Raw genomic sequence first — 907840 nt, forward strand, 5'->3', positions numbered from 1 at the left:
CGAGCCCAGGCACGAGTTCCTTCATCAGCGAATGGTGCTTGGTGCCCTTTGCCTCTGCGATACGGATCAGCCATGAGGTGATCGATTCCCGGGGCAAAGGGCGGGGACGGATATGCCAGCGGCTCACGCGGCCTCCCATTCTTTGTCCGTCTTCAGTTCAAGACGTTTTATCACGTCTTCGCTACGCTCGGACAGCGGCACCCACGCCATGCCCTCGATCGTTTTTGCATCGATCACTTCGCGGCCAGTCTGAATAGCCGTGCGCGCTGCAAGCAGCATGACGCGCCGGATATGGCCGATGACATGGTCGCCCATCTCAAGTATCGTTTCCACCAGCTTGGGATCAGCCACGATGTGCGAGACCTTGCGCAACGGCAACCGAACCTCGAGATTGTGAATGAGCACATTCGCCTCATCGCCGCGTTTCCAGGGCGGCAGGACGAGCTGCTCGAACCGCCGCTGCAATTGCGGTTCTTTGTTGAGAATATCGACGCCTGCCGGCGTACCGAACAACGCGACGCCGCACCCGGTATCCTCACCGATCGACTTGATCATGTTCTTGAGCGCCTCGCGATTGCGCGAAGTCCCGTTAGAAAGATCCTGGAACTCATCGATAATGAGAAGCTTTGTCTGCATCGCCCTCAGAACCGCATAGGCCATCGAGGTTAGATGCGACGTCGACCACGTCAGGTTGAAGGGCTCTCCAACATAGCGCAGGATCCGGATCGCGAACTCGCGCACCGAAGCCTCACCCGGCATCGAGATGCGAACCACGTCCGCACGATCAGCATCACCCAGTACGTTTGTCCGGATCGGATGCAGCGAAGCGAAATGTTTGGAGATCGTGCTCTTGCCATTGAAGCTTCGCCCAAAAATGGCGATGCTGTGTTCATGCGGCTCGGGCATCTTGAGGATCGCCGCAAGGCGATCCTCAATCTCCATCATGCGCGGATGGTGGATGGTCAGAGGCTGGCTGAGAAAGGCGAGGCGGGTCGCGGCATCCGCAAGACGCAGTTCTTCGATCGGTGTGGTGATGGTGGTCTGGGTCATTGTACGGCTCCGGAGCTGGGAAGAATGGTGATGGTGGCTGGGTCGATTTTCACGACCGGCGGCGGGGGAAGCGGCGATGTTTCAGGAGCGGGCAACCGGTACTGGCCACGCTCGCGCTTCTCGGCCTTCTGCGCGATCTTGCGCTGCTTGGCCCGCTCGAGTTTGGACGTCGGGTTGACGACCTTGCTGCGGCGCCTGGCCTCGGCACGCTCCTTCTCGATCAGACCGAGAATGCCACTCGCCGTCACCTGGTCACGCTTCTTGAGTTTCGCCTTGAGTGCGGCGCGCGCCTTTTCCCACTCGGCAACGGTAATCTCCTTGCCCTCGGTCAAAGCATCGCGCAGCTCGATGTAGCGCCCGTTACGCGGGTCCTCGACGAAGGCCCGGCTCACATCTGAAGGATCGCGCTTGACGTTGAAGGCTGTGCCCTTGGCGACGTTCAAGAGAGGCTGAAGCTCGCGCGCCGTGTAGCTGCAATAGCTCACGCGCAGACCGTACTTCTCCAGCTTGCGCCGCTCGGTCTTCAGAAAATCGAGGTAGAAGCCCTGCGGATCGTCGATTCGCCGAGGATCGCCATACTGGGCAACGCCGAGATTCCACTTCTCCGCCGGCGTCATCCCCAAAGCAGGATGGACGCGGTGGGGATACTCGCACACGAAGAACCGGACCATCGCTTCCAGATATTGCTTGAGCGTCAGCTCCGCCGTCTTGGTCGGATCGATCCGGTCCTTCTCCCGCCGCGTCTTGCTGAACAGCGTGTTCCCCGGCAGCTTGCGGGTCTCCTTCATCGCCGTCCCAATGAGCCGCTCGATAACGCCGCCATGATGTGGCTGAGAACGATGTGACAGGTCGATGCGCCACTTCTCGCACCCGCGATGAAACGATTTCGAGGTGAAATCACAGCCGCGATCGACGAAAACGGACGATGGGATACCGTACCACGGCCAGTCCAAGCCAAGGATTCCCATGGCCTGAAGCCAACCATCCTTCGGGAGGCAGGCGATCGCCATCGCCTCGGCGAGCTCCTCGACGCTCGGGTAGCCGAAGGTCACATGAATGCCTAGCGGAACCCTCGAAAACTCATCGACGACCATCGTGAAGGTTGGCCTGCCCAGCGAGATCCAGAGTTCCTCCGAAATGACGTGCAGATCGGCATAGGTATGGTCGATCTGCACCCTCTCGAGAGGGTACGTGCAGGGCGGGGTCGAACCCTTGTTGCGATCGTACTTGTCGGCCGCGGCCTGCGCGCCGTGCTTGTGAGCATAGCGCACCCGCTCGTCGAGCGCCTCCCACCGCCGCCGGATCGTCCGCTCGGAGGGAGCCTCGAGCCCAGCCTTGGCGCACGCCTTCTGGACGTTCTCGATGTAGACCGTAACCGGCTGACCCTTATAGCGTTTCTGCCTCAGGAACTTCTTCAGCTCGGTCTCGCCAACCTCTTCGACAGCCGGATCGAGTTTGGAATGCCAGATCCGCTTGGCCGGAGGCTTGAACAGCGCCATAGCATGCCCCGCCTCCTCGTAGTCAGTGAGCTTGCGGTAGAATTTGGCCGGTGACCAACCAAGCATGCGGGCAGCCTTCTCTGCGTTGTCGCGGGTGCGGTCGCCATTGCGGAAGCCATCGATAACGCAGGCCTCGAAGCGGATCTGCTTCCAGTCGGCCTCGCTGATATCGTCGAGCGAGAGCTTCTGGCCGGCACCTTGGCGCGCAACCGTGCTGATACTAGCCGCCGTCGGAACGACGTTCTTCTTCGTGTTAGACATTTTAACGTACTCCATCTTTGAGAAAGTGGAGCACGAACCGGAAAGATGCGCGCGATCCTCGCCAGACGCGAGCGTTCGCGCTTGACTTGGGGCGGCTTTTCGGAGACAACGAGAGTGTTGAGGGATCTCGTATCCCGAAAAGGCCTGGTTCTTCGGAGCCAGGCTTTTTCCGTTTCGTGCTTATCGAGTTTTGATTGCAGGCATTCTTTTTCTTACATTGGCATCTCCTCATCGATCGCGTGCAGCCAGTCGGCTACATCTTTGGTGAAAGCAAAGGTGCCGTTCCGACCAGGCAGCTTGAAGACCCGCACTCCTACACTTCCGCGCGCCTTGGCCTTGCGAAAAGCGGCGGAGCTCGGAAAGCCCAAGGATTTCCAAAGCGCTGAGCCCGTTAGAAACGGACCCGAACCAGCGAGCAATTGCTCTGCCAGTTCAGTGCCAGACGTCTTCGAAGCCATTGTATCGCAATTCCTTTGTGAAACGACTTTCGCCGATTGGCGTGCATGTCACGGACGCCACGCTTGTCCAAGCGACGATTATCAGGCCAAAATCGTCGCTTGACTTGGCCGCGAATCGAAAAGCGATGGGGAACACGAAGAAGCCACGAACCGAATGGATCCTGACCAGATGGATCATGGCCTGTGTCGACTTCCGCGCGACTCCGGAGGATGCCGAGTGGATCAGGACCGACCTCAACTGCAGCAAGGATTCTTTGAGGCAGTATCGCATAGGCGAACGCCGCATCCGGTCAGATGTCGAAAACTCTGTTCTTGATCGCCTGGAGACACGCTTTTCAGGAACGGCTGCGATGCTTCGCGGACCAATGGCGCAGATCCTTATGCGGCGAGACCTTCCGAATGGAGCGCTCCGACACACGATCAGGCAGCTGCCGGACCCGTATCGCACCTTGCTTCTAGCGCTCGGCTACGGAGCAGATCGAAGCGAAATTGACCCAGGTGTACAGCTAGGTGCGGTGCTGGATTACTTGCTTCAGGCGACGTCTTTCGAAACTCTCCAGACGGTCGTGTTCATGCTCGCTTGGTGCGATGACATCGGCGACACAGTCTCCTGGACCACCATCTGCGAAAGGCATCGCGCAGCGCTTCCCAACATGATCTTCGAAGGGATACCCGTGCATCACTTTGCGCTGCTCGACGCGATCGACGAATACGCGCGAACCATCGAATTCAAACACGGACGGCGCATCCGTACGAAGCGCAGTTGGCGGACGGCAGTCGCGAAAGCAAAGAAGATCCGCAAGGAGGGCGGTGTTGCGGTGCAGGAGCATTGGGAGGATGTGCCGAAGGTGTTCGCGATCCGGACAAAGTCGCGCGCGGACGAAAACCCAGACTGAGCGGTCGCATGAGCCAGAAGCTGCTTCTACTTTAGCGCATGAAGACTCTTTTACGCGGTCCCCGGTCCAAGACGGTGTCGTCGCTCCACTCGTTGGTGATGTCGAACCAGAGCTCATCCCGAGCACAAAGATGCAACACCGTCGATATGACCTCACCTCTCGCGAAACCGAACCTTTCACCGTGGAAGATCGTGGATCCCAGTGTCGCAGGAAATTCGCCGAGCCTGCCCGATAGGATCAGATCGATCAGATCGCCATCGGGCTTATAGAAGGCACGGTCGGTGATCGCCTTTGCGTTCGCCAAGCCTTTGGCGGCGATCGTCTCGTCGGTCGCCACAAGAAACGAGCAATCGGTCTGTTCGCGGCACCACTGCATCATGGCGATATGAGCTCGTCCGGGAACTGAGGCGCCTCCAGCCTCCACGATGCGGTCAGCCTCTCGACGTTCTTTGACCTCGACTATGTAGCGATAGCGCCGCCCTTCCCGATCATTGATCTCGACGAGGTAATCGGGCGTGTACGTCCGCGTTTGTTCGTCTACGAGATCTATGAACTCTATCGAGAAGGGCTCCCATGCGATGTGTTGCACCTCATTTGCGAAATCGCAAAGTTGGACGAATCCATGCTCGATCGACGACTGGAAGGCGACGGTTTTCCCGGTTTTTCGCAGGCGATAGAGGCCAGTTTCCGCACTCACCCGGGCGGGAATTTCGCTTTTGCGCGAGGGAGTTAAGCGGACGTGGTCAACTAGTCTCATCGACTATGTCCACGCCAATTCGGGCGAGCAAGAATTGCCACCCAGTCTCAAAACTGAGCCGATCTCTGGGCGAAAAACACCCGATTGAGTCGCACATGTTGAGGAAATTATCAGGGGGCCTGAAGGTGCGCCCCGGCGAAGTGAGCCTTGCGCATCTGGGCGTGCTCTTCCTTGACGAGCTTCCCGAATTCCAGCGCCCCGTGCTCGATTCGCTGCGCCAGCCGCTTGAGACGGGTCAAGTCGATGTGGCGCGCGCCAACGCGCATGTCACTTTCCCCGCGCAGGTGCAGCTTATTGCCGCAATGAACCCTTGCCGCTGCGGTTATGCGGGCGATCCGGTCCAGGGCTGCAATCGCTATCCGCGATGCGCAGGCGACTATCAGGGTCGGCTATCGGGACCCTTGCTCGACCGGATCGACCTGCATGTCGAGGTGGCGGCTGTCAGCGCGATGGACATGGCACTTCCGCCTCCTGCCGAAGGCAGCGAGGAAGTTGCAAGAAGAGTGGCAGCAGCGCGCGCGCTCGCCACCAAGCGCGGCGTTCGCTCCAACGCAGAGCTTGAGGGCGATGCGCTGGAAACGCATGCCTCACCCGATGACAAAGGGCGCGCGCTGCTGATGCGGGCGGCAGAAAAGCTCAGGCTCTCAGCGCGAAGCTATACCCGCATGCTTCGGGTCGCGCGCACTGTCGCCGACCTTGCGGGATCGGGGCAGGTCGGACGGGTCCATATCGCGGAGGCGCTTTCCTATCGTCAAACGATAGGCCGCTGATCGTTCCTCGCACGTGACTTTTGCGCGGCATATAGCCAATGGCGAAGGCATGGACTTTTTCGACCCCCAGTGGCTGATTTATCTCGGCGCAGCGCTGCTGCTCCTCGCCTATGGCATCCGCGACGAGTTGCGATTGCGCATGCTGATCGTCGTCTCGACCTTCGTATACATCGCCTATTACTGGCTGTTGCCCACAGGCCCGCTGTGGGACCCGATCATCACGAGCTTCCTGTTCGTGGCGGTCAACTTCTGGGTGCTCGGACAGATTGCCCTTGAACGCACGACCTTTCGACTGAGCGACGATGAAAAGCTCCTGTTCGACGCCTTCGACACGCTGACGCCCGGCCAGTTTCGCCGTGTGCTCGGGCTCGCGCAATGGCACCGTGCCGACGATCCGGAAGGCACATTGCTGACCCGCGAGGACGAACCTTCGAATGCGCTTTTCTACATCTTTGAAGGTATCATCTCGGTCGAGAAGCATGGCCGCCGCTTTCGCCTGCCCGAGGACAATTTCGTGGGCGAGGTCGGCTATGTGCTCAATCGCAAGACCACGACCACCGCAGTTGCCCCCGAGGGTGTGCGATATGTCGAGTGGGATGCGGATGCATTGCGCAGGCTCTCTCGCAAGTACCCAACTCTTGGCAATGCGCTGAACGCGCTGCTCACCCGCGATCTCGCCAAGAAGCTCAACACTTCCTACCGCCCCGACGATGCCATGCCCGCGACCGAGGCGTCGGTCGAACTTCTCGAAGCTGTTGACTAAATCCTTAGTTCCGCGACATATCATGCTAAATGATAGTGGGGACTGTTAAATGGAACTTGAAGCTAGACTTGAGGCGTTGGGCGAGAAAATCCGTAAGCACGCTGAAATCCTCGAAACCGAAGAAGCTGCGAAGTTTGCTTTAGTAAATCCGTTTATAGAGGCTTTGGGTTTTGATTTGTCCGATCCTAGCCAGGTCGTACCCGAATTCACATGCGATGTTGGTGGAAAGAAGGGCGAGAAGGTTGACTATGCGCTGAAGATCGCTGGGGAGGTTGCCATTCTTGTCGAATGCAAGGCGACCCGGTCTGACCTGAACCTGCGTCACGCGTCACAGTTGTATCGCTATTACGGTGCTTCAGATGCGAAGTTTGCGGTGCTCACAAACGGTGTGATCTACAAGTTCTTCAGTGACCTGAACGCCGCCAACAGAATGGACGATGAGCCTTTCCTGATGGTCGATCTTTGCAACCTGTCGAAAAGCGATGTGAGAGAGATCGCAAAATTCCAGCGCGAGGGGTTCGATGCAGAAGCGGCCGCAGAAGCAGCCGCCAACATGCAGATGCAGAGCGGCGTGCTGGAAGTTCTGACGCGCGAGTTAAACGAGCCATCGGACAAGATGATCCAGCTCGTCGCATCGCAGGTTGTCGAAGGCCGCCTTTCGCCTGGCATAAAGAGCGCAATCGCGCGCCACATCCCGAACGCCTTCAACGCAATGATCCGGGCAAAGTTGGACGCTAAATGGACCTCCGCGATGCGCGAAGAACCAGACGCCGAGCCGGCAAGCGCATCTGAAATCGAAACGACCCCCGAGGAAATAGAAGGGTTCAACATTGTACGCTCTATCGGATCCGAACTGGTTTCGCCCGACCGGATCGTGATGCGCGATTCAAAATCCTATTGCGCAATTCTGCTGGATGACAACAACCGTAAACCGATCGTCCGGCTTCGGTTCAATTCACCGACAACCAAGCACCTTGGAATCTTCGATGCAGACAAAAATGAAGAGTTTCTTCCGGTCGAAAGCCCGGTCGACATCTTCAGCGCTAAAGCTGCGATCCTCGACCGCATTAGGTTGATGATGAATTAGCTCGCTTCAAACTCGCGCACGACCTCAAGAAACGACCCGCCCCAGGTGTCGAGCTTCTTCGCTCCGACACCCTGTATCTCGCCCAATTGCGCAAGGGTGCCGGGCCTGCCCGCAGCCATGGCGCGCAGCACGCTGTCATGGAAGATGATGTAAGCGGGAACCCCATTCTCCTTCGCGAGCGAGGCGCGTTTTGCCCTCAGCGCATCGAACAGCGGATCGCCAACCGGGTTGGGTATGGCGCTGCCACGTCCACCGCGCGACTTTTTCGCAGGTGGCTCAGTCATGAGCACGGCCTGCTCCCCTTTAAGAACGTCGCGCGCAGCAGGGCCCAGCGCCAGCCCGCCATGCTCGGTGGTTGTCAGCATGTCATGGGCCGTCAGGTTGCGCAGCACTGCGCGCAGCAGGGGAGCCTCGGCCTGATCGAGAATGCCGAACACCGAAAGCTTGTCGTGCCCGCGTTGCTGGACCCGCTCATCATCCCGGCCAAGAAGCACGCGCTCGACATGTCCGATGCCAAAGCTCTGCCCGGTGCGATAGACCGCGCTCAGCAATTTTTGCGCGGTGGTCGTCACGTCGAGGACTTTGGGAGGGTTAAGGCAGGTGTCGCAATTGCCGCAAGGCTCACGCAGCTCATCGCCAAAATGCTTGAGGAGGATCTGGCGGCGGCACTGCGCTGTCTCGACCAGCCCGGCCAGCGCATCAAGCCGCGCGCGCTCCGACTGCAAGCGCGCTTCGCCAACGTCGCCGAGCCATTGGCGCGCCTTGGCAAAATCGCTCGCAGACCAAAGCATGAGGGTTTGCGCCGGATCGCCGTCGCGGCCCGCGCGGCCGGTCTCTTGGTAATATGCCTCGATCGACTTGGGCAGCCCGGAATGGATGACGAAGCGCACGTCCGGCTTGTCGATCCCCATGCCAAACGCGATGGTCGCGACCATCACCATGTCTTCCGATTCGACGAACCGCGCCTGTGTCGCCGCGCGCTCTTCGGGCGGGAGACCGGCGTGATAGACACCCACCGGGCGGCCTGTCTGCTCAAGCTTGGCGGCAAGGTCCTCGCACCCTTTCCGGCTGGTCGCATAGATGATGCCCGCACCCGGCGTGCGTTGGATGAAGTCGGAGATCTGTTTCGTGCCGCCCTGTCGCGGCTGGATCGCGTACCGGATGTTGGGCCTGTCGAAACCCGCCTTGATAAGGCCCGCATTGGGGATGCCGAGCTGTTTGAGAATATCGGCGCGGGTCACCTCATCCGCTGTCGCGGTAAGGGCGAGGCGCGGGACATGCTCGAAATGGTCGAGCATCCCGCGAAGCTCGCGATAATCGGGGCGGAAATCGTGCCCCCACTCGGACACGCAATGCGCCTCGTCGATTGCGAAAAGCGAGATGTTCGCTGCACTCACGAGCGACTGGAAAGCAGGCGTGTTGACCCGTTCGGGCGCGACATAAAGGAGGTCGAGCGCCCCATCGCGCAGGGCCTGTGCGGTTTCAACCTTGTCCCCATCCGCCGATGTCATCGACGCTGCGCGAATACCGACAGAGCGCGCGGAACGGATCTGATCGTGCATCAGGGCGATGAGCGGGGAAATGACAATCGTGGTGCCATCGCGAATGAGCGCCGGTATCTGGTAGCACAGGGACTTTCCCGCCCCTGTCGGCATCAGCGCCAACGTGTGCTCCCCATTGAGGATGCGCGTGATCACCGCCTCCTGCTTCCCGCGGAAACCGGTGAAGCCGAACACGTCTTTCAGGATTTGGGCAGGATCGGTCCGTGCGGAGGGGGTCACTGGCTTTCTCGGGAGTGAGGGACTCGGGGGTGAGGGGCTCGGGATGCGGGGCTCTTACTCCTCGCTAGAGGTACATGTCCTTGCCCACCAGTCGGCGTAGCTCGAATTCCTCACCATTTTTCGGTTTTCATCAGGAGCGCCATCGCTCCACCATACCGGCCCGCGTTCTCCCAAGGCGAGTTTTGCCTCGTGAACCTTGGCCCGCGCGGCTTTTTCCGCATCGCTATCGCCGGCACGTTTGGCAGCGCCGACCGCGCGCCGCGCGTCCATCAGCGATGCGACCAGCCGCTCTCGCTCGCCTTCGGGGAGTTGGGGATTGGCCGCGCGCCACAGGCGACCGCGTACGATGATGTAGCGGCCATCGGGTGTGCGCGGCGGTCCTTCGGGATCAGCCAGCGGCGGCCTTGCGCGCTGCCTCGATGTCGACGATATCGCCGCGCACCGTACCCTTGCCCGGAGTTGCGGTCGAACCGTCGGCGCGCTTGCCAAGGTCTTCTCGGCGGGTCAGCCACAGGTCTTCATGCGTGAGCACGCGGCCATCATGCGCGAGAATTGAGACCGGCCCGATCGGCAGGCGGTCCTTTTCATCGACCAGCACGGGGTCTTCGGTCACCATCTCAGCGCCGTATTTCTGGCCCCACTGACGCAGCGCGATCATCGCTGGCAGCAGATCGAAGCCCTTTTCAGTAAGGCGATATTCGATCTTGCGACGGTCATCGGCACACGGTTCGCGCTTGAGGATGCCGTGATCGACCAGCTTCGCCAGACGGTTGGAGAGAATGTTGCGCGCAATGCCGAGTTCGCTGAGAAATTCTTCGAAATGCTTGAGCCCGTTAAAGCTCGCTCGCAGAATCATGAACGACCAGCGTTCCCCCATCACTTCAAGCGCTTGCGGCAGACCACATTCGATCAGCTCGCGCAGCGGTTCTCTAATATCGCCCATATCAGTCCTTTCCCTGCAACCTATTTAGCGCGATTTGCGCCAATGGCAAAATCGGGAGCGATTTGCCGCCCAGGGAGCGTGGAAAACCGGTGCCGAGAATAATTTGAGTTTCTAGTTGCAACCTGAAACCTAATCGCATAGGTATTGATTCGCAACTGGTTTCGAATCGAAACTGTGCACCGCAACAAAACACTATTTCAGGTCCCCACAACTGAAAAGGATTATCGTGATGAACCTCTCCCTCCCCCGCGCAAGCCGCATCGCAGTTCTCGCTTCGGCCATCGCCTACACCTCGATGACCTTTGGCATGGCAATCGCCACCCCCGTGGCTGCACAGGGCGGCGCTTACTACACCGCTACCCTCGCCCAGCCGGCTGGCGACGACCGCGCTGTCGCTGGCGGCGTTGCATGGATTTGCGAAGGCAATACCTGCGTCGCGAACAAGGGCAGCTCGCGCCCGTCGCGTATCTGCCGTGGGCTTGTCCGTGAATTCGGTGAAGTCACCAGCTTCAAGGTCGAAGGCGAAGATCTCGACGAAGCGAAGCTCGCACGCTGCAACGGCAACTAAGCCGACCGCACACACATCCCCGATCGCCGGGCCGCTCCTCTCCTCTTCGTGAGGTATCCTCCCCTCGCGGCCCGTCGATCTCAATCCGACATGGCTCCAAACCTCCGGTCGGAAAACTCAAGAACCCCGGCGATGCCTCCCCAACGGCTTCGTCGGGGCTTTTTGTTTGCTGTCAGAGAAAACCGGCGCTGACCAGTTGCTGCTCCAGCGCGTTCGCATCGGTGAATACGTAAGCATCCCAGCCACGCTTCCGGGCGGCTTCGACATTGGCGGGGTTGTCGTCGGTGAAGAAAAGCGCATCGCCCGACCGGCCCGCGCGCTGCTCGGTTATCTGGTAGATACGCGGGTCGGGCTTGGCGATCTGTTCGGCACCGGAGACGACGATATCTTCAAACAGGTCGAAGATGGCATGTTCGCGGCGGAACTGGTCGAACAGCTCAACTCCAAAATTGGTAAGGCTGTATAGCGGTACGCCAGCCGAATGCAGGCGCCTGACAATCGCGTGCACGCCCTCGACCGCATCAGGAGCGCTTTCATTGAAACGCGCAGCATAGGCAGCGATGCGCAGCGCCTGATCGGGATATTCGGCCATGCGCGCCGGCAGCATCTCACCAAGGGGCACGCCGCGATCGTGCTGGAAGTGCCATTCTTCCGTTACGACATTGGCCAGGAACCAATTAAGTTCAGCCTCATCCTCGATGAGCTTTTCGAACAGGTTGCGAAGCTGCCAGTGGAACAGCACGCGGCCGATGTCGAAGACGACCGCCTTGCCTTGAATGTCTGCGCTCAAGTGTGATGCCTCGTGTTACAGGAACCCACAAACGGCTGCGGCCCGCTCTCCTGTCGGAAGGCGGGCCGCTGCGTTTCTTCGACCATCCGTTATCGGACAGTCGGCCAATCCTATGGCTTAGCCCTGGCGGGCTTTAAAGCGGCGATTGGTCTTGTTGATGACATAGGTGCGCCCACGACGACGAATGACGCGGCAATCGCGGTGGCGGTTCTTCAGCGACTTGAGGCTGTTGCGGATCTTCATTTTCGGCTTCCCGGTAATAAAACAGGCACCGGAGATGGTCTCCGATACCGGAAATTCAAGGCGCGCCACTACCTGTGGCCCTGTGATTCGTCAACCTTCACCGCGCAATTGAGACAATTTCCTCTCCCAGGCGAGCGCGTGGGCGATAATCGTGTCGAGATCGTCGTGCCGGGGCTGCCACGGCAGGGTCGCACGAATTCGCGATGGATCAGAAATAAGCGAGCCGGGGTCGCCTGCACGGCGGCCTTGCATCCGGCGGTCGATCGTCTTGTTGGTGACCCGGTCCACCGCATCCAGCACTTCGAGCACCGAAAAGCCTCGGCCATAGCCGCAATTCATCTTCAGCGAGCGCTCAGGCTCCGCCATCAGAGCCTCAAGCGCCAGCACATGCGCCGCCGCAAGATCGCTGACATGAATGTAATCGCGCACCCCCGTTCCATCAGGTGTGTCGAAATCAGTGCCGAAAACTGCAACGCTGTCACGTTTGCCAAGCGCAGCCTCAACCGCGACCTTGATGAGGTGCGTCGCGCCCGCGGTCGATTGGCCGGTGCGCGCCTCTGGATCGGCGCCTGCCACGTTGAAATAGCGAAGCGCACAGAAATTGATCGGATGCGCAGATGCAGTGTCGGTCAGCATCTGCTCGGTCATCAATTTCGACCAGCCGTACGGATTGATCGGAACCTGCGGGGTGTCCTCGCGCACCGATGACACATCAGGCACGCCATATGTCGCAGCGGTTGATGAGAAGATGAAATGCGCAACACCCGCTTTCACCGCAGCTTCGATCAGCGTGCGGCTTTTCGCCGTGTTGTTGTGGTAATATTTGAGCGGGTTCTCGACGCTTTCGGGCACGACAACCGAGCCTGCAAAATGCATGATCGCGCGCGTACCCTGCTCCGCGAATATCCGGGCGAGAAGCTCGGTGTCCTCGATATCGCCTTCGTAGAACGAAACCGTGTCGGGCACTGCGAAACGGAACCCGGTCGTGAGATTGTCGATCACTGCCACAGGCCAGCCGGCATCAATCAGTGCCAGAACAGCGTGGCTGCCGATATATCCTGCCCCGCCGGTTACCAAGACGGGAACACGACCCGCCACGTTTTCGTTTGTATTCATGTGCGCGCGCTTAACATGCGCTCTTTAACAGAGGAAGCTACTCATGATCGCCCTGCGCCATATGGCCCGACCCGCTCTAATTCTCGCACTCGCTGGTGCGCTTTCGGCCTGCGCGGGGGCGTATACCGGCCCCGTCGAGGTGACCCGTTTCGTGTCCGAGCAGCCCGCGATGCTGGGGCAAGGCACGATCACGCTTGAGTTTCCCGACGAGCTGCGAAACGCAGGCGCGCGCGATGCCTTTGCGTCCGCCGTGGCGAGCGAGCTGACCGCGCTCGGATATACGGTCGTGATGGACGCACAGTCCGCCCGCCAGACCGCGACGATCCGAACATCGCGCAATTCGATCGAAACGGCGGATAGGGGCGGCCCGGTCAGTGTGGGCGTCGGCGGCGGAACGGGAACTTTTGGCAGCGGGGTCGGCGTTGGCCTTGGCATCAACCTTGGCGGAGGTGAGCGTGGCCCGCGCGTCGTGACGGAGCTTGCGGTCCGCATCTCCGGACCGGACGGCGCAAGCCTTTGGGAAGGCCGCGCCGAGCAGCCGACTTCCATGAAATCCCCCTATGCCGATGTGGATGCAAGCGCACGCACACTCGCTGCAGCCTTGTTCAAGGACTTTCCCGGTGGCAATGGCGAAACTGTAACCATCGATGTCGACGAACTTCGCTAGGACTCGCTCGACCACAATCAGGGGCATTCATGACCAATATCGCAATCGATGCTGCCTTCGACAGCGGCAATATCGAAGTTTTGTCAATTGAAGGGGCAAGCGCAAAGCTGGCCATCAAAAAAGACCACATGTCGGATTTTGCCCAGTGGTTCCATTTTCGCGTCACCGGCGCGGCTGGCGAGGAAGTGACGCTCAAGATCACGGGCCTTAACACCAGCGCATATCCCGGTGGGTGGCCGAATTACGACGCCTGCGTCTCCGAGGATCGGGAGTACTGGACCCGCGCGGCCAGCACTTTCGACAAGGATGAGGAGGACGGCACGCTCACCATTCGTTACGTGCCGGCTTCGAACCTCAGCTGGTTTGCATATTTCGCGCCCTATTCGATGGAGCGCCATCACGACCTCGTGGCCGAAGCTGCCGCATGCGAAGGCGTCGATCTGGTGCGGCTTACCACCACGCTCGATGGCCAGCCGCTGGACATGCTGGAGATGGGAGAAGGTGATACGCAGGTCTGGCTTTATGCGCGCCAGCATCCCGGCGAAACGCAGGCCGAATGGTGGATGGAAGGCGCTCTTGAATGCCTGACCGATCCGACCGACCCGGTTGCGCGCGGGCTTCGCAGGCATGCGCGCATTCACGTCGTGCCCAACTGCAATCCCGATGGATCGCGTCGCGGCCATCTGCGCACGAACGCGGTTGGCACGAACCTTAACCGCGAATGGGCTGAACCCAGCGCCGACAAATCGCCCGAAGTGCTCGCGATCCGGGCGAAGATGGACGAAACCGGCGTAGACTACGCGATGGACGTCCATGGCGACGAAGCTATCCCCGCTGTCTTCCTCGCAGGCTATGAAGGCATCCCGAGCTGGACCGACGAGCTGGGCGAGAAATTCTACCGCTATCAGCGCATCCTCGACCGTCGCACTCCCGATTTCCAGACCGAACTTGGCTATCCCAAAACGCCAGAGGGCAAGGCGAACCTTGGCATCTCAACCAATCAGGTCGCAGAGCGATACGGTGCCTGCGCGATGACGCTGGAGATGCCTTACAAGGATCTTGCCGACTTTCCCGAGCCTGAGCAGGGGTGGTCACCAGAACGCTGCAAGATGCTCGCGCGCGATTGTCTGGCTGCGCTTCTGGAATGGCTGGAGACGAGCGAGGGTTAAGTGCCTCGCACGTCCTGAAGCAGAACCTCATCCAGCTCGACGTTTCCATGAAGCACCGAAACGTCACCGGTCGTCTCTAGGATCGCAGCGCGAACCTCTGACAGTTGAAGCACGTTCGCCTCGCGCAGCTTGGCGATCATGTCCTCGCGCCTGATGCTGTTCGCCTTCAGCGCTTCATTGTCGAATTCGCCGTCCCGCATGATGAGGCATGGCTGATTGCCGATCATCGTTGCCGCAGTTTCGGAGCGTCGTCGCAGAAACGAAGTCGCCGCCTGAGCGAGCACGAGGCCAAGCATTGCGGCAAGTGTCTGCAGAAAGGCCGTCCATTCGCTCACCTGCGCCGCCCCTGCGAGAAGCGAGCCGAACGCGACTGTGGTGACGAAGTCGAAATTGGTCATCTTCGACAATGTGCGAAGCCCGTTGAGCCGGATGAGAAGGTTCATCCAGCCCAGCGCGATCACTGCAAGGATCGCACCGCGGATGAGGGCATCGACAAGGGGTGGCTCTACAAAAATGGTCGGTCTCCGATAACTACACCTGTTCAACGCAGAGCCTTCCTGATGGTGCCTACCCGATCAAGATAATCAGGCATTTTTCCACCTGATGTGCTATTCTTCGTGTGGATCGAGAGGGAGAAAGATCTTGGATGTCAGCTACAAGCGCCGTCAGTTGCTCGCCGGGATGGGAGCGTTCGGGACATTGGCGATGTTGCCGTCACCGCTACATGCACAGGGGCTCGGCCTTTCTTCGATATTGGGGCGCGCGACCGACAACGCGCTCCACAAGCTGGCTCAGCCCGGTGCTTTTTACGATGACGAGGACATCCGCATCGGCCTCCCGATTGTCGGAAATCTCGGAGGGCGAGCCGGTGGCCTGATGGGCTCGCTGCTCAACGCCGGCAATCGCCTGGGCGTTCTGGGTGGCATTACCCGCTCAATCAACGATGCAGCCGGAGTTGCGGCGGGCGAGGCCAAGCCGATTTTCCGCGAGGCGATCGACAACCTTTCCTTCAGCGACGCGCCGGGTATCGTTCGCCAAAACGATGGCGGGACACAGTATCTGCGCCGATCTTCCAATGATCGCCTCCATTCGCGCCTCGAACCACTGGTGGACAGCGCACTGGCAAAGGCGGGTGTGTATGGCCAGTTCGACAAGCTCGCCGAAGATCACAGCTTCATTCGTGATGCCGGGCTCAGCCGTGAGCGGATTAATCGCTCGGTGACCGATCAGGGGCTTGATGGGATTTTCGCCTATATCGGCACTGAAGAACGCGAGTTCCGCTCCAACCCGCTTGGCGGTCTGGGCAATCTGCTCGGCAATTAGGTCAGATTTGCCGGACCAAAAGCGTGAGGGAGCAGTTCTGACAGCTTCACCCGGCGCACCTCATCGTTGCCAACGCATAGAATCTCCGGATCGGTGCCGCCCAGCTGCGCGATTTCGTTAAGCACCTGGCGACAGCGACCGCATGGTGTGATCGGAGCGCCATCACCCTTATCGAGCGGCCCGACCACAGCGACCGCCACCAGCCCTGCGCGCCGCCCATCGTTCATGGCCTTCGATACCGCGTTGGTCTCAGCACAAAGCGCAAGGCCATAGCTTGCATTCTCGACGTTGGAGCCGGTCACAACTGCGCCATCGTCGAACAGCAAGGCCGCTCCGACTTCATATTCCGAATAAGGTGCGTACGCGTTTGCCGCTGCCTCACGAGCGGCTGCGATCAGTTTTTCGTCGTTCATCTCTGCACCACCACCCACTCGATTGCGTCCTGCGAGGCTTCGCTTACCATCTGGCTGTTGGCACTCCATAGCAGCCAAGGCCGCCCGGCATAATCTGGCCGCGCCCGGTCACGCATCAGCCACAGGTCGCGCTCGGTCGAGCGAGCCGTGCCGTGGCGCGCTTCGAACTGGGGGCCGAGCTTGAGGATCACGGGCTTTCCGGCGTGCATCTCGATCTGGTTGACCAGCGTCATCAGCTCGCTTTCGACCGCCGCGTCGCTGACTGCGGGTTCGCAACCACTTGCCGTGCGGGTCAGTGCGATTGCGGGGGGAAGCAATTCCGCGTCACGCGGCACCATGCGGGTATAACGCGAGGATTGCTCGTCAGCGCGCAGGCAGGGATCGAAAGGCTGGACGATCCCAACCTTGAGCCCCGCACTGCGTGCACGCGACAGCCGCGAGGCGAAACCGGGGTCTGGCACGCCGCCCGCTTCGGCCAGCTCAAGATAAGCGAATTGCGCGCCGATGGCTTTGAGCGTCTGGAACTTCGTGCCGGACGCTCCGCTCGCGACCACGGCGCCTTGCTCGGGGTATAGCGCCAGATCGGGTCGCCAGCTGCGCATGTCCCACCACAGCCAGGCCGCGAAGCCGACACCGACCAGCACGCCCAGCGCCAACAACCGAAACATCCAGCGGCCAAGCGAACCGCCCTTTTTTGCCCCTCGCGCCACTGGTCAGCCCTTGATGTGAAGGACGCAGATCAGCGTGAACAGACGCCGGGCAGTTGCAAAATCGGTCTCAACCTTGCCTTCAAGCCGCTCGACCAGGAGTTCGGCAGCGCTGTTGTGAATGCCGCGCCGGGCCATGTCGATCGTCTCGATCTCCGCCGGGGTCGCCTTGCGGATCGCCTGGTAATAGCTATCGCAAATGGCGAAATATTCGCGGATCGGGCGGCGGAACCTTGCAAGACCGATCAGCAAGGTTTCGAGAGGGTTTTCGTCCTCGTCGGCGATGTCCATCGCCAGCCGCCCGTCGCGAACGGCGAGGCTGAGGCGATAAGGCCCTTTGATCCCGCGTTCTGCGCTGCGGACGGGTTTGAAGGTGTTTTCCTCGATCAGGTCATAGATCGCGACGCGCCGTTCCTGTTCGACATCGGCATTGCGCCACAGGATCGTCTCTTCGTCGAGAGCGATGTGGGCGATGCGATGCAAGTTCGCGGAATCGGATGGGAGAGCGGACATCCGGCCTGCTTTCGCAGATGCATGGGTCACACTTCAAGACCTCCTTTTGCGAATCCCCGCTATCCACAAGGCAATAGGTGTGTGCGAAAATAATTCGCCGCTCATGGCTCTTGCAGTTGCGGGCCACTTCGCGGATTCTAGCGCCATGGCAAATCCCGAACCGATCCGACCCGTGAACGACCAGAACGATGGCGTCGATGGCGCGCGCAAACTCCCCTCCAACCTCGAAGCGGAGGCGGCGTTTCTGGGCGCGGTCCTGATCGACAATCGGGTCCTTGAAGAATTGCAGACCCCGATCCGCCCCCATCACTTTTTCGAGCCGCTTCACGAACGGATTTTCGACCGAATCCTGAAGATGATCGAGCGCAATGCCACCGCTTCGCCGGTGACCTTGCGTCCGCATTTCGAAGCGGACGAGGCGCTGAAGGAGCTTGGCGGGCCAAAGTATCTCGCGCAGCTGACAGCGAACGGTTCGGGTCTTCTCGCCCCGCGCGAACTGGCACAGCAAATCTACGATCTGGCGCTGCTTCGAGAGCTGGTCAGTGTAGGGCGCGGGCTGGTCGAAGGCGCGCTCGACACATCGGAAGAGACAGATCCGATGGACCGGATCAGCCAAGCCGAAGCCGATCTGTTCAAGGTCGCCGAAGGGGCAGCGACCGGCAACGAAGCGTCAAGTTTCCGCGATGCCTCGCTCACCGCGATCAAGATGGTCGAGGCTGCAATGAATTCGGGCGGAGGCCTGTCGGGCAAGACCACCGGCCTTGAGACCATCGACCAGAAAACCGCAGGTCTGCACGATTCCGACCTCATCATCCTTGCCGGACGACCGGGTATGGGCAAGACCTCGCTTGCGACCAACATTGCCTTCAATTGCGCGGAGGAGCACCTCAACTGGCAGCGCGATGGCGGTGAGCACAATTACGGCGCGCCGACCGCGTTTTTTAGCTTGGAGATGAGCGCGGATCAGCTGGCGACGCGTATTCTTGCAGAACAGTCCGAGGTATCGTCCGAGGCGCTTCGGTCTGGCTCACTTACCCGCGACGATTTTCAGAAGCTGTCGTTCGCCAGCCAGCGCCTTGCCGAGCTGCCGCTTTACATCGACGATACGCCCGCGCTCACCATCGGGGGGCTGCGAACGCGTGCACGGCGATTGAAGCGGCGGCACGATATCGGGTTGATCGTCGTCGACTACCTCCAGCTGCTCCAGGGCTCGGGCCGGGCGAACGACAACCGCGTCAACGAGATTTCGGAGATCAGCCGAGGCCTGAAAACGCTCGCCAAGGAATTAAGTGTGCCGGTGATCGCACTCTCGCAGCTGAGCCGTGCGGTCGAGCAGCGCGATGACAAGAAGCCGATGCTCTCGGATCTGCGCGAATCCGGCTCAATCGAGCAGGACGCAGACATGGTCTGGTTCATCTACCGCGCCGATTACTACAAGGAAGCCGTGCGCCCCGACATGCCCAATCCCGACGGCTCATCCTCGCCTGAAGTGCAGGACAAATATGCGCAGTGGGAGGCAGAGTATCTCGAGGTCAAGAACAAGGCGACGTTGATCGTGGCGAAACAGCGCCACGGTTCGACCGGCAATGTCCCGCTTCACTTCCAGAGCGAGATCACCAAGTTCACCTCGCCCAATATGCGCGATTATTCGAGCTATGGGATCGACGGTTAGGCCGATGCTGCCGCGCGGGCGGCGCGGTAATCGGCGAGGCTAATCCAGTGGAACAGACGCCAGCGCAGCCGCTTGAGAAAGCTTGAATGCTGCTTGTACCACTGGCGATCGGCAGCGACGCTTTGCTCCTGTAACCCATCCATGAATTCTCGAAGCCGGGCGGCGAGCGCTTCATCCTCGACGCGAACCATGAGTTCAATATTGATCCGCACGGAACGGCGGTCGAGATTGGCGCTGCCAAAGTAACTCGCATCGTCGACAACAAGCAGCTTCATATGCAGTTTGCAGGGCTGAAATTCAAAAATCGCAGCACCCGCCTTGATCAGCCGCTTGTAAAACATTCGAGCGACTGCGATCGTACCGTCGAGGTCCGATTTGCCTGCCGCGATCAGCCGCACCTTCCCGCGCCTGGCAACCTTTGCGATTGCTCGCCGGAAGCTGCGGGGAGGACCGAAATAGGCGGTCACGACGTCGAGGCGGCGTGCCTTGCTTAGGTCCTTCTTGAACGCGTAGGACCAGTGTGAGCGCCGGATCAACGGCCCTCCCATTAACAGCTGCACGCCATCCTCTCCCGAGTCCCAGTCGCGGATCATTTGGCGTACACGGCGGAACTGCGAACCGTCGCTTTCGGTCCAGTCCTTGATAAGTTTGAACCATTCGGTGAATCGCTGCGCGACCGGACCTTCGATCAAGACTCCCAGGTCGCACCAGCCATTATCGGCAGGCACGGCGAAATAATGGTCGGAGACATTCGAGCCTCCGGTCATCACCCGCGTGTTATCGGCAATCGCAAACTTCTGATGATTGCGCACAAGATAGCGCACGTTCCAGTCAGCCGAGAAGATCGAAAAACGGCCGCCGGCCTCAACGATCGGCTCGAAGAATGTCGGCGCTGCATCCGTGCCGAAATCATCCACGACGAGCGACACGTCGACGCCCCGGGACGCCGCCTCGGCCAACGCATCGCGCACCTTGGTTCCGGACACATCGTCCTGAAACATGTAGTAGAACACATCGAGCGTCTCACGTGCATCCTGGATATGCTTCAGCAATGCCTCGAGGCGGTCCTTGCCGCGCGGGAAGAATTTGAAATGGTGCCGCTGGGCTGACACCTCAAACGGATCGGGATCGCAATAATCGACGCATTCTTTGTCCAGCGGGTCAGTGGGGTTCTCTCGTGCCATATCCAACCAACGCCCGAAGGTCCCGTAGGTTGCAAAATCTTGACTCTTGCGCCCGCGATGCCTAGGTGCGAGCCTCTTTCAGACAACCTGATTCTAGATAAGGGCCCGCTCAGATGGCACGCGTTACCGTTGAAGATTGTGTCGACAAGGTTCCCAACCGCTTCGACCTCGTCCTGCTCGCCGCACAGCGTGCGCGCGAAATTTCGGGCGGTAGCGAGCTTACGCTTGATCGCGACCGGGACAAGAATCCGGTCGTTGCCCTTCGCGAGATTGCCGAACAGACGATCAAGCCCAAGGAACTGCACGAATCGCTCGTCACCGGCCTGCAGAAGATCCTGCCGGACGATGAAGACGATGCCGATGAGATCGGTTCGCTGAGCCAGTCGGCTGAAGCGCTGCGTATCACTGCAAGCGCTCCCACCCGTTCGACCTCGATCGGTGCCGATTACGACGGATAAGAGCTTCGCTCATATCAGGGGCGAAGCTGTCCCGAAATGAACAGGCCGCCGCAATTGGCGGCCTTTTTCGTATCCGCAATGTAGACCAGCAGCACAAAGGGGCGATGACACGATTGCGACAGTCCCGACGCAGCCTTGCCATTGCGTTAGTCCGGGGTAACAGCATATCATGTAATTGAAACGTCACATTCGAGCTGGTCAAAGCGTTGTTCAGGCCATCTCGTGAGGGAGAGCAAAGCGCGGTCATGGCTTCGATAGCAGTCTATAGTGTCAAAGGAGGAGTTGGAAAAACGACCTTTGCGGTCAACCTCGCATGGTGTGCGGCCACTATCTCGCGTCGCGAAACTCTCCTCTGGGACCTCGACGCGTCCAACGGCTCTGGCTTTCTGTTGGGTATCGACCCCAAGAAAAAGCGCACGGCCGAAAGCGTTTTTGAGCAAGAGCGCAAGGCTGACAAGCTGATCCGCAAGACGGATTACGACAAGCTGCATCTCCTGCCTGCCGATGAAAGCATCCGGACTCTTGATCGCCAGCTGGATCGCATCGGCAAGAAAAAGCGGCTCGCCAAACTGGCAGAGGGCCTGCGCAAGGAGTATGACCGCATCATCTTCGACTGTCCGCCCGTCATGAGCGAGATCAGCGCACAGGTGATGCGCGCAGCCGACATCGTGATCGTGCCCCTGCCTCCCTCCCCGCTTTCTGCGAGGGCGCTCGACCAGGTGGTCGAGGAGGTGCGCGGGTCGGGCAAGGGACACCCGCCGATCCTTCCCGTGATGTCGATGGTCGACATGCGCAGGACACTTCACAGGGAAGCACGCGAAGCCAATCCAAAATGGCCGGTCGTGCCGCTTGCCAGCGCGATTGAGCAGTGTGCGGTCGAAAGAAAGCCTGTCGGTGCGTTTGCCCCGCGCTCTCCCGCAGCGCGCGCATTTGCGCAGCTGTGGACCGCCATTGAGCGCAAACTCGCCAAGGGCTGAGCCACCTAAGATTTGGCAATGGCGTTTCCTCGCCTATAGTGCAGCGCAGCACAGTCAGGGGTGGGTGCGCAATGAGCGATGTTGCAGAAGGAATAGGCGGCGCAATCGAAGGGGCGCTTGCTGGCAAGGCGGTCGAGCCTGCGCGCGGTCAGGCCGATTATGCTGTTGCGACCGGTCAGGATGGAGCGTGCCCGAATTGCGGCACCGTCGCGCCGGACAATTTCTGTCCGGAATGCGGGCAGAAAACCCACATTCACCGCACCCTTTCCGCCATTGCTCACGACCTTGTGCATGGCGTCCTTCACCTTGACGGGAAGCTTTGGCGCACTCTGCCGCTTCTGACCTTGAGGCCGGGCGAGTTGACCCGGCGCTATATCGAGGGAGAGCGCGCTTACTTCGTCAGTCCGATGTCGATGTTCCTGTTCAGCGTGTTTTCGATGTTTGCGATCTTCCAGATCGTCGGCATCTCGACACCGAGCACGTTCGATGATCAGGTCGGCATGGAGCAGGTGGAAACCTCGTTATCGAATGCGATCGAGAACAATGAGCGCACGCTGCGCGATATCGAAGCCGACCTTGCATCGGACACCTTGGACGAAAACGACCGGCAAGCTCTCGAGGCTCGAAAAGCGGAGGTGTTGGAGGAACTCGACGGTCTGGGCCGTGTGGCCGAACTCCCTTTCATCGACACGTCGAAGCCCGAAATCGAAGTCCAGCCCGACGGCACTCGGGTCATTCCGATGGACAGGGACGGCAATGCCCGGATGAGCATGAGCGAGACAGGGATCACTTGGCTCGACGAAGGGTTGGCAAAGAAGTGGCAGGAAAACCCAGGCCTGATGCTCTACAAGCTTCAGGCGAATGCCTACAAGTTCAGCTGGTTGCTGATCCCGCTATCGATACCTTTCGTGTGGCTGATCTTTGCGTGGAAGCGCCGTTTCGGGGCCTATGACCATGCGATCTTCATCACCTATTCGCTCAGCTTCATGTCGCTGATGTTCATCGCCCTGTCGGTCCTCGGCGCGGCAGGCGTGGCACTGCCCCCGCTCGTTCTGGCCGGAATGATCATCCCGCCGATCCATCTCTACAAGCACCTTCGTTACGCTTACGGGATTGGCCGCTTCTCGGCATTCTGGCGGCTGATGGTGCTCAGCATTTTTATCTGGGTGGTGATCGGACTTTTCCTCCAGACGCTGATCATGATCGGGGCATTTTGAGATAGATATGAAAAAGGCGCTGGCGGTTTACCCGGCAGCGCCCTTTTCAATTCATTTCTTGAAAGGTGTCAGGCGCCCTGAGGAGCCTCGTCACCTCCGGAGCTCTTGGTCGATCCGCCAAAGCGCTTGCCAGCCTTCGGGATGGCAGAACCCTGCGCAGGCTTGATCGCAGTGGGACCACGCGGCTCATCGGGACGGTCGATCTTGCCATCCTTCATCAGCGCGTCGATTTCCTCACCGGTGAGCGTCTCGTATTCGAGCAGCGCCTGCGCGAGCAGGTGGAGCTTGTCCTCCTGATCGGTCAGAATGTCGGTCGCGCGCTTGAGGCCGCCTTCCACCAGTTCCTTGATCTCGGCATCGATCAGCTTGTTGGTTTCAGCGCCTGCCATGGTGCGAGCCGACTGGCCCATGCCGAGATAGCCTTCCTGTTGCTGTTCGTATTGCAGGGGGCCAAGCTTGTCCGACATGCCCCACTTGGTGACCATGTTCTTAGCAAGATCGGTGGCATACTGGATGTCTCCGCTCGCGCCGGACGAAACCTTGTCGTGTCCGAAGATGATTTCCTCGGCAACGCGGCCACCCATGGCAACGGCGAGGTTCGCGTGCATCTTGTCGCGGTGGTAGGAATAGCTGTCACGCTCAGGCAGGCGCATGACCATGCCCAATGCGCGACCACGCGGGATGATCGTCGCCTTGTGGATTGGATCAGATGCCGGCTCATTGATCGAAACCAGCGCGTGGCCGGCCTCGTGATAGGCGGTCATCTTCTTCTCGTCCTCGGTCATGACCATCGAGCGGCGTTCGGCGCCCATCATGACCTTGTCCTTGGCGTCCTCGAACTCCTGCATCGCGACAAGCCGCTTGTTGCGACGAGCCGCCAGCAGCGCAGCCTCGTTGACGAGGTTGGCGAGGTCTGCGCCCGAGAAGCCCGGAGTGCCGCGTGCGATCGTGCGCGGGTTCACGTCGGGTGCGAGCGGCACCTTCTTCATGTGTACGCCGAGGATCTTTTCGCGCCCGTCGATATCGGGGATCGGCACCACGACCTGACGGTCGAAGCGGCCCGGACGCAGCAGCGCAGGGTCGAGCACGTCGGGGCGATTGGTCGCCGCGACGATGATGATGCCCTCGTTCGCTTCGAAACCGTCCATCTCGACAAGCAGCTGGTTCAGTGTCTGCTCGCGCTCGTCGTTCGAATTGCCAAGGCCATGGCCACGCGAACGACCGACCGCGTCGATTTCATCGATGAAAACGATGCACGGGGCGTTCTTCTTGGCCTGTTCGAACATGTCGCGCACACGGCTTGCGCCGACGCCGACGAACATTTCAACAAAGTCCGAGCCGGAAATGGTGAAGAACGGCACGCCTGCCTCACCCGCAATTGCGCGAGCGAGAAGCGTCTTACCCGTACCCGGCGAGCCGACCAGCAGAGCGCCCTTGGGAATCTGACCGCCAAGCTTGGAAAAGCGCTGGGGGTCTTTCAGGAATTCGACCACCTCTTCGAGCTCTTCGCGCGCCTCGTCGATGCCCGCCACATCTTCAAACGTCACGCGGCCCGAACGCTCGGTGAGCATCTTGGCCTTCGACTTGCCAAAGCCCATCGCGCCGCCACCGCCGCCTTTCTGCACCTGGCGAAGCGCGAAGAACGCGATGCCGAGAATCAGAATGAACGGAAGCGACTGGATCAGGATGTAGAGAAGAACGTTAGGCTCTTCACGCTGCTTGCCGGTGAACTCGACATCATTCGCCTCGAGCAACTGAGTAATCTCAGAGTCGTTCGGAACCGGCAGTGTCGAGAACGTTTCCCCGTTCTTTAGCGTGCCGGTAATGAGCTCATCACCAAGCTGGACTTCCTGCACGGCGCCTGCGGCGACCTGGTCGCGGAATTCCGAATACCGGATCGCGGTTCCCTGCGTCTGTCCAGCGCCGCTGAACATCGACACGACGAGCAGCAGCGCCATAAAAATGCCGCCCCAGATCATCAATTGCTTGACCCAGGGGTTTTGGCCCTCGGGAGGCTGCTGGTTGGGGTCGTTCTGTTCGCTCATGGCAAGAGGAGTCCTTTCTCAGACCAAATATGTAGGTCAGGTCCCATGAATGGCAAGATAATGCTGACCTTCGAAGCTACGCCATTTATCGCGGCGCGTATGCAGCCAGGAACACATCGACCGCACCAGCGATGCGAGCTGCGTTCTCTTCCTTGCTTGGAATGATGCCGAACCGGCGTTCAAGATCGCCCATTCCCTTGGACATCGAGACGAATTGCTCAGCCGCAAGCGTCGGGTCCGGGATAACCAGTTCCCCGTTGCTCGCCGCATGTGCAAGCCATGCGCTGAAGGCTACTTTCATGCGCCACGGCCCTGCCTTGAGAAAGGCTTCGCCAATTGCGGGTTCATGCTCGGTCTCGGCTGCGATGCGGCGTTCGAACTGGATCATTTCAGGGCGCGAGAGAAATTCGAACATCCCCTGGGCGATAATTGACAAGCGCTCGCGAATCGGTCCGGTGGGCATCGCCTCGATGCTGAAATAGTCGCGCATCTTTTCGCACTCGCATTCGACAGCGGCAGCAAACAGGGCGCGCTTGTCGCCGAAGTGGTTGTAGATCGTGACCTTCGACACACCTGCATCGGCAGCGACCTGCTCAATCGAGGTGGCAGCAAAGCCTTCGTCGAAGAAGCGTCGGGATGCCGCCTCGATGATCGCCCGTCGCTTGGCGATATCGGACGGTCGGCCGAGCTTCTTCTTCTCTGTGAGCTGGTTGTTCAAAGTGAGAAATTCTCTGATCTGAAAATGCGTATTGACAAACTGAACGGTCGCGTTCATTTGAACGACACCGTTCAATATCGTTCTTTCCTCTCGTTTATTCAAGTCCCCCACTCGGCCACCCTCTCCCTTCCCCCGAAAAGGCCCCGTTTGATCGATGCTCTGGATCGCGATCCGAATGCTGACTGGCGATGCTCAGAAGTTCTACGGGCTTTTGTTCGGCATCGCCTTTTCGACACTGCTCATCACGCAGCAGCTGACCATTTTCATCAACCTGATCGAACGAGGTGCCAGCGGCGTCTACAATTCGCCCGAAGCGCAGGTCTGGGTCATGGACCCGGTTAGCCGGACGACCGACGTCAATTACGCGATGCCCTCCACCGCCCTCGACGAAGTGCGATCCGTGCCCGGCGTCGAATGGGCAGTACCGCATCTCAGGTCGGTCGCTTCTGTCCGCACACGCGAAGGCGACCTTGAGCAGGTGGCAATAATCGGGGTCGATGATGCGACCTTGATCGGCCTGCCGAAAGACCTGCTGGAAGGTTCGAAAGAAGTCCTCTCGCGACCCGACTCGGTCATTATCGACGACGGCGGCGTGGTGAACATGTTCGGGGCGGGCGTAAATCCGCTTGGAGAACGGCTTGAGCTTAACGATCAACGCGCGGTCATTCGCGGCGTCGCGGACACGATCCCCGCTTTCACCAGCACCGCGGTACTCTACACAAAATACAGTCAGGCGCTGAACTACGTCCCCGGCACCCGCAATCGGCTAAGCTTCGTTCTCGCCGGCGTGAGCGAGGGCCTGACCGCGCAGGAAGTGGCTACCCGTATCGAGGAGCAGACCGGCCTCAAGGCCGTAACGCGTGACGATTTCGCGCAGGCCGGCGTCGATTTCATCATCCAGAACACGGGCATCCCGACCAATTTCGGCATCACGGTCATTCTGGGCTTCGTTGTCGGCGTCGCGATTGTGGGGCTGACCTTCAGCCTTTTCATCCGGGACAACATCAAACAGTTCGGGGCATTGAAGGCAATCGGAGTGACCAATTCCAAGATCATCCGCATGGTCGGCGCCCAAGCGGGCCTTGTCGGAGCGGTCGGCTATGCGCTCGGCGTTGTCGGCACGGCGGTGTTCATCTGGAGCTTCAGCGGCAACCCGTTCTTCAAGGGCTTCTACATCCCGTGGCAGATCCCGCTCATCAGCCTTGGTGCGGTGATCGTCATCCTCGCGATCACTGGCTGGCTTGCGCTGCGCAGCGTCCTCAACACCGAACCCGCTTCGGTCTTCCGGTGAAGCGAGGCTGACGCAAATGAACGACATCGACGGCAAGCCCATGGACACGTCTGAAATTGGCGGTTGCTCTCCCGAAGCGGCGATCTGCGCGCGTGGCATCGTGCGCGACTTTCAGGCGGGCCAATCGACGATCCGCGTGCTTCACGGGATCGACACCGACATCAGGCCGGGCGAGATGACTTATGTCGTTGGCGAGAGCGGGTCGGGAAAGACAACGCTGATCTCGATCATGTGCGGAATTTTGTGGCCGACCGAAGGCGAGGTGAAGGTTTTCGGGACCGACATTTACAAGCTGTCAGACACGGAACTGGTCAACTTTCGCCTTCAAAACATCGGTTTCATCTTCCAGCAGTACAATCTCATCCCCTCGATCGATGCCGCCGCAAACGCTGCCGTTCCGTTGATTGCCAAGGGCATGGGAATCGAAGAAGCGCGCGAGAAGGCGACCGTGCTTCTCGAAAAGCTCAATATTGGCGACCAGGCTAACAAGCTTCCGAGCCAGCTCTCCGGTGGCCAGCAGCAGCGCGTCGCCATCGCCCGCGCACTGGTGCACGAGCCGCGCCTTGTCGTGTGTGACGAGCCGACGGCTGCGCTTGATGCATCTTCGGGACGACGGGTCATGGACCTGCTGCACGAGGTCGCGGTCGCCCCTGACCGCGCCTGCATCATCGTGACTCACGACAACCGTATTTTCGACCTCGCGGACCGCATCCTCGTGCTTGAGGACGGCCGGGTAACCCATGACGGCACTGAAATGCCGGAAGATCACTGAGGACATTATGGCCCTGCTCCCCTCCAACATCAGCTTCTCACGCCAGATCCTGCCGGTGATCGCGGTCGTCGGGATCATATTCGCCGCGCTGTATATCTGGACCAGTCTGCCGGATCGCGAGCTTGCAGACCCCGCAAACGAACCGCCCAAGGCGACCGGCGAACTTGCCAACAGTCCACGCGTGGCGGGCGCTGGCATCGTCGAGCCCGCGAGCGAGGTGATCAATATCGGCTCCGCGCTATCTGGCCTCGTGACCGATCTGCGCGTCAGCCCCGGAGAGCGGGTGGAAAAGGGCCAGCCGCTTTTCATCGTCGATGACCGTGCCATCCGCGCCAACCTGCGCGAGGCTGAGGCCGCCATTCGCGAAGCGCGCGCGGCGATCGGCGAGGCGGAAACCGCGCGCCGCATCGCCAATGAGCAACTCGCGCTCTATGAAAGCCTCGATGACCCTGCGGCGGTCAGCCGAAGCGAAGTCATCCGCGTCGAAGGCGAAGCTGCTGCTGCCGGAAACCGACTTCAACTCGCCCGTGCGCGTCTCGATCAGGCTCAGGCGCGTGCGTCGACCGCCAGAACCGAGCTTGGCCGCCTTACCGTGCGCGCGCCGATCGCAGGCGAGATTCTTGCGGTGAACATCCGCCCCGGCGAATTCGTCGCCACGCAAGGCGGCGGAAATGCCGAACCCTTCATCCAGATGGGCGAGACCAACCCTCTGCATGTGCGTGTCGACATCGACGAGAACGAGGCCGCGCGCGTGAAGCTTGGCGCTCCCGCCATCGTTTCCCCGCGCGGTGCCGCCCAGATCAGGGTCAAGGCCGAGTTCGTTCGCGCCGAGCCGCAAGTGGTGCCCAAACGCTCGTTGACGAACAGCGCTGCCGAGCGTGTCGATGTTCGCGTGCTGCAACTGATCTATGCTCTCCCCCAAAGCGCCGAGTCCGAAGCGTTCCGAGTCGGCCAGCAGATCGACGCTTTTATTCCCGCAAATGACAGCCAGCCGGCAGAGGAAGGGTAAGGCCATGCGTCCGCTCTCTCCCCGCCTCCTATCGCTCGCGCTGGCCGCGCCATTGGCAGCATGCGTTGCAGGCCCTGCGCCCGAAATCGCGACACCGACGCCCGAATTACCTTCAGACTTCTTCTATTCGCCCGACGCTGCGTCACAAACGACCCTCGCATCGCTGCTTCCCAGCGAGGACCCTGCCTTCGCCGCGCTTTCGCAGGCGGCTGTCGAGAGAGCGCCCAGCCTTGGCGAGGCGCTGGCCCGCGTCGACGCTGCGCGTGCCGGAGCGCGCCGTGCGGGAGCAGAACGCCTTCCCAATGTCGGCGTCGATGGCAACGTCACCGGCAACCGGATCAATCCCGCCCAGTTCGGTGCCGACAACCCGTTTGCGCAGGCGATCGACACAGAGCAACTATCCTACGCCGCCAATCTGACAGCCAGCTGGGATGCCGACCTGTTCGGACGGCTTCGCGCACAGGAACGCGCCGCGATTGCACGGATCGATTCTGCCAGCGCTTCCGCTTCTGCCGTGCGCCTTGCCTTGCTGGCCGAAATCGCAGGCAGCGTGACCGACTGGCGCGTTCTCGAAGCGCGCCGTCAAGCGATCGAGAGCGACGTCGAAGCGGCCACCCAGCTCGCCTCTCTTGCACGCACCCGCGAGGACGCAGGGATTGCACCGGGCTTCGACCGCGTTCGCGCCGAAGCGGCGGCAAGCGCGTCAAGATCGCGGCTTGCAGCGCTCGAAAGCGAGCGCGTGCGGATCGTCGGGCGCCTCATCACGCTGACGGGATTGTCGGGATCTGATGTGAGCGCAGCGCTGGCGCTCGGCGGACCCGAATTGTCCCCACAGACCGCCCCGGCTGCCCTGCCTTCCGAACTTCTCGCGAACCGTCCCGATGTCGTTGCTGCTGCGGCCGAGCTTGCAGCGAGCGATGCGGACCTTGCCGCTGCTGCAAGAGCACGTTTCCCGCGCCTATCCCTGTCGGCGGTGATCGGCCTGCTTGCCTTTAACGCAGGCGATTTCTTCAGCGAGGATTCGGTTGTCGGCACCCTGACTGCGGGCATCGCAGCGCCGCTTCTGGATTTCGGGCGGATCGAGGCTGAGATCGACGGTGCAGCGGCAAACAAGCGTGTCGCATTCCAGGCCTATCGCGGCGCAGTTTTTCAGGCGCTGGGCGATGCTGAGGCTGCCTATGGCCTCATCGCGGCGAGCGACGAGGAAGCGGCGCTTGCGGTGCAGGAACGCGACGAATTGCAACGAGCGGCGAATCTTGCAAACGATCGGTACCGCGCAGGGCTTGCAAGTTTCCTCGAAGTTCTTGAGGCGCGCCGCGCAGCCGATGCGAGCGGTGAGCGGGCAGCAGCAGCGTTGGGCCGGGCAGAGCGCGCGCGCATTCTGCTTTGGCAGGCGCTGGGCGGCGAGCGCGCAGGTGAGCGCGCCGCCGAAAGCTAACCTATCACACGCTCGATCAGCCAGAAGCTTCCTGTTGCGCCGATCAGATAGGTTGCGACTTTCATCGTTGGCATTTCGAAGCGCGGTGCAGCCCGGATCAGCGCGGCCAAACCTACAAGCAGGAAGGCGATGACAAGCAACTGGCCTGCCTCCACTCCCAGATTGAATGCGAGCAAAGCGGTCGCGATTTCACCCTGTGGCAAGCCGATGTCCGCAAGCGCTCCTGCAAATCCGAAGCCATGCAACAGCCCGAAAGCGAAGGCCACCGCCCAAGGATAGCGCCGGGTGATCGTCATCCGGTCGGGATCTCGCAAGACCAGCGCGACCTCGACCGCGAGGAACACGATCGATAATGCGATGAGTGCCTCTACCGGGCGACTGGGCAGGCCGGTATAGCCGAACGTCGTTGCGACCAGCGTGATCGAATGCGCCACGGTGAACGCAGTTGCAGCCTTGACCACCGGCCAGGGTGCGCGGACCAACAGGACGAGCGCGATGACGAACAGCAGGTGGTCCCAGCCGAGCAGGATATGCTCGGCCCCGATCACGAAGTAATCGCGAAGAACCTGCCAGGCATCCGGCTCGGCAAGGATGATCGCCGCTGGCTCCTGCGAAGTCAGGCGGAAGGTTTGAACAGGACGATCAAGCGGCTCGACCCGTGCGATCGCATCTGCATTTCCGATAAGCTGCGTCAGACCGAAACTTTCTCCGGCAAGCGTCCCCTGACACTTGAGGTTCGCTCGGCCAAGAAGAGCAAGAGGAGCGGCGCGCCGCGCAGGCTCGCCTAGCAATTCGCAGCTCTCAGGGATCACCGGCTGAGCGACAGGCGCTGCGTTCGCTGCGCGTGTCGCTGCGACCGGAAGCCGCCATTCAAGCGCCCATTGACCCTGCTCGCGCTCGGTCAGTTCGATAACGGCCGGGCGAAGCTCATCGGCCGAAGCCGGCGCTGCGACAAGCGCCATCAGGATCAGCAGCAGGACACGGATCACCGGTCGATCTCTATCCGGTAGGCGCCTTGAAGCACTTCGAAGGCGCGCTCTTTTCGCGCGGCGGTTTCGGCGCTTCGCCAGTCATTGACGACTTGCTCGCGAACCGCCTCGAACTTTGGGTCCTGAGCGGTTCGCTGCGTAAACCGGACGAGATGCCAGCCAAAGCCGGACGGGATCGGCCCCTGCCACGCATCGTCGGTTTCCAACTCGGCGAGATTGCGCCCGAACTGTTCGCCAAAGCGAGCCTGCACTTCCGATGCGCTCATGGCGGTGACAGTTTTGGGCAGGCTCGTCGCACTGCCTTCGACAGATCCAGCGGCGAGCGCCCGTCGCGCGTCGCGCTCGGTGGCGAACAGCGCTTGCTCGAATGTCAGGCGAGGCTCGCCCGCATATTGGGCAGCATTCTCTTCGAAATAGGACCGCAGCAGGGCCTCGCTCGGATCGGCCAGTTCTGCGGCGAGGCTGGCCGACATGTCCATCTTCGACACCATGCGCTGACGCACCACTGCGTCGCCCTGATCCAGACCCAGCCGCAAGGCCTCGCGGTACAAAACCTCGTCGCGAACATACCGATCTATCGCTGCGTCAAGTTCGGCATCGGTGGGAGCGCGTCCCATCATGCGCTCAAAACCGAATGCCAGTTGCGCTTGCCTCTCCGGACCAACCGTAATTATGCGCGAGGCGGGATCGACAGGCGTGCCGCCCCATGTGAGTGCCACATAGATGATAGCACCAAGCGCCAGGAAATGGATCAGCGGCTCGCGCGCCCAACCCGGAAGCGTCATGGCGCCTCCGACGAGGCAGGCTTCAGCCAGATCGGCGAAGTGTAGGCGCGCTCCTGTGCGACCGCATCTTCCATCGCTTCTTCTGAAAGCGTGATCCCGAAGCGCAACGCATCGAACAAGGTCCAGCGCGGTGTCGGAATCTCGAGCACGCGCACGTAGTAGAAAGCTCGCTGCCCCGGGCTGTAATCAGGGTCGACCCAGGTGGTGCGAAGTTCGCCTGCGCCGATGTCGTTGGTGTAGGTTGCCCTGGCCCTGTCGACCGTATCGCCCACCGCCGGAACCCTGCCCCCGCGCCGGATGCGGCTCGCCATGTCACTCCAGACGACATCGTAGACCCGCTCCTGCGCATTGCCCGATGCATCCAGCCAGCCTTTGACCACCTGAACCCGGTCGAGGTTTGCCCCGTCAGGGTCTTTCATCGCGCTGATCAGGAAGCTTGGCGATGATCCACGATCTTCAAGCTCACCGCCCATCGGAACGCCGCGCGTATAGCCAGCGCGCACCCAGTCGCCGTCCCAATCCTGCGCAGTGAAGTCGAAGCCGCCAAAGACGCGCACCGTCATTCGCGGCCCTGTCGTCGCGTAAACCTCGCGCCGGGCAAAGGCATCGAAGATTTCAGCGCGCGTGTTTCCGCGCGCCCAGGCGGCTGCATATCCGCCCGCCAGATATTGCCAACCGTAACGACCCTCGCGCGTGCCGAGGTTCTGCGGCTCGGCAGCGCGGTTTTCGTTGGCCGGTTCGTTACCGGTGTGTTTCCCGTAGAAATTGTCTTCATCGCCGGTTGCGAACGCGGTGTGGCTGTCGGTCGCCCCGATCATGCCAAATGCGTAAGGGTTCACGCCAAGCTGCGCTTCGAGTGAAAGTCCGCGCAAAAGCGCTGACCGGACGTAGGACCCTTCATACATGTCAGGCGTCGCACGCTGCGTGAGCGGCAAGTTGCCAAGCTCCCACCCCTTCACCCCGAAACCCGCCATCTCATCATTGGGCGACAGGAAGGGGTGCGTTTCGCTGTCACCCTTGATCTGTGTTGCCTCGACGACCGGCTCCATCCGGGCGCGCATCGCAGCATATTGCGCTGTCATTGGCGAACCGTCGGTTGTCGTCGTTTCGAACATCATGCCGTTCGAAAGGTTCGAATTGTGCGGGATCGCCAGCACGCGTCCCCCGGTCTGCTCCTCATAAGCAGTCATGTAGTCCCACAATTCCTCCGCCGTGGTGTTGAGGCCGGGGAACGGAAGCGTCTGGCGGGTCCGGTCGCTGCCATCGCGAAACATCACGACGCGGTGCAGATTGTTGCCGTCTGGCATGAGCGTCCACTCAAACCCTGCCAGAGCGGTGAAGACGCCCGGCTCGTTATAGCGATCGAGCAGGCCGAGCTGGGTGTTCCAGATGTCCATCGCTCCCTCGCGCGCTCTTTCGGGATCGGCGAAGGCTTCGGGGATGTCATCGTTGGCGGCGGCAGTGATGAGTTCAGCGATGGCAAGCTGCGATTGCTCCGGGCCTTCGTGCATCATGTCGTACCAACGCAGTACGGTCTCGTCGCGGATCACCCATTTCACGTACCAGCGCGGAGCATCGTAGAGCCTGCGTGTCGCACCCAGTGCGTCGGAGTGATCGGAGATGACAAGAAAATCGAGTGGGCGCGCCAAGCGGGCCTCAGATCCCGTCGTTGCCGTGACGGTCTCGCCTCTCGCAAAGCGCAGCGCCGCCTCCGGTCCAAGACGTACCCCGAACCCGAAAGCATCGACCGAATTGTCGGTGTGAAGGTGCGTATCGCCCCAATAGGGACGATCAGGATATTCAGCGAGCTCGATAGTGTCTTCGCCCGTTCCCGTCTGGGAGGGGTCAAGTTCCGCCTCACCGCTACATCCGGCCATCGCCATGGCAACCAGACTGGTCGCACAAAGCCTTGTCACGAATCCTCGCATGGCTCTCTCCCCGCATGCGCCTACCGAACGGTAATGTGCACACTGCACCGGACGCTCGTCAAGTTTGTGAGAATGCTGTTTAGAAGGGCAGGAAACCGCTGCCGGCGGCATCGGAACCGAGATACCACGTGGCCAAACCGCCAACAGCGCCAAATGCCAGCATCCAGGCGATGAGCATTGCCAGACCGTCTCGCACCATGAGTGCAAGACAGATTATGCTGATCGCCAGCATCGGGCCGGCGCTCGCCCACGGGAGTACTTCGAGCGGGGGAACAAGGAAACAAAGCAGGATGATGATCGCAGCGGCAACCCTGATTGCAGGCCCCTGCGCAAGAACCTCGAGCCGCTCCTTGGCAACCCCGTCGAGTGTTTCGGCAGGCCCTTCGAGTTTCGTGGTTGCCTTGTCCATCTTGGAAGAAGCTACCGATCGCTGCGCAACCCATTTGGGAACCCAGATGTGCTCGCGACCTGCCAGCAGCTGCGCCGCGATCAGCGCGATACAAAGTGCAAGGAAGCTTGGCACGCCGGGAATGATCCCGACGGGGCTGATCTCCAGAAGCGCGAGCACCAGCATGACAGGCGCAAAACTGCGTGACCCGAACTTGTCGAGTACATCGGCGACCTTGACCTCTTCCTCGCTGCTGGCGAGTTCATCGAGACCGTCGATAACGTCGGCGATCGAGTTCGGGGCTTTGGTGTCTTGCGTGGCCATGGTGTCCATTCAACACACAGGCGACGCAAGAGGTTTCCAAATTTATTGCTTTTTCTGCAACAGCGCGGTGCGTTCGCAGCGACAGACAACCTCGTCGCGCTGGTTGAGCAGCTCATGCGTGAACGTCACAATACCCGCATTCGGGCGCGATTTGCTCTCGCGCAGTTCCTTGATCGAGCTGCGCGCACGAAGCGTGTCACCGATGAAGACCGGGTTGGGTGTGACCACCTTGTCAAAGCCCAAGTTGGCGACGAGCGTTCCGAGCGTCGTATCGCCAACGGACAATCCGACCAGCAACGAAAAAGTGAAGGTCGAATTGACCAGTATCTGCCCGAACCCACTCGCTTTCGCGGCCTCTACATCAAGGTGAAGCGGCTGCGGATTGTGGGTCATGGTCGAGAACAACAGGTTGTCGGTCTCGGTCACCGTTCGGCGGATGTCGTGCTCCAGTTCGTCGCCGACCTGCCACTCATCGAAGAATTTGCCTGCCATTGCGCGATTTATCCCTTGGTCCAGCGAGCGACCACATCAGCGCCGTCATCGGCGCTTGATCGCACCGCTCCCGGTGTGCGGTCGAAGCGAGGCGCAGGCGCGGGATGCCAGTCACCGTCATGCTTGATATAGGCCTTGCGTGCTTTCATGTGCGGATGTTCGCGCACGTCATCGAGCCCGACGACGGGGCCATAACATGCGTCAGTCCCCTCAAGCAGCTCGTTCCATTCAGCCTGCGTCTTCGTCTTGAAAAGCGCGGCTAGTTTTTCGGAGTATTCGCCCCAATTGGCCGGGTTCATCTGGCCCTGCGCAAGCTCTTGCGGCGCGCCTGCGCGGGCCAGCATTTCGGCATAGAATTGCGGTTCGATAGAGCCGAGCGAGATTTCCTTGCCGTCCGCGCATTCGTAGCACCGGTAGAAATGCGCTGCGCCGCTGAGCAGGCCCTTGCCGCGTTCGGTCGTGCGCACAGCGCCCTTGGCCTGCCCGAAGAAGAAACTCATCAGGCTGGTGACACCATCGACAATTGCCGCATCGACCACCTGTCCCTTGCCCGAGCGTTCGCGCTCATACAGCGCGGCCATGATCCCGAAAGCGCAATACATCGAACCGCCCCCGAAATCGCCGACGAGGTTCTGCGGCGGCACCGGCGGCTTGCCATTCTCGCCCATCGCATCGAGCGCGCCTGTGATCGCGATATAATTGATGTCGTGTCCTGCGGCGCTCGCCAGAGGTCCGTCCTGACCCCAGCCGGTCATCCGCGCATAAACCAGCCGCGGGTTTTCGGCGATAAGCTCATCGGGCCCAAGTCCCAGCCGCTCCATCACGCCAGGTCGCAGGCCTTCAATGAGGACATCGGCCTTGCTCGCCGCGTCGCGGCAAAACGCCTTGCCCTCATCGGTCTTGAGATCGACGGTCACGCGGTTGCGCGCGCGCTCGACAACAGGGTTGAGGCTCATCGCGCCGGGACGGTCGATCCGCACCACTTCTGCGCCAAGGTCGGCCAGCAGCATCGCAACATGCGGCCCCGGCCCGATCCCGGCAAACTCGATCACTTTCAGTCCGACCAGAGGTCCGGCGGCGTTGCTCATTCGAAAAGTCTCCCAATGTCTCTCGGCGGCTTCCTTGCCGCGTCACCTTGCCAAGAGCAAGACCGCGCCATAGGAGCGCCGAAGGGATCAGCGCTCGAAAGGGACACTCAGACACAGTGACACAGTCCAGCGTGAAAGTGTTGGCGGCAGCTTCGGGTGGCGGCCACTGGGAGCAATTGATGCTTCTGCGCGATTGCCTGGAAGCATACGATCTGCGCTTTGCGACAACCGATCCCGCGGTCGCAAAACAGCATGGCATCGAAACCGTCGACACACTGCCCGATTGCAACCAGAACAAGCCGCTTCAGTCGCTTTTGTGTGCCTTTAGGGCGCTCTTGATCGTTCTCAAACACCGCCCGCAAGTTGTCCTGTCGACGGGGGCTGCGCCGGGGTATTTCTGCCTTCTTGCCGGACGCCTATTGGGCGCTCGCACACTCTGGATCGACAGCGTTGCCAATGCTGAACAATTGTCCATGTGCGGGAAGCTGTCGCGGCGCACAGCGCATGAATGTATCACGCAGTGGGAGCACCTCGCTGACGGCAGCGCAGTCAAGTATCGCGGAGCGGTACTGTGATCCTGGTCACGGTCGGAATGCAGCTGGGCTTCGATCGACTGATCAAGGCGATGGACGCGCTCACGCCGAGCCTTGGCATGCCCGTCATCGCGCAAACCGGGCGCAGTTCCTATCAGCCCGCCAATATGGAAGCGCGCGAGAAAATCGCCCCCTCCGAATTCGAACGGCTGGTGGACGAGAGCCGCGTCATCGTCAGCCATGCCGGGATCGGCACCGTGCTTACCGCGCAGCGGCTTTCAACTCCGATAGTTCTGTTCCCCAGACGATTTGATTTCGCAGAGCATCGCAACGATCATCAGGTCGCAACCGTCCGCAATCTTGAGGGTCGACCGGGTGTCCTGATCGCTCTGGAGGAAAAGCACCTCGCCAGTCGCATTGCCCAGGGCCTGGAAATGGCGAATACCGGCACGGCGCTTTCTCCGACCAAGGCCAGGCTTCAGTCGGCAATCGTAAGCTTCATAGAAACCGGTAATATCTAACGCCCGCTTGCGGCGTTCGGCTTGCGCTCGGCCAATCAAGCCTAACGCGATATTTACCCCTTTGCGTCCATGGTCACCGCGCGAATTCGCCGCGAGGAAACCGACACTCATGAACGCCCCTTTCGATACCGCCAGTGCCATAGGCCCTAATGCGGCAACCCAGCCTGCACCCGACCATCAGGTCGTGGTCGTCGGACTGGGCTATATTGGTCTGCCGACTGCCGCTGTTCTTGCAAGCCATGGCTGGAATGTGTGCGGGGTCGATGTATCTGAAAAGGTTGTCGAAACTGTCAATGCCGGAGGCGTCCATATCGAGGAACGCGATCTCGACCGGCTGGTGCGTGAAGCCATCGAATCCCAGCGCCTCACCGCCTCAACCGAAGTGCCTACCGCGCATTTCTACATGATTGCGGTGCCGACCCCTCTCAGTGACGAAAACACGCCCGACATCAGCTATGTCGAAGCCGCAGCCCGCGCGATTGCGCCCAAAATACTGCCCGGGGCCTGCGTGATCGTTGAAAGCACATCGCCGGTCGGTACGACGGAAAGAGTCGGGCAGATCATTGCCGAGGCGCGTCCCGATCTGCAGGTCCCGGTCTACGGATCTCAGCAGGGCGGCGATATTGCGCTCGCTTACTGTCCCGAACGCGTTCTGCCGGGCAAGATCGTGCGCGAACTCGTTCACAATGACCGCGTAATCGGTGGCATCACACCTGATTGCGCCAAACGTGCAGCCGCCCTTTATTCGAGCTTTGTCGAAGGCGATTGCCTTATCACCAATGCCCGCGTTGCCGAGACGGTCAAACTCACCGAAAACAGCTACCGCGACGTAAATATCGCATTTGCCAATGAACTCAGCGTGATTGCCGATGATCTGGGGGTCGATGTCTGGGATGTCATTGCGCTCGCAAACCGGCACCCGCGAGTCAACATTCTACAGCCCGGCCCAGGGGTCGGGGGGCATTGCATCGCGGTCGATCCGTGGTTTCTTGTTTCTAGCTCTCCGAAGGCTGCGCGGCTCATCCGCACAGCGCGCGAAGTGAACGACTTCAAGGCAACCTATACCGAGCGGCGGATCCGCGGTCTGCTGGATGCTGTTCCCGGCGGAAAGGTTGCCCTGCTTGGCTTGGCATTCAAGCCGGATATCGACGACTTCCGCGAAAGCCCTGCCCTCGAAATCGCCCTGAGCCTTGCCAAGACACGCGGTCAGCGCATTCTGGTGGTTGAGCCATTTGCAGATGATCTGCCAAAGGGCTTTGCCGGGACCGGGGCGCAACTGGTGCAACTTGACGAAGCGCTCGCCACCGCTGAAGTCATCGTTGTGCTTGTCGATCATACAGCCTTCAAACACCTGCTCCCGGCGGACCTCGCGGGCAAGTTGGTCTTCGACACGCGCGGAATGCTCAAGGAATGAGCCCGCCGGGCGGGAAACCGCGTATTCTTGTGACCTTCGGGACCAGACCTGAAGCGATCAAGATGTCCCCGGTCGTCGCGGCCCTTCGCGCCTCGAACGCATTCGATGTGAAAGTCGCCGTTACGGCCCAACACAGGGAAATGCTCGATCAGGTGCTTGAACTTGCGGATATCACGCCGGATATCGACCTCGACCTGATGGAGCCGGGACAGAGCCTGGATGCCCTTTCCTCAAGGATCATCACGCGATTTGGGCAAGCGCTCGATACAGCGCAGCCCGACCGAGTTCTGGTACATGGCGACACTCTGACCACCATGATGGCGACGCTCGCCTGTTACTTCCGCCGCATCCCCGTCGGCCATGTCGAGGCAGGGCTTCGCAGCGGCAACATCTACTCGCCATGGCCAGAGGAAGTGAACCGCAAGGTAACGGGCGCGGTGGCCGATCTGCACTTTGCTCCGACCAGTTCGGCAGCCGACGCGCTTCGTGCAGAAAATGTCGCTGAGAGCACAATTCACGTTACCGGAAACACTGTTATCGACGCGCTGTTGGAAACCAGAGCCAAGATCAGGGTCAACCCCGCACTCGCCCCGATCGTCGGGCATCTCGCAGCAAGGTTCGAGGGCCGCCGGATCATCTGCGTCACGGCCCACCGGCGGGAGAACTTTGGCGATGGCATGAAGCAGATCGCAGCAGCGCTAACCAAGTTGGCATCACGCGGCGACGTAGCGATCATTTATCCGGTCCACCCTAACCCCAACGTGGCTGACGTGATGAAATCGAGCCTCGGTGATATTCCTAACATCGCTCTGATCGATCCGCTCGACTATCCGAATTTCGTCGCGATGATGGAGCTAAGCGAGATTGTGCTCACCGATTCCGGGGGCATTCAGGAAGAAGCCCCAAGCCTCGGGAAACCTGTGCTGGTTATGCGGGACACGACAGAGCGCCCGGAAGGTGTAGAGGCAGGGACTGCAAAGCTTGTCGGCGCAAACACGCAGCGCATCGTCGCGGAAGCTTCAGCCCTGCTTGACGATGGCGCGCAATACAACGCCATGGCGCAGGCCCATAACCCCTATGGTGACGGCCTCGCCAGCAAGAAGATTGCCGACATCGTCGCGGACCGCCACGCACACGGCTAGCGCGCCTTTGGCATTAACCGGCCGCGCAAGAGCAATACGTAGAAGGTGGCGGCAGCAATGATCGCTGCACTCGCGCCCAAATCTCCGACCCAGTTCAACTTGAGCGGGCCATAGAGCAATGCATCCATCGCATGCAGCGAGATTATCCGCATCGCGACAATCACCAACATCACCGCACAACTGGTGGCTGCGATCGCCACCGCGCGGTCGCGTCGTCCGACGATTTTGCGCATCGTGAGATAGGCTCCGCCAAAAGCTACAAGGAGGCAAATGACCAAAGCGGCTGCAATGAACGGGCCCTGCATCTCGCGTCTCGCGGCGAAGATTTGGCTGGCCTTGAGCAATTCGCGCAGATCCGCTCTGATCGCGTCTTCAAGCAGCAGCAGACGTGAGAGGATCAGCAATGCAAAGATCACCGCGATCGCGATCCAGATGCGACCGTGCAGCGGATTTTGACGCGCCTTGCGTGCTTCGATGTACGAAAGAACACAAGCGCTGATCACCACGGCATACAGGCAAGCGGCGAGCATGCTCAGGATCGACGGCGTTTCAGCCACGCTTACCACCCACATTCGAGGCATCGGCGATCACAGGTATCGTGGGCTTCATATTCCGGTCTCGCGAAACTTCTACGATTGGCGTCACGCGATAGAGGGTCTGCCTCAATGCGCAAGCGCACCATGGATTTCGATCGCCAATCTTGCCGACGCGCTGATGCCGGTCCGGTGGTCATTTCTTCGCATTATTTATGGTTTTTGCCGTCTCGATTCGAGACATTCGGCTTACGGATCACCGCCTTCGCCCCGCGGCAAAGCGGTTGCACATCCCAAGGCCGCGGTCTAAGGGGAAGACCTTAGTTAGGGGGAATTTGTGACTTTGCAAAAATCATTCAGCAAACGCCTCGGAGCAGTCACCGTCGTGGCTTCTGTCGCTCTTGCGGGCTGTGCATCCACGCCTGAGCCGATCATTGGACCGGCTTCGACACAGGCGCGCACCGATCTTGGTCAGGCTGGTTACTCTTACACTCGCGCAACCACGTATATGCTGCGCCCCTCGGACAAGATTTCGGTGAACGTTTTCCGCGAACCGGACCTGTCGATTGAGAATGTGCGCCTTGGCGTCGATGGGGCGGTTTCACTGCCCATGCTCGGCACGATCCCGGCTTCCGGCATGACCGCAAAACAGTTCGAGGAAGACGTCTCTCGCCGTCTTCTCGCTGCGGGCCTCCGTTCACCGATGGTCAGTGTGAATATCGCTGAATACGCATCGCACCTCGTGACGGTCGAAGGCGCGGTCGAAGAACCCGGCGTTTTCGCGTTCCAGCCCGGCTCGCGTCTCTCCGCCGCGATTGCGATGGCCAAGGGACCGACCAACGTCGCGAAGAAAGAACAAGTGGCTGTTTTCCGTGAAAGCCCGGAAGGCATCATGATCGCCAAGTTCGATTACGAACAGGTGAGCCAGGGCACCATGCTTGACCCCGTGCTCCAGCCGGGCGACCGCGTGGTTATGGGCACGAACGGCCTGTCCGTATTCTACCAAAACCTGCTGCAGGCACTGCCCGCATTTGGCGTCTTCGGTGTCGCTGCAGTCCGGTAATTGATGTAAGAAATGAACGACCGCTCTATTATCGACCCGTCCGAACCGGATGGCCGTGGCACTTGGCTTGAGACCTATCTGCCTGAACACCAGATGGTCCCGGCTGAGCCGCGTCAGCAGCTTATCAGCCTGGCGACGGTGCGTGGCATCCTTTTCCGGCAACGGTGGCTTCTGGTCGGTGTGATCCTGTCGGCGTTGACCGTCGGCCTGATCATGACACTGCTGTCAACGCCGATGTATCAAGCCACCGCCAAGGTCAGCGTCGAGCCATATGGCGCCTTCATTCTTGAAGGTCAGGATGTCGAGCAGGGGATCGCCAGCAACCAGGTCGGCGAATTCCTCGCAACGCAAGTCGAGCTGATCAAGAGCCGCAGCATCGCAGAGGTGGTCGTTAAGGAGCGGAACCTCGGCGAGCGCTACGACCTGCTTGGACAGGATATCGACCAGCGCCGCTCACCTGACATGACCGATGAGCAATGGCTCGAGGCCAAGGAAGCGATAGCGACGTCCATTCTTGTCCGGGGCGTTACATCGGAAATTCCTGCGACGAGCTGGGTCATCCCGATCGGATTTCGCTCGGACAATCCAACTCTCGCGGCAGAGATGGCCAACGCCTATGCAGATGCGTTCATTTCGTCCGAAACCCGCGAAACTATCGAGGGTAATGAATACGCGATCGAATATCTGCGCGACCAGATCGAAATCGTTCGTGGCCGACTGGAAGAAGCAGAGCGTAGCGCTAACACCTACGCAAGAAACACCGGCATCGTGGTGCAGCCGGTCACTTCTGCTGACGGTTTGACTCAGTCGAATTCCACACTCACCAACGTCAATCTCGCAAGCATCAACCAGCGTTTCGCCGATGCGCGCGCAGCCCGTATCGCTGCTGAGCAGAAATGGCGTTCGATGGAAGGCCTGCCCGCAGCGCAGCTTCCCGAGGTTCAAAACAACCCTGTCCTGCAGGGCCTCATCACGAACCGTACCGGCAAGCTCGCGGAATTGGCCGAATTGCGTCAGCGTTACAGTGACGAATTCCCTCAGATCCAGAACCTGATCGCGCAGATCGAAATCCTCGACGCGCAGATTGAGCGCAGCAGTGCGGATATTAAATCGACCGTACGCAACGCCTACATAGTCGCGCGCAATCAGGAGCAAGCGCTTCAAGCTGAACTGGGATCGCTTTCGAGCAGTTCGATGGCTGAGCAGGACGAGATGGTTCAGCTGGGCGCGCTTGAACGTGAAGCGAACGCGCTGCGTGAACAGCTTCAATCGCTGCTTGCACGTTTTAACCAGATCAGCAGTGCGGCAACTGCCAATAGCGGCACGATGACCAAGATCGAAAGTGCGCTCGTACCCGGCAGACCGTATGCGCCCAGCCTGATCCAGAACCTCGGGCTTTCGCTCGTTCTGGGTATTGGCCTTGCTGCCGGTCTCGCGGTACTTCGCGAGATGTTCGACGACCGCGTCCGGTCGCTTGATGAGGTAGAGCAGAAAATCGACCTGCCGCTTATCGGGCATACCCCGCACGTGGATGAGCGAGACATCGATTCCGAAAGTTCGAACAACTTCACTTCGCTGATGGAGGCCTATGCGTCGATCAAGGCAGCGATCGAGTTCTCCCTTCCTCGCAGTCGTAACGTCCTCCAGCTGACATCGACACACGAGTCCGAGGGTAAGTCGACCACCGCGGTTGTGCTTGCCGAACTGTTTGCCCGCTCAGGGCGCCGGACGCTTCTCATTGATGCCGATCTTCGCCGCCCATCGGTTGCGACCCTGCTTGAGCTTGAACGGCCCAAGGTAGGCCTCGTCGAAGTGCTCATGGGCCACGCCACTCTCGAGGAGACAGTCGTCAAAGGCGTACATGACAATCTCGAAGTTCTGCCCATCGGGGCGATCCCGCCCAATCCGGCCGAGATCCTTTCCTCGGACGAAATGGTCCAGTTCATCGAGAAGGTCCGCCACGAATATTCGCTGGTCCTGTTCGATTCATGCCCGGTTCTGGGGCTCGCTGACGCTCCAACGCTGGCGCGCAACGTCGACGGCACGATCTTCGTTCTCGAAGCGAACAAGGTACCGTTCGCGCAGGCTCGCAACGCGGTGAAGCGCTTGCGCTCAGCGGGAGCAAATGTGCTCGGTCTGATCCTGACCAAGTACCGCGCGCTCGAGGCTGGCCAAGGCTACGGTTACCAGTACAACTATTACGAGTACGGTTCGGACAAGTAGAGCTTGCCTCGTGATGGTTGCGGCTGGCCAAGCCCCCTCCGTTCGCCATCCAAGCAAAGCATTTGCGCCAGAGGTCTTGGAAGATTGATCCCGTGACCCAAGTCAGGCCCTTCACGCTGATAATTCCGGCGCATAACGAAGAAGCTGTCATCGCCCGTTGCCTTGCAACAGCGACTGACAGCATGGCGCCCGGCGACCCAATGGAGGTTATCGTCGCGGCCAATGGCTGCACCGACGGCACAGTTGCAATTGCCAAGGCGAGCGCTCCCTCTGCGCAGGTTCTGGCTCTTCCGGAGGGCTCCAAGACAGGCGCGATCAACGCCGCTCTTCGCATCGCCAGCCATGCGCCGGTTATCATTCTCGATGCTGACGTTGAATGCAATCACACGTCTCTGGCTGCGCTTGCCGACGCGCTGCATGCCCCAGGGGTGATGACTGCGGCTCCCGCCATCAGGCTCAACCTCGATCGATGCAACTGGTTCGTGAAAGCCTATTATCGGGCGTGGGCGCAGCAGCCCTACGCCAAGGCCGGCAAGGGCGGCGCAGGTTGTTATGGCCTTTCCCGGGCTGCGATTGATCAGATTGGCGAGTTTCCGCCGATAATCGGTGACGATATCTGGATCCACACCCGATTTGCCGATGACACCAAGCGCATGATTACCCAAACGCCTCTAGGCGATCCGGTGTTTTCAATCGTCCGCCCTCCGCGCACCGCCTCTCAACAAATCAAGGTCGAGGCGCGCAGGCAGATCGGCAACAGCGAGGTCCGGCAAAACCATCCAAGTTCATTCATGACCAGTCTCGCAGGTCAGCAGGGATTGAGCGTGGCGCTTCGTTCGGGAGCATCGCCGATTGACCTAGCTGTCTTCTACTCGATGAAAGTGCTCGCGCGGCTTCAGGCCCGCCTTGATGCGTGGCGGGGCCGGGGCGCCTCATGGACCCGCGACCTCACTTCCAGGCAAGCATGAGTGACGCAGCATATGGCCCCCTCATCTCACTCAAAATCTGCCAGCGAAGAACCGTCGATCAGCGTTCTGGTTGTCGCCTACAATTCTACCGACGTGATCGACGCTTGCCTCCGATCAATTGAACCTGCCAGCATCAACCAAAGTTTCGAAGTCCTGTTCGTAGACAATGGCGACGGGTCGACCGAAGCTCAGGTGAAAGACACATTTCCCTGGGTTCGCATCGTGCCCAGTCAGGGCAATGTCGGCTTTGCTGCGGGAAACAACCTGCTCGCATCGCAGGCAAGGGGCGAATATCTGCTCCTACTCAATCCGGATGCCGAACTTGAGGCAGGCGCGCTCGACGCGCTCATGGAGGGCGCCCGCAAGCACAATGAGGCAGCTGCATGGGGTGGGGTTACTCTCAACCGGGATGCGCAGCCCGATCTCAGCAACACCGTTTGCCTGCCCTCCCTTGGCGAGATGGCAAGCCGCGTCATCGGTCGATCAAGTGCTGCTGGCGCGATCCATCAGGACTTTACGCGCGACACCCGTGTCGAGGTCCTAAGCGGCAGCTTTGTCATGTTCTCGCGCAGCGCTTGGGACGAGGTCGCTGGCCTCGATGCGAGCTACTTCCTCTACAGCGAGGAAGTCGACCTGTTCTATCGGCTTGGCCAGAGAGGCTACAGCTTCTGGCGAATTGGCAAAGCGCGAGGCTATCATGACCTTGGTCATGGCGAACCGCTTTCCGAGATGCGGTTGCTCTATCGCGCTGCGGGAACCATGCAGTTTGCGCGTTTGCACTGGAGAAAGCTGGACCAGGTGCTTGCATTTCTTCTGCTGTGGGCTGGAGCCTGGCAGCGTTACCTCGTTGGGCTGCTGATTGGCCGATGGAAACCACACTATCGTCTTGTTGGGACGAGCCATCGCTCTATCGCATTGCGACCTTGGCTTTGGCGGCATGGCTATCACCCTGAAAAAGGCCTTCTCGCCCGAACTCGTATCCATAGAGACTGAGCGCCGAACTACCGACGATCTCAAGCTAGGCTCTCGCGGGGGGTCTTCGTGCAGGAGGCGCGCCTTCTGCCGGATGCGGCTTCCAAATCATTACACGGCGTCCCGCTGGCCGCGCCTGTCGCTGAGTGTACGTGCCAAGCGAGACTGCTATCCCGACCAGCATGAAGTACCATGCAAGAGTGGTGAGCCAGAGCGAAACCGAGTTCAAGCCAAGTGAAAATACGCCGAGAGATATTGCGACGCCCCGGAGCAGGCGCGCATCTGCGGCCGCCATCTGCCGTGACTTCCAGGCGACCGTCCCGATCGCCAGCATGGCTGCCCCAAGGATAAAAACGGTTGCAGGAATGCCGAAGCGCAGCGCCACGATAAGCCAGAACCAGTCGAATGAATCAGAGTGCATCCAGTCGGGTCGGTCCCAATCCGCATAACCGATGCCGAACCACGGATTTTCGGCAACGTTCTGAGAACCGTACTTCCAGATCAGGACACGGTTGTACGCCGACACCGAATTCAGCGAGGCGTAACGAACAAGGAGACCATAAAAGCCCGTGTTGCTTGAAAGCTCGATGACCACATAAGCGAGTCCAGTAAAGGACAGAAACAATCGCCAAGTAAGATTGAAAAACCGTTCCGTCAGCCAGTCATATCCATACATAGCCAGGCCGACGACAAGCCCCAAAAGCGCAGCAGAGCTCATCGTAAATGCTGCGAACATCGATCCAACCCAGCCGAGAAACTTTGGCAGGCCTCGAAGGCCGGAAAGCATGTAAATCGGGACAAAGCTTGCAAGGAAAATACCTGCAAGGATCGGGTGCGGGAATGACGCCATTCCTCGCATGAAGCCTAACCGCACGTCGGCACGCACCGGGCCCGGATTGCCCGTCACAGCAGAAGCAATAGACTGAACAATATGCTGGTGGGTGACCGCCTCTGCAAAAACCATCACGCCCGTAAATGCCACACCCGGCGCGGCAAGGATCAGGAAACGGCGAAGATCGGTCGGGGATTGAATTGTCGCCCTGGCAAGGAAATAGGCTAGACCGATATCGACAAGGTGAGAGCCCCCCTGAACCATCGCGGTCGTTAGCAGTCCACTGGTCATATAGGAGGCGAGTGTGATCCAAATGATGGAAAGGATCAAAAACACGTCGGGCCACACAAAGCGCAGATTCTTGCTGAGGGCGCTCGTCATCAGGTAGATCGTCGCACCGAGCAGAAAAATGCGGTATGGCGAGAGGTAGAAGCTGCCTAGTGTGATGTTGAATTGCTGAGGCACGAGAATGAGATAGAGGAGCACCGTCGCCAGGCCGACTCTGACCACGCTGCTGCGATCCGGCTTTTGCGCAAAGGCAACTTGCCGGCGAACCGGCAACGGCTGGCGAATTCTTTGAGTGTTGTTCATACGTCTTTGCGGATGAGCCCGCCCCGGTTTCCCTCAAACCTCAACAACATGCTAGACGACCAAGACATTGCCGTAAGCCGTTAGTCCGACTGGCTAGCACCGTTAGCGAAGCCATTCCACTCCAAGATGTGCGAGCGTTTCTTCAGGGGACATGCAATCCCTGTGAATTTAACTGCAAGTCAAGAAACAACTTTCCTACATGTAACCTATTTGGTTATCAATCAGACTTCTGATCAATGGAAAGGTTCGCAATGTCCGACGAATTTGAGTCCGCCGCCCAAACCGCCCTTACTCCAAGCGAGAATGCTTTCCCCGTTATTCCAAACGACACGACACCGCTCGCCAGCGTACCGAAGTACCTCTATGTAGGCAGCGCAGGAAACGTAACCCTCCGGGCAATGGATGCGGCGACCGATGTGGTGTTCGAGAACGTTCCGGCAGGGGGATACATTTACGTAAGAGCCAGCCATGTCCGGGCCTCCGGTACGACTGCCACGTCTATCGTGGCCTGCGCCTAATGCTCGCGCGAATGATTGCGGCTGGCCAAGTCCAGCTCGGTGGCGGCTCAAATCCGACACCCCCGCCGCCGCCTCCGCCACCTCCTCCACCGCCAACAAACGCCGATTTCGTGGTGGCTTCAGATGCGGAGTGGGACGCCGTTTTCGCAAATGACGCGCTGACCCTCTCGGGAAAAACAGTGGAGGTGAGCGGAAGCAATTTTACCCAGCGCATCATATCTGATCTCGACATGGAGGCTGCTGGTGCCCCGCTCGTGATACGAGGCGCCGATGGGTCCGCCAGCATTCCCTCAATCCTTTTGAACGGGACCGTACGCGGGATCGATTTTTCCTCGCTGAACTTTCAGATGACGGGATGGCCGAGCGACCACAGTGCCTGCTTGATGCTTGGGACCGGCAGGTTCGGGAAGCTTCGATTTCTCAACGGCACCACTTTCCGCCACGGCTACGGTCCGGATCAGAACGATTTTGAGACGGCCGCTGAGCTCCCTGAATATGAGCGGATCGATAACGTCACCACTGCTACGTCCGAGAGCACAACCCATCCACTCATCTGGCAGGATCCAAGTGCTCCGACAGGGTGGATCGAGTTTTTCAACCGAGGCAACGGGGCCGTGCATGTGAAAGTGGGCGCATCCAACGTCACCGCGAGTACCTTCGACATCGAATGTGCGCCTGGCGCCCGTATACGCCTCAACTCACTTGACCCCGACGTAGACACTCACTTCGCGATTATTGCGCCATCAGGTGCGAGCGAGGTGAATGCCCGAACCGAAATCGGACTGTCGGAATATCTGGCCAATGCACTGCGCCAAACGGGCGGGGCAGTGCTAGAAGACATCGAATTTCGCAACTGCCTGTTTAGGGATCTCAGCAATGCAGCAAAGGGCCTTCGGCCAACGGTAGGCTGCATCATGATGGATTGTGATTTCGATCGCATTTATCAGGACATCATCGCGCTCGCTCCAGAGCCTGATGTGCCAATCCATATCCTGAGGAACATCGAAAGCCTGCCCTTCGCCCGGACTGGCATTGCAGAAGAATTGAACGGCGATGCCCGCGACCCGCATGGCGACCAGTTCCAGATGTTCGAGAACAGCGCATCTGGCACCGTGGGACCCGTCTACTACGCTGGCAATCGCATCCGCCTTACGCCGCGCCGCCAAGGCATCCGGAGCCAGGGCATCTTCGTATCCGATAATGACTTTGACCCAAGCTTCACCGACCTATTCTTCATCTCGACGATGCAGATCGGCGGTTCCGGTCGCGCACTCTCGCTTGGCGAAGAGGGAACAAGCTTCAAGGTTCGCGATGCCTTCATCTATGGGGTAACGGCATTCGACGGATCGAATCCCAGCTCCGACCTTCCCTTCATCTCGGTCGATCATGACGGCGACGGCACGGTCTACGTTGCCAATTGCATTGCGACCGAGCTGCGCGTCACCGATGCCGACTGGCAGAGACAGGATAACCTCATTTTGTCCGATGCTCAGCTGCGTGACGCCGTGTTCCCGAACCTTGATAGCTTGCCCCTCGCCTATGAACGAGCAGAGATCGAGGCTGCAATGGTCTCCGCCGCAGAAGGAGAAGGGTTAGGCGCAATCGCCACTTCTGATGCCATCGACTGGACCACGAGCGACCATGTCTCCGTAATCAGGTGGGAAAATTTGCCGAGCGGAGCGCACTGGAGTGCCGTTGAAAACCAGCAGGCCGATAGCCTCATCGCGCTTCCTCTACGCAAGATCCTCAATCGCCGCGCGTCGCAAAGCGTGGTCATTGCCAGCGGAACAGAGTGGCGTTCCGTTTCAAGCGACGGCACGACCGAGATTCAGGCTTGGACCAACAGTAATGGCACAATCGAGCCGGATCAGTACATTCAAGTGCGCGGTCGAAGCGCAACTATGGACGGAGGCAAGGTCACCGTCTCGGTCGCCATCAATGGCTTTACACAGGAGGCGAGCATAACGTCCGCCTCCGTCCCCTCCGAATTTCTGACACAAGGAGATCCTATCGGATACTTTCAAGATCCAGCGGGCGTGCCGGCTGGTACCTCAAGAATCACTGCTCGCGGTCAGTTCAATGTTCCGTTTGATTTCGTACAAGGGGTCAAGCTGTTCGCTCAGGTCAGCACCGGATGCGACCTCACACTTCAGCCTGATGGCTCGCTCAAAGCCACAATCGAGGATGGGGCAGGAGCCAAGACGCTAACCAACTTCGAAGTTGTGCCAGCAGGTTTCTTCACTCCCGACACGTGGCACACGGTCGAGTTTGATGTCGACCAGGCCGCGCGCGAAGTGAGGGTCGTCCTCAATGGCTCTGTCTTCACCACCGCGTTTGCTTTCTCTGGCAACAGCGTTTTCCAGTCCACTCGTGCGTTCTTGTTTGCGGCAAGCGCGAATGGCAACACGCCGCTCCCGACCGGCACCCGAATGGCAAACCTGTCCGTCGACATGGACGGAGCTCGACACAAGACGATTGGTAACACTGCGAATGAAGCAAATGCCGACCCGTGGAAACGGGCCGGAAATTTCGCGTGATCGGCGAACCGTAGCTGCGATCGGAGGGCCTCAGGAAAAGAAGACTGGACAATCGAATCGCCAAGCGACACTCCGCAATTTTTGGCCAAACATGTTCCAGGCCGATGACTGCCGAAGGACAATTTCACCGAACATGAACGCACTCATGCGACACGAATGGGGCGGTTGATGCAGGCGGTGCTTCGCAAACTGGAGCAACACTCGGCTGCCCTTTCCTCGCTTGCAATCCGCGGCGCGTCAGTCTTGGCTGGTTTTGCGGTGACAATTATGATCGGCAGCTCAATGGGAGCCGCCGCAACCGGGCAGTTCGCTCTTACCGCTCAGACTGCGATCTTCCTTGCCGTAATCGGACTATTGGGCCTCGACGTAGGCGTGGTGCGTCATTTCGCGAAAACGCTCGCGTCTGGCGCACCACTGGCACTCGCTACAGTTTTGAGAGTTTGTACGCTCGGGTTCACGTTCATGGCTGCGATTGGCCTTATCCTGTTGCTGGCGGGCGATCTTGTCTGGCTGCCTCTATTCGGTGACGTCGTCCCACGTGAATTCCTGATCGTCCTTTGCGCCCTGCTCGTCGCGCGAGGTGGCGTCCAGCTTCTAGGGGCCTTGCTGCGCTCACAACATCGCTTCACTAGTGGGCAATTCGTCGCCGCCTTAGCAATCCCCGCGTCCACAGCGTTTGCGCTGGTCACTGGAATTGCAGATTCAGTCGAGGACGCGTTGTGGGCGGCGTCTGCGGGTGGGTTTGTCGCGATGGTATTTGCCGCAATCACCTTTCGTCGCCACGTCAGGCGCAGCGTAGAAGCGCTGGACATATCGCTAAAAACTGTACTGACGTCTTCGATCCCGCTCTGGGGCGTCGCAATGGCGACCAATATTGGCGACTGGTATGGACTGGCTGTCGCAGCAAGCATGCTGGGGGCAGCGGAAGCGGGGTACTATCGTGTCGCGGCTCAGATCGCAGCTGTGCTCCAGATCATCTCAGTTGCGCTTTTCGCGGTCTATTCGGCCAAAATCAGCACCGCCTATCACGCAGACGATACCGAGCTTGTTGCGCGCCTCGCGCGTTCTGCGGTTCGGCTTAGCACAGCCGCCGCCTTACCTGCCTCGATCATCTTGCTGATAGCCAGCGAACCCTTGCTACAACTGATTGGCGATGAGTTCATTGCAGCAAGGTCGCTCGTTTACATTCTGGTCGTAGGGCAACTTGCTTTCACCTTGACCGGTCCGTGCGGTCTCGTGCTTGCAATGTCCGGCCACGAGAAGATAAATCTCATCATCACGGTCGCCGGCACCTTGCTCCTGCTCGCCTGCGTTCCAGCCGCTGCAGCCTATGCCGGATTAGAAGGTATCGCGGTGTGTATTTCCGCGATCATGCTGTTACGCAACATCCTGGCTTACATGATCGTGCGCTACAAACTCGGTATCGGCATTTGGACAGGCACCGTGCGCGCTAGCTCAATGGACTGAATTCGATGACGCTACTGCTCCACCCAGGGTTTCACAAAACCGCGACGAGTTGGCTCCAGAGTACTGTCTTCGCCGAGAAGCGGCTGTTCCGCTCACTAATGACACATGAGGAAATTGATGATCTCCTAGTGCGGCCGCACGATTTTTGGTTCGACGCCAAGCAAGCAAGCGCCAAGATCTCCGCATTGAGAAGCGATCCTAAGCCTGGCGTCGTGGATGTGATCTCGTCTGAGATCCTTTCGGGAAATATCCTCCTAGGCTCCAGAGATAGCGCGCAATTGGCAGCAAGGCTTGCGGCGACATGCGGTGAGGCAAAGGTTGTTCTGACCGTACGCGCTCAGAAACCGATGGCCCGTTCGGTTTATCAGCAATACGTCAAGCGCGGCGGACGCTTGAAAATTGAGGAATTCCTGAGGTTTGCGCCGGAGCCTGGCTATTTCTGGTTCGACCCGGCTACGCTCGAATTCCACAAGGTTGCCGAGGCGTATGCGGCGTATTTCGGGCGAGAGAACGTGATGGTCCTCCCGCAGGAATTATTGATCAGTAATCGTCCTCAGTATCTCAGACTGATGTTTGATTATGTCGGACTTGAAGAATCAGTGGCTGAGCACGAGCTGGCGAAAGCTCCGGCAAGCAGCATCAGTCCTCCGCTCAGCGGCGCCCCTCTGCTGCGCATTGCCAATTCGATCGGTCAGAGCCCTTTCAACCCGCGATCGCGAAGCCGCATAGCACCTCTCGGAAAGTTGATCGAAAGGGTGGGCTATCGCTGGACCTTGGGCGAAGCCAAAGCAAAGCAAAGAGCCGACGCCGCATTGGACGCGGAACTCTCTAACCGGTTCGGAAAATCAAATGCGATCCTCCAGCGATTTTGCCCTGTCGATCTGAAAAAATTGCGGTACGAAATGGACGACTGACCCCCGGGTCAGCACAGCATCTGCAGCGCCAAATAGAGGTTGATGTTGCACCGCAGAAATGCAAGACGATCCGCAGCCATTCAGGGGCTGGCTAGGGATTTGGGATGACCTTTTTGACTGCAATGGACCCGCAGACGGGCTTCGTCGATCGGTCAGCAGCGCACAAGATCGGTCTCGAGCATAGAGAGGCCTATAATGCTGGTGAGCCCTTCCCGCACATCATGATCGATGATTTTCTCCCGCCGGAGATCATCGCGAAATGCCTCGAACACTTTCATCACGGCGGCGGCGAAGCTGCGAGCTACAGTCGCCCGCAGGAAAAACAGAAGCACGAGTATCGCCCGGACGAAATGCATCCGGAGCTTCGTCAGCTATTCTATTCATTCAATTCTCTGCCCTTCATCAAAGTGCTTGAGAACATCACCGGTATCGAAGGTCTGATCCCCGATCCCTATTTCAGGGGTGCCGGTTTTCATGAGATCCGCAATGGCGGGCATTTATCGGTTCATGCCGACTTCAACCACCATGTAAGTATGAATTTGGAGCGGCGGATAAATCTCTTGATTTACCTCAACGCCGACTGGAAGCCGGAATATGGCGGCCAGCTGGAGTTGTGGGCAAACGACATGTCCAGGTGCCACCATTCGATCGTCCCGATGATCAACCGCGCGGTCATTTTCAACACGACCTCGTTCAGCAATCACGGCAATCCGAACCCGGTCAATCACCCGGACGGCATCTCGCGCAAATCGATAGCGCTCTATTACTATACGTCCACTTGGGACGAGACTAAGCGCTCCCACACAACTCAGTTTCGCGCGCGCCCCAAAACTGAAGACAAGATCGACTGGGCGGTCAAAGGCCGCGAGCTTGCCGCCGACCTAATACCGCCCATCATTCAGCGTGGACTGCGCTCGCTAAAGGCGAAAAAATCAAACTGATCGGGCTCGCACCCTCAACGAAAACGGAAACTAGACATCATGTTGGGAAGAATCGGCACCTCGCGCGATATCCAGGCCTCTGTGCTTGGCCCGATCGTCCGCAAGGCGATCAAGATCACAGACAAATTCTCCAAGCATTCGGCCGATTACCTCGTTCGCAGCGAGGCGACCGAGCGACCGAACTATGCCTATTGCATGCTGGTCGCCGCGCGGCTTGCCAAGAGCCTCGGTATGGACCGCATCTCCGCAATCGAGATTGGCGTTGCTGGCGGAAATGGCCTGGCCTTCATGGTCGAGTTTGCCGAGCGCGTTAAGGCTGACACCGGCGTTACGATCGAATGTATCGGCTTCGACACCGGCGAGGGCATGCCGCCTCCGGAATCCGAAAAGGACCTTCCTTACTGGTTTCAAGCAAGCCAATATCGGATGGATGTCGACGCGCTCAAAAAGCGCTTGCCCGAAGCGCGATTGGTGCTGGGTAATGTGAAAGAGACGATCCCGGCCTTCTTCGAAGATTTCGACGCCGCTCCGATTGGTGCAATCTTCAATGACACCGACTATTTCTCATCGACCCGCGATTCACTCTCGATGTTCGATCACGCTGTGTCGCACCCGGAACGGTTTCTCCCGCGCATTCCGATGTACTTTGACGACATCCTTGGTTCGACCATCGAAATGTACGGCCCGTTCAACGGACAGCTGGCTGCCATCACCGAGTACAATGAGCGCTCCGAGAATGTGAAGGTTCACCTCAACCAGAACCTCCTCTCGCTCAATCACGTCAAGTATCGCTACCAGATCTATTACGCTCACCTGTTCGCTCACCCGCGCTACAATGAGTATATCGGGAATGACGAGCAGCTAGTCCTCGAGGACAAGCTGAAGCTGCGCTAATTCAGTTGTCCGCCACGAGCGAGGCGGACAACCATCCCGGCCATGCTCTTGAAGCTGCGCGCCAGACCGAACCGGCGTGAATTGCGTGCGAGCTCTAGATTGCGAAAACGCGGCGTTCGCTTGCCCAACGCCATCATCGCAAAGAGCCGGGACCAGACGAAACCTTTGCGCTGGGCCTGATAGGGCTGCATCACTTTCATCGCTTCGGTGGTAGTGGGCTCGGTTTCGATGGCTCCGGCATCGACCAGCGTATTGATCAGCCTTTCGCCTTTTGCCGTTCGAGTAAGGATAAGGCTGCGTCCTGGGCGCTCCTCGAAATGCGCCTTTCCGCTTTCGTCGGAGTGCCAACCGTCGGCGCACACTATGTCTGCAAACTCGCCGATCCCGTCAGGACAGATCTTGCAGCGGAACTGCAGATGCTTGTTCAGGATCCCGCCCCAGCTGCTGTCATAATCCATCTTCAGCTTGCGCCCATCGGAGAGCTCGGCGGTCGCATAGCCTGGCCAGCCATCACCGCGGTATCGGAAGGCGACCACATCCGTCTCATCTTCAACACCCAGCGCACCCAACAGCGCCGAAGTTCCGCGATAGCTCGGCACGCCGGCGCACATGAAGGCGATCATGTAAGGCACCCTCTCATTTACGCGAGGATCGTGTCGCGCGAGCTGGCGAAGCCCTGCGACATCGCATGGCTTGCCAACGAAGGCGAAACGCTCACTGCCGTCCAGTCGCTTGCCAATATCCTCAAGTGGTGAAGAGGGCGCGTAGCGTGAACCGGCCGACTGAAACACGTCTTCTCGCCCCGTACTGATTTTCAGGGCGTTGCGAATTGGCGAACTTTCCGAAACCGAGGTTTGCACCACGTAGTCGATCTGCCGGGTTTCCAGCAGGTATTTCAGAACTGCCGAAAGTCCGCCCCCTGAAGAAGCGTTTTGTCGAAGCGCAACATCAGTGCTCCAACCGAGGCGCACCTTGATAAGCGGCCCCCAAATCTCGTGATACTCTGCCTCATGCGCGGTCTTATCGTGCCTGATGTTGGCACCAGGACAAGCCTGATCGATCCGGCGTTTCTGGTCTTCGCTCGGTTCATGTTGAAGAACGGGGCGTCGAAAGCCCTCCAGCGAGTTTTCCATCACAATTGCGGGATCGTTGGGATCGCTGATGCCAGCGCAAAGGCCGCAACCCGCGCAAAGCCCGTTCGCCTTAATCGTATCGATATCAAACACGGTTCGCGACCAGCTCCGAAATGCGAGTGTCGAGATAGTCACGATACACGCCGAGCCGCTTCTGCGCCTCTGCGTTGGCTGCAACGGCCTCTGCGCGGACGCGCGGTAGATCTGCCAACGCCGCCTCGAGCTTGCCGAGCACTTCTTCGTTGCTCTGCTTGGTGAGGTCGGCATTCCACCTGTAATTCAATGATCCATAAAGCCCATTGAACTTACGGCTAAAAGCGAGCGGAATGACGGCCGTATTCGAAGAGATCGCTGCAATCGTCGCATGCATTCGGCTGCCCAACAGCAGGTCCAGCGCAGCAATGTACGACTTCGCATCCGAAGGTCCGTTGAAACGGGGTGGGACGATCGCTTCTGGGAAACGACGCTGAAGTTCCAGCGCCATATCGTAGTCGTCGTCATATGCCCGCGATTGGATCAAAACATGCGGGACGAGATGGACCTCGTAGCGCTCGTCGCTCGAGAGTCTTTGCAGGATACTGTCGACCAATTCCTTGTAGTTTGCGGCCAGCCTGATGTTGTCGGTCGGCACATCGCCATGACGGTAAAGATAGGCCGAGACATTGAGGCCAACCTTGATGTTGCCGCCGGATAGGTCGCGGGATTCCTTGTCAGCCGGCGTTTCGAACGGAAGCGCGAATGCGACATCGGTTGTGAGCGAAGATTTGCCAGCGACGTCCATTTCCTCAAGCAATGCATAAGACATCTCGTCACGCGCCCAAACATGGTTGGAAATTTGCATGACCGCTTTCGCCCCCACGCGAGCGCGTTTGGAAAAAAAGGGTCCGATGGTTTGGGGGCTAAGAACAAGTGGAACGCCCGCCATCTTGGTAGCAACCTTGATTCCAAGGATCAGGTTGTAGCGAGCCCACGGATAGATATCCGAAAAGCTGTCGCCTGCACCAATATCGAATGCAATGTCACAGCTTCGGATGGCGCGGTGCAGATCAGAAAATGGATTAGCGAGGGCTTTATAGCCGATATTGGTGAAGTCGTGCTCATGCGCGCATTCAGAGCCGTAATCGAGCTCTCCGCGCGGGCCAATGACACGGAAGACAGGGCGATAGCCAGCCTTCTCCACGGCCTGGGCAATGAGACTTGAATTGGCAATCGTGAGCGCACCGACCCCGAGATTTTCGGAGAAGAAGGTGTGCCACAGCAGGCCGATAGTCAGGGTGGGCCTGTCATCTGAACCCTCAGCCGGGTCGCCGCCCGTTAGTGTCTGTCGGTTGTTCACTATGCAGATTGGCCTTTGAAAGATTAGGCTGATGCTATCCGATGCTCAGCGCGCCAAGCGGCTTGGCAAATCGGCAGCGGAAGGGTCGGTATCGCGGATCTGGCGCTCGGTTTCGTCAGCGTCGAGGAAGCGGCCATAGGGGCCAACTTCGATACCTTCGCGGATAATCTGTGCCGGATTTCCAGCCACGATTGAACGTGCGGGCACATCCCTTGTCACCACGCTGCCTGCACCGATCACGCAATTGTCGCCGATGGTCACGCCCGGCATGATCAAGCTCTCGCCACCAAGAAAACAATTCTTGCCGACGTGAGTATGCACGTAGAGCCCTCGAGTTCTGTCATGCGTCAGAATTCGCGCGTTGAAGGCGACGTATGTGCACTCACCGATATGCACGCCCTTGGGGAAGGTCATGTCCATTTTCGCACTGAGAGACATCTCCACCGTGGGGTGGATGTCCATCTTCATCACGCCGCGGAAGAAACGAAGCCGGGCCTTGGTGAGGACGTTTCTTAGCGCTGAAAGCCTGAGGATGCTCACCCAAGGGTCTCCCTTTTGCCTGCTGATGCCTTGAAGTTGCGGCTTGTCCCATAACCCTCTTAGGTGCAATCCCGCCACCATCAATTTTCGGGCGTTTTCATTGAACAGCACACGCACAATAGCGCTGGCTTGCACCATCCTCGCTTTAGCAGCGGTGGCGCTCCTTTGGGCAGAGATACCTGCGTGGAGATTTGGCGGGACCGAGCCACTTGCTACAGGGTCTGTTGCGTATTCACAGGATGCACTGACATGCCCCGGCGGGGGCGAACACATCGCGATCTACGGTGACAGCCATGTTGTCGGTGGGCGCATGGCGCAATTTGGCGGAGAGAGTGGCCCAGCATATGGACGGGTACTTGAAGCAGAACTAAGAGGTGGAGCCACGGTTTCTCTTCACGGGGTCGGGGGGCACACCGCGCCAATGGGCGAGAGCCGGTGGAACATCGGCGATAGCAAGGCGGACCTCGTACTGATCGCCTACGGCACAAACGACGCTGCTCCACGCGGCTGGCTTCGGTCGAAAAAGCCTGTCGCTCTGTCCGATTTCACGGCTGCGATGGAACGGCTGGCATCGACCGCGAGTGAGACTGAACGCCAGGTCGTATTTCTCGCGCCTCCCCCAGCGGGGAGCTCCGCGATTATGCAGCGACTACAACCCTATCGCGAAGCACTGCGCGATCTTGGCCGGCAGCTTGATTCTCCTGTCCTCGATCCCGCCGATGCGTTTGCCGCTTGCGAAAGTTCACAGCCGCTCCTGATATATGATGCCCTGCACATGACCGCTTCGGGACATCGCTGCCTGGGTGAATGGCTCGCAGCCCGGCTTTGCAATGCCCCAAATTGAAACTGTGCTGACGGGGTAGAGAGTGAGAGCTGCACTGGTCAAAGTGACGCAATTCGCGCATGAACGGGCAAGGAAGCGGCAATCACACTCAGCCGGTCAGTTAGCATGAGAGACGCACGGCAATCGCGACACACATGACCGATACCGCATCAGTCGACCTTTTTCTGACCCGTACAGTGCGCGCTGTCCGACAGTGCGAGCAAGCAGCATGGGTCTTCACGGACCAGATCGATTGGCACGATGTTTGGCTGCGGATCGAGTATCACGGGATCGCGTTCTTGCTCCACGACACCTTGGCGCAACTGGTCGATTGGCCGAGCGCGCTGATCGAGCGGATCGCCGAAGAAGCACGCTTGATCACGCTCTGGGAGGCGACCCATCACAAGCTCGTTTCGAGAGCGGTTCGCGAATTGGCAGAGCAAGACGTGGTCTCCGTCATGCTGAAAGGCACCGCGCTCGCCTATTCCCTGCATGCTGAACCAGCAATCCGCAGGCGCGGAGACACCGATTTGCTGGTCCGCCCCGAAGATCTCGGCCAAACGCGCGAGGTGCTTGCAAGGCTCGGCTGGGAACGCAGGGTAGAACCGCATGGACTTTATTTTCAAGAGGGTTGGACGCACGAAGCAGCGGGCTTTTTCGTCCATTCGATCGACCTTCACTGGAAACCCGTTGACCGCCCGGTCCTTCACGATGTGCTGCCGCTGGAGATGGTCTTCCAGGGCAAAATACCTCTGCCGCGATTTGATGAGACAGCCTTCCGGCCAGACACCGTCACCATGCTCTTGAACGCAGTCATCAATCAGAAATGGCACGCTGAAAATGGCTACTTTTCCGAGGACGGCAGGGTTTCGAGCCAGCGGCGCTTGATCTGGTCGATCGACTTCGACCTGATGGCGCGGTCGATGCAGGACGCCGACTGGGCCACCCTGACCGATCATTGCGTGGCTGAAGGAATTGCCCCGCTGGTGGCAGAGGCACTGATCGGAGTGAGCCGGGATTTGGGGACACCTCTCCCGCGATTGGTGGAGACGAGACTGAAAGCTGCGAAGCTCGCGCCCGATCTGGAGGCTTACTTCAATGACCATGACACGTTGGCGCAATTCAGACTCGATCTCAGTCATACCAGAGGCGCAGGTTCGAAGGCGAAGCTGCTGCTGTCTCGCGCCTTCCCGCCACGCAGGCATCTTATGGAAAGATACCCTGAGGCGCGAGGCTGGCCGACCATCGCCTTGCAAGGGCGCATGCTAATTGAGACCGCGGCGCGCCTTGTTCGCCAGAGACCGTCGCGATGAGTTTCGGATTCTGGCTCCAGTGGGCACGAAGATTTCGAGGGCAGCTGACGCTGATCAGCGTTCTCACGTTGCTCAGTTCCGGGGCAACCCTCGCCGTTCCGTGGCTTGCCGCGCGAGTCCTTGGCGGGGTGATCTCGGCCGAACAAGTCTCCGACATCGATGTGGGGCAAGTCCTCACCTTGCTGGTAGCCGCCCTGGTTGCCCTCACCGCGCTCAACGTTGCGGCAGCTATTCTGTCAGAGCGCGCATCGACGCGGATCCTTACCGAGCTTCGCATCAAGATTTACAACCACGTCCAGATGCTGCGGCTTGGCTTTCATGATGATGCACGCCGGGGCGATGTGCTCGCACTTACATCCTACGAGGTTGGCAACCTTAGCGACTTTCTGGCGGGCACCATCGCAAATGCGCCTGCCATGATCCTCACGGCTGCGGGTGCGATCATCATCCTGTTCGCAATCGACCCGGTGATGGCCGCGATTGTTCCCCTACTCATTCCGGCATTCTACATCCTTGTCAGGCTGTCAGGCAGGCGTCTGCGCCGATTGTCGAGCGAGGTGCGTGCAGCAGAGGTCGAACTCATTACGCTTGCGGAGCGCGACCTTGAGATGCTTCCCGCAATCAAAGCATTCGCGACGGAAGAACAGCACCAAACCGAATTCGCTGCTGCAGCTGACAGGTCTCGGCGTCTCGCAGTCCGGCAGGCGCAATGGAGCGTCGCAATTGGGCCCGTCATGGCACTGGTCGCGGCGCTCGCGGCGATTGCTGTTCTCGTGTTCGGCAGTGAACAACTCCTCGAAGCAGATCGCTCTCCCAGCGATCTGTTCGCCTTTCTGTTTTATGCGGCGCTTCTCACGCAACCCGCTGGCGCGCTCGCCAAGATGTATGGCTCCTATCAAATGGCCCGCGGAACGTTGGCTCGGCTGGAGGCGGTGCTCGATCATGAGCCTGAGCCGGGTTATCAGGGCGGGAAAGGGTTAGAGCGGGCCAGGGGCGCCATTCAGTTCCATCAAGTCGGCTTCGGCTATTCGGGTCGTCCGAGACTTTTCAGCGAATTCAATTTCGAAGTGAAGCCGGGCGAAATCGTGGCTCTTACGGGCGAGAACGGCGTTGGGAAGTCTACCTTGATCCGCCTGCTGCTGCGTTTCTACGAACCGCTATCAGGGTCAATTACGCTCGATGGGATTCCCATCAGCGACTATCAGGTTCAAGACTTGCGACGCCAGTTCGGTTACGTGCCACAGCGCGCCTTTCTCTTTAACGGCACGATTGCCGAGAACATCGTCTTCGGCCAGCCCGACCCAAACCCGAAAGAGGCCATCGATCGCGCAGCCAAACTCGCACAGGCGAGCGATTTCATCGCGTCGCTTCCTGATGGGGTTGAAACCGTTATCGGCGACAACGGCGTGCGCCTGTCGGGAGGGCAGCGCCAAAGGATCGCCCTTGCCCGCGCCCTCTACAGCCAACCGCCAATCCACATCCTCGATGAGGCGACGAGCATGTATGACATTGATGGCGAAGCGGCTTTCGTCGAGGAGTGCATAGGCTCACTGAAGGGGCGTACCGTCATCATCATTACTCATCGCCCGGCCAGCCTTGCGCTTGCCGACAGAGTTTTGAAGTTGGGAACGGACGGCCGCTTCGAGGTGGATCACTGAGCGACTTCAGGCGCCGCGCCTAAGCGGCGACAATCAGATCCTGATCTTTCAACTGCTTTGCGAGAGACAAGAGATCGGCTTCGATGCGGTCGCGGGGTGCATCGAATTCGGCCTCTACGCTATCGCACAATTGCGCAAGCTCGCGCGGACCTTCGGCAAGCAGTTCCCAGATGCGACCTCCAACTGGATCAAGCCCGAAATACTGTCCGCTCGATAGGTCGAGAAGAACCAATTCCCCGCCGACTTCGCGTGCAACCACGTCGGCAGAAACAGCAAAACGGTCGCTGAGTTGCATAAGCAATTCCAGTATCCCCCAAAGCATGAGCGCGAAGGCTCCAGCTACCTCTTCGTCAGGTTGTCCAGCACCGCTTTCCTGACACGCGGCAATTCCGAGTAGTCGCGCGTAAAGTCAAGCGTGTAGCAGGGGATGTCCTGAGACAGGTCAGCAAGCCGGCTGAAATGCGCGCGCAGGTTCGGTTTGTCTTCAACATCGAGGATGAAGGCGTTGGGCAAAAGCGCCGCGAGTGCTTCCTGCAAGCTGAACTGTCGAATGGAGAGATCAGCGCGCAAATCGGTACCAAGCACATAAATCTGTCGCAGCGGATGGGCGGCATCGGCAAAGGGCAAGCCTGCACCGGCGTCGACGTCCTGCTTGGTGTCGTCATTGTCGAACTGCGTATCGCTGCCCAAAAGGTGCCGCGCGCTATCGGCAAACAGCCGCAGCTTTGATCGCTTGGGCTGCAGCCAGTAACGGCCGTTTTCGTTCACCAGATCGATGACGTCTTCGGTCAGGAAAGGGTGTCCGGCCTGAGCGAACGAGCCTGCCAGCGTCGTTTTCCCGCTGCGAGAAAGGCCGAGAAAGGCGATCGCGCCGTCCTGAGCGCCCGATTGGTCTTCTGCGCGGGCAAAAACAGCGCTGCCGTGAAGGAACAGCCCGCCTGAATGATTGCCGAGAATTGGCTGAATCGCATTGTGGTACAGGTTGATCGTCGTCTTCGCTTCACATTGCGGTGCGGGCCACCCGGTCACGCGAAATCCGCTATCGACGCTTGGGCCTTGCTCAATCAGAAAATCGGCCTGCGAGGGGAAACGGATCAAATAGCCGCGCTCATCGCGATAGAACTCAGCCTGACAATGTCCGGTAGGAGACACCCAACGATCATATGGGTCTACAGGCAGTTCAACCTGCTCACGCGGACTTGCTGGCTCCCATTCCATTGCAATTAGCCTTTAGACACAAGTTCCACCCGTCGCCAACATCTGTGAGATTGTGTCGGTGTGGTGATTCGATTCGCAAATGACCGGAATCGCAGACGCCTGCTCGTTCGTACCCGTGTTTGGCGGCTTGCCATGATTGGCGCGCGCAACGTGCCGTTAGAAGAACCAACTTACGCTGGTAAAGCCTGCATGTGCCCGATTACGAACCGTGAAACGGGGCAGTCTAGATGCGATGGAGATGACCTTCCCTGAAGCAATCTCAAAGCCTCGCGATCGCTCGACAGTCATCGGACAAAAGGAACCCGATCCACTTGAGAAATCACAGTTTTCCGGGCTTCAGGCAAAACAAAAGGCACCCCGGATCGGAGCGCCTGATGTTACGCAATAAGCATCTCCGCCGATCGGCGGAACGCCCGAATTGCTTAGAAGCGGGTGTTGGTTACCGCACCGTCGCGGAAGCTCGTACCGCTGCCGCCGGTGAGGTTACGTACCGAGCCGAAAACAGTCAGCTTCGGAGCCTCATACTTCACTTTTTCAGTCACTTTGGTCATTGCAAAATCCTGTCCTGTTGCACCGCAGAGGCAGGGTTAATCCCCCTTACGTAAAATTACTGATACAAAAATGCTGCGGATGCGTAAAGGCCCCAAATCTCCCAAGCCCAATAATCTCCCTCCGGCGCACTGAAATCGACGTTCAGAATCGTCTCGAGCCCTCCGAGATCACACATTTCAGAGAGTTGCTCAGCGGCGTTGGCGCGCACGTATTGCGCGAACTGCTGGTCAATTCCGGTGTTAGTGAAGTTAGCCTTATTAGTCCGCCACACCACCTCGTCGGGAAGGATCCCAGCCATGGCCTTGCGGTGAATGACCTTGGTTAGCGCCCCTCTCAATTTGATGTCGATCGGAGTGCGCAGCGAAAACTCGATGAAGGCTCGGCTCATCATGGGGTGACGCGATTCGACGCCGATCAAAGACCGCTGGCGACGCATCAGCTGGTGCGACAGATCGCTAAATGGCGAAGTCGCGGTATTATGCTTCGTCCAATCGACAGCGTTGTGGGGCAACTCGGCCTCATATCGCTCCTCGGCATCGGCCAAGGCCTCGCGCAGCTCAGGCGAAAGCCAGTTCATCGCGGAGTCTTTTGCTCTACGCGATGCGCGCAAGCGGCGCCTTATTCGGTCCCTCAACCATCGAGGCGCCAATTCCGCACTTGTGAAACGCATTGATCGCTTTAGGGCGCGCTCCCAACCAAACGCGTCGGCGTCGCGGCGCAAAGCTTGCCAGTACTTTACCCAATCACCTCTGGCGGCATATTCGGAATAATAGAGCTCGTTGCCCTGCAACCACTCATCCCCGCCGCCGCCATTGATGAGAACGCGCGCGCCATCTGCGACAGCACGTTCTTCAAGCCCCCACATCATCGCGCCGTTGGATGGCGTCGGTATGTCCATGTGCCGAGCACCATCGGCGGTGTACCACTCGATATCGGGATCGAACAAAGGCACTTCGACGAGTTCGCGCCCCACATGTGCGGCGACGGCCCTCGCATAAGGCAGTTCAAATGCATTGCCGCCTTCTTCAGCAGCAAGCGAATAGGCAGCGATGCCGGGCGCGAGGGTTTGGCCCGAAGTTTCAAGTCGATGAGCGATCGCGAACAGAGCAGATGAATCGAGCCCTCCGCTAACGGCAACGCCCACCTCGCGATTCGACCGCAAGACGCGACGAACGCAATCGAACAGCATCTCGCGATAATGTTCCACGTAATCTTCGTCGCGCTTGTAACGGATCGTCACCTCGGTTGGCGGCGTCCAGTACCTCTGCGCCGTGATATTTGATCCATCGAAACGCAATGTATGAGCCCGTACGATCCGCTTGATCTCAGCCCACGGTGTCGCATCGCGCAGATACCAGCGATTGGCCATGATCTGCGCGAGATAAAGGCGGTCCGGTGTCATTGCCGGCAACCCGAGCAATTCGCCAAGCGCGGCGAGCGTTGCAAAATCGGAAGCCACGATAAGTCGCCCTGCTTCGCAACGGTAGTAAAGCGGAACTGTCCCCATATGGTCGCGGGCCGCAAACAGATGCCCTCGACCCAAGTCTGCGACGATCATCGCAAACTCGCCGTGCATCCTGTTCGCGCACTCATCACCCCATGCCTCGTATGCGCGCAGGGCGATCTCGACCTCCGATCGACCCGAGAATTTTACTCCTCTCGCTTCGAGGTCCAAGATCAATTCGTCCGGGTTAAGCAGATAGCCATCGAAAACAGCAGAGAGCTTGCCGCTGTCGCAAACAAATGGCTGGGCCTGCGTCGCTGATTCACCGGTCGTGTGCCTGGTCGCGGACGCTAATGCTATGCGTCCGCCTCGCCACGCACCGCTCTCGTCATGCGGAATGCGCGACAGCGAGCGGCCGAGCACAGCAAGCTGATCGGCCTGCACGTCCTCGTCTGAAAAGATCCCACCGATCGCCGACACAGCCTTGCGCTCTCACCTCTTATCGCCCTGGATACCGCAGCGCTTTTGCCGCAGTGCTTGGCAGGGCCAGCAAGCCTGTGCCAAGAGGAGCGCGGACATAGGCACTTCATGGAAACCGCGCAATCATCACCGGTCCCGGCCAAGGGGCAAAAGCCATCTTTGACCGATATCGTCTGGCTCGCGAGCTATTCGGCACGCGGACTGAGCGAATTGGTGCGAGCGCGGCTCATTTTCCAGAAGCTCAAGGCGAGTGACATTCCGGTGAGAAACCACGTGGTGGGCAAGGTCGGAAGCCAAATCGCCGATCAAAGCCGCGAGGAGCATTCCGCAACGCTCGCTCGAATCCGGTACGTGATCCCGCGCCTGTCCGACCGCCTGCCTTGGCGCAGCGACTGCCTGATCCAGGCAATTGCAGCTCAGAACTGGTTGGCAGCGTTAGGCGCTCAAAGCGAAATCCAGATAGGCGTCGAGAAACCAGAGGACGGTCAATTCGGCGCTCACGCATGGCTTGTTTCAGGCGGCGAAATCGTGACCGGGGGGGATATCGCGCAATACGATGTTATCCTGTCCGAGTCGCGCCTCAGCAGCGACTCGGGAACCAAAAGCTGATTATTAGTGTTGACCGATTAACCATGCCACTTGACCCGCAAGCCGGTTTCCTACCTTTGAGAAGGGCACATTTACCCTTTTTTCCTAGAAGGTGTTGTCAATCGTGCTGCACTGCACTAGTGGTAAATACGTAATGGATTCCCAAGGGGGGTTAACTTCGATGAAAAAGACGATTTCTCGCGTGATGGTATCGGCTGCTGCTGCTGGCTTGGTGTTCGCACCGATCGCTGCTCAGGCTAACACCCGCGCTGCTGACAACGCTCCGGTCTATTCGGCTGAGCCTGCTTCCCAGCCGGGCCTCGCTCGCGAAGCTGAAGGCGAAAACGCACGCGGCGGAACCAGCGTTGTTCTCCTGCTTCTCGCTGCTGCTGCTGCGGTTGCGGGCATTGTTGCGGTTGTCGACAATGACGACGACGGTCAGTCGCCCGGCACCTGAGCCTTCAGGAGCCTGACCAACTCTTGTTGGTTTTGACTAAGAATGAGCGCGCGGAGTTTTCCGGGCGCTTTTTCTTTGTCTGGATTGCGTGCAAGCATTCGTGCGGCATTTGCCAGTGATCGGGCGGGACCCATTGACGATGACGAATCAAACAATCGCTGAGCGAAAGCTCTTCTGGGCGGGCCTCGCGATCCTTGTCGCGGCATTTGCGTTCGGCGGCGGCGGATCGAAATACGGCTCGGCGAACTTGATTGTTCAGCTGGTCGCGCTGGTGGCGCTGTCGTTTCATCGCGCTGCGTTCTTCGAATTCTGGAGGTCGGCGCCGCTCGCGCTCAAAGCGCTTATCGGACTGACATTCCTCCTGCCGATCCTTCACATCGTGCCGCTGCCACCGTCAGTGTGGAATGCCTTCCCGGGTCGCCTGCTGATGGTGCAGGCGCTCGAACTGGTGGATGCGAACGATTGGGCAACGCTAAGCGTTGATCCGATCCGCACTCTTCTGGCCCTGAGCGCAGTTATCGCGCCGCTTGCTCTCCTCACGATTGGATGGAGTGCCCCCCGAGACAGGCTCATCACCCTTGGCTGGTGCGCAGTCGCAATTGGGCTCGTCAACTTTGGGCTCGGCATTCCTCAGGTTCTTTCGAACAGCGACGTCGGTGTCTTGTATCCGGAAAATCCGATGCCGGGCGTGCTGTTCGGCACCTTTGCGAACCGAAACTCTACCGGCGTTTTTCTCGTCGGTGCGCTTGCTCTGGCCGCGTTGCTGCCTATGCCAGCGCGGTTCCAGCAGCTCGGCGTGTGGGCGCGTCCGGCGATTTGCCTTCTTCTCCTGCTCGCCATTCTTCTGACACGTTCGCGCACCGCCATCGTTCTGGCAGCGATCCCGATGGGCCTTGTGGCGATGAGATTCCTGTTCGCGAGGCTCGGATCGACCGCCTCGGTCAGGGCAGGCTGGTTGGCAATCGTGCCGGTGGTGCTCGTTATTGGTGCTCTCGGCACGCTTGCGATCACGTCTCCCGGACGCGTTGCAGAAGTGGTCGACAGATTCGAAGGGTCGGGAACCGATGCGCGCGCTTTTATCTGGGAAGACGCCGCATACTCCGCAGAAAGGTACTTTCCGGTCGGCTCTGGCATGGGCACCTTCGACGACGTTTTCCAGATCGACGAATCGCTCGAAAACATGACCCTGCGACGGGCGGGCCGGGCGCATAACGACTATCTCGAAATCGCAATCGAGGCCGGCTTGCCTGGCCTGATCCTCACCGCCGCCTGGCTTGGCCTCCTTGCGTGGCTGGCATGGCGGGCACGCAAGGCGCACGATCGATGGATCGCCTGGAGTGGAGGCGCATTTCTGCTTGCAGCAGCGCTTCAGTCGATAACCGACTATCCATTGCGCAACCAATCGCTCCTCGTATTCGGCGCGTTTGCGCTGGTGCTTTTGGTCCGGTTCGGGACCGATGAAGCGGAACGATCAGGCAGGACGGAGAAGCGGCCATGATCGCAGGGACCATCTGGCGCATCGCACTGCTCGCTGTCGCAATGCTTGCAATTGGCCTTCAGCTCGACCGGCAAACCCGGCGTACTCCCGAACTGTCGCCAAGTGTGCCCGAACTGATGAGATCTTCGGCACAAACAGGCGTAGCTGCTTTCGCGGTTGCGGGTGACGATCCAGAATATGGGCTTCAGGAAGCGGAGAGGCTGATCAGACGTCGCCCCCTGCCAGCCGAGCACCTGCGGATCCTGGCTCAGGCCCAGTTTGATGCAGGACTGCTAAGCGAAAGCACTCTCACCATCCAATATGCCGCGCAACGTGGTTGGCGCGAACCGTTGGCTCAGGAAACCATGCTTCGACTTGCCCTTCAGGCTGGAGACGAAGCTGAGGCAGCGCGACGATTTGTTGCCCTGTTCGTGCGCCGCGACACCGCGGACGGCTTGCTGCAAGAGCTCGGCTCTCAGGTGCTCGCAGAACCCGGCGGCGTAGGCCGCCAGACTTTCGTCAGCATTCTGAGCGGTGCAGAACGCTGGCACAGCCAGTTTTTCACGCGGGGTGTAAGAGTGCTTTCATCCGAAGCCTTCTCCGAGATTTTGATCGATGCGATGGAAGGCGGCACGGAGTTCGAGTGTTCGGACCTGCGCTCGGCGGTTGAACGCCTCGCACCGCGAGACGTCGCCGCAGCTGAGCGGGTCGAGGGCGCGATTGATCGTCGGTGCTAGCGACAGAGTTTATGGTCAGGCGAGACTTGGACGGAAGGCTCCGACAATGAGAATGGTTGCACTATCGATTTCGGCAATTGCTGCGATGAGTTTGTCAGCCTGTGGCTCGGCAGAACCCGAAGGCCCGGAAGAACAGATCATTGTGCGCGATCGCGGAGCGCCCGACGTACTCGCCGCCGACACAGGCTCGCCCATGCAAACAGGCATGATCGCTGCCGGAAAGACAGTATTCGAAGCCAATTGCGCGATTTGCCACACGGTCGACGCAGGCACGACTTCAGGCATCGGGCCAGGTCTGAACGGCGTGGTCGGGCGATCCGCCGCATCGCTTGACGATTTTGCCTATTCGAGCGCCATGCAGGCTTCCGGCATCACTTGGACGACGAGCGAGATCGATGCCTATATCGCCAATCCGACTGCCAAACTCCCCGGAACCAGCATGGCCGGCGTCATGGTGACCGATGCGCAGGATCGCAGCGCAATCACAGCTTATCTTGAGAGCCTCGGCTCCGACTGATCAGACCGCCTGAACAAGATCAAACGATCGAGAAGCCTGCATCGCTGATTGGCAGCGTGCGGATCCGCTCGCCGGTCAGGTCGAAAACAGCGTTGCAAACCGCAGCGGCAAGTGGCGGCAGAGCGGGTTCACCGATGCCTGTCGGCGCAAAATCGCTCGCGAGAAACTCGACATCGACTTCAGGAGCCATCGGCATGCGAGCAAGCGGGAAACGGTCATAGTTCGCCTGCTGCGCAGCGCCTCCCTTAAAGGTGACCTTCTGCGCTGCCATGGTTCCGATCGCCTCGATTATCGAGCCCTGAACCTGAGCCTCGGCCCCGCTTAGGTTGATGACCGGACCGATATCGGCCACCGCCCAGACCTTGTCGATTTTCACTGCCTTGCGATCATCCACGCTGACCTCGGCTATCTCGGCTACATGCCCGGCGTGGCTGAAGAAGAAGGACAATCCGAGCGCGCGCCCGTCTTCGCGATCGCTTCCCCATCCTGCGTTTTGCGCCACACGCCCTATGACATTTCGCGCTCTTCCGGTGTGAAGGGCATAGGGGTTGTCCTCTTCGGTCCAGCGAGGTTCTCCCATCATGTCGAGCAGGAATGCGAGATGATCCCGTCCCGCAGCCAGCGCGACTTCGTGCAGGAAACTCTGCTCTGCAAAGCCATATGTATTGGAGATTGGAGCACGCTGGTAACCGGTTGGCGTGCTGGCACGGACCATCGGGTTCCTGATCGCGTAATTGGCCGTGTTTGCGGTGATGAAATGCGCATCGGGCGCGCCTGCGCCCGTGCTTGGCTCGCGTCCGTCTTGCGACATTGAGGCGTGCGTGATCTCAAACGCATCGAGCGCGCCGTCCTCGCTCAGTCCTGCCTTAAAATTCACCCACATGGCGGGGCGGAAGTAATCGAACGCCATGTCGTCCTCGCGCGTCCAGACAAGCTTGACCGGCCGACCGGCCTTGCGCGCAATGGCAACTGCCTCGCGGACGTAATCGTTCTCGAGCCGCCGTCCAAAGCCGCCTCCACCGCGGACCTGATGGAGCTTGATTTTCCCTGCCTTAAGCGCGGCTGCCACCGCTTCGCTCGCATCTCCCTCGGCAGACGCCATGCCCATCAGGCGCGCGATCCCTGTCAGTGCAGCCGTCGGTGTCTGTGTCGGCGCCCAGACTTCCACCTTGTCGCCGTCAACCTTGGCGACGCAATTCTCGGGCTCCAGTTGGCCATGAGCGCAAATCTGTGCCGAGTAATAACCCTCGATCCGCTGGTCTGCATTTGTCAGAGCCAACTCGACATTGCCCGCGCTGGCGGTCGTCAATCCCTTGCCCGCCTTTGCGGCCCGTTCGCCATCGGCTGCCAAGTCATCGCTGTCATCACGAGAGGCACGGCTTACGTCCCACTCGACATTGAGCGCACGACGCGCCTTGATGGCGGCCCATGTGTTCTCAGCGATGATTGCAACGCCTGAGGAAAATGCGTTGGAGCCTGCATCGTAACTCGGCAGATCGCGTGTCCCCTCCAGCAAGAAGGCGTCGCTTATGCCAGGCATCGCCTTGATCTCATCGAGGTTGGCTGAAACCGGCCGCCCACCAATCCTCGGCGACTTTACGTAGACGGCGTAAGCCATATCCGGGATGACCGTGTCGATCCCAAAGGTCGGCTTTCCTGTCACGATAGCGCGATTGTCGACGCTGGTGACGCGCTTGCCGAAAAGCGGACTGGCGCTCGCCTCGGAAAGCTCGAGCGCGTCTTCTGCTGGCGGATCGAGCTTGCCAGCCGCGTCGGCGAGATCAGCGAACGCGATGCGCTCGCCAGATGGCCCGTGAACGACCTGTGAGTTCTCGACCGTGAACTCGTTTGCGGGAGCGTCCATCCTCTCTGCCGCGGCCGAGACCAGCATCTGGCGCGCCATCGCGCCCATCTTTCGCAGTTCTTCATAGCGCATGCTCACTGAAAGCGAGCCGCCGGCAAACTGGCTGCCAAAGATGGCGGGGTCGACCGCTGCGCTCTTGACCTTGACCTCGTCCCAGTTCGCGCCGAGCTCTGAGGCAACGATCATCGGCAGGGCTGTGCGCGCGCCCTGCCCTACGTCCGGGTTCGGGGCAGAGATGACGACTTTTCCGTTCGATTGAATGTGAACGTAATCGGTGACCTTGCTTGTGGTGAATTCGCCTTCGTTCTCGACAAATCCATCCCCCGTATCGCCGCCCATCATACCGCAGGCGGCAAGCCCAACGGCAAGGCCCGTCACGCCAGACAGCATAACAAAGCGCCGTCTGGTTACCGCGAGCGAACCACCCTCACCTTCATTGGCCACCATCGCTGCCGACCCCATAAGGCCAGCCGCATCGATAGAAGTTCCAAACAAAGCCATAGCTCAAGCTCCTCTCGCGAGGCTGCCGCCCGCTTTCGGAAGCATCGCCTCGCCCGAAGCCACGCTCTTGATCGCGCCTTTGATCCGCACATAAGTTCCGCAGCGGCAATAGTTGCCCGCCATTGCGGCGTCGATTTCCTCGTCGGTGGGGTTGGCGTTTTCATCAAGGAGCGCAGCTGCACTCATGAGCTGGCCAGCCTGACAATAGCCGCACTGGGGGACGTCGTAATCGATCCAGGCTTGTTGAAGCGCGCTCAGCGTACCGTCCTGCTCTGCCAATCCTTCAATGGTAGTGATCGACTGCCCTTCGAGCGACCCGATCGGCAATTGGCAGGATCGCTGCGGATACCCATCGACATGAACAGTGCAAGCTCCGCATTGAGCAATCCCGCACCCGAACTTCGTCCCAACGAGACCCGCAACGTCCCTCAGCGCCCACAGAAGCGGCATGTCGGGATCAACCTCTCCAAGCTCGGTTTGCTGACCATTGATCTCGAGCTTCATCACACCCACTCCTCGTCTCTCATCCCGCACAATGCTCGCAGGTTGCCGCTTGAATAGCCACAAGGTCTCGACAAACCACTCAGCCACTTGGCCGGACCGTTCTCGATTCGCTCACGGATAGCGTGTGATTTGGGGAAGAGTGGTGCCAGAAGAGGCATCACATTCGGCCTCTTTTTCCGTTTATTTTCCAATGCTTATGCAGTTCGGAAAATCACGAAGCCCGCACAAAGGCCCGATTTGGCTTTTAAGCTATTGGTTCGATGCCTTTCTGAGGACTCGAAGCTCAAATTCGCGCTTTCTGCTAGGGCCTTCGATTTGCCACCATAACGAAGATATCGGGCGGTTTCCATGAATGCCCTTGGCCGCATCGAGATCTGAGCCGACCTGGCCTGATTTATCCCGCAAATCCGGAAAATCGGAAAATGTGGGATAAATCGCCTCGCTTCAGAGCGATGGAGGACGGAAGCCGCGCATTAAGCGACGAAACCAACTGAAGGAAACTGATGAGCCTGAGCTTCACCCGCCGCGAGTTCTACGACCTCGTCTGGTCGAAACCCATGACCCATGTCGCCAAGGAACTCGGTGTCTCCGATGTTGCGCTCCACAAGGTTTGCCGCAAGCACGCCATACCCAACCCTCCGCTTGGCTGGTGGGCCAAGAAGGCTGCGGGAAAGGCCGTTGAGCAGATTCCTTTGCACGAGATTGAGACCAATCGGCCCGACGCGATCTTCATCCGCAATGCGCCCGCAGCAGACTGGAAGACCCAGGCGATCGAGGTTGCCGAGGGGAAGGCGAAATCTGCGCTGCAAGCATCCATAGCAATGCCCAAACGCGGCAGCGTCATCGTGCGGAATACGCTGGCTGCCTTGCGACGCGGCAAGGCGGGTGAGCATGGGCTTATCTGCATTCGAGAGGCCGGGCTGATCCCATGCAGCATAGCGAAGCATTCGATAGGCCGCGTCGCCGAATTCCTGCCCAGACTAGAGGTGGCGGCAGAGGTCCAAGGGTTCACACTCACAGCGGACGATCAGCCCAGTCGCTTCTCAGACGGGTCGCAGACGGTCCAATTCGAGATCTCGGAGGGGTACAACAGGGAGAAGCACGAACTCACCCGCAAAGAGAAGGCTGAGCGGGCCGCCTGGGAGAAGCGGAGTGAGAGGCGTGGTTGGCGCTATGCGCATGGCGACCCTCACCCCATCTTCGCCGACTGGGACTACAACCCGACTGGCCGACTTTCGATCTCCTTCGAGCCCGTCTGGTCCTATCGCCAGCCCACACCGCGCCGCTCGTTCAACGATGGAAAGCGCCAGCGTGTTGAAGGCCTGGTGGACAAGATTGCGATCGGGATCGCGGTCGTTGCCGCTGCGAAAGCCGAGCGGAAACGCAAGGATGATGAGCAGGCGAGGCTATACGAAGAGCAACGCCAGCGCCGGGAGATGAAAGCAAGATTCGAGTACATCGAGGAGCGCCGGTCCGATGAACTTGCCATTATTCTCGAAACCCAGTCACGCCTCGAGAAACTGGAAACGCTGCTGGCGTTGACGAACAACGATCCGGGAGAGGGCATCGATAGCCGTGTCCAAGAGTTCGGACATTGGTTGCGGTGTCAGATCAACGAAACCCGGGCGCTGCTGACCCCATCAGGCCTCGAAGAACGCTTCTCGGAACTGAACCTGTTTGGTCCCGAAGATGATCGGGATTTCAGGCCGACAAGCCTGTAGGTCCCACTCTCCTATCTGCAGCGTTCCGTTAGCCAGCGGTCGATCTCCTGCTCTACCCAGGCAACGGAATGTCCACCGAGCTTAATCGCCTTTGGGAACTTACCCTCGCCCATCCAGCGGTAAATTGTGGACCTTCCCAAACCGGTGCGATGGATGACTTCCTTCAGCCGAATAACGCGCCCGATTCTCTGGTTGGAGGTCAGATCATCGTCGCCCTCGGCGAAGAATGGCATGGCCAATTGCCTCGCGTCATTCGCCATGTTCACCTCCCTCTGGACGGGGAGCGACAAGGCCAAGACGGATTAGTCGACGATGATATGCTGCGATCGTTCGCTCACGCAGATCAGCCTCAGGATGGTATGTGAGTAGCGCATCCAGAGCGACCCCAATGAAGATGTTCTGGCGCACCGGATCGGTGGCAGGTGTGCGGCTGTCAGCTCCCGTTTTGCGCAACCATTCGTCATGGATGCGGTCGCCAACCACAACGCTAATGCTGACCTCGCGCTCACGCGCGTAGGCCATTTTCCAGTTATCGACCTGTCCGGTAACGCAGGTCTGTAGGCAGTGACTTCTCTTCATAATTCCAAGTTCCATGTTTGCAGGAACCTGGCCCACCCTTCGAAAGGCAAGTGCCACTCTAGGCCGGGGGTGGGGTTGTAGGAAAACGAAAAGATTTTGTTCTTTGTCAGTCCCTTGAGGCGAACTGGACCAGTTCGGCACACGCATAGAAACGCCGTGCCGCAACTAGTCCAGAAGTTGCCAACGCTGATTTCTCGCATAAATCCATATGGTTATAAGGCGGCACCGCTGCGTACGGTGTGCCTGTCAAGTTCCAATGTGCGCGGATAGTACCAGTCTCATTGGCTGATCGATCTAGGGATGCATTTGCCTTTGGAAAATTTGGAGCGTGAGCAGCCAGTCCGGCTGCGCAAGCTCTCCCATCGGGGGGAAAATAGCTGTCTCAACCAGACAAGAACTGCACCCCCGATGAGGCAGTGGCCAAGGAGCGCGTGCGAAGGAAGGAACCGGCTCTTGTCGGTTCCGCAGCTTCGCGCCGCTCCGACCCGCTGCCGGTTGGGAGTGCATGCGGGGCCCAGAACTAAAACGTCGCACCCTCAGGAGCGCAACCGCAGGTTGCGCGGGACAGAGGGCGTCCCCAGCCCCGCTCCATTTTTCCCCTGGTTTGATAGCGAGAAGGGGCGCTGTCCGGTCTGGACAGCGCCCCTTTGATGGGGATCGATGAAGTCGGAGGTCAGTCGATCTCGGGAGCGTCGGTGTTGTCGTTCTCGTCGCTCGACCCGTTACCGCGGGAGAGGAAGTCGATCTTATCGGCGAGGATCTCGGTGCCGTAGCGCATGACCCCGTCCTTGTCCTCCCACTGGGTGTAGTGGATGCGGCCCTGGACGCTGACCAGCTGGCCTTTGGAGCAGTATTGGCCGACGGTCTTGGCGAGGCCGTTGAAGCAGGTCACCCGGTGGAACTCGCTTTCCTTGGCGGTGTAGCCGTTCTCATCCTTGTAGGTCTTGCCGTCCTTGTCGCGTGCGGGGCGATCGGTGACGACGGTGATGCCGGTGACATTGGTGCCGCCCTTGGTCTCGCGGGTTTCGGGATCGCGGGCGATGCGGCCGTTGAGGATTGCGATATTGGTCATGATAGTAGTCCTTCAGTTCCTCAAACCGGAGACCATCTCCGGCTTGCGAACATCCAGAAGAAGCAGGGCATGGGAGGACTGCACCGAAGGCCTGAAGGGCCGAAGGGAAACCTGTTCATGACGGGTGGTGCGGGCAGGCAGCGCAGCTGCCAACACGGCCGGGAAGGAACGGGTTGCCGTCCTCAGCTGACCTGATTCAGGACTGTTCGCGAAGAAAGCCGGATGGGTATCGGGTGCGGGTCTGAAGGTGCCAAGACCCAGCCACAATCAGCCTTCGTCATCGCCTTCCGAGGTTGTCAGTCCACCAGTGAAACGCGGTGTGCTGGCTCCCTCAATTGGAACACGACACGGCGTGCAATGAAAAGTGAAGGTATGGCTTCCGTTCAGAGACCTTTCACAGCGAAATAGCTCTCTCCCACACCTGAAACCGCAGCCGATGAGCGCAAAAGCTCGCTAACCTGCGCAGCGGGTGCCAAACGAAAATCATGCCGCGGCGGACTACCGGTGATGCGCCAATATCCAAAACCTTGGTCGAGCAGCACGAGAACCTTCTGACCATCGGCGTATTCAAGCTCGAGCTTGCGGCCATGGTCGGAATTTTCCGTGACCTGAAGATCGACATCGAGGCCAAACTTTTCGCCCAAAAGCTCGGCAACTTCCGCACGGTCATCTTCATATTCCCAGTCATGGAAGATCCTATGGGGTGGCCGATCCTTCTTCAGTGGCTGGACCAAGATATCGACTTCGACTGGGCTATCCGCCTTCAGCTGAGCGGACAGAGCTTCGCACGTCCGCAGAAAGAGAAGCATGGGAAGAGGCGCATTGAGATAGCGGTCGGTGTAGGTGATCCGCGCAAGACTGCCAGGTTTCCAAACACCAGCCGCTTCCATCTGCTGCTTCAGTTTGGACCCAAAGCGTGTGCCAAATTGGCCAACCGGACATTGCCCGAAACCTTGCATCAGCTCGACCTGATCACCAGCCGCAACCTGTCGCTCCAGATCATCCGGGTTGATTGGGTTGTAGGCGGTGGGGCCGCTGAGAGTGCCGGCAACGACTGCATACGTCTCACCGAGGCCCCATCGCTCCCCCGGCTGCGCCGCGTTCGCATCGCGTGAGAAGAACCCTGTGGTACGATCAGTCGAGATCAATTCGGCAAGGCGTTTGCTCACGAAGGGTGCGTCTTCTCCTTTGCCCAGGGCCAAAGAGAATTCGAAACGCACCGAGGCATCGCGCAAAAAGCGCCGTTCGACCTCTTCGAGCTTATCAAAGGAAGTCGGATCAAGCACGAGCGTCACCGGAACGCCGCGCGCTGAGGCGGCAGAAAAAAACGTGCGTATTTTGGTCGAAGTCAGCTCTGCCAGATCGAACACGGGAGGCAACAATACGGAAATGCGGTCTCCGGTTCGCGCTCTCAAAAGAAGTGTGTTTGCCGCGTCATTGATTGCCCTGGCATCGGGGACCGCACGATCTTCCTGCGGCAGTTCAGCATTTGTCTCGAGAAATGCCTGAACCGCGAGGAGAGCAGACCGCCGGTCGAGACGCCCCTGCTGCTTGTAGAGATCGGCAGCAAGGACGCAGGCCGAACACCCCATCTCGCACTCCTTGGGGCAATCGAGGACACGGGCCGCCCGTTCGAAGACATGATAGATGTCATCGAGAAGTCTCGGAGCGTATCCGGCACCTCCAGATGCCTCATCGAAGATGTAGACCGACGGCACTCTACGACCGAGCTTGCCGTCTCGAGCTGCCACGGAAAGTCCAAGCTCGCGCGGCTCGATGCCAAGCCAGCGCGCAAGACTCTCGCGCACGGCTGCGCCAAGCGCCCAGGCCGCGCCGTCACTTTCCAGCCCAGGCAATTGCAGCTCCACCACGTCGGTTAGAACTTCATGGCCCAGCGCTAGAGCGCTCGTGATCGCATAACCTTCGTCATTGCCCGGGCAGCGATCTATTGCCTTTCGGTCCCTCGGCATGAGCGGCCGATGGTCTTTAAGAGCATCGGTCCCGGCATCCCCGGCCCGTCCACACTCCAGGCAAATCTCGTAGCCCTTGTCATTGGGTCCGCGAGAGTGATGGTAGATGTAACCTTCATGCGAAGCCCGGATCCGACCGGTTTCAGGCTGCAGCATAGGTTGCCACAGGGCATCACCGACACTGACCTTCGGGAACTTGGGTTCGATGTAGACAGCCTGATCGGTGTCGGCATGCGGCTGAGCGCTCCAGTCGACCCGGAACCCAGCCGGTTCAAGAAACTGCTCAATGGTAATGCTTCGTTCGCCGCAATGGGCACAATGGTCTGGCATCTGGTGATCGCTCCCCGCCCCACCACAATGGTCGCACCACCAGGCCCAACGAAGGTTCTGCGGCTCACGTTGGCCACTGTCGATCGGGCTAAGCCAGTTGAGGGTGACCCCGGTCGATTTCCAAACCAGTCCGTCAACCACGACCTCTGCCCCCGGGGCATATTCCCGAATGGCGATATCGGCGTTGCGCGTCGGGCATTCATAGCGCCGATCACGCGCGCCTTCCTCTTCCGAACGATTGCGCTCCTGCGCCTTCTGCGTCTCGGCACAGAGGGTATCAAACGGTACAACTGATGTCGGAAAACCGCTTCCAGGGATAAGCGAGCGATTGGCGAGCTCCTTCAAGAGGAACTCCTTGCACAATCGCCGTGCCTGAAACTCGATCGCCTTCCTTGCCGACCCATCGAGCGCGTCCGAGTCTTCTTTCAAGCGCTGCCATGTACGACGGAAATTCGCAGCTTCCTGCCCAAACATCTCCGCCGTATGCCCCCGGATCTCGGTGTCGTATTCGAGACCAGTTCCCCTGAGGAGCCGCAGCAGACCTTCTTCGGTTGCGGATGCCGTTGTTGGTAGATCGAGCCATTCGCAAAAGGCGTCCACGGGAGCGAGACCCTCGAAAGGACGAAGGTCAGCGCGACAGCCGAAGAAATCCCCGGTCTTGGTCCGGGCAAATTCTCCCTCAACCTCGCGAAACCATTGGGCGAGAAGATAGGCGTTCGCGTGACGTTGCGCGATCCGATCTGAATCAAGCGATACGCGCGGCGATGCGAGTTTGCGGCGCAAATAGCCCGCAGGATCGGCAAACGTTTCAAGATCGAGAGGTGTATTGCGGGCAATTGTGAGACTTGTCGAAAAGCCCTGTCCGCGGCGCCCAGCGCGACCGGCCCGCTGATTGTAGTTGGCGATCGAGGGTGGAACGTTGGTCATCAGCACTGCTTCGATCGAACCGATGTCGACACCCATTTCCATGGTGGTCGAGCAGGCAAGTAGGTTGATATCGCCTTCCTTGAACTGTTCCTCGAACTCCCGGAGTCGGTGCGGGGGCTGCTGGGCACTGTGTTCCTCGGCCCGCAGATAAGGCGTGGCGAGCGCGGCCTGATCGTGTAGATCGGTCCAAAGGTGCAACTGTCGAAGGGCTTGGACTTGCTTGTCCTCAACCAGCCAACCTCTGATCTCCTTATTATCGGCTAACGAGAGTGGTCGCGTGCGTGGGACATTAGAAAACTCAACCGGCAAGACCGCTTTGCCGTCGATCTTGCTTCCAGACCCAACAAGATTGGGTGACCTGCCAAATACAAGTCGCGGTAGAACGCGACGCGTTAGGGGGCACTGCCAAGCTAGGTCGACCGCCTCGATCTCGGCCTTCTGCTCGAGCCGCAGGGTGAATGTACCGCCGACGCCAGCAAGCACGGGCGTTAGCTGTTCCCAAGCAGTTCGAAGTAGCTGATTGATCTCGTGTCTATGACGCGGCTCACCGATATCCAGCTTCAACGCTGTCGCGAGGAGCAGGACTGCTGCGGGCTGCGTGCCCTTGGTATTGACCGAAGGCCAGCTGATATCCCGCTTCGATCCAGGAGGTTGATCGGGCCCTATTACGTTGCGAGCGCGTGCCCTACCTGGCATCCAGCGGGCGTCGCCATCATCGACGTCGATTGCGAAATAGCTCCGCAGATAGTCGACCATGAAATACAGAAAATCGCGCCAATCTTCGATCAAATAGCCGTTCTGGTCGACAAGCTCGGGTAGCTTTTCCGGACCGATCCGCTCGATATCCGGGAACCGGAGCCGTGCAAGACCAAGCGTCTCCATCGCGTTGGCATTGCGCGGACGACGGGCGAGTTCGCGCAAGAGCATGAAGCGGCCCAGCGCTTCCCGGTTATCGTGAAAACGTTCGCTGCGATCGAGGTCCCAGACCTTGGCCATCATGCCAATGGCCGGCTCAGACGCGAGCGATGACACGAGGCCCTTCCAGAGTATTCCGGTTGCCGCGCCACCCGCGAGCTCCGCGTCAATCTTGGCGATATCATCCTTGAACGCAGGCATGTCTGCCACGAGGTTCGCTAGAGCAGCCTTCTTTTTGAGCAGCACTTCCCTGCGCTCATCGGTCAGGTCGCTACCCTGGGCAGCCTTCTGGACAGCATGATAGATGAAGCCGCGGACAAAGCCCCGCTCTCCGTTGGTTTCAATATTGGCGGCAAAGCGAGCTGTTCCTTGCCTGCTGTCCGAAAAGCTGATCAGCTGACGGCCATCGAACGGCAGGGCGTGCTCCGCTTGATGTGGCGACACACCCTCAAGGAGGATCGGTGCCGCATTCTGTGTGAGGAATGGTGTGCCAAAGCGAAAGGGAAAGACGACCGGTCGCCCGCGCCGCTTGTTCCCGAGACAGGCCGGGCAACGCCCCTCATCCAGCTGGGTCAGATGAAAATGCCCCGCCTCGCCAGTAAATTCGCCGCTGGATACATCGAAAGCGGTCGCGGTCGCTTCGGATTTCGGGTTGATGGCAATCAGCCGTGGATGGCCGATCCCCTCATGCTCATCTTCTTGATCGTCATCATCATGATCGCGATCACGATAGCTATCTTCGCGAAACTCATCTGCATCATGATCACTTCGCCGCGGTACGATCCTGTCGCCCATGTCATCGGCCGGGAGGAAGGGCTCGCCACAATCGAGGCAGTTCTGAATTTCGAACACCATCGACTGGCAATGCGGGCATTGGTCCCGATGGTCGAAGAGCACAGCGCCAAATGGCCAATCCTTGGGCCGCATCTCACCCGGGCAATCGACATTGATGCAGGTCCAGAGCCCGGCAACTGCCCGCGTGAAGCTGTGCGCTCGCATCGGCAGGACAGGCTTCGCTTCGCTTGCATTATGGGCCGACAGATCGAGCAAAATCCTTTCGGCGTCCGGCGAGAGTGCTTTAAGCGAGGCCAGGGTCTGAGGCTCGCCTTCCAGCCTCTCGGCAACCGACGAAGCTGCCGGATCATCGGACGCTGTCAGGACCTTCGAGAGGTCGACCGGCTGAGGCTTTCCCACAACGACATGCGCCCGCTCAAGCGGAACGCCAGCAATGTCGGCAAGGAATCTCTGAAGGTCTTCGCGGGCCTTCTCGTCGTCAGCAGAGCCGATGGTGGCCGACGTCGCAACGAACCGGACTTGATCGGGCGTCACATCGAACGCGTTCATTACCCGGCGAAGCAGGAGCGAGAGCTCCGCCGCTGCCGAACCTATGTAACTGTGCGCTTCGTCGATAACTATCCAGCGCAGCTTGCCTTTTGATGCGTCGAGGATCGGACGATCCTCGCGCCGGATCGTCATGTATTCGAGCATCGTCTGGTTGGTAACGAGGATCGGTGGTGGGTTGGCTCGGAGGGTTTCCCGGTAAAGAACCTGATGCGGTATCTCGTGCTCGGCCTTGTCGCGATTGGACTTCCGCGCCGTTCCCATCAATCCGTTGTAGAGGGCAAAGCGGACATCGCCGCGAAGCGGCTTGGTCCAGGCTGTAAGGCGCTTCTCCTGGCTCGCGATAAGAGCGTTCAGAGGGTAGAGCATTAGGGTCGGGACTCAATTAGCCCACCAGATGATGGCGGCGACGATGAGTATTGCAGAGAGGAAGATGTCTGCGCGCTTGTCGTAGCGGGTGTGGATGCGTCGGAAGTCTTTCAGGCGGCAGAAGAAGCGTTCGATCCCGTTGCGCTGCTTGTAGGCGAGAGCGTCGTATGTGTGCGGGTGTTTGCGGGTCGGGTTGGGCGGGATGACTGGTTCGCAGCCGTGCTCGGCAAGCCAGTCGCGCAGGGACCGCGCGTCATAGGCGCGATCGGCCAGCAGGCGGCGGGGCGCACCGGTGATGGCCAGCAGATCGCGCGCGCCTGTCAGATCATGCGTGTTGCCGGGGGTCAGGACCAGAGCGAGGGGCCGTCCCCGCTCATCGGTCAGGGCGTGAACCTTGGTGGTACGACCGCCGCGCGAGCGCCCGATACAGTGATGGAAGGCCCCCCTTTTGCGCCCGCTGCCGAGCGATGCGCCTTGATGTGCATCGAGTCCACCGAGGCGGTGACCCCGCCGATCACCCCGCTCGATCCGGTCAGAGCATAGAAGATGTCTTGCCACACGCCCTGTCGGCTCCACCGGTTGAAGCGGTTGTAGACCGTCGTGTAGGGACCATACTCAGAAGGGCAATCGCGCCACCGGGCACCCGTCTTGAGCATGTGCATGATCCCCGAGATCACGCGCCGATCATCAACCCGCCGTGCACCGCGCCGACCACGGGGCAGCAAAGGCTCAATCGCCGCCCACGACTGATCGTCCAACCAGTAAAGATGCTTGCTCATCCAAGGCTCCTTCCAACAGCCTTGAATCACCAATCACTCAACAGCACCAGTCCTTATTGAGTACGGACCCTAGAGCCCGAACCCCTGTCAGAGGACCTTGCTCTTCGGACTCCCGGACCAGATCATCTAGCATCGGGACCAGGAAACATTCGGTCTTGCCCGACCCCGTGCCGCTCGAAACCAGAACCGATTGCGGCTCTTGCGTGCTGAGCAGTTCCCACGTCGCCAGCTGGTGCGCGTAGGCGGGGTAATCGAAGCGTAGATCAGTATCCGACGTTTGGGTGATCGCGTCGATTGTGCGCTGATGCAGCAGCGCTTGAAGGTGGTCGGGACTTTTCCCCGACGATACATAGCCGGGAGCAGCCTGAAAAAGCTGTTCGGAAAGGAGGCTACCGTTTGCTGGATCCGTACCGGCAAGAGTCCTCCGGAGAAAAGCATTGAGCCCTTCGTGCCGGATGCCTGCGCGCGAGACGACCGCTTCGGCGAGGCCAGTCTTCAGCCGCTGGTGCACCTCCATCGGCGACAATCGGGATGTAGGGAGGGGTTCACTGGCGGCCATTCTTGAGCTCCGAAAGGGCATAGCCAAAGGCTTTGGCAAAGTAGTCGGGGTGACGTCGTTCGACGTCCTTGACGGTCAGGACTTGCTCCTTCTCGAGAGAAGCACGTCCGGTAGCGGAAAGTGCAGCGGCGAAAGGAGCATCGAAGACCCGCATCAGCGCTTCGACGAAGTTCTCTCTTGGCAGTAGCTCGCTGTAAGCAGGCCGAAAAGGGTTGAAGCCGCCGGCATCCATATTGATGCCCTCGCTTGTATGGCTCGTGAAGTGGTTGCGAAGCTCTTCCCAGCTCAACGGCGAGAAGTCCCGGCAAATGAGTGGCGCAAGCTGCGGCGCACGCGCCGCGATTTCGTTCTGACGTTCCGTGATGTTTGCCAACGCCCACTGAGGGTCATCAAGCCGGCTGACCAGATAATTGCCTTGAGCCTGAAAGGCAGCGTCCCAGGCCTTGATCGGCAGAAGAGACCAGCTTGAGCATAGGCCATCAAACAGCTCGAGGATCGTCGAGAGGTGCTGCTCCTCGCAGCGATAAAGAAGGAGCGGCGCAAGCGGACCGGCAATCTCAAACTTGCTGAAGATTTCGAAGGTCTGCGGTGGCAAGCCATTGAGCGACAGCGCCAAGTCCATGACTGCGCGAATGGTCTGGGTCGCTTCGGGAGACATGGGCTCGGCAGCGAGTTCCTCCGCCAGCCTTACGAGGTCCTCGCGCGCTTGCAAAAGAGGCTGTGCCATTGCTCGGCCGAGCCTGTGTTGCGGAACATCGTGAACCGGATCGCCGTCGATAAACTTTGGCCGCGTGAGAACGCGAGAACCTTCGCGCAGATAGACGAGCCATGGACCGCGCAATCGTGGCAGCTGAATCAATTGCCCTCCGAGGCCGCCAAGCAATCCGTCAAACGGACCGAAATCCACCTCTTTCTCGGGAGCTCCAAGAAAGCGGCCGCCAACGCGGACATCCTCGCCGACAATGGCCGTTTTCGGACGCAGCCCTCGCGAAGGTTCCCACTCAAGAGAATTGCCGAATTCCGTGACGTACCAGTTGTCATTGCTTCCGTTGTGGAAGTCTAGCCGGACCTGGGCATCGATGCCGAGCGGCCGCATCAAGGCGGCAATATCGTTCCGCAGAGCCGACAGGCCCAGTTCGACATCGACCTTCCAACTCGCCTCAAGCGACGCTCCAGCGTGATGGGCAACTTCGCCCATCAGCATCGCATGGCCTGGCGCGCGGGCAACGGTGTCACGAAGATCGGCGAGGCCTAGGACAGAATCGCGCCTGAGAAGTTCGCCATCCCAGGTGGTCAGCCATTCTTTCGATCGCAAAGGTACATTGAGGTCGAAGGTGGAGCCATGTTCGGGGGTAAGGCGCAAGCCGAGCAGCGCGCGACGGGGCGGATCGATCCGCACCCGCCAGCGATGGTCCGCAATAGGCGTTTCATCGCTGAGCACCGCTTCTCCGGTCCAACCTTCCAAATGGATTTCCGCATGAGCCGCATTGATCCGCTGGCTGAGTGCGAATTCAACCGGCAGAACCAGTGCGCTCGTCCGGTCCCGAACATGCTCGGTCGTTCCATCGAGCCAGGCGAACTCGCAGTGTCCAGGGCCCGAGTTGACAAGATCATCGCGCCAAGCGCTCTCCCCTGCGAACCGCCAGCCGACCCGTGAAACCCCGTCTTCGACTTCTGCATGCAGCGGATGTTTGATCAACCGTTCGCCACCGGGTGCCTGCACACCGATCGCCTCTTGGGCCACTATGGTCAGGCGATCCTTACGATCTGCACTCTGCCCCGTCCGCACCAGAAATGCGTCGCCATTGGACTTCTCGGCGATGATCTGGCCAGCACAGCGGTAGAGCGAACGACCAGGTGCAAAGGCAAAGTCCTCGGCTTCGATCTCTGAATTGCCGTCCTTGCCGCGAAGCATCCAATCCTGCGGGACATCGACAAAGACTGGTTCGGCGCGATAACCACCCGACCCCTGACCAATAAGGGAAAACGTGCCTAGCTCCGTGCCTCCGGTCCGCCGCTCGAATATCCGCAGTCCATCCCCAACCGCTTTGCCGCCCGGCAGGACAAAGCTGTGAGCGAGTCTTTCGCCGCGCGCATGGAATTCTGCGGTGACGGAGAGGCCCAAGGGATAATCGATCGCAGCTTCGCTGCGCATAGCGCGCGCGATCCAGCAATTGCCCGATTCAGCCTCAAGGTAAGCCAGCCGACCGGAGACACGGTCCGCCAAGGCACCCGAGGGCTGAAGAAACACCCGGACATATTCACCTGCGGACAGCACACGATCCTTGTCGTCCCAGCGACCGTCAAGATGGAAATCCAGACTTTCGCGCCATTCACCGTCCTGCGAACGCATCAATCGTCCGACCCGGATGCTCCCTGTTCCAGTAAGCTTTCTGGCTTCAAGGAGCGTATCGATGAGGCCCGCAGCAGCCCCGTCGAGCGTCATCGGCAGTTCATCGCGCCAGTCTTCGTAAGCGTGGTCCAACCGGCCCGAATAAGGGCGGCCGTCAACTGGCACTTCCTTGTCGATGAATGCACGAAGCTCGACGATCTCGAGGGCAAGTTCCCCGCAGATTGCGTGCATTTCCGGGCTGCGCCAGATTGAGGGAAGCAAATACTCGTTGCGTTCGCAGATCGAAACAGCGGTAGCGATGTCCTGAATGTCTGCCCCGAGCAGCTCACCGACTGCCCGCTCTAGGAAGCGACGCGGCCAGCTCGCACCGCCAGCGATTGCCGCTGCAGGAAAGCCCCCATGCCGCGCGAGATTGGAGAGACGCTGGTTTCCGTGCGCCGTGATAAGAGGTTCAACGCCCCAGGCATCGAAGCCGCGGTCTGCAAGTGCCCGCCATTCCGATTGTGGGAGCTGGAGCCCCAAAACCGCTTCGATATCGGCCCAGCGCTGCATGCCGCCCTGGTAGGACCGCCGAAACCAGTCTGCCGCCCACATGACGAAAGCTGGAGCTAGAGACTGTCGCAGCAAATCCGACGCGAGATTGGCAGAAAGCTTCGCTTCGATCCGCTGAAAAACTCCCGGTGCGAGCTTGTAGCGGTAAAGCGGGAGGCCAGTCGGGCGAGGTAAACCAAGATCCCCGCAAGTCTTACCCAAAGGATGTGGTCCGCTATCTGCTGCCCTGGCGAGCTGGATCGCTCGGATCATCAAGATACGCGAGCCGCCTCTAGCGTGAATCTCATCGGCAATCTTGCGCAGCCGAACTGGGTCGTTTTGCGCCGCGTCGATTTCAGATTTGAAATCGCGTCCTTCCATCCCCGCACTCACCCCGGCACCTCTCGCAATCATGGATGCCAGACAACACCCTCACTTACCTCAACATCTCTGAACGTTACTTCATAATCAATGATGAAGGTCAGGTTTTTCAGTGCATTGCCCGAGAGGTCGAAATCGAGCCCTCGTAAACAGCATTCACGACACAACAACAGCGCGCGTTCATGACACCGTCGATACCCCGTCCAAGACCCCAGATGACGGTATCGCCATTCTCCAATTTGGCCCTCACGAAACGATCGTGCAGGTCGCCGCCCGAGCGCCGTGACTTCTGTGCTAGGTGGAGCGCCAAGGAGGCTAACAGAAGTGGTCAGAGCCTGAATTCGCCACCATCTACAAGCAGAGCTCTAGGCCTAAGAAAATCTAGGCGTGCACTTTGATCTTTGACTGGAACCACATCAAAGCAGCTTCGCCGTCCTTTTGCGCAAGCTGCGAGACCGAGCGCGTATGGCGGATCGCGTTTCGCAGTTCAGCGAGCTGGGCAAACCTCGCAATGAGTTGCTCCTTGCTATCAAACCGGCACGCGAAGATTGGCCAAGTCGGTTTTGAAACGATCAAATCTTCCAGCTCTCGAAGGTCACAATATTGGAGTTCTTCGATCGTTGAGATGTTCTCGTCCGAGACGGTCAGAAGCCCCTTCCTTCGCTCTTTCTGAATCCGATCCCGAACCTTGGCAGCAATGTGCTCAGGCATAATCAAGTCGTTTGTGTCGATGGCTGCCGCTACAATCTCACGGAGGCGCAACTCGGTCGCTTCGATCTCTTGGTCGAGTTCCCTCAAGCTGGGCGACAAATCCAAACGTTCTTTCACCAGGAGGTTCTCTATCGCCCCAAGGATTGTCCGTTTGCGTTCCGCAATGAACGCCTCGAAATCCTCTTTGGTGAAGGGATCCCGCAAAAGGATGTCGAACGCTTGAGTGGATATAAAATGGGTTTCCAGATTAGCTCGAACCGCTTGCTCGCCGCTGCTTTCCATGAGCTTCGGGAGATAAGAATTCGGAAGCTTATCGTTAATCCAGTGCCGGTTCGTCTCTGAGCTAAGCGGCGCACGGTTGAGAACGGTGTCGATCAATTTTCCGAGTCCATTAGCTTTGCCCCAAGCTGCCGGAACAATGTGATGGTCATCGATCTCATTCGCGCCGGGGAAGGTGCCAGAAAGCCAGTCGCGTGCTCCGCCAATGACAAACAGATTGAAGATAGCGCGATAGATCGAGCTGGAACTGCGCGTTTCCTTCTCTAGGTCGAGGTGGCGAAACTGATTGTTGAAGTCGGCAATGACGACCGGGGCAGCCGCGTCATCATCAAACCAGGTGTTGAGGTCGATAAAATCGCGAGTGCTGCGGGTTTCCACGGAACTTGAATAGCGGTTGGTAAAAATTGATGCCCAGTACCAGTGGTTTAGCTTTCGGCGGGCCTGAAGCTGGCGTTCTCCAGGCAACGCCGAGATCCGCGAATTGATTGCCGCGAACGCTGGCAGGATGGATGGGTAGGGAAGGAAACGCGGGGAGGTAACACCAAATTCTTGGGGGTGCCGCAAGAGACTCTGCGCCTTCTCCAAGGCTGTCACTGCAGCGTTCCAGCGTGTCTCGAAATCCTTCTCATCCACCACCAGCACCTCATCGCGGCGCTTGCCATCGGCATCGCGAAAAGTCCGCGCAACTCCAGGAACTAAGTAATAGAGGTACTTCGGCGAACAATACTCTTGGACGAGGATCGACATCACCTGCAGAACGTAGATGTTCATCCGCTCGGCCTCGGCGAACGAAAGCCTGTCAGCCACTTCGCGATAAAGGTGCTTGAGCTGTATATCCTTGGGTTTAAGCAATGCATTGAGCAGGTCAAACGCGTCCAGCCTCACGCCCTTGCTGTTGATCTGTGTGAAGATGTCGCAGACCTTGTCGATCGGGAGATCGCGATCCAGTTCGACGTACGAAATCTGGTACTGCTCGATCAGTTCGCGCACCTGCTCGATAAACTTGATGCCGTTCTCAGCATGCGCTGAGGCAAGTTCGTCTTCTCCCTCGCGCTTCGACCAATACTCTTCGTAACCCTCCGCCCACTTGAAGATCTCAAAGCCTCCCTTGCCGATAATAGCGAGCGGGAACCAATGGTTGCCATATTGAAGGACGCTGTCCGTCAGGATGCGCTCGCACCAATTCTCGCCCCAATCTTGGCGAAAAGCATTCTCGAAGTCTCCCGCCATGAAACGTTCGACATCGATGGAGAAAACGAAGCGGTTTGATCGGCTTGGGGGCGGCATTTGTGGGGCATGGAACGCGTAATTCATCGCCGTCAGACGCTGTTGACCGTCAAGGACGATCTGCACCGGAGTGCCCTCACCCGATTGCCCGTAAATCGGTTCACAGGACAGGTTCGAAAAATTCTCTTTCGTTCCTCTCCAGAGCAACAGACTGCCGATGAAATAGTCCTGAAAGATCGAGGCCATCAGCTCGCGAATGTCTGATGGCTTCCATTCAAATTCGCGCTGGAAGTCGGGGATGACATACTGCCCCTCGCGGATACGCTGGAGTAGTGTTCCCAAGCTGACATGGTCCGGCTTTTGCGCGTGCTTCATTTCCAATTCCTGCCGTTAGATCCTGCCCAATGGACACTCACAAAGCCATAGCTTCCTCGTCCGGCTCGGCGTCAACTTCCGAGATGCGGTACTTCTTCAGCTCCTCCGAGTAAGAGTTTCTGTCGAAGATGAAGAGCAGCTCCGATGGCCGCACCTCCTTGCCATTGATATAGATGCGCCCTTCCTCAGGATCGTGTGTGATCGAGGTGGAAGCATCCAGAACCTCATTGAAGGCTGCCAGCTCCAGACGCTGCTCGATCAGGTCGAAGCGCAGCTTCGTTAGTGTCAGGTCGATGTTGAACTTGTTGAATGCGTGCCAGAGCAGGCTGATCACACTTTCGAAAATCGAGACAAAGATCCTGATGTCCGTTTGCGAGGGAATGTCCTGACTGTCGTGCTGACCGTGCCCTGCGATACTTGTCCGGTTCCGTATTTCGGCCAGAGCACCCACAATGCCAGACAGGTTTCCTGCAATCATGTCGTTGTCGAAACCACAAGAGGCTAGCGCGTCTTTGACCAGCTTCGGCAGCCTCAGGTCTTCGTAGGGGAGACCACGTTCTGACAGGATGTGCTTGCAGACGATTTCGATAATGCATTTGCAGTAGTCGATCGTCTCCGGCTCGAGCGATTTGAGTGCCTCTTCTGCCTTCTCGATTGTCGTCGACAGCCTCGTGAGCGCGAAGCCCTTCTGGAAATCGTGCGCGTGCTCAAGCGGCGAGATGATCACTGCGTGCGCTCCTCGGAACCGGTGCCGAACAAAGCTTTCACTTCGACCATTGCAGCCTCGATCGACGTCTCGGTCAGGCGCAGCTTCTCGATTTTAGGCCGCCATTCGTCGTCGGCCTCGATAAACTGAAGGATTTGCGTAGCATCTGGTTCGATGCCGAGAGATTGCAGGTGTTCGATCGCGTAATCGACTGTTGCCAGCACCTCCCAGTCCTCGTTCTTCTTGAAACGAAAACGATCCGCCACCCACTGCGCAGCCTCGCCAAACCCAAACTGCGCGATCCAATCAGCCATCTCGTTGGCGCTCGGGCCTGGCATATGGCCAAAGCCGAAACGCCCTTTCGCCTCACGCAGCCAATTCTTCTGTTTGGCGATTGCGATGCCGCCAGAATACTTCATCGACGGATTGTAGGGGCCAGCCGCTTTTCGAAGATACTTCATTTCCTCTACGCGCTCGCCGTTGTGACGACGTGCGAAATAGACTGCTTTCTGGAGTCGAAAATTGCCGATGGGTTCGCCGCCAACCTTGAAAAATTCGGTGACGATAGCTCCGACAAGAACAGCTTCCGTAAACTTTACGCCTAGGTCCAAATCGAGGCGCCCACTTGGGCTTCTCTCAGCAGGTTTTTCTTCATGGGAACTCTCAATAGCTGCGAGCGCTTTACTCTGATCACTGCTAGAGGGCTTGCGCGCCAAAACATCGGATGCTTGCGCGAGAATTTCCGTAGTCTCATTGGCCGCGCCGCCCCCATGAGGCCCTTGTCCTACGAAAGCGTGCACTAGAGCGTTCATCAACTCCGCCTGAAGGCGCTCGCTTTCCCAGACCTGACTACGCAGCAGCTCACACAAGGCAGACAATTCCCTCACGGTCTCAATAGTTAGGCTTTGGGCTGGACGACTGATCAACGGGATCGGGGCACCCTTCACAACCCCTTGGTTGATTTTCGGCATACTGCCCGAAGTCCCCGTTGCATGGTCTCGGAAGTACCTCCGAATGGAAGGCGACTGCAGACAGTAAAGCACATACTCAGGCTCTACATCATCGAGAACCCTGACTTTCATGATCAGATCTGGATAAATAAACTCGAATTCTGCCCCACGATAAATCGTTGAAGCTCCAACATGATCAATAGAGTTCGCTCTCTGTATTAAGATATCATCAAGCCGCAGCCACAAATGGCTCTCACTCTCTATTACATCATCGATATACTTGAACTTTTTCTCATCAAACTCACCTTTTGTGACTGCAGAGAGAGTTATTGACTTAGTGTCGGTCCTTAACGCGGAAGGTTTCGGAGAAAAACCATTCCTAGGCCCAAATGCAAGAAGATCTTCGAGCCGCACGATTTTAGGATTGTCGCCACCCAAGGCACCCAAATACGCAAGTTCAAGAATCGAATTCTGGAGTTCATCAATGGTAGACGTGTGATCAAACAACTCGTTGAAGCGCGACGCGATCCCAGCGAACGCTTGACCAGTATCCTCTTCAGTCTGGGCCACCAGCAAACGGTCTATCAGAGATCCAACAGTTGCGCGCTTGAGTGCAAGTTCCTCCTGATGCAAGACCTCCATATCTTCGCACAATGCGAAGATATGGTCGACGGTGTCAGCAATCGCCTTCTGCGTGGCCAAGTTTGGAAGAGGAATACTTAGATTCTTGAATTTCTTTAAAGAGATTCCACCGATTATCCCGGTCATATGTTGCCGAAATGATTTATGAAATATTTCAGATTGGAAAACACGAAACAAATATGAATGAAGAATTTTGGTTTCGTCAGGGTTGCAGCAAATAAGCTTGTTTCCAAAATTGATATCTCTCTCGACAAGCCCGATTTTCCGACCAGCACTTCCACCCTCAGCACATATTACAACCGATCCTTTTGGAGCCACTCGAAATCGATCATCACTCAACGGAATTCTTACTCCGGTGTCATACGTGATGGATCCATGCCAGCCGTCTACGTCTTTGGTGCCGACGTAATCTCGTCCCTCGTCTCGCCCCTCATATTTATCTGACTTTTCAGACGCAGAGATGCTGTTGCCGATGAAGCACTCGGCAATCTGGTCAATTGGAACAGATCGCCAATGCTCACCTTTCGTGAGCTTTGCAGTCAGTTGACCGTCTACAGCTAACTGCAGAACGAGCTCTCTGAGTGCTTGAATGCTGCCTTGGTTATTGGTGAGTGCGGCGAACTCTTCAATCAATATCTCCGAGTGCATCACGCTGCCGTTCTATCGCTCAAGGCGGCAGCCAGCGCAGACCTTAGCTTATCCTGCGTATCAACAAATTGCTCTCGCTTCTCCTTCCAAGCGGCAAGCAATTTGGCGGGATCTTGATGCCCTTCCTCCTTCGTATGTGGATTAGAAATGTCGAGGTTGTAGCCCTTGGCCTTGATCTCATCGGCACTGACTTTCCAGGCGCGATCGTTCGCTACGCGCCCGGCCCGTGACTTCAGATCACCCCACCAGGCCTTTTCGCTTTCATCGCCCTCGAATTCCTCAATCCGCATGGGCTTGGTTTTCGAGTAGTTCTTGTATCCTTCCGGGTAGGGGTGCTCGTAGAACCAGACCTCCTCTGTCGGCTTGCCCTTCTCGAAGAACAGCAAATTAGTCTTGATGCCGGTGTAGGGATTGAAGACGCCGTTCGGCAGGCGAACGATGGTGTGCAAGTTGCACTCCGCCATCAGCTTTTCCTTGATTCGCGTCTTGATACCCTCGCCGAACAGCGTGCCGTCCGGCAGGACAACAGCGGCCCGACCACCATCCTTCAGTAGCTCAATAATCAGTACGAGGAAGAGGTCGGCAGTCTCGCGGGTCTGGAATGCCTGGGGCACATTCTTCTCGATGCCGTCTTCTTCCATGCCGCCAAACGGCGGGTTGGTGACGATTACGTCGATCTTCCCCCGCCACTTGTGGTCCTTCAATGGCGTGGCGAGAGTATTGTCGTGCAGTATGTTGGTTGGCGCCTCGATGCCATGCAGCATCATGTTCGTGACGCAGAGCAAGTGCGGAAGCGCCTTCTTCTCGACACCGATAACGCTCTTTTGCAGCGCCTCTGCGTCATCAGTCGTTTGCACATAGCGATCAGATTTGTGGTCGATCACATGAGCGAGAAATCCGCCCGTACCGCAGGCCGGGTCTAACACGAGTTCTTCGAGCTGTGGGTCAAGCATATCGACCATGAACTGCGTGACGGCTCGCGGCGTGTAAAACTCACCGGAATTACCGGCGCTCTGCAGATCTTTGAGGATCTGTTCATACACGTCACCGAATGCATGCTTGTCACCGGTGTTGTTAAAGTTGATCTCGTTGATCTTATTGACCACCTGCCGGATAAGGGTGCCGTTCTTCATGTAATTGTACGCGTCTTCGAACGCCGTGCGGACGACACGCGCGCGATCCCGCTCGGGCCCGTCGAGCGAAAGGCTCTTCAGCTTGGGGAAGAGCTGGTTGTTCACGAAGTCGAGCAGAGCTTCGCCGGTGATGCCCTCTGGGTCGGTCGCCCAGGCTGACCAGCGTAGATGATCCGGGATCGGCGATTTGTAATCGTCACTGAGGAGCATCAGGGACTCTTCCTGATCGTCGAGGATCTTCAGAAAAAACATCCAGACAAGCTGCCCGATGCGCTGCGCATCGCCGTCGACCCCAGCGTCTTTACGCATGATGTCCTGGATGGACTTTATCGCACCCGAAACGTTTGCCACTCTTTATGCTCCCTCACGGTATAATTCGGCCTGCAGGTCCCTGACCGCAGCCTCGAAGGCGGGCTTGCCACCGAACACCCCCCTTACGATCTCAACTGGCGTGCCAATTTCGTCAAAAGGCTTGAGTTGCAAGACCTTGGCGTTTTCTAAAGGCGCGAAATCCTCATCGGCGTATTTATCGAGCAACGCCTCAAGCACCTCGCGCGCGCGGCCTTCGTATTTCGCGAAATAGTTGCGCTTTTTGACGTTGTCTGCGCGCTCACGTCTGGTCAGCGGCGGCTGCCCGTACGCCACATGACACAGCAGATCGAAGGTGCTGAAGGCGTCGCCGTTCTTCACCTCATCGCGCAGTCCGTCGAGAGATACACCCAGCGTTTCAAGTTCCTCAACAATCGCCTGCTTCTTTTCGGCATCGGTCCAGCGACGGAGGAATTCGTCGAGTGTCTTATAGTCCTTTTGGAGCGTCTTCTTCGCGTAAGATCGCAAGGATTCCGTGATCAGCTTGCCGTCTGGACCGAGATACTGAACCCGCTTTGAGAGGACTTGCACCTCGATCCCATCGACGTAAAATTTTCGCGGTGCTTGGCCATCGTCGAACGGATCGCCGAGGACGCCTCCGTCCGTTTCGATTTGGCCATCTCCGCCGAGTTCATCCCCCGGCTCCGACGTGTCACCATCCTCATCGGGAGGCACTGGCGGATCTTCCGGTCTAGGCTCGTAGATTTGGACGGGATCGCCATCGAAATCAGGATCTGCGAACAGCTCGGTCGCCCTTTTGAAATCCATGATTGTGAAATATTTTTTGCCGTGCTCCTCATCGATGCGCGTTCCGCGTCCGATAATCTGCTTGAATTCCGTCATCGACTGGATGCGCTGATCAAGGACAATGAGCTTGCAGGTTTTGGCGTCCACGCCGGTCGTCAAGAGCTTCGACGTTGTAGCTATGACCGGGTATTTTGCCTTTGGGTCGATAAAATTGTCCAGCTCAGCCTTACCCTGCGGATCATCGCCGGTGATCCGCATGACGTAGCGATAGTTTTCTGCGACCAAGTCGGCATTCGCGTTGGCAAGAGCCTGCCGCATGCGTTCGGCGTGCTCGGTGTCTTCGCAGAATACGATCGTCTTATCGAACCGATTTGTGGCTTTGAGGAACTCCGTGATTTTCGCAGCGACCAGTTTGGTTCGTTCGTCCAGAACTATCTTTCGGTCGAAATCCCGCTGATTGTAGATGCGGTCTTCAACCTCATTGCCATACCGATCGACAGTTCCAGCTTCAGGTCGATAGCCAGTCAGATCCTTATCAAGGTCGAAGCGGATGACTTTGTATGGTGCGAGAAAGCCATCCTCGATGCCCTGCCGCAGTGAGTAGGTGTAAACTGGCTCCCCAAAATAATCGATGTTGGAGACATCTTTCGTCTCCTTCGGCGTTGCTGTCATGCCGATCTGAGTGGCGCTTGAAAAATACTCGAGAATCTCGCGCCAAGCAGAGTCAGCAGCCGCACTGCCGCGATGACATTCGTCGATAATGACCAGGTCGAAAAAATCGGGTGAGAATTGCTTGTAGATATTTGCCGCTTCTTCGGTGCCAGTCACAGCTTGGTAAAGCGACAGATATATCTCGTACGACTTGTTGGCTTGCCGGTTGGCGATCTTGGTCATCGCGCTACCAAATGGCTTGAAGTCGTTCGTTTTCGTCTGATCCACTAGGATGTTGCGGTCAGCCAAGAATAGAATGCGCTTTTTCGCCTTTGCCCTCCAAAGCCGCCAGATTATCTGGAAGGCGGTGTATGTCTTACCCGTTCCGGTCGCCATCACCAGCAGAAGGCGATCACGGCCTTTGGCGACCTCTTCGATCACGCGGTTAACAGCGAGCGTCTGATAATATCGAGGAACTTTTCCCGAGCCGTCGTCAAAGAAGTCCTGATTTACGATGGGATTGTCTGCTGATGTGAGCCCTTTCCATACCGCATACCGCTTCCAAAGCTCGTTCGGGGATGGCATTTCATTGAGCGCCAATTCCGTTTCGATCACTCCAGCAGAAGCTGAACGGTCATGCATAAGTAGGCCCTTGCCGTTCGTAGAAAATGCGAACGGCACATCGATCATCTCCGCGTACTCAAGGGCTTGTTGCATCCCCGCGCCGATTGAATGGGTTGCATCCTTTGCTTCGATCACAGCGATCGGAATGTTCGGCTTATGGTAGAGCAAGTAGTCTGCCCGTTTCTGCGCGCCGCGAGCTGTCAACTTGCCTCTGACAATGATCCTACCTGCAGTAAGGCTGACCTCTTCCCGGATTTGGGTATGGAGGTTCCATCCAGCTGCCACCAATGCTGGAGTGACATGCTTGGTACAAATGTCTCGCTCGCTCAATCCCTGCATCACCGATGCCCCGCGCCTAAATTGGCCTTCTCTGGCACTGTCGTGACTGAGGCAGCGGGAGCAGGCCGGGAGAAGTATTTAACTACGGCGCACATTCGATTGATCCTATTCCCGTCATAGCTTGTACTCTGCCAATTTCGCTCGCTCGACTGTACATTCAGCGATCTTTGCTATGCTGTCTTTGTGAATATATCCCGGAACTGCCACCCCTTTTTCATTCTCGTGAACGATGGACTGTGCCAGCTCTCCAATCCTTCGACGGATGTATGGCGCACCCAGCCCCGCCTCCTCCGCGAAGCGCACCACATTCTCTCCGTCGAACTCCTCCAAGGTTGCCGCACGGCCAAATCGCATTGCGAGCTTTGGGGAGAGTTCCTTCCACATGTGCGTAGCGACAAGATCATAAAGCGGTGCAAGGACCACCTCGCCGGCCTCAAGTCTTAGCAGGCTGTAGTTCTTAGCGTGTGCATCGGCATTGCCGATGATGAGATTGAAGATCGCAGCGTCAGCTAGCTTTAGCACTTCACGCGCGGGGCGAGTGGCCGCGCTGCGTAGAAGCGCGAAGCTATCGCGGAAAGTCGGGCCACCCTCTGCAGCGTATTTCCGGTTCGAGGGTACGCCGAGTGCCTGGGCGAAGTCTTCCTGGTGCAGTCTGTGTGCTGTTCCTTCAACAGAGATCCGATCATAGCGTTCGACCAGCAGAAATGGCTTCCCCGCAGCGGTGCGCCACTCTGCATGGGCCGCATCAATGCCTAGGGCGCGTGCCAAAGCGAGGCAGAAGGCTTCATTGGCGGCCAGACCGGGAAAGCGATCCGGCTCGGGTTTGATCAGATGTGTGGAGGGCTCGCCCGGACGTGGGATCGCGATGCCTCCGTCGGTGGTGAGCACCACGGGCAGTTTGCTCTGAGCCCCTGCAAGGCTGAGCCTCGCGCCGCCCTCGCCTGCCAGCATGGGCACGGAAGGCAACCGATCGAGCAGTTCCGCTAGTCCGCCCTCATGGAGTGGTTCTGGAGCAGTCTTGGAGTAGTCTTGGAGCGGTTCTTCTCCCTGAGGCAAAAATGCGAGAGCACCGGCAACATCTCCACCCAAGGCCTCTAGCAGACGAAATGGGTTGTCGGGCGAAACCCCAAGTGCCCGAGCGATAGCCGTGCGCTGGCTTTCTTCGGGCAGCAGACCTCCAAAGACAGCCTTGCAGGCATGATCGCCAAATGGCTCTTCCTGCTTTGGCATTGCTTGGGAAAGTGCCGGGACCTTTTCGTCAGCCAGCCAGTCTGGCGAATAGGCGAAATGCAGCGCGCCGCCTTTGTCGATGGAGAGTTCGCCTGCCTGACGCTCGCCCCACCATACAGCCAGCGTGTCCAGGATCGGCAGCGTCACTCTGCTTTGTCCTTCTTGAACTCATCCATCTGACCGGCGATGACGATTCCGTCGGGGCGCTTGATCCGCAGTTCGCATCCAAGGGCGGCGAGCACATCGAGCGCCTTGCCCATCTGGACGGTGGGCTTTCCTCGCTCCAGCTCGACAAGGAAGCGCAAGCCCACTCCGCTTGCTGCAGCCAGTTCGTCTTGGCGTAGTCCAAGCTCCTTGCGTTCATCGCGAATGATCTGGCCGATAGTGGCAACATCGAGCATTTGCATCACCTTTCCCGAGCGGGAAATCTATGCTGATTGTCGATCAATTGCAAGAGAATTTACCCGAACGGGATATTTTTAGCCAATAACAAGATCAAAGCATCGCTATTTTCCCGAACGGGAAATACGAACATCCCGTCAATACCTTCTATGGGCGCTTCAAATCGTTCAATTTCAGGTCAGCACATCACAGTTCGGGAGAGCAGAGGAAGAATTGTGGTGGTGATCCCTCAAAGCGCTTTGCACTTCCGTTAAACCACAAGTGGTTGCATTAGCCCACTTGCCACCATTGCCTTAACCTACGCAAACTTGGCCTTGATGACCTTGCCTCCCGCTCTGAGCTCATCGAGATGGTCGCTCCACCACTGAGCCATGCGCACCCGCTCGTCCCAGTGCTTGCCGCGGTGGTAGATGCCGCGCACCGCATTGCTGTCGCCATGCGCCAGGGCACGTTCAATCGCATCCGGATTCCACAGGCCAGACTCATTCAGGAGCGTTGACGCAGTCGCCCTCAGGCCGTGAGCGGTGACCTCTTCCTTTGAAAAGCCCATGCGTCGAAAAGCAGCATTAAGCGTGTTCTCGCTCATCGGGCGCTTAGAGCTTCTGGCGGATGGGAAGACGTATCCCTCGTAGCCGAGCAACTCAGCCAGGTCGGTGAGATGGCTGACAACCTGCTTCGAGAGCGGGACCGCGTGTGGACGGCGCGCTTTCATCTTCCCCGCTGGAATCTTCCAGACACCATCGATCAGGTCGAACTCGTGCCATTCGGCGTGCCTGAGTTCACCGGGCCGTACGAAAACATGCGGAGCGATCTGTAAGGCGAACTTCGTGACGATGTAGCCGGTATAGTCGTCGATTGCGCGCAGCAGCCCACCCAGCTCTCTGGGTTCAAGGATCGCCGCGTAGTGTGTCGCTCTCGGCGTGACGAGTGCGCCTTTCAACATACTGGTCGGATCGGCCTTGCAGCGCGTGGTTGCGACACCGTAGCGAAACACCCGGCCTGCAAATGATCGGCACTTCTTCGCGGTCTCATGCTTGCCGGTGGCTTCCAGCCGCTTGAGCGGCGCGAGCACTTCGAATGGCTCGATATCGTTGATGGGTCGGTTGCCGATGGCAGGTGCCAGCTGATCAAGAAAGTAGTTGGCCTTGATGATCGTGGCTTCGGCACGACCGTTCTGGACCATGAACTGCTCGATGTACTCGCGTGCGACCGTTTCAAAGGTCTGCGCGGTGAGAAACTCCTCGCGAATCTTCCGCTTGCGCTTCTCCAGCGCCGGATCGCCACCAGATGCGACAGCCTGGCGCGCCTCGTAGGTTGCGTCTCGCGCTTGCTTGAGGCTGATCTCGGGATAGCTGCCGATCGAGAGCTTCTTCTCGATCTTGCCGATCCGGTATCGGAATCGCCACAGCTTGCTGCCAGCGGGCGTGACCTCGACATAGAGGCCGCGCTGGTCAGCGACCTTGTAAGGCTTGTCTTTGATCTTGAGGGCGCGAAGCTTTGTTTCGGTCAGAGGCATGTGCGGGCCTTTTCCCAATGTGGTTTTCGCAAAGGCACGCAAAAGGCCCGCAAAAATGCCGAGAACCCCCGAGATTTCGCGGGACGTTCCGGAACGATCCAAGGGCCAAATCCCTAGGATTTCTGCGGGTTTTATAGATTATTTGGGAGAACGTGAGAAGAACAAATGGTGCCCAGAAGAGGACTCGAACCTCCACGGGATTGCTCCCGCCGCCACCTGAAGACGGTGCGTCTACCAATTCCGCCATCTGGGCACTCTGTAGCGAGCAAACATCGGAGTGGCTCGCTGGGTAGGCGCGGGCCAATAGCGTTCCGTCCGTGTGCCTGTCAACGCAAACCTGCGCGCTGGCGCGAACAGGTCTTGCCCCGCGCCCCGGCTTGGCGCATGGGACGCGGGTTTCGAGCGCATCTCGCCAACCCAGTAACTGCAATGCTCCAAGGGATACGGGCAATGTCCAAGACCTCTCCGCTTTCTGACGCTCTTGTCACTGTTTTCGGTGGCGGCGGCTATATCGGCAATTACGTGACGCAGGCGCTGTTGGCGCGGGGCGCGCGGGTTCGGATTGCGAGCCGTAATCCGCAAAAGGCATTCCCGTTGAAGCCGCTCGCCAATCTGGGTCAGCTGCAATTTGCGTATTGCGATATCACCAAGGAAGAGAGCCTCAAGGCCTCGCTCCACGGGGCGACGCATGTGGTCAATCTGGTGGGCGATTTCAGCGGCGATCTTGAGGAGCTGATGGGCGAAGCGCCCGGCAAGATGGCCTCCATCGCGAAGGCAAACGGCGCGAAGGCGTTTGTGCATCTCAGCGCCATCGGGGCCGACGCCTCGTCCTCTACCGCTTATGCGCGGGGCAAGGCGCTGGGCGAGGAGCGCGTGCTCGCCGCTTTTCCCGACGCAACCATTCTTCGCCCCTCGATCGTGTTCGGCAAGGACGACAACTTCCTCAACATGTTCGGCGGGATGATCGAGATGCTGCCGGTCCTCCCCGTCTTCGGACCCGATGCCAGGATGCAGCTGGTCTATGTCGATGACGTGGCCGAAGCGGTCGCTGTCGCGCTCGAAGACCCGGCAGCCCACGGCGGCAAGACATTCGAGCTTGGCGGGCCTGAGCAGCTGACCATGATGGAGATCAACGAGCGGATCGCCGCCGCACAGGGTCGCAATCGCCGGTTCATCGCCATGTCCGATGGCATGAGCGGGCTGTTCGCCGCCCTCCCCGGTACGCCGATGAGCCGCGATCAGTGGACGCTCCTCAAGGCCGGAAGCGTTGTTGCCGACGATGCGCTGACCTTTGCCGACCTTGGGATTGATCCAAAGCCGCTTGGCCTGTTCCTCGACAAGTGGATGGTGCGCTATCGCAAGTTCGGGCGCTTTGGCCTGTCGAACGAGCGCAACAAGGAGCGCGAGGCGCGCGGTTTGCCGCCTGTGCCGACCGGAGTCGGCTCCAAGGTCTGAACCTTTGGGATCGGCGACCCGGCTGGACCACGCAAGGGGGTAGTTTGGAAAACTGCCCCCGCCCTGCAAATGCCTGATCCAAATCGCAAATGTGCCTGTTTGCGTTGTAGGATGTGTGACTTTCCAGTTTCGCACACCCGAAGCGCCTGCGCATAGCGTTCGAATCCGCCCGCCTGCCTACGATATGAAAGAGCCGCCACGACCCTATCGCGGCGGCTCGATGTAGGAAAATGCGGCCAGCCTGACGCGCGGGGCCCTTACAGGTTTTCCGAATACAGCTTCAGCAGATCGGCATAGGCCTGTTCTGCCGCTGCCTCGGCATAGGCGGGGCTGTCGGGCACGGTCCAGCCGTGGTCGCCCTCGTACACGTCGACATTGGCCGGGCGCGCGGCGCGGCCTGCGGCCTTTGCGAAGAGCAGTTTGTGATCGGGCGCTTCCTCATGATCGTCGCGGGCGATGGCGATGAGATAGGTCGCATCGGCCTCATCCAGCATGTTGTGCGGGCTTTTCGGGTCGTCCTCTTCGCGCACCAGTCCTCCGCCGTGAAAGCTCGCCGCGGCCTTGATCCGCGACGGCACCGCAGCCGAGCTCCAGATCGTGAACGGTCCGCCCATGCAGTACCCTTGCGTGCCGATGCCGCGCTCTGAATCGACCGCGTCCTGCCCGTCGAGCCAGACCACCGCTGCCCCCGCATCGCGCTGAATCGCATCGGCATCGAGCTTGTCGCGCCACGGGCTCACCTTCTGAAAACCGTCGGCTTCGATGAAAGCGGCGAAGTCGGCAAACTGCTCGCCCGCGACGTCGCGGTAATAGGGGTTGAGGACGAGCACCGAATAACCCTGCCCGGCAAGCCGCCTTGCCATGTTGCGCTTCGCTTCGCGCAGGGAGGCGATGTCGGGCCAGAAGATCACGCCGGGATGCGCGCCGCTCGCCGGGTGGACGAAAAAGGCGTCCATCGTGCCATCGACGGTGTCGAAGGTGACGACACGCTCGGTGATGTCGAGCGCGGGCGCTTCGATCAACGCGCCCTCATTTTCGCTTTCGCCCGGTGCGCAGGCTGCAACTGCCGCAGCGCCGGCCAGCACGCCAAACTGGCGGCGGTTGATGGCGTCGCGCGCCCAGACTTTCAGTTTCGCCTCGTCGCACATGACCCGTCTCCATTGTGGTGTTCTTGTCGGTTGCGCCGGTCCTACGATGCGCAAGTCGCAATGGACAAGCGCGCAGTTCCCCGGCAACAATGTTAAACGGAGAGAGTTGAGAGGGGTTCCGCATGATTTTTGCGACGGGCAAGGCTGCTTGGGCGGCCAAGTTGCTGGTTCTCGGTACGCTGGGCGTTGGGGCCTGCAACGAGATGTATGGCGACGTCATGGGCGATGGCGGCGTCACCGCTGAAATGCTGGTGGGCGCGGGCGGCGATCACGCCAACTGGATCAGCCATGGCCGCACCTATGACGAACAGCGCTTTTCGCCGCTCGATCAAGTGAACGCGGAAAATGTCGGCGAGCTTGACCTTGCCTGGTATGCCGACATGGACACCGCTCGCGGTCAGGAAGCGACGCCGCTGGTCATGGACGGCAAGCTCTACCTCACGACCGCGTGGAGCAAGGTTAAGGCGTTCGACGCCGCGACCGGCAAACCGCTGTGGGATTACGACCCTGAAGTTCCCGGCGAAACCGGGGTCAAGGTATGCTGCGACGTTGTCAATCGCGGGCTCGCTGCATGGGGCAATTCGCTGTTCCTCGGAACGCTCGACGGGCGGCTCGTCAGCCTCGACCGCGACACGGGCGAAGTGCAGTGGGAAGTCGTCACGGTCGATCAGTCGATGGCCTATTCGATCACCGGCGCACCGCGCGTGATCGACGGCAAGGTCATCATCGGCAATGGCGGCGCAGAGTTTGGCGTGCGCGGCTATGTCGCGGCTTACGACGCCGCGGACGGCAGCGAGCTTTGGCGCTTCTACACCGTGCCCGATGGCAATGAAGGCGGGGAGAGCCCGCAATATCTTCAGGACGCTGCCGAAACGTGGAACACCGAGGTTCTGCGCTCATCCGATTCGATCGGCGGCGGCGGCACGGTCTGGGATTCGATGGCTTACGATCCCGAACTCGACCTTCTGTACTTCGGCGTCGGCAACGGAAGCCCGTGGAACCAGGCCTATCGCTCTCCGGGAGAAGACGGGACGGGCGAAGGCGACAACCTCTACTTGTCCAGCATCGTCGCGATCCGGCCCGATACGGGCGAATATGTCTGGCACTATCAGACGACGCCGGGCGAGACGTGGGATTACACCGCGACCCAGCACATCATCCTTGCCGACATGGAAGTCGACGGCGAGAAGCGCAAAGTGTTGATGCAGGCGCCCAAGAACGGGTTCTTCTACGTGCTCGACCGCGAGACGGGCGAGTTCATCAGCGCCGAGGAATACATCCCGCAGAACTGGGCCGAGAGGATCGATGAAAGCGGTCGCCCGATCTTCAACCCGGAAGCGCGGATCGACAAGACAGGTCAGCCCGCGCTGGTGATGCCGGGGCCGCTTGGCGGGCATAACTGGCACCCGATGGCGTATCATCCGGGCGAGGGGCTGGTTTACATTCCGGCGTTCGAGGCGGCTTCGGTTTACGCGCCCGAAGAGAACTGGAAGCCTGACGTCGCGCGCGGCTTCAACGTGGGCTTCAACCTTGGCGCAGGCGATCTGCCGCCTGATCTGGGCATCCGCAAGGAAGTCTACGGCACGGTCAAGGGCAAGCTGATGGCGTGGGATCCGGTGGCGCAAGAAGCCCGCTGGGTGGTTGAACACGCCGGCCCTTGGAATGGCGGTCTGCTTGCAACCGGCGGTGGGCTTGTTTTTCAGGGCAATTCGTCGAGCGAATTTGCCGCCTATAATGCCGGGTCTGGCGAGAAGCTGTGGAGCTTTGGCGCGCAGACCGGCGTGGTTGCGCCCCCGATGACCTACACCGTCAATGGCGAGCAATATGTCGCCGTGCTGGCAGGATGGGGTGGCGCTTATGCGATCACCGCCGACGGGCACCTGGTCAACGATCAGGGTCCGGTGCGCAACATCTCGCGCCTCCTGGTCTTCAAGCTGGGCGGAGAGGCCGAGCTTCCGGAAATGCGCGAGCTTGTGAACCTGCCGCTCGACCCGCCGCCAAGCCGCGCTTCGGCTGAGGAGATCGCTCTCGGCAAGGAAAAGTACGCTCGGTACTGTGCGGTGTGCCATGCGCCTGCCGCCGTCGGATCGACCGTGCTGCCAGACCTTCGCCGCTCAGGGACGCTGGGCAATGCGCGAAGCTGGGAAGCGGTGGTCCATGAGGGCATCCTCAAGGACAACGGCATGGTGAGCTTTGCAGACTCGCTCTCGAAGGAAGAGGTGCAGGCCATCCGCGCTTACGTCATCGCCCGCGCGAACGAGGACAAGGCGCTGGAGGAGGCAACCGCTGCCGAAGCCGAGCAGGTGGCGCGGCGCTAGCGCTCTAGCCTTTGAAGACCACCGTGCGCGCGCCGTTGATCAGCACGCGGTCGCCTGCGAACAGCCGCACCGCCTCTGCGAGCACGCGGCGTTCGATATCGCGGCCCTTGCGCACGAGGTCTGACGGGCTGTCGGCATGGGTGATGCGCTCTACGTCCTGATGAATGATCGGTCCCTCGTCGAGGTCGGCGGTGACGAAATGGGCGGTGGCCCCGATGATCTTCACCCCTCGGCGGTGGGCCTGATGATACGGCCGCGCGCCCTTGAAACCGGGCAGGAAGCTGTGATGGATATTGATGCAGCGCCCGGCGAAATGGGCTGATTGCTCATCGGAGAATATCTGCATGTAGCGCGCCAGCACGACCAGTTCGGCCTGCACATCCTCGGCGGTTTGGCGCAAGGCGGCCTCGGCTTCTGCCTTGGTGTCGGGCGTGACGGGGACGTGATGAAACGGCACGTCGCCGATATCCGTGCGCCCCGATGACAGCGCAACCTCGCGCGGATGGTTGGAGACGATCGCCACCGGCTCGATATTGAGCTCTCCGGTGCGCCAGCGATATATGAGATCCGCGAGGCAATGGTCCGCCTTGCTCACCATGATCAGCACGCGGCGCGGGCGGTCCTGCGCCGCGATTGTCCAGCGCATCGCGAAATCTTGCGCGAACGGCGCGAAGTCCCGGCGCAGGTCCTCGCCATCATGCCCGCTCGCCTCAAACACGACGCGCATGAAGAAGCGGCTCTCTTCGCCGAATTGCTGCGCATCGAGAATGTTGCAGCCGCGCTCGAACAGGAAGGCGGTGACCTTCGCTGTGATACCGGGGCGGTCGGGGCAATCCAGCGTGAGGATCAGCGGCCCGGCTTGAGGGCCGGTCATTCCGACGCGACCGTCAGGCTGGCGAAGATCGTGAAATACTCCGCGCGCGCATCGTTTGGCGCGGGCACGCCCCAAACCACGGAATACAGCGTCGGGTTCTCGCCCGGCGCGGCCACACGCACGACCCCGTCGGCGCTGGTGAGAAACGTCTGGTATTTCGCCGTCACACCAAGCGGCACAGCGCTCAACATCGCGCCTTCAAGCGGCTCACCGCGGAAGAACACCTGAAGGTCGAGTGGCTCGCCCGGCTCAAGCGAGAAGGGGTTCTGCAAAGGCACGATCTCAAGCACATGTCCGATGGCGCGCGTCGCGTTGCGCGTGTGCCGCTCACCCACCTGCAACAGGGTCTTTGCACGGCGGGCATAAAGTTCGGTCCCATTCTCGTCGGTCGTGCCGCGCAATATCCGGTCGGCCGCAATACCTCTCAGCCCCTCATGGTCGACATAGCGGTTGAAACGTTCCGCTTCGAGATCGGAGAAGCTGGGATTGCTTTCGAAGGCGAGAATGTGCGTCCCCTCGCCGCGAATGCTCACGACCGCGCTTCCGACCTCATCGGCGGCGGTGGTGCGCACGGCGCGCTGTTGATCGACGACGCCATCGGGGCTGTAGAGACGCAGCGAGGCGATCCGCTCCCAGTAAAGGCCCCAATCCTTCACATCGCCGGCATCGCCGACCTTGAATTCGATCAGCACCTCTTCACCCGCTGCGGGCGTATGATCTTCGGGTTGCAACCAGAAGGAATGCGCCGCCGCGCCGGTGGATGCGACCAGCGCAAGCGCGGTCAAAACTGTGCGGATCATTACAATAAACTCCCGAGAATTCGCTGCCGCACCATGGCAACCGATCGGCGCGGCTTCAACAATCCTGTTGCCCCGGATCCTGTCGGACAAGATCAGTTTGCGATGCCTTCAAGACGAAGAAGGCCGCAATGTGTCCATAGCACGACGCTTAAATGATTGTTCTGTCACGAAATAAAAATGCGCATGTCTGCAATTTGTAACTGTCTGCTGCGATGAGGCGGCTCGTCGGTCGCGCCTCTCTTCGACACCCTCCGCGATGCGGCCGACACCCCTACGATCTGGAAACCGACAGAAAGGCCCCCGCCATGTTCAAGCCTCTTCTCTTCCCCGTAATCGCCCTAGGCTGTGCTCTCGCCGCTTCTCCCGCTGCCGCTGAAGAAGTGACGACCTGGGTCGAATATGCCGATCTCAACCTCACCACCCCTGAAGGCCGTGCCGCGCTCGACAAGCGCCTCGAGATGGCTGCGCGCCGCCTGTGCAATGGCAACGCGGATTTCCGCAATGTGCGCGCCATGCAAAGTTACCGGCTCTGCGTTGCCGAAGCGCGGGCCAGCTATTCCGAACAGGTCCGGGTTGCCGTGGCGAAAGCCAATGGTCGCCGCGTCGCTGTCCTGTCGAGCGGGATCAACAATCCCGCCTGACATCGCGGACTGCATATCGAAGCTTCAAAGGAGGCCGGTTGCCAGGCGCGACCGGCCTCTTTCTATTTGTACGCGATCCGCACCATTGCAGCGGCTTTCGCTGCAAGTTCGCGGGCTTGGTCGGTATCGTCCCCCCGCGCAAGCGCGACGCCCATGCGGCGATAGGGGCGCGTGGTCGGCTTTCCGAAAATGCGCACGTCAATCGCAGGATCTATGCCGAGCGCTGCATCCACCCCTTCGAATACGAAGTTCTCGCTGTCCCGGTCGGCGAGGATGACAGCCGATGCGCTCGGATATGCCGTGATCGCATCGGGCACCGGCAGCCCCAGGATCGCGCGGGCGTGCAGATCGAATTCCGACAGGTCCTGCCCTGCGCTGGTGACCATGCCGGTATCGTGCGGGCGAGGCGAGAGTTCGGAGAAGATCACCTCATCTGCGCGAACGAAGAACTCGACGCCGAACAGACCCCATCCCTTGCCCGAACCTTTGAGCGCCTCGACCACCTTGGCTGCCATCTCCTGAGCGGCACTCAGCGCGTCAGCCGACATCGCAGCGGGCTGCCAGCTTTCCTGATAATCGCCGCGCTCCTGCCGGTGGCCGATCGGTGGGCAAAAGGTGATGCCGTTCCTGTGACGAACAGTCAGCAGCGTGATCTCGTAATCGAAGTCGATGAACTGTTCGACGATCACCCGCGCGCGGTCGCCGCGCATATTGGCGCAGGCATAGTCCCACGCCTCTTCAAGCCCGGCTTCGCTTTCGACCTTGCTCTGCCCCTTGCCTGACGAGGACATGACCGGCTTGATCACGCAAGGAAAACCGGTGTGCCGGACAGCGGCGCAGACCTGTTCGAAATTCTCCGCATAGCGATAAAGCGAGGTGGCAAGGCCAAGCTCGCCCGCGGCAAGATCACGAATGGCATCGCGGTTCATGGTCAGCTGCGCGGCCCTCGCCGATGGGATTACGTTGAACCCCTCGCTCTCAAGATCGGCCAGCACTTCGGTCCGGATCGCCTCGATCTCGGGGACGATATGGTCGGGCCGGTGCCTCTCTACCGCTGCGCGCAGGGCGGCGCGATCGAGCATCGAGAACACCTCGCGCGCATCCGCGACCTGCATGGCGGGCGCATCGTCATAGGCGTCGCAGGCGATGACCCGCGCACCCAGGCGCTTTGCGGAGATGGTGAATTCGCGGCCAAGTTCGCCCGAGCCGAGAAGCAGGATCGTTGCAGTGTGAGACATGACCTCACGCCTAGCGCCGCTGCGCGCGCGAGGGAAGCGGTCAGGTCATGCGCGTTTCTGGATGGCTGTTGCTGACGGACGCATGCGGGTGGTCTGGCCGCTTTGTTCGACAGCGCGCTGCACCGCCTCTTCCATCGCCCGCTCCATCGCATCACCGCTGATCACGGGGCTGGAGGTGCGGCAGATACCCGTCTGCATTCCCCCGCCTGCGCGGGCCATGACGAGGCCCAGTTCCGCCTGTCGCATGGTCCAGTCGACGCTTATCTCCGCGCGCGCTATCCCGGCACTGGCGGTGAGTTCGGATGCGCGCCCCGGCGATGCCATGGTCAGGCCCGCAAAGGTCTTGAGCACATCACTGGCCCAATCGCGCGCCTCACGCTGGCTCATCCCTCTCAAGAGCACGCCAAAGCGTTCATCGTCGAGCTGCGCGAGTTCGTGCGGCGGCGACGTCATGGTGCCGAGATAACGCGCAAAGCCCCAGCGGATTTCGTCTGCGGTGCTCTGACCATATTGCATGAAGATCGCGCGCATCCGGTCGATCGCAAAGATCGCGACCGAGGCAGGGCTATTCTCGTGATTGCGCGCCCCTGCGATCGTGGAGGAGAGCGAGGAACACAGAGCATGGCGATTGGCGAGGCCGGTGACGGGATCGCGGCTTGCCGGACTTGCTGCCCCGCCCGCAATCTCTCGTCCGATGGCCCTTACGGCCTCATGCTTTTCTTGGACCGAGCGCAAGATGCCGATGGCCCCGCCGATGCCACTGCTGTCCCGGCCAACCGGGCGAAGATTGAGCGCGTACCAGTGCAGCTCGGCTTCGCTCTCGTCGTCAGCGTCGGTGTCCTCTTCTTGCGGTGCGGGCCGCGCAAATTCGATCCATTCGCGTCGTTCCTCAAACGCGAGGACGGATGAGCAATATCGCGACACATCGGCAGCGAATTGAGGCGCTGCCAGATCGGCGACATGCGGCATCAATAGCAGCGAATTGAAGTCTATTCCCAATCGGCACGCGTTGGACGAGGTGTGGATTATAAATCCATCGGCATCAATTCTGATGACGATATCCTCAGACGCGTTCTTGCCTTGGCCGTGCAATGCACAGCCCACAGATTCCTGAAATCCCATATCCACGTGACAGCCCCCGGTGGTTTGCGACCGTTTGAGTCAATCCGTTTCCCGTCACACGCAATGGTTAGCAAACGCGCGCGATATAAATAGTCGAGATTTCCCCTTACTCGCTATGTACTCGCACTTATAGAGTTAACCTTGTTATATTACGCAACTAAAAAACGAATCAACGTCAATAATCATTTACCATAAGATTGACCGATTGGTAGATTTAGTATTCGCAATATAAGTATCTCGCTCAAAGATCGATGGATATGCGAACATTCGATGGATCTGCGCCGAATTGAGCCGCGATCCTTTGGCGGCATTCTTCGACCAGTGCGCCTGCCGGCGTGCCGCCTGCGACCTCCATCAGGTCTTCGCTCGTCACGCCCAGAACATCCGCGATCGCGCCGATCCGTTCGGGCAGCGGACGCGCCTTGTCCTTCTCCCATGCCCAGACGGTCGGCTTGCTCACGCAAAGCGCATCGGCAACCTGGGCGAGGGTCAAACCGCGCTCGCGCCTCAGGGTGTTGAGCCGTTTGCCCAGCCCCGACTGCCCGAAACCCGAACGCGCGCCCGGATCAACTGGCATGGTCCGTGCCGGCGCGCCCTGCGGCGGAGAAGCGGCATCAGCCCCGAACCCACCGCGCAATTGCGCCGCCGCCAGCGCCGCTTCGCCAAGCGCCTGTTCGAAGGCGCAGCCGTAAAGCTCACCGCTCTGCCATACGATCTCTGCGCCGACCGGGCCAAGTTCAGGCAGGTCGATCGAAAGCACTTCGCCCACATTGAGCGGCAGGCCGGTCTGAAGCAGAAGCCCGGCAGCCGAGATATTGTGCACGGTGACATTGGCGCTCGCCCCGCCGGGCAAGGAGCCGCTCGTTTCCAGATAGAGCGAACGGCGCGAGTGACGCCGACCTTCCGCCGCTTCGGGCGATGGCGGGAGGTGAGCCTGGATGGGGCCTTGTTGCGACATGTAAGTAAAGCTCCTGTAACGGAGCCTTACGATCCGGCCACAAGAGTAAACGTGGTCTTATCAAATATGCTTAACAGCGATGAAAAGCCTTACTCGCGGTGTGAAGCGTTAGGCGCGCTGTTAAAGCGACAGCCTATTCCTCTGCATCGAGACCATAAGCCGTGTGCAGCACGCGCACGGCAAGCTCGGTTTCGTCCTCGTCGATCATCACGCTGACCTTGATTTCAGAGGTCGAGATCGCCTGAATGTTGATCCCGCGATCGCTGAGCGCACGGAACATGGTCGAGGCGACGCCCGCATGGCTTTTCATCCCGACACCCACGACGCTGATCTTGGCGATCTTGCTGTCGGTGATGATACGGTTGAACCCGATCTCCTCGCGCCTGTCCTCCAGCAGCGCCTGCGCGCGCGCAAGGTCGGCCTGCGGGACGGTGAAGGTCACGTCGGTCTCGCCCTTGTCGCGTCCGACGTTCTGGATGATCATGTCGACATTGATCGAGGCATCGGCAAGCGGCTCGAAAATATGTGCCACCGCGCCCGGTTTGTCAGGCACGCGGGTGAGGATGACCTTCGCCTCATTCTTGTCGTGGGCAATACCGGTCACAAGCTGGCGTTCCATTTCGCCTCTCTCCACCATTTGGTCCATTTCTTCATCCGAGACGATCAGCGTTCCCGGAAGGTCGTCTGCTAGCGCTGCACCGTCATCGACGAAGCTCGACAGCACCTGGATGCGCACGCCCGCTTTCATTGCGAGCCCGACCGAGCGGGTCTGAAGCACCTTGGCCCCGACGCTCGCCAGTTCGAGCATTTCCTCATAGGTCACCGCCTTCAGCTTGCGCGCCTTGGCAACGATGCGCGGGTCGGTGGTGTAGACACCGTCGACATCGGTGTAGATGTCGCAGCGATCCGCCTTCACCGCCGCCGCAACCGCGACTGCAGAAGTGTCCGAACCCCCGCGCCCCAGCGTCGAGATACGGCCTTCATCGGTGATGCCCTGAAAGCCGGGCACGACCGCGATTTCTCCCGCTTCCAGCCGCGCGACCATATCGGGCGCGTCGATACTGGCAATGCGCGCCTTGGCGTGGGCTCCCTCGGTCTTGACCGGAAGCTGCCAGCCAAGCCAGCTGCGCGCCTTGTGCCCAAGCGATTGCAGCGTAAGCGCGAGAAGCCCGGAAGTCACCTGTTCGCCGCTCGAGACAACGACGTCATATTCCGCCGGATCGTAAAGCGCGTTTGCCTCGCGGCAGAAGTTCACCAGCCGGTCCGTCTCGCCCGCCATCGCGCTGACGACAACCGCAACTTCGTTAGCCTCGCCGTTCCTGCCCACGGCCTGCGCGCGCACGATATTGGCGACGCGCCGAATGCGTTCGGTCCCGGCCATCGACGTGCCGCCGAATTTCATCACTACTCGCGCCAAGCTCGTCTCGCTCCTTTTCGTGAGTGAGGTGACAGTGGTGTGTTCGAATTGGCGCTGCTAACGGGGGTGAATGGGAAACGCAAACGCAGATACCAATGATCGCTCCAAAGCGAGCGGTGTTACCATCCGCCCCGAAGAGGCCGCTTTCTTCGCCGATCTTGCCAAGGATTGGTGGAACCCAAAGGGCAAGATGGCGAGCCTGCACGAGGTGAACCCGGTGCGGCTGGGCTTCATCCGATCGGCCATCGACGCGCATTGGCAGGGCGATGAACGCGATATTCGCCCGCTCAAGGGCAAGAGCGCGCTCGATATCGGATGCGGCGCAGGCCTCGTGTGCGAGCCGCTCGCACGGCTGGGCGCGGAGGTCACTGGCGTCGATGCAGCCGCCGACAATGTCGCAGCCGCCAGTGCCCATGCCGAGGCAAGCGGGCTCGACATCCGCTACATGGCGGGAGAGGTCGCGGGGTTGAATATCGGAACCTTCGATCTTGTCACCGCACTCGAAGTAATCGAGCATGTCGCCGACAAGCAAGCGTTCCTCAAAGACGTGACCGAGCGTGTTGCTCCCGGCGGCTTGCTGGTGATCTCGACCCCCAATCGCACCGCGGCATCGCGCCTGCTGCTGGTCGGCGCGGCCGAAGCGGTGGGCTATGTCCCCAAGGGCACGCACCATTGGGACGATTTCATCATGCCCGAAGAGCTCGACGTGATGCTGTCGGAATTCGGCTTCGAAGTAACCGAGCGGCGCGGCATCGCCTGGCGACCGGGCAAAGGCCTGCACCTGTCAGACGATGAGAGCCTGAATTACATCGTGAGCGCGCGGCGCGTTTGACGCTCGATCACTCGGCATCCTCGCCGAGCATCGCGACAAATTCCGCCACATTATCGACGAAGAACCCGTCGGCACCGGTCGCGATGGCTGCGCGCCAGAGCATTTTGTATTGACCATCCGCTGAAGGACCGCCCTCGCCCTGCAGGCTTGCGGGAAGGAACCCGTTCTCCTTGCGCAGCGTCCATGGGTGGACCCTCAGGCCCTGCGCATGAGCATCGGCGACCAGCGCGGTCGGCTGCATGGTCTGAGGGTCGAGCACGTGGCCAAGCCAGGGGCCGATCCCGTCGGCATATTGCGCCACTTCCTCAAGCCCCGACGGCGTGAGGATATCGCTCCAGCGCATTTCGGGCTCGTCATAGGGGCCGCCTTCGGAGCTGATCAGCAAGACCAGCGGCGTATCGACGCGCGCGTTGAGGCGTTGCAGCGGTCCGACTTCGAAGATCTGGACGAACACCCGCGCATCGGCCCCGTCGAGATCGGCAGAACGAAGCTCGCGCACCATCAGGTCGATCATGTCGATCCCCTCCTGCTCAAGCATGAGCGTGGGATGCTTGAGTTCGGGATAGATGCCGATTTCGCGCCCGGTCTCGGCCTCCTTGGCGCGGACGAGCTGGACGATCTCGGCAAAGGTCGGGACCTGATACAGACCGTTATAGGTCGCGCTTGCCGGGCGGATATTGCCGACCCGTTCGCGGGCGCGCAGCGTGCGCAGTTCGGCCAGCGTGAAATCTTCGGAGAACCAGCCGGCGACCTGCCTTCCCTCGACATTCTTGGTCCGGCGGCGGTCTTCGAATTCCTCGCGGCTCGCAACATCGGTCGTGCCGGAAAGTTCGTTTTCGTGCCGCGCGACCAGCGCGAGGTCCTTGGTAACGACAAGGTCTGGCTCGATGTAATCCGCACCCTGATCGATCGCGAGCTCATAAGCGGCTAGCGTGTGTTCGGGCCGCTCACCGCTCGACCCGCGATGCGCGATGATGAGCGGGTCAGCCTGCGCAAAGGCTGGCGAGGTAACAACGAGAGCGGCTGCAAGCGCGCTCAGGATAATGCTGCGGACCATTCGTCTTCCTTGAAACCGACCAGAATAGTGTTCGAGTGCTCGACCACTGGCCGCTTGATCATGGAGGGGTGCTGAACCAGCAAAGCGACAGCCTCGTGACTGTCAGCCGCAGCCGCTTTTTCGGCGTCGGTCAGCTTGCGATAGGTCGTGCCGCGCTTGTTGAGCACGGTGTCTACGCCTTTCGCCTCGATCCAGCTGGCGAGCTTGTCTGCGTCCGCGCCTTCCTTCTTGTAGTCGTGGAAGGTGTATTCGTGGCCGTTGGCCTCAAGCCATTTGCGCGCCTTCTTGACCGTGTCGCAATTAGGGATGCCGTAGAGGTGGATCGTCATGGATTTCTCGTCATTGCGAGCGACCGCAAGGTCGCGCGGCAATCCATGGCCGGACCTCACGTCCATCGCGGTCGGTCCATGAATTGCTTCGTCGCTGGCGCTCCTCGCAATGACGACTGGTGGGGTCAAGAGCGCGGGCTCAGATGCGCATCGGCTATCGCCACCGCGAGCGCATCGGCAGCATCGCTGCCGGCAAGCTGGACGCCGGGAAGCAGGACCTTGATCATGGCAGCAACCTGGGCCTTGTCGGCAGCGCCTGTTCCCACGGTCGCCTTCTTCACCAGCCGCGCTGCGTGTTCGTTGACGGTAAGCCCAGCCGCGCCACATGCGGACAGCACCGCGCCGCGGGCCTGCGCGAGCTTGAGCGTCGACTTTGCGTTCTCGTTGACAAAGACCTCCTCACACGCCGCGCGGTCTGGCCCGTGAGCGGCTATTACTTCGGCTATTCCGTTCAAAAGCACCGCTAGCCGCTCAGCCATCGGTGTCTTCGCATTGGTCTTTATCTGTCCGTTGGCGATGTGCGACAGGCGCGAACCTTCGACGCGGATCACCCCCCAGCCCGTGCATGTGAGCGATGGGTCGAGGCCCAGGATAATCACGCGGTCAAAGCCCCACCATCCAGCCGAGTCGCCACGCAATCGCGAGCAGAAAAGCCGCGCCCAGCATCAGCGCATAGAACCATTCGCGCCAGGTCATGAGCCGACTTACGCGTCGAGCTTCTCCATCACTTCATCGCTGATTTCGTAATTGCCCCAGACAGTCTGCACGTCGTCATCGTCTTCGAGCGCATCGATGAGTTTCAGGAGCGTGCCCGCGCCCTTTTCGTCCATCTCGACGGTGAGGTTGGGCTTCCACGCAAGCTTGACCTCCTTCGCCTCGCCAAGCGCTTTTTCAAGGTTCGACGACACTTCGTGCAAGTCTTCGGCAGCGGTCCAGATCTCGTGACCGTCATCCGACGATGCGATGTCTTCCGCGCCCGCTTCCAGAGCGGCTTCGAGAACCTTCTCCTCATCGCCTGCTTCGGGTCCGTATTCGATATAGCCAAGGCGTTCGAAGCCATGAGCGACAGAACCTTCGGTGCCGAGATTGCCGCCATTCTTGCTGAAGGCGGTGCGAACGGCGGTGGCGGTGCGGTTGCGATTGTCGGTCAGCGCCTCGACGATGATCGCGCTGCCGCCGGGGCCATAGCCTTCGTAGCGCACCTCTTCATAGTTCTCGCCATCTGCCGCGCTCGCCTTGTCGATTGCGCGCTGGATGTTGTCCTTGGGCATGGACTGCCCCTTCGCGGTGTTGATCGCGAGGCGCAGGCGGGGGTTCATATCAGGATCGGGCGTACCCATCTTGGCAGCGACCGTGATTTCGCGGCTCAGCTTGCTGAAAAGGTTGGAACGCTTCTTATCTTGTGCACCTTTGCGGTGCATGATGTTCTTGAATTTGGAATGGCCTGCCATGGAAAATCTTTTGCTTCGCTTGTGCTGGAATTAAGAGCCGTCCCATTAGCCTTATGACCGACATGCCGACAAGCCCTCGCAGCACCGCTGAAATCGACGCCGTCTTCGGCGACGGCCCGCTTTCTGCTGCGCCCGCTGCATCGCTGGTGGGCGAATGGCGTCGGGCGGGCGCGTTTCTGAAACGCCCCTCGCTTGGTGTGGGGGCGCAGGATGGTGCGCCTCTCAAGGTGCTTGCGCGCATCTACGCGCTCGACATGGCGGCAATGGCCGTGCTCATCACGATGGCAAGCATCGCGGTTGCCGCGGGTGTTTACATCCCCGAAACCGCGCTTGCCGGGATAGAGTTCACGCCGCTCGTCATCGCGTCGGTCGTGATCGGCGCTCCGGTGCTTGAAGAGATTTTCTTTCGCGGATGGCTATCGGGAAAGCCGGCGCACATCTTCGCGCTGCTCGCGATTATCCTTGGTGCGGTGGCCTTCGGCTTTGCGCATCAGAGCGCACCGATGCTGGGCCTTGCCGCGCCGGTAATCGGGATCGCTGCGGCGATTGGCCTTGCTTACTGGCTTCGCGACCGGCCTCCATTTGGCTGGTTCGCTTTTGCATTCCCCGCATTCTTCTGGCTGAGCACGATTGCCTTCGCGCTGGTTCACCTCTGGAATTTTGAGGAAGGGTCGCTCGCAATCCTGCTGCCGCTGGTCCTGCCGCAATTCATTCTCGGTGCGCTGCTCGGCTATATGCGGGTGAGGATCGGACTGTGGGCAGCCATCGCGCTTCACGCCGCGCACAATGCGACCGCGCTTTCGGTGGCCGCGCTGGCAATGGGCGCGGGGGGATAAGGGGCGATGATCCGGGTATGGGCCAACGCGATTCTGGCTGAGGCCCATGCCTTCTGGCGTTTTTTGAAGGCCCCCGATCTCAACGACGCCTGCAAGAGCGACCGCCCCATCCACCGAACGGTCATCGTCTTTGCGATGCTCGCCTTGATGGTGATCGCATTATCGGTGCTGCTCGCCCCGGCAGCCCTGTTGATGGGAGCCGGCCAGTCTGCGCAGCTTGATCAGACCATGTCCGCCGATCCGCTGCGTCTGGTGCTTGGTGTCGCGGTGCTGGGGCCGATCGTCGAGGAGATTCTGTTCCGATCCTGGCTTACCGGAACTTGGCGGTTTCTGGCCGGGGCGGGCGTGTTCGCGCTTGTCCTGTATGGTGTGCCTTTCGCCCTTACTCCGGGTTGGCAGGATGGAGATAACATCCAGAGTTATCTGCTGCTCACCCTCGCGCTCGCCGCATTCGCCATGGCCGCGATTGCGGTGCGAAGCACGGCGGGACCTGCGTTCTTCGAGCGCAGTTTTCGCTGGATCTTCTGGGTCAGCACGATCCTGTTCGGGACCCTGCACCTTGCCAATTACTCGGGTACAGGGGGCCTGGCATTGCTGGTTTTCACACTGCCGCAAGTGCTCGCAGGCGCAGTCTTCGGCTATGCGCGAGTGAAGATCGGGCTGCTGTCCGCGATTGCGCTCCACATGGCTTTCAACGCCGTTCCCGTTGGCGCGGCGCTGTTCATGCGGTTGCTCTAAACCTTCACCGCCGTCCCGCTGGCGCTGACCATCAGCATCGAGCCGGTGTCGCCGATCACTTCGTAGTCGAGGTCAATCCCGACAACCGCATTGCCGCCGCGCGCGGCGCATTCGGCCTGCAATTCCTCGATCGCCTGATTGCGCGCGTCCGACAGAATGCGCTCATAACTGCCTGATCGCCCGCCCACGATATCGCGGATATTGGCAAACAGATCGCGAAAGAGGTTTGCGCCCACGATCACTTCGCCCACGACGATGCCGCAATATTCCTGGATCGGTTTGCCTTCGATCGAAGGTGTCGTCGTCACGATCACGCCGCGCGCATCTGCCCATTGTCCGGCCATCAAATCTCTCCTCGTCCAAGTGTGTTATTTTAATACTACACTTGGCGCCAAATTCAAGGCTGCGACAATCCTTCGCGCACGATGGCAAGGCCAGCCTCGAGGATTTCGTCGCGTCCTGCTGCAAGGCCTGCAATCGTGGGCTCGACGATCACGTCCGGGACAACGCCGATATTGTGATGCACGCTGCCGTCCTGATTGACGACCCGCATGCCGGTGAACATGATGCGATAGCCGCCGGGCAGCCCGGCGAGCGTGACGTTGCCGTTCGCCCCGGCGCTCGCTTGACCGACGATCGTGCCCAGCGCGTTGCCCTTGACCACGCCGAGGACCGATTCCGGATAGCTCACCGCCGTCGCATTGCTCAGGAATACGGTGTTGCTGGTAAGGCGCGGCAGAAGCGGCTGCATCCGCCAGCCACCCTCGCTGAAGCTCACACCCTGCTGATCTGGCCGCTCGATCACCGGGCGCTCCATTCGCGCTGACAGCGCCAGCTCATCGGTGAGATGGGACAGGAAGAACGACGATCCCCTGGGCCTTCCCCGCAGATCGAAGACGAGGCCTTGCGCGCCGGACAGCAGGTCGACCTGTGCGATCAGTTCCTCGTCGGTGACGCGGCTCGGGTCGACATAGACGATGCCCGGCTCGATCTGCGAGACGGGTTCGGGGCGCGGCGCCTCGGGCCAGTTCTCGCGGGTGTAGGCGACACGCTCGACCTCGACCTCGCGCTCGGTCCCGTCGGGTTCGACAAGGGAGAACTGCGCGCGCGTGCCCGGTTCGCCTTCGATCATCACGGCGAGCGCGCGCATGGTGCGGAAATGCTCGCTCCCCGATGCACGCTCCGACTTGAAACGATGCATCAGTTCGCCTGCATCCACCCCGTCAATGGAGGAGACGACACTGCCAGCGCGAATACCGGTTTCTGGCCGCGCCCAGGCCACCACTATCTTGTCTTCGATATGTTCAAGCGCCACCGGAGCAATCTCGATATCGCGCCAGCGCAGTTGTGCGCCGCCGTGGCCATCCTCGATCTCGTGCATCATCAGCCGCAGAGCGTCGTGGAAGGCCACGTCGTCTTCGGCCATGGCGGCGCGCTGCAATTGCGGGCCAAGCTTTGTGTCCCAGTCGACATCGACAACATCCCAGTAGGGATAGAACTGGTCGAGCACGCCCCAACCTATAATCGTCGCGGCGATCCGGGTGGTGCGGTCGAACCCGGCCGGCGTCCAGCCTTCGGGTCGCCCGCTGAAAGTCGTGCGCGGCTCGGCACTCGGGTGCTCGTCGCCGAGCTTCTCGCCGGTCAGCGGGAAGCGGACGTGAACTCCCCCCAATTGCTCTTCGAAAATCGGGCCTTGTCCAAGCGTGCCGATTTCGCGCCGAAACTTGGAATAGCCCGACTGGCGGATCCCCTGAAAGCCGTTGTGAATCCACTGCCAGCGACCATTCGCATTGGCGGGCCCGGCGTAGGGTCCAAGCGGCTCGGCCGAGGCTTCGAAATGTTCGACGATGGGCGCAAAGACGCTTTCGAGCACGGCGGCAAGTGCGCGCTCGTCACCTGCTGCGATAACTTGCGGGATTGCCTCGATCGCGAGCGCATCCCAGTCGGCTGCAAGCGCAGCATCGCTCGGGTGGAACCAGCGCGCAACGGTGTAGACGCGCGCGAAGGTACGCAGGTTCGCGATTTCCGCCTCGCTCAGCGCGGCGGCGGGCACGTCTCCCGCGACTGCCGCATCGCGAGGCTGCCCTGTCGACTGAGCCAGTGCCACGCCTTGCGGCAGCGTAAGAGCGAGCGCTGCCGCGACGAGCGTCAGGCGGAAAAAAGCGAGTGTTTTCATGGATGCGTCCCCCGAAATGGAAGGGGACGTCATGCAATCGCCAAAATGAACGGCGGATAAACCGGCCATAACTGACCGGTCGCCATTCAGGCGTCCATTGGCCGCTAATTAGCCCATGCCGAGCGCCGCCTTGTAGACTTCGAGTATCGTTTCCTGCTCGCTGCGATCATCGGGCTTCATTTTGCGAAGGCGCACGATCTGGCGCATGATCTTGACGTCGTATCCCACGGCCTTTGCTTCGGCATAGACGTCGCGGATGTCGTCGGCGATGCCCTTCTTTTCTTCTTCAAGGCGTTCGATGCGCTCAATCAGAAGGCGCAGGCGGTCATCGGTGGCTTCGGCCATTGGGGGATATCCTGTAAGAATCAGTGAAACGGTCTGGCCGTCGGACTTACCAGCCCTGCGGCATGTGCAAAGCACGGATGCGTGGCTTCTCCACCGGTCAGAGCCGCTCTGGCTGCGCAACCTTGCACACTGCCCTTCTTGCTGTAGTGTCTGCGCCCAGCAACACGGCGCGGCGGAGGGGGAACTCGCACGTGGAACAAAGGCTTGGGCTTTCAGGTTTCCGGAATTGCGCAGACCGCTTAACGGTCGCGCTGCGATGCACCGTTCACGAAGGAGCTCGCGGGTCGTGACTGGCGAAAAGCTTTCCGCACCGCTTCCCGAAACCGGCAAGGACGGCAACGTCGCCGTGTTTTGCGGTCACATGTTCAACACTGGCAGCAAGGCCGAAGACGAACTGAAAGAGCGCGTTCGCGAACAGCTCGACACGCTCGATATCTCGGTCGGTTATGGCCCGCTCGCCTGCGGTGCCGATATCGTGATCGCAGAGGGTCTGCTCGCGCGCGGGGCCGAGCTCAATGTCGTGCTTCCTTTCAGCGAGGAGGATTTCATCGCCGAAAGCGTGCTGTGCGGCGGGCAGGACTGGCTGGAGCGCTATTACGCGTGTCGCAACGCGGCAACTTCGATCAATTTCGCAACGCCGGGCGATTATGTCGGGGACGACAACCAGTTCGCCTACAACACGCTCTACGCGATGGGCCTTGCGATCCTGCGCTCGCAGAAGCGCCAGTGCGAGGCGTTCCAGATTGCAGTCGTCTCCGACAGTTTCGCAAGCTTCTCGACCACGGGCATTGCCGGGACCAAGGCGGACATGAAGCTGTGGCAATCGCTGGGCCGGGAAACGGTAGCCATTACCGCCGGACCTGTTCCGCGCAACCTGCGATTTCCCGACCGCCCCAAGGTGGGCAATGGAACCAAGCGCGAAATCCGCTCGATCATCTTTGCCGATTACAAGGGCTTCTCGCGCATTGGAGAGCGCGAAATGCCCGATTTCATGGACATCGTCATGGGCCGCATCGCGGGCGTGCTCCATTCCTTTGGCGACCATGTCGAGTTTCGCAACACATGGGGCGATGCGATCTATGCCATCGTGGACGAGCCCAAGACCGCCGCTGCCATTGCGCTCAAATTGCAGGAAGTGCTCGCTGACCTGCCGAGGGGGCTTATCCCGTCTGGCGCGGTGGCTGGCATGCGGCTGGGCCTGCATTACGGCCCGATCTGGGTCGGCACCGACCGCATCACCGGCAACCGGCTGTGGTATGGCGGCGAGGTCAATCGCACCGCCCGGATCGAGCCGGTGACGCCCGTGGGCGGGGTTTATTGCACCGAGAGTTTTGCCGCTGCCCTGCTGATGGCCGACTGCCAGGACTGCAAGTTCACCTCTGTCGGGCGCGTGCTGCTGCCCAAGAAATATGGCGAGGTCGAACTCTTCCGTCTTGAAGGCTCCGATTATGTCGAACCGCCTCAGCCCGGCGCCAAGGCAAAAGCCAAGACCTAGCGCAGATCCGCGCGGTTCTTCGTCAGGCTCTTTTCCATCGCCTCGATCTGTTCCTGCGTCGCCGGCTGCTGCCTGGTTGCCTTCCATTCGTCCATCGGCATGCCGTGAACAAGCTCGCGCGCCTGCGCCTTGTCGCCTTCGTATCCGGCGTCGCGGATCCAGTCGGCAAGGCAATTGCGGCAGAACCCGGCAAGCCCCATCAGCTCGATATTCTGAGCATCGTGACGATGGCGAAGGTGGCGCACCAGCCGCCGGAACGTGGCAGCGGCAACAGCGTCTTCGAGAGTGTCCAGCGGGTCATTCGTATCGGTCATCGGGCTTTTCCTTGAGTTGCAATTTTACTGTGCCATAGCAGCGCAAACGGGATCAGGGATACCATGTCAAAACGCGATAACACTCGGATCGACCCGCGCGGCCGCAAGGTCAAGATTCTGGCGACGATCGGCCCGGCCAGCCGCTCACCCGAAATGCTGCGCAAACTGTTCAAGGCGGGGGCCGATGCATTCCGCGTGAATATGAGCCACGGCGAACATGCCGACCATGCTAAGGCGATCGCCGCCATTCGCGCGCTGGAAAAGGAATTCGCGCGCCCGATCGCGATCCTCGCCGACCTTCAGGGGCCAAAGCTGCGCGTCGGGCCGTTCAAGGACGGCCAGGCGGTGCTTCGCCATTCGGGGCATTTCACGCTCGACCGGGATGACACGCCGGGCGACGAAACGCGCGTGTGCCTGCCTCATCCTGAACTGTTCGGCATCATGGAGCGCGGCCAGCGCCTCCTCATCAATGACGGCAAGATTCGCCTCGTGGTCAAGGAAGCCGACGAGGACAGAATCTTCTGCAGCGCAGAGGTCGGCGGCGTCATTTCGGACCGCAAGGGCGTCAACGTGCCCGATGCCGAAGTCCCGATCCCCGCGCTCACCGACAAGGACAAGAAAGACCTCGCCTTCGCGGTAGAACACAGCGTCGACTGGATCGCGCTGAGCTTTGTCCAGCGGCCCGCCGACCTTGCCGAAGCGCGCAAGCTGATCGCGTCGCACGCTGCCGGGGGCCACCGCCCTGCCCTGTGCGCCAAGATCGAAAAGCCGCAGGCAATCGGGTGGCTCGAGGAGATTATCGAGCTATCCGATGCGATCATGGTCGCGCGCGGCGACCTGGGCGTGGAGCTTGAACCGCACGAAGTCCCGCCGCTGCAAAAGCGCATCGTTGCTGCCAGCCGCAGTGCGGGCAAGCCGGTGATCGTTGCGACCCAGATGCTCGAAAGCATGATTGAAAGCCCGATGCCGACCCGCGCGGAAGTCTCAGACGTCGCCAATGCGGTCTATGACGGCGCGGATGCGGTGATGCTGAGCGCGGAAAGCGCAGCCGGAGACTGGCCCGAGGAATCGGTCACGATGATGCACAAGATCGCGGCACAGGTGGAACGCGACGATGGCTATCGTGAACGTATTCGCATGCTCGACACTCCGCCCGATGCGACCACGTCAGACGCGCTTGCACATTCATGCATGACCATCGCGGACACCGTCCCGATCAGCGCGATAACGGTCTTCACCTCGTCCGGCTCGACCGCCCGCCGCGTTGCGCGTGAGCGGCCCGGTACGCCGATGCTGGTGCTCACCCCCAGCATGCGCACCGCGCGCCGGGTTGCGCTGCTGTGGGGCGCGCATGCGGTCGTTACACGCGATATCGGCAGCTTTGAAGAGATGATCGCCAAGGGAAAGCGCATGGCCTTGCGTCACGGTTTCGGCACGGCGGGGTCGAAGCAGGTCGTGCTTGCCGGTGTGCCGTTCGGAACGCCGGGGGCGACCAACTTGCTGCACGTCGTGACGCTTGCTGGCGACGAGCTCGAAAAGCACCAGAAGTAACCGTCAGCTCGGCGCGATCAGCCCGACCTGAGGCGCGCCGCAGCTTTCCATGGCATCGGCCACGGTGAGGTGGAACTGGCACTTGCGGCTATCGAGCCGAGAGAGCCGGTCCTGCACGGGCCGATGCACTGCCGCGAAATGGATCGCGACACCGCGTTCATACAGGCGCTGTGTCAGACGCTGCATCATCGCCGCTCCGCTTGCATCGACCGCATTGACAGCGCGCATATCGAGCACGAGGCAGGTCACCTCCTCATGATCGTCCAGCATCGCAAATATCGCGTCTTCGACAAATGCGGCGTTGGCGAAAAAGAGCGAACGGTCGATCCGCAGGATCAGAATCGGGAGCGTCTTGAGTTCAACCTCATCGCGCTCGGTCGAACGGAAACTGCGACCGCCATCGTTGCTGTCGACGCGCGTGATGCGAGGGAGCGACGAGATCCACAGATGGTGCGCGAGGCCAGCCAGAGCGCCCACCGCAAGGCCGATCATGACGCCAAGCAAAAGCGTAGCGGCGAAACTGACCCCGATGACCACCCCTTCAAGACGGTCATGAGCCCAGACCTTTTTCATCTCGCGCGGTTTGATCAGGCCGAACACGGCGCTGATCACCAATGCCGCCAGCGCGGTTTCGGGCAGGTATGCAAGGATCGGCGCGAAAAACAGGATCACTGCGAGCACCAGCGCTGCCCCGATCACATGTGCGACCGGTGTCTTGCCGCCGCTATCCTCGACAAGTGCCGAACGGCTGAGGCTGGCGCTGACCGCATAACCCCCGGTCAGCGATGCGCCAATATTGCCAAGACCCAGCGCCACGGCCTCCCGGCTTGTATCGAGCCGTGAGCGGTCGGCACCTGCGAGCGACTTGGCAACGGCTGTGGCGGTCGCAAAGATGACCACCGCCACGGCAAGCGCGCTCGGCGCGAATTGCAGCCATAGTTGCGGGTCCAGCGGGGGCATGGTGATGCTTGGCAATTTTCCTGAAGGCGGCGATACGCGCGCGACACCGCCGCCGACAAGGCTCGCAGCGACCGCGCATCCGATCACCACCAGAAGCGGCAGCGACTTGGCAATGGCCTGTCGCCACGGCGGACGCACGCCGATCTTCCAGAGCGCAGGCGCTGCAAGCCAGTTGAACAGGAGCAGGAAGGCGAGCGCCGTTGTCCCGATGGCGGCGGTGGTCGCGTTCCATTCGGGAAGCACCGCCCAGATGGCGGAGAGCGCATCGGGGAGGTTGCCGGCGCGGTCCGGGTCGGTCCCGATGAGGGTGGGAAGCTGGCTCGTGAAGATCAGGATGGCCACGGCTGCGGTGAAACCGAGGAGCACCGGCTCACTAATGAAATTGACCATCCTTCCAAGCCGCAATGCGCCGATCGCCGCCAGGATTATCCCGGCCTCAATCCCGACAATTGCTGCGGCCTCGACGACTTCGACATCCGACCCGCTCGCCGCCTCTGCGATCACGAGCGATATCAGCGCGACAGGGCCGACCGATACGAACGGGCTGGTCCCGAACAGGAGATAGAGCACCGGCGGCACCAATGCTGCATAGAGCCCTGCCTGCGGCGGCAGTCCTGCCAGCTGAGCATAGGCCATTGCCTGCGGGACCAGCAGGATCGCGAGGATCGTGCCTGCAATGCCATCGGAAAGCGCGGTTCTACCCCCATAGCCCTTCAGGCTCGACAGGTTCGGGATCAGCGGATTGGCCATTATAGGGCAGGACGGAAGAGTTCGATCATCACCCCTTCAACGCATGGCCCGCAGCGCCTGTTCCGAAATGTCCGGTTCCTCGCCAGCGCGAGCTTACGCAGATGCGCGTTCCAGACGCGCGCGCGCTTCGGCCTCGCCGATCAGGGGCAGCAATTCGCCCATGTCGGGGCCGTGGTTCATGCCGGTGAGCGCCTGACGCAGCGGGAGGAACAGGGTCTTGCCTTTGCGCCCTGTCTTCTCCTTGAGCATCGCAGTCAGCGCGCCCCAGGGATCTTCGCCCCATTCCAGCGCTTGCGCCGCATCGGCAAGATACTCGCGATCGTCGTCCGTGAATTCGGGCTGGTCGATCGGGCCGGTGACCAGCCGCCACCATTCGCCCACTTCGCCAATGGTCGATACATTGGGCTGGACGGCGTGCCACCCGGCCTCGTCCATACCATCGGGCAGGCGGTCTTTCACCGCATCATAGGGCATTGCGTGGACGATGGCGGTGTTGACGCGCTCAAGCTCGGCATCGTCGAACTTCGCTGGCGCGCGGCCAAAGGTGGAAAGGTCGAAAGTCTCGAGCAGCTTTGCGCGGTTCGCAATCGGCTCCACCGGGAGCGAAGTGCCAAGGCGCGCCAGCAGCGCGATGATCGCCTCGGGTTCGATCCCGCGCTCCCGAAACGCATCACAGCCCAGCGAGCCGAGCCGCTTCGAAAGCTTGCCCTCCTTGCCGACCAGCAAAGCCTCGTGCGCGAAGGCGGGCGGTTCAGCCCCCATCGCGGTGAACATCTGGATCTGGACCGCAGTGTTGGAAACATGGTCCTCGCCGCGCAGAACCTGTGTGATCCCCATGTCGATATCGTCGACCGTGCTCGGCAGCATGTAGAGCCACGACCCGTCGGCGCGCCGGATCACCGGATCGGAAAGCTGCGCGGGGTCGAACTTCTGCCTGCCGCGTACGCCGTCCTCCCACTCGATCGGCTGATCATGGTCAAGCTTGAAGCGCCAGTGAGGCGAGATGCCTTCGGTTTCCTTGGCCGCGCGCTCATCATCCGTGAGATTGAGCGCCCCGCGGTCATAGATCGGCGGCTTGCCACGACCAAGCTGAACCTTGCGCTTGAGCTCAAGCTCCTGCTGGGTTTCGTAAGCAGGGTAGATACGGCCCGCCTCGCGCAATGTGTCGAACGCCGCCTGATAAGCGACGAGGCGCGCGGACTGGCGCTCTTCACGATCCGCCTCGATGCCGAGCCACGCGAGATCTGCGCGGATCGCCTCGACATATTCCTCTTTCGAACGCTCGGCATCGGTGTCGTCGATGCGCAGCACGAAAGTGCCGCCCGACTTCTCGGCGATCATCCAGTTATGGAGCGCGGTGCGGATATTGCCGACATGCAGCCGACCGGTCGGCGAAGGGGCGAAGCGAGTGGTGGAGACGCTGGCATTCATGGCGCTAGCCGTTAGAGCGCGCGGCTGCGGCTCGCAAGACATTCAGTGGGAGCGAGCCTCCGCTGCGATCAGGCCGAGCACGCCGTCCCATAGGCGATAGGTACGCTCGTGACGTATGAATCCGTGAACCGCTCGCTCGAAACCGGCCCGGTCGCATGCGCTCGCGCAATCGATCATCGCGGCAATCGTGGCTTCGTCGTGGCTCAGGAAGTCGCAGCAGAAACAGCCGATGCGAATGTCTTCCGGCCAGGTCGCCTGAATGTCTCCTGCAAGGGCAAGCGACTTTGCCGCGATCTCCACCCCGCCCAGCCGCCGGGCCAGTTCGGGCACTGGGTCGCGGTTCACCCTCTCATGCATCGCGATAAGCCGCAGCGAATAGACGAAGCGCGCGGCTATGGGCCCGTGTTCGCTCATGCGGGCAGGCCTTGCGAGCGCGGTGATTGTGGCGCGTGCGGCGGCGGACGAAGACTGGCTGTTGGGCATCCGATTCCTTTCCAATGGGCATGCCCACTCTACTTAATTGCGAGCGCTTCGCAATAGCAATATATCGGGTCGTGCACACGCTTCGTGCCGTTCCAATGCGATCCAGCTGATGGGGCGCACAAAAAACCCCGCCGAAAGCATGCGCTCCCGGCGGGGTCTTTGTGTCAGGTTCGAAGCTGCGGCCTTATTCGGCTGCGTCTCCAGAGCCGCCCATGGCTGCCTTCATCGCTTCTTCCGAAGGAACCGCGTCGGCTGCTGGCTCAGGCTCGGACGCATTTTCTGCGGCGAGCGCATCCTGCTGCTTCTTCCACTGAGCCTTGAGCGCAGCGTCGCGACTGGTCGCGGTGACGCGCATCCGGTTCATGCCCGCGCCGGTACCGGCGGGGATGAGACGGCCCACGATCACGTTTTCCTTCAGACCGATCAGCGTGTCCTTCTTGCCCTCGACCGAGGCCTGGGTGAGAACGCGCGTCGTTTCCTGGAACGAGGCTGCCGAGATGAAGCTGCGGGTCTGCAGCGACGCCTTGGTGATGCCCAGCAGGATCGGCGTGCCTTCAGCGGGCTGCTTGCCCTTGCCGAGCTTGGCATTGGCTTCGTCCATTTCTTCGCGATCAACCTGTTCGCCCGGAAGCAGTACGGTGTCGCCGCCATTGGTGATCTCAACCTTCTGCAGCATCTGGCGAACGATCACCTCGATGTGCTTGTCGTTGATCTTCACGCCCTGCAGTCGGTAGACTTCCTGAATCTCGTTGACGAGATATTCGGCCAGTGCCTCGACGCCCATGACTTCGAGGATGTCGTGCGGGTTGGGCGAACCGGAAATCAGGGTGTCACCCTTCTTCACGAAGTCGCCTTCCTGCACGTCGATCACCTTGGTCTTGGGGATCAGGTACTCGACTGCATCACCTTCCTCGGGCACGATCGCAATCTTGCGCTTCGCCTTGTATTCGCGAACGAATTCGATCTTGCCCGAAATCTTGGCGATGACCGACATGTCCTTCGGCAGACGCGCCTCGAACAGTTCAGCAACACGCGGCAGACCACCGGTGATGTCGCGGGTCTTGGCGGCTTCACGCGAAGCACGTGCAAGAATGTCACCGGCCTCGACCTGCTGACCATCCTCGACCGAAAGCGTCGTGCCCGGAGCGAGCATGTAGCGCTGCGCTTCGGTTTCGTCGGCATCGGTCTGACCTTCGCCGAGAAGAGTCATGCGCGGACGCAGCTCTTCCTTCTTCTTGCGGCCGGTTGCGCGGTTTTCGGTCACCACACGCTGAGCGATACCGGTTGCATCGTCAGTCTGCTCTTCGAGCGTCATGCCTTCGACCAGGTCCTGATACTTCACGACGCCCGATTGCTCGGTGATGATCGGAAGGGTGAACGGGTCCCACTCAGCGAGACGGTCGCCTTCCTTCACCTTCGCACCATGCTTGAACATGAGCACGGTACCGTAAGGCACCTTGTGCATTTCACGCTCACGGCCCTCGGCGTCGATCACGGCGATCTCACCGTTACGGGCGAGCGAGAGGATGCGGCCCTTCTTGTCGGTGATCGTCGGCATGTCACGAAGTTCGATCTTGCCGTCCGAGATGGCTTCAAGATGCGAGGTTTCGTTGAGCTGCGCCGCACCACCGATGTGGAAGGTACGCATGGTCAGCTGCGTGCCCGGCTCACCGATCGACTGTGCAGCGATAACGCCGACAGCTTCGCCGATATTCACCGGAGTACCGCGCGCAAGGTCACGGCCGTAGCAGGTCGCGCAGACACCCTGATCGCTCTCGCAAACGAGCGGCGAACGGATCTTTGCGGACTGAACTTCGGCTTCCTCGATCAGCTTGACCATCGGTTCATCGATCAGCGTCCCGGCTTTGACGATCACTTCGTCGGTGGCTGCGTTGAGGATGTCTTCGGCAACCGTACGACCAAGGATACGCTCACCCAGCGAAGCGATGACACTACCGCCCTGAACGATCGCACGCATTTCAAGCGCGTTCTCGGTCTTGCAGTCATCTTCGACGATGACGCAGTCCTGCGACACGTCGACCAGACGGCGGGTCAGATAACCCGAGTTTGCCGTTTTGAGTGCGGTATCCGCGAGGCCTTTACGAGCGCCGTGGGTCGAGTTGAAGTATTCAAGAACGGTCAGGCCTTCCTTGAAGTTCGAGATGATCGGGGTCTCGATGATCTCACCCGACGGCTTGGCCATCAGGCCGCGCATACCGGCGAGCTGCTTCATCTGCGCTGGCGAACCACGCGCACCCGAGTGGCTCATCATGTAGATCGAGTTGATCTGCGCCTGCTTGCCGTCGTCGTCGATCGGCTGCGCCTTGATCTCCTCCATCATGGCGTCGGCCACCTGGTCGCCGCAACGGCTCCAGGCGTCGATGACCTTGTTGTACTTTTCCTGCTGGGTGATGAGACCGTCCTGATACTGCTGCTCATAGTCAGCAACGAGGCTCTTGGTTTCTTCGACCAACGGAATCTTCGCGTCAGGAATGATCATGTCATCCTTACCGAAGGAGATGCCGGCCTTGAACGCGTTGCGGAAGCCAAGCACCATGATGGCGTCGGCGAACAGCACGGTGTCCTTTTGCCCCGTGTGACGATACACCTCGTCGATTACGTCACCGATATCCTTCTTGGTGAGAAGGCGGTTGATGATGTCGTAGGGCACCTTGTGGTTCTTGGGCAGACACTCGCCGATCAGCATACGGCCCGGCGTCGTCTCGAAGCGCTTCATCACGATGTTGCCATCCTCATCGGCCTGCGGAACGCGGGCGAGGATCTTCGTGTGCAGCGTGACAGCCTTGGTTTCGAGCGCATGGTGCACTTCGGCCATGTCGGCAAAGCGCGGCAGCTTCTCGACCTTCGAGCCATCTTCGTTCTCGAGGTACTCAGGCGTCTTTTCCTGACGTTCCATCGAGAGGTAATAGAGACCCAGAACCATGTCCTGCGAAGGCACGATGATCGGCTTGCCGTTGGCGGGCGAGAGGATGTTGTTGGTCGACATCATCAGCACGCGCGCTTCGAGCTGGGCTTCCAGCGAAAGCGGCACGTGAACCGCCATCTGGTCACCGTCAAAGTCGGCGTTGAAGGCCGAGCAGACGAGCGGGTGAAGCTGGATGGCCTTTCCTTCGATCAGCACAGGCTCGAACGCCTGAATGCCGAGACGGTGAAGCGTCGGAGCGCGGTTCAGCAGAACCGGGTGCTCGCGGATGACTTCATCCAGGATATCCCAGACTTCCTTGCGCTCCTTCTCGACCCACTTCTTCGCCTGCTTGAGGGTCATCGAGAGACCCTTGGCATCGAGGCGGGCGTAGATGAACGGCTTGAACAGTTCGAGCGCCATCTTCTTCGGCAGGCCGCACTGGTGCAGCTTGAGTTCCGGACCGGTCACGATGACCGAACGGCCCGAATAGTCGACGCGCTTACCCAGAAGGTTCTGGCGGAAGCGGCCCTGCTTGCCCTTGAGCATGTCGGACAGCGACTTGAGCGGACGCTTGTTGGCACCCGTGATGACGCGGCCACGGCGACCATTGTCGAACAGCGCATCAACGGCTTCCTGAAGCATACGCTTTTCGTTACGGACAATGATGTCCGGCGCGCGCAGCTCAATGAGCCGCTTCAAACGGTTGTTACGGTTGATCACGCGGCGATAGAGATCGTTGAGATCGGACGTCGCGAAACGGCCACCGTCCAGCGGCACCAACGGGCGCAGTTCGGGTGGGATGACCGGGATCACTTCGAGGATCATCCATTCGGGACGGTTGCCCGAATCGATGAAGCTTTCGACGACCTTCAGGCGCTTGATGATCTTCTTGGGCTTGAGTGCGGACTTGGTGGTCGCGAGCTCTTCCAGAAGGTCTTCACGCTCCTGCTCAAGGTCGAGATCCATCAGCATGACCTTGACTGCTTCGGCACCGATATCGGCAGAGAAGGCGTCTTCGCCATATTCGTCCTGCGCTTCGAGCAGTTCGTCCTCGGTCAGCAGCTGGAATTTCTCAAGCGGGGTCAGACCCGGCTCGATCACGACATAGCTTTCGAAGTAGAGGATGCGCTCAAGCTGCTTCAACTGGATGTCGAGCAAGAGGCCAATGCGCGAAGGCAGCGACTTCAGATACCAGATGTGAGCGACAGGAGCAGCGAGCTCGATGTGGCCCATACGCTCACGGCGCACCTTGGTGACGGTGACTTCAACGCCGCACTTTTCGCACACGACGCCCTTGTACTTCATGCGCTTGTATTTGCCGCACAGGCATTCGTAGTCCTTCACCGGACCGAAGATGCGCGCACAGAACAGGCCGTCACGCTCAGGCTTGAACGTGCGGTAGTTGATGGTCTCCGGCTTCTTGATCTCGCCGAAAGACCACGAACGGATGCGCTCTGGCGAGGCGATGCCGATCTGGATCTGGTCGAAGGTTTCCGGCTTAGCCAGCTGGTTGGTGAATTTGGTCAGTTCGTTCATGACTTAGTTCCCTCGGGGGGTGAATTCTCTTGGGTGGCGGAAAGTGGGAGGGGCCCAATAACTAGCCTGGGCCCCGTTCCCCTTATTCCGCTGCCTCCGGCCACTCATCGTCGCTCTCGTCGCCGTCAGACAGCGACTTGAGTTCGACGTTCATACCCAGCGAGCGCATTTCCTTGACGAGAACGTTGAAGCTCTCCGGAATGCCGGCCTCAAAGGTGTCGTCGCCCTTGACGATCGCTTCGTAGACCTTGGTCCGGCCAACGACGTCGTCTGACTTGACGGTGAGCATTTCCTGCAAGGTGTAGGCTGCGCCGTATGCCTGAAGGGCCCAGACCTCCATCTCGCCGAAGCGCTGTCCACCGAACTGCGCCTTACCGCCCAGCGGCTGCTGGGTGACGAGCGAGTATGGGCCGATCGAGCGAGCGTGGATCTTATCGTCGACAAGGTGGTGGAGCTTGAGCATGTAGATGATGCCCACGGTTACCTTGCGGTCGAACGCTTCGCCGGTGCGGCCATCGAACAGCACCGACTGACCGGAGCTGTGGATGTTTGCCTTGACCAGCATGTCGGTCACGTCCTGCTCACGCGCGCCATCGAACACTGGCGTACCCATCGGGACACCGGCACTCAGGTTCTGCGCAAGCTCAACGATGCCAGCGGTCGAGCGGCTTTCGAGGTCTTCGAAATACTGCTCGCCATAGACGTCCTTGAGACGCTCCACGACCGCTTCAGGAGGCTTCGCACTGGCGTAGTCCTGTTTGGCGTTCGGGTTGGCGGCGTGCCATTCCTCAAGCTTGTCAGCGATATCCATGCCAAGGCCACGCGCTGCGAAACCAAGGTGGGTTTCGAAGATCTGCCCGACATTCATACGCGAAGGCACACCCAGCGGGTTCAGCACGAGATCGACCGGCGTACCGTCTTCGAGGAACGGCATGTCCTCGATCGGCAGGATGCGTGAAATCACACCCTTGTTCCCGTGACGTCCGGCCATCTTGTCGCCCGGCTGCAGCTTGCGCTTCACCGCGACGAAGACCTTGACCATCTTGAGGACGCCAGGAGCCAGCTCGTCACCACGCTCAAGCTTTTCCTTACGATCTTCGAACTTGTCGTCGATCATCTTGGCGCTCTCGTCATATTGCGACTTGATCGCTTCGATCTGGGCCTGGCGACCATCGTCGGCAACTGCGAACTTGAACCATTCGTGACGTTCGACTTCCTCAAGCACCTCTTCGGTGATCTCGGAACCCTTCTTCACGCCCTTGGGCGCAGCCGAAGCGGTCTGGCCGAGCAGCATGTCGCGCAAACGGTTGTAGGTCGCACGGTTGAGGATGTTGCGTTCGTCAGCCGCGTCTTTGCGAAGGCGCTCGATCTCTTCGTTCTGGATCGCACGCGTACGGTCGTCGATCTCGATACCGTGGCGGTTGAACACGCGAACTTCGACGATCGTGCCGGCAACACCCGGCGGCAGACGCAGCGAGGTATCGCGAACATCCGAAGCCTTTTCACCGAAGATGGCGCGCAGAAGCTTTTCTTCCGGCGTCATCGGGCTTTCGCCCTTCGGCGTGATCTTGCCGACCAGAATATCGCCCGGATGCACTTCTGCACCGATATAGACGATGCCCGCCTCGTCGAGGTTGCGCAGGGCTTCCTCGCCGACATTGGGGATGTCGCGGGTGATGTCTTCCGGCCCAAGCTTCGTGTCGCGAGCCATGACTTCGAATTCCTCGATATGGATCGAGGTGAAGACATCGTCCTTCACGATACGCTCGGAAATGAGGATGGAGTCTTCGTAGTTGTATCCGTTCCAGGGCATGAAGGCGACGAGGCTGTTCTTGCCCAGCGCCAGCTCGCCCAGATCCGTCGAAGGACCGTCAGCGATGATATCGCCCGGTTCGATCGTCTCACCCACCTTCACCAGCGGACGCTGATTGATGCAGGTGTTCTGGTTCGAACGCTGGAACTTCTGCAGCGTGTAGATGTCGACGCCCGACTGGCCGGGTTCGACATCTCCGATGGCGCGGATCACGATACGGGTTGCATCGACCTGGTCGACGATCCCGCCGCGCTTGGCAGCGATAGCAGCGCCCGAATCGCGCGCCACGGTCTCTTCCATGCCGGTGCCGACCCACGGTGCCTCAGCCTTCACAAGCGGCACCGCCTGGCGCTGCATGTTCGAGCCCATCAGCGCGCGGTTGGCGTCATCGTTTTCGAGGAACGGAATGAGCGAGGCTGCGACCGAAACAAGCTGCTTGGGGCTAACGTCCATCAGCGTGATCTGGTCGTTCGGCGCCATCAGGTTGTCGCCCGACTGGCGAGCCGAGATCAGGTCTTCGACAAAGGAGCCGTCATCGTTGAGCTCAGCCGAAGCCTGCGCAACGGTGTGCTTCTGCTCTTCCATGGCGGACAGGTAAATCACGTCGCCCGTGACCTTGTTGCCCTCGACCTTGCGGTATGGCGTTTCGATGAAGCCGTACTTGTTGACCCGGCTGAACGAGGCCAGCGAGTTGATGAGGCCGATATTCGGGCCTTCCGGCGTTTCAATCGGGCAGATACGACCATAGTGCGTCGGGTGAACGTCGCGGACTTCGAAGCCTGCGCGCTCACGCGTCAGACCACCCGGGCCAAGCGCCGAAACGCGGCGCTTGTGAGTGACTTCCGAAAGCGGGTTGGTCTGGTCCATGAACTGCGACAGCTGTGAAGAGCCGAAGAATTCGCGAACAGCAGCCACAGCCGGCTTTGCGTTGATGAGGTCGTTGGGCATGACGGTCGATACATCGACACTGCTCATGCGCTCCTTGACTGCGCGTTCCATACGCAGGAGGCCGACGCGGTACTGGTTTTCCAGCAGCTCACCGACCGAACGCACGCGGCGGTTGCCGAGGTTGTCGATATCGTCAACTTCGCCCTTGCCGTCCTTCAGGCCGACCAGCTCCTTGACCACGGCAAGGATGTCTTCCTTGCGCAAAGTGGTCACGGTGTCTTCGGCATCGAGTTCGAGGCGCATGTTGAGCTTCACGCGGCCAACGGCGGAAAGGTCGTAGCGCTCGCCATCGAAGAACAGGCCTTCGAAGAGCGCTTCTGCGGTTTCCTTGGTCGGCGGTTCGCCCGGACGCATCACCTTGTAGATGGCCTCAAGGCCCTCATCGCGGTTTTCGGCCTTGTCGACCTTGAGCGTGTTGCGGATCCACGGGCCGGTGTTGACCTCGTCGATGTCGAGCAGTTCGAGACTGTCGATGCCGGCGTTGTCGAAGGTTTCGACGTGCTCAAGCGTGATCTCGTCACCCGCTTCGATATAGATGCGGCCCGTGCTCTCATCGATCATGTCGTTGGCGGCGTAGCGGCTGACGACTTCTTCGGTCGGAAGGAGCAGGGTCTCAAGACCGTCCTTGGCCGCCTTGTTGGCAGCGCGCGGGCTGATCTTGGTTCCAGCCGGGAAGACTTCCTCACCGGTCTTGGCATCGACTAGGCCGAAGGTCGGCTTTTGACCGCGCCATTGTTCGGCGAGGAAGGGAATCTTCCACCCGTCCTTGGCGCGCTCCCAAACGACGGTGTCGTAGAAGTGGTGCAGGATCGCTTCGCTGTCGAGGCCCAGAGCATAAAGCAGCGCGGTGACCGGCAGCTTGCGCTTGCGGTCGATACGGACGTTGACGATGTCCTTGGCGTCGAACTCGAAGTCGAGCCACGAACCGCGATAAGGGATGACGCGCGCGGCGAACAGCAGTTTACCCGACGAGTGGGTCTTGCCGCGATCGTGGTCGAACAGCACACCGGGCGAACGGTGCATCTGCGAGACGATCACACGCTCGGTGCCGTTGATGATGAAAGTGCCGTTCTCGGTCATGAGCGGCATGTCGCCCATGTACACGTCCTGCTCCTTGATATCGAGGACGGAACGGGTTTCGGTTTCCTGGTCAACCTCGAACACGATCAGGCGCAGCGTCACCTTCATCGGGGCTGCGTAGGTGATGCCGCGCTGGCGACATTCGGTCGTGTCGTATTTCGGCTCTTCGAGTTCGTAATGCACGAAGTCGAGTTCAGCGGTGCCGGCAAAGTCGCGGATCGGGAAGACGCTGCGCAGGGTCTTTTCAAGACCCGAAACATAGCCAGTGTCCTTGTCCGAACGCAGGAACTGTTCGTAGCTCTCGCGCTGGACTTCGATCAGGTTGGGCATCTGGACGACTTCGTGAATGTCGCCGAAAATCTTGCGGATACGCTTCTTAGCGGTACCTTGCGCCTTGCGGCTGCGGACCTTCCCCTTGTTCGGGGTCTTCGCCTTGGTTGCCATGGAAGAGATTTGCCTCTTTTGCCTGCGCGCACGAGAAAGCTTCCCGCACGCAAAAAATAAATACGTTTCGTGACGCGAGAGCGTTCCGGCCCTATCCGACGCAAAGAAGCCGCACGCCGGAACGCACCCTACCGGGCCGCTTCGGTTGCAGCTTGTATCGTCGCGAATATGGCTAGCGCCGCTTCCATTCTTGGCCCGATCCCCGCGCATGAATCGGTCCGGCTCGAAGCTGGCGTGTGAGGGCTATCTAAGAGCCATGTTGGATTTGTCAACGCCGCGCGCAGCAGCGCCGTGACGTGGTTCGACTCAGCAGCGATCAAATCCATCTCGCACCCTCAAACGCCGCCACAGTCGCTTATCGAATACCGATATGGTTGGAATTATTGTTTTTCATAGAGGGACTTATCGTTTTTCAATATTTATTGATTGACGATAAATCGCAGGTCTCCTAGATAGAGATTATTGAAATTCAATATGCACCTTAAAGGAGAACGATATGACCCGCTTCATTAATCAATCGCTCGCCGTCTTCGCCGCTGTGATCCTCACGATCACCTCGGTCGGCGCCATCGTTACCGTACCGCCCGCATCGGCAAGCACCGCACACGGGTCGCTGGTTTCGGCCGAGCTTGCCTGAGCGCGAACAGAAAGGGGCAGACACCATGACAAAATACGAACGACCCAATGACCTCCTGCTGCTGGCAGGCAAGGTTCTCACCGTGATCGGTCAGATTGGTCTCGCTATCGGGGGATTGGCACTGACGATAGCGATTCCTCTCTTCCTCTTCTTCGGCGACGAGATCAGCGCAGAAATCGCGGAGCAGGGAACGACCGCGATCGGACCATTTCCCACCTTCGCAATGTTGGCCTTCATCGTGACCGTCCTCTTTGCGATGTTCCTCGCATTTCTTTTCTTTGGGAAACTGCGCGCGATCATCTCGAGCGTGGGTGAAGGCGACCCGTTCGTGCCGGAGAATGCCGAGCGATTGAACATCATGGCGTGGCTGATGCTTGGCATTCAGGTTCTTCTCATCCCCGCCGCAGGATTTGGCCTGATGCTCGCGAAATGGGCTGACGAGATGGAGCACGCAGAATTCACCATCGATGTCGGCCTGGACCTGACAGGCATCCTGATGGTGATCGTGCTCTTCATCCTCGCCCGCGTGTTCAAACATGGCGCAGCGATGCGTGAAGATCTCGAAGGGACCGTGTGATGCCTGCTGACGACGAAGGAGCAACGATCATGGTCAAGCTCGACGACCTGCTGCACGAACGCCGTATGACGCTGACCGAATTGGCAGAAAGGGTGGGCCTCACCCTCGCCAACCTGTCAATCCTCAAAACCGGCAAGGCCAAGGCGATCCGCTTCACCACCCTCGCCGCGATCTGCCGGGAGCTGGAATGCCAGCCGGGCGACCTCTTGAGCTTTCAGGCCGGGAAGGAAGGCTGATGGGGTCTCTCCAAAAATGGGGCGGTGTATCGGCGCTCGCCATCGCCGCGTCATACGTCTTCGGGTTCGCCCTGTTCATCGGGGTACTCGATCGGACGGGCTACGAAGGCGCAGGTGGTGAACTCGCTTTCGTGGCGGACAATGTCCATCTGCTTTCGACCGCAATCATCGCGCTTTATCCGCTGGCGGCCTGCGCCTTGTGCGTTCTTACAATTGCGCTGCGCGTGCGGCTCGATGAGCAGCCGATCGAGAGAGGCTGGAACGATGTTGCGGCAGTGTTCGGCGCGATCTGGGCGGCGCTACTGTTTGCCAGCGGATTTGTCGGCATCGTCGGAATGCACACCGTAACTGAACTCGCACAGACAACGCCCGAAGTGGCGCAGAGCACCTGGAGCGCGGTCTCGATCATCCAGAACGCACTTGGCGGCGGGATCGAGCTGGTCGGCGGTGTCTGGATGGCATTGGTCAGCGCCATTGCGATGCGTGTTGGATTTACCGGAAAGGCGCTTGGTTTTTTCGGCATTGCCATCGGGGCAATCGGCATCGCAACCGTGGTGCCGGCACTGTCGGATCTCGTCGATATCTTTGGACTGGGACAGATCGTCTGGTTCGCAGCCCTCGGCGTCGCGCTCATGCGCAGCGGTCCTGTAGTCCGCATCGATCGCGATGCATATGGAGCGAGATCGCCAGCCGACTGATTGCATCGCTTGTGAGACGAACGGCCCGCCCTTGCAATTGCGATGGCGGGTCGTTTGGTGTATCGTGAAGCTATGACACCTTGGCGTTCGATAGTTTCGCTGGCGTGCTCGGCGCTCTTGCTCACGGCGTGTGGTGTCGATGAGGTTCGCATCAACGAACCTTTTCCCACGCCAACACCCACGCCGTCTCCAAATTCCGCAGCATCCCTTCCGCGGCTTCCCGCCGGGCCGCATCTCGGCATGATCACCGGCTTCGATCCACTCGGCGCTGCACGCTCGCAGATTGCGCAAGATAGCTATGCGCAGGCGCGTGCGGCGGGTGCCAGCATAGGGAGAGTGCAGATCGACTGGGCCGACCTCGAACCCGCTCAGGGTCAGTACGACGCCGATGCGTTAGCCGAAGCTTTCGCGGATCCCAACCTTGACGGGATGAATGTCGTTGTCCTCGTTTCGACGCTGGACAGCGACGGGCTGACTCTGCCTTCATACCTGCAGGATGGCAATGATCTGCGCAGCGGCCTGACGCTGGCTTCGCCCGAAGTGACAGATGCATTTGCCGCGTTTCTCGGCTGGCTCGGCCCGCAACTACAGCAGCGCGACGTCTGGCTTCTCTCAATCGCGAACGAGCCGCTAGGGCCGATTGAGGACGGGCGCGCGACCGAAGCAGATGCGGTGACTTTTTACTCCAACGCGATGGATCAGTGGAATACCGAGATGCCGGAAATCGGCGTGACTGCCACCTTTACAATCGGTGGCCCCGCACAAATCCCCAATCTGTTCGAAGCCGTACGATCACGCGCGGATATCGTGAGTTTCAATTATTATTGCCTGACCGCCGATCTATTCGTCACCGGCCAGGCGGACTGGGAAGCGCGGCTCGCTCAGATGAAGGCTGACGCGGGCGACCGGGAGATATTCCTTCAGGAACTGGGATGCCCGGTCGGCTACGGCCCCTCCGGCGGACCCTCGGTTATCGGCGGCTCGCTCGACAATCAGGCGGCGTTCTTCGAATTTTTTGGTGAAACCTTCGCCACCGATCCCCAGATGCGCGCCGCGACCGCGTTTCAGTTGTTTGACTGGTCGCCCGAACTTGCGGCGATGTCAGCCGAGCCGCTGCGCGACGCCGGCCTGCCCGCCTTTGCCGACCGGTTCGAGGAATGGCTCGCCACGGTAGGCCTTCGCCGCTGGTCCGATGGCAGCGAGCGTCCGGCGTGGTCGGTATGGCTCGACCAACTTGAAAAGACGCGCCAGGCTCGCGGACAGTAGGAGGCACCGCCCATGCCCCCTTGACTGCGCGCGCCGATCCGCTATTTGCCCGCCTCGATTGCTTAGGCAGTCATCCGTCCAAGACAGTTGCTGAGCGGAACTATGTCCGTTCTTAATTTGCAGCCTAGGCGGGGAAAAGAGATTTCGCGGCCCTACGTGGTCGCAACCGGGCATATCAGCTCACCCTCCTTCCCCATCGCTGGACTTTTCGGTGTCGATGAACGGCACCGTTAGACATGAGCCGGTCGTTCGAAAGCCATTTCGTTCGGCCATTAGTGAAGGAGTATGGCATGGATCGTTCGCAAAAAGCCGACGCGGTTGCCCAGCTCAATGCGGTCTTCAACGAGGTCGGCGTGGTGGTTGTCACCCGCAATCTCGGCCTGACGGTGGATCAGTCCACCGATCTGCGTACGAAGATGCGCGATGCTGGCGCTTCCTACAAGGTTGCGAAGAACCGTCTCGCCAAGCTCGCCCTGAAGGACACCGATTACGTCGGGATCGATGAGTTTCTCACCGGCCCGACCGCGCTGGCGTGGTCTGAAGACCCCGTCGCAGCCGCAAAGGCTGCTGTCGATTTCGCAAAGTCGAACGACAAGCTGGAAATCGTCGGTGGTTCGATGGGCACGCAGGTTCTCGACGAAGCTGGGGTCAAGGCACTTGCCTCGATGCCGTCGCTCGACGAACTGCGCGGCAAGCTCGTTGGTCTCGTCAACGCCCCGGCAACGAAGATTGCCCAGGTCGTCAACGCGCCCGCATCGAAGCTCGCCCGTGTTTTCGGTGCCTATGGCGCCAAGGACGCAGCTTAAGACGCCTCCCCAGTCGGAGGCCGACAGAGACGCTTCTCGCAAGAGACGAAACATCATGGGGCATGTGAACCGCCCCGCCACATATTGGAGTGAACATCATGGCTGATATTGCCAAGCTTGTTGAAGAACTTTCGAAGCTGACCGTCCTTGAGGCGGCTGAACTTGCAACCGCTCTTGAAGAAGAGTGGGGCGTTAGCGCTGCTGCTGCAGTTGCTGTTGCTGGCCCGGCCGGCGGTGGCGATGCACCGGTTGCTGAAGAGAAGGACGAATTCGACGTCATTCTCACCGGCGACGGCGGCAAGAAGATCCAGGTCATCAAGGAAGTCCGTGCCATCACCGGTCTCGGCCTCACCGAAGCCAAGGGTCTCGTCGAAGGCGCGCCCAAGCCGCTCAAGGAAGGCGTCAACAAGGCGGAAGCCGAAGAGATCAAGGGCAAGATCGAAGCAGCCGGCGGTACCGTCGAGCTCAAGTAAGCTTCTTTCGAGCTACTGCTCAAAAAAGAGGGCGGTGCCAGCGATGGCGCCGCCCTTTCTTTTTGGTTCGAACTCGCGTTGCCTTAGCGCGGGATGATCTGGTCGATCCCGGTCCGTTCCGTGCCGACAGTCGGCGCGCCGATCTGGTCGACCTGCACTTTGCCAGCATAGGGCGCGTCCTGATAGTCGATGCCGAACTCGACCTCGTCATAGACGGGGTTGTAGTTGATCGGGATGCCTGCGGCCTGCAATTCGGCAATGGTGATGAAGGTGTCGATCGTATCGCCAGCGCGAAGATGCTCGATCTCGCCTGGCGTGAAGCGCTCGTGCAGCACGTCCACCACCGAACCCAGCCGGATCGCGATGGTACCATCAAGCTGACGAAAATCGACCGAGCCAGTCAGCACACCGTTTACACGCGCATCAAGCCTGGTCTTGGTAATCAGCTCGGCCTGCGCTGCGGCGCTCGCGCTGACAGAGGCGCCGGGTTCGGGTATCGGAACCAGCTGCGCATCGCGTGCGGCGGCAGGTTCGGGCAGTTGTGGCCCGCGGCCTGAAACGGTTGGGATGGAACGGCGGGCCTCGTTCGAGACATCGATCGCTCCGGCAAATGCGGCTTCGATGGATTCGTTTGCCGCAGAAATGCTTTGCTGCACCACAGGCTCAACCGACGCGGAAGCAGAAGCAAGCGCTTGCGTGCGGCGTGCGAAGCCCGGCGCAGGACTGGGGCGAAAACCGCGTGATACAGTAAGCTGCTGAACCTCGACAAGGTCAGCCCTGGGGGCACGCGAAGCTTGTGTGCCTTCAAAACCGGGGATCGGCGCGGCGACGAAACCGCGCGAAACGGTGCGCTGCTCAACCGGCGCAAAAGCCGGGCTCAGAACCACCGACGGCGGTAGGTTGGATGTATCGAGTGCAGCAACCTCAGATGGCGGCGGCGCAGTAAAGCCGCGAGAAACGGTGCGCTGGGACACCTCGCCATAGGCAGCCGTCGGTGCGTCCAATGCGCTTGCCCCTTCGAATGCGGGGGCAAGCGCCGGACGAAAGCCGCTGGACACGGTGAGCTGCTCGACTTCGACCAGTCCCGCCATCGGGGCCCGAACCGCTTCGGCAAGTCGCGGCGCGACAAGCTGGTGGCGGCGTATGCGAGCGGAGAGCGATACCGATTCGACCGTAGGCATCTCGATATCGGCAAAAGCGAGTTCGAAGCGGTCCGCGCCCGTGGCGAGAAATTCGAGCGGAATTGCACGGCCAAGTTCGCGATAGGTGACAAGGCTTCCCACCGTCACCGCTTCGGGTGCGATCTGCTCCGCCGCGATCACAGGGGCATAGACGGGCGCCGTTGCCCCAGCCGTAGGGGACCACAAGGTAGCGGGCAGTTCTGTCACCGAGCGGTCCATGCTGATCCGCATCAATGGCGTGCCCATCGCACCCAGTGACATGTCAGGAATGGTCACGGCCACGGCCACCGCCGCTGCCCCGGCCATCATGCGAGCGTTCATAGACCGGCGACGCTGGGTGGTCAGAAGGCTCGCTTCACGAGCGGCCAGTTCCGCCGCCGTCAAAGGCGCTGGCAGAAGATGCGCGCCGTCGCCGCGCATTTCATCGCAGCCCGGTTCGGGCGATGCGCCCTCATATAGAAAACGTGCAGACACGGATTCCCCCCTTAGAATCTTGCGGTGCGTTATGAAGATATTCACCATGCATTTAAAGCGGTTTCTTGAAAGTGCGCCCTCAGCGCCCCGCGCTGATACAACTTTCCGCTTTCCCGGACCGCCACAAATCCCTATCCGGTTCGGCTCGCTTGTCACGGTCTGGCTCGGCGAGCAGACATGACATGACGCACACTGCCAAACCTTCCGGTCCGCCCAGCGTGACCAGACTGACCTGGGGTCAGGAGCTTCGAGCAACGATTGGGCTCGCGGCGCCGTTGGCGCTCGCCAATCTGCTCCAGATGCTGACCTATGCCGTCGACGTGATCTTCATCGCGCGGCTCGGTGAAGATCCCCTTGCTGCCTCGACCCTCTCGGTTTCGCTGTTCGGAATGGTCCTATGGGCGCTGGCCGCGCTGACCGGCGCGGTCGCACCGCTCATCGCCGAAGCTATTGGCGCGCGCGCGCGTACACCGCGTCCCGTGCGCCGGGCAACGCGCATGGCGCTATGGCTGGCTGTCATGTCGGGGGCCGCGGGCATGGGAGTGTGCCTGCTTCTCGTTCCGCTCATGTATCTGAGCGGACAGGACGAGGCCCTGATCCCGCTCGCCAACGAATACAATTCTATCATCGTGTTCTCGATGATCCCCATGCTGCTCGCAGGCGTCTTGCGTAACTTCGTGTCGGCACTTGGCCGCCCGTTCTTCGCAACGATGATCACGGCACTCGGCATCGTGGTGAACAGCACTGCGAACTACGCCTTGATCTTCGGCAATTTCGGAGCGCCCGAGCTCGGCCTCGCCGGAGCTGCAATCGCGACGAATATCACCGCGCTGGTGGTGCTGGGCGCTTACGTGCTCGCCATCCTCACCAACCCGGTGTTCGCCAGCTATCGCATCTTCTACAGGCTCCACCGCGCCGACTGGACGCGCATGCGCCAGATCATCACCATCGGCACGCCGATCGCTTTCACCGTGATGGCAGAGGCCGGTATTTTCGGAGCCGCGCCTTTCCTGATGGGCATGTTCGGCCCGGCGCAGGTTGCTGGCCACGCGCTCGCGATCCAGCTTGCCGCGCTCGCATTTCAGGTGCCGTTCGGAGTGGGGCAGGCGGTGACGATACGCGTGGGCTATTTCTATGGCGCGCGCGATCCAGTCGGCATCACCCGCGCTGGCTGGTCGGCTATCGGCATAAGCATCGCCTTCATGTCAATGACCGCTGCCGCGATGGTGCTGTTCCCCGAGGCGCTCTTGTCGATCTATGTCGATCCGCAGGCGGCGAAGAACGCAGCCGTAGTCGGCTTTGCACTGCAATTCCTCGTCTTTGCCGCCGCGTTCCAGTTGGTCGACGGTGTGCAGGCCGTCGCGGCAGGCGCGCTGCGCGGACTGCAGGACACGCGCATCCCGATGTGGATCGCGATTTTCAGCTACTGGGTGCCGGGCATAGGTGTTGCGGTCGGTCTCGGCTTTGGAGCCGGGCTCGAAGGGGTCGGCGTATGGATCGGCCTTGCGACTGGCCTTGCCTTTGCCGCCGTGCTGCTGCTCTGGCGCTGGATGTTGCGCGAGCGGCTAGGCCTGACAATGCGCACAAAAGGCGAGGCGGTTATGCCGCTGCCCGCGTAGTCACCTCGCGCTGCGGGAACGGGATGGTAAGGCCGACTTCATCGAATTTGGTCTTGGCGGCTTCGGTGAGGTCCCACGAAAGCCCGACATAATCTGCCGTGCTGCACCAGACGCGAAGGCCGATGCCGACCGAGCTGTCATCAAGCGAATTAACGAAAGCCTGCGGAGCAGGATCGTCGAGCACGCGCTCATCGGCGTCGGCCAGGTCGAGCAGGGTCTGGCGCGCCTGCTCCATGCTGTCGCCATAGCCGATCCCAACGACCAGTTCGAACCGGCGGACAGGGTGGCGGCTGAAATTGACTATGGCTTTGTTCCACAACTCGTTGTTGGGCATCATCACGAAAAGCCCGTCAAACTGCTTGAGCTCGGTGGTGAACAGGCCGATCTGCTGAACCACTCCGGTGATAGGGCCGACCGTGATCGCCTCGCCCACGCGGAACGGTTTCTGGACAAGGATCATGACGCCAGAGGCGACATTGCTGAGCGTCCCTTGAAGCGCGAGCCCCACCGCGAGCGCCATACCGCCGAGCGCGGCAATGATACTGGTGGTCTCGACCCCGAACTGGGTGAGGACAGTCACACCAAGGACCACCCAAAGCGCGTACTTGATAAGGCTTGCGAGCAGGCTTGCGACACTGGGGTCGAGCTTGTCCGACCTGGTCAGCGCGTTTGAGACAAACCGCGAAATCAGGCCTGCAATCACAAGCCCGATCACCAGCACGGCAATCGCGCCAATGATCTCCATCAGATTGAGCCGCAGCCAGACAAATATCTGTTCGGGGATGGTCAGTGCGGAAATCTCTGCATCGAATGTCATTGCGAAGGAAGCCTCGGTCAATTTGTAACGCGCGCGGATGAGCCAGCGCTGGATAGGAACGCCGCTGAATTCAGGCGGTTTCGGGAAAAGTTTGTGCGCTCCCTAACCACTTGGAGCGTGCATGGCCAACCGGGGCGAAAAATAGCGCCCATGGCGGCGCAATTTTTTCATGAACAATCCTTGACTCATGAACCTCGCACAACCATCTGCGCTGCCGTTGGCACTCTCACGCCGAGAGTGCCAAAACCGTAATTTTCAACCTAGCAAGAAAGGTCATTGAAATGGCATTTCGTCCCCTGCACGACCGCGTGGTCGTCCGTCGCATCGAAGCCGACACCAAGACCGCCGGTGGCATCATTATCCCCGACTCAGCACAGGAAAAGCCGAGCGAAGGCGAAATCGTCTCCGTTGGCGAAGGCGCACGTGACGATGACGGCGACCGCATTCCGCTGGACGTCAAGGCCGGCGACCGCGTGCTTTTCGGCAAGTGGTCCGGAACCGAAGTCAAGATCGACGGCGAAGACCTGCTGATCATGAAGGAAAGCGACATCATGGGGATCATCGGCTGAGCCGAGACCCGCACGCTTTCTAGTCAAACACCCAATTCTCAGGAGAAACAACAATGGCTGCAAAGAACGTAAAGTTCGGCCGTGAAGCCCGCGAAGGCATTCTTCGCGGCGTCGACACCCTCGCCAACGCTGTAAAGGTCACGCTCGGCCCCAAGGGCCGCAATGTCGTGATCGACAAGAGCTTCGGCGCACCGCGCATCACCAAGGACGGCGTTACCGTCGCCAAGGAAATCGAACTTAAGGACAAGTTCGAGAACATGGGCGCGCAGATGCTCAAGGAAGTGGCATCGAAGACCAACGACCTCGCCGGTGACGGCACCACCACCGCAACCGTTCTGGGCCAGGCCATCGCTCGCGAAGGCATGACCGCGGTTGCTGCCGGCATGAACCCGATGGACCTGAAGCGCGGCATCGATCTTGCCACCACCAAGGTTGTCGAAAACCTCAAGGCGCGTTCGAAGGACGTCTCGGGCTCGCAGGAAATCGCCCAGGTCGGCATCATCTCGGCCAATGGCGACAAGGAAGTCGGCGAAAAGATCGCCGAAGCCATGGAAAAGGTCGGCAAGGAAGGCGTGATCACCGTGGAAGAGGCCAAGGGTCTCGAATTCGAGCTCGACGTTGTCGAAGGCATGCAGTTCGACCGCGGCTACCTCTCGCCCTACTTCATCACCAACCCGGACAAGATGCAGGTCGAACTCGACAACCCCTACATCCTGATCCACGAGAAGAAGCTTTCGAACCTGCAGGCTATGCTGCCGGTCCTCGAAGCAGCCGTTCAGAGCGGCCGTCCGCTCCTGATCATCGCTGAAGACATCGAAGGCGAAGCGCTCGCGACCCTCGTCGTGAACAAGCTGCGCGGCGGCCTGAAGGTTGCAGCGGTCAAGGCACCGGGCTTCGGCGATCGTCGCAAGGCCATGCTGCAGGACATCGCGATCCTCACCAAGGGTGAGATGATCAGCGAAGACCTCGGCATCAAGCTTGAGAACGTCACGCTCGGCATGCTCGGCGAAGCCAAGCGCGTCACCATCGACAAGGACAACACCACCATCGTCGACGGTGCAGGCAGCGAAGACGACATCAAGGCCCGCGTCGGCGAAATCCGCACGCAGATCGATAACACCACCAGCGACTACGACCGCGAGAAGCTGCAAGAGCGTCTCGCCAAGCTTGCTGGCGGCGTTGCCGTGATCAAGGTCGGCGGTGCATCGGAAGTCGAAGTGAAGGAGCGCAAGGACCGCGTCGACGACGCGCTTCACGCAACCCGTGCTGCCGTCGAAGAAGGCATCGTACCGGGCGGTGGTACCGCGCTGCTCTACGCGACGAAGGTTCTCGAAGGCCTCAAGGGCGACAATGACGACCAGACCCGCGGCATCGACATCGTTCGCCGCGCGATCATGGCGCCGGTTCGCCAGATTGCTCAGAACGCTGGCCACGACGGCGCAGTCGTTTCGGGCAACCTGCTTCGCGAAGACAACGAAAGCCAGGGCTTCAACGCTGCAACCGACACCTATGAAGACCTGGTGAAAGCCGGCGTCATCGACCCGACCAAGGTCGTTCGCACCGCGCTTCAGGACGCAGCTTCGGTTGCAGGCCTGCTCATCACCACCGAAGCGGCGATCACCGACGCTCCGGAAGACGACAAGGGCGGCCCGGCTATGCCCGATATGGGCGGAATGGGCGGAATGGGAGGCATGGGCGGCTTCTAAGTCACTCACGCACCGACGCTTAGAAGAGGCCTCGGCGACACGTTCGCCGGGGCCTTTTTCATGCATGCAATGCAACCACGTGCGAGCTCGCGCGTTAGGTAGCAAAGGAGACAGATACCATGAAACTGCCACAGAACGCTCACGTCGCCGTCGTCGATGGAGAGACCTTCTTGTTGTTCCGCAACGAGGGAAAGTTGTTTGAGCCCAAGCTTCGCAAGGAAGACAGCCCCGATCTCGACATCACCAATTTCAGCGCAGGCGTGCGCCACCAGGATGATATCGGACAGGAACTCGGTCGCACCCAGCTCGATGAACTTGCGCATGGAGCAGCGGTCGCAGAATGGCTGAGCGCGAAGGCGGTATCGGGCGAACTGGACGACGTTCTGATTATCGCCGACCCCAAGTCACTGGGCGAAATGCGCAACCACTACCACAGCGAGTTGAAGAAGCGCGTCGTGGGCGAGATTGACAAGACCCTGACAAACCAGCCCGTCGAAAAGATCGAGCAAGCAATCACCGCCGCCTGACTGCGGCTCCGCTCCGATCAGCACGCCCCGCGCGGATTCCCATCCGGCGGGGCGCCTTTCATTAACCATCTAATTTCTTGACGGTTTTCCGACCTGCCCGTAACGCACGCCGCCATGTGCAAGACTGTCCACTTCGTCGCCATCAATGGCGGTAACGCCTCGGAAGATCGTTCTTCCGGGGAAGTGGTCGGCGTGCGCATGTAATACAAGCAGCATAGATCACTTCGCCAGCGGATTGGCGGATTGATCTTTTGCAAAGCTCTCCCCGTCATCGCTCTGGTCACGTGATCTTCTCAATCAAGGGAAGTAAAGATGACTATCATACACAAACCGCCAAGCCTGCCGCACCTTGCGCGCCAGCTGGACTTTGACACTCTGCTCTCGCAGCTCGAAGACGCGCGTGCGCAAAAGGCGATCTACGCCAGGGGCCACGATGAAATGCCGGGCCTGCTGATCTGGAACTACACGAACAAGTGCGTCTACGACAAAATGTGGACGCCGATCAGCATGCATGCGCGAGGCCTGATCATGGACATGGAAAAGCGGGAAGTCGTGGCGACGCCTTTCCCAAAGTTCTTCAACGTGTCCGAGGCCGGCGAAGGGATGACCTTGCCTGACAGGCCTTTCGAAGTTTTCGAGAAGCTAGATGGAAGCCTGATCATCTTGTTCCATTGGCATGGCCGCTGGCATGCAGCGACCCGCGGGGCGCTGCGGACCGAGCAGGCGCAATGGGCAGAACAATGGCTAGCCGACAAGGACCTGTCCGCACTCACGCCGGGCGTCACATATCTGTGCGAGGCCATCTATCCGGGAAACCGGATCGTGATCGAGTATGCCGAAAGCGGTCTTGTTCTTCTGTCAGCTTACGATGCTGAAGGTTTCGAACTGAGCGCGAAGGCCACGTATGCGACGGCCCAAGTGCTCGGCTGGAAAGCGGCCAAGCGCTATGCTTTCGACAATGTCGATGAACTGTTCGCTTCAGCTCAAGCTTTGCCCGAAAGCGAGGAAGGATACATCCTGCGCTTCGATGACGGGCATCGCCTCAAGCTGAAGGGCAGCGCGTATTGCCGCGTCCACGCGTTGATCTCTCGCATCACACCGCTGGCGATCTGGGAATTGATGCAAGCGGGCGATGATCTGGAAAACGTTCGCAAACAGATACCGGAGGAGTTCTGGACAGATTTCGACCGGATTGCAGAGCTGATCCAGAGCCGGATCAACGATCGGATCGCGCGGGTAATGGAACACGCGGAGCTTCTGAAGGGTGCGTCCGACAAGGAAGTCGGCCTTGCGCTCCCGAGCCTGCCCGAAGACGTGCGGGGGCTTATTTTCATCGCCCGCAAGATCGACGGACCTCTCATCGAGGACCGCAAGGCACGGCAATCGCTGTTCCGCGAGGTGCGGCCGACCTTGAACGTTCTGGAAGGCTATGAGCCATCCTATGCCCTCTCCCGCTCGATCCAGAGCGGCGAATGAGCCCACTCTGAGAACCCCGGAGGACATTCGTCTTCCGGGGTTTTTCGTTGGTCGATTGGTCCCCTTCCCAACCATCGCGACCTGCCGCATAACGCCGCGCAGTTTCACGTAGAGGGGAAATCCATTGAGAACGAAGTTTGCCGCACTGCTGCTCGCATCGGTTGCGCTTGCAGGTTGCGACGGCATGATGTCGCCAGCCGCGACCATCGAATGCGCCACCACCCAGACCGAATGCCTTAACGAGTGGTTCGACGCCAAGTTCGAGGAAGAGCTAGCGTTCAGCCCGCTGCGCATGACCTCACTCGGCATCAAGACCGACTATGACAAGATCGATGACCTCTCGGTCGAGGCTCAGATGGAACAGGTGGAATGGTGGCAGAATGCCGCTGCCGAGATGGAAGCGAATTTCGACTATGACGAGCTCTCGCGCGATGCGCAGCTGTCATACGACATGTTCAAGTACCGCGCCGAGCGTGCCGCAGCCTCAGCCGAGTTCGTGGAACAGAATTACATCCTCGACCAGATGAACGGCGCTCACACCTTCCTGCCAAGCTTCATGCTCAGCCAGCACACGGTCGAAAGTGAAAGCGACATGGCGGCGTTCATTTCGCGCCTCAGCGGGATCGGCACCGCGATGGACCAACTGCTCGCGAACGCCCAGACCAACGCTGAGGCAGGCACGCGCCCGCCCCGCTTCGCTTACAATGCCGTTATCGCGGAGAGCGAAAAGATCATCACCGGCGCGCCGTTCGATGAGGGCGAGCCCTCGGCGTTGTGGACCGGTGTAGAGGGCCATCTGGCGAAGCTGGTCGAAGACGAAACCATAACTCAGGAACGCGCCGATGAACTCCGCGAAGAGGCCCGCGCCGCGCTGACGGACGATCTTGCTCCGGCCTATCAGCGAGTGATTGACTGGTTCGAGGAAGACCTTCCCAATTCCGACGAGGAAGCGCGCGGCGTCGATGCACTCACCAATGGCGCGGCCTATTACGCCGACAGCCTCAAAGCGATGACCACCACCGATCTTACGGCAGATGAAATCCACGAGCTGGGCCTTGCCGAAGTCGCGCGCATTCGCGGCGAGATGGAAGCCATCATGCAAAAGACCGGTTTTGAAGGGACCCTGCAGGAGTTCTTCCTATTCACCCGCGACGATCCGCAATTCTTCTTCTCCAACGACGAAGCAGGCGCGCAGGACTATATCGACCGGGCAAAGATGCACATCGATGAGCTGACCGAGCGGCTTCCCGAATTCTTTGGCCGGCTTCCGAAGGCCGCGCTTGAGGTGCGCCGGGTCGAACCGTTCCGCGAACAGGATGGCGCTGCGCAGCATTATCGCCCGGGCACGCCCGATGGTTCGCGACCTGGTGTGTACTACGCTCACCTGTCGGACATGACGGCAATGCCGATCCCGCCGCTGGAGGCGATCGCCTATCACGAAGGCAATCCCGGGCATCACATGCAGGTCTCGATCGCACAGGAGCTTGAAGGCGTGCCCAAGTTCCGCGCACAGGGCGGGTTTATCTCGGCCTATGGCGAAGGCTGGGCGCTTTATTCAGAAGCACTCGCCAAAGAGATGGGCGGTTATGAGGATCCCTACTCCGATTTCGGCCGCCTGCAGAGCGAGATGTGGCGTGCCATCCGCCTTGTGGTTGACACTGGTATCCATTCGAAGGGCTGGACCGAGGATCAGGCGGTTCAGTACTGTCTCGAAAACTCGCCCAATCCCGAAACCGTGGCGCGCAGCGAAGTGCAGCGCTACTTCGTGCTTCCGGGACAGGCGACCAGCTACAAGATCGGGATGATCCGTATCCAGGAACTTCGCAAGAAAGCGGAAGAAGAACTGGGCGAGGACTTTGATATTCGCGGTTTCCACGACACCGTTCTCGGTGGTGGCTCGGTACCGCTGCCGCTGCTTGAGAAGCAGGTCGACAACTGGATCGCATCGGTCAAGGAAAGCTGACCCGACACAACGGCGCAAACACAAAAAGGGCGGGGTAGCCAGTAGCTACCCCGCCCCTTTTTGTTGCGGCTCAGTTGAGGGCTATCAGCCGCCCGAACGGCTCGCCTCGGCGGCTTCGATATCGGCTTCCGACCAGATCACCTGCGTCTGGGTCTGCGGGTTGAAGCGCGTGTTGGCATAGGATGCCGCTTCGGCTGCCGCGATCTCGGCTGCGGTCAGGTACTCGCTCGGCTCAAGCGCGAACACGTCGAGGCCGCGCGTAATCTCGGTGCCGTAGATCCGGCCATTATACCAGTATGACGACCAGAAACCGCCGACGACCAGCTGCTCATCGTCAATCGCACCGCGATCGAAATATGCGATTTCCATCGGGTTCGCGCTGTCGGTGAAGTCCATCACGCTGATGCCGCCCTGATACCAGCTCTGCACAAAGATATCGCGACCCGGAACCGGAACAATTGATCCGTTGTGAGCGACGCAGTTTTCATACTCACCCTGCGGACCGGGCATCTTGTAGTGGCTGCGGAATTCGAGCTTGCCATCGACAATATCGTAGATCGCATTCGCGCCCCACGTCATCGGGTCAGACGCCTTGCAGCGCGGACGGCCACCGCCGCCCCATTCGTCGGTGAAGATCACCTTGGTGCCATCATTGTTGAACGTGGCCGAGTGCCAGTAGGCGAAACCCTTGTCGAACACGGCATCGGTGCGGACCGGGTTGTAGGGGTCCGAGATGTCCATCAGGATGCCGTTACCCGAACAAGCGCCAGCCGCGATGTTCAGCGACGGGAACACGGTGATGTCGTGGCACTGGTTGGTCTGACGCGTGTTCTGCGCGCCATCCTCGCTTTCGCCGCCTTCCCAAAGGCCTGCGATCTCGCCTGTCGCTGCATCGGCGAACACACGCGGGCTGCTGACAATGCGGGCGGCTGCCGGGTTGGCCACCGGAATTTCGATCACGTCGATGCTGAACAGTGCTGTCCGACTGTCCGACGGGTTGTCGATGCAGCGGGCAAGCTCTTCCTGATCGCGGACGCGCGAGGTGCCCGAATTGTAGACGACGATCTTCTCGGCATCCGCGCTCACCACCGAGTGCGTGTGGCTGCCGCGGCAGGTCTGGACCTGGCCAACCTGGCGAACGGCAGTGAGATCGGAGATATCAAAGATGCGAAGACCGCGGAAGCGCTCTTCACTGACGTCGCCTTCGACGCCCTGCAGGCCGCAATCGACGCGGCCACGGGTCTGCTCAACGCTCATCACCAGAAGGTTGTCGACGACCGAAACGTCGCCCTGCCCACCCGGACACACGACCGAGGAAAGCAGGTTGGGGACACCATCGTCGCCGAGGCGATAGATGTTGAAGCCGTGATAATTGCCGGTGACCAGAATGTCGTCGAAGAACGCCATGTCGGTGTTGGCAAAGTCGAGCAGCGGCGAACGTTCCGCAAACTGGGTGAGGCTTTCGCCGTCTTCGTCGGGTTCTGCAACCTCTTGGCTGTCAGCGCCGTCCGGGTCGACCTCGACCGCGACCACGTCAGATTGGCCCGCTTCGATCAAATTCGCTTCCGCTTCAGCTTCGAGCGCATCGTCCTCATCTTCCTCGCGCGGCGGAACTACAGCGCGCAGATCAGCGGGGTTTTCCGGATTGAAGAAGCCGGCGGGCTTGGGAAGCGAGACGACCTTGCGCAGGTTCCAGATGGCCTCGCCTGCATCGGCGAAACCGGGCTTCAGGCCAGCTCGAGGATCGTCCGAAAGGCTCGCCAGAATCTTGTCCATGCGCTCGATCTCGGAGCTTTGATCATTGTCGATATCGCCGACGAAGCGGAACAGGATCGGGTCAGCCGCGCTGCCGGGCTGGCGCAGCAATTCCTCGGTCATGTCGATCGCGCCTTCGTGGTGCGCGATCATCAAGGTGAGGAACATGCGGTCGAAATCGCTGCCTTCGAGCGTTGCGAGCTCGGCCAACTGCGCTGGCCTTGCCATACCTGCCATCATGGAATGGCCCATCATGGCGTGGTTCGAGTGATCCATACCCGCGTGGTCCATACCGGAATGGTCCATACCGACCATGACGGTCTTTTCACCGCGAGCCGCCAGCCATTCGTTCATGAACTCGATCTCGTCAGCCTGGCTGGCGAGGATCTTTTCGGCGATCGTCACGACTTCTTCGTTGTTGGTACGATCAGCGACCAGCTGCGACATCTCCACCGCCTGCTGGTGGTGTAAGATCATGCCCTGCATGAATGCGACGTCGGCGTTGATGTAGCTCGACTTGGCAATCTCGCTGGCCTCATCTGCGCTCAGGGTCTTGCTTGCCTGTCCGGGGGCACCCGGTTGAAGGATCGGAGCGGTCTGAGCCATTGCAAGGCTCGACCCCGTCAAAAGCATGGCGGTAACAAGAGAGCGCGTACCGATAATGGCCGCACGCTCTGCGGCATTGCGTGTGATTGTCATGTCAGTCCCTGTTCGCGAAAATAGGTCGGCCTTGCTTGCCGCTTGTCGGTTGACAGTCAAGTGGTCGCCGTGAGCAGCCGGTCAAGGATCGACGAAGGCATAACTGGAACCTTTAAAGGGTCGAGATGTTCCGGTTACAGGGTCTATAGTGGGTGAAAGCCGGAACCCGGCGCGTGCGCCGCACAATTCATCGCACACGGCGAATCGAGTGCTTGCCGCGACGAATCCGCCCTATCAGACTGCGCGATTAAGGCGTCGCTAACCCTGTTCGGAGTAATAATCGCTGATGGCTCTCAAACATCGCTCCCGGTTCTTTGGTCTCGTTGCCGCTGTCGCTGCGACCTTTTCTGTCACTGCAAATGCGCAGACCAATGACCTTCATGCGAATTTTGATGATGCATTCGGCACTGAGATTCGCGCGCCCGAAACATTCGAGGCGATCTACGCCAACAGTTTCGAACAGCGCATTGCCGAACTGGCTGACGGCGGCCGCGGTCGCATCGGCGTGGCTGCGCTGGACCTGGCTACCGGCGAAAGCGTGTCGGTGCTTGGAGATCAGCTATTCCCGATGGCTTCGACTAGCAAGATCGCGGTCGCTGCCGCATATCTCGAAATGGTCGAGCAGAACAAATACTCGCTGACGTCCGAATTCCCGCTGCTGATCCCGATCCGATCGGCAAAGTTTTCCTCGCCAGCTGCTCCGGTGCGCAAGGGCAATTACATGCCCGCCATCGACCTGATCGAAATCATGATCACGCGTTCCAGCAATCCGGCGACCGACGCGTTGCTCGCCGCTGTGGGCGGACCTGAAAAGGTCAATGACTGGATGCGCCGCCAAGGCATCACCGACTTCTCGATAGACCGCGATATCGCTACGCTAGTGCGGGACGATGGCGAGTATGATCCGGCGAACTGGATCGACCCGCGTGACGCTGCGACGCCGAGCGCGATGGTGCGCTTGCTCCAAGGCCTTTATCGCGGCGACTTCCTCTCGGATCAGAGCCGCCAGGTGCTGCTTGGCGCGATGAGCCGCACGGTAACAGGCCGTCGCCGGATCCCAGCCAACATGCCTGACGAAGCTGTGGTGAGCCACAAGACCGGTTCGCTCAACAACACGTCCAGCGATATCGGCATCATCGAATCACCGGATGGTCGCGCGATTGCGGTTGCAATCTATGTCACAGGGCAGGGCACACGCCTCAATCGCGAAGCGCGTATCGCGTCGATTGCTCGCGCTCTGTATGACGGGTTCGCTGCGCGCGCGCGCCAGAACCGCAACTGGACGTCTGCACCGCGCACTGGCGGCTGATGGACCCAACTAAATTTGCCAAAGAAAAAGGCGGCACCCGATGGGCACCGCCTTTTCTTTTGCATTGCCGTGAGGGCGATGATGCAAGCTTAAGCGATTACTCGCCTTCGCCTTCCATCATTTCTTCAGCGTCGGCAGCAGCTTCTTCAGCAGCAGCTTCGACGTCGTCAGCAGCGCCTTCGGCAGCAGCTTCGGCGTCAGCAGCAGCTTCGTCGACTTCTGCAGCGGTTTCGTTGGCCATTGCGTCGGCTTCAGCAGCCATTGCGTCTACTTCAGCGTCGGCTTCAGCAGTTTCTTCAGCACATGCAGCGAGGCCGAGAGCCGAGGTTGCGATTGCAGCAGCAAGAACGATCTTACGCATAATTCAAATTCCTTGTTCAGCGAATGGAACTGGCGGGCTTCGAAATGAAGGCCCTGCCAAAGCCGGATGATCCCCCGGCTCCGATGCCTAAATAATGGCCGAAATGTGGCGATACAAGCGAAATGTGGCGAAATCGGTCATAATTGCCCTTTTTCCGCCTCAATTCGGCCGTTCTTTGCAACCGGTTCATCGCGGCCCGTCGCACACAATTATCGGTGCATGACCCCAGTCAAACCGGCTTACGCGCAAACCGAAGCGGTGCTAGCACACCGGCCATGTCATCTGACCAGCAGCACCTCTATCTCGTCGACGGTTCGTCATACATCTTTCGCGCCTATCACCGCCTGCCCCCGCTCACCGATCCGGAGGGCACTCCGGTGGGCGCCGTCTATGGCTACACGACGATGCTCTGGAAGCTGGCCGACGACCTGGATGCAGCGGACGGGCCGACGCACCTTGCGGTGATTCTTGATAAGGATTCCAAGAGCTTCCGCAATGATATCTACCCTGAATACAAGGCAAACCGTCCCGAACCGCCCGAGGATCTGCGCCCGCAATTCCCACTGATCCGCGATGCGACCCGCGCCTTCAGTCTGCCGTGTATCGAAGAATCGGGGCTAGAGGCGGATGACCTCATCGCTTCCTACGCAAGGGCTGCCCAGCGCGAGGGCTGGAACGTTACCATCGTCTCCTCCGACAAGGACCTGATGCAGCTGGTCGGCGAAGAGAACGGTGCGCGCATCGACATGCTCGACACGATGAAAAGCGCGCGAATCTATATCGAGGAAGTCCAGGAAAAATTCGGTGTGACGCCCGACAAGGTTGGCGATGTACTCGCGCTCATGGGCGACAGCGTCGACAACATTCCCGGCATTTTCGGGGTCGGGCCAAAGACAGCCTCCAAGCTCATTTCCGAGCACGGATCGCTGGAAGCCGCGCTGGATCAGGCGCCCGGCATGAAGAAGTCGAAGCTGAAGGAGCGCCTCATCGAAGGTCGCGACGATGCTGAGATGAGCCGCGTTCTTGTCACGCTGAAGGAGGATTGCGACCTCCCGATGCCTATCGACGAGATGAAGCTGGAAGGCATACCGACCGAACCGCTCGCAGCATTTCTTGAAAAGCACGGGTTCACGTCGCTTCTGAAGCGACTCGGTGCAGGAGCAGGAAGCCCTGACCGGCCCAATGATCTGAACCCCGCCAAGGCTCAAAAAGCGGGAGACAAGGGCGAGGCTGACGGAAATCGCCAGCCGCTCCCTGAGACGCCCAAGATAGACCGTAGCGCCTATGAAACCGTGCAAACGCTGGACCGGCTGAACGAGTGGATCGCACGCGCCACGGCAGCGCGGCTTGTCGCGGTCGATACCGAGACTTCGTCGCTTGATTCGATGGTCGCCGATCTCGTCGGCGTCAGCCTCGCTCTTGCGCCGAACGATGCCTGTTACATCCCGCTCGCGCATGGCGGGACCGACATGTTCTCTGACAAGCCTGAACAGATCGCGATGGAGGACGCACTTGCCGCGCTGAAGCCGATGCTAGAGGACGACAGCGTTCTCAAGGTCTTCCAGAACGGCAAATACGATCTCAATGTCCTTGCGCGGGTCGGCATCGACGTTTCGCCAATTGAAGACACGATGGTGATGAGTTTCGACCTCGACGCTGGCCGCGGCGAAGGCATGGGAGGCGGTCACGGGATGGACGAACTGTCCGAACGCCACCTCCTGCACAAACCGCTCGCTTTCAAAGACGTGTGCGGGACCGGAAAGAAAGCGATCCCGTTCGGCGAAGTCCCGCTCGACCGCGCGACCGAATATGCTGCCGAGGACGCCGACGTAACATTGCGGCTTTATCGCGTGCTCAAGCCGCGCCTTTCGGAAGAAGGCGGCACGAAGATCTACGAACGCGTCGATCGGCCGTTGATCCCGGTCGTTGCGGGAATGGAGCGTGAGGGGATCAGGGTCGATCGCGCGCGCCTGGCCAAACTGTCGGAGGAATTCGCTGCCACCACGGCTTCGCTCGAAAAGGAAATCCACGAAATCGCCGGACAGCAATTCGCTGTCGGGAGCCCCAAGCAACTGGGCGAAATCCTGTTTGACAAAATGGGCTTCAAGGGCGGCAAGAAGGGCAAGAGCGGCGCATATTCGACCGATCAGTCCGTGCTCGAAAATCTCGCGAAGGACGACGCTGCCAAACCGATCGCCGACAAGGTGCTGGAATGGCGGCACCTGTCGAAACTCAAGTCGACCTACACCGACGCTTTGCAGGCACAGATCAATCCCAAGACGGGCCGCGTGCACACCAGCTACAGCCTGGTTGGCGCACAGACAGGGCGGCTATCTTCGACAGACCCAAACCTTCAGAACATCCCGATCCGCACCGAAATCGGGCGGACCATTCGCGAAGCTTTCGTCCCCGATGACGGCAACGTCTTACTCGCCGCCGACTATTCGCAGATCGAATTGCGCCTTGCCGCGCACATGGCCGATGTCGACACGCTCAAGGAGGCCTTCTCCAACGGTGAGGACATTCACGCGCGCACCGCGACCGAGATGTTCGGTGAGGTCACGCGCGACACCCGCGCGCGCGCCAAGACGATCAACTTCGCCATACTCTACGGCATTTCACGCTGGGGGCTTGCCGGGCGGCTCGAAGTCGATCCCGACGAAGCGCAGGACATGATCGATACCTATTTCAAGCGCTTTCCCGGCATCCAGCGCTACATCATGGAAACGCTCGAAAGCGTGCGGACACGCGGCTATTCCGAAACCCTTTTCGGTCGCAAGACATGGTTTCCGCGGATAAATTCGAAGAACCAGGCCGAGCGTCAGGGCTCCGAGCGCGCAGCTATCAACGCGCCGATTCAGGGGACCAGTGCCGACATCATCAAACGCGCAATGGTACGAATGCTGCCGGCTCTGCGCGATGAAGGTCTCGGCGACGTGCGGATGCTGTTGCAAGTGCACGATGAACTGGTTTTCGAACTGCCCGAAAGCGATGTCGAGAAAGCATCGCCGATCATAGAGCGCGTCATGGCCGACGCCGCGCTGCCGGCTGTCTCTCTCGACGTGCCGCTCGCCGTTGATATCGGCACGGGCCCATCCTGGGATGCGGCGCATTGATCCAGACATACGCAAACGGCAACTGGTCGATCAACTGGGACGAAGTCGCGGTTTCGGGGATCGCCTTTCTGGTGGCGATCGCACTGGGCTATATTGCCTACCTGGTCGTGTTCAAGATCGTCAGTCGTATCGCGCGCCTGTCGGACGTGGCGGTGGACGAGATCGTCGTCCGGCGGATCCGCCAACCGATCAAGTGGTCTTTTCTCGCCATTGGCGTCACCCTGGCGGCGCAAACCGATCCAGTTTTGCGCGAATTGTGGGAGCCGCTGGCACGCTTCCTGCGCCCCGCCCTCCTCGGTTGGATTGCCTACAACGTCGTTCGCGGACTGACCGCCGCGATGGAATTGCGGATGGCCGATGCCGATCCGGTTGCTTCGCGCAGCCGCCGTACCCGCGTTGCGGTGCTATCGCGGATCGTAGTTTTCGCCATCGTGGTCATCACCGTGGGCCTGATGCTGTTTTCGATCCCATCGGTTCGGGCAATCGGCACGACTATGCTCGCATCTGCCGGTCTTGCAGCTCTCGCCATCGGCGCTGCGGCTCAGCCTGCTCTCAAGTCGCTAATCGCCGGAGTGCAGGTTGCGCTTACCGAACCCATGCGCATCGGTGACATGGTCAGGGTCGACGGCGACACAGGCCGGGTCGAGGAAATCCACATGAGCTTCGTCACCGTGCGTACATGGGACGACCGGGTGCTGGTCGTACCAACCAGCCGGTTCCTCGACGAGACGTTCGAGAACTGGTCACGGCTCGATGAGACGCTCACCGGCACGGTGTTCCTGCATCTCGACCCGATCACCGACGTCTCCCCCATCCGCGCCGAGTTCGAGCGCTATATCGAAACGCACGAATTGTTCGATGGCCGCAGCCATGGCCTCGCCGTTACAGAGGCCTATCCTGAAAGCCTGGAGCTGCGGATCGTCGTGAGTGCAGAGAACCCCGGCGATCTTTGGACCCTGCGCTGCGATGTGCGCGAGCATATGATGGCATGGCTGCGCGAAAACATGGAAGAAGTCCTGATCCGTCACCGCCTCGAAGTGCCACACGGACACCCCAAGGCAGGCGAGCCCTAGGCCTCTTCGTCAGTGCCGTGCTTGCTGGCGCGTGACGGCGCAAGCGTGTCGGGTGCGAAGAACCCGATCGGATTGGCCTCCGCCGCGCGCTTTTTGAGCTCTCCGCGCATCTTGCGATATTCGGCTTCCATACGCGGGGTAACGGTCGCCCGGCTATCCTCAAGCGCATCTTCGAAATCCTGCATGTCGACAGCTTTGACGTCGCCGCCCATCCGCCTCAGCGCGCCAAGCCCGGCGCGGCGCACCACATCTTCGAGATCGGCGCCGGTAAAGCGGGCTGTCTTCTTCGCAATCTTGGCAAGATCGACATCGTCCGAAAGCGGCATGGCCTTGGTATGGATACCAAGAATATGCTCGCGGCCTTCTTCGTCCGGCGTTCCGACATAGACCAGCTCATCGAACCGTCCGGGACGCAGCAGCGCTGGATCGACCAGTGCGGGACGGTTCGTTGCTCCGATGACGATCACCGATTGCAGCTCCTCTAGCCCGTCCATCTCGGCAAGGATCGTGTTGACGACGCGCCCTGTCACTTGCGGCTCGCTCTGTCCACTTCCACGAGCGGGCACGAGGCTGTCGATCTCGTCAATGAAGACCACGCATGGCGCGACCGCACGCGCACGGGCGAACAGCTTGGCAATCTGTTGCTCGCTCTCTCCGAACCACTTGGACAAAAGGTCTGAGCTCTTCATCGAAATGAAGTTCGCCTCGGCTTCCTTGGCGACCGCTTTTGCGAGCAAGGTCTTGCCGGTGCCGGGAGGGCCGTAGAGAAGAAAACCTTTCGCTGGCCGGATACCCAGGCGCCGGAAGGCTTCTGCGTTCTTGAGCGGTAGTTCGATGCCTTCCTTGAGCTTGTCGATCGCGTCGCCGACACCGCCGATATCGTCCCAGCCGACATTCGGCACCTGCACCATGACTTCGCGCATTGCCGATGGCTGGATGCGCTTCAAGGCGCTGAAGAAGTCCGAGCGCGTGACACACAGGTCCTCAAGCACGTCCTGCGGGATGGTGCGTTCTTCGAGATTGAGGCGCGGCATGATCCGGCGCACGGCGTCGATGGCCGCTTCTCGGGCGAGTGCTGCAATATCGGCCCCTACGAAGCCGTGGGTGACACGGGCGAGTTCGGACAGGTCCACCGCCTCTTCCAGCGGCATCCCGCGCGTATGAATTGCGAGGATTTCGCGGCGGCCGCGCTGGTCGGGGACACCGATTACGATTTCCCGGTCGAACCGGCCCGGACGGCGCAAAGCCTCGTCGATCGCATCCGGGCGATTGGTTGCTGCGATCACCACGAGGTTCGCGCGCGATTCGATGCCGTCCATCAGGGTCAGCATTTGGGCGACAAGGCGCTTTTCCGCCTCGCCGGGTACACCGCTGCGCTTGGGTGCGATTGAGTCTATCTCATCAATAAACACGATCGCGGGCGCAGCGCGGGTCGCTTCTTCAAAGACTTCGCGCAGGCGCTTTTCGCTCTCGCCATAGCCCGACCCCATGATTTCCGGGCCATTGATCGTAAAGAATTCGGCGTCGCTCTCGTTGGCGACCGCCTGCGCGAGGCGAGTCTTGCCTGTGCCGGGTGGGCCGTGAAGCAACACGCCCTTGGGCGGGTCGACGCCAAGACGGGTGAAGAGTTCCGGATAGCGCAGCGGCAGCTCGACCATTTCGCGCAATTGCTGGATGGTGTCTTCCATGCCGCCGACATCGTCGTAATTGACCATGCCGCGCGCATCGCGCGGTTCTTCGAACTCGGCTCGCAGTTCGACCTCGGTGTTTTCGTCGATGTGGACGATGCCCTTGGGGCTGGTCGCGTGAACCGACAATCTGATCTGCGTTAGCGCATAGGCAGGGGCGCGCAGCATCTGGCGGACGTCGGGCGGCATGTTCTGCACCGGTTGCTGTCCGGTCGTTGCCACAAGATCGCCGGCTGTAATCGGCTTCTTGAAGAAGTTTCGCTTGAGCGCTTGCGCCGGACCTTGCAGCCGCATTTCGCGCTGTGCCGGCGCGAAGACCACGCGGGTGGCCGGGCGCGATTCGGCAACGACGATTTCTACATGTTCGCCCGATGCGGCCTCGGCATTGCCGCGCTGCAGGCCATCAAGCCTCACCACATCAAGCGAATCGTCCTCAGGATAAGCCGCCATCGCGATAGCAGCCGTGGCGCGCTTCCCGCTGATCTGGACAACATCGCCCTCTGTAATCCCAAGCTGTTTGAAGGCTGTTCGAGGCATACGGGCTATTCCCTGCCCCGATTCCTCTTGTCTGGCGGGCGCGACCTGCAAGCGCACCGTGCGATCTGAAGTTGCTGCGTCAGTTTCACTCGGCGCGTCGGCCATGGGCAAGTCCTCTGGTCGTTTGGGATCGGCAAATAGAATGGCTGTCCGCTAGCTAGGAAACGGCGGAACTTTATGCAAACCGACAAGATGCCTGATTGATCCGGTGCGAATGGGCAGAACCACTGGCCAAAAAAAAGCCCGGCGCGAAGCCGGGCTGTGAAAGTTTGGGAGAGGATGCCTAAAAGGCACAATCAGATATGCTCGCAGGCTCGTTTTTGTGCAAATGCGAAAGCCGCACTGCGAATTGCAAGTATTGCAACTTAATCCGCGATTAATGCGAGATTTATGACATTTTTTGCACCGAGAGCTGACTAATTATTGATCATCAGCCCAAAATTAGTGCAAGTTGAAATTCGGTTCATGTTGCAGTGCGGTGCGAAGGGGTCCGATAATCTGGGGTGCGATCCTCGCCCGTGACATGACCGGCACAACATACTAATCAATCAGCGAGTTAAGTCCCTGACATCGCTTTCAGGGCTCGATTGAACTGCAAGGGACCGGCACAATTCATGTCAAAGATTTTTCCTGACGCCGCAGCTGCGCTCGACGGGGTCATCGCCGACGATTTTCTTATCGCATCGGGCGGCTTCGGATTGTGCGGGATACCGGAACGGTTGCTCGACGCGATCCGCGACAGCGGCGTCACGGGCCTTACCTTCGCCAGCAACAACGCTGGTATCGATAATGAAGGGATCGGCAAGCTCCTGCGTACCAAGCAGGTTAAGAAGATGATCTCATCCTATGTCGGGGAGAACAAGGAGTTCGAACGGCAATATCTCGCTGGCGAGCTCGAAGTCGAATTCTGTCCGCAGGGAACCTTGGCTGAGCGTATGCGCGCAGGCGGCGCAGGCATCCCCGGCTTCTACACCAAAACAGGTGTCGGCACACAGGTGGCAGAAGGCAAGGAACACAAGGAATTTCCCGACCAGGACGGCGTGATCTCGACCTACATCCTTGAGCGCGGAATTTTCGCCGATCTTGCCATCGTGAAAGCCTGGAAGGCCGATGAAACCGGCAACCTCATCTTCCGCAAGACCGCGCGCAACTTCAACCAGCCGGCCGCGACTTGCGGCAAGGTCTGCATTGCAGAGGTCGAAGAGATTGTACCAGCAGGCGCGCTTGATCCTGACTCGATCCATCTGCCGGGCGTATTTGTGAACCGCATCGTACTCGGGGCACCCTACGACAAGAAAATCGAATTCCGCACCGTAAGAGAGCGCGAGGAGGCATAGCGGGTCATGGAGGGGAGAAAGATTTACAAACTGGCGCTACTCGCCGGAGCGGCGACGATGCTGCAAGGCTGCGTCGCTGCCGTCGTGCCGCTGGCAGCGAGCGGCTTGATGGGTGTCAGCGTCGCAGACGGCGATGACGAACCGACACCTGCAGTCGCCGGACCGGCCATCGACCCCAGCGTTATTGTCGAGACCAGGCCGACCAATACTGCATTGGCAGACAGTGGCTCCGCCCCTGCGCCTGAGACCAGCTCGACCGCCCGCATAGCCATGGACACCGAAGAGGCTGTTGTTGAGGCGCCTGCGCCTGCCGCGACCGTGACAAATTCGGTCGCGGCGGAAGCGAGCGTTGAGACCGCCCCATCGGCGTCGGAAGAGTTTGCCTCTGCATTTGCCGCAACCGGAGCGCAGGAAGCAACAAGCCCCGTCGCTGTCGAGGCCGCAGATCCGGTGACGGATGCAAGTGAAGAGGCCGCGCTGGCTGGTCCGATCGATCAAGCTGAAGCTGCTCAGGTGTCGGCACAGCCTTCCGCGTTTGACAATGCCCAGGTCCGCCGAATTGCGGTCGATTCCGAGGTAGCGCTTGCTGATACCTCGGCTGACACGCGATCGGTTTCCGCTTCCGAGGCAGCCGCAGCGCTTGCAACGGGAACGGCGGCGGGCACAGTTGCCGCAGCGACCGCTGCCCCAAGCGCGAGCCAGCGCCGAGCGCCTGCCCCTAGCGCGATCGCGACCGCGCCTTCATCCGACGAGTCGCCCGTGATCCCGATTTCGGCGTCGGCCTCTTCGGCCGCTGACCCGACCGCTATCACCGCGCTGATTTCCTACGCCAATCAGAGCAAGTTCGAGTTCAGACCCGGCCAGTCGCGCACTTCTGCGATTTTGATCGACCGGGTCAATCTCGAACCTGACCGCGCCAGTTGTGTTGGTATTCAGCCCACCGTCCTGATCGATCTCGACCCGAATGAAGGCACGTTTTCACCGCTCGATGCAGGGAATCCGCCTGCGGGTCTTGCTGCAGGTCTCGACCGGTTGCGCGCTGCGGGCGTCGCAATCGCATGGATATCGGGTGGAGCGTCTTCGTCCTCGGAGCTGTATCGCGATGCGCTTGCGCGCACGGGTCTCGACGAATCGGGAGCCGACCAGCTGCTGCTCATGCGCGGCCCCGACGATCGCAAACAGATCCGCCGCGAACAGCTCGCTCAGCAGACCTGCCTCATCGCCATCGCCGGCGATGACCGATCCGACTTCGATGAGCTTTACGACTACCTCCTCAATCCCGGTGATGCGGCGGTGCTTGAGCCGCTGATTGGTGAGGGCTGGTTCCTCATACCCACCCCGCTTCTGTCCGAAAGGCCCAATTGATGACCGACCAACCGAAAGGCTGGACCCGCGACCAGATGGCAGCGCGCGCTGCGAAAGAGCTGGAAGATGGCTATTACGTCAATCTCGGCATCGGCATCCCGACACTGGTCGCAAACCACATTCCCGAAGGAATGCTGGTAACGCTGCAGAGCGAGAACGGGATGCTGGGCATCGGCCCCTTCCCCTACGATGACGAGGTCGACCCCGACCTCATCAATGCTGGTAAGCAAACCATCAGCGAGTTGCCGCACAGCGCCTATTTCGACAGCGCAACGAGCTTCTCGATGATCCGCGGCGGGCATATCGACCTGACCGTGCTCGGCGCGATGGAAGTCGCTGAGAATGGCGACATCGCCAACTGGATGATCCCGGGCAAGATGATCAAGGGCATGGGCGGCGCGATGGATCTCGTCGCGGGCGTGAAGAAGATCATTGTCGTCATGGATCACACGAGCAAGGCGGGCGATCCCAAATTCATCCCCGAATGCACGCTGCCGCTGACCGGTACAGGCGTGGTGGACATGGTCATCACCAATCTCGGCGTGTTCCTGCGACCCGCGAAAGATGCAGGCTTCCAGCTGATCGAGCTTGCCCCCGGAGTGAGCGAGGAAGACATCGCGGCCAGCACGAGCGCAAGCTACGAGGTTGCCCTGTGATCGGGGCGGCGCGCCGGACGCTTCTCGCGCTGGCCGTCGCTGCTGCATTCCTAACAGCACCTGCCCACCTCGCCGCTCAGATGCCTGAAGAGCGCGACTGGAGCGAAGCGCTGCGAAGCGATGCGCAGGCTCTGCACGACATGCTGGCAGAGCACCATCCCGGGCAGGTCGACGAACAGAACCCGGACTTTGCCAGGAACAACGCGGAGCAACTGGCGCTCGCGCTCGAACGGGCGGAGAATGCCGATAGTTTTGGCGACTATTATTACGCGCTGCGCATTTACGTGTCCTCCTTTAACGACGGGCACCTCTCGCTCGGCGCGCGCGGAAATACTCCGAACAATTTCCAGTGGCCCGGCTTCGCTGCGAATTACGACAATGCGGGCGATATCCGGGTCACCTTTGCCGGCGAGCGATCACCTGCCCCGGTAAACGCAAAACTCGTCTCGTGCGATGGTATGACCGCTTCTGAATACGCCGAAGCGACCAAGGGAGCCATGTGGGGGCAGTGGTCGCTTGAATCGCAGCGGCGTCAGATCGGCAAATATCTCTTTTTTGACGAGAGCAGCGGTTACGTGCCGACAGCCGAGCGTTGTGTGTTCGAACATTCTGGCGGCCGATGGGATGTTGCGCTCGACTGGCAACCTATCACAACGGAGCGATTGCTCGAAATAGTACGTTTCGGGCAGTCGTCACGCCCTGGATTTGCCAGCAAGAGCACAGAAAGCGGCCTGCGATGGTTCTCAATGCCGAGCTTCAACGGCGACCCAAGCTCTGATGCGGCAGCAGAGTTGAACACGATGCTGGCCGAGATGCGCACCGACCGCGGCGAGCTTTCTGATGCAAAAGCAGTGGTGCTGGATCTTCGCGGCAACGGTGGTGGATCGTCCGACTGGTCTTATCAGATGGCGAAGGTTCTTTGGGGAGAGGCTGCAATCGCAGCCCTCCCGAAGAAGGACCACTATGCCCAATGGCGCGTGTCGCAGGCGAACCTCGATCATCTTGTGACCACCTATGAAAGGCTGAAGGAAGGCGGCGAGGTTACGCCAGAAATCAAGCGCTATCTGGAATCAGCGATCGCCGGCATTACCGCCGGGCTTGAGAGCGGCGCCGAGCTTTGGGGCGAGCCGAACTTTGACGACGCAAATGCGGACCTCCTCGACACAAACAGTTCCGAGCCACCGATCGAGGCACCGATTTATGTCATCACCGATGGTCGCTGCATGTCGGCCTGCCTCGATGCAATGGACCTCTGGCTGGCATTGGGCGCGACCCATGTGGGCCTGCCGACCTCGGCAGACACGGTCTATATGGAAGTGCGCCGATACACGTTGCCAACCGGTGTCGTAGGCGGTGTCTTGCCGCTCAAGGTTCATCGCGGGCGGGCGCGCGGGTTCAACGAGGCGCTCATCCCGGCCCACCGCTTCAACGGCGATATGACTGACAATCAGGCGGTCGAAGATTGGGTTTCGCAGCTCGTTCTTGCGCAATGACTTGACCGGGCGCACCGCCTGACGCAGCAGCCAGAAACATGTGGCTCGATAATCCTCGCAATCCAAAAGCCCCGCTCGCAGGCTTCAAAGTGCTTGAGCTTGCACGCGTCCTCGCTGGCCCATGGGCTGGACAGATCCTGTCCGATCTCGGTGCGGACGTCATCAAGGTCGAAAGCCCGGAAGGCGACGGGACGCGCCTGTGGGGACCGCCCTGGGTGGAGCGCACGGGCGCAGACGGGGAAACACGGCGCGAGGCCGCCTACTATCACGCTGCCAATCGCGGCAAGCGTTCGATCATCGCGGACTTTTCAATCGAGAACGACCGTGAGCGAATTGTAGAGCTGGCACGAGGGGCCGACGTTCTGATCGAGAATTTCAAGACCGGTGGTCTTGCGAAATTCGGCCTCGATTACGCATCTCTTTCGTCGATCAATCCCGCGCTCGTCTATTGTTCGATCACAGGCTTTGGCCAGACCGGTCCGCGCGCTCATGAGGCGGGGTATGACTTTGTCATTCAGGGCATGAGCGGCTTCATGTCCGTTACCGGTGAGCCGGGCGGTGTGCCGGTCAAGATGGGCATCTCGATCAGCGATCTGTCGACGGGCGTATATGCGGCGAACGGCATTCAGGCCGCGCTTATTCAGCGCATGAGGACCGGCAAGGGGCAGCATGTCGACATGAGCTTGCTCGATTGTTCGGTCGCTTTGCTGGCGAACCAGGCAAGCTATCACTTTACCACCGGCGAGAATCCACCGCGCATGGGCAATGCGCATGCGCAGGTCGCGCCCTACGGCGTATTCCCGGTCTGCGATGGGCACATTATCCTCGCCCCTGCCAATGATCGGCTGTTCGCGCGGCTTGCCGAAGTGCTCGGCCTGCAGGAACTTGCCAGCGATCCTCGGTTCGCGGGCAACGGTGAACGCGTAACAAATGCTCACGAACTTGACGCGATCATCGCCGATGCGACAGCCTCTTGGTCGAAGGCCGATTTGATGGCCGCATGCAAGGCGAAGGGCGTACCAGCAGGGCCAATCAACCATCTGGACGAAGTGTTTGCAGATCCGCAAGTGATCGCACACGGGATGCGGGTCGATCTGGGCGGGATGCCGGGAGTGCGCAGCCCGTTCACATTTTCCGAGGCCGAACTCGCCCTCGACCGGCCATCACCGATGCTAGGCGAAGACGACTAGCTCAATCGCGCGGATATCCCGCGCCAGATGCGCTCAAATGGGCCCTGACCAAACCACTGTATCAAGATCGGCGACCATGCGAGCATGGCTGCGATGGGTATGATGCTGAGCGCGAAACCCTGCGCCCTGCTCACTTCACCGAACAACCCGAGCCCCCAGCTCGCGAATAGCGACGCGAAGCTCAGCGAAGTCATCAGGTAGTTGGTAAGCGAGAGCCTGCCCACCGATGCAAGCCGACCAGTGATGCTTCCTTCCTGATCGAAGAAAGCCATGGCGAGCGCTGCAAAGCCAAGGCCCAGCAGCGTATCGAAGGGGGCTGACAGAACGATGGCCGCTGCCCCTGCAAAGGCAGGCGCGAAATTGCTATCGGAAACCCACCATGCAAGGGCAAGAAGCGGCGGGAGCGCCAGCAATGCGCATATCGCGGCAAGGCGCTGAAGCCGGAAGGTGCGCCATTGGGCACTCAACATGCGATCCTTCCAAAGCGCCATGCCCAGCGCCATCGCCGCCAGATTCAGCGGTATCGAAGCTGCCAGCACTGCCAATTGAGAGCCGAACCCGTCAAGCCTGCGGGCTATCCTTTCACCCAAACCCTCTCGCCCGATTTCGAGCGCATGGTTGAGAGCCCCGGGATCGCTTCCGAATTGTCGCTCTGCAAAAAGCGCCGCATCGCTGCCGACCCTGCCGACATAAACATCGACCACAGCGCTGCCGAATGCGACCATTCCGCCCCCCACATGCAGCGCGACGAGCCCGATAGCGGTCGCATAAAGTGCGCGGTGGCCAAGCGGTGCGAGCAGAGGGATGGCGAGCCCGGCGAGCGCATAAGCGCGCAGCACATCATTACTCGCAATCAGCAAGGCATGGACAAAGCCAATCATGAAAAGCACAGCCATGCGCGCTAGATGGGGGCGCCAGATAGCATCGCCCGAACGCTCAAGCAGGATCAAGCAACCTGCTCCGAACAGCATCGCAAAAAGTGTGCGAAACTTGTCCTCGATAAAGACGAAACTGGCTGCCCAGACCAAGCGGTCGAGAGCGCCTTCCCCGCCCCAGACCAGCGGGTTGGCATAGGCCTGCACCGGCAGCGCGAAGGCGTAGACATTCATCAACGCGATGCCCAGCACCGCCAAACCGCGCAGGGCGTCCAGCTCGATGATGCGGCCGGTGTCGTTAGTAATGTCGGGCGCTGCCATGACTTGCGCCCTAGCAGGTCAGCCCAGAGCTGCCTTCAACTCATCGACCAAATCCGTGCGCTCCCAGGGGAACAGGTCACCGTCTGCCTTCCGGCCAAAGTGACCATAGGCTGCGCTGACGCGATAGATCGGCTTGTTCAGGCCAAGGTGCTCGCGAATGCCACGAGGGGTGAGACCTCCGAGCTTGCCGACGTTTTTGATCGCGTCTTCAATGGCAGCATCGTCGATGTTTTCTGCACAGGTCCCGTGCGTGTCCACATACAGTGAAAGCGGCTCCGACACCCCGATCGCGTAGGCGATCTGGATCGTGCAACGCTTGGCAAGACCGGCGGCAACTACGTTCTTCGCGAGGTAGCGCGTGATGTAAGCGGCGCTGCGATCGACCTTGGTGGGGTCTTTGCCGCTGAAGGCTCCGCCCCCATGCGGACTGGCCCCGCCGTAGGTGTCGACGATGATCTTGCGTCCAGTCAGACCTGCGTCTCCGTCGGGTCCGCCAATGACGAAGCTTCCGGTAGGATTGATGTGCCAGATTGTCTCGTCCGAGATGAAGCCATCGGGCAGGATTTCCGAAACCACACCCTTCACATAAGAGTGCAGCTCGGCTTCCTTCTCGCCCTCGTCATAGCCCGGCGCGTGCTGAGTGCTGACCACGATCGCGGTGCAGGCAACGGGCTTGCCGTCCTTATAACGCAGCGTGATCTGGCTCTTTGCATCGGGTTCGAGGAATGGCGCGGCTCCCGAGTGGCGGTCCGTTGCCAGTCGCTCCAGGATCTTGTGGCTGTAATCGAGCGTTGCAGGCATCAGGTCTGGCGTTTCATCGCAGGCAAACCCGAACATGATGCCCTGGTCACCGGCCCCCTCATCCTTGTTGGAGCCCTCAGCGCCCGCATCGACACCCTGTGCGATGTGGGCCGATTGTCCGTGGAGGTGGTTTTCGAAGTTGAGGGTCTTCCAGTGAAAGCCATCCTGCTCATAGCCGATGTCACGGACGGTGGAGCGCACGGCACGCTCGATTTCGTCCTTCGCGCCCGGCGCCCAGCCGCCGTTGAAAGCCCACTCCTCGTTCTTGTCGTCATACATCGGCTTGCAACGAATTTCGCCCGACAAGATCACGCGCTGCGTTGTCGTCATGGTCTCGCAAGCGACACGCGCTTCGGGGTCTTTTGACAGCATCAGATCGACGATGGCGTCGGAAATCTGGTCGGAAACCTTGTCAGGATGCCCCTCGGAAACGCTTTCGGAAGTGAAGAGATAATCGCTGCGCATAGTTGTACCTAGGAAGGCCTCCCGTGACTCTCGTTCGTCGTCTCAGGTCACCTTATGCAGACATAAGGAAACCTTTATATGGATGGCCATGGGCACTAGCTGCGCTCAGACCGCAGCGCAAGCAATCTCGGCAGTCCAAGCCCCAGAATTGCAATGAGGGCAGCCCAGGTGAGCGCAAGCGCGTTGCCGAACCGCGCAAAGAGTGTCGGCGGCTTGGCAGCGGGAACGAAGCCCTCCACCTTGCCGGCGACCCCGGTCGGTATGCTCTGGCGAACGATGCCGTTTGCGTCGATCACCGCGCTGATCCCGGTCGTGGTTGCGCGCAGGACGGGCAAACCTTCCTCAATCGCTCGCATTCGGGCCTGAGCCAGATGCTGCGGTGGCCCCCAGCTTCCGAACCATCCGTCATTGGAAGGGTTGAAGAGGTAGTCGGGCCGGTTTTCCCGATCGACGACCTGCCCCGAGAACACGATTTCATAGCAGATCTGCACACCGGCGAGCCCATGCTCCCCAAGGTCCAGCGTCCCCGGACCCGGCCCAGGCTGATAGGGCACTGTGCCCGCTGTCAGGCGCGCGAGGCCAATAGCACCCAGCCAGTTTTCCAGCGGGAGATACTCACCATATGGGACGAGATGCGCCTTGGCGTAATGGTGCGTGATGTCCCCTTCACCGTTCAGCGCCACGACCGAATTGCGCGCAGTTATCGCGCCCAGAACGCCGTCCGGGCGCATACCGATGTCGAGGTTTACAACGCCGGTCAGCAGCGTCGTGTCATCGCCAAGCACCCGCCCGATCCGCTCCCGCGCAAGCGTCGGGTTCGCAGCATAGGTTGTCGCGCGATAATACCGGTCGGGGTAGCCTTCTTCGAGATAATCGGGGATCGCGCTCTCCGGCCACAGGACGAGGCGCGAAGTGTCGTTGCCGGGCCGGGTCAGATCCGCGGTGCGCTGGAACTGCTCTTCGAACTTGGTCCCGTCATTGATCTCGTCCTGCGGGATCAGGGGCTGGACAAGAGTGTAGGCAATGTCGGAGTTGTCCATGGTTCGATGCGGCACAATCATGGGCCCAACGATCACCGCTATGCTGAAACCGACAAGCGCGATTGCCCGGTGCCACTTTGACGGCATGGGACGCGTGGCGAGCCACAAGAAGATCGCCGCAACCAAGATCGCCAGCCCCGACAAGGCATAGGTGCCAAGCCAGGGAAGAAGCCGTGCGACGCCTTGCGCATCCCAATTGCCAAGCAGCATCAGCCCGAGGGGCGGCCATGGATAGCCTGTGAAAACCCAGCTTCTCAGCCATTCGGTGACGATCCAGCCAGCCGCAAACACCGCTCCGAATGCAAGCGGCCCTGAACGCTTTGCCGCCAGATGCGCCGCCAGCGCAGCCAGCGCCGGATAGACCGCCAGATAGACGCACAGCAGCGGAACGGCCGCCCAGCCGAGCACTTCGGGCATCTTCGCCTGATAAGTGAAAGCGGTGGCAATCCAGTTGTTGGCAAGCGTTAGATGCGCCCACCCGAACATCCAGCCGCGCCATGCTGCGCCTTTCCAGGTCGGCGCGGCATGAACGTGCGCCGCGAACAGCGTCAGCGCTGGAAGCGCGATCCACCATGCATGAAGCGGAGGAAATCCGCAGGCCGCGACCAGCCCAAGCAAGGCCGCGCTCAACCCCGGCCAGCGTGAGGCGAAGGACGCCGCCCGCGCGCTCAGACCCGCCAGAGTGCCATTATCGGTATCCAGCGCCGGACCGGCCATCCCTCGTCGATCCTCGATCGGTCGGCTTGGAATTAGCCTACCGCTTCGAGGCTATCGTCGTCGTCCGACGCACTCGATGCGCTGATTGACGGCGGCAGAACGGACGAATCGATCTCACCTTCGCCTGCGCCCTCATCGCTCTTGCGACGCGGCTTGCGGCGCGGCTTGTCGCCCGTGTCTTCCGACTTGGGCTTGCGGGCACGGCGCTTGGGCTTGGGCTGCTCTTCTTCGGAGTCGACCTCTTCGCCTTCCACGCCCTGTTCGCCTTCTTCGTACGATTCGTCATCGCGCGATTCATGCTCGTCCCGACGGTTGCGCGAGCGACGGCTGTTCTTGCGGCTGTTGTTGCCGTCATCCTCGTCGCTGTCGTCGTTCGCCTGCCCACGATCGTCGCCTCTGCCGTCGTTACGCTTGGCGCGCGCTTCGTCCTGGCGAGCCTTGTTGTCGGCGATCACGCGGAAATAGTGGTCGGCGAACTGCAGGTAGTATTCGGCCTGAACCCGGTCGCCATTGTGCTGTGCGTCCTGAGCAAGCTTCTTGTACTTGTCGAGAAGCTGCGGCGCGTTGCCACGTGCACGGCTGTCGATCCGGTTCTGATTGTTCGCGCCGCCCTGATTGTTGCGATTTCCGCGACCGCGGCGACGATTGTTGCGATTGTTATTCAAGGATATTCATCCCGTTACCGACCTGACGCAGCGGGTAATTGCATACGCCCTTGGCCATTAGACCTCTCGTCTGTGCGCCCGACAGAGCGCAGCGCCCCGCGCTGCCTGTGGCCGAGGGCGAGCCCTGACGGCCGTGTGACATCGAATTTGGAGCTTGGCCTGCCCGATTTGCGCCCTTCGCAGATCGGAGACCTGATTCGGAGGTAGCGAGCCGAACCCGGTTTGCCAAGCCCCTGTGGCGTTTTCGTCACCAAAGGACCACGCAGCGTGGCCTATTTGCAAGATCATGTCGCATTTGGACCGCGAAACCGTGACCCTGAGCCATTTCGTTCACCGCATCACCTTGCGCGGCGCCGATCTCCAGCAGCGCGACGCCTTTGGGCGATAAGAGCTTGCGCAGTTGCGGGATGATGACGCGATAGTCGTCAAGCCCCTCCGGTCCGGCAAACAGGGCCGAGGCCGGCTCGTAATCACGCACATCAGGATCAAGCGGTGCATCCTCCTCGACATAGGGAGGGTTGCACAAGATGAGGTCGAAGGTGCCAAGACTGTCGTCCCAGCCATCCTCGCGCCAATCGCGAAGCAGGAACCGCGCCTGTGCTCCGATGAGGCCAAGCGCCTGAGCATTGTCCCTCGCCACTTTCAACGCCGCATCAGACGCATCGATACCGATGCCGGTTGCATCCTCAAGCTCCATCAGCACGGTGATAAGCAGCGCACCCGATCCCGTTCCCAGATCAAGCACGCGCCCGGCGTGCGGGGCGGTCTCAAGCGCCGCGTCGATCAAGGTCTCGCTATCGCCGCGCGGGATCAGGACTTGCGCGGAGACCGCGAAGTCGCGTCCGTAGAACTCCTGAGTGCCGGTGATGTGAGCCACCGGCTCGCGCGCGGCGCGGCGCTCGACAAGGGCGGCAAAGTCTTCTGGCCGGGGGTCTGCCATGTGGCGCAGCAGCATATCCGACCGGTTCACCCCCAATGCGTGAGCCATCAGCAACTCGGCATCGAGCCTGGCGGTGTCGCTCGTGCTCGCCAAGCGCTGGGCGGCCTCGCGCAGGGCCTGTGAAACGGTCACTGCGCCAGCGCCGCCAGCCGTTTGCCCTCGTCCTCTGCGATCAGCGCTTCCACCAACTCATCAAGCCCCGTCCCGGCGAGCACCTCTTCCAGCTTGTGAAGCGTGAGGCCGATCCGGTGGTCGGTCACGCGGCCCTGCGGGAAGTTGTAGGTGCGGATGCGTTCTGAGCGGTCGCCGCTTCCCACCATGGCCTTGCGCGCTTCGGCCTCTGCTCCTTGCGCTTCGTCGCGGGTCTTCTCGTAGAGGCGCGCGCGCAACACCTGCATCGCCTTCTCGCGGTTCTTGTGCTGGCTGCGCCCGTCCTGGCAGGTGACGACCAGCCCGGTTGGCTCATGCGTGATGCGGATTGCGCTGTCGGTGGTGTTGACGTGCTGACCGCCTGCGCCGGATGCACGATAGGTGTCGATCTTGAGATCGCCCGGATCGATCTGCACATCGACCTCATCGGGTTCGGGCAGCACAGCGACGGTGGCTGCCGAGGTGTGAATGCGCCCGCCGCTTTCGGTAACGGGCACACGCTGCACGCGATGGACGCCGCTTTCGAACTTGAGTTTCGCGAAGACGCCGCTGCCGCTGACATTCGCGACGATCTCCTTGAAGCCGCCCACTTCGGACGCGCTCATGCTGACCGGTTCGACCCGCCAGCCCTGCTCGGCGGCGTATTTCTCGTACATGCGGAACAGGTCGCCCGCGAAGAGCGCCGCTTCGTCACCGCCAGTGCCGGCGCGGATTTCCAGCATGGCGGGCTTCGCATCGGCCCGGTCACGCGGCAACAGCGCGATGGCGAGCGCGCGCTCCTTCTCGGGCAGCGCCTCGCGGATCGCGCCAAGCTCTTCCTCTGCCATCGCTTTCATCTCGGGATCGGCGAGCATCTCTTCGAGCCCCTCGATCTCTTCGCGCATCGCCTTCACCTCGCCCGCGATCTTCGCCACCGGCTCAAGCTCGGCATAGTCGCGGCTCGCCTGCACGAAGGCATCGCCTTCCAGTGTACCCGACGCCATACGCGCTTCGAGTTCAGCGAAGCGGTTGGCGATCTGGTCAAGGCGTTCGGGTGGGATTTGCAAGGTTAGAGCTCATTAGTCTGAACGATGGACCGCATGTTACACGGTCCTGGGGGAGAAAAGTGCTGCGGCTTGCGTGCCATATGCGGTCGCTTAGGATAAAGGCACTCGAGGTGGTCATGGGGGCTAAATAGCGTCGTTCGTGGTAAGTAGGAAAGTCAAGCCTCACCTCTCGTCATCCCGGCCCCCGAGCCGGGATCCCACTTCTTTCGAGCGCTTGGCCAGAAGTCAGCTGGACCCCGGATCAAGTCCGGGGTGACGGGCAATTATCCCTCCCTCAATTCCTGTTTGACGAATTTAGGGAGGACACGCGACTTGACTGCATCGTAGATTTCACTGCTTCGAGTTGTTTGATCAAAATACTTCAGTGTAGCTTCCAACTGCTCTCCTCTCGAACCCAACACCAAGATTGTCCGAGGCTCCATCTTTCGGGCCTTATCGAACCGTTTCTTCAGTGAACCGGTAGAGACTATCTCTGAGAAAAGGTCGTTCCTTCGTAGTTCCGCCAGAATGCCGTCTGAAATTTCGTTCCAGCGCTCATCCTCGACCACCATAATTACATCCGCAGGCTCTTCGGCCTTTTCCCCCACCAACATCGCCAGCCGCTCGATCCCGGCGGCCCAGCCCACGGCAGGCGTTGCAGGGCCGCCGAGCGATTCCATCAGCCCGTCATAACGCCCGCCACCCAGCACCGTGCTCTGCGCGCCGAGTGCGGTCGCCGCTGCCGAACCCTCGTCCGGGATGAACTCGAACGCGGTGTGGCGATAATAGTCGAGCCCGCGCACGAGGCTTGTCGCACGCGTCCACTTTACACCCGCCGCATCCAGCCCGCTCGTGACCGCATCGAAGAACGCCAGCGCATCGTCCGACAGGAAAGCGTCGATCTTGGGAGCATCGGCCACAAAGGCCCGGTCGCGCGGGTCCTTGCTGTCGAGAATACGCAGCGGGTTTTTCTCAAGCCGCTCCTGCGAATCTTCGGAAAGCTCGCCCTTCACTGCGCCGAAATACTCGATCAGCCCGGCCCGCCACGCATCGCGGCTTTCCGCATCGCCCAGCGTGTTGAGGTGCAATGCCACGCCCTCAATGCCCAGTTCCTTCAGCAGCTGATCCGCCATTGCGAGCAGCTCGACATCCGCCTGCGGCTCGGCGGCGCCGATGATCTCGGCATCAATCTGGTGGAACTGGCGATAGCGGCCCTTCTGCGGGCGCTCATAGCGGAACAGCGGTCCGTGGGTTGCAACCTTTAAGGGCGCGTGCTGCTGCCAGCCGTTTGTGAGAAAGGCGCGCGAGATGCCCGCGGTGAACTCAGGCCGCAGCGTCAGCGAATCGCCGCCGCGATCCTCGAAGGAATACATCTCTTTCGAGACAACATCGGTCGTCTCGCCGATGGCGCGGCTGAAAACCTCTGTTTTCTCGAAAACCGGCATTTCAACCCGGCGAAAGCGATACAGCTTGCGCACGCGTTCGAATGTCTCGACCACGAAAGCGAAGGCCTCCGCGTCCGCACCGAAAATGTCCTGTGTGCCGCGAATGGCTTTAGGGGTATTCTTGCTCATGAGCGCGCAACTAGGCGAAGGTCGAACTTGCCGCAATATCGCAACGGCGCTAACGGCGCGGGCTATCAGTTCCTCTCCTACGCAAAATCGAGAAAATCATGCGCATCGACAACATCCCGACAGGCGACAATCCCCCCGAAAGCCTCAATGTCATCATCGAAGTGCCCACCGGCGGCGAACCGGTGAAGTATGAATTCGACAAGGCCTCGGGCGCGCTGTTCGTTGACCGCATTTTGCACACCCCGATGCGCTACCCCGCCAATTATGGCTTCGTGCCGCACACGCTTTCGCCCGATGGCGACCCGCTCGATGCGCTGGTCATCGCGCGCTCGCCCTTTATTCCGGGATGCGTGGTGAAGGCCCGCCCGATTGGCGTGCTGAACCTCGAAGACGAGCATGGCGGGGATGAAAAGCTGGTCTGCGTGCCGGTCGACACGACCTTCCCCTACTATTCGGATGTCGGCGAAACGAAGGACCTGCCCTCGATCATCATGCAGCAGATCGAGCACTTCTTCACCCACTACAAGGATCTGGAAGCCGAGAAGTGGGTGCGCGTCGGCAAATGGGGCGACCGCGCCGAAGCACGCCAGATCGTGATCGAAGCGATCGAACGCGCGAAGAAATAAGCTTCAAGCCTGTTCACTCCACAGGGCGCGATGTGTCGAGCAGGTCTTTTGCCTGCTCGTCGTCGCTGCGGCGTTCTGCCTCGACCAGCTCGCTGATTTCGCTTTCGGGCCGGACGTCCTCTTGCGTGTCCGCCTTGGCTCGCGGCTTGTCGGCAGGCTTGGCCTCTGTGACGCTGGCCGAGCGACCGATAGGCAGCGGGTCCGTGCGCCCGTCGAAGCGCAGGCGGTAAATCGGTTCGGGCAAGGCAAAACCGGCGTCCTCAAGCGCGTCCTTCACTGCGGCGATGGCGAGGCTGCGCGATTTGAACCAGTCGGCCTCGCGCTGATCGATCCAGCCCAGGAACAGGATCGCAATGTTCGAATCGCCGACATTGCTGATCCGGGCGGCAGGCGCGGGGTCGCTCAGCACGAAGCCGAGCGAGCGCAGCACCTCGCCTCCCAGCTTCATCGCGGCGCGCGGATCGTCATCGGCATCGATCCCGAGCTCGAAATCGAAGCGGCGCTGAGGGTTGCGGGTGTAGTTGAGGATGACCGCCTTGAAGACCTGCGCATTGGGGATGCGCAGGTGGTTGCCCTCAAGCGTCATCAGCACAGTGGCGCGGCTGGTGAGGCGGATGACGCGGCCTTCGAGGTCGTCGATCAGGACGTGGTCGTTGGGCCGAAAGGGCTGGCGCAGGCTGAGCATGAGGCTCGCGACGTAATTCTCGATCGTGTCGCGCATCGCAAAGCCGAGTGCGATGCCGACCACACCTGCCCCGCCCAGCACCGCTCCCAGAAGCGCGCCCGCACCCAGCATGTCGAGCGCTATGACAACCCCGCCAACCGCGAAGACGAACCGGATTGCGCTGCGGATAAGCTCGCCGAGAAAGGCGTTGGGCGCGATCCTGTCCCAGATGAAACCCAGGCCGGCGATCAAATAGCCGAGCGTCCCGATCGCAAGCGCCACCGCCAGCGCCACCAGGAACAATGGCAGTCCTGCGAAAGCTCCCTCGATCAGTTCGGACGCTTTGCCAAGGATCGAGAGATTCTGTTCGACCGACAAATCGCGCTCGATACCGTTCTCGACCGTCACCACGCCTGATACGCGTCCAGCGATCGCTTCCGCGCGCGCGATGGTGTCCGCGTCTGGCAGCGTACCCGAAAGCGAAACGACGCCTTCGCTGACTTCGACCTCGACCGTCTCGAATGCGGGGAGTTCGCCGAAAATCCCCTCGATCCGCTCGGCGATGCGCTCATCATCGCCCTCTTCGGGCGCCTGTTCGATAAGCGGGGTCGGCGCCGCGGCCTCGGCCGGTTCGGTCCCTCCCGCATCGCCCGAAGGCAAGAGCGCATAGGCCGGAGAGGCGAGCGCGATCAGCGCCACCGCCATCAAAATGCGGATGAAATTCACAGAGCTCGTCTCCTTGCAGTCCAAGGAGAAACCGACCGAAGGGCAACCCTGTTCCCGCGAAGGTGCGGGAAGATGGCTCACATGAGCGTGAAGATCGCCTTGAACAAAGCTGTCAGCGCAACGGGGAGAAGGATTGCAAGCGCCCAAAGGCCGATCACGTCGCGCCTGAACGCGGCGGCGTAGCTTTCGTCGGCTGCCTGCTCATCGCTGAGATCGGTCCAGCGGCGTTCAAACCAGCGGCATGCCGGAATGATGGCAGCGACCAGAATGACGAGGGCGAGATAGGGCACGATCGAGGGGAGCCCGTCGCTCATCGCCTTGACCGTCATGAAGATCTGGAGACCGGTATACACCAGCAAAGCCCAGGCGACGTGGTCGCTCATGGATTTGCGCCAATCGCGTAGTCGCTGATCCGCGCGTGCTTCGGCTCCGTGTAGAATATCGTTCATAGGTCCGCTCCCCAACGGTGTGTTTATGCGCGGAGTATTCCAAAGAGTCGCGCAAGGATCAAGCTTTGTAACCATACTGCAACGTCGCAGGGCGGCGTTTGCGTGCCGTTGAAAGCAAAAATCTTGCCAAAACGGGCGCAAAAGCGCCGCCTCTCCCTTTTCTCGCGGCGCGAGGGTGCTATCACCCCAACCATATGAGCATATCTCCCACTTTCGACGAGGCCGCGCAGGCCGCTGGAACTGATAAGGTAGACGCCAGTGCCCCGCTTCCCAATGGCGGGCTGGAAGTCATTTCGATCGCCAAAAGCTATGACAAGCGCGCCGTTCTGACCGACATTTCGCTGACCGTCGGAAAAGGAGAGGTGCTTGGCCTCCTTGGCCCCAATGGTGCGGGCAAGACGACCTGTTTCTATTCGATCATGGGTCTGGTGAAGCCCGATTCGGGCCGGATCCTGATGGACGGCGAGGATGTAACCAACCTGCCGATGTACAGGCGTGCGATCCTCGGGCTCGGCTATCTGCCGCAGGAAACCAGCATCTTTCGCGGCATGACGGTTGAGCAGAATATCAATTGCGTGCTCGAAATGGTCGAACCCGATGCGTCGACCCGCAGGGATGAGCTTGAGCGACTGCTCAGCGAATTTGGCCTCACGCGGCTGCGCGAGAGTCCCGCAATGGCGCTGTCCGGCGGTGAGCGGCGTCGCTGCGAGATTGCCCGCGCGCTGGCGGCCAAGCCCTCGATCATGCTGCTCGATGAACCTTTTGCCGGGATCGACCCGCTTTCGATCAGCGACATCCGCGATCTTGTGAAAGACCTCAAGAGCCGCGGCATCGGCGTGCTGATCACCGACCACAATGTGCGCGAGACGCTCGATATCGTCGACCGAGCCTGCATCATCTATGGCGGACAGGTCCTGTTCGCAGGCACTCCGCAAGAACTCGTAGCGGACGAAAACGTGAAGCGCCTTTACCTCGGCGAGAACTTCACGCTTTAGGGATGCGTTCGATGGCCCTGGGTCCGCGCCTCGATCTTCGACAGTCACAACAGCTGGTCATGACGCCGCAGCTGCAGCAGGCGATCAAGCTGCTGGCGGCCTCGAACCTCGAAATCGAGAGCTTCATCGGCGAGGCGCTCGAAAGCAATCCGCTGCTCGAAGCCGGCGCGACATCGCGCGAGGATACCGGAGCCTCAAGCGATGCTGACGACATCCCGAGAGAGGAATTCACTTCCGATCAGCTGATGGCGCAGGGCCAAGGCGAAAGCGAAGCCCCACTCGACATCGATGTAAGCGCCATCGACCGGGACCGCGACACGGGCGACGGCGCGCGCATGTCGGATGCCGAATGGGGAGCGAGCGGCGGCTCCGGCATGGGTGCAGACGACCTTCCCGGAATTGAGGCCAGCAAAGCCGCCAAATTGTCGCTCACCGAACACCTATATGCGCAGATCGGAGCGCTCGCCTGCAACGATCAGGAGGCATTCGTCGCCCGGCACATTGCGGGCTTGCTCGATGATGCAGGGTACCTTCCGGTCAGCCTGCGCGAAATCGCGCAGGACCTCAGTGTGGACATGGACTGCGCGGAAGACGCGCTTGAAGTGATCCAGATGTGCGATCCCACAGGCGTGGGTGCGCGCGACCTTGCGGAATGCCTTCGCCTTCAGGCCAAGGAGGCAGACCGGCTCGATCCGTGCATGGAAGCGCTGCTCGATAATCTCGACCTTGTCGCCAAGGGCGAAGTCGCCCGGCTCAAGCGGCTTTGCCAGGTCGATGATGAAGATTTCTCCGATATGCTGCGTGAACTGCGCGAATATGATCCCAAGCCGGGCCTCGCCTTTGCGCCGGCAAGCGATGAAGCCGTCGTGCCCGACGTGCTGGTCACCCGCGCCGAAGGGGGCGGTTGGGACATCAAGCTCAACGAGGCGACGCTGCCGCGACTGGTGGTCAATCGCAGCTATTACGTCGAGATTGAAAGCGGGTCGCCCGGGGCCGAAACGCAAAGCTGGCTCAAGGAAAAGCTTGCCGATGCGCACTGGCTCATCCGCGCACTCGACCAGAGGCAGAAGACGATCCTGAAAACCGCAGCGCAGATCGTGAAGCAGCAGGAAGGCTTTTTCCTGCACGGCGTGTCCGAACTGCGCCCGCTGACCTTGCGCGAGGTCGCCGAGGAAATCGATATGCACGAAAGCACCGTCAGCCGCGTGACGAGCAACAAGTACCTGCATTGCGAGCGCGGCAGCTTCGAACTCAAATACTTCTTCTCCAGCGGGGTGGCGAGCGCGGACGGCGAAGGTGCGAGCGCCGAGGCGATCAAGGCGCGCATCAAGGCGCTGACCGATGCAGAGGACCCAAAGAAAGTGCTGTCCGATCAGAAGCTCGCAGACATGCTGAACGAAGAAGGCTTCGAGCTCGCCCGGCGCACGGTCGCCAAATATCGCGAGGCGATCGGTATCGGTTCGAGCGCGCAAAGACGCCGCGCAAAGAAGCTTGCCGGCATCTAGATATTGCTCCGATCCGGGCCGGTTTGCCCTTAATCCTCGCGCCTAAGCCCCTGTTACCAAAAAGACTCAGCAAGTTTTCGGTAACCCATTTACGACGCGTTAACCTTTTCCGTTCAGATGTTGTGTGGTTAATAGAGGGCAACACCTCTTAGCGAGGCGTTACCGCGCGACACGATGTCCGCCATTAGGGGCAATTAGGGGACGTATAATGCGAGTGCTGCTGATCGAAGACGAGCCGACAACCGCAAAGGCTATCGAGCTCATGCTGACGACCGAAGGCTTCAATGTCTATTCGACCGACCTGGGCGAAGAGGGCCTCGATCTGGGCAAGCTGTATGACTACGACATCATCCTGCTCGACCTGAACCTGCCGGACATGCACGGTTACGACGTGCTCAAGAAGCTGCGTGTCGCCAAGGTGCAGACGCCGGTTCTGATTCTCTCGGGCATTGCCGAAATGGATAGCAAGATCCGCTCGTTCGGCTTCGGTGCCGACGATTACGTGACCAAGCCCTTCCACCGCGAAGAGCTGGTCGCGCGCATTCACGCCGTTGTCCGTCGTTCGAAGGGCCACAGCCAGTCGGTCATTCGCACCGGCAAGCTCGCCGTGAACCTCGATGCGAAAACGGTCGAAGTCGACAGCGCCCGCGTCCACCTCACCGGCAAGGAGTATGCGATGCTTGAGCTGCTCAGCTTGCGCAAGGGCACGACGCTGACCAAGGAAATGTTCCTAAACCACCTTTATGGCGGCATGGACGAACCCGAACTCAAGATCATCGACGTCTTCATCTGCAAGCTGCGCAAGAAACTCAGCCACGCATGCGGCGGTGAAAATTACATCGAAACCGTCTGGGGCCGCGGTTATGTGCTGCGTGATCCGCAGGACGAGGCCGAAGCCGCTTAATCTTCTGGTACACCGTAAACGAAACGCCCGGGGCTTCGTGCCTCGGGCGTTTTGTTTTGTGCGATCAGCGCGTCAGAGCCTCGTCAAAATCGCGGCCCGTCGGCTCCTGAAACAGTCTCAGGTCGAACTCGGGCAGGATCGCGACGAGGTGGTCGAAAATGTCTGCCTGAATGCCTTCGTAGACGCCCCATGAGGTTGTGTCGGTGAAGCAGTAGATTTCCAGTGGAAGACCTTGCGGACCGGGAGGCAGCTGGCGCACCATCAGCGTGAACTTGTCGCTGATGCGCGGGTGCCATTCGAGATAGGCGACGATGTAGGCTCGCAGCGTACCGATATTGGTCAGGCGGCGTGCATTGACCGGCGCATCCTCCCCGGCAAGCTCTTTCGCGTTCCACTCCGCGATCTCCTGGTGCTTGGCGGTAAGGTGATCCTTGAGCATCTTGAATTTCTTGAGATCGATCACTTCCTCATCGCTCAGGAATCGAACCGAATTCTGATCGATTGCGATGGAGCGCTTGATCCGCCGTCCACCGCTCTCGCTCATCCCTCGCCAGTTCTGGTAGCTGTCAGAGACCAGCCGGTGGGTCGGGATCGTGACGATGGTCTTGTCGAAATTCTGGACCTTCACCGTGTGAAGCGAGATGTCGATCACGTCGCCATCCGCGCCCATGCTGGGCATCGTGATCCAGTCTCCCACGCGCAGCATATCGTTGGTAGTCAGCTGAACGCTCGCGACGAGGCTGAGGATCGTGTCCTTGAATACCAGGAGCAGCACCGCCGTCACCGCGCCGAGACCGGAGAGGAGCAGCAGCGGAGATTCGTCGATCAGGACGGAAATGAGGATAATCGCCGCACCACACAGCACGAGAATCTTCACGACCTGAACAAACCCCTTGATCGGGCGGTTCCTCGAGCGGGGTAGGCGCTCATACAGCTCGTTGGCGTAGGTCAGGCCCTTCACGATCGCCATCGCGACCGAAATCACGATCAGCGCCTGCGCGGAATTGCGGACCAGAGTGTAGACCTCGTCAGGCAGGTTCGGGACCAGCGCAATCCCGCGCGAGATAATCAGCAGCGGCGCCGCGGTGGCGATCCAGGCTGCCGCCTTGTCGATCGTCCTGGTATTTCGGTCGAGATAAGGCGCGGCGATGCGCAGGATGACGTGCTTGAGGAGATAGTTCACCAGCAGCGCCGCCGTGAACAGAAGCGTTAGGCCCAGTAAAGACTGAAGCCACAGCGGCTGAGCGTAGAATGTATCGAGAAGCTGTTCCATTAGCCCGCGCGATATAGGCATGTTGCAGAACCCCTCAAGGCCCAGTCTTCGAGCGGTGCGGTCTCGGAAGGCTGGAAATTGGGCTGGACAAGCGGCCACCCGCCCGATTAGCGAGCGCGCCATGACCGCATTCAAGGAAGGCGACCCCACCACTCTCAGCCGTCTCTACGGCCGCAGCGTCGGCAAGCCGCTGCGTGCAAAGCAGCAGGCGCTCGTAGACAAGCTGCTGCCCCAGATCAGCGTGCCGGACGAAGGCCCGGTGACCGCGCAGTCGCTGTTTGGTGAGGATTGCCCGCTTCATTTCGAGATCGGCTTTGGCGGGGGCGAGCATATGGCTTACCGCGCGGATCTCCTGCCCAATCACGGCTTCATCGGCGCCGAGCCTTTTCTGAATGGCGTGGCGCAGGCGCTGAGCCATGTTGACGAAGCCCGGCTTGCCAATGTGCGCATCCATCACGGCGATGCAATCGAGGTTCTGAAGCGCATTCCCGATGGCGCGCTGACGATGGCCTATCTTCTGCATCCCGATCCATGGCCCAAGAACAAACATGCCAAGCGTCGCATGATGAACGATGGCCCCGTTCGCCTGATCGCCGACAAGATCAAGCCGGGCGGTGAATTCCGTTTCGGTACCGATCATCCGGTCTATGTCCGTCATGCGCTGATGGTCATGCAGCGCTTCACCGACGAATTCGAATGGGTCGCGACCAGCCCGAACAGCTGGCAGGAGCGCCCGTCGGGCTGGTGCGAAACGCGCTATGAACAAAAGGCCCGCGAGGTGTTCGGACACGAGGTCTGGTATTTTCGGTTCCGGCGACGTTAAGCTGGTCCGGCAGCGGCACAGGGGTCACAGATCATGGGTTCGATCGGATGGTGGATAGGGGGCATATTCACGCCAATCGGCCTACTTTTTGCAGCCATTGGCTTCAGCTTTCTCGCGAGTGACCGGGAGCTAGCCACTGCGGGAGTGAGAACAACAGGCGTCGTTATCGAGAACATCAAGAGCCGCGACAGCGATGGTGATCTATTGTATTCACCGGTTGTCGCCTTTCACGATGTCTCGGGTGTCAGGCACATCTATCAAAGTTCCACGAAAACCAACTGGTCTGACTACTCTCGCGGTGAGACCGTCGAACTCATCTACAATCCAGATGATCCGACGGACGCCGTGATCAATAGTGTGATGGATCGGTTTTTCCTCCCGTCGATGTTTGCAGGTCTCGGCAGCATTTTCGCGCTCATTGGTGCTGGCTTTCTCTCGGTGAACCTAAAACGGAAGTTGGAAGTAGCGAAGCTCAAACGCTCAAACCTGAGGCTCGAAGCGGAATTTGTGAAATGCGTGAGAGATACGAAAATTGATATCAATGGCCGACACCCGTTTCGCGTTCATGCACGCGGAAAGCATCCGCGAACGGGACGATTGGCTCGCTTCGAAAGCGCGCCCATCTGGCTCGACCTGACCGATCAACTGAGTGGAAGGACCGTCCCCGTTCTGGTGGACGCACGCACCTCGAAAAAGCATTATGTGCAACTGGATGAGTGGGTGTCTGGCAAGGAATGGGCGTAGAAATGGCATGCACAACTTTGGCGACGAAATTGGCCAGCGTGTCGCCGTACTTGGTTTCCGGTGCGATCCCCTTTGGCGAACCGGTGCCGGGCTTGAGGTCTTCAACCCGCGCTACTTCGGATACGACCTCGACTTCGTTCCGATAGAAACGCTGACCGAGCGACTGGCTTAACGGTTTGGCTCAAGCGAATCCCGGCTAAACTTATGTGACGGAATTCTAACAGGTTTTCTTGGAACGATTGGCGGGCTGATTGATAGGTAAGATGAAACCCCCGTCAACCAAGGAGTACCCCGCTCATGACTATCAGGACTCTCAAAGACCTTTACATCGACCAGCTGCAAGACCTCTACAGCGCCGACAAGCAATCGCTCGACGCGACGAAGAAGCTGCACGAAAAGGCAAGTTCCGAAGAACTGCGCGCCGCCCTCGAAGATGGCACGTGCGGCATTTCGACCGGCATGGAAAAGGTCAAGGGCCTGATCCAGAACCACGATGCCAACCCCAATGGCGAACACTGCAAGGGCATGGAAGGCCTGGTGAAAGAAGCCAAGGCCCACGCCATCAACGCCGACATTGATGACAAGGACGTGCTCGATGCATCGATCATCACGCAGTATCAGCGCATGACCCATTATGGTCTTGCAGGCTACGGAACCGCCGTCGCGTTTGCGAAGCGTCTCGGCCTCGAAGAAGACGCCAAGGTTCTGCAGGAGTGCCTCGACAACACCTATGATGGTGATCGTCGCATGACCTCGATCGCAACGGGCGGCGTAAACGCCGAAGCAAAGGCCGCGTGAAAACCGCGACTGGTCGTATCTAACTGACCTGACGAAAAAGGGCCCGAGGATTATTCCTCGGGCCTTTTTTCGTGCGCATCGGGTACGCTGGATTACCCGACGATCCCCGCACTCGACAGCACCGCGAGCGTGAGCAGGTCGGGCGCTGCGGCGGTCATCGGCACGATCTGCACCGGCTTTTCCATCCCGATCAGCATCGGCCCCACGGTGGTGTTCGCGCCAAGCTCGCGCAGCAGCTTTGCCGACAGATTCGCAGATTGAAGCCCCGGCATGATCAGCACGTTGGCCGGGCCTGACAGGCGGCTGAAGGGATAAAGGCCCATTACCTTGTCGTTAAGCGCGGCATCTGGCGCCATCTCGCCTTCATATTCGAAATCACATCCATCGCGGTCAAGGATCGCAACCGCATCGCGGATATTGCCGAGCCACTGGCCCGACGGATTGCCGAAAGTCGAATAGGAGAGAAAGGCAACGCGCGGCTCGTGCCCCATGCGCCGGGCCACAGCTGCGGTTTCCTTGGCGATATAGGCCAGCTCCTCGCTCGAGGGGCGCTCGTTGATGGTCGTATCGGCGAGGAACGTCGTGTGGTTCTTGCCGATCATCATGTGGATTCCGAATGCAAGCGCATCGGCTTTCTTGTCGAGCACCAGCCCAACTTCGCGCATCGTTTGCGCATAGGTGCGCGTGACGCCTGAAATCATGCCATCGCCATGGCCAAGCGCGACAAGCAGCGCAGCGAATACGTTACGCTCCTGATTGACCATCCGGCGCACGTCGCGCTGCGTGTAGCCGCGACGCTGGAGGCGTTGATACAGGAAGTCGACCATCGCCGGAACGTGCTCGCTGTCGGCTGAGTTCTGGATCTCGAACCCGCCGGGATCGGACACGGAAAGCTGGTGCAACTTGTCGAGCACGGCCTTCGTCCGGCCCACGAGGATCGGCGTACCGTAGCCGAAATCGCGGTACTGGATCGCGGCGCGCAGGACGACTTCTTCCTCGGCCTCTGCAAAGACCATCCGCTTGGGATTGGACTTGGCCTCGTTGTAGACGCCGGTAAGGACAGATGTCGTGGGATTGAGGCGCGAGCGCAGCGAGAGGCCATAGGCCTCGAAGTCGTCGATGCTTGACTGGGCGACGCCCGAATCCATCGCAGCCTTGGCAACCGCAGATGAAACCACCTCGATCAGACGCGGATCGAACGGAGCCGGAATGATGTAGTCGGTTCCGAATTTCTGGTTCTTGCCATAGGCGCTCGCCACTTCCTCAGGCACACGTTCGCGCGCAAGTTCGGCAATCGCCGTGGCGGCGGCGACCTTCATTTCCTCGTTGATCGTCGTCGCCTGAACGTCGAGCGCGCCGCGGAAGATGAACGGGAAACCAAGGACATTGTTGACCTGGTTCGGGAAGTCGCTGCGCCCGGTTGCGATGATGGCGTCTGGACGCACGGCCTTGGCCTCGTCCGGCATGATTTCCGGTACCGGGTTTGCCATTGCGAAGATAATGGGCTTGTCAGCCATCTTCGCAACCCATTCTGGCTTGAGTGCGCCAGCCGCCGACAGACCGAGGAAGATATCTGCGCCTATCAGCGCTTCTTCCAGCGTCGTCGCGTCGGTTTCGACAGCATGTGCGCTCTTCCACTGGTCGACCCCGTCACGGCCCGGCGTGATCGGACCGGAGCGATCGCACATGATCACGTTTTCGTGACGAACGCCCATCGCCTTGATGAGAGCGGTACAGGCAATGGCCGCAGCACCTGCGCCGTTCACCACGACCTTCACGTCTTCAATCTTGCGGTCGGTCAGGTAACAGGCGTTGAGCAGCCCAGCCGCCGTGATGATCGCTGTGCCGTGCTGGTCATCGTGCATGACCGGAATGTTCATCCGCTCGCGCAGCGCCTGCTCGATGATGAAGCATTCGGGGGCCTTGATGTCTTCGAGGTTGATGCCGCCAAAGCTCGGCTCCATCAGCGCAACCGCGTTGATAAAGGCTTCGGGGTCTTCGGTGTCGAGTTCGATATCGATCGAATCGACGTCGGCGAAGCGTTTGAACAACACCGCCTTGCCTTCCATCACCGGCTTTGAGGCAAGCGCCCCGAGGTTTCCGAGACCCAGGATCGCAGAGCCGTTCGAGATAACCGCAACCAGGTTGGCCTTGGCGGTATAGCGCGCTGCAAGCTTGGGATCTTCGGCAATGGCTTCCACCGGGACCGCGACACCGGGCGAATAAGCGAGGCTCAGATCGCGCTGCGAGGTCATCGGCTTGGTCGCGACGATCTCGATCTTACCGGGCCGGCCGGTCTCGTGATAAAATAGCGCCTCGCGACTGGTAAAGCCGCCCTTGGGTGCATCAGCCATTATCGAAGTCCCCCCTCCAAATTCCACCAAATTTCATGTTGCGCATGACTTAGCTTCCTTGCGTGACAGATGATAGGCCCAATGCGTCACCTGCAACTGCGCGATCTGCAAGTGCGCAATGGATAAGTGCGCGGGGACGACTCCCGAATCGGCAGCGCTCTCGCTAACCCGTAACAATGGCCCGATCCGATGCGTCCAAACCCACTCCGATGATGGAGCAATACCTCGCGCTCAAGCGCGAGGCGGGCGGGTCGCTGCTGTTCTACAGAATGGGCGATTTTTTCGAGCTGTTCTTCGACGATGCAAAGATTGCCGCAAACATCCTCGACATCGCGCTGACGTCGCGCGGCGAGCATGATGGCGCGCCGGTCGCCATGTGCGGTGTCCCCGTACATTCGGCGGAAGGGTATCTTGCGCGCCTGATCAGGGCAGGACAGCGGGTCGCGATTGCTGAGCAGGTAGAAACGCCGGACGAGGCCAAGGCGCGCGCCAAGCGTGAGGGCAAACCTTCATCCAAGGCGCTCGTCGCCCGCGATATCGTGCGTTTCGTGACCGCAGGGACGTTGACCGAAGAGGCTTTGCTCAATCCTCGCGCGGCCAACCTGCTTGTCGCATTGGCCGAGGTGCGCGGCACTATCGGATTGGCAGCCTGCGACATATCGACCGGCTCGATGACGCTCGAGGAATGCGCACCGGACATGCTTGGAGCAGAGCTGGCGCGGTTGGGGGCGACCGAAGTGGTCGTGCCGGAGGGCTGGGAGTATGGGCCCGAGGATGCAAGCTTCCATGCCCGCAGCGCGTTCTCCAGCGATGGCGGTGCTGAAGCGCTGACGAAGGTCCACGGTGTTTCGACCCTAGATGGCTTCGGTGATTTCTCGCGCGCGATGTTGGCGGCGGCGGGTGGATTGATTGGCTACCTTGACCATGTGGGTCGCGGCACCCTGCCGCTCCTGCTGCCGCCGGTCCTGCGTGACAATCGTGCCGGCATGATCATGGACGAGGCCACTCGCGGCAGCCTCGAAATACTCGAAAGCCAGAACGGCGCGCGTGCGGGCAGCCTGGTCGCTGCGCTTGATCGCTGCTCGACCGGAGCCGGATCGAGGCTGCTTGCACAGGACCTGTCCGCACCGCTGCTCGACAAGACTGCCATCGAGGATCGCCTTGCGCTCGTGCAATTCTGGCGCGATCGACCGATCGAGCGTGCAAACCTGCGCGATGCGCTGCGTGCGCTGCCTGATATCGGGCGTGCTCTGGGGCGCTTGGTTGCCGGTCGCGGGAGCCCTCGCGATCTTGGCCAGATCCGTGACGGGCTCAGCGAAGCATGGCGGCTTTACGACTGGCTGTCGCGTGAGAATGACCGCCCCGCCCTGCTCGAAACGCTTGTGCCCCAGCTTGCAGGCCACGGCGCGCTAACCGATTCGTTGTCGCGGGCGCTGGTCCCATCGCCCCCGACAGGACGCTCGAACGGTGGCTTTATCGCCGAGGACTACGACGCTGGCCTCGATGAATTGCGCGAAGTGTCAGGCAACGCCCGGCGCGCCATCGCGGCGATGGAAGCGCGCTACCGCGACGAAACCGGCATCGCCTCGCTCAAGATCAAGCATAACGGCGTGCTCGGCTATTTCATCGAAGTGCCCAGCCGCCATGGCGATGCATTGATGGCGCCGGACAGCGGCTTCACCCATCGCCAGACGATGAAAGGTGCCGTGCGGTTCAATTCGCTGTCCCTGCACGAAGAAGCTTCGCGTATTTCCGAGGCGGGCGGGCGAGCGCTTGCTGCCGAAGAGGCGCATTTCGAGGAGCTGGTGAGTTCCGTAGTCGAAGCTCGCGAAGCCATTGCTGCTACCGCAGCGGCGCTAGCCAGGATCGACGTCAGCGCGTCCAATGCCGAGCGAGCGAGCGAGGGCGATTGGTGCCGTCCCGAGATTACGAAGGATGACGCTCTCACGATCGAGGCAGGCCGTCACCCGGTCGTCGAAGCCGCGCTTGCAAAGGCGGGCGACCGCTTCGTCGCGAATGATTGCAGCCTCAGCGCAGATGATCGCCTGTGGTTGATCGGCGGCCCGAACATGGGCGGCAAGTCGACTTTCCTGCGCCAGAATGCACTGATCGTCCTGATGGCGCAGGCGGGCTGTTTCGTTCCTGCATCTTCAGCGCGGATCGGATTGGTTGATCGCTTGTTCAGCCGCGTGGGGGCATCCGATAATCTTGCGCGCGGGCGCTCGACATTCATGGTCGAAATGGTCGAAACCGCAGCGATCCTCAGCCAGGCGACACAGCGCAGTTTCGTGATCCTCGATGAAGTGGGACGCGGCACATCGACCTATGACGGGCTGGCCCTTGCATGGGCCGTGGTCGAAGCGGTGCATTCGCGTATCGCCTGCCGCTGCCTGTTTGCCACGCATTATCACGAACTCTCTCGTCTAGCAGAAAGTTGTGAGAGCCTGTCGCTGCACCATGTGCGCGCGCGCGAATGGAAGGGTGATCTGGTTCTTCTCCATGAGCTTGCCGAAGGGCCGGCAGACAGATCCTATGGCCTCGCGGTCGCGAAACTTGCCGGCGTGCCCAAGGACGTGGTCGCGCGGGCGAAAGCGGTGCTGGAAAAACTGGAACGTTCTCGCGAGGAGACCGGCGGGCTTGCCGCCGGGCTGGGAGAGCTACCGCTGTTCGCCGCAGCAATGCCCGAACCGCAATCGACACCCGAAGACGTGCTTGCGACCAAGCTGCGTGAGACGGATCTCGATGCGCTCTCACCGCGCGATGCGCTGGATTTGCTCTACGATCTCAAGCGCTCGCTCGACTGATCGGGTTTCTACCAAACCTTAACCCTGATGCGATAAGCAGAACGGGCTATGTCGAATAACATTCTTGCAAACCCAAAGCGCGCGCTCGCTTTTGTTGGTGTTGTCGCCGCAATCGGCGTGGTGCTCTCGCTCGGAGCGGGATCCTTCGTTGCCCCTTCCGGACCGAACCAATACGAACGCGCCGCTGCCGAACGCGAGGCGCAGACAGAGACAGAAAAACCCGCACAGGACGTGGCTGTCAGCGGGTGGTCGGATGAGGAATTGTCTGACGACTGGAGCGCAGGCCCGAACGCAGATGCGCAGGGCTCAAACGGTTTTGCCCAAGCACCAAGCGAACTCGGCTTCGATTTCGGCGAATACGAACCAGACGCCAGCGGCAGCTCTTCATCGGGCGGCGAGTTTGCCAGGGGCAGGGGCGGCAGCGAAAGCGGCCCCAATGCCAATGCGAGAGAGTTTCGCGCACCCAAGACTGCCATCGGGGACCAGGTTCCCCAGCCCATCGACGGCTTTTAAGTAAATACCAGCGCGCTGCACATGCAACCACGCCGGTTTTTCATGATCAAAGTTCAGTCGTAGTACTTGTCGACGTTGTCGTCATGGTTCGGCTCACCGGCAAAAGCACCATTGTCGATGCGGCCGGTATCTTCCATCTCGCGCATCTGGTCGATCATGTCGGTTTCGCTGCCTGCGACATTATCAACGCCGGGAGATGCCACTTTCAGGCTTTCGGTTGCACCGGCATTTTGAGCGTGCTCTTTCGCCTGCATGGCGATTTCCTGCGCCTGGCTGCGATGATCGTCCTGCTCGTCATTGTGCATTTCGGGGGCGAGCGAAGACATGCGTTCTTCCTGGCTAAGCGGCTTGGTCGTGTCAGTCATGGGACTACTCCTTCCCCAATCTAACAGACAGGAGCCGCCAATAGTTCCGGCTTGGCGACATTTGATCGCCAACCGGGCCTCAGCGCGTGGGGACCGGAGCTTCGCCTGTATAGTCGTAGAAACCGCGCCCCGTCTTGCGACCCAGCCAACCGGCTTCGACATATTTCACCAGCAACGGCGCCGGGCGATACTTGCTGTCGCGGGTCGTCTTGTAGAGCACCTTGATGATGTCGAGGCAGGTGTCGAGCCCGACGAAATCGGCCAGTTGAAGAGGCCCCATCGGATGATTGAGGCCAAGGCGGCAGCCCTTGTCGATATCCTCGATACCCGCAGTCGACTGGCCCAGCACGAAGACCGCCTCGTTGATCATGGGAAGCAGGATACGGTTGACCACAAAGCCCGGCTCATCCTGGCTCAGCACCACCTGCTTGCCAAGCTCTTCGGCAAAGGCGGTGACAGTGTCGGTGGTCGCCTTGGCGGTGGCGAGGCCCGGAATGACCTCGATCAGGCCCATGACCGGAACCGGATTGAAAAAGTGCAGCCCGATGAAGCGCGCGGGGTCGGGCGAGTGGTTCGCCATGCGGGTGATCGGGATCGAGCTTGTGTTCGACGCCATGATCGCATCGTCGCGCAAGACCTTGCCAGCCGCTTCGAAGATCGCGTTCTTGATCTCCTCGCGCTCGGTCGCGGCTTCGATGATGAGATCGGCCTCGGCCATGGGTGAATAGTCGGCGACAGGCGTAATGCGCGACAGCAGCTTTTCTGCCTCGTCAGCTTCGATCTTGCCGCGCCCGGCAAGCTTTACCAATGCCTTTTCGACCTTGCCCTTGCCTCCCTCTGCGGTCGCGAGATCGACATCGGACAACATCACCTGCATTCCGTGCGCTGCCACGGTCTGAGCAATTCCGGTGCCCATTTGACCGGCTCCGATAACGGCGATATTCCGCATGGCATCAATTCCCTTCGCAAGTGCAGCAAAATGCGCTCACTAGCGAGGTTGCGACCCGCTGGCTAGCGATTAGCGCCCGGCACCCATTTGACGTCGTCCGCCCCGTTATCGTTGCAGCAACGGGCAAGCACGAACAGCAGATCCGACAGACGATTGACGTAGGATGCGGCGGCCGGATTGACCGGCTCGACTTCGGCAAGCGCCGTCACAGCGCGCTCTGCCGCACGGGTCGAGGCGCGCGCGACATGCATGCGGGCGGCACCCTCACTTCCGCCGGGAAGGATGAAGCTGGAAAGCGGCTCAAGCTTTTCGTTGAAGTGATCGATCTGTGTCTCGATCCAATCGACCTGGCTCTGCACCACACGCAACACCATTTCGCCCGGCTCGAACCCTTCACCGTCAAGCGCGCCCTTTGGCGTGGCAAGGTCGGCTCCAAGATCGAAGAGGTCGTTTTGAACGCGCAGCAAGGCCTCGCCAATGGGCGTATCGTGTTCGATTGCGGCTAATGCCAGACCTATCGCGCTGTTGGCCTCATCCACCGCGCCAATCGCCGCGATGCGCGCCGAATGCTTGGCGGAGCGCGATCCGTCGATAAGGCCCGTGGTCCCGTCATCGCCGGTGCGCGTGTAAATCTTGTTGAGCTTGACCATAGGCCAGCGGGTTAGCCGCCGCTGGCAAGCAGGGCAATCACCGCGACAACCGCAATGGCCATGGCCTGATACTTGATGCGCGAGAACATCGCCTTGTTCTGCAGCATCTGCATTTCAGTGACGGTTTCAGCTTCGCCGCTTTCGAGATCGATCTTGGTCGTCTTGAGGAAGGCAATGATCCCGCGCACCAGTGACACAACCACCAGGATGCAAAGGACGATGAGAATGGGCACGAGGATATAGTTCATGGCAACTAAATGGGCCGTGTGCCCTCAACTTCCAAGCTCGAAATTGCGCAACCGCACTTGCTCTGCAAGCACGAGACCATCTTCTCCGGCCTTGCGGCGCTCGGCGATTGGGGGCGAACCGCGCCGCTTGGCAAGCTTCGTCCCGTCCTCGGCGAGCACAAGTTCGTGATGGTGCCACGTGGGAACGGGGAGCTTCAGAAGCTCCTGCAAGATGCGGTGTATATGCGTGGTCTCAAGCAAGTCCTCGCCCCGCGTGACCAGCGACACGCCATCGGCGGCATCATCGAGCGTTACCGCCAGATTGTAGCTTGCTGGCAAGTCCTTGCGCACGATGACCACGTCGCCCAGCGCCCTGGGATCGGCAACAACCGAGCCGATTGTTTCGTCCACCCACACAACCTCGCCCACCTCGGCAAGAGCACGTACAACATCGATCCTCAGCGCGGCACCTTCACCGGCTTTCCCTTCGCATGTGTCGCGGCATGAGCCGGGATATTCGACGCCGTCCGAACCAACCCGCTTCGGCAAAGCTGCGATTTCCTTGCGAGTGCAGGTGCAAGGATAGAGGAACCCCCTCTCGACAAGGTCTCTCGCCGCCTCGGCATAGCTGTCAAGCCGGGTCGATTGGGCCGGCACCTCGTCCCATTCCAGCCCAAGCCATTCAAGGTCGCGGCGATATTCATCGGCAAGTTCGGGGCGCGAGCGCGGACCGTCAATGTCCTCTATACGCAAAAGAAATCGACCTTTTGCAGCCTTTGCGATATCGTGCGCGATGATTGCTGAAAAGGCGTGCCCCAGGTGCAAGTGCCCGTTCGGGCTTGGCGCAAAGCGCGTGACAAGAGGCAGTTCGCTCATGTGTCAGCCATGACACAAGCGGGGCGGAACGTCATTTTCTTTCGCTTTTCACAGGTCTTCCACAGGCTGTCCCTGTGGATAGCCACAGTGTCACGACTTTGACTCTTAAAGTTGCCACGGCATGTTCCATTCAATCAGGGAGGAACGCTAACCCGTGTTCAAGAGCGAACTGATCGAAACGGCGGCAAAGTTCCGCAGCGCTGAGGAGGACCCGACACGCAACCTGTCGGCATGCCCGGCGCTGGTCCTCAATGCGGACTACACGCCGCTGTCCTACTATCCCTTGAGCCTGTGGCCCTGGCAAACGGCGATCAAGGCGGTTTTCCTCGACCGGGTCGACATCGTCGAGAGCTACGATCGCGAGGTGCACTCGCCCTCGCTCGACATGAAAATCCCGAGCGTTATCGCGCTGCGCCAATACGTAAAGCAGAGCGAGTTTCCCGCCTTCACGCGCTTCAACGTGTTTTTGCGCGACAAGTTCAGCTGTCAGTATTGCGGTTCAACCGAGAACCTGACCTTCGACCACGTCATTCCGCGCCGGCTTGGCGGAAGGACGACGTGGGAAAACATCATCACCGCCTGCGCACCATGCAATATGAAGAAGGGCGGTCGCACGCCCAAGCAGGCGCATATGCCGGTGAGACGTGTACCGATCCGCCCGACCAGCTGGCAGCTCCAACAGCACGGCAAGCAATTCCCGCCAAACTACCTGCACGAGACATGGCGGGACTGGCTCTATTGGGATATCGAGCTGGAGGCTTAGGCCCAGTCGCAAGTAGCGGACATTCTGCTAGCGACCGCAGTTGAGGACATACGAGAACGTCACTCAGTCATCGGAATTCTACACGAAGACGCGTAGCCCAGCCCGCGCTTGATTGCAGGATAAAGCCTGCCGCTGGCGGCCGCGAGAGTGAGCTCGGTGCGCACAGGGCGCGAGTATTGCGCCTCGACGACCTTGCCTAGCTCCGATGCGCGCAGAACATCGCCGCTCGCAATCGCATCACCAAAGTCGAACGCCAGCGCGTCAGTATCGCTATCCGGCTTGCCCATCAGCGCATTCTGGATCCGCTCGTCAGCCATCCCATCAGCCAGCGCGAAACCGCGCACGATCTCGACGCAGGGTCCGCAGTCCTCCGCCCGGGTCGAACCCAATCGCGCCATGTGGATCATGTCCTTGGGCGCATGAAAGTAGTGGCGTGAGAGGATCATGGCGTGCTGAAACTTCTCGACCGCGAAACCGCCGGCATCCGACAGGTCATCGTAATAGGGTTCCTTGTCGCCCGCGATCTTTTTCATCAGCCTGATAAAGCTCCGCTTGGGCAGCGGTACGGGCGAGACGCGCTGGCGCCCGAGCTGGATCGCGATGGCGATAAGCACAAGCAAGGGCGGGCCGAGCACCCCTGGCGCGTCGCGCCAGAAGATGTCGGGACTGCACATCCCGGTCATCACTTCGTAGATGTGCAGCACACCATGCGCGCCTAGCCACAGCGTACCAGCGAGCGCACTACCCCAGCGCAACGCCGGATTGGCGGCTGCGAACGCAATCATCGCCCCCGACGTGAGATAGGCGATCCCGATATCGCGGATGAAGTGCTGGTTGGCAGGCCCGGTTGCCTTCACGGTGCCGACGAAATCGTACCAGCCGAAGGGGTCGATCAGCATGAATAACCCATTTGACAAGGTGAAGAGCGCGACAAGCATGAGGAGCACTTGCACAAGCCGATCGAGCGCGTCAGGTTTGCCATACATTATCGGATCTCCTATATCCGGATATTTCGTATCCGTTTATAAGAGTGCGGGCAAGAGGATTGTCAATCATGCGGATCAATAAGGGTGTAGAATGGGCGGCCCATGCCTGCGCGCTGCTGGTGCCGCTATGGCCGGACAAGGGGCTGTCGCTCTCAGCCCTCGCCGAATTTCATGACCTGCCGGAGCCCTATATGGCGAAGCAGATGCAGGCGCTGGCCCGTGCGGGGATCGTCAGCGGCGGACGCGGGAGGAGCGGTTTCTACACGCTCGCCCGGCCGCCGAACGACATTACATTGCTCGATATCCTCTTGGCGGTCGATGGCGACGAGCCGATGTTCCGTTGCAGCGAAATCCGCCAGAACGGCCCGTGCGCGAGCAATCCGTCTGAGTGCAAGGTGCCGTGCAATATTGCCGCCGGTTTCTGGCAAGCAGAGGAAGCCTACCGTGCAAGCCTTGCCCGCATCGATCTCGCGTCACTGTCGGGAGCGGTCGCCGCCCAGCTTGGTCCGACGAAGGTCGCTAAGGCAGGCGAATGGATAAGCGCGAACGTGCGGACGCGCGGCTGATCAGATCGCGACCGGCTCGCTGCCGTCGAGCCCTTGGGTGCAGCCACGCGTTTCCGCATCCTTCCCATCGCCGATTTGCGAGACTTGCGCTCGCCCCCAAGACGCGAGGACCGATGAGGGCATCCGATCGTCCTCTCTCCACCCATTTGCAGACATCCCAGTTCGTCCGCTTTTCTTCATTTTTTAGGTCACTGCCGCCCGCTCACTGAACTCATCGCGCCGCCATTCCTCGCTCCCCAGAACCTCGGCCACGTGCCGCGCGGCTTCGGCCATGTCCTCAAACCGCAGGTAGGCAGGCGCAAAGCCGAGGCGCAGGATGTCGGGATCGCGAAAGTCACCGATCACACCGCGCGCGATCAGGGCCTGACAGATGGCGTAGGCTTGTGTGTGACGGAAGGAGAGCTGGCTGCCCCGATCGCTTGAAACCGGTGGGCTCACGAGGTCGAGCGCAATCCCGCGCTCCTTGAGGCATTCGAGGAGGAATTCCGACAGCGCCTGCGACTTTGCGTAAAGCCGCTCGACGCCGATCTCCGCGATCAGGTCCACCCCGACTTCGAGCGCGGTGAGGCCGAGGACGGGCGAGGTGCCGCATTGCAGTTGCTCGATGCCGGGAGCGGCCTCGTAATCGTCGGAGAAAGCAAAGGGACGGGCATGGCCGAACCATCCCGTGAGCGGCTGCCTGAGGTCGGCCAAATGGCGCTCGGCAACAAAAGCGAAGGCAGGCGCACCGGGACCGCCGCACAGATACTTGTACCCGCAGCCGGTGGCGAAATCGGCATTCACGCCGTTGAGGTCGACCGGTATCGCGCCGGTTGAATGCGACAGATCCCACAACACCAGCGCGCCTGCATCATGAGCCGCCTTGGTAAGCGCCGCCATGTCGAAGAGCTCCCCCGACTTGTAATGGGCATGGGTGAGCATGAGCAGCGCAACGTCATCATCAAGGGCGTCGGCAATTTGTTCGCGCGGAGCGAGGCGCCGGGTTGCAAGACCCTGACGCTCAATGCCCTGGATCATGTAAATGTCGGTCGGGAAATTGCCCGGTTCCGATAGTATCACCTTGCGCCCCGGCCTCATGTCGAGCGCGGCTGCGATCAGCTTGAAGAGGTTCGCGCTAACCGTGTCGCAGGCGATGACTTCGTGAGGCTGCGCGCCGATCAGCGGAGCGATCTTTGCCCCCACGCGTGCGCCCAGCTCAAACCAGCCGGCCTCGTTCCAGCTGCGGATCAGTCCCTCACCCCATTCCTGCTCCACTGCGCGCGCCATCGCAGCTGGCGTTGCTTTGGGCAGGCAACCGAGTGAATTGCCGTCGAGATATATCACGCCGTCGGGCACCACGAACCGGTCGCGATAAGCACCCAAGGGGTCAGCGGCGTCGAGTTCGCGCGCGCGGTCAAGCATCGGAGATTTCTCTCAAGATCGCGCGCACAGGCGATGCGTCTCCTGAAACGATGGGGAGCGGGAGCGCGATTAGTTCGTATCGCCCCTCCTCCACATCATCGAGGACCAGACCCTCAAGCACGCGGATATCGTGTTTGAGTACGGCCTTGTGCGCGTCCATCGTCTTGGAGGATTGCGGATCGATCGATGGTCCGTCGATCCCGATCAGCTTCACACCCTGAACGCCAAGCCATTCGATCGTCTCCGCGGCGATTGCGGTGGTGTCATCGACCCACTCATCATGCGGGAAGGTGTCGAACGTGCGGAACAGCACGCGGTCGGCAGAGCCCAAATGCGGCAGATCGCCCACTTCCACCAGCGAACCGACCCCGCGCGCATCGACGACGAAGCATTCTCCCAGATAGGGCTCAAGCCCGACCGACGCGATGTCCGGCCCTTTTGGCGAATAATGCAGCGGCGCATCGGCATGCGCGCCCGAATGGGTGGACAAGGTGAGCGCCGATACATTCACCGGCGAGCCCTCTTCCATCTGCCAGGTTCGCGCCTGTGTGAACGCCGTGTCGCCCGGCCATACCGGAAGCGAAGGGCGCAGCGGCTGCGATATGTCCCAGATCCTGGATGTCATTAGATCGCGGTCCTCACGCTCAAAAGCTCGGGAAAGAATGCCTGTTTCAGCACCCCTTCAAGATAGGGAACACCCGGCGTCCCCCCGGTACCGCGCTTGAAACCGATGATCCGCTCAACCGTTTTCAGATGGCCAAACCGCCATCGCTGAAAGTGGTATTCGAGGTCGACCAGCTTTTCCGCCAGCTCGTAAAGGTCCCAGTGCTCACCCGGATTGCGGTAGATTTCGGCCCACGCCGCCTCGACGGAATGATTGAGCACGTAAGCCTTCGTCGGGTCGCGCTCCAGCACGCCGGCATCAATCGCAAAGCCACGCTTCGCAAGCAGACGGATCGCTGCATCGTAGATGCTCGCTCGGGTCGTCTCGCGCTCCAAACGCTGCGACCAATCCCCGGTCTTTTCATGCAGGCGGATGTGCTTTGCATCACGCGCGCCGAGCATGAATTCCATCATCCGGTATTGGGGCGACTGGAATCCGCTTGATGAGCCCAAATGCGGGCGGATCGTCGAATAATCGTGCGGGGTCATGGTCGAAAGCACGTCCCAGCTTTGAATCAACTGCTCCTGAGCACGCGCCACGCGTGAGAGCATCTTGAAGGCAGGGCGCAGATCATCCGCTTCGATATGTTCACGCGCCAGGGTCAGCTCGTGCAGGCACAGCTTGAGCCACAACTCACCCGATTGGTGAACGATGATGAACAGCATCTCGTCATGCGCGCCCGAAGCCGGGTGCTGACTGTCGAGGATTTTCCCGAGGTCGAGATAGCTCGTATAGTTGACGGTGTCGGACATGACGTACCGCTAGACCATGGCGGTATCGAATGAAACCAGCTGTGAGCGGCTCAGCCCTCGAGAATGCGTGTTTCGGGGTGATGCTTGTCGAGGTGTTTCTTGATGATGCGCAGGTTGCGGGTGTTCGAACGGAAAACAAAATCCGCCGCATCGCCCACCAGCGGAACCAGACCCAGCAAAGTGTCGAATGCGACATTCGTGCCCATGCGCGTCAGTTGCCACTTCGACATGCCAAGATTGCGCGCCTCCCAGACCATATAGGCACCCAGCGCGGTGGTGATGAAATCGCCGATCACCGGGACCAACCCGATCAGCGCATCCAGACCGATGGGGACGTTAACGCCGGGAACGCGAAAACTGCGCTCCAGCAGCAATTCCATAGCTTCCACGCGGGCACGAACCGATGCCGGATCGGTGCCGGTCGGCAACGATGCGCCCATGACCTGCGGGCGCTCTGCGAAAGGGTTGTCCACTACGGGGCGGCGGGGTCCTTCAGGACCGTTCATCGAACTCTCCTTTGCCCCCTATGTGGTGGGTTCAGATAGCGGGAACAAGGGGTGCAGCCCCCATGGGTTCGCCTGATACCCGCTCACCGCGCCGCGCACGAGCGACCAGCGCACCGGCACCCCGAAGGGTATGAATATCTCGGCCGCTACCAATTCGGCATGCGCTTCAGCCAGCAGGGCCTGTTTAGCCGCAGGATCGCGCAATTCCAGCGAATCGCGCACCAGATCGTCGGCAGTCGGAGAGCACAATCCCAATTCAATCGTGCAGTTGAGCTGGTTGAGGAACCAGCGCGGCGAGGAATAGCGCGCCAGCCTGTCGCGCAGTTCCAGATCGCCACCATCGCCCATGCCCACGCGCGTTGCGGTAACGCCAATCGACTGCCAGGCAGCGGCGATCTGGCGAAACAGCAAGTCGCTGCCCGGCCCTCTCGGCAGCCCGACACTGACGCTTGCCTCTTCGCCTGTTGCGGCCTCCCAGGCAGCGATGCGCGCACGTGCGGTCGCCTGTCGCTGCTCAAAGGTCTGATCGTCCCAGCGCGAGGCAGCATAGCGTTGCGGTACGAACAGTTCGGACGGCACGATCCACGTCGTCGACCGCCAGCCGCCAAGGCCAAAGGGTTGAATAAGCGCCGCACGATCAATCGCCATGGAAAGCGCCTCGCGCCGGTCCGGATCGGACAGAACCCCTGCATCGCTGCGGAAAATGAGCCCGAACAGGCCGAGCGCGGGATCAACCTGTACCGTTCCGCGCGAAAGCGGTCCCAGCTGCGCGAGCGGGAAGGTCGCAATCGTCCCGTTGAGAAGCAGATCGACCTCTCCGCTGGTAAAGGCATCAACGGCCTGCTGCCCGCTAAGGGCACGGATCGTCAGGCCGCGCGACAGTTCCTCCCAATCCTCGCGAGCGGGCAGTCCGCGTGCCTCAGGCGGGAGAACGCTGAGGCGCGCCAGCGACGAATCCTCATCGCGGGAGACCACCATGGGTCCGACACCGCTGCCCCGCTTGGTCAAACCCATTTCGGGCTGAGCGAGAAGGCGCAGGAATTCAGGCATCGGGCCTGACAAACGCAGTTCGACGACCCGCCCTGTCATTGCGCGAATTTCCGTGACCTTCGCCAGGTCCAGGCCCAGCGAGGTTCCCTCCAGCTGGTCTATTCTTTCGCGCAGAGCCGTTCGCACGTCCTGCGCTGTCAGTTCCTCTCCATCGGGCCAGTTCGCATCGCGCAGGCGGAAGATATAGCTCAGCCCGTCATCCGTGACGATCCAGCGCTCTGCGATTGCCGGCACCACCTGACCCGCCGGATCGAGCGCGACGAGGCCTTCATTGGTCGCAGCGCGCAAATGCTGGGCGGCGCTCGACAACCGCACGCCCTGCTGGAACAGCGCATTCTCATTTCCGAAGATCGCAACATCGATGGGACCGCGCTCGCCAGCGGGGCCGCAGGATGCAGCGAGAAGCGCTAAAAGAGAAGTGGGGAGGAATCGGTTCACGCCAGCCGGGTTAGCAGCTTGCGCGGTTTGGGTCAGTGTCAAAAGACGGGATAAACCACCCGGCTCTCAGCCAAGGATCAGACCTTGCGAAGGCTTCCGGACCGAGGCGGCGGAGGCGCACGGTGAGCGCGCGACAGAGAGTCCACATCGTGTGTCACCGCGGTCGCCTCTCCGCTCGGTTTGCGCGCGGCTTGCGAATCGATTTCGTTGTCGAAGGCGATGCCAAATCGCTTGTCCTGAACCCAGGCGACCGTTCCGTTGACAGTTCCGACATTGCGCAATTCGACCACGACGCGGTTCCCGCGTGCGACGGCCATCGACCCTTCGCCCATCATGCCACCGTCGGAAAGGTTCCGGACGCGGACGCGGTGCTGCACGTGTTCATTCTCGACGCTCACATTGGCGAGGAGGAAGAGGCTGTCGCGCGAAACGCTCCTTGTCTCGACTCCTGTCATCTGCAGCTTCTCCTAGAGCAAATTCTTTGTATTCGTTGCGTAACCCTACGCGGCAAGCGTGCTTAATCAGCTTCGCCAAGCGTGATCACCCAGCTAGGCCAGTGCGGTAAACGAGCCGTAAAGAATGTTTGGTCAGCCCGATCCAAAATCGGAAGCGTCTCATTCTGACACGAGATTTGTCAGGCCCGGCTACTCGGCGACCGTTGCAATCGGAGTATGCAAGGAGCGGCAAAGCCCCGGCAGGTCAGTCGTCGCGCGAAATTTTTTCGCGGCGCTCGTGCGCTTCCTGCGCTTCGACGGTCATGGTGGCCACCGGGCGTGCGATCAGCCGCTTGAGCCCGATGGGATCGCCGGTCACTTCGCAATATCCATATTCGCCCTGATCGATCCGGCGCAGTGCTGCATCAATCTTGGAGACCAGTTTGCGTTGACGATCGCGGGTGCGCAATTCGATGCCCCAGTCGGTTTCGCTTGATGCGCGGTCGTTGAGGTCGGCTTCGCGGATCGGGCCATCAGCCAGAGATTGCAGCGTTAGTCCCGCAGCAGTGTGGATCGAGCGCTTCCATTCGATCAGCAGCATTTGAAAATAGGCCTGCTGCCGCTCGTTCATGTACTCTTCGTCGTCGCTGGGGACGTAATCCTCTGGAAAAAGACTCTTGGCCTTGTCGAGGATCTTGCTGTCGTCAGAAGCCGCCGCTGCCATCTGGTTCTCTAATCCCAAACCTCTCGCAAAACCTTTCAGGTTTTCTGCGTGAATGTTCCATTGGCCCGCTTGCCTCAAGGCAAGCCTCGTCTCTCGCGGGGCCTATAGGCAAGCTGCCAATTCCCCGCAAGCGGCTTTGCCATACGCCGGTCGATTGCGTGTCGAAAACTGCACAATTGCGGCGCACGGGCTTCATTTCGCGCGAAAAAAAGGGCGGCGGCGTTAACCAATTGTTGACCATGATCCGTGAGGTCTGGGGCTGCACGGTCCGATTGGGGATTGCCTCAAGGGGGAATGGACCGGGGGTTAACGGGGAAATGAGATGAAACTTGAAACGTTCAATGCAGGAGAGTCCCGGTCGCTGGACAGCGGAGCCATCGATCTGACCATCGCCGGATTTCTTGCCGATGCCGCCGCTGGCGATATCGCAGCGCTGTTCAATCTCGGCGTGTCTTATTCGACGGGCAGCAACGGGGTAGAATGCGACCTTGTCGAAGCGCACAAATGGTTCAATCTGGCCGCATCGCGCGGTCATGAGGAAGCCGCCTGGTGCCGCGCTGATGTCTCCGACGAAATGACCGCTCGCGAGATCGCCGAAGCGCAGCGCCGCGCACGCCGCTGGCTATCCGAAGAACGACGCGCCGCCTGATAACTCGCAAAGAAGGGGTCAGTCCCCTTTCTTGAAAGGCGTGCGTCGATCCAGAAACACCTGATCGGTAGAGACGCCTTCGCGCTCTCTTTCGAGGAAATCGGCGACCGCCGCGCGAAATCCGTCATCGACCAGCCAATGCGCTGACCATGTCTTGACCGGCTCGTATCCACGCGCAAGCTTGTGACCGCCCTGAGCGCCCGCTTCCACTCTTGGCAGCCCCCGCTCAATCGCGATGTCGATCGCCTGATAATAACACAGCTCGAAATGCAGGAAGCGCACATCGCGCGCGCACCCCCAATAGCGACCGTAGATCGCATCCGATCCAACAAAATTCAGAGCACCCGCGATCGGCTCGTCGTCATCGTAGGCGAGGATGAGAACCAGTTTCTCGCCCATCCGCTCACCTATCAGAGTGAAGGCCTCGCGCGTGAGGTACGGTGTGCCCCATTTGCGTGCCCCTGTGTCCTGATAGAACACCCAGAACGCGTCCCAGTGATGCTCCTTGATGTCATCGCCCGTCAGCCGATCGATCCGGAGCCCTTCTTGCGCAGCCGCGCGTTCCTTTCGCAGGTTCTTCCGTTTGCGCGAGGCAAGCGCGTTCAGAAAATCGTCGAAGCTGTCATAATCGCGATTAAGCCAATGAAACTGGATATCGCTCCGCATCAGCCATCCGCCGGCCTCAAACAATGGCACCTGTTCGGGTTCGATAAAGGTCGCATGCGCACCTGACAGGCCGTTCTGTTCACACACGACCTGCGCGCCTTTGAGCAAATGCGACGCGAATGCATCGTCGGACAAGAGCAGCCGCGGTCCGTTCGCTGGCGTAAAGGGTGCGGCGATCTGCAGCTTGGGGTAATAGTGCCGCCCCGCCCGGTGCAGCGCATCCGCCCAGGCATGATCAAACACATATTCCCCCTGGCTGTGCCCCTTGGCATAGCTCGGCATGGCCGCCTTCAAGCGGCCTTGCGCATCGGTCGCCACGATAGGAACCGGGTCCCAGCCGGTCCCCTCGCCAACGCTACCGGAATCTTCCAACGCAGTCAGAAATTGATGGCTGACGAAGGGGTTTCTCCGACCGCCCAGCGCGTTCCATTCGTCCGCCTCGAACTCGCCCACACCGGGCGCGAGACGCACAGTCAGTTCACCGGAATCAGCCGCTCCTGCCGTCACGCAAGCCCCTCACCCTCGCTGATAAGGGCATCGACATGAGAAAGCGCATGTTCGCGCAGCTCGGTGCTTCGGACAGTCCAGCTGAGCAAAGGGCGCCCGCTTTCACGCCACAGGGAAGGAATTGCCGAGGGTAGGTCGCGGATATCCATGGCAAGGAAATCGGGGGCCGCGGCCTCTAACGCTCCGGCAGTGCGCCAAGCGCCCAAGAAGCCATGGTCCAACGTATCGGTGCAGACCAAACCGCGCACGGTTTCGGGGGAGTGCCGCGCGAACCATTCGCCTACCCTGAAATCGAAGCTCATCACTGCATGTTCCCCGGCATAATCCTGCAACATCTCGGCGGTGCACACACAGCTACGTTCGACATCGTATTCCGGCCGCGATTTGATTTCGATCAGCAGGGGTACCTTGCCCGCAACCTCTTCGAGCAATGCTGAAAGGCGCAAGGGCCGTTCATCACTGTCCTGAAGACGCAGAGCCTCCAGTTCTTCAGCGTTGAACACTTCAGTCAGGCCGGAGCCATCGGTGAGCCGGCCCAGTTCCCAGTCGTGAAAGACCATCGGCTGCTTATCGAGACTGCGCTGAATGTCGCATTCGATACCCATACCAGCCGCGATCGCCGCCCTTGCAGCGGCAAGCGAATTTTCCGGAACGCCCGGAGAATGCAGTCCGCGATGGGCGTACTCCCACCGGGTCAGCCAGCCGGGAGCTTGGCGGTCGCTCATTGGGTGATGGCGATAACAGCGTCCACTTCGACGGCAGCCCCTAGCGGCAGGACAGGTACGCCGACAGCCGCGCGAGCGTGCCGGCCTTTTTCGCCAAACACTTCGAACATCAGGTCCGATGCGCCATTGGCGACCTTAGGCTGGTCCGTGAAATCGCCCGTCGAATTGACGAATGCGCCCAGCTTCACGACCCGCTCGACCTTTTCGAGCAGGCCCGCTGCCTTGAGCTGCGCAAGGATCATCAATCCGCAGGCGCGCGCTGCGTCCATTCCGCCTTCGAGATCGACATCCTCGCCCAGCCGGCCGGTCACGACCTTGCCATCGACAAATGGGAGCTGGCCGGAAATGTGCACTAAGCCGCCCTGCTCAACCAGTGGAACGTAGCTGGCGACAGGCGCAGCGGCGGCGGGAAGTTCGATGCCGAGTTCGGCAAGACGTGTTTCGATAGACATGTTTTTCAGTTCTCCAATTGTGCCTTGAGCCAGGGAAGCGCATCGGACCAGACATCGATCCGGGCATCGGCGTGTCCGGCCTTGTGAGCGCAATCAATGCCATCGGCGATCATCGGCTCACCGCAGAAATGCAAGCGCCTTACATCCGGCGCCGTTTCTTTGACGGACAGATGATGCTGCGCCAGATCGTCGATGAACAGCGCTCGACCGGGCGCATATTCTTCGATGATTTTTTGCAGCGCCGGACCCTTTGGCCCCTGGTTGGTGTAGACCTTTGCGTGCAGCCCGTGAGCGGCCAGTTGCTCAGCGCGCATGTCGCGGCGGAAATCGACAAGGTTGGTGAGCACGACGACATCGGCGTGCTCGGTCAATTCGTTGAGCGCATCAATGGCGCCAGCGATTGGCAATTGCCGATCCATTTCGGTGTCGAAAAACCCGCCAAGCTTGCGCCAGACTTCGGATGGCTCAAGCAGCTTGCCGTTTTCCTGCCAGCGCAGGGCTTCGCCGAAATTGCCTCCGGAAAGGTCGAAGTCGACGCCCTGTGTCTCCTCAAGCCAATCCTTGAAGTGGGCGACCATGTGAAGAATGACTTCATCGCAATCGCTGATGACGAGCGGGCGGCTCATGCGGCAAGCTCCCTTCTGGCAGCGATCAGTTCTTCGGGCGTTACCGCCAACGCTTCGGCAGCGCGCACGAGATCGGGTTCATGATTGGCAAGAAAATCGAGCGCCGAGGACAGCACCTGATTATCGCCGAGACCTGCTCTCAACGAATCAGGATCGAGCCCGGTCAAGGCGAGGTACCGTTCGGCGCGGTCGGTGTCCTGCATCAGCCAGCCTATTGCCGCCAGCGCGAGCGTTGCGGAACGCTGCGCGCCTTGCGCTGGGCCGCGATCCATTTGCGTTTCGGAGGATAGAGGGATTGTGATGACCTTTGTGCAGGGTTACGCTGATCTTATGGATCAACCTATTGGGGCGCGGGTGTGACAAAGCGAGTTATGGTTGTCGAGGACAACGATCTCAACCGAAGATTGTTCTGCGACGTGCTGAAAGCGAACGGTTTCGAGGTCGAACCGGTAGCCGAGGGCGAAAAGGTGCTCGAAACGGCACGTAGTGTTCGGCCTGATCTGATCATCATGGACATCCAGCTTCCCGGTATTTCTGGCATCGACCTTATCGCACAAGCCAAACAGGACAGCGGCCTTTCGCAAATCCCGGTTCTCGCGGTCACCGCCTTTGCGGCCAAGGGTGATGAAGAACGCATCCGTGCCGCCGGCGCCGCCAGCTATCTTGCGAAACCGGTTTCGATAATGCCTTTCATGAATGCGGTGAAAGCGTTGCTCACAGCCGAAACTCACGAAGCGGTGAGTGATTCTCCAAAGTAGATCAGCATGGTCACCGCCAATCCGAACAGGAATATGCGGTATGCCCACGTCAGAAAACGGTACTTGCGGCGATATAGGATCTGCCCGTTCTGATGAATGTCCTTGAGCATCGTTCGAAACAGATCCTCGTCGCTTTCCAGCCGATCGAGAATTTCGTCCGACCATTCATCGGTCCCCATTGCAGCGAAATGGCCGAAAAAGAGCGGATTGAGCAGATTTGTATCCTTGGGTGGTTTGCTCAGCGAAGGGATAACCGCGAACACCGCGCTCAACGATGACAGAAAGGCGGTCACCGCGAGCGAAACCGTGGACCAGCTGATCTCGGTCCCGATCAACCGAGTCACGGCAAGCGAAAACACCACGAAGGTCGCACCGATGAGGATCGAAGCCTTCTGATCGGCCATTTGCGACAGCGTCAGCGTATTGATCTGCGAGGTGCGCAACAGGTGAATCGCGTGCGCTGAGAAATCGCGCTTTTCGCGCGCTGCATCTGAAGGCGCGGCCTTTACCGTACCTTTGTCAGTCCCTATGTCCGGCCCCACTTGTGCCATGCCCCACGCTTTCCCCCTTGCAGGGACAAGGTGTGCCACCGGCGCGAAAGCTTGACAAGCTTGGCCTCACCACGCTTTGCAAGGCCATCATTTACCTGCAATGCCTTGCGACAATTGCGAAAGAGCGAAATCCGATATGACCGAAGCCGAAGTTGATGAACGCATCCGCGCGCTGATCGAACCCTTCAACAAGAAGGGCGTGACGATCACCAGCGATACGACTTTTGCGAACGATCTGGAGTTCGACAGCCTCACCGTGATGGACTTCGTCGCCGAGATCGAGGACGAGTTCGACATCATCATCAGCATGAACCAGCAGGCCGAGATCGAGACTTACGGCCAGCTCGTCGCAGCCGTGCACAAGCTGCAAGACAGCTAAAAGAGATACCGCCATGACCGACAGCGCAACCCAGACCAGGACGCCGGGCGCAGACCTGTTCGCCAAGTTCGACCCGATCATCCAGACGCGCGAGACACTTCTCGCAAGCGGGGTTGAAGATCCATTCAACCTCGTGATGGAGAAGGTGCTCTCGCCCACTCGCGCAATCTGCAACGGGCGCGATACGATCCTGCTCGGTACCTACAATTACATGGGCATGACCTTCGACCCCGACGTGCTTGACGCCGGGCGCGATGCGCTGACCGAGTTTGGAGCCGGTACCACCGGCAGCCGCGTCCTCAATGGCACATATCAGGGCCACAAGGAGTGCGAGGACGCGCTCAAGGAATTTTACGCGATGGACCACGCGATGGTCTTTTCAACCGGCTATCAGGCCAATCTCGGGATCATCTCGACCCTGGCTGGCAAGGGTGATTACATCGTCCTCGACATCGACAGCCATGCCTCGATTTACGATGGCTGTGCGATGGGCAACGCGGAAGTCGTGCCGTTCCGTCACAATGACATCGAAGCGATGGAAAAGCGCCTGAAGCGCATTCCTGAGGGCGCCGGCATTCTCGTCGTGCTCGAAGGCGTTTATTCCATGCTCGGAGACGTCGCTCCGCTTAAGGAAATGGTCGCGATCGCCAAGAAGCACGGCGCGATGGTGCTGGTCGATGAGGCGCATTCGATGGGCTTCATCGGTGAGAACGGTCGCGGCGTCTGCGAGGAGCAGGGCGTCATCGACGATGTCGATTTCATCATCGGGACCTTCTCGAAAAGCGTCGGAACAGTCGGCGGGTTCTGCGTCTCCAATCATCCCAAGTTCGACATTCTACGGCTTGTCTGCCGCCCCTATGTCTTCACGGCCAGCCTCCCGCCGAGCGTGGTGGCGACCGCTGCGACATCGATCCGCAAGCTGATGCATGGCGCCAACAAGCGCGCTCATTTGTGGGAGAACTCAAAGCGCCTGCACGGGGGACTGACCGCGCTCGGTTTCGAGATCGGGACCAAAGAGCCACAAAGCGCGATTGTCGCGGTCATCATGCCCGACCTCGAGCGTGGCGCGGCCATGTGGGAGGCGCTCCTCAAGGAAGGCCTCTACGTCAATCTCGCCCGCCCGCCAGCAACGCCGGCCAACATGACGCTTCTGCGCTGTTCGCTGTGCGCAGAACATTCGTCTGAGGAGGTCGAAACGATCCTCTCAATGTTCGAGCGCGCGGGGAAGGCCGTGGGGATTATCTGACGATCCGCTGAAGGCTTGTCTGTTCTTACGCTTCCGTCTGGGCAGCCGAGGAGGAAACTGCGCACGGATCCTCCTCCTCGCCATTTCCACCAAGCTGCGTGATCGCGATAAAGCCGCCGACCACGAGCAGCACGAACACTGTGGTTACGGTGCCCAGATATTCGTCGATGATCCGTTTGATGGGTCGTCCGAAGATCTGGAAGAGCACCCCTACTGTTACGAAAATGAGCGCTCGCCCTGCAAGGCTCGCCAACAGAAACGGCAACAGGTCCATGCTCAGGAACCCGGCGGTGATCGTGAGCAGCTTGAACGGAACCGGCGTTGCCGCCGCGATCGTCACTGCATAGGCGCCGTATTCGTCGAAGGTGCACTTGGCTGCCGGCAGGCTGTCGATGAGGCCGATCATCGTCAGCAGCGGGACACCGACCGAGTCATACAAAAGATAGCCAATCGCGTAGCCGAACAGACCGCCCGCAACCGATGCCAGTGTCGCGATGATCGAGAAGCGCAGAGCCTTTTTGGGCTCGGCAAGACACATCAAGCCGAGCAAGGGATGCGGTGGGATCGGGAAAAAGCTTGCTTCGATGAAGCAGAAGAAGGCCAGCCACCAAACCGCATGCGGATGCGCTGCCTTGTCCATCGTCCAGTTATAAAGAGCGCGCAGCCAAGCCACTAAAGCAAGTCCCCATCTGATTGATGGCGCGGGCGTTAAGGCACAGATCACCACCGTGCAACTCAAATTGATCTAACCTATTTGGTTATTTCTCTTGACATCGTCACGCTCTTTGGTTAGATAGGTGCAGGATCAAAAATCTGTGATTCGCTTCCGGGCCAACCGGGACGCGCAGCTGGCGGCTCTTTCACTGGAAAGGGTCGCTTTTTCTTTTCCGGTAATTCGAAAGGCTGATCATGGCTTCGATCCGCAAACGCACCAAGATCAAATCTTCACTCAAACAGGGAGAGAAGTCTGGCCTCAACCGCCATTGGAGAGGGCTGTTTCTCGACTATCTTGCAGAAAGCTCGAATGTCAGCCTCTCGGCCAGAAATGCCGGGATCAGCACGAGCCGGGCCTACAAGGTTCGCCGTGCGGAACCTGAATTCGCCCGCCTGTGGCTCGATGCTCTTTACGAAGGCTATCTGCACCTTGAGATGGAGGTTCTGCGGCGCCTGCGCGAAGGCGATCAGCAAACCAGAGACAGCGACAAATACGACTTCGCCAATGCGATCCGCCTGCTCGCCGCTCACCGCGACAATGCGGTCAGGGCGCAGGCCTCTCATCGCAATGTCAGCGCGGCACAGGTGCGCGCCTCCATCGACCGTAAGGTGCAGGCTATTCGCGAGCAGGTCATGAAGGAGAAGGACCGAAAAGGTGATGTCGCGTGACCAGCGAGCTCGACTGGATCGCGATGCACGACGACACGGTCGCGCGGCAATTGGCAGCGGCGCTCGATCAAGAGGAGCGCAACGAGTTCGACTACCACTGGGCCATGATCGCAAGGGCGGCTCAACTGCCACCGGACGGCGACTGGCGCGTCTGGCTGATCATGGCCGGGCGCGGTTTCGGAAAGACCAGAGCAGGCGCTGAATGGGTCAGGACCATTGCCGAAAGCCACAGCGAGGCGCGCATCGCACTTGTTTCGTCATCGCTTGCGGAAGCGCGAGCGGTCATGGTCGAAGGGGAAAGCGGTCTCCTCGCCTGTTCGCCGCCAGACCGACGCCCCCAGTTCGAACCATCCCTGCGCCGCGTACGATTTCCCAATGGGGCCGAGGCGCATCTTTATTCTGCTGCCGAACCGGAAAGCCTGCGCGGTCCGCAATTCAGCCACGCGTTCCGGGCAGGCCCAAAAGGAGTTTTTCTTGAATCAGGCCTTGTGCGTGCTTGATGCGCTGGTGCCACGCGCGGTCCAGCAGCAGACGAACGCGCCTCCCCAAACCCCGGAAGAAGGTTCATGTTTCCTGATCGGATCGGACCCCACTGGAGACTGGGCAGGAAGAACGAATGAGATTGCAATCTGGATCGGAGGATCATGGCAGTACCTCTCGCCACAAGCGGGCATGCAAGTCTTTGATCGTGGATCAATGAGCCTATTGCACTACAATTCAGGTTGGAACGCGGCGCCGGAGCCAGCCATCCCAACAGGGGGGGCGACAGTCGATACAGAGGCTCGCGCAGCCATTAGCGATCTGGTTGAAGCGCTTCGAATGATTGGAGTTTTCGCGACCAGTCCAGCCTAGTGCGTCTGTGAGTGTTTATCGGTTGCTGATGCACTCATTTGAGAATTGCACATTTTGCAGCAAAGCCCCCCAATAGCGGCATTCTTGCAACACTTATGCGGCATTGATCGCTTGCTACTCAACTGTGGAGAAGATAGAGATAATGGGCGCCTCAGACTTATAAGAAGGGGAATTCTAGAATGCGTAAATTAGTCATCGGCTTGGCGATGGCTTCGACCGCACTCACCGCGCCCGCCATGGCCCGCGAAGGCCAATGGTACGTACAGGGCGATGCCGGTGTGATGCTCGTCGAAGACACCACATTTGATGTAGACGGCAGCCGCGGCGACGCCGTCGCTGACCACGACCTCGGAGGAGACTTCGGTGCGCTGGTCGGTTACGACTTCGGTGCATTCCGTCTCGAAGCAGAGGTTAGCTACAAAGAAGCTGAACTCGACGAAATCGCTGCTGGCACGGAAGGCCTCGCGCTGAACCCGTCGGCTCAGGGTGGGTTCAACCGCTTCTTCGACGTTCGTGACGCACTTGGCGAAACGAATGCCCTTAGCTTCATGATCAATGGCCTGTTCGATTTCGGTTCGGACGACGGCATTCAGGGCTTTGCCGGTGCTGGTGTCGGTGTTGCTCGTGTTGATCTTGATGGTCGCGTGAACACCAACGGTCCTGGTATCTATGACGATTCGGACACTGGCCTTGCGTGGCAGCTGCTCGCAGGTGTGCGTGCGCCGCTAAGCGATAACTGGGATGTCGGCCTGAAGTATCGTTACTTCAACGCTGAAAGCGTGAGCATCATTGATCCGCTTGGTCGTCCGCTCGAAGGCGATGTGAACTCGCACTCAATCTTGGGTACGTTCACTTACAACTTCGGTGGTGAAGCACCGCCTCCGCCACCACCGCCGCCGCCTCCGCCTCCGCCGCCGCCTCCACCTCCGCCGCCACCACCGCCGCCACCACCGCCACCGCCGCCACCGTGTAATACTGGTCCGTACATCGTCTTCTTTGACTTTGATGAATCGGTCATCACAGCTGACGCTGCGACCATTCTGGACAACGCGGTTACAGCATACGCGAACTGCGGCACTGCTGCGGTCATGCTCGCCGGTCACACCGACCGTTCGGGTAGCGTGACCTACAACATGGGTCTGGCTGAGCGTCGCAACGCATCTGTCCGGTCTTACCTGACGGGTCGCGGTATTCCGGACGGTCGTATCAGCAGCGAAGCATTCGGCGAATCGCAGCCGCGTGTTCCGACCGCTGACGGTGTTCGCGAACTTCAGAACCGTCGCGTTGAAGTTACCTACGGTCCGGGTTCGGGCATGTAAGGTTTGGCTTCAGCCGCAATGTAAAGTAGGGGCCGGAGAAATCCGGCCCCTTTCTTTTTGGCTAGGTGATCGCCGCCTGGGCCGCAGATGAGGCGCGCGAGAAACTGCGATCAGCTGGCGTAAGGAGTCGTGTCAGTAAGGCCGGCTTCTTCAAAGCCCTTCCTTCGAAGCCGACAAGAATCGCAAAGGCCGCAGGCCACTCCCTCCGAAGTTGGATCATAGCAGGACCAGCTCCACGAAGGATCAAGACCAAGCCTTGAACACTGGCGCGCAATATCCGCCTTTGTCATGTGCTGAAGCGGTGCATGGATCGAGAAGGGTTTCCCTTCGACTCCAGCCTTTGTGCCCAATCGCGCTGTTTCCGCGAAACTGGCGATGAACTCCGTTCTGCAATCCGGATATCCCGAGTAATCAAGCGCGTTCACGCCAATAAAGATATCGCTGGCACCCGCTGCTTCTGCACAAGCTGTCGTCAGCGCCAAGAACACAAGATTTCGCGCAGGTACATAGGTGACAGGGATATCATCGCCGACCCCGTCCTTTGGCACATCGATCTCATCAGTCAGTGCAGATCCGCCAAATGCGGTCAGATCGAGAGCAAGTTCTGTCTGGCTGCTAAGCTCAAGCTTTTCGGCGATCGCCCTCGCTGCTGCCAGTTCACGCCGATGACGCTGCCCGTAGTCAATCGTCAAAGCGTGTACAGCGAATCCTTCTTCAAGAGCGATCGCGGCACTGACCATCGAGTCGAGACCGCCCGACAGCAGAACCACGGCCTTAGCTCGACCGCCTTGGGTTTCTTGATTTGTCATTTGAGCGAACTAGCGGACATTGTCGATTTATCAATCCACTCCGCCGCCCTTGCGCATTAGCAATTGCCGGTACGTCGGGCTTCCGCGACAAATTGGAACGGGAGGCCAGATGCGATCCCCTGACTCTCAATCTGGACAAGCGCGCCAGATTCCTTGCGGATGTTGGTGCGGCCGTATCCGTCGCCAGGACAGGTATATTGTACCGTCACCTTGTTCGCACCATCCTCTACGACAAACCGACTGCATCCGCTTGTCATATGACGCAATTGGATGAGCTCCTCACCGGTCCTAACGCACACCTTGCGATCTGCCGATCCGTCACGGTGCTTGATGGTCCATTCGCCTTTTGCGAGGCCGGTGAGCATAGAAAGGCTGTCCGATTGCGCAGCAGCCGGAACGGTGAGGCCCAAGACCATGATGCCCAGGGCCGCGAAAATGCCGATTGGCGAAAGTGGAACACGCTCAGTCATGTGGGCGTCCTTGCGAGATAGCATGAATTTCACTTGTCTAAATTAGTCGAAGCACGATGAGCCGTTTCTGAACAGCGGCAGGTCGTTATACAGACAGCTCGAATTTCTTCGCACAGAAGGCGCAGTCAACCACGATGAGCCCTTGCTCATCACGCATTTCCTCACGTTCCGCCTCAGGGAAACGCGCGATCACGGAGTTGTAATATTCAGCGTTGCAGCGACAACCTCGTGAAATATGGGGGCCTGGCTGGATTCTGATCTCTGGCTCTTCGTGAAACAAGCGCCATGCGATGCCTTCCAGCGACAAGTCCGGGTCCAGCAGTTCTTCGTGACTGATCGTGCCGGCCAGGGCGACAATGTGCTCCCAGTCGGGGTGATCCATCCGAACGTGGAGACGTTCCCGGCCCTCTTCCCCGTCTGCCAAATGCTGGAGAAGGATCCCCGCAGCAACTCGCCCGGTGGAGGCAGACTTGCTGGCAATCCTGATAAGCGTGGGAATCTGCTCAGACTGAGTGAAGTAATTCTCACATGCCTGTGCCAAATTGTCTCCCTCAAGCGGGACGATCCCTTGGTACCTTTGCCCCTGACCCGTCTCGAATGTGATGGCCAGATAGCCTTCCCCGAAGAGAGCGCTGAGAGATGGATTGGCCCCAAGCTGAGACAAGCGTGGGCTGTCAAAATCCGCATATCCGCGAAGCTCTCCTCCACGGTAGTCGCAAACCAATAGCGAGACGGCACCATCCTTCGTCTGCGCCTGCATCGTCAGCTGCGCGTCGGAACCATCTGCCTTGAGCAAACCTCCCATCAAAGCGCCAAGCACCAGAGCCTCTCCCAAGAGGTGGGTGATAGGGGGCGGATAATCGTGCGCAGCGAGCACTTTATCAATAACGCTATCAAGCCGCACCACCCTCGCGCGCGCATTTCGCGATGGCAAGGTAAAGCCGAGCAACTTGTCGGCAAAGGTTTCAGGTTGGTTCTGCATTGCGAGCATATGGTGGTTGATGTGTCTGCCTTGAAGGCCCCATGCCGGGATCTTCGGCCCGTTAGCTTCAGGGCAGCAGGCCAAAACTCCAGAGCAACACCGACTTTTGCGCATGGATACGGTTTTCAGCTTCATCGAAGACGATGGACTGAGAGCTTTCGAAGACGTCTTCGCTAACCTCGTCGCCCACATGAGCCGGCAGACAATGCAGGAAAACCGCGTCTGGCTTTGCATGTGCCATCAGGTCGGCGTTGACCTGAAACGAGATCATCGCCTGACGCTTTTCCTCTGCGTCTGCCTGCCCCATGGAAATCCAGGTGTCGGTGACGATCACATCGGCACCATTGGCAGCTTGCTCGGCGTCATGTATCAAGGTGACAGTCGCACCACCCCTGCGCGCGGCTTCGACGAATTCCTGCTTCGGCTCGTAGCCCTGCGGTGTTGCCGCTCTTACGTTGAATTTAAGCAATCCAGCTGCCTCGAGGATAGAGTGCAACACGTTGTTGCCGTCCCCGAACCAGGCGACTTCCAGGCCCGGAAGTGGCTTCTTATGCTCGATTATGGTCAAGAGGTCGGCCACAATCTGGCAAGGGTGTGACCGGTCAGTCAGGCCGTTGATAACCGGTACGCTCGCATGGCGGGCCATCTCCTCGATCTTTGCATGATCGTCGGTGCGCAGCATGATCGCATCAACCATCCGGCTGAGCACCCTCGCCGTGTCTGCTATGGTTTCGCCTCTGCCCAGTTGGCTCGATCCCGCCTCGAGGATCAGCACGCTTCCCCCAAGCTGACGCATGGCCATGTCAAAACTGACACGGGTTCGAGTTGAGTTTTTCTCGAACACAAGCGCCAATACCCGGCCTTCGAGCGGGCGGTCGGTATCCGCCCTGCCCTTCGGCCACTCACGTCGCGCTTCCTTGCGGTCGAGCGCGTCAGCGATCATCGCAGCAATTGCATCAGCTCCGGCATCGCCAAGGTCGAGAAAATGCCGGGGCTGAGCCATCATGCAGCCTCAGGCACCTTGAAGCTTGCCGCACCGGAAGAAAGCTTATCAAAGAACTCGTCGATCTCAGCGTCACCGATCACCAGCGGCGGCAGGACGCGCAGTGTCTGATCGCCTGCGGCTACGGTGAGCAATTGATGGTTGTCGCGCAGATGCACGAAGAATGGCCGGCTTTCGACCTTCATTTTGATCCCCAGCATCAGCCCCTTGCCGCGCACCAGTTCGAAGAGCTCGGGATAGTTTCCGATGAACTGCTCGAGACGTGTCCGGATACGCTCGCCCTTTTCGGCGACTTGCGCCAAGAATTCCTCGTTCGCGACCGCATCCATGACAGCCCCGCCAGCAGCCATCGCCAAGGGATTGCCGCCATAGGTTGAGCCATGCGTGCCAAACGTCATGCCGCGTGCGGCCTTTTCTGTCGCAAGGACTGCGCCGATCGGAAAACCGCCACCCAGGCCCTTTGCCGTGGCGAGGATGTCAGGCTCGATGCCGTAATGCTCGTATGCATACATCTTGCCCGTGCGAGCGACACCGCACTGCACTTCATCGAGAACAAGCATCAGATCATGTTGATCAGCCAGTTCACGCAGCCCCTTCATGAAATTGTCGGATGCAGGGCGAATGCCGCCTTCTCCCTGAATGGGCTCAACCAGAAATCCAGCAGTCCGGGGACCGATAAATTCCTTGGCGGATTCCAGATTGTCGAATTCGGCGTATTTGAAACCCTCGAGCATTGGCGAGAAGCCGTGATGCATCTTGGTCTGGTTGGACGCGCTGATGGTCGCCATCGTGCGGCCGTGAAACGCGTTGCTGAAGGTGATCAGCTCGAAGCGATCCTTATCGCCATCCTCGCCAGCGTTCTGGTGGTAGGCGCGTGCCGCCTTGATGGCACCCTCAACTGCCTCGGCTCCTGAATTGGTGAAGAAGACCGTGTCGGCGAAGGTGTTGTCGACCAGCTGTTGCGCGAGTTTTTCCCCCTGCGGGCTGCCGTAGAGGTTTGAAACATGCATCAGGGTCGCCGCCTGATCCTGTATCGCTTTGATCAGACCGGGATGTGAATGACCGAGCAGGTTCACCGCAATGCCGCTGGCAAAGTCGAGGTAGCGCGTGCCGTCTTCGTCAATGAGGTGACAATGCTCGCCTCGGACAGGCCGTACTCCGCAACGCGGATAGACAGGCATAAGCGGCGAAATCGACATGAGTTTAATCCCTGTTTGTATCTGCAGCTCAAAAGCAAATGGCGGCTCGTGCATGAGCCGCCAATCGCTTTGAGATAGGGCCGCTCACCTGATTGGTCAAACGGCCGGATGTTGAGAGTTTCTAGCCCTGCACCGGCACGAGGTTGACCGCCGAATACTTGCCGCGTCGATCAACTTCCAGGTCGAACTCGAACCGTTCACCTTCGTTGATTTCCGAGAGACCCGAGCGCTCAACCGCGCTGATGTGGACGAATGCATCGGGCTGACCGTCATCACGCACGAGGAAACCGAAGCCCTTCATGCTGTTGAAGAACTTCACGGTCCCGGTGGCTTTTTCGCCGGTAAGCTCACGCTTAGGGGCACCGCCAGCTTGCTGCACAGCGATGACATCGCCGACGACCTGAAGATCCTGAGCGGAAACCTTGCCGCCGCGGTCGACGAGATTGAATTCTAGCTCCTGACCTTCGGCCAGACCTTCAAGGCCTGCGCGTTCAACAGCGCTGATGTGCACGAACACATCTTCACCGCCGCTTTCCTGCTGGATGAAGCCAAAGCCTTTCTGGCCATTGAAGAATTTCACGGTTCCCTTGCCGGTTCCAACGACCTGGGCTGGCATACGGTTGAAACCGCCACCACCAGCACCGCCGCCACCAGCGCCACGGCCTCCGCCGCCTCCGCCGCCACGTGGGCCTCCGCCGAAGCCGCCGCCACCGCTGCGATCGCCGCCGCCGAAACGGTCGCCACCGCCACCGCCACCGCCATAGCGATCACCGCCACCAAAGCGGTCTCCACCACGATCATTTCCGTAATCGGAAGGAGGCGAGAACCCGTCACCGCCACCAAATGGATCAAAGCTGTCTTCGCCGAATCCGTCCCGCTTGTCCCGTCCGCGCCGACGTCCCCTGTCGTAACCCATAACTTAGTACGTACCTTACCACGCTGCCCGACCTCCAAATCGCTGGTAACGTGGGCAACAAGCCGTTCCAGACGAAGAATCACGCTCCCACATCCGGAGAGAGCACTTCTTTGATTTAGTCATAGCGCACAAAGCGACGCTATGCGAATGATTTAACTCGAAGCAGCGTTCTGACGTAAAATTGTGACAATTTCGAGCGATTCTTTCGGCCAGGCCGGTATTGCAAGCGGCTGGAAGCGAGGGCATTGCTTCGAGCGTCGCGAATTTTCAGACGAAAGCAAAAGAAACCATGCCCGACTTTCGCAAGCTCTCCAGTTCAATGTTTGCCAGTCCGCAAATCGGCCCGGAAGATATCGACGCCGCCAAGGATCAGGGCATCGCCATGATCGTTAACAATCGGCCCGATGGCGAGGAGCCCAGCGCCCCGCAGAGCGATGAGATCGCGGCCCTGACACGCGAAGCTGGCCTTGACTACGTCGCAATCCCGATCGGACATTCCGGTTTCAGCGAGCCTCAGGTCGACGAGATGGTTGCCGCGCTCGAAGCCGCTGACGGGCCCGTACTCGCTTATTGCCGCTCTGGAACACGCTCGACGTTTCTCTGGGCGCTTGCCCAGGCGAAGAGCGGCGCCTCTCCGGACGAGATCGTCAGCGCGGCGATGGCCGCTGGCTATGATGTAAGCCCAATCCGGCCAATGCTGGACATGTTTGCCGCGCGCTAAAGTCCGCGTTGCAGCAAGTGATTCGATCCAGCCATGGATATACCCGCTCTCCTGGTGCAGTTTGTCGGATCGCTAATCGCGATTTTTGCGCTTTTCGCTCTGGCGAGGTGGCTCAAGCTCGGAGGCAAGCCGACCCTCGAAACCGAAGCTGACGCGCGAAGAGCAGCCGGGGAGGTCATGGACGGTTATGAAGCGCAGCGTGTATCTATCGCACGCGGCGGGGCGGCCGTGCTTACCCGTGACGCAGCGGGCCAGATCCTCGTTATCAAGCGCCATGGCAACCAGTTTGCCGGTCGACTGCTCGATGGAAAGGCATCGGTCCGCGAGGAAGTCGATGCGCTCGTGGTCGATCCGGGTGAAGCGCGATTCGGAACGGTACGGCTCGCTCTCGATGATCCCGGATATTGGGCCGACGCGATCAACCGGCTATAGAGGATTCGATGCCGGATTTCTCACCTACCCAATATGCAGTGCCACTGTTCGTTCTGGCAGTGCTGGCCGAAATGGTCTGGTCACGCTTGCGCCGTCCGGAGGCATACGAGCCGATGGACACGCTTGTCAGTCTCGCTTTCGGACTTGGTTCGACAGTGGCTGGCGCGCTTTTCGGCGGGTTTGCCGCCTATGTGTTCATAGAGGCCTACGAATACCGTCTGTTCGATTTTGGGCCTGAATGGTGGGCGGTCTGGTGGGCCTGGCCGCTGTGTTTCGTACTGGATGATCTCAAATATTACTGGGTCCATCGCGCAGGCCATCGCATCCGCTGGATGTGGGCAAGCCATGTGAACCACCACTCATCACAGCACTACAACCTTTCGACTGCGCTAAGGCAGAGCTGGACCGGCGCTTTCACGTTCGGCCTGCTGTTCGCGATCCCTCTCGTGCTGCTCGGCTTTCATCCGCTGATGATCGCGATCTGTGGCGGCTTCAATCTCATCTACCAGTTTTGGATCCACACCGAGTCAATCGACCGCATGCCTCGCTGGTTTGAGGCGGTCATGAACACGCCGAGCCACCACCGCGTCCACCACGCAACCAATCCGCGCTATCTCGACCGCAACTATGCGGGCGTTTTCATCGTCTGGGACAAGATGTTCGGCACCTTCGAGCCAGAGCGCGACGAAGAACAGATCCGCTACGGCATTATCAAACAGCTAGGCTCGTTCAACCTGCTGTGGGCTGTGTTTCACGAATGGATCGGCATGGTGCGCGATATCTGGAGCGCGCCGTGGAAGCACAAACTTTCCTACCTCCTTCGCGAGCCCGGCTGGACGCATGACGGCAGCCGCGACACATCCGACACGATCCGCGCGCGCTGGCTGGAGCGGCAAGACGCACAGACAACGCATGCCGATGCCGCCACAAATTCGGTTGCGACAAGAAACCCGATTGAAAGCCCTGGCCAAGCTGCCTAACCTCCCTCGCCAAGAGGAGAGAATATGGAAAGCTTTGACTACATCGTCATTGGCGGTGGCAGCGGCGGCAGCGCAGTGGCGGGCCGCCTCGCGGTCGATGGAACACGGCGGGTCTGCCTGCTCGAAGCGGGCGGCCGCAACGACAACATTCTGATCAAGACGCCCGGCTTCATGCCCTTCATTCGCAATTCGTCGAATTACAAGTTCGATACCGTCCCGCAAAAGGGCCTGAACGGCCGCATCGGATACCAACCGCGCGGCAAGGGCCTCGGCGGCTCGTCGGCTATCAACGCGATGGTCTATATCCGCGGCAACAAGTGGGATTACGACAATTGGGCCGAGATGGGTTGTACCGGCTGGGCCTATGACGACGTTTTGCCGTATTTCCGCAAGGCTGAGTCGAACGAGAACGGCGGGGACGAGTATCACGGCAGCGGCGGCCCGCTTTTCGTCTCGAACCAGCGCGCACCTAACCCGACGAGCCATGCTTTCGTTGAAGGCGCAGCGTCCCTTCAGCTGCGAACCAATGACGATTTCAACGGCGAGCAACAGTCCGGCTTCGGCATCTACCAGGTCACACAGCGCGACGGTGAGCGGTGGTCTGCCGCGCGCGGTTATGTCGAGCCGATCCGCGAACAGGGCAATTTTGCGGTAAGAACGAACACTCTGGTCGAGAAGCTGGTAATCGAGGATGGACGTGTCACCGGCGTGCAGATTCGCGAAGGCAAGAAGTCGAAGACCTTGTACGCAAAGCATGGCGTGATCCTTTCAGCCGGTGCCTTTGGCTCGCCTCAGATCTTGATGCTTTCCGGGATCGGGCCTGCCAATCACCTCAAGGAACATGGCATCGACGTCGTGCTCGACAAGCCAGCTGTGGGTTCCGAGCTTCAGGACCACATCGACTATGTATCAGGCTGGGAAACGACCAGCGATGTGCCGATTGGCGGAACTTTGAAAGGCACGCTCAAGATGGCGGCGGCTGTATTGGAACATCGCCGCAAGCGCACCGGAACCATGACCACGTGCTTCGCCGAAGCGGGCGGGTTCTGGCAGGTCATGGATGAAGCGCCGGCACCGGACGTGCAATGGCATTTTGTGCCAGCGGTGCTCGAAGATCATGGGCGTCAAAACGTGAAGGGTTACGGCTTTTCGCTTCACGCATGCGTGCTGCGACCGGAAAGCCGAGGGACAGTGCGCCTTGGATCGCGTGATGCGGCGGCGGCTCCGGTTATCGACCCCAATTTCCTCGATGATGATCGAGACATTGCGGTTCTGCGTGAGGGCGTTCGCCTGTCGCACCGGATCGTCGATACGCCCGCCATGCAAGTCTATGGTCCGACAGACCGCCATCCCGTTGACCTCCACGATAACGAGGCTCTCGATCACCTGATCCGTGAGCGTGCTGATACGGTTTACCATCCGGTTGGCACATGCCGCATGGGCGCGGATGACGATGCGGTCGTCGACCCAACGCTCAAGGCGCGCGGGATCGAAGGCCTCTGGATCGCGGATGCGAGCATCATGCCCAAGATCGTGAGTGGCAACACCAACGCTCCCAGCATCATGATCGGCGAACGCTGCGCTGACTTCATCAAGGCGGCTGAGAAGGCAGGCGCCTGACAAAGTCCGCCCGCAGCGTAAAGCCGCTGTGCAGCGCTTCTGGCGAGAATGCGGGCCCTGATTGGCGTGCGAAAACGAAAAAGAGGCCGGAGCGAACATGCCGCTCCGGCCTTTATCAGTCTGTTCGTTCGCAGGAGGAACGTCTTTTGGCGGGAAGAGGGGGAGAAGAGAGAGAGAGCCTCCCCCCGCCAAACTGTTTGCGCTCAGGTTCGAGCGAATTCGGGATAGGCCTCCACACCGATCTCGGCATGATCCAGGCCCGCAATCTCTTCTTCTTCCGTCGGACGCACGCCGATGGTGTATTTGAGAGCGAGCCAGACGATGGCTGATGCAAGGCTGACCCAGACAGCGGTGAGCAACACACCGACCAGCTGGCCGAGGAAGGTCGCATCGCCTGTCCAGGCAACGATCAGCGTGCCCCAGATACCCGCAAACAAGTGGACCGGGATCGCGCCGACCACGTCGTCGATCTTGAACTTGTCGAGCATGGGAACGGTGAGCACCACGATCACGCCGCCGATGCCGCCGATCAGGATCGACTGGCCCACGGTCGGGGCGAGCGGCTCTGCAGTGATCGAGACGAGGCCGGCCAGCGCGCCGTTGAGCGCCATGGTGACGTCAGCCTTCTTGTACATCACCTGGGTCAGGATGATCGCGACGACCACGCCGGCACAGGCCGCCATATTGGTGTTCACAAAGATCTTTGAGACATCGGAAGCATCGCCAACCGTGCCCATCGCCAGCTGCGATGCGCCGTTGAAGCCGAACCAGCCGAGCCAAAGGATGAAGGTACCAAGCGTTGCGAGCGGGATGTTCGCGCCGGGAAAGACGTTGACCCTGCCATCCGCGCCATAGCGACCGACGCGCGCTCCGATGATGAGAGCGCCGACGAGAGCCGCCCAGCCCCCGGTCGAGTGGACCAGCGTCGAACCGGCAAAGTCGCTAAAGCCGTGAACGCTGTCGAGATAGCCTCCGCCCCACTCCCAACTGACCACGACCGGGTAGATCACGCCGGTAAGCACGGTCACGAAAATGAAGAACGGTACGATCTTCACACGCTCGGCCACCGTGCCCGAGACGATCGAAGCGGTGGTGGCGCAGAACACCATCTGGAAGAACCAGTCGGACGCGACCGAATATCCGGTCCCTGTGTCGGCTTCACCTACGCCCTGCATCGAATACGGCGCGGAGCCGATACCGAACAGGCCGAGCGAACCCTCGGCGAAACCGGGATAGGCAATCGAATAGCCGATCACCCAGAACATCAGGCCCGCAATCGAATAGAGGCCGATATTCTTGATACATTGAGTGGACGTGTTCTTGGCACGCACAAGGCCCGCTTCGAGCATGGCAAAACCAGCGGCCATCCACATGACGAGGAAACCGCCGATCAGAAACAGCAGCGTGTTGAAGATGTAGGCGGTGCCAGCCGACACAACTTCGGCGTCAGGCACGGCAGCAAGAGCGGGCTGCGCGGCAAAGGCCGAACCTGCAATCAGGGCAACGCCGGTGAGGAGAGGTTTTTTCATGGAATGGGTCCCCCGGATTAGAGCGCGGTTTCGCCCGCTTCGCCGGTGCGAATGCGGGTGGCCGATGCAAGGTCGAGCACGAAGATCTTGCCATCGCCGATTGCCTCGGTGTTGGCAGTTTGCTGGATCGTCTCGACCACCTGAGCGGCGATATCGTCGCTGGCAGCGATCTCGAGCTTCACCTTGGGCAGCATGTTGGTGGAGTATTCGGCCCCGCGGTAGATCTCGGTCTGGCCTTTCTGGCGACCGAAGCCCTTGACTTCGGAAACGGTCATCCCGGCGACCCCGATGGAGCCCAGCGCTTCGCGGACTTCATCAAGTTTGAATGGTTTTATGATGGCGATGATGAACTTCATGCCTATCCCCCTTGCGGTTTTGGCCGGCTCGTCCGGCTGACCGAATGGTCTGCAAGGGGCGTGCCACAATAGTGTCATGCCATTGACGCAGGGGAATCAGGCGCTTCCTTCGCACCTGCACAAAAGTCCGTGCCTACACTTTAAGCATTTGTTTATTTTTTGAGCAGCACGCGTTGATTTGCCGCAAATATCGAGGCTGAGGTGGCACTTTGTAACCCGCTGCTCTCAATCTCCCGCAATATATTGCGTCGTCGCGCGGGTGGGTAGGCCGTCAATGCTGCTGGTGCGAGACGCGACTTTCGCCTTCCATTGCTCCGGGTCAGACTGGCGATGCGCTTTCTTCAGTGTTTCGCGCTCACCTTCCAGGGTCATGAAAGGAACGCCCCAGCCACAGCTGGTCTGCACGCTGTCGATATCGATCACGAAAATCTGGCGCGTGCCGGGCAGCAGCGTGAAATTGGCCGCAAGCGCCTCCCACTCGGCGTCCTGAGGCAGCACGGGCCTTCCGCGACCATAAATGCGCAGGATCAGCGCTGGCCGTTCGAAGTTGCAAAACATGATAGTGATGCGGCCATCGGCAGCAAGGTGCGCGTGGGTTTCATTGCCCGATCCGCCCAGGTCGAGATAGGCTACCTTTCCCGGCTCCAGAACACGGAAGGCGTCATAACCCTTGGGGCTGAGATTGATGCGACCTTCGGGCGCGGCGGTCGCGACGAAGAACATCGGCTGCTTCTCGATCATCGCCGCGTGCTTGGGCTCTAGCGCATCGAAGAAATCAGACATGTCCTTCGTCTCCTAATCCTTGAGGAAGTCTCGCACGACCCCGATGAAGCGGTCAAACTGATCGTGGTGAAGCCAGTGGCCGGCCTTTTCGAACTCGATGACCTTCGCCGTATTGAAGTGCTCGATCCGGCCATCTTTCTCCGGGTTTGAAGCCCAGCTGTCGGCGCCGTACATCAATAGCGTGGGACAGGTGATCGCGCCCCAGGTGGCTTCCATGAATTCGTCAGCAATGTCCTCGACGCCCCAGACGTTGAGATGCGGATCGAATTTCCAGCTATACGTGCCGTCTTCATTGCGGTTGACGCCGTGGATGGTGAGGTGGCGCGCCTGGGTCTCGGTGAGATAGGAGTTCTCCTCGATCATCCGGGCAAAGGCGGCCTCGATGCTCTCATATTTGCGTGGGCTTCGCCCGGCGGCCTTGCGCTTCTTCTCGATCCATTCGCGCATGCGCTCTGGATAGGGCGTCTCGCGCTGCTTTTCCTTCCATTCGGGCGAAGGGCCCAAACCTTCAATCGCCACAAGCTTGGCCACCATTTCAGGGAACATGCCGGAATAGCGCAGCGCGACATTGCCGCCCATCGAGTGCGACACGATCCGCACCGGGCCGACGCCGAGCTGGTGGATCAGTTGGGCGAGGTCATAGACCATGTCACCCGCGCCGTAATTGCCGTCGGACACCCAGTCGCTGTCGCCGTGGCCCCGGTGGTCCATCGCGATGACATGGTATTCGTCACGCAGTGCCTCGGCGGTCCAGTCCCAGCTGCGGGCGTGGTCGCGTCCACCATGGACGAGCACTAATGGCGGCTTTCCCCTGCCTCCCCAATCCTCGTAATTGAGCTTGAGGCGCTGAGAGATGAAGCTCTGTGAAGTGGGACCTGATCCGTTCATGCGGTTCCAATGGCGCGAAGTTGCGCGGCTCGCAACCTCACCTTTCCTTGGTCGCGCTAAACGTGAGCTCGGGGTTCTTCTCGACCTGATAGTTCACGTCCCACGGACTCTTGGCCATGAAAACGAGATCGCCGTCACGATCACGCGCGAGATTGGCGCGATTGAAGCTCTCGAACTCGGCAAGTGCCTTCGCATCGCCCTTGATCCAGCGCGCGGTGGCGAAGGGCGATGCTTCGAGCGCGGCCTCAACCTTGTATTCAGCCGAGAGGCGCGAAATCAGCACGTCCAATTGCAGTTGGCCCACAACGCCGACAATATGCTGAGCGCCGATCTCGGGATAGAACACCTGAATGACGCCTTCTTCGGAAAGGTCGTCGAGCGCCTTGCGAAGCTGCTTGGTCTTGGTCGGATCCTTCAGCTGTACACGGCGCAGGATTTCGGGCGCGAAATTGGGCAGGCCAGTAAAGCGCAGCTCATTCTTCTCCGACAAGGTATCGCCCACGCGAAGCGTGCCGTGGTTCGGAATACCGATGATGTCGCCCGCCTCTGCCGTGTCGGCGATCTCACGGTCTTGCGCGAAGAACAGGATCGGCAAGTGGATCGCAATCGGCTTGCCAAGACCGCTTGGCGTCAACTTCATGCCGCGCTTAAACGTGCCCGAGACCTGCCGCATGAATGCGATGCGGTCGCGGTGGTTGGGGTCCATGTTGGCCTGAACCTTGAAGATGAAGCCGGTTACCTCGGCGTGGTCAGGCGCAACCTGCGCTTCGCCAGCAGGTTGCGGGCGCGGCGGGGGAGCGTATTTGGCGATGGCTTCGATCAGTTCGGTCACACCGAAATTCTTGAGTGCCGATCCGAAATAGACGGGCGTCAAATCGCCGCTACGATAGGCTTCGAGGTCGAATTCGGGATAGCCGACCTGTGCAAGCTCGGCCTCCTCTGCGAATTCCTCGGGTATCTCGGGATCGGCGTCACGCCTGCCCAGGAATTCCTTGGAGGGGCCTTCGGGGCGGCTGACTTCGCCGGTTTCGAAGTCGAGAATGCCTTTGAACCGCCCGCCCATTCCGATGGGCCAACCTTGCGGCGAGACATCAAGCGCGAGCATGTCGGCGACTTCGTCGAGCGTCTCGAACGGATCGCGGCCCTCGCGGTCGACCTTGTTGACGAAGGTAATGATCGGGACGTTCCGCAGGCGGCAGACCTCGAACAGCTTGCGGGTCTGCGGCTCGATACCCTTGGCCGCGTCGATCACCATGACCGCCGAGTCCACCGCAGTCAGCGTGCGGTAGGTGTCTTCGGAAAAGTCCTCGTGCCCCGGCGTGTCGAGCAGGTTGAAGGTCACGCCGTCCCGCTCAAAGGTCATCACGCTGGACGTGACCGAGATACCGCGCTGTTGCTCGATCTTCATCCAGTCCGAGCGCGCACGCCGTGCAGCCCCGCGCGCCTTGACCTCGCCCGCGAGGTGGATTGCTCCGCCTTGCAGCAGCAGCTTTTCGGTCAGCGTCGTCTTACCCGCGTCAGGGTGCGAGATGATCGCGAAGGTTCTTCTGTTCGACATGGCGATACGTTGCGCGCAGGCTTAGCCGCGCAGTTCCGCTCCCAGCTTGGTCGCTGCGGCCACCACATTGTCGGCAATCGCTTTAAGGTCTGCGTCCTTGTAGCTCTTTTCCTGCGGCTGCAGCGTCACTTCGATGGCGAGCGATTTCTTGCCTTCGGGCACACCTTCACCGGTGAAGAGGTCGAACACGCGCGCGGCGGTGATGTTCGCCTTGTCGCTGCCGCGAACTGCCTTGAGCAGGTCTTCTGCCGGAAGGTCGGCGGGCACGAGGAAGGCGAAGTCGCGGGTCACGGCTTGCAGTGCGGGCGGCGTGAAGCCGGGCCGTGCGAAGCTGACCGGCCCCTTGGGTGCCTTTTTCGCCGGGATTGCGTCGAGGAACAGCTCGACCGCTGCAACAGGTCCATCCATGTCGAACGCCTTGAGCGTCGCGGGATGGAGCATGCCGAAGCGCGCAAGCACTTGTTTGGGACCGAGGCGCAAGGTTGCAGACTGGCCCGGATGAAACTGTTCGCCAGCTTCCCCCATCACCATCAGCTTGTCCGCCGGCGCACCTGCTGCTTCGAGCAATGAGAGCGCGGCGGCCTTCGCGTCATAGGCGTCGTACATCACGGACTTGCCCGAGGCCCAGCCACGCTGCACCTTCTCCCCCGTCAGCACGATGCCAAGTGTCGCGCGCTCATCGCTCATGCCATTCTTGCCGCGGAAGTAGCGACGGCCAAGCTCGAACAGGCGCGAGGCGCCCGCGCCGCGATCGGCGTTGCGCTTAGCGGCGATCAGCAGACCCGGAATGAGTGAGGGGCGCATGACCTTCATGTCCTCGCTGATCGGGTTGTCGAGCCTCCACAGATCATCGGTGGCCGTGAAGTGCGCGGCGGCATGTTCGGGCAGGAAGGACCACGTCACGGCTTCGTCCAGTCCGCTTCCGGCAGCGGCGCGGCGAAGCTTGCGCTCCATCTGCTGCTGCGGCGTAGCAGTCGGACGAGCCACGCCGTCCATGCGAGGGAGGGCAACGCTTTCGACCTTGTCGAGACCATGGATGCGCACGACTTCCTCGACGAGGTCGGCCGGACCTTCGATATCGTGACGGCGCAGCGGACAGGTGACGTTCCAGTTCGCATCGACCGTGAAGTCGAGGCTTTCGAGGATACGGCGTTGCTCGTCGGCTGGTACATCGACGCCGCCGAGCTTGGCGGTTAGGTCGGTGTCGAACAGCACGACTTTCGGAGCCATCGGTGGGACGCCGGCCCGCACGGCTTCGCTCGCGCTTCCGCCTGCAAGTTCGACGATCAGGCCGGTCAAAATATCGAGACCATCTTCGAGGAATGCCGGATCGACCCCGCGCTCGAACCGGGTGCGCGCGTCGGAGGCAAGGCCCAGCTTGCGACCCGTTACGCCGATGCGCGGCGGGTCGAAGTAAGCGATCTCGAGCAGCACGTCGGTCGTGTCGTCCTGAACGCCCGAATTCTCGCCGCCCATGATGCCTGCGATGTCGTGGACTTGGCTTTCATCCGCGATCACCACCATGCTCTCATCGAGCGTGTAGGTCTTCTCGTTGAGCGCCAGCACCTGCTCACCGTCCTTCGCGCGGCGCGCGACGACTGCGCCCGAAAGCTTGGCAAGGTCGTAAACGTGCGCGGGTCGCCCGAATGCGAGCATCAGGTAGTTGGTGAGGTCGACCAGCAGCGAGATCGGACGCTGGCCCGCGCTCTTGAGCCGCTGTTGCAGCCAGTCCGGTGACGGGCCGTTCTTCACGCCCGTAATGACGCGGCCATAGAAGGCCGGGCAGCCTTCGGGGTCGTCGGTGCGGATTTCGACCGGGCAATCGCCCGACGCCTCAAACTCGGGCATCGCAATTGGCTTCAACGTGCCAAGACCAGCCGCCGCAAGGTCGCGGGCGATGCCATAGACGCCCATGCAATCCGGGCGGTTGGGCGTGATCGCGACGTCGATGATCGGCGAGGAGCCCTGATAGTCGGCAAAGCTGTGCCCGACGCTCGCATCCTCGGGCAGTTCAATGATGCCATCATGCTCATCGCCCAGCTCAAGTTCGCGCACCGAGCACATCATGCCGTTAGATTCGACACCTCGGATGGCGCTCTTCTTGAGCTCCATGCCATTAGCGGGGACGACCGCGCCGGGCAGGCCCAGCACGCCCTTCATGCCAGCACGCGCATTCGGAGCGCCGCAGACCACCTGCAGCGGATCGCCTTCGCCGGTGTCGACGGTGAGCACCTGAAGCTTGTCGGCATCGGGATGCTTTTTCGCCGTCAGTACCTTTGCGACCTTGAACCCGGCAAGCGTTTCGGACGGGTCTTCGACGCCTTCGACCTCAAGCCCGATCGCGTTCAGCGTATCGGTGATTTCTTGCAACGATGCCTCGGTTTCGAGATGGTCCTTCAGCCACGTGATCGAGAACTTCATGGCCGCGCTCCCACGCCTGCAGAAAGCGTCGGCTGGTCGTAGGGCGAGAAGCCGTAATGCTGCAGCCAGCGCGGATCGCCATCGAAGAAGGCGCGCAGATCGTTCATTCCGTATTTGAGCATGGCGATGCGGTCGATGCCGAGGCCGAAGGCAAAACCCTGATATTCATCCGGGTCGACACCCGCCATTTCGAGTACGCGGCGATTGACCATCCCGCTGCCGCCCAGCTCCATCCAGTCATGGCCCTCGTCATCGCCATGGCCGCCGACTACGCGGCGATTGCCCTCGTTCGAGTAACCGACATCGACTTCGACCGAAGGTTCGGTGAAGGGGAAGTAGGAGGGGCGCAGGCGAAGCGTGATATCCTCGCGCTCGAAGAAGGCCTTGAAGAAGGTCTCCAGCGTCCATTTCAGGTGGCCAAGATGGATGCCTTTGTCGACGACGAGGCCTTCGACCTGATGGAACATCGGGGTGTGCGTTGCATCGCTGTCGGAGCGGTAGACGCGGCCCGGCGCGATGATGCGGATCGGGGCACCTTGCTTCTTCATCGAGCGGATCTGGACCGGAGAGGTGTGCGTCCTCAAGAGCATCTGCCCGCCATCAGCCGACTTGTCCGGGAAGTAGAACGTGTCGTGCATCGCGCGCGCCGGGTGGCTCTCATCCATGTTGAGCGCGGTGAAGTTGTGCCAGTCGTCCTCGATCTCGGGACCGGTCGCGACCTGGAAGCCGAGGTCGGCGAAGATCTCCGCCAGCTCATCCATCACCTGGCTCACCGGGTGGATCGAGCCCTTGTGCCTGTCCGGTGCGGGCAGCGTCAGGTCGATCGTCTCGCTTGCCAGCTGCGCTTCGAGAGCTTCGGCTTCGAGCGCGGTCTTGCGCGCGTCGATAGCTTCGGCGACTTCGGCGCGCACAGCCTGGATCGCGGGAGCTGCGTCCTTGCGCTCCTCCGGGCTCATCTGCCCGAGCGTCTTGAGAGCAAGGCTGACCCAGCCCTTCTTGCCGAGCGCAGCAACGCGCTGTTCCTCGAGCGCGTCGAGCGACGTCGAGGCCGCGATCGCTGCAAGAGCGGTGGTCTTTTGTTGTGTCAGTTCAGTCATTGTCTGGCCTGCTTGGGTGAGCGGGTCCGCTAGCGCCTATTTGCTCCAGTTGCAAAGCGCTTGTTGCAGGCGCGAACGCGTCATGCGCGGGTGTTGCTCAAGCGCCCTTGGATGTCGGGTCGTGCAGACCCTGCACGGCTTCGCCCGCAATGGACATTCGCGCGCGGGCAGCAGCGACGAGGAACGGCTTGTCCAGCCGCGCATATGCGGTCGGGCTCATCCCCATGAAGCGCTTGAAATCACGTACGAAATGCGCCTGATCGTGGTACTGATAATCCATCGTGGACAGCCATTTGAGCGACGGGTCGAGCATGAACTGAGCAAGACTGCGCAGGAAACGCTGACGCCGCAGCAGCAGCTTGGGAGTGAAGCCGAAGGCGCGCCGGGACATCCGCTCAAGCGACCGCACGTTCATCGCCACCCGGTCCGCGAGGTCGGAGACCTTGGAAAGCTCCGGATCGACCAACTGCGCGTGGATGCGCTGGATGGCCTGCGCCGAGGCGTGCTCAGCCGGTTTCAGCTGCGCCATGTGCGCCTCGATCAAGCGAAGCTCCGAGACGAAATCGCCCTTGCTGTTAGCCAGCGCGCGGGCCAGCGGCTGAAACGCGGCAAATGCAGCGTCTGCGGCTCCGTCGGCAACCCGATCGGCATAGTCGCTGGCATGTGCATCCACCAGACAAGCCCAGCCAAGCGGCATCAGACCGATGCCCCAGCTCCTGCCGGTGCCGATGCGGAAACGGGTCGCCCTGCTCGTCGGGCCGGTCGCGGAGAAGGCGGGCGTGGTCGCAAGCGGCGCATCGCCGATCGCGCTTTGGGCCCACCCTTCTTTCATGAAGCGAAGATTGGCCCATTCGGGGTGCAGATAGTCTTCCAGCACCGGTTCGCTCGGCGAAGCGGCAACTTCGGTGCAGTAATAGGTCGTCACGTAAGGCCGCAGCTCTTCAGCAGGCAGCGCAAAGCGGATCGTTATCGCATTGCCCAATTCGTTTCGCATTTACCTTGTGCGAACCCCCAACTGCCCCTTTGTGGTCCCTTTGGCCCCGCTTAAGGCCGCCCTGGACTTCACCCCATTACCTGTGAAGAACCTGATACATAGGGACCGGTTAGCCGGTAGGAAACAGCAATTTGCGCAGACCGTCTCGCGAATTAGCTCTCTTCGCCCTGTTTGGGCTTGTCGAGCGTCTGCGCCGCGCTGCCCCACACCCTTGCACGCGCTTCCATGAATGACGTGAGCACCGGCTTGTCGAGCGCGGCATATTGGGTCGGGGTCATGGTCATGAACTCGGTGAACTCGCGGGTGAATTGCGCCTGGTCGTGATAATCGCCGTCCATGGCTTCGGTCCAGCGCAGGCCGCCCCCTTGCGCACGGTCAACCATGAAGCTGGTGAGGCTGCGCATGAAGCGTTGGCGACGCATCAGCAGTTTGGGCGCGAAGCCGAAATAGCGGTGGCAAACCCGCTCCAGCGTGCGGATGCTCATGCCGCACGCATCCGCGAGCTCGCCGACCGCGAAATGCTCCCCGCTGACGAGCGCGGCATGGACGCGGACAATCTTGGGCTCGTCGCGAGATTGCCTCATGAGCCCGTCCATGACCTCGACGATGTGGCCATATTGCTCTTCGAGAGTTGCGTCCGGGTCGCAGAGCACGCCCGACAGCGCATCGAATTTGCGGAAGGCCCGGTGCCGGGCGCCGCCGAAGACAGTGTTGGCAAGATCGTATGCGTCCGCATCGACGAACCGCGCCCATCCCATCGGCAGGAAGCCGATCCCCCACATGCGGGTCGTGCCCACCGTGAAGTGGCAGGGAAGCGAGCTTGGCCCCGTAGCATTGTAGCGCGCGCCTTCGAGCGATGTTTCGCCGATCTGCGACTTTGGCAGCGCGCCGCTGAAGAACCGGATATTGCCCCATTCAGGCTGGAGATAGTCCTCGACAATCCCGCCGTCGGCCACGTCGAGCTCAAGATGGTAGAACGTCGTGAAGCACCCGTCGAACTGGGACGGTGGAGCGAAGAACTGGCTTCGGACAGAGTGCCGAGGCCCTGTAAGCCCGGTTGCCGGAGCGATCGCTCCGGTGCGCATGTCCTCTTCTATCCCCATGAGTCATGGTTTGACCCATATGGCGCGCTTCTACAAGCGTTCTGGCGCATTGTTACAAGGGCGCGGTGGCGCGGCCCCGGTCGCCAGACGCCTGCTCGCGACGCAAAAGGGCCCCGATGCATCGCCTGCACCGGAGCCCTTTTGATGTGTCAGCGATTGTCGCTGCTTCAGGCGGGAAGCGCGTCTTTCGCCTGAGCGATGATCGTCTTGAACGCCGCTTCTTCGTTCATGGCAAGGTCGGCCATGACCTTGCGGTCAAGCTCGATCCCGGCAAGCTTCACGCCGTGCATGAACTGCGAATAGGTCAGGCCTTCAGCGCGGACCGCCGCATTGATGCGCTGGATCCACAGAGCGCGGAAGTTGCGCTTCTTGATGCGGCGATCGCGGTAGGCGTACTGGCCGGCCTTTTCGACGGCCTGACGAGCGATACGGATGGTGTTCTTGCGACGACCGCGATAGCCCTTGGCTTGATCGAGCAGACGCTTGTGCTTGGCGCGCGTGGTAACGCCGCGTTTGATGCGAGGCATATCAGTTTCTCCTTAGATCGCGATCAGTCGAGCCCGTAAGGGGCCCATTTCTTCACCGTCTTCGTGTCGTGTTCGGACAGGACGGTGGTGCCGCGGTTCTGGCGGATGTACTTCGCATTGTGGCTGATCAGGCGGTGGCGCTTGCCAGCGACACCGTGCTTGACCTTGCCGGTTGCGGTGATCTTGAAGCGTTTCTTCACACCACTCTTGGTCTTAAGCTTGGGCATTTTCATCTCCTTGGTCAGAGACACGTCAAACCAGCCCTGGCAGCCCTTTCAGCCAGGCCGGTCGCTTGATTCGTGTCGTTGAAGTCGCGCCATTTAGCGCTTTGGCGCAGGATTGCAAGCTTCGTGCGGGGTGCTTTCAGGCGAGAAGTGGACCGCATGTTACACGCTCCAGGGCCAAAAACGCCATTGTGTCACTGTAGCGCCCAAAACTGTCACCCTGGGGCGAAAAGCGTCACCTTGCATGCCGAAAGTGTCACCCTGCCGCTCGAAAAGTGTCACCTTTACAGCGGGGTTCATTGGCTGGCCGACGATGGGAAAGAGCGCAGCCGGTATAGCGGATCGCCAGACTGTAGGAAAATGCCGGACCGCCTCACCCGCTGAAAGGTTTGCGCCCTGTTACCTCCAGCCACAGTTTGAAATCCCCGCTCACGATCACTTCCGCGCCCTCGGGTAGCTCTGCGGTCCAGACATACGTGTCGGCATGGGTCTCGCCGTATCCGTCCCAGCCATCGACCGGCATCGGCTGGCGAGTGTAGTTTGCGCCTTCGAATGCGTCGATTGCGGCGATGTCGACGCCGCTCGCATCGTGGATCGTGCCCTGCACGACCGACGAAAGCCGCGCCTGAGTGGGGATGAGCGCGGGATACCAGCCATTCTCGTCAGGGATCGCGAACAATGAACCATGCACGCTCGCCTTCGCACCAAGGCCCAAGCCTTTCAGGAACGGCCAGTCCTGCCCGCCGGGACCAAACCCATCCTGAAGGACGCCGTAGAAGAAGAGGTGTGCGGGTTGCTCGCTGCTCATACTGACAGCGTCTCCCCCACCAATTCCTCGCTCACCTCCCAGAGACGCTTCGCCACGCCCTCGTCGAGCGCGCGCGCCTCGACGTCGCTGTCACCCACGGGGCCGCGTGCGTCGAAAAAGCCTGTGGGGCCGTAATAGCCTCCGCTCACCACACGGTCATCGGCGGCGGCGAGCGCGGTCGGCCATGAGCCGCGCTCCGGCGACTGCGCAAACACCGCCGAGCTGACGCCGTTGACAAGGCGCGAGAGCGGGTTCTGGGTCTTGCTGAGGAGCGGGGTCGAGGAATAGCCGGGATGGCAGGCAACCGACTTCACCTTCGAGCCCGCCGCATCTAGCCTTCGGTGAAGCTCCATCGCAAACAGCAGGTTTGCAAGTTTTGAGCGCAAATAAGCACGGCTGCGATCATATCCGCGCTCCATCATCAGATTGTCGAAATCGATCCGCCCGAATTTGTGCGCGATGCTGGCGACCGTGACCACACGCCCACCTCGTCCGTCGACCTGGCCCATCATCAGCGCGGTCCAGAGGAAATGGCCAAGGTGATTGGTGCCAAGCTGCAGTTCGAACCCGTCCTTGGTCTTGGATTTGGGCGTCTGCATCACGCCTGCATTGTTGACGAGGCCCCAGATCGCCCCGAACCGGTCCTTCGCCTCGTCCGCCGCTGCGCGGATCGAGGACATGTCGGCAAGGTCCATTCGCAGCAGCTCGCAGCGCCCCTCCCCCTCGTTCACCAGCTTGGCGAGCGCCTGCTTGCCCTTCTCCTCATCGCGGCAGGCGATCACGACATCGCCGTTCTTGCGCGCGAGGATCTTGGCCGCTTCGAAACCGATCCCGGAATTGCCTCCGGTGATAAGAAAGCGCTTGCCCGAAAGATCGGAAAGTTCGTCGGGGGTCCAGTCGGTGATGCCGCCATAATCGGACGGTGCTGTCATGTGTGGCATTTGAGTCCCCTGTTGCAGCGGGGCGGATCACCCCATCGCTTCAAGAACGTCCTCAAGCCGTGCTGGGTCCCCAAGGGCGATGACGCGCCCGTCGCTGTCGGCATCCAATGGGTTGCCCTGCCAGTCGCTCATCGTGCCGCCGGCGCCTTCGACCACGGGGACGAGCGCGGCGAAGTCGTGGATTTTGAGGCCTGCCTCCACCACGATATCGACATGGCCGGATGCGACGAGGCCGTAATTGTAGCAGTCGCCGCCATAGATGATCTTGCGCTCGGCAACCGCCTTGGCAACGCCCATAAAGGCATCGACATCGTCGCCTGAAAACTGGTGCGGGGTGGTGGTGCCGAGAACGGCGTCGGAAAAGTCCTTGCACGGGCGCACCCTCGCAGGCTTGCCGTTGAAGGTCGTGCCCTCCCCGATCCGCCCGACCCAGCGCTCCTTCGCTATCGGCTGGTCGATGACGCCAAGGACAGGCCAGCCGTCCTGAAGCAGCGCGATGAGCGTGCCGAAGATCGGACGCCCGGCGATGAAACTGGTCGTGCCATCGATCGGGTCGAGCACCCATTGGCGCCCTGCGCCTTCGTTACGGGTGCCGTATTCCTCGCCGATAATGCCGTCTTCGGGGTGTTCGGCCTCAATGAGTGCACGCATCGCGGCCTCGGCTGCACGGTCGGCTTCGGTGACGAAAGAGCGGTCTTCCTTGCGCTCTTCGGCCCATTCGCCGCGAAACAGGGGTCGGATGGCAGCGCCCGCCGCATCGGCGAGGCGGTTGGCGAGTTGGAGGTCGGCTGGGGTCATGGGGTTCTCTTTGAAGGTCCGGGGCCACCCGCTCCCTCCACCCTTCCACCCGGATCGTGACCCGGAGTGATAATCCGGGTGGAAGGGTGGAGGGAGCGGGTGGCTTGGCACGCGCGTACTAACGCGCCTGCCAGAAATCGAAAGCCTGTTCTTGGTGCAATGTGACATAGGCCTTCGCTTCCGCGCCTTCCCAGTCGAGCGGCCATGTGCCTTTCATCGTCTCGGCAAGATGCGAGCGGGCGACGAACCAGCCTTGGCCCGGAAGCCCGTCGGACTGGCGCACCACGAGGACTGCAAGGTCGGGCTCGCCCGCAACGCGTCCGTCCTGATCGATCGAGTCGAGCACCTTGCACAGCGCACGCATCTTGGGCCGGGTGAAGCGGTAACCGAGCAGGCCGAGCATTTGCGAATAGGTAAGCGCGTTTCCTGCACGGGCAGCGCCGATGAGGATTTCGCGGACTTCGGCCTTGTCGAACACTATTGTTTTTGCGCACGCCCATCCGGGCGCGCGACTTCCTCGCTCATGCGATCAAAGATCGCGTCGCTGCGGACGGCCGGTCGGCCTTGCGGTCGCGTTGCGACCGATTCCATCAGTCAAACAAGCTGCTGACCGAACTCTCATCGGCAATCCTGCGGATCGCTTCGCCCACCAGCGGGGCCATCGTCAGGATGCGGATCTTGTCGGATTTCTCCGCCGCTTCGGTCGGGCGGATCGAATCGGAGATCACCAGCTCCTTCAATTGCGAGCCGTCGATGCGCGCCACCGCGCCGCCTGAAAGGACGCCGTGGGTGATGTAAGCGGCGACGGATTTCGCCCCGCCCTCTAACAGCGCGTCGGCTGCGTTGCACAGCGTGCCGCCTGAATCGACGATGTCGTCGATGAGGATGCAGTGCCGCCCTTCGACTTCGCCGATGATGTTCATCACCTCGCTCTCACCGGGACGGTCGCGGCGTTTGTCGACGATGGCGAGCGGCGCATTGTCGAGCCGCTTGGCCAGCGCGCGCGCGCGCACCACGCCGCCCACGTCCGGGCTGACGACCATCAAATCCTGATCGCCATAGCGCGCCTGAATGTCGGCAGCCATGACGGGCGCTGCGTAGAGGTTGTCGGTCGGGATATCGAAAAAGCCCTGGATCTGGCCGGCGTGAAGGTCGACCGCCAGCACCCGGTCGGCGCCTGCCTCGGTGATGAGGTTCGCGACCAGCTTGGCAGAGATCGGCGTGCGCGGGCCGGGTTTGCGATCCTGACGGGCATAGCCGAAATAAGGCACCACCGCCGTGATCCGCTTGGCCGATGCGCGCCGCAGCGCGTCGATGCAGATCAGCAGCTCCATCAGGTTGTCGTTTGCCGGGAACGCGGTCGGCTGGACGATAAACACGTCTTCGCCGCGCACGTTTTCGTGGATTTCGACGAAAATCTCTTCATCGGCGAACCGGCGAACGCTCGCATCGGTAAGCGGGATTTCGAGATAGGCCGCAATCGCGCGCGCGAGCGGCAGGTTCGAGTTGCCCGACATGATTTTCATGGATGCGAATCCCCGAAGAGGTGTGCTGCTGTCCCGCCACGCCTAGCCAAGCGTCATGCAATTGCAACACATCCGCGTGCGTTGTCGTCAGATTGACCCAATGCAGGTTTGCCGCGCTGCCAATTGCGTCAGCGCTTTTTTGGTGTCAGTCCAGACATGTACGAAAACGGGGGGCCGTTCATGAAGTCGCTATGGGTTGCAATTCTCGCGCTGCTTTTCCTCGGCGCATGTTCGCACACGCCGAAGTTCACGCCGGAGGGCGAGAGGTGCGATCTGGTGCGCTATTCGCTTGAAACATCGCTGCCGGGCGAGCGGCCTCTCAAAAGCGTCATCGAGGAAAATCCGGGCAACATGCTGCTGCTGTCGGGCGGAAGCCAGAACGGTGCGTTCGGCGTCGGCTTTCTCGATGGCTGGCATAAAAGCGGCCGGATGCCCGATTTCAGGCTCGTCACCGGGATCAGCACCGGAGCGCTGCAATCGACCGGCGCCTTTATCGGCAGGCCCGAAATATCGGTCAATGGCTACACGATCGACGATGAGGGCCAGCTGCTGGTGACCGACATAAACGGTTCGGACATAGAGGACGGGTTCAGCCTCAAGGCGATCTACAAATTGCTGACCAAGGGTTCGATTTCCGATCTCATCCCGCTGCGCGACCGGCTGGACGAGATCATGACCGACGAGGTCTTGAGAGCCGTGGCGGCGCGCTATCCCGAGGATGTATCAAAGCGCGACTACCTGCTTGCCGGGGCTACCGACGTCGATCTGGGCGTTGCGGTCGCATTCGACCTGACCGAGGTTGCCGCGCGCTATGCCAAGGCGGGCGACGAGACGCAGCGCAAGCTGCTCAAGGACTGCTATATCGAGGCTCTGGTGGCCTCATCCATCGTTCCACCGGGCGCGCGTCCGTCCTTCATCGACAATCGCATGTATATCGATGGAGGCGTGCGATATGCGGTGTTCGACGACCGGTTCAGCGAAGTGCTCGAGGACCGCTCTACCGACAGGCTGATCCGCGAGGAGGACCGCCACGCGCTCTATCTCATCCTCAACGCTTCGGGAGATTCGCGCGAGGATTGCCAGAAGGTTGATCCTGCAAATTGCGCTCCCGAGCGGGCGACGATCGGCCAGCGCAAGGACTGGGAAGTGCTCGACCTTGCGGTGCGCACGCTCGAATTGTTCGAGAACCAGATCAGGCGGCTGTCGGTCGACCGGGCGCGCGAGCGGGCGCGCAACCAGAACCTGCCGTTCTATTTCGCGCGCATCCGCAACAAGGATCTGAGCGATCCGCATCGCATCTACTCGATCCCGGATTTCGAGGATCAGGGCCCCAAGACCTGCGAACAATGGCGCAGCATCGACGATGCCGAGGACGACCCGGTCGAATTTCACCGCCGCTTCATGCGCTGCCTGATCGAATATGGCCGCGACCGGGCCAGCGAAGCCGAATGGGACTTGCAGCCGCGCGACGACTACTGAGCCGCTTGGGAGTGCCCGGCGATCATCTCTTCAATGATCGCGGTGGACACCCAGCGAATATCCTCGTTGCTCGTGAAAAGCAGCGCCGACCCGTCGAGCGTGACAAGCGGGCACAGCTCATGGCCCGGCGTGTTCACCCGCTCATCGAACGCGATGGGATAGGACCATCCGCCTTCGCCATCGGGCAGTGACAGGTAAAGGTCGCCCCGCCCCAGCCCCCGTCGGCGGCTTGAGGCAAAGATCAGGTATCGGCCTTCGGGGTCGATATAGGGATCGCCCTCATATGCGCGGGTGTTGACGGGTGATGGGAGGCGGGTGGCCTCGCTATCGCTCGCACCCTCAAGACTGGCCGAATAGATATCGTATCCGCCCTCGTCATTGGCGCGATCGGATGACCAGTAGACCTCGCCTGAACGGGTGATCGAGACGAAATAGTCGTTGCCCGGCCCGTTGATCGGGGCATCGAGCAGGACCGGGTCCGCCCAATCGCCAGCCTCGTTGCGGGTCAGGTAGCCGATATCCGCATCGCCGCGCGCCCGCGTGATGAAATAGAGCCGCGCTTCGTCTTCGGAAAGATAAGGGTCCTGCGCGGTGTATTCAGGGGTTCCAAGGACGTGCTGAGGCCCGGTCCACTCACCGTCCTCCCAATGCCACGCCTCCATCGACTGCCACTCGCCATGCTCGATCCCGATGGTGATCGTGCGCCGGTCGCGCGACATGGTCGAACAGAACTCGTAGCGGCCCTCTTGCGAGACCGTTCCTGCGCCCAGCACTTGAGGCTCGCTCGGCGGGACAGGCGCATTGCCGGGGCCTTCGCCCTGAGCGCTTGTTGCAGCCGCGAGGACAATCGGTGCGAAAAACCAGAGCATGCTTACCCCCTTGTTCGAAGGTCAGCCTGCGCGAACTGGCTGGATCGGCAAGGGTTTAGCGGCGACCCGCCCCTCAACTCCGGTGCGGCGTAATCCGGTGCTCGCCCTTGATCCACCTTACCGTGCCTGAGGATGCGCGCATCACGACGCTTTCGGTGGTCATGATGATCGCGCCGGTGGACTTCCTGCGCTTCTTCACCCCGTCGAGCAGCGATCCGTCCGTGACGCCGGTTGCTGCAAAGATGCAGTCGCCCTTGGCAAGGTCATCGAGCTTGTAGATGCGGTCGAGATCCTCGATCCCCCACTTCTTCGCGCGCGCCTTTTCATCGTCGTTGCGGAAGACGAGGCGGCCATTGAACTGTCCGCCGACACAGCGCAGCGCAGCGGCGGCCAGCACGCCTTCGGGTGCGCCGCCCTGGCCCATATACATGTCGATGCCCGTATCCTGATCGGTCACCGCGATCACGCCTGCAACATCGCCATCGCCGATCAGGAACACACCGCAACCGATTGAGCGCAGCTCTGCGATAAGGTCGGCATGGCGCGGACGGTCGAGGACGCAGACATTGATGTCGGACGCTTCCTTGCCCTTTGCAGCGGCCACCGCCTTCACGTTTTCGGTCGGTGATTTGGCAAGGTCGATCACATCGGCAGGCAGGCCCGGCCCAACCGCAAGCTTGTCCATATAGACGTCCGGTGCGTTGAGCAGGTCGCCCTTCTCCGCTGCTGCGAGAACCGCGAGCGCGTTGGGTCCGGCCTTTGCGGTGATGGTGGTCCCTTCGAGCGGGTCGAGTGCGATGTCGATCTGCGGCCCCTTACCCATGCCGACCTTCTCGCCGATATAAAGCATTGGCGCTTCGTCGCGTTCGCCTTCGCCGATGACGACCGTGCCATCCATGTAAAGCGTGTCGAAAGCGCGGCGCATGGCCTCGACGGCTGCGGCGTCAGCGGCTTTTTCGTCCCCGCGTCCGATCAGCTGCGCTGCGGCGACCGCAGCGGCCTCGGTCACGCGAACCATTTCCAGGACCAGAACCCGGTCGATCGCGTTTGAATCTTCAGGCTCTTTTGCCGCCAGCACATCTGTGTCAGTAGGGGTGTTCATGCGAAATTCAGTCCTCTTGCGCCTTGTCATCGGCTCAGCTTCGAAACGCAATGCGCTTAGACAGGAGGAGCCGCATTTGTCGAGCAATGCCGCCCGCCTTTACCGAAAATCGATCCTTTTCGCAGGCGCTCTGGGGCTGGGCGTTTCGCTCGCTGCCCCTGTGGCCGCGCAGGATGACCAGCCGGTGACACAGGACGCGGAACCCGTCGCACAGGCCGATGGCGAAGACGCCGCGCCCACACCCACCACGCCCACACCCACCACTCCGGCGAGGCGGCCGCTTCGGCTCGACCTTTCGGTGACTGTCCCGCGCGAGGAATCGGACCGCCTGCTCGAGGAGGATTGCGAGGAAGAGGCCGATGCAGGCCGCATCGCGGGCGAGATCGTCGTATGCCGCCAGCTTGGCGAGGCGAGCGACGGATCGTGGAACAAGGAAGAATGGGAAAAGCGATATGCCTCGCGCACGCAGGGTGATCAGCCGGTCAATGTCGCGGGCGGCGGCATTTTCTCCGGACCTGCGACCGTCGGCGGGCTGTGCGTGATACCGCCCTGTCCGCCCGAAGCGGCGCTGATGATCGATGTCGAAGCGCTGCCCGAAGCGCCCGAGGGGTCGGACGCCGACCGGATTGCGCGCGGGCTTCCCCCGCTTGGCCGCGATCCCAATCCCACGCCCGAGGAAATCGCCGCGCGCCGCCGCGCGCTGGGCCTTGAAGCGCCGCCGGTGCCTGAGTGACATTTCGATGGGGCATGACGCTGGCACTGGTTGCCGCGACCATGCCCCTCGCCGCGCAGGAACGGGTGCCGATCCCGCTGGATGACGACAACCTGAGCGAGCCGCGTGTCCCGCCGCAGCGGATCGACCTCGCGCCTCAGCCTGCCGCCGCCCCTGCTCCTTCACAGGCCGACATCCGGGAATGCGAGGAAGAGGTGGATGCGAGCGAAATCTCTGGCGAGATCATCGTGTGTCGCCAGCGCGGCGATGATCCTGAAAACTGGTTCTCCGGCTCCGCGCAGGCCTGGGCCGACCGCTATGCGCGTGAGAGCGCCTATATCAACGATCCCCAGGCACCCGATGTCGACAACACCCATCATCCCTTCGTCGGCTCGGGGCTGACGATCCTCCTCACCGGTTGCTTCATCCCGCCCTGTCCCGGCCCCCACCCGCTGATGATAGATGTCGAGGCGCTGCCACCACCGCCCGAAGGCAGCGATGCCGACCGGATCGCGCGCGGGCTCGATCCGATTGGCGAGGATGGCGAGCCATCGCAAGAGGCGCGCGAATTGCTTGAGCGCGAGCTGGGCCTTCCGCCCTCCCGCTACGATCAGGAGCCCGAAGAAGCGCCAGCTAGTCGGGAATGATAGGCAGCACCAGCGGCGCGCCGGTCAGGCTTTCCGATCCTTCGAGAAGCGCGAGCGCTCTGGTGACGTTCGCCTCTGGCCCTTCATGCGTGACCATCGCGACCAGCACTTCGCCGCCGCCCTGTTCGCGGCCCTGCTGGATCAGGCTTTCGATAGAGACATCGGCATCCCGCATCGCCGCGGTGATTTCGGCGAGAACGCCGGGGCGGTCCTTGACCGTGAAGCGTAGATAGGTGCGCTCTGTCCGGTGACCCGCCTGCGCCGGGCCTAGCGCCTGAAGCTGGTCGACCGGCATCGAGAACGGCGCGCCGACTTCGGCTCCCTTCCCGAACACGCGTGCAATGTCGATGAGGTCGGCGACCACGGCGCTCGCGGTCGGGCCATCGCCCGCGCCCGCACCCTGAAACAGCAGGCGGCCCGAAAAGTTGCCTTCAGCAACGACCGCGTTGGTGGGTCCGTCGACGGCGCTCAACGGGTGATCCTTGGCGACAAGGCACGGACGCACGCGCTGGAGGAGTGTGGGCGTGCCGTCCTCGTCCTGCACGTCGGCCTCTGCAATCAGGCGGATCACGAAGCCGAGCGCATCGGCCTGCGCGATATCGGCAGCGCGCACCTGAACGATGCCGGTGGTCGAGACGTTCGCAAAATCGACCTTCGCGCCGAACCCGATGGCAGCAAGGATCGCGAGCTTATGCGCAGCGTCCACCCCTTCGATATCGAAGGTCGGATCGGCCTCCGCATATCCTAGCGCCTGCGCTTCAGCCAGCGTCTCGGCGAAGTCGGCACCGGTCTCTTCCATCTCGGACAAGATGTAATTGCAGGTGCCGTTGAGGATGCCGTAAACCTTGGTGAGCGCGTTGGCGCTGGTGCCTTCGCGAAGGCCTTTCACCACGGGGATACCGCCAGCGACCGCCGCTTCAAACTTGAGCGGCGCGGTGGCCGCTTCCGCCGCCTCGGCAAGCTCCAACCCGTGATGCGCGATCATCGCCTTGTTCGCCGTCACCAGCCCCTTGCCGCCCTTGAGAGCCGCGCGCGACAGGGCGAGCGCTGGCCCGTCCGATCCGCCGACCAGCTCAACGACCACGTCCACATCCTCGCGCGCGCTCAGCGCGGTCATGTCGTCTTCCCACGCGAAGGAAGCGATATCCACGCCGCGATCCTTGCGGCGCTCACGCGCGCTGACCGCGACCACCTCGATCCGGCGACCGGCGCGCGCGGCGATCAGGTCACGGTTGGTGGCGAGCAGGCGAATGACGCCGACGCCAACCGTGCCTAGCCCGGCAATGGCGATCCGCAGAGGGGATGAAGTGGATGCGTTGGTGGCCAAGCGGGTGCTCCTGTGAGCCGAAGTTTCGTTGTGCAATGCAATATGAGCGGGATGCAGCGCTGGCAATCAGCGCCCCACGCGTCAAGCGGCAAATCGAAATCGGGTGTTGCGAGCGAGGGTCAGGTGGCTTCGGTAATCGCCCGCGCACACGGACCCAGCTGCTCGATCACATAAGCGTAATCCGTCTCGGCGAGCCTGCGCGCATCAGGTTCGCGCGCAAGGTTGGCAGCCGAAGGCAGGCGCTGTGGCAGCGCGCAGGCCATGCGATACCAGCGCAGCGTCTGCGGCTCTGGCGCGCGCGCACTGGAATCGATGATCTCGCCCCACGAAACACCCCACGCCGGAGGCTGGCCCGGACGGCGCAGGACCGTGATCGACACAGGAGAACGGCTGTCTGTCGTGAGGAAGATCTGCGTCTCCGATTCTCCGGTCAGAGTGCCGCGCACGGCAAGCGCATCGCGGATGCCGGTGATCAACGGCGGGCGGTCGTTAGCTACCAGTGCGGTAAGGATCGGACGCAGCCGCGCTTCCAGCTCAGGCGAATAATCGAGCTGGGCATTCTTGCCGGTCAGCTGGATCGAACCCGGACGGCCCGCAACCGCATCTGCAAACAGCAGCACGACCTTGTCCTTGAGCTTTTCGACCTTGCCGCGCTCATTCAGGGGGACATCGACCAGATAAACCAGCGATTCGCCCAGCGCGCTTTTCCCGGAAAGCAGCGCCTGCGTGCGCGCCTCTATATAAAGACGTGCGAATCCGGGGGCGAGACCGGGGGCGCGTTCGGGCTCGACTTCGATCTGACGGCGAATCTCGGCGCGGATGACCAGATCGCTCCGCTCGGCCAGGTCGACGAGGTCGGCATAGGTTGCCGCTTCGGCGGCGGTGACCGGCGATGGGACAGTTTGCTGTGCGGATGCCGGTGCCCAGCTCAACGAAATCGCCGTTGCAGCGAGCGGCATCAAAAGCAACCTGCGGAATTCATTGGTTAAAATCGCGTTAACGCGCCGTCTCATGATCGAATCCTGTTTCCCGGCTCCAAGTTTTTTCGAGCTAGACCACATTGAAGGCAGCCGCCAGTGAATCGCCCCTGAACCGTAAATTCGTTTGATTGCATAGGTGTTGACCGTTAAAGCCCGGGGAGCTTGTATCGAGGTTGGGGACAAGATCGATACAAACTCGGCTGCGTTGTGACGCCTTTTGGAACGGGCATCGCACGCGGGTGGTTGGAGCAGGATTCCTTGCGAGCGCTCACTGGGTTGACGAGCGTCGCGAGCAGATTCCGGGAACCGACCGAGACTTGAGATTCTGGGATTCGCATCCCGGGTCGATCTCATCGCTCACGCTTCGCTTTGTTGCGAATCGGGTGCGACGACGATTAGGCCCGGTGTGCGAGAATTATGTCGGGCCCCCGCCCGGCGAAATAACGGAGAGAAAGCGACTGGATGGCCTACGCTGACCAACAAATGGGTGGAAGTAAGGTAACTTCCATCATCATTGTGGCGTTGATCCATGTGCTGATCGGGTACCTGCTCATTTCCGGCCTTGCCATTTCGGCAGTGCAGGAAGTGGTTGAGCGCGTTACCACGGTCGACATTGAGGAGCCCGAGCCCCCCGAGGAGCCCGAGGAACCACCGCCCGAGCAGCCACCGCAGGAAACGGCTCCGCCGCCTCCGGTTGCTCCGCCGCCGCCGATTAACATCGCGCCGGCACCGCCACCGATCCAGACGCAGCCGACGATTCCGCCGCCTGCGCCTCCGGCTCTTACGATTCCTCCGCCTGCACCTGTTGCACCGCCGGCTCCGCCTCCGCCTTCGCAGGCGCGTGGAGCGACGACCCGCAACGAACGCAGCTGGGCGACGCGTATCCAGGAAAACTATCCCTCGCGTGCACTGCGCGAAGAGGTCGAAGGCACCGTGGGCGTGCGCGTCACCGTGACGCCGGATGGTCGGGCAACAAATTGTCAGGTCACCGGTTCGAGCGGGTCGAGCATCCTCGACGAGGCAGCCTGCCGGGGAATGGAGCGTTATGCGCGCTTCAATCCGGCACTCGACGCTGCCGGAAACGAGACCACGGGATCCTATTCCACTCGGATTACCTATCGTTTGAACTGATGAATTTTGAGGCTCCCGGCCCGCTGGAAGGTGCCGGGACCTTCGGGACACTTTTTTAAGAGGACTACTCGCAATGAACCTTTATTACCTCGCAGCTGCGGCCGCCGATACGGAAGCGCCCGTCAATGAATTCGGCTTCTGGAAAGCCATGGAAGAAGGCGGCCCGGTCGCCTGGTCGATCCTTGCCGTCATGATCATCATGTCGGTCGGTTCGTTCTACATCCTGTTCACCAAGCTGTTCGAACAGAACAAGGTGATGCGTCAGTACCAGGGCGTGCGTCAGTCGTTCTGGCGTGCTTCGACCCTCAAGGAAGGCGCGACCAAGCTTGAGAAGAACAGCGCATGGCGCCAGCTAGCCGACGATGCCGTGACCGCTCAGGAGCACCACTCCAAGATGGAAGGTGCAGGCCAGGAAGTTCACTTCGTCGAGGAAGAGCTCGCTCACTCGCAGAACACCATCAACCAGTCGCTTTCGGGCGGTCTGTCCTTCCTCGCATCGGTGGGTGCAACCGCACCGTTCATCGGTCTGCTCGGCACCGTGATCGGGATTTACCGCGCTCTGATCAACATCGGCATCGAAGGCTCGGCCTCGATCGACAAGGTTGCAGGTCCGGTTGGTGAAGCGCTCATCATGACCGCGATCGGCCTGCTCGTTGCTGTGCCTGCTGTGCTTGCCTTTAACTGGCTGCAGTCGCGCAACCGTCGCATCGATGCTCTCATGACCGACTTCTCGAACAACATCGTCGCCTATATCGGCTCGAACGGTTCGATTAAGCCGGCCGTGACCGCTGCGGCTGCAAAGCCGGCTGCCAAGCCTGCTGCGAAGCCGGCCACGACGGCTGGCGGCGCATCGGCCTCGATCAAGAAGTAAGGACCGATGCCGGGGTGGGCAGCGTTGCCCGCCCCGGCTCGTCTCTTGCCCCGATCAAGGTTCGTAATGGCCCCCATTCAACGGGAGCCAGTGCAGTAGAAACGCTCTCTTGAGCAGATAAGGAATTCACAATGGCGATTTCGATGGGAGGCGGGGAAACCCCGATGTCCGACATCAACACCACGCCGCTGGTGGACGTGATGTTGGTTCTCCTGATCATCTTCCTCATCGCGGTTCCGGTGGCCATCCAGACGGTTGAGCAGTTGGAAATCCCGGTCTTCGAATCGGTCGAATCGAAAGACAAGGTGGAAAACCTCCAGCTGACCGTCTCCACGACCGACGCCGAGGGCCGCACCGCTGGTACGATCCGTTCGGGCTTTACCGGCGCCACGCGGACCGGCGAATGCCGCGTCTACTTCAACAACATCACCCCGATGTCGTCTGAAGAACTTTACGACGCAGCCTTCACCAAGCTCGACAACATCGTGCAGGCCTATCCGGGCGGTGCAGAGGCGATCATCGACGATCCCGACGCCATCCCGCAGGTCCACATCCGTGCCGACTCGAATGCACCGTGGCGCTGTGTTGCGGGCACGATCTATCAGGTCCAGGCCGCTGGCTATCCGACCGTCGGTTTCATTTCGAACCCGGTCGACCCGAACGGCTAAGCCGGTCGGGACACACGATTAAGGAGTAACTGACATGGGTATGTCCGGAGGCAAGCTCGACGGCGAACCGATGATCGACATGAACATGACGCCGCTGATCGACGTTTTGCTCGTTCTGCTGATCATGTTCATCATCACCATCCCGGTGGCCACGCACTCGGTCGATATCGACCTTCCGCAGGGCGATCCGCCGCCGACCGATGTGATCATCGACCCGATCAAGAACAAGCTCGTCCTGACGCAGGACGACCAGATCCTGTGGAACGGCGAAGCCGTGAATCAGGGCCAGCTGGTCACCCTGCTGGCAGAGACGACGCAGATGTCGATCGAGCCAGAGCTGCAGTTCGAGCCGGAAGCACTCGCCAGCTACGACCTCTCAGCCAAGGTGCTGCAGGTCATCAAGGGCTCGGGCGTGACGAAGTTCGGCTTTGTCGGCAACGAAAAGTATCGCCAGTTCGGCTCGGGTTCGTAAGCACCCGCCCGATAGGCTACAAGACAAGGCGCTGCGGGAAACCGCGGCGCCTTTTTTGTTGCAGGGGCGCTCGGCCTAGAGCGCAGCGATTGCAATCTCCACGAAGTTTCGGGCCGATCGTATAGCAGGAGCGGCGCTTCTATCCCGATGCCTGTACTCTAATGCCTCGGCGACGACTTCCTCATTAGGATGATCGGCGAGCCACCACTTTGCGCCCTCGGACTTCGAGACAATTTCTCCGGTCTCGGCCGCATGGAGTGACCGCGCTGCATTCAGCACTGCATTGACGATTGCCTGCTGGCTCGGCTCTCCGCGCAACTCATTGCGGTGCCAGGCCAGCTCTCCCATCAGGGCGGCCCGCAAAGCCGACATCTTTACCGGAGCGAGGATTTCGCGCGGCGGCTGACCCACCAGAGCCAGACCTGCCTGCCGGCACAGCTGCATATGGACGAGAATATCGCTGGTGGTGCCGTCCACTTCGACCGAAGTCCCCCATTCGACCCCGGTCGACAGCGCGAAATCATAAGGCATCGCCTCGACCGGTGCGCGCACCGCGTCGGCATTGCAGAGGATCAGCTCCAACCCAAAGGCTGGTACCGGCAAGGCTTCGTAACTGAGGTTCATCGAAAGGCGCTCGCGCTGCGCGGGACACAAGGGCCCTGACACGACACCCAGGATATCGAGATCGCTCGACCCGGCTTGGAAGTCATCCTGAACCACCGATCCGTGAAGGTAGAGGGCGATCAGGTCATCGCCGAGAATCTCGCGGTGAACGCTGACCACGTTCTTCAGGTAAGCGCGGATTGCTGAACCTGCGGGGAAAAGCCTGGCGAGATCGTCCAACCGCTAATCCCCTTCCAGCATCTCGGCCTCGCGCGGGTCGATCCGCATCGCCTCGCCCGCGAGGCTTTCGGCTTCGAGCAGCAGCTCATCATCGACCGCGCCCTGTGGCACGGCTTCGCGGCCGATCATGGTCATCACCGGCACCGCAAGTGGCGACACGCGCTCAAGCTCGACATGCACCAGCTCGTGCTGCGAACGCTCAAGCAAGTCGGCAAGCCTGCCCACATCCGTCATTCGCGCGCGCGCATCGGCCCATGCGGCTTCGAGCAGGACGTGGTCGGGCTCGTATTTCTTGAGCACATCGTAAATGAGGTCGGTCGAGAAGGTGACCTGCTTTCCGGTCTTGCGCTTGCCGGGATGCTGGCGCTCGACCAGCCCGCTGATCACCGCGACCTCTCGGAATGCGCGGCGCAGCAGGTGGCTTTCGGTGACCCATTCGGTGAACTCGCCCGCTAGAATATCGGGCGAAAGCAGCGGCTTGGGGTCGGTGACCGGCTTCAGGCCCCAAACCGCAAGGCAGTAATCGTTCGCGACGAAGCCGCCGGGCATCAGCCCACGATCCTCCATCCGCCGCGTCACCAGCATGCCGAGCGACTGGTTCGCGTTCCAACCCTCGAACGTATAGTACGTCGTGTAGTGCTTCTTCGCGTGCGGGAAACTTTCGACCAACAGCTCTCCGGGGCGCGGCAGGCGGCTGCGATAATCCTGCACTTCGAGCCATTCGCGCACGTCGTCGGGAAAGCGCCCCCAGCCCGCGCGATCGTCGAGCATCGCCTGCACCCGCGTCGCCAGATGCGTGGTGAGCGGCAGGCGAAGGCCGCCATAGCTCGGGATCGTCGCGCTGGTCTTGGCCGCGCGCACGATCAGGTCCATGTCCTGCAGCTTCTCGACCTCAAGGCTCATCCCGGAAAAGAAGAACCTATCGCCGGGCGACAATTGCGCGGCGAAGCGTTCCTCCACCTTGCCCAGCTGGCGCCCGTTCCTGAAGCGCACGACCAGCATTTCAGAGTCGACGATGATCCCGGCATTCATGCGGTGGCGCTGCGCCTGCTCGGGATGGGTGAGCCGCCACGTGCCGTCCTGCGCCCCCCCTTTTTGGCGCACGATCCGCTTGAACTTGTCATAGGCCCGCAGCGCATAGCCGCCATTCTCGACGAAGCGAAGCACGCGCCCCAGCCCCTCTTCATCAAGCCAGGCATAGCTCAGGGCGCTGCGCAATTCGGCGAGCATGTCGTCCTCGTGGAACGGCCCGGCGCAGGCGCAGGCCATCAGGTGCTGCGCGAGCACATCGAGACCGCCCTCGCGGAATTCCTCGCCGTCGCGCATGCCTTCATCGACCGCGTCCTTGGCCGCCATCGCTTCGAGAAATTCGAAACGGTTGCCGGGCACGAGCATCGCGCGGCTGGGCGTGTCGAGCCGGTGGCCCGCGCGCCCGATCCGCTGGAGCAAGCGCGATGAGCCTTTGGGCGCGCCCATCTGGACCACGAGGTCGATATCGCCCCAATCGACGCCGAGATCGAGGCTGGCGGTGCAGACCAGAGCGCGCAGCTCGCCCGCCGCCATCGCATCCTCGACCTTGCGCCGCGCCTCTTTGGAAAGGCTGCCGTGGTGAACGCCGATGGGGAGGTTGTCCTCGTTCTCCTCCCACAGGCACTGGAAAATGAATTCTGCGAGGAAGCGCGTGTTGGTAAAGACCAGCGTCGTGCGATTGGCCTTGATCGCCTCCATCAGCTGCCCCACCGCCCAGCGCCCCGCATGACCGCCCCATGGAACGCGGCTCTCGACAGGCAGCAGGATCTCGACCTCGGGCTCCGCGCCCTCTTCGCCCAGCACCAGATCGGCGGCGTGAATCTCGCCAGTGCCATCGGCAGGTTGCGGGGCGAGCCATTCCTGAAAGCTGAGCGGATTGGCGAGCGTCGCGGAAAGCGCTGCGCGCTGCATGCCCGGCGCAATGGTCCGCAGCCGCGCGAGGGCGAGCGCCAACAGGTCGCCGCGCTTGCCTGTGGCGAAGGCATGAATCTCGTCGATCACCACTCGTTTGAGATTGGCGAACAGCTCGAAGCTTTCGGGGTAGGACAGCAGGAGCGACAGGCTCTCCGGCGTCGTCAGAAGCACATTGGGAGGCTTGGTGCGCTGGCGTTTCTTGCGGTCCGAGGACGTGTCGCCGCTGCGTGTCTCGACCGTGATCGGCAGGCCGATTTCCTCGATCGGGGTGAGCAGGTTGCGCTTCACGTCATGCGCGAGCGCCTTCAGGGGCGAGACGTAGAGCGTGTGCAGACCTTCGGGCGGCGCGCAACCGTTGGATGGCGCGAAATCGCACAGGGTAGGCAAAAACCCCGCCAGCGTCTTGCCCGCGCCGGTGTCCGCGACAAGCAGCGCATCGCGCCCAGCGCGCGCCTTTGCGAGCATGTCGGTCTGGTGACGCCGGATGCGCCACCCGCGCGCGTCGAACCAGCCCTGAATCTCAGGGGGAACCGCGATGCCGGATGCGCGGGATGGGAGAGTGGTTTCGGTCACTGTGCCGCCAAAGATGGCCACCGACCGCCCCGGCGACAAGGGCGCAGAATGTCAGAGCTTTTCGGCCCGGCTACTTCGCCTTGGGCTGAGCCTCTGCTTCAGCTTCGGGTTCGCTCGCCGCGAGCTCTTCAAGCGTCACGCCCAAGAGCGATGCAAGCTTGTCCTGCTCTGCCGAGGAGAGATCGGAGAAGGTGCGGCCTTTGGGATACCGCGCCCCGATATCGCCAATGTCGCCCATCATGGCGGGCATCGCTTCCATCACTGCGGGCATCATCTCGTTCATCGCCGACATGACCTGCGGATCGGCGAATATCAGAAAGCTTTCCGCTGCATATTTGCTGCCGACCGGGGTTGCGAAATAGGCGTCGAGCTCTGTCAGCTCGGCCTCGGTGAAACGCACAGCATATGCGCGCGCGAGCCCCGCACGGTAGCTTGGCTCGATCTGGACCACGATATCGCTCATCAGGCTCATGCTCATATCCGCGATCTCGGCGTTGCGCGCCTTTGCGCCCGGATCGAGCAGCTCGACCGCCGCTTCAAGGCGTGCATTGTCGATGTCGCTCAGTTCGCTCGGCGACAGGCCGGTCATTTCCATGAGGAGGATTGCTGGCGAACCTGCAATGTTGCCGAGCATGGAGTCCATCATGGGGCCCATGGCCTCGTCCATCATCTTGGCATAAGTGCCTTCGGGGAAGAGCTTGATGACCACCGATTGAGCCATCGGCACGCGGGCCTCCTGTTCGGGCGTCAGCGGTTCGGCGGTCCCGAACATGTCTCCGAAGAGGTCACCCATGGCGCTGAGTTCGCGCTCGATCGCCTCGTTGGATGTGTCAGTGTGAGCATCGGCAAGCGCCGGTGTCGCGGTCAGCGCGGTGACGCTGGCCAGAGTGGCGAATACGAGACCTTTCAACATGCTTCTTCCTCCCCTTAATGCCCCACGCTTGTCCCGCGTTCGAGGCCGGATAGTGCCAGTTGTTCGTCGATCTGCGCGATCAGGCGTTCAAGACCGTCTTCGCTGTCGCTTTCGGCGCGGGCGACCAGAACGTCCTGCGTGTTCGATGCGCGCAGCAGCCACCAGCCATCGGCGGTGTTCACGCGCACGCCATCAGTGGTGTTCACTTCTTCGACGCCCGGGCCGGGATTGGTGGTCAGGCGCTCGGAAATCTCGGCCATGGCAGGGAATTTGCGCGCCTCATCGACCTGGAAACGCATTTCCGGCGTGTTGAGCATGTCGGGGATCGACCCGCGCAATTCGGTCACCGATTTGCCCAGCCGCGCGGATGCCGCAATCAGGCGAACACCGGCATAAAGCGCGTCGTCGAAACCGTAATAAGTGTCGGCAAAGAAGACGTGACCGCTCATTTCCCCTGCGAGCGGTGAGCCCGTTTCCTTCATTTTGGACTTAATCAGCGAGTGGCCCGTCTTCCACATCAGCGGCTCACCGCCATGCGCCGCGACATGGTCGAACAGCGCGCGCGATGCCTTGACGTCGGCGATAATGGTCGCGCCCTTGCGGGTCTTGAGCACATCCTCGGCGTAGATCATCAGCAGCTGATCGCCCCAGATCACGCGGCCTTCGCCGTCGATCGCGCCGATCCGGTCGCCGTCGCCATCAAATGCCACTCCGAAATCGAGTCGCTTCTCAGCGACGAGAGTGCGCAGATCCTCCAGGTTTTCCTCAACGGTTGGATCAGGATGGTGATTGGGAAAATGTCCGTCGACTTCGGTGAAAAGGAGGTGATGCTCCCCCGGAAGCCGCGCGGCCAGCGCCTCGAGCGCAGGGCCGGCAGCGCCGTTGCCGGCGTCCCATCCAACCTTGAGCGAGGAGAGAACGGACGTGTCGATCCCGTCGAGCCCGGCAAGCATGCGTTCAACATAGTCGCCCAGAATGTCGATCGTCGCGACGCTGCCCGCACCGTCCGCCCAGTCGCCCGCACCAGCCAGTTCCCCGAGCCTGCGAATATCCGCCCCAAAAAACGGTCGCCCCTGAAAGACCATCTTGAAGCCATTGTAATTGGGGGGATTGTGGCTGCCAGTTATCTGAATGCCGCCATGTACATCTTCGGATGATGCCTCGGCGAAGTACAGCATCGGGGTCGCGCTCATGCCGATCCGCACCACGTCGCAGCCACTTGCGGTAAGCCCTTCGACCAGCGCATGTTCGAGCATCGGCGAACTGACGCGCCCGTCATATCCGACCGCTACCCTCGATCCGCCTGCGCGCGAGAGCAACGTTCCGAAACTGCGCCCGATGGCACGGGCATCATCCGGACCCAGCGTCTCTCCGATGATGCCGCGAATGTCGTATTCGCGCAGAACGGTGGGGTCGAATTGGTGGTTCATTTGTCAAAAGCCCTGGATTTGAAAAACTTGTCGTAAGCAAAGCGCTTGCCGCGCAAATGTGTCAATCCTGCGATGCATCGTCGCGGATCGTTTCGACCTCGCCCGGTGGCAATTCGCCAATCAGGACATCGCGAGCATCGTTGGCCGCGTGCACTTCCGCGCTTGAACCGCCGCGATCAGGGTGGACCATGGCAATCCTGCGCTTATGCGCGGCCATGATTTCATCGCGACTGGCGCCTTTCTCTACATTGAGCAGCTTGCGGGCATTGAGGATCACCTGCGAGCGCGGTGGCTGCGCGCTCATATACTGCCATGGCCAGCGCCCCAGCGCCCAGCGGCACAGGATGCAGATCAAGATAAGGATGATCGCGATGCGCAAAAGCATGGCTCAGGCCGGCTCCAGCGGGTTGTCGGCGCGGGCAAATTCGGGAAGCTTGAGCGCCTGAACCAGGGTGCGCAGCTCCTGGCGCGCAACGATGTGGCTGGTGCCGAGATCGCCCAGATGCCCCTTGTCGAGCAGGGTCAGGCCCGACGGAAACAGCTCACGAAAGATCACGCGCTCGGACAGGCCGTGAGCCACGCGGAACCCGACGCGCTTCGACATTTCCTTCAGCGCACGCTCGATACGCGCCATGTTGCGCGCTTCGGTAAAGCCGGTGCGGTTGCGCACGACGATCCAGTCCATCTCAGGGCGCTTTTCGGTGATCGCGGTCTTGGTGCGCTTCATGCGCTGTTCCCAGATCAGCTCTGCGAAGAAGGAGAGTTTCTTGACCTTGAAATTCTCCGCATCGACCTGCCCGATAAGGTCGAAATCGACGAAACTGTCATTCATCGGCGTCACCAGAGTGTCGGCATGTTCAACCGCAGTGCGCGCAAGCGGATCGTCGCGGCCCGGATTGTCGATCACCAGAAAATCGCAATCGGCCTCAAGCGCGTGGATCGTCTCGATCAGCTGGTCGCTGTCGCCCTTCAGGAACACCTCGCACGCAGGCGTCGGCAGATTGATCTTGCGCCGCCGCATCGTGTGGAAGCGGTTCTCCATATACCGGTGAGACGTGCGCTGGCGCGGATCGAGATCCAGCATCGTCACATGGGCGCCCAGATAGGACAGCGCGACCGCGACATGCACCGCCGTGGTCGATTTGCCGGTGCCGCCTTTTTCATTGGCAAAGACAATCCGGTGAGCGGTGTTGCGAGACATTGCGAGATTTTTCCTAGTGCGGGGTTTGGCTAAAGGCGGCCAAGGGGTAAAGCGACGCTGCTGACAATATCGGAGGGACATGAGGGGTGCAAACTGCACATACGCTCGATGTGTTGAGAACGCAGGTCGCAAAGCTGCGCGGGTCGGACGGCGCGACCATTGGCCTCGTGCCGACAATGGGCGCACTGCATGAAGGGCATCTGACCCTGGTGCGCCGCGCGCGCGAGGCCTGCGACCATGTCGTCGCGAGCATTTTCGTCAATCCGACGCAGTTCGGGCCGAATGAGGATCTCGACGCCTATCCGCGCCAGTTGAAGGAAGATGCCGCCATGCTCGAAGGCGAAGGCTGCGCGCTTTTGTGGGCTCCCGATGTGGCGGCGATGTATCCCGACGGCTTCGTCACCAGCATATCGGTCAGCGGAGTGAGCGAGGGGCTGTGCGGTGCCGACCGGCCCGGCCATTTCGACGGTGTCGCGACGGTCGTGAACAAGCTCTTCAACCAGGTTCAGCCCGATCTTGCCTTTTTTGGCGAGAAGGATTTTCAGCAGCTCGCCGTCATCCGCGCGATGGCGCGCGATCTCGATCTCACGCACCCGCATGTCCTTTCGATCATCGGAGTGCCGACCGTGCGCGAGGCGGACGGCCTCGCCATGTCGAGCCGCAACCGCTACCTCTCGCCCCAGCACCGCGAAGCCGCCGCCACATTGCCGCGCGCGATGAAAGAGGCAATCGCCCGGATCGAGGACGGGCAGGAGGTGCAGCCGACGCTGAATGCACTGGAGGACGAGTTGCTGGGCGCAGGCTTTGCCAGCGTCGATTATGCGGTGCTCGCAGATGCCGCTTCCCTTGCGCCTCTCACAAGCTTATCTGGCGCGACAGCGCGGCTCCTCGTCGCGGCAAGGATTGGCGGCACGCGGCTCATCGACAATATGGCGGTGGGCTAGATGGTCCGCTCTAGGGATACGATTTAGCGATGTTGAAGCACTTCTGGGGGTCGCTCCTCTTCACCGCTGTCTGCCTGGCGCTTGGCGGATGGTATGGCTGGACGCTGCACGGCACGATTGGCGGGATGCTTTCGATCCTGTGGATCTGCGCGGTTCTGGCCGTGCTCGAAGTGTCGCTTTCCTTCGATAATGCCGCCGTCAACGCCTCGATCCTGAAGGACATGGACCCGGTCTGGCAACAGCGTTTCCTCACCTGGGGTATCGCAATTGCCGTGTTCGGCATGCGCATCGTCTTCCCGATCGTCATCGTGATGGTCGCCGCAAGCCTTGGCCCGATCGACGCCGTGCGCCTCGCGCTGAGCGATCCGGCCGAGTATCAGCGCATCGTCAGCGACGCTCACATCGGACTGATGGGCTTCGGCGGCGCGTTTCTAGGCATGGTGGGGCTCAAGTTCTTTTTCGATGCCGACAAGGAGCTGAACTGGATTGCCGCAATCGAGCGCCCGCTTGCCAAGGTCGCCGATATTGAGGCGATCTCCATCGGGCTGGTGCTGGCAGCGACATGGGCGACTTCGACGATGCTCGCAGAGGCCGATGCGCTGACCTTCATCATCGCAGCAATCGGCGGCCTTCTGACCTATCTCGCGGTCGAAATCGTCAATCACGTCCTTGAACCGCCCACGCCTTCTTCCGGCGATGTCGCCAAGGCAGGATTTGGCGCGTTTCTCTATCTCGAAGTGCTCGATGCGAGCTTCTCATTCGACGGCGTGATCGGCGCGTTTGCGCTCACCAACAATCTCATCATCATCGCCATCGGCCTTGGCATCGGGGCGATGTTCGTGCGCTCGATGACGATCTTCCTCGTGCGAAAGGGCACGATGAGCGAGTACCGCTATCTCGAACATGGCGCATTCTACGCGATCCTCGCGCTCGCCACGATCATGTACATCAACACCTTTGCGCATATTCCCGAAGTCATCACCGGCCTGATCGGTGCGGTCCTGATCGGCCTTGCCTTCTGGTCGTCGGTGCGCGCGAACCGCGCGGAGCTCAGGGGACCGACCGGAGAAGCCATAAGGCAGGAAAGCTGATCCTTTGGGAGCGGGTGGCCCTGGCAGCAAGGCTTGAAGCATTTTCTTGACGAGGGCCGCCGAAAAATGCCAATGGCGCTTCCTCGAAAGCGGGCGGGTATAGCATAGTGGTAATGCTCCAGCCTTCCAAGCTGGCTAGAGGGGTTCGATTCCCCTTACCCGCTCCAGAGCTTGCCCTTGCACAAACTTTTCTTGCCTTGTGTTGCCACGCACACCCGCTAGCTGGGTTTCATGCGTAATCTCACCCATCTCGAGCGGCTCGAAGCCGAGAGCATTCATATATTTCGCGAAGTCGTGGCCGAGGCTGAAAACCCGGTGATGCTGTATTCGGTCGGCAAGGATTCGAGCGTCATGCTGCACCTTGCGCGCAAGGCGTTCTACCCCTCGCCCCCTCCCTTCCCGATGCTGCACATTGCGAGCGGCTGGGACTTTCAGGCGCTGCTCGACCACCGCGACAAGACGGTGAAGGAATACGGCCTCGAACTGATCGTCGCGCAGAACGAGGACGCCGAGGAACAGGGCATCAACCCGTTCGACACCGGCAGCGCGCTCTATTCGCAGGCGCAGCTGACCGATCCGCTGAAAAAGGCGCTGACGCAGCACGGTTTCGATGCGGCTTTCGGCGGTGGCAGGCGCGATGAGGAAAAGGCGCGGGCGAAAGAGCGCGTGTTCAGCTTCCGCACGGCAAGCCATCGCTGGGACCCAAAGAACCAGCGCCCCGAGCTCTGGAACCTCTACAACGCGAAGAAGAACAAGGGCGAGAGCATCCGCGTCTTCCCGATCTCGAACTGGACCGAGCTCGACATCTGGCAGTACATCGCGCTCGAAAAGATCGACATCGTGCCGCTCTACCTTTCCTCCAAACGTCCGACGGTGGAGCGTGACGGATTGCTGCTGGTCGTCGATGACGACCGCTTCCGCCTCGAAGAGGGCGAGGAGCCGGTCGAGCGTTCGGTCCGTTTCCGCACGCTTGGGTGCTACCCGCTCACCGGCGCTACCGAGAGCGAGGCGACCGACATGAACGCGATCATCCAGGAAATGCTGCTCGCGACCGGGTCGGAACGTCAGGGTCGCGCGATCGACAAGGGGCAATCCGCTTCGATGGAAGACAAGAAGCAGGAGGGCTACTTCTGATGAACAAGGCTGACTCCAGCTTCCAGACCGATGCTCTCATCGCCGAGGATATCGACGCCTATCTTCAGCAGCATCAGCACAAGAGCCTGCTGCGCTTCATCACCTGCGGCAGCGTGGATGATGGCAAATCGACCCTGATCGGGCGGCTGCTCTACGATTCCAAGATGATCTTCGAGGACCAGCTTGCGAGCCTCGAAGCCGACAGCGTCAAGCACGGTACGCAAGGGGACGAGATCGACTTCGCCCTGCTGGTCGACGGCCTTGCGGCAGAGCGCGAACAGGGCATCACGATCGACGTCGCCTATCGCTTTTTCACCACCGAAAAGCGCAAATTCATCGTCGCCGACACGCCCGGCCACGAACAATACACGCGCAACATGGTGACCGGCGCATCGACCGCCGACCTTGCGGTGATCCTTGTCGACGCGAGAAAGGGCGTACTGCAACAGACACGGCGGCACAGTTACATCACCCATTTGCTCGGCATCAGGCACCTCGTGCTGGCGGTGAACAAGATGGACCTTGTTGGCTATGATAAGGCCACATTCGACCAGATCGTCGCTGACTATTCCGCATTCGCGCAAGACGTCGGCATCGAGAAATTTACCGCGATCCCGATCTCGGGCTTCAAGGGTGACAACATCACCGCATCGCCTTCCGCGAACACGCCGTGGTACAATGGCCTTGCGCTGATCGAGCATCTTGAGACGGTCGAGGTCGCCAACACCGCGGCGCAGGAACGTTCGTTTCGCATGCCGGTTCAGTGGGTCAATCGCCCCAATCTCGACTTCCGCGGATTTGCCGGCCAGATCACCGGCGGCACGATCAAGCCGGGCGACAATGTCCGCATCGTGCCCGCTGGCAAGACCACCACGGTGAAAACCGTCACGACCTACGATGGCGACCTTGACGAAGGCGTTGCGGGCCAGTCGGTTACGCTGACGCTCCATGACGAGGTCGATTGCTCGCGCGGGGACGTCATCGCGGCAGCCGGCGACCCGCCCGAAGCCTCCGACCAGTTCCGCGCCACCATCGTCTGGATGGACGAAACCGCGATGAAGCCGGGGCGCGGCTATTGGCTGAAGCTTGGTAGCCAGATGGTCACTGCCACCGTCCAGCAGCCCGAATACGAGATCGACATGGGCAGCCTCGACCATCTCGCGGCCAAGACGCTGGAATTGAATTCAATCGGTGTCGCCGAACTTGCAACCGATCGTCCGATCACTTTCGAACCTTACTCGAAGAGTCGCCAGCTTGGCGGGTTCATCCTGATCGACAAATTCACCAACGCGACCGTCGGTGCAGGGATGATCGAGTTTTCGCTCAGGCGCGCGCAGAACGTGCACTGGCAGCCGACGACCATTACCCGCGAAGAGCACGCCGCGCTCAAGAACCAGGTGCCGCGCGTGTTGTGGTTCACCGGCCTTTCCGGCTCGGGCAAGAGCACCATTGCGAACGAGGTCGAAAAGCAGCTCGCCCTGATGAACCGCCACACCTTCCTGCTCGATGGCGACAATGTCCGCCATGGTCTGAACAAGGATCTGGGCTTTACCGAGACCGACCGGATCGAGAATATCCGCCGCATTGGCGAGGTAGCCAAGCTGATGGCCGATGCGGGCCTGATCGTGCTCACCGCCTTCATCTCGCCCTTCCGGGCAGAGCGGCAGATGGTGCGCAAGATGCTGGCGCAAGGTGAGTTCATCGAGGTGTTCGTCGACACCCCTCTCGAAGTCGCCGAGCAGCGCGATGTGAAAGGGCTCTACAAGAAAGCCCGTGCCGGCGAGCTCAAGAACTTCACCGGCATCGACAGCCCCTATGAAGCGCCCGAAAATGCGGAGATTCGCGTCAACACCGTGGACATGACCCCGGCCGAGGCTGCCGAATACATCATCAGCCAGATAATGCCGCTCAAATGAGCGCTGACACCATGACCGACGCCGCGCTCGCCGCGCATCTTGCCGAGGTGGCCGGACGCATTTTGCTGGATGTACGCGCAAGCGGCATGTTTGAGGGCAAGAAGCTGGGCAAAGCGGGCGATGCGACCGCGAACGAGTTCTTGTGCCACGCCCTTCGTGCTGCGCGGCCCGATGACGGCCTGCTCTCCGAGGAAGAAAAGGACGACACCGCGCGCTGTTCGATGAGCCGCGTATGGATCGTCGATCCGGTCGATGGCACGCGCGAATATGGCGAACAGCGCAGCGACTGGGCTGTCCATGTCGGCCTTTCGATCGATGGTGTGGCGACGGTCGGTGCAGTGGCGCTTCCGGGCCTGGACGGCGGCAAAGTCCTTCGAACAGACGCAGTCACGCCGCTCAAAAGCGCACCCGATAAGCCGCGCTTCCTCGTCAGCCGGACCCGGCCTGCAAAGGAAGCGACCGCCGTTTGCGAAACGATGGGCGGAGAGCTTGTCGCCATGGGCAGCGCAGGGGCAAAAGCGATGGCAGTGGTTCGCGGCGAGGCGGAAATCTACCTCCATTCGGGAGGCCAGTATGAGTGGGACAGCTGCGCACCGGTCGCGGTCGCCGCCGCGCATGGGTTGCATTGTTCGCGCATCGACGGATCGTCGATCCGCTACAACATGGCCGACCCCTACCTGCCCGATCTCCTGATCTGCCGCCCCGAATATGCCGAGCGCGTGCTTGAGCTAGTCGCCGCTCTGGACTGATTCGGTCGCCGCTTCGACGGTCGGTGCCGGCACCAGCACAAGAACCTCGACCCGCCGATTGAGCGCGCGGCCCTCTTCGTTGGGGGAGCCATCGGGTAGCGCGTTGGGCTCTATCGGGTTCTGCTCTCCGAAGACGATCAGGTCGATCCGGTCATCGTCGATGCCCTGATCGACCAGCCATCCGGCCACCGCGAGCCCACGCGCTTCGGCTGCACGCGCATTCGCATTGTCGCTGCCCGCGCTGTCGCTGTGGGCGCGAAGGACGATCGGCCCGCCCATCGCGATCTGTTCGGAGTCCGCAATTTCAGCCAGCGCTTCAAGGGCCTGTTCGTCGAGATCGTCCCCGCCTTCGGGAAAGCCGACGGTCAGCTCGAAAGAAGAGACCGGCTGATCGGGAAGCGGCGGCTGCTCGATGTCAGAGCGCAGGATGGAGACAGTCTCGGTCGGTTCGCCTGCGGGTGGCGCGCTTTCCTGCACCACCTCGGGCTCGTTTGCACTCTGGTCCTCTGTATTTGCCTGACACGCGCTCAGGCTCAAAATGCTCGCCAGCGCAATTATCGCGGCTCGGTACTGCATTGATATCCTCTCATTTGGTTCAAGTCGCTTGTGGTCTCGGCCTGACCTCGGTGGTTTTCGGCTCGCCCTCCTCTTTTGAAGGCATCTTCATTTGCGGGGGTGTGAAACTGACGATGGTGTCGCCAGCGCGCGGTTCTGGTCGCGCCGCGTGGCTAAAGAACCGCAGCGTTCCGGTCTTGCGCAGGATAAGCAGCATCGTCCCGGTGTCGGGAAGACGTTCGCGCGCATCCTGGTAATCGAATTCTTCAGAAAGCTTGGTCTTCTTGAAAACCCAGCCCTGCTTTTGTTTGTCATTCACCTCGTCAACGCCAAAGCCGCTTTCGAACAGAGCGCGGCCCCGCAGCGACAGCGGCAGCGCGTGCTTGTCGTCGCCATCTGCACTCTCGCCAAGCTGGTAGACCGAATCGCGCCCCATCTCGTGCGCGAATTCATTGCAGACGAGAGTGTTGTAAGCCTCATTGTCGGTCGCTGCGACGAGCACTTGGAATGTTGAGAGGTCGAGATTGTGCTCGGTCGCCTCGTTCAGGATTTCGCCATGATAATAGGGAAGCCCTTCGCGCCGTGCCGCGCCGAGCCTTTGCCAGCTCTGGTCGACGATCATGACCGGCGTGTCGAGCGCAACCATTTGCCGCGCGAGCGCAATCGTCCACGGCGTCGAGCCGACGATCAGCAAACCCGGCCGCGACGATCCCTTCACCTTGAGCAATCGTGCAACCGGTTCAATCGTGAAGCCGTGCGCAATGACGGTGATCACGACGACAGCAAAGCTGAGGCCGATAAGGATCTGGCCGCCTGCAACTCCAAGCTCGCCAAGCCGAAGCGCGAACAGGCCCGAAATCGCGACAAGCACGATACCGCGCGGGGCGATCCAGGCGACGAACAATCGCTCGTTCCAGGGAACGTCGGTTCCCAGCAGGCTGATAAGGACCGTGATGGGCCGCACGACGAACAGCAGCGCCAGCAGGAACAGCCATGGACGCACACTGGCGGTAAGATAGGTGAGTTCATCCCATTTGAGCGACGATGCAAGCAGGATGAAGATGCCCGACACCAGCAGAACTGCGACGTTCTCCTTGAAGGGATGGATCGAACGGATGCTGGAAACGTCGCGATTGGCGAGCGTGACGCCCATGACGGTTACCGCCACCAGACCCGCTTCGTGTTCGATCGCGTTGGTCAGCACGAACACGCCGATCACCACCGTGAACAGCACAGGGACCTTGAGATATTCCGGGATCGCGCCGCGCGGGAAAAGATACGCGATAAGGCGGGCGGCTGCATATCCGATCAGGCCGGCAATCACCGCCGAGATCAGAAGCGGCGGCACCACATCCACCACCGAGGCATCGGGAAATTCGTTGAGGCGGCGGAAATATTCGTAAGCGATAACCGCGCAAAGCGCCCCGGTAGGATCGTTGACGATGCCTTCCCATTTCAGGATCGAATTGGGGCGCGTCTGGATGTTGGACTGGCGCAATAGCGGGATCACCACGGTCGGACCGGTGACGATCAGAATGCCGCCGAACAGAACCGCGACGGGCCAGACGAGGCCCGCAATGTAAAACCCTGCCAGCGCACCGAGAGCCCATCCGACCAGCACGCCTATTGTGGCAAGACGCCAGACGGCCTTGCCCGAGTGTCTGAGTTCGCGAAGGTCGAGGCTCAGCCCCCCTTCGAACAATATGAGCGCGACCCCGACGCTTATCATCGGGTCGAGCAATTCTCCGAAAGCGGCTTCCGGGTCGATCAGGCCGGTAATGGGTCCGGCGATAAAGCCCGCAGCCAGCATCAGGACGATCGCAGGCCAGCCTGTGCGCCACGCAACCCACTGGGCGCCCACGCCCAATGCGCCGACTGCGGCGATCACCACGGCTTGCGATTCCATCGAGATAGTTAAAGCCCCTTCTGCTTGCCTGCAGACGCAACGCCCGCAGTTCGGGTCATTCGCCCTCGAAGTGCATCAACGCTTCAACCGCCACTTTTGCTCCACGCAATTTCTCAGCGCCTCCAAGATCAGGCAAATCGATGACGAACAAGGCGCGATCCACCACCGCTCCGGTCATGCGCAGCAATTCGGCTGCGGCGAGCGCGGTGCCGCCGGTGGCGATGAGATCGTCGATAATGACGACCTTCTCTCCCGCTGCGACCGCCTGCGGGTCCATTTCGAGACGATCGGTCCCGTATTCGAGCGCGTAATCGATGCCTATCGTTTCAATGGGAAGCTTGCCCGGCTTGCGAATGGGCACGAAGCCAAGCCCCAGATTGGCCGCAACAGCGGCGCCGAAGATGAAGCCGCGCGCTTCCATTCCGGCGATCTTCTGAGCCCCGGCCTCGCGCGCCTTTGCGGCGAGGTGGTCGATGCTGGCCGACAGGCCCTGCGAGTGCCCTATCAGCGTCGTGATGTCGCGGAACTGGATACCGGGTTCGGGGAAATCGGGAACGGTCCGAATGAGCGCCTTGAGTGCATCGGGTGTCATCATGGAAGCGCTCACTCTCGTCCCTTCAATACATTGCGTTGGAGTGCCCCAAAGCACGAGCGCCCCACCATCCGCAAGGGATGATGAGGCGCGTCGTTCAATTCGGTGCCTGTAAGCTGTGAAGCTCAATCAGGCTTTCTTCTTTTTGGTCGCCCAGATCGTCTTGTACGACAGGAAGCCGAGGATCGTAGCGAACAGCAGGAAGCCGATCACGAACCAGCCGGTCTGCTTGCGCTTGATCAGCGAAGGTTCGCCCGCCCAGGTCAGGAACGCGGTCACGTCCTGCGACATCTGCTCTTCCGTGGCTTCGGTGCCGTCGGAATAGGTGACGATGCCATCAAGAAGCTGCGGCGGCATAGCGATGTTGATGTTGTAGAAGTACTCGTTGAAGTACAGGCCCGGAGGCGTTTCGAAGTCGGGCGACTTGGCCACGTCATCGGGATCGGGCTCGTTGTAACCCTGCATAAGCGAATAGACGTAGTGAACCCCGTCCTTGCGCGCCTTCGTGATCAGCGAAAGGTCGGGCGGGATCGCGTTGTTGTTGAACGCGCGCGCCTCGATATCGTTGGCGTAGGGGCTCGGGAACTGGTCGGTCGGGAGACCCGGACGCTCGATTACCGAACCGTCCTTCTCGTCGATGCCCGGAACCATCCAGGTCGCGGCTTCCGCACGCACTTCGTCTTCGGTGTAACCGAGGTCCTCAAGGTTGCGGAACGCGACAAATTTCAGGCTGTGGCAGGCCGAACAGACTTCCTTGTAAACCTGATAGCCGCGCTGCAGCTGTGCATAGTCCCAGGTGCCCATCGGTCCGTCGAAGGAGAACCCGCCCTCAGGGGCGATGTTGGCTTCCTGGAAAGCATAATAGTCGGGCTTTTCCGGGAAGCCTTCGCTCGCCAGCGTAAAGAGGCCGGGCGCGAGCGACCACAGCAGCAGGACCGCGGTGAGGCCGAGGCCGAGGATGATGCCTCCAAGTCGAATGGTCATGACCTAACTCTTTCTCGTTATCGGGTCAGTGAATGGATCAGGCTCGATTATTCGGCCGGCTGCAGCGAACCGTCGGTGTCGCCACCGGGAAGCGGCTTGACCACCTTGCCCGGATTGTCGCCACCGCCCGACGTACCGCCGGGAGTGTCATCGCTGCCAAGGACAGCCTGCGTGATGGAGAACGGCAACGGCTTGGGCACTTCGATCTGGCTGATGATCGGCAGGATCACCAGGAAGTGAAGGAAGTAGTAAGCCGTGAAGATCTGGCTAAGCACGATGTAAGGCTCTTCCGCCTTGGCGCCGCCAAGGTAGAACAGAGCCGCCATGCAGGGTACGAGACCGAACCAGAAGAACTTCTTGAACAGCGGACGATACGAGCCGGAGCGAACCGGGCTCTTGTCCAGCCAGGGCAGGAAGAACCACACGAGGATCGAACCGAACATCGCGATCACGCCGAGCAGCTTGGCCTCGATCAGCACGATCCCGGTGAACGGAATGGTGAGATCGCCGGTGAAGGCACGAAGGATCGCGTAGAACGGGTAGAAGTACCATTCCGGAACGATCAGCGCCGGGGTCGAAAGCGGGTTGGCTTCGATCCAGTTTTCAGCGTGGCCCAGTGCGTTCGGCGCAAAGAACACGATTGCCGAGAAGAAGATCAGCACGAGACCGAGGAACCAGCCGTCCTTCACCGTGTAATACGGGTGGAACGGAACGGTGTCGCTTTCCTGCTTCACTTCGACGCCGGTGGGGTTGGAGGAACCCGGAATGTGAAGCGCCCAGATGTGCAGGATCACGGTGCCGGCAATGATGAACGGCAGCAGGAAGTGCAGCGAGAAGAAGCGGTTCAGGGTCGAATCGTTAGGCGCATAGCCGCCGACCAGCCAGATTTGCAGCGGCTCACCGATGAACGGAATGGCGCCGAACAGACCGGTGATAACTTTCGCACCCCAGAAGCTCATCTGGCCCCAAGGAAGGACGTAACCCATGAACGCGGTTGCCATCATGAGCAGAAAGATGACCACACCGAGCAGCCAGATCATCTCGCGCGGAGCCTTGTAGGATGAGTAATACAGGCCGCGGAAAATGTGCATGTAAATGACGACGAAGAAGAAGCTTGCGCCGTTGGCGTGGGCGTATTTCAGCAGCCAGCCATAATTCACGTTGCGCATGATGTGTTCGATCTGGCCGAACGCAACTTCGGTGTTCGCGGCATAATGCATCGCGAGGACAACGCCGGTGATGATCTGGAACACGAGGAAGAAGCCGGCGAGCACGCCGAAGTTCCACATGTAGTTGAGGTTGCGCGGAACCGGATATCCGGCACCCACAGCGTTGTAGACCAGCCGCGGAACCGGAAGCTTTTCATCAAGCCACTTGGTGAAGTCGTTCTTCGGTTCGTACTGATTTGCCCAGGCGAAGCTCATAATGATCTCTTGCTTGTTCTCAGCGATAAATTCTTAAGGTGCACGTTCAGTTACGAACGATCACCCTACGCGGATGGTGGTTTCAGTCGTGAAGGTGAATTCAGGAACTTCGAGGTTGGTCGGTGCCGGGCCCTTGCGGATACGGCCGAGCGCATCGTAATGCGAACCGTGACACGGGCAGAAGTACCCGTCGAACTCACCCTTGTTCTCGCCATCGGCAGCGCCAAGCGGCACGCACCCAAGGTGAGTACAAACACCAAGATTGACCAGAATGTCTTCGTTGCCAGCGCCCAGACGATCTTCGAGCGTCTGCGGATCGCGCAGGCCACCAGCGTCGATCGCGGTTACTTCAGCGATTTCTTCAGGCGTCAGGCGCTTCACGAAGAGCGGCTGTTCGCGGAAGACGGCCTTGATCGACTGACCCGGTTCGAGCGAGGAGACGTCGACGTCGGTCGTGCTCGCGGCGAGCACGTCTGCGGTCGGTGCCATCTGGCTGATCAACGGATAGAGAACGGACGCACCGCCGACACCGGCCGTGCTGACAGCTGCAATGTGGATCCAATCGCGGCGACGAACGCCCTCTTCGGTACCCTCTGCAGTGGAAGCCATAACGTATTACCCTGCTCGTTTTGCCACGAAGCGCATCCGCTCTTCGTGGCATCGGTTGAAACTCTTCGCCCCGTCCGGCGCTAGAGCCATGGTGAGTGTCCCAGCCGGATGATCAACGCGCCTGCAGGCACACTGTTCCGACTTGCAGCGCCGTATACGGCAATCTCGCGAGATTCCAACCGTGTTTTAAACACCGCTTGTTCGTTCCTGTGCAAGCCACCCGGAAGCGCCGCTGAAGAGAGGATGAGCCACCCTCACCCGCGCGGCAGGGCGATGGCGCTCAACTGCCTTCCGTAAGTGGGCGCCCCAGCCTGGCTTGCTCGCCGATAGGAATAGTACCGTTCGTCAGACGAATGCGTGTCGCTTCCCACCCAGCCGACTTGCGAAAGCCCCGCCGCGCGCAGCCTGGCCAGGATGTAGGCCGGAAGGTCGAAATGCCACCGCACTTTGTCCTCGCGCGTCGGCGCAGAGGCGAAGAACTGATCATGGGATGCATCGAAATGATCGCGAAACGCGCTGTCCACTTCATAGCTCTGCTGAGCGATCGTTGGCCCCAGCGCAGCGGCGATACGCTCACGCTTTGCCCCCAGCGCTTCCATCGCGGCGAGCGTGTTTTCAAGCACGCCATTATGAGCGCCGCGCCATCCGGCATGGGCTGCGCCGATCACACCGCCTTCGGCATCGGCGAACAGAATCGGGCCGCAATCGGCAGTGACGATGCCGATCACCACGTCATGCCGCCTGGTCACCACTGCATCGGCAACGGGGCGGCCGAGCTCCTCGTCTGGCCATTTGCGCGTCCCGGGCGTGCCGATTGTCACGACTTCGGGCGAGTGCACCTGATGCGGAGCCATGAGCGGCGCGCCAGTACGGATAGCATTGGCCGCAGCGGCTCTCACTTCGCGGACCTCGCGCGCGGTGCCCGGACCGCCATAGCCAAACTGGTGGACGCCGCCCGCATGTCCGAAAAAGCCGTGAGGCACGCCTTCGAGCATGTCGCTTCGTGCTATATCGAAAGGAGTGCCCTTGGCGCTCGCAGGTCCGCCGCCATCAGCCATCGAGCGAACGGCTAACCTGCTCGTAGGTGTCGCGAGAGAGGTCTTTCGCCTCGGCAATGCGCTCCAGCTCGCCCTTCATCAGCGCGGCCCGCTTTGGCTCAATCCGCCGCCAGCGCCCGAGCGCGGACACGAAACGCGCTGCGGTCTGCGGGTTGATCGGGTCGAGTTCGAGGATGACGTCGGCGATCATGCGATATCCCGAGCCATCCGCCGCGTGGAAGCCCTGCGGATTGCCTGCAAAGGCCATGTAGAGCGAACGAACGCGGTTGGGGTTCTTCATCGTGAATTCGGGGTGCCCGGCAAGTTTCCTCACCTGCGCAATTACATCGGGGTGAAGCGAGAGCGCCTGAAGCGTGAACCACTTGTCGACCACCAGCGCATTGTCGCGATAGCGCTCGTAATAGTCGGCCAAACGCGTCTCGCGCTCGGGGCAATCGAGACCTGCGAGCGTCATCAGCGCGCCCTGACGGTCAGTCATGTTGTCGGCGCGGTCATATTGGTGCGCGGCAAGTTCGGCTGCCTTGTCGGGATCGCTCGCAGCGATAAAGCCCAGCACGACCGTCTTGACCTTTCGCGCCCCGCGACCTGCCGGGTCGTCGAATGCGACCTGTTCAGCGCGCTCATAAAGGGCGTGAAGCTCGCTTGCACACCCATTGCCAATCGCCGCTTTCAGCGCCTCGCGCGCTTCGTGGATTGCGCCCGGATCGGCCTTGTTGTCTCCGCTCGCCATCGCTTCGAACAGGTAGGTCTCGCTCGGCAGCATCATCAGCTCGCCGCGCATCGCATCGTCGAGCGCTTCGTCGCTGACGATTGCCTTCATGGCCTCGATAATCGCCGCCTCGCCGTCGCCGGAGGGATTGCCGCGCGCTGTTGCCACAAGGTGACCGACGGCGAGTTCCTGCATCGCTTCGTAGCGGGCAAAAGGATCGTCGTCCTTCGCAGCAAGGAAGACGAGATCGTCGCGCGCCATCTCGCGCTCTATAACGACGGGCGCGGTAAAACCCCGGTTGATCGAGACGACCGGATTCCCGCCTGCGAGCGGCAAAGAAAAGCTGTCCTCTTCCTTGTCGAAAACGATCAGCTGCTCTTCACCCAGCGCGCCGGTTGCGCGGCTGTGTACGGCGACCCGCAGCGGAATAGGCATGGGCTGCTTGTCGAGTTGCCCCGGTGTTGCGGGAAGAACCTGCTTCAACTTCAGGACAAGCGCGTCGCCTGTTTCCTCCTGCACGACGTGAATGCGAGGCGTCCCTGCCTGCGAGTACCAGAGGCGGAACTGCTCAAGGTCGAGCCCGGCGCCATCTTCGATCGCCTTGACGAAATCCTCGCAGGTTGCCGCTTCGCCGTCGTGGCGGTCGAAATAGAGATCGGTGCCCTGACGGAAGCGCCCGACACCGGCCATCGTGCGCATCATGCGGATCACTTCGGCGCCCTTGTTGTAGACGGTCGCGGTGTAGAAATTCGAGATTTCGCGATAGCTGTCCGGGCGGATCGGATGCGCGAGCGGGCCCGCGTCTTCTGGGAATTGCGCGGCGCGAAGGATGCGCACATCCTCGATCCGCTTGACCGCTTCGCCCTGCATATCCTGCGAAAACAGCTGATCGCGCAAGACCGTGAACCCTTCCTTGAGGCTAAGCTGGAACCAGTCGCGGCAGGTGATGCGGTTGCCCGACCAGTTGTGGAAGTATTCGTGCGCGATGACGCCTTCCACGCCGTCGAAATCGCCATCGGTCGCTGTATCGACATCGGCAAGCACGTATTTGGTGTTGAAGACGTTGAGGCCCTTGTTCTCCATCGCCCCCATGTTGAAATCGCTGACCGCAACGATGTTATAAAGGTCGAGATCGTATTCGCGCCCGAAGACTTCCTCATCCCACTTCATCGAGCGGTGGAGCGATTGCAGAGCGTGGTCGGTGCGCGCGAGATCCTCCTTGCGGACCCAGATATTGCATTCGACTTCGCGGCCCGATGCGGTGGTGAAAGGTCCGCTGTTAGCGACCAGATCGCCTGCGACCAGTGCAAAGAGGTAGGAAGGCTTGGGCCACGGATCGAACCACTCGGCAAAGTGGCGACCATTACCCATGTCGCCCTCGGCCTCCTCATTGCCGTTACAAAGAAGGATCGGGAATTGCTCTTTCGAACCCTCCATCCGCACCCGGTAGGTCGAAAGGACATCGGGGCGGTCCGGGAAGAAAGTGATGCGGCGGAAGCCTTCAGCCTCGCACTGGGTGCACAGCATGCCGTTCGAGGCATAAAGTCCCATCAGCTGGGTGTTGGCGCTCGGATCGATCTCTGTGACGATCTCGACTGTGTGAGTATCGCCGGAAAGCGTTAGGACGAGATCGGCCCCATCCATCTGCCAGTCGTCGACCGCTTCGCCATCGACCGTGACGCCGAGCGCGGTGAGGCCGTCGCCATTCAGCCGCAGCTCGCTCGATGCCTCTGCTGCCGGATTGCGTTCAACTGACAGTTTTGAGGTGATCCGCGCCTTCTCGATCCCGAGGTCGAAGTGCAAATGGGTCTCGGGAAGTAGCCAGGGATAGGGCTTGTAATCCTCTCGCCGGATCACCGGCGGCTCATGCGGCGTGGGTGCCGCATCGGCGAGTTCGGGGTTGCCTTCGGGGTTCGTCGGGTTCGTGGCGATATCCATAAGTCTCGATTTAAGTTGATTTGAGGGCGGGTCCAGCGATTAGAACGTTTGGCATGGCGCATTTGTTCATATTCGGCCTCGGCTACACCGCAAAACGGATCAAATCGGAGCTCAAGGAGCAAGGCTGGAGCGTCAGCGCGACGGGCAGCGACGGCGATATCGATTTCGGCGATAGCGACGCGGTGACAAATGCGCTCGCGCAGTCCAGCCACGTCCTGTCATCCGTCCCGCCCGACCGCAAGGCAGGGACCGATCCGGTGCTGGAGGCTTATCGTCACGCGCTGGAAGGGCGCGATCTCTATTACCTCTCCTCGACCGGAGTTTACGGCGACCAGCAAGGAGCCTGGGTGGACGAGGCCTCGCCAACCGGCGCAGGTCGTCGCAATGCACGCTCTGACGCGGACGCTGCGTGGATGGAAATGGGCGCGCGCGTTTTTCGCCTGCCGGGCATATACGGTCCGGGGCGCAGCGCGCTCGACCGGGTGCGCGAAGGTAAGGCGCGGCGGATCGACGTGCCGGGCCAAGTCTTCAGCCGGGTCCATGTCGACGATATTACCAGCGGTGTGGTCGCGGCACTGATGCAGGATGCACCGCCGGGTGCGTACAACCTTGGCGATGACTTGCCGGCGAGCGGGAACGCAGTGACAGAATATGCCTGCAAGCTGCTGCGTGTGGAGCCCCCGCCGATGCAGACGCTTGAAGAAGCCAACCTTTCCGAAATGGCGCTGGGCTTTTATTCCGAGAACCGGCGGGTGGCGAATGGCAAGGCGAAGCGCGTGCTCGGCTGGGAGCCGAGATATCCGACCTATGTCGAAGGATTATCGGCGCTGCTTTGATCGCAGCGCCAGAACCATTCCGATGACCGCGAGCACCATCCCCGTGATCGTCAGCCCGGTCCAGCGATAGCCCTCGAACAGGGTCGATAGCAGCATCGCAACCGAGATTGTCAGGATCGCGTTATACGCCGTGCGCCCCGCCCCGATTTCTCGCACGAGATTGTAGTGCAGCGGGAAAGTGATGACCGATCCGATCAGCGCAAGATAGACGATGCCCGCCCAGTAATTCGGGTTCGTCGGCAGCGGAGGTGGCCCGGCGGTCAGGAGAGCGAAGCCAAGATCGAACACCGTCCCGTAGAGCATCGCCCACGCAAGCAGGCTCACCATCGGCACCGCACGCCCGGTCGGGTTTGCCTGAATCACATTGGCAACCGATGCTGCAAGGATGCCCAGAAGCGCGAGGATGATGCCAAGCCCGACATTGCCTCCGATCACCCCGGCATTGGGATTGGACGTCCATTCGTGAACCAGCAGGAACGACACACCGACAATCGCAATCGCGCTGCCTAGCATGAATCCGCCCTGCACTCTCTCGCCAAGAAAAGCCCGTGCCAGAAGCGCATTGGGGACCATCATCAGGCCAAACATCAAGGCGACGATACCCGATGTGACGTATAGTTCCGCATGATAGACGAACAGGAAATTGCCGCTGAACTGGAAGATGCCGACCAGCACGGCAAGCCGGTGCTCAGGCCCCGTCAGCTTCAGGCGGCGCTTCATCAGGAAAGCGACCAGAAACAAGGCGGGCGTCGCCAGAAGAAAGCGATAGAACACCGACCATGCCGCTGGAACGCCATCGATCTGGCCGGTGATGACAAGCCAGGTCGAACCCCAGATCGTGCCGGTCAGCACAAAGGGCACGATCACCCGCCAATCGAGCATTGTTTGGCTTTGCGCGTTCACAGGTTGGCGATGGCCTTGCCAAGCGCGCTCGCATCGTCTGCGCGCGTGTCCCATGCCGTCACGAAACGCGCAGCGTCTTCGCCCCAGTCGTAAAATGCAAAGTGCTGCGCGCGCAGCGCCTCGCGTTCGGCCTGCGAAAGTCGCACAAACAACTCGTTCGCCTCTACCGGGTGCATCAGACGATCACGGCAGCCGCTCGCAATATCCTGCGCCGCCGCGTTGGCATGGCGGGCGTTGGCGAGCCACAGATCGCCTTCGAGCATGGCGAGGATCTGCGCGGCAAGATAGCGCCCCTTGCACTGAAGGTGCCCTCCACGCTTGCGGCGATACTTGACGAGGTTAGCCTGCTCGGGATCGAACAGCACCACGGCTTCTGCACTCATTCCGCCGTTTTTGATGAAGCCAAAAGCGAGGCTGTCGACCGGGCCTGCTGCATCCTTTGCCGATCCGCCAAGAAATGCAGCGGCGTTCGCAAATCGTGCCCCGTCCATATGCAGGCCAAGCCCGCGCGACCTGGCGAACGCACTCAGCGCCTCGATCTGGTCGGGCGAATAGCTACGCCCATACTCACTTGCCTGCGTGATCGCGATGGCGTGCGGCTGGACCTGATGCACGTCGTCGCGGATCGGGTCGATCAGCGCAGCAATGCCTTCAGGCGTCAGCTTGGCCCCCTCGCTACCATGGCCGTCGGCGCACAGCATCAGCTTTGCACCGTGGAGGTAGAAACCCGGAGCCCCGCCTTCGTCGACCTCGATATGCGCCTCTTCGTGGCACACCACACCGCCATGCGGCTGGCACATCGTGGCGAGCGCCAGACAATTTGCAGCCGTCCCAGTAGCCACCCAGAGCCCTGCACATTCGCGTCCGAACAGGTCGGTGAAGCGCTCGTCAAGTTCAGCGCTCAGCGCGTCGCCATCGTAAGGGCTGTCAGCGCTGTCGGCTGCGCGCATCGCTTCCCACACTTTGGGATGGACGGGGGCTGCATTGTCCGAAAGGAAGGGCTTCATCTGTGTCATCTTGGAACGCCTCTAACCGGCCACGCGTTTAAGGCAAGAAGGAGAAGCTCACATGACCGACATCGCCGAGAAAGTTTCGATAACCCACCACGCACAGGGACAGGGCGGCAAATATGTCGCTGTCGTCGAAGGCGAAAAGGCGCAGGGTCACCTTGAATGGGAACCGCAAGCCGGCCTTCCGCAGGAACAGGTCGCTGCCGGTGTGCGCGTCGCCACGCATACTATCGTGCCGCAAGCCATTGGCGGGCGCGGAATTGCGGGATTGCTGGTCGAGAGGCTGGTCTCGGACGCGAGGGCGAAGGGCTTCAAGATCGTGCCGCAATGCTCTTACGTGGCGAAAAAGTTTGAAGAAAACCCGGACTGGGCTGACCTCAAAGCCTAAGCCGTCTGGCTCTCCAGCTGAGAAAAATCGGTGGCGGCGATCGTTTCCATGATCTTGCCACGTAGCTCGCGTGCGCGTTTGAGAGGCACGCCGGGGATCGAGAAGGTGCCGCCCGCCTGGCCCAGATGGATAGTCGCATAGCCGCGCAAACGCGCGATCGGTCCTTGCGAAATTTCGACCGAGTGGAGCTTGAGACGGGTCGCAATCTGGCTCTTGGGCGCAAGCACGCCGCGCGTTGACATGATCTGCGTGTCGCCAAGCGCGTGACGCTTGAACCGCCATGCCAGAGCATTCGCAATTACCGTCAGACCGGCCAGCACAAGTGGGATCCCGACCGCGACCGCGACCCATTCGGGCGAATAGATTGCCGTCGCAACGCCAGCGACAGCTGCCCCGAACACGAACCAGATCGATTCAACGATTGTATTGTCGACGAGGTACTTCGCGCTCGCGCGTCGCCAGTCGGCGTCCTCGCCCGGCAGCCTGAAACCAGCAGCTTCGACGATTGGCGCGATCTCATCCATCTTTGCAAACGGGGCGACGACGTGGCTCGACGCGCCCATATCCTGAGCGAGGCTGACGAAGCTGAGGCCATGCCAACCAAAGCGGTAGCGCACGAAACCGGTCGACAGCGATACTCCCTGCACACGGTGGATCGGCATCACCACGTCGGTCTTGGTGAAAAGCCCGCGCCTACGGCGAAAGCCGCGCGCGGTGCGCTCAAGCAGAAATCCCCACTCGCGCGCGAAGACACGGATCATGCCCGTGAGCGAACCGATGATCAGCAGAACGACGATCCCGGCAATCGCTCCAAGCACTTGCATCGTTGCATCAAGCGCACTGAGGTTGATGCCCGTCTGGTCGATCCAGTCGCGCCAGATATCGGGATCCCAGAATTTAAAGTCGAGCAATGTATCGGCATATTGCAACAGCCCGCCCAGCACTGCGAAGACGGCCAGCGAAAACTCGAACAGGCCGAAAGTGAACAGCCTTCGCGGCCCCATCGTGAAGAGCGGTTCGGCCTGCTCTTCTGCGGGTTTGGCAAGGGCGCCCTGATCGGACGCGGCGCCCGGCTCGGCGCTTTGTTCGTCCCGCCGTTCGCGAACCAGCTGCCGCAATTCCTCACCGCGCTCTTCGGTGAGATAGGACAGGCTCAGATCTTCGCCGCCGCCCGCGCCGGTCTCGAACTTGACCGCGACGAGGCCAAACAGGCGCGGGATCAGCTTCTGCTCAAGGCTGACGTCCTGAATGCGCTCATAGGGGACCGAGCGGGCAGCGCGGCTCAAGACGCCGCTTTCCACCCGTATGTCCTGTTGCCCGATCGTGTAGGTGAGCCGCTTCCAGGCGAGATAGCTGAACGCCGTGCCAATCGCGATGATCGCAAGCGCTGCGGGCACCGCGACCAGCAGACCGAACCCACCGGTGCTGAACATGATCGCAGCGACCGGCAGGGTGGAATTCTGCACACTCGCCAGTGCGCCGACCATCACGGTCTTGAAATCCGTGTTGCGCGGCTGGTTCATGGGCGTTTCTGCGGGGGCCTGCTCGACCATCTGCTTTTACAGCGTCTCGCGCTTGATGTGAGCGCGGATGGTTTCGCGCATTTCGACAGCGAGTGCGTGCCCCAGGCCGGGCAGCTGAACCGAGGCGTTGTGGCTTCCCGCTGTGTGAAGCGTCAGGGTCGCGATATCGAGCGCACGCTCAATCGGCCCCTGATCGACATCGATATGCTGAACCCTCCCGAACGGCACGACCGTATCGCCGCGAAAGAGTATCCCGCGCACAACGCGCAGCCGATCTCGGCTGATCTGGTAGCCGCGCGCATTGTAGCGAGCGAGCGGAATCCGGATCGCGATGAACAGCGCAACCAGGACCACAGGCCCCAGGATGATACCGGTCGGAAAGTCGAGTTCCTGGCTGAGCACAAGCTCAAGCGCGGCAGCGCCCGCGACGATCACGAGCGAAACGATGATCGCTCCCACTCGCATCAATAACTTGTAGTTGGGGTGCAGCTTTGTGAGCTCGCCCTCATCATCAAGCGGACCGAGTTGCGATTCGAGTTCGGCTTTTGCTTCGGATTGAGCGGGAGGCTGCTCCTCGACCGACGGTCGCGGAGTGTATGTCGCATCGCGGGGATAGGGCGCGGAAGACGTTGCCTTGTTTGGCGAAGGCGGTGTTGGCGGGGCCGCCCTTGGCGCGTCCCAAGGCTTTGCGCCGCCCTTATGGCCGAACAATTGCCTTGCGCTGCCCGCCTGCTTGCCGTTGTCTCCGGCGTCATCCCCACCTGTTTCGCTCATGCAGCATAGATGATGAACCCGGCGCAGACACGCAAGACCCAAAGCGTCATGCTTTCGTTGAAGCAGTCAACATGTTCGATGAAGAGTGGACCACTCGAACTCGCACAGTTCGCAAGCGCGACCGCGCGCCGGTCGGTCAGGCCGCCCTTCGCAGGCATGAGCGAAGCGAGTTGCCGTGAGAGAAAAAGGATGGTGCTGCTGGAGAGAATTGAACTCTCGGCCTCACCCTTACCAAGGGTGCGCTCTACCACTGAGCTACAGCAGCCAATCGAGGCGCGCCCTATTGTCGGGTGCGCGGCGAATGTCAAGCGCGGGCTTGATGAGAGAATGCGTCCGGGGCAAGGCATGTCGCATGAATGACGAAACCGGCAAGAAAATGTCGCGAGAAGAGCGCATGGCCGCAAAACTGCGTGAAAACCTTCGTCGCAGAAAGGCTCAAAGCCGCGAACTCAAAGCCGAATCAGGCGAGAACGGGGTTTCCAAGGGCGATCCTGAGGGCTAACGCGCTGTCTCTTGAGGCGGGCGCGGATAGCCTGCCGCGCGGGAGCCGACATGCCTAAGTTGATTTTGGTCCGCCACGGTCAGAGCCAGTGGAACCTCGAAAACCGCTTCACGGGGTGGTGGGATGTCGATCTCACCGAAAAGGGCGTTGCCGAAGCGAAGGATGCGGGCGCGCTGATGAAGGAAAAGGGTGTCTTGCCCACGACCTGTTTCACCAGTGTCCAGACCCGCGCGATCAAGACGCTCAACCTCGCATTGGAAGACATGGGCCGCCTGTGGCTCCCTGTCGCGAAGGACTGGCGTCTCAATGAACGCCATTACGGCGGTCTCACGGGACTCAACAAACAGGAAACCCGCGACAAGCACGGCGATGAGCAAGTGCATATCTGGCGCCGCAGCTTCGACACACCGCCCCCGCCGATGGAACCCGGCAGTCAGTACGATCCCGGAGCAGATCCGCGCTACGAAGGGATCGACGTGCCCTATACCGAGAGCCTCAAGCTCACGATTGAGCGCGTGCTCCCCTATTGGGAAAGCGACATCCTGCCGGTGCTCGCCAGCGGAGAGACCGTCATCATCTCGGCGCACGGCAATTCGCTGCGCGCGCTGGTGAAGCATCTCTCGAACATCTCCGATGAGGACATTACCGGTCTGGAGATCCCAACCGGTCAACCGATTGTCTACGAATTCGATGATACCATGACGCCGGGCGAACGGTATTACCTGAAAGACAGCTGAGGGGCTTTGTTTACGTGGCCAAAGAAGTGTCAGGCAAGGTAGCGATCGTAATGGGGAGCCAGTCCGACTGGCCCACCATGGCTCACGCGAGCGAGATACTGGACGAGCTTGAGGTCGAGTATGAAGCGCGGATCGTCTCCGCACATCGTACGCCCGACCGCATGAGCGCCTTTGCCAAGGGTGCCGAGGGTGAAGGTTTCGACGTCATCATCGCGGGCGCGGGCGGCGCGGCGCATCTGCCCGGCATGATCGCGGCCATGACCCACCTCCCCGTGCTCGGTGTTCCGGTCCAGTCCAAGGCGCTGTCAGGCATGGATAGCCTCCTTTCCATCGTCCAGATGCCCGCCGGGGTCCCGGTAGGCACCCTTGCCATCGGCGAGGCAGGTGCAACCAATGCGGCCCTGATGGCGGCCGCAATCCTCGCCATCAGCGACGAGGATCTGTCGGAGCGGCTTCAGGATTGGCGCGCCGCGCGCAGCAACGCCGTTGCCGAGGCCCCGGAATGAGCCCCGCCCAGCCCGGATCGACCATCGGTATTCTTGGCGGAGGCCAGCTTGGCCGAATGCTGGCGATGGCGGCGAGCCAGCTCGGCTATCGCTGCATCGGATATGCGCCAGCCGGGGACAATGTTTCTGCCGATCTGTGCGCAGACTTTTTCGAGAATGGCTGGGGCGACACGGCGGCTCTCGCAGCGTTTGCCTCGCAGTGCGATGTGGTGACATGGGAATTCGAGAATGTCCCGCTCACCGCCGTCAATGCAATGCCCGCAGACCGCCTCTCTCCCGGCGCCCGGTCGCTTGAAGTCGCGCAGGATCGCTTGGCCGAGAAGCGCTTCGTCGAAGAATTGGGCGCGCAATGTGCGCCCTATATGCGGGTCGAAAGCGACGACGATTTTCGCAGCGCGCTGGAACGGATCGGAACGCCCGGCATCCTCAAGACAGCGCGCGAAGGCTATGATGGCAAGGGGCAGTGGCGCATCGCATCCGTTCACGAGGCCGAAGGCGTCCGCTTTCCGGGTCGTCCATGCGTGTATGAAGGCATGGTCGATTTCGACGCCGAGTTTTCGGTCATTCTCGTGCGCGGACATGACGGCGAAGTACATATCTGGGATTCAACCGCAAACACGCACGAAGGCGGCATGCTGGTGCGATCCACCTTGCCAGCCGGTCCGTCGGTCGAGGCACAGGTTGAGATCGCCCGCGACATCGCGCGCCGGACCGCCGATGCGCTGCAATATGTCGGGGTGCTCACGCTCGAATTCTTTGCGACCCGGCAGGGTCCCGTTTTCAACGAAATGGCGCCGCGCGTGCACAATTCGGGTCACTGGACCATCGAAGGCGCAGCGACGAGCCAGTTCGAAAACCACATCCGCGCCATTTGCGGCCTGCCGCTGGGCGCGACCGAAACGCGCTTTGCCAGCATCGACATGCGCAACATCGTTGGCGAAGAGGCGCAATCTGCCCATCGCATTCTGGCCGAAGATGGCGAGCCGCACCTTCATCTTTATGGCAAGCGCGAGGCGCGCGAGGGGCGCAAGATGGGCCATGTCACGCGGGTCAGCCACAAGGCACCGTGAAAGCAATGGAAAGCCATGAAATTGTCCTGATCTACGCGCGTGCGTCCAACGGCGCGATCGGCTTTGAAGGTCGGCTGCCGTGGTATATCCCCGCGGATCTCAAGCGCTTCAAGGCGCTTACGATCGGCAAGCCAATGATCATGGGCCGCAAGACCTTCGAGAGCCTTCCAGGCCTTCTCCCCGGTCGCCGCCATATCGTGCTAACCCGCCGCGACAGCTGGGATAGCCAGGGCGCCGAGCATGTCTGCGATGTGGATGAGGCCCTGGATGCAGCGAAAAAGGGCAACGACACCGGCGAAATCGCCGTGGTCGGCGGCTCTGCCATCTACGATCTCTTTCGTCCGATGGCGGATCGCATCGAAGTCACCGAGATCCATGCCGAGTTCAAAGGCGATGTCTTCATGAAACCGCTTGGCGCGGAATGGGACGTCGTATCGCGCGAGGATCACGGCGCGCAGGGCGATACACCTGCCTACTCCTTCGTCACTTATGTACGCCGCGATGACGAGAGCGCCGAGGGCGAGGGCTGATGCGCTGGCTCGATCACCGTGAACAGGTCACGCAGGCGTTGCGCGGCGCGGTTATCGCATTGGGCAATTTTGACGGGTTTCACCAGGGCCATCAGGCCGTGGCGGGCGAAGCGATACGCTGGGCGCATGAAGAGGGTCGCCCCTCGATCATTGCCACATTCGACCCGCATCCGGTTCGGTTTTTCCGACCCGACGTCCCGCCCTTTCGCCTGACCACACTCGAACAGCGACAGGAATTGTACCTTGCCGCCGGAGCGACGGCGATGCTGGTGTTTCACTTTGACGGCGACCTGGCCGGAACACCTGCCGAGGACTTCATCAGCGACATCCTGATCGAGCGGTTCGGTGCTTACGGCGTGGTGACGGGCGGCGATTTCACCTTCGGCAAGGGTGCCAAAGGCGATGTAGACCTATTGCGCGAATTCGGCGGCAAACATGGACTCAAATCACGCATAGTCGATGCGGTTGAGGGCCATGGCGACGTAGTCTCTTCCAGCCGCGTTCGCGAAGCCCTGCGCGAGGGCAAGCCGGAACTCGCAGCAGAATTGCTCACCCGCCCGTTCGCGATCCGCGGGATCGTCGAACATGGCGACAAGAATGGCCGCAAACTGGGCTATCCGACCGCAAATCTCGCGATCGACACTTATCTGCGCCCGAAATACGGCGTCTATGCGGTCACCGGAAAGATCCTCGCCACCGGCGAAGAGCTGAAAGGCGCGGCCAATATCGGCGTTCGCCCGCAATTCGAACCGCCCAAGGAACTGCTCGAACCCTATTTCTTCGACTTTTCGGGCGACTTGTATGGTCAGGAAATCGAAGTCGCCTTTCACCACTTCCTGCGCGGCGAGGCGAAGTTTGACAGCCTTGAGGAATTGACCGTGCAGATGGAGAAGGATTGCGAGGAAGCGCGAAGGCTTCTAAGCGCCCTTCCCGATGACTGAAGAAACCAAACGCGACTACAAGGACACCGTTTTCCTGCCGAAAACGGACTTCCCGATGAAAGCCGGCCTTCCCCAGAAGGAACCGGGCATTGAGGCACGCTGGCGCGAGATTGGGCTTTACGAGAAACTGCGCGAAGCACGTCGCGGGCGCGAGAAGTTCATCCTCCACGATGGCCCGCCCTACGCCAATGGCGACATGCATATCGGCCACGCGCTGAACCACATCCTCAAGGATATGGTCTGCCGCACGCAGAACCTGATGGGCAAAGACGCGCCCTATGTGCCGGGCTGGGATTGCCACGGCCTGCCGATCGAATGGAAGGTCGAGGAACAGTACCGCAAGAAGAAGCTCGACAAGAATGCGGTCGACCCCAAGGAATTCCGCGCTGAATGCCGTGCTTACGCGCAGAAATGGGTCGATGTTCAGCGCGAGCAGCTCAAGCGCCTCGGCATCATGGGCGACTGGGACAATCCCTACCTCACGATGGATTTTGAGGCCGAAGGCACGATTGTTGCCGAGCTGATGAAGTTTGCCGAAGCGGGCAACCTCTATCGCGGCTCGAAGCCGGTTATGTGGTCCCCGGTCGAGGAGACCGCTCTGGCCGAGGCGGAGGTTGAATACGAGGACCTGACGGATAGCCCGCAGATCGATGTGGCGTTTGAGATCATCGAGAGCCCGATCGAGGAATTGGTCGGCGCGCACGCGGTGATCTGGACGACGACGCCGTGGACGATCCCGGTCAACCAGGCTTTGGCCTATGGGGCCGATGTTGAGTATGTGGCTATTGCTGGCCGCCAATACATGCTCAAGGACAAGTATGCGCCTGAAAAGCCTGATGATCTGGAAACCCTATGGAAGGGCGTAATCCTAGTTGCGGCAAACCTGCTCGACGACTTTAGAGCTCGGTCCGCTTTCCAGATCGATAGCATCAAGACCGTGTGGCAAGGCAAGGGCTCCGACCTCGCCGGAACCAAGGTCCGCCATCCGATGCATCATCTCGGCGGGTTCTACGAGACCCCGCGTCCGATGCTCCCCGGCGATTTCGTCACGACAGATAGCGGCACCGGCATCGTTCACATGTCTCCCGACCACGGCGAGGACGATTTCGACCTGTGCAAGGCGAACGGCATCAATCCCGTCTTTGCGGTGATGGACGATGGCCGTTATCGCGACGACTGGCTCTGGCTTGGCGGCGATGATGACCGCCGTCGCAGCGTCATCAACAAGCCCTTCAACGCGCCTGACGGGCCGATCTGCTCGGACTTGCGCGAAGCGGGCGCTTTGCTCAGCGCCTCTGCCGATTATCACCACTCCTACCCGCACTCATGGCGCTCGAAAGCCAAGGTTATCTATCGCTGCACGCCGCAGTGGTTCGTGCCGATGGACGACCAGCTCGACGGCGGCGGTACCTTGCGCAGCCGCGCCATGGCCGAGATCGAGCGCGTCGAATTCGTGCCTCCCAAGGGCGAGCGCCGTATCGGTGCGATGGTCGAAGGGCGTCCCGACTGGGTGCTCAGCCGCCAGCGCGCATGGGGCGTGCCGATCACGCTCTTCGTAAAGCCAGACGGCACCTATCTTCAAGACCCGGATGTAAACGCCCGCGTCGTCGCTGCGATCCGCGAGGAAGGCGTTGATGCATGGGAAGAGGCGCGCAAAGCCAAATTCCTTGGCGATGCGCACAATCCTGACGACTACGAGATGGTCACCGACATTCTCGACGTTTGGTTCGATTCGGGCTGCACGCATGCTTTCGTCCTCGAAAGCGGGCGCTGGCCGGACCTTACTTGGCCCGCCAACCTCTATCTCGAAGGCTCCGACCAGCATCGCGGCTGGTTCCAGTCCTCGCTGCTCCAATCGTGCGCAACACGCGGGCGTGCGCCTTACGATCAGGTGCTGACCCACGGCTTCACGATGGATGCCAAGGGTCACAAGCAGTCAAAATCGCTCGGCAACACCACCGACCCGGTCAAGATGATGGAGACGACCGGCGCCGACATCATCCGCATGTGGGCACTCTCGGTCGACTTCACCGAAGATCACCGCATCGGCGACGAGATCATCAAGGGCGTCTCCGATCAGTATCGCCGCCTGCGCAACACCTTCCGCTACCTGCTCGGCGCGCTTGACGGGTTTGTCGGCGATATGTCCGACACCGGCGAAATTCCCGAGCTCGAGCTCTACGTCCTGTCGCTCCTCAGCGAACTCGACGCGAAGCTCAGAAAAGCGGCGGAAGAATACGACTTCAATACCTACACACGGCTGCTGGTCGATTTCTGTAATGAGGATCTCTCTGCGTTCTTCTTCGATATCCGCAAGGACGTGCTTTATTGCGATGGGCCGGGATCGACCACGCGCAACGCTTATCGCACGGTGCTGGACCTGCTGTTCCACGCGCTCGTTCGCTACGCAGCACCGGTGCTGGTCTTCACCGCCGAAGAAGTGTGGAAGACCCGCTATCCCGAGGACGATGTTCCCGACGAGGATGGACAAGTCGGCAGCGTCCACCTGCTCGAATGGCCCAGCGTGCCCGCAGTCCCGGCAGACCGGGCGAAGTGGGATGCGCTGCGCGCCCTTCGCGAGCGGGTGACCGAAGCCATCGAACCGCTGCGCCGGGACAAGACCATCCGGTCGAGCAATGAGGCCAACGTCACCGTACCTGCAAGCGCGGTACCAGCGGGCGTGACCGACGAACAGCTTGCCGAATTGTTCATCACCGGGACAGTGACGCGTGGCCAAAGCGACGAGGTGACAGTCACCAAGTCCACCGATGCGAAATGCGGCCGCTGTTGGCGCTTGCTTCCTGACGTGCCTGAAGATGGCGCGCTGTGCGGGCGCTGCGATAGCGCGGTCAGCGAAATGGACGCAGCGCAATGAGCGGCCTGTTCACTCGCAACCGGCTGATCGGGCTTGCGCTCGCAGCATTTGTTGCTGCCATCGACCAGATCATCAAGTGGTACGTAATCGGTCCGCTCAACCTTCGCGGCGTGCGCCATATCGAACTGATCCCTTTCTTCGACCTCACCTACACCGAAAATCGCGGCATCTCGCTCGGCATGCTGCAAGCGACGAACATGGAAATGCGCTGGCTGCTTGTGGCGATGACCGCGTTGATTGCGCTGGTGGTGCTCGTGTGGATGATGCGCGAGCGGCTGCTTGGCGATATTCTCGGTCTCGGCCTTATCCTGGGCGGGGCAATCGGGAATATCTATGACCGTTATTCGCTGGGCTATGTGATCGACTATGCCGACCTGCATATCGGCACTTTCAGGCCCTTCATGATCTTCAACATCGCCGACGCCGCTATCACCATCGGCGTTGTCATCATCCTTGCGCGCAGCCTTTTCATGCGCGAAAAGGACGGCAATACGGACACGGATGGCACACCCATCCTGCGTGGAGAATAAGTAATGCGTAACCTCAGAACCGCCATCCTGCTCGCTTCGGGCTGTGCAATGCTTGCTGCATGCGGCGGCGGCGGCGTGTTCAACCGCGACCGCCCGGACGAGTTCGCCGTGCAGCGCCAGGCTCCGCTTGTGGTGCCGCCTGACTTCTCGCTCACCCCGCCGGCTCCAGGCGCACCGCGTCCTGCAGAGGGCACGGCATCCGAACAGGCTCTCGAAGCGCTCTTTGGCGGTCCGGCACCCCGCAGCGAGATCGAAACCAGCGCTCTCGACCGTGCCGGTCAGGCCGCGCCGAGCATTCGCTCGCAAATCGGCGATCCGGACACCAACACCGTCGCCAAGGGCCGCGTAACGCGCGACATCATCGCTGCACCCGAAGGTGACGGCGCAACCGCGCAGACGCTGATTCCCGGCTGATTGGGTCCGCCCATCCCGGCAAAGTTCCGGTAGCTATCGCCTTAGATACCCGCCGACGGGCAGTCGCGCTTGCTCACGACACGCCAGCGAAACGCTCTTGCAGTCAGTCGGCGTCGGCTTCGTCATCGACCTTGCGGACGAGGATCTTGTCGATCCGGCGGTTGTCCATATCGACGATCTCGAACCACCAGCCCTGATCTGTGAAGCTCTCGCCTTCGAGCGGCAGCTTCTTCATGACCGAGAGAGCATATCCAGCAGCCGTGCCGAATTCGCGGTCTTCTGGGTATTCGAGCCCCAGCCTGTCTGCAAGCCCATCAGCCGACAGCGAACCGGAAACCAGCAGCGACCCGTCCGAACACTCGACGATCTGCGGCGTCTCGCCCTGATCCTGATCGCTGACGAAAGTGCCTGCGATGGCGGTCAAGAGATCAACCGGCGTCACGACGCCTTCGAAATGGCCGTATTCGTCATGCACGACCGCCATCGCGATCTCGGCCGATTGCAGGACGCGCAGCGCATCCATCGCGTCTAGCTGATCGGGGACCACTTCGGCCTTTTTCATCATTGAGCGGATCGACACCGGCTCATTCGCGACGAGCGCCGCCAGCACTTCGCGCACCTTGACGATCCCGAGGATTGCATCGGGCGAGCCTTCGGCGACCGGCAAAAGCGAATGCGGGCTTTCGCCGATCACTTCGAGGATGCGTTGCGGCTGAGCGTCGGCATCGACCCAGTCGAGTTCGGTGCGCGGGGTCATCAATTCGCGCACGGGCCTCTCGGCAAGGCGCACGACGCCGGTGAGGATCTGATGCTGGTCCTGTTCGATCACGCCAGAGCGCGTCGCATCGGCGAAAATCATTTGCAGTTCCTTCGCCGTAAGCGAAGGGCGGCCCTTGGTGCGAATGCCGAACAGCGCGATAATCCCCGCTGATGAGGTATCGAGCAACCAGACCAGCGGCGCGGCAAGCCGGGCGAGCAAATCCATGGGCCGCGCCATCACAATCGCAATCGGGACGGCGGCGCGCAGGGCAAGCTGCTTTGGCACAAGCTCACCCACGACAACGCTGAAATAGGTCGTGAGCGCAATCACGCCGATGAAAGCCACCTGGCGCGCCGTATCCTCCGGCACACCAAGCAGTGCGATGCGCTCTCCGATGGGCGCTTCGAGACTGGCGCCGGACAGGGCGCCGGTGACGATTGCGATGAGCGTGATACCGATCTGAACGGTCGACAGGAATTTACCCGGCTCTTCCGCCAGCCGGATCGCAATCTGCGCCGCTTTCGAGCCGTCTTCGCTGCGCGCTCGCAATGCGCTCGTCTTGGCCGAGACGATCGCGAGCTCGGACATGGCGAAAACGCCGTTGAGCAAGATAAGCCCGGCGATGAAGATCAGGTCTGACCAGGGAAACGGTGTCACGCTGTGAGCGCTAGCACAATTGCCGCATTGTTCCAGTCCCTTGCTTCAAGCGCTGCCATTCAGCTTGAATATTGCACCATTTGCATTCAGCTTGCCGCAAACGCGGGGCGGGCATGGGCGAATGGATGGAACCTCACCGATGATCGCCTGTTGTTAGGTCATGGAATATCCATCGCTTGGAGGACTATAATGAAAAAATCACGCATTCTTCTTTCCGCCATCGCAGCTGTCGCACTTCTCGGAACGAGCGCCTGTGTCACCGACCCGAACACTGGTGAGCAAAAGATCTCGCGCACCGCAATCGGCGCTGGTGTCGGCGGCACGCTCGGCTATCTGCTTGGCGGAGTTATCGGCGGCAACACCGCCCGCATCATCGGCGCTGGCATCGGCGGTTCGGCTGGCGCGGTTGTCGGCAAGCAATTCGACGACCAGATCCGCGAACTTGACGAAGAGCTCCAGGGCACCGGGGTGGATGTCGAGGAAATCGGCGACCAGGACGCAATTCTCGTCCGCCTGCCCGATGGCGTCACCTTCGCGAGCGGCTCTGCATCGATCAATCCGGGCTTTTACGATTCGCTCGATTCGGTCGCAAACAGCCTGATCCAGTATCCCAACAGCCTGATCGACGTGTACGGCTTTACCGACACGACCGGTTCGGATGCGCTGAACCAGCGATTGTCAGAACAGCGCGCACAGGCGGTGGCAGATTATCTCGCGAGCCGAGGCGTTGCCCGCAGCCGCATGGAAACGCGCGGCTATGGCGAAAGCTATGACTATCTGCGCATCAAGACCGCCGACGGCGTGAACGAGCCGCTGAACCGCAGGGTCGAGATCAAGATCACTCCGATCAGTCAGGATGACGTGAACGCTGCCCGCGGGCAGTAATTCGCTTCAAATCGAAGTAGCGAGAGGGCGGTCCTTGCGGGCCGCCCTTTCTATTTGAGCGCCCTTGCGCGGTCGGCCAATCTTTCGACAGCGGCGGAATGAATTCCGCGCGCGCTGACCAGAACGCCGAAATCGCGCGGGTCATGCTTGTTATAGGCAAGCGGATTTCCGAACGCGTCCGAAACCTGCGCGCCTGCTTCACGAGCGATCAGCGTGGCAGCCGCAATATCCCATTCGAACCCCCAGCGAAGCGTCGCCAGAAGGTCCGCGCGATCGTCAGCCACCATCGCGATCCGAAGCGCAATCGAATTGGGCTTCTCGACCGCGACGAGGTCTGAATCGGCGCTCGGCAATTGGTCTGTCGGCACGCGCGCCCCGGAAAACTGCGTGCGGGTGCTGGCCTTAAGTGGCGCGCCATTGAGGGTCGAGCCGCGTCCGGCAAAGGAGAACCATTCTTCCTCGCGCGCTGGCGCTGAAAGCATTCCGATCAGCGGCTTGCCCGAACTGATCAGCGCGACCGAGACGGTCCATCCGGTCCTGCCCCGAACATAATCGCGCGTTCCGTCGATCGGATCGACCAGCCAGATGAGATCGCTCCTCGTGCGAATCTTGTCGTCTGCGGTCTCCTCGGACAGCCACGCGGCGGCGGGCAACAGCTTGCCCAGTTCGCGGCGCAGGAAGGCATCGACGGCAAGGTCGGCTTCACTGACCGGATTGCCCGGCGATTTCTCCCATGTTTCGCACTCATTCCCGGCGCCAGGCCAGCGATCAAATGCGATGCGGCCCGCCTCGCGGACGATGTCTTGAAATGCTGCCTGATCAATCATTGTGCGACTTTCGTAGGATGCGCCCTCGTGACGGCACTGAGGGCACTTTTCAAGTGCTCCAATCCATGCTTATGCGCTGCGCAAGAACCTCCTCCCCCACACCGATACGAGTCAAAAGGGATCACGCGCTCATGAACGTCCACGAATATCAGGCCAAGGAACTGCTCAAGGAACATGGAATCGCCGTTCCTGACGGGCACGCGGCGCTCAGCGTCGAAGAAGCCGTTGCCGCAGCCAAGCAGCTGCCCGGACCGCTTTACGTGGTCAAGGCGCAGATCCACGCCGGCGGACGCGGCAAGGGCAAGTTCAAGGAGCTGCCCGAGGACGCGAAAGGCGGCGTTCGCCTCGCCAAGAGCATCGAGGAAGTCGAAGCCAACGCGAAGGAAATGCTCGGCAACACCCTCGTGACCGTGCAGACCGGTGTCGAGGGCAAGCAGGTCAATCGCCTGTACGTCACCGACGGCGTCGATATTGCGAAGGAATTCTACTTCTCGCTGCTGGTCGACCGCGCGAGTGGCCGCGTCGCCATGGTCGTCTCGACCGAAGGCGGCATGGACATCGAAGCGGTCGCGCACGACACGCCTGAAAAGATCACCACCATCACCATCGACCCGGCTCAGGGCTTCATGCCTCACCACGGCCGCGCGGTTGCATTCGGCCTCAAACTGACCGGCGACCTCAACAAGCAGGCGCAGAAGCTCGCAAAACAGCTTTACGAAGCTTTCGTCGCGACCGATTCGTCGATGCTCGAGATCAATCCGCTGGTTCAGACTGAAGACGACAAGCTGCTGGTGCTCGATGCAAAGATGAGTTTCGATTCCAACGCGCTTTATCGCCACCCCGCCATCGAAGAGATGCGCGACGAGACCGAGGAAGATCCCGCAGAAGTCGAAGCGAGCGAATACGACCTCGCCTACATCAAGCTGGATGGAAACATCGGCTGCATGGTCAACGGCGCGGGCCTTGCCATGGCGACGATGGACATCATCAAGCTGAACGGCGCGTTCCCGGCAAACTTCCTCGACGTGGGCGGCGGCGCGACCACCGAGAAGGTAACGGCGGCGTTCAAGATCATCCTCAAGGATCCGGCGGTCGAAGGCATCCTCGTCAACATCTTCGGCGGCATCATGAAGTGCGACGTGATCGCCGATGGCATCGTGCAGGCAGCCAAGGACGTGAACCTTTCCGTTCCGCTGGTCGTGCGCCTCGAAGGCACCAACGTCGAAAAGGGCAAGGAAATCCTCGCCAATTCCGGCCTGCCGATTGTACCGGCGGACGATCTGGGCGACGCGGCGAAGAAAATCGTCGCAGAGGTCAAGCAGGCGGCGTAATCGATGGGTGCTGCGGAGACCTCGACCGGGCGGTGCCTTTGCGGCGCAGTTCAGTTCGAGCTCTCCGCGCCGCCCGTTATGACACTCGCATGCCATTGCACCGGCTGTCGCAGGCTAACCGGCAGCGCCTATTCGGTGACAGGGGTCTACGCAAAATCGGCCTTCGCCGTGACCGAGGGGGAAACCGTCATCGGTGCGCTTCACGGCGAGGTGCGGCACCACTACTGTGATCGCTGCAAGAGCTGGCTTTTCACCCAGCCACCAGGGGCCGAAGTGGTGAATGTGCGCACCACGATGCTGGACGACCCGCCCGCAGCGCCGCCCTTTGTCGAAATCTACACCTCGCGGGCTTTCGCCTGGGCGCTCATCGGTGCGCCTCACAGCTACGAGGAGTTTCCGTCGCCGGAAGCATTCCCACAGCTCGCCGCAGAGTTTGGTGCTCGCGGCGATTAGTCCATCGGCTCTAAAATAAAGAGCAACTCGTTCCCGCTCTGCATCCTGACCGCCGCTACGAGACCTTCGCCGGGCTTCGTCGGATCGGTGCAGCGCAGTGTGAGCCCATGAAAATACGCCGCGCAATCCTCAATCGCGACGAGGCGAAAAGTCAGCATGCCATCCTTCTCCTCCCACCCGGTGAGGTCGGCATTGAAATGCTTGAGGCGCAAAACGAGCGTGCCTTCTTCCTCCATAAGATAGAGATGTTCGGTAAATTGGATCGCGCCATCCTCGTTCTGCTGAACGAATGTGCCGACCATCGTGCCGCCGGTCGGGGGCAGCCAGCTTTCGAGCGCAGGCGCGCCGCCGATTCCATCGCCAACCCACTGGCCGATCAGCCAGTCCATCCGGTCAAGCGTCGCGGGCGGAGACTGGAACCCCTCCTCCCCCACACGCGTTTCCTGAGCGGCGAGCGGCAGGGCGCCGCCAAATGCCAGAATCGCGAGCAGTCCGGTCCACAAAGGTTTCATGTTTTGCCTCCCTTACTTGCACGAAAGATGATGGACGAGGGCGGCAGGGATTGGCAAGGCAGACGGCGCACAAACATGCCTTGCATGGCCCCTATGGACCGGCCCGCCCAACTTGACGTTTACGTAAACGCAAGCTAGGGCGTGCCCAAGATTATACGACAGGAAGGAACTGCCATGAAAATCCTCGTCCCCGTCAAGCGGGTGATCGACTACAACGTGAAGCCACGCGTGAAGCCTGATGGTTCGGGCGTGGACCTCGCCAACGTGAAGATGAGCATGAACCCGTTTGACGAGATCGCTGTCGAAGAAGCGATCCGCATCAAGGAAGCGGGCAAGGCTGAGGAAATCGTGGCAGTTTCGGTTGGCCCGGCAAAGGCGCAGGAAACGCTGCGCACCGCGCTCGCCATGGGTGCTGACCGCGCGATCCTCGTTGAGACCGATGAAGAGGTCGAGCCGCTCGCCGTTGCCAAGATCCTCAAGGCCATCGCTGACGAAGAACAGCCAGGCCTCGTGCTCCTCGGCAAGCAGTCGATCAGCGACGACAGCAACCAGACCGGCCAGATGCTCGCAGCTCTCATGGGTCGCCCGCAGGGTACCTTTGCGAACACCGTCGAAGTCGACGGCGACAGCGTCATCGTGAAGCGTGAGGTCGACGGCGGCCTTGAAACGGTCAAGCTGACCACGCCAGCGATCGTCACCACCGATCTTCGCCTGAACGAGCCGCGTTACGCTTCGCTGCCGAACATCATGAAAGCGAAGAAGAAGCCGCTCGATACCAAGTCGCCTGCCGACTACGGCGTCGACATCGCACCGCGCCTTACCACCACCAATGTCAGCGAGCCGCCGGTTCGCCAGGCCGGTGAAAAAGTCGAAGACGTCGCCGCGCTCGTCGCCAAGATCAAGGAGCTGGGGATCGCTTAAGCGGCCCGGCTAAGGAGAAGGATAGACACAATGAACACTCTGGTTCTGGTCGAACACGACAACACTTCTGTGGGCGACGCGACGCTTGCAGTGGTTACCGCTGCGGGCAAGCTCGGCGACGTGACCGCTCTGGTCGCTGGCAGCAATTGTGCTGGCGCTGCCGAAGCTGCTGCCAAGATTGCCGGCGTTTCGAAGGTCCTCAAGGCCGACAATGCCGCCTATGGCGAAGGCCTCGCTGAAAACGTCGCTCCGCTGGTGGCTGGCATCATGGAAGGCTACGATGCATTCCTCGCGCCTGCGACCACATCGGGCAAGAACATCGCCCCGCGCGTGGCTGCCATGCTCGACGTGATGCAGATTTCGGACATCCTCTCGGTCGAAGGCCCCAAGACCTTCACCCGTCCGATCTACGCAGGCAACGCAATCGCCACCGTCGAATCAAGCGACCCGAAGCTCGTCATTACCGTGCGCGGTACGGCCTTTGAAAAGGCCGCCGCTGAAGGTGGATCGGCGTCGGTCGAAGATGTCGCAGGTCCGGGCGATGCTGGCATCTCCAGCTTCGTCAGCCGCGAAGTCGCCGATGGCGGCGACCGCCCCGAACTGACCAGCGCAAAGGTCATCGTTTCGGGTGGCCGCGCGCTCAAGGACGGCGAAACCTTCGAGCAGATCATCAATCCGCTCGCCGACAAGCTCGGCGCGGCCATCGGCGCTTCGCGCGCGGCGGTCGATGCGGGTTATGTCCCGAATGACTATCAGGTCGGCCAGACCGGCAAGATCGTGGCACCGGAAGTCTACATCGCGATCGGCATTTCGGGCGCAATCCAGCACCTCGCCGGCATGAAGGATTCCAAGGTCATCATCGCCATCAACAAGGACGAGGACGCGCCGATCTTCCAGGTCGCGGACATTGGCCTGGTTGCGGACCTCTTCAACGCCGTTCCGGAAGTGACGGACGCGTTGTAAGCAATCTAAGGAATGAAGGTGAAGACCCGCGAGCTACTGGGGGTCTTCACCTAAGTCCCCGCTTGAAGCGCGCTAGGGCGTCCGGACTCCCTTCAACTTCGATCCCTCTCGAAGTGCTCTTGATGTTAAGTCCAGATCGCCTAGCCAAGGACTTTATCTCGCGTTCTGCTGCCGACTTCATGTCGCGCTCCATTGCTCTCGCGAGGTCCTTTTGTGACCGGTATGTCCGGCCACCATACTTCATTTCGAACTTGATCATTGGTCATCCCTTCGGCGGGTGGGGGTCGTTGCCGTAGCTCCATGCTTCGCGAAAACGAGCGTCTCGGCCCTGAATTCGAAGTTCGGCGCCCTCGCTCATTGCTCTGTCGCGGCCATAACTGATAGCTTCGGCTTGAGTGTCAAATGCCCGACTAAGCCGGCCATTGCCTTCGCCTCGGACACCCCAGCCTTCGCCACTTCTTACTACGTATTGATTCTTGCCTGCCATACTTACCTCGTTGCAAAGTTGCGACTCGATTGCTATCTCGCAATAACAGATAAATTGCATAGGTGAAATTGCATTGCAAGAGGGGAATCCAACAAGTGGGTTCGACAACGTTCAGTTTTTTGAACAGCTCGACCTACATCGAACTGAGAAGGGCTTGACCTGGAAGAAGGCGGCCGATGCCGCCGGGGTAAGCGCTTCTACTTTTACTCGCATCGCGCAAGGACGAAAACCGGACGTCGACACGTTATCGGCCCTATGTCGATGGGCTCGTTTAGATGCTAATCGCTTTGTTTTGGATGAAGCGTCACGTCCGGCGCGAAAACCGATGAACGAAGCACTTGCACTTTTCAGAGCTGACCCAAATCTATCAGAAAGTGGGAAAGTGGCGTTGGAAGCATTGGTGCGAGAAGCCTACAAGCATTTCCGCGAAGGGGCGTAGTGGCAAAGACGGCGCTCAGATGGGGCTTCAAAACAGAGGCTAATGCGTGGGCGCGTGATTTGCGCTTGGAGATGGGCTTGAATCCTGCTGCGCCCTTATGTCCTTGGAAGCTCGCGAAATATCTAGAAGTGCCAGTTTACTTGGCGAAAGACCTGTTGTCCGGCGAGCAGTTAGCGCCTCTGGAGCCTAACGATAGTGGGATTCCCTTTTCTGCCGTCACGTTCTTCGAGGGCCCCACGGCATTCGTCGTACAAAGCACATTCGTCTCGAAGAAACGTCAAGCCGCTGATCTTGCGCATGAATTGGCGCACGTCTTGTTGCGTCACGATCCCTCCGCATTTGCGTGGATTGATGGACAGCGACATTACGACGACCTTGCAGAAGCAGAGGCAAAATGGCTCGGTCCGGCTTTGCTGATTTCAGAAGAGGCCGCACTTAGAATAGTAACAAACGGATTAAGTATTGCTGACGCCTCAGATGAATACGCGGCTTCGAAAGATGTCGTGAGAATGAGACTCAACGTGACTGGTGCACAACGGAGGCGTGGCGCGAGAGCAGCATAGTCATCTAGCACCCACCTTCTGGCCGCCTACAAAAATCCCACAATAAAGTGCAGCGTCATCCCGACGAGCCCGCCGACAAGCGTGCCGTTGATGCGGATGAACTGGAGGTCGCGGCCGACCGCGCTTTCGATGCGGCCGGTGATGGTCGTCGCATCCCAGCGCTTCACCGTTTCCGAAACGAGCGTGACGATCTCCCCGCCATAACGCGTTGCGATGCCGACCAGCGTGCGGCGAGCGAAGCGGTTGATCTGGACCTGCAGGCGATGATCCTGTTTGAGCGCTGCACCAAGGTCGGCAAGGCCATTGCGCATCTCCGCGCCCAGCTCGCTGTCAGGATCACGCGCACGGCGGATAAGCGACTGGCGAATACGCTCCCAGACGCCCAGCCACCATTCGGCCACAGCCGGATTTTCGAGCAGGTCGCGCTTCATGTCCTCAACGCGCGCGCGGGTCTCCAGATCATGCTGGAGGTCCTGAGCCAGCTTTTCGAGGCCTTCTTCCATCTTGCCGCGCAAGGGGTGGTCGGGATCGACCAGCACCTCGGCCAGAAGCTTGTAGAGGCCATCGAGCACATTGCCCGAAATCGTCTTGTCTAGCCCGGCCCAGCGCAGCACACCGGCCACGCGGTTGTGAATGATCTCGCGAACCGTGTCCTCGTTATCCTCAAGCGTCAGGCCAGCCCAGCGGATCAGCCCGTTGATGAGCGGCAGGTGCCGATTGTCGGTCATCGCGTTTTCGAGCATCCGTCCGGCGAGCGGGGATACCTCGAGCTTTGCCAATTGCGCGCCAAGCCCCGAACGCACCTGATTGCCGAGCCTGTCCGGGTCGAGCGATTCGAGCACTTCAGCGAGCAATTCTGCCGCGCCGCCGGTGATGCGCGATCGCGTGTCTTCGCCATTGCGATCCGGACTTTCCACGAGGAAGTCCCCGACCGCTTTCGCCACGTTCATCCCGGCCATTCGCCTTGCGACCACGGCGGGCGTCAGGAAGTTCTCCTGAAGGAACTGCGCCATCGTGTCCGCGATGCGATCCTTGTTGGATGGGATGATCGCGGTGTGCGCGATTGGCAGGCCGAGCGGGTGACGGAAGAGGGCGGTTACTGCGAACCAGTCGGCAAGTCCGCCCACCATCGCTGCTTCGGCAAAGGCGTTGACGTAGCCCCAGGCCGGATGGCCCGTCACCGCAAGGGCGTGGGTCGAAAAGAACAGCACCGCCATTGCCAGCAGCAGCCCGGTCGCCGTCCAGCGCATCCGGCGCGCGCGGTCGGCGCTCAGCGGTTCTCCGCCAAACATCAAGGGTATAGGACGCGGTGTGCTTGCCATCGTGCGCGGCTCTTAACCCGAAAGAGCGCGGGATGCCACGCCCTCAAGAGCTATCTGGCGATTACTCGGCAGGCTCTGCTCCCGGGCGGTGCTGGCCGGGGAAAGGCAGATCAGGCCGGGGCGCCCCATGCTCCTGAGGCACGCCCTTGCCGTCGTCGCCGGGCTTGTAGGTCAGCAGGCGTTCGCGCAGCCACGGACCGGCGCGGCGCTCGAAACCGTCGGCAAGGCTGAAGCCTGCCGGGACAATCACCAGCGTCAACAGGGTCGACATGATGAGCCCGCCGATGACGACAACGCCCATCGGCTGACGCCAGGCACCATCGCCGCTCAGTGAAAGCGCAACCGGGACCATCCCGGCGGTCATCGCAACCGTCGTCATCACGATTGGCTGTGCACGCTTGTGCCCTGCTTCCATGATGGCTTCGAGCTTCTCGGTTCCGCGCTCCATCTCCTCGATCGCGAAGTCGATCAGCAGGATGGAGTTCTTCGAAACAATGCCGAGCAACAGCAGGATGCCGATATAGACCGGCATCGACTGCGCAAAGCCCGACAGCCAGACCAGAAGGATCCCGCCAAGCGGTGCGAGCGCGAGCGAAGTCATGTTGACGAGAGGGCTCATCAGACGCTTGTAGAGCAGCACAAGGCAGGCAAAGACCAGAAGAACGCCGGCTATGATGGCAATCACGAGGTTCTGCTGAAGCTCCTGCTGCCAGACATCCTCACCCACGACATCGCGGATCACACCGGTCGGCAGGCTTTGCAGGATAGGCAGCTCATCGACTTCGACCTGCGCCTCGCCCTTGATAACGCCGGAGGCAAGATCGGCTCCCACCAGAACGCGGCGGTTCTGGTTGTAGCGCTGGATCGCGGTCGGGCCTGAGCCGAAGGAGATTTCAGCCACGCGTGAGAGCGGAACGGTGCCGCCATTCGCAGTTGGAACGGGCAGGTTTTCGATCGTCGCAAACTCGCCCCGCGCGTCTTCGGAAAGCTTTACGCGGATCGGAATCTGGCGATCCGATAGCGAGAAGCGGGCAGCGTTCTGCTCGATCTCGCCCAAGGTCGCGATGCGGATCGTCTGCGATAGCGCAACCGTGCTTACGCCGAGTTCGGCAGCGATCTGTTCGCGCGGGGTGATGATGATTTCAGGCCGGTTGAGGTCGGCGCTGATCCGCGGTGCGACCAGCGTGTCGAGGCCGCGCATCTGTTCAACCAGCGTTGCTGCCGTCTGTTCGAGCAATTCGGGATCGGACCCGGCGAGCATGACGGTAAGGTCTCGGCCAGATCCAAAGCCACCGCTTTGCGAACGGAACCGGACGCGGGCATCGGCAATCTGCGCCAGTTGCGGCGCAAGGTTGCGCTCGAACTCGATCGAGCTCAATTCGCGGTCTTCCCGAAGCTTGATGAAGATGGTCGAATTGCCAACGCGAATGCGCTGCAGGGTACGCTCCACATCGGGCTGTTCGCGCAGCAACGCATCGACGCGGTCGGACACACCCTTGGTGGTTGCCAGCGTGGTGCCGGGGACCATTTCGATTTCGACGGTCGAGTTTTCATCGTCGATGGTTGGCTGAAACGCTGCCGGGATCTGGCCGAAAAGCAGGATCGTCACGAGGAAAGAGAACCAGCCGACGCCCAGCATCCATACGCGGTGATCGTAGAAGCGCGCCGTCATCCACTTGACCCCGCGACCGAACGCGCCGCCCAAAGTGCCCAGGACTTCGATAAGCTTGAACCAGAAAAGCCCTGCGGCCACCGCAAGAACCGATGCGAATAGTACGAGCACGACCTCGAAAATCTTGGCTACGAACTTGTACAGCGTCGAGTTCGTGTCGTCCGAAAACGCCTCAGCCGCGCGAGTGGGAATTTCAAGACCGCTGAGAAGCCCTGAGCTGAAGAAAAGCATCGCTCCGCTCACACCGAGTAACATCAGCACGGTTGCGACCAACCCGATCGAATAGAGCCAGCGGTTGCGCGGGCTTTCGAGCCCTTCGCGGCGGCTGCGCATCTTGCCCCGGTCAAGCGTCCAGCCCAGCACCGCCATATAGCGGTCCATCATCGGGCCTTCGCCGTGAGCGCCGTGGCCTTTCGCCTTGAGGAAATATGCCGCCATCAACGGCGTCACCATGCGAGCGACCGCCAGCGACATGAGCACCGCGACCACCACGGTCAGACCGAAGTTCTGGAAGAACTGGCCCGAAATACCCGGCATCAGGCCAACGGGCAGGAAGACGGCAACGATACAGAAGCTGGTCGCGACCACCGGCAGGCCGATTTCGTCGGCGGCATCGATACTCGCCTGGTAAGCCGTTTTGCCCATGCGCATGTGGCGCACGATGTTCTCGATCTCCACAATCGCGTCATCGACCAGAACGCCAGCTACCAGCGCAAGCGCGAGCAGCGAGAGGAAGTTCAGGTTGAAGCCCATCAGGTCCATGAAGAAGAAGGTCGGGATCGCTGAGAGCGGGATCGCAACCGCACTGATGAAGGTGGCGCGCCAATCGCGCAAAAACAGGAAGACGACCACGATGGCGAGAACAGCGCCTTCGATCAGCGCAGAGATCGAGCTCTTGTACTGGTCTTCGGTGTACTTGGTGCTGGTGAACATGCGAATGAAGCGGACGCCGTCTGTTTCCGCCTCGATCTTGTCCATTTCCTCGACCGCAGCTTCATAGACGGCAAGGTCAGAGAAACCGCGCCCGCGGTTCATGTAGAAGTTCACGACTTCGCGGTCCGCGACTTCGCTGATCGAGCTGCGCTCACCAAATCCGTCACGCACGGTTGCTACGTCGGACAAGCGGATCGTGCGTCCGCCGCCCAGCTGAATCTGACGCTGGGAGAGCTCGAATGCGCTGTCATTGTTGCCAAGGACGCGCAGCGACTGGCGCGTGCCGCCAACCTCCGCAAGGCCGCCCGCCGCATCGAGGTTTTCGCTGCGCAGCACGCCGTTGATCTGCGATGCCGTTACGCCAAGCGCCTGCATCTTTGCAGGGTCGAGAATGACCTCGATTTCGCGATCGACCCCGCCGAAACGGCCGACCTCGGCCATGCCTTCGATCTGGAGCAGCCGCTTTGCGACTGTGTCGTCGATGAACCAGCTGAGTTCCTCAATCGTCATGTCGTCGGCTTCGACCGCGACATAACCGATCGCATCGCCGGTCACGTCGACCTTGCCGATGCGCGGCTCGAGGATGCCATCGGGCAAGCTTGCGCGGACGCCGTTGACGGCGGTTTCGACCTCATTGACCGCTTCGATAATGTCGGTGCCGACTTCGAACTCGACGAAAGTGCTCGAATTGCCCTCGCTCGCGGTCGACTGGATCGAGTTCACGCCATTGATCGACCGCAGCGCGCTTTCAACGCGCTGGGTGATCTGGTTCTCGATCTCGGTCGGCGCGGCGCCGGGCTGGGCGATGTTCACATTGACGGCGGGAAATTCGACGTCGGGATTGTTGGTGACATCCATGCGGCTGAAGCTGACGATACCGGCGAGCAGAAGCGCGGTGAACATCACAAGCGGGATCACCGGGTTGCGGATCGACCAGGCCGAGAGATTGCGAAAGTTCATATCGTTTCTGCCAATTCAGCTTCATGCAGGGCCGCGCGATTGCCCTTCGGACGAGGTACGAGAGGACGGGCGGCGCGGCTTATCATTCTTCGTCGCCACCCTTGCGAGGTTTGACGACTTCGCCCGGATTAAGGAATCCGCCAGCGCTCAGGACGACCCGTTCGGTGCCCGACAGGCCCTCGGTGATCGCGATGCCCTGCGGCGTGGTCATGCCGGTCTTTACCGCAGTGCGAACGGCCTTGTTCTCTTCGTCGATGACATAGACGAAGCTGCCCTCGTCATCGGCGAGAACCGCGCTCTGCGGAAGGATGGTCGCTTCAAGCGAGCCGCTGCGAATGCTGGCTGTCGCAAAGCCACCGGGCCGCAGCTCGGGCGCATAGGGCAGCGCGATACGGGCGGTGCCCTGGCGGCTCTGTTGGTCGATAGTGGGCGAAAGCTGCCAGATCTGCCCCTCGAAGGTCTTGTCGGACCCGGTCGGTACGACGCTCGCCGACACGCCTTGCGAAAGCCCTGCAAGCTGGCTTTCGCTCAGCTGCGCAAGAAGCTCGAACTCTCCCCCGCGCGCGATCACGAACAGGGCAGGTGCGCCGCCGGTGACAGTCTGCCCAGGCTCGACATTACGTTCAAGCACGTAGCCGGTTGCCGGTGCGATCACATTCAGGCGGGCGTTGCGGGCACGCAGTTCGGCAAGCTGAGCTTCGGCGACCTTGATCCTAGCCACTGCAGAATCGCGCGTGGCGGTGAGCCGGTCGATTTCGGCCTGAGAAATGAAGCCGCGTTCAACCAGTTGCAGAGCGCGGTCGAGGTTCGACTGGGCAAGCTTCGCGTCTGCACGCGCAACATCGATCTGAGCTGCCTGCGCGGCGGCCTGCTGCGTCTGAACGGAGCGATCAATGACGGCGAGCACCTGACCTTGCTGGACCCAGTCGCCGGCATCGACACGGACCGACAGGACCTGTCCGCCCTCACCAACGACGCCAACCGGCATCGGGCGACGTGCGGCGAGTGTGCCGGGCGCTTCGATTGTGCCGTCGACACTGGTGCGTCCGGGAGTGACCACCGTGACCACCGGCGCTTGGTCGTTATCGTCCGCCATCGCGGCGGGCTCGCCGCCCTGAAGCGCGAAATAGGCCGCAATAGCGAGCAGCAATGCAAACAGTCCGCCCCCTGCGATCAGCAGCGTGCGGGTCAGCGAATTGGACCGCCTGAGACCATGCCGGGTCGCGACATCGGCGGGGATATCGTCCTGCGCCTCGGCTGTGATCGTGGTCGCGTAATTCATTATACTTCCCTTATGCGGGTGGCTCTTTTTTGACCGGATTGCTCGGCCCGAGTGTGTTATACATATAAGTCACCCTTCGCAATCCCTCTTAATCATGGGGGTGCGAAGGGCAATGCGCGCATCGACTGATGACTTTAAGCCTAGACGAAAGACCTATCGCGATTCCCAACACGAGAAAGGCGGCGCGACATCGCTGTCGCACCGCCTTATCGCTACTTTTTCGTGTTGTCAGGCGTTTAGCGCACCCGGCCACGCTGGATAAGGTTCATGACGCCCAGTAGGACAATCGCTCCGATGACCGCGACGACCAGACCGATGATCGAAAACTCCTGCACGCTGCCGCTGATGCCGAGCAGCGGGCCTGCGATCAGGTTGCCAATCACCGAGCCGATGCAGCCCACGACGATGTTCCAGAAGATACCCATCGAGGCATCGCGATTCATGACTAGGCTCGCCAGCCAACCGGCAACACCGCCTACGATAAGTGCAATAATCCAACCCATTCTTTCCTCCATTTTGGTGCAGTGCGCATTGCTATAGCTGCAATGGCCCTTGGCACTCAAACAAGGGGCTGTCGGGTTGGTTCCGGATTAAAGCTGGCGGGAGGCGATAGTTCGCCTGGCGTCAGTACTTGAGCTGGCGCTCGTAGAGGTCTCGATAGTGCTGGATACGGGTCACGCGCAGACCCTGCATGCCCGAACGGTCCACCGCGCGCTGCCACGAGGCGAATTCTTCCAGCGTGAGGCCGTAGCGCTCAAGCACTTCGTCGATGGTCAGCAAGCCGCCATTGACCGCTGCGACCACTTCCGCCTTGCGGCGAACGACCCAGCGTTTGGTGGTGGGCGAAGGGAGGTCGTCGATCGTCAACGGCTCGCCAAGAGGGCCAATCACCTGTGCCGGGCGGATGTCCTGGTTCTCAATCATCAATCTTCTCTCGCATCGCCAGTTGCAGCTTGCCCCGGATTTACTTGGTCTTGGTTTTCAAGCCCTTGATATGCCGGAACCCCCTGACTTTCGGGGACAATGCCGGGCGAGCCTTTGCTTTGCTCTAAAGCAACATGGTTAACGTCTCGTTCCCCCTCTTCCTTAGTCCGAAAATAGCGAGCAGCCGCATCGGCAAAACAGTTTGCGGACGCCTCGATACTGCGTGACGCATCGCGCCTCAGGACATGGCGAACGTCGCGCGCAGCGTTGAGCCGGGCGGTCAGCTCGTTCCAGTCCAGCACGCGAAGCGCGTCGGTGCCAAGGGCGGATTCTCCCGCCTGGCCCCGCGCGAATCGCTCTTCGCCTGGATGTTGAATTGGCTGTGCATTCTCGAACATGCAGATGGCTATAGGCACCGGTCGTCAAGATCAGGTAAAACCCGCCTTTACCAATGCTTAGGAAGAACGCCGACGCTCTGAGCAACCAGTCAATCTCATCTGCGACCAGCGAGACTGGCGATCCGGGGCGCTTATCCCTATATGGCGCGCCAATCATGACGACTGACACCGCTCTTGAAACCGCCAGCCCGTTCGGGCTGGACACGGCCGCCCTATTCGATCTGCCGCGCCCTGCGTCCCAGTGCCGGATCGTGGTCGCGATGAGCGGCGGGGTCGATTCGTCCGTGGTCGCAGCGCTTGCTGCCGACACCGGAGCGGAAGTGATCGGCATCACGCTACAGCTCTATGATTATGGCGCTGCAACGGGTCGCAAGGGCGCATGCTGCGCGGGCGACGACATCGCCGATGCGCGCGCTGTTTCTGACCGGCTGGGCATCGCGCATTATGTCTTCGACCATGAAAGTGCCTTTCGTGAAGACGTGGTCGAGCAGTTCGCCGACGAGTATCTCGCAGGCCGCACGCCGGTCCCCTGCATCCGCTGCAACATGGGGCCCAAGTTCACCGACCTGTTCCGCATGGCGCGCGAGCTGGGCGCGGATTGCCTTGCGACCGGGCACTATGTCCGCCGGGTCGAAGCCGCCAAGGAAGATGGCCGCGGACCGCACCTCTACCGCGCCAATGATCCGGGCCGCGACCAGTCCTACTTCCTGTATGCGACCACGCAGGAGCAGCTCGACTATATCCGCTTTCCGCTAGGCGGTCTGCCCAAGTCCCAGGTGCGCGAGCTGGCCGAGGCCGCTGGCCTGCGCAACGCCGCAAAGCCTGACAGTCAGGACATCTGCTTCGTGCCCGACGGCAATTATGCCGGTATCGTGAAGAAGCTGCGCCCCGAAGGCGGCGTGCCCGGTGCCATCGTCCATGCCGCGACCGGCGAGACGCTGGGCGAGCACAAGGGCATCATCCATTATACGGTCGGCCAGCGCAAAGGGCTGGAGATCGGCGGTCAGCCAGAGCCGCTTTATGTCATCTCGCTGGACGCCGCATCGCGCGAGGTGCGTGTCGGGCCAAAGCGCATGCTCGGGATCGAGAGCGCGGAAGTGATCGAGACCAACCGCATCGGCGCAATCCCGGAAGGCGCGCAGCTGACTGCCAAGGTCCGCAGCCTTGCCAAGCCGGTGCCCGTGACGATCGAAGGCGATCTGGGCGAAGGCGCGACGGTGACGATGCGCTTCGACCAGCCCGAATTCGGCGTTGCTCCGGGTCAGGCGGCGGTGATCTATGCCGGTGAGCGCGTCATCGGCGGCGGCTGGATCGACGCGACCACTTCAGTCGCGTCTTAACTGTCCCACTCTTCAAGCACGCAGCCATAGCCTTCGCGGTAAGTGGCGGTGTTGGCTGTCACCAAGGGGAAGCTCGCCGTGACGCTGCGCGCATCGGCATCATCGCTGAGTGAGACCAGCTCCATGCCTCCCAGCTTGTCCTTCTCGCAATCCTCAAGGCTGCGTCCGGCGACGAAGCGGCACGAACACGCGACCCGCGCGGCATAGGACGTGCCGACCTTGGCATAGCCTTCGATCGGCGCACGGTTGGCCCAGACAGCCGCAGCAACGCCGATCGCGGCCAGCACGAGCAGCCAAAGCACAACTCGCGCTGCGAGCGATCGTTTCGCTCCTGAATTTGCCCCGCGATTTGCCATTGCTTTGTCCCGACCCTTGTTCGATTGAGCGTGACCATGATCACGCGTTTCGCTTCCTCTATCGCCGCCCTCGTCTGCATTCCAGTGCTCGTTTCATGTGGCGAGGCACCGCCTGCCGAATTGCCCCCGCTGACCGACGAAGCGCTCGCCGCCGTCACCGACGATGCGGGCGCTCCCAAGGATCAGTTGGCCCGCGCGGTGGACGAGCTCTTCACCAAGGAGGGGCTTGGCGAGACTCGCGCGGTGCTGGTCTATGCCGACGGCAAGCTGGCGGCCGAGCGATATGCTGAAGGCTACGACGAGGAGACCCGTCACATCAGCTGGTCGATGGCGAAGACAGTGACTGCCGTGCTGATCGGGATGCTGGTTGCCGATGGGCTGCTCAGCGTCGATGAGCCTGCGCCCGTTCCCATGTGGCAGCGCAGCGGCGATCCGCGCTCTGACATCACGCTTCGCCACCTCCTCCAGATGCGCGCCGGATTGCGCCACACCGAGGCAGGCGATCCGCCCTATGAGAGCTCGGAAGTGCGGATGCTGTTCCTCGACGGGCGCGATGATATGGCGCGCTGGGCGAAGGAGCAGCCGCTCGAAGCGGAGCCCGGTGAGCGGTTCGAGTATTCGTCCAACACCACCGTCATCCTCGCTGACATTGCGGCGCGCGCTCTGACGACCAGCGATGAGCCTGCCGCCCGGCGCGAGGCGGTTGCGTCCTACCTGCAGCAGCGTCTGTTCGCCCCGCTCGGCATGTCCTCCATCGTGCCCGAGTTCGATGCGTCGGGCACGCTCATCGGCGGCAGCCTGATGCACGCATCGGCGCGCGATTACGCTGCCTTTGGCGAGTTCCTGCGCGCTGGCGGTCAGGCGCCGAGCGGTGAGCAGCTCGTCCCGCGCCGCTGGGTCGAGGCGATGCTGACGCCGAGCCCGGTTTCCGAGCATTACGGCTACCAGATCTGGCTCAACCGGCCCGAGCCCGACCTTGAATGGCCGCATCCTTTGTTCCCCGACCGCGCACCGGCGAGCATGTTCTCGCTGATCGGACATATGGGCCAGTACGTGCTCGTCTCACCCGAACAGCGGTTGACCGTCGTTCGCCTTGGCCACTCGACCAGCGAAGAGCGCCCGCGAATGCTGCAAGAGGCCGCAGACGTCATGGCGCTGTATCCAGTGAGGTAACGCTTCACAGCAGGAAGCGGCCTTCCACCACTGTCACACACGGCCCGCCAAGCCATGCGCGCTCGCCTTCCAGCCTGAGTGTCAGATCGCCTCCGCGCTCGCTTGCCTGATGCGCGGTGAAGGCATTGCGGCCCAGTTTCGCCGCCCAGTAGGGCGTGAGCGCTGCGTGGGCAGAGCCGGTCACACTGTCCTCATCGACCCCTCCACCCGGCACGAAGACGCGGCTTGCAATGTCACTCTTCTCGCCCGGTGCAGTAGCGATGAACTGATCCGCGCCCAACTTCTCCAACCCGCGATTGTCGGGGGTAAGCGCGCGCACTTCCGCCTCGTTGCGGTAGAGCATGATGTTGTAGCCAAGCTCGGATCGGTGAATGCTCTGCGGCTCAGTCCCCATCAGCGCGGCAGCGTCCGGATGCTCGGCAGGTTCGGTCGCGATGGCCGGGAGGGCGAGCGCATAGCCCCCGCCATCGGCCACGCCATCGCGCCTTACTTCGAGGACGCCGGATTTGCGCGTGCGGAAGGTCACGCGATCCCTGCCCTTCCCCCATTCATGATGGGAGAGCAGCACATGTCCGCTCGCCAGCGTCGCATGGCCGCACAGCGCGATCTCGTAAGTCGGCGTGCACCAGCGCAGCTCCCAGTCGGCCTCTCCGCTGGCATCGGGAATGACGAATGCTGTCTCGGCGAACAGGTTCTCGCCCCCAATCGCCACAAGCATCTCGTCAGGCAGCCATTCGTCCATCACCATCACTGCGGCCTGGTTGCCGCCAAACGGCTTCGCGCTGAAGGCATCGACGTGCCAGTAGGGGATCGATTGAGTCATAGAGGTCTCACGGATAGAGGAGCGTGTCAGCCCATTTGAGCGCGTCGCCTGCGCCTTCAAGCGTGAACCGGCGGCGGTCGTGAAGGCGGTTGTCGCGGTCGATCCAGAACTCGATGGCCTCAGGCCGCAGCGTGAAGCCAGTCCAGTGATCGGGGCGCGGAACCTTGCCTTCCTGTTCGTGCTTTCCCCACAATTCCTGAACCCGGTCGAGGTAGTCCTGCCGCTCGGGCAGCGGGCGCGACTGGTCGCTCGCCGCGCTGCCGACCTGGCTTTTGTAAGGGCGCGAGTGGAAGTAGGCGTCGGCGCGCTCCGGTGTCACCTCGACCAGTGGCCCTTCGATGCGGATCTGGCGGCGCAGGCTCTTCCAGTGGAACAGCAGGCTTGCATGCATGTTGGCGCGAATCTCCCCGCCCTTGCGGCTCTGGGCATTGGTGAAGAAGGTGAAGCCGCCACCGGGCGCCTCGTCCGCGCCGTGCCCTTTCAACAGCACCATGCGCACCGACGGCCTGCCATCAGGCGTCGCGGTCGCAAGCGCCATCGCATTGGGATCGTTGGGCTCGCTGGCCTTTGCCTCGGCAAACCACTCATCGAACAGCGCATAGGGGTCCGCGCCTGCGGGGATCACGCTATCGGCCAGTTGCGCCTGATTGAGCGTTTCGGAAGTTCCCATTGATTTCAGCACCTTACTTGAGAAGTGGACCGCATGTTACACGGTCCAGGGGGAAAAGCCGCAAAGTGTTACTTTGCCAGCGAAAAGTGTCACCTTCGCCCGGATTGCAATATGTCGCGCGCATCCACATTTAACTTCAGCTATCTACGTTCCTGCGAGTAGGAAAGACGAACATCTTCTCCAATTCCAACCTCTCGCTTGCACCTGCAAACCGTATCACCTAGCTAACACACGATGTCCGATCCATATTCCACCCTTGGCGTGGCGCGCACTGCGTCTGAAAAAGAGATCAAGAGCGCGTATCGCAAGCTCGCCAAGGAATTCCATCCCGACCGCAATACGGACAACCCGAAAGCCGCCGAGAAGTTTTCTCAGGCGACCAAGGCGTATGATCTGCTTTCGGACAAGGACAAGCGCGCCCAGTTCGATCGCGGCGAAATCGACGCCGAAGGCAACCCGATGAACCCGTTTGCAGGCATGGGCGGCGGGCGCGCTGGCGGCTTTTCGCGCGGCGGTGCCTATGGCGGCTCATATGGAGCGGGGGCCGCGCGCGGCGGATATCGCGATCAGGAGTTTGGCGGCTTCGGCAACGAGGACATGGACCTTGGCGACCTGTTCGAAGGGCTTTTTGGAACCCGCGCTCGCCAGAATGAACCGCCCCCTCGGCGCAGTGGCTTCGGTGGCCGCCCGACCCCGCCGCCAAAGCGCGGCGCGGATATCCAGTATCGCCTCGCGGTTCCCTTCGTCGATGCAGCGACAGGGCGCGACCAGCGCATTACGCTCGCCGATGGCAAGGCGATCAATCTCAAGCTGCCCGCCGGTGTCGAGGACGGCACGCAGATGCGATTGAAGGGCAAGGGACACGATGGGCCGGGCGGCAAGGGCGACGGGATCGTCATGGTCGAGATTGGCCCGCATCCCTTCTTCCGCCGCGATGGCGACAATATCCGAATGGACCTGCCGATCACCCTCGACGAAGCGGTCAAGGGCGGCAAGGTCAAATGCCCGACCGTCGATGGCCCGGTCATGCTCACCTTGAAGCCGGGCGCAAATGGCGGCACGGTGATGCGGCTTTCCGGCAAGGGCTGGACCAGGAAAAGCGGCAGCGGCAAGGATGGCAAGCCTGCACGCGGCGACCAGCTGGTCACGCTCGAGATTCAGATGCCGGAGGATCTGGACGGCCTTAGCGAACGACTTGGCGATTGGGTCGACCCGGCGAAACCGCGCGATAAATTCGGGCTTTAAGGCCCAAGGGCGAAAGGCGAAGCATTCGTGACGATGCGCCCCGAGCAATTGCAGGTCTATGACGATCCGTGGAGCGGGCCGGAAGTCCGCTCGCTCTCGCCCGAAGCCCGCCGCGCGCGCGCACTCGAACGCCAGGCATTCTTCTCCGATCCCGGCGAACCTGCGGCCCGCCAGCCGGGCATCTTCTGGTTCATCCTGCACCATGTCGGGCCGGGCACCCGCATCTACGAAACCGTTCGCCGCACGCTGGCCGGTACGTGGCAGGACGGCTTTATTCACGCAGGCAACCTTGCCTATCTTTCGATGCTGGCGATCTTCCCCTTCTTCATTCTCGGCTCGGCGCTGTTCGAACTGTTCGGCGGGCGCGATCTTGCCGTTTCCATGGTGCAGACCGTGGTCGCGGGCCTGCCGCCAAGCGCTGCGCAGGTGATCGCGCCGGTGGCAGAGGACGTGGTCTATGCGCGGACGGGCTGGCTCTTGTGGTTCGGTGCCGCGGTTGCCTTGTGGACCGTCTCCAGCCTGATCGAATCGATCCGCGATATCCTTCGCCGCGCATACGGCACCCGCGCGCGCCATTCCTTTGTGCGATATCGCCTGCTGTCTGCCGGACTCATCCTTGGCGCGGTGGTGGTGCTGATGGCCTCGCTGTTCGCGCAGGTGATGATCGGAACCGCACAGGTCGTCATCATGGAGCGCTTTCCCCAGCTGCTCGAAGCGCTTGGAACCTTGCGCCTGTCGCGCATCGTGCCCGCCGCCGGCCTGATGCTGTCGCTGTACCTGTTGTTCTATACGCTGACGCCGACCGAATACCGCGGGCGGGTCTATCCCAAATGGCCCGGCGCGCTGTTCACCGCCGTCTGGTGGTTCGGCGTCACCATCGCCCTGCCGCCGATCCTGCGCGGCTTTTTTACCTACGACCTGACTTATGGCAGCATGGCGGGGATCATCATCGCGCTGTTCTTTTTCTGGCTCGTTGGCCTTGGCCTCGTTATCGGGGCAGAACTGAACGCGGCGCTGGCTGAACCGGAAAAGGACAGCTCAATCGTGCCGGCCGATGCGGCAAGGCCCGATGCGGGCTCGCAGATCGGCGCAGGCCTTGCGAAGACAGGCGCGCATGGAAGGCCCGAATAAGGGCGACGAAAGGGAGTACGAAGATGTCGGGTCAAGGGCTGATGCAGGGCAAACGCGGGCTGATCATGGGGCTTGCGAATGACAAGTCGCTTGCCTGGGGCATTGCAAAGCAGCTTGCCGAACAGGGCGCGCAGCTGGCTTTCTCCTATCAGGGAGAGGCGCTGCTGAAGCGCGTGAAGCCGCTGGCGCAGCAGCTTGGCAGCGACATCACGATCCCTTGCGATGTATCGGACATGGCCTCGCTCGATACAGCGTTCGACGAGCTCAAGAAGCACTGGGACACGCTCGACTTCGTCGTCCACGCCATCGGCTTTTCCGACAAGAATGAACTGCGCGGCAAGTATGTCGATACCAGCCTCGATAATTTCCTGATGACGATGAACATCTCGGCCTATTCGCTGGTCGCCGTGACCAAGCGCGCGGCCGAGATGATGCCAGAAAGCGGCGGCTCAATCGTGACGCTGACCTATTACGGCGCGGAAAAGGTCATGCCGCATTACAACGTCATGGGCGTTGCCAAGGCTGCGCTGGAGACGAGCGTGCGCTATCTCGCCAACGATCTTGGCTCCTCGGGCATTCGCGTCAACGCGATCAGTGCAGGGCCAGTAAAGACGCTGGCGGCGAGCGGGATTGGCGATTTCCGCTACATCCTCAAGTGGAATGAGCTCAACGCCCCGCTTCGCCGCAACATCACGCTCGATGACGTGGGCGGCGCTGGCCTCTATTTCCTTTCCGACCTGTCCTCAGGCGTCACGGGAGAGGTTCATCACGTCGATGCGGGCTACCACCTTGTCGGCATGAAGCAGGTCGACGCGCCCGACATCGCGGTATCCTAAGCGACAAGCGGCCGACACCCGGCATGCGGCTGTTGGTGACGGGGGCAAGCGGCTTTCTCGGCCGCGCTGTCGTGGCGAGCGGGGCAGAGGCTGGACATCACATGATCGCTGCCAGCCGTGCGGGGTCGTCTGTGCCGGGGGGTGGCGAGGTGCAGGCTTGCGGCGATCTGCTGTCAGGGCCGCAGCTCGATTTCTCGCGCGTCGATGTGGTGATCCATTGCGCGGCGAGGGTCCACATCCTCAAACGCGAGGATCCTGCCAGGGCGCAGGCCGCTTTTCACGCGATGAATGCTCAGCTTCCGGTCAGGCTGGCCAAAGCCGCGCGCGAGGCCGGGGTGCGCCGGTTCATGCAGGTAAGCTCGGTCGCAGCCATCGCCAGTGCTACCGCGCCGGGAGAAGTGCTCGACGATAACAGCAAGCCCTCCCCCACCACGCGTTACGGCGCCGCCAAACTCGCGGCGGATACAGCGCTTGGCGAGCTGGTAAGCGGCAATTTTTCAGTCGTTTCGCTGCGTCCACCAGCGATTTATGGCCCCGGGGTCGGCGCGTGGTTTGCAATGATTGCGCGCGCGGCACGGTTTGGCGTCCCTTTGCCCATTGGCCGATTCGACAATGCGCGCAGCATCGCATTCGTCGGCAATATCGCCGATGCCATCATCGCAGGTGCCGGGTCCCACCAGAACGGATCATTTATCCTGACCGACAGCCCCCCGATCAGCGTAAGCGCGCTCTATCGCTCCCTCACCGCACTCAGCGGCTGGTCCGGGCGCGTGTGGCATTGGCCGCGTCCGCTGGTCGAACCGCTGGCGCGCGGCGCGCTGGGCGACAGGGCAAGCAGCCTGCTCGGCAATGCCGCTTTCGACGGTTCGCGGTTTGCTCGCACTTTCGAGTGGGAACCGCGAATAAACATGGATGAGGCGCTTTCGCTGAGCTTCGCCTGATTGCCGGGCGCCGCGGGCGTCAGAGGCAAAAAGGTAAAGAAATGAAGCGCTTGCTGGATTTTACCATCGCTGCGACCGGCCTGATCCTGCTCGCGCCGCTGATGGGCCTGATCGCAATTGCAATCCGGATCGATTCGCCCGGACCCGCGCTTTTCTGGTCGCAGCGTTTCGGGCGCGGCGCTCAGCTGTTCGCCATGCCCAAGTTTCGAACCATGCGAACCGATGCGCCGCAGCTACCAACCCATTTGGTTAAGGACAGCGCCAGCCTTCTGACCGGGATCGGAGGGTTTCTGCGGACCACCAGCCTTGATGAATTGCCTCAGCTTTGGAGCGTTCTTGTCGGGGACATGAGCCTTGTCGGCCCGCGCCCGGCCCTGTTCAATCAGGCCGATCTCATTGAAATGCGTAGAGAAAATGGCTCACACACCCTTACTCCGGGCATCACCGGATGGGCGCAGGTCAACGGGCGCGACGTTTTGACACTCCAGAGCAAGGTCGCTCTAGATGGCGAATATCACAGGCGTCAGAGCCTGCTGTTCGATTGTCGCATACTGGCTCTGACATTCGTCAAGGTGGTTCGCGCCGACAGCATCCAGCATTAGGCACGGGCGAATCCACCCTGACTTGAAAGGGGGGCATATCATGCACAGCGTTGCAAGGACGGGAGAGATAGGCACGGCGCTTGAAAGGCGCCTGTCGGGATGTGTCGATTTCGCCGTCGGCCTTGCCGCTGGTTCCATCGCCTGGCCCCGGCGGATCAAGCGGCTGGCGGTCATGACCCTCGATTTATGCCTCATCGCGCTCGCGGTGTGGGTCGCGTTTTCTCTGAGGCTCGGAGAATTTCACACTCCCGGCACTGGCTTTGCAATCCTGACGGTCGCGATGACCGGCCTGTGGTTCCCGATCGCCCTGCGGCGCGGCACCTATCGCTCGATCTTCCGCTTTGCAGGGCGCGGGGCCATCGTCTCGCTGCTGGTGTCCACGATACTCGTCACCCTGCCGCTGATCGCAGGCTTCATGCTTGTGGCGCACGATGGCATCCCGCGCACTCTCGCAATCCTTGCACCGCTCGTATTCTTCATGGCCGTCACGCTCTCGCGGATTGTCGGGCGCTACGTGATGGTCGACCTGTTGAGCGCGCGATCAGGCGATGTGAACATCAAACGCGTCGTGATTTACGGCGCGGGCGCGACCGGGCAGCGCCTTGCCGCATCGCTCGCTGCCGAGGCTGGCATGCGGGTGGTGGGATTTGTCGACGACGATCCTGCCAAGGACGGACATTTCCTCGACGGTGCGCGCGTGCATCACTCTTCGCAGACCAGTGCACTGGTCGAACGACTGGGCGTCACGGACATCGTTATCGCGATCACCGCCATCAGTTCTGCGCGCCGCAAACACATCATCGCGGCGCTCGAACCGATGAGCGTGAACGTGCAGACGCTGCCGCCCATGCGCGAAGTGATCGACGGGCGGATCTCCGCCGCCACTTTGCGCCCTGTCGCGATCGAGGATTTGCTGGGCCGCGCGGTCGTTCCCGAGCATGGCGACCTGTTATCGCGCGAGATTACCGGGAAGCTTGTGATGGTCACGGGCGCAGGCGGGTCGATCGGTTCGGAAATCTGCCGCCAGATCCTCGCTCAGCGCCCGGCGGCGCTGGTGTTGGTCGAAGCGAACGAATTCGCGCTCTTTTCCATCGGGTGCGAGCTTGAGGCAGGGCTTGCAACCCTTGATCCGGGAAGCCGCCCGACCCTGTACCAAAGGCTGGCCGATGTCTCGTTGCCGGGCGCGGTAGAACGTTTGTTTGCCGAGTTTACGCCCTACGCGATCTTTCACGCGGCGGCTTACAAGCATGTCCCGCTGGTCGAGGAAAACGTCCTTGAGGCGGTGCGAAACAATGTCCTTGCAACGCGCCTCATGGCCGATGCGGCACAGCGACACGGCGTGCGCCGTTTCGTCCTCATCAGCACCGACAAGGCCGTGCGCCCGCCCAACGTCATGGGCGCAAGCAAGCGATTGTGCGAAGTGGTCCTTCAGGACCTCTCCCGTCGCTGCGGCGCGGCGACTTTCGCAATCGTTCGCTTCGGCAATGTCCTGGGGTCGAGCGGATCGGTCGTCCCGACATTTCAGCGCCAGATCGAAGCTGGCGGCCCGGTAACGGTCACCGACCGCGAAGTGACCCGCTATTTCATGACCATTTTCGAAGCTGCCCAGCTCGTGATCCAGGCTGGTGCGATGGCGCGGGGTGGGGAGATCTTTCTGCTCGACATGGGTGAGCCGGTCAGGATCTGGGATCTTGCGCATTCGATGGTGCGGCTTTCGGGTCTGTCGGTCCGCGATGCCTCGAACCCTGCCGGAGACATCGCGATCATCGAAAGCGGTTTGCGACCCGGCGAAAAACTGTTCGAGGAATTGCTGATCGACGCAGCCGCCGCAGAGACCGAACACCCTCGCATCATGCAGGGCGCAGACAGCGCCCCTCCCGCTGCGATGGTCGCGCAGGTGCTTTCCCAGATCGAAACCGCTATCGCCAGAGACGATGTGGGCGCCTGCAAGCGTGCGCTGCGAAGTGTGGCGCCAAGCTTGCGGCTTTCTGCGCAAGAGAAAGTGGTGCGCTCGCGGCCCTATTCGCGTCCGATGGTGAAAAGGCTCGAAAGCGGCTCTGTGCGCAAGGCTGAACAGCGCATCTTTCCCGCGCCCAGCCAACAGCCAACGCAGGCCTAGGAGCTGGGCATGACGCGCAGGTTCGCGCCCTTATGGTCGACGCCGATAACGACGCCGCTTGCCGTTATGCTGGCGTATCTCGTCTTTGTATTCGCGCTGGGCGGGGGCGCGCGCGCGGACATCGCATCGCTCGCACTGCTGAGGGTTGGGTCGATCGGGGTGCTTGGCTACGCGATAGCCATCCTCGATCCCGATCAGCTGCGCGCCAACAAGGGAATGGTCGCGCTCGCAGCGGGTTGGGCGGCGCTCACCGCGCTTCACCTTGTCCCACTGCCGCCTTCCGTGTGGCACCAGCTCCCCGGCCGCGAGCTGGCGATAGCGATCGACGCGGCGACCGGGCTTGAGGACAAGTGGCGACCGATCAGCCTGGTCCCTCATCGCACGATGAACAGCCTGTTTTCCCTGACGGTGCCGATTGCAGCCCTGATGCTCGCACTCTGCCTGTCGCGCGAGCAATTGCGCCTGACGGCATTCGCGCTGGCGCTTCTGGTGTTTGCGAGCGCTCTGGTAAGCTTGCTCCAGATCATCGGCGGACCCGGCAACGCCTTCTATCTCTACCGCATCACCAATGGCGATTCCGCGGTAGGCCTGTTCGCCAATCGCAATCACAATGCGGTGTTCATCGCGATTGGCATCGCATCGCTGGGTGCGCTGTGCGGCTTGATCAAGGCCGATCCGCGTGCCGCGCAGCGATTGCGCATGTTCGCGGCGCTTGCCGCCCTGTCGCTTGTTCCCTTCGTGATCATTACGCAATCGCGCGCTGGTCTGGCCCTGGGTGTCCTCTCGCTTGGCGCAGCATGGTGGCTGCAATCGAGTGCGTCCCATTCCAAGGGGACGGCGAAGGGCGCGCTCAAGCCAGCCTTGTTACTGGGCATGGCAGCCGTGGGTGCCACAGCCCTCGCAGCCCTGACGAGCCTGATGACCGGCGACAATGCCATTGCGCGATTGATGGCGGGCGGCCACGCCGATGATGAACTCAGAATGCGAATCTGGCCGCGCGTGATTGAGCTGGCCGCAGAGCATTTTCCCGTGGGATCGGGCATGGGCACCTTTGTCGAAGTGTTCGAAGCGGGTGAGACTTCCTCCACTTTGGGCCCTTCCTACATCAACCACGCGCACAACGATTTTCTGGAGCTCGCCCTTACCGGAGGGTTGCCCGCCGCAGTGCTGGTCGTGGTCGCGCTTTCCTGGCTCATACTTAGGGGATTGCGCGCATTTTCCGATAGCAACGGGGCTGATCGCACGCTGCGCCGCCTTGGCGTTATCACGGTCGCACTGATCCTTCTGGCATGCCTCTACGACTACCCCTTGCGCACCCCGTCGCTCGCGACTGTCTCCATTCTGGCTCTGGTCTGGATTGCAGGCAGAGCGCCAGACAGTAGCCCTGATGCATCGGCAGCCCGCCCGCTCAACAGGCCGGCACGCAAAACCGATCCGGCCGCAAGAATGGCGGCGTGATCCATGGCCTCCAACAGGGCCGGGATCGACCAGAGGGGAGTGCATCATGGGTACGACACACGCAGCGTACAGGGTTTTCGCCAAAAGGCTTGGCATCCTTCTATGCGCATCGTCTTTGCTGACAGCCTGCGCGTCCGCCCCGCCCCTTGGCGGCGCTCCCGGCCTTGATGTGGTTTCGGCCTCGCAGCTGCCCACACCCATCCCCGGTGCCGGCATTCACGCCGCGCGTCCGTATCATGTCGGCCCTTTTGACAAACTGCGCATCGACGTCTTCGGCATCGAAGAACTCAGCGACCGCGAGGTGCAGGTTGACGCCGCCGGGCGGGTTTCGTTCCCGCTCGTGGGCAGTATCGAGGCCGCAGGAAAAACGCCCTCCGCCATAGAGGCGGAGCTGGAAAACGCGCTTTCGGCGCAATTCATCCGCAACCCGCAGGTGACGGTGAACCTCGAAGAAACCGTCAGCCAGGTGGTCACGGTCGATGGCCAGGTTCGCGAGCCCGGCCTCTATCCCGTGATCGGGCGAATGACGCTGATGCAGGGGGTCGCAACGGCCAGCGGGCTGACGGAATTTGCGAAGGTCGATGACGTCGTCGTGTTCAGGGAAGCGGACGGGCAGCGCTACGCCGCGCTCTACAACCTTGGGGCGATCCGGCGCGGCATCTACTCCGATCCCGAAATCTACGCCGGTGATGTGGTGGTGGTGGGCGAATCCAATTCGCGCCGCCTCTTCCGCGACATCCTCGCAGCCACACCGCTGCTGACCGCCCCGATCATCGCACTGCTGCAAAACTAACAAGCGCGCCCGAACGGGCCGGTGAGGCATTCATGACCGACAGCACAAATCTCGTCCCCATGCGCCCCCTTGCAGCGCAAGCCATACCGCTTCCACCCGATCTGACCGGCGGGCGCGAGAGAGGCGGCATGAGGCCGGTTCTTGTGCAATATCTAGACGTCCTGCGCCGGCGCAAATGGGTCATTGCCGCTGCAATTCTGGCCGCGGTGATGGCCGCGCTTGTCATCACATTGCTCACCCGCCCGACTTATACCGCAACGACACAGGTGCAGGTCAGCCGCGAACAGGCCAATGTGACCAACGTTCAAGGCGTGGAGTCCGAAAACGTTGGGCGCGACCTTGAGTTTTACCAGACCCAGTATGAGCTGCTCGAAGCGCGTTCGCTCGCAGAGCGGGTCGTGCGCGGGCTGCGGCTCGATAGCAACGCGGATTTCTGGAACGCGCACGGCGTCGATCCCGCTGCCATCGACGAAAGCGCTCTGGCGCAGGCTGGCGACACAGGCGCGCGCGCCAAAGCGGCAGCCAGCACCTATCCCGATCCGCGCCGCAGCGTAAATGCGCGCGAGCGGGTTGCTATCGAAACGCTCCTTGAAAACGTTGCGGTCAACCCGATCCGCGGATCGTCTCTCATCGACGTCGACTATTCCTCTTTCGACCCCGAAATGTCCGCGCGCATCGCCAATGTCTGGGTCGATGAATTCATCGCGCAGTCGATCGCGCGCAAATTCGATTCCACCGCCGAAGCGCGCAATTTCCTCGAAGGGCGTCTTGATGAGTTGCGCTCCAAGGTCGAACAATCTGAGAGAGCAGTGGTCGATTTTGCGACCCAGCAGGGGATCATCACCCTGACAACGGAAAGCGGCGGTCAGGGCACGGCCCAGATCCGCGAACGCACGCTCGCATCGGAAAATCTGCAGGGGCTGAACGCCGAACTGATCGCTGCGACCGGCGAACGCGTTGCAGCGCAGGCGCTTGCGCGCGGCAGCGGGTCCGCTCAGACCAACGCCACGCTCGCAAGGCTTCGCGAACAGCGCGCCGTGAGCGCAGCCGAACTTGCCGAACTGATGGTACAGTTCGAACCCGGCTATCCGCGCGCCATGGCACTTGAGCAACAGATCGCTGAACTCGATAGCGCGATCTTTACCGAAGAATCGCGGATCAGCCGCGCCGCCAGCGAGGCATTCCTTGCCGCTCAAAGGCGCGAGGCAGAGCTGCGATCACGGGTTAGCGGATTGTCCGGCGAAGTGCTGTCGCAGCGGCGCGATGCCATCCAGTACAACATATTCCAGCGCGAAGCGGATACGAACCGGCAACTCTATGACAGCCTCCTTCAACGCTACAAGGAGATCGGTGTCGCTGCGGTTTCGGCAAGCAATATCGCGGTCATCGACACAGCGGAACCGCCACAGCGTCCCTCATCGCCCAACCTGTTGCTGAACCTTGCGCTCGCGCTGGTCGCAGGCACGATCGGGGCTGGTGGCCTGGTATTCCTCCTCGAACAGAGCACCGAAGGCCTGACCGATCCAAGCAAGGTGCAGGAGGCGCTTGGCATTCCCCTTCTTGGCAGTGTCCCGCAGGTGCCCGACCATGACGACCCGGTCGAGCTTGTCGCCGATCCCAAGACTGAGATCGCCGAAAGCTATATCGCGATCCGGTCAAGCCTTGCCTTCACGACCACGCAAGGCGTTCCCAAGAGCTTTATGTTGGTGAGCTCGCAACCCGCCGAAGGCAAAAGCCTGAGCGCGCTTGCACTCGCGCTCGTGCTCGCGCGGATGGGCAAGCGGGTGTTGCTGATCGATGCCGACCTGCGCAATCCATCGGCGCACGCCTATCTTGGCACGCATCGCAAGGTTGGCTTGTCGAACTATCTTGCAGGCGACGATCAGGTCAGCGCGCTGATCCAGAGCGTGCGACCCAATCTCGACCTCATGGCGTCCGGTCCCTGCGTGCCAAGCGCTGCGGAGCTGTTTTCGAGCGATCGCCTGCGCGATCTCACGTCGCGCATGACCAGAGAATACGACCACGTCATCGTGGATTCGGCCCCGGTCATCGGGCTGGCCGATGCGCCGCTCGTCAGTCAGGCCGTCGAAGCGGTCATATTCGTGGCAGAGGCGGGCCGTGTTTCCGTGCGCGGGCTCAATTCGGCGCTTGAGCGTATGGCCGCGGCGGGATCGCCGATCGTCGGCGCGATCCTCACAAAGCTCGATCGGCGATCATCGCAATACGGATACGGATACAGCTACTCCTATTCCTATTCCGACCGGATTGAGGCGACACGCGGTGCAGCCTGAACTGGCTTCCGGCGGCTTTGCTACAAGGCGCGCCGATGCGCCGAAGCTGCGCCGAAAGCGGGGCGCGGTCACGGCCTTGATCCTTGCGCCGCTGGCTTTTGCGAGCGGAGCGCTATCGCTTTCCAATGCCCTTGTCTCCAGCGACCCGGTAGCCGCCAAGCAGCTCTATCCAACGCACCCGCAAGCGAAGGTCAGAGCGACTGACCATGAACTGGTGCAATTGCCGGGCATCGCGGCGTCCGCAGCCGAGCAAAAGGGCGCCGAGAATACCGCCTCGCCGTTCCCATCACGGCTTGAGATCGTCTCGCGCTATACTCAGTCACGCATCGAAGCGCAGGCCCTATCAAGCCTTGCTGACACGCCCTATTCGTCCGGCGCACTTCGCCAGCTCGCTCTCGTCAGCCCATCTCGCACTCGGCAGCGCGCCCTGCTCGATCTGTCGCGCAGTGTTTCGCGGCGCGACATCGGTGCTGCTGCGTTGATCGCCGGTCTGGATTTTCGCGATGGCCGTTTGCGCGATGGCCTCGAAACGCTCGACGACGCGCTCGTCATCTCCCGGTCCCTCGATGAACGCATCTTCCCGCTGCTGCTGAGCGCCACGCGCTTTGAAGATTTCGAGCCTGCATTCCGCCCGATATTGGAGCGCGATCCAGCCTGGGGCGAGAGGCTGGCAGCGCACGCCATCCAACATGACGCCTCCGCATCGCCTTTCGCGCGCATCGCCCGCCACTTTCCGCAAGGCTCCCATGCGCTTTCGATCGACTATGGCGCGCCGCTGGTTGACCGCCTCGCTGGCGAACTCGATTTCGAGGGGGCGTTCGACGCCTACGATGCCTATTCGCCTGAGCAGCAGGACCCCGGACGCCTTGCCGATGCGCGTCTTCCCCCGCTTGATTGGCACCTGATCGACAGGATCGACACGGGCGCAAGGCTGGTCGGCTCGCTCGATCCTGCGATCGAATTCTTCGCCAAGGCGCACCGATCGGGTGAAGCCGCGCGCATCATCTTGCGGCTTGATCCGGGCGTTCACGTGCTGAGGTTTTCGTTCGTCGACCTTCGCGGGGGGGGCGGACAGCTTTCGCTTGAGACGGTCTGCATCGACAAGGGGGGCGAGTGGACGTCTGGCACTGCGCTGGCCCCGATCGCTTCTTCCGCCGCCGCGCTCGCAATCACTGTCCCATCCGGTTGCCAATACCAATCGCTGCGCCTCGCGATTGCCGCGCGCGGCGAAGCAATCAGCGTCCTGATCGACAAGGTCACTTTCGAACGGGCAGCCAATTCTCATTCCAGTAACGGAGAGACACTTTGAAGGTTCTCGCTATCATTCCGGCGCGCGGCGGGTCGAAAGGCCTGCCGGGCAAAAATCTTCGGATACTGGCAGGCAAGCCGCTGATCGTCTGGTCGATCCAGCATGCGGTCAACAGCGAGGCAATCACTGACGTGGTCGTCAGCACCGACTCGCCCGAAATTGCCGCGGTCGCGCGCGGGTGCGGGGCCGAAGTGCCGTTTTTGCGGCCTGCGCACCTTGCCACGGACACCGCACCGACCGAGCCTGTGATGCTTCACGCGCTTTGCGCGATGGAGAATATGGGCCGCAGCTATGATTGCGTTGCGCTGCTTCAGCCGACCTCGCCACTGCGCGCTAACGAGATGAGCGCACGCGCCCTCGCCCAGCTCAAGGCCGAGGAAGCCGACAGCTTGCTGACCGTCACCGAAAGCCATGCATTCTTCTGGCGACAATCGCCGGTGCGTGCGCTCTACGATGTCGCCAACCGGCCGCGCCGACAGGACATTCCTTCTGAAAAGCGCCATTACCGGGAAACCGGCTCACTCTATCTGACCCGCCGTGACGTGCTGGTCCGTGAAGGCAACCGGCTTGGCGGGAAAATCGCGCTGCTCGAAACGCGCGAGGAGGAAGGCTTCGAGATCGATAGTCTTGCCGATTTCCGTCTGCTCGAAACCCTGATGTCGGAGGCGATCCCGGCATGATCATCGACACCAACCTCAAACCCTATGTGGTCTTCGCTGAGGAAGACCTGTTGGTGGCTCTTCGCAAGATCAGCGATAATCGGCGCGGCAGCGTTCTGTGCATTTCGCAGTCCGGGCGCCTGGAAGGGGTGCTTACCGACGGCGACGTTCGGCGCTGGCTGGTGGAGGCGGACCGTTTCGATTTCGACGTCACTGCGCTCAGCGTCGCCAACACGCAATTCACCGCCGCGCGTGACGGCATGGATGACGGCGCAATCCAGGCGATGTTTTCGGACCGGGTAAGCTTCGTACCCGTCCTCGATGCGCAGGACCGCGTGGTTGCGGTTGCATGGGAAGACGCCCGGCGAATTTCGATCGGGAAGCATTCGATAGGCGAGGATGAGCCCTGCTACATCATTGCCGAGATCGGCAATAACCATAATGGCAGCCTCGATCTCGCCAAGGATCTGATCGAACTCGCTGCCGAAGCCGGTGCCGATTGTGCAAAGTTCCAGATGCGCGACATGGCCTCGCTTTACCGGGGCGGAGGCGATGCGGGCGATCGCAGCGCGGATCTGGGTGCGCAATACACGCTCGACCTTCTGGCCCGTATGCAGCTGTCCAATGACGAGATGCTGGAAGCTTTCGATCATTGCAAATCGGTCGGGATTCAGCCGCTTTGCACGCCGTGGGACAAGGCCAGCCTCTCCATTCTCGAAGATTATGGCATGCCGGCATACAAGCTGGCATCGGCGGATTTGACCAATCACGAATTGGTCGGCGCGCTTGCCCGAACCGGCAAGGTGCTGATCTGCTCAACAGGCATGTCCAGCCAAGCCGAGATTGAGGATGCGGCAAACCTGCTGCGACGCCACGGATCGCCTTTCGTCCTGTTGCATTGCAATTCGACCTATCCCGCCCCGTTCAAGGACATCAATCTCTCCTTCATGGAGCGGCTGGGCAAGCTGTCGAACGGCCTCGTTGGCTATTCAGGGCATGAGCGCGGCTACCACGTCCCCGTCGCAGCGGTGGCGCGCGGGGCAAAGGTGGTGGAGAAGCACTTCACACTCGATCGCGCCATGGAAGGCAACGACCACCGCGTGAGCCTGCTTCCGGCCGAGTTCAGGGCGATGGTCGAACAGATACGCGAGGTGGAGGCCGCGATGGGGTCAAGCGGCCCGCGCGTGGTTACGCAAGGCGAGATGATGAACCGCGAAGTGCTGGGCAAAAGCCTCGTCGCGGCACGTCCGATCACCGAGGGCGCAATACTTTGCGATGACGATTTCGCCGTGCGCAGTCCGGGCCAGGGGCTTGAGCCTTACCGACGCAAGGACCTCATCGGGCGCGCCGCCAAGCATGACATGCGAGCGGGCGATTTCTTCTTTCCCAGCGACCTTGACGAAGAAGTCGCAAAGGCGCGGGATTACAGTTTCCGCAGACCCTTTGGCGTGCCGGTACGCTATCATGATCTGGCGCATATGGTGGACGCCTCCAGCCTTGACCTCGTCGAGTTTCATTTCTCGTTCAAGGATCTCGAAGTCGACATCGAAGAGGCGTTGGGCGAAAGGCGCTTCGACATCGACCTGGTCGTCCATGCACCCGAACTGTTCGCAGGAGACCACGTGATGGACCTGTGCGCGCCCGACCCCGAATATCGCTCGCGTTCTATTCGCGAATTGCAGCGGGTCGTCGATGTGACCCGCAACCTGGCCGGGCGATTCAAAGGCGGGTCACCGATACCGATCATCGTCAATGCCGGCGGCTTCACCGCTGACCGTCCGATGCCGGACGCGGCCCGGCCGGGCTGCTATGCGAAGATTGCCGATGCTATTGAGAGCCTTGATACCGAGGGCGTCGAGATAATTCCGCAGACTATGCCGCCCTACCCATGGCATTTTGGCGGCCAGCGTTTTCACAATCTGTTTATGCGCGCAGATGAGATCGCCAGATATTGCGAAGATCATGGCGCGCGCATCTGCCTCGACATTTCACACTCGGCGCTTGCGGCAACACATCTCAAGACCAGCTTCGAAACTTTCCTGAACCGGGTCGCCCCTTACACCCGTCACCTGCATATGGTCGATGCAGCCGGCATTGACGGAGAGGGGCTTCAGATCGGCGATGGCACGATCGACTTCGAAATGGTCGCGAAGGTCCTCGATCAGGCAGCGCCCCAGGCAAGCTTCATCCCCGAAATATGGCAGGGCCACAAGGACAGTGGGGCAGGCTTCTGGACCGCGCTCGACCGGTTGGAGGCATGGTTTTGACCGACATGGCCGCCCTTCGCCTGGACGCGCCGAAGCGAAATGTCGCTGTTGCGGGTGAAACCCGGCCGGGCAGTGTGCGAAATAGCGCCGATATAGCCGCAGCCGATAAACGCAGACCTCACCGGATCGGTCTGGTGATCGATCATCCGCTGCGCGACCTCGACGGGATGTGCTTGCTCGCGCAATTGCTGTGCGGTCGGGGGCACGAAGTTGTTCTGATGCCGTTCTACACGCAACATCTCGATCTGCCCAACCTCGATATCGACCTGATCGTGCTCAACTATGTGCGGCCGGCCAATCGGGCTCTGGTCGAAGCAGCCTCGGCGCGCGGCATTGCGCTTGCAGTTCTGGATACAGAAGGGGGGCTGTTGCCGGAGACCGGGCCCACTTCTGCGCACGGGATTGCCGCCTATCTGCGAGAGAGCGGCCTCGACATCGCGCTATCGCTCTATCTCTTCTGGGGGGAGGCACTGCGCGATGCGGTGGTCGAGAACACCGATCTTTCCCTTCCCCGCGCCGTGGTAACAGGGTCGCCGCGGTTTGACCTTGCCGCAAGCCGATACAGGCGCGCCGACGAGCGCCGCGACCGCGTCCTGGTCAACACCAACTTCCCGATTGTCAATCCGGCGCAGACCGGTCGCAGGTCTATCGATGACAAGGCGCTGCGCAGCGCCGGCTTTACCGATCAGGAAATCGCCGACCTGGCAGAATCGGTGCGCGGGGTGATGGATCGCATGGTCGCGACTGTCGGCAGGCTTGCGGACGCCCGGCCATCACGCTCTTTCGTCATCCGGCCTCACCCGTTCGAGAGATGCGAGCCTTACGAAGCCGCATTCGCAGCGCATCCCAATATCGTTGTGGAGCGAGAAGGCAGCGCGATGAACGCGCTGTTGCAATCCGACTGCATGCTGCACGTCAACTGCACCACCGCTGTAGAGGCGAGCCTTTGCGGCGTCCCTTCCATTTCGCTCGATTTCATCAACGATGCGCGGCTGCAGGCGATGGCAAGCCTGCCCACAAAGGTCAGCCACAACGCGAACGATGTTGCGCATACTCTGGCGCTCATCGATCGCTCACACACGCTTGACGCTGCCTCACAGGCGAAAGACATTTCGCCTTTCTTCGGGCCGCTCGACGCAAGGGCTGCTGAGCGCGCTGCAGATGCCTTGAGTTCAGCCACGCTGATTGATCCGCGCCTACCCAGCGCGAAAGGCCTGCCGGCAAAGAGATGGCTGAACGCCTTGGCCGGTCGGACTGTAGGTTCCGCGGGTATCGAGCAGGTCAGGCAATCGCTCAAACCGTCGCGCGCGATCAAATCGTTCAGCGCTGCCGATGTTGAGCCCCGCCTGGACCATTTCGCCTCAGTTCACGGATCTGTTGCCGCAGCGATTGAGCCGGTTCGTACCGCATTGGGTGCCGACACGATGGCACTGCGCCTCAGCCCGGTTACGGCGCGACCCGCGGACTAAGCTCGCCATATGGCGGTGGCGACGACGCGGACGGCAAGACTGCTGCTGGCTATCGGCGGCGGTGGCTTATCCGGATGCGCTTTCGTGGGGAAAGGGAAAAACCGGTCCTAGAACCATCCAAATCGAACCTGTTTCCAAGGTTCGCCGCGCGTGCCGTCACATGGCGATAGCCTCAGGCATTCGGATGATCTCTCTTTCGCCGCGTTCGATCAGCGTGCCAGCAGCGGGCGGTTCGTAATTGCCGCTCGCCAACCAGAGGCGATTGACGATCGACCAGACGCAATCCTGAAAACCCAGTCGATGGCGGAAACCCACGGTGCTCGAAAAGCGAGGATTGATCTCGAAGATAGTCGGGTTGCCTCCATCCATGCGAAGCTGGACATTGATGGCTCCATCGAGATCGAGCGTTTCGGCCACCTCTTTGCAAACCGCATCGATGCGCGGATCGTGTACGACCTCTCCGCTGCCGGTCAGTCCCCCTTTCAAGGCCCTTCGAAAACTCAGGCTACGGGTGGGCATCCCGACGAAACGAACCAGCCCGCAGGTAAATTCATTCTCCCGGCTCTTCAGCCAACGTTGCCAGATGTCACCGGAACGCGCCTTGGTCTGGGTGTCAAAATCCTGGCGGCGAAGCTGCAGCAGGCCCTTGCTACCCTGCCCACATCGTGGCTTGACGATCACGTCATAGTCGCCGGGCTGATCCACGCCGACAATGCCGCTTTCCGGTGATGGGATGCCCGCCGCCTGCAATGCCTGAGCGGTGGCGAGCTTATCGAGACCGACCGAAAGCGATCGCTCGTTTGCCGTGACCATAACGGCGCTTTCGAAATACAGGCCGATCGCCTGCGCTTCGAGTAATCGGGCAAGCTCCGCTTCGGCGAGCGGAATCAGGACCTGCGCGGCGCTTTCACGGACCAGATTTCGCAGCGCAGACAAATAGTCCGGCGAATCAGCGCGCGGCAAGGCAACGAAACGGTCGAAGAAGGTCGCCCCCTCCGCATTTGGGTTGCAGTCCGCACCAACCAGTGTGGCATCGGGGAACGCCTCGCGAAGGATGCGGGCGAGCGAGACGCCGATGTCGCCTCCAGCACCGGTCAGAAGGATTGGCCCGGCAATCACGCGCTTTGCCTTATCCGCCGGCGCGTGAGCGAGTGGGCGAGATTAGTTCGGGCGGCATCGCGAATTGCGCATTGTGCGAGCAGTGCCTCTACGGGAAATTCGGTGCGGCGCGGCGCGATCGCACCGGTTTCCGGATGGAAGATGGTCCAGCTTGCGAGCCCTCCGACATCGCGCGGCTGGCCGACCGAACCGGGATTCAGGATCGTCGGCGTGCCGGACCGAATGAATGGCCAATGCGTGTGCCCAAGCCAAATCTGGTCGACTGGGAGCTCTTCGCCAAGCTTGGCCAAAAGTTGTGGCGGTGCATCGGGATAAATGTACGCGTCTGCATCGAAAGGAGTGCCATGGGCGAGGAGGATCCGATACTCGCCAAGCTCGATTTCGCGCGTTGGAGGCTTCCCCGCCAACCAGTCCCAGTGTCTCTCTTCGAACTGCTCGAACACCGCATCCAGACCGGAGCCATAGCGGTTCCGGTAGTTCTCAAGCACGCTCACATCGAGGCGCGCATCAAGAGCCATGCGATCGTGATTGCCTTGGATTGCGGTGCATTCAAATTCGGCAAGAGCATCGATTACCGCGCGAGGATCGTGATAATATCCGACAATGTCGCCCAGCACGATGAGCCGCTCGATCCCTTCGGCGCGAACCTCTTCGAGCACGCATTCAAGCGCGGCGAGATTGGCGTGAATGTCGGCGAGGACAGCGACCTTCATATGGGAAAACCCGCTGCCGCGAGCAGATCCTGCGCCACATCTTCTGGCTGTCTCAGCATCGACTCTGGCGCGGCCGCCGGATCGGCTGCATGGCGCAAGTGCGCCTGCATTGCCGTTGCGATAACGCCGGGCTGGAAGACGTGGACGCAAATGTCCGCGTTCTCTTCCGCCAGGCTCTGCCAGCCAAGCCGGGCTGCGGCCTTGCTTGCGCAATATGCGCCCCAGCCCGGGATCGCCCGATCTGCAGCCCCGCTAGAGACGTGGACGACATCTAAAGACGCAGCGCGGGACCGCGCGATTGATCCAAGAGCGCTGGCAATGGCGAGGGGGTTTGCAACATTGACCATCATCGCCTCCTCCAATCGCCCTGCGGCCCCGTCATCAATCATGCCGCCGAGGGGAAGGACTGCAGCGATATCGAAGAACCAGAGGCGCTCAAAGGCGAGGTGGCTCAGGAATGGACCTAGTTTGGCGCTCCAGTCGTGCGGGCTGGCGAGATTGACGATGCATTGCGTTTCGCCCGGCGCATCAATCGGCGCGCGCACGATGGGGACACAGTGGACCCGGCTTGCAAGCAGCGAGCGATAGACGGCTGCTCCCAGACCGCTTCTCGCACCTGAAATGACCGCGACCACACTCATTTCAGGCAGCGCTGGCAGCCGGGTCACAGGCGCGCCGATGCAACGCAATGCGCGGCTGTACTCCACGCTCGACGATGTGTCGCTCGATCGCCCAACACAGGAGGAACAGCGCGATCTTGACCCAATAGGTTGGCGCCAGGAGAAAAGTCAGCATTCCGCCCGTATAATGAAGCGTTATGCCGAAATAGACATAGAGACCCAGCACCGAGGTCAGGATCAGGTTTCGGTACAGCAGCTTCAGGAAAAGACAGAGGAACCACGCCGTAACGATCCCGGCAAGCGGGAGCGTGACAAAGGGCAACCAGGCTCCCAGCAGCTCGAAATGCACCTCGGGATAGCCACCATTATACGCTTGCCCGAGGCGCGTCAGCTCTTCGGCGCGGAAGTATCCCAGTTCCAGCGTCATCAGATATTGAATCGTGCTGTTGCGGCTCGGGTCGATCGGATCGAAAATCTCGCGAGCGGCATGTTCGTTGATCGGATCGGCGACATTCTCGAAATCGACCCTTTCCCAGGCATTTGCCCATAGGTGGACCGGTTGCACCAACACGCGCTCTTCGATTTCGTGCAGCGGTTCGCGATAGTCGCGCACGTTGTAGTATGAATTGTAGAGCAGCCCCGACACCAACAGCACCAGCCCCAGGATTGCCCCCGCCCTGCTGACCCCGGACGTTAGGATGCGTTGGCCCACTAGGTGCGGGTCGAGATCGCCGATCCGCCCGGCCGCGCGTGCGATAATCACAAGCGCGGCTGGCATCAGGTAAAACGAGATGAGCACGAAAAACACGCTGAAGCGGTTGCCCGTGATCACCCAGTACGCGGTCAGTATCGCAGCGAGCAGCGCAAATCGCAGATCGAATCCCCGCCCGTTGAGCCGGGGCAGGATCGTGAAGGCACCGAATACGAAATTGAGCAGGAAATTGAGCTCATAGGCAATCGAATGCACTGGCCCGGCGCTCATCGCGTAAGCAATGCGGTCGATGCCTTGCATGATGGGAATTGTGCCCGTCAGCACGAAGTTCACCGCGAGCGCTCCGATGACCGCGAGACCGCCCGCAAATGCGAAATTGGCCAACGTCCAGTGATACGCGGAGTAGACAGGCCGCAGCCGGGCGATGGCCGCAAACCTGCGCCCCTTGTCGGGGAAGAGCCACATCAGCGGGACGACCAATGCGAGCGCTGAATAAATGAACACCGGCGCTGCAAAATTGCCGCCAACGAAGGCGCCAAGTTCGCGCGTGTACATGGGGCCGAACAGATCGAGCACCGTGATGTCGATCGAACGATAGACCAACGGGAAGATGGTGAAGAACCCGGCCAGCATCAGGGCTTTACGCCTCACTGCGAGATGAGCGATGATTGCCAGAAACACCGCGAGAAAGAGAAGGCTGAGCGCGCTCATCGCTGCGCCTGTGCGGGCGTTGCGGTGCGTAGCGCGCCGCTCGGGCAACACGGTGGTTTAAGGCTTTTTTGCATGGCCTCTTTTCCTAGAAATCCCGGGATATGACCTGCGAACTCTTGAGAGAAACGCGCGCGCACGCCAGCGCCATTGGGTTCAGATTGGGGGCATTAGCCGCGCGCCCTGCGCACGAGACCGGCAAGAAAGGCCCGCTCGGGTGCGTTCAGGACCTTTTGATAGATCAGCAGGGCGTAGATACAGCCTGCCGACCCTGCCAATGCAGCGCCCACGCTCCACTGCGCATTCGCCAGCAGAACGGCGCCGGGTGCCAGCAATATCGCCCCTGATACACCGGACAAAAGGACCGGGCCTGAGATCGCTTCGCGAAATATGCGGCGAGGGGGAAGGCCGTGAACCCGGTGAAACACGAAGAACGCAGCGCCTGCCATCCCGGCCCCGCACACTATCAGGGTGCCCGCAAGAAAGCCGATGCCCCCCGCCTCCAGACCCAGCGCCAACGCACAGACCAGCAGCGCGAGCAGCATCAGATTGATGCGTACGAAGACCTTGAAATGTTGCGAACGGGTGAGTGTCGCGCTTACATAGTTGGACACGAGGAACAGAGCCTGAAACAAAGCAAAACCGACCAGATAGCCCGTCAGGCTGACATATTGCGCGCCGACCCACAGTTTGAGCAGAAGCGGCGCGAGCGAGGAGATCGCGACAAGAACGGGCACCGCCAGCAGCATATTGAGGCGCAGGCCGAGGAGGACAAACTCGGCCCCGGTGTGGACCGGACCTTTCGCAGCATCGCGCGCGCTTGGCTCTTTTGCAAGATCCAGCTGCGCCACATGTGGGAGAACGGCTGCGTTAAGGCTGCCCTGTAGCACTTTGACCGCGCGCGGGATGCGCGTCGCAATCTGGAAAGCGGTCAACGAAACAGGCCCCAACAATACCGCGACGAAAAGATCGGGCAAACGGTTGAACCCCTGGCTTGCCAGATTGGCCGCAAAGACGGGACGCGACAGCTGCGCGATATCGCGCAAATGCTCTCCCAAAGCCTTGCCGGAGCGCCAGCCGCGCCAGCCAGCGGAGCGGCTCCAAGCCAGAAATCCGAACACCGCCGCCAAGAATAGTGCGATCAGCTGCTCGACCAGAACAAGTGCCGCCAGATTGGTGGTAAATTGCAGGAGCACAAGCGTAGCGAGAGCGAATGCCAGCCGGTCGCAGAATTCCCAGGTCTTGGTTGTCGCAAGTTCCTGTCGGCCGGCAAAGAAAGCCTTGATCGCAAGCGCCGGAAAGCTTGCGAACAAACCTGCGCCCATGATCGAAAGCGCCAGCCGCATTTCAGCCGCGCTCTCGTCCGCGATGGGCAACAGTACCGTCAGCCCCGTGTTCGCGAACACGATCACCGCCGCAGCCACGACAATCCCGAGTGCAGTGAAGAGGGCAAGGCCGGCGATCATGACTCCCGCGCAGGCCGCGCGGTCCCCCTGCGCGTAGTAGCGGGCGAGAAACCGCACGATCGCCCCCTGAAAGCCAAGTTCGGCAAGCCCTGCAAAGCCGAGAATGTTGAACAATTGCAGGCTCAACCACATGCCGTATCGCTCCGGCCCGAGCATCCACAGCATATAGGGAACCAGCAGCAGCGCGAGCGCCATCGCGGACACCTGCTGGGCAAGGCTGAACCCGGTGTTGCGCACCAGCCGCCTTTCGGACCGGGCCGCCTGTCGGGCGTCGCGATGCCCGATTTCATCAGCATTGGTGGCAGCACCAGACGGCATGCGCGCAGCGATCCTTTCGCGTCAGACAACTCGGCAATGGACCTAGATGAGAGCGCCCTTTGCCAAGCATTGCGATACCAGAGACGCGAGCCAGCGCCGTGCGAAGAAAGGTTCGTTCACGACCTATCGACCACGCGCATCGGCCCGCGCTGACCGGACAAGGACCATTCTGCAGGAGCCTTCACATGCACTCGATCATCATTTCGACCCTTGCCGAATATCAAACCGAATTCTGGGTTCCGGTTGGCGAGGCACTGGAGGCAAGCGGCCATGCGGTGACCTTCGTGTCGTGCGACACGCGCAGCACGCGCATGCTGGAAGCGGCCGAGCTCGATGTGATCGAGGGCACGGTGAGCGCGCGAGCATCTGCCCTGGGCGCGGCGGATCCGGTCTCGGTCTGCAACGCACACGGCATCACCGATCCAGCGTCCCTGATCGCCCATGAACGCATTGCCTTCGCGCAGCGCAGCACCGCCACCTGTCTGCGAAAACTGGCGGGTGCGCTGGTAATCGGCGATGCGGCTATCGAAAGAGCGCGCGACAAGGGTCAGCCTGTGCTTGTTCAGGAACTGGGCGGATTTGCCTCGGTCCTCGGCCTGCATCACGCGGCGCTTCACGCAGGGATCGATAGCATCATGATTGAGCCAAGCTTCTTCAAGGGGCGCATGCTGTTCGTCGCGAATTCTCTCAGAGCGCCGAAAATCGCCGCGCAGGGCCGCGTCGATATGCCTGCGGAGCTCACCGCCTATATCGAAAATGCGCTGGCCAGCGGCACGGTGGTTATCCCGGACAAGGATCGGCACCATTATCTGGGCCCCGTCAGCAAGCTTTTGAAACCGCACAATATCAGGCGTTTCGTCGAGAAGTCGCGCGACAAGCATCTTTACGGCGCGGAGCAGGAATTTGGCGCGATCGGGCTGCAACTGCGCAACCATCTGACGATGCTGGCAGGTTCGATCAGGATGCGCGGGCACTATACGGATTTTCGCGACCTCGGCAGGTTCCTCTATTTCCCGCTTCACGTTCCGGGCGATATCGCGCTGACCCTGCGCTCGCCCGAATATTGCGACCAGCTTGCGCTCTTGGACTACCTTTGCCGCGTGGCGCCGGTCGATCTGACTATCGCGATCAAGGAGCATCCCGCGATGATTGGCGCGGTGCCTAGCGAGGCTCTGATCGCCCTCAAGAAAGAGCACGATCGCTTCGCCATCATTCGCCCGGACGCCAACAATTACGACGTTTTGCGTGCTGCGGAATGCGTGGTCACGATCAATTCGAAAAGCGGAGCAGAGGCGGGGTTGCTTGGGAAACAACCCATCGTGCTGGGCGATGCGTTCTATCGCGGTGCACCGTTTGCGAAGGCGATCGATCATGTCACGCAGCTCGGGCCTGCAATCGCGCAACAGGTCTCCGCACCCCGCCCCGCCCTTTGCGCCGACGAAACGGATGGATTCTTCGCGGCCTTGTGGGAGCGCAGCTTTCCCGGCGAATTATACGCGCCGAGCAAGTCGAACATTGCCGCTTTCACCGCCTCGGTTGAGGCGGCGCTTGATCGGCAAGAGTGCGACAATGAGAAGGTCAGGCTCTCGGCCTGAAGCTGCCAGCCGCCAGACAAGACGCTCCATTGTGGCGCTTTCAGTTGGTGCTGCGAGCGGCTGCGTGAGCTAGCCATTTCCCATGTCCAGCGACACCGACACGCTCGTCTCTATCGTGACGCCCGCCTACAAGGCTGAGCGGGTGATTGGCGCGGCCATCGGTTCGGTGCAGTCCCAAACGCACGAACACTGGGAGATGTTGATCGCGGAAGATTGCGGTCCCGACAACACCCGCCAGTGCGTGCGCGCCTTTGCCAGCATGGACAAGCGCGTCAAACTGATCGAACCCGATCGAAATGGCGGCCCTGCCTCAGCGCGCAATCACGCTCTCGCGCATGCAAAAGGTCGCTGGATCGCGTTTCTGGACAGCGATGACATGTGGCTGCCGCATAAGCTTGAGCGGCAATTGGACTTTCACCGTTCTCAACCTGGCGCAGTGCTGAGCTATACCGGATTTCGTCGCATTTCGGACGATGCTTCGCGAACCGGTTCCTATATCTCGGTCCCTCCCCGGATGACCTATCGCAGACTTCTGGGGAACACCGCGATTGCGACCTCCAGCGTCCTGATCGACCGGGCCTTGTCAGGTCGGTTTGCGATGCAGCAGACATATTATGACGATTTTGCCTGCTGGCTTGCGCTTCTCAAGAAGGGCGGGATAGCGGTCGGCCTTGACGAAGACCTGATGCGATACCGGGTCATGGATGCCTCTGTCAGCCGCGACAAACGCAGAAGCGCTCTAAAGGTCTGGCGCGCCTATCGTGAGATTGAGAAACTGGGACCGCTGATCAGCGCCTGGTACTTTTCCCAATATGCCGCGCGCGCAATTCACAAATATCGGCAGTTTTGAACCGGGCGGCTTGCACCTCAAACTGCCTCTGATCTGGTGGCAATTCGCGTGGACCGGATGCCCCACCCTCAGCACAGTGTGATCTCAACAGATGTGATCTCTACACCACCAAGCGATCAGGGAGGCCCCCATGTCACAAAGGTCTTATGGCCGTCGCCGCGTCCTCGTTACAGGAGGGGCGGGCTTTCTCGGGTCGCACCTTATCGACCGGCTCCTTGCGCGCGGGGACGAAGTGCTTTGCGTCGACAATCTCTTTACCGGCGACAAGAGCAATCTCGACCACCTTGCCGGCAATCCGCGCTTCGAATTCATGCGCCACGACGTTTGTTTCCCGCTGTTCGTCGAAGTGGACGCGATCTTCAATCTCGCCTGCCCAGCCTCACCCATCCACTATCAGCATGATCCGGTGCAGACGACGAAGACGAGTGTCCACGGCGCGATCAATATGCTGGGTCTGGCGAAGCGCCTGAAAGTCCCGATCTTTCAGGCCTCGACGAGCGAGGTCTATGGCGATCCCTCGATCCACCCCCAGCCCGAAGCCTATTGGGGCAACGTCAATCCGATCGGTCCGCGCTCCTGCTATGACGAGGGCAAGAGATGCGCGGAGACCTTGTTCTTCGACTATCGCCGTCAGCACGGGATCAACACCAAGGTCGCGCGGATCTTCAACACATATGGCCCGCGAATGCATGCAAGCGATGGCCGGGTCGTGTCCAACTTCATCGTGCAGGCTCTGCGCGGCGAGGATATCACGATATTTGGCGACGGCTCCCAGACGCGGAGCTTTTGTTATTGCGACGACCTCATCGAGGCGATCATCCGCCTGATGGATACAGGACCCGACGTTTGCGGCCCGGTAAATATCGGCAATCCCTGCGAGTTCACGATCCTGGAGTTGGCGCAAAAGGTGCTCGAAAAGATCGGCGGGCGATCGCGTCTGGTGACACAACCCCTTCCCCAGGACGATCCGCTGCAGAGAAAACCTGACATCACTCAGGCTCGCCAACTTCTCGATTGGGAGCCGAAGGTGGAGCTTGATGAAGGTCTGGATCGGACCATTGCTTATTTTCGCGAAGTCGTGGGCAATGACGCATCAGCCATGGCACAGGAGATTTGCGTGGTCTAAAGGCCTCCCCCTCAAGGAGGCTTTCTTGCCATGCGCACCGTACTCATCACGGGTTCTGCCGGCTTCATCGGCTACCATCTCGCCCAGCTCCTGCTCGACGAAGGATTTCGCGTGGTCGGCTATGACGGGATGACCGACTATTACGAGGTGGCGCTGAAAGAGCGGCGGCACCAGATGCTGCTCCAGAACGCCAATTTCTCGTGCAGGGTCGGAATGCTCGAAGACTTCGAGGCACTGCACTCCCTTGCGATGGAAGTGAAGCCCGACGCGATCATCCATCTCGCGGCGCAGGCTGGCGTGCGGTACAGTCTTGAGAACCCTCGCGCTTATGTCGATGCGAACCTGGTGGGCGCTTTCAACGTGATGGAATGCGCGCGAGAGCTGGGTGTCCACCATCTGATGATGGCCTCGACCAGCTCGGTATACGGCGCGAATGAGGATATGCCCTTCGACGAGCGCGAGAAAACGGATCATCCGCTCACGCTTTATGCCGCGACCAAAAAGGCAAACGAGGCGATGGCGCATTCCTATGCGCATTTGTGGAACCTGCCGACCACGATGTTCCGGTTTTTCACGGTCTACGGCCCTTGGGGGCGCCCCGACATGGCGCTGTTCAAGTTCACACGCGGCATCCTCGAAGGCACGCCGATCGATATCTACAATCAGGGTGAGATGTATCGTGACTTCACATATGTGAGCGATCTGGTGCGCGGTATTCGTCTCCTGCTCGATCAACCGCCCGTGCGCCCCGAAAGCCGCGACGACATTCCTGAGTGGGATTCGCTTTCACCGGCTGCTCCCTGGCGCGTTGCGAATATCGGCAATTCCGACAAGGTGCGGCTGATGGATTTTGTCGAGGCGATTGAGGCTGAATGCGGGCGCGAGGCGGTCAAGAATTTCATGCCCATGCAAAAAGGCGACGTTCCCGCCACGTGGGCGGACGCGACATTGCTCAAGGAATTGACCGGATACGCGCCGCAGACGGATATCCGCACCGGCGTGAAGCAATTCGTCGCTTGGTACCGCGACTATTATCAGATCTGAAGCGCGAAGCTTACTCGCCCGGACCTTCGGTTTCGGGTTCTGACGTGGTGATCGTTGCCGGAAGCTCGTTTTCGCCCGGCAACGGCGCGCTGCGTTCACGCTCCAGCCGCTCAAGATATTCGCGTTCGATCTGCTCGACGCGTTCCTGCATCTCTGCAGCATCTTCGTCAATGGTCGACAGGCGTTCCTGACGCGCTTCCTCGATCAGCTGGCTGAAGCGCACGGCATCGCTCTGATCACGCTCCGCATAGGCGACATCGATCATCGCCTGCGTGCAGCCGGTGATCCCGCCTGCACCCGCAGGGCTGCACGACATGGTGCCAAACTCGCCTATATAACGGATGCTCTCGACCCTTTCGGTCCAGGCCGTACCTTCGGGCGAGTTGCTCTGGCGCAAGTTCGACGGAATACGATACCGGTCCGCTTCGACCAGGATTTCGCAGACCACGATTTCATTCGCATCGGTCGGCTCAGGGCATTCGTCTTCGCTGTAGGCGATGACCATGTTGACCCGCTCCTGACCCGGAGGCGGAGCCATGTCGTCCTGCGCTGCGGCGGGCGTGGCGATGGCGAAAGCCGCAAGCGAAGCTGCAAGCGCGAGACGGTCAAGCGAAGCCATTGTGTTTCCTTATCTGCCGCGTCCTCATCCGGCGCGAACCTTCATACGTTCACCGCTAGATAGCACTCGGTGAACCGGTACTGAAGCGGTAACGACACGCAAAAATATCAGACGCGCTCACTCACCTTGATCGCAATGCGGCAGCCGAGCCTGATCGCGCCCGATAGTAACGGATAGGCGGGTGCCTTTTCCGCGCCGTTGGCAAGCGCGGCATCGCGGTGCTCGCGCTCATCCTCGCGGAATTCCTCTATCATTTCGGCAAGTTCGGGGTCTGAGTTGGTCTCTGCCAGCCGGTCGAGCTGTTCCGAATAATGCTTGTCGATCTCTTCCTCGACCGCGGCTGTGCAGGCCATGGCCGCCTCGGGACCGAGCAGCGCAGTGCCAGCGCCCAGCGCATAGCCTGCAACCGACCAGAAGGGCTGCAACGCGGTCGGGCGAACGCCGCGCTTTGCGAGCATTTCGTCAAAACGAGCGCGGTGGCCTTCTTCCTGTTCGGCCATGTGGCGAATCTCGGCAGAATGAGGCCCGCGGTCGCCCATGACGGCAAGCTGCCCTTCATAGATGCGCGTGGCGCCAAATTCGCCGGCCTGGTCGACGCGGATCATTCGGTGAAGTTCGGCCTTGTCCATCAATCGCTCCAGAAAAATCCCGTTGTCTCTACTTCTTATACGCTGCGAGGGCGAGAATTGTTGCGCCGCCGATCCCGGAAATCAGGAAATTCCAGCCCGCAAGCGAAATGCCGAACAGGTCCCAGGGCGCCACATCGCAGCGTACAATCGGCGCGGCGTTCACGTCCATGACGTCAATAGAGCTCGGCAGCGACGAACAGCCGGTGATGCCTTGCCACCAGCCATATTCGACGCCCGCATGAAATCCGCCGATGAGGCCAGAGGTGATAACCGCCAGACCAGCGAGCGCCGCCCAGACGCGGTGCGGGACCATGACATAGGACAGAAGTGCAAGACCCACGGCAACAAAGTGCGGATAACGCTGCCACCAGCACATCTCGCATGGATACAGGCCGAAGCCATATTGCGCGATATACGCACCGCCCAGCAAGGCTGCCGGTATCGCCAGCGCCAGTGCGCGCGCTTGATCAAGTCCACTCATGCCGAAGCCTTTAAGCGGCAGGCGCTTTGATGACTAGGGGCGCTTGGCCGCAGGCGTCGGCCGCAGTGCAACCGAACTGGCCGTCGTGCGACGCAGGGTTTCAAGCGCATAGTGCAGCTGGAAATCCTCAACGCCCTGCTCCTCAAGCTGCTCCGAGGTCAGCTGGAAACGCGGGTCGTCGATCCGGTCGTCTTCCATTTCCTCATCAGCAATGCCCAGTTCGTTGATCAGGTGGCCGCGAAGGTCTGATTCGCGCGTCTGATAGCGTTCGCGCAAGGCATAGTCCGGATCGGACAGCTGCGGGACGCGGATATCGGGCGCGATACCGCCTTCCTGAACCGACTTGCCATTCGGCGTGAAATAGCGCGCGGTGGTCAGCTTGAGCGCCGAATCAGGACCAAGCGGCAGAAGCGACTGGACCGATCCCTTGCCAAAGCTGCGTTGCCCCATGATGAGAGCGCGCCCGTGATCTTGCAATGCGCCCGCGACGATCTCGCTCGCCGAGGCCGAGCCTGCGTCGATCAGCACGATCATCGGCACGTCCTTGGCGATCTGGCCCATGAAAATCTGTGCCTGATCGCGGCTCATCCGGCGGCGCAGGTAGTAATTGATGTCGTCAGCTTCGAACTGGAACGTTTCGCCCCACGAACGGCCGCGCTGCGAGACGATCTGGCCTTCATCGACGAAAAGGTCGGTGAGGGCCACGGCTTCATCGAGGCTGCCGCCCGGATTTGAACGCAGGTCGAGCACGAGACCGGTCATCCGGCCCGTCGCCTCAGTCTGGAGCGCCTGCCACGCATCGAATACGTCGCGGCCCACGTCGGCGGAAAACTCGTTGACGGAAATCAGGCCGACATTGCCCGCCTGGAGCTCATAGGTCACCGGCTCAAGCTCGATCACGCCGCGAGTTACGTCGACTTCGAAAGGTTCGTCGCGGCCGGGGCGGAAAATGGTGAGCTGGATCGAAGTGCCAGCCTTGCCGCGCATACGCGCAACCGCATCGTCAAGATCGCCGCCATAGATAAGGTCGCCGTCGAGATGGGTGATATAATCGCCCGCCTTTATGCCCATCTGGTCAGCCGGACTACCCTTGAACGGCGAAATGACCTTCACCGCGCCATCTTCGAGGATGACCGACAGGCCTAGCCCCGAATAGTTGCCGTCGATCAGCGTGTTGAGACGCTCAAGATCGCTTCCATCGAGATAGGCGCTGTGCGGGTCGAGCGCGGCCAGCATCCCATCGATTGCACCGCGAACGAGCACCTCGTCCTCGACCGGCTCCACGTAGTTGGCCTGCACGCGCTGCATGATCGTGAAGATCTTGGCAATTTCGGTCCCTGCGCGGGCATCGACCTGCGCCATGGTGGCCGTGGTGGCGGGAACGAGCGCGACGGCTGTGACAAGCGCGGCGCTACGAAGCAGAGCGGCAATTTTCATGTGAGTGGAGGGCTCCTTTCGAATATTAACGTATAGGCAAGCGCGCATTAACGCCAGATAACATCGACGAGCGTTGTGCCGCGTCCCGCGACGGGGCAGTCAGCCTTGGTGAAGTTACGCGCAGCGACCCGAATGCGATGCGCATGGGGATCCATGGCTTGCGCAATTAACCAAGATAATTGAGCGGGTTGACCGGCTCGCCCTCGCGGCGAAGCTCGATCGTCAGCGGCTCGCCGCCATTGCCTGCATTGCCAAGCGGCGCACCACCAATAACCTCGTCTCCGACCTCGGCAACCACGCTCGCGAGGCCTGTCACAAGGCTGGTCCAACCGCCGGGATGCTCGATGATTACGATTCGTCCAAAGCCGCGATAAGGGCCGGCAAATGCAACCCGGCCCGACGCGGGGGCCACGGCAAGAGCACCAGCCGCAGGCGCGAGCGTGAGCCCGGTTGAACGAAGTCCGCTTTCACGAAGTTCGCCGAAACCGGCGAGTGTGCGGCCCTGGACGGGAAGCTGGAATGAGCCGAGCCGCGCATTCGCATCCTCGGCCATCGGCGAAGGCTCGGCGCTGGCCGGTCCTTCGAGCGCTCTTGAAATATCACGCGGACGCAGGATCGGTCCGGGGAGCGCCGCAAGCTCTCGGCGAAGCTGCGCTGCGTCGTCCAACCGGTCGATCAGCCCATCGAGATCGCGCGCTTCCTCGGCCAGCGCGAGCGCACGCTCCCCCTCGCGCGCTGCATTGCCGCGGGCTTCGCGCGAGGCAATGCGCTGGCGCGTTTCAAGCGCGGCCAGTTCGGTTCGGCGCTTCTGCAATTCCTGTTCACTCATGCGGAGGCTATCAATCGCCCTCGCCGCGCGCTCTTCGAGCCTGCGGCCCTGTTCGAGCTCTCCGCGCAGCGCGGTTGTACGCTGGCGGATTTCAGGGACCGCCGATGCGAGCACCGCGCGGACATAAACGAGATCCTTGAGCGATCCCGGCTGAAGCGCCGAAAGCGCAAGCGGGCGGCGCGAACTTGTCTGCAATGCGCCGGTCAGGCGAACGAGCGGCTGTTGACGTTGCGCAAGACGTGCCGAAAGCCGTGCCCGGTCCGATTGGGCGAGCGAATATCGAGCGCGCGCGATCGCGATGCCCGCTTCGGCGGCCTGGATTTGGGCGGCCAGTGATGCGGCCTCGCGGGCGGTCTTTTCGGCTGCCTCGGTCGCGGCTTCAGCCTCTCGTGCAAAGCGCTCGGCGCGTGCATCTGCCTGCTGACCTTCGCGCGTTGCCCGTTCCAGCTGGGCCTGCGCTTCGTCGGGTTCGAGCAGCACCGGGTCGCGCTGCGCCCAGCCCTGCGGAGCGGAGGCCAGCAAGGCAGCGCAAATCGCGCCGGCTGAAACCACAAGGAAAGAACGAGCCCGGCTCATTTGCTCAACCTGCCCGATGATAGGGGTGACCTGCAAGAATGCTGGTGGCGCGATAGAGTTGCTCCATCAGCATCGCGCGGGCAAGCAGGTGAGGCCAGGTGGCAGGGCCAAACGCCAGAAGGAGGTCGGCTTCGCGCCGCTCCTCGTCAGAATGTCCATCCGCTGCGCCGAGCACGAACCGCGTCTCGCGCGTGCCGGTGTCGCGCCAGTGTTCGAGCGTGGCGGCGAGTTTTTCGGACGAGAGCGCTTTTCCGCGCTCATCAAGCAGAACGGTTTTGTATGGGGTTTGCGGCTCTGGAATCTTGCCGCCGCTTTCGGGCAATTCGGTCAATTTGACCGGCCAGGTGAGTCGCTTCTCATACCTTGCGACCAGCTCCGCCTCTGGAGAGCGGGCAATCTTGCCGCGAGCGATGACATGAAGAAGCACAGGCACTTACCCTGAAACGAAGGGTTGGACGGGCAGCTGCCCGCCTTCAGGTGCTCAAGCCGGGATGGCTTGACGCAGCACTGAGGATGCTCACCCGGTTGGATGAGCAAGGAACAGTTACGCGCTTCCGGCTGCCTTTTCGCCGCCCTCGAACGACCACATGCGCTCAAGATTGTAAAAGCTGCGCACTTCGGGCCGGAACAGGTGAACGACGACGTCGCCTGCATCGATCAGAACCCAGTCCGCTGCCGGGAGGCCCTCGATCCGTGCGGGACCGAAGCCTGCCTGCTTGACCTTTTCCGCCAGTTTCTGCGCCATGGAGGCGACCTGACGGGTCGAGCGGCCGCTGGCGATCACCATGTGATCGGCAACAGAGCTTTTGCCTTCGAGAGGGATCGAGACGATTTCCTGTGCCTGGTCTTCGTCGAGTTGGTGCATGATGAGGTCATGCAGGTCATCATGGTTCATGTCAGCGGGCATTGATGCAACCGGTTTGAGTGTGTCGGCCAAAGCCGTATGCGCCTGTGTCATAGGCAAGTTCAGATCTCCAGATTTTGAGGTTTAGATGGGCGCCGGCGCGCTGGTTCGCAAGGGTCAAGCTCAAGCAGGAGGGAATTGCCCTCATGCCGTACCTTCACCCGATATGTTACGAAAAGTCAGCCGGTCACGCACCGCCTTGTCGCGATATCGCTGGGACCAATCGGGATTGTCACGGCGAATGGCCGTGGCCGATCGTGGGTCCGGATCGAAACGCATTAACACCAGGGCCGGTGCGCTCCATTGCCCCCGTTTCCGAAATCTGGCGGCAGGCACCTTATGTTGCCTGAGCCAGGCCATGGCGGGGCTCGTCATAGCGTCGCGACTATAGCCGGGCCGCTCGATGACTGCAATCGGCATGGTTCTCGCGATATCGCGCCAGTTTTTCCACCGGTGAAACTGGGCAAGATTGTCCGACCCCATGAGCCACACAAACTCCCGTTTCGGATAGCGGCGCACAATGCGATCCAGCGTTTCGTGCGTGTAGCGCGTCCCGAAATGCGCTTCGATCGCGGTCGGAACGATGGGCGCGCCGCGCGCCTGCTCGCGCGCGGAAAGCAGCCGTGCGGATAGCGGCGCCATACCCGCCTTGGGTTTGAGCGGATTGCCAGGGGAAACCAGCCACCACACCTCGTCGAGCCCCAGCGCGTGTTTGGCGAACAGGGAGATGCGCCGATGTCCGCCATGGGCAGGGTTGAAGCTGCCTCCGAGAAGCCCAGTGCGCATCTATCGACCGATTGCCCCTTACGGGCGAGCCTGACCGCTACCGCGAACGAGCCACTTATATGTGGTGAGACCTTCGAGTGCGACGGGCCCGCGTGCATGCAGGCGTCCGGTTGCAATGCCGATCTCTGCGCCAAGCCCGAATTCGCCGCCATCGGCAAACTGTGACGAGGCGTTGTGCATCACGATAGCGCTGTCGACGCGGGCAAAGAACTGCTCTGCCACCGCCTCGTCGGATGTGACGATGACGTCGGTGTGAGCAGAGGAGTGACGCGCGATATGCGCGGTTGCATCGTCGAAGCCATCAACCATCGCGACCGAGAGGATGGCGTCGAGATATTCGGTATCCCAGTCATTGGCGCTTGCCGCAATGACCCTCTCGTCGAGCGCCTGAATACGGTCATTGCCCCGCACCTCGACACCGGCCTCGATCAAGGATGCTACCAGTGACGCTGCTTCTGAAAAGCCGCTGTCGATGAGCAGGGTCTCCATCGCACCGCAAATGCCGGTGCGGCGCATCTTGGCGTTGAGGGCAATGTCGCGCGCCATCTCGGGATCGGCAGCGGAATGAATATAGGTGTGATTGATGCCATCGAGATGTGCGAGCACGGGAACACGCGCATCTGACTGAACGCGCGCGACAAGGCTTTTTCCGCCGCGCGGCACGATCATGTCGATCAGACCCGATGCCGTCAGCATGGCTCCGACCGCGGCGCGGTCCTGCGTGGGGACCAGTTGTACCGCTTCGACCGGAACACCGCCTTCGCGAAGGCCAGCAGCAAGGCTGGCAAGGATCGCGCGATTCGAATGAACCGCCTCGCTGCCGCCGCGCAGCAGCGCAGCGTTGCCCGCGCGCACGCACAAGGCGGCTGCGTCCGCGGTGACATTCGGCCGGCTTTCGTAAATGATCCCGATCGTACCGATGGGCACGCGCACGCGCGAAAGCTTGAGCCCATTGGGCCGCTGTGCCTCGTCGATCACCTCGCCAACCGGATCGGGTAACCTTGCGACAGCCTCGACCGCAGATGCGATACCTTCAAGACGTTCATCGTCGAGCGTCAGCCGGTCGAGCATCGCCTTGGTAAGACCATCCGCTTCGCCGGCCTCGATATCTTTCGCGTTTGCGGCAAGGATTTCTGCGGCGTCGGCGCGCATCTGTCTGGCGGCCAGCTTGAGAGCGCCCGCTCGATCCTCGCTCGACATGGCGGCAAGCACGCGCTGCGCCTTGCGGGCAGAACGGGCGAGCTCCGCGATCAGCATTGAGGGATCTTGAGTTTCGATGGGGGCGATTGGGGTAGACAGCGTGTTCATGCGAGCTCCGATAGCAGGCATTGAGGGTTCTGTCAGGGATCGGACGGGGAATCGCCTGCACTGTTTGTGCGCGCAAAAACTTACCGTTCGGACAGCTGCTGGGAGGCAAAAACACCGAATTCGCCCATTGGTTCCAGCTCAATGAACGCTTCGCCGCAATTCCCTTTCAACTCAGCCCTTACGTTAACGCTTCGATTCGACCCCATAGGTCCAAATTGTTAGCCCTCCCCTCGCAATAAAAACACAAAAGTTGCCGGGGTCGTTTTGTCAGAATCAAAAATTTCACGCTCTTGGGGAGAGAAGCTGCGCGAGTGGTTTCCCGACCGCGAATTCTTCATGCGGTCACAAGGGCAGGTTCGCTTCATCAAGATCTCATCGCGCATGCAGAAGGGCGCCGCTCTTGGAGTAGTGCTGCTGGCCACCGGTTGGGCCGGTTCGATGGGCGTAATGGGGTGGAACAAATACGTCGCCGAATCGGATCTCGCGTCATTTCAGCACGAGAAAGCCAAAGTCGCTGACCACCGGCAGCGTCTGGAAGCCTACGGCGGCAATCTTGAGCGGGTTGTCGATGATCTCAAGGCGCGTCAGGACATGCTCGATGCGATGAGCGAGATGCTCCCGTCGGATATCCAGACCGTCGATACGAACGTCACCGATTCGTCGGATGAAACCGCCAAGACCGTAGAGCAGGTCGGCGCAATGTTTCCGCAAGCCGTTGGCCTTGCACAGCTCGAAGCGCGTCAGCTTGCCTATGTCGAGAACATGACGCGCTATGCCGACTGGCGTGCAGAGCGCGCGGAGGAGGCGCTTCGCAAGCTCAACCTCGATCCGCGCGAGATGACCCGCGCGACCCGCCACGCCGCGCAGAGCGCGATGGGTGGTCCGCTGGAATTGCTCGCCACTTCGGCAGACGGATCGCTCGATCCGCGTTTTGAACGCCTCGGCTTCAGCCTTTCGCGCATGGCCGAGCTTGAGCTGGCGCTCGAGGGTGTTCCTCAAGTGGTTCCCGCAGCCGATCAGCGCATTTCCTCGCGCTTCGGTTATCGCCGCGACCCCTTCACCCGCCGCAGCGCGATGCATAACGGCATCGACTTCAAGGGTCCGCACGGATCGCCCATCTACGCCGCAGCCAAGGGCCGGGTGACGTTTGCCGGCCGCAAGGGCGGTTACGGCAAGGTCGTCGAGATCACGCACACCAATGGCATCATGACCCGCTATGCACACCTGTCTCGGATTGACGCGAAGGTCGGGCAGTCCATCGAAGCGGGTGAGACTCTTGGCGGTCTAGGCAGCACAGGTAGGTCCACAGGTCCTCACCTGCATTTCGAAGTACGAGTCAACGGACGCCCGATGAATCCGCGTCCTTTCCTGGAGACAGCTCCCGATGTTCTCAAAGAAGCCCGCGGCAACTGATGGTTCGGCTCCGCCCGCTCCGCGGGCACCCGCCCCCAAACCGCAAGGACGCAGCATGGCAAACGGTAACTCCACCTTTTCGGTGATTGGTGCAGACGTGACTATCAAGGGCGATGTCAGCGCCACGGTAGACCTCCACATTGATGGCACAATCGAAGGCGACATCAAATGCGCTTCGATCGTCCAGGGTGAAGGCAGCGCGATCCATGGCGCCGTCATGGCTGACACCGCCCGCATGTCGGGCAAGGTTGTCGGCTCGATCGCAGCAAAAGAGCTCGTGATCCTCAAGAGCGCCGAAATCGAAGGCGACGTCCATTATGATGCGCTGACCATCGAGCAGGGCGCGCAGGTTGACGGGCGGTTTGCACCGAATTCCCATCGTCAGTCCGCACCGGCTCCTGCTCCTGCGAAAAAGCCCGCCGCAAGTTCCGACGATGCACAGGCGAAGCTTCAGATCGCCAACTGACGACGAGATCAATCGCAAGCAAAGACGCCGCCGATCCACAGGGTCAGCGGCGTTTTTTTTGGCTGCCAGAGAAGTCTGCTAGAGCACTTCGGCGCGAAGCGCCTTGCGGTCGAGTTTGCCGATGATCGTCCTGGGCAATTCCTTGCGGATCACGACCTGATCGACGCGCTCGTGCTTGCCAATACGGTCGTTGAGCCAGCCCTTCAGGGCATCTGCGCCGATATCCGTCTCTGGGTCTTCCAATGTGACGTAGGCGCGCGGAACTTCGCCCTTGTAGTCATCGGGCACCCCGATCACGAGCGCTTCCTTGACCGCTTCATGCTTCAGGATGGCGTCTTCGACGACGCTCGGAAACACCTTGAAGCCGCCAACCGCGATCATGTCCTTGATCCGGTCGACAATCTCCAGAAAGCCGTCCTCGTCCATCACGGCGACATCACCGGTGCGAAGGTAGCGCTTGCCGTCGCGTTCGACGAAAATTTCGGCGTCGGTTTCAGGGCGCTGCCAGTATCCTCGCATCACCTGAGGGCCATGGATGGCAAGCTCACCCGGCTCGCCATCGGGCGCAAGTTTGCTCGGGTCTTCCTTGTCGAGCAGGATGATTTCGGTGCCTGCGACAAGCTGGCCGATCGTGCCTTTCTTGCGCGTCCCCTCGTAAGGGTTGGTCGAAACCACGCCCGCACTTTCGGTGAGGCCGTATCCTTCCACCACCCGGACCCCGGTGACCTCTTCGAAGCGAGTATGAACCTGCGCGGGCATCGGCGCGCCGCCCGAGATGCACACCTTGAGCGATGACAAGTCGGTCTTCTTTAGGTCCGGGTGATCGAGCAACGCCTGAAACATGGTGGGAACGCCGGGGAAGCCCGTCGCCTTGTATTTCTCGATTGTCTTTAGAACCTGCTTGGCCTCAAACCGCGGCACCATGGCGATTGACGCGCCAGCGGCGACCGCATGATTGAGCAGCGCGGTGTTCGCAAAGACATGGAAAAACGGCAAGGCGCCCATGAAGACCTCTTTGCGTGGGTCCTCGTCCGGATTGATCGCGGCGACCTGCTGCGCGTTCAGCGTGAGTTGACTGTGCCCAAGCATCGCTCCTTTGGGCCGTCCGGTCGTCCCCCCGGTATATTGCAAAAGCGCGAGATCTTCGCGCGTGTCGAGCGTCGCCTCGCCTTGAGGCCAGGGTTTGAGCGTATCACTCCATTTGAGGGTATCGGGCCCCCAGGCAACATCGGCAATCTGGCTGCGCTTGAAGAGTTTGAGGGCCAGCCCTTTCAGCGGCGGGAGCATTTCCGAGAGCGAGCCAACGATCAGCGTTTCAAGCTCGGATTCGGCCAGCACTTTGGCAGCCGTTCCGTAAAGCTCCGGCACGTCCAGCGTCACCAGGACTTTCGTGCCGCTATCGCCGACCTGCCACGCAAGCTCTTCAACCGAATAGAGCGGCGAGAAATTCACCACCACCGCGCCAGCCATCATCGCACCATAATAGGCCGAGGCGTAGATTGGCACGTTAGGCAGGAACAGACCGATGCGATCGCCCTGCTCCACGCCCAACGCGATTAGCCCGGCGGCGAAGCTTTTCGCTTCGCGTTCTACCTCGCCATAGGAGTAGGTCCGCCCCAGAAAGTGCAGGAACGGCGCGTCCGGATTGAAGGCGACCGTACGCGCCAGCATTTCGGGCAAGGACATCGGTTCGAATGTCGTGTCCCACGCGGTGGGATGGTGATAACTGGCCGTATTTACATTCATGTCAGTAACATGACCGATCTGCGAGCGATTCTCAAGCAATTGTAGCGGCGTCGCGCATAAAAAAGGGCGGCGCCGCGTTGTGCGGGGCCGCCCTTTCTAACTGATTGAGCAATCAGGCGTTGTTGTCGTCTTCTTCCGGGTCCGGTGCAGTCACCGCTTCTTCTTCGCTCGGCTCTGACGGAGCGAAGGCAGGAGGGGTCACACTATCGGGAGGCGTCACGCCATCTTCGCCCGCAGCTTCAGCAGCCCGCTTTTGCGCGAGCCATGCTTCGGCTTCCGCTTCCTGAGCGGCTTCGGCAGCAGCTTTGACGTTTGCTTCACGCTCAGCACGAAGCTCTTCGATCAGCTTGTCCTTGTCGCTGCGCGTGTCTTCGCCGACCACAACTTCGGTTTCCTCGGTCACTCCGGCACGCTTGGCGGCCTTGGCTACCACGGCGTCGAGTTCACGCTGCGAACACAGGCCAAGGGTCACGGGATCCTTGGGCTGGATGTTCTGGATGTTCCAGTGCGAACGCTCGCGAATCGCGCCGATCGTGTTGCGGGTCGTACCAATCAGCTTTGAAATCTGCGCATCCGACACTTCGGGATGGTTGCGGAGAATCCATGCGATGCCATCGGGCTTGTCCTGACGCTTCGAAACCGGGGTGTAGCGCGGGCCCTTGGTCCGGGTCACTTCAACCGGCGCCTTGTGCATCTTGAGCGCGTATTCGGGGTCGGCCTGACCCTTCTCGATCTCCTCAAGCGTCAGTTCGCCGGCGTGAACCGGGTCACGGCCCGTATACTTGCTGCCCGCAAGGTCATCGGCCATCGCCTGGACTTCGAGAATGTGCAGGCCACAAAATGCAGCGATCTGCTCAAACGAAAGGCCGGTGTGGTCGACCAGCCAGGTAGCCGTGGCGTGCGGCATCAGCGGCTTGGGCTGATCCTTTTGTGCCATGGGAAATCTCCGTTTAAAATATAAGGGCCGCCCCTTGCGGAGCGGCCACTGTGCGAGTGTCAGATAGGCTAAAGCGGTGCGCGCGGCAAGGTATTGCGTGAGTTTTGCTTAAGAGGGGTGCGGGCGAACAATCATTTGCGGCCAAATTGCGGATCGTGCCTCACTCGGCGGTTGCGGCTTCGGACAAGGCGCGCTGCTCTTCGGTTAGCGGGGCCAACCCTTCCAGAAACTGGCGCGTGGCCGCTTCCCACGAAAACTCTGCACCATAGGCTGCGCATTCGTTTCGGTCGCAAAGGCGCGCAGCGTCAATCGCGCGCGCAAGGTCCTCAGACATCGCGCCGACCCTGGTGTTGAGGATATCGACCGGCCCAGCGACCGGAAAAGCCGCCACCGGAGTTCCGCAGGCGAGCGCTTCTATCATTACGAGGCCGAAGGTGTCGGTCCTGCTTGGAAAGACGAACACATCGGCGGCAGCATAGCAGCCCGCCAGTTCGGTTCCTGTCCGCTTGCCGAGGAAGATTGCGTCGGGAAACTGCGCCTCAAGCGAAGCGCGCGCCGGGCCATCGCCGACCACAACCTTGGTCCCCGGATACTCGCTCGACAAAAAGGCCTCGACATTCTTTTCGACGGCGACCCTTCCGACATAAAGCAGGATCGGGCCGGTAAGCCCCGCGAATTCCTGAGGCGCTGGCGCATCAGGAGAGAAGCATTCCAGATCGACACCGCGGCTCCAATGCGCGAGCCTCGTCAGCCCTTCTTTGCGCAATTCCTGGCGGATACTTTCGGTCGCGACCATCACGCGTTCGGCAGGGCCGTGAAACCAGCGGATATACGGCCAGAATGCGCTCGCCGGGAGACCTGTACGCCGCGAGATATAGTCGGGAAACTGCGTGTGGTACGCTGTCGTGAACGGAACCTTGCGGCCAGTGCAATAGCGGCGCGCCGCAAATCCCAGCGGACCCTCGGTCGCGATGTGCACCGCATCAGGGTCAATGCTGGCGAGTTGCCGCCCGACCGCACCGGGTAGCGTCAGGGCAAGCCGGATTTCGGGATATGTCGGCGCCGGGATGCTGGGATATTGCTCGGGCGAGATGACCGTCACCTCATATCCCCATGCGCGCAGCATCTCGCACGTCGTAGACAAGGTGCGGACCACCCCGTTCACCTGCGGAAACCAGGCATCGGTCACAATTGCAATCGAATGCGGTTCGTTAGGGGCACCCCAAGTTACAGGGGAGACTGGCGAAAGTGCGTTCATGCCGCCTCCTGTTCGCGCCTTTCGCTCGGCTCCTCGTCAACCGAAGGGACTTGCAGCCCTTGATGAGCGTCTATCAGATCGGGGGCAGTCTGGCGCTCGATCACCGCGTTGCGGTCTGCGATTACATCAGCCCAGTTGAGGATTTCCATCGTGCCGTCGTGATGCTCGACCAAGGCATTGCACCCCTCGACCCAGTCGCCATCGTTCCAGTATTCGACCGTCCTTCCGCCGAACTCGAACTTGCGAAATTCAGCGGTGTGGATGTGGCCGCAGACAACACCGTCAACCCCGCGCTCACCGGCAGCCTTGGCGACGACTTCCTCGTACTTGCCGATAAACTCGACCGCGTTCTTCACCTTGTGCTTGGCCGCCTTCGACAGCGACCAATACGGCTTGCCCATCGCCTTTCGCACCGTATTGACGAGGACATTGAGCTTCATGGCCGTAACATAAGCCCAGTCGCCAACGAAGGCGAGCCAGCGCTGTGACAGCATGACCGCATCGAATTCGTCCCCGTGAAGCACCATGAGGCGGCGTCCATCGATCGTATCATGAAAGGCCGCGCGGCGAATTTCGATGCCGCCAAAGTTCAAGCCAGTGAACTGCCGGAACATCTCGTCGTGATTGCCCGGAATGTAGACGATCCGCGTCCCACGCTTTGCACGCTTGAGCACACGCCAGAAGATGTCGTTGTGCGTTGAGGGCCAGTAAAATTTCTTTTTCAAGCGCCAGCCATCGATAATGTCGCCCACCAGATACATCGTTTCGCTGTCGGTGTGGTCGAGGAAATCAATCAGCATCTCCGCGTTGCAGCCCTTGGTGCCCAGATGCACATCGCTGATCCAGATCGTGCGGAACCTGGTGCGCTTGATGCCTACGGGTTCGGGCGAGGTCAGCCGGGCACTGATCTGCGAAACGGGCAGATTGGCGACCTTTCCCATGTCGGAACCCATGTCGGAGAAGTCCCCGGTCTGATCTTGCAGCATGAAATCAGTCATGGGCTCGCCTCTTCGCATTGCCGTGCTTTCCAACGGTTGCATGGCAGAGCAATGTTACAGGCGATTCACAGCACAGTGACGTTTCCGCGTCATTTTGCGGCTAAATGACGGTCACGTTGCAGGAGAGCATGAAGGTCGGTGCGACCGTCTCTATGTCATGGGGACGAAGCGCGGGAGCGAACAGATGCGATCGATCCACGGGCCAAGCTCGGGATAATCGGCAAGCTTGAAGCCGCCTTCTCCCGCAACATGGGTGTACGCGAACAGCGCGATATCGGCGAGGGTAACCTTGTCGCCGCACAGGAAGTCGCTCTTCGCAAGCTCGGTATTCATCACCGACAAGGCGTCGCATCCCGCGATCCGCTTTGCCATGACCTGCGCTCGCTGCTGATCGGACAGGTTCGCCTCGCCCACGAATGTCAGCCAGAACCGCAAGGTCGCGACATTGGGTTCGTGATTATACTGCTCGAAGAACATCCAGCGCAGCATATCGGCCTGCGCATATCGTTCTTGCGGGATCAGATCGGAGTCGCTCGCAAGATACCAGCACGCAGCGTTGCTTTCCGGCAGGAAGCGGACGTTTTTTCCGTCACGGATTTCGAGAACGGGGATGCGACCGTTCGAATTGATCTTTCCGAGGAATTCGGGCGTGCGCGTATCGCCTGCCATGATGTCGTATTGCCGCGTCGCGAGCGGAAGATCGAGCAGGGCTGCAGTCAGCTTGATCTTGTAGCAATTGCCACTGCGCGGGTCCTCGTGAAGCGTCAGCTGCTCAGCCACCGCAAACCTCCAGCACGATCTTTCCGATATGCTCGCCCGCTTCCATCCGGGCATGCGCAGCGGCCGCTTCGCTTAGCAGAAAGGTCTGGTCCATTACCGGGGAAAGCTCGCCCGATGTGAAAAGCGGCCATGCGTTGGCCGCAATCTCATCAGCAAGCGCCGCCTTGAAAGCGTCCGAGCGGGGGCGAAGCGTTGATCCGGTAAGCGTGAGGCGCTTCATCATCACTATCGGCATGAACAGCTCAGCCTTGGCCCCGCCGAGCATCGCAATAGTGACATGGCGTCCATCTTCGGCGAGGCATTGAAGATTGCGCGGCACATAGTCCCCCGAAACCATGTCGAGGACCACGTTCACGCCGGCACCGCCGGTGTGATCTTTGATCACCTCGACGAAGTCTTGCTCACGGTAATTGATCGCAAGATCAGCGCCGAGATCACGCGCGGCCTGACACTTGGCTTCATCGCCGCAGGTCACGATCACCTCGATGTCGAACGCCTTGGCAAGCATGATCGCCATCGTGCCGATGCCGCTGGTGCCGCCATGTACGAGCAGGCGCTCACCATCGCGGACCATGCCTCGCTCAAACACATTGTGCCAGACCGTGAAGAGCGTTTCGGGCAATGCGGCGGCAGTTTTGAGGTCCATCCCATCGGGCAGGGCGAGGCAATGTTGCCACGGCGCAGTGCAGAATTCCGCATATCCGCCGCCGGGAGTGAGCGCCGCGACGCGTTGGCCGAGCATTTCAGCCGGAACGTTGCTGCCAATCGCGACAACTTCGCCTGCCACTTCGAGGCCGGGAAGCGGCGATGCGCCCGGAGGCGGCGGATACATCCCGGCCCGTTGCGCGCAATCCGGGCGGTTCACCCCCGCAAAAGCAACCTTGATCAGAACATCGTCTTTTTTGGGTGCGGGCGTGGCGGTCTGCTCGATGCGCAAAACCTCGGGCCCGCCCGGAGAATCAAATCCTACGGCCCGCATAGTGTCAGGAATGACTGGCGCCTTCGCCTCAAGCATGAATTCTGCCCCCGGAAGTGACGATCGGCGCCCGATGCGACGATCGAAGATGCGGACAGCGGAAATACAGACCAAGCGCATTGACAGCAAGCCGCGTGTCGAGCGATGTTACCGGTAATGGACGACCTTGATCTCCCGCGCCCCAAAGGGGACGCCGCCAGCAAGCTGGCCGGGGAAGACCTTGCACCTTACTCGCAAGACGAACTGACAGAGCGGATCGCTCTGCTCGAAGCCGAGATAGAGAGGGTGAGGACACATCGCGACAAGGCAAGTGCTCATCGCGCTGCGGCAGATGCGCTTTTTAACAGGCCTGGATCATGATCGCTTTTGCGAAGCCCTTTTCGGATTCGCAATTACGAAGACTCGCCCCATATATTTCGAACAACCATCCCTTTGCTTCGACTGTCGGAGCATTTTTCGCCCCCCAACAGAGACCCTAATCCATGCCAAGTTTCGCCCAGAATCTCGAACGGACACTGCACAACGCGCTCGCTCACGCATCGGAGCGTCGTCACGAATATGCGACGCTGGAGCATCTGCTGCTCGCGCTGATCGATGACGAAGACGGCGCGCAGGTGATGGCCGCATGCGGGGTCGACCTTGCCGAGCTTGGCGAGGTTGTGAAGCAATATCTCGACCAGGAATATCAGAGCCTCAAGACCGAGGAAGACGCTGACCCGCAGCCCACCGCAGGCTTTCAGCGGGTGATCCAGCGCGCGATCCTGCATGTTCAGTCGTCAGGCAAGGACACGGTGACAGGCGCCAATGTGCTGGTCGCACTGTTCTCTGAACGCGATTCCTACGCTGTCTATTTCCTGCAACAGCAGGATATGAGCCGCCTCGATGCGGTGAGCTATATCAGCCACGGCATCGGCAAGGGTGGCCGCCAGCTGGAATCGAAAGCTCCGCAAGGTTCCGAAGAAGCCGCAGCCGAGGCCGAACAGTCCAAGGATGCCGGCTCGAAGAAGGAAACGGCGCTCGACCAGTTTACGGTCAACCTCAACAAGAAGGCCGAAGATGGGCGCATTGATCCTCTGATCGGTCGCGGGCCGGAAGTGGACAGGACAGTCCAGATTCTCTGCCGCCGCAGCAAGAACAACCCGCTTTATGTCGGCGATCCCGGCGTCGGCAAGACCGCGATCGCCGAAGGTCTTGCGCGCAAGATCGTGGAGGGCGACGTGCCAGAGGTGCTGCAGGAAGCGGTGATCTACTCGCTCGACATGGGCGCGCTGCTGGCCGGAACACGCTATCGCGGCGATTTCGAAGAGCGCCTGAAACAGGTCGTTTCAGAGCTCGAGGGCATGCCGCATGCGATCCTGTTCATCGACGAGATCCACACTGTGATCGGCGCGGGCGCGACCAGCGGCGGGGCGATGGACGCCTCGAACCTGTTGAAGCCGGCGCTGTCTTCGGGTGCGATCCGCTGCATCGGGTCGACCACCTACAAGGAATTCCGCAACCACTTCGAGAAGGATCGCGCGCTGCTGCGTCGCTTCCAGAAGATCGACGTGAACGAGCCCACCATCGAAGACACGGTGGAGATCCTGAAAGGTCTGCGCAGCGCCTTTGAAGAGCATCACAACGTCAAGTACACGCCCGATGCGCTGAAGACCGCGGTCGAGCTTTCGGCGCGCTATATCAATGACCGCAAGCTGCCCGACAAGGCAATCGACGTCATCGACGAGGTCGGCGCGATGCAGATGCTGGTGCCGCCCAGCCGCCGCAAGAAGAAGATCACAGCCAAGGAAATCGAGGCCGTGATCGCGACAATGGCGCGCATTCCGCCCAAGTCGGTGTCGAGCGACGACAAAAAGGCGCTCGAAAACCTTTCTCGCGACTTGAAGCATGTCGTGTTCGGCCAGGATGAGGCGATCCAACGCCTGTCGACCGCGATGAAGCTGTCGCGCGCCGGCCTGCGCGATCCGGACAAACCGATTGGTTCGTTCTTGTTCTCCGGCCCCACCGGCGTCGGCAAGACAGAAGTCGCGCGGCAGCTCGCCAGCATCATGGGCATCGAACTCAAGCGCTTCGACATGTCCGAATATATGGAGCGCCACTCGGTCAGTCGCCTGATCGGTGCACCTCCGGGCTATGTCGGTTACGACCAGGGCGGTCTGCTCACCGATGCAGTCGATCAGAACCCACATTGCGTCCTCTTGCTCGACGAGATCGAAAAGGCGCACCCGGACCTGTTCAACATCCTGCTGCAGGTAATGGATAATGGCCGCCTGACCGACCATCACGGCAAGACTGTCGATTTCCGCAACGTGGTCCTCATCATGACGACCAATGCCGGCGCTGCCGACATGGCGAAGAGCGGCATCGGCTTTGGCGATGTGTCCAAGGAAGACGCCGGGACCGAGGCCGTGAACAAGATGTTCACGCCCGAGTTCCGCAACCGCCTCGATGCGATCGTGCCCTTTGCCTATCTCGGCAAAAACACCGTTGCCCGCGTGGTCGACAAGTTCATCCTCGAGCTTGAACTCCAGCTCGCAGAACAGAACGTCCATATCCAGTTCGACAGCGATGCGCGCGCGTGGCTGGCGGACAAGGGTTATGACAAGCTTTACGGCGCACGCCCGATGGGCCGCCTGATCCAGGACAAGATCAAGCAGCCGCTGGCTGAAGAATTGCTGTTCGGCAAGCTTGCCGATGGCGGAGAGGTGTCGGTGACAATGAAGGACGGCAAGCCCTCCTTCGAACTCACCCCGTCACCGCCGAAAGCCAAGCCAAAGCGCAAGGCTCCGGTGCGCAAGAAAGCGGCCGCGAAGAAGTCGCCGCCAGCGACCAAGGACGGCCCGACGAGCGATACAAAGCCGGAACAATCGGGCAGCGACAAGGAAAGCTGATCAAGCTTTAATCGAAAACGGGGCGCGGGAGGGGAAACCTTCTCGCGCCCTTTTCGTAGTTAGATCATGCAGAAACCTCCCGCATCCCATTGGATCCGGCCCGAGCCGTGGGGCATTCACGTGGCCCCCGCCGATGTGTGGATTGATCCGGGCCGGGCGGTTTCGCGCGCGCTCGTCACGCATGGGCACGCAGACCATGCGCGCGGCGGACATGGCGAAACCCTCGCCACGCCTGAAACGCTCGCGATCATGGAATTGCGCTACCGCACGGGCTCGCAGGACGAGGCCGGAGAGATCCCGCACAAGGCGATCCCCGTGGAATATGGCGAGACAGTCAGCCTTGGTGGCGGCGTCGATGCGACCTTCATCCCCGCAGGGCACGTCCTCGGCTCCGCACAAGTCCTGCTGGAACATGCCGGCGAGCGGGTGATCGTCACTGGGGACTACAAGAGACGCCCTGACCCCACCTGCGCACCTTTCAAAGTTGCGCCATGCGACATCTTCATCACCGAGGCGACCTTCGGCCTGCCTGTGTTCACCCATCCGCCGATTGCCGAAGAGATGGCGAAGCTGCTTTCAGCGCTTGAAGCGCATCCCGACCAGTGCGTGCTCGTCGGCGCCTATGCGCTTGGCAAAGCGCAGCGCGTGATCGCCGAATTGCGCGCAGCAGGGCATGGCGAGCCGATCTACCTTCACGGGGCACTCGAAAAGATGTGCCGTCTCTACGAACGGCACGGCGTCAGCCTCGGCGAACTGCGCCTTGTGAGCGATCATTCCAAGGAAGAGATGCAGGGCAGCATCGTCATGGCCCCGCCCAGTGCACTGAACGATCGCTGGAGCAGGCGGCTGCCCAATCCGATCACCGCGATGGCTTCGGGCTGGATGCGAGTGCGCCAGCGCGCTCGCCAGCGCGGCGTCGAATTGCCACTGGTGATATCGGACCATGCCGACTGGAATGAGCTGACGGACACGATCGTGGAGGTAAACCCGCAGGAAACCTGGATCACACATGGTCGCGAGGAGGCCCTTCTGCGCTGGTGCGAACTCCATCAACGCCGCGCGAGAGCCTTGGCTCTGGTTGGACGCGAGGACGAGGATGACTAGGCGGCTAGATCAACTGGAGCGCGTAGAGGTTACGAGCCGCGACGAGCTGAGGGCCTGGCTTGATGCGAACCATGCGACCGCGCACTCTTGCTGGCTCGTCACATTCAAAAGGACGGGAGGCGATAAGTATCTCTCATACAACAGTGTTGTCGAGGAGCTGCTTTGCTTTGGCTGGATCGACAGCCTACCGCGCGCGCTCGATGAGCGGCGCACTATGCTTCTCATTTCTCCTAGGAAGCCAGGGAGCAACTGGTCCAAGGACAATCGTGATCGGGTCAAAAAGCTCGAAGCAGAAGGTCGTATGCACCTCGCCGGCCATGAATGCCTCGCTTTGGCTAAACGCGATGGCTCCTGGGAGAGGCTCAAGCAAACTGAGACCGGAGAAGCGCCGCTGGATCTGGCAAGGGCGTTGGAAGAAGCAGGGGCGAGCGACCAGTGGGACGCCTTCTCGCTTTCGGTCCGCCGTCGGTCGCTCGAATTGTTGCTGGCCGCCAAACTCCCCCAAACGCGTGCAAACCGCATAGAGAGAATCGTAAAGGCAAGTGTCGCCGGCGAGGACCCAACCCTGTGGAGGCCCAAAGCGCAATGAAGGCCTTCTCGACCCTCCTCGACACTCTGGTCTACACCACCAGCCGCAATCGCAAGCTTGCGCTGATCGCCGAATATCTTCGCGAAACCCCTGATCCTGATCGCGGATGGGCACTCGCCGCGCTTACGGGAGAGCTCGACTTTCCCGCGGTCAAGAGTTCGACCATCCGCAACCTGATGAAGGATCGGGTCGATCCGGTTCTCTGGACATTGAGCCGCGATTTTGTCGGAGATACTGCAGAAACAGCAAGCCTGCTCTGGCCCGAGCCCGGCGTTGTCGACGACGACCCGCCGAGTGTGTCGCAGGTGGTCGAGCTGCTTTCCTCACTCAACCGCAACACCGCTCCCAAGGAACTGCCGGGCCTGCTCGACAGGCTCGATCCCAATGGCCGTTTTGCGCTTATCAAGCTGGCCACGGGAGGTATGCGCATCGGCGTTTCCGCTCGCCTTGCCAAGACCGCTTTTGCGCTGGCCTTCGACGTCTCAGTGGAGGAGGTCGAGGAATACTGGCACGCGTTGGAGGCGCCCTATCCCACCCTGTTCGCCTGGGGTGCGGATGGCGCAGATCCGCCCGATGTCTCGAATACCCCGCGCTTCCGACCGTTTATGCTGGCGCACCCCCTGGAAGACACGAAAGTCGACCTCCAGGACTACGCCGCCGAGTGGAAATGGGACGGCATCCGCGTCCAGCTTGTTCGCGTCGGTGGAGAGACGCGGCTCTATTCGCGCTCCGGTGACGACATTTCTGCGACTTTTCCCGAATTGCTCGATGTGCTGCCGTTGGATGCAGTGCTAGATGGCGAGTTGCTGGTGCGCGGCGATGTGCAGGGCGGCGAACAAGGCGGGGCGGCCAGCTTCAATGCCTTGCAGCAACGGCTTGGGCGCAAGACTGTGTCGAAGAAGATGCTTGCCGAATCCCCAGCATTCGTGAGGCTTTACGATGCACTGATCCTCGAAGGGAATGACCTGCGCGAGCAACTCTGGACCGACCGGCGCACTGCTCTCGAAGCGCTGATGAGCCAGATGCCCGCCTCTCACTTTGACCTGTCGGAAATCGTCGAAGCGCGCGATTTCGATCACCTTGCCCAAATCCGCGAAGGCACCCGCGATGACGCAATCGAGGGCCTTATGCTGAAGGCAAAGGACAGCCCATACATCGCCGGACGCAAGGTCGGTTACTGGTACAAGTGGAAGCGCGATCCGCTGCTGATCGATTGCGTCCTCATGTATGCGCAGCGCGGCTCCGGCAAACGGTCGAGCTTTTATTCGGACTACACATTCGGTTGCTGGGATGGCGATCCGGACGAGGGGGCGGAACTGCTGCCCGTCGGCAAAGCCTATTCCGGTTTCACGGATGCAGAGCTCAAGAAGCTCGACAAGCTTGTACGCCAGACAACGCTCAACCGGTTCGGTCCGGTGCGCGAGGTCGAGCGTACGCTCGTATTCGAGGTCGCATTCGACAGCGTGCATTCATCGAAGCGCCACAAGTCAGGCCTCGCCATGCGCTTCCCGCGCATTCACCGCATCCGCTGGGACAAGCCGGTCCATGAGGCCGACCGGATCGAAACAATTCGTGCACTCATTCGGGATTGAGTTGCACTTCGCAACTGGATCGCTAATCTTCTCGCAGAGGAGAACATTTTCATGACCCTGCACGAACAATCCATCGCCGTTTATCGCTCGCGGCTCGATACGCTCAGCGCGATGCTGACGAAGGCCGAAACGCATCCCGAAGGCGATGCGCTGCTTGAGACCAAGCTTGCCGAAGACATGCATCCGCTGGCCACGCAGGTGCGATTCGTGGCGAACCTGCCCGGTGAGGCCCTGCCGCGCCTTACCGAACGCGCCTTCTCGTCACGCGAAGAGAATGCAACCACGCTAGCCGAAGCGAAGGCTCACATCGCGCAGACGGCTGAGCTTCTCGATTCGATTGATCCAGACGAATTGGTCGGCGTTGAAGATACGATTGTTTTCGATCTTCCCAACGGGATGCAATTCACGATGACCGCCGAGCAATATATCCGCGAATGGTCGCTGCCGAATTTCTATTTCCACCTCACCACGGCCTATGCGCTTCTGCGCATGGCTGGCCTTGAGCTGGGCAAAGCGGACTTCATGCCGTTTATGATGAAATACATGACGAAAGGTCCAAGCTGAGCTTCAACCCAGCGCATCGCGCACCGCGACGGAGTGGTGTTTGGCGTTCTCGGCGTAGTGCGCCGTTCCGATCTTCATCCCCATGATGGCAGCATCGGAAAGATCCTTGAGCTTCTTCGCCGGACGCCCTGCCCACAATTCGCGCGGTTCCATCACCTTGCGCTCAGTCAGCATCGCACCGGCCGCGAGCATGGCGTCAGAACCGATGACCGCCTTGTTCATGACAATTGCGCCAAGCCCCACAAAGCCGCGATCGTGGATGGTGCAGCCGTGCACCATCGCCATATGTCCGATCAGCACGTCGTCTCCGATGATGAGCGGACAACCGTCGGGATCATCGGGCCTTGGCGGGTCACAATGCAGCACGCTGCCGTCCTGAACATTGGTCCGCTCACCTATGCGGATTGTGAAGACGTCAGCGCGAACGACGCAATTGTACCAGATCGACGATCCTGCTCCGATCTCAACATCACCGATGATCGTAGAACCGGGCGCTATGAACGCGCTTTCATGGATTTTCGGCGCTTTGCCGTGGATCGGGATAATGTTGGCTCCGGGGTGAGCGATCATGTGCGTTGCTCCCACTGCTGTTTCGTCAGCGAATATTGGATGACCGGATTATCTTTCTCCGGGAAGTCCGGATCGACAAAATCGAGGTCCTTGCGGCGCTCCATACCCAGCTTTTCCATCAGCTTCCAACTGCCGACATTCGCTTCGCTGGTCAGGGCGACAACATGCGGAGCATCGACGCGGCCGAAAGCCCAGTCGATGACTGAAAGCATGGCCTCGCCTGCATAGCCCCGCCGCCAACGATCCTCGCGCACAAGCCAACCGATCTCGTGATCGCCCTGATTGGGTGCATGCGCGTTATCGACCCGCTTGATCCCGCACGTCCCAACCATCTCGCCGGTCGCTTTCTCGATCATGAAAAGGAAGCTGAAACCCTCGCGCGAATGGAGTTGCATCGATTTGGAGTGCTTTGCCTCGATCTCGTGCAATTCCTTCACGCCCCCAAGATGCTCCATCACCGTCGGTGTGTTGAGGAGGCGATCCTGCTCCGCCGCATCGCCCTCGCCAATTGTGCGCAAGACAAGGCGCTCGGTTTCGAACACGATCTCAGGCACCTTGTCTGTCCCATTGCTCGCGAGTGATTGCGTGGACGATTACCGGGCCATAGCCATGGGACCATAAGGCGTCCTCGAAATCGAGATCCCGTCGGCGTTCCATGCCGAGCCGCACCATCAGGCCCCAGCTTGCGGCGTTCCCCTCGACCGTGAGCGCAATGATCGGATCGGCGCCAAACTTCGTAAAGCCGATATCTATCGCGGCTCGCGCGGCCTCTTTCGCATAGCCCTTGCCCCAGGCGTCCTCACGCAGGCGCCACCCGGCTTCCATTTCGCCGAAGGGTCCATTCTCGTCCGTGCAGCGCTTCAGACCGCAGAAACCGAGAATTGCGCCATCTTCCTTGCGCTCGACCACCCAGAAGGTGTGGCCGAAGTCGCTCTGATACCGCTCCAGCCGTGCGCGCACATCGCTTTTTCGCTCATCGTCCAGCAAGCCCCCCAGCCATTGCATGACGGCTGGTGTGTTCGTGCCCTCGAAGAACGGCTCCCAGTCCTCCTCGCGCCAGTCGCGCAGGACCAGGCGGTCGGTTTCGTGCCGGAATTCAGCCATTCAAAAGACGCGCAGCCACAGGCGCATGATAGGTCAAAACCCCGCTGCAACCGGCGCGTTTGAAAGCGAGAAGCTTTTCCATCAGCAAGGCATCGCGGTCCCCCGCCCCAACCGATTGCGCAGCCTCGATCATCGCGTATTCGCCGCTCACCTGATAGGCGAAGACCGGTACGCCAAATGCCTGTTTCACGCGGTAAATGATGTCGAGATAGGCAAGGCCCGGCTTGACCATCACGCTGTCTGCGCCCTCGGCAATGTCGAGTTCGACTTCGCGCAGCGCCTCATCGGCGTTGGCAGGGTCCATCTGGTAACTCTTCTTGTCGCCTTTCAACAACCCACCGGAGCCGACAGCATCACGGAATGGGCCATAGAACGCGCTCGCATATTTCGCGGCATAGCTCATGATCTGGACATTGTGATGATTGCCCATTTCGAGCGCCATGCGGATGGCATGGACGCGGCCATCCATCATATCGGATGGCGCGATGATGTCCGCGCCCGCTTCTGCCTGGTTGAGCGCCTGGTCGACCAGCACCGCAACGGTGTCATCGTTTGTGACATAACCTTTATCGTCGAGCAGCCCGTCCTGCCCGTGGCTCGTATACGGATCGAGCGCCACGTCGGTCAGCACGCCGAGATCTTCTCCGCAGGCATCCTTGATCGCGCGGATCGCGCGGCACATGAGGTTGTCAGGATTGTGCGCCTCTGCCCCATCGTCCGAGCGGCGATCAGGCTGGGTATTCGGAAACAGCGCCACCACCGGAATGCCAAGATCAACGGCTTCTTTCGCGCGCGCCACAATGCCATCGACCGACCAGCGCGAGACCCCGGGAAGCGAGCCAACCGGCTCCTCGACACCGTCACCATCGGTCACGAAGAGTGGCCAGATCAGATCGGACGGCGTTATGATGGCCTCACGATGGAGCGAACGGCTCCATGCGGACGCGCGCGTGCGGCGCATGCGGGTGTTGGGATAGCTTGCTCTCATGAGCGGCAGGATTGCAGCAATTCGATTGGCTAATCAATCGCGCTTGTCGCTCGCCCGCGTCAGTTTCGCGATCAGGAAACGCGCTGGGCAAGATCGATCTTCTCGATCTCACGCTCGGGTTCTTCGACTTCGCTGGGCAATGGGACGAGGTCCTCGAGCGCCGCGCCCGGCTCGATCTGACGCAGGGTCAAAAGCCGCTCCTGAAATTCGACCAGCTCATTACCAGAAAGCACCGCCCGTGTGACGAAGTTCACACTAGCGGGATTGATATGCCGGCCATTGCGATACATTTCATAGTGCAGGTGCGGTCCGGTCGAGAGGCCCGTCGAACCGACATAGCCGATTACCTGCCCGCGCCGCACGCTCTGTCCGCGGCTGACCGACATGCGGCTCATATGGCAATACCGCGTGGAAAGCCCGCTCCCATGGTCGAGCCTCACCGCGATGCCGCAACCCCCGGCACGTCCCGCAGAGGAGACGCGGCCATCGGTCACTGCAACGATCGGGGTTCCGTGACGTGCGCGGAAATCCAGCCCTGCGTGCATGCGGCGATAACCCAGGATCGGGTGGCGACGCATGCCATAACGCGACGATATGGCCCCCGGCACAGGAGCAACGAGCCCTCGGCGCTGTTCACCCACGCCAGACGCTTCGTAAAAGCGCCCGTCCTTGCCCCAGCGCATCAACTGTGTCTTTGGCTCACCGCCGCGCTCTATACCGGCATAAAGGAGCTGGCCTGCCTGGCGCTCACCCGTTGCGGCGCGGCGATAGGCTATGATGATGTCGAATTCGTCGTTTGACCGCACTTCGCGGTCCATGTCGATTTGTTCATCTACCGTACGAAGATAGTCCTGAACCGCGCTTGCAGGGACACCGGCGGCGCGCATCGAGCGGTAGAGGCTTGATCCAACCCTGCCGCGTATGCGCAAGGGCGTGTCGTCCACCCGGATGAAATTGCGAGCCAGGGACAGCGATCCGCCTTGCCCGGTCTCGGCATCCATACCCTGCCGCGCAATTTCGAGCTCAAGGTCAAAGCGGGCCCGGAACTTGAGGATATCAAGCGGGCGCGCTGCATCGGCAGCTGCCCTGCGGCCCAGGGTAATGTCGATTTTGGTTCCCGGCTCGATTTCCGAAAGCGGCATGGCGTCGCCCACCAGGCTGCTGACATTGCCAATATCGCTCGCCGAAACGCCTGCCCTACGAAGCATGCTCGCAAAGCTGTCTCCCGGTGCAAGCGTTGCCACCAGCTGTATTTGCGGACGTTCGGGAGCACTGGCGAGCGGGATGACGTCGGCCGTCGGACCCATCCGCCGACCGCTATCCGCGCCAAACGCCAGAGGCATGATCATCTGGCTGCGAAATTCGTCGCGAATTTCCTCGTCCTGCGGCATTGCTGCCCGCGCTTCGAGCGGGGTCAGGCTCGGCCAGAAGGCCAGCGCCACCGCGCCCAGCGCAACCATCGTTCCAAGGCCGCGGAACCAACGTCGGCTGCCGATATTTTCGGCAAGGTCCGGCGCAAGGTCGAGGCCCTCGAGCCTTTCGCCCGCGCGAAGCTTCCATTCGTCATAGCGCGCGCCCCATCCGCCGACGCGTTCAAGCACCTGGCGTTTGACCTTGGCCTTTGACGAAGGCCCCGCCGATTGCTTCGAGCGGTTGAAGTACGGAGCGAACTCCCGCGCGGTCTGAGCATCGATGCCGACAGGTCGCACGTGGTGTTGCGGCACGGGAACCAGAGCGCCTTGCGACGATGTTTCGTCCGGCCCTTCTGCCTCGTTGCCTTCCGCGAGATCGCCTGAATGTTCCACTTGTCCGATTCCAAATGTGCAGCGAATGAGCCCAGCCCGTCTCTCGCGCGGTTAATGCATGGCCAATTAAGGTAAATGTCCACTTAACTAGCGCTCAGTCGAGTCATCCGTGCGATAAGGTGTTGTACCTATAAGCCAAGAGCCAACAAGCGGCCGTGCACACGTGATCCCAACTTGGGATTGCCCCGAGGCTACGCGGCTGACACAAGCGACGGCGTGACCCGCAACAATTCCAACCTCTCAGGCGGCCATGTGCGAGCGGTGCTTGGCCCCACGAATACCGGCAAGACCCATCTCGCGATTGAGCGGATGTGCGCGCATTCTTCTGGAATGATGGGCTTTCCGCTGCGGTTGCTTGCGCGCGAGGTTTATGACCGCGTCCGTGCGATCAAGGGCGATGCGCAAGTGGCGCTGATAACCGGCGAAGAACGGATCGAACCGCCCGACGCGCGCTATTTCTGTTGTACGGCCGAAGCGATGGATCGTCTTGGAGGCGGTCACGCCTTCGTCGCGATCGATGAGGCGCAGATCGGCGCAGACCCGGAGCGCGGGCACATCTTCACCGATCGTCTGCTGAATGCGCGTGGCCGCGAAGAGACGATGATTCTTGGGTCCGCTACCTTGCAACCGCTCGTTCGTCAGCTGATCCCGGGCGCCGAGATGGTCGAGCGACCGCGCTTCTCCACTCTCACGCATACTGGCAGTGCGAAGCTCTCACGCCTTCCGCGCCGCAGTGCGGTTGTCGCCTTCTCGACGGAGCAAGTTTACGCCATGGCGGAAGCATTGCGCCGTTTTCGCGGCGGAGCGGCCGTGGTCATGGGGGCGCTATCGCCGGAAACCCGCAACAAGCAGGTGGAGCTCTTTCAGTCGGGTGAAGTCGACTATATCGTCGCGACGGACGCGATCGGCATGGGGCTCAACCTTGACCTTCACCATGTAGCATTCGCGGCCCTGACCAAGTTCGATGGGCGTCGCAAGCGCAGGCTTACTCCAGCAGAAATGGCACAGATTGCGGGACGTGCGGGCCGACACCAGACCGATGGCAGCTTCGGTGTTCTTGCAGGTGGCGGCAGTCGGTCAGGCGCACCGATCGAATTTTCCGAGGAAGAGATCTACGCAATCGAGGAGCACCGGTTCGCTCCGCTGACGAAGCTGCATTGGCGCGAAGCAGAGCCCCGTTTCGATTCGCTCGCTACTCTTATCGGGGACCTCGAATCGCGACCCGAACACGAGGTTCTGCGCGCCGCGCCCGAGGCTATTGACCTTGCAGTTCTCAAGCGGCTTGCGAGCGAACCGATTGCGCAATCGGTCAAGGGCAAGGGAAGCGTCCGGCGTTTCTGGGAAGCCTGCTCGCTACCGGATTTCCGGCAATTGGGAGCCGATCCTCACGCGCGGTTCGTCGCGAGGCTCTGGCAAGACCTGCAACAAGGCTATATTGGCGCCGACTTCGTGGCCGCTCGCATCGCTGAACTCGACCGAATGCAGGGCGATATCGATACACTCCAGGGCAGGATAGCCGCGATTCGATCCTGGGCTTATATTTGTCAGCGACCCGACTGGGTTCTGGCACGCGATGAAATGGCTGCGCGGGCGCGCGCGGTCGAAGCTAAACTTTCAGATGCGCTTCATGCGCGTCTTACAGAACGGTTCGTCAACCGGAGGACTGCAATCTTGATGAAATCGCTGGGCCAGGACGGAGGCTCCCTTCCCGTAACTCTCGAACCCGATAACAGCCTGACCGTTGAGGGTGAGACGATCGGCAAGCTCGACGGATTCCGCTTCAGCGTCGACCCCGATGCGGGCGTCGCGGATCGCAGGATGCTGCTCGCCGCCGGTGAGAAGGCACTTCCCGGCATCCTTGCCCAGCGCGCAGACCAGCTGCTCGCAGCGGGTATGGAGGACCTGGCAATCGAGGGCGGCGCAATCATGTGGCAGGGGCGCGAGCTTGCGAAGATTGTCGTCCCGGATGACTTTGCTGCCCCCCGGCTCGAATTCACGCGCGAGATCGCGGCCATCCCCGATGATGCCAAAGCAAGGCTTGAAACTGGGCTTGGCAGCTGGCTGGCGACACAGCTTGAACCGCTCGCACCGCTTCGAAAGCTTGCCGAAGCTGCGAACGATCCCGAGGCTGGCAGTCAGGCGCGCGCGCTTCTCGTCACGCTGATCGATGCACGCGGCGTGGTCGGACGCGAAAAGGCGGGTCTGGAGCATTTGCCCAAGGAAATGCGTCCGTTTCTGCGAAAGCTGGGCGTGACCTTCGGAGCGCTGGATATATTCGCGCGCGATCTGCTCAAGCCCGCGCCGCGCCAGCTTCTCCACAAATTGGCGCTTGATAAAAGGCCACTTCAGGAAGCCATGCTCCCTGTATTGCCCGAAAGCAGTGCCATCCCTGCTGGATATCGGCTCGCAGGCAAGCAGCTGATCAGGGTGGACCTCGCGGAGAAGATCCTTCGTGCAGCGTTCGAGGCAAGAGCGAAAGCAACCGCTAAAGCCGGGAAGGAGCGCAGTCCGCGATTCGCCCTCGATCTGTCGCTGCCGGTCTCGATCGGTCTTGAAGAGGATAACGCGCGGCGCCTGCTTGGGAGCGCTGGCTTTCGGGTTCAGCGTGCGACCGCCCTGCCAGAAGGTGCATACGGACCTGCTGCTCCCGACAGCTGGACCTGGCGACCGCGCCGCGCGAGTGATGAGCGTCGGCCCAAGCGAGGCGAGGCGCGCAAAGGCAAGGGCCGCGGTGCCAAGCCTTCGCCCAAGAATACGGAAGCCAAGCGCAAGCCAAACAGAGGCAATCCGAAAGGCGGGAATGGCAAACGTGGTCCCCGGCATGACACAGGGCCGGCACGCGCGCGCGGCGCGTTCGATGGCCTTGCGGACCTTCTGAAGGGATGACATCGGCAAACGGTGAGGAGGGCACAATGCGCCTCGACCGTTTGCTCGTCTATCTACGCTTTGCCCGCACCCGCTCGATGGCGAAATCCATGATCCTTAGCGGGCAGATGCGCATCAACTCCGCGAGGGTCACGAAGATCAGTTGCGAGGTGGCTGTTGGTGACGTGCTGACATTCGCGCTTCGCGGCGAGATCTGCGTTGCGCGGATAGAGAAACTGCCAGACCGACGTCTATCGCCGGCCCAAGCGGCGAAGGCGTGGAGCCGCGCGGCCTAGGCCACAAGCATACTGTCCAACAGGCTGGACACGTTTCAAATACCATACCGGCCTTGACCCGCCTTGGAAAATAGCCATAGCAGGCGCGCTCAATAACGGATCACCAATCGGAATAGCTCTCACATGACTTACGTCGTCACCGAAGACTGCATCAAATGCAAATACACCGACTGTGTCGAAGTATGCCCGGTCGACTGCTTCTATGAAGGCGACAACATGCTGGTTATCAATCCCAGCGAGTGCATCGACTGTGGCGTGTGCGAACCGGAATGTCCGGCCGAGGCGATCCTTCCGGATACTGAAGACGGGCTTGAGAAGTGGCTTGAGCTGAATACCAAATTCTCTGCCGAATGGCCCAACATCACGAGCCAGAAGGAACCACCTGCGGACGCCGACGACCACAAGGGTGAAGAGAACAAGTTTGAGAAGTATTTCAGCGCCGAGCCAGGCGAAGGCGATTAAGGCCGACCGATCGCTCCAGGCGCCGGAACAGTCGGGCGATCCGAAGCGTTCGGTTGCCATGCACAGATACTTATCCGCCGCCAAATCCGGATGGCTGCAGGCGCAGGCCAACAATACAGGCCTGCTCGCTGCCGGCGTTACCTATTACGCGTTTCTGTCTTTCGTGCCTCTTCTGGCCGCTATCTTCCTGACATACGGTTTGCTGGCCGATCCTTCCCTGGTGGCCGAAAACACACGGGACCTCGCGGCTACGCTGCCTCCATCAGCGGCAGAGCTTGTGGGGGACCAGCTTGAAGAGATCACCAGCGACCGGAGCGGCGCTTCGGGACTGGGCCTGCTTGTCGCCATCGCTCTGTCGATTTTCGGTGCGCGAGTCGCGGCGGGGTCGATTATCACGGCGCTGAATGTCGCTTTTGATGCGTCGGAGAGCCGGGGCCTGATCAAAGCCAACCTGCTTGCCTTGTGCATCACCATTGGCGCGATGGTCGCGTTCGGCCTGATCGCTGTTCTTACCACGCTGGCCGGTACTGTGATCTCAGATGCGGGCGGTGCGGGCGCGAGCCTTGCGATTGCCCTGCTGGCTGGGCTGGGCGGGTCAATCCTTGCTTACCGCATCGTGCCCAATGTGGACGATGTCTCAACGAGCGAAGCGCTGCGCGGGGCGATACCTTTTGCCATAGGGTGGGTAACGGCAAGCGCTGGCTTTGCCTGGTACGCTTCGAATTTCGGTAACTACAATGCGACTTACGGATCGCTTGGTGCCGTTGTCGTATTCCTGACATGGTTGTATCTGTCGGCATATCTGTTGCTTCTGGGTGCCCACATCGCTGCCGCTTCCCGGTCAGATGCTCACTAAATACGTCAGACTCGCAATATTGTTGCGATTATGCTATATAATGAGGCAACCGCGCCGGTCGGACCCGATCGCGGAGGTGAAACCAGAAAGGCCCTCTACCAGCTAAAACAGCTTCAGACAGCATCTTACCGGTCCAGCTCTCGGTGTCGAGCCGCTGAACCGCAAAGGAAAGATGTTGCGTTTTCTGACAGTTGTTGGGCCGCATGAAAGGAACTCGCATGGCAAGCAATGCGCCCGCCTTTACCGTTGGCGACTATGTTGTTTACCCCAAGCACGGCGTTGGCCGTGTGATTGAACTGCAAAGCGAAGAAATCGCCGGCATGCACCTTGAGCTGTATGTTCTGCGATTCGAAAAAGAACGCATGACACTCCGTGTTCCGGTCAACAAGGTCGAGTCCATCGGCATGCGCAAGCTTTCCTCGGACAAGACTCTGAAAGAAGCGATGGACACGCTGAAGGGTAAGCCGAAGGTAAAGCGGACCATGTGGTCGCGCCGCGCTCAGGAATATGAGGCGAAGATCAATTCGGGCGAGATCGTCCTGATCGCGGAGGTCACCCGTGATCTCTTCCGCCCTGACGATCAGCCCGAGCAGAGCTATTCCGAGCGTCAGATCTTCGAAGCGGCGTCGAGCCGCTTGGCACGTGAGCTTGCTGCGATGGAAGAGACCGACGAGCCGACGGCACTCGAGAAAATTCTCGAGGTCCTGCGCGAGCACGCTCCGCAATATTACGACAATGACGACGAGAGCAAATAAGCCGCGCTCTCCGACCTTTTGAAAAGGGCCGCCCGATCGGGTGGCCCTTTTTCGTTCGTGATCACAACTTGTCTTGCAACCACTCTCTCAGTGTATTATGTCGGCAATACACATAGTCTTGATCGTGGAGGGTTCGATGTTCCGTAAACTTGGCCAATATATGAAGAAGGGCGCAGGCGCGTTGGCAGCGCTTGCACTCGGGGCATCGCTCTCGGGATGCGCCTATATGAACAACTGGGGCGAGGTCGACGGCGTGCCGCTTGCCGATCTCGATATGTCCGGTGACGCGCCGACGCAAATCACGCTTGCAGGGCCAGATAAGGTCATGATCGCCGAAGGCGATGTGCTCACCATCACGCTCGAAGGGAATGAGGCAGCAGGCGAAGCGTTGCGTTTTGATCGGGACGGGAGCCGCCTGACTATCGCACGCGATAGCAAGATCTATGACGGCTCGAGCCCCGCAATCGTGCGCATGACTTTACCCGCTCCAAGCGGTCTGGCGATTGCGGGAAGCGGCAGGATCGAATCCGCCAGCATGGCGAGCACAGCCGAAATCGAAATTGCCGGATCAGGTGCAATTTCAGTGGAGAGGATCGAAGCCGAGCGGCTCGATATCGAGATTGCCGGATCGGGCGATGTCATGGCAGCGGGTACGGCAACCGTGTTGTCCATCGAGATTGCGGGTTCGGGGGACGTTCAGCTCGCACAGCTCACCGCAGATGATGTGAGCGTAGAAATCGCCGGGTCAGGTGACGTCACTCTCGCTTCCAATGGCAAAGTCAATGCAGAGATCGCCGGTTCGGGCGACGTTGTTGTTGTCGGTTCGGCCACATGCACCGTTTCGACCGCGGGTTCGGGATCGCTGACATGCCGCCCCGGCCCAGAAGCTGCCAGCGCTGGTGACAGTGAAGTAGTGGCCGCAGATTAAACACTTCCGGGCAATTCCCGGCTTGCTTTATCAACGGGAGCGCGCATGGTGATCGCCATGCGCGCTCCTGCTGTATTAGGCCTCGTGGCCATGTCGCTGATGTTGTCCGGCTGTCTGGTAAAGACGGCAGCAAATGTCGTAACCGCGCCAGTGCGGGCGGCAGGCAAAGCTGTCGATCTTGCAACGACAAGCCAATCGGAAGCGGACGAAGCGCGAGGGCGCGAAATTCGCCGCCGCGAAGAGCGTTTAGGCAAGCTGGAGCGCGAATATCGCGAGTTGAGCGAAGACTGCGAGAACGGCGATCGCCGCGCCTGCGAAGAGGCACGCGAAGTCTATGCCGAAATTCAGGAATTGCTCCCGACCGTTCCGGTCGAGCCACGCTGACACTATTGCGTCGCGGCGCGACGAAGCCGGTCATTGATAGCCCGGCCCACTTCTCCATACGGGATCGGCGCAACCGCAATGGACGGTTTGTGAGAAGCGGCCGCCTGATGAAGACAATCATACAGTCGCGCCGCTGCCTGGTTGAGATCACCAGCCTGCGACAGATTGCAGTCGCCTTCAAGCGACCCGAAGCCAATGAAGAACTCGTCTTGCGCAACTTCCGATGCGCTTAGCCTCATCGGCTTGCCCGGCGAATAGTGCCTTTCCATCTGGCCCGGCGCTTCGATGCCGGAACCCTCGACTTCGCTTTCAGCGCCGAGAATACGCTCAAGCGTTTCTTTCGTAACAGGGCCTGGGCGCAATAATGTCCAGCCGCCTGTCGGCCTCAGCGCTACGATCGACGACTCCAGCCCGCTCTCGCTCGAACCCCCATCGAGGATCAGCGGTGCATTGTCGCCCAAAGAGTCGATCACGTGATCGGCACGTGTTGGACTGATATGTTCGCTGCGATTGGCTGATGGTGCTGCCAGAGGCACGCCCACTGACTTCAACACAGCCTGCATCACCTTATGCGACGGTTGACGAAGTCCGATCGTCGGCAATCCTGCAGTCACTGCCATGGTAACTGGCGCATCTGCGCGAAGGGGCAGGACAAGGGTCAGTGGTCCGGGCCAGAACCTCTCGGCCAGTTCGAGGGCCCGGTCATCAAATTCGGCCAGTTCCTGCGCCTGTTCGATATCCCGAACATGCACGATCAGCGGATTGAAATCCGGCCGCCCCTTTGCCGCATATATCCTGGCGACAGCTTCAGCGCTGTCGGCGCGCGCTGCGAGGCCGTAAACGGTCTCGGTCGGCACGGCGACAAGTTCTCCGGAAATCAGATAATCGGCGGCCTTCGCGATTCCTGCCGCGTCTGGCGATATGATTTCCGTAGCGTCCTTGTCGGTCATGCTTGCGCGCTATATCTGATGCCTCGACTTGCCAAGCAGACTTTAATTGCAAGGCCGCATGAAAAAGAGGACCAACGCAACGTGACCCCTTACACGCCGCCCACTCAGGACCAGTTGCTCGCCATCCGGGTCAACGCCGGAATCGATCAGCTCGCTCAGACGGAGACCTTCGCGCACGCTGAAGCCGATCTGGTGGAGGCTATCGTCGAAGGGGTGGGTCAGTTCGCTGCGGGTGAATTCGCCCCGCTCAATCGTGTCGGTGATCTGGAAGGTGCTAAGCTGGAGAACGGCGTGGTCCGCCTGCCGGATGGGTTTGCGCAAGCCTATCAGGAGTATGTCGAGCAGGGATGGAATGCCATCGCAAGCCCGCAGGACCATGGCGGACAAGGCTTACCGTTCACGCTCGCCTGCAACGTTTTGGAAAATCTCGGTTCAGCCAACATGGCATTCAGCCTTCTCCCGATGCTTTCGGTGGGGGCGATTGAAGCGCTCGAACATCATGGCAGCGATCAGCAAAAGGCCATGTACCTGCCTGATCTCGTGAGCGGCAAATGGTCGGGAACGATGAACCTGACCGAACCTGCGGCCGGCAGCGACGTCGGCGCGCTGCGCTCCACCGCTGAGCCGATCACCGAAGGCGAACATGCCGGCAAGTATCGAATTGCTGGTCAGAAGATCTACATCACGTGGGGCGATCATCAGCTCGCTGAGAACATCATCCACCTCGTGCTGGCACGCCTCCCCGGTGCTCCTGAAGGATCGCGCGGCATTTCGCTGTTCGTGGTGCCAAAGTACCACGTTAATGCTGACGGCTCGCTTGGCCCTCATAATGATCTTCGCCCGGTCAGCCTCGAACACAAGCTGGGCATCCATGCTTCACCGACCTGTGTCATGAGCTATGGCGACAACGGCGAGTGTATCGGAGAGCTGGTGGGACAAGAGAACCGCGGGCTGATGGCGATGTTCACCATGATGAACAATGCGCGCATCAATGTCGGCAATCAGGGCGTCCAGATCGGGGAGCGCGCAACCCAACAGGCGATCGCTTATGCGACCGACCGTGTGCAGTCCGCCCGCGCCGGTTCGCCCGACAAGACGCCGGTTGCCATTATCGAGCATCCCGACGTGCGCCGCATGATCCTGCGAATGAAGGCGCTGACCGAGGCAGCCCGTGCCTTGCTCTATTACTGCGCCGGACAGGTTGATCGAAGCACCATCGGTGATCAGGACGCGAAGAACCGCTCGGAAATTCTCGTCCCATTGCTGAAGGCCTGGGGCACCGATATTGGTGTCGAAGTCGCAGGGCTCGGTGTCCAGATTCACGGCGGCATGGGCTTCATCGAAGAAACCGGCGCAGCACAGCATTGGCGTGATGCAAGGATTGCACCGATCTATGAGGGCACGAACGGCATTCAGGCTGCCGACCTGGTCACCCGAAAACTGGGGCTTGAGGGCGGTGAAGCCATGATTTCATTGTTTGAGGAGATCGCGCGCGATGCTGGCGAGGAAGCGGGGCTTGTTGCACTGGCAAGCGATTGCATCGATATTGCCCGCTGGATGCAGGGTGAGGCGAGCCTCGATGATCGTCTCGCCGGAAGCGTGCCTTTCTGCACCATGGCGGCGGTCGCGGTCGCCGGTTGGCAGCTGATGAAACAGGCAAAAGCTGTTGCCGACGGCGCGGCGCCCGCGTTGGCGGAAACAAAGCCGGTCACCGCTCGCTTCTTCCTCGACAGGATTGTGCCAGAGGCCGCGGGGCTGAAGGCCGGGGCAGTTGCCGGTGCCGACCTGCTCTACACCCTTCCCTCCGATATGCTGGCAGGCTGAGGCTGAGTGACCGAGCGCCGCGAACCACTTGAGCGTATTGCCGATGCGCTGGAGCGGTTGGCACCGCCGGTACAATCGCCCGTCGATTGGCTCGGATCGCCGGCCTATGTCTGGACCGGCAACGTCGCAAAGCCGGTAGCCCGTATCGAAACAATAGAATTTGAGACTTTGCGGGGTATCGATGAGCAGAAGATAGCTGTCTCGACTAACCTGGAGCGGCTCGCGAAGGGTGCTGCTGCGCATGACATGCTTCTTTGGGGTGCTCGCGGTATGGGGAAGTCGGGGCTGATCCGGGCTGCAAGCGCACGGCTTATCGAAAAGCATCCGGGGCGGTTCGCACTCGTTCAGGTCGTGTCAGATGGGCTCAGCTCGATTGCGGATCTAATCGACATCCTTTCTAAACAGGACCGGGCGTATTTGTTGTTCCTTGACGACCTTGGGTTTGCGCACGGCCAGCCGCACGAAAATCTGGCGCTGCGCAGCTTGCTGGACGGGACTATCGTTGCCCGACCCTCCAATATCCGCCTTGCCGTCACATCGAACCGACGAGCCATTGTTCAGCGAGGTCACGAAGAAGCCGCCGCACTGCACGAACGCGATGAGCGCGATGATGCCTTGGCACTCGCGGACCGCTTTGGTCTTACGCTCGGCTTTCATCCCTGCGATCAGGGCACATATCTCGAGATCGTCCACGCCTATACCGATCCGCTCGATCTCTCTTTCGACGAAGAAGAAGCGCTTGCATGGGCGATCGCTCGCGGCAACAGATCAGGCCGGATTGCTTATCAATTTGCGAACGAGGTTGCAGGCAGATCCGGCAAGGCGCTTTAGCGAACCTCCTGCCCGGCCTGCTGGCGCAGATAGTCTTCCTCGAAAGTCGCCCGCGGATCGACCAGCTCTCCTTGCGGCCTTAACGGAGCTCCGGTGCGACGCGCGATCCCTGCGCCCGGCTGCGCGCCCGGTGCATATGTGCGCCAGATTATTCCGGCCGTATCGTCAGAAACCAGAAGCGAACCGTCGCCCGCCCATTCGACCCATGTCGGGCGACCTTTTGTCGTGCCGTCCTCGTTCAGAAAGCCGGTGAGCACGGGAACTGGCTTGCCTTGCGGCTTGCCGAACTCGTCGAACGCCACATAGACAACGTCATAACCCGAGGGCGGTTTGCGGTTCCACGACCCATGGCGGGCAACGAAAGCGCCGCTCGCCATCGCCTCACCCATCCTGTGACCTTCAGCGGTGAAAACAAGGCCGAGCGCTGCCACATGAGGGCCCAGTGCGAATTCGGGATTGCGAGAATACTCCAGCAGGAAACGCGGCATCGGCGCTTCGACACGGCGGTCGATATTCTCGCGATAATAAACCCAGGGCCAGCCATACTGTGCCCCGAGCGGGACGTTTGTGAGATAATCCGGCACGAGATCCGAGCCGAGCATGTCGCGCTCATTCACAGTGGTCCAGAGCTCGCCCGACCAAGGACTGAAATCCAGCCCGTTGGGATTGCGAAGCCCGGCTGCGAAGGGGCGAGCCGTCTCATTCTCAAGGTTGTATTCCCAGATCGCGGCGCGCCCTTCCTCGACCTCCATGCCGGACTCGCCGATATTGCTGACCGAACCGACCGCGATGTAAAGCCGGTCGCCGTCGGGATGGATCTCCATATTGCGCATCCAATGACCGCCACCTGCGGGCAAATCCATGAGCTTGCGCGGGGTGCCCGTCACCGCTTCACTTCCAAGCTCGTAGTCCCAGGCCAGCACCGCGTCGTGATTGGCGACGAACAGCGTGCCGTCATGCCAGCTCATGCCTGAGGGGGAATCCAGCCCTTCGCTCAAGATCGTGACCTGGGTTTCAGCTACTCCATCACCGTCCGCGTCGCGCAGCAATACGATCTGGTTGGGCGACTCGCCTGCCGCGCCCGCTTCTGAAAACAAATAGCTCGCAACCCACCCGCGGATGGTGGCCATGATACCGCCCTCGCCCTCTTGATCGCTCTTTGGCGACCGGGTGAGCGTGACGAGAACATCCCCATTGGGAAGCGCGTAAAGCACGCGCGGATGTTCGAGGCCCTCGGCAAATCGGCCCACGGTCAACCCATCGGCAGCCACGGGCAACTGCCCGTCTTCCCAGCCCACGGGTTTCGCGATCTGTACTGTAGGAAAGCTTTCAGCCTCAGGCGCCTGTAGCGTAGGATCGGTACCTGCGACGGCATCGACCGACAGATCAGCCGTATCTCCCCGCGACAGGAAGTAAAAACCGACGCCCAGTATCGCGACAAAGACGACGACAGCGATTGCGAGTTTGCGTAGAATTCCCATGTAGGCGAAATAGGTCGGAGCCTCGCTGCCGACAACCCGATAGTTCTGCGCCTCCATTTCCCCGGGCTTGGCGCACTTCAGGAAGAACCATGTTCGATTTCAAACCCGATCCATCGCTCGATATCGCTGAACGCTATCGCCAACTCGTTGACGCGGCCGATGCCCTGACCTCGGACGAGCCCGATGCTGTTGCTAATATGGCGAATGCGGCGGCGCTGATCTGGGAGTTTGTGGGCGACCTCAACTGGGCAGGCTTCTATCGCGTGGGCGAGAGCAAGTCTGGGGGTGAAGAGCTGATCCTCGGTCCATTTGTCGGACGTCCTGCCTGTATTCGCATACCTATCGGGCGCGGCGTTTGCGGCGCTGCTGCTGAAATGGCTGCAACCCAGCTCGTCGAAGATGTCCATGCCTTTCCCGGCCACATTGCCTGCGATGCCGCCAGCCGCTCTGAGGTGGTGGTCCCGGTGGTGCGTGACGGCAAGGTCATCGCAGTGATCGATCTCGACAGCCCTTCCCCCGCGCGATTCAGCGAGGAAGATGCGACTGGGTTGGAAAAGCTCGCCGAATTGCTCGCCGATCGGATTTAGGCGTTATTCTCGCTCACGAGATCGCCCCGAATCGAGACAATGCTGCCGGTTCACTTGGTTAGCCAATGGTAAACCCTCTACTAATCACGCGTCGTGCGCCGCGCCACCGCGAGTCGCACGCCCAGTTTTCGGGGGTTTAGTTATGACAATCAAAGCGTTCTCAGGTCTGGCACTAGCTGGCGTTGCGATGGCAGGGTTCGCGCTGCCTGTGACTGCGCAGGCTCAGATTGCAGAGCCGGCACCGATGAGCGTTGCCGAGGTCGACGCACTGCCTGCCGAATATCGAACCGCGCCTACCATCACCGATCTTACCGAAACGACCGTTGATGCGGATGGCATTGAGACGATCACCCGAACGAGACGGATCGAGAGTACAGCGCCTTATTCAACAGAATACGAGCAGTACCGTGCGGATGATCGGTATGCCTATCGCGCGATCCCTGCTTCTGGTAACTCCTACGGATACGCCCCTCCAGCGAGCGTTTTTGAGCGTGATCAGTGGATCGCCGAATGTGAGCGGCGCACGAACGGACGCGATGATCGGGAAAAGGGCGGAATCATCGGCGGACTTCTGGGTGCGATTGCTGGCGGGATCATAGGGAACCGCGTCGCTGACGCAGACAGGCTCGCCGGCACCCTCATAGGCGCGGGCGCAGGCGGCATTGGAGGCGTTTTGTTGGGAAGCCTGATTGGTGGCGGACGCAACGATCGGGGTGACTACGATTGTGAAGCCGCTCTCGACAGCTACCTTTCCCAGCACGGCAACATCGGACCTCGCTACGCCTATCGGACGATTCCCGCTCCTGCGCCAGCCTATCCCGCTTATGCGCCGCCAGCGCCATATGGATACGGATATGGGTATGCGCCAGCGTATCAATACAGCTACGCGCCACCACAGCAGATCGTCTATGTTCCGGTCCGGTACGAGCAGCAGCAACGCGTGATCGTGCGTGAGACGGTGCGCGAAGAAGTCATTCCTGGCGCAGCGCGAACAATCCCGGCTCCCGCCCCGCAACCTCGTCCGGTCCCACGGCCCAACCCTCCGCGCTACATCAAGGGCAACTGAAGACGCTGACTATTCCGGCTTTACTGCCGCGATAACGGGGCCGGTATCGGGCGCCTTGTCGTTTCTGTCCTGGGGAATGAGGTTCACTGTTCCGTAGCGAACTACATCTTCGTCGCGGTTCAGCGTAAATTGCGAGCGACCGTCATTCAGGTTCACTTCGCGCCTCACGCCGAGAGTCCTCGCAGTGTCTTCGCCCACCCGCAGGCGGTACTGGCCGTAAGGCACTCGCTGAAACAGGAAGAATCCGTCGAACTCGCTGATCGCCTGTCCGATGACCGCGCCGCGATTGTCGACAAGCTCCAGTCGGACGCCCGGCTGCTCGACCCCAGACGAACTGCGAATGGTCCCTTCGACCTCACCCGTGGGTGAGACTGCGAGCTCGATCTGGGCGACCACTCCGGGGCGCGGCGTCAGGACTATGCCCTTCTCGGACGGTGCCAGGAACGGGTCTTCCAGCGACGAGGTGTCGATGCCCACCAGAACCGGACGGAAAGGTCGCAAGTCGTCGACGATCGCTCGGCCGTTTTCGCCAGTGATCGCATCCGTACTGCGCAGACCCGCTTCAACCATCACATCGGGCAGAACGTCCTCTCCCGGATCCCGGCGCGCATTGCCGTTATCGTCTCTGAACACCGTTACAGCCGCCTGACCGCTACGGGCCAATTTGCTGCCTGTGACACGCACACCGCCCGTCACAGGATCGGGTCCCAAACTGAATGCGAGTTGGACGGACGCTCCCATTCCGCCGCGCGACGTGACGAAGGCGTCGCCTCTGAGCGAAAACTCGTCGAAACTGTGGGTGTAGCCGCCCGTAAGGCGGAACTCGTCGACCCGCGTGGTATAATCGATCTGGCCCTGCAGGTCGGCATCTTCCCCGATGTCCATGTCCGCGCGCACGGTCACGCTCTCAAGCCCCTGTTCGCGCCCGCCGGTGAGGAACGTCGCGTTACCGCGCAGGCGGAAGTCCTTGAACCGCGCGTTGGCAAGCAACCTTACCCGTGTCTCGTTCTGAGCGGGCGTAAGGTCGCCCTGAGTGCGCTGCTGGTGGCTTAGTTGCGCCGATACGGCGAAGCGCCCCGCAGTGACCGAAGTCGTCATTAGGAATTCGTTAACCTCTGACCCGTCTTTTAGCGCCGAGTGACTGACCTCCGCCTGTACGGGGAAGACGATCTTGCCCAGTGCCAGTGAGGTCGAGAAATTGAAGCCGCCCCGATAATCGAGTTCGCCCTCGGTAAATTCGCTGGTGAAGTCCCCAAACGCCACCAACGCGTTCGCTCCGAAATTGAAATTGCTCCCAATTCGCCCAAGCGCATTGGTTTCGAGGGCGGAACCCGCCCCGAATTCGTGCGCAGCAGCAAGCTCAAGCTGCATAGCGCCAAAAGTGCGCGCGACAGCGCCCTCCGCAAATCTGCGGCGTGCGCCATCGACGAACAGGCTCTGAATGCCGAGGGCGGCGCTGGTTCTCTCGTCAAGGCCTCTTTCGACCCCCATTCCCCAGCGCCAGGCTTGAGGGCCGTCACGAATGCCCGTTCCCAGATCGATGAGATCCCGGTTGGTCTGCAAGATTCCGGCCCAGTAATAGGTTTCGCCGGGCTCGATCTGGTTGAAACCTACCGGAACCGAAGTCCGATCGCGCCTAATCTGCCCCTGAGGGCCGTACAGCACGACCTCAAGGTCGTTTCGGCCAAAGAACAGCTCAACCTCGATGAACTCGTAGCGGCCATCACCGCGATCGTCCTGAAATGCGATCAGCTGTCCATTGCGGTATAGCTCCGCGTCCCATCCCGCTGGCAAAGTTCCGCGCAAGGTGGTGGCAGAGAAGCGGGAAACCTGACCCAAAGGACGGTTGCTGATGAATGCACCCCGCCCGACAGCGGTTTGACCGGTCAGTCGACCTGGAATCGTCTCAACATCGCCCGCAGCGACCTGCGTAGCGCCAAGCGGGCCCAGGAGCCCACCTTCAGGATCGTTTCGATATGCGCGGACGCGAACAGCCTGTGGATTTAGCTGATCGTCGGTTGCCACGCGGGCAAAGTAGCTCGCTCCCAGCGCTTCGCCGGCGGCGTAGAATTCAACCCGGCCCTCGACCCCATTGCGGCCGCCCTCGCCTGCTCGGAGTCCAGCCTGTGCGACCACATCGACCGAGGGTGTTCTCCAGGGCCGATATTCCATTTTAGCGTTGGGATATTGCGACAGATCGAAAGTCGCAGGTCGCGCACGAAGTCGCGCGGCGCGACTTCTTCGCTTGATAGCCTGCATGAATGGCAGTTCTTCGTCTGTCTCAAGTCTGACAATCGCATTGAAAAGGTCTGGACGAAATTCGATCCCAAACCATCGGGACAACGCGCCTGTATCGACGCACCAGCCCTCAGGTGTGTCATAGATGTCGGAAGAGACCGGAGCGGATCCCGTGTTCACGTTTTGTACCGTGCCGGATTCTCTGTCGAGGGTGAATGTCTGGTTCTCCGCGAACAGCCAGCCAGTTGCGCGGCGCGACTCCTTGTCGATCCGGATAGGGAGATCGAGCGACTGAATGACATCTGCGAGATCCAGGCACACGCCGCGGTCGGTTTGATAGCCGCGAACGTCGTAATTCAGCCTGTAGTTTTTGACGACGAGCTGGAGGAAGAGGAAGTCGTCATCGGTCGCCTGCCAACCTGCGGCTGCAGCGGCGGATGGGGAAGAACCAGCCTGTTCTTGGGCCGATATGGGCGCTGCATGCGAAAACGCACCAAGCGCCACCGCGAATGTCGCGGCGGCGCTCAGGGTTCTTTGGCGCAGCGAAAACATGACTAGCTCTTCAGGCTCGTTCGCGGAGCCCTAGCCTATGAAGCTGTCAATGGCGGCAATCAGTCCGCCGCCAGCATTCGGCATTTCGCGGTATTCGATGCGCAACTGACCGCGAAAGTTTGCTGCCTGTTCGGGTGTCAAGCGCACACGGACTTCGCGCTCGTTCACCTCGGGATAAACGGCAAGTCCGCGCAAGTCGAGGAGCGGCTCCTCCATCCCCGGCTTGACTATCTGCAGGACGCCATAGGTCGAGCTTTTTCCAGCACGGTTGATCATGAGCGTCAATTCGGGTCCGTCTGGGCCGTCAGTGATCGTCGGCTGAGACAGTGCAACCTGTGCCTCGACCCGGCCATGCCGCACGATGATGGGAATGGTCACGCCGTAGATGGGAATGAGTTGGATCGAGACACCATCGCTCGGCTGCGCTTCGTCAGTCACCGCCTGAGTGCGCGGGATTGCTTTGAAGGACATGTGCACGCGGTATTCGCCATCGGGCAGATCGGCCCCTGGACGAGCCGCGAGGCGCACGGCCTGCGGCTGACCCGGCGGAAGCGTGATTCTACGAGGGGCATATCGGATCATGCCCAGCGCAGCCTCTTCGGCCGAATTCGCGTCAGTTTTCTCCACTGGCTCAAGACGGCCATTGTCGAGCATCCGCCGCAGTTCGAGGCCGATGCGGTATGTCGCCTCTTCGGTTCCGATGTTGCTCAGAATGACTTCGGTGCCGCGCGAACCATCAAGAATGACGCGCGTCGGTGCGACAAGAAGGTCGCCCTGCGCCTGGCTTGGCGAAGCGACTGCAATCGTCGATAGCGCAATGGCCGCCGCGCCGCATTTTGCCAATTTCCGAAGTGTTTTGAATGACATCTATGATTGACTCCCTGATGCGGGGACCAGCGCACTAAGCTCGAGGACCCGCGTACTTTCACGCATTGTGGTAACTGATTAGGGTTAAGAAGGCTTAAACCGGACCTAACTCGGCCCCCCGCAAAAGCAGCAGAGCCGCGCTCTCCGAGGGGAGAACGCGGCTCGAACTGTTTTCACTCTCTGCGCTCAAAAGCGCAGCGTGTGAGGCTTACGAGTATTCGACCGAGACGGTGAACGTACCCGAGAATACGCCGGCTGCTTCGCTGCCGTCGAGGTTGATGGTGCCACCAACATCAAAGGTCGCATCACCGGTGCCGTTGAGGGCGACTTCGGGGCCATTTGCACCATTCTCACTCGACGTAAATCCGTTGAGCTCAATGGTGTGCTCTGCAGCGGTTGCGAGCGTGTGATCAGGGTGACGCAGCTCAACACCTGCGGTCGGCAGGTTGATGGTGACGGACTTGTTCGCCGTACCTTCAACCGAGAAGCCCGCAACGCTGGTGGTGCCCGAACAGACGATGTCGGCTGCGGTGCAATCCACCGAACCGTCACTTTCGATCGTGACTGTGCCGGCGCCGGTCACAACCATGGTTCCAAAGTCGAGCGCGGCGTCGTTGTTGAGAATGAGTGCATCAAGCACTTCTGCGGTGGCGTCTGCGGTCGCGGTGTCTGCGTGGGCCGCGGTCCCCATGCCCAGAGCAGCGAACATGGCAATGCCAGCTGCGCCGAAACGAATGGTCTTGGTCATTTTTGGTCCTTCCAAGCGTGGTCTATTCCCGATGCACGCATGTCAGATGAGCAACGCGAATCGCCTCACCCGAATCATGCCTGCCGAACGGGTTGGTCGTCCCGCTCGCACCACCTAAGTAGGATTACCCAGTTCCCCTTTCCTTTTCGGAAAAGGTTAATGGGTGGGCAAGAATTGACGAAGAGCAGCCAGAAACCCTCGGTTTTCCGGGATTTCTGGCAGACTTACCAGTTGGAAAAAGGGATTAAATATCGCCGCCCGTAAGGCGCTGACAAAGCATGTCCAGCTGATCAAGCGAACCATACCGAATCGAAATCGCGCCGGATTTCGGGTCAGAATCCGCCTTGATCCGCACACTTAGCCCGAGAAACTCCTCGAGATGACGCTGGACGGCAACGATGTCGGCATTCTCATGGACGGTGGGCGGACTCGCACTGGCTGCACCAAGCTTAACACCCTTGGCGACATTGCGAACAAGCTTCTCAATCTCGCGCACCGACAGATTGTCATTGACCGCCTTGTTGGCGAGGCCGGCCGCGTCGTCCTGGCCGATAAGGGCACGCGCATGACCCATGGAGAGGCGGCCATTCTCGACCAGGTCCAGCACGACCTCTGGCAAACTCAGGAGCCGTTGGAGGTTCGCAACATGGCTGCGCGATTTCTCGACCATTTTGGCGATTTCCGCCTGAGTCATGCCCTCATCTTCGCTAAGCCGCTGATAAGCGCGCGCTTCTTCAACCGGATTGAGGTCTTCGCGCTGCAGGTTTTCGATCAGAGCAAGCGCCATTACCTCACGCTCGGACAAATCCCTTACAAGCGCCGGTATCTCGTGCAGTCGAGCCTTCTGCGCAGCACGCCAGCGTCTCTCGCCGGCAACAAGCTGGTATCGTCCTGCACCTTTGGGACGCACGATGATCGGCTGAATGACGCCCCGGGTGGAGATAGATGCGGCCAGCTCGTCGAGTGCTGCCTCATCGAAATGTTTGCGCGGATTGCCCGGCAGAGGCTCAATTCTTGCGATCGGCAGCATCTTCAACGGCGAGTCTGCGGTTCCTTCATCCGCTCCGCCCCGCGTTGCTGCTATCTCCGCATCGCTTCGGACCAGCGGTTCTTCCCGCTTGGTTTCACCCATTAGCGCCCCCAAGCCCTTGCCGAGTTTCTTCTTGCGGTCGGCGGGGCTGCGTTGCGGCACCGAAAAACGGATTGGATCTGTTGACTTGCTCATGCAGCCTTCCTTTCAGGAGGGAAACGCCCGATCAATTCGCGTGCGAGCGCAATATATGCGCGGCTGCCGGCACAGGAATGGTCGTAGACGAGCGCGGGAAGACCGTGGCTTGGTGCCTCGGATAGTCGCACGTTTCGCGGAATTACCGTTTCGAACACCAATCGACCAAGGCAATCGCGCACATCTTCTGAAACCTGGTCGGTCAGGCGGTTACGTCGGTCGTACATGGTGAGAACCACGCCGATGATATCGAGCGACGGATTGAAGCGTTGTTGAACTTGCTCCACGGTCTTGAGAAGCTGACTCAGCCCCTCAAGCGCAAAGAATTCGCACTGTAGCGGGACCATCAACGTGTCGGCAGCGCACAGGGCATTTAGGGTCAAAAGACCGAGCGAAGGCGGGCAATCGATGAAGCAAACATCGTGACCGCCATGATTGTGAAGCGCGGCACGCAGCTTCGCAGTGCGCTCTTCGACTGAGACCAACTCGACTTCCGCGCCGCTCAGGTCGACCGTCGCGGGAACGAGATCGAGACCCGGTATGCTGGTGGGCACTATGGCTTCCACGAGTGGCACCTCGTCCACCAAGAGATCATAGCTCGAAACATCCCGAGCATCCGCGCCCACGCCCAGTCCGGTTGATGCATTGCCTTGGGGATCGAGATCGATCAGCAAGGTGCGCCACCCCGTCGCTGCCATTGCCGTTGCCATGTTAATGGCGGTCGTGGTTTTACCCACCCCGCCCTTCTGGTTTGCAATCGCGATAGTTAGCATAGAGCGCTTCCCAATCTGCCCGTCTTGTCGGGCGGTTTCGTCACAATCAGCCGTTTCGGAGCTCATTTGCTCACGATGATGCCAGCCTCATCGTCGGTCAATGAGTGTTTCACGTGAAACATCTTCCGAATCGCGGGTTTGGCTTGAGACAATTCGTGCTCCGCAGACCGCCCCTTGGGCAAGAGGTAGCGGGTCTGCTTTGTGGAGAAGGGTGCGGATAACGCGATGAGTTTCTCCAGCGGCGCAAAAGCGCGTGCCGAAATGACCCAACTTCTGAATGGACTGACACGCTCCAGACGTTGTCCCTCGATCTTGCAGTTTTTGAGACCCAGGTTCGTGACGCAAGCGTTGAGAAATTCAACTCGCCGGGCTCGCGACTCTACAAGAACCACTTCGATTCCCGGACACAGGATCGCGATAACCATTCCGGGCAGGCCAGGACCTGTTCCGAGATCAAGCCATGGTCCGGGCGCTCCTTGAGCGTATGTTTCACGTGGAACATGCTCCAGCAGTTGAGCACTGTCCGCAATGTGTCGTTCCCAGAGTTGTGACTCACTCGGCTTGCTGACAAGATTTTGTCTTTGATTTTCAGCGACTAACAGTTCCGCATATTGCCGAAGTTGTTGGACAGCTTGCTCGCTGGCCCAGCTTTCAGCATAGGCGCGCGCATCTGCCTCACCCGCAATCCGCCGACGCTCGCTCACGCCGCGCGTTGCCAGCGACGAGCGTGAACCAGAAGTGCTGACAGCGCTGCGGGGGTTATTCCAGGCACCCTACCCGCGGCGGCCAGAGTGGTCGGTGCGGCAGAAGACAGGCGTTCGACCATCTCGTTCGAGAGTCCGGGGACCTCGCCATAGGGAAAATCGCATGCCAGCGGCAGTTCTTCGCTTGCACGCAGATCACGCAATTCAGCCTCCTGCCGTGCAAGATATGGGGCGTAGGCCGCGTCTTCTGCCATTTCCTCGAGGATTTGCCGATCCACATCGGAGATCTCGGATAGCCATGGACGAAGCGTATCGATCGTTACCCCATCATGGCGCAACCATTCCTCGATAGACTTCTCACCTCCATCGCGCCGCACATTTACCCCAGCATCCGCAAGTTCGCGGGCATGAAGTCGCCGGGAGAATGCAACGCTCACGGCTTGTCTCGACGAGAAACGCTGCGAAAACCAGTCTGCACGCTCATCGCCGATGCAGCCTGATTCGATGCCGAGCGGCGTCAAACGCGTGGTCGCATTGTTTGCACGCAAACGCAGCCGATATTCTGCCCGCGATGTAAGCATGCGATAAGGCTCGCTCACACCTTGCAGTGTGAGGTCATCGATCATCACCGCGATATATGAGTTTGCACGATCTAGCGCTGGCGCCTTGGTGCCAAGAACAGCAGCCGCTGCCGCAAGCCCCGCCACCAATCCCTGAGCCGCTGCCTCCTCGTAGCCGGTCGTCCCGTTGATCTGCCCTGCACAGTAAAGGCCGGGAATTGCCCTCACTTGCAGATCAGGCGTCAATGCGCGCGGATCGATATGATCATACTCAACCGCGTAGCCGGGTACTGCCATTTCCACTGTTTCCAAGCCGGGCATCGCGCGAAGCATTGCCTTTTGCACGTCCACAGGAAGCGACGTGCTGATCCCATTCGGATAAACGAGATGCGTCGTCAGCCCTTCCGGCTCGAGAAAGACCTGATGACCGTCGCGGTCGCCAAATCGGTGAATCTTGTCCTCGATCGATGGGCAGTATCGCGGCCCGGCTGCATCGATGGCGCCGGAGAACAGCGGCGATCGGTCCAGGTTTTTGCGGATTACATCATGCGCCGCCTGCGTTGTGCGGGTGATAGCGCAGAAAACCTGAGGGTTATCACGCGCTTTTGTGAGCGGCGACATTGTCCAGCCTTCACTATCTGAAGGCTGCTCTTCAAGTCGCGACCAATCAATGGTTCGCCCATCCAACCGCGGCGGCGTGCCGGTCTTGAGCCTCGCAATCGGCAACGCGGCGGAGCGAAGCTGCTCAGCCAGTCGAGTTGCGGCATTCTCCCCTATTCGCCCACCCTCAAAACGTTCCTCACCGCGAAACAAAATTCCGCCGAGAAAGGTGCCCGTACAAAGAATGACACGCGGCGCCTCAAGCACGGTGCCATCGGCCAGTTCGAGACCGGCTACGACACCACCTTTCAAGGACAGAGCGGCCACCTCGCCTTCGATCAGAGTCAAATTCAGTTGCTTGCGGACGACTTGCTGGACCGCCGCCTTGAACAGCACCCTGTCTGCCTGAACACGCGGTCCCCAGACCGCGCTTCCCTTCGAACGATTGAGCATCCGGTAATGGATGGCTCCCGCATCGGCTGCCACGCCGATAACGCCGTCCAGAGCGTCCACTTCACGAACGAGGTGACCCTTGCCAAGGCCACCAATTGCCGGATTGCAGCTCATCGCGCCAACCGCTTCGAGATCAAAGCTGACGAGCCCGGTGCGTGCACCCATACGCGAAGAAGCACAGGCTGCTTCGACACCGGCATGTCCGCCGCCGATCACAAGGACATCGAATTCTCGCATGAGGGCCAGATAGGACCTCTCCATCCGATCGTCAAAGATGTTTCACGTGAAACATCGCGGCTTACTTACCGATGCAGAACCGGCCGAACAGGGCATCGAGCATGTCCTCAGTCGTTACCCGTCCGATCAGTCTGTCAAAGGCGACACGAACACGGCGCAGCTCCTCTCCGATAAGCAGCAAGTCAGATTGCGATTTAGCGGACTCGAGCGCATCGAAAGCTTCAGAAAGTCGAGAGTGCTGGCGAGAATTGAGCGCCGCCTCACCAGGGCGCGGCATGGCAGAGCGAGCCGTCCTGACTAAATCGTGCTTGAGTTCCTTGATACCCTGTCCGGACACAGCCGAACAACGATGGCGCGCGGAGCCTTTACGCACACGATCCTCAACATCGCTGCGAGCATCAATTTCCCAGGCACTGTCTGGCCCCTGCCCCTCAGGGCCTAGCCACAAGACGAGGTCAGCCTTGGCAAGCTCAGCACGCGCGCGCTCGATGCCGAGAACCTCGATTTCTTCGCCGCTGTCGTCGCGAAGTCCCGCAGTATCGACGAAAGTAAACGGAACGCCTCCTATGGCGACACTGCGCTCGATCACATCACGTGTAGTGCCGGCAATGGGAGATGTGATTGCCGCCTCGCTTTCAATTAACGTATTGAATAACGTTGATTTCCCCGCGTTCGGCGGCCCTGCCAAGACGACGCGAAATCCATCCTTCAGCTTGTCCGAGCGAGGCCTCTCCAGCCAGTCACTAATCGACTGGGACAATTCTCCAATGTTCCACGTGAAACCTTCCGGCAGCTCCGACACATCATCTTCATCCGAGAAGTCGAGCACAGCTTCAACCTGTGCAGACAAGCGCAGGACATGCTCACGCCAGTCATCGACTTTGGAGGACAGAGCCCCGCTCACATTTGCCACCGCCGATGATCGTTGAAGTTCGGTCTCGGCTTCAAGCAGGTCAGCGAGACCCTCAGCCTCCGCGAGGTCGATGCGGCCGTTGGCGAAGGCGCGCCTTGTGAACTCGCCCTCTTCAGCAGGGCGAAGCCCATCAACCGCCTCCAGAGCCGCACAAACAGCGCGAAGAACCGCTCGTCCGCCATGGCAATGCAACTCGGCGAGATCTTCACCCGTCGCTGTCGCTGGACCTTTGAACCACAGTACAAGTGCCTGATCGAGGACAGCACCGCTTGCATTGCGCAGGATGGCAAGGCTCGCCTTACGAGGCGTAAAGCTGCGCCCAGCGAGCGCTCGCAGCGCATCGCCAGCCAATGGGCCGCTGATCCGGATCACGCCGATAGCAGCGGGTGGCAATCCGCTGGATACCGCGAATATTGTCGAATTATCGCTGCTCATCACATTACAGCGCCTGACTTATCGGCAAATCAGTCTCCGGCGCTGTCTCGTGACTTCTTCCCTCCGCCGCCGGCAGCACGCATTCCACCTTCGACGAAGCTCTGAAACATCTTGAGCCCCACCTGCCCCATCGGAGCCAGCGCCTGGGCGTATTCCTGCATCTGGGCAGGGTTGCTCACCCCTTGCATCGCTTTCTTGATGTTGTCGACGTAGATCGAGTTGGCCTCACTCACGTCGGGGAGACCCATGAAGCTGCGAGCTTCGTCGGGTGTGCAATCGATCTCGATATTGACCTTCATGGGCTTGTCCTCTCATCCAGCGACACGCTTTCGACCCTGAGGCTTATTCAGCAGATATTTGGGTTTGGCCAGTCCCTGCACAAAAGCTAGGCCTTGATCGGGGCGGAAAACATCATGATTCGAGAGGACAATCCAGCAATGTCAGACACAGCCTCGGTTTTAACGCTAGACGGCGACCACAACTTTAACGCCTACATCGCAAGGCCTCAAACCGCTCCGAAGGCAGCCATTGTCGTCATCCAAGAGATTTTCGGCGTCAACGCCGGCATCCGGCAGAAATGCGACAAGCTGGCCGAAGACGGCTATCTCGCAATCGCTCCGGACCTCTTTTGGCGCCTCAAGCCCGGCATCGAGCTGGATCCCGATGTCGAGGCCGAGTTTCAGGAAGCCCTCGATCATATGAACAATTTCGATCAGGATCAGGGGGTTAAGGACATTCAGGCGACCATAAATCACGTGCGGCGAACAGATGACGTGTCCAAGGTAGGCTGCGTCGGATACTGCCTGGGCGGTCGGCTTGCATTCATGACCTCAGCGAGAACCGACGTGGACGCCTCCGTTGGATATTACGGTGTGGGGATCGATGGCTTGCTTGGCGAGAAGAATGCCATCGCAGCGCCCCTTATGCTTCATATCCCGACCGAAGACGGCTTCGTTGATAAGGATACGCAAGCTGCAATGCACGAAGGGCTGGACGACCACCCCAAGGCCATTCTGCATGACTATGAGGGCCTCGATCACGGTTTTGCAACCGAGATCGGCAAGCGGCGCAATGAAGCGGCAGCAAATCTCGCTGACAGTCGAACAGCCGCGTTCTTCGCGAAGCATCTCACATGAGGAGCGCCGTGAAGGGCCTGGCGAACTGGCACTCTGTCATTGCCAAGGGGAGCTCACCCGAAGATCTCGCCGCCATCATTCATGAGGACGCCGTTTTCCACTCTCCCGTGGTGCACACACCGCAGAAAGGGCGAACGATCGTTGTCGCTTATCTTGCCGCGGCCGGACAGACGCTTGGCAATGAAAGCTTTCGATACCTGCGCGAGGTCACCGATGGCGATACCGCCGTGCTCGAATTCGCATGCGAAATGGAGGGTATTGAGGTCAATGGCATCGACATAATCACCTTCGATCATGAAGGAATGATAGTCGATTTCAAGGTGATGGTGAGGCCCCTCAAGGCTGTAAACAAGGTCTGGGAGATGATGGGACGTCAGCTGGAAAAAGCAAAGGCGGGCTGATCCGCCCGGATCGCCCGCCCTCGCCCAGTTCCAGAGTGACCGCCGATTACTGATTCATAGTATCGAAGAAATCTTCGTTGGTCTTGGAATCCTTCATCTTGTCGAGAAGGAATTCCATCGCATCGACAGTGCCCATCTGCATGAGGATGCGGCGCAGCACCCACATCTTCGACAGTTTATCCTTCTCCACCAGCAGCTCTTCCTTGCGAGTGCCGGACTTGCCTACGTCGAGAGCAGGGAAGATGCGCTTGTCGGATACCTTGCGGTCGAGAACGATTTCCGAGTTACCGGTGCCCTTGAATTCTTCGAAGATAACTTCGTCCATGCGGCTGCCGGTATCGATCAGTGCGGTCGCAATAATCGAGAGCGACCCGCCTTCTTCGATGTTACGCGCAGCGCCGAAGAAACGCTTGGGTCGCTGGAGAGCGTTGGCGTCAACACCGCCGGTCAACACCTTCCCGGAGCTGGGAACGACGGTGTTGTAAGCCCGGCCCAAGCGAGTGATCGAATCGAGCAGGATCACCACGTCATGCTTGTGCTCGACCAGACGCTTTGCCTTTTCGATAACCATTTCAGCGACTTGCACGTGTCGATTAGCGGGCTCGTCAAAGGTTGAGGAGATAACCTCGCCCTTCACGCTGCGTTGCATGTCCGTGACTTCTTCCGGACGCTCGTCAACCAACAGGACCAGGAGAAACACCTCGGGATGGTTATCAGTGATTGCCTTGGCGATGTTCTGGAGCAGAACCGTTTTACCCGTACGCGGCGGCGCTACGATCAGCGCACGCTGGCCCTTGCCCTGAGGCGAGATGATGTCGATCACACGGGCGCTCTTGTCCTTCACAGTCGGATCAACAGTGTCGAGATTGAGCTTCTGGTCAGGATAAAGCGGGGTCAGGTTGTCGAAATTCGTGCGCATGCGAACAGCGGCAGGGTCTTCGAAGTTGACCTTTGCGAGGCTCGTCAACGCGAAATAGCGCTCGCCCTCCCTTGGGGCACGGATCTCGCCTTCAACTGTGTCGCCGGTGCGCAGGCCCCATTTGCGGATCTGGTTGGGCGAAACGTAGATATCGTCAGGACCAGCCAGATAATTGGCCTCGGGCGAACGAAGGAAACCAAAGCCATCCTGAAGCACCTCAATGGTGCCGATGCCCATGATCTTGTCTTCGTATTCTTCGTCCTCAGCAAGCTCGCGCAAGATGCTGAACAACAGGTCCTGCCGGCGCATGGTCGAAGCGCCTTCGACGCCGAGTTCCTCCGCCATCGCCACCAGATCGGCCGGTGTGCGTGCTTTCAAGTCTTTGAGATGCATTGATTTTTTATTCCGTCATATAGGGGTGGCCGGCGGGTCGAAGCCTCTTTGGACGAGGCCCCCTCAAACCTGAATTGAGCAAGTTGTTTCATCTCTCGCGTCCAACGGTGAGGGTAAGGGCTTGGTGAAAGCAGACCTGGCAGCGCTTTGGATGCGCAGCCGATACCGGTGGTAGGCGGATTTAAAATAAGATTCGCGCGAGCTCAGGTCAATCTTTCAATTGACCCATCGCCCCGTTCTCAGCGTGGCCACCTCAGTCAGAACGGTCGAACGTATACGAGAACAACGATCAGAACGAGCAACAGACCTGGAATCTCTCCGACCATGCGGAGGCGTTTCTCGCTCAAGGGACGCTCTCCCCGAGCCATCTTCTTCGTCTGGGAAACAAGCCAACCGTGATAGCCCGATAACACCAGAACGAGGGTTATCTTGGCATGCAGCCACCCGTTCTGGCCCAGCGTTCCGGACGCGATGAAGAGGCCATACATGAGATAGAGGCCCAGCAGCCAGACAACGATGAGACTTGGGGTCAGGATCACCTTTCGCAGCAATCCCATCCGGTGCGCCCACTTGGCCTCGCCTTCGGAACCGGGCTTGGTGTCGAGGATGTAAATGCACTGGCGCGGCAACATGAAGAGCCCGGCAAGCCAGAAAACCATGAAAATGACGTGGCCAGCCTTCACCCAGGGATAAATCGTCGGGAAGATATCCATGCCTTGACCCCCTAGCCGCCGCGAACGGCAGCGAGGAGCTGCTCGACATGTTCGATTGGCGTGAACTGGCCGATGCCATGCCCAAGATTGAAGACATGCGGGCGGTCCTCGAAAGCTTCAAGGATCATGCGCGCACGAACTGCCATTGCCGGACCACCCGCCTCGATCAGTAGTGGGTCGAAATTCCCCTGAACCGGCATGCCTTCGGGCAAAACTTTGTGCGCCCAGACCGGATCAAGCGTCTCGTCGAGACCCACCGCGTCAATACCCGTTTCGTGCGCATATGCGGGCAGTTTGGCACCCGCACCCTTCGGAAAGCCGATGACCGGCGTGTCCGGGTGGGATGATTTGAGCGCTGCGGTGATCTTCGCGTTAGGAGCAACGACCCAGCGCTCGAACTCATCGGGCGCAAGGCTTCCCGCCCAACTGTCGAACAATTGCACTGCTTCGGCGCCAGCGTCGATCTGCCCACGCAGATATTCGATTGTGACCTCGGAGATCCGGTCGCAGATTTCCTGCATCAGAGCAGGATCGCGATAGGCAAGAAGACGGGCAGGCCCCTGATCCTTCGATCCTTCGCCCGCAATCATGTAGGTCGCCACCGTCCACGGCGATCCTGCAAAGCCAAGCATCGTGACGGTGTCGGCGATCAGAGCGCGCGTCTTGCGAACCGTTTCATAAACCGGATCGAACCGTTCGAATTGCGGCTCGAACGAAACCATCGTGGTTTCCAGAAGCGTGGGGCTGAGCTTGGGGCCTTCACCGGCGAGGAACTCAAGTCCCTGGCCCATCGCATGAGGAACAATCAGAATATCCGAAAACAGGATTGCACCATCGAAGCCGAAGCGCCTGATCGGTTGTACCGTGATCTCTGCCGCCGCCTCGCTGTCATAGACGAGCTCAAGAAATCCGCCCTTCTCGGCACGAAGTTCGCGATATTCCGGCAGATAGCGACCCGCCTGACGCATGAGCCAGACAGGGGCGATCTTCTGGCGGTTACCCTTCAGGGTGTCGAGCAAAGGTCCAGGCATGCGTTCCTCTAAACAAATAAATAGTAATTATAAAAGGGTTGAAGGAGTCTGTTGGCCCTGTGGAAACCGGGAATTACCGGGCCCTGCCTGATTTCTCCCGCGCTGAGAAGCACCTTGTGTGTTTGGCGACTCCGCAGGCACCGTGAGTCAAGCTGGAACTATCCCCGCTGTCCGCAGCCTGTCGACATAACCTTTCCCGTGTCGAGAAGTCGTACGGCGAAATAGCGGATTGCGGGTATGTTTTCCTCTCCCATGCTTGTCGACACCTCTCTCCCTTAGTTTATGCCCCCCACTTTCCACAGGTCGCAATCGAGGCTAGCGAATCATTCGATGAACCGCCTGAACCTGCACCTTGTATCGGATTCGACCGGCGAAACGCTGGAGATGATTGCCAAGGCGGCGCTCGCGCAATTCGACGATCCGGAGGTGAGCAGACATTTCTGGCCGATGGTGCGTTCGCGCCAGCATCTCGACAGAATAGTGCCGGATCTCGCAGCCAATCCGGGCCTTGTGCTCTTTACGCTCGTCAATCCTGAAACCCGTTCGCGTCTTGAAGAGCATTGTCGGCACCTTGGTCTTCCCGCGGTTCCCGTACTCGATCAGGTTACCGCTGCCCTCGAAGCGCAACTGGGTCAGGAAGCGCATGGCAGACCAGGCCGCCAGCATATGATGGACGCCGACTACTTCAAACGCGTCGACGCCATTCAGTACACGATCGCCCATGACGATGGCGTGGGGTATGAAGACTGGGAAGATGCTGACATCGTGCTTGCCGGGGTGTCGCGCAGTTCGAAGACGCCAACCAGCATTTACCTCGCCAATCGCGGCTACAAGGTCGCAAACATTCCGCTGGTGGTGGAAAGCCCCCCGCCCAAGACCCTGTTCGGCCTGCGCCATCCCTTGGTCGTTGGCCTGACAACCGCGCCCGAGCGCCTTGTCCAGATCCGCCGCAATCGGCTCTTGTCGCTGAACGAGGGGACCGAGACATCCTATGTCGACAGCGAGAAGGTGAAATCCGAACTTCAGTTTGCGCGCCGGATGTTTGCCGATAATGGCTGGCCTGTGATCGATGTAACGCGCCGCTCGATTGAAGAAAGTGCAGCTGCGATCATCCGTCTCGTTCAAGAGCGCGAACGCAAGGATCGACAGGTTGACGGGGTCTCAAAGCCGATATGAAGCCGCCTGAGCTTGTTCTCGCATCGAAATCAGCTTCACGCCGCGCCATGCTTGATGCGGCGGGCGTGCCATATCGCGCCGTGCCTGCCGAACTGGACGAGCGCGCTATCGAAGCCGGTCTTCTGGATGCCTCAGCGCCAGAAATTGCCGAAGCGTTGAGCGTTGCCAAGGCGGCAGCACTCGCACCGGACTTCCCCGATGCGATCGTTCTTGGCAGCGATTCCCTCGTCGTGGTCGATGGCGAACGTTTCGACAAACCAACCTCGCGTGAAAACGCTGCGGAGCATCTGCGCTTTTTCTCCGGCAAGGTGCTGGAGTTGCACAGCGCCGCAGCGCTAGTGCGGAAAGCTACCTGCGAATGGAGCTACGCCGATTGTGCGCGCCTTGCCGTGCGCGACCTTTCCGATGATTTTATCGAGCATTATCTAAGGCAGGAATGGCCCGAAGTGGGCTACACGGTGGGCTGCTTCAGGATCGAGGCAATGGGCGTGCAGTTATTTGAATCGATCGAGGGCGATCAATTCACCGTCCTTGGAATGCCATTGCTCGCCGTTCTCGAGGCGCTGCGCGAACACGGCGTGTTGATGTCGTGACTGCACCGCCTCCCTTGGCGCAGGTGATTGGAGATCCGATCGCGCAGTCAAAATCGCCGCTCATTCACCGTTTTTGGCTGGAGAAACTCGGGCTTCCCGGCGATTATACCGCAGAACATGTCACAGCCGATGGCGTTGCCGAGTATCTTGAAGCCTCTCGTACGCAACCAGGCTGGGCTGGCTGCAACGTCACTATGCCGCACAAACAGTCGATCATCCCTTTGCTGGACGCGCTCGATCCGGTTGCCGAGAAACTGGGGGCGGTGAACACGGTCGTGCGGAGCGAGAACGGCTCTCTTACGGGCTACAACACCGATGCGGGCGGGTTTCTCGAACCTCTCAGCGAGGAGCTTGCGAACAATCACCTGTTTCGCATGGCAAGGATCATCGGGACCGGCGGCGCGGCACGGGCAATCATCGCAAACCTGGCAGATCAGGGCTTCACGCTTGTCGTAGCTGGTCGGGATCCGGCCAAAGCGCGGCGATTGCTCGATGAGCTGGCACCGCACGGCGAGCATCACGCGATAGATATATCGCACTTTTCAGACCCGACCGACTTTGCGTTCGATGACCGCGAAGGCTGCATGGATCTGATCGTCAACGCTTCGCCACTCGGCATGACGGGCAATGCGCCTCTACCGTTCGACCTTACACACGCGCCGCCGCGGTCGATTGTCTACGACATTGTGACCAGTCCGGTGGAAACCCCGCTGTTGAAGAATGCGAGGCGGGCAGGATTTCGTACGATCGGCGGTCTTTCGATGCTGATCGGTCAGGCCGATATCGCATTTGAAAAATTCTACGGCGAAAGACCTCCACGAGATTGTGATCCAGCCCTGATGGAATTGTTGTCGCAATGACACGGCCGGTTATCATCGGGCTCACCGGTTCAATCGGTATGGGCAAAACGACGGTTGCCGCCATGTTCGAGAAAGCGGGCGTTCCGGTTTTCGATGCAGATGCGGCGGTGCGCGCGATGCAGGGTCCTGATGGCGAACTCCTACCTGCGATTGAGTCGGCTTTCCCGGGTTCGACCGGCCCTGATGGCGTAGACCGGGACGCGCTCGGCAAGATTGTGTTTGGCGACAAGGAAAAGCTCGCAAAGCTGGAAGCGATCGTTCATCCAGCGGTCGGGCGTAAACGCGCGGCCTTTCTTGACGAAAACGCACAGGCGCCGATTATCCTGTTCGACATACCGCTCCTGTTCGAAGGCGGAGGCAACAAGGCGGTTGATGTGGTCGTCGTAGTGTCCGCTCCCGCCCAGGTGCAGCGCGAGCGTGTCCTCGCGCGGCCTGGCATGACGGAAGAAAAGTTTGAACATATTCTGGGACTTCAGACGCCAGATGCAGAAAAGCGAGCCGGGGCCGACCATATCATCGACACAGGCACCTCGCTTGAGGAAACAAAAGCGCAGGTACAGGCAATCGTCGAACAGCTGCGTTCCGCTATGGCCGATAACGGTTGAAGCGCACCCTCCCCTATTGCCTTGCCGCTCGCATGGGTGAATAACGCTGCAAATGCGTGAAGTGATTTTCGACACCGAAACAACTGGCCTCGATCCAAAAACCGGGGACCGAATGGTGGAAATCGGATGCGTCGAAATGGTGGGGCGAGTTGAAACCGGGCGCTCTTACCACGCTTATTACAATCCTGAACGCGATATGCCTGCCGCTGCCGAAGCGGTTCACGGCCTTTCGATCTCGTTCCTGGAAACAAAGCCCAAGTTTTCCGAAACCGCTGGCGAGTTGCTCGACTTCCTTGGTGATGCGCCGCTCGTGGCGCACAATGCCGGCTTCGATTTCGGTTTTCTCAATTCGGAACTCGAACGGATCGGGCGCGAACCGATCGCGATGGATCGGATGGTCGATACCATCGCGATCGCGCGCAAGAAGCATCCCGGTGCCAAGCTTTCGCTGGACGCGCTGTGCACGCGCTATGGCATCGATCGCAGCCATCGCGTGAAACACGGCGCACTGCTCGACGCAGAACTGCTGGCGCAGGTCTATGTCGAATTGACAGGCGGGCGGCAAATCGGTCTCGAACTGGCAGCACAGACAGCTGACGATGCGCGCGCTGCATCGGAAAAACTCGTCGAAACGGTAATCGGGAGACGGCCTGACAAACCAGTGCGCGAGCCGCGACCGCATGCGGCAAGCGAAAGTGAATTGGCGAAGCATCGCGAATTTGTCGGAGGGATCAAGGACGCGATCTGGGCTCGATAGGACTATCCAACAATAAGGAGTGGTGACGATGGATATCCGGATTTCAGGACATCAGGTTGAAACCGGCGCAGCGCTCCAGGAGCATGCGTCGGACAGGCTGGGCGGTATTGTCGACAAGTACTTTGATCGCGCGCTTTCTTCGCATGTCACGTTTGGCAAAGCGCCAGCCGGGGCCTTTTCCTGCGATATCATCACTCATGTGACGCAGGGCATGATCCTCAAGTCGCAAGCGAGCGCGCAAGACGCCCATCATGCGCTCGACGAAGCCGCAGCCAAGATCGAGAAGCAATTGCGGCGCTACAAACGGCGTCTGAAGGATCGGCACGAACGCGCCTTGCAAGTGCGCGCTCAGGAAGAGGCCGCCTATACCATCTTCGCGGCGGAAGAGAGCGAAGAAGAGGCGCCCACAGATGCGCCACCCGTAATCGCTGAGACCAGCGTTGATATCCCTGAATCGAGCGTCGCTGACGCGGTCATGATGCTGGATTTGCGCGATACTCCGGCGTTGTTCTTCAAAAATGCTGGAACTGGCAGGCATAATATGGTTTATCGCCGCGCAGACGGCTCGATCGGATGGGTTGAGCCGCGTTAGGACCTCGATAACGTGAAACCGGAACGGTAATCACGAAGAACCGAGGGGGAGGTCCAACCCATTGAACTTGGCAGAACGGGCCGCATGTGTGCGACCTCGCGCCTTGTTTGGAGATTGATGAACTTTGATCCAAGCGATCGAGGTTACCGGGATTTCGTGAATACAATGGACGTAAACATCAAACTCGAGCCTGAGGCCATCGGCTTCGCTCGCCTTGCGAGCAGTCAGCAGGTGCTGGACCACCTGTCGCAGCTCTACGCGAAAGCCTACGGCCTGGAACCGGCAGAAGTCCTCGATGGGCTGGAGCAACGCGAAGCGCTTGGCAGCACTGGTTTTGGCCGAGGCGTTGCCATTCCGCACTGCCGCAGTTCGTCGGTCAACCGGCCGACCATGGCGATCCTGAAGCTTGAGCAACCCGTTGATTTCAAGTCGGTGGACACCGTTCCAGTCAGCCTCGCTTTTGGTCTTGTGTCGCCCGAAAGTGCCGGTGCTACCCACCTTCACGCTCTTGCGGCAATTTCGCGGATGGTGCGCGATGAGGCGATGCTGGTTGCCCTGACCGAAGCGCCCGACCCCGATGCCCTGTTTGGCCTCCTGACCAACCAACTCCTGCGCGATGCTGCCTGACGCAGAGCGAGTGGAAGACGGCGCCAGCCAGCATTACCGCGCGCTTGAGCGTCTCTACGAGTCTGCTCCGATCAACGACAAGTTTGCATCACGCCTCGAAATCAGGGGCGAGGGGCTGTCGCGTCTCACCTTTTCGATCACACAGGATGTATATCATGCCGCGGGCGCAGCGCATGGGACGATCTACTTCAAGATGCTGGACGATGCGGCCTTCTACGCCGCGAACACGCTCGCCACCGACCGCTTTCTGCTCACCACCAGCTTCAACCTCCACTTCACCAAGCCCGTGCGAGTGGGCGAAGTGGTGGCCGAAGGCCGCTGGGTAAGCGGCAGGCGCCGTGTCTTTGTCGCCGAAAGCCGTCTGATCGATACAGAAGGCGATGAGATCGGTCGCGGAACGGGCACTTTCATGCGCTCACGCATCGCCCTGTCGAGCCTTGATGGCTATTCAAGCTAGAATGCGCCCTCTTCCATGAGCGAAAGACTGCCCACGCATCTCGAAGTGGCTGCATTGATCCGTCTGGTTGAATCGCAGGGCGGCAGCGCAATGGTGCTTGCAAAGGGTGAGCGCGATGCAGGGACGGTTCTCATAGTAACCATGCATCGCGGGCGGGATGCAAAACTATTCGAAAGGATGCCGCAACTCGATGGTTCACGATCATTCGTTGCGACAAAATCGCAAGATACTGAAAAACCTCTTGAATTTGCCGAGTATCTCGACCGCAGAAAACGCCAGGATCCCGATGTCTGGATTATTGAGGTGGATATCGACGGTGGAGAACGGTTCGTCGAACTTTTGCCGCGTTAACTTGACCTAGTTTCATTTGTGACTATTTGGCCGCGAGCTTCAAGACGCGCAGGCCATTTCGAGCGATAATTCGATCGCTTGATCTGGCACGCAGACGGGGGGCAGCCGGCAGGCACAACCAGGACCCACTTCTCAAGACGAAAAATCGTCATGGTCCTCACCTGCGTCGGAGCTTGCTCACCGCATAAAAAGCACAATTGATGGGTCATAAGACGTACTCGTTGAGTGCGGTCGCAGTAGCAGCGGCTGCAAGTTTGAGTTTTTCCAGCGCAGATAGCGCTGTCGCATCCGCCCAGGATGTTCAGGCAATGCCGCAAACCGACATTGCACAGCCGGCCCAGGAGGCCGTTGAGATCGTGCCGCAGCAGCCGGTATTTGTCTCAGAAGAAGTCGTTCAGCCGCTCGAAGAAACGAGCGCCTACGATAATGCCACCGATAATCAGGCCACGTCGCTTCGCGAACTGGTTGGAAAGGTCGAAACGGCAGACAAGCTTTCCGAACAGATGCACTGCCTTGCAGGTGCTGTTTACTTCGAATCGCGCGGTGAGCCGCTTGATGGCCAGCTGGCTGTCGCGCAGGTCGTGATCAATCGCTCAGAAGATCGTCGCTGGCCAGCCAGCTATTGCGGTGTGGTTTACCAGCGCGCGCAGTTTTCCTTCGTGCGCGGCGGTCGCATGCCGCAGATCAACAAGTCTTCGGATGCGTGGAAGCGCGCCAAAGCTGTTGCCAAGATTGCGCATGAAGGCATGTGGCAATCAGAAGCGTCGGACGCTGTCTATTTCCACGCAAACTACGTTCGTCCGGGGTGGAGCCGTCGCAAGACGCGTCTCGCGCAGATCGACACGCACATTTTCTACCGTTGAGGCAAAGCTCGCCATCGGAACAGGAGACCCCGCCTTTATCGGCGGGGTTTTTTGTTGGGCGTTCTAGAAATCGAGCCTTGCCCAGGTCGGCGCGTGATCGCTCGCTTTCTCGCGTCCACGGTGCTCGCGGTCGACGCCGACGCTTATCAGCTTGTCCGCCATTTCGGGTGACAGCAGGATGTGGTCGATCCGAAACCCGTGATCGCGCTGCCATGCACCGGCCTGATAATCCCAATATGTCCAGACACTGCCGCGCGGATTGTGGGTTCGCACAGCGTCGGTCCAACCGTCGGCTAGCAAACGAGCATAGGCGGCGCGCGATTCAGGTTGCATGAGCGCGTCCGACGCCATCGCCTTGACCGAGAAAACGTCATCATCCTCGGGAATGACGTTGAAATCGCCGAGCACCGCGGCTGGCACCTCACTTTTCCAGATCTGCGCCATCCGTGCGCGCAGCTTCTTCATCCAGGCCAGCTTGTAATCGAATTTGGGCCCCGGCTGCGGGTTGCCATTGGGAAGATAGATGCAGACGATCCGGCAAGTCTTGCCTTCGCGCTCAATATCGACCTCAAGATATCGGGCCTGCTCGCCCTCGCCGTCCTTTGGGCCGTCGATCCCAAGTCCGCGCTGGACTTCAGTGGCTGAATATCCCGCATTGGAATCGGCAAGGATCGCGACGCCGTTAAACGCTTTTTGACCATGCCAGATCGCCCGGTATCCGAGCTCCTCGAACTCGGATGAAGGAAAGTCCGCATCCTGGCTTTTGACTTCCTGGAGACATGCGACCGAAGGCCGCGTTTCTTCGAGCCATTCCTTGAGGCGCGGGAGCCGGGCTTTGATCCCGTTTATGTTGTAGGTCGCGATCTTCATGGGATTATCCATGAAGGATAGTGTCGGGCGCGTCTATCGTCAGATGCGCCTAGATCCCGAAGCTTGATCCACAGCCGCAGCCCGCTGCCGCGTTCGGGTTTTCGACCCGGAAGGCCGCGCCGCCCAGTGATTCGACGAAGTCGACGACGCTGCCGTCTACAAGATCAAGACTGACCGGATCGACGACGAGCTTTACACCGTCGGTTTCGCTCACCGCATCATCGCTGTCAGCGCCATCGGCCAGATCGAACTTGTACTGAAACCCTGAACAGCCCCCTCCCTCGACCGAGAGACGAAGAATAGCGGGCTTCGTCTGCTTCTGGGCAATCCATGCCACACGTTTTGCAGCGGCTGGGGTGAGGGTGAGTGTCTGGCTCATATTTGCGATTTAGGTGTGCAGATCCATTTCACAAGGCTGTGCGATGTTATCAGGCGTGCTGGATATAGTCGCGCAGTGCCGCAGCCTCGTGCTCGACTTCGTCGATCTTGTGTTTAACGAGATCCCCGATTGAGATGAATGCCACCAGCTTTTCGCCGTCGATCACCGGAAAATGTCGAAAGCGCCGCTTCGTCATCAAGGCCAGAGCGTCGTCGATCAAGGTGGTTGGCTCAACCGTGACTGCGGGAGAGGTCATGATCTCACCGACGGTCATATCCAGAGCACCGTGGCCCTTCTCTGCAAGGCAATAGACGACATCGCGCTCAGAAATAATGCCCGCGATCTTGCCGTCCTTTATGACCGGAAGCGCGCCGATACGCTTTCCTGCGAGCAAATTCACCGCTTCCGCTACGGGCGTGTTGACATCGCAGGAGATAATGTCGGTTGCGTCACGATCCCCGATTATTTTGGAGATAGTCATGGGGGTGCTCCTCTCTACCTTCACGAAAATGCCATCAATGCGGCCAAAAGGCGAGTCTGGCGTGCATTTGCCGATAGATGCCTCCACTTCACCGCCAAGAGCGTACCTTTCGCATTGCAATAGAGCGCCGCCAGCCGCATGTGAGACGAATGGTCAGAAAATCCCCCCTCGACGACCCTGAAAACGCCGCCCATGCATGGGCCCGCTATCGCAGCATCATGAAGGTTCTGCTCGGCGTGACCATCGCGACGGTCTTGCTGGCAGTGGGTCTGCTTTATGCCTTCAATGGTATGGTGTCGGTGCACTTCTACATCGCGGTCGCTTTGGGGATCAGCTTTACAATGCTGCTCGGCGGAGGACTAATGGGCCTTGTTTTCCTTTCCAACGGAACCGGTCACGACGAGTCGGTTGATAATCGCTTGCCCGGCAAGGACGAGTTCTGGTCCCCGAAGGATAACGATTAGGCCCCGCCCGGAGTTTTCAGCCGGAACTCTTCGACAGGCTCTCCGCCAATGAGATGCTCATCGACGATCCGATCGAGCACTTCGGGTCGGCAAGAGTGATACCAGATGCCATCGGGCCAAACGACAGCGATCGGTCCATGTGAGCAGACTTGCAGGCAATCGGCTTTCGTCCTCTGGATGCCGCCAGGCCCCTTTGGGTGCCCTTGTGTCCTTTTAGGACCCACAAGACCGCGTTGTTTGAGCGTGTCCTTGAGATGCTGCCAAGCAAGCTCACCCTCAGCGCGCGAGCAGCATTTCTGCTTGTCTGAAAGCGCGCACAGGAAGATATGCCGCTCCACCCTGTCCCCGGCGGTCGAACCGTATTTCTTCGCGAGCGCCGTTTCGGCTGCCAGCCGGTCGAGCTTACTCATTCGGGATCATCTTCTTTCTGGAGCCAGCGATCGAGCCAGGCGAACACAGTCTCATGCCATTGCAGCGAGTTCTTTGCGCCGAGCACCCAGTGGTTCTCATCTGGGAAGACGAGCAATTGCGAGGGAATTGAGCGCTCTTGCAGAGCGGTAAAGCTCTGAATTCCCTGGGTGTAGGGGACGCGAAAATCCAGTTCGCCCGTTATGACCAGCATCGGCGTCTGCCAATTGTCCACGTGGTTGACGGGGTTCCAGCGCTCGTAGGTTTCGCGCGCTTCGCTATAGGAACCGCCGAAATCCCAGCGCGGGAACCACAATTCCTCAGTCGAATAATAGAAGCTCCGCATGTCGAAAAGGCCGTCATGCTGGACAAGACAATCGAATCGTTCGGGCCAGCGCCCTGCGATCCAGTTGACCATATATCCGCCGTAACTGGCTCCCATGGCGCAGGCGCGTGAGCCGTCGATCTGCGGATCGGTTTCAAGTGCTGCCGCCAGGCCCTTTTGCAAATCGACCAGCGGTTTTCCGCCCCAATCGCGGTTGATCGAGTCCATGAAATCCTGTCCGTAACCGGCCGACCCGTGGAAATCGACCGAGATGACGGCATAGCCCTGGCTCGCGACGACTCGGGGATTCCAGCGCGATGACCAGCCATCGTTGAAGGATCCCTGCGGCCCACCGTGAATGTAAAGGATCGCAGGAATTGGCCCCTCCTGCTCCTCTAGCCGGGTGATCTGCCCCCAGACCGTGTCGCCGCCTGCGCCTTCGAAGCTGAACCGGGTGGTGACGGTCGAGGCGAATTGGCCCATCCGTGTCGTCACCGCATCGGTCAGCGGGCGCGCTTCATTGCCGCCCTCGGCGAGGTAGAGTTCATTCGGAACGCCGATCGAATCGCGGGTGAAAAGCATTCGATCACCCGGCAGAGCCTGGAGGTTGCCAATATGCGCTTCGTTCCCGGCGATAAGGTTGAGCTCGGTCACTTCGCCAGTGCTCGGATCGATCCGAAAAACCGGCGTGTCGAGAGTGTCCGCTGCGGTTGCGAGCAGATAGGATCCATCCGCGCTCCAGCTGAGGCTCCCGAAGGAGAGGTCTGTATTCTGGGTGAGCGCGCTGGTCTGCCCGGTCCGGACATCGCGAAGGTGTACAACCATGCGGTCCGATTCGTAACCGGGGCGCGCCATGGCGAGATAGGCGAGCCTCGTTCCGTCAGGTGACGGCGCAGGCGAAGAATCGTGCGCATGGTTTGCACTGGTCAGCTCTATCGGCGCCCCTCCTGAGAGATCGGACCAGTAGATGTCGAGATCGGTCGAAGTCGGTTCTTCCGCGCCCGCTCTGCGAGCGACGAAATAGACGCCAGAACCATCGGGCGCCCAAGCAATGTCTCCACCGCCGCCAAACGGCTTTGTCGGAGTGTTACCGATCAGGGCTCCGCTCGCATTACCGCCATCCAGCGGGATGCCTTCACCGGCAATCTGGCCGTTCTCCATCTCGAAAACGAAGACACGGTTGAAGTGGCCGGGCCGGGTCCAGCTGTCCCAGTGGCGGTAGAAGCCGTCTTCTCCATCATAGAGCCGGCCGCTGCCCGTCGCTTGCACGTCGCTCTCGCAGCTGAGCTGTTCGCAATCGCGGTCTATCTCGGCCCAAAGCGCAATCGCATCGCCAGTGGGGGCCAATTTGAACCCGGCAATACCGGTGCCCTCGATATCGGCAACAGGCATGGGTTCGCTGAGCGTCCCGTTCGCCCCCACGGCAACCCGCCAGACACGCACTCGCTCATCAGCCTCATCGTGTGTGCTGCTTGCGCTCAGAAAGTAGAGAAAGTCGTCCGGGCCGAATGCAAGGCCGTAACCCGCAATCGCAAGATCGAGTGAAGCCGGCTCGCTTCCCGGCTGGGTAAGATCGATGATGAAATGGCGCGGCGAACGTTTGAGAGTTTCAGGGTCGGTGAACGTCACCGAATAGACCGCAAGCCGACCATCGCTTGTCGCAACAGGACTGCCAAGCCGAGGCATGGTGATCAGATCGCGCGCAGACATGGGCGTCTTGGTGACGCCGTCGATCGTTATGTGTGGATCAGACTCATCATGATCCTCTGCAAGCAGAGGTGCTGAGCCAAACGATGCGAGAGCCGTCATTGCGGCCCCTGTCAGAAGCTTCCATCCCATTGGGGTGAGTTAACGCGCCTCGCTGCGATATTCCAGCGAAAGTGCCGGGTGAAAGATCAGCTTCGCTTGCCTGCGATCCTGGCGATTTCGGCCTGCACCATCTTTTCGACCATGCCGGGCAGATTGTGGTCCAGCCATTCGGCAAGCATCGGGCGAAGCAATTCACGCGTCAGCCCTTCAAGCGAGGTCTCGCCAGACCTGACGATCTGTGGCTTTGCGGGGGGTTCGGAAAGCATGGCGAGCGCCGCCAGATTTTCTTGCATGGCACCGCGAACGGCCTCGGTAATCAGCGGTTCGTCGGCATTTTCGCCTTCGACTTCGACAAACTCGTCCAGTTCCATCTCTGCCAGATCGAGCACTTCTTCTGCGGGCTCATCGGCTTCGCCCTCATCCTTGGTCTTTGGCATCTGGCGCGACCGCGTCTTGATCGCGGCCTCGCGGTTGTCGCGATTCATGACCTTCTTTATCGATTCGAGAATTTCTTCGACCGATGCCCCGTTATCGGAAGCGCCACCATCATTCGCCACGACAAATCCTTCGCAAACGCGCGTTAACCATTCGAATCACTGCGTTAGTGTTATTCGTCCGGATTGAGAACAGGGCCAATGAATGCGTCTGGTGCCTCGATGTCAACGGTTCTCGTCGAATTCGGGGCGGGTTCAGGATCGCGATCCCAATCCCAGAAGCGTCCGCGAACGCGTTCATAGTTCACCTCGGGATCGTAGAGCGGACCGCCCGTGTCGAGGTTAAGATCGCGTGCTTCGGCCTTGCCCATTGCCGCGAGCAGAGTGAAGCCCGCAACATACGCGTTGCGCCGCGCCGTCACGAGCTGGGCCCGTGCCGAAAGCAATTCCTGTTCAGCGTTCAGAACATCGATGATGGTCCGGTTGCCGATCGAGTTTTCGGCCCGCACGCCTTCGAGGCTGACTTCGGCCGCTTCGACGGCAGCGCGCGAACTTTCGATGACTGCATTGGAAGCTTGCCAACTCGCATAGGCCGCGCGGGTCTGCTGGATGATGCTGCGCTCGGTCGCGATCACTTGCTCGAGAGCGGCAGATTCGCGCGCACCTGCCTGGCGCTGACGTGCGGCTGGCAAGCCTCCCTGAAAGATCGGAATGGTAAGTCTTACGCCCGCGTTGGCGGTGACTTCCTCCTGAACGAGATCGGCGGAGAAAGGCCCACCGAGCGTGCCGAAAAAATTGGAGTAGTCGGTGTTGGCGAAAAGCCCCAAGGTCGGGAGACGTCCTGCACCGGCGACTTCGGTGTCAAACCCGGCAGCCTCGGCGCGTTCTTTCGCTGCGACTAGGTCCGGATTGTTTTCAAGTGCAATTACCACAGCATCGGTCACGGTAGAGGGCAGGCCGGGCAAGGGAGGCGGCGCCTCAAGATTCTGCGGTGCCTGACCTACCAGCTGAATATAGGTTTCCCGTGCGCTGATCAGGTTCGCATAGGCGGTACGCAGATCGCCTTGTGCTACGGCGAGTCGCGACTGCGCCTGCGCTACATCAGTGCGGGTGAGATCGCCGATTTCGAACCTGTCGCTGGTCGACTGGAAAGTGACTTCCAGGACTTCGACCTGGTTCGTTGCGAGCTGTGCCAGAGCCTCGGTGCGAAGGACGTCCATGTAAGCCGCGACAGTCTGGCTAAAAACTGAGCTTTCCGTGCCGCGCAGGTCGGCTTGCCCCGCCGCCACGCGCTCCTGTGCCGCATTTACACCGTTGCGTACCGCACCACCCGAATAGATCGGCACCTGCAATTGCGTGTTGATGCCCAGATTGCGGACGGGCGCGGTGAAGGCGTTGGCCGACTGACGGAGAAACTCGATATGAGTAGCGGTCGCCGTCACCCCGGGAAGTCCGGGCGCGCGCTGGATCGGTACGTCCTCGTCAGTGGCGCGTTGATTTGCGCGGGCCGCTTCAAGTGTCGGGTTGGAATTGTAAACCGCGGCGAGCGCATCTCGCAAAGTCTCGGCCTGAGCCGGGAGGGCCGTTCCCGCCAGTGTCAGAGCGCCGATCCCGGCAGCAGTGTTCAACAGGCGGGAAATATGCGTCACGAAAAGGTCCAACTCTTGGGTCTGTCAAATGCGGAAATCACAGGAATGCCGAGGTCTTCGACCACGGAAAGCGACACCTGTCCGGCAACCTTGCGTCCCGATGCGAGGCGCGTCACTTTACGCAGGAGAAGCCCAGATACAATCAGGCCGTTTTCTTCGACGAGGTCGGTGATAGCCTCAGGCACAGCCTCGACCGCACCGTCGATGAGAATCAGGCCGTAGCTGCCTTCGGGAAGCTTGCCTTGCGCGGCATCCTTGGCGCCGACGGTCTCAAGATCCGTCACCAAAGGGCGGATAAGATCGGTCAGATACTCGGTGCCGCCTTCGATAACCAGAACCCGGTCGGTTGGCTTTGGAGCGGCCTCAAGCAACAGTTTGCCGTAAAACAGGGGGGATGCGAGGTGGCCGTCATCAAGCGCGATAGAGCGGTCGATATAGGCAATCGCCGCCTTGTCCTCGGGAAGATAATCCTCGCGCGGCACTGCCTGCATCCGGGCCAGAACGAATTCCTCGTTCACGCCGCTTGTGCGAAGCTGGCTATCGATCATCGCTTTGCGGGCGGCAAAGGTGTCACGCGAGATGGTCTGGTTGCTCATAACTACTCCGTTGAGCTGTATTAGTACCGCAATACAGTTCGTCAACCCTTCCTAGCCATCAGCGCTTCGACTTCCAAGAGACTTGAGCCATATTTGTATCCTCAAACTAAGGCTCGCGATTGGTCAGCTTCTCTTTGACCTCATGCACCGCGGCAGCATATGAACGCCGCAATCAAGCTGGCCAAGAGACACAGCTGGCCGGATCGACCGAAACAAGGAGGGCTTCGATGAGTGACATGACCAACAAGGATGGGGCGAAAGTGGTCCACAATGACGGATCCATTTTTGGTGCAACGGGCGAAGTCCGCATCGAGGCCGACTCGCTTGGCGACGTTGCTTGCCCGGTTGATGCCCACTGGGGTGCCCAGAGTCAGCGCAGTCTTGCAAACTTTGCGATCGGCACTGAAACGATGCCCGCCCCGCTTATCAAGGCCCTTGGTATTCAGAAGCAGTCGGCAGCCAAGGCAAACATGGATCTGGGCGTGCTCGACTCAAAGCTGGGCGATGCGATCGTGCAGGCAGCGGGCGAAGTGATTGACGGGACGCTCGCCGACCAGTTTCCGCTTAGTGTTTGGCAGACGGGTTCGGGCACGCAGTCGAACATGAATGCGAACGAAGTCATCGCCAGTCGCGCAAATCAGATCCTTACCGGCCAGCATGGCGGCAAGGAGCCGGTCCATCCCAACGATCACTGCAACATTGGCCAAAGTTCCAACGATACCTTCCCCACCGCGATGCATATCGCAGCGGCGAGCGAGACGATCGACGCCCTGATCCCGGCGCTGACACACCTCCACGGCGCGCTTGACGACAAGGCGAAGGCCTTTGCTGACATCGTCAAGATTGGCCGCACACACCTGCAGGACGCGACGCCTTTGACGCTGGGTCAGGAATTCTCAGGCTATGCCAAGCAGGTTGAGTACGGCATCGCCCGGTTGAAGAGCGCCTTGCCACGCGTTCTCGAGCTGGCCCAAGGCGGCACCGCAGTTGGCACCGGCATCAATTCCAAGGCCGGATTCGCTGAAAAGTTTGCGGAGCACGTCGCCAGTGCGACCGGGCATGCTTTCGTCACCGCGCCCAATAAATTCGAGGCGCTTGCCGCTCACGATGCGCTGGTCGAACTTTCAGGCGCGCTTAATACGATCGCGGTGAGCCTGATGAAGATCGCCAACGACATTCGCCTGCTCGGCTCCGGTCCGCGTTCGGGTCTTGGTGAAATCGCGCTACCGGCGAACGAACCGGGCTCCTCCATCATGCCCGGCAAGGTCAATCCAACGCAGTGCGAAGCGCTGACCATGGTTTGTGCGCAGGTCATGGGCAACAACACCACGGTAAGCGTCGCAGGGTCGCACGGCCATCTTGAGCTCAACGTCTTCAAACCGGTCATGATCTACAACGTGCTGCAATCGATCCGCTTGATCAGCGATGCGTCGATCAGCTTCACCAATAATTGCGTTGTCGGGATCGAGGCGAACCGCGGCCGGATCGACCAGCTGATGAATGAGAGCCTGATGCTGGTCACGGCGCTTAACCCGCATATCGGCTATGACAACGCCGCAAAGATCGCGAAGAAAGCCCATGCGGACGGGACGACCCTGAAGGAGGCCGCACTTGAGCTTGAGCTGCTCACTGAGGAACAGTTTGCACAATGGGTGGTCCCGGCTGACATGATCAAGCCACGAGCATGACGCTCAGTTTTCCGGAGTAAGTCGGTCCGAGATGGTCGTTCGGCGTCGATCTGCATCGACAAAGCGAGCATCCGGACCGACGACCGGTTGGCGCTGCGGAGCAATTGGCGCTATTTGGCAGCCAAGACTATGGAAATGAGTTCACCTCCCAAAGCGTCGGCAAAGAAGGCGTCTGTCAGCGTACCATTCCGTACGGTGCTGTTATCGATGGTGCTACTGTGGGGGACCTATTTCGTCCTGATCAGCGCGCGCAGCTACATTCTGGACATGGATTTCCAGGCCGAAATGCTCATGCGCCGTGCGGCGGTGACGATCGCCGGGATCGGCCTCACGATAGTCCTGTGGGGCATGCTGCGCCTCGTCGATCGGCAGGCCCTTTGGGTCAAGATCGGTGCAGCAAGCCTGTTCGCGATCCCAGTCGCGACCGCGACCGGACACATCAACCAGTTTGTTTTTTCTGACATCCAGAAGGAGTTGGAGCAGCGCTATGCAGAAGAGCGCGGCTTCCGCTTCGATGATGAAGGCAATCTACTCTATGATTTGCCCGCTGGCGTTGCGATCAAGGCACCTGCGCCGGATGGATCGGGCGGTTACAAGGTTTCAGAATCGCTCATAATCGCACCTGCCGAGGCGCGCGATGAAACCTGGCAAGCCGTATTCCAGATAGCGATCGGGCGATATTTCCTGCTGCTGGCCTGGGCATCGACCTACTTTGCCCTGCTAGCAGGCTATCAGGCTCGCGCGGCAGAGCGGCGTGAACAGGAGTTCCGGTCCGCTGCAAAGGCTGCAGAGCTTCGCTCGCTTCGCTATCAGGTGAACCCGCATTTCCTGTTCAACACGCTGAATTCACTCTCTGCGCTCGTGATGACTGGCAAGGCCGATCGTGCCGAACGGATGATCCAGACGATCAGCCGCTTCTATCGCCATTCTCTTGCAGATGAACCAACCAGCGATGTTGCGCTCAAAGACGAGTTCGACCTGCAAAAGCTGTACCTCGATATCGAAACCGTGCGCTTTCCAGAGCGGTTGATTCCGAAGTTCGACCTTCCCGAAGATCTCGAAGAAGCGCGAGTGCCGGGGATGATCCTGCAGCCCTTGGTCGAGAACTCGGTCAAATATGCGGTTTCTGCCGTCACGCGTCCGGTTACGATCACAGTTTCGGCGCGCGAGGAGTTCGACAGGCTCGTCATCACCGTGACGGATGACGGCCCCGGTATACCCGAGGGTTCGCCGCACGGATTTGGCATTGGTCTTGCCAATGTGGGTGAGCGTTTGGAAGCGCGCTTTGGTTCTGACATCGCATTGACCTCTGCACCCATCCCCGGCGGCTACAAGACCGAAATGCGCATTCCCCTGTCGCGTCCGGCGAACACCCGTCGCCGCGCTGATTGATCGAAACAGGAAGGGGCTGAGATGAGCGAAACCGAAACGAAATCACAGGCTCTTCGGACGATGATCGTCGATGATGAGCCGCTTGCGGTCGAGCGGATTCAGGTGATCTGTGCTGAGTTGCCGTCGATCAACGTCGTTGGCACTGCAAGCGATGGCGCAGCCGCCTTGCGCCTTGCTGACAAGCTCGATCCAGACCTGGTCCTGCTTGATATGACGATGCCCGAGCTCGACGGCCTTGGGGTTGCGCGCAAGTTTGCCGAGAGCGAAGGCGAACCTCCTGCTGTCATATTCGTCACGGCTCATGACCATTTCGCAGTCGAAGCGTTCGACCTCGAAGCGATCGACTATGTTCTGAAGCCTGTCTCGGCAGATCGGCTTGAGCGCGCGATTGAGCGCGCAGTTGCGCGCCGCGGCGAACGCAAGGAGCCTCAGAGCAAATGGCTCGACGAGCTTTGGGTGCCTCACCGCAGCGAGCTTTTGCGCATTGCGGTGAGCGAAGTGCATCAGATTGATGCCGAGCGTGACTATGTGCGCCTCCACGTGGGTGAGCCTTCCGAGAACGGCGAGCCTGGACGCTCCTATCTGCTGCTGCAGACGATTGCGGGCCTGGAAGCGCGGCTGGACCCTGAGCAATTCATCCGCATCCACCGCTCCACCATTCTGCGGCGCGACAATATTCGCGGTCTGCGCCACGATGGCCTGGGCGTTTGGTCAGCAGAGCTCCAAAACGGCGAAGCGCTTCGGATCGGTCGAACCTACCTCTCCAAGGTCAAGGCTATGGCCGGGCGCTAACTCGCCTTCTTCCTGTCTGGGGCTGCTCAATCATTTTCAAGTGCATAAAGAAGCGGCCCGAACCCCGGGACTGAGTAGGGTTCGAGCCGCAAAGTCTGCACCAGCGAGGTGGTGCAGGATGTGAACGCGGTTCAACCGCCGCGTTGACGATCCTCGATGATGGCTGCCACGTCCTGACGGGCGCTGGCGCGTGCTTTGTCGACGCAATCGCGCACTTCTTTCGAGCGGATGAGCGTGCCGACCTGACGATCGTCAAAGCCACACACCTTGCGTGCAGCGATCTCAACGCGCCGTTCAAGCAAGCGCTGGCCTTCGACGGTCGAGAGATCGAGACCGGCGTAGCTCACATCCATGGATTGATATTCGCCGTTTCCGGCAAGAGCGGGTGAAGCGGTGAAAGCGAGGCCCAGGGCTGCCGTCGCGATTGCAAGAGTCTTCATTTAATTTCTCCTCCTGACAAAGGGATGGAGTTCGATCAGGGGGCGATCGAACCGGGGATGCCATCCGTTTGCCGTGATTAAGGAGATACCGAGTCGGGCTCCGCAGGTCATTGAACAGTCGACCAACCCGCCCGTCATTGTCGATTGGCAGCAGGCGAACTTACGAACGTCGCAAAATTGCCGATCAACAGCATCTTCAATCCGACGGAGGTTTACGCCATATTGTAACGCGTGATTGCTGCGCTGATCGTGATATTCCTGCTGGGCATTGCCAACTTCGCATTGCACAGCGCTGTGCTTGAAAGCGGGCACCAGCTGCTTGGGCAAATGCCTTCATTCGTACAAGCGCTTGGAGGTCGGCTGACCTTGCTCGCTGAATTTCTTGTGCTTCTTGCTGCGATGTTGCTCGTCGCAAACGGATGGCAAGGTCTTGCTTGGGGATATGGTGCGTATAGCGCGCTCAATGCGGTATCCGCCTGGCTGATCCTCAGCGGGCGCATTTGAATTAGCGGTTGCATGCCTTCGGCAATCGCGCTTGAGACTTGATCCCTATGACAACCCGTCTGTTCCATGTTAGCGACGTTCATTTCGGGGTCGAAAACCGCCGAGCCCTCGATCACGTCGCGCAGGCAATCCGCGAAGAGCGACCCGATGCACTGGTTTGCACTGGAGACGTCACTCAACGCGCAAAGCATTCCGAATATGCCGCAGCTGCAGAATGGTTCGCAGGATTGGGGGTGCCTGTCGTTCTTGAGCCGGGCAACCACGACATGCCCTATTACAATCTGTTCGAGCGGTTCTCGGACCCCTACCGCCGGTTTCGCAGGCTCGACGGCAAGGTCGGCACTCAGTTCCAGAACGATGATGTCGTCCTCGTATCGTTGAAATCGACCGTGCGCGCTCAGCCGCGCTTTCCATGGTCTGACGGTATCGTGACGAAGCGATCGCTAGACCAGACGGTGCAAAGACTGCTCGAATTGAGCGACGATCCGCGTCATGTCATCGTGACTGCGCACCATCCCTTGCTCGGTCCGAAGGAGGACGCGGGTAATCCGACGATTGGCGGCAACAAGGCATTTGTGGCTCTGGCCTCTGCCGGGGCAGATGCAATCATGACAGGCCATGTCCATCGTCCGTTTGATGAAACCCGCGATATGGATGGCGCCAGCATGCGGATGATTGGAGCGGGCACTCTTTCGACCCGGCTTCGGCATGGAGCGCCGCCATCCTACCGCGTACTTCATTGCCGCCGCGGTGAAGAGATGCAGGTTGAACTGCGCGAACTCGCAGCGATCTGATCGTAAGATGGCAGGCCGGCGATTTAACCTTTTTTAGCGGTTCGGCATTAAGACTTTGTTGGTGATAGTCGCATCAGCATCAAAGCCATGCCGTCCGATCTCATTTTCGGGGCGTTGCTTGGATGCAAGGCATGAGGGAAGATGGGGAGGTCGTGAAATGGACCTGCTGAAAGCTATGGGTTTGGGTGCGCTGATAACCTGCTGCATAGCGGTTGTCGTCGGCACGCAGGGATCGAGCGGGGGCGCGCTCGCAATTCATCAGCTCGCTGTGGCTGATTACAAGGTCTATTGGTCCTGGCCGATGTTCTTCGGTGGTACCGGGTTGTTCTGGGCGCTGATGCTTATCCAGCGGTGACCAAGACCGTGTGGGCAAAGAAAAAGGGCGGCTCTCGATGAGAGGCCGCCCTTCTTCGTATTCGGATATGATCGCGAGCGATTAACGCTTCGAGAACTGGAAGCTGCGACGTGCCTTCGCACGGCCGTACTTCTTACGCTCTACCACACGGCTATCGCGGGTGAGGAAGCCAGCTGCCTTGACGGTGCTGCGCAGTTCCGGCTCGTACTTGGTGAGAGCCTGGCTGATGCCGTGCTTTACCGCGCCGGCCTGGCCCGAAAGGCCGCCGCCTTTGACGGTGGCGACGACGTCGTACTGACCTGTGCGTTCCGTAATGCCGAACGGCTGGTTGATGATCAGACGCAGGGTCGGACGTGCGAAGTATACTTCCTGATCCTTGCCATTGACGGTGATCTTGCCGGTGCCAGGCTTGAGCCACACGCGAGCGGTGGCGTCCTTGCGGCGACCGGTCGCATAAGCGCGGCCCTGAGCGTCGAGCTCCTGCTCGCGCAGCGGCGCGGCCGGGTTCTGGGCGATCTCGGCAGCGTCCGCAGCGGGTGCGTCGCCGGCGATGTCCTTGAGATCCGACAGGTCGGACACGGTGTTGCTCTCGTCAGCCATTATGCGGTGACCTTGTTCTTGCGGTTCATCGAAGCGACGTCGAGCACAGCGGGGTTCTGCCCGTCATGCGGATGCTCGGTGCCATTGTAGAGGTGCAGCGCCTTCATCTGCGCACGGCCAAGGGGCCCGCGCGGAATCATTCGCTCGACTGCCTTTTCGAGCACACGCTCGGGGAAGCGGCCTTCCAGCACCTTGGCTGGGGTCGTTTCCTTGATGCCGCCGGGGTGGCCGGTATGCTTGTAATAGACCTTGTCGGTAGCCTTCTTGCCGGTGAACTTCACCTTGTCGGCATTGATGACGACCACGTGGTCGCCGCAATCGACATGCGGGGTGTAGGTTGGCTTGTGCTTGCCGCGCAGGTGGTTGGCGATGATCGCGGCGAGCCGGCCGACAACGAGGCCGTCGGCATCGATCAGGTGCCATTTCTTTTCGACCTCTGCCGGCTTCACCGACTGGGTCTGTTTGCTAAGCGCCTTCATGGCTCGTTTGTCCTTCAATCAAAGGGATTGCGGTAATCTGTTCATCGCCGACTGTCGGTCGATCAATTCGACCAGGGTCCAGCGAATCGCTGACCGGGAGCTAGCCCCTGTCAGCCAGGAGGCGCGCATTTGTCGCCAAACAGGGCTTAAGTCAACCAAAACCGGGGGTTTCGAGGGAGGTAAAATAATACCGTAACGCGATTTATCGGCAGTTTCCGCCGTCTGCTGTCGCCTTACAGGCTCTCCATGCGCCACACTTCGCGCGTAATCTGCTCGCTACTGCCGATCCGGGTGGTGATGCTCCGCTCCGCGTGTGACAGCCAGCCTCCTCGTTCGTCGGCGACGCCCTCATAGCGGACCTCGAACTCTCCGGTCATGCCGTCAGGCAATTCCATCTGCCGACTTGCCTTGACCGGACCCATTTTCGGGAAGAACAGATCTTCTGGCAACCGATCGAGAAGCGCAGATCCGGCACTCTGCAGATCTGTCAGGTATCGCAGCTCCGCTTCGCTTGGCTGAGCGCGAGCCCTTCGTTTCGCAAGGATTTCTTTGGCGATCGCGATCGCTGAGGCGAGGTCCTCTTCGCTTACCCGTCCGTCTGACGCGACAAGCATCCCGTCCTGCGACACCAGCATTGGCCACATATCGTCCGTAGAACGCGCTTCCTCCAACCGGGCAAGCTGTGCGAGCGAGGGAGGGGCATCGACGCGCACATCAACCTGTGCCCCATTTATAGCGATGCCTTGACCCTGCCGGCCAAAACGGACCGCCCAGGTGCGATCCACACAGACCATCTGTCCATCGCGCAAGGACCGCTGGATCCGGCGCGACAGCGTCATGGTCGATGGAGGAATCGCAAGCTTCGTACTGCTGAATGCAAAGGCAGGGCTAACCGCGAATAGCGCGCCCCCGCCACCCAATGCCGCCAACGCCCTCCGGCGTGAGACTTGCTCGATCTTTGTTGTATCCGCCACTTTAAGTCTGGACCCGTGTCGCGGCGCCCCCACCTTATGGCACCATTGCTAGCCTAAAGTTTTTTCCCTGAGAACCTTCTCAAGCCAATGCTTTGTAGCAGGATGTGACGCGTTGCAAAGCCATCCGACAATCGCAGGTGTGTCATATGGGTGACACTCTCCCAGTCGAGCAATGAGCCGCTCAAGGCGTTGTTCCGATGTCTTGAAAAGCACCGCGACCTCCGCCTGCGTCGCGCACTGGCCCTCCCATTCGAATACGGAGGTTACGCCCGGCATGATGTTGGCGCAGGCAATCAGCTTTTCTTCCAGAAGCGTGCTTGCGACTTCTTTTGCGCTCTCAGCGTTGGGAAACGGGCACCAGGCCAAGGCGGCCTCAAACTCGCTCATGCGAGCTGTGCGCTGACGCGCTTTTCCTGAACCCGGACGCCGTCGCTATGCATGGCCCACGCGGTCGAAGCTACAAGAAGCGCTCCGGTCAATTGGTGAGCGGCCGCCACCCAAAGCGACACCTCGGTCATGACTGTTGCGATCCCTAGTAGGATCATGACGCCGAAAGCGGTGTGGACTGCGATCGAGGCGCGGCGATCACTCTTTCGGACCCTCCGTGCCAGATAGACCAGGGCAGCAACGGCAATCCAGGCCCACCAGCGGTGAAGGAAATGCAACAGAAACGGATCGTGCGTGAGGGTCCACAAAAAGCCCGAAGAAAAATCGAGTTCGGGAACCAGTCGCCCGTTCATCAGCGGCCAGTCATAGGCGGCGTGGCCAGCGTTCAGACCTGCAACCCATGCGCCCAGAAGAAGCTGCACGAAAAGCACGCCTGCAACCAGAGCCGCCGGCAGCGTAAGCGGAGCCGCCCCAGCACCGGGCTCACGAACGAGGCGGCGCATGTCGCGCGCTGTCCAGACCAGCAGGCCCAACAGCAAAAGCGCGGTCAGAAGATGCAGTGACAGGCGAAAATGGCTGACATCGGTCATGTCGCCGACGAGGCCCGACTGGACCATCAGCCATCCGAACAATCCCTGCAGTCCCCCCAAAGCGAGGAGCCCCACCATCCGCGGTTTGAAGCCGGCGGGTATCGCCCCCTTGACCCAGAACCAGACAAGTGGCGCAGCGTAAAGCAGGCCGACCATGCGTGCCAGCAGGCGGTGGAACCACTCCCAGAAATATATGAATTTGAAGTCGGCCAAAGTCATGCCGGTAAGGCTGGCTTCAAGCCGGTATTCCGGCGTTGCCTTGTATTTTGCGAACTCAGCCTGCCACGCCGCGTCGTTCATCGGGGGCAGGATCCCGGTTGCAACTTGCCATTCGGTGATCGACAACCCGCTTTCAGTGAGGCGCGTGATCCCACCGACCAGCACGATCAGCACGACGACGAACGCGACCGCCTCCAGCCAACGTGCAATCGCCATAGGGCGTGCGGCTGATCCGATCTGTCTCTTTTGCATGTGGGAGCTGTCTGCAAGGCTGGCCATGACGCCTGCGTAAATGTGAGGGAAGAGCCACTGTGGCAAGTGCGTTCCTGAAAAAGGATGCTGCAGATCGCGCAAGCCCTTGCGCAATGTAACAACATTACATACATGGCCATCACGATGATCCGGGAACCCGCCTCTGATTCTGTGGCCAACGCGAACCGTCGGCTCGACCAGCTTGGCATCGGGCTGGCCGGCCTGTGTGCCTTGCATTGTCTCGCAACGATCGTGGTCGTGTCTGTCCTGGGAATTGGCGGGCACTTTTTGTTGGCGCCTGAAATTCACCGCGTCGGCCTTGCTATTGCGCTCGTCGTGGCGGCCGTCGCTATCGGTTGGGGCGCTCTCAGGCATCGCCGTGCGGCACCCTTCGTGATCGCGATGATGGGCCTCACTTTCATGGGTGGAGCGCTCGCCATGCCTCACGGCGACGGCGAGATCGTCTTGACCATGATCGGAGTTGCGCTTGTCGCTTTGGGACACCTGCTCAACATCCGCTCTGCATCACGCTAAGCTTGCGCCTGCGGGTTTGGCGACTATTCCATGATCGCCATGACCGATACCAAATCCATAATTCTCAACGGTGACCACCGCCGGACCACCGCCGTCACCATTGCGGAGCTTGTTTGCGAGCTCGATCTTTCGCCGGAGAAGGTGGCGGTCGAGCGCAATGGCGTAATCGTGCCGCGCTCGACCCTGGGTAACGCCCAGCTCGCAGAAGGGGATACGCTTGAGATCGTGCACTTCGTTGGCGGCGGCGAAAACTCTGCTGCAAAGAAAGACACATGGAGTGTGGCCGGTCGCACCTTCACCTCCCGCCTGATCGTGGGCACCGGCAAGTACAAGGATTTTGCGCAAAACGCCGCCGCACTTGAGGCGAGCGGGGCAGAGATCGTCACCGTCGCTGTGCGCCGGGTCAATGTCAGCGATCCCAAGGCGCCGATGCTCACCGACTACATCGACCCCTCGAAGACGACCTATCTGCCCAACACTGCCGGTTGCTTCAACGCCGAGGAGGCCATTCGCACCCTGCGCCTTGCGCGTGAGGCAGGCGGGTGGGATCTAGTGAAGCTCGAAGTTCTGGGTGAGGCGCGCACGCTGTATCCCGACATGCGCGAAACGCTGACCGCGACCGAAACGCTGGCGAAGGAAGGGTTTCTTCCGATGGTCTACTGCGTGGACGATCCGATTGCTGCCAAACAGCTCGAAGATGCAGGTGCGGTCGCGATCATGCCACTTGGTGCTCCGATCGGTTCTGGGTTGGGGATACAGAATCAGGTCACGATCCGCCTGATTGTCGAGGGCGCAAATGTGCCCGTTCTTGTCGATGCTGGCGTCGGTACGGCGTCCGATGCGGCTGTCGGAATGGAATTGGGCTGCGACGGAATCCTGATGAACACCGCCATTGCAGAGGCAAAGGACCCCATTCGCATGGCGCGGGCGATGAAGCTTGCCGTCGAAGCGGGCCGCGAGGCCTATCTCGCCGGGCGGATGGGACGGCGCAAATATGCCGACCCCTCTAGCCCGCTTGCAGGTCTCATCTGACCTAAGCGCGACTTTCTGCGCCATGGTTACCGGGTATTAACCAAACTATCGGACAAACGTCTCCAGCACTTGAGGAGACGAGCCAGTGACCCTTGCCAAGACTTCGACCATGGCTATCGGCGAGATGCGCGAATTCGCGGCCTTTGCTGCGTGTGAGCAGCGTTACATCAAGCGCAGCCTCGATATCGGACTGGGGCGCTGCGATGCTTTCAAGTTGTGGGGCCGCACCGGGGCCGAGAACACCGCAATCCGTCGCCAGTACGTTGCTTATCAGGACCTCAAAGTGCTGCGCGACCTTGTGCCGCAGGAAGGTGCGATGAGCGAAGTGGAACGCTTTATCGGCAAGCTCGTGCGGATGACCGCCTTCGATCTATCGCAGGAGCGCCTCAACAGCTTTTCCGCTTTTCGCTTTCTTTATGAGCGCCTGCTCGGACCCGACGCGCGCCCTTACCTTCCAGCCGCCTTCTGTGCGGCAGCCGCGCTGCCGACCATCCGGCCCCAGCAGCGCAAGGTGCTTCTGCAATCGCTCAGCGAAGCTGCCGCGACAGCTCCTGGCTGGTCAGACCGCCGCCCGAGTTTCTATCCGGAATATGTCGAGGACATCGAGGCGGCCTGAGCCACCCTGCGTCTCGATCAACTGCGATAAAGCCCGTTGATCTTGTCCTCGTAGCGATCACGAATCTTGTGACGGCGAATCTTCATGCTCGGCGTCATTTCCTCGTTTTCGATTGAGAACGCCTCGTCCGCAAAAGCGAACTGGCGCACCTTTTCGATCACCGACAGGTCCTTATTGGTCCGGTCGACCGCTGCACGCACGGCGTTCTTGAAGGCGGGCAATTCCTGCAACGCCTTCATGTCGAATTTCTCGTCATTAGCGCGAGCCCATTCGAGCGCCCATTCCGCATCCGGCACGATCAGGCCAACCACATAAGGGCGTTTGTCACCGCTCACCATAGCCTGAGCGATTTCGGGTTGAAGCGTGAGCATGCCCTCGATCTTCTGAGGAGCTACATTGTCGCCCTTGTCGTTGACGATCATGTCCTTTTTGCGATCGGTGATGACGATTCGACCTTTGTCGTCGAGATGGCCGATATCGCCGGTATGCAGCCAGCCATCGACAATGGTGCGCGCGGTTTCGGCCTCGTTCTGCCAATAACCGTGCATCACCAGCTCGCCGCGGCACAGAATTTCGCCATCATCGGCTATCCGGATTTCGACGCCGCGCATGGGCGGGCCGACCGTGTCCATCTTGAGCCCGACCTTGGGGCGATTGCAGCTCATCACGGGTCCCGCTTCGGTCTGGCCATAGCCCTGAAGCATGGTCAGACCCATCGCTTCGAAGAAATTGCCGACCTCGGGATTGAGCGGGGCACCGCCCGAAACCATCGCCTTGATCCGACCGCCAAACTTTGCGCGGATTTTGGGGCGCAGGGTTTTCTCGACCAGAAGGTTGAGCGGCTTGTCGCGATTGCGGATCTTGCCGTCTCGCGAATTCTCGCTGATTTTCAGCGCGCTATCCATCATGAAGTTGGCGACCGCGCCCTGCTTTTCGACCTGTTTCATGATCCGGGTGCGAAGGACTTCAAAAAGGCGCGGCACCACAACCATGATGGTGGGGCGCGTCTCCTCGATATTGGAAGCGAGCTTCTCTAGGCCCTCAGAATAGAAGATCTCTGCCCCGACGCCGATCGGCAGATATTGGCCGCCTGTATGTTCGTAAGCATGGCTTAGCGGCAGGAAGGAGAGGAAGCGTTCGTCCTTGATGCCGAAATCGTTAATGAGGATTTCGGCGGCTCCGGCCACATTGCACAGGATCGAGCCGTGGTGTTGGCGCACACCGCGCGGCGCGCCGCCAGTGCCGCTGGTGTAGATCAGACATGCAAGATCATCGCGCGTAATGCCTGCGATCCGTTCCTCAACCGCCTGGCGCGCTGCGGCTGCATCGCCTGCGATAAGGTCATCCCAGCTGTGATATTCGAAACTTCCCGCCTGCTGGCGATGGAGGTCGTCGATGCCGATGACGTGGTCGACAATGCCGGTTCGACCGATGGCTCCGACGACAGGGCCAAGCAGCTTCTCGGTCGAGACGATGACCGCGCGCGCGCCCGAATTGTCGAGGATGTGCGCATGATCGCGCTCGGTGTTGGTGATGTAAGTCGGGACCGAAACGCAGCCTGCGGCCATGATCGCGATATCTGCGATGCACCATTCAGGCCGATTTTCCGAAACGAGCGCGACCCGGTCACCGTCGCTCAGGCCGAGGTGGCGCAGACTTTCGGCGAGCAGGCAAATCTGGTCGGCGACTTCGCGCCAGCTCTGCGTTTTCCATTCGCCGTCCTGCTTGCGGCCCAGAAAGGGAGCATCGGTTTTTTCATCGGCGCGCTTCAGAAAAAGCTCGACCAGATTGTTGGCGCTGTCGACGTCCTGCAGGATCGGATCGTCATTGGGATCCGCCGCTGGGGGGGTGTTGGGGGCGTGCACGGATTGAAGCTCCTCTAACCGCCTCGATGCGCCAGGCCATAGCCGCGCCGGGGGCGTTGAATTATTCGTATTGCTGACAGGATAAACCGCCAAGGACGCAGCGACAAGCGTTGCCGTCAGCTCGTCTGGATAGGCTCAGGGCTGTTCAGCGCCCCGACTGCCCTCTGACGCAGGCACCGGATCGTAGAGCAAGAGGTCGGCAATCCTTGGATCGCCAGCCGCTTCCCAGCCATCCGCGGTCCGCAACAAGGCGTTGGTCTTGCCTCGCGGTGACATGATACGGATTTCGCCGTGGCCCATGGCAGCGAGCTCGTCCACCACCGCTGCGGCAACGCTGCCTTCCTCCATGATCGCGACCGAACCGAACGACATCAAAAGGGGAAGGGCGAGCGCTTCCTCGGCGCTCATGCCGAAGTCGATCACGCCGATGATCGAGCGGGCAACCTGCACCGGGATCGTCGGTCCGCCAGCGGCTCCCACCACCAGCACGATTTCACCGTCAGCGTCGAACACGATTGTCGGTGCCATCGAAGAGCGCGGACGTTTTCCGCCCTCGACCCGGTTCGCGACCGGCACGCCATTAACATCGGGCGATGAACTGAAATCGGTCAGCTCATTGTTGAGATAAAATCCGCCCCAATGCAGCCCGGAACCGAATGCGCCTTCGATTGTCGAGGTGTAGCTGACCGCATTGCCTTGCCCATCGACGACCGAGAAGTGCGTGGTGCCGTTCTCCGGCGGCTCGTCACCATCTGCGCGTGCCAGAGGTGCGCCTGGAGGTGTGCCGGGTTGGACGTCTGCAAGCGCGTTGCCGCGATCGATCAAGGCGCCGCGACTTGCCATGTAGCCGGGGTTGACGAGGCCTTCGACCGGCACCTCGACGAAGTCTGAATCAGCGAGATAAAGCTCACGGTCGGCATAGGCGATCCGCTGCGATTCCAGAAACAGATGCCAGAATTCGGCGCTTTGCGGACCGAGCGCGGAGAGGTCAAACCGCTTGAGCTGTCCAAGCATTTGTGCGACCGCGACCCCGCCTGACGAAGGCGGGCCCATGCCGCAGACACGGTAGCTGCGATAAGGCGCGCAAACTGGCGCGCGCATCTTTGCTTCGTAACCCCGCACGTCGCTGCTGCTCATCTTGCCGTCTTGCGGTGTCTCGGAGGCGACATATCGTGCAAGATCGTCAGCGCTCTCGCTGTAGAAAACCTCTGGACCGCCTGCCGCAATTCGCTCCAGCGTATCGGCAAGCTGCGGCACTTTAACCAGCGCGCCAACGGGCAGCGGCTCACCATCTGCTCCGAAAAAGATGGCGCGCGCCGCCTCGGTCTTGCCTGCGCGCGTTTTTTGACCGCTGAGCGACTGGTGAAGCCGGCGGTTCATCACGAAACCTTCGCGGGCAAGCGCGATCGCAGGTTCGAACAATTCGGCCCATTGAAGCTTGCCATGCTCTTTGTGAGCGAGCGCCGCGAGAGCGATATTTCCCGGCACGCCGACGCTCAAACCGGATGTGACCCGCGCTTCGCGAGGCAGGCGTTCGCCGTCTGAATCAAGGAATCGCGTGCCCGTGGCGGTCGCTGGAGCAATTTCGCGGCCATCGAAGCTTATGATGCCATCGGGGCCCGCATGGATCATGAAGCCGCCGCCGCCAATCCCGGAGCTTTGCGGTTCGACCACCGTGAGGGCAAGCATGATGGCGATAGCGGCATCGGCCGCTGAACCGCCTTTTGCGAGGATCGCTTCACCGGCTGCTTCTGCGCGCGGATCTGCGGCGCTGACTGCGCCCGGCGCTGTGGCCTCGGCAGTCGCCGCCGGATTTGCGACCGGCGTTTCCATGTCCGCGCAGGCCGAAGCCATGAGCGCGAGAGGGGCGAGAATTGAGAAGTGTTTGAGCATCGACAGCGACAGCTATTCGGTTCCCACCGCCTCTGCAATGCTCGAAAACCCGTCACGTTTCATCAGGCGCTCCAGCCCGCTGACGATTTGGCTGCCGAGGCCTGGGCCATGATAGACCATCGCCGAGTAGAGCTGGACAAGGCTCGCACCGGCCCTGATGCGATCCCACGCATGGTCTGCGGTCGCAATGCCGCCAACCCCGACGAGCGGCAGTTCGCCACCAGTTGCTTTCCTGAAATCGCGAACTCGCTCAAGCGCCATTGCACGAAGGGGTTCCCCCGACAGCCCGCCGGTTTCTTTCGCATGACGAGATTTGAGATCGGGTCGCGAAACCGTTGTGTTCGAAACTATGAGCGCGCCAAGCTTCTTGTCGATTGCAATGCGCGAGATCGCGTCGATATCGACTTGCTCGAGATCCGGCGCGACCTTGAGGAAGATGGGAGGGAGCGATGCAACCCCGGCCTGGCCGCGGGCCTCGATCACTTCATCGATCAGCCCTGCCAACGCAGCCTCGTCCTGGAGCGCTCGCAGTCCCGGGGTATTCGGGCTCGACACGTTGACGGCGAGATAGCTTGCATAAGGCGTCATGAGCCGTGCCATCTCGGCATAATCGGCGGTGCGATCTTCGGAATCCTTGTTGGCGCCGATATTGATACCGACCACTCCGGGGCGACCCTGCCGGGCCGCGAATCGCTCAAGCGCGCTTTGCGCACCGGAATTGTTGAAGCCCATCCGATTGATGACTGCGCGATCTTCGGTCAGGCGGAACAGGCGAGGCTTGGGATTGCCGGCCTGGGGGCGCGGCGTGATCGACCCTGCCTCTGTGAAACCAAAGCCGAGTTTCAGAAGCGCATCCGGAACTTCAGCGTCCTTGTCGAAACCTGCGGCGACCCCCACAGGGTTAGGGAAGTCCAGTCCGGCCACCCGTATCGCCAGCGCTCCTGACTGCGACTTTGCAGAAGCGCTCGAAGAAAAGGGCATATTTTTCAGCGAATTGATGGCAAGACGGTGACCGGTTTCGGGGTCGAGCGCGAAGATGGCGGCGCGGGCAAGCGCGAAGAGGCGTGAGGCGATCGTCATGGTTTCGCGCGTAAGCCGATTTCACCCGATCTGTCGAGAGCAGGGCGACCACCTTCTCTACCGAACGGTAAGCTCAAGAGCCTGTGATTGAAGCGAAAATCGGGCCAGTTCTAGCTTGTCGTTTGCATACAATTCTTCTCCTGCGTTCGGGTCTAGGGTCCGTACTCAATAAGGACTGGTGCTGTTGAGTGATTGGTGATTCAAGGCTGTTGGAAGGAGCCTTGGATGAGCAAGCATCTTTACTGGTTGGACGATCAGTCGTGGGCGGCGATTGAGCCTTTGCTGCCCCGTGGTCGGCGCGGTGCACGGCGGGTTGATGATCGGCGCGTGATCTCGGGGATCATGCACATGCTCAAGACGGGTGCCCGGTGGCGCGATTGCCCTTCTGAGTATGGTCCCTACACGACGGTCTACAACCGCTTCAACCGGTGGAGCCGACAGGGCGTGTGGCAAGACATCTTCTATGCTCTGACCGGATCGAGCGGGGTGATCGGCGGGGTCACCGCCTCGGTGGACTCGATGCACATCAAGGCGCATCGCTCGGCAGCGGGCGCAAAAGGGGGGCCTTCCATCACTGTATCGGGCGCTCGCGCGGCGGTCGTACCACCAAGGTTCACGCCCTGACCGATGAGCGGGGACGGCCCCTCGCTCTGGTCCTGACCCCCGGCAACACGCATGATCTGACAGGCGCGCGCGATCTGCTGGCCATCACCGGTGCGCCCCGCCGCCTGCTGGCCGATCGCGCCTATGACGCGCGGTCCCTGCGCGACTGGCTTGCCGAGCACGGCTGCGAACCAGTCATCCCGCCCAACCCGACCCGCAAACACCCGCACACATACGACGCTCTCGCCTACAAGCAGCGCAACGGGATCGAACGCTTCTTCTGCCGCCTGAAAGACTTCCGACGCATCCACACCCGCTACGACAAGCGCGCAGACATCTTCCTCTCTGCAATACTCATCGTCGCCGCCATCATCTGGTGGGCTAATTGAGTCCCGACCCTAGACACTGTCCTGCGACCCGAAGGGCTCGGAGCAGCAATGCAAAGAGTTCCTCAACTCAAATGGGCGGCCCATCCGTGGGCCGCCCTTTTTTTGTGTTGTATCAGCCAGAAAGACGCTACACGCTTCAATATCGGGGCGCTGCTAATGGAAAAATACACAAACTCCATGGCTGGAGACACAAAGTTTGAAGCCGACGATGTGAGCTATGAGCTCACATCTCAGTCGCTCATCCATGTCGATTACATCGCTCCGCCAGCGGCGATCAGCGATTATGTAACGACGCTTTATCATTTCCGCTGCGATGAGCCCAAGATCACCGATATCCAACCTGCTTCGGTTGGCCATCTGTCGCTCTTTCCATACGGCAAGGGCGAGATGCATTTTCGCGCGGGCCACAGCGACCCCAATCCCGAAGTCGCCGTGATGACGCCCCTGTCGACTGCCAATCCGATCGTGGTCGACGGCCCGTTCCATGCCATCGGTGCAGCTTTGACGCCATTGGGGTGGGCAGCGCTGACCGGGCTGCACGCCGGCGACAATCGCGACAGGCTTCGCGATGCAGGTGACATTCTGGGCGAAAGTGCAACTCAGGTCGGTGAAGCCCTTATCGCCGAGTACCGCGCCGGTACGAAAACGGGCGAGGAATGCGCGCTTGCCATCGGTGAATTTATCGGTGGCTCGGTCAAGCGGGTGAATTCGCGACATGCTGAACTCATCAGGGTCGTGAACAACTGGCTTGGATCGTCGCTTAGCCCCGATCTTGGCGATCTGCTCGAAAGGGCGGCCTATTCCGAACGCCAGGTTCAGCGCCTGACTGAGCGTTATTTCGGCCTATCGCCGCAAGCGCTCGCGCGGAAATATCGCGCATTGAGGGCGGCAGCCTTGCTCTCGTTCCCCAGTCTCACCCCGGAATTCGAAGCCGAGCTGGGCGAAGCCTTCTTCGACCAGTCACACATGATCCGAGAGATCAATCGCTTTGTCGGCCGCACCCCTGCCAGATTGAAGAACCCGGACAACCCCTACCTGTCCGAAATGATCGCGCCGAAAAACCTGCGCGAACTAGGGTCATAAGGGGCGCAGCAGCGCTGCTTACGGCTAGGCATGCTCTTCAAGACCAAACATCCCGTCGAATTCGAGCTGATCGCCCCGCCTCCTGACCTTCGCGAACAGGTCAATATCTTTTACTCATTGCGCTCCGGCGCTGAACGCATCGAAGATGTCATGCCTGCCTATTCAGGGCAGGTCTACGCGATCTTCGATGGTTCTTTCGAACTTCATTTCGCGAGCGGCACGCAGCGCGCGCCCGCGCCGGTGTTTCTCAATGCGCCTTTGTTGCAGGCAACTCGCCTGTCGGTGCTGGGACCGTTCCGGTGCGTTGGCGCATCGCTCACCCATCGCGGGTGGGCTGAGCTGGTCGGTCAGCCTGTTGACGAGTTGCATCACCGCATGATGCTCCCTCAGGATGCCCTCGGAGAAGCGTTTGCCGATCGCCTTGCACAAGTTGCGCAGACAGACCCTGATGAACCCGCGCAGGCAACCGAGCTGCTGTCCCAGTTTTTTCGCGAAGCGATCACGCCGATGAAAGCCGGTCATGCGACCTTTATCGACGAGACGATGGCTTGGCTCTCGAAAGAGTTCAATCCACCGGTTGAGGACCTTTTCGACCGACTGGCGATCTCGCGGAGGCAGGCTCAGCGGCTGAGCAATCGGTTCTTCGGGGTCCCGCCACGGCAATTGCTCAAAAGGGTAAGGGCCATGCGGGCAGCGACCCTGCTATCGCAATCTGATCTGCCCAGTACGGTCCGCGACGAGATCTCGCTCGCTTACTTCGATCAATCGCATCTGATCAACGATCTGCGTCGCTACACCGGGAGAACGCCGACGATCCTGGAGGAGGGCGACCTGGTCGTTAAGACCTTCAACCCTGCCGCTCACGGACCGCCCGGAAAGTTCGCGCGTGATGCACTTGAGAAGGAATAACAATCACTTAGATTTTGAGAATGCCATGTCGCTGTACTACAAGGCGATATGATCGAGCCAGCATATGTCCCTGTCGAAGAGCCAAGCTACCGTGGCTCTCCAGCGCCTGGCGCAGAGGCACTGGGGGCGGTGCGACCGAAGGGTCGCACTTGGTCGATCGTACCGCCCCGCTTACGAGACATCAGATGAATGCGCATTCGGGAGCCGAGGCAAGCAATCGGCACTTCCATCTCAAATATTTCGATCCGCCCAAAGGATTGGAGCAGCACGTGCTCGCCCTTTTCCACTTCAGATGGGAAGAGCCAGAGATAGCCGACCGCCACCCCGGCGCTTTGGGGCAACTGTTCTTCACGCCATACGGGTCAGGCGAGGTCCGCTTTGGCGACAGGGTGCAGAAAATTGACGGGCAGCCCTACATGTTCAGCGGTTTCAGGACTGCCGCGCCTTTCCGGATGTCGGGGCCATGGCATGCAATCGGGGCATCGCTGTCTCCGCTTGGCTGGGCTGCATTGTCGGGGGCGGACGCCCAGACCCACCTTGACCGGTTCACCCCGGCAGATGAATTGCTCGGCACCGAAGTCGTCACTTTTCAGGATGATCTGGTCGCGCGGTATCGTTCCGGCGAAACGAGTGGCCCAGAATGCTGCGCTGAACTGGCCGGCTGGATCGCAAGGCGATTGAAGGCGGTGTCCAGGCCCCATGAGGTCGTCATCACGACTGTCCTTGCCTGGCTGGGGACTTCGCTTAATCCGGACATCGAAGCACTTTACGAAAAGCTCGCTTACTCAAGGCGTCAATCCGAACGATTGGTCGCAAAATATTTCGGGTTTGCGCCTGCCGCTCTCGCTCGCAAAATGAGAGCAGTGCGCGCCGCACATCTGCTGGCCCAGCCGGACCTGTCTGACGAAGCCGAAGCGGAGATCGCGTCGGCATTTTACGATCAACCCCACATGATCAACGAGATCCGGCGCTATTGTGGCTATACGCCGTCGCGCCTAGGCGGTGCGGCGGAGCCTTTGTTCCAGACGATGCTCAGAATGAAGAACCTCAATCGCCTTAGCCCTTTCGTCGAACTGGGACTTGAAGATCACGCCGCTTGAAATCGGACGAAAATGTGCGTATTTGAAATCCGACTGATTCAGTCTGATTTAAGAATGACTCGCAACAAGCGGATTTTCGCAACGCCATGCGCCTCTCTAACCTAGCCGATTATGCCGTCATTACGATGTGCCAGGCCGCCACGCATTGTGGCGATGGACGGGTGAGTGCGGCTGAGCTGGCCCATGAAACCGGGCTTCCCGTTCCAACGGTCCAGCGCTTGGTTTCCAAGCTGACATCCGCTGGGTTGCTGCGTTCGGTTCGCGGTGCTGGCGGAGGTCTGCAGCTCGGCAGACCGGCAGCGGCCATTACGGTTGCCGATATTGTCGAGGCGGTGGAAGGCCCGATCGCCTTGACCGCCTGCGTTGAGCACAAGGACTGCGATCACGAAGCGCGCTGCTCAATGAAGCCGCATTGGCCGATCATCAACGCAAAACTCCGCAGCGCACTCGCCGAAGTTACGCTCGACCATCTGCGCCACGCTCCGGCGCCAACTCAATCCTACGAAAAGCACATGGCATGACCGAACAGATCGACACACAAGAGATGGACGCAGACGCCAAGGCCGCTGCCGCCAATGCTGCCGAATACGAGCATGGCTGGTCCTCCGATATCGAGACCGAATATGCGGAAAAAGGCCTGTCCGAGGACACCGTTCGCTTTATCTCGGGAAAGAAGGGCGAGCCGCAATGGATGCTGGACTGGCGCCTCAAGGCTTTCCGTCTTTGGCAGGAAATGCAGGAGCCTGACTGGGCGAAGGTCGGCTATCCGGCGATCGACTATCAGGACGCCTATTATTACGCCGCGCCCAAGAAGAAGGTAGAACTCGAATCGCTCGACGAGCTCGATCCCGAGATCAAACGCGTCTATGACAAGCTCGGCATTCCCATCGGCGAGCAGGAAGTGCTTGCCGGTGTGAAGGGCGCGAAGAAGGTTGCCGTGGATGCCGTGTTCGACAGCGTGAGCGTTGCGACAACATTCCGCGAAGAGCTGAAGAAGGCGGGCGTTATCTTCCTGTCGATTTCCGAAGCGATCAAGGAATACCCGGAGCTCGTCAAAAAATGGCTTGGCCGCGTCGTGCCTCAGCGCGACAATTACTTCGCCTGCCTCAACAGCGCGGTCTTTTCCGACGGCACGTTCGTTTACGTGCCCGAGGGTGTGCGTTGCCCGATGGAGCTTTCGACCTATTTTCGCATCAACGCGGAAAACACCGGCCAGTTCGAACGCACGCTGATCATTGCCGAGAAGGGCAGCTATGTCAGCTATCTCGAAGGCTGCACAGCGCCGATGCGCGACGAGAACCAGCTGCACGCCGCCGTGGTCGAACTTGTCGCGATGGAAGATGCCGAGATTAAGTATTCGACTGTGCAGAACTGGTATCCGGGAAATTCGGAAGGCGTGGGCGGGATCTACAATTTCGTCACAAAGCGCGGCCTGTGCCAAGGTGACCGCTCCAAAATCAGCTGGACGCAGGTCGAAACCGGCAGCGCGGTGACGTGGAAATATCCCTCCTGCGTTCTCAACGGCAAAGACAGCGTGGGCGAATTTTACTCGGTCGCGGTCACGAACAATTTCCAGCAAGCCGACACGGGCACCAAGATGATCCACAACGGCGCAGGTTCGCGCTCGACTATCATCTCAAAGGGCATTTCGGCGGGCAAATCGAACAACACCTATCGCGGGTTAGTCCGCGTCGGCCCCAAGGCCGACGGCGTGCGCAACTTCACCCAGTGCGACAGCCTGCTGCTCGGAGACGAATGCGGCGCGCACACCGTGCCGTATATCGAGGTCAAGAACCCCGGCGCCCAGATCGAGCACGAGGCGACCACCTCGAAGATCAGCGACGAACAGCTGTTCTACGCGATGCAGCGCGGGCTGGACGAGGAAGAGGCCGTGGCGCTGATCGTCAATGGCTTTGCCAAGGACGTGCTGAAAGAGCTGCCGATGGAGTTTGCCGTCGAAGCGCAGAAGCTGCTGGCGATTTCGCTTGAGGGGAGTGTTGGATAATGATTGGTGTTTATGTGAGTGCTGACGATGCCGCAAAAAAGCCGCTAGTGGCCGATCACTTTGAGTTCCACGCTGTTCCAAGGGTTGGTGAAGAAGTGGTCGTCGACCAAGACGGCTCTCAGTTTCTCTTGTTAGTTGAGAGTGTGACTAACTTTGCCCAAACAAAGGGAGACATTATGAACCAAGTCAGCCCGATTCACATTAAGTGTGCTCTAATTCATAGACTCGAGCGGTGAAGTGACTGACCGCAAAACCCTCGGCCTCAAGGACACATCGGACACCGAACCGACCCTCAACAAGAAGGGCCGGGGCTGGAAAATCTCGGACAAGCGGCTCGACGAGCTGCATGATCGTGCGCGCGAGATGAAGCGCTTTGCTTCGCCTGCGAACAAGGCGCTCGCCGAACGGTTCGCCAAGGCTGACCTTGGCCGCTACACCTTCAAGCGCTTTGCCGTGGTCGGCAGTGCGATCGTCGATTTCAACTGCCACAATCTCGGCATGGCGATCATGATCGATGAAGAGGGCCAGGACGACACGCTCGCCAAGCGCCGCGACAAGAGCCTTGAGTCGGTCGGCATCCGCGTGATGCGGATCAAGGCCGCAGATATCCTCGAGAACATGGATGGCGTGCTCCAGCGGATTACCGCCGGAATGCGCATCCGGATCGAAGACAAGCGCGAGGCGCGCCGAGAGCATCGCGCGTCCTCCACACCCAGCAGGCATCAATCACGGGACTCAGCCGAACAATGACCAGCCTATCACTTCTCGTCGCTCCCCTCATCGCGCTTCAGGGCGTGGGTCAGGCTCCTGTTGCCATCGAAAACGATGCGCCCGAGACGTGGACCCTCGAATATCCTCGATTGATCCAGCCTTTTGTCGAAGATTACCGCAGGTGCCTATCGCTCCAGTTGCGCACGGTCAGGGGAGAGGCCGATTTCGAATCGCAGCACCGCGCCAACCTGCCGCGCTGTGCTGATGTGTTCGACGCATCGGTCGAAGGGGCAGCGTCGCTCCTCGCCCGTCGCGGTGAGGGCGCAGAATTTACCGCAGCCGACGTGCGCGAAATCTTCGAACATATCGGGCGTATCCACATCGCGCGCGGCGCCGACCTCGATAATCAGTTCACTTTTCTCCAGCGCTCGCAGGCAGCAGCACAGGAACAATATGAAGCCGAACGCCCCAAGGGTCTTGTGCTTGAATTGCGCGATGCCTCGGTCGTGAAGGCCCGCACCGACGCGACTGCCGAAGCCGCACAGGCTGCTTACGAAAAACGGGAGGCACCCAATGCTGACAATCAATAATCTCCACGCCGAAGTAGACGGCAAGGCGATCCTCAAGGGGCTGAGCCTCGAGATCCCCGCAGGTGAAGTCCACGCCATCATGGGGCCCAACGGAGCGGGCAAGTCAACGCTCGCCCATGTGCTCGGCGGAAAGCCGGGCTACGATGTGACGGCCGGATCGGTGACGTTCCGCGGCACCGATCTGTTTGACCTCGACCCGCATGAGCGCGCCGCGACCGGCCTGTTCCTCGGCTTTCAGTACCCGGTGGAAATTCCCGGCGTCTCCAATGTGCAGTTTCTGCGCGAGGCGTTGAACGCACAGCGCAAATATCGCGGCGAAGAACCGCTCTCCGGCGGCGAGTTTCTGAAGCTCGCCAAGGAAAAGGCGGGCTTGCTGAAAATGGACATGGAAATGCTCAAGCGGCAGGTCAATGTCGGCTTCTCGGGCGGCGAAAAGAAGCGCGCCGAGATGGTCCAGATGGGCATTCTCGACCCCGCATTTGCCGTTCTCGACGAAACCGATAGCGGCCTCGACATCGATGCGCTGCGCGTGGTGGGTGAAGGGATCAATTCGATCATGCGCGCACCCGAAAAGGGCGTTCTGCTGATCACGCATTATCAGCGCCTGCTCGACGTTGTGAAGCCCGATCGCGTATCGGTGCTGGCCGATGGCCGCATCGTCGAAACCGGCGGTCCCGAGCTCGCGCTTCGCCTTGAGAGTGAGGGCTACGACGCCATCATGGCAGAGATGAGCGCATGATACTGGCCTCGCTCCTTCTTGCCATCCAGGCCGCCCCGGCTGAGCCGGTGCCCGAGATTGTCGTTCTGGGTAACCTGCGTAGCGCTCAAGTGAGCGTGGGTCAGGATAGCGGGGGCGACTGGCACTGCTCGCTCAGCAAATCGACGGGGCGACCGAGCCTCGATGATCGCTTTTGCCGCGCAGTGACCAAATGCGTGCGCGAGGGGGCCAGCGACGAGCAGGCTGTGAGCAGCTGTATTCGAGAAACCCGCGCACGATTGATGCGCCGCGTCCAGCGCGCGATGGAGCGCAATCCTTCATGAACGAGACCGCAACCCTCCCCACTCGCCGCGATGAAGCATGGCGCTACGCCGATGCGGACTTCCTTGCGAGCGCCGCGCCCGAGGCTGTCAATCATTGGCGCACGCTCGATGTGCCCGCCGGAGAGACCCGCCGCGAATGCACGGTGCACGGTTTTGGCCCGGAAGCACGGGGCATGGTCGACCGGCTGCGCGTAAGGGTCGGCAAGGGAGGCCGGTTCGAAGCGTTCAAGGTCATCACAGGCGGCAGGTATGCCCGCGTCGAACTGGACGTGACGCTTGAAGAAGGCGCGCATTTCGAGTTTGGCGGCGTCACGATCGGCGGCGGCGACAAGGTGCAGGAATTCGTGACGCTCACCCGCCATGATCATCCAAACGCGACCTCGAACCAGACCGTGCGCGCTGTGCAATGGGGCCAGAGCACGGGCAGCTTCCTTGGCGAAATCAAGGTTGCCCGCCACGCGCAGAAGACCGACGCCGCGCAGGATTTCAAGGGCCTGCTGCTCGAAGCGGGCGCGAGCGCGAATGCCGTGCCGCAGCTGGAGATTTTCGCTGACGACGTGAAGTGCGCGCATGGCGCGACTGTCGGCCAGCTGGATGAGGCTGCCCGCTACTACATGGCGGCACGCGGCCTCTCGCCCGACGCGGCAAAGCGTTTGCTCGTGCAGGCCTTCATCGGCGATGCCTTTGTCTCGCTCGAAGACGAGGCAGTGCGCGAACACCTGCTTGACGATGCGCTCGAAGCGCTGGAGGAGGCCGCGCTGTGAACGCTCCTGCGTCCCTGACCCGCGATCTGCGCGCTGACTTTCCGGGCCTTGTGACCCGCGAAGGTGAGCCGTGGCACTATCTCGACACCGCAGCGACCTCGCAAAAACCGCGCAGCGTCATCGACGCCATGGCGCGCGCCATGGGCGAGGATTACGCGACCGTGCATCGCGGCGTCTATTCGCGCTCGGCCGATATGACGCTCGCTTATGAAGCCGCGCGTCGACGGATCGCTGAGTTGGTCGGCGGCTCGGAGAACGAGATCGTCTTCACCCGCGGCGCGACCGAGGCGATCAACCTCGCGGCGAACAGCTGGGGCAGGGCGAACCTCAAGGCAGGCGATCGCATCCTTCTTTCGCAGCTGGAGCATCACTCGAACATCGTGCCCTGGCAGATGGTGGCCGAGGCTACCGGCGCGCAGATCGACGTTATCCCCCTGACCGACGATCACCGGATCGACCTTGACGCGGCGGAGGCAATGATTTCGTCCGAGCACAAGCTCGTGGCGCTGGCGCATGTCTCGAATGTGCTTGGCAGCGTGCTCGACGCGAAGCGCGCGGCGGACATGGCGCACGGCGTTGGCGCGAATATCCTGCTCGATGGCTGTCAGGCGGTGCCGCATATGCCGGTCAACGTCGCGGCGCTCGATTGCGACTTCTATGTCTTCTCGGCCCACAAGCTGTACGGTCCCACTGGGATCGGAGCGCTCTGGGCGCGAGCCGAACTGCTCGAAGCCATGCCCCCATGGGAAGGTGGCGGGTCTATGATCGACCGCGTGACCTTCGAAAAGACCACTTATGACGCAGCGCCGCAGCGCTTCGAAGCGGGGACGCCTGCTATTACCGAAGCGATCGCATTCGCGGCAGCGGTCGACTATGTCAGCGAAGTCGGACTTGAGCAGATGCACGAGGACGAAGCCAAGTTGGTGGCTAAACTGCGCCGCGAACTCACCGCGATGAACGATGTGACGGTGTTCGGACCTGATGACAGTGCCGGAATCGTCAGCTTCGCCATCGATGGCATTCACCCGCATGACCTTGGCACGATCCTCGACGAGGCGAACGTCGCCATTCGCGCAGGCCACCATTGCGCGCAGCCATTGATGGACTATCTCGGCGTTCCCGCGACCGCGCGCGCCAGCTTCGGGCTTTATTCGACACAGGCCGATGTCGATGCGCTGCTCGAGGGGATCGCCCGCACGCGCCGGATTTTTGGAAAGGACTAGGCTGATGGACAAGCCTCAGGACGAGAAAGACTACGTTGCCGCACCCGCGCCCAACGACACGGTGATCGACAAGCCTCCGCGTGCGCGCGTCGAGGATGCGATTGACGAGGACGATGCGCCCGCCCCCAAGCGCGAACGCGATTATCTCGAAGGCTTCCTTCACGCAAAGCCGGCAGAAGGCCCGGTCGGCGGCGCTGGCAGCGATTTGCAACAGGCCGTGATCGACGCGCTCAAGGAAATTTACGACCCGGAAATCCCGGTCAACATCTATGACCTTGGCCTCATTTACGGTGTCGAGGTCGATGACGAATCCGATGCAACGATCACGATGACGCTCACCACTCCGCATTGCCCAGTTGCCGAGACCATGCCGGGCGAGGTCGAACTGCGCGCTGCTTCGGTGCCGGGTATCCGCGATGCCGAGGTAGAGCTTGTCTGGGACCCGCCATGGTCGCCCGAGAAGATGAGCGACGAAGCGCGGCTTGAACTGGGGATGCTGTGATGGCTGATACCAAGACAAGAGCCAAAGAACGCCAGCGCCCCGCCGCGGTCATCCTGACCAAGGGTGCCGAGGCTCGCATCGCCGAACTCATGAGCAAGGCCCCCGACGACGCGATCGGCGTGAAGCTATCGACGCCGCGCCGGGGTTGCTCAGGGCTCGCCTATTCGGTCGACTATGTCGCGCAAGAGGCCAAGTTCGACGAGAAGATCGAAACCCCCGGCGGCACGTTCTACATCGACGGGGCGAGTGTGCTCTACCTTGTCGGCTCGACCATGGACTGGGTCGAGGATGACTTCACTGCCGGCTTCGTGTTCGAGAACCCCAATGCCAAGGGTGCCTGCGGATGCGGTGAGAGCTTCATGGTCTGATGGCCAAGACGGTCGAGCTGACTACCCGCATCGCGGCTCCGCCCGAAGTCGTGCTCCGGCATGTCATGACGCCGCGTTTGCTCGATCACGTTGCTGCGCCGATGATCCGGTTCAGCTATCCGCCGAGTTTTGATCGTGCGGGCGAATGGCCGCTTGGAAAACACTGTGTAACCATGCGCTTCATGGGCATCATCCCGATCGGTTGGCAGGTGATCGGGATTGAGGTGCCAGATAGTCCCGACAAGGACACGCACCTGCTTCGCGACAACGGGTACGGCCCTTTGATCAGGCGCTGGGACCACTGGATCGCTGTCCGCCCCGATCCGTCAGGTTCGGGCACGCTCTACACCGATCGGGTGCACATTGACGCAGGCCTGCTTACGCCGGTGATCGCTGCCTATGCGAAGGTGTTCTACGCCCATCGCCAGAAGCGCTGGCGCGAGCTCGCAGCGGACGGTTTCGCGGCGCTGAGAGGCTAGCGCTTACTCGCCTTCGTCGATGATCCGCGCGATCAGGCGGCGTTCGAGTTCGTCGATCTCACCGTCGGCTTCGATCATCTTGTCGAGCCACTCCTGCTCGTGATCGGTGATCTCTTCGCCCGCAATTGCCTGCTCTGTGAAGCTCGGCCCTGCATCGCGTTTGCCGAAGACCTTTCCGAAGTGATTGGCGACCTGCGGCGCCTCGCGCGCCATGCGGCCCATGAAGCGCCCGACATTGGCCTTGTTGTCCGCGACGAACTCCTGAAGTTCCTTCGCCCGGCCATGTTCAAGCTGCGCGTTCTGAAACGCGAAACCTTTGAGGTAGTTGCTTACCCCATCGAGGAAGAGTTCGTCCCATTCCGGAGCGTTGGCTTCGGCAAGCGTCTTGTCCTTCAGGCGGAAGAGCATTTCGGCTTCGAACCGGCTAACGGCCGCGGGACCGTGACCGCCGCTTGCAAAGACTACGCGCCGCAGGATCTGTGCTTCAGCCGACGTGATGTGCACGTCCGAAAGCTCACCACCGCAGCGCGTCGGGCCTGTGCCGCTCAACACCTCGCGCTCAATCTGTTCGATCACGTAATCCTTGAGGCGGTCGGGCGTGTTCTCGGCGCGTTCGATGATGCGAACGATCGTTTCAAGCTCGACCAAGCTTTCGACCACGCCATCGTGATCGACCTGACCGATGAGCCACTCAGCTTCTTCGAGGTTGCATTGCAGACGGGGCTGCGTGCCATTGAGGACAAACTCGCCAATCGCTTCGACGAAGAAGTCGCACCATTGTTCGTCGCGGGTGCGAAGCGTGTTGTTGATCGCAAACAGCGCCTCGGCTTCCTCGCGGGTGATGATCCCGTCGCCCCAGCCTTCACGGCGCAGCGCCAGAACTTCGTCAGCCGCTACCTGTCCATCGGCGGCAACACGCCGTGCAAGATCGGTGAATTGGGTCGTCATTGGCCGTGTGGTCCCTGTTATTGAGCCACCGGCATCGCAGAATGTGCTTAAGACCGGGTTACCAAGCGCTGCACCCGCTTTGCGTCACCCCGGTGATGCGACGGTCTCTACGTCGGCAATGCATCGGGCGTGGTCGATCTCTCCGCCGCCTTGCCTTTGCCGCGTTGCCACGTGGGTTGCGACAGGCGCACCATTGGCCTGTGCGGGGTAAAGGTAGATGTCGAGCACGCAGCTTTCCGAGGCGAATTGCAGCTTTCGCGCACTGCCTTCTGCCATGTCGATCCGTGCGGTTCCGAAACGCCTCACGATCGAGGCGGCGGATTGCCCGATAATGCCGTCAACGCCCGGGCCCCGCATCATGGTAGGTGCGCGCGGAGCAGGCGCCGGGTTTGCCTGCGCATTTGTCGAAGGGGCGCCGGTGCGCACGTAATTGCCGCTTGCCGATCCTCCGGCGCATGCGCTTGTGACCAGCGCAAGCGCGACCAGCAGACTTGTTCTACGCATCTCTTGGTCCATCCGGGGATCGAGCTTTCTCATTTCGCTGTGCCAATGCGGATTGGGTCAGGTGGGTTCCCGCTGCCGCCCCGATCATGGGGGCGAGCAGGTTTGCAAACGGAACCAGCATTATCGCCGCTACCGCCGCCCCCAGCAAGGCGCGCCTGTGCCATGATACCGGGTTCTCCGCAGGTTCGCTTGCGCAGTGGCGAAGCCAGGCCATGTCGGTAAGTTCCCGGCCAAGCAGCCATGCGTTGACGGCAAGGAACACCAGCGCCGACCCGATGCCGGTCACGACCAGCGCGGCGGCAATCGGCAGGGCGAGCAGATTGAGCCCGATCGTCCTGCCCATGCCACGCACAGAATTGGCAAGATCGCGCCGGAAGGGCAGCTTTTGCGCCGTACGCGCCGCTTCGGGATAGTGCTTTGCCTCGACCGCCGCGACGACTTCGTCAGCGAAGAACTGCAACACGGCAAGGGCGACGAGGCGGAACAGGAACCAGAACGACACCCCTGCGATCAGCACCGCGACCGCAGCCCCGGCCACACCTCCGCCCGAGATGTCGTAAGCCGCGAAGGCCTGCACCAGCCCCCAGTAAAGCAGTGCGCCAAAGCCGATGAACACCCCCACGGTAAGGGCGACCGATTTGAACAGCACCTTGAGCACCGGCCCATCGGTCAACTGGCCTATCGCCAGACCTAGCGCTTTGAAGACTGACATCATCGCCTGAAGCGATGCGACGGGATTGGGCCCCTGTCAAACGACGTTGCTGAACACCAGCGCCAACTACCGGCGTCAAACTGCTTGGCCTTGCGAGCGCTTGCCGCTAGGCGCTCTGCGCATCCTTCCATCAAAGCAGACACCACAAGGACACCATTCGTGACCGACACCCGCTACGACGTCATCGCCATCGGCAACGCTGTTGTCGACGTCATCGCCTCTTGCGAAGAGGCCCTGATCGAAGAGCTTGCGCTCAACCGAGGCGGCATGACGCTGATCGACGAAGCGCGGGCGGACGAGCTGTACGATGCCATGCCCCCAGCGCGCGAGCTTTCCGGCGGGTCGGCGGCCAATACGCTGGCTGGCCTGTCGACGATGGGCCTGCAATGCGCCTTTATCGGACAGGTCGCCGACGATCAGCTTGGCAAGGTCTTCCGCCACGACATGCGCGCAACCGGCATCGACTTCGACACGCCGGCCCGAGACGGCGAACCGGCAACGGGCCGCGTGCTGATCTTCGTCACTCCCGATGGCGAGCGCACGATGAACACCTTCCTTGGCGCAGGCCAGTTCCTGCCCGCCGAAGCGCTCGACGAAGACCTGATCGCCAGCGCCGGGATCCTCTACCTCGAAGGCTATCTGTGGGACCCCGAAGAGCCACGGCGCGCCATGCGCCGCGCGATCGAGGTTGCGCGCGAAGCGGGGCGCAAGGTCGCCTTCACCGCGTCCGAGAGCTTCGTCATCGAACGTCACGGCGACGACTTCCGCTCGATGATCGACGATGGCGTGATCGACATCCTGTTCGTCAACGAGAGCGAGCTTGCAACGCTGACGGGCGAGGACAACTTCGAGGCGGGTTTCGACGCGCTCGCGCCCAAGGTCCCCGTCCTCGTCGCCACGCGCAGCGCCAAGGGCGCGGTCGCCAGCGCGCATGGAGAGCGCGCGGTGACTGCCGCGGTGCCGGTTCCCAAGGTCGTCGACACGACCGGCGCGGGCGATCAGTTCGCGGCTGGCTTCCTCTCGGGCTATGCCAAGGGCGAGCGACTTGAAGTGTGCCTCAAGCGCGGCGCAATCGCGGCGGCTGAGGTGATCGCTCACTATGGCCCGCGTCCCGAAGCCGACATGAAGGCGCTGATGGAAGAGCGCTTGTAGGCTGTGCGCTCATCCATCCGGGCGAGCGTCCTCGGTGCTGCCCCCTTCCGCTCCGCTGCGGCGCGCTTGCGGCGCCGAGGCCCGCTCGTTTAACGTCAAGTGTTTCAATCACTTACTCGAGAAGTGGACCGCATGTTACACGGTCCAGGGGCAAAACCGCCTTTGTGTCACTTTAGCCAGCGAAAGTGTCACCCTGCGCCCGAAAAGTGTCACCTTGAGCGCAAAAGTGTGACCCGGCGCACTGTCTGACCGAACCCGACGATGTGAAAGAGCCGCCGACATATTGGCAGCGCGTGGGCGAGTAGGAAATTGCTATCTGCGCGCCCTTCAAGGCATGCGCAGCCTCAAGGCATTGGGCAGCCTCACGGCATCGGCACGTAATCGTCCCGCCTCAGCGTGATCATGTAGTCGGCAACCTGGTCGACCCGCTCCCGCGTCAGGTCGAAATCCATATCTTCGGGGTAGTTGTGCGCATCCCTGAGCCACGCCCTGATCGTTGCCTTGGTCACGCCGGGGCGATTGGCGACCGCTTCGAAGCTCGGCGCGCGCATATTGGGCGACAGGAATGGCGGTTCGACCGCATGGCATCCTGCGCAGGCGGCTTCGACGAAAGCGGGCGGAGGCGGCGCTTCGGTCGCGACTCTGGGGGCGTTGGCCGATTGGCAGGCGGCAAGCGCCATCAATGCGGCGACGGCGGTGAGTGGGGGGATGATTTTGAGCATGCCCGAACTATGTAATATTCAGCGACGTCTGTCGTTGATCCAGATCAATTTTGCGAAATTTCGCCCGTTTCGCGCGCCACTTCTTTCCAGCCAATGTCCCGGCGGTAGAAGCCGCTGGCGAAGTCGACTTTGGCGACTGCGTCATATGCGCGCGATTGAGCCTCGGTTACGTTCTTTCCAGTCGCCGTCACGTTAAGCACGCGGCCTCCATTGGCGACCAGCGAACCGTCTTTCATCGCCGTGCCTGCATGGAATACCTTTGCGCCGTTCGCCTCGGCCCCGTTCGCAAAAGGGCCCAACGCAATTGCGCCGCCTTTTTCCGGTGTGCCGGGATAGCCCTTGGCTGCCATGACCACGGTGAGCGCGGTTTCATACGAGAAACTCGCATCGACCCCATCTAGCTCGCCCTTGGCGCAGGCGAGCATCATCGCGGCAAGGTCGCCTTCATACCGCATCATCAGAACCTGACATTCCGGGTCGCCGAAGCGGCAATTGTACTCGATCAGCTGCGGCCCGGTCGCGGTCAGCATCAACCCGGCATAAAGGACGCCGGAATAGGCCATCCCTTCGGCGCGCATGGTGTCGACTGTGGGCCGGATGATCTCTTCCATGACGCGCCGTTGCAGCGCTTCGGTCAGCACTGGCGCGGGCGAATATGCGCCCATGCCGCCGGTGTTCGCGCCCTTGTCGCCCTCGCCCACCTGCTTGTGATCCTGCGCGGTGCCGAAGGGGATGACATGCGTGCCATCGGTGATCGCGAAGAAGCTCGCTTCCTCGCCTTCGAGAAATTCCTCGATCACCACCTGCGCGCCCGCTTCACCGAATTGCCCGCCGAACATGTCGGCAAGCGTCGCCTCGGCATGTTCGCGCGTCGGGGAAATCACCACGCCCTTGCCCGCAGCAAGACCGTCCGCCTTCAGGACATAGGGCGCGCTGAAATCGTCGAGCGCCGCAACCGCCTCATCGCGCGAATGGGTGCGGACATAGCCTCCGGTGGGGATCTCGGCGCGGGCGCAAAGATCCTTGGTGAAGCCCTTAGAGCCTTCCAACTGGGCAGCGGCCTTGGACGGGCCGAAGGCGGGGATATCGGCGGCGGCCAGGCTGTCGCCGAGGCCGTCGACCAGCGGCGCCTCAGGCCCGATCACGACCAGCGCGATTTCGTGCGAGCGGCAGAAAGCCACAATCGCGCCATGGTCGCTCGCATCGAGCGAAACGCACTCGGCTTCCTCGGCGATGCCGGGATTTCCGGGGGCGGCGTAGAGCTTCGTTAGAGACGGGGATTGCGCCAGCTTCCACGCTAACGCATGTTCGCGTCCTCCCGATCCCAACAGCAGGACATTCATGGCGCGCACTCCTTCATCCTCATCGCAAGACACCGGGCTGGTAGCGCGCAGCCGGGCGGGCGACAACGCCGAGCCGCTCTCGATCACCGAGATTTCGCAAGCTTTGAAGCGCACGGTCGAGGAGCGTTTCGGCTATGTGCGGCTGCGCGGGGAATTGTCGGGGGTGAAGCGCGCCGCGTCGGGGCACATGTACTGCGCGCTGAAGGACGACAAGGCGGTGCTCGACGGGGTGATGTGGCGCGGCAATGCCGAGCGGCTGGCTTTCGTCCCCGAAGACGGCATCGAAGTGATCGCGACCGGCAAGCTGACGACTTATCCGGGCCGCTCGAAATACCAGATCGTGATCGACAGCCTTGAAATCGCGGGCGAGGGGGCGCTGCTCGCGCTGCTGGAGAAGACGAGAGCGAGGCTTGAGGCTGAGGGCCTGTTCGCGCGCGAGCGACAGCGCCGATTGCCGTTCCTGCCGCGCACGATCGGGGTTGTAACCTCGCCAACCGGATCGGTTATCCGGGACATCCTCCACCGGCTCGCGGATCGCTTCCCCAGCCATGTGATCGTGTGGCCGGTTCTGGTTCAGGGGCAGGGCGCGGCAGAGCAGGTTGCCGGCGCAATCCGGGGATTTTCGGAGCTTGGCGAAGGCGGTGCGGTGCGCAGGCCCGACGTGGTCATCGTCGCACGCGGCGGCGGGTCGATCGAGGACCTGTGGAGCTTCAATGAGGAAATCGTCGTCCGCGCTATAGCTGAATGTACCATTCCGGTTATCTCGGCGGTCGGGCATGAAACCGATACAACGCTTTCAGACTATGCCGCAGATCGCCGTGCGCCCACCCCTACGGCGGCTGCTGAAATGGCGGTTCCGGTGCGCGCCGATTTGCAGGCAACGCTTGCCGATTTTTCCGCCCGTCAGCGCCGCGCGGTGCATCGCCCGGTTGAGTTGGGGCGAGAGCGGCTCGAGGCGCGCACCCGGCGGATGCCTCGGATCGAGGTGCTGCTGCAGCCTCAGGCGCAAAGGCTGGACGACCTTGCCGACCGCTTGCGGCGCGGTCTGATCGACCGGGCGGCGCATGGGCGTCAGGAACTGGCCGGGGTCAAATCACGCCTTGCGCCGCGCCTGCTCACAAACGCATTGAGCGTGCGCAAGGAGGCTTTGGCTGGGGCCCGCCTGACGCCGCGACTGATCGAACGCCCGATTGCCAGTGCGCAAGACCGCCTCAACGCGCTCGCCCGGCTCGCCAGCCAGCTGCATCCCAAGAAGCCGCTGGAACGCGGCTATGCCATCGTGCGCAGCAATTCAGGCGACGTGGTGACCGCCAGCATTGACGCCGCGAGGCACTCCGCGCTCAACCTTGAATTCGCCGACGGCAGGATCGATGTTGGCGTCGGTGAAGCGCCGCCCCCGCCTGTCGCAAGGCCCCCAGTCACCAAACCGACGCCGGTGAAAAAGCGCCGCACCGCCGCGCCAAACCCCCGACAGGATGACCTGTTCGGGCGAGAATGACCGGCTGACAGCCCCCCGCCCCTCATGCTAAGGCAATTTTCATGTTGATGTCGTCCAGCGAAAAAGCCGCCAAGCTCTATTACGGTGCCTCCAGCTTCCGCGTGTTGCGCCCCGGCCAGCACGTGATCTGCGCCGTTACTGCCGAAGTCATCCCGCTTGAGGAGCTTCTTTACTGGAGCGCGGAGCATCAGGAGGCCTACGCCTCGCCTGAAATCGCCACCCGCCGCCTGCTTGGCGAGGGGTGAGCGGCTTTTCCATGATTCGATCGACATTGGTGCCCGGTGTGCTGGTGGTATCGGCGCTTGTCAGCTGCGCCGGGACCGAGCCGGGCCCTGAAGAAACTGCGCCCGTCCCGCAATCCACTCCGCAATCCGCCCCGGCTCCGATGCAGGCGGATGTCACGATCACGGGTGAGCCTGTCGCCCCCTCGGTTGCGAGCGCTGCGAATGTGCAGGCGACTTTCAGCTATTCGGGCGAGCTCACCCAGGGCGGCTTTGTGCGCGGGACAGTCCCGACCGGCACGGCCAGCGCCTCTTTGGGCGAGCAGGTGCTCGACATCGCTCCCGATGGCAGCTTTTTCGCCGCTTTCGACCGCGACAGCGCGGACAGCCTGCCGCTCACGGCGACGCTCGAAAGTGGGCGCATCATAAGCGAAGGGATATCGGTCTCACCGCGCGAATGGCAGATCCAGCGGGTCAATGTCGCCAAACGCCCCGGCGGGTCGAGCGAGGCCTGGTGGAAGCGGCGCGAGCCGGAATGGAACGCGATCCAGGAGGCGCGCGCAAAGGAAACCGGCGCAACCGGCTGGACGCAGGACTTCATCTGGCCGGTCAAGGGCCGCATTTCCGGGCTTTTCGGCCGCCAGCGCATCTATCGCGGCGAGCCGGGCAGCTACCATTCGGGCATCGACATCGCTCCGGGCGCAGGCGTCCCATTCGTTGCGCCCGCCGATGGCGTGGTTGTGCTGGCGCGCACGGGTTTCAGCCTCGAAGGTTCGCTCATCATCATCGACCACGGAGCGGGGCTTAACAGCGCGTTCCTGCATGCCTCGCGCATTGTCGTTGAGGAAGGGCAGGCGGTGAAGCAGGGCGATCATATCGGCAATGTCGGAGCGACGGGCCGCGCCACCGGGCCGCATTTGCACTGGGGCCTCAAGTGGAACGCGGCGCGGCTCGATCCGCTGCTCTTTACAGGCCCGATGAACTGACAATGCCACGCAGGCGGCGCTTGTTCGCGGGGCTTTTCGTTGCGGCGCTGTGCGCACCGACCATGTGGCTGCGCAGCGAGATCCCGCGCGAAAACCCCGAAAGGATCGAGCTTCAACAGATCGCCGGTCCAAGCGAGGTGGATGCGCCGGGGTGGCGGGTTGAGGGCGTGTGGGAATACACCACCGAACCCAACCTGCGATTTGGCGGCTATTCGGCGCTCCTTGCGCTGAGCAGCGGGCGGCTTCGGGCCTATTCGGATCGCGGCTACCTTCTGACGATGACCGAACCCGACCAGCCGCTCGAACGGGCTGAAGACCGGCGCGTTTCGCGCCAGCATTTTGCCGAGCCTGAACATTACTGGATGCTGTGGGACATCGAATCTGCCACGCGCGATCCGGCGACGGGCACGTTCTGGCTGGGGATCGAGAACACCCATGCAATCCATCGCTATTCGCCCCGCAGCGAGCCCGAGGAATTGCGCATGCTGGGCGGCGAGTTCGACTGGTATGACAATGGCGGGCTTGAAGCGATGGAGCGGCTTTCAGACGGGCGCTTCCTCGCCATCCCAGAAGGCCGCAGCGAAGCGCTGATCTTTGACGCCGATCCTGTCACAGGCGGCGCGCCCCGGCAGATCGCGTTTGAAAACCCCGCAAGCGACCATGCCGTGACCGACATGGCGCAATTGCCCGATGGGCGCCTGCTCCTCGTCCTGCGCCGGGTCGCGCTGGGTATCCCGCCCTTCACCGGCAAGCTCGCAATCGCAGATCCCCCGGACCGCGCCGCGACTGGCGCATGGTCGGCCAGCATCCTGTTCGACCTCGACAGCGTGATACCGGCGGAGAATTATGAAGGCATTGCCGTGCGCCCTTTAGAAGACGGAACGATCGCGGTCTGGATCATATCGGACGACAATTTCTCCGTCCTTCAGCGCACCTTGCTGGCAAAGCTGGTGTTCGATCCGTCGGCCGATCAGCAATAGAGCGCGCAAACGCAAAAAAGGCGTGACGGTCAACCCGCACGCCTCTCCCGCATCATTTTACGCCAAAAGGGCGATCAGGCTGCGGCGACAGCCTTTTTCAGCTCACGCTTCACCTTGAGGGCGCGCGTGGAAAGCTTGTCGTCCTTGGTCTTGAGCAGCCAGTTGTCGAGACCGCCATTATGCTCAACCGAGCGAAGACCGTGAGTCGACACGCGGAACTTGAAGCTGCGGTCGAGCTTTTCGCTCATCAGCGTGACGTTCTGCAGGTTGGGCAGGAAGACGCGCTTGGTCTTGTTGTTGGCGTGGCTGACATTGTGGCCAACCTGGCGGCCCTTGCCGGTCAGTTCGCAAATACGCGACATGGTATCTCTCGTCTCGTTCAATATGCGTGAGGCTCACCGGTCGAATCGGCGCGCCGTGGAAAAATTCGGGTTATCCCGGAAAGCGGCGCACATACGTTTGAGGGCACCAAAGGTCAAGTTGGAACCTTCTGACGGCACCAAACGTTTATGTCGAGAATGTGGCCGAGTTCGTCTAAGGACCGGTCCTTCGCTCGTTTTTGGAGGAATACATGAAAAAGATTATCGCTGCTGCCGCTCTTACCGCTGCAACCTTTGGCCTCGCCGCGTGCGACGTCGAACAGACCGAAGAAGCCGAACTGCCGGAAGTTGAAGGCGGCAACATGCCCGAATTCGACGTCGACGCTGCAGAAGTTTCGGTCGAAGGCGGCACCGAGACCGTCGAAGTCCCCACGCTTGACGTCGATGTCGAGGAAGCTGACGCGGGCGAACCCGGCCCCGACGGCGAATAAGCCTCAACACTTGACTTGAACGGATGAGGCCGGGACAGCGCGGAAATGCGTTTCCCGGCCTCTTTCATGTCCAGCGCGCTTTCCCGCGCGCGCGCCGCCGGCGAACTTGGCGAAGTGCCGATTGGCGCCGTGGTCGTGAAGGACGGCGAAATCATCGCCCAGGGACATAACGAGACACGAACCGGCTGCGATCCCACCGCTCATGCAGAGATCGTGGCGATTCGCCGCGCTGCTGCGGCGCTGGGCAATGATCGCCTGACCGGGTGCGATCTGTGGGTGACGCTGGAACCTTGCGCGATGTGCGCAGGCGCGATCGCTCATGCTCGCATAGCTCGGCTCTATTACGCCGCCAGCGATCCCAAGGGCGGCGCGGTAGAACATGGCGCGCGCGTATTCGAGCAGGAACAATGCCTCCACCGGCCCGAAGTCTATTCAGGCATCGGCGAGGAAGAGGCGGGGGAGCTGCTGCGAAGGTTTTTTAGGGAGCGGCGGTGAGAGTTTAGCCGGGTTCATCCGGCAGCGGAGCTTTCTCGATCATATATTCGCCACTCAATTCCGGCGGCAAGCTACCCAACTCCCCCGTGTTGAAGATGCGGTATTGAGACGAATGACGAGCCGTATTCTTGTTCCGTAGATTGCCGGCTGGCCACAGCCCATAGATAAGCAGTTCCTCTATGCGAGAAATGTGTTCCTCGTCATCCCGACCCAGGAAATACTTAGGGTCCCAGCCATCTTCGTCTGCAATCGCGTTGGATTTAGCCCACCCGTCGAATCGCATTACATTGGCGACGTATATCGGTTCTCGCTCAAGGTTGTGCTCAGATAATCGAGTAATTAGGTCTCGGCGTACCGCCTTGCCGATATAGGTTAGGACCTGCCGACCGTATAAAGGGTGGTCCCCATATACGGCGTAAAGCTTGAGCGTTCGTGCAAAAGCGCTCTTCTTTTTTTTCTTCAGCTCCTCGAACGTGTAAGGTCCGTGCCACCACACCTCGAATGTCGTTTCCTGACAGTCACTCATTTTCGTTCCCCCTACAGCCCCCGCCAGATCCTTGCCGCCACGTCATCGCGCGCGCCGAAACGCGCATCGTCGCAGCGTGTAGGGCGAAAGCGGCGAGAGTAGCACAGGCGAATCTCCTGCAGCCAGCCGCGTTCGTTCAATTTCACGCCGATATGGCCTGGCTGCCAGCTCGACCCGTTGGCATCTGCGAAGGCTGAGCGGATGCGGCCTGCGGTGAGGCCGTCTTCACGGCTGATCCGGTCGTAATCGGGGATGCGCAGGCTGTTCCACAATATGCGGGTGACGCCGAGATAGGTTTGCGGGCGCTTTGTCATGCAGCTGCCGTGCTTCGCCCATTGCCGCGCGATGAGGCGCGCAGAGGGCATCATGCACATATGCTTGCGGATTTGCGCTGGGGTCAGGCGGGTCTGCGCAGCGCACCATTGCGGCCAACTCCCGCGCGCAGATTGCGGCCACAGGCCATGGACGACCAACCCGAACCGTCCGTTGTCGCCTGAACACTGGACACGGTGAGCTCGGCTTTCCTCGCGCGGTTTGCAGAACTCCGGCGACCAGCTGAGCGCCAGCGTATAGCCGGTGACGGGCGTGTCCCGGCGCGGGCCGTCGGGGGCGATTTGCGGGACCGAGGCGACCGAAGGTGAGCGGCATTGATAGGCCTGGGCGTGGGCAACTGCCGCTCCGCCCTCTGTCATCGCGAGAAACGACAACGAGGCGGCAATGCGGCGAGTGATCATCCTGCGGGACGCTTTTGTGTGGGGCTCCGCCGCTTGCCTGTGCCACTTGCGATGACGAAGAGGGCGATCATGCGAAGGCTGCAACATCGTGGTCCCTCCTCATTCCCAGCCACCGGGACGTTGCGGGCAGAAACAGCATGACGAGCGCAAGCGCCACCAATCCCGCCTCGAGCACAACCACTTCCGGCGCTTTCGAGATAACCTGCGAACCGGCGGAGAGAAGCGTTCCCGCCAGCTTCAAAACGCCGAATGCCAGCACGATCCAGCGCGCCCTGCTCGATGCGAAAAGGGTGATCCAGACGAGCGGGATGAGCGCAATCGTGAATTGGCTAAAGCTCGCGATTATGGCCCTCTCGGGTGTCCAGTTGACGATCGGCACGCGTTCGTACCATCGCCCTGCGAGGAGCGCCTCGTGCGCCCCCAGTGCTTCGACGAGATTGATGAGAGCGGCGACGAAAAGCGCCCAGCCGAACACATGGATCGGCCATGGCCTCGGACCCTGCGCGATCCTCACAGCGGTTTGAAATCTAGCCCGACATCAGCTGCAGGCGCGCTCTGTGTCAGGCGGCCTACCGAGCAATAGTCGACCCCGCTTGCCGCCTTGGCCGCGATTGTGTCGAGGTTGATGCCGCCCGAAGCCTCGGTCTTCGCTCGCCCGCTGACCAGCGCCACCGCTTCCTTGAGCATGACCGGCGACATGTTGTCGAGCAGCAGGTGATGCGCGCCTGCTTCGAGTGCGGGTTCGATCTGGTCAATCCGGTCGACCTCGCAGATGATCGGGCTGACGCCTGCATCGCGCGCACGGGCGACCGCTTCGCCGACGCTGCCTGCGACCGCGACATGGTTGTCCTTGATCATGGCCGCATCCCACAGGCCCATGCGGTGGTTCTGAGCGCCGCCCTGGCGTGTCGCGTATTTCTCCAGCGCGCGCAGGCCGGGAAGCGTCTTGCGTGTGTCGAGCAGCGTGCAGGTCGCGCTGCCGACGCGCATCGCGGTCACATAGTCGCGCGTCATCGAGGCGATGCCCGACAAGTGCTGGACGATGTTGAGAGCGCTTCGCTCAGCAGTCAGGAGCGCGCGGGCATTGCCTTCGAGGTGCATGAGATCCGCGCCCGGCTCCACCGCATCGCCATCGCTGACAAGGCTGCGGACGGTGCAGTGCGGGTCGAGATGGCGGAAGAACGCCTCAGCCAGCGGAAGGCCTGCGACCACGATGGCATCGCGGCTGTCCATGACGCCTGCAAAGCGCGCGTCTTCGGGGATCACGCTTTCTGAAGTGACATCGCGCCCGCCACCCTCAAGCCCCTCGCCAAGATCCTCGGCCAGCGTTTCGCGGATGAATTTGTCGAGGTCGAAACCGGGGAGCGTGAAGTCAGGCATGACCTCTCAATAAACGGACCCACCGGGTCCGCAAGCCCGACCGGGCGCCCGCAGGTGCCCGTAGCGAAGCGGAGGGACAGCGCCGAGGACGAGTGCGCGGATGCGCACTCGCAAAATCAATGCACAAAGCGCGCGACAACGTCTCGATACGAGCGGCTTACCTTCACCTCTGCGCCCGAATCGAGCACCAGAAAGCATTCGCCGTTCGTGTGCGGCTTCACCTGCCGCACCTGGTCGAGATTGACGATCCAGCTCCTGTGCACGCGCTGAAACACGCGCGGGTCGAGACGGCGTTCGAGATCTTTCATCGTCTCGCGCAGGATCAGCGAATTTTCGGCGGTGTAGATGCACATATAGTCGCCCGCGGCTTCGATACGTTCGATCTGGTCGACCTCGACGCGGAAGATCTGGCCGCGATCCTTGACGTTGATGAGCTTTTCGAAGCGGTCCGCGCTTTCGGCGCTATCGCCGCCAAAGTCGGCCGCGCGATCGGGCGCAACTTCGGCGAGAACGTCCATCAATTGTTCGGCATCCTCAGCCGATTTCTTCTCGGCAAGGCGCTGGCGCACGCGTTCGACCGTGTCGGCAAGCTTGTCCTCGTCGACCGGCTTCATCAGGTAATTGACCGCATTGGCCTCAAACGCGCGGATCGCGTGTTCTTCGAATGCTGTGACGAAAACAAAAAGCGGCGGTTCGATCTCCATCACGCCCTTGACCACCGAAAAGCCGTCGAAACCGGGCATCTGGATGTCGAGAAAGACGAGGTCGGGCTTCTCTGTCTTGATCTTGCGAATGGCCTCGCGCCCGTTGGAACAGGTGTCGATCACTTCGACATCCTCGAACGCCTTGAGCCTTAATTCGAGGCCCTGAATGGCCAGCTTCTCGTCATCGACGATGATGGTGCGAATTGTCATTATGTCTTCCCGATTGCGCGTTGGGGGTTGAGGGCGACCACGTTGTCCGGCGTTTGGTTTTCGGGGGACGCGGACTTTGCAAGTCTGCCTTTCGATGCCGCCGAAGCAGCGGATTGCGATTGCTCTACAGGTTCATAGGGGATCTCGATCAGCACGGTGAACCCGCCGCCGGGCTGTGAGGTTGTCTCGAAGACGTGATCCTCGCCATATCCCTGCATCAGTCGATTGCGGATATTGGCAAGGCCAACGCCGGTCGAAACCGGCTTTCCGGCGCCTTCGGGTAGGTGTTCTAGCATAGAAAGCTGAACGGGACCTTCGATGCCCGGTCCGGTATCCTCGACCGCGATGCGAAGCCGCTCGCCAATCACGCGGGCGGTCAGCGAGATGCGCGCGCCTTCTTCCTGCGGGCTGACGGCGTATTTGATGGCGTTTTCGATGAGCGGCTGGAGCAGCATGGCCGGCAGGCACGCATCCATCGCCGCATCGTCGATCTCGAAATGGGTGCGAAGGCGCTCTTCGAAACGCATGCGCTCGATATCGAGATAAAGTTGCAGCGTCTCGACCTCCTGCGCGAGCGTCACCTGGCTGCCCGGTTCGGTGATGAGCGTGTGGCGCAAAAAGCCCGAAAGGCGCGTCAGCATCGCATTGGCAGGCCCGGTCTGCTTCAAAAGGACCAGAGTGCTGATCGAATTCAGCGTGTTGAACAGGAAATGCGGATTGAGCTGATAACGCAGCATGGCAAGCTGCGCGGCGGTTGTCTGCGCCTCCAGTCGTTCGAGCCGATCTGCCTGCCTCTCAACCGTCAGGAAGAAATTGATCGCGTAATAAAGCGCGCTCCACGCGCCGAGCAGCGTGAGCGGAATGAAGGACAGGCCGATAAAACGCTGGGCAAAAGTCGTCTCTCGCGTGCCGCCATAATAAAGGCCCTGCAACCACGCATCGATGCTGGCATAAACTATCACCGCACCCATCAGAACGACGGCAGAGCCACCCCAGGTCACAATCGGCTGACGGTCGATCAGCTGGCGGTAGATGACCGAAAGGATGAGGCTGATCGAAAAACCCGTGACGGTCGTTACCACCAGAACCGCAAGCAAATTGAGCGGCTGGTCATTGGCAACCGCGACGACGGTGCGAAGCAGGAAATAGCCGCCCCAGCCTGCCAGTTGCAGGTTCCAGAACGCACGGTTCTTGCTTGCGAAAAAGGGCGCAGGCTGGATGCGCATCATCGACATGACCCCTCATGTAGCCGATTTTTCGGTTCGTCGCATGATCTAATGCTGCACATGGCGGCGGTGGGCGCATATCCGCAACCGCCTGTCGCAGAACGAAAGCGGGTTCGCTGCGGCTTAAAGACCTGCATCCGGGTCGATTTCGCGCCGAAAAAGCGTGCGCCAGTCGGCCGTGCCGGTGTGCTCCATCTGCGCGCGGATCGTGGGGATTTCGACGGCGATGAATTCGGCCCTCTCGTCCCAGCCATCATGCGTGCGCCCGCGCAACAAGCCGCCATCATGCCGCTTGCCCCATGTTTCCATGAAGGTTTGCGCTGCCACCGGGTCATATCCCGCATTGGCGAGCAGCCACGGCATCAGGCGATCGGCCTCGCGTTCGGTCCGTCGTACATTGCGGCGTGTGCGCCCGTTGCGATCGAGCCAGGCGGTGTGGCCCAGTAGGTTATGCGCAAGCTCATGCGCGACAACGCCTGCGAACACCTCTTCTTCGTAGGAGAAGGCCTCGAACCTGATCCCGATGACCACCCGCTCACCATCGGCAACCGCCTTTCGGCCATCGCCCATAAGCTCGAACCTGGTGGCGCAGACGGGGACGGGCGTCGCGTGCTGGCGGGTCCCGTCGGCAAAGGCTATTTCGATTGCTCCGCTCTCGGACAAGACCGCGTCGACATGATCGTGCGCCCGCTTGAGCCGCGCCCAGTCGAGGCGATCTTCGGCTTCCCAGAGGTTCGGATCGATCGAGCCGAGCGCGGCAATCTCGCGGTTGCGATCAAAGGCTCCGCTCGTCGCAGAAGGCGACCCGCGAGCCGCAGTCTGCACTGCGAAGTCGCCCGACATGCCCAATGCGCGGCGTGCAATCTCGGGGCCGCCATAGCTGGCGAGGTCCTGCAATTGCAGTCCGATTGACGGGATTACGCGGTCACAGAATTCGGCGTTGCCGCGCACAAGCTTCCAGCCGACATCCTGAAGGCGCTGATCAAACGACTGGTAGTTTTCAATCGCGGCGCGTTCGGCGGCAAGGTCAATGCGTTTCCAGTCGACCTTGGCCCCAAGCGTGCCGGGCATCGCAAGCAGGGCCAGCGCCGGGACAAGCCGCGCGAGCATCAGCTGTCCGCTTCGTCGAGCGCTTCCTTGAGAGCTTCGTAGCCCACCGCGCCGCCAAACGGGGTTTCGCCCGCAATAAAGGCAGGCGTTCCGGAAAAGCCGAGGCTTTGCGCGAAAGTCAGGTTGCGCACGAGTTCGAGGCTGACCGCTTCACTAGCGGCATCGGCCCGCGCCTGTTCCATGTCGAGGCCGATCTGGCGCGCTGCGGTTTCAACGCCGAGCGGCGATGTGTCGCCAAGCTCGAACATGGTTTCATGAAATTCGCGATACTTGCCCTGCATCCCTGCGGCGAGAGCCATGCGCGCGGCATCCTCGCTGCCCTGAAAGATCGGCCATTCGCGCATGATGACCTTGAGGTCAGGGTCTTCGGCCACAAGCTTCTGCACGTCGGCAAGGCTCGCCTCGCAATAGGGGCAATTGTAGTCGGTAAACTCGACCAGCACCTTCGATCCTTGCGGATTGCCGATGATCGCGCCGGGGAAGGGGGTGAAAAGCTCATCCCCCACCGAAGCGAGGCGTTCACGCGCCTGTTCGTCCGAAAGCGCCTGCGCCACGTCCTGAAGGATCGAGGGGTTCTCCATCAGGTAAGCGCGCGTGCGATTGTCGGCGAGCCCGATATAGGACCATGCGGCCGCGCCGAGAAATCCGAAGATGAGCGCGGTGACCGCGGTCAGGAGCGAGTTTTTCAAGCTGTTTTCCATTGCGAACGGTTTCTAGCGGCTGTCGCGTATCCGTTCCAGCGCCGCGCGCGCCTGAAGCGAGATATCCTGTGCGCGGATCCAGTCCGGCGAGCCGACGGGCAGTCCGGCCTCCGCGGCCTGCGCGCTGCGAAGCGCTTCGGGATAGCGGCGGCTCATCACCTGCTGTTCGGCGCTGGCAAGCCTTGCGCGCGGAATGTCGCCGCGCGCGGCATAGACGACGCCAAGCTGATACCAGGCAAACGGGTTGAACCGGTCGCGCGAAACGGCGGAGCGCAGGACGCGCTCGGCCTCGTCGAAATTGGCCTCATCCTCGGTCGCGATCAGCGCGTGGCCGAACATCCCTGCGATAAGAGGCTGTCCAAGCGTCAGATCGACCGCGCGGCGAAGCGGCTGGAGCGCCTCTTCGGGGCGACCCGATTCGAGCAGGATCTGCCCCTTCAGCTCAAGGAAATAGGGGTTGTCGGGTTCGGTCATCAGCAGCGAATCCGCCTCGGCCACGGCTTTCTCGACCTGCGCGTCCTTGTGATAGGCGTAAGCGCGGGCATAGCGCGCGGGCACGCTCTGGTCGCTTTCGGGGTAGCGCTGCATGACGCGCTGCGGCTCTGCGAGATAGCCGTAAAGCTTGGCCTGCGCGGCGAGGAAGCGTTCCTGCAATTCGGGATCGGGAGGCGTGTCCCACGCGGCATCGGCTTCAAGCAATCCGCGAAGGATCTGGATACGGTCGCCTGCCAGCGGGTGAGTGCGCCCGTAGGACGCCGCTTCGGACTGGCTGAAACCGCGGCGGATTTCCATATCGCGCAGCCGATCGAAGAAATCGAGCATGCCCTTGCCCGTAATTCCGGCGCCTGAAAGATAGCGCGCGCCGGCAAGGTCGGTTGCGGCTTCCTGATCGCGGTTGAAGGCGAGGAAGCTGCCCATGGCGGCCTGCTGTCCGGCCATGATCGCGCCCAAAGCCGCATCGCCTGCGCCTGCAAGCGCCGCGCCCACGCCGAGCAGCAGCGAGAGGATCGTGATCCCCTGTGCCTGGCTGGTGCGTTCGTTGAAGCGAACGACGTGGCCTGCGGTGATATGGCCAAGCTCGTGCGCGATAACGCCCTGCACTTCGTTGGCGGTTTCCGCCGCGTTCAACAGCCCGGCGTGGACATAGACGACCTGACCACCTGCGACGAAAGCGTTGATCGAGTTGTCGTTGATCAGCACGATCTCGACATTTTCCGGCTCAAGCTCGGACGCCTCGATCAGCGGATAGGCCATGTCGCGCAGCAGTTCTTCCGTCTCCGCGTCGCGCAGAATCGATTGCGCGGAAACCGGCTGGATCGCCATCGCACAGGCGGCAAAGAATGCCAGCGCGTAAGCGACAAGCGAGCGGGTGGGCCGAAGGAGGCTTTGTTGGGCGGGGCGCATCAGGACAGGTGCTAACCCGTTTCGTCCTGAACGGGAACTGAAACGTCATCGCGGGTCGTCGCAACGTCACCTGCCTCGCTGGTGACCGCTATGGCGAAGCCTGAGACGAGGTCGAAGAACTCGCTGTTGCCGCGCCACGGTGCGGCGAGGTTAACGATGGGGCCGTTGTGATCCATCTCCTCGGGGATGATGGTCAGGGCGTGCCCGCCTGCGGCCTTGATCTTCCGGGCCAGAAGGCGCGCATTGCGGGCACCGACAAGCTCGTCTTTCTCGCCGTTGATCAGCAGCATTTGCGGCGCATCGGCGCTGACATGGTTGACCGGCTGCGTTGCGGCGGCGTCATCGACGTGGCCGAACGCGGCAATGGTCGAATCCCGCTTGAACGGCGCGAAGTCATAGGGTCCGGCCATTCCGATCACGCCGGAAATGTCGGCTGGGGACGCCCCGTGCGCGGCAAGCCAGCGGTCTTCGAGCGCGACCTGAACGACGTTATACGCTCCGGCAGAATGCCCTGCGAGCACGATGCGCTCCGGATCGCCGCCATGACGCGCGATGTTGGCCTTGGTCCAGGCAATCGCGCTTGCCGTGTCTTCGAGCATGCCGGGATAGATGCCGTCTTCGCCCAGGCGATAGCCTGCAAGCACGACGACAAACCCTTTCGGCACAAATGCGTGGCCAAAGTAACCGTAAGTGCCCGGATCGCCGCTGCGCCAGCCTCCGCCATGAACGAAGACCAGCACCGGACGCTTTTCGCCAGATGCCTCTTCGCTGCCCCAGACATGCAGCTTTTGCGCCGGGTGAGAACCGGTCGAGGCGACCTCAAGCTCGCTCGCGCCGCCGTTCCCCCCGGCGACGCGGTCGATCGCGGTAAGCAGCGCCGGGCCGTTGCGCGACAGGGTCATCGCCAGATAGATACCCGAAGCGACGCCGAGCACCGCGATCACGCCGAAAATGGTCAGAAATGTCTTCACTGGTGGTCTCTCCATTCGCGCTGGCGATCAGCCCGGTGTTCCCTCGCTCGCCGTGCGCACGAGCCGTTCGACCCCGCCGTCGAAATCGAGCTGTGTCTGTTCAAGAAAATCGGCAGCCGAGCTGTAGTCGCCGCCCGTCCAAAGCGGGACGTCGGCCTTCTCGATCACCTCTTTTGCGCGGCGCTCCTCATCGCTGAGCGGTTCGTCTGCGACGGAGCGGATGAACACCGCCGCGATCCGGCCCGGATGAGCTTTCACGATGCTTCCAAAGGCCGAGAGGTCTTTTTGCGAATCGTCGCCAATCAGCGCAAACTTCAGCTCGGGAAACATCGAGAGGATGCGCTCTATCGCGTCGCGCTTGTGCGAGCCATGTCCTTCCTTGCCCAGCGTCTTGCGATTGAAGCCCCAATCGCGAAGCATCACCGGACCGAGCGGCAAACCCCGCTCCCGCTTGAAAGTGACGAGGTAGGAAAACAGGTTCCACGGGCTCGACGAGACGTAGAATACCGGGCGCACGCGCGCTTCCGGCGCAAGTGCGTCGATCGCCCTGCCCGGTTCCCGCGCACCGGCTGTGTTGCCGCCGATTGCGGCGTAAAACGCGCTCGCTCCCGGCACGATCACACGCTGTGAAGGCATCTGCGCCATCACTCGCTTCCAGTTGCGTGCGATCTTGCGAAAATTGCCGGTGATCCCGGTTTCAAGGATCGTATCGTCGATATCCGAGATGATGCCGAGCTGCGTCTCGCTTCCCGGCGTAAGAATATAGGCCGTCGCCTGCTCCCCCTCGCCCCAGCGCAGGGTCGCTTTCTCCCACCGGGTGCGTTTGGGCGGGATGCAGGGAGCGGGCAGGTCGATGTCGAAGCGCGCGAACCCTTCCGGCCCGGTCACGGCGGTGTGGGTCACGCCGGGCGCATCGCCATAACTGTATTCAAGCTCGACCGGGAGGCCCGGCACTTCGTGGCTCAGATACTGGCTCACCATGGTCGAGAAATCGCGCCAGAAGCTGCGGTTCTCGAATTCCGGTTCGCGCGAGCGGATCGCGCGTGCATTGAGAGTGAGGCGCGAAGCGTTTCGATAGCCGAAAAAGGGCTGTACGCGCACGGGCGCGCGGCGGGAGAGGGGGCCGATGGGCATGTCGCAACCGGTTACCCGGCTGGGCTCACAAGTCCAAGAGGTTTAAGCGCCTTGCTGGCCTTGTACCGGCGGTATCAGCCTACGAGGCGTTTGCCCGCCCGCTCGATGAGCTTCACGTCATCGTCGATCTCGCCGATCAGGGCGACATTGCCCTTGCCATCGCGGCGGACCATGACGAGCGAAAACTCGGGGCCTTCGCCCGACAGCGCTTCGAGCGTAAGCTCTTCAAGCTCGCGCAATTTCTGCGCCAGTTGTGCGCGGACATCGCCTTCGGCTTCGACTTCCTTGCCAGCTTCTTCGCGGCGGAGGCGGCGTTCGGCCGCGACCACGCCCTTGAGGCCCCCATCGGCTTCGCCAAGGAACCCTGCAAGCCTGCCGCGTTCAAGGCCGATACGATGCGCATGGCTGAGCACGGCGGCATATTCGGTTAGGCGCGTCTTGTCGTAATCGTGACCGAAGACGAGCTTGACGATCGGGGTCATAGGCGCGCGATCCTGGACCGTGAGGCCGCTCTCCTCGATCAGCTCTTCATAGGCTTGAGGTTCGTCCTTCGCGGCGAGCGAGAAGTCATAGGCGCGCCCGACTGCGGCATAGAGCGCGCTGCGGGTGCGGTCTTCGGAAACGCTGGCGGTCTGAGCCAGTTCGCGTGCTGCGGCAAGGCAATCGTAAAGGTCCGCATCCTCGGCAAGCTCGCACGCGGCGATGTCTTCTGCCGGCTGTGGTGCAGCGACAGGTGCCGCGACCGCTTCGGGTGCAGGTTGTACCGATGGCTGGGCATCATCCAGAGCTACCGGCGCTTTGATGGCCTGAGGCTCAGGTTCGAACGCCGCGACCTCGTCGAGGTCCAGCGGCTCTTCGCTCGGTTCTTCCGCCGAGATTCCGCCCGCTTCCCCAATCGCGCCTTCAATCGTGTCCGCGCCGTCATTCTCGTCAGTGTTCTCGGCCACTTCAAGACCCGCAAGGTCGAGTGGATCAATTATGCCGTCGCTTTCGACGATGTCCTTTGCGATCGTGTCTTCGCTCTCGTCGCCACCTTGCGATACGGGTTCGCTGACTGGCTGGTCGGCGTGATCGACCTTGTAGTCTTCGGGGTCGAACAATTCTGCATCGAGGTCGACCGCCTTCTTGGCAGGCGCGTCGATGTAATCCGAAAGCGATGCAAAGCTGTAGCTTGCGCCCTCGTCTTCATCCTCGATCGGCTCGCCATATTCGTCGAGCTCGTCTTCGTCGTCGAGCGAGAAATGGCCAAAATCGGGGAAGGGCATGTCGTCGCCCTGATCATCGTCATGCAGATTGTCGCCGATCATGTCCGAACCAAGTCTCGCCACATTGGCCAGTGCAGCCGGGTCTTCATCGATATCGGCGATATCGTGCAGTTCTGGCTGTTCGGCCTCCTCAAGGCTTTCATGCGAAGGCGCATCGGCCCATTCGGTGAGGGGGTCCGAATGATGTTTTTGCGGCGTGTCCTCGTCGATGGCCGGTTCTTGCGCATCGCCATGCTCGATCGCCTGATCGATCTCGAGCAGCAATTCGTCTGCGGTTGCGGCGTCTGCCATCTCTTTCCAGTTGATGACGCCGTAGATGAAATCAATCGTTTCATCGTCGCTGGAAAAGGGCAGCAGGATGCCGCGATACAGGATTGAGGAGCCGCGCTGGTTCACGAATTCAGCCTCGAAACCGATCGGTGCCTGATTGGCGAGGATCTGCATGTAATGGTCGGTGATACGGCTTAGCAGCGAGCGCGGCGGCACATCGGAAAGCCGCTTTATCCCCGCGATATCGTCTGTTCCGCATTCTTCGGCAAGGCGGTCGCCAAGATACTGGACCACCGGGTCCTCGATCCCTGCCGAGAAATCGAGCAGGACCGAGTTCGGACCGAAATCGGTGAGATTCTGCGGTTCGAGGTCTTCGATTGACGGAAAGGTCGCTTCGCCCAGGAGGCTTGCCCAATGGTTGTAGGCGCGCACCTGCATGCGGCGTTCGTCCTGGCCGATGGCCTCGGGCGGCAGTTCGCGCACGGCCTCTTCGTCGGGTACAGAAGTGTCTGCACCCCAATCGTCGCTGTCGTCAGCAGGAAGCTCGCTGTCGAAAGTACCCCGAAGATTGTCCATGGCTCGGCTCTTGCCCCTTGAAAAACGCCTGTTCATCGCGGTTTTGAAGGGACGTGGTAAACATAGTGTTAAGTCACGCCGGAAAGTTGCGTTAATTGTCCATGTGGGCGAGCAGGACCGATGCCGCAGCGCGGCGCTGAAGTTTCAAGGCCTTAATCTGGCAGGGGCGCTTAAAGGAAATAGCGCATCTTGATCGAGACGCGCTGGTTGCCTTCGCCAACGTCGAAGACCGCATCGTCCCATTCGGGCGGCGCCATGCGAACCGGCGCATCGCGCGAGAAACCATACCCTTCCTTGGGTGCCATGCCGAGCACGCGGTTCGCCTTGCCGTCCTCGTTTTCGTCATGCAGCAAGGCAATCGCATATTTCCCCGGTTCGACATTGTCGAAACGAATGGTGACGTTGTTGCCTGCTGGCACGACCGTACGGTGCGACTTGGGATCACGAATGCAGCGCGGGAAGACGTCTTCGACCGTTGTCATGCAAGCGCGGATGACGCCGTCGGTGTTGCGCAGATCGGTGACCGTGATCGTGACCGTCCCAGCCATCGCCGGGGATGCAAAACCTGTGAGCGCGACTGCGCCTGCAAAAGCGGCCAAGCGCCTCACCCGCGCGCCCCGGCAAGCACCGCCTCGCGCTTGTCGAGCCGCGTTGAAAGCCCGCGATCGGTCCCGCAGACCCTGTCCCAGAAGCGGAAATACAGCCCGAAATTGCATCGATAATCCTCGTGGTGTTTTTCGTGATGGCTGGCCATTATCACCCAGCCTCCCAACGCAGAATGAACAAGGCTCCTCGGGAAGATCTCCCAGCCCATGTGATTGACCACCCCCATGATCGTTGCGACCGCGAGCACGACGCCGAGCATGGCGAGATGGATCGGGACGAGGAAGACGAGGACCGGAATGACGATCGCCCCGCTCAGTGCTTCCCAGGGATGAAAGCTCATCGCGGTCCACGCGGTCGGCGGGCGGCTTTCGTGATGAACGCGGTGCGCCGCTTTGAAGAGCGCGGGCCAGTGATGCATCGCGCGGTGGGTCCAGTAAAACCAGCTGTCCTGCACAAACAGATAGATCGCGACCGAAACCGGCAACCACCACAAGGGGTGGGCGTTCCAGTCGGTGTAAAGCTGCGCCACGCCGTGATGGCGCCAGAGCCAGAAGACTACTCCTGTGGGCGCGCCATAGATGAAAGCGGAAATCAGCGACCAGCGGATCTCGGCCATGATCTGCTTGCGCTGCTTCGCGTAAAGGCCGGGCCGGGCGCGGGCCGTGATCCACGCGAACATCCCGCTGGCGAGGAAATAGCGCAGCATCACCATGACGCTCATCGCGGTGCCGGCAATCAGAAAGGCCAGCCAGAACGGGGTATCGCCGGGGATCATCGCTGCGGACTATGACTTACAAACCGGTCCGGCGCGAGGGTGATTATGCGCTTATTCCTCAACCCCGAACTGGCTGCATTCAGGGTCGAGCAGCGCGGTGTGCCGCCGCATCGCGGTGCGGGCGAGACGTTCGACCTGCACCTTGCGCCGGGCCGCGGCCAGCGGTTCGAGCGGCGCGGGGCGCACGATCTCTGCGTCATAGCCGTCGGCAACGATCACGCCGCAGCGCTCCGGCTGGTAGACCTCGCCATCGAGCGGCGAGCGGTCGAGACCCGGCGGCACTCCCCAGAAGAACCGGTCGCAAAAATCGAGATAGTCGGGCCATTTGGTGTCGCCCAGCAGGTCACTGCGCGCGACCTTGATCTCGACGATCACCACCTGCCCACGCGCATCGACCCCCATCAGGTCCGCACGGCGCCATTCGTTTCTGGCATTCTTCAGAGCCATCTCTTCCACGCACCAGATATTGTTGCGGGCGAACAACCGCTTGATCCCGCGCGCAACATCAGCGGCAGTCTCTGGCGAAATCGAATCGAGTACACGGCGTACTTGCTGGCTCATGCCCCATGATTGGAACATAGCGCGAACGCGGTCAAGCTTTGAGGTGTACCTTCAGGCAGCCGCCGGGCGGGGCGTGAGAAGCGAAAGCACGGCTTCGCGCCCGTGATAGAATTCGCGCCACAGGGCAAGCGCCGGGGCGGTCGTATCGGTGCCGCGTTCAACCAGCGTTTCAAGCGCCGTGAGGCCCGCTTTCATCAGCGCATCGAGATCCTCGATCCCGCGCTGGGCAAGGTCGACCTGCCAATGCTCGATCTCGGTAAAGCGATCGGTCAACTCCTTACCGCTGCGCACCCCTTTTTCAGGCGCGAGCTGCGCAAGCGCTGCAACCTCGTCAGCGCGGATGTGGAGGGCATCCCACCGGGTCTCGGTCGAGATGTGTTGGTGCATCTCAGGCTGCACGGCAAAGCGCATCGCGCGCATCTGGCTGGGGGGAAGAGCCGACATGAACACATGCATAATCTCAGGCCGCTTACCGATTTGTTAAACCGCCCCCCGGAGCACACAGCCGAGCGCTTCGCGCATGACCGGGCACAATTCATCTGGCGCTCGGCCAACAGGCTTGCTAAGCGGCGCGCCCAGCACGATCATGCGCAATCGCCTGATCACTGTGATGGCAAAGGCACCCGTAGCTCAGCTGGATAGAGCGCTGCCCTCCGAAGGCAGAGGTCACAGGTTCGAATCCTGTCGGGTGCGCCATTTTCCTCGCTCTGGCTTGAGCAGCTTGGCTGCGCTCGGGTCATGTTCCGGATTGATCGCTTGGCTGGGCCAGTTGGGCGAGGGTTTCGACGTAGCCGACCATGATCGTGCGCTGTCCCTCCCACTCCTGCATTGACAGCACCACGTCGCTTCGCCGCTGGTCGGCGCGTTGGCTTAGGCCTTCGAGGGCGCTTTCGTAGAATGTGCGCGCTTCGGCCATGTCGCCGGTTTCCAGCGCGCTGCGCGCAAGATCGCCTTGCCAGCGTATCTTTCGAAGCTCGGTAGCAGGCACCAGCTGCGCGAATTCCTGATAGCGGCGGCGCAGGAGGGCCAGCCCTTCCTCGCTATCGCCCGTGTCGATCATCACCAGCGCGCGCAGGCGGTCGGTGAAGATGTGCACGACGTGGCTGTCGGGAAGGCGCGCATCCATGATCGCCGCCATCGCATCGACCTGCTCGCGCGCTTCGGCGAAACGGCCTGTCTTCTGGTAGCTGAAAGCGAGGTTATGCCGCGCAATCGCTTCGGAAATGTACAGTTGCGCGTTGTCGCCGGTGACGTCCTGCTGGAGCGATTGCAGCATGGCGATCGAGCGCAGTTCCTGCTGTGTGCCGCGATCCTCTTCGCCCAGTCGGCTGAGCGCAAGGCCATAGGCCCGCAAGAGATCGGCGAGCGCCTCTGAGGGGCCGATGCGCTCCTCAAGCGATCCGATCACCTCTTCGACCACCGCGACGCCTTCCTTCGCTCGCCCGTCCTGAAAGACCAGTCCGCGCACATAGGTGGCTGCGATTGTGGCCAGGTCATAGGGATTGCCGTCGGGCCGCTGCTGCGCGATCGTCAGCGCCCGGCGCAGGTACCGCTGCCATTCGAGCGGCTGGCCGGTGGCGCTCGCGGCGGCTGCGTGCATATCGTAGGCGAATTGCCGCGCATGGGAGATGGGTGGGGCGTTGCGCTCGGCATAGCGGACCGCTTCGAGGCTGTCGGCATAGGCCTGATCGTTGCGCATCAATCCGCGATTTGCCGAAGAGCGGTTGCCCAGAGCATCGACGACATAGTCCACGGGCGGTGCGGGATGTGCCCTGTACAGGCTCAGCGCCCGGTCCAACTGGACAATCGCCGCCTCGTCCTCGTCGCGCAAGAGCTTGAGCTTGCCGATTTCGTAAGCGATCCGCCCCCGTTCGATCAGCGCGCCCTCATCGCTGCGGGCGTAAGACTGATCGAGCGCTTCGAGCATTGCGAGCGCGGCGTCGGTGCCTTCGCTCTTGTAGACTGCGTCCACCTCGCCAATCTGCGCTTCGAATTCGGACCGGTCGAAACCGTTGGCGAGCGCTGGCGCAGGTGCCGAGAGGAGGCAGGCGAGCGCCGCAGCGCAGATGGCGTGAAAGCGGTGCCTGGTCATCGAATGGCTACCTCCTGAGTGCGCGAAGTCGTCATCCCGATCACGGGCACGAACGGGGCCCAATGGCGCGGGTGGTCCCAGCGGCCCGACGGATCGCGCAGGAGAGCGATCTGGCTGGCGCGGATTGCCTCGGTACTGGTGAGGCTGCTCTTGCTGAGCTGCGCGACGAGATATTCCGACCACACGGCTGCCGACTGGTCGGCGATCGGCCAGTGCGTGACGATCATGTTGGTCGCCCCCGCTTCGAAAAAGGCGAGCGCAAGCCCGGTCAACGCCTCACCGGCATGATGGCCCGGCCCGGCCCAGGTGTCGCACGCCGAAAGCACCACCAGATCGCTTGCAATCTCGAGCCGTGAGATGTCGAGCGGCGTCAGTAACTGCGGCCCCGCATTATCTCCATCGAGATTGCCTTCACCGCCGTCTTCCGCGCTCAGCAAAAGGCCGGTCACTGCGCTTTCACCCAGACCGGTGCTGAGCGCATGAGTGGCGAACAACAGCAACCCGCCTTTGGCATGGTCGAGATTGTGACTGAGCGCGGTTTTGGTCGCTTGGGGCCCGTCCAATATGATTGTGCGCGATGGATAGCGACGCCCGAGCGATTCCAGCTCTGCGCGTGCCCCATCGAGCGGCCCGAGCCATTCGAGTTCGGGCGAATTGCCATCGCCGGGCGCACCGATCGCCAGGATCGGAAAGTCCCTTCCGGTCGCGGGCCGCACCGCTCCTGCATCCAGCGCCCTGAGCGAAGGGAGCAAGGCATAGACGCGGTTCTCGATCTCGAATTGCCCCGTTGCCGGATCGATCAGGGCAGAAAAGGGGATCGACAGGATTTCGCCGCTGGCATGGAGCATAATCTCGCGCTTGTCCGCCAACCTCTCGGCGAACGGGCCGAGCAGTTTGCGATGAAGGCTCTCGGCAATCTCGCGCGGATAGGCGGGCGCGTTTTCGCGGGCGTCTTGCGCGGGGGCCGGACGCTCTCCCCTGATTGCGACGCTTGGCGTGATGGCGCGCCGCAGATCGTCGATCACCGGTGTCGCGGCGGCAGAGCCGAAATCGGTCAGTTTGGTCCACGCAAGGCAGTCGCTGTCGAGATACCAGGCATAGGAATGCTCAGGCGCGCTCACATAAAGGAGCAGGCCCTGATCGCTCGCAAGCGCGGCTTGCAGCGCCCTGGCCGAGCGCGGTTCATTGACCAGATCTGCAAGCAGGCCCGGCGCCAGTTGCTCGATACTTTCCTCGATATTCGCAAGTGAGGCATCGACTTCGAGCGGATTGGCCTCGGAGCGACCGGCATCGGCGCGCAGGCGGTCGCGTCTGCGCAACAGATCGCGCAGCTCGTTCGAACGGTCTCCCGCAGCGGCGATATTCTGCTCGACAACGCGGCCCGGTCGCGATGCGATCAGCAGCTGCGCCGCAGCCAGCGATTTCTCGGCAAGCTCATAGGCGGGCGTATCCTCGCTGAGGCAGACATTCTGCGCCGCAGATGCAGCAGGCGGCAGGGCAAGCGACATTGTCAGGGCCAGCAAGCTATGGACCGCATTCGATATCGATTTCATGTTCCCTCCCATACACTTGGCAGTCATGCCTTGGCCGGCGCGCTTTTCAACCCCCTCTTGCTTTGATGAGCCCCATCGCGAGCGCTCAATTGGTCAGCAGCGTGTAGGAGACCCGCTCAGCGTGATGGTTGCGCACGACGATGTTGAGGACGAGGTCGGTCTGTGGGATCAGGCGGCACAGGGCCACCCCGCGTGCGGCCCTGTCCCGGCAAGAAGTTTGCGCCTCGCCAGCGCCCGCCGCTTCGCGCGCTTCATCGGCAGCGCTCACTTTGAGCACGAGGTCGTGGCCCGGCGAGGAAATCATCACGAGTGCGCTTTGCCCGCCTCGAAACGGCATCTGAAAGCGCGCTTCGCCGCCCGCTGCCAGAGCATGAAGCGATTCGCGCGGTCCCTCGCGGCTGCCGCGCTCCCGGAACTCGTCGTGATTGTCACGAGGAGCGAGATTGAGAGGGCTGACGGCGCCGCGCACATCCTGCGACGTGATCGGGACGCCGCCGCTCGCCTCGCTGCGCAGCACACGCTCGATACCAAGCGCATGTTCACGGCGCGCCGCAGCGAGGCGACGATCCGCGCTTTCGCTTTCAAGGGCCGCGATGCTGGCGCGCCGCAATTCTGCGATGTCGACCCCCGGCATGGGTGCCGAGACGCAGGCCGCAAGCGCGGCGCAAAAGATCAGCGCCGGGTTTCGCATGGGAACATCAGGCTTGCAGAAAGACCGGGATTGCATTCGTCGAGGCGCACGCCAGCATTGTGGCGCATTGCGATCGCGCGCACCAGCTTGAGGCCGAGGCCATGCCCTGTCGCGGGTTCTTGCGCGTCGGGCGGAGCAGCCGCGCTTTTGGAAAGGCTGCGCGAAAGGCCGGGCCCGGAATCGACGATGCTGACGCGCGACATCCCCTGATCGAGGCATGTGCCGACAAATACCTGCCCTCCTGATGCACCATAGCGGATCGCGTTCGACACCAGGTTTCCAATGGCCGAGCGAACCAGCCAGGGGTCTCCGAATACCGGAGCGCTTTGCAGGCTCTTGACCAGTTCGACATTCGCTTCCCTCGCATGTTCGTCGAACAGCTCGCAGGCGTCCTTTGCCGCATCTTTGAGGTCGAAGATCGAAAATTCGTCGCAGCCGCCCCGACCTGTCTCGATCCGGGCAAGAGCGAGAAGGCCGTCAAACGTTTCCTCCATCGCGTCCAGCTGCGCAGCGAGCGCATCGAGACGTTGATCATCGGGACGCGCGGCGGCAAGTTCCTCTGCAAGATCTGCCGCCTTGCCGAGCGGGGTTGCCAGTTCATGCGCGATATTCGCGCCGATCTGCCTCAGGGATTCCTGACCCAGTTCGACGTTCGACAACAGCAGATTGATACGCCGCACGATCCGCGCGAACACGGGGTCGTCGGGCTCGGGCAGGCGTTGCCAGACCGCACCTCCCGCCGCCGCATCAAGCGACGTCGCAAGCGACCCGACAATCGCTTCGTTGCGCCTGAGCGTCCGCCTGACGACCAGCGTCCAGACCAGCAGATTGACCAGCAACCCTGCGAGCAGAAGCATGAGCAACGCCGAACGGATGGTGTCATGCGTGACGAGCGGCTGGGCGACGAGCACCTCGAATTCCTCGCCGAAGCGCCGGACCACCGCGATGGAACCGGAGCCGCTGCCCCCAGCGCGCAGCTCAAAGGGTGTGTCATAGGCGGGGATGGCGGGCCATTGCGCGAGGTTGCCGGTGATCACGCGGCCATCGCGCCGCCTGACGGAAAGGACGGGTGCCTGCGCGCTGCCACCTTGTTCGAGCAATCTTCTGTCAATCTCGTCAATCGGCGCGAGTGGGCCCATGCTCGGCTGGCGACTGGCGAGTTCGGTCATGATCCGATCAACCTGCGCGGTGGCCTGCGCCTGCTCGGTTCGCGAGACCAGCCTGTCGATGGCGAAGACACCCGCAATCAGCGTGATGGCAAGCGCAGCCGCCATGACCGCGATCAAGACCCTGTAATGTCGCGCGAGAGAGGTCATGAATGCAGTTCGAGCAGGTATCCGCGACGCCTGCGTGTCCTGATCTCGACCTGGTCGGTGGTGGCGGCCAGTTCGCGCCGCAGCCTGAAAATCGCTTGATCGATGAGAGTGTTCTGCGGTCCCCCGACCCATTCGGGCCAGACCCGCCGCCACAATTCGGACCGGCGCACGCACTGGCCGCGCGCAGCCGCGATAATGTCCAGCAATTCGAAGCTCTGCGGGCTGAGCGTCAGCGCTGCTCCGTCCCAGCTGGCTGAGCCGCTGTTACGCCGCAATTCAAGCTTGCCGAACGTGAAGAGCGCAGCCTCGCGCTTGCCGAAGCCGTGTCGTCGCAGCTGCGCACCGATAGCGGCGGCAAGCTCATGCTCCTCGCACGGTTTGGTGAGGTAAAGGTCGGCCCCCTCGTCCAGGCCGCGGGCGCGCTCGAAACTTTGCCCGATCGAGCTCAGCACGATGGCCGGGATCGAACATTCGGCCTCGCGCAGCCTGCCCACCATTTCCAGCGCATCGACGCCGGGTGCAAGGATGCGGTCGAGGACCAGTATGTCGTGCGACCCGGACTGCGCTGCCGCAAGGCAGCTATCCGCGTCGATATGACGGGCAAAGGTCCAGCCGCGCTTGTCACACAGCGCCTCGACCGCGTCGGCAGCGTCGTCGTCGTCTTCCAGCAACAGGATTGATGGCGCCAGAGCGGCATTCCCCGTGCCGCTCCGCTCCCCCGGATCGCTCGTCATGGAAGCTTGTATAATCGACCATTGCCAAGATGCGAAGCCGCGAGACGAACCTTAGCGCGATGGTAAGTTTTTGGCGGGCGGTGCGCAGGGTAAGACATCGGGGCCCGCATGTTTCTGGTGCGGGCCTAATCAGGAGATGCCAAATGACCCAACTCATGCAAGCCCGCATTCTGGCCGCATCCGACGCTCTCAAGAGCGATGACCGCGCCCATCTCAGCGCCGCAACGCAGGGCGGAAAAACATCCTGGGGCCCCAACAACAAGCGTTGAGGCAAACGTGGTCGCCGTCGATGCATGCGCCGTGACTGTGGGGGGCACGATTGCACGCAATCGACGGCGGCTGGGCCCGGTCGACCTGCTGATCCTGCAGGGCACGACGCGCTGCAATCTTGATTGCAGCTATTGCTATCTCACGCCCGAGGCGCGCTCCACCGGGAAGGTGATGAGCCACGAGATCGTTGAGCGCCTCATCGACCGGCTCGTCGAGGAGGGCATGCTGGGCGACCGGCTCGAATGTATGTGGCATTCGGGTGAGCCGCTGATCCTTGATCCGGACTATTACCGGCGCGCGGTCGCGATCATCGACGCGGCGATTGCGCGATCGGGCAGCGATTGCGCGGTACGTTACGGCTTTCAGACCAACGCTGTGGCGGTGTCCGACAAATGGATCGACTTCTTCCGCGAGCTTTCCGGCGAAGGCCGTCTGCATCTGGGCGTAAGCTTGGATGGCCCGGCGGATATGCATGATCGCAACCGGCGCAATTGGGGCGGCAGGGGATCGCACGGGCACACGATGCGCGGCCTTCATGCGCTCGCGCAGGCCGGGATCGGGGTCGATCTGATCATGGTGCTGAGCGAAGAGGCGCTCCTCGAACCGGACCGGATCTACGATTTTCTTATCGCCGAGCGCGCGCATTACCGAGATGTGCGACTGAACCTGCCCGATGAATTCGATACGGCAGGAGGCGTGCCGGGTGACGGGGCTGCGGCGCTTTACGATCATTTCCTGCGGCGCTTCAATGTGCGCATCAGGGACGATGGAGCTGACGCCCCAATCCCGTCGAACTTTCGCGAATTCTACCGCCGCGTTGCCGATATCGCAGGAGGGAAGCTGGCCACGACGCGGTCCGGGGCCTTCTCGGTCATCAATGTCGATAGTGATGGCTCGGTCTCGACCTTTCTTGCCGGATTGACGGCGGATCAGAAATTCGGATCGCGCGGGCAGATCGACGCCGTTGTCGGCAACATCGCGCACGATAGCTTCGCGGCCATGTCGAACTCTGCAAACTTTCTTCACCTCCAGCGCGCTTTCGATCAGAGCGAGCGCGCCTGCGCGGCGAGTTGCGAATTCCATGCGCTTTGTCCGGGCGGCTATGCTCTCGTTCAGGCCAATCGCCACGATGCCTTCGACCTTGGGGAAACGCCCGAATGCAATGTTCAGGTCAAGCTGTTCAGCGAACGGATGCTTGAAGCGCTTGAGGAACCGGTCGGGGCGGCCTGATCTTCCAGAAATCGGTCGGCCTGCCTGAAAGCCAGCGCGACGATAAGCAATGTCGGATTGGCCCACCCCGCACTCGGGAATGTGCCGCTGCCCGCAAGGTGAAGGTTGGAGAGGCCGTGCAGACGGCCGTCGCGATCGACGACGCTGCTGCGCGCATCGTGTCCCATCGGTGTCGTTGACGTGGGATGACCGCACCAGACCGGCGCGCCGGGATGCGGCGCAACGTCCACTTCGCCCTCGCTTTCAAGAGCGCCAGAACCCGACGAGACAACACGCATCGCCATTTCGCGGGCCGACCGACGCATCCTTTCGCGATCTTCGGCGCTGAGGCCCCAGTCTACCCTGGCCCGGTGGACCCCGTCATCGCCTTGCGCCCCGGAAAGATACACGCGGTTCGCCGGATTGCGCGCCTGCTCGCTCATGACGCCAAGCCGCATCGTGCCGTCGGGGCCGCGATAGGGATGGAGCACGTCGTGCATCAGGCCGAGCCGTTCACGCTCGCTTTTCGCAAGAGCCATGGCAAGCGCGTTCTCCCCGGTGCCGAAATCGTTCGCCCGGCGGTGCAGCCTCTCGATCCAGGAGCCTTGCGGGACGCGTAGCCCGGTCACCTGAAACGCGCCATGTTCGACAAGCCCGCGCCCGGTCGCCTCGGGGATCCGGGCACCGGCAGCGCGGATCGGTCCGAGGAGTATCCGCACATTCTCGATCGCACCCGTAGCAAGAAACACGGCGTCGGTTTCAATCCTGTGCGTGCCGTCTTTTCCCTCGATCACCGCGTGGGTGATCCGTCTGCCATCGGCTGAAAGCTCCACGGAAACCAGCCGCGTATCCTTGAGGACTCTTGTGCCGTCTTGCACCGACGGCAGATCGCCGATTTCGCCGACCGGGCTGAACTGCCACAGGCGCGGCTCCAGCCCGCTGAGCGCCAGCGGCTGCGCAAGGCCGCGCGCCTGCGCCACGGCGGGTGCGGCAAGGTGTCGCTTGCATCCAAGCCAGCGCAGGGCATCGGTCAGACAGGGTCGCAATTCGGGGCCGAGGCCCAGCCATTCCGGGCGGTCGAGATCATCGCCCGGATCAGCGCAATATCCGCCCCAAAGGGCAAGTCCCCCTCCCGCCCCCGCCGCCCGGTATGGTTCGTCGCAAATGGCGGGGAGCGTGCCGTCGCAGGCGAGATCGACCCGCGTTCCCGCGTCGATATGGGTGACGTCGACGCGGCGTGCCAGACGATGCGCGATGGCGCAGCCCGCAGGACCAGCGCCTGCGATCAGCACGCGCGCGCTCATCTCGCCGGCCCGGAAACCTACTGGAATAGCATCGCCGTCCACCAGCGATTACCCGCCCAGGATTGCAGCGGCTTGCGATCGGTCGGGTCGATGGCGCTTACGCAATTGCCCGCTTCCTTGCGGAACTGCCAGACGAGATCGGTTTGCGATCTTTGCCCGGTGCGCCCGCGCAGCCAGTCGCCCACGATCCTTGCCGCATCGCCATGGCGCGAAAGCCCGCTTTGCTGTTCGGAGAGATTCCAGAAGGAAATCTCCAGATATTCATGGCCGTTATCCGAATATTTCACCGAGTTTTCGATGATGTAATTGCGCGCCGATCCCGACCGGTCGAAGGCACCCTGAACGCACCGGCACGCCGACAGGCGCGCTGCCTGCGGGGCGTTAGCCGCATATCCCCGGCGCGTGCCCGGCCCGCCTAGCATCCTTTTCTGATCTTCGGTCAAATGCGGATATTGCGAGAACGGCGTGTCGCTGCCCGGCCCGTCGTAGAACAGGTCAAGCGTCGCCTTGCATATCTGCCCGTACTCGCCCAGCTGGGCCTGAGCCGCAGCCGGAGGCGTCACGGTCGAAAGAGCGGCAATACCGGCGAGCAGCGCCGCCGGGGTCGCCATAGAAAGCAATCTGTTCATGCATACACCTCCTGATTTGCTCAATTGCGGAACCGCACCGCGTTGATCTCGGCCCGGTCGCGGCAGATCAGGTAGCGCTGGAATGCGGGTTTGGACGCGGCCATCGCCTGCCCATGGCGCGCCGAGAAATTGGCAAACACTTCGCTGTCCGAGCGCGCCGGCGTGCCGTTGTCGCGAACGGTTTCATAGGTCGCGACCCACGCTTCGAACTTGGTCACGCAGGTCTGTCCGGCTCGCCCACCGATTTCGCCGGTGAAGCCTTCGAAAAACTCGCTGTAGCTGCGCCGCATGACAGGGTCGCCGAAGGTCGGCATGGTCTGCATCATGAAGCGGGCCACGTCGCGCTTGTTCAACAGCGCGCTCAATTGCTCGCGGGTGGCGCGCGGGCAATCGGGATAGCAGGCCGCAAAAGATTGCCGCGCCCGTTCGAGCGCCCGCCGGTCCGCTGCGCCCTGAGCGACGACAGAAACCGCGCCCGATGCCGCGTTGCCGATGGATTCGCCGATCCCTGCAAAGACCTTGTCGACCGGTGACAAAAGGACAAGGCCCTGAGCCGACAGGCTATGGATTGGCAGGATCGCGCAAAAGGCGAAGGCCATGGCTGCAATGTGCCGCATGATGTGCTCCCTGAGGCTGGCCGGGTTTCCCCTCGAACCCTCAGTTTGCGTTGTTGCCGCGCATCAGCGATGCCGCAACACTCAAGTGCTCAAATGCGCGTAACTCACTGCAATGGTTAGGTTCGCGGTCAGGCGAAGCCCTCTTCGATGAATTCCAGCGCGCAGCCAGCGAGCATGGCCACGCCGCGCGGCAGGGCTGTTTCATCGACATGCATGCGGGGCGAGTGGATGGCGCAGCAGGCGCTCCAGTTGTCGCCTTCCGGTGCCACGCCAAGGAAGAACATCGCGCCCGGTACTTTTTCGAGCACATATGAGAAATCCTCGGCGCCCATGATCGGGGCGGGCAGATCGTGCCAGCCTTCATCGATATCGCCAAGGCCGCGCGCGACTTTCTGGCCGAGGCGCACGGCGCGCTCGTCGCAAATCGTGACCGGAAAGCCGCGCTCTATCGCGACCTCGGCGACGACGCCGTGTGCCTCGGCGGTGGCGCGGGCGGTCTGGCTCAACAGGTCGTGCACTTTTTCGCGGTGGTCGTGGCTGAGCGTGCGGATCGTGCCTTGCAGGACCGCTTCATCAGGGATGACGTTGAAGGTAGTCCCCGCTTCCATGCGCGCGACCGTGACGATCACCGCGTCCGAGGCTTTGAACCGGCGTGTCACCATTGCCTGCAGCGCGCTGACGATCGCGGCGGCGGCAGGGATCGGGTCGGCGCAGTCATGCGGCATCGAGGCATGGCCGCCCTTGCCCTTAACCGTAATCGTAAACTGGTCGGCCGCCGCCATCAGCGGCCCCGCCCGTCCGGCAACCACGCCGAACTTCGCATTGGGCATGATGTGGAGCGCGAAGGCGGCATCGGGCAGCGGGTCGATCAGGCCGTCATCCAGCATGAAGCGCGCGCCGTGGTGCCCTTCTTCGCCGGGCTGAAACATGAAATCGACCGTTCCGGCAAGCTCACCCTGCATCGAACACAAAAGCTTCGCCGCGCTCACCAGCATCGCGGTGTGCGTGTCGTGGCCGCAGGCTTGCATGCGCCCCGAAATGGTGGAGGCAAATTCTAGCCCCGTCTTCTCGTCCATCGGCAGCGCGTCCATATCTCCGCGCAGCAGCACCCGACGAGAGCCCCTGCCTGACTTGCCTGCCGCGCCTGCCTTGCCCCCCACCATTGTCGCGACCTCGCCGGTGGTCGAGGGTCCGCGCTTCCAGTCGAGCGGCAGGCCGGCAAGCGCCTCGCGCACCTTGGCCATTGTCATGGGGCAATGCAGGCCAAGCTCGGGCTCGGCATGGATGGCGCGACGCAGCTTCACCGTTTCCGGGTTAAGCGAGCGGGCGGTTTCGAGCAGGGTTTGCGTCAACATGGGCGCAAGATTAGCGCACATTGTGTCCAAGACCAGAGGTTTCACGATTGGGCCGACCCGCCGGGCCATTGATCGGCGCAGACCTTGCGAAAGAAAGTTAGCCACCCATGTAACCGCGCTGCGACACATGACCGAATATTACAATACCGGGACATGAACCCGGTGGTAAAAATGCCGTCCAAAGACTAAGGATCTCGCATGGCGACGCCGATTTATCAGTTCACGCAGCTCCCGCAGGGCTCTTCGAAGAGCGCGGCGAATGCGCGTGCGCATCGTGCGCGCGCTGAAGGGGAACCGCCAAGCGTCGGCGTGATCTACAACCCGCGCAGCCATGGCAACAAGGGTGTCGACTTCGACTGCGACATCAACCCTCAGGTCCACATTTCCAAGCCCGGCGATCGCTCCGATCTGCCCGAGGCACTCGCTGAATTTGCCGCCACCGGCATCGACTTGCTCGTCATCAATGGCGGCGATGGCACCGTGCGCGATGTCCTGACCCACGGTATCGACATTTTCGGCGATGACTGGCCTGCTATTGCTGTGCTTCCCAAGGGCAAGACGAACGCGCTGACCGTCGATCTCGGCGTGCCGGGCGACTGGTCGCTCCAGAAGGCGATTGACGCATTCGAACACGGTTCACGCGTGGTGCGCCGCCCGCTTCAGGTGACGTCGCTGAACGATGGCCCGGTCAGCCGCGTACTGGGCTTCATATTCGGCGCGGGCGCTTTCACGACCGCTATCAATGCAGGTCAGGGCGCGCATCGCCTCGGCGCTTTTAACTCGACCGTGGTCGGCGTGACGGCAGCCTGGGGCGTGTTGCAATGGGCGCTGGGGTCGCGGGCGAACCCGTGGCGACGCGGCGCGAAGATGACGATCAAGCTGGGCAGCAGCGAAGTGCCGATGGAACATAGCGGCGTTGGCGACCCTCAATGGCGCCAGATCCTGCTTGCCTCGACGCTTGAGACGATGCCTGCGGGGATCAAGCCGTTCGGCGACTTGAAGAAGGGCCTGAAACTGGCCGTCACCGACCAGATTTCGCGCAAGTCGGCGATCGACCTGTTCCGCATGATCCGCGGCCACACGCCTGCTGGCGCGCGCGAGCGCGGCTTTCACCAGCTCAGCACGCCGCAATTCAAGCTTGAGATCGAAGACAGCTTCATCCTCGATGGCGAGGCATTTCCGGCTGGCGAATATCGCATCGGTCAGGGGCCGGAGCTTGAATTCATCCGCCCCTAAGGCATAGAGCACCGCGCTATGGCGCGCTCACCTCAATCCCTGTCTTCCCGCATATCGCAGCAGCTCGATGCCGAAGTTCGCGCCGAGGTGCGCGAATTTGCGCGCGCGCTGGCGGAGCAGGCGTCCGAAGGCGGCGCGCTTGCAGTGCTGTTTTACGGGTCGAACCTGCGGACCGGGTCGCTTGACGGGGTGCTCGATTTCTATGTCCTGCATCCGGGCGAGACCACGGCGCGCATCTGGCCGCGCATCAGCTATCACGAACGCGATGCAGGCGGCATCACGCTGCGGGCCAAGGTTGCGACGATGGGGATCGAAACCTTTGCCAAAGCGGCATCGGGCGAGTTAACGGATACGACGATCTGGGCGCGTTTCGTTCAGCCCTCAGCGCTCGCCTGGGTGCGCAGTGACGCGGCGCGGGCGCAGGTGACCGAAGCGATCGCCGCCGCCGCGATCACGGCAGCGCGGCTTGCCGCAGCGCTCGGCCCTCAAAACGGGACGGCGGATGATTACTGGCGCGCGCTGTTTCGCGCGACCTACAAGGCGGAGTTCCGGGTTGAGAAGCCGGGGCGCGAAAACGACATTCTGAGCGTCAACGAAGCGCATTTCGAGGGCCTTCTGCCGCTCGCATTCGAGGCGGCAGGCGTGCAGTTCTCCCGCTCAGGCGACCGCCTGACGCCCAGCCTTGCCGCGAGCGAGCGCTCGCGCATCCTGTCGTGGTGGCAGCGTCGACAGAGGCTCGGCAAACCGCTCAATTTCGCCCGGCTCGCCAAGGCCTCGACCACGTTTGAGGGCGCGGCGCGCTATGCCGCGTGGAAGATTGAGCGGCATACGGGGCTGGCAATCGAGGTCACCCCTTTTCGCGAGCGCTATCCGCTGCTCGCGGCGCCGGGGGTGTTGTGGGCCTTGAGAAAGCACCGCAAACGGCGCGAATGATACTGCGCCTTCTTACGTCATGTACTTCATCGTGATGGCGATTGAGCTGACGCCGTCGCCCACCCGGAAGCGGGTCTTGTCGATCCCCGGCTTGCCAAGATTGAAGATGTTGATCGAGGGATTGTTCGACATCGCGCCGCCATCTTCGCTGATATCGGTTTCGCCATTGCCGTTCGCATCGTGTCGCACGGCGATGGCGTAGGTGCCGCTTGCGGGCACCGGCATACAGACAACCATGCGGCCACGGCGCGCGGGCAGTTCGATACGGTTGAGCCAGCGGCCCCGTTCAAGCCAATCGCCGCGCGTTGCGTTATAGACCTGTGCGCGGACCTTGCCGGTCGAGCTTTTGATCCCGCTGATCGTGACGCGCACCGCCGGCCCGCCACCGGGCGCGCACGAGCGCATGTCGTTGGAAATCTGGTTGCGATAGTCGCTGGTATTCGATGCCTGGGCGAGCGCGGGCGCCCCGGTCGCCGCAGCGCCAAGACCGAGCAGCGTCGCCGCGCCTGCGGCAAAGGCCATCTGTTTGATCTTCGAATTCGAAGCCATCGGGTTGTTCTCGCAAATAGGTTGATAGAGGCTCACGCGGCTAAGGTTCTGCCGCAAGAATATGAGCCTGAAATGACATTTGCGTGCTGAATTGGGGCTGAACTGGCGCAATTGCGCCGGTCATCTGTATTCGTGCCTGTGCAAAAGGGCGGGGAAAAGCGGTTAATAGACATTGCTGCGCGAATCGCGTGTGCCCTATGCGTCTCCAATCCAGCGAAGGCGCAAGTAAGCATGCACCAGCGTTAACCATGGCAGCACCTTTAATCTCTCCCAGCATTCTGTCGGCCGACTTCGCGCGGCTGGGCGAAGAAGTGCGCAGCGTCGATGCGGCAGGCGCGGACTGGATCCATATCGACGTGATGGACGGGCATTTCGTGCCCAACCTGACGATCGGCCCGGACGTCGTGAAAGCGCTTCGCCCGCATTCGGACAAGCCCTTCGATGTTCACCTGATGATCTCGCCAGTCGATCCCTATCTCGAAGCATTTGCGCAAGCCGGGGCCGATATTATCACCGTCCACCCGGAGGCAGGCCCGCACATCCACCGCACGCTTCAGGCGATCCGCTCGCTTGGCAAAAAAGCGGGCGCGGTGATCAATCCGGGCACGCCGGTCGAAGTGCTCGACAACATCATGGACATGGTCGACCTTATCCTTGTGATGAGCGTCAATCCCGGATTTGGCGGGCAGAGCTTCATCCATTCGCAGCTGGACAAAGTGCGCCGCATCCGCGCGATGATCGAGAAAACTGGCCGCGAGATCCATCTCGAGGTCGATGGCGGCGTCAACCCCGACACCGCGAAACTGTGTGTGGAGGCGGGCGCCGATGTGCTGGTAGCAGGCAGCGCGACCTTCAAGGGCGGCCCCGATCATTACGCTGCCAATATTGCGGCGCTCAAGGGAGAGGGGTGATGGCGACGCTCTTCAACAAGGAGCCGGTCGAAGCCGAATTCGAAGAGATCGCCGATGAGGGCGGCTCCGCTTTCGCTCTCGGTCCCGAAGGCGAGCCGCTGCGCGAAGACGAAGAGCCGCAGACCGCCGCCAGCGTTGATGCGGCCAGCATCGAAGCGGGGCGCGCACTCGCCCTTACCGACGTCATCGCGCCGCGCACAAGGCCGGGCGAGGCGCTGATCCGCTTTGCCTATCGCCTGGGCGTTCCGGGGCATGCGCTTGCCGCACCTTTCCGCCGGCCTGCGCCCGTGCGCGTGCTGGCAACGGTGCAAAGCCCGATTACGGGCGACCGCGCGGCTGGCATCGCGCTTCGTGCCGGGCATTTCCTCGCGCATGGCGTCAAGCAGCCGATCCACTCGGTCGAATTCGACGCCGTCGCACGGCTCAGCCCCGGGCTTGAGCGGATGGTCCATTCTTTTTCATGGCTCGACGATCTCGCCGTCAGCGCGCCGCGCGAGGATTGCATCGCCGTGGCCGAACGCATCACGTCGCTCTGGCTTGACGCCAATCCATCGCCCGCCAAGGGCCCGCCCTGGGATGTCGAGCACACCGGATTGCGCCTGCTCGCATGGCTCGTCCACGCGCCTTTGGTGCTTGCAGGACAGGATGGCGCGCTGAAGCCGCGCCTGCTCGCCGCGATCGAGGAAACCGCCAACTGGCTCGACCGCAAGACCGTGCGTCACGGCGCAGGACTTGGTCAGGTTGCCGGGTGGGCGGCGGTCACGGCGGCAGGGTTGCTCCTCCCCGAAGGTCGCCCGCGCCGCCTTTATGGCGAAGCGGCCCTCATCAAGTCGCTGGGCGAACTGGTTGCCGAGGATGGCGGCGTGCTGGCGCGCTGCCCGCAGGCGCAGATGGAAGCGATCCGCATCCTCACCCACTTGCTCGCCTGTTATGAAGCGGTCGAGACGCAAGCGCCCGATGCGCTGTGGGTCATGCGCGAATTGCTCGTTCCCCCGCTTCTTGCGCTGAGGCATGAGGACGGCGCGCTTGGCAGCTGGCAGGGCCAGATGGCGATCAGCGCCGATCGCGTCGCCAGCCTCATCGCCTCGACCGGCATCCGCACCCGCCCGCTGAACGAACCGCAGCACTGGGGCTATCAGCGCCTTCGCGGCGGCAGCACGGTGGTGCAATTCGACGCCGGACCACCGCCGCGCGCGCGCCATACGCGGGTCGGCTGCGCCTCGACGCTGGCGTTCGAATTGTCGGATGGCCCATCGCGGCTCATCGTCAATTGCGGCGGCGCGGCGATTGCGGGCGGTCATGTGCCTGCGCGCATCGGACAGGGCCTGCGCGCCACGGCCGCGCATTCGACGCTGGTGCTCGACGACGCGAATTCAACCGCGGTCCTGCTCCACGGCAAGCTTGGTCGCGGAGCCGAAACGGTCGAGGTAGAGCGCCGCGTGGTCAAGCGCGCATCGGGCAATGGCAATGCGGAAGCGATCCGGGTCGAGGCGAGCCATGATGGATACGCCGCGCGCTTTGGCCTGACGCATAGCCGCATCCTCACCCTGCGCAGCGACGGCACCGAACTGGGCGGCGAGGACATCCTTCTTCCCGTGTCGCGTAAGGGCAAGACCGGTAAGGTCGGCTTCGCGATCCGCTTCCACCTCGGGCGCGGCGTCGAGGCGCGCATCACGCAGGACAAGCGCGGCGCAAGCCTTCTCACCCCCGACGGCAAGCTGTGGCAGTTCCGCCTGCGCGGCAACATGGGGGGAGAAGCCGCGCGTGAAAGCGAGATCAAGCTCTCTCTCGAAGACAGCCTGTGGGTAGACGGGGAGGGACGCCCTCACGCTACCGAACAATTGGTGATAGAGGGCCTGACTTCGCGCGGCGGGGGGCAGTTCAGCTGGCTCCTCAAGAAAATGGGATAGCTTCGAAGATGGTTGAGACGACGATCAAGCGGGCGCTGCTTTCAGTGTCCGACAAAACCGGTTTGGCGGATCTGGGCAAGGCGCTGGCCGCACGCGGCGTGGAGCTGGTCAGCACCGGCGGGACGGCGCGCGCGCTGCGCGAGGCGGGGCTTGAAGTGCGCGATGTGTCCGACCTCACCGGCTTTCCTGAAATGATGGATGGGCGGGTGAAGACGCTCCACCCAAAGGTGCATGGCGGGCTTCTGGCGCTGCGCGACAATGACGAACATGTCGCCGCGATGGAGACCCATGAAATCGGCGCAATCGACCTCGTTGTCGTCAATCTTTACCCGTTCGAGGCGACCGTCGCGAAAGGTGCGGAGCGCGCAGAGATCATCGAGAATATCGACATTGGCGGGCCTTCGATGGTGCGTTCGGCGGCGAAGAACCACGGCTTCGTTACGATCATGACCGACGCAGCCGATTATCCCGAACTGCTCGAGGAACTGGACGCCAATCACGGCGCGACCAGCCACGCTTTCCGCATCCGCATGGCGGGCAAGGCCTATGCGCGCACCGCAGCCTATGACGCGGCCATCGCCAACTGGTTCGCATTTGGCGATGCCTTCACCAATCCGCTTGGGGCAGAAGCGCTCAAGGCAACGCCTTTCGTGGAGACCATGCCGCTCGCGTTCAAGCGCGAGGACGTGCTGCGCTATGGCGAGAACCCGCACCAGTCGGCGGCGATCTATGTGCCGCAGGTGACAGGTGCGCAGGGAGTGCCTCAGGCCGAGCAGCTACAGGGCAAGGCGCTGAGCTACAACAATCTGAACGATGCCGATGCGGCGCTCGAACTGGCGGCTGAATTTGCAGGCGGTGATCCTGCGGTCGTGATCGTCAAGCACGCCAACCCTTGCGGCGTGGCGCAAGCGTCGAGCTTGCACGATGCCTGGCAAGGCGCGCTGCAATGCGATAGCGTCTCGGCCTTTGGCGGCATCGTTGCAGTCAACACCGAGCTCGATGGCGCGACCGCAGAGGCGATTGCGAGCATCTTCACCGAGGTTATCATCGCGCCCAAGATAAGCGCCGAAGCGCGCGCAATCTTTGCGAAGAAAAAGAACCTGCGCGTGCTTGAATGCGGCGACTTACCCGACCCGCGCCGGGGCGGCTTCTTCATGAAGACCATTGCGGGCGGGATGCTGATCCAGGGCCGCGACAATGGCGCGGTCGCCGAAGCCGACCTCAAGGTCGTGACCAAGCGCGAGCCCACGGCGCAAGAACTCAAGGACTGCTTCTTCGCCTGGACCGTCGCGCGCCACGTCAAGTCGAACGCCATCGTTTACGCCAAGGACGGCGCGACCTCCGGAATTGGCGCAGGCCAGATGAACCGCCGCGATTCGGCGCGCATCGCTGCGATCAAGGCGAAGGAAGCGGCTGAAACCTACGAGTGGGCGGAGCCGAAAACCGTTGGAAGCGCGGTGGCTTCGGATGCGTTCTTCCCCTTCGCCGATGGCCTGATCGCCGCCGCCGAAGCAGGGGCGAGCGCGGTGATCCAGCCCGGCGGCTCGATCCGCGATGAAGAAGTGATCGCGGCTGCTGACGAGGCGGGCCTTGCGATGGTCTTTACGGGCATGCGGCATTTCAGGCACTGATACTGTGCGAGGGCGCGTCCGCGCCCTCGTCCTCGCTAAACGTGTTCCGCTTCGCTACACACCCGCTGCGGGCGGGCGGTCGCCCTTGCGGTCGCTGGGGCGACCGATTGTTGCTGTGCGTGGCTTCCTATGATTTTCCTACTCAGTTTTGGGGCGCTATTCCGTTTTTGAGACCCGCTAGGTCGGTGGGTCGGATGGCGAAAATCGGAAAGTCACACCATGCACGCGCTGAACTGCCATTTTGTTCTTTGAAAACAGACAACTGCGGGCGATTCGCTTTTTCCTAAAGGCGGGCTTCAATGGTCCACTTTGCGGCAAAGCTCGGCTGTCTGGCGGCGAAGAAAGGCTTGGGTTCATGCATCTTTCACTGATTGGCAGGCGTAACCAAATCAGGGCCAGCAACGAACTGACGATCGAGCAATGTAACGAAATGTCGCATGATCCGCCCGTTAAGCTCAGCGCAAGCGCGCCGTCATTAATGGAACGAGCGTCGAACCTGAACAGACCACGCGAGACGACCTATGACCCTCTTCGCCCCTGACCTTTATCGCAACTTCGCCCTTGGCTTTGCCGCCGGAGGCCTGCTTGTCGCCGCCGCCACAGTCGACCAGTGGGGCTCGCGCCTCGAATCGCCCGCAATCGCTGCGCAGCCGCTCGAAGCGCCGCAGCCTGCTGACGAGTTCGTGATCGTGCCTTTGGAAGCTGAAGCTGCGGAGAATGCCGGATGAGCAAGGCCCGCCGCGCCCTTCGCAATGCCGTGTTCGCTCTGGCGCTTTCGGGCGCTGCAACACCCGCGCTCGCGCTCGACAAGCCGGTCAACGCCCCCGCTCCCGAACGCATCGCGCGCGAAGGTGCCGGGCTCAAGACCGCCATATTCGCCGGCGGGTGCTTCTGGGGCGTCGAAGGCGTCTTCAGCCACATCAAGGGCGTGAAGTCGGCGCAGAGCGGCTATCACGGCGGCGCGGCTGCCACGGCAAAATACAACCGCATCACCGCAGGCGGCACCAACCATGCCGAAGCGGTGCAGATCACCTACGACCCCTACGTCATCCGTTATGACGAGCTTCTGCGCATCTTCTTCTCGGTCGTCGCCGATCCGACGCTGCTCAACCGCCAGGGGCCCGATGTCGGCGCGCATTACCGCAGCGCCCTTGTGCCCACCAATGCCGAACAGCGCGCGGTTGCCGATGCATATCTCGCGCAGATGGAAGCCTCAGGCATCTGGGGCCGCCCGATCGTTACCAAGGTTGAGCGCCTGCGCACCTTCTATCCGGCGGAAGACTACCATCAGGACTACATGGTGAAGAACCCGCGCAGCCCCTACATCGTGCGGTGGGACGCGCCCAAGGTCGATGCGCTCAGGGTGATGTTCCCGAGTGACTTCAGAGACAGCTTTCTGCGCGATGGTTGATCGCGTGGCCCGCGCATCTGGCAAACGGCCGCCTGCGAGCCTATAGTGGACGCCATGGCTACACAGCATCACCATGCCCATGAGGAACACGCAGGCGAGGCGCTGATCGAGGCGGCTCGCGAGGCGCTTGTCGCATCGGGCGAACAGTGGACGAGCATGCGCGAGGCGGTTTTTGGCGAACTTGCCGGACAAGAGCGCCCCGCGTCCGCCTACGACATCGCCGACAACCTCTCGAAAGCGCGCGGCAAACGCGTTGCGCCGAACTCGGTCTATCGCATCCTCGACCTGTTCGTGACGAACAACCTCGCGCTCCGCGTCGAGAGCGCGAACGCCTATCTCGCCAACACGCATCCGGGTTGCCAGCACGATTGCATCTTCCTCGTGTGTGACGAATGCGGAGAGGCCAGCCATGTCGATGACGAAGACGTAAGCCGCGCCGTGCGTGAGCTTGCCTCTGCGCGCGATTTTCAGGCCAAGCGGCCCGTTCTCGAGATACGCGGCCTGTGCCGGCTATGCGCTTGACGCTACGGCACGCTGGCCAAACCTGTTCAACGCCCCGGAGTGGTGATAGCCTGACAGGCTATGTGTAAGGGTCCATTGTCACTCGCCGGTGAGTCGCGCTTCACGTGCGGTGAAGCGTTCATCGACAGGTTAGAAACAAAGGTGTAGGGCATTCCGCTATGAGTCTTTCGCCAAACACGCCACTGCTCGATATGGTCCCGACACCTGACGAGCTTCGCAAACTCAAGCCTGAACAGCTGCGCCAACTGGCCGACGAATTGCGCGCCGAGATGATCGACGCCGTCAGCGTTTCGGGCGGGCATCTTGGCTCCGGCCTTGGTGTGGTCGAGCTGACCGTTGCGATCCACTATGTCTTCAATACGCCCGACGACAAGCTGATCTGGGACGTGGGGCACCAATGCTATCCGCACAAGATCATCACCGGCAGGCGCGACCGGATTCGCACGATCCGTCAGGGTGGCGGGCTTTCGGGTTTCACCAAGCGTGCAGAGAGTGAATACGATCCGTTTGGCGCGGCGCACTCGTCAACGTCGATTTCGGCCGCGCTCGGTTTTGCGATTGCCAACAAGCTCAACGACAAGCCCGGTCGCGGCATCGCGGTAATCGGCGACGGCGCGATGAGTGCCGGCATGGCCTATGAGGCGATGAACAATGCCGCGCAGGCGGGCAACCGTCTGGTCGTGATCCTGAACGACAACGACATGTCGATCGCGCCGCCGGTTGGCGGGCTGTCGGCCTATCTTGCGCGGATGGTCTCCTCCAGCGAGTATCTCGGCCTGCGCAGTCTTGCCTCCAAGGCGGTGAAGAAAATGAGCCGCCGCCTGCACGACGCACTTGGCAAGGCGGAGGAATACTCACGCGGCATGGTGACGGGCGGCACTCTGTTTGAAGAGCTCGGCTTCTACTATGTCGGCCCGATTGACGGACACAATCTCGACCACCTTATCCCCGTGCTCGAAAATGTGCGCGACACGTCGGAAGGTCCGGTGCTGATCCACGTCGTCACCGAAAAGGGCAAGGGCTACAAACCCGCCGAAGAAAGCGCCGACAAATATCACGGCGTGCCCAAGTTCAACGTCGTCACCGGCGAAAAGCAGAAAGGTTCTGCCGGCGCGCCCGCCTATCAGAACGTCTTCGGCGACACGCTGGCCGACCTCGCCGATACCGACAAACGCATTTGCGCTATCACCGCCGCCATGCCTTCGGGCACCGGGGTCGATCGCTTTGCACAGCGTCACCCGGATCGCAGCTTCGACGTCGGCATCGCCGAACAGCACGGCGTCACCTTCGCCGCCGGCCTCGCCGCGCAGGGCATGCGTCCATTCGCCGCGATCTACTCGACCTTCCTGCAGCGCGCCTACGATCAGGTCGTCCACGATGTCGCGATCCAGAACCTGCCGGTTCGTTTCGCCATCGACCGCGCTGGCCTCGTGGGTGCGGATGGCTGCACGCATGCCGGATCGTTCGACATTACATATCTCGCCACCTTGCCCAACATGGTGGTCATGGCCGCAGCCGATGAGGCTGAACTGGTCCACATGACCTACACCGCTGTAGAGTATGACGACGGGCCCATCGCCTTTCGCTATCCTCGCGGAAACGGCGTCGGCGTTCCGTTGCCCGAAACTCCGCAGAAGCTCGAAATCGGCAAGGGCCGCCTCGTTCGCGAAGGATCGAAAGTTGCCATTCTGTCACTCGGCGCGAGGCTGGAAGAAGCCAAGAAAGCTGCCGACCAGCTGGAAGCCAAGGGGCTGTCGACCACGGTGGCCGACATGCGCTTTGCCAAGCCTCTCGATGAAGACCTGATCGCCCGCCTGATGCGCACGCATGAGATCGTGGTGACGATTGAGGAAGGCGCAATCGGTGGCCTCGGCGCACATGTGCTGACCTATGCCACCGATGAGGGCCTGACGGATAACGATCTGAAGGTGCGCACCATGCGCCTGCCCGACACGTTCCAGGACCACGATTCGCCGGACAAACAGTACGAAGAGGCCGGTCTCACTGCGCCGCACATCGTCGACACGGTGCTCAAAGCGCTCAAGCACAATTCGGCCAATATCGAGGCCGAAGCGCGGGCCTGAGCCTGACAGCCGCGCGCATTTGAATTCGCGGTCGCGGCTGGAACTGCCCGAACCGAGTTAGCGCGTCGCCGGCTCGGCCCCGGCATATGCGATCGTGTATTCGGTTGGGCGCGTGATCGTGATCGCCTGGGCGAGCTGGATCGGCTCAAGCGTCGGCTCGTAGGAGATGCCTGGACCATCCGGTCCGTTATCCTCGTCCGGATCGCGCTCGGTCTCGCCCGGTTGCAGTCCGGGAAGCGCTTCATCGATCTCCTCGACAATCGCGGGGCGCTCGGGCGGCTCTTCGCCTCTCAGCAGAGCAATCTCACGCTCACGCCGGTAGAGATAGGTGTCCCGGCGCGCCGCATAGGGATCGACCGTCTGGCGGATCTCCTCGAGCTCCGCATCCACTTCGAGGCGGGAATCGAGGTTGCTCACCACGAAATACGGGATCGCATATTCGGGCGTGTTGAACGGGCGCCCGAATGCAAATGGCAGCACCGCCTGATCGAGCGTATCGCCGATCACGTCGCGCAGGGATGTTGCCCCGGCAACCGGCAGATAGAGGTAAGGGCCTGAACCCACGCCATAAAACCCCAGCGTGTTGGCAAAGCCGTTGCGCCTGTAGGGAAGGCCAATGCCATCCTTCTCGGCGACATCGAACAGGCCGCCCACGCCAATGGTCGAGTTGATGGCGAAACGCCCCAGCGTCTCAAGCGCGTCCCCGATCTTGAACTGCAACAGGAAGTTGAGGAAGTTCGCCGGCTCACGCAGGTTGCGCACGACATTGCTCAGACCGTCGCGGATCGGGTCGGGCAGAGTATCGCGATAGAAATAGGCGACGGGCTGGACGAGCGCTTCGTCCACTTCTTGCGTAATCCGATAGCTTGCTGCGTTGATCTCTTCGATCGGATCGTTTTCGGCGGGGCCATATTCCCCCTCGACGATGATGACGTTCTCTTCGCCTTCCTCGCCCTGTTCGCCTTCATCTGGCGGGGTTGTGCCAGGCTGCGGCTCCTGATTGTCTTGTCCCTGTGCAAGCGACCAGCTGAGCGGCAGGATATCCTGTGGCGGCTGAGCGGGCGCCTCGATCACCGGGATCGGCACGCCTGCCAGGCTGGCATCGACGATCCCCGCTGCCGGAAGAGGCCCGACGAGCACGGGTGAAGTCAATACGGCCAGTGCGGCATGTGCCATCCAAAAATCTCCTGTGTTACCGTGCCTGACCAACTTCAGGTTTACGCAAAGGTTCCCTCCGGGCGGGTGGTCCTGCTATGCGATGCGCAATCGGCTTCATCTGAAGAAAGACCCGCAAGGAACCATGGCATTGCTCTTTATCGACCGCAACGGTCCTGTGACCACGCTGACAATAGATCGCGCCGAAAGCATGAACCCGCTCGGCGCGCCGGGCGACGGGGATGAGTTCACGCGGGTCTGTACAGCGATCAACCGGGATATGGAGGTGCGCTGTGTCATCCTGACCGGGGCGGGGAGGGCCTTTTCGGCAGGCGGCGACATCAAGGCGATGCGCGACAAGACGGGCACCTTTGGCGGCACGACCCCTGCGATTTCGGACGGATATCGCAACAATATTCACATGATGCTGCGCGCGCTGCACACCTTGCGCGTGCCGGTGATCGCGGCGGTCAACGGTCCGGCGATCGGGCTGGGATGCGACGTGGCCTGCCTCGCCGATATCCGCATTGCGAGCGACAAGGCCAAGTTCGGCGTCACCTTTCTCAAGCTGGGTATCATTCCCGGCGATGGCGGCACCTGGATCTTGCCACGCGTCATCGGCATGAGCCGGGCGTCGCAATTGTTCTATACCGGCGATGTAATCGGCGCAGAGCAAGCGCTGGATTGGGGCCTTGTCAGCGAGGTTGTCCCGCATGACACGCTGATGGATGAAACACGCGCGATGGCTGACAGAATTGCGAAGATGCCGCCGCATTCCCTGCGTCAATCCAAGATGCTTCTGCGCCAGGGTCAGCAGGTCAGCTATGACACCGCGCTCGAAATGGCGGCGAATACGCAGGCGATGATGCACACGACCGACGACCATGCCGAAGGTGTCGCAGCCCTCATCGAAAAGCGCGAGGCGCAGTTCAAGGGGCAGTAGCGCGTGATCGGTGCGCTTCGGTTCCTGGGATTTGCGGCCCTGGCTTATGGTCTGATCGTCGCGGCGCTGTTCGTCTTGCAATCGCGCTTCATCTATCCAGCGCCGCAGACAATGGCCGCGCTGACGCCGGGATACGAAGAGGTGACGCTGACGACGCAGGATGGATTGCAACTGCGCGCCTTCTACCGCGCGCCTTCTCAAGGAGCGCCGAGCGTGCTCTACTTCCACGGCAATGGCGGCACACTTGAAGGGGCGAGCGTGTCGAACGGCGCGCTAACAGCGGCGGGGCTGGGCGTTCTGCTGGTCGAATATCGCGGATATGGCGGCAATCCGGGTACGCCATCGGAGCAGGGGTTTTACCGCGACGCCGATGCAGCGCTGCGCTGGCTGCGCGATGAGGGCCACGCCGCTTCCGACCTGTTCGTCATCGGAAATTCGATCGGAGGCGGTGTGGCGACTTATGCGCCGCTGCAACTTGCGGAGGCCGGATCACCGCCAGCGGGCCTCGTCCTCGTGGCTCCGTTCACTTCGCTCGTCGATGCGGCTTCTGACAGCTTGTGGTGGGTGCCGGTCAGAGCGCTGCTGCGCGAGCGATACGATAACGCGGCAAGGCTGGAGCGTCTTTCGCAGATCCCCATATTGATTCAGCACGGAACAGCCGACACGGTGATCGACGACAGCCATGGGCGCGCTCTGGCCGATATCTCAGAAGGCATACGCTTCCAGTCGTTCGAATCATCGGGGCACTCTCTGTCTTTCGAACGCAGATCGCAAGCGGCCCGGCTTGATTGGGTGCTTGAACAAAGCGCGACGCGCTAGAACCAGGCCCAGATACCGGCCCTGATGCCGCCAAGCGGCCAGTGCAGCCAGCTGAAGAACACAAATGCGATCAGGCCCAGCGTCCATGGCAGCGCTCCCGCTTTGGCAAAACCGCCAAGACGCGGCCAATAGCTCGTATTGGCCTTCCATTGGTGCCAGGCATCACCCATCAGCGCCTCTTTCTTGCGGTCCTGCAGCTTCGCTCCGACGAGGGCGAGGATCCCCATTGCCAATGCGGTGATGGTCGTGCGCAAGCTCCAGAACAGGACGATGTGCGACAGCGCCCAGAGTGCAAAGCCCCACATCATCGGGTGACGGGTAATGGTGAACACGCCTCTGGGTGCCGCGCGGGCCTGAGCTTCTGCCTGAGGCGTCGGCAGCGCCGGATTTCCCATGAGAGACCCCGCTAACAGCACCATCGCAGGCAGCGTCAGTAGCGTGGCGATGATCCATCCAATCTGTCCCGAACCCGGCAAATCGGATGGCGGTGCCGCTTTGAAGGCGAAATAGACCCAGGCGAGCGTGGCAATGCTGACCAATGAATAGGCGATCTGGAAGCCAAGCTTGCCTAACATCTTCAACATTGGCGCGCGCAGCGGATGCGACATTATGAAGTGCGTGCCGACAAACGCCGCATTGGCAGCGATGAGCGTGATGATTGTCCCGTCCATGGCGGCCAAGATACCACCGCTTTCGCCAAAACGCTAAACCTGCTGGGTGCGTCCTGTGGGAATGATCGTCGCCTGTGCGCTCGCCACGTGGACGGGGTCAGCGCCATCGCTTTCGGCCCACACGTCAGCGCGCACGATCACCTGACGCTTGCCCTGCTTTATGACCTCGCCCTTGGCTCTCAATCGCTCTCCCAATGCAGGGCGCAGGAAATTGATCGTGTAGCCGCCCGTCACCACGTCACCTGCGAGTGATGCACCCGCCCATGCACAGGCATTATCGGCCATGAGGCCGACGATACCGCCATGCGCAAAGCCATGATGCTGGGTCATTTCAGGTCGCAGGTCGAGCACCAGTTCGCTCTTGCCCTGCCAGACGACCAAGGGTTCGACCTGTAGCCAGTTGGAGAAGCCAGATCGCGCAACCGCGACCTTCTTCATGTAATCGATTGACGCTTCGGGGCTGTCGAACCGGGACTGTGTCATCGAATATCTCTCCATAAAGTCTGATTCGCAGACGTTATGCCTCTTGCCAGCATCCCTGCCAAGTCTGATATGCAGACTGCATGAAGACGTATCAGCCTTCCCGCTCGCCTTGCCCTATTGGCCGCGCCGCTCGCGTGCTCGGCGATCGCTGGGTGCTGCTCATCCTGCGCGAGGCGTTTTTCGGCGCGGAAAGGTTTGAGGATTTTATCGAGCCGCTGGCGATCAATCGCGCTGCGCTTACTTCCCGGCTGGCGATCTTGCAGGAGGCTGGGTTGATGAGGCGTGAGCCACCCGACGGAAAGCGCGCGCGCTATATCCTGACCGAGCGAGCGAAGGCGCTCGGGCCGATGTACCGCGAACTGGCTGAATGGGGCGCGCAGCACCTGTTCGACGAAGGCGAAGCGCCCAAGGTCTGGGCTGCCAAAGTCGACTAGCGCCCTTCGATCCCGATCAGCTCGACCTTGAACAACAGCGTCGCACCGCCGGGTATCGGGCCGCGTCCGTCAGGCCCATAGGCAAGTGTCGCAGGAGCGGCGAGTTCGATCGTCTCACCGACATGCATCTGGGGGATTGCCATCTCCCATGCATCGATCAGCCCGCTCAATCCGAACGTCGCCGGCGTTCCGCGTTCAAAAGAGCTGTCGAAGACCTCGCCATCGATGAAGGTGCCTTCGTAATTGACTGTTACGCGGTCAGCGGGCGTGGGCTTTGGGCCGGTGCCTCGATATTCGACATATCTCCACCGCAATCCGCCCGGCATGGTGTACCAGCCATCGCTCGCCATGAGGCCCGACAGGTAGGCCTGCTGGGCGTTGAGATAGGCGCGTTTGGCCACTTCCTGCGCTGCCAGCTGTGCGGCCGTTTCCTCCTCGCCTGGCGCGTCCATATGCGCTTGTGCCAAGCCTGCCGGGCTCGCAAAGGCCGCCAGCGCTGCGATCATCAATGCGCGCTTCACCAGTCATACGCCTTTGGAAGCGCGCTCTCGTCGAGATCGCGATAGCGGTCGCGAAGACGGCTTTGATGGCTGTCGAGCGATTGCTTCACCCCGCCGATATAGACCTGCGTGGGCACGCTGGTCACTTCGAGCGGATCTCCGTCCCAGACCACCACGTCCCCCAAAGCGCCCGGCTTGAGCACGCCGGCACGCCCTTCATACCCGCTTATCGCTGCCGGGACCGAACTGATCGAGGCGAAGGCTTCGCCCCAGGTCAGCCCCGATGCACCGGGGACCTTGTTCAACGCGACAAGGTTGCCCGCATATTGCGAGAGGCGGTGGCTGTGATTGAGGCCGGCGGAGTTGATTGCGACCTTGACGCCTGCATCGACCATTCGGCCAATGTTACTTTGTGTGGCGGCGAGCTGTTCGAAACTGGAGGGCAGGTCATCGAGGCTGTCGGCAATCACCGGCACACCGGCAGCAGCGATCTCGTTTGCCACCATCCACCCTTCGCTTGCCCCGACAAGGACAAGGTCGAGATTTGCGAACTCATCCCTTAGCGAAAGGACCGAGCGGATGTCCGATGCGCGCTCGACCCAGACATAGAGCTTCTGCTCGCCGCTCACCACGCTGCGCAGCGCCTCTGCATCGAACCGGCTGAGCATGACCTCGCCATCCTGCGCGATTTCGGGGGTGCGGGGCATCCCTGTGCCAAGCGCCGCTGCTTCGCGCAATGCCGCATGGAACAGGGCGAAGGCCGCAGCTCTGCTCCCGCCCGCGATCCTGCCGCCTGCCTCGCCGAGCACGACCATCTGGAAGGCCTTCTCACGCATCACTGGCGTTGTATCGCCATCAAGGTCGATGATCGCGCCCTGACCGCTGAAGATCGATGCCGAGGGCAGCGTTGCGGTAGCTGCACGCGTCACCCCTGCCGAGCGGCCGATCAGGATGTGCTGCGAGTTTGGATTGACGATCGCCGCGGTGTCGAGAGCCGCGCTGAATGGAGAGCCGCTGGCGCGTTGGTCGTTCGATTCGCTGACCGCGCTCACGTCCCATATGCCAAGCGTGCTGACTGTCGCGAACAGCCCGGGCGTAACCCATGCTCCGCCCGCGTCCATCGTCGGCACATCGGCAGGGGCCGCGACGCCTGCACCGGCGGCGACAACCGTGCCTGCGCGAATGACAACGGTGCCGTTCTCAACCGGCTCCGTCCCATCGCCGATCGCTATGGTTGCGTTGGTGATGGCCACGTCCTGCGCTGCGAGCGGGCTCGATGCGATGACGAGAGCGCTTGCCGCGCCTAGCAGTCCTGCTGTGAGAACACTCCTCATTTCACGTCTCCTTCACCCGGTTGGCCAAGTTCGAAATCGCTCACCGGACGCCGCGAACGGTCCATCATGTCGAACAACAACGCGCCGTCGACCCAGACCTTCTCGGGCCGCGAGTAAACGCTCAAAGGATCGCCGTTCCAAAGAACCACGTCCGCCATCTTGCCTGGTTCCAGGCTTCCGGTCATTTCGTCGATGCCCATCGCCTTTGCGGCGTTGAGCGTGATCCACTGAATAGTGGTCGCATCGGAAATCTCGATCCCCGCGCGCCTGCCGGCTGCCTGTGCTTTCGCTGCCTCCTGATTGAGACGCTGAATATCGTTCTGGTCGTCCGAGTGGATCACCACGCACGCGCCTTCGCGCTGGAGGAATGCGGCATTTTCGAGAATGCCGTCATAGGCTTCCATCTTGAAGCCATACCAATCGGCCCAGATCGCGCTGCAAACCTCGTTCTCGCGCAGGAGGTCGCCGATCTTGTACGCCTCAACCGCGTGGTGAAACGCGGTGACGCGGTACCCGATCTCTTTCGCCATATCCATGACGAACGCCATCTCATCGGCTCGGTAACAGTGATTGTGGACGAGGATGTCGCCCTCGAGAACGCCAACGAGTGTTTCCTTGGCAAGATCGCGATCGGGGTCCTCGGAATTGGCGTAGTCGATCGCGTCATACCAGGTCTGTCGATTGACCGCGAAGTTGCCCATGCGGGTCGACGGCATCCGCCCGCGATTGCCATAGACACGCTTGGGGTTCTCCCCGCAGGCCATCTTGAACCCGTAAGGCGCGCCGGGGAACTTCATCCCCTGCACGGTGCGCGCGGGCACATTTTTGAGTGTGACCGAACGTCCACCCATGAGGTTGGCCGAGCCGGGCAGGATCTGGAGCGCGGTTATGCCTCCATTCGCCAATGCGCGGCTGAAACCGGGGTCCTGCGGCCAGACCGAGTGCTCGGCCCAAACCTCGGGAGTGGTGGGGCTGGTCGCTTCGTTCCCGTCGGAATGCGCATCAACGCCAGGGCTGGCGTAGTCGCCAAGGTGCGAGTGGATGTCGATGATGCCGGGCGTTACGTATTTGCCGCTCGCATCGATCACGTCATAGCCGTCAGTCGACAGGTCGGTGCCTACGCCCACCACTTCGCCATCGCGGAACAGGACCGTTCCGCCCTCGATCATGCCGCCGGCACCATCGAACACGGTGGCATTTACCAGAGCGGTCGGGCGGCCGGGATACCGGCGATAGGTTGACGCATAAGGGCCATCGCTTTCGGTCATTGCCGTAAAACGCGGTTCCTTGTCATCGTTATTGTCGTCGGAAGCGGCGCTGGCCGTGCCGGTCGTCGCGCATGCGCCGAGCGCCAGAGCGCTGGCCAGGGCAGCCAGTGCAGCTCCCCCCATCTTTCCCGGAAGAGTGCTCGACCTCGTACTTGCCATGCTGGCCCCCTGATTTCTCGCAAAGCATTTACTTGGCGAGAAATCAGGGTGCTGTCCAGCTTTCTGGACAGCTTGGCCGGCAGGCTGGCTTGTCAGACCTTGCTTAGGCCAGCCTCATGCGGCTCCAGCCCTGCTTCGGCTTCACCATCGATGTGTGACGCGTCGTCTTTCAGCGTGTCGAGATGCATCAATTTCTTGATGAGCGGGCTGATGACCATTACGCCGACACCGATCGCAACCGCATACCAACCGACGGTTGAATAGACCTCGAGCACGACCTGCTTTCCAGCTTCTTCGGTCATACCGTCACCGCCGGTTGCCGCGGCGATCAGGCCTGCTGCAAAGTTGCCCAGAGCCGATGCAAAGAACCATGTGCCCATTATGAGCGAGGCCATGTGAGCCGGGCTCAGGCGGTTCATCGCCGACAGACCCACAGGCGAGAGGCAAAGCTCACCAGTGGTGTGCAGCAGGTAGATGAGGAAGATGAAGATCACCGGCGTCGGCACGTTCACGCCGACGCTGGATGCGCCCCAAACGAGAACGAGGAAGCCGAGGCCAACCTGGACGACACCAAGGCCGAACTTCATCGGGGTGGAAGGCTCCATCCCCTTCGATGCCAGCCCCTGCCACGTCATTGCGAACAAGGGCGCGAGCAGGACGATGTAGATCGCGTTGATCGACTGGAACATCGATGCGTTGACGCCTTGGGTATCGACGTGGCGATCGGTGAACAGGTTGAGCGAGGAGCCCGCTTGTTCAAACAGCGCCCAGAAGACGATCGAGACAAAGATCAGGAACATCGCCGCAAAGATGCGGTCGCGCTCTTCCGAAGGCAGCTTCACGATGGCGGTGAAGATCACATAGGCCACCAACGCGCCGCCGAAGATGAGCAGAACCCAGCCGACCATGTCCTGATACTGGATGGCGAGCCAGCACAGTGCGACCATGCCGAGGCCTGCGCCATAAATGCCCCATTCCTTGCCACCGGCAATGCGCGCCGGGTCTTTCGGCTCGCCCTTGCCCATAAGCAGCGGCTTGCCGATGACGAAGAAGATGAGGCCGATCAGCATGCCGACGCCAGCAAGACCAAAGCCGTATTCCCAGCCATAGGTCTGGCCAAGGAAGCCGCAGATGATCGATGCGGTCGCCGCGCCGACGTTAATTCCCATGTAGAAGATCGTGTAGGCTGGGTCGCGGCGGATATCGGTGCGCGAATAAAGCTGTCCGACGATCACCGAGATGTTGGCCTTGAGGAAGCCCGAACCAACGATGATCAACGCAAGCGCCAGCCAGAAGACGTTGATGGTCGGATCGTCCTGACCGCCTGTGCCTTCGAACGCCATGAAGAAGTGGCCAACCGTCAGCAGGACCGCCCCGAACAGCACAGCCTTGCGCTGCCCGATGAACTGGTCAGCAAGGTAGCCGCCGACGACCGGCGTGATGTAGACCAGCGCGGTATAGGCGCCATAGATAATGGATGCCTCGCTGTCCGAGAACATCCAGTGCTGGACGAGGTAGAAGATAAGAAGGGCGCGCATCCCGTAATAGGAAAAGCGCTCCCACATCTCTGCAAGGAAGAGCACGAAGAGGCCCTTCGGATGCCCGACCACCTCTGGCTCGGGCCGCGTAATCAGAAAAAGCCCCCCGAGCAGGAAGGCGGCAAGCGCGACGGAGGCACCGCGAAATGCCCACATTTCGAACGCGCTATCGAATGTGAAGAAGAATCCCTCGACCATTTTGTATGAATATCCCCGAAAGTGCTCGTGTGTGCCGAGCTCCAATGCGGCGCACCCTAGCGTGCGTTTTGCCTGTGTGAAGCTTTTGTTTCGCTGAACGCCGACGATTGCCGCTCTTGTCATGCCGGAAGGCATCCGGCCCTTTACCGTGGGCGTAACTTGACGCGCATGGCTGTATTATGGCACTGAAGCACCTAGCGAAGAGACAATTATGACCCAATCACGACCCGTTTACCTCAAATTGCGCGACCAGATCGCTGCCGCGATCATCGAAGGGCTGTATCCCGAAGGCGCGATGCTTCCGTCTGTTCGGGCACTCGCCGCAGAACAGGGCGCAAATCCGCTGACGGTGGCGAAAGCGTATCAGCAGTTTCAGAATGACGGGCTTGTCGAGGTTCAGCGCGGTGTGGGCATGTATGTCGTAGAAGGTGCCGCGGAATTGCTGCGCAAGCGCGAACGCGATCTCTTCCTGCGCGAAGAATGGCCTGAAATTCGCGCCCGGATGCAGCGGCTCGGTCTGAAGCCGGCAGATCTGGTCGAGCAAAGCTGATTGCTGCAGCCAGGAACTGCGTCCGATCCGGTCGCCGCGCTTCTATTTGTGCCTCTTTTCAATATATTTTGTTGCTATCCTTGCGGAATTCGCAAGATTCTGGCATCCCGATTTCTTCGAAGAGTGCTCGTCGGGTCCGGGCAACTTGAATGGTGGCGAACAGAGAATCGCGACGGCGTGATTGCAGGCCAGAGACTGCAGCGCGGGCCGGGAGGGCGAAAATGATAAGATCCGAGCTTCTAACCGAACTCCATAAAGACAATCCGGAACTGCGATCTGAAGAGGTCGAGCAGGTGGTCGACATCTTTTTTGATGAGATCACTCAAAGGCTGGCCGAAGGTGGCCGTGTCGAATTGCGCGGGTTCGGGGCGTTTTCCACCCGTGAACGCGAAGCTCGCACGGGCCGCAATCCGCGCACCGGTGAGGCGGTTGAAGTTCCCGCCAAGCGGGTCCCCTATTTCAAGGCAGGCAAGGAAATTCGCAACCGCCTCAACGAAGGCTGATCGCGACCGGTTCTTGCTTTGCTGCCAGATGGTGTTGAGCTGACTTGTCAGTGAGAACCATTCTGCCCCCAATTCCTCGCTCATATTGCTAGCCGCTATTGCTTTCGGCTAACGGGCAATCGCTGGCTGTTGCTCAGCGCTTGCGGGTGTGGCGGAATGGTAGACGCCGGGGACTTAAAATCCCCTGATCTTTGATCGTGCGGGTTCGAGTCCCGCCACCCGCACCATTATCTCGCCTTTAACGGATTGGCACTACGGCAAAGTCTCCAGAAACTGGGAAACCTTTTTTTCGTGCTCCTCGCAGTAGTCTGAAGAGCACGGCAGGCGATTTTGTAATGAGTGAAGCAGCGAGCACACCACACGCCGAGGGCGAATGGTATCGCGACGGTAGTGTCGAGCCTGACAGCCAGGCCCAGTCCGCATCGGAAAGCGCGAGCGGCGAAGGCAACGTGCGCGCCGCGCCGCGCATCACGTTGCTTATCCGGGCCGCCAAGATAGTTTCCGCTCACGGTGAATTCGTAGGCGTCCTTCGCGACGTATCGGACACCGGGGTGTGCGTTCGCCTTTTCCACAAGGCTCCCCAGGGAGATCCGATCGAACTGCATATGCCGGGCGGCCGCGTGTACGAGATCAAGCCTGTTTGGGAGCAGGAAAACGAGGCAGGCTTCGAATTCACTCAGCCGGTTGATGTCACGCAGCTCATCGACGAGGTTGGAGAATTCCCCAAGCGCGGCCTGAGGCTCGGCGTGTGCTTCCCGATCAAGGTCAAGACACTCACCCAGACGAGCGAGGCCGTCGTCCTGAACCTTTCGCAGCAGGGGGCGCGCTTTGAATGTGATCAGGCATTCGCAATCGACCAGGCCCTGCGCATCGAGAGTCTGAATGGCGAGCGGGAGCTGAAAGATGTCCGGGCAAAGGTTCGCTGGCGGCGCGATAATGAGTGCGGTGTTGTCTTTGACGACACGCTTTCCTTGCGCGAGTTTGCTCGCCTCACAGCGCGGCTTCAATGTCCGGACTTGCTGACCTGAACGCGGCGGGCGTAGCGCAAAGCGGCAAATTTTCGCGCTTTCTGGACGATTTTAGGTAATTCACCGTCCGCGTTTACTCCTCGCTAACCAATTTCCTTCACTCCCGACAACGAGCCGGAAAATGGCACATCAAACGGGGGCCTGAATGAGCGTGGTTGGCGAAAAGCAGCCTGGGATTATCGATTGCGACGTGGCGATCATCGGCGCGGGCCCCGCTGGCCTGACCGCCGGGTACCTTCTGACCAAACAGGGCAAGACGGTCGCGATCATCGAGAAAGACGAGACCTATGTCGGCGGGATCAGCCGGACGGTCGAACACGAAGGCTACCGCTTCGATATTGGCGGTCACCGCTTCTTCTCGAAGTCCCAGCAGGTCGTCGATCTCTGGAATGAAATTCTGGGTGAAGACGATTTCATCCAACGCCCTCGCATGAGCCGCATCTATTACGAAGGCAAATTCTACAGCTACCCGCTGCGCGCCTTCGAAGCGCTGTCGAACCTCGGCGTGCTTCGTTCGACCGCCTGCATGGTGAGCTATCTTCGCTACAAGCTGTTCCCGATCAAGGATGTACGAAGCTTCGAGGACTGGACCACCAACCAGTTCGGCAAGAAGCTCTATTCGATCTTCTTCAAGACCTACACCGAGAAGGTGTGGGGCATGCCATGCGATGAAATGAGCGCCGACTGGGCGGCGCAGCGCATCAAGGGCCTGTCGCTCTGGAACGCGGTGACCGACGGGCTCAAGCGCTCGCTCGGGCTCAACAAGAAACCCAATGACGGGCAGGCGGTGAAAACCCTGCTCGAAACGTTCCGCTACCCGCGCCTTGGGCCGGGCATGATGTGGGATGCTGCGAAAGATCACATTGAGGCCAGTGGCAAAGGGCAGGTGCTCATGGGCCATGGGCTTGATCGCCTCGCAAAGATCGGGCCGAACGACGAGGGCTACGATTGGTCGATGACCGCAAGCGGACCGGGAGGCAGCGCTCAGATCCGGGCAGGGCACGTCATCAGTTCAGCGCCCATGCGCGAACTGTCGAAGCGCATTCACCCGCTACCGCAATCGACATTGCAAGCCGATAATCTGCGCTATCGCGACTTCCTCACCGTCGCTCTGATGGTGAAGAGCGAGGATCTGTTCCCCGATAACTGGATCTACATCCACGACGAACGCGTTCAGGTCGGCCGCGTTCAGAATTTCCGCAGCTGGTCGCCCGAAATGGTGCCTGATGAGGACATGGCCTGTGTGGGCCTTGAGTATTTCTGCTTCGAGGGCGACGGCCTGTGGTCCTCCAGCGACGAGGACCTCGTCAAGCAGGCCACGCGCGAGATGGAGGTGCTTGGCCTTTGCGACCCGGCAAAGGTCGCCTCCGGCGCGGTGGTCCGTCAGGAGAAAGCCTATCCGGTCTATGACGACCATTACGAAGTCAACGTAGAGGCGATGCGCACGGAACTCGAAGAGAAGCACCCGACGCTTCACCTCGTAGGCCGCAACGGCATGCACCGTTACAACAATCAGGATCACGCGATGATGACCGCTATGCTGACGGTCGAGAACATTATCGCAGGAAAGCGAATCTACGACACGTGGTGCGTCAACGAGGACGCCGAGTATCACGAAGCGGGCGACGAGGGTGCCGAAACGGCACTGCCCGCCCGCGAAGCAGAGACCACGCCCTTGAACGAGGATCAGGTCGCCGCGCTTACGTCGATCAGGGACGTACCGGAACGCATCGCCTCCAGCGATGATTTCGACGACGAGATCCGCAAGTCGGCTTGATGAGATGGAACTGTCACCTGCCTCCATCCTGACCAGGCTGCGTGATGTGCGGTTCGTGCGCTACGTGCTGGCCAGCGTCGGTGCGCTTGCAGTGGACGTCGGCAGTTTCCTGGCGCTTCTTTCGATCGGGACGGCGGCCGCGCCCGCATCTGCCGCCGGTTATTCCCTCGGCATCGTGGCCCATTGGCTCATGTCGAGCCGTGCTGTCTTCCAGGACAAGGTTGCCGGCCGAGGAGCCGCGCGCACCCAGCAAAAAGCGCTGTTCGTTATCTCGGCCCTGATCGGCCTTGCGCTCACGACAGCCATAGTCGGTGCCGGTGATTGGGGCGGGATGGACCCGCGCCTGGCGAAGGCCGGCGCTATCATGGTAAGTTTCTTTGTCACCTGGCTCATCCGCAGCCGGATCGTGTTCCGCGGCGAGGAGGGCTAAGGAGTTATGCTGGTCGAGCGGCGCCGTTCTGCTTTTCCGCGCAGCTTTCTGGTCCGTGCTGGGGTCGCTTGGGCCCTCGTCAGTGCCCTGCTGATCGCTGTGAACTGGAACGCCATTGCAACACATCGGTTCCCCGATCCCGATGACATCATGCGCCTGCTCCAGGTGCGCGATCTGATTGCGGGCCAGAGCTGGTTCGATCTTGCGCAGTACCGCGTCGATGCGCCGGGCGGCGGTGTCGGTATGCACTGGTCGCGGCTGGTCGACCTGCCGATTGTCCTGATCATCTTGATCCTGACACCGATCGTGGGAGCAGGCGCGGCGGAGGCCACGGCCCTGATCGCCGTGCCGCTGATCACGCTTCTGGCCGTCATCCTGCTCGCCTCGCGCATTGCCTGGCGTTTGATGGGAGAGGAGGAGGCGACATTGACGGCCCTGGTGGTCGCGCTTTCGGTGCCGGTTCTCTTCCAGCTCGGTCCCTTGCGTGTCGATCATCATGGCTGGCAGATTGTTTGCGCTCTGGCCGCGGTGAACGGCCTGATGGCGCGTTCTCCCAAGGCTGGTGGATGGGTCATCGGCAGCGCGCTTGCCATCTGGCTTTCGATCTCGATCGAGGGCCTCCCCCTTGCGGCAGCGTTCTTCGCAATTCTCGCTTTTCGCTGGCTGCGTCATCGCGGTTCACGTGCTTGGCTGGTGAGCGCGATCCAGGCTCTCGCCATTGTCAGCGTGGCGCTGTTCGGATTGACACGCGGGTTCGGCGATCTGCTTGCCTATTGCGATGCAGTCAGCCCGATCCACCTTGCCATGTTCGCGTGGGGGGCGCTGGTGCTCTCGCTTTTCGCGCGTTTTGAGCCCGTACCGCGCGGGGTTCTCGTAATCGGATTCGCACTGGCCGGTGGCGGCGCGGTTGCAATGCTGCTTCACAACGCGCCCCAATGCGCGACCGGAGGCGGATTTTCAGCGCTCGATCCGGTCGTGGCGCGTTACTGGCATGCAAACGTCTTGGAGGGCATGCCGATCTGGCGTCAGTCGCTCATCACCGCGCTGCAATTCGCAGTGACGCCTCTGATTGCGCTGGGGGCGGCGATCAATCTTGCTTCACGTTCGCACGACTGGCTGCGCCAATTCTGGATCGACTACGCCATCATACTCGCCGCAGCCTTTTTGGTGTCGATCTTCGTTTCACGCGCCGGAGCCGTTGCCTGTGCGTTGGCTGCCGCGCCGCTTGCCTGGCAGCTTCGCCACTGGCTGCGCGCTATCCGTTCAATGGAGCGGCCAGCGCCGAGGATGGCTGCGATGGTGGGTGTCTGCTGCGCGCTGCTGCCCGCATTGCCTGCAATGTTGCTGGCAAGCGCCTTGCCCGCCAAGGCTATGCCGAGCGGCGCTACGGTAACCCCTGGAGGGAAAGCTGCTCTCAAGGCAATCGATTGCCGAGTGCAGGATGCTGGCAAAGCGCTATCCGCATTGCCGACCGGCGAATTCTATGCGCCGCTCGACATTGCGCCCGAACTGCTTCTGGTAAGTGAACACTCGGTCATCGCAACTGGACACCATCGCGGTGACAAGGCCATGAAAGTGCTGATCGAGACCGCTTTGGCGGACGAACAGGCCGCTTATGAAGCGCTCCGTGAGCGCGGTACATCCTATGTCGCGATCTGCCCTAATCTTGGCGAAGCGCGCATGTACTCGAGGATCAACCCGAATGGCTTTGTTGCAGATCTCGTCAAGGGTGACGTGCCCGATTGGATGGAGCCAATCGCGCTCGATGGATTGTCAGGCCTTCAGGTTTGGCGAATTGCGCGGTGACGAGATAGCCAATCGGCTAGGCCGGCACGAAATCCATGGCGACACCGTTGATGCAGTGCCGCTTGCCTGTCGGGCGCGGGCCATCGCCAAAAATGTGTCCAAGGTGTCCGCCGCAATCGGCGCAGTGCACCTCTGTGCGCGGAAAACCGATCTTATGGTCGATCGAAGTGCCCACGGCGCTGTTGTCGATCGGCTGCCAGAAGCTTGGCCAGCCTGTTCCGCTGTCATATTTGTGCGCGGAGGAATAGAGCCGATTGCCACAGCCTGCGCATTTGTAGACGCCGCGCCGTTTTTCATCGTTGAGCGGTGAAGTGTAAGCCCGCTCCGTTCCTGCCTCGCGGAGAATGCGGAACTCTTCGCGGGTCAGCTGACGTCGCCACTGGCCCTCGCTCTTCGAGACGCGGAACGAGCGTTCCTTGCGATACTCGGTGCCGCTCCCGCCGCAGCTGGCTAGCAGCGGCATGGCAGCGGCAACGCCGGTTGCAGCGATGAAGGTGCGGCGACTGGTCAGGTTGAACGGCATGGGCGATCCCTCGCGAATTGAGTGTGTTTCTACACTCTAGTACGTCGCAAAAGCCCGAAAAGTTTCACCTCGTCTCTGCTCAAGCAAGTCCGATCAGAACTCGGTGATTTCCACTTCGAGCTTGCGGAAGCCATGCACGAAGTTGGCTCGCACGCGCTCGACATCGCCCGCGACATGCACGCGCATGCGGCGTTTGTGCATTTCTTCGAGCAATACGCGCAGCTGGAGTTCAGCGAGGCGAGCACCCACGCAGCGGTGAATGCCATAGCCAAAGGCGATATGCCGCTTGGCGTTTTCGCGTTCAAGGTCAAGCTTGTGCGGCTCCGGGAAGATCTCGGCCTCGTGGTTGGCGGCAAGATACCACAGTACCACCTTGTCGCCCTTCTTGATGGTCTTGCCGAAAACCTCGGTATCTTCGGTGCAGGTGCGGCGCATGTGGGCGAGCGGGGTCTGCATGCGGAGCATTTCCTGCACTGCGTTCGGAATGATGTCGGGGTTTTCCTCGAACAGCTTGCGCTGGTCGGGGAACTTGTCGAGCGCATGGACAAAGCCGCTCATCGAGTTGCGCGTGGTGTCGTTACCGCCAACGATCAGGAGGATAAGATTGCCCATGAATTCCTCAGGGCGCATCTGGTTCATCGCTTCCGAGTGGATCATCATCGAGATGAGGTCGTTGCCGGGCTCCTTCTCCATCGTGCGCTCGATCCAGAGCGACTGAAAATATGCCGCCATTTCGTGCAGGAATTCCCAGCGCATCTCGTCCAGTTCGCGCACGGTCGCGAGCTCGGTATCGCCTGACCAATCCGACCAGAAGGTGAGCATCCGGCGGTCTTCCCACGGAAAGCCGAACAGGATGGCGAGCATGCCGGTGGTGAGCTCGATCGACACCTTGTCAACCCAGTCGAACACCTCGCCGCGCGGTAGCGTGTCGAGAAGTTCGCCGGTGCGCTGGCGAATCTCCGGCTCCATTTCCTTCATGCCTGATGGCGTGAACTTGGGAGCGACGGTGCGACGCTGCCCGGTGTGCTGCGGGCGATCCATCGCGATGAACATCGGAAGCTCGCGGCGGTCGACACCGCTTTCGGCAATTTCTTCCTCGGACAGGCGTTCGAGGATCGTGATGCCGCCATACTCCCAGCTGGAGGAGAAGGTTTCGGGCAGAGCCTCGATATGCTGGATCGCCTTGTGGCCGACGACCGACCAGTACGGGCCGTAGGGGCTGTCAGGGATCCAATGGAGCGGTCCGGCCGCCTGCATTTCCGCAACGATCGGCTGCCACTTGTCTTCGTAATAGATGTCGGAGCGGCTGAGGTCCCATTTGTGCGTGTGCTGCGGGCGCTCTTCCGGATTCTTCGCGAAATGCTCGGTAAGCGCCTCGTACGCCGTTGGCGATGTGCGAACCTTGGGACGTTCGGGTGCGATGCTGGCCATATCTCTCTCCTTGGGAGGAGCCTTTGCCGCTACGGCAGCCGTTCCTCTCTCTCGATTCACATCCTGCCGTAACTGACAGCAATGTCAATAGTCGGTTTCGATTGGCTACCTATTCTGCCGGTTCAAGCGCTGCGGGTGCTTTTTCTCTGCTACCCAACCAGCCGCGCTTTTTCTTTTCGCGTCCAGCTCCGCCCGATTTCATCACGCGCTTGCGGAACCAAAGGGAGCCCCCTTTGACGAGCAGAACAACCGCGAGCGCCTGCCACGCCAGCGCGGCAGCGTGGGGCCAGAGCGCCGGGTCGAGTGCGGCACGTGCCAGCATTGCAAATGGTGAGGAGAGCGGGAAGATAATCGCAAACATCTCCAGCGCGGTCCCCGGCTGAGTTATCGTGTAGGCCGCGAGGAAGAACACCATCAGCTGCATCATCGTGACCGGCATCGACATGGTCTGCACTTCGCGCACCGTGTTCGCCATGGCTCCGATCGTCAGGAACATCGCGCCGAGCAAAAGGTAAGCCATCGAAAAATAGATGATGCCCAACGCAAGGAAGAGCGGCCAGCCAACCGCAGGGCCCGGCAGGTTGCTGAAGTCGGTCTGTGTCACGGTCTGGATCGCGTCTTCGGCGAGAGCCCAGAAACCCCAACCGACCATGCCCCACACGGCGATCCCGACGAAGGACACGCCCAACATCGCGAACAGCTTGCCCATGAACACCGCATCCATCGGAATGGCTGCGGCGAGGATTTCGATGATCTTGTTGCCCTTCTCCTCTGCAAGGTTTGACAGAACCATTCCTGCAAGCAGCATGGTCAGAAGGAACATCACCATCTGCGCTGCCTGCGCTGTTCGGATGCGGTTGGAGCGCTCGCTAGCGGCGCTGGATGCAACGGCCTGACTGCTCGATCGCGGAATTGTGAGCGGGGTTGCCGATGTGACCTGCGCGGCGATCAGTTCAACCGGCCCCTGCCAGCGGCGCAGCTGGCGTTCGGTTCCGACCACTTCGGGCGAGGCCGGCGTTCCGGTCACGATAGCGGCGTAATTGCCCCTGCGGGCTTCCATGAATTCGCGCGCGTCGAAGGCCGGATCGGCAACCGCCTCGGGCACTTCGCGAAGGATCGGGACCGCACCGCCCAGTTGCGGTGCAAGGCTGTCGCGAGCCTCGATCATGGCGGCATTGTCGCTTTCCGACATCGCCAGTCCCACTTCGATCACCACTGCATCGCGGGCCACCTGACCGCCGACCGCGCCTGCGAGACCGCCCACGATCACCGGAAACAGCGGACCGATGAGGAAGAACAAGAAAGCGCGGCTGAACAGCACGGCGACAAAGTCGCGGCGCGCAATCACCCACGCGGCTTCGAGCCGTGAGAGACGCGGGCGCGCGTCGATGGATGCCTGGTCGTGAACGCTCATGAGCGGGCTCCTTGTGCATCGGCTTCGAGCTGGCGCGCTGCCGCTTCGCCGGCGATGGCGACAAAGGCATCATGAAGGCCCGCGCGCTCGATCGAGAGTGACAGGATACCCGCGTCACCTTCGATGAGCTGGCGCAGGAGTGGCTCGACGCCGGTCTCGGGCAGCGAGAAATAGAAGAAATCGCCTTCTCGGCGCGCGTCATCGGGCAGCGCGGCGGTCCATGCGCCATCGCGTGCGCGGGTCTCAAGCCTGACCTGAGCCGGAATGCGGTCGCGTGCCGTCTCGACGCTGCCCGCATAAGGCACCTTGCCGCCCGCGATGATGGCAACGCCTTCGCACAAACGTTCTGCATGGTGGATTACGTGGGTCGAAAAGATCACCGTTACGCCATCTTCGGCGAGGTTGCGGATCATGCCTTCAAGCTTGCCCTGATTGATCGCATCGAGCCCCGAGAACGGTTCGTCCAGCACCACAAGACGTGGGCGATGGACCAGCGTACCAAGCAATTGTACGGTTTGCGCCATGCCTTTCGAGAGCTGTTTGATCGTTCGCTCTGCCGCGTGGAGCAGCTGGTGGCGTTCCAGCAACTCCATTCCTCGTTTGCGCCCTTCGGCAAGTGAAAGTCCGCGCAGCGCGCCCATGAAGGCAATCGCCTCGATGGCTTTCATCGCGGGGTAGAGGCCGCGCTCTTCCGGCAAGTAACCGATAAGGCGACCGATATCGTGCGGCCTGTCGTGTCCGAAGACACGGCGAATGCCTTCGTCCGGGTCGATAATGCCAAGGAGCATGCGAAGCGTGGTCGTCTTGCCTGCTCCGTTGGGGCCAAGTACGCCATAAATGGCGCCTTCGGGCACGGAGAGATCGACACCGTCGACTGCGCGCGTGCCGTCAAAACTCTTGACGAGACCGCGGGCTTCGATTGCGAGAGGACGAGACATTGCTTTGGCGTCATGGTGGAGCGCTGCTGCATTGTCTGGCGTCATGTGTTGGCCTACCTGCATATGCATGAGCGCGGGAGTTAACGTGCGAAACTGAACGGGAGCAACCCGAAACGTGGTTAACAGCGCGGCAACCTTTAACTTAACAGAGCGCATCCAGGAGAAGGCGGCAAGCCTCGGCTTCGCAGCTTGTGGGTTTGCCAGTGCGCGCGAAGATCCTGTGCGGGCACAGCGGCTTGAGCAATGGCTGGGCGAAGGCAATCACGGATCGATGGAGTGGATGGAAACCCGCCTCCATCACCGCCGTTCCCCGCAGGGGCTGTGGCCAGAAGCACGCAGCGTGATTGCGCTCGGCATGAGCTATGCGCCCGCACATGACCCGATGGCGCTGACAGCGCACCCGGACCGAGCGCGGATCTCGATCTATGCGCAAGGCAAGGATTATCACGACGTCGTGAAGAAGCGCCTGAAAGCTCTGGCGCGCTGGCTCGTTGCGGAAGAGAGGGGGGCCGAGGTCAAGGTTTTTGTCGACACTGCCCCGGTGATGGAAAAGCCGCTGGGCGAGGCGGCAGGGATCGGTTGGCAAGGCAAACACACCAATCTTGTCAGCCCCGATCACGGCAGCTGGCTGTTTCTCGGTGCGATCTACACGACGCTTGAGCTGGACGCAGCGCAGCCTCATCGCGACCAATGCGGATCGTGCCGCGCTTGTCTCGATGCCTGCCCGACCGATGCATTCCCGCAACCCTACAAGCTCGATGCTCGCCGTTGCATTTCCTACCTCACCATCGAGCACAGAGGCCCCGTTGAAGAGGAATTTCGCGAAGCGCTGGGCAACCGGATCTATGGCTGCGACGATTGCCTGGCTGTGTGCCCCTGGAACAAGTTCGCAAGCCAGGCGAATGCAGCGCGAGAATTTCTTCCAAGAGCGGAGTTGACCGCGCCAAGGTTGGCGGATTTTCTCTGTCTTGATGATGCCGGTTTCCGCTCGCTGTTCTCCGGCTCTCCGATCAAGCGGATCGGTCGGGACCGTTTCGTGCGAAACTGTCTTTATGCGGCGGGCAACAGCGGCGATGCCCGCTTGCTGGCGCAGGTGAATGCGCTCGCATCAGACCCGGACCCCGCGATTGCCGATGCTGCAAGCTGGGCGGCTCGGCGGCTGGGAACCGTGCGCTAGACCTCTTCGTCATGCTCGCCCAGCAACGGCGCGTGAGGGAGCGGGCCTGCTGACCAGTCGCCGTACCGGATGGGATCGCGCATCTGGAACAACGCACCCTCAGTGGGGTGTTCGCTGCGTTCGAAAAAGCCGCTGTCGTGCAAGTGCGGGTCGTCGATCACGTCATCGAGGTCGGTCACCGGCATACAGGGAATGTTGGCCTCCCGCAGGATCGAGAGGCACTCGTTCGTGGTCTTGGCTTTCGTCAGCTCACCGATGCGCTGGTACAGTTCTGGCCCCGCTGACATGATGGCTCTCACATCTTTAAAGCGCTCCTCGCTCGCCATCTCGGGATCGCCCAGGAGGCCGATCACGTAAGGGAAGTGTTGCGGCACGTAAGGCACGATGCTGATCCAGCCATCACTGGTCTGGAACGGTTGACGATCGGGATCGACCTGGCGCGAATATCCAGCATCGCCATTGGGCGGATCGAATGTCTTCGCATCAAGGTGCTCTTTCAACATGAAGCTCGCGAAAGCTTCGAACATCGGCACCTCGACATGCTGACCCTTGCCGGTTCGCAGGCGGTGGATGATGGCTGCTTGCGTCGCATAGGCTGCGTGCAGCCCCGCAACTTTGTCAGCGATCAGCGAGGGCAGGTAACGAGGGCGATTGTCACCATCGACGCGTGGCAGCAGAGATGTCGCACCGGTGGCTGCCTGAATGACGTCGTCATAAGCCTGCAATCCATCATAGGGACCACCCGAGGCAAAGCCGACGCAGTGAACGTAGATGATCTCGGGATTCAAGGCCTTGACCGCTTCGTAGCCGAAGCCCAGTCGCTCAATTGCAGCCTTGCGTATGTTGTGAATGAAGACATCCGCTTCGCTCAGCATCTTGCGCAGGCGATCAACGTGGGCCGCGTCCTTCAGGTCGAGCACCACGGACTTTTTGCCGCGATTCAAAGCGATGAAGCCGGGGGCCAACCCCGGAGTTTGGGCCGCTCTGGCGCTGTATCGGTAGACATCGCCGCCCGGCGCTTCGATCTTGGTCACCTCCGCCCCGTGATCGGCAAGAATCTGCGTGGCATACGGGCCGAAAACGACGCTGGTCAGGTCAATGACCTTGATGCCTTCGAGCATCGGCCTGTTGTCACCGGCGCGAATCATAAGCGCGCTATATCAGTTCCTTGAGCTGGATATCCGTGTCGGCCAGCAGCGCCGGGTCGACCTTGTCGATGCCTCGTTCCAGCAGCTTGCGGCCCTGTACGTAGTCCTTCATCGCGTTGACGCAGTCGAAAGCGATCGGGCGGCCTTCCTTGAGGTAGACCACGCTGAACTTGCGATCCGCCGGGTCGCCGCGCACCACTGTGGCATCGTAACCGAGACTGAGACCCGCGGTCTGGAGCTTGAGGTCGTACTGATTCGACCAGAACCAGGGCAGCGCGTGATAGGGCTGTTTGTCGCCCATGATCGCGCGCGCGACGGTGTTTGCCATGTCATTTGCGTTCTGCACGGATTCAAGCCGGATGACCGCGCTCTCGGCAAACGGATTGGCGTGAGCCGCGCAATCGCCGATCGCATAGATATCATCGAGCGTCGTGCGACAGTACATGTCGACATCCACACCGTTTGCGCCCGCCGCGCCTGCTGCGATGAGCGGTGCCACGGCTGGCACGATCCCGATGCCGACCACCACCATATCACAGGCGAGCTGTTCGCCGTTTTCCAGTTGAACGCCGGTCACTTTGCCTTCTTCGCCAAGGATTTCCGAGATTCGCTGGGACAGCCGGATATCGACACCCTGACGGCGATGCTCATCTTCGTAGAACCGCGAAAGCTCTTCGCCGGCGACCCGGGCGAGTACCCGGTCCTGCATTTCGAGCAAGGTGACCTCGCAACCGAGTTTTCTGAGAACGGCAGCGGCTTCAAGGCCGATATAGCCTCCCCCGATCACCACCGCACGCTTTGCACCGGTTTCGAGGGCTGTCATCATGGCGTCGGCATCGCGCTTGTCGCGCACGCAGAAGATATTCTTGAGGCTGGCGCCCGGAACGTCGATCCGGCGCGGGTCGCCGCCCCCGGCCCAGATAAGCTTCCTGTAAGCGATCTTCGCGCCGTCGGAGAGCGTCACTTCGTGGCGCATCCAGTCGATCTCGCTGACCCCGCAGCCAAGGCGAAGCTCTATGTCTTTGTCAGCCCAGAACTTTTCCGGGCGGATCATCATGCGCTCGAAGCTCTTGTCTCCGGCCAGATACTCTTTCGACAACGGCGGTCGCTCGTAAGGCGGCTCGGCATCGCGCCCGATCATCAGGATCGAGCTTTCGTGCCCTTGCTGGCGCAGCGCAATGGCAGCTTGCGCGCCGCCATGTCCGGTGCCGACGATAACGACATCGGCCGAAGTGGTACCAGTTGCGTTCATGGGCAGGGGCGTTCGCCCGAAACCATGGTCCGCGTCAAGTGCGGCCCGGTCCGCCAGATGGGTTCACCGTTCAAGGAGGTTGCGAGCCTGACTTGCGATCTGCGCAAGCACCGCAGGGGCGACAGGCGGGCGCGACTGGGCGCGCGCTACCATAGCGCGGAATTGCGTCACGGCATCCTTGTTGCGTTCGGCCCAGTCGGCGATGGCACCTTGCGGGTCGTCTTTACCGCCCTTGCGCCGCATGAGCTTTGCGAGGAACTCCAGACGCATATGCTGGAAATCGCGCGCGAGACCATCAACCAGCAAGCGCTCCCAGATATCGGAAGGCGTCATGTGCGCAGCAGTCGCCTGTGCCCAGTCGAGGCCGATGCGCGTGCCAATATCGGTGAAGGCTCGGGTCAGGACAGTCGGGTCAATGCCGGTTTTCAGCGCCAGGCTCGCAAGGCCGATCGAGCCGTCGTAATCAAACAGGTCAGCCACCCGGTTGGCGAGAGCTTCAGGGGCGCCTTCTTCCACGAAATGAGAGCGCAACGCTTCCGAGCGCTCTCGTGTTTCGCCAGCGAGAAGGTCTGCGCGGCGGTCGGCAAGCTTGCGCACGCCTGCCTTGAGCGCATCGATCATAGCGCTCGCTTCCACTCGCCCAGCGCCGGTGCGCAGCACGTCGGACATGAGGTTGCCGACCGCAGCAGCGAGACGGTCCAAAAGGATAATGCGAGCGGTTTCGCTCATTGCTTGGGCGTCGATGTCTCGCCAAAGCAACTTGAGATCAAACAGGCGCTCAACAACCACGAAGGCTGCCGCCACATCGGCGAGGCCGACACCCTCTTCCTCGGGTAGTTCAAACGCGTGGATCAGACCCAGCCGGTTCACGATGCGGTTCGACAGGTCTGTCGCGATAAGCTCGCGCCGCAGGCGGTGATCCTTGATATGTCCGGCAAACTTCTTCTGCATCGGGCCGGGGAACATCGCGATCAGGTTGCTTTCCAGAATGGGATCATCGGGAAGACCGCTTGCTTCGATGGCGTCCTGCAATGCGAGCTTTGCAGAAGACAGCAGCACCGCGAGTTCTGGCCGTGTCAGACCCCGCCCGTCAGCAGCGCGGCGAGCATAGCTCTCGGCATCGGCGAGCCCTTCATTGCGCCGGTCGAGCGCTCCCATCTCGCTCAATTGCTCGATCAGTCTAATGTATGACGACGTCGCCCCAGGCCCGCCGCTTTCGGCGATCGAAAGGGCCAGCGCCTGAAGCCGATTGTCTTCGAGCACGATGTCGGCAACCTCGTCGGTCATCTTGGCGAGCAGGTTGTTGCGCTTTGCCTCGGTCAGGTCGCCGTCGCGCCGTGCGGCGGCGAGTGCGATCTTGATGTTCACCTCATTATCCGAGCAATCGACCCCTGCCGAATTGTCGATAAAGTCGGTGTTGATCCGCCCTCCGGCAAGCGAATAGGCGATGCGCCCGGCCTGCGTGATACCGAGATTCGCGCCCTCACCGATCACTCTCGCGCCAACTTCGCGCGCATCAACGCGCAAGGCGTCATTCGAAGGGTCGCCGACCTGAATGTGGTTCTCGCTCTCAGCCTTGATATAAGTGCCGATGCCGCCGAACCATAGCAGGTCGATCTTCGCTTTGAGGATCGCGCTGATCAGGGCGTCGGGCTCGATGTCCTTTTCCTCGATGCCGAGCAGGTCACGCGCTTTCTTGGACAATTTGATCCGTTTGAGATCGCGCGAATAGACGCCGCCTCCCTTCGAGATGAGATCGGGATTGTAATCCTCCCAGCTCGAGCGTGGCAGTTCGAACATGCGCTTACGCTCTTTCCAGCTGGTTGCCGGATCCGGATCGGGGTCGATGAAAATGTGACGGTGGTCGAAGGCTGCAACCAGCTTGATCGCCTTGGACAGGAGCATGCCGTTGCCGAACACGTCGCCCGACATGTCGCCGCAGCCCGCAACCGTGACGCTGTCTTTCTGGACGTCGATGCCCATCTCAAGGAAGTGCCGCTGCACGCTGACCCACGCGCCGCGCGCGGTGATGCCCATCGCCTTGTGATCGTAACCGTTGGAACCACCGCTCGCGAAGGCGTCGTCCAGCCAGAAACCGGCGTTCTCTGCAATGCCGTTGGCAATGTCGGAGAAACGCGCGGTGCCTTTGTCGGCGGCGACCACGAAATAGGGGTCTTCGCCATCGAGAACATGGACGCCTTCGGGGTGCACCACCTTCCCATCCACGATGTTGTCAGTGACAGACAGCAGCGTGCGGATGAACACTTCGTAGCTCGCCTGACCTTCAGCGGCCCAGGCATCGCGGTCGATCGCCGGTGATGGCAGTTGCTTGGGGTAAAAGCCGCCCTTCGCGCCGCTCGGCACGATGACGGCGTTCTTCACCTTCTGCGCTTTCATCAGGCCGAGGATTTCGGTGCGGAAATCATCACGCCTGTCGGACCAGCGAAGTCCGCCGCGAGCCACGGAGCCCGAGCGAAGGTGAATGCCTTCGACACGCCGTGAATAGACGAATATTTCGCGCCACGGCACCGGCTTGGGCAGGTTGGGAACGAGCGAGGAATCAATTTTGAAAGCGAGCGCTTCGTCCGACGCTTGAGCAAAGGCGTTGGTACGCAAAACCGCGTCGATGACAGCGCGATAGAGGCGCAGCAGACGATCGTCGTTGATCGCGCTGACCTTGTAGAGGCCGCGCTGGAAATTGCTGACCGCCGCTGCAATCGCAGCTTCACGATCGCCTTCGAAATCAGGGTCATGGCGGGCGGCGAACAGGTCGATCATTGCCTGCGTAACACCCGGCGCACGCTGAAGAGCGTCGACTACGGTGTAAATCGTGAAGCCCATCCCCGTCTGGCGGAGATAGCGATAGATCGCCCGAAGCCAGATCGCGTGCTGCGCGCTCAGCCCGGTGGCGACCACGAGACGGTTGAAAGGATCGTCTTCTGACTGTCCGTTGAGCACTTCTGCGATTGCGGTCTCGATGGTGTCGCGCCGGTCCAGCAGGTCGCCAACCTCGGTTCCGGGCGGAAGATCGAGCGTGAATTCGTGAATTGTGCCGAGCTTGCCGTCATCAAGCCGTGTGGGCATCTCAGCGAGAACGCGGAAGCCGAAGTTTTCAAGCGCCGGGACCGCATCGGACAACGCCATTTCGCCGGTCGTGTGATAGATCTTGAGCCGCAGATCGCCGACCGGATCGTGATCAAGGGTATACAAGCGGCAGGACCGTGCATCGGGATTGTCGCCAGTTGCGATTGCGCGCAATTCGATGATGTCGAGTGCAGCTTCGCCGGCTCCGTAGCGGGCGCGATACGTGCCCGGAAAGGCTCCGGCATAACGCTGGGCGATTGCTGCGACTCTCGAGCTCTCATCGGCATCGGCCAGATGAGCCTCAACCGCCTCGTTCCAGCCTTTGAGGAGGTCGATAAGTTCGCTCTCGATCTTCTCGGCGTCTGGCATCCGGCCGGTTGAACGCGAATCGAGCAGGAATTGAAGCATCGCCAGCGTCGAGCCTTCAACCTCGAGGCTCCAGCTGAGCATGTCGACACCGGTGGACTTGGTGAGCAGGTCCTGGATCTGGAGACGCACACCGGTCGAGAGAAAATCACGCGGAAGCCATACGAAAGCAAAGACGTGCCGCTCAAGCGCGGCCTGCACGAGAACAACGCGCGGGCGCGGTCGATCGACGAGGCTCATCATCGCGGTTGCCAGGCGCTTGATATCGCTTGGCCTGAAACCGGTCAGAAGGTCATGCGGCAATGTCGTGAAGGCGTGCACGAGCGCTTTGCCAGCGTGGCCCTGCGGGTCGAAGCCGAGCGCCTGGATTATGTCACTCAGCGACTTGCGCAGGATCGGAACTCCGCTTGGCTGCGTTGCGAGCCCGGCGCTTGTCCAGACGCCGGCATGGATCGAGAGAGCCGTTACCTCGCCGCCTTCGCGTTGTGGCACGATGAAAAGATCAAGCGGAGTGCGGCGGTGCACGTTGGAAAGACGGTTCGCCTTGATGACGAGCAATTGGCGCGGCGTGCCATCCGAACCTCGCGCATCGAACCATTCGAACGCCCGGTCGAACGAAGTATCGGCAAGGATTTCGCTCGCGCTCTTGCGACAGATCCCGAGCGCATTGGTCTGTTCGCCAGAGCGTGTGCGGACGACATGGCCAAGCTGGGTAAGCATGCCGGAATTGAGCCATTTGAGAAAGGCCGCGCTTTCAGAATCCTTATCCGAAATCGCTTCCGCATCAGCTTGCATCGCGGCCTGTATCTTCGGCCAGTCGCTTACCGCCGCGCGCACATCACCCAGCGTCAGCTTGATGTCGGCAAGAAGCTCGCGGCGTTGACGTGCATCGACACGAGGCGTTTCGATGTAGATCAGGCTTTCAGGCGATCCCTTTCCACCTGCCGAGGTCAATCCCGTAAGCTCGCCAGCCTCGTTGCGCTCTACTGCCACGACCGGGTGAATCAGTTGATCGATGCTGAGCCCGTGCGCGGTGATCGTCGCCGCAATCGAATCCACCAGGAACGGCATGTCGTCATTGACGATGGCGATGCGAAGGCGCCGCTCGGACGTGTCGGATTGCAGCTTTAGCGCGGACCGCGCCGGTTGGCGGATATGAGCGGTTGTAAGCAGGAACTCCGCAGCTTCCTCCATCGCTTCACCGTCAAGCGGTGTGTCGCCGGGCAGGATCGCGGAGGCAAGATGCTTCTGCACCTGCTTGACCAGCGCTTTGGGAGGGGCTTTCCGCTTGGTTGCGGGTGCGGGTTTGGTTGCGCCTGAGGGTTTTGCGCTCATCGCCTGACTGCTCCTGCTCCCGGTCTCAGCTGTATAATATTATTGTGCCGGGTTATTTGTATCGTGCTTGCCGCATTACAGGAAGTTGGAGAGTTGGTGCAAGCGAGAACAGCCCGGGCAAGTGCTTATGCCGCTACGGCTGCGCAAGCCTCGATCGTAATCTCAAGCGAAGTCTCGCGCTCCGCCGGATCGTAGGTCGATCCGCACAAGATGATCTCGTCCGCCGCAGTGCGCTTGATGAAGCGCTCGATCTCATCCCTCACTGTCGTGCGGCTTCCGACTGCCGAGGCCTGACCCACATGGTCTAGCATAGCGCGGTGAGGTGCGGGCAACGTCGAGGGATAGTCCGCGATAGGAGGCTGAAGTTTGCCGGGATTGCCGCTGCGCAGCGCAACGAAGGCCTGCTGCTGGCTGGATGCAATGGTCCGGGCTTCCTCATCCGTATCGGCGGCAAAAACATTCATCGCGACCATGACACGCGGCTCGCTCAGGGCATCGGAAGGCTGAAAATTGCGTCGATACAAATCGAGCGCTTCGTCGAGATGATCAGGTGCGAAGTGCGCGGCGAATGCATACGGCATGCCCAGTCTGGCGGCCAGTTGCGCACCAAACAGGCTCGAACCCAGCATCCAGAATTCGACCGATGCGCCAAGGCCTGGCGTGGCCTTTACCGGTAATTCAACATCGCCTGTCAGCAACGCGCGCAGCTCCACCACATCCTGAGGGAAATATTCGGAAGCCTGTTGAAGATTCTTGCGCAGCGCGCGCTGGAGCTCGGGGCCTGCGCCGGGCGCTCTGCCAAGGCCAAGGTCGATGCGACCGGGGAACAATGCGTCGAGTGTCCCAAACTGTTCGGCGATCTGGAAAGGCGTGTGATTGGGAAGCATGATCCCGCCCGAGCCTATGCGGATGTGGCGGGTGGCGTTGCCGATATGCGCGAGCACGACAGAGGTTGCCCCGCCCGCGATCCCTTCCATCGCATGATGCTCCGCAACCCAGAACCTTTTGCAGCCCAATTCTTCCGCCTTGCGACCGAGCGAGGTGCTCGCTTGCAACGCCTCCCCTACGCTTCCGCCCTCGCGGACTGGCACAAGGTCAAGCACGGAAAATTCGGTCATGATGGCTCCTGCGGCGAAGTGGCTGTCGGCGGCGGGCCCAGCTGCGACAGGTAGTCCTGCGCGGACAAAGCCGCCGGATCACCGGGCGCGATATCGATGACCGATTGCCAGCTTGCCCGTGCCGCTTCGTCTCTGCCTGCAAGGACCGCGATGACTCCCGCTTCCAGACCGATCTGCGGATCGGTGGGGGCAATCTGTCCCGCGCGCTCAATCGCGAGCTGCGCCTCGTCAAGCCGCTCCAGACGACGCAGCAGGGTTGCCTTGAGCAGCCAGCCCTCGGCCCTGTCGGGTGATAACGTGATCGCGGTTTCAAGCTCGGCGAGCGCTGCATCGCTTTCGCCAAGCTCAACGAGTGTCCTCGCAAGGTCGGTCGCGGCGATAGACTGCAATTCAGCAGAAGCAGAGATTTGCGCGTCGCGTTTGGCTGCTTCCAGGATCGCTCTTGCGCCGCCGATATCGCCGCTCGCCAGCGCTGCATTGCCTGCCATCGTCCCGAAACGTGCGCGCGCGCTCATCTCCTCGTCAGGCGTTTCGTCACGGGCGGCTTTGAATGCGGTGATCGCATCGTTCCATAAAGACAATTCGGTTGCGGCCAGACCAAGGCAATGATTGGCGAGGATGCGATTGGTTGACGTGGTTTCATTGCGCCGCAATTGAGCAAGCGTGTGCGCGCGTGCGGGATCTACGGTGACTTGCTCAAGGCACGCTGCGAGCCAAGCGCTTTCGGGCGATTGCGCTGCACTCTCTTCGCCAGGACGAGGGGGCCGGTTGAGCAATTCATCAGGTACACCGGGCAATGCCCCGGCATTGGGATTCGGCCCGACTTGAAGCGCGAGAACGAGGAGTGAGGGAAGTAATGCCACTTTATGCCTGTCCGTTAATAGAAACCGTCAACCTGTGCCTTCAGCAGCGCGATATCGGTTTCGCGCGAAAGCCGGTGGTCACCGTCCTTGATCAGGCAAAGCTGTACCTCGTCCGAACGTAGCGCTGCGGCGAGTTTGACGCTCGTCTCCCACGGCACGTCTTGGTCACGTTGGCCATGGAGCAGGCGGACAGGGCAGTCGATGGCGATCTCGCTGTCGAGCCTCAGCAATTGCTCGGCATCGGCGAAGAAGCCGGGATGGGTCGGTGTTGGTTCGGGGCCATAGGGATTATCTTCGTAGACGATCCCGCCGCGGGAGAGCGTTTCGCGCTGATCGGGTGAATAGCCCCAACGGGTGAAATCCGGCGCGGCTGCTATGCCGATCATGCCGACAAGGCGCCTCCCCAGCGCCTCGCCAACCAGAAGCATGAGCCACCCGCCCATGGATGAGCCGACGAGAAGCACATCCCCACCAACATATGCTTCAATCAGCGCCAACACTTCGTCCCGCCACCTGGACAACGTGCCATCGGCGAACGCACCGTCACTTTGGCCGCAACCGGAATAGTCGAGAAGAAGAGCCGCGCGACCGGCGTCTTGCGCCTCTTCAAAAAGCGCGCTCGCCTTGCCGCCCGACATGTCCGACATATAGCCGGGCAGAAAGACGAGCGTTGGCCCTTCGCCGGGACAGAATCGATAAGCGATGCGTCTGCCATCGGGCATTTCGTGAAACTGGGTGTCGGTCATTGCGGGAGCTTCATGCCCTTTTAGACGGGTTTGGCGCAATAGGTGTCACAGTGACGAAAGAACTGCGCTATAACGCAAAGCGCATGATCAAGACCGAACCCGCTGGACAGCCCGCTCGCCCGACCGATCAATCCGCCATGGCAGTCTCGCGCCGCGGCATTTTCGCGCTTGCTGGCGCAACGGCGGCGATTGCGGCCACACCGGCGACAGCGCGAACATTCGGGACAGGGTTCACGCATTCTGTGGCGAGCGGCGAACCGCAATCCGACAGCGTCCTTTTGTGGACGCGCTACGTCGGAGACGCTGAAACCAGGCTCGAGTGGCAGGTTAGCGAGGCTGCCGACTTTTCAAACGTAGCAGCCGAAGGGCAGGTCACGGCCAGCCCCGATCGCGACTTCTGTGCCAAGGCAATGGCGAGCGGCCTTGCCCAAGACCGGTGGTATTTCTACCGCTTTGTTGCGCCCGACGGCTCGATGTCGCCGGTCGGTCGCACGCGCACTTTGCCGCAAGGGCCGACGCCCTCCTTCAAGCTTGCAGTTTTCTCTTGCTCGAATTTCGGGTTCGGCTGGTTCAATGCCTATGCGCATGCCGCCGAAGCGAATGATTGCGACCTCGCAGTGCATCTCGGCGACTATATCTACGAATATGGCGGCGGGACTTACCCCGATGCGAGTAATCGCCACCCCGAGCGCAGCCTGATGCCCGAGACCGAGATTGTCGCGCTGGCCGATTACCGGCTGCGCTACGCGACTTATCGCAAGGATCCCGACTTGCAGCGGCTGCACCAGGTCCTTCCGATGATCGCTGTCTGGGACGATCACGAGAGCACTAACGACAGTTGGAAAGATGGCGCTCAAAACCATCAGCCGGAAACTGAAGGCGAGTGGTCGGTTCGCAAGGCCGTGGCGAAGCGCGTCTATCGCGAATGGATGCCTGTCTCGGATGAGCCGTATGGCGCATACGATATCGGCGACCTTGCGACCCTGTTCCGACTCGATACCCGGCTCGAAGGGCGCGAGGAACAGTTCAGCATCGGCAAGGTAATCGAAGGGCAGGAAGATCCGCAGGCGATGATCGCTGCGCTCGCCGCCTTCCGCGAGGCCGAGTACGCCAATCCCGAACGCCAACTGCTCGGCGCCGCTCAGGAAGAATGGCTGGCCGGAGCCCTCCAGTCTTCAAAGGCGCGCGGGGCGACGTGGCAGGTCCTTGTGCAGCAGGTTTTGATGGGCAAGCTATCCTCGCCTCGCGGAATGCTGGATCTGATCGGTGACAGCCTGCCGGAATATGCGCGCCGTCGCCTGATCGCATCGTCCCTCGCAGCCGAGGCGGGACTGCCGCTCAACATGGATGCATGGGACGGATATCCCGCCGCGCGAGACCGCGTGTTCGAAAGCGCTCTGGCGGCTGATGCAAACCTGCTCGTGCTTGCCGGTGACACGCATAATGGCTGGGCATTCAACCTCGGTCATGCGAATGAGAATGTGGGCGTGGAGATCGGTGTCTGTTCCGTCAGTTCACCAGGATTCGAAAGTTACCTGTCGGCCATACCGCCTGAAACTCTGGCTGCTGCGGTGGTTGCGACGAACAAGGAACTCCATTGGGCTGACACGTCGCAACGCGGCTATATGACCGTCGAACTGACGCCCGGCGCAGCAACGACCGAGTACCGCTTTGTCTCGGGCATCCGTCAACGCTCAACCCAGCTGGCTGGAACCAAACGCATCACCACGCAGGCTGGCAGCAATACGATAACTGGCTGATTTGGAACCAACTGCGCGCCTCCCTGTAAGCTAATGCAGAAGGAGACATGCAATGCTTGGCAAGATTATCGGAGCCGTCGCAGGCGGCAAGATCGCGAAACAAACCAGCGGGATCGGCGGAACCACGGGGGCGATGCTGGGCGCAGCGGCACCTTTCGTGCTCAGCCGACTGACCATTCCCGGCATGGTCGCGCTGGGCGTAGGCGGCTACGTCGTCAACAAGATGCTCAAAAAGACCAAGGGCGATGAGGAACTGCCTCAGCCCGAAAACGACACCGCGCCCGTCGCGAGCGTTCCGCAACCTGCGGCTGCTTGAACGACACGGTTCAAACAAAGATAAAAATGGGGGCGGCAATCGATTTGCCGCCCCCTTTTTTGCGTTCAATCCCGGCTGAATATCTGCTCGATCGGAAGACCGAACACCTCCGAGATGTTGAATGCCAGCGGGAGCGACGGGTCATATCTTCCCTTTTCAATGGCATTCACGCTCTGCCGACTTACACCGAGCCGGTCGGCAAGATCTTGTTGGCTCCAGTCCCGCTCGGCACGAAGGACCTTGAGGCGATTGTTCATCGAATCTCACCGAATGTGCCGTATTTGAGCTTGTTCGCGACCGCGCCGATGGCGATGCCAACACACCAGAGCGTGGGCCACCAGAACGCAGCCACAGGTTCGACGATCTTGTAGGTTTCAAGGAAACCCCACACTGCGGCGAGCGTGAACGCGACGCCCGTCGCGATCAAGCCCTGCCGGACGTAGAGCATGCGATAGAACTCGTCTTGCTCCTCGACGATGAGGGCTCCGAAAATCCAGATCACGCCAGCGAAGGACAGGCCCGGGAGCAGCGCGAGGAGCACTGCGAGCGGTCCTGTGACCCCCATATCCTCGATGAAATGCTCGGCCATGAAAAGCGTGATGAGATAGAACGCCATCGTGATCGCAAGCCGCGTGAGGTAGCGTTTTGCAGCGGGACCATTGCGCGATGCACCGCGCAGGGATCGCACAAAGGCGAAGACCATCAGGCTAACCGGTACGATCGCGAGAATGTAAGCGGTCGTGGTGTTGATAGCGTCGGACTTCCAGAGGAATAGCAAGCCGAGCGCGCTGATCACAGACGAGACCGCTGCGACAAGGCACCGGTTTACTGACTTGCTTTCTATCTGGGTCATTCGTCGCCCCCTTGCCACCGTTCGCTCTTCGCAATCACGACCTGACCGATGCCTAGGCCGATGGCAAAGATGGGGACGACCCACCATGCCCACACGTGTGGTGCGACACCGAACGTTTCCATGAAGCCCCATACGGTTCCTGCAACCAGCACGAAGCCGAGGCCAATCATGGCCGACAGGCTGGCGCGGTGGCGTAGATACTCGTCCGTTTCATCGGTCAGATAACGCGCCATCGCCCACACCATGCCGAGCGCTGGGACCGTCGGCAGGAGCGCAGCCAGAAACGCGAGCGGCTTGCTAAGCTCAACGTTGTTGTAGAGCCATACCCCGGACAACATCCCCACGACGTAAGCCATGCTCGCGGCCAGCATCCGGTTATTGTAGTTCCGCAAGGCTTCGCTGCCATATACGTTTACGTCGACAGGGTTTCTGATGGTTCGAATCATCTGGATGCCGAAGACGAGCGGTACGATCATGAGCGCGGCGGCAAGTCCGGTCCCTATCGCGCCAGCGGAGGCCAGCGCGAAGATCGGAGCAGCGGCGCCGATGGTCAGGCCCATCCATGGCCCGGGCGTACGCCAGGCATTTCCCTGTAGCTGCGTCACAGCAGACAGCTCCGTCCACATCCCAGATCGCCGCTTAGTGAGCCCCAAGCTGCTCCCGTCAATCCGCTGACGACGCCGAATGACGCGGCGGTGTTCAGGTCAATTCCAACGCAGATAAGCGCCGCAGAGATGATGATCGCTGCCCATAGGAGAGATTTTGATTGCTGGGTCATTGGTAAAGCTCCCTTTCAACTATGGAAAGGACACTTGTCATTGATTCGCGTAAATGTCAAGCTCCCTTTCCAAAGTGGAGCGGAGGCTTTCCGTTCTGCCTCAAGCGGAAACTGGCGTAATGACATTGCAACCATGGATCGCTATCTAGTCCGACATGGCCAAGCAGCTGACCACCACTACCACCACGACAACCTCGGTTTTCCGGGGGCGGTCGCGGCTGGGCTAGGTCCAGCGCTTTCGCCACCCGGTTTCGGGTGGCGCGGTGTCCTCCCGAAATCGCGAAAGAACTGGCACACCGCCCTTCCGGTGCGCGCCTGCTTGTGGCAGGGCGCGGCGAAACGAGACGGATTTGAAGAATGACCGAATTGCTCAAGATCAGCCTGCCCGATGGATCGGTGCGCGAAATGGAAGCTGGCTCGACGCCTGCCGACGTGGCCGCCGCGATTGGGCCAGGCCTCGCTAAGGCTGCGATTGCCGCGCGCGTAAACGGCGAGGTGCGCGACATCAATCGACCGTTCGACTGCGACAGCGAACTTGCGCTCATCACCTCGAAGGATGAGGCGGACGCGCTTGAACTTGCGCGCCACGATTTCGCGCACATCCTGGCCGAAGCGGTCCAGGCGCTTTATCCGGGCACGCAGATCACCTTCGGTCCTGCGACCGACGATGGCTTCTATTACGATGTCATGGCCCCGCCTTCGCGCGAGCCGTTCAGCATGGATGATCTCCCCGCGATCGAGGAAAAGATGCGCGAGATCATCAGGGCCGACAAGCCATTGAGGCGAGAGGTCTGGTCGCGCCAGCAGCTGATCGACAAATGGGAAACGGAGGGCGAGGCGTTCAAGGCCGAGTGGGCCAGGGAACTGCCCGAAAACGAGGAACTGACGGTCTACTGGTCGGGCGATGACTGGCTCGACATGTGCCGCGGTCCCCACCTTGCCTCCACCGGCAAGCTCGACCCCCAGGCGTTCAAGCTGATGCGGGTTGCAGGCGCTTACTGGCGCGGCGATCAGCGCAATGCGCAATTGACGCGCATTTACGGCACCGGCTGGCTTAACAAAAAACAGCTCAACCAGCACCTCATGCGGCTTGAGGAAGCGGCCAAGCGCGACCACCGCAAGCTCGGCCGCGAAATGGACCTGTTCCACCTCCAGGAAGAGGCGCATGGCAGCGTCTTCTGGCACCCCAAGGGCTATCGCATCTGGCGCGAGCTTGAGGCCTATATGCGCCGCAAGATGGACGGCGCAGGCTATCGCGAGATCAAGACGCCGCAGCTGATGGATGTACGCCAGTGGACCGCCTCGGGCCACTGGGGCAAGTATGCCGAGAACATGTTCGCAGTCCCCGACATCGTGCCTGAGGTCGACGATACGGGCGCGGCGGCGGAGGCTCCCAAGGTCGCCGACGATGCGGAGTGGATGGCGATCAAGCCGATGAACTGCCCGGCGCACGTTCTCGTCTTCAAGCAGGGCATCACGTCTTATCGCGACCTGCCGATCCGCCTTGGCGAAATGGGCTGCTGCCACCGCAACGAGCCGCATGGTGCGCTCCACGGGCTGATGCGCGTGCGCCAGTTCACGCAGGACGATGCGCACATCTTCTGCACCGAGGATCAGGTGGTTGAAGAGGTCCGCTCCTTCTGCAAGCTGGCCGCCGACGTTTACAAGGACTTCGGCTTCACCTTCGCGATCAAGCTCGCACTGCGCCCGGAGAAGCGGCTCGGTTCCGACGAGGACTGGGACAAGGCCGAGCAGGAACTCCGCGATGCCGTGCGTGAAGCCGGTATGATGAACGAGGAATATGGCTGGGAGGAACTCCCTGGCGAAGGCGCGTTTTATGCGCCCAAGCTCGAATGGCACCTCACCGACGCAATCGGGCGGACCTGGCAGGTCGGCACGATCCAGGGCGACCGCGTGCTGCCCGACCGGCTCGATGCGACTTACGTGGGCGAGGACGGCGAAAAGCACCGCCCGGTGATGCTCCACCGCGCGATCTTCGGTTCCTATGAGCGCTTCATCGGCATTCTGATCGAACACTATGCCGGCCGCCTGCCGAGCTGGCTTTCGCCGATACAGGCGGTGGTCGCAACCATCGTCTCGGACGCGGACGACTACGCGAACGAGGCGGTAGCCAAGCTGCAGGCGGCGGGCATCCGGGTCGAGGCCGATACGCGCAACGAGAAGATCAACTACAAGGTTCGCGAGCATTCGCTTGCCAAGGTTCCGCACCTGCTGGTCGTCGGCAAGCGTGAGGCCGAGGAAGGCACCGTTGCTATCCGCACTCTCGGCGAGAAAGAACAGCGCGTCATGAGCCTCGATGAAGCCATCGCGATGTTGACCGAGGCTGCGACCCCACCCGATCTGCGCGACTAGGTCTTGGAGCTGATCGCGGAATTTCTGGCCGGCTTTACCTCGGTCCAGATCGCGATCGCCGTCGCGGCGACGCTTGGAGCGGCATTCATTCGCGGGCTGACGGGGTTTGGCTTTGGCATATTGCTTGTGCCGATCCTCGCTCTCGCTTTGACGCCGGTGCAGGCGGTGCTGGCGATCAACATCATGGCAGGGCTGCTTGCGCTGACCGAGATCCGGCTGATCCTGCGAGAGGCCGAGCGCTCGGCGCTCACCATCGGGGTGCTGGTGGTGCTGTTCACCGCGCCCGGCCTGCTGGCGCTTGATGCAACGCCTCAGGACATCGCGCGGCTGCTGATTGCACTGATCGCGCTTTCCGCATTCTTCGCAATCCTGCTGCCCAAACGCGGGGCGCAGGCGCCGGGTCCGGTGACAACCGGGGCGGTGGGCATATCGGCAGGACTGCTCACAGGTTTTGCGGCCATGCCCGGCCCACCGGTCGTTCCCTATTTTGTCGGAAGAGACATCCCGCGCATGACGGCCAAAGCCTCAATGATCGGCATCTTCGGCCTCGCGGCGCTGGCCGGCATCGGATCGGGGGCAGCGATAGGGGTGCTTGAATGGCGCACCATTGCTCTTGGCCTCGTGCTGTTCCCGCTCGTGCTGTTGGGCAACTGGGTAGGCAGCCTCGCTTTCGGCAAGGTCAGCGATCCGGTCTGGCGTGCCTGTGTGGGCGTGGTGCTGGGGGCCGCAGCCCTCGCTGCGCTGATCAAGCTGATCTAGACGCAAGCATGTTCGGTTTTTCTCCCGAAGCGATCATCGTAGCTCTCGTCGCAGCCACAGCGGCGGGATTTGTGCGCGGACTTGCAGGATTTGGCCTCTCGGTCATCCTCGTTCCGGTGCTGCAACTGGCGATCGCTCCATCCTCCGCAGTCCTGGTCGGGATCGTCTCCTTGTTTCTGATCGGGCTCACCGACATTGGCCGTATCCGCAGAGATGCCGATCCCTCGGCTGTGCCCATCACGCTGATCGCCCTTGCATCCATGCCGCTGGGCCTTTGGGCTCTGGTCGCCTTGCCGCCTGACTGGGCGCGAGTGATGATCGCGGCGGTGTCGCTCGGTGCATTTGTCCTTGTGATCGTTCCGCTCGGCACCGTCGTTTTGCCGCGCAGGCCAGCGATGGCTATCTCCGGTCTGGCGACAGGGTTCTTCGGAGGGTTCGCAGGCATGCCCGGTCCGGGGATGGCACCGTTCTACTTGAGAGGTCGGCTCGAGCCAGCGAGCGCGCGTGCCTCCATGATGGCGATATTCGTCGTGCTGACCCCGCTATCTGCGGTCTTCTTCATTGTGCTTGGTATCGGTTCGTGGCGCGAAGCGGCCTTTGCACTCGCACTCTTTCCTGCTGTCCTCATCGGCGACTGGCTGGGTCACAAGGCCTATGGACGCGTGACCGCGCGCCAATGGCAGGTATCAACAGCGCTGGTGCTGGGAGCAGCCGCGTTCGGTGCGGGCTGGAAGCTTCTTTAGAAGGGAAGCGCCCGTCCGGCGAAAATAAGCGCCGCACCGCAGCTGAGCACGATCGCGCTGCTCAGCGCATCAGCCTTACGGCGGCGCGCTTCTGCGAAAGCATTACGGGTGATGGCAACGGCTTTACTCATAAGGCGCAAGGATCGCGCAAAAATCCTAACGCCGCGTTAAGTGCTCTTTTCAGGCCGGCATTTGCTGGCTGGCGCAGTGAAAGCCGCCGCCGCCCGCGAGCACGGCACCCCCTGGCAGGCCGATGGTTTCGCGATCGGGAAACAGCGCGGCAATCGCGGCAACGCCATCCTCGTCATGGGGCGAGCCAAAAGTCGGGACCACGACGAGATGTGATGTGATTGCAAAGTTCACGTAGCTGGCAGGTTCAATCATGCTATCGCGCTCAATCCGGCCCGGGGAGGGGATTGTCACGACTTCAACGCCGAATTCCTCCGCACGCGCTTTGGCATCGGCATAGATTGCCGCGTTCGGATCATCCTCGCCAGTCGCTCGCGGGACGACCAGGCGATTGGGTGCGACAAACCGCGCAAGATTGTCGACATGTCCATCGGTGTGGTCGCACCGCAAGCCATCTCCAAGCCAAAGCACCCTATCGAAACCGAGCATCACGTTCAGCTCTGCTTCGATTTCCGCGCGCGTCATTTTGCGGTTGCGGTTGGGGTTGAGCAGGCATTGTTCAGTCGTGGCGACCAGTCCGGTGCCGTCGCCATCCAACGCCCCGCCTTCAAGAACCATGGTCGAATTTCTGACCGCAAGCCCAGCATCCCGCGCCAATTCCTCGCCTATGGTTCGGTCACCTGGCATCAGGTATTTGCCGCCCCAGCCGTTAAAGCCGAACCTTACCGCCGACCGGGCACCCTCGTCCGCAACGATCAGCGGACCCGTATCGCGCAGCCAGATATCGCCATAGGTCCGCCGTTCAAGCGTGACCTTGTCGGTCACGAGCCACCTTGCGCGTGCTTCGTTGTCGGCATCGCGAACCAGCAGGCGAACCTCCTGCCCGCTCTCGGCAACCGCATTCGCAAAGGCAGCGATCTGCTCCTGCGCAGGGACAAGCCAGCCCGGCCATTCCTCTGCGAGGTGCGGAAAGCCGATCCACAGCCATTCCTGCGGCGCCCATTCAGGAGGCATCAGAAAAGCCATGAACCGACCTTGATCTTCAGCAACCGCTATCCGCGCTGGCGCAGCTTTCATCGCGGATTGCCCGGAATTCGTCGCCATCGTTCCAGTTCGGCCAGCTGGTGCTCATCGCCATCATCCGGCCAATTCGATAGAACAGTTGAAGGTCCTGCATCACGCCCGACCAGTCCCAGTTTTCGTCGAACTCGTCCTTTGGCCCGTGATAGCGGTTGGCGCGGTATTCTTCCGCCAACGCAGCGCCGGCTTCGCGGCCACCTTCGACCAGGTCCTCGCCGCCATCGACATAGAGCATGGGAACGCCCTCCTTGGCGAAGGCAAAGTGGTCTGAGCGATAGTAATAGCCTGCCTCAGGGTTCGGGTTGGGCGTGGGCGTGCGGCCGTCGGCTTCGAGTGCGGCGTTGAGGAACTCGTCAAGCTGCGATTTGCCGGGACCGACCACGGTCACATCTTGCGATGGCCCTGCGACGAGAAACGCGTCCATGTTGATGCCGCCAACGGTCTGGTCGAGCGGGAAGACGGGGTTTGCGGCATAGTAATATGCGCCGAGCAGACCCGATTCTTCCGCAGTTACCGCGAGGAAGACCAGACTGCGACGAGGCGCGCCCGCTTTAACATGCGCTTCCGCCAGCGCGACGAGAGCCGCGGTTCCGGTCGCATTATCGACCGCTCCGTTGCAGATGTCGTCGCCATCAGGCGCTGGTGTGCAGCGACCAAGATGGTCCCAGTGCGCGGTGTGGATGATGTATTCATCGGGAGCCTCGAGACCGGGCAGCACGCCGATCACGTTCTGCGAGCTAAAGGTGCGGAAATCGTTCTCGAAGCTGGTCGAGGCAGTCATGCCAAGTTCGACCGCCTGGAAATCCTCGGTCTTGGCGGCTGCCGACAGCTCGTCGAGATCCTGTCCCGCTGCCGCAAGGATTTCGCGCGCAACATCTTTCTGGACCCAGCCATTCATCTTGGTGAGCGGCGGCGGGTTGTCGCCGCGCGCGGCATAGGCCTGCGGGCCAGACCACGAGCTTTCGACCACGTTCCAGCCATAGCTTGCCGGTTCGGTATCGTGGACGATGATCGCAGCGGCAGCGCCCTGCCTAGCGGCCTCTTCATACTTGTAGGTCCAGCGCCCGTAAAACGTCATCGCGCGGCCGTTGAAAGTGCCTTCGAGCCCCTCGGTCTCGTAGTCCGGGTCGTTGACGAGGATCACCACGGTCTTGCCGGTGACGTCGACGCCTTCATAATCGTTCCAGCCACGCTCTGGCGCGTTGATGCCGTATCCCACGAACACCATCTCGCTGTTGGCCAGCTGCGTGCGCGCTTCCTCCTGATAGGTCACGCCGACCCATTCCGAGCCAAAATCATAGACCAGATCCGTCTCGCCATTGGTGATGGTGAGCGGGGCGAAGTTCTTGCCCGTAATCTCAATCAGCGGGACTTCCTGCACCCAGCTGTCTCCGTTGCCCGGCTGAAGGCCTGCGGCTTCGAAACGCTCGGTCAGCAGTGCGACGGTCAGTTCCTCGCCCTTGGTGCCCGGCATGCGGCCTTCGAATTCATCGCTTGAAAGTTCGCGGGTGATGTCGACCATGGTGGCCTGTGAAAGCTCGCCGGCTTCCACCTCGGGAATGTCGAGCGAAGGTGCTTCCTCGCCGGTGCCCATCATCGCATCGCATCCCGCGAGCGCGAGCGCGGCGGCGCCAAGCGCCATTGCGCGTCTAATCATCGAATCTTCCTCTCTCGCATCCGATTATGTGTCTGTGAGGGCGGCTTGTCGCAGAGCAGGCGCTGGCTCGCAAGCGGCTTGCGCGCAGGTCCATGCATCGCCAAAGACTTGGCGCATGGCAGAGCCCGACTGGTACGGAGCGCTTGAGCGCGCGCGCGAATTTGCGCCGTTTCTGGCGCGCTCGCTCGTCCGCCAGATAGAGCTAGCGGATCTGCTGGCCGAAGGGCGGGGCGACGCGGCGCTGGACTGGTCTCGCGGGCGCGGCGATCACGAAGACATTGATATCGCCCTTCGTCGCCACAGGCTTGGTCTCGCGACAACGTTAGCGATCGGCGACCTTGCAGGCGCATTCTCGCTCGCGCAGGTTGTAACCGAGCTCAGCGGGTTTGCCGATTACGCGCTCGACGCAGCGATCCATGCAGCCATCGCCGAGCGCACTGGGGCAAAACGCGCTGACGGAATGATAGGCCTGGCGCTGGGCAAACAGGGCGCGCGCGAGCTCAACTATTCCTCAGACATCGACCCGATCCTGCTTTACGATCCGCAAACGCTTCCGCGCCGCGAGAGCGACGATCCCGGCGAGGTCGCGCAAAGATACGCTCGCCGGATCATCAAGATCTTGTCGCAAAACACCGCCGAAGGGTACGTCTTGCGGGTCGACCTCAGGCTCCGGCCCGCAGCCGAGATCAGCCCCCTCGTGGTGCCGCGCTCATCGGCGCTTACGCACTACCACGGGCAGGCGCTGGCGTGGGAGCGGGCTGCTTTCGTAAGGGCCCGCGCGGCTGCTGGCGATGTGGAGGCTGGTCGCGCGTTTCTCACGGAGATCGCACCCTTTGTCTGGCGACAGGGCCTAGACTTCGGGGCCATTCAGGAAATCCGCGACCTGACACTGCGTATCCGGCAAAGCCACGATGGACCAAGACGCCCCGGCCCCGGCTTCGATCTGAAACGCGGTCGCGGGGGCATTCGCGAGATCGAGTTCTTCGCTCAGACACATCAGCTCATCCATGGTGGCCGCGACACCTCGTTGAGGGTCAGGGGAACGCGAGAGGCGCTCGATGCGCTTGCTCAGGCGGGCCGTATCGACAACGACCATGCGCAGGTTCTGGGGGAAGGCTATGACCGACTTCGCGTGATCGAGCACCGATTGCAGATGTTGAACGATCGCCAGACCCACTCTCTTCCCGACGGTGCGGCGCTCGACAACGTCGCCCGGCTCGATGGAATGCGAAGCGCCGCCGATCTGGTCGAAGAGCTAACCGAGCTCACGCAGCGAACCGGGGCTGTCTATGATGAGCTTATCGGCGAGGAGAAGCGTTCGGTCCCCGTCCCCCCTGCGCCAAGCGAGCGCGCCGACGAATTGGCCCGGCTCGGCTTCGACAACCCGGAAAGCCTCGCTGCGCGGATCGAGGAATGGCGCGATGGCCGATATGCCGCGATCCGAAGCCCACAGGCGCTTGAGGCGTTCGATCGGATGCTGCCCGGCCTGCTGGAGGAAATCGCGAAGAGCGATGACCCCGAACGCGCGCTCGCTCGGTGGCAGGGTATTCTTGAGCGCACGACCTCCGCGATAAGGTTGTTTCACTTGCTGGCGGCGGAACCCGACATGCTCGGTCGTCTGGTTGCAGCCCTGACACTCTCGCCAACGCTCGCAGATGAATTGGCAAGGCGGCCCGAAACGCTAGATGTCCTGATCGATCGCGAGGCGATCCGGTTCGACAATGTCTTTGCAGAAACGCTCGAAGAAATGCGCAAGGGGCCAGAGCGCGATGACTACGAATCGCAGCTCGACTGCATCAGGCACAAAACCAGCGAGGCGCGCTTTACGCTTGGAGTGGGGCTGGTCACTGCGCAATACAAGCCGTCGCAGATCGGTGCGGCGCTTTCGCAAACCGCAGAAGCCGCGATCCATGTCGCCCGCGAAGCAGCGATGCGCGAATTTGCCCGGAAGCACGGCACCATCGAAAACAGCGAGCTGGTGATCGTCGGGCTTGGAAGGCTAGGGGGCGGGGCGCTGACCCATGCCTCGGATCTCGACATGATCTACCTGTTCACCGGAGAGTTTTCCGATCAGTCGGACGGGCCGAAACCACTTGGAGCAACGCTGTATTACAATCGCCTCGCCAGCCGGGTAAGCGCTGCGCTTTCTGTACCGACAGCGCAGGGCGTTCTGTACGAAGTCGACACGCGCCTGCGTCCGCAGGGCAAACAGGGCCCGCTTGCGGTCTCGGTCGAGGCTTTCGCCAAGTACCAACGCGAAAATGCCTGGACATGGGAGCATATGGCAATCAACCGCGCCCGGGTTCTTGCAGGGTCGGACGGTGCGCGTGCGCAGGTCGAAGCGGTTATTGCCGAGGTGCAATGCAAGGAGCGCGATCCCTCGGATCTTCGAAATGACGTACTCGGGATGCGTGCGGATATTGCCAAGCACAAACCGGCTCGCGGAGAACTTGACGTCAAGCTGCTGCGGGGCGGCCTGGTGGATGTCGAATTTCTCGTCCATTTCCTGCAACTGCGCCACGCAGCCAAGCTAGCAGGCGGCAATCCGCAGATGCTCGCGCCTGACTTTGCCAAGGCGATCCCTGCCCTGACGCAAGCCGGCCTAGTCGATGAGGCGCTGTGGCCCTCCTATGACCTTATGACCGACCTGCTGGTGGCAGGGCGTCTGCTGGCGCCCGAAGGATCGAAACCGCCACCTGCCGCGGCAAAAGCGCTTGCACGAGCGTGTCAGTGCGATAGCTACGCGGATCTCGTAGCCCGGCTCAATCAGGCGCGCGCAACCGTCGCGAAATGCTGGGCGCAAAGTTTCGAACAGATATTGGAGCTGGATTGATGAGCGATTTACCCCAGGCAGGCGATGCAATGCCCGATATCGAAATGGGCACTCCCGATGGTGGCACGGTCAAACCGTCCGATTTCAAGGGCAAGAAACTGGTCGTGTTCTTCTACCCGAAGGACAACACGCCGGGCTGCACCACCGAAGCAAAGGACTTCACGGCGCTAAAGAGCGAGTTTGACGCGGCTGGTGTCGAACTGCTCGGCGTCAGCAAGGATTCGGCCAAGAAGCACCAGAACTTCATCGCGAAACATGACCTTAAGACGCCGCTGGCGACCGATGCCGAAGAGGATGGTCTGTCCGACGCGCTTGGTATCTGGACCGAGAAGCAGATGTACGGGAAGACCTATATGGGCATGGTGCGCACCACCTATCTCGTCGGCACTGACGGCACGATTGCGCAGGTCTGGAACAAGGTGAAGGTCAAAGGTCACGCCGAGGAAGTGCTGGCCGCTGCCAAGGCGCTCTAGGTTCTCGTGCAAACTGTTGCATCAGCTGTTCGGGCCGCGCTGCTGACGGGGCAGCCGCGTGCCAAATGCTTTGCCGCGCGTGATGTCGCGCGCCGCTGGCGACGAGGCGAACTGGCGTTTGAATTTGACGTCTCGATGCCTGCCGAGCCGGCGCGACCTGACCATCCCGAGCTGCTGCCTCCCAACCGCATGCCGAAACGCGGCAAGTTCGGATCGGAGCGCGGACGCATCGCCTTGTGGCACAGCCTTGCCCATATCGAATTCGTCGCGATCGACCTCGCGCTCGATATGGCGGGCCGGTTCGGAGCGCAGATGGGACGAGAGTTTGTCTCGGACTTTCTATGGGTTGCCGCTGACGAGGCGATGCATTTCGCGCTGCTGGCGCGCAAGCTGGAGAGCTTGGGCAGCCGCTATGGCGAACTGCCAGCCCATGGCGGCCTGTGGCAGGCAGCGCATGACACGCGTCACGACGTCGCGGCCCGTCTTGCCGTGGTACCGATGGTTCTCGAAGCGCGCGGTCTGGACGTCACTCCTGCCACGCTTGAGCGCGTGCGCGGTGCAGGAGACGAGCATGGCGCGAAGATTCTCGCTCGTATCCTTGACGACGAGATTCGCCATGTCGGCTTTGGCACCAAGCACTTTTTACGAGTGGTCGATTCTGCGGGTCAGGAGCCATCCGAAGCGTGGAAAACGCTGGTGAGCACCTACTTTCGCGGGCCTATTAAGCCGCCGTTTAACGACTCAGCCCGTCTTGCAGCCGGTTTGTCGCGGGACTTTTATGAAGGAGTTGCGCATTAACGAATCGCACCGATAACTGACCCCACACGAAGGCGCAGGGACAGCCTTTACAAATTTGCATACGCTTCTGGGACCACGAAGGTTCCATGAAAAACAGAAAAAATTTAGCGTGTGCTTCAGACTAATGGCGATAACGCCAGTCAGGACCGGGTCATTATGATTTCGCGCTTTTCGCGACCAGTTTCCAAGATCGCCGCTGCATTTTGCGCCGCCGCGGGCTTGATGGCAGCAAGCCCTGCGCTTGCGAACACTTCGACCAACGCCGCCGCCGCCGACATGGCAGAGCCAGCGCTTGAAGCTCAGGACGAAGGTTTCGCCAACAACGATGAACGCTTCACCGAGCTTTTCGCAAGCTGGTCCGCGCTCGATAACAAGGGCCCGCAGGCATCAGGCATCGCCCCAACCGTGCTCGAACGCTCGGTCGTCTCGATCCCGTCACGCATGCCGCTCGAAGGCGCTCGTCTGAGCAGTGGGTACGGAATGCGCAACCATCCGGTTCTGCGCCGCCGCCGCGCTCACAATGGCGTCGATCTCGCCGCGCCCACCGGCACGCCGATTTACGCGACCGCAGACGGTATCGTTGGCCGCGCCGACTGGTTCTCGAGCTACGGCCTCTACATCAGCATCGACCACGGCGCCGATCTCGAAACGCGCTATGCACACATGTCCCGCCTCGCGGTTGCCGCTGGTGACCGTGTCAGGAAAGGCGATGTGATCGGCTATGTCGGTTCGACGGGCCGTTCGACCGGGCCGCACCTGCACTATGAAGTGCGCGTAGATGGGGTTGCGGTTAATCCGATTCCCTATATGGTGGAGACCGAAGAGCAGATCCAGATGGCCGAGGAACGCAGCGACATGCTGCCGGGACGCCGCCGGATCGGCGCTGGCGGACCCTAAGCCGCACTGAACAGATTGCCCGCCTGGAAGCGGGTCGGACATTGGAGAGGGTGTCCGAGTATAGGCGGCGGGTTTTCCCGCCGCCTTTTTTTGCGCGCGCAGTCTGCCCGCTGTGCAGCGGCATTCAGTCTCCTTCTTGCAACCGATTTCGCTTGAGTGGCTCTCCCGCCTCGCTAATCTTGTGTCCGAGAGAGAAGCGCAGTCCCTCGTCGAGCGGGCGAGGCGCTGCAGATGGGAGAGAACATGAGCATGCATCCGATCGCGCACGCCGCGAACCGTCCTGACCACCCGGCTGTCATCATGGCCGGAAGCGGCGAGCAGATGACGTTCAAGCAGATGGACGAGGCCGCCAACCAGTTCGCCCAGTTGCTCCGCGCGAAGGGATTGCATGAGGGAGATGCGTTTGCCGTCCTGCTTGAGAACCGGATCGAGTTCTTCACTCTCATCTGGGGGTCGCAGCGCGCGGGCACGATGCTTGTGCCGATCTCCACGCGCCTTACCGCTCCCGAGGTCGCTTACATCATCAAGGATGCAGAGGCGAAGATCCTCATCACCTCGACCCACTATGCCGATGTGCTTGCGGGCGTCCGCGGCGAGCTTCCCGATCTCGAAGTCCTGATCGCCGATGGTGGCGGAGACGAGGACTTCGCGAGCGCGCTTGCCGCGCAGCCCACCGATCCCATCGCCGACCAGAGCGCGGGCGTGGTGATGCTCTATTCCTCCGGCACGACCGGGCGGCCCAAGGGCATCCGGCCCGCCCCTCCCGAAGATCCCGACGTGCAGGCGGCGATCCCGCTCATGGGCCTTGCGATCATGGGAGCAGGCATGCCGACCGACGGATCGATGGTCTATCTCTCGCCCGCCCCGCTCTATCACGCAGCGCCCATCGGCTGGGCTTCGACCGTGCACCGGCTCGGCGGGACCGTGGTGGTGATGGAGAAGTTCGAACCCGAGGCTGCACTGAAGGCGATCGAGACCTACAGGATCACCGACAGCCAGTGGGTGCCGACGCATTTCGTGCGCTTCCTCAAGCTCGATCCCGAAATCCGCACCCGCTACGACCTCTCCAGCCATCTGCGCGCGCTTCACGCTGCCGCGCCGTGCCCCGTTCCGATCAAGCGCGAGATGATCGAGTGGTGGGGGCCGATCATCAACGAGTACTATGCCGGTTCCGAAGGCATCGGCATGACGCTGGTCAAGAGCCCCGAATGGCTCACCCACCCCGGCAGCGTCGGTCCCGCGATCTACGGCACGCTCCACATCTGCGGCCCCGATGGCGAGGAGGTCGCGGCGGGCACTGACGGGCTGATCTACTTCGAGAACGCGCTGCTGCCGACCTATCACAACGACCCCGACAAGACGAAGGACGCCATGCATCCCAAGGGCTGGATGACGCTGGGCGACATCGGGCATGTCGATGATGATGGCTTCCTCTATCTCACCGATCGCAAGAGCCACATGATCATCTCGGGCGGGGTCAACATCTACCCGCAAGAGATCGAGAACCTGCTGGTGACGCATGACAAGGTCATGGATGCCGCCGTGATCGGCGCACCCGATCCTGACCTTGGCGAGAAGGTGGTCGCGGTGGTGCAACCGATGACGATGGACGAGGCGGGCGAAGCGCTCGAAGAGGAGCTGCGCGACTTCCTTGCGCCGAACCTCAGCCGCGTGAAGATGCCGAGGCTCTTCGACTTCCGCCCTGAGCTTCCGCGCGAAGCGAACGGCAAGCTGTACAAGCGCGAGCTGCGCGATGAGTTCGCCGCTAAGGCGTCAGAGAGCGCGCAAGGGTGAGCGAGCCTGCCGCCCTTGCGCCCGACGTGGCGCGCGCCATCATCGCGCCGGAAAGCTATGCGAGGTGGGACCCGCTGCTCGACTTGTTCGACCGGCTTCGCGAGGACAGCCCGGTCGCCAAGATCGTCGCCGAGGATGACAGCTTTGAGCCGTTCTGGCTCATCACTCGATACGAAGACATGATGCGCATCTCGAAGGACAACGCCACCTTCCTCAACAACCCGCGCCCCGTCGTCTTCTCCACCCGTCAGGCGACCGAGTTCAGCCGCGCGGCGACGGGGTCGGACATGCTGGTCGATTCGCTGGTGGTCTTCGATGCGCCGATCCACCCCAAATACCGCAAGCTCACGCAAGACTGGTTCATGCCGCGCAACCTGAGGCAGATCGAAGATGAGATCCGCGCGCTTGCCCACCAGACGGTCGACCGCATGGTCGAGGCGGGGCCCGAACTCGACTTCGTGAAGGAGGTCGCCGGGCCATACCCCTTGCGCGTCGTCATGCAGATCCTCGGCGTCCCGCCCGAGGATGAGCCGCGCATGCAGATGCTCACCCAGCAGCTGTTCGGCGGGCAGGATGCCGATCTCTCGGGTACTGGCATCGAGAACATGTCGCCCGAGCAGGTCGTGCAGCTCGTCGCCGGGGCCGTGACCACGTTCGAGGACTACTTCGCCAAGCTTGCGGAAGAGCGCCGAGCCAACCCGACCGACGATGTCGCAAGCGTGATCGCCAACGCCACCGTCGATGGCAAGCCTCTGCCGCCGCGCGACATGGCTGGCTACTACATCATCGTTGCGACTGCCGGGCACGATACGACCAGCGCATCGACTGCGGGTGCGATGATGGCGCTGGCGAACGATCCTGCGCAGTTCGCAAAGGTGAAGGCCGACCGCTCGTTCCTTCCCGGTATCGTCGAGGAGGCGATCCGCTGGACCAGCCCGGTGCAGCACTTCATGCGCACCGCTGCCGAGGATGTCGAAGTGGGCGGGCAGCTGATCCGCAAGGGCGACTGGATGATGATCAACTATGTCGCCGCCAATCACGACCCCGCCCAATTCGACAATCCGCGCCGCTTCGACGCCGCGCGTTCGCCCAATCGGCACCTCGCTTTCGGGGCGGGTGCGCATCAGTGCCTTGGCCTGCATCTGGCGCGGCTTGAGATGCGGCTGCTCTTCGAAGCTTTGCTCGACCGGGTCGAGGCGATCGAGCCAGCGGGCGAAGCGCGGCGCGCGAACAGCACCTTTGTCGGCGGGCTCAAGACGCTGCCCGTGCGCATAACGGCAAGCTGATTCGCATACCTTGGTGTCTTGCCACGCCACCCGCGCCCTCCACCCTTCCACCCGGATTGTGTCCCGGTAGGCTCCGGGTGGAAGGGTGGAGGGCGCGGGTGGCCCGGTCCGATCCGGGGCAAGAAGTGGACCGCATGTTACACGGTCCAGGGGCAAAACCGCGATTGTGTCACTCTGGCTGCAAAAAGTGTCGCTGTAGCGGCCAAAAGTGTCACCATAGCCTCCGAAACCGTAACTCTGCGCGCGCGTAATCCCACGCGCGGCGTTCAGGTCGGGGCGAGCCGCCTTTACCAATCCAGAAGCAAGCGCGTGCCAGGGTCTCATGCACCCGGCCTATCAAGCGGCTTCGATGTAGGAAAATCAGGGCCAGCTGCGAAGTGAAGCGCAATGCCTAAGCCCCCGATATGGGGAGCGCTGCGCAACATTACAAGGTATATGCACAAGAAAAAGGTTCAATCACGAATTATTGCGCTGCAATATACGATTTATCTGTCTTTTTCACACAACATGTGTTAATCGACAATTCATGGGAAAAGTTTGGAAACGCTTCGCATTTAACTGCTGCGGAGCCGCGAATTCGACTATGCTGGTCGAGGGAATCGGCTGCGTTTGTAGCGCTGACGCGAGGGCTTCTTGGGAGGGAGTGCTCACATGACTTTGCTGGAACCGCACAACCTGCCTTTTGCAGGCGCTGCGATCCTCTTGATCTTCATCGCGCTCGCACAGGTGATCGGGATGGGCGACATGTTCGAGGGCGCGGATGCCGATCTCGACCTCGATGTCGATGCCGACGGGCTTGAGCCCAGCGGGTTCTTCGCCTCGCTGGTCAGCCTGCTCGGGATTGGACGTGTGCCGTTCCTGATCTGGCTCGCCATGCTGCTGTTCGTCTTCGCCGCAATCGGTGTCGCGGGGCAGCAGGGCCTGATCGAGACGATGGGCGCGCCTGCTCCTATGTGGCTCGCCGCGCCGGTGGCCGCAGCGGTCGCGCTGCCGGTGACAGGGGCGCTCACCCGTCCGCTCGCCCGCCTGCTCCCGCAGGATGAAACCAGTGCGGTCGGGTTAGACAGCCTCGTGCGCCGCGATGCCGAGATACAGATCGGCAGCGCACGCGCAGGCAGCCCGGCGCGCTCAAAGGTGATCGACCGCCACGGCCACCCGCATTTCGTCATGGTCGAACCGCATGACCCCAGCGCCGTCCTGACCGAAGGTGAGACCGTCATGCTGGTGCGCCGCGAGGGCGAGACATTCTACGCCGTTCAATACGAAAACCCGATGCTGGCCCTGAACTAGACGCCGCCGGGATCAATCACACGCCGCGCGCTCCCCGACAGCACGCGCGGTTCACCAAACAGGAGGGAAAATGGAAAACTTAATCGATCTTGCAATCTGGATTGGCCTCGGCTTTCTGGTATTGCTCATCATCTTCGTCGTGCTCACCAGCCTTTATCGCCGCGCGTCCAAGGAAATCGCTTTCGTGCGAACCGGCGTCGGCGGTGAAAAAGTCGTGATGAATGGCGGCGCGCTGGTGCTGCCGGTGTTCCACGAAACCATGCCGGTGAATATGAACACGCTGGTTCTCGCGGTCGTTCGCCGCGATGGCGAGGCGCTGATCACGCTCGACCGCCTGCGCATCGACGTGAAGGCGGAATTCTACGTCCGCGTTCGGCCCGATGCGGGCGCCATCGCGATGGCCGCGCAAACGCTGGGCCAGCGCACGATGCAGCCCGATGCCCTGAAGGATCTCGTCGAAGGAAAGTTCGTCGACGCGCTGCGCTCGGTCGCGGCGGGGATGACCATGAACGAGCTGCACGAACAGCGCGCCGACTTCGTCCAGAAGGTGCAGCAGGTTTCGTCCAACGACCTCGCGATGAACGGTCTGGAGCTGGAATCGGTCTCGCTCACCGGGCTCGACCAGACCAGCATCGAGCATTTCAACGCCAACAACGCCTTCGATGCCGAGGGTCTGACCAAGCTCACCGAACAGATCGAAGCGCGCAAAAAACTGCGCAACGATATCGAGCAGGACACCCGCGTCCAGATGGAGAGCAAGAACCTCGAAGCCGACCAGAAATCGTTCGAGATCGGGCGTGACACCGAATATGCCCGCCTTCAGCAAGAGCGTGAGGTCGAGGTGCGCCGTGCATCGCAAATGTCCGAAATCGCCCGCGAACAGGCCGAGCGTCAGCGCGAGGCAGATGCTGCCCGGATCGAAGCGAAGAAGCAGGTCGATGCCCAGCAGATCGAGGCAGACCGTCTCGTTGAAGAGGCACGCATTGACCAGCAGCGCGCGCTCGAAATCGCCCGGCAGGAACAGCAGATCGCTGTCCAGAACAAGTCGCGCGAGGAAAGCCAGGCCAAGGCCGAAGCCGACGAAGCGCGCGCCAAGGCGGTCGAAGCCGAGGAGCGGGTCGTCACTTCGCGTGAAAGCGAAATCGCCGAGCGTCAGAAGAAAATCGAACTGATCGAGGCTGCAAAGCAGGCAGAGCGCGAAGCCATCGGCATCAAGGTCGAGGCCGAGGCCGAGAAAGACGCCGCGACCAACCGCGCCGAGGCAGCAAGGCTCGAAGCCAAGGGTCAGGCCGACGCCGAAGTGCTGCGCGCCGAAGCCGACCGCATCCGCTTCGAGGTTGAGGCAGCCGGTCAACAGGCGATCAACGAGGCGGCCAACATCCTCTCGATGGACCAGATCAGCCTCCAGACCAAACTCGCTCTGCTCAAGGTCCTGCCAGAGGTCATCCGCGAAAGCGCGAAACCGATGGAAGCGATCGACAGCATCAAGATCGTGCAGGTCGATGGGCTCACCAATGGCGGCGGCGGATCGAACGGATCGGGCGCTGGCGGTGCAAGGAGTGGCGGTTCGGGTAACCTTGCCACCGACGCGGTATCAGCCGCTCTCGCCTACCGTGCGCAGGCGCCGGTTCTCGACGGGTTGATGAAGGAACTGGGCCTTGACGGCTCGTCCATCGGCGGCCTTGCCAAGGGTGCGGCCGACACGGTGCAGGAACCAGCCAACGACAAGTCGCTGACGCAGATCATGGCCGACGTCGCCGAGCAGGTGCAGGAAGCCGAAAAGCAAATCGGCGGGGACGACGAGCGCACGGAAGACGCCGCCGAATAAACCGCGCCATTCGCGCTTGAAGGACGGGGCTCGTCATGGCGGGCCCCGTTTCGTTTTGAACTAGCCGAGCAGCCTCTGGGCCATTTCGCGCACTTCTGCACCCATGTCCTCACGTTCCAGCGCGAGCGCCAGTGTCGCCTCGACAAACCCGAGCTTGCTTCCGCAATCGTACCGGTTGCCATCGAAGGTCACGGCGTGGAAGGGCTGGGTGCCGATCATCTTCGCCATTGCGTCGGTCAGCTGGATCTCGCCGCCTGCGCCTTTTTCCTGGTCTTCGAGTACCCGCATGACTTCGGGCTGGAGGATGTAGCGGCCCGAGACGATCTTGTTCGACGGGGCTTCGGCCACCGGGGGCTTTTCGACAAGGCCCGTCACTTCGGTGAGCGCTCCGTTCTGCGCGCCCGGCGCGATGACGCCGTAGCTGGAGACCTCCTCCATCGGCACTTCGAGGACGCTGATGAGGTTGCCGCCGGTTTCCTCATAGGCATCGACCATCTGCTTCATGCAGCCTGTCCCGCCCTTCTTGCCGATCATCAATTCGTCGGGAAGGAAGATCGCGAAGGGTTCATCGCCCACGATGCCGCGCGCGCACCAGATCGCGTGGCCAAGGCCCAGAGGCACCTGCTGGCGCACGGTGATGATGTCGCCCGGCGTCGCGCGCGTCGGGTCGAGCACCGACATGTCCTTACCGCGCTCGCTCATTGTGTCTTCAAGCTCGTAGGCGACATCGAAATGCTCGACGATGGCGGTCTTGCCGCGCCCGGTCACGAAGATCATCTGTTCGATCCCCGCCTCGCGCGCTTCGTCCACAGCGTACTGGATCAGCGGACGGTCGACGATCGGGAGCAATTCCTTCGGTATCGCCTTGGTGGCTGGCAGGAACCGTGTGCCGAGCCCTGCGACGGGGAAGACGGCTTTCTTGATCGGCTTAAGTGACATGAAAGTGAACTCTCTTCGAACTGGTGCGTTTCAAGCGTCGTCGGTCACGTGCCCTGCTGAAACTGCAAGGTCAATGAAAGGCCTCCCAAACGCGCTCTTTGTTGCTGGCAATTGTTGCAGGTCAGTTGCGCAGACCGCCCGTTACGCTAAGGAACTGCGCCATGGACAAACTCATCATCAAGGGCGGGAAACGCCTGTCGGGCACCATTCCCATCTCCGGTGCCAAGAATGCCGCTCTCACGCTCATCCCTTGCGCGCTGTTGACCGAAGAGCCGCTGACGCTTCGCAACCTGCCGCGCCTCGCTGATATCGATGGCTTTCAGCACCTGATGACCCAGTTCGGCGTTTCGACCGGTATTCGCGGCAAACGCCCCGAAGAGTTCGGCCGCGTCGTCACTTTCGAAGCGTCGCGGATCACCTCGAACGTTGCGCCCTATGACCTCGTTCGCAAGATGCGCGCCTCGATCCTTGTGCTGGGGCCGATGCTGGCGCGCACGGGTGAGGCGACCGTGTCGATGCCCGGCGGCTGCGCCATCGGCAATCGCCCGATCGACCTGCACCTCAAGGCTCTCGAAGCGTTCGGCGCGGATATCGAACTCACCCAAGGTTACGTCAAAGCCTCCGCCCCCGACGGCGGATTGCCGGGAGGCGATTTCGACTTTCCCGTGGTCAGTGTCGGCGCGACGGAAAACGCGCTCATGGCGGCGGTCCTTGCCAACGGCACGAGCCGCCTGACCGGTGCTGCGCGCGAGCCGGAGATTGTCGACCTGTGCAATCTGCTGACCGCGATGGGCGCGGAGATCGAAGGGATCGGCACGTCCGATCTGACCATTTATGGCGTAAAGCGCCTCAACGGCGCGACCTACAAGGTCATGCCGGACCGGATCGAGGCGGGCTCCTATGCCTGCGCTGCGGCAATCACAGGCGGCGAAGTGCGCCTTGATGGTGCGCGCGCCGGTGACATGATTTCCTCGCTCGCCGCCCTGCGCAAGATCGGTATCGAGGTTGAGGACGACGCCAAGGGCGTGACGATTAAGGCCAACGGAGCCTTGAAGCCGGTCGATCTGACGACCGCCCCGTTCCCCGGCCTTGCCACCGACATGCAGGCGCAGCTGATGAGCCTGCTTTGCAAGGCCCATGGCACCAGCGTTCTGACCGAAACGATCTTTGAAAACCGTTTCATGCATGTGCCGGAGCTGACCCGGATGGGAGCGGACATTTCGACCGAGGGGCGCATCGCCATCGTCAAGGGCCCTGCCGAGCTGACCGGTGCCGAAGTCATGGCGACCGACCTTCGCGCCTCGATGAGCCTCATCATCGCAGGCCTTGCAGCCAAGGGCGAAACACAGGTGCGCCGGATCTATCACCTCGATCGCGGATATGAACGGCTGGAAGAAAAACTCCAGCTCGTCGGCGCCGATATCGAGCGTGTCAGCGACGATTGATCGAGCACCCTAAATTTGGAACTTTTCGGGGCGGATGCGACTTCATTTGGGTAAGAACTCAATTGGAGAACCCCCATGCTCGCTAAACTCGCACTCCTCGGCGCGGTCGGCTTTGCCGGCTACAAGCTCTACCAGAACTCGCAGGTCGACCAGAACGGCGTCGCCTTCGCTGATGGAGAGCCCAAGGGCGCATTTCGCAATGCGGGTGCCGAGGCAACCGGCACGAAAGGCGACACCATGACCGATCAGGACGAAGCGCTCGACGCGACCTTTCCTGCCAGCGACGCCACCGCCAAATACTAAGCCCCGGCTTTTCCAAGAGCGCGTTCAGGGCACGTTGGTGACCAGCCAGACCCGGATCGCACTGGCGAGACCGGGCGGCGTCACTGACCTGATCCGCTCGGCATCGATCTTTGCGACAAGTGCGCTGAGCGCCATATCCTCACGGATAGCGGCTTCCTTGAGCATGTCCCAGAACAAGGGCTCAAGGCTGATCGACGTCTTGTGCCCGTCAATCGCGACCGAGCGTTTGACCGGCGGGTGATACGCCGCACCCGAAGTTTCGCCGCCGCTCACTTATAGTGCTCGCGCCGGTCGGAAAATGTGCGCACGCGCTTGCGCCATGCGCGATAGCTGCCCGGCTTGAGCCGCGAACGCATGAGCGCCTTTACGTCCTTCTCTGCGAGGCCAAACTGATCTTCGATCTGCGAAAAGCGCACGTGATCGCTCAGCGCCATTTCGACGACGGCGCTTTGCTGGGCTTCGGAAAGGGCGCGGGATTGGCTGGGCAAGGCGTGTTCCTGAAAATGCGGGCGGCTGGCAGGTGGCATCAATACATACGAAGCGGGGGCGCGGTAATCTGCATAAATTGTCTCGCGAGTTCACGCAGGTTCTTACACGCTCTCAGGCAAACCCCAGAAAATTTGGGGTGGTTTGCGGCCTGTTACTGACCCTACAAGACGGCATGTCGGACTGCCTCAAATCACTCACCGAAAAGGAAAAAGAAACACTGCGTCTGATGGCACGCGGCCATGATGCGAAGTCGGCCGCGAGCGAGCTTGCCCTGTCGGTGCATACGATTAACGAAAGGCTGCGCAACGCACGGCGCAAGCTGGATGTCACATCGAGCCGCGAGGCCGCGCGCATCCTGCTCGAAAGCGAGACAGCTGCCTTGGCGGGCACCCCCAAAAATTCTGCATACGAACAAATCGGGGATGCGCCGGACACCGACACCAGAGATCATTCCTCCAATACGAAACACAGGCCCAACCGGGCCGCTTGGATAGGAGGAGCTATTGTGATTATTTTAGCCATCGGCTTAGCGTTCGCAGCCATGTCCGCAGATCATTTGACCGAGGACACTCCTCGTACTGGGTTTTCGCAAGACGGTGCGGCCAACCAAGCCTGCGATGATGAATTGTCGGCATGGCTTTCGATGCTGATAGGAGCTGCCGAAGTCGGACCAGATGGAACGGTTGCGCTCCGATATCCCGTCGGTGATCCGAGGTTCCTGAATGCGAACAGCGGAAGATACTGGCAAATTTCGACTCGTGAACAGGCTGACTTTGCCTCACGCTCGCTTTGGGACAAGCGCCTGGATGCCGATTGGGAGAACGCTTCTAAGGAGACAAGGTTCTTTGACACGGACGAATTGGGAGAAGAGCAATTGAGAAAGGTGGACCGCATTCTTCGCCTTGCTGGAAGCGAGACCGATTGGCTTTTCATGATCGCGGTAAAATGCTCCAGCAGTGTCACCTCGGAACATTAGGAGTGAGGCGTGAGCCTCGAGCTCTATTCGATCAAGCCGCGCGCGCCTTGCGCAAAAGCTTGGCGAAGCCGCTTGAGCGTGTTTGGTCGAACGGCTGGAGGTGAAGCGCGCAGCGCGCCAGTTCTTCGGTGTCGATCGGATGCTGAAACTGGATGCCGTATCGGCCATTCTCGTTCCAGCGAACCTGAGCAAGCTGTGCAGGCAGCCCGTCGAGCTCAAAAGTGATCAGCCGCCCGAGCTTGAGTTCGGCTTGACTCGCCACTTTCGCTCCTTCGCAGCTGAGGTCCACCAACCGCGCATCGATGCGCTGGCGCGCGTCCTGAATGCGGACATTGCCGGTCATGTTGAGGCGAAGCGGGCGAGAGGGGTGCGGCGATTGTTCGCGCAGGAATTCCTCGACCGTGATCTCGCCGCCGAATTGATATCCCGCCTGTCGCTGGCTGGTCCAGACACGCTCAACCGGGTAGGTCAGATCATTGGACAGCTGCAGCAACGTGCGCTTTTCGGGCGGGACGGGGTGAGCAAAGCCAAGCCCCACGCCCAGTGAAGACACATCGCGAATAAGGCATAGATACTCGCCCGACTGGCAAACCAGCTTGGCACGGCGAAGCAGCAAGGAGGCGCGCTTTGCGGCCCTCACTTCTTCTCCCGACCATGCCTGCTTACCGTGTTCCACGCTTGCACCCCCTGGTTCTTGGTAAAGATCCCGGCCCGGTTCGTAATAATTTCTAAGTGAAAATAACGAGGGTTGGTTAAGAATTCGCTAAGAGCGGCCTCGCTCGCCGCCATGATGATTTGGGAACCGTGTCCGTCAACAGCCGTAAGTCTGGTATGGACATTCAACGCGACATTGAAAATTACCGCCTCAGCAAACCTTCGCGCCTTGGGCGGGGGATTGAACGCTTTACCCACCCCTTTGGCAAAACGCTGGCCGGGCTCGTGCCGGACACTGTGATCCGCGCGGTCATCAAGGGCATCGACCAGGCGGTGGCGATCCCGCAATTGATGACTTTCGACCATGACGTGCACGACATCGAAGCCGCGCATCACGCTGCACGCAAGGTGAGCCGCGCGGCGCAAGGGGTCAGCGCTTCGACCGGCGCGGCAGCGGGATTGGGCGGCGCCGTTTCGATGACTGCCGATATTCCGGCGACGATGGCCATCGCCTTGCGGACGATCCGCGATACGGGGCGCGCGTTCGGTTTCGACGGCGAAGGTCCGGAAGAAAAGATTTTCCGGCTTCAGATACTGGAGCTTGCGACACTCGACGACCCTGATGTGCGGCGCGATCGTATCGCGGATCTCGAAGCGCAGATCGACCCCAACGGGCATCTCAAATCTGCAAAGGGCGACGACATTTTCGGCGTGGTGGATCAGGCGGTCGAACGCATTTCGCGTGCGCTCGCCTTCGCCGCGTTCCGAAGCCGTGCAGGCATGCTCGTTCCGGTGGCGGGCTCTATCGTCGGCGGTCTCGTCAACTCATCGTTTCAGGCCGATATCGGCAAGGCGGCGCGCTTCGCATTTCAGGTGCGCGCTTTGAAACGCGCTGAGATGATCGAAGGCTGACCGCCGCCTTCCCCCGCCTCAATACATGTGCTGACCACCGTTGATGCTCATGGTCGAGCCGGTCATGAAGGCGCCGTTGTTTGACGTGAAAAAGGCCACGCCGCGGGCAATTTCCTCGGCCTGACCGAGACGGCCGACCGGGATCTTGGCGACGATCTTCTCAAGCACCGGCTCCGGCACGGCGGCGACCATGTCGGTGTCGATATATCCCGGCGCGATGGCGTTGACTGTCACGCCGAATTTTGCGCCTTCCTGTGCGAGCGCCTTGGTAAAGCCGTGAATGCCCGATTTGGCGGCGGCGTAGTTCACCTGACCATACTGGCCCGCCTGCCCGTTGATCGAGCCGATATTGACGATCCGGCCCCATTTCCTCTCGCGCATGCCGGGGAAGGTGGCCTTTGCCATGTTGAAGCACCCGCCAAGGTTCACGCGCATGACGTCGTTCCAGTCGTCAAAGCTCATCTTGTGAAGCGTGCCGTCACGCGTGATGCCGGCATTGTTGATGACGATATCAACCTCGCCATATTCGTCGGCAACTCTGGCGCATCCATCGAGGCACGCTTCGTGATCGCCCACATCCCACTTCATGGAGGGGATGCCCGTCTCCTCGGTGAAGGCAGCGGCGGCGTCATCGTTGCCGCCATAATTGGCGATGACCGTGTGGCCTTGCCGCTTGAGGCGCTGGCAAATGGCCTCCCCGATCCCGCGCGTGCCGCCCGTGACGATTGCTACCCGGCCCATAATTCCTCTCCCTGATTTTGTCTGCGCGCGAGCGTAGCGGTGCCGTAGCGTCAGGCAACAAAAAACCCCGCCGAAGCAGGGTCTTTCATACCAATGTCGTAGGCGCGCACGGCGCGCGGCGCGATCAGAACTTGATCTGAGTGCCTACGTAAACAGCCTGGCTGTCCTGAACCGAATTCGTGAGCGGGGCGAGGCGGTCGCGTTCCTGCGACAGGCGGACACCTGCGGTCACGTCGAGATTGCGCGAAAGGCGGAACGAGCCGCCGACATCCACGGTCTGCGAACGGATGGCATCAAGCGTGTTGGGCGAACGGCCAGCGATGGCCTCATCCTCAAGCTCGATCCGGGGTTGCAAACGGCTGGGCTTGTCTTCGCGGGTCGGCTGCGACGGCGCGAAATCGGCCAGGTCTGGCATTTGCAGATCGCTGAGCGTTTCGCGCAGCGCCGGCTGGCGACCCGAAACTGTGGCCGCAGGGGCGGGCGTACGGGCAAAGCTCTGATAACCGCGCGCGGTGCCCAGGTTGAAACGGCTTGCCTGAAGACCGGCGATACCGGGGCCATTGCCCGGAATGCCGTCTGTCGTCGGACGTATCGAAATGGCGCGCGCTGTCTCATTGTCGACGCGAACCGCCACGGTCACGGTGCGTTCGCTGTCCCTTGCGTTCACGCCCACCGGGGTGAAGCGAATTCCACGTTCGCGCGCTTTTTGTGCGACGCGCGCGGCAAGTTCGGGATCGACAGATGCGGGCGTGAAGACGTCGAACGCGCTTGTGCGCGGGCCGCGATCCTCACTGGCGAGGCTGACCACGGCAAGGCCAGTGCTCGGCAAGGCGAGCAAGAGCGCGCCGGCCACGCCAAGCAGCGGCAGCCGGGGCTGCTTTGTCGCTGTCTGTGTGTCCTTACGTGCCATCTTCAGCCCTGTTTATGTTCGAGTATTCTACGCTTGCCTTGCAGGTTAGATCCGGGGTTTCCCGAAAACTTTTCAGACCAGATCGAGCCTTAACTTGCGCTGAGCGGGCCCCGACTCGCTATCGATAGATTAGAATTATGACAGTTGTTGATAGGTGTGTGACAATCAAAAGCGCAATCATTTCGGTGATTTCTCCTCCGCTTAGCGCAAGACCTGTTGCGCCCAGCACACAGACTCGTTCTCACTTCTGCGAAGAATCGCCCCCGAGTCGCTTCCGATTCGGTTCAGCGCAGATACAGCGCGAGAGGCCAATTCTGCGGCTCACCCGTGAGGCCTTGCCGCAGGCGAGTGCCGGGTCTAGAGCAGGCTCCACGCCAAATGAGGGACATGTTTTTCCAGTGACACGCCGTATTTCTGCACTTGCCACACCGATCCGTCTCACCGCTGCGCTTGGCGCGCTCGGCCTGCTCGCCGCATGCGGTGGCAACGAACGTCCCCGCACCGAACTTGCCGCAGCGCAATTGAACACGATCGGGGTCAACGCCTATCTGTGGCGCGGCGCGCTCGAAACGCTCAGCTTTGCTCCATTGGCTTCGGCTGACAGCGCTGGCGGCGTGATCGTAACCGACTGGTATGCGAACCCTTCGAACCCCAACGAGCGGGTGAAGGTGACCGTGACCATCCTCGACCAAGACCTGCGCGCTGATGCCTTGCGCGTTTCGGCCAGCCGTCAGGTTGTCGAAGGCGCTGGCTGGGTCGATGCACCCGTGCAGGCGGCAACCGTCCAGAAACTTGAGGATATCATCCTCACCCGTGCCCGCGACCTGCGCCGCAAAGCGCTTGCCGGCTAAACAAACCTTGCGCCCTACCGAGGGCGCGCTAGCGGTTTTTCATGACTGACACTCGATTCGATCCGTCCATCGCCGACGGGCGCTGGCAAGTTGCGTGGGAGAAGGCCGGGACCTTCACGGCCAACTCCGACAGCGACAAGCCCAAGAGCTACATCCTCGAGATGTTTCCTTATCCTTCGGGGCGCATCCACATGGGCCACGTGCGCAACTACACGATGGGCGACGTACTAGCGCGCTACAAGGCGATGCGCGGTTTCGAAGTGCTTCACCCGATGGGCTGGGACGCGTTCGGCATGCCGGCCGAAAACGCCGCGATGGAAAAGAAGGTCCATCCGGGGACATGGACCTATGCCAATATCGAGGCGATGAAAGCGCAGTTGAAGCGCATAGGTTTCGCGCTCGACTGGACCCGCGAATTCGCCACCTGCGACGCCGAATATTACGGCCACGAACAGGCACTGTTCCTCGACATGTACGAAGCTGGGCTCGTCTATCGCCGCTCATCCGAGGTCAACTGGGACCCGGTCGACATGACCGTTCTGGCAAACGAGCAGGTCATCGACGGCAAGGGCTGGCGATCGGGCGCGGAAGTCGAAAAGCGCAAGCTCGATCAATGGTTTCTGAAAATTACCGACTTTGCGCAAGGATTGCTTGACGGCCTTGATGAGCTTGAAGATTGGCCTGACAAGGTAAAACTGATGCAGGAAAACTGGATCGGTAAGTCCTCGGGCCTCGAATTCTCGTTCCAATTGTCGAATGGCGAGACCCTGCCGGTCTACACGACGCGCCCCGATACGATCTTCGGCGCAAGCTTCGTCGCGGTCGCTGCCGATCACCCGATTGCGCACGCTGTAGCGCAAGAGGACCCGCTTGCCGCTGCGTTCATCGAGGAATGCAAAAAGGGCGGCACCACCGCTGCCGAACTCGACACTGCCGAAAAGCTCGGCTTCGCAACGCAGCTTTGGGCCAAGCACCCCTTTACCGGCGATCCGATGCCGCTCTTCATCGCGAACTTCGTGCTGATGGATTACGGCACCGGCGCGGTCATGGGTGTGCCCGGCCACGACCAGCGCGACTTCGAATTCGCGACCAAATACAGCCTGCCGATCCAGCGCGTCGTCGCGCGCGATGCGAGCGAGGCCGACGCGCCGATGGGCGATGAGGCCGAGCCCGGTGACGGCGTGATCGTCAATTCCGACTTCCTCGATGGCCGATCCGTCGAGGACGCCAAGGCCGAAGTCATCGCCCGCGCCGAGAACGGCGGCTGGGGCAAGGGCACGACCGTGTGGCGCCTGCGCGACTGGGGCATTTCGCGCCAGCGTTACTGGGGCACGCCGATCCCGTTCATCCATTGTGCCAAAGAAGATAGTGGCTGCGGGATTGTGCCCGTCCCCAAGGACCAGCTGCCGGTCAAGCTGCCCGAGGATGTCGATTTCGAGACGCCGGGCAACCCGCTCGAACGCCACGCGACGTGGAAGCATGTCGATTGCCCCAAATGCGGCGGCAAGGCGACCCGCGAGACCGACACGCTCGACACTTTCACCAATTCCAGCTGGTATTTCCTGCGCTTTGCCTCGCAACCCGCCGACGCGCCCTTCGACCCGGCGGAAGTCGCCAAGTGGATGCCGGTGCAGCATTATATCGGCGGGATCGAACACGCCATCCTGCACCTGCTCTACGCTCGCTTCTGGACCCGCGCGCTCGCTCATATCGGCAAGCTCGATGTGAAGGAGCCGTTCGGCTCGCTGTTCACGCAAGGGATGGTGACGCATGAGACTTACGCGCTCGGCGATGGCAGTTGGCTCAGCCCGAACGAAGTGCGCAAGGACGGCGAGGATTACGTCCACATCGAAAGCGGCGCTCCTGTTACCGCTGGCCGCGTGGTCAAGATGTCGAAGTCGAAGAAGAACGTCGTCGATCCCGACAACATCATCGCGCAGTACGGCGCAGACGCGGTGCGCTGGTTCATGCTGTCCGACAGCCCTCCCGAACGCGACCTGCCCTGGTCGGAGAGCGGGATCGAAGGCTGCTGGCGTTTCGTCCAGCGCCTGTGGCGACTGTTCGACCAGATCGACGAGAGCGCGACCGGCGTAGACAAATCACTCGCGCGCAAAGCCCATCAGGCAATCGTCGCGGTGGCCGAGGATATCGAGGCGTTGAGCTTCAACAAGGCGGTCGCGCGCATCTACGAACTCACCGGAGCAGCCGAGAAAGCCGAGCCGAGCGAGAGCCGCAATTTCGCGATCCGCACCATTCTGCACCTGATTGCGCCAATGATGCCGCACCTCGCCGAGGAAGCCTACGCCAAGCTTGGCGCAGATACCCTGCTCGCCGACGCCGCGTGGCCCGAGCATGATCCGGCGATGCTGGTCGAGGACGAGGTCACCATCGCGATCCAGCACAAGGGCAAGCTGCGCGACACGCTGACCGCACCCAAGGGAGCGTCGAAAGAGGACCTCGAGGCGCTTGCTTTGGCCAGCGAGAAGGTCCAGCGTTCGCTTGATGGAGCGGAAGTGCGAAAAGTGATCGTGGTGCCCGACAGGCTGGTGAACATCGTAACGTGATGCGCGGCTCGCTCGCCTTGGCAGCGCTGCTGGCGCTTTCGGCCTGCGGTTTGCAGCCGATGTATGGCGGCGGCACGTCGAGCGGCATCGCGCAAGGATTGGCCGCTGTCGATGTGCCCGCCATTCCGGGCCGCGACGGGTGGCTGGTTCGCAATGCGCTTCAGGAACGGCTCGGCGCGGCGGGCGATGCCTCGCCCCGCTATCGCCTCGACGTGCGGCTCGACGATGCGCTTGAGGCGCTGGGCGTGCTCAACGATGACACGATCAGCCGCGAACGCCGCATCCTTCGCGCGCGATACCAGCTGGTCGATCTCGTCACTGGCGAAATCCTCCTCGATGCGACGGCTGGGTCTGACGCGGGTATCGACGTGGTCTCCTCGGAATATGCGACCATCGCCGCAGAACAGCGCGCGCTCGAATTGCTCGCCCGCGACGTTGCCGACCGCATGACGCGCCGCATCGCGCTTGCGCTTCGAGAGCAAGAGCAAACATTGGGTACGCAGTAGCGCGAGGGGTGCATCGCGCATGAAAGCCAAACATTCCGAATTCGCGCGCGGACTTCCAAGGACCGCGCAGCAGGCCTCAATCTTCTTCTTCTGCGGACCCGACGAGGCCGGGGCCTCCGCAGCGGCGAACCGGGTTGTCGAAGGGCTCCGCGATCCGGGCGAGCGGATAGAATTGTCGGGCGGCGATCTCAAGCGCGATCCCGCAAAGCTGGGCGACGAGGCGCGCTCGGATTCGCTGTTCGGCGACAAACGCCACATCTTCGTGCGCGCTACCGGCGACGAAGCGCATGATGCGCTCAAAGCGCTGATCGAGACGGCTGACGTTGGCGGCGGAGATGCCGCGCCGATCCTAGTCGTCGCGACCGGCGCCACCGACAAGTCGCGCACCGCCAAGCTGCTCGAAAAGCGCCCCGATGCGCTGGTGGCGATGTTTTACCCGCCCGACCTTTCGAGCGTGGCGGCGTCGGTCCGCTCGATGGCTGATGGTGCCGGGCTCAGGCTTGGCGGCGATCTTGCAGAACGGATCGCGCGCGCGGCGGGTCTCGATGTGCGGCTGGCGCAGTCCGAAGTCGACAAGCTCGCGCTTTACCTCGACGCTTCCTCGCAAAGCCCCAAGACCGCATCGGTCGAGGATTATGGCGAGATCGGAGCTTCGACCGAGGAGGACGGATTCGCGCCAATCGTTAACGCTGTTCTGGGCGGGGAGCTCGGAAAACTGGCGGTAGAGTTAAAGCGCATGAAGGAATTGGGCCTCAATCCCGTGGGGCTTCTGCTGGCGATAGAACGGCGCGCGGCACAGCTTTCGCAGATCGCCGCACGGCTTGGTCCACGCGGCAGTTTCGAAAACCTCGATCGCGGGGAGAAGGCGCGCCTCGGCATCTTCTGGAAGGAAGAACGCGATATTCGTCAACAGGTTACGCGCTGGCGGCCCGCCAAGCTTGAACGTCTGGTCCCGCGCCTGATCGCGCTTCACCAAAGCCTGCTTGCAAACAGCCAGGCTGCCGAGCTGCTCCTTGCTCAGGACCTAGCCGAGATCGCGCGGTTTGCGGCGAAAGGGTAGCAAATCCGGACACTCCGGCATTTCGCACTCGCAAAAAATAAGCATTTCTGCGTAAATAGCCTTTAAGGGTCGGGGTAAAAGTTGGGGGTGCTTCCTCGCGGAAGCGCATGAGGGACGATGAATAAGCTTTCCGGACCGCTAGTCGATAGCGGTTCATCCGATACGAATCTGCGGGGCATAGCGCCGTCGCTCGAGAAGCGACGTCTGCGTGCCTACGTTCTTCTGATGCTGTTCGATGCGGCGCTCATCAATCTTGCTTTTGCAAGCGCGGGGCTGCTCTACGAAGGCTATTGGTGGAGGGCGCAGAACATGCTGGCAGCGCAGACATTGCTGCCGGTCTATTTCACCATCGCCTTGTACAACCAGACCTATGGCGGGCGCGCGCTCGACGACTGGATGTTCGCCAGCCGGCAGGCGCTCACCGCTCTGGTGATTTCGGCCGCCTTGCTCAACTTCGTGGCATTCTACACCAAGTCGAATGCAGAGTTTTCGCGCGTATCGGTAACGCTGGGCTTTATCTTCTCGGCGATAATGGTGGTCGCGATGAGACGCCTCGTCCCGCTGGTGATCGCGCGTTACTGGGGCGGGCGCACGTCCAACCGGCTGATCATTGACGACGGAGGGCCGAGCTTTGCACTCGACAACTCGCTTCGGATCGACGCGGCCGAATATGAACTCGACCCAACCAGCCACGATCCCTTTATGCTCGACCGGCTCGGCAAGCTGCTTCAGAACCAGGACAAGGTCGTCGTATCGACCCCGCAGGAGCGGCGCGAAGCATGGGCCTTCCTGCTCAAATCCACCGGGGTTTATGGCGAGGTAGTAAGCGGGCCCGCTCACTCGCTCGGCGCGATCGGTGTGCACCGGTATGAAGTGCAGGACCGGACAACACTAGTGGTTTCGACCGGTCCGCTCGGCTTTCGTTCGCGCATTTCAAAGCGGTTGTTCGACATCGTGCTGGCCGGAGGGGCGCTGGTTATTCTCTCGCCGCTGCTGTTGTTCATTGCTGCCCGGATCAAGCTTGAGGACGGCGGCCCTGTCCTGTTCGTCCAGCGGCGGCTGGGGCGCGGGAACCAGTTCTTCAACATGTTGAAATACCGCTCGATGAAGGTCGAGCAGAACGATGCCAATGGCGATCGCTCCACCGCGCGCGACGATGACAGGGTGACTAAGATCGGCGCCTTCATCCGGCGCACGAGCATCGATGAATTGCCGCAGATCATCAATGTGCTGCGCGGCGACATGGCGATTGTCGGCCCTCGTCCCCATGCGTTGGGAAGCCAGGCGGGGAACAAGTATTTCTGGGAAGTTGATGCGCAGTACTGGCGTCGCCACTGCCTCAAGCCGGGTCTGACGGGCCTGGCGCAGGTTCGCGGCCATCGCGGCGCGACGGCGCAGGAAAAGGACCTGACGGACCGGTTGCAGTCGGATCTTGAATACATCTCCGGCTGGTCATTGAGACGCGATATCGAGATCGTCTGGCGCACGATCTTCGTACTGAGGCATGATAATGCGTTTTAGGTTCTGATCGCCCATCCGGGCGATCTCCTCGGTGCAATCGCTTCGCTGCGCTGCGGCGGGCACCCGCGGACGCGCAGTCGCGCTTGCGGCTGATTTTCAGCCGTGTCAGCGCACTCTCGGTTGACGATGACCGAATTCGGTCGCGCTAGCGACCGCAAGGCCGACTGGCCGCCCGGAGGAGCGAAGCGACGAAGGAAGCCAAGCGGGCCGGATGGCCCGCGCCCGGCGTTTGAGGCTCTAAATCAAACCTAATCCTGCGGCACCGTGAACGTGCCGGTCACGCGGCCATCGCTGTTTGTGGTGGTCTGCGATCCGCTGGCGCGTCCGTCCATGGTTGACAGCCCGGTATCAAGATTGATCACCAGGCGCCCGCCATTGAGTGTGTCGCTGCCACGGCGCAGGCTGACATTGCCGGCCATGGTGATGATCCGGCGGCTGAAATCGTACACCGCCACATCGCCGCTCGCGCGTTCGTTGCCGCGTGTGACCACGACGTCGCCATTGGCGGTGATGCGCTGGACGTCGAGCGAGCCGTCATCGGTGTAGTTTGCCAGCATCCGCTGCGACCGCACGCGAAGGCCCGCCTGATCGACTGTCACACCGCCGGTCAGAACCACCCTGTTCGCGCGATCGTCAAACGCGATATTGCCCGCGTCGAACGACACCGGCGCGCGGGTGTTGTGCGAGGCTATGCCCTGCGCCGACAAGGTCATGCCGCCAGCCGCCACAAGCCCGAGCGCGACGCCGCCCGCTGCCCAGCTGAGCGCAATCCTACCGAGGTTCCCTGTCATCGCATTCATCCTATCAAAGCATCCTCAATTCAGGGCATCCGCAGCTCGCCGGGGACCATCCTGAGCCTGGCGTTGCCATCGAGGACGATGGTGCGCGCCTCAAGATCGCCGCGCATGGTGTCAGCCGAAAAAGTGCCCGCCGGTACCGCGCCTTCGACCCCGTCATCACCGCTCATCGTGCGGGTGTCCAGATTGAACGCGACGCCGCTCGCAGTCATCGAATAACCATCGGCAGTGCGCACGCGCAGCTCTCCATCGACCGAGACGACTTCCTCATCGATATCATAGACACCGCCCGGAGCCATCAGGCGCGCAGGCCCGTCCTGAAGCAGCAATTGCGCCATCAGGTCGTCCATACGCACTTTCCCTTCGGCGCTGGAACGCTGAACCGCTTCGCCCGCCGTGATCGAGAAAGGGCGACCCTGATTGTCGCGCCCGCGATACATGGCGTTGTCGACGCTGAGCCGTTCGTCGATGACGGAGACGGCGTTGCGGTCGAGCAGAAAGCTCACTTCGCCGCGCGGTGAAAGGGGCGTGATGATCATCAGCGCGGCGAGCACCCCGACACCCAGCGGCAATGCGCGCGCCAGGAAAGCGACCAACCGGTCATGGTTGCCACCGGGCGCCGCGAAGTGTTGACGCCGCGAACGCAGCGCCTTGGCTTCACTGGTTTCGATGCGGCGCTTGATAACCATGGCGGCTGTTTACGCGTAGAACCCTTCATTGTGGCTGAATATGTCCCGCCCGTCCCATCCGGCGATGTCGAGCGAGGCTCTTGTCGGGAGAAAATCGAAACAGGCCTGCGCGATCTCCATGCGCCCCTCGCGCTCAAGGCGCACGATCAGTTCGTCACGCAGGCGGTGGAGATAGCGCACATCGCTTGCCGCGTAATCGCGCTGTGCATCGTTGAGCTCAGCTCCGCCCCAGTCGGAGCTCTGCTGTTGTTTGGAAATGCTTTCGCCAAGCAGTTCGTCGGTCAGGTTCTTGAGGCCATGACGGTCGGTGTAGGTGCGTACCAGCTTCGATGCGATCTTGGTGCAGAAAACGGGCGCTGCAACGACGCCAAGATAATACTGAAGCGCGGCGATGTCGAAACGCGCAAAGTGGTAAAGCTTCAGGCGGCTTTCATCGCCAAGAATCGCCGTGAGATTGGGTGCATCGTAATCGCTGCCCGGAGAAAATCGCACGAGGTGTTCATCGCCCGAACCATCGCTGATCTGCACAAGGCAAAGCCGGTCGCGGTGGGTGATGAGACCCATGGTCTCGGTGTCGACTGCGAGCGGGCCAGTGCCTTCAAGCACGCCTGCGGGCAGGTCTTCTTCATGGAAATGGACTGTCATCGCCACCGCCATTACGCGTAATGGGGATAGAGGGAAAGGGGACTCTCGCCTGCGCGGGGCCGGGCGGTGTAGTCATGGCGCTCTATGGCTTCCGAAGAGATACCCGACAGCTGGCGCGAGGCGCTTGAGCCGGTGCTTCAGACACCCGAAGCGCGCCGTTTGGGCGGGTGGCTGCGGGCCGAGGAAGACGCGGGCAAGGTGATCTATCCCCCGCGCGGGTCACGCCTCGCGGCGCTCGCTGCCACGCCCCTTCCGCAAGTGCGCGTGGTGATCCTCGGGCAGGATCCCTATCACGGGCCGGGACAGGCGCATGGGCTAAGTTTTTCGGTCCAAGACGGTGTTAAACAGCCGCCTTCGCTGGTCAATATTTTCAAGGAGCTGGAAAGCGATCTGGGCATCGCTCGGCCAGCGACCGGCAACCTGATGCCCTGGGCAAAGCAGGGCGTGCTGCTGCTCAACAACACGCTGACGGTCGAGGCGGGGCAGGCGGGCAGCCATGCGGGGCGCGGCTGGGATGCGATTACGGACGCCGCGGTCGAAGCCGTTGCGACAAGCGGCGAGCCGACCGTATTTGTGCTCTGGGGTAGCCATGCGCGCAAGAAAGCGGGACGGGTAAAGGGGCTTGGCGCGGGCGATCATCACCTTGTGCTGACCTCGCCTCACCCAAGCCCGCTATCGGCGCATTCGGGGTTCTTCGGCTCCAAGCCTTTCAGCCAGGCCAATGCGTTTTTGGAAGCCAACGGGCGCGGCAGCATAGACTGGGCGCTATGACCGAGGACGAAGCCCGCGCCGCATTGCTCGAACGCCGCGAACAGCTCGCGCGCGAGGATGCTGCGAACGCGGATTCGCGCGATACGGTCGAACTTCAGCAAGACAGCGTTGGGCGCCTGTCACGTATGGACGCGATGCAGCAACAGGCGATGGCACAAGCGCAGGGACGCCGCCGCGCAGCCGAACGCACGCGGATTACCGCTGCGCTTCAGCGACTGGATGAAGATGAATGGGGCTATTGCATGCGCTGCGGCGAGGAAATCGCCCAGGCGCGTTTGAGGCACGATCCGAGCGTCGCAGTGTGCGTTGGCTGTGCGGGCGGATCGAATTAGGGTCGGGACTCAATTAGCCCACCAGATGATGGCGGCGACGATGAGTATTGCAGAGAGGAAGATGTCTGCGCGCTTGTCGTAGCGGGTGTGGATGCGTCGGAAGTCTTTCAGGCGGCAGAAGAAGCGTTCGATCCCGTTGCGCTGCTTGTAGGCGAGAGCGTCGTATGTGTGCGGGTGTTTGCGGGTCGGGTTGGGCGGGATGACTGGTTCGCAGCCGTGCTCGGCAAGCCAGTCGCGCAGGGACCGCGCGTCATAGGCGCGATCGGCCAGCAGGCGGCGGGGCGCACCGGTGATGGCCAGCAGATCGCGCGCGCCTGTCAGATCATGCGTGTTGCCGGGGGTCAGGACCAGAGCGAGGGGCCGTCCCCGCTCATCGGTCAGGGCGTGAACCTTGGTGGTACGACCGCCGCGCGAGCGCCCGATACAGTGATGGAAGGCCCCCCTTTTGCGCCCGCTGCCGAGCGATGCGCCTTGATGTGCATCGAGTCCACCGAGGCGGTGACCCCGCCGATCACCCCGCTCGATCCGGTCAGAGCATAGAAGATGTCTTGCCACACGCCCTGTCGGCTCCACCGGTTGAAGCGGTTGTAGACCGTCGTGTAGGGACCATACTCAGAAGGGCAATCGCGCCACCGGGCACCCGTCTTGAGCATGTGCATGATCCCCGAGATCACGCGCCGATCATCAACCCGCCGTGCACCGCGCCGACCACGGGGCAGCAAAGGCTCAATCGCCGCCCACGACTGATCGTCCAACCAGTAAAGATGCTTGCTCATCCAAGGCTCCTTCCAACAGCCTTGAATCACCAATCACTCAACAGCACCAGTCCTTATTGAGTACGGACCCTAGTCCAGCCGCACAGTATTGCCCTTGAAGATACCAGAACAAACCGCGCCTTCGACCGCCTGACCCGAGGGGCTGGTGGCTTCGAATGCAGTGGCGAACACATCTCCGTTCCCGCATGCGAGGTAGGCGTAGCCCGAGATTTGAACGTCGGAGTAGCCCTGCGTTTCCAGCACTTCTCGCGCGCGATCGGGCTGGGTACAGGCAACGGGGGCGACAAATGGGAATGCAGCCAGAGCCGCCACGATCAGGCCAAACTGGACCAGTCTTCTACGGGTCATGCGAAACTCCTTCTGGTGCGTCGCCGCAGCATTAAGCGCTGATCGCTCGCGCTGAGGCCGACGCTAGAACCCCGCAGTCAGCCTCGCACCAACAATCACGCCGGTGTCGCGGAACGCCACCGCGCTGTCGATCACCTGCACATTGGCTGTGAGGCCAAGCCCTTCGGCGAACTGGTAGGTGTAGAACGCCTCGACCCCGTTCTCGTCCTCGATCGGCAGGCGGAAGGCGATGTCGTCGACCAGCTCGTCGGTGAGCGAATAGTGGAAATAGGCAAGGCCGAAACGGTCCTGCGGGCGATAGCCGGGATTGCCCGAGATGCCGAAATAGCCCGAATAATCGAGGAAGGTCGGATCGCCATTCGAGGCCTGAAAGCGGGCGAGGATGCCCCAGCCCTTGCCGCGCGCCTGCGGGTGCATCTTGAGGAACTGGTAGAACGACAGCTGCATCGCCACTTCGCCGCTTTCGTTGCCGAAAGTCCCGATAGGCTGAGGCGGCGGGGTAAGCGCGCGCGGGAGGATGTCCTGCGCAAATGTATCACGCGTCGAACCGACAATGGCGAGGTTCACGACGCCGGGCAGGCGATTGATCGTGGTGCGGCGTGCCGCTGCCGCCATGAAGGCAACGCCGCTTTCGAAAGCGGTTTCGAACCCGGTGCGCTGGTACTGGCTGTCCGGGTCAAACACCCATGCGCGGTAGATCATCTTGCCCTTGGGCACGGTCAGCATCGCGCCGGTCAAGGTATTGGGCACAACTGCGGTCGGCGGGAGCGCAATGCCGAGGTTTTGAAATCCGTAATGTCCGTCACTCGCCACGATCGGCAAAGCGCCCGAGATATCGAGCAAGTTTATCTTGCCAATCTCGAAGGTTGCACCCGATGCCCACTGATATTCGAGGCTGGCCGAAAGGTCGAAGTCGCCCTTCCCCTCTGGCCGGAACAGAGCGGTGTTGTTCGGGATCAGCCCGATCTCGCCATTGGAGGTCTTGCCCCAAGTGTATTCGGGGCGGAGCTTCAGCTTGAGGTTGGACGGGCCGCCGTAATAGCTGCCGCGAACCTCAAGATAGCCATCGACCCTGCCCGCATACCGCGCAAGGCTGCGCGCATCGCCAGCGACGGGCACATCGACGAATTGCGATGAGACAATGCGCAAGTCGACAGGCTTGGGAGCGGGCTGCGATGGCGGAGCGGCGGCGGGCGCAGCCGGACCGGTCTGCGGTGCGAGCGCGACCGTATCGTCCATGGGAAGCTGGTCGATGGAGGCATCGCCGCTCGCTGCAAGCTCGAACGTTTCGGGGGCGAGTTCGACCTCGCTCGTATTGGCGAGGACAGGCGATGCCATCGCAAGAGCGATCGCACTTGATGCGAATCCTAGCGCGCCAGCGCAGCGGCTGCGTGTGTTCATGACGACCCTTGCCCTCTCCAACAGGCGGCATTTTCGCGCGCCTTCGATCCCTATTCTGGTCGAGAGGAAAACCACCGCAGAAACAGCCGGTCAAGTCGGGTTTGCGCGGGGCTGCCGATTAATCTTCGCTTGTGGCTTTCGTGTTTGCTGAAGAAGTTCCTGAATTAGCGGGGTAATTCACTCACGCCCATCAGCGCCTCGTCAACGGCGCGTGCCGCCTGACGCCCTTCGCGGATTGCCCACACGACGAGGCTTTGACCCCGGCGCATGTCTCCGCAGGCGAAGACATTCTCGACATTGGTGCGGTAGTTTTCGGTATCCGCGCTCACATTGCCGCGATCCGTCAGATCGACGCCCGCCTGTTCGAGCAGGCCAGCTTTCTTCGGTCCGACAAAGCCCATTGCGAGCAGGATCAGATCGGCTTTCAGGGTGAATTCACTGCCGACGATCTCGCGCATCTGGCCATCGACCCACTCAACCCTCGCGCATTCGAGGCCTGTCACCGCCACGCCGTCGCCAACGACACGCTTGGTCAAAACCGCCCAGTCGCGCTCGACGCCTTCCTCGTGGCTGGAAGACGTGCGCAGTTTGAGCGGCCAGTCGGGCCAGGTCAGCGCCTTGTCTTCCTTCTCAGGGGGTTTGGGCATGATCTCAAGCTGAGTAACGGATGCCGCGCCTTGTCGGTTGGACGTGCCGACGCAATCAGAGCCGGTGTCGCCGCCGCCGATCACGACGACATGCTTGCCGGTCGCCTTGAGCGTCCCGCGAGGGGCTGCGCGCTGTTCGTCGTCGCCTGCATTGCGCTTGTTCTGCTGCGTCAGAAACTCCATCGCGAGCCGCACGCCGGGCATCTCTGCGCCCGGAATGGCGAGCTGGCGCGCATCTTCCGAACCGCCTGCGAGCACCACCGCATCGAAGTTTTCCTGCAGGCTCTTGAAAGAGATATCGACACCGACTTCCTTCGATGTTTTGAAAGTCACCCCTTCCGCTTCCATCTGCACGCAGCGGCGGTTGATGAGGTGCTTTTCCATCTTGAAATCGGGGATGCCGTAACGAAGCAGCCCGCCGATCCGGTCGCTCTTTTCGAAGAGGGTCACCGAATGCCCGGCGCGCGCCAATTGCTGCGCGCAGGCCATGCCGGCAGGGCCGGAGCCTACGACCGCGACCGATTTGCCGGTTTTCCTCTCGGGCAGTTGCGGAGTGACCCAGCCTTCTTGCCATCCGCGATCGACAATCGCGCATTCGATGCTTTTGATCGTGACAGGCTGGTCGACGATGTTGAGCGTGCAGCTCGCCTCGCACGGCGCAGGGCAGATCCGGCCAGTGAACTCGGGAAAATTGTTGGTCGAATGCAGCAGGTCGAGCGCGTTTCGCCAGTCCTGCTCGTAAACGAGGTGATTCCAGTCCGGGATCATGTTGTTCACCGGACAGCCGTTATGACAATAAGGAATGCCGCAATCCATGCAGCGCGAAGCCTGGCTTGCAAGCACGTCATCGCTCGGCTGGACGACGAATTCGCGGTAATTGTTCAGCCGTTCCTCAGGCGCGAGATAGTCGCGTTCGCGCCGATCCAGTTCGAGAAACCCGGTGTCCTTGCCCATCTTTTCCTGACCTTATTCCGCTGCCACGCTGGCGGCTTCTTCGCGCTCAGCTTCCATCGCTTCGAGCGCGCGCTTATAGTCGCGCGGCATGACCTTCACGAATGAACCCAGCGCCTTGTCCCAGTCGACCAGAAGCTCGCTCGCAACCGTGCTTCCGGTGTGAAGCTGGTGGCGTTCGACGAGGATACGCAGGCGCTCTGCATCGTGGCGCAGCATGTCGCCCATGCCGAAATCGTGGACCGAGCTGCCGCGCTGCTGCGGGCGTCCGGTTCCGTCTTCGGCATCACGCTCTGCCGGGACCGGCAGCAGGTCGACCTGTGCATGATTGACCATCTGGCTGAACGCGCCTTCGGGATCGTAGACATAGGCGACCCCGCCGCTCATCCCGGCTGCAAAGTTACGGCCCGTCTTGCCGAGCACCACGACCACGCCGCCGGTCATGTATTCGCAGGCGTGATCGCCCGCGCCCTCGACCACGGCAATCGCGCCCGAATTGCGTACGGCGAAGCGTTCGCCAGCGACGCCGTTGAAATAGGCCTCGCCCGCGATGGCTCCATACAGAACCGTATTGCCGACGATGATGTTGGCGCTGCTTTCGCGTGGGACCCCATCCGGTTGACGCACGATGATACGCCCGCCGCTAAGCCCCTTGCCGACGTAGTCGTTCGCATCGCCGACAAGGTCGAGCGTCACGCCGTGAGCCAGCCACGCGCCGAAGCTTTGGCCGGCAACACCGTTGAGGTTCACGCGGATCGTGTCTGCGGGCAGGCCTTCGTGACCATGCGCCTTGGCGATCGTGCCCGACAGCATCGCACCCACCGTGCGGTGGACGTTGGTGATGGCGTAGTCGAGCTGCACCGGGGTTTTGGCTTTGATCGCATCGGTCGCATCGGCAATCAGCGCATTATCCATCGCTGCGCCAAGACCGTGATCCTGCACCTCGGTGTTGCGCAGCGGCGCGCCTTCCCTGAGGTCGGGCTTGTGGAGCAGGCGTGACAGGTCGATCCCGCGCGCTTTCCAGTGGCGGTGCATGCGGGTCATGTCGAGCCGGTCGACCCGGCCGACCATTTCCTCAACCGTGCGGAAGCCCAGTTCCGCCATGATTGCGCGCAGTTCCTCGGCAACGAAGAACATGTAGTTCACGACATGCTCGGGCTGGCCGGTGAAGCGCGCGCGCAGCACCGGGTCCTGCGTCGCGACACCGACCGGGCAGGTGTTGAGGTGGCACTTCCTCATCATGATGCAGCCTGCCGCGATCAGCGGAGCGGTGGCAAAGCCGAACTCGTCCGCGCCCAACAGTGCGCCGATCGCAACGTCACGCCCGGTACGAAGGCCCCCATCCACCTGAACCGCGATACGGCTGCGAAGGTCGTTGAGGAGCAGCGTCTGTTGCGTCTCGGCAAGGCCGATTTCCCAAGGGGATCCGGCATGGGTGAGGCTGGTGAGCGGCGATGCGCCCGTGCCGCCGTCATAGCCGGAGATCGTGACGTGATCCGCGCGCGCCTTCGACACGCCCGCGGCCACCGTGCCGACGCCGACTTCGGAGACGAGCTTCACCGAAATGCGGGCATCGGTGTTGACGTTCTTGAGGTCGTGGATCAGCTGCGCGAGGTCTTCGATCGAATAGATGTCGTGATGCGGCGGCGGGGAAATGAGGCCCACGCCCGGCGTCGAGTGACGCACCGCGCCGATGCGCTTGTCGACCTTGTGCCCGGGCAGCTGACCGCCTTCGCCGGGTTTGGCCCCTTGCGCCATCTTGATCTGGATGTCGTCGGAATTGGCAAGGTATTCGGTGGTGACGCCAAAGCGCCCCGATGCCACCTGCTTGATCCGGCTGCGCATGGAATCGCCGTTTTCGAGCGGGGTGAAGCGGAACGGTTCCTCGCCGCCTTCGCCGGTATTCGATCGTCCGCCGATGCGGTTCATCGCAATCGCGAGCGTCGAATGCGCTTCGTGGCTGATCGAGCCGAAGCTCATCGCGCCGGTGCTGAAGCGCTTGACGATCTCGGAAGCCGGTTCGACCTCATCGATGTCGAGCGGCTCTTCCGCCAGCTTGAACTCCATCAACCCGCGGATCGTAAGCAGGCGTTCGCTCTGCTCGTTCACGGACTTGGCGAATTCCTGATAATGTTCGGACACATTGCCGCGCACCGCGTGCTGCAATTGCGCGACGTTCTGCGGGGTCCAGGCGTGCTCTTCGCCGCGCAGGCGATACTGGTAGATGCCGCCCACATCCAGCATCCCCTTGTAAAGCGGGTTGTTGCCATAGGCCTGCGCATGACGGCGGATCGCTTCCTCGGCGACCTCTTCAAGCCCGACGCCTTCGATCGTGGTTGCGGTGCCGGTGAAGTATTTGTCTACGAAAGCGCTCGCCAGGCCGACGGCGTCGAAGATCTGCGCGCCGCAATAGGACTGGTAGGTCGAGATGCCCATCTTCGACATGACCTTGCGAATGCCCTTTCCGATCGCCTTGATGTAATTCTGCTGCACTGCATCGGTTGTCGCGCCCGGATGCTTGCGGCGGCGAATGTCCTCCAGCGTTTCGAAAGCGACGTAGGGGTTGATCGCTTCCGCGCCGTATCCTGCAAGCACACAGAAATGATGCACTTCGCGCGCTTCGCCGGTCTCGACCACGAGCCCGGTCTGCATCCGCAAACCCTGCCGAACGAGGTGATGGTGCACCGCGGCGGTGGCGAGCAGCGCTGGCATCGGAACGCGGCCTTCGTCCTGCGCGCGGTCGGACAGCACCAGGATGTTGTGATCCTGCAGCACCGCCTCGGTCGCGGCCCAGCACATTTCTCTCAGTGCCAGTTCGATCCCCTCGACGCCTGCTTCGGCGTCCCAGGTAATGTCGATTGTCTCGCAGCGGAAAGCGCCATCCATCACGGCTTCGACCGAGCGGATTTTGGCAAGGTCATCATTCGTAAGGATCGGTTGATCGACCTCAAGCCGCTTGTGCGTGCCTGCATCGTGACCGAGCAGGTTCGGGCGCGGACCGATCATGGAAAGCAGGCTCATCACCAGCTCTTCGCGGATCGGGTCGATCGGCGGGTTGGTGACCTGCGCGAAGTTCTGCTTGAAGTAATCGTAGAGCAACCGCGCCTTGTTCGACAGAACCGCAATTGGTGTGTCGGTCCCCATCGAACCGACCGGATCGTCGCCCTTCACCGCCATCGGTTCGAGGAACCGCGCAATGTCCTCCTGCGTGTAGCCGAACGCTTGCTGGCGCTGGAGCAGAGTTGTCGTCTCTTCCGGCAGCTCGGAAAGCTCAGGCTCGATCTCGCTCACATCGCCAAGGCGCACCTGCGCCTGGTCGAGCCATTCGGTGTAGGGTTCTGCCCCTGCAAGTTCAGCCTTGAGTTCATCATCCTCGATGATGCGACCCTGTTCGAGGTCGATCAGCAGCATCTTGCCCGGCTGGAGCCGCCATTTGCGAACGATGTCCTCCTCGGCAAAGGGCAGCACCCCGCTTTCCGAAGCGAGGCAGACGATGTCGTCCTTGGTCACGCAGAAACGCGCCGGGCGAAGGCCGTTGCGATCAAGGGTCGCGCCGATCTGGCGGCCATCGGTGAAGCAGACCGCTGCAGGGCCGTCCCATGGCTCCATTAGGGCTGCGTGATATTCGTAGAACGCGCGCAGCTCAGGCGCCATCAGCTCATGCTTGTTCCACGCTTCGGGGATCAGCATCATCATCGCGTGAGCAAGCGAATATCCGCCCGCGATCAGCAATTCGAGCGCGTTGTCGAGACAGGCCGTATCCGATTGGCCATGCGGGATGAGCGGCCACATCTTGTCGAGGTCGGGGCCGAGCAGGTCGCTTTCCATCGTCCGCCTGCGCGCATTCATCCAGTTCACATTGCCGCGAACCGTGTTGATCTCACCATTGTGAGCGATGAAGCGGAACGGGTGGGCAAGCCGCCAGCTCGGGAAGGTGTTGGTGCTGAACCGTTGGTGCACGAGGCCGAAAGCGCTGACGCATTCGGGGTCGCGCAGATCGTCGTAGAAGCTCTGCACCTGCGTTGCGAGCAACAGGCCCTTATAAACAATCGTGCGGGTCGAGACCGACGGCATATACGTCTCGGTAAGGCCGGGAAGGTCATGCTTTTCAGCCAGTTTCGCGAGCGGATTGAGCGTCTGCTTGCGGATCGCGAGGAGCTTGCGCTCGAACGCGTCCTGATCGGGCGTGCCCTCGCCCTTGGCGATGATCGCCTGCTGGATGACAGGCATCGACGCGATCACTGCATCTCCCAGGCCCTCAAGCGTTGTCGGCACATCGCGCCAGCCGATCAGTCGCTGGCCTTCCTTGGCGAGCAGCTTTTCAAAACGATCCGCGACAAAGCCGCGCGCGACCTCGTCCTGCGGCATGAAGCTCATCGCGACGGCATAGTCGCCCGGTTCGGGAAGCTCGTGCCCATGCTCGTGGGCCCAGCGCTGGATCAGCGCGTGCGGGATCTGCATCAGGAGGCCAGCGCCATCGCCCAAAAGCGGGTCCGCCCCGACAGCGCCGCGATGGTCGAGCTTTGCGAGAATTTCGAGCGATTGTTCAACGATGGAGTGGCTGCGTTCGCCCTTGATATGAGCGACCATGCCCACACCGCAGGCGTCGTGTTCGTTTCGCGGGTCGTAGAGACCCTGAGGAGCGGGATGACCCACCATGGCAAGCTTTCCGTTCTGTCAGATGTCGACACCGCTGCGATCCCGATGGGGTTCGCATGTTCGATTTCGACCAGAAATACGCGCGCACACGGTTTTTGGCCGCAGCCGCGCATCGTTGGCCAACTCTAATGCAGGCGGATATGCCGTTTTGCAACCGCGAAAAGCGAAGGAATATTACAAGGACGCAAAGCCTGGCTTTAATGACGTTGCGTCAATGTGGCTCTTGCGAGTCGTTTTCAGCGATTTCTGCTGATTTCCAGCGGCTTTGATCGCAGCGCCGGGGCCGGTTCTATGCTGCGCCGCGAAGCGTCTGCAACTTGGCGAGCGCATCGCGCAGGTCGCGTTCAGTCTGGCCCAGCCTGTCGCCAGGTCTTGTCGCAGTTGCTGCCGAAGCCGGAGTGTCGAAACCGTCCTGCGTGAAGAGTGTCAGCGCCTTGAGCGCTTCTGCTAGCGCGGCATCGCGGCCCGGCGTGTGTCCCGAATGGCGCCCGCGCTCGCTTTCCTGATGCTGATGCAAAGCCCCTGCAAACCGTTCGACCATCTCGACGAGGCTCAATTCCTCGGTCGGACGTTCGCGAAGTTTTTCCAAGGCCGAAGCGGGCACTGACTTGGGTTTGAGCTGGGGCTTCGGAGCCTGTGGCTGATCGCCAACCTCTTCTACCCACACCGCATTTCGTCCGGGGAGCTCGGCAAATTCGGCAAGGTCGAGTTCGCGCGGCCTGCTGGCCAGTGCTGCATTATCCGGTGCTGCATTATCCGGCAGTGCGGCAGGCGGCGTCTGGGCCGTGTCATCCGAAGGTGACGCCTCGCACGAAGCGCCCTCGCAGCATTCGATCAAGGCCTGTTTGTATTGCCCGTGAGTAAAGAGCGCACTCGCTTTGGGAGCGTCCTCTTCGCTGGCCTCCATCTCGTAACCGCGCCGCGATAGTTCGCCCAGCGGCTCGCTCGATGCCAGTTCACTGCCATCTTCTGTTTCGTCTTCAAGTGGAGCATCAAGGCTCACGCTGCCAAGATCGGTTACAGGGTCGATGACCGGCAGCCTGCTGGCGTGATAGGCTGAGTAAACGCCGCGAGCTGAGGCGGTTCTGCGGAACTTGCGATGGAGAGCCGAGGATATGCCATAGCCAAGCACACCGCCGATCGACGCTGCAGCGGCAGCAAGAACAATGCGCGCGACGAGGCCCGCTACCAATCCGCCTGACAAGGCCCCAAGCTTGTCGATCATGGGTTGAGGCAGCACCACCATGATGAGGCCAAGCAGAGCCGCTGCCCAGATCGTTACGATCGGCACGAAAGCTCGGTGAGCCGCGATGCCCGTAAAGGGCCGCTTGGAAGGTGAAGCCTTGCGCCGTTTTTTCGGCTCGCTCTCGGTGATCTGGCTCAATCGCATGGCGCCCTTTTCGTGCCTCTTCTCGATTGGGCGCATCACCTGTCTCGCGCTACGCCCGTAATCCCTGGTCTGGCGAAAGCGGACCCGAACCGAAATCGCCGTGGGTTCGAGCTAACAAGTGATGGTAAACGTCAAGATAACGCCGCGCATTTATGTGCCAGTCATGCCGGGAGCGGACATGCTCCAGAGCGTTGGCGCGCAGGACGTCCCATTCGCCGCGTGACTCAAGCAATTCGCCAAGGGCCTGTGCGCAGGCGCCTGGGTCATCGGGCGCGAACAGGATGCCCGTTTCGCCGTGGGTTATAAGCTCACGGTGGCCACCGACATTCGACGCCGCGACAAGGCGACGCTGTGCCATCGCCTCAAGCGGTTTGAGCGGCGTCACAAGGTCGGTAAGGCGTGAGGCTTTGCGCGGATAAGCCAGCACGTCGATGAGTGAATAGTAACGCTCGACCTCGCTATGAGGGACGCGGCCTGCGAAGATGATGGCCTCTGGATCGGGCAGTCTTTCAGCCGCCGCCCGCCATTCGCCGTCCATCTCGCCTGCGCCCACCAGAAGCAGCCTTGCATCGGGATGCGAGCGCCGCAGGATCGGCATGGCAGCGATCAGATCATCGATGCCCTCATAATCGTAGAAGCTGCCGATATAACCGATCACCGGCGCACCTTCTGCGATGCCAAGCTCGCTCGCCAGCGTATCGTCGCGGGGGATCGGCTCACCGAAAAGGGTGAGGTCGACACCGTTGGGCATCACACCGATCTTGCCGCCCGGAATCCCGCGAGCCACAAGATCGTCGCGCAGGCCGTTGCAAATCGTGAAGACTGCATCGGCGCGCGCTGCGACCTGCGTTTCGAGACTGCGCGTCAGGCGGTACTTCGCAGAGCCCTGTGTCCCCGTGCGATTGCCGACAGCTGCATCTTCCCAAAAGGCGCGGATTTCATAGACCAGCGAAATACCGAGATTGCGCGCGGCTCTCAGCGCAGCCCCTCCATTGAGCGCCGGGGAATGAGCGTGAATGATGTCAGGTCGCCAATCTTGCGCCAGTTCGCGAATAGCGTCGCTCGTCGCAGCCATTTCTCGAAACTCGCGCACCAGCATGGGGCCTGATGAAACGCCAGCCGTCCGGTGGAAGGTCAGGCCGTCGAATTGTTCGCGCGCGCTCTCCCATTCGGCTTCGATGTTGTGGCGCTGCGATGTCAGGCCGCGCACTTCGAGCCCCAACGCCTCTTGCGCTTTGAGGATTGCGCGGGTGCGAAAGGTGTAGCCGGAATGCAGTGGCAAGGAGTGATCAAGGACGTGAAGAACGCGCATCATGGCAGCGTCAAATAGCGCAGCCATGCTTAACGGGCCGTCAACCGCGCTGCTGTAAGGCGATCCTCGCCATGATTGACTATTTCGCACTCGCGCTGGGCCACGGCCTGTTGGCGCTCGCCTTATTTCGGCTGGTGCTGCGCGAGGAAACCGATGTCGATCCTCGGCTCAAAGAACTGGACGAAAAGGCGCAGGCCGCTCGCGAGGCGGGAAGTGCAGCGAGCCGCAACGCGCGGCGGCGCGAGCGCATGACTGACGGGGGCGAGACGCGATGATCGACCTCTTTCTGATCGCCTTCATCGGTTATGTGCTGGTGCTGGGGATCAAGCGCCCATTTCTCTGGGTGCTCCTTTATATTTACATCGATATTCTGGCCCCGCAGCGCATCGGCTATTCACTGATCACTTCGCTCTCGGTGTCGCTCATTGCCTTTGCGGCGGCGTTTGGCGGCTGGCTTGCACTCGACAGCAAGAAGGGCTCCCGGTTCACCGGCAGGCAGGGGCTTATCCTGCTCTTTCTTCTCTATTGCTGGTGGACGACCGGCTTTGCCGACTTCCCCGAAAACGCCGCGACCAAGTGGGACTGGGTGTGGAAAGCAATGCTGTTCGCGATCTTCCTGCCGCTGACGCTTACCACCCGCCTCAGGATCGAAGGGGCGCTTCTCACCATGCTCTTGTCGATGGCGGTGATAATCATCGGAGGCGGGATCAAGGTTGTTTTCGGCGGCGGCGGATACGAAACCCGCATGCTGATCGTGAACGACAATTCCGGGATATACGAGACAAGCGTGCTCGCCTGCATGGCGATTGCGATCATTCCTGCGATCCATTGGTTCACGCGGCATGGTTCGATCTTCCCGCCAGACTGGCGCGTCAGGTTGTTCGGATATGGCTTTATCTTCGCCTGCATCCTGATCCCGGTCGGGACAGAGGCGCGCACGGGCCTTGTCTGCTTTGCAGTGCTGTTGCTGCTCACGTTCCGCCATGTGAAGAACAAGGTGCTGTTCGCAGGGCTTGGCGCGATTGCGATGGTTGCAGCGATCCCGTTCCTGCCGGCCAGCTTTACCGAACGCATGAGCACGATAACGGAATTTCAGCAGGATCAGAGCGCCTCCACCCGCGTTGCGGTCTGGAACTGGACGCTCGATTATGCCGCTGAAAATCCGTGGGGCGGCGGGTTCGACGCCTATCGCGGCAATTCCTTCGAATATCGGATGCGGGTGGAGGAAACGGTCAATGGCACCACATCGGTCACCTACCAGAACGTGGTCGATGAAGCGCGCGCCTACCACTCCGCCATTTTCGAGGTGCTGGGCGAACAGGGCTATCCCGGCCTTATCCTGTGGAGCCTTATCCAGATCACCGGGCTTATCTCCATGGCTCAGATCCGCAAGCGCTGGAAAGGGCGCGAGGGGCCGGATGAACAATGGCAGGCTCCGCTGGCCTCAGCCTTGGCGCAGGCGCAGATCATCTATCTCGTCGGCGCGCTGTTCACAGGCATTGCCTACACGCCGCCGATGCTTCTCATTCTGGCTTTCCAGATCGGTCTGTCGAGCTATCTCAAGCAATGCGAAGAACCTGCCCGAGCCGTGCCAGCGCGGCCGGTCTCGCGGCGCTCCACCCCGCCACTTGGCAAGCCGAACGAGGCCGTATGAGCGTCGCTGGCTCACCGGTCGCCGATGCCCGCCCGCAGCTCGATCAGCTGACGGGGCTGCGCGGTCTCGCCGCATGGTTCGTTGTGCTGTACCACATCCGCTTTAGCCTGACCGCGATCCTGCCGGGCGAAGTCATCGCGATATTCGCCAAGGGCTATCTCGCGGTCGATCTCTTTTTCATGTTGTCGGGCTTCGTCATGTGGCTGAGCTATGGCGAGAAATTCCGCTCGCAAGGTTGGGCGCAATCCCGCCCGTTCCTGTGGAAGCGGTTCGCGCGGGTGTGGCCGCTCCACGCGCTGATCCTTGCGGGGTTCGTGATGCTGGCTCTCGTACTGGCAGCGACAGGACGCACCAGCGACACTTATCCAATCGCGGAATTGCCGCTTCACATTCTGTTGATCCAGAACTGGGGGTTTACGAGTGAGCTTGCATGGAACCCGCCCGCCTGGTCGATCAGCGCAGAGTTTGCAGCATATCTCGCTTTCCCCGCACTTATCATCGCGATCCGTTGGGAGCGGCTCGGGCTTGCCTCGCTGGTCGCGGTGATCGGCGCGCTGGCACTTTGCCTGCATGCTTGGTTTGCGGGGCTCGGATATTCGATCCTCGACGACGACATCCCGCGCACCGGCCTTGTGCGCTGCCTTGCGGAATTCACCATCGGCATTGCGCTCGCGCAGCTGTGGCGACTGATGCGTGAGAGCGGGCGAGGCGGGGCGATACCATTCGTGGTAAGCGCATCCACTGGCATTACCGGCATTGCGCTTGGTCTTCCTGAAACACTCTGGGTTCTTGCCTGCTTTGCAAGCCTGTTGCTGGCGCTTGCTCTCGATGGCGGTCCAGCAACCCGCGTGCTTTCGTCAACGCCGCTCGTGAAACTTGGCGACTGGAGCTATGCGACGTACCTTTCGCACTATCTCCTGTTCGTGGTCTTCAAGCTGGCCTTTGTCGGGAGCGATCTCCAGATCGGCTGGCTCGGCCTTGCCGCCTATGGCGCCGTTGTACTCGCCGTCTCCGCAGCGCTCTTTGCCGGATTCGAAAAACCGGCGCAGAAATGGCTTAATCAGCGCACTCCCCTGCTTCTCAAGTCCGCCTGACGTTAGGGCACGCTACGTCCGAGTGCCGGGGGCTTGCCCTTGCGGCGTTTGTCGCCCAAACCGCGCGCGGATTTAGGGACTCAACACTCAAAAGGGAGAGCCAAATGACCCCGCAGGATCTCGCAGCCAAAGTTGGCGAAACCATCGGCACCAGTGACTGGGTGGAGATGAGCCAGGAACGCATCAACCAGTTTGCCGATGCGACCGGCGACCACCAGTTCATTCATATCGACGAGGAAAAGGCCAAGATGACCCCGTTCGGCGGGACCATCGCGCACGGTTTCCTTACGCTTTCGATGATGCCTTACCTTGGCGCCAACAGCGACACGCCCAAGCTCGACGGCGTGAAGATGGGCGTGAATTATGGCGGCAACAAATGCCGGTTCCTCTCGCCCGTGCGCGCTGGCAAGCGCATCCGTGGCCACTGGAAGCTCACCGAAATGGTCGAGAAGCGCCCCGGCCAGTGGCAGCAGACCTGCGAAGTCACGATGGAGATCGAGGGCGAGGAAACGCCTGCTTTGATCTGCGAATGGATCACGCTCTACTTCGTCTGAAGCCCGCTTTCAGCGCGTGAAGAAAATCTGACGCGCTTTTGACCCGTTCCGTCTCCATCTTTTGAAGACGGGGACGGCCCCACACGTTTGAAAGGAAACCTCTCATGTCACGCGATGCAGTCATCGTCTCCACCGCCCGCACGCCGATTGGCCGTGCTTACAAGGGCGGCTTCAACGCCACGCCCGGCGCAACGCTCGGCTCCTATTCGTTCAAGCCCGCCGTCGAGCGTGCCGGCATCGACGCTGGCGAGATCGACGATGTGGTTTGGGGCGCCGTCCTCACGCAAGGCACGCAGGCCGGTAACATCGGTCGTCAGGTCGCGCTGCGCGGCGGAGCTCCTGTCACTGTCGCTGCACAGACCATCGACCGTCAGTGTTCTTCGGGCCTGATGGCGATTGCAACCGCTGCCAAGCAGATCATCGTCGACAACATGGACGTTGTCGTCGGCGGCGGTCAGGATTCGATCTCGATGGTCCAGACGCCAGAAATGCGCGTTGCTCCCGATCGCTCGCTGATTGAGATGCACAAGGACGTCTACATGCCGATGCTCGGCACGGCTGAGACGGTTGCGGCGCGTTACAACATCAGCCGCGAGGCACAGGACGAATACGCCTACCAGTCGCAGATGCGCACCGCCGCTGCACAGGAAGCGGGCAAGTTCGACGACGAAATCGTGCCCGTCACCACCACCATGATGGTCAAGGACAAGGAAACCGGCGAAGTTTCGCAGGTGGAAACCACGATCACCAAGGATGAAGGCAACCGCCCCTCGACCACGCTCGAAGGTTTGCAGAGCCTCAACCCGGTCATGGGCCCGGACAAGGTCATCACCGCAGGCAACGCCTCACAGCTTTCCGACGGTTCGTCGGCGAGCGTGTTGATGGAAGCCCAGCTTGCCGAGCAGAAAGGCCTCCAGCCGCTTGGCCGCTATGTCGGCATGGCTGTTGCGGGCACCGAGCCTGACGAGATGGGCATTGGCCCGGTCTTCGCCATTCCGAAGCTGCTCAAGCAGACCGGTCTCAAGATGGACGATATCGGCCTGTGGGAACTGAACGAAGCCTTCGCCGTGCAGGTGCTCTACTGCCGCGACAAGCTCGGCATCGATAACGACATCCTCAACGTCAATGGCGGCTCGATCTCGATCGGCCACCCATACGGCATGACCGGCGCACGCTGCACCGGCCACGCGCTGATCGAAGGCAAGCGTCGCGGTGCCAAGTACGTCGTCGTTACCATGTGCGTTGGCGGCGGCATGGGCGCAGCGGGCCTGTTCGAGGTCTTCTGAGCAATCGACAAACAACCGTGCGGTTCGATGAAACCGCTCGATAAGATGGCCCCGTTCGCTAAGCTCTTGGCGAACGGGGCAATTTTTTTGAGGTTACGATGATCCGGATTCTTGCGATTGCACTTGCGGCGTTTTTCATGAGCGCCTCTTCCCACGCTTACGCCAATCCTCAGCTTGCGCTCGTTCCCGGCGCACGGGCGAATATGGAAGTGCTTGAGACGCGGCGCGTGCAGTCCGAGGCCTTTGACTATGAGCATGCCGTCACTATCGCATTGCCTGCGACCTACCGGGTCCAGCCGGAGCGGCGCTATCCGGTGTTGTGGGTGCTCGATGATCCGCTGATGACCCGCTCTGCCATCGCTACAGTCGATCTGCTGGTCAGCGGTAACATGATCCCCGAAATCATCGTCATCGGCGTCGGCAGTCCATCCGAAGAAGGTCTGCGCGGCGTCGGGCGCAGGATCGTCGAATTCTCGCCTCCGGGCGAGGGCTTCGCGGCACCGGGCCTCAATCGCGAGGCGGTGCAATCGGTCGCGCCGTTTCCGCCCTATCCGCACCGCGCGCACGATTTTCTCGCTTTTCTCGTCGACGAATTGCGCCCGCAATTGGGCGCCGAGCTGCGCTTTGCCGATGACCACATCCTCCACGGCCACTCGCTCGGTGGGTTGTTCGCAGGCTACACACTGTTCGAACGGCCCGGCGCCTTCGACCGAATGATCATTGGATCGCCCGCGATGGCCAATGTCGACGATGCGGTCTTCAAGCGTGAAAGCGAATTTGCACAGGCCAACGACGCTCTCCCGGTTGAACTTTTTGTCGGCGCAGGCGGAGACGAGGGCAATGAGTGGTTCCTCAATGCAGGCGGCATCCTGTCGGGCACGGCGCGTTTCATCGAATTGCTGAACCTGCGCGGTTATGAGGGACTTGAGATCAAGAGCAGGTTCTATTCAAGCGAGAACCACTACACCGTCGCGCCGCGGATCATGAGCGATGCATTGCGCCATTTCTATCGCGAGGAAGCTGCGCAGATCGGGTCGAGCTGGCCGCAGAAACCGTAGGGACGCGCAGCCGCTGTGTGATAGGAGTGCCAGTCATGCCGCCTTCGGAACAAGATCGCGCCTCCACTGGCCGCTGGCCCTTCCTCGATTACGCTGCCGACAAGGCGGTGATCGAGACGTGCCACGCTTATCTGCAGATTGTCGGCAAGCTTCCCACCCGCGGGCGGGTCTGGACCAACCACGGGTGGCAGCTTGCCCTTCGCGTTACGCCGCGCGGTTTTCGCACCTATACGGTGGGCCTTGGCGATCATGATGCGGAAATGCACTTCGATTGCCTGGCGAATGAAATCGTTCTCGAAACTTCTGCCGGGTTCAGGGCCTCGGTTGCGCTTCATGGGCAGTCTGTCGCCGAGCTCTTTCAGAGCCTGACCGCGCTGCTGGAGCGCGCAGGCATTTCGACAGATATTGGCGGCGCACCCAACGAAGTCGAACCCGCGATACCGTTCAAATCGGACGACCGCCAGCGTCATTGGGATGAAAGCGCGGTGCGCCGCTTCCACGCGGCCTTTCGCAGCGCCGACCGCGTTTTCACCCTCTTCCGCAGCCACTTTGTCGGCAAATCGAGCCCAAGCCACCTTTTCTGGGGCAGTTTCGACCTTGCCGTCACCCGCTTTTCCGGAAAAGAGGCACCGCTTCATCCCGGCGGAGTTCCCAACCTGCCCGACCGCATAACGCGCGAAGCGTACAGTCACGAGGTGGCAAGCGCAGGCTTCTGGCTCGGTGGCTCAGGGATCGAGGAGGCGGCCTTCTACGCTTACGGCTACCCCGCGCCCGACGGCCTCTCGGACACGATACTATCGACACCGGGAGCCTACTGGCATGCTGAGCTTGGCGAGTTCATCCTGCCTTACGCGAAGGTCGCGCAGGCATCCGATCCGGACGCAGCGCTCCTATCCTTCCTTCTTGAAACCTATGAGGCCATTGCGACGCGGGCAGGTTGGGACCGCGCTGCACTGGAGATACCGGGCGGACAGTTCGGACAACCTTACGATATGGCATCACTACGGGAGGGGCGCGTATGAATGGTTTCAGATTGCGCGAACGGTTCGTTTCGTCACACTGGTTCTGGTTCTTCGCAATCCTGACCGTGATGAGCGCTCTTGATTACTGGGATCACATCGCACGTCCGGGATCCTCCTTTGCGCAGGCACCGTGGGCATGGCTCGGGTTCACCGCGGCCTCGCACGTGACCTTGCTTGGCCTCGCCTACGGAGCGGCGAGGCTTCTCGCGAAGCTGCCCATTCCAGGCTTTGCTGCAGACACTATCGGCGTCGGGCTGGCGATTGCCGCACACCTGTTGGTGACGGGGCCAATGTGGGACAGTCTGTTTTGGGGTGGCAACCTTATCTTCGACAACGTGACGGCGCCGACTGTGGTCGCCTCCCTTGTCTACATCGCTTACCGTCTTGCCTTCCTGCTGGCCCAGCGGCTGGCGACGCCGCCCAAGAGCCGCGCCTGATAGCGAGGCGTTATGAAAGCAAGCGCCTTGCTTGCTCGTCGATACCCGCGATCACGTCTGCCGCACTCGCATTCTCGCGTATCAGGCCGGTGCTTTCGCCGACGGTCACGTGAGCGCGCGAATAGTCGCCCGCCGCGACGCCTTCCTTGTAATTGGCGACGCCAGCGGCAGGGTCAGCAGCAAGCTCTTCGATGCGCCCCTCCCATTCGCGATGGATCGCGTTTCTCAATGCGCGGAAGTCGAAATGGGCAGGCCAGTTCTTTTCGCGCAGGATGTCGAACACTTTCGAGCGGGCAGAACCATCACCGGATGCGCTGACCGCTTCGGCAATCGCGGCTTGCGGGGCGAGCGATTCCCGTGTCGCCCAAAGGCGCGAACCCACCAGGGCGCCATCGGCCCCGAGCATCAACGCTGCCGCCAGCCCGCGCCCGTCCGCCACTCCGCCTGACGCAAGCAGTTGGACATCCGGCGCATGCCCTGCCAGCCAGTCTGCGATTTCGGGAACCAGCGTAAAAGTGCCGCGCCCGTCGAGCGCGTTCATGCCATGCCCGCCTGCCTCCCCGCCTTGCGCGACGATCACGCTGGCGCCTGCATCGACCGCTTCGGGTAATTGGGCAATCGTCTGAATCTGGCAGATCAGCGGGACGGCCGCATCGGTGATCCGCTTCGCTATCGCAGTCGGGTCGCCGAAAGAGAGCATGATGGCGGCAGGCTTTGCCGGCCGGTCGAGCACCCAGTCGAGCGCCGATGCGTCCTCATCCAGCCTCCACGTGATGAATCCGCAACCAAGCTTTGCCAGCGCTGCGGGCTCACCACCAAGCGCGTCTTCGGCGGCGGTGTATTCGCGGCTCGTCCATTCCAGATCGCCATAGGCACCGCCAATAAGCGCGAGCGTGCCCGCCCTGGCGCAGGCAGCCGCAAGCTCACCCCCCGTGGCAAATGCCATCGGCGCAAGCGCAATCGGAGTGGCAAGACCGAAGCTTTTCGCAAAACGGCTCTGACGCAACCGATCGCTCATTGTGCATCCTCACTGGCTCGCATGGCCATGATATAGTCGGTCAGCGCGTCGATCTCATCCTCGATCAGTACGCCTTCCCATGGCGGCATGGCATAGCTCATCGCGACCGCTTCGCCGCCGCCCGAAATGGCAAGGCGCACGTGATCGCGGCTGCGGGTTGCGAATTCGTCTGAATGGAAACTGATCGGCGCTGCGCCAGCATTTTCCAGTAGCGCTGCCGCGTCCGGGCCGTCTCCATACCCGTTCTCGCCGTGGCAACGCGCGCAATTGGTGACGTAGCTCTGGCGAATTTCAAGTTCGGTCAATGGCACAGCCTCGGCCGCTGCGGCCAGCCCTCCGCCGCCAATGCTGGCCTGGGCCCCTGCATCCTTGCGGACCAGTTCGACGATGGCGCCATTGGGCGAAGAGGACGATCCCATCACCGTGATGAGGATGCGATCATCCGGCGTCTGGATCATCGAGGTGAAGCCGCGCTGCGCATACTTGTCAGCCTGGCCAAGCACCTCGACCTCTTCGATTATCTCGTCGACGGCAGGCATTGCCCAGAACTTGCCGGAGTAATTGTCGCCGAACAGGTATTTGCCATCGAGCTCGGGCCAGCGCGACCCGCGATAGACGATCCCGCCGATGACCGAACGATCATAAGCGGTGTGGCGATAGGTGTAGGCGGGTCCCTTTTGCTCGCCATGGATCGACGGGGGCGGAGGGAAGGTCGTTTCCTCGCGGCCTTCGACGAAGGGAAACTGGTAGTTCATGCCCTTCTCGATGACGTTGACTTCCTCCCAGACGGTCGAGCCGACCTCACCTGCCCAGATCGAACCATTGGCCGGATCGAAGGCAAAACGGAAAGGATTGCGAAGGCCGATGGCGTAGAATTCGCCAAGCGCGTCCTCTCGTCCTGCGAACGGATTGTCGAGCGGGATCGAATAGCCGCGCGATGCCCCGTTTTCCGGCTGACGCAGGATTGGGCCTGAAATGTCGCCGCCCTGATTGAGCACGTCGATCCGCAAGATCCCTCCGGCAAGCGTCGTGTCGATCGTCTGGTGGCTGTCGGCCATGTCGAGCTCGCCAATGGCGATGTAGAGCATGTCGTCCGGCCCGACCTCGACATGCCCGCCATTGTGATACTGCGTGGGGGGACGGCCAATTTCGATGAGGTTCAGCTGGCTTGCGCGCACAGCCTCTGGATCGCCAGCCCCGAGATCGAAGCGTGCAAGATAGTTAGTCTGCGCATCGGTTTCGAAACTGGTGAAATAGGCATAGATGAAATTGCGCCCTTCCTCGCCGAAGCGCGGGTCGAAATCGAAACCCATCGCTCCGTTTTCGAGGTTCACCTCGCCCACCTGATCGGCAAAGTCGACCAGCAACTCCTTGGTGCCATCGTCGGGATAGCCAATGCGGTAAAGGCGGCCAGCGCGCTCTAGAACGACCATCTGGTTCGGTTCTCCCGGAACCATGCGGATCATGATCGGCTGGAGCAGCTGGGTTTCAGTATTGACCGGCACCGTGATCCAGTCGCCATCGACCGAGACGTTCTGCTGCACGCGGAACTCAGCGACCGCATCGCGAAACTCCTGGCTCACCACGTAAGCAACTGCGGCGGCAAGCGGCGCGATGGTGACGAGGATCGCCAGCCATGCGAGCGGGTTCTTGAGCGAGGCGAAGAGCGCTGCGACCACTTCGCCGAGGCGCCCGACGATGCTTTTGTCCCGGTTTCCTCCGAAGATCGCATAGCCCAGCACGAACATCGCCACGCCCACAACAAATGCGCCGACGAGCAAGCGATGGGGGAAGACGCTGGCGCTCATCAGAAACAAGGTGAGCGACCCGGCACCCCAGGCCGTGCCCCAGGCATAGACCTGTGCGGCGGTGCGCCGGGCTGTTGCGAACACGCCCTGTTTTGCGAAGATCGCGACCAGCGCAAAAACGACAAGGCTCGCCACCATCAGGTAGGTCACGGTGTTCGCAAGGTCGTCTGCGGACAGTTCGACTTCGGGAAGCGGGAGCGCGAGCCGTATGAGGGCATGCGTGACATCTACCAGCGCATAGCCAGCACCGAGCGCCAGCCCTGCGATAACCACGCTGATCGCCACTCCCAGAAATCTTTGCATAAAAACCCTTTTTAGCGCCAAGCGAAGGTGCGCCGGTGAGGCCGCGCTGTTAACCGTGTTTTCGTAACAATTCGCCTAACTGTGAATCGACAAACGCACCATCTGCCAACCCCTTTTCTGCAAGATTCCTCCAAAACCATGATTTCGACCCTTCTCTCGTCTGCGCGGCGACGCGGCGTCTTTGCCGTCTTCTCGCTTGCACTGCCGGTCTCTGCGCAAGCGCAAGAGAACGAAGCCTCCATCCTCGTCGAAGCCAGCCTGGCCGACCCAGCGAGCGATGCGCGGGCAAATGCAAAGGTGCTCGATGAGGATCGTCCGGGCGTGCGCGGCGCGGTTTCGGTCACTGAAGACCTGTCGCTGTTGCCCGGTGTCGTCGCTTTCGAGAAGGGTGGTCCCGGCGCGGGCTCATACGTCTCTATCCGAGGTGGCGAACCCAATTTTGCGCCCGTGACAATCAACGGCGTGCGGGTCGACGACCCTTTGAATTCAAGCGGCGGCGGCTTTGACCTTTCACTGATCGACCCTGAGATTGTGCGGCGCATCGCGGTCGTATCCGGCCCGCAATCGACCGCTTATGGCGCAGACGCCTTGTCTGGCGTCATCGCGCTCGATGTCGGGCCGCGCGGCACAGGGGCTTCGGCTCACGCAGGGGTCGGGAGCGAGGGGCGCTATCGCTTCGGAGGATCGCTTGGCGTCGATGGCGATGCTGGGACATTCGGGATCGCTGGCGGATTTCTCGACAGCGACGATTTTGTCCCCGGCACATCGAGTGAGCGCTACTCGATTGCCGCCACGGCCTCGCCCAACCTTGGCGCGTCGATCAGCCTCGACCTGTTCGCACTCATCGCGGGAAGCGATAGCGAGGGATTTCCCGAAGACAGCGGAGGCCCGGAACTTGCGATCATCCGCGATCTTGAAACGCGGGACCGGCAGCAGATTGCTTTGGGCGGCACGCTTGCCGCGTCGCTCGCGCCTGAACTCACCGCGCAGTTGCGGCTCGGCTTCTCGCAAAGTGAGCTTGAGACCGATGCTCCCGGAATCGCCCCCGGTACACTAAGCGCTGTTCCACCGATCATCTCGGACAGCCGTCTGGAGCGCTACGAGGCCGTCGCGAGCCTCACGCATCGCCCGGCTGACTGGCTCTCACTCGAGGTAGGCACCAGTTTCACGCGCGAGGACGGTGAGAGCACCGGCTCGCTCGATTTCGGTGTGCTGATCCCCACCGCATTCACTATCGAGCGCGATATGCCCGGCGTGTTCTCAACGGTCACGATCGCGCCCGGATCGGGCGTGGAACTAAGCGGGGGCCTTCGCGTCGATTGGCCTGAAGATGCCTCGGCCCGCTGGACCCCGCGGGTCGGGGCGAGTGTTCCGGTCGCGGAGAGCGGCGCGCGGCTGTTTGCGAACTACGCGCGCGGCTTCAAGCGACCGAGCCTGTTTGCGCTCGGCTTTCCGCTGATCGCCAATCCCGATCTCGAAGACGAGCGCAGCGAGACTTTCGATGCAGGGGTTGAACTGGCCCCCGATGGCGAGCGGTGGACAATCACCGCAGCCTACTTCCACGCGGAGTATCGCAACCTCGTCGATTTCGATCCCGAGCTGTTCACCAACGTCAATCGCAGCCGGGTCGAGGTGGACGGCGTGGAGGCGTCCGGCACCTTGCGAATGGGGCAAGTGAGTGCGCGCGCAGCTTTGACCTATCAGACCACCAGCAGCGCTGACGGCGCGCAATTGCGGTTCCGGCCCGACTGGACGGGACGTCTTGCACTTCGCTGGCAGGCGCTCAGCACCCTAGCGATCACGCTCAACGGTGAGTTTTCAAGCAGCTTCAACGATTCGTCAGTGCCGACCGGCTTGCTGCGCAATCCCGGCTACGAAACGCTGGCGCTCGACGCCGAATGGCAGGCGAGCAAGCACGTCGCCATCTTCGGCGCGCTTCGCAATCTCACGGACACCGACTTCGAGCGGACGGTCGGCTTTCCCGAGCCGGGGCGAAATGTCTTCGTCGGAGTGCGAACGCGGTTCTGATTACCCGTGCGCTTCGATGAACTCTTCGACCACCGGAGCGACCTTGGTGCGCCAGCGGCTGCCATTGAAGATGCCATAATGCCCGGCGCCTTCGGCCATGTAATAGCGCTTCTTATCTGCGCTTAGGCCGGTTGCCAGTTTCAGAGCGGCCTTGGTCTGTCCGAGGCCCGAAATATCGTCGCGTTCGCCCTCGATAGCGAGCAAAGCGGTGTCGGTGATCTGTGTCAGATCGACGATCTCGCCCTTGTGCTCGAAAGTGCCGTTGGGGATCGAATGCTTCTGGAAAACCTCCTCAACCGTCTGGAGGTAGAATTCGGCAGTCATGTCGCACACGGCGCGGTATTCGTCGTAGAAATCCTTGGTCGCCTGCGCGCCCTCATCATTGCCTGCGGTGAGGTGTTTAAACATCTCATAATGGCTCATCATGTGGCTCTGCAGGTTCATGCTCATGAATGCGTTCAACTGCATGAAGCCGGGATAGACCATCCGGCCAGCGCCGCGATATTGCATCGGCACGCGTGCGATGACCGAGGTCCGGAACCACTCGATCGGACGGTTCATAGCGTGATCGTTGACGCTCGTAGGACTTTCGCGCGTGTCGATCGGTCCGCCCATCATGGTGAGCGTCTTGGGTGTTGCAGGCGACTTGTGCTGGTTGAGCAGGGCGGTCGTCGCATAAGCGGGCACGCTCGGCTGGCAAACGGCGAGCATATGCGGGCGCTGACCGGGCTCGACCTGCTCGATATATTCGAGGAACTCGGTGAGGTAGTCGATATACGTGTCGAGATCGAAATGCCCTTCATGCAAGGGCACCGTCTTCGCGTCGGCCCAGTCGGTGATGTAGACCTCGTACTTCTGAAGCATTCGCTTGACGGTACCGCGCAGCAGGGTCGCGTAATGTCCGCTCATCGGAGCAACGATCAGCAGCTTGGGCCGCTTGTCGTCGACACCGTCGAGGCGGAAGCGTTTGAGGTCGCCAAACGGGCGGTTCAGGACCGTTGCCTCGATAACCGACATCGTCTTGCCATCGACATCGACCTCTGTGATGCCGAAAGCGGGCTTGCCGTAATGCGCCGTTGCATGGGCCAGCACGTCGAGCGCGTTGGCCGCGATGCCGCCGATGCCCCAATAGCTCATCGGATTGGCCGGGCTCGCCAGCATTTCAGAGCTCATCGAGGCGAGCGAGCTCACCGAATTCATCCAGCTGCGTTGCAGTTCGTAGGCTTGGTAAAGCATGTGCGTATCCTGTTGCGGTCTTTGATAAGACCTGCCGCGCGTTTGGCGCCCGCAGCTGTGCGAATTGAGTGTGAGATGGCCCTTACCCGCTTATGGTGCAATGCACAATTGGCCTGAGATATACTCACTGGCTCATTGCCGTGTGCTTTTTGCACGTGAAATTTGGCGCATGGGTGGCTAGATGGGGCCAGCTATGAGCGGGGAAGCATCCGAAATCTCGACCGATGACGTCTCAGACGACGTCGAAAACGCGCCCGCGACGAAGAAGTCGCGTTCGCTCGCACCATTGCGCATGGTTTACCGTGAGGCAGGCAAATATCCCGCCCAGATCGGCTATGCGCTGGCGGCCTTGACTGTCACGGCGCTTGCGACGCTCGCTATTCCCTGGCGGTTCAAGGTCATCATCGACGATGCCTTTGGCGGCACGGCAGGTCCTGAAGAGATCGCGCACGCCTTTCAGTATTTGCTGATGATCGTGCTTATCCTTGGCATCGGTACGGCGGCGCGGTTCTATTTCGTGAGCTGGATCGGGGAACGGGTTGTCGCCGACATCCGCCTGAAAGTTCAACAGAACCTCCTCAGGATGTCGCCCGGATTCTACGAAGAGAACAGCCCAAAGGAAATCTCGAGCCGAATGACGTCGGACACCGCAATCATCGAAACGGTGGTTGGCACGACTGTCTCGGTGGCTCTGCGCAACACGCTGACGGGGATCGGGGGGATCGCCCTCCTGCTCTATCTCGCGCCGACGCTGACGCTGGGTTTGCTGATCGGCATTCCGCTCGTGATCGCGCCGATTGTTTTCTTCGGGCGCAAGATCCGCAGCGTTTCGCGGTCGAGCCAGGACCGTGTTGCCGATGTTGGCGCCTATGTCACCGAAGTGCTCTCCGCCATGAAGGTCGTGCAGAGCTTCGGGCAGGAGCAGCGCGAAGGCGACCGCTTCGGCGGCGTGGTCGAGCGGACTTTCGACACCGCGAGAAAGCGCATCGCCCTTCGTGCGGGCATGACTTCGATTGTGATCCTGTTGATCTTTGGCGGCATCACGCTCGTCATGTGGCGCGGCGCGCTCGCCGTTTCGGAGGGCGCAATCAGTGGCGGCACGATTGCCGCTTTCGTGCTGACGGGCGGGCTGGTCGCGGGTGCGTTCGGTTCCTTGACCGAAGTGTACGGCGATCTGCTTCGAGGGGCAGGCGCAGCGAGCCGGCTTGCCGAATTGCTCGAAGCCAGACCTGCTATCGCAGCGCCCGCGCGGCCTGAAAAATTGCCAGTGCCCGCGCGAGGATCGCTCTCGTTCCGCAATGTGACATTTCGCTACCCGGCACGGCCCGAAACCCCTGCGCTCAAGAATTTCAGCCTGGAAATCGAACCGGGCGAAACCGTCGCCATCGTGGGGCCTTCGGGCGCGGGAAAGTCGACCCTGTTTCAGCTGGTTGAGCGATTTTACGATCCGCAAGTGGGCACAATACGTCTCGACGGCGTGCCGCTCACAAAAGCGGACCCTGCCGAAATCCGCGATCGCATCGCCTTCGTCCCACAGGACGGTGTGCTCTTCAGCGCCGATGCGCGCGACAACCTTCGCTATGGCCGATGGGATGCGAGCGAAGAGGAAATCTGGGAAGCTGCGCGCGCGGCAAACGCGCATGAATTTCTCAAGGCGCTTCCCGATGGGCTGGACACCTATCTGGGCGAAGGCGGTACGCAACTTTCCGGCGGTCAGCGGCAGCGTGTCGCGATTGCCCGTGCGCTCTTGCGCGATGCACCGATCCTGTTGCTGGACGAGGCGACCAGTGCACTGGATGCCGAGAGTGAGCAGCTGGTGCAGCAGGCGCTCGACGGGCTGATGAAAGATCGGACCACACTGGTTATCGCTCACCGCCTGGCCACCGTGCGTGCGGCGGATCGCATCATCGTTCTCGACAATGGCGAGATCGCAGAACAGGGCACGCATTCGGAGCTGACGGCGGCGGGCGGGCTTTATGCACGCCTCGCCTCGCTCCAGTTCGCAGCCGAAGCTGCGTAGCGCTAAACTTTCGACAAAGCGCGGCCTTGCGGCGACAAGCGGCAACCTTGGCCTGCGCGATGCGCTAGACGAGCATCCGGGGAACAACTGAACATTTTTGACCAACGGGGACCGCTATGATCCGCACAGCCAAGCTCTTGCTTGCATCCACCGCCACATTCGCGCTTTCGAGCGCGGCGCTCGCACATGATGAGGGCCACACCGATCACGTCCTGATCGAGGCGCATGAAGACGCCTCCGCCAGCGAGAGCAGCGCTCCGACCATGGATTTCGGAAGCTGGGGCGTGGGCCTCCAGACCATCGATCAGAATGTCGATCCGGGTGACGACTTCAACGCATACGTCAACGGCAAATGGATCGCGGCCAACGAGATTCCCGCCGACCGCCAGCGTTATGGCGCGTTTGACATGCTGCGCGAAGGCTCGATCAACGACGTTCGCGAGTTGGTGAACACGCTTGTCGCCTCGAGCCCTGAAGAGGGCACGCAGGCGCGCCGGATCGTTGATGCTTACAAGGCGTTCATGGATGTCGAAGCCATCGATGCGAGCGGCCTGGCTCCTGCTCAACCATACCTTCAGGAAATCTTTGGCGCTGAAGATCTCGAGGCGCTTACCGTGCTGTTTGGCAAACCCGGCTATCCTTCACTGGTAAGCGCGGGGGTGACCATCGATGCGCGCAATCCCACGCAATATGTCGTCGGCATCGGCTTTGACGGCATGGGCCTTCCCGACCGCGACTATTATCTCGTCGACAGCGAGAGCAACCTCGAAATTCGCGAGAAGTACAAGGCCCTGCTGGCGACGGTGCTTGGTCAGGCTGGCTATGCCGATCCGGTCGCTGCTGCCGAGGCGGTTTACGCCTTTGAAGCGAAAGTGGCCGAGATCGAGTGGGCGCGTCAGATCTTCCGCAAGCCGACGCTGACTTATAACGAGCTCTCTCCCGAAGACCTCGCCGGTTACGCAGGCGATTTCCCAATCGACACCTTGCTTGCATCCGCACAGCTCGAAGGCCAGCCGCGCTTTCTTGCGGCGCAGATCCCTCCGACCGAGGAAGAGCTTGCGGAAGCGGAGCTGACCGAAGAGCAGCGCGCCCTGATCGGTGGCGGCTTGCCGGCGATGATGAAGCTTCTGACAGAAACGCCGCTCGCAACGCTCAAGGCTTTCATGACCGCGCAGTTCCTCGGCAGCAACGCGGCAGTCCTGTCGAGCGAGCTGGATGAGGCGGTGTTCGACTTTTACGGACGCACCATCAACGGCCAGGAAGAGCAGCAGGAACGCTGGAAGCGCGCGATTTCGGTGGTCGAAAGCTCGCTCGGCGAACAGCTTGGCGCTCTTTACGTTGAGAAGCACTTCCCTGAGACCAGCAAGGCCCGGATGGACGAGCTTGTCGCCAATCTCGGCAAGGCGATGAACGCAGCGCTCGACGAGAATGAGTGGATGACCGCTGCAACCATCGAGCAGGCACGTGAGAAGCTCAACGGCTTCGTTCCGATGATCGGCTACCCCGACGAGTTCGAGACCTATGACGGCCTCACCATCGTCGCCGACGATCCGCTTGCAAACCGCATGGCGACCGCCAAGTGGAACGACGAAGACTCGCGCTCGCGCCTGGGTACAGAAGTCGATCCGACCGAATGGGGCATGACGCCGCAAACGGTGAATGCATATTATTCGCCGCTGACCAATCGCATCGTCTTCCCTGCTGCGATCCTGCAGCCGCCCTTCTTCAATGCCGAGGCAGACCCTGCGGTGAATTATGGCGGCATCGGCGCTGTGATCGGTCACGAAATCGGCCATGGCTATGACGACCAGGGCTCGCAATTCGATGCGAGCGGCACATTGCGCAACTGGTGGCAGGACGAAGACCGCGAAGGCTTCGTCAAGTTCACTCGCGCGATGGGTGAATTCATCGAAGCCTACTGCCCGGTAGAGGGCTCCAACGGTCCTGAGTGCCTGCGCGCAGGGCAGTCGATGGGTGAAACGCTTGGCGACGTGGTCGGCCTGCAGATGGCCTACCGCGCCTACAAGATGAGCCTTAACGGTGAAGAAGCTCCGGTGATCGACGGCCTGACCGGCGACCAGCGTTTCTTCCTTGGTTACGCGCAGATCTGGCGCGGGATGGAGCGCGAGGAGAGCCTGCGCAATCGCGTCATGACCGCGAACCACCCGCCGGGAGAATTCCGCCTCAACAATGCGGTGCGTCACACCGATGCGTGGTACGAGGCGTTCGGCGTCACCGAAGACGACGAGCTTTACCTGCCGCCCGAAAAGCGCGTGAAGATCTGGTAAAACTGGGCGAACAGCCCTTTCGCAAATTGACATGGCCCGCGCTTCATTCATGGAGTGCGGGTCATGACGTTTTTGCAGCTTCTCATCATCGCGGTCGTTCAGGGGATCACCGAGTTCCTGCCGATTTCATCGTCGGGTCACCTGATCCTGATCCCCTATCTCACCGACTTTTCCGATCAGGGTCCGCTGATCGATGTCGCGGTGCATGTCGGCTCATTGCTCGCGATCATGGTCTACTTCTTCAAGGACGTGGTCGTCCTTGCCCGCGGCGGCTTTGCGACCATAGGAATTGGCGCAGACCGGCCTGAAGCGCCTGCGGAAAAGCGCCTTTTGTGGTGGATCGTGCTTGGCACAATTCCGGCGGTGGCATTCGGCCTTTCGATCAAGCTTGGCCTGTTCAACAACTTTGCGACCTCGATGTTCGGGATCGAGCTTGTCGACGACGACCTGATGAGCTCGATCCGCTTCACCGACCTCATCGCCTTCAACCTGATCTTCTACGGAGTGCTTCTGGGTCTTGCCGACTGGCTCGGCAAAGAGGTCAAGGTCTTCGAGGACATGACCTGGCGCGATGGCTTGATCGTCGGCATTGCGCAGGCGCTGGCGATCATTCCGGGGACTTCTCGATCCGGGGTCACGATGACAGCGGCGCGGTTCCTCGGCTTCAAGCGGGTGGAAGCGGCGCGTTTTTCGTTCCTTCTCTCGATCCCGGCAGTCGCGGGGGCGGGTGTGCTGATCGTGCCCGAGATTTTTGAGGCGGGGACCGAACTGGCGCTCGATGCCCTCATCGCTGGCGTGCTGACCTTTATCTCGGCCTTCCTGACGATGGCGTTCCTGATGAACTTTCTGAAGCGCGCATCGATGCTGGTTTTCGTGCTCTACCGGGTGGCGATGGGCTGCGCGCTGCTGTACTTCTTCTAGCCGGAGGTTCTCGACGCCATGGCGCTCTTACTTTTGTTCATCATCGGCACTCTGGCCGGTTGGTTCGCGTCCATCATAGCGCGCACGGAGGAAAGAGGTGCAATCCTGCGGCAGATCGGCATCGGTCTGGTGGTGAGCCTGGTCGCAGGTTTGCTTGCGAACAGCGGCACCTTTCTGGGCAGCCTCGGCTGGATCGGGGCAGGCGCTGCGATCATCGCCAGCGCAGCAGCCCTGGGCGGATATCACCTTTACCAGAGGCGAAACGCCGAGGTTTAAACCGGTTTTGCGCCTGAACCCCTGCCACCGCGCAGCCAGTATTCCTGTGTCCCGCGCTTCACCACATTGTCGACGTCGATAATCGCCGAGTTCGCATAGGTGAAGTTGGGCGCGAGGCTGCGATAAAGCCGGTCGAAATCGCGCTCGACCGTCTGTCGGTAGAGATCCTCGAAGCTTTCGATGACGAAGTAGGTCGGCTGCAAATCGCTGATGACGTAATCGGTGCGCATGACCCGATCGACGTTGAGCATGATCCGGTTGGGGCTTTCCGCCTCGACAGCAAACCTCGCTTCGCTTGGCCCCGACAGGATGCCTGCGCCGTAAGCCTTGATGCCGTCATCTTCCTCGATCAGGCCAAATTCGACCGTGTACCAGTAGAGCGCGCCCAGCGCCTTCAGCCGGTTGTAGCGCATCGCCTTCCATCCGGCGCGGCCATATTCCTGCATGTAGTCAGCGTAGACCGGATCGGTGAGCATCGGGACGTGGCCAAACACGTCATGGAAGACGTCGGGTTCCTGAATGTAATCGAACGTCTCTCGCGTGCGGATGAAATTGCCTGCGGGGAACCGGCGGTTGGCAAGGTGCCAGAAGAAGACGTGATCGGGGATCAGCATCGGAACGGGGACGACGCTCCAGCCGGACAGCTTGCCCAGTTCCTGTGACAATTGGCCGAATTCCGGAATCCCGCCCCGCGCGAGGTCGAGCTTGTCGAGACCTGCCATGAACACGCTTGCCGCTCGGCCGGGCAGGACTTCCATCTGGCGCGCAAACAATTCATCCCAGATCGCGTGATCGTCGCTTGAATAGTGGGCCTGCTCAGGCTCCAGCCAATCTTCGCCTAGGTGAGCGGGGCGGCGCAGCGGTGCGGTGAAAACCTCGTCCGCCAGCTCTGGCAGCCGGGTAAAGTCGGTGTCATCTTTTGCGAGAGTAGCCATGATGTATCAAATGATACTAGCATCGCGCACGTTCAACAACCGAAGGAAGTGCGAATGGGCCTGAAGAGCAAGGAATATCGCAAGCTGTTGGAGCCCATGACCGAAGAACTGGTCGCGATGGCGCGCTGGGCAAGGATGACCGGAAAGCGCATCGTGGTGATCTTCGAGGGGCGCGATACGGCCGGAAAAGGCGGCGCGATCAGGGCGGTTCGCGATAAGCTCAACCCGCGCCAGTGTCGCATCGTCGCTCTTGGCAAGCCCACCGACGATGAACGCGGCCAGTGGTATTTTCAGCGTTATGTCGATCACTTGCCGACGACAGGCGAAATCGTGCTGTTCGACCGCTCCTGGTACAATCGCGCTGGGGTTGAGCGCGTCATGGGATATTGCACAGAAGAGGAAGCGGAGACGTTTCTGAAGGCCGCGCCCACATTCGAAAAGATGCTCACCGATGATGGTATCCTGCTCTTCAAGTACTGGCTCACGACAGATCAGGACAAGCAGGAAGAGCGGCTTCGAGAACGGCTGGAAGACCCGCTGAAACGCTGGAAACTCTCCCCTGTCGACCTTGCTGCGCGCGGGAAGTACGATGCCTACACGATGGCTCGCGAGGAAATGCTGCGCGCAACGCACACCGAAAACGCACCTTGGAAACTGGTGGATTTCAACGATCAGAAGCGCGGGCGGCTGACGCTCATTCGTGATTTGCTGGACCGCTTGCCTGACACCTATTGCGAGCCGCCCCCGATTGATTTTCCCGAGCTTGGCCGAGAGCCGGCGCAAGAGACCTATGCGGTGCTGGAGCCGATTGAGGACTTTCCGGAGGATTGACAGAATGCCTCCTGCGATATAATGATGATATCATAATTATATCGCCAACTACAGGAGGCTCTTGCATGTCGAACACACCATCCCCGAACTCGGTTCCGGCCCCTTCGCCTCGCGTTCCCAGTGTCGAAAGCAAAGCGAGCAGCTTTAACGGCTACATGATGCTGATCGTGCTTTTCGCGACGCTTCTTGTTCCGGCGCTGCTTATCGCCGCAATGCCGGTGGCCGACATGGTCGTAACCAGCCTGGTCATCGGCGGGATTGCCCTGGGCTTTGTGGCGCTCGGCTTTTTCATGATCCAGCCCAACCAATCAGCCGTCATCACGATGTTCGGCGAGTATCGGGGCACGGTGCGCAAGGAAGGCCTGCATTGGGTCTGGCCATGGATGATGCGCAAGAAAGTCAGCGTCCGTGCCATCAACATCCATTCCGACAAGGTCAAGATCAACGACCTTCGCGGCAACCCGATCGAGATTGCCTGCAACGTCGTGTGGCGCGTCAAGGACACCGCGCAGGCCGTATTCGACGTCGATGATTACAAGCAGTTCGTGAACATCCAGATCGAAGCAGGGCTCCGTACCGTGGGCGCGCGTCACCCCTATGATGACATGTCCGACGAGGATGAAACGACGCTGCGGGGAAGCGCGGATGTCGTGAACTCCGAGCTGCGCACCGAACTTAACGAGCGCCTCATGGTGGCAGGCATCGAAGTCGACGAGGCCGGACTCACCCACCTCGCCTATGCCTCCGAAATCGCCGGGGCGATGCTGCGCCGCCAGCAGGCCGACGCGGTGATCGCTGCCCGTCAGAAGGTCGTGATCGGAGCCGTCTCGATGGTCGAGGACGCGCTCGAAAAGCTGTCGAAAGACGGAGTGGTCGAGCTTAATGAAGAGCGCAAGGCGGCGATGGTTTCCAACCTGATGGTCGTGCTGTGCGGCGACCGCGAGGCGCATCCGGTGGTCAACACCGGGACGCTCTACCAGTAACGCGGCAACACGCGAGGAGGCAGCCATGGCTGCGCCCAAGAAGAAAGCCTTTGCCCTGCGGCTCGATCCAGAGGTCCACGCTGCGATCGAGCGCCTGGCCGGAGCTGAACTGCGCTCTGCAAACGCGCAGATCGAGATGCTGCTGCGCGAGGCGCTTGAGGCGCGTGGAATCGATGTGCGACAGTCCGAACAGCCACGGCGGGGGCGACCGCCCAAGGAGGAATGAGATGAACAAGACGATCTGCGCGCTGGCAGCCGCCACCCTTGCAACAGGCGCTGCGGCCTCCGAACCGATCGCCGTCACTGCGCCCGGTCCCCAAGGAGACCTTGCAGGCACGCTGATCGAACCTGCTGAGGGCAAACCGGTCGTTCTGATCGTCCCCGGGTCAGGGCCCACAGACCGCGACGGAAACAATCCGATGGGCGTGAATGCGTCGAGTTACCGTCTTCTTGCTGAAGCCCTCTCACAGCGCGGCATTGGCTCCTTGCGGATCGACAAGCGAGGCATGTTCGAAAGCCGCGCTGCAATCCCAGACCCAAACGACGTGACGATCAGCGCGTATGCCGAAGACGTATCCGCGTGGATCAGTGTCGTGAGAGCGAGAACCGAAGTGGATTGTGTCTTCGTGCTAGGGCACAGCGAAGGCGGTCTTGTTGCGCTTGAGGCGGGGCAGAAGTCCGACGATCTGTGCGGCATACTGCTTGTGGCATCGGTAGGAAGGCCGCTTGGCGACACCTTGCGCGAACAGCTTCAATCCAATCCGGCCAACGCGGTCGTGCTGGACGAAGCCTTTGCCGCGATTGCGAAGCTGGAAGCTGGCGAAGGGGTCGACACGCAAGACATGCATCGCGGCCTGATGCCGCTTTTCAATCCGGCGGTTCAAGGCTTCCTGATCGACATGTTTGCGCGCATCCCGGCAGAGCTGGCAGCAGGTGTGGAGGTGCCCATGCTCATTGTCGCAGGTGGAAAGGATATCCAGACGCCCGTCACCGACGCTGAGGCGCTGGCAGAAGGACAACCGGCAGCCAAGCTCATTGTCATTGACGACATGAACCACGTGCTCAAGCCGGTCGAAGGCGATAGCCGCCTTGCCAATATCGCGACATATTCCGACGCATCGCTTCCGGTTCATCCCGAACTGGTCGATGCGATTGCAAGTTTCCTTGAGGATTCGAAGAGCTAGAGCGACGCTTGCGCTTTCATCACCTGGCGCCCGTCAGCTGCGAATGCGCCAAGTTCGAAGCCGTCGTCACTGTCCCGCATGGCGAGGAACAGCAGGTCGCCCGCAATTGCCGGCGAGACCCCGCGGAAGGTGAATTCGCGCAGCCTGTTCTCGCTAAGCTTGCCCGCTGCCAGTTGGAGGAGCAGGCTTGCGGTGAGCGGTCCATGCACGACCAGTCCGCGATAACGCTCGACCCCGCGCGCATAGGGTGCATCGTAATGGATGCGGTGGGTGTTGAAGGTAAGCGCCGAATAGCGGAACAGCAGCCGCGGGTCCGGGGTGAGCGCCCGAACGGTGTGCCAGGCTGACTTATCAAAAGTGCCTTCCTTCGGTTCCGGCGGCGTCAGGGCGGCGTCGGGCTCTGCTGCATCGCGATAGACCAGCGTTTGGGTCTCGCGCACCGAGAGCGTACCGTTGGCATGGGTCTCGTGCTCCACATCGACAAAGGCGAGTTTGCCTGATCCGCCCGTCTTTTCTTTGATGGAGGCTACGCGGCTCGTGCGTTCAATCACCGCTCCGATTGCGATGGGCGCGATGAACTCGATCGCGCTCGATGCCCACATGCGGCGCGGCATGGGAAAGGGGGGAAGAAAGCTGTCCTCGCTCTCATCGCGCGCCGGGTGCCCGTCCGTGCCAAGCGCCGAGGTCGGCGCGTCGGGTGTGCAAAGGACGAAGTGAACTCCTTGCGGCATGATCGCGGGGCGAGGCGTGGGCAGATCGAACGTGGCAAGCCACCGCGCAGCCAGCGCTTCGTCCAGCCTGTCCGCCGCGCGGATCTCTCTGCCGACCCACTTGCCGTAGGTCATGTGGCTCGCTCGAACACTGCGGCAATGCCTTGTCCGCCCCCAATGCACATGGTTTCAAGACCATAGCGCGCATCGCGCCGCTGCATTTCGGCAGCCATGTCCGCGAGAATGCGGCCGCCCGTAGCACCAATGGGGTGGCCCAGCGAAATGCCTGAGCCATTCACGTTGAGGATGTCGCGCCGGCTGTCATCACCGCTCCAGCCCCAGCCTTTGAGCACCGCCAGAACCTGAGGAGCGAAAGCCTCGTTCAGTTCGACGAGGTCGATGTCGTCCCAATTGTATCCTCGCCGTTCGAACAGGCGCTCCACTGCCGGAACCGGGCCGATGCCCATGCGCGAGGGATCGCAGCCCGCTGCCGCCCATCCGCCAAACCAGAGCGACGGCGTGAGTCCCAGCTCCTCGAGTTTGTCCTCGGCAACCACAAGGCAAGCCGCTGCCGCATCGTTCTGCTGGCTTGCATTCCCGGCGGTGACGATTGCGTCGGGGTCGCGCTTGATATCGATGGCGCGGAGTTCGCCAAGCGATTCCATCGAAGCATCGGCGCGATAACCTTCATCCCGCGCAAAGGTGATCGGGTCACCGCGGCGCTGTGGCACTTCGACCGGCACGAGGTGACCGTCAAACTTGCCTTCATCCCATGCGGCGGCCGCTTGTCTGTGCGAACGCACCGCGTAGGCGTCGGCTTCCTCGCGAGTAATCTCGTAATCCTTGGCGAGGTTTTCCGCCGTCTCGATCATGCCTGTGATGATGCCGAAGCGCTCGATCGGCTGGCTCATCAAACGCCCGCGAGAAAGCCGGTCATGCAGGGTGATGTCGCCCATCCGTGCGCCGCCGCGTCCCTGGAGCGTGTAATGCTCGACATTGGACATGCTCTCGCATCCGCCTGCAACAACGACGTCCGCCATGCCGGTCTCGACCATCATCGCAGCATTCGCGACAGCCTGAAGCCCTGATCCACAGCGCCGGTCGAGCTGGTAGCCGGGGACTTCGACCGGCAGTCCGGCTGCAAGCCACGACCAGTGCCCGATGGCAGGGGCCTCCGCGTTTCCGTAGCCTTGCGAGAAGACGACATCGTCAACACGTTCCGGGTCGATCCCTGATCGCTCGATCAGCGCTTTCAGGATGACCGCACCTAGCTCGCCCGCGTTCAGGCTCGACAGCCCGCCGAGGAATTTGCCCACGGGTGTGCGCAGCGGGGATACGATGGCGGTTCTTCTGGTCATGCCTTGGTCCTTAGCGATTGTATGTCTTGCCCTCGTCGCTCAACGCGACCGTGCCCGCATCGACGAGCTTGCCGATTGCGCCGGATGAGAGACCAAGCCGTTCTGCCAGCACCTCTTCGGAATGCTGGCCGAGATAGGGCGCTGGAGCCGGGTCTCCTGCGTCTTTCTGAGGGAGGTTCGCAAAGCTGCGGGTCGCGGGATATTCGAGGCCCGACGGGTTTGCGGGCGATGGCCCGAACAGCGGATTGTCTGCGACAAGCACCGGATCATTCGCCGCTTCGTGCGCTGTCCGATACCGCTCGAAAGTGCAGCCCTGCGCGGCCATGCGCGCTTCGAGTGAAGCGTATTCGTGACTCCCCGCCACACCCTGAAACAGGTCGAACAGGCGGTGGCGGTGCTCGAAACGCGGGCGGTCACCATCCGCGAAATTGACGCCGATCTCGGCTTCCAGCTGGCCAATCGGAACCGCGAGACCGAACGCCTCGACAAGGCCGTCCCACTGCTTGGGCGTGAGCGCTGCAACCATGAACCGGACGCCATCCTTGCTGCGAAAGTCTCGTCCGAACGCGCCCCAGATCGCATTGCCGAGCCGTTCGCGGTCGCCGCCGCGCAGCAGCATCTCTGCCATCGTGCCCGAATTGGCGAGCGTGCCGATGGCAACATTGCCCAGCGGCACGCGCACTTCGCTCCCCTCGCCTGTGGCATCGCGATGTCGCAAGGCGGCAAGCATGGCGAATGCGCAATAGGCCCCGGTGATGAAATCCCATGCCGGCATGACCTGATTGATCGGCGGCGCGGTTTCCATCTCCCATTCTTCGGGCCCTGTCATCAGCGGGTATCCGGCGGCGGCATTGACCGTGAAGTCCATCGCCTGCCTGCCGTCATGCCAGCCCATAATGCGCACCGATGTCATGTCGGGCGCGCCCTCAGGCTGCGCAGCCTTCATCGCGGCGTGGCTGAGAAAACTCTTCTCAGGCAGGTTTGTTATGCAGTTGCCCGTGCGCGCTGCCAGCTCCACGCACAGTTCTCGTCCCTCGCCGCTGCGCAGATCGAGCGCGACCGACTTTTTTGCGCGGTTGAGGTTTTCCCAGCTGAGTGAACGCCCCTCCTTCGTCAGCATGTAGCGGTCGTAATCGAGCCCGCCCGCCTTGTGATCGACGCGGATCACCTCCGCGCCCATCTGCGCGCAATAGAGACCAGCCGTGGGCGAGGCGACGAAACTGGAGACCTCGATGATCGAGAGGTCGCTGAGAAGGTTGTACATGTGTTCCCCTGTTGGAGAGCGAAGCGGCTAGCCGTTGGCCGCTTCCCATTCGCGCAGCATGTGCTTGGCGATCTGGAGCTGAAGGATCTGCGTCGTTCCTTCGTAAATGCGGTAGATGCGGGCATCGCGATAGAAGCGCTCGGCATCGTATTCGGCGAGATAGCCCGCGCCGCCATAGATTTGCACCACCCGGTCGACTACGCGCCCGCACATTTCACTGGCGAACACCTTGAAGGCGGCGGCCTTGATAAGGATGTTCTCGCCCCGGTCGGCGCGCGCCGTGACGTCCGCCATCATGCTTTCCGCAGCATAGATTTCGATCTCGCTGTCGGCGAGCATCGCCTGGATCAACTGGAAGCGTGCAATCGGTTCGCCGAACGCCTTGCGCTCATTGGCATAGCGGATGGCGGAATCGAGCGCACGGCGCGCGTAGCCGGTCGCCGCTGCGCCCACCGAGATCCGCCCATTGTCGAGGCTCTGCATCGCAAAGCGAAAACCCTTGCCGGTTTCTCCCCCAAGCAACGCATCGCCCGGCACCTTCACATCGTCGAGCATGATGTCCGAGATGTGGCTCGCCGATTGACCCATCTTTTTGTCGGGAGAGCCGGTGGAGATACCCGGAGTGTCCATTGGCACAAGGAACGCGCTGACATGCGCATTCTTGGGAAGGGCATCCTTCTCGGTCCGGGCCATAATCAGCGCAACGTCGGCATGCGGAGCGTTGGTGATGTAGCGCTTGGTCCCGTTGAGCACCCAGCCATTGCCATCAGGGTCCGGCGTTGCGGTGGTAGCCATCGCCGCTGAGTCGCTTCCCGAGCCCGGCTCGGTAAGACCGAAACATGCGATTTTGCCGGCGACCAGCTTGGGATACCATTCGGCGCGTTGCGCTTCGGTGGCACCGTTTTTCAGCGCGCTCGCGAACATTCCCACGTTGATCGAGAATATCGAGCGATAGGCTGGCGCGGCATAGGCCATGATGTTCACGATGCGCGCATATTGCGTCATATTCAGGCCTGCGCCGCCATATTCTTCAGGGACAGAAAGCCCGAAAAGGCCCATCTCGCGCATTTCATCGACGATCTCGTCGGGGATGCGGTCATTCTCAATGACCTCGGCCTCTGCGGGGATCAGGCGCTCCCTGACATAGCGGGTGAGCTGTTCCGCAAACTGTTCGAGAACATCCTCGTCCATGCCCGGATTTGCCCCCAGGGGGTGCTTGAGCTCGCTATTCATTCGGCGCTTTCCTCTTGCACGGGTGCCTCAGGTGCTTCGGCTGGCGGCAACATGTCCGCGCCTGTCGGAGGAAGGACACCATCGGGCAATTCGCGTTCCTCGAGCATCGAGGCCGCGTCGTCGAGCGCGCGTGCCTCGCCCTCGCTGATCCCTCCCGGGCCGCTGCCTCCGGTGCCCGAGCTATCGCAGGCGGCAAGCGGAAGCAGGATGGCGACCGTTCCCGCCAATAGAGGCAATCGACCCGTGATCATGCAGCGTTACTCTTCTGGCGGAATGTCGGCAGCAGCTTCCGCAGCTGCGGCGGCAGCAGCGGCCTCGGCAGCGACATCAGCCGCCGCATCGGCCGCTTCTTCGGTCGTCTGGAGGTCCGGTGCAGTGTCGGCCGGGTCGGCGGGCGCGAGCATTTCGGGGTCTTCCACGGGTTCTTCCGTGACCGGTTCCAGCGCTTCATCGGCTGGCATTTCGACAGTGTCCGGCTCAGCTTCGGTCGATGCATCGTCCGTGCCGCCGCACGCCGCAAGAGCAAGACCAAGCGCGCCCGCGCCTGCCAACTGGATGAATTTTTTCATGGGAAGCCTCCTCAATTGATCCCAAAATATCTTCGGCGAGGGGTGTAGCGATGTAAGCCGGGTTAAGCCAAGCGCCTTTTGCTGCGCCGAAACGGTACAACGCTCAGACGAGGGCGCGCACCGCCGCCTGATCTGCGGTATGTCTCTGGCCCATGGCACACGCACAATCCCTCGATCGCCGTCGCCGCGAGTCGCTCTTTGCAAGGCTGGCTGGCTGGCTCGACACAGGCTTTGCCTTCGCGCTGGTCTTGCTTGCAACTGGCGTCGTCTTCACCGCATCGGCTTCCGCTCAATCAAGCAGTCGTCCCTTTACCATCGCCGAGACGGGCCGGGGCTATGCCACCTTGCAGGCAGCGGTCGACGCGATCGGCGCCCAGCGCGGAACGATCGAGATCGCGCCTGGCATTTACGAGCAATGCGCGGTGCAGGACGAAGGCGTCATCATTTACACCGCGAGCGAATACGGCACAGTCACCTTCGCAAGGAAGACCTGCCAAGGCAAAGCGGCCCTTGTTCTGCGCGGCTTGGGTGCTGAGATCCGAGGGATTACCTTTACAGGGATGGCCGTGGCCGATGGAAATGGCGCTGGCATCCGGCTCGAAAAAGGCGCGCTCAACATTGCCTATTCGCGGTTCGAGGACAGCCAGCAGGGCATCCTTGCAAACAACGACACCGCGAGCCGCATTTACATCATGCGATCAACCTTCAGCGGGCTTGGAACCTGCGAGAATTCGGGCGGTTGCGCTCATTCGATCTATGTCGGGAATTACGGCGAGCTCACCGTGCGCGACAGTCGCTTTGAGCGCGGAACGGGCGGGCATTACGTCAAGTCGCGCAGCGCGAAGGTCATCATCGAGAACAACTCCTTCGACGACAGCGCAGGGCGCGGAACGAACTACATGATTGACCTTCCCGCGGGCAGTCAGGGCGCGATTACCGGTAACTGGTTTGTGCAAGGCCGCGACAAGGAGAATTACTCCGCCTTCATCGCTCTTGGCGCGGAGACGGTCATGCATTCCGCCGATGGGCTGGTGATCAAGGGGAACGAGGCGCGCTTTGTGCCGGGCCTTACCCGGTCGAGCGTCTTTCTGGCCGACTGGATGGGTGCGCGCGTTGCGATGTCGGGCAACAATCTGGCGCGCGGCCTCACTGGCTACGAGCGGCGTTGAGGCGTTCAGCTGCTTGACAGCACAAGGCGTGCAGAGCGCCGGCAAATGAAATCTCTTTGGATCGCTTTCTTGGCCTTTGCGGCATTCGGCGGCGGAGCGTTCGTGGCGCTCGCGCCTGAGAGTGCCTGCGCGGACACCTGGATACCGCCCGAAACCCGAGTGATCCTATCACCAAACGGGCAATATCGCCTCACGGTCGAGCCCGCGCCGCCAGACAACAGGTTTCAGAACTCGGTCGAAAATGAGCTGGCGAAGAAGCTTTCGCCCACCGGCCTGCTGGAGCGCAAGCTGGCAGACGGTGGATGGGAAGAAGTCTGGACCGCCGCGCTCGTCAACCCAATCGCCCCCGTCACTGCCGCCATCTCCGATGATGGCCGCTATGTCGTCACTTTCGACAATTGGGGAGGTGTCGGGCGCGGGGACCACGTTGTCGTCATCTACGGTGCGAGAGGCGAAACTGTGAGGTCGCTGAGGCTCAATGAAATCCTGCCCGACGAATACATTGCAGCGCTCTCGCATTCGGTGAGTTCAACCGGTTGGCTGGACAATTACTCGATGGCGAGCGGTGAGAACCGGATCGAGCTGGATGTGCTTGTGCCCAATGGCGAACGTCCGATCCAAGCTGCCGAGACAGTGCGTTTCGGCATTGATCTCAAGGATGGCTCAGTTGTGCCTCCTCCCGCCAAGGAATGGGGCGACGCACAATACGCGGCCGAGCGGGTGATGGAAGAGCGCGGCGGCGTAATCTATGTCGGGCAACCGGGCACCTAGCGACCTACGGGTAGAACCCCGGCGCATAAGTGACGGTGCCGCTCGGCATGTCTCCATCCAGCAGTAGCGCCTGAAAGTACTCAGCTGACGAGCCTGAGAAGGTGATCTGCGACACGTGCTTGAACCCGAAGCGCGAATAGTATTTCGGGCTCCCCAACAGCACTATCCCTTTGGCTCCCGCTGCTCGCATGTCGGCAATGGCCCGCTTGACCAGCGCCCCGCCAATTCCAGCACGCTGCACGCCGGGCCAGACCGATACCGGACCAAGACCGAACCAGCCTTTTGAGCCATCGCTGATCGTCACTGGCGAGATAGCGATATGGCCGACGATGCGCGTGCCATCCTCCGCCACCAGCGAAAGTGTCAAATCGCCCGCCTCGCGCAGGCGCCCTACGAGATGCTGCTCGTCGCCGTCAGAATCTTTCATGTCCGCAAATGCGGCTTCGGTAATCGCGAAGATTATCTCTTCGTCACCAGGCGCTTCCGGCCTGATCGTTATGGGAATATCTGGTCCAATCATGTGAGCAAATGTCCCGAACGGTCGCGCTTGGTCGCAAGATAGCGCGCATTATGCGGATTGTCGGGAAGCTGGTGCTGAACACGCTCGCTCACCTCGATTCCGGCCTGGCTTAGCGCTTCGACCTTCTTTGGGTTGTTGGTCATAAGGCGAATCTTGCGCGCGCCAAGCAGGTGCAGCATCCGCGCCGCCACCGGAAAATCGCGCGCTTCGTCGGGCAGGCCGAGCCGCTGGTTCGCATCGACCGTGTCGAAGCCTTGATCCTGCAGGCGGTATGCGCGCAGCTTGTTGACGAGCCCGATCCCGCGCCCCTCCTGCCGCATGTAAAGGAGCACGCCCCAGCCTCCATCCTCGCGCGAGTGGCGCGCCATCGCCGCAAGTCCCGCATCAAGCTGCGGTCCGCAATCGCATTTGAGACTGCCGAGCACATCGCCGGTCAGACACTCCGAGTGCAGTCTCACAAGCGGCTCGCGGTCGCCCGATTGCTGCCCGATGATGAGCGCTGCATGTTCGCGCGTGTCTGCGGTGGAGCGAAAAGCCACGATCTCGGCCGTGTCACAAGCGCTCACAGGCAGGCGTGCGCGGGTCACAATATCGAGCCGCCCGATATTCGTGTAGGCAGCCAGATCGCAGGCGAGGAGGCCGTGCGGTTCGCCGCCTTCGACAGGATCGACCATGAAAGCCGGCAAGATCCCTGCAATGCGCGCATACTCCATCGCCGCGACCGCTTCGTCGGCCCATTCGATCGGCTGCGCTTGAAACGGCCCTTTCAAAGGATTGGCAAGATCAAGCGAAGGATCGGCAATGGGCCGCGCAACGTCCAGCGTCATCGCCTCGCCGCCGCGTATCAGGATCGGCGTATGGGGCACGTCGCTGCGCGCCGCCTCAAGCTGATTGGTGAGCTTGAGGGTCGCTGCCCTGGCGGTCGAGATCAGCAGATGACCCGCCTTGGCCGAACTGGCAATTGCCGTCTCAATTGGAAGCAGGACCGGTCCACCCTCGAAACCAAGCGGCCAGCCATGGCGCAACGCGTCCACCGCCTGCGCTGCGCGGCGCTCCGCCGAAGCGATGGGTAGGATCGCGCCGTCGCTCAAATATCGAACTCGGTGATGAGCGGGATATGGTCAGAGGGCTTTTCCCAGCTGCGCGCTTCTTCCAGCAAGCGGTGTGCTTTCACCTGAGCCGCGAGCCCGGGCGACGCCCACATGTGGTCGAGCCGGCGTCCGCGATCGTTCTTGCGCCAGTCTGGCGAACGATAGGACCACCAGCTGTAATAGCGTTCAGGATCGCGAATATGTTCGCGTCCGATATCGACCCAGCCATGCGCATCCTTGAATTTCTGGAGCGTATCGACTTCGACCGGGGTGTGGCTGACGACCTTAAGGAGCTGCTTGTGGCTCCACACATCACATTCGAGCGGCGCAATATTGAAGTCGCCAACGATCAGGGTTGGCTTTTCGACCTTGTCAGCCCACGTCGTCATGCGGCCAAGAAAATCGAGCTTCTGACCGAATTTCACATTCAATTCGCGGTCAGGAATGTCGCCTCCTGCGGGGACGTATACATTCTCGATTACCATATCCTTGCCCACGACCTCGATACCGACATGGCGCGCTTCGCCGTTATCCTGCCAGTCATGGCGCGAAACTTCGCGGATGGGCACGCGGCTGACGGTGGCGACCCCGTGATACCCCTTCTGCCCGCTGATCGCTTGATGCTCGTACCCCATGTCGGCGAGCGCTTGCGCGGGAAACAGGTGGCTCTCGCACTTTATCTCTTGCAGGCAAAGAACGTCAGGCGCTTCGGCCTTAAGGTATTTTTCGATGATCGGCAGGCGCAAGCGGGCCGAATTGATATTCCAGGTGGCAACGGAAAGCATGAAGGCGATTTAGGCAGCGCCTTCGAAAAACGCCACCTTTCACTTTCCCGACATACGCATAAGCGATAGCGAGACGCGCAAACCCGATGGAGACGTTTCGATGACCCGCTCGCTCGCAGCCCTGCTCGCCACCACCACGCTCGCTTTGGGCGCATGCACCACCGATCAAGGAACAGCGCCGCTCGCGAGCGCTTCGACGGTTGCCGAACCTGCCGATGAGGCAGCCGAGCCGCGCGCAAAGAACGTGATCCTGTTCATTGGCGACGGGATGGGCATTTCCACGATCACAGCAGCGCGAATCTATGCAGGTCAAAAGCGCGGCCAAAGCGGCGAGGAATATGTGCTGCCGTTCGAAGCGTTCGACAATGTTGCGCTGGTCAAGACCTACAACACCAACGCGCAGGTTCCCGACAGCGCAGGGACCGCGACCGCGATGCATTCGGGTCGCAAAACCAATATCGGATTTCTGGGGGTAGGCCCCGAGGCGCAGCGCAGTTCCTGCGCAGGGACGCTCGCCCATCCGCTTCCGCTGTTGGGTGAGGAGGTCAACGAGCGTGGGCTTGCGCTGGGCATCGTGTCGACCGCTCGCATCACCCATGCGACTCCGGCGAGCGTCTACGCCCGGGCCGCCGACCGCGACTGGGAAGCCTATCTTGAGCGCGTGATCGACCCTGAAACTCCCGGCTGCCGCGATATCGCGACCCAGCTGGTCGAAAGTGATTTCGACGTGGCGCTTGGCGGAGGCGCGCGTGCGTTCTTCGGTAGTGAAAATGGTGGTGGTCGCAGGGATGAGAATGCCGATCTGCCAGCAGGGTGGGTCGCCCGCACTGGCGGGACTTTCGTCACGACCGCTGACGAACTCGAAGCAGCACCCGCCGGAGCGCCGGTCTTCGGCCTCTTCTCCAGCAGCCACATGACCTACATGGCGGAAAAAGACGATGGATCGACAGAGCCGACGCTTACCGACATGACCGCCCAAGCGATCAAACGGCTTTCGGCCGATCCAGACGGGTACTACCTGATGGTCGAATCGGGCAGGATCGATCACGGCCACCACGCGGGGCGTGCAGGTTTGGCGCTCGAAGAGACGGTCGAATTTGCCAATGCGATTGCTTACGCGATCCAGAATACCGACCCCGACGATACGCTCATCATGGTGACCGCGGACCACAGCCATGTCTTCACGATCTCTGGTTATCCGCGGCGGGGTAACGATATCCTTGGTCTGGTGGTGCCGCCGAACGAGGGCGGCGAAAGCGCTGCTGGAGAGCCGACGCTCGCACAGGACGAGAAGCCCTACACCACGCTCGGCTATGGCAATGGTCCCGGCTCAATAGCAGGGCAGGCCGAGCGCCGGGTCCCTGAAACTGGTATCACCGCCCGCCAGCAATCGACCGTTCCGCTCTATAGCGAAACCCATGCCGGTGAGGATGTGGCGCTGTATGCTCAGGGCCCCGGTGCCGACAAGGCACGCGGCGTGATCGAACAAAACGTCATCTACGACATCATTCGCAGCGCTTACGGGTGGGAGTGATCCGTCCTGATCTGCAGCAGCGCACCGACGCGCTAAGCAAAAAAAGCCCCTGTGCCGGGGGCGATGGCACAGGGGCTCCGTCTTAGCGTTCGTCACGCTTTTGCAAGGCGGCCATTCTCGGTCAAAGGGCAACAGGGGGGAAACCCTTCATCAACCGCCTTGATTGAAGAAATACGATGAATTCGCTTTCGCCTATATGAACGCGCACCTAGGTTTGTCGCATTCCTACAACTTTTGGCAGGCGAACCGTTCAGCCCGGACGACGGGATGAGCGGCGCGGATCGCGGAAATTGAACGTGCTGTCAGGAACCGAAACGCCATAGCGGTGATTCGTGAGTCGCACAGTCGTCCGGTGGTTCTGTGAATCGAGCGCGACCCAATGTGTCAGCTGCAAACCGCCCGGCGCATTGGAATTGCGTACAAAGATAAGATTGATGCGCCCGAATTCCGGTTTGCTAGGGTCGCGAACATCAACACTGACCACGTCCGGATTGCCGGTGGGGACCAGTGTCCCGTAATCCTTCATGTCGCGCTGGGGATCGAGCAGCGCGCCGAGCGGCGAGTTGCGGATCGGCCAACGCTCGACCTGATTGACCTCATAGTCGACCATGTAAAGCGAGCGGCCGTTTGAGACGACCAGCAAATCAGAATCACGACCGTAATCGAAACGAATCTTGCCCGGGCTCTTGAGCGTCATGGTCCCGCGCGCGGTCCGACCCTGTCTGTCGGTCTGCGAAAAATCGGCCTTCATGGTCGAAATACCGCGCAAAGCCGCTACCGCACGATCAAGGTCGGCGGAGGATTGCGCGAGCGCATGCGGTGCCGGCTCGCCATGAGGCAGCGACACGCCAAGTGCGATCGTCCCGGCAGCGGCGAGTGCCATACCGATGCGGCGGAGATGTTTGAGCATGGTCATGCCTCGTGATTTAGGTTCGAGGCTTTGAACCGCAGCTTAATCGAAAGGTTCCAAGAATGGGAAGGCATTTCGGCACAAGTGCCGGAGAACCTTACTTGATCTTGGCTTCCTTGAATTCGACGTGCTTCTTTGCGACCGGGTCGTACTTGCGGAACACCATCTTTTCGGTGGTGTTGCGCGGGTTCTTCTTGGTCACGTAGTAAAAGCCCGTTCCCTCGGTCGAGACGAGCTTGATCTTGACGGTTGCGGGCTTCGCCATGGCGGTTTCCTACAGATCGGGTGAGGCCTGTTCGGCCTGAAAAACAAAGGGCGACGCGTCGTGCGCCGCCTCACAGAAGCGCGCCAATGAGCGATTCACCCTCGAAAGTCAAGCGGAGTTACCAATCCGAGCGACTGACCTTGCCGCGCTTGGCTTTGACTTCTCCGCGCGCCTTCTTTGCCTTGAGGCGCTGGGTCTTGCCTACCCTGTTGACGCGGGTCTTGGCGCGCTTCTTCGGAGCGCGATGCGCGTCCTTGAGCAACTCATCGAGCTTGTCGCGTGCGGCCTGCCGATTCGCATCTTGGGTTCGGTGTGCCCTCGCGGTGATTAGCAGATCGCCGGAAGCGGTCAGCTTCGATCCTGCGATATCGCGCAGCCTTGCAAAAACCGGAGGTGACAGGCGCAGCGCGTAGATGTTGACCCGCAGCTGGACTTCGGTCGCTACCTTGTTCGCGTTCTGCCCGCCTGGCCCCGATCCAGCGAGGAATGTCTCCTCGGCAATGGCGTGAGCCCGGTCGAGGAGAGCAGGATCCACCCTCAGGCCTCTTCCGGAAAGACCGGGGCAGCGGGCGCGCTGAGACCGGCGCGTTCGAAATCGGCAGGGAAAGGTGCATGGGCGAAAATCGTGTCCTTGCCCTCGCGTCTGACGCGGATTGTCTCCGCGTGGAGCATTGTTCGCGGTGCGCCCTTGTTCTGTCCGCGCACAGGGCCATAGACCGGATCACCCAGCAAGGGCGCCCCCAGCCCTTGCAGCGCGTGCACGCGCAATTGGTGTGTGCGCCCGGTTTCAGGGCGGAAACGGATAAGCGAACGCCTTTTGTCCCCTTCGCCAATCGTGTCGATCAGCTCCCAATGCGAAACCGCAGGCTTGCCCTTTTTCGCGGCGATCATGCGCCACCCCTTCTCAGCGGAACTGATCTTGGAAAGGGAAAGTTCGATCGTGCCGGAACTTTCGGCCGGTTCGAAGTCAATCACAGCAAGATAGGTTTTTCCGACGAGGCGATCTTCAAACGCCTTGTTGAACCGCTTCAGAGCTTTGGGATTGCGTGCAAGCAACAGACAGCCGCTGGTGTCCGTATCAAGCCGGTGCACGGGGACGGGCGGGCGCTGGAAGCCCAGCTTTAGTTGCTCAATTTGGTCGAACAGAGCGGGACCGCCGCGCTTGGGGCGATCGACGGGAAGCCCCGAAGGCTTGTCTATAACGAGTGCCTCGCCGTCTTCGTAAATGATAGGAATGTTCATATAAGTTCTGCTGAAAACAGGCCGCGCACCGCGTTGCCCAATTGGAAGCCGTCAGCGAGGTCGCAGAGCGTCAAATTCGCCTCGCGGGCCTGGCCTTTTTCGATGAGATATTCGCGCAGCACACCGGGAATCAGGCCGAGCGAGGTGGGCGGGGTTAGAAGAACGCCGTCGCGCTCGACGAAGATATTGGTGTAGCTGCCTTCGGTCACAAGTCCGTCGTCGCGCACCAACACCGCTTCATGCGCACCATGGTGGCGAGCCGCGTCCGCCGCGTCCTCATAGAAACCCCGGTCGGTTGTCTTGTGCGACAATCTCCAGTCTGAAGGGTCGAGCGGGTTGGGCAGCGCGGCCACTTTTACCGGACCTTGAAATGGTGATGGCATGGGCTGGGTCTCAAGCGCGCTCGCCCCGCTGCGAGAGGCCAGCAGCCGCAGCTTGACCGGACTTTCGAGCTCAAAACACAGAGCCTGGATCTGATTGCGCAGCGCGTGGCGGTCGAACTGGAAACCAAGCGCCTCTGCGCTTTTCTTCATGCGTGCAAGGTGGAGTTCAAGCAGCGCGATCCCGGTTTCCGGATCGAACGACATGGTTTCGACAAGATCGAAGCCCGGCGCCCGATGATCGGGCGAGGAGCGCCGGACGAAGCCTGCCTTAACCTCGCATTCGCGCCTTTCGCCCAGAGAATCGCTGTCCGCAACGATAGCGGAGCCAACGCCGAGCACGGCATGTCCCTGACCGTTTTCGACCGGTGTCAGGCGCAAGGTGCGGATCGCGACGTTGAATGCAGCTGAACCATCAGAACTGACGCGCCCGATGGCCCCGCAATAGGGCCCGCGTGCATCGCGTTCTACTTCGCCTATCAGCTCCATGGCGCGAATCTTGGGCGCGCCGGTGATCGAACCGCAGGGGAACAGCGCACGCACCAGGTCCGTGGCGCTCATGCCTTCGGAAAGCTGAGCACGAACGCTCGACACCATCTGGTGCACGGTCGGATAGCTTTCGACGGCGAATGGCGAATCGACCCGGACCGTACCCGGTACTGCGACGCGTGAAAGGTCGTTGCGCATCAGGTCGACGATCATCAGGTTCTCGGCCTTGTCCTTGACCGAATGCGCCAGCTCTTGGGCGAGCTGCGCATCGCGCTCGGCATCGTCAGAGCGTGGCCGGGTGCCCTTCATCGGTTTTGCCTTGGCGCTGCCGCTTTCATCGAGAGCAACAAACAATTCCGGCGAGAAGCTCAAAAGCCAGTGCGAGCCATCGAAGATGATCCCGCCATATCCAGCGCTCGCAGCACTTCTCAGCGATGCGTAAAGCGCCTGCGGATCGCCGCGATAGGACCCGGCGAGCGGATAGGTGAGGTTCGCCTGATAGATGTCGCCCGCGTGGATGGCATCGCGCAAGGTATCGAACGCAGTTCCGTATCCGCCGGGAGAAAGCTGCGGGTCGAGCGGCCCGAGGCTTACAGGGCCTTGTCCCCTCGCAGCGAGCCACGCCGGCACATCAGCTGCCGGGATCCTCGTCGGCTTGTCGAAAAGGCAGAGCCAGACGAGCGGTCCGCCCGCACCAGAGCGCGCTGCGGCCCTGGGTGCAAGTCGTTTCTCCAGCGCGAGTCCGGCTTCATATGCGATATATCCTGCGAGCTCGCCGCCCTTTTGTCGGGCGGATTCCGCGTTTGCGAGCGTCTTCTCGACTTCGTCCGGACGATAGGCAACAAAGGTTTCAATCGGATTTTCGAAATACAGCGCATCGGCCGCGCCGCCATCGGTTGGGCGCGCGTCATCCAGCAATACGAAACAATCCGGCTCTGCGTCCTGACCCATGGCACCGCCTTAGACTATCCGACCGCCAAGTCGATAGGTTGACCCGCTTCCTTTCGATCTTCAAACCTCGCACAAACATTTTTCAAGCAGGGACGGGTGCATTCAATGAGCGAGATTTTCCTTGGGCTGGGCGGCAATGGCGAGAACCAGAGTCTCGCGTTGGGCCGCGCGAACCGGCACGGCCTGATCGCTGGCGCGACCGGGACGGGCAAGACGGTGACGCTTCAGGGGCTGGCGGAGAGCTTTTCTGCCAAAGGCGTGCCGGTGTTCGTCGCCGATGTGAAGGGCGACCTGTCCGGCATCGCAATGCCCGGTTCGCCCACATTCAAACACGCCGACAAATTGGAGGGCCGGGCCAGGGAACTGGGCATGGATGACTATGCCTATTCGGACAATCCGGTCATTTTCTGGGATCTCTATGGCAAGCAGGGCCACCCGATCCGCACCACGGTCACCGAGATGGGGCCACTGCTGCTGTCTCGCCTGCTCGACCTCAATGACACACAAGAGGGCGTGCTTCAGATCGTTTTCCGCCATGCCGACGATAACGGGCTGCTGCTGCTCGATTTCGGTGATTTGCAATCGTTGCTGCAATGGGCGAATGAGAACTCGAAAGAATTGTCGGGCGTCTACGGCAATGTTTCCAGGCAATCGGTTGGCGCAATCCAGCGGCAGCTGTTGAGCTTCGAAGCGCAAGGGGCGGACCATTTCTTTGGTGAACCGGCGCTCGAAATCGACGACTTTCTCCAGACCGATGAAAATGGTCGCGGCTATGTCAACGTCCTCGCCGCCGACCAGTTGATGCGCAGCCCGAAACTGTACGCGACCTTTCTGCTCTGGCTGCTCGCGGAACTCTTCGAAAGCCTTCCCGAAGTGGGTGATCCGGAAAAGCCCAAGCTCGTTTTCTTCTTCGATGAAGCACACCTGCTTTTCGACGATGCGCCCAAGGCTCTGCAGGACAAGATCGAACAGGTCGTGCGCCTTATTCGATCCAAGGGTGTCGGCGTATTCTTTGTGACGCAAAACCCGATAGATATACCCGAAGACGTCGCAGGCCAGCTTGGCAACCGGGTACAGCATGCGCTTCGTGCCTTTACCAAGCGGGATCAGCGGGCGATCAAGGCGGCTGCCGAGACGTTTCGGATCAACGAGGAACTCGACGTTGAAGAGGCGATCACCGAGCTCAAGGTTGGCGAGGCGCTGGTGTCTACTCTCGACGAAGATGGTGCGCCGACTGTGGTCCAGCGCACGCTTATCAAGCCGCCACGCTCACGGCTCGGCCCGGTGACGGCGAAGGAGCGTGCGATCATTCAATCGGTCAGTCCCTTCGATGGCAAGTACGACGAACGCATCGATCGAGAGAGCGCAGAAGAAGTGCTCGCACAAAAAGCCGTCGATGCGGTCGAAACCGCCAAAGAGGTGGAGGAAATCGGGCGCGAGGAGGTCGCAAAGCGTTCGCGCAAGACTAAGTCGATCTGGGAGAAAGCGATAAGTCGCGGTACCAAAGTGGCCGCCGGGGGGATGGCCGGTGCCGCCGCTGCCGCCGTGCTTGGCAAGAAATCGCGAGCAAATCCGATGAGGAGCGGGATTACTTCGGCAGCTGGCTCCATCGCGACTGACTTTGCCGGACCCATCGCGGGCCGTTTCGTGAGGAACCTGATCGGTGGACTGATGCGTTGACCGCGTCAGTTTTGCGCGAGGTACAGCCTGTCATTTTCGAAGGTTCGCCTTGCCGTGCGCGCCAAAGATGTTGGCGGTTATCGTCGAATCTCCAGTAGAATTCTAGAGCGGCAGTCGCAGTTCGGCGCGCAGGCCGCCAGAGTTACGGTTCGCCAAAACAAGCTCGCCGCCATGCTGTTGCGCAATGGCGCGCGCGAGGGTCAGGCCGAGCCCGGCACCGCCGGTGGCGCGATTGCGTGATGCCTCGCCTCGTGTGAACGGCTCCATCATCTCGGCGATCCGCGCCTCTTCGATCCCCGGCCCGCGATCCTCGACCGCGAGAACCGCAGTGTTGCCGTCGATCTCCACCGAAAGCTCCGCATCGCCGCCATATCGCAGGGCATTCGAGACAAGATTTCGCAGCGCGCGCTTGATCCACGTGACCTGCACGCGAGCCACCACGCGGGGTGGATTAAGCATGGTGACCGGCTCGCCCAGATCCTCGAATTCTTCGGCGACGCCAATCGCCAGCATTCCCAGATCGACGGCCTCGACCTCTAGCGCGCCCGAGCGGCCCATTCGTGCGAGGCTCAGAATATCGTCGAGTGTTGCGGTTATGTCCTCGATGCTCGCTGCCATCTTCTCGCGCTGGGCATCGTCAGGAACATTCTCGATCCGCACCCTCAAGGCGGCCAGAGGGGTCTTCAGGTCATGGCCAATTGCCCCGAGCATCACGTCTTTCTCATCGAGCAACGCCGCAATCCTTGCCTCCATCTGATTGTGCGCGGCGATCAGGCGGCGCGTATCGGCGGGGCCGGTTTCTTCCAGCCTGACCGGTTGATCGGGCTTCTTGGAAAACGTGCTCACCCGGTCAGTCAGCAGAGCGAGCGGACGGGTTATCCGCCTTAGCACGAGAAACAGGACGACAAGCAGGAACGCGAAGGTGACGAGCGTCTGGAAAACCAGCACGCCAAGCGCGTTTGCGGGACGCGGCGGTTCAATGACCCGCGCCGCTTCCCATATCCCGCCAGCCTCGCGCTGGATGGCGACGGTCAAAACACGGCGTTCACGCCAGCCCTGCGTAGTTGAGAGGCGGGGCCGGCTGCGTACAAAGCGCACGAGTTGTGGATCATCGCCCGCTTTCACCACTGCGATCGCCACCGCGTGAGGTTCGATGCCTTCATTACCGAGCACTGCGCGCAATCGCTCCTCCCGCGCGCCTTCCTCGGATGAAAGAGGTATGGGAGGCTCGGCGCTGACGAAGAAACGAAGCGGGCGCGGCAAGAATCCGATATCGCCGCCGACGGATTCCGGCGACCGCAAGCGGCGAGGGCCCCTGTCACCTGTGATGCTCGCAAATTCTTCCTGCGCTGCCCGGCGCGCTTCGCGCCGTGCTTCGCGTTCCGCGCCATTGACGAGACGGAAGGCCGCCGAGGTAATCGCCGCAGTCTCGCGCCTTTCCTCACCTGCGCGATAAAGCAGCACCACCGAGACGGCCTGCGCGGTCAATAGGGCGAGGGCCACGCTCACCATGACTTGTGCAAACAGGCTCGATGGAAAGAACCGCGTCACGCGTCGCCAGGCCCCGGAGGCTGGCGCTTTACGCTTGCAGCGAAGCGATATCCTCCGCCTCGCACTGTCAGGATGAGTTGCGGGTCGCTGGTGTCGGCTTCGATCTTGCGGCGAAGACGACTGACCTGATTGTCGACGGCGCGATCGAACAGATGCGCGGTCCGTCCCTGTACAAGATCCAGCAAGAGGTCACGGTCCATGACCTGTCGCGGATTGTCGAGAAAGGCCCGCAGCAGCCGAAATTCAGCTGTCGAAATTGGGACGGTAACCCCTTCCGCATCGGTCAGCTTGCGCTTGAGCGGGTCGAGCACCCAGCCCTCGAATTGATAGTGCCAGTCCTCGGCCTCTGGCGCATTCGATGCGCCTCGCCCTACCCGGCGCAGGACAGAGCGAATGCGCGCAACAAGCTCGCGCGGCTCGAAGGGCTTCACGATGTAGTCGTCTGCTCCCAATTCCAGCCCGACGATCCGGTCGGTCGCCTCTCCGCGCGCGGTCAGGAAGATCACTGGCAGGCCGCGCGTTTCAACGAGGTGCCGGCAAAGCGAGAGGCCGTCCTCACCCGGCATCATGATGTCGAGCAGCACGATATCAGGGCTCACCTCGGTCAAGGCTGATCGCGCCGCCGCGCCGCTTTGCGCCTCGGTGACGGTGAAGCCCTGACCTGCGAGATATTCAGCCAGCGGCTCACGAAGGGTCGCTTCGTCGTCGACGAGGAGGATGGAGGTGGCAGAGGCTTCGTTCATCAAGGCCACTTTCATGAAAGGTGCCGACCCGGCGCGCAAGTCCCGGGTGAGAGGACGGCGTGCCGGGTCGGTGAAGAGGTCATCGGGTACGCAGGGTGGGGAGGGTGCCCACAAGTGCCCGCTAAGCCCCGCCTCCTAATTTGAGCGGTTCTGACGCATCTGGCGACGCTCCTGGCGCTGCGTCTGGCGAGCCTCGCGTGCCGCCTCGCGTTCTGCCTGTGTGATGGTGCCTGAGCCATCGGCGTCAACGCGCGCAAATCGCGCTTCGACGGCAGCATCGAATTCGGCGGCTGAGACGATTTCATCGCCATTGGTGTCGGCACGCCGCAGCATGGCCATCCCGCCGCCGCGGCGGCCGCCACGGCGCATTTCGCCGCCCGGTCCGCGTCGCCCTTCGCGTGCCTCGCCACGGGCCTCGCGCGCCGCCATCATCTCTTCACGCGAAATGCCTCCACTGCCGTCGGTATCGAGGCGGGCGAACATGCGTTCCTGTCGCTCGGCAGCGCGCGCTTCGCGAGCAGCTGTCATTTCAGCCGGAGTGATTTCGGCATCGCCGTTGGCGTCGGTTTCAGCAAAACGCTCAGCGGCGCGGGCTGCGCGATCTTCGCGGCTGATCTGCCCGTCGCCATCGACATCCATTTTGGCGAAGCGTTCGCTTGCGTGGGCTTTTGCCTCGGCAAGTGTGATCTCGCCGTCGCCATTTGCATCGGCGGCCTGCATCCCGCGATCATGGCCGCTGTGATGCTGTGCAACAGCGATACCGGCGCCGCCCAAGGCGAGCGCTGCTGCCGAGAGAGTGAGTGTCAGTTTGCGCATTGCGTGCTCCTTGTTCTTGTCTGTTCGTCACGTTCGAAGGAGCTGCGACGAGGCGGCATTGTCTTAGCCGGGCATCAGGGGAGGGGCTAAAGCGGCCCGGCTTCACGATGCTTCGTATTGGGGCTGTGAAGCGATCCTGCAAAGACCGCTCCCGCCGCAACTCTCGAATACCGTTCTAGCCGGACAGTGTCGCAGGATTATCCCAATCCGCTACGACATTGTCGCGGTTTGTATCGCATTTCGCCGCCTGTTCACTCACCTGCAAGAAAAGCAGCCATTTGGCGATCGATGAAAGGTCAGCTCGCTGGCGCGGTCATGCAGAATACGTTGAGCTTGTTCCCGTCGAGGTCGCGGAAATAGCCTGCATAAAAGCCATCGTCGCCGCGCGGGCCGGGCGCTCCTTCGTCCTTGCCGCCCTTTGCAATCGCGGTGTCGTAGACGGCCTGCACCTTTTCGGGACTGTCCACCTGAAGCGCGACCATGGTGCCGTTGCCGACGGTCGCGGGCTGCTCGTCAAATGGTTGCGTGGCAGCGATGCCGGGCGCTCCGCCCATTGCGCCCCAGGCGATGAATGTGTCGAATTCCATCATCCGTCCGACGCCGAAATGTTCGGCGAGCGCGTCATAGAATTCCGCTGCACGCGGCAGATTGTTAGTGCCCAGTGTTACGTAGCCGATCATGACTGTTCTCCCTGTGACCGAGCCACAACGTACGACTCGGGATATGTGAGAACATTAGTAGAACATTCAGATCGGTGCAATCACCTTCAAAGCGGTGCTGTCTCGCGCTCGAGCCATGCAAGGTCGTCGCCTTCAAGCTGCGGCGCAACGATTTCGCGCACGCGGGCGTGGTAGGCGTCGAGCCATGCGATCTCGCCATCGGTGAGGAGGCTCTTGTCGATCAGGCGGCGGTCGATCGGCACGAAGGTGAGCGGTTCGAAACCAAGGAAACGGCCCTCTGCGCCGTCGATATCCTGTTCAACGGTTAGCACGAGATTTTCGATCCGAATGCCGAATTCGCCTGCCTTGTAGTAGCCCGGCTCGTTTGAGAGGATCATGCCGGCGTGCAGTTCCTGAGAGGTGCCAGCCTGCCCGCCGCCCGGCTTCGCGATACGCTGCGGGCCTTCGTGCACGCCGAGGAAGCTGCCGACGCCGTGGCCGGTACCGTGGGCATAGTCGACACCCGCTTCCCAGAGATACTGGCGGGCGAGCGCGTCGATCTGGCCGCCATTGGTGCCCTGCGGGAAGATGGCGCGGTCGATCTGGATGTGGCCCTTCAGAACGCGCGTGAAGCGGTCGCGCATTTCTCCGGTTGGCTGTGATCCTTCGGGTGTGTCGATCCAGACCGTTCGGGTGATATCGGTCGTGCCCGCCGGATACTGACCACCAGAATCCACGAGATAGATCGAACCCGGCGGGATCAGAATGTTACTGTCCTCGTCCACCTTGTAGTGCGGCAGGGCGGCATGGCCGGAAGCGGCCGAAATGGTGTCGAACGAGGTGTCGCGCAGATCGCCATGCGCGCGGCGAAAGCCTTCGAGCTTTGCCGCTGCTGCGAGCTCGTCGATCTCGCCAGCCGGCGCGGTCACTTCGAGCCAGCGCAGGAAGCGGCTGACTGCTGCCCCGTCGCGGGCCTGTGCATCACGGTGGCCCTGCACTTCGGCAGCGTTCTTGATCGCCTTTGCGAGGATTGTCGGGTCCTGCTTGAAAGTGAATTTCGCCCCGCCCGCGCGAAGAGCCTGCGCGATGCCGACAACGCCGAAATCGGGATCGACGCTGACCTTCTTGCCTTCCATCGATCCAAGCGCGCCGACGAATTCGTCGCGCGCACGCACCGTCACCGCATTGCCGAGATGCTGGGTCAATTCGGGCGTTACTTTCTCAGGCGCGATGAAAAGCTCTGCAGTGCCGTCCTTGTGCGCGATCACATAGGAAAGCGCGACCGGAGTGTGCGACACGTCGCTGCCGCGAATGTTGAGCAGCCATGCAATGGAATCGAGCGCCGGGACCACCACCGCGTCGAGCCCCTCGTCGCACAGCCAATCGGCCACTTCCGCGCGCTTCTCCGCAGATGTACGCCCGGCAAGTTCCTCGGTGTGTACGATTGCCTGTGCACCCGATGGCTCTGGCTGATCCTGCCACACCGAATCAATCGGGTTGCTGTCGGCTGGAACCATGGTGATGCCAGCTGGCTCGGCTTGCTTTTCAAGCGCTTCGACCCAGTTCCAGGTGTGAAGCCAGGGATCGTAGGCGATCTTCGCGCCCGCCTCGCTCACATCCTTGAGCCATTCGCCCAGACTGTCGCCCGGGATGCTGCGATATTCGAACAGGTTTTCATCGACCTGGTCGCGCACCTGCACAGTGTAGCGCCCGTCGACAAAGATCGCGGCATGGGTCAGCGTCACGGCGGCAAAGCCAGCCGAACCGCCAAAGCCGGTGAGCCAGCCGAGCCGTTGTGCATAATCGCCGACATATTCGCTCATATGTTCATCGGAGATCGGCACGACAAAACCGTGAAGTTCGCGGCGCTTCAATTCTTCGCGTAGGGCTTTGAGGCGGGCTTCGTGGGTCTGCATCAGCATTGTGTCGGTTTCCTGCGTTTCGCATGCGCTCTTGTCGCGCATGAGTGAATCTCTAGAACACATCACATAGGCCGCTTGCGTGCGGCTTTCCACCCGAGCGTCTCACTTGAAGGAACCGGTTACCGTGCCGACATCCCGCACCACCTTTTTCGCCATGGCAAGCGCCGCCCTGCTTCTGACAGGCGCCAGCGTTTCTGCCGATACCCATGAGGACAATGCCAACGTGCCCACTTCTCCGCCTGTCGCCGAAAAGCGCGAACATACATACACCTATCACGGCATTACGATTTCCGACCCGTATGACTGGCTCTACGACAAGTCGTACCCCGAGATCGATGATGAGGATGTGCTGGATTATGTGAAGGCGGAAAACGCGTGGTTCGAAGCGGCGATGAAGCCGCATGAGGCGCTTACCGAGAGCTTGTTCACAGAAATGCGCGCACGGATTAAGGAAGACGATTCCACCGTGCCTCAGCGTCGCGGTGATTTTCTCTACTGGTCCGAATTCGAAGAAGGCGCGCAGTATAGCAAACACTACCGCAAGCCTGTCGGCGCGCCCGACAGCGCCGAGCCGCAACTGATCCTCGATCAGAATGCGCTTGCTGAAGGTCACGAATATTTCCGCCTCGGTGTGCTCTCGATCAGCAAGAGCGGGCGTTACATGGCCTATGCGACCGACACGAATGGATCGGAGCGATACACCGCGCGGATCATGGACCTTGAGACCGGCGAATTGCTGGACGATGTGCTCGAAGGTCTGCGCGGCGGGATCACCTGGGTCGCGAACGACACGGCGCTTGCATACACGCCTGCAACCAAGGAGTGGCGCACGCTGGAGGTCAAGCTGCACACGATCGGGCAGCCAAACGAAACCGATGTGACGCTGTTCACCGAAGAAGACCAGAGCTTCAGCGTCGGAGCCGGACTATCGGCGCAGGAAGATTATCTCATCATCTCAACCGGCGACAATGAGACGAGCGAGGTGCGCTTCGTCTCCGCAGCCGATCCCACGGGTGCACTCACACTCATAAAGCCGCGCGAGAAGGGCGTCGAATACGGCGTCGACATCCGCGAGGGTGAGCTGTGGGTTTGGACCAATGATGACCATATCAATTTCCGCCTCGCAAAGGCCGACCTTGCAAGCCCCGGCGATTGGGAAACCGTGATCGCTGGATCGGACGATTTCTATCTCACCGATTTTGATCTTTTCCAGGGCTTCCTGGTGACAGAAGGGCGCCTTAACGGCCTCGACCAGGTGCAGATCCGGTCCTACGAAAATCCGACGGTGACCAATCCCATCGCCTTTCCCGAAGCGAGCTACGATGCCGGGCTTTCGAACAATCCGGAATACGACCAGACGGTGCTGCGGCTTTCGTATGAGAGCATGATCACGCCTGACACGGTGCTCGACTATGATGTTGCGACCAAGACGCTTACAACGCTCAAGACACAGGAAATCCCGAGCGGCTATAATCCCACGCAATATGTGACCGAACGGGTCGAGATTCAGGCGCGCGACGGGACGATGGTCCCGGTCAGCATCGTGATGCGCAAGGATCGCGAACAGATCCTCGCTGAAGCCGGGATCGAGGGGCCGGGGCCGCTGCATCTCTACGCCTATGGCGCCTATGGCTATGCCATCCCGCCGGGCTTTTCGACCACGCGGCTTAGCCTCGTTGATCGCGGCTTTGCCTATGCCATTGCTCATATTCGCGGCGGCGATGACCTTGGCCGGCGCTGGTATCTGCAGGGCAAGATGTTCGAGCGCACCAACACCTTTAACGACTTCGTCGATGCCGGGCGCGGGCTCATCAAGATGGGCTACACCGCCGAAGGCATGGTCACCGCATCAGGCGGGTCGGCTGGCGGAGAACTGATGGGCGCAATCGTCAATCAGGATCCCGCGCAATATGGCGCAATCGTTGCGCATGTCCCCTTTGTCGACGTGCTCAACACCATGCTCAACGAAAGCCTGCCGCTGACACCGGGCGAATGGCAGGAATGGGGCAACCCGATCGAGAGCAAGGAGAGCTTCGCCTATATCCTGTCCTACTCGCCCTATGATCAGGTCAAGGCGCAGGATTATCCGCCGATGCTGGTCACCGCCGGTCTCAACGACCCGCGCGTCACTTATTGGGAACCGGCCAAGTGGGTCGCCAAGCTGCGCGACACCAAGACCGATGACAATGTGCTGCTTATGAAGACCAATATGGGCGCAGGCCATGGCGGTCAGTCGGGCCGCTGGAATTCCCTGCGAGAGACGGCGGAAGAGTTCGCCTTCATCCTTTGGCAGATGGGAATGACACAAGAGCCATGAGGTCAGGGGGAAGCGAGACGTCATAGCGGATCGCTTCCTCAACCAGCTGGGTCACGATCTCTTCCATTTCCGGCCCGAACATCGCCAGCTTGATGTAAAGTTCGGGAACTGCCCGGATCAGCCCGAAGCCTGCTTCCTTGCCGAAAACCGGGATTGGACCGCTGGGCAGGGGGCGTTTGTCGAGATCGGGCGTAACCTGCCAAACCATGCCGACCTTGCGGCTGTTGAAGATCGCCAACAACCGTCCGTAATCGCCTGCCAGCAGCGGCGATGGCATGGCGGCAAGGTACCGGCAGGCAGCCACGGCGGCGACGCGATCCCTGAGGCTGAGTGCCGCTTCGAGCCAGCCGAGCGTGCGTCGCACATCTTCGCGGTCTGCGTCTTCGGCGTTTTTGACAAGCCAGTCATAGCCCTTGATCGCGCTGTTCCACATGCGCGGGTCGCGCTCTACCTCGCGCCAGAACAGGTCAACCGGATCGGCAAGCGTTTCGAGCGCGCCATCCTTGTGAACGAACACGCCTTCAGGGCTCATGATGAAACTTTTTGCGCCAGCCTTCTTTTCGCCAAACTGGACCTTGGGGCGAAAGCCGCGATCTTTTCTGTTCGTGGGTTCGTCCGACATTGCCTGCCTCACCTTTGTCCAGCCTGATAAACGGCTTGATACAGGTGCCTAACTAACAAAGGGTTGGCTTTCTTGCGCTTTGAGACGGTGCGCACTACTCAGCGGGCCAGGATGACGAACCGCTTCACCAAGACCTTCACCGCCAGCCCCGAGCACATCGACGAGCTTGGGCACGTCAACAACACGGTGTGGGTGCAGTGGATTCAGGACATGGCGACCTTGCACTGGGATGCGGTGGCCGAAGCTGAACACCGCGCGAGATACTTCTGGGTCGTGATCCGGCACGAGATCGACTATCGCGGCAACATCGCTTCCGGGCAGACGGCGACAGGCACAACCTACATTGCGGGCGAGGCGCGCGGAGCGAAATCGGTGCGCGTGGTCGAATTCACTGACGCGAACGGCAAACAACTGGTCTCGGCTGAGACGACCTGGGCAATGCTCGATCGTGAGAGCGGGCGTCTGGCGCGGATCAGGCCCGAAGTGCTCGCACCCTTCGCAATCGACGACTAGGCGGCCGCTTTACCCGGCTTGCGTGTCGAGCCCGCAGCTTTGCGCGTCGCAGGCGGCGACTTGAACACTGTCAGACGTTCAAAGCAGGTGCGATTGCGGCCCGCTGCCTTGGCATTGTAGAGCAACTGGTCCGCGCGGCTGTACAAGTCGTCAAATCCCATGAGCTGATCCGAAGCGCGCGGCAATTCGATCACACCCATGCTGGCCGTAACCGGACGTTCAAGCCCTTCAACATCGCGTGCGATCCGAAGCGTGATCGACTGGCGCATCGCTTCTGCGCGCTCAAGGGCGCCCTTGCCGCGCAGGAGCACAACGAATTCCTCCCCGCCAAGCCGCACTGCGATCGTGTCCCGATCGTCGCCGCCCTGCAAAGCGCGCCCGCAGGCAACCAGCGCCTTGTCGCCCACCTGATGGCCGAAACGGTCGTTGATCGTCTTGAAGTGGTCGAGATCGACCAGCGCGAATGTATCGAAACCCTGCGACTGAAGATCGACAAACCGCTCTTCCACTGCGCGCCGGTTCATAAGCCCGGTAAGCGGATCGTGGGTCGAGAGTTGCTCAAGCAATTTGGATTCGGTCACCGCCGCATCGCGCTCGCGGCGAATGGCGAGGAAGCGCGATGCGATCGCAAGGCTGATCACGATAACTTCCATCGCGACTGCAAGATACAGCGTCTGATCCAGCTGCGAAGGACCTGCATAAATTCCAAGTCCGCGCAGCATACGCTCTAGCGATGAAAGGATGATCGGCGACCAGGCAACGGCCAGGAAACGCGCTCCCTTGCTCCCGCGCCAAAGCGCCTCGGCTATGGCAGCGGTGATGATCACCATCGCGGGTATGAAGGTGTAGAAATACCACAGGTCGTCGACAGGCTGGGTCGCGTGCAATTGCAGCGCAAAGAAGCCCGGCACCAAGATTGTCCATAGACCGGTCGCAAGGGTCAGGCGCCGCATAAATGGTGACTGGGCGTATTCCTCAAGAAAACCGACGAGGAACAGCGCCGAAAGCCCGCAACCGATTGCCCAGCACAGCGGCCCTGCCACCGCCATGACCCATAAGGGTACGTCGGCGAAAACCGTGATCAGGCCGCCGGCGAACAGCACGTAGACGATCATCGAGGCAACCATCATCGCATGGATGACGACGAAACGCTCCCTTAGAACGATGAAGAAGCTCACATCGAAGAAGAGCGGCAGCACCAGCATTCCCACGACGAGCGCAAGCAACATCATATCGAGCTGCGTCCACGAGGCATCTTCCGGATGGAAGCTCAGTCGCGCTTCGGTCAGCAGTGGGACCGAGTGCGGTTTGTCGATCTTGACGATAACGGCGCTGGTGTCGCCCATTACCTCGGGAAGCTCTAGCCTGAAGACAGGGCCGGCGGCGAATGGCTTTGCCATCTCCTCGGAATAGCGCAGGCTGCGCAGCGTGCCGTCTTCATCGAGAACACCGATCGTGATCGTCTCGAATCGGGCATTGCGTGTGAAAAAATAGCGCGGCTTTTCCTTGTCTGCCCAGCTTTGCGCGTCAAAACGAAGCCATGCGACCGGCTGGTTCGCGCGCCAACCTGCGTCTGAGCAATTCCACGATGAAAGCGCCACCATGTCGATCAGTTCGACCTCGGCGCCGCTCGACGAATGGCATGCCGCCTCGACAAGCGGGTGATCGTGAGTGGACTTGGCGTATGTGTGTCCGGGCATCAGCAAGAATGCCAGAATGGCTGCCGCCACGGCAGCGAGGTTTCTGAGTGCCCGACGATCCATGGATATCCGCTACCACGATGCTGGTTACGAGCCTGTTAAGTCGCGCATCGCCGCGCGAGGCGCAAAATCGGGCGAGAACAGAACCTTGGCCGATGAGCCTTCGCAATCAGGAGCCGTGCTTCGGATAGCTGCGCTCAACTTTGTACGCTGGCTCGTGTATGCGGGGGGAACCCGCGCTCTGTCGGCAATCGTCCATGCGTCATGGCGGTGTCACAGTATCGCAATAGCGCGGTGCGCAATCGCAGAAAGGTATCAGATGACGAAACGCAACCTCGCCGTTGGACTTATGGGAATTGCCGCCATGGCGCTGTCAGCGTGTGACGCTGGTGGCGGCGGGGCGCGCGACTCCATTCGTGCGGTCGGATCGTCAACGGTTTACCCGTTTGCCAAGCAGGTTGCTGAAAACTTTGCCCGCTCCAATCCTGAGCTCAAATCGCCGCTGATCGAGTCCACCGGATCGGGCAACGGCATCCAGCTGTTCTGTTCCGGCCTCGGCGCAGATACGCCCGACATGGTCAACGCTTCGCGCCGCATGAAATCGTCTGAGTTCGATCGCTGTCAGTCGAACAATGTTCAGGACATCATCGAATTGCAGGTCGGTCTGGACGGGATTGCCTTTGCATCGAAAAATGGCGGGATCGAGCTCAATCTGTCGCCCAGGATCGTTTACGAAGCGCTCGCAGCGCGCCCTTATGGCGGTGAGCAGACCACGCGGCTGTGGTCCGATGTCGACCCGTCGCTTCCGGACGACCCGATCCTCGTCTACGGCCCGCCCAGCACGTCTGGCACCCGCGATGCACTCAAGGAACTGGTGCTCGAAGCCGGATGCGACACCAGTGACGAGATGAAAGCGCTCAAGGAAGAGGATGAAGACCTCCACCAGCAGCTTTGCACCGAAGTGCGCTCGGATGGGGCTTATGTGGATCAGGGCGAACAGGACAACCTGATCGTCCAGAAGATCGAAAGCAATCCACGCGCCGTCGGCATCTTCGGCTTTTCCTACCTCGACGAGAACACCGACAAGGTGACGGGCCTCCCGATGAACGGCGTTGATCCGACTTACGAGAATATCTCGAACTTCTCCTATCCCGGCGCCCGTCCGCTTTACGTCTACGTCAAGAAAGCGCATATGCGCGCCATTCCGGGACTGGACCTGTTTCTACAGGAATGGGTGAAGAACTGGAAAGCTGACGGACCGCTTGCAGCGATTGGCCTCGTGGCCTCGCCGCCTGCCGAAATGGCGATGAACGAGCGGCGCGTGAACGAGCTTTTGACCATGACGCGCGCAGATCTGACCGGTGAAACACCGGCAGAGGAAACCGCGGCGGCAACACAATAACAACCCCCGATTTGGCCAGCCCCGAAGGTCAATCATTTTGGAGTAAACCATGACGCAGCCCACCTTCTTCGCCCGCAATCTGCTTGTCGGTGCCTCGCTCGCGATGCTTGTCGCGTGTGGCGGCAGCGAAGGCGAAGCCGGTCCCGAACCTATTTCGATCGTCGGTTCTTCGACTGTCTTTCCGTTCTCGCAAAAGGTCGCTGAAGACTATGTTGCGGGCAATGAAGGTGCGGCCACTCCGGTGATCGTATCGACAGGCACCGGCGAAGGGATCGAGGAGTTTTGCGCTGGGCAAGGCCCCCAGACGGCCGACATCGTCAACGCGTCGCGCCAGATGACAAAGGCCGAGTTCGAGCGGTGCCGGACGAATGGCGTCTCCGACATCATCGAGCTCAAGGTCGGTCTCGACGGTATCGTCTTCGTGTCCGAGCTTGAAGAAGGCATCGATCTCGCCCTGACGCCCGGCATCATCTTCAATGCGCTCGCGGCGGCTCCTTTTGGCGAAGAACAGACGGCCATGAGCTGGTCCGACGTTGACAGCAGCCTGCCAGACGAACCGATCATTGTTTACGGCCCGCCGGTGACTTCGGGCACGCGCGATGCGCTTCTCGATGTCATCATGGCGCCTGCCTGCCGCCGCAACGGCGAAATGGCGGCGCTTGAAGAAAGCGATCCGGCTGCATTCGAGCGCGGCTGTCACGAACTTCGCAGCGACGAGGCCTATCTTGACCAGGGTGAGCAGGACGACCTCCTCGTCCGCAAGGTCGCCAACAATCCGCGCGCGATCGGCGTGCTGGGCTATTCGTACCTCGAAGAGAACACGGACAGCGTCAAAGGCCTGCCGATCGGCGGCGTCGAAGCCAGCGCCGAGACAATTGCCGATGGCAGCTATGCCGGATCGCGTGCGCTCTACATCTATGTCAAAAAAGCGCATATCGGCGTGACGCCAGGCCTTGAGGACTATCTTGCTCAATGGTCGCAGAGCTGGGGCGCAGAAGGCCCGCTTGCAGCAATCGGCCTTGTACCGATGACCGCCGCTGACCAAACGGCGAGCGCTGCGGCCATTGAAAGCCAAACGGTCATGACCGCCCCGGTCGCGCAGAGCGAGGCGGACACCGAAGAGGGCTGACCTTAACTGGGCAGACTTGTGTTGGCCTTGGCTGGCGCTAGTCTGCCCGGATGAGCAATCGCAAGATCGCGGCCTGGCGCAATGCCGGGCTTATCGATAGCGCAACCGCGCAAGCCCTCATCGACTACGAGGCCGAGCACACGCGGCCGCTTGCCTTGTGGGCGGTTTTTGGCCTCGGCGCGCTTGCAATCGGGCTTGGCATAATCTCCGTCGTGGCTGCCAACTGGGAACAGATTCCCGGCCAGTTGCGGCTCGCCGTGCATCTCGCCTTGCTCATTGGATTAAATGCTACGCTCGCCTTACGCGGAGACGATTTGGCGCGGATCTCGCCTTGGGTGAACGAGGCCCTGCTGTTTGTTATCGCCGTGCTCGGTCTCACATTCTTCGGGCATCTGGGGCAGGTCTATCAGACCAGCTCCCCGCTCTGGAAACCGCTTGCCGCTTGGTTGATCCTGTTCGGTCCGGCGCTGCTGATCTATGGACGCAGCTGGCCTGCTGCTGCCTTGCTGATCGGTGGCAGCATCTTTTGCGCCTGGGATTTTGCCGCCGCCGATAGCGGTGCGATGTTCGAGCCTGAGAGAAGAACCCACTGGCTGATCGCTGCAGCTGTCACCGCGCTTCCGGGTCTTTTTGCGCCCTTCGCCGCATGGAAGCGAGAGCGGTCGGCGCGGACGGACTTCTGGCGACAGCTTGAACTGACCGCTCTTGCTTATGCGGTTGGTGGAGCCACCCTGTCCTGCATCGTGGCAAGCTTCGGCGCTTTTGAGGGCGATGACGACCTGATTGGGAGTGCTGGCCAGTTGGTTCGCGCCGCTGCTGCGCTGGGATTTGGATTGCTGCTCTTGATTGCAAAGCCGGGATTGTCGGGGCGCGTCTCGGGACTGGTGATGGCCGGATCAGGCATCACCATCGCGCTTGCGCTCGGCGTCAACAATGTCGATCTGCTCGCGGCGGCTTTGTTCATGGCGCTCTGGATCGGGATTGCGGCGGCCGCTCTCGCGATTGATGCTCGCGGGGCTTTTCAACTGGCGGTGGCGCTTGTCGCGTTGCGGCTGATCATCCTGAGCTTCGAACTTGCCAGCGACCTGCTGCTTTCCGGCTTCGGCTTGATCCTCTCGGGCCTCATGATCCTCGCGGTTGCATGGGGCGCGGTGCGAGTTTCGCAGGCTTACGCGCCGGGTCGAGAGAAACAGGAGCAGACGCCATGAACAGCGCGCTTCGCCTTGCGGCACTTGCCCTGCCATTGGTCGGATTTGCAGGCCTTTGGGGCTGGACGGACTATCAGAGCCGGCAGGGGACCGAATGGGACGTCGAAATTCGCGGCTATGATCCGCGCGATCTTCTGCGTGGTCACTATGTCGAGTTTACCTATGACTGGAACGGGCTGGACGACCGGCTTGGGACGGGCGGCCCACCGGCGCGCCTGTGCCTTGAAGGCGATCCGCCCGGTCCCCCGCTCGTGCGACGCATCGACGGCGAATTCGGCGACTGCGCTTATCCGGTCGAGGCTGATTACAGCGGCGTCTATGGTTCCGACAGCTTGCTGAGCGGGCGGCTTTATGTGGGACAGGAGCGCGCTGGCGAGCTTGACCGGGCACTGCGCGATCCCGCCTTGCGCGGGGTGGTGCGGGTGAGGCTGGGGAGCAATCGCAGGCTTGTGCCCATCGACATCACCATGCGCCCCCTCACCCAAGCCGAGCGAGCTGCCGAAGACCGCGAGTAGCGCCTAGATCGGGTTGCCGTCCTGATCGCGGAAAATCTCGCGGCGTCCGACATGGTTGGCAGGCCCGACCAGCCCTTCGCTCTCCATACGCTCGATCCATTTGGCCGCCGTGTTGTAACCCACGCCCATCTGGCGCTGGAGCCATGATCCGCTCGCCTTCTGGTTCTCGATCACGATCTGGCAGGCCTGGCGATATTTACGCTCATCCGGGTTGTCGGAAGCGGTGAATTCGTCCTCAAACGCAAAGCCGCCGCCATCTTCAGGCTCTTCGGTGACTGCATCGACATATTCAGGCGATCCTTGCGCGCGCCAGAAGTCTGCGACCGCCTCTACTTCCTCATCCGACACGAACGGGCAGTGGACGCGAAGCGTTGCGCCGGTGTTGGGCTTGTAAAGCATGTCGCCCTTGCCAAGCAGCTGTTCAGCGCCCTGTTCGCCAAGGATGGTGCGGCTGTCGATCCGGCTCGTCACCTTGAAGCTGATACGGGTCGGAAGGTTCGCCTTGATCACGCCGGTGATGACGTCGACCGACGGGCGCTGCGTCGCCATTATCAGGTGGATACCGGCGGCGCGCGATTTCTGGCTCAGGCGCTGGATCAGGACCTCGATCTCCTTGCCGACCGTGACCATGAGGTCGGCAAGCTCGTCGACGATCAGCACGATCTGCGGCAGCGGTTCGTAATCGAGCTGCTCTTCTTCATAGAGCTGCTCGCCCGTATCGGGATCGAACCCGGTCTGGACGCGCCGGCCAAGCGGTTTGCCCTTGGCGATAGCGGCGCGCACTTTCTCGTTGAACGAGTTGATGTTGCGCGAATTGACGCTCGACATCATTCGGTAGCGCTTTTCCATCTCCTCGACCGCCCATTTGAGCGCGCGCACGGATTTGTGCGGCTCGGTCACCACGGGCGAGAGGAGATGCGGAATGTCATCATAGCTCTTGAGCTCGAGCACCTTAGGATCAATCAGGATCAACCGGCATTCGGCAGGCGTGAAGTGGTAAAGCAGCGAGAGCAGGATACAGTTGAGGCCAACAGACTTACCCGAGCCGGTGGTGCCGGCAACCAGCAGGTGAGGCATGGCGGCAAGGTCGGCGATGATCGGTTCGCCGGCGATGTCCTTGCCAAGGATGATCGGAAGATTGCCCTTGTGCTCGGCAAAGCTGGCTGAGGCTGCAAGCTCCTTGAGCATCACCATCTGGCGGTCCGTGTTGGGCAACTCGATGCCCATAACCGTCTTGCCGGGGATTGGCGACACGCGTGCCGATATCGCACTCATGTTGCGGGCGATGTCTTCGGCAAGGCCTACGACGCGGCTTGCCTTTATGCCGGGCGCGGGTTCGAGCTCGTACATCGTCACCACAGGGCCGGTTCGCACTGCGGTGATTTCGCCCTTCACGTTGAAATCGTCGAGCACGTTTTCAAGCAGCCGCGCGTTACGTTCCAGCGCCATCTTGTCGAGCTTGGGCGCGCTGTCCTGAGGCGGGTCTTCCAGCAATTCGAGGCTTGGCAATTCGTAGTCGGCGAACATGTCGCGCTGATTCTGCTTCGCTGCGGGATTGGCGCGCTTTGGCGGCGCGGAAGGGTCGCTGATTTCCGGTGACCGGCGGGGCGCGGGATCGGGTTTGGCTTCCAGCTCGGGCTTCGCCTTGCGCCGCGCCTTGGCCGCAGGCGAGGCGACCTCGTCGTCTTCGTCGACGAAGGGGAGCGCGCTTTCGCGGCGGCCAAACGGCAGGCGAGACACTATCGAATTTGCACCCGAGGCCAAGAAATTGGGAAGCGTCAGCAGTGAACGCCAGTCGATTGCGAATATCCGGGTGAGGAGCGCCGTCGCCCCAGCAAGACTCGCGAGCGCAGCGCCGAGGATCACCCAGCCCGAAGCGGCTTCACCCGTGCGATCGGCGACGGCCTCAATACCCGCTGCGCCAAGCAGGCCCGATACGCCGCCAAGCTGCGCAGGCAAGGTGCCGCCAGCATTTTCGAAGGTCAGCGAAAGGACGGTGCCAAGCAGCATGATCGCCAGCAGCAGCATCGCTGTCGGCAGCCACCAACGGGTCCGCTCGCCTTCCGGATCATCCAGCTCGACATGGCGCCACAACCGACGTGCAGAGATATAAAGGAGCGGAAGAAGCAAGAGACTGGGGACGCCGAACAGGAACAGCACCCGGTCTGCCACCCATGCGCCCCAGCTTCCCATCCAGTTTGCAACCGACGCCGGATCGGCCGCGGTCGACGCGCTTGGGTCGGTCTGGGTATAGCTCGCCAGTGAGAGCGCAAGAAACACCATCGTCGCGAAAAGCACGCCTGCACCGGTCATCTGGCCGATCCGGCGGATCGAGCGTTGCAGGCCAATGCGCCAGTCAGCGCTCGGTGCTTTGCGGGTGTTCACAGCGCGCGTCGCCATGGTGGAGCTCCTTTGATGAGAACACACCATGAATCCTTGCAAGACTCGGGTCAAGGACGCTGCGATGGTTCGAGCCTCAGCTTAATCCATCAATCGCTGCCCAGCGGGGCCAGTCCAGCTCCTTGGCGCGCGCCTGATTCATACCGCCCAGAGCAATAACGGGAATCTTCGAGAGCGCAGCCAGCTTGTGAAACCGCTCCACTCCCAGTGTCGCAGCGCCGGGATGAGAGCGCGTCGGGAAAACCGGCGAGATCATCACGGCATCGGCGCCATGTTCGTTCGCGATCGCGATCTCGTCTTCATCGTGCGCGGTCGCGATCCAGCGTTGATCTGCCCGGTGGACGCTGCCCAGAGCGCCGTAAACGCCATGCGCGCCCCACTCCTGCGCACGGACGAAGCTGTCGGACAGGATCACCCAATGCTCCGCACGCAGCAGGAGAGGCAGAAGCTGCAAAAACCGTTCTCGCCGCGCTTCGGGTTCGAGATGATAATGGCGAAACACGAAGCCCGAACCTTGCGGCAAGTGTGCAATCGATTCCTCGAGAGCTGCGTCATTACGCTCATCAGAAAGCAGCCAGAGAGCGGGGAGGGGCTTTATCTGCGCCATGGGGGCTTTATACCGCCGCCAATGGAAAACGACACGCAAAGTGCAGCAAGCCGTCTGGCCGAGGTTGAAAGCAACATCGCGCGCATGTGCAAGCCCGCCCGCCGCGAGCCTGCGGATGTTACGCTCATCGCGGTGAGCAAGACGCATCCGTCCGAGAGGATCAAACCGGTACTTGAGGCCGGACACCGGGTGTTTGGCGAAAACCGCGTACAGGAAGCGCAGGAGAAATGGTCTGCCTTGCGCGAATCCTATCCGGAGGTGGAGCTTCACCTCATCGGGCAGCTTCAATCGAACAAGGCCGAAGACGCGGTCGAGCTGTTCGATGTGATCCATTCGCTTGATCGCCCAAGCCTCTTGAAGGCGCTTGCCAAGGCGATGGACAAGGCGGGGAGGCGCATACCCTGCTTCGTGCAGGTCAATATCGGGGACGAGGATCAGAAGGGCGGTTGCCCGATCGCTGAGCTTCCCGGATTTCTCGACAAGACACGCGCGGCAGGTGTGCCGATCGCGGGCCTGATGTGCCTTCCGCCTGCCGACACCGAAGCGGCACCCTTCTTCGCGTTCCTTGCAAAGCTGGCGAAGGATAACGGGCTCACCGGCGACGAAGGCGGTCTTTCGATGGGTATGAGCGGCGATTATGAAACGGCTGTGCAGCTGGGCGCGACCCATGTGCGTGTGGGCACGGCCCTCTTCGGAGCGCGCGGGTGACGGGCGATGCAAACGGGGCAGTTGCACAATTCCGCACGAGCTGGCTGCCTGTTCTGAACGACGGGGCCGCCACGCTTCTCATCCATGTCGAAGGCGAGGGAGAGATCGCTCCGCACACTCTTATCGCCGACAATTTCGTCGGAGAGTACGGGTACAGGCGCATCGGGTTCAACTGGGAATTGCTGGACGCGTCTCCCGATGCGCAAGGCTCGCGGGCGGCGGAGCATCAACTGGTAGAGGCGCTCTCGAAGAACATCGCCAATCCCAGCAAGCAATGGCTTTCCAAGAAAAGCGCAAGCGCCTGTGCGAAAGAATTCCTCGCGCTGTTCAGACCAGAGGACAGGACGGTTGTTTCAAACCGATATGACGGGTTGTGGAATCCCATTTCCCAAGCTTCAAACGAATGGGCATTTGTCGGGTTCGACCGCCAGCTGAGCGTGCTTCTGCTAATCACCGAAGACTAAGAACGCCCACGAAAAAGGGCGCCCCGTTTCCGGAGCGCCCCCTTTTGGTTTCATAACCGATGCTGTTCGATCAGAACTCGAACAGCGCCTCGATACCGATGTTCCGGCCGCGCTGCAGCGGCGAAAGCGTGCCGCCTGCCGGGAAGGCGCCGAAGGGCTGCGGGTTGCCGGTCGACAGCGGACCGCCGAACGGCAACTGGGTGTCGCCGCCCGCCTGCACCTCGTCGAACAGGTTGCGCCCGTAAAGCGAAAGCGAGAAGCCTTCGATGGGCGTTACCCAGGTTACGTTCGCCTCGAGGTTCGAGATATCCTGAATCCAGCCGAGATTGTCGTCGGTGTAGGCGAATTCGTCACGATACTGATAGTTCACGCGGGTGAGGATTTCGCTCTCTCCCAGGAACAGTTCGTGGATGAGGCCCACACCCCAGGTGACTTCCGGCACACGGGGCTGACGCAGCGACAGATCGGTATCGTCGATGACGCCATCGCCCGAAATGTCGAACAGGATGGTGTCGTAATCGTCGTCGATCAGGCCGATATTGGCTGTGAAGATCAACGAATCCGAAACGCGCATGCGCCCTTCGGCTTCGAAACCGGTGATCGTCGCATCGGCGGTGTTCAGGATGTTCTGCACCACGCCTGCACCCGGATCAGCGAGGTTGACCTCGCGCTGCATGTTGTCGACCTTGGTGATGTAACCTGCCAGGTTGAGCGTGAAGGTACCATCATCGGTCTGGAACTTGCCGCCCAGCTCATAAGTGTCCACGCGCTCTTCGTCGAAGAACAGGTCGCCGGTCGCCGCGAAGGCGCGGTTGAACACCGGAATGTTCGTGATGCGGAAGTTGTAGCCGCCCGAACGGAAGCCGCGGCTCCAGTGGCCATAGACCTGATTGTTGCCGAATTCGTATTGCAGACCCAGCTTCGGCGAGAGGTTGCGAAAACGCACATCGTCGATGAAGCCGTCGGTTTCGGTCGCCGGGTCGAAGGGCTGGGTACCGGTCGGGCAAGTGCCCGCAACCACCGAACACGGCGCACGCGGCGTGATATAGGTGACGGCTGCGTCCTTGGTTTCCTGGTTCCAGCGAATACCCGCGATCAGCGAAAGGTCGTCGATGAACTCCCACTCGGCATTGGCGAAAACGCCGATCACTTCGTGATCCTGGCGCCCACCGCCGAAGAAGACGGGAGGCTGGAGCGCAACCGGCAGGTCGCGGCGCAGCTCGCGGCTTTCGTCATAGGCCAGCGACTGGTCGAACCAGAAACCGCCAACCGTCAGGTCAAGCCGGTCGAACGACATTGCGTAGCGCAACTCGTTCGAGAACTGCTCCTGCTCGGTCAGAGTGTTCGAGTGGAACAGGAACACCGGGGTCGAATCGATATCGCCGCGCGTGCTCGCCGTGTAGTCGCGATAGCCGAAGATGTTGGTCAGCGTACCGGGACCGACATCCCATTCCGCAGTGAACGAGCCGGTCCAGATCTCGTTGGCGTAAAAGCCCGGCTCGTCGATCGCGAAGTCAAACGTGTCGCGGCGGAAGAAACCGCGGTTCTGGCCTGAGGGCCCGTCGCCATCACTCTCGAAATAGTCGAGCTTGGCGCGCAGCATCAGGTCGCCGAAGCGTCCTTCCAGTGCACCGCGAATGATCGTCGTTTCCGCTGCGCCGTGGTTCGAACCGTCGAACAGGTTTGTGAAATAGCCTTCATCGTTGTTGTAATAGGCGCCAACCTTGAACAGCAACACGTCCTCGACCAGGGGTCCGGACACGACGCCGCTGACAGTGTAGTTCGCGCCGCCGCGACCACCATCGACCAGAGGACCGTCGACCGCTGCGCGGATCTTTCCGGTGAATTCCTCGGTCGGGTTGCCGGTGTTGATGACCACCGCGCCGCCGGTCACGTTACGGCCGAACAGGACGCCCTGCGGCCCGCGAAGAATCTCGACGCTGTCGAGATCGAACAGGTCGAACACCACGCCGCCATTGATGCCGAGATAGACGCCGTCGACGAAAACGCCGACAGTCGGGTCGATGGACGGGATCGACGAGTTGATGCCCAGGCCGCGCACAGAGAAGTTTGCAGTGCCGCGGCTGGTCCCGATCTGGTCAAGGCTGACGTTGGGAGCCTGGAATTGCAGACCCTGAATATCGCGGATCTTGTAAGCTTCGAGGGTGTCCGCGTTGAACGCCGTTACCGCGAGCGCGACGTCCTGCACGTCTTCGGGGTCGCGCGTCTTTGTGCCGGTGACGATGATGTTGCCGATCGTATCGAGCGCGCTTTCACGCTGCTGCGGTTCCTCGGCCTGGTCGGTCTCGGTCTGCGTGTCGTTGGTTTGTGCTAGGGCTGCAAAGGGGGTTGCCGCGCACGAGCAAAGCAGAAGCGCGGCGAAGGGCCGCGCCGGGGTACGATAAGCCATCAATTTCCTCTCCTGACGTAGGGGAAGATGGCTCTAGAAAATCAGTAGCGCATGTGCAACTTATTTAGTTATGCGCTTGTCGAAAGCCATCGGCACTTGGTCCGATCAGCCACAGTCTCAGGCGTTTTCGTGCAGCCTTTGTCGCTGATCGCTGGCAGCATCGAGCAGGCTTGCCTCTATCTCGGCAAGGCGTTCGGGCGCGGTCACTTTCGAGCCGGTAAGGTCGGTCACGTAAAACGTGTCAGCTGCGCTTTCGCCATAAGCGGTGATGTGCGCAGACTGAACGATCAGGTTCGCCTTGTAGAGCGCGTGAGCGAGCCGGTTGAGCAGCGCCGGGCGATCGCGTGCGGTGACCTCTATCACAGTGAAATGGTTCGATGCCGAATTGTCGAAATTGACTTGCGGAGCGACCGCAAACGCCTTTGCCCGCGAATGAGCGAGAGGTCGCGCTGCAAGCTTGGGTACCAGCTCGACCTGCGCCAGCAAAGCGTCGCGAATTCCCTGCTTCAGCCGGGCAATCTGCGCATCCTCGCGAAAGGGTTGCGCGTGGAGGTCCTGCACAAGGAAGTTGTCGATTGCATAGCCGTTGAGCGCCGTGTGGATGCGGGCATCGATTATGTTCGCGCCGGCAAGGTGAATGCCGCCTGCGATGCGATAGAACAGACCGGGATGGTCGGCGGCGATGACGCTGACCAATGTCGCGCCGCGCTCCTCATCGACCTCGCAATGGATCGAGAGCTGCTCTTCAATGCGGCGGGCTTCCTCGTACTGGATAAGGTTCTTGGCGATGATATCGACCGGCTCAGCGATCCAGAATGCATCGGCCAGAATCTCGCCGACCTGTTCGACCAGATATGCCTTGTCGCCAAGCATATCGGCCACGGCCTCGCGCTTGGCGTTGACCTGTGCCTTTCGCCCCTTGCGCTTGTGGCCGAGGCGCAGGCGTTCTTGCGCTGCGTCGTAGAGCTCGCCCAGCAGCTGACCTTTCCAGCTGTTCCACGTACCCGGACCCACGGCGCGGATATCGACGCAGGTCAGGATCGCCAGATTACGCAGCCGTTCGAGCGAGCGGACCTCGCTGACGAAATCCTCGATTGTCTTGGGGTCTGTAAGGTCGCGCTTCTGCGCGGTCGAACTCATCAGCAGGTGTTGCAGCACGAGCCATTCGACGAGCTCGGTTTCTTTTTCATCGAGCCCGAAGCGCGGGCACAGCCGTGTTGCGACCTGAGCGCCAAGGACCGAATGGTCGCCGCCGCGACCCTTGGCGATATCGTGCAACAGCACCGCAACATAGATCGCACGGCGAGAGGCAACCTTGTGGATCTCGCGGGTCGCGCGCGGATGGTCTTTTTCAAGCAGGCCGCGTTCAATCTGTGAGAGCAGACCGATCGCGCGGATCGTGTGTTCGTCGACAGTATAGTGGTGATACATGTCGAACTGCATCTGCGCGTTGACCTTGCCAAAGTCGGGCACAAAGCGACCGAATACACCCGCCTCATTCATCCAGCGCAGCGCGGTTTCAGGATCCTTGCGACCTCCCAGCAGGTCGAGGAACAATGCATTGGCGCGCTTGTCCCGGCGCACCTCGGCATCGATCAGCTTCGCATCGCGGTCCGTCTGTCGCATCGTTTCAGGGTGTATTTCGAGCCCTTCGGCTTCCGCGATCTGAAAGATTTCGATCAGGCGGACCGGGTCGTCCTCAAACCATTTGTCTCCGGGTGCCTTGATCCGCCCGCCCTGCACGACATAGCCCTTGAGGAAGCGCGGTCTCGCGCTCCAGCCGGCGAAAAACCCTGTGCGGGTGCGTTTCTTCGCGTGCTCGTCATCAAGGTGAGCGAGAAACACGCCGGTCAGGCTACCGACCCGCTTTGCCTGCATGAAGTAATATTGCATGAACCGTTCGACCGCGCTTTTGCCGGGGCGGTCGGCGTAGTTCATGCGTTCGGCGATCTGGCGTTGCAGGTCGAAAGTCAGGCGATCTTCCGCCCGGCCCGTCAGCACATGCATGTGGCAGCGCACGGCGAGCAGGAACCCCTCCGCGCGGCGGAAGCTGCGATATTCAGCGGCAGTCAGCAGGCCGACATCGACCAGATCAGCGGCGCTGTCGACGCGGTGCATGAACTTGCCGATCCAATACAGTGTCTGCAGGTCGCGCAGACCGCCTTTGCCCTCTTTCACATTGGGTTCGACGACATAACGGCTGTCGCCCATGCGCTTGTGCCGCTGGTTTCGTTCTTCCAGCTTCTGGCTGAGGAATTGCCGTTCGTTCCCGCGAGCGACCTCTGCCCAGAAACGTTGACGCAGCTCCTCGTAGACTTCCTGGTCACCCCAGACGAAGCGCCCTTCCAGAAGGGCGGTCCTGATGGTGAGGTCTTCCTTTGCCATCCGCATCGTATCGGCGACGGTGCGGCTGGAATGACCGACCTTGAGCCCCAGATCCCACAACAGGTAGAGCATCGCCTCGATCACCTGCTCGCACCAGGGCGAGCGTTTCATCGGGGTAATGAAGGCGATATCGACGTCAGACTGGGGCGCCATCTCAGCGCGGCCGTAGCCTCCGACGGCGAGGATCGCGAGACGTTCGGCGGTGGTGCGATTGCCAGCCGGAAACATATGGCCTGTCACATAATCATGGATCACGCGGATCAATTGATCGGTCAGGAAAGCATAGCCGAGCGTGATCTCGTGCCCGGCTGAAGGTTTCTCGATCAGCCGATCTTCAAGCTCGCTGCGCCCGTCTGCCAACGCCTTTTGCAGCAGCTTGAGGATATGAGGGCGCGCTTTATCGCGGTGCTCGTCGCTGAGCGCTGCGATGTCTCCTGTCAGAGCGCGCCGGTCGATGATGGCGCGCTGACGAGGGACGCGGCGACTGGGAAGGCTCCAGTCAGTCACAGCGCCCCTCGCTCAGGCAATAAGGTTTGGCAGGTCCCCAGATCAGGCAGCTGCAAGATGCCTGGTGTAAGTTTCGCGCAAGCTCTTCTTGTCGATCTTTTGCGTGCCAAGGCGTGGGAGCTGTTCATCGGTAACCCAGATATGCTCTTCGAGCGGCACCTTGAAGGGGGCAATGCGCGACAGCAGGAATTCGCGCAGCTGCGACGCCGAGATCGGATCGCGGCCATCTTTCACCCGGAAGATCGCGGCGGGCACTTCGCCCATGCGTTCGTCCGGCAGGCCAAATACCGAGCATTCGGCGATATCGTCATGCGCGTAGATCGCGTCTTCGACCTCGATGCAGGTGATGTTTTCGCCGCCGCGGATGATGATGTCCTTCTTGCGGTCGACGATATAGAGATAGCCGTCTTCATCGACATAGCCGAGGTCGCCGGTGCGGAAGAACTGGTCTTGTGTGAAAGCAGCTTGCGTCGCTTCCTCATTGTTCCAGTAGCCGCGGAAATTGGCGACCGAGCGGATGCAGACCTCCGCAACGCTGCCCTGTGCAACCGGGTTGCCGTCATCGTCGAGAATGGCAAGCTCAACCAGCGGTTGCGAAGGACGCCCGGTAGAGCCCGGCTTCGCAAGGTAGTTTTCGTTGAAATTGCCGCAACCGACCGCGTTGGTTTCGGTAAGCCCGTATCCCAGCAGCGGGAACCCGCCCGGGAAGGCTTCCTTGATCTTGGTCACGTGCTCGATCGGGCGCGGGGCGCCGCCGGCGGCAAAGCTGCGGCAGGCGGAAAGGTCATATTGATCGCGGTTCGGGTGCGTGGCCATCTCGTAGCTCATCAGCGGGACGCCGACGAAATAGGTGACCTTTTCCGCATCCATCAGGCGCAGCGCCTCCTCTGCGTCCCACTTGGGCATCAAGACGAGCTTGCGCGCAATGGCATAGGATTGCAGGAACAGCGGCACTTCGCCAGTCACGTGGAACAGCGGGACCGCAACCAGCGCACAAGGCTGGGCGCTGACGTCCTCGCCCTGGCTTTCGAGCAGGATCTTGGCCATCGCGCTCTGGCTGACATAGCTCATCACGCCTGCGATCACGCCGCGGTGATCTGACCATGCGCCCTTTGAATTGCCGGTCGATCCCGAAGTGTAGAGGATCGTCGCAAGATCGTCAGGACCGAGCTGTCCCAGCATCTGCATCGCAACCGAGCTCGCTTGGTCAGCCGGAGCTTTCCAGACATTGGCAAGGCCTTCGGCCGGCGAATTGTGATCCATCATCACCAGCTTCGCGCCGTGTTCAGTTCCTTCGAGGCGCTTGGCGCGCCCGGCATCGGCGAGCACGATCTTGCACTCGGCAAGGCGGATGCCATAGGCGAGCTCTTCCCCGCCCCAGAAACCGTTCAGAAGCGTCACGCAGCCTCCGGCCATGGCGATGCCCATATAGGCGATCATCCAGTTGGCCGAGTTGCGCGCCGCGATCCCGATCCGGTCGCCTTTTTCGATGCCGTGTTCGGCCACGAGACTTTCTGCGACACACATCGCCGCGCCATAGGCTTCGCCGAAGGTCAGCCGCACATCGCCATCGACGATGAAGGGCACATCCTTATGTTCGTTGCAGAAGTGGGCGAAGTAATGCGCGAGCGTCGGAGGGGCGACCGTAAAGGCGGGCATCGGCGTTCCGTCGCGCTCATATGGCGTTGTGTGGAACGGCTGGCCCTCTTTGGTCAGCTCGGTCATGATTGCGTCCAGTGCATTGTCCAGCTGTGTGGGCATGCGTGTCTCTCTCCTTCAGGTCGCCTCTTTGAGGGGCGAATTTTGCCTCTGCGATGCCGCAATCGGGGTTAGCGGCTTCCCATGTCTGTGTTCAGGCACGCCTGTCGGGTTTTGTCCGAGACACTTTCCCCCGGCCCCTTGCTGTGCCACAAGCCGCTTCAACACGTTAGCTGCGTCGATACGGCGTATCATTACCATTAAGAGGTTCCACCCGTGCTGTCACTACTTGCTGCAAGCGGCGGCGCTGCTGACCCGATCTACTGGTCCGATCTGGGCCTGAGCCCCTATTTGTTCGAGATTGGCGGCTTTCAGCTGCGCTATTATTCGCTCGCTTATCTCCTGGGTGTGGTGTTCGCTTATTGGCACCTGTCCAAGATGATCAAGGCGCCCGGCGCACCCATGGCTCAGCGTCATGCGGACGATCTGTTCTTCTATTGCACGCTTGGCGTCATCATCGGCGGCAGGCTTGGCTATTCGATCTTCTATCAGCCCGACCTGTGGTCGAACCCGCTCGACGTTCTGAAGCTGTGGGAAGGCGGGATGAGCTTCCATGGCGGGCTGATCGGCGTGCTGATCGCGATTGCGTGGGTGTCGCGCGGCGGTAATCTCTCTTTCCTGCGCGTATGCGATTACATCGCGGTCAATGTGCCGATGGGGATGCTGCTCGGGCGTCTGGCCAACTTCAACAACGGCGAATTGTGGGGCCGCGTGAGCGACGTGCCCTGGGCGATGGTGTTCCCGCGCGCTGGCGAAGTGGCGCGCCATCCCAGCCAGCTTTACCAGGCGGGTCTTGAAGGCCTCGCCTTGCTCATCATCCTGATGCTTTTGTTCTGGAAGACCAGGGCGCGCTACCGTCCGGGACTATTGGTGGGTGTCTTTACGCTTGGTATGGGACTTGCGCGCTTCATTAACGAATTTTTCCGTGAGCCCGATGCACAACTGGCTGACTTTGCCGCGCGAACCGGGCTATCGATGGGTCAATGGCTAACAATACCGCTGATACTGATTGGATTGATTGTCACGATCTACGCCGTGACGAGGAAGCCCGTGGGAACGGGAGCGGCGAGCGCGGCGGCCAATCCGGCCTAGGCACGATAACGCTCGTCGTTGAACGCTGCACCACGCTGCGGCTGATCGAGCCCGACGGCACTGAAACCGAAGTTCCAATCGAAACGCAGGCCGCACCTGCACAGGATCCCGCGCGCCAGAAAGCTGCCGAAGCGGTCGCGGCGGCAAAGGCGCTCGAAGAAGAAGAGTCGCGCGCCGCAGAAGACGCCGCCAAGGCCGCTCGCGCAAAAGCGAAAGCCGAGGCCGAAGCCAAGGCCAAGCGCGAGGCTGAAGAAAAAGCGAAGGCTGAAGCCGAGGCCGAGGCAAAGGCGGAGGCAGAGAAGAAGGCTAGGGTAGAAGCCGAACGTAAGGCGCGCGAAGAGGCGGAAGCCAAAGCAAAGGCCGAAGCCGAGGAGAAAGCGCGCAAGGCGGCCGAAGAAAAAGCTCGCAAGGAAGCTGAGGCCAAAGCCAGGAAAGAGGCCGAAGAAAAAGCCAAGGCCGAGGCGGAGCGTAAGGCGAAAGAGGAAGCAGCGCGCAAGGCACGCGAGGAAGCGGAAAAGAAGGCGAAAGAAGAAGCCGAGCGAAAAGCGCGCGAAGAAGCTGAAGCCAAGGCCAAAAAGGAAGCAGAAGAAAAAGCGCGCCGCGAGGCTGCGGCCAAAGCTAAGAAAGAGGCCGAGGAGAAGGCCAGACGCGAAGCCGAGGCAAAGGCGAAGAAAGAGGCCGAAGAGAAAGCCAAGCGCGAAGCCGAAGCGAAAGCGAAGAAGGAAGCGGAAGAAAAGGCCAAACGCGAGGCAGCGGAAAAGGCGAAGGCCGAAGCTGAAGCCAGGGCAGAAGCCGAGGCGGAAAGGAAAGCCAGAGAACAGGCCGAGCGCAAAGCAAAGGCCGAAGCCGAGGCCAGGGCCAAAGCGCAAGCCGAAGAAAAAGCGCGCAAAGCGGCCGAAGAAAAGGCCAAGCGCGAGGCGGAAAAGAAGGCCGCTGCCGATGCTGCCAAAGCGGAGAAGGAGGCAAAGGCCAAGGCGCGCGACCTTGGAAAAACCTTCCGCCGCCTGATCAGGGAGACCGGGCCGATCAGCCTTGCTCACTACATGGCCGAGAGCAACATGCGGTATTACACCAGCCGCGATCCGCTGGGCGAGGATGCGGACTTCATCACTGCGCCAGAGGTCAGCCAGATGTTCGGCGAGCTTATAGGGCTATGGCTGGCCGATCTCTGGGTGCGGATGGGGTCACGCAAGCGCATTCACTATGTCGAACTCGGCCCCGGACGCGGCACCTTGGCGAGCGATGCATTGCGAACGGCGGCGCGCTATGAATTCGCGCCCCAGATCCATTTCGTCGAAACCTCGCCGGCCCTGCGCAAGATCCAGCTCGAAGCGTTCCCCGACGTGCAGCATCATGACGACCTCTCGACGCTTCCGGATGATGCTCCGCTGCTCATCGTTGCCAACGAGTTTTTCGATGCGCTCCCGATCCACCAGCTGATCCGCAGCGCCGATGGCTGGCATGAACGCATGGTGGGCCTTGAGGGCGATGACTTCGTTTTTCTGGCCGGGGACAAGCCGATGGATTCGATCGTCCCACGCAGCTGGAAAAGCGCAAGCCAGGGCACGATGATCGAGACCAGCGCTGCGGCAAGCACGGTCATGCAGGAGATCGCCGGTCGCCTTAAAGAGCAGGGCGGTGCGGCTCTGATCATCGATTATGGCGCTTTCGAATTGCGCGCAGGATCGACGCTTCAGGCGATCCGCAATCACGAGAAGGTCGACGTTTTCGCTCACCCCGGACAGGCCGATCTCACCGCGCATGTCGATTTCGAGATGCTGAAAGACGTCGCCTCGAAGAACGGTGCGGATGTGATGGGCCTGCAGATGCAGGGCGAATGGCTGAGACAGATGGGGATCGAAACAAGGCTTGAAGCGCTCCAGCGCAAGAACCCGGCAGAGAAGGACAAGCTCAGACGCCAGTTCGACCGGCTGGTGGATGACGGCCAGATGGGCGCATTGTTCAAAGTGCTGGGTATCTGCGGACGCCGCTGGCCGATTGGCGTTGGATTTGATTGAGTGTAACCCATAGCGCTCTTTCGGCGTATATATCTGCTGAGCAGCTGGAGACCGAATATGATCGCGCGCGCATTGATGGGCCTTGTTACTATTATTGCGGCTCTGATGCTGAGCGCGACGTCGGCGCTTGCAGCTGAGCCTATTTCGGGCCGCTGGGTCACCGAAGAGCGCGACGCGGTGGTCGAGATCAAGCCTTGCGGCTCCGCGACCTGCGGCACGATCGCACGCTTTCTTGTTCCGCCGCCCGATGGTCTCGACCAGCGAGACATAAACAACCCCGAGCCCGAACTACGCCGTCGCCGCCTGCTCGGCCTGCCGATCCTGACGCAGTTCCGCCGCGACGACGATCTGTGGCGCGGGCGCATCTATGACCCCAAGAGCGGCAAGAGCTACCGCTCGGTTATCCGCCGGACGGGACCCAATACGATCGAAGTGCGCGGCTGCATCGGCCCTTTTTGTCAGGCACAGGTCTGGCGCAAGGCGCGTTAGTTTTCGCGAAAGCGCATCCGCGCCTTCGTCCTTGGCGCTGTTCCCTCCGCTTCGCATCGAGGCACCTGCGCAGCGGGCGGTCGCCCTTGCGCTCGCAAGGCGACCGAAACCGCTAGAGACCGATCCGCTCGGCCAGCTCTTCTGCCGCTTGCTTGGGGCTGAGCTTGCCTTCGCCTTCGCGGTCGACGGAGAAATTGGCCTCGCGCATGGCCTCGACCGAAATCGCGCCTACAAGCGGCTCGAGCGCCGCCACGATCTCTTCATTGGCGGCAATACGCGGGCTCATCATGATCATAGCGTCATAGCTTGGCAGCGCTTCGCGCGGGTCTTCGAGCACGACCAGCCGATCCGCCGCGATCCGCCCGTCCGATGTGTAGGCGCTGATCACGTCCGCCTCGCCTGAGCGCAGCGCGTTGTACATGAAGGTGGGCGAGAAATTGCGGGTCTCGCCAAAGCGCAGGCCATAGGCATCGCGCACAGCGATCCATTCCGGGCGTTCGAAAAACTCCGGATCACCGCCGACGGTCAGCTGTGGCCCATAGGGGACCAATTCCTCAAGCGAGGTGACGCCCAGTTCGCTCGCCCGGTCCTCGCGCATGGCAAAGGCATAAGCGTTTTCGAAACCAAGCCGCCCCAGCACCCGCACGCCGGTGTTTTCTCGCTCCCATTCCACGATGGTTTCGTACATCTTCTCGCGGCCGGGATTGTCGGTGCGGTCAAGCTCATTGGTCCAGATCGTGCCGGTGTAGTCGACCGAGATGTCGATGCTCGAATTGGCGACCGCACTGTGCACGACCGCGCTGCCGAGGCCGTCGCGATATTCGACATCGAAACCCGCCTCTTCAAGCTGCGAGCCGATCAGCTGGGCAAGGATATATTGCTCTGAAAACTGCTTGGACGCGATGACGATGGTGTCCTCGTCTTCGCCGCCGCTCTGGTAGATCAAGGCGCCCGAGAGGCCCAGTGCGACAGCCGCGACGCCCGCGCCCCACTGAATGCGGCTGCGCCTCGCAAAACCGTTCTCGATCTGGCCAAGAAGCGCGTCGACCACCAGGGCGAGCCCGGCGCTCGCAATGCATCCGGCGAGCACAAGCGCCCAGTTCTGCGTCTGGAGCCCTGCAAAGATTGGATCGCCAAGGCTCGGCTGTCCGATTGTTGTCGAAAGGGTCGCCGCACCGATGGTCCACACGCTCGCGGTGCGGATGCCGGCCATTATGAAAGGCGCGGCAAGCGGCGCTTCGACCAGCGTGAGTTTCTGCCACGATGTCATGCCCACGCCGTCAGCCGCTTCGAGCACGCCGGGGTCCAGATTGGCCTGCGCCGTAACGGCGTTCCTGAGGATCGGGAGCAGCGCGTAAAGCGCGAGGGCGAGGAGGGCAGGCAGGAAGCCGAGCGTCGGCAAATCTTCACCGAACACCGCGCGCAAGCTCAGCAATATCGGAAAGAACAACGCCAGAAGCGCGAGCGCGGGGATGGTCTGCACAAGGCTCGCAAAGCCGAGCGCGATGCGCGACACGGTTGCAGACCGGCTCGCCCACACCGCGAGCGGCAGCGCGACGATGATGCCGAGGCCGATCGCGCTCGCGGCAAGGACGATATGGGCGGCAAACTTGTCGCCAAGGCCGAGCAGGATTTCGAAAATCTCGCTCATGGCGTTTTCTCTTCGCGGGTGAGGCGGCCTTCCATGTCGGCGAGCTTTTCGGCCTGCTGGCGCGGAACGGCGACAAGGCTTTGCGCGATTTCCCCGCCCGCCCCGCCCAATAGCGCGCGCGGCGTTTCATCGGCGACCAGCTCGCCATGGCTCATGACCAGCACGCGGTCAGCCAGAAGCAGCGCCTCGGCCATGTCATGCGTTACCATGATCGTTGTCAGGCCAAGCTTTTCGTGCAGCTCGCGGACCTTTTCGCCCAGAGCATCGCGGGTGATCGGGTCCAGCGCGCCGAAGGGTTCGTCCATGATGAGAAGTTCGGGATCGCCAGCAAGCGCCCGCGCCACGCCAACGCGCTGACGCTGCCCGCCGGATAGCTCGTCGGGCATGCGGCTCGCCATCTCCGGCTCAAGCTCGACAAGAGTGAGCAGTTCGGTGATGCGCTCCTTCGGCAAGGTCTCGCCTGCCAGCTTCGGCCCTATCGCGATGTTTTCGCCGACCGAGAAATGCGGGAAAAGCCCGATCCCCTGAAAGACATAGCCGACGCGGCGGCGCAGTTGGGAGGGGCGCAGGCTCGTCACGTCCTCGCCTGCGAACAGCACGCGCCCACCGGTGGGTTCTACCAGCGTGTTGACCATCTTGAGCAAGGTCGATTTGCCCGAACCCGACGATCCCACGAGCGCGACGAAGCTCCTCGCGGCGATGTCACAGCTGACGCCGCCTACGGCAATTACGTCGCCGTAATGCCGCTCGGCCTGCTCGAAGCGCAGCACCGTGCCCTGAGTTTTGCTTGCAGTGGCGATGGGTTCAGCCTCCGGCCCCGGTTGGATCGGCGCCTTCTTCTTCGCCTTCCTCCTGAACGGGCGGTGCGATATAGGTGACGCGCTTGATCTCGATCGCCTTGCCGTCCGAATTTGTCGCGATCACGGTGCCGTTCTCATCCTCGGCTTCGGTTTGCCAGCACGCCCCGAATCCGGTGTCCGGCTCGAAACAGATCGTTCCGTCAGGGCGCTGTTCCCACGCTCCTTGCGCAAAGAGTTGGCCATTGCGAAGGTCGCGGTATCGCCCGCCCTCGTCGAAGAAGGTCGTCTGAACCGCTCCATCCGTTCCCACGGTCAGCCATGCGCTATCGGCAACGGCTAGCGTTATCGACCTGGTGTTGCTGGCGCTTCCGCCATCTGCGCCCGGCGTTGCGGTTGGTGGCTCGCTCTGGGCTTCGGTGCTGCCTGCCTCTTCGGTGCAAGCGCCCAGCATGAGCAAGGCCGGGGCGGTGATCGACGCAATGAACACTGTTCGAATTTTCATGATGCCTGCAAGCCTAGAAGCGAAATGCACATCCGCCAAGCGCAGCGTTGTCGGCGAGACGTTGGCCTTGGGCAAACCTCTTGCTAAGGGCCTCTCACAAGAACAGGAGAGGGCGGGCGAGGATCGCCTGCCGATAGAAATACAGCGAAAGACAGAAGAATGCGCGCGACCCCCGATTTCGATTTCCAGCTTGGCGAAAGCGCCGAGATGATCCGCGATTCCGTCGGCCGCTTTGCCGATGAACAGATCGCGCCGCTGGCCGAGAAGATCGACCGCGAGGATTATTTCCCGCAGGCCGAATTGTGGCAGGCGATGGGCGAGCTTGGTCTGCATGGCATCACCGTGGGCGAGGAAGATGGCGGACTTGGCCTCGGCTATCTTGAGCACGTCATCGCGGTTGAGGAAGTCAGCCGCGCGAGCGCTTCGCTCGGCCTTTCCTATGGCGCGCATTCGAACCTGTGCATCAATCAGATCCGCCGCTGGGGCAACGAGGAGCAGAAGGCGAAATACCTGCCCGGCCTGATTTCGGGAGAGCATGTCGGCAGCCTCGCGATGAGCGAAGCCGGCGCTGGCTCTGATGTGGTCTCGATGAAACTGAAGGCGGAGGAAGTTCAGGGCGGCTACGTGCTCAATGGCACCAAGTTCTGGATCACCAACGCGACCTATGCCGACACGCTAGTGGTCTATGCCAAGACCGACGGCAGCGCCGGATCGCGCGGGATCACGGCCTTCCTGATCGAGAAGGGCGACGAGGGCTTCTCCATCGGACAGAAGATCGAAAAGGTCGGCATGCGCGGCTCGCCCACGGCAGAGCTGGTGTTTGACGATTGCCACATTCCAGAGGACCGCGTGATGGGGCCGCTCAATGGCGGCGTAGGTGTGCTGATGAGCGGGCTGGATTACGAGCGCGTGGTGCTCGCCGGGCTGCAACTCGGCATCATGCAGGCGTGTCTCGACACGGTCATTCCCTATCTGCGAGAGCGCAAGCAGTTCGGCAAACCCATCGGCAGCTTCCAGCTGATGCAGGCCAAGGTCGCCGACATGTATGTCGCGCTCCAGACCGCGAGGGCCTACACCTACGCGGTGGCGAAGGCCTGCGATGCTGACCAGACGACGCGCTTCGATGCGGCGGGCGTAATCCTTTATGCAAGCGAAAGCGCGTTCAAGGTTGCCGCTGAAAGCGTGCAGGCGCTTGGCGGCGCGGGCTACACGCTCGACTGGCCGGTGGAGCGGTATATGCGCGATGCGAAGTTGCTCGATATCGGCGCGGGGACGAATGAAATCCGCCGGATGCTGATCGGGCGCGAATTGATCGGGGCGGCTGGATAAGCGAATCCGATCTGTGCCCACGATCGCCAAGATAGTCTGGACGATCGGTTTCCTCATCGGGACCACGACGCATACGCTCGACCTGATCAATCATGGCTGGCTCCCTTATGATTTCCGGCCACTGCCTTGGAGCATCTACTGGACGAGCCTCACTTTCCTTGATCCCATCGCAGCAGTGCTGATCTGGCTGCGCGAGCGGTGGGGTGTGGTGCTTGGTATTTTGATCATGGCATCGAACGTGCTGGTGAACGGCTATACCGCCTTCGGGCTTGGCTATGAGCAGTTCTATTTCGGCTTCGCCTTCCAGGCGCCGTTCGCGGTGTTTGTGTTTTTCGTCGCTTGGAGGCATTGGCAAGCAATGCACAGTCAAACTGAGGGATCATGACCGCACCCGTTCTCACCACCAAGCTCGACCGTGAAGCGCCGGACGCGAAGACCCGCCTTGCGCATAACAGGGGGCTCGCCGCAGACCTGCGCGAGGCCGTGGCCGAAGCCGCGCTTGGCGGACCGGAGCGTTCGCGTGAACGTCATGTCTCGCGCGGCAAACTGCTACCGCGCGAGCGGGTCGAGCGGCTGCTCGATCCGGGCAGCCCCTTTCTCGAAATCGGCCAGCTTGCCGCGAACGGCATGTATGAAGGCGACATAAACGGCGCTTCGCTGATCTGCGGGATCGGGCGCGTTTCGGGTCGGCAGGTGATGATCGTGTGCAACGATGCGACGGTCAAAGGTGGCACTTACTATCCGATGACGGTGAAGAAGCACCTTCGCGCGCAGGAGATTGCGCAGGAGAACCGCCTGCCGTGCATCTACCTCGTCGATTCAGGCGGCGCGAACTTGCCGCATCAGGCCGAGGTCTTCCCCGATCGCGATCACTTCGGTCGCATCTTCTTCAATCAGGCGAATATGAGCGCGCTCGGCATTCCGCAGATCGCCTGCGTGATGGGCTCTTGCACCGCAGGCGGAGCCTACGTCCCCGCCATGTCCGACGAGACGGTGATCGTGCGCAATCAGGGTACGATCTTCCTTGCGGGACCACCCTTGGTGAAAGCCGCGACCGGCGAGGAAATCAGCGCCGAGGATCTTGGCGGCGGCGACCTGCACGCGAAGAAATCGGGCGTGGTCGATCATTTGGCCGAGAATGACGAGCACGCGCTCACCATCGTGCGCGATATTGTCAGCCAGCTGGGCGCGAACACCGATGCGGCCCAGAACATCGCGATCAAGGAGCCGCGCGCTCCGAAGTTCGATGCCGACGATCTCTACTCGATCATCCCCGACGATGTGCGCGCGCCCTACGACGTGAAGGAAGTGATCGCGCGACTGGTCGATGGCAGCGAGTTTCACGAGTTCAAGCAGCATTACGGCTCGACGCTGGTCTGCGGTTTCGCTCACATCTGGGGCATGCCGGTCGCGATTCTGGCGAATAATGGCGTGCTGTTTTCCGAGAGCGCTCAGAAAGGCGCGCATTTCATCGAGCTCGCCTGCCAGCGCCGCATTCCGCTGCTGTTCCTGCAGAACATCTCGGGCTTCATGGTCGGCGGGAAATATGAAGCCGAAGGCATCGCCAAACACGGCGCGAAACTCGTCACCGCCGTCGCCACCGCGACCGTGCCCAAGATCACCGTCGTCATCGGCGGCAGCTTTGGCGCGGGCAATTACGGCATGGCGGGCCGCGCCTACAGCCCACGCTTTCTCTTCACATGGCCCAATGCACGCATTTCCGTGATGGGCGGCGAGCAGGCGGCAAGTGTGCTCGCCACCGTCCACCGCGATGCCGACACCTGGACCGAGGAAGAGGCCGGGGCTTTCAAGGCCCCTATCCGCCAGAAATACGAGGACGAGGGCAACCCCTACTACGCCACTGCGCGGCTATGGGATGACGGCGTGATCGACCCGGTGCAAACGCGCGATGTGCTCGGCCTCGCCTTTGCCGCGACGCTGGAGGCCCCGATTGCGGATCGTCCTGCGTTTGGTGTGTTCCGGATGTGACGCGATGACTGATCAGCTGCTCGATATCGTTCCAATGCCGGCGCTCGTCGCTGTTCTTCACGCGAAAGAGCGCGAGAAGGGCGAGCCCCTTACCGAGGCTGAAGTACTACACATACGGGATACGGCCCCTTGCATAGCGCTTCCTCGAGATAAGCATCTGCAGATGATCGAGAAACGTGGATATTACGATATCGACCCGGAAAATGTCTGGCTGGCTTGGCAAGAGGTAAGAGGTGAGCTGAGCGACCTCGACTAAATCCCCCTCGCATTCCGCAACGTAACTGCTAGCAAGGTTGCCAAGAGAGGGGTCACGACGCTTTGAAACACAACGAAACCCGCGATGTCGGCCTGCCTTCGCGCATCGTGAACCGGATCATCCTGTTCCTATACTGGCTGCGCGGCTGGCGCATCGTGGAGCGTTTTCCCGAAGGCGTGAAAAAGTGCGTCATTGCGGGCGCGCCGCATACGTCCAACTGGGACTTTGTTTTTTTCGCGGGCGCGACCAAGCATTCGAACGTGCAGCCCAACTTCATGGGCAAACACACGCTGTTTCAAGGCATGATGCGCAACTTCATGCTCGATATGGGAGGCATTTCCGTCGATCGGACCAAGCGTGCCAACACTGTCGAGCAGATGAAGGCCGAATTTGACCGTCGCAGCGAACTCAATATCGTTATCGCCGCCGAGGGCACGCGAAGCTCGGATGGCAAGTGGAAATCGGGTTTCTACAACATCGCCAAGGCAGCAGGCGTGCCGATCGTCCTTGCCTATGCCGACAACGAAAAGCGCACGATCGGTTTCAGCCAGCCGATGATGCCGACCGGCAATTACGGCGAGGATCTTCTGAAAATCGCGGAATGGTTCCGCTCCAAGATCCCCGACCTCGAACGCTACAAAGTGCTCGAACAGCAGGCGAGAGACATCATCGCGGGCCGCAACGAATTCTAGGTGTTGCAGTCGCGACGCGGTGACTTGAAGTGCGCGCGGTCCGGCGATATTGCACCGCACAAACCAATGTGAAGAGATGTCTTTAAGGTGAGCATCCCGCTCCCTATCTAGGCGTGAGCTTCAGGAGGGCGGTCCCCAAATGCCACTCAGCGATAAGACACGGCAGGCAGAACGAGCGCGCATCGGCCGGATGGTGCTCGACATGGTCAAGGAACGCGGGGCGGAGATTTCCTACCCCACCGCGCTCGCTGAAAGCGGCCTTGCCCGCAGCCGGTTCGAGCAGATTTTTCCCGACTACGATGACCTGTTCGATGCGGTCGCTCAGATCTGGCTCGCCCCACACATGGAGGCAATGGAAGAGGTGCGCGCCGCCGATCTTCCCTCCAATCGCATGATGTACGAGTTTTTCCGCAGCCGCTTCGTGATATCGCGCGATCGGTTCCGCAAGGATCCCGAAACCTTCACGCTGCTGTGCGAAATGGGCGCTGCTAATTTCGAGCGTGTTCGCTCCTATGTCGATCTCGCCGACCATTATCTGTGCGAGATTATCGTTCAGGCGCAGGCCGATGGCTTCATGGCGGGCCTTGAGATCGACGAAGCGCTCAGCCTCGTGAACCAGATGGTGTCAAACTACACCCTGCCCGACGCGCTGATCTATCTCGGCGACAAGCTGACCGAGGATAAGCTGGCGCGCATTGTCGACACGATCTTCATCGGGTTGTCGGCAGAAACCGGAGACGGCGCGCGCGGGGTCAATACGATCCGTATTGCATCCAGCGCAAACTGATCTGCGCTAGCGCTTGTCGCGCGGCGAACGCTTGAATTGCAGGACATTGGCCGGGCGCTTGGGCACTATGCGGATACGGCGCTTGTCACTCAGCGCGTATCGGAGGCTTGCCCCGACTGACACTGCCGAAATCACCAGTATCGCCGCTGCCCACACCCAGTGAGGAAGGACCAGCGCGGCCTCGATCGCGCCGGTGTCGGACAGGATACGCTCGCCCCCGATCACGGCCTCTTCGGTGAAGAGGTAGTTGAAATCGCGCAGCATGCTCATCGCACCGAGGATGCCGAGGAATTGCAGCGTGAACCGGGCCACGCCGTCCGACGCCTTCCATGCGATCAGTGAAACGGCTGCGGCGACAAGCGGCAGGACGGCATAGCCTACGGGCGAGCGGACATAGATGATCACCGATGCGAAGATGACGCCCGCCGTGCCCCAAAGCACGGGGCGCCACAGACGCTGGTGGGCGCTCGCTACGATCAGGCCGGAGCCTGCGAGCACCGGGCCAAGCGGACCGCCGGCGGCAATCATGGCGCGGGTGAAGCGCGACACGTCCATATCAAGCCTGCTCTCGGCCACACCGGAGCCATCGGCATAGATCATCAGGCGGTCGAATTCCTGACCCATCGCAATCGCCATGAGGCCATGACCCATCTCGTGAAACCACGTTGTGAGGATCGCGAAGGGGTAGATCAGGTAGGTGCCAAAGGGCAGCGATGGCAAGAAGATCACCACCGCCACGGCAAGAACCAGCCTTCCGACCTGTTCCGCCTGACTGCCGGGTTGGACCATAGACTGCATCGCGTCAGGCAGCCTCTTTCGATGCGGCTTCTGCCGCCAGTTCCTCGTCGGAGCGGGTCTTGCCATCCGGGCCGACCCTCAGCCGGTACTTGGCGAGCGCCTCTTCGTCTTCGGCGCGTTGCTCTTGCAGGATGGACCAGCTTGCAAGGAAAAGGCCTGCGACCAGCGGCCCCAGCACAATGCCTGAGAACCCGGCGAGCGAAATGCCGCCAAGCGTGGTCACGAGGATGATCCAGTCGGGAATACCGGTGTCGCGTCCGACCAGGATCGGCCGGAGCACATTGTCTACGCTGGAGATAACGATGAAGCCCGCCGCCAGTACGAATGCGCCCGTCCATACCTCGCCTGCGATGATCAGCCAGATACCAGCGGGCACCCAGACCAAGGCGGTTCCCACGGCAGGGATCAGCGCAAGGATCGCCATCAGGACGCCCAGCAAAAGCGCCGAGGGGACGCCTGCAAGCGCGAGCATTATCCCGCCAAGCGTTCCCTGTACGAGGCCCACGACGCCCGATCCCTTGATCACGGCACGCACGATGCCGAGGAAGCGGGCTGCGAGCCGATCGGCAATCTCACGCTCGACCGGTACAGAATGGAGGATCGTCTCGCCTATGCGCGAACCGTCGCGCAGCAGGAAGAAAAGGATGTAGAGCCCGATCGTGAAGCTCAGGAAAAAGCTGAGCGCACCGCTGCCGATTGAGACCGCTGATTGCGCGATCAGCCCGGCGCTTTCGCCGAGCACGCTTTCCAGCCGATCCTGCAGGATCGAGACATTGGTCCACCCGTTTTCTAGAGCCATGCGCTGCAGCGAGTCCGGCAAAACGGCGAAGACCGAATCGACCGTCTGGGCGATGTTGATGGGGTTTGCCTGAAGGGTGTTGATGACGCCCACCGCCTCATCGATGACCAGCGAACCGATCCACAAGGCGGGAAGCAGGACCGCGACAAAGATGATCAGCAGCGACAGGCTTGCCGCCCAGTTGCGCCGCCCGCGCGTTTTCCTGAGCGCCCACTTGTAAAGCGGCTGGAACATGATCGCGGCGAGCGCCGCCCACATGACAGGGCCGACGAACGGCCACGTGACCCACACGAACAGGATCGAAACCACTGCCAGGATCAGCAGAAAGCTCCAATGTTCGAGCGCGCTGGTGTCGTTGGGTTCCTGCACTGACATGAATCGAGATGTCGGCGCTGGCGCGCCAAACATCAAGTCTTACACGTCGAGATTGGCAACGTTGAGTGCATTATCCTGAATAAACTCGCGGCGCGGTTCGACCACGTCACCCATCAGTCGGGTGAAGATTTCGTCCGTCACGTCAGCGTCTTCGACCTTCACCTGCAGCAGGATGCGGTTTTCCGGATCGAGCGTGGTTTCCCAAAGCTGTTCCGGGTTCATCTCGCCCAGACCCTTGTAGCGGCTGATCGAGAGGCCCTTGCGACCGGCGGCGAGCACCGCGTCGAGAAGCTGGGTCGGACGGGTGATCGCATCTTCGGCGAATGCCGCGGGCTCCTCGCCGTCATCGTCGTCCGAAGCCGTCTCGGGCTCTTCGTCGGTCAATTCGCCTGCCTTTACCAAGCGGACCGAACCTTCATAGGCGTCGGACTGCGGAGCGGCGAGGCCGTGCAGCTTGATCGCTTCGGTGCTGGAGAGGAAGCGTCCGTCTATTTCATGCACGTCGGTGACGCCGCGCCACAAACGCGAGAACAGCACCGCGCCGCTTTCGCGAACCGACACCGTCCACTTTGCATCCATATCGCTCGCTTCAAGGCGCGCTGCTGCGGCCTCGAGAGCTGCGAGCCGGTCGGCATCGGAAAGCTTGGGGTCGAGCGAGCCGGAAAGCGCCATCTGTTCGATCACCGCGCGATCATACCGGCGCGGAACGAAGGCGATAAGGTTCTTGAGGCGCAGCGCATTGTCGACAAGCGCGCGCAGATCTTCGCCCGAGCGCGCACCGCTTGAAGATTCGAGTATGCGGCCCTGAAGACCCGCATCGACAAGATAGCGGTCAAGCGCGCCCTGATCCTTGAGGTAAACCTCGCTCTTGCCCTTCGCGACCTTGAAGAGCGGAGGCTGCGCGATGAACAGGTGCCCTGCTTTCACGATTTCCGGCATCTGGCGATGGAAGAAGGTGAGCAAAAGCGTGCGGATATGAGCGCCGTCGACGTCGGCGTCGGTCATGATCACGATCTTGTGATAGCGCAGCTTTTCAAGGTCGAATTCGTCGCGAATGCCGGTGCCCATTGCCTGAATCAGCGTGCCGACTTCCTTGGAGGAAATGATCCGGTCAAAGCGCGCGCGCTCGACATTGAGGATCTTGCCTTTCAGCGGAAGTATCGCCTGATACTGGCTGTCGCGGCCGCCCTTGGCAGAGCCGCCTGCGGAATCGCCCTCGACCAGGAAAATCTCGGCCTTGGTCGCATCACGCTCGCGGCAGTCTGACAGCTTGCCCGGCAGCGAGGCGACGCTCATCGCGCCCTTGCGGCTCATTTCGCGGGCGCGCTTGGCCGCTTCGCGTGCGGCGGCGGCATCGACGATCTTCTGGATGATCGCCTTGGCATCTCCGGGGTTTTCTTCGAGCCACTCGTTCATTTTCTCGCCCATCAGCGATTGAAGCGGCTGGCGCACTTCGGAGGAGACGAGCTTGTCCTTGGTCTGCGAGGAGAACTTGGGATCGGGCAGCTTCACGCTGACGATGGCGGTGAGCCCTTCGCGCATGTCCTCACCCGAAAGCGAAACCTTGGCTTTCGACAAGAGCCCCGAACGTTCGGCATAATTGTTGAGCGTGCTGGTCAACGCCGCGCGGAAGGCCGCAAGGTGCGTACCCCCGTCGCGTTGCGGGATGTTGTTGGTGAAGCACAAGACGTTCTCGTAATAGCTGTCGTTCCATTCCAGAGCGACGTCGATGCCGATGCCGTCCTTCTCCGCCGACACCGAGATCGGCTCTGCGATCAGCGCCTCCTTGTTGCGGTCGAGCCATTTGACGAAAGCTGCGATCCCGCCTTCGTAGAACAGGTCATGTTCGATCGGCTCTTCGTGGCGAAGGTCGCGGATCAGAATGCGCACGCCCGAATTGAGGAAGGCAAGCTCGCGGTAGCGATGTTCAAGCTTGTCGAAGTCGAATTCGATTACGTTCTTGAACGTGTCGGTCGAGGCCTTGAAGGTGACGCGCGTACCCTTCTTGAAGCCATCTTCATCAGGGTTCTGGTCAACCTTGGGCGCATCGCCCTTCACTTCGAGGCTGTTCACCGCATCGCCATGCTCAAAGCGCATCCAGTGCTCTTTGCCATTGCGCCAGATGACAAGCTCCAGCCATTCGGACAGCGCGTTCACCACCGAAACGCCCACGCCGTGCAGACCGCCTGAAACCTTGTAGGCGTTGTCGTCCGAGGTGTTTTCGAACTTACCGCCGGCGTGCAGCTGGGTCATGATGACCTCTGCCGCCGACACGCCTTCTTCCTTGTGCATGTCGACCGGAATGCCGCGGCCATTATCTTCGACCGAGACGCTGCCGTCTGGGTTCAGTTCGATCAAAACGAGGTCGCAGTGCCCGGCAAGCGCTTCGTCGATGGCGTTGTCGGAAACCTCGAACACCATGTGGTGCAGGCCCGATCCGTCATCGGTGTCGCCGATATACATGCCCGGGCGTTTGCGCACAGCATCCAGGCCCTTGAGAACCTTGATGGAATCAGCGCCGTAATCGGCACCGTTTTTTTCCGGCATCTTTGAAGTTTTGGGCGCGCCTGCGCCATCGTCGGGAGTGTTGTCTTCCATAAAGGACATATAGGCGCGCGAGGGGCGATTCCCAAGCCTTTGGCCCCAATCAGAGCCGCTTTTCCACGGCCTCAGACCAGCCCTGCGCGATGGCCCCGGATCTCGCTAGTTGCTGCGCGAAAAAGCCAGACGGAAAAAGACGTTACCGCGCCACACGGCCCCGTGCAGCAGTTCGGGCAGAGCGGCGCGTGCGGAAGCATCGAACTGGCTTTCATAACAATTGGCCGCAGCGCGCATCGCATCGAGGTCTTCGCGCTCATAAGTCAGCCTGTCGGTGATCAGCGTCGGATGCGTTTTCGCCCATCCGTCAAGCTCGCTCGGGGTATCCTCGCTTGCCGGGAGCGCCGGGTAGAGCAGGTCCGGTCGCCCGTCATCCATCGCCTGAACCACTTCGGTCACAGCCGCGTTTACGGCGCGGTGGTCGGAGTGGCCGTACCCGCCATCGGGGCCCCAGCTGATGACGACATTGGGTTCGATCTCTTCGATAAGTTCAGCGATCCGCAGCTTCAGGCTGCGCATCGGGCTGTCGGGCTTTCGAGCATCGAGAGCCAGCGTGCCATCGCCCATCTGCCAGAAGAGCGCCTGCGATGCGCCGAGCGTATAGGCGGAGCAGCGCGCCTCATCCTCGCGCAGCGCGGCCAGTTCAGGGCCGGGCTCCAATTCGCTCACCCCCGGGCCCGCATCCCCGCTGGTCGCAAAGGCAAGTGTGACCTTGCCGCCAGAGCGGGCGGCCCGTGCCAGCACCGGTGCAAAGAACAACTCGTCATCCGGGTGAGCGACGATCACCAGAATGTTGGGGCCGCTCACCTGCCGTGTCGCCTGGGCCATGTTTGCGGTCGCTGAATGTGTCACTTCGCCGGATTCGGGACGCTCGGCGCTTTCAAGGGGATTGTCCGGGTCGTCCGGCACCGGCTGGGCCTGTATCTGCGCGCTCGCCGGCGCTGCAATAAGCGCCAGGGCGACCGGCACACTTGCTGACGCTCGCAGCCAATTGCGCAAAATCTTCAAGGCTTGTTCTCCCTCTGCCGGTCCACCTGAACCGATCTGATCGCACCTTGGCGCAGGAGCGTAAAGAAATTGAACGCCCGCTTGCCGTGTGTGAACGGGCAGCTAATCATGTGGGCATGACGAGAGAGAGCATCACAAGCACCATGCGCGACCGGCTGGCACAGCCGTTCGGTTCATTCACCGCAATCATCAAGGAGTGGGCGGCAGCGCGAGGCGACCTGCCCGCAATCGAGGATGAAGAGCGCTCGTGCAGCTGGGCGCAGCTCGATAACCGGATCGAGCGACTGGCAGCGCGGATGGTGGAAACCGGACTTGAGCGCGGACAATCGGTCGCGATCCTCGGCACCTCTTCGGTTAATTATGCGCTGGTTTTCCTCGCCGCCGTTCGCGCCGGGGGTGTGGCAGCGCCGCTCACCACCAGTGCATCGCCTGAGCAGCTTGCCGGCATGGCCACGGATTCAGGCGCGCGGCACCTTTTCATCGACGCTGCGAAGGCAGCAGAGCTTGGCGATGGGTTCATGCCCGATCTTGAGCATGTTCGACTTGAGGACATCGGCAACTGGATGGCCCCCGATGGTGCGAAAGCGCCTTCATTTCAGCCGGACCCTAAAGACCCGTTCAACATCATCTATTCGAGCGGCACGACCGGCATACCCAAGGGCATCGTCCATTCGCATGCAATGCGCTGGCGCCAGTTCGCCGCGACCGCGCTTTCTTATCTGGAAGCGGGCCTGCCGATCCGCTCGCTCGCCTCGACGCCGCTTTATTCGAACACCACGATGGTCGCCTTTCTCGCGCCCTTGCTCGCCGGAGGGACGGTGCGGGTCATGGGCAAGTTCGATTGCGCGCGCTGGCTTGACCATGCGGCCCGCGATCGCACGACGATCACGATGCTCGTGCCGGTGCAATATCAGCGCTTGATGGATCATGCAGGGTTCGACGACCACGACCTGTCGAGCCTCGCGATGAAGTATTGCACCTCCGCACCCTTCTCCGCCGAACTCAAGCGTGAAGTGCTGGACCGGATGCCCGGCGGGCTGATCGAGATCTACTCGATGACCGAGGGCGGCGTGGTGTGCCTGCTTGCTTGCCACGAATTCCCGGAAAAGCTGCACACGGTCGGGCGTCCGGCTCCGGGCAGCGAGATGAAGGTGCTCGATGACGAGGATAACGAGGTTCCGCCCGGAACTGCGGGCAATCTGATCGGGCGCTCGCACACCATGATGTCGGGCTACAAGAACCGTCCGGACAAGACGTCGGAGGCGCAATATGTCGACGCAAATGGCGGGGTGTGGATGCGCATGGGCGATATTGGCCGGGTCGATGAAGATGGCTTCGTCGAGCTGGTTGGCCGGGCGAAGGACATGATCATTTCCGGCGGCTTCAACATCTACCCCAGCGACCTCGAAGCCGAACTTGAGCGGGAAGAGGACGTCGTCGAAGCGGCCGTCGTCGGGATCGCTTCAAAGCAATGGGGCGAGACCCCTGTGGGCTTCGTGGTGCTGAAGGAGAGCGCGCGCAAGTGCGAAGAGGTGCTCGCAAGCGTCAATGCAAGGCTGGGCAAGACCCAGCGGCTTTCCGCACTCCATCCGATCGACGAAATGCCGCGCAGCCATATCGGCAAGCTGCTCAAGAGCGACTTGCGTGAAAAAGCCGGGCAACTCGCCTGAGACAGGCGCGCTGCCCGGCCTTGGTCGACGGGATTACACGATCAGGGCGTTGAACGCCCCGCTGCTGATCAGGGCAGCGAGGAACAGCGCGATCGTGCGTTCGGTAAAGCTACGCATGATTTGCTCCTGCGGCGGGGGCTAGAGGGGAGAGGGGCCCGCCTTGTGCTTATAAATACGAAGCGAGGCGCAAGATTGTTACTCCTGTAGAGAACGTCATTTCCGCTCACCGCAAACTGATTTCTCGATCAGTGAGAGAGGTTCTGCGCATCTGTCGAAAAGGAGGTGGAGACGCGGCCACCCTTCGGGGGGAGGGGGGGGGAGAGTGGTGGCCGCGTCTCGCTCGCTGTCTTGTCGCAACAATGAAAAGCGCAGAGCCGGTTACGAAAGCATCGATCCCGGTGCCAAAGAGGGGGAAAGAGGACACCAGAGACTTTCGTGCCGGACGGCGCAACAGGAAGCCTCAGCAAGGGGTCGCTGCATGAACATTTGTCACATCGTGCGACGCGGGTGCTGGAAGTCACCGGGTCACGTGCAATCGTTCGGTCGGCTACCTGTCTCATCGACAAGCTACTGGCAGGTCGCCGTTTTCCCGGCTTTTTCCTACCAATTGCGGCGCGCCAGGCTGGAGAGAGAGGACCTGACGGCGCGTCGCTGAAGCCGAGATACTGTTCGATTGCGTGAAACCCAAATGCGAAAATAAGCAACTTATTTGCAAGTTTTGCAACATAGTGGGGCGGCGAAAGCGTAAGCTGCTGATAGAGCGAAGAAACTTAGCAATTGCCCTCTTTTTCGAAAGTTGCAAACTTTACCGCCAGGTAAGCGCATTTTCGCGAGATTCGCTGCGCTCCGAGGGCAGCGCTCTGCTTCTCGACGCAAAAGCGAGCGCACCATGCTGGACTTTGACGGGTGCGCTGGCGTAACCGCCGCGCATGGATGACCAGCACCTCCCAGATTCGATCCTTATCGTCGATTTCGGCAGCCAGGTAACCCAGCTGATCGCGCGCCGCGTGCGCGAGGCCGGGGTCTATTCCGAAATCGCACCGTTCAGCTCGGCCAAAGAGGCTTTTGCTCGGCTGAACCCTAAGGGCATTATCCTGTCCGGTGGCCCGGCAAGCGTCAATGACGACGACCCGCCGCTCGTGCCAGAGGAATTCTATGAGGCGGGCCTCCCGATCCTCGGCATATGCTATGGTCAGCAGGCAATGGCCAAGCAATTGGGCGGCGACGTGCTCAGCCATGACATGGGCGAATTTGGCCGTGCTTTCGTCGATATCAACGAAGACTGCGCCCTGTTCGATGGCATGTGGAAAGTCGGAGAGCGCCACCAGGTCTGGATGAGCCACGGCGACAAGGTCACCGAACTCGCCCCCGGCTTCGTCTCTGTCGGGACCAGCGATGGCGCGCCCTATGCCATCACCGCAGATGAAACGCGCAAGTTTTACGGCATCCAGTTCCACCCCGAAGTGGTCCACACCCCTGACGGTGCGCGCCTGATCGCCAACTTCGTGCGCCATGTCTGCGGTCTTGCGGGTGACTGGACCATGGCCGAGTTTCGCGAAACCAAGATCGAGGAAATCCGCGCTCAGGTCGGGGATGGTCGTGTCATTTGCGGCCTGTCAGGCGGGGTCGACAGCGCGGTTGCGGCGGTCCTCATTCACGAAGCAATCGGCGACCAGCTGACCTGCGTCTATGTCGACCACGGCCTTATGCGCCTCAATGAAACCGAGCAGGTCGTCTCGCTCTTCCGTGACCATTACAACATCCCGCTGATCGCGGTGGACGCCGAGGAGACCTTCCTCGCGGGGCTCGCCGGCGTCACCGACCCTGAAAAGAAGCGCAAGTTCATCGGCGGCGCTTTCATCGACCTGTTCGAGGCCGAGGCAAAGAAAATCGGCGGCGCGGATTTCCTCGCCCAGGGCACGCTCTATCCCGACGTCATCGAAAGCGTCAGCTTCACCGGAGGGCCGAGCGTCACGATCAAGAGCCACCACAATGTCGGCGGCCTGCCCGAACGCATGAATATGAAACTGGTCGAGCCGCTTCGCGAACTGTTCAAGGACGAAGTGCGCGAGCTTGGCCGCGAGCTTGGCCTTCCCGAAGCGTTTGTCGGTCGCCACCCCTTCCCCGGCCCGGGCCTTGCAATCCGCATTCCGGGCGAAGTCACAAAGGAACGCTGCGACATCCTGCGCAAGGCCGATGCGATCTACCTCGAAGAGATCCGCAATGCCGGCCTCTACGATGCGATCTGGCAGGCTTTCGCCGTGCTGCTGCCGGTCAAGACCGTCGGAGTGATGGGCGACGGGCGCACTTACGATTCGGTTTGCGGCCTTCGCGCCGTGACAAGCACAGATGGAATGACTGCGGATGTATTCCCCTTTGACGCTGCCTTTCTCTCGCAGGTAGCCACTCGGATTATCAACGAGGTCAAGGGGATAAACCGTGTCGTCTATGATTACACCAGCAAGCCGCCGGGCACGATCGAATGGGAGTAGGCTGACCCCTGCGCCCTTTTGGGTGGGAGCGCTCGGATGACCGAGCTGACCTTGCGCGGGTTAAGCGCCGATCAGTCGTGGGACTATGAGAACGGGTTCTACTGGCACTCGCACAAGACGCGGCTGAACAAGGCGCTGGCTCATTACGAGCTGTACAAGTCGATAACGGGCCTGCCCGGACACGTGTTCGAATTCGGCGTGTACAAGGCGGCCTCGCTCATTCGCTTTGCGACCTTCCGCGATGCGCTCGAAAATGACTTTGCGCGCCGGATCGTGGGTTTCGATGCCTTCGGCGCCTTCCCGGTAGACCAGCTTGAGAGCGAGGCGGACCTTGAATTCATCGAAGGGTTTGAGGCTAAGGGCGGCGAGGGATTGAGCCTCGATGAAGCGAAGGCCGTGCTGGCGAACAAGGGCTTCGACAATATCGAGCTCGTGGAAGGCAATGTCTTTGATACGCTGCCGGATTACGTGGCGAGAAGGCCAGAAACCCGCATCGCGCTGCTCCACCTCGACTTGGACGTGATGGAGCCGACGCAGTTCGTGATCGAACAGCTCTATGAACGCGTGGTCCCCGGAGGGTTGATCGTCTTCGACGATTACAATGCGGTGGAAGGCGCAACGCGCGTGCTCGACGCGCTAGCGGCCAAGCACAGCCTCAGCATCGAGAAGCTGCCTTTCTACAACGTGCCCGCCTTCGTTCGCAAACCGGGCTGAGCGGATCAGCCCACGCGCTGAATTGCTGCCAATTCGGATCATTTGCGAGGGCGCGGTCTTCTGGTATTCGCTTTCCCGCGAACATTTATCACGCGGGGACATTCCTGATATGAAAACGATGCTTTCTTGTGCCGCCACCGGCGCCCTGCTCCTTGGTGTTGCTGCGTGCGGTACACCCGCCGAAAGCGAACCCACATCGCTCACCGATACCGCGTGGAACGTCGATCCGGCCGCGTCCGAGCTGTCCTACGTCTCGATCAAGGCGGGCGAGATTGCCGAGGCAAACACGTTCGAGAATGTGACCGGCGGCATCACCGCAGAAGGTGCGGCGACGATCGAGATCGACCTGTCGAGCGTTTCCACAGGGGTCGATATCCGCGACGAACGCATGCGCGATATCTTCTTCGTGGTGGCCGACAACCCGACCGCGACCGTCACCGCCCAGATCGACCCCGCGCAGTTCGAAGCGCTCGGCCTCGGCGAAAGCGCGATGACCACGCTGGACGGCACGCTCAGCCTCAAGGGCGTCGAAGCGCCGTTCCAGGCCGACGTCACCGTAACCCGCGCCGCGCAGGACCGTGTGCTCGCCGTGTCGAGCAAGCCGGTGATCGTCGATGCAGGCCGTCTCGAACTCACCGAAGGCCTTGCCCAATTGCAGGAGCTTGCGGGGCTTCCGTCGATCACGCCTGCCGTGCCGGTGACGTTCAGCCTCGCCTTTGAGCGGTAAGCCGTGGGTTTCTCTCGGTCGCCTTTACGCATTCGAATCCTGTCGTGAGCATGCGGATTTTAAGGATCCTGCGGCGACCGAGGCTTTTCTGGCGCTGGTTGAAATGGATGGTTCCGCATGTAGGTGACGATCATGCACGTGCGCTAGTGAGGTTTGACGATTTCCTCGCCTACGCGGTTGGAAGAGGTCATCTACCAGCCGAGAAGACAAGTACAGCTTGGAACCGCGCTTACCGCGCCCGATTGCTCATGAGGAATGAGAGGTTTATTGAGGCACGTGAAGAGTTTGTCGCCCTCACCAAGGATCTCAAGCGAAGCGAAACGCCAAAAGATCGGCGAATAGAGCTCTACGCGAATTACTGGGTCGCGATGCTCAGCACCAATCCAAGCCAGGCAGAGTATTGGGCAGGGCTTGCCGAGACGGAAGGCTTGTCGGGAGAAGGAACGATTTCGCTCCCACTGCCCAGTGCGGGTCGGGATGAGTTTGACGCGGAATTTGAGAAAATCGAGAGGGAATTCGAACGCGAACTGTCTGAGAGAAACAAGGTTTAGGCGCGCATGCAGCTCGACCTTGGCTCTGACCCCCACACCGACATCCTGCGCCGCTTGCAGGCGGCTTTGATCGAGCGGTTCGGGCGAATTGTCCGACCGCCCGAGAAACGCCGCGATCCGGTTTGGGTGCTGGTTCACGGCGTGATCGGAGCGCAGACCAAGACGGCCGCCTCCAACGCTTCGACCGATAGCTTGATCGCGGCATATGGAACGTGGGAGGCGGTGGCTGCGGCTCCGGTCAGCGACTTAGAGGCGCGGCTCCAGCGCCAGACCTTTCCCACCGTGGCTGCTAAGCGGCTCAAGCAATGTCTGACGACAATCATCGAACAACGCGGCTCGGTCGATCTGCGTCACCTGTCCAACCTCGAAACCGCCGAGGCAATGGCATGGCTCGAAATGCTGCCCGGCGTAGCGCGCAAGAACTCCGCCGGGGTCATGAATGCGAGCACCTTCAACCGCCGCGCGATGGTGATCGACGGGCATCACCGCCGGATCATGCAGCGCATGGGAATAGTCTCACCCAAGGCTGATACCGCGAAGACCTATGACGCGCTGATGCCGATCGTGCCGGAGGACTGGTCGGCGGCGGATATGGATGAGCATCACTTGCTCCTGAAAAAACTCGGCCAGACCTTTTGCCGCCCGCGCGCGGCGCTTTGCGAGGAATGTCCTGCCGCGCCCGATTGCGAAACCGCGCGCAAGTCGCCATGACTGCGGACCGGATGAACAGACGGGATCGAACATGAGCTGGGAAGACCAATTTGCTGAAGACGCCGACGCGCGCGAGGCAGAGGCCAGGGGCAAATCGCGCAGCGTAACCGTGGGCTGGACCGTGCGCTTTCCGCAGGGCGGCGATGCGATCTGGTCTCCGCCCAAGCCCTTTACCCGCAACGATCCCAAGCCATCCTCTGCCAAATCGGTGCAGGTCTGCCCCGCAGCAATCGATTTCGACCGTCGGCATTTCGTCATCCCCTGCCCTATCGACCTCAAGCTGTCCTTCGGTCGGCAGGCGAACGGCCAGTTGCAATTGCTGGACGCCGATGGCGAGAAGTCCGCGATGCGCCCACAGGGCCGCGCGAACATGCTGGTGATGCACCCCCAAAACGAATGGCGGCATCCAGAGCGTCCGATCATCCAGATCACCGCGCCCTATGTCTTTGTCGCGGATGAGCCGTGCTATGTCGTGCAGACCGCGCCTTATCTCGACTATTTCCCGACCCCGCGCCCGGGTGTGCAGATGGGCGGGCGCTTCCCTGTCCATATCTGGCCGCGCCCCTTGAGCTGGGGTTTCGAATGGCATGACACGTCGAAACCACTTGTGCTGAAGCGCGGGGAGCCGTGGTTCTACGTGCGCTTCGAGACCGAGAATCCGGGCGCGCATGTGCGGCTGGTCGAGCAGGAGATGACGCCCGAGCTCGACAAGTATCTGGGCAGCATCGTCGATGTCTCGAACTACGTGAACAAGACCTACTCGATGTTCGGCGAAGCGCGGCGGATCAGGCCGGATAAGCTGCTCAAGCCCAAGGGTTAGGCGGGAACCACTGCTGCTGCGAAGCGCGGGAAGCCGTGGATTGATCTGCGTTTCAAGGCAAAGCATCGGGGAACGCAGGTCCGACTGGTCGGGCAGGAGCAGACGCCCGGGCTCGGCACGTATCTCGGCAGCATCGTCGAAGTCTCGAGCAGCGTGAACATGATCTGTTCGCTGTTCGGCAAAGCGCGGCGGATCAGAGAAGGTCCGCTGCTTAGACCCACGGCCACGGTCAAGGCTCGCTCGAACCACGCGGGGTTGCATCCCTTCTAATTCTGCTGTCCTGTGCTAACAACCCGGTGCGGGAGAAGGACATGATTTTGCGAATGAAATTCCCGGCTGCAGCTCTTGCCGCATCAGTGGTTTTAGGTACCCCCTTGTGGGCACAGCCTCTGGATGAAGGCGAAGCTGCACGCGTCGATGCGGTCCTTGCCGATCTCGGTTCTCCCGATGAACCCGGCGTTGCAGTGGGCATGGTGCGGGGCGGTGAGATCGTGCTTGAGCGGTATGTTGGGCTTGCCGACATGTCGAACCGGATCCCGCTGGACGCTGACAGTCGCATCAACATCGCCTCGAACGCCAAGCAATATGTCGGCCTGATGGTCCTCGAGATGGCACGGGCGGGCACCATCGACCTTGACGCCGATTTCCGAACCTATCTGCCCGATGCGATGCCGCTCATCGAAGAGCGCCTGACGGTCGCCGAGTTGCTCACTCACACCAGCGGCGTTCGCGACGTCTATGATCTGTGGGCATTGACCGGGATCACCTGGTATCGCGAACGATTGCGCAATCGCGAGGCTATGGATCTTCTAAACCGCCAGCGAGAGCTGAATTTCGCCCCCGGCAGCGAGTATCTTTACAGCAATTCCAATTATATCCTCCTCGCCGAAATGATCGAAGCGGTCAGCGGCGAGGAGTTTGAAGACTACGCCGCCGGGTTCTTCGATCGGCTGAGGATGGAATCGACCGGCTGGAAGGCATCTCCCGGTTCGATCGTACCCGACATCGCGCGAGCATACGGCAAGTATGACGGATGGCTGGAGGACCCGGCCACAGCGAATATGCACGGCGACGGGTTCCTGTTCACGACGCTTGGGGATCAGCTGAATTGGGAGCGGCAGTTGCAAGGGGCCGGATCGGCATTGTCCGACGCCATCCTCGCACAAAGTCAGCAGCGCCCCAGTGACGCCTTGCCGGGCAATTACGGTTTCGGATTGGAGATCAGCGATTATCGCGGCCTCGCCGAGATTTCCCATGTCGGCAGCACTGGCGGCTACAACGCCTATGTGCGCCGCTTTCCCGAACAGGACCTTGCGATTGTCGTCATGGGTAACACGACCGAGATCGGCGTGGTCGCGCTGGGACGGGCGCTTTCCGATGCCATTCTTGCAGACAGCTATGGAGAGGGCCCCGCCTACCCGACCGGGCCTGCGGTGATCCTTGCGCGGCCTGCCAATGCTGATGTCATCGGGCGATACCGAACCGCTGGCGGAACAATCATCACCATCGTGGAGCGCGACGGAGATCTGTTTCGCGACATCGAGGGGCGCGATCCAGCCCGGCTCATCCATGAGCGCGGCAATCTGTTTGAATATGAAACGGTCGAGGATCTGAAGATCGCATTCGACCGCAGCGAGACAGACGAACGCCGTTTTCGTATATTCTATCCCGGACAGGCTGTGGCAACAGCCCTGACGTTCCCTGCCCCCGGTGATGACGATGCAGCCAAGCGCGCGCTCGAAGGGCGCTACGTCAACGCCGAAAGCGACACCGAAATCGTAATCGCTTTCAAAGGCGCGAACGCATTCACCATGACCAAGAACGGCAGGTCGGGGGATGCGACTTTGGTGTCGCCCGACCTTATTCAATGGAACAATTACCAGTTGCGTTTCGAACGCGGCGAGGATGGCTCGGTCGAAAGACTGCTGGTCGACAGCAATCGCATCCGTTCCGTTTCGTTTGAGCCAGCGCCCGCCGATGCTCGATAAAGGCGCAGTCGAAGAGGTCTACCGCAAACTTGCCGAGGCCATGCCGGGCCGGACCAAGGGCGCCAAAGGCCCCAAGGGCCAGCCCGACGCGTTCCGCTCGTGCATATCGTGTATGCTCTCCGCGCAGTCGCTCGACCGGAACACCGCAGCGGCGACCAAGGCGCTGTTCAAGCTGGCGACGACGCCCGAGGCCATGCTTGCGCTTGACGACGAGGTGATCGCGAAGGCGATCAAGCCGTGCGGCCTCTACAACAACAAGACCAAGAACATCCGCAAGTTCTGCACCGCGCTGATCGAGGAGCATGACGGCGTCGTCCCCGACACGCGCGCGGGGTTGATGAGCCTGCCCGGCATTGGCCGCAAATGCGCCGATATCGTGATGAGCTTCACCTTCGGGAAGGATGTGATCGCGGTCGACACGCATGTTCATCGCGTGTGCAACCGGATCGGGCTGACCGAGGCTAAGACGGCGGAAAAGACCGCTCAGCAGCTTGAAGAGCGCAGTCCGGAATGGGCGATGCGCGATGGGCATTTCTGGCTGATCCAGTTCGGCAAGCGCGTGTGCCGCGCGCGCATTCCGAAATGCGACATCTGCGTCGTCAGCGAATTGTGCGAAACCGGCCCGATCGAGCGCGGGGATTAGGCAATGGCTGCGCTGCGCTGAGCCGAACCGGGCCAATGCAGGATGTGCTTCTGCACGAGGCCACCCGCTATGGGAGCCAGAACGAGCGGGACGATGGCCATGGCATAAACCCCCCAGTCCAGCGGCTGTCCACCGAGCTTGAATGCCAGCAAGGTCACGCTGACGAGCGTTGCAGCGACCAGACCGCCCGTCAGGGGGCCTTGCCACCATGCCGCAGGGGTGAGGCGCAGAACCGCAAGGCCGATCGCCGTGCCAAGAGGAGCGACAATCAGGAAGGCGGCGAATACCGCAGCGCCCGCTCCCACCGTCGCGAACATGGCAAGGAAGGTGAGCATATTGCCAACCGCGCCGTGCGAACTGGTCGCGCCGACCAAGGCAGCGATGATCGCAATGCCCAAGAAATAGACGAGCGCCGTTGCAACGAGGCCGGCGAAGAACAATTCCGGCGTTCCCGGTGCGGGTTTTTCGTGCATCATGCGCTCTCCCCCAACAGCTTTGTCTTGCCCTGACGTTACGGCGCGCAGCGTCATGGCAAGGCCCTTCCAAGACCGCGCTTGCACCGCAGCCTATATTCGGCTTCTCTCCGATGCAAATTTTGCCATCAAGACAAGAGAGGAGCCTCCCGACCATGAAGACCGCAATCACCGAGCTTTTCGGCATCCAGCATCCGATTATCCAGGGCGGCATGCACTATGTCGGGTTCGCCGAGATGGCAGCGGCGGTGTCGAATGCGGGGGGTCTGGGCATCATCACCGGGCTGACGCTCGGCACGCCCGAGAAACTCGCCAATGAAATCGCGCGCTGCAAGGACATGACCGACAAGCCGTTCGGGGTGAACCTCACCTTCCTTCCCACCGTCAACGCGCCTGATTATCCGGGGCTTGTGAAAGCGATCATCGACGGCGGGGTCAAAGCGGTCGAGACAGCGGGCAACAACCCTGCGCAGGTGCTCCCCTTCTTTAAGGATGCAGGCGTCAAGGTGATCCACAAATGCACCAGTGTTCGCCATGCGCTCAAGGCCCAGTCGATCGGCTGCGATGCGGTGAGCGTCGACGGTTTTGAGTGCGGCGGCCATCCGGGCGAGGACGACGTGCCCAATTTCATCCTGCTGCCGCGCGCGGCGGACGAGCTTGAAATACCCTTCGTCTCCAGCGGCGGCATGGCCGACGGGCGCAGCCTTGTCGCAAGCCTTGCGATGGGCGCAGAGGGCATGAACATGGGCACCCGCTTCATCGCCACCAAGGAAGCGCCGGTGCACGAAAACGTCAAGGCTGCGATTGTTGCGGCGTCAGAGCTCGACACGCGCCTCGTCATGCGCCCGCTGCGCAACACCGAACGGGTGATGACCAACGATGCGGTCGAGGAATTGCTGAAGATCGAAAAGGAGAAAGGCGCGGACCTCAAGTTCGAGGACATCATCGAACAGGTTGCAGGCGTTTATCCGCGCATCATGGCCGAAGGCGACATGGATGCAGGCGCGTGGAGCTGCGGTATGGTCGCAGGTCTCATCAACGACATCCCGACCTGCAAGGAACTGATCGACCGGATCATGGCCGAGGCCGAAGAGATCATCTCCAAGCGCATGAGCGGTATGCTGGCCTGATGGCCCGGGTTCCTGCCAGTCGCGCTGGCGCGGGCGCAGCAATGCTCGCCATGCTGCTCGCCGGGTGCTCCGGGAGCGAACCGGCGGGCGGCGATGCGGGTAGTGAGGCTGGCGGCGAGAGCGAAACTGCGAGCATTGCCACCTGCACCACGCCCCCGCAAAACGGGGCGATCCTGGAACGCGATGTCGAGAAAGGCACCGGCCCGCACACGGTCGCGATCGTCAACACGTCGGCTGGCAGCACAATCGTCAACGTGCGCGATGCCGCGTCTGACGATCTCGTCCTTTCGTTCTTCGTGGCCGAGGGGAGCGAGGCGCAGGTCAGCGACGTGCCGGACGGCAATTACCGCATCCAATATGCCACAGGCGCGGCGCTGGCGTCCGATTGCGCCAGCTTTGCCGCATTGCAGGGCGCGTCACAGGACCCCGAGACGGTCGAATTCCCATCAGGCTCGGCCATGACGCTCACTTATGAGCTGACGCCGATGGTGGGCGGAAACTTCGACGGCGAGGTCATCGATCCAGCCGCTTTCGCAGCCGACTGAACCCGAGCAATAGGCCAATTCCCCTAGGGCGCGCGAAGCGTTTTGTTTGCAGAAATCCGCGATTTTCGGAGCTGGGATCAATCGGGAATTGAGTTCGGCAGGTCGCCCAATGACCAGACGAACGGGGCGGGAGCGCAGATGCTTGAATGGATTGGGCTTGGCGGCTGGATCGTGTCCAGCTTTACGACCGGAGCGGCGGGCTGGCTGCTCGCAAAAAAGCTGGGGCCGCTGCGGCCTTCGCACAGCGTGCGGCAATCGGTGGCACGCATCGGTCCCTTTTTTACACTGACCCTCGACGATGAGAGCAGCCGGTTCGCTCGAAACGAAAACCGCCGGTCGGGTGATCAACCGGTCGCGCTTCCATCGCGCTCTCGTATGGCAACAGCGTATGAGTACACGTCACCGCGGGCCAAGGCGCGGCAAACCATGTTCGCACAGATGCCTCCGCTTAATGAATTGCGCGAGGAAGTGGAAGCGATCCGCCAGGCCGAGCGTAGCGGTGCGCCTTTGGTGATCGAGAGCGCAGGGGATTCGCTGCCTGTCGCAACGGAGCTGGCTTCAATGGATGTGCTCGTTAATTACAGGCGCGCGATCGCGCGGCTCCGGTCGCGGAGGGGCGACCCCTTAAAGGAAGAAGTGCAGCATGAGGAAATCCGGCTTACACCTTCAGCTGAGCATCACCCGATCGCTACCGACCAAGCGGCTGAGACCAAGCGCTGTCTGCAAGCTTAGCCGTCGCTATTCTCTGCACGGGTGTAGGGAATGAAGTCTTCAAAGAAGACAGCGCCCGTGAAAAAGCCGTTCAGCGGGTCAATCGTGTTGACGATGTCGAGCCTGCAAACCTGGCTGGCGTTGAAGCGCCGCGAGACAAGGGCGTCGCGATCGTCGATCCGTTCAGGGTGCTTGGTGCGCTGAACATAGATGGTGTTCCCGCGCCCATAGACGATCGCGGTTTCATCGATGATGGTCACCGGCTGGTTGAGCGTGTTGCGAATGCAGCGTTGCGGTTCGCCTGCGACGCGCCCTTCGAGCAGTTTCGCAAGGCGCTCTTCGCCCTTGGTCATCTCGGCTGCTGGTTCCTCGCCGTGTTCTTCGGCCCCGTTTTTCTCAGCGATGGCAGGCTGCGATGCGGCCAATGCCAGCGCAGCAATTGCCGCTGCGGGGACGCCTTTGCGAAAGAGGGGCGAGCGAGAGAGGGGTGTTACCGGCTTGGTCATGTCGCACTTCTCCGATGTTGTCGTGAGAAAGCTATGACAGGCTAGCTGAATAGGGGATGAGCGCGGCGATGAACGCAATTACTGGTATTCGAGCGTCACCGTGAATTCGCCCGAATAGACGCCGGGCGCCTGATCGGCAGCCACTTGCAATCTGCCCGCCATGGTGAATGAGAAATACCCGTCCGGGTTAATGATGCGAAATCTGCGTGGATTGGTGTTGATGATGATGGGCGGGCGGCTTCCGATCAGGATCTGGTCCATGATCATCGTCTCCGTGCCCCCTTCACGCGTCAGGGTGTAGGAATTGGCATCGACATTGATCAGCACGCGCTGGTTGAAACTGCCATATCCCCAGAAGCGGGCCGGCTGCTGCGTCCCGCTTATCTGAACAACGCCCCCGGTTGTCGTGACTGCGCCGGTGGAATCCATGACCACCGTGCCATCGGTGTTGCCGGGAATGATCTGGCCGAAATCGAGGTCGAGCTCCTTTACGAAGCTCAGCGGCGTCACGAGAAAGGCTTCCGCGTTCGACGGCTGTGTCGCTTGCGCGGACGCGGCGGCAGGAATCGCGAAAAGCGACATAGCTACCAACGCAAAGGCGAGAACCATCTTCCCAAGCTGCATCGAAAATCCCGTAAACCCGTTTTGTTCAGCGCTACAGCAAACAGGTTAACCCGCACTTGAGATGCGTCAGAAAATGCGTTCGATGTTCAGCGATGGCCGGGGTCGGCGCCTTCGGAGATATCGGGCAGGCTCGCCTGGTCCACTCCGTCCGCCGGGCCGCCCTTGAGAACGAAGCGCCGGTCGCAATAGCCGCAATCGACATAGCCGTGCTCGTCAATCTCGAGATAGATCCGCGGATGGCCGAGCGCAGCCGGGCGATAATTGTCCCCGCCGCGAATGGCGCTTGCGCCGTCACAACTGACGCGGCGCGTGTCTACCATAATAGTTTCAGGTGGAGGCGTGTTCATGGGCGCGTGGATTAGTCGGGCTGGAGGCCGATTTCAACTGGGCAAATGCGACCTGCTGGCAAGTCAGTTGTAGTCGATGATGACCGTGAAGAACCCCAGATAGCTTCCCGGTTCCTGATCGGCTGCAACATCCAGCGTGCCCGCGACGCGAAAATCGAAGCTGGTTCGGAAGAAATATGCGGGCAGGCCGAAGAAGCCGGGGCGGTCGAAATCGGTGCTGAAATCGCGCAATCTCATCGTTTCGCCCGGCAGGCTGATATGTGTCAGCTCAATCGTGTCGCCCGCCTGCGGCCCGTCATAGCTGGGAAAATCCGCAAGGATCTGGCGGGTGATCAGAAATTCCGCCGCCGCCGGATCGCCGCCAAGCGACTGGACCGTGCCGGTGGTCGAGACATTCCCGGCAGGATTGATCGTGATCGTTCCACCGTCGGTGCCCGGCAGGATGTCTCCGAAGTTCAGATCGCCGAGCTTTTCGATGCGCGTTTCGCCCGGAATACGAACCACAGCGGTCGTGCTTGACGCATCCTGCGCCTGTGCGGCCTGAGGGGCGGCAAGCCCCAAAAGAGCGAACAGCATGGCGCAGATCAGAAGAAGCCTCGTCTGCGATAAGCGGGCGTTTCGCAAGGATAGCACAGGCATTGCAGACCTATTGGTAATCGAGGCGGATATCGAAGGTGCCGGTATAGATACCGGGCAACTGGCCCGCATTGACGTTCAGCGTGCCGCCGACACGGAAAACGAAAGTGCCGTCCGCAGACCCGATCGTATACCGCTCCCAGTTGGGGTTGGAGCGGACCGGAACGAGGTCGGGATCACCGTCGATCGTTATGTTGGTGACGGTCATGTCGGTGCCGGGCCCTGTCAGCGCGATCGTGTTGCCGATCGGCCTACGTACGCGCACGCGCTGACCCGACTGACCAAGGCCGACAAAGGTGGCGGGCACGCATTCGGCACTGTGAATGACGCCGCCGGTCGTGGCGCAGGTTGCGGTTGCGGTCGGGGTAAGAACCACCGTGCCGCCGGTGGTGACCACCATGTCTCCGAAATCGAGATCGCTGAGCTTCGTGATCGAAAGCGGCGTGATCACCGCCGCGCGCGCATCGTAGCTGTCGCTCGACCGCGCATGAGCCGCGGTCGGCAGCGCCATGGCGGCGGCGAGCAGCGCACAGGTTGCGGCCACGCGGCGCGCCAATCCGACGCCGGGAATCGAAGCGAATCTCTTCATCACGCTCCCGGCAATAGGGCGAGAGCGTCATCCGATGCTGACCACACCTGGTTAACGCGCCGGTTACACATTGCGCCCTTTGCGCGCGCAAACTTCATGCGTAAGGGCTTTACGCCATGAACCCTCCTGCCATCCGCATCGACAATCTGGTCAAACGCTACGCCGCGCCGAAGGGCGCAAAAGGTGCAGAGGCGCAAGGCAAGCTGGCGCTCAAGGGCGTGAGCTTCGACGTGCCCGAAGGCTCGATCTTCGGCCTTCTTGGCCCCAATGGCGCGGGCAAGTCGACGCTGATCAATATTCTGGCCGGTCTCGTTAACAAGACCAGCGGATCTGCCGAGATCTGGGGCTTCGATATCGACACCCAGCGCCGCAATGCCAGCCGAGCGATCGGGATCGTTCCTCAGGAAATTGTGTTCGACCCGTTCTTCACGCCGTTCGAGGTGCTTGAGAACCAGGGCGGCTTTTATGGCATTCCGGCCAGTGAGCGCCGCAGCGAGGCTCTGCTGGAGGCCGTGCGCCTGTCGGACAAGCGCAATGCTTATGCCCGCACCTTGTCCGGCGGGATGAAGCGGCGGCTGCTGGTGGCAAAGGCGATGGTCCACTCGCCGCCGATCCTCGTGCTCGATGAACCGACCGCCGGGGTCGATGTCGAACTGCGCCGCCAGCTGTGGGAGCTGGTGACCGAATTGAACCGCGAAGGCGTAACGGTGGTTCTCACCACGCACTATCTCGAAGAAGCCGAAGAGCTTTGCGACGAAATCGCGATCATCAATCACGGCGAACTTATCGCGAAGAAACCGACCCGCGAACTGATCGACATGGCGCGCGAGAAGATCGTCGCGGTGACACTCGCCTCCGACCTCGCCGCCGCGCCTTCGCACGAGGCGTTTCACAAGGTCGAGCTGACCGGGGTTCGCGGGGTCGAGGTCACTTATGATAAGGACCGCCTGAGCGCGGGTCAGGTTCTTGCCATCCTGCAGGAACAGGGCCTCACCATCGAAGACGTGACTACGCGCGAGGCCGACCTTGAAGACGTATTCGTCCAGCTGACGGGAACGGGCGCCTGAACCGTGCCCCTTGCCCCGTGACCCGTGCCCCGTGCCCCGTGACCCGTGACCGACGTTGCCCTGCAGGTCCCGGGTAGCGGTGGTCCCATTGCAGGGGCCGCCAATTACGACGGACAGGTCAGCGTGGCCGATGATCTCGATTGTTTCGCGCTCGGCGAATAGGCCCTAGCCGGTTGCCGATTTATCAGGCCGTCTCAACCGAGGCTTCGCGCCACTTGCGGTGAGATTTGCGCTCTATCGGTTTGCCGCAATGGCGGCATGCACCGACATAGCATTTGCCATTCCATTCGACATCGCGGCGCAGGGGTTCATGGCTACCGCGCAGGCAATTGATCGAGGCTATAACGGACATGGAGCTTGCGACTTCACGTAAGGGGTTGGGTGCTCTCTTGCTTACCGGCTCTATCTGCACGCGATCATGCTCTGGGGTGTAGCATGGGCATCGTGCTGGCTCGCCGTTAAAACATCTTACCACCGCTGAAATGACACTCCCATGTCGCCTGCCTCGCTTGATCGCAGGCGGCAGGCGGTTCACGCGATTTGAGTCACGACTCACCGTGCGATCGGACATGAACGGCTCACCCTTGCCAGTCGAAGCGACACGAGCCATGGCAGGAGGAATGGAAAAACAAGCACCATCCGAAGCTTTTGCGAACGGCGAGTTCGATGTCATCGTTATAGGCTCCGGGGCTGCCGGACTAACCGCTGCGCTCGAACTTGCGACCCGGCTTAAAGTGCTTGTGCTGGCAAAAGGCTCGCTGACCGGCGGTTCTACCGCATGGGCGCAAGGGGGGATCGCCGCGGTTCTCGATGCGGGCGACACGTTTGAGAACCACGTGCGCGACACGATGGTGGCGGGTGCGGGGCTCAACGATATCGAAGCGGTCGAATTCGTGATCGAACGCGCGCCTGAAAGCATCGAACGGCTGGTCGAGCTGGGCGTGCCTTTCAACAAGGATACCGATTCCCTACACCTCACCCGCGAAGGCGGGCACTCGCATCGCCGGATCGTGCATGTCGACGATGCGACCGGGTGGGCGGTGCAGGAAGCCTTGCTGAAAGCGGCAGATGCCAGCCCCAACATCACCATGCTGGGCGGGCGCACCTGCATCGACTTCATCACCGACCGCCACCGTGAACATTATTCGGGCGCGGGCCATGTCTGGGGCGTCTATGCCTTGAACGAGGAGACCGGCGCGGTCGAACGCCACGTTGCGCGCGCGACCATCCTTGCTGCGGGAGGCGCAGGCCGCGTCTACCAGTTCTCGACCGCCCCGCGCGGCGCGACCGGAGACGGGATCGCGATGGCATGGCGGGCAGGCGCGCGCGTTTCCAACATGGAGATGATGCAGTTCCACCCCACCTGCCTCTACAATCTGGAGGTCAAGAACTTCCTCATCACCGAGGCCGTTCGCGGCGAGGGCGGGCGGCTCTTTCATCCTGAGACCGGCTACCGTTTCATGACCGATTACGATGCCGAGCGAATGGAGCTTGCCCCGCGCGATATCGTGGCGCGCGCAATCGACGACCAGATCAAGCGCTTCGGCCTCGATTACGTCCACCTCGACATCAGCCACCAGCCAGCCGACTTCGTGAAGGGGCATTTCCCGACGATCTACGAAAAGCTGATGGGCCTTGGCATCGACATGACGAAGGCGCCGATCCCTGTCGTGCCCGCACAGCATTACACCTGCGGCGGCGTGGTGGTGGACTTGTATGCCCGAACCGATCTGCCGGGGCTTTGGGCGGCGGGCGAATGCACCGAAAGCGGCCTTCACGGCGCGAACCGGCTTGCGTCCAACTCGCTGCTCGAATGCTTCGTTTTCGGAGAGGCTGCGGCATCCGACATCCTCACCATGTGGGAGGAGCTGCCGGAACCGCCCGCGATCCTGCCGTGGGACGAAAGCCGCGTTTCGGATTCAGACGAGCAGGTCGTCATCAAGCAGAACTGGACCGAGATTCGCCGCTTCATGTGGAACTATGTCGGCATCGTTCGCACCACAAAACGGCTCGAACGCGCGCAGCACCGGATCGAGATGCTCAAGCGCGAGGTCGAGGAATATTACGGCAGCTTCGTCGTCACCACCGACCTCATCGAACTGCGCAACCTGTTGCAGGCAGCAGAGCTGATCGTGCGCTCAGCATTGGCGCGCAAGGAGAGCCGCGGGCTGCACTTCACGATGGACTACCCCGAGACGAGCGACGTGGTGAAGGACACGGTGTTGGTGCCGTGAGCCCCCCTGTCATCCTCGCGAAAGCGGGGACCCAGGGGCTGATCAGAACCACGTGATCCTAGGTTCCCGCTTTCGCGGGAATGACAAAGTGGGGTTATTATGCAGCCGAACTCCCTCCCGACGGTTTACCTCCTCGCTTCCAAACGCAACGGCACCCTCTACTGCGGCGTAACCTCCGATCTCGCGGTCCGGATCGCGCAGCACAGGGATGGGACATTCAGCGGATTCACCAAGGAATACGGCGTCAACCGTCTCGTCTGGTTCGAGCATCATGGCGACATGGGAGCCGCTATCATTCGAGAGAAGCGCATTAAGAAATGGCGCAGGGCATGGAAGCTGGAGCTTATCGAAGCCGAAAATCCGCAATGGAAGGATATGGCCGAGAAATTGGGTTTCGATCCTTTGCCATCCTAGCGTCCCGCGAACGCGGGGACCCAGCGCGTTCAAGCGGTATGCAGCTTTGAAGGGATATCGAAGCCGCCATGCGTACCATCCCCCTCCTGTTCGCCCTGACCGCGCTTGGTGCTGCTCCCGTGGCGGCCCAAGACCCTGCCCCGACCTCGCAAAGCCAGATCGTCGTCACCGCTCAGCGCTCCGGCGCGCCGATGTGGTTTATCGAGACGCCGACCGGGACCGTTATCCTTGTCGGCGAGATTCGCGCTGTGCCCAAGTCGACGCCGTGGTTTCCCGACCGGCTCGAGGAAGCAACCGAGGAAGCTGACCGCGTCATCATCCGCGCGCGGCCCAAGTTTTCGCCCGGCGATGTGCTGCGGCTGATCTTTCGCGGGGGGAGCTTTACCAAGCTGCCCGATGGCTCGGTCGCTGCCGATTACCTTGACGCAGCTCAGCGCGCCCGGCTCGCCGCGCTCGAAGCGGAGTACGACAAGGACTATGATCGCGGCTCCTTCCTGATGACGAGCTTTGACCTCCTCGCGCGGCGGCTCGACTTCGATGACGAGACGACCGACGATGCGACCGAGGTGGTGAAGGATGCCGCCGATGATGCCGATATTCCGATCATCCGGCCAGAGCGCTTTCGCGGCGAAGACCTGCTCGATAACCTCGCCGAAGCCGATCCGCGCAGCCACATTCCCTGCCTCGAAGCCGCGATGAGCGCGACCGAAGCGGGGCCGGACATCATCGAGAAACGCGGCGCGGACTGGCGCCGGTATGATGTGCCGGCGGTGATGGAAAACCCGCTCGAAATCGCGCTTGGCCAGTGCTGGCCATGGGCGGATGATGAGCTGGGCGAAGAGATACGCGGGCAGTGGGTCAGCATGATCGCCGATGCCTCCGAGCAGTCCGGCGTCACCGTCGCGGTGGTCCCGTTGCGGGTGCTGGCCGAAACGGACGGCGTGCTCGACCAGTTGGAGGCGCAAGGCTTCCCCATTGGCGGTCCGAACTGGCGCTAGGGCGCGTTCGAATTCAGCGAATTACCGACCGATCAGGCGACTACACTTGTCGACGCCACTATGTCGTTCGTCGCGTTTTATGTCCGCCAAACGATAGATTTGCCCGTTGGCAGAGCCGTGATTGATAGAATCGTGCTCAAAGTGCACTTTTCACATGGCTGCTGAGGGAGACCCCGATCTACCCCGTTTCTCTCCCAAAGCACCTGATCGACCCTAATGCTGAAAGCTAAAGCGGGCGTGGGCTGATGCCCTGCTGCTCCAGGCGTTTTCCGGCCGATCATCCGACAAGACCCAACCCGTTTGGAAAAGAGGATGATCCAATGAAGACCCCCGTTAAGTTTGCAATCGCTCCTGCCGCCGTTCTGGCTGCTGCTCTCGCTTTCGCCGCGCCTGCCGCTGCCGAGCATTCCGACGCAATCGTCGTCACCTCGCCCGAAAAGTATGCCGAGTGGCGCGAAAACGCCAACGCGACGCTCAACCGGGCGCTTCAGCGTGAGCCTGCCCGCCGCAATCTGCGTCCGGCCTCGGGCATCGTCCAGCTGACCTTTGAAATGGGCGACGATGGCAAGCCTGCCAATGTCGAGCTGGTCACCAATACCGGCGACCGCGCGTCTGCCCGCACGGCTCAGCATGCGCTGCGCTGGCTTGGTGATATGAGCGACGTGCCCGTTGCCGATGCCGAGAACGCGCAGTTCCTCGCCAACATCATCTTTGCCGAAAGCCCGCGCGAATATCGCGAGCTCAATGCGCAGCTCCAGCGCACCGAAAGCGCCCGCCTTGCAGCAGGTGACGACTTTATCACGCTTGGCGGCTAGCAGCCCCTGGCCTGCCAAGTCGCTGTCCCGTCCGGTCTTTCTCGTGCGTATTGCATCCGCGCGAAAAGGCCGGGCGGGGCCTTTGCTTTGTGCCGCATAGCTGCGCCTCGACGCTTGATCTGACCGGGCAAAGGCGCTTTGTTCATTATCGTATTGAACAAGGCCCCACACGAAGGGCGCAGCAGGAGCAGATTATGCCGCACATCACGGCCAACGGAATTGAGCTGTGTTACGAAACCCACGGCAATCCAAGGGACGAAACGATCCTGCTTGTCATGGGGCTAGGCGCGCAATTGGCGCACTGGCCGATCGAATTTGTCGAGGCGCTCGCTTCGAAGGGCTATCACGTCGTGCGCTACGACAATCGCGACATCGGCTTGTCGCAAAAGATGGGCGATGCAAAGCCGCCCAAGCTGGTCTGGCAATTGCTGCGCAAGCGGATCGGCTTTCCGATGGCGGTGCCTTACACCCTGCGCGACATGGCCGATGACGGGATCGCGCTGCTCGAAGCGCTCGAGATCGAACGCGCGCATGTGGTCGGCGCGTCGATGGGCGGGATGATCGCGCAGCTGATGGCGATCCACCATGCCGAACGCCTGCTCTCGCTCACCTCGGTCATGTCGACCACCGGCAATCCGCGCCTGCCCCAGGCGGAAAAGCGCGCGATCGAAGCGCTCACCGCGCCGCTGCCCTCGATGGAGGAGGAGGCCGTGATCGAGCACGGCATCAACATCGCGCGCAACATCACCGGCCCCGGCTTTCCCGCCGATCCCGAAGCGCGGCGCAAGCGGGTGCAGGCGCTGGTTCAGCGCAGCGTCTATCCGCCCGGCCTGCCGCGTCAGCTCGCCGCGATCATCGACGATGGCGACCGGCGCTCAAGGCTGGCTCAGGTGACGACGCCCACGCTGGTGCTTCATGGCGAGGACGATCCGCTGGTGAAGCTCGAAGCAGGCAAGGATACAGCGAAGCACATTCCCGGCGCAAAGCTCGTCACCATTCCGGGCTGGGGGCACGATCTGCCGCTCGATCTGGTGGACCGCATGGTTGATGAGATCACCGGGCACACCCGCTCGGTCAGCACAGCGCAAAGCGTGAGCGCCTGACCGCGCCGCCCCAGCCGCGCGCCCGGTCCATCAGCGCAGCGCCCTGGTTAATCGTGCACTGGATCGCTTCGATCACCAGCGCCACCCCAAGGGAGCGCTTTAGGGTCGGGACTCAATTAGCCCACCAGATGATGGCGGCGACGATGAGTATTGCAGAGAGGAAGATGTCTGCGCGCTTGTCGTAGCGGGTGTGGATGCGTCGGAAGTCTTTCAGGCGGCAGAAGAAGCGTTCGATCCCGTTGCGCTGCTTGTAGGCGAGAGCGTCGTATGTGTGCGGGTGTTTGCGGGTCGGGTTGGGCGGGATGACTGGTTCGCAGCCGTGCTCGGCAAGCCAGTCGCGCAGGGACCGCGCGTCATAGGCGCGATCGGCCAGCAGGCGGCGGGGCGCACCGGTGATGGCCAGCAGATCGCGCGCGCCTGTCAGATCATGCGTGTTGCCGGGGGTCAGGACCAGAGCGAGGGGCCGTCCCCGCTCATCGGTCAGGGCGTGAACCTTGGTGGTACGACCGCCGCGCGAGCGCCCGATACAGTGATGGAAGGCCCCCCTTTTGCGCCCGCTGCCGAGCGATGCGCCTTGATGTGCATCGAGTCCACCGAGGCGGTGACCCCGCCGATCACCCCGCTCGATCCGGTCAGAGCATAGAAGATGTCTTGCCACACGCCCTGTCGGCTCCACCGGTTGAAGCGGTTGTAGACCGTCGTGTAGGGACCATACTCAGAAGGGCAATCGCGCCACCGGGCACCCGTCTTGAGCATGTGCATGATCCCCGAGATCACGCGCCGATCATCAACCCGCCGTGCACCGCGCCGACCACGGGGCAGCAAAGGCTCAATCGCCGCCCACGACTGATCGTCCAACCAGTAAAGATGCTTGCTCATCCAAGGCTCCTTCCAACAGCCTTGAATCACCAATCACTCAACAGCACCAGTCCTTATTGAGTACGGACCCTAGTGCCGGTCGATCAACTCATTGGCGAAGGTTTCCGTGGTTCGACATGACGCTAGGGATAGCGCCCGTTGGGGCCGTGCGCGCAATATAATTTCCACGCCGCCTGCTAATGATTCACGGCTTGATTCAAATGATTCAATCACCAAATTTTTCTTCACAGATTCATTTTGGGTCTTGCGCGTCTCGCGACTCAAGCTTTGACCACGCGTCGCGGCGTTGCAGCATGACAATACACCGGCCTGCCTGAACGAATTAGGGTTAATCACCCGTTGACCCGATACCCGCGCTGATTCAGTATCTAGTGGTTCGGTTCGCGTTGGACCCCCAAATTATAGCGCTCACTCTCGAGCCCCAAGCACAACAGCAAAGGGCGCGATCAGGGAAGGAGTCGCTGCGACAAAGGGGCAAAACGGGGCCGAATGTTGATGTGTTGGCGGATAAGCCTGTGAGCCCGGAGGGGCAAAGCAGTGCAGAAGCTGTCGATGGATTGGTGCAGAACAGAATCGGAACATGCGCGCTTTTCGGATAAGACGAGCGAAACGCAAGCAACCGATTCGACGAGAACGCGACTGAGTTGACGCGAAACGGGGCAGTGATGGAATTCAAGGCAGGTGACGAAGTGCTTAGTGATGCTGACACCGGGGAAACCCTCGGCGCCGAAATCAAGAACGAAAAGGCCGTTACGATGGACAAGTCGGATTCAGGTAGCGAGGAACTGATCGCAACCAAAAGCGCAGAAGCGCTGGGCAATGCCGTGGCGCAGGCCGCCAAGGCCGCAGCCACTCCCGACAGCAAGAAGGTCAACGACCGCCGCTTCGACGTGCAGATCGACGAAGCGCGCGATGCGAACCTCACCGAATTCGGCAAGGAAACGCTGACCGACCGCTACCTGCTGCCCGGTGAGAAGTATCAGGACCTGTTCGCCCGCGTCGCCGATGCATATGCCGACGATCAGGATCACGCACAGCGGCTCTACGATTACATCTCGAACCTGTGGTTCATGCCCGCGACCCCCGTTCTTTCAAACGGCGGTACGGCGCGCGGCCTGCCGATCTCGTGCTATCTCAACTCGGTGTCCGACAGCCTCGACGGCATCGTGGGCACCTGGAACGAGAATGTCTGGCTTGCCTCCAAGGGCGGCGGCATCGGCACCTATTGGGGCAATGTGCGCGGCATTGGTGAGCCGGTCGGCCTCAACGGCAAGACCAGCGGCATCATCCCGTTCGTGCGCGTCATGGATTCGCTCACGCTGGCGATTTCGCAAGGCTCGCTGCGGCGTGGGTCTGCGGCCTGCTATCTCGACGTCAGCCACCCGGAGATCGAGGAATTCCTCGAAATCCGCAAACCTTCGGGCGACTTCAATCGCAAGGCGCTGAACCTGCACCACGGCGTACTGCTGACCGACGAGTTCATGGAAGCCGTGCGCGACGGGTCGGAATTCGACCTCAAGTCGCCCAAGACCGGCGAGGTGCGCGGCACCGTCAATGCGCGTTCGCTGTTCCAGAAGCTGGTCGAATGCCGCCTTGCAACGGGCGAGCCTTATATCGTCTTCTCCGACACCGTGAACCGAATGATGCCCAAGCATCACCGCGATCTGGGCCTCAAGGTCTCAACCTCGAACCTGTGTTCGGAAATCACGCTGCCGACCGGTATCGACCACCTCGGTAACGATCGCACCGCGGTCTGCTGCCTCAGCTCGCTCAACCTTGAGAAGTGGGACGAATGGTCGACCGACAAGCAATTCATCGAAGACGTCATGCGCTTCCTCGACAACGTTCTTCAGGACTATATCGACCGCGCACCCGACGAAATGGCCCGCGCGCGCTATTCGGCTGAGCGGGAGCGTTCGGTCGGCCTTGGCGTGATGGGCTTCCACTCCTTCCTCCAACAGAAGGGGCTGGGCTTTGAAAGCGCAATGGCCAAGGCGCTGAACCTGAAAATGTTCAAGCACATTCAGGCCAAGGCGTCCGAGGCTTCGATGCTGCTCGCGCAGGAGCGTGGACCTTGCCCCGATGCGGCCGAAATGGGCGCGATGGAGCGTTTTTCCTGCAAGATGGCAATCGCGCCGACCGCGTCGATTTCGATCATCTGCGGCGGCACGAGCGCCTGCATCGAGCCGATCCCGGCCAACATCTACACGCACAAGACGCTTTCGGGCAGCTTCGTCGTGAAGAACCCGTATCTTGAAAAGCTGCTCGACAAGAAGAGCAAGAACTCGAACAATGTCTGGAACTCGATCCTCGAGAAGGGCGGCTCGGTTCAGCATCTCGACTTCCTTACCGAAGAGGAAAAAGCGAGCTTCAAGACCAGCTTCGAGATCGATCAGCGCTGGCTGCTGGAATTTGCAGCCGACCGCGCGCCCTATATCGACCAGGCTCAGTCGCTGAACCTGTTCATCCCGGCTGACGTCGACAAGTGGGACCTGATGATGCTGCACTTCCAGGCATGGGAGAAAGGCATCAAGTCGCTCTATTACCTGCGCTCGAAGTCGGTTCAGCGCGCCGGTTTTGCAGGCGGGGTCGAAGCGGACAACACCGCCGACGCGGCCAAGTTCGAACTCGCCGCTGGGTCGGCAGAAGGCGGGCAGACCGATTACGAGGAATGTTTGAGCTGCCAGTGATCCGAGCCGGCAGTTTCATGACAAGACGCGGTCCAACCCCCGGTTGGGCCGCGTTTTGCGTTGCGCCATGCCTTTTTGCCTCGGCACTGGGCCTCGCGGCTTGCGCCCCCGCACCCGCGAACGAATTCGGTCGCACCGCCGCCGGCAATGTCGTGATTGCGGATGAGGAATTCTGCTCGCTTCGCATCGCAGGCTCGCCCAGCGACATGACCGTCATCGCCGGGCGAGAGGGCGAATTCGTGCGCGTCAGTTTTGATGCGGGCCCCATTACCCCGCCGGATAACAGCGAAGATGCGGGCTATTTCGGATTTCTCCTGCGGCTTTCAGATGGCCGGAGCGAGGAGCTTGGCGAGGGCACGATCCGGTTTCTCGACGATGGCACCGGGCCTGCTTTCATGTCCGCCGCACCCGGCTGGGTCGCGCGCGATCTGGCGATTGTCGAGGAGGTGCGGTTCGTGTGGGATGACGAAACGGTAAGCACGGTCGCCGCGCCGGCGGGGCTGGGGGAGGAGGCTGCGCTGCTGTCCGAGTGTATCGGCAGACCCCTGAGCGATTTTGCGGACACAGCCCCATAACGCCCCCGCGCCAGTATATTTTACCAGGCTTTAAGCCCGATCATGTATCGCTCTGAAGCATGAAAACGAGGCAGACCAAGCGCAAGCTCAGCAATGTTCCGGGACGGTATCTCGCTGATCTTGGCGACCCGCACGATGTGATCTTGCGCGATGTCTCGGTTGGCGGTTGCCGTTTCGAGAAGGGCGAGCGCAGCTTCACCCTCGGCTCTCCGATCCAGATCATGGTGGCCGGAACCGGCCCCCACCGCGCGATCGTCAAGTGGATTGCGAAAGGCGAGGTGGGCATCGGCTTCGCGCAGCCGCTTTCGCAGGCGCAGGTCGATGGATTTCAGGCGAGCCACGTGCCCGGCCCGTCGCAAGCCAATATCTCTGCGACCTTCAGCCAGATAAACGACACCCGCCCACAGCGTTTCTGCTGACGCACCCCTCGCGCGCTTCTCGAAAGTGTGGCAATCTTGCTCCCGCTTGAAGGGAGAAGAGCATGCCGCTGCAAATATGGGTCGGGATCGGGGGCACACTGGTGGCGCTCGCATTCGTTGCCAATGGAATACGACACATCCGCCGGGGCGAAGGACACCTCGCCAATGCCGGACGCCTGCATATCGCGATGGCGACGCTGTTCATTCCGGTGCTGTGGCTGATCGTGCTGTTTCAGGTGATGAGCGCATGATGCGGGTAATCGCCGCCTTTGCTCTTGCGCTGCTGCTGTCCGCCTGCGCGAGCCAGATCGACGCCGGGGTCAGCACCGATCCAGACGCGCCCGGCGTGTTCTGGGGTATCTAACACGGTTTCATCTTCCCGTGGGCGTGGATCGGCTCGCTCTTTTCGCCTGACATTGCGGTCTATGCCGTGCCCAATTCGGGCGCGTGGTACGATTTCGGCTTCTTCCTGGGCATCACGGTGCTGGGAGGCGGAAGCTTTTTCGGATCGAAGAAAGCCAGAGGCTAGGCACGAAAAAGCCGCCCTCGCGCCGTTTGGCGGTAGGGGCGGCTCTTCGTATTCGGGTCGCGAGAGGTCTTTAGCGCAGACTTTCCTTCGCGCTCCTCTGCGCGACCGTATCGTTGTCATTCTCACCATAGGGGAGGTTCCCCATAACCGATCGCGGCGCGCCGTCTTCGCGGTAGCGCGGTTCTGCCGGGCCGGAGCGTTCGGGTTCGAACGGATGGTCGGACTTGGTGAGGGTGATGTTGCGGCTGTCTCCTTCGGGGAAGGGGCCGGTAAGCGGGCTGTTGTTGGCCATGGGCGGGTCCTTTCGTCTTTCTCGTCTTCCCCTGATTTACAAAGACCGGCGCGCGAGCGTTCCGAAAAACCGTGCAGGCCCAAAAAATCGCGCAGGCGGCCCGGCGCTTGTATGCTATGCACGTTAAGTTGATGCACTGCGCACAAGAGGCTTTGCGAAGCTTTTCGCCTGCCTCCGCCCGACTCGGATTTTGCACGGTTTATCCCCGGCGATGAGTCACTGCTTGCCTTCGAATCCGTAGCCTGATTCCCTATATGAGTCGTTCACGCCAGACAAAGGGACCACAAGATGTCGTTGCTCGAAGCCCGGAACACCTACAAGCCGTTCGAATACCCCTGGGCGTATGAGTTCTGGAAACGTCAGCAGCAGATCCACTGGATGCCCGAGGAAGTGCCTCTGGGCGAAGATTGCCGCGACTGGGCGCAGAACCTGACCGAGCATGAGCGCAACCTGCTCACCCAGATCTTCCGCTTCTTCACGCAGGCCGATGTCGAGGTGCAGGATTGCTATCACGACAAATATGGCCGCGTGTTCAAGCCGACCGAGATCAAGATGATGCTCGCCGCCTTCTCCAACATGGAGACGGTCCACATCGCGGCATACAGCCACCTGCTCGACACGATCGGCATGCCCGAGAGCGAATATTCCGCCTTCCTCGATTATGAGGAAATGGCCGACAAGCACAATTACATGCACCAGTTCAGCGTCGACACCGACGAGGACATCGCCCGCACGCTCGCCATGTTCGGCGGCTTTACCGAAGGGCTGCAGCTGTTTGCATCCTTCGCGATGCTGATGAACTTCCCGCGCTTCAACAAGATGAAGGGCATGGGCCAGATCGTCAGCTGGTCGGTGCGCGATGAAACCTTGCACTGCGAAGGCATCATCAAGATGTTCCACACCTTCTGCGAAGAGCGCGACTGCCTGACCAAGGCGGTGAAGGAAGACATCATCGACATCTGCCAAAAGACCGTCCGCCTCGAAGACGCGTTCATCGACCTCGCCTTTGAAATGGGCCCGGTCGAAGGGATGACGGCCAAGGACATCAAGAAATATATCCGCTACATCGCTGACTGGCGACTGGGCCAGTTGAACCTTCAGCCGATCTACATGATCGATGAACACCCGCTGCCATGGCTCAGCCCGCTGCTGAACGGTGTCGAGCACGCCAACTTCTTCGAAGCCCGCGCAACTGAATATTCAAAAGGCGCGACCAAGGGCAACTGGAACGACGTGTGGTCAAGCTTCGACAACCGCCAGAAAGCCAAGGCCGTCAACGAAGACGCCGAAGGCGAGGACGGCCCGGATATGTTCGAAGCGGCGGAGTAGTTGCTGCAACTTTGGTGGCAATCCCTTGACTGGGTGGTCTGAATGATTCAGATCTCGTTTTGTTCTCATCAAGAGCGCGGAGGCTCGAATGTTAGATCCAGACGGCAGTCAAGAACCAAGCGCAAATCTTTTGCGGACCGCTAATGGGCGTCAATTTGGAACCATTCTGGCAGATCCGCCTTGGCAGTTTCAAAATCGCACCGGCAAAGTCGCACCAGAACATAAGCGCTTAAATCGTTATGCGACGATGAAGCTCGACGAAATTTGTGAACTTCCTGTGGCTGACATAGCGGCTGATCGTGCGCACCTTTATCTTTGGGTTCCGAACGCACTTTTACCCGATGGAATGCGAGTGATGGAAGAGTGGGGCTTTCGCTACGTCTCGAACATCGTTTGGGAGAAAGTGCGTAAGGATGGCGGACCTGATGGACGCGGTGTCGGCTTCTACTTCCGCAACGTGACGGAAATCCTTTTATTTGGTGTTCGCGGGAAAAATGTTCGGACGCTTGATATGGGTAGACGACAAGTGAATATCATCCGTAGCCAAAAGCGAGAGCATAGCCGGAAGCCTGATGAGCAGTACCCAATCATCGAGGGTTGTAGTTGGGGGCCGAGGATTGAGCTTTTCAGTCGTGGTGTCCGAAAGGGTTGGACGGTTTGGGGCAATCAGGCCGATGATACCTACGAACCTGACTGGGCAACTTATGCCAACCACAGCGCGTCTGGCTCATAGCATGGCACTGTCATCCACATAGAGTTCGGGCGAGATAGCAAAAGTCAAAATCGGGCAGCCTCCGCCTCCGCCACCCTCCAGTCTAGGGACAAGTTTGCTATGATGGGTCGTGGATGCTCCGTAGCTCGATCCTTTGCCTAAACGCTTGAAGATCGTTTGCAGATCGCTTGCCCGAGTGATTATCACGCCAACATCGATAACTCGAAGATCGAATAGCAGTCGAAAGTTGTTTAGGTCGCGATCGTAGAATGGGTCCTTGTTGTTCCATTCTACTTCCACACCGACGCGACCTTTAAAACAATCGACACTATGGGTGGGAGTTTCGTACTCATGCCCATCGACTTCGATTTTTGTGTCGAAGCTCTTTTCTACCCAGCCTAGTTCGTAGAATTTGCCATCAAGCTTCTCGGCGATGGGCGACTTTCGTCCTCCTGCTGTCAAAATGTCCGTCTTAGTTAGTTCGAATGCTCGGAGAACTTCTAGAATGTCGGCCCACTCGTTCGGGCAAGCTGTAGTTAGCACTCCCGCTGCATTTCGCCATTCATGGACGATGTAGCCTTTGCGAATGTCATCGGGGACTAAATGTAAAGTGGACATTGTCAGCAACCATCAATCTGGAACCTATCAGCAATTCGCTCACTGATAGCGCGCGCAGGTCGGTAATCAAACCCCACCCAACAACACCCGCGAATACCAAACATGCGCCGACAGCACCGCACGCCAGCCGGATTGGTCGATCCCTCCGACCCACGATCCAAAGTAAAGCCGCGACCCGCCCCCCATCGGTTCCACGCAGAACCAGCTGGCGGTGCTCGTGTCCTTGCTCTCCAGCAACACCTGCGCGTTTGTTTGCGCTACCGATCCGCTGCTTGAGCGCGCTTCCCGTCGCTCCACCAGCTTCCATGCGCCGAACCTATCCGTCTCGCCGCTGGCCAGCGCGCGGATGTCGGCGCGCCCGGCGGGGGTGCGCAGGGCTTTGAGGATCAGGCGTTCGGGCAGGAAGGCCATGCTGGAGTAGAACCGCTCGATTAACTGCGCGAGCGTCACTTCGCCCGGTACATCGCGCCAGAAACAGTCGCGATAATCGCTCGCGTCGCCGAACTGGGCGAGCAGGCTGCCTTCGGGCACGTCGCAGGCGGTCACTTTGCTCATGCGTTTCTTTTAGCCTCAGACGCCGGCCTTCGCATCCGCTCATCTGGCCTTCGCGCCAGCACTACGCCAGCCGGGAACAGCGCAAAACCGATCTGGCCCAGCAATCCCCACACTCCCGGCGGCTCAAACAAACCGGCAAGCCAGCCGCGCGGGGTCTCGCCAAAGACGCCCACCGCAAGGGCAAGTTCGGCCATCATCAACAGCGCAAAGGCAAGCGCGCCCATCGCCAGCGCCGCTCGCACGGTGCCAATCGCGAAGCGCGCCGTCAGCCGCCACGCGGCGATCATACAGGAGGCGATGATGATCGGCATCTCGATCAGGACCGCCATCTCCTCTCCCACGCGCGGCACCAGCCACAAGGTGCGCACGGTGCCGAGCATGAAGCCGATGGCAAAGACCACCGCCCAATAGGCCGTGCCCGCCGCAATCGCGCGCTTCGTCGCGGTGCGCGGAGCGGGCTGGGATCGCAGGTCGGGCATGGGGCAAACCTACACCGCGATGGCAGGGACACGAATTGATGCAGGTCAATTACCGCGCTGCGGCGCGCGCCTAGAGCTTGCTCACACACCAGATGGGAGAGCCACCAATATGTCGCAGCACACGCCCAACGCGCTGACCGAAATCTTCAAGCGCCACCGCGAAATCCTGACCCGGCTGAAGGGCGAGGATGCGCATTACGCGCGGCTCGCGGATGAATATCACGAGGTAAACCGCGAGGTGCACCGGATCGAGGCGGAGACCGAGGCGGCCAGCGACGAGCGCACCGAAAGCCTCAAGAAACAGCGGCTCAAACTGCTCGACGAGATCACCGCCATCATCTCGCGCGAGAGGACGGCGGCTTCGTAAAAGAGGCGCTCGCGGCGTTTTCCTACAGGCGGGGCGTGGTGGTATTGCGGGCGCATGATCTGTGCCTGCCTGCCGCCCTGCCAACCCTGCGCTGCGCCACAAGAGAGCGCGGCGTCGAAGGTGACGCTGTGCCCCTCGCAAAGTGACGTTTTCAGCGCGCAGGGTGACACTTTGGCGGGCAGGGTGACACTTTTGGCCTGCGACGGTGACACTTTGCGGTTTTTGGCCCTGGACCGTGTAACATGCGGTCCACTTCTCGCACCGGGAGGGCTTTGCGAAGCCTCTTCGCCTTGCACCGAATCGGGCCGTGTGTATGACTGAGGTAATACACCTTGGGAGACACTATCCATGATCACCGCCCTTGCCCTGCTTATCGCGCAAAGCGCCGCGCCGGCCCCGGCTGCGATCCCGCCCATCGAAACCGCGCGCGAAACCATCGCGGCGCAGGACAGCGCGCTGTTCTGGGCGGCGTTCGAGGGGTGCGACGGGGACAAGGTGCGCCGCTACCTCACCGATGACTTTCGCATGATCCACGATGTCGGCGGGCTGGTGGTCGAGAGCGGCGACGAGTTTGCGCAGCAGATTGCGCAAAGCTGCACCGACCGCGAGGAAGGCGGGCCGCAGGAGGGCTATCTCAACCGGCGTCTGCTGGTGCCCGGTACGCGGCAAGTCACGCCGCTGGGCGACTGGGGCGTGCTCGAGCGGGGCGGGCACACCTTCCACGAACGCCGGATGCGGCCAGCGGGAACCTACGATGCGAACGATCCGGGCGGGCCAACCTGGGTGCAGGTGGGCGGGGCGCGCTACATCCATGTGTGGCGCTGGATGAGCGAGGAAGGCCGCTTCCGCCTCGCCGAAAGCATCAGTGTCGATCACGGCGCCGCGCCGCCATACCCACCCTCCTTGCCGGAAGAGGGAGGCTAGCGGCGGAAGCGCCTCTTGGAACCTAGCGCCGCATTGCCGCGTTGCTAGGGACAGATACACAGGAGAAACCCCCAGGAGACCCCACCATGCGTACCCTCATGACCAAGACCCCCTTCGCCCTTGCCGCTGTCGCTGCATTGACGCTGTCGGCCTGCACGGCCGAGAGCGAGAGCGCCAATGCGGGCGCGGACGACCTTCCCGAAACTCCGATTGCCGATGACCCCGAAGCGATCAGCGACGACGAGATCGTCGAAGCAGTCCCCGGCGTCGAAGGCGCTGATGCCGAAGGTGACACCGGCAACACGGCCGACCTCGGCGAAGAGGAAAACGCCGAATTCGGCGAGCCGGGAACCAAGCCGCCGAGCGAGTAAGCCGCGCGCGTGGCCCGCTTGTGTCAGCGAAAATGGAACGCTTGCGGGCCTCTGCGCATTGGTCAGGCAAATTCGAACACCAAATTCAAGGACCTGATCCATGCGTACGACATTCAAGCCCATCATGACCTTAATGACCGCAGTTTGCGCAACCAGCTTCACGCTGGCCGCCTGCACCACCGAACCGGACGAAGTTGCGGAGGCTCCCATCGAACAGAGCACCGTCGTTGATGCAACCGCGCCGGGTGTCGGTGTCGCGAACGAGGACGGCGGCGCGGAGCCGGTGACGGCAATCCCGGGTGAAGACGTCTATGGCGAACCCGACCTCGCCGAACCCGAGGCCCCTTCGGGCGCGGAACCGACGAACGACATCGAGCCGGGCTGAACCGCGCCTCCTCGATAAAGAGCGCAAGCTCACGCAAAAACCGCGCCTTCGTCCCCCTCGAAGGTGCGGCTTTGCTGTCGGGTCGAACTGCACGGGCGCTTGGGCAAGGCCCTTTGACGCACGTCAAAGACGCTTGTTGGAGAAGGGCTTAAGCCTCCTCATGCAAAACGCATCAGGAGAAACGCATGTCCGCACACACGCCTCACGAGCTTCACGACGAGTTCCCGCATGACGCGGCGACGCTGACCCGTCTCAAGCTGACCGACAATCACTTCTGCAACCTTGCCGGGCGCTATCACGCTCTCAATCGCTCGATCCACCGGATAGAGGTCGAGATAGACAGCACCTCCGATGCATATCTCACGCGGCTAAAGAAGCAGCGGCTGATGCTGCTCGACGAGATCGCAGCCATGATCGAGGATGCCGAGCTGCGCGTTGCGGCGGACCATTCCACACCTGATTCGGCAGCAGCGGGTCTGTTCGGTCGCTCCGACAGCCCGGTCGCTGCCTGACTACGGACGCGCTGGGATCCGGCGCTGCGAGAGAGGGCAGCGCCGCGCGATACGATGTATGAGAGTGGCGTCAAAGGCGAGGCGTCACTCTCTCCCCTCTTCTAAAGACGCTTCATGGCCCCAGGCCGCGGGCGGAGCTTCCACCTCGTTGGTGAGGTCGAACTCCACCCGGAAGAAACGCGGCTCTGGCGCGCCGCCCTCGACGGTGCGCTCAAGCTGATAAGCGAACCGGGCGTCTGGTGTGCCCGCAGGATCGACCTCGACGGTCCAGACATTGGTGACCGAGGCGCCCAGGCCCTCGCGCTCGAACAGGGCGATGCTCTCCTGATCCACGGGAAAGTCCTGCGAACGGGCCGTGCCATCCTCTGCGGTGTCGCCGCCATACATGGTGACCGCATCAGGTTCGCCGTCTTCGTGGCGGTGATCGTGCTTGAGCCGCAATCCCGCCGCGCCTTCAGCCTCGGTGCGGGTGACAAGCCATGTGCGCGAGCGGTCCCACTCGTCCCCGAGCTTCACATGGAAGGGAACCGCGATGCGGTCGTCGCTGCACTCGCTGACATGCATGACCATGGGAGCATCGACGAAGTCTGCATCGGCAGCGTCATTGCTGACCAGTCGCCCTTCGAAAGCCTTGCCGCAATGGCTGGCGAGCGCATCGAAGAATGCATCTTGCGGTGCTGGCGGCGTTGGCTGTTCGGGTTCGGCGCAGGCGCTTAGCAGCGCGAGTGCAGCGAGGGGGGCGGCGTGTCCATATGCAAATGTCATGGTTCGGGCCTAGCGCGGCGGAGCGCGGAAGTCTTGGCCTACTTGAGGTTGCACCCTCCCATTGATGCGCTACGCAAGCAGGCAAGGGCGCTGGTAAAGGGGGAACGGGCAATGACAGGCAGCACAGGTCAGGCAGAGCAGGACGCTTTGCCGGGGCGCGCAACCAATATCGAGGAATACGGCGCGATGATGGGCCGCGCGATGTTGGGTGAGCGAACAAACCACAGACCTTACGAGCCTCAGCAAGGCGACGTCTTCATCACCAGCTGGGCCAAAAGCGGCACCACCATGTCGCAGCAGATGTTCCACCAGCTTCGCACCGGAGCAGCAGGCGGAGACATGGACTTCGACGACATCAGCCGCGTCGTGCCTTGGGACGATACCGCCTACCTGATCGACTTCGACATGACCGCGCCGCAGGTCGCCTCGCCAAGAGGCTTCAAATCGCACCGCGAATATGAGCGCCTACCCGCCGCTATGCGCTACGTGGTCACCCTGCGCGATCCCAAGGAAACCTTCGTATCGTTTTACCGCTTCCTCAATGGCTGGCATCTCGAACCCGGCGCGGTGCAAATGGAGGACTTCATGCCGTTCTGGGAAGGCGGCGGGCCGGGCGGCTGCGATTATGCGACCCACCTCATCAGCTGGTATGCGCGCCTCAATGAGCCTGACAGCCTCGTGACCACCTATCGCTGGACGGTGAAGAACCGGGCGCAGGCGATCCGCCAGATGGCTAAGCTTTGCGACATCGAACTGACGCCTCAGATCGAGGCGCTGGTGCTTGAGCGGACCACGCGCGAATTCATGAGCGAGCACGAGCACAGGTTCGACGATGCGATGATCTGCGCTGTGCTGGAGGAACGCTGCGGCGTTGCAGCGGCGAGCGATTCGACCAAGGTGCAGAAAAGCGGCAGCACGCTGGATGCGCTGCCCGCCAGCATATCCGACGCGATCGACGCGATGTGGGCTGAGCGTATTGCGCCAGTCACGGGCCACGCCGATTTCGCCTCGCTCGCGAAGGAAGTCGATGCAGCGCAGGGCGGGCGCTGACGCCTTACTCGCACCAATCCTGCGGCGAGCTGCCCCAGCCGCTTTCGCTGGCAAGGCCGCCTGCGATCATGGTCTGGGCAAGGTATTCGCGCGAACCATCGGGCAAGATCCGGCGCGCGCTGCGAAGCTCGCGGCCATACTGATCGCGCGGAGGGCTGGCATCTCCGTTCCATTCGAACGGCCCTTGCGCCAGCCATTCGAACAGCCGGTCGCGCGCGGTCAGGGCAAACTGGCTTTCGCTGGCGCATTGCCCGTCGAGCTCAGGTGCATCGAAGCCGATGAGGCGGATCCGGCGGCGCTCAGCGCCAAAGCCGATCACCACCGTGTCGCCATCGACCACGCAGCCCGGCGCACTCTCGCCGCTGCCGCAGATAACGAAGTGTTCATCCACCTCGACCCAGCCGCGCTCGTGGAGCATGGGTCTGAATGCGAACCACCAGATCGCCATGACGATCAATGCAAGAACGGGCACGCGCCATAGCAGCCACCAGTCGAGCAATCGTCCGCGCGATGAGGAGCGCCTTTTCGGGCGGCGGAAGCGTGTGCGAGCCATGAATGGATAGCTAGCAGGGAGCAGCACCGCGCTCCACCGTCAGCACATAGTGGCCACAAATGACAAAGGGCCACCCGGATCTCTCCGGGCGGCCCTTCGAAAGTGTCGCGGCTCATCTACCTTGTCGGCATGCCGCTTTGACCGCTTATGCGTCGGCGAGATTCTCGGTCTCTTCGAGTGAGCCGAACGATCCGTCGGGCCGTTCGATCGTCACGCAGGTGCCCTCGTCGACATAGGTCCAGGCGTTGCCCTGATAGTCGATCACGCTGGTGCCGGCACAGCTGGTGCCGGGCCCTGCGGCGCAGTCATTCTGGCCTGCGGGCGAGATGCCGAAACACTTCTCTTTCGCGCCGTCATCTGCGGCTGCGACTTCGGTGACTTCGCCTTCAGCGGCAGCTTCGGTCGGCGCTTCTGCTCCGCCCGAACACGCAGCGGCAAGGCCTGCTGCGGCAGCTATGGCGATTGATCCGGTAAAACGAGTGTTCATGGTTGTTCCTCCAGTCCTGTTAATCCCAAGCGGCACCAAGGATCGGCACCGTTTCCAACCGATTCGAAGAGAAACAGGGTTTGGTTACAGTGCCAAGTGTTAAATGCGCAAAACAGCGGTGAGCGGTGCCCCTGCTTCCCTCAGCCGCACGAAGCCGCTAAGCGCGCAGGCGAGTGATTTCCCGCGTGATAAAGGCCCCTTTGCCCCATGAATGCTGAGAACCCGACCCACGACCGGGCTGTCGATTTGTCGAAGACAGAAATCCTGATCGAGGCGCTGCCTTACTTCCAGCGATACGCCGGGCGAACCTTCGTCGTGAAATATGGCGGCCACGCCATGGGCGAACCCAAAGCCGCGCGCGACTTTGCCGAGGATATCGTGCTGTTGAGAGCGGTCGGCATCAATCCGGTGGTTGTCCATGGCGGTGGACCTCAGATCGGGGAGATGCTCTCGCGGCTGGGCGTTGAGAGCACATTCGTCGACGGCCTGCGCGTCACCGACGAAGCCACCGCCAAAATCGCCGAAATGGTCCTGTCGGGCGCGATCAACAAGGAGCTGGTCGGCTGGCTCAGCAATGCAGGCGGCAAGGCTCTGGGGCTGTCGGGCAAGGATGGCGGGCTGGTCACCGCGCGCAAGGTGTCGCGCACCACGCGCGATCCCGAAAGCCTGATCGAAAAGGCGGTGGATCTTGGTTTCGTGGGAGAGCCTGCCCATGTCGACACATCGGTCATCGATACCGCTGTTGCCGCAGGAATGATCCCGGTCATCGCCCCGATCGCAGGCGGCGAAGACGGCGCGACCTACAACATCAACGCCGACACGATGGCGGGCGCGATTGCGGCGGCGCTGGGTGCGGCACGCCTTTTCCTGCTGACAGACGTGGCAGGCGTGCTCGATGGCGATGGTGAACTGATCACGGACCTGACGCCTGCCGATATCGCAAAGCTAAAGGACACCGGCGTCATCCAGGGGGGCATGGTCCCCAAGCTCGAAACCTGCGTTTCAGCGGTGGAATCGGGGTGCGAGGCGGCGGTCGTGCTCGACGGGCGCGTTCCGCATGCGATGCTGCTGGAGTTCTTCACCGCTCGCGGCGCGGGGACGCTGGTCAAGGCGGACGAATAGGCCCAATCGACAAGCGACACTGGAAATGGGCGTGTTAGTCAGCTAATACGCCATACAAGGCACTCAAAGCAAAGGTACGGCACGAAAAGCATGCAAGGACTATTCGCACTCTACGAGATCATCGAGCTGCTGGTGCAGGTCTTCGTGATGCTCATCATCGTCCAGTTCGTGATCGGACTGTTGTTCGCCTTCAACGTGGTGAACCAGGGCAACGACTTCCTGCGGCAGGTTTACGAATCGATCAATCGCCTGCTCGATCCCGTGCTGCGGCCCATTCGCAACATTATGCCTCAGACCGGCGCGCTCGACCTGTCGCCGCTGGTCGTGATCGTCGGCGCGCAGATCGTGCTCATTGTCCTTCGTTCGATTATCTCCAGCGTCGCATGACCGCTACACGTATTGATGGAAAAGCCTTCGCCGCGCGCCTGCGTGAACGGGTTGGCGAGCATGCCTTGGCATTTGCCGAGGCTGCCGGGCGCAAGCCGGGACTGGCGGTCGTACTGGTCGGCGATGACCCTGCGAGCGAAGTCTATGTCGGCTCGAAGGGCAAGGCGACCGTGGCTGCCAACATGCTGAGCTTCAAGTACCGGCTACCCGCCGATGCGAGCGAAGAACAGTTGATAAAACTGGTCGACGACCTCAACCAGGATGACCGGGTAGACGGCATTCTGGTCCAGCTTCCGTTGCCTGGTCACCTCGACGAACAATCGATCATTGCCGCGATCAGTCCCGACAAGGATGTCGACGGCTTTCACGTGATCAACGCCGGTCGTCTGAGCGTGGGACAGTCGGGCTTTGTGCCGTGCACGCCGCTTGGCTGCATGATGCTGCTCACAGACCGGCTCGGCGATTTGTCCGGTCTTGAAGCGGTCGTGATTGGCCGCTCCAACATCGTCGGCAAGCCGATGGCGCAGCTTCTGCTCGACGCAAATGCCACCGTTACCGTTGCTCACAGCCGGACGAAGGACCTCGCCAGCGTCGTCAAGCGCGCGGACATCGTCGTTGCGGCAGTCGGTCGTCCGCAGATGATAACGAAGGACTGGCTGAAAGACGGCGCGACCGTGATCGACGTGGGGATCAACCGCCTGCCGCCCGAACCTGGCAAGGAAAAGGGCAAGCTGGTCGGCGATGTCGCTTACGACGAAGCGTCCGAGGTCGCCTCGGCGATTACGCCGGTGCCGGGCGGTGTCGGGCCGATGACCATCGCGGTGCTGCTCAGGAACACGGCGGTCGCCGCCTATCGCAATGCAGGGCTGAAAGTGCCGGAGGGACTATGAGAAAGACCACTGCCGCCATCACGCTGATCACGCTTGCCGCCATGCTGGCGGCTTGCGGAAGCCCTCGTCCGCGCGGACCGTCCAACGCGGTCATTGCACGGGCATTGACCGGCGCTCCGGGTGAAGCGCAGCCGAGCACGCTGGTCTCGACCGAAATCGCCTATGCGCGGGCAGCCAAGGAGCAGGGGCAGTTTACCGCGGGGTCGCAATTTGCCGCTGCGGGCGCCATTTTCCATACCCGCAATGGCGGCGTGCCATACGCGACGCTGGCTCCCACGCTGGAGAACCCCGAGACTGCGACCGAATGGGGGCCGCGCACCGTCCTCATGAGCTGCGACGGTTCGGTCGCGCTCACACAAGGGCGCTTCAAGGACCCTGAGGGCTTCGTTGGCAACTATGTTACCGCATGGACGCGGCAGACTGATCTCAGTTACAAATGGACCTACGACGTGGCAGGACGCGATAACCCGCAGCCCCCGCCGCGCCAGCAGTTCGAGGATGGCGATATCGTCGTCACCGCAATCGATTCGGTTCAGGGCCTTGTCGCCACCTGTCCGAACGAGCGCATCGTGCTGACGCCCGCGCCTGCCGATTCGCCCGTGGCCATGGGCGGCGCAAACGTCAAAACCTCGCGCGATGGCACCTTACGCTGGCGATGGGAACATCGCAGCGAGAACGACAAATACGTGGTCGCAGAATATTTCTACAACGGTGCATGGGTGACCGCGATCGAGGAATCCTTCGGGTCGGCCTCTTGATCTTCGTGGCGAAGGGTGTTCAGGGCGGCTTTTGACGCGAACATCGTGAGCCGCCATGCTGCCTGAACTTTTCATCTCTGCCTTCATCACCCTGTTTGTGGTGATCGACCCTCCCGGCTGCGCTCCGATTTATGCCGGGCTGACCAAGAGCGCGAGCCCGGCTCAGGCGCGCAACATGGCTTTGCGCGCAACCGGCATTGCGGCGATCATCCTCCTCATCTTTGCCTTTTTCGGCGAGGATCTGCTTGGCGCGCTTCATATTGAGCTGGACAGTTTCCGCATTGCCGGCGGGTTGATGCTGTTCTTCATCGCGTTCGAAATGGTGTTCGAAAAGCGAACCCAGCGCCGCGAGGAACGCGCTGACAAGGTCAGCGCAAGCGAGGTTGAGGACGTCTCGGTCTTCCCCATGGCCATGCCGATGCTGGCAGGACCGGGGGCAATCGCTGCAATCATGCTGCTGATGAACGAAGCCGAGACACCGACCGAAACGGTAGAGGTGTTCATCGCCTTGGGCCTCGTGCTCATCATCACGGCTGCCGCACTGGTCGCGGCAGGCCCGCTGATCCGGTTGCTTGGAGACAAGGTCGAGGCGGTCATTACGCGGCTTCTGGGCGTGCTGCTATCCGCACTTGCCGCACAATATGTGATCGATGGGTTAAGGGGTAGCTTCGCTAGCTGACGCGCCGTTTCGAGTGCGTCAGTAATTCACCCAAGGCGGCAGCGGCATGGCGCCGCCCGATGTGCTGAACTGCACAAACTCGTCCTCGATCTGCGCGCCGTGATTGTACCGCCGGGGCAGGCGACCCTGAACGTGAAACCTGAACGCATCCAAACGCGTGCCTGGCTCTTCGAAATGGAGCGTCAGATCCTGACCCTTCAGCTCACCGGCCTGCCAGCATGAACGAAACAGTCGACCGGACTGCGATGCCCCGTCATTGATCTCCAGGGTCAGCGATTTGAGCTTGAGAGCACCACTATCTGGCCGGTCGCAGTCGATCCGCAGGTGAGCCCGGTCGAGCCTGTTGTACATTTCCGCCGTGTCGACGAGCGATGTCGAGGTCTTGTAAGGCGCGATCCCGAAACCACCACTGAAGAGAAGCGCTTTCGGGGCTTGCTTCTCCCACTCGTCGGTACGTGCCTCGGGCACGGGATCGCGCCAGGCGGCATGGTATATATGCGCGGGCGATTTGATTTCAGACAGCAGAGAACCGAACGCACGCTGCGCCATCATTTCGCCCTGATGAAGGTCCTCGGCGGGTATCGGAGGGTAGGAGCGCAGCGTCGTCTGGCCGCCGTAATCGTGTTCGAAAACAGCAATCGGATCGAGTTGCAGTGCTTCAGGCATGGCGCCAACCTGCCCAACGAAGAAATCGTTTGCAATCTTTATGGTACGCCGAACGACGGTGATCCATTTTGGGGCTGGCCACCCCCGTACAAGCCAAACCTATTGCAGCGTCGTGATCTCTTCGGAACCGTCGCTGCGGCCGTAGAACTGCATCAGCTGCATCAGCAGTTCGCAGCGATCGGTCAGGCTGTTTGCTTCCAGCAATGCTTGTTTCGATGCCGGGTCGAAGGGCGCGATTTGCGAAACGCCATTGATGAGCGACTGGTCGTCGAGCTTCTCCACCGAGTCCCAGTCGACGCTATACCCCTGCGCATCGGCAAATTCGCGCGCTTCCCGCTCGAACCCACCGCGCTGGGCATGGCTGAGAACTTCGTCCTCGTCATCATCGATAAGCTCACCTTCAACCTGCCGAAACGCGGTGGTGACGTCGAGCTCGCGCACGAGATGGAAGCGCGACATGCCCTCAAGGATCAGGTTGTAGCGACCGTCATCCATAGCCTCGATCTCGCCGATCCGGCCAACGCAGCCCACGGTGTATAGCGGCGAGCCTTCGACAGGGCGCTGAGGCTGGATCATCGCTATTCGGCGATCGCGAACCAGCGCATCGCCGACGAGCGCGCGATAGCGCGGTTCGAAGATGTGAAGCGGAAGCTGAAGACCCGGAAACAGGATCGCACCGGGAAGAGGAAAGATGGAAAGGCGCAAAGGTTTAGCCAACACGCTTATCCGAACAAGATCTTCGACAGGCGACGACGGGTGGCAACGACCCACTCATCCTCAAGCCCGGTCGCTTCGAAGATCTGGAGCAGCTTTGCACGCGCGGCGCCATCGTTCCACTCGCGGTCCGCCTCGATCATGGCGAGCAGCGTGTCGGCAGCTTCATCGCGCTGGCCGCCTGCGAAGGCAGCTTCAGCGTAGGCCATTTGCGCTTCCATGTTGTCGGGCGCGGACTTGGCTGCATCGCGCAGGCTTGCAAGCTCGCTGTCGTCAACCTGTGTGCCCGCGAGTTCGATCGCGCTCTTTGCAGCAGCGACCGATGGGTCGCTGGCAAGCTTGGGATCAGCCTCGATGGCGGCCATGACCTGGCGGGCCTCTTCAACCTGTCCAAGCGCAACGAGCGAGCGGACGAGGCCTGCATGAGCGGGCGCGTTGTCGCTTGCGAATTCGGTGACCTGCGCAAAGATGCTGGCGGCGCGCTGTGCATCGCCTTCGCCAAGCGCGTCCTCGCCCATCTTGACGAATTGTTCGAGTTCCTCAGCCGAAGGGCCTTGCGGCGCGCCATCGGCACCGCCAGCGCCAGCTTCGACCGGAAGCTGCGCGAGCAGCTGGTCGAGCGCCTGCTTGAGCTGCGATTCGGTCCGCGCGCTGGTAAGATCGGCAACCGGCTGGCCCTGGAACAGGGCATACACGGTCGGGATTGACTGAACCTGGAACTGGCTGGCGATGAACTTGTCTTCATCGACATTGATCTTGGCCAGCACCACGCCCTTCTCGGCATAGTCGGCGGCGACTTTTTCGATTACCGGGGCAAGCGCCTTGCAGGGGCCGCACCATTCGGCCCAGAAATCGACGATCACCAGCTTCGTCTTGGACGGTTCGACCACCTCGTTGCGAAAGCGTTCAACTGCCTTTTGTTCTTCGATGTTAAGACCCATGCTCGCCAAGGGAATGCTCCTGAATTGAAGATCGATATCTACCTGGCCCCTAATGTGGGACGTTTTGCGGCCTTGTGAACCTTGCATTGTGCGCTGGCTAGGTGGCGTTCGTGCAATATTGCAGATTCGATGCAATTTTACGCTTGCAGGCTCTCAAGCGCGCTGCTAATCGCGCCGCCTCCCCGACAGAGAAATGGCAACATCGCCTCTCTGTGAAGGCGTCAGTGAGCGGGCGTAGCTCAGGGGTAGAGCACAACCTTGCCAAGGTTGGGGTCGGGCGTTCGAATCGCCTCGCCCGCTCCATTTTCTTTCATCCAATTTCGGTTCTCCGCGATCGGCGCAGTTCATGCGCCTGACAGATTGCGTGTCATCTTTGCCGCACACTTTGTCGAAAATCGGGGAATTTCGGCTGTTTGTCGGGTTGAGCCGGATTCATTGTTGCACTTCGGGTCCAGATGACTAGTGCGTGATACATTGTCACATTGTGACGTTATCACATCCACTCAAGGCGAGAAGACTCAATCCCCATGAAACCGATCACCTCCCGTATTGCCATGGCCACCGCGCTCTCCTTTACCCTCGTCGCAGCACCGGCGTGGGCGAACGAAGCGGATAAGGCGCCTCAGGCCAACGAAAGCGCGCAACAGGGTTCTGCCGACCGCAATTCTTCCAGCCGCGCGGATGTGCCTGACGATGTACACTATCGCGGCAACATCATCGTGGCGGCCGAAGGCTTGCAGGAGCTCGACTTCATTGCCGGGCAGGATGTGCTCGAGGTTGAGGAGATCCAGCGCAACCTCAACGGGCAGATCGGTGAAGTGCTCGCCAAAGTCCCCGGCGTTTCGGCAACAAGCTTTGCTCCGGGAGCATCGCGCCCGATCCTGCGCGGTCTCGATGGTGAGCGTGTGCGCGTGCTTATCGACGGGCTCGGCACGGCAGATGTGGGCAACACCTCTGCCGACCACGCAACCACGATCGACCCGCTGACGGTCGAGCGCATCGAGGTCCTGCGCGGTCCGGCGGCGCTCCTTTACGGTAGCCAGGCCATCGGCGGCGTCGTCAATGTGATCGACCGCCGCATCCCGACCGTCGTTCCCGACCACACCATTCACATCGATGCGCTCACCGCCTTCGACACCGCCAGCAACCTGCGCAGCGGCGGCGCGTCGATCGACATTGGCTTGAACGACATGTTCGTCCTCCACCTCGACGGTTCGTTCCGCGAGACCGACAACCTCGAGATCCCCGGCTTCCAGCTGACCGACGATCTGCGCGCCGACCTGCTCGCCGATGCAGCCGAGGAGGAAGCGGAAGGCGAGTTCGAGGAAGCCGACGAGCTTCGCGAAGCCGCCAACCAGCAGGACTTCCTCCCCAACAGCCAGACCGAAGCCTACACCTTCAATGGCGGCTTTGGCGTCATCCTTGGCGAATCCACCTTGGGCGCGTCGGTCGGGTATTACGACACGACCTACGGCCTGATCGGCAACCCTGAGGGTGGCCATCACCACGGCGAGGAAGGCGAAGGCGAAGAGGGAGAAGAGGAAGGCGAAGAGACCGTCTCGATCGGCCTTGAACAGTGGCGCTTCGACTTCAGCGGCGACATTGCGCTTGGCGAAGGGTTCATCGAACGCCTCAAGCTTCGCGCTGGCTACTCCGACTATACCCACACCGAGTTCGAAGGCACCGAAGTCGGCACCGTGTTCGACACCGAGACCTTCGAAGCGCGCGCCGAGCTGATCCAGTCGACCGGCGGCGTGATCGGCGTTCAGTTCCTCAACCGCGACTTTCAAGCCGTGGGTGAAGAAGCCTTTGTCGCTCCCAACGAGACCGACCAGTTTGCGGTCTTCACCGCGCAGGAATTCGACCTTGGCGGCGTCCAGCTTGAAGCGGCGGGCCGCTACGAGATGGTGGACGTCAGTTCCGCACCGCTCGGACTTGAGCGCGACTTCGACCTGTTCTCCGGCGCCCTGTCGGCCATCGTGGAGAGCGACGGCGGCACCCGCGCCGGTGTCACCCTCTCGCGTTCCGAGCGCGCCCCTGCCGGCGAAGAGCTGTTCGCCGACGGCCCGCACATCGCCACCCAGGCCTTCGAGATCGGCGACCCCAACCTCGACGTTGAAAGCGCTTGGGGCATCGAGACTTTCGTGCGCGGCGACGTTGGCGACATCTCCTTTGGCGGCTCGATCTACTACCAGCAGTTCGACGACTTCATCTACCTGTCACCCACCGGTGAGGAAGAGGACGAGCTTCCCGTCTTCGTCTATCTCCAGGAAGACGCGCGCTTCTTTGGCTTCGAAGCCGACATTGCGATGCCGATTATCGAGCGTGACGACTTCACACTCTCGACCGACCTTCGCGCATCCTACGTCGATGCTGAACTGACCGATGGTCTCGGCAACGTGCCCCGCATCCCGCCGCTCAGCCTGCTCGCAGCCGTGACCGGCGAGACCGGCCCGTTCGAAGCGCGCGCCGAAGTGCAGCACTTCGGTGAGCAGAACGACACCGCCGAGTTTGAGACAGAGACCGACGATTTCACCTTCGTCAATTTCTACCTCTCATGGCGCCCGATCGAGACGAACCAGAACGTCGTCGTCCAGCTGGCGGGTGAGAACCTGTTCGACGTCACCGGTCGCCGCCATGCGAGCTTCACCAAGGATTTCGTGCCGCTTGCCGGGCGTAACATCCGCGCAAGCCTCCGCCTTAGCTTCTAGGGGACGCATAACGGCGAAGGGCCGTGTAGGAAAACGCTAAAGCGAGCGGGCCGCCGGGATGACCGGTCGGCCCGCTTGTTCGTTGAGGTCCGTTCAGTTCTCCAGCGTGAAGCTGATCTCGGCGTGCTCCTGAAGCCGGTCTACCAGCGCCTCACCCAGGAACGCCCCCGGAGTGCCGACCCCGCCCTCTGCGTCTGAGGACAGCAGCGCAATGCCCGTTTCGGCAAGCATACGGCTGGTCGAGCCGTAGCCCGGATCGTACTTTCCCTTCACGCCGAAGTTGAGCGTTTCGTCGCCCGGACCGTGGGCGACGAAGACGACATCGTAGAAGCCGTTCTCGCGCTCTTCGGCGGTGGGGCCTTCGCCGGGCTTGGGCGGCTTGGCACCGAACGGGTTCTTCATCATCGCAACCGCAGCTTCGGCCATCTGCTTGCCCGCATCTCCGGGGCTGGTGAGCATCATCTCGTCATACTTGAAGTCCTCGCCATAAGGATGACCGAGGAGGTAGTTGGTGCGGTGCACGTTCTTGGTGTTGATCGGCGCCATCACGAAGGGCGCGGCCCATTTGCCAAGCCCGCTTTCATAGGTCGGCACCATGCCCGACGGCTGGCTTGGCCCTTCGAAGTCGCCGGTAAGCGCGAAGGGATTGGCGAGCGTCTTGAAGATCGAGGGGTTCTTCGCCGCCGCCTTCATCGTCGCGGTCAGGCTGGCTGCCGTGCCGCCGGAGAAGGTGCCCGCCATCGCGCGAACGCGGCCCTTGATGCGATTGGAAGGCTTGCCCCAACGCTCCTTCGCGGCCTTTTGCGTCATCATCACGCCGAGGTCGAAGGGGATCGAATCGAACCCGCTGGAGAAGGTAATGCGCGCGCCGCTTTCCTTGGCGATATCGTGCAGTTCCTCGATCTTGTCGGCCATCCATGCCGGCTCTCCGCACAAGTCGGCATAATCGGTCCCGACGCGGGCGCAGGCGGCGACCAGTTCATCGCCATAGAGTTGGTACGGGCCTACGGTGGTGAGCACGACCTTGGTGCGCTTCGCCATCGCTTCCATCGCCTCGCGGCTGTCGGCATCGGCCACGACCAGCGGCGTATCGTCGGGCGCGCCGATCAGCGTGCGCACGTCTTCGAGCTTCGCCTGATTGCGACCCGCCATCGCCCATTTGGGTGCGTTATCGCGGTTGCCGTAATGCGTGGTCAGATACTCCGCGACCAGGCGGCCGGTGTAACCGGTTGCGCCATAGACGATGATGTCGAATTCGCGGGTCTCTTTGCTGTCAGCCATATTCACTCTCCTTTGGTCCCCCAATTGCCCCCCATGTGGGGGTGCGGGAAGGCTGAGTCAAAGACCATTTCGAGCAGGATGCCGAGCGCGTCCGGCGGGTGAGAAGTGGACCGGATGTTACACGGTCCAGAGGCAAAAACGGCCAATGTGTCACCGTGGGTGCAAAAAGTGTCACTCTAGGCCTCAAAGTGTCACCCTTTGCGCCGAAAGCGTCACTGTAGCGCCGGGCAAAGTGTGACCCTTCAGGGCGGCAAGTGTCACCTTTATAATGCGGCGCTCGATGGCAAGGGCACGCTGCAAAGGCAGCGATAGGCGACGAGGCGGGGGCGTGTTGCATCGCCGAACTTGAAGCAGAAAAGCGCTGAGTAGGAAAATCCTGCGCCCGCTCGCTCGGGCATCGTGGAACGCGCGAGGCTGGAAGAGAGTTGGAAGAGGTGAAACCACCAGCGTCCGCAGGCGTTGATCACATTCCACCCCAGCCCATGAGGAGCCTACCCCGCCCATGTCCCACACCCTCTCCCTGCAAGCCATCCGCCCGCTCACCCACAATGTGCAGGAACTGACCTTTGATCGGCCCGATGGCTATGAATTCACGCCGGGACAGGCGACCGATTTCGCATTAGACCGCGATGGCTGGCGCGAGGAAAAGCGCCCCTTCACCTTCACCTCGCTCCCCGATGCCGAGCATCTGCAATTCACGATCAAGTCCTACCCCTCGCATGACGGCGTGACCGAGCAGATCGGGATGATGAAGGCAGGCGACGGCGTCATCATCGAAGACCCGTGGGGCGCGATCGAGGACAAGGGGCCGGGCACGATCATTGCGGGCGGAGCGGGGCTGACCCCGATGCTCTCGATCCTGCGCGCGCGTCAGGCGAGCCATGGCGATCTCGATGGCTATCGCCTGATCTTCTCCAACTCACGCGAGAAGGACATCATCCTTCGCGAGGAACTGGAGCGCATGCCCGGCCTCGCGCTCGACCTGCTGCTGAGCGAAGAGGACACGCAAGGCACCCATCATGGCCAGATCGATGCCGACTATCTCGACGGTGCAGGGCTCGATTTCAGCGAAACCTTCTACCTGTGCGGCCCGCCGCCGATGGAAGAAGACGTATCGACGCTTTTGGCGGCGCGAGGCGTGAGCGAAGATCGACTGGTGCGCGAGCACTAGGGGTGTCTGGAATGAGTGGGAAGGGGGCGGTCGGCTCTTGGCGGACGAGGCCTACATGCTGCCTTTCGAACACACCGATGGCGTCACTCGACGGGTCGTTTACCATCAACCCGGGGAGCTGTGCGTGGTAGCTGCGCTCGGGCAATTAGTGGCAGGACCTGAAGCATACCGCCCCGGATTTGCTGCCACATAGCCGCCAAGATGATGGCCACGATGCCTGTGATCGTCAGCGAAATCGCAAACAGATCAAGACCAAGTAAAGAGAATAAAGTGAATTTCAGGAACAGAGTTCCGATAAGTGCCATACTCACGCGATCAAACAGAACTGCGTATATGAAGTAGGATAGAAATGCCATCATGGCTACACAGCTCGCCGCAGGCGAAGTCATCGTGATTTGCTTGAGCGAAGTCGCAATTGGCGGCCCTGGATGCGCAAAAGACTCGTAAAGGAGAAAGAACTGCCCGGCGATTGTTATGCCGCCTATGACGTGAAGCCAGAATGCGACATCAGACCTCGAGGTTTCGCGGTAGACATCGCTCATGTCGTGCCAGCACGCCAGCGCCAGAGAGATGACAGCGAAACCTGTAGGCCACATAACGAAGTTCCACGTCGAAGGCGTCCCGACGATGATAATGGCTATCTCGCCGCCCAGAACAAGGATCGCTGCCATCATTACGGCGAATGCCAGCGGGAGGCGATAAGCTAACCAGAAGGCGGCTGCAGTGATGGCGGCAGCGCCGAACATGATAGCCGAATGCTCCGCTTCGAATGGCGCGCCCTCAGCTACTCCGGTGTCGATCGAGGTAATCAATCCGAGCGACATGTCTGCTATACCGAAAACAGAGCCCGCCAGAAGCACCATGAGCGGAATGCCTTCGCCGCGAGCATGGAAGTGCGCGGACACCGCGAAAGCGAGCGCTGCAACGATCAGACCCGCGAACGAGCCCACGAACATTCTGGCAATGATCATGAGGCCTGCCAGGACGACGAGAATGGCGAAAGCGGCAAACATCGACTTTGCTGAATATGAAATTGGCCTGTCGGTCGCGCGATCCCGGCTCGGCGAATGATCGGACAGATCGTTCAGGCTCGCTCGAATGCGCGTTGCGGCGGCATCGGATATCCCGCTGGCCCCTAAAGCTGCTTCCAGATTTCGCCTGTCATATAATCGCGACACCGGCTGCTCCTAGTGCGGAAAGGGTGCCTTATGTCATTCGAGCCTATACATTTCCCTAATTCGTAAAGTCGTGCCGCGAGCGTTGCTAGGCACTCACGGGAGGTAGGCCGTGTACGCCACACGAGGTGTCAGCTTTTCATCCCCTTTATCTCGCGAAGCGGCGCAGATTATCGGAACTAAAATCTCTGCTCGCTGCGTCGGACATTTGGGCGCCAAGCCGACAACACACGGTTTCTCGTGAACGACCGCTTTTGGCGACAGCTTGAAGTCGCCGCTACAACCGATACTAGGGTCGTAAGCAGTCATGGAGGCTGCTTCTATAACCGAGGCAGCGTCACGCCCTTCTGGCCCATATATTTGCCTGCCCGGTCGGCATAGGTGACTTCGGGGCGTTCGTTGCCCTTGAGGAACAGGAACTGGCACGCGCCTTCATTGGCGTAGATCTTGGCCGGTAGCGGTGTGGTGTTCGAAAATTCGAGCGTCACGTGACCCTCCCAACCCGGCTCCAGCGGGGTGACGTTCACGATGATCCCGCAGCGCGCATAGGTGCTCTTGCCGAGGCAGATGACGAGCACGTCTTCGGGGATGCGGAAATATTCGACCGTGCGGGCGAGCGCGAAGGAGTTGGGCGGAATGACGCACACGTCCTGATTACGGTCGACGAAGGAGTTCGAGGCGAAGTCCTTGGGGTCGACCACCGCGCTGTCGACATTGGTGAAGATCTTGAATTCGGGCGCGACGCGCGCGTCGTAGCCGAAGCTCGACAGCCCGTAGGAAATGCACCCTTCGCGCCGCTGCGCCTCGACGAACGGCTCGATCATGCCGTGCTGCTGCGCCTGCTCGCGAATCCACTTGTCGGAAAGAATTGCCATGGCCTCAAGTGATTCCCGATTGCTCGGCGCGCGGCAAGCGCGGGCGCGGTTTTATCCGGCGGAGTCTTGCGCTCGCATCGCCGGGCCGACCCTGCGCGCAGGTCCGGCAGAGGCCACGACGCTCCTTTGATCAGGGCGGCGGGGCAACGCCCTGCACGACGGTGGCGACGTTCGACGTGCCGATCTGACCGACGCTTGAGAAACTGCCAAGCGTGTCAAACTGGCTGACATCGGCGCTGTTCAGCGTGCCGCCCTGGAAGATCTGGCTCGAATTGCCCGCGCCAAGCTGGGTGAGCAGCGCTTCGTTATCCGAGCCGCCGCCATTGGTGCTGTTCTGGTCGATCAGGCTTTCGTTCGAAGTGCCTTCCTGCAAAACGAACGCCTCGTTGAGCGACTGTTCCTGAACGATTGTGCTGCGATTGCTCGTCCCGTCCTGCCTCACGTCGGCGAAGTTGTCTTCAGCAACGCTCACACGGTTCTGGTCGATGTCGCTGAAATTGGCTGTGCCGATCTGCACCACGGTGGCGTCGTTCAGGTCTTCGTCCTGAAGGATAAAGCTCTCGTTGTCGGTGCCGTCCTGCGTCACGTCAGCGATCTGGAAGTCGCCGCTGCCCAAGATATTCTGCTGAATGGTGCTTTCGTTGCCGGTGCCGTCCTGGTCGACGAATGCCTGATTATCGTCGCTGGTGCCAGAATTGCCCTGGACGACATTGCTGACATTCGACGTGCCGAACTGGTCGACTTCGATCAGGTTGCGGAAACCGAACGAACTGCCGTTTTCGGCCTGTGACACGGTGCTGCGGTTGGTGGCGCCTTCCTGAATGACGTCGACCACATTTGGGCCGTCCCCACCTTGACCGACATCGGAATCGTTGCCGGTGCCGATTTGTTCGACAAATATTTCTGCACGTCCCGCAATGATGCTTTTGTCACCATTCTGGTCGACATTCGAGATGTTGCCGCTGCCGTCCTGATCGACTTCGGTATCGTTCTGGGTCGAGCCAGCGGCCTGCGTCACCGTAGATTCGTTCCCGTCGCTGCCGAGTTGATTGACAAGGACCGTGCTGTCCGATCCGTTTTGCGTCACCAAACTGGTGTCGCCGGTCGCTTGCGCAAATCCGGGCGTTGCGGCAGCCAAAGCGATAATGGCCGCACTTGTCGTGAAGGTTGTCTTGATCATTGTAAGCCCCCCCAGGCTTGGATCGACGCGCTGAAACCGCGCCGCGTGCACCGATCGGGGAATGCGACTCCCCAATACCTGACGAAGGAGCCTACCTGCTCGGCAGCTAAGTGACAACACTTGGTAGGTTTTTGTTAAGCATGTCCCGGATCAGGGCGCTTTGCGGGCACTCACCCAGGCGGCGGATCAGATCGGCTCCGCACCCAGTTGCGGGTTGAGCGCGGTGATGTGGTTCAGCCACCTTTTCGGACGGCGCAGCATGTCTTCAGGATACTCGACCCTCAATCCCAGCACCCGCGCCATCTCTCCGACGAAATGGATGCAGTTGCGTTCACTCAAGCTGTAGCGCTTGCCCGGCTCCATAGACCAGCGGCGCACTTCGCGGATGATGGCGTAATATTGCTCATCCGTCAGCGTGATCGAAAAATGGCGGTTGGTGCGGCTGATGTACTTTTCCGGCTCGGCCTCGACCAGATGCTCTACCCAGTCGCGCGTCGCCGCTGCCGTGACCGATCTCGCGGTAAAGCCGTAATTCTCGTTCACGGCCTCGCCCGTTGCATCCACCGTTCCGTCAAGCACGATGAAGGTGTGCGGGTAGCGGCCAAACAGGACCGATCCGTTGAACGAATGGAAGTGGATCTGGACCTCGGCCAGCGCCGCACCGCTCCACGCGAAGGCGAGAAGCGCGAACAGATGGGTGAAGGCGCGGGCAAGGCGTCTGGTCATCGGTGTGACTATGCCGCCTTGGCCCGCGATCTCAAGTCCAAATCAGAGGCTTGCAAGCAGGCTTGCATTGCCGCCTGCCGCTGTCGTGTCGATGCAGGTCACGCGCTCTGTCGCGAAACGTGCGAGATAGTGCGGCCCGCCCGCCTTGGGACCGGTGCCCGACAGCCCCTCGCCGCCGAACGGCTGGCTTTCGACGATCGCGCCGATCTGGTTGCGGTTGATGTACATGTTGCCGACCCGCGCCCGCTGCTGAACGAAGCGGTGCGTTGCCGCGATGCGCGAGTGCAGGCCGAGGGTGAGGCCATAGCCGGTGGCGTTGATATCCTCGATCACCTGCCCGAGCTCCTCTGCCTTGTAGCGCGCAATGTGAAGGACGGGCCCGAAATTCTCGCGCCTGAGGTCGAGGATCGAATCGAGCTCGATGATCGTGGGCGCAACGAAACACCCCTTTGCCGTGCTGGCGTCCAAGTCCAACCGCCAGACGATGCGATCGTTCTGCTGGCGACGCGCGACGTGGCGTTCGAGCGCTGCCTGCGCATCGGGGTCGATCACGGGGCCTACGTCCGTAGCGAGCAGCGCGGGGTCGCCGACATGCAGCGCTTCGAACCCGCCGCGTATCATGGCGATCATCTCGTCCGCGACATCTTCCTGCACATAGAGCATGCGCAGCGCCGAGCAGCGCTGGCCTGCGCTCTGGAAGGCGCTTGCAAGCACATCGCGCACCACCTGTTCGGGCAGCGCGCTGGAATCGACGATCATCGCGTTCTGGCCGCCGGTCTCGGCGATCAGCGTGGCGATTGGCCCGTCACGCCCGGCGAGCGTGCGGTTGATCGTCTGCGCGGTTTCGGTCGATCCGGTGAAGGCAACCCCCGCAACGCGCGGATCGCTGGTGATCATCTGGCCAACATCGCCTGCGCCCGGAAGCATCTGCAGCGCCTCAGGCGGAATGCCCGCCTCGTGACACAACTTGACCGCGAGCGCGGCGATGAGCGGGGTTTGTTCAGCAGGCTTGGTGATCACCGAGTTGCCTGCCGCGAGCGCCGCCGAAGCCATGCCGGTGAAGATCGCGAGCGGGAAGTTCCACGGGGAAATCGTCACGAACACGCCGCGCCCGTGCATGCGAAGCGTGTTCTCCTCGCCCGTGGGTCCGGGAAGCTGAATGGGGTCGCCAAACTGGCGGCGCGCTTCGCTGGCGTAATAGCGCAGGAAGTCGACCGCCTCGCGCACTTCGGCAATCCCGTCGAGCAGGGTCTTGCCCGCTTCGCGCTGGCACAGTGAGAGAAATTCGTCGGTGTGCGCTTCGAACAGGTCGGCGGCTTCTTCGAGCAGAAGCGCGCGTTTGTGTCCGCCCAGCGCGTCCCAGCCCGGCTGGATCGCGGCGGCTCTGGTGAAGGCGGCCTCCACCTCCTCAGCCGTCGCATCGCGGCGCGTGCCGACTTCGGCGGTGAGATCGTGCGGCATGGTGATCGGCGCGATTTCGCCCGATTCCTGCGCCGGGAAGGTTGGCTCTGCATGCCACTGAAGCTCGGCAAGCTTGGCGAGCCGCTCCTGCAATGGCCCCAGCACCAGCGGATCGCTGAGGTCGAGCCCGGCGCTGTTCACGCGCTCTCCCAAAATGTCGCGTGGCAGCGGGATCGCAGGGTTGCGGCGCGGTTCCATCGCGGCAAGTTCCGCCACCGGATCGCCGACAAGATCCTCTGCGGCAAATTCTGCATCGCCCATGCGGTTGACGAAACTGGTATTCGCCCCGTTTTCGAGCAGGCGGCGAACGAGATAGGCGAGCAGTTCCTTGTGCCCACCGACCGGCGCGTAGATGCGCACAGGCGTGGGCGTGTTGCCCTCAAGCTTGCGCAGCGTTTCGTACACTTCCTCGCCCATGCCGTGGAGGCGCTGAAACTCGAAAGGGCGGCCTTGTGAGAGCTCCTTCACTACCGCCACCGAATAGGCGTTGTGGGTCGCAAAGGCCGGATAGATCACATCGTCATGCTCGAACATGCGCGCGGCGCAAGCGAGGTAGGAGACGTCGGTTGCGATCTTGCGGGTGAAGACGGGATAATCGTCGAACCCGCCCACTTGGCTAAGCTTAACCTCGGTGTCCCAATATGCGCCCTTGACCAGCCGCACGAACAGGCGGCGGCGATGGCGGCGGGCGAGCTTTGCTACCCAGTCGCACAGCGGAACGCCGCGCTTCTGATAGGCCTGGATTGCAAGGCCGAAGCCTTCCCATCGCGATCCGTCTTCGCGGGTGAAGATTTCATCGTCCGCCATCAGCGTCTCGATAATGTCGAGGCTGAGTTCGAGCCGCTCGGCTTCTTCAGCATCGATGGTGAAATGCATGTTCGCATCGCGCGCCTTGAGGGCCAGCGCCTTGACCATCGGGACGATATCCGCGCGCGCCTGATCGGCGTGAAGATAGGTGTATTTGGGATGGAGCGCCGACAGCTTGACCGAGATACCCGGCGACGTGCCGACACTGCCCGACATCTCGCCCGACAGCCGATCGATCGCGCTTTCATAGGAGGCACGGTACCGCTCGGCATCGGCAAAGGTCATTGCCGCTTCGCCCAGCATGTCGAAGGAGTGCGTGAGGCCTTTTGCACGTTCCGGCTTGGCCCGTTTCAGAGCCTCGCCAATATCGCGGCCATAGACGAACTGCCCGCCAAGGATGCGCATCGCCTGCAAGGTCGCCTTGCGGATCACAGGCTCACCCAGCCGATTCATCGTCTTTTTCAGCGTGCGCCCCATGCCTTTCTGATGCGCCTCAGGCCGTTCGAGCACTTCGCCCGTCAGCATCAGCGAAAAGGTCGCCGCATTGACGAAGGTTGATGAGCTTTCGCCCAGATGCTCGCCCCAGTCGATCTCGCCGATCTTGTCCTTGATCAGCGCATCGGCGGTCTCATCGTCCGGCACGCGCAGCAGCGCCTCGGCAAGGCACATCAGCGCGATGCCTTCTTCGGTGTCGAGCCCGTATTGCTGCAGGAACGCGTCGATGCCGCTCGCCTTGTGCGAACGCGCCCCTTCGATGAGGTCGATCGCGAGGTCCGCTGCCTTGTCGCTCACCTTCCTCGCAGGCGCAGCTTGCTCAAGCCGCTGGGCAACGCACGCTTCCTCTTCGGCGCGATAGGCGCGGCGCAATTCGCTGCGGTCGAGGAAGTGCTGGCTGGCGTCAGGCAATCTCGGCGTGGTCACGGGTCGTTTCATTCCTTTACGTAGGGGATTCGGTGGGGATTCGGTGTCGAAGCGCGATGTGGACCCGCAGGCCTTCGCAATCAAGCGAAGTGAGTATCGCGCGCCACAATGTGCGGTCAGCGGTCCGTTTGGGAAGGGTGCGCTTGATCGCTTGGGGCGCTGTGTTATCCGTGGCCCTATCCGCAATTTGAGAGGAGGTTTTCGCCATGGCGCTGTACTGTTTTTACTGCCGCGACGGCGAAGACAACGCCAAGCTGCGCGAGATGCACAAGGCCGCCCAGCGCGAATGGATGGCCGAGCATGACGAGAACTACCTCACCGCCGGCCCCTTGCTGAACGCAAACGGCGATTTCGTCGGCTCGCTGCTGATCATCGAAGCCGAGGACGAGGCAGAAGCACGCGCAACGATCAACGACGACCCCTACGTGACCGGAGGCGTATGGCAGTCGATCCGCGTGGACCGGTTCGAGCCGGTGAAGGGGCGTTGGAAGAAGGGGTGAGGGGAGCGAGCGCGCTTATCCTGCCTCGCCCAATTCGAGGAAATGGTAGGTACGTTCAGACACGGATTTTTTGTCCAGCGCACTTTCCAGACGCTCTATCGCAGCAATCGCATTTCCTGCCTCGGCATTGAGATCCGCAGCCGCCAGGTCGAGAGCGGCAAACAGTGGCGCAAGCTCTTGCGCGAGAGCCTTGCCCTTCTCGGTCAGAGTCAGGTTGGACCGTCTGCCGTCCTCCTTGTCAGCGGTTGAAGTGACGAGCTGAGCAGCTTCGAGCGACTTGCGCGTTACGCTCACAGAGACGTGCGAGATGCCGAGATGGTCCGCAATCTGTGTAACGCTCAAGCTGTCCCCGCCGCGCAGGCAGTTGAACACCGGGAACCAGCGCTGTTCGAATTCTACGCCCATCTTTTCGTAGATCGACTTCGCATCGCGATCGATCCTGTCACTGAGCCGCCGCAGACGGCCACCAAGGGCAAACGCGCCGTAAGTCTCAAGGCCATTTGCGCCCACGGCCTTCGCTCCGAGCCTCTGTTCCCTTGACATATCCGTAACCAACTACCTATTTATCCGTAACCAGCTACAGAGTCGTTCGATTGGCGAGAAATATCAAGAGGGAGCCTGCGGTCATGCCGCTTTTGAGAACAAGTCGACGCGGGGCGCTCGCTTTCGGAGCAGGATCGGCTGCGACCTTCGCGCTGGCGGGCTGCACCGGCATGCGCACTCCCGGTATGCGCAGCCAGGGCGAACGACTGGCTCATCATTCTCGACGGCTTGTTCAGACGCATGACCTTAGCGGCAGTGTGCTGCTTGCCCGCGGCGAGGACGTCGAGTTTTCGGAAAGCTTCGGATTGGCGAACAGGAGCAGCGGCCAGCGCAACACGATCGAGACGAAGTTCAACCTCGCCTCCATACCGAAAATGTTCACAGCCACTTGCATCCTGCAACTGGTCGAGGCTGGAGCGATCTCGCTTGATGATACTGTAGGCATGCACCTGCCCCACTATCCCGGTCGCGATGCGGCTGAACGGGCAACGATCGCCCATTTGCTGATGCACAGGTCTGGCATCGGCAATTACTGGCAGGCACTGGCAGAGCTTGACGGTCCGCATCCTGAAAGTCATCGCGACTATCTGCCGCTGTTCGCAAACATTCCTCTCGAGCATGAACCTGGCAGTGCATTCTCCTACTCGAACGGCGGCTATGTCGTACTCGGGCTGATCATCGAAGCTGTTACAGGCAAGAGCTATTACGAGCATGTCCAGCGTGCGGTCTTCGACACCGCAGCAATGACGCGAACGGGCAACTGGCGGCAGAGCGAGCCTATCCCTGACCGCGCCAGACCGTATATGCGATCCGAGGAAAAGCCGGGCCAGTGGGAGGATTGCAGCGCCCGGCTGGAGCCGCGGGGCAGCGCTGGGGGCGGGGCCTATTCAACCGTCGGCGATTTGCACCGCTTTGCCCTTGCTCTTACGCGCAATCGCTTGCTGAGCCCCGAAATGACCAAGGCGTTCCTGCAAGGCCGCTTGGACACGCCTGTTGGCAAATACGGTTACGGGATAATCGAGCAGGATCTCAATGGGACCCGTCTTCTGGGGCACTCGGGTGGCCATTATGGGGTCGCGTGTGAGCTGATGATTTTTCCCGACCTCGACACCACATGCGTGGTGCTTACGAATGGCGACGTAGACGGTTACTGGGATACCGAAGCATTCGTCCATGAACTGATCGCGGGTCCTACCAAGGAGACCCGCAATTACCGTTTCACGCAGGATCTGATCGATCTCGCCGCTAACAAAGGTCCCGAAGCCGGGGCTGCCTTTGCACAGGCGCAGAACGATGGCCGCACGGCGCGCGAGGGTGTGATCGACCTTGCCGGGTTCAAACACATTCATCGCTCTCAGGGTTCGGTCGGGATCAACCTGCTGCAACTCAATCGGATGGTCCATCCCGGCTCGGACTACGCGGTCTACCGGCTTGCGGAGGGCTTGCGCGTTACCGGACAAAGCGCGTCTGCGCTGGAGATGTATCGCGATTATCTGGAGCGGGTGCCCGGTGATACTGACGCCCTTGCCCGGATTGAGGAGCTTTCCTGAGGCGAGCGGACGGATGGCTTATGGCAGAAGGCGCGCTATCGCTGGCCCTAAAGAGTTATCCCAACACCCGCCCCGCAACCGCATCGAGTTTCGCGACGACCGCCGGGTCGTGTTCTTCCGGCGCCGTAATCACCGCATCATCCAGCGCGGTGTCGATCGGCGAGGCTTTGCGGGTCTTGGGCAGGTTCTCGATGAACTTGGCGACCATTTCGCGGGCCAGCTGGCTGTTTTCCTGCATCTGCGCGATGACCTGCGCGACGTTCACCTCTTCCTCGCCATCGCGCCAGCAATCGTAGTCGGTTGCCATGCCGACGAGCGTGTAGGGCAGCTCCGCCTCGCGCGCGAGTTTCGCCTCGGGCATGCCGGTCATGCCGATCACGTCGGCGCCCCATGCGCGGTACATGTGGCTTTCGGCGCGGGTGGAGAATTGCGGGCCTTCCATCGCAAGATAGGTCGCGCCTGTTGCGACCTTGCCCTTGCAATCGGTGATCGCCTTTGCCGCCATCTTCGATAGGCGCGGGCAGACCGGGTCGGCCATCGAGACATGGGTGACGAAGCCGCTGGTGAAGAAGGTCGAGGCGCGCTGCTTGGTGTTGTCGATGAACTGTTCGACCACGGCAAAGCGGCCCGGCTCGATCTCTTCGCGCAAGCTACCGACCGCAGAAATCGCGAGAATATCGGTGCAGCCCGCACGCTTCAAAGCGTCGATATTGGCGCGCGCGTTCAGTTCGCTCGGCGAGATCGGGTGGCCCCTGCCATGGCGCGGCAGGAAGCGGACTTTCACACCGCCAATCGTCCCGCACAGGATCTCATCGGACGGATCGCCCCATGGCGTGTCGATCAGCAGCCACTGCTTATCCTCGACGTCAGCGATATCGTAGAGGCCTGAGCCCCCGATAATCCCGATGCACCATTCCTTGGCCATAAAAGTAAGCGTGTTCCCTTGCGCGACCGTTCTCTTGAGGTCGTCCTATCGCGCGATGCCTTAGGTCAGGTTTACGCGCTCGGGCAAGGCCTTGCGGATAAAGCCGTCGGCCATCGTGAACGGCCCGGCGATGGAGGGACGCGCGGCCATGCGTTCAAGATAGGCGGCCAGATCGGGCCATGTATCGAGTGGCGTTTGCGCGACGAGGCTGATTTGCATGAAAGTGCAGGCAACGGAAATGTCGGCGATGGAAAAGGTGTCGCCGACGATGAACTCGTTCTCGCCCAGCTGGCCGCTGAGATAGTCGAGGATCGACGGCAGCTTGTTGGCCCATGCGTCTTTCGCTGTGTCCATGTCCGGCTCGCTCCCGCCCATCAGCGTAAAGAAGATCGGGCGGAAAATGCCAAGCCCTCCCGCAGGGGCGAGCACGGTGTCGGCATATTCCTCCATCGCAAGCGCGCGGCCATAGGCGAAGTCGTCTGCCGGATAGATGGACGGTTCGGGATGCTTGCGCTCGATATAAGCGCAGATCGCGGACGAATCGGCAATCGTTCCGCCGGGCCCCTCTGCCGCGATGGAGCGGTCTCGCAGCACCGGAATGCGGCGCATCGGCGAAATGTCGAGAAACCAGTCGGGCATCTTCATGATGTTGACCTGCTCGACATCGAAACCGGCGCTCTTTTCAATCGCGGTCGCCATCGCCTTTCTGACAAAGGGCGACACCGGACTGCCGTAGAACAGGAAATCGGGGGGCGTATCGGTCATGGCGTGTCTCTCTCGTTCGATTACTCCTGTCTCGTGCAATAGGCCTCGGCGTGCAGCTTGCAAGGTGATGCGGTTTGCCCGGTTGCATTTCGAGATTGATTTTTGCGGCAATGCGTCCACCTTCAGGGGCAAGAGAGAATCCCCGCTATCGCGCATTGGAGAGAGATTATGGTCACCCAGTACAGAAACCTTATCAACGGCAAGATGATCGAGACCGGCGAATGGCTCGACGTGATCAATCCGGCGAACGAGGAAGTGATCGGGCAGGTCCCGGCTTGCGGCTCGGAGCAGCTCGACAGCGCGGTTATCGGAGCGCGTGAGGCGTTCAAGAGCTGGAAGAAGGCAAGCTTTGAAGAGCGTCAGGCCGCGTGTCAGGCGATTGCCGCGACGATCAAGGAAAACGCCGACGAACTGTTCCGCCTGCTGACCAGCGAACAGGGCAAGCCGCATGCGCAGGCAACGCAGGAAATCTATGGCGCGGCGGGTCTGGCGAATGCTCAGTCCACGTTGCAGCTTGAAGAGGAGATCATTCAGGACGACGACACGCGCCTCCACCGCCATCGCCGCGTGCCGGTGGGCGTGGTCGGCGGGATCGTGCCGTGGAACTTCCCGATCATGATGGCGATCCAGAAGATCGTGCCCGCGCTGATGGCGGGCTGCACGATCATCCTGAAACCATCGCCCTTCACCCCGCTCACCACGCTTCGCATCGCAGAGCTGATCGCGGACAAGGTGCCTGCCGGGACGGTCAACATCATCACCGGGCCGGACGAGCTCGGCCCGATGATCACGCAGCATCCCGGCATCGACAAGATCACCTTCACCGGCTCGACCGCGACGGGCAAGAAGATCATGGAAGGCGCTTCTGCCGACTTGAAGCGCATCACGCTGGAGCTTGGCGGAAACGATGCCTCGATCGTGCTGCCCGATGCCGATCCCAAGAAGGTCGCCGAGCAGCTGTTCTGGTCGAGCTTTTCCAATGCTGGCCAAGTCTGCGTCGCGGCGAAACGCATCTATATCCACGAGGATATCTATGACGAGCTTAGCCAGGCCATTGCCGACTATGCGAAGAACGTCGTGGTTGGCGACGGAGCGGAGCAGGGCACGGGCGTCGGCCCGATCCAGAACAAGAAACAGTATGAGCGCGTGCTGGAGCTGATCCAGGACGCCAAGGACAATGGCTACAAGTTCCTGACCGGAGGCGACAAGGATCCCAGCGGCAGCGGCTATTACGTGCCGATCACGATCCTCGACAATCCGCCCGAGGATGCGCGCATCGTCGCCGAGGAACAGTTCGGCCCGGTCATGCCGTTGATGAAATTCTCCGACACCGACGAGGTCATCGCGCGCGCCAATGCGTCCGACTATGGCCTTGCGGGCGCAGTGTGGACCGGCGATCCGGAAAAGGGCGTCGAAATTGCCGAGCAGCTTGAGACCGGCACGGTGTGGATCAACGAATTCATGCACCTGTCGCCCTTTGCCCCGTTTGGCGGGCACAAGCAGTCGGGTTTCGGCGCGGAATACGGCAAGGAAGGTTTGAAGGAATTCACCTATCCGCAGGTGATCAGCGTGAAGAAGGACAACGTTGTCGCGTAATTCCCGATGGGTGATGCGACACCTGACCAACTGATCGAAGGGCTGGCGCGCATTTGTGAGCGCGTCGGCCTTTCGCCGCCTACAGGGCTCACCCGATTGACCGGCGGGGCGACCATGGAAAGCTGGCGGTTTTCGTGCGGTGAGGATGATTTCGTCCTGCGCCGCGCGCCTTCGCTTGCGTTCATGGAGGACCGCCCGTTCGGCCACGATGTCGAAGCGGCGGTGATCGAAGCGGCGCGAGCCGCAGGCGTAACCGCTCCGCAAGTGGTGGCGGTGCTTGAGCCGCAGGACGGGATCGGTTCGGGCTTCGTGATGCGCGCGCTGCCGGGCACCCCGAACCCCAAGGAGATCCTGCTTTTCGACGAGGCGGACGCGCTGCTCAAACAGGCGGCGCGCGATCTTGCCCGCATTCATTCGCTGGGACGCGGCGACGTGCCCGATGCTGTTCCGGTGATGGACTATCGCCAAGCCATCGCGGACCTGCGCGCCCAGTTCGAGGAAGCGGGCGGCGACCGCCCGATCATCGCGCTGGGCCTCAAGTGGATGGCAGACAATTGCCCCGATGAATGCGAGCCTGTCCTCAATCACGGCGATTATCGCATGGGCAATCTGCTCGCCCAGCCCGGCAGGCTCACAGGCGTGCTCGACTGGGAGCTTGCGCATTTCGGCGACCGGCACGAGGATCTGGCGTTCGGCTGTATGGCGGTGTGGCGCTTTGCCCGGTACGACCGGCCCGCACTGGGGCTCGGAAGCCTTGAAGACTATTTCGCGGCCTACGAGGCCGAAGCGGGTGTAAGCGTCGACCGCGACCGCTTCCGCTACTGGCTGATCCACCGCACCGTGTGGTGGGCGCTGGGATGCCTGCGCATGGCGAAGTTCTGGCGCGATGGGTCCGACCGGATGCTCGAACGCGTGGTAATCTCACGCCGGACGAGCGAGCAGGAACTCGACCTCTTGATGCTGCTGGAGGAGGATGCGCCGGAAGAAGAGCGGCCGCGCACAGTCGCGCTGCCCGAACCTCCGGAACAGGTTGGCGAGGCGACCGATGGCGAATTGGCCATCGCCATCTACGACTGGCTCGGGACGGTGAAAGACCGCTTCACCGGCCACGACAAATTTCAATATGCCGTCGCCCGCAATGCGCTGGGCATGATCTCGCGCTACAACGCCGCAGCAATCCCGGCTTTCGAGAACGCGCCGCTCGCCCGCCGGATCATCGAGGGTGAGGCGAGCTTGCAGGACCAAGGCCTGCTTGGCGAATTGCGCGAAGCAATCCTCGCGACGATCATGCAGGACGTGCCGAAATATCCCGCGCTCGCGGTTGCGCGAAAGATGTGGACCGGAGAGAAATAGATGGACTTCGCAATTCCCGCCGACCTGCAGGACTACTTGCAAGAACTCGACGCTTTCATCGAGGCCGAGATCAAGCCGCTCGAGCAGGCCGAAGACAACATCCGCTTCTTCGACCACCGCCGCGAATGGGCGCGCACCGATTGGGACAAAGGCGGCCTCCCGCGCGAGGAGTGGGAGGAATTGCTGAAAGAGGCCACTCGCCGCGCCGATGCCGCCGGGCACTGGCGCTTCTCGGCACCCAAGAAATATGGCGGCAAGGATGGCTCGAATCTCTGGATGGCGGTGATCCGCGAGCATTTCGCGCGGCAAGGCCTCGGCCTCCACAACGACCTCCAAAACGAGCACTCGATCGTCGGCAACTTCCCCTTCGTCGCCATGTTCGATCAATGGGGAACCGAGGAGCAGAAGGCAGAGTTCATCGCCGGCGGCTTCGAGCGGGCCAATGGAAAGGGGCGCCGCGTCGCCTTCGGCCTCACCGAACCCGATCACGGCTCTGATGCCACTCACATGGAAACGCGTGCTGTTCGCGAGACCCGCGACGGCGTCGACGGATGGCTCATCAATGGCGAGAAGATGTGGATCACCGGCATGCATGTCGCGACGCATTGCGCGATGTTCTGCCGCACTAGCGGGGACGCGGGCGATGCGAGCGGGATCACTTGCCTGCTGGTCCCCAACCCTACCGAGGGACTGGAAATCGAGGAGTGGATGTGGACATTCAACATGCCCACCGACCACCCGCGCCTTTCGGTCAAGGACGTCTGGGTTCCGGAGTCAGCGATGCTCGGCGTCGAGGGACGCGGGCTCGCGCTGGCGCAGAGCTTTGTTCACCAGAACCGCATCCGGCAGGCGGCTTCCTCCTGCGGCGCGGCCATGTTCTGCATCGACGAAAGCGTGAAATATGCTCGCCAGCGCAAACCCTTCGGCGAAGCATTATCCAAGAACCAGGCGATCCAGTTCCCGCTGGTCGAACTCGCGACACAGGCCGAAATGCTGCGCCTCCTCATCTTCAAGACCGCATGGGAGATGGACAATATGCCGCACGAGGAGATCGAGCGGACAATCTCCGACAAGGTCTCGATGTGCAATTACTGGGCAAACCGGCTGGTCTGCGAAGCCGCCGACCGGGCGATGCAGGTGCACGGCGGCATCGGCTATTCGCGGCACAAGCCCTTCGAACACATCTACCGCCACCACCGCCGCTATCGCATCACCGAAGGCAGCGAGGAGATACAGATGCGAAAAGTGGCGGCGTATCTGTTCGGCTATCTGGGGCCGAAGAAGGGCCAATTCGACTAACGACTTGGGTCTGGGGCCAAGCCCCTAGCAATATTCTTTCGCGCCGCTAGTCTCCCGTTCCAAGACAGGGAGACCATTCATGCACCGCTTCACCGCCACTTTGCTTGCAGGCTCGATGCTTGCTTTTCCGTCCATTGCGCTGGCTGACGATCACGAGGAGGAAGGCTGGGACGTGACCGCGCCGCGCGGGGCGACGATTGAGCAGGTGCGTATCCAGACCGACGAGGGCACGTGGATGGATGTCGACGTCTCGCCCGATGGCGGCACGATCGCGTTCAACCTTCTGGGCGACATCTACACCATGCCGATCACCGGCGGCACGCCGCGCCGGATCGCCGAGGGGCTCGCGTGGGAAGTGCAGCCGCGTTTCTCGCCCGATGGGACCAAGATCGCCTTCACCTCGGACCGGGGCGGGGGTGACAATATCTGGGTCATGAATGTCGATGGCTCGGACAAGCGGCAGGTGACGAAGGAAAGCTTTCGCCTCCTGAACCAGCCATACTGGTCGCCCGATGGCCGCTTCATCATTGCCAAGAAGCACTTCACCACTTCGCGCAGCGCGGGCACGGGCGAAATCTGGATGTACCACGTCTCGGGCGGCGGCGGCGTCGCGATTGTCGAGCGCGCCAATGAGGACCTGCAAAAGGAACTGGGCGAACCCGTCTTCTCTCCCGATGGCGAGGCGATCTACTACACCCGCAACACCACGCCGGGGAACCAGTTCATCTACGCGCAGGATTCGCAGACCGGCATCTTCGCGATTGAGCGCCATGATCTTGAAACGGGCGAAGTGACCACTGCGGTCGATGGCTATGGCGGCGCGGTTCGCCCGACCCCTTCGCCCGACGGGACAGAGATGGCCTTCGTTCGCCGCGACAAGGATACAAGCCAGCTGTGGGTCAAGGATCTCGCCACCGGGGCAGAGCGGATGGTCTACGACGCGCTCGATCTCGACCTTCAGGAAACCTGGGCGGTTTACGGGGTCTATCCGAACATGGACTGGACCCCTGACGGGCGCAGCATTGTCTTTTGGGCGGGCGGCAAGCTCAACCGGATCGACAGCGACGGGTCGAATTTTGCCGAGATACCCTTCTCCATCGACGACACACGCGGCATCGCCGATGCCCCGCACCCGGCAATCGAAGTGTCGCCCGACCGCTTCACCACCACCATGCCGCGCTTTGGGCAATTGTCGCCCGATGGCACGCAGGTCGTGTTCGAAAGCCTCGGACGGCTCTACACCAAGTCCGCGCGGGGCCGCGACGCGCCGCGTCCGCTGACAGGCGCGGCTGAGGGCACAATCGAAGCCTTCCCCGCATTCAGCCGCGATGGATCGCGCATCGCCTATGTCGAGTGGACCGACGAGGGGCTGGGCCGCATCATCACCGCAGATGCGAACGGACAGAACCCACGCGTCATCACCAGCGAGCCGGGCCATTACGGCGACCTCACCTGGTCCCCCGACGGTCGCCACATCGCTTTCGAAAAGCGCGGCGGCGGCTTCCTGACCTCGCCCGCCTTTTCCGAGACGACCGGCATCTACATGATCGCGTCAAACGGAGGCGAGCCGATGCGGGTGAGCCGTTCGGGTTCGAACCCGCAATTCGGCAGTGACCCTGAGCGCATCTACATGACCACGGGCAGCGGCGATGGGCTCCAGCTTATTTCCGCCGACCTCGATGGCGAAGATCAGCGCACGATCATCAAGGGCGCGCTGCCGAGCGATTTTCGTGTCTCTCCCGATGGTCGCACAGTCGCCTTCCGCCAGAATTACGAGGTTTTCGCGATGCCGCTGATCCCCGGCGGCCGGGCGATCAGCGTCGATGAAACGAGCGGCCCGCTGCCGATCACCAAGGTTTCGGAGGGCGGGGCCGATTATATCGGCTTTGCCAATGGCGGAGAGACCCTGTTCTGGTCCATCGGGCCTGAGCTTATGCGCGCAAGCGTTTCCGACTTCTTCGCCAACGCTCCCAAGGGAGAGGGTGACGAGGACGAGGGGTACTCACCGCCCGAAACCGGCATCTCGATGGCGCTCACCGTCGCCGCCGACAAGCCGACCGGCACCGTCGCTATCACCGGCGCGCGTATCCTCACCATGGCCGACGGGCTCGATGCGATCGATGCGGGCGCAATCGAGAACGGCACGATTGTCATCACCGGCGACCGGATCACCGCCATCGGCACGGCTGACGAGGTCACGGTTCCGGCTGGCGCGACCATGGTCGATGCAAGCGGGCAGGTCATCATGCCCGGCCTCGTCGATGCGCACGCGCACGGGCCATACGGGACGGGCGATTTCATTCCGCAGCAGAACTGGACTTTGGTGCAGGACCTCGCGCTTGGCGTGACCACGATCCACAACCCGTCCAGCGATGCCTCGACCGTCTTCGCCGCTGCCGAACGCCAGCGCGCGGGCACTATGCTGGGGCCGCGCATCTATTCGACCGGCGAGATCATCTACGGCGCGAAGGCTCCCGGCTTCTTCGCCCGCATTGACGACTATGACGATGCGCTGGCGCATGTCCGGCGGATCAAGGCGCAGGGCGGGATTTCGGTCAAGAACTACAACCAGCCGCGCCGCGAACAGCGCCAGATGGTTGCGCGCGCCGCTGCCGAGGAAAACGTGCTGGTCGTGGCCGAGGGCGGTTCGCTGTTCGGGATGGACATGAACCTCATCGCCGATGGCAATTCGACCATCGAGCACAACATTCCCGGCGATGTCCTGTACGAAGACGTGCTGCAATTCTTCGGGGCGTCGAACTCGAACTACACGCCGACGCTCAACGTGACTTATGGCGGGCTGGCTGGCGATCCGTACTGGCGGCAGGCGACCAATGTGTGGGAGAACCCGTTGATGGCTCACACCCCGCCCAAGGTGCTGCTGGCGCAGACCGGGCGGCGCACGACGGCTCCGGAATGGGCCTTCGTCGACGACAACGCCGCGAGAGAGGCACGCAAGATCGCTCAACGCGGGGTCGAGGTGTCGATTGGCGCTCATGGCCAACAGGCCGGGATCGGCGCGCATTGGGAAATCTGGAGCTTTGCGCGCGGCGGCATGACCCCGGTCGAGGCGCTGCGCGCCGCCACCATCGCGCCTGCCCGTTCACTCGGCATGGCGGGTGACATCGGCAGCCTTGAGGAAGGCAAGCTCGCCGACCTCGTGATCCTGAGCGAAGACCCGAGCCAGAATATCCGCAATTCGGACAAGATCGTGCGCGTGATGCTCGGCGGGCGGCTCTACGATGCAGCGACCATGCGCGAAGTCGAGACAGGCGATGGCGGACGGCGCGACTATTGGTGGGAAGCGGGCGGGGCGGGCGGCTCCGATGGCGCAACCCACGCCGCCACCGCGCATGAGGATGCGGGTTAGGCATCCGCCTCCATCAGCGCGCGCAAATCCTTCAGGGCCTTTGCGCGCAGCTGGTGGACGCGCGGCACGCTGACTTCGAGCACGGCAGCAATCTCGGTGAGGTTCAGCTCCTCGACAAAGAACAGCTGGAGCACCAGCTTCAGCCGGTCGGGCAACTGCACCATCGCCGCGATCAGGCGCTCGCGATCCTCCTGACCGGCGAGCACCTGAAACGGGTCCGGATCATCGCTGGCAAAGGCGGTGCTGGTCTCGTCGTACTCGTCGCTGATCGAGGTGACCGTCACGTTCGACGCCTCGATCTCGAACAGTTCGGCATCGCCAATGCCCAGCGCCTCGCAAATCTGAGCGCGGCTGGGTTCCTCGCCGGTTTGAGCGCGCAAATTGGAAACCACTTCGCCCAGCCGCGCGCGTTTCTTTCGCGCGGTGCGGGTGTCGTTCATCAGCTTGCGGATCTGGTCGAACATCGCGCCGCGCACGCGGATCTTGGCATAGGCGGCAAAGCCATCCTCGCCCGGCCCCTCGTGTCGCTGCGCGCATTCGGTGAGGGCGACGACGCCTGCCTGCATGAGGTCTTCGATCTCAAGCCCTTCGCGGCCCGATCCGTAGATATGCCAGGCCGCGCGGCGCACCAGCGGCAGGAACCGGCGCACGCGATCCTCGACCTGCGCGCGCGAGCTGACGCTGTATGCGTGCGCGCCTCCAAAAGCGGTGTGATCGTGCTTCACGCTGCCATCTCCTGCGGCGGCGGGCCTTGCTCAGAATCCGGGGCGGGCAGGCCTTCAGGGGCGGCTTGCGCACCGACGGTGGCGATCACCTCGACCGGCTGCGTCGCGGGCAGTTCGTTGATCGAGAGCACCTGACATTGGCGCGCGCGCTGGCGCAGCAGGCTGGCAAGCGAGCGGCGGGCCGGGGGCTGAACGATCAGGGCGACAGGGCCGCCCACATCCTTGATGGCGGCGCTCACGCGTTCGACGATCATCGCCCCGCAATCGGGTTCGATCAGCGGCTGTCCGCTGGCCGGATCGACCATGCCTCCAAGGATCGCGCTTTCGAGCGCCGCGTCGAGTGTGAGCACTTTGAGCCGCGCTCCGGGCTCGCATATCCGCGCGACGAGGCGAGCGCCCAGATCCACGCGAACCGCATCGATCAGCGCATCGAAATCCTGCGTCGTCTGCAATGCAAGCGCGAGGCTCGTGAAGAGCGGTTGCGGATGAGCGAGCCCGATCCCGTCAGCGATCAGCGCGCGCAAGATGCGGGTGAGTGCAGCGAGCGAAAGCGGGTCGGGGTGTACGGCTTCGATAAGGGCGGGTGCGCGGGCCTTGAGGTCGTCGATCATGGCGCGCACCTCTTCAGGGCCGAGCAACTGGTTCGCGCGCGATGACAATTCCTGATTGGTGTGCGTGGCGATGACCGTGCCCGGATCGACGGTCAGGAACCCTTCCGCGATGGCATGGTCGCGCGCGCCGGGATCGATCCAGAGCGCGGGGCAATCGAAGCTGGGATCGCGGGTCGCCTCGCCTGTGACCGCGTGGCCTTCGCGCACGTCGCCGGTGTCGATGGCGAGCAGTTTCTGGGGCCTGACAGCGCCGCTCGCCACCACCAGCCCGCCAAGCGTCACGCGATATTCGTTCGCTCCCGCTTCCAGCGAATCCCTGATGCGAAATTGCGGCAGGACAAAACCGAGATCGCGGCTCATCTGTTTGCGGATGCCGGTAATGCGGGTGAGGAGCGGCGCGCCCCCTCCAGGCCCACTGGCGCTTTCATCGACAAGGTGGACGAGGCCATAGCCAAGCTCGATCGTGACGAGCGTCTGGTCGGAGACCTCGGTTATGTCGATCCGGTCGGCGGGTGCGCTCTCCTCGGGCGCTGTTTCAACGACCGGCTGCCGGGCGCGCTTGCGCAAGGTCCACCAGATCGCGCCCGCGATGGCGGCGGCGGGGATGAAGATCATCTGCGGCATCGCCGGGACCATGCCAATCGCTGCAAGGATCGCAGCGACGGGCAGCCATCCGCGCGGATCGGCGAACTGGCCGCCAATCTGGCCTGCAAGGTCGCGCGTGTCGGCAACGCGGGTAACGATGGCGGCGGCGGCGATGGAAAGGAGCAATGCGGGCACCTGCGCGACCAGCGCATCGCCGACCGCCAGCGTGATGTAGAGCTCGCCCGCTTCGGCTGCTGAAAGGCCGTGGCTGATCATGCCCAGCGCGAAGCCTGCGATGATGTTCACCCCCAGGATCAGCAAGGCGGCAATCGCATCGCCCTTCACGAATTTCGATGCGCCATCCATTGAGCCATAGAAATCCGCCTCGACCGTGACTTCGCGCCGCCTTGCGCGTGCTTCGTCGGCGGAGATGAGCCCGGCGGCGATGTCAGCGTCGATGGCCATCTGCTTGCCCGGCAGCGCGTCGAGCACGAAGCGTGCCGAGACTTCCGATACGCGCCCGGCTCCCTTGGTAATGACGATCATGTTGATGATGAGGAGGATGCAGAAAACGAACAGGCCGACCGCGAAATTGCCCGCGACCAGAAACTGACCGAAACTCTCGATGATCTCTCCCGCCGCGTTTCCGCCTTCGTGGCCATTGACCAGCACGATCCGGGTCGATGCGACGTTCAATGCGAGGCGCAGCAGGGTCGCAAACAGAAGCACACTGGGAAAGGACGAGAAATCGAGCGGCGCGCGTGCATTGAGCGCGACCATCAACACCGCGACCGCAATCGCGATGTTGAGCACGAAAAACATGTCGAGCAGCAGCGGCGGGATCGGCAGCACCATCAGCACGAACAGCGCGAATATGCCAACCGGCAATGCCATGGCGGCTGGTGCAGACTGAAGCCGCTCGATCAGCGATGCCTGCCGCGAAGTCGCCGCGCTCACAGGCCGAGCGCTTTCAGCTGGTCATAGGCCCGGCGAACCTGTTTGGCATGAGCCTCGCTCCCCAGGTTCGGCGCGCTGTCCAGGCTTGAGAGCATGTCGGAGATCGGAGCGCGCGAGCTGGGCGCAGCGAGCGACAGGGTTGCCGATGCGCTGATCGTCGGGCGGTTTCGCCCCGTCAGCACCGGCGGAGTGCGAGGTTCGAAAACGGCCTCGTCTGCAATCATGTAGGGCGGGCGGACGGCATCGGCCGCAGCAAGCGAGGCTGGGGTGTAGCTCGGCGGCATGCCCGGCGGCACATCAGCGCGGGCGCGCTCAAGCTTGGCGCTGAGGTAGTCCATCACGCCTGCAAGGCTGCGCGGTGCGCCGTTTCTCTCATAGAAAACCGGCTGATTTGCAGCAGCGGGACGCCGGAACAGGGCAGCAGCGCTCTGGCCGGGATCCTGCGCCATTGCAGACAGGAACCGCCCGGCCCCACCCGCTCCGAGAAAATGGGCCAGATAAAGCTCGCCGTGATCGGGTTGCCGGCCAAGGATCGGGGCAAGATGCGCGCGATTATCTTCGGCCAGCCCGGCCGCCATGAGCGAGGCCACCTGCGGATCGTTGCGCATGTCGAGGATCGCCTCGCGCGCCTGCGGGTCTGCGACATAGGCCGTGCCGCCGGGCGCCGTGTCGATTTGTGCGGCGATATTGCCGAGGCCGAAGCGCGCGCCATGGCGCTGCATGGTGCCAAGCCAAGTGCTCTCGATAAACTGGTAAAGGCCGGTGGCGCTCGACGTTCGCGCGCGCGCCGTCGGGTTCATCGCCGATTCAACCTGCGCCTGCGCCACGAGAAAGTCGAAATCGACGCTGGTCGCCTGTGCCGCGTTCGCGATGGCTTCTTCGACGCTGGGCCGAACGGGCACGCTGGCATCGAATGTGACCTGTGCGGCGATCTGCCGCGTCGCCCCTTGCCGGGGTTGCGCTGCATGGTGCACGCGCGCAGCCTGTTCGAAAGAGCTTCGGATCGCGGAACTGGGAATGGATTGCGGGTTCACAGGTGGCCTCGCTTGCTGCTTCTCTCAGGCTCCGGACTGTTCGCGGAGCTCTTGAGGAAGGTTCAGCAAGCCTCGTGCCAAACACGGTTAACGCGCGGGCGAAGCTCTCAGGCGATCGTGGCGCCGCGCACCCGGTAAGCGGGACGCGCCGCGCCGAGCGCCTCAAGCCGGGTGGTGATGTTGGCAGCCAGCAGGTTGCGCACCCGGCGGTTTACCTCGTTCAGCGACCTTGCGGCTTCTGCCAGATCGCGCACTTGCGGGTCGAGCGCCTCGGGCCCGAAGGGTGCAATCGCATCGCACAGCTTTTCCTTGTCGCGAGCGACCTCGGTCAGCGCATCGGCATCAAGTCCGGCAAGCGCTTGCCGCTCGGCTTCGAGGACGGCAATCATCTGCCGCAGATTGCCGGTGAGGCTGCTTGCCGGCTCGCTCAACGTTCGATCCCGAAACTGAGCTGTGCTGCGATTATCGCATCGGCAATTTCCGTTGGCACGAGCGGGTAGCGCCCGTCCTTGAGCGCTTCGCGAATTTGCGAGACGCGATCATCGTCGACCGGTGCGCTTGCGGTGTCGAGCGATCCGCTGACCTCGATGGAGACGCCTTGCGCAGCGGGCTTTGCGCCCGTCTGATCGCTCTCGCTGGTCGGTGGTCGGCGTGCGGCCATGTCGGTGTCGGACAGAGCGCGCGGCGCTGTCACGGACTGCAATTTGCTCAGTTCGAAAGAGGGCATGGTGCTTCTCCGGGTGGTATTCTCGTGGTTCAGAACGGCTGGACAGCGTCGCCTTTAAGTCCCCGCATCGCGATTATTCACGGGGCAGGGATAATCGCGAGGCCGGGCCGCTCGATCCGGGCGCGGACTGGCTGCGCATCGCGCGCAGTGCGCACGGCAATCCATTCGCCCGGCCTCCCGCTCTCCAGCGCCTCGCCGGCCTGCTGTACGGTGAAACCTCGTCCACGCACCGCAATCGTAAGCGGGTCGCCGCGTGCGACCACGGGTGCGATTTCTTCGGCCATCGCGGGGGTGTGGGCGGCGATGAAAATGCGCCATGGCTGTGGCCCCGCGCAGCTTACCGCAAGGCTCGTTCTGGCCCTGCCGTGCCAGCTTACGCCGAGGGGAGCGGCGCATGCTGCCAGTTTCAGCCGCCGGTCAGCGGGCATCCGCGCGCTGCCCTCCTGACCGATGGAAATGCCGGTAAATTCGACCACGGCGCGGTCTATCGCCGCCGGATCGGTGTGGACTGCACCAGCGCCGGATTGCGCGCTGGCTGGCGCGGTGGCGGCCAGGACACCGGCAAATGCGCCAGCGATCATGATGTGTGTCCCGCGATGCCTGCATGTTGAGGGAATGAGCTTCATTGTTCGCCTTTCGACTGGCCATAAGAGGTGAGCTTCGTGTGCGGTGATACGAAGCAAACGCCATGCCAATCTGTGCGCTAAGGGACATTGCGATGCGCACCAGAAGCCGGATTTAACTTCGCAGCCATAGTCAGTTCGCCATTGCCTGCCATGCCGAGGACACGACGCCGCGATGCCCACAAAACCGCTTCTCAAGCCGCTCGACAATCCACCGATGAGCCGAGCGCGCGAGGCGCGCCGCGAGCTGCTCGAACGCATTTCCGATTTCATCATGAAGCATGATCTGAACGTGACCGGCGCCAATCTGGCCGCAATCGGGACCGCGCTTTCGGGCACGAATGTCGCTCTTGGCGAGGCGCTTGCCCAGCGAGAGATCGCGCGCGAACCGATAGACCAGCGCTGGCTCGATACGGTGATGCGCCTTGATCCGGAGACGGGCAAGCGCATGAATGAACTCGAACAGCTGATGGACAAGATGGAATATGCGCTGATGCGGTTCGCGCAAACGGCCAAGTCTGCGCAGGACGAAACCTGCGAACATCGCGGCGCATTGGGAGCGCAGATCGAACGGATGAAAACGACCGGCGATCCAAATGCGGGCAATCGCGACGTGAGCCGGGTGATCGATCTGTCGCGCGCGGTGCTCGACCGGCTGAGCGAGGCGGAGAGCGCCATGGAACGCAGCCAGGCCGAAACCGACAAACTGCGCTCCAGTCTGGCCGAAGCCCGGATCGAAGCCGATGTCGATCACCTCACCCGGCTTCCCAATCGCCGCTCGTTCGAGCGCCAGCTTATCGCAGCCTCGCAAAAGGTGGATCAGGATGGCGCGAAGCTTTGCGTGGCGTTTTGCGATGTCGACAATTTCAAGATGGTCAATGATCGCCATGGCCACGATGCGGGCGACCGCGTGCTTGTCGCTATTGCCGGGACGTTGAACGATCATGCCTGCAACGACTGCTTTGTCGCGCGTCATGGAGGCGAGGAATTCGTGCTGCTGCTTCACGATGTCGATCTTGAAGGGGCTTGGCGCAAGCTCGACGCGGTCCGGCGGGCTCAGGGGCTCAAGCGCATGGTCAATCGCGAGACCGGCAAATCCTTCGGCAAGATCACGTTTTCCGGCGGTATCGCGCAGGTGCAAGGGGCACACGATGCCCGCGATGCGCTCGCTCGCGCCGATGCGGCGCTGTATCAGGCCAAACGCGAAGGTCGCGATCGTATCTGCACGGGCTAGGGCTTGTTCGACAGGATCGGCGCATCGTAGGCAAGGCTTGCGTGAAGGTCGCTCTCCTGACCGCGGGCGATCACGACGCGCACGGCATAACCCGCCTCTTCCGCCTGATTGGCCAGCCTGCGCGCAGCCTCCCACGCCGCTTCCCTGCCCTCGCGTCCATATTGAGCATAGACCGTGACGGTGGAACGCGTGTCGAAGGGTTGGTCAGACAACCATTCGCGCAAGGTCGGCCCGGCAGCCGACGGCCTGAAAAGCGCTTGCGATGGGGCGAATTGCGGCTCTTGAGATGACGAGAGTTCCCCGTCGACTGCCGGCTTGGCGTCCTCGTCGTTAGCCAATCCCGACAAGGTCACGAGAAACAGAATCAGCGCGAGATCCGCCAGCACAAGCTGCCAGCTCTGAGGCGCGGCGGGGCTCATGCGGCGTCTCTCAATCGCGATGCCTTGCGCGTTCGATGCGGGCCGGTCTCCTTCAGGAACCACGCCATCATGGCTGCGCGCGCGCGCTCTTCAGCTTCGCCGCGCCGTTCGATTGCCCGCGCCAGGGGGAAGTACAAAAGGTGCGCGCTAAGCACGCCATAGAGCGTGGAAAGCACCGCGCTGGCGAGCGAGCTCATGATCGTTTCGGCTGCCTGGGTCGCTGTGCCGGGCATGAGCTGCGTGATGGCAAACAAGGTGCCGACAAGGCCGAAAACCGGTGCCAGCTCGCCTGCAACCTCGAACAGCTTGGCCCCGCGTGCCCTGTCGGCCACGCGCTTTTCACGCGCCTCCTGCTCCGCCTCGTGAAGTTTTTCGACATTGCCCGTTGCAAGAAAGCGCTCGACCCACCCGGCCGTGTCAGGGTCGCAAGGCAGATCGGTTTCGCTGCAAAGAGCCCCGTTTTGCCTGATGCTCAGGGCACATCGTGCGAGCGCTGCGCGGTTGGCCCCTGCATCGAAACCGCGATGCCATAGCCGCAAGAGGGCGCGCGCGCCGCTTGCAATCCCGCTTCGACCGCTGCGTGCGGCTGCGGCGGCCCATGTTCCCGCGATGACGATGGTGATCGCTGACACGTCGATCAGGGGCGCAAGGGCGCTCATCATTCCTATTGTCTCCCGCGTGATCGACCGGTTTGGGCTCGACGCGAAGAACGGCTTCGAACGCGCGGGATTAAGGTGATGAGCGTGCTGACCAATGAAGGGCACCGCCTTGCCGTCGCCCCGGCAAGCGCTTGCCGCCGTTTGCCGGTCCGCCTGACCCATGCGCCCCGTCCTGCGGTTTTTCAGGCACTTGGCATGCATCGTGCAGAGTGAGCGACCAGACAGGCGACAAGCCGGGCGAAAACCCGGTTCTCACCGTTCAGCAGGATGCGAAGGCGCGATCATGTCAGAGACGATTTTCGGAATTCACGGTGCCGCGCTCGAACTGCGCTCGCAGCGCATGGGTGTGATCGCATCGAACATCGCCAATGCGGGAACACCCGGTTTCAAGGCGCGCGACATGGATTTCAACGCGGCGCTCGATGCGCGGTTGGAGACGCGGCGCGGCGAGCCTGCAGCCTTTGGCGAACCCGATCTGCTTTATCGCCGATCTGCCATGCCAACGCTGGACGGGAACACCGTCGAACTTTCTCGCGAGCAGGTCGCCTTTGCTGAGAATGCGCTGGCTTACTCAGCCACGCTCAGTTTCGTGCAGGGCAAGGTCAACACGATCACCCGCGCGCTGAAGGGAGAATGATCCGTGTCTGACCGCACCACCCTGTTTGCGATGACCGAACGAGCGATGTCCGCACAGCTGGTGCGCATGAATGTCGCAACCTCGAACCTCGCCAATGCCGGTTCCGTCGCTTCGTCCGAAGCGCAAGCCTACCGCCCGATGCGCGCTGTCTTTCGCGCCGAACTCGACCGCGCGAGCGGGCTTTCGAGCGTCAGGGCAGACGGCATCACCCAGTCGAACGAAGCGCCGCGCAAGCGCTACGACCCCTCGCATCCGCTGGCCGATGACACCGGTCATATCTTCGAAGCGCCTGTCGATGAGAGCGCCGAGATGGTCGAGATCATGGAAAGCGCGCGCCAGTACCAGAACATGGTGCAGGCGCTGCAGACCGCGAAACAGCTGATGCTGGAAACGCTCAGGAGCAATTGAAATGAACGCCATTACGTCTTCGTCGAACCCTGACCTCAGGGCCAATCTCGAACGGATCAACGCGCCCTCGACCATTCGGCGCGAAAGCGCGGCTGCTGCGCTCGATTCAGAAGATTTCCTGCGCCTGATGACCGCGCAGCTTGCCAATCAGGACCCTTTGGAGCCGCAATCGAACGAGCAGATGCTCGCCCAGCTTGCGCAATTCTCCAACCTTGAGAATGGCACGGCCTCGCGCTCTGTGCTCGACGAGATTTCAGCCAAGCTCGACGCGCTGATCGAAGCGCAGGAACGCGCCGCCGCCGCTTCTGCTGCTCAGGCCGCCGCCTTCGCCAGCCAGACCGCCACCTGATCCCCCGGACCATCCAAGGAACTCACTCATGTCATTTTTCACCTCGCTAAGCGGCATGCGAAACGCAGAGACCGACCTGCGCGTCATCTCGAACAATATCGCCAACGCCGAAACCGCAGGCTTCAAAAAGTCGAGCGCGCAATTCTCCGATCTGGTCGCAAGGGGAGGCAGCACCGATCCGCGCACCACTCCGGGCATCGGGGCGACCGTGTCGCGCATCTCGCAGGATTTCGGTCTTGGCCAGTTGGAGCAGACGGGGCGCGCGCTGGATATCGCGATCAATGGCGGGGGCTTCATCACGTCCGCCAATGCCATTTCGGGAGACATCAACTTCACCCGCAACGGCAATCTCGAAATCGTCGCGACTGGCACATTGCAGGACGCCTTTGGCGACCGCATCCAGGGCTTCCCGGTCGATGGCAACGGTGCGCCGACATCCACCGTGCCGGGCGACATCACCATTCCGACCTCGCGAACGGACACCGATCCGGTCACGGGCGCCACGCAGAGTTTTCAGCTCACCAGCGTGGGTTTCGATGCGCGCGGGGTTCTGACCGCCACTTATTCCGATGGCTTCAGCGAACCTGTCGCCATGCTTTCGCTCGCAACTTTCCCTGCAAATGGCGGTCTTCGATCCATCGGCCAGACCAAGTGGGAGGCGACCGCACAATCGGGCGATCCCGAGTTCGGCCAGCCCGGCGTAGGGAATTTCGGCGCCATCGCAACCGGCACGCTCGAACGCTCTAACGTCGATCTGGCTGAGGAAATGGTCTCGCTCTTGACGGCACAGCGCAATTTCCAGGCGAACGCGCGCGCGATCGACACCGCGACCGCGATCACCCAGACCGTGCTCAACCTTCAGCGGTAAGGCGTAGACGATGGACCGCCTGATCTACACCGCGCTCACCGGCATGGATGCGAGCATGAACCGCCAGCGCATGGTGGCCAACAATCTTGCCAACGCATCGACGCCGGGTTTTCGCAAGGAAGTGTTCACCGTGACGCCCTCGACGCTGCGAGACGGCTCGGTCGAGGCGCGTTCGCTGGCAAGGGGCGCAGTGCGATCGGCGGACATGGCGCCTGCCAAGGTCAATCCGACCGGCCAGCCGCTCGACATCGCGGTCGAAGGCGAGGCGCTGATCGCGTTTCAGGCACCGGGCGGCGGCGAGCTGTATTCGCGGCGCGGCGATTTGCGCGTGACGCCGACTGGCCTGCTCGAAAATGGAGAGGGCTTGCCGGTCCTTGGCGAAGGCGGCGCGCCGATCACCGTGCCCGCAGGCTTTCGCGTGTCCGTGTCGCCCGATGGCACCGTCCTCGCATCCGACCCCGCTGCGCCCGGTGAAGACGCCGCCGTGCTCGACCGGATCAAGCTCGTCTCACCGCAAGGCAGCGCTTTGGCCAAGGGCATCGACAGCTTCCTGAGAGTGCCGGGCGGGGGCGTCCTTCCTGCAGACCCGACCGCGCGCGTGATCCCCGGCGCGCTCGAAGGGTCGAATGTCCAGACCGCCGCGACCCTGATCGAGATGATCGACGCCCAGCGCGCCTTCGAACAGCGCGCGAAGATCATTCAGACCGCCGGCGAACTCGACGAAGCGAGCAGTCGCTTGCTCGGCATGGGCTGACCGGTCGCCACGACCTGACCTCGTTTAAAGGAGCACTCCGATTATGCCCACTTCCGCCCTTCACGTCGCCCGCACCGGGCTTGAAGCTCAGGATGCGCGCATGCGCGTCATCGCCAACAACCTCGCCAATATCGGCACGACGGGTTTCAAGCGCGACCGGGCCGAATTTGCCACGCTCGCTTATCAGGAAATGCGGGTTGCCGGGCAGCAGTCCACGCAGCAGACCGCTTTTGCGACCGGGCTGAACCTTGGCACCGGGGTGCAGGTTACGGGCACAAGCCGGATCGAGGCGCAAGGGACGCTCAACCAGACGGGCAATTCGCTCGACCTCGCGCTTGATGGTCCCGGCTTCTTTCAGGTCGAGCTGCCCGGTGGCGGCGAGATCGCCTACACCCGCGCGGGCAATTTCACGCTGTCGCCAGAGGGCCAGCTGGTTACCAGCCAAGGCTATTCGCTGACCCCGCCGATTCAGGTGCCGCAAGGCGCGCAGAACGTCACCATTGCACCCGATGGAACGGTAAGCGCTGTGCAACCCGGGCAGGCCGCGCCGATCCAGATCGGGCAGCTTCAGGTCGCAAGCTTCGTCAACCCCGCAGGCCTTCGCGCCATCGGCGACAACTTCCTCGTCGAAACCGCGGCCAGCGGTCCGGTCGATGCGGGGCTTGCCGGTCAATTCGGGCGCGGAAATATCCGCCAAGGGATGCTGGAAACCTCAAACGTCAATGTGGTCGAGGAACTGGTCGAGATGATCGAGGCGCAGCGCGCTTACGAGATCAATTCGAAGATGGTGAGCTCGGTCGACGAGATGCTGCGCAACGCGAACCAGACGCTGTGAGGCAGGCGATGAAACAGATCATTCGCCTCGCCACGCTCACGCTTGCCGCCTTTTCGCTTTCAGCCTGCCTTGCCAATGGCGCCAAGCGCGAGTTCGGTTTTGCCGCCCCTCCGCCGCCCCCGGTCATGGTGCCGGTCGCCGGGGCAGAGCTTGCGAACAAGGGTTCGATCTATCAGGCGAGCCAGGGTTATTCGCCGCTCGTCACCGGAACCCGCGCGCGCGGCCTTGGCGATATGGTCACGATCCTGCTGGTCGAGAGCACAGCCACCTCGAAAAGCATTACGGGCCAAACCGACCGCTCCGGCGAGCTCGCTCTCATCCCGCCAGGCGCAGGACCGCTCGGCTTTCTCAACCCCGATGCCCTTAATGCTTCGGGATCGGGGTCGTTCAATGGTTCTGGGAACGCCGCGCAGCAGAGCCAGCTGACCGGCACCGTCGCGGTTACGATCGCCGCGATCTACCCCAACGGAACGGCTGAAGTGGTTGGAGAAAAGCAGATGGCGCTGAGCCAGGGCGATGAGTGGGTCCAGTTCGCAGGCCGGATCCGGCTGGTGGATATCGACGTCGACAACACACTGCCGTCCTCGCGCGTGGCCAATGCGCGGATCATCTACACCGGACAAGGCGCGGTCCAACGGGCGAGCCGTCCGGGCTGGCTGTCACGCTTTTTCGGCGCGATTTCACCGTTTTAAAGGGCCAGCGTTATGACGAAACACCTCACCAAACTGATGCTGGCGGTCCTTGCTGTCTTTGCCACCGCCGTGCCGCAGACCGCTCATGCAGAGCGTATTCGCGACCTCGGCCAGTTCGAAGGCCTGCGCGCCAACCAGCTTACCGGATACGGCGTCGTCGTCGGGCTTCAGGGCACGGGCGATGACAACCTTGCTTATGTCACGGAGGCCATGCGCGGCGTATCGGGCAGGTTGGGGCTGCAATTGCCGCCGGGCGTTAGCCCGAACCTGCGCAACGCCGCCGCAGTGATCGTGACTGCGGAACTCCCCGCCTTTGCAAAGCCAGGTCAAAGGATCGACATAACCGTCTCGACATTGGGACAGGCGCGATCCTTGCGCGGAGGGGCTTTGGTGCTCGCGCCGTTATATGGAGCCGACGGGCAGATTTACGCGATGGCGCAGGGCAATGTCGCCGTGGGAGGGCTGGGCGTTTCCGGGCGCGATGGCTCTCAGGTTTCGGTCAATGTCACGACCGTCGGGCGGATAGCCGATGGCGCCACGGTTGAGCGCACGGTAGCCACCGGTTTCGAGCGCGAAGGCACCTTGCGTTTCAACCTTCACCAGGCCGATTTCCTGACGGCAGCGCGCGTGCGCGATGCCATCAATGTCGCTTATCCGGGCATGGCGCGCATCGCCGACGGAGTGAGCATCGAACTCGCTCTGCCCTTCGGCAACGATGAACGCGCGGCTGCACTTGCCACAATCGAGATGCTGCCTGTCACACCCGCTCCGGTCGCCGCGCGGGTTATTGTCAACTCGCGCACCGGGACGGTGGTCATCAACCAGTCCGTCCGCCTCGCGCCCGCTGCGATCAGTCACGGCAAGCTCGTCATCCGCATCGACGAGGCACCGCGCGTCGTCCAGCCCGAACCGTTTGGCCTTGGCGACACCGAAATCGAGGAATCCTCCGAAATCACGGTCGAACAGCAATCCGACCGTATCGCACTGATGCCGGGCGCGGCCTCGCTCAGCGAGATCGTCGATGCGCTCAATCTGCTCGGCGTCGGGGCGGCGGATCTTGTGGTGATCCTTGAGAGCCTCAAACAGGCGGGCGCACTTCAGGCAGAGATGGTGGTGCTGTGATCGGCGCTGCGCACATCTCGCCGATCCCCGGCCCCGAGAAACTCGATCCCGAGCGCCTTGCCCTGCGCGAAGCAGCCGAAGGGTTCGAGGCGATCATGGTGCGCAAGATGCTCGAGGCCGCGCGTGCCTCCAGCTTCACCGAGGACACCCCCCTGACCGGGGGCGGGCGCAAACAGTTCGAGACGATGCGCGACGAACACTTCGCCGATATCGCCGCCCGGACCGGCACCCTCGGATTTGCCCGGAGCATCGAAGAGCAGCTTGCTCAATACCTTGATGTGAAGGGTGAAGTCTGATGCCTACGAACCTCATCTCTATCGGTCGCAGCGGCGCCGCTGCTGCAAAAGCCAGCATCGAAGTGACCGCGCAGAACATCGCGAACGCATCGAACCCCGATTATGTGCGCCGCAGCTTGCAATTGAGCGAGTTCGTCGGAGCGGCCAGGATAGACTTTCAGTCGTCAAGCTCGCTTGCAGGCGTTCGCATTGGCGGGATTGATCGGCCCAACAGCGAGCTTATCCAGCGGCGGGCGCGCGACAGCGCATCCGACCTTCAACGGGCCGAAGCCGAGCTTTCGGGGCTTCGCGATGCGGAAACAGCGCTTGAACAATCGGGCCTGTTTCGCGGACTGGTTGATTACGAGGCAGCGCTGCGAGTGCTCGAAGGTGACCCGACCGATCTGGCATTGCGCACAGGAGCGCTCGAAAGCGCGCGTCAGCTTGCGCAGACCTTTCAACTGGCGGATTTCTCGCTCGGCAATGCGCGTCAATTGGTCGAAGATGACGTCAATGTCGGCGTTGACGCGATCAACGGCGCGGCGCGCGAGCTGGCACGGATCAATGTCGAACTGGCCAATGTTCGCAGCGGTACGGCTGCACAGGCTTCTCTGTTGGATGCCCGCGATGCAGCCTTGCGCGATATCTCTTCCGAGTTTGGTACAATCACCCGGTTCGACGAGTTCGGAGCAGCCGAGGTCCGGCTTGTCGGGACGCCATTGCCTGCGGGTGAAAGCGGCCTCCTTCTCGTCGAGGGCGACAAGTTCAGCGAGCTTACTGCCCAGATCGACCCGCAGGGCTCGGCAAGCTTCAGTTTCGGCGGCGCTGCGTTTGCTCCGCTCAGTGGCGCGATGGCCGGGCGCGCATCGGCTCTGACCGACCTTGCGGGCCGTCAATCCGTTCTCGACGCGATTGCAAGCCAGACCATTACGCAGGCCAACAATGCGCAAGCGTCCGGAGCCGCGCTCGACGGGTCGGACGGACAACCGCTCTTCACCGGGTCTGACGCTGGCACGATTGCGCTTGCGCTGATGCGAGGCGAGGATCTTGCGCTCGCACCGGCTGGCTCACCTCCGGGAAGCCGGAACACCGCCAACCTGTCGAACATGCTCGCAGTATTCGGTGCCGATGATGGTCCGATTGCCTCGACCGACCGGCTGCTTCTGGCGCTTTCAAGCAAGATTTCCGGCATCGAAACCACGCGCGAAGGGCTGGCCATCATCAACTCTTCCGCTCAGGCAGACCTGTTGACCGAAACCGGCGTGGACCTCGACGCAGAGGCGGCAAGCCTCATCCGCCTCCAGCAGGCGTTCGAAGCCAACAGCCGCATCATCCAGGTCGCTGGCGAGCTTTTCGACACGATCCTGGGGCTCAGCCGATGAGCTTTGTAAGCAATTCAACCGGCGCGTTCTTCGAACGCTCGCTAACCCAGATGGGGACGCTGCGCGAGCGTGTGGAGCGCCTCCAGACCCAGATTGCGACAGGCGTGCGGATCGAGCGCGGTTCCGACGATCCGGTTGCCGCATCACGGCTGCGCGCTTTGGCCCGGCTTGAAACACGCGGCGCGACCGAGGCAGAGAATGCTGCGCGTCTGGAGCAAGACCTTGCCGAGGCGGGCAACCAGATCGAAGGCGTGCTCTCCGTCCTCCAGCGTGCCCGCGAACTGGCCGTCCTGGCCGCGAACGATCCGACCGGCGAGACCGGGCGTGAAGCCATTGCCGAAGAGCTCGATCAGATGACACAAGAGCTGTTCGCTCGTTCCAACGCGCTTTCGCTTACCGGTGCACCGCTGTTTGCCGGGACCGCCGGTGCGTCAGCATTCGTGCGCGATGCAAACGGCGATGTCACATACAATGGCAACAGCGAGGTGGGCACGATCCCCGTCGCGCCGCGGACCGAAATCGAGCGTGGCGTCACGGGCGCTCAAGTCTTCGAGTTTGAAGTGAATGGCGCGCCCAGCAACAGCTTCGCCGTCCTCACCAATCTCGCCATCGCTCTTCGCGCGAGTGGCGGCGATCCCGCACAGGCAGCCCGAGATGCCCTTGCCGGTATCGATGCCGCAATCGACACGGCCAATCGAAGCCAGACCGTCATCGGCACGCGCGCAGGCTGGGTCGAGGCGGTCCAGCAGGATCAGCAGACCCGCGCCATCGACGTTGCCGAAAAACGCTCGCAGATCGCCGACACCGATGTGGCCGATACGATTGTGCGCCTGCAACAGGCTCTGACCGCGCTCGAAGCCAGCCAGGCGAGCTTTACGCGCGTCTCTTCGCTTACCCTGTTCAACGCGCTCTGACGTTAGCCAGGACGAGGAAGGCCCGCCATGTTCGCCGCAATCGGTATCATCGTTCTGATCGTCATGGTCTTTGGCGGCTTCACGCTGGCTGGCGGTGCGTTGGGCCCTATCCTGGTCGCGCTGCCGCTTGAGATGATGATGATCGGCGGGGCGGCAACAGGGGCTGTGCTGATCGGCAATTCATTGCACGAGATCAAGCTGCTTGGCGCGGGAGTCGTGCGGGTCTTCAAGGGTCCCAAATTCACGAACGAGGACCACATCGACGCGATCGCGCTTGCCAGCAAGCTGATGAAAGTGCTGCGCGCCGATGGGGCGGTCGCGCTTGAAAGCCATGTGACCGATCCTGCCAATTCGGCGATTTTCAGCGAATATCCGCGCCTCCAAAACGATCCGGTCGTGGTCGACATGATCTGCGACCCGCTTACGCTGATGGTCGTGTCGTCCGGGGCGCTCGATACGCATGCGATCGAAGAGGTGATCGACAATGCGATCAAGACCCAGCTCCACGAAATGGAAGAGCCGGTACACACCATTCAATCGCTCGCAGATGCGTTTCCCGCCCTCGGGATCGTGGCTGCCGTGCTTGGCGTCATCAAGACCATGGGCTCGATCGATCAGCCGCCCGAAATCCTTGGCAAGATGATCGGATCGGCGCTGGTGGGCACGTTTCTGGGCGTGCTTCTGGCTTACGGATTTGCCGGTCCCATGGCGAGCCGCCTCAAGCAGGTGAACACGCACGATCAGCAGATCTTTCACTCGATCAAGCAGGTGATCGTCTCAAGCCTGCACGGATACCCGCAACCACTCGTGCTGGAAGCCGCGCGTTCCGGCCTGCCGCCTGCACACCGGCCCAAGCTGACCGAACTGCTTGACACGATGAGAGGGCGATAGGGTGGCGGACGCTCAAACGACTGTCGCGCCTCCACCGATCATCGTCAGGAAGGTGACGATAGAAGCGGGCGATGGCCATCATGGCGGCGCATGGAAGGTCGCTTATGCGGATTTTGTGACCGCGATGATGGCGTTCTTCCTGCTGCTCTGGTTGCTTGGCGCGACCGAGGAAAACCAGCGCAGGGGGATCGCGGATTATTTCGCACCCACCCTTGTCAAAACCAAGCAGCAAAGCGCCGGGGCAGACGGGATGCTGGGCGGAAGCTCGCTCACCGACGTGGACAATTACCCCAACGCACAAGGCCAGACCGGTACGCTCTCGATCACGGTGCCGCGCGGCGCGCGAGGGGGCCCGATGGAAGGCGGCGGCGATGGCGATATAGACACCGAACGCCTCGACAAATTGCGCGATCAGATCGACGAGGCCCTCGCAAAACGCCGGCCAATTTCTCATCTGGCGCGCCAGGTGACCGTGATGCGCGCACCGGACGGCATACGCATCGACCTGGTCGATGATGCCGACTTTTCGATGTTCGCCCTTGGCACCACGATCCTGACCCAAGATGCGCGCGGATTGCTCGAAGTGATCGGCGATGTGCTGGTATCGCAGCGCGCTCCCCTGATCCTGCGCGGCCATACGGATTCGCTACCATGGCGAGACGGTATCGAAGCCAACAACTGGTCGCTTTCCGCTGGCCGCGCCGAAGCCACGCGGCAGGCTCTGATCGCAAGCGGGCTTGAGGCAACGCGGTTCGCACGGATCGAAGGGGTCGCCGATACCGAGCCGCTGATAGCCGACGACCCCGCTGACCCACGCAACCGGCGTATCTCGCTGCTTTTGCTGGAAGAACGGCGAGGCATGGGGAGGCGGCGTGCGCCCCCGGTGAAAGCGGCGCAACCCGCCTCTCCTGCGCAATCCTCCGTAAGGGTTAGCGCCGAGCGGACCACTCCGCGCTCGTAAACCATGTTTGCCTAGCGTGCCTTCCCGACACTCAAAGGGAGCGCGCGATACCATGAACCAAACCATCCTGCCGCACGAATTGCCGGGCGCACTCGACCGCGCAGCTGAGGGTATCAAAGTGCTCTCGCTCGATTGTTTCGACACTTTGTTGTGGCGCGATTGTCATGCTCCGAGCGACGTGTTCGCCGGTCTGGAAGCGGTGAGCGTAGGTCAGCGGGTTCGCGCCGAGACACAGGCGCGCAAACTGAAGGCTGCCCAGCGCAAGGGCAACGAAGTCACGCTTGCAGAAATCTACGCGCAGGCGATGCCGGGTGCGCCTGCGGAAAAGCGCGATGCGGCAATAACGCAAGAGCTTACTGTCGAAGCGCAAACCTGCTTCGCCTTTGCGCCCACGGTCGAACTTATGCGCGAGGCCAGGGCGCGAGGCATTACCATCATCATCGTCTCTGACACCTATCTTGATGCCAGACAGCTCCTGAAACTGATCGAGGATGCGGCGGGCAAGGAGGTTGCAGGTCTGATCGATCGCGTGTTTGCATCCAGCGAGGCAGGCCTTTCCAAATCGCAGGGTCTTCTCGCAAAAGCGATCAAGGCGATGAAAGTGCGTGCAGGCGACGTGCTTCATATCGGGGACAATTTTCGAGCCGATTTCGAAAGTGCCCGGGCGCTCGGCATTCCGGCCCTGCACCTTGCACAATTCAGCGAGCCGGCAAGAAGCCGGATGCGGCTCGAACGGGCAAGCGGTCAGATGATCGGTGACACACAGAATGCGGTGTCCGGATTGATGCCGCATCGCGCCTTGCTCGCCGCTGAGGAACCGCAGGTGAGCGACAAGGCCGAAGCGCTGGGGCTGAGCGTTCTCGGGCCTGTTTTTCACGCTTTCGACCAATGGCTGAGACAAGAGGCGGATGCTCTCGCTGCAAAGAGCGGGGGGCGCGTGCACTGGCTTTTCATGCTGAGGGACGGACATTTGCCGCAACTCGTCCACGCGGCGGGCGGTGAAGCTGCCAGCACGGCGCGCGTCGAGATCAGCCGTTTCACAGCCATTGCCGCCGATCTGACCACGCGCGAGGCTTATGACCGGCAATGGATGCTTGAGGCAACGCTTAATCCGCCAACCCTTGCGCGCCAGATGCTGCTCGATGAAAGCGAGATTGCCAGTATTGTCGGCGACCCCAAGAGCGACAGGGCGAAGAAGCAGGCCAGCCAGCGTCTGCATGAAGAGCTGCGCAAGGGGCAGCGTCACAAGCTCACCCGAAAACGCTCGCGTGAACGGGCCGAGCGACTGATTGCTCATATACGCCAGTCCGTCGATCCCGGGCCGGGCGATGTGCTGATGCTGGTCGATCTCGGATATAACGGATCCGCTCAGGACCGGATCGACGCCTTGTTAGCGAACGAGTTCGATTGCCAGGTCGCAGGGCGGTACCTGCTGCTTCGCGAAATGGCTGCGAGCGGGCTCGACAAGAAGGGGCTGATCGATGCGCGCCACTTCGATCCGCAATTGCTCGAGGCACTTTGCGCCAACGTCGCGGTGCTTGAACAGCTGGCGACCTGCGCGATCGGATCGGCGATTGACTACACGGCGCAAGGCGAACCGATCCGGACGCAGAATTCGCTCAAGGGTGCGCAAAGCGCGGTGCGTGAGCGCGTGCAGAACGGCGCGGTGCGATATGCCCGCGCGGCTGCCCGCCCGCCCGTCATCCGTAGCCAGAGCCCCAATTGCGAACGCTCCCTGCGCGAAGCGGCGTCAGCAACGCTCATGCGCTTCATGTTCCTGCCGGAAGCGCAGGAACTCGAAGTCATCAAAAGCTTCGAACATGACGTTAATCTCGGCAGTGAACGCATGGTCGCCCTGTTCGATCAGGCGCATGCGAAACGGGGCATGAGGCGCCGCGGTCTGTTCTACATGAAGGGGTCTGAGCGGATGTTCCTGCCAGCCGAGCTTGAAGCCGACGACATCCATACGCGCCTCTCGCTTCTCGTGCATAAACGCTTTGGACTTGGCCTTTCATACACCGATGGCGGCGCGCATTCGATCGGGCTTCCGGCTATTGTGATGAGCGATCACGACGGGGTGCGCACCCATGTCGATGCGCAAAGGACGCATGAAGGGTTTTTGGCAGCGAGAGTTCCGGTGCCGAAAGGGTCAAAAGCCGTTGCGCTTGTCGTGGGGTCCGTTTTCGAGTGGTTCGAGCTCGCGGAGATTTCGATCAGCCCCATTGCCAGCCTCAAGGGCGAAACGCACGGGAACAAGGGCGGCAGGCGCGTCACGGCGCATTACGACGGATCGCACGAACACGCGCCGGGTCTGATCGAATGCACCGATCCGGGTGCAACGCTGGTGGCTTTTGTGCCCCCGCAGATCGATGAAAGCACTGCGCACATGATCGAGTTTGTCCTGCGCCCCCTTCGCATGCGTTCGTTACCGGCCGAGGCGTCGCAACCGAACGAGACCCCGACCGCTATCAAGGATGCCGCAGCATGAGTGAATTGCTCATCCATTCCATGTCCGAATTTTCGAGTGTGATCCTCCCATGCCTTGATCACGCGAAGGTGCGCGAGGTTGTCGAAATTGGCAGCGAATTTGGCGGCATGTCCAAGGTGCTCGCCGGCTGGACCGGCGAACGCGGTGGATCGCTGACTTGTATCGACCCGGAACCAGCCGATGGTTTTGCCGAATGGGCCGACGAACACCAGCATGTTCACCATGTCGCAAAGCCCAGTCTCGACGCGCTTGGCAGTTGCGATGCAGCCGATGCGTGGTTCGTCGACGGCGATCACAATTATTACACGGTCATCCATGAATTGCAGGCCATCGACCGCATTCAACGCGAGGCAGACAGACCGCTGCTCGCTTTCATGCATGACGTATCATGGCCATGCGCAAGGCGTGACTTCTACTATGCTCCTGACCGCGTGCCCCCTGGCTGGCGCCATCCGCACAGCTATGATCACGGCGTACGCCTCGATGCGGATGAAGTGCTCGCCGGACGCGGGATGCGGGGGATGGGATCGTTTGCGGTCGCTCTTGAAATCGGGGGTCCGCGCAATGGTGTTCTCACCGCTGTCGAGGATTTCCTGCGCGAGGCCGACACCGAAGATCGTCCGCTTTTTTACGTCCATGTCCCGGCCGTCTTCGGGCTGGGTATAATATTCGATGCATCGGCTCACTGGTCGAACGAGATTGCCGAATTTCTGCTACCCTATCATGCGAACCCGCTGATTGCCCGGCTTGAAGAAAACCGGCTGCGCAATTGGCTCGAAGTGATCGACTGGCAGGACAGGTGCAGCTGATCGACAGGGTCAGGCGCTGCGCTCTCTGATTTGTTCACGAAGAAACCCGGAGCCTTTCGACCCCGGGTCCCTTGGCACTCCTCCTTGAGGAGCGTCTTGGCTCGTTAGACCTATCGCAGAAGCGAGAGGACATTCTGCTGCGACTGGTTCGCCTGAGCGAGCATGGCGGTCGACGCCTGTCCCAGGATCTGCGCCTTGGCGAGCGCGGTCGTTTCTGACGAGTAATCCGCATCCTGAATTCGCGAGCGCGCATCGGTCAGGTTGGTCGCTGTGGTGGTCAGATTGTTGATCGCCGATTCCAGCCGGTTCTGGCCTGCACCCAGTGAAGAACGCGACGTGTTCACGGCGGACAAGAGTCCGTCGACGTTGGTGATCGTGGTGGCAGCATTGGTCGTGTCGCTGACATTGAGCCCGGCCGCTGAGATATTGGTGCCATCGATTGCGGTGCTGGTGAGCGTTACGTTGCGCCCTGCGTCGATCTGGATGTCGACCGTCACATCGGTGCCGCTGGTCGTGCTGAACAAGGTCACGCCGTTGAATTCGGTGTTCGAGAGAATGTCGGTTATCTGGCTGCGCAGTTCATTCACTTCCTGGTTCATGAAGCCGCGGGCGTCTGCATCGTATGTTCCGCTCGACGACTGGACCGCCAGTTCACGAACGCGCTGGAGCATGTTCGTCACTTCGTCGAGTGCGCCTTCGGCCGTTTGTGCCAGCGCGATACCGTCATTGGCATTACGAACGCCCTGATTAAGCGCGCGAATGTCGCTGGTGAAACCGGTGGCGATCGAAAGGCCCGCCGCATCGTCAGCAGCGCCATTGATGCGGCGACCGGTCGAGAGGCGCTCCATCGAACTGCTCAGCATGTCATTGGCACGCGTGCTCGCATTTTGTGCCTTTAGCGCAGAGATATTGGTGTTGATTACGGACATTGGTCAAACTCCCATAGGGTCAGAGAAAATAGTCACCGCTCGAGCGACACTGCGCCGCCGTTGCTGAGAGGTAGAGCGACCATCGGGGCGGGAGTTTAAGGGGGCCGTTCACAGATCGGGGTTCCCGCCCGTCCGAAAGGGAGCCCAGCCGCGCGCGTTCATAGGACAAGCCCTAAGGGCGGCTACGCAGGCTTAAATTTTCTCTATCTTGGACGTGAGGGCGGCAAATCGTTTCCACCAGAACTTGCCGAAGGTGGAATACATGACAGGCCTGAATACGACCGTGGTATCCCCGTTCCCGGTTGAATCGAACGTTTCGCGGCCCGCAAGCTTCGCTCGGACGCAGGCATCGCATGCGGCTTTGCTCGATTCAACAATGCCGCTTCTGTCCCAAGCATGGCAAAAAGATCGTGTGTCGATTGGCCCAAGCGACCAGTTTGCCGCGTCGAAGGCGCCGAGGCCGGCGGGCGCGGTGGCGGTCGATCTGGTCCACGCGCCCGTGGCGGCGCTCTGCCGAAATCAGGCAGGGCGCGTCACGCTTGCCTACAACCCTGCCCATAGTGCAGCGGCTCAGCCAGCGCTTCTCGCAAGTGCAGCGCCTCCCGGCCTGCCGATTGCCGGCGACACCGAAAGCCTTGCCCTCCTGACACTGGCCGAGCGCATCGCGAAAAGCGCCATTCCCGTCCTGCTGGAAGGGCCGACCGGAACCGGCAAGGAAGTGATGGCGCGCTTCGTCCACACGCTTAGCGATCGTTGCTCAGGCCCTTTTGTTGCGGTCAATTGCGCAGCCATGCCCGAAGCGATGCTGGAAGGATTATTGTTCGGTCATCGCAAGGGCGCATTCACCGGGGCGGGTGAGGCCCGCGAAGGGCTATTCCGGGCGGCGGATGGAGGTTCGCTTCTGCTCGACGAAATCGGCGAATTGCCGCTTGCTCTGCAGGCAAAATTGCTGCGCACTTTGCAGGAAGGCGAGGTGCTGCCGCTTGGCGCGACAAAGCCTGTGAAGGTCGACGTGCGGATTATCGCAGCAACCAATCGCACGCTTGTTGACGAAGTGGCGAGGGGCCGGTTTCGCGAAGACTTGCTTTACCGGCTCAATGTCTTCCCCCTCACCATTCCCGCCTTGCGCGACAGGCGCGGCGATATCGCTCCGCTGGCGTTCGGAATGTTGCTTCGCCATGCCTGTAAGCCGGGCGGCCCGACCTGGATATCAGGTCAGGCGATGGCATTGCTTGAGGCGCATCCCTGGGCCGGCAATGTGCGAGAACTGGAAAACGTCATTCGCCGCGCGATCCTGCTTGCGGGCAAGGAGCCGCGCATTGGCAGCGAGCATATCGTCTTCGACCAGGCCGCCCGCGGAGTTGAGAAACCGGTGCACGCCTGGCCCATGCCCGACATCTCGGGCGCGCCAAGTTCGCTGTCCGACGTCGCGTTTAAATCCGAAGCGCAGGCGATCCTGAATGCGCTGCAAACCCATGGTGGGCACCGGGGCAAGACGGCGCGAAGCCTTGGAATATCGGAGCGCACCTTGCGCTACCGGCTGGCGTCGATGCGCGAATCCGGGCTGATCGTCGCTGGAGGTGAGGCATGAGCAGCGTCGGGGGCGCAGGCGGTCCGATGACGTCGATCAGCCAGATCATGGCGCTGCGCCAGGAGGTGCTGGCACGCAGCGAGGCGCTTCAGCAGGTCCGGGCGGTGAACGGACCTCAGCCCGCACAGGGCACCCAGCCAGCAAACAGCTTTGCCAGCGCGCTCAATGGCGCGCTGCAGGATGTGAGCGCGGTTCAGGCGAAATCGGGCGCGATGCAGGCTGCATACGAACGCGGCGAAGTGACCGACATCGCCAAGGTGATGCTCGCGCGACAGGAAGCTGGCGTTGCATTCGAAGCGACGCTTCAGGTGCGCAACAAGCTCTTGTCCGCTTATCAAGACATCATGCGGATGGGGAGCTAGGGTAAGTGGCCGAGGCAAACCTTCCCGCTACTGGCGCAGGCGCGATCGCGCTGGATCGACCATCATTTGCTGCGACCGGCGACTGGCGCGAGCGAACACGCGCGTTCATGGCACAGCCCGCATTCCAGCGCGCTCTGCCAGCGCTGGTCGGACTGGTCGCATTGGCCGGTGTTGCCGCGCTCTACCTTGCAATCGCGCAAGGCCCACAGCGCATCCTCTATTCCGACCTTTCCGATGCGGAGCGTGCCAAGGTTACGCAGGCGCTTGAAACCGGCGGCATCACCTATGCAATTGACAATTCGACCGGTGCGATCACCGTGTCGGAAAGCGACGTCTACCGCGCGCGGATGCTGGTCGCGAGCGACACCGGCCTGGCTGCGCCCGAAGGTGCGAGCGCCATGCTCGATGCGATCCCGCTGGGTTCGAGCCGCACGCTGGAGGGCGAAAGGCTGAGACTTGCCCGCGAGCGCGAACTGATGCTCACCATTCGCGAGATCGACGGGATCGAGAGCGTGCGGGTCCATCTCGCAACGCCAGAGCGATCGGCTTTCGTTCGCGAGAACAACCCGCCCAGCGCCAGCGTGATGCTGCGCCTTGTGAGCGGCCGGTCGCTTGCCCAGTCGCAGGTAGAGGCCATCGTCAATCTCGTTTCCGGTTCGGTGCCGGGGCTGTCACCCGACGATGTGCGCGTGATCGATCAGAACGGCCGCCTGCTATCCGCTGCGCGCGAAGATGCGTTGAGCGGCCTCGTGCTGCAACGTGAATTCGAGGCCAAGCTGCGTGAACAACTCGGCACCCTGCTTGCGCCGCTTCTTGGAGAGGGCAACTTTTCTAGTCAGGTCCAGGTCGAACTGGTGCAGGAAGAATCCACCTCTGCGCGCGAAAGCTATGATCGCGAAGGCGTCGTCCGCAGCGAAAGCGAACGCAGCGCGACCCGGATGGCTGCGGGCGCAGTGGGCGGCATTCCGGGCGTTCCGGCAAACACCCCGCCTCCCGACGCGCAGCTTGTCGATGGCCCTCCCGAAGCAACCGAAGCTGATGGCGAACAGGCCGCTGACCGGGACCGGGAGATATCGACGCAGCGCAATTACGAACTGGGACGAGAGGTCGCGGTCACGTCGATCCGGCCAGGGGGTCTGGTGAAGCTTTCCGTAGCGGTTGCAGTCAGCGATGCCGCGCTTGCTGCCGCTGCTCCGATGACGGCTCAGCAGCTCCAATCGCTTATCAGCGCCGCTGTGGGCGCGGACGAACAGCGCGGCGACAAGGTCGAGGTCGTCGTCAGCGCGTTCGAGAATACGGATATCGAGCCGCTCGCATTCTACGAGCAGAAATGGTTCGCCGACGTGCTGCGATATGTCACCGCGCTGATTGCGGTGCTCTTGGTTCTGCTGCTTGGTGTGCGACCGTTTATCAAGCGCATGCGCGAGCCGTCGCAAGTCACTCCCGCATCCAAAGGCGAGGGGCGCGAAGGCGGCGAGAGCGATGGTGTGCACCGGGAAATCGCAGGTGAGCCTTTAGCCAGTGCATTCCCTGAAAAGGTCGAACTCGCCCGCCAGCTCGCGGCCAGCCAGCCTGATCGGGCAGTCGAAGCCTTGCAGCGCATGCTCGACGTATCGACTGACGCCAAAGGCAAGGCGAGCGCATCATGAGCGAGGCAGGCGACATGCTCGTAAAGGCTGCTGATCCTGCGTCGGCAGAGCCACTGAGCAGGATCGACCGGGTTGCCGTGTTTCTGATGCTGCTTAGCGATGACCTTGCTGTCGATTTGCTGGCAAGGCTTGGACCCGATGAACTTGAACGGATCGGCACATCCATGTGCGCGCTTGGCGAAGTGGATGAGGGTGCGATGACCGAAGCGCTTGACGATTTCGTCCTTGAAAGCTCGCGCGAGGTGATCACCGGACAGGATCGCTCGGTACAGGTGCGCTCGCTGTTCGAACGCTCGCTCGGCCCTACCAAGGCGGAGAGCATGATGCTGCGGATTGAGCCTGATGCCCGCCCGCGCACGATCGAAATGGCGCGCTGGCTTGCACCTTCGGTCCTGCTCAAACTTGTCGAGGACGAGCACCCACAGGTCATCGCTGCCTTGCTGCTCTTGCTCGATCCCGATCCGGCAGCGCAGGTCCTGTCCGAGCTGCCCGGATACATCCAACCGACCGTGGTTGAGAGGGTGGCGTCGATGGGCAACGTGTCAGCCAAGGCGGTTGCCATGATCGACGCTCTCCTGTCGCAGCGTATCGGTGCAAGCTTTGGTGCGAGCGCGCTTAGCGTGGGCGGTCCGCGTGAAGCCGCTCAACTGATCAATCTTGCAGCCGGGGAAGTCCGGGGCACGGTGCTGCCCGCCATCGCACAGCGCAATGCGACCCTGGCCGAGAAGATCGAAGAGGAGCTGTTCACCTTCGAAATGCTGTTCGACCTCGAACCCAAGGATATGGGCGTGGTGCTTCGCGACGTGGACAGCGAAGTCCTGATCGATGCGCTCAAGGGCATCAGCGAGGAAGAGCGCGAATTCTTCTACCGAGCCATGTCTTCGCGTGCCGCGAACGGCATCAAAGACGAAATCGAGCTTCGCGGCCGCCTGACCCGCAGCGAAGTCGATGCGGCCCAGCGCAAGGTCGTCGAGCTCGCCCGCAAACTTGCGGACACCGGCGAAATCATCCTGGGAGGTGATGATGGCGAATTCGTCTGACTGGATCGACGCGCTCGAATGCGATGATACGCGGCCACAGGTCGGGGCGCAGGACTGGATCAGCGCTCTGACGGATTGTAGCGATTTCATCGAAGGACTGCCCTTCGCTAGTGTTTCCCCTCCTGCCACGCCGACCGTGCCGCCTCGCGAGGAGGAAGCGCTTCAGGCGACGGCGACACCTGATCCCATCGCCGAAGCCTTCGATGCGGGCAGGGCCGAAGGGCTCGCCGAGGCCGAGCGCCGATACAGCGAACGCGAGGATGCGAGGCGCGAATTGCGGCTTTCCTTTCGATCTTTCGACAGCGCAGCCACGGATGCTTTCGCAGCCCATCTTGCCCAGGCTGTCATGACGCTTTGCGAAGCGGCCATCTCCGATTTTCGCGCAGATCCCGAACGCCTGCTCGAACGCTGCAAGACAGCCGCGGCGCATTTCGGCGAAGCCGCGACCGAAGGCCGACTGCATCTCAATCCAGAGGACATGGACCTGCTTGGCAACGAGGCGCTTTGCGACTGGACGGTGATCGCAGACGAAAGCGTCGAGCGTTCCGGCCTGCGGTTCGAAGCTCACGATGGATCGATCAGCGACACGCCAGCCGATTGGCGGCGATCCATCGCAGCTGCGTTGAAAGGTTAGGCTTGCGATGCTCGACCTCATGTCTCTGGAGCTGGAAAGATTTGGTCGTGCATCGGTAGAGCGCGGCCCATTCCGGTCGGGGAAAGTTGTCGCCTGTGACGGCGGTCTCATCGAAGTCTCAGGGCTCAGCGAGCCAATCGGCTCTCTTGGTGCAATAGCGAGCGATAGCGGCGAGGAGGCGTTGGCCGAGGTGATCGGATTTCGCCGCGGGCATTCGCTGATGATGCTTCTGGGCGATGCGCAATTGTTGCAACCGCGCGCAAGCGTTCGTGCGATCGGTTCTCCGGGCTGCGTTCGGGTCGGCGATGCGCTTCTGGGTCGGGCGGTGGATGGGCTTGGCCAGCCGATTGACGGAGGGCCTCCGGTCCAGGTCAGCGAAACCTGGCCGCTGCTGGGCAAACGCGAAGGCGCGCTTGCACGAAGCGGGGTGACTGAAAGCTTCGATTGCGGAGTGCGCGCCGTGAATGCGCTGGCGACGATGGGCGTGGGTCAACGCATGGGGATCATTGCCGGTTCCGGTGTCGGCAAATCAGTCCTGATCGACACGGTTGCTGCAAATGCCGAGGCCGATGTAGCGGTCATCGCGCTTATCGGCGAAAGGGCGCGCGAGGTCTCCGACTTCGTTGCGCGGCATATGTCGGGCACGGCGCGTGGCCGCATTGTGGTGGTCGCCGTTCCCGCCGATCACGCGCCGAACCTGCGCCTGCGCGCGGCTCAATATGCCAGCGCCATCGCAGAATACTTTCGTGAGAAGGGCCGCAAGGTCATGCTCGTTCTCGACAGCCTTACGCGCGTTGCACATGCCGCGCGTGAGCTGGCGCTGGTGCTGGGCGAGCCGGGAGCGGCGCGCGGCTATCCGCCCAGCGCCCTTTCGACGATCACGCGGCTTGTTGAGCGGGCGGGGAACTGCGCGACTTCGGGCGGAGCTGTGACGGGCATTTATTCGGTCCTGGCCGATGGCGATGACACCTCTGATCCGGTCGTCGACACGGCGCGCGCGATCCTCGACGGGCACCTTGTCCTGTCGCGCGAACTGGCGCAGCGCGGTCATTATCCTGCGATCGATATTCCGGCGTCGTTGAGCCGGGTCATGCACGATGTGGCGCCAGCCAGCCAGGTTGAGGCGGCTCGCCGCTTGCGTGCCCTGATTGCTGCGCGCGAACAAAACCGCGATCTGGTGATGATGGGTGCCTACCGCGCCGGCTCGGACCCTGAGCTTGATGCAGCGCTTGCTCATTCAAACGCAATCGATGCCTTTCTGCAGCAACCGCGCGACGCGTCTGTCCCCCTGGCACAAAGCCGGGCTCAACTGAGCGACCTGCTGGCCCAGATCGATGCACCCCTGATCGCCAATGCGTGAGCGCTCGCGCCTTAAGCTTGCAGGTCGGCAAGCAATGCTTGCCAACATTGCCCGCAGAGAGGCGATGACCGGCTATGCCGAGGCCGTGCGGGAGGAAGGGCGCAGCCACGCACTGGCAACGCGCAGCCGCCGGTTGCTTGACGATTATTCGGAAAGGCCGGGCGGCGCTTGTGCAGACGACTTGCGTGACCTTTTTGCGTTCAAGCACTCGCTCGGGATGGTTGCATCTCAGGCCGAGGAAGCGCGGCGCGATGCGGCTGAACAGTTGAACTGGCACTCGCAGGTTCTCGCCGCAGCCGCAGCGCGGGCAGACGCGTCCGACGACCGGCTCAGTGCCGCGAGGCTCGCCTTTTCTTCAGCGCTGGAGAGACGCGAAGAGGAAACGCCTCGGCGTGTGGCACGCAAGTTGCAGTCTGAGGAAAACGAAGCCGTGCACCAGGCTGCGGCACCAGACACCGGGAATTGCGCGTGATCGACCTCACCCTTCGTCAGCTTGCCGGAAGCGCAAGCTATTCAATCCAGCCGGAACCGTCCTTTTCTAGCGGTCTTCAAGCGGACCTGTCGGTGACACAGGGCTTTGGAGGATTGCTTGAGGGCGCACTTGCGCGTGAGCCGATCGTGGATGGATCCGACAATCCGGTTGATTTGGCCATCTCCATCATTCCCACGCAGGAGCCGAAACCCGGCAATATGCTTCCGCCTGCCGGAAAAACGCTGCCTGATGAAAGTGATGAGGCCGCTGGCGCGGGAGTGCCGCGCGTTGAGACGGTGATGCAGCTGGCAAATACGGTCGAGCGATCGGACCTGGAGGTCGTCCCGCCCATCTCACGCGATCCTGTGCGCGAAGTGACCAGCCGGGAGCAGATGCCGGACCGCATGCCTCCGGGCAGAGAGCTTGAGCCGCCGCATCATCGGGTCAATGGGCCGGTTGTATCGACCCGACCTCCGCAACTGGATGCAGGGCCGACAGCGATTCCGGAAACAAGGCAGGGCAGGATCGATCCAGATAGCCCTGCAATTGAATCTCACGCTGGGCCGCACGTTCGAGACCATAGGCATGTCGAGCAGACGCCGCTCAGGAAGGAACAATTGCTTGAGCCAGCCAGGAAGGCCGAAACCAGCTCCCCGCAAGCTGACACTACGCAGATGGCCAAACCGAACCACGCGCCAATCCTGAGCCAACAGGGCGCACCTCTTGCCGAGCCGGTGTCCCTTCGACCCATCGCCCAAACGCAAGAACTCGCAGAGCAGGCACCTTCGAAGTCCGGCATCGCCGAGCAGGTGGCAACGACTAGCATACAGCAAGAACCAGCCCGTTCCGGCAAAGCAGCTCCCCCAATGCCTCTCAAATCAAGGATAACCGAGGCTGCGAGAACCGAACACCGGGACCGAAGCGCTCCGCCAACGGCAATTGTCAGCGCTGTTGCTGCAACACTCGATAACGCCAAAAGCCCGGATGATACCACCGCGAGCAGGCAGAACTTCGCGGCTTCTCTCGACGCGTCGGGGTCGCAGTCCCCTGCCTCGATCTCGCAAGGCACATCCACGCTCTCACAAGCGGTGACGCAGCCTCAGCTGCACACCCAGATACCATCCCCGACCCATGCGAACGCGCCGCAACCGCTCACCGACATTCGTCATGAAAGCCGTCCGGCAAATGCGCTCGAAAGCGTGATCGATCACCTCACCGAGGCCCGCGAAACCGGGCGCGTCGCGAAGTCCGAGGTCACTCTTCGCCATCAGGAGTTCGGAGCGATCAATATGCGCTTCGAGGTCAGCGGGTTCGATCTTCGCGCGACCCTTTCCGCGCGCGATCCCGCCTTCGTCGCCGCCGCACAAATCGCTCTGGTCGATCGTGCCATCGCCGCCACTGGCGAAAGCGCCGGCGCTCAGTCTCAGCGCGGGCAAGAGCAATCGCAGGGGCAGCATGGTCAGCAATCGCAAACTGGACAGCACGGATCTCAGGGAGAGCCCCGATACGGGTCATCCCTTGGGTCAGGGCAAGGGTCGCCTCAACCATATTCGTCGCAAACCAAGGGCGGCGATGAAGAGGGTGACCTGATACCTGCACCTGCCACGCACGAAAGTGCCGGCGGTGCAGCGCAGGCAAGTGATCTGTTCGCTTGAGTGAGGCGCAATGCGCAAAAGGAGCTGATCGAGCATGGCAGGCGACAAGGATGAAGGCACCGGCAAGAAATCGCGCGGCGGGCTGGTGAAGGTCGCCCTTGGCGCGGTGTTCCTGCTCGTTGCAGGTGCTGGCGGTGCCTACGCTGCGGTGGCGTCGGGCGCTTTCGGTGACAGCGGGCCAAGCGGTCCCGATCTTCCCGAATTTGTTCTCAAAGGTGAAAGCGATCCCTACGCCCTGCCGACCAGCGGCAAGGATGACGAGGTAAGCATCGTCTACGGGGATGGCGGAAGCGAATATCGCACCGCGTATTACAGTTTCGACGACAGCTTCACCGCCAACCTCGCCGATTCCCCGGCGCTTATCCAGGTTGAGCTGGCCGTATCCACCCGCCGGGACGGGCGCGTTTTGCAATGGGTGCAGGCGCATGAACTGGCGATACGTTCCGCCATCCTCGGACAGCTGGCGGCGACTTCAGAAAGCGATATCTACTCTGTCGAAGGCAAGGAGGCGCTGGCCGTGCGTCTGGCACAAGCGGTCAATGCGGTGCTCGAAGAGACGGAAGGGTTTGGCGGCGTCGATGCGGTCCACTTCAAAGGGATCCTAGTCCAGTGAATATGCAAGGCATCTCCGCTCAAGAGCTCGCGCAGGCGCGGCCCGTTGCATCGCATTGCGCTGAGCTGACGTGGCGTGGGCCGCGGCCCGAGGAGCGGACTCAGGCCATTTCCACATGGTGCCGCGACCTTGCGCAGGAACTGGCGCAGGAGCTTGCACCGCTCTTGTCAGGCGGGAAACTGCGCGTCAGCATCGCCGAGCCCGAGCAAGTCAGCGCGCAAGCCGTGTTCGATCAGATCGGACCTATCGCAGCCAATTGCCTGCTGCGCTGCGGCGAGGGCGATCAGACGGTGCTGTTCTCGCTGGATTACGCAACTGCGATCGGGCTCACGGATTTTTCATTCGGCGGCGAGGGTTCCCTCCCCGACGAGATGCCGACGCAGCTGCCTCGATCAGCTGCGATGCTGGTCGAACAATTCGCCTCGACAGTTGCTCAGACAATCGTGATGACCAACGGATCCGCCGAACGCGCGCGGGGCGACGTGCTTGTCAGGAGCGAGAGCGTCACGCGGCTCAAGCCCTTCGGCGCGGACGCTGAAGTGGCTTTGTTCAAACTCTCCATTTCGCGAGGCGACGCATCGGATTGGACAGCACTGTTTGCTGTCGCGAGCGATCGTGTCGACGGCCTGCTTCCGGGACTGGAAGCGGTTCGGATCCGCTCTCGCAAAGGCAGGGAGCCGAGAGACTTCTCCCGCAGCGGATTTGCCGCGATGCCACTGACGCTTGAAGCCGTGGTGGGAGAGATCGACCTCAGTTTGGGGCGTCTCGACCAGCTCAAGCCCGGCGATGAAATTCCGCTTACCGTCTGCCGCGATCTGCCGCTGCGGATTGGTGAGACGGTCTTTGCGCGCGGGAAAGTGGGGCGGATCGACAGCAACCTTGCGCTTCGCGTTACCTCGCTCGGCGAGGCTTCGGCGCCGCGAGACAGGTGGGCCAGTCGCGGCTCCGTCGAATCATCACCGCCAGTTCAAGCGCAAGCGCAAGAGGCGCAATCATGAATGCTCTCAATCCTGCTCTCAGGCGCTTTGGCGATGTCACGGTGCGTCTGTCGGTCGAACTCGGCCGCACCGAAATGCCGCTCAAGGACGTGCTCGCAATCAGTGAAGGCAGCGTCGTGCCATTGAACCGGCTCACAGACGAATTGCTCGATGTTACCGCAAACGGCCGTGTGGTCGCGCGCGGCGAGGTGATTGCGCAGGATGGCCGTTTCGCTTTGCGGATTGTCGAATTGGCAGGCGAGCAGGCAGTTGACGAAGCGGTCCCGACGGGTCTCAGCGATATGCCGGTAGCACCTCCGGCATGATGACCGAATACATCCTTCGGCTTGCACTGCTCCTGCCGCTGCTCGCGCTCTTGATCTGGGGAAGCCTCAGGCTTGGCAAATGCCTCCAATCGCGGCTGGTAAACAGCGTCGGCGCGCAAGGCAGGGCGGTGGAACTGGTTGAAACGAGCCTTCTGGCACCGGGGCTCAAACTCGCGGTCGTGCGCTTTCATGACCGCGAAATATTGCTGGGCTGCTCGCGCAACGGATTGGTTCAACTGGGCGAAACCGCCGCGCGCAGCCAGCCTGCGTCAGAAACCGGACAGGAATAATGGTCCGCGGCTTTCATCTTGGCGTCGTCGCTGGCCTTGCGGCGTTAACCATGTTGGCTCTCCCAGAAGCCGCGCTTGCCGCCCCTGGCGAACCGACAGGCATCGGCGGCGCGATCGAGCGTGCCCTTGGTACGCAAGGCACCGGGGAGGGCACGCCGCTTAGCTTCTCGATCCAGCTTCTGCTGGTGATGAGCCTGCTCACCATTCTTCCCGCCATCGTGTTGATGATGACAAGCTTCCTGCGCATCCTCATCGTGCTTTCGATCCTGAGGCAGGCGCTGGGATTGCAAGGTTCCCCGCCGACGCAGGTGCTGGTGGGCCTGTCACTATTCCTCTCGCTTTTCGTCATGGCCCCGACGCTCGACACGGTGAGCGCGGTAGCGATCGAGCCGTATTCGGCGGGCACCATCGGAGCTGACGCCGCTATCGCCAGCGCAGGCGAGGCGTTTCACGCCTTCATGATGCGCCAGACGCGCGAGGCGAACCTTGTCATGTTTGCCGATATTGCCGGTGTAGGCGCATTTGCCGATGCCGAGGGAGTGCCATTCTCGATCCTCTTGCCGGCATTTGTCACGAGCGAACTCGAAACAGCGTTCCAGATCGGCTTCATGCTGTTCCTGCCTTTTCTCGTGATCGACCTTGTTGTTGCGAGCGTGCTGATGAGCCTTGGCATGATGATGCTTTCGCCCACGATTATCTCGCTTCCCTTCAAGCTCCTGCTGTTCGTTCTGGTCGATGGCTGGTCCCTGCTGATGGGCAGTCTCGCGATGAGTTTCGGGTAGGCCGCGCGATGCAGGACGATGCGCAGCTGCTGGCTCTCGCCGACCAGACATTGTGGGTGACCGCGCTGATTGTCGGCCCGGTGCTGCTCTCTGCGCTCGCGGTGGGGCTGATCGTCGGCATTATCCAGGCTGCGACATCGGTCAACGAGCAGACGCTCACCTTCGTGCCAAAGCTCGCGATCACCGCTTTGGTCTTCGTTATTCTGGGGGGCACCATGATGGCGCTGCTTGGCGATTTCCTGCGCGAGATATTCGCCCAGATCGCCGCGATAGCATCGTGAGCGGGCGCGATGGACGTTCTTGATCTTGGTCTTGCTGGGCTCGAAGAGCAATTGTGGCAGGTGCTGTTCCTATCGATCCGCTGCGGTGCGGCGCTGCTGGCAGCTCCTATGGTCGGCGGAATGGTGGTCGCGCCGCAATTTCGCGCGCTGATAGCGATAGTGCTCGCGGTGTTTGTTGCGACGTGGATACCCCTGCCTTCGCTCCCCGCCATGATGAGCTTCGCCGCGATACTTGCCGTGTTGCAGGAGGTCGCAATAGGTGCAGCGCTCGGCTTCGTCTTGCAGGTCGCTTTCGCGGTGCCGCTGATTGCCGCCGAGCAGATCTCGGGCACGATGGGCCTTGCCATTGCCACATCAATCGATCCGGCCAGCGGGGCGCAGTCAGGCGCCCTGGGTACATATTTCGGGCTTATACTGACGCTGCTGTTCTATGCGATTGGCGGGCATCTTTTGTGGTTTGAGCTGCTGATCGAAAGCTATCGCGTTCTTCCCGCAGGGTCCTTCTCTTTCTCAGAGACGGCCGCGCGCGATATCGTGATGTTTGCCGGATATGGCTTTGCGACCGCCGCCGCGATCGGGCTTCCCGTGGTGCTGGTCCTGCTCTGTGTGCAGGTGGTGACCGGCACGATTTCGCGCTCGGCCCCGGCGCTCAACCTGTTTGCGCTCGGCCTGCCAGCGGGCGTTCTTGCCGGCATCGCCGCGCTCATTATCGTCATGCCGATTATCGTCGAGCAATTCACGGCGCTGCTTTCTGCAACGCTTGAGCAGGCAGAAGCGTTCACTGCCGTCGGGATCGCGCTGTGAGCGAGGAAACGAGCGGCGAGAAGCGATTTGACCCGACGCCCAAGCGCCGCAGCGACGCGGCGAAAAAGGGCGACGTGCTGCGCTCAAAGGAGGTCGCGACCTCCGCAGTGATGGCCGCAGGTACGTTCATGATCCTTGTCATCGGTCCATGGCTGCTTGATGCGATGAAACAGGTGGCGCGCACGGCTTTCGGCTTCGATCCCGCGGGACTTGGGGATTTCGCCCCCGGGACCATGATCTCGCAAATTGCGCAGGATATCCTGCCACCCATTTTCGCGATCGGACTGATAGTGATCGCGGTCACAGTCGGCTCGCAAATGTTGCTGGGCGAAGGGCGATGGGTGCCTCAGAACATCAAGCCCAAGGGATCGCGCATCAATCCGCTATCGGGCCTGAAACGAATTTTCGGCATCCAGGGCCTGATCGAACTGGGCAAGTCGATCCTCAAGCTCTTCCTGTTGGGCGCCATCGCGGCGTGGTGGGTCGCGGGAAGTCTCGACGGCCTTCTTGGCCTTGGGCGCGGAACGCTGGATGCGCAATTGGCCTATGCCTGGGACGCGATGACAACGCTTGTGGCGATGCTGGTTGCCGGGCTGCTTGTGATCGCTGTCATCGATTATCCGCTTCAGAAGTTGCAGCGCGACAAGAGGCTGAAAATGAGCTTTCAGGACCTGAAGGAAGAGAACAAGCAGTCCGAAGGCTCGCCCGAGATGAAAATGGCGCGCCGCCAACGCCAGCGCGATCTGTCACGCGGAAGCGTTGGAAAAGCGATGAAGGAAGCGCAATTCGTCGTCGTGAACCCGGCGCATTTCGCGGTTGCGCTTACCTATGATCCGGACCTCGCACCCGCTCCAGTGGTGCTTGCCAAGGGGCGAGGCGAAACCGCCATGGCAATGCGCGAGCTTGCCAGCGAGCTGGAGCTTCCTGTGCTGCATTACCCGCAGCTTGCCCGCGCCCTCTATTTCACCACGCGCGCAGACCAGATGGTGCGCGAGGAGCTTTATGTGGCGATTGCAGCGCTCGTGGCTTTCGTCATGTCGCTCAAGCGCGGAGAGCGACCGCGCAAGCCCACGCTCGACGTGCCCGCAGCCCTTCGCTTCGATGCAGACGGAAAGCCTGAAGCGACCGCTTAAGCCGGGCGCGGCGCGACCGTCCTTTGAGCTATGGAAAATCCCGGCTCATCGATCATCTCAGCTTTTGGAGCAGGCAGCGGTGTAAATTTCATCCAGCTCGCTGACCAGCTGTCCGACGCAACTTTTGCCTTTCAGCGCAGCAGTCTGGAGACCCGCAATCAGGGGCTCGAGGCGCGCATTTCCTCAGCCTCGCTGCTGCGAAACGCGCTGACCCAATTGTCGAGCGCGCTGGGCGACCGGGTTCGTAACGGAGAGCTTTCGCCGCGAGCCAATGTCGCAAACCCTGCGGTTGTTGACGTAACAACGACATCCGGCGTCGTACCGCGCGGCAGCTATTCGCTTGAGGTCAGCCAATTGGCCGACAGTCAGCTGCTCATTTCGCAGCCCTACGCATCCGGCGACGATCTCGTCGGAGAGGGGTCGCTGCGCATTCGGTTTGGAGAGATGGCAGGGGCGAGTTTTACCGAGGACACAGGGCAGGATGCGCTCGATATCGCGGTCGATGCGACCGACACGGTCGAAACGCTTGCGGCCAAGATTTCGGCGGCAAGCGAGGGCTCGCTCCAGGCCTATGTCGCGCAGGGAACCGGCGGCGCCCAGCTGGTCATCAAGGGCAGTGACGGTGCCACAAACGGTTTCGTGATCGAGGCGACGAGCACCGCTCCCACACCCAGTGCCACGCCGGGCGATCTCACCTACCTCGCATGGCAGCCGACAACCGATGCGGGCCAATTGCGACAGAGCGCGGCTGATGCGCTCTACACTCTTGATACGGTCCAGTATGCCAGCAACAGCAACACGGTGACAGGTTTGCCCGAAGGGCTGAGCTTCGATCTGAAGGGCACGAATGTGGGCGCGCCTACCACGATCAGTTTCAGCAACGACACCAGCGCCATCACCGATGTGATGAACGATTTTCTTGTCGCCTTGAACGACCTTGCGGCGCTTCTGGCAGAGGAGGCTACCCCGCTGGGAGGGGCGCTTGGCAATGATCCGGCGGCGCGCGAATTGAGGCGCGATCTTGCGCGTCTCACCAGCGAGATTGTGATGCCCAGCGCAGGTCCGGGCGAGCCATCGACGCTCGCGGATCTTGGCCTCAAGACCACGCGCGAGGGGCGCTTCGAACTTGATACGGAGCGGCTTAATGAAACGCTCGCTGCCAGTCCGCAAGCGGCTGCTGCGATGTTCACCACGGGCCCGTTCGGGCTTTTTGCCACGATCGACCGATTGACGCGCGATAACACGACACGAAGCGATCCCGGCTCGCTGTCGGGCTCTGTGCTGCGCTACGAGGCCCAGGTTGAGCGCAACTCCGAGAAGCTCGACCGCATCGCCGAACAGCAGGAAAACCTGCGTGAGCGCCTGACCCGCGATCTGGTCGCTGCGGAGCGTCGTATTTCCGCATCGCAATCGACCTTGAGCTTTCTTGAGCAACAGATCGAGGCCTGGAACGGGTCGAACTAAGGCGGATTGACGGGCTATGCTGGCATTTTCGAAAAACGTGGCGAATGTCTATCGCCGGATCGACCTCGATGCCCGGATCGAGGCGTCTTCGGGCGGTGAACTGACTCTCATTTGCCTTGAAGAAGCGGTCGCAGCGCTGGGACAGGCGCTGCTCGCGCTCGAACGGGCTCCTGATGAAGTGCCGAACGATGCGCTTGCACGCGCGCATGGCATAGCGATCTGGCTTGTGCGCGGGGTTGCCCCTGACAATCCGATGCGGGGAGCCTTGGTGCAGTTTTATGGAGCTCTCGCCTCGACCCTGACGCGCAACCGGATCAGACCCTCTTTCGATGAACTCTCGCAGGTGAGAGCTGATTTTGCAGACCTTCTCGAAGCAGCGAGGGCAGGTTAGGCGCTCTGCGCTTCGACGATGATCCTGACGGCGTCTTCCGGGTCTTCGAAGGGGTGAAAGTGGGTCATGTCGGGCCGGTAGAGGTCCGTTCCGTTCCGAATTGTCCCGGCAAGGCCCGGCCATGTCGGTGAGCCCTTGAAGTCGGCCAGACCTGTCTGCTTTGCGCGCACTATCGTCACCGGGATTTCAAGCGACTTCGCGGCCTCGAAAATGCCCGCGTTGCTTCTGCTTGAGCCGTAAACGCTCGCTTCCATCTCGGGCGTACAGGCAAGGACGAAGCCGCCGTCGGCGCGCTCGATCAGGCCGAAATTGCAATAATCCTCGAAGACCCGCGGTGCGAACAGGCTGTAGGGTTCGCGGGTGCGAAAGCGCTCCATCATCGCCTGCGGAGAGGCAAAGTCGCGCTTGCGGCGGATGGCGGGATGGGGCGCATCGCCAAGACTGCCTGCTGAACCCTGCGAGTAATACTCCGCTGGCAGGATGACCGGATCGAAAAGGACGAGGAGACTGAATGCCTCCGGACGATCGGCAGCCGCCTGCAACAGCACATGCGCGCCCATCGAATGCCCGACGCCAATCGCGCGGCGGATGCGCAACTGGTCGAGGAACGCGGTCACATCGTCTACGAATGTGCGCCAATGGCTGACCGGGCCACCTTCGCTGCGGCCATGCCCGCGAAGATCGAGCGCGATTACTCGTCTGTCGGCAAAGCGTTCCGCAATCGCGCCGTAGCAGCGGCCGTGAAAGCCGGTAGCGTGCGCGATGAGCACAGGCGGCTCCTGGTTGCCGGGCGCGCCGCGCCATTCATAATAGGTCAGCGCAATGTCATTGACCCGGACGCTGCGGGTCACCGGCTTGGCAGCTTCGGGCATGGTCGGGCTACTGTACCTCTTCGTCCTCGGGCGCAGGTTCATCAGGTAGCGCAGCCTTGAGCATAAAGTACCCGGCAAGCGCTGCGATAAGCGAACCCGAGAGGACGCCCAGCTTCACCGCGTCAACCTGTGCCTGATCCTCGAATGCGAGATTGCCGATGAAAAGGCTCATGGTGAAGCCAATCGCGGCGAGGAGCGAAAGCCCATGGATCTTGCGCCAGCTCACGCCTTCGGGAAGTTTGGCGAAACCGGCCTTCACCGCGACCCAGGCAAATCCGACGATGCCGATCTGCTTGCCGATCAAAAGGCCCAGCGCAATGCCGAGGGGCAGCGGTTGCAAAAGGTCGGCGGGCGACAATCCGATCAGGGTTACGCCCGCATTGGCGAAACCGAAGATCGGGATGATGACGAATGCCACCCATTTGTGCAGCGCATGCTCCATGTTTTCGAGCAGTTGCGAGCCATCGCGCGCCACCATTGGTACCATCATCGCGGCGGTCACCCCGGCAAGCGTCGCGTGGACCCCCGATTTGAGGACAAACACCCACATGACAACGGTAAGCAGGACGTAGGGAATGACCGATGCAATCCGCGCGCGGCCTAACGCGAACAACAGAGCCAGCATCACGCCGCCCCCGATCAGCATATCGGTCCTGATCTCGCCGGTATAGAACAGCGCAATAACCGTGATCGCACCGATATCGTCGATCACCGCAATAGCGAGAAGCAGCGCTTTCATCGCAACAGGCACACGCGGGCCGAGCAGCGACAGGATACCGAGCGCAAAAGCGATATCGGTTGCCGCAGGTATTGCCCAGCCGCCAATGCTTTCGGGCGAATTCCAGTTGAACGCGACGAAAATGGCGGCGGGGATTGCCATTCCGCCGATCGCGGCAGCCAGCGGTAGCGACGCCTTGTCCCATGAGGAAAGCTGACCGTTGATGATCTCCCGCTTCACTTCCAGACCGATCAGGAAGAAGAAGATCGCCATCAACCCATCATTGATCCACAGGATCAGACCCTTGTTGATGGCAAAGTCGCCGAACGAGACATTGAGCTTGGTTTCGAGCGTGCCGAAATAGAGCGGAGCAAGCGGGCTGTTCGCGATCAGCAACGCCAAAGCCGCCGCCACGATCAGGACAATTCCACCGGCGCTTTCCTGCTTGAGAAAATCCTTGAGCGCTGTGCCAACTCTGCTGATCATGAATAGACTTCCCGTTCTTCCTGCGGTGATCCCTTGAATGCCAACGCGGGATGCGGCCTAGCGTTCCTGAGTGACCGTGCTGTGACTGCGCGAAGGCCGGGTTTCATTGACAATTGTGCCGGCTTGGTTGAACCCGGCGAGGGTTGACCCCATCCTTGAACCCTCCCACCCAGTTTTTTGGAGTTCTTCTTGCGCGATCCCGCCGCACATCGCGAACCTCAGGCTCAGGACATGACTGAGGCGTCACCGCCTAGCACGTCCGAATTCCGAAAGCTGATGGGCCAGTTCGCAACCGGCGTGTGCATTGTCGCCGTTGAAACCGAGGGCGGAGGCGTCGCAGCGATGACGATCAACTCGCTGGTCTCGGTTTCGCTTGAACCCATGCTGGTTTGCTGGAGCCTTCATAACTCATCAAGCCAGTTCGAACTGTTCTCGCGCGCTGAACGCTTCACCATCAGCATCCTCGCCGAAGACCAGGCGGAACTGGCGCTGCGCTATGCCGCACGCGGCGACACGCAACTTGATGCGGACGATTTTGAGCTAACCCGAGGCGGTCTTTCGTCGATCGTGGGATCGGTCGGTCATTTCGAGTGCCGACAATACTCCAGCCACCCTGCCGGGGACCACACGATGCTGCTCGGCGAAGTCACGGGCATGAGCCCGCTGCGCGGTCAGGACAGTGATGGAGAACGAGGCGCGTCACCGCTCGGCTTTTTCAAAGGTCGGTTTTTTAGTATCGGCAGCCAATGAGTGATGGAATTCCCGCCGAATCGCAGGATGATACGCGAGAACAGCTGCTGGATGCGGCTCACGTTCAATTTGCCGAACGCGGCTTTTACGGAGCGAGCATCGCCCAGATCGCCGGGGAAGTTGGCCTGACAAAGCAGGCTCTGCTCTATCATTTCAAGCGCAAGGAGGAGCTTTATCGCGAGGTTCTCAAGCGCATCGCGGACAGCCTTTTCGAAGCGACAAGGGCTGAACAAAGACCAGACGCATCGCCCGCCCAGCGGTTCGAGGACGTCATCCTCGCCATTTATGAGCGAGCCGCCGCAAACCCGCTCGACACAAAATTGCTGATGCGCGAATTGCTCGAAGACCAGCGCAGCGAAGCGCCGGAAGGCGATTGGTTCTTCAAGAACTGGCTGGGCGAAATAATCACCCTTCTAGAAGCGGTCGAGGGGCAGGCCGACCTGCCGATGGCCGACAAGATCGCGCGCGTGTACCTTCTGATTTCGGCGATCCAGTTCTATGCCGGCTCTGACGCCGTTCTAACCCGCTTTTATGGGAAGGAAGAATTTGACCGGATCGGCGAATTCTACCCTCTAGAGCTTCGCCGGCTAGTGAGACGCCTGCTCACCAACGGGCACACGGCGAACTAGGCCAATTTCATTTGCTTGCCGCGCACGAGCGCAAGAGGTGCAGCGCGATCAGCTTCATTGGCCCAGGTGCTTCGCGTGCCAGTCGATGTGCTCGGCCATGAATGTCGAGACGAAGAAATAGGAATGGTCGTAGCCATCCTGCATCCGGATATTTGCCGGGACGCCGTGCGCGGTGCAGGCATCAACAAGGCGCTGCGTCTGAAGCTGGTCTTCGAGGAAATTGTCGGCCGTACCTTGATCGACGAGGATGCGGTCGTGGCGCGCGCCGCTTTCGATCAAGGCAACCGCGTCATATTCGCGCCAGCTGTCGCGGTCCTCTCCCAGATAGCGGCCCAGCGCCTTCTCTCCCCATGGCACCTGCGATGGTGCGACAATCGGCGAGAACGCGCTGATTGAGCGGAAACGATCGGGGTTGCGCAGACCAATTGTAAGCGCGCCATGTCCGCCCATCGAATGTCCGGTGATAGACTGGCGACCCATATCGACCGGGAAATGCTTCGAAATCAGCGCTGGAAGTTCGTCTTCGATATAGCTGCGCATCCGGTAATGCTTTGCCCACGGTTCCTGTGTCGCATCGACATAGAAGCCTGCGCCTGTCCCGAAATCGTATTCGTCCCCGGCGTCCGGCACCTCTTCGCCGCGCGGGCTGGTGTCAGGAGCGACGAAGATAATGCCGTGCCTTGCGCACGCTTCGCGATATTCGCCCTTCTCCATGACGTTCGCATGAGTGCAGGTTAGGCCGGAAAGATAGGTCAGGACCGGAAGCCTTGCGCCCTCTTCGTGATCGGGCACGAAGACAGCGAAAGTCATGTCGGTTGACGTCGCCTCGCTTGCGTGGCGATAGACGCCTTGCGTGCCGCCATGGCTGAGCGTCTCGGACACCGTCTCCATCAATAGACCACCACCGAACGGATGCTTTCGCCCGAATGCATCAGGTCGAAGCCTTTGTTGATGTCTTCGAGCGTGAGCGTGTGAGTGATCATCGGGTCGATGGCGATCTTGCCGTTCATGTACCAGTCGACGATCTTTGGAACGTCGGTGCGCCCCTTTGCTCCGCCAAATGCTGTCCCGCGCCAGTTGCGCCCGGTGACGAGCTGGAAGGGCCGCGTCGCGATTTCCTTGCCCGCTTCGGCAACACCGATAATGATCGAGGTGCCCCAGCCCTTGTGGCAGCATTCGAGCGCGTCGCGCATCACGTCGGTGTTGCCGGTGCAGTCGAACGAATAGTCCGCCCCGCCATCGAGAATCTCGACCAGATGCGCGACAACGTCGGAGGTATCCTTGGGGTTTACAAAGTCGGTCATGCCGAATTTCTCGCCCCATTCGCGCTTGGCCGGGTTGACATCGACGCCGACGATCCGGTCCGCGCCCGCCATCTTCGCGCCTTGAATGACGTTGAGCCCGATCCCGCCAAGCCCGAACACGACCACATTGTCGCCCGGCTCGACCTTGGCCGTGTTGACCACCGCGCCAACGCCCGTGGTCACTCCGCAGCCGACATAGCAGGAGGTTTCGAACGGGGCGTCGGTGCGGATCTTGGCGACTGCGATCTCTGGAAGCACGATGAAGTTCGAGAAGGTTGAACAGCCCATGTAGTGGTAGATCGTCTCGCCCTTGTAGCTCATCCGGCTCGTTCCATCGGGCATCAGGCCCTGACCCTGCGTCGCGCGGATCGCGCTGCACAGGTTGGTCTTGCCCGACAGGCACATTTTGCACTGGCGGCATTCGGGCGTGTAAAGCGGGATGACGTGATCGTCGGGTGCAACGCTGGTTACGCCTGCGCCCACTTCGCGCACGATGCCTGCGCCCTCATGGCCAAGCACGCTGGGGAAGATCCCCTCGCTGTCGAGCCCGTCCAGCGTATAAGCGTCGGTGTGGCAGATGCCGGTTGCCATGATCTCGACCAGCACTTCGCCGGCTTTGGGGCCTTCGAGGTCGAGCTCGACAATTTCGAGCGGTTTCTTCGCTTCGAAAGCAACAGCGGCGCGTGTCTTCATCGGGCTCTCTCCATCAAGTGAGAGAGCGGCCTAGCACAGCAGCAAGGGCCCGCAAGAGCGGGTTTGACCATGCTGCATGTCTGTTTTGAAAATTGGTGCGGTCGAGAAGACTCGAACTTCCACGGGCGTTAGCCCACAACGACCTCAACGTTGCGCGTCTACCAGTTCCGCCACGACCGCACTCGGGTGATCAGGACGCGCGCAGATCGCTGTCGTCCTCGGTAGGAGCGCGCCACTAGCAACAGGTTTGAGGGTGCGCAAGGCCTTTGATGCATTGCGGCAGATATGGCTGGGTCAGGTAACCCTTCGCCGGCCTTTGTCCCGCATCGGGACCGGCTTAATGGCTTGCTTGCGAAAATGGTAAATCGGCAGGTAACCATTGGGCATGAGCTTCACCGCTGCCCTTCTTCTGATCGCCCAAAGCGCCGCGCCTTTGGTGTCCGATGCGCCGATGGCCCAATCCTCGGCGGCACCGTCAGGCGGGGTCAGCATCCAGGCGTCGGCCAGCGCACGTATCATCCGCGCAACAAGGATCGCATTTGATCGGGACAGCGGGATTGCGGTCGAGGGTGAAACGCAGGCTTCCACGCTTCAGCGCAGCCGCGACGCAGCCGGAACCTATTGGGTCGAATTCAGCTGAGGACATGCGCCCTTAGCTGGGCGACCATCCAATCTCGGCAGCCTGAGCGGCGGGCGGGATGTCAGTCACCGCCTCGGTCACATTGAGGCTTTCCCCCGGTGCAAGCTCGCGCTTCGATGGCACGACCACCCAGGAATAAACGTTCTTTTCGCGCGCATCGCGGAAGACGACGAGGACGCTCGGCACTCTCTGGCTTTCCTGCGATACGTTGGAGATACTTCCGCTAACCCGAAATATCTCTTCCCCGCTTTCGAGCGTTTCCTTGCGCTGCCTCGCCTGCGGGAAGTCGAGGACGAGTTCTTCCTTCCCGATACCAAAGGTCGGCTTGCTGATCGGGAGCCAGTCGGGAAGCCCGTAATAATTGACTGCAACCGCTGTGCCTGACGCGAGGAGGGCGAAGACCCCTGCCGCTATCGTCCACATCTTGAGCGAGTTGCGGCGGCGCGAGAAAGGCGGGCTGTAATCGAACTGCGACCCTTCCTCATGACCGTCGTAATCATCGTCGAAGGCGGCATCGACATCAGCGTCACCAGCCTCGTCTTCAAATTCGCGCGCGAGAGGATCGGCACCAGCCCCATACTCGCTGTCGGCCTCGGGCTCAGGCTCAGGCGCGGGTTCCGGCTCCGGCTCGGTCGCAGGAGGCTCCGCATATGCCTCTTGCGGATCTGCAGATTGAGGTCGATCCGAAGTGCGCCAGTGGCTGATCGAAGGGTTCGCTGCCTCATCGACATCGGACCACGGCTCCGCGCTTTCTTCCGTTTCCACTTCCGTCTCGGGCTCGGGAGCAGGCGCAGGTGGCGGGGGAGGAGGTGCGGGCTCTGGCTCAGGCTCGGCGGCGGGAGCAGCGACAGCTTCTTCTTCGTGGTCGTCGAAGTCGAGCGGCTTTGGTTCCTGGAACCAGCTGTGCTTGCATTTTGCGCAGCGCACGGTTCTGCCCTCGGCGCCGATCGCGCTTTCCGGGACGACATAACGTGTCGAGCACTCTGGGCACGAGATGATCATTTCAGTGAGACGCATGAATCAGGTTAACGAGCGCTGCAAGGGCGGGGCGCCTCACGACGGGCGAATTGCGGGCTTTTTCCACATGAGAGGCGCAAAATTGCGGGATCGTGCAACAATGCTGCGACATATTGTGGGAGTTGCGGCTGCCGTGGGCTTCCCTGTGTGCGGGCAGCTTGGTAAACGCGCCCTTGATGAACGAGCGGCCATCAGAAATCGTCAAGTTCGACAATGTGGGTCTACGCTATGGCACCGATCCCGAAGTGCTGAGCGATCTGTCGTTCACGCTTTTCCCCGGCAGCTTCTATTTTCTCACCGGAGCGAGTGGTGCTGGCAAGACCAGCCTTCTGAAACTTCTCTATCTCGCGCAGCGTCCTTCGCGCGGCAGTATTCGCATGTTCGGCAAGGACATGATCACGCTCCCGCGTCAGAAATTGCCTGACTTTCGCAGGCGTCTTGGCGTCGTGTTTCAAAACTTCCGCCTCGTGTCGCACTTGTCAGCCTTCGATAATGTAGCGCTGCCCTTAAGGCTTGCGGGCACGGACGAGGCTAAAGTGGTCAAGGCGGTGTCCGACATGCTTGAATGGGTCGGCCTTTCGCACCGCGCACAGGCAGTCCCTGCAACCATGTCGGGCGGCGAACAACAGCGCGTCGCCATCGCGCGTGCCGTGATCGCGCGCCCGCAAATGCTCATCGCGGACGAGCCAACCGGCAATGTCGATCCTGAAATGGCGCTGAAACTGCTGCGCCTGTTCGAAGCGCTCAACAACCGGGTGGGTACGACAGTCATTGTCGCGACCCACGATGTGCACCTGCTCAAGAAAGTGCCGGAATCGCTCATCATGCGGCTTCACAAGGGACGGCTATCCGATCCGACCGGAGCGCTGCGTTACCCGCCGCAGCCAAAGCCGCGGCCCGCCCCGCGCAAAGGTGCGGCATGAGGACGCCGCCCGTTCCTGACGAAGGCATCGAAAAGGTCGCGCCGATGAAAGGCTCGGTCACTGCCAAGCTGCTGCCACAAACGCGCTTTGGCGGACCGATCCCGTGGGTGATCGCCATCCTCATCGCGCTCGTCGTGATTGCTGCCGCTGGCGGGCTTTCGCTGCGTAACCTTGCCGAGAATGCGCGCGCGGACCTGTCCGATGCGGTGACCGTTCAGATCGTGGAAGCCGACGAGGATGCCCGCGCCGCTCAGACAGATGCCGCCGCCGCCGCGCTTGGCAATTCGAGGCTGGTCACTTCGGTCCGCGTGGTGCCCGAAGCCGAGCTTGAAGAACTGCTCGCACCCTGGCTTGGCGAAAGCGCGGTATCGCAAGACGTGCCGATCCCGGCCTTGATCGACGTGGAGCTTACGAGGCAGGCCAACGCGCAGGAAATTGCCCAGTTGCAGAGCGCGCTGGACGAGGCGCTGGAACCGCTTGGAGGTTCCGCCCGGATCGATGCGCAATCGGAATGGCTCCGTCCCGTCTACGATGCGCTGGCAGCGCTTCAATATCTCGCGCTCGGTCTGATCGCGCTTGTGAGTTTTGCGACCGCTGCGGCGGTCTGGCTCGCAGCGCGCAGTGCCTTTGCCAATCACCGCGATACGGTCGAGATCATTCACTTGCTTGGCGGGACCGACAGACAGGTGACGCGGGTGTTCCAGCGATCGGTCGTACGCGATGCAGCCTTCGGAGCCTTCGTGGGGCTGGTGATCGGTCTCGCAGCGGTTTGGCTGCTGGGCCAGCAATTTGCCGCACTCGACAGCGGCATGGTGAGCGGAGGCAACCTTGACGTGGCCGATTGGGCGGTTATCGGCGCGGTTCCAGTCGCGGGCGTTCTGCTTGCGCTCATTACGGGTCGGATAACGATCGGACTTGCGCTAAAGTCGATGCTGTAAAAAACATGGTTGTCATTCGTTATCTCCTCGCCGCGAGCGTGCTCGTCTGGGCTTTGGGCTTCTTCTGGTTCGCTGCCGCGCTGCCGCAGCCAGCTGACGAGCTTTCCACCGATGCGGTGATCGTGCCGACAGGCGGACCGGGCCGGATTGCGCAAGGTTTGCAGGTTCTCGAAAAGGGTCAGGCGCGCCAGATGCTTGTCACGGGGGTCGATCCCGAGGTGACGCGTGACGAGTTTGCCGCTGAATTCGAGGTGGACGAGGCGCAGATGGATTGCTGCATCACGCTTGGCTCCGAAGCGGTCGACACTCGCTCCAATGCGACCGAAACCGCCGAATGGGTTGAAGCGAACGGCATCACCTCGCTCCGTCTTGTCACCACAGACTGGCACATGCGCCGCGCTGCCGGAGAGCTCGACCGCGAGCTGCCGTCAACAGTCAAGGTGGTGCGCGACGCAGTACCGTCGCAGCCGAGCCTTGCGAGCCTCTTCCTTGAATATCACAAGTTGATCGCCAGCTTTGTTGCAGGCCTTTTCGGTTATTGAGGCACCCCTTCGAGTGGCGTTTTTTCGCAGCCTTGTTTTCTATCCCCTGTTCTACGGGTTCAGCGCGATCCTCGTCGTGGTTTCGCTGTTCGCGCTGCTGCTGGGGCTTGAGGCGCTGAAGAAGGTCGTCGCGCTTTGGGGCGCCTGGCACAAATGGTGCGTTGAGAATGTGCTTGGCATCACGATCGTGCAAGAAGGCATGATCCCGGATGAGCCGGTCCTGATCGCGGTGAAGCATGAAAGCTTTTTCGAAGCGATCGACATGCCACGTCTGTTCCGCTTCCCGACCGTGTTTGCAAAGCGCGAACTGTTTCTTATTCCGGGCTGGGGGTATTCTGCGAAGGTTTACGGCCTGGTCCCCGTGGCGCGTGATCGCGGTGCGCAGGCGCTGCGCCAGATGATCGCCTTTGCCAAGGAACGCGTTGGCGAAGGGCGTCCGCTGGTCATCTTTCCCGAGGGGACACGAGTGCCGCACGGGAAAGAGCCGCCGCTGCAATCGGGCTTTGCGGGTATTTACAAGCTGCTCGGACTGCCGGTGGTGCCGGTCGCGGTAAACAGCGGGCCGCTCTACCACCGCATCGTCAAGCAGCCCGGCACGATTACCTATCGTGTGGGCGAGACAATTCCGGCAGGCCTGCCGCGCGCCGAGATGGAGCGCCGCGTGCACCGCGCGATCAATGTGCTTAATTCAGATGAGAGCATCGCGTCTTTGTCTGCGAACCCGCATCCGCGGGTTCGTCCTCGCTAGGCGCGCGGCAAGGCCGCACCCGCTGCGGGCGGGCAGTCGCCCTTGCGGCCCCTCGGGGCCGATCTCACGCCCGTCGAGCTACCTTAACCATGATCCTCGCGCCCGAAGTCCGGGCGGTCATCATCCTGGCCTTCCTTGATCACTTCACGGCGGATTGCGCGGGTGCGGCTGAAAAGCTCGTGCAGCGCATCGCCGTCGCCTGACCGGATTGCACGCTGGAGGGCGGTGAGGTCTTCGGTGAAGCGCCCCAGCATCTCGAGCACGGCGCTTTTGTTGTTGAGGAACACGTCGCGCCACATCACCGGGTCGGAAGCGGCAATGCGGGTGAAGTCGCGAAAGCCGCCAGCCGAATACTTGATCACTTCTGAGCGTGTCACCTCCTCCAGATCGCTGGCCGTGCCAACGATGGTGAAGGCGATGAGGTGCGGGATATGGCTGGTCACGGCGAGGACAAGATCGTGGTGCTCTGCGTCCATGATCTCGACAGTCGCGCCAAGCTTCGTCCAGAATTCCGACAGCGCAGCGAGCGCGTTCTCATGGGTGCCATCGACAGGTGTGAGAATGCACCAGCGGTTCGTGAAGAGCGAGGCAAAGCCTGCCTCCGGCCCGCTTTGCTCGGTCCCTGCCACAGGGTGCGCCGGAATGATCGTGCGGCCCGGAAGCGCGCGGCTCAGCGCTTCGGAAACGCTCTGCTTCGAGGAGCCGACATCGGAAATGATCGCGGTTTTGGGAATGTGATCGGCAAGCTGCGCGGCTGCTTCTTCCATCGCGCCAACCGGAACGCAAAGCACCACCAGATCAGCCTCGCGCACAGCCTCGGCAGCACTGTCACACACAGTCCCGACCAGCCCGCGCTCGCCCGCGACCTTGCGCACGCCTTCGTCGCGGTCGTAGCCTGTGGTCACGATGCCCGGCGCGTATTCCCGCACCGCAAGCCCGATCGATCCGCCCAGCAGGCCAAGCCCGATGATGGCGACGCGCTGGATCGTCACGCGGTTTCTCCGCAAAGCTTGCGCAAGGTGGCGATCACGCGGTCCATGTCCTGCGACTTGCCAATCGTGATACGCAGCGCGTCGGCCAGCCCTTGCGATGGCAGGTGGCGCACGGCGTAGCCTGCCTCGGCGATTGCTGTGAGGGCGGTCTCGGCTTTCAGATCGCCATCGAAGCGTGCCAGCACGAAGTTCGCCTCACTTGGGACGGCGCTGAGACCATGATTGCCAAGCGCGGCGATCGCCTCGACGAAGCGCGCGCGTTCGGCGGCATTGTGCGTGCGGCTCGCCTCCACGAATTCAGTGTCGCCCAGCGCGGCCAGAGCAGCTTTCTGGCCGCTCACTGTCACGTTGAACGGTCCGCGAATACGGTTGAGCACTTCGATGAGGCCCGGCGCGCCCGTTGCCCAGCCGACCCGTTCAGCGGCAAGACCATGGATCTTGGAGAAGGTGCGCGTCACCAGCACGTTGTCGTGACGGGCTGCAAGGTCGAAGCCGACGCGCTGATGCGCCGGGTCGAGATATTCGGCGTAAGCCTCGTCGACCACCAGCAGCACGTCAGCAGGCAGCCCTGCGTGCAGGCGCTTGACCTCTTCAGGCGCGATCCATGTGCCGGTTGGGTTGTTGGGGTTCGCAAGGAACACGACGCGCGTGTTCGGCGTCACAGCGCCAAGCATGGCGTCAACGTCGGCAGTGTAGTCAAGGTCATCGACTTCGACCGGCTCCGCCCCGCAGCGCCTTGCGGCGATATCATAGACCGCGAAGGAGTGACGCGAGAACAGCACTTCATCGCCGACGCCCGCAAAGCCCTGTGCTGCAAGGTTGAGCAATTCGTCAGAGCCCGTGCCGCACACGATCCGCTCTGCATCGAGGCCGTGCAATTCTGCAATTGCTGTCCGAAGCGCTCTGGAATCGGGATCGGGATAGCTCGCCGCTTCCCCTCGCGCCTGCTCAAGCGCTTCGAGCGCTGCCGGACTGGTGCCCAGCGGGTTCTCGTTCGCGGAAAGCTTCACCAGCTTGCGGCCATCGCTCGCAGTCGCCTTGCCGGGGACATAGGCGTGGATGCCGAGGATGTAGGGCTTGGGTTCGGGGCGTGTTGTCATGGCCGCGGGGCGATAACCTCTTGGCGCGTCCAAGAACAGCCCAATTGACTTGCACGGCTCGCTACCCCACTTCGCGCTGGCTTATGAACGCTGCCCCCGCCTCGAAGACCTTCGCGCTGCCCGACCCTCTGCCGCTTGATAGCGGGCAGGCGCTTGAAGGCGCGCAGATTGCGTATGAGACTTATGGCGAGCTGGCCGAAGACCGTTCGAACGCCATCCTCATCTGCCATGCGCTGACCGGCGACCAATATGTTGCGAGCAATCACCCGATCACCGGCAAGCCGGGCTGGTGGGAGCGGATGGTCGGCCCCGGCAAGCCGATCGACACGGATCGCTTCCACGTCATCTGCGCCAATGTGATCGGCAGCTGCATGGGGTCGAGCGGCCCTGCGTCCGAAGCCTCCGACGGCAACCCTTATGCGATGCGCTTTCCCGTCATCACCATCCGCGACATGGTGCGCGGGACCGTCGCTCTGCTCGACGGCCTTGGCATTGAGCAGCTTCACACGGTGGTCGGCGGATCGATGGGCGGAATGCAGGCGCTGAGCCTTGCCGCCAATTGGCCAAGCCGCGCAGCACGGGTGCTGGTGATCGCTTCGACCGCGCGGCATTCGGCGCAGAATATCGCCTTTCACGAGGTTGGCAGGCAGGCAATCATGGCGGACCCTGCCTGGGCGGGCGGCGACTACTACGCGACCGGCTCCTCGCCCGATAATGGCCTCGCCGTGGCGCGTATGGCTGCGCATATCACCTACCTGTCCGAGGAAGGGCTGACCGCCAAGTTCGGGCGACGTTTGCAGGACCGCGACGCCAAGAGCTTCGGCTTCGATGCCGACTTCCAGGTCGAGAGTTATCTGCGCTATCAGGGCAGCGGCTTCACCCAGCGCTTCGACGCCAATTCCTACCTCTACATCACGCGGGCGATGGACTATTTCGATATCGCCGAAGAGTTTGCTGACGACAAGGGGGGCGGCAAGCTTGCCGATGCCTTCGCGGGGACGAGCGCCCGGTTCTGTATCGTCAGCTTCGACACCGACTGGCTCTACCCTACCGCAGAGAGCCGCCATGTCGTCCACGCATTGAACGCCGCCGGGGCCAAGGTCAGCTTCGTCGAACTGAGCGCCCCTAACGGCCACGACAGCTTCCTGCTTGCGCATGAGGAGCTGGACCGCGTCGTGAAGGCCTTCGTCGAGTGAGCGGGTCTCTAAACACACTGCGCCCGGACCTTGCCGCGATCGCTCATCATGTCGCGCCGGGCACGCGCGTGCTCGACATCGGATGCGGCGAGGGCGAGTTGATGGCTGTGCTCGAGGCTGAGAAGCAATGCGATGCGCGCGGGCTTGAGCTGGACCCGGCGTTTGTCGCGCGCTGTGTCGGGCGCGGGCTTTCGGTGGTTCAGGGCGATGCCAACACCGACCTTGCCGACTATCCCGACAAGGCGTTCGATTACACCGTGCTCAGCCAGACGCTGCAAACTGCGACCCGGCCCGACCTGATGCTCGACGAGCTGCTCCGGGTGGGCACGCGCGCTTTCGTGTCGTTCCCCAACTTTGCGCATTGGCGCACGCGCACCGCGCTGATGCTTGGCGGGCGGATGCCTGTGACGCGCGCGCTGCCGGTGACGTGGTATGAGACCCAGAACATCCACCACGTGACGGTGGACGATTTCCGCGAGCTTGCGAGGGCCAAGGGCGCCAAGATTGAGCGCACCTGGTTCTTCGCGAATGAGCGCGCCATCGGCCCCGTCGGAGCCAACTGGCGCGCTGAGTTCGCTGTGTTCCAGCTAAGCCGTTAGGCCGATCAAGAAGGCCGGTGGATGCCGCACATCTTGTGGCCGTCGGGATCGGTGAAGTAGCATAAGTTCATCGGGCCCATCGATCCATTGCGCGTACCCGGCGGGTCTTCGATGCTCTTGCCGCCATTTGCGACCGCCACATCGTGCAGTTCGGTCACCTGCTCGAGGCTGTCGCACTTGAAACCGATCGTCATGCCATTGGCGCATTCGGCTGGCTGGCCGTTGATCGGCTCGCTGATCGAGAAGGTTGAGCCATTGTGCATGTAGAACAGGCGCGTCTGCCCGGTGTCATTGACATGCACCATCGGTTCGCCCGCACCCAGCACGCCTAAGACGGCGTTGTAGAAGGTCTTCGACTTCTCGATATCGTTCGACCCGATCATCACGTGATTGAGCATTTTGCGCTGTCCTCTCTCTTAGTGGTCATTTGCAACCGACATAGGCCGAGGTAGGGGCCGCACGCTGCCACGACAAGCGCTTTGTCCGCTGCGCTTCGATCTGCCGTAGCCAAGGGTTCATCCGCATCGCTATAGACGTGCGCCATGACCCTGCCTCTCCTCGCCGCCGCATCGCTCGCCCTGTCTGTCCAGTCTGCCGCGCCCGCTCCGGTAACGACACCGCAAGCCGCACCGAGCCCCGCGCCCGCGCTTTCGCTCAACAGCCAGACCTTGCTGCGCTGTTCGGCGGCCTTTGCGATGGTTTCTCACGGTCAGTCCGTCGGCAACGAGGATGCGCTCAAATGGCCTGTACTCGACACGCGCGGGAGGGAGTTCTTCGTTCGCGCCCTGGCACAGCTGATGGACGAGACCGGGCTCGACCGCGGCGGCATCAGCGCGCTCGTGAGCAAGGAGGCGCAACGCCTGTGGGACAGCGGCGAAACGCAGGACATCATGCCCGCCTGCCTCGTCATGCTGGATAGTTCGGGCATCTGAACCGCCGCAGCGGGTTTCGGCGTTCGGCCATGCGTATTGTGATGGATTTCCGCGTCCATCTGCTGCAATGCTCGCCGCACGATGTGGCAGCTCTACCAATTCCCTCTTTGTCCGTTTTCGCGCAAGATCAGGCTGCTGATGGGGGAGAAGGGCATCGCCTACGATCTGGTGCGAGAGCATCCCTGGGCGCCGTCGGACACCTTTCACAACCTCAACGCCGCTGGCCGCACGCCTGTGCTCGTCAATCAGGAGAAGGGCATCACGCTTGCCGATAGCCGGGCGATTGCCGAATACCTTGAAGAGACCGTCGACACATCGCCAATGATCAACGGCACGGCGGCAGGCCGGGCGGAGATCCGCCGGCTGGTGGCGCTGTTCGACGAGAACTTCTACGCCGATGTTACCGCGCCCTTGCTGCATGAGCGCATGAAGAAGCGCATCATCACCCGCCAGCCTCCCGACAGCCGCCAGCTGCGCGATGCGATGCGCATGGCACATGGCCACCTCGATTACATGGACTGGTTGATCGACAATCGCCCGTGGCTCGCCGGGTCTACCATGAGCATGGCGGACCTTGCCGCTGCCGCTCAGATCAGCGTTGCGGATTACCTTGGAGGGATCGACTGGAAGGGGCACGAACAGACGCGCGGCTGGTACGCGGTTTTCAAGAGCCGCCCCAGTTTCCGCCCGCTGCTTTCCGAACGAATGGACGTGATCAAACCGCCTGCCCATTACAGCCAGGTCGATGCCTGATTGATCGGCTCTGGACCACGCAAGTGGGTGGTTTGGAAAAACGGCTTCCTTCCGCAAGCCCCTGATGTCACATCCGAAACGTGAGAATGCGCGTGTAGGATATGTGACCTTTCGCAAATCGGCATACCGGCCAGTATTCAGGGCGCAATCGCATCGCATGGCGCATGAGTTAGCTCGCAACGCGCGAGTAGGAAAACGCTCAGCGCTTGCAGTCGAGCCCGCCCGCACCGATATTGGCCTCAAGCGAGAGAGACCAAGCACCCATGACCGACGATCCCAAGACCCTGACCGAAGCCGAATGGCGCGAGCGCCTGACTGCCGAGCAGTTTCATATTCTGCGCGAAGCGGGGACCGAGCGGGCCTTCACCGGCAAATACGACAAGTTCTACGAGAAGGGCGAATATATGTGCGCGGCATGCGGCACGCGCCTCTTCATCAGCGCGGCCAAGTACAACAGCGGCTGCGGCTGGCCCGCCTTCACCAAGCCAGCGGATGGAGATGTGATCGACGAGCACCGCGACACCTCCTTTGGCATGATCCGCACCGAGGTCACTTGCGGCAATTGCGGCAGCCATCTGGGTCATGTCTTCCCCGATGGGCCGCCCGAGGAAGGCGGCCTTCGTTACTGCATCAATTCCGCATCGCTTGAATTCGCGCCCGAAGACTAGGGCCGAGCCTCGTTGCCCCCCGATTCCAGTCGGCGGATAAAAAGACGCCCCTGCGCGTTTTCCCCTCATTGGGCGTCAATTCGGCGTGCCAGCCCGTTCACGCAGGGTTACAAGTGACCTATGCAGGGCCGGAATTTGAGGTATTGGGCGCCATTGGCTTTTATGGAAATTCATGTCGAAACGCGGTGACCGTCTGCAAAACAAGGGTAAGCGCGGGTCGCGCCGTGCCGCAGCCGAACGGGCAAAGCCCTCTTCGGGCAATACCACTCGCGCCAAAAAGGCCGGAAACGGTTCCGCGTCGAGCGACGAGATGAAGCGGCCCTCGCCATTTTGGAAATGGGTCAAGCGCTTTGCACTGGGCGGCGTTGCTGCGGGGCTCCTCGCGGTCATCTTTCTCGGCTTCGCGGTCGGTTTTGCCGCACGTTCGATCCCGACTTTCTCGCAATTGCAGGCGACGCAGGCTGGCCAGACGATCCTCGTGCGCGCGCGTGACGGGACCGAGATCGTGGAGATCGGCCCGAGCTTTGGCGAATGGCTCGCCCATGACGAGATCCCCTCCAACATGCGCAACGCGATGATCGCGGTCGAGGACCGGCGCTTCCATCAGCATTTCGGCATAGACTTCTGGCGCACCGGCGGCGCGATCATCGAAGGTGTTACCGGCACGCGCAGCCGCGTCGGGGGCACTTCGACCATATCGCAGCAGCTGGCGCGCAACCTCTTCCTGTCATCCAACCGCACCGTCGACCGCAAGGCGCGCGAGGCGGTGCTGGCGATGGCGCTCGAATGGAAGTTCACCAAGGAAGAGATCCTCGAGCTGTACCTCAACAAGGTCTATTTCGGCGGCGGCGCGTATGGCGTCGACAGCGCGAGCCGCAAATTCTTCAGCCATCCCGGCACAGAGCTCTCGGTCGCCGAAAGCGCGATTATCGCAGGGCTCGTCAAAGCGCCGAGCCGCTATTCCCCGACCGCCGATGTCGATGCCGCCGTTGCGCGCGCGCAGGTCGTGCTGCGCCTCATGCGAGAGCAGGGCTACATCACCTCGCAGCAGGCTAGCGTCGATACGAGCACGGTCGAACTGAAGGAGCAGGCGGGGCAGAACTCGGTGCGCTATTTCACCGACTGGGCGCTGCCGCAGCTCGACATCCTGCTGCCTGAAACCAACGCGCCCCTGGAGGTCTGGACGACGCTCGATGTCGGGATGCAGCGCGCCGCCACTGCTGCCATCGATGCCAACACGCCGGACGGTTCGCAAGGCGCGCTGGTCAGCCTTGACCGCGACGGGGCAATCCTCGCGCTGGTGGGCGGGACCGATTATGTCGAGACCAACTTCAACCGCGCGACCAACGCAATGCGCCAGCCCGGCTCTTCATGGAAGCTGTTCGTCTATCTCGCCGCGCTCGAAGCCGGGTACACGCCCGATGACCGGGTGGTCGATACGCCGGTGACGATCGACGGGTGGAGCCCGCGCAATTCGAACGGGCGCAATGTCGGTGAGACAAACCTGCGCACCGCATTCGCCTATTCGATCAACACCGTCGCGGCCCAGCTTGGCAACGAAGTGGGTTTTGGAACTGTCGCCTCGATGGCGCGGCGCTTTGGCGTGTCGAGCCCGATTTCGACCTTCCCTTCGATGGTGCTTGGTTCGTCCGAGGTGCGTCTTCTGGAAATGACCCGCGCGTTCGGCGGCATTTCATCAGGCGGCGTCGGGATCGAGCCGTATGGCATCCTCAAGGTCGCAACCGCCGGGGGCGAGGTGATTTACGAGCGCGAGGAGACGCGCGAACGCCAGCTGATCCCTGATTACGTCGCAGCGGGCATCACCGATCTGCTGCAGGCCGCCGTCCAGACGGGAACGGGGCGCGCGGCGCAGATCGGACGCCCGGTCGCTGGCAAGACCGGCACGACCAGTTCGAACAAGGATGGCTGGTTCGTCGGCTTCTCCAGCGGCATCACCACAGGCGTGTGGATGGGACGCGACGATGCGCGTGCGGTTCCGGGCCTTCAGGGCGGACGAGCGCCCGCGCGCGCCTTTGCCGCCTACATGCGCTATGCGGTAAAGGATCGTCCGGTGGAGCAGTTCGACACCGAACTGAACCTGCCCGACTGGCAGCTTGAACCCGATGAGGAAGCGCTATTCGGTGATCCGGACGATTATTACTTCATCGACGAGCAAGGCAATCTGATCGAACCTGGCCGCCGCGATCCCATTGGTACGCCGTTCGATATTGATGGCGAGAGCGAAGGCGGTCTGGAACCGATTGCTGAGCCGCCGTCTGCGGTTGACGACGATTTCCTCGACCGCGCGATCCGGGGCCCGGTCGAAGCGCCGCCGCCCCCGCGCTCAAGGCCTTCGCCATCGCCCATTCCTACCCAGCCGCTTGAAGTCGCGCCGCCAAGACCGCCGCGACCCTCGGGTTAGGATCGGGTGCAATCACCAAAGAGAAAGGGCCCCGGAGCGCGTTGCTCCGGGGCCCTTTTCGTATCGGTATGGCTGCGGCGCTTAGCGCAGGCGCACCGGAAGGAAGCGCGCCGGCATTCCGCGGCGCTGGATCCGCAACAGAACCGCATCGCGGCCTTCGCTCTCGGCGGCGGCAATCTGCTCGCGCAGCGCTTCGGTCGAGGTAACTTCCTGATAGTTGGCCGACAGGATGATGTCGCCCCGGCGCAGACCCTTGCGGCCCGCATCCGAGTTGGGATCGACCGCGCCGATCACGAGACCGGTCGTATCGGTCGGCACGCCAAGGCTGCGCGCGATCTGCGGGGTGAGGTCGAGAACCTGCAGGCCGAGTTTCTCCGCGATCATCTCATCGGAAGCCTCGGGATCCATCGGCTCTTCGCTTTCCGGGTCGAAGGTCTGAGTCTGCTGGGCGATTTCCTCTTCGCTCGGACGGCGGGCGAGCGTCGCGTTGACCGTGATGGTTTGGCCTTCGCGCAGCACCTCGACCGGAACGCTTTCACCCGGCTCGATATTGGCGACGATGAAGGAGACGCTTTGCTCCGACGTCACTTCGCGGCCATTGACACCCACGATCACGTCACCGGCGCGAAGCCCGGCGCGGCTTGCAGGGCTGTCATCGGTGACGATCTGGACGATTTCGCCGCGATTGCGCTCAAGCCCGAGCGAATCGGCAAGATCGTCGTTGATCGGCTCGAGGCTGACGCCGAGATAGCCGCGCTCGATTTCCTGTCCCTGCTTGAGCTGTTCGACGATCGGCGCTGCGATTTCGGCGGGGATGGCAAAGCCGATGCCCACACTGCCGCCCGAAGGCGAGAAGATCGCGTTGTTGATGCCGATCACGTTGCCGCGCATGTCGAACAGCGGGCCGCCCGAATTGCCGCGGTTGATGCTGGCGTCGGTCTGGATGTAACGGTCATAGGCGCCGCCCTGACCGGTGTTGCGATAGACAGCGGAAACGATGCCGCTGGTGACCGTGCCGCCAAGGCCGAACGGGTTGCCGATGGCGACCACCCATTCACCCACGCGCGTCTGCGAGCTGTCGCCGAAACGCACGAACGGAAAGGTTTCGCCCGACTGGATCTTGAGCACGGCAAGGTCCGACTGTGCGTCCGCACCGACGAGTTCGGCCTGATACTCGGTCCCGTCGGGCATGGTGACGGTGATCTCTTCGAGCCGCGCGCGGTTGTCGGGCGAGACCACGTGATTGTTGGTCACGACGAAACCGTCCGCGCTGATGATGAAGCCCGAGCCGAGCGAGTTCGCCTCGCGCCGCTGGGGCTGGCCATTGTCACCACCGCGGCGGTTGAAAAGCTCTGCGAACGGAGTGCCGGCAAACGGGTTGCGGTTCACTTCGATCGATTGGCGGGTCGAGATGTTGACCACCGCCGGCTGAAGCTGCTGGGTGAGGTCGGCGAAGCTCGACGGAGCTCCTGCGACAGGAACGACGCGGTCCATGACCGCTTCGTCATTCTGGGCGACCTGAGCGCCGGCCGGGTAGCCGGTCATCAGCGATACAGCTGCGCCGCCAACCAGGAGCGCACTTGTCAGTCCATAAACATACCGCACGTTGTTCACGTCCTCTCGTTCCTTTTCTTCGATGGGGCCGCACCCGTTTTCGGTGCGCCCGCTAGTCTTCAAGTTACGCCTTCACAAAGAGGGCAGATGCGCTGAACGCTGAATGAAGACGCTTGTAGTCGGTAGCGTCAGGTCAGCGCTTCGTCGTTCCGAAACTCACGCCAGCTTTGGCACCGCCCTATCAGCGGCGGCCATTGAACTGGTTGAAGTATTCATTGTCGCTGTCGAGCACCATCGAGGAATTGGCTTCCCCGTTGATGAAGGTCTGGCGGTAGCTCTCCATCGCCCGGTAGAAATCGTAGAAATCCGGGTCCTTGCCATACGCGTCGGCATAGGTGCTGGCCGCGTCCGCATCGGCTTCGGCGCGGATGATCTGCGCGTTCTTGCGACCCTGGGCGCGGATCGTTTCGGCCTGCTCCTGCCGGTCCGAGATCATCCGGGTGAACGCAGCTTCAAGCGGAGTGCCTTCGGGAAGGTCGGCCGCCTTGATACGCACGTCGATGATCTGCACGCCATATTCGCGCGCCTGCGCATCGAGCGTGTCGCGGATATTGGTCATTGCCGTGCCGCGCTCTGCTGTCAGCAGGCTCGCAAAGGTCCGGCGACCCAGCTCCTGTCGCAGCACAGAAGTCAGGATCGGCGAAAGCTGCGTGATCAGGCGCGCTTCGTCGCCTGCACGCTCCACCATCGTCACCGGCTGAATGATCCGGAAGCGCGCATAGGCGTTCACCTGAAGGCGCTGCTGGTCGCTGGTCAGGACCTGCTGGTTGTCCATGTCGAGGTCGAGCACGCGGCGTTCGACCATCTGCACCCGGTCGATGAACGGGATGCGATAGTGGAAGCCTGCGCCGGTCTGACCGTACGGGTCTTCGGGCGTGTACATGTTGACGATCTCGCGCGGTTCACCCGTGCGGATAATCACGGCCTGCTTTGTCTCGGGCGTCACGAACAGGGTCGAGGCCGCGCCGATCAGGACGAGAGCCACGGCAATGATCGCGATCTTGTACTGGTTCCAGATGTTCTGCATCTTACTGGCCTCCCGTTGGCGTTGCAGGCTGGGCGGCGTTTGAACGACCCCGCTCGACCTCACGCAAGGGGATGTAAGGCGTCACGCCATCGGCATCGATCACGGTCTTGTCGGTGCGCGAAAGCACGGCTTCCATTGTCTCATAATAGAGGCGGCGACGCGTCACTTCGGGCGCAAGCGCATATTCCGAATAGATCTGGTTGAACGCTTCGGCGTCACCTTCGGCGCGGGCGAGAACCTGCTGCGCATAACGGCGCGCACGGTTCAGCTCACGCTCGGCATCCTGCTGTGCGGCAAGGACGTCGTTGAAGGCCTCGACCACGCTTTCGGGCGGGTCGGTCTTGTCGATTTCGATACCCTGCACCGCGATGCCAGCGCCATATCCGTCGAGGATCGACTGCATGCGCATGCGGACATTTTCCTGAATGTCTGCGCGCCCTTCACCCGAAATCACCGAATCGAGCGTCTTTTCCGCCACCGATGAACGCATTGCAGTTTCCGCAGATTCGCGCACGGTTTCGATCGGATCGGCAAGCTGGAACTGGAACAGCGTCAGGTCCTTGATGTTCCAGCGAATCGAATAGCTGAGGTCGACGAGGTTCTGGTCGCCCGTCAGGATGAGCTTGGTCGGCACTTCCTCGGTACGGATTTCGATCACGTTTTCGGTTTCGACGATGCTGATCGGATAGGGATAGGACCAGTTGGTACCCGGACCGTAGCTGCCGACATACTTGCCGCCAAAGCGGGTTACGGTTGCCGCTTCGCCCGGCTGGATGAAGTGAACGCTCGACATGATGACCCACAGGCCAAGCGCCGCTGCGATCAGGATCGGAATCCAGCTTCCGCCACCGGGGCGTTCGGGCAGCTTGATGCCGCCACCGCCGCCTGCGCGGCGCGGACCTTCGGGGCCGCGGTTCTTGAAGATGTCCTCGATCGAGGCTGAGCGGCGGCCGCCGCTCTTGTTGCCGCCCTTGCCGCCGGGAAGCCACGGATTGCGCGGACCATCGGAGCCGCCGCCAGCTGGCGTATCGCTGCCATCCGAGCCATCATCTCCACCCGATCCACCGCCCGAGCCGCCCCAGGGATTTTTCTTGCCTGCCATGGCGAGGCCGAATTGCTTTCTAAAGCCGTCAAACATTCGCATGCACTCCTTATAGGAACGCCTTTTGGGGAAAAACAGGGGTTGGCGCTTCGATTTTGGTGTTAGGGGCGATTTTGGTGATAGAGGCCTCATTCATTATGTCTGACGATCGCAAACCCACTTCGAACCCCGCCGATGACGAAGCGCGTCTGCGCGCGGCTCTTCCGATCGAGATCCACGGAAGGCTGCGCTCGCTGCGCCTGAAGGATGGCCGCGCCATCGTGGTTGCAGAGGCAGGCGACCTCGGTGCGAAAGCGCGCGAGGAGCTTGAGGCGCTGATCGAGAAGGAAATCGGCAAACTCGCCGATGTCGAGACGGTTCACGTCGCCCTGATCGCAGACCGCCGCCGCCGGATGATTATCGCGGTTGGTTCGGGCAAGGGCGGCGTGGGCAAATCGACGCTGACCACCAATCTTGCCGTCGCGCTTGCACGAAAAGGGCGCAAGGTCGGGGTGATCGACGGCGATGTCTACGGCCCCTCGCAACAGCGCCTGCTTGCAACCGACCGCGCCAAGCCGGTCACCGAAGGCGACAAGCTTGTCCCGGTCGATAGCCCGCACGGGGTCAAGGTGCTCTCGATGGGGCATCTCGTCCCGCCCGGAAAGGCGCTTGCCTGGCGCGGGCCGATGGCGGGCAAGGCGCTGGGCCAGCTGGTCGATGCAGCGTGGGGCGATACCGAGCTTCTCCTGATCGACCTGCCGCCGGGAACGGGTGATGTGCAGATTTCGATGATGGCCGACAGCAAGCCCGATGGCGCGGTGCTGGTCTCAACCCCGCAGGACCTCGCGCTGCTCGATGCGGCGCGCGCCGGGCAATTGTTCGAGGATGGCGAGGTGCCGATTATCGGACTGGTCGAGAACATGGCGGGTTACGAATGCCCCCATTGCGGCGAGGTCTCCGATCCCTTTGGCCAGGGCGGGGTCGAAAAGTTTGCCGATGCGCTCAAGATCCCGTTTCTTGGCCGCATTCCGCTGACCATCGACACCCGGATTGCAGGCGATGCGGGCAAACCTCCCGCTGCCGGAGACGATGAGGGCGCTGCGCCCTTCCTCGCGGTTGCCGACAAGCTTGATCGCTGGTTGACCAACGGAGCGATCTGACGCGATGCAGATGACCCGCCGCGGCCTTGTGACCGGCGCTGCCGTTGGCGGCGGGCTGCTGGTCGCCTGGTGGTTCCTGCCGCGCAACTACGCCAATCCGCTTGAGCCGGCGGGTGGAGAGCACCTGTTCGGCGCGTGGATCAAGATCGCCGAGGATGGCGTCGTCTCGGTCGCGGTGCCGCAGCTTGAGATGGGGCAGGGGATCACAACGCTGGTCCCGCAGATCGTCGCGCAGGAACTGGGCGCGGACTGGCGGCAGGTCGCGGTGGAGCCTGCGCCGGTTGCCTCGGCCTATCCCAATATCCCGCTGGCAGAGCGCTGGGCGCATATGTGGGACCCGGTGTCCGTTGGCCTGACGGACACGACCGACGCCATGCTTGCGCGCCGCTTTGCGCGGGCCGAACGTTTTACCGCGACCGCCGATGGCACCGCGCTCGCCGCTTACGAAGCGCCCGCGCGCGAAGCGGCAGCGGCAGCGCGCGCGATGCTGGCCCTCGAAGCGGCGGACCGCTGGAGCGTTGCGTGGGAAGAATGTCAGGTCGTCAATGGCATCGTGTCGCATGGTGACAAGGCCGCGACCTTTGGCGAACTGGCCGCAGGAGCCGCCGACCAGTCCGCGCCTGACCCCCCGCCGCTGCGCCCCGAAGCGCCCAGCGACAATCCACCGCCCGCCAGCCTGCCCGATGATGTCACCGCGATCCCGCAATTTGCGCGCATCGACCTGCCATCCAAGATCGACGGCTCGTTCCGCTTTGCCGGGGATGTGCGCCTGCCCGGCATGGTTTACGCCGCGATCCGCCACGGGCCCAACACCGGCAGCGAGCTCACCGGTTTCAACGAAGCGGCTGCCCAAGGCATCAGCGGCATTGTGGGCGCGGTGCGGCACAAGCGCTGGCTCGCCGTGGCCGCGACAACATGGTGGAGCGCGAACGAGGCGCTCGATGCGATGGCTCCGCAGTTCACCGTCAGCTTCCCCGTCGACAGCGCCGACATAGAAGCGCGGATCGACACGCTGCTGCGATCGGGCGACAGCTATCTCGTCGCGCAAACCGGCTTTGGCGAAGAAGGCATGAGCCGTGTCGACACCGCGCGCCGCTATGATATCGAGCCTGCGCATGCCGCCCCGGTCGAAACCGCAAGCGCGGCGGCGCGCTGGTCGGGTGGGCGGCTGGAGCTCTGGATCGCGAGCCAGGCACCCGAGCAGGCGCTCAAGGCTGCGGCGAAAGCGGTCGGCATTTCGTCAGAGGATGTGGCGCTTTACCCCATGCCTGCAGGCGGTAGCTTCGATGCCCGGCTCGAACACGAACACGCCATAGAAATCGCGCATATCGCCAAGGAGCTTGGCCGACCGGTGCAACTGACATGGCCACGCCGCGACGAACTGATCCGTTCGCGCCCGCGCGCGCCGGCAGGCGTCCTGATCGGGGCGCAGCTTGCCGAGGGAGGGCAGGGTTCAATCGACGCAATGCAGGTCCGGGTGGCATGCCAGCCCGCCAGCCACGAATTTGGCCGCCGCCTGTTCGGCAATCTCATCCCTTCCGCCGCCATCCGCGAAACGACGGGTATGAAGGATGAACTCGCGCTTGAAGGGGCAGTGCCACCTTACGATGTGCCGAGCGTGAGCGTCCATCACGTGCCCGTTGAGACAGGCTATCCCGCAGGACGCGTTCGCGGCAATTCGCACCAGGTGAGCGCTTTTGCGATCGAGAGCTTCATCGACGAGATCGCGGCGCAGAACAATCGCGAGCCGCTGTCTTATCGCATGGCGATGCTTGGCGGCGATATCCGGCTTGCCGCCTGCCTGCAGCGCGCCGCCTCGATGGCCGAATGGGATGGCGGTGTGGACCAGAGCGGTCAGGGCCTCGCCTGCTACCGTATCGGCAACGCCGAGACAGGCGGACGCATCGCCTGTGTCGCGACCGCCCGGCGCCAAGAAGGCGGGGTGCGGGTCACGCGGCTGTCGGCTGCGGTCGACATCGGGCGGATCGTCAATCTCGACATTGCCCGCCAGCAGATCGAGGGAGGCCTCATGTTCGGGCTCGGCATTGCGCTTGGCAATGCGCTGCGCATGCGCGGCGGTCTGCCAGCCAGCTTCGACTATGCCGATCTGGGCCTGCCCCGCCTTGCCGATACGCCCGAGATCGAGGTCGATTTCCTTCCCAGCGAGGCGGCGCCTGCCGATCCGGGCGAACTGGGCACGGTGGTGGCCCCGCCGGCGATTGCCAATGCACTGTTTTCCGCTACAGGGTTGCGCCTGAGGCGACTGCCCCTACTTTCAAGCGGACTGTAAAATACTGACACCATGGCGTGCGGGATCGCGTCTGCCTTTCACAGGCTGGACGAGAACGTATATGGGCTCGGCACGAGAATTAAGGCGATACCCGCAACACATGACCTGGCAAAAACAGCACCTTCCCAACGACCACCCGCCTGTTTCGAGCGGCTCGATCGGCGTGCTGCTGGTCAATCTGGGCACGCCAGACGGGCCTGATCCGGGATCGGTTAAGCGCTATCTGAAGCAATTCCTGTCCGACCGCCGCGTGATCGAAATCCCCGCAATCGCGTGGCAACCGATCCTGCGCGGCATCATTCTGAATACGCGGCCCCAGAAAAGCTCCGAGGCCTATTCCAAGATCTGGACCGATCGCGGCTCGCCATTGGCCGATATCACCGCCCGTCAGGCGGAAGCGATTGCCGATGATCTGGGCGAAAAGGTAATCGTCGATTACGCGATGCGTTACGGCCAGCCTTCCATTGAAAAGCGCATCGGGGAGCTGACGCAGAAGGGCTGCGACCGCATCCTGATCGCGCCGATGTACCCCCAATATTGCGCGGCCACGACCGCGACCGTGTTCGACGAAGTGGCCCGCGTGCTGCGCGAAATGCGCTGGCAGCCCGCCTTGCGCTTCCTGCCGCCTTATCACGACGATGACCTTTACCTCACCGCGCTGGCCGACGATCTGACGCGGCAGGTGGGTGCCTTGTCGTTCAAGCCGCAAACCATGCTCTTGAGCTTCCACGGCATGCCTCAGCGCACCCTTGAACGCGGCGATCCCTATCACTGCCACTGCCACAAGAGCGCACGCCTGCTGCGCGAACGCCTGGAAATTCGCCCCGAATTTGAAGGGGTGGAGTTCAAGACCACGTTTCAGTCGCGCTTCGGCCCTGCACAATGGCTTGAGCCTGCAACCGACGACACGCTGATCGAAGAGGGCGAGAGGGGCACCAAGCGCCTTGTCGTTGCCGCACCGGGCTTCGCTGCCGATTGTGTCGAAACGTTGGAAGAACTCGCTCTTGAAGGGCGCGACGAATTTCTGGAGGCAGGCGGCGAGGAATATGCCGTGCTCGATTGCCTGAATGTCTCGCAATCTGGCGTTGCGATGCTCGATGCGATGATAAGGCGCGAATTGTCGGGCTGGATCTAGCAAGCGGCCCCAATTCAGTCGAATGGGCGGATTGGTCCTATCTGGTTAAGTGTGTGGCTATTTACACTGTGGTAAGTAGCACATAGCATACCGACCAACCCAGCCAGCCCAATTCCGGAGCCGCCACTCATGGCATCGCTTGCAAAGACACCTGACGACAACACCAATACCGACGCCCCGAGCGGCGAAACAATGCCGGCACACTGGTCCGAAGGTGTGCCCGAAGATTCTGCCCTCGACCACATTCCGGGCGAAAAAGGCTGGCCGCTGGTCGGCAACACTTTCCGCACGCTTGCCGATCCGCACGCTTTCACCAGCTACATGATCGAAAACTACGGCAAGGTGTACAAGACCCACGCCTTTGGCGGCTGGAACGTCGCGCTGATCGGGGCCGAGGCGAACGAACTTGTCCTGTTCAACAAGGACAAGATCTTTTCATCGGAACAAGGTTGGGGCCCGGTCCTTGACCAGCTGTTTCCGCGCGGGCTGATGCTGCTCGATTTCGATCACCACAGGATCGACCGGCGCGCGCTTTCCATCGCGTTCAAGCCGGGTCCGATGCGCCATTATGCGGGCTCTTTGAATTCGGGCATTTCGCGCGAAGTCGCCAAGTGGGAAGGGGAGATGAAGTTCTACCCCGCAATCAAGTCGCTCACCCTCGACCTTGCAGCCGACAGCTTCCTCGGCATTCCGTGGGGGCCAGAGGCTGACGCGATCAACACTGCCTTTGTCGACATGGTGCAGGCAAGCGTCGCGCCTGTGCGCAGCCCACTGCCCTTCACCAAGATGAAAAAGGGCGTCGATGGCCGCAAATTCATGGTCGAATTCCTCACTGCCGAAACGATCAGGCGGCGCAAGGAAGGCGGCGGGCAGGACATGTTCAGCCAGTTCGCAACCGCGACCCGCGAAGATGGCGAGTTGCTGCCCGTGGACGAAGTGGTCGATCACATGAGCTTCCTGCTGATGGCCGCACATGACACGATCACGTCGTCGGCGACCTCGCTGATCTATTATCTCGCGATCAATCCCGAATGGCAGGAAAAGCTGCGTGAAGAGATTATCGCGGTAACCAGCGGCCCCGACGGCGAAGGCAATCCGCGTCCGCTCGACTACGACGATCTGGGCAAGCTTGAGCTTACCGACATGGCCTTCAAGGAAGCCTTGCGTATGATGCCGCCCGTTCCCTCGATGCCGCGCCGTGCGCTCAAGAGCTTCGAGTTCGGCGGCTATCGCATCCCGGCGGGCGCGCATGTCGGGATCAACATTTACTGGACGCATTATTCGGACGAATACTGGGACGATCCGCAGACCTTCGACCCCATGCGCTTCACGCCTGACAAGGTGAAGGCGCGGCACAAATATGCGTGGGTGCCCTTTGGCGGCGGCGCGCATATGTGTCTTGGCCTGCACTTTGCCTATATGCAGGTGAAAGTGCTGATGGCGCAGCTGCTGCAACGCTACCGCATCGAAGCGCCCGAAGGTTACGCGCCCGACTGGCAGGCCTGGCCAATCCCGCAGCCCAAGGACGGGCTGAAGGTGACGTTCAAGCCGCTGTGACGGTTCAGCTTTCGTGCAGCGAATGCGGCGCAAATCTGCTCGCATGACAGCGCGAAACCGATTCTTCGCCATGGGCGCCGCCTGTGTCGCAGCCGCGGCTGCGGCGGCAACATCCGTCAGCGCGCAGAATCTGCCTGAGATCGGCGAAGGGCAATGCTTTTACGCCGACCGCTACGCCCCGCTCCTTGCTGAAGGCGTGTTCTTCGTAGATTGCGATTCCGTTCGCATTGAGCGCGCGGGCGATAATGTCGTATTTCGCTTCATCGACACCGGCCGCAGGTTTGCTGTGGAGTTTCGAACACAACCGGAAGGTGAGAGGTGGAAAATCCTCGAAACCCGTCAGCAGGATCGCCGTTGGCGTCCAGCGATCGGGATGTGCGAGTTGTTTCGCCGCGACGGCGAAATCAGCGTGGTAACCTGTGTAACTATGAGAGGCGTCGTTCGATACGCAGCGAATTTCGAGGTGGGAAGAGGTGTCAGCTCCCGCTCTCAGCCGGAACTTCGACCGTAAGTCGCGCAGATCGATAAATCAGAAGTCCCAGGCGATGCCGTTTTTCTCCCAATCGCCATAGCGGGTCGGAGAAATCTCGCGCGGTTCGTCCTTCATCGGGTCGACCGCCTTGGGCTCTGGCACAGGATCGTTGGTCCAGTGCGCGGGCTTCTGGAAGTCTTTTGCGGGTTGGGATTTCTCTTTGGTCATACGCCTATAGATACGCACAAGCTGGCGCATGGTTTCAAGTCCCGTTAGGGCGGCGTCCATGGCAACACCCACCGGAATTCACGCGCGCCGCGCTGCGCTCAAGATGCTCGACGCTGTTCTGCGCCGGGGAGAGACGCTGGAACAGGCCGCGCCCGGCGCGCTTCGCGATGTGCGCGACGCCAACGATCAGGCGCTTGCCCGTGCGATTGCGGGGGAGGCGTTGCGATGGCTGACCGATCTTGACGCGCTGATCGACAGCGCGACGCGGCAGAGGCTCCCGGACGATGCCAAACCGCGCAGCGTGCTGCGCCTGATGCTCGCTCAGGCGCTGAGGCTCGAGACGCCGCCACATGCGGTGATCGCGACCGGCCTGCCGCTTTTGTCGGGCGGTCCGAGGAGGCTCGCGCATGGGGTGTTCTCGACCCTGATGAAGCGCGAGGCGGCGCTGCCTGACGTGCCCACGCTGCCAGCCGATGTGCGCGAACGGTGGGGCGACATGGCAGACGAGATCGCGCGTGGTCTGGCCCACCCGCCCGAGGTGGACCTGCACATAAAGGACGCCTCGCAAACGGCGCAGTGGCAGGCGAAGCTGGGCGGCGAGAGCCTTGCACCCGGCCATGTCCGCATCCCGCGCGGCAGCCGGATCGAGAGCCTCGAAGGGTTCAAGGACGGTGCGTGGTGGGTGCAGGATCTGGCCGCAATGATCCCTTCGATGGTGATCGGTAAGGGGAAGGGCCACGCGCTCGACCTGTGCGCTGCGCCCGGCGGCAAGACCATGGCGCTCGCAAGCGCGGGCTGGGACGTAACCGCGCTCGACATATCGAAGCGGCGGCTGGGCACTCTCAAGGAAAACCTCAAGCGCACCGGCCTTGCAGCCTCGCCCGTGCGGGCCGATGCGCTTCAATGGGAGCCGAAGCACCATTTCGATGCGATCCTGCTCGATGCGCCCTGCACCGCTACGGGTACCTGTCGCCGCCACCCCGATGTGCTCCACCGCATCGGCAAGCGCCAGATTGCCGAGATGGTCGAGATCCAGCACAACCTTTTGAGCCGCGCGGCTCAGTGGCTCAAACCGGGCGGCACGCTTGTCTATGCGGTCTGCTCGCTCGAACCCGAAGAGGGCGAGGAGCAGGCGGCATGGATCAATGCGCAGCTGGGCCTTGAGCCTGTGCCGGTCACTGAAGGCGAACTTCCAGCAGGCCTCATGCCCACGCCGCAAGGCCATGTTCGAACGCATCCCGGAATGCTCGGTGAGAAAGGCGGGCTGGACGGGTTTTTCGTGGCGCGCTGGCGCAGGCCGATATCAGAGCACGCATAACGAAAGGAACACCGTGTCCCAGCGAAATGTCCTTATTTACAAAGACCCATTCACGCCGCCCGTCAGAAGCGTCACCTTGTCGCTGGATGAGAACGATCGCTTGCGCCTCTACACGCTCGACGTAGGAGCATCGGTCGAGGCGGCCTGGGGCAGCAGCGATTACGAATTCTGGCTCGATATCGAAGCCCCGCAATTGCCGGCCCTTCACGCCGCGCTCCTTGCCGATAGCGGCGGGGAGGCGAAGTCCCATGACGAGGGGACGGACGACACCATCGCAGAGCGCTGTTTCGATATCCTCGTCAAACGCTACACCGGCGAAGCGCGCGCAACAGATGGGCTCCACGAATTCTGCAAGGCCAACGCGATCAAGTGTCGCTGGTCGCGCTGGGTCTGACTGGCGCGAAAGAGCTTTCATCGCGCCGCGCGCTGTGCGAACCCATCGGTTGAGGGGGAGGCCGTCTTCATGTGGCGCATCATCGGTCCCGCGCTGCTCTTTTCCGGGGCCGCCATCGGGACATCGCACCTGATTCAATCGACGCGTGCGGGCGCGGTTTACGGGCTGGGCCTGATGGGCGTGATCGCGCTCGCCTGTATCCTCAAATATCCCGCCTTCCGCTTCGGGGTTGATTACGGCCACGCGGCGCGCCGGTCGCTTGTCCACGGCTATCGCGAACTCGGCCTGTGGGCGCCGATTGTCTTTGCGTGTTTCGCGATCCTCGTGGTGCCGGTGATCTATGCAGCGCTCGCGTCGGCAACGGCAGGCATCGCAATTGCCGTTTTCGGCTTCGACATCGCCGTGCCGCTGCTCGCGCTTATCGTGCTTTCAGCAGCGGGGGCGGTGTTGCTGATCGGCGGGTATGACTGGCTAGACCTCATCAACCGCGTGCTTGTCGCGTTTCTGGTGGTCTCGACGCTGCTCGTTACCGCTTTCGTGCTGCCACGGGTGGATTGGAGCACGATCGGCGCGCTGGGCTGGGTCAGCGATCCGGGCGCTATCCTGTTCGTGGTCGCGCTTGCCGGGTTCATGCCCAATCCGCTCGACGTGTCGGTGACGACCTCGATGTGGATCGCCGAGGCTGAAAGCCGCGAGGACAAGGACCACCAGTCAGGCCTGGCCGATGCGCGGCGCGCTTTCGCGTCGGGTTACATCATGACGGCATTTCTGGCGCTGTGCTTTTGCGTGATCGGAGCGGGCGTGATGCATGCAGATGGCATCGCGCCCGAAACCAGCGCACCCGGCTTCGCGCAGCAGATCATCGCGCTTTATTCAAGCACGCTCGGCGAAAGCGCCGCTCTGCTTGCTTCGGTTGCTGCATTGTCGGTGATGACGACGACGGTTCTGGCCGCGCTCGACATTGGAGGGCGTCACGTGGCGTCGGTGTGGCAGCAGACCGTGGGCACGCAGACCGAGGCGCAGTTCACGCATGTTTACCGGATCGCGATCCCGCTGCTGATCGCCTTTACGGCGGCGGTTCTTTACGCTTTCACCAGCAGCTTTACCGCCATGCTCGACCTTGCGACCAGCGCGGCTTTCGTCGGCGCGCCGGTGATCGCGAGCCTGAACCACCTCGTTGTCACGCGCTGTTCGATGCCGGAGGAGGCGCGCCCTTCGAACGCGTTTCGCGCGCTCAACCTGTTCGCGATTGCCGTGATGACCAGCCTTGCGATCGCCTACTTCGTGCTGTGAGCGCTGTTACCAGCGCAAGGTGATCTCGGCGCAGGTCCGGTCCATCTGCTCAAGCTCAAACGTGATCGCGCGTTCTGCATCTTCGTGAATGTTGAGCCTTAGCGGCGTTCCCAGCTCGACATAGCGCCGGAGCGTCATCTCGCCGCTCGTGTCGATATCTGTGCGACCCTTGATCAGGAAAAGCGCCTGGCGTGCGATCTCGTGGAAATGGGTTGAATTCACATGGTCGCCCGAGCCGCCGATCACCGGATTGCCGGGAGGAAAACCGTTCTGCGGCGTGACCAGCGCCTCGACATAGTCTGAACCCGTCGCGAAAGGTGCGACGAGCACGCGTTCGTGCCGTGTTAGGCCCAACGCCTGACGCTCCGCATAGACGAAATCATTCTGTGGCGCGGCCTTGCGCGCCTCTTCCTTGGAGCCTTCTCGCCATTTCTCGAAATTGCGGTTGCGAAACACGACACCGCGCCCGCGAATGGTAACGATGACCGCACCGGCTGCGTTGAACAGCACGACGTCGTAAGAGGGATTGTCCGAGCTTTCATCGCGGGTGTAGACGCCGCGCACCGCGTGTCCGCCCGATTGATCGCCCAGATCCCAATCGATCCAGGTCAGCGCGCTCCACTGCGTCGCCTCAAGCCCTGAAAGCGCGACCGAAGCGCCCACGGCCGTCCAGAATGCCTGTGTCTGTATCACCACGGGGTGATGCGGAGGCAGGGTCAGCCAGGGCAGCCTTTGCGTGTCCAGCGAACAGTCGAAAGCGACCGAGCCGTCATCCGTGATGACTTGCCCGGTCGCATACGGATTGTTTGTGTAGTCGGGCATCGCGCTCCCCTCTTTCCGGGCGATCCCGATGGCTGGCTGTTTACGCCTTGACCTTGTTCTGGAAACTCTTGCGCAGTTTCATCAGCTTGGAAGGGATCACGGCAAGACAGTAAGGATTGCGCTGGCCTTCGCCTTCCCAATATTCCTGGTGGTAATCCTCTGCCGGATACCAGGTCGCGGTCTGGGTATCGCCCTCAAGCCCCTCGATCGTGGTCACGGCCATCTTGCCGTTCGAAGCATTCCAGCGCCCGATTGCTGCCTTGGCTTCTTCGCCCTGCTTTGCCGAAAGCGGGAAGATCGCGCTGCGGTATTGCGTGCCGACATCGCCGCCCTGCCGGTTAAGCTGGGTCGGGTCATGCGTGCCGAGAAACATGTCGTAAATCTCGGGCAGACTGGTCACGGTCGGATCGAACGTCACCCGGATGCCTTCGGCGTGGCCGGTATTGCCGGTGCAGACCTGCTTGTAGGTAGGGTTCTCGACGCTGCCGCCGATATAGCCGCTTTCGACCTCGCTTACCCCTACGACATCGCGGAACACCGCTTCGGTGCACCAGAAACATCCGCCTGCAATGATCGCTTGTTCCATGTCTATTCAGTCTCCTTTTCGACAAACGACATAGGAAGGCCGACCGGTATTGCCAGTGGCGAGCGCTCATTCAACCAGATGTCTTGTCATCGCGGGCTTCCCGCGTCAGGAGTCGTGCCACGACACTGGAGAAAGAGGACTCGCCGCCATGAATATCAAATTGCTTGCTCCGCTCGCAGCTCTCGCTGCTGGAACTGCCCTTGTCAGCTTTACCGCGCCGGTTGCTGCTGAAGCCCATATGGATGCCGCCGCACCCTCGCTTGAAGAGGTGCTGGCGCATGAACGCCGCGACGATGATCGCGCGCGCGATCAATATCGTAACCCGGCCGAAACGCTCGCCTTTTTCGGCGTGGAGCCGACCATGACGGTCGCGGAATATGGTCCGGGCGGCGGCTGGTACACCCGTGTGCTCGCGCCCTACTTGATGCCCGCTGGCCAATATATCGCTTTCAATCAGGACAGCGATGGCCGCACCTACCAAACCCGCGCACAGGAAGCCCGCTCCAAGGGCTGGACCGAGGACTTCAAGTCGAACCTTGCCGAAAGCATGGGCGTTGAAGCGAGCGAAGTGATGGCTTTCGAAACCGACGAAATGCCTGAAGAAGCTGCCGGCACCGTTGACCGCGTGCTGATCTTCCGTTCGATGCACGGGCTCAATATCGGCAATTCGGCTGACGATGTGCTTAAGGCTGCGCGCATGATGCTCAAGGACGATGGCATGGTCGGCGTGGTTCAGCACCGCGCGCCCGAAGGCGCAAGCTATGACGATTACGGCGCACGCCAGCGCGGCTACATGCGCAAGCAGGACGTCGTCGCGATTTTCGAAGCCAACGGGTTCGAACTTGCCGGCGAAAGCGAAATCAACGCCAATCCCAACGATCCCGCCAACTGGGAAGGCGGCGTTTGGACGCTTCCTCCGATCCTTCGTTACGGCGATCAGGACCGCGAACGTTACATGGCGATCGGCGAAAGCGACCGCATGACGCTGTTGTTCCGCAAGGCGGACTGAGCAATCCGCTCGGGGGCGAGCGGACACATCACAGAACAGGGAGAGGAAAGATGATGACCTCGACGAAGGGCGCTGTGCGCCATTGGACCATCGCGGCTGCCAGCGTGCTTGCACTGGCGGCTTGCGCGCCCGGTGAACAGGCGCCGAGCGATGACGAACCGGCAGCCAACGTGATCGATGATGAGGTGTTGGCTGAAGTCCTCGCGCATGAACGCCGCGCCGATGACGCAAAGCGCGATGAATTTCGCAATCCGGGCGAAACGCTCGCCTTCTTCGGGCTGGCACCGGATCAGACCGTGATCGAATACGCGCCGGGCGGCGGCTGGTACACGCGCATCCTTGCGCCGTACCTTGCCGAGGAAGGCCAATATATCGCGGTTGGCTTTGCACCCGAAGGTATCGATTCTCTGGGAGCCGACTTTCAAGCGCGGGTTCGCGAAGGGGGCGAGAACTTCTCCGCCGAACAGTCCGAGGCGCTCGGCATCGAGGCTGAGAAGCTGCCGTTCCATTTCGGGGATTCGATCCCTGACGAACTTGATGGCACGGTCGATACGGTCCTTATCATCCGCATGATGCACAACCTGCTGCGCTGGGGGATCGCGGAAAGCGAGATCGCTGCGCTTCGCGATACGCTGAAGCCCGGCGGCGTGATCGGCGTCGTGCAACACCGCGCCAAGCCCGATGCGGCAGACGAATTCGCGGACGGCAATGCTGGCTACCTGAAAGAAGCAGACCTGGTCGATTTCTTCTCCGAAAACGGTTTTGAACTGGTCGACAGCTCGGAAATCAACGCGAACCCCGCCGACACCGCCGATCACGAGGCAGGCGTGTGGACGCTGCCGCCGACCTATGCGCTCGGCGATCAGGACCGCGACAAGTACACCGCCATCGGCGAAAGCGACAGGATGACGCTGCTTTTCAGGAAAGCTGAATAGGCAGTCGCAGAAGGATGCAAGAGTTGGCAAGCTCGGGCGATCGCACATATGCGAATTTCTACCGGATCGCGGCAATCGCATCCGCGCTGTCAGCCGTCACCACTCTCATCCTGATCTTTGCGCCGCGCTTTTATCCGCCGATGGACGGTCTGGCGGATGTGATGGCGCTCGTTGAGAACCCGGCTTACAGATTGCGCGCCTGGGTCTACCTGCTGCACCCGTTTCTCGTGATGACGGCAGCAGTCGGACTGGTCGCGGCAATCTGGACTTCGCAGCGCGTGCTTGCTTGTCTGGGGCTGGCCGGTTTTGGCCTCTGGGCAGCAACCGAGGCGGCTCAGCAGTGTCTCACACTTTTCGCCTATGACCGCTGGAGGCTGGCATGGCTGGCGGGCGATGAGGCGATCCGGGCGACGATGGAGGTGCGCAAGGCGATCTATGACGGCCTTTGGGATGCCGCCTACGTGCTTTTGATCATCGGGTTTTTCATCGGCAATCTTGCGCTTGCCGCGGCGTATGCAAAAGGCAAGCGAGCGGAGAAAGTCGTCGCGCTTTTTCTGCTGCTCGCCAGTCTCCTGACCTTGACCATAATCATCACCGAATTCGGCGGTCCCGCTCTTCTCCCTCCATCGCTGGCCCCGTGGATCTATCCTGCCGTTCAGCCGCTCGGACGCCTGATCATCGGGGTTTGGCTGTGGCATTTTGCATCACGGGCGGTTTCCGGCCGCGCTTTTTCGAACGCGAGGATTTGAAGACAGGGGCGGCGGCTGATGCCTCCTGATCGCGCGTTCAATCCCGGTTCACGTTGAAAAACCACCATATCCTTCCATCGGCGAGTGTCTCGCCAATGGAAGGATACAATCATGAATTCGATCAAGCTTGCCGGCGCATCGGCGCTCGCCTTTGCGCTTGCTGCCTGCGGTTCATCTACGGGCGACCCGCGCGGGGTGGACCGCGCTGAAACGCTTCTATCGGTGAGCGCCACGGGCGAAGCCGACATGCGCCCCGACGAAGCGCGCTTTCAGGCGGGCGTCCAGAACTGGGCGAGCAACGCCGAGCGAGCGAGCGAGGAAACGCAGGATGACATCGACCAGATCGTCGCCGCGCTGCTCGAACTCGGGATCGAGGAAAAGGACATCCAGACCAGCGCGGTCAATGTCGAGCGGATCAATTATGGCGACCGGCGCGGGCAGTTCCAAGCTTACAACACGCTGAGCGTGCGGGTGCGCGACGTTGACCTTGCAGGGCAGGCGGTCACCGCTGTCACGGGCGTTGGCGCGAATATCGTCTCCGGCCCCGAACTGCGTATCTCCGATGTCGAGGCGGCGGCGAACACGGCCTACGCCAATGCCTATGCCAACGCCCGCAAACGCGCCGAAGCCTATGCCGAGGCTGCCGACATGGAAATCTCGCGCGTGCTCTACATCCGCGATGCGGGAGGATCGCAGGGCGGGCGTTATCTTGGCGGCGCAATGGCGACCGCGATGGACGCTGCCGCTTATGCGCCGCCTCCGCCGGTCGCTCCGCCTCCGCCCATGTCGATCCGCCCCGAATCTGCCGTGCAGACGAGCAATCGCTCCACGATCATGCCGGGCCAGACGACCAGCAGCGTGAGCGTGCAAGTGGACTTCGCCTTGCGGGAGAAGTAAGCGCTACGCCCCATGAACACACTCACCGTCGCAGCCCTCCAGCTCGAGCTTCAACGCGAGGAAGAGAGCGAAAACATCGCCGCCGTCGCCGCGCTGGTCGAAGAGGCCGCGCAGCGCGGTGCAAAGCTGGTCCTGCCGCCCGAACTGTTTTCCGGCCCCTATTTCTGCCGCGAGGAAGACGAGGCGCTGTTCGCGCTGGCAAAACCCACTGCCGAGCACCCGAGCGTCATCGCGATGCGCGAGCTTGCGGCGCGTTTGAAGGTGGCAATCCCGACCAGTTTCTTTGAGCGTGACGGGCATCACCATTATAACACGCTCGCCATGATCGGCCCCGACGGCGAGGTGATGGGGACTTATCGCAAGAGCCACATTCCCGACGGTCCCGGTTACGAGGAAAAGTACTATTTCCGTCCCGGCAATGACGGCTTCAAGGTCTGGAACGTGCCGGGCGATCAGGGGCAGACTGTGAGCATCGGCGTCGGCATCTGCTGGGATCAATGGTATCCTGAATGCGCGCGGGTCATGGCGCTCAAAGGAGCAGAAATGCTGCTCTATCCCACCGCCATCGGATCAGAGCCATACGACGCCGACCTCGACACAAGCCGCATGTGGCGTCGCGCGATGATCGGGCACGCGGTTTCGAACTGCATGCCGGTCATCGCCTCGAACCGTATCGGCGCAGAAGGGCCTACGGGAGAGCAGAGATTCTACGGCCATTCCTTCATCAGCGACGAGTGGGGCGATCTGGTCGAGGAGTTCGGTGCGGCTGAAAGTGGGGTTCTGGTCGCAACGCTCGACCTGGCACGCTCGGCCACGCACCGGGCCGGCATGGGCTTTTTCCGCGACCGCCGCCCGCAACTGTACGGCCGCATCGCGGAAGACATTTGAGCCGAACACTCACGTGAGCAGCACCTTTCTCGTCGCGCTGGGATCCAATCGGCGGCACCATCTCTACGGACTGCCTCGCGACGTCGTGCATGCGGCGATGGAGGAGCTTTCGGCTCTGGGCACAGTGACGGCGCGCTCGCCGGTCATCTCGTCCGCTCCCATGGGTGCTGCTCGTCGGCGTTTCGCAAACGCAGCAGCGCTTATTGAGAGCGAGTACGATCCCGAATCGATGCTGGCAGGGCTAAAATGGCTCGAAAGCGAGTTTGGGCGGCGCGGATCGCGGCGTTGGGGCGACCGCGTGCTGGACCTCGATATCGTGCTTTGGAGCGGCGGCGTGTGGCGCAGCCGCGCTCTCACTATCCCGCATCAAAGCTTTCGCGAGCGCGGCTTTGTCCTGACCCCTGCAAGCGCGATCGCACCCGATTGGCGCGATCCGGTTTCGGGCCAAAATGTGCGACAGTTGAAAGCCCGCTTGACCCGCAAGGCTACCCTGCCTAGGTGAGCGCTCCGACGCGCGCCGAGCGATCCAATAGGCACAGCCCGCGCGCGACCCCGTGGGGGCCCTTAGCTCAGTCGGTAGAGCAACTGACTTTTAATCAGTAGGTCGCTGGTTCGAACCCAGCAGGGCTCACCATATTATCCTATTTTGCGCAGCCGCATCCGCGACTGCATCCTCGCTAGATGTCCTTCGCTTCGCTGCGGACCCGCTGCGGGCGCCCGGTCGGGCTTGCGGTCGCCGTGCGACCGATTTGCGCGACGAATTAGGCAGTCGCCGCCTGCCTCGCATCCAGCCACTTGGCGAGCTTCACGCCGAAGGTGATCAGGAACGGCACCAGCACGATGCTCAGCGTGACTTTCGCGAGGACCTGACCGATCAGCAGATCGGTAATGTCGAACTCGCCATAAAAGGCCAGTGTGATGAAGATCACCGAATCGATCGCCTGGCTGAGCGCCGATGCGATGGCTCCGCGAATCATCAGCCCGATCGTCGTCGCCTCACCATCGCCGCGCAGTTTCGAGAAGATCCAGACATTGAGCAGCAGCGAGGTGATGTAAGCCGCCGGTCCAGCCATCAGGATGCGCGGCGTCTGGCCAAGAACCCGCTCGAACGCGGCAAGGTCGTCGGCGCGAAACTCCAGCATCTCGACCGAGGCGGGCAGCGACAGCACGAGGAAGATCAGCGCAGCCGACAAGGCGAGCGGCAAAAAGCCGACCCAGACCAGCCTGTTGGCGAGCTTCTTTCCGTAAAGCTGGGCAATCGTGCTGGTAATCACGACCAGCAGAAGGAAAGGAAAAATCCCCGCTTCGACAGCAAGCGGCGTGGGCCACAATTGCACCTGCTTGTACGCGACCACGCCAGCAAGAACGGTCATTCCTCCATAGAGGATGATGTAGACGAACAGGCCCATCGGGAACTTGCCGATCAGATCGGTCGGGTCAGTTTCGGGCGTTGCAGGCGCGGGTCTGGTCTCGGTCATCGTACCACGGCGTTAAGCCAGCGCTTGCCAAAAGAAAAGCGTGAGCGCCGACGCTGTCAACCGCGCAGGTGCCAGAGTCCTCTTGCGCGCCCGCGCACAAGCTGCCACGCCTTTGCGCCGTGCAACGGTCGCCCTTGATGGGAGGGTCCGTGCGACGGGTTGCTAACTCGACAGAACAAGAACGAGGGTCGGCGTCGCTTCGGGTGAGCACCGTGAGGGGCGCAAGGGTATGAGTGCGGGTACATGAGTGAAAGCGTAACTTCGATAGTTTTCAGCGTGATCGGGATCGCTGCGATCCTGGGCATCGCCTATGCGCTGTCTTCTGGCAGGAAGCATATCAATCTGCGGGTGGTGGGTGCCGCTTTCGCGCTTCAGGCCTTCATGGCGCTATTGGTACTGCGCACGGACTTTGGCGTCGCTCTTATCCAGTTCCTGTCGAACGGCGTGATCGCGCTCCTTGATTTCTCGAAAGTCGGGATCGCTTCGGTTTTCGGACCTTTCGAGAACAACCCGTTTGCGAACACATTCGTCATCGCCGCACTGCCGGTGATCGTGTTCTTCGCGGCCATCGTTTCGATCCTTTATCACCTTGGCATCATGCAGAAGCTGGTGCGCTGGGTCGGCGGGGCGATCGGCTGGATCACCGGGATCAGCAAGGTTGAGGCGCTGGGCAGCGCTGCCAATATCTTCGTGGGACAGTCGGAAAGCCCGCTGGTCGTGCGCCCGTATCTCGCCGCGCTTCCGCCCGCGCGCCTGTTCACGCTGATGAGCGTTGGCATGGCGGGCGTCGCGGGGACGATCCTTGCTGCCTATGCAAGCTTTATCGGGGCGGAGGCCGTGCCGTTTCTGCTGGCCGCCGCCTTCATGTCGGCGCCGGGCGGTATCCTGATGGCAAAGATCATCATGCCCGATATGCCTGAAGAGCCGATGAAGCCGGGCGCAACCGTGGGGCAGCAGGCAAGCAGCAGCCTCAGGGCGAAAAGCGGCGCGCCCACCGATCAGGTCAGCCGTGTGACGATGGTGGGCAAGAACGGCGAAGAGGTCGAACTGCCGCAGTCGCGCATCAGCGCAACCGGACCTGCCGCTATCGGCGAAACCGGCAGGCCGGAAGAAGTCGAGATGGCCGAAACCTTCGAGGAGGGTCATACCCCCGCCAACATCATCGAAGCTGCCGCGCAAGGGACGCAGACCGGCGTGAAGCTCGCGGTTGCGGTTGGGGCGATGGTCATGGTGTTCGTCGCCCTGGTCGCACTTGCAAACGGATTGCTTGCGGGCGCGGGCGCCTGGATCGTTTCCGGAGCTGCCGGGATTGGGATGCCGTTAGGTGCAGAAACGGCAGAGTGGCTTTCGACGCTGAGTTTCCAGAAGTTGCTCGGCTATGTGTTTGCGCCGGTCATGTTCCTGATCGGGATCGCCGATTGGGAGCAGGCGCGCATTGCTGGCGGGCTGTTCGGGACCAAGATCGTGCTCAACGAATTCGTCGCCTTCATCGACCTTGGCGCGATGGCGGCTGCCGATGCGGGCGGTGTCCTGACCGATCGCAGCCGCGCAATCATCACCTTTGCGCTCTGCGGCTTTGCCAATTTCTCCTCCATCGCGATCCAGATGGCGGTAACGGGCGGGCTTGCCCCGAACCAGCGTGCGGTGATTGCTAAGCTTGGCCTCAAAGCGCTTGCTGCGGGCAGCCTTGCCAACCTGATGAGCGCCGCGCTCGCGAGTATCTTCCTGCCGCTTTAGGAGAGGCCGTCCATGTCTGCCCTGTCGCTTGCTCTCACCGCCGTGCTGGCATCGGGGTCACCGGGGGCAGCTTGCGATCCGCTGCCGGGCTGGGAGGCGGTCGCAAGCGAGGCGCGGGGCAAGTATCTTGTGCTGGGCGAAAGCCATGGGACCCTCGAAGCGCCCGCAGCGACAGCGGAGTATGTCTGCGCGGTGGCAGAGGATGGGCCAGTCCTCCTCGCCATCGAGTTTTCCTCGCCGGACAATGACGGTTTCCAGCGCGCTTGGGCAAAGCCGCATGATGAGTTCCGCACAGCGTTGTTTGCCGAAGTGCCCGACTGGGGCGCGCGGCAGGATGGCGTTGCGAGCCTCGCGATGCTGGAAATGCTCGAGCGGTTGCACGCCCTGAAGGAAGCGGGGCGCGATATCGATATCGTCGCGTTCAACGGCGCGAACGGCGATGCGCAGCGCGCTGCCTTTGCCGGATTGCCCGGACAGGAGCCGCACGAGGCAGCGCAGGCCGCCAATATCCGCGAGGCTGCTCAGTCGCGAGATTATGCGCATGTCGTGGTGCTCGTTGGCGGGTTCCACGCCGAGAAGCTTCCGGCGGTCCTCGGCCAGACACCGACCCGCCCCATGGCCAACCTGCTCGCTCCGGCAAATCGCGTCGTGTCGCTCGTGATGCACAGCGATGGCGGTGAGAGTTGGAGCTGCCAACTTGCCATAGGCGCTGACTTCGACCCGACCGAGCCGGTTACCTCCGACATGGTTTCATGCAAAGCGCACCCAGCCGGCCCGAGCCGCCCGCCGATGGAGCGTGGCTTTCACCTGAGCAAGGTCACAGAGCCACAGAGTTACGACGGGGTCTTTGCTCTGGGAAAGATTTCCGCTTCCCCTCCGCCGACAAACGACTAAAGCGCCGGACACTCGATCAGCGCCCAATGTCGCGACCCATGCGACAGCTTGATCTGGCGCAAATACTCCTCCGAAATCCCGGCCTTATGGAGCGGCTCAGGCAATCAAGGCCTTGGCACACCGAAGGGCGACCATATAAATGAACCTCATGACTGACATTCAACCCGCCAATGACATCGCTTCTGTCTCACTTGCAAAGCCGCTCGAGGAAATCGCTGACGAGCTTGGCCGCAGCTTTGGCGAGTTCGGCTTTGCCGTCGTGCGCGATCATGGCATCCCGCAGGACCTGATCGACCGCGCCGAGGCGACTTCGAAGGCGTTCTTCGCCCTGCCGGAAGATGTGAAGCGCGCCTACAAGATCGAAGGCGGCGGCGGCGCGCGTGGATACACGCCGTTCGGCACGGAGAAAGCGAAAGACGCGGAGATCTTCGACCTCAAGGAATTCTGGCATGTCGGGCGCTCGCTTCCCGAAGGGCACGAGCTTGCCGAATATATGGCGCCCAATGTCTGGCCCGATGAGGTCGAGGAGTTCGAGGACACATTCACCGAACTTTACGCCGCGTTCGACACAACCGGCCTTCGCGTGCTTGAGGCGATTGCGCTTCACCTTGGGCTCGATCGAAACTTCTTCGCGTCCACGGTCGAGGACGGCAATTCGGTGATGCGCCTGCTTCATTATCCGCCGCTTCCCGACGATGCACCAGAAGGCGCGATCCGCGCTGCTGCGCATGGCGATATCAACACGATCACGCTGCTGCTGGGCGCCGAGGAGGCGGGCCTCCAGCTGCTTACCAAGTCGGGCGAATGGCATCCAGTCTATGCCGAGGAAGGTTCGCTCGTCATCAATGTCGGCGATATGCTTGAACGCCTGACTGCCGGCGTGCTGCGTTCGACGACCCACAGGGTCGTCAATCCGAGCGGCGAGGGAGCGCGGCGTTCGCGCTATTCGATGCCGTTCTTCCTGCATTTCCGGCCCGACTACATGATCACGCCGCTCGAAAGCTGCGTGAGCGAAAAGGGTGCCCAGCCGCAGGAGCCGATCAGCTCGCACGACTTCCTGATGCAGCGTCTTCGCGAAATCAATCTCGCCTGATTCTCAAGGCCATCGCGCGCCACAAACACATCATCGAACCGGCCCGAAGCAATTGGCAAAAAAGCCTGTTTCGTTGCTCTGATGCAACACGGGCCGGTTTAATGGCTGATTTCCGGGGGTTCGGACCGCATCTGGACCGCGGATGCGCGCATGGCGGCCTGCTGGGCCTGCCCCTGTAACACGTTTGTCACAAAACCGTCGCTTTTGTGCAGCGCAGCGCGACTAGGGACGCGTCCGTCCGCAACATTTCGATTGCACTTTAACCGTGACCAGGGGCTTCCTCTCATGAAACTCAAGTATCTTCTTGCAGCGAGTGTCGTTTCACTCTCTGCTGCAGCTACCATCGCCACCCCTGCTGCCGCGCAGCAGATTACTTCGGGTGTCGAAGGTTCGGTATCCGACGCCAATGGCGGCCCGCTCGCCGGTGCCATGGTGACCATCACCGACGAACGTACCTCGCAGACCCGTACTTCGACCACCGGTTCTGATGGCAACTTCCGCGTGCAGTCGCTCCCCCCGGGCGGCCCGTACACCGTGACCGTGACCGCTGACGGCTTCGAAGGGCAGTCGGTTGAGAACGTCTTCGTCAACATCTCGGGTAACACCAGCTTCGGCTTCACACTCGACCAGAGCGCGACCGGCAACACCATCGTCGTGACCGGCGCCCGCGCCCAGGTCACTCAGGTCGCCGTTGGTCCGGGTACCGCATTCGACACGCAGACGCTCGAAGCGTTCCCGTCGATCACCCGCGACATTCGCGACATCATCCGTATCGACCCGCGCGTCAGCCTCGACCGCGCTAACGAAGTCGACCGCGTATCGTGCCTTGGCGGTAACGACCGTTCGAACACCTTCACCGTTGACGGTATCGTTCAGGCTGACGTCTTCGGCCTCAACGGAACGCCGTTCGCAGCGCGTAACGCCCTGCCGCTTCCGTTCGACGTGATCGAGCAGACCTCGGTCGAGTTCGCACCGTTCGACGTCGAGTACTCGGAATTCACCGGCTGTCTCGTCAACGTCGTGACCAAGGCCGGTTCGAACCGTTTCCACGGCTCGGCCTTCATCACCTATTTCGACGATGGCCTGTTCGCAAACTCGATCGACGGGCGTCCGCTCAACGCGGGTTCGGAAAAGCGCTGGGGTGCTACCCTCAACGGTCCGATCATCCCTGATCGTCTGTTCTTCTCGTTCGGTTATGAAGAAACCGACCTTGGCGACGGCAACAACTTCGGTCCCGCCGGCGGCGGCTTCACCAACGAAGCCGACTTTGTCAGCCAAGCCCAATTCGACCGTTTCGCTCAGATCGCTCGCGACGTGTACGGCCAGGACATCGGCGGCTACCCGACTTCGCTTGCTGAATCATCGGTCCGCTACTTCGGCCGTCTCGACGCTGTCCTCAGCGACCAGCACCGTCTCGAAGCGACCTATCAGCGCCTCGAAGAAACCAACATCGAAAGCGATTTCGGTGGCCAGAACATCACCGGCTTCAACAGCTTCGAAGACGAAGGCACCGAGAGCGACTACTACTCGGTCCGTCTGTATTCGGACTGGAACGACACGATCTCGACCGAGCTTCGTGTGAGCCGCGCCGAAGTTGGCGACATTCAGGGTCCGGTCGGTTTCGGCGAAGCTCAGTCGGACAACCCGACCGTGCGTCTCGCAGTCGGCGTCGCACCTGATGGTACCTCGACCGAAAACGGCCTCCTGTCGACCGGTCCGGGCATCTTCCGTTCGGCCAACCAGCTCGACACTCGCATCGACCAGGCTCGCTTCCAGATGAATGTGGACGCTGGCAGCGGCCACTTCCTGAAGTTCGGCGTCGAAGTGAACGACCTTGAAGTCTTCAACCTGTTCGCCATCAACGCGACCGGTACGCTGTTCTTCGACGGTCTCGACAACTTCGAAGCCGGTATCGTTGCACCGGGCTCATTCTCGAGCGTCTTCTCCGATGCTGACGATCTCGTTGGCGGCGGCCCGCTCGGTGGCGGTACCATCGCATCGAGCCTCGACGGCGACATCAATAACGCAGCTGCCCGTTTCGGCCGCACCATCTGGTCGTTCTACGCCCAGGACGAATGGCAGGCGACCGACCAGCTCTCGATCACCGCTGGTGTCCGTGCACAGCTGTATGACGGCGACGCACCGCGTGCGAACCCGAACTTCCTGAACCGTTATGGCTTCACCAACGCGCAGTCGTTCGGTGGTCTCTCGCCGGTCATCCTGCCGCGCATCTCGGCCACTTACGAGCTGTATAACGAAGGGTTCTTCTCGAACAGCAGCATCACCGGTGGTGTGGGCATCTTCTCGGGCGGTGACCCGGTTGTGTACTACTCGAACGCCTTCTCGAACGATGGCTTCGCAAGTGCCAACGGCGACACCTTCAGCGCAAACTGCGCTGGCGTGGTCAATGCTGACGGTTCGTTCAACGTTCTGAACAACGGCACCTTCACCGGCTTCCCGCAGTGCGCCATCGACGATGCCGCTGCTTCGGCTGGTGCTGGCCTTGCTGACGTCCAGTCGACCGATCCGGACTTCGACGTCCCGACCGTCATTCGTGCAAACCTTGGCTTCCAGACCACGTTCGGTCCGGAAACCGGGTTCTTCTCGAACTGGAACATGAACCTCGACTACATCTACTCGCGGTTCCAGGACACGCTGAACTTCGTCGACCTGTCGCAGGCTCCGGACATTCGCACCAACGGTGGCTTCACCGTCGACGGTCGTCCGATCTACCAGGCTGTCGATGTCACTGCTGCTGGCTGTAACGCTTCGCTGGTCGGCACGGGTGGAACCCCGCCGGTCTACACCGGTCTCACGCCCGAGTGCTTCAACACTCGCCGTGATGACAACATCCAGCTGACCAACGGCCCAGGTTACGAGAGCCACGTTGCTTCGTTCATCCTGAACAAGACCTTCAGCGAAGGCCTGTTCACCGAAGGCGGCGCGGTTACCCTGAACTTCGGTTACGCTTTCACCGACTCGGAGAACTTCCGTAACGTCGGTTCGTCGACCGCTACCTCGTCCTTCGACGTGAGCGCGGCCTTCGACCGTCAGGCACCGGCGATCTCGACCTCGAACTTCGAAACCCGTCACAACTTCACCGCTTCGGCGTTCTTGCGTGAAGAGTTCTTCGAAGGCTACGACACGGGTCTCGCGATCCTGTTCCGTGCGCAGGCTGGCACTCCGTTCAGCCTCACCTTCGACGGTGGCGGCGTGTTCGCGGACAGCGCTTCGGGTAACGACAACGCACTGCTTTACATCCCGACGGGTGTGGGCGACGCGAACGTCTCGCCGCTTTCGGATCCGGCTGCGATCACTTCGCTGCTCGACTACCTCGCAAACAGCGACGTGGGCGAAGCGTGTGACTTCGAACTGGGTCAATCGATTGCGCGCAACACCTGCCGCAACGACTGGCACTACGACCTCGACCTGCGCTTCAGCCAGGAACTGCCCTTCATCGGCAGCCTGACCGGCATCGTCGAAGACCGTGTCGAACTGTTCGTCGACTTTGAGAACTTCCTCAACCTGCTCGACAGCAGCGCGAACATTCGCCGCACCCGCACCGAGTTCCTCGACCTCGTCGATGGCGGTGTGGACGACCAGGGCCGTTACATCATCTCGGGCTTCCGTCCGGACGATGACAACGACATCGGCATCTCGGCGTCGGCATGGCGTATCCAGATCGGCGCTCGCTACGAATTCTAATTCGTCGGCAACCGACTTGAAAACACGAGCGGCGGGGCCTTCGGGTCCCGCCGTTTGCGTTTGGGGGTTGAATGTTGCGATGCGTCAGGTTGCAGGGGCGGTTGGCGCGTCCGCCGGATCGTCCGCCACGCTCAGCAATTCGAAAGCCAGCGACGCCTGCGTTTCGGCATCGAGACCCATCCTGAGCGCACGTTCAAGCGCGGCGGCCTGATCGCCCAGCTGCGCCTCGCCGAACATGGCCGCTGTCCCTGCAAGCTTGTGAACCAGCCGTGCAAGCTCGTCGCGGATCTCCTCAGCTATGTTCTCACCGCCCAGCGACCCTTGTTCCAGCGCGCCGCGAACCGCTTCGATTGCCTCGCTGCGCCGCTCGGTCCAGCGCTGAATAAGGGTTGGCGAATGGCCCTGTGCGGCCTGTGATTGTGGGGGCGGTGCCGGTTGGGCCTGATCACTCGGAGCGCTTTTGCTCGGCGCAGGCGACGGGCGGGTTTCGCCCTGATCCTCAACGATGCGCGTGGGAAGCCAGCGTTGCAGTGTGCGGGCGAGATCAGCGAAGACGAGCGGCTTTGCGAGGTGCCCCTGCATCCCGGCATCGCGGGCAGCGGAAATGTCCTCCGGGAAGGCGTTTGCCGTGAGCGCGATGATCGGCAGGTCGCCCGCGCCGATACCCTCGGCCCGGATGGCGCGGGTCGCGGCATAGCCGTCGCATCCCGGCATCTGAATATCCATCAGGACGAGATCGTAATGCGCGCCTCGCATGACCGAATCGATCACCATCGCGATCGCTTCGTTTCCGTCATGTGCCAACGCCACGTTCTGCCCGCAGCGCTCAAGCATCTCCGTCACCAGCATCCGGTTCACGTCGTGATCCTCGACCAGCAGGATGCGCGAGGCTTGAGGAAGCTCAGCAGTCCTTGCCTGCGCTGGCTCGCTCAGAACCGGGATTTCCGGTTCGACATAGTGTGCGGGAAGGATCAGGCTGAACGTCGATCCGATGCCCGTCTCGCTACAGACTTCGATTCTGCCGCCCAGCAATTCGGCAAGCTGGCGGCTTATCGTGAGGCCAAGCCCCGTGCCGCCAAAGCGCCTTGCCGTGTCGCTCTCACCCTGTGTGAAGGGCGCAAAGATGGTCTGGACCCGCTTGGCCCCGATGCCGATGCCCGTGTCCTTCACATCGACCCGAAATTCATCCCCCTCCATGCACAGCTGCACATCGACGCTGCCCTTTTCGGTGAACTTTACCGCATTGCCGATAAGGTTGAGGACAATCTGCCGCAGGCGAAGCGCGTCGATCGCGACCCATGGGGACTGGTCAGCGTCTGTGTGATCGTCGTGAGAATTATCCAGGGCCGTGAAGTGCAATCGCAGGCCCTTGCCCTCGGCATTGGGTCGATGGAGCTGGGCACATTCGGCCAGAGTGGCGACAAGGTCGACAGGCTGGTTGTCGATCGCGATCTGGCCGGCCTCGATCTTCGACAGGTCGAGAATGTCGTTGAGAAGCAGCATCATCGACCTGCCCGATTGTACGATCATCTCGACATGGCGGCGATTGTCAGGCTCCAGATCGCCCTGGAGCATCAGCTCCGCAAAACCGAGCACCCCGTTCATCGGGGTCCGTATCTCGTGGCTCATATTGGCGAGAAACTCGCTCTTGGCGCGCGCGGCATTTTCAGCGTGGCGGCGCGAACGGGTGAGCAGGAGCTCAAGCTCCACCCGCTCGGTCACATCGCGGGCTGAAACCACAACGCCGTCGCGCTCTCCAGTGACCGGGTCGAGCACAATCGCGCAGTCGGCCTCGATAAAGACCGGAGTGCCTTCTGCGTCGTCGAGCAACCGCCGGTAAGTGATGCGCTCCTTGTCCGATCGACCGCTCAGCAAATTGTCGAGCGCGTTCTCGATACGGTCATGCGCGTCCTCAGGTCCGCGCGCTGCAATGGGATGCCCGACCAGATCTTCAGCCGGACGGCCCATTACCTCTTCAACCGAAGGAGAGGCGTAAATGCACACGCGGTCCCGATCGAGCCGCAGAACCGCATCGGTGATGGTTTCCGCCAGCAGGCCGAGCTCGCCTCGCCCGCGTTCCAGTTCTTCCACCATCCGCTCACGGCCAGCGAGGATCGCCGCGATGGGCAGGCCGGTGAGGAAATTGGCTGCCACGAAAGATTGCAGCACGAAAACCGCATCAAGGGCCGAGTTCGAATTGTTCACGATCGGGCCGTAGCCGACGACGGTCATCCAGCTCGCCACGACAGCGATCATCGGGACGAACAATGCCGTGCCAATGCCGCCGCCCCTGAAAGCGACAAACAAAGTGATCGGCGGCACCATGAACAGCAGCGGATAGACGTCTTGCCGAAACACCAACCATACGGCGACCAGCGCGGCAGCGGTCAGGACAGCGCGCTTTAGCAGTGTGGCGATATTGGGGGCCGTTGCAGAGCGAACGGCATCCGCGACGAGCAGCGCCGCCGGAACGACCAGGATCATCCCGAGAGAATCAGCGAGAAACCATGTGAGCGGCCCTACCCATATCGGCTGGCCTGCCGCAGGGATGGCAAACGCCGCAATCGCGCTCGCAGTCAACGGGCCCACGGCCCCGCCATATTGCAGAAACCGGCCGAGATGGGCGAGATTAGTCATGTCAGGCCGGGCGCCGCATTTCGCGCGTGTCAGCCCGGTCACCAGCATGATCCCGATAAGGTTGGCAACGGTGAAGACGAGCGCGCTTGAAAGCGTGAAGCCCGCGACGAAATTCGCTGTCGCGCTGGCTGCGGCGATCCCGGCATATAGCGGAAGTTCGTTGCGCGCGCGGACCAGCAGCAGCATGGCCACCGCGCAGGCATTGGGAAGCCAGACACTCGCCAGAGCGGCATCGAAGCGTGACAGGCTTAGACAGGCAAGGCCGAGCAGCAAGAACCCGATACCCGCCAACAGGCCCGCCATGATGCTCTTGAGGTCGACGGTGCCCACCGCCAGCAGGCTGCCAAAGGTGGTTGCCGCCGCCATATCGCCGTCGACCGGCCTCTTCGCCGCGGGGAACGAGGGGGCGCCGACAGCCATTGTCCGGGGAGCGGTGCGATCATTCATGGGAAGACTGCCCGCGCGCAATGGATTGCCCTTGCCGGGTTTATCGCGGCCTTTCGCGTTCGCCTGACCGCCAGGTGATCTCGCAAGCGAAGTTGGCGAGCCCGTTCACAGGAACATGGAACCATGCGCATTTGGTATGCGTTGGCTGATGAGCTACAGGGGCGCTGTAAGCACCTGCTTTGGTTGAAAGTGTTTTGCGTATGCATCTTCACGTTTGCGTAGCCCTGAATTACTCAACTCAAGTCGTTCCAACCTCCCCAAGACGTCCGAACCCGAAGCGTTTCGTAACCCCGAAGTGTTCTTCAACCGCTTGGTCCCGGCTCACTTTGCAACCTGTCACAGGATAGATGACAAAAAGACCCGCTCGCTATCAGGGAAAACCGAAGGGCCCGCGCTGGCCGCTGCTGGTGGGCATTGTGCTGTTCCACATCGCAGCGCTCTATGCCCTTTCGCGCTTCCTAGCCCCTGAGTTCACCGCTTCGGTCGAACGCGAGGTGGTCAATGCCTTCACCGTGGTCGTCACCGTTCCCCAGGACGAGCCCGAGCTTGAACCGGAACCCGATGAAGGGGCTGCGGGCGCTCCGGGAGAGGATGCAGTTCCAGAACCGGTGACCGCCCCCACCACGCCGATCCGCCGCAATCCTGAGGATCGGCCCGAGGCCTCTTCAACCGGCGATGCGAGCCGTTCGGGCGCGCGTGAGGCCGGTGACGGGACCGGGGCTGAGGGCGATGGGCTTGGAACCGGCAGCGGCAATGATGGCAGCGGGCAAGGGAACGCAGCGCAAGGGCCGAGCGTCGCGTCAGGCAGGCTCGATCCGAGGCGCGATTTTCCCGTGCCCGAAGGTGGACGAGCAGCGCGCTTCGGCACTTCGGTGACAGTTGTCTTTACCGTCACCACCGATGGCCGCGCGCGCAATTGTTCGGTCGCACGCACCAGCGCCGATGCCGAAACCACGGCGCTTGTCTGCGGCCTCGTGATCGAGAAGATCCGCTTCAATCCGGCCCACGACCGCGCGGGCAATCCGGTCGAGGCACGTTATGGCTACCGCGTCGATTTCCGGGAACGGTAAAGCGCCACGCCCCGACTTTGCTGACTATCAATCAATAAGGGTGGTCAGCGCCAGCTCAATTTCCTCAAGGCCATAAGGTTTCTGGATCACACCTTGCGCGCCCAGATTGCCGATCTTGTCGTCGATCTCGGAATAGCCGGTGGCGATCACGAACGGGATGTTTCGCGCCCGCAATTCTTCCGAGATGGCGAGGCTCGATTCGGTTCCGAGATTGAAATCGAGAATGGCAAACTGGGGCGGCTCGCTGCGGATCGACTCCAGCGTGCCTGCTACAGTGCTTTGTACATCGATATCCTCAACCCCCAGGAGCCGCAGGTTGTCCTCGGTGCCCAGCGCGATGATCATGTTGTCTTCGACCAACAGCACGCGATCGGGCAGCGATCTCTTCGGTGGGTCGCCTGCATTCGAGTTCGAAGCGCCACCTGCACCGGCGGCTTGCCTGACCGATTTGCCGGCCTTCGCTGCGTCTTGAGGCAGCGGTAGTACTTCGCCGATGAAGCGAGCGGGAATGACGAAATCTGCCTCAACCCCGCCAAGGGTAAAGCGTAGATCGGCCTCGCCGCTCAACTCAAACGGGATCGAGCGTTCGATGATGATGGACCCGAAGCTTCGCCGTTTAGGCGGCTTGACCGGTGGACCACCGTCCTCGCGCCAGCCCAGTTTGAGAGCGCCCGAACTCGACAGGGTAATCGACACGTCGATACGGCCCGTCTCATTCGACAAGGCGCCATATTTGACCGAGTTCGTCACCAGTTCGTGCAGGACAAGCGCGAGCACGGTGTAGGCTTCGGGCGTTACGAGAACGTCGGCCCCGATCAGGCGATAGCGATTTTCGCTGCCCGCTGCGTAAGCGGCAAACTCGCTTTCGACCAGTGTGGAGAGCGGAGCGGGAGCCCAGTTCTCGCGCGTTATGTTGTCGTGCGCGCTTGCGAGCGCAGCGATGCGACCGCCGATAATGCCAGCGAAATCGGTCACATCGCGCGCCGCGCCTTTCGATTGCTGGACGAGGCTGGAGATGAGGTTCAGGATGTTGCGGACGCGGTGGTTGAGCTCCGCGATCAGCAGCTCCTGCTGCTCCTGCGATTTCTTGCGTTCGCGCGCGATCTCGTCGGTCATGCGCAGCACGACTTCGAGCAATGTTACCCTCAGGCCTTCTGCAATCTGCAGCTCATCCTCTGACCATTCCTCGCTCTGCCCCTCGACCGTCTGTTCCCACGCATCGAAGCTGCCGCGCGGTTGCAGGCGTTCGCCAGGGGAAGCCACGGCTTTCTCTGGGTCGCCAGCCCATGTGACCTGTTGGATCAAGGGTCGGCGCCAAAGCACCAGATAATCGCGCGGGCTGCGCGAAATGGGCAGGGCGAGCGCCCCTGCCGCGACATCCTTGAAAGCGATGGCTTGCGGAATTTGCGCCTGGATCGCCGAAGTCGAGAAGGTTTCGCTGATCGGCATGCTGCCCAGTATCGGCGAGATCGCGAGGAAATGCTCTTTTGTCGGCGCAACTCCGCTGGTGGTATAGTTTTCGTCCATCAGGATCGAAATTCCGTCGTGCCTGATCAGATCCTTGAGCAGTTTCTCCAGCATCGGAAGGTGTTCGGACAGTTTCGCTCCGCCAGCCAGTCGCACCATCAGCTGATCGTGCAGGGCGCGGCCACGACTGCGCAATTCTTCCGAGCGGTCGATCAGCAACCGGTCGAGCATCAGCGAGAACATCTGGCTGAACATCTCGGCCACTGTGCGCAGCGAGTAGGCGGGCAGGCGCGGCTCGTAATGGTGGCACGAAATCAGGCCCCAAAGCTCACCGTGACGCACGATCGCGATGGTCAGCGATGCCTTTACGCCCATGTTGCGCATATACTGGACGTGCACTTCGGCCGGTGCGCGAAGCACGCTCATCGACATGTCGAGCGCTTCGCCTTTCACCGAGAGGTGCGGCTCGATAAGGACCGGCGGCACGTCCATATCCTCGATCACGCGGAACCGGTTGCGGCGGAACAGGGCGCGCGCCTGCTGCGGAATGTCGGCGCGCGGGTAACGCATGCCGAGATAGGGCTGAAGGTCCTCGCGCCGCTCTTCGGCCACGACTTCGCCGCTTTCGTCAGGGTGGAACTTGTAGATCATCACCCGGTCATAACCGAGCATCTGCCTCACAATCTGAGCGGTTTTACGGCACAATGTGTCGAGGTCGCGGATCGGCTCCAGCTGGGCGAGCGCCGGGCCTGTCAGCATCAGGTGATCGGCATATCCGCTTGCATCGTGCGGCTCGAATTCGAGCACATATTTACCGTCGCTGCAGTGCAGGGCGCAATCGAACAGGTCCGCGCCCTCAGTGAGCTTTAAGCCGAACAAACGTTCAACCGCATCGGCTCCTTCGAGGCGCGATGCGGCCTCGCGCAGGGCCTTGAGCGCGGCGGGTTTGATCAGGTCGTCAAGCTTCGTTCCCGGTTCAGGCAGGGCATCGATCGCCAACAGCTTCGCGCAATTGACCGAACGCTGCGAGATAACCCATTCCGAATTGGTCACCAGCATCGCGCCGAACGACTGGACCGCGGCGATATGATGAATCGGTTCGCGGTCGCATTCGGTCAGCGTCTTGGGGTCGTATGATATGTTCATGAAGCTTTCGCCGCCAGCACTTGCGCTGGCTTTGTGTGGTCCCGATGCGGGGTCACCACACAGAGGAAATGGTCGAAGACCGACTGCGCGGCGGCGCTAGCTGCCTGCACTTCGGCAGGGTCGGCGGGACGTTCGATCCGGCGACGCAGCGACTTCCAGAAAGTCAGCATCGCATCATCGCCAAGAAAGGCATGCGGCCAGGTCGCCGCGTCGCCTGAACCTTTGCGCATTTCAGCAAGGATCGCGCGGTTGCCGAGCGAGGAGCCTGCCAGAACCCAAGCCGCGCCTAGCGCTGCCGATGCGAGCGAGTCATCGTCCGCCGCGCTAGCCATGGTGAAGCTGGTCGCGGGCGAGGGCAGGTCATGCCCAAGCGCTGCGAGGTCTTGCGCGATGCGCGGCGTTTGTGCCGGTGGCAGAGAATCTGTCGGTGCGTTCTGGTCCAGCCATGCTTCGACCGGGCGACGCGCCGCATATTGCAGGCTGAGAAACCGGGCGTAATCTTCGCGCGAAGTCCAGCCTGCGACTTCGTGCATGGTCATGTCGAGCTGATCGTGCAATCGCGCGGTTTCGCTGCGCAGTGCGGCTCGCAAATCTGGTGCAGCTACTAACAAAATATCAGGACCCCGCGAAATTCGGGCCACAAGCACAGCGAACCCTGCGCCATGCTTGCGCCAAGAGTGCACGATCCCACCTGTGCGACCCAGCGGCTTATGACATTTGCCCTGTCGGTTGACAAGGGCACTGAAAAAGCTGCCATTTTACCGGTATAGCGGCAACCGGAAATGCCTCGGATTTGGCTTAAGTTTCAGCTCTTTTCGAGCAAGCGGCCACCATGCTTGCGAACCGCCCTTTCCAGAGTGCCGCGCAAGAAACCCAGGATCGCAGGCAGATCGAGGTCGATCGTCACCGAGTCTTCGGCGATGTCGATGCCGCCTTCGATCTGCTGTCCTGCGGCCACGATGAACAGGTCCATCCGGTCCTCATGCGGCCAGCTTATATCGACCGTTGCCATTCCGGGAGGAAAGTAGCTGCCGATTTCGTGGCCGTGCTTGTGCATCCGCCGACGCACCTCTTCCTTGCCGAGCGAATGGGGAAGCGAGACGCGCATTACCGGGGCTCCTTCGCCTTTTCGGGGGCAGCGGCGAAATCGGGAAGCGGAACGCCTGATCCTTGCTCGCTTTGCTGGCCCGTCATATCGGCCAGCAATTCATCGCCGCCATAACGATATTCGAGATAACGCGACTTCACCGCAAGATCGTCAAGCGCCCCCTCGGCCAGCTTGCGCGTTACCCGGTCGACTTCGCCAGACAATTTGGTGAGACTGGTGACAAGGCGTGCATCAGCGGTCCCGCCCGCATGTTCCTCATTGCGCAAATGCGCCGGGATCTTGCGGTAATTGTCGATAGTCTCCGGGATATATTCGCCGACCAGTTCGCGAACCTCGTTCATGGCAGGGTGCCCGGTATCGAGCGTTTCGAGCTGCACGCCAAGCGCATCGAGCTGCACGCCCAACTGGTCGACGATTGCGACGGCGGGCGCTGGCAGCGATGCGCGCTGCGCTTCCAGCCAAAGCTCGGTCCGGGCGACCATCTGCTTGGGATTGCCTTTGCCAAGTTCGGGCCGCTTGGGCACTTTCACCTTGGGGAAATTGCCGAAGACAAAAGCGGCTGCCATCACCGCGAGCGCGACCATCATCACGCCCGTAAAACCGATCCCGTTCAGGACCACACCAGCGATCGAAGCGCTGATAAAGATCGTGAGGATCGCGCCAGCGAAATACTTCGCCCGCTTGATCCAGTTCTTGCGCCGCGCCGCGCCCGAACCCGCCCAGTTGGGTGGGCCGGGACGATGTGTGCCGCCCTGCTGCTGGGTGACCAGCGAACGCTTGGCGGCGCTCATGATCTGTTCGGAATCGCGGGTGGTGTCGTTCACTTGGGTTCCCGTCCTCAGCTATCCAGCCCGAGCAGCGACGGCTCTGAGGCGACCTTGGCCTGCGCCTGAGACTGTCCTTCGGCGCGGGCGATATAGCCTTTCGACTTCTCGACCTCATCGCTGAGCACGTTGACGGTCTGCTTCATGCTGGCGAGCGCGCGGACCTTGAAGCTGTCGACCTCGTCCATCGTGTCGTAGATGTTCTGGAACGCGCGTTGCAGCGTTTCGAGCGGGATGGTACTCGACGCGGCCTGCTCGTGGATCTGCGCAGTCTGTTCGCGCAGCAGCGTGCTGGTGGAATCGATGATGTCGCTGGTCGTCTGGTTCAGCGAGGTGATCTGCTGCAACACCAGCTTCTGGTTCGTCATCGCCTGCGCCACCGTTACCGCCGTGCGCAGCGCGCCAACGGTGGTGGTGCTCGCGCGGTCGACGCCCTTTACCAGCTCGACATTGTTCTTCTTGACGAGGTCGAGCGCGAGGTATCCCTGCACCGAAACCGCCATCTGCGTGAGCAGGTCCTGTGTGCGCTGGCGCACATAGAACAGCGCGCTTTCCCGCAGCGCCTTGGCTTTTTCGGGATCGGAGCTGTCGAGCTCAATCGCCTTTGCCTCAAGCCGCGCGTCGAGCGTCTTGGCGATGTGGATCATCTGCTCAAGCTCGCCCATCGCTTCCCAGAGCTTAGCGCGCTCTGTGTCGATGGCGGCGTTGTCGAGGTGCAGCTCCTTCTTGCCGCCTTCGAGCCGTTCGAGGATTGCCTGAATGTGGCCCTGCGCGCTCGTATAGCTGTCGAAATAGTTCTTCAGCTTGTTGCCGAACGGAATAATCCCGAACAGCTTGCGCGGAGAAAGCAGCTTGCCCTTGCGGCCTGGATCGAGATCTTCGACCGTGCGGCGTAGCTCGGCAAGGTCGCTGCCGACGCTGCTGTCGGCGTCCATCGCGCGCACCGGGCGGTCGAGGAAGCGGTTCGAATGAGCCGCAGCGGCGCGGATCTGTTCCTGGCCCATGCGGGTGATCTGGTCGACCTTCTCGCCAAACGCAGGCGAGTTCGCATCGGTCGAGACGAGATCGGTCACGAAGGCATCGACCTTGGTGTCGAGCTTCGATTTCTGCTCGTCGGAGACGGGCACGAGGCCAGCTGCCTTTTCAGGCGCAACCTCAGGCACCGGATCAGGCGGCGTCAGTTCGAAATCTGTCGCGGTCTTGGTCGGTGCGGAAATGTTCAGGTCTGGCGTAGTCTCGGTGCTCATGCGTCTGGTTTTGCTCCCTAAGCTGCTCAGGCGAAAGCGTCTCACTGCCGCCCCGCAGCCCTCCTACTGTATTAGTGATCTAAAACACGCGTTTCAAGCCACTCACGATATGAAGGCGAGGGTAGCGCGTTTCGCCTCAGCGCGCCAAGCGGCATTTTGCGCCAAGTGTGCGCGGCGCACGCGCTATTTGCTTTCACGGCGCATTTGATGCGAGTAAAGGCGCTCACCGGCCATTTGGACAATTTCCTGTTGTGAGCGACGAAAACACGACCACTCCCACGCCTCAGGCGCCTTCGAGCCTTGGCCACACGCCTATTCCTGAAAAAACCGGGAGCGTCGCCGACCGCAGCGAGGGCATGTCGATTGCAAGGGTGCTGTTCTCCTTCCGCCGCTGGTGGCGCGAGGACGTGGTGGGGACTGTCGACCAGGGGCGCGTCATCGAAAAACGCCGCGCAGAATGCGACCTGTCGGAACGCTATCTTTTCATGACCGCGATGAGCGCCGGCATCGCCGTGCTTGGCCTGCTGTTATCCTCGCCTGCCGTCGTTATCGGCGCGATGCTTCTGTCGCCCCTGATGGACCCGATCATGGGCCTGGGCTTTGCGCTCGCGATTGGCGATTATCAGTGGCTCAAGAAATCGGCGCGCAGCCTTGCCTATGGGACGTTGATGGCGATCGGTCTGACCGCAGCGCTGGTTTACTTGTCGCCGATCCAGACGATCACGCCCGAGATTGCAGCGCGCACGCAGCCCAACCTGTTCGACCTGTTCGTGGCGCTGTTCTCCGCGCTTGCAGGTGCCTATGCGATGATCCGCGGGCGCGAGGGTACGATTGTCGGGGTGGCGATTGCGACCGCCTTGATGCCGCCGCTTGCGACGGTGGGCTTTGGCCTTGCGACATGGAACTGGACGGTCTTTTCAGGCTCGCTCCTGCTTTACGTGACCAACCTCATCACCATCGCGCTGACCGCGTTGGCGATGGCGCGCCTTTATGGCTTTAAGACCGCGCTGAGTTCGCGCAACACGATATTCCAGAACCTTGCCGTCGCCGCCGTGTTCGTCGCGCTTGCCGTTCCGTTGGCGCTCTCGCTCCAGCAGATCGCGTTCCAGACCAACGCGCAGCGCGTGATCCGGGCCGAGATCGAGGAGCCTTTCGTGGCCGGATCGGAAATCTCGCGCTTCGATGTCGATTTTCGGGCTGAGCCGATCGTGGTGGTCGCCTCGGTCTATACGCCCGAACCGGATAGCGATGCAGAGGCCGAGATCGAGCGCGCTTTGGCACGGCGGCTTGGTCGCCCGATTGAACTGAGCCTGACGCAGCTTCAGGTCGGCACCGCCGCAAGCGCCGCGCAGGCAGCGCAGCTATCCGCCGCACGGGCGAGCGAGGAGGCCGATGCTCGGCAACGCGCAGAAGACCTTGCGACCCGGCTCGCGCTCGTTGCAGGCGTTTCCGAGGGGGACGTAACGGTCGATCGCACCCGCCGCCGCGCAACCGTGCGCGCCGAAACGCTCGACGGAGCGACGCTGGCCGCCTACCGCGCGCTCGAAATGCGGATCGCGGACACTGAGCCGGACTGGTTCATCGAACTGCTCCCGCCGATCGGTCAATTGCCTGAAAACATCGCGTTCGGCGAAGACGGCCCGACACCCGAAGGCGCACAGGCGCTGGCCGTCATCGAATGGTCGGCAGAGCGTATCAACCTGCCCATCGTGCTGATCGGCCCGCCCGCGCAGGCATCGCAGGCCGCAGAGCTTCTGGCCCAGCGCGGCGTGAGCGTCACCGTGCGGCCCGGTGCAGGACCCCTACGCGCGGATTGGGGCGGTCAGTAGTCATAACCGTATGGTTCTGAGCCTCGGTCGCCCTAGGCGACCGCAAGCGTGACCACGCGCCCGCAGGCGCCCTGTAGCAAAACGAAGGGATCAGCGCCGAGGATGCTCGCCCGGATGGGCGAGCACAACAAGCTACGCCGCCAGTTCTAGCGGCACGATCTCGCCCGACAGGTACAGCTTCTTGGCCTTGGCGCGGCTCAATTTGCCCGAGCTCGTGCGCGGCAGAGTGCGCGGCGGGACCAGTTCAACGACGCAGCTCATGCCCGTGACCGAGCGGACCTTGTCGCTAATCTGCTCGCGCAGTTTCAGGCGCTCAACCGGATCGGAAACGCGGCAATGGACCAGCACGGCGGGCGCTTCCTCGCCATTGTCGGTTTCGAGCGCGAAGGCGGCGATATCGCCGTGGTTGAAGCCGGGAAGCTGCTCCACCGCCCATTCGATATCCTGCGGCCAGTGGTTCTTGCCGTTGATGATGATCATGTCCTTGGCGCGGCCCACGATGAACAGGTAGCCATCGGCCATGTAGCCCATGTCGCCGGTGTCGAGCCAATAGCCCTTTTCCGGGTCATCGCTTTCGATCAGGCAATCCTCTGTCGCTTCCGGGTTGCGGAAATAGGAGTGCATGACGCTTGGGCCACGGCACCAGACCTTGCCGATCTGGTGGTCGGCGCGGCTGTGGCCGTCCTCGCCCCGGATCTCGACTTCCATGTCAGGCAGCGGCTTTCCGCAATTGACGATGGCGCGGTAGCGGGCCGGGCGCGAGATATCGCGCGGCGTGCCCGACAGGCGCTCTTCCTCGACCAGCTCGACGCGGATGCCTTCGCCCGGCGGCATGACCGTGACGGCCAGCACCGCTTCGGCAAGTCCGTATGAAGGGGTGAAGGCCGATGCCCTGAAACCGGCATCGCTGAAGGCGTTGACGAAGCTCTGCATGACGTCGGGACGGATCATGTCCGCTCCGTTGCCCGCAAGCCGCCAGCGCGACAGGTCGAAGCGTTCGGCCACGTTGCTCTGGCTGGAGATGCGGCGCGCGCAGATATCGTAACCGAAGGTCGGCGAATAGGAGACCGTGTTGCCCTTGTTGCGGGTAATCATGTCGAGCCATGCCAGTGGACGGCGGGCAAAAGCGTCGGGCTTGAGGAAATCGACCGAGAACTGGTTCGCGACCAGCGAAAGGAAGCACCCGACCAGCCCCATGTCATGATACCACGGCAGCCAGCTGACGCAGCGGTCGCCGGTGCCAAGGTTCATGCTTTCGGCATGGCCATACAGGTTGTGAAGCAGCGCCTTGTGCGTGACCGCGACCCCGGTGGGGAAGCGGGTCGAGCCTGACGAATATTGCAGGTAGCAGATGTCTTCCGGATTTGCCTCGGGCAAAGCGACCTGGGGTGCGGGGCGGGTCGCAAAATCCTCGTAGCTTTCGCCTGCACATCCCTGACGATCCGCTGCCGCTGCGGCCATCTCGCCGATCTCGGCCGGGTAAAGCAGGATTGCCGGGTCGGAGCTTTTGAGCTGCACGGCAAGCTGATCGATATAGCTTTCCTTGCCGCCAAAGGTTGTCGGCAGCGGGAGCGGCACCGGCCAGGCCCCTGCATAGATGCAGGCGCAGAACGCGGCGGCGAAATCGGCGCCGGTTTCCGCGATCAGGGCGACGCGGTCCTGCGGCTTGATACCCCATTCGATCAGGCGATAGGCCATCTCGATCCCGTCTTCGCGCATTTCGGAATAGGGGTAGACGCGCTCAAGCTGGCCGCGCATGTCGTGAAAATTCATGCCCTTCTTTGAACGGGCGGCGTAATCGATCGCATCGTTGAAGGTTGCGAATTGCGCGCGAATGCGCGGCAACTCGCAATCGTTCGGCGTCGGCGTAAGTGCGGCGTCGGTCATTTTCGTGGCGATACCCGTCAATTGCTGTGCGCGAGCAAGCGCGCTAAATCATCCCTTGCCGGTACGGATACCTCCAGTCCGGCTTAATTTTTTCCCATTTGATAAGGACTGTGGCACGAATAAGGCGAAATGGTTTCACATGGAAGCAAAACGTCATCACCCGGTAGCGATCCGGGACGCCCTGAGGGAGATGATGACGCTTGCGAAAAATCGAACAAATCTCGCAAATCCAGAGGGTTTCGCGAAAGAAAAGCACGCAAGTCGCGCCCGCTGGACGAGGTGAGCCTGAAAGATCTCGCGCTGAGCTATGCTGCGCGTTTTTCCACGACGGGCGCGAAACTTGAAGGCTACCTCGCGCGCAAGATCCGGGAGCGCGGGGTTGCAGAGGATGAGGATGGTCGCCTCGTGGAGCTCGACGTCACAGGGCTTGTCACGCGCCTGATCGAGCTCGGTTATGTCGACGATGAAGCCTATGCGCGTGCCAAATCGCGCGGCCTCACTGCGCGCGGCTATGGCGCAAGGCGGGTCGAACAGGCGCTGTGGGCAGCGGGCGTCGAGGAAAGCGTGCGCGAGGACAACGCGCCCAATGTTGCCGAAAGCCGCCGCGCTGCCATCTTGCTTGCGCGCAAACGCGGCTTTGGCCCATTCGGCCGGCGCGTCGATGAAGACGAGCCGCCGGAGGCTCGCCATAAAAGGCGCGAAAAACAGGTTGCCGCGATGCTGCGCGCAGGGCACTCGTTCGAAACGGCCGCGTTCATCGTGGATGCACCGGGCGGCGACGAAATAGACGAATGGCTGCTTGAGGCCGAAGACGAAGAAGCGCAGGAAAAGGGCGGATCATGGTACGATTGATTGCAGGTCTGGGGGCCTTGGCGCTGGCAGCGTGTTCGCCCAATGGCACCGCAGCTCAGGAAACAGCGCCTGCCCCTGCTGCCGAGACGGCCCCGACGCTTTCGGAAGCAGGTCTGCAACTCACCGATGTGACCGTCATCAGCGGCGATCAGAGCCATACCTTCACGACCGAACTGGCGTTGACCAACGCCGAACAGGCGCGAGGCATGATGTTCCGCACCGAAATGGGCGATGATGAAGGGATGCTGTTCCCCTCGTACCAGCCGCAGGCGCGCAGCTTCTGGATGAAGAACACTCCGCTGCCGCTCGACATCATCTTCATCGGCCCCGGCAACCGCATCACCAATATCGAGGAAGGCGTGCCCTATTCGACCGACAGCGTCTTTTCTGACGGCCCGGCGGTCGCGGTGTTCGAGATTCGTGGGGGGCTGTCCGAAGAGCTCGGGATCAAGCCGGGCGATATGGTGGAATGGGAGCTGCCCGAGTGATCTTGCATCTTGGCGCTGCCTGTCAGTTCGGCTAAGGGCGCGCCCATGGGAATCTTCGGAAAAATCTTCACCTGGTGGGACGGTGCCACCATCGGCACGCATTGGTGGTCGAAGCGCGTTGGCGGCGAACATGTCGGCACCGATGCGGAAGGCAACAAATACTACCGCTCCAAGGGCAAGGATGGGCCCAATACCGGCTCCTACACCCAGAAAGAACGACGCTGGGTGATCTATAACGGCATCAACGATGCCAGCCGCGTGCCGAGCGAATGGCATGGCTGGCTGCATGGTGCGTTCGACGATGTACCGGAAAGCCACCTTCCCCCGGCGAAGATCTGGGAAGTCGACTACACGCCCAATGCCACCGGCAGCGCGGACGCTTATCTGCCCAAGGGCGCGATTGAGCGCGGCGGAAAGCGCGCAGCGACCGACGGCGATTACGAAGCCTGGGCACCGGAGGGCTGAGCGCCCCTCACGCAATGCAGGTTCGCTACGCCCTTCTCGCTGTTCTTCCCGCATTCGCCCTGACGGCGTGCGAAGAGGAAGCGGGCGAGCCCGAGGTCGAAGTCGTCGATTTGGAAGGCTCGCCGGACGATCCCGCGCCGCTTCCCCCCGATTCGCCGCTTCAGCCTGAACCCGAGGCCGAAGGCGTCACCCCGATGGCAGAGCGCGTCGCGACGATCGGAGTTCTGAACAAGCGCAACAATGTAAGCCAGGATCTGGAACTGAGCCCCGGCGACAATGCCGAAGTGGGGCCGGTCATCGTGCGTCTGGAAGCGTGCGAGCGCACCGCGCCTTATGAATTCCCGCAGGAAACCGGCGCATTCGTTCAGGTCGACGTGCTTGAGCGCGGAGCGAGCGAACATGCCCGCATCTTTTCCGGCTGGCTGTTCCGCGAAAACCCGAGCCTCAACGTGGTCGAGCACCCGATCTACGATGTGTGGGTCAAGGATTGCGCGATGAGTTTTCCGGGCGACGAATAGTCGGGACTGTACGGGTCGCCGTGGGCGAACCGCTGATACGTCGCCTCAAGCGCCAGATCGGGAACACCGCGCGCTTTCTCGACAAGGGTGAGATACTGCTTCTGAGGCATCTCGACCGCCCCCATCGAGGCGAGATGGTCGGTCATGAACTGACAGTCGAGCAACTGATATCCCGCCTCGCGCAGCATCGCGACGAGCCAGCACAGCGCGACCTTGCTGGCGTTGCTGACAAGGCTGAACATGCTCTCGCCGCAGAAGACGCGGTCGAAAGAGACGCCATAAAGGCCGCCCACCAGCCGCTTCTCCCCATCCTCGCCGGTTTCCCAGCATTCGAGCGAATGGGCGTGTCCGGCGCGGTGAAGCCCGGTGTAGCTTGCGACGATGCGTTCGCTAATCCAGCTTTCGGGATGGCCCGGACGCGGCGCGGCGCAGGCGCGCATCACGTCGGTGAACGCCTCGTTGTGAGTCACCTCGAAACGGTCTGAGCGAAGCACCTTGCGCAAGCTCTTCGAGACGTGGAGGCCGCCCAGCGGTATGATCGCCCGGTCGCGCGGCTCGACCCAGAAGATGTCCTGGTCCTCGCGCTTGTCGGCCATCGGAAAGATGCCGCTGCGATAGGCAAGCAGCAGCGTCTCAACCGGGATTGGGGCGCGAAGTGGCGAGTGCATAATGTCGCGGACTGTATCAGAGCGATGCCGGCAGGCTAGTTAATTTGCGACGGATTGAGGCGGCATCATCGCTTGGATGCGCGCCTCCTGACAAAGAGGTGTTGCCTATCGCCTGCATCGCGGATAAAGCGCGCCCTTCCCAATGCAGGGGTGTAGCTCAGCTGGTAGAGCATCGGTCTCCAAAACCGAGGGCCACGGGTTCGAATCCTGTCACCCCTGCCATTTTTTGATTGGGTCATGAGCCGTCACCGGGCGGCTCGTCCTCCCGGCTGATCCTCCATTCCGCTTCGCTGCATTCCGGGCCGGTCCGGGCGCGCAGTCGCGCTTGCGGGCCCTATCGGCCCCCATATTGCGCGCGCATCCCCCCATTCCTTAACCTCCGCTAACCATTCCGCTCAGGTTTGCGCCAGACGAACCGTGCTTTTTGGGCGCTGAGTTGAGGGGCGTGATCCGACCCCCTCGCGTTCAGGGAGGACGACCATGAGCCAGTACAGCTTCCGCTCTTCGAAACCCGATCACTGGGTAAGCCCGCGCCCGCATTCCGATCCCAGCCTGCGCTCGCTAGCCTATGGCCCGGTGCAATCGATGCACGAGCCAAGCTGGCTTGAAAAGATCCTCGGCTGGTACTGAGGCTCGGCACTGCCAATGGCTGCGATCCATGCGCTTCGGTAAGTCCGTTGTCGCAGCGGCTGTGTCACGAAACTGGAACAAATCGCTTCCTCGCGCTTTTCCCTATGCAATCGTGCAAACAAACTTTTCAAGGAGATCAATGCCATGACCTCTGCGCCGATCCGGTCGAGCAATCCCGACAATTGGTCCAGCCCACGCCCCTACACCGACGCGGCAACCCGCCGTATCAAGTATGGCGCGGTGCGCCCGATGGAAGAGCCCGGGCTCTTCGCGCGGTGGTTTGGACGTCGTTGAACGTCTGACACCATATACGCGGACAAACAAAAACGCGCCCGGTGATAAACCGGGCGCGTTTTGTTTTGAGCGATTGAGCCTGCGAGCCGGTCAGTATTCGTTCGGCTCTTCCGGCGTGTCTTCGGTGTGCGTGGGCCCTGCATCCTTTACGCCCTGCGCCAGCTTGAACACCACACCCGACAGCAGCAGCAGCGCCACGAGGTTCGGCAAGGCCATTGCCGCGTTCGAGATGTCTCCCAGGCGCCAGACCAGTTCGGAAGGCTGTGCGGCTGCGAGGAAGATCACCACGCACCACAGAACACGCCACACCATGTGCAGCACCTTCTCGCCGCCCCGGGTCGAACCGGGCGTGCGGTCATAGATGAAGGTGATCGCGCGCTCGCCGTAATAGCTCCAGGTGAGCAGCGTGGTGAACACGAACAGGATCAGCGCGACGCTGGCAATCAGCGTGCCGATGGCGATGCCTGCGATCTCGGTCGGGAATGCCGCCGCGAACGCGCCGCTCGTCATCTCGAAACCGACCCGGTCCGATTGCCATGCATAGCTCACGGCTTCGGTGCCTGCGGTGAAGTCGCCGCGAACGGTGAGGATCACCAGCGCCGTCATCGTGCAGATCACGATCGTGTCGATGAAGGTGCCGAGCATCGCCATGCGACCTTGCTGTTCGGGATCGTTGGTCTGCGCAACTGCGTGCGCGATGGCGGTCGAACCCTGTCCTGCCTCGTTCGAGAACAGGCCACGCGCGACACCGGCACGCAGGGCCATGATCATCGCGGCACCAGCAAATCCGCCAGCCGCCGCTGCCGGATTGAACGCGCTGTAAACGATCAGGTAAAGCGTACCGGGCAGCTCTGAGAAATTGAGGATCAGAGCGATGATCGCCATGATGATATAGGCAGCCATCATGAACGGAATGACCTTTTCGGCAACGCCGCCGATCGACTTGATCCCGCCGATGATGACGACGAAGACGAGGATAGCGACGATCAGCCCGCCGAGCCATTCCTCGATCCCGAACAGTTCCTGAAGGCCGTCGGCCACCGCGTTCGCCTGGATCGAATTGCCCGTCACCAGCGCCGAGAAAAGCGTGCCGATACAAAAAACGATGGCGAGCCATGTCCACTTCTTCCCAAGGCCCATCATGATATAGGTCATCGGACCGCCGCGCAGGACACCATCACTGGTGCGCTCACGATAACGAATGGCGAGTGAGCCTTCGGCAAAGGCCAGCGCCATGCCGAACAGGGCGGTGATCCACATCCAGAAGATCGCACCGGGACCGCCCAGCGCAATCGCGGTGGCGACGCCGGCAAGGTTACCCGTGCCGACCTGGCCCGAAAGCGCGGTGGAAAGCGCGGCAAAGGGTGAGATTTCCCCGTCGCCTTCGCCCTTGCGGCCCGCGAAGAGCCCCTTGAACGCGGCCCCAAGATTGCGAAGCGGGTAGAATTTGAGCCCGATCATGATCCACAGGCCAATGCCCAGGAGCAGGATCGTCATCGGCGGGAAGGGCAGCAGCTCTTCCCCGTTCCATGTGCCTCCCCAGATGAAATCCGAAACATTGGTAATCGGCGCGATCCAGGCTTCTGCGCCCGATACGTCTGCAGCCATTGGTGGCTATCCCCTTGATTGTTTCCCCGAAGGCGGGCCGGCTCTCTTTGCGGCCCTCATCGATAAGCGCGGTACGCTAGGGGCGAGCGATGGGCTTGACCAGCCTTATTCGCCGCTATCCCCCTTGCTTTGTGCGGCCATGCACCATATTAGCAACTTCAATTCCGACATTGGTAGCTGCACAAAAGCCCTTCCGTGATCTTGTCCCGGACGGCGACGAGCCCTACCTGAAAGCCGGACCAGATCGACGACGCGATACGCGAAAGGCGCATGACCGATGGCTGACGAACAAAAGGCCGTAGCAAAGAAGACCAAGACCTCGATTCCCGAATTCGTGAATCAGGTCCGCACAGAAACCAGCAAGGTCGTATGGCCGACGCGTGAAGAGACGATCCGCACCGCGATCTTCGTCTTCATCTTCATGGTGATCCTTTCGCTGTTCTTCTTCGGCATCGATTCGCTGTTCAATGCGCTCGTCAACTTCCTGTTGACTCTCGCTTAAACGTCAACTTCCTGTTGACCCTCGCTTAAACGTCAACTTCCTGTTGACCCTCGCTTAAACGCCAACTTCCCGTTGACCCACGCCTAAGCGCCAGATTTTCCAAGGATCACACGCATGTCACGCTGGTACATCATCCACGCCTATTCGGGTTTCGAAAACAAGGTGAAGGAAGCCATCATTGCCGAGGCTGACCGTCTGGGCCTGTCCGAAGGCGTCGAGGAAATCGAAGTCCCGACCGAAACCGTGACCGAAGTAAAGCGCGGCAAAAAGGTCCAGGTCGAGCGCAAGTTCATGCCCGGCTACGTTCTCGCCAAGCTGCGCATGAACGACGACATCTATCACCTCGTGAAGAACACGCCGAAGGTCACCGGCTTCCTTGGCAACAACAACAAGCCGCAGCCGATTTCCGAGCGAGAGGCCGCACGCTATTTCGGCGGTGTCGAGGAAGCGAAAGCCGCGCCCAAGACCCAGGTCAGCGTCGACTATGAAATCGGCGACCAGGTCAAGGTGCTCGACGGTCCGTTCGCCAGCTTCAACGGTGTGGTCGAGGAACTCGACTTCGACAAGGCGAAGGTCAAGGTTTCGGTCTCGATCTTTGGCCGCGCGACCCCGGTCGAGCTCGACTTCGAACAGGTTGAACTGGTCAAGTAAGGCTGTCGCCGGGCGGCATGAAAACCCGCCCCGCCATCTGCAATCGCAAGAAACGCTTTGCGACCCGCGAGGCGGCGGAGGAGGTGGCAGCGCGCGCTCCGTTCAAGCTGCGCGTGTACAAATGCTCGCTGTGCCGCAGGTTCCACCTCACCAGCCGTACCAAGGGGATGAAACTCCCGCCGCGTGACCCCGGCGGCTCCGGTTGCGCCTAGCTCTTGGCGTGCATCGGGAAAGCCCTTAGTCATGGTGAGGCATGGGCAATTCAGGCGAGCCTCCGGTCAGTATCAGCCGCGTGACTATCGGCGCGCAAGGGGGCCGCTCCGCCGCGCCTGGCAAAGTCGCGCCTCAGTCTGAGGTCGATGCTCTTACCGCGCTTTACCGTGAGGGCAGGATCGAGGCGGCGCTTGCCTTGGCGCAAGTCTTGCTGCGCAAATTTCCCGGCACGCCTGCCGCCTGGAACCTGGCGGGCGTCTGTGCACGGATGCTTGGCAAGACGGATTTGGCGCAGGAGTGCTTTACCAGTCTCGAAACGCTGAGCCCTGCCTTCGCAGGCGCGCCCTACAATCTCGGCCTGGTGCTGGAGGACGGGGGCGATTTCGCCGGGGCCGAGGCCGCTTACAGGCGCGCCATTGCCATCGATCCCTCGCTCGCACAGGCGCGCAACAACCTTGGCGGTGTGCTCGCCTCGCAGGGCCGCATCGACGAAGCGATCGCGCAGCTCGAACAGGCCTGCGCCCTGCGTCCCGAATTGCCCGAGATCCACAACACCCATGCCAACGCTCTCAAGAAAGCGGGCCGGATTGCTGATGCGCGGGCAGCCTATTCCCGCGCTCTAGAGGCGAGGCCAGACTTTGTGACGGCCCGCTTCAACCTCGGCTCGCTTGAACAGGAACACGGTGAGATCGACCGGGCGATCCGTCATTTTCGCGGCGTGCTCAAAGCCGCGCCCGGTCACGCATTGGCGCGGGCCAGCCTTCTCCACATGCTGGCGAAGGTGTGCGACTGGGATGCGATGGAAGAGCATGGCGGCGCAATCGCCCGGCTCGGCGTCAGCGACGCACCGGTTCCGCCATTTGCGATGCTTGCTCTGGAGGATGCACCTGCGCGCCAATTGGAGCGGGCGCAAAACTGGGCGCGGCAGCGTTTCGGTTCGATCGTGCCAAAGCCGATCGAGCGACCGGCAGCGCGCCCGGAACGCCTGAGGATCGGCTATTTCTCCGCCGATTTTCACGACCATGCAACGATGCACCTGATCGCAGGCGTGCTGGCCGCGCATGATCGGGACCGGTTCGAGATCCACGCCTTCAGCTATGGCGAGGCGCGCAAGGACATATACCGCGCCCTTGCCGAAACGGCGGTCGATCAGTTTCAAGATGTTGCGCATCTGCCCGATCACGAGATCGTCCGATTGGCGCGGCTCTTGCCGCTCGACATTGCGCTCGATTGCAAAGGATACACTACCGATTCGCGCAGCAAGCTCTTTGCTCACAGGCTTGCGCCGGTGCAGGTCAATTATCTCGGCTATCCGGGGTCGATTGGGGCAGGTTTCATCGACTACATCCTGGCCGATCCCACCGTGCTCCCCGATGCACAGCGCGCCCATGTGAGCGAGCAGGTCATCCACCTGCCGCATTGCTACCAACCGGGCGATGACAGCATTGCCGTATCAGGGGCGAGCGACAGCCGGGCGGATCACGGCCTGCCGGACGATGCGTTCGTCTTCTGCTGCTTCAATGCAAACTACAAGATCACACGCGACCGCTTCGCGCTCTGGATGCGCGCTCTGGGTGCTGTGGAGGGTAGCGTGCTGTGGCTATACCGCTCCAATGATGGCGCTGAAGCCAATCTGCGAAGCGAGGCAAAGCGCTGCGGGATCGACCCCGAGCGGTTGGTCTTTGCAGGTCATCTCCCGCGCTCGCAGCATCTTGCGCGCCATCACCATGCAGACCTCGCGCTCGACACATCGCCTGTCGGCGCGCACACCACTGCGAGCGATTGCCTGTGGTCAGGCTTGCCGATGGTGACGCGGGCTGGCGATCAGTTCGCCGCGCGGGTGGCTGCGAGCGTGCTGCACGCTGCCGGGCTGGGCGAACTGGTCACGCATTCGGACGCGGAGTACGAGGCGCTTATCATCGCTCTCGCCAAGGACAGGGCGCGGCTTACAGCGATCCGCGAGACGCTGGCCCGAAACCGCACCAGCGAGCCGTTCTTCGACACAAGAGGCTATACGAGGCACTTTGAAACCGGGCTTGAACAGGCGTGGCAGCGCTGGTTCGCTGGCGAGCCTCCCGCCGACATCACCCTGCCCGCCTAGACCGGCCAGAGAACTGTTTTCGCGCAAAGAAGGCCACCCCCGAGCGACATTTGCACGGGCGAGACGCTGCCCACAAAATCGCGCGTCCCGGCGGGCATTTTCCTACTCGCGCCGAGCGCATTACAAGGGTGACAATCAGGCGCTGGCTTGGAGCGCAAACTTGAAAGGTCACACATCCTACACCTGAATTGCCCGGATTATGTCGCAAACACAGTCACTTGCATGGCATGCCCGTTTTTCCAAACCACCCCTTTGCGCGTTCCAAACCCGACCCACGAACCCGCCTTTCCCCTTGCATTGCGGCGCAAAACCGCTATTTGCCCCGCTTCTCGTCAGACAGACGCGAAAACCCGTGCGGGAGCTTCGAGCAATCGACGCGCTGGACCGCTTAACATGAGCTCGCTGCACAAACGCGCGGGCGACAGTGCGAAAGGAGGCCAGTAATGGCCAAGAAAATCGAAGGCTATATCAAGCTGCAGGTGCCCGCGGGCACTGCAAACCCTTCACCCCCGATCGGCCCGGCTCTGGGTCAGCGCGGCGTCAACATCATGGAATTCTGCAAGGCGTTCAACGCCGCGACGCAGGACCTTGAGAAGAACGCCCCGATCCCGACCACGATCACCGTCTACGCGGACCGTTCGTTCACCTTTACCTACAAGAGCCCGCCGGCGAGCTACATGCTCAAGAAGGCTGCCAAGCTGAAGTCGGGTTCGAGCGAACCGGGCAAGACCTCTGCCGGCACCATCAAGCAGAGCCAGGTCAAGGAAATCGCGGAAGCGAAGATGGCCGACCTCAATGCAAACGATATCGACCAGGCCATGAAGATCATCGAAGGCTCCGCGCGTTCGATGGGCCTCGACGTGGTGGAGGGCTGAACCAATGGCGAAAATGACCAAGAAGCAGAAGGCCGCTGCCGAGCTGGACCGTGAAAAGCTCTACTCGGTGGACGAAGCCATCGCGACCCTGCGTGAGCACAAGGCCAAGTTCGACGAGACCGTCGAAATCTCGATGAACCTCGGCGTCGATCCGCGCCACGCAGACCAGATGGTCCGCGGCATGGTTTCGCTGCCTTCGGGCACCGGCAAGGACGTCAAGGTTGCAGTCTTCGCACGCGGCGACAACGCCGAAAAGGCCACCGCTGCGGGCGCTGACAAGGTTGGTGCTGAAGATCTCATGGAAGAGATGCAGAACGGCGATCTCGACTATGACCGCGTGATCGCAACGCCCGACATGATGGGCGTCGTTGGCCGCCTCGGTAAGATCCTCGGCCCCAAGGGCCTGATGCCGAACCCGAAGCTGGGCACCGTCACTCCGAACGTGGAGCAGGCCGTCAAGGACGCCAAGGGCGGCCAGGTCGAATTCCGCGTCGAGAAGATGGGCATCATCCATTCCGGCATCGGCAAGCTGTCGTTCGACGACGATGCGCTGAAGGCCAACTTCAAGGCGATCACCGACGCAATCGTGAAAGCGAAGCCGTCGGGCGCCAAGGGCAAGTATGTCCGCAAGATCTCGCTGACCTCGACCATGGGTCCGGGTCTGAAGATCGACATGAGCGAAGTTGAGGGCGCGTAATTTGCTGGGTGAGTGAGCGCATCCGCGCTCACTCCTCCTCGCTCACGCGATCTGGCGATCGCGTCGCTGCGGGCGCGCAGTCGCGCTTGCGATTGCTGCGCAGTCGATCTGGCACTGGCTCGGTCCCGTACGGGACCGCAAGGCCGACCGGCCGCCCGCAGCGCGAAAGGCGCGAGGACACCGCGCGCCGGATGGGGCGCGTGAACACACCACGTAACGATTTCCTACATCGCTACGTACTGACATATGGGGGTCGGAAGCCGAGCGCTTCTGGCCCCCGTTTGGTTTAGGCCGTATGGTGGACCCTGATGGAGCCAATATCCCAATGACGCAGCAGATTGATCCCGAACAGGAAGACGATGACGCGGCAGCCTCTATGATGGGCTGGTATGTTACGTTCGCGGCGCTCGCCGTGTTCGCGATCCTGTTCAATTACAACCCGATGATCGGGATCGCGGTGGGTGTGCTGATCGCCATCGTCGCGCTTGCCCAGCTTGCCCTGTCTGCATGGCTGGCCAGCGATACGGACAAGAGCGAGCTCAAATCCAAACCCGGCGCAATGGTCGCACGGGTGCGCCGGATGGCGTCGAGCCCACGGCTGGCAAGGTTGAGAGAGCTGCGCCTGCGTTCAAAGCGTTGACCGGCCTGCCTCACCGGGCGGTTGTTGGCTGTGCAAGCGCGATTGCCGATTGCTCACTCGTGCAATTGTGAACCATTCGACCCGCTCGGCCATTGGTTAGGCAAAGGAGACAATGCCATGAACACCAAAGCCATTCTGATCGCCGGAGGGATCGTCCTCTTCATCGCCACGCTCTTTACCGATGCGCGGCTCGCGCCGGTGGTCGGCGCAGCGGCGCTGATCGGAACGATCATCTACGCCTGGGCAGCCAACCGCTCAGACGCGGAGGCGGATTTCAGCGAAGCCGAGCGCGCCACTGCGCGTCAAAAGCGTCAGCACACCGGCCCGCGCTCGTAAATCAGGCCTTGAGAGCGGCGCGCATCTTTGCGAGCGCACCTGTCCGCGTCGCAAGGGCCTTGGCCCCACTGACCGCGCCATCGAAGCCTGCCCGCGCGCCCAGCAGCGCGCGATTGGCGAGCGTCGGGTCGAGCAACACGAAGCTTGCGCAGTCGGCATGATCGGTGCCGAACATCGCCTTGTGCGCCCCTTCGCCCTCGGTGAAATCGAAATAGTCAAAGCGCTCCTCGGCAAACAGCCGCTGGAGCGCTTCGAGTTGGAGGACGGTGCCGGGCGACAGGCGGGCGAAGTCGGGATCGTAACCGAGATGCTCATAGACAAGTGTGCGGCTGGTGATCGGAAGCGAAAGATAGGCGACGGCGGCCCCGCCGATGCTGAGCAGAAAGCAGCGCATCCGGCCCTCCTGCGCAGCGCGAAGCATTTGGGTGCGGCTCTGATCGCTGTCGGGCAGGCCTGCGTCCAGAAGACGTGCCTGATAGGTCTTGGCCGACAGGGGCAGGGCGGCATTCAGAAACGCTTCGACCTCTGCCGGGGTGCGGTGCTCGGTGATCTCGTATTCGCCTGCCTCCTTGGCAAGCTTGCGGCCCTTGCGACGCAAGGTCGAACGGGTCTTGCCCGAGAAGCGCGCAAGGTAATCATCGTAGCTGCCGCTCATATCGATGTAGTGGCGCCGGTAATCCTGCCGACCGCCTACGAGGTGGCGCGGGAAGCGGGCGGTGATCGCCCCGATCGCGGACACAGGCGCAGACAGCACACGCAATCCGTCGCGTCCCGGCACTGGCGGATCAAGGGCGGGTGCATCAGCGAGCACGTCTTCGAGACTGAAGCTCCAAGTGGCGAGCTCTCGGCCCACCGACAGCAGGCGGCGCGAGCCGATGGTAAAGTCGATCGCGGCGGTCTCGCTCATCTCACAACGCTCCGTAAAGCGTGTTCGAGACCAGCTGCTCGGCATATCGGTGGCCGGTGCGCAACGGATTGGCAGGGAGCGGCGTGCTGGCGGTATGCGCAGCGACGCGCGGCGGATCGTCGCGGTAAGTGCCGGTGGAGACGCCCTTCATTGTGGAGAGCGACTTGCACAACCCCTCGAACCGGCGGCGCACGATATGATTGATCGCCAGCTTGCGGCGATTGATAAGCTCGAAGCTGTGCGTGACCAGCGTAAAGCTCTCGCGGCCGCTGTCTCTTGCGTGACGGATCGCAGCGCGCATTTCGAACAGGCTGAGAGCGGTGATCTGAGCGTGGCGCTGTCCCTTGCCGAGCGTCGCGATACTGCCGACCGGGACCTCGATCACGCCCTCATGCTCAATCGGATCGCGCACTTGCGGGCCGAGCGAGATGCGGCTCGCGCCGGTGGACAGCGCGGGGCAATGGCTGGTGTCGTAGGCGAGGTCAAGGCTGGCGAGCGCGCGCAAGGTGTTGTCGTCCGCGCCGTAATTGCCGGCCCGAAACGCGACCGGTTTGGGCGCGCCTGCCGCCACAAGGGTCCGGCGTGCATAATCGAGGATCTCGGTCTGCTCTTCCAGGAAAAAGTCGAACAGGTTTTGCCCCGTCCGCTTCGAGGAGAGCGGGTTCGCCTCGCCAGCGAGCGCGAGCCATTCGGTGTGGCAATGAAGCTGAACGTCCTGGCCTGCTTCAAGAATTGGCGCGACCACGTCCTCGATCGCGGCCACACCCCAGACGAGGGCGGGCATGGGATCGACAAAGAACACAGCCCTGATCCCGTAGCGCTCGAAAAGGTCGAGCTTGTGCGTGATGCCGGCAGGGCCATCGGGCGTCTGGCACGTGACCGAGCGCGCGAAATTGTCCTTTCGCCCGGCTGCCGAAAGGTCTCTGACAAGTCCCGAGGAATACTCGGTGTCGATGGTGATATAGACGCACGTCATCGCGGCGCTGGCGATAGCGGAGAAGGGTTAAGGCGGCGTTTGGAATGTCGCCGTGCAGGTCAGATGCCGCCCGGGGTGAAATCGTAACCATTGGTGGCAAGACCATCGGTCAGCGTATCGACACAGCTCTTCAGGTCTTCCTCGCTGGTCGAACGGATCACGAAGTTCGCGCCAACCCTGCCTTCGCGAAAGAAAGGGTAGGAGCCGATCTGGCAGTTCTCATGCGCTTCTTCGACCTCGCGCAGCAGGTGTGCGACCTCGCTTTCCGCGATCCAGCAGCCGACCGTCTCAGACAAGAGCGGCGCGCCGCCTTCAAGCTGGCCTGTCAGAGCATCGAGCATTCCGGCAGTGATGTGCGGAACGCCCGCCATCAGGATGACATTGCCGCGGCGGATGCCGGGCGCGCCTGACATGCGGTTGGGGATGAGTTCGGACCCGTCGGGGACACGGGCCATGCGAAGACGCCCTGCGTTGAGGCCGCCCTTGTCGGCGTAATAGCGTTCGAGCAAGGCGCGCGCTTCGGGATGAATGACGACCTCGACGCCCAGTGCCTTCGCAACGGCATCGACGGTGATGTCATCGTGCGTCGGCCCGATCCCGCCAGTGGTGAACAGGTAGTCATTGCCCGCACGCAAAGCGTTGACCGCATCGACAATGCGGTCTTCATCGTCAGCCACCACGCGCACTTCGGCAAGGCGAATGCCCTGCACCTGAAGCCAGCTTGCAACCTGAGCGATGTTCTTGTCGTGAGTGCGGCCCGAGAGGATCTCGTCACCGATAATGACGAGGCCAGCGGTCCAGATCTTGTCCGGGGAATTCATGGAAGCAGGCTTAAGCCAACTCCCCCGCAATTGCCAAGGCTATCGGCTGCAAATCTACTCCGCCGCCTCGAGCTGTTCGGCGGGCGCTTTTGCGTTTGCTCCTGCCTTGGAGAATGTCAGGATGCCGTCTGCGACCGGATCGCTCGCCATGCGCTTTCGGTCGAGGACGTATTCCTGATTGAGGCGCCAGGGATATTCGGTCGAATTCTTCGGATTGATGTCCTTTGCACGGTCGAGGTAGCCGCTTGAAAAGCCGGCGAAGATGTCCTCTTCCTCGATATTGGCTTCCATCTCGGGCGTCAGAACCGGGTTGGCGATATCGACGCCGCGGGCGCACATCTCTTTCAGGACGCGGCAAACATAGTCCGAGTTGATATCGGCGCGCAGCGTCCAGCTTGCGTTGATGTATCCGAACACCACCGCAAGGTTCGGCAGGTTCGAATACATGCAGCCCTTGTAGTAATAACGCTGCGAGAAATCGACTGGCTCGCCGTTAACGCTGATCGCGATCTTGCCTGCAATCGCGAGTTTCAGACCGGTCGCGGTGACGATGATATCGGCTTCGAGCAATTCGCCCGATTTGAGGCGCACACCATTCGCTTCGAACTTGTCGATGTGGCCGGTTACAACCTCGGCCTTGCCGGCCTTCATCGCTTCGAACAGGTCGTCGTCAGGCACGAGGCATAGCCGCTGTTCCCACGGATTGTAGGGCGGAGTGAACGATGCCCTGTCATAGTCTGGGCCGAGCGCCTTCTCGATCCCTTTGTAGAGCGCATCCTTGACCTTCTGCGGCTTGTTGCGCGCGGTCTTGAAGGCGTAATCCTGCATCCTGATGTTCTTGAACCGGGTGATCGAATACGCGACGCTATCGGGCAGGATCTTGCGCAGGAAATTTGCGATCCGGTCTTTCGCTGGGCGCGCAAACATCCAGGTCGGCGTGCGCTGAAGCATCGTGACCTTGGCGGCCTTATCCGCCATTGAGGGGACGATGGTGACGGCGGTCGCGCCTGATCCGATCACGACGACCTTCTTGCCGGTGTAGTCGAGGTCTTCGGGCCAGAATTGCGGGTGGATCACCTGGCCTTCAAAATCGTCAAGCTTGAAGCCTGCATCATGCGGCTCGTCATAGTCGTAATAGCCAGAGCCCAGATACAGGAAGTTGGCGGTGAGGTGCGTGCGCGAGCCGTCTTCCAGCTCCATCTCTACATGCCAGCGCGCTTCGTCTTCGCGAAAATTGGCGCTGATGACCTTGTGGCCGAACCGGATCTTTTCGCGGATGCCGCGCTCATCGACGATTGTGTTGAGATAGTCGAGAATGGCCGGTGCATCGGCGATGCTTTTCTCGTGCCGCCATGGTTCGAAATCATAGCCCAGCGTGTGCATATCGCTGTCTGACCGGATGCCGGGATAGCGGAACAGATCCCACGTGCCGCCCAGATTGGCGCGGCGTTCGACGATGGCGTAGGAATGGTGCGGTGCCTTCATCTGCATGTGCGCCGCCATGCCGATGCCGGAAATGCCGGCGCCGACGATCAGGACGTCGAAGTCTGGTGGTGTTGCTAGCATCGGGTCTCTCTCTTCCCACAGCGCTGATGGCTAATTGACAGCAATGTAAACACACGTGGGCGGCAAAAGCGAGTCTTGATGGCAATTTGAAACTGACTTTGCGCTCAATAAGAGTTACGCGCCAGACCCATGATTATCCCCTTGCGCTATGCCGCCTCCGTTCTTGCCCTTGCATCCGCTTTCCCCGCCTTCGCTCAGGATGAGCAGAGCGAAGATGACGAGGAGACGCAAATTGTCGTTACAGGCGAAGGGCTTGAGCCGGCACTGTCCAATATTGTCTATTCGACCATAGAGCTTGACCGCGAGACGATAATTTCGACAGGGTCGGGGCGGCTCGACGACGTGCTCGCCAATGTTGCAGGTTTCCAGCAGTTCCGCCGCTCGGACAGCCGTTCGGCAAATCCGACCGCGCAAGGTGTCACCTTGCGGGCCTTGAGCGGCAATGCGACGAGCCGGGCGCTGGTGCTGCTCGACGGGGTGCCGATAGCGGACCCGTTCTTTGGCTATATTCCGCTCTCCGCGATTGCGCCTGAAACGCTGGGCAATATCCGGGTGACACGCGGGGGCGGTTCTGGCCCATTCGGCTCGGGCGCGCTGGCCGGGACGATTGAACTGGAGAGCGCCGGGCTCGCCACGATTGACGGTGTGAATGCAAGCCTGCTTGCGAACAATCGCGGCGCGACCGAGGCAACCGGGATCGTGGCAGGCAAGCTGGGAGGCGGCTTCGCGGTCGCCAGCGGGCGCTGGGATCGCGGCAAAGGCTTCTTTACCGCTCCAGAGGATCAGCGCGTTCCGGCGAGTGCACGCGCGGCCTTCGACAGTTGGAACGTGGCGGTTCGCGGGGTTGCGCCGCTTAGCGCGGATGTCGAATTGCAGGCGCGCGTGGCTCTCTTTGACGATGAGCGCACACTTCGTTTCGACGGAGCGGATTCGTCACACGAGGGTCAGGACGCGAGCATTCGCATCGTGGGACGCGGTGACTGGGGCTTCGACGCGCTTGCCTATGTTCAGGCGCGCAATTTCTCGAACATTGTCATTTCCTCGACCCGCTTCACCCGCGTGCTCGACCAGCGAAACACACCCTCCACTGGCATTGGCGGCAAATTCGAGATCCGTCCTCCGATTGCCGAAGGGCACGATGTGCGTATCGGAGCCGATTATCGCCGTGCGGATGGCGAATTGTTCGAAGACGCTTTCAGTGCCTTCACAGGAGCCTTGCGTGAGAGCCGCAATGCGGGCGGGGTGAACAGCAATCTGGGGTTCTTTGTCGAAGATGACTGGTCGATCGGCCCGGTTGTGCTGACCGGCGGCCTGCGCGCCGATCACACGCTGATCGAAGACGGCTTCTTCCGCGCGGTCGATGCGGGCGGCGCCTTGGTGAGCGAGGTGATCGCCCCTGACCGATCCGACTGGACGGTTAGCTGGCGTGCGGGCGCTTCCTTCTATGCCACGCGCCGTCTCGACCTGCGCGCAGCGGCTTACACCGGGCTTCGCCTGCCTACACTCAACGAACTTTACCGGCCGTTCGTAGTATTCCCGGTCGTGACACAGGCCAATGCCGCGCTTGAGAATGAGCGGCTTGAGGGTTTTGAGATCGGCCTTAACTGGCAGCCCGTGAACGAGGTCGTGATCTCGCTTACGGCTTTCGACAACGAGGTCGAGAACGCGATTGCCAATGTGACGCTCGCTCCGAACCTGCGCCAGCGCCAGAACCTGCCCGCTATTGAGGCGCAGGGGATCGAGGGCGCAGTTACTATGCGACTTGGTGAGGTGAGCTTCGATGCATCGCTGGCCTACACCGATGCACAGATCGCAGGCGAGGGCAGCTCGATCGCGCTCGATGGCAACCGCCCGCCACAAACGCCAGAATTCGCCGCCTCGGCAACGCTGGCGTGGGAGCCGCTGGAAGGCTGGCGGCTTGCGAGCACCTTGCGCCATGTCAGTTCGCAATTCGAGGACGACCAGGAAACCGACGTGCTGCCCGCAGCGACCACGCTCAATCTGTTTGCGCAAGTTCCGATTAGGGGAGCGTTCTCTCTGGTCGCGCGGGCGGAAAATCTGTTCGACGAAACCATCATTACGCGCAATGCCGGCGGCGCAATCGACCTCGGCGTGCCTCGCACGTTCTGGCTCGGCTTCCGATTAGGATTGTAAGCCGTTCGCCGCATTGCGGGAAACAATCGTATACGATCCGACACTCGGTCTGCAATTTATGCTGCAATGCAGCGCAAACCGTGACATATTCGCAACTCTCTTTCAGGAACCCGCGTCTGTGACTTGGCAGGCTGAAAAGCCCTGATAGTCTCGCGAGTTGGAGTTGAACCACACCGGCCAACAAGTCGGGTGGTAGAGGAGAGGGAAGTCTATGACACGTAAGCTTGCAGCCTACGCTGCTGGCCTGATGGCCTGCAGTGCAATCACCGCACCCGCATTCGCTCAAGACAATGAGGCACAAGCAGGTCCAGCACCGCAGGCTGATGACAGTGTCATCATCGTGACGGCAACACGCCGTGCACAGGACGTTCAGGACATTCCTATCGCTGTGACGGCGATCTCGCCTCAGGCGCTCGATAACCAGGGTGTCGACAACATTCGCGAAGTCACAGACCTTGCGCCAAGCTTCACGTCCAGTCAGGCACAGATTGCCTCGGGCTCGGTGGTGTTGCGTATCCGCGGCGTCGGTACGACATCGAACAATATCGGGTTTGAAAGCGCGGTCGGCATCTTCATTGACGGTGCTTACCAGTCGCGTCCCGGCGTGGCGCTCAACGAGTTTGTCGATATCGAACGGGTCGAGGTTCTGCGCGGTCCACAAGGCACGCTGTTCGGCCGCAATACGTCGGCTGGCGCACTCAACATCACCACCAAGCGTCCCGAGCTTGATGCATTTGGCGGTTTTGTGAATGCCGGTTACGGCAATTTCGACGAAATCAGTTTGCAGGGCGCGGTGAACGTACCGCTTGTCCAAGACTCGCTGGCCCTGCGTGTCACTGGCGCATATCGCAAGCGCGATGGCTTCCTGGATATCGTAGACGATACCGGAACGGTTATTGGCGATACGAACGACGTCGATCAGTATCTGGTGCGCGCGCAACTTGGCTTTGAGGGCGACAGTGGTCTGCGAGGCCGGTTGATAGCCGATTTCTCGAACTCGACATCGAGCTGCTGCGGAGCGGTCGAACTGTATCAGGCACCGGCAGTAACCAACGGGGCATACGCTGCGGTCGGCCTCGGCGCGAATGGCGGCAATGGCCAGCCTCTCGTTTCCACCAACCCTTTTGGACAGTCTGAATTCCGCGAGATCCTGCAAAACCGGGTGGTTTCCGCAAACTTTGCGCCCCAGGCCGACATCGACAATTATGGCCTTACCGGCGAAGTCGAGTTTCCGCTCTCCGATAGCGCGGATCTGATCTTCATTGGTTCCTACCGCAAGTTCGAGAACGAAGAGTTTTACGACTCCGATTTTACGGCAAACGACATCTTTAATGTCGGCATCGACGGCGAAATCGAAACCTGGACGGCAGAACTGCGTGTTCAGGGTGAAGCCATGGGTGGCGCACTCAATTATATGATCGGTGGGTTTTTCGCCGATGAACAGATCGATTCAACCACGACCTTCCTTCTTGGATCGGAATACGATGCTAACACGGGCGCATTGTTCGGTGGTCTGGCCGGCCCGGCGCCGATCCAGCTGTTCACCGGGGTTGATCCCAATGGAACGCGCACGCTCAACCGTTTTCAGCAAGATGCGCAGAGCTACGCGATCTTCACCAACAACACGCTTGAAATCGCCGATGGCCTGGAACTGACCCTTGGCCTGCGCTACATCTGGGAAGAGAAATCGGGCGGCTTTACGCAGACCGAGACCAACAACCAGATCTGTCCGGCAACGCTTGCCGCTACGGCTGCCGGTGCGATCCCCGCACCCTTGCAGGGAGGTCTGTTTGCACTTGGTTGCTTCGGCTTTGCCGCACCCGCGGATCTTCCGCAGGCAGCCGTGCTTCCGCTCGTGCGGACCTTCCAGGAAAACTTCGATGATGAAGAGCTGATCTACACGGCTCGCTTGGGCTACGAATTCGCGAACGCCCCAATTAACATCTACGCAAGCTTCACGCACGGTATCAAGGCAGGGGGCATCAATCTCGATACCACCGCTGCATTGAACGGGGTCAGCGCTCAGTTCCTTTCCGAAGAGGTTGACGCCTACGAAATCGGTTTCAAGAGCCGTCTGATCGACGATGCGCTGACGCTCAACATTGCTGCGTTCTACGAAGAATTTCAAAACTTCCAGGTTCTGGAATTCACCGGCTTGGCATTCGAGACGTTCAACGTTCCTCTGGCCGAATCCCAGGGGGTCGAGATTGAAAGCCTCTTCCGCGTCAGCCCCGAACTGTCGGTCACCGCATCGGCGACCATCCTTGATGCAAGTTACCCGGACGATTGCGCTGGCGCGCAGACCAATGTCCTCTCGGTGGCTGCGCTGTGCGGGTTCGATCTTACGAACGCGCCGAGCGTAATCGCGATCATGGGGGCCAATTACGAGCAGCCGATCGGTAATGGCATGGAGTTCTTCTTCGCTGGTCAGGTCCGGATCGAAGGCGACCAGCGCACATCGACACAGGCGCTGGATACGGCGGCCATCGCAAGCGGTTCGTTCATCGCGGATAATGGCGGCTTGCAGGGGGCTATCGCGGCCGCTCGCGAAAACGGGCTTATCATCGGCGATATCCAGGATGGGCAGGAATTCGTCAACGTTCGCGCTGGTTTGCGTTTCAACGACGGCGCCTATTCCATCGAAGGGTTTGTCAACAATCTGACCGACAACGTCGTGCGCGGTGTGACTTTCAACACCACGCTTCGTGGCACGGGCGGTTTCAATTCGCGCTCGCGTTCGGCGTTCTCGCTCCAGCCTCGCACTTACGGTGTGGTGGTTCGCGCAAAGTTCTAGAAACACACGCCTACAAAAAAGGGCGGCTCGGGAAACCGGGCCGCCCTTTTTGTATGGAGTTGGAAAAGCCGATTACATCGAGCGAGCGATCAGCATCTTCATGACTTCGTTCGAACCGCCGAAGATACGCGTGATGCGCGCATCGCGGTACATCTTGGCGATCGGGTAATCATTGATGTAGCCGGCGCCGCCGTGCAGTTGCAGGCATTTATCGACGACTTCGCTCTGCAGCTCGGTCACCCAATACTTCGCCATAGCAGCGGTTGCGACGTCAAGCTCACCCTTCAGCAGTTTGGCGATGCAATCGTTCACGAAAACGCGTGCCGCCGTACCGCGCGCCTTGAGGTCGGCGAGGACGAATTGGGTGTTCTGGAAGTCCCAGATGGTCTGCCCGAACGCCTTGCGCTCTTTTACATATTCGAGCGTGGTTTCGAGCGCTTTCTCGATACCCGTGGCTGCGCCCATCGCGATCACGAGGCGTTCCTGCGCCAGCTCGCCCATGAGCTGGTAGAAGCCCTTGCCCTCGACGCCGCCGAGCACGTTTTCCGCCGGGACAAAGACGTTGTCGAAAAACAGTTCGGAAGTATCGGCCGCATCGAGCCCGATCTTGTCGAGTTTGCGCCCGCGCTGGAAGCCCTCGGCCCCTTCGGTTTCGAGCAGCATGAGCGAGATGCCCTTGGCGCGCTCTTTCGGATCGGTCTTGGCGACAACGACGATGAAGTCAGCGGTCTGGCCGTTGGAAATGTAGGTCTTTGACCCGTTGATCCGGTAGCCGTTGCCATCCTTCAATGCAGTGGTCGTGATAGACTGAAGGTCGCTTCCCACGCCTGGCTCGGTCATCGCGATGGCGCTGACAAGTTCGCCGGTCACCAGCTTGGGCAGATACTTCTGCTTCTGCTCCTCGGTGCCGTAGCGCACGAGGTAAGGCAGGATGATCGTGTTGTGCAGGCTTGCAGCAAAACCGTCGACATTGTGCTTGGCCTGCTGGTCGATTACGACGATGTCGTGGCGGAAGTCGCCGCCGTGGCCGCCATATTCTTCAGGCACGGACACGCCTAGAAGGCCAGCCTGGCCGGCCTCGTTCCAGAATTCGCGTTCGACCTGGCCTTCATCGCGCCATTTCTGGACGCGCTTTTCGGGCGCGTGCTGCTGATAGAATTTGCCCACGGCATCCGCGAAGATCGAAATCTCCTCGTCTTCCATGAATTCGGGCTGGGGCACGTCGATGACGGGCATGGTGTTTCCTCTCTCTTTGAATTCCAAAAAAGCTACGCAGGCCGACCTTTCGTGGAGGCGGCCTGAGCGAGCTTCAAGTTTACTTGCCCTTCCAATTGGGCGCGCGCTTTTCAGCGAAGGCAGCGGCCCCCTCGCGTGCATCTTCGGACACGAAGACCGGCGCGATGAGCTGCGCTTGCTTGGTGTAGCGATCTTCCATCGCCCAACCGCGCGATTCCTTTATGATCTGCTTGGATACGCGCACGGCCAGCGGACCATTGGCAGCGATGCGAGCCGCAAGCGCCTTCGCTGCGTCAATGGCCGAGCCGTCGGTCACTTCGTTGATAAGGCCAAGCTCATAGGCGCGTGGTGCGTCGATGAAGTCGCCGGTGAGGGCGAGTTCCATGGCGATGCGCTCAGGAATCTGGTCAGGCAGCATCATGACGCCGCCCGCTGCCGCTACAAGGCCGCGCTTCGCCTCAGGGATGCCGAATTTCGCGTCTGCGCTTGCAACGACAAGGTCGCAAGCAATCATCAGCTCAAGCCCGCCAGCAAGCGCGTAGCCTTCGACCGCTGCGATCAGGGGTTTGGACGGGGGAGCCTGCACAACGCCGCCGAAACCGCGACCTTCAACCGTCGGACTTTCGCCGCGCAAAAATCCCTTGAGGTCCATCCCCGAACAGAAGGTACCGCCAGCGCCGGTCAAGATACCGACCCGCAAATCGTCCTCGGCATCCAGACGATCCATCGCCGCGGCGATGCCTTCTGCTGCCGCCTTGGTCATGGCGTTCTTTGCTTCGGGTCGATTGATGGTGACGATCAGGACGCCGTCTTGGACTTCGGTCAGTACTTCTTCGGACACAGGCTCTCTCTCCAGTCTTTCGATTCTTGGAATTGCAAATTGAAACTCATTCTTGTGCAAGGAGTGCAGTGGCTTTACGGATACGTCAACCGGATTATCGGCGAAACCAGAGAGAGAGACCCCAAATGGCAGAAGCATACATCATCGACGCAGTGCGCACTCCGCGCGGGATCGGCAAGCAGGGCAAGGGCGCGCTCGCGGAACAGCATCCGCAGCATCTCGCTGCGACAGTGCTCAAGGCGATTGCCGAGCGCAACAGCCTCGACACCAGCACTGTCGATGATGTGATCTGGTCGGTTTCGACGCAGGACGGGATGCAGGGCGGCGACATGGGGCGCATGGCCGCTCTCGATGCAGGCTACGACATCACGTCCTCTGGCACGACGCTCGATCGGTTCTGCGGCGGCGGGATCACGTCTGTGAACCTTGCGGCGGCGCAGGTGATGAGCGGTATGGAAGACTGTATCGTTGCAGGCGGCACGGAAATGATGAGCCTCACCGCAGCAATGACAAAGGAAAAGATGCAGGCCGGCATCAAGCCGATGATGATGGGCAGCTACAACGAGCGCTTGCAGAGCGTGCATCCGCAATCGCATCAGGGCATTTGCGGCGACGCGATTGCCACCATCGAAGGTTTCACCCGTGAGGAGCTGGACGAGGTCGGCTACCGCTCACAGCAGCGCGCCGCTGAGGCGATCAGCGAAGGCCGCTTCGACAAGTCGGTGGTTCCCGTGACGCTTGACGATGGCACCGTCGTTCTGGATCGTGAGGAGTATCCGCGTCCGCAGACAACGATGGAGGACCTCGCCAAGCTTGAGCCCGCCTTTACGAAGATTGCAGACGTTCCACTCGATGCGAAGGGCACGACCTTCCGCGGCCTCGTCAATCAGAAGTATCCAGACGTTGAGATTCAGCATTTCCACCATGCGGGCAACAGCTCGGGCGTGGTCGATGGCGCGGCTGCGGTGCTGGTCTGCTCGAAAGCCTATGCCGAGAAGCACGGCCTCAAGCCGCGTGCCCGCATCGTTGCGACCGCTAATATGGGCGATGACCCCACGCTGATGCTCAACGCGCCGGTTCCTGCTGCGAAGAAAGTGCTGGAGAAGGCGGGCCTGACCCTCGACGATATCGACCTGTTCGAAATCAACGAAGCGTTTGCCGTGGTCGCTGCCAAATTCGTGCGCGATCTCGGGCTCGACTGGGACAAGGTCAACGTCAATGGCGGCTCGATTGCGCTGGGCCACCCGATCGGTGCGACCGGTTCGATCCTGATCGGTACCATGGTCGATGAACTTGAGCGCCGCGATCTCAACACGGGCCTCGTCACGATGTGCGCGGCGGGTGGGATGGCTCCGGCAATCATCATCGAGCGTGTGGACGGTTTTGTCGACTGAGGCGCGCTCGCATGGTGGCCGACAACACACCTGTCATAATCGGGGTAGGACAGTATTCGGAGCGGGTCGGCGAACCCGGTTACGAGGCGCTGTCCTACGCCGATCTGAGCGGCCGAGCTCTGGCGGCGGCCATTGCCGATTGTTCGGCTGATAGATCGGTCGCGGCAGCTATCGATACGCTTGCCTCAATCCGTGCATTCGAAATGTCGCGGCCCGGTAAGGAGCCTCCTTTCGGTGCACCAGACAATGTCCCGGGCGCGGTGGCGAAGCGCGTCGGTGCAAGCCCTCGACGCATGATACTCTCGACCTCGGGCGGACAGACCAATCAGCAATATGTCGGCGAGTTTGCGGCGGCTATCGCTGCTGGCGAGAGCGAATGCGCGGTTATCGTCGGTTCCGAAGCGATTTCCACCGCGCTCGCCCTGGCGGCGAAAGGCGGGAAGCCGGATTGGTCGGAAGATGTCGGCGGTGAATTCGAGGATCGCGGCTTCGGTGTCGATGGCCTGATGGAAATGGGTTTGTTCGCTCACGGCGCGACGGGCGCGATCCCTCTATACGCCATCGCCGAAAACGCGCGGCGGGCAAAGTTGGGCAAGGGGCTGGAGGAATATCGCCGCGATATTGGCGAACTGTTTAAGCCCTTCACAAAGATTGCGGCGGCAAATCCGCATTCAGCTGCCCCGGTCGAGCGAAGCGCCCAGGAGCTTGCCACGGTGACGGAGCGCAATCGCATTGTTGCCGAGCCCTACACTCGAATGACCGTGGCGCGGGACCAGGTGAACCAGGCGGCGGCCATTATCATTGCCAGTGCGGGCAAGGCGCGAGATCTGGGCGTGCCGAAAGGAAAATGGGTCCACATCCATGCCGTGACCTCAGTGACAGAACTGGAGCTCAGCGAGCGGCCAGACATCGCGGCGAATCCCGCCTCGATCGCCTCAGTTGAGCGCGCTCTCGATCTGGCGGGCAGGCACATGGATCAGATCGGCTATCTGGATTTCTATTCGTGTTTTGCCATTCCTGTGTTCAATCAATGCGATCATTTCGGCATCGCCTACGACGATCCGCGCGGCCTTACCCTTACCGGCGGTCTGCCGTTCTTTGGCGGGGCAGGGAACAACTACTCCGCACATGCCATCTGCGAGGCGGTTGCGCGAGTTCGCAGCGACAGGGGCAGCTTTGCTCTGGTCGGAGCCAATGGCGGCTGGATGAGCAAGTATGCGACCGGGATATACTCGACCGATCCGGCCAGCTGGGCATCCATGCGGTTCGAGACGCTCCAGAAACAAGACAATGGCATCGCGCGAAGCGACCAGCCTTTCGAAAGCGCGAGGATTGAGAGCTACACCATCAATCATTCGAAGAGCGGCAGCGACGCGGTGTGGATCGGGCGCAACGAGGCGAACGAACGCGTCGTGGGTAATGCCGACTTGTCGCACGAGCCAACACGCTCCCTGTTCGAAGGGGGCCAGCCCTTTGGCGCGACGCTTTCGATCACACGCGACACGCGCGGCCGTAATATCGGGCGCGTCGCCTAGTCCCTTTTGCGCTGCCCGCCCAGGAAATCGAGCGCGTCAAAACCTTCGGGCGCTGGCACTTCCGTGATTGGATCGTCGCGATCATCAAATTCGGTTCGCAGCGCGCGGCTCATCACGGCATGCATCATGTACATGGCTGTGGTGTAAGTGAGCTCAAGGATTTCCTCGTCCGAGAACTCCTCCTTGAGCTGGTCGAACAATGTGTCAGGCACACGGCCCTGGTGAGTGACCAGACGATCCGCATAAGCCAGCACAAGGCGCTCCTTGGCGTCAAAACAGGTCGCGGTCTGCCAAGTCGGGAGAGCCTCGATCTTCTCTTCAGGGTAGGCAAGCCCGCGCAAGCTCTTGCAATGCTGCGAAAATACGAACTGGCTTCCGACCGCCCATCCAGCCCATGTCTGGCCCAGCTCGCGCAGGATCGGATCGAGCTTTCGTGAGGGGTCGCGATAATAGGCAAAGCCCTGGCTCGCATGTTTCAGCGTCGCTGGCGAATTGGCAAATACGGTCCACCAATCGCCCGGTGTCCCGGTCGCCGTTCCGGGCTCTGTTACCGGATCTCGCTCCCCGAAGAGCAGGGCGTAAAGCGGCAGCGCGACCTTTTCGTCGGCCTCGTTTCTTGGGACCTCTCTCAAGCGTGGCATGCTCTACGCCTCCACCCTGTCCGCAGCAGTCGCGGGTTTGTGAGAAATGTCGCCCGGACCAAAAGCTTTGGTCGTCGCGGCAAATTCCAGCATGATGCCGTTCGGGTCGGTGAAGTAGACTGATCGCACAAACACGCCCTCGTGCATCTCGCGTGACATGCCTGCGGGACTGTCATCGTGATTGACCACTGTATGCGTGTGTTCGACCCCGGCGTCCTCCAGCCGATCCAGCGCAGCTTCCAGTTCCTCTTCGGCCATGTCGAAAGCGAGATGGTTCATCGAACCCACCGCAGTCTTCGCATCCATCGGAAACTTGCGGACCGATGCAATGCCCGGAGCTGCCGGGGGGCCGTCCTCCCACCAGAAGAAAGCCACTGCGCTTCCTCCGCCGCAGTCGAAGAAGAAGTGCTGCCCGCCACCGGGCAGTTCGACCGTCTTGAAGAGCGGCATGTTAAGCACCTGCGTGTAGAATCTGGTCGTTTCCTGCATGTCGCGGCAGACAAGCGCGACGTGGTTGATACCTTTGGTCTTGATCATAGGTCTCTCCAGCTGCGCGCAGCCTGCCCTGATCCCTTTCGGCTTGCAAATCCATTTGGAGCGAATGCTCTTTGACAAATTGAGCGTTTCAGCGTAACTAGTTTCAAACGTAACCAGTTTGAAACAAAGAGACGCGATGATGACAATGCACCCCGGAGACCTTTTCGATAACCCCGCCGGCCTCGACGGCTTCGAGTTTGTCGAATTCTGCGCGCCGGAGAAAGGCGTGCTTGAACCCGTCTTCGAGGCAATGGGCTTCACGCTGGTCGCCAAGCACCGCTCCAAGGATGTTCACCTGTGGCGCCAAGGGGGCATCAATCTCGTCGTCAATTACGAACCGCGCAGTGCAGCATGGTACTTCGCGCGCGAGCATGGCCCGTCCGCTTGCGGAATGGCGTTCCGCGTGCGCGATGCGGCAAAGGCCTATGAACACCTGATCGCTCAAGGTGCCGAGCCGGTCGCGAACGAGCCCGGTCCGATGGAATTGCGCATCCCGGCGATCCGCGGGATCGGCGGAGCAATCCTTTACCTCGTCGACCGCTATGCGGGCGCAGAAGGCAAGAGCCTGACAATCTACGACATCGATTTCGATTACCTCCCCGGTGTCGATCCCTATCCCGAAGGTGCGGGCTTCCACACGATCGATCACCTCACCCACAACGTATATACCGGTCGCATGAAGTACTGGGCGGATTACTACGAGACGCTCTTCAACTTTCAGGAAATCCGCTTCTTCGACATCAAGGGCGAGTATACCGGCCTCACGTCGAAAGCGCTTACTGCGCCAGACGGCAAGATCCGCATCCCGCTCAATGAAGAAGGCGAGGGCGGCAAGGGCCAGATCGAGGAGTTCCTGCGCGAATTCAACGGTGAAGGCATTCAGCACATTGCGCTGATCTGCGAAGACCTTGTGGCATGCTGGGACCGCCTGAAGGAATTTGGCGTGCCCTTTATGACCGCGCCGCCCGAAACTTATTACGAGATGCTCGACGAGCGCCTTCCCGGTCATGGCGAGAATGCCGATGACCTCAAGATGCGCGGCATTCTGCTTGATGGCACGACTGAGGGCGGTCAGCCCCGCTTGCTGCTGCAAATTTTCGCTGAAGCGCAGGTCGGGCCAGTCTTCTTTGAATTTATTCAGCGCAAAGGCGACGATGGCTTTGGCGAGGGTAACTTCAAAGCATTGTTTGAAAGCATCGAACGCGATCAGATCGCACGCGGCGTGCTCGCCACTGCCGACAAGGAACCGGCACAATGAGCCATCCTGTAAAACTGGGCGGAGTCCATCACGCGGCTTATCGCTGCAAGGACGCCAAAGAGACGGTCGAATGGTATGGCCGCGTGCTGGGCATGGATTACACGACCGCCTTTGCCGAGGACCATGTGCCTTCGACCGGCGAATACGATCCCTACATGCATGTCTTTCTGGATGCGGGAAACGGCAACATCCTGGCCTTTTTCGAGCTGCCCAACCAGAAGGACATGGGCCGTGACGAAAACACGCCGGCCTGGGTCCAGCATCTCGCGTTCCGTGTGCCTGACGAAGCGGCGCTGCTGTCGGCCAAGGCTCATATTGAGGCGGAGGGCATCGAGGTGCTTGGGCCCACGCATCACGGCATCTTCAAGTCGATCTACTTCTTCGACCCCAATGGTCACCGCGTCGAACTCGCCGCCGATATCGGAACCGATGAACAATATGCGGAACTGAAGCGTGTTGCCCCGATGATGCTGGAGGAATGGAGCGAGACCAAGAAGGCCCCGCGCCATGCCGATTGGCTGCATGAAATCGCCCGCAAGGAACACGGCAGCGCCTGAACGATCTTGCGGTATCGGACAAAAAAGGGGCGCGAAGGATGACCTTCGCGCCCCTTTTTGTCTGGCGTGATGCCTTTGACTACATCGTAACCGTTGCACCCAGGAAGAACAGGGTGCCAACCGGGCTCACTGGATAAGCCTGTTCGGTCACGAAGGGATTACGGCCGAAGACATTGTTCACACCGCCATAGATGTTCAGCATGTCCGAAGCCTCGAAACTGACCTGGATGTCGTGAATGAACGCGTCGCCGGAAAGGCCGTTTGCGACCGAGAAGGTGTCCTCCCCGGTGTTACCCACTTCCTCAATCTCAACGGCGCGAAGGCCCATGGAGTCAAGATAGGTTGTCGACCATGTGAAGCTGAAGCGGTCGTAATCCGCAGTAAGCGCAGCACGGCCCGCCCATTCGGGGCGCTGCAGTTCGCCCAGCTCAGGGTCAACCAGCGTCGGATCGCTCGGATCGAAGAAGTCGTTGAGCTTGTCGACCCAGTTGCCGCTTGCATTCAGCGTGAAGCTAACCGGCCCGACGCCAAAGCGATACTGCATGGCCGCTTCGATACCGGCGGTTTCCTGACGCGCGAAATTGAGCGAACTCTGCCGTAGGAAGGTAAAGCCACCGTTCGCAGGATTGCGATCAAAGAGCGAGCAGAACGCGTTGCTGATGCTGGCACTGTCGACGCAGTTGTCGACAATGTCCTGCGAGCCGACCGGGTTGATCGCATCCTCGATCTCGATGTTGTAGTAATCGACGCTCAGGACAAAGCCCGGGAGGAAGCGCGGCGTGATTTGCGTACCGACCGTCCAGGTGGTTGCCGATTCTTCCTGCAGGTTCGGGTTACCGCTGATCGATCCCGAGAAGCGCGCTGTCAAAGGATCGACGTAGCTATACGTTCCCGTTCCGAAAGTCGGATCGAAGCCGATCTGGTTGAAGAAGGCCGTGCAGTTTGCCTGGCGCAGCGCCGGATCAGCTGCCGTTACCAGATTGCCGACATCACACGGATCGACCGGACGGAAGAACGCACCTTGAGCCGGGTTGAACAGCTCGTTGATATTCGGTGCGCGTACCGCTTCGGAGTAGGTGCCGCGGAATAGGATATCCTGCGACGGAGCCCACAGACCGCTAACGTTCCAGGTGAAGGTATCGCCAACGGTCGAGTAGCTCGAGAAACGCGCTGCAGCGCTAAGCTCAAGCGTTTCTGCAAAAGCCACACCGGACAGGAACGGCAGGCGAATCTCGGTAAAGATGTCGTAGACATCGTACTTGCCGCCCGCATTGCTGATGATGGTCGCAGGGTCGAAGACCAGCGAGTTTTGCGACAAACCGAGATCGCGCAGAAGAGCACCCTCGGTCGCGTCAGGCGTGGTCACCGGAATGACCCCGCGAACCAGCGGATCGAACTCGGAGGCGGATTCCTCTTCGCGGTACTCAAGGCCGAAGGCGAAACCGATGGGGCCGCCTGGAAGCTCAAGGAACGCGCCGGTATTGCCCGTGAAGATCGCGCTGAAGACGAGTTGCTCGAGCTCGAATTCGTTGACCACGGTGGTGGTGATGAAGTCGATCGCCTCCTGGCTGATCGCACCCACACCGCCGAGTACGTTAGCCGGGCGGCACTGGCCATCGCCGGGATTGAAGGTGAAGAAGCCAGGATCGCTCGCCGGGATGCCAAATGGCGTCGTCGCCGGGGCTGTTGGGTCGATGTCCGAACGACAGATCGGGCTACCGCCGGGGCCGCTAACGACATCGATGGCCGCAAAGAGGCGATCTGTGATGACGCGGTTGGCATCAAGCGTGGTCTGGTTGAACTTGCCGTAGTTCGCTGACACTTCGTAGGAGAAGTAGTCCGACGTATCGCCGCGGAAACCGGCTACGAAACGGTAGGTCTCGAATTCGTTGCGGTTGCGGTTGGGGCCGAAGTCAGCCGGGTCGCGGGTGAGGTACAGGCCCTCATCTGTTCCGTTTCCGAAGAACAGCGGCGCAACATATTGCTGAAGATCAGGCGTGATGAACGGGTTTTCTGCACGGATTGTCAGCAGGTCGTAGAAGGTGTTCGGCTGGGCCTGGAACTCGGCCGAATTCGAGACATATTTGCCTTCGAAAAAGAAAGTCGCAGCGTTTGAGATTTCATAGGTGAGATTGGCGTTGACCGACCAACGCTCTGTCTCAGGGACGAGCGAGTTTTCATCGAAGTTGTTCGGAATTCCGTCGCCGCCGAACTGGTTGAACAGTCCGGTGATCAGACCATCTCGATACACGCTAAGCGAGCCGTCATTATTGATGACGGCACAACCGCCTGCAAGACCGAAGGCGCCCGCGTTGAAGGTGCTGTTGAAGCCCACCGCCGACTCAAGACAGTCAGGCGTGCCGTTACCATTGATATCAGGACCATCGCTCAGGCCAATGTCGCCCGGTGCGACGACGCCGCCTGCCGACGAAAGCGAGAAGCGCGGGTCGAACGCGATGAATCGACGCGGTGCGTTGACCGCACGCGCAATCAGAGCCTGCTCGGTCGCTGTCGGTGTGAAGCCATCTGCCGATGAAGGGATCAAGCCACCGATGATCGACCCGTTGGCGAGAAAGTTTGGCGTGTCGGCCGCGTTAAGCTCGCCGGTTTGGAAGAACAGCGCCGGGTTAGCCTGATCATCGAAGATGCCGTTATTGCGTGAGAACGACCGATCACCGAACTGCAGCTCCTCGCCATAGGCATACTCGCCCGAGACCACGAAGTTGCCGCGGCCATCGGCGAAATTGACGCCCCACGTCAGGTCACCGTTGATGCGCCATGCATCGCCCTGGTCGGAGATACCGGACTGGATGTTCGCCTGCAGACCTTCAAAATCATCACGCAGGATGAAATTGACAACGCCGGTTACAGCGTCGGCACCGTAGATCGAAGATGCGCCGCCGGTCAGGGTTTCGACGCGCTCGATAAGAGCGTTAGGAATCGAGTTGACGTCTACAGCTTGTTCACCCGCAACACCCGATACGTGACGACGACCATTTACCAGCACCAACGTGCGGTTGGGACCAAGGCCACGAAGGTTCAGGACCGATTGACCGACCGAAATGTTCTGACCCGCAAATACGCTGTCTAGCGAACCTTCCGAAGTGATCGAGGTTGAAAGCGCTGGGATATCGCGAAGCACGTCAACCACGTCGGGTGTACCGGCTTTCGTCAAGGCGTCTGAATCAACGGATATGATTGGGGCTGGTGCACCGATGTTCGGGTCAATTGCAATGCGCGAGCCGGTCACGACAATGCGATTTTCATCGCCGTCCGAGGCGTTTTCACCGTCGGCAGTTGACTGGGCGTATGCCGTGAAGGGCATTGTGCTGGCGGCGGCGAGTAGGAGCGCCTGTCCCGAAATCTTGAGAGGTCTCATATCGGTTCCTGTTATGTTGTTGCGATGCACCATGCTCTCTTGCAGAAGTGATCTATGTCAAGAACCCGCCGATTGAATCGTGCGATTTTCGCTCATGCGTGGCAATTTTGTTACGCGTCGTAGGGGTGCGGGGGCCCAGAGCGAAAGCTCCGGCTTGACCGAGAATGGCGATTGGCCGAACAGACGCGCACTGCAGAGCAGCGATGAGAAACAAAAGGGCTGACGAATAATGCGCGAACTGATGGACAAGATTCTGGTGAACGTGACGGTACTGCTTGCCGCGTTTGCAATCGCTCCGATGGCTCATGCTCAGTCTTTTCTGGACGCCCAATTCGATCCGGACATTCCCACTCTTACCCAGACCGTCGGGCACACGCCGGGAGATCGCATCACTTCGCCAGCGGAGGCGGATCGTTATCTGCGCGCGCTTGCCGAAGCTGCCCCGGATCGCGTCAGGATGGTCCAATACGCAACCAGCTGGGAGGGGCGTCCGCTACACTATCTGATCATCACCTCGCGTGAGAATATGGCCCGCATCGATTCCATTCAGTCGGATCTTGCGACTATAGCTGCAGGCCGCCCCGGCAACGGCGATGCGCTTCCCGTGACCTGGCTCACCTATGGCGTACACGGAAACGAGATATCATCGACCGATGCAGCGCTCATGACCGCCTATCACTTGCTCGCAGCACAAAGCGATGCACGCGTCGACGCAATCCTTTCAAAAACAATTGTCGCCATTGACGCGATGCAGAACCCAGATGGACGCGCGCGTTTCGTGAACCACTTTCGCGGCGCGACGGGAATCGTTCCGGCTGGTGACCGACAGGCGGCAGAACACGACGAGACGTGGCCCAGCGGGCGGGTCAACCACTACATGTTCGACCTTAACCGCGATTGGTTCACTCTCAGCCAGCCAGAGACGCGCGGCAAGGTAGCGGCGATCCGCGCCTGGAACCCGGTGGTGGTCGTCGACCTGCACGAAATGAGCGGAGATTCGACCTACTTCTTTTCGCCAGCAGCCGAACCGATCAATCCGAACATCACAGACGCTCAGCGTCGTGCGTATGCGATTATCGGCCGCAACAATGCGTCCTACTTCGATGCGATGGGCGAGCCTTATTACACGCGCGAAATCTTCGATCTCTTCTACCCCGGATATGGCGACACATGGAACAGCCATCAGGGCGCCATCGGGAGCACTTACGAACAGGCATCGTCTCGCGGCCTCCTGTGGGAGCGCCCGGATGGAAGCGAGCTCACTTATGGCCACACTGTCCGTAATCACTTCATCGCAAGCATCTCCACGGCAGAAGCGGTGGCGCAAAATGCGGACCGGTTCCTCAATGAATTCGCGGCCTACCGCACTGCCAATGCGGCTGGCAGCGCAGGCCAGGGTTCCTACATCATCGACCTCGCGTCACGGCGATGGAATGCCGAAAGCCTTGGGCGAAGGCTCGCCGCGCAAGGCATCACGGTTCTGAGGCAATCAGGCTCGACCACTGCGTGCGGTCGATCCTACCCGCAAGGTTATCTGGCTGTGCCGCAGGCGCAGCCTGCAGCGCGCCTCGTCCGCAGCCTCTTGGACCGCGATACAGAACTCCCACCGCAATTCATTACCGAACAGGAGCGCCGGCGGTCAGAAGACCTGCCGCACGAGCTTTACGATGTCACAGCCTGGTCAGTCGGATTGATGTCCGGCGTTGAGGTGAACCTGTGCGGTAATAGGGTGTCTGGCGATCCGCTTGCTGGTGACACGCCCATCGCGCCGCTCTCGCAAGGTGCGGGCAATTTCGCAATCGCGGTTCCATGGACGGATAGCGGCCAGGCGCGGCTCGTGACCCTCGCATTGCGCGAGGGTCTCAAAGCCCGCACCACCGACGAAGCTTTCACTCAGAACGGACGCACCTATCCGCGCGGTACGGTGATCTTTCCGACCGGACCCAACACGGCAGAACAAATGGCCCGGCTGACGAACCTCGCGGGTGAGATTGGCGCACATACCGTTTCGCTGGAAAGCAGCTGGGTCGACGATGGTCCCAATCTCGGCAGCGAAGCTTTCGTCGATCTCACCTTGCCCAAGGTCGCCATGGCTTGGGATGAGGGTATCTCGCAATTGAGCGCTGGCGCGATGCGTTATGTGCTCGAACAGCGGCTTGGGCTACCGGTCGTTCCTATTCGCACAAATCGCTTCGGACGAGCCGATCTTTCGGACTACGATGTCGTTCTGATCCCCGATGGTTCGCCAGCGAGCGACCTTGGTGATCGCGGGCTGTCAACTTTGCGGGAATTTGTGGAGCGAGGCGGCGTTCTGGTTGCAGTCGGGGGCAGCATCGGCAGCATTTCAGGGAGTGACAATCCCCTGCTCGCAGTGAAGCGCGAGGCTGCTCTTGGCCTGTCAGCCGAAGGCAAGAAGGGCACAGAAGGGGCGCTCGCCAAGGCTCTGGAGTTCGACAGCGAGCAGGAGTACCGCGAAGCCATCGCCGATCAGCAGGCCCTGCCCGACACACTGCCGGGTGCTTTGCTCAACACGGTTGCTGACCAGGAAAACTTCCTCTCGGCCGGCTATGATGAAGGTGCCGTGGTCCTCGCCAGTGGTTCGCAGATTTTCACTCCGCTCGACCGCTCGCAAGGGTCCAACGTTCTGCGCTTTGCGGCGTCGGAAGACCTGATCGCAAGCGGCTATGTCTGGGACGAAAATCGTCGTCAGCTGGCCTTTAAGCCTTACCTCCTTGCACAGTCTACCGGACGCGGAATGACGATCGGATTTGCGCATGATCCATCGACCCGCGCTTATCTGGACGGGCTCGACCTGCTTATCGCAAACGCGGTGCTCATTGCGCCTTCGCGCGCACGCTGAGGCAGCTTTTGCACGCCGATTGGGGCTGTCGCTCGTCGACAGGGGATAGCCGTTGGCAGACAGCGGTCGGCGAGGGCGCTTTACACAGGTAACACACCTCCCTACCTTCCTGCCCAACGGAGGGATCATTACATGCTTGAACTGCAGAACGTCAGCCACGTCTATTCCAACGGCGTGCGCGCCCTTGATGACGTGTCTTTGACTATTCCCAAGGGCATGTTCGGTCTCCTCGGGCCCAATGGCGCAGGCAAATCCACCCTGATGCGCACCGTCTCGACGCTGCAAACCCCAACTTCGGGCAAGATCACCTTTGACGGTATCGACATTCTTGCAGAGCCGGAATCGCTGAGGAAGCGGCTGGGCTATCTGCCGCAGGATTTCGGCGTCTATCCGCGTGTCTCAGCATATGACATGCTCGACCACATGGCTGTCCTGAAAGGCATTTCCTCACGCAGTGCTCGCAAGGAAACGGTCGAAACGCTTCTTGCACAAGTGAACCTCTGGGATGTGCGCAAGAAAGCCATCGCTGGCTTTTCGGGGGGTATGCGTCAGCGCTTCGGCATTGCGCAGGCCCTGATCGGCAATCCCGACCTGATCATTGTCGATGAACCTACGGCAGGTCTTGATCCAGAAGAGCGCAACCGTTTCCTGAACTTGCTGGCTGAAATCGGGGAAAATGTGGTCGTGATCCTGTCGACGCATATCGTGGAAGACGTAGCTGACCTGTGTCCGTCAATGGCGGTGCTGGTGAACGGCCAGATCAAGCTCGAAGGCGCGCCCAAGGACCTGATCGACAAGGCGCGAGGCACGATCTGGGCGAAGACTATCGAACGCAGCGAACTCGATGCCTATCGCAACATGTACGAGGTGATCTCGACCCGCTTGTTCGCTGGTCGCACCATTATTCACATACTGTGCGATCACGATCCGGGTGACGGCTTTGCGTCGGTCGATGGTGGTCTTGAAGACGTCTATTTCTCCACCCTTGCCTCTTCTCGGCGAAATCAAGCTGCCGAAACAGTAGCCGCTTGAGCGCGCAGGAGGGGAGAGACAAAATGTTCGCATCAATCGCGCTTTTTGAGCTGCGTTACCAACTGCGCAACCCTGTGTTCTGGGTCGCGCTGATCATCTTCTTTCTGCTGACCTTTGGCGCGACAGCGTCGGAAAACATCCAGATTGGCAGCGGTGGCAATGTGAATGTGAACAGTCCGTTCGCGATCCTGCAAACGCAGCTGGTGCTGACGCTGTTCTACATGTTCGTCACCACCGCATTCGTCGCGAACGTTGTGGTGCGTGACGATGAATGCGGGTTCGGGCCAATGGTCCGGTCTACGCAGGTTACGCGCTTCGCTTACCTGATCGGTCGTTTCACGGGCGCTGCGCTTGCCGCTTTGCTCGCCTTTACGGTTGTGCCTTTTGCAGTGTTCTTCGGCTCCCTGATGCCATGGATCGACCCTGAGACGATCGGCCCCAACAGGTTCGCCGATTATGCCGTCAGCTACGCCCTTTTTGCAGCGCCCACCGTTCTTTTGTTGAGCGCGATATTCTTCGCCGTCGCCACGATCACGCGTTCGATGATCTATTCATACGTCGCCGTGGTTGCGTTTCTCGTAGCTTACGTGAGCTTCAACGTCGTCGTTGGAGGAGAGCCCGAGTACCGCGATTTCGCAGCGCTGGTCGACCCGCTCGGCTTTAGCGCGGTCGCGAACGAAACCCGATACTGGACGGCGGCAGAACTCAATACAGAGTTGCCTGAATTCACCGGGGCGGTTTTGATCAATCGCGTCATGGTTATCGTGGCTGCTGCGCTGGCGCTGGTCGTAGCATTCTGGCGCTTCAGTTTTGCCGAGAAGGGCATCTCTGCCCGCAAGGCCAATCGGATGGAGAAGAAGGCACAGAAGCTTGCCCGTACGCAGCCGATTACGGTCGATACCCTTCCCGCGACCGAACCTGAAAAGGCCGGACTTGCGCGTTTGATCAAGACGACGAAGTTCGAGATGGGTCAGGTGTTACGCAGTCCCGCCTTCGCGGTTCTGATGCTTATCGGCCTCTTCAACTCAGTAACAGCGCTGGCCTTCGGCAACGAGATTTACGGGACGCCGCCCGTACCAGCGACATTTTCTCTCATACCAATCCTTGCCGGCACATTCGGGATCATCCCTGTCATCATCGCGATCTATTACGGGGGTGAGCTTGTCTGGCGTGACCGCGATCGCAAATTTCACGAGGTGATCGACAGCACTTCGCTTCCCGGCTGGGCTTACATGATACCCAAGACCATTGCGGTCACATTCGTCCTGCTCTCGACTTTGCTCATCTCAGTCGCCGCTGCCATGGTGATCCAGGCAATTCGGGGTTACTTCAATTTCGAGATCGACAAGTACCTCATGTGGTACATTCTGCCTGGTACCATCGATATGGTGCTCATCGCGATCCTGTCGGTCTTCGTTCAGGCATTGAGCCCCAACAAGTTTGTCGGGTGGGGCATCATGGTGCTCTATCTGGTTGGCTCGATCACGCTTGGCAATCTGGGCTATGATCACCCGCTGATCCTGTACGGCACCACTGGCTTTAGCCCGGTCTCTGACATGAACGGTGATGCCGTCGCCGGCGCTCTAGGGTGGTGGCTGCGCCTTTATTGGGGCGGTGTAGCGCTGTTGCTCGCTGTGCTGGCTCACCTTCTCTGGAGACGCGGGACTGAAACGAAGCTTGCCCCGCGCATGAAGCAATTGCCGCGGCGATTTGCCTCGGGCGCTGGGGCGCTTGGCGTTGCCGGCATTCTTGTCTCAGTCGGGACCGGCGCGTTCCTTTTCAACCAGATGAATGTGCAGAACACCTACCGCAATCAGGACGCACAAGAGGCGCTGCTTGCAGAATACGAGAAGAAGTACCTTCAGTACCAGACGCTCGCCGCACCTTCGCTCACCGACGTTACCCTGGATGTCGAAATCTTTCCCGAGGAACGCCGACTTGAGGTCAGTGGAAGTTACGCCATCGTCAATGACACCGGTGCCCCGGTCGAAATGCTGCATGTCCGCTTGATCGACCCCGATACCAAGCTTCTCGAGGTCGAAATTCCCGGTGCGACGCTGGTCGAGAAAGATGAACTCTACCAGCACCGGATCTATCGTTTCGATGAGCCGATGCCGGTGGATGCTACAGGCACGCTGACCTTCAAGAGCCGCCGAGCACACGATGCACTCACGACGACCGGCTACGGAACGCGGCTTGTCGAGAACGGCACGTTCCTAAACAACATTGAGTTCGCGCCCCAGCTCGGAATGGACCGCAGTGGCTTGCTACAGGATCGTGCCACCCGCCGCCGCTATGGTCTGGAGCCCGAGCTTCGGCCCGCAAAACTCGGCGATGAAGCTGCTCTCGATCGCAATTATGCCGGCAATGTCGACTGGGTGAAATCTGATATCACGATCACGACCAGTGCTGACCAGGTGCCGATCGCGCCGGGTTCGCGGGTGTCCGACGTTACTGAGGGCGATCGGCGCACTGCCCGGTTCCGGTCCACCAATCCCATACTGGGCCTCTTCTCGATCCAGTCAGCCGACTACGAAATCGCGACGCGAGAAGCGGATGGGGTTGAGCTTCAGGTCTATTATGATGCTCAGCACCCCTACAATGTTGAGCGAATGCTAGACGCGATGGACCGTTCGCTCGCCTATTACCGGGCGAACTTTGGGCCTTATCAGTTCGATCATGCACGCATTATCGAGTTTCCCGGCTATGCGACTTTTGCGCAGGCATTCGCTGGCACCATGCCTTATTCTGAGAGTATAGGCTTCCTCGCCAATCTCGGCGATCCGGGCGAAATCGACTACGTCACGTATATCACGGCGCACGAAGTTGCTCACCAGTATTGGGCCCACCAGCTGATCAGTGCCGATATGCAGGGCAGCACAGTCATGGTCGAAACACTCGCGCAATATTCGGCGCTGATGGTGATGAAAGAGCTTTACGGCCAAGATCAGATGCGCCGCTTCCTGAAGTTCGAGCTCGACAACTACCTCAGCGCGCGCGGATCAGAGGCAATCGAGGAGCTGCCCCTCGAAAAGGTCGAAAACCAGGGCTACATCCATTACCGCAAAGGTTCGGTGGTGATGTACCTGCTGCAGGATCGCTTGGGCGAGGCTCGAGTGAACGAGATGCTCTCTGGCCTGCTCGACCGCTATCGCTTCAAGGCGCAGCCTTATGCATCCTCTACCGATCTTGTCGATGGCTTTTATTCCCTGGCACGCACCCAGGAAGAACGCGATCTCGTCCGCGACCTACTGCAAAGAATTACCGTGTATGACTTGAAAGCTGAAAATGCAGTTGTCCGCGAGCTCGACGATGGACGGTATGAAACCACGCTGACCGTCGCAGCTGCCAAGCTTTATGCCGATGGCGAGGGCACCGAGACCGAGGCCGATCTCAAAGATCAGATCGAAATCGGGCTTTTTACCGAAAGGCCTGGCGGGGGTGAGTTTGCCGCTGAAAACGTGATTCTGCTCGAACGTCGCCCCGTGGAGTCGGGCGAGCAGGAGATCACGGTCGTGACGGACCGCCGCCCGGCCTTCGTCGGGATCGACCCTTATAACAAATACGTCGATCGCAATTCGGACGACAACCTGATCGCGCCAAGCTGAACCAAGCGCTGGCCGGCTCCATCAGGTCACTCGGGTAGGAGGCCCTTGCCTTCGAAGCGCGCGACTGCGTGCCTGACGACCTTGTCGAGGGCTTCCTCCGAAAAGAAGCCGCCCGGGATCAGGCAGCGCTCAATCAGAACGCGGCGAAAGGCATCGAACGTTGCTCGGTCAGGAGGCGTTGCTTCGGTCCAGAACCGGTCCAAACCGTTCTGGAAGGTAATGTCGGGAATATCATAGATCGCCTGGCCGAGTGCGATGACCGGAACATCCATGTCGAGCGCGAGCGTGCCGCTCGTGCTGTTGATGACGACAACACCCTTCGCCCGCTCTGCCACGGGCACAATGTCGCCGAAGCTCATATAGTCAACACGGTCGGCAATCCCCAGAAGGGTAGCCATCGACCAAACCTCTTGGCGCCAATCGACAACACCATTGTCAAGCGGGTGCTCCTTGACCAGCAGCCGCGTGCCTTCTGGCGCATTCTGTGCAAACGACCGCAGCACCATCATTACCGCGTCGGTCATGCTAGCAAAAGGAGAGTGCAGCCTGATCTGCGCGTCCGATGCCAACTGAAGCGGGAAGAGAAAGTACGGCGTGTCAGAGCCGAGCAGACGCTCCACCACCGCCGCTGAACGCTGCCGTCGCCCTTTGCCTCGCGCCAGTTTTCGAACCCAACCGATGCCTTCGATGAGCGGATGCCACGGACGGTGGTTCGACCAGTGCGGATAATGCCAGCGGGTCAGAACATCAGCGAAATTGTAAACGAGCCCTTCGAGCGCTCGACGTCGGAAGGATGACGGAACCTGCTTGTGTTCGGGGACTGCCGGGAGGCTCGCTGCCGTCTTGCGGTACCATTCAGGATCGCGTGGAAGTCGCGAATGGCCATTTACCCCGTCCAGTTCAAGCGTGACCCAATCGGGCCGTACATAGCCTTCTTCGAAGACATGAACCGGGACATTGAGCTCGCGGCAGACCTTGGTGGCTGCCATGTGATGGCTCCGACAATCACCGAAAAGCACCACGTCCGTGATTTCGCGCTCTTGAATGATCCGGCGAAGAGCCTGAGGCCAATTTTCCATCGATTCGCGGTAATCGATGCCGCCAGGAAGCCTCCAGAACAGGCGATCTCCCCCATTGAAATTGACCTTGTAGACCTTGTGCCCTGAGCGGATCAGTTCCTGTCCTAGGCGCCGGAACAAAGGGCCCATCAGGCCTTGCAACAACAGAACCGTGCGAGGATTTTCGGGGGACGGGACCACAGCGCGGCCAAGCTCCGATGGCGCGGCGCCGTTGGCAAGAGCGCGCTTTGCGTTGTCCTGCTTCGCCTCGAAATCCTCTATATTGTGAGAAAACACTGAAACTTACCCCTGGATCGCGCCACTTGCTGCGCTGCTCTTAAAGCGAAGCAAAACAATACTCGCAATGAACGAGCGCGGCTTCTATCGCGAATTGCCCTAGCGCGCGATGCAACCGACTTGAGTTTTTTTTGCGCAGTTGATGAATTGAATTGTCCATGTCCGACCTCATGCCCGCGCTCATTGCGACCTTGATCGGTTCTGTGTTGATTGATGGATTCGCAAATCCGCGCGCACCATACTTTGCGCGGCGGCTGATAGCGAATTGGTTGATTGCTTCTACCACTCTCGTGCCGTTTGGAGTTTTTCTTGCGGTGAGCGGAGACCCGATCTTCGCCTCAATCTTCTCTCTGGCGCTGCATCTGCTGGCCGTATTGGCGTCAAACGCCAAGAACCGAATGCTAGGCGAACCTCTGCTGTTCACAGATCTCGCCCTGATTGGCGCGATGTTTCGGCACCCGCAATTCTACTTCACAGTGCTGACCAAGGGTCAGAAAGCGGCGGGGCTTATCGCTCTCGCAGTCCTTGCAATCGTGCTGGCATTGCTCGTCCGGCCCGATATCCAGATGGCTGCCTATGGCTCGATGATAGCGGGCGCAGGCCTTGTTTTCACGGACTTGGGTTTGAGAATTGGAGGGCTGCGAAAGATCGCGCAGACGCCTGATATAGATCGCGATTCTGTCTCTCTTGGACTGGTTCCGACAATACTTTTCTACTGGTTGCGATGGCGCAAGGACAACCGCGCCCCCGCGATTGAGAACCCCGGTACAGCTGACAACAGTACATCGAAATCCGATGCCGAAGAGTTGGATTTGGTCGTTATAGTCCAATGCGAATCCTATGCCGATCCGGTCGAATTGTTCGGGGACGACAAATGGGGGCTTCGGTGGCTTGACGCTTCGCGCAGGGATGCGGCGCAATGGGGTAACCTCCAAGTAAGCGGCTTCGGAGCCTACACCATGCGAACAGAGTATGGTGTGATCTTTGGCCGCGACGAGGCGGATCTCGGCTTTCGGTTGTTCGATCCCTATCTGACCGCGCTTGACGACGTTTCTCTTGCGTTGCCCAACAAACTGAGGGGCGAGCGGTGGCACAGCATGTTCGTGCATCCGCACGATATGCGTTTCTACAATCGGGATCAGATCCTGCCGGCTGCCGGTTTTGACGATCTGGTGGGTGAGGAAAGTTTCGATGCTCCCACGCAAGACCAGGGTCGCTATGTTACTGATGCATCCGTTGCCGACAAAATAGTAAAGCTGGCTCAAGAAACAGGCGCTGCCAGCCTGATCTATTCGGTCACGATCGAGAACCATGGACCATGGGCGCCCCATGGAGATGCACGTGCCGAGCACATGGTCGAGAATTACGTGAAACTCGTGAGGGCGGGGGACAATATGCTTGGGCAGTTGCGCAAGGACATCGCTGCTCTTCAGAAGCGAGCCTTGCTGGTGTTCTTCGGAGATCACAGACCAAGCATTCCGGGGGCGAGCGTTCCCGGAGGTGATCGTCATACGCCCTATGTCATTTTGCGTTTCGATCGTGATGGCCGGATCATGCCGATCAGCAATCAGCGGAAAGATTTGACGCCTGCTCAATTGCACGAGGCAATCGTAGCATTCGTCCGCGGCGAGGTCGCGAGCGACGGCAGAGAGAACTAGGGTCGGGACTCAATTAGCCCACCAGATGATGGCGGCGACGATGAGTATTGCAGAGAGGAAGATGTCTGCGCGCTTGTCGTAGCGGGTGTGGATGCGTCGGAAGTCTTTCAGGCGGCAGAAGAAGCGTTCGATCCCGTTGCGCTGCTTGTAGGCGAGAGCGTCGTATGTGTGCGGGTGTTTGCGGGTCGGGTTGGGCGGGATGACTGGTTCGCAGCCGTGCTCGGCAAGCCAGTCGCGCAGGGACCGCGCGTCATAGGCGCGATCGGCCAGCAGGCGGCGGGGCGCACCGGTGATGGCCAGCAGATCGCGCGCGCCTGTCAGATCATGCGTGTTGCCGGGGGTCAGGACCAGAGCGAGGGGCCGTCCCCGCTCATCGGTCAGGGCGTGAACCTTGGTGGTACGACCGCCGCGCGAGCGCCCGATACAGTGATGGAAGGCCCCCCTTTTGCGCCCGCTGCCGAGCGATGCGCCTTGATGTGCATCGAGTCCACCGAGGCGGTGACCCCGCCGATCACCCCGCTCGATCCGGTCAGAGCATAGAAGATGTCTTGCCACACGCCCTGTCGGCTCCACCGGTTGAAGCGGTTGTAGACCGTCGTGTAGGGACCATACTCAGAAGGGCAATCGCGCCACCGGGCACCCGTCTTGAGCATGTGCATGATCCCCGAGATCACGCGCCGATCATCAACCCGCCGTGCACCGCGCCGACCACGGGGCAGCAAAGGCTCAATCGCCGCCCACGACTGATCGTCCAACCAGTAAAGATGCTTGCTCATCCAAGGCTCCTTCCAACAGCCTTGAATCACCAATCACTCAACAGCACCAGTCCTTATTGAGTACGGACCCTAGGGCGTCAGCTTGGCAAGAACCCGATCACGCACGGTTGATGGCAGGAAACCATCAATAATCTTCAGAGCTGCAAATGGCCACGGCGTAATGTAGTGCGCCTTGCCTTGCATGGCGGCCCTCGCAATTCGAGCGGCCGCTTCACTGACGGGCAATTCAAAGGGACGATTGGCCGAGTTCGCCCGCCCTGAAGCAGTGTCGATGAATCCGGGCGCTGCCAACGTTACGCTTACCCCGTGAGGCTGCACCGCTATGCGAAGCGCGTCTGCAAACCTCGCAAGGCCCGCTTTCGAACTCGAATACGCAGCGGCGAAAGGCAGCGAATGGTGCGCTGCGGCTGATCCGATCAGGACGATGCGGCCGCCGCCACGCTCCGCCATTCGTTGCGCTAGCGCTGACGCCATGGCCGCTGGCGCGGCGAAGTTGAGTTGAATTACGCGGAGGATCTGCTCTGGATTTTCGACAATGTCGCCCATCCCGCGAGTGTCACCGATCCCTGCGACCAGATAGGCATCGGTAAAACTGGCGGCGTCGTCGTGTTCGAGCATCAGGCGAATTGCGGCTGCTGTTTCCAGCAAATCGAAGGAAGTCGTGCTCGCTATTCCACCCGCGTTCTCGACTGCGCACCTTGCCGCATGAAGGCGTTCTTTCGAGCGCCCCCAAAGGTTAATCGTCGCACCGCTGCGCGCGTGATGGATCGCCAATGCGCGCCCTAATTCGCCTGACCCTCCGGTAAGGAAAATCGACTGTTTGCCGGGTCTGGATTTCGATTCGTCACGCATGAGCAACACCGCAGCTAATCCCGTGGTTGTTTGCTCGGCTCTAGCGCATATCTCGCTTGACAATGAAAGGTGTTTTCTGTCGGGTCAATGCACATGAAGGGTCCGACTTCTAACGAACAACGCTTGGTTCTTTTCGAGAACCAATGGCTTGAGAAACTCACGGTAATCTCCGTGAGGTGGTTCGTTGTGACCTGGGCAATGGTGATCCCGGTTATGATCTTCGCGGGTTGGGGGAGTGCATCTTTTCCGGCAGCGATTGCCTTGGCGGGCGCGGGTTGGTTCGCGTGGAGCCTGTTTGAGTATTTCGCGCATCGCAAGCTGTTCCATTGGGAGCCTAAATGGCTCTGGTTGCAGCAGATGGTGTTCGTAATTCACGGCAACCACCACGCTCAGCCGCGCGATGCATTGCGCAACCTGATGCCCCCTGTCGTGAGTGTTCCGGTCGGTGCGCTCGTCTGGTCGATGTTTTGGCTTGCGTTTGGCGATCCTGGAACGTGGATCGCGATTGGCTTTGTGGGTGGATATGTTGCATACGACCTTACCCATTATGCCTGTCATCATTGGCCGATGAGCGGCCCTTTGGGTAAGCGTTTGAAACGGCATCACATGCAGCACCACTTTGTGGCTGCGCACAAGAACTACGGCGTGAGCACCATCTTTTGGGACCGGGTGTTCAACACCCGCGTCGAGACAAAAGCGAAAGCGCACGATCCGGAGCGTCCCGGCGAAGAAGCTCTGGAACCGGCCGAATAGGTCCGATCAGCTCGCGGTGCGAGCGATTACCCTAGTGGCGATTTTCATATGGTCTGACCAATCCGGTGCGCGCCAGTCGCGCATCCGGTCCAGCTGTGCTTTGCGCGCGGGCCCATGTTTTGCGTATTCGAGCACCGCTGCTTTCCACGCTGGGCCATCCAGCGGATCGAGGTAGTCGGGCGCATTGCCACCTGCTTCCTTGTGCGCAGGTAGATCACTCGCCAAAACGGGTGTGCCCAGCGCAAGGGCTTCTGCGATCGGCATCCCGTACCCTTCGGCGAAGGAGGGCATCAATAGTGCGCAGGCACCGCGCAGCGTGCTGGCCAGTTCTTCATCACCGCAGCTGTTGATCTCCTGTACGAATGGCGCGAGCGCTGGTGAGCGATCGAGAAGATCGACGATCTGCTCATTCTCCCATCCACGCCTGCCGATCACGACGAGGTCTGGGATTTCCTTCGGATCCATTGTCCGCGCCATGCTGCGCCAGAGGTGCAGAATGAGAAGATGGTTCTTGCGTGGTTCGATAGTGCCGAGACAAAGGAAATAGGGTTTCTTTTCCTGAGTCTTTGACGTTGACGATGCGAGCAGTTTCTGCGTGCCCAAGAGTGCGACGTCGATAGGCGGCGGCGACTTTCCCTGCCCCTCGATCCACTGCTTGAGCGATGCGCCGGTCGCTGCGGAATTGACGATCACCGCGTCAGCAAGTTCCGCCACGGTAGTCATTCGAGCTTCGTGCAAGCGGCGCCCGCCCGGGCGAGCATATTCCGGATATTCGATCGGGATGAGATCGTGCACGAGGCAGACGTATTTTGCGCCTTCGCGAGAGAGGATGTCTCGCTTTTTGACAGTTTGGTCGAGATGATGCGGCGACACCTGAACCATGACATCGGCTGTGCCTATGCCTTTGCGGTTCGGGAGGAGGCGTCTCATCCACGGCAGGACAGATGGAACGGAGCGCTGCCCACCCGCATCGCCTTGGTCCGCCCAACGCATCTCCAGATGGTCAAAGTACTCAAGAGCGACGCTTCGCTCGATCCGGCCATAGCGACCTGTGGGATGGACGGCGCAAAATGAAAGATCGTCACCGTGTTCGACAAGAAGCCCACGGCAATAGGCCATCTCCACACGATCAACACCCGAAGGCCTTGCGTGGCGCACCCTCGAAATGAGACGCGAGATATCAAGCACTACGCGTGTCATTTACTGGTCTTCCTGCGCAGGCGCGCCATGAAGCTTCCCTGCGCTCTTCGAAGCGGAGCGATCCATTGAAGCCTGTTTGGTGTCTGTCGGTTGGACATGCGCTGGATCAACACTTCTGGCGGACAGGGCAGGCCAGTTACAGGGTCAAGATAGCGTGGGTAAAGCAAGAGAACACCCGCGACCAGTTGATCGAGCGTGAGATTGCGCCCTCGACGCTCGGGCACCTCACCAAGATCGCGCGTAAGCCCCCAACCGGCATAAAACGGCGTTCCATGGCAGGTCACATCTCGTCCTCTCAATAGCGCTTCGAAGCCAGACAGCGACGTAAGGACATGGACTCCGTCGACCTCGTCCAAGAGGTCAGCCATCGAACCGTCTCGAACGATCCTGTCAGCGAACTCGAGCGCTGCCGTGTCATCGACAAAGCCATTTCGGTGCCCAGCATCGACATCAGGATGGGGGCGCCACCAGATTTGTGCAGCAGGCTCTTGGTCGCGCGCACGTCGCAAGAGCTCAAGGTTCGAAGTGAGCCCCCCACCCCCTGCGAGGACCGACATGTCATCCTCGACCTGCCCGGTAACCAGTACGACGCGTGTGCCTACCTGTCTTTCCCTCAAAGCGTTGCTGGATGAATGACCGCTTGCATATTTGCTGATGCCGGCCGCGACCAACGTTTCGCGAAGGCGTGCCGCACGCTCAATCATGTTGTCCGAGAATTCGTGGTGAGCAAGGATTGTTTCCAGATCGCTCGGTTTCGTGGGATCGAAATGAATGCCGACACGGTCAACGATCACGGAAAGCGGAGGCACGAGGTTGCTTCCCAGACCAACGGATCGAACAAACCCGTCCTCGACCCGCACGAGCGGAACATTCCTGCGCCGTGCCTCATCGATCAATGAAGGCGAGATACGCGATGGCCACACTGCCAGCGCGCCATTGTGCGATTGCGCATAGGTCAGGGCGCGGCTCGCATTTCGAAATATCTTTAGGGGGGTCTCAGGGGACCATAGGAACCGCTTTATCTCGAAACGCTTCCACCAGCTGATACCACAGGCAGCGACCAGGGTATGGCCTTCCTGTCCGCGATTGGCGTCGATTACTCGTCGCCATTCGGACAGGAGAGCGATCGCTTCAAGCGGGCCGACGCGCCCCGCCGAGAATGGACTGAACATTGGCTGGTTGATCGCACTTAACGCTCTTTGCACGAGGCCCGATCTACCTTCGTCGGGCTTGCCATAGAAACCCGGCGATAGGAGTTCGACTTCGATCCCCAGTGCAACCGCGATTGCGATCCATTCATCGTCACCATGCGCAACCAGTTTGGTGGCATGGAGCAGAACGCTCCAGGGGTCGATTACGTGATCCCCCGCCAAGCTTTCAACTATAAGCGCGCCGCTGCCGTGTTCTTCCAGTAATTTTGTCCGCTCTTCGCCCGAGCCGGGACGCAGAACGATCAGATCGGTATGATCAGGTCTCGGCCCGGCAAACGGCTTTCCCCAGAATGAGCCTCCAACTCGCGCCTGACAAAGGGCAGAAAAAAGCTCTTCACGGCTCGCTTGGGCATGATCTTCTGACGATGGTGGAGGTAAGTCGGTTGCCGGCTGCCAGTCCGGAAATGGGGGCGCCCGCAGCAGCGGCGGAGGTTTGGTCACGGGCGCTCACCCCATTCCTTGAGAACCAGCGATCCATCCGCGCCGCGCTCTATAATGCCGAAGCCACCGGTCGGTAACTTCAAAGACTGAAGCTTTTCCGCCTGCTTTCGCAACACCTCATCAGCCATCAGGGCGAAGCGTGCTGCGCCGTTGCTGGTCACAAGCAGCGTAGCAGCGCCCGCATTTTCCTGTGCGAAGAGGGCCCGCCATGCGGCGATGCGTTCATCGGGTTCGACGATCCATCCCTTCGGTGGGCGCGCATGTTGGTCCCATGCGAGCAGGGCTTCTCTACCGATACGATCGAGGACCGCATCTTCGGTCTGGTTTTCATCGGCCCCATGATCGATCTCTTTGAGGAACTCAGCGTTTTCAATCGGCGGAAGTGTTGGCTGAGCTTTCAGAATGGCCTCTGCTGTCTGTCGTGTCCGCATCAATGGTGACGCAAAGACCCGAGCAAACCGGATACCTTGGTCGGCAAAGTATCTGCCTAAGAGCTCTCCTTGTTTGACACCTTTGGCAGTCAGCGGCAGGTCCGTGCGCGATCCAATTCGCCGCGGCGGCGTGTCGGCCTCGAAAGTGTTGCCGTGTCGGACGATGAAAAACATGAATGGGCTTCTAGCGCTTGCGAGTTTCGCCGCAAGCGCGGCGCTTCACTCAGCTTTCAAACCGGGAATGGGTCGCCCAGACGCGCAATCGCTTCCTCGGCAATTGCAAGATCTTGAGGCGTGTCGATGCCGGACAGGGCATGTTCGGGCGGGGCGACCGGGACGGTGGCGATCGACCATCCGTTTTCCAGAAACCGCAACTGTTCAAGACCCTCAAGCTGTTCGTAATCGCCCTCATCCTGAGAAACGAACCAATCGAGAGCATCGCGGGAATAAGCATAGAGGCCCAGATGCTGCCAAACCGGCGACATAAGGCTCTGGCGCAGTTTCTCCTCGTCTCTGAGAGCAGGTAGAATGGTCTTCGAAAACCACAAGGCTTGCCCCTGTTTGTCTCTAAGGCAGGTCGTGCCTGAAAAGGGCGTAACCTTTTTGTGGGTGCGCAACCTATCGAGACGGTCCCAATCGAGCTGAAACACAGGTGTCGCAACGGACGCATCGCCTTCGCGAAGTCGATCGACAAGAGCGGCAACAGTTGATGCCGGAATGAAGGGCGCATCGCCTTGCAGGCTTATAATTCGGTCAGGCCATCCGCATTTTGCGGCTGCGGCATGAGCGCGCGCGCTTCCTGATGTGAGCGAGCGGTCGGTCATGATCACTCTCACGCCGATTTCGGCAGCGTGATCGGCTATTCTTTCATCGTCAGTCGCAACCACGAGGTCGCAGTCGCCTACCATCTGGGCGGCACTGCGCGCGTTCGCCACCACTCTTTCGAGCAGGGTTCGCCCAGCTATTTTAAGCAAAGGCTTGCCTGGCAACCGCGTCGAACCATAGCGAGCCGGAATGACAACGAGGTCGCTTGCAAAGGGTTGGGTGTCTGGCGAAGTCATAGCGCGCCTGATCTAACCCAACCTTGAGCGAATTCCCAACAGGGGAGAATTTAACCGATACCCAGACGGACAAGATCGTGCATATGCACGATGCCAACCAAACGGTCTTCCTGTTCGGTCACAAACAGTACTGAAACCGCGCTGTCATTCATCAACGCAAGAGCGTCGACCGCCATCATCTTCGGACTGGCTGTCACCGGATTGGGCGACATGTGGCGTGCAATATTGTCGTCAAGGTCGTTCGCTGCAATTGACCGGCGAAGATCGCCGTCAGTGAAAGCCCCGACCAGACGGCTATTTTTGTCGACGATCGCGGTGCAGCCGTATCGCTTGCGGCTCATTTCGATTGTGGCGCTGCGCAGGGTCGCTTCCAGCGAAACCATTGGCAGGGCCTCGCCTGTCGCCATTACTTTCTCGAGCGTTGTCAGACGCGCTCCGAGCAGGCCTCCGGGATGCAGGATACCGAAATTCTGAGGCGAGAATCCGCGGGCCTCGATCAATGCGACAGCAAGCGCGTCACCCAACACCATCTGCATCGTCGTCGAGGACGTTGGTGCCAACTCGTTCGGGCACGCCTCTCGGACCATTGGAAGAGTAAGGCAGATGTCGGCAGCTTTGCCGATCCAGCTTTGCGGATGAGCGGTCGCCACAACGAGTTGTTGCTTGTTGATCGCACAGAAGTTGACAATGTCGCTAAGCTCCTGCGTCGTCCCTGACCAGGTTATCGCGAACACCACGTCGTCTTGCGAAATCGTGCCAAGATCTCCGTGGCTTGCCTCTCCGGGATGGAGGTAAAGCGCGGACGTTCCGGTCGAGACGAAAGTCGCTGCGACCTTGCGAGCAATGTGTCCGCTCTTTCCGATCCCGGTTACGATGATGCGGCCCTTGTTCGTGCTGAATGCATCCACGGCACGCTCGAAGGCGTTGCCAAGGCCAGAGTCCGACAAGGCACGCTTGAGGTCCTTTAGACCGCCGATCTCAATGTCGAGAGTCTTCAGGGCAGAAGACACGTGAGTTGTCAAAAGCGTTTGGTTCATGGGAGAATTCAATACGACCAGAGATAATTGCGACCAAAGAGGCATAGTGATCGACCCTTGCGCCCCGGTATGTCAAGCCGGTAGAGACCGGCTTACACGCAAGTAAGGCCAATGACGGGCATTCTTGCGCCCAAACCCCTTGCAGCCACCAGATATTTCAGAGTTTTAATCGGACAGTCCCCATGATCCTGTGCTCTCATCAAGTCGATGCTAAAAGTCCGCTTTTCGTGATTGCTGGCCCCTGTGTGATCGAAAGCGAGGCTCATTCGCTCGGCGTTGCGCAAACACTCGCGGATATCGCTGAGCGACTTGGGATCTTGGTGATCTTCAAGAGCTCCTTCGACAAGGCTAATCGCACATCGGGTGCGTCCTTCCGCGGCCCCGGCCTGGATGACGGATTGCGTATCCTGGAAAAAGTGCGCTCCGAGACCGGGTTGCCGGTTTTGACCGACGTGCACGAACCTGCACAGGCGGCCCCGGTCGCCGAGGTGGTCGACGTGCTGCAGACACCGGCCTTCCTCGCGCGCCAGACCGACTTTATCTGTTCGGTTGCGGCGACCGGCAAGCCGGTGAACATCAAGAAAGCCCAGTTCATGGCTCCGGCGGATATGCAGAATGTCGTTGCGAAGGCGCGATCTGCGGCTGAGGCGGCAGGGCATGAGGCTGACAATTTCATGCTTTGCGAGCGCGGTACTTCCTTTGGGTACAACACGCTTGTTTCAGACATGCGCGGGCTCTCGATCATGGCCGAGACCGGCTGTCCGATCGTGTTCGATGCAACACATTCAGTGCAGCAGCCCGGCGGGCTTGGATCGAAATCGGGCGGGCAGAGCGAATATGTGCCATTGCTCGCGCGTGCTGCGGTTGCGGCCGGGGTTTCAGGTGTTTTCATGGAGACCCATCCTGATCCTGCAAACGCGCTCTCGGATGGGCCCAATGCGCTACCACTTGACCGGTTCGAGGGATTGGTGCGCCAACTTCAGCAAATAGATGAAATCACGAAGATAGCGCTTGCAGAGCAGAGCGATCGGAGTGATGCGGCAGCAGCATGAGCGTTACAAATGCGATCAAGTCAGTCCTGATGGCACCGGTCTGGACTTTGCAGCTCGCGACAGGTGCCAAAAGCTTTCTTGACCACCCGCTGATTGGTTCGCAGCGATTGAACCAGCGCGGGCTCCATCGAGCGCGCGTGCGGCTTGCAGACACTCTGTGCCGCTGGCGCCGCAGGCGGCTTGCGCGTCACGTTCCATCGCATTGGCGTGAGGCATTCGACCGCGACGGTTTTGTGAAGATCGAGAATGTCATTCCGCCAGAAGACTTTGCCGCCTTAAGAGATGCAGTGCTGAATTCGACTTGGCCAGCGCGGGAAATGCGTCAGGGAGATGCGATCACTCGCCGGATCGCGATCGATCCAGAGATGCTTGAAAAGGTCCCCGAGCTGCAACGCTTCCTGTCACGCAAAGACATCAATGCGCTGTTTCACTATGTGGCGAGCTTTCGCACAACACCGCTTCATTACATCCAGACAATCGTGTGCAAGACTGGCGGCAACGATCCTGATCCGCAGGAAACCGTTCACGCGGACAGCTTCCATTCCTCGATGAAGGCGTGGTTGTTCTTGCGCCCCGTCGATGAAGAGGATGGCCCGTTCACATATGTGCCTGGGTCGCACCGTTTCACGCCCGAACGGCTCGACTGGGAATATCGGCGCAGCCTCGCTGATCCCAAGTCAATCGACCGACTGTCGGCGCGCGGGTCTCCGAGAGTTAACTCAGAGATGCTCGAACAAATGAAACTCGGCGAGGCCATAAAGTTGGCTGTTCCCGAGAATACGCTGGTTGTGGCGGATACAGGCGGTTTCCACGCGCGTGGTCCCGCAAGCCGGTCTGGCGAGCGCGTCGAGATATGGTCCTATTCCCGGCGCAATCCGTTTCTGCCGTGGCTCGGAGGTGACCTTCTCAGCATTCCGGGCATCGCCGAGCGTCGTATTGGCTGGCTTTGGAAACTGCGCGATCGGTTGGAAAAACAGATCGGCCAGCCATGGACCCCTGTTGGCACTCGCCGACCAGTGGACGACTAGGCACTCCTGGATTGGCGGTGCATCCAAATGCCCAGGCAGGTGCAAACAAGCACGGGGCCTAAAACGTCGGCATACTGATCCACGGTGACCCAAACGCGCCCATCAAATGCAGCCCACCAAGGCGCGTTCGCCCGCAGGCCTTCTCCATAGGTTTCGATCCAGCGATACTCTGCCTGAGCAAGCTCGCGCCCGATGAAGTAGCAACAGGCTGCGAGGCCACCTGCCCACCAGTTTCTTGTCGCTAGGCCAACGATGGCTTGAATGACAATTGCAATCGCTGCGTGCTCTATCAAACCAATCGCCATCCTCGTGGCCCCGACTAATTGCTGGTGCTGTTGCCGCCGCCATTGTCGAAGCTGTTGGCAAGCGTTGTCGCGGTCACAATCGGGCCAAACAATTGTCCAACAGCCTGGATAAGCTTGCGCGGCTGGTTTGAGGCTGCATTGCCGAAATACAGCACGTCATCGTCGCGCAGAGCGAACCGTTGAGCGAGGAAGTATGTGGGGGCTTCAAGCAAGTTGAAGTGATAGACTGTCGGTTCGGTATTGTCGGGCCCTGCATAACGGAACAGAAAGACCGCACCCGGATCGCCTGCGCTGTCGCTGGGGCCGCCTGCCATTGCAATGGCTTCGACGACGGTCATACGCTCCCGGCGGAAAGGCATCTGCTGGACGCGACCGGTTGCACCCAGGACCGAGAACATGAGCGGCTCATCCAGAATAGTGAGTCGGTCTCCTGGGAATGCACGCAGGCCGCGATAAGGGCCAGACATGACGTCGCCTAGGCGAAGGTTGGCAACACTTTCTCCGCGCTCAACCTGAAGGACCAATTCGTGCGCTTCGCCGCGATAACCGCCGGCAAGCGCTATAACATCACCAAGGCTCTCCCGGTTCGTCTCCAGGACGAGGCGGCCGGGGCGCACGATCTCACCAGCTACGATCACAGAGTTTTCGATGACCTGCTCACGGTTGATGAGAACCTGCGGATCTTGCGAAAGGTTCTTAAGCGCTCGCCGGATCTGCTCTTCCACTTCGACCACGGTGCTTCCCTGCACGGGAACGCGCCCAACATACGGAACGTCGATGTAGCCCGTGTCATCGACGCGGCGAGGTGGAAGCGTCTGAGCCCTGACAGAGGGATCGAAACCAACCGCTCCGGCAGCCGAAGGCGCCACGGTATCGCCGCTGAAGAGTGATACGCCAGCTTCGAAGATGGTTATCGAGAGAACGTCTCCGGGACCGATTAAATCGGTCGGGCGAGCATCGAGGTCAGGCAGCTGCCATTCTATAGGAGCAACAGCTGGCGGGACAGCAGCCAGCGAATCGACCGGTACGATCTCGATCTCGAGACCGACAATCTCTGCGTCGGTAATCGAAGTCTCGACCTGGTTCCGGGTAGGACCACTTGAAGGGAAACTGGAACACGCGCCCAAAGAGAGGAACGCGAACGACCAGAAGAGTGTTTTCAGATTCATCGTGAATTCTTGCTAGATTTGCTTATGAAGCGCTCCCCTAACGATAAAGCAGCTTTAGGCCTAGCCCATTGGACGACAGTTCGAATTTTCTGAGCGATGTATCGACCGATACTGAGGTGTCGGAAAAACGCATTTCTCGCCAACGTCCGCAGGATTTGGCCCTAATGGCGCTGGCGCGACCGCTTCGTATGGCTCAGATCCTTGGATGGCGGCTTCTCAGAAAGAGAAAGAGGGCCAGAACGCAGCTTGAACGGGCAATCGCCGGTCTTCCCTTCGCGCAGCATCGCTGGAATAAGGAGGCTGGCGTTGCGGATACTGAGCTGGTTGTTGAAACCAGCCATGCAGGCCGCTCATCGCTAATGGCAGTCCATCTTCATGTCAGCTCCGGTTACTCCCGAAAGGAGATCGCAGCGGCGGTACAGTCTGCTCTCAAGCAGTCAGTCGAAAGTGCCGGGATTTTCGTGACGCAAGGGTCCGGCGCGGCGTATGAGATGTCACCGAACCCTGAAATCACACTGATACAGGGAATCTACCAAACCCGGCTCGAAGCGATCAGCGCCTGCATTGCCTTGGCCAAAAGACGCGGTATCCAGTGGTTAGTCCCGTTCGACCCGAGCAGTCGCCTGAGCAGATATTCGCTGGCCAGCTATTCGGCACATCTGCTGCGCCAAGAGCAAGCTCGCAATGCACCGGTGCTGTACGGCGACGAGATCGGGCTCGGCCGCCTGCGAGCGACGCCGGCGATGTGGCTTAAACCTGACTGGGACGGGCGTATGGCCCTCTCACAGGACTATCTGAGCAGCGCTTGCGCTTTAGCCATCGAACCAGCGTCGCAGCTGTTGCTGGGAGATGAGACCCAGCTTCCCCACAGCCTTTTTGAACTCGTTTTGCGGCTATGCGAGGGAAGCGCAGCCAGTCATGTCGGTCGCGTGACTTCGCATACGGAACCCGAAGCGTGGCGCGAAAAGGGTGGCGAGACGCTCGATGCGGTCAGGCGCGTGACGAGAAGTAAAGCTGAGACAGTCGAGGCCGGGCCGTTCGGAACGGTTAAGGTCATATATGAGACACCGACCCCGCTTCCAAAGGTCAGCGTTGTGGTCGCCACGCGCGACCGCGTCGAATTGCTTCGGACCTGCGTCGATGGTGTGCTTCATGCAACCAACTATGCGAACCTCGAATTGGTGGTAGCCGACAACGAAAGCGTTGAGCCTGAAACTCTCGATTACATGGAAACGATCGCGAATGACCCCAGGGTCAAAGTCGTTCGCTGGCCACATCCTTTTAACTATTCCGCCATCAACAATTTTGCTGTCAGGCAATCCTCAGGCGAATACATCTGCCTTCTCAACAACGATATCGAGGTGCTCGAGCCCAATTGGCTGATGGCGATGATGCGCGAAGCAGTCCGGCCCGGGGTCGGTGCCGTCGGAGCGCGGCTCCTCTATCCCGATCGCACCATCCAACACGCTGGCGTGGCGATCGGTATTGGAAATGCCGCAGGTCATGCACATCGAGGCCTTCCGGAGAAAGAGCCGGGTTTTTTCGCCCAAACACTCATTGCCCGCGGAGCGAGTGCAGTGACTGCGGCCTGCCTTGTAGTTGCACGGCAACATTTCGATTCTGTCGGGGGGCTCGACGAAAGTGAATTGGCCGTTGCGTACAACGATGTCGATTTTTGCCTGAAACTGAGAGCTAAGGGCCTGCAGAACATTTATTCGCCCGAAGCAACACTTATTCACTACGAAAGCAAATCGCGGGGTTTGGATTTCGCCCCCGAGCATCTGGACCGATACCTTAAAGAGTTGGCGGCATTTCAGAAGCGATGGAGCACTATGCGCGTCGTCGATCCGTGGCATCATCCGCGATTTGACCGTTCGAGTGAGATATACTGTGTGTAGTCAAGGCGCGACGAGAATTCCGCCAAGTGCTGACTGAAGAGATCAAATCGATGGAGAGAGCGCCGCTTCAGGCGATCGCCAAGCATTCATGCCTGAAGCGGCGGACATGCAACACCTGGTTCAATTTTCAATGCCAGGGATCTTGATTGGAATTGCTCGCAGAACAAGGGGCTAGACGATAGCAACCACACCTGCTTATGCGGGGGCGCTATTCACAGGTCCACTTTTTGCCCGATGGGCTCCAGGTCTTAAAGTGTCATGCATATCAATTAAGTGCATCTGCGCATCGATGCGTAGTTCGATTCGAGCTTCGGTCTGATGCCCGCTCCTCTTCGCTCACCCCGCGCGCCCTCCTCTTCAAACCACAGGTAGTAATTCGTGACTTCGATTGCAGAAAAACCAAGAATTTCGGTTATCATCCCGATCTTCAATTGCGAGCAGTTTCTCGCTGCATGCCTGGAATCCGTCTTGGCACAGACATTCAAGGACTTCGAAGTAATCTGTGTCGACGACGCAACGCCTGACAACAGCGTGCAGATCGTCGAAGATTACATGGCCCGGGACGAGCGCATTCGGCTTATCCGGCATGAGAAGAATCTCGGGCTCGGCGGAGCTCGCAATACGGGCATGAAAGCAGCGCGTGCCGATTTCATCGCCAGCGTAGACAGCGACGATACGATGAAGCCGAGAATGCTCGAGGCGCTGTGGGAGGCGTCCGAGAACGGTTTTTATGACATCGTCATGTGCGGGTTTGACCGACTTGACGAGAACGGCAAGTTCATCTCGACACAACATGGTGGTGACAAGAAGATAGTCAATGACGACAAAATTGACATCTTCAGCACGATCAACCCTGCCTACTGGAACAAGTTGTGGCGCAAGTCTCTATACATTGCTAACAATATTTGGTTCCCAGAGCATCTCTTCTATCAAGATAGCGCTACCACACCGCGCATCTTGACGAAGGCAAAGCGTATCCGCTGCATTCCAGACAGTCTGTATAACTACTTAGTTCGCTCAGAATCAATCTCAACAACCGCATCTCCAAAACATATAACAGACTACTTCAAGGTCTTTGATGTAATACTGGATTTCCTAGAGGAAGAAGGGATCGAGGGCGAGAATTTCGACAACTTCCTGTCTTATGTCGACCGCGGCATCGCTCACCACGCCTATGTCGGGGCGCAGCATGGCTTGGAAGAGGAGGAGCGAGAGCAATATCTTCGCCACCTGTTGGCATTTAAGACCGGTTACATCGAAAACCGAAAGCTTGTCGCTGGAAAAACCGCCGGCGAGCTTCTTCCGCTGCTCGAGACGGCGCATACGAAATCCGATTTGCTGCCTCCTGACGGGCGTCCTGTCTTGCCACTTTCGCTCATTGTGAAGACATTTCTGAGACCCGCGATTCTAGAACGCTTTCTCCTTGCTGTTGGACGTTATGAGGAAGCTCGGGAGGTCCGTTTTGCCGAAGTTCTCGTAGGGGACGATTCTCCGACGGTTGATCAGGCAGCCAACTCGCGTGCCATTAAGAAAGCTCGCGATCTGTATCCGCATCTCAATGTCCATCATCACACCTATGAAGAGAACATCGGACTTTCTGACGGCCGAAATCGACTCGTTCAAGCGGCGCGGCAGCCTCATGTCCTTCTGTGCGACGACGATTTCATCCTTGACGAGGAGGCTGACATTCCAGCTGCTCTGGACATCGCCCAAAGAGGCGAGTTCCAGCTTGTTGGCGGATGGCTGAAGAACAAATACGACAAGAAGACCGGGTCCTTCTCCTATTGGGGGGCTTACGGGACCATGTCCGAGACGGACGAAGAATTAATCATCAATATCAATGAGCAGCCGATTGATGAGGATGACCTCATCCCGTCAGAATACCTGCTCAACTTCTATGTCGCCGATCGCGAGTGCCTCCTTTCGAACCCATGGAATGAGGAGCTGAAAGTCGAGGAACATCAGGAGTTCTTTTATCGATTCAAGCGCAACGGTTTCAAGGCAGGCCTGTTCGGCCGCTTGTTCGTAAAGCACACCGCCGATCGGGCGGATAATCCCTCTCGCTACAACGAGTACCGCTTCGCGAAAGACAATTGGGAGCGATATCTGTTTGCGGCGCCGCAGACCATGGGCAAGGTGCGGCGCACGATAAACCGGTGTCGCGATACCAACTTCGAACGATGGGTTGTTGATTCTGAGGCACGTACGACAGTCCAGACCACTGTACCACTTAGGGAGCCGATTCTCGAGCAGAGCGTGCCGGTGACACGTATCTCGCCGGCCTTCGAGCAGCATTTCGGTGGTTACTTCGACATTCGTCTTACAAGCCCGGATGGTCGTTACGTTCTTTGCCAAAGTGCGCCTGCGACTAACCGGTTGCCCGTCCCGGAGGATATGGCTGACATCGTGTTGATCGACACCCTCGGGGAGAATGCTACCCGCATGGTGGGGCGTACCTCCGCTTGGTGTCACCAGCAGGGTGCGCATGCGCAGTATATCCCGGGCGGCGAAGATCGGATCATCTTTAATGTTTTCGACGAAGCCACGGGCGACTTTGCTTCGCGTGAGGTCGATCTTGCCAGCGGCAAGGAAAGATCCCACCCAAGACCAATATCGGCTCTTTCGCCGGACGGTCGGACCGCTGCTTCACTAAACTTCTCGCGCCTCTACGATTACCGACCGGGATATGGTTACGCCCATATTCCGGACCCGGTTGGAGAAGAGAATGCGCCAGAATCCGACGGCCTGTGGGTGTTCGATCTTAAGAAAGGCAAACCGCAGCTCGTCATATCTTATCAGGCGGCACGCGAGTTCCTGCTGGAAGAGGGTTATGATGAGGTTGAAGACGCGAAGCTCGTATTCAATCATGTGGCATTCAACACCGACGGGTCGAAGATGCTGCTGTTGCTGCGGTACTTTTCCGACAATGCACCCTTTCCAACGTTCACGCTTGTGTGCGACCGAGACGGTTCAAATCTGAAAAAGGTGTTCGGCTTCTGCTCGCACTATCACTGGAAAGACGCCAAGATTCTTGTCCTTTCAGGCGGCGAAGGCATGACGCGAAAGACCGTGGGCCAGCTAAAGGTATTTGAGCTCAACGTCGAGACCGGAGAATTCGAGCAACTCGGGCCGGGGGTGCTCTATGACGACGGCCATTGTAGCTACTCGCCCGACCGCGAGTACATGCTCTATGACAGCTACAGTAACAATGCTTTCCCTTACCGTCGTCTTTTGATTTATCGTCTTAGCGACGGGAAGAAGCTGGACCTTGGATTCTTTTACAGTCCAAACAAATGGTTCGATCACAATACAGATTTGCGCACAGATCTGCATCCTAGATGGTCGCAGGACGGCCGAATGATCACTTTTGACTCAATCCACGAAGGCTATCGCGGAGTGTATTCGGTCGACGTCGCTGACGTGCTCGAGGCGCTGGACGCGCCGCTGAGCCGTTTCTCGAAGCAAGACCTGATGAAATGGTTTAGCAGCAAGTATGGAGGCGCATCGTCGCGCTCCGCAGCGAACCTTGGCAAATTCTCTTCCAAAAATGGAAGCGAACGCACGGCTTCCAGTCTTGCCCTCGGCGAGCATGATGTGGACCGGTTCTGGCTCTTGTCGCTAATTCTGCAATACAAAGCCAAGCAGTCAATATTCACTCGCAAGAAGATTCCAGCAGTAACTTCAGATACGCCGTTGATGAGGCTTGCGCAGATATGCATGGAGTTTGGCATCGAATTGGAACCTCCGGCAAGTTTTGATGAGGCAGGGTATCTCGCCCGAAATCCTGACGTCGCAAGAGCCGTCGAGGATGGTGACTTTCGGTCGGGCTATGGTCACTATGCTCTGCACGGCCATCTGGAGGATCGTGGCAGAACGTCAGCCTAGCGCACCAAGTACTCGGAATTCGGAAAGTTGCTCAATGCGCATCTGGTGCGATTGTCGTCTCGATCGTTAAGAATCGGGACAAATATGCTATTCAGTTCCATGTGAGGCAGCGCTTCTGTGCGGATCAAAGATTGAAAGAAGGGAGCGCAAAGTGGCCGCGCCTGTTGCGATTATTACACGAACCAAAAACAGGCAGTTGCTTCTCAAACGTGCGGCGCAGAGTGTCGCTCGGCAAAGCTATGCCGACTATATCTGGGTCGTCGTCAACGATGGTGGCGACGAGGCCGACGTAAAGGCAGTGATCGAGGCTTGTGACGTTCCGCGAGATCGCATCCGCGTAATCTCCAACGATCGAAGCGTCGGTATGGAAGCCGCCTCCAACATTGGTATCCGACAGTCGGATAGCGTTTACATCGTGATCCACGATGATGACGACACTTGGCATCCGGATTTCCTGCTGGAAACCGTCTCTTTTCTGGAGAGTCCAGAGGGGCAGGTCTTCGGCGGCGTGGCTACGGGCGTCGAGTATGTTTCGGAAGAAATCCGCGGTGACGAGATCGTCGTCCATGACCGATACCCCTATCTGGATCACGTAAGGCGCGTCGAGTTCGCCGAACTGATGGCCCAGAACATCGTGACGACCATCTCGTTTCTGTACAGGCGGACCTATTATCGCGAGATCGGTGGGTACAAGGAAGATCTGCCCGTTCTGGGCGATTGGTACTTCAACATTGAGTTCGTACTTCGCGCCGACATCAAAGTCATCGACAAGACCCTAGCCTACTATCACCATCGAGACCGGGAAAGTGGATCGACTGTGCAACACTACTCCAACTCTGTAATCGCGGGGATCGAGGTCCACGAGGAATACGCGACGCTGGTACGCAACAGGCTCATCAGGGAGCACTTCAAGAGCAGTGGAATCTCAGCTGCAATTGTAATGGGCTACTTCGCGAGAGAGGCGCGTCATACTGTGGCACAGATCATGCATCCAAACCATTCCGGCCAGTGGAGCGTTGAGGCAATTGACACGCTAGCAATGGAACATGATCGCCTGTGGGTCCTTTCAAACGTGCAGCGGTCACCTGCCAAAAAGTCACTACTCCGCCCCAAGAGGGGTGCGGCACCCGACCCTGGATTGTCGCTTCAGGAACTTGCCAGACTAGCAAAGGATCGAAAGATCTCGCTCAAGCCTCCATCGAATTTCGATGACCATGCATATCTCAAGAACAACCCGGACGTTGCAGCCGAAGTCGATGCAGGAAATTTCGAAACCGGGTTCGAGCATTACGCGCTTTTCGGCCACCTCGAGGATCGGCAGCGCCCTGCAAAGCCATAGCCACGCTATCCCGAGGTTTTCGAACCGAGGCGATCAAGTAACCTGGCAAGCCGCCCCTTTTTCGACGGGGCCTTCACAGGAGGAACCGGCGTTTCGACAACGTCGCCAAGATATGTGCATGACCGCGGTCTCTGATCATGAATCGCCACCGGTCGCCGCATGTCGAGTTTGCCAAGAGCTTCGTCCGAATATGCTGGTGTATAGTAGATGCAATCTTCGAAAAAGTAGTGCGTCACTTGCGACCAACGGGTCAGGGTGGGGTCCGCTTGCTTGCTTCCCCCGTGTAGCAGGTTTGCTGTCCAGATGAGCGCTTGCCCCTTGCGGGCGAGAAACGGTTCCTGATCGAGGCCATGCGCATGGCAAAGCGCGTCCCATGCCTCATCGAACGGATCCTGAGCCGAGCTAAGCTCGCTTCCGTAACCGCGACGTCCGATCATCGCATTGGTCACGATCGGCCATTTGTGCGAACCTTTGACGTAAAACAACGGGCCTGCGTCTGCCGAAACATCTTCCATGGCCAGCCACACGCCGCACATGTAACGTTCGGGCAGAGACGAGAAATGCACTGAATCGGAATGGGCCGCCTGCTGGGTCCCGACCGGGAAATTCAACGTCTGGAATGGGAAGGCTTTTCGACCGTAAAGCTTTCCAAGGAGATCAATTAGGGCCTCGTTCGAGGCTATCGCTCGGACATCATCGTCGAATTGCCAGGCGTCCTGCACCCGCCGCTCTCCAAGTGTCTTGTCAGCCTTCGGATCCTCGAAATCGACTTCGAAGCTTGCAGAGAGATTGGTGAGGATCCGGTCGATGCGAGCGTCTATGTCCGGATCGGGGAAATCGATCACCGCAAAGCCATTGGTGTTGAGATCGCGTGCGATGCGCTGCTCTTTTTCAGTCAAGTCAGCTAATTTGTCGCAGGCGAAGATTGGAGACTCAATCCGAGGGACGCCGGGAAAGATGCGTTCACTCATTATTTCGATTTCCTGGCGATTGCTTTCATCACAGTGCCTTGTAGGCAGAAACCGCTTCGCTCACGTCATCGTACAAACACGCGCGGCCGCCCTCCAAAACGATTGCTCGAGTGCAGTACTGTTCGACCATTTCGAGGCTGTGTGACGCAAGTAGCAATGCCCGATCCTGCCGTTTCTCAAAGAATTCGGCCTTGCACTTGTCCTGAAAATTCTTGTCGCCAACCATGATCACTTCGTCGATCAAATAGCATTCAAATTCGATAGCCAGCGAGAGCGCGAAAGCTAGGCGTGCGCGCATACCTGAACTATAGATCTTTACGGGCATCTTCAGGTTAGTTCCGAGCTCGGTGAAATCCTCAACGAAGTCGCGTATTTTAGAATAGGGTTTATCATAGATGCGCGAGATAAATCGGGCGTTGTCATAGCCGGTCAGGCTACCTTGGAATCCGCCGGTGAAGCCTAGCGGCCAAGAGCAGGTCATCCGCCGCACGATCTTGCCAGCAGTCGGCATCTCGACCCCGCCGATTAAGCGGATGAGGGTCGACTTGCCGGCTCCGTTTCGACCCAGCAAGCCGATGCGGTCGCGAGGGCCGATCGAAAAATCGACCCCCTGAAGTACATGCTTTGTCGCCTTGCCACTGCGATACTCCATGTGCAGATTTTTGCATTCAATCATGTGACCGTCATCGTCCTACGAACACGGCGGCATAGGATCAGTCCCACGAGCAGCGTCACGATTGAAATGCCCAGCGCCTTCTCGATATCGTAGTGCGGCGTGACTGCGTCTCCGAACACGCCATAACGCATCAATTCCATTCCGCTGACCATCGGCGACCACATCAGGGCGTCCCTTGTTGCGGGTGGTAGCCACGATGCCAAATTGAAAACCCCCGAGAAAGGGATAGCTACATATACGCTGACCGGAACCAGCTTTTCGACGACTTCCGACACTTCTGAAAGCGGCGCTAGCATCGTGCAGACACCTAACACGAAGATTACATAAATCGCCCAGCCAACAACCAGCGCCACGATGTCTGCTGGCCACGGGAATAGACCAAAAAATCCAAGCACAATCCCGGCAAAAATGAATGCCATCATCGCTCCGATCGCCTCGATCAAGACACGCACGAAAATGAAATCGAGGACCTTGATTTGGCGATGATAGAGCAGCGAGCTGTTCGCAACAAATATGCTCGCCGACCTGCTGAAGGAATGGCGAAGGAATGTTAGCGGAACGTAGCCAGTCACCACGAACGCCAGAATTCCTATACCGTAAGCCTCCGGCCCGCGAAGGTAGGTCCAGACAATTCCTACCAGGCCTGCAAAAAGCAGGGGCTCGGCCATGATCCAGAGAAAACCGATGTTCTCACGCCCGAACCGCGTCATCAACTCGCGGCTGGTCAGTGCTTGAATAACCTTGATCTGGACACGCAGTCCGTCAGTAAGTTGTCCCATCGCCGGTCAGTCTTCCGGAGCGTGCTCGCGGACCCCTACCGAAAGCATCCAGCCCACCAGATAGAGGCAGAGGGTGCCGAACAAGACTGCGAGAATACTACGAATTCGGTTGGGGAGAGTCGCAACATCAGGGCGATTTGGCTCAACCACCCGCTCAAGATAATATTGCTGTTGCTTGGCCTCCACGCGCGCCTGCTCGAGCGCAGCGTTGGCTGCCGTCAACGTCTGTTCAGCGAATTCCTGCTCGACCAAAAGATTCTCGTATTGCGTGATCTTCGCAGCGATTGCGTTTGGACTGCCAACCGCCCGGGCGGTTTGTTCAGCGACCTGCTGCGAAATGCCTGCAATGCGATCACGAAGCGCTGGAATCGAGGGATGGTTGGGCGCGTTGCTCTGGATCTCGGCAAGCTGCGCGCGCAGTGCGGATTCTTGAGTTATCAGCGCGTTCGATACTTCCAATACTCCAGCCCCCTGTTGCTCAGGGTCGAGCAATTGCGATGAATTGCGGTAAGCGCCAAGCTGGATACGCGCATCGCGCACTCGTTCCTGCGCAAGTTCCACACGATCTTGAGCCTCTTCGATCGCCTGCGAGTTTACGCGCGAATTGAGCCGGTTCACAAGCTGCTCACTGAGATCGAGAAACCCTGCATTAAGCTCTTGCGCTTCCTCTGCAGTGAAGGCGTTGACCTTTAGCACAGTCAGGCCGGTTTCCGAATCGGTCTGCGCAGAAATCATCGACTGCGAGTACTCGTACAGGTCTTCAAAGCTGTCGCCTTGGTAAATCAGCGGGAACCGGCTCAAAAAATCAGCTTCGCTCGATGCGAAAGCACCGCGCACGTCGATTGTTTGCGATAGATCGGACAAGGCGTCGCGTGATCGCAGATATCCGATAATCTCGCTCGACTGTTCCGCGCCAGAGCCCAGCCCCGTGCCTTGGAGCAAGGTGCCCAGCGCCGAAGCGCTGGATTGTTGCCGCTCAGGCGCCTTGATGACGAAGCGGGACTCCGATTGGTAAATGTCGGCAGCAATGAACCCGAAATAGAGCGCCGCCAACAAAGTAGGCGCAATCACGCACGCGCCAAACCACCGCCAACGCCTGAGCATGGTGTAAAGCTTGGAAGTCCTTCCAGTCGCCTCTGCTTGGCGCTGCAGTTCGGGGTCATGTTGCATTTCTTAGGGTCTTAATTCAGCAAATCTGGTGAGGCGCATATCGTCGCGATGAAACAGCCGCCTGAGGATCAACGCGCCCCATAGCAGCACTATTATGAATTTCCCAAGTCGTTTCAGTAACAGCGCCGTTAAGGAGGGCATTCACAATAGCCCGAGAACCCGCCGCGCCGCCAGACTGATTGCGCGCCTTATCCCGCCTTTGCCACCAGCCACGGCTCGCAGGATGGTCTTGAAATCAGGCCGCAATGTCGCGCGGTCATCGAGGTTGCGAAAAATCGACCAGAACCGCTCACCTCCCAGCACGTGCGGCATCAGGAACACGCCGTGATAGCCAAATGCGGCATCCGGGTCTCCTGCTCTTTCGGCAGCGAACCTGTTGGCTAGCTCCACGGGCGCGAAAGTCATTCCTTGCGCTTCTAGAAAGTCGCGATTTGTCCGGCCGATTGCAATGTCCTCGGGGTGGTGCGCCTTAAATCCATCGGCGCGGCACGCTTCCAAAAGGCGGCGGCTGCGGAGCGAGAAGCCACCGTTGCCGACTTCGTGTCCGTCATCGAATTGCGGCCAGCTTGCACCGATATAGTCGTAGTCGAGAAATGCATCGTCCCATTGCGAAGCGTCGGCAATGTGCCCGTCCCACTGCACGATCAGGCAGTGCTCCGTGCGTATGTGATCGACAAGCCGGGACAGGATGAATTGAGAGTAGGCTTCGGAGGAGCGCAGCTGATCGATGGGAACGATACGAATGTCCTCAGGAACATCCGGAACCGTTCCTGAAGTGTCGAGATGGGTGAATAACAACGCCTCAGCGAACTCCGCCTGCGCGAGGCAGGCCTCCATCGCACGTATCGTCGCTTCGACGTTCGACGAGCTGACGGCGCACAGGGTTACGTTTTTTAGCGTGATGCGCTGGCCTGGATTGTCTGGAGAATGAGACATGCGACTCATGGTTACAGGCGCAAGACGAACTGCTCGCTGTAAGGGCTTAGTTCGGGGTGGTGGAAGGGGTCGTGCGCGGGTCTTTCGCCTATTTCTTCGCTCATGACAAGTTGTGTGCCCCAGCGTTCCTGCAGCGCTTCTACCTCTCGTCTCTGTCGAGCACTGCCGACAGGATCAAGATCACGGCCGCGCGATACGGATTCGTGATGTACCAATTGCGCGCGCGGCTCGTATAAGTTGTGCCATCCCTTCGCTCGTAGCCGAAGGCAAAGATCGACATCGTTGAACGACACGGCGAATTTGTCTTCGTCGTATCCTCCCACTGCGTCAAATTTGTGCCGGGAAACCACCATGCACGCCGCGGTCACCGCGCTTGCGAATTGTGGCAGATTGTGACGCTGAAAATAGCCCAGGTCTTTCGGGCGCAGCAATCGGTGTGCGTGCGCCGCCGCTCCGCCGATGCCGGTTACAACGCCGGCATGCTGAATGCGGCCATCGGGATAGAGCAACTGCGCGCCGACTGCCCCGACTTCGGGGCGGATGGCCTGGGCGGCCATGGCCTTCAGCCAACGCGGGTCCGCGATCTGAATGTCGTTGTTTAAGAAGCAGAGCAGCTCGCCCTTCGCCTCAACTGCTGCCCGATTATTGAGCGCGGAAAAGTTGAAGTCTCGATCATCGCGCAAAACGCGCGCGAAATCAGGATCGAGGCTGGCGAGGTAGTCGCGCGTCTCGGGATCGGTGGAGCCATTGTCGATCACGATGATTTCCGTGCTCTGCGGATAGTCCGTTCGCGCTAGCCCTTCGAGGCAGGTGCGCAAGAGGTCAACGCGATCGCGAGTGGGCACCAGCACACTTACGCTGGGGAGCGGCGACCCGGGTTTCGGGTGCGCCGTTGGTACGCGTGGCTCTGGCCTCTTCCGGCGATGGTGAAGCACCGTCGGGCAATGAATTACCTCACCGCCCAGTTCGCGCGTTGTGGAGATGCCGTGCTCAATGAGCGCGCGTGCCCAGTCATCGCCAGGCTCAACTCGCAAACCCGCCCGCACAATTGCAGCGCCGGTCAGGTAGTCATGGTACTGGAAAAGCTCACTATTCCAATCCGGCTTGAAATGTGGAGCTTTGCGTTGGCCTTTGCGGTCGATCAGGTCGTCATCGGCATAGATCAGGCAACCCGACTGCGGCGCAGCGTCGGCGGTGTTGCGATAGATCTTTCCGGCACGCGGATTGACACGGTCGCCGCTCGCCAGGGGCATCACCCAAAGCTCGCCTTGCTCATTCGACAGAGCGCGTAGCGCGGCATCAGCATCATGAGCTATGATCTGCGCTTCGATTCCAGCCTGTCTTAGGCTTTCGAGCGTCGCCTCCGTTCCATCGCCGTCCTCGACAAGCGCAATCAGTCGCGCCGATCCCATCTCCTCTGGCGTATCACGCTCATTTTCGCGCAAAGCCTGCCAAAGGTTATAGGCGTGCGGAGTGCTTCCCAGAATCGGAGCGAGGCGAAGCCGTGCTCGCAGCCTCTTGCCGGTTAGCCGCCAAAAGGCGCACTTTGCATAAAGCCACGGTGACAGCGCCATTGCCTGGGCATGCACCAGGAGGCGCAGATAAGCTGTTTTTCCGCTCACTTGGTGAGCAATGGACGCCACCAGTGCTCGTTGGCAAGATACCAACGCAATGTCTGTCGAAGACCTTCTTCGAAGGTTCGTTCAGCCGCATAGCCGAGTTCGCCGCGTGCCTTGGTTTCATCGATCGCATAGCGGCGATCGTGGCCTGCGCGGTCGGTTACGAACGTTTTGAGCGTGTTGGTAGGCTTGCCGTTTGCAGCGGGCGCATCGGGATAGCGCTGTGCGACGCCATCAACTTCTTCGAAGGCTCTGTCCACTTCTGCGCAGATCGCGTCGATAACTGCCATGTTCGGCAGTTCCTCGCCGCCGCCGATATTGTAGGTCTCGCCGGGCACACCCTTCGAAAGGCAGGCTTCGATACCCCGGCAATGGTCCTCAACATGCAGCCAGTCGCGCACATTCATTCCGTCGCCATAGATCGGAAGGTTCTTGCCCGACAGAGCGTTGAGCAGAAACAACGGGATCAGCTTTTCGGGATACTGGTATGGACCGTAATTGTTCGAGCAATTGGTGGTTGTCACATCCAGCCCGAACGTGTGGTGATAGGCGCGCACGAGGTGATCGGACGACGCCTTGGATGCCGAATAAGGAGAATTGGGTGCGTAAGGCGTGGTTTCGCTGAAAGCCGGGTCGTCGGCGCCGAGCGATCCGTAGACTTCGTCGGTTGAGATATGATGGAAGCGATGTTCCATGCCGTCGCCATCTAACCAGACAGCTCGTGCCGCCTTGAGCAGGCTGTTGGTCCCAAGGATATTTGTGTCGATGAACGCATCGGGACCGGTAATCGAACGGTCTACATGGCTTTCGGCGGCGAAGTGCACGATGGTTGCGATGTCGCGCTCGCGCAGCAGCTTTTCGACAAGGTCTTGATCGCGGATATCGCCCACGATCAGTTCTGCCTGCTCAACCCCTTCGATGGTTGAGCGATTGCCCGCATATGTCAGAGAGTCGAGCACGACGATCGTATCGCCGGGATGCTTGTCGGCCCAATAGTGCACGAAATTGCCGCCGATGAAGCCTGCGCCTCCGGTGATCAGCAGATTAGCCAAGTGTCTTCTCCTCGCGCAGCATCTGCCGCAGGTTTATCCGCCAGTGCGTATGTCCATCCTGAAGCAGGGCGCGGGTCTTGCTGCTGTCCAGTAACGAGAAAGCGGGGCGCGCTGCCGGTGTGGGATAGTCGGCGGTGGTGATGGGTGTGATCGGAATGGCCGCGTCGAGAAGGCCGAGCGCGAGCGCCTCTTCCTGGATCGCGACTGCAAAATCGTACCAGCTAGCGGTGCCGGCATCCGAATGGTGAAACGTGCCACTGGCGTCTTTGCTCAAGAGGCCCCAGATCGTGGCAGCAAGGCCCGGTGCCCAGGTGGGCGCACCAATCTGGTCGGCAACCACGTTGAGCGCAGGTTTTTCGCACATCAATCGAAGCATCGTTCGAACGAAGTTTGCCCCACCCGCCGTGTACACCCAAGCAGTCCGTACGAGGACGTCGCTTGCCCGAAGATGGTCCTCACCCTCTGCCTTGGTGCGGCCATAAACGGATATCGGTGCGCGTGGGTGCTCCGGCTGGTAGGCGCGAGAGCTTTGACCGTCGAATACGAAGTCTGTCGAGACGTGAACCAGCTTGCCATGATGTGCTTCACAAAGCGCCTTCACCGCACCTGCATTGATAGCGCGCGCGGTCTCCTCATCGCTCTCTGCCTTGTCGACCGCGGTGTAGGCGGCGGCGTTGATGATGATGTCCGGCGACACCTTTTGAACGAGGTCGCGAATAGCATTCGCGTCGGTCAGGTCACACTCATCGATATCGACCGCGTGCAGCTCTGTGCCGGCGGGTGCGCTGGCAACAAGCCCGCGGCCAAGCTGGCCCTTTGCGCCTGTGATCAGAACCTTCACGCAAACGCCTCCACCTGCGAAAGTGACTGACCGTCGCGATCCTTGGCCGACAGTTGTACTTGGAGCCCTGCGATTGGCCAATCGATACCAACCTCGGGATCGTCCCATGCCAGCGAATGTTCCGTCTGCGGAGCGTATGGCGCGTCGCATTTATAGAGGAAGTCGGTGTTGTCCTCTAGCGTCAGGAAGCCGTGAGCAAAGCCTTGCGGCACCCAGAACATGCGCTTGTTCTGCGCTGACAATTCAACCCCTACCCATTTGCCGAAGGTGGGCGAAGATCGCCTGAGATCGACCGCGACATCGTAAACCGCGCCGCTAACGACGCGGACCAGTTTGCCTTGTGGCCCCGGGTTCTGGAAATGCAGGCCGCGCAGCACGCCCTTTTGTGAGCGCGAATGATTGTCCTGCACGAAAGTCATGTCGAGGCCAGCGTCCGCAAACGTCTCGGCGTTCCAGCTTTCCATGAAAAAGCCTCGTTCGTCGCCGAATACCTTGGGTTCGATTATCAACGGGCCGTCGATTTCGGTTTCGATGATGTCCATTCGACTGCTGTTTATCCAATCATGGGCTGATCGAGCAGACCGAGCAGGTATTCGCCATAGCCCGACTTGCGCAGAGGCTGTGCGATCTCTTCAAGTCGCGCGTCGTCAATGAAACCCTGACGCCACGCGATCTCCTCGGGACAAGCGATCTTGAAACCCTGACGCTCCTCGGTGATGCGCACATATGTCGCCGCGTCCAGCAGAGAGGCGTGCGTTCCGGTATCGAGCCATGCAAATCCGCGACCCATTATCTCAACCGACATCGACCCCTCGTCGAGAAAAAGGCGGTTCAGGTCGGTAATTTCCAGCTCGCCGCGCGCTGACGGAGCAAGATCACGGGCACGATCGACAACTGTTTCGTCATAAAAGTACAGGCCGGTCACCGCATAGTTCGACTTGGGTGCTTGGGGCTTTTCCTCGATCGATATGGCGCGACCCGTGTCATCGAATTCGACCACCCCGAAATCTTCCGGAGAACTCACACGATAGGCAAAGACGCTCGCCCCGCTTCCGCGCTTGTTGGCGTTGCGAAGCAGCTCGGGAAGCCCGTGGCCATAAAAGATATTGTCTCCGAGGATCAGCGCGCTCGGGCCCCCACGAACGAAATCCGCGCCAATATGATAAGCCTGAGCAAGCCCTTCTGGCCGGGGTTGCTCAGCATAGCTCAGATTGACCCCGAGATCCGAACCATCGCCGAGCACGCGTTGGAACTGTGCGGCATCGTCGGGCGTGGTGATGATAAGGATATCGCGAATGCCCGTCAGCATCAGTGTGCTGAGCGGATAGTAGATCATCGGCTTATCGAAGACAGGCATCAATTGCTTCGATACGCCCTTTGTAAGCGGATAAAGCCGAGTGCCTGATCCACCGGCCAGGATTATACCTCTTCTAGGCTGGGAACTCACTGCCACTTCCTAAGTAAATGCTACCGTAACTGCAGGCGCGCGCTTCGCAGCATCGCGGTTGAGGGTCAACAACGATGATCGAAACCCGTATCCATTGATTGCTCGATTGAAGGGATTAACCGGCTTCGATCTAACTGGCCACGCCGGCGGAAATCAGCAGAGTTTCTCTGGCGGCCCCAAAGTCCAGCGAGACGAGGTCGGGCGCAAGTCCACATTCACCAGGGGCAATCGTTGCCTGCCCGCCCTTCGCGCCAACCGTGCCGCTCAGAGGCAGAATTAGGAACGGCCCGTGGTGAGATGCAAGTGTGGCTTCGCTAGGCTCACCCTCGATCCGGTCCATCCGGAAAAACGGAGCGTCGATCAGCGTTTGTCCGCGTTCGGATAGATTGCTGTGCAGGTCCGGCGAGTACGGCGAGCAGTTGGCAACCGCTATCGCGCGCTCCAGATGAAGTGCGCGCGGCCTTCCATAATCGTAAAGCCTGAAAGTCGTGGAGCTTGTCTGTTGGACCTCGACCAGCGTCACGCCCGGCCCGATTGCGTGCACAGTGCCCGCCGGGAGGTAGAAGATGTCGCCCTCTTTTGCCGGATGCCACATCAGCATCTCTTCGATGGATCCATCGACCGCTGCGCGCTCAATGTCGTGACGACTAAACTCTTTCTTGAAGCCGATAGCGAGTTTTGCGTCCTCCTGCGCTGCGATGACCAGCCAGCATTCTTCCTTGCCAGCTTCACCGGGCAAAGCATCCGCGTCAGAGGGATGAACCTGAACCGAAAGCTTTTGTGAGGTGAAGAGGTACTTGACGAGAATGTCTGGCATCTCTTCGGGCGGCTCAAACCAGATTTCGCCGATCCGCGCGCCCGCCGGTGCAGAGAACGGGGCTGGGAGCGTATCGCAGCCCCATATCTTCTCTACTAACCGGGTTGCGAGATGGCGGGTTTCCAGCGGCACTATGCTTCACCCTGAAAGAGCGCTCCGGGAAGCTTGCCAACCATCTGCGCCTTGTCTCGAGAAGTCACGAGCACCTCGTCACCATTGACTACGACACAGACATTATCCAGCCCGATGACAGAAATCCGAGGCCCGTCGGAAAAAGCGAGCACATCATTGCATTCAAGAAAATCGGCCGGACCTCTTGCCAGATTGCCCTCTTTTCCGAGACCGTCATTTGCATCGCAGATCGTCTTCGCAAGTGAATCCCAGTCGCCGATATCGGACCACCCCATGTCGGCACCGACCATCGCTGCGCGCGACGTATTTTCCATCACGGCATAGTCGATCGATTCTCCCGTGATCTTTTCGAGGGGTGCTGCGGCTGGGCGGAAGGATGTTTCGGTGTTCTGGCCATTATCGATGCTCTTTTCGACCAAGGCTGCCATTTCAGGCCGATGGCGGTTCAACTCTTTCAGCAAGAACCCGGCGCGGAAGGCAAAGATGCCTGCATTCCATTTGAATTGACCCGAAGCGAGAAACTGTTTCGCGGTCTCGAGGTCAGGTTTTTCGACGAATTTCGCGATCCGATGCCCACCGGTCAACGGGTCCCCGGTCTGTAGGTAGCCATAACCTGTCGCGGGACCGGTTGGCTCGATAGCAAGCGACACAAGCCAATCCTGCGATGCAAGCCGCGATGCCGCGAAAACGGAGGAATGAAAGGCATCGACATTCGAAATGTGATGATCGCTTGGGCAGACCAGCATTATGTCGTCAGGCGGCAAGGTATGAGCTGCCAGCGCTATCGCCGCCGCCGTGTTGCGTGCGCACGGTTCGATCACGATCCGGACATCGCCCGAAGCCTGACTGGCGACAAGACTGGAATGCGCTTCTCCGGCCACGACCGTCGGCGCCGCAAAGCGGTTGGGATCCGACACCCTGTCGATGCTTTGCTGAAAAAGCGTTCGGTCACCCAATAAAGGCAGAAACGGTTTTGGAAACGAGTTTCTGCTGACCGGCCAAAGGCGCGTGCCACCGCCACCGCACAAGATCACCGGATGGATAGGGTTGTCGACACTCACGCAGGTGGCCTCAAATAGTTTACCAACGTGCTGGGTCTAATAGACGCGGACCGGTTATGGTATCCTTTAAGAACCGAAATGGTGCCAGCAGTCATTCCCTTGGTAGGCTTGTACAGCGATAGGTGAATAACGCCATGGGACGGAAGCATGCGCGCGTCATGCGTGAGTCCCAGAACTCTCCCCCGAGGATACCGCGGCCAGCGTGACGGGATTGTTTCACTCTGGTCGATACTGTCAAAAAACGGTTATCCACGTGTCGCAACCGCGTAAAGCCAAGCCACTAGGCGAAGCCCTCATCAGGTAAAGACCGATGGGGGACCCATGCTCAATAACAGACTTCTCGTATCCGCAGGTGCATTCGCGCTGGCTACTGCAATCGCTGCTCCTGCCATGGCGGGCGAAGTCCGGGGGATTGTCGCCGATGCTGGCGACACCGACGCCCTGCAGGCCGCCGAAGTCCGCATTGAAGAGCTTGGTCGTCGCACCACAACATCGCGCGACGGCAGCTATGTCTTTTCCGACGTGCCCGAAGGCAGCTACACCGTGACCGCCAGCTATGTCGGTGCTGAACCGGTCAGCTTCACCATTGCCGTCCCGCGCGAAGGCCGGGTCACGCAGAACTTTGCCCTTGGGCAGAGCGGTTCTCAGATCCTCGTTATCGGCCAGAGTGCAAGCCAAGCATCGGCCCTGTCGCGCAAACGCTCGGCCGATGGCGTTTCGGATGTGCTGACCCGCGATTCCATCGGCCAGTTTCCCGATCAGAACGTCGCCGAAAGCCTGCGGCGTTTGCCGGGTGTCAATGTCCTCAACGATCAGGGGGAGGGGCGCTTCGTTGCGGTGCGCGGTCTCGACCCCAATCTCAACGCCACGTCGATCAATGGCGTGCGCATCCCATCACCCGAAGGCGACATTCGTGCGGTCGCGCTCGATGTGGTTTCAAACGAGATCATCGAATCGATCGAAGTGAAGAAATCTCTCACCCCCGACATGGACGCCGACACGATCGGCGCGTCGATCGAGATCAACACGACCAGCGCCTTCGACCGCCGCGAAGACCTCTATGTGCTGCGTATCGGCGGCAGCTACAATGACCTGCGCGACGAACTGACACCGGATCTTGGCGCAAACTTCGCAACGCGCCTGACCGAGAATTTCGGCGTGAGCGGCGGTCTCACATTCTACAATCGCGAATTCCAGACCGACAATATCGAGGCCGACGACTGGACCGAGGATGGCGGGCTGATTTACGCCGAAGAAGTGCAATATCGCGACTATCTGGTCGAGCGCGAACGGATCAGCGCCTCGCTTGGCTTTGACTTGCGCGTCGGCGACACGACCGAGCTTTACCTGCGCGGCGTCTGGAGCCAGTTCGACGATCAGGAATTCCGTCGCCGCCTCGTCTTCAAGCTTGAGGATGCAAATGTCTCGGGCAGCGGGCTCGCCCCTCAGTTCGACGATGCCGACGCCCTGATCGAAGTCGAACGCGACGTTAAAGACCGCTTCGAACGCCAGCGTATCCGCACCCTAACTTTTGGCGGCGAAAGCGATTTTGGCGGCCTCGATGCAGAGTATTCTGTCAGCTGGGCCAAATCGACCGAGTTCGAAAATGGCAGTGTGGACCCGACGATTTTCCTCGGCGAATTCGAAGACAGCGGGCTTTCGCTCGGCTTCGACTACGGCGACGAACGCCGCCCCGCGTTTAATATCACCGGAAACAGCGCGGGCTTCTTTGATCCGACCCTCTATGCGCTGGACGAGGTTGAGTTCACCGCGCTCTCTGACGCGGAAGATGAAGAATTCGCCGGGCGCCTCGACCTTGGGTACGACTTCGTCTCAGACGGCGGGGTCTTCCGGATACAGGGCGGTGTGAAGGCCCGCCTGCGTGAGAAACAATTCGAAGGGACGATCGAATTTTACGAGCGCGACGACTACTTCCTGTCCGATGTGCTGGGCGAAGGCCCCTCGAACACCCTCGCCAATCTCGCGCCGCTGCCCGGCCTGACCGAAGCCAGCGACTTCTTCTTTGCGAACCGGAACTCCTTCGACCTCATCCAGCCGGACAGTGCGATCGACAGCGCGAACGAGGATTATACGGTCGAAGAGGACATTGTTGCATCCTATCTGCTTGGCCGCTGGGAGAGCGATGACCTGCTTGTGATCGGCGGCGTTCGTTACGAGCGCACGGACAACACTCTCAATGGTTTCACCACCCGGCTTGACGACGTCGGGGACGATGAAATCGTGACCGTCACCCCGCTCCTGTTCGAGCGGGATTACGATCACTGGCTGCCCAGCGTAAACCTGCGCTACGCTGCACAGCCGGACCTCATCCTGCGGTTTGCCGGATATCGCAGTCTGGTGCGCCCCAACTTCGAACAGCTGGCCCCGCGTGTGGAGATCGACGAGGATCAGGAAGCGGTGATCGGCAATCCGCTGCTTCAGCCGACGACAGCCTGGAACCTCGATGCGTCGCTCGAATATTATATGACGAATAACGGTGCGATCACCGCAGCTGTCTTCTACAAGGATCTCGACGACTATATCGTCGGAGTGACATTCGACAGTCCGGGCAGCTTCCTCGGCACCGACTTCGAAGAGGCTGAAAGCTTCATCAACGGAGAAAGCGCGGAGATTTTCGGGGTCGAGCTTGGCTTCTATCAACAGCTCGATTTCCTTCCCGCGCCGTTTGACGGTTTCCTGGTACAGGCTAACTACACCTATACCGATGCCGAGGGGGCGGTGATCGACGGGGAGATTGGCGCGCCGGGCGACACGCCGACCTTCCGCAATATCGAGCTGCCGGCCACCAGCGAGCACACCTTCAACGCCGTGCTCGGTTATGAGAAGGGACCGATCAGCCTGCGCCTCGCCGGCACATATCGCGATGGCTTCCTTGACGAGATCAACGCGGATGGCCCAGACTTCGATCGCTTCGTCGACGATCATTTCCAGCTCGATTTCACCGCGCGCTATCAGGTGCTCGATCAGGTCCAGCTCTATTTCGAATGGATCAACATCAACGATGCCGAATTCTTCGCCTTCAACAATCTCGGGGGCAGGCAGAACAACCTGCAATATGAAGAATACAGCTGGACGATGAAGGGCGGCGTGAGGCTGACTTTCTGATGAGCGCGTCCATGAAGCTTCAGCCTTTCCGTTGTTTTGCCGCCGGTGTGATGGGCCTTGTCGCGTCGTGTGCAACTATACCGGTCATGGGCGATCCCGCCGTCACCGTCTTCGCTCAAGCCGAGACAGTGCCGGTGGGCACCACCAACGAAGACGCCGCAGATGATCCTGCGATCTGGCGAAACAATGCCGATCCCGCATCGAGCCTGATCGTCGGGACCGACAAGAAGGGTGGACTTTATGTCTACAACCTTTCGGGCGAGCAGCTGTCCTTCATGCCGGCAGCCGGGCTCAACAATGTCGACCTCGTCGAACTGCCGGACGGCGAGGTCCTCGTGGCTGCAAGCGACCGGAGCGATCTTGCCACGGCGCATGTTCAGCTTGCAACGCTCGATAAAAGCAGCGGCAAATTGACCCCCACTGAGCGCATCGAAGTGGGAAGCGGGGAGGGTTACGGCATTTGCATGATCGCGGTCGCCGCCGACAACTCTATAACGATAATCAGCGCTCCAAAGAATGGCATCATCTACCGCACCGACCTCGCATTAGCGGGCGAAGGCCTAGCCACGCGGACCCTTACAACCGTCCCCAGTCAGCCTGAGGGCTGCGTGATTGATCCAAGAACGAACACGCTTTACATCGGCGAGGAAATGGCAGGCATCTGGGCCATCGACCTGGATAGCGGAGACAAGCGCCTGGTCGCGTCGGTCGACAACGCGATGCTCGTCGCCGATGTCGAGGGTCTGGCGCTTGCACCTGAGGGAGACGATGCCGGCTATCTGATCGCCTCCTCGCAAGGTGACAATGCCTATGCCGTCTATGCACTACCGGAATACGAACCTGTAGGCCGGTTTCGCATTGCCGCTGGCAGCGTGGGGAGCGTCGAGGAAACCGATGGTATCGAACTCGACACGCGCGGTTTCGGCCCCCAATTTCCCGCCGGGTTGTTCGTCGCGCAAGACGGTATCAACCCACCTCGTGCGCAAAACTTCAAGCTGGTGCGATGGGATGAGATTATCGCCCGATTGAAGGGCTCTCCTCAGAACTAGGTTTCGTCTGAATCCGGCGCATCCGCCTGCTGGCTTTTCAGTCGCTATCCAGCGGCTTTATGCGAAGCGTTCCGTCGGCCTGTACGGAGCCGCCAAGTCCCCATCCATTGGCGCGCTCCGCCACGAGGACTACGAGTTCGTTGCGACCCTCGCGCAAGGGCAGCGCAACAGTCTGCTTGGTGGCATCGAAGTCGCCGCGGTGGAGCGGACCCTTCGCGCGAAAACTGTTGTCGAAGGCAACAAGTGCCTCGCCATTGAGCCAAACGGTCGCCATGTCGCTCGCATCGAATTGAAAGGCTGCGGTTTGAGCGTTCGGCGAATGGATGGCGACACCCGCATACACGCCATCAAGCTGGTTGCGCTCAAAATCGCCCGAGGTCGCCTTGCGGCGATAGCGCGAGATCAGGAGACGCCCGTTGGGTTCGGCCTCAGCCGTGCTCCAGACGAGCGATGAACGGAGATCCTCGGAGATTCCGGCCCAGCGTTCCATCGGGAAGGCGTCGGAAAGCGACCAGCGCTCTATGGTGCCGGCGGGAGGAGAGGGTGGTGGCTCGGCGTCCGATGTCGCCCATGCTGGGCTCTGAGCGGTGTAGCGGAAGTTTGAGAAGCACCCTTCGAAAAGTGTCCGAAGACCAAGGCCTCCTTCCTTTGCTGGGAGGGTCAGAACAGTCTCGAGTGCCGGCTGCTCGCTATCCGACCCCACCCGAATTCGTGCGCGGTCGTCGGCAAAATCGACGGTCAGCGTGATCCACGGGGTCTCTCCAAAATCGACCCTCGCCTGCGCCTCTCGGAACAATTGCCAGTTTGTCTCGCCGTTGAGATGGGGGGTGTATTGGACCGCGTCGAACTGGCCGGATTTGTGCATCCTGAGATAAGCGGTCTCGTAATCGTCCTGCGATGCAGCGCGGAAAATCAGGTTGGCAAAATGGCGATGATGGTTGTTCGCTATGTCGACGGCGACAGAACCGTTTGCGAGAGAGACGCCGCGCAAAAACGCCTCGCCATCAATGCACAGCGCATCGCGTCCATCGCGCGTCTCGAAAGAGGCTGAGTTCGCTTGGGATAGGTCGAATGTCTCCTCGTTCAGCGGGACGTTCTGCCACCCTTCGTTAGCCGAAACAGGCACGGTGGCGGCGAATGAGCACGATAGCACCGCGATCATCATTGCTTTGCGTAATGCTTGCATGTTATTCGGCTGGTACTTCTGCATGCCTGTCTCTGGTGAGAAATTGATTGCTCGGCGTTCCGTCGCTTTCTCACGGTTTCGCACCCCCGTATTGGAAAAAACGGCAAAGGCACGGGGCGAGACCGCTATTGTCCCGCCGCTATCCCTTGTAAGGCAACGCAATGGTCGGGACCTTTCGCATCCTTCCGCAAGTGCGCGGTCATCGAGATATCTTCGCGTGGAGCCATGGTGTCCGTGGCACCGTAGCATCGGCGCACCGTATGGTCCCGTTCTGGTATCCCTCCATCGTTATCTGGCGCACCTGGTCGAGCGATGGAGCCATCGCCGACATTCGCCTTCGCCTGCATGGCCCGCAACCCGAAGCCTACACTTACTCACCTCAGGATGCGGTGGAGCTCATCGGGATCGCAATAGCGCCCGAAGTGGCGGCGCTCGTTTTGGATGTCGCCAATCATGAGGTCGCCGGGCAAATCGTCGACTGGACCGACGAGCGCTTTGCCGAGGCTCTGGCTTTCGCGCGTGGTGGTGCAGGCTCCAATGCTGTAGCCGACGCAATGGCGCGCCCGATGCTCAAGGCGCTATCGGATACTGACAGCGCCGATATCGACCATGCCGTAAGGTTGATCCGCCGCGCGCGAGGCACCGGCTCGCTTGGCGCAATTCGGCAAAGGGTGGAGATCGGCGAGCGCCAGTTTCGAGCCCGTTTCAAGGATCGAATGGGCATCTCGGCAAAGAGCTACAGCAGGCTTTTGCGAGCCAACGCCCTAATCGCCGAGGCAGACAAGACCATCAGCCCATCATGGGCAGACCTGTCGCATAGATATGGCTTCTTCGATCAGGCCCACATGATCAACGACCTGCGCGAGCTGACCGGGCGGACCCCGGCCCAGCTGGATTTCGAGCGTCGCAGCGAAGTCTCTGACCGGCACTTCGACCAGCACGCCTTGCGTTTGCCAGCTGGCCTCGAGAATGAATGGCGGAGACGGAGGGATTCGAACCCTCGATACCCGTAGTAGGTATGGTTCCTTAGCAGGGAACTGGTTTCAGCCACTCACCCACGTCTCCGCTGACGCTGGCCTTAGCATTGGCTGCGAGCCGCGCGCTATAGTCGCGCTTCGCATGACCGGCAAGGGGCAATGGCAAGAGTTTTGCGCCCAGCGCAGCCCGTCGCATCCAAATCGCCTTACGCAGCATTCCTGAGGGCTCCCACTCTCCCGGCCATCCCTGATTCATCCCAGACTTTCTATCGGCTCGTTTCGTCGCGTTTTCGATTCGGTTTGTCGCCGCCCGATTGCCGTGACAGCTGATTGAGACTCTGCTTGGCCGTGCAAGAGTGCGGCGGCTTTGATGCGGGAGAGGTGTACGATGCGCAATGACAAGCCCCTGACAACCCATAACGCCGGCCATGAAGCTGGCCATGGCGCCGGCCATAACCCGGACGAGCAAGCCTCGCCCCTTTCTCCACTCGCGCGCATCGCCCGCTCCGGCGCTGCCATGCTTGCCGCCGCGATGCTGGTGCTCGCACCGGCTGCGGCGCAGGACGTTGAGAGTTTCGATCCGGACGAGGCGTTCGACACTGCTGATCAAAGCACGGGTGATCAAGGCGCGGGCGTTCAGGGCACCGGCGCAGGATCGCGCGCGATCGATGCCGACCTCGTGGACCCTTCGCTGCGAGAGGCCCCTATCACCGCAGAGCCGCTTCAACCCCAAGCGCAGACCGGCTTCGAAGACGAGTTCTCCGACTATTCGAACACCTATGCCGAGGGCGAGAACGCACCAGCGCAGGCGGGCGAAGCCGTGCCCGACTGGTCCGACCCGGCTCCAGGCGATCAGGTCGCCGGCGCACAGGAAGCCTCTTCGGGCACCTTCGCTGAGGACGACCTCATCGGCGCTGCCGAAGGCGTGTTTGGCAAGGGCGCACAAGGCCTTGCGGGCATGATCGAGGATCTGCTGCGCAAACAGGGCGAACCCAATGGCTATATCGTCGGGCGCGAAGCGGGCGGTGCCTTCATCTTCGGTGCGCGCTATGGTTCGGGCACGCTCCATCACAAGGTGGAAGGCCAGCGCAAGGTCTACTGGACCGGCCCATCGCTCGGCTTCGATGCCGGAGCGAATGCGGGCAACACCTTCGTTCTCGTCTACAACCTGTATGACACGCAGGACATCTTCCGCCGCTATCCCGCAGGCGAAGGCCAGGCCTATTTCGTAGGCGGCCTCCATGCGAGCTACATGCGGCGCGGCGATGTCGTGCTGATCCCGATCCGCATGGGTGCCGGCCTCAGGCTGGGCATCAATGCGGGCTATATGCGTTTCTCTGAGAAGCAGCGCTGGTTGCCCTTCTGAGGTTGCACATCGCCCGATGCTGACCGTGCAGAAGCGCGGCGGCGGGCAACATGGTTCGAAAGGTAGTTGCGCACGGCGCGCACCTGCGTAAGAGCATGCGCCATCATGCTCGACAATCTCGAACCCCAATCGCCCGATGCGCTGCTCGCGCTGATCAAGCTCCACGCTGCCGACGAACGGCCCGACAAGATCGACCTTGGCGTCGGTGTCTACCGCACAGGTCAGGGCGGAACGCCTGTATTCGGGGCGATCAAGGCGGCTGAGCAATGGCTGGTCGAGAACCAGGATTCCAAGTCCTACCTCGGCCCCGAAGGTGATATGGGCTTCGTCAACGCTCTCAAGCCGTACATCTTCGGCGGAGACCCGACGATGGGCGGCCGCATTCAGGGGATGCAGACGCCGGGCGGCACCGGCGCGGTCCGGCTGGCCGCAGCGCTGGCTCAGGCGGCTGGCATGACCAGGCTTCACATGGGCACGCCGAGTTGGCCCAACCATGCGCAGATCTTTGGCGACATCGACCTTGAGTGGGTCGGCTTCGACCATGCCAATCCCGATGGCACTGCCAACATCGATGCAGTGCTTGACGCGATCAATGGCGCAGGGCCGGGCGAAGGTGTGCTGCTGCATGGATGCTGTCACAACCCAACTGGCATCGACTACACCGCCGAGCAGTGGGATGCGATTGCCGATGCCTTGGCGAGCAGCGGCACCTTCCCGATTATCGACACCGCCTATCACGGTCTGGGCCACGGTCTTGACGAGGACGTCGATGGGCTCCGCCGCGTCCTTGCCAAGGTGCCTGAGGCGTTCATCGCCTACAGCTGCGACAAGAACTTCGGCATGTACCGCGACCGCGTGGGCGCGTTCTACATCATGTCGAAGGCCGGGCCCGAAGGTGCCGACACGCTCGACAAGGCGTTCTCGAACGCCAACGCGCTGGCCCGTGCGAGCTGGTCGATGCCGCCCGACCACGGAGCGGCAGCGGTGCGCGTGATCCTGCGCGATCCTGCGATGACGCAGCAATGGCTCGACGAGCTTGACCAGATGCGTGGCCGGATGCGGCAGGTGCGTGACTACCTTGCCAATGCGGGCGTTGCCGGCAGCGTCGATCTTGCGCCGCTCGGTATCCAGAACGGCCTGTTCTCGATGCTCCCCGTGAGCAAGGAGCAGGTGGTTGCGCTGCGCGAGGATCACGGCATCTACATGGCAGGGTCTGGCCGCATCAACGTGGCGGGTCTCACCATGGACAACATCGACAAGTTCATCGCCGCTGTTGCGGATGTGACGGGCTGAGAGGCCCAGCATGCTCGACCGGCAACCAACGCTAGAAGGGTCGAGCCTGCATCTCAGGCCCCTGCGCCAGGACGACTGGGAAGCGCTTTTCGCGGTCGCGTCCGATCCGCTGATCTGGGAAGTCCACCCCGCGCATGACCGCTGGCGCGAACCGGTTTTCCGCGCCTTCTTCGACGATGCGCTCGCCAACGAGGGCGCTCTCGTCGTGATCGACAAGGCGAGCGGCAAGATCATCGGCTCCTCACGCTATCAGGGGCTTGAAGAGCGGGATGGCGGTTCGATCGAGATTGGCTGGACTTTCCTCGCGCGTTCGCACTGGGGCGGGGCGGCCAATCGCGAGATGAAGCGGTTGATGATCGCGCATGCGCTCCAAAGCGTGGCAGAGTGCCGGTTTGCGGTGGGTGAGGACAATGTCCGTTCTCGCAAGGCGATGGAGAAGATCGGCGGCCGCCTGACCCCGCGCACCGAACAGCGCGGCATGGCCGGTTCGGACCAGCGCCACGTCTTCTACGTGATCGACCGTGATGGTTTTGAGGCGGGGCCGCTGGCTGAGGGCTGAGCTTGCGGTGGACCACGCAAGGGGGTGGTTTGGAAAAACGCGCCACCTCATCATAACACCCCCTCTTCGACGTCCGCGAGCTTCGCATCGAGCCGCGTCAGCAGCCGCAAAAGCGCGGAATCGTCAGGTTTCCGGGCAATCCCGCGCAGTGTCCCGCGATAGATGACAGGGCGCCACAGCCCGATCTCTACCCGCCATCTGAGTGTTGGAAGTGTGACTTTCCGCCAGTCCTCTACCCGCCGCTCGCGGACCGGCATCACGCCGGGTGGGCAGCGTGGGTCCAGCACACGGTCCCAGCACCTCGCAAAGCTTTCCGCCCCTTCGCGCCGACGCAGCCGGTATGCGCTTTCGCGGCTGCGCCCCACCTCGCGCGCTGCCGCAGCGACGCAGCCGGTCAGGTAAAGATGGGCCAGAAACGCGCATTGCACCTGCGGCGTCCATCCGTCCCTGCGCGAGCGCAGCGGAACCGGAGTGAAGGCACAGGGATGGCGGCGAGAGTTGCGCCTGTTGCGGGGATAAGCGGTCGACATGGCCGAAAGCTAGGCACAGATCACCACCTGTAGGAAAGCGGGTAGTGGCGCGCTCAGGTCGGGAAACAGGCGATGGTACTTAAGTGCATCTTCATACCTGTGTCATATTCGGACCCGGCAATGGGGAATAAACTACATGTATCAGTCTTCGAACATGCCGTCGGATTTCACCGACCGGGAATGGCCGCGCCGCCCGGTTTCAATCGCGGCATCGATAAAGGATGCTCATGGTGAGCAATCCAGCGGCACGCTGATCGATATCAGCGAGCGCGGCTGCCGAATTCGCTTCCTCGACGCGGACGCGTTGAAAGTTGGCGACATCTACCATATTCGTTTTGCAGGACTGAACGTGCAGGCCGCCTGCGTTGCATGGTCGCGCAGCAAGGTGGCTGGCATGCGCTTCGTCTCCCTGATCGAGTCCAGCGTGATTGGCGAGCTTTCCACGCGCTGGAAACGGCTTTCCGCGATGAAAAATGCGCGCTCGGGCAAGGATCACCCCGGCCAGCCTCTCTGGTAAAAAGCAGGTGAGCGGCGAGGCCCGGCATCGCTGGCCGCATCCTCCCAAGCGTGCATGACGTTCTAACCCGTTAGAATAACTGGATTCCCATCGCTCACCCGGCGAGGGGCGCATGGTTAATGCGCTCTCCACCATCTTGTACGACCGTTTATTAGGCGAACCGGACCCAAGACCTCCCTCGCGTGACCTCGCGCACCGCTTTTTTCAAACCGAGTGAACCGCTCAGGGAAGGGTCCTAAATGAACAAACTCGCTTACGCCGGTATCTCGGCATTCGCACTCGCCGCAGCCGCTCCGGCACTGGCTCAGGCCAATGTCGATGTCGACCAGACCGGCACCAATCATGACGTAACGATCGAGCAGATCGAGGACGCTCTCAACTCGATCGAGATCACCCAGGCAGGCGACGGCCAGATTGCAACCGCGCTCCAGATCGGTGGCGGCTCTACCAATAACCAAGCTTTCATCATCCAGGGCGATCTTGGCGGCCTTGGCGGCAATGAAGCGTCGATCCGCCAGACCGGTTCTGACAACTTTGCTGCAATCGGCCAGAATTCGGCGGCCAACTTCGCAGCCGTCAATCAGGGCGGCGACGGCAACACCGTGTTCATCGACCAGGGCCTTGGCGGAGGAGCCGGTGTCGACGGCGGCACCAACAACGCCCGCGTCGTGCAGCCGGGCGCAGGTAACTCTGCGACCGTCAACCAGAACCTGAACACGACCGGCGGCGGCAACGATGCCGACGTGTTCCAGTTCAGCGACGACAACACCGCCTTCATCGAGCAGGAAGACCTCACCAACGTGGCTTTCGTCGTACAGGGTGACATCGCCGGTACTGGCGGGCACACCGCGACGATTTCGCAGCTCGGGTCGGGCAACCTTGTCGCGATCGGCCAGAACGGCACCATGAACGAGGCCGTCGGCAACCAGCAGGGCGATGGCAACCAGCTGTTCATCGACCAGGGCTTCAACAATGGCGCAGGAACCGGCGGCGACAACAACTACGCCGAAGGCAACCAGATCGGGAACAACAACTCGCTCACGCTGAACCAGAACGCCACGACGGCAGGTGGCAACAACTCGATCATCTTCACCCAGATGGGCGACAACCTGACGATGACGATCGACCAGGAAGGCAGCGGCCACATGATGAACGTCACGCAAACGATGTAACGTGATGAACGTCACGCAAACGATGTAACGAGGGTTTGGCCGGCCGGCTAACGGGCGCAAGCCATCCGTCGGCTGGATGAATGTCCCGAGCGCTGCCAGCCCTTGCACCGGCTGCACCGCTTGCATCACGAAGGGCGCGAGAGATCGAGGTCTCTTGCGCCCTTTTTTCCGTCCAGAATCTCAACTCACCGCATCAGTTCCACAGGCCAACCACGGCTCAGGGCATTCTGACTTGCCTATTCATTGACGTGCAAGGATCGTAGCGACAGATCGCCGCTGCCTGCACGATGAGCGTGCCGGTCGGACGTGAGCGATCTCGTGTCCGTTAACCTCGTTTCAAAGGGGGCTCTTACAAGCCGGTGATGCAATCCAGGGGTCGCGTATTTTGCGCATGCGACTAGTCGTAAACGCTAGTCGCAAACAGGGGCAGGCATGAATGATTGCCTGCTTTCGGGTTCGGATCACGGTGGATGCTGCTTGAAGGAGCTGATAGAATGAAAACAACAACCAAGACTACTCTTGCGCTCGTAGCGGTTGCTGCGATGCCGGTCGGCATGCCTGCGATGGCTCAGGAAGTCGCTCAGGATGGTGAAGTGCTCACCACCGTTTATGCGCCGGAAATCCCCGCTATCGACACGATGGTCGAAGGCCCGGATATCGAAGGCTTCATCTCAGCGCGTCGCGGCAACCGCGTTCAGGTGACCAGCGCAGATGGCACCAGCACCATCGTGACCGTGACGGACCAGACAACGATCAAGGCGCGCGGCGGCTTTCTTGGCCTCGGCCGCGAAACGCTTGGCGCAGATGCGCTGCTGAACGGCCTGCCGGTGAAGGTTGCGACCCGTCAGTGGGAAGGCGGCCTTGTGGCGTCCGACGTGCGGTTCTCGGACGGCGATCTGGAAACCGCCGAGATGATCCGTTCCGGTACGAACCAGCGTTTTGCCGATAATGAGATGGCAATCGGCGAAAACACCGTCGGGATCGAGAAGAACGCCGCAGCGACCGAAGCCCTGCGTGGCCGGTTTGGCGATATCGACCAATACAACATCAAGTCGACCACCAACGTCTATTTCGACACGGGCCGTCACAACCTCTCGCAACAGGCGCGCGCAGAGCTGTGCGATGCCGCTGCTCAGGCTGAGGCGACCGACAACGCGCTTTTGCTGGTGGTCGGTTACACCGATTCGACCGGCAGCTACGAAGTGAACCAGGAGCTTAGCGAGCGCCGTGCCGGCCGCGTCGTGAACTATCTCCAGCAGCAGTGCGGCTGGAAGCCGTGGCGCATGCTCTCGCCCACCGGCATGGCGGAAGCCGATCCGGCAGCGGACAATTCGACCGCTTACGGCAAGGCCCAGAACCGCCGCGTCGCCGTCAACGTTCTCGTATCGAAGAGCGTCGACGGGCTCGAGGATGAGCGTCAGGCAAGCCGCTGAACCGAGACGGCAATTGCGATGCAAGAAGGGGTGGGCCGCAAGGTCCGCCCCTTTTTTCGTCCCGTACCGGCAGGACGCAAACAATTTTCCAATCCCCGTTTCCTTGTGCGTGTTAAGGTGTTAGTAACCACGCCATCTTCGGGAGGGGGTGCCTTCCGAGCTGAGAACGGCTCGTACTGCTTTATTGAGCGATGGTGCGGGCCCAAGGGGGAAATCAATGAAGAATATGTTTCGCACCAGCGCGTCGATCGTAGCTCTCGGCATTGCGTCGATGGCGCTTGCCGGACCTGCCACGGCGCAGGTCAACAACATCAGTGTCATCACTCAAACCGGTGAGGACAACGACGCCGACGTCACACAGACGAACATCGGCAACGAATCGGAAGTCACTCAGGACGGTACGACGCTCAGCGTCGATGGCATCTCCAACGAAGCCACCGTCGTCCAGAACGGCAGCAACGGCTTTTCGACCATCGATCAGGTCGGCGATAATGTCGCCGATCTCGAACAGACCGCCGACAGCGCCGACATGATCAGCGAGATCAATCAGGAGAACGCGCTTGGCGGCGCGTCGAACACGGCAAATGTGTTCCAGGCTGGCCTTGGCGGCGGCGTAGGTTCGCTGACCGGCTCGATCGTCGGCCAGTTCGGGATTTCAGGTCAGGCGAATGTCAACCAGGGGATCGACACGTTCGACGCCGACAGCGTCATCGCGCAAAGCGGTGATGATGAGCGCGCCGAGGTCTTTCAGGTCGCTGGCGGGGCGGAGTCCGGCATCGACCAGTCGGGCGACAGCAACACGGCAGAGGTCTATCAGGACGGCTCCAGCCTTTCGCTGATCTTCCAGACCAGCGGCAACGACAACGCCACCGGCGTGCGGCAGGAAGGCGATGACAACTTCTCGTTCGTCGACCAGTCCGGCAGCGACAACCGCATTGGCGATCCGACCTTCGACAACACAGCGCTTGGCACCACCGATGCAGAGCTCGGCGTGTTTCAGACCGGTGACGGCAACGATTCCTTCATCGTGCAGAGCGGCTCCAACAACGACACCGATGTCGTGCAGGACGGGGACGACAACTTCTCCGACGTGACGCAATCGGGTGCGGATTCCTTGGTCGCGGTCACTCAGGACGGGATCGAAGGGTTCAACACCTCTGAAGTGACCCAGACCGCAGATGCGGGCAGCACGGTGATCGTCAACCAGACCCGCGATGCGCTGGCTCCGGTCGCCATCAACGAAGACAATTTCAGCCTCGTCGATCAGTCCGGTACTGTTCAGGCGGTTTTTGTTGACCAGACTGGCGATGAGCACACTTCGCGCGTATTCCAGTCGGGCGACAATAACGACACCGACGTTCTGCAGAGCGGCTTCACCAACGAAACCCGCATCCTGCAAAGCGGCAGCAACGGCGAAATCGACAGCGACCAGACCAGCAACGACAACTTCAGCTTTGTCGACCAGTCCGGCACTGACAATTTCTACCAGATCAACCAGTTCAACGGCGACGGCAACAACGCCCGCGCAACGCAAGGTGGGTCGGACAACGAAGGCCGCATCGCCCAGAACGGCTTCACCAACGTCTCGCGCCTGACCCAGACGGGCACGCTTGGCTTTGCCGACGTCGACCAGAATTCGAGCGACTCGACTTCTCGCATCACGCAGACCGGCGATGACAACTTTGCCTTCGTCCGCCAGCAAGACTCAGGGCAGGTTTCGGTCATCGAGCAGTCCTCGCCCGATGGGTTCGGCACTGCCGGTGTCAACGTTGTTCAGGAAGGCGGCAACGGCAACCGATCGAACGTCCTCCAGAGCGCCGGTATCGCGTCAGCTTTGAGCGGCGGGTACACCAATAGTCTGCCGGATGGCGTTGGAGGAACCTTTGACGCAAGCCCGTTCGCGTTGGTCCGTCAGACCGGTAACGAGAACGTCAACAACATCGATCAGACGGGCGAGTCGGCGATTGGTTTCTTTACCCAGACGGGTGATGAGAACCGCCTTATCAGCCTGCAAAGCGGCACCAACATGGAGACGGACGTCACCCAGAGCGGGAACGGCAACATCTATAACGGCACGCAGGCTTCCAGCATCGTCGATTTCGACGGCCTTTCTCGGATCGAGTCGATCCAGACAGGCAACGACAACCGCTCGATCGTGACGCAGGACGGTATTGCAACGGGTCCGTTCTTTGCTGCTCCCGCGCTCGAAGTGCTGGTCAATCAGGTCGGTGACGAGAATATCTCGCGCGTGACCCAGTCGGGGACCGATGACAGCGCCTTCGTCGACCAAATCGGCAACGAGAACATCAGCAACGTGGTCCAGAACCTTGGTGGTCTGGAAAACCTCGCGGACGTCAATCAAAACGGCGACGAAGGCTTCTCGCGCATTGTACAGACAGGCACGACCAACGAGGCCGAGCTTAATCAGGACGGCCTGCTCAACACCTCGATCATTCTGCAGGACGGCACGTCGAACATGGCGACCGTCAATCAAGATAGCACCGGCAACTTCAGCCGCGTCGATCAGGTTGGTTCGTTGAACTCGGTGACGGTGAACCAGAACATTCCCTGATCGCCTGATCTCAAATGAAACACGAAGGGGCCCGCGCCGTGATGGCGCGGGCCCCTTTGTTTGTGCCGTTGATGCGCTGCGCCTAGCGCGTGGCGGCGAGGCTCTGCATTCGCTTCAGATAGCGGGCGAGCACGTCGATCTCGAGATTGACCTCGTCGCCTTCCGAAAGGTCGCCGAGCGTTGTGACTTCGGCGGTGTGCGGGATGATGTTGAGCATGAAGTCGCACGTCCCGTCGCTGCGGTCGCGCACGTCATTGACGGTAAGCGAGACGCCGTTGACCGTGATCGAGCCTTTCTCCGCGATGAAAGGCGACATCTCGGCCCGCGCACGGATAGCGACGCGCCAACTGTCGCCCACTTCCTGAGCTTTCACTACCTTTCCGACCGAATCGACATGGCCGGTGACGATGTGGCCACCCAACTCGTCTCCCACCCGCAGGGACGGTTCGATATTGATGCGAGCGCCCTCGTTCCACATGCCGCCATAGGTGCGACTGACGGTTTCGGCGGAAACGTCGACGTCGAACCAGGCATTGCCCTTATCGCCGCCGCGCTCGACCACGGTCAGGCACACGCCTGAACACGCAATCGAAGCGCCGATATCGATCCGCGCAGGATCGAGCGGGGCGTTGATGCGAAGGCGCAGGTCGCCGCGCTGGTCGACATTCGCGATGGTGCCGATGGCGGTCACAATTCCGGTGAACATTCGTATCTCCTATCGGGTGCGCAGATAGGCGGTGAACGTGTCGCTGCCAAGCTGACGGCTTTCGCTGAGGCGCCACCGCTCGTGAGCGTCCGATAGCGAGGAAAGGCCGATGTCGCCAAGCGCGGGCAATCCCCCACCGATCACGATGGGCGCGCGGTAGATGTGAAGCTCATCGACCATGTCTTTGGCCAGAAAGCTAGCGGCGGCTCCTGCTCCGCCTTCGACATAGAGATATTGCACGCCTTGGAGCGTCGCGATCTGCGCCGGTTCGTTGATGACCGTCACCCCATCGGGTGCGACGCCTCTTGTGAGAAGCACCCGGTCAGGGCTGCGCGCTTCGAGCCCATGCAGGCGCACGTCCAGTCGCGGCTTGTCAGCGCGCCACGTGCCGCCGCCGACAAGGATCGCGTCATGCTGTGCGCGGCGCGAATGGACGTGCGCGCGCGCGGCGTCTCCGGTGATCCACTGGCTTTCGCCCGATGCGAGTGCGATTGCCCCGTCAAGGCTCATCGCGAGCTTGAGCGTGACATGCGGGCGACCATGAGCGGCGCGGGTAAGGTATCCGGCAAGGCTTTGGCGCGACGCGTCGTCGCCAAGTACCGTGACCGCAATCCCGGCTCGCTCGATGCGTCTGGCGCCAAGGCCTGCGGTGCGCGGGTCAGGATCGCTCTGGCCTATCACCACTCGCGACGGGCGGGCCGCCATAACGAGATCGGTGCAGGCGGGGCCGCGCTCGGATTGGTGGGCGCAAGGCTCAAGGGTCACGTAAAGCGTCGCGCCTTTTGCGCCGCCCTCTTCAAACCCGACCAGTGCGATGGCTTCTGCATGAGGGCGGCCGCCTGCTTGTGTCCAGCCGCGCGCGATTACCTGATCGTCGCGCACCAGCAAGGCGGCAACGCCGGGATTGGGGCGGGCGACCGGACGCGCACGCCCGGCCAGCCGCGCCGTGGCGGACATCCATTCGCTGTCAGTGAAATTTTGCGCTGTTATGATGCCGGGCTTTCACCGGGAGCATCGCTCAAAGGCCCTTCGTCGCCGTCAGCGCTCTCGCTGTCTTCGGCGCGGCCCATCAGGGCATCCAGTTGCGCGCGGCGCTCGGCCTCTTCGGCAGCGCGTGCCGCTCGGCCACGGCGGTCGATCTCGTCGACATCCATGCCTGCGGCAGCGCCAAGCGCCTTGTAAATGTCGCGCTTGCGAGCTTCGAGCGCCTCTTCCTGAGCCTCGCGCAGGTTCTTGATTTCCTGGTTCTCAAGGTTCGAGGCGATGATCTCCTCATCGCTGCGACCCTCTGCAAGAGTGGAGATATAAGTGATCTGCGGTCGCTCGGGCGTCACATAATTGCGATCCTGGATGAGGTAATACATCAGAGCCGCAATCGGCAGCGAGGACATAAGCAAGATCGGCAGGCGATAGGGATTGGGCTTCCGAAACTCGTGCCAGAAGTCGATAACCCCGGGCGCGGGATTGAAGCGTGATTTTTGTAAAACACCCATGATGGGCGCAAATATAGTGAACCGCCGCGCTTTGCGCCAGAGGTGAGCGAACCGCGGCTTGCGGGCTCAGGGATATTCGACGGTAATCGGCACCCGTCCGCGCAAATTACCGCTGGCGTCGGTCTCGGCCTCGATCACGAGAGTGCCGGAAAAACGGAACTCCAGTTGCCCGTCGGAATCGAGCCTTGGAAAGCCATCGAGGTCGGTGACGAATTCGCGCACGCGCGCGGTTCCGCCGGTGGGATCGCGCATTCCGATCTCGCTCGGCAGGCTGATGACGACCTCTTCGAACGGCGCGCCCTGGATCATCGCGCGGCCCGTGATCGGCATCCCGCCAAGATCATCGACATCGCCGATAACGGTCTTGCGACCGCTTTCAAGATCGAGCAGCACCCGCGCTTCGCCGCTGCCCAACAGGACGACGCGGCCAAAGTCGATATCGCTTTCGATGGTGATGCTGATCCGCTGGCAGTTGCGGTTCCGATTGCCGTTTCCGTTACCCGGAGGCGGGCGTTGGTTGCCATTGCCGCGGCAACCGGGGGGCAGGTCGCAATTGGGGCAATTACCCTGCGCGCGCACGGGTGCATCCGCTCCGATGAGCGCCGGGACGGCAAGGCTGGCCGCTGCGAGGGTCAAGGCGAAGGCCCTAAACATGACCGCAATTTAACCGAGCAGAGTTAACGAAAGCCTACGCGAATGCGCCTATCCCGGCGGCGGAAAAGCTTAACGCTTATACAGAGGCTTAGCCGAGAGGGGGCTTAGCCGAAAGCGGCGTAAAGGCTGCGCCCGTTTTGTTTGAGCCAGCGATCGGCTTCGCTGATCTCGCCCTCGTAAATGTCGCCCAGCAGCGCGTGAAAAGCCGGGCTGTGGTCGAAGTGGACCAGATGCGCGACTTCGTGGGCGACGACGGAGCGGCGCACGAAATCGGGCGCCTGAACCAGCCGCCAATTGATGCGGATGCGCGACTTGTCCGAACAGCTGCCCCAGCGTTTCTGCGCGCGCGAAAGGGCGGTGGGAACAGGCGAAAGCGCGGCGGCGGCGGTATAGTCGCGCATATCGGCTTCGAACAGCGCCAGCGCCTCACGCTCAAGCCAGCGCCGCAGCCTGCCTTCAAGGCCGGCTTTCGGACCGCCCAGCCGCACCGAATTGCCGCAAAGCGCAGGGCGGCGCGCTGCCGTCTCTTCCCAGGCGATTGCCTTGGGTTCTCCGCGATAAAGCAACGACCCGCCGGGGCCGGGAACTTCGCGCCGTGGCACCCGGGCGTGCTGTTCGACAAGCCAGTCGCGCCGGGTGTGCGCAAAGGCAATCGCCTCCGCCGAACGCGCCCAGCTTGGCAAGGTGATGCGAACCTCGCTCCCATCGGGCGCAAGCCGCAGCGTCAGGCGTTTGGCAGTCGCGTGGCGGCGCAGGATGATCGGAACAGTCTCACCGCCAAGCTCGATCTCTGGGTCGATCGGAGCGCGTTTGAGCCAGTCGATCACTCAATCCTCCTGCGTTGCGGCGAAGCCCACCGTCACCGTCTGCTTGGGCGGGCCCCATTCGACGATATGGTGTTCGAGAGGCCCTGCATCATCCTCGCTGATGACGCGTCCCGCAACCGATACGCCCGCGCGAACAACAGCCTCGCGGTCGCCGCTGATGAGGTAGTGCCAGTCGGGCAATTTGCGTCCAGCCGCGCGGCGGCGATAGGCGCAGGTCGTGGGAAGCCACGGCACGTCCTCGACGATGGAGAGCGTCAGGCGGAGGCAATCGGGTACGAAGGCCTTGCGGTTGCGATAATCGCTGCATTGCGCGGTGCTGCAATCGAGCAGCTTGCAGGCGACGTTGGTGTCCTCGATCTCGCCGGTGTCGGCGTCCTCGATCTTGTGCAGGCAGCAGCGCCCGCACCCATCGCACAAGGCTTCCCACTCGGCGCGCGTGAGCTGATCGAGCGGCAGCTCCCAGAATGTGTCACGCAAAGTGGGCCCGCTCATCTCAGGTGACCCATTTGCCGAGCTCTTCGGCAACCGCATCCGCGCCAAGATCGGCGGGAAGCAGCGCCAGCGGCTCACCCTGCGGGCCGAACAAAAGCACGGTGCGCGAGTGGTCCATCAGGTATGTGTCGGGCGAGGGGCTGTCGAGCTTGGTGTAATAGACGCCGAAAGTCTTCGCCGCGTCTGCGATCTGTTCAGGCGATCCGGTGAGGCCGATCAAGCGCTCGGAAAAGGCGTTGGTGAACTCCTCGACCACTTCGGGCGTGTCGCGGTCTGGGTCGATCGAGATAAAGATCGGCTGTACCTGCTCGCCCAGCTCAGGGTTTTCGTCGGTGAACTGGTTGAGGCCCTGCACGGTGCGCTGGACGTCTGTCGGGCAGATGTCGGGGCAATAGGCGTAACCAAAATAGACGATGCGATAACGCCCATTGAAATCGGCCCACTTGACCGCCTCTCCGCTGGTGTTTTGAAGGTCGAACTCGCCACCGATGGTCGCGCCGTAAAGCGGCGGTTCGACCGGCACGGCAGGCTCATTACCACAAGCCGACAGCATCAATGCGAGCGGCGCAAAGAACGATGCGGCGAGAGTGAAACGGGAGGACTTTGCTAGGGTGTTCATGGTCTGCTAATTGCCTCAGGGCGATGGGCTTTATGTGCCCGGGAGTTGGGGAACCTCTTGCGGTCTCTCACTGGCATAATATCTGACAGGTAACGCGAAAGGTTCAAAGCGTGGGGTTCATGGTTTTGCGCAAATTAGGTCTTAAGGCAGGAATTGCCAGTGCGCTTGGTGCAAGCCTGCTTGCTCTTGTCGCCGTGCAGCCGGCTGCTGCGCAGTTGTATTCCGAAGGGTACCAGTTCCTCGAAGCGGTCAAGGAGCGCGATGGCGACACCGCGACGGACATGCTCAACGAACCTGGCACGCAGGTGGTCAACACCCGCGATATCACGACCGGCGATACCGGCCTTCATGTCGTCGTGGCGCGCCGCGATACCTTGTGGGTGAAGTTCCTTCTTCAACGCGGCGCGAACCCGAACATTCGCAACAATGAAGGGCTGACCCCGCTTCAAATGGCGACCCGCCTCGGCTTTATCGAAGGCGCTGAAGAGCTTTTGAAGAAAGGCGCATCGGTCAACGTCGCCGACAGTCAGGGCGAAACCCCGCTTATCGCTGCCGTACATCAGCGCGATGTCGGGATGGTCCGCCGTCTGCTGGCGGAAGGCGCAGACCCTGATCGCAACGACAATTCAGGCCGCTCCGCGCGCGACTATCTCGCCTTGATGACCGGCAACACGCTGTTGCAACGCGAATTTGACGCAGCCGACGAAGCGCGTGCCAAAAAGCCGCAAACTGAACAATACGGACCCTCTTTCTGATCATGCCCGAAACCACCCCCGACTTTGCCGACATGACCCTTGACGAGCTGCGCATTGCGCTTGCTCCCGACATCGCCGCATCCGCGATTTTCGACGGATGGAACGAGACGGCTCTTGTGGCGGCGGCGGAGATGGCCGGGGCGGACGTCGATATCGCAAAGCTCGCCTTTCCGAGCGGCTCTTCGCAAGCGATGGACATGATCGAGGCGTGGATCACGTCGGTCGATCTTGCGATGGAAGAGGCATGGCCCGAGGAACGGCTTGCACCGCTCAAGATCCGCGAACGCATTCGCACGCTGGTTGGCTTCCGCCTCGAAGCGGTCGAGCATATCGACGAGGCCGTGCGCCGCGCGATGGCGATCATGGCAATGCCGCAAAACGCGCCGCGCTCGCTCCAGCTGGGGTGGCGTTCGGCGGATGCGATGTGGCGGCTCGCCGGGGACACCGCGACCGATTACAACCACTATACCAAACGCGCGATCCTCGCCGGGATCTACTCCGCAACGCTTGCCGTGTTCGTCAATGACGACAGCGAGGGCAAGGAGAAGACCTACGAATTTCTCGACCGCCGGATCGACGGCGTCATGAAATTCGAGAAAGCCAAGGCGCAGTTCCTCAATCGCGATATCGAACTGCCCAGCCTGACGCGCTTCCTTGGCCGGCTGCGTTACCCAAGCCGGTAACTGCTCTCAATCTGAAGTGCTCCGATTTCGAAGTCGCCCTATTTCGAAGTGGAAAGAGCGCGCGCTTGGGTCGCGAACTTCGTTCCGCTGTCCTATTACCTTTCGGAGAATCGCGGCCCGGTTGCCGCAGTCGAATTATACGGGAAGGAACGATAAATGGCGGGTTCGCTCAACAAGGTCATGCTGATCGGAAATCTGGGTGCTGATCCCGAGGTCCGGACCTTCCAGAATGGCGGCAAGGTCTGCAATCTGCGCGTCGCTACGACCGAGACGTGGAAGGACCGCAATTCCGGGGAGCGGCAGGAACGCACCGAATGGCACACTGTCGCGATCTTCAACGAAGGGCTTGCCGGGGTGGCCGAACGGTTCCTGAAAAAGGGCAGCAAGGTTTACCTCGAAGGCCAGCTGCAAACGCGCAAGTGGCAGGATCAGAGCGGCAATGACCGGTATTCGACCGAAGTCGTGCTGCGCGGACCGAATTCGGTGATGACCATGCTCGACAGCGCTGGCGGCGGCGGCGGCGGCGGTGGTCGCTCGGGCGGCGGCTATGGCGGAGGCGGCGGCGGTGCCGGTTACGGCGATCGCGGCGGCCAGGGCGGCGGAGGCTGGAACCAGGGCGGCGGCGGCTCGGACGGCGGAAACGGCGGTTCTGGCGGTGGTTCTGGTGGCGGCTCAGGCGGCGGCTATGACGACCTTGACGACGATATTCCGTTCTAAGTCGCACATAACATATCTGTAGCAAGAGGCCGGGCCGCGTGATGCTGCCCGGCCTTCTTGTTTTTAGCGCTGCGCCATCTGGTAGATGATCGACGTCGCGTAATAGGAGCGGAACGGCTGGCCGCTTGCATCCATTGCGGGCCGGAACTGCGCTTCCTGCATCTCGTCGCAAGCGGGCGAATCGAGTTTTTCGGTCGTGGTTGCCGCATCGATCTGGCAACGCTCCACGCGTCCGTCTTCGCCCACGATCACCCGCATCCGCAGGATCGCCTGCTCGCCGCGCATCAGCGCACTGGTCGGGTATTTGTTCGCGATGCGGCCCGCGACGCGTTCCTCGTTCAGCCATTCGGGCATGCTTGACGCGGCAAGATGCTGTTCGACGTCGAGGCCCCATTCGCGGATCATGTCCTGTGTGCAGGAATTGAGCACCTTGAAGGCATCACCCAGCGGGCCGGTCTCAAAGCGCACTTCGCGCCCGCGCTGGCGTACCGAAACGAATTCCACCTTGTCGCCAAGATCCGCATCGAGCCGCGCCAACCCCGTGATTTCCTGCTCGAATGGCGCGGTGCCGTTCTCGACATGCACGTTCGAGTAGATAACCGCATTGCCGATCGAATCGAGCTCTCCGGTGAATGGCTCGGTCCGGAGGTCTTCCTGTCCCTCGTAGAATTTGAGCGAGGTGCGCCCGCGGCTGCGAAAACGCTTGAGCGCAGGCCCTGCGACCGTCAGTCCGGCGTAAGCATTGGGGTAATGCTGCTCGAAGAAAAGATAATGGCGATCCTCTTCCGGGCCGAACATCGCGGCGAGCCGACATTTGTCAGGCGCATAATCGACGTTCCATTGCGAGGAGCGTTCGAGCGAGATGGGCTCATCGGCTGCGAGCGCGGGCATGGAGATGGCGGCGCACACGCTCGCAAGCGCGGCGATCCGGATGGTACGGAAACTGGACATGAAGGTAGCCCCCTCGGCTTTTTCTGCGACGAGTGCAGATTGCCGATTCTAATCAAGGGGATCAAGCACCTATGCGCTTCAATCCTTTTTGAGCGCGGCGAGCGCTGCGGCAAGCGGGCCGTCCTGTTCGCCTTCCGCCACGATCCCGGCCTTCCTTCGAATATCGTCTGCAGCAGGCCCTTCGGCATAGGGATCGATTGCAAGGCCAAGCGTTTGCGCGACCGCTTCGCCAAGGTCGAAAGCGTCGCCGGAATAGTCGATCTCGTCGCAATCGTCGGCTTTGAGTTCGATCTCGATCTCGCCATCCTCATCATGCGCCGGGTCAGGCGCGCCTTCCTCGACGAAGCGCAGGTCGACCGGTTCATCGATCGTGGCCGGAAAGTCCTCTCCCGAAATGGCGCAGGTCTGGCGGATTGCGGCGTGCAACCGTCCGGTTGCGCGAATGGCGCCGGGCCGTTGCTCCAGCGATACTTTGGCGGACAGGGTATCGATGCCGGGCAGGCCGAAACGCGTTGCAAGTGCAGCGCGCTCGCCAGCGTCTGCCTCAATCACGATCGGTTCGGCGGGAAGGGCTTTGACCTTCACGAGCCGCGAGAGTTCAGGCGTGGCTGTACCCGTTACCATATGCCGGTTGCCTTCAGGATGGTCTTGTCGTCGAAAGTCGCAAGCCGTGCGGAAAGCGCGAGCATCTTGTCGGCGACTTTCTCAGCGCTCGCCTTCTCGTCCGCCCCTTCGCGGAAGGTCACGTTGCGCGATACGGCGGCGACCAGCTTTTTGCGGTCCTTTTCGGTCAGCGCGCTGCGGTAAGCGCCGAGACGTCCGCCAAGCACGCTCATCAGCTTGCCGATCCGTTTGCCCACGACGACATCGTTCACGCCGAATTCGCGCAGCTGGCCGTCCATGTCCTCGACGAACAATTCGGCCAGAAGCGCGCTCTCGCTGCGCATTTCGCTCGCCTCGACACGGACCATGACGACGCAAAGGATCGCCGTGATGAGATCGAAGCGCCCGCCGACCGTGTCGGCAACGTCGCAATCGGCGTAATAGGAAGGCTCGCGCGCCAGTTCGACGACGCGGTGCCAAAGGGGGCGCACGGTTTCGCGCGGGTCAGGGCCGGTGCCCAGCAGTTTTGAGAGAAAAGACATCATATCCTCATTACGAAACGCTCGCCCGATGGGTTTCGCACCAGTCCCGCGCATTCAGCGGCAATTCACCCGCCTCTTGTCAGCGCACGATTTGCACTGATGCCAGCGCGCAGACATGCATGTCTGTGTGCTTGCTGGCCCAGAGCGTTGCAACGCTTCGCGACAGGCCGTAAGGCGTTGCCACGAGATATAGGTCGCGCTGCGTGCGCGGCAAGAGACGGTTAGAAGACGGGATTTAACGACAACGATGTTGAAAGCACCTTCGGCAAATGGCCGCATGTTCAAGATTGCAGCGCTCGGCTGCGCGGTGCTGGCTCTGGGTGCGTGTTCCTCGATCCGCGAATCGCGGGGATTCGTGAACGATGCGGTGCTCGTAAACGCCGTCCAGCCGGGCATTGACAACCGGCGCTCGGTCGAAGGTATGCTTGGCCGTCCGACCTTCGAAAGCCAGTATGGCGAGAACACCTGGTACTACATTTCCAGCATCACCGGCCGCCGTCCCTTCGTGCGCCCGCGCATCCGCGATCATTCCGTCATGGCGATCCAGTTCGATGATGAAGGCAATGTCGCAACCATCGAACGCAGCGGTATTGACGAGGTTGTCTACCTTCAGCCCGATGGCGACAAGACCCCGACGCTTGGCCGGGAGCGTGGCTTCCTCGAAGACCTGTTCGGAAATATCGGCCAGGTTGGCGGTGCAGGCGTACCGGGCGGTGGTCCGGGCGGGCCGTAACTTGACCCTGTTCGCTCAGCGCCCATATCAACCGCGATGAGCGATACAAACGGCGACCACGGCCTTATTCAGTGGCACGGAACCACCATCATCGGCGTCAAGCGCGGCGGCAAAACCGTCGTCGCGGGCGATGGACAGGTCTCGATGGGCAACACCGTGATGAAGCCAAATGCGCGCAAGGTCCGCCGCATTGGTGAAGGCGATAAGGTCGTTGCAGGGTTCGCAGGCGCTACCGCCGATGCGTTCACCCTGTTCGAGCGGCTCGAGAAGAAGCTGGAGCAGTATTCCGGCCAGCTGATGCGCGCCGCGGTCGAACTCGCCAAGGACTGGCGCACCGACAAATATCTGCGCAATCTCGAAGCTTTGATGATCGTCGCGGACGAAGAAAGCCTGCTGGTTCTGACCGGCAATGGCGACGTGCTTGAACCTGAAGCCAAAGACGGCGCAATCATTGCGGCAATCGGATCGGGCGGGAATTTCGCGCTCGCCGCCGCGCGTGCGCTCTCCGATTACGAGGACGACGCCGAACAGATCGCGCGCAAGGCGATGGCCGTGGCCGCCGATATCTGCGTTTTCACCAACGGTAATCTGACGGTGGAAACGGTTTAACGAAGCCTGCTTGGGGCCAGTCCCGATTGCTGCCAGCACCCTGACACGTTTGAATTGCGAGCAGGGGCGGCGTTATTCTTCACCAGAGATTTGATCGTCGACGCCTTTTGTCGGGCGTGGCTGCGGCGGGCGGTGCTTTGTCGCTGGGTGCGTGCGTGCGCGAACCGATGGCAAGCGCGAGCGCGAGTGCGCCGCCAACGCCTTTCTGCCTTCCCGCAGTTCTTGCCGAGGAAGGCCGGGTCATCCGCACGCTAGCTGGCATCCGTCCCTACCGCGATGCCGGCTTTGTCGTGCGCGAGGAAACGCTGGGCACCAAGCGGCTGGTGCACAATTACGGTCACGGCGGTGCAGGGATCACGCTCAGTTGGGGCTCTTCGATGCTGGCGACACGGGCGGGCCTTGGAGGACATTCCGGCCCGGTCGCGGTGATCGGATCGGGCGCACTGGGCCTGACCACGGCGAAACTGGTGCAGGAGGCCGGCTTCAAGGTGACGATCTACGCCGCCGATTTTCCGCCCGACACGACCTCGAACGTTTCTGGCGGACAGATCCACCCGGCAAGCCTTTTTCGCGACAGCGCGGTGAGCGATAGCTGGATTGCGCAGTTCGCCGCCGCGATGGACTACAGCTATCGCCGTTTCCAGATCAGCGTGGGCGAAGACACCGGCGTGCGCTGGCTCACCACTTACGACGAGACGCGCGGGCGCGGCCTTCCCGAAATCGAGACGCGCATGATGCCCGCCGCGCGGATATTGAGCGAGGGCGAGCATCCCTTTCCGGTCGAAACGGTGCGCGAATGGCGCGGCATGTATGTCGAAACCGGACGCTGGCTGGAACACCTGATGCGCGAGGTCGCCATTGCGGGCGGTCGCATGATCCGTCGCCGGTTCGACACGCCTGCCGATCTCGCCGAGCTGCCCGAAACCCTCATCATCAACTGCACCGGCTTTGGCGCGCGCGACCTGTTCGGCGATCAAGAGATGGTGGGCGCACGCGGGCAGTTGGCGATCCTCTTGCCGCAGCCGGAGCTCAATTACGCCTATCGGATGCGCGCAGGTTATATGTTCCCGCGCCCCGATGGCGTCATTCTCGGCGGCACTTTCGAGCGGGGCGTGACCGATCCGACTGCGCAGCCCGAAGATATCGCGCGCATCCTTTCCGCGCACCGCGAATTGAGCAGCGCCTTCGCCTGTTCGACCTGATCGGGTCCCTGGCCCCCTTGCGCGAAGGCATATGCGCCCCCAAATCGCGCGGCAATGACAGACAATCTTACTCCCAAGGCCATCGTGGCCGCTCTCGACGAACATATCATCGGACAAAAGGACGCAAAGCGCGCGGTCGCGGTCGCATTGCGCAATCGCTGGCGCCGTCAGCGGCTTGGCCCGGATCTGCGCGACGAGGTAACGCCCAAGAACATCCTGATGATCGGCCCGACCGGCTGCGGCAAGACCGAAATCAGCCGCCGCCTCGCCAAGCTTGCCGAGGCCCCGTTCGTCAAGGTTGAGGCGACCAAGTTCACCGAGGTCGGCTATGTCGGGCGCGACATTGAACAGATCGCCCGCGATCTTGTCGAAGAAGCGATCCGCCTTGAGAAAGAACGCCGCCGCGACAGCGTTCGCGAAGCCGCATCCGAAGCCGCGATGGAGCGTCTGCTCACCGCGCTCGTGGGCGACAATGCGTCCGAGGCCACCCGCGAAAGCTTCCGCCAGCGCATCACCCAGAACGCCATGAACGATGTCGAGGTCGAGATCGACGTGGTCGAGGCATCGAACACGCCGTTCGACATGGGCAATATGGGCGGTAATATGCAGATGATCGACCTCAGCGACATGATGGGCAAGGCGTTCGGCAAGAAGCCGACCAAGAAGCGCAAGCTGCGCGTGCCCGATGCATGGGACAAGCTGGTCGATGAAGAAGCGGACAAGCGCCTCGATGATGATGACGTCGCACAGACCGCTCTGCGCAACGCATCGACCAACGGGATCGTCTTCCTCGACGAGATCGACAAGATCGCGGTCAGCGACGTGCGCGGCGGGTCGGTCAGCCGCGAGGGTGTGCAGCGCGACCTTTTGCCGCTGATCGAAGGCACCACGGTTGCGACCAAGTACGGCCCGATGAAAACCGACCATATCCTCTTCATCGCCAGCGGTGCGTTTCACGTGGCGAAGCCTTCGGACATGCTGCCCGAACTCCAGGGCCGCCTGCCGATCCGCGTGAATTTGCGCGCGCTCACGCAGGAGGATTTCGTGCGCATCCTTTCGGAAACGCGCGCAAACCTTGTCGAACAGTACCGCGCTCTGATCGGTACCGAGAAGGTGGAACTCGACATCACGAAGGAAGCGATCGACGAGATTGCGACCATCGCTGCGCAGGTGAATGAAAGCGTCGAGAATATCGGCGCGCGGCGCTTGCAGACGGTCATGGAAAAGCTGCTGGAAGAGATCAGCTTCGAAGCCGAAGAGCACGAAGGCGAGACGATCACGATCGACGCAGCCTATGTGCGCGAGCGGCTGAGCGATCTTGCAGGCGATTCGGATCTGTCGAAATACATCCTGTAACGTCGCAATTGGCCATATGACGGCGCAAAATGGCGTCACAGTACAAGGATTTAGTCGTAGTTTCCCCTATCTGACACGCAGAGAGCGCGCGGCCTGATTCGGTACGCCTGCCAGCGAGTTGAGGAATAACTATGACACCAGGTAGCGTGAGCGACCTCAAAGCGATGCTGACAGGCCTCGATCCAGAGATGTCATCACGCGCCTGGTGCTTTCATGTGCTTGATGAAGACGGGTTGATCCCGCAAACCGCATTCGCCGTGATCCGCGAAGCCGAAGGCACCTGCGCGATCCTGCCCGCAGAGGTGGCGCCCTCCAGCGCGCCGAGATTTGCAAAGATAACCTTGCGGGTCCAGTCGGATCTCGGAGGCGTCGGCCTGACTTCGGCGGTTTCGAACACGCTCGCCATGTCAGGCATCGCCTGCAATGTCATTGCCGCCCTCAATCACGATCACCTTCTGGTGCCATGGGACCACAGGGAGCGGGCGTTCAAGTTGCTCGAAAAGCTCAGTCTCGACGCGCGTCGATAAATCTCGGCCATTTGCAGGGATGATCTGGACTGCCTGTTGAATGCAAACGGCTCACGCGCTTTAAAGCACGGGTCGCAAATTTACTTCAGGGGCTTTTCGAACATGATCCGATCCATCCTGCTTGGCAGCGCCGCTGCGTGCGCGCTCATTTCCGCCGCGCCGGCATACGCAGACGCGCATATGGAGGCAGCCTCTAACGCGCCCACGCTGTCGGCGCCCGAAATCGAATACACGATGTGGACGCTCGATAACGGGCTGCGCGTGATTGCGATCGAAGATGACACGACGAGCACGGTCACGACTTCGCTGTGGTACGATATCGGGTCGAAACTGGACCCCGAAGGGCGCAGCGGATTTTCGCACCTA

General features: G+C 61.0%; 871 protein-coding genes, 10 tRNA genes and 3 pseudogenes (2 of these 884 only partly in view). 452 read left to right on the forward strand and 432 right to left on the reverse strand.

What is annotated here, in order from left to right; translation table 11 throughout:
• The 4 genes from CD351_RS00265 to CD351_RS00280 form a co-directional block, all read right to left on the reverse strand.
• Nucleotides 1-127, reverse strand: partial view of a TniQ family protein gene (locus CD351_RS00265; RefSeq protein WP_162627544.1) — the beginning only. Its footprint begins 851 nt before the window's first position; the window shows 127 of its 978 coding nt (coding positions 1-127); it begins with the start codon at nt 125-127; the stop codon falls past the left edge of the window.
• A complete protein-coding gene (locus CD351_RS00270; RefSeq protein ID WP_111990778.1) occupies nt 124-1050 on the reverse strand; it encodes a TniB family NTP-binding protein in 927 nt (308 codons plus the stop codon). Before CD351_RS00270 ends, CD351_RS00265 begins: the two co-directional genes overlap by 4 nt.
• Complete coding sequence (locus CD351_RS00275; protein ID WP_162627545.1) at nt 1047-2810, reverse strand: Mu transposase C-terminal domain-containing protein; 1764 nt, start codon at nt 2808-2810, stop codon at nt 1047-1049. The genes CD351_RS00270 and CD351_RS00275 overlap by 4 nt, the downstream gene beginning before the upstream one ends.
• A 212-nt stretch (nt 2811-3022) precedes the next feature.
• Nucleotides 3023-3268, reverse strand: a complete 246-nt coding sequence (locus tag CD351_RS00280; RefSeq protein ID WP_111990780.1) for a hypothetical protein — start codon at nt 3266-3268, stop codon at nt 3023-3025.
• 125 nt (nt 3269-3393) lie between these two features.
• Between CD351_RS00280 and CD351_RS00285 the strand changes: the two genes are divergently transcribed.
• Nucleotides 3394-4164 carry a hypothetical protein gene (locus CD351_RS00285; RefSeq protein WP_162627546.1) on the forward strand — a complete coding sequence of 257 codons (771 nt, stop codon included), beginning with the start codon at nt 3394-3396 and terminating at the stop codon, nt 4162-4164.
• 31 nt (nt 4165-4195) lie between these two features.
• Here CD351_RS00285 and CD351_RS00290 read toward each other — a convergent pair whose 3' ends face one another.
• Nucleotides 4196-4861 carry a TnsA endonuclease N-terminal domain-containing protein gene (locus CD351_RS00290; protein ID WP_111990782.1) on the reverse strand — a complete coding sequence of 222 codons (666 nt, stop codon included), beginning with the start codon at nt 4859-4861 and terminating at the stop codon, nt 4196-4198.
• 170 nt (nt 4862-5031) lie between these two features.
• Between CD351_RS00290 and CD351_RS00295 the strand changes: the two are divergent.
• The 3 genes and pseudogenes from CD351_RS00295 to CD351_RS00305 all read left to right on the forward strand — a co-directional run.
• Nucleotides 5032-5691 (forward strand): annotated as a pseudogene (locus CD351_RS00295) (ATP-binding protein); the annotation flags it as partial.
• A 49-nt stretch (nt 5692-5740) separates the two neighbouring features.
• Entirely contained in the window at nt 5741-6454 is a 714-nt protein-coding gene (locus CD351_RS00300) for a Crp/Fnr family transcriptional regulator (RefSeq protein WP_111990783.1), read from the forward strand.
• A gap of 49 nt (nt 6455-6503) precedes the next feature.
• On the forward strand, nt 6504-7541 hold the full coding sequence (locus tag CD351_RS00305) for a type I restriction endonuclease (RefSeq protein ID WP_111990784.1): 1038 nt from the start codon (nt 6504-6506) through the stop codon (nt 7539-7541).
• On the opposite strand, the gene recQ is transcribed toward CD351_RS00305, so the two are convergent.
• The 3 genes from recQ to CD351_RS00320 form a co-directional block, all read right to left on the reverse strand.
• Complete coding sequence (gene recQ / locus CD351_RS00310) at nt 7538-9322, reverse strand: DNA helicase RecQ (protein WP_111990785.1); 1785 nt, start codon at nt 9320-9322, stop codon at nt 7538-7540. The two genes, CD351_RS00305 and recQ, sit on opposite strands and share 4 nt — an antisense overlap.
• A gap of 54 nt (nt 9323-9376) precedes the next feature.
• On the reverse strand, nt 9377-9592 hold the full coding sequence (locus CD351_RS16060) for a hypothetical protein (protein WP_369880596.1): 216 nt from the start codon (nt 9590-9592) through the stop codon (nt 9377-9379).
• Nucleotides 9593-9710: 118 nt separating this feature from the next.
• Nucleotides 9711-10265 carry a helix-turn-helix domain-containing protein gene (locus CD351_RS00320; RefSeq protein ID WP_111990786.1) on the reverse strand — a complete coding sequence of 185 codons (555 nt, stop codon included), beginning with the start codon at nt 10263-10265 and terminating at the stop codon, nt 9711-9713.
• A gap of 229 nt (nt 10266-10494) precedes the next feature.
• Between CD351_RS00320 and CD351_RS00325 the strand changes: the two genes are divergently transcribed.
• The gene (locus CD351_RS00325; RefSeq protein ID WP_111990787.1) at nt 10495-10833 is read left to right on the forward strand and encodes a hypothetical protein; all 339 of its coding nucleotides are present in this window, start codon (nt 10495-10497) and stop codon (nt 10831-10833) included.
• A 172-nt stretch (nt 10834-11005) separates the two neighbouring features.
• On the opposite strand, the gene CD351_RS00330 is transcribed toward CD351_RS00325, so the two are convergent.
• The 3 genes from CD351_RS00330 to galE all read right to left on the reverse strand — a co-directional run bounded on the left by CD351_RS00330 (nt 11006) and on the right by galE (nt 12982).
• Nucleotides 11006-11623: an HAD family phosphatase gene (locus CD351_RS00330; RefSeq protein WP_111990788.1), complete on the reverse strand. Its 618-nt coding sequence runs from the start codon at nt 11621-11623 to the stop codon at nt 11006-11008.
• Between the two features lie 117 nt (nt 11624-11740).
• The gene (gene ykgO / locus CD351_RS00335) at nt 11741-11866 is read right to left on the reverse strand and encodes a type B 50S ribosomal protein L36 (protein WP_007165381.1); all 126 of its coding nucleotides are present in this window, start codon (nt 11864-11866) and stop codon (nt 11741-11743) included.
• A gap of 90 nt (nt 11867-11956) precedes the next feature.
• The gene (galE, locus tag CD351_RS00340) at nt 11957-12982 is read right to left on the reverse strand and encodes a UDP-glucose 4-epimerase GalE (RefSeq protein WP_174214211.1); all 1026 of its coding nucleotides are present in this window, start codon (nt 12980-12982) and stop codon (nt 11957-11959) included.
• Between the two features lie 43 nt (nt 12983-13025).
• Between galE and CD351_RS00345 the strand changes: the two genes are divergently transcribed.
• Both CD351_RS00345 and CD351_RS00350 read left to right on the forward strand, forming a co-directional pair.
• On the forward strand, nt 13026-13649 hold the full coding sequence (locus CD351_RS00345) for a hypothetical protein (RefSeq protein WP_111990789.1): 624 nt from the start codon (nt 13026-13028) through the stop codon (nt 13647-13649).
• 29 nt (nt 13650-13678) lie between these two features.
• Nucleotides 13679-14818 (forward strand): M14-type cytosolic carboxypeptidase, encoded by a 1140-nt coding sequence (locus CD351_RS00350; protein WP_111990790.1) that lies wholly within the window; start codon nt 13679-13681, stop codon nt 14816-14818.
• Here CD351_RS00350 and CD351_RS00355 read toward each other — a convergent pair.
• The gene (locus CD351_RS00355) at nt 14815-15261 is read right to left on the reverse strand and encodes a DUF421 domain-containing protein (protein WP_199797892.1); all 447 of its coding nucleotides are present in this window, start codon (nt 15259-15261) and stop codon (nt 14815-14817) included. The two genes, CD351_RS00350 and CD351_RS00355, sit on opposite strands and share 4 nt — an antisense overlap.
• A 199-nt stretch (nt 15262-15460) precedes the next feature.
• Between CD351_RS00355 and CD351_RS00360 the strand changes: the two genes are divergently transcribed.
• The gene (locus CD351_RS00360; RefSeq protein WP_162627547.1) at nt 15461-16141 is read left to right on the forward strand and encodes a DUF4197 domain-containing protein; all 681 of its coding nucleotides are present in this window, start codon (nt 15461-15463) and stop codon (nt 16139-16141) included.
• Here CD351_RS00360 and CD351_RS00365 read toward each other — a convergent pair.
• Genes CD351_RS00365 through CD351_RS00375 form a run of 3 tightly spaced genes read right to left on the reverse strand, consistent with a single transcriptional unit; the run spans nt 16138 to nt 17774 of the window.
• A complete protein-coding gene (locus tag CD351_RS00365) occupies nt 16138-16554 on the reverse strand; it encodes a cytidine deaminase (protein WP_111990792.1) in 417 nt (138 codons plus the stop codon). The genes CD351_RS00360 and CD351_RS00365 overlap by 4 nt on opposite strands.
• Nucleotides 16551-17264 (reverse strand): glycoside hydrolase family 25 protein, encoded by a 714-nt coding sequence (locus CD351_RS00370; protein ID WP_111990793.1) that lies wholly within the window; start codon nt 17262-17264, stop codon nt 16551-16553. The genes CD351_RS00365 and CD351_RS00370 overlap by 4 nt, the downstream gene beginning before the upstream one ends.
• A 3-nt stretch (nt 17265-17267) precedes the next feature.
• Nucleotides 17268-17774 carry a UPF0262 family protein gene (locus CD351_RS00375; protein WP_111990794.1) on the reverse strand — a complete coding sequence of 169 codons (507 nt, stop codon included), beginning with the start codon at nt 17772-17774 and terminating at the stop codon, nt 17268-17270.
• A 145-nt stretch (nt 17775-17919) separates the two neighbouring features.
• Here CD351_RS00375 and CD351_RS00380 point away from each other — a divergent pair, with 145 nt between their 5' ends.
• Entirely contained in the window at nt 17920-19446 is a 1527-nt protein-coding gene (locus CD351_RS00380) for a replicative DNA helicase (RefSeq protein WP_174214212.1), read from the forward strand.
• Here the strand turns inward: CD351_RS00380 and CD351_RS00385 are convergent.
• Nucleotides 19443-20630, reverse strand: a complete 1188-nt coding sequence (locus tag CD351_RS00385; protein ID WP_111990795.1) for a phosphatidylserine/phosphatidylglycerophosphate/cardiolipin synthase family protein — start codon at nt 20628-20630, stop codon at nt 19443-19445. The two genes, CD351_RS00380 and CD351_RS00385, sit on opposite strands and share 4 nt — an antisense overlap.
• 113 nt (nt 20631-20743) lie before the next feature.
• Here CD351_RS00385 and rpoZ point away from each other — a divergent pair, with 113 nt between their 5' ends.
• From rpoZ to CD351_RS00400, 3 genes are all read left to right on the forward strand, one after another.
• Nucleotides 20744-21088: a DNA-directed RNA polymerase subunit omega gene (rpoZ, locus tag CD351_RS00390; protein ID WP_007165392.1), complete on the forward strand. Its 345-nt coding sequence runs from the start codon at nt 20744-20746 to the stop codon at nt 21086-21088.
• Between the two features lie 245 nt (nt 21089-21333).
• Entirely contained in the window at nt 21334-22065 is a 732-nt protein-coding gene (locus CD351_RS00395) for a ParA family protein (protein ID WP_111990796.1), read from the forward strand.
• A 71-nt stretch (nt 22066-22136) separates the two neighbouring features.
• A complete protein-coding gene (locus CD351_RS00400) occupies nt 22137-23282 on the forward strand; it encodes a DUF3667 domain-containing protein (RefSeq protein ID WP_111990797.1) in 1146 nt (381 codons plus the stop codon).
• 68 nt (nt 23283-23350) lie between these two features.
• Here the strand turns inward: CD351_RS00400 and ftsH are convergent, their stop codons facing one another.
• Together ftsH and CD351_RS00410 are read right to left on the reverse strand one after the other, a co-directional pair.
• Complete coding sequence (ftsH, locus tag CD351_RS00405; RefSeq protein WP_111990798.1) at nt 23351-25327, reverse strand: ATP-dependent zinc metalloprotease FtsH; 1977 nt, start codon at nt 25325-25327, stop codon at nt 23351-23353.
• Between the two features lie 85 nt (nt 25328-25412).
• Nucleotides 25413-26102, reverse strand: coding sequence for a TetR/AcrR family transcriptional regulator (locus CD351_RS00410; RefSeq protein WP_111990799.1), 690 nt, complete (start codon nt 26100-26102; stop codon nt 25413-25415).
• A 97-nt stretch (nt 26103-26199) separates the two neighbouring features.
• On the opposite strand from CD351_RS00410, the gene CD351_RS00415 reads away from it, so the two are divergent.
• The 4 genes from CD351_RS00415 to CD351_RS00430 are packed head-to-tail and all read left to right on the forward strand — an operon-like array spanning nt 26200 to nt 30555.
• Nucleotides 26200-27336: an ABC transporter permease gene (locus CD351_RS00415; RefSeq protein ID WP_111990800.1), complete on the forward strand. Its 1137-nt coding sequence runs from the start codon at nt 26200-26202 to the stop codon at nt 27334-27336.
• A 16-nt stretch (nt 27337-27352) separates the two neighbouring features.
• A complete protein-coding gene (locus CD351_RS00420) occupies nt 27353-28108 on the forward strand; it encodes an ABC transporter ATP-binding protein (protein WP_234027165.1) in 756 nt (251 codons plus the stop codon).
• A complete protein-coding gene (locus tag CD351_RS00425; RefSeq protein WP_234027166.1) occupies nt 28077-29117 on the forward strand; it encodes an efflux RND transporter periplasmic adaptor subunit in 1041 nt (346 codons plus the stop codon). Before CD351_RS00420 ends, CD351_RS00425 begins: the two co-directional genes overlap by 32 nt.
• A gap of 4 nt (nt 29118-29121) precedes the next feature.
• Nucleotides 29122-30555: an efflux transporter outer membrane subunit gene (locus tag CD351_RS00430; protein ID WP_111990802.1), complete on the forward strand. Its 1434-nt coding sequence runs from the start codon at nt 29122-29124 to the stop codon at nt 30553-30555.
• On the opposite strand, the gene CD351_RS00435 is transcribed toward CD351_RS00430, so the two are convergent.
• The 6 genes from CD351_RS00435 to CD351_RS00460 form a co-directional block, all read right to left on the reverse strand.
• A complete protein-coding gene (locus CD351_RS00435; RefSeq protein ID WP_111990803.1) occupies nt 30552-31544 on the reverse strand; it encodes a HupE/UreJ family protein in 993 nt (330 codons plus the stop codon). The genes CD351_RS00430 and CD351_RS00435 overlap by 4 nt on opposite strands.
• A complete protein-coding gene (locus tag CD351_RS00440) occupies nt 31541-32329 on the reverse strand; it encodes a peptidyl-prolyl cis-trans isomerase (protein ID WP_111990804.1) in 789 nt (262 codons plus the stop codon). Before CD351_RS00440 ends, CD351_RS00435 begins: the two co-directional genes overlap by 4 nt.
• Nucleotides 32326-34257 carry a DUF3604 domain-containing protein gene (locus CD351_RS00445; protein WP_234027167.1) on the reverse strand — a complete coding sequence of 644 codons (1932 nt, stop codon included), beginning with the start codon at nt 34255-34257 and terminating at the stop codon, nt 32326-32328. Before CD351_RS00445 ends, CD351_RS00440 begins: the two co-directional genes overlap by 4 nt.
• Before the next feature lie 79 nt (nt 34258-34336).
• Nucleotides 34337-34969, reverse strand: coding sequence for an exopolysaccharide biosynthesis protein (locus CD351_RS00450; protein ID WP_111993503.1), 633 nt, complete (start codon nt 34967-34969; stop codon nt 34337-34339).
• A 42-nt stretch (nt 34970-35011) separates the two neighbouring features.
• Nucleotides 35012-35461, reverse strand: coding sequence for a MaoC family dehydratase (locus CD351_RS00455; protein ID WP_111990806.1), 450 nt, complete (start codon nt 35459-35461; stop codon nt 35012-35014).
• Nucleotides 35462-35469: 8 nt separating this feature from the next.
• Entirely contained in the window at nt 35470-36549 is a 1080-nt protein-coding gene (locus tag CD351_RS00460) for a CaiB/BaiF CoA-transferase family protein (protein ID WP_111990807.1), read from the reverse strand.
• Nucleotides 36550-36665: 116 nt separating this feature from the next.
• On the opposite strand from CD351_RS00460, the gene CD351_RS00465 reads away from it, so the two are divergent.
• The 4 genes from CD351_RS00465 to wecB all read left to right on the forward strand — a co-directional run bounded on the left by CD351_RS00465 (nt 36666) and on the right by wecB (nt 40159).
• Nucleotides 36666-37124 carry a glucuronosyltransferase gene (locus CD351_RS00465; protein ID WP_111990808.1) on the forward strand — a complete coding sequence of 153 codons (459 nt, stop codon included), beginning with the start codon at nt 36666-36668 and terminating at the stop codon, nt 37122-37124.
• On the forward strand, nt 37121-37603 hold the full coding sequence (locus CD351_RS00470; protein WP_111990809.1) for a glycosyltransferase: 483 nt from the start codon (nt 37121-37123) through the stop codon (nt 37601-37603). Before CD351_RS00465 ends, CD351_RS00470 begins: the two co-directional genes overlap by 4 nt.
• Nucleotides 37604-37712: 109 nt before the next feature.
• On the forward strand, nt 37713-39017 hold the full coding sequence (gene wecC, locus CD351_RS00475; protein ID WP_234027168.1) for a UDP-N-acetyl-D-mannosamine dehydrogenase: 1305 nt from the start codon (nt 37713-37715) through the stop codon (nt 39015-39017).
• Nucleotides 39014-40159: a non-hydrolyzing UDP-N-acetylglucosamine 2-epimerase gene (wecB, locus tag CD351_RS00480; RefSeq protein WP_111990810.1), complete on the forward strand. Its 1146-nt coding sequence runs from the start codon at nt 39014-39016 to the stop codon at nt 40157-40159. The genes wecC and wecB overlap by 4 nt, the downstream gene beginning before the upstream one ends.
• Here wecB and CD351_RS00485 read toward each other — a convergent pair.
• Nucleotides 40156-40716, reverse strand: a complete 561-nt coding sequence (locus CD351_RS00485; protein ID WP_111990811.1) for a hypothetical protein — start codon at nt 40714-40716, stop codon at nt 40156-40158. The genes wecB and CD351_RS00485 overlap by 4 nt on opposite strands.
• A gap of 313 nt (nt 40717-41029) precedes the next feature.
• Here CD351_RS00485 and CD351_RS00495 point away from each other — a divergent pair, with 313 nt between their 5' ends.
• The 4 genes from CD351_RS00495 (at nt 41030) to CD351_RS00510 (ending at nt 45939) form a co-directional block, all read left to right on the forward strand.
• Complete coding sequence (locus tag CD351_RS00495) at nt 41030-41755, forward strand: polysaccharide biosynthesis/export family protein (protein WP_234027169.1); 726 nt, start codon at nt 41030-41032, stop codon at nt 41753-41755.
• Nucleotides 41756-41767: 12 nt separating this feature from the next.
• Nucleotides 41768-43978 (forward strand): polysaccharide biosynthesis tyrosine autokinase, encoded by a 2211-nt coding sequence (locus CD351_RS00500; RefSeq protein WP_111990813.1) that lies wholly within the window; start codon nt 41768-41770, stop codon nt 43976-43978.
• A gap of 92 nt (nt 43979-44070) precedes the next feature.
• Nucleotides 44071-44946 (forward strand): glycosyltransferase family 2 protein, encoded by an 876-nt coding sequence (locus CD351_RS00505; RefSeq protein ID WP_111990814.1) that lies wholly within the window; start codon nt 44071-44073, stop codon nt 44944-44946.
• 12 nt (nt 44947-44958) lie between these two features.
• Complete coding sequence (locus CD351_RS00510) at nt 44959-45939, forward strand: glycosyltransferase family 2 protein (RefSeq protein WP_111990815.1); 981 nt, start codon at nt 44959-44961, stop codon at nt 45937-45939.
• Between the two features lie 25 nt (nt 45940-45964).
• Here CD351_RS00510 and CD351_RS00515 read toward each other — a convergent pair whose 3' ends face one another.
• Entirely contained in the window at nt 45965-47341 is a 1377-nt protein-coding gene (locus CD351_RS00515) for an O-antigen ligase (protein ID WP_111990816.1), read from the reverse strand.
• A 236-nt stretch (nt 47342-47577) separates the two neighbouring features.
• Here CD351_RS00515 and CD351_RS00520 point away from each other — a divergent pair, with 236 nt between their 5' ends.
• The 6 genes from CD351_RS00520 to CD351_RS00545 all read left to right on the forward strand — a co-directional run bounded on the left by CD351_RS00520 (nt 47578) and on the right by CD351_RS00545 (nt 54612).
• Nucleotides 47578-47859, forward strand: a complete 282-nt coding sequence (locus CD351_RS00520; protein WP_111990817.1) for a hypothetical protein — start codon at nt 47578-47580, stop codon at nt 47857-47859.
• 185 nt (nt 47860-48044) lie between these two features.
• The gene (locus tag CD351_RS00525) at nt 48045-50396 is read left to right on the forward strand and encodes a hypothetical protein (protein ID WP_162627548.1); all 2352 of its coding nucleotides are present in this window, start codon (nt 48045-48047) and stop codon (nt 50394-50396) included.
• A gap of 267 nt (nt 50397-50663) precedes the next feature.
• Nucleotides 50664-51863 carry an MATE family efflux transporter gene (locus CD351_RS00530; RefSeq protein ID WP_234027170.1) on the forward strand — a complete coding sequence of 400 codons (1200 nt, stop codon included), beginning with the start codon at nt 50664-50666 and terminating at the stop codon, nt 51861-51863.
• A 5-nt stretch (nt 51864-51868) separates the two neighbouring features.
• Nucleotides 51869-52777 carry a hypothetical protein gene (locus CD351_RS00535; protein WP_162627550.1) on the forward strand — a complete coding sequence of 303 codons (909 nt, stop codon included), beginning with the start codon at nt 51869-51871 and terminating at the stop codon, nt 52775-52777.
• 221 nt (nt 52778-52998) lie between these two features.
• Nucleotides 52999-53718, forward strand: coding sequence for a 2OG-Fe(II) oxygenase (locus CD351_RS00540; protein ID WP_234027171.1), 720 nt, complete (start codon nt 52999-53001; stop codon nt 53716-53718).
• A 39-nt stretch (nt 53719-53757) separates the two neighbouring features.
• Nucleotides 53758-54612: a hypothetical protein gene (locus CD351_RS00545; protein WP_111990822.1), complete on the forward strand. Its 855-nt coding sequence runs from the start codon at nt 53758-53760 to the stop codon at nt 54610-54612.
• Here the strand turns inward: CD351_RS00545 and CD351_RS00550 are convergent.
• From CD351_RS00550 to CD351_RS00560, 3 genes are read right to left on the reverse strand one after another with little or no spacing between them, the layout of a single operon-like run.
• Complete coding sequence (locus CD351_RS00550) at nt 54609-55880, reverse strand: Coenzyme F420 hydrogenase/dehydrogenase, beta subunit C-terminal domain (protein ID WP_234027172.1); 1272 nt, start codon at nt 55878-55880, stop codon at nt 54609-54611. The genes CD351_RS00545 and CD351_RS00550 overlap by 4 nt on opposite strands.
• Nucleotides 55831-57081, reverse strand: coding sequence for a polysaccharide pyruvyl transferase family protein (locus tag CD351_RS00555; protein WP_111990824.1), 1251 nt, complete (start codon nt 57079-57081; stop codon nt 55831-55833). The genes CD351_RS00550 and CD351_RS00555 overlap by 50 nt, the downstream gene beginning before the upstream one ends.
• 45 nt (nt 57082-57126) lie before the next feature.
• On the reverse strand, nt 57127-57756 hold the full coding sequence (locus tag CD351_RS00560; RefSeq protein ID WP_234027173.1) for a DapH/DapD/GlmU-related protein: 630 nt from the start codon (nt 57754-57756) through the stop codon (nt 57127-57129).
• Nucleotides 57757-57775: 19 nt separating this feature from the next.
• Here CD351_RS00560 and CD351_RS00565 point away from each other — a divergent pair, with 19 nt between their 5' ends.
• From CD351_RS00565 to CD351_RS00575, 3 genes are all read left to right on the forward strand, one after another.
• On the forward strand, nt 57776-58465 hold the full coding sequence (locus CD351_RS00565) for an SGNH/GDSL hydrolase family protein (RefSeq protein ID WP_199797895.1): 690 nt from the start codon (nt 57776-57778) through the stop codon (nt 58463-58465).
• A gap of 134 nt (nt 58466-58599) precedes the next feature.
• Nucleotides 58600-59757 (forward strand): nucleotidyltransferase family protein, encoded by a 1158-nt coding sequence (locus CD351_RS00570; protein ID WP_111990826.1) that lies wholly within the window; start codon nt 58600-58602, stop codon nt 59755-59757.
• A complete protein-coding gene (locus tag CD351_RS00575) occupies nt 59754-61415 on the forward strand; it encodes an ABC transporter ATP-binding protein (protein WP_111990827.1) in 1662 nt (553 codons plus the stop codon). Before CD351_RS00570 ends, CD351_RS00575 begins: the two co-directional genes overlap by 4 nt.
• A 19-nt stretch (nt 61416-61434) precedes the next feature.
• Here CD351_RS00575 and CD351_RS00580 read toward each other — a convergent pair whose 3' ends face one another.
• The 4 genes from CD351_RS00580 to CD351_RS00595 form a co-directional block, all read right to left on the reverse strand.
• Nucleotides 61435-61710 (reverse strand): PqqD family protein, encoded by a 276-nt coding sequence (locus tag CD351_RS00580; RefSeq protein WP_162627552.1) that lies wholly within the window; start codon nt 61708-61710, stop codon nt 61435-61437.
• Nucleotides 61711-61754: 44 nt separating this feature from the next.
• Nucleotides 61755-62633 carry a hypothetical protein gene (locus tag CD351_RS00585; RefSeq protein WP_111990829.1) on the reverse strand — a complete coding sequence of 293 codons (879 nt, stop codon included), beginning with the start codon at nt 62631-62633 and terminating at the stop codon, nt 61755-61757.
• Nucleotides 62634-63055: 422 nt separating this feature from the next.
• Nucleotides 63056-63184, reverse strand: coding sequence for a lasso RiPP family leader peptide-containing protein (locus tag CD351_RS00590; protein ID WP_007165434.1), 129 nt, complete (start codon nt 63182-63184; stop codon nt 63056-63058).
• 56 nt (nt 63185-63240) lie between these two features.
• On the reverse strand, nt 63241-65109 hold the full coding sequence (locus CD351_RS00595; RefSeq protein ID WP_111990830.1) for an asparagine synthetase B: 1869 nt from the start codon (nt 65107-65109) through the stop codon (nt 63241-63243).
• Nucleotides 65110-65217: 108 nt separating this feature from the next.
• On the opposite strand from CD351_RS00595, the gene CD351_RS00600 reads away from it, so the two are divergent.
• The 5 genes from CD351_RS00600 (at nt 65218) to CD351_RS00620 (ending at nt 68885) form a co-directional block, all read left to right on the forward strand.
• Nucleotides 65218-65718, forward strand: coding sequence for a lasso peptide biosynthesis B2 protein (locus tag CD351_RS00600; RefSeq protein WP_111990831.1), 501 nt, complete (start codon nt 65218-65220; stop codon nt 65716-65718).
• A gap of 160 nt (nt 65719-65878) precedes the next feature.
• Nucleotides 65879-66154: a hypothetical protein gene (locus tag CD351_RS00605; RefSeq protein WP_111990832.1), complete on the forward strand. Its 276-nt coding sequence runs from the start codon at nt 65879-65881 to the stop codon at nt 66152-66154.
• Between the two features lie 139 nt (nt 66155-66293).
• Nucleotides 66294-67652 (forward strand): O-antigen ligase, encoded by a 1359-nt coding sequence (locus CD351_RS00610; protein ID WP_111990833.1) that lies wholly within the window; start codon nt 66294-66296, stop codon nt 67650-67652.
• Nucleotides 67649-68368 carry a hypothetical protein gene (locus tag CD351_RS00615; RefSeq protein WP_111990834.1) on the forward strand — a complete coding sequence of 240 codons (720 nt, stop codon included), beginning with the start codon at nt 67649-67651 and terminating at the stop codon, nt 68366-68368. Before CD351_RS00610 ends, CD351_RS00615 begins: the two co-directional genes overlap by 4 nt.
• 46 nt (nt 68369-68414) lie before the next feature.
• Complete coding sequence (locus tag CD351_RS00620; protein ID WP_111990835.1) at nt 68415-68885, forward strand: cytochrome c family protein; 471 nt, start codon at nt 68415-68417, stop codon at nt 68883-68885.
• Nucleotides 68886-68904: 19 nt separating this feature from the next.
• On the opposite strand, the gene CD351_RS00625 is transcribed toward CD351_RS00620, so the two are convergent.
• Both CD351_RS00625 and CD351_RS00630 read right to left on the reverse strand, forming a co-directional pair.
• Nucleotides 68905-71250: a xanthine dehydrogenase family protein molybdopterin-binding subunit gene (locus tag CD351_RS00625; RefSeq protein WP_111990836.1), complete on the reverse strand. Its 2346-nt coding sequence runs from the start codon at nt 71248-71250 to the stop codon at nt 68905-68907.
• Between the two features lie 3 nt (nt 71251-71253).
• Nucleotides 71254-71757, reverse strand: a complete 504-nt coding sequence (locus tag CD351_RS00630) for a (2Fe-2S)-binding protein (protein ID WP_111993507.1) — start codon at nt 71755-71757, stop codon at nt 71254-71256.
• 500 nt (nt 71758-72257) lie between these two features.
• Between CD351_RS00630 and CD351_RS00635 the strand changes: the two genes are divergently transcribed.
• Complete coding sequence (locus CD351_RS00635) at nt 72258-73475, forward strand: hypothetical protein (protein WP_111990837.1); 1218 nt, start codon at nt 72258-72260, stop codon at nt 73473-73475.
• Between the two features lie 11 nt (nt 73476-73486).
• Here CD351_RS00635 and CD351_RS00640 read toward each other — a convergent pair whose 3' ends face one another.
• The 16 genes from CD351_RS00640 to CD351_RS00720 all read right to left on the reverse strand — a co-directional run bounded on the left by CD351_RS00640 (nt 73487) and on the right by CD351_RS00720 (nt 98383).
• The gene (locus CD351_RS00640; protein WP_369880613.1) at nt 73487-73735 is read right to left on the reverse strand and encodes an AlpA family transcriptional regulator; all 249 of its coding nucleotides are present in this window, start codon (nt 73733-73735) and stop codon (nt 73487-73489) included.
• Nucleotides 73725-74054, reverse strand: coding sequence for a hypothetical protein (locus tag CD351_RS00645; protein ID WP_234027174.1), 330 nt, complete (start codon nt 74052-74054; stop codon nt 73725-73727). The genes CD351_RS00640 and CD351_RS00645 overlap by 11 nt, the downstream gene beginning before the upstream one ends.
• Nucleotides 74055-74727: 673 nt before the next feature.
• Nucleotides 74728-75126 carry a single-stranded DNA-binding protein gene (locus CD351_RS00650; RefSeq protein WP_111990838.1) on the reverse strand — a complete coding sequence of 133 codons (399 nt, stop codon included), beginning with the start codon at nt 75124-75126 and terminating at the stop codon, nt 74728-74730.
• A 383-nt stretch (nt 75127-75509) separates the two neighbouring features.
• Entirely contained in the window at nt 75510-80978 is a 5469-nt protein-coding gene (locus tag CD351_RS00655) for a helicase-related protein (RefSeq protein ID WP_234027175.1), read from the reverse strand.
• A 12-nt stretch (nt 80979-80990) separates the two neighbouring features.
• A protein-coding gene (locus CD351_RS00660) for an IS5 family transposase (RefSeq protein WP_369880616.1) occupies nt 80991-81757 on the reverse strand; the annotation gives its coding sequence in 2 pieces (ribosomal slippage) (nt 80991-81422 and nt 81425-81757; 765 coding nt in all).
• Between the two features lie 37 nt (nt 81758-81794).
• Entirely contained in the window at nt 81795-82316 is a 522-nt protein-coding gene (locus CD351_RS00665) for a DEAD/DEAH box helicase (protein ID WP_234027176.1), read from the reverse strand.
• Nucleotides 82303-85614 carry an STY4851/ECs_5259 family protein gene (locus CD351_RS00670; RefSeq protein WP_369880619.1) on the reverse strand — a complete coding sequence of 1104 codons (3312 nt, stop codon included), beginning with the start codon at nt 85612-85614 and terminating at the stop codon, nt 82303-82305. The genes CD351_RS00665 and CD351_RS00670 overlap by 14 nt, the downstream gene beginning before the upstream one ends.
• Before the next feature lie 348 nt (nt 85615-85962).
• Nucleotides 85963-88173, reverse strand: a complete 2211-nt coding sequence (locus CD351_RS00680) for a DUF262 domain-containing protein (protein ID WP_111990842.1) — start codon at nt 88171-88173, stop codon at nt 85963-85965.
• A 37-nt stretch (nt 88174-88210) separates the two neighbouring features.
• On the reverse strand, nt 88211-88900 hold the full coding sequence (locus tag CD351_RS00685; protein ID WP_111990843.1) for a hypothetical protein: 690 nt from the start codon (nt 88898-88900) through the stop codon (nt 88211-88213).
• The gene (locus CD351_RS00690; RefSeq protein ID WP_162627553.1) at nt 88897-91104 is read right to left on the reverse strand and encodes a restriction endonuclease subunit S; all 2208 of its coding nucleotides are present in this window, start codon (nt 91102-91104) and stop codon (nt 88897-88899) included. Before CD351_RS00690 ends, CD351_RS00685 begins: the two co-directional genes overlap by 4 nt.
• A gap of 14 nt (nt 91105-91118) precedes the next feature.
• On the reverse strand, nt 91119-92603 hold the full coding sequence (locus CD351_RS00695; RefSeq protein WP_111990845.1) for a class I SAM-dependent DNA methyltransferase: 1485 nt from the start codon (nt 92601-92603) through the stop codon (nt 91119-91121).
• A gap of 3 nt (nt 92604-92606) precedes the next feature.
• Entirely contained in the window at nt 92607-94982 is a 2376-nt protein-coding gene (gene hsdR, locus CD351_RS00700; RefSeq protein WP_111990846.1) for an EcoAI/FtnUII family type I restriction enzme subunit R, read from the reverse strand.
• A gap of 114 nt (nt 94983-95096) precedes the next feature.
• The gene (locus CD351_RS00705) at nt 95097-96359 is read right to left on the reverse strand and encodes a type II toxin-antitoxin system HipA family toxin (RefSeq protein WP_111990847.1); all 1263 of its coding nucleotides are present in this window, start codon (nt 96357-96359) and stop codon (nt 95097-95099) included.
• Entirely contained in the window at nt 96356-96613 is a 258-nt protein-coding gene (locus tag CD351_RS00710) for a type II toxin-antitoxin system Y4mF family antitoxin (protein WP_111993510.1), read from the reverse strand. Before CD351_RS00710 ends, CD351_RS00705 begins: the two co-directional genes overlap by 4 nt.
• A gap of 299 nt (nt 96614-96912) precedes the next feature.
• Nucleotides 96913-98130, reverse strand: coding sequence for an integrase arm-type DNA-binding domain-containing protein (locus CD351_RS00715; protein ID WP_111993511.1), 1218 nt, complete (start codon nt 98128-98130; stop codon nt 96913-96915).
• Nucleotides 98131-98296: 166 nt separating this feature from the next.
• A tRNA-Leu gene (locus tag CD351_RS00720) sits at nt 98297-98383 on the reverse strand.
• A 197-nt stretch (nt 98384-98580) separates the two neighbouring features.
• On the opposite strand from CD351_RS00720, the gene CD351_RS00725 reads away from it, so the two are divergent.
• Complete coding sequence (locus CD351_RS00725) at nt 98581-99585, forward strand: complex I NDUFA9 subunit family protein (RefSeq protein WP_111990848.1); 1005 nt, start codon at nt 98581-98583, stop codon at nt 99583-99585.
• 257 nt (nt 99586-99842) lie between these two features.
• Here the strand turns inward: CD351_RS00725 and CD351_RS00730 are convergent, their stop codons facing one another.
• Nucleotides 99843-100733: a dienelactone hydrolase family protein gene (locus tag CD351_RS00730; RefSeq protein WP_111990849.1), complete on the reverse strand. Its 891-nt coding sequence runs from the start codon at nt 100731-100733 to the stop codon at nt 99843-99845.
• A 122-nt stretch (nt 100734-100855) separates the two neighbouring features.
• On the opposite strand from CD351_RS00730, the gene CD351_RS00735 reads away from it, so the two are divergent.
• Complete coding sequence (locus CD351_RS00735; RefSeq protein ID WP_111990850.1) at nt 100856-103051, forward strand: PQQ-dependent dehydrogenase, methanol/ethanol family; 2196 nt, start codon at nt 100856-100858, stop codon at nt 103049-103051.
• 4 nt (nt 103052-103055) lie between these two features.
• On the opposite strand, the gene purU is transcribed toward CD351_RS00735, so the two are convergent.
• Together purU and CD351_RS00745 are read right to left on the reverse strand one after the other, a co-directional pair.
• The gene (purU, locus tag CD351_RS00740; RefSeq protein WP_111990851.1) at nt 103056-103925 is read right to left on the reverse strand and encodes a formyltetrahydrofolate deformylase; all 870 of its coding nucleotides are present in this window, start codon (nt 103923-103925) and stop codon (nt 103056-103058) included.
• Nucleotides 103922-104725 carry a DUF4198 domain-containing protein gene (locus tag CD351_RS00745; protein WP_111990852.1) on the reverse strand — a complete coding sequence of 268 codons (804 nt, stop codon included), beginning with the start codon at nt 104723-104725 and terminating at the stop codon, nt 103922-103924. The genes purU and CD351_RS00745 overlap by 4 nt, the downstream gene beginning before the upstream one ends.
• 305 nt (nt 104726-105030) lie before the next feature.
• On the opposite strand from CD351_RS00745, the gene CD351_RS00750 reads away from it, so the two are divergent.
• Entirely contained in the window at nt 105031-105366 is a 336-nt protein-coding gene (locus CD351_RS00750) for a UrcA family protein (RefSeq protein ID WP_162627554.1), read from the forward strand.
• Nucleotides 105367-105428: 62 nt separating this feature from the next.
• Here CD351_RS00750 and purT read toward each other — a convergent pair whose 3' ends face one another.
• The 4 genes from purT to CD351_RS00770 form a co-directional block, all read right to left on the reverse strand.
• Nucleotides 105429-106604, reverse strand: a complete 1176-nt coding sequence (gene purT / locus CD351_RS00755; protein WP_111990854.1) for a formate-dependent phosphoribosylglycinamide formyltransferase — start codon at nt 106602-106604, stop codon at nt 105429-105431.
• 45 nt (nt 106605-106649) lie between these two features.
• Entirely contained in the window at nt 106650-107726 is a 1077-nt protein-coding gene (locus CD351_RS00760) for a diguanylate cyclase domain-containing protein (protein WP_234027309.1), read from the reverse strand.
• Between the two features lie 241 nt (nt 107727-107967).
• Nucleotides 107968-108684 (reverse strand): helix-turn-helix domain-containing protein, encoded by a 717-nt coding sequence (locus CD351_RS00765; protein ID WP_111990856.1) that lies wholly within the window; start codon nt 108682-108684, stop codon nt 107968-107970.
• A 133-nt stretch (nt 108685-108817) separates the two neighbouring features.
• Complete coding sequence (locus CD351_RS00770; RefSeq protein WP_174214284.1) at nt 108818-110086, reverse strand: aspartate kinase; 1269 nt, start codon at nt 110084-110086, stop codon at nt 108818-108820.
• An 85-nt stretch (nt 110087-110171) separates the two neighbouring features.
• Between CD351_RS00770 and ubiG the strand changes: the two genes are divergently transcribed.
• Nucleotides 110172-110933 carry a bifunctional 2-polyprenyl-6-hydroxyphenol methylase/3-demethylubiquinol 3-O-methyltransferase UbiG gene (gene ubiG, locus CD351_RS00775; RefSeq protein ID WP_111990858.1) on the forward strand — a complete coding sequence of 254 codons (762 nt, stop codon included), beginning with the start codon at nt 110172-110174 and terminating at the stop codon, nt 110931-110933.
• A gap of 7 nt (nt 110934-110940) precedes the next feature.
• On the opposite strand, the gene CD351_RS00780 is transcribed toward ubiG, so the two are convergent.
• From CD351_RS00780 to CD351_RS00795, 4 genes are all read right to left on the reverse strand, one after another.
• Nucleotides 110941-111990, reverse strand: a complete 1050-nt coding sequence (locus CD351_RS00780) for a glycerophosphodiester phosphodiesterase (protein WP_111990859.1) — start codon at nt 111988-111990, stop codon at nt 110941-110943.
• A complete protein-coding gene (locus CD351_RS00785; protein WP_111993512.1) occupies nt 111969-112319 on the reverse strand; it encodes an ArsC family reductase in 351 nt (116 codons plus the stop codon). Before CD351_RS00785 ends, CD351_RS00780 begins: the two co-directional genes overlap by 22 nt.
• A gap of 125 nt (nt 112320-112444) precedes the next feature.
• The gene (gene ruvC, locus CD351_RS00790; RefSeq protein WP_111990860.1) at nt 112445-112918 is read right to left on the reverse strand and encodes a crossover junction endodeoxyribonuclease RuvC; all 474 of its coding nucleotides are present in this window, start codon (nt 112916-112918) and stop codon (nt 112445-112447) included.
• 105 nt (nt 112919-113023) lie between these two features.
• Nucleotides 113024-113770, reverse strand: coding sequence for a YebC/PmpR family DNA-binding transcriptional regulator (locus CD351_RS00795; protein ID WP_111990861.1), 747 nt, complete (start codon nt 113768-113770; stop codon nt 113024-113026).
• Between the two features lie 53 nt (nt 113771-113823).
• On the opposite strand from CD351_RS00795, the gene CD351_RS00800 reads away from it, so the two are divergent.
• Together CD351_RS00800 and CD351_RS00805 are read left to right on the forward strand one after the other, a co-directional pair.
• Nucleotides 113824-114606 carry a CPBP family intramembrane glutamic endopeptidase gene (locus tag CD351_RS00800; RefSeq protein ID WP_111990862.1) on the forward strand — a complete coding sequence of 261 codons (783 nt, stop codon included), beginning with the start codon at nt 113824-113826 and terminating at the stop codon, nt 114604-114606.
• A gap of 6 nt (nt 114607-114612) precedes the next feature.
• A complete protein-coding gene (locus CD351_RS00805) occupies nt 114613-115344 on the forward strand; it encodes a type II CAAX prenyl endopeptidase Rce1 family protein (RefSeq protein ID WP_111990863.1) in 732 nt (243 codons plus the stop codon).
• Here the strand turns inward: CD351_RS00805 and CD351_RS00810 are convergent.
• The 3 genes from CD351_RS00810 to CD351_RS00820 all read right to left on the reverse strand — a co-directional run bounded on the left by CD351_RS00810 (nt 115341) and on the right by CD351_RS00820 (nt 117865).
• On the reverse strand, nt 115341-115688 hold the full coding sequence (locus CD351_RS00810) for a heavy metal-binding domain-containing protein (protein ID WP_174214213.1): 348 nt from the start codon (nt 115686-115688) through the stop codon (nt 115341-115343). The two genes, CD351_RS00805 and CD351_RS00810, sit on opposite strands and share 4 nt — an antisense overlap.
• 53 nt (nt 115689-115741) lie before the next feature.
• Nucleotides 115742-117520 (reverse strand): S41 family peptidase, encoded by a 1779-nt coding sequence (locus CD351_RS00815; protein ID WP_162627555.1) that lies wholly within the window; start codon nt 117518-117520, stop codon nt 115742-115744.
• 108 nt (nt 117521-117628) lie between these two features.
• Nucleotides 117629-117865, reverse strand: a complete 237-nt coding sequence (locus tag CD351_RS00820; RefSeq protein WP_111993514.1) for a DUF2312 domain-containing protein — start codon at nt 117863-117865, stop codon at nt 117629-117631.
• A gap of 286 nt (nt 117866-118151) precedes the next feature.
• Between CD351_RS00820 and CD351_RS00825 the strand changes: the two genes are divergently transcribed.
• A complete protein-coding gene (locus tag CD351_RS00825) occupies nt 118152-119360 on the forward strand; it encodes an adenylate/guanylate cyclase domain-containing protein (protein WP_162627556.1) in 1209 nt (402 codons plus the stop codon).
• Here the strand turns inward: CD351_RS00825 and CD351_RS00830 are convergent.
• The gene (locus tag CD351_RS00830) at nt 119357-119674 is read right to left on the reverse strand and encodes a DUF1244 domain-containing protein (RefSeq protein ID WP_111990866.1); all 318 of its coding nucleotides are present in this window, start codon (nt 119672-119674) and stop codon (nt 119357-119359) included. The genes CD351_RS00825 and CD351_RS00830 overlap by 4 nt on opposite strands.
• 63 nt (nt 119675-119737) lie before the next feature.
• Between CD351_RS00830 and pyk the strand changes: the two genes are divergently transcribed.
• Nucleotides 119738-121225 carry a pyruvate kinase gene (gene pyk / locus CD351_RS00835; RefSeq protein WP_111990867.1) on the forward strand — a complete coding sequence of 496 codons (1488 nt, stop codon included), beginning with the start codon at nt 119738-119740 and terminating at the stop codon, nt 121223-121225.
• A gap of 3 nt (nt 121226-121228) precedes the next feature.
• Here the strand turns inward: pyk and CD351_RS00840 are convergent, their stop codons facing one another.
• The 5 genes from CD351_RS00840 to rpoB form a co-directional block, all read right to left on the reverse strand.
• Complete coding sequence (locus tag CD351_RS00840; protein ID WP_111990868.1) at nt 121229-122935, reverse strand: SulP family inorganic anion transporter; 1707 nt, start codon at nt 122933-122935, stop codon at nt 121229-121231.
• Between the two features lie 93 nt (nt 122936-123028).
• A complete protein-coding gene (gene gltX / locus CD351_RS00845; RefSeq protein ID WP_111990869.1) occupies nt 123029-124366 on the reverse strand; it encodes a glutamate--tRNA ligase in 1338 nt (445 codons plus the stop codon).
• A 42-nt stretch (nt 124367-124408) separates the two neighbouring features.
• A complete protein-coding gene (locus CD351_RS00850) occupies nt 124409-124780 on the reverse strand; it encodes a DNA-directed RNA polymerase subunit beta' (protein WP_234027177.1) in 372 nt (123 codons plus the stop codon).
• Nucleotides 124781-125033: 253 nt separating this feature from the next.
• Nucleotides 125034-129311 carry a DNA-directed RNA polymerase subunit beta' gene (gene rpoC / locus CD351_RS00855; RefSeq protein ID WP_111990871.1) on the reverse strand — a complete coding sequence of 1426 codons (4278 nt, stop codon included), beginning with the start codon at nt 129309-129311 and terminating at the stop codon, nt 125034-125036.
• Between the two features lie 82 nt (nt 129312-129393).
• Nucleotides 129394-133596 (reverse strand): DNA-directed RNA polymerase subunit beta, encoded by a 4203-nt coding sequence (gene rpoB, locus CD351_RS00860; protein ID WP_111990872.1) that lies wholly within the window; start codon nt 133594-133596, stop codon nt 129394-129396.
• A gap of 496 nt (nt 133597-134092) precedes the next feature.
• Here rpoB and CD351_RS15820 point away from each other — a divergent pair, with 496 nt between their 5' ends.
• From CD351_RS15820 to rplL, 7 genes are all read left to right on the forward strand, one after another.
• The gene (locus tag CD351_RS15820) at nt 134093-134233 is read left to right on the forward strand and encodes a hypothetical protein (RefSeq protein WP_174214215.1); all 141 of its coding nucleotides are present in this window, start codon (nt 134093-134095) and stop codon (nt 134231-134233) included.
• A 25-nt stretch (nt 134234-134258) separates the two neighbouring features.
• The gene (locus CD351_RS00865) at nt 134259-134810 is read left to right on the forward strand and encodes a DUF2975 domain-containing protein (RefSeq protein WP_234027178.1); all 552 of its coding nucleotides are present in this window, start codon (nt 134259-134261) and stop codon (nt 134808-134810) included.
• Nucleotides 134810-135046, forward strand: a complete 237-nt coding sequence (locus CD351_RS00870; protein WP_111993515.1) for a helix-turn-helix transcriptional regulator — start codon at nt 134810-134812, stop codon at nt 135044-135046. The genes CD351_RS00865 and CD351_RS00870 overlap by 1 nt, the downstream gene beginning before the upstream one ends.
• On the forward strand, nt 135046-135744 hold the full coding sequence (locus CD351_RS00875; RefSeq protein WP_111990874.1) for a hypothetical protein: 699 nt from the start codon (nt 135046-135048) through the stop codon (nt 135742-135744). The genes CD351_RS00870 and CD351_RS00875 overlap by 1 nt, the downstream gene beginning before the upstream one ends.
• A gap of 240 nt (nt 135745-135984) precedes the next feature.
• Complete coding sequence (locus CD351_RS00880; RefSeq protein ID WP_162627557.1) at nt 135985-137010, forward strand: hypothetical protein; 1026 nt, start codon at nt 135985-135987, stop codon at nt 137008-137010.
• A 290-nt stretch (nt 137011-137300) separates the two neighbouring features.
• A complete protein-coding gene (rplJ, locus tag CD351_RS00885) occupies nt 137301-137816 on the forward strand; it encodes a 50S ribosomal protein L10 (protein WP_111990876.1) in 516 nt (171 codons plus the stop codon).
• 98 nt (nt 137817-137914) lie between these two features.
• Nucleotides 137915-138289 (forward strand): 50S ribosomal protein L7/L12, encoded by a 375-nt coding sequence (gene rplL, locus CD351_RS00890; RefSeq protein WP_111993516.1) that lies wholly within the window; start codon nt 137915-137917, stop codon nt 138287-138289.
• An 83-nt stretch (nt 138290-138372) separates the two neighbouring features.
• On the opposite strand, the gene CD351_RS00895 is transcribed toward rplL, so the two are convergent.
• The gene (locus CD351_RS00895; protein ID WP_162627558.1) at nt 138373-139944 is read right to left on the reverse strand and encodes a hypothetical protein; all 1572 of its coding nucleotides are present in this window, start codon (nt 139942-139944) and stop codon (nt 138373-138375) included.
• A 182-nt stretch (nt 139945-140126) separates the two neighbouring features.
• On the opposite strand from CD351_RS00895, the gene CD351_RS00900 reads away from it, so the two are divergent.
• Nucleotides 140127-141563: an MATE family efflux transporter gene (locus CD351_RS00900; protein WP_111990878.1), complete on the forward strand. Its 1437-nt coding sequence runs from the start codon at nt 140127-140129 to the stop codon at nt 141561-141563.
• Here the strand turns inward: CD351_RS00900 and CD351_RS00905 are convergent.
• On the reverse strand, nt 141544-142380 hold the full coding sequence (locus tag CD351_RS00905) for a mechanosensitive ion channel family protein (protein WP_111990879.1): 837 nt from the start codon (nt 142378-142380) through the stop codon (nt 141544-141546). The genes CD351_RS00900 and CD351_RS00905 overlap by 20 nt on opposite strands.
• A 281-nt stretch (nt 142381-142661) precedes the next feature.
• Between CD351_RS00905 and groES the strand changes: the two genes are divergently transcribed.
• The 5 genes from groES (at nt 142662) to CD351_RS00930 (ending at nt 148621) form a co-directional block, all read left to right on the forward strand.
• Nucleotides 142662-142949, forward strand: coding sequence for a co-chaperone GroES (gene groES / locus CD351_RS00910; protein ID WP_111990880.1), 288 nt, complete (start codon nt 142662-142664; stop codon nt 142947-142949).
• Between the two features lie 53 nt (nt 142950-143002).
• Entirely contained in the window at nt 143003-144655 is a 1653-nt protein-coding gene (gene groL, locus CD351_RS00915) for a chaperonin GroEL (protein ID WP_111990881.1), read from the forward strand.
• Between the two features lie 119 nt (nt 144656-144774).
• The gene (locus CD351_RS00920; protein WP_111990882.1) at nt 144775-145182 is read left to right on the forward strand and encodes a host attachment protein; all 408 of its coding nucleotides are present in this window, start codon (nt 144775-144777) and stop codon (nt 145180-145182) included.
• 312 nt (nt 145183-145494) lie between these two features.
• On the forward strand, nt 145495-146658 hold the full coding sequence (locus CD351_RS00925; protein ID WP_111990883.1) for a T4 RnlA family RNA ligase: 1164 nt from the start codon (nt 145495-145497) through the stop codon (nt 146656-146658).
• Between the two features lie 124 nt (nt 146659-146782).
• Nucleotides 146783-148621 (forward strand): DUF885 family protein, encoded by a 1839-nt coding sequence (locus CD351_RS00930; protein ID WP_111990884.1) that lies wholly within the window; start codon nt 146783-146785, stop codon nt 148619-148621.
• A gap of 84 nt (nt 148622-148705) precedes the next feature.
• Here the strand turns inward: CD351_RS00930 and CD351_RS00935 are convergent, their stop codons facing one another.
• Nucleotides 148706-151075 carry a DUF305 domain-containing protein gene (locus CD351_RS00935; RefSeq protein WP_111990885.1) on the reverse strand — a complete coding sequence of 790 codons (2370 nt, stop codon included), beginning with the start codon at nt 151073-151075 and terminating at the stop codon, nt 148706-148708.
• A 286-nt stretch (nt 151076-151361) separates the two neighbouring features.
• On the opposite strand from CD351_RS00935, the gene CD351_RS00940 reads away from it, so the two are divergent.
• The gene (locus tag CD351_RS00940) at nt 151362-152384 is read left to right on the forward strand and encodes a serine hydrolase (RefSeq protein WP_111990886.1); all 1023 of its coding nucleotides are present in this window, start codon (nt 151362-151364) and stop codon (nt 152382-152384) included.
• A 97-nt stretch (nt 152385-152481) separates the two neighbouring features.
• Here the strand turns inward: CD351_RS00940 and CD351_RS00945 are convergent, their stop codons facing one another.
• On the reverse strand, nt 152482-152745 hold the full coding sequence (locus CD351_RS00945) for a hypothetical protein (protein ID WP_111990887.1): 264 nt from the start codon (nt 152743-152745) through the stop codon (nt 152482-152484).
• A gap of 275 nt (nt 152746-153020) precedes the next feature.
• Between CD351_RS00945 and polA the strand changes: the two genes are divergently transcribed.
• The gene (gene polA / locus CD351_RS00950) at nt 153021-155861 is read left to right on the forward strand and encodes a DNA polymerase I (RefSeq protein ID WP_111990888.1); all 2841 of its coding nucleotides are present in this window, start codon (nt 153021-153023) and stop codon (nt 155859-155861) included.
• Nucleotides 155858-156934, forward strand: coding sequence for a mechanosensitive ion channel family protein (locus CD351_RS00955; protein ID WP_111990889.1), 1077 nt, complete (start codon nt 155858-155860; stop codon nt 156932-156934). The genes polA and CD351_RS00955 overlap by 4 nt, the downstream gene beginning before the upstream one ends.
• Here CD351_RS00955 and CD351_RS00960 read toward each other — a convergent pair.
• Entirely contained in the window at nt 156931-159264 is a 2334-nt protein-coding gene (locus tag CD351_RS00960; RefSeq protein ID WP_111990890.1) for a CDC48 family AAA ATPase, read from the reverse strand. The two genes, CD351_RS00955 and CD351_RS00960, sit on opposite strands and share 4 nt — an antisense overlap.
• 509 nt (nt 159265-159773) lie before the next feature.
• On the opposite strand from CD351_RS00960, the gene CD351_RS00965 reads away from it, so the two are divergent.
• Genes CD351_RS00965 through CD351_RS00985 form a run of 5 tightly spaced genes read left to right on the forward strand, consistent with a single transcriptional unit; the run spans nt 159774 to nt 165200 of the window.
• On the forward strand, nt 159774-160496 hold the full coding sequence (locus CD351_RS00965; RefSeq protein WP_111990891.1) for a CoA transferase subunit A: 723 nt from the start codon (nt 159774-159776) through the stop codon (nt 160494-160496).
• A gap of 6 nt (nt 160497-160502) precedes the next feature.
• Nucleotides 160503-161861, forward strand: coding sequence for a hypothetical protein (locus tag CD351_RS00970; protein ID WP_111990892.1), 1359 nt, complete (start codon nt 160503-160505; stop codon nt 161859-161861).
• Nucleotides 161861-162517, forward strand: coding sequence for a CoA transferase subunit B (locus tag CD351_RS00975; protein WP_111990893.1), 657 nt, complete (start codon nt 161861-161863; stop codon nt 162515-162517). Before CD351_RS00970 ends, CD351_RS00975 begins: the two co-directional genes overlap by 1 nt.
• Nucleotides 162514-164010: a S41 family peptidase gene (locus CD351_RS00980; RefSeq protein WP_111990894.1), complete on the forward strand. Its 1497-nt coding sequence runs from the start codon at nt 162514-162516 to the stop codon at nt 164008-164010. The genes CD351_RS00975 and CD351_RS00980 overlap by 4 nt, the downstream gene beginning before the upstream one ends.
• A gap of 38 nt (nt 164011-164048) precedes the next feature.
• Nucleotides 164049-165200: a CaiB/BaiF CoA-transferase family protein gene (locus CD351_RS00985; protein WP_111990895.1), complete on the forward strand. Its 1152-nt coding sequence runs from the start codon at nt 164049-164051 to the stop codon at nt 165198-165200.
• Here the strand turns inward: CD351_RS00985 and CD351_RS00990 are convergent.
• From CD351_RS00990 to hisS, 7 genes are all read right to left on the reverse strand, one after another.
• Nucleotides 165197-166396: a DUF418 domain-containing protein gene (locus tag CD351_RS00990; RefSeq protein WP_111990896.1), complete on the reverse strand. Its 1200-nt coding sequence runs from the start codon at nt 166394-166396 to the stop codon at nt 165197-165199. The genes CD351_RS00985 and CD351_RS00990 overlap by 4 nt on opposite strands.
• Before the next feature lie 18 nt (nt 166397-166414).
• Nucleotides 166415-167662, reverse strand: coding sequence for a methionine adenosyltransferase (gene metK / locus CD351_RS00995; RefSeq protein WP_111990897.1), 1248 nt, complete (start codon nt 167660-167662; stop codon nt 166415-166417).
• Between the two features lie 95 nt (nt 167663-167757).
• On the reverse strand, nt 167758-169419 hold the full coding sequence (gene lnt, locus CD351_RS01000) for an apolipoprotein N-acyltransferase (RefSeq protein ID WP_111990898.1): 1662 nt from the start codon (nt 169417-169419) through the stop codon (nt 167758-167760).
• A 32-nt stretch (nt 169420-169451) separates the two neighbouring features.
• Nucleotides 169452-170084 (reverse strand): DUF4167 domain-containing protein, encoded by a 633-nt coding sequence (locus tag CD351_RS01005; protein ID WP_111990899.1) that lies wholly within the window; start codon nt 170082-170084, stop codon nt 169452-169454.
• 247 nt (nt 170085-170331) lie between these two features.
• Nucleotides 170332-171156: a peptide chain release factor N(5)-glutamine methyltransferase gene (gene prmC, locus CD351_RS01010; protein ID WP_111990900.1), complete on the reverse strand. Its 825-nt coding sequence runs from the start codon at nt 171154-171156 to the stop codon at nt 170332-170334.
• Nucleotides 171153-172220: a peptide chain release factor 1 gene (prfA, locus tag CD351_RS01015; protein WP_111990901.1), complete on the reverse strand. Its 1068-nt coding sequence runs from the start codon at nt 172218-172220 to the stop codon at nt 171153-171155. Before prfA ends, prmC begins: the two co-directional genes overlap by 4 nt.
• Nucleotides 172221-172483: 263 nt before the next feature.
• Complete coding sequence (gene hisS / locus CD351_RS01020; protein WP_111990902.1) at nt 172484-173773, reverse strand: histidine--tRNA ligase; 1290 nt, start codon at nt 173771-173773, stop codon at nt 172484-172486.
• A 98-nt stretch (nt 173774-173871) separates the two neighbouring features.
• Between hisS and ppa the strand changes: the two genes are divergently transcribed.
• Nucleotides 173872-174399, forward strand: a complete 528-nt coding sequence (gene ppa, locus CD351_RS01025; protein WP_111990903.1) for an inorganic diphosphatase — start codon at nt 173872-173874, stop codon at nt 174397-174399.
• A 13-nt stretch (nt 174400-174412) separates the two neighbouring features.
• On the opposite strand, the gene CD351_RS01030 is transcribed toward ppa, so the two are convergent.
• On the reverse strand, nt 174413-175789 hold the full coding sequence (locus tag CD351_RS01030) for a mechanosensitive ion channel family protein (RefSeq protein WP_234027179.1): 1377 nt from the start codon (nt 175787-175789) through the stop codon (nt 174413-174415).
• A gap of 77 nt (nt 175790-175866) precedes the next feature.
• A complete protein-coding gene (locus CD351_RS01035; protein WP_111990904.1) occupies nt 175867-176238 on the reverse strand; it encodes a hypothetical protein in 372 nt (123 codons plus the stop codon).
• 194 nt (nt 176239-176432) lie between these two features.
• On the opposite strand from CD351_RS01035, the gene lptB reads away from it, so the two are divergent.
• The 3 genes from lptB (at nt 176433) to ctrA (ending at nt 179642) form a co-directional block, all read left to right on the forward strand.
• Complete coding sequence (gene lptB / locus CD351_RS01040) at nt 176433-177233, forward strand: LPS export ABC transporter ATP-binding protein (protein ID WP_111990905.1); 801 nt, start codon at nt 176433-176435, stop codon at nt 177231-177233.
• An 11-nt stretch (nt 177234-177244) separates the two neighbouring features.
• Nucleotides 177245-178738 (forward strand): RNA polymerase factor sigma-54, encoded by a 1494-nt coding sequence (gene rpoN / locus CD351_RS01045; protein ID WP_111993518.1) that lies wholly within the window; start codon nt 177245-177247, stop codon nt 178736-178738.
• 208 nt (nt 178739-178946) lie between these two features.
• Nucleotides 178947-179642 (forward strand): response regulator transcription factor CtrA, encoded by a 696-nt coding sequence (ctrA, locus tag CD351_RS01050; RefSeq protein ID WP_007165505.1) that lies wholly within the window; start codon nt 178947-178949, stop codon nt 179640-179642.
• 64 nt (nt 179643-179706) lie between these two features.
• Here the strand turns inward: ctrA and CD351_RS01055 are convergent, their stop codons facing one another.
• Complete coding sequence (locus tag CD351_RS01055; protein WP_111990906.1) at nt 179707-180915, reverse strand: mechanosensitive ion channel family protein; 1209 nt, start codon at nt 180913-180915, stop codon at nt 179707-179709.
• Between the two features lie 121 nt (nt 180916-181036).
• Between CD351_RS01055 and CD351_RS01060 the strand changes: the two genes are divergently transcribed.
• From CD351_RS01060 to CD351_RS01075, 4 genes are all read left to right on the forward strand, one after another.
• Nucleotides 181037-181738 carry a tRNA (guanosine(46)-N(7))-methyltransferase TrmB gene (locus CD351_RS01060; protein ID WP_111990907.1) on the forward strand — a complete coding sequence of 234 codons (702 nt, stop codon included), beginning with the start codon at nt 181037-181039 and terminating at the stop codon, nt 181736-181738.
• Nucleotides 181739-181771: 33 nt separating this feature from the next.
• Nucleotides 181772-182482: a DUF3592 domain-containing protein gene (locus CD351_RS01065; RefSeq protein ID WP_111990908.1), complete on the forward strand. Its 711-nt coding sequence runs from the start codon at nt 181772-181774 to the stop codon at nt 182480-182482.
• 7 nt (nt 182483-182489) lie between these two features.
• Complete coding sequence (locus tag CD351_RS01070; protein ID WP_199797896.1) at nt 182490-182654, forward strand: DUF917 family protein; 165 nt, start codon at nt 182490-182492, stop codon at nt 182652-182654.
• A gap of 125 nt (nt 182655-182779) precedes the next feature.
• Entirely contained in the window at nt 182780-183280 is a 501-nt protein-coding gene (locus tag CD351_RS01075; protein WP_111990910.1) for a ferritin-like domain-containing protein, read from the forward strand.
• A gap of 92 nt (nt 183281-183372) precedes the next feature.
• Here the strand turns inward: CD351_RS01075 and CD351_RS01080 are convergent, their stop codons facing one another.
• Nucleotides 183373-185634: an NADP-dependent malic enzyme gene (locus tag CD351_RS01080; RefSeq protein ID WP_111990911.1), complete on the reverse strand. Its 2262-nt coding sequence runs from the start codon at nt 185632-185634 to the stop codon at nt 183373-183375.
• A gap of 209 nt (nt 185635-185843) precedes the next feature.
• Between CD351_RS01080 and mutS the strand changes: the two genes are divergently transcribed.
• Nucleotides 185844-188438, forward strand: a complete 2595-nt coding sequence (mutS, locus tag CD351_RS01085) for a DNA mismatch repair protein MutS (RefSeq protein ID WP_111990912.1) — start codon at nt 185844-185846, stop codon at nt 188436-188438.
• Nucleotides 188439-188486: 48 nt separating this feature from the next.
• The gene (locus tag CD351_RS01090; RefSeq protein ID WP_111990913.1) at nt 188487-188951 is read left to right on the forward strand and encodes a hypothetical protein; all 465 of its coding nucleotides are present in this window, start codon (nt 188487-188489) and stop codon (nt 188949-188951) included.
• A gap of 53 nt (nt 188952-189004) precedes the next feature.
• Here the strand turns inward: CD351_RS01090 and CD351_RS01095 are convergent, their stop codons facing one another.
• The 5 genes from CD351_RS01095 to gluQRS all read right to left on the reverse strand — a co-directional run bounded on the left by CD351_RS01095 (nt 189005) and on the right by gluQRS (nt 192018).
• Complete coding sequence (locus CD351_RS01095) at nt 189005-189316, reverse strand: hypothetical protein (RefSeq protein ID WP_111990914.1); 312 nt, start codon at nt 189314-189316, stop codon at nt 189005-189007.
• A 79-nt stretch (nt 189317-189395) separates the two neighbouring features.
• Nucleotides 189396-190265, reverse strand: a complete 870-nt coding sequence (locus tag CD351_RS01100) for a 3-hydroxyacyl-CoA dehydrogenase NAD-binding domain-containing protein (RefSeq protein WP_111990915.1) — start codon at nt 190263-190265, stop codon at nt 189396-189398.
• A gap of 62 nt (nt 190266-190327) precedes the next feature.
• A complete protein-coding gene (locus CD351_RS01105; RefSeq protein WP_111990916.1) occupies nt 190328-190915 on the reverse strand; it encodes a cob(I)yrinic acid a,c-diamide adenosyltransferase in 588 nt (195 codons plus the stop codon).
• An 11-nt stretch (nt 190916-190926) separates the two neighbouring features.
• Nucleotides 190927-191163, reverse strand: a complete 237-nt coding sequence (locus tag CD351_RS01110; RefSeq protein ID WP_111990917.1) for an HIG1 domain-containing protein — start codon at nt 191161-191163, stop codon at nt 190927-190929.
• A gap of 24 nt (nt 191164-191187) precedes the next feature.
• The gene (gene gluQRS, locus CD351_RS01115; RefSeq protein ID WP_111990918.1) at nt 191188-192018 is read right to left on the reverse strand and encodes a tRNA glutamyl-Q(34) synthetase GluQRS; all 831 of its coding nucleotides are present in this window, start codon (nt 192016-192018) and stop codon (nt 191188-191190) included.
• A gap of 169 nt (nt 192019-192187) precedes the next feature.
• Here gluQRS and CD351_RS01120 point away from each other — a divergent pair, with 169 nt between their 5' ends.
• Nucleotides 192188-192781: an HNH endonuclease gene (locus CD351_RS01120; protein WP_369880817.1), complete on the forward strand. Its 594-nt coding sequence runs from the start codon at nt 192188-192190 to the stop codon at nt 192779-192781.
• A gap of 59 nt (nt 192782-192840) precedes the next feature.
• Here CD351_RS01120 and CD351_RS01125 read toward each other — a convergent pair whose 3' ends face one another.
• Complete coding sequence (locus CD351_RS01125) at nt 192841-193767, reverse strand: hypothetical protein (protein WP_111990920.1); 927 nt, start codon at nt 193765-193767, stop codon at nt 192841-192843.
• Nucleotides 193768-193835: 68 nt separating this feature from the next.
• On the opposite strand from CD351_RS01125, the gene CD351_RS01130 reads away from it, so the two are divergent.
• Nucleotides 193836-194333, forward strand: a complete 498-nt coding sequence (locus CD351_RS01130) for an Rrf2 family transcriptional regulator (RefSeq protein WP_111993519.1) — start codon at nt 193836-193838, stop codon at nt 194331-194333.
• 183 nt (nt 194334-194516) lie between these two features.
• Here CD351_RS01130 and kynU read toward each other — a convergent pair whose 3' ends face one another.
• The 7 genes from kynU to dksA all read right to left on the reverse strand — a co-directional run bounded on the left by kynU (nt 194517) and on the right by dksA (nt 200302).
• Nucleotides 194517-195734 carry a kynureninase gene (gene kynU, locus CD351_RS01135; RefSeq protein WP_111990921.1) on the reverse strand — a complete coding sequence of 406 codons (1218 nt, stop codon included), beginning with the start codon at nt 195732-195734 and terminating at the stop codon, nt 194517-194519.
• Complete coding sequence (kynB, locus tag CD351_RS01140) at nt 195727-196359, reverse strand: arylformamidase (RefSeq protein WP_111990922.1); 633 nt, start codon at nt 196357-196359, stop codon at nt 195727-195729. The genes kynU and kynB overlap by 8 nt, the downstream gene beginning before the upstream one ends.
• Nucleotides 196359-197150, reverse strand: a complete 792-nt coding sequence (locus CD351_RS01145; RefSeq protein ID WP_111990923.1) for a tryptophan 2,3-dioxygenase — start codon at nt 197148-197150, stop codon at nt 196359-196361. The genes kynB and CD351_RS01145 overlap by 1 nt, the downstream gene beginning before the upstream one ends.
• A gap of 50 nt (nt 197151-197200) precedes the next feature.
• Nucleotides 197201-197656, reverse strand: a complete 456-nt coding sequence (locus CD351_RS01150) for a DUF4112 domain-containing protein (RefSeq protein WP_234027180.1) — start codon at nt 197654-197656, stop codon at nt 197201-197203.
• 18 nt (nt 197657-197674) lie between these two features.
• Complete coding sequence (locus tag CD351_RS01155; protein WP_234027181.1) at nt 197675-199144, reverse strand: ABC transporter substrate-binding protein; 1470 nt, start codon at nt 199142-199144, stop codon at nt 197675-197677.
• A gap of 77 nt (nt 199145-199221) precedes the next feature.
• Entirely contained in the window at nt 199222-199599 is a 378-nt protein-coding gene (locus CD351_RS01160; protein WP_111990925.1) for a PilZ domain-containing protein, read from the reverse strand.
• Between the two features lie 244 nt (nt 199600-199843).
• Nucleotides 199844-200302 carry an RNA polymerase-binding protein DksA gene (dksA, locus tag CD351_RS01165; RefSeq protein WP_111990926.1) on the reverse strand — a complete coding sequence of 153 codons (459 nt, stop codon included), beginning with the start codon at nt 200300-200302 and terminating at the stop codon, nt 199844-199846.
• 322 nt (nt 200303-200624) lie between these two features.
• Here dksA and CD351_RS01170 point away from each other — a divergent pair, with 322 nt between their 5' ends.
• On the forward strand, nt 200625-200951 hold the full coding sequence (locus CD351_RS01170) for a sel1 repeat family protein (protein WP_111990927.1): 327 nt from the start codon (nt 200625-200627) through the stop codon (nt 200949-200951).
• 18 nt (nt 200952-200969) lie between these two features.
• Here the strand turns inward: CD351_RS01170 and CD351_RS01175 are convergent, their stop codons facing one another.
• From CD351_RS01175 to CD351_RS01195, 5 genes are read right to left on the reverse strand one after another with little or no spacing between them, the layout of a single operon-like run.
• Entirely contained in the window at nt 200970-202124 is a 1155-nt protein-coding gene (locus CD351_RS01175; protein ID WP_111990928.1) for a GNAT family N-acetyltransferase, read from the reverse strand.
• Entirely contained in the window at nt 202121-202849 is a 729-nt protein-coding gene (locus CD351_RS01180; RefSeq protein WP_111990929.1) for a glycerophosphodiester phosphodiesterase family protein, read from the reverse strand. The genes CD351_RS01175 and CD351_RS01180 overlap by 4 nt, the downstream gene beginning before the upstream one ends.
• Nucleotides 202846-203301 carry a RidA family protein gene (locus tag CD351_RS01185; RefSeq protein WP_111990930.1) on the reverse strand — a complete coding sequence of 152 codons (456 nt, stop codon included), beginning with the start codon at nt 203299-203301 and terminating at the stop codon, nt 202846-202848. Before CD351_RS01185 ends, CD351_RS01180 begins: the two co-directional genes overlap by 4 nt.
• A gap of 5 nt (nt 203302-203306) precedes the next feature.
• Nucleotides 203307-203927 carry an HAD family hydrolase gene (locus CD351_RS01190; protein WP_111990931.1) on the reverse strand — a complete coding sequence of 207 codons (621 nt, stop codon included), beginning with the start codon at nt 203925-203927 and terminating at the stop codon, nt 203307-203309.
• Complete coding sequence (locus tag CD351_RS01195) at nt 203924-204199, reverse strand: DUF3572 family protein (RefSeq protein ID WP_111990932.1); 276 nt, start codon at nt 204197-204199, stop codon at nt 203924-203926. The genes CD351_RS01190 and CD351_RS01195 overlap by 4 nt, the downstream gene beginning before the upstream one ends.
• Nucleotides 204200-204283: 84 nt before the next feature.
• Between CD351_RS01195 and CD351_RS01200 the strand changes: the two genes are divergently transcribed.
• On the forward strand, nt 204284-204685 hold the full coding sequence (locus CD351_RS01200; RefSeq protein WP_111990933.1) for a response regulator: 402 nt from the start codon (nt 204284-204286) through the stop codon (nt 204683-204685).
• Here CD351_RS01200 and CD351_RS01205 read toward each other — a convergent pair.
• Nucleotides 204655-205236, reverse strand: coding sequence for a Pycsar system effector family protein (locus CD351_RS01205; protein ID WP_111990934.1), 582 nt, complete (start codon nt 205234-205236; stop codon nt 204655-204657). The two genes, CD351_RS01200 and CD351_RS01205, sit on opposite strands and share 31 nt — an antisense overlap.
• A 136-nt stretch (nt 205237-205372) precedes the next feature.
• Between CD351_RS01205 and CD351_RS01210 the strand changes: the two genes are divergently transcribed.
• Both CD351_RS01210 and CD351_RS01215 read left to right on the forward strand, forming a co-directional pair.
• A complete protein-coding gene (locus tag CD351_RS01210) occupies nt 205373-205615 on the forward strand; it encodes an acyl carrier protein (RefSeq protein WP_111990935.1) in 243 nt (80 codons plus the stop codon).
• Between the two features lie 13 nt (nt 205616-205628).
• The gene (locus CD351_RS01215) at nt 205629-206861 is read left to right on the forward strand and encodes an aminotransferase class I/II-fold pyridoxal phosphate-dependent enzyme (RefSeq protein ID WP_111990936.1); all 1233 of its coding nucleotides are present in this window, start codon (nt 205629-205631) and stop codon (nt 206859-206861) included.
• Nucleotides 206862-206886: 25 nt separating this feature from the next.
• On the opposite strand, the gene CD351_RS01220 is transcribed toward CD351_RS01215, so the two are convergent.
• Entirely contained in the window at nt 206887-207501 is a 615-nt protein-coding gene (locus tag CD351_RS01220; protein WP_111990937.1) for a YqaA family protein, read from the reverse strand.
• 269 nt (nt 207502-207770) lie between these two features.
• Here CD351_RS01220 and CD351_RS01225 point away from each other — a divergent pair, with 269 nt between their 5' ends.
• The 4 genes and pseudogenes from CD351_RS01225 to CD351_RS01240 all read left to right on the forward strand — a co-directional run bounded on the left by CD351_RS01225 (nt 207771) and on the right by CD351_RS01240 (nt 210415).
• The gene (locus CD351_RS01225) at nt 207771-208244 is read left to right on the forward strand and encodes a hypothetical protein (protein WP_111990938.1); all 474 of its coding nucleotides are present in this window, start codon (nt 207771-207773) and stop codon (nt 208242-208244) included.
• Nucleotides 208245-208267: 23 nt separating this feature from the next.
• A pseudogene (locus tag CD351_RS01230) lies at nt 208268-208693 on the forward strand (terminase large subunit domain-containing protein); the annotation flags it as partial.
• The gene (locus CD351_RS16065) at nt 208620-209096 is read left to right on the forward strand and encodes a DUF2793 domain-containing protein (RefSeq protein ID WP_111993521.1); all 477 of its coding nucleotides are present in this window, start codon (nt 208620-208622) and stop codon (nt 209094-209096) included. The pseudogene CD351_RS01230 and the gene CD351_RS16065, both read left to right, overlap by 74 nt.
• A gap of 179 nt (nt 209097-209275) precedes the next feature.
• Nucleotides 209276-210415 (forward strand): OmpA family protein, encoded by a 1140-nt coding sequence (locus CD351_RS01240; RefSeq protein WP_174214216.1) that lies wholly within the window; start codon nt 209276-209278, stop codon nt 210413-210415.
• Nucleotides 210416-210525: 110 nt separating this feature from the next.
• Here CD351_RS01240 and queC read toward each other — a convergent pair whose 3' ends face one another.
• The 6 genes from queC to CD351_RS16045 form a co-directional block, all read right to left on the reverse strand.
• Entirely contained in the window at nt 210526-211224 is a 699-nt protein-coding gene (gene queC, locus CD351_RS01245) for a 7-cyano-7-deazaguanine synthase QueC (RefSeq protein WP_111990940.1), read from the reverse strand.
• Nucleotides 211225-211280: 56 nt separating this feature from the next.
• The gene (locus CD351_RS01250; protein WP_174214217.1) at nt 211281-211694 is read right to left on the reverse strand and encodes a hypothetical protein; all 414 of its coding nucleotides are present in this window, start codon (nt 211692-211694) and stop codon (nt 211281-211283) included.
• Nucleotides 211695-211779: 85 nt separating this feature from the next.
• A complete protein-coding gene (locus CD351_RS01255) occupies nt 211780-212685 on the reverse strand; it encodes an Hsp33 family molecular chaperone HslO (RefSeq protein WP_174214219.1) in 906 nt (301 codons plus the stop codon).
• A gap of 58 nt (nt 212686-212743) precedes the next feature.
• Entirely contained in the window at nt 212744-213679 is a 936-nt protein-coding gene (argF, locus tag CD351_RS01260) for an ornithine carbamoyltransferase (protein WP_111993523.1), read from the reverse strand.
• Nucleotides 213679-214878, reverse strand: a complete 1200-nt coding sequence (locus tag CD351_RS01265; protein WP_111990942.1) for an aspartate aminotransferase family protein — start codon at nt 214876-214878, stop codon at nt 213679-213681. The genes argF and CD351_RS01265 overlap by 1 nt, the downstream gene beginning before the upstream one ends.
• Before the next feature lie 121 nt (nt 214879-214999).
• Nucleotides 215000-215794 carry a cold-shock protein gene (locus CD351_RS16045; protein ID WP_111990943.1) on the reverse strand — a complete coding sequence of 265 codons (795 nt, stop codon included), beginning with the start codon at nt 215792-215794 and terminating at the stop codon, nt 215000-215002.
• Between the two features lie 289 nt (nt 215795-216083).
• Here CD351_RS16045 and CD351_RS01275 point away from each other — a divergent pair, with 289 nt between their 5' ends.
• The 4 genes from CD351_RS01275 to CD351_RS01290 are packed head-to-tail and all read left to right on the forward strand — an operon-like array spanning nt 216084 to nt 219547.
• A complete protein-coding gene (locus CD351_RS01275) occupies nt 216084-216515 on the forward strand; it encodes a TIGR01244 family sulfur transferase (RefSeq protein WP_111993524.1) in 432 nt (143 codons plus the stop codon).
• 33 nt (nt 216516-216548) lie between these two features.
• A complete protein-coding gene (locus CD351_RS01280) occupies nt 216549-216947 on the forward strand; it encodes a hypothetical protein (protein ID WP_111990944.1) in 399 nt (132 codons plus the stop codon).
• 8 nt (nt 216948-216955) lie between these two features.
• The gene (locus CD351_RS01285; protein WP_111990945.1) at nt 216956-217927 is read left to right on the forward strand and encodes a sterol desaturase family protein; all 972 of its coding nucleotides are present in this window, start codon (nt 216956-216958) and stop codon (nt 217925-217927) included.
• Between the two features lie 24 nt (nt 217928-217951).
• Nucleotides 217952-219547: a GMC family oxidoreductase gene (locus CD351_RS01290; protein ID WP_111990946.1), complete on the forward strand. Its 1596-nt coding sequence runs from the start codon at nt 217952-217954 to the stop codon at nt 219545-219547.
• Nucleotides 219548-219750: 203 nt separating this feature from the next.
• On the opposite strand, the gene CD351_RS01295 is transcribed toward CD351_RS01290, so the two are convergent.
• From CD351_RS01295 to CD351_RS01370, 16 genes are all read right to left on the reverse strand, one after another.
• Nucleotides 219751-221076, reverse strand: a complete 1326-nt coding sequence (locus CD351_RS01295) for an ammonium transporter (protein ID WP_111990947.1) — start codon at nt 221074-221076, stop codon at nt 219751-219753.
• Nucleotides 221077-221093: 17 nt separating this feature from the next.
• The gene (locus tag CD351_RS01300) at nt 221094-221432 is read right to left on the reverse strand and encodes a P-II family nitrogen regulator (protein ID WP_111990948.1); all 339 of its coding nucleotides are present in this window, start codon (nt 221430-221432) and stop codon (nt 221094-221096) included.
• Nucleotides 221433-221657: 225 nt separating this feature from the next.
• A complete protein-coding gene (locus tag CD351_RS01305) occupies nt 221658-222215 on the reverse strand; it encodes a pyridoxamine 5'-phosphate oxidase family protein (protein WP_111990949.1) in 558 nt (185 codons plus the stop codon).
• A 12-nt stretch (nt 222216-222227) separates the two neighbouring features.
• Nucleotides 222228-223103 (reverse strand): alpha/beta fold hydrolase, encoded by an 876-nt coding sequence (locus tag CD351_RS01310; protein ID WP_111990950.1) that lies wholly within the window; start codon nt 223101-223103, stop codon nt 222228-222230.
• 37 nt (nt 223104-223140) lie between these two features.
• A complete protein-coding gene (locus CD351_RS01315; protein WP_111990951.1) occupies nt 223141-224661 on the reverse strand; it encodes a peptide chain release factor 3 in 1521 nt (506 codons plus the stop codon).
• 21 nt (nt 224662-224682) lie between these two features.
• Complete coding sequence (pheT, locus tag CD351_RS01320) at nt 224683-227082, reverse strand: phenylalanine--tRNA ligase subunit beta (protein WP_111990952.1); 2400 nt, start codon at nt 227080-227082, stop codon at nt 224683-224685.
• Nucleotides 227079-228179 carry a phenylalanine--tRNA ligase subunit alpha gene (pheS, locus tag CD351_RS01325; protein ID WP_111990953.1) on the reverse strand — a complete coding sequence of 367 codons (1101 nt, stop codon included), beginning with the start codon at nt 228177-228179 and terminating at the stop codon, nt 227079-227081. Before pheS ends, pheT begins: the two co-directional genes overlap by 4 nt.
• Nucleotides 228180-228276: 97 nt before the next feature.
• Complete coding sequence (locus tag CD351_RS01330) at nt 228277-229173, reverse strand: AraC family transcriptional regulator (RefSeq protein ID WP_111990954.1); 897 nt, start codon at nt 229171-229173, stop codon at nt 228277-228279.
• Nucleotides 229174-229325: 152 nt separating this feature from the next.
• On the reverse strand, nt 229326-230276 hold the full coding sequence (locus tag CD351_RS01335; protein ID WP_111990955.1) for an AraC family transcriptional regulator: 951 nt from the start codon (nt 230274-230276) through the stop codon (nt 229326-229328).
• A 167-nt stretch (nt 230277-230443) separates the two neighbouring features.
• Complete coding sequence (gene rplT / locus CD351_RS01340; RefSeq protein ID WP_111990956.1) at nt 230444-230803, reverse strand: 50S ribosomal protein L20; 360 nt, start codon at nt 230801-230803, stop codon at nt 230444-230446.
• A 23-nt stretch (nt 230804-230826) separates the two neighbouring features.
• On the reverse strand, nt 230827-231030 hold the full coding sequence (gene rpmI / locus CD351_RS01345) for a 50S ribosomal protein L35 (RefSeq protein ID WP_111993525.1): 204 nt from the start codon (nt 231028-231030) through the stop codon (nt 230827-230829).
• Between the two features lie 370 nt (nt 231031-231400).
• Nucleotides 231401-231835 (reverse strand): gamma-glutamylcyclotransferase, encoded by a 435-nt coding sequence (locus CD351_RS01350; protein ID WP_111990957.1) that lies wholly within the window; start codon nt 231833-231835, stop codon nt 231401-231403.
• Complete coding sequence (locus CD351_RS01355) at nt 231832-232776, reverse strand: oxidoreductase (protein WP_199797897.1); 945 nt, start codon at nt 232774-232776, stop codon at nt 231832-231834. Before CD351_RS01355 ends, CD351_RS01350 begins: the two co-directional genes overlap by 4 nt.
• A 27-nt stretch (nt 232777-232803) precedes the next feature.
• The gene (hisN, locus tag CD351_RS01360; protein ID WP_111990959.1) at nt 232804-233574 is read right to left on the reverse strand and encodes a histidinol-phosphatase; all 771 of its coding nucleotides are present in this window, start codon (nt 233572-233574) and stop codon (nt 232804-232806) included.
• A gap of 118 nt (nt 233575-233692) precedes the next feature.
• On the reverse strand, nt 233693-234052 hold the full coding sequence (locus tag CD351_RS01365; protein WP_111990960.1) for a ribose-phosphate pyrophosphokinase: 360 nt from the start codon (nt 234050-234052) through the stop codon (nt 233693-233695).
• Nucleotides 234053-234164: 112 nt separating this feature from the next.
• The gene (locus tag CD351_RS01370; RefSeq protein WP_111990961.1) at nt 234165-235100 is read right to left on the reverse strand and encodes a ribose-phosphate pyrophosphokinase; all 936 of its coding nucleotides are present in this window, start codon (nt 235098-235100) and stop codon (nt 234165-234167) included.
• A 180-nt stretch (nt 235101-235280) separates the two neighbouring features.
• On the opposite strand from CD351_RS01370, the gene CD351_RS01375 reads away from it, so the two are divergent.
• Complete coding sequence (locus tag CD351_RS01375; RefSeq protein ID WP_162627560.1) at nt 235281-236579, forward strand: patatin-like phospholipase family protein; 1299 nt, start codon at nt 235281-235283, stop codon at nt 236577-236579.
• Here CD351_RS01375 and CD351_RS01380 read toward each other — a convergent pair.
• The gene (locus CD351_RS01380) at nt 236573-237448 is read right to left on the reverse strand and encodes a PD40 domain-containing protein (RefSeq protein WP_111990963.1); all 876 of its coding nucleotides are present in this window, start codon (nt 237446-237448) and stop codon (nt 236573-236575) included. The two genes, CD351_RS01375 and CD351_RS01380, sit on opposite strands and share 7 nt — an antisense overlap.
• A gap of 73 nt (nt 237449-237521) precedes the next feature.
• Nucleotides 237522-238550, reverse strand: a complete 1029-nt coding sequence (glpX, locus tag CD351_RS01385; RefSeq protein ID WP_111990964.1) for a class II fructose-bisphosphatase — start codon at nt 238548-238550, stop codon at nt 237522-237524.
• Here glpX and CD351_RS15855 point away from each other — a divergent pair.
• Together CD351_RS15855 and CD351_RS01395 are read left to right on the forward strand one after the other, a co-directional pair.
• On the forward strand, nt 238549-239283 hold the full coding sequence (locus CD351_RS15855; protein WP_199797898.1) for a hypothetical protein: 735 nt from the start codon (nt 238549-238551) through the stop codon (nt 239281-239283). The genes glpX and CD351_RS15855 overlap by 2 nt on opposite strands.
• A gap of 14 nt (nt 239284-239297) precedes the next feature.
• Complete coding sequence (locus CD351_RS01395; RefSeq protein ID WP_111990965.1) at nt 239298-239909, forward strand: hypothetical protein; 612 nt, start codon at nt 239298-239300, stop codon at nt 239907-239909.
• Here CD351_RS01395 and CD351_RS01400 read toward each other — a convergent pair.
• Together CD351_RS01400 and CD351_RS01405 are read right to left on the reverse strand one after the other, a co-directional pair.
• Entirely contained in the window at nt 239896-241236 is a 1341-nt protein-coding gene (locus CD351_RS01400; protein WP_111990966.1) for a homoserine dehydrogenase, read from the reverse strand. The genes CD351_RS01395 and CD351_RS01400 overlap by 14 nt on opposite strands.
• Before the next feature lie 119 nt (nt 241237-241355).
• Nucleotides 241356-242168 (reverse strand): hypothetical protein, encoded by an 813-nt coding sequence (locus CD351_RS01405; RefSeq protein ID WP_234027182.1) that lies wholly within the window; start codon nt 242166-242168, stop codon nt 241356-241358.
• Between the two features lie 510 nt (nt 242169-242678).
• On the opposite strand from CD351_RS01405, the gene CD351_RS01410 reads away from it, so the two are divergent.
• The 4 genes from CD351_RS01410 to CD351_RS01425 all read left to right on the forward strand — a co-directional run bounded on the left by CD351_RS01410 (nt 242679) and on the right by CD351_RS01425 (nt 245358).
• Nucleotides 242679-243347 carry an energy transducer TonB gene (locus CD351_RS01410; protein ID WP_174214220.1) on the forward strand — a complete coding sequence of 223 codons (669 nt, stop codon included), beginning with the start codon at nt 242679-242681 and terminating at the stop codon, nt 243345-243347.
• 73 nt (nt 243348-243420) lie between these two features.
• Complete coding sequence (locus CD351_RS01415; RefSeq protein ID WP_111990969.1) at nt 243421-244218, forward strand: MotA/TolQ/ExbB proton channel family protein; 798 nt, start codon at nt 243421-243423, stop codon at nt 244216-244218.
• A gap of 131 nt (nt 244219-244349) precedes the next feature.
• A complete protein-coding gene (locus tag CD351_RS01420) occupies nt 244350-244886 on the forward strand; it encodes a biopolymer transporter ExbD (RefSeq protein WP_174214221.1) in 537 nt (178 codons plus the stop codon).
• 34 nt (nt 244887-244920) lie between these two features.
• A complete protein-coding gene (locus tag CD351_RS01425) occupies nt 244921-245358 on the forward strand; it encodes a biopolymer transporter ExbD (protein ID WP_111990970.1) in 438 nt (145 codons plus the stop codon).
• A gap of 75 nt (nt 245359-245433) precedes the next feature.
• On the opposite strand, the gene CD351_RS01430 is transcribed toward CD351_RS01425, so the two are convergent.
• The 6 genes from CD351_RS01430 to CD351_RS01455 form a co-directional block, all read right to left on the reverse strand.
• Nucleotides 245434-246201, reverse strand: a complete 768-nt coding sequence (locus CD351_RS01430; RefSeq protein WP_111990971.1) for an aminoglycoside adenylyltransferase domain-containing protein — start codon at nt 246199-246201, stop codon at nt 245434-245436.
• 3 nt (nt 246202-246204) lie between these two features.
• Nucleotides 246205-248718: a ligase-associated DNA damage response DEXH box helicase gene (locus CD351_RS01435; RefSeq protein WP_111993527.1), complete on the reverse strand. Its 2514-nt coding sequence runs from the start codon at nt 248716-248718 to the stop codon at nt 246205-246207.
• Between the two features lie 70 nt (nt 248719-248788).
• A complete protein-coding gene (locus tag CD351_RS01440) occupies nt 248789-249631 on the reverse strand; it encodes a DUF2059 domain-containing protein (RefSeq protein ID WP_111990972.1) in 843 nt (280 codons plus the stop codon).
• A 14-nt stretch (nt 249632-249645) separates the two neighbouring features.
• Complete coding sequence (gene pgmG / locus CD351_RS01445) at nt 249646-251061, reverse strand: phosphoglucomutase/phosphomannomutase PgmG (protein WP_111990973.1); 1416 nt, start codon at nt 251059-251061, stop codon at nt 249646-249648.
• A gap of 61 nt (nt 251062-251122) precedes the next feature.
• Nucleotides 251123-251446 (reverse strand): J domain-containing protein, encoded by a 324-nt coding sequence (locus CD351_RS01450; RefSeq protein WP_111990974.1) that lies wholly within the window; start codon nt 251444-251446, stop codon nt 251123-251125.
• Nucleotides 251447-251449: 3 nt separating this feature from the next.
• A complete protein-coding gene (locus CD351_RS01455; RefSeq protein WP_111990975.1) occupies nt 251450-252262 on the reverse strand; it encodes a division plane positioning ATPase MipZ in 813 nt (270 codons plus the stop codon).
• 86 nt (nt 252263-252348) lie between these two features.
• On the opposite strand from CD351_RS01455, the gene panC reads away from it, so the two are divergent.
• The 6 genes from panC (at nt 252349) to CD351_RS01485 (ending at nt 258096) form a co-directional block, all read left to right on the forward strand.
• Nucleotides 252349-253206, forward strand: a complete 858-nt coding sequence (gene panC, locus CD351_RS01460) for a pantoate--beta-alanine ligase (protein ID WP_111990976.1) — start codon at nt 252349-252351, stop codon at nt 253204-253206.
• Between the two features lie 29 nt (nt 253207-253235).
• Complete coding sequence (locus CD351_RS01465; protein WP_111990977.1) at nt 253236-254297, forward strand: DUF475 domain-containing protein; 1062 nt, start codon at nt 253236-253238, stop codon at nt 254295-254297.
• Between the two features lie 93 nt (nt 254298-254390).
• Nucleotides 254391-254464 (forward strand) — tRNA-Gly (locus tag CD351_RS01470).
• A gap of 64 nt (nt 254465-254528) precedes the next feature.
• Nucleotides 254529-255431: a sulfate adenylyltransferase subunit CysD gene (cysD, locus tag CD351_RS01475; RefSeq protein ID WP_111990978.1), complete on the forward strand. Its 903-nt coding sequence runs from the start codon at nt 254529-254531 to the stop codon at nt 255429-255431.
• Nucleotides 255431-257347 carry a sulfate adenylyltransferase subunit CysN gene (gene cysN, locus CD351_RS01480; protein WP_111990979.1) on the forward strand — a complete coding sequence of 639 codons (1917 nt, stop codon included), beginning with the start codon at nt 255431-255433 and terminating at the stop codon, nt 257345-257347. Before cysD ends, cysN begins: the two co-directional genes overlap by 1 nt.
• Nucleotides 257344-258096, forward strand: coding sequence for a 3'(2'),5'-bisphosphate nucleotidase CysQ (locus CD351_RS01485; protein ID WP_111990980.1), 753 nt, complete (start codon nt 257344-257346; stop codon nt 258094-258096). The genes cysN and CD351_RS01485 overlap by 4 nt, the downstream gene beginning before the upstream one ends.
• Here CD351_RS01485 and CD351_RS01490 read toward each other — a convergent pair.
• The 8 genes from CD351_RS01490 to pepN form a co-directional block, all read right to left on the reverse strand.
• A complete protein-coding gene (locus tag CD351_RS01490) occupies nt 258076-258672 on the reverse strand; it encodes an OmpA family protein (protein ID WP_111990981.1) in 597 nt (198 codons plus the stop codon). The two genes, CD351_RS01485 and CD351_RS01490, sit on opposite strands and share 21 nt — an antisense overlap.
• 19 nt (nt 258673-258691) lie before the next feature.
• On the reverse strand, nt 258692-260557 hold the full coding sequence (locus CD351_RS01495) for a sodium:proton antiporter (RefSeq protein WP_111990982.1): 1866 nt from the start codon (nt 260555-260557) through the stop codon (nt 258692-258694).
• 55 nt (nt 260558-260612) lie between these two features.
• Complete coding sequence (locus tag CD351_RS01500; RefSeq protein WP_111993528.1) at nt 260613-261149, reverse strand: adenine phosphoribosyltransferase; 537 nt, start codon at nt 261147-261149, stop codon at nt 260613-260615.
• 129 nt (nt 261150-261278) lie between these two features.
• Complete coding sequence (locus CD351_RS01505) at nt 261279-262133, reverse strand: cytochrome c1 (protein ID WP_111990983.1); 855 nt, start codon at nt 262131-262133, stop codon at nt 261279-261281.
• 47 nt (nt 262134-262180) lie between these two features.
• Complete coding sequence (locus CD351_RS01510) at nt 262181-263557, reverse strand: cytochrome b/b6 (protein WP_111990984.1); 1377 nt, start codon at nt 263555-263557, stop codon at nt 262181-262183.
• A 60-nt stretch (nt 263558-263617) separates the two neighbouring features.
• Nucleotides 263618-264166 (reverse strand): ubiquinol-cytochrome c reductase iron-sulfur subunit, encoded by a 549-nt coding sequence (gene petA, locus CD351_RS01515; RefSeq protein ID WP_111990985.1) that lies wholly within the window; start codon nt 264164-264166, stop codon nt 263618-263620.
• A gap of 254 nt (nt 264167-264420) precedes the next feature.
• Nucleotides 264421-265224 (reverse strand): peptidoglycan editing factor PgeF, encoded by an 804-nt coding sequence (pgeF, locus tag CD351_RS01520; protein WP_111990986.1) that lies wholly within the window; start codon nt 265222-265224, stop codon nt 264421-264423.
• Nucleotides 265217-267871, reverse strand: a complete 2655-nt coding sequence (pepN, locus tag CD351_RS01525) for an aminopeptidase N (RefSeq protein WP_111990987.1) — start codon at nt 267869-267871, stop codon at nt 265217-265219. The genes pgeF and pepN overlap by 8 nt, the downstream gene beginning before the upstream one ends.
• 53 nt (nt 267872-267924) lie before the next feature.
• On the opposite strand from pepN, the gene CD351_RS01530 reads away from it, so the two are divergent.
• Nucleotides 267925-268707, forward strand: a complete 783-nt coding sequence (locus CD351_RS01530) for an NAD-dependent epimerase/dehydratase family protein (RefSeq protein WP_111990988.1) — start codon at nt 267925-267927, stop codon at nt 268705-268707.
• On the opposite strand, the gene CD351_RS01535 is transcribed toward CD351_RS01530, so the two are convergent.
• Together CD351_RS01535 and CD351_RS01540 are read right to left on the reverse strand one after the other, a co-directional pair.
• Nucleotides 268690-269589, reverse strand: coding sequence for a DMT family transporter (locus tag CD351_RS01535; RefSeq protein WP_174214223.1), 900 nt, complete (start codon nt 269587-269589; stop codon nt 268690-268692). The two genes, CD351_RS01530 and CD351_RS01535, sit on opposite strands and share 18 nt — an antisense overlap.
• Before the next feature lie 17 nt (nt 269590-269606).
• Nucleotides 269607-270626: a low specificity L-threonine aldolase gene (locus CD351_RS01540; protein ID WP_111990990.1), complete on the reverse strand. Its 1020-nt coding sequence runs from the start codon at nt 270624-270626 to the stop codon at nt 269607-269609.
• Between the two features lie 52 nt (nt 270627-270678).
• On the opposite strand from CD351_RS01540, the gene CD351_RS01545 reads away from it, so the two are divergent.
• Nucleotides 270679-271008 carry a GNAT family N-acetyltransferase gene (locus CD351_RS01545; protein ID WP_111990991.1) on the forward strand — a complete coding sequence of 110 codons (330 nt, stop codon included), beginning with the start codon at nt 270679-270681 and terminating at the stop codon, nt 271006-271008.
• On the opposite strand, the gene CD351_RS01550 is transcribed toward CD351_RS01545, so the two are convergent.
• The 3 genes from CD351_RS01550 to CD351_RS01560 form a co-directional block, all read right to left on the reverse strand.
• Nucleotides 271005-272531, reverse strand: coding sequence for a PH domain-containing protein (locus tag CD351_RS01550; RefSeq protein WP_234027183.1), 1527 nt, complete (start codon nt 272529-272531; stop codon nt 271005-271007). The genes CD351_RS01545 and CD351_RS01550 overlap by 4 nt on opposite strands.
• Nucleotides 272532-272567: 36 nt before the next feature.
• Nucleotides 272568-273305 (reverse strand): PH domain-containing protein, encoded by a 738-nt coding sequence (locus tag CD351_RS15920; protein ID WP_234027184.1) that lies wholly within the window; start codon nt 273303-273305, stop codon nt 272568-272570.
• A 190-nt stretch (nt 273306-273495) separates the two neighbouring features.
• A tRNA-Thr gene (locus CD351_RS01560) sits at nt 273496-273570 on the reverse strand.
• 87 nt (nt 273571-273657) lie between these two features.
• Here CD351_RS01560 and CD351_RS15825 point away from each other — a divergent pair.
• From CD351_RS15825 to CD351_RS01600, 9 genes are read left to right on the forward strand one after another with little or no spacing between them, the layout of a single operon-like run.
• Nucleotides 273658-273807 carry a hypothetical protein gene (locus tag CD351_RS15825; RefSeq protein ID WP_174214225.1) on the forward strand — a complete coding sequence of 50 codons (150 nt, stop codon included), beginning with the start codon at nt 273658-273660 and terminating at the stop codon, nt 273805-273807.
• A 50-nt stretch (nt 273808-273857) separates the two neighbouring features.
• Nucleotides 273858-274544 (forward strand): 2,3-diphosphoglycerate-dependent phosphoglycerate mutase, encoded by a 687-nt coding sequence (gene gpmA, locus CD351_RS01565; RefSeq protein WP_111990993.1) that lies wholly within the window; start codon nt 273858-273860, stop codon nt 274542-274544.
• 26 nt (nt 274545-274570) lie between these two features.
• Entirely contained in the window at nt 274571-275050 is a 480-nt protein-coding gene (gene purE / locus CD351_RS01570; RefSeq protein WP_369880818.1) for a 5-(carboxyamino)imidazole ribonucleotide mutase, read from the forward strand.
• The gene (locus tag CD351_RS01575) at nt 275047-276120 is read left to right on the forward strand and encodes a 5-(carboxyamino)imidazole ribonucleotide synthase (RefSeq protein WP_111990994.1); all 1074 of its coding nucleotides are present in this window, start codon (nt 275047-275049) and stop codon (nt 276118-276120) included. The genes purE and CD351_RS01575 overlap by 4 nt, the downstream gene beginning before the upstream one ends.
• A 5-nt stretch (nt 276121-276125) precedes the next feature.
• Nucleotides 276126-276650 (forward strand): dihydrofolate reductase, encoded by a 525-nt coding sequence (locus CD351_RS01580; RefSeq protein ID WP_111990995.1) that lies wholly within the window; start codon nt 276126-276128, stop codon nt 276648-276650.
• The gene (locus CD351_RS01585; protein WP_111990996.1) at nt 276650-277591 is read left to right on the forward strand and encodes a bifunctional riboflavin kinase/FAD synthetase; all 942 of its coding nucleotides are present in this window, start codon (nt 276650-276652) and stop codon (nt 277589-277591) included. The genes CD351_RS01580 and CD351_RS01585 overlap by 1 nt, the downstream gene beginning before the upstream one ends.
• Nucleotides 277584-280466 carry an isoleucine--tRNA ligase gene (gene ileS, locus CD351_RS01590; RefSeq protein WP_111990997.1) on the forward strand — a complete coding sequence of 961 codons (2883 nt, stop codon included), beginning with the start codon at nt 277584-277586 and terminating at the stop codon, nt 280464-280466. The genes CD351_RS01585 and ileS overlap by 8 nt, the downstream gene beginning before the upstream one ends.
• Nucleotides 280463-280996, forward strand: coding sequence for a signal peptidase II (gene lspA, locus CD351_RS01595; RefSeq protein ID WP_111990998.1), 534 nt, complete (start codon nt 280463-280465; stop codon nt 280994-280996). The genes ileS and lspA overlap by 4 nt, the downstream gene beginning before the upstream one ends.
• Nucleotides 280997-280999: 3 nt before the next feature.
• Nucleotides 281000-281410: a DUF3035 domain-containing protein gene (locus tag CD351_RS01600; protein WP_111990999.1), complete on the forward strand. Its 411-nt coding sequence runs from the start codon at nt 281000-281002 to the stop codon at nt 281408-281410.
• Between the two features lie 103 nt (nt 281411-281513).
• On the opposite strand, the gene CD351_RS01605 is transcribed toward CD351_RS01600, so the two are convergent.
• Complete coding sequence (locus CD351_RS01605) at nt 281514-282827, reverse strand: hemolysin family protein (protein ID WP_111991000.1); 1314 nt, start codon at nt 282825-282827, stop codon at nt 281514-281516.
• Nucleotides 282828-283016: 189 nt separating this feature from the next.
• On the opposite strand from CD351_RS01605, the gene CD351_RS01610 reads away from it, so the two are divergent.
• Entirely contained in the window at nt 283017-283712 is a 696-nt protein-coding gene (locus CD351_RS01610; protein ID WP_111991001.1) for an OmpA family protein, read from the forward strand.
• Nucleotides 283713-283762: 50 nt separating this feature from the next.
• Here CD351_RS01610 and CD351_RS01615 read toward each other — a convergent pair whose 3' ends face one another.
• Nucleotides 283763-284539 (reverse strand): 3'(2'),5'-bisphosphate nucleotidase CysQ, encoded by a 777-nt coding sequence (locus tag CD351_RS01615; RefSeq protein ID WP_111991002.1) that lies wholly within the window; start codon nt 284537-284539, stop codon nt 283763-283765.
• A 131-nt stretch (nt 284540-284670) separates the two neighbouring features.
• On the opposite strand from CD351_RS01615, the gene sucC reads away from it, so the two are divergent.
• On the forward strand, nt 284671-285870 hold the full coding sequence (gene sucC / locus CD351_RS01620) for an ADP-forming succinate--CoA ligase subunit beta (protein ID WP_111991003.1): 1200 nt from the start codon (nt 284671-284673) through the stop codon (nt 285868-285870).
• A 3-nt stretch (nt 285871-285873) separates the two neighbouring features.
• Nucleotides 285874-286323: a GFA family protein gene (locus CD351_RS01625; RefSeq protein WP_111991004.1), complete on the forward strand. Its 450-nt coding sequence runs from the start codon at nt 285874-285876 to the stop codon at nt 286321-286323.
• Here the strand turns inward: CD351_RS01625 and CD351_RS01630 are convergent.
• Nucleotides 286320-286835 (reverse strand): DUF6265 family protein, encoded by a 516-nt coding sequence (locus CD351_RS01630; RefSeq protein ID WP_111991005.1) that lies wholly within the window; start codon nt 286833-286835, stop codon nt 286320-286322. The two genes, CD351_RS01625 and CD351_RS01630, sit on opposite strands and share 4 nt — an antisense overlap.
• 174 nt (nt 286836-287009) lie before the next feature.
• Between CD351_RS01630 and CD351_RS01635 the strand changes: the two genes are divergently transcribed.
• On the forward strand, nt 287010-287756 hold the full coding sequence (locus tag CD351_RS01635) for an electron transfer flavoprotein subunit beta/FixA family protein (RefSeq protein ID WP_111991006.1): 747 nt from the start codon (nt 287010-287012) through the stop codon (nt 287754-287756).
• A gap of 30 nt (nt 287757-287786) precedes the next feature.
• Nucleotides 287787-288719 carry an electron transfer flavoprotein subunit alpha/FixB family protein gene (locus CD351_RS01640; RefSeq protein WP_111991007.1) on the forward strand — a complete coding sequence of 311 codons (933 nt, stop codon included), beginning with the start codon at nt 287787-287789 and terminating at the stop codon, nt 288717-288719.
• Nucleotides 288720-288981: 262 nt separating this feature from the next.
• Here the strand turns inward: CD351_RS01640 and CD351_RS01645 are convergent, their stop codons facing one another.
• Entirely contained in the window at nt 288982-289266 is a 285-nt protein-coding gene (locus CD351_RS01645; RefSeq protein WP_369880670.1) for a DUF2188 domain-containing protein, read from the reverse strand.
• A 13-nt stretch (nt 289267-289279) separates the two neighbouring features.
• Here CD351_RS01645 and CD351_RS01650 point away from each other — a divergent pair, with 13 nt between their 5' ends.
• Entirely contained in the window at nt 289280-289645 is a 366-nt protein-coding gene (locus tag CD351_RS01650; RefSeq protein WP_255413030.1) for a helix-turn-helix domain-containing protein, read from the forward strand.
• Nucleotides 289645-290208, forward strand: coding sequence for an ImmA/IrrE family metallo-endopeptidase (locus CD351_RS01655; protein WP_111991010.1), 564 nt, complete (start codon nt 289645-289647; stop codon nt 290206-290208). Before CD351_RS01650 ends, CD351_RS01655 begins: the two co-directional genes overlap by 1 nt.
• 26 nt (nt 290209-290234) lie before the next feature.
• Here CD351_RS01655 and CD351_RS01660 read toward each other — a convergent pair whose 3' ends face one another.
• The 6 genes from CD351_RS01660 to CD351_RS01685 form a co-directional block, all read right to left on the reverse strand.
• Nucleotides 290235-291500 carry a DUF445 domain-containing protein gene (locus tag CD351_RS01660; RefSeq protein WP_111993531.1) on the reverse strand — a complete coding sequence of 422 codons (1266 nt, stop codon included), beginning with the start codon at nt 291498-291500 and terminating at the stop codon, nt 290235-290237.
• Nucleotides 291501-291591: 91 nt separating this feature from the next.
• On the reverse strand, nt 291592-295095 hold the full coding sequence (locus CD351_RS01665; RefSeq protein ID WP_111991011.1) for an efflux RND transporter permease subunit: 3504 nt from the start codon (nt 295093-295095) through the stop codon (nt 291592-291594).
• A gap of 82 nt (nt 295096-295177) precedes the next feature.
• Nucleotides 295178-296377 (reverse strand): efflux RND transporter periplasmic adaptor subunit, encoded by a 1200-nt coding sequence (locus CD351_RS01670; RefSeq protein WP_111991012.1) that lies wholly within the window; start codon nt 296375-296377, stop codon nt 295178-295180.
• Between the two features lie 236 nt (nt 296378-296613).
• Entirely contained in the window at nt 296614-296880 is a 267-nt protein-coding gene (locus tag CD351_RS01675) for a GlsB/YeaQ/YmgE family stress response membrane protein (protein ID WP_111993532.1), read from the reverse strand.
• A gap of 121 nt (nt 296881-297001) precedes the next feature.
• On the reverse strand, nt 297002-297301 hold the full coding sequence (locus tag CD351_RS01680; protein WP_111991013.1) for a DUF1153 domain-containing protein: 300 nt from the start codon (nt 297299-297301) through the stop codon (nt 297002-297004).
• Nucleotides 297301-297699, reverse strand: a complete 399-nt coding sequence (locus CD351_RS01685) for a hypothetical protein (protein WP_111991014.1) — start codon at nt 297697-297699, stop codon at nt 297301-297303. Before CD351_RS01685 ends, CD351_RS01680 begins: the two co-directional genes overlap by 1 nt.
• 155 nt (nt 297700-297854) lie before the next feature.
• Here CD351_RS01685 and mnmA point away from each other — a divergent pair, with 155 nt between their 5' ends.
• The gene (mnmA, locus tag CD351_RS01690; RefSeq protein WP_111993533.1) at nt 297855-299039 is read left to right on the forward strand and encodes a tRNA 2-thiouridine(34) synthase MnmA; all 1185 of its coding nucleotides are present in this window, start codon (nt 297855-297857) and stop codon (nt 299037-299039) included.
• On the opposite strand, the gene CD351_RS01695 is transcribed toward mnmA, so the two are convergent.
• Nucleotides 299036-299395: a hypothetical protein gene (locus tag CD351_RS01695; protein WP_174214226.1), complete on the reverse strand. Its 360-nt coding sequence runs from the start codon at nt 299393-299395 to the stop codon at nt 299036-299038. The two genes, mnmA and CD351_RS01695, sit on opposite strands and share 4 nt — an antisense overlap.
• Before the next feature lie 36 nt (nt 299396-299431).
• Between CD351_RS01695 and CD351_RS01700 the strand changes: the two genes are divergently transcribed.
• Nucleotides 299432-300568 carry a serine hydrolase gene (locus CD351_RS01700; protein ID WP_111991015.1) on the forward strand — a complete coding sequence of 379 codons (1137 nt, stop codon included), beginning with the start codon at nt 299432-299434 and terminating at the stop codon, nt 300566-300568.
• Nucleotides 300569-300572: 4 nt separating this feature from the next.
• Here CD351_RS01700 and CD351_RS01705 read toward each other — a convergent pair whose 3' ends face one another.
• Nucleotides 300573-301391 (reverse strand): PhzF family phenazine biosynthesis protein, encoded by an 819-nt coding sequence (locus CD351_RS01705; protein ID WP_111991016.1) that lies wholly within the window; start codon nt 301389-301391, stop codon nt 300573-300575.
• A 7-nt stretch (nt 301392-301398) separates the two neighbouring features.
• Nucleotides 301399-302061: a pyridoxamine 5'-phosphate oxidase gene (gene pdxH, locus CD351_RS01710; protein WP_111991017.1), complete on the reverse strand. Its 663-nt coding sequence runs from the start codon at nt 302059-302061 to the stop codon at nt 301399-301401.
• 234 nt (nt 302062-302295) lie between these two features.
• Between pdxH and CD351_RS01715 the strand changes: the two genes are divergently transcribed.
• From CD351_RS01715 to CD351_RS01775, 13 genes are read left to right on the forward strand one after another with little or no spacing between them, the layout of a single operon-like run.
• A complete protein-coding gene (locus tag CD351_RS01715; RefSeq protein WP_111991018.1) occupies nt 302296-303306 on the forward strand; it encodes a DnaJ C-terminal domain-containing protein in 1011 nt (336 codons plus the stop codon).
• A gap of 33 nt (nt 303307-303339) precedes the next feature.
• A complete protein-coding gene (locus CD351_RS01720; RefSeq protein WP_111991019.1) occupies nt 303340-304437 on the forward strand; it encodes a YihY/virulence factor BrkB family protein in 1098 nt (365 codons plus the stop codon).
• Nucleotides 304438-304460: 23 nt separating this feature from the next.
• The gene (gene fabI / locus CD351_RS01725) at nt 304461-305273 is read left to right on the forward strand and encodes an enoyl-ACP reductase FabI (protein ID WP_111991020.1); all 813 of its coding nucleotides are present in this window, start codon (nt 304461-304463) and stop codon (nt 305271-305273) included.
• A gap of 23 nt (nt 305274-305296) precedes the next feature.
• On the forward strand, nt 305297-306214 hold the full coding sequence (locus CD351_RS01730) for an NAD-dependent epimerase/dehydratase family protein (protein WP_111991021.1): 918 nt from the start codon (nt 305297-305299) through the stop codon (nt 306212-306214).
• Between the two features lie 41 nt (nt 306215-306255).
• Nucleotides 306256-306816, forward strand: coding sequence for a sugar transferase (locus tag CD351_RS01735; protein WP_111991022.1), 561 nt, complete (start codon nt 306256-306258; stop codon nt 306814-306816).
• A 40-nt stretch (nt 306817-306856) separates the two neighbouring features.
• Complete coding sequence (locus CD351_RS01740) at nt 306857-308935, forward strand: nucleoside-diphosphate sugar epimerase/dehydratase (RefSeq protein ID WP_111991023.1); 2079 nt, start codon at nt 306857-306859, stop codon at nt 308933-308935.
• Nucleotides 308936-308944: 9 nt separating this feature from the next.
• Complete coding sequence (locus CD351_RS01745; protein WP_111991024.1) at nt 308945-310393, forward strand: O-antigen ligase; 1449 nt, start codon at nt 308945-308947, stop codon at nt 310391-310393.
• 46 nt (nt 310394-310439) lie between these two features.
• Nucleotides 310440-311186, forward strand: coding sequence for a polysaccharide biosynthesis/export family protein (locus CD351_RS01750; protein ID WP_111991025.1), 747 nt, complete (start codon nt 310440-310442; stop codon nt 311184-311186).
• A gap of 32 nt (nt 311187-311218) precedes the next feature.
• Nucleotides 311219-313477, forward strand: a complete 2259-nt coding sequence (locus tag CD351_RS01755; protein ID WP_111991026.1) for a polysaccharide biosynthesis tyrosine autokinase — start codon at nt 311219-311221, stop codon at nt 313475-313477.
• Nucleotides 313467-314786, forward strand: a complete 1320-nt coding sequence (locus tag CD351_RS01760) for a hypothetical protein (RefSeq protein ID WP_111991027.1) — start codon at nt 313467-313469, stop codon at nt 314784-314786. Before CD351_RS01755 ends, CD351_RS01760 begins: the two co-directional genes overlap by 11 nt.
• The gene (locus CD351_RS01765) at nt 314783-315466 is read left to right on the forward strand and encodes a cytidylyltransferase domain-containing protein (protein WP_111991028.1); all 684 of its coding nucleotides are present in this window, start codon (nt 314783-314785) and stop codon (nt 315464-315466) included. Before CD351_RS01760 ends, CD351_RS01765 begins: the two co-directional genes overlap by 4 nt.
• Complete coding sequence (locus CD351_RS01770) at nt 315463-317712, forward strand: N-acetylneuraminate synthase family protein (RefSeq protein WP_111991029.1); 2250 nt, start codon at nt 315463-315465, stop codon at nt 317710-317712. The genes CD351_RS01765 and CD351_RS01770 overlap by 4 nt, the downstream gene beginning before the upstream one ends.
• Nucleotides 317703-319181 carry a surface carbohydrate biosynthesis protein gene (locus CD351_RS01775; RefSeq protein ID WP_162627562.1) on the forward strand — a complete coding sequence of 493 codons (1479 nt, stop codon included), beginning with the start codon at nt 317703-317705 and terminating at the stop codon, nt 319179-319181. The genes CD351_RS01770 and CD351_RS01775 overlap by 10 nt, the downstream gene beginning before the upstream one ends.
• Before the next feature lie 156 nt (nt 319182-319337).
• Here the strand turns inward: CD351_RS01775 and CD351_RS01780 are convergent, their stop codons facing one another.
• The 5 genes from CD351_RS01780 to CD351_RS01800 all read right to left on the reverse strand — a co-directional run bounded on the left by CD351_RS01780 (nt 319338) and on the right by CD351_RS01800 (nt 324837).
• On the reverse strand, nt 319338-320300 hold the full coding sequence (locus CD351_RS01780; RefSeq protein ID WP_111991031.1) for an ATP-grasp domain-containing protein: 963 nt from the start codon (nt 320298-320300) through the stop codon (nt 319338-319340).
• Nucleotides 320297-321013 (reverse strand): metallophosphoesterase, encoded by a 717-nt coding sequence (locus CD351_RS01785; protein ID WP_111991032.1) that lies wholly within the window; start codon nt 321011-321013, stop codon nt 320297-320299. Before CD351_RS01785 ends, CD351_RS01780 begins: the two co-directional genes overlap by 4 nt.
• On the reverse strand, nt 321010-321681 hold the full coding sequence (locus CD351_RS01790) for an SDR family NAD(P)-dependent oxidoreductase (RefSeq protein WP_111991033.1): 672 nt from the start codon (nt 321679-321681) through the stop codon (nt 321010-321012). Before CD351_RS01790 ends, CD351_RS01785 begins: the two co-directional genes overlap by 4 nt.
• Nucleotides 321656-323056, reverse strand: a complete 1401-nt coding sequence (locus tag CD351_RS01795; RefSeq protein WP_162627563.1) for a DUF6418 domain-containing protein — start codon at nt 323054-323056, stop codon at nt 321656-321658. The genes CD351_RS01790 and CD351_RS01795 overlap by 26 nt, the downstream gene beginning before the upstream one ends.
• 167 nt (nt 323057-323223) lie before the next feature.
• Nucleotides 323224-324837, reverse strand: coding sequence for a lipopolysaccharide biosynthesis protein (locus CD351_RS01800; RefSeq protein ID WP_111991035.1), 1614 nt, complete (start codon nt 324835-324837; stop codon nt 323224-323226).
• A 185-nt stretch (nt 324838-325022) separates the two neighbouring features.
• Here CD351_RS01800 and CD351_RS01805 point away from each other — a divergent pair, with 185 nt between their 5' ends.
• From CD351_RS01805 to CD351_RS01820, 4 genes are all read left to right on the forward strand, one after another.
• A complete protein-coding gene (locus CD351_RS01805; protein ID WP_111991036.1) occupies nt 325023-326432 on the forward strand; it encodes a hypothetical protein in 1410 nt (469 codons plus the stop codon).
• 82 nt (nt 326433-326514) lie between these two features.
• Entirely contained in the window at nt 326515-327282 is a 768-nt protein-coding gene (locus CD351_RS01810) for a glycosyltransferase family 2 protein (protein ID WP_111991037.1), read from the forward strand.
• A 130-nt stretch (nt 327283-327412) separates the two neighbouring features.
• Complete coding sequence (locus CD351_RS01815; RefSeq protein WP_111991038.1) at nt 327413-328408, forward strand: UDP-glucuronic acid decarboxylase family protein; 996 nt, start codon at nt 327413-327415, stop codon at nt 328406-328408.
• A 30-nt stretch (nt 328409-328438) separates the two neighbouring features.
• Nucleotides 328439-329452 (forward strand): GDP-mannose 4,6-dehydratase, encoded by a 1014-nt coding sequence (locus CD351_RS01820; protein WP_111991039.1) that lies wholly within the window; start codon nt 328439-328441, stop codon nt 329450-329452.
• Between the two features lie 10 nt (nt 329453-329462).
• Here the strand turns inward: CD351_RS01820 and CD351_RS01825 are convergent, their stop codons facing one another.
• From CD351_RS01825 to CD351_RS01865, 9 genes are all read right to left on the reverse strand, one after another.
• Nucleotides 329463-330071 (reverse strand): hypothetical protein, encoded by a 609-nt coding sequence (locus tag CD351_RS01825; protein ID WP_111991040.1) that lies wholly within the window; start codon nt 330069-330071, stop codon nt 329463-329465.
• Nucleotides 330072-330178: 107 nt separating this feature from the next.
• Nucleotides 330179-330700, reverse strand: coding sequence for a demethoxyubiquinone hydroxylase family protein (locus CD351_RS01830; RefSeq protein WP_111991041.1), 522 nt, complete (start codon nt 330698-330700; stop codon nt 330179-330181).
• A gap of 28 nt (nt 330701-330728) precedes the next feature.
• Entirely contained in the window at nt 330729-331181 is a 453-nt protein-coding gene (locus tag CD351_RS01835) for a disulfide bond formation protein B (RefSeq protein ID WP_111991042.1), read from the reverse strand.
• 33 nt (nt 331182-331214) lie between these two features.
• Nucleotides 331215-332618 (reverse strand): S41 family peptidase, encoded by a 1404-nt coding sequence (locus CD351_RS01840; RefSeq protein ID WP_111991043.1) that lies wholly within the window; start codon nt 332616-332618, stop codon nt 331215-331217.
• 166 nt (nt 332619-332784) lie between these two features.
• Nucleotides 332785-334023 (reverse strand): murein hydrolase activator EnvC, encoded by a 1239-nt coding sequence (locus tag CD351_RS01845; RefSeq protein WP_111991044.1) that lies wholly within the window; start codon nt 334021-334023, stop codon nt 332785-332787.
• A 4-nt stretch (nt 334024-334027) separates the two neighbouring features.
• Complete coding sequence (locus CD351_RS01850; RefSeq protein ID WP_111991045.1) at nt 334028-334450, reverse strand: 23S rRNA (pseudouridine(1915)-N(3))-methyltransferase RlmH; 423 nt, start codon at nt 334448-334450, stop codon at nt 334028-334030.
• 117 nt (nt 334451-334567) lie between these two features.
• On the reverse strand, nt 334568-334981 hold the full coding sequence (gene rsfS / locus CD351_RS01855; RefSeq protein ID WP_369880684.1) for a ribosome silencing factor: 414 nt from the start codon (nt 334979-334981) through the stop codon (nt 334568-334570).
• Between the two features lie 90 nt (nt 334982-335071).
• A complete protein-coding gene (locus tag CD351_RS01860) occupies nt 335072-335713 on the reverse strand; it encodes a nicotinate-nucleotide adenylyltransferase (RefSeq protein ID WP_111991046.1) in 642 nt (213 codons plus the stop codon).
• A gap of 18 nt (nt 335714-335731) precedes the next feature.
• On the reverse strand, nt 335732-337021 hold the full coding sequence (locus CD351_RS01865) for a glutamate-5-semialdehyde dehydrogenase (RefSeq protein WP_111991047.1): 1290 nt from the start codon (nt 337019-337021) through the stop codon (nt 335732-335734).
• Nucleotides 337022-337357: 336 nt separating this feature from the next.
• Between CD351_RS01865 and CD351_RS01870 the strand changes: the two genes are divergently transcribed.
• Nucleotides 337358-338434, forward strand: a complete 1077-nt coding sequence (locus CD351_RS01870; RefSeq protein ID WP_111993536.1) for a M23 family metallopeptidase — start codon at nt 337358-337360, stop codon at nt 338432-338434.
• Nucleotides 338435-338489: 55 nt separating this feature from the next.
• Complete coding sequence (locus CD351_RS01875) at nt 338490-338900, forward strand: polymer-forming cytoskeletal protein (RefSeq protein ID WP_111993537.1); 411 nt, start codon at nt 338490-338492, stop codon at nt 338898-338900.
• Between the two features lie 78 nt (nt 338901-338978).
• Here CD351_RS01875 and CD351_RS01880 read toward each other — a convergent pair whose 3' ends face one another.
• The 6 genes from CD351_RS01880 to CD351_RS01905 all read right to left on the reverse strand — a co-directional run bounded on the left by CD351_RS01880 (nt 338979) and on the right by CD351_RS01905 (nt 345634).
• Complete coding sequence (locus CD351_RS01880; RefSeq protein WP_111993538.1) at nt 338979-340646, reverse strand: long-chain fatty acid--CoA ligase; 1668 nt, start codon at nt 340644-340646, stop codon at nt 338979-338981.
• A 112-nt stretch (nt 340647-340758) separates the two neighbouring features.
• Nucleotides 340759-341583, reverse strand: coding sequence for a DUF1013 domain-containing protein (locus tag CD351_RS01885; RefSeq protein ID WP_111991048.1), 825 nt, complete (start codon nt 341581-341583; stop codon nt 340759-340761).
• Nucleotides 341584-341743: 160 nt separating this feature from the next.
• Nucleotides 341744-342841, reverse strand: coding sequence for a glycosyltransferase family 1 protein (locus CD351_RS01890; protein WP_111991049.1), 1098 nt, complete (start codon nt 342839-342841; stop codon nt 341744-341746).
• Nucleotides 342838-343782 carry a UDP-2,3-diacylglucosamine diphosphatase gene (locus CD351_RS01895; RefSeq protein ID WP_111993539.1) on the reverse strand — a complete coding sequence of 315 codons (945 nt, stop codon included), beginning with the start codon at nt 343780-343782 and terminating at the stop codon, nt 342838-342840. The genes CD351_RS01890 and CD351_RS01895 overlap by 4 nt, the downstream gene beginning before the upstream one ends.
• 207 nt (nt 343783-343989) lie before the next feature.
• On the reverse strand, nt 343990-344619 hold the full coding sequence (locus tag CD351_RS01900) for a glutathione S-transferase family protein (RefSeq protein ID WP_111991050.1): 630 nt from the start codon (nt 344617-344619) through the stop codon (nt 343990-343992).
• Nucleotides 344612-345634, reverse strand: a complete 1023-nt coding sequence (locus tag CD351_RS01905) for an NAD(P)H-quinone oxidoreductase (protein ID WP_234027185.1) — start codon at nt 345632-345634, stop codon at nt 344612-344614. Before CD351_RS01905 ends, CD351_RS01900 begins: the two co-directional genes overlap by 8 nt.
• A gap of 117 nt (nt 345635-345751) precedes the next feature.
• On the opposite strand from CD351_RS01905, the gene CD351_RS01910 reads away from it, so the two are divergent.
• From CD351_RS01910 to CD351_RS01935, 6 genes are all read left to right on the forward strand, one after another.
• The gene (locus CD351_RS01910) at nt 345752-345955 is read left to right on the forward strand and encodes a DUF1192 domain-containing protein (protein ID WP_111991051.1); all 204 of its coding nucleotides are present in this window, start codon (nt 345752-345754) and stop codon (nt 345953-345955) included.
• A gap of 122 nt (nt 345956-346077) precedes the next feature.
• Nucleotides 346078-348483, forward strand: coding sequence for an ATP-dependent Clp protease ATP-binding subunit ClpA (gene clpA, locus CD351_RS01915; protein WP_111991052.1), 2406 nt, complete (start codon nt 346078-346080; stop codon nt 348481-348483).
• Between the two features lie 66 nt (nt 348484-348549).
• Nucleotides 348550-349587 (forward strand): ligase-associated DNA damage response exonuclease, encoded by a 1038-nt coding sequence (locus tag CD351_RS01920; protein WP_111991053.1) that lies wholly within the window; start codon nt 348550-348552, stop codon nt 349585-349587.
• A gap of 214 nt (nt 349588-349801) precedes the next feature.
• Nucleotides 349802-350176 (forward strand): YdeI family protein, encoded by a 375-nt coding sequence (locus tag CD351_RS15860; protein WP_199797899.1) that lies wholly within the window; start codon nt 349802-349804, stop codon nt 350174-350176.
• Nucleotides 350173-351768, forward strand: a complete 1596-nt coding sequence (locus CD351_RS01930; protein ID WP_111993541.1) for a cisplatin damage response ATP-dependent DNA ligase — start codon at nt 350173-350175, stop codon at nt 351766-351768. Before CD351_RS15860 ends, CD351_RS01930 begins: the two co-directional genes overlap by 4 nt.
• 51 nt (nt 351769-351819) lie before the next feature.
• Nucleotides 351820-352332, forward strand: coding sequence for a DUF1993 domain-containing protein (locus CD351_RS01935; RefSeq protein ID WP_111991055.1), 513 nt, complete (start codon nt 351820-351822; stop codon nt 352330-352332).
• Nucleotides 352333-352335: 3 nt separating this feature from the next.
• Here the strand turns inward: CD351_RS01935 and CD351_RS01940 are convergent, their stop codons facing one another.
• The 5 genes from CD351_RS01940 to CD351_RS01960 form a co-directional block, all read right to left on the reverse strand.
• A complete protein-coding gene (locus CD351_RS01940) occupies nt 352336-352902 on the reverse strand; it encodes a gamma carbonic anhydrase family protein (RefSeq protein ID WP_111991056.1) in 567 nt (188 codons plus the stop codon).
• Nucleotides 352899-353456: a GNAT family N-acetyltransferase gene (locus tag CD351_RS01945; RefSeq protein WP_111991057.1), complete on the reverse strand. Its 558-nt coding sequence runs from the start codon at nt 353454-353456 to the stop codon at nt 352899-352901. Before CD351_RS01945 ends, CD351_RS01940 begins: the two co-directional genes overlap by 4 nt.
• Nucleotides 353449-354006 (reverse strand): GNAT family N-acetyltransferase, encoded by a 558-nt coding sequence (locus CD351_RS01950; protein WP_111991058.1) that lies wholly within the window; start codon nt 354004-354006, stop codon nt 353449-353451. The genes CD351_RS01945 and CD351_RS01950 overlap by 8 nt, the downstream gene beginning before the upstream one ends.
• On the reverse strand, nt 353999-354994 hold the full coding sequence (gene hemB, locus CD351_RS01955; protein WP_111991059.1) for a porphobilinogen synthase: 996 nt from the start codon (nt 354992-354994) through the stop codon (nt 353999-354001). Before hemB ends, CD351_RS01950 begins: the two co-directional genes overlap by 8 nt.
• Before the next feature lie 71 nt (nt 354995-355065).
• Nucleotides 355066-356799, reverse strand: coding sequence for a M23 family metallopeptidase (locus tag CD351_RS01960; protein ID WP_111991060.1), 1734 nt, complete (start codon nt 356797-356799; stop codon nt 355066-355068).
• 216 nt (nt 356800-357015) lie between these two features.
• Between CD351_RS01960 and CD351_RS01965 the strand changes: the two genes are divergently transcribed.
• The 7 genes from CD351_RS01965 to CD351_RS01995 all read left to right on the forward strand — a co-directional run bounded on the left by CD351_RS01965 (nt 357016) and on the right by CD351_RS01995 (nt 363345).
• Nucleotides 357016-359685, forward strand: coding sequence for a helicase-related protein (locus CD351_RS01965; protein ID WP_111991061.1), 2670 nt, complete (start codon nt 357016-357018; stop codon nt 359683-359685).
• Between the two features lie 26 nt (nt 359686-359711).
• Complete coding sequence (locus CD351_RS01970; protein ID WP_162627564.1) at nt 359712-359960, forward strand: S4 domain-containing protein; 249 nt, start codon at nt 359712-359714, stop codon at nt 359958-359960.
• A gap of 123 nt (nt 359961-360083) precedes the next feature.
• On the forward strand, nt 360084-360422 hold the full coding sequence (fdxA, locus tag CD351_RS01975; protein ID WP_111991063.1) for a ferredoxin FdxA: 339 nt from the start codon (nt 360084-360086) through the stop codon (nt 360420-360422).
• Nucleotides 360382-361278, forward strand: coding sequence for a YihY/virulence factor BrkB family protein (locus CD351_RS01980; RefSeq protein WP_234027186.1), 897 nt, complete (start codon nt 360382-360384; stop codon nt 361276-361278). Before fdxA ends, CD351_RS01980 begins: the two co-directional genes overlap by 41 nt.
• Nucleotides 361279-361496: 218 nt before the next feature.
• Complete coding sequence (locus CD351_RS01985) at nt 361497-362033, forward strand: CarD family transcriptional regulator (protein ID WP_111991065.1); 537 nt, start codon at nt 361497-361499, stop codon at nt 362031-362033.
• Nucleotides 362034-362169: 136 nt separating this feature from the next.
• A complete protein-coding gene (locus tag CD351_RS01990; protein WP_162627565.1) occupies nt 362170-362961 on the forward strand; it encodes a head GIN domain-containing protein in 792 nt (263 codons plus the stop codon).
• Between the two features lie 45 nt (nt 362962-363006).
• On the forward strand, nt 363007-363345 hold the full coding sequence (locus CD351_RS01995; protein ID WP_234027187.1) for a hypothetical protein: 339 nt from the start codon (nt 363007-363009) through the stop codon (nt 363343-363345).
• A gap of 2 nt (nt 363346-363347) precedes the next feature.
• Here CD351_RS01995 and CD351_RS02000 read toward each other — a convergent pair whose 3' ends face one another.
• Nucleotides 363348-364295, reverse strand: coding sequence for an L-threonylcarbamoyladenylate synthase (locus tag CD351_RS02000; RefSeq protein WP_111991067.1), 948 nt, complete (start codon nt 364293-364295; stop codon nt 363348-363350).
• 81 nt (nt 364296-364376) lie between these two features.
• Here CD351_RS02000 and CD351_RS02005 point away from each other — a divergent pair, with 81 nt between their 5' ends.
• Both CD351_RS02005 and CD351_RS02010 read left to right on the forward strand, forming a co-directional pair.
• Entirely contained in the window at nt 364377-366119 is a 1743-nt protein-coding gene (locus CD351_RS02005; protein WP_111993543.1) for an acyl-CoA dehydrogenase, read from the forward strand.
• Between the two features lie 6 nt (nt 366120-366125).
• Nucleotides 366126-366950: a DUF815 domain-containing protein gene (locus CD351_RS02010; protein ID WP_111991068.1), complete on the forward strand. Its 825-nt coding sequence runs from the start codon at nt 366126-366128 to the stop codon at nt 366948-366950.
• Here the strand turns inward: CD351_RS02010 and CD351_RS02015 are convergent.
• Nucleotides 366947-368431 (reverse strand): sorbosone dehydrogenase family protein, encoded by a 1485-nt coding sequence (locus CD351_RS02015; RefSeq protein ID WP_174214288.1) that lies wholly within the window; start codon nt 368429-368431, stop codon nt 366947-366949. The genes CD351_RS02010 and CD351_RS02015 overlap by 4 nt on opposite strands.
• An 89-nt stretch (nt 368432-368520) precedes the next feature.
• On the opposite strand from CD351_RS02015, the gene CD351_RS02020 reads away from it, so the two are divergent.
• Together CD351_RS02020 and CD351_RS02025 are read left to right on the forward strand one after the other, a co-directional pair.
• Nucleotides 368521-369018: a GAF domain-containing protein gene (locus tag CD351_RS02020; RefSeq protein ID WP_111991070.1), complete on the forward strand. Its 498-nt coding sequence runs from the start codon at nt 368521-368523 to the stop codon at nt 369016-369018.
• Nucleotides 369019-369160: 142 nt separating this feature from the next.
• On the forward strand, nt 369161-370084 hold the full coding sequence (locus CD351_RS02025; RefSeq protein WP_111991071.1) for a hypothetical protein: 924 nt from the start codon (nt 369161-369163) through the stop codon (nt 370082-370084).
• A 9-nt stretch (nt 370085-370093) separates the two neighbouring features.
• Here the strand turns inward: CD351_RS02025 and CD351_RS02030 are convergent, their stop codons facing one another.
• The 9 genes from CD351_RS02030 to CD351_RS02070 all read right to left on the reverse strand — a co-directional run bounded on the left by CD351_RS02030 (nt 370094) and on the right by CD351_RS02070 (nt 380688).
• Nucleotides 370094-372874, reverse strand: coding sequence for a carboxypeptidase-like regulatory domain-containing protein (locus CD351_RS02030; protein WP_111991072.1), 2781 nt, complete (start codon nt 372872-372874; stop codon nt 370094-370096).
• 30 nt (nt 372875-372904) lie between these two features.
• Complete coding sequence (locus tag CD351_RS02035) at nt 372905-373741, reverse strand: molecular chaperone (protein WP_111991073.1); 837 nt, start codon at nt 373739-373741, stop codon at nt 372905-372907.
• A gap of 208 nt (nt 373742-373949) precedes the next feature.
• Complete coding sequence (locus CD351_RS02040) at nt 373950-374489, reverse strand: DUF4402 domain-containing protein (RefSeq protein ID WP_111991074.1); 540 nt, start codon at nt 374487-374489, stop codon at nt 373950-373952.
• A 244-nt stretch (nt 374490-374733) separates the two neighbouring features.
• Complete coding sequence (locus CD351_RS02045; RefSeq protein WP_111991075.1) at nt 374734-375714, reverse strand: ParB/RepB/Spo0J family partition protein; 981 nt, start codon at nt 375712-375714, stop codon at nt 374734-374736.
• Complete coding sequence (locus CD351_RS02050; protein WP_111993544.1) at nt 375711-376487, reverse strand: ParA family protein; 777 nt, start codon at nt 376485-376487, stop codon at nt 375711-375713. The genes CD351_RS02045 and CD351_RS02050 overlap by 4 nt, the downstream gene beginning before the upstream one ends.
• A gap of 62 nt (nt 376488-376549) precedes the next feature.
• Entirely contained in the window at nt 376550-377191 is a 642-nt protein-coding gene (gene rsmG, locus CD351_RS02055) for a 16S rRNA (guanine(527)-N(7))-methyltransferase RsmG (protein ID WP_111991076.1), read from the reverse strand.
• The gene (mnmG, locus tag CD351_RS02060) at nt 377188-379041 is read right to left on the reverse strand and encodes a tRNA uridine-5-carboxymethylaminomethyl(34) synthesis enzyme MnmG (protein WP_111991077.1); all 1854 of its coding nucleotides are present in this window, start codon (nt 379039-379041) and stop codon (nt 377188-377190) included. The genes rsmG and mnmG overlap by 4 nt, the downstream gene beginning before the upstream one ends.
• Before the next feature lie 61 nt (nt 379042-379102).
• A complete protein-coding gene (gene mnmE, locus CD351_RS02065) occupies nt 379103-380389 on the reverse strand; it encodes a tRNA uridine-5-carboxymethylaminomethyl(34) synthesis GTPase MnmE (protein WP_111991078.1) in 1287 nt (428 codons plus the stop codon).
• A gap of 29 nt (nt 380390-380418) precedes the next feature.
• Nucleotides 380419-380688, reverse strand: a complete 270-nt coding sequence (locus tag CD351_RS02070; protein ID WP_111991079.1) for a DUF6489 family protein — start codon at nt 380686-380688, stop codon at nt 380419-380421.
• Nucleotides 380689-380826: 138 nt separating this feature from the next.
• Here CD351_RS02070 and CD351_RS02075 point away from each other — a divergent pair, with 138 nt between their 5' ends.
• Together CD351_RS02075 and CD351_RS02080 are read left to right on the forward strand one after the other, a co-directional pair.
• The gene (locus CD351_RS02075) at nt 380827-381525 is read left to right on the forward strand and encodes a dienelactone hydrolase family protein (protein ID WP_111993545.1); all 699 of its coding nucleotides are present in this window, start codon (nt 380827-380829) and stop codon (nt 381523-381525) included.
• Nucleotides 381522-381926, forward strand: a complete 405-nt coding sequence (locus tag CD351_RS02080; RefSeq protein ID WP_111991080.1) for a nuclear transport factor 2 family protein — start codon at nt 381522-381524, stop codon at nt 381924-381926. The genes CD351_RS02075 and CD351_RS02080 overlap by 4 nt, the downstream gene beginning before the upstream one ends.
• Nucleotides 381927-381972: 46 nt before the next feature.
• On the opposite strand, the gene rho is transcribed toward CD351_RS02080, so the two are convergent.
• From rho to hemE, 3 genes are all read right to left on the reverse strand, one after another.
• Nucleotides 381973-383238 (reverse strand): transcription termination factor Rho, encoded by a 1266-nt coding sequence (rho, locus tag CD351_RS02085; RefSeq protein ID WP_111991081.1) that lies wholly within the window; start codon nt 383236-383238, stop codon nt 381973-381975.
• A 257-nt stretch (nt 383239-383495) separates the two neighbouring features.
• Nucleotides 383496-383951 (reverse strand): CopD family protein, encoded by a 456-nt coding sequence (locus CD351_RS02090; RefSeq protein WP_111991082.1) that lies wholly within the window; start codon nt 383949-383951, stop codon nt 383496-383498.
• 11 nt (nt 383952-383962) lie between these two features.
• Nucleotides 383963-384982 (reverse strand): uroporphyrinogen decarboxylase, encoded by a 1020-nt coding sequence (gene hemE / locus CD351_RS02095; protein ID WP_111991083.1) that lies wholly within the window; start codon nt 384980-384982, stop codon nt 383963-383965.
• A 330-nt stretch (nt 384983-385312) separates the two neighbouring features.
• On the opposite strand from hemE, the gene CD351_RS02100 reads away from it, so the two are divergent.
• The 10 genes from CD351_RS02100 to CD351_RS02145 all read left to right on the forward strand — a co-directional run bounded on the left by CD351_RS02100 (nt 385313) and on the right by CD351_RS02145 (nt 391863).
• The gene (locus CD351_RS02100) at nt 385313-386158 is read left to right on the forward strand and encodes a pyruvate, water dikinase regulatory protein (protein ID WP_111991084.1); all 846 of its coding nucleotides are present in this window, start codon (nt 385313-385315) and stop codon (nt 386156-386158) included.
• Complete coding sequence (locus tag CD351_RS02105) at nt 386155-386751, forward strand: nucleoside triphosphate pyrophosphatase (RefSeq protein WP_111991085.1); 597 nt, start codon at nt 386155-386157, stop codon at nt 386749-386751. Before CD351_RS02100 ends, CD351_RS02105 begins: the two co-directional genes overlap by 4 nt.
• Nucleotides 386748-387611 (forward strand): shikimate dehydrogenase, encoded by an 864-nt coding sequence (gene aroE / locus CD351_RS02110; protein WP_111991086.1) that lies wholly within the window; start codon nt 386748-386750, stop codon nt 387609-387611. Before CD351_RS02105 ends, aroE begins: the two co-directional genes overlap by 4 nt.
• Entirely contained in the window at nt 387608-388216 is a 609-nt protein-coding gene (coaE, locus tag CD351_RS02115; protein ID WP_111991087.1) for a dephospho-CoA kinase, read from the forward strand. The genes aroE and coaE overlap by 4 nt, the downstream gene beginning before the upstream one ends.
• A gap of 52 nt (nt 388217-388268) precedes the next feature.
• Nucleotides 388269-388973 carry a DNA polymerase III subunit epsilon gene (gene dnaQ / locus CD351_RS02120; RefSeq protein WP_111991088.1) on the forward strand — a complete coding sequence of 235 codons (705 nt, stop codon included), beginning with the start codon at nt 388269-388271 and terminating at the stop codon, nt 388971-388973.
• 28 nt (nt 388974-389001) lie between these two features.
• Nucleotides 389002-389565, forward strand: coding sequence for a ribosome hibernation-promoting factor, HPF/YfiA family (gene hpf, locus CD351_RS02125; RefSeq protein ID WP_111991089.1), 564 nt, complete (start codon nt 389002-389004; stop codon nt 389563-389565).
• 165 nt (nt 389566-389730) lie between these two features.
• Nucleotides 389731-390192, forward strand: a complete 462-nt coding sequence (locus CD351_RS02130) for a PTS sugar transporter subunit IIA (protein ID WP_111993547.1) — start codon at nt 389731-389733, stop codon at nt 390190-390192.
• Nucleotides 390182-390649 carry a PaaI family thioesterase gene (locus CD351_RS02135; RefSeq protein ID WP_174214228.1) on the forward strand — a complete coding sequence of 156 codons (468 nt, stop codon included), beginning with the start codon at nt 390182-390184 and terminating at the stop codon, nt 390647-390649. The genes CD351_RS02130 and CD351_RS02135 overlap by 11 nt, the downstream gene beginning before the upstream one ends.
• A 15-nt stretch (nt 390650-390664) precedes the next feature.
• Nucleotides 390665-391000, forward strand: a complete 336-nt coding sequence (locus CD351_RS02140; protein WP_111991090.1) for a DUF1491 family protein — start codon at nt 390665-390667, stop codon at nt 390998-391000.
• Nucleotides 391001-391200: 200 nt separating this feature from the next.
• Nucleotides 391201-391863 carry a cell wall hydrolase gene (locus tag CD351_RS02145; protein ID WP_111991091.1) on the forward strand — a complete coding sequence of 221 codons (663 nt, stop codon included), beginning with the start codon at nt 391201-391203 and terminating at the stop codon, nt 391861-391863.
• 63 nt (nt 391864-391926) lie between these two features.
• Here CD351_RS02145 and xth read toward each other — a convergent pair whose 3' ends face one another.
• Genes xth through CD351_RS02160 form a run of 3 tightly spaced genes read right to left on the reverse strand, consistent with a single transcriptional unit; the run spans nt 391927 to nt 393593 of the window.
• Complete coding sequence (gene xth / locus CD351_RS02150) at nt 391927-392733, reverse strand: exodeoxyribonuclease III (protein ID WP_111991092.1); 807 nt, start codon at nt 392731-392733, stop codon at nt 391927-391929.
• A 49-nt stretch (nt 392734-392782) separates the two neighbouring features.
• Nucleotides 392783-393112 carry an iron-sulfur cluster insertion protein ErpA gene (erpA, locus tag CD351_RS02155; RefSeq protein WP_111991093.1) on the reverse strand — a complete coding sequence of 110 codons (330 nt, stop codon included), beginning with the start codon at nt 393110-393112 and terminating at the stop codon, nt 392783-392785.
• A gap of 49 nt (nt 393113-393161) precedes the next feature.
• Complete coding sequence (locus CD351_RS02160; RefSeq protein ID WP_111991094.1) at nt 393162-393593, reverse strand: CBS domain-containing protein; 432 nt, start codon at nt 393591-393593, stop codon at nt 393162-393164.
• Between the two features lie 149 nt (nt 393594-393742).
• On the opposite strand from CD351_RS02160, the gene CD351_RS02165 reads away from it, so the two are divergent.
• Nucleotides 393743-394057, forward strand: coding sequence for a hypothetical protein (locus CD351_RS02165; protein ID WP_111991095.1), 315 nt, complete (start codon nt 393743-393745; stop codon nt 394055-394057).
• On the opposite strand, the gene CD351_RS02170 is transcribed toward CD351_RS02165, so the two are convergent.
• The 5 genes from CD351_RS02170 to CD351_RS02190 all read right to left on the reverse strand — a co-directional run bounded on the left by CD351_RS02170 (nt 394054) and on the right by CD351_RS02190 (nt 399278).
• On the reverse strand, nt 394054-394467 hold the full coding sequence (locus CD351_RS02170; RefSeq protein ID WP_111991096.1) for a ferredoxin: 414 nt from the start codon (nt 394465-394467) through the stop codon (nt 394054-394056). The two genes, CD351_RS02165 and CD351_RS02170, sit on opposite strands and share 4 nt — an antisense overlap.
• A complete protein-coding gene (locus tag CD351_RS02175; protein ID WP_234027188.1) occupies nt 394464-396599 on the reverse strand; it encodes a S9 family peptidase in 2136 nt (711 codons plus the stop codon). The genes CD351_RS02170 and CD351_RS02175 overlap by 4 nt, the downstream gene beginning before the upstream one ends.
• An 86-nt stretch (nt 396600-396685) precedes the next feature.
• Nucleotides 396686-397156, reverse strand: a complete 471-nt coding sequence (locus CD351_RS02180) for a DUF2497 domain-containing protein (RefSeq protein WP_234027189.1) — start codon at nt 397154-397156, stop codon at nt 396686-396688.
• A 50-nt stretch (nt 397157-397206) separates the two neighbouring features.
• Nucleotides 397207-398682, reverse strand: coding sequence for a TolC family outer membrane protein (locus tag CD351_RS02185; protein ID WP_369880707.1), 1476 nt, complete (start codon nt 398680-398682; stop codon nt 397207-397209).
• Entirely contained in the window at nt 398679-399278 is a 600-nt protein-coding gene (locus CD351_RS02190; RefSeq protein WP_111991099.1) for a protein-L-isoaspartate O-methyltransferase, read from the reverse strand. The genes CD351_RS02185 and CD351_RS02190 overlap by 4 nt, the downstream gene beginning before the upstream one ends.
• Nucleotides 399279-399514: 236 nt before the next feature.
• Here CD351_RS02190 and fumC point away from each other — a divergent pair, with 236 nt between their 5' ends.
• From fumC to CD351_RS02205, 3 genes are all read left to right on the forward strand, one after another.
• Nucleotides 399515-400966 carry a class II fumarate hydratase gene (gene fumC, locus CD351_RS02195; protein ID WP_111993549.1) on the forward strand — a complete coding sequence of 484 codons (1452 nt, stop codon included), beginning with the start codon at nt 399515-399517 and terminating at the stop codon, nt 400964-400966.
• Nucleotides 400967-401101: 135 nt separating this feature from the next.
• The gene (locus CD351_RS02200; protein WP_369880709.1) at nt 401102-402358 is read left to right on the forward strand and encodes a sensor histidine kinase; all 1257 of its coding nucleotides are present in this window, start codon (nt 401102-401104) and stop codon (nt 402356-402358) included.
• A 21-nt stretch (nt 402359-402379) separates the two neighbouring features.
• Nucleotides 402380-403150, forward strand: coding sequence for a LytTR family DNA-binding domain-containing protein (locus CD351_RS02205; RefSeq protein WP_111991101.1), 771 nt, complete (start codon nt 402380-402382; stop codon nt 403148-403150).
• A gap of 131 nt (nt 403151-403281) precedes the next feature.
• Here the strand turns inward: CD351_RS02205 and CD351_RS02210 are convergent, their stop codons facing one another.
• Complete coding sequence (locus CD351_RS02210; RefSeq protein WP_111991102.1) at nt 403282-403590, reverse strand: UrcA family protein; 309 nt, start codon at nt 403588-403590, stop codon at nt 403282-403284.
• A 231-nt stretch (nt 403591-403821) separates the two neighbouring features.
• Here CD351_RS02210 and CD351_RS02215 point away from each other — a divergent pair, with 231 nt between their 5' ends.
• The 3 genes from CD351_RS02215 to CD351_RS02225 all read left to right on the forward strand — a co-directional run bounded on the left by CD351_RS02215 (nt 403822) and on the right by CD351_RS02225 (nt 405243).
• Nucleotides 403822-404094 (forward strand): hypothetical protein, encoded by a 273-nt coding sequence (locus CD351_RS02215; protein ID WP_234027190.1) that lies wholly within the window; start codon nt 403822-403824, stop codon nt 404092-404094.
• 47 nt (nt 404095-404141) lie between these two features.
• Nucleotides 404142-404888 carry a metallophosphoesterase gene (locus CD351_RS02220; protein WP_111991103.1) on the forward strand — a complete coding sequence of 249 codons (747 nt, stop codon included), beginning with the start codon at nt 404142-404144 and terminating at the stop codon, nt 404886-404888.
• A gap of 157 nt (nt 404889-405045) precedes the next feature.
• Nucleotides 405046-405243 (forward strand): hypothetical protein, encoded by a 198-nt coding sequence (locus CD351_RS02225; protein WP_111991104.1) that lies wholly within the window; start codon nt 405046-405048, stop codon nt 405241-405243.
• A gap of 81 nt (nt 405244-405324) precedes the next feature.
• Here CD351_RS02225 and rpsI read toward each other — a convergent pair whose 3' ends face one another.
• From rpsI to CD351_RS02250, 5 genes are all read right to left on the reverse strand, one after another.
• A complete protein-coding gene (rpsI, locus tag CD351_RS02230) occupies nt 405325-405843 on the reverse strand; it encodes a 30S ribosomal protein S9 (RefSeq protein WP_111991105.1) in 519 nt (172 codons plus the stop codon).
• Nucleotides 405843-406322 carry a 50S ribosomal protein L13 gene (gene rplM, locus CD351_RS02235; RefSeq protein ID WP_111991106.1) on the reverse strand — a complete coding sequence of 160 codons (480 nt, stop codon included), beginning with the start codon at nt 406320-406322 and terminating at the stop codon, nt 405843-405845. The genes rpsI and rplM overlap by 1 nt, the downstream gene beginning before the upstream one ends.
• Before the next feature lie 233 nt (nt 406323-406555).
• Nucleotides 406556-407161 (reverse strand): hypothetical protein, encoded by a 606-nt coding sequence (locus CD351_RS02240; RefSeq protein WP_111991107.1) that lies wholly within the window; start codon nt 407159-407161, stop codon nt 406556-406558.
• A gap of 183 nt (nt 407162-407344) precedes the next feature.
• Nucleotides 407345-407683, reverse strand: coding sequence for a divalent-cation tolerance protein CutA (gene cutA, locus CD351_RS02245; protein ID WP_111991108.1), 339 nt, complete (start codon nt 407681-407683; stop codon nt 407345-407347).
• Nucleotides 407680-408744, reverse strand: coding sequence for a COX15/CtaA family protein (locus CD351_RS02250; RefSeq protein ID WP_234027191.1), 1065 nt, complete (start codon nt 408742-408744; stop codon nt 407680-407682). Before CD351_RS02250 ends, cutA begins: the two co-directional genes overlap by 4 nt.
• 144 nt (nt 408745-408888) lie before the next feature.
• Between CD351_RS02250 and CD351_RS02255 the strand changes: the two genes are divergently transcribed.
• From CD351_RS02255 to CD351_RS02265, 3 genes are all read left to right on the forward strand, one after another.
• On the forward strand, nt 408889-409278 hold the full coding sequence (locus CD351_RS02255; protein ID WP_234027192.1) for a MerC domain-containing protein: 390 nt from the start codon (nt 408889-408891) through the stop codon (nt 409276-409278).
• Nucleotides 409279-409317: 39 nt separating this feature from the next.
• Nucleotides 409318-410310 (forward strand): sulfur carrier protein ThiS, encoded by a 993-nt coding sequence (thiS, locus tag CD351_RS02260; RefSeq protein ID WP_174214291.1) that lies wholly within the window; start codon nt 409318-409320, stop codon nt 410308-410310.
• Between the two features lie 109 nt (nt 410311-410419).
• Entirely contained in the window at nt 410420-410926 is a 507-nt protein-coding gene (locus CD351_RS02265; protein WP_111991112.1) for a hypothetical protein, read from the forward strand.
• A 17-nt stretch (nt 410927-410943) separates the two neighbouring features.
• On the opposite strand, the gene CD351_RS02270 is transcribed toward CD351_RS02265, so the two are convergent.
• The 3 genes from CD351_RS02270 to CD351_RS02280 form a co-directional block, all read right to left on the reverse strand.
• Entirely contained in the window at nt 410944-412791 is a 1848-nt protein-coding gene (locus CD351_RS02270) for a long-chain fatty acid--CoA ligase (protein ID WP_234027193.1), read from the reverse strand.
• A 135-nt stretch (nt 412792-412926) separates the two neighbouring features.
• Nucleotides 412927-414684: a gamma-glutamyltransferase gene (ggt, locus tag CD351_RS02275; protein ID WP_111991113.1), complete on the reverse strand. Its 1758-nt coding sequence runs from the start codon at nt 414682-414684 to the stop codon at nt 412927-412929.
• 12 nt (nt 414685-414696) lie between these two features.
• On the reverse strand, nt 414697-415764 hold the full coding sequence (locus CD351_RS02280) for a quinone-dependent dihydroorotate dehydrogenase (protein WP_111991114.1): 1068 nt from the start codon (nt 415762-415764) through the stop codon (nt 414697-414699).
• 225 nt (nt 415765-415989) lie between these two features.
• Between CD351_RS02280 and CD351_RS02285 the strand changes: the two are divergent.
• The 15 genes and pseudogenes from CD351_RS02285 to CD351_RS02360 form a co-directional block, all read left to right on the forward strand.
• Nucleotides 415990-416687 (forward strand): annotated as a pseudogene (locus tag CD351_RS02285) (IS5 family transposase); the annotation flags it as partial.
• A gap of 225 nt (nt 416688-416912) precedes the next feature.
• Complete coding sequence (locus CD351_RS02290) at nt 416913-417839, forward strand: helix-turn-helix domain-containing protein (RefSeq protein WP_162627566.1); 927 nt, start codon at nt 416913-416915, stop codon at nt 417837-417839.
• A gap of 30 nt (nt 417840-417869) precedes the next feature.
• The gene (locus tag CD351_RS02295; RefSeq protein ID WP_111991116.1) at nt 417870-418748 is read left to right on the forward strand and encodes a helix-turn-helix domain-containing protein; all 879 of its coding nucleotides are present in this window, start codon (nt 417870-417872) and stop codon (nt 418746-418748) included.
• Nucleotides 418749-418933: 185 nt separating this feature from the next.
• The gene (locus CD351_RS02300) at nt 418934-419848 is read left to right on the forward strand and encodes a helix-turn-helix domain-containing protein (protein ID WP_162627567.1); all 915 of its coding nucleotides are present in this window, start codon (nt 418934-418936) and stop codon (nt 419846-419848) included.
• 86 nt (nt 419849-419934) lie between these two features.
• Nucleotides 419935-420369 carry an SUF system Fe-S cluster assembly regulator gene (locus tag CD351_RS02305; protein ID WP_111991118.1) on the forward strand — a complete coding sequence of 145 codons (435 nt, stop codon included), beginning with the start codon at nt 419935-419937 and terminating at the stop codon, nt 420367-420369.
• Nucleotides 420366-421853, forward strand: coding sequence for a Fe-S cluster assembly protein SufB (gene sufB / locus CD351_RS02310; protein WP_111991119.1), 1488 nt, complete (start codon nt 420366-420368; stop codon nt 421851-421853). The genes CD351_RS02305 and sufB overlap by 4 nt, the downstream gene beginning before the upstream one ends.
• A gap of 237 nt (nt 421854-422090) precedes the next feature.
• The gene (locus CD351_RS02320) at nt 422091-422603 is read left to right on the forward strand and encodes an endonuclease domain-containing protein (protein WP_111991121.1); all 513 of its coding nucleotides are present in this window, start codon (nt 422091-422093) and stop codon (nt 422601-422603) included.
• Nucleotides 422600-423154 carry a hypothetical protein gene (locus tag CD351_RS02325; RefSeq protein ID WP_111991122.1) on the forward strand — a complete coding sequence of 185 codons (555 nt, stop codon included), beginning with the start codon at nt 422600-422602 and terminating at the stop codon, nt 423152-423154. The genes CD351_RS02320 and CD351_RS02325 overlap by 4 nt, the downstream gene beginning before the upstream one ends.
• The gene (sufC, locus tag CD351_RS02330) at nt 423138-423893 is read left to right on the forward strand and encodes a Fe-S cluster assembly ATPase SufC (RefSeq protein ID WP_111991123.1); all 756 of its coding nucleotides are present in this window, start codon (nt 423138-423140) and stop codon (nt 423891-423893) included. Before CD351_RS02325 ends, sufC begins: the two co-directional genes overlap by 17 nt.
• Nucleotides 423890-424195 (forward strand): hypothetical protein, encoded by a 306-nt coding sequence (locus tag CD351_RS02335; RefSeq protein WP_111991124.1) that lies wholly within the window; start codon nt 423890-423892, stop codon nt 424193-424195. Before sufC ends, CD351_RS02335 begins: the two co-directional genes overlap by 4 nt.
• On the forward strand, nt 424192-424959 hold the full coding sequence (locus CD351_RS02340; RefSeq protein WP_111991125.1) for a SufD family Fe-S cluster assembly protein: 768 nt from the start codon (nt 424192-424194) through the stop codon (nt 424957-424959). The genes CD351_RS02335 and CD351_RS02340 overlap by 4 nt, the downstream gene beginning before the upstream one ends.
• The gene (locus tag CD351_RS02345) at nt 424956-426182 is read left to right on the forward strand and encodes a cysteine desulfurase (protein ID WP_111991126.1); all 1227 of its coding nucleotides are present in this window, start codon (nt 424956-424958) and stop codon (nt 426180-426182) included. The genes CD351_RS02340 and CD351_RS02345 overlap by 4 nt, the downstream gene beginning before the upstream one ends.
• A gap of 4 nt (nt 426183-426186) precedes the next feature.
• Complete coding sequence (locus CD351_RS02350) at nt 426187-426684, forward strand: SUF system Fe-S cluster assembly protein (RefSeq protein ID WP_174214229.1); 498 nt, start codon at nt 426187-426189, stop codon at nt 426682-426684.
• Nucleotides 426684-427052 carry an iron-sulfur cluster assembly accessory protein gene (locus CD351_RS02355; RefSeq protein WP_174214230.1) on the forward strand — a complete coding sequence of 123 codons (369 nt, stop codon included), beginning with the start codon at nt 426684-426686 and terminating at the stop codon, nt 427050-427052. The genes CD351_RS02350 and CD351_RS02355 overlap by 1 nt, the downstream gene beginning before the upstream one ends.
• A complete protein-coding gene (locus tag CD351_RS02360; RefSeq protein WP_111991128.1) occupies nt 427052-427531 on the forward strand; it encodes a hypothetical protein in 480 nt (159 codons plus the stop codon). The genes CD351_RS02355 and CD351_RS02360 overlap by 1 nt, the downstream gene beginning before the upstream one ends.
• 3 nt (nt 427532-427534) lie before the next feature.
• On the opposite strand, the gene CD351_RS02365 is transcribed toward CD351_RS02360, so the two are convergent.
• The 3 genes from CD351_RS02365 to CD351_RS02375 all read right to left on the reverse strand — a co-directional run bounded on the left by CD351_RS02365 (nt 427535) and on the right by CD351_RS02375 (nt 429695).
• Entirely contained in the window at nt 427535-428479 is a 945-nt protein-coding gene (locus CD351_RS02365) for a hypothetical protein (protein ID WP_111991129.1), read from the reverse strand.
• Nucleotides 428480-428563: 84 nt separating this feature from the next.
• Nucleotides 428564-428983: a hypothetical protein gene (locus CD351_RS02370; protein ID WP_162627568.1), complete on the reverse strand. Its 420-nt coding sequence runs from the start codon at nt 428981-428983 to the stop codon at nt 428564-428566.
• Entirely contained in the window at nt 428976-429695 is a 720-nt protein-coding gene (locus CD351_RS02375; protein ID WP_234027194.1) for an EI24 domain-containing protein, read from the reverse strand. Before CD351_RS02375 ends, CD351_RS02370 begins: the two co-directional genes overlap by 8 nt.
• A gap of 159 nt (nt 429696-429854) precedes the next feature.
• Between CD351_RS02375 and CD351_RS02380 the strand changes: the two genes are divergently transcribed.
• Entirely contained in the window at nt 429855-430847 is a 993-nt protein-coding gene (locus tag CD351_RS02380) for an adenosine kinase (protein WP_111991132.1), read from the forward strand.
• Nucleotides 430848-431209: 362 nt separating this feature from the next.
• On the opposite strand, the gene CD351_RS02385 is transcribed toward CD351_RS02380, so the two are convergent.
• Together CD351_RS02385 and purD are read right to left on the reverse strand one after the other, a co-directional pair.
• Entirely contained in the window at nt 431210-431569 is a 360-nt protein-coding gene (locus tag CD351_RS02385) for a hypothetical protein (protein ID WP_111991133.1), read from the reverse strand.
• 44 nt (nt 431570-431613) lie between these two features.
• Nucleotides 431614-432912 carry a phosphoribosylamine--glycine ligase gene (gene purD / locus CD351_RS02390; protein WP_111991134.1) on the reverse strand — a complete coding sequence of 433 codons (1299 nt, stop codon included), beginning with the start codon at nt 432910-432912 and terminating at the stop codon, nt 431614-431616.
• Between purD and xseA the strand changes: the two genes are divergently transcribed.
• The 4 genes from xseA to CD351_RS02410 are packed head-to-tail and all read left to right on the forward strand — an operon-like array spanning nt 432911 to nt 436597.
• Complete coding sequence (gene xseA, locus CD351_RS02395) at nt 432911-434410, forward strand: exodeoxyribonuclease VII large subunit (RefSeq protein ID WP_111991135.1); 1500 nt, start codon at nt 432911-432913, stop codon at nt 434408-434410. The two genes, purD and xseA, sit on opposite strands and share 2 nt — an antisense overlap.
• A gap of 41 nt (nt 434411-434451) precedes the next feature.
• The gene (locus CD351_RS02400; RefSeq protein WP_111991136.1) at nt 434452-434655 is read left to right on the forward strand and encodes a DUF2093 domain-containing protein; all 204 of its coding nucleotides are present in this window, start codon (nt 434452-434454) and stop codon (nt 434653-434655) included.
• A gap of 11 nt (nt 434656-434666) precedes the next feature.
• On the forward strand, nt 434667-435617 hold the full coding sequence (locus CD351_RS02405; protein WP_111991137.1) for a M23 family metallopeptidase: 951 nt from the start codon (nt 434667-434669) through the stop codon (nt 435615-435617).
• 2 nt (nt 435618-435619) lie between these two features.
• Nucleotides 435620-436597: an esterase-like activity of phytase family protein gene (locus tag CD351_RS02410; RefSeq protein WP_111991138.1), complete on the forward strand. Its 978-nt coding sequence runs from the start codon at nt 435620-435622 to the stop codon at nt 436595-436597.
• Nucleotides 436598-436671: 74 nt separating this feature from the next.
• Here CD351_RS02410 and rpmB read toward each other — a convergent pair whose 3' ends face one another.
• A complete protein-coding gene (gene rpmB, locus CD351_RS02415) occupies nt 436672-436959 on the reverse strand; it encodes a 50S ribosomal protein L28 (protein WP_111991139.1) in 288 nt (95 codons plus the stop codon).
• A 209-nt stretch (nt 436960-437168) separates the two neighbouring features.
• Here rpmB and CD351_RS02420 point away from each other — a divergent pair, with 209 nt between their 5' ends.
• Together CD351_RS02420 and CD351_RS02425 are read left to right on the forward strand one after the other, a co-directional pair.
• A complete protein-coding gene (locus tag CD351_RS02420; protein ID WP_111991140.1) occupies nt 437169-437408 on the forward strand; it encodes a hypothetical protein in 240 nt (79 codons plus the stop codon).
• 45 nt (nt 437409-437453) lie between these two features.
• On the forward strand, nt 437454-437903 hold the full coding sequence (locus CD351_RS02425) for a nucleoside deaminase (RefSeq protein WP_111991141.1): 450 nt from the start codon (nt 437454-437456) through the stop codon (nt 437901-437903).
• A gap of 4 nt (nt 437904-437907) precedes the next feature.
• Here the strand turns inward: CD351_RS02425 and CD351_RS02430 are convergent, their stop codons facing one another.
• The 16 genes from CD351_RS02430 to CD351_RS02505 form a co-directional block, all read right to left on the reverse strand.
• Nucleotides 437908-438429: a hypothetical protein gene (locus CD351_RS02430; RefSeq protein WP_111991142.1), complete on the reverse strand. Its 522-nt coding sequence runs from the start codon at nt 438427-438429 to the stop codon at nt 437908-437910.
• A gap of 11 nt (nt 438430-438440) precedes the next feature.
• The gene (locus tag CD351_RS02435; protein WP_234027195.1) at nt 438441-439163 is read right to left on the reverse strand and encodes a ribonuclease T; all 723 of its coding nucleotides are present in this window, start codon (nt 439161-439163) and stop codon (nt 438441-438443) included.
• A 67-nt stretch (nt 439164-439230) separates the two neighbouring features.
• A complete protein-coding gene (locus CD351_RS02440) occupies nt 439231-439638 on the reverse strand; it encodes a hypothetical protein (RefSeq protein ID WP_162627569.1) in 408 nt (135 codons plus the stop codon).
• 35 nt (nt 439639-439673) lie between these two features.
• Complete coding sequence (gene nadC / locus CD351_RS02445; protein ID WP_111991145.1) at nt 439674-440543, reverse strand: carboxylating nicotinate-nucleotide diphosphorylase; 870 nt, start codon at nt 440541-440543, stop codon at nt 439674-439676.
• 116 nt (nt 440544-440659) lie between these two features.
• Complete coding sequence (locus tag CD351_RS02450; RefSeq protein WP_007165800.1) at nt 440660-441457, reverse strand: LytTR family DNA-binding domain-containing protein; 798 nt, start codon at nt 441455-441457, stop codon at nt 440660-440662.
• Complete coding sequence (locus CD351_RS02455) at nt 441457-442692, reverse strand: sensor histidine kinase (RefSeq protein ID WP_111991146.1); 1236 nt, start codon at nt 442690-442692, stop codon at nt 441457-441459. The genes CD351_RS02450 and CD351_RS02455 overlap by 1 nt, the downstream gene beginning before the upstream one ends.
• A gap of 114 nt (nt 442693-442806) precedes the next feature.
• Nucleotides 442807-443793, reverse strand: coding sequence for a hypothetical protein (locus tag CD351_RS02460; protein ID WP_111991147.1), 987 nt, complete (start codon nt 443791-443793; stop codon nt 442807-442809).
• Entirely contained in the window at nt 443793-444482 is a 690-nt protein-coding gene (locus CD351_RS02465; RefSeq protein WP_234027196.1) for a DsbA family protein, read from the reverse strand. Before CD351_RS02465 ends, CD351_RS02460 begins: the two co-directional genes overlap by 1 nt.
• A 24-nt stretch (nt 444483-444506) precedes the next feature.
• On the reverse strand, nt 444507-445898 hold the full coding sequence (locus CD351_RS02470) for a M48 family metalloprotease (protein ID WP_174214232.1): 1392 nt from the start codon (nt 445896-445898) through the stop codon (nt 444507-444509).
• An 11-nt stretch (nt 445899-445909) separates the two neighbouring features.
• Nucleotides 445910-446869, reverse strand: a complete 960-nt coding sequence (locus tag CD351_RS02475) for an alpha/beta hydrolase (RefSeq protein ID WP_162627570.1) — start codon at nt 446867-446869, stop codon at nt 445910-445912.
• Nucleotides 446870-446896: 27 nt separating this feature from the next.
• On the reverse strand, nt 446897-448003 hold the full coding sequence (locus CD351_RS02480) for an App1 family protein (RefSeq protein WP_111991150.1): 1107 nt from the start codon (nt 448001-448003) through the stop codon (nt 446897-446899).
• 74 nt (nt 448004-448077) lie between these two features.
• The gene (locus tag CD351_RS16070) at nt 448078-450114 is read right to left on the reverse strand and encodes a hypothetical protein (RefSeq protein ID WP_111991151.1); all 2037 of its coding nucleotides are present in this window, start codon (nt 450112-450114) and stop codon (nt 448078-448080) included.
• 170 nt (nt 450115-450284) lie between these two features.
• Entirely contained in the window at nt 450285-450722 is a 438-nt protein-coding gene (locus CD351_RS02490; RefSeq protein ID WP_111991152.1) for a DUF2141 domain-containing protein, read from the reverse strand.
• Nucleotides 450719-451495 (reverse strand): sterol desaturase family protein, encoded by a 777-nt coding sequence (locus tag CD351_RS02495; protein ID WP_111991153.1) that lies wholly within the window; start codon nt 451493-451495, stop codon nt 450719-450721. The genes CD351_RS02490 and CD351_RS02495 overlap by 4 nt, the downstream gene beginning before the upstream one ends.
• A 51-nt stretch (nt 451496-451546) precedes the next feature.
• Nucleotides 451547-452056: an MmcB family DNA repair protein gene (locus CD351_RS02500; RefSeq protein ID WP_111991154.1), complete on the reverse strand. Its 510-nt coding sequence runs from the start codon at nt 452054-452056 to the stop codon at nt 451547-451549.
• Between the two features lie 51 nt (nt 452057-452107).
• Nucleotides 452108-452500, reverse strand: coding sequence for a hypothetical protein (locus tag CD351_RS02505; protein WP_162627571.1), 393 nt, complete (start codon nt 452498-452500; stop codon nt 452108-452110).
• 175 nt (nt 452501-452675) lie between these two features.
• Here CD351_RS02505 and CD351_RS02510 point away from each other — a divergent pair.
• Nucleotides 452676-452752: transfer RNA gene (locus tag CD351_RS02510), tRNA-Arg, on the forward strand.
• Between the two features lie 40 nt (nt 452753-452792).
• Here the strand turns inward: CD351_RS02510 and CD351_RS02515 are convergent.
• The 5 genes from CD351_RS02515 to CD351_RS02535 form a co-directional block, all read right to left on the reverse strand.
• Entirely contained in the window at nt 452793-454148 is a 1356-nt protein-coding gene (locus CD351_RS02515) for a hypothetical protein (RefSeq protein WP_111991156.1), read from the reverse strand.
• Nucleotides 454145-455701, reverse strand: a complete 1557-nt coding sequence (locus tag CD351_RS02520; RefSeq protein ID WP_162627572.1) for a CHAT domain-containing protein — start codon at nt 455699-455701, stop codon at nt 454145-454147. Before CD351_RS02520 ends, CD351_RS02515 begins: the two co-directional genes overlap by 4 nt.
• An 85-nt stretch (nt 455702-455786) precedes the next feature.
• The gene (locus tag CD351_RS02525; protein ID WP_111991158.1) at nt 455787-456392 is read right to left on the reverse strand and encodes a hypothetical protein; all 606 of its coding nucleotides are present in this window, start codon (nt 456390-456392) and stop codon (nt 455787-455789) included.
• Entirely contained in the window at nt 456374-457708 is a 1335-nt protein-coding gene (locus CD351_RS02530) for a HAMP domain-containing sensor histidine kinase (protein ID WP_111991159.1), read from the reverse strand. The genes CD351_RS02525 and CD351_RS02530 overlap by 19 nt, the downstream gene beginning before the upstream one ends.
• Complete coding sequence (locus tag CD351_RS02535) at nt 457705-458442, reverse strand: response regulator transcription factor (RefSeq protein ID WP_111991160.1); 738 nt, start codon at nt 458440-458442, stop codon at nt 457705-457707. The genes CD351_RS02530 and CD351_RS02535 overlap by 4 nt, the downstream gene beginning before the upstream one ends.
• Before the next feature lie 143 nt (nt 458443-458585).
• Here CD351_RS02535 and CD351_RS16005 point away from each other — a divergent pair, with 143 nt between their 5' ends.
• Nucleotides 458586-458711 carry a hypothetical protein gene (locus CD351_RS16005; RefSeq protein ID WP_255413034.1) on the forward strand — a complete coding sequence of 42 codons (126 nt, stop codon included), beginning with the start codon at nt 458586-458588 and terminating at the stop codon, nt 458709-458711.
• 7 nt (nt 458712-458718) lie between these two features.
• Complete coding sequence (locus CD351_RS02540) at nt 458719-459942, forward strand: radical SAM protein (RefSeq protein ID WP_162627573.1); 1224 nt, start codon at nt 458719-458721, stop codon at nt 459940-459942.
• Here the strand turns inward: CD351_RS02540 and CD351_RS02545 are convergent.
• The 4 genes from CD351_RS02545 to CD351_RS02560 form a co-directional block, all read right to left on the reverse strand.
• Entirely contained in the window at nt 459879-461267 is a 1389-nt protein-coding gene (locus CD351_RS02545) for a GMC oxidoreductase (protein ID WP_162627574.1), read from the reverse strand. The genes CD351_RS02540 and CD351_RS02545 overlap by 64 nt on opposite strands.
• Nucleotides 461243-461854 carry a hypothetical protein gene (locus CD351_RS02550; protein WP_162627575.1) on the reverse strand — a complete coding sequence of 204 codons (612 nt, stop codon included), beginning with the start codon at nt 461852-461854 and terminating at the stop codon, nt 461243-461245. The genes CD351_RS02545 and CD351_RS02550 overlap by 25 nt, the downstream gene beginning before the upstream one ends.
• Nucleotides 461855-461874: 20 nt before the next feature.
• Nucleotides 461875-462471, reverse strand: coding sequence for a hypothetical protein (locus CD351_RS02555; RefSeq protein WP_162627576.1), 597 nt, complete (start codon nt 462469-462471; stop codon nt 461875-461877).
• Between the two features lie 128 nt (nt 462472-462599).
• Nucleotides 462600-463826, reverse strand: a complete 1227-nt coding sequence (locus tag CD351_RS02560; protein ID WP_111991165.1) for a M20 family metallopeptidase — start codon at nt 463824-463826, stop codon at nt 462600-462602.
• Between the two features lie 198 nt (nt 463827-464024).
• Between CD351_RS02560 and CD351_RS02565 the strand changes: the two genes are divergently transcribed.
• Both CD351_RS02565 and CD351_RS02570 read left to right on the forward strand, forming a co-directional pair.
• A complete protein-coding gene (locus CD351_RS02565) occupies nt 464025-465062 on the forward strand; it encodes a diacylglycerol kinase family protein (protein WP_111991166.1) in 1038 nt (345 codons plus the stop codon).
• A gap of 18 nt (nt 465063-465080) precedes the next feature.
• Entirely contained in the window at nt 465081-465995 is a 915-nt protein-coding gene (locus CD351_RS02570; RefSeq protein WP_111991167.1) for a hypothetical protein, read from the forward strand.
• A 12-nt stretch (nt 465996-466007) separates the two neighbouring features.
• On the opposite strand, the gene CD351_RS02575 is transcribed toward CD351_RS02570, so the two are convergent.
• A complete protein-coding gene (locus CD351_RS02575) occupies nt 466008-466544 on the reverse strand; it encodes a DUF2141 domain-containing protein (RefSeq protein WP_111991168.1) in 537 nt (178 codons plus the stop codon).
• Nucleotides 466545-466792: 248 nt separating this feature from the next.
• Between CD351_RS02575 and rpe the strand changes: the two genes are divergently transcribed.
• The 7 genes from rpe (at nt 466793) to dxs (ending at nt 475013) form a co-directional block, all read left to right on the forward strand.
• On the forward strand, nt 466793-467455 hold the full coding sequence (gene rpe, locus CD351_RS02580) for a ribulose-phosphate 3-epimerase (protein ID WP_111991169.1): 663 nt from the start codon (nt 466793-466795) through the stop codon (nt 467453-467455).
• Nucleotides 467455-469365 carry a heparinase II/III family protein gene (locus CD351_RS02585; RefSeq protein WP_111991170.1) on the forward strand — a complete coding sequence of 637 codons (1911 nt, stop codon included), beginning with the start codon at nt 467455-467457 and terminating at the stop codon, nt 469363-469365. The genes rpe and CD351_RS02585 overlap by 1 nt, the downstream gene beginning before the upstream one ends.
• A gap of 8 nt (nt 469366-469373) precedes the next feature.
• The gene (purH, locus tag CD351_RS02590; RefSeq protein WP_111991171.1) at nt 469374-470996 is read left to right on the forward strand and encodes a bifunctional phosphoribosylaminoimidazolecarboxamide formyltransferase/IMP cyclohydrolase; all 1623 of its coding nucleotides are present in this window, start codon (nt 469374-469376) and stop codon (nt 470994-470996) included.
• Between the two features lie 521 nt (nt 470997-471517).
• The gene (locus tag CD351_RS02595) at nt 471518-471724 is read left to right on the forward strand and encodes a hypothetical protein (protein ID WP_111991172.1); all 207 of its coding nucleotides are present in this window, start codon (nt 471518-471520) and stop codon (nt 471722-471724) included.
• Complete coding sequence (gene msrA, locus CD351_RS02600; RefSeq protein ID WP_111991173.1) at nt 471721-472407, forward strand: peptide-methionine (S)-S-oxide reductase MsrA; 687 nt, start codon at nt 471721-471723, stop codon at nt 472405-472407. The genes CD351_RS02595 and msrA (CD351_RS02600) overlap by 4 nt, the downstream gene beginning before the upstream one ends.
• Nucleotides 472408-472461: 54 nt before the next feature.
• Entirely contained in the window at nt 472462-472929 is a 468-nt protein-coding gene (locus CD351_RS02605; RefSeq protein WP_111991174.1) for a Fur family transcriptional regulator, read from the forward strand.
• Nucleotides 472930-473087: 158 nt separating this feature from the next.
• Nucleotides 473088-475013: a 1-deoxy-D-xylulose-5-phosphate synthase gene (gene dxs, locus CD351_RS02610; protein WP_111991175.1), complete on the forward strand. Its 1926-nt coding sequence runs from the start codon at nt 473088-473090 to the stop codon at nt 475011-475013.
• Nucleotides 475014-475070: 57 nt separating this feature from the next.
• Here dxs and CD351_RS02615 read toward each other — a convergent pair whose 3' ends face one another.
• Nucleotides 475071-476189, reverse strand: a complete 1119-nt coding sequence (locus CD351_RS02615) for a VacJ family lipoprotein (protein WP_111991176.1) — start codon at nt 476187-476189, stop codon at nt 475071-475073.
• 124 nt (nt 476190-476313) lie between these two features.
• Between CD351_RS02615 and CD351_RS02620 the strand changes: the two genes are divergently transcribed.
• Together CD351_RS02620 and CD351_RS02625 are read left to right on the forward strand one after the other, a co-directional pair.
• Nucleotides 476314-477111 carry a crotonase/enoyl-CoA hydratase family protein gene (locus CD351_RS02620; RefSeq protein ID WP_111993554.1) on the forward strand — a complete coding sequence of 266 codons (798 nt, stop codon included), beginning with the start codon at nt 476314-476316 and terminating at the stop codon, nt 477109-477111.
• Nucleotides 477112-477114: 3 nt separating this feature from the next.
• Nucleotides 477115-477930 (forward strand): alpha/beta hydrolase, encoded by an 816-nt coding sequence (locus CD351_RS02625; RefSeq protein ID WP_111991177.1) that lies wholly within the window; start codon nt 477115-477117, stop codon nt 477928-477930.
• Here CD351_RS02625 and CD351_RS02630 read toward each other — a convergent pair.
• Both CD351_RS02630 and CD351_RS02635 read right to left on the reverse strand, forming a co-directional pair.
• Nucleotides 477927-478601 (reverse strand): NnrU family protein, encoded by a 675-nt coding sequence (locus tag CD351_RS02630; RefSeq protein ID WP_111991178.1) that lies wholly within the window; start codon nt 478599-478601, stop codon nt 477927-477929. The two genes, CD351_RS02625 and CD351_RS02630, sit on opposite strands and share 4 nt — an antisense overlap.
• 33 nt (nt 478602-478634) lie before the next feature.
• Nucleotides 478635-479084, reverse strand: coding sequence for a PaaI family thioesterase (locus tag CD351_RS02635; RefSeq protein ID WP_111991179.1), 450 nt, complete (start codon nt 479082-479084; stop codon nt 478635-478637).
• A gap of 80 nt (nt 479085-479164) precedes the next feature.
• On the opposite strand from CD351_RS02635, the gene CD351_RS02640 reads away from it, so the two are divergent.
• Nucleotides 479165-479518, forward strand: a complete 354-nt coding sequence (locus CD351_RS02640) for a helix-turn-helix domain-containing protein (RefSeq protein ID WP_111991180.1) — start codon at nt 479165-479167, stop codon at nt 479516-479518.
• On the opposite strand, the gene CD351_RS02645 is transcribed toward CD351_RS02640, so the two are convergent.
• The 4 genes from CD351_RS02645 to CD351_RS02660 all read right to left on the reverse strand — a co-directional run bounded on the left by CD351_RS02645 (nt 479515) and on the right by CD351_RS02660 (nt 484515).
• Nucleotides 479515-480039, reverse strand: coding sequence for an FKBP-type peptidyl-prolyl cis-trans isomerase (locus CD351_RS02645; protein ID WP_111991181.1), 525 nt, complete (start codon nt 480037-480039; stop codon nt 479515-479517). The genes CD351_RS02640 and CD351_RS02645 overlap by 4 nt on opposite strands.
• The gene (locus CD351_RS02650) at nt 480036-481352 is read right to left on the reverse strand and encodes an amidohydrolase family protein (protein WP_111991182.1); all 1317 of its coding nucleotides are present in this window, start codon (nt 481350-481352) and stop codon (nt 480036-480038) included. The genes CD351_RS02645 and CD351_RS02650 overlap by 4 nt, the downstream gene beginning before the upstream one ends.
• Complete coding sequence (locus tag CD351_RS02655; RefSeq protein WP_234027197.1) at nt 481349-482779, reverse strand: amidohydrolase; 1431 nt, start codon at nt 482777-482779, stop codon at nt 481349-481351. Before CD351_RS02655 ends, CD351_RS02650 begins: the two co-directional genes overlap by 4 nt.
• 92 nt (nt 482780-482871) lie before the next feature.
• The gene (locus tag CD351_RS02660; RefSeq protein WP_111991184.1) at nt 482872-484515 is read right to left on the reverse strand and encodes a peptide MFS transporter; all 1644 of its coding nucleotides are present in this window, start codon (nt 484513-484515) and stop codon (nt 482872-482874) included.
• A 211-nt stretch (nt 484516-484726) separates the two neighbouring features.
• Between CD351_RS02660 and CD351_RS02665 the strand changes: the two genes are divergently transcribed.
• The 7 genes from CD351_RS02665 (at nt 484727) to CD351_RS02695 (ending at nt 490609) form a co-directional block, all read left to right on the forward strand.
• Nucleotides 484727-485065, forward strand: a complete 339-nt coding sequence (locus CD351_RS02665) for a GntR family transcriptional regulator (protein WP_111991185.1) — start codon at nt 484727-484729, stop codon at nt 485063-485065.
• A 149-nt stretch (nt 485066-485214) separates the two neighbouring features.
• A complete protein-coding gene (locus CD351_RS02670; protein ID WP_255413035.1) occupies nt 485215-485568 on the forward strand; it encodes an integration host factor subunit beta in 354 nt (117 codons plus the stop codon).
• 142 nt (nt 485569-485710) lie between these two features.
• A tRNA-Leu gene (locus CD351_RS02675) sits at nt 485711-485795 on the forward strand.
• Between the two features lie 108 nt (nt 485796-485903).
• Complete coding sequence (locus CD351_RS02680) at nt 485904-486596, forward strand: PilZ domain-containing protein (protein ID WP_111991187.1); 693 nt, start codon at nt 485904-485906, stop codon at nt 486594-486596.
• A gap of 145 nt (nt 486597-486741) precedes the next feature.
• A complete protein-coding gene (locus tag CD351_RS02685; RefSeq protein ID WP_111991188.1) occupies nt 486742-488373 on the forward strand; it encodes an NAD(P)/FAD-dependent oxidoreductase in 1632 nt (543 codons plus the stop codon).
• Nucleotides 488374-488377: 4 nt separating this feature from the next.
• Nucleotides 488378-488803: a GtrA family protein gene (locus tag CD351_RS02690; RefSeq protein ID WP_111991189.1), complete on the forward strand. Its 426-nt coding sequence runs from the start codon at nt 488378-488380 to the stop codon at nt 488801-488803.
• A 6-nt stretch (nt 488804-488809) separates the two neighbouring features.
• Nucleotides 488810-490609 carry a hypothetical protein gene (locus CD351_RS02695; protein ID WP_111991190.1) on the forward strand — a complete coding sequence of 600 codons (1800 nt, stop codon included), beginning with the start codon at nt 488810-488812 and terminating at the stop codon, nt 490607-490609.
• Nucleotides 490610-490625: 16 nt separating this feature from the next.
• Here CD351_RS02695 and msrB (CD351_RS02700) read toward each other — a convergent pair whose 3' ends face one another.
• From msrB (CD351_RS02700) to CD351_RS02715, 4 genes are all read right to left on the reverse strand, one after another.
• Nucleotides 490626-491132, reverse strand: coding sequence for a peptide-methionine (R)-S-oxide reductase MsrB (msrB, locus tag CD351_RS02700; protein ID WP_111991191.1), 507 nt, complete (start codon nt 491130-491132; stop codon nt 490626-490628).
• A gap of 93 nt (nt 491133-491225) precedes the next feature.
• Nucleotides 491226-492563 (reverse strand): cytochrome P450, encoded by a 1338-nt coding sequence (locus CD351_RS02705; RefSeq protein ID WP_111991192.1) that lies wholly within the window; start codon nt 492561-492563, stop codon nt 491226-491228.
• A gap of 109 nt (nt 492564-492672) precedes the next feature.
• A complete protein-coding gene (locus tag CD351_RS02710; RefSeq protein WP_111991193.1) occupies nt 492673-493977 on the reverse strand; it encodes an ABC transporter permease in 1305 nt (434 codons plus the stop codon).
• On the reverse strand, nt 493974-494960 hold the full coding sequence (locus CD351_RS02715) for an ABC transporter ATP-binding protein (protein WP_111991194.1): 987 nt from the start codon (nt 494958-494960) through the stop codon (nt 493974-493976). The genes CD351_RS02710 and CD351_RS02715 overlap by 4 nt, the downstream gene beginning before the upstream one ends.
• A 70-nt stretch (nt 494961-495030) precedes the next feature.
• Here CD351_RS02715 and queG point away from each other — a divergent pair, with 70 nt between their 5' ends.
• Nucleotides 495031-496092, forward strand: a complete 1062-nt coding sequence (gene queG / locus CD351_RS02720; protein WP_111991195.1) for a tRNA epoxyqueuosine(34) reductase QueG — start codon at nt 495031-495033, stop codon at nt 496090-496092.
• Here the strand turns inward: queG and CD351_RS02725 are convergent.
• The 6 genes from CD351_RS02725 to CD351_RS02750 form a co-directional block, all read right to left on the reverse strand.
• Nucleotides 496089-497240, reverse strand: a complete 1152-nt coding sequence (locus CD351_RS02725) for a CaiB/BaiF CoA-transferase family protein (protein ID WP_111991196.1) — start codon at nt 497238-497240, stop codon at nt 496089-496091. The two genes, queG and CD351_RS02725, sit on opposite strands and share 4 nt — an antisense overlap.
• 7 nt (nt 497241-497247) lie before the next feature.
• A complete protein-coding gene (locus tag CD351_RS02730; protein ID WP_111991197.1) occupies nt 497248-498492 on the reverse strand; it encodes an NAD(P)/FAD-dependent oxidoreductase in 1245 nt (414 codons plus the stop codon).
• 63 nt (nt 498493-498555) lie between these two features.
• Complete coding sequence (locus CD351_RS02735) at nt 498556-503277, reverse strand: NAD-glutamate dehydrogenase domain-containing protein (protein ID WP_111991198.1); 4722 nt, start codon at nt 503275-503277, stop codon at nt 498556-498558.
• Between the two features lie 125 nt (nt 503278-503402).
• Nucleotides 503403-504395: an LLM class flavin-dependent oxidoreductase gene (locus CD351_RS02740; protein ID WP_111991199.1), complete on the reverse strand. Its 993-nt coding sequence runs from the start codon at nt 504393-504395 to the stop codon at nt 503403-503405.
• Complete coding sequence (locus CD351_RS02745; protein WP_111991200.1) at nt 504392-505258, reverse strand: tetratricopeptide repeat protein; 867 nt, start codon at nt 505256-505258, stop codon at nt 504392-504394. Before CD351_RS02745 ends, CD351_RS02740 begins: the two co-directional genes overlap by 4 nt.
• Nucleotides 505259-505272: 14 nt before the next feature.
• On the reverse strand, nt 505273-506004 hold the full coding sequence (locus CD351_RS02750) for an alpha/beta fold hydrolase (protein WP_111991201.1): 732 nt from the start codon (nt 506002-506004) through the stop codon (nt 505273-505275).
• A gap of 83 nt (nt 506005-506087) precedes the next feature.
• Here CD351_RS02750 and CD351_RS02755 point away from each other — a divergent pair, with 83 nt between their 5' ends.
• Both CD351_RS02755 and CD351_RS02760 read left to right on the forward strand, forming a co-directional pair.
• A complete protein-coding gene (locus CD351_RS02755; RefSeq protein WP_369880819.1) occupies nt 506088-507764 on the forward strand; it encodes an alkaline phosphatase in 1677 nt (558 codons plus the stop codon).
• A gap of 52 nt (nt 507765-507816) precedes the next feature.
• Nucleotides 507817-508080 (forward strand): hypothetical protein, encoded by a 264-nt coding sequence (locus CD351_RS02760; protein ID WP_111991203.1) that lies wholly within the window; start codon nt 507817-507819, stop codon nt 508078-508080.
• 65 nt (nt 508081-508145) lie between these two features.
• Here CD351_RS02760 and CD351_RS02765 read toward each other — a convergent pair whose 3' ends face one another.
• Genes CD351_RS02765 through CD351_RS02775 form a run of 3 tightly spaced genes read right to left on the reverse strand, consistent with a single transcriptional unit; the run spans nt 508146 to nt 509538 of the window.
• Nucleotides 508146-508337 carry a helix-turn-helix transcriptional regulator gene (locus CD351_RS02765; RefSeq protein WP_111991204.1) on the reverse strand — a complete coding sequence of 64 codons (192 nt, stop codon included), beginning with the start codon at nt 508335-508337 and terminating at the stop codon, nt 508146-508148.
• Entirely contained in the window at nt 508334-508933 is a 600-nt protein-coding gene (locus tag CD351_RS02770; RefSeq protein ID WP_111991205.1) for a hypothetical protein, read from the reverse strand. Before CD351_RS02770 ends, CD351_RS02765 begins: the two co-directional genes overlap by 4 nt.
• The gene (locus CD351_RS02775) at nt 508930-509538 is read right to left on the reverse strand and encodes a hypothetical protein (RefSeq protein WP_162627577.1); all 609 of its coding nucleotides are present in this window, start codon (nt 509536-509538) and stop codon (nt 508930-508932) included. The genes CD351_RS02770 and CD351_RS02775 overlap by 4 nt, the downstream gene beginning before the upstream one ends.
• 530 nt (nt 509539-510068) lie before the next feature.
• Here CD351_RS02775 and thrS point away from each other — a divergent pair.
• Genes thrS through CD351_RS02790 form a run of 3 tightly spaced genes read left to right on the forward strand, consistent with a single transcriptional unit; the run spans nt 510069 to nt 513586 of the window.
• Nucleotides 510069-512084 (forward strand): threonine--tRNA ligase, encoded by a 2016-nt coding sequence (thrS, locus tag CD351_RS02780; protein ID WP_111991207.1) that lies wholly within the window; start codon nt 510069-510071, stop codon nt 512082-512084.
• A gap of 3 nt (nt 512085-512087) precedes the next feature.
• Complete coding sequence (locus CD351_RS02785; protein WP_111991208.1) at nt 512088-512843, forward strand: sulfite exporter TauE/SafE family protein; 756 nt, start codon at nt 512088-512090, stop codon at nt 512841-512843.
• 8 nt (nt 512844-512851) lie between these two features.
• Nucleotides 512852-513586 (forward strand): sulfite exporter TauE/SafE family protein, encoded by a 735-nt coding sequence (locus tag CD351_RS02790; RefSeq protein WP_111991209.1) that lies wholly within the window; start codon nt 512852-512854, stop codon nt 513584-513586.
• Between the two features lie 180 nt (nt 513587-513766).
• Here the strand turns inward: CD351_RS02790 and CD351_RS02795 are convergent, their stop codons facing one another.
• The gene (locus CD351_RS02795) at nt 513767-514741 is read right to left on the reverse strand and encodes an agmatine deiminase family protein (RefSeq protein ID WP_111993555.1); all 975 of its coding nucleotides are present in this window, start codon (nt 514739-514741) and stop codon (nt 513767-513769) included.
• Between the two features lie 16 nt (nt 514742-514757).
• On the reverse strand, nt 514758-516452 hold the full coding sequence (locus tag CD351_RS02800; protein WP_174214234.1) for a M28 family metallopeptidase: 1695 nt from the start codon (nt 516450-516452) through the stop codon (nt 514758-514760).
• Nucleotides 516453-516567: 115 nt separating this feature from the next.
• Between CD351_RS02800 and glnE the strand changes: the two genes are divergently transcribed.
• The 8 genes from glnE to CD351_RS02840 all read left to right on the forward strand — a co-directional run bounded on the left by glnE (nt 516568) and on the right by CD351_RS02840 (nt 527651).
• Nucleotides 516568-519285 carry a bifunctional [glutamate--ammonia ligase]-adenylyl-L-tyrosine phosphorylase/[glutamate--ammonia-ligase] adenylyltransferase gene (gene glnE / locus CD351_RS02805; protein ID WP_111991211.1) on the forward strand — a complete coding sequence of 906 codons (2718 nt, stop codon included), beginning with the start codon at nt 516568-516570 and terminating at the stop codon, nt 519283-519285.
• Nucleotides 519285-519758, forward strand: coding sequence for a peroxiredoxin (locus CD351_RS02810; protein ID WP_111991212.1), 474 nt, complete (start codon nt 519285-519287; stop codon nt 519756-519758). Before glnE ends, CD351_RS02810 begins: the two co-directional genes overlap by 1 nt.
• A gap of 6 nt (nt 519759-519764) precedes the next feature.
• Complete coding sequence (locus tag CD351_RS02815) at nt 519765-520556, forward strand: ferritin-like domain-containing protein (RefSeq protein WP_111991213.1); 792 nt, start codon at nt 519765-519767, stop codon at nt 520554-520556.
• A 156-nt stretch (nt 520557-520712) separates the two neighbouring features.
• The gene (locus tag CD351_RS02820) at nt 520713-521453 is read left to right on the forward strand and encodes a M23 family metallopeptidase (protein ID WP_369880820.1); all 741 of its coding nucleotides are present in this window, start codon (nt 520713-520715) and stop codon (nt 521451-521453) included.
• A 249-nt stretch (nt 521454-521702) separates the two neighbouring features.
• The gene (locus tag CD351_RS02825; protein WP_174214295.1) at nt 521703-523247 is read left to right on the forward strand and encodes an acyl-CoA synthetase; all 1545 of its coding nucleotides are present in this window, start codon (nt 521703-521705) and stop codon (nt 523245-523247) included.
• On the forward strand, nt 523244-524533 hold the full coding sequence (locus CD351_RS02830; RefSeq protein WP_111991215.1) for a cytochrome P450: 1290 nt from the start codon (nt 523244-523246) through the stop codon (nt 524531-524533). Before CD351_RS02825 ends, CD351_RS02830 begins: the two co-directional genes overlap by 4 nt.
• Before the next feature lie 651 nt (nt 524534-525184).
• Nucleotides 525185-525823 carry an OB-fold-containig protein gene (locus CD351_RS02835; RefSeq protein WP_111991216.1) on the forward strand — a complete coding sequence of 213 codons (639 nt, stop codon included), beginning with the start codon at nt 525185-525187 and terminating at the stop codon, nt 525821-525823.
• 70 nt (nt 525824-525893) lie between these two features.
• Nucleotides 525894-527651 (forward strand): flotillin family protein, encoded by a 1758-nt coding sequence (locus tag CD351_RS02840; RefSeq protein WP_111991217.1) that lies wholly within the window; start codon nt 525894-525896, stop codon nt 527649-527651.
• Nucleotides 527652-527711: 60 nt separating this feature from the next.
• On the opposite strand, the gene CD351_RS02845 is transcribed toward CD351_RS02840, so the two are convergent.
• A complete protein-coding gene (locus CD351_RS02845) occupies nt 527712-528590 on the reverse strand; it encodes a UTP--glucose-1-phosphate uridylyltransferase (protein WP_111991218.1) in 879 nt (292 codons plus the stop codon).
• Nucleotides 528591-528751: 161 nt separating this feature from the next.
• Here CD351_RS02845 and murA point away from each other — a divergent pair, with 161 nt between their 5' ends.
• Together murA and CD351_RS02855 are read left to right on the forward strand one after the other, a co-directional pair.
• Nucleotides 528752-530035: a UDP-N-acetylglucosamine 1-carboxyvinyltransferase gene (gene murA, locus CD351_RS02850; RefSeq protein ID WP_111991219.1), complete on the forward strand. Its 1284-nt coding sequence runs from the start codon at nt 528752-528754 to the stop codon at nt 530033-530035.
• 75 nt (nt 530036-530110) lie between these two features.
• The gene (locus CD351_RS02855) at nt 530111-530338 is read left to right on the forward strand and encodes a hypothetical protein (RefSeq protein ID WP_111991220.1); all 228 of its coding nucleotides are present in this window, start codon (nt 530111-530113) and stop codon (nt 530336-530338) included.
• Nucleotides 530339-530362: 24 nt separating this feature from the next.
• Here CD351_RS02855 and CD351_RS02860 read toward each other — a convergent pair whose 3' ends face one another.
• Nucleotides 530363-530611, reverse strand: coding sequence for a ribbon-helix-helix domain-containing protein (locus CD351_RS02860; RefSeq protein ID WP_111991221.1), 249 nt, complete (start codon nt 530609-530611; stop codon nt 530363-530365).
• Nucleotides 530608-530826: a DUF2805 domain-containing protein gene (locus tag CD351_RS15830; protein WP_199797900.1), complete on the reverse strand. Its 219-nt coding sequence runs from the start codon at nt 530824-530826 to the stop codon at nt 530608-530610. Before CD351_RS15830 ends, CD351_RS02860 begins: the two co-directional genes overlap by 4 nt.
• Before the next feature lie 173 nt (nt 530827-530999).
• On the opposite strand from CD351_RS15830, the gene CD351_RS02870 reads away from it, so the two are divergent.
• Entirely contained in the window at nt 531000-531803 is an 804-nt protein-coding gene (locus CD351_RS02870; RefSeq protein ID WP_111991223.1) for a response regulator transcription factor, read from the forward strand.
• Between the two features lie 31 nt (nt 531804-531834).
• Here CD351_RS02870 and CD351_RS02875 read toward each other — a convergent pair whose 3' ends face one another.
• Nucleotides 531835-532479, reverse strand: coding sequence for a PilZ domain-containing protein (locus CD351_RS02875; RefSeq protein WP_111991224.1), 645 nt, complete (start codon nt 532477-532479; stop codon nt 531835-531837).
• A 128-nt stretch (nt 532480-532607) separates the two neighbouring features.
• On the opposite strand from CD351_RS02875, the gene CD351_RS02880 reads away from it, so the two are divergent.
• Complete coding sequence (locus CD351_RS02880) at nt 532608-533369, forward strand: EcsC family protein (protein ID WP_234027199.1); 762 nt, start codon at nt 532608-532610, stop codon at nt 533367-533369.
• An 18-nt stretch (nt 533370-533387) separates the two neighbouring features.
• Here the strand turns inward: CD351_RS02880 and phbB are convergent, their stop codons facing one another.
• Nucleotides 533388-534110 carry an acetoacetyl-CoA reductase gene (gene phbB, locus CD351_RS02885; protein WP_111991226.1) on the reverse strand — a complete coding sequence of 241 codons (723 nt, stop codon included), beginning with the start codon at nt 534108-534110 and terminating at the stop codon, nt 533388-533390.
• Nucleotides 534111-534234: 124 nt separating this feature from the next.
• Nucleotides 534235-535020: a hypothetical protein gene (locus CD351_RS02890; protein ID WP_111991227.1), complete on the reverse strand. Its 786-nt coding sequence runs from the start codon at nt 535018-535020 to the stop codon at nt 534235-534237.
• A gap of 398 nt (nt 535021-535418) precedes the next feature.
• On the opposite strand from CD351_RS02890, the gene CD351_RS02895 reads away from it, so the two are divergent.
• The 5 genes from CD351_RS02895 (at nt 535419) to CD351_RS02915 (ending at nt 541522) form a co-directional block, all read left to right on the forward strand.
• The gene (locus CD351_RS02895) at nt 535419-535871 is read left to right on the forward strand and encodes a DUF3576 domain-containing protein (protein ID WP_111991228.1); all 453 of its coding nucleotides are present in this window, start codon (nt 535419-535421) and stop codon (nt 535869-535871) included.
• A 41-nt stretch (nt 535872-535912) separates the two neighbouring features.
• Nucleotides 535913-538435 (forward strand): leucine--tRNA ligase, encoded by a 2523-nt coding sequence (gene leuS, locus CD351_RS02900; RefSeq protein ID WP_111991229.1) that lies wholly within the window; start codon nt 535913-535915, stop codon nt 538433-538435.
• Nucleotides 538435-538941 (forward strand): LPS assembly lipoprotein LptE, encoded by a 507-nt coding sequence (gene lptE, locus CD351_RS02905; RefSeq protein WP_111991230.1) that lies wholly within the window; start codon nt 538435-538437, stop codon nt 538939-538941. Before leuS ends, lptE begins: the two co-directional genes overlap by 1 nt.
• Before the next feature lie 19 nt (nt 538942-538960).
• Complete coding sequence (holA, locus tag CD351_RS02910) at nt 538961-540001, forward strand: DNA polymerase III subunit delta (protein ID WP_111991231.1); 1041 nt, start codon at nt 538961-538963, stop codon at nt 539999-540001.
• A gap of 117 nt (nt 540002-540118) precedes the next feature.
• Nucleotides 540119-541522 (forward strand): exopolysaccharide biosynthesis polyprenyl glycosylphosphotransferase, encoded by a 1404-nt coding sequence (locus CD351_RS02915; RefSeq protein WP_111991232.1) that lies wholly within the window; start codon nt 540119-540121, stop codon nt 541520-541522.
• 248 nt (nt 541523-541770) lie between these two features.
• Here CD351_RS02915 and CD351_RS02920 read toward each other — a convergent pair whose 3' ends face one another.
• From CD351_RS02920 to CD351_RS02930, 3 genes are read right to left on the reverse strand one after another with little or no spacing between them, the layout of a single operon-like run.
• Nucleotides 541771-542322: an LptA/OstA family protein gene (locus tag CD351_RS02920; protein ID WP_111991233.1), complete on the reverse strand. Its 552-nt coding sequence runs from the start codon at nt 542320-542322 to the stop codon at nt 541771-541773.
• 20 nt (nt 542323-542342) lie between these two features.
• Entirely contained in the window at nt 542343-543008 is a 666-nt protein-coding gene (gene lptC / locus CD351_RS02925; protein WP_111991234.1) for an LPS export ABC transporter periplasmic protein LptC, read from the reverse strand.
• Between the two features lie 9 nt (nt 543009-543017).
• Nucleotides 543018-543653, reverse strand: a complete 636-nt coding sequence (locus tag CD351_RS02930) for a ribonuclease D (RefSeq protein ID WP_111993557.1) — start codon at nt 543651-543653, stop codon at nt 543018-543020.
• An 84-nt stretch (nt 543654-543737) separates the two neighbouring features.
• Between CD351_RS02930 and ung the strand changes: the two genes are divergently transcribed.
• On the forward strand, nt 543738-544424 hold the full coding sequence (ung, locus tag CD351_RS02935; RefSeq protein ID WP_111991235.1) for a uracil-DNA glycosylase: 687 nt from the start codon (nt 543738-543740) through the stop codon (nt 544422-544424).
• A complete protein-coding gene (locus CD351_RS02940; protein WP_111991236.1) occupies nt 544421-544756 on the forward strand; it encodes a TraR/DksA C4-type zinc finger protein in 336 nt (111 codons plus the stop codon). Before ung ends, CD351_RS02940 begins: the two co-directional genes overlap by 4 nt.
• 9 nt (nt 544757-544765) lie before the next feature.
• Here the strand turns inward: CD351_RS02940 and CD351_RS02945 are convergent.
• The 5 genes from CD351_RS02945 to gltB all read right to left on the reverse strand — a co-directional run bounded on the left by CD351_RS02945 (nt 544766) and on the right by gltB (nt 553535).
• A protein-coding gene (locus CD351_RS02945) for an IS5 family transposase (RefSeq protein WP_369880616.1) occupies nt 544766-545532 on the reverse strand; the annotation gives its coding sequence in 2 pieces (ribosomal slippage) (nt 544766-545197 and nt 545200-545532; 765 coding nt in all).
• A gap of 69 nt (nt 545533-545601) precedes the next feature.
• On the reverse strand, nt 545602-545880 hold the full coding sequence (locus tag CD351_RS02950) for a hypothetical protein (RefSeq protein ID WP_111991237.1): 279 nt from the start codon (nt 545878-545880) through the stop codon (nt 545602-545604).
• Between the two features lie 63 nt (nt 545881-545943).
• A complete protein-coding gene (locus tag CD351_RS02955) occupies nt 545944-547281 on the reverse strand; it encodes a carbohydrate porin (protein WP_111991238.1) in 1338 nt (445 codons plus the stop codon).
• A 164-nt stretch (nt 547282-547445) separates the two neighbouring features.
• Nucleotides 547446-548882: a glutamate synthase subunit beta gene (locus CD351_RS02960; protein ID WP_111991239.1), complete on the reverse strand. Its 1437-nt coding sequence runs from the start codon at nt 548880-548882 to the stop codon at nt 547446-547448.
• 12 nt (nt 548883-548894) lie between these two features.
• Nucleotides 548895-553535 (reverse strand): glutamate synthase large subunit, encoded by a 4641-nt coding sequence (gene gltB, locus CD351_RS02965; protein WP_111991240.1) that lies wholly within the window; start codon nt 553533-553535, stop codon nt 548895-548897.
• 59 nt (nt 553536-553594) lie between these two features.
• Between gltB and CD351_RS15655 the strand changes: the two genes are divergently transcribed.
• Complete coding sequence (locus tag CD351_RS15655) at nt 553595-553807, forward strand: hypothetical protein (protein WP_162627578.1); 213 nt, start codon at nt 553595-553597, stop codon at nt 553805-553807.
• Nucleotides 553808-553827: 20 nt separating this feature from the next.
• Here the strand turns inward: CD351_RS15655 and CD351_RS02970 are convergent, their stop codons facing one another.
• On the reverse strand, nt 553828-554922 hold the full coding sequence (locus tag CD351_RS02970; protein ID WP_162627579.1) for a hypothetical protein: 1095 nt from the start codon (nt 554920-554922) through the stop codon (nt 553828-553830).
• Between the two features lie 55 nt (nt 554923-554977).
• Nucleotides 554978-556267: a TIGR04063 family PEP-CTERM/XrtA system glycosyltransferase gene (locus CD351_RS02975; protein ID WP_111991242.1), complete on the reverse strand. Its 1290-nt coding sequence runs from the start codon at nt 556265-556267 to the stop codon at nt 554978-554980.
• A gap of 44 nt (nt 556268-556311) precedes the next feature.
• Here CD351_RS02975 and CD351_RS02980 point away from each other — a divergent pair, with 44 nt between their 5' ends.
• The 8 genes from CD351_RS02980 to CD351_RS03015 all read left to right on the forward strand — a co-directional run bounded on the left by CD351_RS02980 (nt 556312) and on the right by CD351_RS03015 (nt 563345).
• Entirely contained in the window at nt 556312-556515 is a 204-nt protein-coding gene (locus tag CD351_RS02980) for a hypothetical protein (RefSeq protein ID WP_111991243.1), read from the forward strand.
• A complete protein-coding gene (locus CD351_RS02985; protein ID WP_111991244.1) occupies nt 556512-557894 on the forward strand; it encodes a DUF5935 domain-containing protein in 1383 nt (460 codons plus the stop codon). The genes CD351_RS02980 and CD351_RS02985 overlap by 4 nt, the downstream gene beginning before the upstream one ends.
• Nucleotides 557891-558988, forward strand: a complete 1098-nt coding sequence (locus CD351_RS02990) for an acyltransferase (protein WP_111991245.1) — start codon at nt 557891-557893, stop codon at nt 558986-558988. The genes CD351_RS02985 and CD351_RS02990 overlap by 4 nt, the downstream gene beginning before the upstream one ends.
• A 104-nt stretch (nt 558989-559092) precedes the next feature.
• On the forward strand, nt 559093-559542 hold the full coding sequence (locus CD351_RS02995) for a MaoC family dehydratase (protein ID WP_007165919.1): 450 nt from the start codon (nt 559093-559095) through the stop codon (nt 559540-559542).
• Nucleotides 559543-559646: 104 nt separating this feature from the next.
• Nucleotides 559647-560828, forward strand: a complete 1182-nt coding sequence (locus tag CD351_RS03000) for an acetyl-CoA C-acyltransferase (RefSeq protein ID WP_111991246.1) — start codon at nt 559647-559649, stop codon at nt 560826-560828.
• Between the two features lie 137 nt (nt 560829-560965).
• A complete protein-coding gene (locus CD351_RS03005) occupies nt 560966-561886 on the forward strand; it encodes an alpha/beta hydrolase (protein ID WP_162627580.1) in 921 nt (306 codons plus the stop codon).
• 35 nt (nt 561887-561921) lie between these two features.
• A complete protein-coding gene (locus CD351_RS03010; RefSeq protein WP_111991248.1) occupies nt 561922-562908 on the forward strand; it encodes a DUF5996 family protein in 987 nt (328 codons plus the stop codon).
• On the forward strand, nt 562905-563345 hold the full coding sequence (locus CD351_RS03015; RefSeq protein ID WP_111991249.1) for a hypothetical protein: 441 nt from the start codon (nt 562905-562907) through the stop codon (nt 563343-563345). Before CD351_RS03010 ends, CD351_RS03015 begins: the two co-directional genes overlap by 4 nt.
• A gap of 10 nt (nt 563346-563355) precedes the next feature.
• Here the strand turns inward: CD351_RS03015 and CD351_RS03020 are convergent, their stop codons facing one another.
• The gene (locus tag CD351_RS03020; protein ID WP_111991250.1) at nt 563356-564363 is read right to left on the reverse strand and encodes a nitronate monooxygenase family protein; all 1008 of its coding nucleotides are present in this window, start codon (nt 564361-564363) and stop codon (nt 563356-563358) included.
• Complete coding sequence (locus CD351_RS03025) at nt 564360-566474, reverse strand: PQQ-dependent sugar dehydrogenase (RefSeq protein WP_111991251.1); 2115 nt, start codon at nt 566472-566474, stop codon at nt 564360-564362. The genes CD351_RS03020 and CD351_RS03025 overlap by 4 nt, the downstream gene beginning before the upstream one ends.
• 138 nt (nt 566475-566612) lie before the next feature.
• Between CD351_RS03025 and CD351_RS03030 the strand changes: the two genes are divergently transcribed.
• Nucleotides 566613-568502: a TonB-dependent siderophore receptor gene (locus CD351_RS03030; RefSeq protein WP_111991252.1), complete on the forward strand. Its 1890-nt coding sequence runs from the start codon at nt 566613-566615 to the stop codon at nt 568500-568502.
• Here CD351_RS03030 and CD351_RS03035 read toward each other — a convergent pair whose 3' ends face one another.
• A complete protein-coding gene (locus CD351_RS03035) occupies nt 568503-569738 on the reverse strand; it encodes a polyhydroxyalkanoate depolymerase (RefSeq protein WP_111991253.1) in 1236 nt (411 codons plus the stop codon). It lies immediately after the preceding gene.
• Nucleotides 569739-569931: 193 nt separating this feature from the next.
• Here CD351_RS03035 and CD351_RS03040 point away from each other — a divergent pair, with 193 nt between their 5' ends.
• The 4 genes from CD351_RS03040 to CD351_RS03055 all read left to right on the forward strand — a co-directional run bounded on the left by CD351_RS03040 (nt 569932) and on the right by CD351_RS03055 (nt 575243).
• Nucleotides 569932-571758 carry an ABC transporter transmembrane domain-containing protein gene (locus tag CD351_RS03040; protein WP_111991254.1) on the forward strand — a complete coding sequence of 609 codons (1827 nt, stop codon included), beginning with the start codon at nt 569932-569934 and terminating at the stop codon, nt 571756-571758.
• 116 nt (nt 571759-571874) lie between these two features.
• Nucleotides 571875-574046: a M13 family metallopeptidase gene (locus tag CD351_RS03045; protein WP_111991255.1), complete on the forward strand. Its 2172-nt coding sequence runs from the start codon at nt 571875-571877 to the stop codon at nt 574044-574046.
• A gap of 63 nt (nt 574047-574109) precedes the next feature.
• Entirely contained in the window at nt 574110-574967 is an 858-nt protein-coding gene (locus CD351_RS03050; protein WP_111991256.1) for an undecaprenyl-diphosphate phosphatase, read from the forward strand.
• Nucleotides 574968-574985: 18 nt separating this feature from the next.
• Nucleotides 574986-575243, forward strand: a complete 258-nt coding sequence (locus CD351_RS03055) for a hypothetical protein (RefSeq protein WP_111991257.1) — start codon at nt 574986-574988, stop codon at nt 575241-575243.
• On the opposite strand, the gene phhA is transcribed toward CD351_RS03055, so the two are convergent.
• A complete protein-coding gene (gene phhA, locus CD351_RS03060; protein ID WP_111991258.1) occupies nt 575240-576178 on the reverse strand; it encodes a phenylalanine 4-monooxygenase in 939 nt (312 codons plus the stop codon). The genes CD351_RS03055 and phhA overlap by 4 nt on opposite strands.
• A gap of 54 nt (nt 576179-576232) precedes the next feature.
• Between phhA and ppk2 the strand changes: the two genes are divergently transcribed.
• From ppk2 to CD351_RS03080, 4 genes are all read left to right on the forward strand, one after another.
• Entirely contained in the window at nt 576233-577009 is a 777-nt protein-coding gene (gene ppk2, locus CD351_RS03065) for a polyphosphate kinase 2 (protein ID WP_111991259.1), read from the forward strand.
• 65 nt (nt 577010-577074) lie between these two features.
• Nucleotides 577075-577992 (forward strand): SPFH domain-containing protein, encoded by a 918-nt coding sequence (locus CD351_RS03070; protein WP_111991260.1) that lies wholly within the window; start codon nt 577075-577077, stop codon nt 577990-577992.
• 25 nt (nt 577993-578017) lie between these two features.
• Complete coding sequence (locus CD351_RS03075) at nt 578018-578218, forward strand: toxin-antitoxin system HicB family antitoxin (RefSeq protein WP_111991261.1); 201 nt, start codon at nt 578018-578020, stop codon at nt 578216-578218.
• A gap of 1 nt (nt 578219) precedes the next feature.
• Entirely contained in the window at nt 578220-579176 is a 957-nt protein-coding gene (locus CD351_RS03080; protein ID WP_111991262.1) for an alpha/beta hydrolase, read from the forward strand.
• On the opposite strand, the gene CD351_RS03085 is transcribed toward CD351_RS03080, so the two are convergent.
• From CD351_RS03085 to CD351_RS03110, 6 genes are read right to left on the reverse strand one after another with little or no spacing between them, the layout of a single operon-like run.
• On the reverse strand, nt 579173-580021 hold the full coding sequence (locus CD351_RS03085; RefSeq protein WP_111991263.1) for a MaoC family dehydratase N-terminal domain-containing protein: 849 nt from the start codon (nt 580019-580021) through the stop codon (nt 579173-579175). The genes CD351_RS03080 and CD351_RS03085 overlap by 4 nt on opposite strands.
• Nucleotides 580018-581244 carry an acetyl-CoA C-acetyltransferase gene (locus CD351_RS03090; protein WP_111991264.1) on the reverse strand — a complete coding sequence of 409 codons (1227 nt, stop codon included), beginning with the start codon at nt 581242-581244 and terminating at the stop codon, nt 580018-580020. Before CD351_RS03090 ends, CD351_RS03085 begins: the two co-directional genes overlap by 4 nt.
• Before the next feature lie 10 nt (nt 581245-581254).
• Complete coding sequence (locus CD351_RS03095) at nt 581255-582508, reverse strand: CoA transferase (protein ID WP_111991265.1); 1254 nt, start codon at nt 582506-582508, stop codon at nt 581255-581257.
• Nucleotides 582509-582535: 27 nt separating this feature from the next.
• Nucleotides 582536-583741, reverse strand: a complete 1206-nt coding sequence (locus tag CD351_RS03100) for an acyl-CoA dehydrogenase family protein (RefSeq protein WP_111991266.1) — start codon at nt 583739-583741, stop codon at nt 582536-582538.
• Entirely contained in the window at nt 583738-583992 is a 255-nt protein-coding gene (locus CD351_RS03105) for a hypothetical protein (RefSeq protein WP_111991267.1), read from the reverse strand. Before CD351_RS03105 ends, CD351_RS03100 begins: the two co-directional genes overlap by 4 nt.
• A gap of 6 nt (nt 583993-583998) precedes the next feature.
• Nucleotides 583999-584310, reverse strand: coding sequence for a hypothetical protein (locus tag CD351_RS03110; protein WP_111991268.1), 312 nt, complete (start codon nt 584308-584310; stop codon nt 583999-584001).
• 152 nt (nt 584311-584462) lie between these two features.
• Between CD351_RS03110 and CD351_RS03115 the strand changes: the two genes are divergently transcribed.
• Both CD351_RS03115 and CD351_RS03120 read left to right on the forward strand, forming a co-directional pair.
• The gene (locus CD351_RS03115; RefSeq protein ID WP_111991269.1) at nt 584463-585479 is read left to right on the forward strand and encodes a right-handed parallel beta-helix repeat-containing protein; all 1017 of its coding nucleotides are present in this window, start codon (nt 584463-584465) and stop codon (nt 585477-585479) included.
• A gap of 45 nt (nt 585480-585524) precedes the next feature.
• Nucleotides 585525-586250, forward strand: coding sequence for a hypothetical protein (locus CD351_RS03120; RefSeq protein ID WP_111991270.1), 726 nt, complete (start codon nt 585525-585527; stop codon nt 586248-586250).
• A 4-nt stretch (nt 586251-586254) separates the two neighbouring features.
• Here the strand turns inward: CD351_RS03120 and CD351_RS03125 are convergent, their stop codons facing one another.
• Genes CD351_RS03125 through CD351_RS03135 form a run of 3 tightly spaced genes read right to left on the reverse strand, consistent with a single transcriptional unit; the run spans nt 586255 to nt 588646 of the window.
• Nucleotides 586255-586770, reverse strand: coding sequence for a GNAT family N-acetyltransferase (locus tag CD351_RS03125; protein ID WP_111991271.1), 516 nt, complete (start codon nt 586768-586770; stop codon nt 586255-586257).
• The gene (gene ribA, locus CD351_RS03130) at nt 586767-587861 is read right to left on the reverse strand and encodes a GTP cyclohydrolase II (RefSeq protein ID WP_111991272.1); all 1095 of its coding nucleotides are present in this window, start codon (nt 587859-587861) and stop codon (nt 586767-586769) included. The genes CD351_RS03125 and ribA overlap by 4 nt, the downstream gene beginning before the upstream one ends.
• Complete coding sequence (locus CD351_RS03135) at nt 587858-588646, reverse strand: exodeoxyribonuclease III (protein ID WP_111991273.1); 789 nt, start codon at nt 588644-588646, stop codon at nt 587858-587860. Before CD351_RS03135 ends, ribA begins: the two co-directional genes overlap by 4 nt.
• Before the next feature lie 100 nt (nt 588647-588746).
• Here CD351_RS03135 and CD351_RS03140 point away from each other — a divergent pair, with 100 nt between their 5' ends.
• Nucleotides 588747-590180 (forward strand): alkaline phosphatase, encoded by a 1434-nt coding sequence (locus tag CD351_RS03140; protein WP_111991274.1) that lies wholly within the window; start codon nt 588747-588749, stop codon nt 590178-590180.
• Between the two features lie 250 nt (nt 590181-590430).
• Here CD351_RS03140 and CD351_RS03145 read toward each other — a convergent pair whose 3' ends face one another.
• The 5 genes from CD351_RS03145 to pabB form a co-directional block, all read right to left on the reverse strand.
• On the reverse strand, nt 590431-591096 hold the full coding sequence (locus CD351_RS03145; protein WP_111991275.1) for an outer membrane lipoprotein carrier protein LolA: 666 nt from the start codon (nt 591094-591096) through the stop codon (nt 590431-590433).
• 91 nt (nt 591097-591187) lie between these two features.
• Complete coding sequence (gene rpmG, locus CD351_RS03150) at nt 591188-591355, reverse strand: 50S ribosomal protein L33 (protein WP_111991276.1); 168 nt, start codon at nt 591353-591355, stop codon at nt 591188-591190.
• A gap of 118 nt (nt 591356-591473) precedes the next feature.
• Nucleotides 591474-591890 (reverse strand): alternative ribosome rescue aminoacyl-tRNA hydrolase ArfB, encoded by a 417-nt coding sequence (gene arfB, locus CD351_RS03155; RefSeq protein ID WP_111991277.1) that lies wholly within the window; start codon nt 591888-591890, stop codon nt 591474-591476.
• A gap of 2 nt (nt 591891-591892) precedes the next feature.
• Nucleotides 591893-592597 carry an RluA family pseudouridine synthase gene (locus CD351_RS03160; protein ID WP_111991278.1) on the reverse strand — a complete coding sequence of 235 codons (705 nt, stop codon included), beginning with the start codon at nt 592595-592597 and terminating at the stop codon, nt 591893-591895.
• Nucleotides 592594-594417, reverse strand: a complete 1824-nt coding sequence (gene pabB, locus CD351_RS03165) for an aminodeoxychorismate synthase component I (protein WP_111991279.1) — start codon at nt 594415-594417, stop codon at nt 592594-592596. The genes CD351_RS03160 and pabB overlap by 4 nt, the downstream gene beginning before the upstream one ends.
• A gap of 105 nt (nt 594418-594522) precedes the next feature.
• Here pabB and CD351_RS03170 point away from each other — a divergent pair, with 105 nt between their 5' ends.
• Nucleotides 594523-596097: a helicase HerA-like domain-containing protein gene (locus CD351_RS03170; RefSeq protein WP_111991280.1), complete on the forward strand. Its 1575-nt coding sequence runs from the start codon at nt 594523-594525 to the stop codon at nt 596095-596097.
• Between the two features lie 102 nt (nt 596098-596199).
• On the opposite strand, the gene CD351_RS03175 is transcribed toward CD351_RS03170, so the two are convergent.
• The 5 genes from CD351_RS03175 to CD351_RS03195 all read right to left on the reverse strand — a co-directional run bounded on the left by CD351_RS03175 (nt 596200) and on the right by CD351_RS03195 (nt 601788).
• Nucleotides 596200-597648, reverse strand: a complete 1449-nt coding sequence (locus CD351_RS03175) for an ATP-binding protein (RefSeq protein ID WP_234027200.1) — start codon at nt 597646-597648, stop codon at nt 596200-596202.
• Nucleotides 597645-598391: a response regulator gene (locus CD351_RS03180; protein ID WP_111993558.1), complete on the reverse strand. Its 747-nt coding sequence runs from the start codon at nt 598389-598391 to the stop codon at nt 597645-597647. The genes CD351_RS03175 and CD351_RS03180 overlap by 4 nt, the downstream gene beginning before the upstream one ends.
• Nucleotides 598392-598526: 135 nt before the next feature.
• Nucleotides 598527-599207: an EF-hand domain-containing protein gene (locus CD351_RS03185; protein ID WP_111991282.1), complete on the reverse strand. Its 681-nt coding sequence runs from the start codon at nt 599205-599207 to the stop codon at nt 598527-598529.
• A gap of 296 nt (nt 599208-599503) precedes the next feature.
• Nucleotides 599504-599887, reverse strand: a complete 384-nt coding sequence (locus CD351_RS03190) for a VOC family protein (RefSeq protein WP_111991283.1) — start codon at nt 599885-599887, stop codon at nt 599504-599506.
• 86 nt (nt 599888-599973) lie between these two features.
• The gene (locus CD351_RS03195; RefSeq protein WP_111993559.1) at nt 599974-601788 is read right to left on the reverse strand and encodes an aminopeptidase P family protein; all 1815 of its coding nucleotides are present in this window, start codon (nt 601786-601788) and stop codon (nt 599974-599976) included.
• 154 nt (nt 601789-601942) lie between these two features.
• Here CD351_RS03195 and CD351_RS03200 point away from each other — a divergent pair, with 154 nt between their 5' ends.
• A complete protein-coding gene (locus tag CD351_RS03200; protein WP_111993560.1) occupies nt 601943-604105 on the forward strand; it encodes a S9 family peptidase in 2163 nt (720 codons plus the stop codon).
• Here the strand turns inward: CD351_RS03200 and CD351_RS03205 are convergent.
• The gene (locus tag CD351_RS03205; protein ID WP_111991284.1) at nt 604068-604727 is read right to left on the reverse strand and encodes a hypothetical protein; all 660 of its coding nucleotides are present in this window, start codon (nt 604725-604727) and stop codon (nt 604068-604070) included. The genes CD351_RS03200 and CD351_RS03205 overlap by 38 nt on opposite strands.
• A 111-nt stretch (nt 604728-604838) precedes the next feature.
• Between CD351_RS03205 and CD351_RS03210 the strand changes: the two genes are divergently transcribed.
• Nucleotides 604839-605240 carry a thioesterase family protein gene (locus CD351_RS03210; RefSeq protein WP_111991285.1) on the forward strand — a complete coding sequence of 134 codons (402 nt, stop codon included), beginning with the start codon at nt 604839-604841 and terminating at the stop codon, nt 605238-605240.
• On the opposite strand, the gene CD351_RS03215 is transcribed toward CD351_RS03210, so the two are convergent.
• Nucleotides 605237-607003, reverse strand: a complete 1767-nt coding sequence (locus CD351_RS03215) for a diguanylate cyclase (RefSeq protein WP_111991286.1) — start codon at nt 607001-607003, stop codon at nt 605237-605239. The genes CD351_RS03210 and CD351_RS03215 overlap by 4 nt on opposite strands.
• Before the next feature lie 256 nt (nt 607004-607259).
• On the opposite strand from CD351_RS03215, the gene CD351_RS03220 reads away from it, so the two are divergent.
• The 4 genes from CD351_RS03220 to CD351_RS03235 are packed head-to-tail and all read left to right on the forward strand — an operon-like array spanning nt 607260 to nt 611194.
• Nucleotides 607260-608342: a substrate-binding domain-containing protein gene (locus CD351_RS03220; protein ID WP_111993561.1), complete on the forward strand. Its 1083-nt coding sequence runs from the start codon at nt 607260-607262 to the stop codon at nt 608340-608342.
• 49 nt (nt 608343-608391) lie between these two features.
• Complete coding sequence (locus CD351_RS03225) at nt 608392-609471, forward strand: substrate-binding domain-containing protein (RefSeq protein WP_111991287.1); 1080 nt, start codon at nt 608392-608394, stop codon at nt 609469-609471.
• Between the two features lie 50 nt (nt 609472-609521).
• Entirely contained in the window at nt 609522-610679 is a 1158-nt protein-coding gene (locus CD351_RS03230) for a DUF2157 domain-containing protein (protein ID WP_111991288.1), read from the forward strand.
• On the forward strand, nt 610676-611194 hold the full coding sequence (locus tag CD351_RS03235; RefSeq protein WP_162627581.1) for a GDYXXLXY domain-containing protein: 519 nt from the start codon (nt 610676-610678) through the stop codon (nt 611192-611194). Before CD351_RS03230 ends, CD351_RS03235 begins: the two co-directional genes overlap by 4 nt.
• A gap of 3 nt (nt 611195-611197) precedes the next feature.
• Here CD351_RS03235 and CD351_RS03240 read toward each other — a convergent pair whose 3' ends face one another.
• Together CD351_RS03240 and CD351_RS03245 are read right to left on the reverse strand one after the other, a co-directional pair.
• Nucleotides 611198-613594 carry a DNA translocase FtsK 4TM domain-containing protein gene (locus tag CD351_RS03240; protein ID WP_111991290.1) on the reverse strand — a complete coding sequence of 799 codons (2397 nt, stop codon included), beginning with the start codon at nt 613592-613594 and terminating at the stop codon, nt 611198-611200.
• A gap of 76 nt (nt 613595-613670) precedes the next feature.
• Nucleotides 613671-614201, reverse strand: a complete 531-nt coding sequence (locus CD351_RS03245) for a thiamine phosphate synthase (protein ID WP_111991291.1) — start codon at nt 614199-614201, stop codon at nt 613671-613673.
• 21 nt (nt 614202-614222) lie between these two features.
• Between CD351_RS03245 and CD351_RS03250 the strand changes: the two genes are divergently transcribed.
• On the forward strand, nt 614223-614909 hold the full coding sequence (locus CD351_RS03250; RefSeq protein ID WP_111991292.1) for a YggS family pyridoxal phosphate-dependent enzyme: 687 nt from the start codon (nt 614223-614225) through the stop codon (nt 614907-614909).
• Nucleotides 614906-615373 carry a hypothetical protein gene (locus CD351_RS03255; RefSeq protein WP_111991293.1) on the forward strand — a complete coding sequence of 156 codons (468 nt, stop codon included), beginning with the start codon at nt 614906-614908 and terminating at the stop codon, nt 615371-615373. Before CD351_RS03250 ends, CD351_RS03255 begins: the two co-directional genes overlap by 4 nt.
• A gap of 70 nt (nt 615374-615443) precedes the next feature.
• On the opposite strand, the gene CD351_RS03260 is transcribed toward CD351_RS03255, so the two are convergent.
• From CD351_RS03260 to CD351_RS03270, 3 genes are all read right to left on the reverse strand, one after another.
• Nucleotides 615444-617783, reverse strand: a complete 2340-nt coding sequence (locus CD351_RS03260) for a TonB-dependent receptor (RefSeq protein ID WP_111991294.1) — start codon at nt 617781-617783, stop codon at nt 615444-615446.
• Between the two features lie 117 nt (nt 617784-617900).
• Nucleotides 617901-620675, reverse strand: a complete 2775-nt coding sequence (locus CD351_RS03265; RefSeq protein WP_111991295.1) for a [protein-PII] uridylyltransferase — start codon at nt 620673-620675, stop codon at nt 617901-617903.
• A gap of 42 nt (nt 620676-620717) precedes the next feature.
• Nucleotides 620718-622436, reverse strand: a complete 1719-nt coding sequence (locus CD351_RS03270; protein ID WP_111991296.1) for a class I adenylate-forming enzyme family protein — start codon at nt 622434-622436, stop codon at nt 620718-620720.
• 213 nt (nt 622437-622649) lie between these two features.
• Here CD351_RS03270 and lgt point away from each other — a divergent pair, with 213 nt between their 5' ends.
• The 3 genes from lgt to CD351_RS03295 are packed head-to-tail and all read left to right on the forward strand — an operon-like array spanning nt 622650 to nt 626032.
• The gene (gene lgt, locus CD351_RS03275) at nt 622650-623525 is read left to right on the forward strand and encodes a prolipoprotein diacylglyceryl transferase (protein WP_111991297.1); all 876 of its coding nucleotides are present in this window, start codon (nt 622650-622652) and stop codon (nt 623523-623525) included.
• On the forward strand, nt 623417-625543 hold the full coding sequence (locus CD351_RS16075; protein ID WP_369880775.1) for a class I SAM-dependent methyltransferase: 2127 nt from the start codon (nt 623417-623419) through the stop codon (nt 625541-625543). The genes lgt and CD351_RS16075 overlap by 109 nt, the downstream gene beginning before the upstream one ends.
• A gap of 57 nt (nt 625544-625600) precedes the next feature.
• The gene (locus CD351_RS03295; protein WP_111991298.1) at nt 625601-626032 is read left to right on the forward strand and encodes a DUF2147 domain-containing protein; all 432 of its coding nucleotides are present in this window, start codon (nt 625601-625603) and stop codon (nt 626030-626032) included.
• Nucleotides 626033-626144: 112 nt separating this feature from the next.
• On the opposite strand, the gene CD351_RS03300 is transcribed toward CD351_RS03295, so the two are convergent.
• From CD351_RS03300 to CD351_RS03310, 3 genes are read right to left on the reverse strand one after another with little or no spacing between them, the layout of a single operon-like run.
• Nucleotides 626145-627683, reverse strand: a complete 1539-nt coding sequence (locus tag CD351_RS03300; RefSeq protein WP_111991299.1) for an ABC transporter permease/substrate-binding protein — start codon at nt 627681-627683, stop codon at nt 626145-626147.
• Nucleotides 627680-628453 (reverse strand): ATP-binding cassette domain-containing protein, encoded by a 774-nt coding sequence (locus CD351_RS03305; RefSeq protein ID WP_111991300.1) that lies wholly within the window; start codon nt 628451-628453, stop codon nt 627680-627682. Before CD351_RS03305 ends, CD351_RS03300 begins: the two co-directional genes overlap by 4 nt.
• A 34-nt stretch (nt 628454-628487) precedes the next feature.
• Complete coding sequence (locus CD351_RS03310) at nt 628488-628985, reverse strand: hypothetical protein (RefSeq protein WP_162627582.1); 498 nt, start codon at nt 628983-628985, stop codon at nt 628488-628490.
• A gap of 159 nt (nt 628986-629144) precedes the next feature.
• Here CD351_RS03310 and CD351_RS03315 point away from each other — a divergent pair, with 159 nt between their 5' ends.
• The 5 genes from CD351_RS03315 (at nt 629145) to CD351_RS03340 (ending at nt 634038) form a co-directional block, all read left to right on the forward strand.
• Entirely contained in the window at nt 629145-630314 is a 1170-nt protein-coding gene (locus tag CD351_RS03315; RefSeq protein ID WP_111991302.1) for an acyl-CoA dehydrogenase family protein, read from the forward strand.
• 13 nt (nt 630315-630327) lie between these two features.
• Nucleotides 630328-630699, forward strand: coding sequence for a hypothetical protein (locus CD351_RS03320; protein WP_111991303.1), 372 nt, complete (start codon nt 630328-630330; stop codon nt 630697-630699).
• Complete coding sequence (locus tag CD351_RS03325) at nt 630696-632303, forward strand: carboxyl transferase domain-containing protein (protein WP_111991304.1); 1608 nt, start codon at nt 630696-630698, stop codon at nt 632301-632303. Before CD351_RS03320 ends, CD351_RS03325 begins: the two co-directional genes overlap by 4 nt.
• Before the next feature lie 318 nt (nt 632304-632621).
• The gene (locus CD351_RS03335; RefSeq protein ID WP_111991306.1) at nt 632622-633251 is read left to right on the forward strand and encodes a lysophospholipid acyltransferase family protein; all 630 of its coding nucleotides are present in this window, start codon (nt 632622-632624) and stop codon (nt 633249-633251) included.
• A gap of 139 nt (nt 633252-633390) precedes the next feature.
• Nucleotides 633391-634038, forward strand: coding sequence for a TetR/AcrR family transcriptional regulator (locus CD351_RS03340; protein WP_111991307.1), 648 nt, complete (start codon nt 633391-633393; stop codon nt 634036-634038).
• 6 nt (nt 634039-634044) lie between these two features.
• On the opposite strand, the gene CD351_RS03345 is transcribed toward CD351_RS03340, so the two are convergent.
• The 4 genes from CD351_RS03345 to CD351_RS03360 form a co-directional block, all read right to left on the reverse strand.
• Complete coding sequence (locus tag CD351_RS03345; protein WP_111991308.1) at nt 634045-634836, reverse strand: M50 family metallopeptidase; 792 nt, start codon at nt 634834-634836, stop codon at nt 634045-634047.
• 4 nt (nt 634837-634840) lie between these two features.
• Nucleotides 634841-636010: an AI-2E family transporter gene (locus tag CD351_RS03350; RefSeq protein WP_234027201.1), complete on the reverse strand. Its 1170-nt coding sequence runs from the start codon at nt 636008-636010 to the stop codon at nt 634841-634843.
• A gap of 39 nt (nt 636011-636049) precedes the next feature.
• The gene (gene gyrB / locus CD351_RS03355; protein WP_369880821.1) at nt 636050-638608 is read right to left on the reverse strand and encodes a DNA topoisomerase (ATP-hydrolyzing) subunit B; all 2559 of its coding nucleotides are present in this window, start codon (nt 638606-638608) and stop codon (nt 636050-636052) included.
• A 105-nt stretch (nt 638609-638713) separates the two neighbouring features.
• Nucleotides 638714-639616: a PIG-L family deacetylase gene (locus tag CD351_RS03360; RefSeq protein ID WP_162627583.1), complete on the reverse strand. Its 903-nt coding sequence runs from the start codon at nt 639614-639616 to the stop codon at nt 638714-638716.
• 116 nt (nt 639617-639732) lie between these two features.
• On the opposite strand from CD351_RS03360, the gene CD351_RS03365 reads away from it, so the two are divergent.
• From CD351_RS03365 to nth (CD351_RS03405), 9 genes are all read left to right on the forward strand, one after another.
• Entirely contained in the window at nt 639733-641286 is a 1554-nt protein-coding gene (locus CD351_RS03365) for a class I adenylate-forming enzyme family protein (protein ID WP_234027202.1), read from the forward strand.
• A gap of 929 nt (nt 641287-642215) precedes the next feature.
• A complete protein-coding gene (guaA, locus tag CD351_RS03370; protein WP_111991311.1) occupies nt 642216-643778 on the forward strand; it encodes a glutamine-hydrolyzing GMP synthase in 1563 nt (520 codons plus the stop codon).
• Between the two features lie 36 nt (nt 643779-643814).
• Entirely contained in the window at nt 643815-644492 is a 678-nt protein-coding gene (locus CD351_RS03375; protein ID WP_111991312.1) for a TylF/MycF/NovP-related O-methyltransferase, read from the forward strand.
• Nucleotides 644493-644601: 109 nt separating this feature from the next.
• The gene (locus CD351_RS03380; protein ID WP_111991313.1) at nt 644602-645219 is read left to right on the forward strand and encodes a YceI family protein; all 618 of its coding nucleotides are present in this window, start codon (nt 644602-644604) and stop codon (nt 645217-645219) included.
• Between the two features lie 44 nt (nt 645220-645263).
• A complete protein-coding gene (locus tag CD351_RS15660; protein WP_162627584.1) occupies nt 645264-645770 on the forward strand; it encodes a hypothetical protein in 507 nt (168 codons plus the stop codon).
• Between the two features lie 6 nt (nt 645771-645776).
• Nucleotides 645777-646481, forward strand: a complete 705-nt coding sequence (nth, locus tag CD351_RS03390) for an endonuclease III (RefSeq protein ID WP_111991315.1) — start codon at nt 645777-645779, stop codon at nt 646479-646481.
• A 31-nt stretch (nt 646482-646512) separates the two neighbouring features.
• Nucleotides 646513-647301 (forward strand): hypothetical protein, encoded by a 789-nt coding sequence (locus CD351_RS03395; protein WP_111991316.1) that lies wholly within the window; start codon nt 646513-646515, stop codon nt 647299-647301.
• A 323-nt stretch (nt 647302-647624) separates the two neighbouring features.
• Nucleotides 647625-649289: a serine hydrolase gene (locus tag CD351_RS03400; RefSeq protein WP_162627585.1), complete on the forward strand. Its 1665-nt coding sequence runs from the start codon at nt 647625-647627 to the stop codon at nt 649287-649289.
• Nucleotides 649279-649932: an endonuclease III gene (gene nth / locus CD351_RS03405; protein WP_111991318.1), complete on the forward strand. Its 654-nt coding sequence runs from the start codon at nt 649279-649281 to the stop codon at nt 649930-649932. Before CD351_RS03400 ends, nth (CD351_RS03405) begins: the two co-directional genes overlap by 11 nt.
• On the opposite strand, the gene CD351_RS03410 is transcribed toward nth (CD351_RS03405), so the two are convergent.
• Nucleotides 649929-650408: a hypothetical protein gene (locus CD351_RS03410; protein ID WP_162627586.1), complete on the reverse strand. Its 480-nt coding sequence runs from the start codon at nt 650406-650408 to the stop codon at nt 649929-649931. The two genes, nth (CD351_RS03405) and CD351_RS03410, sit on opposite strands and share 4 nt — an antisense overlap.
• A gap of 152 nt (nt 650409-650560) precedes the next feature.
• Between CD351_RS03410 and CD351_RS03415 the strand changes: the two genes are divergently transcribed.
• The 3 genes from CD351_RS03415 (at nt 650561) to CD351_RS03425 (ending at nt 652812) form a co-directional block, all read left to right on the forward strand.
• Complete coding sequence (locus CD351_RS03415; RefSeq protein ID WP_111991320.1) at nt 650561-651535, forward strand: nitronate monooxygenase family protein; 975 nt, start codon at nt 650561-650563, stop codon at nt 651533-651535.
• Nucleotides 651535-652080, forward strand: coding sequence for a hypothetical protein (locus CD351_RS03420; protein ID WP_111991321.1), 546 nt, complete (start codon nt 651535-651537; stop codon nt 652078-652080). Before CD351_RS03415 ends, CD351_RS03420 begins: the two co-directional genes overlap by 1 nt.
• 138 nt (nt 652081-652218) lie before the next feature.
• Nucleotides 652219-652812 (forward strand): hypothetical protein, encoded by a 594-nt coding sequence (locus CD351_RS03425; protein ID WP_162627587.1) that lies wholly within the window; start codon nt 652219-652221, stop codon nt 652810-652812.
• Here CD351_RS03425 and CD351_RS03430 read toward each other — a convergent pair.
• From CD351_RS03430 to CD351_RS03450, 5 genes are all read right to left on the reverse strand, one after another.
• Complete coding sequence (locus CD351_RS03430) at nt 652809-653297, reverse strand: hypothetical protein (RefSeq protein ID WP_111991323.1); 489 nt, start codon at nt 653295-653297, stop codon at nt 652809-652811. The genes CD351_RS03425 and CD351_RS03430 overlap by 4 nt on opposite strands.
• 78 nt (nt 653298-653375) lie before the next feature.
• Nucleotides 653376-653921: a DUF4402 domain-containing protein gene (locus CD351_RS03435; protein ID WP_111991324.1), complete on the reverse strand. Its 546-nt coding sequence runs from the start codon at nt 653919-653921 to the stop codon at nt 653376-653378.
• Nucleotides 653922-654007: 86 nt separating this feature from the next.
• The gene (locus tag CD351_RS03440) at nt 654008-654268 is read right to left on the reverse strand and encodes a zinc-finger domain-containing protein (protein WP_111991325.1); all 261 of its coding nucleotides are present in this window, start codon (nt 654266-654268) and stop codon (nt 654008-654010) included.
• A 63-nt stretch (nt 654269-654331) separates the two neighbouring features.
• Nucleotides 654332-654844 (reverse strand): DUF4402 domain-containing protein, encoded by a 513-nt coding sequence (locus tag CD351_RS03445; RefSeq protein WP_162627588.1) that lies wholly within the window; start codon nt 654842-654844, stop codon nt 654332-654334.
• Nucleotides 654845-654914: 70 nt separating this feature from the next.
• Nucleotides 654915-655493, reverse strand: coding sequence for a DUF4402 domain-containing protein (locus CD351_RS03450; protein ID WP_111991327.1), 579 nt, complete (start codon nt 655491-655493; stop codon nt 654915-654917).
• A 116-nt stretch (nt 655494-655609) separates the two neighbouring features.
• Between CD351_RS03450 and CD351_RS03455 the strand changes: the two genes are divergently transcribed.
• Nucleotides 655610-656560, forward strand: a complete 951-nt coding sequence (locus tag CD351_RS03455) for an ABC transporter ATP-binding protein (RefSeq protein ID WP_111991328.1) — start codon at nt 655610-655612, stop codon at nt 656558-656560.
• 184 nt (nt 656561-656744) lie between these two features.
• Here CD351_RS03455 and CD351_RS15665 read toward each other — a convergent pair whose 3' ends face one another.
• Complete coding sequence (locus CD351_RS15665) at nt 656745-656912, reverse strand: hypothetical protein (protein WP_162627589.1); 168 nt, start codon at nt 656910-656912, stop codon at nt 656745-656747.
• 268 nt (nt 656913-657180) lie between these two features.
• On the opposite strand from CD351_RS15665, the gene nadB reads away from it, so the two are divergent.
• The 5 genes from nadB to CD351_RS03480 all read left to right on the forward strand — a co-directional run bounded on the left by nadB (nt 657181) and on the right by CD351_RS03480 (nt 662124).
• Complete coding sequence (nadB, locus tag CD351_RS03460) at nt 657181-658794, forward strand: L-aspartate oxidase (RefSeq protein WP_111991329.1); 1614 nt, start codon at nt 657181-657183, stop codon at nt 658792-658794.
• 99 nt (nt 658795-658893) lie between these two features.
• Entirely contained in the window at nt 658894-659208 is a 315-nt protein-coding gene (locus tag CD351_RS03465) for a GIY-YIG nuclease family protein (RefSeq protein ID WP_111991330.1), read from the forward strand.
• 68 nt (nt 659209-659276) lie between these two features.
• Entirely contained in the window at nt 659277-660206 is a 930-nt protein-coding gene (locus CD351_RS03470) for a TraB/GumN family protein (RefSeq protein WP_234027203.1), read from the forward strand.
• Nucleotides 660207-660526: 320 nt separating this feature from the next.
• Nucleotides 660527-661021 carry a hypothetical protein gene (locus CD351_RS03475; protein WP_111991331.1) on the forward strand — a complete coding sequence of 165 codons (495 nt, stop codon included), beginning with the start codon at nt 660527-660529 and terminating at the stop codon, nt 661019-661021.
• 194 nt (nt 661022-661215) lie between these two features.
• A complete protein-coding gene (locus CD351_RS03480) occupies nt 661216-662124 on the forward strand; it encodes an alpha/beta fold hydrolase (RefSeq protein WP_111993566.1) in 909 nt (302 codons plus the stop codon).
• A 112-nt stretch (nt 662125-662236) separates the two neighbouring features.
• Here the strand turns inward: CD351_RS03480 and CD351_RS03485 are convergent.
• A protein-coding gene (locus tag CD351_RS03485; RefSeq protein WP_369880616.1) for an IS5 family transposase occupies nt 662237-663003 on the reverse strand; the annotation gives its coding sequence in 2 pieces (ribosomal slippage) (nt 662237-662668 and nt 662671-663003; 765 coding nt in all).
• Between the two features lie 665 nt (nt 663004-663668).
• Here CD351_RS03485 and CD351_RS03490 point away from each other — a divergent pair.
• The 4 genes from CD351_RS03490 (at nt 663669) to CD351_RS03505 (ending at nt 666938) form a co-directional block, all read left to right on the forward strand.
• Nucleotides 663669-665693 (forward strand): ribonucleoside-diphosphate reductase subunit alpha, encoded by a 2025-nt coding sequence (locus CD351_RS03490; protein ID WP_111991332.1) that lies wholly within the window; start codon nt 663669-663671, stop codon nt 665691-665693.
• 17 nt (nt 665694-665710) lie between these two features.
• Nucleotides 665711-666268 carry a hypothetical protein gene (locus CD351_RS03495; RefSeq protein ID WP_111991333.1) on the forward strand — a complete coding sequence of 186 codons (558 nt, stop codon included), beginning with the start codon at nt 665711-665713 and terminating at the stop codon, nt 666266-666268.
• 59 nt (nt 666269-666327) lie between these two features.
• Nucleotides 666328-666687 carry a PilZ domain-containing protein gene (locus tag CD351_RS03500; RefSeq protein WP_111991334.1) on the forward strand — a complete coding sequence of 120 codons (360 nt, stop codon included), beginning with the start codon at nt 666328-666330 and terminating at the stop codon, nt 666685-666687.
• Between the two features lie 62 nt (nt 666688-666749).
• The gene (locus tag CD351_RS03505; protein ID WP_111991335.1) at nt 666750-666938 is read left to right on the forward strand and encodes a hypothetical protein; all 189 of its coding nucleotides are present in this window, start codon (nt 666750-666752) and stop codon (nt 666936-666938) included.
• Between the two features lie 348 nt (nt 666939-667286).
• Here the strand turns inward: CD351_RS03505 and CD351_RS03515 are convergent, their stop codons facing one another.
• On the reverse strand, nt 667287-667508 hold the full coding sequence (locus tag CD351_RS03515) for a hypothetical protein (RefSeq protein ID WP_111991336.1): 222 nt from the start codon (nt 667506-667508) through the stop codon (nt 667287-667289).
• Between the two features lie 288 nt (nt 667509-667796).
• Between CD351_RS03515 and CD351_RS03520 the strand changes: the two genes are divergently transcribed.
• Nucleotides 667797-668837, forward strand: a complete 1041-nt coding sequence (locus tag CD351_RS03520) for a ribonucleotide-diphosphate reductase subunit beta (RefSeq protein ID WP_007166027.1) — start codon at nt 667797-667799, stop codon at nt 668835-668837.
• An 88-nt stretch (nt 668838-668925) separates the two neighbouring features.
• On the forward strand, nt 668926-669570 hold the full coding sequence (locus CD351_RS03525; protein WP_111991337.1) for an MT-A70 family methyltransferase: 645 nt from the start codon (nt 668926-668928) through the stop codon (nt 669568-669570).
• Here the strand turns inward: CD351_RS03525 and CD351_RS03530 are convergent.
• From CD351_RS03530 to CD351_RS03540, 3 genes are all read right to left on the reverse strand, one after another.
• The gene (locus tag CD351_RS03530; RefSeq protein ID WP_111991338.1) at nt 669565-670167 is read right to left on the reverse strand and encodes a BglII/BstYI family type II restriction endonuclease; all 603 of its coding nucleotides are present in this window, start codon (nt 670165-670167) and stop codon (nt 669565-669567) included. The two genes, CD351_RS03525 and CD351_RS03530, sit on opposite strands and share 6 nt — an antisense overlap.
• A 66-nt stretch (nt 670168-670233) precedes the next feature.
• On the reverse strand, nt 670234-670722 hold the full coding sequence (locus CD351_RS03535; protein ID WP_111991339.1) for a hypothetical protein: 489 nt from the start codon (nt 670720-670722) through the stop codon (nt 670234-670236).
• Entirely contained in the window at nt 670719-671201 is a 483-nt protein-coding gene (locus CD351_RS03540) for a hypothetical protein (protein WP_111991340.1), read from the reverse strand. Before CD351_RS03540 ends, CD351_RS03535 begins: the two co-directional genes overlap by 4 nt.
• Nucleotides 671202-671310: 109 nt before the next feature.
• Here CD351_RS03540 and CD351_RS03545 point away from each other — a divergent pair, with 109 nt between their 5' ends.
• The 5 genes from CD351_RS03545 (at nt 671311) to CD351_RS03565 (ending at nt 673760) form a co-directional block, all read left to right on the forward strand.
• Entirely contained in the window at nt 671311-671568 is a 258-nt protein-coding gene (locus tag CD351_RS03545; RefSeq protein WP_111991341.1) for a YdcH family protein, read from the forward strand.
• A gap of 348 nt (nt 671569-671916) precedes the next feature.
• Nucleotides 671917-672492, forward strand: a complete 576-nt coding sequence (locus tag CD351_RS03550) for a DUF4440 domain-containing protein (RefSeq protein WP_111991342.1) — start codon at nt 671917-671919, stop codon at nt 672490-672492.
• An 86-nt stretch (nt 672493-672578) separates the two neighbouring features.
• Nucleotides 672579-672863 carry a hypothetical protein gene (locus CD351_RS03555; protein ID WP_162627590.1) on the forward strand — a complete coding sequence of 95 codons (285 nt, stop codon included), beginning with the start codon at nt 672579-672581 and terminating at the stop codon, nt 672861-672863.
• Between the two features lie 100 nt (nt 672864-672963).
• Entirely contained in the window at nt 672964-673248 is a 285-nt protein-coding gene (locus CD351_RS03560; RefSeq protein WP_111991344.1) for a hypothetical protein, read from the forward strand.
• Nucleotides 673249-673433: 185 nt separating this feature from the next.
• Nucleotides 673434-673760, forward strand: coding sequence for a YdcH family protein (locus CD351_RS03565; RefSeq protein ID WP_111991345.1), 327 nt, complete (start codon nt 673434-673436; stop codon nt 673758-673760).
• A gap of 84 nt (nt 673761-673844) precedes the next feature.
• Here CD351_RS03565 and CD351_RS03570 read toward each other — a convergent pair whose 3' ends face one another.
• The gene (locus CD351_RS03570) at nt 673845-674525 is read right to left on the reverse strand and encodes a hypothetical protein (protein WP_111991346.1); all 681 of its coding nucleotides are present in this window, start codon (nt 674523-674525) and stop codon (nt 673845-673847) included.
• A gap of 111 nt (nt 674526-674636) precedes the next feature.
• Between CD351_RS03570 and CD351_RS03575 the strand changes: the two genes are divergently transcribed.
• On the forward strand, nt 674637-675575 hold the full coding sequence (locus tag CD351_RS03575; protein WP_111993567.1) for a sulfotransferase domain-containing protein: 939 nt from the start codon (nt 674637-674639) through the stop codon (nt 675573-675575).
• A gap of 4 nt (nt 675576-675579) precedes the next feature.
• Here CD351_RS03575 and CD351_RS03580 read toward each other — a convergent pair whose 3' ends face one another.
• Together CD351_RS03580 and CD351_RS03585 are read right to left on the reverse strand one after the other, a co-directional pair.
• Nucleotides 675580-676128 carry a thermonuclease family protein gene (locus tag CD351_RS03580; protein ID WP_162627591.1) on the reverse strand — a complete coding sequence of 183 codons (549 nt, stop codon included), beginning with the start codon at nt 676126-676128 and terminating at the stop codon, nt 675580-675582.
• A 145-nt stretch (nt 676129-676273) separates the two neighbouring features.
• A complete protein-coding gene (locus tag CD351_RS03585; RefSeq protein WP_111991348.1) occupies nt 676274-676615 on the reverse strand; it encodes a DUF2282 domain-containing protein in 342 nt (113 codons plus the stop codon).
• A gap of 207 nt (nt 676616-676822) precedes the next feature.
• Here CD351_RS03585 and argB point away from each other — a divergent pair, with 207 nt between their 5' ends.
• From argB to CD351_RS03610, 5 genes are all read left to right on the forward strand, one after another.
• Nucleotides 676823-677737, forward strand: a complete 915-nt coding sequence (argB, locus tag CD351_RS03590) for an acetylglutamate kinase (protein ID WP_111991349.1) — start codon at nt 676823-676825, stop codon at nt 677735-677737.
• 90 nt (nt 677738-677827) lie between these two features.
• Nucleotides 677828-678124 (forward strand): YggT family protein, encoded by a 297-nt coding sequence (locus tag CD351_RS03595; protein ID WP_111991350.1) that lies wholly within the window; start codon nt 677828-677830, stop codon nt 678122-678124.
• A complete protein-coding gene (gene folD / locus CD351_RS03600) occupies nt 678121-679014 on the forward strand; it encodes a bifunctional methylenetetrahydrofolate dehydrogenase/methenyltetrahydrofolate cyclohydrolase FolD (RefSeq protein WP_111991351.1) in 894 nt (297 codons plus the stop codon). The genes CD351_RS03595 and folD overlap by 4 nt, the downstream gene beginning before the upstream one ends.
• The gene (locus CD351_RS03605) at nt 679011-679772 is read left to right on the forward strand and encodes a hypothetical protein (protein WP_234027204.1); all 762 of its coding nucleotides are present in this window, start codon (nt 679011-679013) and stop codon (nt 679770-679772) included. The genes folD and CD351_RS03605 overlap by 4 nt, the downstream gene beginning before the upstream one ends.
• 58 nt (nt 679773-679830) lie before the next feature.
• Nucleotides 679831-680451 (forward strand): MarC family protein, encoded by a 621-nt coding sequence (locus CD351_RS03610; protein WP_111993569.1) that lies wholly within the window; start codon nt 679831-679833, stop codon nt 680449-680451.
• 18 nt (nt 680452-680469) lie between these two features.
• Here CD351_RS03610 and CD351_RS03615 read toward each other — a convergent pair whose 3' ends face one another.
• From CD351_RS03615 to trxA, 3 genes are all read right to left on the reverse strand, one after another.
• On the reverse strand, nt 680470-681117 hold the full coding sequence (locus CD351_RS03615) for a hypothetical protein (RefSeq protein WP_111991352.1): 648 nt from the start codon (nt 681115-681117) through the stop codon (nt 680470-680472).
• A 99-nt stretch (nt 681118-681216) separates the two neighbouring features.
• Entirely contained in the window at nt 681217-681822 is a 606-nt protein-coding gene (locus CD351_RS03620) for an LON peptidase substrate-binding domain-containing protein (protein WP_111991353.1), read from the reverse strand.
• Between the two features lie 17 nt (nt 681823-681839).
• Nucleotides 681840-682772, reverse strand: a complete 933-nt coding sequence (gene trxA, locus CD351_RS03625; RefSeq protein ID WP_111991354.1) for a thioredoxin — start codon at nt 682770-682772, stop codon at nt 681840-681842.
• Nucleotides 682773-683000: 228 nt separating this feature from the next.
• Between trxA and CD351_RS03630 the strand changes: the two genes are divergently transcribed.
• Together CD351_RS03630 and CD351_RS03635 are read left to right on the forward strand one after the other, a co-directional pair.
• Nucleotides 683001-683075 (forward strand) — tRNA-Gly (locus tag CD351_RS03630).
• A 224-nt stretch (nt 683076-683299) separates the two neighbouring features.
• A complete protein-coding gene (locus tag CD351_RS03635; RefSeq protein ID WP_111991355.1) occupies nt 683300-685483 on the forward strand; it encodes a TonB-dependent receptor in 2184 nt (727 codons plus the stop codon).
• Between the two features lie 93 nt (nt 685484-685576).
• On the opposite strand, the gene CD351_RS03640 is transcribed toward CD351_RS03635, so the two are convergent.
• On the reverse strand, nt 685577-686764 hold the full coding sequence (locus CD351_RS03640) for a trans-acting enoyl reductase family protein (protein WP_111991356.1): 1188 nt from the start codon (nt 686762-686764) through the stop codon (nt 685577-685579).
• A gap of 502 nt (nt 686765-687266) precedes the next feature.
• On the opposite strand from CD351_RS03640, the gene CD351_RS03645 reads away from it, so the two are divergent.
• Complete coding sequence (locus CD351_RS03645; RefSeq protein WP_111991357.1) at nt 687267-687935, forward strand: flavodoxin reductase; 669 nt, start codon at nt 687267-687269, stop codon at nt 687933-687935.
• 83 nt (nt 687936-688018) lie between these two features.
• On the opposite strand, the gene CD351_RS03650 is transcribed toward CD351_RS03645, so the two are convergent.
• The 5 genes from CD351_RS03650 to putA form a co-directional block, all read right to left on the reverse strand.
• Nucleotides 688019-688948, reverse strand: coding sequence for a hypothetical protein (locus CD351_RS03650; protein WP_111991358.1), 930 nt, complete (start codon nt 688946-688948; stop codon nt 688019-688021).
• Between the two features lie 482 nt (nt 688949-689430).
• Nucleotides 689431-689985, reverse strand: coding sequence for a dCTP deaminase (dcd, locus tag CD351_RS03655; protein WP_111991359.1), 555 nt, complete (start codon nt 689983-689985; stop codon nt 689431-689433).
• A gap of 130 nt (nt 689986-690115) precedes the next feature.
• On the reverse strand, nt 690116-691165 hold the full coding sequence (locus tag CD351_RS03660; protein ID WP_111991360.1) for a hypothetical protein: 1050 nt from the start codon (nt 691163-691165) through the stop codon (nt 690116-690118).
• A 186-nt stretch (nt 691166-691351) separates the two neighbouring features.
• Nucleotides 691352-691891, reverse strand: coding sequence for a hypothetical protein (locus tag CD351_RS03665; protein ID WP_111991361.1), 540 nt, complete (start codon nt 691889-691891; stop codon nt 691352-691354).
• Between the two features lie 42 nt (nt 691892-691933).
• Nucleotides 691934-695092, reverse strand: coding sequence for a bifunctional proline dehydrogenase/L-glutamate gamma-semialdehyde dehydrogenase PutA (gene putA / locus CD351_RS03670; protein ID WP_111991362.1), 3159 nt, complete (start codon nt 695090-695092; stop codon nt 691934-691936).
• A gap of 194 nt (nt 695093-695286) precedes the next feature.
• On the opposite strand from putA, the gene CD351_RS03675 reads away from it, so the two are divergent.
• Entirely contained in the window at nt 695287-695580 is a 294-nt protein-coding gene (locus tag CD351_RS03675; protein ID WP_111991363.1) for a YciI family protein, read from the forward strand.
• Between the two features lie 15 nt (nt 695581-695595).
• On the opposite strand, the gene CD351_RS03680 is transcribed toward CD351_RS03675, so the two are convergent.
• Nucleotides 695596-696123 (reverse strand): MarR family winged helix-turn-helix transcriptional regulator, encoded by a 528-nt coding sequence (locus CD351_RS03680; protein WP_111991364.1) that lies wholly within the window; start codon nt 696121-696123, stop codon nt 695596-695598.
• Between the two features lie 83 nt (nt 696124-696206).
• Here CD351_RS03680 and CD351_RS03685 point away from each other — a divergent pair, with 83 nt between their 5' ends.
• Nucleotides 696207-697673, forward strand: a complete 1467-nt coding sequence (locus CD351_RS03685) for a serine hydrolase (RefSeq protein WP_111991365.1) — start codon at nt 696207-696209, stop codon at nt 697671-697673.
• A 55-nt stretch (nt 697674-697728) separates the two neighbouring features.
• On the opposite strand, the gene mtnP is transcribed toward CD351_RS03685, so the two are convergent.
• Together mtnP and CD351_RS03695 are read right to left on the reverse strand one after the other, a co-directional pair.
• Nucleotides 697729-698598 carry an S-methyl-5'-thioadenosine phosphorylase gene (gene mtnP / locus CD351_RS03690; RefSeq protein ID WP_111991366.1) on the reverse strand — a complete coding sequence of 290 codons (870 nt, stop codon included), beginning with the start codon at nt 698596-698598 and terminating at the stop codon, nt 697729-697731.
• 60 nt (nt 698599-698658) lie between these two features.
• Nucleotides 698659-699363 (reverse strand): glutathione S-transferase family protein, encoded by a 705-nt coding sequence (locus CD351_RS03695; RefSeq protein ID WP_111991367.1) that lies wholly within the window; start codon nt 699361-699363, stop codon nt 698659-698661.
• A gap of 168 nt (nt 699364-699531) precedes the next feature.
• Here CD351_RS03695 and CD351_RS03700 point away from each other — a divergent pair, with 168 nt between their 5' ends.
• From CD351_RS03700 to CD351_RS03715, 4 genes are all read left to right on the forward strand, one after another.
• Nucleotides 699532-700959: an aldehyde dehydrogenase family protein gene (locus CD351_RS03700; protein WP_111991368.1), complete on the forward strand. Its 1428-nt coding sequence runs from the start codon at nt 699532-699534 to the stop codon at nt 700957-700959.
• 6 nt (nt 700960-700965) lie between these two features.
• Nucleotides 700966-702312 (forward strand): phosphotransferase family protein, encoded by a 1347-nt coding sequence (locus tag CD351_RS03705; RefSeq protein WP_111991369.1) that lies wholly within the window; start codon nt 700966-700968, stop codon nt 702310-702312.
• Nucleotides 702313-703611 (forward strand): acyl-CoA dehydrogenase family protein, encoded by a 1299-nt coding sequence (locus CD351_RS03710; RefSeq protein WP_111991370.1) that lies wholly within the window; start codon nt 702313-702315, stop codon nt 703609-703611.
• A 79-nt stretch (nt 703612-703690) separates the two neighbouring features.
• Nucleotides 703691-706981: an amidohydrolase family protein gene (locus tag CD351_RS03715; protein ID WP_111991371.1), complete on the forward strand. Its 3291-nt coding sequence runs from the start codon at nt 703691-703693 to the stop codon at nt 706979-706981.
• Here the strand turns inward: CD351_RS03715 and CD351_RS03720 are convergent.
• The 6 genes from CD351_RS03720 to CD351_RS03745 form a co-directional block, all read right to left on the reverse strand.
• Nucleotides 706978-707706 carry a sigma-70 family RNA polymerase sigma factor gene (locus CD351_RS03720; RefSeq protein WP_111991372.1) on the reverse strand — a complete coding sequence of 243 codons (729 nt, stop codon included), beginning with the start codon at nt 707704-707706 and terminating at the stop codon, nt 706978-706980. The two genes, CD351_RS03715 and CD351_RS03720, sit on opposite strands and share 4 nt — an antisense overlap.
• Nucleotides 707703-709796, reverse strand: coding sequence for a flagellar biosynthesis protein FlhA (locus tag CD351_RS03725; RefSeq protein WP_234027314.1), 2094 nt, complete (start codon nt 709794-709796; stop codon nt 707703-707705). The genes CD351_RS03720 and CD351_RS03725 overlap by 4 nt, the downstream gene beginning before the upstream one ends.
• Nucleotides 709797-709855: 59 nt before the next feature.
• Nucleotides 709856-710893, reverse strand: coding sequence for a transglycosylase SLT domain-containing protein (locus tag CD351_RS03730; protein WP_111991374.1), 1038 nt, complete (start codon nt 710891-710893; stop codon nt 709856-709858).
• A gap of 107 nt (nt 710894-711000) precedes the next feature.
• Nucleotides 711001-711324, reverse strand: coding sequence for a flagellar protein FlgN (locus CD351_RS03735; protein ID WP_111991375.1), 324 nt, complete (start codon nt 711322-711324; stop codon nt 711001-711003).
• Complete coding sequence (locus CD351_RS03740) at nt 711321-711620, reverse strand: flagellar biosynthesis anti-sigma factor FlgM (RefSeq protein ID WP_234027206.1); 300 nt, start codon at nt 711618-711620, stop codon at nt 711321-711323. Before CD351_RS03740 ends, CD351_RS03735 begins: the two co-directional genes overlap by 4 nt.
• A gap of 77 nt (nt 711621-711697) precedes the next feature.
• Nucleotides 711698-712201, reverse strand: coding sequence for a flagella basal body P-ring formation protein FlgA (locus CD351_RS03745; protein WP_234027207.1), 504 nt, complete (start codon nt 712199-712201; stop codon nt 711698-711700).
• 217 nt (nt 712202-712418) lie between these two features.
• On the opposite strand from CD351_RS03745, the gene CD351_RS03750 reads away from it, so the two are divergent.
• Entirely contained in the window at nt 712419-713477 is a 1059-nt protein-coding gene (locus CD351_RS03750; protein WP_111991377.1) for a diguanylate cyclase, read from the forward strand.
• Here the strand turns inward: CD351_RS03750 and CD351_RS03755 are convergent.
• Together CD351_RS03755 and CD351_RS03760 are read right to left on the reverse strand one after the other, a co-directional pair.
• A complete protein-coding gene (locus tag CD351_RS03755; protein WP_111991378.1) occupies nt 713474-713896 on the reverse strand; it encodes a hypothetical protein in 423 nt (140 codons plus the stop codon). The two genes, CD351_RS03750 and CD351_RS03755, sit on opposite strands and share 4 nt — an antisense overlap.
• Nucleotides 713893-714558, reverse strand: coding sequence for a MotA/TolQ/ExbB proton channel family protein (locus tag CD351_RS03760; protein ID WP_162627592.1), 666 nt, complete (start codon nt 714556-714558; stop codon nt 713893-713895). Before CD351_RS03760 ends, CD351_RS03755 begins: the two co-directional genes overlap by 4 nt.
• A 280-nt stretch (nt 714559-714838) precedes the next feature.
• Here CD351_RS03760 and flgB point away from each other — a divergent pair, with 280 nt between their 5' ends.
• The 15 genes from flgB to CD351_RS03835 are packed head-to-tail and all read left to right on the forward strand — an operon-like array spanning nt 714839 to nt 727940.
• Nucleotides 714839-715192, forward strand: coding sequence for a flagellar basal body rod protein FlgB (flgB, locus tag CD351_RS03765; RefSeq protein ID WP_174214235.1), 354 nt, complete (start codon nt 714839-714841; stop codon nt 715190-715192).
• A 30-nt stretch (nt 715193-715222) separates the two neighbouring features.
• Complete coding sequence (gene flgC / locus CD351_RS03770) at nt 715223-715600, forward strand: flagellar basal body rod protein FlgC (RefSeq protein ID WP_111991380.1); 378 nt, start codon at nt 715223-715225, stop codon at nt 715598-715600.
• Between the two features lies 1 nt (nt 715601).
• On the forward strand, nt 715602-715949 hold the full coding sequence (locus CD351_RS03775; protein WP_111991381.1) for a flagellar hook assembly protein FlgD: 348 nt from the start codon (nt 715602-715604) through the stop codon (nt 715947-715949).
• Between the two features lie 28 nt (nt 715950-715977).
• Nucleotides 715978-716817 (forward strand): flagellar hook-basal body complex protein, encoded by an 840-nt coding sequence (locus tag CD351_RS03780; protein WP_111991382.1) that lies wholly within the window; start codon nt 715978-715980, stop codon nt 716815-716817.
• Nucleotides 716818-716827: 10 nt separating this feature from the next.
• The gene (locus tag CD351_RS03785; protein WP_111991383.1) at nt 716828-717571 is read left to right on the forward strand and encodes a flagellar basal body rod protein FlgF; all 744 of its coding nucleotides are present in this window, start codon (nt 716828-716830) and stop codon (nt 717569-717571) included.
• Between the two features lie 43 nt (nt 717572-717614).
• Nucleotides 717615-718406: a flagellar basal-body rod protein FlgG gene (gene flgG, locus CD351_RS03790; RefSeq protein WP_111991384.1), complete on the forward strand. Its 792-nt coding sequence runs from the start codon at nt 717615-717617 to the stop codon at nt 718404-718406.
• An 8-nt stretch (nt 718407-718414) separates the two neighbouring features.
• On the forward strand, nt 718415-719098 hold the full coding sequence (locus CD351_RS03795) for a flagellar basal body L-ring protein FlgH (protein ID WP_111991385.1): 684 nt from the start codon (nt 718415-718417) through the stop codon (nt 719096-719098).
• Between the two features lie 12 nt (nt 719099-719110).
• Entirely contained in the window at nt 719111-720220 is a 1110-nt protein-coding gene (locus CD351_RS03800) for a flagellar basal body P-ring protein FlgI (protein WP_111991386.1), read from the forward strand.
• Nucleotides 720217-720516, forward strand: a complete 300-nt coding sequence (locus tag CD351_RS03805; protein WP_111991387.1) for a rod-binding protein — start codon at nt 720217-720219, stop codon at nt 720514-720516. The genes CD351_RS03800 and CD351_RS03805 overlap by 4 nt, the downstream gene beginning before the upstream one ends.
• Nucleotides 720516-721877 carry a flagellar hook-associated protein FlgK gene (gene flgK / locus CD351_RS03810; protein ID WP_111991388.1) on the forward strand — a complete coding sequence of 454 codons (1362 nt, stop codon included), beginning with the start codon at nt 720516-720518 and terminating at the stop codon, nt 721875-721877. Before CD351_RS03805 ends, flgK begins: the two co-directional genes overlap by 1 nt.
• Complete coding sequence (locus CD351_RS03815; RefSeq protein WP_111991389.1) at nt 721874-722791, forward strand: flagellar biosynthesis protein FlgL; 918 nt, start codon at nt 721874-721876, stop codon at nt 722789-722791. Before flgK ends, CD351_RS03815 begins: the two co-directional genes overlap by 4 nt.
• Before the next feature lie 27 nt (nt 722792-722818).
• A complete protein-coding gene (gene motA / locus CD351_RS03820; protein WP_111991390.1) occupies nt 722819-723682 on the forward strand; it encodes a flagellar motor stator protein MotA in 864 nt (287 codons plus the stop codon).
• 1 nt (nt 723683) lies between these two features.
• The gene (locus tag CD351_RS03825) at nt 723684-724643 is read left to right on the forward strand and encodes a flagellar motor protein MotB (protein WP_111991391.1); all 960 of its coding nucleotides are present in this window, start codon (nt 723684-723686) and stop codon (nt 724641-724643) included.
• Nucleotides 724644-724695: 52 nt separating this feature from the next.
• On the forward strand, nt 724696-727131 hold the full coding sequence (locus tag CD351_RS03830) for an HAD family hydrolase (RefSeq protein ID WP_111991392.1): 2436 nt from the start codon (nt 724696-724698) through the stop codon (nt 727129-727131).
• Nucleotides 727128-727940, forward strand: coding sequence for a class I SAM-dependent methyltransferase (locus CD351_RS03835; protein ID WP_111991393.1), 813 nt, complete (start codon nt 727128-727130; stop codon nt 727938-727940). Before CD351_RS03830 ends, CD351_RS03835 begins: the two co-directional genes overlap by 4 nt.
• 110 nt (nt 727941-728050) lie before the next feature.
• On the opposite strand, the gene CD351_RS03840 is transcribed toward CD351_RS03835, so the two are convergent.
• A complete protein-coding gene (locus tag CD351_RS03840; RefSeq protein ID WP_111991394.1) occupies nt 728051-728869 on the reverse strand; it encodes a flagellin in 819 nt (272 codons plus the stop codon).
• Nucleotides 728870-729281: 412 nt separating this feature from the next.
• Between CD351_RS03840 and CD351_RS03845 the strand changes: the two genes are divergently transcribed.
• The 18 genes from CD351_RS03845 to CD351_RS03930 are packed head-to-tail and all read left to right on the forward strand — an operon-like array spanning nt 729282 to nt 744693.
• Nucleotides 729282-730460 (forward strand): sigma-54-dependent Fis family transcriptional regulator, encoded by a 1179-nt coding sequence (locus CD351_RS03845; protein WP_234027208.1) that lies wholly within the window; start codon nt 729282-729284, stop codon nt 730458-730460.
• Nucleotides 730457-730822: a flagellar hook-basal body complex protein FliE gene (fliE, locus tag CD351_RS03850; RefSeq protein ID WP_111991395.1), complete on the forward strand. Its 366-nt coding sequence runs from the start codon at nt 730457-730459 to the stop codon at nt 730820-730822. The genes CD351_RS03845 and fliE overlap by 4 nt, the downstream gene beginning before the upstream one ends.
• A 5-nt stretch (nt 730823-730827) precedes the next feature.
• On the forward strand, nt 730828-732471 hold the full coding sequence (fliF, locus tag CD351_RS03855; RefSeq protein ID WP_234027209.1) for a flagellar basal-body MS-ring/collar protein FliF: 1644 nt from the start codon (nt 730828-730830) through the stop codon (nt 732469-732471).
• Nucleotides 732468-733511 carry a flagellar motor switch protein FliG gene (locus tag CD351_RS03860; RefSeq protein WP_111991396.1) on the forward strand — a complete coding sequence of 348 codons (1044 nt, stop codon included), beginning with the start codon at nt 732468-732470 and terminating at the stop codon, nt 733509-733511. The genes fliF and CD351_RS03860 overlap by 4 nt, the downstream gene beginning before the upstream one ends.
• On the forward strand, nt 733495-734145 hold the full coding sequence (locus CD351_RS03865; protein ID WP_111991397.1) for a FliH/SctL family protein: 651 nt from the start codon (nt 733495-733497) through the stop codon (nt 734143-734145). Before CD351_RS03860 ends, CD351_RS03865 begins: the two co-directional genes overlap by 17 nt.
• 7 nt (nt 734146-734152) lie before the next feature.
• The gene (locus CD351_RS03870; RefSeq protein ID WP_111991398.1) at nt 734153-735505 is read left to right on the forward strand and encodes a FliI/YscN family ATPase; all 1353 of its coding nucleotides are present in this window, start codon (nt 734153-734155) and stop codon (nt 735503-735505) included.
• Nucleotides 735506-735539: 34 nt separating this feature from the next.
• Complete coding sequence (locus CD351_RS03875; RefSeq protein WP_111991399.1) at nt 735540-735977, forward strand: hypothetical protein; 438 nt, start codon at nt 735540-735542, stop codon at nt 735975-735977.
• Nucleotides 735974-737632, forward strand: coding sequence for a hypothetical protein (locus CD351_RS03880; RefSeq protein ID WP_111991400.1), 1659 nt, complete (start codon nt 735974-735976; stop codon nt 737630-737632). The genes CD351_RS03875 and CD351_RS03880 overlap by 4 nt, the downstream gene beginning before the upstream one ends.
• Before the next feature lie 34 nt (nt 737633-737666).
• Nucleotides 737667-738245, forward strand: coding sequence for a flagellar basal body-associated FliL family protein (locus CD351_RS03885; protein WP_111991401.1), 579 nt, complete (start codon nt 737667-737669; stop codon nt 738243-738245).
• A 2-nt stretch (nt 738246-738247) separates the two neighbouring features.
• A complete protein-coding gene (locus CD351_RS03890) occupies nt 738248-739243 on the forward strand; it encodes a FliM/FliN family flagellar motor C-terminal domain-containing protein (protein WP_111991402.1) in 996 nt (331 codons plus the stop codon).
• The gene (gene fliN, locus CD351_RS03895) at nt 739240-739548 is read left to right on the forward strand and encodes a flagellar motor switch protein FliN (protein WP_111991403.1); all 309 of its coding nucleotides are present in this window, start codon (nt 739240-739242) and stop codon (nt 739546-739548) included. Before CD351_RS03890 ends, fliN begins: the two co-directional genes overlap by 4 nt.
• Nucleotides 739545-739838, forward strand: a complete 294-nt coding sequence (locus CD351_RS03900) for a flagellar biogenesis protein (protein ID WP_174214238.1) — start codon at nt 739545-739547, stop codon at nt 739836-739838. The genes fliN and CD351_RS03900 overlap by 4 nt, the downstream gene beginning before the upstream one ends.
• A gap of 50 nt (nt 739839-739888) precedes the next feature.
• Complete coding sequence (fliP, locus tag CD351_RS03905) at nt 739889-740620, forward strand: flagellar type III secretion system pore protein FliP (RefSeq protein ID WP_111991404.1); 732 nt, start codon at nt 739889-739891, stop codon at nt 740618-740620.
• Nucleotides 740621-740628: 8 nt separating this feature from the next.
• Nucleotides 740629-740901, forward strand: a complete 273-nt coding sequence (locus tag CD351_RS03910; RefSeq protein ID WP_111991405.1) for a flagellar biosynthetic protein FliQ — start codon at nt 740629-740631, stop codon at nt 740899-740901.
• A 9-nt stretch (nt 740902-740910) separates the two neighbouring features.
• Nucleotides 740911-741705 carry a flagellar biosynthetic protein FliR gene (locus tag CD351_RS03915; protein WP_111991406.1) on the forward strand — a complete coding sequence of 265 codons (795 nt, stop codon included), beginning with the start codon at nt 740911-740913 and terminating at the stop codon, nt 741703-741705.
• Nucleotides 741702-742838, forward strand: a complete 1137-nt coding sequence (locus tag CD351_RS03920) for a flagellar biosynthesis protein FlhB (RefSeq protein WP_111991407.1) — start codon at nt 741702-741704, stop codon at nt 742836-742838. The genes CD351_RS03915 and CD351_RS03920 overlap by 4 nt, the downstream gene beginning before the upstream one ends.
• A 30-nt stretch (nt 742839-742868) precedes the next feature.
• Complete coding sequence (gene fliD / locus CD351_RS03925; RefSeq protein ID WP_111991408.1) at nt 742869-744302, forward strand: flagellar filament capping protein FliD; 1434 nt, start codon at nt 742869-742871, stop codon at nt 744300-744302.
• A 16-nt stretch (nt 744303-744318) separates the two neighbouring features.
• Nucleotides 744319-744693: a hypothetical protein gene (locus CD351_RS03930; protein WP_111991409.1), complete on the forward strand. Its 375-nt coding sequence runs from the start codon at nt 744319-744321 to the stop codon at nt 744691-744693.
• Here CD351_RS03930 and CD351_RS03935 read toward each other — a convergent pair.
• A complete protein-coding gene (locus tag CD351_RS03935) occupies nt 744690-745565 on the reverse strand; it encodes an alpha/beta hydrolase (protein WP_111991410.1) in 876 nt (291 codons plus the stop codon). The two genes, CD351_RS03930 and CD351_RS03935, sit on opposite strands and share 4 nt — an antisense overlap.
• A 7-nt stretch (nt 745566-745572) precedes the next feature.
• Nucleotides 745573-746769 (reverse strand): Na+/H+ antiporter NhaA, encoded by a 1197-nt coding sequence (nhaA, locus tag CD351_RS03940; RefSeq protein ID WP_111991411.1) that lies wholly within the window; start codon nt 746767-746769, stop codon nt 745573-745575.
• A 189-nt stretch (nt 746770-746958) separates the two neighbouring features.
• Here nhaA and CD351_RS03945 point away from each other — a divergent pair, with 189 nt between their 5' ends.
• The gene (locus tag CD351_RS03945) at nt 746959-747519 is read left to right on the forward strand and encodes a flavin reductase family protein (protein WP_162627594.1); all 561 of its coding nucleotides are present in this window, start codon (nt 746959-746961) and stop codon (nt 747517-747519) included.
• Nucleotides 747516-748148, forward strand: a complete 633-nt coding sequence (locus CD351_RS03950; protein WP_111991413.1) for a TetR/AcrR family transcriptional regulator — start codon at nt 747516-747518, stop codon at nt 748146-748148. Before CD351_RS03945 ends, CD351_RS03950 begins: the two co-directional genes overlap by 4 nt.
• 54 nt (nt 748149-748202) lie before the next feature.
• Here the strand turns inward: CD351_RS03950 and fghA are convergent, their stop codons facing one another.
• From fghA to CD351_RS03965, 3 genes are all read right to left on the reverse strand, one after another.
• On the reverse strand, nt 748203-749039 hold the full coding sequence (fghA, locus tag CD351_RS03955; RefSeq protein WP_111991414.1) for an S-formylglutathione hydrolase: 837 nt from the start codon (nt 749037-749039) through the stop codon (nt 748203-748205).
• Nucleotides 749039-750145 carry an S-(hydroxymethyl)glutathione dehydrogenase/class III alcohol dehydrogenase gene (locus tag CD351_RS03960; RefSeq protein WP_111991415.1) on the reverse strand — a complete coding sequence of 369 codons (1107 nt, stop codon included), beginning with the start codon at nt 750143-750145 and terminating at the stop codon, nt 749039-749041. The genes fghA and CD351_RS03960 overlap by 1 nt, the downstream gene beginning before the upstream one ends.
• A 93-nt stretch (nt 750146-750238) precedes the next feature.
• Nucleotides 750239-750325: transfer RNA gene (locus CD351_RS03965), tRNA-Leu, on the reverse strand.
• 205 nt (nt 750326-750530) lie between these two features.
• Here CD351_RS03965 and CD351_RS03970 point away from each other — a divergent pair.
• Entirely contained in the window at nt 750531-750785 is a 255-nt protein-coding gene (locus CD351_RS03970; RefSeq protein ID WP_111991416.1) for a hypothetical protein, read from the forward strand.
• Nucleotides 750786-750797: 12 nt separating this feature from the next.
• Here the strand turns inward: CD351_RS03970 and CD351_RS03975 are convergent, their stop codons facing one another.
• Nucleotides 750798-751802 carry a zinc-ribbon domain-containing protein gene (locus tag CD351_RS03975; protein ID WP_234027210.1) on the reverse strand — a complete coding sequence of 335 codons (1005 nt, stop codon included), beginning with the start codon at nt 751800-751802 and terminating at the stop codon, nt 750798-750800.
• A gap of 176 nt (nt 751803-751978) precedes the next feature.
• On the opposite strand from CD351_RS03975, the gene ftsE reads away from it, so the two are divergent.
• The 4 genes from ftsE to CD351_RS03995 are packed head-to-tail and all read left to right on the forward strand — an operon-like array spanning nt 751979 to nt 754953.
• Nucleotides 751979-752725 carry a cell division ATP-binding protein FtsE gene (gene ftsE / locus CD351_RS03980; protein WP_111991417.1) on the forward strand — a complete coding sequence of 249 codons (747 nt, stop codon included), beginning with the start codon at nt 751979-751981 and terminating at the stop codon, nt 752723-752725.
• Entirely contained in the window at nt 752722-753663 is a 942-nt protein-coding gene (locus tag CD351_RS03985; protein ID WP_174214239.1) for an ABC transporter permease, read from the forward strand. The genes ftsE and CD351_RS03985 overlap by 4 nt, the downstream gene beginning before the upstream one ends.
• Before the next feature lie 5 nt (nt 753664-753668).
• Nucleotides 753669-754205, forward strand: a complete 537-nt coding sequence (locus CD351_RS03990; RefSeq protein ID WP_111991418.1) for a YdcF family protein — start codon at nt 753669-753671, stop codon at nt 754203-754205.
• A gap of 13 nt (nt 754206-754218) precedes the next feature.
• On the forward strand, nt 754219-754953 hold the full coding sequence (locus tag CD351_RS03995) for a 1-acyl-sn-glycerol-3-phosphate acyltransferase (protein WP_111991419.1): 735 nt from the start codon (nt 754219-754221) through the stop codon (nt 754951-754953).
• Nucleotides 754954-755036: 83 nt separating this feature from the next.
• Here the strand turns inward: CD351_RS03995 and CD351_RS04000 are convergent, their stop codons facing one another.
• Together CD351_RS04000 and hisC are read right to left on the reverse strand one after the other, a co-directional pair.
• Nucleotides 755037-755945 carry a prephenate/arogenate dehydrogenase family protein gene (locus tag CD351_RS04000; RefSeq protein WP_111991420.1) on the reverse strand — a complete coding sequence of 303 codons (909 nt, stop codon included), beginning with the start codon at nt 755943-755945 and terminating at the stop codon, nt 755037-755039.
• Complete coding sequence (hisC, locus tag CD351_RS04005) at nt 755942-757045, reverse strand: histidinol-phosphate transaminase (protein ID WP_111991421.1); 1104 nt, start codon at nt 757043-757045, stop codon at nt 755942-755944. Before hisC ends, CD351_RS04000 begins: the two co-directional genes overlap by 4 nt.
• An 83-nt stretch (nt 757046-757128) precedes the next feature.
• On the opposite strand from hisC, the gene CD351_RS04010 reads away from it, so the two are divergent.
• Nucleotides 757129-758241, forward strand: a complete 1113-nt coding sequence (locus CD351_RS04010) for a homoserine O-acetyltransferase (RefSeq protein WP_111991422.1) — start codon at nt 757129-757131, stop codon at nt 758239-758241.
• Nucleotides 758238-758840 carry a methionine biosynthesis protein MetW gene (gene metW / locus CD351_RS04015; protein ID WP_111991423.1) on the forward strand — a complete coding sequence of 201 codons (603 nt, stop codon included), beginning with the start codon at nt 758238-758240 and terminating at the stop codon, nt 758838-758840. Before CD351_RS04010 ends, metW begins: the two co-directional genes overlap by 4 nt.
• A 5-nt stretch (nt 758841-758845) precedes the next feature.
• On the opposite strand, the gene CD351_RS04020 is transcribed toward metW, so the two are convergent.
• Entirely contained in the window at nt 758846-759238 is a 393-nt protein-coding gene (locus tag CD351_RS04020) for a VOC family protein (RefSeq protein WP_007166133.1), read from the reverse strand.
• A gap of 144 nt (nt 759239-759382) precedes the next feature.
• Between CD351_RS04020 and CD351_RS04025 the strand changes: the two genes are divergently transcribed.
• The 4 genes from CD351_RS04025 (at nt 759383) to CD351_RS04040 (ending at nt 763615) form a co-directional block, all read left to right on the forward strand.
• On the forward strand, nt 759383-759772 hold the full coding sequence (locus CD351_RS04025) for a hypothetical protein (protein ID WP_234027211.1): 390 nt from the start codon (nt 759383-759385) through the stop codon (nt 759770-759772).
• An 81-nt stretch (nt 759773-759853) separates the two neighbouring features.
• Nucleotides 759854-760525: a glutathione S-transferase family protein gene (locus CD351_RS04030; RefSeq protein WP_111991424.1), complete on the forward strand. Its 672-nt coding sequence runs from the start codon at nt 759854-759856 to the stop codon at nt 760523-760525.
• Between the two features lie 263 nt (nt 760526-760788).
• On the forward strand, nt 760789-761193 hold the full coding sequence (msrB, locus tag CD351_RS04035) for a peptide-methionine (R)-S-oxide reductase MsrB (protein WP_111991425.1): 405 nt from the start codon (nt 760789-760791) through the stop codon (nt 761191-761193).
• Between the two features lie 172 nt (nt 761194-761365).
• Nucleotides 761366-763615: a transglycosylase domain-containing protein gene (locus tag CD351_RS04040; protein ID WP_234027212.1), complete on the forward strand. Its 2250-nt coding sequence runs from the start codon at nt 761366-761368 to the stop codon at nt 763613-763615.
• A gap of 81 nt (nt 763616-763696) precedes the next feature.
• Here the strand turns inward: CD351_RS04040 and CD351_RS04045 are convergent, their stop codons facing one another.
• The 3 genes from CD351_RS04045 to hflK all read right to left on the reverse strand — a co-directional run bounded on the left by CD351_RS04045 (nt 763697) and on the right by hflK (nt 767394).
• On the reverse strand, nt 763697-765229 hold the full coding sequence (locus CD351_RS04045; RefSeq protein WP_111993579.1) for a Do family serine endopeptidase: 1533 nt from the start codon (nt 765227-765229) through the stop codon (nt 763697-763699).
• A 181-nt stretch (nt 765230-765410) separates the two neighbouring features.
• A complete protein-coding gene (gene hflC, locus CD351_RS04050) occupies nt 765411-766256 on the reverse strand; it encodes a protease modulator HflC (RefSeq protein ID WP_111991426.1) in 846 nt (281 codons plus the stop codon).
• A 1-nt stretch (nt 766257) separates the two neighbouring features.
• The gene (gene hflK / locus CD351_RS04055) at nt 766258-767394 is read right to left on the reverse strand and encodes a protease modulator HflK (protein ID WP_111991427.1); all 1137 of its coding nucleotides are present in this window, start codon (nt 767392-767394) and stop codon (nt 766258-766260) included.
• Nucleotides 767395-767495: 101 nt separating this feature from the next.
• On the opposite strand from hflK, the gene CD351_RS04060 reads away from it, so the two are divergent.
• From CD351_RS04060 to CD351_RS15670, 5 genes are all read left to right on the forward strand, one after another.
• Nucleotides 767496-768497, forward strand: coding sequence for an Mrp/NBP35 family ATP-binding protein (locus CD351_RS04060; protein ID WP_111991428.1), 1002 nt, complete (start codon nt 767496-767498; stop codon nt 768495-768497).
• Between the two features lie 4 nt (nt 768498-768501).
• Entirely contained in the window at nt 768502-770787 is a 2286-nt protein-coding gene (locus CD351_RS04065; protein WP_111991429.1) for a xanthine dehydrogenase family protein molybdopterin-binding subunit, read from the forward strand.
• Nucleotides 770788-770887: 100 nt separating this feature from the next.
• Nucleotides 770888-771922 carry a ferrochelatase gene (hemH, locus tag CD351_RS04070; RefSeq protein ID WP_111991430.1) on the forward strand — a complete coding sequence of 345 codons (1035 nt, stop codon included), beginning with the start codon at nt 770888-770890 and terminating at the stop codon, nt 771920-771922.
• A 129-nt stretch (nt 771923-772051) separates the two neighbouring features.
• A complete protein-coding gene (locus CD351_RS04075) occupies nt 772052-773479 on the forward strand; it encodes a cytochrome P450 (protein WP_111991431.1) in 1428 nt (475 codons plus the stop codon).
• Nucleotides 773480-773522: 43 nt separating this feature from the next.
• The gene (locus CD351_RS15670) at nt 773523-773990 is read left to right on the forward strand and encodes a hypothetical protein (RefSeq protein WP_162627595.1); all 468 of its coding nucleotides are present in this window, start codon (nt 773523-773525) and stop codon (nt 773988-773990) included.
• Between the two features lie 18 nt (nt 773991-774008).
• Here the strand turns inward: CD351_RS15670 and CD351_RS04085 are convergent, their stop codons facing one another.
• Entirely contained in the window at nt 774009-774239 is a 231-nt protein-coding gene (locus tag CD351_RS04085; protein ID WP_369880781.1) for a DUF1674 domain-containing protein, read from the reverse strand.
• On the opposite strand from CD351_RS04085, the gene CD351_RS04090 reads away from it, so the two are divergent.
• From CD351_RS04090 to CD351_RS04100, 3 genes are all read left to right on the forward strand, one after another.
• Nucleotides 774238-775497, forward strand: coding sequence for an RsmB/NOP family class I SAM-dependent RNA methyltransferase (locus tag CD351_RS04090; RefSeq protein WP_111991433.1), 1260 nt, complete (start codon nt 774238-774240; stop codon nt 775495-775497). The genes CD351_RS04085 and CD351_RS04090 overlap by 2 nt on opposite strands.
• Before the next feature lie 13 nt (nt 775498-775510).
• Nucleotides 775511-775891: a hypothetical protein gene (locus CD351_RS04095; protein WP_162627596.1), complete on the forward strand. Its 381-nt coding sequence runs from the start codon at nt 775511-775513 to the stop codon at nt 775889-775891.
• A gap of 69 nt (nt 775892-775960) precedes the next feature.
• Complete coding sequence (locus tag CD351_RS04100) at nt 775961-777184, forward strand: NRAMP family divalent metal transporter (protein WP_111991435.1); 1224 nt, start codon at nt 775961-775963, stop codon at nt 777182-777184.
• A 6-nt stretch (nt 777185-777190) separates the two neighbouring features.
• On the opposite strand, the gene CD351_RS04105 is transcribed toward CD351_RS04100, so the two are convergent.
• A complete protein-coding gene (locus CD351_RS04105) occupies nt 777191-778006 on the reverse strand; it encodes a hypothetical protein (protein WP_111991436.1) in 816 nt (271 codons plus the stop codon).
• Nucleotides 778007-778046: 40 nt separating this feature from the next.
• Nucleotides 778047-778592 (reverse strand): peptide-methionine (S)-S-oxide reductase MsrA, encoded by a 546-nt coding sequence (msrA, locus tag CD351_RS04110; protein WP_111991437.1) that lies wholly within the window; start codon nt 778590-778592, stop codon nt 778047-778049.
• Nucleotides 778593-778740: 148 nt separating this feature from the next.
• Between msrA (CD351_RS04110) and CD351_RS04115 the strand changes: the two genes are divergently transcribed.
• The 7 genes from CD351_RS04115 to CD351_RS04145 all read left to right on the forward strand — a co-directional run bounded on the left by CD351_RS04115 (nt 778741) and on the right by CD351_RS04145 (nt 783704).
• Nucleotides 778741-779601 carry a class I SAM-dependent methyltransferase gene (locus CD351_RS04115; protein ID WP_111991438.1) on the forward strand — a complete coding sequence of 287 codons (861 nt, stop codon included), beginning with the start codon at nt 778741-778743 and terminating at the stop codon, nt 779599-779601.
• A gap of 50 nt (nt 779602-779651) precedes the next feature.
• Complete coding sequence (locus CD351_RS04120; RefSeq protein WP_111991439.1) at nt 779652-780536, forward strand: class I SAM-dependent methyltransferase; 885 nt, start codon at nt 779652-779654, stop codon at nt 780534-780536.
• 23 nt (nt 780537-780559) lie between these two features.
• On the forward strand, nt 780560-781285 hold the full coding sequence (locus tag CD351_RS04125) for a hypothetical protein (protein WP_162627597.1): 726 nt from the start codon (nt 780560-780562) through the stop codon (nt 781283-781285).
• A 111-nt stretch (nt 781286-781396) separates the two neighbouring features.
• The gene (locus tag CD351_RS04130) at nt 781397-782182 is read left to right on the forward strand and encodes an SIMPL domain-containing protein (protein WP_111991441.1); all 786 of its coding nucleotides are present in this window, start codon (nt 781397-781399) and stop codon (nt 782180-782182) included.
• Nucleotides 782183-782194: 12 nt separating this feature from the next.
• Nucleotides 782195-783070 (forward strand): N-carbamoylputrescine amidase, encoded by an 876-nt coding sequence (gene aguB / locus CD351_RS04135; RefSeq protein ID WP_111991442.1) that lies wholly within the window; start codon nt 782195-782197, stop codon nt 783068-783070.
• Between the two features lie 13 nt (nt 783071-783083).
• Nucleotides 783084-783572 carry a 2-amino-4-hydroxy-6-hydroxymethyldihydropteridine diphosphokinase gene (gene folK, locus CD351_RS04140; RefSeq protein ID WP_111991443.1) on the forward strand — a complete coding sequence of 163 codons (489 nt, stop codon included), beginning with the start codon at nt 783084-783086 and terminating at the stop codon, nt 783570-783572.
• A 56-nt stretch (nt 783573-783628) separates the two neighbouring features.
• Nucleotides 783629-783704: transfer RNA gene (locus tag CD351_RS04145), tRNA-Lys, on the forward strand.
• 127 nt (nt 783705-783831) lie between these two features.
• Here the strand turns inward: CD351_RS04145 and CD351_RS04150 are convergent.
• The gene (locus tag CD351_RS04150) at nt 783832-784548 is read right to left on the reverse strand and encodes a queuosine precursor transporter (RefSeq protein ID WP_111991444.1); all 717 of its coding nucleotides are present in this window, start codon (nt 784546-784548) and stop codon (nt 783832-783834) included.
• Nucleotides 784549-784791: 243 nt separating this feature from the next.
• Between CD351_RS04150 and CD351_RS04155 the strand changes: the two genes are divergently transcribed.
• The 4 genes from CD351_RS04155 to CD351_RS04170 all read left to right on the forward strand — a co-directional run bounded on the left by CD351_RS04155 (nt 784792) and on the right by CD351_RS04170 (nt 791977).
• The gene (locus CD351_RS04155; protein ID WP_111991445.1) at nt 784792-786285 is read left to right on the forward strand and encodes a NupC/NupG family nucleoside CNT transporter; all 1494 of its coding nucleotides are present in this window, start codon (nt 784792-784794) and stop codon (nt 786283-786285) included.
• A 12-nt stretch (nt 786286-786297) separates the two neighbouring features.
• Entirely contained in the window at nt 786298-787179 is an 882-nt protein-coding gene (locus CD351_RS04160) for a hypothetical protein (RefSeq protein WP_111991446.1), read from the forward strand.
• Nucleotides 787180-787318: 139 nt separating this feature from the next.
• Nucleotides 787319-788272: an isopenicillin N synthase family oxygenase gene (locus CD351_RS04165; protein ID WP_111991447.1), complete on the forward strand. Its 954-nt coding sequence runs from the start codon at nt 787319-787321 to the stop codon at nt 788270-788272.
• 285 nt (nt 788273-788557) lie between these two features.
• On the forward strand, nt 788558-791977 hold the full coding sequence (locus CD351_RS04170) for a TonB-dependent receptor (protein ID WP_111991448.1): 3420 nt from the start codon (nt 788558-788560) through the stop codon (nt 791975-791977).
• Nucleotides 791978-792061: 84 nt separating this feature from the next.
• On the opposite strand, the gene CD351_RS04175 is transcribed toward CD351_RS04170, so the two are convergent.
• Entirely contained in the window at nt 792062-795061 is a 3000-nt protein-coding gene (locus tag CD351_RS04175) for an ATP-binding protein (protein WP_111991449.1), read from the reverse strand.
• A 347-nt stretch (nt 795062-795408) separates the two neighbouring features.
• Between CD351_RS04175 and CD351_RS04180 the strand changes: the two genes are divergently transcribed.
• Nucleotides 795409-796131 carry an energy transducer TonB gene (locus tag CD351_RS04180; protein WP_111991450.1) on the forward strand — a complete coding sequence of 241 codons (723 nt, stop codon included), beginning with the start codon at nt 795409-795411 and terminating at the stop codon, nt 796129-796131.
• A 27-nt stretch (nt 796132-796158) separates the two neighbouring features.
• On the opposite strand, the gene CD351_RS04185 is transcribed toward CD351_RS04180, so the two are convergent.
• The 5 genes from CD351_RS04185 to CD351_RS04205 all read right to left on the reverse strand — a co-directional run bounded on the left by CD351_RS04185 (nt 796159) and on the right by CD351_RS04205 (nt 801923).
• Nucleotides 796159-798744 carry an HWE histidine kinase domain-containing protein gene (locus CD351_RS04185; RefSeq protein WP_111991451.1) on the reverse strand — a complete coding sequence of 862 codons (2586 nt, stop codon included), beginning with the start codon at nt 798742-798744 and terminating at the stop codon, nt 796159-796161.
• Nucleotides 798741-799301, reverse strand: a complete 561-nt coding sequence (locus tag CD351_RS04190; RefSeq protein WP_162627598.1) for a biliverdin-producing heme oxygenase — start codon at nt 799299-799301, stop codon at nt 798741-798743. Before CD351_RS04190 ends, CD351_RS04185 begins: the two co-directional genes overlap by 4 nt.
• A gap of 248 nt (nt 799302-799549) precedes the next feature.
• Nucleotides 799550-799852, reverse strand: coding sequence for a polyhydroxyalkanoic acid system family protein (locus tag CD351_RS04195; protein WP_111991453.1), 303 nt, complete (start codon nt 799850-799852; stop codon nt 799550-799552).
• On the reverse strand, nt 799852-800676 hold the full coding sequence (locus tag CD351_RS04200; RefSeq protein ID WP_111991454.1) for a hypothetical protein: 825 nt from the start codon (nt 800674-800676) through the stop codon (nt 799852-799854). Before CD351_RS04200 ends, CD351_RS04195 begins: the two co-directional genes overlap by 1 nt.
• Nucleotides 800677-800690: 14 nt before the next feature.
• Nucleotides 800691-801923, reverse strand: coding sequence for a toxic anion resistance protein (locus tag CD351_RS04205; protein ID WP_234027213.1), 1233 nt, complete (start codon nt 801921-801923; stop codon nt 800691-800693).
• 251 nt (nt 801924-802174) lie between these two features.
• Here CD351_RS04205 and CD351_RS04210 point away from each other — a divergent pair, with 251 nt between their 5' ends.
• Nucleotides 802175-803752, forward strand: a complete 1578-nt coding sequence (locus CD351_RS04210; protein ID WP_111991455.1) for a DUF389 domain-containing protein — start codon at nt 802175-802177, stop codon at nt 803750-803752.
• A gap of 132 nt (nt 803753-803884) precedes the next feature.
• Here CD351_RS04210 and CD351_RS04215 read toward each other — a convergent pair whose 3' ends face one another.
• Complete coding sequence (locus tag CD351_RS04215; RefSeq protein ID WP_174214241.1) at nt 803885-805639, reverse strand: fatty acyl-AMP ligase; 1755 nt, start codon at nt 805637-805639, stop codon at nt 803885-803887.
• A 279-nt stretch (nt 805640-805918) separates the two neighbouring features.
• Here CD351_RS04215 and CD351_RS04220 point away from each other — a divergent pair, with 279 nt between their 5' ends.
• The 4 genes from CD351_RS04220 to CD351_RS04235 are packed head-to-tail and all read left to right on the forward strand — an operon-like array spanning nt 805919 to nt 807962.
• Nucleotides 805919-806491, forward strand: coding sequence for a regulatory protein RecX (locus CD351_RS04220; protein ID WP_369880785.1), 573 nt, complete (start codon nt 805919-805921; stop codon nt 806489-806491).
• The gene (locus CD351_RS04225; protein WP_234027215.1) at nt 806479-806979 is read left to right on the forward strand and encodes a DUF192 domain-containing protein; all 501 of its coding nucleotides are present in this window, start codon (nt 806479-806481) and stop codon (nt 806977-806979) included. Before CD351_RS04220 ends, CD351_RS04225 begins: the two co-directional genes overlap by 13 nt.
• A gap of 45 nt (nt 806980-807024) precedes the next feature.
• On the forward strand, nt 807025-807444 hold the full coding sequence (locus CD351_RS04230; protein ID WP_111991459.1) for an NADH:ubiquinone oxidoreductase subunit NDUFA12: 420 nt from the start codon (nt 807025-807027) through the stop codon (nt 807442-807444).
• Between the two features lie 14 nt (nt 807445-807458).
• On the forward strand, nt 807459-807962 hold the full coding sequence (locus CD351_RS04235; RefSeq protein WP_111991460.1) for a DUF2155 domain-containing protein: 504 nt from the start codon (nt 807459-807461) through the stop codon (nt 807960-807962).
• Here the strand turns inward: CD351_RS04235 and aat are convergent.
• Entirely contained in the window at nt 807911-808630 is a 720-nt protein-coding gene (aat, locus tag CD351_RS04240) for a leucyl/phenylalanyl-tRNA--protein transferase (RefSeq protein ID WP_111991461.1), read from the reverse strand. The two genes, CD351_RS04235 and aat, sit on opposite strands and share 52 nt — an antisense overlap.
• A 146-nt stretch (nt 808631-808776) precedes the next feature.
• Here aat and CD351_RS04245 point away from each other — a divergent pair.
• The 3 genes from CD351_RS04245 to CD351_RS15840 all read left to right on the forward strand — a co-directional run bounded on the left by CD351_RS04245 (nt 808777) and on the right by CD351_RS15840 (nt 809554).
• Nucleotides 808777-808852: transfer RNA gene (locus CD351_RS04245), tRNA-Trp, on the forward strand.
• Nucleotides 808853-809110: 258 nt separating this feature from the next.
• Nucleotides 809111-809260 carry a hypothetical protein gene (locus tag CD351_RS15835; protein ID WP_174214242.1) on the forward strand — a complete coding sequence of 50 codons (150 nt, stop codon included), beginning with the start codon at nt 809111-809113 and terminating at the stop codon, nt 809258-809260.
• A 144-nt stretch (nt 809261-809404) separates the two neighbouring features.
• A complete protein-coding gene (locus CD351_RS15840; protein ID WP_174214243.1) occupies nt 809405-809554 on the forward strand; it encodes a hypothetical protein in 150 nt (49 codons plus the stop codon).
• A 90-nt stretch (nt 809555-809644) separates the two neighbouring features.
• On the opposite strand, the gene CD351_RS04250 is transcribed toward CD351_RS15840, so the two are convergent.
• Nucleotides 809645-811162: a sodium:alanine symporter family protein gene (locus CD351_RS04250; RefSeq protein WP_111991462.1), complete on the reverse strand. Its 1518-nt coding sequence runs from the start codon at nt 811160-811162 to the stop codon at nt 809645-809647.
• Nucleotides 811163-811439: 277 nt separating this feature from the next.
• On the opposite strand from CD351_RS04250, the gene secE reads away from it, so the two are divergent.
• From secE to CD351_RS04290, 8 genes are all read left to right on the forward strand, one after another.
• Nucleotides 811440-811664, forward strand: coding sequence for a preprotein translocase subunit SecE (secE, locus tag CD351_RS04255; RefSeq protein WP_111991463.1), 225 nt, complete (start codon nt 811440-811442; stop codon nt 811662-811664).
• Nucleotides 811665-811778: 114 nt separating this feature from the next.
• Nucleotides 811779-812315 carry a transcription termination/antitermination protein NusG gene (gene nusG, locus CD351_RS04260; protein ID WP_111991464.1) on the forward strand — a complete coding sequence of 179 codons (537 nt, stop codon included), beginning with the start codon at nt 811779-811781 and terminating at the stop codon, nt 812313-812315.
• Nucleotides 812316-812332: 17 nt separating this feature from the next.
• Nucleotides 812333-812527 carry a hypothetical protein gene (locus CD351_RS04265; RefSeq protein WP_111991465.1) on the forward strand — a complete coding sequence of 65 codons (195 nt, stop codon included), beginning with the start codon at nt 812333-812335 and terminating at the stop codon, nt 812525-812527.
• Nucleotides 812528-812568: 41 nt separating this feature from the next.
• Nucleotides 812569-814629, forward strand: a complete 2061-nt coding sequence (locus CD351_RS04270; RefSeq protein WP_111991466.1) for a tetratricopeptide repeat protein — start codon at nt 812569-812571, stop codon at nt 814627-814629.
• Between the two features lie 443 nt (nt 814630-815072).
• A complete protein-coding gene (gene rplK / locus CD351_RS04275) occupies nt 815073-815504 on the forward strand; it encodes a 50S ribosomal protein L11 (protein ID WP_007166188.1) in 432 nt (143 codons plus the stop codon).
• 4 nt (nt 815505-815508) lie between these two features.
• Nucleotides 815509-816201, forward strand: coding sequence for a 50S ribosomal protein L1 (gene rplA, locus CD351_RS04280; RefSeq protein WP_111991467.1), 693 nt, complete (start codon nt 815509-815511; stop codon nt 816199-816201).
• A 325-nt stretch (nt 816202-816526) separates the two neighbouring features.
• Nucleotides 816527-816841, forward strand: a complete 315-nt coding sequence (locus tag CD351_RS04285) for a hypothetical protein (RefSeq protein ID WP_162627599.1) — start codon at nt 816527-816529, stop codon at nt 816839-816841.
• A 117-nt stretch (nt 816842-816958) separates the two neighbouring features.
• Complete coding sequence (locus CD351_RS04290) at nt 816959-817177, forward strand: hypothetical protein (protein WP_111991469.1); 219 nt, start codon at nt 816959-816961, stop codon at nt 817175-817177.
• Between the two features lies 1 nt (nt 817178).
• Here CD351_RS04290 and CD351_RS04295 read toward each other — a convergent pair whose 3' ends face one another.
• Genes CD351_RS04295 through CD351_RS04310 form a run of 4 tightly spaced genes read right to left on the reverse strand, consistent with a single transcriptional unit; the run spans nt 817179 to nt 821447 of the window.
• The gene (locus tag CD351_RS04295) at nt 817179-818084 is read right to left on the reverse strand and encodes a GNAT family N-acetyltransferase (protein WP_111991470.1); all 906 of its coding nucleotides are present in this window, start codon (nt 818082-818084) and stop codon (nt 817179-817181) included.
• A 1-nt stretch (nt 818085) separates the two neighbouring features.
• Nucleotides 818086-819060: a polysaccharide deacetylase family protein gene (locus tag CD351_RS04300; RefSeq protein WP_111991471.1), complete on the reverse strand. Its 975-nt coding sequence runs from the start codon at nt 819058-819060 to the stop codon at nt 818086-818088.
• A gap of 59 nt (nt 819061-819119) precedes the next feature.
• A complete protein-coding gene (locus tag CD351_RS04305; protein WP_111991472.1) occupies nt 819120-819881 on the reverse strand; it encodes a molybdopterin-binding protein in 762 nt (253 codons plus the stop codon).
• 54 nt (nt 819882-819935) lie between these two features.
• Complete coding sequence (locus tag CD351_RS04310) at nt 819936-821447, reverse strand: NAD(P)/FAD-dependent oxidoreductase (RefSeq protein ID WP_111991473.1); 1512 nt, start codon at nt 821445-821447, stop codon at nt 819936-819938.
• A gap of 129 nt (nt 821448-821576) precedes the next feature.
• On the opposite strand from CD351_RS04310, the gene CD351_RS04315 reads away from it, so the two are divergent.
• Together CD351_RS04315 and CD351_RS04320 are read left to right on the forward strand one after the other, a co-directional pair.
• A complete protein-coding gene (locus tag CD351_RS04315) occupies nt 821577-823601 on the forward strand; it encodes a TonB-dependent receptor (RefSeq protein ID WP_111991474.1) in 2025 nt (674 codons plus the stop codon).
• A 211-nt stretch (nt 823602-823812) separates the two neighbouring features.
• Nucleotides 823813-826395: a TonB-dependent receptor gene (locus tag CD351_RS04320; RefSeq protein WP_234027216.1), complete on the forward strand. Its 2583-nt coding sequence runs from the start codon at nt 823813-823815 to the stop codon at nt 826393-826395.
• Between the two features lie 72 nt (nt 826396-826467).
• Here the strand turns inward: CD351_RS04320 and CD351_RS04325 are convergent, their stop codons facing one another.
• Together CD351_RS04325 and CD351_RS04330 are read right to left on the reverse strand one after the other, a co-directional pair.
• Nucleotides 826468-827631: an acyl-CoA dehydrogenase family protein gene (locus CD351_RS04325; RefSeq protein WP_111991476.1), complete on the reverse strand. Its 1164-nt coding sequence runs from the start codon at nt 827629-827631 to the stop codon at nt 826468-826470.
• A 79-nt stretch (nt 827632-827710) separates the two neighbouring features.
• Nucleotides 827711-828472: a crotonase/enoyl-CoA hydratase family protein gene (locus tag CD351_RS04330; RefSeq protein WP_111991477.1), complete on the reverse strand. Its 762-nt coding sequence runs from the start codon at nt 828470-828472 to the stop codon at nt 827711-827713.
• Between the two features lie 125 nt (nt 828473-828597).
• On the opposite strand from CD351_RS04330, the gene CD351_RS04335 reads away from it, so the two are divergent.
• Complete coding sequence (locus CD351_RS04335; protein ID WP_111991478.1) at nt 828598-829866, forward strand: acetyl-CoA C-acetyltransferase; 1269 nt, start codon at nt 828598-828600, stop codon at nt 829864-829866.
• Between the two features lie 11 nt (nt 829867-829877).
• Nucleotides 829878-831401, forward strand: a complete 1524-nt coding sequence (locus CD351_RS04340; protein WP_111991479.1) for an acetyl-CoA acetyltransferase — start codon at nt 829878-829880, stop codon at nt 831399-831401.
• Here CD351_RS04340 and CD351_RS04345 read toward each other — a convergent pair.
• Both CD351_RS04345 and CD351_RS04350 read right to left on the reverse strand, forming a co-directional pair.
• Nucleotides 831398-832042: a carboxymuconolactone decarboxylase family protein gene (locus CD351_RS04345; protein ID WP_111991480.1), complete on the reverse strand. Its 645-nt coding sequence runs from the start codon at nt 832040-832042 to the stop codon at nt 831398-831400. The two genes, CD351_RS04340 and CD351_RS04345, sit on opposite strands and share 4 nt — an antisense overlap.
• A gap of 3 nt (nt 832043-832045) precedes the next feature.
• Nucleotides 832046-832579, reverse strand: coding sequence for a VOC family protein (locus CD351_RS04350; RefSeq protein WP_111991481.1), 534 nt, complete (start codon nt 832577-832579; stop codon nt 832046-832048).
• 136 nt (nt 832580-832715) lie between these two features.
• On the opposite strand from CD351_RS04350, the gene hppD reads away from it, so the two are divergent.
• Complete coding sequence (hppD, locus tag CD351_RS04355) at nt 832716-833837, forward strand: 4-hydroxyphenylpyruvate dioxygenase (protein WP_369880787.1); 1122 nt, start codon at nt 832716-832718, stop codon at nt 833835-833837.
• On the forward strand, nt 833834-834394 hold the full coding sequence (locus CD351_RS04360; protein ID WP_111991482.1) for a VOC family protein: 561 nt from the start codon (nt 833834-833836) through the stop codon (nt 834392-834394). Before hppD ends, CD351_RS04360 begins: the two co-directional genes overlap by 4 nt.
• 79 nt (nt 834395-834473) lie before the next feature.
• Here the strand turns inward: CD351_RS04360 and CD351_RS04365 are convergent, their stop codons facing one another.
• Nucleotides 834474-837773 (reverse strand): TonB-dependent receptor domain-containing protein, encoded by a 3300-nt coding sequence (locus CD351_RS04365; RefSeq protein WP_162627600.1) that lies wholly within the window; start codon nt 837771-837773, stop codon nt 834474-834476.
• A 229-nt stretch (nt 837774-838002) separates the two neighbouring features.
• On the opposite strand from CD351_RS04365, the gene CD351_RS04370 reads away from it, so the two are divergent.
• The 3 genes from CD351_RS04370 (at nt 838003) to CD351_RS04380 (ending at nt 845273) form a co-directional block, all read left to right on the forward strand.
• Nucleotides 838003-840633, forward strand: coding sequence for a M14 family metallopeptidase (locus CD351_RS04370; protein ID WP_234027217.1), 2631 nt, complete (start codon nt 838003-838005; stop codon nt 840631-840633).
• Between the two features lie 132 nt (nt 840634-840765).
• Entirely contained in the window at nt 840766-841665 is a 900-nt protein-coding gene (locus CD351_RS04375; protein ID WP_111991485.1) for an ABC transporter ATP-binding protein, read from the forward strand.
• Nucleotides 841666-841688: 23 nt separating this feature from the next.
• On the forward strand, nt 841689-845273 hold the full coding sequence (locus CD351_RS04380; RefSeq protein WP_111991486.1) for a M1 family aminopeptidase: 3585 nt from the start codon (nt 841689-841691) through the stop codon (nt 845271-845273).
• A gap of 26 nt (nt 845274-845299) precedes the next feature.
• On the opposite strand, the gene CD351_RS04385 is transcribed toward CD351_RS04380, so the two are convergent.
• Nucleotides 845300-846628, reverse strand: a complete 1329-nt coding sequence (locus tag CD351_RS04385; protein ID WP_111991487.1) for a capsule biosynthesis protein — start codon at nt 846626-846628, stop codon at nt 845300-845302.
• A gap of 269 nt (nt 846629-846897) precedes the next feature.
• Between CD351_RS04385 and CD351_RS04390 the strand changes: the two genes are divergently transcribed.
• The gene (locus CD351_RS04390) at nt 846898-848286 is read left to right on the forward strand and encodes an LTA synthase family protein (RefSeq protein ID WP_162627601.1); all 1389 of its coding nucleotides are present in this window, start codon (nt 846898-846900) and stop codon (nt 848284-848286) included.
• Between the two features lie 9 nt (nt 848287-848295).
• On the opposite strand, the gene CD351_RS04395 is transcribed toward CD351_RS04390, so the two are convergent.
• Together CD351_RS04395 and CD351_RS04400 are read right to left on the reverse strand one after the other, a co-directional pair.
• A protein-coding gene (locus CD351_RS04395) for an IS5 family transposase (RefSeq protein WP_369880616.1) occupies nt 848296-849062 on the reverse strand; the annotation gives its coding sequence in 2 pieces (ribosomal slippage) (nt 848296-848727 and nt 848730-849062; 765 coding nt in all).
• Nucleotides 849063-849131: 69 nt separating this feature from the next.
• Nucleotides 849132-849914, reverse strand: a complete 783-nt coding sequence (locus CD351_RS04400) for an SDR family oxidoreductase (protein ID WP_111991489.1) — start codon at nt 849912-849914, stop codon at nt 849132-849134.
• Between the two features lie 171 nt (nt 849915-850085).
• On the opposite strand from CD351_RS04400, the gene CD351_RS04405 reads away from it, so the two are divergent.
• Nucleotides 850086-850667, forward strand: a complete 582-nt coding sequence (locus CD351_RS04405) for a sterol desaturase family protein (protein ID WP_234027219.1) — start codon at nt 850086-850088, stop codon at nt 850665-850667.
• 6 nt (nt 850668-850673) lie between these two features.
• Here the strand turns inward: CD351_RS04405 and CD351_RS04410 are convergent, their stop codons facing one another.
• From CD351_RS04410 to CD351_RS04430, 5 genes are read right to left on the reverse strand one after another with little or no spacing between them, the layout of a single operon-like run.
• Nucleotides 850674-851867, reverse strand: coding sequence for a glycosyltransferase family 1 protein (locus CD351_RS04410; protein WP_111991491.1), 1194 nt, complete (start codon nt 851865-851867; stop codon nt 850674-850676).
• Nucleotides 851864-853519 carry a beta-3-deoxy-D-manno-oct-2-ulosonic acid transferase gene (locus tag CD351_RS04415; protein WP_234027220.1) on the reverse strand — a complete coding sequence of 552 codons (1656 nt, stop codon included), beginning with the start codon at nt 853517-853519 and terminating at the stop codon, nt 851864-851866. The genes CD351_RS04410 and CD351_RS04415 overlap by 4 nt, the downstream gene beginning before the upstream one ends.
• A complete protein-coding gene (locus tag CD351_RS04420; RefSeq protein ID WP_111991492.1) occupies nt 853516-854124 on the reverse strand; it encodes a histidine phosphatase family protein in 609 nt (202 codons plus the stop codon). Before CD351_RS04420 ends, CD351_RS04415 begins: the two co-directional genes overlap by 4 nt.
• 56 nt (nt 854125-854180) lie before the next feature.
• Nucleotides 854181-855011 (reverse strand): 3-deoxy-manno-octulosonate cytidylyltransferase, encoded by an 831-nt coding sequence (locus tag CD351_RS04425; RefSeq protein WP_111991493.1) that lies wholly within the window; start codon nt 855009-855011, stop codon nt 854181-854183.
• Between the two features lie 50 nt (nt 855012-855061).
• Nucleotides 855062-856048, reverse strand: coding sequence for an SIS domain-containing protein (locus CD351_RS04430; protein WP_111991494.1), 987 nt, complete (start codon nt 856046-856048; stop codon nt 855062-855064).
• A 182-nt stretch (nt 856049-856230) separates the two neighbouring features.
• Here CD351_RS04430 and kdsA point away from each other — a divergent pair, with 182 nt between their 5' ends.
• Together kdsA and CD351_RS04440 are read left to right on the forward strand one after the other, a co-directional pair.
• On the forward strand, nt 856231-857100 hold the full coding sequence (gene kdsA, locus CD351_RS04435; RefSeq protein ID WP_111991495.1) for a 3-deoxy-8-phosphooctulonate synthase: 870 nt from the start codon (nt 856231-856233) through the stop codon (nt 857098-857100).
• Nucleotides 857097-858128 carry a phytanoyl-CoA dioxygenase family protein gene (locus CD351_RS04440; protein ID WP_111991496.1) on the forward strand — a complete coding sequence of 344 codons (1032 nt, stop codon included), beginning with the start codon at nt 857097-857099 and terminating at the stop codon, nt 858126-858128. Before kdsA ends, CD351_RS04440 begins: the two co-directional genes overlap by 4 nt.
• A 319-nt stretch (nt 858129-858447) precedes the next feature.
• On the opposite strand, the gene CD351_RS04450 is transcribed toward CD351_RS04440, so the two are convergent.
• Nucleotides 858448-859602 (reverse strand): polysaccharide biosynthesis/export family protein, encoded by a 1155-nt coding sequence (locus tag CD351_RS04450; RefSeq protein WP_111991498.1) that lies wholly within the window; start codon nt 859600-859602, stop codon nt 858448-858450.
• Nucleotides 859603-859670: 68 nt separating this feature from the next.
• Between CD351_RS04450 and CD351_RS04455 the strand changes: the two genes are divergently transcribed.
• The 3 genes from CD351_RS04455 to CD351_RS04465 all read left to right on the forward strand — a co-directional run bounded on the left by CD351_RS04455 (nt 859671) and on the right by CD351_RS04465 (nt 866724).
• Nucleotides 859671-861500 carry a glycosyltransferase family 2 protein gene (locus CD351_RS04455; RefSeq protein WP_162627602.1) on the forward strand — a complete coding sequence of 610 codons (1830 nt, stop codon included), beginning with the start codon at nt 859671-859673 and terminating at the stop codon, nt 861498-861500.
• 378 nt (nt 861501-861878) lie between these two features.
• Nucleotides 861879-865385, forward strand: a complete 3507-nt coding sequence (locus tag CD351_RS04460; protein ID WP_111991500.1) for a glycosyltransferase — start codon at nt 861879-861881, stop codon at nt 865383-865385.
• Between the two features lie 151 nt (nt 865386-865536).
• On the forward strand, nt 865537-866724 hold the full coding sequence (locus tag CD351_RS04465) for a glycosyltransferase (protein WP_162627603.1): 1188 nt from the start codon (nt 865537-865539) through the stop codon (nt 866722-866724).
• A gap of 5 nt (nt 866725-866729) precedes the next feature.
• Here the strand turns inward: CD351_RS04465 and CD351_RS04470 are convergent, their stop codons facing one another.
• From CD351_RS04470 to CD351_RS04525, 12 genes are all read right to left on the reverse strand, one after another.
• The gene (locus CD351_RS04470) at nt 866730-867695 is read right to left on the reverse strand and encodes a phytanoyl-CoA dioxygenase family protein (protein WP_111991502.1); all 966 of its coding nucleotides are present in this window, start codon (nt 867693-867695) and stop codon (nt 866730-866732) included.
• 28 nt (nt 867696-867723) lie between these two features.
• On the reverse strand, nt 867724-868371 hold the full coding sequence (locus CD351_RS04475) for an ABC transporter ATP-binding protein (protein ID WP_111991503.1): 648 nt from the start codon (nt 868369-868371) through the stop codon (nt 867724-867726).
• A complete protein-coding gene (locus CD351_RS04480) occupies nt 868368-869150 on the reverse strand; it encodes an ABC transporter permease (protein ID WP_111991504.1) in 783 nt (260 codons plus the stop codon). Before CD351_RS04480 ends, CD351_RS04475 begins: the two co-directional genes overlap by 4 nt.
• Before the next feature lie 6 nt (nt 869151-869156).
• On the reverse strand, nt 869157-870320 hold the full coding sequence (locus tag CD351_RS04485; RefSeq protein ID WP_111991505.1) for a Wzz/FepE/Etk N-terminal domain-containing protein: 1164 nt from the start codon (nt 870318-870320) through the stop codon (nt 869157-869159).
• A gap of 141 nt (nt 870321-870461) precedes the next feature.
• Nucleotides 870462-871256, reverse strand: a complete 795-nt coding sequence (locus tag CD351_RS04490; RefSeq protein ID WP_234027223.1) for a DUF5672 family protein — start codon at nt 871254-871256, stop codon at nt 870462-870464.
• A gap of 11 nt (nt 871257-871267) precedes the next feature.
• Complete coding sequence (locus CD351_RS04495; RefSeq protein WP_234027224.1) at nt 871268-872899, reverse strand: glycosyltransferase; 1632 nt, start codon at nt 872897-872899, stop codon at nt 871268-871270.
• On the reverse strand, nt 872875-873927 hold the full coding sequence (gene rfbB, locus CD351_RS04500; protein WP_111991506.1) for a dTDP-glucose 4,6-dehydratase: 1053 nt from the start codon (nt 873925-873927) through the stop codon (nt 872875-872877). Before rfbB ends, CD351_RS04495 begins: the two co-directional genes overlap by 25 nt.
• Entirely contained in the window at nt 873920-874768 is an 849-nt protein-coding gene (gene rfbD / locus CD351_RS04505; protein WP_111991507.1) for a dTDP-4-dehydrorhamnose reductase, read from the reverse strand. Before rfbD ends, rfbB begins: the two co-directional genes overlap by 8 nt.
• Nucleotides 874765-875310 carry a dTDP-4-dehydrorhamnose 3,5-epimerase gene (rfbC, locus tag CD351_RS04510; protein ID WP_111991508.1) on the reverse strand — a complete coding sequence of 182 codons (546 nt, stop codon included), beginning with the start codon at nt 875308-875310 and terminating at the stop codon, nt 874765-874767. Before rfbC ends, rfbD begins: the two co-directional genes overlap by 4 nt.
• An 11-nt stretch (nt 875311-875321) precedes the next feature.
• Nucleotides 875322-876215, reverse strand: a complete 894-nt coding sequence (rfbA, locus tag CD351_RS04515; RefSeq protein WP_111991509.1) for a glucose-1-phosphate thymidylyltransferase RfbA — start codon at nt 876213-876215, stop codon at nt 875322-875324.
• 130 nt (nt 876216-876345) lie between these two features.
• Complete coding sequence (locus CD351_RS04520; RefSeq protein ID WP_234027225.1) at nt 876346-877164, reverse strand: class I mannose-6-phosphate isomerase; 819 nt, start codon at nt 877162-877164, stop codon at nt 876346-876348.
• Nucleotides 877164-878207, reverse strand: coding sequence for a mannose-1-phosphate guanylyltransferase (locus CD351_RS04525; protein ID WP_234027316.1), 1044 nt, complete (start codon nt 878205-878207; stop codon nt 877164-877166). Before CD351_RS04525 ends, CD351_RS04520 begins: the two co-directional genes overlap by 1 nt.
• A gap of 339 nt (nt 878208-878546) precedes the next feature.
• On the opposite strand from CD351_RS04525, the gene CD351_RS04530 reads away from it, so the two are divergent.
• Nucleotides 878547-881351, forward strand: a complete 2805-nt coding sequence (locus CD351_RS04530; RefSeq protein WP_111991511.1) for a TonB-dependent receptor — start codon at nt 878547-878549, stop codon at nt 881349-881351.
• The gene (locus CD351_RS04535; RefSeq protein ID WP_234027226.1) at nt 881351-882400 is read left to right on the forward strand and encodes a phytase; all 1050 of its coding nucleotides are present in this window, start codon (nt 881351-881353) and stop codon (nt 882398-882400) included. Before CD351_RS04530 ends, CD351_RS04535 begins: the two co-directional genes overlap by 1 nt.
• A 37-nt stretch (nt 882401-882437) precedes the next feature.
• Here CD351_RS04535 and CD351_RS04540 read toward each other — a convergent pair whose 3' ends face one another.
• Complete coding sequence (locus CD351_RS04540; RefSeq protein WP_162627604.1) at nt 882438-883586, reverse strand: hypothetical protein; 1149 nt, start codon at nt 883584-883586, stop codon at nt 882438-882440.
• A 161-nt stretch (nt 883587-883747) separates the two neighbouring features.
• Here CD351_RS04540 and CD351_RS04545 point away from each other — a divergent pair, with 161 nt between their 5' ends.
• The gene (locus tag CD351_RS04545) at nt 883748-884599 is read left to right on the forward strand and encodes a helix-turn-helix domain-containing protein (protein WP_111991513.1); all 852 of its coding nucleotides are present in this window, start codon (nt 883748-883750) and stop codon (nt 884597-884599) included.
• Here the strand turns inward: CD351_RS04545 and CD351_RS04550 are convergent.
• Nucleotides 884561-884651 (reverse strand) — tRNA-Ser (locus tag CD351_RS04550). The genes CD351_RS04545 and CD351_RS04550 overlap by 39 nt on opposite strands.
• Before the next feature lie 300 nt (nt 884652-884951).
• Here CD351_RS04550 and CD351_RS04555 point away from each other — a divergent pair.
• The 3 genes from CD351_RS04555 to CD351_RS04565 all read left to right on the forward strand — a co-directional run bounded on the left by CD351_RS04555 (nt 884952) and on the right by CD351_RS04565 (nt 887781).
• A complete protein-coding gene (locus tag CD351_RS04555) occupies nt 884952-885929 on the forward strand; it encodes a DUF1134 domain-containing protein (protein ID WP_111991514.1) in 978 nt (325 codons plus the stop codon).
• Between the two features lie 105 nt (nt 885930-886034).
• Nucleotides 886035-887222, forward strand: a complete 1188-nt coding sequence (locus CD351_RS04560; RefSeq protein WP_111991515.1) for an aromatic amino acid transaminase — start codon at nt 886035-886037, stop codon at nt 887220-887222.
• A 10-nt stretch (nt 887223-887232) separates the two neighbouring features.
• The gene (locus CD351_RS04565) at nt 887233-887781 is read left to right on the forward strand and encodes a GNAT family N-acetyltransferase (protein ID WP_111991516.1); all 549 of its coding nucleotides are present in this window, start codon (nt 887233-887235) and stop codon (nt 887779-887781) included.
• 50 nt (nt 887782-887831) lie between these two features.
• Here CD351_RS04565 and CD351_RS04570 read toward each other — a convergent pair whose 3' ends face one another.
• Nucleotides 887832-888311: a hypothetical protein gene (locus tag CD351_RS04570; protein WP_111991517.1), complete on the reverse strand. Its 480-nt coding sequence runs from the start codon at nt 888309-888311 to the stop codon at nt 887832-887834.
• A 154-nt stretch (nt 888312-888465) separates the two neighbouring features.
• On the opposite strand from CD351_RS04570, the gene CD351_RS04575 reads away from it, so the two are divergent.
• From CD351_RS04575 to CD351_RS04590, 4 genes are all read left to right on the forward strand, one after another.
• Entirely contained in the window at nt 888466-888828 is a 363-nt protein-coding gene (locus CD351_RS04575) for a PilZ domain-containing protein (protein WP_162627605.1), read from the forward strand.
• A 239-nt stretch (nt 888829-889067) separates the two neighbouring features.
• On the forward strand, nt 889068-890000 hold the full coding sequence (locus CD351_RS04580) for a hypothetical protein (RefSeq protein ID WP_111991519.1): 933 nt from the start codon (nt 889068-889070) through the stop codon (nt 889998-890000).
• A gap of 494 nt (nt 890001-890494) precedes the next feature.
• Nucleotides 890495-891433, forward strand: a complete 939-nt coding sequence (locus CD351_RS04585; RefSeq protein ID WP_111993588.1) for an OmpA family protein — start codon at nt 890495-890497, stop codon at nt 891431-891433.
• A gap of 217 nt (nt 891434-891650) precedes the next feature.
• Nucleotides 891651-894005, forward strand: coding sequence for a hypothetical protein (locus CD351_RS04590; RefSeq protein WP_111991520.1), 2355 nt, complete (start codon nt 891651-891653; stop codon nt 894003-894005).
• An 82-nt stretch (nt 894006-894087) separates the two neighbouring features.
• On the opposite strand, the gene CD351_RS04595 is transcribed toward CD351_RS04590, so the two are convergent.
• The 7 genes from CD351_RS04595 to CD351_RS04625 all read right to left on the reverse strand — a co-directional run bounded on the left by CD351_RS04595 (nt 894088) and on the right by CD351_RS04625 (nt 898796).
• Nucleotides 894088-894711: a riboflavin synthase gene (locus tag CD351_RS04595; RefSeq protein WP_111991521.1), complete on the reverse strand. Its 624-nt coding sequence runs from the start codon at nt 894709-894711 to the stop codon at nt 894088-894090.
• Between the two features lie 9 nt (nt 894712-894720).
• Nucleotides 894721-895668, reverse strand: coding sequence for a bifunctional diaminohydroxyphosphoribosylaminopyrimidine deaminase/5-amino-6-(5-phosphoribosylamino)uracil reductase RibD (gene ribD, locus CD351_RS04600; protein ID WP_111991522.1), 948 nt, complete (start codon nt 895666-895668; stop codon nt 894721-894723).
• 29 nt (nt 895669-895697) lie between these two features.
• Nucleotides 895698-896204, reverse strand: coding sequence for a hypothetical protein (locus CD351_RS04605; protein ID WP_111991523.1), 507 nt, complete (start codon nt 896202-896204; stop codon nt 895698-895700).
• Nucleotides 896205-896270: 66 nt separating this feature from the next.
• Complete coding sequence (locus CD351_RS04610; RefSeq protein WP_162627606.1) at nt 896271-896840, reverse strand: DUF4402 domain-containing protein; 570 nt, start codon at nt 896838-896840, stop codon at nt 896271-896273.
• A gap of 122 nt (nt 896841-896962) precedes the next feature.
• Nucleotides 896963-897685, reverse strand: a complete 723-nt coding sequence (locus CD351_RS04615) for a M48 family metallopeptidase (protein ID WP_111991525.1) — start codon at nt 897683-897685, stop codon at nt 896963-896965.
• Nucleotides 897686-898177: a YcgN family cysteine cluster protein gene (locus tag CD351_RS04620; RefSeq protein WP_111991526.1), complete on the reverse strand. Its 492-nt coding sequence runs from the start codon at nt 898175-898177 to the stop codon at nt 897686-897688. It lies immediately after the preceding gene.
• Between the two features lies 1 nt (nt 898178).
• Nucleotides 898179-898796 (reverse strand): SCO family protein, encoded by a 618-nt coding sequence (locus tag CD351_RS04625; RefSeq protein WP_111991527.1) that lies wholly within the window; start codon nt 898794-898796, stop codon nt 898179-898181.
• A 119-nt stretch (nt 898797-898915) separates the two neighbouring features.
• Here CD351_RS04625 and CD351_RS04630 point away from each other — a divergent pair, with 119 nt between their 5' ends.
• The 3 genes from CD351_RS04630 to ssb all read left to right on the forward strand — a co-directional run bounded on the left by CD351_RS04630 (nt 898916) and on the right by ssb (nt 900951).
• The gene (locus tag CD351_RS04630; protein ID WP_111991528.1) at nt 898916-899551 is read left to right on the forward strand and encodes an ankyrin repeat domain-containing protein; all 636 of its coding nucleotides are present in this window, start codon (nt 898916-898918) and stop codon (nt 899549-899551) included.
• Between the two features lie 2 nt (nt 899552-899553).
• Nucleotides 899554-900234, forward strand: a complete 681-nt coding sequence (locus tag CD351_RS04635) for a COQ9 family protein (protein ID WP_111991529.1) — start codon at nt 899554-899556, stop codon at nt 900232-900234.
• 156 nt (nt 900235-900390) lie between these two features.
• Nucleotides 900391-900951 (forward strand): single-stranded DNA-binding protein, encoded by a 561-nt coding sequence (gene ssb, locus CD351_RS04640; RefSeq protein WP_111991530.1) that lies wholly within the window; start codon nt 900391-900393, stop codon nt 900949-900951.
• A gap of 63 nt (nt 900952-901014) precedes the next feature.
• Here ssb and CD351_RS04645 read toward each other — a convergent pair whose 3' ends face one another.
• From CD351_RS04645 to CD351_RS04655, 3 genes are all read right to left on the reverse strand, one after another.
• Nucleotides 901015-901902 (reverse strand): TonB family protein, encoded by an 888-nt coding sequence (locus CD351_RS04645; protein WP_111991531.1) that lies wholly within the window; start codon nt 901900-901902, stop codon nt 901015-901017.
• Between the two features lie 78 nt (nt 901903-901980).
• Complete coding sequence (locus CD351_RS04650) at nt 901981-902526, reverse strand: DUF177 domain-containing protein (protein WP_111991532.1); 546 nt, start codon at nt 902524-902526, stop codon at nt 901981-901983.
• Nucleotides 902520-903047 carry a ubiquinol-cytochrome C chaperone family protein gene (locus CD351_RS04655; protein ID WP_234027227.1) on the reverse strand — a complete coding sequence of 176 codons (528 nt, stop codon included), beginning with the start codon at nt 903045-903047 and terminating at the stop codon, nt 902520-902522. Before CD351_RS04655 ends, CD351_RS04650 begins: the two co-directional genes overlap by 7 nt.
• A 247-nt stretch (nt 903048-903294) precedes the next feature.
• On the opposite strand from CD351_RS04655, the gene CD351_RS04660 reads away from it, so the two are divergent.
• From CD351_RS04660 to CD351_RS04685, 6 genes are all read left to right on the forward strand, one after another.
• Nucleotides 903295-903780 (forward strand): outer membrane protein assembly factor BamE, encoded by a 486-nt coding sequence (locus tag CD351_RS04660; protein ID WP_111991534.1) that lies wholly within the window; start codon nt 903295-903297, stop codon nt 903778-903780.
• A gap of 36 nt (nt 903781-903816) precedes the next feature.
• Nucleotides 903817-904389, forward strand: a complete 573-nt coding sequence (gene hslV / locus CD351_RS04665; protein ID WP_111991535.1) for an ATP-dependent protease subunit HslV — start codon at nt 903817-903819, stop codon at nt 904387-904389.
• Between the two features lie 167 nt (nt 904390-904556).
• Nucleotides 904557-905591, forward strand: coding sequence for an FAD-dependent oxidoreductase (locus tag CD351_RS04670; protein WP_162627607.1), 1035 nt, complete (start codon nt 904557-904559; stop codon nt 905589-905591).
• Nucleotides 905592-905645: 54 nt separating this feature from the next.
• On the forward strand, nt 905646-906947 hold the full coding sequence (hslU, locus tag CD351_RS04675) for an ATP-dependent protease ATPase subunit HslU (protein ID WP_111991537.1): 1302 nt from the start codon (nt 905646-905648) through the stop codon (nt 906945-906947).
• A 131-nt stretch (nt 906948-907078) separates the two neighbouring features.
• Entirely contained in the window at nt 907079-907474 is a 396-nt protein-coding gene (locus tag CD351_RS04680; RefSeq protein ID WP_162627608.1) for an ACT domain-containing protein, read from the forward strand.
• A 102-nt stretch (nt 907475-907576) separates the two neighbouring features.
• Nucleotides 907577-907840, forward strand: the start of a protein-coding gene (locus CD351_RS04685) for a pitrilysin family protein (protein WP_111991538.1). The gene runs 2592 nt beyond the window's last position; 264 of the gene's 2856 nt are visible here — the first part of the coding sequence; the start codon lies at nt 907577-907579; its stop codon lies beyond the right edge, outside the window.

The sequence above is a fragment of the Erythrobacter sp. KY5 genome (assembly GCF_003264115.1).
GTDB lineage: Bacteria > Pseudomonadota > Alphaproteobacteria > Sphingomonadales > Sphingomonadaceae > Erythrobacter.

What these genes read in the sequence shown, in the direction of transcription:
- cysD (WP_111990978.1), top strand. Translation starts at nt 254,529, where the DNA reads ATGCGTAATCTCACCCATCTCGAGCGGCTCGAAGCCGAGAGCATTCAT.
- CD351_RS00640 (WP_369880613.1), bottom strand. Translation starts at nt 73,735, where the DNA reads ATGGCGAATGACGCGAGGCAATTGGCCATGCCATTCTTCGCCGAGGGC.
- fliD (WP_111991408.1), top strand. Translation starts at nt 742,869, where the DNA reads ATGGAAAATCCCGGCTCATCGATCATCTCAGCTTTTGGAGCAGGCAGC.
- CD351_RS03650 (WP_111991358.1), bottom strand. Translation starts at nt 688,948, where the DNA reads ATGTTTGCCGCTTTCGCCATTCTCGTCGTCCTGGCAGGCCTCATGATC.
- mutS (WP_111990912.1), top strand. Translation starts at nt 185,844, where the DNA reads ATGATGGAGCAATACCTCGCGCTCAAGCGCGAGGCGGGCGGGTCGCTG.
- CD351_RS00965 (WP_111990891.1), top strand. Translation starts at nt 159,774, where the DNA reads ATGTCAAAGATTTTTCCTGACGCCGCAGCTGCGCTCGACGGGGTCATC.
- dcd (WP_111991359.1), bottom strand. Translation starts at nt 689,985, where the DNA reads ATGGCAATTCTTTCCGACAAGTGGATTCGCGAGCAGGCGCAGCAGCAC.
- CD351_RS03870 (WP_111991398.1), top strand. Translation starts at nt 734,153, where the DNA reads ATGCTCGACCTCATGTCTCTGGAGCTGGAAAGATTTGGTCGTGCATCG.
- CD351_RS00610 (WP_111990833.1), top strand. Translation starts at nt 66,294, where the DNA reads ATGACGAATCAAACAATCGCTGAGCGAAAGCTCTTCTGGGCGGGCCTC.
- CD351_RS01125 (WP_111990920.1), bottom strand. Translation starts at nt 193,767, where the DNA reads ATGTATGGCAAACCTGACGCGCTCGATCGGCTTGTGCAAGTGCTCCTC.
- polA (WP_111990888.1), top strand. Translation starts at nt 153,021, where the DNA reads ATGTCATCTGACCAGCAGCACCTCTATCTCGTCGACGGTTCGTCATAC.
- pgmG (WP_111990973.1), bottom strand. Translation starts at nt 251,061, where the DNA reads ATGAACCACCAATTCGACCCCACCGTTCTGCGCGAATACGACATTCGC.
- phhA (WP_111991258.1), bottom strand. Translation starts at nt 576,178, where the DNA reads ATGGCTACTCTCGCAAAAGATGACACCGACTTTACCCGGCTGCCAGAG.
- CD351_RS00810 (WP_174214213.1), bottom strand. Translation starts at nt 115,688, where the DNA reads ATGGCCGGACAATGGGCAGATGCGCGCGGCGTGATCGTGACGACGACA.
- CD351_RS01295 (WP_111990947.1), bottom strand. Translation starts at nt 221,076, where the DNA reads ATGAAAAAACCTCTCCTCACCGGCGTTGCCCTGATTGCAGGTTCGGCC.
- CD351_RS02705 (WP_111991192.1), bottom strand. Translation starts at nt 492,563, where the DNA reads ATGGCCAGCATCGCACCCGAACGTCCCAAGGTTCGCACATCGCCAACG.
- CD351_RS03780 (WP_111991382.1), top strand. Translation starts at nt 715,978, where the DNA reads ATGTCATTTTTCACCTCGCTAAGCGGCATGCGAAACGCAGAGACCGAC.
- CD351_RS03830 (WP_111991392.1), top strand. Translation starts at nt 724,696, where the DNA reads ATGAACCAAACCATCCTGCCGCACGAATTGCCGGGCGCACTCGACCGC.
- CD351_RS00725 (WP_111990848.1), top strand. Translation starts at nt 98,581, where the DNA reads ATGTCCAAGACCTCTCCGCTTTCTGACGCTCTTGTCACTGTTTTCGGT.
- CD351_RS01335 (WP_111990955.1), bottom strand. Translation starts at nt 230,276, where the DNA reads ATGGGGATAGAAGAGGACATGCGCACCGGAGCGATCGCTCCGGCAACC.
- CD351_RS04310 (WP_111991473.1), bottom strand. Translation starts at nt 821,447, where the DNA reads ATGCTAGCAACACCACCAGACTTCGACGTCCTGATCGTCGGCGCCGGC.
- CD351_RS16075 (WP_369880775.1), top strand. Translation starts at nt 623,417, where the DNA reads ATGGCTAACAATACCGCTGATACTGATTGGATTGATTGTCACGATCTA.
- CD351_RS01490 (WP_111990981.1), bottom strand. Translation starts at nt 258,672, where the DNA reads ATGCAGTACCGAGCCGCGATAATTGCGCTGGCGAGCATTTTGAGCCTG.
- rplJ (WP_111990876.1), top strand. Translation starts at nt 137,301, where the DNA reads ATGGATCGTTCGCAAAAAGCCGACGCGGTTGCCCAGCTCAATGCGGTC.
- hppD (WP_369880787.1), top strand. Translation starts at nt 832,716, where the DNA reads ATGATGACAATGCACCCCGGAGACCTTTTCGATAACCCCGCCGGCCTC.
- CD351_RS02090 (WP_111991082.1), bottom strand. Translation starts at nt 383,951, where the DNA reads ATGGATATCTTCCCGACGATTTATCCCTGGGTGAAGGCTGGCCACGTC.
- CD351_RS00345 (WP_111990789.1), top strand. Translation starts at nt 13,026, where the DNA reads ATGATCGCCCTGCGCCATATGGCCCGACCCGCTCTAATTCTCGCACTC.
- CD351_RS02000 (WP_111991067.1), bottom strand. Translation starts at nt 364,295, where the DNA reads ATGACCGACAAGGACGCTACGGAAATCATATCGCCAGACGCGGCAGGA.
- CD351_RS00730 (WP_111990849.1), bottom strand. Translation starts at nt 100,733, where the DNA reads ATGTGCGACGAGGCGAAACTGAAAGTCTGGGCGCGCGACGCCATCAAC.
- phbB (WP_111991226.1), bottom strand. Translation starts at nt 534,110, where the DNA reads ATGGGCCGGGTAGCAATCGTCACGGGCGGCACGCGCGGGATCGGGGAG.
- CD351_RS15655 (WP_162627578.1), top strand. Translation starts at nt 553,595, where the DNA reads ATGTTCGATTTCGACCAGAAATACGCGCGCACACGGTTTTTGGCCGCA.
- CD351_RS04440 (WP_111991496.1), top strand. Translation starts at nt 857,097, where the DNA reads ATGAGCGTTACAAATGCGATCAAGTCAGTCCTGATGGCACCGGTCTGG.
- CD351_RS01310 (WP_111990950.1), bottom strand. Translation starts at nt 223,103, where the DNA reads ATGAACGGATCAGGTCCCACTTCACAGAGCTTCATCTCTCAGCGCCTC.
- CD351_RS03660 (WP_111991360.1), bottom strand. Translation starts at nt 691,165, where the DNA reads ATGATCAAGACAACCTTCACGACAAGTGCGGCCATTATCGCTTTGGCT.
- CD351_RS02175 (WP_234027188.1), bottom strand. Translation starts at nt 396,599, where the DNA reads ATGACGGCTCTCGCATCGTTTGGCTCAGCACCTCTGCTTGCAGAGGAT.
- CD351_RS03005 (WP_162627580.1), top strand. Translation starts at nt 560,966, where the DNA reads ATGAGCGCCTCTTCCCACGCTTACGCCAATCCTCAGCTTGCGCTCGTT.
- CD351_RS01905 (WP_234027185.1), bottom strand. Translation starts at nt 345,634, where the DNA reads ATGCTTGAGGCGAAGGCGCCAGTCATTCCTGACACTATGCGGGCCGTA.
- CD351_RS01425 (WP_111990970.1), top strand. Translation starts at nt 244,921, where the DNA reads ATGGGTATGTCCGGAGGCAAGCTCGACGGCGAACCGATGATCGACATG.
- CD351_RS02425 (WP_111991141.1), top strand. Translation starts at nt 437,454, where the DNA reads ATGCGTTTCCCGGCCTCTTTCATGTCCAGCGCGCTTTCCCGCGCGCGC.
- leuS (WP_111991229.1), top strand. Translation starts at nt 535,913, where the DNA reads ATGACTGACACTCGATTCGATCCGTCCATCGCCGACGGGCGCTGGCAA.
- CD351_RS00990 (WP_111990896.1), bottom strand. Translation starts at nt 166,396, where the DNA reads ATGGCAGCGCCCGACATTACTAACGACACCGGCCGCATCATCGAGCTG.
- CD351_RS03180 (WP_111993558.1), bottom strand. Translation starts at nt 598,391, where the DNA reads ATGAACGAAGCCTCTGCCACCTCCATCCTCCTCGTCGACGACGAAGCG.
- CD351_RS03960 (WP_111991415.1), bottom strand. Translation starts at nt 750,145, where the DNA reads ATGAAGACACGCGCCGCTGTTGCTTTCGAAGCGAAGAAACCGCTCGAA.
- CD351_RS03680 (WP_111991364.1), bottom strand. Translation starts at nt 696,123, where the DNA reads ATGTCAAGGGAACAGAGGCTCGGAGCGAAGGCCGTGGGCGCAAATGGC.
- CD351_RS01265 (WP_111990942.1), bottom strand. Translation starts at nt 214,878, where the DNA reads ATGTCGATTTCGCCGCTTATGCCTGTCTATCCGCGTTGCGGAGTACGG.
- CD351_RS00320 (WP_111990786.1), bottom strand. Translation starts at nt 10,265, where the DNA reads ATGGGCGATATTAGAGAACCGCTGCGCGAGCTGATCGAATGTGGTCTG.
- CD351_RS04370 (WP_234027217.1), top strand. Translation starts at nt 838,003, where the DNA reads ATGCGCGAACTGATGGACAAGATTCTGGTGAACGTGACGGTACTGCTT.
- CD351_RS04595 (WP_111991521.1), bottom strand. Translation starts at nt 894,711, where the DNA reads ATGTTCACCGGAATTGTGACCGCCATCGGCACCATCGCGAATGTCGAC.
- CD351_RS04585 (WP_111993588.1), top strand. Translation starts at nt 890,495, where the DNA reads ATGAAAACAACAACCAAGACTACTCTTGCGCTCGTAGCGGTTGCTGCG.
- CD351_RS02135 (WP_174214228.1), top strand. Translation starts at nt 390,182, where the DNA reads ATGCTGCCTGACGCAGAGCGAGTGGAAGACGGCGCCAGCCAGCATTAC.
- CD351_RS00385 (WP_111990795.1), bottom strand. Translation starts at nt 20,630, where the DNA reads ATGGCACGAGAGAACCCCACTGACCCGCTGGACAAAGAATGCGTCGAT.
- CD351_RS04065 (WP_111991429.1), top strand. Translation starts at nt 768,502, where the DNA reads ATGCAGATGACCCGCCGCGGCCTTGTGACCGGCGCTGCCGTTGGCGGC.
- CD351_RS01600 (WP_111990999.1), top strand. Translation starts at nt 281,000, where the DNA reads ATGCGTAACCTCAGAACCGCCATCCTGCTCGCTTCGGGCTGTGCAATG.
- CD351_RS04580 (WP_111991519.1), top strand. Translation starts at nt 889,068, where the DNA reads ATGAACAAACTCGCTTACGCCGGTATCTCGGCATTCGCACTCGCCGCA.
- CD351_RS03025 (WP_111991251.1), bottom strand. Translation starts at nt 566,474, where the DNA reads ATGCAAAGATTTCTGGGAGTGGCGATCAGCGTGGTTATCGCAGGGCTG.
- CD351_RS01640 (WP_111991007.1), top strand. Translation starts at nt 287,787, where the DNA reads ATGAACACTCTGGTTCTGGTCGAACACGACAACACTTCTGTGGGCGAC.
- CD351_RS00745 (WP_111990852.1), bottom strand. Translation starts at nt 104,725, where the DNA reads ATGATCCGCACAGTTTTGACCGCGCTTGCGCTGGTCGCATCCACCGGC.
- CD351_RS01370 (WP_111990961.1), bottom strand. Translation starts at nt 235,100, where the DNA reads ATGAAAATCATGTCGGGCAACTCGAACCTGCCGCTCGCGCGCGCGATT.
- CD351_RS02265 (WP_111991112.1), top strand. Translation starts at nt 410,420, where the DNA reads ATGGCTATCGGCGAGATGCGCGAATTCGCGGCCTTTGCTGCGTGTGAG.
- CD351_RS00770 (WP_174214284.1), bottom strand. Translation starts at nt 110,086, where the DNA reads ATGAAATTCGGCGGCACGTCGATGGCCGGGACCGAACGCATTCGGCGC.
- CD351_RS01220 (WP_111990937.1), bottom strand. Translation starts at nt 207,501, where the DNA reads ATGGACAAGGCAGCGCATCCGCATGCGGTTTGGTGGCTGGCCTTCTTC.
- CD351_RS02650 (WP_111991182.1), bottom strand. Translation starts at nt 481,352, where the DNA reads ATGAGGAGTGTTCTCACAGCAGGACTGCTAGGCGCGGCAAGCGCTCTC.
- CD351_RS00795 (WP_111990861.1), bottom strand. Translation starts at nt 113,770, where the DNA reads ATGGCAGGCCATTCCAAATTCAAGAACATCATGCACCGCAAAGGTGCA.
- CD351_RS02760 (WP_111991203.1), top strand. Translation starts at nt 507,817, where the DNA reads ATGCTTGGCAAGATTATCGGAGCCGTCGCAGGCGGCAAGATCGCGAAA.
- CD351_RS00735 (WP_111990850.1), top strand. Translation starts at nt 100,856, where the DNA reads ATGATTTTTGCGACGGGCAAGGCTGCTTGGGCGGCCAAGTTGCTGGTT.
- CD351_RS04570 (WP_111991517.1), bottom strand. Translation starts at nt 888,311, where the DNA reads ATGTCGACCGCTTATCCCCGCAACAGGCGCAACTCTCGCCGCCATCCC.
- cutA (WP_111991108.1), bottom strand. Translation starts at nt 407,683, where the DNA reads ATGAGCGAGTTTGAGGCCGCCTTGGCCTGGTGCCCGTTTCCCAACGCT.
- msrA (WP_111991437.1), bottom strand. Translation starts at nt 778,592, where the DNA reads ATGGAACAAGCGATCATTGCAGGCGGATGTTTCTGGTGCACCGAAGCG.
- CD351_RS02765 (WP_111991204.1), bottom strand. Translation starts at nt 508,337, where the DNA reads ATGAACAATCGCCTCAAGGTCCTTCGTGCCGAGCGGGACTGGAGCCAA.
- CD351_RS02165 (WP_111991095.1), top strand. Translation starts at nt 393,743, where the DNA reads ATGGTCAGAAAATCCCCCCTCGACGACCCTGAAAACGCCGCCCATGCA.
- CD351_RS03240 (WP_111991290.1), bottom strand. Translation starts at nt 613,594, where the DNA reads ATGGCGACGCGCGCTGTGAACACCCGCAAAGCACCGAGCGCTGACTGG.
- CD351_RS00445 (WP_234027167.1), bottom strand. Translation starts at nt 34,257, where the DNA reads ATGCGAGGATTCGTGACAAGGCTTTGTGCGACCAGTCTGGTTGCCATG.
- CD351_RS00510 (WP_111990815.1), top strand. Translation starts at nt 44,959, where the DNA reads ATGGCCCCCTCATCTCACTCAAAATCTGCCAGCGAAGAACCGTCGATC.
- CD351_RS01895 (WP_111993539.1), bottom strand. Translation starts at nt 343,782, where the DNA reads ATGGGAAAGGTCGCCAATCTGCCCGTTTCGCAGATCAGTGCCCGGCTG.
- CD351_RS04020 (WP_007166133.1), bottom strand. Translation starts at nt 759,238, where the DNA reads ATGCTCAATCACGTGATGATCGGGTCGAACGATATCGAGAAGTCGAAG.
- CD351_RS03050 (WP_111991256.1), top strand. Translation starts at nt 574,110, where the DNA reads ATGACGTTTTTGCAGCTTCTCATCATCGCGGTCGTTCAGGGGATCACC.
- CD351_RS01630 (WP_111991005.1), bottom strand. Translation starts at nt 286,835, where the DNA reads ATGAAACCTTTGTGGACCGGACTGCTCGCGATTCTGGCATTTGGCGGC.
- CD351_RS00500 (WP_111990813.1), top strand. Translation starts at nt 41,768, where the DNA reads ATGAACGACCGCTCTATTATCGACCCGTCCGAACCGGATGGCCGTGGC.
- pyk (WP_111990867.1), top strand. Translation starts at nt 119,738, where the DNA reads ATGTCAAAACGCGATAACACTCGGATCGACCCGCGCGGCCGCAAGGTC.
- CD351_RS00815 (WP_162627555.1), bottom strand. Translation starts at nt 117,520, where the DNA reads ATGAAAACACTCGCTTTTTTCCGCCTGACGCTCGTCGCGGCAGCGCTC.
- CD351_RS01465 (WP_111990977.1), top strand. Translation starts at nt 253,236, where the DNA reads ATGTTGAAGCACTTCTGGGGGTCGCTCCTCTTCACCGCTGTCTGCCTG.
- CD351_RS01505 (WP_111990983.1), bottom strand. Translation starts at nt 262,133, where the DNA reads ATGACCATTCGACTTGGAGGCATCATCCTCGGCCTCGGCCTCACCGCG.
- CD351_RS04060 (WP_111991428.1), top strand. Translation starts at nt 767,496, where the DNA reads ATGTCTGACGATCGCAAACCCACTTCGAACCCCGCCGATGACGAAGCG.
- CD351_RS03445 (WP_162627588.1), bottom strand. Translation starts at nt 654,844, where the DNA reads ATGCTGTTCGCTCTTTTGGGGCTTGCCGCCCCTCAGGCCGCACAGGCG.
- CD351_RS01840 (WP_111991043.1), bottom strand. Translation starts at nt 332,618, where the DNA reads ATGAAAATTGCCGCTCTGCTTCGTAGCGCCGCGCTTGTCACAGCCGTC.
- CD351_RS04345 (WP_111991480.1), bottom strand. Translation starts at nt 832,042, where the DNA reads ATGCCACGCTTGAGAGAGGTCCCAAGAAACGAGGCCGACGAAAAGGTC.
- CD351_RS04470 (WP_111991502.1), bottom strand. Translation starts at nt 867,695, where the DNA reads ATGAGTGAACGCATCTTTCCCGGCGTCCCTCGGATTGAGTCTCCAATC.
- CD351_RS04375 (WP_111991485.1), top strand. Translation starts at nt 840,766, where the DNA reads ATGCTTGAACTGCAGAACGTCAGCCACGTCTATTCCAACGGCGTGCGC.
- CD351_RS00425 (WP_234027166.1), top strand. Translation starts at nt 28,077, where the DNA reads ATGACGGCACTGAAATGCCGGAAGATCACTGAGGACATTATGGCCCTG.
- rpmB (WP_111991139.1), bottom strand. Translation starts at nt 436,959, where the DNA reads ATGTCGCGTATTTGCGAACTGACCGGCAAGGGCCGCCAGGTTGGCCAC.
- CD351_RS01145 (WP_111990923.1), bottom strand. Translation starts at nt 197,150, where the DNA reads ATGTCCGACACCGTCAACTATACGAGCTATCTCGACCTCGGGAAAATC.
- CD351_RS01680 (WP_111991013.1), bottom strand. Translation starts at nt 297,301, where the DNA reads ATGATTGAGAACCAGGACATCCGCCCGGCACAGGTGATTGGCCCTCTT.
- CD351_RS03555 (WP_162627590.1), top strand. Translation starts at nt 672,579, where the DNA reads ATGCGTACCCTCATGACCAAGACCCCCTTCGCCCTTGCCGCTGTCGCT.
- CD351_RS00805 (WP_111990863.1), top strand. Translation starts at nt 114,613, where the DNA reads ATGATCCGGGTATGGGCCAACGCGATTCTGGCTGAGGCCCATGCCTTC.
- CD351_RS03380 (WP_111991313.1), top strand. Translation starts at nt 644,602, where the DNA reads ATGAAAACGATGCTTTCTTGTGCCGCCACCGGCGCCCTGCTCCTTGGT.
- CD351_RS01995 (WP_234027187.1), top strand. Translation starts at nt 363,007, where the DNA reads ATGGTGATCGCCATGCGCGCTCCTGCTGTATTAGGCCTCGTGGCCATG.
- CD351_RS00800 (WP_111990862.1), top strand. Translation starts at nt 113,824, where the DNA reads ATGACCGACATGCCGACAAGCCCTCGCAGCACCGCTGAAATCGACGCC.
- CD351_RS02750 (WP_111991201.1), bottom strand. Translation starts at nt 506,004, where the DNA reads ATGACCGACACCCAGTTTCACGAAATGCCCGATGGCAGACGCATCGCT.
- CD351_RS00580 (WP_162627552.1), bottom strand. Translation starts at nt 61,710, where the DNA reads ATGCAACTCAGCGACCGTTTTGCTGTTTCTGCCGACGTGGTTGCACGC.
- CD351_RS01845 (WP_111991044.1), bottom strand. Translation starts at nt 334,023, where the DNA reads ATGAGCCGGGCTCGTTCTTTCCTTGTGGTTTCAGCCGGCGCGATTTGC.
- CD351_RS03450 (WP_111991327.1), bottom strand. Translation starts at nt 655,493, where the DNA reads ATGAAGAGATTCGCTTCGATTCCCGGCGTCGGATTGGCGCGCCGCGTG.
- CD351_RS16045 (WP_111990943.1), bottom strand. Translation starts at nt 215,794, where the DNA reads ATGGGTTACGACAGGGGACGTCGGCGCGGACGGGACAAGCGGGACGGA.
- hemH (WP_111991430.1), top strand. Translation starts at nt 770,888, where the DNA reads ATGACCTGGCAAAAACAGCACCTTCCCAACGACCACCCGCCTGTTTCG.
- CD351_RS01075 (WP_111990910.1), top strand. Translation starts at nt 182,780, where the DNA reads ATGACTATCAGGACTCTCAAAGACCTTTACATCGACCAGCTGCAAGAC.
- CD351_RS00670 (WP_369880619.1), bottom strand. Translation starts at nt 85,614, where the DNA reads ATGATTGCGAGAGGTGCCGGGGTGAGTGCGGGGATGGAAGGACGCGAT.
- CD351_RS02040 (WP_111991074.1), bottom strand. Translation starts at nt 374,489, where the DNA reads ATGACCAAGACCATTCGTTTCGGCGCAGCTGGCATTGCCATGTTCGCT.
- CD351_RS03125 (WP_111991271.1), bottom strand. Translation starts at nt 586,770, where the DNA reads ATGATTGGACCAGATATTCCCATAACGATCAGGCCGGAAGCGCCTGGT.
- CD351_RS01530 (WP_111990988.1), top strand. Translation starts at nt 267,925, where the DNA reads ATGGCGCATTTGTTCATATTCGGCCTCGGCTACACCGCAAAACGGATC.
- CD351_RS03560 (WP_111991344.1), top strand. Translation starts at nt 672,964, where the DNA reads ATGCGTACGACATTCAAGCCCATCATGACCTTAATGACCGCAGTTTGC.
- CD351_RS02670 (WP_255413035.1), top strand. Translation starts at nt 485,215, where the DNA reads ATGGTGGCGAACAGAGAATCGCGACGGCGTGATTGCAGGCCAGAGACT.
- CD351_RS02920 (WP_111991233.1), bottom strand. Translation starts at nt 542,322, where the DNA reads ATGAATGCGATGACAGGGAACCTCGGTAGGATTGCGCTCAGCTGGGCA.
- CD351_RS02565 (WP_111991166.1), top strand. Translation starts at nt 464,025, where the DNA reads ATGGCGACGCCGATTTATCAGTTCACGCAGCTCCCGCAGGGCTCTTCG.
- CD351_RS04645 (WP_111991531.1), bottom strand. Translation starts at nt 901,902, where the DNA reads ATGTCCAGTTTCCGTACCATCCGGATCGCCGCGCTTGCGAGCGTGTGC.
- CD351_RS01625 (WP_111991004.1), top strand. Translation starts at nt 285,874, where the DNA reads ATGGGTGCTGCGGAGACCTCGACCGGGCGGTGCCTTTGCGGCGCAGTT.
- lptB (WP_111990905.1), top strand. Translation starts at nt 176,433, where the DNA reads ATGAGCATATCTCCCACTTTCGACGAGGCCGCGCAGGCCGCTGGAACT.
- CD351_RS04175 (WP_111991449.1), bottom strand. Translation starts at nt 795,061, where the DNA reads ATGAATGATCGCACCGCTCCCCGGACAATGGCTGTCGGCGCCCCCTCG.
- CD351_RS01880 (WP_111993538.1), bottom strand. Translation starts at nt 340,646, where the DNA reads ATGAATGTAAATACGGCCAGTTATCACCATCCCACCGCGTGGGACACG.
- CD351_RS03665 (WP_111991361.1), bottom strand. Translation starts at nt 691,891, where the DNA reads ATGACCAGACGCCTTGCCCGCGCCTTCACCCATCTGTTCGCGCTTCTC.
- CD351_RS02570 (WP_111991167.1), top strand. Translation starts at nt 465,081, where the DNA reads ATGGCGCGCTCACCTCAATCCCTGTCTTCCCGCATATCGCAGCAGCTC.
- CD351_RS03295 (WP_111991298.1), top strand. Translation starts at nt 625,601, where the DNA reads ATGATCGCGCGCGCATTGATGGGCCTTGTTACTATTATTGCGGCTCTG.
- CD351_RS00275 (WP_162627545.1), bottom strand. Translation starts at nt 2,810, where the DNA reads ATGTCTAACACGAAGAAGAACGTCGTTCCGACGGCGGCTAGTATCAGC.
- CD351_RS04305 (WP_111991472.1), bottom strand. Translation starts at nt 819,881, where the DNA reads ATGAATTCCCCGGACAAGATCTGGACCGCTGGCCTCGTCATTATCGGT.
- hflK (WP_111991427.1), bottom strand. Translation starts at nt 767,394, where the DNA reads ATGTTTGACGGCTTTAGAAAGCAATTCGGCCTCGCCATGGCAGGCAAG.
- CD351_RS02715 (WP_111991194.1), bottom strand. Translation starts at nt 494,960, where the DNA reads ATGACGCCAGACAATGCAGCAGCGCTCCACCATGACGCCAAAGCAATG.
- CD351_RS03705 (WP_111991369.1), top strand. Translation starts at nt 700,966, where the DNA reads ATGGGTGATGCGACACCTGACCAACTGATCGAAGGGCTGGCGCGCATT.
- CD351_RS00520 (WP_111990817.1), top strand. Translation starts at nt 47,578, where the DNA reads ATGGAAAGGTTCGCAATGTCCGACGAATTTGAGTCCGCCGCCCAAACC.
- CD351_RS03740 (WP_234027206.1), bottom strand. Translation starts at nt 711,620, where the DNA reads ATGCCCTCTTTCGAACTGAGCAAATTGCAGTCCGTGACAGCGCCGCGC.
- CD351_RS02755 (WP_369880819.1), top strand. Translation starts at nt 506,088, where the DNA reads ATGATCAAGACCGAACCCGCTGGACAGCCCGCTCGCCCGACCGATCAA.
- CD351_RS02435 (WP_234027195.1), bottom strand. Translation starts at nt 439,163, where the DNA reads ATGATCACTCGCCGCATTGCCGCCTCGTTGTCGTTTCTCGCGATGACA.
- ribD (WP_111991522.1), bottom strand. Translation starts at nt 895,668, where the DNA reads ATGTCCGCCACGGCGCGGCTGGCCGGGCGTGCGCGTCCGGTCGCCCGC.
- CD351_RS00875 (WP_111990874.1), top strand. Translation starts at nt 135,046, where the DNA reads ATGGGGTCTCTCCAAAAATGGGGCGGTGTATCGGCGCTCGCCATCGCC.
- CD351_RS03695 (WP_111991367.1), bottom strand. Translation starts at nt 699,363, where the DNA reads ATGACCGATACGCCCCCCGATTTCCTGTTCTACGGCAGTCCGGTGTCG.
- CD351_RS04180 (WP_111991450.1), top strand. Translation starts at nt 795,409, where the DNA reads ATGACAAAAAGACCCGCTCGCTATCAGGGAAAACCGAAGGGCCCGCGC.
- CD351_RS00905 (WP_111990879.1), bottom strand. Translation starts at nt 142,380, where the DNA reads ATGACATTCGATGCAGAGATTTCCGCACTGACCATCCCCGAACAGATA.
- CD351_RS03505 (WP_111991335.1), top strand. Translation starts at nt 666,750, where the DNA reads ATGCCGCTGCAAATATGGGTCGGGATCGGGGGCACACTGGTGGCGCTC.
- queC (WP_111990940.1), bottom strand. Translation starts at nt 211,224, where the DNA reads ATGACAAATCAAGAAACCCAAGGCGGTCGAGCTAAGGCCGTGGTTCTG.
- CD351_RS01180 (WP_111990929.1), bottom strand. Translation starts at nt 202,849, where the DNA reads ATGAGCGACCGCCAAGCTCCCGGCTGGCTGACCCGGTGGGAGTACGCC.
- CD351_RS04105 (WP_111991436.1), bottom strand. Translation starts at nt 778,006, where the DNA reads ATGCCCGACTACACAAACAATCCGTATGCGACCGGGCAAGTCATCACG.
- CD351_RS01205 (WP_111990934.1), bottom strand. Translation starts at nt 205,236, where the DNA reads ATGGCACAAGTGGGGCCGGACATAGGGACTGACAAAGGTACGGTAAAG.
- CD351_RS00940 (WP_111990886.1), top strand. Translation starts at nt 151,362, where the DNA reads ATGGCTCTCAAACATCGCTCCCGGTTCTTTGGTCTCGTTGCCGCTGTC.
- nadB (WP_111991329.1), top strand. Translation starts at nt 657,181, where the DNA reads ATGGAAAAACAAGCACCATCCGAAGCTTTTGCGAACGGCGAGTTCGAT.
- CD351_RS15860 (WP_199797899.1), top strand. Translation starts at nt 349,802, where the DNA reads ATGCTTCTCATTTCTCCTAGGAAGCCAGGGAGCAACTGGTCCAAGGAC.
- CD351_RS02340 (WP_111991125.1), top strand. Translation starts at nt 424,192, where the DNA reads ATGAACGAGACCGCAACCCTCCCCACTCGCCGCGATGAAGCATGGCGC.
- CD351_RS00460 (WP_111990807.1), bottom strand. Translation starts at nt 36,549, where the DNA reads ATGAGCAACGCCGCCGGACCTCTGGTCGGACTGAAAGTGATCGAGTTT.
- CD351_RS03245 (WP_111991291.1), bottom strand. Translation starts at nt 614,201, where the DNA reads ATGGCGCAGATAAAGCCCCTCCCCGCTCTCTGGCTGCTTTCTGATGAG.
- CD351_RS03935 (WP_111991410.1), bottom strand. Translation starts at nt 745,565, where the DNA reads ATGCCCGAAGCTGCCAAGCCGGTGACCCGCAGCGTCCGGGTCAATGAC.
- CD351_RS02500 (WP_111991154.1), bottom strand. Translation starts at nt 452,056, where the DNA reads ATGAGCCAGCAAGTACGCCGTGTACTCGATTCGATTTCGCCAGAGACT.
- ung (WP_111991235.1), top strand. Translation starts at nt 543,738, where the DNA reads ATGGCTTCCGAAGAGATACCCGACAGCTGGCGCGAGGCGCTTGAGCCG.
- CD351_RS04100 (WP_111991435.1), top strand. Translation starts at nt 775,961, where the DNA reads ATGTGGCGCATCATCGGTCCCGCGCTGCTCTTTTCCGGGGCCGCCATC.
- CD351_RS02160 (WP_111991094.1), bottom strand. Translation starts at nt 393,593, where the DNA reads ATGACTATCTCCAAAATAATCGGGGATCGTGACGCAACCGACATTATC.
- CD351_RS01735 (WP_111991022.1), top strand. Translation starts at nt 306,256, where the DNA reads ATGAAGCGCTTGCTGGATTTTACCATCGCTGCGACCGGCCTGATCCTG.
- CD351_RS02505 (WP_162627571.1), bottom strand. Translation starts at nt 452,500, where the DNA reads ATGTCGGCTCTTCCCCCCAGCCAGATGCGCGCGATGCGCTTTGCCGTG.
- CD351_RS01920 (WP_111991053.1), top strand. Translation starts at nt 348,550, where the DNA reads ATGCAGAAACCTCCCGCATCCCATTGGATCCGGCCCGAGCCGTGGGGC.
- CD351_RS00395 (WP_111990796.1), top strand. Translation starts at nt 21,334, where the DNA reads ATGGCTTCGATAGCAGTCTATAGTGTCAAAGGAGGAGTTGGAAAAACG.
- CD351_RS03520 (WP_007166027.1), top strand. Translation starts at nt 667,797, where the DNA reads ATGTCGTTGCTCGAAGCCCGGAACACCTACAAGCCGTTCGAATACCCC.
- CD351_RS00430 (WP_111990802.1), top strand. Translation starts at nt 29,122, where the DNA reads ATGCGTCCGCTCTCTCCCCGCCTCCTATCGCTCGCGCTGGCCGCGCCA.
- CD351_RS03710 (WP_111991370.1), top strand. Translation starts at nt 702,313, where the DNA reads ATGGACTTCGCAATTCCCGCCGACCTGCAGGACTACTTGCAAGAACTC.
- gpmA (WP_111990993.1), top strand. Translation starts at nt 273,858, where the DNA reads ATGCCTAAGTTGATTTTGGTCCGCCACGGTCAGAGCCAGTGGAACCTC.
- CD351_RS03455 (WP_111991328.1), top strand. Translation starts at nt 655,610, where the DNA reads ATGAACCCTCCTGCCATCCGCATCGACAATCTGGTCAAACGCTACGCC.
- CD351_RS03835 (WP_111991393.1), top strand. Translation starts at nt 727,128, where the DNA reads ATGAGTGAATTGCTCATCCATTCCATGTCCGAATTTTCGAGTGTGATC.
- CD351_RS04160 (WP_111991446.1), top strand. Translation starts at nt 786,298, where the DNA reads ATGTCTGCCCTGTCGCTTGCTCTCACCGCCGTGCTGGCATCGGGGTCA.
- CD351_RS03095 (WP_111991265.1), bottom strand. Translation starts at nt 582,508, where the DNA reads ATGTACAACCTTCTCAGCGACCTCTCGATCATCGAGGTCTCCAGTTTC.
- fabI (WP_111991020.1), top strand. Translation starts at nt 304,461, where the DNA reads ATGTCGGGTCAAGGGCTGATGCAGGGCAAACGCGGGCTGATCATGGGG.
- rplM (WP_111991106.1), bottom strand. Translation starts at nt 406,322, where the DNA reads ATGAAGGCGCTTAGCAAACAGACCCAGTCGGTGAAGCCGGCAGAGGTC.
- CD351_RS03565 (WP_111991345.1), top strand. Translation starts at nt 673,434, where the DNA reads ATGTCCGCACACACGCCTCACGAGCTTCACGACGAGTTCCCGCATGAC.
- CD351_RS03700 (WP_111991368.1), top strand. Translation starts at nt 699,532, where the DNA reads ATGGTCACCCAGTACAGAAACCTTATCAACGGCAAGATGATCGAGACC.
- CD351_RS03270 (WP_111991296.1), bottom strand. Translation starts at nt 622,436, where the DNA reads ATGCCCACACAGCTGGACAATGCACTGGACGCAATCATGACCGAGCTG.
- erpA (WP_111991093.1), bottom strand. Translation starts at nt 393,112, where the DNA reads ATGAGCCAGACACTCACCCTCACCCCAGCCGCTGCAAAACGTGTGGCA.
- CD351_RS02575 (WP_111991168.1), bottom strand. Translation starts at nt 466,544, where the DNA reads ATGGCTTCGAATTCGAAGATCAAACAGATGGCCTTTGCCGCAGGCGCG.
- CD351_RS01990 (WP_162627565.1), top strand. Translation starts at nt 362,170, where the DNA reads ATGTTCCGTAAACTTGGCCAATATATGAAGAAGGGCGCAGGCGCGTTG.
- CD351_RS03140 (WP_111991274.1), top strand. Translation starts at nt 588,747, where the DNA reads ATGACCCGCTCGCTCGCAGCCCTGCTCGCCACCACCACGCTCGCTTTG.
- ppa (WP_111990903.1), top strand. Translation starts at nt 173,872, where the DNA reads ATGCGCATCGACAACATCCCGACAGGCGACAATCCCCCCGAAAGCCTC.
- CD351_RS04325 (WP_111991476.1), bottom strand. Translation starts at nt 827,631, where the DNA reads ATGCCCGTCATCGACGTGCCCCAGCCCGAATTCATGGAAGACGAGGAG.
- rsfS (WP_369880684.1), bottom strand. Translation starts at nt 334,981, where the DNA reads ATGACACAGGCGCATACGGCTTTGGCCGACACACTCAAACCGGTTGCA.
- CD351_RS01575 (WP_111990994.1), top strand. Translation starts at nt 275,047, where the DNA reads ATGAGCCCCGCCCAGCCCGGATCGACCATCGGTATTCTTGGCGGAGGC.
- ykgO (WP_007165381.1), bottom strand. Translation starts at nt 11,866, where the DNA reads ATGAAGATCCGCAACAGCCTCAAGTCGCTGAAGAACCGCCACCGCGAT.
- CD351_RS03310 (WP_162627582.1), bottom strand. Translation starts at nt 628,985, where the DNA reads ATGAAAATTCGAACAGTGTTCATTGCGTCGATCACCGCCCCGGCCTTG.
- ileS (WP_111990997.1), top strand. Translation starts at nt 277,584, where the DNA reads ATGACTGAAGAAACCAAACGCGACTACAAGGACACCGTTTTCCTGCCG.
- CD351_RS01225 (WP_111990938.1), top strand. Translation starts at nt 207,771, where the DNA reads ATGGCTTCGATCCGCAAACGCACCAAGATCAAATCTTCACTCAAACAG.
- CD351_RS04300 (WP_111991471.1), bottom strand. Translation starts at nt 819,060, where the DNA reads ATGACGTGCGTCTATATCACCATCGACACCGAGTATTCCTCGGGACTT.
- CD351_RS04185 (WP_111991451.1), bottom strand. Translation starts at nt 798,744, where the DNA reads ATGAACATATCATACGACCCCAAGACGCTGACCGAATGCGACCGCGAA.
- CD351_RS00420 (WP_234027165.1), top strand. Translation starts at nt 27,353, where the DNA reads ATGAACGACATCGACGGCAAGCCCATGGACACGTCTGAAATTGGCGGT.
- CD351_RS02025 (WP_111991071.1), top strand. Translation starts at nt 369,161, where the DNA reads ATGACAATCAAAGCGTTCTCAGGTCTGGCACTAGCTGGCGTTGCGATG.
- CD351_RS01665 (WP_111991011.1), bottom strand. Translation starts at nt 295,095, where the DNA reads ATGAACTTTCGCAATCTCTCGGCCTGGTCGATCCGCAACCCGGTGATC.
- CD351_RS01835 (WP_111991042.1), bottom strand. Translation starts at nt 331,181, where the DNA reads ATGAGTGGACTTGATCAAGCGCGCGCACTGGCGCTGGCGATACCGGCA.
- CD351_RS02915 (WP_111991232.1), top strand. Translation starts at nt 540,119, where the DNA reads ATGAATAAGCTTTCCGGACCGCTAGTCGATAGCGGTTCATCCGATACG.
- CD351_RS03435 (WP_111991324.1), bottom strand. Translation starts at nt 653,921, where the DNA reads ATGCAGCTTGGGAAGATGGTTCTCGCCTTTGCGTTGGTAGCTATGTCG.
- CD351_RS03260 (WP_111991294.1), bottom strand. Translation starts at nt 617,783, where the DNA reads ATGGCTTATCGTACCCCGGCGCGGCCCTTCGCCGCGCTTCTGCTTTGC.
- CD351_RS04420 (WP_111991492.1), bottom strand. Translation starts at nt 854,124, where the DNA reads ATGTTTTTCATCGTCCGACACGGCAACACTTTCGAGGCCGACACGCCG.
- CD351_RS01700 (WP_111991015.1), top strand. Translation starts at nt 299,432, where the DNA reads ATGATCACGCGTTTCGCTTCCTCTATCGCCGCCCTCGTCTGCATTCCA.
- CD351_RS03480 (WP_111993566.1), top strand. Translation starts at nt 661,216, where the DNA reads ATGCCGCACATCACGGCCAACGGAATTGAGCTGTGTTACGAAACCCAC.
- CD351_RS01715 (WP_111991018.1), top strand. Translation starts at nt 302,296, where the DNA reads ATGTCCGATCCATATTCCACCCTTGGCGTGGCGCGCACTGCGTCTGAA.
- CD351_RS03205 (WP_111991284.1), bottom strand. Translation starts at nt 604,727, where the DNA reads ATGTCGGACGAACCCACGAACAGAAAAGATCGCGGCTTTCGCCCCAAG.
- CD351_RS00920 (WP_111990882.1), top strand. Translation starts at nt 144,775, where the DNA reads ATGAAACTGCCACAGAACGCTCACGTCGCCGTCGTCGATGGAGAGACC.
- CD351_RS01785 (WP_111991032.1), bottom strand. Translation starts at nt 321,013, where the DNA reads ATGAAGGTCGCTGTCCTCGCCGACATTCACGCCAATCTCGCCGCGCTT.
- rpoC (WP_111990871.1), bottom strand. Translation starts at nt 129,311, where the DNA reads ATGAACGAACTGACCAAATTCACCAACCAGCTGGCTAAGCCGGAAACC.
- CD351_RS00540 (WP_234027171.1), top strand. Translation starts at nt 52,999, where the DNA reads ATGATCGATGATTTTCTCCCGCCGGAGATCATCGCGAAATGCCTCGAA.
- CD351_RS02930 (WP_111993557.1), bottom strand. Translation starts at nt 543,653, where the DNA reads ATGACAGTCCATTTCCATGAAGAAGACCTGCCCGCAGGCGTGCTTGAA.
- purD (WP_111991134.1), bottom strand. Translation starts at nt 432,912, where the DNA reads ATGAATGTCCTGCTGTTGGGATCGGGAGGACGCGAACATGCGTTAGCG.
- CD351_RS03755 (WP_111991378.1), bottom strand. Translation starts at nt 713,896, where the DNA reads ATGAGCCCCGCCGCGCCTCAGAGCTGGCAGCTTGTGCTGGCGGATCTC.
- CD351_RS04315 (WP_111991474.1), top strand. Translation starts at nt 821,577, where the DNA reads ATGATTATCCCCTTGCGCTATGCCGCCTCCGTTCTTGCCCTTGCATCC.
- CD351_RS02295 (WP_111991116.1), top strand. Translation starts at nt 417,870, where the DNA reads ATGCTCTTCAAGACCAAACATCCCGTCGAATTCGAGCTGATCGCCCCG.
- CD351_RS00535 (WP_162627550.1), top strand. Translation starts at nt 51,869, where the DNA reads ATGACGCTACTGCTCCACCCAGGGTTTCACAAAACCGCGACGAGTTGG.
- CD351_RS01910 (WP_111991051.1), top strand. Translation starts at nt 345,752, where the DNA reads ATGGACGACCTTGATCTCCCGCGCCCCAAAGGGGACGCCGCCAGCAAG.
- CD351_RS03350 (WP_234027201.1), bottom strand. Translation starts at nt 636,010, where the DNA reads ATGTCAGTGCAGGAACCCAACGACACCAGCGCGCTCGAACATTGGAGC.
- CD351_RS00280 (WP_111990780.1), bottom strand. Translation starts at nt 3,268, where the DNA reads ATGGCTTCGAAGACGTCTGGCACTGAACTGGCAGAGCAATTGCTCGCT.
- CD351_RS00350 (WP_111990790.1), top strand. Translation starts at nt 13,679, where the DNA reads ATGACCAATATCGCAATCGATGCTGCCTTCGACAGCGGCAATATCGAA.
- xth (WP_111991092.1), bottom strand. Translation starts at nt 392,733, where the DNA reads ATGAAGATCGCGACCTACAACATAAACGGGATCAAAGCCCGGCTCCCG.
- CD351_RS02470 (WP_174214232.1), bottom strand. Translation starts at nt 445,898, where the DNA reads ATGCGCCCCGCCCAACAAAGCCTCCTTCGGCCCACCCGCTCGCTTGTC.
- CD351_RS01810 (WP_111991037.1), top strand. Translation starts at nt 326,515, where the DNA reads ATGTCCAGCGACACCGACACGCTCGTCTCTATCGTGACGCCCGCCTAC.
- CD351_RS02635 (WP_111991179.1), bottom strand. Translation starts at nt 479,084, where the DNA reads ATGACACAGTCCCGGTTCGACAGCCCCGAAGCGTCAATCGATTACATG.
- CD351_RS00585 (WP_111990829.1), bottom strand. Translation starts at nt 62,633, where the DNA reads ATGGAATGGGAGCCAGCAAGTCCGCGTGAGCAGGTTGAACTGCCTGTA.
- CD351_RS04490 (WP_234027223.1), bottom strand. Translation starts at nt 871,256, where the DNA reads ATGTCTCATTCTCCAGACAATCCAGGCCAGCGCATCACGCTAAAAAAC.
- CD351_RS02170 (WP_111991096.1), bottom strand. Translation starts at nt 394,467, where the DNA reads ATGAGTAAGCTCGACCGGCTGGCAGCCGAAACGGCGCTCGCGAAGAAA.
- mnmE (WP_111991078.1), bottom strand. Translation starts at nt 380,389, where the DNA reads ATGAGCAGCGATAATTCGACAATATTCGCGGTATCCAGCGGATTGCCA.
- aguB (WP_111991442.1), top strand. Translation starts at nt 782,195, where the DNA reads ATGAACACACTCACCGTCGCAGCCCTCCAGCTCGAGCTTCAACGCGAG.
- CD351_RS03090 (WP_111991264.1), bottom strand. Translation starts at nt 581,244, where the DNA reads ATGACCAGAAGAACCGCCATCGTATCCCCGCTGCGCACACCCGTGGGC.
- CD351_RS02450 (WP_007165800.1), bottom strand. Translation starts at nt 441,457, where the DNA reads ATGACAATTCGCACCATCATCGTCGATGACGAGAAGCTGGCCATTCAG.
- CD351_RS01170 (WP_111990927.1), top strand. Translation starts at nt 200,625, where the DNA reads ATGAAACTTGAAACGTTCAATGCAGGAGAGTCCCGGTCGCTGGACAGC.
- CD351_RS03160 (WP_111991278.1), bottom strand. Translation starts at nt 592,597, where the DNA reads ATGAACATTCCTATCATTTACGAAGACGGCGAGGCACTCGTTATAGAC.
- CD351_RS01730 (WP_111991021.1), top strand. Translation starts at nt 305,297, where the DNA reads ATGCGGCTGTTGGTGACGGGGGCAAGCGGCTTTCTCGGCCGCGCTGTC.
- CD351_RS02100 (WP_111991084.1), top strand. Translation starts at nt 385,313, where the DNA reads ATGAACCGCCTGAACCTGCACCTTGTATCGGATTCGACCGGCGAAACG.
- CD351_RS04535 (WP_234027226.1), top strand. Translation starts at nt 881,351, where the DNA reads ATGAGCGCGTCCATGAAGCTTCAGCCTTTCCGTTGTTTTGCCGCCGGT.
- CD351_RS02990 (WP_111991245.1), top strand. Translation starts at nt 557,891, where the DNA reads ATGAGCGTCGCTGGCTCACCGGTCGCCGATGCCCGCCCGCAGCTCGAT.
- kynB (WP_111990922.1), bottom strand. Translation starts at nt 196,359, where the DNA reads ATGACATCCAGGATCTGGGACATATCGCAGCCGCTGCGCCCTTCGCTT.
- CD351_RS02660 (WP_111991184.1), bottom strand. Translation starts at nt 484,515, where the DNA reads ATGGTCGAGGGATTCTTCTTCACATTCGATAGCGCGTTCGAAATGTGG.
- ftsH (WP_111990798.1), bottom strand. Translation starts at nt 25,327, where the DNA reads ATGAGCGAACAGAACGACCCCAACCAGCAGCCTCCCGAGGGCCAAAAC.
- CD351_RS03525 (WP_111991337.1), top strand. Translation starts at nt 668,926, where the DNA reads ATGTTAGATCCAGACGGCAGTCAAGAACCAAGCGCAAATCTTTTGCGG.
- CD351_RS00325 (WP_111990787.1), top strand. Translation starts at nt 10,495, where the DNA reads ATGAACCTCTCCCTCCCCCGCGCAAGCCGCATCGCAGTTCTCGCTTCG.
- CD351_RS01450 (WP_111990974.1), bottom strand. Translation starts at nt 251,446, where the DNA reads ATGCTTTTGCGCATCGCGATCATCCTTATCTTGATCTGCATCCTGTGC.
- CD351_RS00570 (WP_111990826.1), top strand. Translation starts at nt 58,600, where the DNA reads ATGACCGATACCGCATCAGTCGACCTTTTTCTGACCCGTACAGTGCGC.
- CD351_RS03105 (WP_111991267.1), bottom strand. Translation starts at nt 583,992, where the DNA reads ATGATCACGGGTCGATTGCCTCTATTGGCGGGAACGGTCGCCATCCTG.
- CD351_RS04475 (WP_111991503.1), bottom strand. Translation starts at nt 868,371, where the DNA reads ATGATTGAATGCAAAAATCTGCACATGGAGTATCGCAGTGGCAAGGCG.
- CD351_RS03815 (WP_111991389.1), top strand. Translation starts at nt 721,874, where the DNA reads ATGAGCTTTGTAAGCAATTCAACCGGCGCGTTCTTCGAACGCTCGCTA.
- CD351_RS03100 (WP_111991266.1), bottom strand. Translation starts at nt 583,741, where the DNA reads ATGAATAGCGAGCTCAAGCACCCCCTGGGGGCAAATCCGGGCATGGAC.
- guaA (WP_111991311.1), top strand. Translation starts at nt 642,216, where the DNA reads ATGGATGACCAGCACCTCCCAGATTCGATCCTTATCGTCGATTTCGGC.
- CD351_RS01455 (WP_111990975.1), bottom strand. Translation starts at nt 252,262, where the DNA reads ATGTCTCGCAACACCGCTCACCGGATTGTCTTTGCCAATGAAAAAGGC.
- CD351_RS03325 (WP_111991304.1), top strand. Translation starts at nt 630,696, where the DNA reads ATGACCGCACCCGTTCTCACCACCAAGCTCGACCGTGAAGCGCCGGAC.
- CD351_RS02960 (WP_111991239.1), bottom strand. Translation starts at nt 548,882, where the DNA reads ATGGGCAAGGACACCGGGTTTCTCGAACTGGATCGGCGCGAACGCGAC.
- CD351_RS00900 (WP_111990878.1), top strand. Translation starts at nt 140,127, where the DNA reads ATGACGCACACTGCCAAACCTTCCGGTCCGCCCAGCGTGACCAGACTG.
- CD351_RS02205 (WP_111991101.1), top strand. Translation starts at nt 402,380, where the DNA reads ATGAGCGAAACCGAAACGAAATCACAGGCTCTTCGGACGATGATCGTC.
- CD351_RS01705 (WP_111991016.1), bottom strand. Translation starts at nt 301,391, where the DNA reads ATGACTCAATCGATCCCCTACTGGCACGTCGATGCCTTCAGCGCGAAG.
- CD351_RS00850 (WP_234027177.1), bottom strand. Translation starts at nt 124,780, where the DNA reads ATGAGCGAACACGGGCCCATAGCCGCGCGCTTCGTCTATTCGCTGCGG.
- CD351_RS03865 (WP_111991397.1), top strand. Translation starts at nt 733,495, where the DNA reads ATGGCGAATTCGTCTGACTGGATCGACGCGCTCGAATGCGATGATACG.
- glnE (WP_111991211.1), top strand. Translation starts at nt 516,568, where the DNA reads ATGGCAGAGCCCGACTGGTACGGAGCGCTTGAGCGCGCGCGCGAATTT.
- CD351_RS02325 (WP_111991122.1), top strand. Translation starts at nt 422,600, where the DNA reads ATGACCAGCCTATCACTTCTCGTCGCTCCCCTCATCGCGCTTCAGGGC.
- dnaQ (WP_111991088.1), top strand. Translation starts at nt 388,269, where the DNA reads ATGCGTGAAGTGATTTTCGACACCGAAACAACTGGCCTCGATCCAAAA.
- msrB (WP_111991425.1), top strand. Translation starts at nt 760,789, where the DNA reads ATGACCGACGATCCCAAGACCCTGACCGAAGCCGAATGGCGCGAGCGC.
- CD351_RS03550 (WP_111991342.1), top strand. Translation starts at nt 671,917, where the DNA reads ATGATCACCGCCCTTGCCCTGCTTATCGCGCAAAGCGCCGCGCCGGCC.
- CD351_RS02665 (WP_111991185.1), top strand. Translation starts at nt 484,727, where the DNA reads ATGACCCAATCACGACCCGTTTACCTCAAATTGCGCGACCAGATCGCT.
- CD351_RS01190 (WP_111990931.1), bottom strand. Translation starts at nt 203,927, where the DNA reads ATGAGCCGCCCGCTCGTCATCAGCGATTGCGATGAAGTCATTCTTCAC.
- CD351_RS02455 (WP_111991146.1), bottom strand. Translation starts at nt 442,692, where the DNA reads ATGTCGATGATGCGCATCCAGCCTGCGCCCTTTTTCGCAAGCAAGAAC.
- CD351_RS00985 (WP_111990895.1), top strand. Translation starts at nt 164,049, where the DNA reads ATGTGGCTCGATAATCCTCGCAATCCAAAAGCCCCGCTCGCAGGCTTC.
- CD351_RS01380 (WP_111990963.1), bottom strand. Translation starts at nt 237,448, where the DNA reads ATGCTCTGGTTTTTCGCACCGATTGTCCTCGCGGCTGCAACAAGCGCT.
- fliP (WP_111991404.1), top strand. Translation starts at nt 739,889, where the DNA reads ATGTTGGCTCTCCCAGAAGCCGCGCTTGCCGCCCCTGGCGAACCGACA.
- CD351_RS02070 (WP_111991079.1), bottom strand. Translation starts at nt 380,688, where the DNA reads ATGAAGGTCAATATCGAGATCGATTGCACACCCGACGAAGCTCGCAGC.
- murA (WP_111991219.1), top strand. Translation starts at nt 528,752, where the DNA reads ATGGACAAACTCATCATCAAGGGCGGGAAACGCCTGTCGGGCACCATT.
- CD351_RS01090 (WP_111990913.1), top strand. Translation starts at nt 188,487, where the DNA reads ATGTCGAATAACATTCTTGCAAACCCAAAGCGCGCGCTCGCTTTTGTT.
- CD351_RS03775 (WP_111991381.1), top strand. Translation starts at nt 715,602, where the DNA reads ATGAACGCCATTACGTCTTCGTCGAACCCTGACCTCAGGGCCAATCTC.
- CD351_RS02035 (WP_111991073.1), bottom strand. Translation starts at nt 373,741, where the DNA reads ATGTCATTCAAAACACTTCGGAAATTGGCAAAATGCGGCGCGGCGGCC.
- CD351_RS02640 (WP_111991180.1), top strand. Translation starts at nt 479,165, where the DNA reads ATGAAGACGTATCAGCCTTCCCGCTCGCCTTGCCCTATTGGCCGCGCC.
- pgeF (WP_111990986.1), bottom strand. Translation starts at nt 265,224, where the DNA reads ATGGCTGATGGCGGCGGACCTGCGAGCGCCAAGGGCACTCCTTTCGAT.
- CD351_RS03040 (WP_111991254.1), top strand. Translation starts at nt 569,932, where the DNA reads ATGAGCGGGGAAGCATCCGAAATCTCGACCGATGACGTCTCAGACGAC.
- CD351_RS15855 (WP_199797898.1), top strand. Translation starts at nt 238,549, where the DNA reads ATGCGAAATTCAGTCCTCTTGCGCCTTGTCATCGGCTCAGCTTCGAAA.
- CD351_RS02855 (WP_111991220.1), top strand. Translation starts at nt 530,111, where the DNA reads ATGCTCGCTAAACTCGCACTCCTCGGCGCGGTCGGCTTTGCCGGCTAC.
- flgB (WP_174214235.1), top strand. Translation starts at nt 714,839, where the DNA reads ATGTCAGAGACGATTTTCGGAATTCACGGTGCCGCGCTCGAACTGCGC.
- CD351_RS03115 (WP_111991269.1), top strand. Translation starts at nt 584,463, where the DNA reads ATGGCACACGCACAATCCCTCGATCGCCGTCGCCGCGAGTCGCTCTTT.
- msrB (WP_111991191.1), bottom strand. Translation starts at nt 491,132, where the DNA reads ATGCCGTTCAACCTGACCAGTCGCCGCACCTTCATCGCTGCAACCGGC.
- CD351_RS04425 (WP_111991493.1), bottom strand. Translation starts at nt 855,011, where the DNA reads ATGACTTCGCCAGACACCCAACCCTTTGCAAGCGACCTCGTTGTCATT.
- CD351_RS01580 (WP_111990995.1), top strand. Translation starts at nt 276,126, where the DNA reads ATGGAAAGCCATGAAATTGTCCTGATCTACGCGCGTGCGTCCAACGGC.
- CD351_RS04040 (WP_234027212.1), top strand. Translation starts at nt 761,366, where the DNA reads ATGTCGAAACGCGGTGACCGTCTGCAAAACAAGGGTAAGCGCGGGTCG.
- CD351_RS03015 (WP_111991249.1), top strand. Translation starts at nt 562,905, where the DNA reads ATGAATGGTTTCAGATTGCGCGAACGGTTCGTTTCGTCACACTGGTTC.
- CD351_RS02370 (WP_162627568.1), bottom strand. Translation starts at nt 428,983, where the DNA reads ATGCGTAGAACAAGTCTGCTGGTCGCGCTTGCGCTGGTCACAAGCGCA.
- CD351_RS04290 (WP_111991469.1), top strand. Translation starts at nt 816,959, where the DNA reads ATGAACACCAAAGCCATTCTGATCGCCGGAGGGATCGTCCTCTTCATC.
- CD351_RS04025 (WP_234027211.1), top strand. Translation starts at nt 759,383, where the DNA reads ATGACCCTGCCTCTCCTCGCCGCCGCATCGCTCGCCCTGTCTGTCCAG.
- CD351_RS02980 (WP_111991243.1), top strand. Translation starts at nt 556,312, where the DNA reads ATGATTGACTATTTCGCACTCGCGCTGGGCCACGGCCTGTTGGCGCTC.
- CD351_RS04090 (WP_111991433.1), top strand. Translation starts at nt 774,238, where the DNA reads ATGGCAACACCCACCGGAATTCACGCGCGCCGCGCTGCGCTCAAGATG.
- CD351_RS04575 (WP_162627605.1), top strand. Translation starts at nt 888,466, where the DNA reads ATGCCGTCGGATTTCACCGACCGGGAATGGCCGCGCCGCCCGGTTTCA.
- hslV (WP_111991535.1), top strand. Translation starts at nt 903,817, where the DNA reads ATGAGCGATACAAACGGCGACCACGGCCTTATTCAGTGGCACGGAACC.
- purU (WP_111990851.1), bottom strand. Translation starts at nt 103,925, where the DNA reads ATGACCGGCCCTCAAGCCGGGCCGCTGATCCTCACGCTGGATTGCCCC.
- CD351_RS01695 (WP_174214226.1), bottom strand. Translation starts at nt 299,395, where the DNA reads ATGGCAAATCGCGGGGCAAATTCAGGAGCGAAACGATCGCTCGCAGCG.
- CD351_RS01420 (WP_174214221.1), top strand. Translation starts at nt 244,350, where the DNA reads ATGGCGATTTCGATGGGAGGCGGGGAAACCCCGATGTCCGACATCAAC.
- CD351_RS00635 (WP_111990837.1), top strand. Translation starts at nt 72,258, where the DNA reads ATGAGCCTGAGCTTCACCCGCCGCGAGTTCTACGACCTCGTCTGGTCG.
- CD351_RS01500 (WP_111993528.1), bottom strand. Translation starts at nt 261,149, where the DNA reads ATGACACCCGATGCACTCAAGGCGCTCATTCGGACCGTTCCCGATTTC.
- CD351_RS01610 (WP_111991001.1), top strand. Translation starts at nt 283,017, where the DNA reads ATGAAAAAATCACGCATTCTTCTTTCCGCCATCGCAGCTGTCGCACTT.
- CD351_RS00515 (WP_111990816.1), bottom strand. Translation starts at nt 47,341, where the DNA reads ATGAACAACACTCAAAGAATTCGCCAGCCGTTGCCGGTTCGCCGGCAA.
- CD351_RS03795 (WP_111991385.1), top strand. Translation starts at nt 718,415, where the DNA reads ATGAAACAGATCATTCGCCTCGCCACGCTCACGCTTGCCGCCTTTTCG.
- CD351_RS01875 (WP_111993537.1), top strand. Translation starts at nt 338,490, where the DNA reads ATGGCAAACGGTAACTCCACCTTTTCGGTGATTGGTGCAGACGTGACT.
- CD351_RS03085 (WP_111991263.1), bottom strand. Translation starts at nt 580,021, where the DNA reads ATGACCTACGGCAAGTGGGTCGGCAGAGAGATCCGCGCGGCGGACAGG.
- CD351_RS02560 (WP_111991165.1), bottom strand. Translation starts at nt 463,826, where the DNA reads ATGTTGACGCAAACCCTGCTCGAAACCGCCCGCTCGCTTAACCCGGAA.
- CD351_RS04030 (WP_111991424.1), top strand. Translation starts at nt 759,854, where the DNA reads ATGTGGCAGCTCTACCAATTCCCTCTTTGTCCGTTTTCGCGCAAGATC.
- CD351_RS02800 (WP_174214234.1), bottom strand. Translation starts at nt 516,452, where the DNA reads ATGATTAGACGCGCAATGGCGCTTGGCGCCGCCGCGCTCGCGCTCGCG.
- CD351_RS04590 (WP_111991520.1), top strand. Translation starts at nt 891,651, where the DNA reads ATGAAGAATATGTTTCGCACCAGCGCGTCGATCGTAGCTCTCGGCATT.
- argB (WP_111991349.1), top strand. Translation starts at nt 676,823, where the DNA reads ATGAATGCTGAGAACCCGACCCACGACCGGGCTGTCGATTTGTCGAAG.
- nadC (WP_111991145.1), bottom strand. Translation starts at nt 440,543, where the DNA reads ATGCCTGACTTCACGCTCCCCGGTTTCGACCTCGACAAATTCATCCGC.
- CD351_RS00590 (WP_007165434.1), bottom strand. Translation starts at nt 63,184, where the DNA reads ATGACCAAAGTGACTGAAAAAGTGAAGTATGAGGCTCCGAAGCTGACT.
- CD351_RS02210 (WP_111991102.1), bottom strand. Translation starts at nt 403,590, where the DNA reads ATGAAGACTCTTGCAATCGCGACGGCAGCCCTGGGCCTCGCTTTCACC.
- CD351_RS04085 (WP_369880781.1), bottom strand. Translation starts at nt 774,239, where the DNA reads ATGGACGCCGCCCTAACGGGACTTGAAACCATGCGCCAGCTTGTGCGT.
- CD351_RS01410 (WP_174214220.1), top strand. Translation starts at nt 242,679, where the DNA reads ATGGCCTACGCTGACCAACAAATGGGTGGAAGTAAGGTAACTTCCATC.
- CD351_RS01215 (WP_111990936.1), top strand. Translation starts at nt 205,629, where the DNA reads ATGACCGACAGCGCAACCCAGACCAGGACGCCGGGCGCAGACCTGTTC.
- CD351_RS02680 (WP_111991187.1), top strand. Translation starts at nt 485,904, where the DNA reads ATGAGTGAAGCAGCGAGCACACCACACGCCGAGGGCGAATGGTATCGC.
- CD351_RS02140 (WP_111991090.1), top strand. Translation starts at nt 390,665, where the DNA reads ATGAGCGAAAGACTGCCCACGCATCTCGAAGTGGCTGCATTGATCCGT.
- CD351_RS00305 (WP_111990784.1), top strand. Translation starts at nt 6,504, where the DNA reads ATGGAACTTGAAGCTAGACTTGAGGCGTTGGGCGAGAAAATCCGTAAG.
- thrS (WP_111991207.1), top strand. Translation starts at nt 510,069, where the DNA reads ATGACCGAATTGCTCAAGATCAGCCTGCCCGATGGATCGGTGCGCGAA.
- CD351_RS00625 (WP_111990836.1), bottom strand. Translation starts at nt 71,250, where the DNA reads ATGGCTTTGTTTGGAACTTCTATCGATGCGGCTGGCCTTATGGGGTCG.
- CD351_RS04120 (WP_111991439.1), top strand. Translation starts at nt 779,652, where the DNA reads ATGATGACCTCGACGAAGGGCGCTGTGCGCCATTGGACCATCGCGGCT.
- ssb (WP_111991530.1), top strand. Translation starts at nt 900,391, where the DNA reads ATGGCGGGTTCGCTCAACAAGGTCATGCTGATCGGAAATCTGGGTGCT.
- CD351_RS02220 (WP_111991103.1), top strand. Translation starts at nt 404,142, where the DNA reads ATGACAACCCGTCTGTTCCATGTTAGCGACGTTCATTTCGGGGTCGAA.
- CD351_RS02605 (WP_111991174.1), top strand. Translation starts at nt 472,462, where the DNA reads ATGGCTACACAGCATCACCATGCCCATGAGGAACACGCAGGCGAGGCG.
- mnmG (WP_111991077.1), bottom strand. Translation starts at nt 379,041, where the DNA reads ATGCGAGAATTCGATGTCCTTGTGATCGGCGGCGGACATGCCGGTGTC.
- flgG (WP_111991384.1), top strand. Translation starts at nt 717,615, where the DNA reads ATGCCCACTTCCGCCCTTCACGTCGCCCGCACCGGGCTTGAAGCTCAG.
- rpoB (WP_111990872.1), bottom strand. Translation starts at nt 133,596, where the DNA reads ATGGCAACCAAGGCGAAGACCCCGAACAAGGGGAAGGTCCGCAGCCGC.
- CD351_RS04285 (WP_162627599.1), top strand. Translation starts at nt 816,527, where the DNA reads ATGACGCAGCAGATTGATCCCGAACAGGAAGACGATGACGCGGCAGCC.
- CD351_RS01535 (WP_174214223.1), bottom strand. Translation starts at nt 269,589, where the DNA reads ATGCTCGATTGGCGGGTGATCGTGCCCTTTGTGCTGACCGGCACGATC.
- CD351_RS01485 (WP_111990980.1), top strand. Translation starts at nt 257,344, where the DNA reads ATGAGCGCTGACACCATGACCGACGCCGCGCTCGCCGCGCATCTTGCC.
- CD351_RS15825 (WP_174214225.1), top strand. Translation starts at nt 273,658, where the DNA reads ATGAATGACGAAACCGGCAAGAAAATGTCGCGAGAAGAGCGCATGGCC.
- CD351_RS02240 (WP_111991107.1), bottom strand. Translation starts at nt 407,161, where the DNA reads ATGACGCTGTCGCGCCGGATCCAGCGGTCCTTGCGCGATGGACAGATG.
- CD351_RS01660 (WP_111993531.1), bottom strand. Translation starts at nt 291,500, where the DNA reads ATGTTTGGCGGAGAACCGCTGAGCGCCGACCGCGCGCGCCGGATGCGC.
- ubiG (WP_111990858.1), top strand. Translation starts at nt 110,172, where the DNA reads ATGGGAAACGCAAACGCAGATACCAATGATCGCTCCAAAGCGAGCGGT.
- CD351_RS01830 (WP_111991041.1), bottom strand. Translation starts at nt 330,700, where the DNA reads ATGGACAAGGCCGAACTTCACCGAATGATCCGCGTCGACCAGGCCGGC.
- CD351_RS02460 (WP_111991147.1), bottom strand. Translation starts at nt 443,793, where the DNA reads ATGCTCGCGCGGCTTGTCCCGGCGCTGGCCCTGCTTGCGATGCCCGGC.
- CD351_RS02105 (WP_111991085.1), top strand. Translation starts at nt 386,155, where the DNA reads ATGAAGCCGCCTGAGCTTGTTCTCGCATCGAAATCAGCTTCACGCCGC.
- CD351_RS03120 (WP_111991270.1), top strand. Translation starts at nt 585,525, where the DNA reads ATGAAATCTCTTTGGATCGCTTTCTTGGCCTTTGCGGCATTCGGCGGC.
- CD351_RS01510 (WP_111990984.1), bottom strand. Translation starts at nt 263,557, where the DNA reads ATGAGCTTCGCCTGGGCAAATCAGTACGAACCGAAGAACGACTTCACC.
- CD351_RS16065 (WP_111993521.1), top strand. Translation starts at nt 208,620, where the DNA reads ATGGGGCCGAGGCGCATCTTTATTCTGCTGCCGAACCGGAAAGCCTGC.
- CD351_RS03045 (WP_111991255.1), top strand. Translation starts at nt 571,875, where the DNA reads ATGATCCGCACAGCCAAGCTCTTGCTTGCATCCACCGCCACATTCGCG.
- folD (WP_111991351.1), top strand. Translation starts at nt 678,121, where the DNA reads ATGACCGCTACACGTATTGATGGAAAAGCCTTCGCCGCGCGCCTGCGT.
- CD351_RS02255 (WP_234027192.1), top strand. Translation starts at nt 408,889, where the DNA reads ATGATCCGGGAACCCGCCTCTGATTCTGTGGCCAACGCGAACCGTCGG.
- CD351_RS04130 (WP_111991441.1), top strand. Translation starts at nt 781,397, where the DNA reads ATGAATTCGATCAAGCTTGCCGGCGCATCGGCGCTCGCCTTTGCGCTT.
- CD351_RS01755 (WP_111991026.1), top strand. Translation starts at nt 311,219, where the DNA reads ATGACCGACAGCACAAATCTCGTCCCCATGCGCCCCCTTGCAGCGCAA.
- CD351_RS15835 (WP_174214242.1), top strand. Translation starts at nt 809,111, where the DNA reads ATGAGCCAGTACAGCTTCCGCTCTTCGAAACCCGATCACTGGGTAAGC.
- wecB (WP_111990810.1), top strand. Translation starts at nt 39,014, where the DNA reads ATGAGCCCGCCGGGCGGGAAACCGCGTATTCTTGTGACCTTCGGGACC.
- CD351_RS04560 (WP_111991515.1), top strand. Translation starts at nt 886,035, where the DNA reads ATGCTCGACAATCTCGAACCCCAATCGCCCGATGCGCTGCTCGCGCTG.
- CD351_RS01060 (WP_111990907.1), top strand. Translation starts at nt 181,037, where the DNA reads ATGACCGCATTCAAGGAAGGCGACCCCACCACTCTCAGCCGTCTCTAC.
- CD351_RS01355 (WP_199797897.1), bottom strand. Translation starts at nt 232,776, where the DNA reads ATGCCACACATGACAGCACCGTCCGATTATGGCGGCATCACCGACTGG.
- nth (WP_111991318.1), top strand. Translation starts at nt 649,279, where the DNA reads ATGCTCGATAAAGGCGCAGTCGAAGAGGTCTACCGCAAACTTGCCGAG.
- CD351_RS01985 (WP_111991065.1), top strand. Translation starts at nt 361,497, where the DNA reads ATGGCAAGCAATGCGCCCGCCTTTACCGTTGGCGACTATGTTGTTTAC.
- CD351_RS02530 (WP_111991159.1), bottom strand. Translation starts at nt 457,708, where the DNA reads ATGACCTCTCTCGCGCGACATTACAGGGTCTTGATCGCGGTCATGGCG.
- CD351_RS04115 (WP_111991438.1), top strand. Translation starts at nt 778,741, where the DNA reads ATGAATATCAAATTGCTTGCTCCGCTCGCAGCTCTCGCTGCTGGAACT.
- CD351_RS04295 (WP_111991470.1), bottom strand. Translation starts at nt 818,084, where the DNA reads ATGAGCGAGACCGCCGCGATCGACTTTACCATCGGCTCGCGCCGCCTG.
- CD351_RS03930 (WP_111991409.1), top strand. Translation starts at nt 744,319, where the DNA reads ATGCTGGCATTTTCGAAAAACGTGGCGAATGTCTATCGCCGGATCGAC.
- CD351_RS04320 (WP_234027216.1), top strand. Translation starts at nt 823,813, where the DNA reads ATGACACGTAAGCTTGCAGCCTACGCTGCTGGCCTGATGGCCTGCAGT.
- CD351_RS00285 (WP_162627546.1), top strand. Translation starts at nt 3,394, where the DNA reads ATGGGGAACACGAAGAAGCCACGAACCGAATGGATCCTGACCAGATGG.
- CD351_RS02045 (WP_111991075.1), bottom strand. Translation starts at nt 375,714, where the DNA reads ATGAGCAAGTCAACAGATCCAATCCGTTTTTCGGTGCCGCAACGCAGC.
- CD351_RS00765 (WP_111990856.1), bottom strand. Translation starts at nt 108,684, where the DNA reads ATGTCGCAACAAGGCCCCATCCAGGCTCACCTCCCGCCATCGCCCGAA.
- CD351_RS03615 (WP_111991352.1), bottom strand. Translation starts at nt 681,117, where the DNA reads ATGCCTGAAGCACTGCAACTCGATCCGATTGCTGTTTTCGAACACGAT.
- CD351_RS04075 (WP_111991431.1), top strand. Translation starts at nt 772,052, where the DNA reads ATGGCATCGCTTGCAAAGACACCTGACGACAACACCAATACCGACGCC.
- CD351_RS02190 (WP_111991099.1), bottom strand. Translation starts at nt 399,278, where the DNA reads ATGAGCAACCAGACCATCTCGCGTGACACCTTTGCCGCCCGCAAAGCG.
- CD351_RS03760 (WP_162627592.1), bottom strand. Translation starts at nt 714,558, where the DNA reads ATGATGAGCGCCCTTGCGCCCCTGATCGACGTGTCAGCGATCACCATC.
- CD351_RS03530 (WP_111991338.1), bottom strand. Translation starts at nt 670,167, where the DNA reads ATGTCCACTTTACATTTAGTCCCCGATGACATTCGCAAAGGCTACATC.
- kynU (WP_111990921.1), bottom strand. Translation starts at nt 195,734, where the DNA reads ATGCTTGACCGCGCGCGCGAACTCGACGCCGCTGACCCCTTGGGTGCT.
- CD351_RS16060 (WP_369880596.1), bottom strand. Translation starts at nt 9,592, where the DNA reads ATGGACGCGCGGCGCGCGGTCGGCGCTGCCAAACGTGCCGGCGATAGC.
- CD351_RS03475 (WP_111991331.1), top strand. Translation starts at nt 660,527, where the DNA reads ATGAAGACCCCCGTTAAGTTTGCAATCGCTCCTGCCGCCGTTCTGGCT.
- CD351_RS01815 (WP_111991038.1), top strand. Translation starts at nt 327,413, where the DNA reads ATGTCACAAAGGTCTTATGGCCGTCGCCGCGTCCTCGTTACAGGAGGG.
- CD351_RS02975 (WP_111991242.1), bottom strand. Translation starts at nt 556,267, where the DNA reads ATGGCTGCGCTATTTGACGCTGCCATGATGCGCGTTCTTCACGTCCTT.
- CD351_RS01930 (WP_111993541.1), top strand. Translation starts at nt 350,173, where the DNA reads ATGAAGGCCTTCTCGACCCTCCTCGACACTCTGGTCTACACCACCAGC.
- CD351_RS02225 (WP_111991104.1), top strand. Translation starts at nt 405,046, where the DNA reads ATGGACCTGCTGAAAGCTATGGGTTTGGGTGCGCTGATAACCTGCTGC.
- sufB (WP_111991119.1), top strand. Translation starts at nt 420,366, where the DNA reads ATGACCGAACAGATCGACACACAAGAGATGGACGCAGACGCCAAGGCC.
- CD351_RS02870 (WP_111991223.1), top strand. Translation starts at nt 531,000, where the DNA reads ATGTCGGACTGCCTCAAATCACTCACCGAAAAGGAAAAAGAAACACTG.
- CD351_RS00655 (WP_234027175.1), bottom strand. Translation starts at nt 80,978, where the DNA reads ATGCTCTACCCTCTGAACGCTCTTATCGCGAGCCAGGAGAAGCGCCTT.
- CD351_RS03535 (WP_111991339.1), bottom strand. Translation starts at nt 670,722, where the DNA reads ATGAGCAAAGTGACCGCCTGCGACGTGCCCGAAGGCAGCCTGCTCGCC.
- CD351_RS03170 (WP_111991280.1), top strand. Translation starts at nt 594,523, where the DNA reads ATGAGCGAGATTTTCCTTGGGCTGGGCGGCAATGGCGAGAACCAGAGT.
- CD351_RS01775 (WP_162627562.1), top strand. Translation starts at nt 317,703, where the DNA reads ATGGTTTTGACCGACATGGCCGCCCTTCGCCTGGACGCGCCGAAGCGA.
- gluQRS (WP_111990918.1), bottom strand. Translation starts at nt 192,018, where the DNA reads ATGAGCGAACTGCCTCTTGTCACGCGCTTTGCGCCAAGCCCGAACGGG.
- CD351_RS03990 (WP_111991418.1), top strand. Translation starts at nt 753,669, where the DNA reads ATGGTTGTCATTCGTTATCTCCTCGCCGCGAGCGTGCTCGTCTGGGCT.
- CD351_RS03070 (WP_111991260.1), top strand. Translation starts at nt 577,075, where the DNA reads ATGTCGAACACACCATCCCCGAACTCGGTTCCGGCCCCTTCGCCTCGC.
- rpoZ (WP_007165392.1), top strand. Translation starts at nt 20,744, where the DNA reads ATGGCACGCGTTACCGTTGAAGATTGTGTCGACAAGGTTCCCAACCGC.
- clpA (WP_111991052.1), top strand. Translation starts at nt 346,078, where the DNA reads ATGCCAAGTTTCGCCCAGAATCTCGAACGGACACTGCACAACGCGCTC.
- CD351_RS01795 (WP_162627563.1), bottom strand. Translation starts at nt 323,056, where the DNA reads ATGAGCGCGCTCAGCCTTCTCTTTCTCGCGGTGTTTCTGGCAATCATC.
- CD351_RS02585 (WP_111991170.1), top strand. Translation starts at nt 467,455, where the DNA reads ATGGCGACGCTCTTCAACAAGGAGCCGGTCGAAGCCGAATTCGAAGAG.
- CD351_RS02620 (WP_111993554.1), top strand. Translation starts at nt 476,314, where the DNA reads ATGGCATTGCTCTTTATCGACCGCAACGGTCCTGTGACCACGCTGACA.
- CD351_RS03250 (WP_111991292.1), top strand. Translation starts at nt 614,223, where the DNA reads ATGGAAAACGACACGCAAAGTGCAGCAAGCCGTCTGGCCGAGGTTGAA.
- CD351_RS03230 (WP_111991288.1), top strand. Translation starts at nt 609,522, where the DNA reads ATGAGCAATCGCAAGATCGCGGCCTGGCGCAATGCCGGGCTTATCGAT.
- CD351_RS01805 (WP_111991036.1), top strand. Translation starts at nt 325,023, where the DNA reads ATGCACTCGATCATCATTTCGACCCTTGCCGAATATCAAACCGAATTC.
- CD351_RS03875 (WP_111991399.1), top strand. Translation starts at nt 735,540, where the DNA reads ATGCTTGCCAACATTGCCCGCAGAGAGGCGATGACCGGCTATGCCGAG.
- CD351_RS03490 (WP_111991332.1), top strand. Translation starts at nt 663,669, where the DNA reads ATGGAATTCAAGGCAGGTGACGAAGTGCTTAGTGATGCTGACACCGGG.
- CD351_RS00945 (WP_111990887.1), bottom strand. Translation starts at nt 152,745, where the DNA reads ATGCGTAAGATCGTTCTTGCTGCTGCAATCGCAACCTCGGCTCTCGGC.
- CD351_RS01350 (WP_111990957.1), bottom strand. Translation starts at nt 231,835, where the DNA reads ATGAGCAGCGAGCAACCCGCACACCTCTTCTTCTACGGCGTCCTTCAG.
- CD351_RS03200 (WP_111993560.1), top strand. Translation starts at nt 601,943, where the DNA reads ATGGCAAGCGCCGCCCTGCTTCTGACAGGCGCCAGCGTTTCTGCCGAT.
- petA (WP_111990985.1), bottom strand. Translation starts at nt 264,166, where the DNA reads ATGGCTTCCACTGCAGAGGGTACCGAAGAGGGCGTTCGTCGCCGCGAT.
- rpmI (WP_111993525.1), bottom strand. Translation starts at nt 231,030, where the DNA reads ATGCCCAAGCTTAAGACCAAGAGTGGTGTGAAGAAACGCTTCAAGATC.
- CD351_RS00820 (WP_111993514.1), bottom strand. Translation starts at nt 117,865, where the DNA reads ATGGCCGAAGCCACCGATGACCGCCTGCGCCTTCTGATTGAGCGCATC.
- CD351_RS02770 (WP_111991205.1), bottom strand. Translation starts at nt 508,933, where the DNA reads ATGACCCAGATAGAAAGCAAGTCAGTAAACCGGTGCCTTGTCGCAGCG.
- lptC (WP_111991234.1), bottom strand. Translation starts at nt 543,008, where the DNA reads ATGGTTATCAAGCGCCGCATCGAAACCAGTGAAGCCAAGGCGCTGCGT.
- CD351_RS03515 (WP_111991336.1), bottom strand. Translation starts at nt 667,508, where the DNA reads ATGGCCAACAACAGCCCGCTTACCGGCCCCTTCCCCGAAGGAGACAGC.
- CD351_RS03190 (WP_111991283.1), bottom strand. Translation starts at nt 599,887, where the DNA reads ATGATCGGCTACGTAACACTGGGCACTAACAATCTGCCGCGTGCAGCG.
- CD351_RS03725 (WP_234027314.1), bottom strand. Translation starts at nt 709,796, where the DNA reads ATGGCATTGCCGGTTGGCATATTCGCGCTGTTCGTGCTGATGGTGCTG.
- CD351_RS02890 (WP_111991227.1), bottom strand. Translation starts at nt 535,020, where the DNA reads ATGGCACGTAAGGACACACAGACAGCGACAAAGCAGCCCCGGCTGCCG.
- CD351_RS01635 (WP_111991006.1), top strand. Translation starts at nt 287,010, where the DNA reads ATGAAAATCCTCGTCCCCGTCAAGCGGGTGATCGACTACAACGTGAAG.
- ggt (WP_111991113.1), bottom strand. Translation starts at nt 414,684, where the DNA reads ATGCTCAAACACTTCTCAATTCTCGCCCCTCTCGCGCTCATGGCTTCG.
- CD351_RS00575 (WP_111990827.1), top strand. Translation starts at nt 59,754, where the DNA reads ATGAGTTTCGGATTCTGGCTCCAGTGGGCACGAAGATTTCGAGGGCAG.
- pdxH (WP_111991017.1), bottom strand. Translation starts at nt 302,061, where the DNA reads ATGGGAACTTCCGAAACGCTCAATCAGGCGCAACTGGCCGATAGCGTG.
- CD351_RS03415 (WP_111991320.1), top strand. Translation starts at nt 650,561, where the DNA reads ATGAAGACCGCAATCACCGAGCTTTTCGGCATCCAGCATCCGATTATC.
- CD351_RS03300 (WP_111991299.1), bottom strand. Translation starts at nt 627,683, where the DNA reads ATGAGCGAGATTTTCGAAATCCTGCTCGGCCTTGGCGACAAGTTTGCC.
- coaE (WP_111991087.1), top strand. Translation starts at nt 387,608, where the DNA reads ATGACACGGCCGGTTATCATCGGGCTCACCGGTTCAATCGGTATGGGC.
- CD351_RS00935 (WP_111990885.1), bottom strand. Translation starts at nt 151,075, where the DNA reads ATGACAATCACACGCAATGCCGCAGAGCGTGCGGCCATTATCGGTACG.
- CD351_RS00355 (WP_199797892.1), bottom strand. Translation starts at nt 15,261, where the DNA reads ATGAACCTTCTCATCCGGCTCAACGGGCTTCGCACATTGTCGAAGATG.
- metK (WP_111990897.1), bottom strand. Translation starts at nt 167,662, where the DNA reads ATGCGCAGCGATTATCTCTTCACTTCCGAAAGCGTTTCCGAGGGGCAT.
- CD351_RS04235 (WP_111991460.1), top strand. Translation starts at nt 807,459, where the DNA reads ATGCAGGTTCGCTACGCCCTTCTCGCTGTTCTTCCCGCATTCGCCCTG.
- CD351_RS01670 (WP_111991012.1), bottom strand. Translation starts at nt 296,377, where the DNA reads ATGAATTACGCGACCACGATCACAGCCGAGGCGCAGGACGATATCCCC.
- CD351_RS02735 (WP_111991198.1), bottom strand. Translation starts at nt 503,277, where the DNA reads ATGAGCGCAAAACCCTCAGGCGCAACCAAACCCGCACCCGCAACCAAG.
- xseA (WP_111991135.1), top strand. Translation starts at nt 432,911, where the DNA reads ATGGCGCGCACTCCTTCATCCTCATCGCAAGACACCGGGCTGGTAGCG.
- CD351_RS02075 (WP_111993545.1), top strand. Translation starts at nt 380,827, where the DNA reads ATGTCAGACACAGCCTCGGTTTTAACGCTAGACGGCGACCACAACTTT.
- CD351_RS01770 (WP_111991029.1), top strand. Translation starts at nt 315,463, where the DNA reads ATGATCATCGACACCAACCTCAAACCCTATGTGGTCTTCGCTGAGGAA.
- sucC (WP_111991003.1), top strand. Translation starts at nt 284,671, where the DNA reads ATGAACGTCCACGAATATCAGGCCAAGGAACTGCTCAAGGAACATGGA.
- CD351_RS01100 (WP_111990915.1), bottom strand. Translation starts at nt 190,265, where the DNA reads ATGCGGAATATCGCCGTTATCGGAGCCGGTCAAATGGGCACCGGAATT.
- CD351_RS04365 (WP_162627600.1), bottom strand. Translation starts at nt 837,773, where the DNA reads ATGAGACCTCTCAAGATTTCGGGACAGGCGCTCCTACTCGCCGCCGCC.
- CD351_RS01280 (WP_111990944.1), top strand. Translation starts at nt 216,549, where the DNA reads ATGGATATACCCGCTCTCCTGGTGCAGTTTGTCGGATCGCTAATCGCG.
- CD351_RS01950 (WP_111991058.1), bottom strand. Translation starts at nt 354,006, where the DNA reads ATGGCTGAATTCCGGCACGAAACCGACCGCCTGGTCCTGCGCGACTGG.
- CD351_RS04450 (WP_111991498.1), bottom strand. Translation starts at nt 859,602, where the DNA reads ATGAATCTGAAAACACTCTTCTGGTCGTTCGCGTTCCTCTCTTTGGGC.
- rpoN (WP_111993518.1), top strand. Translation starts at nt 177,245, where the DNA reads ATGGCCCTGGGTCCGCGCCTCGATCTTCGACAGTCACAACAGCTGGTC.
- CD351_RS00440 (WP_111990804.1), bottom strand. Translation starts at nt 32,329, where the DNA reads ATGACGCTTCCGGGTTGGGCGCGCGAGCCGCTGATCCATTTCCTGGCG.
- CD351_RS00840 (WP_111990868.1), bottom strand. Translation starts at nt 122,935, where the DNA reads ATGGCCAATCCGCTGATCCCGAACCTGTCGAGCCTGAAGGGCTATGGG.
- CD351_RS00620 (WP_111990835.1), top strand. Translation starts at nt 68,415, where the DNA reads ATGAGAATGGTTGCACTATCGATTTCGGCAATTGCTGCGATGAGTTTG.
- CD351_RS03075 (WP_111991261.1), top strand. Translation starts at nt 578,018, where the DNA reads ATGGCTGCGCCCAAGAAGAAAGCCTTTGCCCTGCGGCTCGATCCAGAG.
- CD351_RS02795 (WP_111993555.1), bottom strand. Translation starts at nt 514,741, where the DNA reads ATGGCTTTTCTGATGCCTCCTGAATGGGCGCCGCAGGAATGGCTGTGG.
- CD351_RS02725 (WP_111991196.1), bottom strand. Translation starts at nt 497,240, where the DNA reads ATGATTCGCGCCGGTGACAACAGGCCGATGCTCGAAGGCATCAAGGTC.
- CD351_RS00760 (WP_234027309.1), bottom strand. Translation starts at nt 107,726, where the DNA reads ATGGGATTTCAGGAATCTGTGGGCTGTGCATTGCACGGCCAAGGCAAG.
- CD351_RS00710 (WP_111993510.1), bottom strand. Translation starts at nt 96,613, where the DNA reads ATGCTCGATGTTGCCACTATCGGCCAGATCATTCGCGATGAACGCAAG.
- CD351_RS01865 (WP_111991047.1), bottom strand. Translation starts at nt 337,021, where the DNA reads ATGAACACGCTGTCTACCCCAATCGCCCCCATCGAAACTCAAGATCCC.
- CD351_RS00410 (WP_111990799.1), bottom strand. Translation starts at nt 26,102, where the DNA reads ATGAACGCGACCGTTCAGTTTGTCAATACGCATTTTCAGATCAGAGAA.
- rpmG (WP_111991276.1), bottom strand. Translation starts at nt 591,355, where the DNA reads ATGGCGAAGCCCGCAACCGTCAAGATCAAGCTCGTCTCGACCGAGGGA.
- sufC (WP_111991123.1), top strand. Translation starts at nt 423,138, where the DNA reads ATGCTGACAATCAATAATCTCCACGCCGAAGTAGACGGCAAGGCGATC.
- CD351_RS01300 (WP_111990948.1), bottom strand. Translation starts at nt 221,432, where the DNA reads ATGAAGTTCATCATCGCCATCATAAAACCATTCAAACTTGATGAAGTC.
- CD351_RS03395 (WP_111991316.1), top strand. Translation starts at nt 646,513, where the DNA reads ATGAGCTGGGAAGACCAATTTGCTGAAGACGCCGACGCGCGCGAGGCA.
- CD351_RS02200 (WP_369880709.1), top strand. Translation starts at nt 401,102, where the DNA reads ATGAGTTCACCTCCCAAAGCGTCGGCAAAGAAGGCGTCTGTCAGCGTA.
- CD351_RS01970 (WP_162627564.1), top strand. Translation starts at nt 359,712, where the DNA reads ATGCGCCTCGACCGTTTGCTCGTCTATCTACGCTTTGCCCGCACCCGC.
- mtnP (WP_111991366.1), bottom strand. Translation starts at nt 698,598, where the DNA reads ATGGCCAAGGAATGGTGCATCGGGATTATCGGGGGCTCAGGCCTCTAC.
- CD351_RS04620 (WP_111991526.1), bottom strand. Translation starts at nt 898,177, where the DNA reads ATGAGCGGGCCCACTTTGCGTGACACATTCTGGGAGCTGCCGCTCGAT.
- CD351_RS01395 (WP_111990965.1), top strand. Translation starts at nt 239,298, where the DNA reads ATGACGCTGGCACTGGTTGCCGCGACCATGCCCCTCGCCGCGCAGGAA.
- lptE (WP_111991230.1), top strand. Translation starts at nt 538,435, where the DNA reads ATGCGCGGCTCGCTCGCCTTGGCAGCGCTGCTGGCGCTTTCGGCCTGC.
- CD351_RS00975 (WP_111990893.1), top strand. Translation starts at nt 161,861, where the DNA reads ATGACCGACCAACCGAAAGGCTGGACCCGCGACCAGATGGCAGCGCGC.
- CD351_RS02030 (WP_111991072.1), bottom strand. Translation starts at nt 372,874, where the DNA reads ATGTTTTCGCTGCGCCAAAGAACCCTGAGCGCCGCCGCGACATTCGCG.
- nusG (WP_111991464.1), top strand. Translation starts at nt 811,779, where the DNA reads ATGTCACGCTGGTACATCATCCACGCCTATTCGGGTTTCGAAAACAAG.
- CD351_RS04350 (WP_111991481.1), bottom strand. Translation starts at nt 832,579, where the DNA reads ATGATCAAGACCAAAGGTATCAACCACGTCGCGCTTGTCTGCCGCGAC.
- trxA (WP_111991354.1), bottom strand. Translation starts at nt 682,772, where the DNA reads ATGGGTCTTAACATCGAAGAACAAAAGGCAGTTGAACGCTTTCGCAAC.
- aat (WP_111991461.1), bottom strand. Translation starts at nt 808,630, where the DNA reads ATGCACTCGCCACTTCGCGCCCCAATCCCGGTTGAGACGCTGCTGCTT.
- CD351_RS01130 (WP_111993519.1), top strand. Translation starts at nt 193,836, where the DNA reads ATGCGGATCAATAAGGGTGTAGAATGGGCGGCCCATGCCTGCGCGCTG.
- fdxA (WP_111991063.1), top strand. Translation starts at nt 360,084, where the DNA reads ATGACTTACGTCGTCACCGAAGACTGCATCAAATGCAAATACACCGAC.
- hslU (WP_111991537.1), top strand. Translation starts at nt 905,646, where the DNA reads ATGACAGACAATCTTACTCCCAAGGCCATCGTGGCCGCTCTCGACGAA.
- hemB (WP_111991059.1), bottom strand. Translation starts at nt 354,994, where the DNA reads ATGAGAGCAAGCTATCCCAACACCCGCATGCGCCGCACGCGCGCGTCC.
- CD351_RS02525 (WP_111991158.1), bottom strand. Translation starts at nt 456,392, where the DNA reads ATGCGAAACCCGGCGCTGATCTTTTGCGCCGCGCTTGCGGCCTGCGTC.
- CD351_RS01550 (WP_234027183.1), bottom strand. Translation starts at nt 272,531, where the DNA reads ATGAACCAGCCGCGCAACACGGATTTCAAGACCGTGATGGTCGGCGCA.
- CD351_RS02350 (WP_174214229.1), top strand. Translation starts at nt 426,187, where the DNA reads ATGGACAAGCCTCAGGACGAGAAAGACTACGTTGCCGCACCCGCGCCC.
- CD351_RS03235 (WP_162627581.1), top strand. Translation starts at nt 610,676, where the DNA reads ATGAACAGCGCGCTTCGCCTTGCGGCACTTGCCCTGCCATTGGTCGGA.
- kdsA (WP_111991495.1), top strand. Translation starts at nt 856,231, where the DNA reads ATGATCCTGTGCTCTCATCAAGTCGATGCTAAAAGTCCGCTTTTCGTG.
- CD351_RS02020 (WP_111991070.1), top strand. Translation starts at nt 368,521, where the DNA reads ATGTTCGATTTCAAACCCGATCCATCGCTCGATATCGCTGAACGCTAT.
- hisS (WP_111990902.1), bottom strand. Translation starts at nt 173,773, where the DNA reads ATGAGCAAGAATACCCCTAAAGCCATTCGCGGCACACAGGACATTTTC.
- CD351_RS00400 (WP_111990797.1), top strand. Translation starts at nt 22,137, where the DNA reads ATGAGCGATGTTGCAGAAGGAATAGGCGGCGCAATCGAAGGGGCGCTT.
- CD351_RS03675 (WP_111991363.1), top strand. Translation starts at nt 695,287, where the DNA reads ATGGCGCTGTACTGTTTTTACTGCCGCGACGGCGAAGACAACGCCAAG.
- CD351_RS01750 (WP_111991025.1), top strand. Translation starts at nt 310,440, where the DNA reads ATGGGTACGACACACGCAGCGTACAGGGTTTTCGCCAAAAGGCTTGGC.
- CD351_RS04155 (WP_111991445.1), top strand. Translation starts at nt 784,792, where the DNA reads ATGAGTGAAAGCGTAACTTCGATAGTTTTCAGCGTGATCGGGATCGCT.
- hisN (WP_111990959.1), bottom strand. Translation starts at nt 233,574, where the DNA reads ATGACCCCAGCCGACCTCCAACTCGCCAACCGCCTCGCCGATGCGGCG.
- CD351_RS01870 (WP_111993536.1), top strand. Translation starts at nt 337,358, where the DNA reads ATGCGGTCACAAGGGCAGGTTCGCTTCATCAAGATCTCATCGCGCATG.
- CD351_RS04480 (WP_111991504.1), bottom strand. Translation starts at nt 869,150, where the DNA reads ATGGGACAACTTACTGACGGACTGCGTGTCCAGATCAAGGTTATTCAA.
- CD351_RS02050 (WP_111993544.1), bottom strand. Translation starts at nt 376,487, where the DNA reads ATGCTAACTATCGCGATTGCAAACCAGAAGGGCGGGGTGGGTAAAACC.
- CD351_RS04655 (WP_234027227.1), bottom strand. Translation starts at nt 903,047, where the DNA reads ATGTCTTTTCTCTCAAAACTGCTGGGCACCGGCCCTGACCCGCGCGAA.
- CD351_RS02385 (WP_111991133.1), bottom strand. Translation starts at nt 431,569, where the DNA reads ATGCTCAAAATCATCCCCCCACTCACCGCCGTCGCCGCATTGATGGCG.
- CD351_RS03890 (WP_111991402.1), top strand. Translation starts at nt 738,248, where the DNA reads ATGCAAGGCATCTCCGCTCAAGAGCTCGCGCAGGCGCGGCCCGTTGCA.
- CD351_RS16070 (WP_111991151.1), bottom strand. Translation starts at nt 450,114, where the DNA reads ATGGACAATCTTCGGGGTACTTTCGACAGCGAGCTTCCTGCTGACGAC.
- ppk2 (WP_111991259.1), top strand. Translation starts at nt 576,233, where the DNA reads ATGGGCCTGAAGAGCAAGGAATATCGCAAGCTGTTGGAGCCCATGACC.
- CD351_RS01055 (WP_111990906.1), bottom strand. Translation starts at nt 180,915, where the DNA reads ATGGAACAGCTTCTCGATACATTCTACGCTCAGCCGCTGTGGCTTCAG.
- CD351_RS04225 (WP_234027215.1), top strand. Translation starts at nt 806,479, where the DNA reads ATGGTACGATTGATTGCAGGTCTGGGGGCCTTGGCGCTGGCAGCGTGT.
- CD351_RS03585 (WP_111991348.1), bottom strand. Translation starts at nt 676,615, where the DNA reads ATGAACACTCGTTTTACCGGATCAATCGCCATAGCTGCCGCAGCAGGC.
- mnmA (WP_111993533.1), top strand. Translation starts at nt 297,855, where the DNA reads ATGACGACTGACACCGCTCTTGAAACCGCCAGCCCGTTCGGGCTGGAC.
- CD351_RS00365 (WP_111990792.1), bottom strand. Translation starts at nt 16,554, where the DNA reads ATGAACGACGAAAAACTGATCGCAGCCGCTCGTGAGGCAGCGGCAAAC.
- CD351_RS04165 (WP_111991447.1), top strand. Translation starts at nt 787,319, where the DNA reads ATGAACCTCATGACTGACATTCAACCCGCCAATGACATCGCTTCTGTC.
- CD351_RS04430 (WP_111991494.1), bottom strand. Translation starts at nt 856,048, where the DNA reads ATGAACCAAACGCTTTTGACAACTCACGTGTCTTCTGCCCTGAAGACT.
- CD351_RS03365 (WP_234027202.1), top strand. Translation starts at nt 639,733, where the DNA reads ATGACGAGAGAGAGCATCACAAGCACCATGCGCGACCGGCTGGCACAG.
- CD351_RS04170 (WP_111991448.1), top strand. Translation starts at nt 788,558, where the DNA reads ATGAAACTCAAGTATCTTCTTGCAGCGAGTGTCGTTTCACTCTCTGCT.
- putA (WP_111991362.1), bottom strand. Translation starts at nt 695,092, where the DNA reads ATGAAACGACCCGTGACCACGCCGAGATTGCCTGACGCCAGCCAGCAC.
- CD351_RS02520 (WP_162627572.1), bottom strand. Translation starts at nt 455,701, where the DNA reads ATGAAATCGATATCGAATGCGGTCCATAGCTTGCTGGCCCTGACAATG.
- CD351_RS04205 (WP_234027213.1), bottom strand. Translation starts at nt 801,923, where the DNA reads ATGAGCACCGAGACTACGCCAGACCTGAACATTTCCGCACCGACCAAG.
- CD351_RS04635 (WP_111991529.1), top strand. Translation starts at nt 899,554, where the DNA reads ATGCCCGAAACCACCCCCGACTTTGCCGACATGACCCTTGACGAGCTG.
- rplL (WP_111993516.1), top strand. Translation starts at nt 137,915, where the DNA reads ATGGCTGATATTGCCAAGCTTGTTGAAGAACTTTCGAAGCTGACCGTC.
- CD351_RS01885 (WP_111991048.1), bottom strand. Translation starts at nt 341,583, where the DNA reads ATGGCACAAAAGGATCAGCCCAAGCCGCTGATGCCGCACGCCACGGCT.
- fliE (WP_111991395.1), top strand. Translation starts at nt 730,457, where the DNA reads ATGAGCAGCGTCGGGGGCGCAGGCGGTCCGATGACGTCGATCAGCCAG.
- CD351_RS03645 (WP_111991357.1), top strand. Translation starts at nt 687,267, where the DNA reads ATGTCCCACACCCTCTCCCTGCAAGCCATCCGCCCGCTCACCCACAAT.
- galE (WP_174214211.1), bottom strand. Translation starts at nt 12,982, where the DNA reads ATGAATACAAACGAAAACGTGGCGGGTCGTGTTCCCGTCTTGGTAACC.
- CD351_RS00970 (WP_111990892.1), top strand. Translation starts at nt 160,503, where the DNA reads ATGGAGGGGAGAAAGATTTACAAACTGGCGCTACTCGCCGGAGCGGCG.
- CD351_RS15820 (WP_174214215.1), top strand. Translation starts at nt 134,093, where the DNA reads ATGACCCGCTTCATTAATCAATCGCTCGCCGTCTTCGCCGCTGTGATC.
- CD351_RS02535 (WP_111991160.1), bottom strand. Translation starts at nt 458,442, where the DNA reads ATGACGAGCGATCCGGGGGAGCGGAGCGGCACGGGGAATGCCGCTCTG.
- lspA (WP_111990998.1), top strand. Translation starts at nt 280,463, where the DNA reads ATGAGCGGCCTGTTCACTCGCAACCGGCTGATCGGGCTTGCGCTCGCA.
- hemE (WP_111991083.1), bottom strand. Translation starts at nt 384,982, where the DNA reads ATGCCTGGACCTTTGCTCGACACCCTGAAGGGTAACCGCCAGAAGATC.
- CD351_RS00960 (WP_111990890.1), bottom strand. Translation starts at nt 159,264, where the DNA reads ATGGCCGACGCGCCGAGTGAAACTGACGCAGCAACTTCAGATCGCACG.
- CD351_RS03210 (WP_111991285.1), top strand. Translation starts at nt 604,839, where the DNA reads ATGACGAACCGCTTCACCAAGACCTTCACCGCCAGCCCCGAGCACATC.
- CD351_RS00300 (WP_111990783.1), top strand. Translation starts at nt 5,741, where the DNA reads ATGGACTTTTTCGACCCCCAGTGGCTGATTTATCTCGGCGCAGCGCTG.
- CD351_RS04630 (WP_111991528.1), top strand. Translation starts at nt 898,916, where the DNA reads ATGGTTTTGCGCAAATTAGGTCTTAAGGCAGGAATTGCCAGTGCGCTT.
- CD351_RS04555 (WP_111991514.1), top strand. Translation starts at nt 884,952, where the DNA reads ATGCGCAATGACAAGCCCCTGACAACCCATAACGCCGGCCATGAAGCT.
- CD351_RS01825 (WP_111991040.1), bottom strand. Translation starts at nt 330,071, where the DNA reads ATGGCTTCGCTTGACCGTCTCGCGCTTGCAGCTTCGCTTGCGGCTTTC.
- ctrA (WP_007165505.1), top strand. Translation starts at nt 178,947, where the DNA reads ATGCGAGTGCTGCTGATCGAAGACGAGCCGACAACCGCAAAGGCTATC.
- CD351_RS02365 (WP_111991129.1), bottom strand. Translation starts at nt 428,479, where the DNA reads ATGACGACCCAATTCACCGATCTTGCACGGCGTGTTGCCGCCGATGGA.
- CD351_RS02835 (WP_111991216.1), top strand. Translation starts at nt 525,185, where the DNA reads ATGACTTTGCTGGAACCGCACAACCTGCCTTTTGCAGGCGCTGCGATC.
- purH (WP_111991171.1), top strand. Translation starts at nt 469,374, where the DNA reads ATGGTTGAGACGACGATCAAGCGGGCGCTGCTTTCAGTGTCCGACAAA.
- CD351_RS01315 (WP_111990951.1), bottom strand. Translation starts at nt 224,661, where the DNA reads ATGTCGAACAGAAGAACCTTCGCGATCATCTCGCACCCTGACGCGGGT.
- flgK (WP_111991388.1), top strand. Translation starts at nt 720,516, where the DNA reads ATGCCTACGAACCTCATCTCTATCGGTCGCAGCGGCGCCGCTGCTGCA.
- CD351_RS01240 (WP_174214216.1), top strand. Translation starts at nt 209,276, where the DNA reads ATGCGTAAATTAGTCATCGGCTTGGCGATGGCTTCGACCGCACTCACC.
- CD351_RS01330 (WP_111990954.1), bottom strand. Translation starts at nt 229,173, where the DNA reads ATGCGAAACGAATTGGGCAATGCGATAACGATCCGCTTTGCGCTGCCT.
- CD351_RS01645 (WP_369880670.1), bottom strand. Translation starts at nt 289,266, where the DNA reads ATGCAATTTATCTGTTATTGCGAGATAGCAATCGAGTCGCAACTTTGC.
- CD351_RS01860 (WP_111991046.1), bottom strand. Translation starts at nt 335,713, where the DNA reads ATGCGCACTGGGCTTCTCGGAGGCAGCTTCAACCCTGCCCATGGCGGA.
- CD351_RS00680 (WP_111990842.1), bottom strand. Translation starts at nt 88,173, where the DNA reads ATGAAGCACGCGCAAAAGCCGGACCATGTCAGCTTGGGAACACTACTC.
- CD351_RS00450 (WP_111993503.1), bottom strand. Translation starts at nt 34,969, where the DNA reads ATGGCCACGCAAGACACCAAAGCCCCGAACTCGATCGCCGACGTTATC.
- CD351_RS01935 (WP_111991055.1), top strand. Translation starts at nt 351,820, where the DNA reads ATGACCCTGCACGAACAATCCATCGCCGTTTATCGCTCGCGGCTCGAT.
- CD351_RS02375 (WP_234027194.1), bottom strand. Translation starts at nt 429,695, where the DNA reads ATGTCAGTCTTCAAAGCGCTAGGTCTGGCGATAGGCCAGTTGACCGAT.
- CD351_RS04625 (WP_111991527.1), bottom strand. Translation starts at nt 898,796, where the DNA reads ATGAACACCCTAGCAAAGTCCTCCCGTTTCACTCTCGCCGCATCGTTC.
- purT (WP_111990854.1), bottom strand. Translation starts at nt 106,604, where the DNA reads ATGTCTCACACTGCAACGATCCTGCTTCTCGGCTCGGGCGAACTTGGC.
- CD351_RS01540 (WP_111990990.1), bottom strand. Translation starts at nt 270,626, where the DNA reads ATGACACAGATGAAGCCCTTCCTTTCGGACAATGCAGCCCCCGTCCAT.
- CD351_RS02300 (WP_162627567.1), top strand. Translation starts at nt 418,934, where the DNA reads ATGAATGCGCATTCGGGAGCCGAGGCAAGCAATCGGCACTTCCATCTC.
- CD351_RS00780 (WP_111990859.1), bottom strand. Translation starts at nt 111,990, where the DNA reads ATGGTCCGCAGCATTATCCTGAGCGCGCTTGCAGCCGCTCTCGTTGTT.
- CD351_RS03785 (WP_111991383.1), top strand. Translation starts at nt 716,828, where the DNA reads ATGGACCGCCTGATCTACACCGCGCTCACCGGCATGGATGCGAGCATG.
- CD351_RS02615 (WP_111991176.1), bottom strand. Translation starts at nt 476,189, where the DNA reads ATGGCACATGCCGCACTGGCCGTATTGACTTCACCCGTGCTCGTCGGG.
- CD351_RS01685 (WP_111991014.1), bottom strand. Translation starts at nt 297,699, where the DNA reads ATGTTCGAGAATGCACAGCCAATTCAACATCCAGGCGAAGAGCGATTC.
- CD351_RS03595 (WP_111991350.1), top strand. Translation starts at nt 677,828, where the DNA reads ATGCAAGGACTATTCGCACTCTACGAGATCATCGAGCTGCTGGTGCAG.
- CD351_RS03500 (WP_111991334.1), top strand. Translation starts at nt 666,328, where the DNA reads ATGAAAACGAGGCAGACCAAGCGCAAGCTCAGCAATGTTCCGGGACGG.
- CD351_RS03430 (WP_111991323.1), bottom strand. Translation starts at nt 653,297, where the DNA reads ATGACCAAGCCGGTAACACCCCTCTCTCGCTCGCCCCTCTTTCGCAAA.
- CD351_RS02145 (WP_111991091.1), top strand. Translation starts at nt 391,201, where the DNA reads ATGGGTCATAAGACGTACTCGTTGAGTGCGGTCGCAGTAGCAGCGGCT.
- CD351_RS00750 (WP_162627554.1), top strand. Translation starts at nt 105,031, where the DNA reads ATGTTCAAGCCTCTTCTCTTCCCCGTAATCGCCCTAGGCTGTGCTCTC.
- CD351_RS03985 (WP_174214239.1), top strand. Translation starts at nt 752,722, where the DNA reads ATGAGGACGCCGCCCGTTCCTGACGAAGGCATCGAAAAGGTCGCGCCG.
- CD351_RS02840 (WP_111991217.1), top strand. Translation starts at nt 525,894, where the DNA reads ATGGAAAACTTAATCGATCTTGCAATCTGGATTGGCCTCGGCTTTCTG.
- CD351_RS00615 (WP_111990834.1), top strand. Translation starts at nt 67,649, where the DNA reads ATGATCGCAGGGACCATCTGGCGCATCGCACTGCTCGCTGTCGCAATG.
- CD351_RS03110 (WP_111991268.1), bottom strand. Translation starts at nt 584,310, where the DNA reads ATGAAAAAATTCATCCAGTTGGCAGGCGCGGGCGCGCTTGGTCTTGCT.
- CD351_RS04360 (WP_111991482.1), top strand. Translation starts at nt 833,834, where the DNA reads ATGAGCCATCCTGTAAAACTGGGCGGAGTCCATCACGCGGCTTATCGC.
- CD351_RS02940 (WP_111991236.1), top strand. Translation starts at nt 544,421, where the DNA reads ATGACCGAGGACGAAGCCCGCGCCGCATTGCTCGAACGCCGCGAACAG.
- pepN (WP_111990987.1), bottom strand. Translation starts at nt 267,871, where the DNA reads ATGGATATCGCCACGAACCCGACGAACCCCGAAGGCAACCCCGAACTC.
- CD351_RS03220 (WP_111993561.1), top strand. Translation starts at nt 607,260, where the DNA reads ATGACGAAACGCAACCTCGCCGTTGGACTTATGGGAATTGCCGCCATG.
- CD351_RS02360 (WP_111991128.1), top strand. Translation starts at nt 427,052, where the DNA reads ATGGCCAAGACGGTCGAGCTGACTACCCGCATCGCGGCTCCGCCCGAA.
- CD351_RS01415 (WP_111990969.1), top strand. Translation starts at nt 243,421, where the DNA reads ATGAACCTTTATTACCTCGCAGCTGCGGCCGCCGATACGGAAGCGCCC.
- CD351_RS01720 (WP_111991019.1), top strand. Translation starts at nt 303,340, where the DNA reads ATGCGCCCCGAGCAATTGCAGGTCTATGACGATCCGTGGAGCGGGCCG.
- CD351_RS04010 (WP_111991422.1), top strand. Translation starts at nt 757,129, where the DNA reads ATGAACGCTGCCCCCGCCTCGAAGACCTTCGCGCTGCCCGACCCTCTG.
- CD351_RS04150 (WP_111991444.1), bottom strand. Translation starts at nt 784,548, where the DNA reads ATGACCGAGACCAGACCCGCGCCTGCAACGCCCGAAACTGACCCGACC.
- CD351_RS04650 (WP_111991532.1), bottom strand. Translation starts at nt 902,526, where the DNA reads ATGGTAACGGGTACAGCCACGCCTGAACTCTCGCGGCTCGTGAAGGTC.
- CD351_RS01185 (WP_111990930.1), bottom strand. Translation starts at nt 203,301, where the DNA reads ATGTCTATCGAAACACGTCTTGCCGAACTCGGCATCGAACTTCCCGCC.
- CD351_RS02655 (WP_234027197.1), bottom strand. Translation starts at nt 482,779, where the DNA reads ATGGCAAGTACGAGGTCGAGCACTCTTCCGGGAAAGATGGGGGGAGCT.
- thiS (WP_174214291.1), top strand. Translation starts at nt 409,318, where the DNA reads ATGACCGATACCAAATCCATAATTCTCAACGGTGACCACCGCCGGACC.
- groES (WP_111990880.1), top strand. Translation starts at nt 142,662, where the DNA reads ATGGCATTTCGTCCCCTGCACGACCGCGTGGTCGTCCGTCGCATCGAA.
- CD351_RS02280 (WP_111991114.1), bottom strand. Translation starts at nt 415,764, where the DNA reads ATGACGATCGCCTCACGCCTCTTCGCGCTTGCCCGCGCCGCCATCTTC.
- ftsE (WP_111991417.1), top strand. Translation starts at nt 751,979, where the DNA reads ATGAACGAGCGGCCATCAGAAATCGTCAAGTTCGACAATGTGGGTCTA.
- CD351_RS03315 (WP_111991302.1), top strand. Translation starts at nt 629,145, where the DNA reads ATGCGCGCGACCCCCGATTTCGATTTCCAGCTTGGCGAAAGCGCCGAG.
- CD351_RS02305 (WP_111991118.1), top strand. Translation starts at nt 419,935, where the DNA reads ATGCGCCTCTCTAACCTAGCCGATTATGCCGTCATTACGATGTGCCAG.
- CD351_RS01740 (WP_111991023.1), top strand. Translation starts at nt 306,857, where the DNA reads ATGCACAGCGTTGCAAGGACGGGAGAGATAGGCACGGCGCTTGAAAGG.
- CD351_RS04545 (WP_111991513.1), top strand. Translation starts at nt 883,748, where the DNA reads ATGGTCGGGACCTTTCGCATCCTTCCGCAAGTGCGCGGTCATCGAGAT.
- CD351_RS02420 (WP_111991140.1), top strand. Translation starts at nt 437,169, where the DNA reads ATGAAAAAGATTATCGCTGCTGCCGCTCTTACCGCTGCAACCTTTGGC.
- CD351_RS03540 (WP_111991340.1), bottom strand. Translation starts at nt 671,201, where the DNA reads ATGCCCGACCTGCGATCCCAGCCCGCTCCGCGCACCGCGACGAAGCGC.
- CD351_RS03000 (WP_111991246.1), top strand. Translation starts at nt 559,647, where the DNA reads ATGTCACGCGATGCAGTCATCGTCTCCACCGCCCGCACGCCGATTGGC.
- CD351_RS15920 (WP_234027184.1), bottom strand. Translation starts at nt 273,305, where the DNA reads ATGAGCGAAACAGGTGGGGATGACGCCGGAGACAACGGCAAGCAGGCG.
- rpsI (WP_111991105.1), bottom strand. Translation starts at nt 405,843, where the DNA reads ATGGCTGACGAGAGCAACACCGTGTCCGACCTGTCGGATCTCAAGGAC.
- CD351_RS04530 (WP_111991511.1), top strand. Translation starts at nt 878,547, where the DNA reads ATGCTCAATAACAGACTTCTCGTATCCGCAGGTGCATTCGCGCTGGCT.
- CD351_RS04340 (WP_111991479.1), top strand. Translation starts at nt 829,878, where the DNA reads ATGGTGGCCGACAACACACCTGTCATAATCGGGGTAGGACAGTATTCG.
- CD351_RS01440 (WP_111990972.1), bottom strand. Translation starts at nt 249,631, where the DNA reads ATGTTGAAAGGTCTCGTATTCGCCACTCTGGCCAGCGTCACCGCGCTG.
- CD351_RS02015 (WP_174214288.1), bottom strand. Translation starts at nt 368,431, where the DNA reads ATGGGAATTCTACGCAAACTCGCAATCGCTGTCGTCGTCTTTGTCGCG.
- CD351_RS00270 (WP_111990778.1), bottom strand. Translation starts at nt 1,050, where the DNA reads ATGACCCAGACCACCATCACCACACCGATCGAAGAACTGCGTCTTGCG.
- CD351_RS04195 (WP_111991453.1), bottom strand. Translation starts at nt 799,852, where the DNA reads ATGCGCGTCTCGCTTCCCCATTCGCTCGGCAAGGAAGAGGTGCGTCGG.
- CD351_RS03745 (WP_234027207.1), bottom strand. Translation starts at nt 712,201, where the DNA reads ATGATCGCTGGCGCATTTGCCGGTGTCCTGGCCGCCACCGCGCCAGCC.
- nhaA (WP_111991411.1), bottom strand. Translation starts at nt 746,769, where the DNA reads ATGATCAGCAGAGTTGGCACAGCGCTCAAGGATTTTCTCAAGCAGGAA.
- CD351_RS02690 (WP_111991189.1), top strand. Translation starts at nt 488,378, where the DNA reads ATGGAACTGTCACCTGCCTCCATCCTGACCAGGCTGCGTGATGTGCGG.
- argF (WP_111993523.1), bottom strand. Translation starts at nt 213,679, where the DNA reads ATGGCTCAGCCCCGGCATTTTCTCGACCTTGGCGATGCCGGAGCTGAT.
- CD351_RS02820 (WP_369880820.1), top strand. Translation starts at nt 520,713, where the DNA reads ATGATTTCGCGCTTTTCGCGACCAGTTTCCAAGATCGCCGCTGCATTT.
- CD351_RS03020 (WP_111991250.1), bottom strand. Translation starts at nt 564,363, where the DNA reads ATGAGCGATCGGTTGCGTCAGAGCCGTTTTGCGAAAAGCTTCGGTCTT.
- holA (WP_111991231.1), top strand. Translation starts at nt 538,961, where the DNA reads ATGAAAGCCAAACATTCCGAATTCGCGCGCGGACTTCCAAGGACCGCG.
- CD351_RS15670 (WP_162627595.1), top strand. Translation starts at nt 773,523, where the DNA reads ATGACAGCGCGAAACCGATTCTTCGCCATGGGCGCCGCCTGTGTCGCA.
- flgC (WP_111991380.1), top strand. Translation starts at nt 715,223, where the DNA reads ATGACCGAACGAGCGATGTCCGCACAGCTGGTGCGCATGAATGTCGCA.
- CD351_RS03495 (WP_111991333.1), top strand. Translation starts at nt 665,711, where the DNA reads ATGACAAGACGCGGTCCAACCCCCGGTTGGGCCGCGTTTTGCGTTGCG.
- CD351_RS03345 (WP_111991308.1), bottom strand. Translation starts at nt 634,836, where the DNA reads ATGCAGTCTATGGTCCAACCCGGCAGTCAGGCGGAACAGGTCGGAAGG.
- CD351_RS02985 (WP_111991244.1), top strand. Translation starts at nt 556,512, where the DNA reads ATGATCGACCTCTTTCTGATCGCCTTCATCGGTTATGTGCTGGTGCTG.
- msrA (WP_111991173.1), top strand. Translation starts at nt 471,721, where the DNA reads ATGAGCAAGGCCCGCCGCGCCCTTCGCAATGCCGTGTTCGCTCTGGCG.
- CD351_RS04265 (WP_111991465.1), top strand. Translation starts at nt 812,333, where the DNA reads ATGAAAACCCGCCCCGCCATCTGCAATCGCAAGAAACGCTTTGCGACC.
- CD351_RS02810 (WP_111991212.1), top strand. Translation starts at nt 519,285, where the DNA reads ATGAGCGATTTACCCCAGGCAGGCGATGCAATGCCCGATATCGAAATG.
- CD351_RS01080 (WP_111990911.1), bottom strand. Translation starts at nt 185,634, where the DNA reads ATGGCTGATGCACCCAAGGGCGGCTTTACCAGTCGCGAGGCGCTATTT.
- CD351_RS03750 (WP_111991377.1), top strand. Translation starts at nt 712,419, where the DNA reads ATGCCCACAAAACCGCTTCTCAAGCCGCTCGACAATCCACCGATGAGC.
- CD351_RS01110 (WP_111990917.1), bottom strand. Translation starts at nt 191,163, where the DNA reads ATGAACTATATCCTCGTGCCCATTCTCATCGTCCTTTGCATCCTGGTG.
- CD351_RS03410 (WP_162627586.1), bottom strand. Translation starts at nt 650,408, where the DNA reads ATGATGCACGAAAAACCCGCACCGGGAACGCCGGAATTGTTCTTCGCC.
- dxs (WP_111991175.1), top strand. Translation starts at nt 473,088, where the DNA reads ATGAGTCTTTCGCCAAACACGCCACTGCTCGATATGGTCCCGACACCT.
- CD351_RS03900 (WP_174214238.1), top strand. Translation starts at nt 739,545, where the DNA reads ATGATGACCGAATACATCCTTCGGCTTGCACTGCTCCTGCCGCTGCTC.
- CD351_RS02685 (WP_111991188.1), top strand. Translation starts at nt 486,742, where the DNA reads ATGAGCGTGGTTGGCGAAAAGCAGCCTGGGATTATCGATTGCGACGTG.
- CD351_RS01160 (WP_111990925.1), bottom strand. Translation starts at nt 199,599, where the DNA reads ATGACAGGAGTCGAGACAAGGAGCGTTTCGCGCGACAGCCTCTTCCTC.
- CD351_RS03425 (WP_162627587.1), top strand. Translation starts at nt 652,219, where the DNA reads ATGCTTGAATGGATTGGGCTTGGCGGCTGGATCGTGTCCAGCTTTACG.
- CD351_RS01275 (WP_111993524.1), top strand. Translation starts at nt 216,084, where the DNA reads ATGCCCGACTTTCGCAAGCTCTCCAGTTCAATGTTTGCCAGTCCGCAA.
- CD351_RS01820 (WP_111991039.1), top strand. Translation starts at nt 328,439, where the DNA reads ATGCGCACCGTACTCATCACGGGTTCTGCCGGCTTCATCGGCTACCAT.
- CD351_RS03340 (WP_111991307.1), top strand. Translation starts at nt 633,391, where the DNA reads ATGCCACTCAGCGATAAGACACGGCAGGCAGAACGAGCGCGCATCGGC.
- CD351_RS04680 (WP_162627608.1), top strand. Translation starts at nt 907,079, where the DNA reads ATGACACCAGGTAGCGTGAGCGACCTCAAAGCGATGCTGACAGGCCTC.
- CD351_RS02790 (WP_111991209.1), top strand. Translation starts at nt 512,852, where the DNA reads ATGTTCGGTTTTTCTCCCGAAGCGATCATCGTAGCTCTCGTCGCAGCC.
- CD351_RS16005 (WP_255413034.1), top strand. Translation starts at nt 458,586, where the DNA reads ATGACCCAACTCATGCAAGCCCGCATTCTGGCCGCATCCGACGCTCTC.
- CD351_RS04215 (WP_174214241.1), bottom strand. Translation starts at nt 805,639, where the DNA reads ATGACCGACGCCGCACTTACGCCGACGCCGAACGATTGCGAGTTGCCG.
- CD351_RS01105 (WP_111990916.1), bottom strand. Translation starts at nt 190,915, where the DNA reads ATGGTCAAGCTCAACAAGATTTACACGCGCACCGGCGATGACGGGACC.
- pheT (WP_111990952.1), bottom strand. Translation starts at nt 227,082, where the DNA reads ATGAAGTTCTCGATCACGTGGCTGAAGGACCATCTCGAAACCGAGGCA.
- CD351_RS03195 (WP_111993559.1), bottom strand. Translation starts at nt 601,788, where the DNA reads ATGCTGATGCAGACCCACGAAGCCCGCCTCAAAGCCCTACGCGAAGAA.
- CD351_RS03030 (WP_111991252.1), top strand. Translation starts at nt 566,613, where the DNA reads ATGATTTCGACCCTTCTCTCGTCTGCGCGGCGACGCGGCGTCTTTGCC.
- CD351_RS04660 (WP_111991534.1), top strand. Translation starts at nt 903,295, where the DNA reads ATGTTGAAAGCACCTTCGGCAAATGGCCGCATGTTCAAGATTGCAGCG.
- hflC (WP_111991426.1), bottom strand. Translation starts at nt 766,256, where the DNA reads ATGCAGAACATCTGGAACCAGTACAAGATCGCGATCATTGCCGTGGCT.
- CD351_RS01255 (WP_174214219.1), bottom strand. Translation starts at nt 212,685, where the DNA reads ATGCTCGCAATGCAGAACCAACCTGAAACCTTTGCCGACAAGTTGCTC.
- CD351_RS01095 (WP_111990914.1), bottom strand. Translation starts at nt 189,316, where the DNA reads ATGACTGACACGACCAAGCCGCTTAGCCAGGAAGAACGCATGTCTTCG.
- CD351_RS02955 (WP_111991238.1), bottom strand. Translation starts at nt 547,281, where the DNA reads ATGAACACACGCAGCCGCTGCGCTGGCGCGCTAGGATTCGCATCAAGT.
- CD351_RS03685 (WP_111991365.1), top strand. Translation starts at nt 696,207, where the DNA reads ATGCCGCTTTTGAGAACAAGTCGACGCGGGGCGCTCGCTTTCGGAGCA.
- pabB (WP_111991279.1), bottom strand. Translation starts at nt 594,417, where the DNA reads ATGGGTCAGGACGCAGAGCCGGATTGTTTCGTATTGCTGGATGACGCG.
- CD351_RS00650 (WP_111990838.1), bottom strand. Translation starts at nt 75,126, where the DNA reads ATGACCAATATCGCAATCCTCAACGGCCGCATCGCCCGCGATCCCGAA.
- CD351_RS03545 (WP_111991341.1), top strand. Translation starts at nt 671,311, where the DNA reads ATGTCGCAGCACACGCCCAACGCGCTGACCGAAATCTTCAAGCGCCAC.
- CD351_RS00455 (WP_111990806.1), bottom strand. Translation starts at nt 35,461, where the DNA reads ATGGCAGGCAAATTCTTCGATGAGTGGCAGGTCGGCGACGAACTGGAG.
- CD351_RS00865 (WP_234027178.1), top strand. Translation starts at nt 134,259, where the DNA reads ATGACAAAATACGAACGACCCAATGACCTCCTGCTGCTGGCAGGCAAG.
- CD351_RS02405 (WP_111991137.1), top strand. Translation starts at nt 434,667, where the DNA reads ATGATTCGATCGACATTGGTGCCCGGTGTGCTGGTGGTATCGGCGCTT.
- CD351_RS01290 (WP_111990946.1), top strand. Translation starts at nt 217,952, where the DNA reads ATGGAAAGCTTTGACTACATCGTCATTGGCGGTGGCAGCGGCGGCAGC.
- CD351_RS02730 (WP_111991197.1), bottom strand. Translation starts at nt 498,492, where the DNA reads ATGAACGCAACTGGTACCACTTCGGCCGATGTCGTTATCGTCGGCACC.
- CD351_RS01800 (WP_111991035.1), bottom strand. Translation starts at nt 324,837, where the DNA reads ATGCCGTCTGGTGCTGCCACCAATGCTGATGAAATCGGGCATCGCGAC.
- CD351_RS03715 (WP_111991371.1), top strand. Translation starts at nt 703,691, where the DNA reads ATGCACCGCTTCACCGCCACTTTGCTTGCAGGCTCGATGCTTGCTTTT.
- CD351_RS03080 (WP_111991262.1), top strand. Translation starts at nt 578,220, where the DNA reads ATGAACAAGACGATCTGCGCGCTGGCAGCCGCCACCCTTGCAACAGGC.
- CD351_RS01285 (WP_111990945.1), top strand. Translation starts at nt 216,956, where the DNA reads ATGCCGGATTTCTCACCTACCCAATATGCAGTGCCACTGTTCGTTCTG.
- CD351_RS03915 (WP_111991406.1), top strand. Translation starts at nt 740,911, where the DNA reads ATGGACGTTCTTGATCTTGGTCTTGCTGGGCTCGAAGAGCAATTGTGG.
- hisC (WP_111991421.1), bottom strand. Translation starts at nt 757,045, where the DNA reads ATGACAACACGCCCCGAACCCAAGCCCTACATCCTCGGCATCCACGCC.
- CD351_RS02430 (WP_111991142.1), bottom strand. Translation starts at nt 438,429, where the DNA reads ATGAGTGACTGTCAGGAAACGACATTCGAGGTGTGGTGGCACGGACCT.
- CD351_RS03860 (WP_111991396.1), top strand. Translation starts at nt 732,468, where the DNA reads ATGAGCGAGGCAGGCGACATGCTCGTAAAGGCTGCTGATCCTGCGTCG.
- CD351_RS03145 (WP_111991275.1), bottom strand. Translation starts at nt 591,096, where the DNA reads ATGACCATGCTCAAACATCTCCGCCGCATCGGTATGGCACTCGCCGCT.
- fumC (WP_111993549.1), top strand. Translation starts at nt 399,515, where the DNA reads ATGACCAACAAGGATGGGGCGAAAGTGGTCCACAATGACGGATCCATT.
- CD351_RS15665 (WP_162627589.1), bottom strand. Translation starts at nt 656,912, where the DNA reads ATGTCCGTTATAGCCTCGATCAATTGCCTGCGCGGTAGCCATGAACCC.
- CD351_RS03215 (WP_111991286.1), bottom strand. Translation starts at nt 607,003, where the DNA reads ATGGATCGTCGGGCACTCAGAAACCTCGCTGCCGTGGCGGCAGCCATT.
- CD351_RS04335 (WP_111991478.1), top strand. Translation starts at nt 828,598, where the DNA reads ATGGCAGAAGCATACATCATCGACGCAGTGCGCACTCCGCGCGGGATC.
- CD351_RS02555 (WP_162627576.1), bottom strand. Translation starts at nt 462,471, where the DNA reads ATGCGGCACATTGCAGCCATGGCCTTCGCCTTTTGCGCGATCCTGCCA.
- CD351_RS02355 (WP_174214230.1), top strand. Translation starts at nt 426,684, where the DNA reads ATGGCTGATACCAAGACAAGAGCCAAAGAACGCCAGCGCCCCGCCGCG.
- CD351_RS03570 (WP_111991346.1), bottom strand. Translation starts at nt 674,525, where the DNA reads ATGACATTTGCATATGGACACGCCGCCCCCCTCGCTGCACTCGCGCTG.
- groL (WP_111990881.1), top strand. Translation starts at nt 143,003, where the DNA reads ATGGCTGCAAAGAACGTAAAGTTCGGCCGTGAAGCCCGCGAAGGCATT.
- CD351_RS02080 (WP_111991080.1), top strand. Translation starts at nt 381,522, where the DNA reads ATGAGGAGCGCCGTGAAGGGCCTGGCGAACTGGCACTCTGTCATTGCC.
- CD351_RS01495 (WP_111990982.1), bottom strand. Translation starts at nt 260,557, where the DNA reads ATGGAATCGCAAGCCGTGGTGATCGCCGCAGTCGGCGCATTGGGCGTG.
- CD351_RS03950 (WP_111991413.1), top strand. Translation starts at nt 747,516, where the DNA reads ATGAGTGATGGAATTCCCGCCGAATCGCAGGATGATACGCGAGAACAG.
- CD351_RS02995 (WP_007165919.1), top strand. Translation starts at nt 559,093, where the DNA reads ATGACCCCGCAGGATCTCGCAGCCAAAGTTGGCGAAACCATCGGCACC.
- CD351_RS04670 (WP_162627607.1), top strand. Translation starts at nt 904,557, where the DNA reads ATGGCAAGCGCGAGCGCGAGTGCGCCGCCAACGCCTTTCTGCCTTCCC.
- CD351_RS03840 (WP_111991394.1), bottom strand. Translation starts at nt 728,869, where the DNA reads ATGTCCGTAATCAACACCAATATCTCTGCGCTAAAGGCACAAAATGCG.
- CD351_RS02710 (WP_111991193.1), bottom strand. Translation starts at nt 493,977, where the DNA reads ATGAGCGTTCACGACCAGGCATCCATCGACGCGCGCCCGCGTCTCTCA.
- lnt (WP_111990898.1), bottom strand. Translation starts at nt 169,419, where the DNA reads ATGGCCGGTCCGGCGCTGGATACCGATAATGGCACTCTGGCGGGTCTG.
- CD351_RS03035 (WP_111991253.1), bottom strand. Translation starts at nt 569,738, where the DNA reads ATGCTTTACCAAGCCTACGAACTGCAACGCAGCTGGATGAATTCGGTG.
- fliN (WP_111991403.1), top strand. Translation starts at nt 739,240, where the DNA reads ATGAATGCTCTCAATCCTGCTCTCAGGCGCTTTGGCGATGTCACGGTG.
- CD351_RS00645 (WP_234027174.1), bottom strand. Translation starts at nt 74,054, where the DNA reads ATGAAGAGAAGTCACTGCCTACAGACCTGCGTTACCGGACAGGTCGAT.
- CD351_RS00715 (WP_111993511.1), bottom strand. Translation starts at nt 98,130, where the DNA reads ATGCCTCTGACCGAAACAAAGCTTCGCGCCCTCAAGATCAAAGACAAG.
- CD351_RS02290 (WP_162627566.1), top strand. Translation starts at nt 416,913, where the DNA reads ATGGAAAAATACACAAACTCCATGGCTGGAGACACAAAGTTTGAAGCC.
- CD351_RS03885 (WP_111991401.1), top strand. Translation starts at nt 737,667, where the DNA reads ATGGCAGGCGACAAGGATGAAGGCACCGGCAAGAAATCGCGCGGCGGG.
- CD351_RS02480 (WP_111991150.1), bottom strand. Translation starts at nt 448,003, where the DNA reads ATGCCCATCGGCCCCCTCTCCCGCCGCGCGCCCGTGCGCGTACAGCCC.
- CD351_RS04565 (WP_111991516.1), top strand. Translation starts at nt 887,233, where the DNA reads ATGCTCGACCGGCAACCAACGCTAGAAGGGTCGAGCCTGCATCTCAGG.
- CD351_RS01065 (WP_111990908.1), top strand. Translation starts at nt 181,772, where the DNA reads ATGGGTTCGATCGGATGGTGGATAGGGGGCATATTCACGCCAATCGGC.
- CD351_RS02495 (WP_111991153.1), bottom strand. Translation starts at nt 451,495, where the DNA reads ATGATCCCCGGCGATACCCCGTTCTGGCTGGCCTTTCTGATTGCCGGC.
- CD351_RS03185 (WP_111991282.1), bottom strand. Translation starts at nt 599,207, where the DNA reads ATGCGCAAACTGACACTCACTCTCTCGGCAGCAGCGCTCGCCTTGGGC.
- rho (WP_111991081.1), bottom strand. Translation starts at nt 383,238, where the DNA reads ATGCATCTCAAAGACTTGAAAGCACGCACACCGGCCGATCTGGTGGCG.
- CD351_RS03420 (WP_111991321.1), top strand. Translation starts at nt 651,535, where the DNA reads ATGGCCCGGGTTCCTGCCAGTCGCGCTGGCGCGGGCGCAGCAATGCTC.
- rplA (WP_111991467.1), top strand. Translation starts at nt 815,509, where the DNA reads ATGGCGAAAATGACCAAGAAGCAGAAGGCCGCTGCCGAGCTGGACCGT.
- CD351_RS04250 (WP_111991462.1), bottom strand. Translation starts at nt 811,162, where the DNA reads ATGGCTGCAGACGTATCGGGCGCAGAAGCCTGGATCGCGCCGATTACC.
- CD351_RS01250 (WP_174214217.1), bottom strand. Translation starts at nt 211,694, where the DNA reads ATGACTGAGCGTGTTCCACTTTCGCCAATCGGCATTTTCGCGGCCCTG.
- CD351_RS03470 (WP_234027203.1), top strand. Translation starts at nt 659,277, where the DNA reads ATGCGTACCATCCCCCTCCTGTTCGCCCTGACCGCGCTTGGTGCTGCT.
- CD351_RS03440 (WP_111991325.1), bottom strand. Translation starts at nt 654,268, where the DNA reads ATGAACACGCCTCCACCTGAAACTATTATGGTAGACACGCGCCGCGTC.
- CD351_RS03640 (WP_111991356.1), bottom strand. Translation starts at nt 686,764, where the DNA reads ATGGCTGACAGCAAAGAGACCCGCGAATTCGACATCATCGTCTATGGC.
- CD351_RS03055 (WP_111991257.1), top strand. Translation starts at nt 574,986, where the DNA reads ATGGCGCTCTTACTTTTGTTCATCATCGGCACTCTGGCCGGTTGGTTC.
- CD351_RS03400 (WP_162627585.1), top strand. Translation starts at nt 647,625, where the DNA reads ATGAAATTCCCGGCTGCAGCTCTTGCCGCATCAGTGGTTTTAGGTACC.
- CD351_RS02410 (WP_111991138.1), top strand. Translation starts at nt 435,620, where the DNA reads ATGCCACGCAGGCGGCGCTTGTTCGCGGGGCTTTTCGTTGCGGCGCTG.
- cysN (WP_111990979.1), top strand. Translation starts at nt 255,431, where the DNA reads ATGAACAAGGCTGACTCCAGCTTCCAGACCGATGCTCTCATCGCCGAG.
- CD351_RS01675 (WP_111993532.1), bottom strand. Translation starts at nt 296,880, where the DNA reads ATGGGTTGGATTATTGCACTTATCGTAGGCGGTGTTGCCGGTTGGCTG.
- CD351_RS03575 (WP_111993567.1), top strand. Translation starts at nt 674,637, where the DNA reads ATGACAGGCAGCACAGGTCAGGCAGAGCAGGACGCTTTGCCGGGGCGC.
- CD351_RS02845 (WP_111991218.1), bottom strand. Translation starts at nt 528,590, where the DNA reads ATGTCACTTAAGCCGATCAAGAAAGCCGTCTTCCCCGTCGCAGGGCTC.
- CD351_RS00375 (WP_111990794.1), bottom strand. Translation starts at nt 17,774, where the DNA reads ATGTCCGCTCTCCCATCCGATTCCGCGAACTTGCATCGCATCGCCCAC.
- CD351_RS02950 (WP_111991237.1), bottom strand. Translation starts at nt 545,880, where the DNA reads ATGACCCGTAGAAGACTGGTCCAGTTTGGCCTGATCGTGGCGGCTCTG.
- CD351_RS02550 (WP_162627575.1), bottom strand. Translation starts at nt 461,854, where the DNA reads ATGAACAGATTGCTTTCTATGGCGACCCCGGCGGCGCTGCTCGCCGGT.
- rplK (WP_007166188.1), top strand. Translation starts at nt 815,073, where the DNA reads ATGGCCAAGAAAATCGAAGGCTATATCAAGCTGCAGGTGCCCGCGGGC.
- secE (WP_111991463.1), top strand. Translation starts at nt 811,440, where the DNA reads ATGGCTGACGAACAAAAGGCCGTAGCAAAGAAGACCAAGACCTCGATT.
- CD351_RS15840 (WP_174214243.1), top strand. Translation starts at nt 809,405, where the DNA reads ATGACCTCTGCGCCGATCCGGTCGAGCAATCCCGACAATTGGTCCAGC.
- CD351_RS01305 (WP_111990949.1), bottom strand. Translation starts at nt 222,215, where the DNA reads ATGTCTGATTTCTTCGATGCGCTAGAGCCCAAGCACGCGGCGATGATC.
- wecC (WP_234027168.1), top strand. Translation starts at nt 37,713, where the DNA reads ATGAACGCCCCTTTCGATACCGCCAGTGCCATAGGCCCTAATGCGGCA.
- rfbC (WP_111991508.1), bottom strand. Translation starts at nt 875,310, where the DNA reads ATGGACATCATCGAAACCGAAATCGACGGCCCGTTGATAATCGAACCC.
- CD351_RS02130 (WP_111993547.1), top strand. Translation starts at nt 389,731, where the DNA reads ATGGACGTAAACATCAAACTCGAGCCTGAGGCCATCGGCTTCGCTCGC.
- hpf (WP_111991089.1), top strand. Translation starts at nt 389,002, where the DNA reads ATGGATATCCGGATTTCAGGACATCAGGTTGAAACCGGCGCAGCGCTC.
- gyrB (WP_369880821.1), bottom strand. Translation starts at nt 638,608, where the DNA reads ATGGAAGACAACACTCCCGACGATGGCGCAGGCGCGCCCAAAACTTCA.
- CD351_RS02335 (WP_111991124.1), top strand. Translation starts at nt 423,890, where the DNA reads ATGATACTGGCCTCGCTCCTTCTTGCCATCCAGGCCGCCCCGGCTGAG.
- CD351_RS03010 (WP_111991248.1), top strand. Translation starts at nt 561,922, where the DNA reads ATGCCGCCTTCGGAACAAGATCGCGCCTCCACTGGCCGCTGGCCCTTC.
- CD351_RS01745 (WP_111991024.1), top strand. Translation starts at nt 308,945, where the DNA reads ATGACGCGCAGGTTCGCGCCCTTATGGTCGACGCCGATAACGACGCCG.
- CD351_RS01150 (WP_234027180.1), bottom strand. Translation starts at nt 197,656, where the DNA reads ATGAACGGTCCTGAAGGACCCCGCCGCCCCGTAGTGGACAACCCTTTC.
- CD351_RS02695 (WP_111991190.1), top strand. Translation starts at nt 488,810, where the DNA reads ATGCTGGTCGAGCGGCGCCGTTCTGCTTTTCCGCGCAGCTTTCTGGTC.
- CD351_RS03635 (WP_111991355.1), top strand. Translation starts at nt 683,300, where the DNA reads ATGAAACCGATCACCTCCCGTATTGCCATGGCCACCGCGCTCTCCTTT.
- CD351_RS00665 (WP_234027176.1), bottom strand. Translation starts at nt 82,316, where the DNA reads ATGGCCGCCAGTGAACCCCTCCCTACATCCCGATTGTCGCCGATGGAG.
- CD351_RS04485 (WP_111991505.1), bottom strand. Translation starts at nt 870,320, where the DNA reads ATGCAACATGACCCCGAACTGCAGCGCCAAGCAGAGGCGACTGGAAGG.
- fghA (WP_111991414.1), bottom strand. Translation starts at nt 749,039, where the DNA reads ATGGAGACGGTGTCCGAGACGCTCAGCCATGGCGGCACGCAAGGCGTC.
- CD351_RS02250 (WP_234027191.1), bottom strand. Translation starts at nt 408,744, where the DNA reads ATGCAAAAGAGACAGATCGGATCAGCCGCACGCCCTATGGCGATTGCA.
- CD351_RS01210 (WP_111990935.1), top strand. Translation starts at nt 205,373, where the DNA reads ATGACCGAAGCCGAAGTTGATGAACGCATCCGCGCGCTGATCGAACCC.
- CD351_RS03465 (WP_111991330.1), top strand. Translation starts at nt 658,894, where the DNA reads ATGCAGCCGAACTCCCTCCCGACGGTTTACCTCCTCGCTTCCAAACGC.
- CD351_RS04605 (WP_111991523.1), bottom strand. Translation starts at nt 896,204, where the DNA reads ATGGGTGTTTTACAAAAATCACGCTTCAATCCCGCGCCCGGGGTTATC.
- CD351_RS02825 (WP_174214295.1), top strand. Translation starts at nt 521,703, where the DNA reads ATGCATCCGATCGCGCACGCCGCGAACCGTCCTGACCACCCGGCTGTC.
- CD351_RS03580 (WP_162627591.1), bottom strand. Translation starts at nt 676,128, where the DNA reads ATGGCTCGCACACGCTTCCGCCGCCCGAAAAGGCGCTCCTCATCGCGC.
- CD351_RS01940 (WP_111991056.1), bottom strand. Translation starts at nt 352,902, where the DNA reads ATGATCGCTCACCCCGGAGCCAACATTATCCCGATCCACGGCAAAGCG.
- CD351_RS02515 (WP_111991156.1), bottom strand. Translation starts at nt 454,148, where the DNA reads ATGACCAGGCACCGCTTTCACGCCATCTGCGCTGCGGCGCTCGCCTGC.
- CD351_RS00600 (WP_111990831.1), top strand. Translation starts at nt 65,218, where the DNA reads ATGGAAACCGCGCAATCATCACCGGTCCCGGCCAAGGGGCAAAAGCCA.
- CD351_RS00530 (WP_234027170.1), top strand. Translation starts at nt 50,664, where the DNA reads ATGATCGGCAGCTCAATGGGAGCCGCCGCAACCGGGCAGTTCGCTCTT.
- CD351_RS03605 (WP_234027204.1), top strand. Translation starts at nt 679,011, where the DNA reads ATGAGAAAGACCACTGCCGCCATCACGCTGATCACGCTTGCCGCCATG.
- gltX (WP_111990869.1), bottom strand. Translation starts at nt 124,366, where the DNA reads ATGAATGCCAGCGTCTCCACCACTCGCTTCGCCCCTTCGCCGACCGGT.
- hsdR (WP_111990846.1), bottom strand. Translation starts at nt 94,982, where the DNA reads ATGCAGGGATTGAGCGAGCGAGACATTTGTACCAAGCATGTCACTCCA.
- CD351_RS03375 (WP_111991312.1), top strand. Translation starts at nt 643,815, where the DNA reads ATGACCGAGCTGACCTTGCGCGGGTTAAGCGCCGATCAGTCGTGGGAC.
- CD351_RS02400 (WP_111991136.1), top strand. Translation starts at nt 434,452, where the DNA reads ATGTTGATGTCGTCCAGCGAAAAAGCCGCCAAGCTCTATTACGGTGCC.
- CD351_RS03970 (WP_111991416.1), top strand. Translation starts at nt 750,531, where the DNA reads ATGAGCTTCACCGCTGCCCTTCTTCTGATCGCCCAAAGCGCCGCGCCT.
- CD351_RS02630 (WP_111991178.1), bottom strand. Translation starts at nt 478,601, where the DNA reads ATGGACGGGACAATCATCACGCTCATCGCTGCCAATGCGGCGTTTGTC.
- CD351_RS00415 (WP_111990800.1), top strand. Translation starts at nt 26,200, where the DNA reads ATGCTCTGGATCGCGATCCGAATGCTGACTGGCGATGCTCAGAAGTTC.
- CD351_RS00880 (WP_162627557.1), top strand. Translation starts at nt 135,985, where the DNA reads ATGATCACCGGCTTCGATCCACTCGGCGCTGCACGCTCGCAGATTGCG.
- CD351_RS03910 (WP_111991405.1), top strand. Translation starts at nt 740,629, where the DNA reads ATGCAGGACGATGCGCAGCTGCTGGCTCTCGCCGACCAGACATTGTGG.
- CD351_RS03800 (WP_111991386.1), top strand. Translation starts at nt 719,111, where the DNA reads ATGACGAAACACCTCACCAAACTGATGCTGGCGGTCCTTGCTGTCTTT.
- CD351_RS00380 (WP_174214212.1), top strand. Translation starts at nt 17,920, where the DNA reads ATGGCAAATCCCGAACCGATCCGACCCGTGAACGACCAGAACGATGGC.
- rplT (WP_111990956.1), bottom strand. Translation starts at nt 230,803, where the DNA reads ATGCCTCGCATCAAACGCGGCGTTACCACGCGCGCCAAGCACAAGCGT.
- glpX (WP_111990964.1), bottom strand. Translation starts at nt 238,550, where the DNA reads ATGAACACCCCTACTGACACAGATGTGCTGGCGGCAAAAGAGCCTGAA.
- CD351_RS00925 (WP_111990883.1), top strand. Translation starts at nt 145,495, where the DNA reads ATGACTATCATACACAAACCGCCAAGCCTGCCGCACCTTGCGCGCCAG.
- CD351_RS00605 (WP_111990832.1), top strand. Translation starts at nt 65,879, where the DNA reads ATGAAAAAGACGATTTCTCGCGTGATGGTATCGGCTGCTGCTGCTGGC.
- dksA (WP_111990926.1), bottom strand. Translation starts at nt 200,302, where the DNA reads ATGGCAGCGGCGGCTTCTGACGACAGCAAGATCCTCGACAAGGCCAAG.
- rpe (WP_111991169.1), top strand. Translation starts at nt 466,793, where the DNA reads ATGGCAGCACCTTTAATCTCTCCCAGCATTCTGTCGGCCGACTTCGCG.
- CD351_RS01545 (WP_111990991.1), top strand. Translation starts at nt 270,679, where the DNA reads ATGACCGACATCGCCGAGAAAGTTTCGATAACCCACCACGCACAGGGA.
- CD351_RS04270 (WP_111991466.1), top strand. Translation starts at nt 812,569, where the DNA reads ATGGGCAATTCAGGCGAGCCTCCGGTCAGTATCAGCCGCGTGACTATC.
- CD351_RS03975 (WP_234027210.1), bottom strand. Translation starts at nt 751,802, where the DNA reads ATGCGTCTCACTGAAATGATCATCTCGTGCCCAGAGTGCTCGACACGT.
- CD351_RS00545 (WP_111990822.1), top strand. Translation starts at nt 53,758, where the DNA reads ATGTTGGGAAGAATCGGCACCTCGCGCGATATCCAGGCCTCTGTGCTT.
- CD351_RS01375 (WP_162627560.1), top strand. Translation starts at nt 235,281, where the DNA reads ATGAAGTCGCTATGGGTTGCAATTCTCGCGCTGCTTTTCCTCGGCGCA.
- CD351_RS01035 (WP_111990904.1), bottom strand. Translation starts at nt 176,238, where the DNA reads ATGAACGATATTCTACACGGAGCCGAAGCACGCGCGGATCAGCGACTA.
- CD351_RS00785 (WP_111993512.1), bottom strand. Translation starts at nt 112,319, where the DNA reads ATGACGATCCACCTCTACGGCATCCCTAATTGCGACACGGTCAAGAAG.
- CD351_RS02595 (WP_111991172.1), top strand. Translation starts at nt 471,518, where the DNA reads ATGACCCTCTTCGCCCCTGACCTTTATCGCAACTTCGCCCTTGGCTTT.
- motA (WP_111991390.1), top strand. Translation starts at nt 722,819, where the DNA reads ATGTTCGCCGCAATCGGTATCATCGTTCTGATCGTCATGGTCTTTGGC.
- CD351_RS04410 (WP_111991491.1), bottom strand. Translation starts at nt 851,867, where the DNA reads ATGACACGCGTAGTGCTTGATATCTCGCGTCTCATTTCGAGGGTGCGC.
- CD351_RS03225 (WP_111991287.1), top strand. Translation starts at nt 608,392, where the DNA reads ATGACGCAGCCCACCTTCTTCGCCCGCAATCTGCTTGTCGGTGCCTCG.
- CD351_RS04540 (WP_162627604.1), bottom strand. Translation starts at nt 883,586, where the DNA reads ATGCAAGCATTACGCAAAGCAATGATGATCGCGGTGCTATCGTGCTCA.
- CD351_RS04400 (WP_111991489.1), bottom strand. Translation starts at nt 849,914, where the DNA reads ATGCGTGACGAATCGAAATCCAGACCCGGCAAACAGTCGATTTTCCTT.
- CD351_RS04230 (WP_111991459.1), top strand. Translation starts at nt 807,025, where the DNA reads ATGGGAATCTTCGGAAAAATCTTCACCTGGTGGGACGGTGCCACCATC.
- CD351_RS04380 (WP_111991486.1), top strand. Translation starts at nt 841,689, where the DNA reads ATGTTCGCATCAATCGCGCTTTTTGAGCTGCGTTACCAACTGCGCAAC.
- CD351_RS01195 (WP_111990932.1), bottom strand. Translation starts at nt 204,199, where the DNA reads ATGGATCGCGGCCCAGCGCAAGGCGCGCAGCGTTCCGCAACGCTCGCG.
- nth (WP_111991315.1), top strand. Translation starts at nt 645,777, where the DNA reads ATGCAGCTCGACCTTGGCTCTGACCCCCACACCGACATCCTGCGCCGC.
- CD351_RS00870 (WP_111993515.1), top strand. Translation starts at nt 134,810, where the DNA reads ATGCCTGCTGACGACGAAGGAGCAACGATCATGGTCAAGCTCGACGAC.
- CD351_RS01615 (WP_111991002.1), bottom strand. Translation starts at nt 284,539, where the DNA reads ATGATTGATCAGGCAGCATTTCAAGACATCGTCCGCGAGGCGGGCCGC.
- pheS (WP_111990953.1), bottom strand. Translation starts at nt 228,179, where the DNA reads ATGACTGAACTGACACAACAAAAGACCACCGCTCTTGCAGCGATCGCG.
- CD351_RS01890 (WP_111991049.1), bottom strand. Translation starts at nt 342,841, where the DNA reads ATGAACGCACTTTCGCCAGTCTCCCCTGTAACTTGGGGTGCCCCTAAC.
- CD351_RS01070 (WP_199797896.1), top strand. Translation starts at nt 182,490, where the DNA reads ATGCACAACTTTGGCGACGAAATTGGCCAGCGTGTCGCCGTACTTGGT.
- CD351_RS02740 (WP_111991199.1), bottom strand. Translation starts at nt 504,395, where the DNA reads ATGACCGAATTTTCCGTGCTTGACCTTGTGCCAGTCCGCGAGGGCGGA.
- CD351_RS03135 (WP_111991273.1), bottom strand. Translation starts at nt 588,646, where the DNA reads ATGCTTTCCGTTGCCACCTGGAATATCAATTCGGCCCGCTTGCGCCTG.
- CD351_RS00830 (WP_111990866.1), bottom strand. Translation starts at nt 119,674, where the DNA reads ATGACCGATACGAATGACCCGCTGGACACTCTCGAAGACGCTGTTGCC.
- CD351_RS01585 (WP_111990996.1), top strand. Translation starts at nt 276,650, where the DNA reads ATGCGCTGGCTCGATCACCGTGAACAGGTCACGCAGGCGTTGCGCGGC.